Source organism: Dactylosporangium vinaceum (genome assembly GCF_019904175.1).
GTDB classification, from domain to species: Bacteria; Actinomycetota; Actinomycetes; order Mycobacteriales; family Micromonosporaceae; genus Dactylosporangium; species Dactylosporangium vinaceum.
In genome coordinates, this window is record NZ_CP061913.1 from 9,757,328 (window position 1) to 10,667,245 (window position 909,918).

The following is a 909,918-nucleotide window of genomic DNA, read 5'->3' on the forward strand; positions in this document are numbered from 1 at the left end:
GCGGTCGGCGACCAGAAGCTGACCTACTTCGGCGAGTCGTACGCGACCTATGTCGGCACGGTGTACGCGAACCTGTTCCCGCAGCGGACCCGCGCGCTGATCCTGGACGCGGGCTACGACCCGCAGAAGTACTCAAACGACCCCTACGCCTACGACTACGGCCAGTACGCGGCGACCGAGTCGGCGATGTACCGGTTCCTGGACTGGTGCGCGGCCAACCCGGCCCAGTGTCCGTTCGCGGCCGGCACGCCGGCACCGACCGCCGCCGTCCTGGCCACGAAGATCCACGCCATCCTCGACTCGCTTGACGCGAACCCGGTGCTCGACGCCGACGGCCGGGTCAGCGTGAACGGCGCCACCATGCTGTCGGAGCTGACGTTCCGGCTCAACAGCGGCACCCGGCGCTGGGTGGCGCTGGGCACCGCGCTGCACGACGCGGAGTCCCGCACCGGCCCGCTGATGTACTCGATCGGCGACGGCGACGCGAGCTTCAACGCGGTGAACGTCTCGGTGGAGTGCGCCGACCGGGGCTACCCCCGGGATCTCGGCCAGTTGCGGACCCGGCTGGCCAAGGCGGCGGCGGACTTCCCGCTCACCGCGCCGGGCATGGCCTACGGCCCGCCGGCCTACGACCAGACCCACGCCCCGGCCTGCGTGCAGTGGCCGGCCGCGCGGCTCAGCCGCTACACCGGCCCGTACACCGCGCACGGCTCGGCCCCGATCCTGGTCTTCGGCAACACCGGCGACCCGGACACGCCCTACGCCGACTCGGTCGTGCTGGCCGACACCCTGGAGCAGGGCCACCTGGTCACGTGGCAGGGTGAGGGACACACGGCGCGCCGCAAGAGCGCCTGCACCGAGACCTACATGTACGACTACCTGCTGAACCTGGCGGTGCCGGCCGACGGCACGGTCTGCACCGACGCGCCGATCCCGGCCTGACCCAGGGGGTCCTGCCCGCCCACGCATCGGCGGGCAGGACCCGGCTCAAGACCGCGTATGGTGTCGCGGCGTCAGGCGGTGGTCTGCTGGAACACCCGGATGTAGTCGACCTCCAGTTGGCGGGTCAGGGTGGGGTCGGTCAGGCCCACGTTCCACCGGCGCTGCCAGTTGTTGTCGACCATCATGTGCAGGATCAGCTGCATCGGGCCCTTTTCGATGACCGAGGCGTTGGTGAAGCGGGCGCACTCGACGCCGTCGATGTACCAGGCGATGTGGTCGGGCTCCCAGTCGACGCCCATGCGGACGAAGTCCTTCGAGTAGTCCTTCGACGCGCACTTGCCGTTGTTGTGTTTGCCGCTGTTCGCCGCGAAATTGTCCTCGCGGTTGTTGTAGTGGTACGTCATGTACATCGTGGACGGGTCGTCACCCAATTCTTCCAGGATGTCCAACTCTGTCTTGTAGTTGTACGACGTATCCGTCGGCAGCATCCAGAAGGCGGTGAAGAAGCCCTGGGTCGCCGGGAACTTGAAGCGGGACTCGACGTATCCGTAGGTGAATGCGTACAGATACTTGGTGCCCGCGTTCGCGTTGGGGCGGGCGGTCGAGAGCAGGCCGGCCTTGTAGGTGCAGGCGCCGTTCTGGCAGGCGCTCGTCTTGTACGCCGGGCTCAGCGGGGCGGCGATCAGCTTCGCGGTGCCGCCGGAGACGACGACCTGGCTGGGCTGGTAGTGCTCGCGGCCGTCGTTGAACGTCGAGGTGCAGTCGCCGGTGTTCCAGTCGAAGCACGGGCTGAGCTTCGAGGTGTTCAGGGACGTGCCGTCGAACTCCTCGCTGAAGCTCGTCGTCCACTTCTTGCCCGCGGCCGCGGTGATGGGCGGGGCGCCGGGGCCGGTGTTGGTGTTGCTGCCGCCCTTGGTCGCGGTGGCGCCGGGCTTGCCCGAGGCGGAGGTGGAAGCGGAGGTGGAGGGGCCGGCGCCGAGGCCGGAGAGCCCCTCGGGGTCGGCCGCGGCGGCCCCGGAAGGCGCGCTCGAGGCCCCCAGAGCCGTGTCGATGGAGACCGGCTTGTCCGGCCCGCCACCCATGAAGGCGACAGCGCCGGCGGCGCCGGCCACCACCAGGACGGCGGCGGCCGCGGCGACGATGACCGCCAGCCGGCGGCCGCCACGGCGTGGGGCCGCGGTCGGCATATGATCGCTTTCGCCGTGTTCCGGTTTGTCGAATTCCGCCGGATCAAAACGCATTGCCCGCCCAATCGGTGTCGCGTTGCACGTTCGGATAACGTGCCGGACCAATTGCCGCGGCAACACTAGCACCGCCGGGTGGACACAATCGGACGGTGATCATTAATTCACGATTAGCTTCGCAGCGTACGGGCCGCCCAAAAAGATGGGCGACCCGCGGCTGCTGCACAAGCAATCAAGCGTGGCGGCCGGTCTGGTTGAACGGCATGCCGTGATGGTTCGTCTGGGCCAGACGGCTGTTGAGATTGCCGGCACTGGCGATCTTGTCGTGATACGCCTCGCGGCGGCGGGCCACACAGCCCGTGGGCTTGTCGCTGGCCGACACCAGGTCGGGGTCGAGGTGGGTGTTGAGGCCGTCGCGCAGGAGCATGAGCGCCTCGGCGCGCAGCTGGGAGACCCGCGACTCGGTCACGCCGAGCTCGTGGGCGATCTCCATCATCGGGCGCTCCTGGAAGAAGTACCCCTTCACGACCTTCCCGAGGCGCTCCGGCAGCGCCTCCACGGCGTTGTGCAGGTAGCCGATGCGCTCCCGGTGCAGGATCAGGTCCTCGGGCCCGGCCGCCCGCTCCGGGACCATGTCCTCCGCACTGCCGGCGGCGAAGCCCTGCAGCGACAGCACGGCCGCCCGCTGGACGTCGTCGTCGATGGCCTGCAGCTCGTCGACGCTTACCCCGAGCGCCTCCGCGAGCTCGGCGTTCGTCGGGGTGCGGCCGAGGGCCGCGGTGAGCTCCTGTTGCATCCCGTCGACCTGCCGGGCCCTGGCCCGCACCGACCGGCTCGCCCAGTCCAGCCCGCGCAGCTCGTCCAGGATCGCGCCCCGGATGCGGGTGGTGGCGAAGCTGCCGAACGGAATGCCCCGGCTCGGGTCGAACGCCTTCGCGGCGCCGGCCAGAGCCGCCATCCCGGCCGAGACCAGGTCTTCGCGGCTGACGTGGGCCGGCAGGCGGCCGAGCGTCTGGCGCACCAGATGCCCGACGAGCGGCAGATGCTCGCGGATCAGATCCTCGAGCTCCCGGCCTTCCAACTGGACCTTGAGCGTGGCACCCTCAAGGGTCGTTGTCATCGGTTCCCCCTCGTGTCCGGGTGGACCCCGTGCAGGCGGTCCACCTGCTGACACGAAGAACTTTCGACTACGAAGGGTGCTTACGCCGTCACTTTCGGGTGCATCTCGGTTGCTGAACGGTGAGAGTCCTCAAGGCTCGGCGTGTCGCGTAGCGCGCCGAAGCATTCGAACACCGGTACAGTCCCGACTCGATGAATCTTGTGCCCGCGCCGACCCGCCTGCGCCGCGCCGCCCGCCGTGACTTCGGCTGGGAAACGCTCCGCCCGGGACAGCTCCCGCCGATGCGCGCCCTGCTCAAGCAGCGTGACGTCCTGGTGGTGTTACCCACCGGCGGCGGCAAATCCGCGATCTACCAGGTGCCGGCGACCCTGATCAACGGGCCGGCCATAGTCATCTCACCACTCCTGGCGCTCCAGCAGGACCAGATCGCCGGGCTCAACCGCCGCCGGGCCGGCCAGGCCGTGCGGATCAGCTCCGCCGAGACGCCCGCGCAGCAGCGCAAGGCCCTCGAGGCGCTGCAGGCGGGGACCGCGCGGTTCCTGTTCATCACGCCGGAGCAGCTGGGCAACCCGGAGCGCCTCGCCGAGGTCCGCGCGCTGCGGCCCGGCCTGGTCGCCGTCGACGAGGCGCACTGCGTGTCCGCCTGGGGGTACGACTTCCGGCCGGATTATCTGCAGTTGGGCCATCTGATCCGGGAGCTCGGCCGGCCGCCGATCGTCGCGCTGACGGCCACGGCGTCGCCGCCCGTGCGGGCCGACATCAGCGCCGCGCTCGGCCTGCGCGACCCGTTCGTCCTGGTCGCCGGGCTGGACCGGGCCAATCTGGAGCTCGGTGCCGTGCACTGCACGAGCGAGGAGCAGCGCTGGCAGCGCCTCTTCGCGCAGATACAGCAGGAGCAGAACCCCGGCATCGTGTACTCGCCCACCCGCGCGATCGCCGAGCAGTACGCGCAGCGCCTGGTCGAGAAGGGCATCCCCGCCGTCGCCTTCCACGCGGGACTGGCCGCGGGCGAGCGCAGCCGGCGCTACGAGGACTTCATGGCCGATCGGACCCCGGTCATGGTGGCCACGAGCGCGTTCGGCATGGGCGTCGACAAGCCCAACATCCGCTGGGTCCACCACGTCGCGCTGCCCGACTCCCCCGACAGCTACCTGCAGGAGATCGGGCGCGCCGGGCGCGACGGGTCCCCGGCCCGCACCATCCTGTTCTTCCGGCCCGAGGACGTGGCCCTGCAGCGGTTCTTCGCCACCGGCGCGCCCGACGCCAAGGAGCTCACCCAGCTCGCCGCGGCGCTGCGCGAGGGGCCGACGACCCGCACCGGACTGGCCACCCGCAGCGGGCTGGCGGCCCGGCGGATCACCTCGCTGCTGAGCCTCCTGGAGCAGGTCGGCGCGGTCGAGGTCGGGGCCGGCAACAAGCTGACCGCGCCCCGCTACGCCCCGGCCCCCGCCGAGGCCGCCCGGCTCGCGCTGGCCCAGTTCGAGCGCCACCAGACGCTGCGCCGATCGCGGATCGACATGATGCGGCAGTACGCCGAGAGCGCGAACTGTCGCGGCCGGTCCCTCCTGGCCTACTTCGGTGAGCAGGCCGAGCAGCCGTGCGGACACTGTGACAACTGCGCCAACGGCAGTGTCGTGGTCGATCCGGTGGTGCCGCGCCTCAAGTGGTACCACCGGATCTTGCGCAGGAAGAACACACCGCTCGTGCCCGCACCGGAGATCCGCAAGACGGAGGACCACGACCGGCCCTTCCCGGTGTCGAGCGAGGTGCGGCACACCGCCTGGGGCACCGGCACGGTGATGGCCTACGAGCAGGACCGCGTCGTCGTACTGTTCGAGCAGGTCGGGTACAAGACGCTGAGCGTGCCGATCGTCAAGAAGTCGAAACTCCTCGAACCGGTGTAGGGGGCGTCATGGCGCAGATTCCCGCGGACCTCAATGCCGCGAACGCGAAGACGATCGCGGAGTTCCGCGCGAACGGCCGCAGGCTCGAGGGACGGCCGCTGCTGCTCCTCACGACGAAGGGGCGCCACAGCGGCCGGCATTACACGAACCCGATGATGTACGTCCGCCTCGACGACCGGCTGCTCGTGGTCGCCTCCGCGGCCGGGGCCGAGCGCGACCCCGACTGGCTGCGCAACCTGAGCGCCGACCCGGCCGTCACCGTCGAGATCGACGGGGAGGAGTATCCGGCCACCGCCCGCCCGACGACCGGCTCCGACCGCGACGGGCTGTTCGAGCGCATCGCCGCGCAGTACCCGTTCTTCGCCGACCACCAGGCCGGCATCGAGCGGCGCATCCCCGTCGTCGAGCTGGTCAGGCGGGACTGATCACGCGCTCGGGCTCGACGAACTCGCGCGCCGCGCCGTCCGCCTCGCCCTTGTGCCACCAGGCGTCGGTCTGGAACTCCTCGGGCAGTTCGTCCTCCCAGGGGTCCAGGCCGAGCCGGTCCATCTCGTCGAACCACGCGTCCCGCCGCGACTCGGGCAGGCGGGCCCCGCACCAGGGGCAATACCCGATCACGACCATCGACGTGCCGCCGTCGCGGATCGGCAGGCCGTATTCGTCGAACCGCGGCATGTAGACGACCACCACGTCCGGGTCGTCCCACGGGTCCAGGTCGTCGTCCGGCTCTCGTTCCAGTTGCGCGCGCATTCCGTCGCAGCAGTGTCGTAGCACCGCAGGAGTATGCACCGGCCCCGGGCCCGCGACGAAAACTGGCTGATCAGCTGTCATGTGGGGGATAGTTCGGGCCGCCACCGCCGGGCTACGCTCCCCGCCAGCAGCGCAGACAACGCGTCAGGCCCCTGGCACGTTTCCGGGATTCCGAGCACTCGGCCCCCGCCTAACGTGAATCTCGTAAGGCCGGGCACCACATAGACCTCGCACACCACCCCTGAAAGGGCACACCATGAGCGACTACGAGACCGGCGACACCGGCGACACTGGCCACGACGTGGACTACGGCCAGTACGAGGCCGGCCAGGAGAGCACCCAGCTCGACCAGCTCCACCAGGCCGGCGGCTCCGAGGCCGACGCGCAGTCGCAGTTCGGGGTCTACGAGAACGACCACCACGCGCAGGAGTCGACCGACTTCTCGCAGGGTCACCACGTCGAGTACGACCAGCCGGCCGCCGTGCACTATGAGTCGGACGACTACACCAACTACAGCCACGACGCGTCCGTCGACGACCACGTCTTCGCCGCCGAGGGCAGCGAGTCCTCGCACCAGGCCGAGTTCAACGAGCTCGACGCGCTGGAGCAGAAGTTCGACGCCGCGTTCGCGCAGGGCACCGAGCTGCACACCGAGGGCGGCGGCCAGGCCGAGCTCGGTCAGGCCAGCAACTAGTCACGACCACGCCAGGTCGACACCTGGTTGACACCGGCCGGCGCCTACCTTGGTGGGCGTCGGCCGTTGGCGTTGAGCAGGACCTCGGCGGCCGCCGTCCGGACGTTCAGGACGCTGCGACCCGCGCGGTGCGCGCGGACCAGCCCGGCCGCACGGAGGACCGCGAGATGCTGCGAGACACCACCCGGCGTGAGCCCGGTCCGATCGGCCAGGTCCGTGGTCGAGGCCGGTGCGGCCAGCTCGGTCAGGAGCCGGGCGCGGGCCCGCCCGACGAGTGCGCCGAGCGCGTCGACATCGGGGGCCGGCGTCGACTCCCAGAGCGTCCCGATCCCCCGCGCCGGGTAGGCCAGCTGAGCCTCCACGTCGAAGACCGTCAGCACCGTCGGCCAGACGAACACCGAGGGGATCAGCACCAGGTCGCCGCCGTCGGCCACGTCGGGCGCCGTGCACCAGCGGTGCAGGACCGACAGCGTGCCGTCGGCGAAGGACACGTTGGCGTGCAGGTCGTTGAGCAGGCCGCCCACCCCGTCGGCGGCAAGCGTCCGCGACCGCGCGTGCACGTCGGCCTCCAGCAGCGCCCGGATCCGCGGCCAGTGCGGGGCGAGGGCGACCGCGAAGTACTCCCGCAGCCCCGCGGCCACCGGCGCCGGCAGCAGCGCCAGCTCCTCGTCGAGCTCCGGAAACGGCCCCGGCGGCTTCGGCGTCAGGAAGTCGGGGATGGCGGCCGGAAACGGCGGCACGTCGATCGGCGGTGTCACGTGCCGCAGCCCGGCCGCCCACGGCAGATGGATGGCGTGCGCACCGGGGTCGCGGAGCACGCGCAGGCTCGCGATCGTCTCCCACAGCGGCGACACCGCGAACCGGATGCGCGCGACCGCGGACGCGGACAGACCGATCGACACCACGCTACAAATTTAGCCCTCGCTGAAACGTTGGGACGGTCCCCCGGATGGCGGAAGGATGACCGGCATGACTGACCGCGCCGCCCGTTTCCATGCCCTGCACACCGCCGGCCAACCCCTGGTGCTCGCCAATGCCTGGGACCCCGCCTCCGCCCGCATTATCGCGGCCACCGGCGCACCGGCGCTCGCGACCACCTCCGCCGGCGTGGCCTGGGCCCTCGGCGCACCCGACGGCGACGTCCTCGACCGCGACCGCGCGCTCGAGCACCTGGCCCGCATCGTCCGCGCCGTCCCGGACGAGCTGCCCGTGACCGCCGACATCGAGTCGGGCTTCGGCGCCACCCCGGCCGACGTGGCCGAGACGATCCGCGGCGTGGTCGCGGCCGGCGCCGTCGGCGTCAACATCGAGGACAGCGCCCAGGTCGGGGACGGCGTCGGCCTGCGCGACGTCGCCGACCAGCAGGAGCGGATCGCCGCGGCCCGGGCCGCCGCCCCCGACCTGTACATCAACCTGCGGATCGACACCTACTTCCGCGGGAAGCCGGAGGAGACGGTGGCGCGGGCCGAGGCGTACCTGGCCGCGGGCGCCTCCGGAATCTTCGTGCCCGGGGTCGCCGACGCCGACACGATCGCGTCACTGGCCAAGGCGATCGCCGCGCCGCTCAACGTGCTGGTGCAGCCGGGCACGCCGTCAGTGGCCGAGCTCGCCGCGCTCGGCGTGGCCCGGGTGAGCCTCGGGTCCTGGATCGCCCAGGCCGCCTACGCGGTGGCCCGCCGGGCCGCGACCGAGGCATACACCACGGGCACCTACACGGCCCTCGCCGAGGGCGACGCCTACGACTTCGGGGAGCTCAACTCGCTGCTGTCGTAGTCCGTCCAGCGGCTGAGCGACTCCCACTTCGCCAGTTCGTCCTGCAGCCAGGTGTGGTGGGCGCGGATCGCGTCCACCGCATCGGAGCCCAGGGCCAGGCGCAGCGGCGCGTCGGGCGCGTCGAGCAGCGTCAGAATCGCCTGGGCCGCCTTCGCCGGGTCGCCGGGCTGGCTGCCGTCCATCGACTCGACGGCGGCCCGGGTCGCGGCGGTCGTCTCCGCGTAGGCGGGCAGGCGCGGCGACCGGTGCAGGCCCGCGCCGCCGAACCCGGTGCGGAAGGCACCCGGCTCGATGATGTGCACGCGGATGCCGAGCGCGGCGACCTCGGCGTAGAGGGCCTCGGAGATGGCCTCGAGCGCGAACTTCGCCGCGCAGTACGCCCCGAAGGCCGGCATCGTCAGCTGCCCGCCCATCGACGAGATCTGCACGATCGTGCCCCGGCGCGCCCGGCCGGCCGCGTCCGTGCCGACGGAGCCCGGGTCGCCCGGCTGTCGGGCCCGCATGTGCGGCAGGACGGCGCGGGTCAGCGACACCGCGCCGAAGAACATGACGTCCATGAGGGCCCGCAGGTGCTCGGGCTCGATCTCCTCGACGGCGCCCACCGACCCGTGGCCGGCGTTGTTCACGAGCACGTCGATCGCGCCGAACCGGTCGAGCGTCTGCGCGACCGCGGCGGTGATCGAGGACTCGTCGGTGACGTCGAGGCGGGTCCGGTCGGGGAACTCGGTAAGCCGCTCGGGGTCGCGCGCGGTCGCCATGACCCGGTCGCCCGCGGCCAGGGCGGCCCGGGCCAGCTCCGCCCCGAACCCGGAGGAGCAGCCGGTGATCAGCCAGTTTCGCATGATCCCGAGTCTTGCCCGGGCCGACCGGGCGCGGCCAACACACGCTCCCGGATGCGGTTACAGTCGGAGCCTGTGAGCTCCTCGGCGGGACGACCGGAACTGCGGCAGCTCGTGTACTTCGTGACGGTCGCCGACCACCTGAGCTTCACGACCGCGGCGCGGGAACTGCACCTCGCGCAGCAGTCGCTCTCCCAGCAGATCGCCGCCCTGGAGCGGACCGTCGGCGCCCGGCTGCTCGACCGGGACACCCGCGGCACCCGGCTCACCGAGCCCGGCCGGCTCTTCCTGGCCGAGGCCCGCGCGGTCCTCGACGCCGCCGACCGCGCGGTCGCCGTGGCCCGCCGGGCCGCCGCCGGCGAGGTGGGCCGGCTGCGGCTGGGGTTCCTGGCCTCGGTCGCCAACTACATGCTGCCGATCGTCGTGCGGACCTGCCGCGAGCGCCTGCCCGGCGTCGAGGTCACCACCGCCGACGTGGCCATCGAGCCGCTCGTCGCCGGCCTGCGTGACGGCTCGTTCGACCTGGCGTTCACCCGGCCGCCGCTCGTGCCGGACCTGGCCGTGCGGGCGCTGGCCCGGGAGCCGGTGTGCGCCGTGCTGCCGGCCGGGCACCGCCTGGCCGGGCGGGCCGAGGTTGCGCTGGCCGACCTGGCCGCGGACCCGTGGGTGCTGACCCCGCGCGCATCCTGGCCGCCGTGGCACGAGCAGTATGACCGGGACTTCGCCGCCGCCGGGTTCGCGCCCTCGGTGGTGCAGCGGGCGGGGACGGTACCCAACCTGCTCGGCCTGGTCGCCGCGGGCGTCGGCGTGACCAGGCTGGCCGCCTCGGCCCGCACCCTGCGCGACACGGGCGTCGTGTTCGTCCCGATCGCAGGCGCCGAGGCGCTGACCGTGGCCGCCTGGCACCGCCTCTCCCCCGCCGCGGAACGCCTGGTCGGACTGCTCGCCGACCTGGCCGGAACGACGGATTTCACTACGGCCGGTTAGCTTTTCGGTGCGTTCGGGGGTGGTCCGCCCGCGCGACCGCGGGCGACAATCCACGGGTGACACTGCCCGTGCCGTACAGCGGAAGCCCGATCTACAACGGCCCCGAGGTACAGATCGGCGACGTCCGTGTCGACGGCGTCGCGATCTACACCCCGGTCGGCGTCTGGCCGATCCGCGGCAGCCGCTGGATGATCATCTCCCAGCCGATCCCCATCACGACCACCGCCGGCTGGGGCATCGGCCTGGCCGTCACATGCGCCGTGATCGCTGTCGTGTTCTCGATCTTCACCTGCGGCCTGAGCCTCTTCCTGCTCCTGGGCCTGCTCTTCCTGACCGCCCGCACCACGGCGATGTCCGGCCCGCTCGTCGTCTCGATCCAGTCGGGGCCGTACCACTACATGGCCCAGGAGCTTGTCTACTCGCCCCTCCACGCCGCCCAGGCCATCCAGCGCGTGAACTTCGCCCAGGCCCTCGCCGCCCGGTAGCACCGGCCGCGGACTCAGCGGCCGAAGTCGTGGATTCTCGTGTTGTTCGTGGCGCGGACCGTGCGCAGGTCCCGGGTGATCGCCATGGCCACCATGACCAGGAGGACGGCGGCCAGCTGGGCCACGGCCAGCCAGCGGCCCAAGGGGATCACGGCCAGGACCGCCACGGCGGCGACCAGGCGATACCGCGCACCCGGGACGCCCATGAGGCGCAGGAACCAGGCGTGGCCCAGCAGGAAGACGGCCACGCCGGCGCTCAGGCAGACGGCGCTCGACAGGTGCATCGGCTCCAGGGCGTGCGCGACCGAGAGCTCGACGCCGACAGCCGTGCCCACGATGCCGGCCAGCAGGACGACGTGGGCGTAACCGTAGGCGAAGACGGCCAGGCGGGCCTTGCGGGCGGGGTCCTGGACGGCGTGCAGGGCGTGCTCGGCGCGGGACTCGTCGCCGGAGAAGTAGGTCCAGTACAGGTAGTAGGCGATGGCGAGGCCCAGGATGGCCACGGCCAGGGTGCCGGCGTCCAGTTCGGTGTCGCGGAAGGCCAGGCCGATGGCGACCACCGACTCGCCGATGGCGACGATGACGACAAGGCCGTGGCGCTCGGCGAAGTGCCCGGCGTTGATGGTCCAGACGCCCATCCGCTGCAGGTACGGGGCGATGATGATCACGAGCAGGGCGGCCGACCACAGCCCGACGCGCCAGAAACCGTCGACGAAGCCGCCGATCAGGACGGCGACCGCCGTCACGCCGTTGAGCGGGGCCAGGTTCGTGATGGCCCGGACGATCGAGACGTTGTCGTCGGCGTGCAGGAACAGCACGCTGTGCACGACCGTGACGATCAGGTAGCCGACGCCGAAGGCCCAGCCGTTGCCGTCGAACGCCTCCGGGATGGCCAGCGAGATGACCAAGAAGCCGATCATGCCGGTCAGTAGCAGCGTGCGGCGCAGCGTGCTGCTGGGCGCGACGGCGTTCGTCAGCCAGTTGTAGCCCGCGTACATCCACCAGATCAGCCCGAGCATGAGCGCGACCTGGCCGGTGTGGGCCCAGTCGACGTGATGGACCAGGACCGAGGCGAGCTGGGTCACGGTGAACACGAAGACCAGATCGAAGAAGAGCTCGATCGTCGACACCCTGGGGCCGCGTACCTCGGCAGTCACAAGCGAACACAGTAGCGGTACCCACCGACAAGATTTTTTGTCTTGACAAATCAAATCGTCGGCGAATATGGTTGCCCCATGTTCGAAGTGGGAGTCATCGAGGAGCCGGCGGCGGCCGAGGTCGCGCTCGACCCGGTGCGGGCGCGGCTGTTGGCCCTGCTGGCGCAGCCGCACTCGGCGACGAGCCTGGCGAGCCTGCTGGACCTGCCCCGGCAGAAGGTGAACTACCACCTCAAGACGCTGGAGGCGCACGGCCTGGTCGAGCTCGTCGAGGAGCGGCGCAAGGGCAACATGACCGAGCGGGTGCTGCGGGCGACCGCGGCCTCCTTCGTCATCTCGCCCGTCGCGCTGGCCGCGGTGCAGCCCGACCCGGCCCGCTCCCCCGACCGGCTCTCCGCCCGCTGGCTGCTGGCCCTGGCCGCCCGGCTGGTCAAGGAGACCGGGCAGCTCATCACCGGCGCGGCCAAGGCCGGCAAGCCGGTGGCCACGTTCGCCCTCGACGGCACGGTGCGGTTCGCGTCAGCGGCCGACCGGGCCGCGTTCGCCCAGGAGCTCACCGCGGCCGTCGCCGGGCTGGTGAGTCGTTACCACGACGAGAGCGCCGCCGGCGGCCGCGAGCACCGGGTCATCGTCGCCATTCATCCGAGCATCACGAAGCACCAGAACCCCGACCAGAATCAGGAGTCCTGACATGTCCGAGACCCACGAGTTCGAGCTGACCCACGACATCGACCTGGCCGCGACCCCGGAGCAGGTGTGGGCGGCCATCGCCACCGGACCCGGCATCGACTCCTGGTTTATGGGCCGCAACGAGATCGAGCCACGCGTCGTCGGCGAGACCCGGATGTCGATGCCCGGCTTCGACGCCACCGGCACCGTCACCGCCTACGAGCCCGGCCGGCGCTTCGCCTACCGCAGCCCGGCGGCCGAGGACGGGACGTTCATGGCGTTCGAATACCTCATCGAGGCCCGTGACGGCGGCTCCACCGCGCTGCGGCTGGTACACAGCGGCATCCTCGGTGCGGACTGGGAGTCGGAGTACGACGCGCTCAAGAAGGGCAACCCGCTGTACCTGCGCACGCTCGCGCAGTACCTGGAGCACTTCGACGGCCGCCACGCGGTGCCGGTGGCCGCGTTCGGGCCGCAGCAGGCCGACCAGGACGTAGTCTGGGCCGGCATCGGCCGCGCGCTGCACCTGCGCAAGGACGTTCAGGAGGGCGACGAGGTCCGGCTGACGTTCGACGGGCGCGAGATCCGCGGGGTGGTCGACACCGCGCTGGAGCCCAGCTTCCTCGGGGTACGCACCGACGACGCCCTGCTCCGCTTCGTCGGCCGCAACGGGTTCATCCTCACCGGCCACCACGTCTTCGCCGACATCGACCAGGCCGAGGCCGAGGCCGCGTGGGGCGCCTGGCTCGCCGAGGTGTTCCAGTAATGCGCAGGAGCCCCTGGGTCGGCCTGGCCGTGCTCGCCCTGCCGACCCTGCTGCTCTCGCTCGACGTGAGCGTGCTGTACCTGGCCCTGCCGAAGGTGAGCGCCGACCTGCACGCCGACGCCACCGAGCAGCTGTGGATCCTCGACATCTACTCGTTCATGCTCGCCGGGTTCCTGGTCACCATGGGCGCGCTCGGCGACCGGATCGGCCGGCGCCGGCTGCTGCTCATCGGCGCTGTCGCGTTCGGGGCGGCGTCGGTCGCCGCCGCGTACGCCACCAGCCCGGCGATGCTCATCGCGGCACGCGCGGCTCTGGGTGTCGCCGGGGCGACCCTGATGCCCTCGACGATGGCCCTGATCCGCAACATGTTCCCCGACCCGAAGCAGATGGGCGCCGCGATCGGCGCCTGGTTCGCCTGCTTCATGGGCGGCATGACACTCGGGCCGCTCGTCGGCGGCCTGCTCCTGGAGCACTTCTGGTGGGGCTCGGCGTTCCTGCTCGGCGTACCGTTCATGGTGCTGCTGCTCATCGCCGGCCCGGCCCTGCTCCCCGAGTATCGTCCGGAGCGCCCCGAGCACCCGATCGACCTGCTCAGCGTGGGCCTCTCCCTGGCCGCGATCCTGCCGGTCATCTGGGGCCTGAAGGCCCTGGCCCGCGACGGCGTGCACCCGGCGGCGCTCGCCGCGGTCGCGGCCGGGCTCGTTTTCGGCGCGCTGTTCGTGCGCCGCCAGCGGTCACTGCCCGAGCCGCTGCTGGACCTGCGCCTCTTCGCCAGCCGGGTGTTCAGCACGGCGCTGGGGATCATGCTGCTGGGCGGGGTCGTCATGGCCGGCCTCTCGCTCGTCGCCAGCCTCTACCTCCAGAACGTGGCAGGCCTTTCACCCCTTGCCGCGGGGGTACTGCTCATCCCGCAGAACATCGCGATGATCCTGGGTTCGCTGGCCGCACCGGCGCTGGCCCGGCGCCTCCCGGCGGCCACGGTCACGGCGATGGGCCTCACCGCCTCCGGCGTCGGCCTGGCGGTCGTGGCCCTGGTCGGCCCGCACTCGACGGCGCTGCTGGTGGTCGGCCTGGTCCTGGCCTCGGTCGGCATCTCGTTCCCGATGGCGCTCACGATGAACCTCATGATGGCCGCGGCGCCCCCGGAGAAGGCCGGCTCGGCCGCGTCCATCTCCGAGACCAGCGGCGAGTTCGGGATCGCGGTGGGGATTGCGACACTCGGCAGTCTGGCTTCCCTGGTGTACCGCTCCACGCTCGACCTCCCCGCCGGCGCCCCCGCAAGCGCCCGCAACAGCCTGATCGAGGCCCTCGCGACCGGCCGGCCGGACGTCACCGCCGCCGCCCGCGCCGCCTTCACCACGGGCCTGAACGCAGTCGGCATCGTGGGCGCCGCCATCTTCCTGGGCCTCGCCGTCACCGCCGCCCTGACCCTGCGAACCCGCCCCACACCCACCACCCCGGCCGCAGCCACCCGCCCGGACTCCACGGCCACCAACGCCCTGGAGCCTGCGGCAACCACAACGCCGGACCCCGCCCGACAGACATCCACCACCTGACGCACAGCCAGAGCCACCGCGGGGAGCCGCACCACAGCGGGTCATCGTCAACGCAAAGCGCTCCACAGCCACAACCGCCGGCGCCGCACCGAACGCCACCGCCGCTCAGCAGCCCGGAGCCACCACCACGCCGGGCCACACAGCCACGGCACCGCACAGCCAGACCCGCCCGCCGCACCGGAGCAACCACCGGCCAGCGCGTCAACCGGTAGCCACAGCCGCGCTGCAACTGGCACTACAAGCGGCCACCGCCTGGCGCCCGGCGCCGCCAGAGGCACCACGTGGGAGCGCACTACACGAGCGGCCGTCGTCTTGATGCACGGCGCTCCACAGCACGGCCGCCGCTGCGCTGACCTCGCACCTCGCTTGCGAATTGACCACCGTCTCCTGCACAGACCAACCTTCCCCGACATATTCCCGGTCAGGGTATAAATCCGAAAAGTCCGACAGTCCGGTCACGGAGTGTCGGACTTTTCGGCGAGCAGGGCGGGGCCGGATGGGGCCGGCGGTCGCGGAGAGCGAGCGGGCGAGGCGGCGGCGGTGTTGATCGGCGCCGTTATCGTGCGCCCGTGAAGCGGCGGGGGATGCGGGATGTCGCGGGGGTGTCGGTCAGCACGGTTGCCAATGTGCTCAACAATCCTGGCGTCGTGGCGGTGGCGACGCGAGAGCGGGTCGAGGCGGCCATGGACCGGGTCGGGTTCGTGCGGGGCGCCGCGGCTCGGCAGTTGCGGGGGCTGCCCAGCCGGCTCGTCGGATCGATCACCCTAGATCAGGGCAATCCGTTCCACGCCGAGCTCAACCGGGGCAACGAGGACCATCTCGACGAGGCGGGGTGCATGCTGCTCGCCTGCAGCACCGACCAGCGGGCCGACCGGGAGCTGCGGGCGCTGCAGCTGCTGGAGGAGCACTCACCGCGGGGTCATCATCACGCCGACCGGTGCGAACGGGCAGCGGCTGGCCGCGGTCAGCGCGCGTGGGACGCCGGTGGTGCTGCTCGACGCGCGGCAGGACGGGGCCGACCTGTGCGCGGCGGCGGTCGATAACGGCTGGCCGAGGGCGGCGGCGGGCACCGGCACCGGGAGGCGATGTTCGCGCCGCGGCTCGTGGTCCGGGCCACCACCGCGCCGATAGGGTGAGCCCATGCCGGTTGCCGAGTCGCTGCAGGACCTGCCGTACGCCGCCTACCTGCAGCCGCATCCGGACGGCGAGCCGCTCTCGCACGACGGCAACTACACCGAGGTGCACTTCGACGGGGTCGTGTTCGAGGGTGGCGAGGCGACGAGCGCCAAGTTCATCGAGTCGGCGCTCACCGGGGTCGGCCTGGCCGAGGTCGGCCTGGAGCGGGTCCGGTTCAGCGAGGTGTGGCTGAGCCGCAACCGGTGGGTCGGTGTGCGGCTGGCCGACGCCGAGTGGCTCGACGTGACGGTGCTGGACAGCGCGCTCGCGGGGGTGCAGGCGTACAGCTCGCGGCTGCGCCGGGTCAGGTTCCGCGGCTGCAAGATCGACACGCTGAACCTGCGCGGCGCGACACTGGCCGAGGTGGTGTTCGAGGACTGCGAGCTCAACGAGCTCGACTGCGCCGGGGCCGCGCTGACGAGCGTGACGTTCCCCGGCAGCGCCATCCGCAACGCACGGTTCTCCCAGGTCAAGTGCAAGAAGGTGGACTTCCGGGGGGCCCGCGAGCTGGACGTGGCCGACGGCGCCGACTCGCTGCGGGGCGCGATCATCGACGAGCGGCAGCTCATGGAGCTCGGGCCCGCGCTGGCCGTCGCCCTGGGCATCCAGGTCAGGTGACGAGGCGCGTCAGCTGAGCGTCTCGATCACCTTCGCGATGCGCCGCGTGCGGGTCGCCTCGGTCTTCGCGCCCTCCACCGACAGCACGTGCGCGCGCTGGTTGCTGTACGACAGCGCGTCGAACGCCTTGCGCACCACCGGCTCGGCGTCGAGGGCGGCGGCCAGGTCGGCCGGCACCTCCACGGTCCGCGGCGCCGCGTCGAGCTCCACGTCGACGTCGACCGTGTCGCCGGCCGCGATCCCGGCGCCGGCCCGCACCTCGGCCGAGATCGGGAGCATCGACCGGCCGCCCATGGCGCCGACCGAGCTTCTGTAGCTGTACCCGTTGATGCTCACCGTCACCTTGGGCTTCTTCCCGGCCCCGAGTGCGGTGAGCACCTCGTCCGGCACCGGCAGGCCGGTCGCCGTCTTGCCGTTGAGCTCCAGGACCGCACGGAATCGCATGGTCATCAGCCAAGCAGGCGGAGGGCCTGCCGTACAGGAAAACGTTCGACAGTGCCCTCGAACGACGTCTCGCCCCGGCAGAACCGCTCGAACATCCGCCAGCCCGGGGGCGTGCGCAGGATCGTGTGGAACAGCGCCGGGCGGCGGCTGAACGCAGCCAGCAGCCGCGCGCCCGCGCGCATGGTGGGCACGAGTGTCGCGTTGACGTCGCGCTCGTAGCGCAGCAGGTCGCCGTCGGCCGCCGCCGCACCCGCGAGCGCGCCCGAGCGGGTGGCGAAGCTGATCCCCTCGCGGGTCCACGGCTCCAGCAGACCCGCGGCATCCCCGGCGACGAGGAGGTTGCCTTTGCGCAGCGGGCTTCCGGGGGTACGGCAGCGGGTCAGGTGGCCGGAGTCGTGCACGGGCTCGATGCCCTGCAGCCCGAGCCGCTCGACGAACGCGCGGAGGTACGCCTTGGTCCGCTCCCCCTCGCCGCGGGCCGCGATCACCCCGACCGTCAGCAGGTCGCCCTTCGGGAACACCCACGCGTAGGAGCCGGGCAGCGGACCCCAGTCGATGAGCAGCCGCCCGCGCCACTGCTCCTGGCGGGCCGCGTCGATCGGGAGCTCCACCTCGAGCCCGAGGTCCACCTGGCCGTATTCGACGCCGACCTGCCGCGCCGTGATGCCCGACGAGCCGTCCGCCCCGATCGCGGCCGCGGCCGTGATCTCCTCGCCGTCCGCGAGCCGGATCCGGACTTCGCCGCCGCCCTGCTCCACGGCCTTGGCGGCGGTCGCCTGGCGTACCACCGCGCCCGCTTCTTCGGCCGCCTGCCGCAGCGCGTCGTCGAACTCGGGGCGGCGCACCATCGTCAGCAGCGGCCGGTGCCGGCTCACCCGGGTGAACGGCGAGCGCCCGTCGTGGGTGAACTCGGCCCGCTCGATCCGGTCGTCGGAGGGGATGGCGATCCGGTCCTGGACGGCCGCGATCGAGTGCCCGATCAGCCCGCCGCCGCACGTCTTGTACCGCGGGTGCGTCGCCTTCTCCAGCACCAGGGTCCGCGCACCCCGGCTCGCGGACTCGTACGCCGCCGAGAGCCCGGCCGGCCCGCCGCCGATGATCGCCACGTCCCACTCAGTCACGGCAACAACTTACTGGCTGGGTGAGATTGGCCTCGTGTGACCAAGACATCAGCCGTCAGGGTGACGGATCTGCTTCACTCGGTTTATGTCCGCGATCGACCACCTCATTCATGCGAACGCCCGATACGCCGAGACGTTCCCCGGCCCCCGGCCGCTGCGCCCCAAGCTGCGCCTGACGGTGATCTCGTGCATGGACTCGCGACTTGACCTCTTCGGCGCGCTGGGTCTGGAGATCGGCGACGCTCACCTGATCCGTAACGCGGGTGGCCTGCCGACCGAGGAGGTGCTGCGCTCCCTGGCGATCAGTCAGCGCAAGCTCGGCACCCGTGAGGTCGTGCTGATCCACCACACGGAGTGTGGCATGGAGGGCTTCGACGACCCCGAGTTCCGGGCCGAGCTGGCCGAGACCGGCGTCGCGCCGACCTGGAACGTCCCCGGCTTCACCGACCTGCACGACACGATGCGCCAGTCGCTGCGCACCGTTCGCGAGTGTCAGTGGATTCCGCATCGCGAGGACGTGCGCGGCTTCATCTTCGACGTCGCCACAGCCAAGATCGACGAGGTCGTCTAGCCACGCACCGTGGTTGACCCCTTACCCGATTTTGCGTAGGACGGGGGTTGCGCCGAGGGATCCGGGTTGTCCGGATCGGGTGGGTCATGCGGCACGATCGGACCCATGCGATACGGGGGCAGACTCAACCGCCTCGAATTCACGGCCCTCATCGACCAGCAGGCCGGCCGGGTCCGGGCGAGCGCCACCACGCTGCCGCTCTACGGCCCGGTCGGCTGGTCCGGCCCGTGCCGCCTGGGCCCGTGGGGCTGGGAGAACGACCGGCTGGCGCAGGCGGGCCTGCACTTCGGCGGGCCCGAGGCGTGGATCGAGATCATCACCACCGCCGGTCCGCCGCTGCCCGAGCTGCTCAACCTGCGCCTGTCCGGCTCCGGCGAGCTGCCCGACGACGGGTCCCTCGACGCGACCGAGCGGATCACGATCATCGTGGACGGCACGCCCCGCGAGTGCTCGCTGTGGCCGGACGAGCCCCTCGGCGAGTCGCTCGGCCGCGGCTGGCTGGCCATCCTCGACGAGGTGCCCGGCCTGCTCCTGCGCGGCTCGGGCATCGGCCCGGCCGGCATCGCGCTGGCCCGGACCGGCGACATCGAGCCGCTGCTGACCGGCACCCGGGACCACCTGCTCGCCGGCTACGACGCGTTCGGCGCCGGCTGACGCCCGCGGCCGCGTGTCAGTCGTCCGGTTGACCCCCGGGCCGCGCATTCTCGCGAGCATCGATGCATGCGACCGATCGAAGTACGCGGGCTGCGCAAGCGGTACGGGGCCCACACCGCCGTCGACGGCATCGACCTGGCCGTCGAGCCGGGTGAGGTGTTCGCCCTCCTCGGCCCGAACGGGGCCGGCAAGACCACCACCGTGGAGATCCTGGAGGGGCACCGCCGCCGCGACGGCGGGGAGGTCCGCGTGCTCGGCGAGGACCCGGGCGGGGCCGGGCGGCGCTGGCGGGCCCGCATCGGCGTGGTGCTGCAGACGGCGAACGACGCCGCCGAGCTCACCGTCAGCGAATCGGTGCGGCACTACGCGGGGTACTACCCCGACCGCCGCGACCCCGAGGAGCTCATCGCCGCCGTCGGCCTCGCCGGGAAGGCCGGGGCGCGGGTGCGCACCCTGTCCGGCGGGCAGCGCCGCCGCCTCGACGTGGCGCTGGGCATCGTCGGCCGGCCCGAGCTGGTCTTCCTCGACGAGCCGACCACCGGCTTCGACCCGGAGGCCCGGCGGCAGTTCTGGGACCTGATCCGGGCCCTGGCCGCCGACGGCACCACGATCCTGCTCACCACGCACTACCTCGACGAGGCCGAGGCGCTGGCGGGCCGCCTGGCCGTGCTCGCCGACGGCCGGATCGTCGCCGAGGGCACGCCGCTCACCGTGGGCGGCCGCGACCGCGCGCCGGCCGCCGTGAGCTGGCGGGATGCGGAGGGGTTCCACGAGGTGCACACGGATGAGCCCGACGCCGTCGTCGCCCGGCTGTCCGGCTTCTCCGACCTGCGGGTGATCCGCCCGTCCCTGGAGGACGTCTACCTCGCCCTGATCGGAGAAGGCCGATGACCATGCCGTCGACGCTGCGGGTGGGCACCTCCCGCGGCCTCATCGAGATCCTGCAGACCTTGCGGACCCGCGAGTCCCTGATCTTCACGTTCGCGTTCCCGGCCGTACTGTGCATCCTGCTGGGGTACATCTTCGACACCCCGGTCATGGAGGGCGCCGATACCACCCACTCGCAGGTGTTCGCGGCCGGGATGATCGCCTACGGGGTCCTCTCCACCGCGTTCATCAGCGTCGGCGTGGGCATCGCGGTCGACCGGTCCGACGGCACCCTCCTGCGGCTCCGGGGGACGCCGGCGACGGCTGGGGCGTACTTCCTCGGCAAGATCGTCCTTGTCCTCTTCGCCGCGCTGTTCGAGACCGCCCTGCTCCTGGCCGTCGCCGTGGGGCTGTTTCACCTGCGGTTGCCGAGCGACCCCGGCCGGTGGCTCACGTTCGCCTGGCTCCTGGTGCTGTCGGTGGTCGCCTGTACCCTCCTGGGCATCGCCGCGAGCTCGCTGGCCCGCTCGGCCCGCAGCGCACCGGCCGTGCTCAACCTGCCAGTGCTGATCCTGCAGTTCACGTCCGGCATCTTCGTCCACATCGCCGCGCTGCCGAGCGCGATGGTCAACGTCTCGGCGCTGTTCCCCGTCAAGTGGATGGGCCAGGGATTCCGCTCCGTCTTCCTGCCCGACGCCCTCGCCGCACAGGAGGTGGCCGGAGCATGGGAGCCCGGGAGGACCGCTCTGGTGCTCGGAGCCTGGTGCCTGATCGGCCTGGCCCTGAGCCTGGCGACGTTCCGCTGGACGGATCGCCGCTGAGCCGCCGGCTGTGGGACGTGTTCTACGTCCTGGCCGTCGCCGCCGTGGTCGCGTTCCTGCTGCTCGACCACGGCCCCGGCGGCTGGCATCCCTGGGTCTCGGCGGTACTGCTCGTGCTGTGCCTCGGGTGGGGCCTGTCCAGGAGCGGGCCGTCCTGGCTCTTCGTCCTCGTGGTGGGCGGGCTCCAGCTGGCCGCCGTCTGGATCGACCACACCGCCGCGTTCGCCCTGTTCGCCTGGGGGCCGATGATCTTCCAGGCCCTCCCGCTGCGCCCCGCCCTCGCCGTCGTCGCCGCCCTCGACCTGCTCCCGGTGCCGATGGCGCTGATCCGGGACGGCACCACCCAGAAGGTCCACGGCCTGCTGCCGCTGACCGTGCTCGGCCTGGCGTTCGCCGCGCTCATCGGCACGTACGTCTCCCGCCTGCACAACAGCCGCCTCGAGATCGCCCGCCTCTCCCGGGAGGCCGGCGTGGCCACGGAGCGGGCCCGGCTGGCGGCGGAGATCCACGACACGCTGGCCCAGGGCTTCACCAGCATCATCACGCTCGCCCAGGCCGACTCCCTGCCCGCCGGCCACCGCCTCGACCTGGTGGCCCGCACGGCCCGGGACAACCTCGCGGAGGCCCGCGCCCTGGTCGCCGCCCTCGCCCCGGCCGACCTGCACGACGCCGGCCTGGGGCCGGCCCTGCGCCGCCAGATGGACCGCTTCGCCGCCGACACGGGCGTGCGAACCGCACTGCACCTGTCCGACGGCACCGAGCGCGTCCCGACCGCGCTGCAGGTGGTGCTCCTGCGGGCCGCGCAGGAGGCGCTCGCCAACGCCCGCCGGCACGCCGCGGCAGCGTCCGTGGAGCTGCGGCTGCGGACCACCGGCACCGAGGTCGTCCTCACCGTCACCGACGACGGCACCGGCATCGGCCCGGCCCCGTTCGGCTTCGGCCTGGCCGGCATGCGCTCCCGGGCCGAGCAGGTCGGCGGCTCCTGTACGGTCACCGGCTCGCCCGGCCGCGGCACGACGGTGACAGTGACGCTGCCCCTCCCCGGAGGAGTCTCATGATCAGTGTGCTGCTCGCCGACGACCACCCCGTGGTCCGCGACGGCCTGCGGGGCATGCTGCTGGCCGAGCCGGACCTGACGGTGGTCGGCGAGGCGGGCTCGGGCGACGAGGCGGTGGTGGCCGCGGCCGCACTGCGCCCCGACGTGATCCTGATGGACCTCCGGATGCCGGGCCTGGACGGCGCCGGCGCCACCGCCCGGATCCTGGCCACGCAGCCGTCGACCCGGATCGTGGTGCTGACCACGTACGAGACGGACGCCGACATCCTGCGCGCGGTCGAGGCCGGGGCGAGCGGCTACCTGCTCAAGGACGCCACCCGGGCCGAGCTGGCGTCGGCGGTCCGCGCGGCCGCCGGCGGCGAGACGGTCCTGGCCCCGAGCGTCGCCGACCGCCTGGCCCGCGAAGCGCGCCGCCGCGCCACTCCCCCGATCCTGTCGGCCCGGGAGGTGGAGGTGCTGGCCCTGGTGGCGCGGGGCCTGACGAACGCCGACATCGGCCGGGCCCTGCACATCTCCGAGGCCACCGTGAAGACCCACCTGTTGCGCACGTTCACCAAGCTCGACGTCGGCGACCGCACCGCCGCCGTCACCACCGCGATGTCGCTCGGCCTGCTGTAGCGCCGCGGTGGCCGGGGCCCGGCCGGTGGGCTCTGGTCAGCGGGGGCTGGGGGCCAGGGCGGAGGCGGGCAGGGACAGCCGGAACGAGGTGGCGTCGAGGCGGAGGTCGCCGCCGCACAGGTTGGCCACGGCCTCGGCCACCTGCAGGTCCGGGGTCGGGCGCGGGGTGTTGTCGCTCGGGCGGCGCTGCGCGGCGGTGGTCAGCTCGCCGGCCGGGACGAAGCGGGCCTCCAGGCAGAGCGCGGGGTCGCGGCGCAGGGCGATCTCCACGTGGGCGTGGGGTGGGGCGGCGATCGTGAGCCACAGGACGAGCTGGCCGACCAGGTGGCGGCAGATCATCTCGTCGACGGCCACGCGGGCCGTGTCGGGGACGTCGGCGTGGACGCTCACGGCGCCGGCCACGGCCACGCGGCGGGCCAGGTCCACGGCGTCGCGGACCACGGCGACCAGGTCGGTCGCGCCCTCGCGGGGCGGGGGTGCGCCGGTGGCGGCCAGGGGGAGCACGACACTGTCGACGTACCGCTCCAGGCGCACCGCGTTGCGGTCGATGGCGTCGAGGCAGGCGGCGCCGTCGGCGAGACCGTTCGCGGGCAGGTCGTCGCGGAGCAGCCGGGTGTACGCCTTGATCGACGTCAACGGCGTGTGCAGTTCGTGGCGCATGCGGGCCGCCGGGTCCTCACCTGTCGCGAACACGTCCAGCCCCCTTCGCACACACCAGATCCAGACTCTTCGTCAAACCGGGAACGGCGCCGCCAAGGTGCGAACCGTCACCCGTTCGCGTTGACAGGCAACCAAATGGCTGCCTAATATAGGCAACCGAAAGGCTGCATATCTGGAGGGCGTGTTGCGCGACGACGACGTGTTCCGGGCCCTGGCCGACGGCAGCCGGCGCACCCTGCTCGACCGGCTCGACGCGGCCGGCGGGCAGACGCTGCGCGAACTGTGCGCGGGACTGGGGATGACCCGGCAGTCGGTCAGCAAGCACCTCGCGGTGCTCGAGGAGGCCGGGCTGGTGACCTCCGTCCGGCGCGGCCGGGAGAAGCTGCACTACCTCAACGCCGCCCCGGTCAGCGACATCGCCGAGCGGTGGATCAACCGCTACCACCGGCGGCGGGTCGACGCGCTCGCCGACCTGAAGAAGGCCCTGGAGGGGACACCGATGAGCAGGCCCGAGTTCGTCTACACCACCTACATCCGCACCACGCCCGAGCAGCTGTGGAAGGCGCTGACCGAGCCCGCGTTCACCCGGCAGTACTGGGGCGTCACCTTCGACACCGACTGGCGGCCCGGCTCGACCATGACGTGGCGGGTGGACAAGAACGGCACCGAGCTCGCCGATCCGGAGCAGGTGGTCCTGGCGGCCGAGCCCTACACGCGGCTCTCGTTCACTTGGCACACCATGTCCGAGGAGTGGGCGAAGGCGTTCGACATCGACCTCGACTACGTCGCGAAGGTCGCGCACGAGCCGCGTTCCAAGGCGACGTTCGAGATCGAGCAGCAGGGCGAGCACTGCAAGCTGACGGTGGTGCACGACGGCTTCGACGCGGACAGCCTGGTGCTGCCGAGCCTCGGCGACGGCTGGCCCCAGGTCATCGCCAGCCTGAAGTCGCTGCTGGAGACCGGCCGGCCGCTCTAGGGCAGCACGACCACGCTGGTGCCGGAGCCGATCGCGGAGAGCAGGACCTTCTGGGCGGCCGGCGGCATCCGGACGCAGCCGTTGGACTTGCGGTAGCCGAACTCGTTGCGGTACCAGGCGTGGATGCCGGTGTGCGCGTCGGCCAGCCCGCTCGCGACGGCGTTCTTGTCGTCCGGCACGGCGCCGAGGGCGAGCACGTCCAGGCCCGCGTACACCTTGCTCGGCAGCGACGAGCGCCCGAGCACGAACGTGCGGCCCAGCGGCGTCTCGGTCGCCGGCGCGCCGACGGTGACGGTCCACGTCTGCTGGGCCTGCCCCTCGTGGACCCAGGTCAGCGTGAACGCGGCCCGGCGCACGATGATCTGGTCGTGCAACGGGGTGACGGTGTAGTTGCCCGGCGGCAGCCAGCCGATGCTGCGGTTCATCGACGGCAGCAGTACCGCGACCCACCCGCTCTGCCGCGCGACCACCGGCATGACCAGGTCGACGCCGCTGATCTGCGGGGTCAGGTACGCCCGGGCCGCCCCGCCCACCGCGTCGTACACGGGGCTCTTCGCCTGCAGCTGCAGCCCCTCGGTCAGCGGTGTCGTCGACGCCTGGTCGGGGTCGGCCGGGAACCCGGTCGCCGCCTGCGTGTAGGTGATCGTGGTGAGCCCCGCGGCGGCCGGGGCCGCGGGCGGGGTGGTCGCCGGCTCCGCGGCCGGGGACGGCCCGCCGACGAGTGTGGTCGGGTCGGGCGCGGCCGGGGTGGTCGCGGTGACGCTCGGCGCGTGCTTCGACGAGCACCCGGCGAGCGGGGCGGCGAGGGTGACCGCGAGCGCGGCGAGGACGGCGGCGCGGCGGGCGAGCATGAGGACCAACTTAGCCGGTCCCGGTGGCGGCCGTGTCGGCCAACCGGTCCATGCCGGTGCGGGCGGCGGCCCCGCGGACGCGGCCGCCGCCCGGTGCCGTTACAGGTCGCGGTCGTTCACGATGTGCATGGCGGCCTCCTCGGCCGACGCCGCGCCGCCGTCGATGCCGACGTCCGAGCCGACCTCGTCCTTCTCGTCGTCCTCGCCGTAGCCCTCGTCGGGCGCGACGAGTCGGCCGGCCCGGCGGTCGCCGACCTCGCCCTCGTCGAAGAACTCGCCGGACTCGGTGGTGCGGCCGTAGTCGTCATCGTCGAGCTGATCGAGCGTGTCGGGCTCCTCCTGGCGCAGCCGCAGGTCGAGCGACTCGCCCTGCTCGGCCTCGGCCTGCGTCACCCCGAACGCGGTGACCCCACGCGGCTTCTCCGGCGGCGAGTACCCCTCGTCGAGGGAGTCGTCGAGCCCGCGGTCGGACAGCGTGTCCTCCGCGGACAGCTGGCCCTCGTCGTCCGGGTCCGGGTCCCAGCTGTCGGTCTGCTGCGTCATGTCGGTTTTCCCCTCGAAGCTCAGGAGGCTCGCTTACCCAGGAACTGAGCCTAGATCACCGCCTGCCGCAGCCTTCTAGATCTTGCCTTCGGCCGCCGTGAGCTTGGCCTTGATCGACTCGGGCGTGACCGGTTTGCCGGCCGCCGCGTCGGCGAACAGCTCCGCCATCGCCGTGCCGACGAGCGTCTCGAACCGGCTTTCCTCCGGCACCTGCGGCAGCGGGGCCGCGGTGGAGTTGAGCACCTGGTACAGCACCTCCTGCTCCGGTGTGCGGAAGGCCGCGTCGGAGTACGCCGAGCGCACCGACGGCAGCGAACCGTACGCCTTGTTCAGGACGATCTGCTCCTTGTCGCTGGTCATGAACTCGACGAAGTCAAGCGCCCCGTCCAGGTTGCGGGTGTGCTTGTAGACGGCCATGTTGATGCCGGCGACCATGCTGTTGATCCGCACGCCGCCGCCGGTGATCGGGTCGGCCAGGAACGGCATTGGGGCGACGCCGTACTCGTCGGGGCTCATCCCGGCCTGCTGCAGCGAGGGCCCGGCCGCCTGCCACAGCAGCATCGCCGCCTTGCGCCCGGCGAAGTCGGCCCGCGACTCGTTCTTGGCGTAGCCCGCACTGGCGGGGTTGGCGATGTGGTCGTCGGCCATCAGCCCGACGTAGCGCTTGATGGCGGCGATGTTCGCGGTGGTGTCGAAGCTGGCGGTACCGTCGGCGGCGAACCACTGCCCGCGGTACTGCCGGCCGAAGGTGAAGGCGTGGTGCGCGTTCTCCGCCGGGTTGCCGCCCTCCAGCGCCAGGCCCCACTGCCCCTTGGCCGGTTTGGTGAGGCGCTTGCCGTCGGCGACGAGCTCGTCCCACGTCCTCGGTGGCGTCGCGATGCCCGCCTCCGCGAACATGCGCTTGTTGTAGTACAGGGCGTACGACAGCGAGTACAGCGGCACGGCCGACGGCGGCGTGCCGGGCGCTCCGGCGGCGGCGAGGGCGTTGGGCACGAACCGGTCGCGCCCGCCGACCCGGTCGAGCGTCCGGCCGTCGAACGGGACGAACGCGCCTGTCGCCTGGAGCGAGGCCGACCACGTGTTGCCGATGTTGACCACGTCCGGCCCGCTGTCGTCGCGGGTCGCGGCCATGAGCCGGTCGAGCAGGTCGGACCAGGGCACGACCTCGAGCTTCACGTGGATGCCGTGGGTCTGCTCGAACTCGTCGAGCTGCGGCTGGAGCGTGGCCCGGTCGAAGTCCGCGCTCGGCCCCTGGTTGCTGGCCCAGTACACGAGCGTCTTCGGGCCCTCGGGCGCGTTGTCGCAGCCGGCGATCGACCCGGCCAGGAGCGTCGATGCGGCAAGCATGGCGATGACTCGGCGCATCGGCACGTCTTTTCTATCGGGACTTAATTAATGTCGCCATTAAAGGGGCGCTCAGAATGCCGAGTCAAGGGCCGCCCCCTAAAGTTGCCAGCACGCACACGGCGACAATCAGGCGACACAGGCCTCATCGGTGCAAATGCAGTCGGCCGGTGCGGCTTCGGGGAGAAGCGGTGCAGGTCGAGCGCGCAAGTCATCGAGGGGTGCGACTGCGTAACCGCTCCGCACTGCTCACCCGGCTGTTCCTGGAAGGCCCTCTCACGCGTCAGGAACTATCGCGGCGGACGGGCCTGAGCCAGCCTGCGGTGAGCAACGTCGTGAACGACCTCATCGATGACGGGATCGTCGCCGAGGCCGGGGCGCTGGAGTCCGAGGGCGGGCGCCCGAGCACCATCCTGCGCGTGGCCCCGTCCTACGGTGCGGTCGCGGGCGTCGACGTGGGCGAGACCGGGGTGCGGGTCGAGCTGTTCGACCTGGGCCTGGAGCGCCTGGCCCAGTCCTGCGCGCCGCTCACTGCGGGCGCCTCACCCGCGGACGTCGCCGACTCCGTGCTGGCCGGGCTGCGCACGGTCGCCACCGGCCACCGGGTCCTGGGCGCGGGCGTCGGCGTGGCCGGCATCGTGCAGCAGCGCCCGGAGGGTGCCCTCGTCCACGCGCAGACGCTGGGCTGGGAGAGCGTGCCGCTGGAGTCGCTGCTGCGCCGCGGTACCGACATCCCGCTGCATCTGGACAACGGCGCGAAGACCCTGGGCCAGGCCGAGATGTGGTTCGGCGCCGGCCGGGGCCGCCGGCACGCGGTATTCGCCCTGATCGGCTCCGGGGTGGGCGCCGCGGTGGTGACGAACGGCGCGACGTACCGCGGCACCTCCTCCAGCGCCGGCGAGTGGGGCCACACCACGCTGATGTACGGCGGCCGCCGCTGCCGCTGCGGTGCGTCGGGCTGCCTGGAGGCGTACGTGGGCGCCGCCGCGATCCTGGACCGGGCCGGCTCCTCCGGCGCCGGCGACGAGGAGACCCGGCTGGCCGCGCTGGTGGCCGCGGCCTCGGCGGGCGACCCGGCCGCCCGCTCGATCCTTGACGAGACGGCGGACTACCTGGGCGCGGGCGTGGCCGACCTGATCAACCTGTTCAACCCCGAGCTGGTCGTCCTGGGCGGCTGGGCCGGCGTCGCCCTGGCCGGGCTACTGCCCCGGGTCCGCGCGTCGGCCGCCCGGCACGCCCTGCGCCAGCCGTTCGCCCAGGCCCGGATCGAGCTCGGGCGGCTGGGCCTGGACGCGGTCGCACTGGGCGCCGCCACGCTCCCGATGGCCCACCTCCTGACCACCGGCGGCCGCCGCCAGTAGCCGGCGTCCGCGGACTCAGCGGCTGTGGGAGCGGAAGGCCACCGGGTCGAAGCGGCCGTGCAGGCGCGGGTCCAGCCAGTGGAGGGACTCGCGGCGGAAGACGTCCGGGTCCAGGGCGCCCGCGCCGTCGGGGATGGCGCCGGCCAGGTCGGCCTCCAGATCGTGGAGGTTCGTGCGGTGGACCAGCTCGGGGTCGGCGGGCCAGGAGCCAAAAACGACGAGGGCGGGCACCTCGCGGCGCTCCAGGGCCTGCAGCGTCAGCGCGGTGTGGTTCAGCGTGCCCAGGCCGGGGCGGGCCACGACGATGACCGTCGCACGCAGCGCGGCCGCCAGGTCCAGGATCGTCCAGCCGCCCTCACCCAGCGGGACCAGCAGGCCGCCCGCGCCTTCGATGAGGGTGATGTCGTACTCCTCACCGATCGACCGGATCGCCAGCTGGGCCATCACCGCGGTCAACGGGTCCTCCCCCGCGACCCGGGCGGCGGCGACCGGGCCCAGGGCGTCAGGAAACTCCGACAGGGTGCGGGTGAGTGCCGGTTCGGCCAGGCGGGCGACGGTCACCGCGTCCGGCTCGTCGCCCTCGGCGGTGCCGGTCTGGGCCGGCTTCACGACCGCGACGCTCTGGCCGGCGGCGGTGGCCGCGGCGGCGATGGCGGCGGTGGTGATGGTCTTGCCCACGCCGGTGTCGGTGCCGGTGATGACGATCGGGCCGGCCAGCGGGCCCGCGAGCTCCTCGCTGAAGCCGAAGCCGAGTTCGTGGCCGAGCCCGGGGCCACGACCGGGATCGAGGCCGGGGTCACGGTCGGCGTCGAGGCCGAACAGGGAGTCCTGCGACTCACTCACGGGCGTTCCTTCAGGATGACGTCGAGGGCCTCGTCGAACGCGTCGGCGGGGATGCCGACGTTGACGGTCAGGCGCAGGCGGGAGCGTCCGTCCGGTGTGGACGGTGGGCGGAAGCAGCCTACCGCCACGCCCCGGTCGCGGCACGCCGTCGCCCACGCCAGGGCCTCGTCGGGGCCGGGGGCGGCGACCGAGATGACGCCACCGGCCGGCGTGGAGACCTCCAGGCCCTCGCCGCGCAGGCGGTCGACGGCCCGGGCGGCGCGCGCGTGCAGGCCGGCCCGCAGGTCGTCGCCCTCGGCCAGCAGGCGCAGGGCGGCCAGGGCGCCGGCGGCCACGGCGGGCGGGAGGGCGGTGTCGAAGATGAAGGTGCGGCCGGTGTCGACGAGCTGGCGGTGCAGCTGCTCCGGGCCGGCGATCACGCCGCCGGCGGCGCCCAGGGACTTCGACAGCGTCGCGGTCACCACCAGGCCCGGCGCCCCGGCCAGGCCCGCCGCGGCCGCTCCGCCGGCGCCGCGCGGGCCCAGGACGCCGAGGGCGTGGGCGTCGTCGACGAGCATCAGGGCGCCGTGGGACCGGGCGATCTCGTAGAGCTCGGGCAGCGGGGCCAGGTCGCCGTCCACGGAGAAGATGCTCTCGGTGACGACGAGCGCCGGGCGGCCGGGGTGGGCGGCGAGGATCGCCGCGACCGCAGCCGGGTCGGCGTGCGGGGCCACGACCGTTTCGACGCCCTCGCGGCCGGCGCCCCGCGCGAGGCGGCAGGCGTCGACGATCGAGGCGTGGTTGTGGGCGTCCGAGACGATCAGCGCGCCCGGGCGGGCCAGGGCGCGGACGGCGCCGAGGTTGGCGAGGTAGCCGGAGGAGTACACGAGCGACGCGGCGCAGCCGAGCAGTCCGGCCAGGCTCTCCTCGAGCTCGCGGTGCACGTCGGTGGAGCCGCGGACCAGGCGGGAGCCGGTCGCGCCGAGGCCGTAGGTGTGCAGGGCCGCGGCGGCGGCGGCCAGGACGGCGGGGTGGCGGGACAGGCCCAGGTAGTCGTTGCCCGCCAGGTCCGCCGACACGCTGTCGCGCGGATGTGTCTCGCGGCGCAGACCCGCGGCCAGCCGGGCGGCGGCCTCGTCGTCGAGGGCCTCCAACCACTCCACGATCGGCTCTCCCTCGGCGAACTTGTAGGACATCTACCACGCTGATTGTGCGACATATACAACTTAACCGAGCCGTCCCGGGAGCGGACAGGCGACCCGAACGCTTTGTAAGGTACGAGCATGCTTGATGCTGCCAAGGCCGTCCTGGACACCGGCAAGGGGCTCGACCTCGACGGCGTCCTCGCGGTGCTGACGTGTACCGATGAGGAGCTGCCCGAGTACCTGGCCATCGCGCACGACGTGCGGATGCGCTGGTGCGGCCCGGAGGTCGAGGTCGAGGGCATCGTGTCGCTCAAGACCGGCGGCTGCCCCGAGGACTGCCACTTCTGCTCGCAGTCCGGGCTGTTCGCCTCGCCCGTGCGGGCCGTGTGGCTCGACATCCCCTCGCTCGTCGAGGCGGCGCGGCAGACGGCGGCGACCGGGGCGACCGAGTTCTGCATCGTGGCCGCGGTGCGCGGGCCCGACGAGCGGCTGATGACGCAGCTCGCCGACGGGGTCGCGGCGATCCGGGCGGCCGTCGACATCAACATCGCCGCCTCGCTCGGCATGCTGTCCCAGGCCCAGGTGGACCGGCTGGCCGAGCTGGGCATCCACCGGTACAACCACAATCTGGAAACGGCGCGGTCGTACTTCCCGCAGGTCGTCAGCACCCACACGTGGGAGGAGCGCTGGGACACCCTGCGGATGGTCCACGCCGCCGGCATGGAGGTGTGCTGCGGGGGCATCCTCGGGCTCGGGGAGAGCGTGGAGCAGCGGGCCGAGTTCGCCATCCAGCTCCAGGAGCTCGACCCGCACGAGGTGCCGCTCAACTTCCTGAACCCGCGGCCGGGCACGCCCCTGGCCGAGCAGCCGGTCCTGGACCCCAAGGACGCGCTGCGCGCGGTCGCGGCGTTCCGGCTGGCGCTGCCGCGCACGCTGCTGCGCTACGCGGGCGGCCGGGAGATCACCCTCGGCGACCTCGGCACCCGCGACGGCCTGCTGGGCGGGGTGAACGCGGTGATCGTCGGCAACTACCTGACGACGCTCGGCCGCTCCCCGGCGCAGGACCTGGCGCTGCTCGACGAGCTGTCGATGCCGGTCAAGGCGCTGTCGGCGACGCTGTGACGGCGCCGATGTTCTGCGATCGCTGCGGGGAGCCGTTCACCGGCGGCTCCCACGCGGCGTGCTCGGCGGCCCGGGAGCTGGAGCCGCCGCGGTACTGCACGCACTGCCGCCGCCGGATGAAGGTGCAGGTGCTGCCGGGGGGCTGGTCGGCCCAGTGCGTCGAGCACGGGGTGCTCACCCGGTAGGGCCGCCCCACTCCGTCGCCGCGGCGGCCGCCCGTTCGAGGGTCCGGGGGTGCACGCGGGCGAGGGAGGCGGCGAGCCGTCCACGCACTTGCAGTACAGCCGCCGCCTTTCTGGATTGCTGCAGCACCCGCAGGATCCTCGGCTTCCTGATCCGGCTGTACTCGCCGAGCGCCGCCGGCACCGCCAGCTCCGCGAGCACCGTCTGCAGGGTGGCCACGTCCTCGAGCGCGAGGGAGGCGCCCTGGGCGAGGTGGTGGGGCATGGCGTGGGCCGCGTCGCCGACGAGCGCGAACCCGCCCGCCCCGGCCACCACCCCGAACGTCTCCGGCAGCGGCGTGACCTCCCCGACCGGCTCCTGCACCAGGTCGTCGGCCTCGGTCGCGGCCAGCAGCTGGGCGATCGGGGCGGGCCAGCCGGCGAACCAGCGGCGCAGCAGGGCCAGCTGGCCGGCGGGCGGCTCGGGGCGCAGGGCGCCGGGCACTGTCGCCACCCAGTACATGCCGCCGCGGGTGGAGCCGCCGGCCGAGCCCCGCTCGCCGAGGGACGCGTAGGCGAAGCGCTGGCCGTTGCCGAGGACCTCGCCGTGGAGTTCGGTGCCGGCCGGGATCTCGGGCGCGCGGTACCACGGGATGACCGCCCGCCAGGCCGCGAACCCGCCGCTGGCGAAGGTGCTGGCGGCGGCGAGCCGGCGGCGCACCGCGCTGTCCGGGCCGTCCGCGGCGACGACGAGGTCGGCCTCGAACGTCACCCGGCCGTCGCCGACCGCGGGCCGGTCCCGGCGCACCCGGGCGCTCTGCACGGCGATCCCGCCGCGCACGTCGACCTGCTCGCCGAGGGCGGCGATGAACGCGTCGTGCAGGTCCTCGCGGTGCACGACCACCGGCGGCGACCCGATCTCGCCGGTGAGGTCGACGGCTCCCGGCTGGACCAGCCAGGTCCCGTCCGGGCGGCGGATGCCCGCCGCCGGCACCGGCGTGGAGATCCCTTCGAGCCCGCCGGCCAGGCCCAGGGCCCGCAGCGCGCGGACCCCGTTGGGCCAGAGCACCAGCGCGGCCCGGCCCGGCCGGAGCCGGTCGTCGCGTTCAAGGAGGGTGACCTTCCAGCCCGAGCGGGCCAGGGCGCCGGCGGCGGCGAGCCCGCCGATCCCGGCGCCGACCACGACGGCGGACCGCATCAGCCCTGCTTTTCCTTCGCTTCCTCGGCCGCCGCGTCCTCTTCTGCTCCGGGCTCCTCCGGCTCGGCCGCTTCCGCGGCCGGCTCCGGCACCTCCGCCACGTCCGGCACCTCCGCCGCGTCCGGCGTCGCGTCGGCCGCCGGGAGCGCCTTGGGCTCCTCGGCCGCCTCCAGCGCCGGGACCGCGTCGGGGCTCACCCGGGTGATCTTGCCGTCCTCGTCGTAGGTCACCCGCTCCTGCGGGCCGCGCACGCGCAGGAAGTAGATGAGTGCGCCCGCGAAGACGATTATCGACGTCCAGTTGTTCAGGCGCAGGCCCAGGAAGTGCTGGGCGTCGTCGATGCGCAGCGCCTCGATCCAGAAGCGGCCGATCGTGTAGAGCATCACGTAGACCGCGAAGGCCCGGCCGCGGCCGAAGCGGTACTTGCGGTCGAGCAGCCAGACGGCGACGGCCACACCGAGGCACCACAGCGACTCGTACAGGAACGTGGGGTGGAAGATGCCGAGCACGATCGGCTGGCCACCGGCCTCGAGGGCGCGGCCGCTCGCGGTGTCCCAGTTGTAGACCTTCAGGCCCCACGGCAGGGTCGTCTCCTTGCCGTACAGCTCATTGTTGAACCAGTTGCCCCAGCGCCCGATGGCCTGGGCGACCGGCAGCGCCACGGCGAGCGTGTCGGCGGCCATCGCGAACGGCAGGTTCATCCGGCGGCAGGCGATGTACGCCCCGAGCGCACCGGCCGCGACCCCGCCCCAGATACCGAGGCCGCCCTCCCAGATCTTGAACGCCTTGAGGATCGAGCCGTTCTCTCCGAAGTACGCGTCCGGCGACGTGATCACGTGATACAGCCGGGCGCCGACGATACCGAACGGGACCGCCCAGATCGCCACGTCGAGAATCACCCACGGCGGGGCGCCCCGGGCCCGCAGGCGGCGGTCGGCGATGTAGCAGGCGGCGACGATGCCCAGGACGATGCACAGGGCGTAGGCGCGCAGCGGGATCGGTCCGAGGTCCCAGACGCCCTGGGTCGGGCTCGGGATCTCGGCCAGCAGAGCCGGGACAGCATTCACGGGTGCACACGCTACCGCACCCCTGTTTGATGTTTGGAGATCACCATTCGTAAGGGTCTCGCAACGGTACGGGGCGGCGCATACAGTCGGGTCATGAGCTCCTCAGCGTTGAGTAACGGCAGCCAGGTGACCTCCGCGGTCGCCGCGATCATCGAGGACGCGGCCGGCCGCGTCCTGCTGTGCCGCCAGGCCGGCGGTCACCGATTGTGGGGTCTCCCGGGCGGGCGGGTCCGGGCGGCGGAAAGCCCCGTGCACGCGGTCATCCGCGACATCCGCGAAGAGACAGGTCTCGAGACCGAGATTCTCGAACTCATCGGTTTGTATCAGCTGACCGGCGACGGCTGCGGCGCGTCCACGCCCGACCTGTTCGTGCACGTCTTCCGCGGCCGCATCGACGGCGACGGCGGCCCGGCCCTCAACGCACCGGGCCGGATCAGCGGCCTGGGCTGGCACGACACCGACTGCCTGCCGGAGCCCATGACCGCCACCACCCGCACCGCGATCGCCGACGCGACGGCCGGGCGCACCGGCGTGATCCGCGAGGTCCAGCGCGACGCGGAGCCCGAGATCATCGACGCCTGAAAGTTTCTTTTCCCCTGGTGAATCCCGCTTGGATCCGCTCGGGTACATCCGCAAAGATCTTTGCATGGCCCCGCGGTACTACGCGCTCGGCGACTCCATGTCGATCGACGACTACGCGGGCGGCCCCGGGCTGGGCGCCGCCTCTCTGCTCGCCGACGACCTCGGCATCGACCTGCTGCTCCTGGCGCGCGACGGCGCGACGAGCGACGACGTCCTGCGCCGCCAGCTCGGTCAGGTGGCCGGCCGCCCGGCCCTGATCACGGTGACCATGGGCGGCAACGACCTGCTGACCGCGATCGTCGAGTCACCGGACAAGGTCCCGGCCGCTGTCGAGGCGACGGCCGCGAACTACGACGCGCTGCTGACCTCGCTCGCCGCGACCGGCGCGCGGATCGTGGTCAGCACCGTGTACGACCCCACCGACGGCACCGGCGACCTCTCCTGGGCCGGCCTGCCCGACATCGACGAGGGCCTGGCGCTGCTGGAGTCGATGAACGCGGCGATCCGCTCCGTGGCCGCCCGGCACGGTGCGGCGGTGGCCGACCTCCACGTGGCGTTCCTCGGCCACGGTGCACAGGCCGGGGACATCACGCGGCCCGACTCGCATCCGGACAACCGGGAGCTGTGGCTGTGCGGGCACATCGAGCCGAACGCCTGGGGTGCGCAGGCGATCCGCGACACGTGGCGGGCCGCCCTACGGCGCTGAGCCGGTGGCGGGCAGCCCGGGCGCGCCGATCGTGCTCACGCCCGGCTCATGCGGCGGGGTTCACGGCTTGGGGCCTATCGCGTAGAGGCGCTGGACGGCCGCGAAGTACAGGTGATCACCGGAGAGCAGCAGTGACTCTCCCCCGTGCAGGGCGTCGACGTCGAGCTCCAGGCGCCGTAGGAGTCCGCCGGTCGTCGCGTCGGCGGCGACCAGCTCGACCCGGTGCGTGCTGACCCCGCCGCGGACCGCGAAGTGGTACACCACCGCATACACGACACCGCCGCCGTTGACCGGCGCCCAGTAGGAGGCGTTGACCTCGGCGTCCAGCCCGTACGAGGTGCGCCAGCGCCGGGCCCCGCTGCCGGCGTCGAAGGCCGCGAGCCCGCCGTGGCCGTCGACGACGAACAGCACTCCGTCGCCGACGCTCGCGTGGACCGGCGACTCGAGGGTCTCGGCGTCGCACCAGCGCTGGGTGCCGTCGGCCGCGGCGTACGCGCAGACGCCGGGCTCGCCGACGGAGTACACGGTGCCGGCCGCGGCCACGAGCTCGGCGCCGCTGGAGTCGTGCTGCCAGGCCGGGGTGCCGGTGGCCGCGTCGAAGGCCAGGATGCGGCTGGACTTCGCGGCGGTCGGGGCGCCCGGTCCCGCCGGGCCGGGCTCGGCCGACAGCGGGGGCGGCTCGGTGGCCTGCAGGACCAGGTCGCCCGCGCGGACCGGAGGGTGGAAGCCGGGCTCGCCGCCCAGGGGCGCGGTCCAGGCCGGGGTGCCGTCGGCGGTGCGGTAGGCGGTAAGCGTGGTGCCGGCACTGCGCAGGATCAGGTCGCCGGCCGTGGTGAAGCCGCCCGAGACGGCGTCCTCCAGCGGGGTCTTCCACTTCGGGGTGCCGGTGAGGGTGTACGCGAAGAGGGTGCGCTGCAGCGACGGGCGCGCGATCGACTCGACCAGGAGGGTGTCGCCCGCCGCCGCCAGCTGGCCGAACGCCTCGCCCGGGGCGCTGACGACGATCGGGCCCAGGTCATGGCCGGTGACGGCGTCGTAGCGGCGGATCGTGCCCCGGTCCGTGGCCGCGCCGCCGGTCGAGCGGAACACGGTGCCGTCGATCGCGATGGCGTCGCCGACCTGCTCGGACGGGCCGCCGGCGGGGGCCGTCCACGCGCGGGTCAGGTGCTTGGCCACGGCGCGGTTCAGACGGCCGGTCAGCGCCTGATGGCCGGAGCGGCCCGCATCGGCCCCGTCCTGGCGCCAGTCGGCGTCGGCGGCGGCGTGGGTGCCGTAGACCGCGGCCGCCGGGAGCGTGCCCGCGGAGGCTGGAGCCGCGCTGACCATGGCCGCGCTGACCGGGGACGCCCACAGGAGTGCCGGGACGAGTACAAAACGGAAATAATGCCGCACGGGGGCTCAACGAGCCCGCTCCCCGTTAGTGGCGCCTGCCGCTCGGACCGGGCGCACGGCCCGGGCCGGCGGGCTACTGGCGGCGGACGCCCTCGGCCAGCTCGGCGCTCAGCTTGGCCACCGCGGCCACGCCGGCCGCCGGGCTGTCGGCCTCCTGCAGGCAGCGGACCAGGGCGCTGCCCACGATGACGCCGTCCGCGAAGCCGCCGACCTCGGCCGCCTGGGCGCCGTTCGACACGCCGAGACCAACGGCGACCGGCACCGCGGACGGGCCGGCCAGCGCGCGGACGCGCGACACGATGACGGGTGCGGCCGTGCTGGTCTCGGTGCGGGCGCCGGTGACGCCCATGACGCTCGTGGCGTACACGAAGCCGCGGCACGCCGCCACGGTGCTCGCGATGCGGGCGTCGGTGGACGACGGGGAGACCAGGAAGACGCGGTCGAGGTCATGCTGGTCGCTCGCGGCCAGCCACGTGTCGGCCTCGTCCGGGATGAGGTCGGGGGTGATGAGCCCGGCCCCGCCCGCCGCGGCCAGGTCGGCGGCGAAGCGCTCGACGCCGTAGCGCTCGACGAGGTTCCAGTAGGTCATCGTCAGGATCGGCGCGCCGGTCGCGGCGGCGGCCTCCACGGTGGCCAGGCCGTCACGGACACGGAAGCCCGCGGCCAGGGCGGCCTCGGTGGCGCGCTGGATGACCGGGCCGTCCATGACCGGGTCGGAGTACGGGAGGCCGACCTCGACGATGTCCACGCCATTGTCGATCATGGCCTTGACGGCGTCGATGCCGATCCGGGTGGAGGGGAAGCCGGCCGGGAGGTACCCGATCAGCGCGCTGCGCCCCTCCGCGCGAGCCTTCTCGAAAGCGATCCGAACGCTCATGCCGAGGCCCCACTCATACGGAGAACCAATCCCGGGCGGTGTCCATGTCCTTGTCACCGCGGCCCGAGAGGCAGATGACCACTGTGGGTTCGCGGCCGAGCTCGGCGGCCAGCTGCGGAATCACGCGCAGGGCGCCGGCGACGGCGTGCGCGCTCTCGATCGCCGGGATGATGCCCTCGGTGCGGCACAGCAGCTTGAACGCGGCCATCGCCTCGGCGTCGGTCACCGGCTCGTAGCGCGCGCGGCCCGTGTGGTGCAGGTAGGCGTGCTCGGGGCCGACCGCGGGGTAGTCCAGGCCCGCCGAGATCGAGTGCGACTCGACGGTCTGCCCGTCCTCGTCCTGCAGGAGGTAGGTGCGGGCTCCGTGCAGCACACCCGTCGCGCCTCCGGTGATGCTCGCCGCGTGCCGGCCGGTGTCGACGCCGTCACCGCCGGCCTCGAAGCCGTAGAGGCGCACGTCGGAGTCGGGCACGAAGGCGTGGAAGGCGCCGATCGCGTTGGAGCCGCCGCCGACGCAGGCCGCCACGGCGTCGGGAAGCTGCCCGGTCTGCTCGAGGATCTGGCGGCGGGCCTCGACGCTGATGCCGCCGACGAAGTCGCGGACCATGGCCGGGAACGGGTGCGGGCCGGCCGCGGTGCCGAGCAGGTAGTGGGTGTTGTCGACGTTCGTCACCCAGTCGCGCAGGGCCTCGTTGATCGCGTCCTTGAGCGTCTTGGAGCCGGTCGTGACGGGGATGACGGTGGCGCCGAGCATGCGCATGCGGGCGACGTTGAGCGCCTGGCGGCGGGTGTCCTCCTCGCCCATGTACACGATGCACTCGAGGTCGAGCAGGGCGCACGCGGTCGCGCTGGCGACGCCGTGCTGGCCCGCGCCGGTCTCGGCGATGACCCGGGTCTTCCCCATGCGCCGGGTCAGCAGGGCCTGGCCCAGCACGTTGCGGATCTTGTGCGCGCCCGTGTGGTTGAGATCCTCTCGCTTCAAGAAGATCGTCGCTCCGGTACCGCGGGCCAGCCGCTCGGCCCGGTAGAGCGGGCTCGGCGTGTTGGCGTAGTCGCGCAGCAGCTTGCCGAACTCGGCCTGGAACGACTCGTCGGCCTGCGCGTGGCGGTAGGCGGCGTCGAGCTCGTCGAGGGCGGCGATGAGCGCCTCGGGGACGAACCGCCCGCCGAAGGTGCCGAAGTGCCCGGCCGGGTCCGGGAGCAGGCCGGCGGCCGACAGGAACGCGTTCATCGGGCGGCCCGCGGGGTGGCCGGGTGGCTGCCGGCGGTGACGAGCTCGGCGACGGCCTCGCGCGGGCTCTTCTGGGTCACCAGTCCCTCACCGACCAGGACGGCGTCGGCTCCGGCGGACGCGTAGCGGATCAGGTCGTGCGGCCCCCTGACCCCCGACTCGGCGATCTTGACGACCTCCGCGGGCAGGCCGGGCGCGATACGCTCGAACACCGTCCGGTCGACCTCCAGCGTGCGCAGGTTGCGGGCGTTGACGCCGATGACCCGGGCGCCGGCCTCCAGCGCGCGGTCGGTCTCCTCCTCGTCGTGGACCTCGACGAGCGCGGTCATGCCGAGGCTCTCGATGCGGTCGAGGAGTCCGGAGAGCGTGTTCTGGTCGAGCGCCGCCACGATCAGCAGCACCAGGTCGGCGCCGTAGGCCCGGGCCTCGTGCACCTGGTAGGAGGACACGACGAAGTCCTTGCGCAGCATCGGGATGTCGATCGCGGCCCGCACCGCGGCGAAGTCGTCGAGGCTGCCGCCGAACCAGCGGCCCTCGGTGAGCACGCTGACGCAGCGGGCACCGCCGGCCGCGTACTCCTTCGCGAGCTCCGCCGGGTCCGGGATCTCCGCGATGGCACCCTTCGACGGTGAGGAGCGCTTCACCTCGGCGATCACGCCGACGCCGGGCGCGCGCAGCTTGGCGTACGCGTCGAGGGGCGGCGGGGCCTCCGCGGCGCGCTGCTTGATGTCCGACAGGGGCACCTGGGCCTCGCGGACCGCCAGGTCCTCGCGCACTCCGGCGAGGATCTCGTCGAGCACCCGTCCGCTTTCCGCGTTGATCAAGGAGCTCCCCTCTCCGGTGGTCATGCGACCGATGCTAGGTCGCCCCCGGTGCGGGGACGGTCGCGGGGGTATGGCCGACATCACCTGATGGACTAGGGCATAATGCCTCGCCGCCGGGTTTTGTCGTACCCCCGTTCTATCGTGACCCTCATGAGCGCGGCTAAAGCCAACGCATTGACGGCGACCTGGGCCTCCCGGTCTCCGGGCGCCGTGTTCTCCGCCGCCGCCGTCTATCCCCTGCTGGCGCTGCTGGCCTCGGTGGCCGCCGGACGCGCCCGGCTGGAACTCTCCGCGGTGGCCCCGCAGACCATGCGGCTGCCGGTGCGCAGCGCGCTGGGCCTGTGGACCCGGGAGGGCGTCCCGCTCACCCTCGACTGGGCCGCCCGGGCCGACCCCCGCCTGACCGGCGATCCGCTGATCGACCGCCCGCTGCTCGACGCGTGGGCGGCCGCCCAGACCGGCGCTCCCGTGCCCCCGTTGCCGTTCACGGCCGCCGACCCGGACACCGTCGTGCTGGCCGCCGCCCTGGCCGTCACCGCCGACTGGGTGATCCCCTTCACCGACGGCGTCCTGCGCCCGGCCGCCGGCCCCTGGGCCGGGCGCCGGCTCGCCTCCCTGCACCGCCGCGACCCCGACCTGACCGCCCTGCGGGCCGCCAAAAGCCCGTCCGCCGTGGTCACTCTCCTGACCGTCCGCGGCACGGCCGACATCGATGTCGTCCTGTGTACTGCCGCAGGCGCCGCGCCACCGCCCGACGTCCTGGCCGCAGCCGTGGAAACTTTCGCCACCGCCCCGGTCGCGCGGAAGGGCCCCGGCGTCACCTCGGCCCTGGTCGACGCGGCCGACCCGGCCCCCGAGCTCGTGGTGAAGATCCCCCGCTTCGCCGCCGCGGCCACCCACGACCTGCTGCGCTCAGCCGACGTCTTCGGCCTGCGCGCGGCGGCCGAGACCGCCCTCTTCCCCGGCATCAGCGACGAGCCGCTCCGCGTCGCCACGGCCGCGGTGAGCGCGGCCGCCGCCTTCACCGCCCCCGGCTTCCGCGCCACCCCGGTCACCCGCGCGCCGATGGTCCCGGTGACCCTGGCCCCGCCTCCGGCGACCGCCCGCGCCCTGCGGGTGACGGTCCGCTTCGACGAGCCCTTCGGCTACCTGGCCGTCCACCGCCCGACCGGCCTGGTCCTCCTGGCCGGCTGGATCGACGACCCCGAGCCCGCACGGTGACCGCCGTGACGACCGGCCCGCCGGCCCGCCGCACACGCACCGGCCGGCCCGACGGGCCCGCAGGCGGCACCATGACGCTCGGCTCGAGGCCGTCGCCGGCACCGGCCGCGGCGTGCGACTTAGCGCGACCGGCTTCTGTCGCCTCCGTCGGCGGCCCGCAGGATGGCACCATGACGCTCGGCTCGAGGCCGTCGCCGTCGCCGGCACCGGCATCCGACTTTGGCGCATCCGGCCTTTTGTCGCGTCCGGCGGCGGCCCGCAGGGAGGCCGGGCGGAGGAGTTCGGCGGCTGTTGACGGCCGTACACAGGTGATCGGGGGAGCGCGATGAGTGTTGCGGCAGCCAACCGGCTGACCGCCCGGTGGGCGGCCCGGCTGACCAGCGACGAGGGGACGGTGCTCTCGGGCGCCGGCGCGTATCCGCTCCTGGCCCGGCTGGCCGGGTTCGCGGACGGGGCGGCGGCCGCGGAGCTGGGTGCGGTGGCGCCGACGCCGCTGGAGCTGCCCGCGGTGGTGCAGGCGGCGCTCGGGCTGTGGGCCCGTGCCGACCTGACGCTGCAGCCGGGCGGGCAGGAGCTGGTCGCCGGAGTGCTCACCGATGACCGGGCGCCGCTTGACGCGTGGGCGTGCGAGCACACCGGCGGGCTGATCCCCACGATGCCGATCGAGCTCGACAAGAGGACCCGGCTCGTGCTCGCCGCCGCGCTGGCTGTGGAGACGCTGTGGGTCGAGCCGTTCGAGGAGGACGAGGCGTACTTCACGGGCCCTTGGGAGGGACGGCTGGCCAACCTGCTGTTCCGGGAAGCCAGGACACCCGAGGGCCTGGCGGTCCTCGACACCGCGGTCGGAGCGGTCACCACCGCCACCGTGCGCGGCCGTGACGATGTCGACGTGGTTCTGCTGCTGGGCGAGGAGGATCGGGGCCCGGGCGCGCTGCTGCCCGCCGTGATCGCGGCCCTGCCCGCGCTCGACAGCACCCCGTTCCGCCTGCACGGCCCCGGCATCACCGTCCGGCGGCACTTCGAGCCCGGCTACCGGCTGAAGGTCCCCCAGTTCGCGGTCCAGGCCGAGCACGACCTCCTGGCCGCGGCCGACGTGTTCGGGCTGCGCGCAGCCGCCGACCCGTCCCGCGGCCACTTCCCCGGGCTGGCCGTCGAGCCGCTGGCCGTCACCGCCGCGGTCCAGGCGGCGACCGCGGCGTTCTCGGCGACCGGGTTCAAGGCGGCCGCGGTGATCGTGGACGGCATCGGCTACGGCATGGACCCGCCGCACGAGACGGTCCACGTCTGCTTCGACCGGCCGTTCGGTTTCCTGGCCGTGCACCGTCCGACCGGGCTGGTGCTCTTCGCGGGCTGGGTGGCCGAGCCGGCCGAGGGCGACTACCGCTCCGTCTGATCCGCCGGCGGCTGCTCCGTGTGGTCCGGGCGGCGCCAGCGGGCCGGGATCTCGCCGCGGGCCTGCATCTCCTTCCACTTCGCGAAAGGGTCGAACTCGTGCTCGAGCGGCTCCTGGTCGGGGCGGTCGGGTTCGGGGACGTGGACGAGGTTGATGCGGATGCGGTACCAGACCGAGTTGATGCCGCGCATCGAGTCGACCAGGACGTCGGCCGGTTCGAGGAGGGGCCAGACGGTCGGGTGGCGCTCCTTCCAGCGGTCCAGGTCGGCCAGGGCCTCCTCGCGGGTCGCCGTGCGGGTGATCTCGATGAGCGGCATCGTCGGCTGGCGGCGGCCGGCGCCCTTCTTGGCCGGGGCGCGCTTCTTGAACGTCGACGCCAGCTCCAGGAGCTGCTCCAGGGAGCCGCGGGCGTCCTCGATGCCGGTCCAGGGGTCGGTGCGGGCCGGGACGGTGTCGATCGTGTACTCCCCCGGGTCGCAGCCCGGCACCTCGTCCCAGCTGAGGGGGGTCGAGACCTTCGCCTCCTCGGAGGGGCGGACGGAGTACCCGGAAGCGGTCGTGTGGTCTTTGGCGTTCTGGTTGTAATCGAGGAACACGCCGTGGCGCTCCTCTTTCCACCAGGCGCCGGTGGCGAGGTCGGGGGCGCGGCGGGCGACCTCGCGGGCGAAGCCCTCGGCGGCCCGGCGGACCTCGGCGAAGGTCCAGCGCGGCTCGATGCGCGCGTAGATGTGGAAGCCGCGGGAGCCGGAGGTCTTGGGCCAGCCGGCCAGGCCGTACTCCTCCAGGACCTCGCGGGCGATCAGGGCGACGTCGACCACCTGCGCCCACGGCACGCCCGGCACCGGGTCGAGGTCGATGCGCAGCTCGTCGGGGTGGTCGACGTCCTCGGCGAGGACGGAGTGGGTGTGCAGCTCCAGGCAGCCGAGGTTGACGACCCAGGCGAGCTGGGCGGCGTCGCGCAGCACGATCTCCTCGGCGGTGCGCCCGGAGGGGTAGCGCAGCTCGACCGTCTCGATCCACTCGGGCCGCTTGGCGGGAGCCCGCTTCTGGAAGAACGCCTCGCCCTCGATGCCGTTGACGTAGCGCTTGAGCGCCATCGGCCGCCCGCCGGCGCCTCGCAGCGCGCCGTCGGCCACGGCCAGGTAATAGCGGACGACTTCCAATTTGGTGCGGCCGGACTTGGGGAAGTACACCTTGTCGGGGTTTGTGATCGTCACCTCGCGCCCGGCGACCTCGATCACTTCCTCAGCGCTGCTCGCCATGCGCCGACCCTACTCGTGCCGATCCCCCTCGGTCGGGTCTTCACCACGGTCGAGCGCGTCCCACAGGTCGTGCTGGGAGACAGTGGCCTTGCGCTGGGTGGGGCGCTCGTAGCGGGCGCTCATCCCCGGCCAGGAGCGCCCAGCCCGGATCGTGACCACGCCGGCGGCCAGGACGATCAGCCCGCCGAGCGTGGCCAGCAGCGGCCAGGCCACCTTGACGTGGTCGTCGAGGGTCACCAGGGACGCGACGGCCGTGCCGAGGCCGGCCAGGACCAGCAGCACACCGACGACAAGGCGGGCGGCGGCGCGGGTCGCGAACAGCGCGCCCGCGCCGGCCAGGGCGACAACGGCCAGGGCCGGCAGCCAGGGGGCGATGTCGGTGCCGGTGCGGTGCTCGGTCATCGGCGGCAGCGGGGCCGGCTGGGCGGTGACGAGATCCTGCCAGCTGCGCGTGGCGGCCAGCAGCACCAGCGCCGCGGCAACGGCACTGGCGGCCGCTGTGGTCGTCAGGCCCCGCCGACCGTTCATCGCGCGGGCCGCAGCGTCTCGGCCGTGGCGATCGCGGCCAGGACGGCGGCCGCCTTGTTGCGGGTCTCCGTCTCCTCCGCGACGGGGTCGGAATCGGCGACGATACCGGCCCCCGCCTGCACATACGCCATGCGCTCGCGCATGAGGGCGGTGCGGATCGCGATGGCGGTGTCCATGTCGCCGCCGAAGCCGAAGTAGCCGACGACACCGCCGTAGAGGCCGCGGCGGGTGGGCTCGAGCTCCTCGATGATCTCCATCGCGCGGACCTTCGGCGCGCCCGACAGCGTGCCGGCCGGGAACGTGGCGGCCAGGGTGTCGAAGGCGGTCCGGTCGTCATTGAGCTCACCGACGACCGTGGAGACGATGTGCATGACGTGGGAGTACCGCTCGACGGTCATGAACTCGGGCACCTCGACGGTGCCCGGCTTGCACACCCGGCCCAGGTCGTTGCGGGCCAGGTCGACGAGCATGACGTGCTCGGCCCGCTCCTTGGGGTCGGCGAGCAGGTCGGCCGCGAGGGCGGCGTCCTCCTCCGGGGTGGCGCCGCGCCAGCGGGTGCCCGCGATGGGGTGCAGCAACGCCCGCCTTCCATCGACCTTCACGTGTACCTCGGGCGAGGACCCGACCACGTCGAAGCCCTCGAAGCGCAGGAGGTACATGTACGGGCTGGGGTTGGTGGTGCGAAGCACTCGGTACACGTCGAGGGGGTCGGCCTCGGTCGCGCGCTCGAAGCGCTGGGCGACCACGATCTGGAAGCACTCCCCGGCCCGGATGGCCTCCTTGGCCTGCTCGACGGCTTTCGGGTACTCCCCCGCGGGCGTGCGGCTGACGACCTCGCCGAGCGCAACCCGGTCCACAGTGGACACCAGCGGCGGCGTGGGCCGGGACAGCGCCGTGGTCATGGCGTCGAGCCGGCCGATCGCCTGGTGGTACGCGGCGCTCACGGCGGCCTCGTCGGCCCCCGCCTCCGGCAGCACGACGTTGGCGATGAGCAGCGCGGACCCCTCGAAGTGGTCCAGGGCGACGAGGTCGGTGGCGAGCATCATGCCGAGCTCGGGGTGGCCGAGGTCGTCGAGGGCGATGTCGGGGAGTCGCTCGAAGCGGCGCACGGCGTCGTAGGACAGGAAGCCGACGAGCCCGCCGGACAGCGGCGGCAGCTTCAGGTCGCGCAGGTCGGCGTCGTCGGCGGTGAGTGCCGCGATCGTCGCGCTGAGCACCGCTGTCGGGTCGCCGTCGACAGGGATGTTCGCCGGCGGGGTGCCCAGCCAGTGCGCCTGCCCGTCCCGCTCGATCAGGGTGGCGACGCTGCGGACGCCGATGAAGCTGTACCGCGACCACACGGCGCCGGCCGCACCCGCCCCCTGCTCGGCCGACTCCAGGAGGAACGTGCCGGGGCCGCCGGCCAGCTTGCGGTACACCCCGACGGGCGTCTCACCGTCGGCCAGCAGCCGCCGCGTCACCGGAACGACACGGCGAGTGCGGGCGAGCTCGCGGAACGTTGCCTCGTCTGGAGCCACGGCACCGGTCGTCATCCGGAGACCTCCAATGGGGTGTAGAAGCAGGTGTGGTTGCCGGTGTGGCAGGCGGCGCCCGTCTGCTCCACGGTGAGCAGCAGCGCGTCGCCGTCACAGTCGATCGCGATGGACTTGACGTGCTGGGCGTGACCGGAGGTCTCGCCCTTGACCCAGTACTCCTTCCGGCTGCGCGACCAGTAGGTCGCCCGGCCGGTCGTGAGGGTCCGGTGGAGCGCTTCGTCGTCCATCCAGGCCAGCATGAGCACCTTGCCTGTGCCTAACTCCTGGACGATGACCGGCACCAGCCCGGCCTCGTTGCGGACGAGACGGTCGGCGACTTCGGCATCCAGATTCGACGGCACGAAGACAATTCTCCCGCACCGTGGATACTCGGCGGTTCGGGGTCTATGGCTGGTGGTGTTTCGGGAGTACCTTGCAGGTGCGCCGCACGGAAGATCTGCGCGGTCGCCCACCCTTCCCCGCTCGTCGACGGCCACCCCCTACCCGTCTATCCGGGGGGCGCCCCACCGTCGGCTATGCGGTCGTCGGTCCCCGGGCGCCGTGTTGGCCTCCCGGCGTCCGCGACCCCAGCGCTGAGCCAACCAGCAGTCCGAGCGGGCGGCTGCCCCCGTTCGGACCGAGCGGACGGAGACCCCGCATGCACCCCAACGTCACCCCACCGAACGACCAGCCACCCTCGGACGGCCCGGCCGAGGCGGTAGTCCCGACACCCCGCCAGCCCCTCGACGCCGCGACCGACACCCCCGCGACCGCCGACGCCTCCACCTCTGCCGCCGACACCTCCGCGTCGTCCGGGTCGTCAGCGTCATCCGCGCCGCCTGCGGACTCCGAGTCGGACTCGGCGCTCTCGGAGGGGGAGCACCTGGCCGACGACCCGGCGATCTCGGTGACGGTGCCGGACGACATTTCCGCTCTGGTCGGTCCCGCGACCGACGAGAGCACCCCTGGGGTTGAGGACGCCGAGGCCGTCACTGACGCATCGGCTTCAGACGACATCACCGCCACCTCGGACTCCGTGGCCGCCGCCCCGGACTCCGTGGCTGTTTCGGACGTGGCGGCCAGCGCTTCGGACGACGCCACCGCTCCGGACGCGGTAGCCGGTGCTTCGGACGGCGCCACCGCTTCAGCGGTCGTGGCCGACACTGCGGACGAGGTCACCGCGGAGGACGACACTCTCGAGGTCACCGACGCCGTCACCGCAAAGGACACCGACGTTTCGGACACCGACGCCGCTACCGTTGCCGCCGACACCGATTCCGCCGATTCCGCCGACGCCGACGTTGAGGACACGGACGCGGTTGCCGACACCGAGGACGCTGCCACCGACGCGGATGCGGATGTCGACACCCAGGAAGCCGCCGCCGAGGACACGGATGCGGATGCGGTTGCCGACACCGAAGAAGCCACCGCCGCTGCTGAGGATGCGGATGCGGTTGCCGATGCGGACGATGCGGTGGCGGGCGTTGAGGATGCCGACGCCGTTGCTGCTGAGGATGTGGACGCCGAGCCGGTCGAGGACGCCACCGAGGCCGGGGACGAGACCGCCGAGGCCGTCGTCGAGGATGAGGCCCCCGCGGACGCGGAAGCCGAGGACGGCGACGAGCGGGTAGCGGAAAGCGACCAGGCCGCGGCGGAAAGCGAGACGGTCGACGATGACGATCCGGTCGCGGAGGTCGAAACCCCGGAGAGCGACGAACCGGCTGCGGAAGCGGAGGACGTCGCGGCTGCGGACGACGCGGAAGCGCTGACGGTCGAGGACGCCTCCACGGCATCCGACGAGCCCGCCGCCGAAGTCCAGGCCGCCTCCGACGAGCCCGCCGCCGACACTGAGGACGAAGCCACCGCCGAGCCCGCCGCCGAGGTGGCCGAGGACGTCGACACCGCAGAGGAAGCCGCCACGGAGGAAGCCGCCGGGGACGAGCCCGCCGCCGAGACCGCCGACGACGTTGAGGCCTCCGACGAGACCGGTGACGAGGAAGCCGTCGAAGAGCCCGCCGCCGAAGCCGACGCCGCTTCCGACGACCCGGCCGCCGACGCCGAGGTTGAGGATGTAGCCGCCGAAGAGCCGGCCGCCGAGGACGAGGAGCCGGCCGCCGCGGCCGACGCCGATGACGAGGACGTGGCCGCCGACGAGCCGGCCGCCGAGGTCGAGGACATGGCCGCGGAAGAGCCAACCGCCGCGGATGAGAATGATGCAGACGCGGAGCCGGCCGCCGAAGCCGCCGTCGAGGTTGAGGCCGCCGACGAGCCGATCGCTGCATCCGCCGACGAGGCAGAAGAGCCCGCCGCCGAAGTCGAAGCCGAGGTCGAGGCCGCCGACGAGCCCATTGCTGAATCCGCCGACGAGGCCGAGGAGCCGGCTGCCGAAGTCGAGGCCGAGGACGCTGCGGCTGAGGTTGAGGTCGAGGACGCCGTTGAGGAGCCGGCCGCTGAGGTGGAGAGCGGCGAGGTGGGCGCTGCGGTCGACGCGGAGGACGCTGTGGCTGTCGGCGGCGACGAGGTGGCTGCTGAGGTGACCGATGACGTTGTCGGCGGGGCTGAGGACGTTGCGGCTGAGGCCGAGGGGCGGGAGCTCGTGGAGGCTGTCGCTGCGGCGCAGACCAATGCCGTGATCGCTCAGGAGGAGGCGATCGAGGCGGCGGCTGACGCGGTTGTCGCTGAGGCGGTGGCCGAGGAGTTGGCGGCCGCGGTGGCTGAGGTCGACCCCGCGGACGCGGCGGCGGTTGCCGAGGCTCAGACCAATGCCGAGCTGGCGCTCGAGGCTGCCGTCGAGGCCATCGACGAAGCGGCCGCGGCGGCGGAGGTGGCCGAGGAGGCGGTGGCTGAGCTCGAGGCCGCCGAGGACGCGGCCGAGGAGTTCGCGGCTGAGGAGGCCGAGCTGGCGGAGGAGGCTGACGGGGCTGAGGACGCGGGTGAGGATGAGGCCGGCGAGGACGTCGTACTCCTCGTGACCGCTGACGCCACCCCCGAAGACGCCGCCGACGCCGGTGAGGACGTCGTGCTCGTGGTTGTCGAGGACGCCGCGTCCGAGGACGTGGCCGACGTCGAGGACGTGGCCGACGTCGAGGACGTGGCCGACGTCGAGGACGCGGCCGACGCCGACGCCGGTGAGGACGTCGTGCTCGTCGTCGTGGAGGACGCCGAAGCCGACGCGGACGCCGGTGAGGACGTGGTGCTTCTCGTGGTCGATGACGCGGCCGAGGAGGACGGCGACGCCGGGGAAGACGGTGACGCCGGCGAGGACGTCGTGCTGCTTGTCGTTGCGGAGCCGGTGGCCGAGGACGCCTCCGAAGACGACTCCGAGGACGCCGAGGAGGACGGCGACGAGGCTGCCGCCCTTCTCGAGGACGACGAGGACGAGGACGAAGACGTCGTGGCCGCGGCCGACGACGAGGAGAGCGACGAGGACGACGAGGACGAGCTCGCCGCCGCGGCGCAGTTGGCGCCGGGAGACATCACCGAAGAGCGGATCGTGCTCTGGAAGCGCAAGCGGGCCGACAAGTTCCGGACCCGGCTGGTGAAGGCCGAGTCGAAGTTCGTCGACGACCCGGTCAAGGCGGTCGCGCGGGCCAGTGCCGTGGTCAGCGACGCCATCGAGACCCTCGCCGAGAAGTTGCAGGAGCAGCAGCACGCGCTCAACCCGGGCAAGCACTCGAAGAAGCCGGACACGGAGGCGCTGCGGGTGGCGCTGCGGCAGTACCGGGACTTCCTCGAGCGGGTCCTCTCGCTCTGATCGAACGCGCATCCCAGAGGGCGGCCCGGGCAACCGGTCCGCCCTCTGTCGTATTCGCGGCCTTGCCCGGCCCACTGAATTCATCTACCGTTGAGTTCATCAAGCGTTGAGTTTCCATCCGTACCGCCAGGAAGGAGCGAACCCACGATGAGCACAGCGATCGAGGTCGAGCACCTCGTCATCGCGCGCGGCAAGCGGCGGGTGCTGCACGACTTCACCTGCTCCGTGCCGGCCGGCAGCGTGACCGGGCTGCTGGGCCCCAGCGGCAGCGGGAAGACGACGTTCATGCGGGCCGTGGTCGGCGTACAGAAGATCATCAGCGGCACCGTCACCGTCCTCGGACATCCGGCCGGGTCGCGGCCGCTGCGCGACAAGGTCGGGTACCTCACGCAGGCGCCGAGCGTGTACGCCGACCTGACAGTGCAGGAGAACGCGCGGTACTTCGCCTCGCTCTACGGCCTCGGCGCCCGCGCGGCCGACGAGGCCGTCTCCGACGTCGGGCTGCGCGAGGCCAAGGACCAGCTCGTCGGGCGCCTGTCCGGTGGGCAGCGGGCCCGGGCGTCGCTGGCCTGCGCGATCGTGAGCAAGCCGCAGCTGCTGGTGCTCGACGAGCCGACGGTCGGCCAGGACCCCGTCCTGCGCAACGAGCTCTGGCAGCGCTTCCACGCCCTCGCCCGGGCCGGCTCCACGCTGCTCGTGTCCAGCCACGTCATGGACGAGGCGGGCCGGTGCGACCGGCTGCTGCTGATCCGCGAGGGTCATCTGATCGCCGATCAGACCCCGGCGGCGGTACGTCAGTCGGCCGGCACGGACGACCTGGACGAAGCGTTCCTCAGGCTGGTCCAGGCCCACGACCCCGAGAAGGTGGGCTGAACCATGTCCCTGCGACTGACCTTCGGCACCGCCGGGCGCATCCTGCGCCAGCTGCGCCACGATCGCCGGACGATCGCCCTGATCCTCGTGGTGCCGACCGTGCTGCTGACCCTGCTGCGGTACCTCTACGACGACAACCCGTTCCTGTTCGACCGCGTGGGCCTTATCATGCTCGGCGTCTTCCCGCTCGTCATCATGTTCCTGCTGACGAGCGTGGCGATGCTGCGCGAACGCACCAGCGGCACGCTCGAGCGCCTCCTGACGACCCCGATCGGCAAGGTCGACATTCTCCTCGGGTACGGGCTGGCGTTTGCCGTAGCCGCGGCAGTACAAGCGACGATTGTCTCGGCTCTGGCTTATTGGCTCCTAGGCCTGGACACCCTCGGGCCGGCGTGGCTCGTCGCCGTGATCGCGGTCGGCAATTCAGTGCTCGGCATGGCCCTGGGGCTGCTGGTGAGCGCCTTCGCCGACAGCGAGTTCCAGGCCGTCCAATTCATGCCCGCGGTGGTACTGCCCCAGGTCCTCCTCTGCGGCCTGCTCCAACCGCGCGACCGGATGCCAGGCTGGATGGAGGCGATAAGTGACGTGATGCCCATGTCGTACGCGGTGCAGGCCCTCACCGAACTGGGCGCCCACACCGACCCGACCGGCACGATGTGGCGCGACCTGGCCATCATCGTCGCCTGCGTCATCGTGGCCCTGCTCCTGGGCGCCGCCACCCTCCGCCGCCGCACCGCCTGACCGCCTCACGCGGGGCCCGGACCCGTTCGCGGGTCCGGGCTTCCGCGCCGTCCACCGGCTCGCCTCGCTCGACGTGGATCACACCGAATAGGCTGACGACAAGGCACTCGCGTCGACGACCACGCCTCGCCGACCGGCTGCCGCTCGCGACGCACAGTCACGGTCCGACCCGGGCGCCGGCCGCACCCAGCTGGGCACGCGCGGGCCCGGCACGGCCGGCCGCGAGCGCGCCGCGGTCACCGCCAACCAGGCGAGGCACGGTCGAGCGCGAGCCGGGCACGGCGCGGTCGGGCACGGCGCGGCGCGGCGCGGTCGGGCACGGCGCGGCGCGGTCGGGCACGGCACGGCGCGGCGCGGTCGGGCACGGCGCGGCGCGGTCGGGCACGGCACGGCGCGGCGCGGTCGGGCACGGCGCGGCGCGCACGGCACGGCACGGCGCGGTCGGGCACGGCACGGCGCGGTCGGGCACGGCACGGCGCGGTCGGGCACGGCACGGCACGGCACCGCACGGCACCGCACGGCGCGGCGCGGCACGGGCGGGCACGGCGTGGCAGGGTCGAACGCGGGCGCTGCGCGGTCGGGCACGGCACGGTCGAGCGGGAGCGCGGTGCTTCGAACGTGGGCCGGGCGGGGCGGGCTTGTTTTCGATGGTGGATGGGTAACGGGCGGTCGGGCGGTGCCGGTGGGTAGCGCGCGGTACGACAAATAGGAAGAGGCACATGGCTCGCACCGGACGGCGCCCTGGCAATCAGGACACGCGTGAGGCGATCCTGACCGCTGCCCGCGAGGCTTTTGCCGAGCGCGGCTTCGAGGGGGCGTCAATCCGGCAGATCGCCGCCGGCGCCGGGGTCGACCCGGCCCTGGTTCACCATTACTTCGGGGCGAAGGACAAGCTGTTCCTGGCCACCATGAACGCCCCGATCGACCCCGGCGAGATCCTGCCCCAGGTCTTCGAGCCCGGCCTGGACGGCGTCGGGGAGCGCCTGGTCCGCACCTTCGTGTCGGTCTGGGACTCCCCCGCCGGTACCCCCGTCATAGCCCTGGTCCGCAGCGCCATGCAGCACGACTGGTCGGCCCGGATGCTCCGCGAGTTCCTGGTGAGCCAGATCCTGCGCCGCGCCATCCGAGCCCTGGACCTCGACCCCGCCGAGGCCCCCAAGCGGGCCGCGCTCGTCGCCTCGCAGATGATCGGGCTGGGCATCCTCCGGTACATCCTCAAGCTGGAGCCTCTGGCCTCGATGACTCCCGAGGAAGTGGTCCACAGCATCGCCCCCACCGTCCAGCGCTACCTGGCCGAGCCCCTCCCCTGAGCCAACCGCCGGTCGTCGAACCGCGCCCAAGCTCCAGCCACCGCCCCGCTGATCCGCACGGCACCAGCCCACGCCACGCCACACCGACCCCGCCTGCCCGCCCGCCCGCGACCACCATCGCCAGCGAAGGTGGCCGAATACCCACGGGGACGACGGCCGGGGTCATGCGAACTTGCTGATCGTGGGCGAGGAACACCTCCCCGGGATACAGACCCGGCGCCCGAACCACAAACGCGGACGCAGGGCGCGCGGACGGGCGCGGGCGGACGCGGCGCGGGCGCAGGACGCGGGCGGGAGCGGCGCAGGCGGACGCGGCGCAGGCGCAGGCGCAGGACGCGGGCGGGCGCAGGACGCGGCGGGAGCGGCGCGGGCGGGCGCGGCGCGGGCGCAGGACGTGGGCGCGCGGGGCTTGGGGTGTTGGGGCGGGATGGCTAGTCGTCGTCCTGGTCGGCGCAGTGGGTGCGGGCCTGGGGAGTCAGCAGGAGGGTGAAGATGACGGCGGCGCACAGTACTGGGATGAGGCGGAAGGAGAGGGGTGCCTCCAGGACCCAGGCCAGGAGCGGGGTCATGGTGCCGGTGAAGGCCCAGAAGACCAGGCTCGCCAGCCAGGCCCAGTGTTCGCCGCGTTTGACTCGGATGCCCAGGAAGACCAGGACGGCGGCCAGTGGGGACAGGAACAGGACGGCGTTGAAGAACAGGATGAAGTCCAGGTAGCCCGTGCCGCCCTGGGTCACCGGGTCCACCTGCATGCCGGAGAGCAGTACGCCGAGAGCCGTCAAGGCCAGGGTGAGCATGATGGCGCCCACCGCGTTGAAACCTGTCACCGCGATGCGTACCTGCATCGGCACGGATCGGCGCCCCCCGGCTGCCATGGAGTCAATGTAGGGCATCTACGCCCAGCTCGGACGGTTCGACGCATAGATGATGGCGGCGGGTCTGTGAAGCAGCTCAACGATCATGCAAACGGCGCCCGTGACTCCCCGCTCCGATCACGACCCGACCCGCCCCCGAGCGAGGCGGGCGGCAGAGCAGGGCAGGCGACAGACCGGGGCAGGCAGGGGCAGGCCGCCGCATGGGCACAGCAGAGAGGCAGACGGACGAAGCTAGGCGGTGGCCGGGCCGCGGTCGGCCGGTAGTGGGGAGAGCGCCCCGTCGATGGTCAGCGGGTCTGTTCCAGCCAGGAGGCGTAGAGGCGGGCGTAGATGGAGGTGGGGTCGGTCAGCAGGGTGGCGTGCGGGCCGCGCTGCACGACCCGGCCGCGGTCGACGACGATTACCTCGTCGGCGGACTGGGCGGTGGAGAGGCGGTGGGCGATGGCGATCGTGGTGCGGCCGCGGGTCACGGCGTCCAGGGTGCGCTGCAGGCGGACCTCCGTGGCCGGGTCGACGGCGCTCGTGGCCTCGTCGAGGACCAGCAGGTCGGGGTCGGCGACGTAGGCGCGGGCCAGGGCGACCAGCTGGCGCTCGCCCACGGAGAGGGACTCGCCGCGCTCGCCGACCTCGGTCTGCAGGCCGTCGGGGAGGGAGTCGAGCCAGTCGGACAGGCCGAGCTCGGTGAAGGAGCGCTGCAGGTCGGCGTCGGTCAGACCGGGGCGGGCGAAGCGGACGTTCTCGGCGATGGTGGCGTCGAAGAGGAAGCCGTCCTGGGGGACCATGACGACCCGGCTGCGCAGGGAGTCGAAGCGGATCTCGTCGAGCGGGGTGCCGGAGAGGCGGACCTGGCCCTTCGTCGGGTCCATGAGCCGGGTGAGGAGCTTGGCGAACGTGGTCTTGCCGCTGCCCGTCTCGCCGACCACCGCCACGCGGGTGCGGGCGGTCACGGTCAGGTCGACGTCGGTGAGGACCTCGGGGCCGTCGGGGTAGGCGAAGTGGACGTGGTCGAACGTCACGTCGATCGGGCCGTCGGGCAGGCGGCGGCCGGCCGGGCCGGGGTCGGCGACGTCGGGCTCGGTCTCGATGATGTCGAGGACCCGCCGCCAGCCGGCTATCGCGTTCTGGGCCTCGTTGAGGACCTCGGTGGCGACCTGGACCGGCTGGACGAACATGGTGGCCAGGAACAGGAACGCGGTGAGCTGCCCGACGGTCAGGTTGCCGCCGACGCCGAGCAGGGTGCCGACGACGATGACGCCGCCCAGGGCCAGGCCCGCGGCCAGCTCGCCGAAGCTCATGCTGATCACGTTGTTGGTCTGGGCCCGGAACTGGTTGCGGCGGGCCCTCTCGATCGCGCTGTCGAGGCGTTCGCCGGTGCGGGCCTGGATGCCGTAGGCCCGCACGACCGGGGCGCCGACGACGCTCTCCGCGATGACGCCGAGCATCGCGCCGACGCTCTCGCGGACCTCCATGTAGAGGACGCTGAGGCGGCGCTGGAAGAAGCGCACCACGAAGACCAGCGGGGCGAAGGCGGCGAAGACCACCAGGGTCAGCTGCCAGGAGTAGAAGAGCATGACGATCGTGGTGACCGTGAGCTGGCCCAGGTTGACCACGAAGAGCAGGCCGCCGAACTGCAGGAACTGGCTGATCTGGTCGACGTCGCCGGTGACCCGGGAGACGAGCGCGCCGCGTCGCTCGGACTGCTGGTGCAGCATCGACAGGTCGTGGATGTGCCGGAAGGTGCGGGCCCGGATGGCGGCCAGGGCCGTCTCGCTGACCGTGAACAGGCGCACGTTCATCAGGTACGCGCTGATCATCGTCACCAGCAGCACCCCGGCCGTCACGGCGACGATCCGGGTGATGACGCCGATGTCGGGGCCGCCGGAGGCGCGGATGCCGCGGTCGATGCCCTGCTGGATGGCGACCGGCACGGCGACCCGGCCGGCGGTGGCGACCAGGGCCAGGCCGAGGGTGCCGGCCAGCCCGGTGAACAGGTCGGGCGACAGGGCGAGGCCGCGGCGCAGGACCGAGGCCCGGGAGGCGCTCTCAACTGTCGTCATGCGCTCAGGGTCTCCTCGTCGAGCCGGCTCTCGCGGCCGTCGTCCAGGCGGTCGCCGTCGAACTCGTGCTCCCGCTCCCGCTCCTCCTCGGCCTTCTCGTAGGCGGTGACCAGGTCGGCGTAGCCGGGGGCGGTCTCCAGCAGCTCGCTGTGGGTGCCGTGGGCGACGACCCGGCCCCGCTCCAGGTAGACCACCTCGTCGGCGAGCGCGATCGTGGCCCGGCGGTAGGCGACGACCAGGATCGAGGCGGCCCCCCGGCCGTCGGCGGAGGCCGGGTCCCGGCGCAGGGCGGCCAGGATCGCCGCCTCCACGCGCGGGTCGACGGCGCTCGTCGCGTCGTCGAGGACCAGCAGGCGCGGGGAGCCGGCCAGGGCGCGGGCGATGGTCAGGCGCTGGCGCTGGCCACCGGAGAGCGACGTGCCGCGCTCGCCGACGGTGGTGTCGAGCCCGTCGGCCAGGTGGCCCACGAACCCGTCGGCCTGGGCCAGGCGCAGCGCCCGCCAGGCCTCCTCGTCGTCGACGCCGCGGCGGTCGAGCGTGATGTTGCCGCGGATCGTGTCGTCGAACACGAACGGGATCTGGGCGACCAGGGAGGTGCTGGCCGTCAGCGCGTCCTGGGTCAGGTCGCGCAGGTCGACGCCGTCGAGCGTGACGGTGCCGGTGGCCGGGTCGACCAGGCGGGCGGCGAGTGCGGCGATCGTCGACTTGCCCGAGCCGGTCGGCCCGACGAGCGCCACGGTACGCCCGGCGGGGACCTCGAAGGTGACGTCGGTGAGGACGTTCGGGCCGCTGCCCTCCTCGTTGGCGTACGCGAAGCCGACACCGCTGAAGCGCAGCGCCGCGGGGCCGTTGCCCGGCAACTCGGCCGTGCCGTAGACGGTGTCGCCCTCGGCGTCGAGGACCCGGCGGATCCGCTCCCAGCCCACGACGCTGCGCGGGAGTTCGCCGAGCACCCAGCCGATCGCCCGGACCGGAAAGGCCAGGACCGTGAACAGGAACGTGACGCTCACGACCTCCTCGACGCCGACGGCGCCGGAGCGGTATCGGAAGGCGCCGACGATCAGCACGGTCAGGGTGCCGATGCTCGGCAGGGCGTCGAGGACGGGGTCGAACATGGCCCGGACCCGGCCGACCCGGATGGTGGCGTCGCGCAGCTCGACCGCCTTGGCCGCGAACCGCTCGGTCTCCGACGCCTCCCGGCCCATCGTCTTGACGACCAGGGCGCCGTCGAAGCTCTCGTGCGCGACCGCGCTGACCTCGGCCCGCAACTGCTGCGCCCGGGCCACGCGCGGAGACATGCGCCGCGAATAGGCCACGTTGACCAGCAGCAGCGCCGGGAACACGGCCACGCCGACGAGCGCCATCGCCCAGTCGGTGACGAACAGCGAGATGACCGCGGCCACCAGCATCACGATGGTGCCGACGGCGAACGGGAAGGGCGCGATCGGATACCACGCCGACTCGACATCGGCGTTGGCGTTCGACAGCAGCGTCCCGGTCGCGTGGCGCTGGTGCCAGGCGAGGGGCAGGCGCAGGTAGCGGCGGGTGACCGCGCGCCGATACTTGGCCTGCAGGTTGAACTGCATCGCGCCCGCGCCGAGGCGGCGGCCGAAGATCCCGACGATCTTGCCCAGGCTGATCGCCAGGATCGCGAACCCGCCGAGCAGGATGGTGCCGGTGGCGACGCTGCCCCGGTCGAACGCGGGCACGACGATCTCGCCGACGACCCGGCCGGAGACGAACGCGGTGCCGATCGTCAGGAGCGCGAACAGCACGCTGCCGACCACGGACCAGGCGAACATGTGAGGCTCGTCACGGACCGCGTGCCCGAGGACCCGAAAGCCCTTCGCGAGCACTTTTCCACTGGTCACCGCATGCCCCCCGTGTCTGCGCCGGTAAGCGACCCGAGCGCACGATTACCTTACCGACGAGGTACGACAAAAAACGGACTAGCGTTATGCCCATGACTGCGTTCGCCCGTGATGAGCGCAACGCGCTCGCCGATGCGCTCCTGGCCGCCGGGCCGGACGCGCCAACGCTCTGCGAGGGCTGGGCCACCCGCGACCTCGCCGCCCACCTCGTGCTGCGCGAGCACCGCCCCGACGCCGCCGCCGGCATCATGCTCAAGGCCGTGGCGGGCCACACCCGGAAGGTCCAGGACAGCCTGGCCGCCGGTGACTACGCCGCCCTCGTCCAGCGGGTCCGCAAGGGACCGGCGCTGCTCAGGCCGTTCGACGAGGCCATGAACGTCGTCGAGTTCTTCGTCCACCACGAGGACATCCGCCGGGCCGCGCCGGAGTGGTCGCAACGCCCGATCCCGCAGCCGTACTCCCAGAGCCTCGCCAAGAACGCGAAGCGCACGGCCCGCCTGTCGGCCCGCAGGTTTCCGGCCCGCATCGAGGTCAGCGGCCCGGACGTCGAGCCGTTCACCGTCAACCCGAAGCAGGAGCGCGCGGTGAGCATCTCCGGGGCGCCTGGGGAGCTGGTGCTGTTCTTCAGCGGCCGCCAGTCGAGCGCGGAGGTGTCGATCACGGGTCCGGACGATCTGACCGAAAAGCTCCGTGGTGCACGCCTGGGCATTTGACGTACAACCGCTGAGTCTTCTTTCTGGTTCTAGACGGAGTATTCGACAGTTCTCTCACGTTTCGGTTTCGGGTCTAGCCGGTAACGCGATCGACGGTTTACCGTCACGTAACCGACGGACGTGATGCCAGTCACGAACCGGCGGCGTACTCTCCCGGACGCCCCGGAGGCAGCCCGACCATGACCCAGACCCAGCGGCTCGAACTGCCGTACCGCTCGATCCCGGACATGTTCCTCCACCGGGTCGCCACCAGCCCCGACCAGCGCGCTCTCGGGCGCCCGGCCCCGGATGACGCCGGCGAACCGATCTGGATGACCTGGCGCGAGGTCGACGCCCGCGCCCGCGCGATCGCGGCCGGCCTGACCACGCTCGGCGTGCGGCCCGAGGACCGGGTCGGGGTGCTGTCGGGCACCCGGCTCGACTGGATCCTCGCCGACCTGGGCATCATGCTGGCCGGCGCGGCCACGACCACCGTCTACCCGACGACGGAGCCGGAGGAGGCCGTGTACATCGTCACGGACTCCGGTTCCAAGGTGCTCTTCGCCGAGAACCCCGAGCAGGCCGCGAAGCTCGACGGCGCCGACCTGCCCCACCTCACGCACATCGTGCTGATCGACGGGGCGCCCCGCGGCACCGAGGCGAAGCCCACGATGACGCTCGCGGACCTCGAGGCGCGGGGGCAGGCGGCCATCGCCGCCGAGCCGGGCCTGATCGACGGCATCGTGGCCGGCATCGAGGGCGACCGGCTGGCCACCCTGATCTACACGTCCGGCACCACCGGGCGCCCGAAGGGCGTCGAGCTGCTGCACGCCGGCTGGATCTGGCAGGGCAGGACGCAGCAGGACACGGGCGTGCTGCGCGCCGACGACCTGCAGTACCTGTGGCTGCCGCTGTCGCACTCGTTCGGCAAGACGCTGCTGTGCGGGGTCATCTACTGCGGGATCCCGACGTACGTGGACGGGCGGGTCGACAAGCTCATCGACAACCTCGGCAAGATCCGGCCCACGCTGATGTGCGCCGCGCCGCGGGTCTTCGAAAAGGTGTACAACCGGGTCGTCACCGGCGCCCAGGCCGACGGCGGGGCCAAGCTCAAGATCTTCACGTGGGCCCTGGGGGTCGGCCGCAAGGTCGTCGCCGAGCGGCAGGCCGGGCGGGAGCCGGGCGGTGCGCTGAAGGTGCAGTACGGGATCGCCGACAAGCTCGTGTTCAGCAAGCTCCGGGCCCGCCTGGGCGGCCGGATGCGGGCGATGGTCTCGGGATCCGCGCCGCTCGCGCCGGAGATCGCCACGTTCTTCTTCGCCGCGGGCCTGCCGATCCTGGAGGGCTACGGCCTCACGGAGACGTCCGCGGGCTCCTTCGTCAACCGGGAGAACCACGCGAAGATCGGCACCGTCGGCCAGGCCCTGGGCGACCTCGAGGTCAAGCTCGACACCGACGGCGAGGTGCTGCTGCGCGGCACGCCTGTCATGCGGGGGTACCACAACCTGCCCGACGAGACAGCCGCCGCGTTCACCGAGGACCACTGGTTCCGCACCGGCGACATCGGCGAGCTGGACGCGAACGGCTTCCTGCGCATCACCGACCGCAAGAAGGACCTGATCAAGACGTCGGGCGGCAAGTACGTGGCCCCCAGCCACATCGAGGGCCTGTTCAAGTCGGTCTGCCCGTACACCTCCCAGGCCATCGTCGTGGGCCAGGCCCGCAACTACGTGACGATGCTGGTGACGCTCGATCCGGACGCGATCAAGGGCTGGGCCGACGGCACCCCGCTGGCCGGTCGCTCCTACGCCGAGATCGCCGGATCGCAGGAGGCCCAAGAGCTCGTCGGAGGGTACGTCCAGGAGCTCAACGGCAAGCTCAACCGCTGGGAGCAGATCAAGAAGTTCACGATCCTCCCGCGCGACCTGTCGATCGAGGACGGCGAGCTGACCCCGTCGCTCAAGGTCAAGCGGCGCGCGGTGGAGAAGTCCTTCTCGGCCGACATCGACTCCATGTACGCGGGCGCGCTCGCGGAGATCTAACTACAAGCCTCTATTCACACCCCACAGTGTCGTGGCCCCCGGGAACCGCCATCCCCGGGGGCCACGACGCGTCTTGCGGCAGTTCAGGCCAGGATGGTCTGGGCCGACCAGGCGTGGCGGCGCGGGCGGTCCAGGTCGGTGCGGGCCTCGGCGAGACGGCGGACCGCCTCGATCAGGTCGGTCTCCGGGAGCGTGAACGGCAGCCGCATGAACCGCTCCATGGTGCCGTCGGCGCCGAAGCGCGGGCCGGGGGCGACCCGCACGCCCAGCTCCTCGGCCGAGCGGGCCAGGGCGCTGGAGACGGGCGCGTCGAGCTCGGCCCAGATGACCATGCCGCCGCGGGGCAGGACGAAGCGCCACTCCGGCAGCTCGGCCCGCAGCGCCGCGGCCAGGGTGTCCCGCTGGACGAGCAGCTGCTTGCGGCGGGCAGAGACGATCGTGTCGCGGCGCTGCAGGAGGCGGGTGGCCACGAGCTGGTCGAGGACCGGCGACGCCATGTCGACGCCGACCCGGGCCGCGGCCAGGCGGGCGATGAGCGGGCCCGGGCCGCGCACCCAGCCGATGCGCAGGCCGCCCCAGAACGCCTTGCTCATCCCGCCGATCGTGAGCACCCGGCCCGTGCGGTCGAACCCGGCGACCGCCGGCGGCATGGCCCCGTCCGCGGTCAGGTCCTCGTCGAGGGCCAGGTCCACGAACGACTCGTCGATGATCAGGTCAGTGCCCGCGGCGTGGGCGGCCGGCGGCAGCTTCTCGCGCAGCGCGGCCGGCATCAGGTGGCCTGTCGGGTTGTGGAACTCCGGGATCAGGTACGCGACCCGGGCCTGCGCCGCCCGGACCGTGGACAGCAGCAGGTCGGCGTCCCACCCGTCGGGGCCGATCGCGTAGGAGCTGAGCCGGGCCCGGCCGGAGATGAAGGCCGACAGTGCGTTCGGGTATGTCGGGGTCTCGACCAGGGCCCGCTGGCCCGGCGCGACGAGGAGGCGCAGCAGCAGGTCCAGGGCCTGCTGGACGCCGCCGGTGATCATGACCTGGTCCGGGGACGTGGGCAGGCCGCGCTCGGTGTAGCGCCCGGCGATGGCCTCGCGCAGGACCAGCAGGCCCATCGGCTGGTAGCCGGGGCCCGCGGTGTACGGCTCCAGGTCGGTCACCGCCTCGGCGGCCGCGGCCGTCAGCTCCGGCGGGGCCGGCATCGCGGCGCACCCGAGGTCGATCAGGCCGGCCTCGTCGCTCGGCGTCCACAGGCCCGTCGTGCCGACGCGGTGCCCGGCCGGGAGCTCGGTCCAGCTGCCGGCGCCGCGGCGGCTGGAAACGTGGCCGCTCTCGCGCAGCTCGCGGTAGGCCGCGGTCACGGTGGTGCGGCTGATCCCCAGCGCCGCGGCCAGCTCACGCTCGGCCGGGAGCCGGACGCCGAGGGCCAGCCGGCCGTCGATCAGCAGGCCGCGGACGGCGTTGGCGAGGATGACGTACTCGGGGCGCTTGCCGGCGGGGCCACGGACGCCGACGGCGACCTGCCAGGCGTTGAGCATGCGGGCCAGCTGGGCGCCGCGGACGATCGCAGACAAGGCCACTCCCCCTAGATTGGCTTAATTGGCCTCACCTTTGCACCTCTGCGCAGGCCAGGCAAGTCCAATTTCACCGCCGGGAGTAGGACGCCGGCCACGATCGCCGCGCCGCCGACCAGGTCGTACCAGTGGATCTCCTCGTGCAGGAACAGCGCGGCCGACAGGATGGCGAAGACCGGGGCCAGTGCGGCGAAGGGGGCCACGGTGCCGGCGCCGTACTTCGCGATCAGGCGGCCCCAGATGCCGAAGCCGAGCAGCGTGCTGAGGTAGGCGATGTACGCGATGGCGCCGATGCCGGACAGGTCCAGGCCCCGCAGGGTGCCCCACACGTAGGACGGGCCGTCGACAGTCAGCGTGAGCAGGATCAGGGGCGGAGTGGCGACCGCGCTCACCCAGACCATGAAGTTGAGCATGTTCTCGGCCGACGCCCTGCGCATCGCGATGTTGGCCAGCCCCCAGGCCGCGCCGGCCGCCACGACCAGCAGGAACGCGCTCAGCGGCCGGTCCAGGCCCAGCTGCGTGGCGATCAGCGCGATGCCGGCTGCGGCCAGGACGACACCGGCGATCCGGCGCGGGCCCGGCCGGTCCTTCAGCAGGACCGTGGCGAACATCAGGGTGAAGACGACCTGGCTCTGCAGTACCAATGCGGAGAGTCCGGACGGCAGACCGGCGGCCATCCCGGCGAACAGCAGCGAGAACTTCACCACGCCCAGGGCTATGCCGGTGGCGACGATCCAGCGCCAGGGCGCCTGCGGCCGGCCGACCAGGAACACCGCGGGCAGCGCGGCCACCCCGAACCGCAGCGCGCAGAACAGCAGCGGCGACATGCTGTCGAGGCCCACGTGGATGACCACGAAGTTGACGCCCCAGACGACGGTGACGAGCAGGGCCAGCGCGAGGTCGCGAGGTTTCATGCTGTTGATGATTGGCCCGCATACCGTGAAGCACCATCGAAAAGTACTGCATCGTGGTTTTAGTATTGCTTCATGCTTGATCTGGCCCGCCTCCAGGCGCTCCGCGCCGTCCAGACGTTCGGCACCGTGACGGCCGCGGCCGGCGCGCTGCACATCACGCCGTCCGCGGTGTCCCAGCACATCGCCAAGCTGGAGCGGGAGACCCGGGCGACGCTCGTCGAGAAGGACGGCCGGCGGCTGCGGCTGACCGAGGCCGGGCGGGTCCTCGCCGAGCACGCCGGGCTGGTCCTGGCCGCCGTCGAGGAGGCCGAGGCCGCCCTGGCCGCGCACCAGGAGACCGTGTCCGGGCGGCTCAACATCTCGTCGTTCCCGACCGCCTGCCGCGGCCTGCTCCCCCACGCGCTGCGGCGGCTCGCGGCCGACCACCCGGCGCTGGAGCCGAGGCTTCTGGAGACCGACCGGGAGTCGAGCTTCGCCGGCATCCTGCGCGGGATCGTCGACGTCGCGCTCATCGACGAGTGGCTGGAGATCCCGGTGACGTACCCGCCCGGGATCGCCAGCGTCGAGCTCGGCCTCGACGTCGGCGACCTGATCGTGCCGGTCGGGCACCCCCTCGCGCACGGGCCCGGCCCGGTCACGCTCGACGAGGTCCGCGACGAGCGCTGGATCGGCTCCACCCCCGGCACCGTCTGCCACGAGTGGCTGCTGCGGATGCTGCCCGGGCTGCGCCCGGCGATCCTGGTCAACGAGTTCGAGACGCAGCTGACGTTCGTGGCCGAGGGGCTCGGGGTGGCGTTCATCCCGCGGCTGGCCCGCACCGCGCTGCCGGTCGGCGTGGTGGCCCGGCCCGTCGCGCCCGAGGCGGCCCGGCGGGTAAGCGTCGCGTGGCGCGCGGCCGCGTCGACCCGGCCCGCGATCGGGGCCACGGTGGAGGCGCTGCGGGAGTCGTGGCAGATGCGGCACACTCCGGCCGCCCTCCCCGAATGGGGCTCCGACCTGGACGTTGTTCACGTTGTGTAGCCGTGTGATCGTTCATTCACGACATTCACTTCTGCGGGCCTTCCGGGCGCCCCTTACATTCATCCCATGGCGCTCTTCCGATCCCGTACCGCGACCGGCGCCGGCATTTTGGCGACGGTGCTCCTGGTTGTCATCTTCGGCAACCAGATCTTCACTGAGTGGGTCGACCGGCACAGTGACGGCTCGACCGTTTGGGGCTTCTTCCTGCGCATGCTCGCCTGGCCGCGCTGGTGGATCAGCCCGCGGGACGGCACCGGCGACGCCGCCCGCGACCTGCTCGCGAGCGACCTGCGGGCGCTGCTCGTCATCCTGTTCGTGGCCCTCGTGCTGTCCGTGGCGGCCCGCACCGTGGCGGGCGGCGGCGGCGCGTTCGTCGTCGGCTGGGCCGCCCTGATCTTCGGCGCCGCGCTGGCCGCCTTCACCACCGCCTTCATCGTCTCGGACCCCACGATGCTCGGCGCCCTCAACGCCGCCGCCGGCGCCTCCGGCTACGGCCTATTCGTCGGCTGGATCGTCGGCATCGCCGTCGCCGCCGGCCGGAAAGCGGACTGACCCACCCCACCCGCCGCAGCGTTGCACTTCCCGGCAGCGCTGCGGCTCTCCCCCGCCGCTCTCCGCGATGACGGAGATCGGCGCCCCGTCGAACGCTGACCGGCGTGTCACCCGGGCCGGCCGACGTTCGTGGCCAGAGCACTAACGGACCGGGTGTCCCGCCGAGCGTAGGGCGCCCTTCACGTCGCCGATGCTGAGCTCGCCGAAGTGGAACACGCTCGCGGCCAGCACGGCGTCGGCGCCGGACTCGACGGCCGGCGCGAAGTCGGCGATCTTGCCGGCCCCGCCGCTGGCGATCACCGGGATGTCGGCGACCGCCCGGACCGCGCGGATCAGCTCCAGGTCGAAGCCGTCCTTGGTGCCGTCGGCGTCCATGGAGTTGAGCAGGATCTCGCCCGCGCCCAGCTCGGCCACCCGGGCCGCCCAGTCCACCGCGTCCAGCCCGGCGCCGCGGCGGCCGCCGTGAGTGGTGACCTCGAAGCCGCTCGGCTGCTGCGGCGATCGGCGCACGTCGAGGGACAGGGTCAGCACCTGGTTGCCGAAGCGCTGCGCGATCTCGGCGATCAGCTCCGGGCGGGCGATCGCGGCGGTGTTGACGCCGACCTTGTCCGCGCCCGCGCGCAGCAGTGTGTCGACGTCGCCGACGCTGCGGACGCCGCCGCCGACGGTCAAAGGAATGAATACCGTTTCGGCTGTACGGCGGACAACGTCCAGCATCGTCGCCCGCCCCTCGGACGACGCCGTCACGTCCAGGAAGACGAGCTCGTCGGCGCCCGCGGCGTCGTAGGCCGCACCGAGCGCAACGGGATCCCCGGCGTCGCGCAGGTTCAGGAAGTTGACGCCCTTGACGACCCGCCCGGCGTCGACATCAAGGCACGGGATGACCCTGACAGCGACAGTCATACGGTTTCCTGGAGCGCGGCCAGGGCCTCGGTGACGGTGAACGCGCCCGCGTACAGCGCCTTGCCCACGATCACGCCCTCCACACCGGCCGGGGCGAGGGCCGCGAGCTGGCGCAGGTCGTCGAGCTTGGAGACGCCGCCGCTGGCGATCACCGGCTTCTTGGTGCGGCCGGTCACCTCCAGCAGCAGAGTCAGGTTGGGGCCGGTCAGGGTACCGTCGCGCATCACATCGGTGACCACGTAGCGCGCGCAGCCGGCCTTCTCCAGCCGGTCCAGCACCTCGAACAGGTCGCCGCCCTCCTTGGTCCAGCCCCGCGCCGCGAGCTGGTGCCCGCGCACGTCGAGACCGACCGCGACCTGCTCGCCGTAGGTGGCGCAGACGTGGTCGCACCAGTCGGGGTTCTCGAGGGCCGCGGTGCCGAGGTTGACCCGGGTCGCGCCGGTGGACAGGGCCGCCTTGAGCGAGGCCTCGTCGCGGATGCCGCCGGAGAGTTCGACCTGCACGTCGAGGCGGCGCACCACGTCGGCGAGCAGCTCGGCGTTGGAGCCGCGGCCGAAGGCGGCGTCCAGGTCGACCAGGTGGATCCACTCGGCGCCCTGCCGCTGCCAGGCGAGGGCCGCCTCGAGCGGGTCGCCGTACGCGGTTTCGCTGCCGGCGGCGCCCTGCACCAGACGGACGGCCTGGCCGTCGGCGACGTCGACGGCGGGCAGGAGCTGCAGAGCCATGGGTTCAGGTCCTCCGGTCAATGACAAGCACGGTGAGCGCCGGTGTGGCGACGATGACGAGCACGCTGATGCCGATCCGGGCCGGCAGGGAGTCGATGGACGTCCACACCAGCGTCAGGACCGCCAGCACCAGGATGGCGATGATGACCCGCTGCTTTGCGGTCCGCCGGGGGAAAATCTTACCGGTCCGCCCGACGCGGACCCTGGGCACCAGCCGCCGCACCGCCGCGCGCCGCGCCCGCTTGCGCTCATGCCGGCGCATGCGCTCGGCCCGCTCCGCCTCCAGCAGAGCCCGCCGCTTCGCCCGCTCCTTGCTCACCCGGAGCTCAAAGTGTCCCGAGCCAGCTGCGCAGCAGGGTCGCGCCCGCGTCGCCGGACTTCTCCGGGTGGAACTGGGTCGCGCGCAGCACGTCGGTCTCGAACGCGGCGACGAACTGCTCTCCGTGCACCGTCGTCGCGACCCGGCCCGACGTGGTGGTCGCGGCGTAGGAGTGCACGAAGTAGAACCGGGTGTCCTGCGGCAGGCCGGCCCCGAGGACCGACCCCTCCGGCCAGGCCACCGTGTTCCAGCCCATGTGCGGCACGACAGGCGCGTGCAGCCGGGTCACCGCGCCGGGCGCGAGACCCAGCCCCTTGGTGACCACACCGTGCTCCTCGCCCTCGTCGAACATGATCTGCATGCCGACGCAGATCCCGAGCACCGGCGCCCCCACCCGGACCCGCTCGGCGATCACCGGCCCGGCGCCGAGCTCGTCGACGCCGGCCATGCAGGCCGCGTAGGCCCCGACGCCCGGCACCACGAGCCCGTCCGCCCGCGCCGCCTTCTCCAGGTCAGCGGTGACCTCGACGTCGGCGCCGACCCGGGCCACGGCCCGCTCGGCCGAGCGCAGGTTGCCGGAGCCGTAGTCGAGAATGACCACCTTCTTCGCCATGTCAGCTCCTCAGTTCTGCAGCCACAGCACGCCGCCGACCGCGGCGAGCGCCGCCAGCACGAACGTGACGATCGCCGGTACCTTGGACTTCGTCTGCTGCCGCAGCGTGAGCGCACCGCCGAGCAGCAGCCCGGCCAGCCCGAAAAGCACAATGCTCACAGCGCGCCTTTGGTACTGGGAACGACCCCGGCATTGCGCGGATCGAGCGCGCACGCCTGGCGAAGTGCCCGCGCGACGGCCTTGAACTGCGCCTCGACGATGTGGTGGGCATCGGGCTGGGCGCCGTGGCGACCGGCGCGCAGGATGCTCACGTGCAGCGTCACCTTCGCCGAGTGCCCGAACGACTCCCAGATGTGGCGGGTCAGGCTCGTCGGGTAGTTGCCGCCGATGTGCGGGGCGATGTTCGCCGGCTCCTCGTGCACCACATACGGCCGCCCTGACAGGTCGACGACAGCCGAGGCGAGCACCTCGTCCAGCGGCACCTGCGCGTGCCCGTACCGCGTCACCCCGGCCTTGTCCCCCAGCGCCTCGGCGAACGCGGCGCCGAGCGCCAGGGCGGTGTCCTCGACGGTGTGGTGCGCGTCGATCTCCAGGTCGCCCACCGTCTGCACCCGCAGGTCGAACCCGCCGTGCTTCGCGATCTGGTTGAGCATGTGGTCGTAGAAGCCCACGCCTGTCGAGATCTCGCCGACGCCGGTCCCGTCCAGGTCCAGCTCGACCAGGACCTTCGTCTCCTTCGTGACCCGCTCGATCCGGGCAGTACGGCTCACAGTGCCATCTCCACTTCGTTCCGATGGCCCTGTGGCCAAAGCTGTACCTCCCGGTGAGCGGCCTCAACGCTCCGCGCCGAACCGCTCACAGCGCCATCTCCACTTCGTTCCGATGGCCCTGTGGCCAAAGCTGTACCTCCCGGCGAGCGGCCTCGACGCTCCGCGCCGAACCGCTCACAGCAACTCCTCCAGAGCGTTCAGAAAGGCGCTGGTCTCCTCCGGCGTGCCGGCGGTGACGCGCAGCCAGCCCGGCAGGCCGACGTCGCGGATGAGCACGCCCCGGTCCAGCAGTGCGTGCCAGACGCCCTTGCTGTCGCCGCGCGGGGCGCCGAACAGCACGAAGTTGGCGTCGCTGTCGGCGACCGGGAGGCCCCAACCGCGCAGCGTGTCGACGATCCGGTCGCGCTGGCCCTTGATCGCGTCGACGGTCGAGAGCAGCGCGTCGGTGTGCGCGAGCGCGGCCCGGGCGACGGCCTGCGTCATGGCGCTGAGGTGGTACGGCAGCCGCACGAGCTGCACCGCGTCGACCACGGCGGCGTCGGCGGCCAGGTAGCCGACCCGGCCCCCGGCCAACGCGAACGCCTTGCTCATCGTGCGGGTCACCACGAGCCGCGGGTAACGCTCAATGAGCGTCGGGGCGAAGACGGTACCCGAGCGGGCGAACTCCGCATATGCCTCGTCCACGATGACCATGCCGCGGGCCGTCTCCACCGCCGCCGCCACGACCTCGAGCGGCAGCGCGGTGCCCGTCGGGTTGTTGGGCGAGCAGAGGAACACCAGGTCCGGGTCGTACTCGCGGATCTTCGCCACCACGTGCTCGGCGCTCAGCGTGTAGTCACCGGCGCGCAGCCCGTCGACCCAGGCCGTGCCGGTGCCGGCGGCCAGGAGCGGGTGCATGGAGTACGACGGCGTGAACCCCAGCGCGGTGCGCCCGGGCCCGGCGAACGTCTGCAGCAGCTGCTGCTGGATCTCGTTCGACCCGTTGGCCGCCCAGACGTTGCGGTAGGTCAGGCCGTGCCCGACGTACGCGGCCAGGTCGGTGCGCAGCGCGACGGCATCGCGGTCCGGATACCGGTTCAGGTCCCGCAGCACCGAGCCGAGCGCCTTCTCCATCTCGGCGACGGCGGCTTCGGGCACCGGATACGAGTTTTCGTTGGTGTTGAGGCGCACTGCCACGTCGAGCTGGGGCGCACCGTACGGCGTCATCCCCCGCAGCTCGTCCCGCAGCGGCAGGTCGTCGAGCGAGGTCATGCGTCGAACCGGACCTTCACCGCGGCACCGTGCGCCGGGAGGTCCTCGGCCGTGGAGAGTGCCACCACGTGCGCCGCCACCTCCTGCAGCGCGTCGTGCGAGTACTCGATCAGCTGGACGCCCCGCAGGAACGTCTGCGTCGACAGGCCGGACTGGTGCCGGGCACAGCCGCCGGTCGGCAGGACGTGGTTCGAGCCGGCGCAGTAGTCCCCGAGCGACACCGGCGACCAGGCCCCCACGAATATCGCCCCGGCGTTGCGGACCCGCTCGGCCACGGCCCGCGGATCGCGGGTCTGGATCTCGAGGTGCTCGGCGCCGTAGGCGTCGACGACCCGCAGCCCCTGCTCGACGTCGTCGACGAGGACTGTCGCCGACTGCGGCCCCGACAGCGCCTCGGTCACCCGCTCGACGTGCTTGGTCGCGGCGACCTGCCTCGCGACCTCGGCATCGACCGCGGCGGCCAGCTCGGTCGAGGTCGTGACCAGGACGCTCGCCGCGAGCGGGTCGTGCTCGGCCTGGCTGATCAGGTCGGCCGCGACGTGGCGCGGGTCGGCGCTCTCGTCGGCCAGGATCGCGATCTCGGTCGGGCCGGCCTCGGCGTCGATGCCGACCGTGCCGCGCAGCATGCGCTTGGCCGCGGTGACCCAGATGTTGCCGGGCCCGGTGATCATGTCGACCGGCTCGCAGCCGGGCTCCTCGTCGGTGAACCCGTAGCCGAGCATCGCGATCGCCTGCGAGCCGCCGACCGCGTACACCTCGTCGACGCCCAGCAGCGCACAGGCGGCCAGGATGTTGGCGTTCGGCAGGCCGGTGTCCTTCTGCGGCGGGCTCGTCACGGCGATCGAGGCGACGCCGGCGGCCTGGGCCGGGACGACGTTCATGACCACGCTCGACGGGTACACGGCCAGGCCGCCCGGCACGTAGAGCCCGACCCGGCCGACCGGCAGCCAGCGCTGCGTGACGGTGCCCCCCTCGGCGAGGACCGTCGTCGTATCGGTGCGGCGCTGGTCCTCGTGCACCTTGCGGGCCCGGGCGATCGACTCCAGCAGGGCGGCGCGCACGGCGGGCTCGAGCTCGGCCTCGGCCCGCTCGATCTCCTCCTTCGGCACCCGCAGCTGCTTCACGTCGACCTTGTCGAAGCGCAGCGACGCCTCCCGGATCGCCGCGGCGCCATGCTCTCGGACCGCTTCGACGGTCGGGCGCACCTGCTCGGTGGCGACGGATACGTCAATGGCGGCCCGGGGCAGCAGACGGCGCGGGTCCTCGGTGGAGCCGCGCAGGTCGATCCGATTCAACACCCTTGGGAGTCTATTCGGCGCCGCCAGCGGTTATGCGTCACCGTCCCGCCCAGCGGGCTGTCGGGATCCGGCCCAACGCCAGTTCAGTTCGCCGGGCGCGGCCGGCGGTCCGGGCAGCGTTCTCGTGGCCGCTCCGGCCGTGTCCGTGGCGCGGAGGCCGTCGAGGTTGAGTGCGAGGTACCGCCGCCGCAGTTGTCGGGTGCGCTCCGGGTCCGGCAGCCTGATGGCCGAGCACCCCTCCAGGACGAGGGCGATGTCGGTGGTTCCGGCGTCCGGCCTCATCTGCTTCGTATCGTGGGCGCGGGTGACCAGTTCGTGCACCAGTGTGCCCGACCTCACGGCATCGGCGATCATCTCCGGCGTCGAGGTGAACGTCCCGGCGAGGTGCACGGTGAGCGAGTGCACGTCGGCGTCGACGACGTTGTGCAGGAAGCTCTCCAGCGCGGCCCAGCCGTCCTCGATCGCACCGGCCCGCTCCGCCTCGGCGATGAACGTCCGCAGGCCGTCGTGGCAGAGCGTGCGCAGCAGCCCTTCCTTGTTCCGGTACCGCCGGTACAGCGCACTGATCCCGACCCCGGCCCGCTCGGCCACGGCGGCGATGGGCGCCTTGGGGTCCTCAATGAACACGTCCCGCGCCGCTGCGAGAATGACCCCGTCGTTCCGCTCGGCCTCGCGCTCGCGTCCCATGCGGCCCAGCTTAACACCCAATGGGAACGGACTATTCCGGTCCGCAATACACGTGACGGACGTGTCGTAGGCCGCGACCAGCGCCTCGGCTACGCTTCGGCTCGTGGAGCTGCTGCCACTCTTCCCGCTGGGCACCGTGCTGTTTCCGGGCTTGGTCCTGCCGCTGCACGTCTTCGAGCCGCGGTACCGGACGCTTATCCAGCACCTCACCGAGCTCCCGGCCAACCTCCCCCGCGAGTTCGGCGTCATCGCCATCCGCCGCGGCTGGGAGGTGGGCCGCCAGTCCGAGGCCGCCGACGCCACCATCACAGCCGGCGAGTCCCTCTCGCTGTACGAGATCGGCTGCGCCGCCGAGATCCGCCAGATCACCGAGCTCCCCGACGGCCGCTTCGACCTGATGACCCTGGGCCGCCGCCGCTTCCGCCTGGTGGGCGTCGCCCGCAACGACGCCCCATACTTGACAGGCGAGGTCGAGTGGCTCCCCGAGCCGAAGGGCGACCCCGACCGCGAGGGCGAGCTGGCCGCCGGCGTCCTGTCGGCCTACCAGGACTACCTCCGCGCCGTCCGCGCGGACGAGGACGGCGAACAGCTCCCGGACGATCCCACGGTCCTGTCCCACCTCGTCGCCGCCACGGCATCACTGACGCTCGAGGATCGGCAGTCGCTGCTGGCCGAGCCCGATACGCAGAGCCGCCTCAAGTCTGAACGCGCGCTGCTGCGGCGGGAGACCGCTCTGCTTGGTCAGATTCGGGCCGTTCCTGTGTCCTTGGGGGATCTGGCCGTTCCGTCGAGTCCTAATTAGCCTTTTTTCGGCGTCTACTGGCGCCGCGATGTCATGTTCGTTTGTGGTTTTTTATTGTGTAGCGTGGGCGCGACCGTTGTTTGGTTGCCGTTCATCGGCCGAGGTCCGAGGATTTGGCGGCGGGTCCGTTGTGGTCATCATTCGGTGGTAGCGATTCGTGGCCTTCGGTGATAAAAAGAATGATTTTGGTTTGGGTTTGGCTGCGGTCTGCCTAAGGGCTGGGCATCGGAATGCTGCGGGAGAAGGCTTTGGAGTGGCAGCGTCGCCGGGGGCATCCGAAGCGGCGGCGGGCTCCGGGGCGCAGGTGACGGTGGCGGAAGTAGTGGCGGTGGCAGCGTCGGATTGGCACTCTGGCTGATCCTGCTGCTCAACGGGCACCGAGACCGGCGTCGGGTCACTCGGCTGGGCCTCCGCAGTTACTACCGCCGCCTGAGCACGCTCAGCTTGAATCCGGCGCATTTTCTCGGCATGCCGCTGCACAAGCCCCCAGTCCCGATGACGCTTGTGCTCCCGCCGAAACTCCTCATTGATCGCACTATAACGCCGAGACTTCGTCCGATCCCGCATAGGGGCCAATTCCGCCCTGCTGAACAAGCCGATCTGCCCCATAATCAAATTATCCCAACCCCACCCCCCAATACACAGCCCCACCAATCCCCATATTTTCAAACAACGTACCCCGGAACCACCGAATGACGACCACGACGAACCCGCCGCCAAATCCTCGAACCCCAGCCAATGAACGGCAACCAAACAACGGTCGCGCCCACGCTTACTCAGTAGTTCCCATCGGCCGAGCCCACAACTGCGGTGCCCCTCCAACCGGGCGACAGCCCAGCAGACCCACGACGTCAGGAACGCGGCAGGTCAGACGGCGGCGAAGGCGGCGCGGTGGGATCGGTGGAAGCCGCGTGAGTGTTCGAGCCCGGCGGCGTGTGAGGTGTATCGGTCGGATGAGCGGGTGCAGGTGCTCCCGAGGGTGGCGGGTACGCCGCCGCCTGATCAGCGCCCGAGGGGAAGCCGGCCGGCGGGTATTCGGCCGGGTGCTGAGCCCCCGGCGGCGGGTACGAGTAGCCGGGCTGAGGCGCGTACGTGGCAACGCCTGGCGCAGGCGGCGCCGGGGTCAGGTACTCCGGCGGGATGTTGTCGTAGCGGAGCGTCGGCGAGACGTGGAAGCCGGCCAGCCCCGTGTAGACGGCCGCCGCCGCGATTCCCTGGATCAGCATCGTGCCGCGGACCCACGGGATGAAGCCGAGCCACAGGCTGGCCTCGCCGGTGCGGAGCTTGACCGGCCGGAACATGTGCGTGTTCTCGGGGGCGTGCTCGGCCAGGTCCATGTAGTGCGACCAGCCGATCTTGTTGCCCAGCCAGGCCGCGAGGACTGACGCGCCGGTGGAGCCCAGGACCAGGGCCAGCAGCATCACGGGGCCCCGGTAGCGGCGCAGCAGGAACCAGGCGGCCACGGCCACGATGGCGCCCATCGCGATCGCCATGAGGATGAACCAGCCGTCGTCGGCCCAGTAGCCCTCGGGCTCGGGGTCGATCGGGTAGGGGCCGTACTGCGTCTGGACCAGCTCGACGTGCGGAGCCAGCTTCGACCACAGCCAGCCGAACGGCGCGCCCAGGCCGGCGACGACCACGGCGGCCAGGAGGGCGAAGAGCACCTCGCGAAGGATCGAGTCGCGGGCCGGCGGGGCGGGGGCCTCGGGCGGCTCGACTGGCGAAATCGGGGCGATGCTCACGATCCCATCCTGCCAGGCGCGCGCCCCGTTGCGGCAAGCGCGTCGTCGTCGGCCGCGGCCGCCGGTGTGACCTGCGGGGACGGTGGGGCGGGAGCTGTCAGATCGGGCAGGGAGAGATCCATGACCATGATGCGGGGAGCCTCCTCGCGGCGGTCCACCCGGCCCTTGAGGGCGACCACCGCGTCCTCGGCCACCCACTGGTCGACCTGCTCGTAGGTGTCCGGGAAGAACATGACCTCGATGGTGCCGTCGAGGTCCTCGAGCACCGCCTGGGCCCACGGGCGCCCTTGACGGGTGACCTTGCGCTGGACGCCGGAGAGGATGCCGGCCAGGCGGACCACGGCGCCGTCAGGGACCGTGCCCTCCTCGGCCAGCGCCGCGATGGGGCGGTCGGCGGCGGCCCGCAGGACGTGCTCGAGGCCGCGCAGCGGGTGGTCGGAGACGTAGAGGCCGAGCATCTCGCGCTCGAAGGCGAGGCGTTCGGGCTTGTCCCACTCCATGGTGGGGACGGGCGGGGCGGTCATGAGCGGGGCGCCGAACAGGTCGAACTGGCCGACAGCCTCGTTGCGCTTGACGATCGAGACCGCGTCGAGCGCGTCGGCGTGGACGCTGAGCAGGCCCCGGCGGGAGTGGCCGAGGGAGTCGAACGCGCCCGCCTTGATCAGGGACTCGATGGTCTTGCGGTTGCACACGACCTGGTCGACCTTGGCCAGGAAGTCGTAGAAGTCGGCGAAGCGGCCCTTCTCGCGGCGGGCCCGGACGATGGCCTCCACCGCGGCGGCGCCGACGTTGCGCACGGCGCCGAGGCCGAAGCGGATGTCGGTGCCGTCGGCGGCGAAGCGGCCCTTGGAGGCGTTGACGTCGGGCGGCAGCACGTGGATGCCCATGTGCCGGCACTCGGCGAGGTAGACGGCGGAGCGGTCCTTGTCGCCGCCGATGGAGGTGAGCAGGGCGGCCATGTATTCGGCCGGGAAGTTGGCCTTGAGGTAGGCCGTCCAGTAGGCGACGAGCCCGTAGGCGACGCTGTGGGCCTTGTTGAACGCGTAGTCGGAGAACGGCACGAGGATGTCCCACAGGGTGCGGATCGCGCCCTCCGAGTAGCCGCGCTCGCGCATGGCCGGGGCGAAGTCGGTGAACTCCTGGTCGAGGATCTCCTTCTTCTTCTTGCCCATGGCCCGCCGCAGCCGGTCGGCGGCGCCGAGCGTGTAGCCGGCGACCCGCTGGGCGATCGCCATGACCTGCTCCTGGTAGACGATCAGGCCGTAGGTGTCGCCGAGGATGTCGGCCAGGGGCTCGGCCAGCTCGGGGTGGATCGGGGTGACCGGGCGGCGGCCGTTCTTGCGGTCGGCGTATTCGTTGTGGGCGTTCGCCGCGATGGGCCCGGGCCGGTAGAGCGCACCGACCGCCGACACGTCGGCGAAGCTGTCCGGGGCCATCGAGCGCAGCAGGTGCCGGACCGGCGTGGCCTCGAACTGGAAGACGCCGAGCGTGTCGCCCCGGGACAGCAGCGCATAGGTCGGGGCGTCGTCGAGCGGCGCGTCCTCGATGACGACCTCGCGGCGGCGGTTGTCGCGGATCGCGTCGAGGGCGTCGTCGATGATCGTGAGGTTGCGCAGGCCGAGGAAGTCCATCTTGAGCAGGCCCATGTCCTCGCACGCGCCCATGTCCCACTGGGTGATGATCGCGCCGTCCTGCTCCCGCTTCTGGATCGGCAGGACGTCGATCAGCGGCTCCCGCGACAGGATCACCCCGGCCGCGTGGACGCCCCACTGCCGCTTGAGCCCCTCCAGGCCGCGGGCGGTGTCGACGACGGTGCGCACCTCGGGCTCGGACTCGTAGAGCCGGCGCAGCTCACCGCCCTCCTTGAACCGGGGGTGCGCCGGGTCGAACACGCCGGACAGGGGCATGTCACGGCCGAGCACCGGCGGCGGCACCGCCTTGCTGATCCGCTCACCGAGGGAGAACGGGAAGCCCAGCACGCGGGCGGCGTCCTTGATCGCCGCCTTGGCCTTGATGGTGCCGTAGGTGATGATCTGGGAGACGCGGTCCTCGCCGTATTGCTCGGTGGCGTAGCGGATCATCTCGCCCCGCCGGCGCTCGTCGAAGTCCATGTCGATGTCGGGCATGCTCGGCCGCTCGGGGTTGAGGAACCGCTCGAAGAGCAGCCCGTGCGCGAGCGGGTCGAGCTCGGTGATGCCCAGCGCGTAGGCGACAAGGGAGCCGGCCGCCGACCCGCGGCCCGGGCCGACCCGGATGCCCTGCGCGTGGGCGTGGGCGACGAGGTCGGCGACGACCAGGAAGTAGCCGGCGAGGTCGGCCCCGAGGATCACCGACAGCTCGTAGGCGGCCTGGTTGGCGTGGGCCTCGGAGACGCCGTGCGGGAAGCGCCGGGCCAGGCCGCGCTCGACCTCGGCCCGCAGGACGGCGTCCTCGGTGGTGCCGGGCGGCACCGGGAAGGTGGGCATCAGGCTGCGGTGGGCGAAGACGTCCGCGTAGTCGCCGATCCGCTCGGCCACGGCCAGGGTGTTGTCGCAGGCGCCGGGGACCTCGGCGTCCCAGATCCGCCGCATCTCCGCGGCCGACTTGAGGTAGAAGTCGCGGGCGTCGAACTTGAACCGCTTCGGGTCGGCCAGGGTGGTCGCGGACTGCACGGCGAGCAGCGCCTCGTGGGCGTCGGCGTCACCGGCGAAGGTGTAGTGCAGGTCGTTGGTCGCGATCGGGGCGAGCCCGAGCCGGCGCCCGAGGCGCAGCAGGTCGGCCCGGACCCGGGTCTCGATCTGCAGGCCGTGGTCCATCAGCTCCAGGTAGAGGTTGCCGGGGCCGAAGATGTCGAGCAGCTCGCCCGCGGCCCGGCAGGCCCGCTCGAAGTCGCCGATGCGCAGCCAGGTCTGGACCTCGCCGGACGGGCAGCCGGTGGTGGCGATGAGCCCGGGCGCGTATTCGGCGAGCAGTTCGCGGTCGGCGCGCGGCTTGTAGAAGTATCCCTCCGTGCTGGCCCGTGAGGTGAGGCGGAACAGGTTGCGCAGGCCGGTGGCGTCGGCCGCCAGCAGCGTGAGGTGGGTGTAGGCGCCGCCGCCGGAGACGTCGTTCTCGCCGCCGTCGGCCCAGCGGACCCGGGTGCGGTCGCCGCGGTGCGTGCCCGGCGTCAGGTATGCCTCGACGCCGATGATCGGCTTGATTCCGGCCCTGATCGCCTGGTGGTAGAAGTCGTGGGCGCCGAACATGTTGCCGTGGTCGGTCATGGCCAGCGCGGGCTGGCCGAGCCGGGCAGCCTCCGCAAACAGCGGGCCGAGGCGCGCGGCCCCGTCGAGCATCGAATACTCGGTATGAACGTGCAGATGAACGAAGCCCACGGCAGCGACGCTACTCGGGGGGTACGACAGAAAATCAAGTTTGCCGGGGCCGCTTCCCTCCCGCCCGGGCAGTCCCCCGCACGGCGTCATACGTCCACCTATCGTGAAGCCGACTGCACCACGGAACGGGATTATCAGCGACACTGCTCGGCATGATCGACCGTCGTCGGCTGACCGCGCTCCTCGACCGCGAACGTGCCTTCTTCACCGAACGCCACCCGCAGTCGGCGGCCGAGTATGCGCGGGCCGGAAACCTGTTCGGCCGGGTGCCGATGACCTGGATGAACAAGTCGGCCGCCGGCTTCCCGCTGTACCTCGCGCAGGCCCGCGGCGCCCGGGTGACCGACGTGGACGGGCACGAGTACGTCGACTTCTGCCTCGGCGACAGCGCGGCGATGGCCGGGCACTCCCCCGCCCCCGTGGTCGCGGCCGTGCGGGAGCGGTTCGGCGAGCTCGGCGGGGCCGGCGCGATGCTGCCGACGTCGGACGCGGCCTGGGTCGGGGCCGAGCTTACCCGGCGCTTCGGGGTGTCGCGGTGGAGCTTCGCGCTGAGCGCCACCGACGCCAACCGCTGGGCGATCCGGCTGCTGCGGGCGGTGACGGGGCGGCCGCGGATCCTGTTCAACGCGTACTGCTACCACGGGTCGGTCGACGAGTCGCTCATCGTGACGTCGCCGCACGGGCCGCGCAGCCGCGAGGGGAACGTTGGCGCGCCTGTCGACGTGACCGCGACCAGCCGGGTCGCCGAGTTCAACGACGTCTACGGGCTGGAGCGGGAGCTCGCCCACGGTGACGTGGCCGCGGTGGTCATGGAGCCGGCGATGACAAACGTCGGCATCGTGCTGCCGCGGCCCGGATATCTGGAGGCGGTGCGGGAGCTGACCCGGCGGTACGGCACGTATCTGGTCAACGACGAGACGCACACGTTCTCGGCCGGGCCGGGCGGCGCGACAGGTCTGTGGGGACTGGAGCCGGACGTGGTGACCATCGGCAAGGCGATAGGCGGTGGGATCCCGGCGGCCGCGTACGGTCTGTCCGAGGAGATCGCACAGCGAGTACAGACGATGCAGCATTTGGATCTGGTGGATATGGGCGGGGTCGGGGGGACGCTCGCCGGCAACGCGCTGTCCATCGCCGCGACCCGGGCCACGCTCGAGCACGTGCTGACGACCGCGGCATATACGCACATGTCGGAGCTGGCGAAGGCGTTCAAGGTCGGCGTCGAGGCGGTCATCGAGGAGTTCGACCTGCCGTGGTCGGTGAACCGGCTGGGGGCCCGGGTCGAGTACCGGTTCGCGGCGCCCGCACCGACGAGCGGTACCGAGTCGGCGCAGGCCGCGGACCCGGACCTCGAGGACTACCTGCACGTCTATCTGGCGAACCGGGGCATTCTGCTCACGCCGTTCCACAACATGGCCCTGATGTGCCCGGACACGACCGAGGAGCAGGTCGCCGAGCACTCCAGGGTCTTCCGTTACGCGATCGAGGAGCTCAGCGGGCGAACGGGTCCATCATGACGGCGGCCGCCTTGAGCCAGGCCCGCTTCGTCGCGGCGGCCAGCATCGGGTATTCGATGTTGGAGCCGCTCTCCAGCGCCGGGTCGTAGGGCACCACGACGACGGCCCGGGTCCGGGTGCGGAAGTGCCCGGCCAGGTCGTCGATGAGCGGGGTCGGGTTGGGCGTCGGGCAGGACAGCAGCGTGACCGCGTTGGCGACCAGCTCCTCCATCCCGGCCTCGTCGAGCAGGTCGAGCATCCAGTCGGCGGTGAACGCGGCGTCCTCGCGGGGCACGCTCGTGACCACGAGCTGGTCGGCGGCCTGCAGGACGGTCTGCCAGTTGGGGCTCTCGACGTTGTTGCCGGTGTCGACGCAGATCACGTCGTGGGTGCGGCGCAGCAGCTCCAGCACGCGGCGCACCGTGTGCGGGTCGAGGCGCTGGGCGAAGCGGGGGTTCTCCTCACCGGCGAGCACGTCGTAGGAGCCGTCGGAGGCGTGGCGCAGGTAGTCGTCGAGCATGTCGTACAGGTCGTAGCCGGTCGCGTGCTCGACGCGCACGAGGTCGGCGATCAGGTGCCGGATCGTGCGGGCGTGCCGGGCGCTGCCGGCCCGCAGGCCGAGCGTGCCGCGCAGCTCGTTGTCGTCCCAGGCGATGACGCCCTTGCCGCGGACGCTGCCGATGGTGGCGGCGGTCAGCACGGTCGCGGTCGTCTTGTGGACGCCGCCCTTGGGGTTGGCGAAGGCCAGCACCTTCGGGCTGGGGATCTCCTGGCGCAGGATCTGCGCGAGCTGCTCGGTCGGGTCGGGCTGGGCGGCCTGATATTCGACGCTCGGCGCGCGCCGCGCGGACCGGGGGGTGCGGGGCGGGGCGTCGTCGTATGGGCGAGTGCCGTTGCTGGGAGGCATTGGTTCGTCATCGTAGGGCCGATCGGGCGCGTATGGGGCCGTGGGGCGCCCGAAGCGGCCGTCGTAATCCAGATCACCCGGGCTCGACCGGCCGAGCAGCGCCCGGTCCAGCAGCGAGCGCCAGCGAGGAGCCGGGTCCGCTGACCTGTCCTCCCACCTGGCATCCGCTTCAGCCACTCCCGGCCCTCCCTCTGTGCGCACCTGCCGACCACCCGTACCCCAGGCTACGGACCGAACGGTATTCGGACCACACCTGCGTGCCCATCCCCTGCATCAACTGCACGACAGGCCGTACGGATATCGCCTCAGGAGGGTTCGGGGGACGCGACGACGGTTCCGGCGCCCTCGCTCACCGGCTCGGCGACGGTGGTCTGCTCCGGCAACGGCGGCATGAACACCGTGCGATCGAGGCGTTGCAGCTCGGTGATGGGGTCGACGACCCGGGTCTCCGGCCGGGCCGCGACCGCGCGCAGGGCCACGGGCGACGCGTAGACGACGGCGGCGTAGACGCACGAGCAGTGCTCGCGGTATGCGGTGGCCTCCTGGTCGGCGACGATGGAGCCGGAGAGGTACAGCTGGCGGTTGTCGTCGGGGATGCCGTCGTTGCGTCCCAGCAGGTCGCGGTAGTGCTGGGCCTCCTCGGTCTTGCGCTGCGCCGTCTCGTCCATGGCCAGGATCACGTCGTCGGGCAGCCGGTAGGCCCCGAGCCGCACCAGCTCGGTCTGCGTGCCCGGCAGCGGCACCCGCGCGAACACGCTCGACACCGAGACGTCCGCGAGCACCGGCGTGAGCCGCTCGGGGCCCAGGTAGGCCGTGAACGACACCAGCGCGTAGACCGGGGCGTCCCCGGGCAGCGCGCCCAGCTCGTCCTTCCCGGCCTGGATGTAGCCGGGAATGGAGGCGCCCTCGGCCACGCCAACCCGCAGGACGTCACCGAGCGAAGGGTCGCTGCGCGGCCTTTCGTTGCGGTGTACCGCGAGCAGTGTCGCCGTCACCGCGACGACGCCGACGACGACGGTGAAGACGCGCAGTCGCTGGGCACCCCGGAAGATCCGGGCGAGGACGTTGCCGACCGGCGGCAGGAGCCGCTGGTCGAGCTGCTGGAGCTGCTTCATCGCTCCACGAGGGTCGCACAGGCGGTACCGGCGACCGGCATTGGGTCTTGACATGAACCCAGCGAAGGATTTCTATCAGTCAAGTTAACTAATAGAAACAGGAGGGTCCATGCGCATCCGCACCATCGGAGCCGCCGCAGTCGCGCTCGCCGCCGCCGGGGTCGGCCTCGCGGTCACCGCTCCGGCCCAGGCCGCGACCGCGATCCCGGCCCACGTCTTCGCTCCGTACTTCGAGGCGTACAACGGCGACAGCCTCAGCGGGCTCTCCCAGCAGTCCGGCGCGAAGTACCTGACCATGGCCTTCATCCAGACCGCGAGCCCCGGTTCGTGCACCGTGTACTGGAACGGCGACACCGGCCTGCCGATCGCCGGCTCCTCGTTCGGCAGCGACATCGCCGCGATCCGGGCCCGCGGCGGCGACGTGATCCCCTCGTTCGGGGGCTACGCGGCCGACAACGGCGGGACCGAGATCGCCGACGGCTGCACCGACGTCAACCAGATCGCGGGCCAGTTCGAGAAGGTCATCACCACCTACGACGTGACCCGCATCGACCTGGACGTCGAGGACAACTCGCTCACCAACACGGCCGGCATCGACCGGCGCAACAAGGCGATAAAGCTCGTCGAGGACTGGGCCGCGGCCAACGGCCGGACCATCCAGTTCGTCTACACGCTGCCCACGACGACGGCCGGCCTGGCCGACAGCGGGCTGGCGGTGCTGCGCAGCGCCGTGGCCAACAACGCGCGGGTCGACATCGTCAACCAGATGACCTTCGACTACTACGACAACCAGCCCCACCAGATGGCCAACGACACCAAGAGCGCGTCGAACGGCCTGCATTCACAACTGCAGCAGTTGTACCCGTCCAAGACCAGCCAGCAGCTGTGGAGCATGATCGGCGTCACCGAGATGGTCGGCATCGACGACTTCGGCGCGGCGGAGACGTTCACCGTGGCCGACGCGAAGGCCGTCTACTCCTGGGCGAGTCAGCAGGGCATCGCCGAGCTGTCCTTCTGGGCCCTCCAGCGCGACAACGGCGGCTGCCCCGGCACGGGCGGCTCCGACACCTGCTCCGGCATCTCCCAGGGCACGTGGGACTTCTCGCACATCTTCGCGCCGTTCACCAGCGGCGGCGGCAACCCCGGCTCGCCCACGCCGACGAAGAGCACATCACCGAGCTCGTCCCGGAGCCCAAGCGCGTCGCCGAGCCCTTCGCGGAGCACGGGCCAGGGCCTCGCCAACGGCAACTTCGAGGCCGGCCTGGCCCCGTGGACCGGCGGCCTGTGCAGCGTCGTGAGCACGCCCGTCCACGGCGGGACCAAGGCCCTGAAGGCGGCCGCGTCCAGCTCCGACAACGCGCAGTGCAGCCAGACGGTGGCGGTCCAGGCCAACCGGACGTACACCCTTGCCGCCTGGGTCCAGGGCGGCTACGCCTTCCTGGGCGCCACCACCGGGGCCGGCGACACCAGCACCTGGACGGCCGGCGGCTCCTCCTGGACCAAGCTGACGGTCACGGTGAGCACCGGCAGCTCCACCTCGATCAAGGTCTGGATCCACGGTTGGTACGGCACCGGCACCGTCTACGCCGACGACGTGACACTGGTCTGAGGCCGATCCCGGCTTACGCGGCGGCGCTCAGGACCTCGAGCGCCGCCGCCAGGTCGGGCGGGTAGTCGCTGACGAACGAGACGTACTCGTCGGTGCGCGGGTGCATGAAGCCGAGCTCGCGGGCGTGCAGCCACTGGCGGGACAGCCCCAGCCGCGCCGCGAGGGTGGGGTCGGCGCCGTAGGTCAGGTCCCCGACGCACGGGTGGCGCAGGGCCGAGAAGTGGACCCGGATCTGGTGGGTCCGGCCGGTCTCCAGCTTGACGTCCAGGAGGCTCGCGGCCGGGAACGCCTCGATGGTGTCGTAGTGGGTGATGCTCGGCCGCCCGCCGGAGACCACGGCGAACTTGTAGTCGTGGCTCGGGTGGCGGTCGATCGGGGCGTCGATGGTGCCGCGCAGCGGGTCCGGGTGGCCCTGGACCACCGCGTGGTAGCGCTTCTCGACCTCGCGGGCCTTGAAGGCGCGCTTCAGGGCGGAGTAGGCCAGCTCGCTCTTCGCCACGACCATCAGGCCGGTCGTGCCCACGTCCAGGCGGTGCACCACGCCCTGGCGCTCGGCGGCGCCGCTCGTGGCCACCGTCTGGCCCATGGCCGCCAAGCCGCCGATGACCGTCGGACCGGTCCAGCCGGGGCTCGGGTGGGCGGCCACACCGACGGGCTTGTTGACCACGACGATGTCCTCGTCGCTGTAGACGATCACCATCCCGTCGACCGGGACCGCCTCGATCGCCACCGCGGCCGGCTGGGCCGGCAGCGTCACCTCGAGCCAGGCCCCGGCCTTGACCTTGTCCGACTTCGCCCGCACCGCGCCGTCGACGCAGACGTCCCCGGCCTCGACCAGGTCGGCCGCGGCGGTCCGGCTGAAGCCGAAGAGCCGGGTCAGCGCCTGGTCGAGGCGGGTGCCGTCAAGCCCGTCGGGCACGGGCAGCGAGCGGACCTCACGCATCGCGCTTGACCCGGGTGCCGTCGCGCCGGCGGCCCGTGAACTCCAGCAGGATCGCCAGGGTCACGCCGACCGTCAGGGCCGAGTCGGCGATGTTGAACACCGGGAAGTGCCCGCCGTGGTCGTCGAGGAAGCTGAACATGTCGACCACGTGCCCCTGGAACGGGCCCGGCGCCCGGAAGAGCCGGTCGCCGAGGTTGCCGGCCGCCCCGCCCAGGACCAGGCCCAGCGCGACCGCCCAGGCGGCCGAGAAGGTGCCCTTGATCATCCAGAACAGCCAGCCGATCACGCCGATCGCGATCAGCGGGAAGATCCACGTCTGGTCGCGCAGCATGCTGAACGCGGCCCCGCTGTTGCGCGTGTAGATCACGTAGATGAGGCCGCCGAGCAGCTTCACCGGCTCGCCGTGGGCGACGGTCGAGGTCGTCCACTGCTTCACGGCCACGTCGATCGCGATGATCGCGAGGCCGACGAGGCCGAAGACCGACCACGCCCGCGTCCGCGCGCCGGGGGGAGGCGGCGGCGGGGGCGCGGTCGTGTCATCCACCGGGTCGCTCCGGTCCTGGATGGGCTCGTGAGTGGTCAGCGCCGCTCCTCCAACTGCTTGCAGGTGACGCAGAGCGTAGCGGACGGGAATGCGGCCAGCCGCTCGACCGGGATGGCGTTGCCGCACTTCTCACACCAGCCGTAGCCGCCCTCGTCGAGCCGTTCGAGGGCCCGCTCGACCTGCACGATGCGGTCGGCCAGGTTGTTGGCGATCGTGATCTCCTGCTCCCGCTCACCCGTCTTGGTGCCGGTGTCGGCCTGGTCGTCGCCGGCGGAGTCGGTGAGCCGGTGCTGCTGCAGCTCGTGGATCTCCAGCAGCGTCTGGTCGTGTTCGGTCTTGAGCTCGTCGCGCCGCTCGATCAGCGCCAGCCGGATCTTCTCCGTCTCGGCTGCCGTGCGCGTGCCACGGGCGGGCTTCGCCGTAGCGGTCTTGGCCGCGGTGGTCTTCGGTTCTGCGGTCTTGGCCATCGTGGCTCCCTCGGCCGCACGGGCGGCGGTTGACGTCGTCGGCGCTTTCGTGGTGCTGGTCGCGGCATTTGCCGCCTTTGTCGCCCGGGACGATGTCCCGGCTTGCCGAGAGGCCGGTTTCTGTGCTGTTGTCACAGTGGTATCTCCCGTCACATCGGCGGTCGTACCCTGCCTGGCACCGCTCGCTGACCGGCCCTTCGGCCCGGCATCAGCCCGCTCGGCCATGGCTCCCCCAGATGCAAAATGGGCGCGCGACGCGCGGTCGCGCACTCCAGTGGCTGGCAAGAATACGGAATGTACACGCGTCCGACAAACACGCCACACGTATTCGGACCAATTTGACCAGTTATTGGCGCCGATCATCGCCATGTTCGGCAAACCAGCGGGCCAGTCTTCCGCGCCTGCTCACCGCCCGCAGCCGTTGCTCCGCGGCGTCGCGCACCTGCTCAGTGGTGACGATCAGGAGGCTGTCGCGGGTCTTCAGGCGGGTCTCCGGCACCGGCACGAACGCACCGCCATCGCGCAACACCAGCGTCACGACCGCACCGAGAGGCAATCGTAACTCGTCCACGTGCACGCCGTTGAGCTTCGAGCCGTCCGGCACCTCGACCTGCAACAGGTCGGCCCCCATCCGCTCCAGCGGGGCCGCCTCCACCTGCAGGTCGGTGGGCTCCGCGGGCGCGGTGACCCCCAGCCGCCGGGCCACCGGGGGCAGCGACATGCCCTGGACCGCCGTGTAGATGACCACCAGCACGAAGACGACGTTGAACAGGTCCTGCGCGCCGGGGAGCCCGGCCGAGAGCGGGATCGTGGCCAACACGACCGGCACCGCCCCGCGCAGCCCGGCCCAGGACAGGAACGCCTGGTCGCGCCAGCCCGGGCCGCTCTCGGTGAGCAGGAACGGGGCGCTGCTGACCAGCACCGACAGCGGCCGGGCGACGAGCACCAGGACCAGGCCGACGACCAGCGCGGTGATCACGGCCCCGCCGAGCGCCTTGGGCGAGGCGAGCAGGCCCAGGAGCACGAACAGGCCGATCTGGGCGAGCCAGGCCAGCCCATCGGCGAAGCCGAGCATGGCCCGCCGGTGCGGCAGGCGGGCGTTGCCGAGGATCACCCCTGTGACGTACACGGCGAGGAACCCCGAGGCGTGGGCCACCGACCCGGCCGCGTAGGCCAGGACGGTCAGGCCGATCGCGGCGAGCGGGTAGAGCCCGGCCGAGGGCAGCGCGGCCCGGCGCAGGGCCCAGGCGCCGCCGAACCCGATCACCAGCCCGACCGCGGCCCCGGTGACGAGTTCGTAGGCGACCAGGCCCAGCTGCTGATACCACGGGTGCTGGCCGGTGAGCGGCGCGGAGAGCAGCACGACCAGGATGACGACCGGGGCGTCGTTGATGCCCGACTCGGCCTCCAGCAGCGCGGCCAGGCGGGGCCGGACCGGCACCCGGCGCAGCGTGGAGAAGACCGCGGCCGCGTCGGTCGAGGAGAGCACGGCCCCGGTCAGCAGGGCCTGCTGCCAGCCGACGCCCAGCACGTAGTGCAGGACCGCCCCGACCACGCCGACGCTTACCACCACGCCGAGGGTGGAGAGCACGACGGCCGGGCCGAGCACGGGCCGCAGGGTCGACCAGCGGGCGGTGAGCCCGCCCTCGGCGATGATCACGACGAGCGCGCAGATGCCGAGCGTCCGGGTCAGCTCGGCGTCGGTGAACTGGATGCCGAGGCCGGCCTCGCCGATCACGAGGCCGAGCAGCAGGTAGACCAGGAGGCTGGGCAGGCCGAGGCGGACCGACAGCCGGACCGCACCTACACACACCAGCAAGACCGCCGCGCCCACCAGCAGCGCGACGTTGAGTTCGTGACTCAACGGCGACCCGCCAGCAGGTCGGCGACGCGCTCGGCGGTGTCCGCGGGCGGGTCGGCCAACTCGACCAGCTTGTCCCGGCTCGCCGCGCCGGCCTTCAGCCGCAGCGCGGAGGGGCGGACCCCGATCGCGGCGGCCAGGGCCTTGAGGGCGGCCACTGTCGCCTGCCCGTCGACGGGGCGGGCACCCACCGCGACGACCACGGCGGGCCCGTAGGGCCCGGGGTGGCTACCGCCGACCGCGGTGCGCGAGGCACCGGGCCTGACGCGGATCGCGATGGTGACCATGCCTCATTGTGAAGGTTCACCCGATCGTGGGCGATCCTCCTCCCGGCGGGAAATCCCGCCGGGTCCCACTGCCGGGTCTACCGGCGGCCGGCGAGGAGCACGTCGTTCGGCGCGCAGATGGCGCAGGGGGTGAAGCCGAGCTCGACCGCCTCGTGGGCGGGCAGCGGCTCGCTCTCGCGGCCGAGCAGGTGCGGGCAGCTCGACACGTGGTACCGCGGCCGCCCGTCGATCACCAGGACGTCGTCGTTCAGCGCGGCCACGCGGGCGAGGTCGGCCGCCGAGGACTGCTGGATCGCCGGCTCGTCGGCCGGGTCCTCGTCGTCGTACTCGTCGTCATCGTCATCGTCGTCGTCCAGCTCGGCGTGGTGGCCGGCCGCCGCGTGCTGGTCGTAGCCGCGGTTGTCGTACCCCTGCTGCCCGTACCCCTGGTCGTAGCCGCCCTGCTCGTAGGGGTCCTGGTCGGCCTGGGGCGGGTATTCGTCGTAGCGGTCACCCTGCTGCGGTATCGCGGAATCGGGCTCGTCGCGGACGGGCGCCATCATGGCCGTCTCGTCCGGCGGCACCGCGCGCCCGCCACCGCCGGTGGAGGTTCCGTAGGTGGTGCCGGTGCGCGCCCCGGCGCCGACGGCCTGGCGCTCGGAGCGGCGGTACTCCCCCGACTCCTCCAGGTCCTCGCCGCCGAGCTCGTCCGCGCCGAGGTGCGAGGCGAACGGGTCGTAGCGCTCCGAGGGCATCTGGCGCCCGGTACGTGTGGTGCGGGCGGACCGCGCGGCCGCAGCCTGGCGACCGCCGACGATCAGCGCGACAGCGGCCAGCAGGCTCGCCCCGATCGACGCCACGAGCAGGGCGTCCGATCCCTGGAGCAGGCCCAGCACAAGCAGGCCGACGGCCACCACGATCAGCAGCAGGCTTCCGACGATCACGGCCCTGTCCCTCCGAACAGCATGGTCCCGGAGGGAGCTTTCTCCGGGCGAGTGTCTCTCAGCGGGTACAACGAACGAACCCGGCGGAAGTCTCCCAGAATGACCGGAGCCCCAGCCGAATTTCGGCTGGGGCTCCGCGTGTCGCGTTGACCGGCCGCATGTTGCATGCTGGCCGGCCCGTCGCTCTGTGCTGCTGCAGTCTTACACGTCACTCATGTGGGTGCCGCGGTGCTGACCTCCGCCGGGAAGAGGGAGGGTCAGCGGCCGGCGCCCTCGTAGCCGCCCGCGAGACCGGCCGTGGCCAGGCCGCCGCCGACCGCCGGACGCGCCGCGCCCTCGCCGCGCTGCGCCATCTCGGCCTCGAGGCTCTGCTCGCGGCCCGTGAGGTCGCGCAGCTGGCTCTCCAGGTAGGCCTTGAGGCGCGTGCGGTACTCGCGCTCGAACTGCTTGAGCTCCTCGATGTGCTTCTGCAGCGCCGTGCGCTTCGCGTCCAGGCCGCCCATGGCCTCCTGGTGGCGCTGGCGGGCATCGCGCTCGAGCGCGTCGGCCTTCGCCCGCGCGTCGCGGGTGACCTCCTCGGCCTTGGTGCGGGCCTCGGAGAGCAGCTTGTCGGCCTCGCGGCGGGCGTCGGACACGTGGTCGTCGGCGGTGCGCTGGGCCATCATGAGCACGCGCAGCGCCTGCTGCTCGCCGTCACCGGCGCCACCGCCGGCCCCGCCGCCGGTCGTGCGGATCTGGTCGAGCTCCTGCTGCATGCTGCGGGCCGCCTGCTCGGCGGACGTCTTCTCGCGCTGGACGCGCTCGAACTGCGACTTGAGGTCGGCGAGCTCCGCGGCCAGACGCGGGTCGCCGCCGGCGCCGGGCGCCACACGGGCCGGGCCACCGCCGCGCTCGAGCTGCGCGCGCAGCTCGTTGTTCTCCTCGATCAGCCGGGCGAGCTCACGCTCGACCTCGTCGAGGAAGGCGTCGACCTCCTCCTCGTCGTAGCCCCGTTTACCGATGGGGGGCTTCTTGAAGGCGACGTTGTGAACGTCGGCCGGGGTCAGCGGCATCGAAACTCCTCGGGTCAGTTGCGGCCGCGTGGCCGCCGAGCGGTGCGTGTCACGAGAACGCCGCGATCAGCCGCCCTAACACGACGTACATCAGCACGAACAGGATAACCAGCAGCACAAGCGAAGACAGGTCCACGGCCACGGTACCAATACGCAGCGGACGAATCACCCGCCTCAACGCTTTGAGCGGCGGATCGGTGACGCTCCACACCACTTCCAGTGCCGCCGCGGCCCCCCGGCCGGGTTGCCAGCGACGTCCGAACTGCATGACGTAGCCCATCACAAAGCGTCCGAGGAGCGCCACCAGGAAGAGGTAGAGCAGCAGATGCACGATCTGCAAGGTGATGGACACCACGGCCGTCGAAGTCCTCGCTTCAGCTCTGGTTGAAGAACCCGCCCTCGGCGATCTTAGCTTTGTCCTCGGCGGTGACCTGGACATTTGCCGGTGAGAGCAGGAAGACGCGGTTGGTCACCCGCTCGAAGTTACCACGCAGGCCGAATACGAGTCCGGCGGCGAAGTCGACCAAACGTTTGGCGTCCGCCTCGTCCATTTCGGTGAGGTTCATGATCACGGGGACACCGTCACGGAAGTGCTCACCGATTGTGCGCGCTTCGTTATACGTCGTCGGATGGAGCGTCGTGATCGCGTAACGGCGGTCGTCGCTGTCCTCGTCGACCTGCACCCGCTCACGGACCGAGCTGGTCGGGGCGAGGGCCAGGTTGTCGCGGGTCGGGTAGCTCACTGACGTGGTCGGCCGGGTGATCGAGCGCACGGTGCTGGTGCGGCTGCTCGCGGCGCTGGACTCCAGGCGGTCGGCGGCCGAGAGCCGCTCCGAGGCGGAGAGCCGCTCGGACGTGGACAGCCGGTCGGAGCTGGACAGCCGGTCGGAGGCCGAGAGGCGCTCCGAGGCCGACAGGCGCTCCGAGGCCGTGCGGGAACGCGGCGCCGGCACCTCGTCGACCTCGTCCTCGTCGTCGAGTAGGTCGTCGCCGTACCGGTACCGATCGTCGTACCCGCGATCGTCCTCGTCCTCGACGAGACCGAGCCAGACGCCCGCCCTGCGCAGAGCACCCATACGCGCTCCTCCGTCCACCGCCATGCGGCACTTCCCCCCATTGTCCGTGCCACCGATCACGTGGTGCGACACCGCCCCGCCGGCGCAGAACCACACCCGTGTAGTTTTCTGTTCCCGCGGGTCAGGCTACCCCAGTGGGGTGCGTTTTCCGAGCAATGCGCTCCCGACACGGACGTGTGTCGAGCCGTGCTGAATCGCGGATTCGAGATCGTCGCTCATCCCCGCGGATATCCAGTCCGCGGCTGCGTCCGGGGCGGAGAATCGCTGTTGAATCCGGGCGGCGATCGCGGCCAGCCGGGCGAATGCCTCGTCCGGCTCCCAGCCCAGCGGCGCCACCGCCATGACACCGCGCAGCGCGAGCACCGGGCTGGCCGCGATGGCCTCGGCCACCTTCTCGACCTGCCCGGTCAACGCGCCGCCGCGGTGCTCGTCGTCGTCCAGGCTGACCTGCACCAGGGCGCCCAGCGCCGCGCCGCGCTCGGCCTTGACCACGGCGTCGGCCAGGGCGTCCACCAGGCGCAGGCTGTCCACGGAGTGCACGGTGTCGGCGTAACCGGCCACCGAGCGCGCCTTGTTGCGCTGGAGCCGGCCGACGAAGTGCCACCGCACCCCCGGCACGGCGGCGGCCTTGGCGGCCGCCTCCTGGTCCCGATTCTCCCCGACGTCGGTGACGCCCAGTTCGGCCAGGCGGGCCACATCATCGGCCGGGTAGGTCTTCGTGACGGCCACCAGGGTGACCGATTCCGGATCACGTCCGGCGGCGTGGCAGGCCGCGGTGATCCGCTCTCGCACGGATGCGAGATTGGCCGCGATCTGCGACGTGCGCGCGTCCACGAAAACTCCTTGAGAAATGGTCATTGGGTAGGCCGCAGCTGCGACCTACCCAATTCAACCAGAGCCTATGCAGTGATCCATCCGGCAAACCCGCTATGCCGGTTGCCGGCCATCACGCACCGTTTTTGAGGAAGTCCGGCACGTCGACATCGTCGAACAGGACCCGGCGCGGGGGCGGCGGGGCCTGGCGCTCCTGCGGGGCGGGCTCCTTGGGCTGGCTGTGCTGCGGGCCGTGCGACGTGCGCGGGGCCCGGGCCTCGACCGGCCGGTACGCCGGGGCGCCCCCGTCGAAGCCGGCCGCGATGACCGTGACCCGCACCTCGTCGCCCAGTGCGTCGTCGATGACCGCACCGAAGATGATGTTCGCGTCCGGGTGCGCGGCGTCGGTGACCAGCTGGGCGGCGTCGTTGATCTCGAACAGGCCGAGGTCGGAGCCGCCGGCGATGGAGAGCAGCACACCGCGCGCGCCGTCCATGCTCTGCTCCAGCAGCGGGCTCGAGATGGCCGACTCGGCCGCCTCGACCGCGCGGTTGTCACCGCGGGCGCTGCCGATGCCCATGAGTGCGCTGCCGGCCCCGCTCATGACGCTCTTGACGTCGGCGAAGTCGAGGTTGATCAGGCCTGGCGTGGTGATCAGGTCGGTGATGCCCTGGACACCGGAGAGCAGCACCTGGTCGGCCTGGCGGAACGCGTCCATCATGCTGATGCCGCGGTCACCGAGGGCCAGGAGCCGGTCGTTGGGGATCACGATGAGCGTGTCGCACTGGTTGCGCAGCTCCTCGATCCCGGACTCGGCCTGGACCTGCCGGCGCTTGCCCTCGAACGAGAACGGCCGGGTGACCACGCCGATGGTCAGCGCGCCGAGCTTGCGTGCGATGTTGGCCACGACCGGCGCGCCGCCGGTGCCGGTGCCGCCGCCCTCGCCACAGGTGACGAAGACCATGTCGGCGCCCTTGAGCACCTCTTCGATCTCGTCGCGGTGGTCCTCGGCCGCGTTCTTGCCGACGTCCGGGTTGGCGCCCGCGCCGAGTCCGCGCGTCAGCTCCCGGCCGACGTCGAGCTTGACGTCGGCGTCGCTCATCAGCAGTGCCTGGGCGTCGGTGTTGATCGCGATGAACTCGACGCCCTTGAGGCCAACCTCGATCATGCGATTGACGGCATTCACCCCGCCGCCGCCGATGCCGACGACCTTGATGACCGCGAGATAGTTGTGCGGATGAGTCATCGGACCACCTTTCCTTCCGAGGTTGACCAGCGCCGGTCCGGATGTTGACGTCAGCGTCGGCCAAAGCGAAACGCGTGAGGTCGAGGCCCGCAAACCCTCAACCTCTACTAGAGGCTTATAGTTATGTCAACTAATGCCTTATCGCAAGGTAAGGGCCCGACTGTCGTGATCCAAGGACCGGCTCCGGCGTGTCGGGCCTAATCGCCCACGACACCGTCGACGAATTCCCTAACGGCGTCGAGGTGTCCGTTGTGACGGGCAGTTTCCTCGATCATGTGTATGAATACCCAACGCATCGACACCGGTTCCCCGTGCCGAGTCCCCGCGCAGACCGCGTCGGGCGCGCGCCCGGCCGCGATGCTGCGGGACACCGCGCACTGGGCCCGGTAGCGCTCAAGCGCCTCGGCCAGCCCGAGCCGCGGGCGCCAGTCCAGGTCGGGGTCCTCGGCGGTCCAGTGCTTCGGCACGTCACGGCCGGCGACGACGATCTCGAACCAGTACGACTCGACAGCTGTCAGGTGCTGGACCAGGCCCACCGGCGTGGTGAGCGGGGAGGCCGGCAGCGGTGCGAGCCGGCCCAGCGCGTCGGGGATGCCCGCGCACTTGCGGTGCACCGTCTCCCGGGCGGCGTCGAGCGCGGCCGTGAGCAGCTCGGTCTCGGTGCCTATCACTTTTCGAGGACCGCGCCGGGGGCGCTGATGTCGAGGGTGCGGCCGGGGTCGATGGCGGTGCGCTCCAGGATGCGGACCTTCGCCGCGTTCTGGGTGTCGTCGCCCCACACCACGAGGCGGTCCTCGGTCAGCTCCAGTTTGATCCGGGTCGGCGACTCCGCGACGAGCGCGACCATCTGCCTGCGGATCGGGGGTGACAGCGCCGCCAGTACCGTCAAAGCGCTCTGGGTCGTGTCGTCGCCCGGCTCGGGCTGGGCGATCCGGATCGCCGGCAGGCCCGGTGGCGGCGCGTCGAGCGGCAGGTAGGCCACGCCGTCGGCGTCGAGCAGGGTGAAGCCGCCGACCTTGGGCACCACCGCGACGGCGGTGCGCTCCCGCACCGAGATGATCAGGGCGTGCGGGTAGCGGGTCTGCACGGTGACCGTCTTCACCGGCTTCAGCTGCGTGCGTATCCGCCGCTCGACCGCCGGCAGGTCCAGGCGCGGCAGCGGGGTGCCGTCGCGCACCGCGGCCGCCGCGCGCACCGCGGCCGGGTCGAGCACGGCGGTGCCGACGACCTCGATCCGCTCGACGCCGAGGGCGGGGGTGAGGTACACGACCGCCGCCGCCCCGCCCAGCACGACCACCAGCCCCAGCGCGACGAGCCAGGGCACGAGCACGCGCAGGCGGTGGCGCCGGGCCGCCTGCGCGAAGAGCCGCACGGAACGTGGCGCGTCGCGTGGGGCGAGGACGAGGCGCCACCCCCGTGTCTGCATCAGTCCTCGGCTTTGGAGTGCCGGCCCACGTAGCCGTCCGTCCCCTCGCGGCCCTTGAGCGCGGCCAGCAGCTCGTCGCCCATCAGCGAGATCGGCGGCGCGCCCATGGTGACGACGACGTCGCCCTCGCGGACCCGGGCCACCACCTCACCGGGGACGTCCTCCCACGACGGCACGAACACCTTGTGCTCGGCGGGCAGGGCGATCTCGGCGGTGAGCGCCACGCCGCCCTCCCCCGGCTCGCGGACCTCGCCGGGGCCGAAGACCTCCATGACCACCGCCTCGTCGGCGAGCGCGAGGCCCTCGGCGATCTCGGTCTGGAAGTCGCGTGTGCGGTACACCCGGTAAGGCTGGAACACCACGAGGAGCCGGCCGTCCCCGGCGACCTCCCGCAGCGTGTGCAGCGCCTTGGCGATCGGGACCGGGTGGTAGGCGTACTCGTCGTAGACCCGCACGCCGGACTCGGTGCCCTTGAACTCGAACCGGCGCCGCACGCCGGGGAACGTCGCCAGGGTCTCGACAGCGGTCTCGGCCGCCACGCCGAGGCGCAGCGCGGTCAGGATCGCCCCGGCCGAGTTGAGGCCCAGGTGCGTACCGGGAATCGGCAGGAACACCTCGCCCAGCGGGACGCCCTCGTAGTGGGCCATGTACCGCACCCCGTGGGCCGAGGAGCGGACCTCGGTGATGCGCAGGTCGGCGTCGGGCGCGGTGCCGTAGGTGACGACGTCGGCCCCGGCCGCGCGGGCGCGCACCACCATCTGCATCGCCCGGGCGTCGTCCGCGCACGTCACCACGAAGCCGCCCGGCTGGACCCTGGAGCAGAACTCGACGAACGCGTCCTCGAGGCCCTGCAGGTCGCCGTAGGTGTTGAGGTGGTCCGCGTCGATGTTCGTGACGACGGCGACGTGCGGGGAGTACAGCAGGAAGGAGCGGTCGCTCTCGTCGGCCTCGGCCACGAAGATGTCGCCGCTGCCGTGGTGGGCGTTGGAGCCGATCTCGGAGATCTCGCCGCCGATCACGAACGACGGGTCGAGCCCGGCGTGCTGCAGGATCAGCGTGATCATCGACGTGGTGGTGGTCTTGCCGTGCGTGCCGGCGACGGCGATGGCCCGGCGGCCGTTCATCGTCGCGGCCAGGGCCTCGGAGCGGTGCATGAGGCGCAGGCCCCGCTCGCGGGCGGTGACGAGCTCGATGTGGTCCTGCGGGATGGCGGTGGAGTACACCACGGTGTCGACGCCGTCGAGGTTCGACGCCGCGTGGGTGCGGAAGATCGTGCCGCCGAGGGCCTTGAGGGCGGTGAGGTGGGGCCACTCCTTGAGCTCGCTGCCCGAGGTCGGGATGCCCCGGGTCAGCAGCAGCCGGGCAAGCCCGCTCATGCCGACCCCGCCGACCCCGACCAGGTGGACCCGCCCGAGCTCTTCCGCGGTGAGCTCCGTACTCATGCCCCGATCACTCCCAACAGGTAACGACGCAGCTGCTCATCGCCGTCCCGCCGCCCGTATCCGGCCGCGGCGCGGCTCATGGCCGCGAGGCGCGCACCGTCGCGCACCAGGGGGACGATCTGCTGGACAACCAGCTCGGGCGACAGGTCGCCGTCCTCGACGATCATCCCACCGCCGGCCTCGACAACCGGCAGCGCGTTGCGCCGCTGCTCGCCGTTGCCCCAGGGCAGCGGCACATAGACGGCCGGGATGCCGATCGCCGCGGTCTCGGCGCAGGTGATCGCGCCGCCGCGGCAGATCGCCAGGTCACCGGCGGCGTAGCCGAGCTCCATCTCGGAGAGGAACTTGACCCGCACATACGGCGCGGGCAGGCCGGCCGGGATGTCGAAGTCGTCGTTGCGGGCGCCGACGATGTGCAGCACCTGCACGCCGGCCGAGGTGATCGCCTTGGCCGCGCCGGCGAGCGCGTTGTTGATCGAGCGGGCGCCCGACGATGCACCGAAGACGAACAGCGTCGGAAGATTGGGGTCGAGGCCGAAGTACCGGCGGGCCTCGGCGCGGCGGGCGGCCCGGTCCAGGGTGGTGATGCTCTGCCGCAGCGGCACCCCGACCACCGGCGCGTTCGCCAGGTTCGGCATCTGGACGGCCTGGTGCGGGAAGCCGAGCACGACGTTCTTGGTGAATCGCATGGCCATCTTGTTGGCCACGCCCATCGGCACGTTGACCTCGTGGATCACGCTCGGCGTCTTGCGGCGCCAGGCGGCCAGATAGGCCGGGACGGAGACGTACCCCCCGAAGCCCACCACCGCATCGGCGTTGACCTCGTCGAGGATCGCGCGGGTGGCCTTGGCCGCCTTCCACATCCGGTCCGGGGTGCGCACCAGGTTCATGTTCACCGAGCGGGGCAGTTGGTAGGCCGGGACGTGCCGCAGGTCGTAGCCGGCGCGCGGGATGAGATCGTTCTCCATACCGCTCGGCGAGCCGAGACACGTGATGCGGACGTCGGGGTCGTGCCTGCGCAGGCAGTCGGCGAAGGCCAGCAGCGGGTAGATGTGCCCGCCGGTGCCTCCGCCGGCCAGCACCACCGAGCGCAGCGCTGCCATCAGGTGCTCCTTCCGCGGGGCGGCACCGTGAGGGTGGGCCGGCCCGTCGTGCGTGTCGAGGGGTCCGTGCCGTCGTCCTCCTCGCGAGCGCGCGGAAGCGGCGGCAACGGCGCCCAGAGTAGTCGCACCCATTTCCGCGGCGGACGCGCGTGCATGGCTCGCGCGGAGTCCGGCTCGGCCCGGGCGGCCGAGGTGAGGATGCCGGCCGCACCGAGCGCCACGACGAGCGCGCTGCCGCCGTCGGAGATGAACGGCAGGGGCAGGCCGGTGATCGGCAGCAGGCCCACGACGCCGCCGATGTTGATGATCGCCTGGCCGACGAACCACACGGTGATCGCGGCGGCGGCCAGCCGGCGGAACGGGTCCTCGACGCGCCGGGCGATGCGCAGGCCGGTGTACGTGAGCATGCCGAACAGCAGCAGCACGACCATGCAGCCGACCACGCCGAGCTCCTCGGCGACGATGGCGAAGATGAAGTCGTTGTGCGCGTTGGGCAGCCGGCCCCACTTGAGCTGTCCCTGGCCCAGGCCGACGCCGAACCAGCCGCCGTCGGAGACCGCCCACAGGCCGCGCAGGTACTGGTAGCGCCCGGCCTTGGCGTCGGGGTCGATGCTCGGGTCGAAGAACACCTTGAGCCGGTCGAGGCGGTAGTCCTTGTTGGCCGGCAGCAGGATCAGGGCGACCACGCCGGCCAGGAAGAACGCGCTGAGCCAGCCGAAGACCGGCAGCCGGGCCCCGGCCGCCCACAGCAGGCCGGTGAAGAGCACGATCATGCAGATGGCCGAGCCGAGGTCGTTGTACCCGACCAGGACCAGCAGCGTGATCGTGACCGGGAACAGCGGCATGAACAGCTCACGCCAGGTCATGATCGTGCGGCCCTTGCGGACCAGCAGGTCGGCGCCCCAGACCACCAGCGCGATCTTGGCGAACTCGGCCGGCTGCAGCTGCAGGGGCCCGACGTGCAGCCACAGGTCCTGGACCCAGATCGGGCCGAGGTGGATCGCCGGGGGGTCCGTCGCGCCCGGGGCCCGGCGGGCGGCCAGCCAGCCCATCAGGTCCACGAAGCACATGAGCACGGTGGTGGTGATGAGCATGGGGATCGCCACGGCCCGGAACGTGCGCACCGGCAGCCGCTGGCAGATCCAGAACGCGGCCAGCCCGACCATCGCGAACGCCGCCTGCTTGGCGATGGAGTTGAACGCGCTGCCCTTTTTCGCGAAGTCGTCGACGCTCGTCACCGAGAAGACCATGACCAGCCCGATGAACACGAGCAGGCCGACGCTGGACAGCAGCAGGTAGTAGGAGGCGAGGGGGCGGTCCAGCAGACCCCGCAGCGAGCCGACCAGATTGCCCAGCCAGCCGCCGTCGTTGCGGTCCAGCCAGCTGACCTCGTCCGGAACTTCCTCCCCGTCGCTCCTCATGCCGCCACCTCCGCAAGCTCCGGCGCCGCCCTGAGCTCCGAGCTGCGACACTGATGAGCGGCCACTCCGCTTCGCTCCGTACCACTCATGCCGCCACCTCCGCAAGCTCCGGCGACGGCCTGAGCTCCGAGCTGTGACACTGATGAGCGGCCACTCCGCTTCGCTCCGTACCACTCATGCCGCCACCTCCGCAAGCTCCGGCGACGGCCTGAGCTCCAAGCTGTGACACTGATGAGCGGCCACTCCGCTTCGCTCCGTACCACTCATGCCGCCATCATTCCCGGCGCGCCGGGGCACGGTGGCCGCGACGCGCCGGGATCGACGGTGTTAAGAGGCGCCGCTCATCACACGCAGGAAGTCGGCGGCGAAGAGGCCGAGCGAGGCCGCCACGCCGAGACCGGCGATGATCCAGAACCGCACGACGATGTTGACCTCGCTCCATCCGGCCAGCTCGAAGTGGTGCTGGAGCGGGACCATCCGGAAGATGCGTTTGCCGGTGGTGCGGTACGAGCCGATCTGCATGACCCAGGTGACCACGATGATCACGAAGAGCAGGCCGAGCAGCGGCAGCAGCAGGACGGTCTTGGTGGCCATCGCGAGACCCGCAATGAGCGAGCCGAGCGCCATCGAGCCGGTGTCGCCCATGAAGATGCGGGCCGGTGAGGTGTTCCACCACAGGAAGCCCACGAGCGCGCCGACGGCCGCCCCGGCGATCAGGGCCATCTCCAGCGGGTCGCGCACGTCGTAGCAGTAGCCGGCGTTGTAGGAGGGGTCGGCGCACCAGTGGCGGTACTGCCAGAACGCGATGGCCATGTAGCTGATGAGCACCAGGATCGAGGTGCCGGTCGCGAGCCCGTCGAGGCCGTCGGTCAGGTTTACCGCGTTGGACATCGACATGACCACGAACACGAAGAAGATCACGGCGCCGATCTTCGTGATGTTCAGCCAGTCGATGTCGTGCACCCAGGACAGCTTCGGGCTGGCGACGGTGGTGACGACGGCGTGGCCGGTCTTCTCGGCCGGCACGTAGAGCGCGATCGCGCCGAAGATGGCGCCGATGAGCGCCTGGCCGATCAGCTTGCCGCGCTTGTTGAGCCCGTCGCTGTTGCGCTTGGCGACCTTGAGGTAGTCGTCGAGGAAGCCGAGCAGGCCGGTGAAGACGAACAGGCCGAGCAGCACGATCGCGGTGGCGGTCGGGCCGGTCGGGCGCAGCTGGGCCTTTGGCAGCGTGGTGAGGGCGATGTGCCCGCCGGTGTAGGCGACGAGCGTGGCGAAGATGAACACCACGCCACCCATGGTGGGTGTGCCCTTCTTGCCGAGGTGGGTCTGCGGGCCCTCGGAGCGGATGGGCTGGTCGGCCTTCAGCCGGGTGAAGTACCTGATCGCGATCGGCGTGCCGAACAGCGAGATGAGAAACGCGACGAAGGCCGCGACGAACACGGCCCTCACTTGCGGAAATCTTCCGAGCGCAGGGCGTCGGCGACGGCCCAGGTCCGGTAGCGCGATCCCTTGACCAGGACCACGTCACGCGGAAGCAGCTCGCTGCGCAGCAGCGCCACGGCGGCCTCCTGATCGGTCACGAGCACCGAGTCTCCTCCCCAACTCGCCACGGCGGCCGCCCCGGTCAGGATCGGCGCGGCCTGCTCGCTGACGGCCACGAGACGGTCGACGCCGAGTTCCGCGGCGAGACGACCAACTTCCTCGTGTCCGGCTCGCTCGTACCCGCCCAGCTCCGCCATGAAGCCGAGCACGGCGATCTTCCGCCGCTCGCCGGCCACCGCGACGAGCGCGCGCAGCGCCGCCGCCATGGACGCCGGGTTGGCGTTGTACGAGTCGTCGATGACCGTGACATCGTCGGCACGGTCGAAGACATCCATCCTTCGGTCCGACAAACCCTCTAGATCGCCGAGTCCGTTCGCGATCGCCGTGGGTTCGAGCCCCGCGAGCGACGCGACAGCAGCAGCGAGTAGCGCGTTGCCGACGGAGTGCCGTCCCGCGACGTCGAGGCGGACGGCAACGGCGTCCGCGCCGGGGACGTGCAGGGCGAAGCCGAAGCGGCCACGGTCGAGCGCCTCGACGTCTGTCGCGCGGATCTCGGCGTCGGCGGCCTCACCGACCGCCACCACGCGGGCGGCGGTGCGGGTGGCCATGGCCCGGACCCGCTCGTCGTCGGCGTTGAGCACCGCGAAGCCCCCGGAGCCCAGCGCCTCGACGAGCTCGCCCTTGGCCTGGGCGATGCCCTCGACCGAGCCGAACTCCCCCATGTGCGCGACACCGACGTTGGTGACGACGGAGATGTCCGGAGGAGCGATTTCGCAGAGGTACCGCAGGTGCCCGATCCCGCGCGCCCCCATCTCGAGCACCAGGAAGCGGGTGGCGGCGTCCGCCTTGAGCGCGGTGTAGGGCGTGCCCAGCTCGTTGTTCTCCGACCCGATCGTCGCCACCGTCGGCCCGCGCCGGGCCAGCAGCCGGGCGATCAGGTCCTTGGTGCTGGTCTTGCCCGAGGAGCCGGTGATCGCCACGACGGTGAGCCCGCCGGCCGCGTGCAGCCGGTCGACGACGGCCCGGGCCAGCAGCCCGAGGGCGCGGCGGGGGTCGGCCACGACGATGGTGGGCACACCCTCGACGGCGCGGCTGCCGAGGACCCCGGTGGCGCCGTCGGCGATGGCCTTGGGCCCGAAGTCGTGCGCGTCGACCTTCGCGCCCGCGAAGGCCACGAAGAGCCCGCGCTCGCCGACCTTGCGGCTGTCGTACTCGACAGGCCCGTCGACCACCGCGTCCACGGCCCCGCCGACCAGCTCGCCATCGACGATCGCCGCGATCTCTCCGAGCGTCAGCGCGATCATGAGTTCGCCTCCCGCAGGGCCGCGGCCAGCTCCACCCGGTCGTCGAACGGCAGCACCTCGCCGTTCACCTCCTGGCCCGTCTCGTGCCCCTTGCCCAGCAGTGCGATCACGTCTCCCGGTTTGGCCTGGGCCACCGCGAAGGCGATGGCCTCCCGGCGCCCGCCGATCTCGACCACCTCGGCCGGTCCGCCGCCGGTGCCGGTGAGCACCCCGGCCCGGATCTCGGCCGGGTCCTCGGTGCGCGGGTTGTCGTCGGTGACGATCACCAGGTCGGCACCCTCGGCCGCGGCCCGGCCCATGAGCGGGCGCTTGCCGCGGTCGCGGTCGCCGCCGGCTCCGACGAGGCAGATCACCCGGCCGCCGCGCGACGCCGCGAGGGTGCGCAGCGCCTTGAGGACCTCGACCATCGCGTCGGGCTTGTGCGCGTAGTCCACGACGCCGACCACGTCACCGGGGGCGTCGACGCGCTCCATCCGGCCCGGCGAGCCCGGCGCCGCCGCCACCGCCCGCGCGGCGACGTCCAGGTCGACCCCGACGGCCACCAGGGACGCGATCGCCAGCAGCGCGTTCGCCACATTGTGACGGCCCGGCAGCTGTACTCCGGACCGCGCGGTGCGGCCCCGCCAGTGCACGTCGAACGCCTGCCCGTAGCCGTCGACAGTCACGCCCGAGACCCCGAAGTCCGATTCGCCGTCAGACACCGGGTCCATGCGAACGGAATAGGTCCATGACCCGGGCTTGCGCAGTCGCATTACCGACACATCGTCGGCGTTGAGGATCTCGACGGCGGCGCGGCCGTCGAACAGGCGCGCCTTGGCCGCGAAGTACGCCTCCACCGTCGGGTGAAAGTCCAGGTGGTCGAGGCCGAAGTTGGTGTAGCCGGCGGCGGCGAAGCGGACCCCGCCGACCCGCCCGACCTCCAGCGCGTGGCTGGAGACCTCCATGGCCACCGACTGCACGCCGCGCTCGAGCGCCGCGGCGAAGAGGGCGTGCAGGTCGGTCGCCTCGGGCGTGGTGCGGATGCTCTTGACGGTGAGGTCGCCCAGCCGCGTCTCGACGGTGCCGATGAGGCCGGTGACCTGGCCGGCCGCCCGCAGCCCGGCCTCGATGAGGTAGGTCGTGGAGGTCTTGCCCGCGGTGCCGGTGATGCCGATGGTCGTCAGGCGGCGGGTCGGCTCGCCGTACACCTTCGAGGCGACCTCGCCCAGGACGTCCCGCGGCCTGTCGACCACGAGGAACGGCACCCCGGCGTCAGCGCGCACCCCGGCCGGGTCCGTGAGCACCGCGACCGCGCCCCGCTGCAGCGCCTCCGGGATGAACTGCGCCCCGTGCACACGCGCGCCGGGCAGCGCCACGTACAGATCACCCGGCTGTACGGCGGAGCTACTGTGCGTCACCCCCGTCACCGCAACATTGCCGGTTCCGCCGCCGAGCTCGCCGATGAGCTCACCGACCAGAACAGGGAGGACATTCCGCGGACGGGGATAGCCGGACACGGGGTCAGACCCTACCCGCCCGGCGCCGGGCACACAGAGCCGGTGTCACGGGTAGATCGTGAGCTTCGGCGGCTCGGTGCCGGTCGGTGTGACACCGAAGGTCGACAGGGTGAGCGCCATCATCTCCTTGAACGCGGGCGCCGCCACGGAGCCGCCCGCGCCGCCGGGCACGTGCGCGTTGACCGCGATCACGTAGCGGGGCGCCTCGGCCGGGGCCATGCCGATGAACGACACGACGTCACCGGACGCGTACCCACCGTTCTGCGGCAGCTTCGACGTGCCCGTCTTGCCGGCGATCCGGTAGCCGGGAATCGCCGCCTGCTTGCCCGTCGCGTCGTCGAGCGTCGTCACGCCCTCCAGCATCACCCGCAGCTCCTGCGCGACCTGCGGGTCGAGCACGCGCCGGGTCTGCTGCGGAGCCGGCTTCGTCACCGTCCCGTCGGGCGCGATGACCTTCTTCACCACCGTCGGCTGGACGTAGAGGCCGTCGTTGGCGATCGCGCCGTAGACGGCCGCCATCTGCATCGCCGTGGTCGCCACGCCGTTGCCGATCGGGATCGAGCCCGGGCTCGACCCCGACCACTGGTTCGGCGGCAGCAGCTGGCCGGGCGACTCGTTGGGCAGCCCGACGCCGGTGCGCTGACCGAGACCGAACTTCTGCTGGTACTCGTACAGCTTGTCCTTGCCCAGACGATCCGCGACGGCGATGGTGCCTACGTTCGACGACAGCGCCAGGATGCCCGGTATCGTCATCTGCGTGCCGTTCTTCTGCGGCGGGTGGTCCGTATAGGTCGTGTCGCCCTTCTTCACCGTCGAGTTCACCGTGATCGTCGAGCTGGGGGTGATGACCCCCTCCTGCAGCGCCGCGCCCATGACGATCGCCTTGTGGATCGAGCCCGGGTCGAAGACCGTCGCCGTGCACTGGTCCTTGACCAGGCTGAGGTCGGTGCTGCCGGGGCCGGTGGCGGCGAAGGACGGGTAGCTCGCCATCGCCATCACCTCCATCGTCTTCGCGTCGAGCACGATCGCCGAGGCGAAGTCGGCCTTGAGCGGCTCCATCCGGTCGGCCAGGGCCTTCTGCACCGAGTACTGCAGGTCCTGGTCGATCGTGAGCTCCACCGAGCTGCCCGGGCGGGCCGGCTTGAGCTCCTCGTAGCCGTAGGGCTGCGGCACGTCGAGCTGGCCCTCGCCGTGCTCGTAGGTGTGCAGCCCGTCGACGCCTTTGAGCACCGAGTCGTACTGCTTCTCGATGCCCATCTGCCCGACCAGGTCGGGCCGGGAGGTGTAGCCGATGATGTTCGAGGCCAGGTCGTAGCCGGGGATCTCGCGGCGCTCGTCCCGGTCGACCTTGAGCGCGCCGACGTGCATTGCCCGGATCCGGTCGCCGTCGGCCACGTCGATCTGGTGGACCAGGTATTCGAACTGCACGTTCGTCTTGCCGTCGGCCGCCTTGTGCGGGGTCATCTTGCGTACCAGGTCGGAGCGCAGCACGCCGTACTTGTCGAGGATCGCGAAGAGCTTGTCGGCGAGCGCCTCGGGGTCCTTGACGACCGTGGGGTCGACGGCGACGTAGCGGGTCTCGACCGAGTGCACCAGGATCTTGCCGTTGCGGTCGAGGATCGCGCCGCGGGAGGCCGGGAGCACGGCGTGCACCAGGCGGTCCTTGAGGCCCTCGGCGGCGTACGCGCTCGCGTCGGTGAGCTGGAGCTGGACCAGCCGCACCCCGATCGCGGCGAACATCGCCAGGCACAGGACGGTGGCCAGGCGCAGACGGCGGCGCGGCTCGGCGAGCTTGGGCAGCCGGGTGCGCCGGCCCAGGCGCGGCACCGCGACCCGGCTCTGCTTCTTGCGGACCGGCGCGCGTTTCGCCTGCGCCTTGCGGACCGGCTGGCCCCTGCGGTCGGCCGGCACCCGGCGGACCGGGGGCTTCTCGCGCTTCTGGGTGTTCTGCGCGCGCTTCGGCGGGGCCGTGCGCCGCGGCGGCGCCGGCGGCTCGTCCGGCTCATCCAGGTCGATGACCGGCTCGTCGGCGACCGCGGGCCGGCTGGAGCGGCGCCCGCCCGCGCGGAGCGGCTGCTCACTGCGGCCTCCCTGGAGGACCTCCAGGGCCGGGCGGAACGGATCTCCGCGCCGGGGCTCGGCCGAGGCGTCGCGGACCGACCGGCCGCGCGGGGTGTACCGCTTCGCCTCGGACATCGTCCCGCGCAGTGGTGGCTCCTCCGGCGCGCCACCACCGCCGGAACGGGAACGGGCGGAGGCACCGGCACCCCCCGCGCCGGCGCGACCGCCCGTTCGCTGGCGGCCGGCGCCACTCCCGCGAGCCGCGGCGTCGCGCTCGGCGCCCCCGCGCCGCTCGCTTCCGCCGCCCCGTCGATCAGGAGTGTCGCCAGCCATGTCCCGACTTCCTTCGTTTGTCCACTATGGACTTAGCGCCGCTCAGGAACTACGTGTCCGTGTCATTTGCTCGGTCCGGGCATCTCCAGCCTGGTGCCGTCGGGCAGCACCAGGAACGCCGGCGAGCGCGAGGGCACGAGCCCGTAGAACTTCGCCCGCGACGCGAGCGTCACCGGCGACTCCTTGTTGGCCAGATCGCTGCGCAGCCGCTCCTCGTCACGGTCGAGGCCCGCCTGCTTGGTCTTCAGCGCATCGAGCTTGAAGGCGTTCTCGGCGATCCGGGTGTTGAGCACCAGGATGCCGACGACACCGGTGAGCACCAGCGCCAGCACCAGCGCCACGAACGGCGCCCGTGGCGCACTGACCGGCGCCGGCGGAGCCGCCCGGAGGCGGCCGCGCGCCGGGTCCGAGCCGGTGCTCGTGCTCGTGCTCGCCGGCTGGTTCGCCGGCTCGTGCTTGGTTACGTGGTCCGGCTCGTACTCTGGCTGCAGCGCCGTCGCACCGTCCGTCGGGTGGTTCCGCCGCGGCTCGAACTCCTCAGCGTTGCGCCCCGTGGTCCGGCCCCCCGACCGCGGCACACTCTGCTGACTCCTGCGCTGCCGATCGCTCGGCAGTGTCGTCACGTTCACTCACACCTCCCCCAGTGTGTCGGCCCGTATCCCAGACGGATTCGGGCCTTGCTTGCGTTCCACCGCGCGGAGCCTGACTGACGCCGCGCGTGGGTTGGCCGCTGTTTCGGCCGGGCTGGAGAGCTCGGCTCCCCGGTTGAGCGCCCGCAGCTCCGGTTCGCTGCCGGGCGGCTCGAACGGCAGCTCGACCGGGACGGTCGAGCGGGTCCGCTCCGTGATCGCCTGTTTGACCAGCCGATCTTCAAGTGAGTGGTACGAGAGCACGACCAGTCGCCCCCCGGGCCGCAGCGCGTCGAGCGCCGCGGGAATCGCCCGCTCGAGGACCGCGAGCTCGCGGTTGACCTCGATGCGCAGCGCCTGGAAGGTGCGTTTGGCCGGGTGTCCGCCGGTGCGCCGGGCGGGCGCGGGAATGGCGTCGACGACGAGCTCGGCAAGGCGGGCCGAGCTGGTCAGCGGCGTCTTCTCCCGTTCCCGGACGATGAACGCGGCGATGCGGGAGGCGAACTTCTCCTCCCCGTAGACGCGCAGGACCCGGGTCAGGTCGCCGTGGCTGTAGGTGTTGAGCACCTCGGCCGCGGTGACACCGGTCGTCTGGTCCATGCGCATGTCCAGTGGCGCGTCCCGGGCGTAGGCGAACCCACGCTCGGCGACGTCGAGCTGCATCGACGACACGCCCAGGTCGAACAGTCCGGCGTCGATCAGTTCGCCGCCGAGGACCTCGGGCAGCTCGTCGTAGACGGCGTGCACGAGGCGGATCCGGTCGGCGAACGGCGCCAGCCGCTCCCCCGCGCAGCGCAGCGCCTGCGGGTCACGGTCCAGGCCCAGCAGCCGGGCCTGTGGGTGAGCCAGGAGCACCGCCTCGGCGTGGCCGCCGAGACCGAGCGTGGCATCCAGATACAGCGCACCCGGCCGGGAGAGCGCGGGGGCGAGCAGCTCGAGGCAGCGCTCGAGCAGCACGGGCACGTGAACGTCCCGCTCCCCCATCGTCGACCCCCTGCCGGCGGCGGGTTCGCGGCCCGCCGTGTGCTACGACTTGCTTCAAGTGCGCGAGCGCCGTACCGCCAGCTCCCCATCCGCCCCTCCGCCCTGGCACCGGGGAAGTGGTGTCAGGACTTCGAGAAAATCGAGCGGCTGGAGAGCTGCCGGTACGGCGGCTCAAGTCGGTAACTGCAGTTGGACCTCACAGCCCTCCCGGCAGCACCCCCTCCTCGATGCCCGCGAAGTCCTCTTCGCTTTCGGCGAGGTACGTGTCCCACGCCTGCCGGTCCCAGATCTCCACCCGAGTGCTCGCCCCGATCACCACGAGGTCGCGGTCCAGCCCGGCATATTCGCGAAGATGCTGCGGGATGGTGACCCGGCCCTGGCGGTCGGGAACCTCGTCGTGCGCGCTGGCGAAGAACACCCGGCCGTAGGCCCGGGCCGCCTTGTTCGTCATCGGTGCGGCGCGAAGCTGCTCGGCGATCCGGGCGAACTCGGCGCCGGGGAACACGTAGAGGCAGCGCTCCTGTCCCTTGGTGATCACGACACCTCCCGCCAGTTCGTCCCGAAACTTGGCCGGCAGGATCAACCGGCCCTTTTCGTCCAGGCGAGGAGTGTGGGTGCCCAAAAACACGGACAGCCACCCCTTCCCACCGCGAACGGTCCCCCCGGGGCCGGCCGAGCCCCCCGGCTCCGCCATCGCGCTCCACTGTACTCCACTTCCCTCCACCGTCAACGGAAAACACCCTGATCCGGCGCCCGGCTCCGTGAAGAATTCCCACGTCAAACGGGGTTGCCGCCGGGTGGAGGACGCTGGGCGTGCCCGATCGGTGGAGGGCGTTTTCCCTGCTCAAGAATCCGGACAAACCGCCCGGCAAGGTCGACATCTCCACGCTCCCGGCGCATTCGGGGACTCCGGTGGAGGGAAGTGGGGGGCCGTGGGCCGACCGCGTGGAGAGGAGTGGTGGATTGGGGGGCTCGCCCGCTCCGGGTAGGGTCAGCGGCACGCCATCAAGACCGTGGAAGCGAGAGATGACGGACAACAAGCTCCCGATGCGGGCGAAGCTCGCCTCCTCACTGTCGCGCGGTGCCGCCGCGCTGTCACGCGCCACCGGACGCGGCGACGGATCGGTCATCGGCGGCCGCATCGGCCTCATGATCGACCCCAACCTGCTCGCCGAGCTGGCCACCGGCCGGCAGATCGCGCTGATCTCCGGCACCAACGGCAAGACGACCACTACCCGCCTGACCGCGGCGGCGATGGGCGTGCTCGGCCCGGTCGCCACCAACAGCCTGGGCGCCAACATGCCGACCGGACACACCTCGGCCCTGGCCAAGGCCGGCGCCACGCCCTATGCGGTGCTGGAGGTCGACGAGCACTACCTCAAGCAGGTGCTCGACCAGACCAGCCCGCGGGTCGTCGCCCTGCTCAACCTGAGCCGCGACCAGCTGGACCGGGCCAAGGAGGTCGCCATGATGGCGGCGCTGTGGCGTGACGCCCTGGTGGGCCGGGACCTGCACATCGTGGCCAACGCCGACGACCCGATGGTGGTCTGGGCCGCGGGCAAGGCCGTCGCCCAGGGCACCGCGGTGACGTGGGTCGCGGCCGGCCAGCGCTTCCACGACGACTCCTGGGTGTGCCCGGAGTGCGGCGCCTCGATCGAGCGCAACGGGGAGCAGTGGGCCTGCGTCGCGGGCAACCTGAGCCGGCCGATCCCGCACTGGACGGTGTCCGGGGACGGGGTGGTCGACAACACGGGGACGTACCACCAGATCACGCTGCAGCTGCCGGGCCGGGTGAACCGCGCGAACGCCGCGACCGCGCTTGCCGTCGCCGCGCACTTCGGGGCGCCCACGGCGAAGGCGGTGCCGGAGCTGGCCAAGGTCGCCTCGGTCGCCGGCCGCTACGCCACCGTGCAGCGCGACGGGCGGACCATCCGGCTGCTGCTGGCCAAGAACCCGGCCGGCTGGCTGGAGTCGTTCGACATGGCCGAGGACGTCCCCACGCTGCTCGGCATCAACGCCCGCGACCCCGACGGCCTCGACACGTCGTGGCTCTACGACGTGGACTTCTCCCCGCTGCGCGGCCGCCGGGTCCTCATCACCGGCGACCGGGCCATGGACCTCGCGGTGCGCCTGGAGGTCAACGAGGTGCCGTTCGAGCACGTGCGCTCGTTCGGCCAGGCGCTCTCGCTCGTCCCGCCGGGCCGGCTGGAGGTCATCGCCAACTACACCGCCTTCCAGGACATCCGAGCGGAGCTGGACCGTGTCAACTGAGTCGCACCTGCGCCTGATCTGGCTGTACCCCGACCTGCTCTCCACCTACGGCGACCGGGGCAACCTGCTGATCCTGGCCCGCCGGGCCGACCTGCGCGGCCTGCCGGTCGAGTGCGCCGAGGTGCGCGCCGACCACCCGGTCCCCGCGGACGGCGACATCTACCTCATCGGCGGCGGCGAGGACGGCCCCCAGGCCCTGGCCGCCCAGCGCCTGATCGAGGACCGCGGCCTGCACCGGGCCGTGGAGCGGGGCGCGACGATCTTCGCCGTCTGCGCCGGCTACCAGCTCATGGGCCACTCGTTCTACGCCAAGGGCGCCAAGTATCCGGGCCTGGACCTGCTCGACATCGACTCCAACCGCGGCGAGACCCGCGCGGTCGGCGAGCTGGCCGGCGAGACCCACCCGGCCCTGGGCCTGCCGGCCCTGACCGGCTTCGAGAACCACGGCGGCCGCACGACCCTCGGCCCCGGCGTGAAGCCCCTCGCGAAGGTCACCACCGGCATCGGCAACGACGGCCAGTCCGAGGGCGCCTGGAACGGCCGCATCCTGGGCACCTACTCCCACGGCCCGGCCCTGGCCCGCAACCCCGCGATCGCCGACCTGCTCCTGCGCTGGGCCACCGGCCAGAACATGGAGCCCATCGACGACCGCTGGCCCACGGCCCTGCGCAACGAGCGGCTGTCAGCGATCGCCAAGTAGCGAACGGGAAGACCGGGCGCCCCTTGGCGCCCGGTCTTTTCGCGTCAGTCGAGGTGGTCGGCCGGCGAGGTCTGCAGCAGCCAGGCCAGCGGCATCTTGGCGTACTCCTCGTATGCGCCGTCCGGCCCGAGGCGATTGAGCGAGGCCGTCAGGGCGGCGTCTCGATTGACGACCCAGTAGTGGGCGATGCCGGCGGCGGCGTATTCGCCGCGCTTCGTCATCATGTCCATCGCCTCCGAGCCCGGCGACACGATCTCGACCACGAGCACGAGATCGGCGACGTCCAGCCATACGCCGTCGGGCGCCGGACTGCGCCACACGCTGAGATCCGGGATACGGCCACCGACGAGACCCGACCCCGGAATGCGGATGCCGGCGGCCTGCAGGATCTGGTCGGCCGACCATCCCGCAGCGGCGAGCCACAGCATCAGGCGGGTGGCGATTTTCGCATGCTCCGAGTCGGGCGGCGGCATGACTGAAAGCACTCCCTCAGGACTGGTTTCGTACCGGTGGCCGTTCGTGTCCGCAGCATTCATCGCCGCCAGGTCGTCGAGCGAGACGATGGCGGGCATGTGCATGCCGATGGCCTCAGCGCTCATGGCGAACATGGTACGTGACCGGGTAAGCGAAAGGGCCGGCTCCAGAGTGGAGCCGGCCCCTCGGTGATACAGGTTAGACGACGACGGAGACCATGCGGCCCTTGACGAAGATGACCTTCTTCGGGGTCTTGCCGGCCACGTGCTCGGCCACCGCCGCCAGGGCCGCGGTGCGCACGGTGTCCTCGTCGGCGTCGGCCAGGACCTCGACGGTGCCGCGGACCTTGCCGTTGACCTGGACCGGGTAGGTCACCGAGTCGGCGACCAGGTAGGCCGGGTCGGCCTTCGGGAAGTCGGCGTAGGCGACAGACGTCTCGTGGCCCATCCGCTGCCACAGCTCCTCGGCCAGGTGCGGGGCGAACGGGGCGATCAGGCGGGCCAGCGGGTCGGCGACCTCGCGCGGGGTGCCCGCGGCCGAGATCTGGGTGACCCGGTTGGTCAGCTCGATCATCTTGGCGATGGCCGTGTTGAAGCGCATCTCCTCGATGTCGACGCGGACGCCGTCGATGACGCGGTGCAGCAGGCGGCGGGTGTCCTCGTCCAGGGTGTCGTCGGTGACCCGCAGGCCGTCGGTCTGCTCGTCGACGACCAGGCGCCAGACGCGCTGCAGGAACCGCTGGGCGCCGACGACCGCGCGGGTGTCCCACGGGCGGGAGACGTCCAGCGGGCCCATCGACATCTCGTAGACCCGGAAGGTGTCGGCGCCGTAGCGCTCGCACATCTCGTCGGGCGTGACGACGTTCTTCAGGGACTTGCCCATCTTGCCGTACTCGCGGCTGACCTCCTGGTCGCCGTAGAAGAACTTGCCGCTCTGGCGCTCCTCGACCTTCTCGGCGTCCACATAGACACCCCGGGCGTCCTTGTACGCGTACGCCTGGATGTAGCCCTGGTTGAACAGCTTCCGGAACGGCTCCTCGGACGACACGAAGCCGCGGTCGAACAGGACCTTGTGCCAGAAGCGGGCGTACAGCAGGTGCAGCACCGCGTGCTCGACACCGCCGACGTACAGGTCGACGCCGCCGACGTCGCCGGGGGTCTGCGGGCCCATCCAGTAGCGCTCGTTCTGCGGGTCGACCAGCTTCGAGGCGTTGGCCGGGTCCAGGTAGCGCAGCTCGTACCAGCTCGAGCCGGCCCACTGCGGCATGACGTTGGTTTCCCGGGTGTACGTCTTCGGCCCGTCGCCCAGATCCAGCGTGACCTCGACCCACTCCTTGGCCCGCGACAGGGGCGTCTCCGGCATGCTGGAGGCGTCGTCGATGTCGAAGGTGCGCGGCGAGAAGTCCTCGACCTCGGGCAGCACGACCGGCAGCATCGACTCGGGCAGCCCGATCGGCATCCCGGTCTCGTCGTAGACGATCGGGAACGGCTCGCCCCAGTACCGCTGGCGGCTGAACAGCCAGTCGCGCAGCCGGTAGGTGATCGCGCCGACGCCGTGACCCTTCTCCTCCAGCCAGTCGATGATCGCCGCCTTGGCCTCGGCCACGCCCAGCCCGTTCAGGAACGAGCTGTTGATCGCGGGGCCGTCGCCGGTGTACGCCTTGCCGTCCTCCGGGAAGTCGGCGCTTGGCTGGACCGTGCGGATGATCGGCAGCTCGAAGACCTCGGCGAACTCCCAGTCCCGCTCGTCCTGGCCGGGCACCGCCATGATCGCGCCGGTACCGTAGCCGGCCAGCACGTAGTCCGCGATGAACACCGGGATCGAGCGGCCGTCGACCGGGTTCGTCGCGTAGGCGCCGGTGAAGACGCCTGTCTTCTCCTTCGCGTCGGCCTGCCGCTCGACGTCGGTCTTGCTCGCGGCGAAGGCGCGGTAGGCGGCGACGGCCTCGGCCGGGGTCTTCGCGCCGCCCGTCCACTTCTCGTTGGTGCCGTCGGGCCAGGCCGCGGGCACCAGCGAGTCGACCAGGGCGTGCTCGGGAGCCAGCACCATGTACGTGGCGCCGAACAGCGTGTCGGGGCGGGTGGTGAAGACTCGTATCGCGTTGCTGCCCGGGGTGCCTCCCTCGACTCCGAAGTCGACGTGAGCACCGCGCGAGCGGCCGATCCAGTTGCGCTGCATCGACTTGACCTTCTCCGGCCAGTCCAGCCGGTCCAGGTCGTCCAGCAGGCGGTCGCCGTACGCGGTGATCCGCATCATCCACTGGCGCAGGCTGCGCTTGAAGACCGGGAAGTTGCCGCGCTCGCTGCGCCCGTCGGGCGTGACCTCCTCGTTGGCCAGGACCGTCCCCAGGCCGGGGCACCAGTTGACCGGGGCCTCGGAGATGTAGGCCAGGCGGTGCTCGTCGATGATCTTCCGCTGTTCGGTCGCCGACAGCTCGGCCCAGTCGCGGCCGTCCGGAGTCGGACGGGTACCCGCGGAAAAGGCTTCTATCAGCTCTTCGATGGGCCGGGCCTTCTGCTGCTCGGCGTCGAACCACGAGTTGAAGATCTGCAAGAAGATCCACTGGGTCCAGTGGTAGAAGTCGGTGTCGGTGGTGGCCACGCTGCGGCGGTCGTCGTAGGCCAGGCCCAGGCGCCGCAGCTGGCTGCGGTAGCGCTCGATGTTGGCCTCGGTCGTGGTCCGCGGATGGGTGCCGGTCTGGACGGCGTACTGCTCGGCGGGCAGGCCGAACGAGTCGAAGCCCATCGGGTGCAGCACGTTGTACCCGGCCATGCGGAAGTACCGCGTGTAGCAGTCGGTGCCGATGTACCCCAGCGGGTGCCCGACGTGCAGCCCGGCGCCGGACGGATAGGGGAACATGTCCATCACGTACAGCTTCGGCGCCCCGGCGCGCGGGTGGTTGGGGTCGCTGAGCGGGCCGGTCGGGTTCGGCGCGTGGAACGTGCCCTGCTCGGACCAGTAGTCCTGCCAGCACGCCTCGATGTCCGCCGCCATCGCCGCGGTGTACCGGTACGGCGGGATGTCGACCGCTCCGTCGGTCACTGCCTCGCTCATGACTGTCCACCCCTATGGGTCTCGGAAATTACGGATATTGCGCCCAGTCCGAATCTGCATCGCTTCGCGAGGGCATATTCGGACCGGGACCCCAAATTCTCCGGGCATGAAAAAACCCCTCACGCAGGAGGGGTCGCCGTGCGGTCGCGAAGAGTCTTCGCGTCAGCACGGCCCGTGAAGGAGCCGGAAAGTCCGGGTCATATCCGCAGTGTACCGCAGCCGGTGAAGCGAGTTTTCAGTGCGCGTTGGCGACCGGGGCCCCGCCCGCGCACTCGACGTCGTAGCGCAGCCGCTCCCCCCGCTTGCGGAACTCCACCTGCGCCTTGGTGTGTATGCCGAGGTCGGCCCGGGTGACCTGCACGCCGGGCTGCGGTAGCACGCTTATCACGCTCACCTTCCCACCGATGCACAGCGCGACAACGGTGCCGCCTTCCGTCGGCACGTCGATCCGGGCCGGGTGCACTGCCGTCCGGTCCCCGGCCGCCGGGGTGGCCGGCGGCGCGCTGGTCGCCGGTGCCGCCGGTGGCTCGCTCGTCGCTGGGGCGGCCACCGGCGACTCGGACGGCGCAGGAGTAAGAGGAGTGGCAGGGGCGGACGGCGCCGGGCGGGCCGGGTCGGCCGTTGACACCGCGTCGGCGCCGGAGTCATGCAGGATCACCCCGGTGACCAGGGCGGCGATCGCGACCAGGGCGGCCAGGCCGAGCAGGATCCGCCGCCGGTCGTTCGGCCCCCGCCCGCGGATCAGCGTGGTTTCGTCGGTGAACAGGGCAAAGCCGATCGGCTCCGCCGGCACCATCGAGTGGCGGGGAACGATGCCCGCGGCCGCGGCCAGCCGGGCGGCGACCGCGGCGGCGTCCGGGCGGTCCTTCGGGTCCTTCGCGAGGCACTCCATGCAGAGCGCGCGCATGTCGGCCGGCAGGTCCGGTATGTCCGGCAGCGGCGCCGGGGCGACCAGGACGTGCGCGGTGACCATCTGCGTCGTCGTCTCGCTGTCCCACGGGAGGCGGCCGGTCAGGCACCGGTAGAGCAGCAGCCCGAACGCGTAGACGTCGCTGGCCGTGGTGATCTCGTTGCCGGTCAGCCGCTCGGGAGCGAGGTACGCCGGGGTGCCGAGGACCAGCTCGGAGCCGTCGTCGACGTCCGGGGTGCCGACGAAGCCGACGATGCCGAAGTCGAGGACCTTCGCGGCATCGGGCGTGAGGACGACGTTTGCCGGCTTGACGTCGCGATGCACGAGGTCCCGGGCGTGCGCGGCGGCCAGCCCGGCGGCCACCTCGGCACAGATCCGCAGGGCCGCCGGCACCGGCAGCGGGCCGGCCTGGAGGCGGGCGCTGAGCGTCGGGCCGTGCAGGAGCTCCATCACGACGAACGGCGTGTGATCCGAAGTCTCGCCGTAGTCGTACACGTTGGTGATGTTCGGATGCGAAAGCCGCGCGGCCGCCTGCGCCTCCAGCCGGATGCGCCGGCGCCAGTCCGCGTCCGCGGCCAGGCGCGAGTTGAGGACCTTGACCGCGACGTCGCGGTCGAGCACCTCGTCGCGGGCGCGCCAGACCACTGACATGCCGCCCTCGCCCAGCCGTTCGGCGAGGAGGTATCGCCCGTTCAGCAGCTGCCCGGCGTCCACCGGCCCCAGTCTGCCCCAATCGACACCTTTAATCGATCCGAGCGGCATCCCGGCGGGCCGTTTACGGGCATTTGGCCGGGGTACGAGCGGGCGTCGCGTCCGGGTGAACCCCCGGCGTGGATCTCGGGTACATCAGACAGTCCAAAAAAGTCGGACGACCGGTCAGCCGGGATGTCCGTTATCACCGGATTCCCGTCCGGCGGCTTGTCAATTCCCCGGCTAGCCTGAGGGGATAACGACGGCTTGGTTGCAATCTGATGACAACGTTTTCGTGCAACCGGGCGGTTCACCTACGGGTCTTACCCCTAACGGTGGCCACGGCACGACATGAGGAGGCCAGTTGACCAGGCACCGCACGTTCGAGGAACTCGGCGCCCCCCTACCGGTGCCGGAGTTTCGCGCGGCGACCGACGCGATCGTCGCGAACATCGAACAGGTCATCGAGGGCAAGACCGCCACGGTGCGGCTCGCGCTCGCTGTGATGCTCGCTGAGGGTCACCTCCTCATCGAAGATGTCCCCGGCGTCGGCAAGACCAAACTTGCCAAGGCGCTGGCCCGCTCGATCGACTGCTCCGTCCGGCGCATCCAGTTCACGCCCGACCTGCTGCCGAGCGACGTCACCGGTGTGAGCGTCTACAACCAGGAGACGCGCGACTTCGAGTTCAAGCCCGGCGCCGTGTTCGCCAACATCGTCGTCGGCGACGAGATCAACCGGGCCTCGCCGAAGACGCAGTCGGCGCTGCTGGAGAGCATGGAGGAGCGGCAGGTCACCGTCGACGGTGCGACCTACCCGCTCCAGGTGCCCTTCATGGTCATCGCGACGCAGAACCCGATCGAGATGGAGGGCACCTACCCGCTGCCCGAGGCCCAGCGCGACCGGTTCACCGCCCGGATCGCGATGGGATACCCGGACATGGGGGCCGAGCTCGCCATGCTCGACGTCCACGGCCGCCACGACGCGCTCGACGACCTCTCTCCCGTCTCCGACGCGAGCATGATGCGCCGGATGATCGCCACCGTCCGTGACGTGCACGTCGCCGACGCGGTCAAGCAGTATGCGGTAAACATCGTCACCGCCACCCGCGAGTCCGGTGAGCTGCGCCTCGGCGCCTCGCCGCGCGCCACGCTGCAGCTGCTGCGCACCGCCCGGGCCGTCGCCGCCATCGAGGGCCGCGAGTTCGTGCTCCCCGACGACCTGCAGGCCCTGGCCGTGCCGGTCCTCGCGCACCGCGTCATTCCCACCGCCGAGGCCCAGCTGTCCCGGCGCACCACCGACGCGATCATCGCCGAGCTCGTGCACCGCCTGCCCCTCCCGACCGACCGGCCGCCGCAGCGCTCGCCGTACGACACGCGGCCACCGCAGCGGCCCCAGCAGTACGGGGGCCGCTGACCATGCGAGAGGCGCTGCGGGGGCTCACCACCCGGGGTCGTAGTTTCCTGGCCGCCGCCGCAGCGGCCCTCATCGCCGCACTGATCCTCGGCGAACGCGATCTGCTGCGCGTGGCCCTGCTGCTGGCCGCGCTGCCGCTGCTGTCCGCGGCCTATGTGGGGCGGACGCGGTACCGCCTGTCGTGCAGCCGCACCCTCGACCCGCACCGCGTCCAGGTGGGCGCGAGCGCGCGGGTCATCCTGCGCCTGCAGAACCTGTCGCGGCTGCCCACCGGCACGATGCTGCTGGAGGACCGGCTGCCCTACGCGCTCGGCAGCCGCCCGCGCCTGGTGCTGGAGAAGCTCGGCGCCCACCAGGCCAGCTCCGTCGCCTACACGGTGCGGGCCGACGTCCGCGGCCGCTACGAGGTCGGCCCGCTCGTCGTGCGGCTGACCGACCCGTTCGGGCTGTGCGAGCTGACCCGGGCCTTCCCGTCGGTCGACCGGCTGACGGTCATCCCGCAGGTCGTGCCGCTGCCGTCGGTGCGCCTGGCCGGTGAGTTCGCCGGCTCCGGCGAGAGCCGGGCCCGCTCGGTCGCCGTGCACGGCGAGGACGACGCGGCGACGCGCGAGTATCGCCACGGCGACGACCTGCGCCGCGTCCACTGGCGCTCCACCGCGCGCACCGGCGAGCTCATGGTGCGCCGCGAGGAGCAGCCCTGGGAGAGCCGGGCGACGGTCGTGCTCGACACGCGCTCGACCGCGCACCGGGGCGAGGGGCCGACGGCCAGCTTCGAGTGGGCCGTGTCCGCGGCCGCGAGCATCGCGGTGCACCTGCGGCACGCGGGGTACAAGATGCGGCTCGTCACCGATGCCGGCGTCGACGTCGACGCCACCGAGATCGACGGCGACGGCCCGCTGCTCGACCAGCTCGCCGACGTGCGGCTGGCCCAGCGGGGCGACATCGCCGCCCTCATCGAGCGGGTCCGGCGGCGCAGCGACGGCGGCCTGATCATCGGCATCTTCGGCCTGCTGTCCTCGGCCGAGGCGGAGCTGCTGGCCTCGTTCCGCTCCAACAACGCGACGTGCGTCGCGCTGTTCATCGACTCCTCGACCTGGCTCAACCTGCCAACCGCGGCGCGCGAGGAGGCCGACAAGGCCCACGGCGTGGCGTCGCTCGCGCTGCTGCGCAGCGGGTGGCGGGTGGTGGAGGTGCCACACGGGGCCAAGCTGTCCGGGCTGTGGCCGCAGACCGGACGGGGCTCGCAGGGCTTTGCCTGGCGGGCCGCGTCAGCCGAAAGCGTCGCCGGCGGCGTCCGGTGACTTCTGGGGGTTTCCGGTGAATCAACGCAAGCATCTGACGCTCATCGCGGCGGGCTCGGCGTTCCTCGCGTCCCTGCCGCTGGTCAACGTCTTCGATCACTACACGTGGGCCGTCCGGTCCTTCCTCGTCGTCGCCGTCATGTGCGGGGTGGGGCTGGTGGTGCGCAGCATGCGGGCCCCGGCCTGGGCGCCGACGGGTGCGATGGCGCTCGCCGCGCTGCTGTCGCTGACCTGGCTCTACCGCAGCCACGACGAGTTCCTGGGCGTCCTGCCCTCGCCGGGCACGATCGAGCACTTCGGCCAGCTGCTGCGCACGGCGTCGGAGGAGATGAGCGAATACGCGACGCCCGTCGGCGACCGCGACGGCTTCCTGTTCCTCGCCACGCTCGGCGTCGCCGTGGTCGCGCTGCTCGTCGACTTCTTCGCGGTCGTCCTGCGCCGGCCCGCGCTGGCCGGCCTGCCGATGCTCGCGATCTACTCGGTGCCGGTCACTGTCGACACCGACACGACGAGCCCGCTCCCGTTCGCCCTCGGCGCCATCGGCTTCCTGTGGCTGCTCGTCACCGACAACGTCGACCGGGTCCGCCGCTTCGGCCGCCGCTTCACCGGTGACGGCCGCGACGTCGACCTGTGGGAGCCGTCCCCGCTCGCCTCGGCCGGCCAGCGCCTCGGTCTGATCGGCATCATCGTCGCGGTGTTCGTCCCGTTCGTCCCGTTCGCGATGCCGGCCGGCATCCTCGACTCCATCGGCGCCGGGGGCGGCGGCGGGGGCGCCGGGATCGGCAACGGCAAGAACGGCAAGTCGGTGAGCATGTTCGCGCTGCTCTCCGGCCAGCTCACCCGGGACAAGGCGTTCGACATGGTAAAGGTGACGAACGTCGACGACGACCACCCGTTCTACCTGCGCTTCAACGTGCTCGAGGATCTCAACTCGCGCGGCTTCGCGGCCCGCCCGATCACCGGCGGCGCCGCGGTCAGCAACGGCTTCGGCAAGCCCGAGTGGGGCCCGTCGGTCAAGGCGACGACCCATCAGGCCAAGATCGAGGTCACAAACGAGCTGGCCATCAGCTTCATGCCGATCTACACGTGGCCGTCGAAGATCGACAAGCTGAGCAACCAGTGGTCGTTCGACCCGAAGACCGCCGTGGTGTACTCGAACAAGGACACGACGGCCAAGAAGACCTTCAACATCACCTATCAGCGGGCCGACATCACGCCCGACCAGCTCCGCGGGGCCGCGCCGCTCAACCCGGGCGACCCGGCGCTGAAGGACCTGGCCACGGCGCCCGGCAACCCGTTCGTGAAGAGCAAGGTCGACGAGCGGATCAAGGGCCTGACGACCGAGTACGACAAGGTCAAGGCGCTCTACGACTTCTTCTCGCCGGACAACGGGTTCGTCTACGACACGTCGACCGGCCCCGACACCAGCGGCACCAAGATCGCGGACTTCCTGCAGAACAAGCGCGGCTACTGCGCGCAGTACGCGGCGGCCTTCGGCTGGATGCTCCGCGAGGCGAAGATTCCGGCCCGCGTCGCCTTCGGCTTCGCCCGGGGCGGCAACCGCAGCGGCAACACGATGACCCTCACCAACTTCAACCTGCACGCCTGGACCGAGGTCTACTTCCCCGGCTACGGCTGGCTCCCCTTCGACGCCACCCCGTCCACCGCGATCGGCGGCTCGGTCGCCACGTCCTACCTGCCGGCCGCGGGCACGGCCGCGAACGACGACGACCAGCTCAACCGCCCCGGCGCCAACGGCAACCCGTCCACGGACCCGTCCGCTCCGGCCGCGCAGGCCGACACCCACGACAACCCGGGCAACACCGGCTCATCGTCGAACAGCGCGGACGCCTCGACCGGCACGAAGGTGGCGGACTTCCTCACCAGCGCGGCCGGCGTCACCCTCCTCTCGGTGATCGTCCTGGCGCTGCTGCTGGCGATGCCCGCCGTGGCTCGCAACCGCACCCGACGCCGCCGCCTCACCTTCGCCGCCCCGGCCCCGGTCGGCACCCCGGTCCCGACGGGCGAAGGCCCGACAATGGCCGTCATACCCGACAGCGGCGTCCTGCTGGCGGCCAAACAGGACGCCCACCGCGCCTGGGACGAACTCGTCGACACCATGGTCGACTACCGGGTCCCGGTCGACGAGGCCGAAACTCCCCGCGCCACGGTGGAGCGCCTGGTCAAGAAGGAGCGCCTGCGCGACAAGGCCGAGTCGGGCGCCCGCCTGATCTCGACAGCGGAGGAGCACGCCCGCTACGCCCGGCAGCCGCTGACGGGGCGCGAGCTGAAGTCGGCGATCTCGGCGGTGGAGTCGGCGTTCGCGGTCAACGCGACGCGGAAGGTCCGGCTCATGGCCCGATTCCTGCCGCCGTCGGTCCTGCGGCGCTGGCGGACCTCGGTCTCGACCGGCTCCAGCGGCGTGGCCGTGTCGATGGGCCGCGGCTGGGACGCCGTGATGCGGACGCTGAGCGTGCGGCGGATGGTGACGCGGCGCGCTGATCGCTGACGTCCGCCTTCGTTCTCGAGGCCGCTCCCTTCGGGGGGCGGCCTCGCTCATTCGTGGTGAGGGGTTGCTCTAAGGTTTTCTGGGTGGAGTCTTCTGCGCCCCGTACCGCCGTCGTCTGGCGGGTGCTGCGCCACGAGTTGGAGCGGGCCGGCCGGCCGCTGAACGCGCTTGACGTCGGCGGCGGCACCGGCGGGTTCGCGGTGCCGCTGGCCCGGGCCGGGCACACCGTGACAGTCGTCGACCCCAGTCCGGACGCGCTGGCCGCGCTCACGCGGCGGGCGGCCGAGGCCGGGGTCGGGGAGCGGGTGCGCGCGGTGCAGGGAGACGGCGACGGGCTGGCCGACCTGGTGGCGCCGGAGAGCGTCGACCTCGTGCTCTGCCACAGCCTCCTCGAAGTCGTCGACGATCCACACAAGGTGGTGGCCGCCCTCGCCGGCACGCTGCGGCCGGGCGGCGCGGCCAGCGTGGTTGTCGCCAATCGCGTCGCGGCCGTCCTGGCCCGGGCGATCCAGGGGCATCTCGCCGCGTCGGCCGCGCTTGTCGCCGGCCCCGACGGGCGGGCCGACGCCCGCGACCGCCTCCGGCGCCGGTACACCGCCGAGACCGCCACCGAGCTGCTCGACGAGAGCGGGCTGACGGTGGAACAGGTCCACGGCGTGCGGGTCGTCGCCGATCTGGTGCCCGGCACCGTGGCCGAGAGCGAGGCCGAGGCGCTCGCCGCGTTCGAGCTGGCCGTGGCCGGCACTCCCCCGTACCGCGACATCGCCACCCAGCTCCACCTCCTCGCCCGCCGCGCATGACGGCCCGCCGCCGGCCCGGCTCGGCCGAACACCGCAGTGCGGCCCGCCGGACGAGGCATGCGAGGCCCGCCGCGACGCCGGCGCCCGGCGGATCGCGCCCGGTCGGTGCACCGGGCGCGCGCCCGCGGCCGGGAGCGGAGGGCGCGTGACTTCACTGCTGGAGCCGGTCGAGCCGCGGTACGGCCGGGAGAGCCTGGCCGACGTCATGCCCTCGGTGCTGCACGTGCTCGGCGTCGACGGCGAAGCGGACGCGCTCGGGCTCGCGGCGGAGCTGGCCGGCGTGCGCCGCATCGCCGTGGTGCTCCTCGACGGGCTGGGCTGGCATCAGCTGCCCCTGGCGGCCGCATCGGCGCCGACGCTCGGCGACATGGCGGCCGGGCGGCTCGGGCGCGGCCGGGCGATCACGTCCGGGTTTCCGTCAACCACGCCGGTCAGCCTGGTCACGCTCGGCACCGGTACCGCCCCCGGCCGCCACGGCGTCGTCGGCTTCAACCTGCACCGGCCCGGGACCGACCGGGTGCTCAACCACCTGCGCTGGACCGACGAGCCCGACCCGGCCGCCTGGCAGCCGGTGCCGACCGCGTTCACCCGGGCCGAGGCGGCCGGGCTGGCCCCCGTGGTCGTGACCAACCCGACGTTCGGCGGCAGCGGGCTGTCGGCGTCCGCGTATCGCGGTGCCCGGCTCGGGGCCGGGGTCGAGGCGGACGCGGTGGCCGCGGCGATGCTTGCCGCGCTGCACGACTCCCGCCTGGTGTACGGGTATCTCCCCGACGTCGACCGGGCCGGTCACGACTTCGGCCTGGCCACCCCGCAGTGGCAGCGAGCCGCGGCGGACGCGGATCGGCTTGTCGCCCGCCTGTTCGACGGTCTGCCGCCCGACTCGGCGCTCATCGTGACGGCCGACCACGGCCAGCTCGACGTCCCGGCCGATCGGCGCATCGACCTGGACCTCGACCCGCGCCTGACCGAGGGGGTGGCGTTCGTGGCCGGCGAGGCCCGGGTCCGCTACCTGCACACCCGGCCGGGCGCCGAGGCCGACGTCCGGCAGACCTGGCAGACCGTCCTGGCCGACCGCGCCCTGGTCGTCTCCCGCGAGGAGGCGGTCGCGTCCGGCTGGTTCGGCCCGGTCCCCGAGTCGCACCTCCAGCGCATCGGCGACGTCGTGGCCGTGTGCCGCGACCGCTGGGTGCTCCTGGCCAGCGCCCACGAACCCCCGCGCCTCGGGAACATGATCGCCTTCCACGGCTCCGACACCGCTGCCGAAATGGAGATCCCGCTGCTCGTCGCCCGCCGTTGACGGCGACTGCCTCAGCTGTACGCGGGCAGGCGGCGCGGGTCCGCAACGCTCGACCCGCCCAGGAGCGCCATCAGGTGGCGCACGTGGCGTGAGAGCTCGAGGGCGTCCGGGCCGGCCTGCGCGGCGACCAGGGCGAGGAGCTGCTGGCGGGACTCGACGACCACCACACCGGGGACGGCGGCCGCCGGGTCGTCGGGCAGGACGGCGACGGTGGCGCGGTGGATGCCCAGCTGGCCGGCTCGGTTGACGAATGTCTCGCCCGGGGTCAGCAGCGGGATCCGGCGCGCTCTGGTCCAGGCGACGACGAGCAGTACAGCCGCCGCTTGAGGGTTTGTCGCCCGTTGCCACCGGGAGCCCGGAGTCATCATCAGGCCCGGGACGATGCTGCAGGTCAGGGCCGGATTGCGGCGGCGGAGGCCCTCGACGGCGGCGACAACCGGCGCCAGGGGCGAGGTCATCGCGAGCGGAGTCATGCCAGGAAGGTAAGGCAGACCTAAGTTTTCGTCAATTTTGTCGTAGGGTGCCGCTAGGGTTTGCGGTGTGGGGCGGAGTCAGGCGGTACCGCGCGGCGGCGGCGGCGAGTTCGGGCCGGACGCCGACGACACGGGCTGCACCGTGTTGCACGTCGACATGGATGCGTTCTATGCGTCGGTGGAGGTGCGGCGGCGGCCCGAGCTGCGCGGCAAACCCGTCATCGTGGGCGGGGAGGGGCCGCGCGGGGTCGTGTCGGCGGCCAGCTACGAGGCCCGAAAGTTCGGCGTGCACAGCGCGATGCCGGGTGCGCGGGCCCGGCGGCTGTGCCCGCACGCGGTGTTCCTGGCGCCCGACTTCACCGCCTACACGGAGGCGTCCCGGGCCGTGATGGGGATCTTTCGGGACGTCACGCCGCTCGTCGAGCCGCTCTCGCTCGACGAGGCGTTCCTGGACGTGGCGGGCGCGCGCAAGCTGCTCGGGCGCCCGGGCGAGATCGCGGGGCTGATCCGGCGGCGGGTGGCGGCGGAGCAGCGGCTGACCTGCTCGGTCGGGGTGGCGGGGACGAAGTTCCTGGCCAAGCTCGGGTCGACGCGGGCCAAGCCGGACGGGATGGTCGTGGTGCCGCGGGCGCGGGAGCTGGAGTATCTGCATCCGCTGCCGGTCGCCGCGCTCTGGGGCGTCGGCGAGCGGACCGCGGAGACCCTCGCCCGGCTCGGGCTCAAGACCATCGGCGACCTCGCCGCCGCGCCGCGGGGGCTGCTGCGCTCGGCCGTCGGCGAGGCGTCGGCCCATCACCTGCACGAGTTGTCCTGGGCGCGCGACCCCCGACGGGTGATACCCGAACAGGTGGAGAAGTCGATCGGCGCCGAGACCACCTTCGACGTCGATGTGAGCGATCCGACGGTCATCCGGCGCACGATGCTCGTCCTGTCCGGCAAGGTCGCCGAGCGGCTCCGCCACGCCGGGCAGGCCGGCCGGACGGTCTCGGTCAAGATCAGACTGGCCGACTTCCAGACCCTGTCCCGGTCACGCACAGTAGACGTCCCCACCGACGTGGCCCGCGAGATCTTCGAGCTCGGCTGGGCGTTGTTCCAGGCCGCACGCCCGGGCGAGCGCATCCGGCTGATCGGGGTGCGGGTCGAGGGCCTCGTGCACGCCGACGGCCAGCCGCGCCAGATGACACTGGGTGAGCGCGACCACGGCTGGCGCGACGCCGAACGGGCGGCCGACGCGGTCGCCGCACGGTTCGGCCGCGGGCTCGTCAAGCCGGCCAGCCTGCTCCGCGGTGACGGATTACGCACTGACGGAAACGGGTCCGCACCGCGCGGGGAGGAGACGATCGAACCCCCGGCAAGACACAATGGAGGGGCGTGAGGGCTACTTCGCGAGGAACCCCGTTGGAAAATTCGTCGGAAAATCGGCACGGCCGGACCATCGTCCCGCTTTCCGACGCGTTGACCCCCTCGTAAACTTGCCAGTACGCAGCCGTCCGGCTGTGCCGGACTGCCGGTCCTCTTTCGAGGCCGGCCTTCGCGACCGGGGAGGAGTGCCGTGCCGCTCTCGGAGCACGAGCAGCGGCTGTTCGATCAAATCGAGCGGTCGCTAGCCGAGGATCCCAAGTTCGCTTCGGCGGTGCGCGCCACCGACCCGCGGTTCCATGCCAAGCGCCGGATGATCGCCGCAGGAATCCTGCTGCTGGCCGGCATGGCGCTGCTTGTCTACGGCGTAGCCATTTCGATTCCCCTCCTGGGCGTCGGCGGCTTCCTGGTGATGCTGGGCGCCTTGGCGTTCGGCGTGCAGGCGTACCGTCGCGGCCAGTCCACCGATCTGCACGCCGTCGGCGGCACGGCCACCCGCCGGACCCGCCAGCGCCGCGGAGGCTTGGTGGACCGCCTGGAGGACCGCTGGCGCCGGCGGCCAGAGGGCGACCTCTGACGGCTGTCGAACGCGCTTTGGGCCGCGTGGCGGGGTAACTTTCGCCGGACGGCCCAACTGCGGTAGAAAGCTGCCCACCTTCCGCCGAGCTCTCCCCCGAGTGCCGCTCCTGCCGCCCGCCATCTCGCCTCGGCAACCCGCCCTGCGCGCCGGCCGCCGGCCGCCGGTGAGTGGGGCGCTTTGTTTCATTTGTGCCTTTTGTCAGCTGTCGGGTCCGGCTGCGCACCTCGGGTGGCCCTGGTTGAGCGGACGCTCCCGCGCCGCCCCAGCCGCGCCGCGCCCGCTGCTCCGCTGCGGCCGGTGTTGGCGAGCGCCGGGGCAGGCCATTGGCGCCTTGGGGCGATTCGCGTCCTTCGTCTTCGTGACGGACTTTCGTGTGATTACCGTTTGATGCCGATATATGGGAAATGTGGGAGCGAATCGGTAGAGCGGGGATTGACTATCGCGTGAAGGCAACAGAGACCCCTGGCGTCGATCTCCCACCGCGACCCACCTACCCGGCGCCGGCCGACACCGGCGTGACGCGGCAGCGGGTCCGGGCGCCTGGGAAACTGGCTCACTGATGGCCGGGTGGGGTCGCCGCTAGCCGATATGTCGGGCGCTGGCGCGCCTCGACATATCGGACTTATCGCCTGACGGGGTATTTGGCCGTTTTAGGTGAGTGCGGTGATCGCGGGCACAGAATTTGGGCCCGCGGCGTTGCGGGCGTGCATTGGTATGACATGGGTGGCGAGCCGGTTGCGGGTCGCGCGGTTGCTGGATTCTGGGCTTGCGGGCTCGCCGGGGTGATGGGCGCGGTTGTGGGCCTGCGGGCCGCGGTTGCGGGGCCGTGGGCTTGCAGGGTTGCGGGCTCGCGTGGGTGGTAGGCGCGGGTTTGTGGGCTTGCAGAGTTGTGGGCTTGCGGGCTCGCGGGGTGGTAGCCGCGCGGTTGCGTGCTCGCATGGGTTGCGGGCGCAGGGCTGCGGCTCTTGGGCGGCGGGCGCGCGGTTATGGGCTCTTGGGCCGCGGGCTCGCGGGAGTTGCAGGGTTCGCGAGGGCTGCAGGGGTTGCGGGGTTGCAGGTTCGCGAGGGTTGCGGGGTTGCAGGTTCGCGCGGGTTGCAGGGGTTGCAGGTTCGCGCGGGCTGCAGGGGGTTGCGGGGGTGCGAGCTCGCGGGGTTACAGGGTTCGCGGTTGCAGGGGTTGTGGGTGTCGATGCCGGAGTGCGAGAGGAGAGCCGCGCGGCTGTCTCGTTGAGTTGCGGGCCCGCGGGGGTTGCGGGCGCGATCTCGGGGAGTTGTCGCCGTAGGGTCGCGGCGGTTGTGGGTGGGGGTCGCGAGGGTTGTGGACGTCGGGTCGCGGGAGTTGTGGGCGCGGGTGCGGCGCTTCAGTCGAGTAGGGGTAGGTAGACCTGGTTGCCGGAGCGGGCGAACTCCTCGGACTTCTTGCGCATGCCCAGCTCGGCGTACTCATGCAGGTCCTGGCTGATGCGCATCGAGCAGAACTTGGGGCCGCACATGGAGCAGAAGTGGGCCGTCTTCGCCGGTTCGGCCGGGAGCGTCTCGTCGTGGTAGGAGCGGGCCGTGTCCGGGTCCAGGGCCAGGTTGAACTGGTCTTCCCAGCGGAACTCGAAGCGGGCCTTCGACAGGGCGTCGTCCCATGCCTGGGCGCCGGGATGGCCCTTCGCCAGGTCGGCGGCGTGCGCGGCGATCTTGTAGGCGATGACGCCGGCCTTCACGTCGTCGCGGTTGGGTAGGCCCAGGTGCTCTTTCGGGGTGACGTAGCAGAGCATCGCGGTGCCGTGCATGGCGATCATGGCGGCGCCGATGGCCGAGGTGATGTGGTCGTACGCGGGAGCGATGTCGGTGGTCAGGGGGCCGAGCGTGTAGAAGGGGGCCTCGTGGCACCACTTCTGCTGCAGGTCGACGTTCTCTTTGATCTTGTGCATGGGGACGTGGCCGGGGCCCTCGATCATGACCTGGACGTCGTGCTCCCAGGCGAGCTTCGTCAGCTCGCCGAGGGTGCGCAGCTCGGAGAGCTGGGCCTCGTCGTTGGCGTCGGCTATGGAGCCGGGGCGCAGGCCGTCGCCGAGCGAGAAGGCGACGTCGTAGCGGGCGAAGATCTCGCACAGCTCCGCGAAGTGGGTGTACAGGAAGTTCTCCTCGTGGTGCGCGAGGCACCACGCGGCCATGAGGGAGCCGCCGCGGGAGACGATGCCGGTGACCCGGCCGACGGTGAGCGGGACGTATCGGAGCAGCACCCCGGCGTGCACCGTCATGTAGTCGACGCCCTGCTCGGCCTGCTCGATGACGGTGTCGCGGTAGGCCTCCCAGGTGAGCTTCACCGGGTCGCCGCCGACCTTTTCGAGGGCCTGGTAGATGGGGACGGTGCCGATCGGGACCGGCGAGTCGCGCAGGATGGCCTCCCGCACGGCGCTGATCCCGCGGCCGGTGGACAGGTCCATGACGGTGTCGGCGCCCCAGCGGGTGGCCCAGTGCAGCTTGGCCACCTCCTCCTCGATGCCGGAGGAGACGGCGCTGGTGCCGATGTTGGCGTTGACCTTCACGAGGAAGCGCGAGCCGATGATCATCGGTTCGCTCTCCGGGTGGTTGACGTTGTTGGGCAGGATGGCGCGGCCGGCGGCGATCTCGGAGCGGACCAGCTCGGCGTCGACGCCCTCGCGGATGGCGACGAACTCCATCTCCGGGGTGACGATGCCCTGGCGCGCGTAGTACAGCTGCGTGCGCTCCACCGGGCCGCGGGCGGCGATCCACGGGCGGCGATCGGTGATCGGGCCGGAGGTGTCGTAGAGGCGCACCGGCGGGTTGTCGCCGCTGAGCTCGATCTCCGCGAACGGGACGCGCAGATCGCCTGCATAAACCTTGCGTTTCACCACAAACCTCCCAGAAAACGGCGCACTCCACCCCGGAAGGGGGGAGCGGATTACCTAAAAGGGGCCCCAGCCGAGGGGGCCGTGCCCGGCTCCGAGCGACCAGGAGGCCGAGCGGCTCAGGGCGGCGTGGACGTACGTCTTGGCCTCGGCCAGCGCGACCGGCAGCTCGGCCCCGGCGGCGAGGTTGGCGGCCGTGGCGGCGGCGAACGTACACCCGGTGCCGTGGTTGTTGGCCGTGTCGATCCACGGGGCGGTCATGAGCGAGGTGCGGCCGTCGAACCAGACCGCGTCCACGGCCTCGGCACTCCCCCGCAGGTGGCCGCCCTTCACCACGACGCAGCGGGGTCCGTAGGCGGCCAGGTCGGCCGCGGCCTTGACGGCGTCGTCGGCGTCGAGGACGTCCCGGCCGAGCAGCACCGACGCCTCGCGCAGGTTGGGTGTGACGACGGCGGCGTGCGGGAAGAGCAGCTCCAGGTAGGCCCGCTCGGCATCGGCCGTGAAGAGCCGGTCGCCGGAGGAGGCCACGAGCACCGGGTCGACCACCAGGTTGGGCAGCCGCGGCGCGAACCGGGCCACGAGCGCCACCGTCTCCGGGGTGGCCAGCATGCCGGTCTTCACGGCGGCCACCGGCAGGTCGTCGAGGACGGCCTCGAGCTGGGCGGCGACGAACTCGGGGGCGACGGCCGAGATGGCCCGCACGCCTACCGTGTTCTGGGCGGTGAGCGCGGTGATCACGCTGGTGCCGAAGGCGCGGTGGGCGGCGAAGGTTTTCAGGTCGGCCTGGACCCCGGCGCCGCCGCCGGAGTCCGAACCGGCGATGGTGAGGGCCACCGGCGGGTTTCCCGCAAGCACGCTCACGCCGTCAGCATCTCCTTGACCAGGCGGGCCGGGTCCTCGGCGCGCATGACGGCACCCATCACGGCCGCGCCGGCCGCGCCCTCGTCGAGGCAGAGGCGGACGCGGGCCGGGGTGTCGACGCCGCCGAGCGCGTACACCGGCAGCGGTGCGGCCATCGCCATCCGGCCGAGCGCGGCCAGGCCGAGCGGCGGGCCGTAGCCGGGCTTGCTGCGGGAGGCGAAGATCGGCGACAGCGTGGCGTATTCGGCGTCGGCCGCGACCAGCTCCTCCAGCGAGTGGCACTTGGCCAGCCCGTTGTCCTCCTCCAGGAGCAGGCGCCCGCCGACCTGGTCGAGGCGTGTGCGCAGGGCGGCGGCCAGGCGCAGCCGGCGGCGCGGGGGCAGATCGTGCTCTCGCAGCACCACCAGCCGGACCCCGCCGTCCACAGCGCCGGCGATCACCTCGTCCAGCGGGCGTTCGGCCTGCCGGCGGTCGGTGAAGACGATGAGGGCGGGCTCTACCACGGCATGCCTCCGGTCGGGCTCGATGCGGTCGCGTGCAGGCGGCGGGGGATGCGCCCGGCCAGGTACGCCAGCCGGCCGGCCCGCACCGCGAGGCGCATCGCCTCGGCCATCCGCGCCGGGTGCTCGGCCCGGGTGACCGCGGAGGCCAGCAGCACGCCGTCGCAGCCGAGCTCCATGGCCAGCGCGGCGTCGGATGCGGTACCGATGCCGGCGTCGAGGATGACCGGGACGGTGACAAGCTTCCGGATCAGGGCGATGTTGTGCGGGTTGCGGATGCCCAGCCCGGAGCCGATGGGCGCACCGAGCGGCATGACCGCCGCGCAGCCCGCGTCGGCCAGGCGCTGCGCGAGGATCGGATCATCGCTGGTGTACGGCAGGACGGTGAACCCGTCCTCGACGAGCCGGGCGGCCGCGGCGACAAGTTCGACGCCGTCGGGCAGCAGCGTCTCCTCGTCGCCGATCACCTCGAGCTTCACCCAGTCGGTGTCGAACGCCTCGCGGGCCAGGTGGGCCAGCTTCACCGCCTCGGTCGCCGTGTAGCAGCCGGCGGTGTTGGGCAGGACGCGTACCCCGCAGCGCTCGACCACCGCCAGCAGCGACGGCGCGGCCGGGTCGAGCCGCCGCAGCGCGACGGTGACAAGGGCCGTCTCGCTGGCCCGGATCGCCGCCTCGAGGGCCGCGTGGCTGGTGGCGCCGCCCGTGCCCAGGATCAGCCGGGACGGCAGGTCGACGCCGCCGACCACGAAGTGATCGTCAGCCACCCTGCACCGCCGTCAGCACCTCGACGCGGTCGCCGTCGGCCGGGCGGGTGTCGGACCAGCGGGAGCGGGGTACCACGGCGCCGTTCACCGCGACGGCGACACCGCGCGGATCCTCACCGGCGAGCGTGCGTACGACGTCGGCGACTGTCGTGTCGTCGGCGACCGTCGACGCGACGGCGTTGACTACGAGCTGCATAGGGCTCACTCCTGCCTCCCTGCGCCGGCATGACCCGGATCAGGTTCGACGGTCGGGGGCTCACAGCCCCCCTCTCAGCCCGGTCACACCGGACTCCCGCGGGAACGTCTCGACCATAAACCCGACGGCACGGTCAGGTAAAGCGGCCCGCCCGGAACGCCGTGATATCGATATTCGTCGCTCCATCGATCACCGTCTCCGCCACCGCGGCCGCCGTGGCCGGGGCCAGCAGCACGCCGTTGCGGTGGTGGCCGGCCGCGACGATGACCGGAGGGCTTTCAAGGCGGTCGATGACAGGAGCGTTGTCGGGGGTACTGGGGCGAAGCCCGGCAAGCGTCTCGGAAAGCACCAGTTCGGCCACGCCGGGCAGCAGGTCAGCGGCCGGCCGGAGCAGGTCGAGCAGCCCACCGGCGGTGACGGTCCGGTCCGCGCCGCGCTCCTCCTCCGTGGCCCCGACGATCAGCTCGCCGTCGGCCCGCGGCACGAGGTACACGTCCCGCCCGGCGGCGATGCCCCGCACCACGTGCCGCAGCAGCGGCTCGGCGCCGCGCAGCCGCAGCAGCTGCCCCTTCACCGGGCGCACCGGCAGCCCGGTGAGCGCGGCCGCCCCGATCCCGTTGGCGACGATGATCACATCGTCCTGCAGTGTGGACAGGTCGACCACATCGCGGGCCTCGAACCGCACCGGGAGCATGCGCAGGGCCCGCAGCAGGCGGCGGGGGTCGACCTGGTGGTCGCCGGGGGCCCGGGCACCGCCGCGGACCCGGGGGGCGAGCAGCGGTTCGAGCTCGCGCAGTGCGCGGCCGGAGAGCGGCTCGATCGGGCGCCCGGCGCGGTGGTAGAAGCCGATCAGGCGGTCGACCTCGGCCTGGTCGTCGGCGGTGAGGGCGACGAGGAGGGTGCCGTCGGTGCGGTACGCGATAGGGGTGCCGGTCCGGGCCTCGACCCGCTCGGCGAACGACGGCCAGCGGCGCATCGACTCCGACATCAGGTCCTGCAGCACCTCCTCGCCGAAGCCCGCCTCGGCGGTCGGGGCCAGCATCCCGGCCGCGACGAGCCCGGCGCCCTGCGTGGGGTCGCGGTCGTAGACGGTGATGTCGGTGCGGCCCCGCTCCACGAGCTCGAACGCGATGCTCAGGCCGATGATCCCGCCGCCGACGATGCCGATGCTCATGCCAGGAACTCCTTCGCCGCCGTGTACGGGTCGGCCGCGCCGCTTACCGCACCCACTACCGCTACCGCGTGGGCGCCCGCGGAGTACAGCTGCCGCGCGTTCTGCGCAGTGACACCGCCGATGGCGACGATCGGCACCGGCACCGCCGCGGCGACCGCCCCGACGCCGGCCGGCCCGATCGCGTCCGGCAGCCCCGCCTTGGTGGTGGTCGCGAAGGCCGGGCCGACCCCCAGGTACGAGGCGCCGTCCGCGACCGCCTGCCGGGCCGTCTCGGGATTGCGCGCGGTCGCGCCGAGAATCGCGTGCGGGCCGAGGATCCGCCGGGCCGCGGCCACCGGCAGGTCGTCGGCGCCGACGTGGCCGCCGTCGGCCCCCGCGGCCAGCGCGATGTGCAGCCGGTCGTTGACCAGGCAGATCCGGTCGAGCTCGCGGCACATGGCCAGGATGCGCACGGTCAGGTCGTACGCCTCACGGTCGGTGACGTGGTCCTCGGGCCGCACCTGGACCACGTCGAAGCCCGCCCGCAGCGCCGCGGCGACCACGGCCAGGGTGTCGCGGCCGGGCCGGGTGTCGGTGATGAGATGCAGTCGTCCGAGGGTGCGCACCGCGATAGCTTTTCAGATATGAAACAGGTACGACTCGGCCGGACCGGCCTGCAGGTCTCGGAAATCTGTCTCGGCATGATGAGCTACGGCGACCCCGCGCAACGCCCGTGGGTCCTGAGCGAGGAGGACGCCGACCCGTTCGTGCGCCGCGCCGCCGAGGCCGGGATCACCTTCTTCGACACCGCCGACGTCTACACCCAGGGCGCGAGCGAGGTCGTCACCGGCCGCCTGCTCGCCAAGTACTTCACCCGCCGCGACGACTACGTCCTGGCCACCAAGGTCCACGGCCGGATGGGCGACGCCCCGAACGACGGCGGCCTGTCCCGCAAGCACATCCTGGCCGGCATCGACGACTCCCTGCGCCGCCTCGGCACCGACCACGTGGACCTGTACCAGATCCACCGCTGGGACTCGAACACCCCGATCGAGGAGACCCTGGAGGCCCTCCACGACGTCGTCCGCGCGGGCAAGGCCCGGTACATCGGCGCGTCGAGCATGTACGCCTGGCAGTTCTCCAAGGCCCAGTACCTGGCCCGCGCCAACGGCTGGACCCCGTTCGTCGCGATGCAGAACCACTACAACCTGGTGTACCGCGAGGAAGAGCGCGAGATGCTCCCGCTCTGCGCGGACCAGGGCGTGGGCGTCATCCCCTGGAGCCCCCTGGCCCGCGGCGTCCTGGCCGGCAACCGCAACCGCGCCGGCGACCGCCTGACCACCAGGGCCAACAACGACCCGTTCGGCGACTCCCTGTACAACGACGACGACTTCAACGTCGTCGACGCCAACGCCGCCGTAGCCGCTGACCGCGGCGTCTCCCCCGCCCAGACCGCCCTGGCCTGGCTCCTCGCCAACCCGACAGTCACCGCCCCGATCGTCGGCGCGACGAAGCTGCACCACCTGGACGACGCGATCGCCGCGACCGACCTCACGCTCGACGAGAAGGAGATCGAGCGCCTGGAGGCGCCGTACGTCCCCCACCGCATCGCCGGGCACTAGAACCGCTCGGGGACCTGACGCAGAAAGCGTCCGACCGGGAGCAACCGGTCGGACGCTTTCTGAAGGTCCGGGTGTGACTAGTTGGACGCGACGCCCAGCTGGCCCTCGCCGCCGTGGAGCTCGGTGCCCGACGCGAAGGAGGCGTCGAAGCGCTGCTGCAGGGCGTCGAGCTCACCGAACTCGGCCTGGTGGGAGTTCTCCGAGCCCTCGGCCGCGAAGACGTGGTCGTCCACCGACGCGTTGTGGTCGTAGTTGGTGTAGTCGTCCGACTCGTAGTGCACGGCGGCCGGCTGGTCGTACTCGACGTGGTGACCCTGCGAGAAGTCGGTCGACTCCTGCGCGTGGTGGTCGTTCTCGTACTGGCCGAACTGGCTGTTGTGGTCGGCCTCGGCGCCGTGCGCCTGGTGCAGCTGGTCGAGACCGTCGTGCTGCTCACCCGCCTCGTAGTGGCCGTAGTCCACGTCGTGACCGGTGTCGCCCGCGTCGAAGTCGCTCATCGCGTTACCCCTTGGTGTCGTGTGTGTTGCCCTGAACGTTAGAGCCACGGTCGCTCGGAAAAATCCCGGAATCGTGCCAGTGGCAGGTAGCCGACAGAAGTGAACCACGCTCACCTGAGCGACAGCGTTCCAACCTCCGTGGCGCCCGAGATCACGCCGGGCCGGGCCGGAGGTGGGGCACCGATCCGGCCGGATACGCTGGCGGCCGTGATCGGGCCGCTGGCTGTCGCCACGCATGTGCTGGCTCTCGCGCTCGCCGTCTGGGCGTTCGTCGAGTGCTTCCGGCAGCGCGAACCCGGCAAGCCGCTGTTCATCGGGCTCTGGGTGGTCGAGGCGCTGGTGCTGGCCCAGGTCGTCGCGCTCGTCGTGCTGCTGATCGACGGGCGGCGGCCCGGGGGCGACATGGTCACGCTCATCGGATACCTGCTCACCGCGGTCCTGCTTCCGCCGGCCGGCATCGTGCTGGCCCGCATGGAGCCGACCCGCTGGGGCTCGTTCCTCATCGGCGCCGCCGCGGTGCTCGTGCCGGTGCTCATCCTGCGACTCGGACAGATCTGGAATGCCTGAGACAACCAGCGGCAAGACCCCGCTCAACCGCGGCTTCGGCCGGGTCCTCGTCTTCGTCTACGGCGTCTTCGCGCTCTCCGCGAGCGCACGGGCCGGCGTCCAGATCGCCACGAAGTTCGACCTGGCGCCGCTCGCGTTCAGCCTGTCCGCGCTGGCCGCGCTCGTGTACATCGTCGCGACCGTCGCCCTGGCCCGCTCCAGCGCCACCTCGCGCCGGGTCGCCTGGTTCGCTGTCGGGTTCGAGCTGCTCGGAGTGCTCGCGGTGGGCACGGCGAGCCTCGTCGACGGCAAGGCGTTCCCGGAGCCGACGGTCTGGTCGGACTACGGGCAGGGGTACGGGTACGTCCCCCTCGTGCTGCCGTTCGTCGGGCTTTTCTGGCTATGGCGTACCTCCAGACAGGAAGTCGTCACGGAGACGACAGCGGCGAAGGGCTGACTGCCGCACGATTCGCGGCATGACCACTTCCCGCGGGCCGGCCGTCATCATGTACCTGGTGGGCGCCTTCGAGTTTCTGCTCGGCGCCACGTTCATCGGCGTCGGCACCGTCGTGCCCGCGGTGCAGACCACGTTCATCCTCGTCGGCGGCGGGCTCGCGGCGACCGCGGTGATCCTGGTCCTGGTCGGGCGGCGCTTCCACCGGCGGTTCCGGGAGGCCCAGGCCCTGCGCGAGCACGGCGTGCGCGGCTCCGCCCAGGTCCTCGGCGCGAACCAGACAGGTGTCTACCTGAACGAGCAGCCGCAGATGGCCCTGCAGCTGCGGATCACGGCGCCGGGGCACGGGACCTACGACACGACGATCAAGGAGTACGTGCCGTTCATCGCGATCGGCATGCTCGGCACCGGCCGCCCGCTCACGGTCCTCGTCGACCCGCTCGACCCGGCCAAGGTCATCGTCGAGTGGTCGTTCGCGGCCGGTCCGGTCGCGGCACCGACGCCGCCGCCCTCGTCGACCGAGAGCGCCTTCACCAAGGCACAGATCCTGGCGTCGGGGGTACCGGGAACCATTCGCGTCCTGTCCGCGGAGTTCGCGGGCAGCCTGGACGACCAGGGCCGTCCCCTGTACTCGGCGCAGCTGCACATCGCCGTGGACGGGCGTTCTCCGGTGGCCGGCCCGGCCGTGTTCGCGGTACCACTGGAGCGGGTCTCGGTCATGCAGCCCGGCGGCGTCATCCCCATCAAGGCCGACCCGTTCGACCCGATGAAGTTCGCGGCCGACTGGGACCGGCTCGCCACCGGCTGAGCCGGCCGGGCACCGGCATCGCCGGTCGAGACGGGGTCGTGCGGCGGCGGACTCAGCGGAAGTCGCGGCTGGCCGAGCGGATCGGCAGGCTCAGCGTGGCCAGGTGGTCGGCCCGCAGGTTGAGCACTCCCTCGGCCTTCTCGAGCACACCACGGATGACCATGGCGTTCGCCGTCCGCGCGATCCGGCGGTACCGCTGCCAGAGTCCCGGCGTGCAGGTGACGTTGAGCATGCCGGTCTCGTCCTCCAGGTTGATGAACGTCACACCGCCCGCGGTGGCCGGCCGCTGGCGGTGGGTGACGATCCCGCCGACCGACACCCGGCGCCCGGCGCTCACCGCCCGCAGCCCCTCGATCGACACCGCGCCGATCGTGTCCAGGTACGGCCGGGCGAACTGCGCCGGATGCGCGTCCGGCGCCAGGCCGGTGGCCCAGACGTCGGCGACCATCCGCTCGACGGCGTCCATGCCGGGCAGCATCGGGGCGTGCTGGCCGCCGACGGTGCCGGGCAGCCGGTTTGCCGTCTCGCGGGCCGCCGCGCCGGCCGCCCACAGCGCCTCGCGCCGGGAGAGCCCCAGGGAGCTGAACGCCCCCGCGGTCGCCAGCGCCTCCAGGTGTACCGCACTGAGCCCGGCCCGCCGCGCGACGTCCACGAGCGACGTGTAGGCCCCGCCCGCCGCGCGCTCGGCCGCCAGTCGCTGCGCCACCGCGTCGCCGAGCGTGCGCACGGACTTGAAGCCGAGCCGGACCGCGGGGCCGCCGCGCCCCCAGTCCTTCGGATCGTCGGGCGGCTCGTCCAGGGGCTGCCCCTCGAGCGTCGCCGCCGCGGCGCTCGCGTTGATGTCGGGCCGGCGCACCTCCACACCGTGCCGGCGGGCGTCGTCGACAAGGCTCTGCGGCGAGTAGAAGCCCATCGGCTGGGCGTTGAGCAGCGCGGCGCAGAAGGCGGCCGGGTGGTAGCGCTTGAGCCAGGCGCTGGCGTACACCAGGTAGGCGAAGCTCATCGCGTGGCTCTCCGGGAAGCCGTAGTTGGCGAACGCGGCAAGCTTGTCGAACAGGTCCTGGGCCAGCTGCCCGGTGATGCCGTTGCGGGCCATGCCGGCGAAGAGTCGCTCGCGGATCGCGCTCATCCGCTCCACCGAGCGCTTCGAGCCCATGGCCCGGCGCAGCTCGTCGGACTCGGCCGGGGTGAACCCGGCGACGTCGATGGCCATCTGCATGAGCTGCTCCTGGAACAGCGGCACGCCCAGGGTCTTCTTCAGCGACGGCTCCAGCAGCGGGTGCGGGTAGGTGACGGGCTCCTTCTTGTTCTTGCGGCGGATGAACGGATGCACCGAGCCGCCCTGGATCGGGCCCGGGCGGATCAGCGCGACCTCGACGACCAGGTCGTAGAACGTGTCGGGCTTGAGCCGGGGCAGGGTCGCCATCTGGGCCCGGCTCTCCACCTGGAAGACGCCGACGGAGTCCGCGCGGCAGAGCATCGCGTAGACCTCGGGGTCGTCAAGTGGCATGTGCGCGATGTCCAGCTCGGAGTCGATCATCTCGAACGCGTACCGCAGCGCCGAGAGCATCCCCAGGCCCAGCAGGTCGAACTTGACGAGCCCGACGGCCGCGCAGTCGTCCTTGTCCCACTGCAGGACCGTCCGGTTCTCCATGCGGGCGTGCTCGACCGGGCACACCTCGATCACCGGCCGGTCGCAGATCACCATGCCGCCGGAGTGGATGCCGAGGTGCCGCGGGAACGTGAGCAGCTCGTTGGCGAAGTCGATGACCGGCTTCGGGATGTCCTCGATGCCGCTTGCCTCCGGGCTGCCGATGTGGCCCCACCGCTCGATCTGCTTGCTCCATGCGTCCTGCTGGCCCGGCGAGTGGCCGAACGCCTTGGCCATGTCGCGGACGGCGGACTTGGGGCGATACGAGATGACGTTCGCGACCTGGGCGGTGAAGGTCCGGCCGTACTTGCCGTAGACGTGCTGGATGACCTCCTCGCGCCGGTCGGACTCGATGTCGATGTCGATGTCCGGCGGCCCGTCGCGCTCCGGGGACAGGAAGCGCTCGAACAGCAGCCCCCATCGCACCGCGTCGACATTCGTGATCTTCAGCGCGTAGCAGACGGCCGAGTTCGCCGCGGATCCGCGACCCTGGCAGTAGATGCCGTTGTCCCGGCAGAACGTCACGATGTCGTGGACCACGAGGAAGTACCCGGGAAAGTCCAGTTCTTCGATCAGCGCCAGCTCGTGCTCCAGCTGTTCGTGCGCCTTCTGATTGTTCGGGTACCGCTCCTTCGCCCCTTCCGCGGTGAGGTGCCGCAGCCACTGCATTTCCGTGAGCCCTTCCCGGGGCACCGGATAGGCCGGCAGTTTCGGGGCGACCAGCTGCAGGTCGAAGGCGAGCTCGCGGCCCAGTCGCGCCGCGTTCGGTACCGCATCCGGAAACGCCTGGAACCGCCGCTGCATCTCGGCGCCGGAGCGGAGGTAGGCCGAGCCGGCGGCCGGGAGCCAGCCGTCGATCTCGTCGAGGCTGCGCCTTGCTCGGACCGCGGCCAATGCGGTGGCCAGCTTCCGGTTCCTGGGCTGGGCGTAGTGGACGTTGTTGGTGGCCACGACCCGGTGCCCCGCTCCGAGGTGCGCCAGTGCCTCGTTGCGCTCGTCGTCCAGGGGATCGCCGTGGGCGGTCAGCTCGATCACTACCGATTCGCGGCCGAAGAGGGCCGTGAGCCTGTCGAGCTCTTGACGCGCAGCCTCCGGCCCGTCGTGCAGCAGCGCGCTGGTGATGTGGCCCTTGCGGCAGCCGCTGAGCAGGACGACGTGGTCACGCAGGGCGGCGGCCGTCTCCTCCAGGTCGTACACCGGGCGGCCCTTCTCGCCGCCGCGCAGGTGGGCCTCGCTGATGACGCGGGAGAGGCGGGCGTACCCCTCGGGGCCGCGGGCCAGCAGGAGCAGGTGCCGGCCGAGCGGGTCCGGCTCGCCGTTCTGCGGGCCGGGCAGCCCCAGGGACAGCTCGGCCCCGAACACCGTCTTCAGGTCGAGGGCCCGGGCCGCCTCGGCGAAGCGCACCACGCCGTAGAAGCCGTCGTGGTCGGTGATGGCGATCGCCTCCAGCCCCAGCCGGGCGGCGGTCTCGGCCAGCTCCTCGGGGTGGCTGGCCCCGTCCAGGAAGCTGAAGTTGCTGTGGCAGTGCAGCTCGGCGTACGGGGTGGCGGCCTCGGGCCGGTCGAGCTGCGGCGGCTCGTACTCCGGCCGCTTGCGCGACCAGGCGGGGCTGTCACCGCCGTCGGCCGACAGCACGTCCGGGCGGAAGTCCGGACCCGGGGGCGCCCAGCTCATCTGGTCGTGCAGTTTCGACCACGGGATGTCGGGGTTCGTGAAGCCCATCAGTCGTACAGCGCTTCCATGTGCCAAGATCCGTTCTGCAGTACCGCCAAAAAGGCTCTTTCGTCCGCGAGCAGCAGCTGGAACCGGGCGGCTCTCGTGTGCTGCTCCTCGTCCCACCAGCGCTCGTCGACCGGCCAGGGCCCGGCCCAGGCGGTTATCTCGACGGCCTCGGGCTCGCCGGCGATGTGTGCGCGGCTGGGGGGCTTGCCGAGCTCGAGCCGGCCGCTGACCCGGACCGGGCTCCCGTCCTCGTCGAGCACCTCGGCCGGGAGCGGCTCCGGGTACACCGTCGCCGGGCTCGGGCCGGGGATCCGCCCCGGCCAGGGGGCCTCGGTGCCCCTGGCGCTCCGCTCGTCGCCCCAGGCCACGAGCCGGATCCGGCTCTGGTCGGCCCGGCCGCCGTCGAGGACCGCGGTCAGCACCGCGTCCGGCCCGAGCAGGCCCTGGACGCGGGACATCGCGCGGTGGGCCCGGTCGCGCTCCTCGCCGGCCTCGCCCCACAGGCCCGGCTGCAGGCCCAGGTGCTCCACCACACCTTCGGGGACGAGCCGCAGCCTGACGATGGCCCGGTCCTCCTCGGCGCGGACCCAGCCCTCGAGCTGCCAGCGGAGGCGGTCGGCGACGGCGTTCACGCTCAGCAGCCCGTCGTGGCGCCAGGTCCGCACCAGCTCCTCGCCGCGGTCGGTGACGGCCTCGATCGCCAGCCGGGTGCAGGCCAGACCGTGCCGCCCGAGCCGCTCGTGCAGCCGCTCGGCCAGCGCCCGGGCCGCGAACGCGGCCGCGTCGACCCGCTCGATCGGCTCGTCGAACGCCTCCTCCACCGCCAGCTCGGGCGGCAGCTGCCGCGGCGCGAGCGGCCGCTCGTCCCGCCCGCCGGCCAGCCGGTGCGCGAGCGCGGCGTCGAACCCGAACCGGTCAAGCACGCCGGCCGCGGGCAGCGCCGCGAACTCCCCGAGCGTGTGGATCCCCAGGCGCCGCAGGAGGTCCACGAGGTTGGGCCGCCCGATCGCACCGATGCTCAGGTGCTGGAGGAACTCGCCGGTCTGCCCGTCGGGCACGAGCACCCCCGCCCGCGCCGCCAGCCCCGCCGCGAACGTCCCCTCGGCCACACCGATCTGCGCCTCGACCGCACACTGCTGGGCGATCTGCTCGACGATCCGCTCCGCGGCGGCGGCCTCACTCCCGTAGTACCGGGCGGGCCCGCGGGCGGCCAGCGCACACGCCCCCGGCCGGAGCGCCTCGACACCGGCGGCGATCGCCTCGACCGCGGCCAGGACCGGCTCGAACGCCAGCATGTCCCGGCCGGGATCGTGCTCGAGCACGATGAGGTGGGGGCAGCGCCCTTGGGCCTCCCGCTTGCGCAGCCCGCGCCGCACACCTTCCTCGCGCGCCGCGGGAGACGCGACGAGCACCCGATTCGCGTGCAGCACGGCGACGGGCTCCTGGGCGGGGTACCCATCGACGATCTCGGCCGCCACGATCGGCCAGTCCGGACACCAGACCACCATCGTCCGCATGCGTCACCCCACCTTCCGCAGCGGCTTCGGGGTCTCTTCCGACCGGTTCTCGTGTGTCGCCTGCTCTTGTGCTCCCGACCTGTGCCCTGCCCCGGCCGGCCCGTGCGCTGCCGGTGTCGGTGTCGGTGTTGCCGGCCCTTGTATCGACAGCCCGTGCAGCGGCGGCGCTTGTGTCGACGGCCCGCATATCGGCGGCGCCTGTGTCGACGGCACTTGTATCGGCGGCAGGACGCCGGTGATCGCGGGCAGCTCCAGTGTCACTTCGCGGGCGGCGGAGGCGGCGCCGCGGCCCCGGGCCTGGACGGTGAGCTCGCGGTGCCGCAGCCGCCCGCGCCCGGCCCCGAGGCCGCCCCAGGCCCCCCGCACCGGCGCCAGGGTCAGGTCCGCACCCGCCCAGGCCCCCGCCGGCACGAGCACACTCCCCCGCTGCCGCGCCCGCGCCGCCAGCCGCCCGGCCACAGCGGGAGCAATGTTCTTCGGCGCCGCCGCAACCACGATGTCGAACCCGTCGAGCAGCGCAGCCACGATTGTCGTCCACTCGGCCCCCGGATGCGGCACCAACGCCAGCCGCTCCAGCGCAATGCCCATCTCGGCCGCGGCAATGGGGCTCAACCCCGGCAGCCCGACCACAGCACACCAGGACCCCGCCCGCGACGCCGCCGCGAGCAACGCCAACATCACCGACGACGTGTACACAGCCACGGTCGCCCCCCGCCGCAGCCCACCCCCCGGCAACAGATCCCGCAGCCCACTCACCACCGGCAACGTCCGCGTACCGGCGACAACCTCGACATCCCGCTCCGAGGCCGTCCGCACGACCCCACCGAGGTTCGCCGTCCGTATTACCTGAAGCCCTCGACCGCGGGCGCTCTCGTCGCCTTCCCCACCGCCGCGGCCCGCGCTTTCCCCGGCCTCGCGGTGAGGGGCAGCGCTCGGGCCCCCTTCGCCGCTGCGACCGGCTTTCCAGCGCTCTCCACCTTCGCGACCGACCCGCTGACCCGCTCCTCCTTCGCGACCGGCTTCCTGCCCTTCTTCGTCGCTGCGACCGACTCCCTGCCCCTCTTCGCCGCCGCGACCGGTTCTCTGGCGCTCTTCGCCTCTCCTCTGGCGCTCTTCGCCGCTGCGGCCGGCTCTCCGGCTGCCTTTGTCCCTGAGGAAGGCAAGGGCCGATTCAATCGCCGCGACCGGCGCCGGCCGGGAGTTTTCGGCCACGCCGGACCGATCGAGCCGCCGCGACGCCCGTCCGCCGACAACGCTGATCGTGGACCAGTCATCATCCTCGGGCCGCACGTCGTCGTACGCCACGTCATCAAGCTCGGCCGTCCCCGAAGCCGATGTCCCAGCCACGGCCCTCGCTCCCCACTCCCGATTCGTTCATCTACACAAATATGGGCAAATCGCCCATAGAGAACTCGCTTACATCAGCGCGGCCACACCATCCGGGCCGGGAGCGGCAAGAAACCCCGCCCAAACCGGCCCACCCGCCACCCGACCAATCGGCAAGGAAGCCCCCGCACCCGACGCAAACCCACCGGCGATCGAACCCGACCCGCCGCCGCTCACACCGGGCCCACGCGGAGATCCGCCCACCAACCGACCAGATCCCGGCCCACAGCCGCCGACCCCGAGCCCGCGTGGGGATACGGGCACAGGCACAGCGGCAGCCGAGAACGTAGTGCGAACCGCCACGGGGAAGGCGGCGGTCGAACATGACGCAATACCGCCCGCGCCAAACCCGCGTGGGGATACGGGCACAAGCACAGCGGCAGCCGAGAACGTGGTGCGAGCCGAAAAAACGAACGCGGCAAGCGAACACCGACCGCGAGTGCAAGTCACGGCCGGTCGCTCGCCACTGCCTGTGCCAAGTCCGCGGAGGGATGCGGACGCCGGCTTGCCCGAGCGCGGTCCGTCGCCGGTGCTGAGCCCGCGGGGGGATGCGGGCCTCACCTCGCCTGGGCGCGATTCGTTGCCACTGGCATCGAGCCCGCGGGGGGATGCGGACTCGAGAGGTTCGGGTGGCAGTGGCAGTGGCGTTGAGATCGGCGTGGGCGTTGAGGTTGGGACGGTGGTGTGGTGAAGCGGCACGGGTTGGGACGCGGCGCTTGGGTTGGGGGGTGGCGTGGTCGGCACTGGGGTGGCTCGGTCGGGCGGCGGGCGGGCGTTAGCTGGCCAGGCCTTCGAGCCTCGGCTGGTACGAGTAGCCGAGGGCCACCTCGACCACCGCGATGAACTGCTCCGCGGAGCGCATCAGGTCGTCGGCCTCGCGGGCGGTGACCACGCGAGGGATGCCGGCTTCGGCGGCGGAGCGTTTGCTGGCGGTGGCGGCGAAGAAGGAGGACCACTCGCTCAGCTCCGGAGCGACCAGGACGAGCAGGGACCAGACGCTCGTCACGCGGCTCCGGCGGCCGGGCGCGGCGGGCACGGCCCGGGCGGCCAGCACGGCCGCGGCGGCGCGCAGGGCCGCCAGGTGGGCGGTCGCGTAGCGCATGCCGTCGGCGCGGATCTCGGCGGCCTCCTCGAGGCCGTGGCGGGCCATGGTGAGCAGCTCGCGCGGAGTGCGGTGGGGAAGCGCGTGCGCGGGGATCGGGAGCTGCCGGCGGGACGCACCACTGCTCGGCCCGGTGGCCGACGGTGGGGCCGGGAAACGACTGATGTTGGACGAGCTGGTCGAACGGTTCGTCGGCATCGGTGCTCTCCCTCGGTGGTGCGTCGGCAGGTTGGGCCTGCGCCTGTCGGTGCTGTGCTCTGGCCGGTCGCCGCGGGGGGAGTCGCAGCCATCGGTACAAAACTGGAAATCGCTGGAACGAAGAAGCCAGAGGATCAACGAGCTGGCAGTGCTGAAGCTGGAATTGAAGTGAAGCTGGAGCTATGGGGTGGAGCTAGCAGCGAGTCGATTGAACGGAGCACCTGAGCCGGTCGAACGGGTGCCGGTCCGCGACTGCGACGGCGCGCCGGTCGGGCGTGGAGCTTCCCCACACCACACCCGACCGGCTGGGTCGCCGTCCGCCGCCCGGGGGTCGTGGGCGGCGAACGGCGGCCCCGCCTGAGGCCAGACCCGCGAAAATCTGGCCTCCGCGGTGTCGCGGACCGCGCTCGGGATCAGCGCCGCGAATCGCTTTCCCGAAGCAGTTCGAACACTCGTTCGATGGCTCAAGAGTACACCGCCCGCACCGTCCACGGCAGTGGTTGCGCCAGGTTTTTCGTACACCCGTTCGTACGATCACCATCACGCCTCTCCCCACGCCGGGACCAGCCGCTCGCCGAGAAACCGGGACAGGTCAGTGACCTCGGCTTCGAGCTCTTCACGGGCCCGTGCGGACAGCGAGCCACGGCCCCCGAACGGCTGGAGCACCACCTTCCGCCCCGACCGCTGCCACACCCCGGCCACCCGCCCATCGGCAAGCATCGTCGCCGCGATCATGCCGCCGCCCCGGTTGACCAGCCCCGCGTGCTCAGGCGCCAACACAAAGGACCGATCGCGATACCCCAGCAGCAGCGTGTCGAACGCGCCCAGCAGCCGCGAGGACCCGCCCCCCGAAGAAGCCGAATCCGAAGAAGCCGCAATCGAGGAAGACGCAGCCGGAGAACCAGCAGTCGGCACGAGGGCCAGAGCCCGCCGAGCCGAGGCCACCGGAAGCCCCGACCAGACCGCCAGATCAGCGGCGTCCGCCGGCCCGTATCCGATCAGATATCTCCGCGCCAGCTCAGCCAACGCCGCATCACCGGCAAAATCCCGCGCCGACCAGCCGGCCGAAGACCGAGACGCAGACGCCGACGCCGACGCAAGAATCCCCGAAGACCGCGACGCCGAAGCCGGCACTCCTGAGGACTGAGCCGCCGCAGCAAGAGCAGCCGAGGCAAGCACCTCCGCAGTCAGCACAACAGTCGGCTTCCCCCGAACATCGGGCCCGCGGCAGACCACGCCCGCCGCGGCCGCAAACGCCACCAGGTGCGCCGGCGCCTGCCCGGTAGGGTCGATCCGCACACCCCGCCGCGCCAGCCGGGCGATCAGCTCCGCCCGGTCCAGCGGGCCGGCGCCGTTCAGGATGGCGGGCATCTCGGCGAGCGCCCGGGCGGCCACCGCGTCGTCCACGCCGAGATCGAGCCGTCGCCGCTCCCCCGCGGCCCGGTTGATCGGCCCGAACAGCGCGGTCAACCAGCCGAGATCGGCCGCCGCCACCAGGTGCAGGGTCCCCCGCATCAGCCAGGTGCGGGCCAGGAGGCCCGAGGCCAGCGCCGCGTCCACATCGGCGGCGGTCAGCGAGGACGACCGGGCCCGCACGGCCAGCCGCGCCGCCGGCCAGGACTGGGCCTGCACGCCCACCACCCGCTCCACGACGCTCCCCACGTCGGAAGCCGGCGCCCCGGCCAGCAGCTGCGAGCGCAGCCGCCGCCCCTTCTCCGTCATAGCCCGCACCATAGCGACGGGGTACGACACTTTCTGAATTCCGGCGAATACCCCGTCAGGCGATAAGTCCGATATGTTGCGGCGCGAAGCGCCCGACATATCGAGCAAGCCGAAGGGCAGACCGAAGACGAGACCGAAGAGCAAGCCTAAGCAGGAGAACAGCGGGCCCAAGAGCAGACAGGCACGAGATAGGCGTGCAAACGGGCGAGGCAAGATAGAGACATGCAGCCTCACCCCAACGTCCAGGCCGTCCAGGATGCGCTGGACGCGGCCCGGGCCCACGACGCGGCCGGCCGGGCCTGCCAGGTCAAGGTGCTCACCGAGCCGGTGCACACCGCGGCCGCCGCCGCGGCGGCGCTCGGGATCGAGGTGGGGCAGATCGCCAACTCGCTCATCTTCAACGCGGACGGTGAGGCGCTGCTCGTGCTCACCTCCGGCGCCCATCGGGTGGACACCGGCAAGGTGGCGGCGCTGCTGGGCAAGGACAAGGTCAAGCGGGCCGAGGCGGAGTTCGTGCGGCTCAACACCGGGCAGGTCATCGGTGGGGTGTCGCCGCTCGGGCACCCGCGGCCGCTGCGGACACTCGTCGACGTGGCGCTGGGGCAGTACGGCGAGGTGTGGGCGGCCGGCGGGATTCCCCAGGCGGTATTTCCGATCACGTTCGCCGAGCTGGTGCGGGTGACCGGCGGCACCGCGGCCGACGTGGCGTGACAGTCCGGGTGTACGTGTGGCGGGTGCCGCGCACGAAGATTCCAGCGATGTTCTGGTCCATGGCCGTCGACAGGCGACAAATCCGCAAAAAAGCGGACTTCGCGAAGATGCTCGGGACCGGCGACGGCCGGGACTTCCGGATGCAGTCGGCCGACCTCACGCGATGGGCCGCGATCATCGACAGCCCGGAGCCCGTGGTGCCGCCGATGCGCGGCGCGGTCACGAGCTGCACGCTGACGCTCGAGCCCATCGCCAGCCGCGGCACCTGGGCGGGGCAGGAGCCGTTCAAGGTCGCCGCCCCGGCGGGCGGTGACGGGCCCGTCGCGGTGCTCACCAGGGCGCGGCTCAAGGCCGGCAAGGCGCTGGCGTTCTGGCGGGCGATCGGGCCCGTCAGCCCGGCCGTGGCGGAGGCCGAGGGGCTGCACTGCGCCTTCGGGCTCGGCGAGGCCCCCGTAGGATTCCAGGGCACGATGAGCGTCTGGCGCTCCGCGGCGGACGTCGTGCGATTCGCGTACCGTCGGCCGGAACACGCCGCGGTCGTGGCGCGCACGGCCGAGGTGGGATGGTATGCGGAGGAGTTGTTCGCCCGGTTCCGCGTGCTCGGCATCGACGGCGACCGAGAGGTGATCGGGTGGAGGGACGGCCAGTGAGGCTCGTGCGGTGGCGCGGGGAGGACCTCGTCGATCGCCTCGACGAGGTCATCGCGGTGTACGGCGAGGCCATGGGCTACTCCGTGCAGCTGCTGCAGACCCGCCGCGGCTACGTCGCCGGGCACACCCGCCGCGAGGCGTTCCAGGCGGTCGCGACGCTCGACGACGACAACAACCTGCTCGGGTTCGGCTACGGCTACCGCGGTACCGCCGGCCAGTGGTGGCACGACCAGGTCCGCAACGCCCTGCGCCGCGACACCCGCAAGTATTGGCTCACCAACTGCTTCGAGCTGGTCGAGCTGCACGTCCGGCCGCACGCCCAGGGGCACGGGATAGGCGCCCGGCAGCTGCACGAGCTGCTCACCCAGGCCGAGCACCAGACAGTCCTGCTGTCCACGCCCGAGGCCCCCGAGGCCACCTCGCGGGCGTGGCGGCTGTACCGGCGATTCGGCTTCGTCGACGTCCTGCGCCACTTCAACTTCCCGGGCGACGACCGCCCGTTCGCCGTGCTGGGTCGCCAGCTGCCCCTATGAAGAACCCGCCGGCCGCACCCGCGAACCACCCGTGAACAAGCTCTGGATCCTTTTCGGCGCCCTGGTCCTCGCCGAGATCGGCTACCCGCTGACCGAGGGCCGGGCCCGGACCGGGCTCGTCATCGCGACTGTCGTCATCGGATACGTCGTCTCGGTCGCCCACGCCTGGCTCACCCGCGGCCCCCGCACGGCCGGCCTGCTCGTCCTCGTCACCACCGGTGGCGGCCTGCTGGTCGAGGCGGTCGGGCGCACGACGGGCTACCCGTTCGGCGACTACGACTACACCGCGGCGCTCGGCCCGCGGCTGCTCGGCGTCCCGCTCGTCATCCCCCTGGCCTGGACGTGGATGGCCTGGCCGGCCTGGATCGCCGCCGGCCGGATCACCGCCGGTCGCGCGGCCCGCACAGCCGTCGCCGGGCTCGGACTGGCGGCCTGGGACCTGTTCCTGGACCCCCAGATGGTTTCCCAGGGGTACTGGCAGTGGCACACGAGCACCCCCGCCCTCCCCGGCGTGCCGGGCATCCCGCTCACGAACTACCTCGGCTGGCTCCTCGTCGCCGTCGCCCTCATGGCGCTGCTCGGCACCGCCCCTCAGCGCGGCCCGCATCAGGACGCGCCCATGTACGCCATGTACCTCTGGACGTACGCCTCCAGCATCCTGGCCCACGCGGTCTTCCTCGGCCTGCCCGCGTCGGCCGCGTGGGGCGCCCTCGGCATGGGGCTCGTCGCGATCCCGCTGGCGGTGCGACTGTGGCGCTCCTGACCGCCGGCGCGGTGGTCCTGGCGGTGCTCCTGGCCCTGCTCGCCCACACCGCGATCAATGCGAGGCTCCTGCGCAAACCGCCCGGAACCGCAGAAGCCACGGACTCCGCGGCTGTACTGCTCCCGCTGCGCGACGAGGCCGACCGGGTCGGACCGTGCCTGCAGTCGCTGCTGCGGCTCCCACCGGCGACCCGGGTCATCGTCCTCGACGACGGCTCGACCGACGGCACCGCCGAGCTGGTCGAGCGCACCGCCGGCGACCGGGTGGAGCTGCGCAGCGGCCGGGACCTCCCCCCGGGCTGGCTGGGCAAGCCGCACGCCTGCCACCAACTGGCCGAGGCCGAAGCCGGATCGGGGGCCCGGACCGGCACAGGCGCGCAGTTCCTGGTCTTCATCGACGCCGACGTCGTGCTCGCGCCCGACGCGGTCGAGCGCGCGATAGCCGTCATGCGGGCGCACGACATCGACCTGCTCACCCCATACCCGCGGATCGAGACCGGGAGCATCGGCGAGCGCCTGGTCCAGCCCCTGCTGCAGTGGTCGTGGCTGACGTTCCTGCCGCTGCGGGCCATGGAGCGCTCGCCCCGCCCGAGCCTCGCCGCGGCCGGCGGCCAGTTCCTGGTGGTGCGCCGGGCCGCCTATGACCGGGCGGGCGGCCACGCGGCGGTCCGGGACAGGGTGCTCGAGGACATCGAGCTCGCCCGGGCGGTCAAGCGGGCCGGTGGCCGCATCGCGCTCGCGGACGGTTCGGAGCTGGCGCGCTGCCGGATGTACACCTCGTGGCGGGAACTGTCGGAGGGCTACAGCAAGTCGCTGTGGGCGTCGTTCGGCTCGCCGGCCGGAGCCGCGGCCGTCCTCGCGCTGCTGCTCGCCCTCTACGTCGTGGCACCCGCGGCGGCGCTGCTCGGGCCCTGGTCCGGGCCGGCGGCGCTGCTGGGGCCGGCCGCATACGGGCTCGGCGTCGCCGGGCGCGTGGTGAGCGCCCGGGCCACCGGCGGCCGCGCACTGCCCGACGCGCTGGCCCACCCGGTGTCGGTGCTGCTGTTCGCGTGGCTGGTGGTGCGCTCCTTCGCGCGCCGCGGCCGCACCACCTGGAAGGGGCGGCCCACATGGCGGCCGTAATCGTCATCGGGGCCGGTGTCGGCGGGCTCTCCGTCGCCGCCCGGCTGGCCGCCGCGGGGCACCGGGTGACCGTGTTCGAGCAGGCCGAGACCGTCGGCGGCAAGCTCGGCCGGCGCACCGTGGAGACCGCGGCGGGGGCGTTCACCTTCGACACCGGGCCGAGCCTGTTCACCCTGCCGCAGGTGGCGGCGGAGCTGTTCGCCTCGACCGCCGGGAGCCTCGATCCGACCGGCGGGCTCGACCTGGTGCCGCTCGACCCCATTGTCCGTCACCACTTCCCCGACGGGTCCACATTGGACTCCGCGGCGGGCGATGCGTTCGCCGAGCGGATCGGGCAGGCGTTCGGGGCCGAGGCGGCCGCGGACTGGCGGCGGCTGTGGCGACGGGCCGGGCGGGTCTGGGCGACCTCGTGGCGGCACGTGCTGACGTCTCCTGTGGACAGTCCGATGCAGATGGCCGGGCTGGCCTGGCGGCTGGGCGACCTCGCGGCCATCGCCCCGGGCCGCACGCTGCGCGGGCTGGGCCGCTCGCACCTGCGCGACCCGCGGCTGCGGATGCTGCTGGAGCGGTACGCGACCTACACCGGCGCCGATCCGCGCCGCGCCCCGGCCGCACTGCTGGCGATTCCCTACGCGGAGCTGGAGTTCGGCGGGTGGTACCTCCGCGGCGGCCTCGGCACCCTGGCCGACGCGCTGCTGGCCCGCTGTGAGGCCCTCGGCGTGCGGGTGGTCACCGGCGCCGCGGTCCGCTCGATAGCCGTCGAAGGCGCGCGCGCCGCCGGTGTGATCCTCGAGGACGGCAACGCGGTCAAGGCCGACGTGGTCGTCGCCAATGCCGATGCGCTCCAGGTGTACCGCAGCCTGCTCCCCCGCCCCCGCGAGGCCCGCCGGCTCGAGGCCCGCAGCCTGGGCGGGTTCGTGCTGCTGCTCGGGCTGCGCGGGCGCACGCCGGGCCTCGCGCACCACACGGTGTTCTTCCCGCGCGACTACGACGCCGAGTTCGACGCGATCTTCGGCACCCCGCCCGCGCCGGTGGCGGACCCGACCGTGTTCGTCACCGCAGCCGACGACCCGCTGGTCCGCCCGGACGGGCACGAGGGCTGGTTCGTGCTTGTCAACGCCGCGCCGCAGGGCCCGGTCGACTGGCCCGCGGCCGCCGACGCCTACGCCGACCGGGTCCTCGCGGTGCTTGCCGAGCGCGGGCACGACGTCCGTGACCGGCTGCTCTTCCGCGAGGTTCTCACGCCGGCCGATCTGGAGGCGGCGACCCGCTCGCCGGGCGGAGCCATCTACGGCACGGCCAGCCACGGCCTGGGCGGCCTCCTCCGGCCGCCGAACCGCTCGCCGCTGCCCGGGCTGTTCCTGGTCGGCGGCTCCGTCCACCCGGGCGGCGGGCTGCCGCTGGTGATGCTGTCGGCGAAGATCGTGGCCGACCTCATCGGAGCCGGCTGAGCAGCGGCACCAGCTCCCGCTCCTCGGTCGCGAAGTGCGCCTCGAGCTCACCCGCCAGCCGCTCCAGGAGTGCGGCGTCGGGCGTCTCGGCCAGCTGCTCGATCTGCCGGGCGATCGCCCCGTGCTCCTCGCGCAGCCGCTGGATCAGCGGTGCGGCCTGCGGAAACTCGCGCTCGATGCGGGGGAAGGCGCCGTCCTCGTTGCAGTGGTGGGCCTTGAGCGCGCCGCAGAACGCGAGGCAGTGCGCGGCCGGGTCGCGCCGGGCGGCGGCCAAGTCGGCCCGCAGCGCGGCGTGGATCTGGGCCAGGGTCGGTGCGTCGGCCATGATGGGGACACCTTTGGTCGGCAATTAGCTTTGTAGTCAAAGTTACTTTGAGGAGCAAGACAGTGTCAACCTCGGTCGACGCGGCGATCCGCACCCTGCTGCTGCTCATGCCGCGGATGGTCGGGCGGGCCAAGCGGACGCCGCCGCCTCCGGAGCTGGCCGGGCTCAACCTCGCGCCCCGGCACCTGTCGCTGCTGTCATACCTGCTGCTGGACGGCGCGCTCGGCGTCAACGAGCTCGCGGCCCGGCTGGAGGTGGCGCCGACGACCGTGAGCCTGATGGTGGGCGACCTGAGCCGTAAGGGCGTGCTGCTGCGGCGCGAGGACGACGCGGACCGGCGGCGGACGATCGTGAGCATCGCGCCGGAGCACCACGCGGCCATCGACGGCTGGCTCGGGCGCAGCGCGGCGGCCTGGCGCGTGGCACTCGACCCGCTGACCGACGAGCAGCGGGAGCTGCTGGTGTCGACGCTGCTGACGTTCGAGGAGGCCCTCGGCTAGCGCAGGGCCTTGACCACCGCCCGCAGGAGCTGGCCGAGGCCGACCAGGGCGACCAGGACCGCGATCGCCATGGTGAGGGTGGCCGCGCGGTCGTCGAACAGCGTGGCCAGCAGGCCGAAGATGGCGACCAGGATGCGGGTCGGGCGCTCGGCGACGGTGACCGCGCCGATGTCCGGCAGGCCCGCCACCGTCGCGCGGGCGCGGACATACTCGTGCAGCCACATCACGGCGCCGGCCGCCACGGCCAGCCAGACGGGCGCGCCGAGGAGGGCGAACGCGAGCACCCAGGCGGCCTCGGACAGCCGGTCGGCGGCCGAGTCGTAGACCTGGCCCAGGCGGGTGGCGCGATCGGCGATGACGGCCAGCACGCCGTCGATCGTGTCGGCGAACGCGGCGAGCAGGATCAGGATCGCGGCCCACAGCCCGCCCAGCGGGGCCAGCGCGGCCACGGGCGGTACACCCAGCGAAATCAGCAGCCCGAAGAGCGTCACGGTGTTGGGGCTGCCGACGCCCGCCCGCAGCAGCGCCGAGCCGAGCGTGTGGCCCAGCCGGAGCCAGCCCCGGACCAGGGACGGGGCCCGGCGCGGGTCGTAGCCTCCGTGGGCGGCCGACCAGCGTGCGCAGTACCCGTCCCAGTCGAGTGCGTCAGGCGCGCGCACCGACGCCGAGCTGCTGCCAGACCTCGCGGGTCGCGGTGGATCGGTTGAACGTGATGTAGTGGATGCCCGGCACGCCCTCGTCGAGGAGGCGCTGGCTCATCGCTGTCGCGTGGTCGATGCCGAGGCGGCGCACGGCCTTCGGATCGTCGGCCACCTTCTCGAAGCGGGCCGCGAGCTCGGCCGGGAACGGGGCGCCGGAGAGCTGCTCCGAGCGGGCGATCGTGCCGACGTTGGTGACCGGCATGAGCCCGGCCACGATCGGCGTGTCGCAGCCGGCCGCGCTGACCCGGTCACGCAGTCGCAGGTAGTCGTCGACGTCGAAGAACATCTGCGTGATCGCGAAGTCGGCGCCGGCCCGGCACTTGCGCACGAAGTTGGCGGTGTCGGCCTCAATGTCGACGGAGCGCGGGTGCTTGTAGGGGAACGCGGCCACGCCGATGCTGAAGTCGCCGGCCTCGTGCACGAGCTGCACCAGCTCCTCGGCGTAGAGCACACCCTCGGGGTGCTGGACCCACTCCCCCGTCGGGTCGCCCGGCGGGTCGCCGCGCACGATCAGGAAGTTGCGGATGCCGGCCCCGGCCAACTGCCCGATCACGTTGCGCAGCTCGGCGATCGAGTGGTTCACCGCCGTCAGGTGGGCCATCGGCAGCAGCGTCGTCTCCGTCGCCACCCGCTCGGTGACCGCGACGGTGGTGTCGCGGGTGGTGCCGCCGGCACCGTAGGTGATCGAGACGAACGACGGCTGCAGTGACTCCAGCTCCCGGATCGCCTGCCAGAGCTGTTTCTCCGCTTCCGGGTTCTTCGGCGGGGAGAACTCGAAGGAGAACGTGGGCGCGTGCTGCGCGATCAGGTCACCGATCGCGGCAGGTCCGCCGCCCATGACAGAGGGAAGTCCGAGAGCCACCTTCTGACTGTAATGCCCGAAGCGGCGGGAAGGCACTTCCAAGTTTGCGGAGCGGAATTGTCGTACCTGGGGGGTATAAGAGGGGGCGGATGTTGCCGGTGGGTGGCGTCCCTGGTGCCGCGACCTGGTCCCAGGAGGTGGCTGTATGTCCTTTGTCCGGGAAGACGACGAGACGTTCGGTGCGCTGCTGACCCGATTGCGCCTGGATCGCGGGCACTCGCAGCTGCGGCTGGCGGAGGCGCTGTGCGCCGCCGCGGGCCAGCCGACGATCACCAGGCACGAGGTGTCCCGGTGGGAGCGCGGCGAGCGCGTGCCGGGCCCGCCGTGGCTGGCGTGGATCGCGCTTGTACTGCAAGTCCCCCTCGACGATCTGGAGCGCGCGGCCGCCGTGTCGCGCCGCGGGGTCGCCCGCGCGGCGCCCGGACCCGCGGCGGCCGGCGGCGGCGCCGGGGCCGGGCGGGGCGCCGGGCCGCCGGACGGGGGCCCGGTGGACGCGCACCGGGTGCTGGAGCTGCGGCAGATGGACGATCTCGTGTCCGGGCCCGAGGTGGTCCGGGTCGTGCGCGACGCCTATACGGCCGCGGTGCGCCAGGCGCCCGGTCAGGGCCGGGCCGCGCTCGGGCTGGTGGCCGAGCTGGCCCAGCTGGCCGTCTGGGCCGGGGTCGACGCCGGGGCGGCGGCCGGTGGGCGGTCCGTGTCCGGGCTCGTGCGCGACGGCCTGCGGGCCGCGCTGCACGGCGGGCAGCGGGCGCCGGCCGGGCTGCTGCTCGGATGCGTCGCCCAGCTCCACGCGGAGCACGGGGCCGGGGCGTCGGCGCTGCGGCTGGCCCGGGCGGCCCGGCGGCTGGCCGGCCCGGCCGACGCCGGCACGCTCGCCGTCCTGTGGCTGCGGGAGGCGGCGGCCGCGGCGGCCACGGGCGACCGGGGCCGGTGCGACGCGGCGATCGCGGCGGCGGCGCGAGCACACCGGGGGCGACGCCCGCAGCACGAGCCGCCGGGGCTCTACTGGCTCGACGACACCCACTTCGCGGCCATGGCCGGGCGGTGCCAGGCCGCGCTCGGGTGGCCCCGCCAGGCGCTGCCCATGCTCGACGCCGCGCTGCGCTCGGCCGCGCGGGCCCGGGCGGCCGGAGGGGCCGGGCTGCGGCCGCGGGCGCTCGGGCTCGTGCACGTTGCCCGGGCCCGGGCACTGCTCGCGGGCGGTGCGGTGGATGCGGCCTGCGCGGCCGCCGGTGACGCCGTGATCGCCGGGGTGAGCTGCGGCTCCGTGCGGCTGGCCCGGGAGATCGAGCGGGTCCGGCCCGGCCTGCGCCGCGGGCGCAACTACCGCGAATTCGCCGAAATGTACGCGTCGGTGGCCAGGGCCGGCCGAGATGGGGACAACATCGGTTCGTCGAGGAGGGCGGTTTCGGACTAGCGTCTCTGCCGTGACGCACCCCTTCCTCGACCGCGCCGACCTCCGCGACCGGGTCCGCGCCGCCCTGGGCCAGTTTCTGCAGCGGCGGCGCGACCGGCTCGCCGAGATCGAGCGCGAGGCGCTGGCCCCGGTCGCCGACGCGATCGACGCGCTGGTGCTCGGCGGCGGGAAGCGGCTCCGGCCGGCGTTCGCATACTGGGGCTACCGGGGCGCGGGCGGCGCGGACCGGGACGAGATCGTCGCCGCGGTCGCCGCGCTGGAGCTGGTCCAGGCGAGCGCGCTGATCCACGACGACGTGATGGACGGCTCGGAGACGCGCCGCGGCGAGCCGGCCGCGCACCGGCGCTTCGCCAACCTGCACGCGGCCAGTGGATGGCGCGGCGACCGCAACGCGTTCGGCACCGCGGCCGCCATCCTGCTCGGCGACCTCTGCCTGGTCTGGTCCGACGAGATGCTGCACGCCAGCGGCGTCGACCCGCAGACCCTGGCCCGGGCCCGGCCGGTCTTCGACGACATGCGGACCGAGGTGACCATCGGGCAGTACCTCGACGTGCAGACGCAGGCCACCGGTGACACCTCCACCGCGCGGGCGAGCCTGGTGGCCCGGTTCAAGTCGGCGAAGTACACCATCGAGCAGCCGCTGGTGTTCGGCGCGGCGCTTGCCGACGGCGGGCGGCTGGCCAAGGCCTACTCCGCGTTCGGGCTGCCGCTCGGCGAGGCGTTCCAGCTGCGCGACGACATCCTCGGCGTGTTCGGCGACCCGGCGGTGACCGGCAAGCCCGCGGGCGACGACCTACGCGAGGGCAAGCGGACCTACCTCATCGCGGCCGCGATCGAGCGGGCCGGCACCGCGGTGTTCGACGCCCACCTCGGCGACCCGCAGCTCGACGAGCGCGGCGTCGCGCTGCTGCGCTCGACGATCGTGGACAGCGGGGCGCTCCAGCGCACCGAGGAGCGCATCGCCGACCTGACCGAGTCCGCGCTCGACGCGCTGGCCGAGGCCGAGATCACCGACGAGGCCCGCGACGTGCTCACCGGTCTGGCTCAGGCGGCGACCCAGCGGGCGGTCTGAGCCGGACCCAGAGCGCCAGGGTGGCCACGATCAGCGCGAAGCCGAAGGCCAGGTCCTCGATCGGGGCGTAGACGAGCCGGATGCCCAGTATCGCGTCCGGGTTGTAGAGCACCACGCCGCGGCCCGTGAGGATGCCGTTGGACAGCAGCTGGAAGGCCAGGACGATCGGGTAGGAGCACCAGAACACCCGGCCCAGGAGCACTCGCGTGCGCAGGACGGCCACGTCGAGTACCACCGCCGAAATCACCCCGAGAACAGCCGCCGCGGTGTAGGTCACCGCCGCGACCACCGCAGCAGCGTCAACCGGGTCGCCTCGAAGCCCAGGATCGCGCACACCGGCACGACCAGGAAGAACAGCAGCTCCTCCAGCGGCAGGCCACCCGGAAGGATGACCCCGACGATCTGGCGGGGGTCGAAGGTCCAGTGGTCGGCGTGGATGGCCAGCAGGTCCCAGACCACGAACACGGCGGCGACCGGTGCGATGGTCAGCACCAGTCGCCGCACCTGCCGCAGGACGCCGACCTTCAGCAGCGGCTCCAGCCACAGCGCCCCGAAGAGGCAGCCGGCCAGGACCAGCAGATAGGTCCAGCGCACCGTCAGAAGCCCAGGGCCTGCGCGCGCCGCTTGACCTCGGTGGCGCGGTTGCCGCGCAGCGCGGCGGCGGGCGTGCCCGGCAGTGACTCGTCAGGTGTGTACAGCCACCGGAGGGCCTCCGCCTCGTTGTACCGGGCGTCGTACAACAAGCGCAGCACGCCGGGGAGGTGCTTGACAACGCCCTCGTCCGTGATGAAGTCCGCGGGGACCCGCAGCACCCCGTTTTCCCGGACGGCGATCAGGGACTGGTCGCGGACCAGCTGGTGCACCCGGTTCACCGGGATGCCGAGGCGCTCCGCAACGTCGGGCATGGTCAGCCACTCGGCCGGACCGGCAGATTGTTCGCTCACACAAGCAGGTTAAACCTCGCAACGCGATGGGGAAGGAACGGGCAGTGGGGCTCTTGCTCAAGGTTCACCGAGAGGTCGCCGGTGCCTGGCGCTCCGCGTGCTACGACATGTACCGGCACGCGAGCCGCCGGCGCAGCGTGCGGCTGCGGATGCAGGAGACGGCCGAGTACGGCCCGCGCAACCACCGGGGACAGCACGTCATGCGGGCCTCGTCGCGCAGCCGGGCCGCGGCCACCACGGGCGTCGCGCTGCTGGTGGCGGGCGGTGCCGCCGGGACCTACCTGGCCGTGGCCGGGAGCCTGGCCGCGCTGCAGCCCGAGCCCTACGAGGCGCCCGTCGCCGCGCCGGCCGCACCCGCGACCGCCCCGAACCCGGCCCCGAGCCTGATCCGGCCGCCCGCGCCGCAGCCCACCCAGGTGCGCCCGCAGGTCCGCCGCACGACCGAGCCGGCGCCGGTGCTGGCCGCGCCCGAGGTGCCGGTGCCGATCGAGGTGCCGACGCAGCAGCCGACGGAGCCGGAGAGCACCCCGACGCCCACGCCGAGCGCGACGCCGAGCGAAACCGCCAGCGAGACGGCCAGCCCGTCACCCTCCGTCACGTCCTCATCGCCCTCGCCGTCACCCACAAAGCGCTCCAAATGGGGACGATCCGCCGACGATCGCGCCGGGCGCTGAGGTTTAGCCCACCTCAGCCGTACACTCGCAGCCAATGGATACCACGGTCGCCGATCCTCTGCTCGGTGCGCTCGTAGACGGGCGCTACCGCGTTCGCTCGCGTGTCGCCAAAGGCGGCATGGCCACGGTCTACACGGCAATGGACGAGCGCCTCGAGCGCATCGTCGCGCTGAAGATCATCCACCCGGCGCAGTCCCGCGACCCGCTGTTCGTGGACCGGTTCACCGACGAGGCCAAGACCATCGCGCGGCTGACCCACCCGAACGTGGTGGCCGTCTACGACCAGGGCACCCATCACGGGCTGCCGTATCTGGTCATGGAGTATGTCCGCGGCCAGACGCTGCGCGAGCTGCTCGCCGAGCGCCGGCGCCTGCAGCCGCAGGAGGCCCTGGCGATCATGGAGCAGATGCTCGCCGCGATCGCCGCCGCGCACCGGGCCGGGCTCGTGCACCGCGACGTCAAGCCGGAGAACGTGCTCGTCGCGGAGTCGCCCGGCGACACGCACAACATCATCGACGGCGTGGTCAAGGTGGCCGACTTCGGCCTCGCCCGCGCGGTCGAGGCGAGCGCCGACGAGACCGGCTCGCACCTGATGGCCACCGTCGCCTACGTGGCACCGGAGCTGGTCACCGACGGGCACGCGGACCCGCGCACCGACGTCTACTCGGCCGGGATCGTGCTCTTCGAGATGCTCACCGGGCGGGTGCCCTATGAGGCCGACCGGCCCGTCGAGGTGGCCTGGCAGCACGTGGACCGCGACGTGCCGTTCCCGTCGAAGTACGTCCCCGGCCTGCCCGCCGCCGTCGACGACCTGGTGGCCCGGGCGACCCGGCGCGATCCGGGCGCCCGCCCGACCGACGCGGGCGCGATGCTGGCCGAGGTCCAGGTGGTCCGCGAGGACGTCGGCACCGTGACCGACGGCCGGACCCGTCAGGTGGCTCCGCCGACGGTGATGGTGCCGCGGGTCGACTCCGTGCCGCAGCACCACGCGCACGGCAATCCGCAGACGCAGACGTATCAGGCCAGCCGCCGCCCGTCGTGGGCCCGGCTGCCCGCTCCCGCGCCGTCGCAGGGCGTGGGCCGCCGGCACCGGGGTGAGGTCACGCGCACCTCCGAGGGCGGCGGACTGCAGGGGCTGCTGGCCCAGATCAACGCCAACCCGCGCACCCGGCTGGCCGTGATCGCCGCGATGCTGACGTTCGGCCTGCTCGTCGCGGTCGGCGGCTACTGGTTCGGCGTCGGCCGCTACACCGACACGCCCGACCTGCGGGCCAAGACGGGTCAGCAGGCCGCGAAGGAGGCGGCGGCGGGCGGGTTCAAGGTCAAGTTCGGGACGCCGCAGTTCGATGCGGCGGTACCGAAGGATGCGGTCCTGTCCCAGGACCCGGCGGCCGGCGGGCGGATCCTCAGCGGGGGCACCATCACGCTCGTCCTGTCCCTCGGGCCCGAGGTCTACCAGGTGCCGGACATCGCCGGCAAGGAGTGGGACCTCGCGCTCGTCGACCTGCAGGCGTTGAAGCTGACCGCCAACCGGGCCGAGAAGTTCGACGACGCCGTCCCGGCCAATTACGTCATCGACACCGACCCCAAGATCGGCACCCCGGCCAAGCCCGGCCAGGCGATCACCGTCTTCGTCAGCAAGGGCCCCAACCCGGTCAAGGTGCCGCTCGTCGTCGGCAAGACCCAGGACCAGGCCAAGCAGGCCCTGGACAAGGTCGGCATCAAGATCGGCAAGGTCGAGGAGGTCGAGAGCGACAAGCCCAAGGGGCAGGTCGTCTCGCAGAGCATCGGCGACGGCAACAGCGTGGCCGACGGCATGGTCATCGACCTGCAGATCTCCAAGGGCCCGGCCCAGATCCCGATGCCCGAGGTCCGCGGCATGCCGCTCGACCAGGCCAAGGCGCAGCTCGAAGGGCTCGGCCTGGTCGTCGACGCGCAGGGCTTCGGCACGGTCCGCCAGCAGAACCCACCGCCCAACACGCCTGTCGTCCCCGGCCAGCACGTGTCGCTGTTCGCGTTCTTCTGATGGGTCGGTGTTGATGGTCTCCGGCGTCCCCACCCCCGTCGGCGGGCACGCGCTCGTCGGCGGCGGGCTCGGCAAGGGGCTGCTGCGCTACGTCGAGCAGACGACCGCGACGGCCGTGCAGGTGTACGTGTCCAACCCGCGCGGCTGGGCGCTCGCCACCGGCGACCCGAAGCAGGACGACGCGTTCGGCAAGGGCTGCGCCGAGCACGGGGTGACCGCCTACGTGCACGCCGCCCTGCTCGTCAACCTGGGCTCCCCCACCGAGGCCACCGTCGAGCGCTCGGTGGCCACCCTGGAGCACGCCCTGCGCCGCGCCCACGCCATCGGGGCCCAGGGCGTCGTCTTCCACGCCGGATCGGCCGTCGATCCGACGCATGCCGAACGGGCCTTCGCGACGGTACGTCGAGTCCTCCTCCCCCTCCTGGACGAGGCCGATCACCAGGGCTGGCCGCAGCTGCTCGTGGAGCCGAGCGCCGGCGGCGGCCGGTCCCTCGCCTCGCGGGTCGAGCACCTGGAGCAGTACCTGGACGCGGTCGAGCGCCACCCGCACCTCGGCGTCTGCTTCGACACGTGCCACGCCTGGGCGGCCGGGCACGACCTGGCCACGCCGGGCGGGATGACGGCGACGCTCGACGCCCTGGTGGCCGCGGCCGGCGCCGACCGGCTCCGGCTCATCCACGCCAACGACTCGAAGGACGCCTGCGGGTCGACGCGGGACCGCCACGAGTCGCTGGGCAAGGGCACCATCGGCGCGGCCGCCTTCGCCGAGCTGGTCAAGCACCCGGCGGCCGGCGGAGTCCCGCTCATCGTGGAGACGCCGAGCGGGTCGGATGCAGGGGAGCACGCGGCCGACATCAGGCTTCTACGCGGTTCAATGGCTGTGTGAAGCGCGATCTCAACCTGATCGCGGCGGGGCTGGCGATCTCGACGGCCGGGGACGCGGCCGCGCTCGTGGCGCTGCTGCTGCGGCTCCAGCCGCACGGGAGCGGGTGGGTGGCCGGGCTACTGGCGGCCGAGCTCATTCCCTATGTCGTGCTGGCCCCGCTCACCGGGCGGGTGGTCGACCGCTTCGAGACGCGCTCGGTGCTGCTCGTCGCGCTGGCCGGGCAGGCGGTCCTCTGCGTGCCGCTCGCGCTGGTGTCCGCGCTGTGGGCCACCGTCCTGCTCTTCGCCGGCATCACGGCGCTGTCCGCGTTCGTGCGCCCGGCGACCTCGGCCCTGGTCCCGGCGATCACCGGGGCTGACGCGGCCCAGAAGGGCTACGCCCGCCTGGCCACCGGCACCGGCCTCGGCTGGATCGCCGGCCCGGCCGCGGGCGGCCTGCTCACCGGCGCGTTCGGCGCGACCGCCGCGATCCTGGCCGACGCGGTCACCTTCACACTGCTGACCGCGGCCTGCGCGGCCGTCCGGACCCGCCGCCACCCCGCCCCGCACGACCCCGAGGGCGCGACCGCCCGCGGTGGCCTGCGCCTCATCCTCGCCGACCGGGTCCTGCGCACCGCCCTGCTCGGCAGCGCGATAGCGGTGAGCGCCGGTGTCGTCGACAACGTGGCCGCGCCGTTCCGCTTCGTCGGCCAGCTGGGCGCCGGCGACTCCGGCTACGGCCTCTACCTGACGCTGTGGGGCATCGGCGCGCTGCTCGCGGCCCAGGTCGTCAGCCGCGTGCCGCTCTCCGATGCGGCGCTCATCGCGCTCGGCAACCTGCTGATCGGGGCCGGCATCGCGGGCATCGGCCTGGCCCCGACACTGGTCCTGGCGTTCGTGGCGTCCCTGGTCGGCGGCTTCGGCAACGGCGTGACGAACGTCGCCCAGAACGCGCTGATCAGCACCCGCACTCCCCCGGACCGGCACGGCCGCGCCTTCGCCGCCGCCGGCGCGCTGATCCAGACCGCGATCGGCGTCGGGACGGCGGCCGCATCACCCCTGGTCACTGCCCTGAAGGCCGACGGCGCGATGCTCACCGCGGGCCTGATCACCGGCGCCGTGGCGCTCGTCGCCCTGATCTTGAGCCGGTCGGCTGCCTGACTCCCGTCGTTCATCTTCCGTTGGCCGTGTCGTTGGCCCGGCGCTGCTACCAACGGGTCGTGCGGTTCAAGGAGTTCACGGCAGTCGCCCTCGTGGCGGTCGTACTGATGTCGGCGTGCAGCAGCGCCAAGCCGTCGCCGGAGAAGACCGGCGGCTACGACGCCAGCCCCAAGGCGCTCAACATCATCGCGGGCACCGAGCAGGAGACGGTCGCGAACACGATCGTCAAGCCCTGGTGCCAGAGCAAGGGATATCAGTGCAACATCACGCTGAAGGGCTCGGTCGACCAGGCGCGCCTGCTCGCCGCCGGCAATAACGACTACGACGCCTACTGGTTCGCCTCCAGCGTCTTCGCCCAGATCGGCGACACCGGTGGGAAGCTGCAGGACACCAAGACGATGTTCCTGACCCCGGTGGTGTTCGCCGGCTGGCAGAGCGAGATGCAGAAGCTCGGGTTCGCCGGGCGGACCGACGTCTCCATCGGCGACATCCTGACCGCCGTCGAGTCCGGGAAGACAAAGGTGTGGGTGACCAACCCGACCCAGTCGAACTCGGGCGCGACAGCGCTGTTCGGGTTCATGAACTACTTCGCCGGCAACGGCCCGGGCAAGGCGCTCACGCAGGAGCAGCTGGACTCGGCCCCGGTCGAGGACGGGATCACACGGTTCATCAAGGCGATGAGCCAGACCCCGCCGTCGACGGGCACGCTCATGAGCCAGTGCGTCGAGCAGCCCAGCGAGTGCCGCACCATGTTCACCTACGAGGACCTGGTCATCGAGAAGAACCAGGAGCTCGTGAAGGCCGGCAAGGAGCCGCTCGTCGTGGCCTACCCGCGCGGGTCGCTGGCGATCAGTGACTCCCCGCTGGGCTTCTACCCGCACAACAACGGCGGCGACGCGGCCAAGAAGCAGATCCTCAGCGAGCTGCAGGACTACCTGCTCAAGGACAAGGCCGCCCAGACCGAGCTGCTGAAGCTGGGCCGCCGCCCGGCCACGAGCGTCGGGCTGACGCTCGACAACCCGGACACCGCGGTCTTCAACCCCGCCTGGGGCATCCAGGCCACGATCAACGAGCAGGGCATCCAGTATCCGTCCGCGCCCGTCATCCAGGCCGCGCTGGACCGCTACCAGACCCGCTACCGGCGCCCGGTGAACACCTACTACTGCCTCGACGGCAGCGGCTCGATGAACGGCAACGGCGGCTGGAACGGCGTGAAGGCGGCCGCGCACCAGGTCTTCGACCAGGACCAGGCGGCGGTGAACTTCCTGCAGAGCCACCCGAAGGACATCACGACGGTGACGATCTTCAACAGCGGCGTCACCGCGGGACCGTGGACGGTCAACGGCAACGACGCGAACGCGCTGCGCGGGATCACCAACAACATCAACGGCTACAACCCCGGTGGCGGCACCGACATGTACACCTGCCTCAAGGAGGCCGGCGACCTGCTGAGCAAGCCGCAGACCGACGACCGCAAGGGCCTTGTCGTGCTGATGACCGACGGCAAGTCGGAGACCGGCCACCGCAGCGAGGCGCTGTCGGCGCTGAAGGCGGCGAAGGTACCGGTCGTCGCGATCGCGTTCGGCAGCGAGCCCGACGCCAGCCAGCTCAAGGAGCTCGCGTCCGCGACCGGCGGCACGTACGTCCAGCAGAACGACCTCGTCGCCGCGCTGCGCCAGGCCGCGGGGTACAAGTGAGGCGCCGCCTCGCCGCCCCGGTCGCGCTCGTCGCGGCCGTGGTGGTGTTCGTGGTCATCTACCTGCTCATCGGCAGCCTGTTGTGGGCGCCGATCCTCGCGGTCGTCGCGGCGATCGGCGTCTACCTGATGCTCGACGACCGCAGCTCGGCCCAGGTCAGCAGCGACGACTACGCCGACGAGGCGCAGGAGAAGGTGGACGAGGCGCTGAAGCTCATCAAGGGCATCCAGCGCCTGGCCAAGGACGTGCGCTCCCCCGTCGCCCGCAAGGCGCTGGAGACCGCCTGCGAGATCGTGCCCGAGCTGTTCCGGCGGGTGCAGGCCAAGTCGCCCAACAGCCTGTTCTCGACGGCCAGCCAGATCGGCGGGCACCTGCGCAGCCTCGACGGCGCCGTCCACCAGTACATCGACATCCAGAGCAAGCCGATGCTGTACCGCGACCCGGAGTCGCTGCGGCTCAGCGGTGAGCACGCGTTCCAGCGCTTCGCCGACTTCGCCCTGGAGAGCGTCCGGCTGGTCAACCAGGGCGACCTGGCGCAGTACAAGGCCAACCTCGACACCGTCGCACCGCCGAAGCTTCCTGAGTTGGGATGAAGGAGTCACGTTGAGATTGCCGAGCATCCGGTTCCTGATCGGGCTGGGAACGGTGATCGTCGTCCTGGTCGCCGGCGTCGTGCTCTACACGACGCTGGGCAAGAAGAAGGACGACAACACGCCGGCCGCCACGCCGGACACGACCCTGACCTGCCTGGGCGGCTCCGAGAAGTCCGAGCTGATGGCCGACGCGAAGGTCAGGCAGCTCCTCAAGGACAAGTACCACCTGACGGTGAACTTCCAGGCGCTGGGCTCCTACGACCAGGTCCAGCTGTCGACCGACGAGCTGAACAAGCGCAAGGTCGACTGCCTGTGGCCGTCGAGCGCCAGCGCGCAGGCCGTGTTCGAGGCGCAGCACCAGGGTCTCGTACGCGCGGAGAACGTCCTGCAGTCGCCCGAGGTGATCTACGCCGGGCCCAAGGGCACCGCGGCGCTCATGGGCAAGCAGCTCGTCCAGCAGCGCGGGAACCAGTACTACATCGTCAACATGAAGGCGCTGCTGGTGGAGTACATCGCCAAGCGGCAGACCTGGGAGTCCATCAACGCCAACGGCCTCAACGGGCCGATCACGGTGTCGAGCACGGACCCGGCCCGCTCCAACAGCGGCTTCACGCTGGCCCAGCTGGAGCTGAACATCCTCGCCACCGACGACGTCTTCTCCGCGCCGAACCTCGACCAGGCCAGGAAGGCGCTGCCGAAGATGCGGGAGCTCTACGACGCGCAGGGTCTGCAGGCGCGCAGCTCCGACTCCGGGTTCCAGCAGTGGCTCACCCAGGGCGCCGAGCTCAAGGCGCCGCTCTACGCCGGCTACGAGAACCAGCTGATCCAGCAGATCGTCGCGGCCGGGGCCAACAGCGCCTCGATCCTGAAGAACGTCAGGGTGCTGTACCCCGAGCCGACGATCTACAGCGACCACCCGATCCTCGCGCTGAACGCCGACGCGAGCCGGTTCATCGACGCGATGAAGGACGACGAGATCCAGACGATCGCGTGGCGGCAGTACGGCTTCCGCTCGGCGGTCAAGGTCGGGATCAACGACGTGAGCGTCTTCAAGGACATCAACCTGTCCGACCAGATCCGCACGACGGCGCCGCCGGCCGCCGACGTGACATTGGCGTTGCTCGACTGCATGAAGGACGCCAAGAAGTGCCAATGAGGGGGACCAGATGAGCGACGGACTGCAGATCGACTTCGGCACCATCGTCGGTGGGCCGCCCGAACCGGCGGCGGGCTCGGCCGACAGTGCCATCTCCAACGCGCTGGTGCTGAGCGCCGAGCCGCGCGCGCTGGTGTGCAAGGACCTGCTCAGCCCGGGGCAGCTCGCGCAGGCGCAGGCGGCGGCCAAGCAGCTGTACCCGGTGATGCTCGCCAACACCGACCAGCTCGCCGCGTTCGGCACCAGCGCCATCGACGGCGTCAACGCCCAGGTCACCCGGATCTTCCGCGAGGTCGGCCGGGTCAACATCCCCGAGCTCACGGGGATCATGCACGAGCTCAACGACCGGATGCGCAACTTCCGCCGCAAGTACGACCCGAGCGACCCGAAGGTCCGCGAGACATTCAACAAGTTCTCGGACTCGATCAAGGGTCTGTTCCGCAAGGGCCGCGACCTGCTGGAGATGCTGTTCGAGGAGGCCAAGACCGTCGAGCAGCAGCTGGACAAGGTCGCCGGCCAGCTCAGCGACAAGCAGCTGCAGCTCAAGCGCAACGTCGTGCTGTGCGACGAGCTCTACAAGGCCAACGAGGCGGCGATCGGCCAGCTCGTCGGCGCGATCGCGGTGATGGAGCTGGTCCGCGACGTGGCGCTCGACGACGCCAACTCCATCAAGATCACGCCGGGCGCGCCCGACGAGCGCGACCTGCAGGAGCGCCTCTCCCTGATCACCGAGTTCATCCAGGCCCTCGAGGTCCGGATCAACGAGTTCCAGCAGCGCCTCTTCGTCGCCTGGTCCACGTCGCCGCAGGTACGCAACATCCGCACCCTGAACTACGGCCTGGGCCAGCGCCTGGCGCTGCTGATGAACCTGACGATCCCCACGATGAAGCTCACGATCGCCCAATGGGCCCTGATGATGCAGGCCAACCAGGCGGCCGACATGCAGCAGGCGGTGGCCGACGGCGCGAACGACGTCCTGTCCGCCTACGCCCAGGCGTCGAAGACGGCGGTGCCGCAGATCGCCCGCGTCATCCAGACCCCGACGATCCGCCCGGAGACCATCCTGGAGGTTGCCGACTCGATCGACGCCCAGGCCCGCGGCATCGAGGAGGCAGTGAAGTACGGCCAGCAGAAGCGCGCCGAGGTGGTGACCGCGATCGTCACGGCGAACGAGTCGATGTCGCAGACCTCGCAGCGCCTGAGCCGGACCGTCATCGAGCTCGTCACCAGGGCCAAGGAGCCGGTGGCCCTGCCGGCCGGCCCGCAGATCCCGGCCTCGGTGCTCGAGCAGGCCCCGGCGCTGGCGCAGCGGCAGGACGCGTAGCCGGCTACAGCAGCGCCGGGAGGACCTTCACGGCGTGGTCGATGCCGTCGTCCGTCTGGTCCATGTGGGTGACCAGGCGGACGAGGCGGCGGCCCAGGACTGAGACCAGGATGCCCTGGTCGCGGGCGGCGGCGGCGAAGGCCGGGCCGTCGATCGCGGTGCCGGTCAGGTCGAGCGGGACGATGTTGGTGCGGATGCGGGCCGGGTCCACCACGCCGGACGGGGAGAGGGCCTCGGCCAGGCGGTGGGCGCGGGCGTGGTCGTCGGCCAGGCGGGGGATGTTGTTGCGCAGCGCGTAGAGGCCCGCGGCGGCCAGGATGCCGGCCTGGCGCATGCCGCCGCCCAGGCGCTTGCGGAGCTTGCGGGCGGCGGCTATGCGCTCGGCCGAGCCGATGATCAGGGAGCCGACCGGCGCGCCCAGGCCCTTGGAGAGGCACACCGAGAGGGAGTCGAAGAGGCGGCCGTAGGCGTCAAGGGGCACGCCGTCGGCTACGTGGGCGTGCCAGATCCGGGCGCCGTCGCAGTGCAGGTGGACGGCGGCCTCGGTGGTGACGGCGCGCAGAGCCTCCAGGGTCGCCAGCGGGATGACGGCACCGCCCAGGCGGTTGTGGGTCTGCTCGACCGCGACCGCCCGCGTCGGCACCGCCACGAAGCCGTCGGGACGGATCATGTCGGCGACGGTGGCCGGGTCGAGGTCGGCGGCGGCCGAGGGCCACGTGCGGGTGGAGACGCCGCCCAGGGCCGCGGCGGCGCCGATCTCGTCGGTGACCACGTGCGCGGCGGCGTCGCAGAGCAGCTCCTCGCCGCGCGGGACGGCGAGCTGCAGGGCGATCTGGTTGGCCATGGTGCCGCTCGGGGCGAACAGGGCCGCCTCGTGGCCGAAGAGGGCCGCCACCTCGGCCTGGAGCTCGTGCAGGGTGGGGTCCTCGTCGAACACGTCGTCGCCGACCACGGCCGTCGCCATCGCCTCGCGCATGGCGGGCGACGGCCGGGTCAGGGTGTCCGAGCGGAAGTCGACGACGACCTCAGCCACGCAGCATCTCCGCGACCAGGAACGCGAGCTCCAGCGACTGCTGGGTGTTGAGGCGCGGGTCGCACGCCGTCTCGTAGCGGTCGGGCAGGTCCTCGTCCACGATGGCCTGGGCGCCGCCGAGGCACTCGGTGACGTCCTCGCCGGTCAGCTCGACGTGCAGGCCACCGGGGTGGGTGCCCAGCTCGCGGTGGACCTCGAAGTAGCCGAGCACCTCGTCGACGATCCGGTCGAAGTGCCGGGTCTTGTACCCGTTCGACGATTCGTGGGTGTTGCCGTGCATGGGGTCGCACTGCCAGACGACCCGGCAGCCGGCCGCGGTGACCTTCTCCACGATCGACGGGAGGGCGTCGCGGACCTTGGTGCTGCCCATGCGGGCCACGAACGTGAGGCGGCCGGGGATGTTCTCCGGGTTGAGCTTCTCGAACAGCTCGATCGCCTGCTCCGGCGAGGTGGTCGGGCCGAGCTTGACGCCGATCGGGTTGGCCAGGCGGGCCATGAAGTCCACGTGCGCGCCGTCGATCTGGCGGGTCCGCTCACCGATCCACAGGAAGTGTCCGGAGAGCCCGTACGGCCGGTTGCCCGCGATCCGGACCAGGGGCCGCTCGTACTCCAGGGCCAGCGCCTCGTGCGAGCAGTACAGCGTCACCGTGCGCAGCGCCTCGTCGTCGTTGACGCCGCAGGCCTGCATGAAGCGCATCGCCCGGTCGATCTCGCGGGCGATGGCCTCGTAGCGCTGGCCGGCCGGCGAGGTGACCACGAAGCCCTTGTTCCAGTCGTGGACCGCGTGCAGGTCGGCCATGCCGCCGCCGAGGTACGCCCGGAGCATGTTCATGGCACTGGAGGAGTTGGCGTAGGCCCGGACCATCCGCTGCGGGTCGGCCACGCGGGCCTCGGGGTCCTGGTCCAGCGAGTTGATCATGTCGCCCCGGTAGGCCGGCAGGCCCAGCGAGTCGAGCGCGGACGAGCGCGGCTTGGTGAACTGCCCGGCCACCCGGCCGATCTTGATGACCGGCAGCGACGCGCCGTAGGTCAGCACGATCGCCATCTGCAGCAGCGTGCGGGCGTTGCCCAGGACGTGGGCCTCGGTGTTGTCGGCGAAGGTCTCGGCGCAGTCGCCGCCCTGGAGCATGAACGCCTTGCCGTCGGCGACGAGGGCGAGGCGCTCGCGGAGCTGGTCGACCTCATACGGCGCGACGATCGGCGGGACGGACGTCAGCAGCTGCCCGACCTCGTCGACAGCGGTCTGGTCCGGCCACGGCGGCGTCTGCGCCCGGGGCAGCGTCCGCCACCGGTCGAGGCCGAACACGTCGTCTTCCTGGTTGCCCGGCACGGCGACGCGGGAGATCTCCGGACCGGGGTACGTGAAGTGATGCCACTCCTGGCGCATGGGGAAAGCGTACCGAGGCGGGCTGACGGGTGAGTGACACCACCCGCCAGTCCCGCGAGCTGGAAAGCCCCTACATGTTGATCATGTGCCCGGCCAGGCCGTGAATGGCCTCCTTGACCGCTTCGCCCAGGGTTGGGTGGGCGTGGACGTTTCGGGCGATCTCGTGCACGGTCAGGTCCCACTGCTGGGCCAGGGTCAGCTCGGGCAGCAGCTCGGTGACCTCGGGGCCGATCAGGTGGGCGCCGAGCAGCTCGCCGTACTTCCCGTCGCTGATGATCTTCACGAAGCCGGTCGGGTCGCCCAGGCCGTGCGCCTTGCCGTTCGCGGTGAACGGAAACTTCGACACCTTGACGTCGAAGCCCTGCTCGCGCGCCTGCGCCTCGGTCCAGCCGAAGCTGGCCACCTGAGGCTGGCAGTACGTCGCCCGGGGGATCATGACGTAGTCGAGCTCCATGGTCTCGGCCCCGGCGATGGTCTCGGCGGCCACGATGCCCATCGACTCGGCCGCGTGGGCCAGCATGAGCTTGGCCGTTACGTCGCCGATCGCGAAGATGTGCGGGACGTTGGTGCGCAGCCGCCCGTCGACCGCGATCGCGCCCCGCTCCGTCAGCTGGACACCGGTCTTCTCCAGGCCGTAGCCGTCGACCCGCGGTACGAAACCGATCGCCTGCATCAGCTTGCCGGCCTCGAGCGTCTGGCTCTTCCCGTTCGACGAGACGGTCACCTTCACGCCGTCGCCGGTCTCCTCGACCGTCTCGACGCGGGTCGAGGTCAGGACCGAGATGCCGAGTCGCTTGTACCGCTTGAGCAGTTCGGCCGACACCTCGGCGTCCTCGAGGGGCACCATCCGGTCCAGGAACTCGACGATCGTGACCTTCACGCCGTAGTTGTGCAGCACGTAGGCGAACTCGACGCCGATGGCGCCCGCGCCCGCGATGATGATCGACTCCGGCAGGTCCTCGCTGAGGATCTGCTCCTCGTACGTGACCACGCGCTCGGACAGCGACGTGCCGGGCAGCAGCCGGGTGCTCGCGCCGGTGGCGATGATGCAGTTGGCGAACGTGATCGTCTCGTCGCCCACCTGCAGCGTGTGGTCGTCGAGGAACGAGCCCTTGGTCTCGTACTGCCGGATCTCGTTCTTCTTCATCAGGTAGTGCACGCCCTTGACGCGGCCGTCGGCCACCTTGCGGCTGCGCTGGAAGGCCGCGCCGTAGTCGAAGGTGACCTCGCCGGAGATGCCGAACGTCTTCGCCTCGTGGTTGAAGATGTGGGCGAGCTCGGCGTTGCGCAGCAGCGCCTTGGAGGGGATGCAGCCGACGTTGAGGCAGACGCCGCCCCAGTACTTGTCCTCGACGATGGCGGTGCGCAGGCCGAGCTGCGCGGACCGGACGGCGGCGGTGTATCCGCCCGGGCCGGCGCCCAGGACGACGACGTCGAAGTGCTCAGTCATAGCCAGTCCTTGCGTTTGAAGGTGACGTACAGCACCACGGACAGCACCACGATGAGGATGGCCGAGGTGATGAACCCTGACAGCTTGTCAGATCCCGGGTACGGCACATTCTGCCCGTAGTAGCCCGTAACAGCGGTGGGGACCGCGATGATGGCGGCCCAGCTGGTGACCTTCTTCATGATGCTGTTCTGCCGGTTGCCCTGCACGGCCAGGTTCGACTCCAGGATGGTCGCGGTGAAGTCGCGCAGGCTCTCCGTGAACTCCGTCACGCGCAGGACGTGGTCGTAGAGATCCTGGAAGTACGGGATCATCTCCTCGTCGACCAGGTGCTCGCGGGAGTGCATGAGGCCGCCCACCACCTCGCGCATGGGCATGATGACCTTGCGCATCCGGTTGAGGCTCTTGCGGAGCCGGAAGCTGCGCTGCTGCACCTCGCGGACCGCCACCATCGTCTCCTCGAACAGGCGGTCCTCCAGGCCCTCGAGCTCCTCGTCGAGCGCCTGCACCGCGTCGAACTGCCCGTCGACGATCACGTCGAGCAGGCCGTGGGCGAGCCACGCCACGCCGTGTCCGGCCAGGTCCTCGGCGGTGGCGTCCCAGCGCTCGATCACGCCGTCCATGTCGAACCCGGCGCCGTGCACGGTGATCAACGCCTGGTCGGTGAGGAAGGCCGAGACCTCCTCGACGACGACCGCGCCCTTCTTCTTCTGGAACTTCACGGCGTAGGCGTTGAAGAACATGTGCTTCGGATAGTGCAGCAGCTTGGGCCGCTCGTGGGGCGAGGACGCGTCCTCGATGGCCAGCCGATGCAGCCCGAACTCCTCCTGGACCCGGTCGTAGTCGCCCTGCTCCGGGTCGGCGAGATCGAGCCACACGACCGCGGCGGAGTCCTTGAGGTGCTCGGAGATATCGTCGAGCGGGAAGTCCTCGGCCTCCAGCCGCCCATCCCGGTAGAGCCGCGTGCGCGCCATACGAGTCATCAAAGCAGAAGGAGGCCCGGGTGGCCGGGTTCACGGAAGCGACAGCCGTCTCGGACGGCACCGCCCGGCTCGATCCACAGTGGACCGTGGGCGGCCGCCCGAACGGCGGCTACCTGCTGGCCGTCCTGGCCCGGGCCGCGGTGAGCGCCGCGCACCCGCATCCGCTCAGCGCGAGCGCCGTGTACCTTTCCCCGCCCTCCCCCGGCCCGGCCGCGGTGGCCGTCGAGACGCTGCGCGACGGCCGCTCGTTCGCCCAGGCCCGGGTCCGCCTGACGCAGGAGGGCCGCACGTGCGTCGAGGCCCTGTTCACGCTGGGCGACCTGGCCGCGGCGGGCGAGCCGCAGTTCGTCGCGGCCGCACCGGCGCCCGTCGCGCCCCGGGACACGCTCACCCGCACCCCGGTCGAGCCGCCGGGCGCCGGAATCTGGATCACGATGCTGGAGATGGTGGACCAGCGCATCGACCTGGCCGCTCCCGGCGACCTGCGGGGCTGGCTGAGCTTCGCCGACGACACGCCGTTCGACCCGTTCTCGCTGCTGTACGCGGTCGACGCCTTCCCGCCGGCGACGTTCACGCTCGGCAGCAGCGGGTGGACGCCGACGCTCGAGCTGACCGCTTACGTGCGGGCGCTGCCGGCGCCGGGGCCGCTGCGGGTGCGCCAGTATGCCCGGATGGTCACCGACAGCCAGCTCGACCAGGTCTGCGAGGTGTGGGACGCCGACGACCGGGTCGTCGCGCAGGCCACCCAGCTGGCGATCCACCGCAAGCGCTGATCATTGCCGGGGCAGCACCCCGACGGCCTGGCGCTTGGCGTCGTGCATGGCGGCGCCGGCGCGGTGCAGGACCACGCGGCTCTCCTCGCCCCGCGCGAAGCGGGTGCCGCCCACACTTGCCCGGACCTCGACAGGCGTGCCGCCCAGGACGGTGACCGGGTCGGCGAAGCACGCCTCGACGCGGCCGGCCAGGTCGCCGTCGCCCGCCTGGCCGCCGGGGCCGTGGGCCAGCACGGCGAACTCGTCGCCGCCCAGGCGGGCCACGACGTCGCCCGGGCGGAGGCCGGCGCCCAGGCGGGCGGCCACCGCGGCCAGCAGCTCGTCGCCGGCGGCATGGCCGAGGGAGTCGTTCACCGACCGGAAGCCGTCCAGGTCGATGAGCAGCACCGCGCCGTCGCCCGAGCCGAGCGCCAGGTCCAGCGCGGCCAGGAAGGCCCGGCGGCCGGGCAGGCCCGTCAGGGCGTCGACGTGGGCCGCGCGCCGGTTGGCCTCCAGCAGCTCGCAGGTGCGCAGCGCGTTCGCGGCCTGGTCGGCGACGCCCGCCATGCGGCCGGCGATCTCCCGCATCCTGGCCTTGTCCTGCGGGGTGTCGTACGCGGCGACGAGCAGGCCGTACGGGTGGCCGGGCCGCGCGATGTCGACCATGACCATCGCCTCGTGGCCGAACGTGTCGAGCAGGCCGAGGATGAACAGGTCGGTCGAGTCGCGGTCGTACACCCGGGCCGCCCCGCTGCCGGCCTGGAAGCGCTCGAACAGCGCCGTGTCGGCGCGGGAGATCGCCAGCCGGCGGGCCTGCCGCTCGCGCTCGTCGCCGCCCCCGGCGTTGGCCGCCACCCGCAGCCGGTCGCGCTCGAGCAGGACCACCGTGGCCGAGTCGGCCGCCATCACGGCGCGGACGGCCTCGGCGGTGACGTCGGCGACCTCGTCGGCGGTGCGGGCCACGGTAAGCGTGCGGGCCAGCGACAGCAGGCTCTCGGCGGTGCGCTGCCGATCGGCCGCGGCCTCCAGCGCGCCGAGCCCGTCGAGCGCGACCGCGGCCAGCCCGGCGTAGGCCTCGAGCAGCCGGCGCTCGGCGTCGCGGAAGTCGCGGCAGAAGGCGATGAGGTACCCGTAATAGCGGTTCGGCGACGCGATGTCGACCACGAGCGTGCCGGCGAAGCTTGTCGGCGGGGACGCGGCGAGGACCTCGATCTCGGAGTCGCTGAGCCCGAAGCCGTGCACCTGCCGCGGCGCACCCGGGGCCGGGGCGGCCACCAGGAGGAACGCCTCGGCGTCGACGGCCGGCCCGGCCCGCTCGGCGACCACGGCCAGCGCGCGCTCGGGCCGCTCGGCCGCGACCAGGTCGGCCACCGTGCGCTGGAGCTGCTCGATCTGCCCGGCCAGCACGTCGCCGGCGGCGTCCTCGACGGGCTCGGCCGCGCGCCGCAGCCAGCGCCGCCGCCGCCAGCGCACCGTGTAGATGCACGCCTCGGCCCCGTTGACCTGGCACTCGTCGTGGGCCACGGTGGCGGCTGCGCGGCCGTAGAGGACCGGCAGCTGGGTGAGCAGGCCGCGAGTGTAGTCGCAGTCGAAGCGCGAGGGGCGGTAGCCGTCGCGGAGCTGGAAGCGCACGGTTGCGGTACCCCGGCCGGACGACAGGGTGCGCATCTCGCCGGTGGCGTTGAGCCGGGCGCTCATCGACGTGCTGAGCCGGAGCAGCTGGGCCGGGCCGCCGAGCAGGAGCAGCCCGAGGCGCAGGGGGTGGCCGCGGTTGTACGACAGGATGGACTGCCCGACGTGCAGGCCCACGGCCGGATCACCCAGGACCTTGGCCGCCGCCTCCAGGACGTTCACCTTCGTGGCGTACGGCCACCAGCGGCGCGGGTCGTCGTAGGCCTCGGGCGGCTCCGTCTCCCCCGCCAGCCCCAGCATCAGCCGCACCGCGCCGTCGCCGCCCCGGGCGCGCACGTACCGCACGATCGCGCGCAGGGTGACGCCCGCCGTCTCGCGCATGGTTTCCATCGCGCCCTCCGACGCCGAAATCGGCCCGGGAGTGCATCGGCTGAGGGGAACCGAGCGCGGCAATGGGTAAGACTCGACACATGGAGCCGCTGATCGTCGTAGACGGGGCCAATGTGGTCGGTTCAGTGCCGGACGGCTGGTGGCGGGACCGGGCCGGGGCGGCGACCCGGCTGCGCGACGCCCTCGCCGTGCGCGCGGGTGCCCCGGCCGCGGGTGCGGTGCCGGCCGGCGAGATCGTGCTCGTCGTCGAGGGTGCGGCCCGGGGTGTGCCGCCGATCGAAGGCGTGCCCGTGCAGGCCGCCCCGCATTCGGGCGACGATCACATTGTGGCGCTCGTCGCTGACAATGTGGACCGCCGGCCGGTCGTCGTCGTGACCTCCGACCGCGGGCTGCGCCAGCGCGTGACGGACCTGGGAGCGAGTATTGTCAGCCCCGGTCAACTGCTGGCCACGATCCCATATGGCGGACGGCGCGACTCTACTTAGCAGGTAGGATTTGCGGGTGGTCCTGCCATGCATTTCGCCAACCAGATCCACGATCTTCCAATATATGAGAAGCGGTTGACCGCGACCGGCGGCTCACGCAAAGTAAGCAGAGTACCGGCGTCATGAATTGCCGGTGAATACCGCGCCAAAACGTCTGACGAATTAGTGACGATCTATTCTGTGCGGCATGTAACACGGCTGTCGCTTCATGTGACGTACCTGGTAAGGTCGGTGCCATGTGCCCTGAGGTGCAGCTGGATTCGATGTGGATATCCCGCCGCGAACACCATTTCGACGGCCTTTGTCGAGTGACCTCCGGTTGATATCGGCGTTCATTCAGAAGGTTTTCGAGAGGATTGAAAATGGCCGTTTCGGTCGTGGGTGCGCTTGACGTCGCACCCTCCGTGGTCACCATCACCGTCCACATCACCCTCAACGGCGACGAGCTCCCACCGGAGGCCTCCCGCCTGCTGAGCGACCTCGAAGCGCTCGCCGCCAGCCGGGCCGGCCAGCAGATCCAGCGCACGGCACCGCTGCCGCGCACGCCGTCGGCCGGCTCGACCGGCCGCAACCTGCGCCTGGTCGAACAGCCTGCCGCCGCACCGGCCCCGCACGCGGAGGAGCCGGCCGCCGACGCCGAGGCCGACCCCAAGGTGCGCCGCATCGGCCGGGCCACGCCCGACGCCCCCTCGCTGTACCTCTGCACCGGCTCCCGCCTCGTCCTGCAGGACGGCGCCCCGGTCGCGCTGACCCGCCGGGAGTACGACCTCTTCCTCTTCCTGTGCGAGCACCCGCGCCGCGTCTTCAGCCGCGCGCAGCTGCTGCGCCAGGTGTGGGGCTACGACATGGTCGGCACCGAACGCACCGTCGACGTCCACGTCCGCCGGCTGCGGGTGAAGCTGGGCGACGCCGCTCGGATCATCGCCACCGTCCGCGGCGTCGGCTATCGTCTCGACGATGACGCCGCCGTCCAGGTCGTGGTCCGGGAGGACTGATCTCGGCTTAGCCGCGGGCATCCTGCTCATGGTCGATGTCCTGCGGGTGTGGCTGCCGTCGATCATCACGATCTTCGGTCAGGCGGCCTCGACCCCGGCCGAGCTCATGGGTGCCTTCGCACTCGCATGGTTCATCGCCGGCGTCGCGGCCGTCCCCGCGATCCGGCTGCTCAAGCCACTCCTCCCACTTGTACTCCTCGTGCTCGGACGGCTCGCGCTCGTCTTCGTGCACGGCGGCCAGGCCCAGCTCTACGTCGCCTCGGCCACACTCCTGGCCGGCCTGATCTGGCTGTCCTCCGTGCGCGCCCCGATGACACCGGGCGTGCCGCTGGGCCTCGCCGCCGCCGCGCTCGAGCACGCCGCGCTGGGCACCGTCGACCTGAGCTGGCGCCCGTGGTGGCTGGCGGTTCCCGTGATCGCCGTCCTGGCCGCTCCCCTGGTGGCGCTCCGCGCAGATCCCCCGGTGGCGCTCCGCGCAGATCCCCCGGTGGCACTCCGCTCGGATCCTCCGGACCCGCCGGCCCGCGGGGGCGGGTGGTCACTGGTCGGGCCCGCGCTGCTGCTGACCGGCGTCTACGCCCTCTCCCCCGCCGTGGTCGCGGTCGCCGCGTCGTACGGGTCCTCCGGCTACGCCTCCACCCCGCCGTTCCCGGTGCCGCCCCTCGCGCTCGGCATCGCCGTCTTCACCTTCCTGGCCGTGACCTTCGCACCGCGCGTGCCGTCCGGCGTCGTCGCCCGCACCGTGGCCGCGGTGCTGCTCGTGGGGTCCGCGGCCTGCTTCTCGTACGACTTCGCCGCCCCCGGCCCCCTCTGGCTGGCGGTGCTGCTCGGCGCGCCCTCGCTGGCGCTGGCCCTGCGGCTCGGCTCGACCGGGGCCGAGAGCCGGTTCGCGGCCGCGCTGGGCATGGTCGTGTTCGCGGTGGCGGCGATCGCGTACTACGCCGCGTACGACATCGGCTTTCCGAACCAGTGGGTGCCGGTCGCGGTCGCCCTCATCCCGGCCGGCGCCCTGCTGCGGTCGCGCGGGGACGCGACAGTGCGGCTGCCGCGGCTCGGGTGGGCCGCGGCCGGCGCCGCCTGCCTGCTGCCGCTCGCGTCCGTCTGGGTGCCACCATCGCCCGGCCCCGGTGGCTCCGCGGGGTCGATCAGGCTCGTGGCGTACAACATCCGGATGGGCTTCGGGCTTGACGGCACCTATCGCCCGGCGGACGCGGCGGCGGCCATCGCGGCGACCCGTCCGGACATCGTCGTGCTCTCCGAGGTCGACCGCGCCTGGCTCCTCAACGGCGGCCACGACGACCTGGCGGTCCTGGCCCGCCTCCTGCACATGCGCTACTACTTCGGCCCCGCCGCCGACGCGGTCTGGGGCGACGCGATCCTGACGAACCTCCCGGTCGGCGCGGTCACCTCGGTCCCCCTGACCGCCGCGGGCGCACCGACCGGAGCGCAGGCCCTGGGCGCCGTCGTCACGGTCGCCGGCCACGAGATCGCCGTGGTCTCCACCCACATCCAGCCACCGCCGTCGGCGGAGCCGCTGGTCCAGGTCCGGGAGATCGCCGCCTTCGCCACCCGCTTCGCCGGCTCCAGGCCGACCTTCATCGCCGGCGACCTCAACGTGAGACCGGGCAGCCCGTCCTTGCAGGCGTTCGCGGCGGCCGGCTACACGGACGGCCTGGCCCCGTTCCGCCCGCTCCCCACCTTCCCCGCCGACCACCCGGTGGAGGAGATCGATCACGTCCTGGTCAACGGCCTGACCTGCGCAGACGTCCACGTGGGCACCGCCGTGACCTCCGACCACGCCCTGCTCGCCGCAACACTGGCCATCCCCTGACAACAGCCCGGCCAGACCGGCCCCGGCCCTGGCGCCGCAACGGCCGCCGCTGCTCAAGTCGCCCAGCGCCGCCATGGCATGCGGCCGGCGACCGAGCGACCCGGGCCGCCCGCACCGGTGGCGCCGCTGAATCCGGTCGTGGATGAGCGGTGGCCGATCGCTGCGGTGCGCCGGCGTTTCGAGGCGTCGTGGCGGACCGCGCAGCGAGGTCACGTCCGCGCTGGGGGTGTAGGAGGCGGTCAGCGCTGATCCGTTGTGGTTGATGTTAGGCGGCGGTCAGTTGTGTGGTGGCCGGGTCGGTGTCGGTTCCCTCGGTGGTGATGACGGTCATGCGGGCTTTGACGAGGGTTTCGAGGCTCATGTAGCGGCGGCCTTCGCTCCACTCATCGGTCTGTTCGGCCAGGACGGCGCCGATGAGGCGGATGATCGCGGCGCGGTTGGGGAAGATCCCGACGACGTCGGTGCGGCGGCGGATCTCCTTGTTGAGCCGTTCCTGCGGGTTGTTGGACCAGATCTGGCGCCAGATGTCGCGGGGGAACGCGGTGAAGGCGAGGAGTTCTTCGCGGGCGTCGTCGAGGTGGTCCGCGGCGTCGGGGAACCGTTCGGCGAGGGTCGTCACGGTGCGGGCGTACTGCGCGCGGACCGCGTCGATGTCGGGCTGGTCGAAGATCGTGCGGACGAGGGTCGCGACCCATGGCTGCGCCGACTTGGGCACCTTCGTGAGCAGGTTGCGCAGATAGTGGGTCCGGCAGCGTTGCCAGCCGGCGCCGGGCAGGGCAGCGCCGATCGCGGAGACCAGGCCGCGGTGAGCATCGGAGACGACGAGGCGGACGCCGGACAGGCCGCGGGCGGTCAGGGAGCGCAGGAACTGAAGCCAGCCGGCGCCGTCCTCGTCCGAGGTCACGTCCAGGCCCAGGACCTCGCGCTGGCCGTCGGCGTTGACGCCGGTGGCGATGAGCGTGTGCACGCCGACGATCCTGCCCCGTTCCCGCACTTTCACGACGAGGGCGTCCAGGGCGAGGAACGTGTAGGGGCCGGTGTCGAGAGGCCGGTTGCGGAACGCTTCGACCTGCGCGTCCAGGTGTGCGGCCATCTCGGAGACCTGGGACTTGGACAGGCCGGTGATGCCCAGCTGCTCGACGAGCTTCTCCACCCGCCTCGTGGACACCCCCAGCAGATACGCCGTGGCCACCACCGACACCAGGGCCTGCTCGGCGCGGCGGCGGTGCTGCAACAACCAGTCCGGGAAGTAGGAGCCGTGCCGCAACTTCGGAATCGCCAGTTCCACGCTACCGGCGCGGGTGTCCCACTCCCGAGCTCGGTAGCCGTTGCGCTGGTTCGTCCGCCCGTCACTGCCCTCGCCGTACTCGGCGCCGCACACGGCGTCGGCCTCCGCGGACATCAGCGCCTCGGCGAACGTCTTCACCATCGAACGCAGCAGATCGGGTGACGCCGAGCCAAGTTCCTCACGCAGGAACCTGCCGACGTCCACACTCTTGGGTGCGGTCATCGCTTGATCTCTCCTTCGTTTACTTCGCCGTTTCGAAGGATCAAGCGGTGACCGTCTCCATCTCCTCAACCACTACAAAGGTGGGCGATTCGTACACCACTCCCGTGGACGTGACCCGCAGCGATGCCGTCGCGGTCTGCGCCGCAAGGTCCGGACGGCGTGCCGGATCGTTCGCCGCCACAGCACAGCCCGGCCCGGGCGATGCTGCACGGCGCGGCCTGCCCGCCGATCTCGTCCGGACGCTTACCTCGAATCAAGGAGCCGAAACGGACCGGCACAAACGAGCGCAGCGCCGCCACCGGCGCGCTCCGGTCCACTTCTGCCCGCCCGGCCGCCCATGACAGCGCGGCAGCAACGAAGCCCTCGACGGACTGCTGCGCGAATCCATGTCGTGGTCGCGGAGCGCCCGACATGTCGGGAAAGTCAGCACTCCCGAGGGACGCTTTACCGAATCGTGATTGATCTTTCGCTCTTCTGGGAAACCCGAGAGCAAGAGAGAAAGGGGCAGCGATGAGCGTGACACATGCGAACGGAAGTGTGACCGAGACCCGCAAGGACTTTGGAAGCACGGTTGGTGACCTGTCCACCAAGGCCAAGGACGGTGCGGTCGATCTGGCCGGGCAGACCAAGGACGTGGTTCGGCGCCGGCCCGTTCCGCTGGTGACCGCCGCCGCGGCCGGAGTTGCCACCGTTGTTGTGGCGGTGGTGGCGGTCGTCCGTCGCCGGAAGGCGAACCGGACGCCGGCGCAGCGGGCGATGAATGCCTGGCGGCGCACCAGCAAGAGCGTGCGGAAACGGGTCAAGCGATAACCTGCTCTCCCCTCGCAACATGCCACGGCCCCGCACCGATCCGACAGGTGCGGGGCCGTGGCGCGTCGGCGGCCGGTCAGCCGGTGGCGTCCACTGTGGACAGATGGGCCAGCATCGCCTGGTTGGCCTCCCAGCCGTCGGGGAAGCGGACCGGGACATTGAGGTGGACCGGCTCGGCTGACGGGTGAGTGTCCAGGAGTTCGGCGATGCCGGCCCGCGCCACTACCACGCAGGCGTGGCGGTGGCGGGAGGCCAGCACGCACAGGCGGCCGGCCTCCAGGTGGAACGCGCTCGCGTCGCGGCGGCCGGAGAGGGGGTGCAGGATGACTGTGACGTCGTACTCCCGGCCCTGCAACCGGTTCGCGGTGTCGACCGTCACGTCGGCGGCGACCGTGTCGGCCAGGGCCTGGCGGATCGCGGCCACCTGGTCGCGGTGAGCGGCGCCCACGGCCACCCGGTCGGCGGTGACGGGGCGGCCCTCGGGGGCGTGCTCGGAGTATGCGACGGGGCCTCGGCGCAGCAGGTTCACCACGATGTCGGCGATCGCGGTGACAGCCTCGCGGTCGGTGCGCACCGTGTGCCGGGCGGGGAGCTCGTGCAGCGCCCAGCCGGTGCGGCGGGCGGTCTCCAGCGTCGCCTCGATCTGCTGGTCGCCGCCGATGGCGCGGACCGAGAACTCGAGGCTGCGGTCGCTCGGCTTCGTCCCGGCCGCGAACGGCGTGAACGGGTAGAAGGCGGCGGAGACGACGTCGGCGGCCGAAGGGGGCAGGCGCCACGAGACCGGGAGGCGGTGCAGGGGCAGGTCCGGATTGTGCCGGAGCAGTACCGCCACAGCGCTTTGCATCGGGTCCCAGGACAGGCCCGCCCAGCGCTCGACGGCGACGACCGAGAACGGGTCGAGCTGGCCCGGGTCGCCGACGAACAGGCCGCGGGAGAAGCGGCCGGCCACACGCAACAGCATGTCGGAGCGCATCTGGTACGCCTCGTCGACGATCGCCCGCTCCCAGACGCCCTCGGTGACGGTGGCCCACTTCGCGGCGGTGCCGATGACGACGGCGCACGTCTGCACGTCGGAGACCGCGCCGCTGACGGTGACCGAGCCGTGCTTGATGACCCGCTGGGCCGGGTTGTAGGTGGACGCGGAGAGGCGGCCGATCTCCACCGACGGGGCGGTGCTCGCGAGGCGGTCGATGAGGTCGTCGACCTGCTCGTTGGTCTGGGCCACGACCATGAGCCGCTCCCCCGCCTCGGCCATGGTGCGGGCGGCGCGAACGACCAATGTGGACTTTCCCGCGCCCGGCGGGGAGTCGACGACGACACCGCGGCCGACGGCGGACCCGAAGTCGGCCAGGATGTCGTCGATGACTGTCACGCGGCCTCCGCTTCGCTCACGACCAGTCCTCCTGGGCGTCGGTGTCGTTGGGCTGGTAGTCGGGCGGCGGGCCGCCGTGGGTCCAGGGGGTCTCCTCGCGCGACGGGAACCGGCCGGGGGGCTGGTAGGCGTCGCTTACCGGACCGTACGTCACCGTCTCGCCCACCTCCGGCACCGAGCCCGGGGCCGGCTGCTTGGTCGAGCGGCCCATGCCCTTGGAGAGCTCCAGCACGACGTCCACAGAGGACACCGACACCACCATGGCCTGCTGGGACAGGCGCGCGGGCGAGACGAGCAGGGCGCCGGGCTCGATCCGCACCGGGTCGTCGGTCTGCACGGTGATGTGCGGGCGCAGGGCCGCCTTCTTGCCTGAGGTGTCGACGCGGTTGGGCGAGGCGGACACGACGACGCCGGTGAACGCCTCGCCGGAGAGGCGGAACTCGGCCATGACGAGCGGGTCGTCGAGGGCGCGCTGGGCCTCGTAGCGGGCCTGCTCGCGCTCCAGGCGGTCGAGCCGGCCGGCCGCGGCGACGGCGCTGTCGCGGCGGGGCTGGGGCAGCGCCGTGCCTTCGGCAAGCGACATGTGGTACGCCGTGAACGCATCGCGGTCGATCGCCCAGCGGGTCTCGACCGAGGCGCCGGCGGGGCGGGCCCGCAGCAGCTCCACCGCCCGCCACACCAGGCCCCAGGTCGGCTCGAGCTGCTCCTGCAGGGCGCTCGCGAGCGCGGCCTCGGCCCGGCTCTGCGCGTTGGGGTCGGCGGCGCGGGCGTAGGCGTTCAGGGCCGGGGCCAGGATCTCGTTGTCGAACGTCGGGTCGGTGCTCGGACCGGCCGGCGGCCAGCGCAGGGGGTCCTCGGCCAGCTGCGCGGCGGTGGCGCCGTCGAGGCCGGGGGGCGGGTCGATCCAGCCCATCAGCGCGGCCAGGTTGGCGTCCTCGAGACCGCTCTGACCGGTCGCCCAGTGCTCGCCGAGGACCTCGGTCATGGCCAGCAGCATCGCCGAGCCGGGGTGGTCGGCCCGCTCGCGCAGGAACGTGAGCCACTGGCCGAGCAGCGGCACGGTGCGGTGCACCGGGTGCGGGCCGAACGTGCGCCGGAAGCGCGTCGAGCGGCCGAGCAGCCGGATGAACTCGACCCCGCCCCGGTTCGGCACGAGCACCTGCGGCGCCTCGGCATAGCGCAGCCGCGTCGTGCCCGTCGGATCTACGGTTTTGGAGCAGCTTTCGGTGTACTGCAAGAGCGTGCGCGCCAGCCGCGCGACGAACTGGAACCGCTGCGTGCGGTCGCGCGGATTGGCCACGACCAGGAGCGCGGGCGCGGAGGGCTCGGTGCCGACCATCGCCGCAAGGGGCGCGGCCGCCTCACCGGCCAGGGCGAGCGGCACCAGGACCAGCGGCCGGGCGGCGATGTGCGTGTGCCGGACCGTGGTCAGCAGCTGGGCGCGGCCCGACTCCACCGCCTCGGCCCGGGCCAGCGCGGTCAACACGCTCACGTCGTCGCCCCCGCCCGCCGCGGCGCCGGCACGGCTACCCGGCGCCCCTGGTCGCCGGCCACGTCCCCGCACTCCGTACCGCTCATGAAAGACATTCGGTGCGCAGCCGGTGGGCCATCCGCAGCAGCGCGGCGATCTCCTCCTGGCCGGCGCCGGGCGTCAGGGTGCCGCGCGCCAGGCCCAGTACCGTCGAGACGCTCTCCACACCGCCCAGATCGTCGCGGATGGAGCGGCCGAGCGCGGAGGTGGAGCCGGCCGCCTCCGAGCGGCAGAAGAACGCCATCTCGCAGGAGCCCAGGCAGTCGGGGCTGAAGCGGGCGTCGATCGCGCTGACCGCCTTGGTGAGCTCGTCCGGCGGCCGGGTGGGGTTGTTGTCGGAGTCGTAGGCGAGGTCGAACGACAGCCCGGCCGGCAGCGCATCGAGGATCTTGTCGAGCCGGGTGATCCGGGAGAGCTGGCGCTGCAGGACGGTGAGCTGCTTGCGCACGTCCACCAGGGTGGCGGTCGGCCGGTTGGCGAAGTTCTCCGGGCAGACGAGCACCACGTCGTGCGACACGGTCTCCGGCGGGTAGCCGAGCTCGCCGAGCAGTTCGCGCATGGCCAGCACGTAGACCGCCGACTGCTTGGCCGCCGCGGCCGCCTTGCCGGGGTCGGCCTGCCCGTCGATGACCGCGAACGACTTGATCTCGACCACGTGGAACCGGCCGCCGACCCGGAAGGCGATGAGGTCGGGCTCGAGGTAGGCGAAGTACCCGGCGATGTCCAGGCGCAGCATCGGGTGGTCGAAGAGCGTGCCGGCGTCGTCGCGCTCGGCCGCGGCCCGGGCCAGGAGGCTGCGGGTGCGGGCGTAGCGGACCTCGCGGCTGGCGTTGCCGCCCACGTTCGACAGGTCGTCGTACGCCACCTCGGGGATCGCCAGCCCGAGCCGCTCGCGCAGCAGCTGCAGCAGCTCGGCCGCGCCGTCGGCCTTGACCTGGGCCTCGAACGCGTTGCCGCGGGCGATCGCGAACCGCGACTGGCCGAAGGCGGCCGGGAAGCCGAGCTGCCCGGCGACGGCGCCCTTGTTGACCCCGGCCGCGTCCATCAGCCCCCGCCGGCCGCAGCCGGGGTTGTTGGTGAGCGCGGCGATGGTGCGGGCGTTGTGGTTGCGCGGCGCCACGGTGCCGCGGATGCGGTCCAGCCGGTCTACCAGTGCGTCCATGGGGATCTCATCTCAATTCGCGGTTTTGCGCAGTCGTTGCAGCCGGGCGCCGAAGAGCGCTTCGGACCCGTCGAGCCGCTCCTGCGCGCGGGAAGCTGCCGCGGCGCGGTCCGCGGTGTCGGCCTCGAGGTGGACGTCGAGCTCGGCCTGGGCCTGTTTGGCCACGGTGTCGGGGTCGGCCCCGCCGCTGAGGCCGACGGCCCCCGGGATGCCGGAGGCGAAGCGCCACAGCAGCCGGCGCGCGTCGTGGGCGTCGTCGGGCAGCTGGGCGACCCGCTGGGCCACCTTGATGGCGGCGACGAGGAAGTCGACGCGGGCGCTGAGCGGGCCCACGACGCGGGTGGCCAGCGGCCAGGTGGAGATGGCCAGCAGACCCCGCGCCGGGGAGAGCAGGTCGGCCGTGAGCGCCGGGCAGAGGTAGTACGGCCGGTTGTAGGGCGCGACCTTGAACGAGCGCTCCTCGTCACGGCGCAGGCTGGTCAGGCGGGCCGCCACGAGCTCGCCCGGGAAGAAGGCGTCGTGGACGGCGATGATCAGCTTAGGCGCGGCCGGCACGGCGAGCAGCGTCAACGCGTGGTGGACCTGCTCGCGGATGGACAATATCGGTGGCGCGGCGGGCGAGCGGGGTACAACCGCGGCATTGTGCTCCAGATCCGCCAGCGCGGCGTCCCACGCCTGCTCCACCCGGCGCAGCTCCGCCCGCAGGGTCCGGGCCTGGCTCTTGTCCCCGGTGGTGGCTGCGCGGCGCAACTCCCCGCGCAGCCTGTCGATCCGGCGTTCGAGCAGCTCGATCTGCTCGTTCGGGGCCGGGATCGGTTCGGACACAAACGGAAGATAACTGGTACATGCTGGAGATTGCTGGAACCAATCCCGGCGTGTCGCGCTTGCTTTTTTCCCGACAGCCCTAAGCCAATACGGGCTGTGGCTCCTCGACAACCCTGGGTATGACGACCCGCTTCGGCGTCGGAATGATCTGCGGCTTGCGCTTCGCGGCGAGATCCTCGACCCAGCCGAACGCGAGCACCAGTATCGCGGTGAGCGCCACGACCATCGTGAACTGCAGGGTGCTGTTCCAGCCGCCGACCAGGTTGATACCGAGCCACACGCCGACCAGCCGGACGAACGTGATGGCCGCCTCGTGCCAGAGGTAGATCGTCAGCGCGCGCCGGTTGACCGCCTCGACGAGCGGCTCGGCGACACCGAGGGACATCGCGGCGGGCGCGGCGTTGAGCATGATCAGCAGGAACGCGGTGGAGTAGAGGGTGTCCGCGATGGGAGCGTCATTGAGGTCGTACCCGCGCGGGCCCGGCGTGTGGAAGAGGATCGCCAGGCCGATGCCGCCCATGACCAGGCAGACGGGCCAGAGGATCTTCTTGGAGATGCGCTGCAGCGTGCCGTCGTGGTGCGCGAAGCCGAGCATCCAGGCCGGGGCGTACATGAAGAAGTCGCGCACCATGCCGCCGGTGCCGTAGCCGGTCTCCCACAGGATGACGAGCACCGAGAACGGCACCAGCACGCTCGGGATCGGCCACTTGCGGAACACCCACAGCAGGACGGGTGAGGCGATGATGAACCAGAGGTACGAGCGGACGTACCAGATCTGGCTGAACCAGAGGCCGCCCTTCTCGGTGGTGGGCGGGTCGTCGAGGGGCACGAACCACAGCAGCGTCCGCCAGGTGTGCTCCATGCCGCCCCACAGCGACATGAGCGCGATGGCGAACACGCCGAGGACCCAGAACGGGATGATGATGCGGCGCATACGACGACCGATCGCCTTCACGCCGGACCTGTCGAGCGAGGCGGCCATGAGTGAGCCACCAAGCGCGAACATCAGTCCCATGGCCGGAAAGGCGACGGTCAGCCACGCGAATCCGAGCGTGTGGTAGGTGACCACGCGGATGATCGCGACGGCTCGCAGGAGGTCTACGTACCGGTTCCGCATCCCCTACAGGTTGCCCTGAGACCCTCAGGGGCAACCGCCACTCAGCTCAAAATTGCCTGTGTTTCTTCTCAAAGATCCTAGGTGCGGCTACCCCGTAACCAGCTGGGCAATCGACCTGGTTCACCCGTTTCTCACCTGCATCATGCGTATCGAGGACGGCGAAAATCGTTTGGGCCCGTACGTATCAGCGGCCCGGCGCCGCCCCGGACCCCCGTTCGTGGCGCACGCGGACCCCTCAGGGTTTCCCCCGAGAGGTCCTCGTGTCTTCCTCAGTCCAGCAGCTCCGTGACCGTGCCGGCGCCGACCGTGCGGCCGCCCTCGCGGATGGCGAAGCCGAGGCCGGCGTCCATCGCGACCGGCTTGCCGAGCTCCACGGTCAGGTCGACCGTGTCGCCGGGCATCACCATCGTCACGTCACCCAGGTCCACCGAGCCCATCACGTCAGTGGTGCGGAAGTAGAACTGGGGCCGGTAGTTGGCGAAGAACGGCGTGTGCCGGCCGCCCTCCTTGGTCGTGAGCACGTAGACGTGCGCCTTGAACCGCCGGTGCGGCGCCACCGAGCCCGGCAGCGCGACCACCTGCCCGCGCTGCACGTCACCCCGGCGCACACCGCGCAGCAGCAGCGCCGCGTTGTCGCCGGCCTGGGCGGAGTCCAGCTGCTTGCCGAACATCTCCATCCCGGTGACCACGCTTGACTGCGTGTCGCCCAGCCCGACCACCTCGACGGGCGTGTTGAGCACGAGCGTGCCGCGCTCGACCGACCCGGTGACGACCGTGCCGCGGCCGGTGATGGTGAGCACGTTCTCGATCGGCATCAGGAACGGCTCGCCGGTCACCCGCTCGGGCAGCGGCACGTAGCCGTCGACGGCGTCGAGCAGGTCCACGACCGACTGCACCCACGCTGGCTCGCCGGCCAGGGCCTTGAGCGCGCTCGTGCGGACGACCGGGACCTCCTCTCCGGGGAAGCCGTAATCGCCCAGCAGCTCCCGCACCTCGAGCTCGACCAGGTCGAGCAGCTCGGGGTCGTCGACCGCGTCGGCCTTGTTCATGGCCACGACGAGGTACGGGACGCCGATCCGCCGGGCCAGCAGCACGTGCTCGCGGGTCTGCGGCATGACCCCGTCGACGGCGCTGACGACGAGGATCGCCCCGTCCACCTGCGCCGCCCCCGTGATCATGTTTTTCACGTAGTCGGCGTGCCCGGGCATGTCGACGTGCGCATAGTGCCGGTGGGCGGTCTCGTACTCGACGTGCGAGATGTTGATGGTGATACCGCGGGTGATCTCCTCGGGCGCCCGGTCGATGCCCTCGAAGCTCGTGTAGCGGTTGACGCCCGGGTGCCGCTCGGCGAGCACCTTCGTGATGGCGGCGGTCAGGGTCGTCTTCCCGTGGTCGACGTGGCCCATGGTGCCGATGTTGAGATGGGGCTTGTTCCTCGTGAAAGCCTGCTTGGCCATCTGACGCTCCACAGTGGATTTGTGGTTTCGGATGCGCAGAACCGCTGGGCCTTGTGGCCGGGACCGCCTCGGGTGCACCGGCTCGGCCGGCTCACCCTCCTCCGTAGGCTCCGCATGACTGCGGGAGGAGGGTCAGCGTCGCAGGCCGGCCTCTAGCGCCGCGTCTAGCGCTGCCGAGGGCGCCCAGGCGACCGCCGAGCCGGCCGGGTGGCCGTGCTCCATCGGGGCGGTCGTCGCGATCACGATTGGAAAGGTAGCTCGCGTCTCCGCGGGCCGCCACGCATTTACGGATGGCGTTGGCGCACGCGGTGTGCCGGGCGCGCGGCCGGCGGCTGCCGGCGCGCGGCCGTTCGGCGCGCGTGGGTGGAGGTCAGCGCGGGGGTGGTGGCAGGCGCAGCGCCATCGTGGGGGCGTCGGCCATTACCGAGTTCGGGGCGCTGCCGGTCGGGGCGTCGGCGGCCGGGCGGTCGGCGCGGCCGATGGTGATCTCCGGGTAGATTTCGACCTCGTCCCACTCCCCCATCGCCTTGGGCTCGCCCCGGCCGAGCTCGACCTCGCGCGGCGCGGCCGTCGGGCCGGTGCGGGCCAGGACGGCGGCGCCGTTGGTGCTCACGTCGGTGACCAGGAGCATGCCGTCGCGCAGCTCGAAGCGCAGGTGGTTGCGGCTCACCCGGCGGCTCGACTCGTCGTCCAGCCAGCTGCCGATGGTGATGCCGCCCGGGTCGTCCGGCGCCCGGCCCACCACGACCGGGCGGGCCGCGGTGACCGTGAAGCGGGTGCGGACGGTGCCGTTGATGCGCACGGCCAGGGCCATCGCCGGCGGGCGGGGGCCGGAGTCGATGAGCCGCTCGCCGTGGCGGGGGCAGATGGGCGCGCCGCTGGGGAGGGCCGGCGGGGCCTGGCCGGCGCCGGGGGCCGGCTGGCGGCCGAAGATCGGGCAGTCGGAGGCGGGGCAGCGCCAGTACCGCTGCAGCACCGGGTGCGGCCGCGGAGTCGAGCCGGTCGCCGGGGCGAGGGTCAGCTCGAACCCGCCCGGTGCGCTCGTCGTCAGGTAGACCGGCCCCGGGTGGCCCGGGAGCGGATTGCGGGTGATCACCGGCACCCCGGTCAGGTGAGCCACCTCCCGCACGCGCGCGTTCACCCGGGCGCCCGGCGGCAGCATCTCGATGAGCCCGTCGTCGGACCACCGGCGCAGCACCATGCGCTCGTTCGACGTGAAGTCGGTGTCCGACATCGCGCCGCGCTCGGCGATGGCGTAGAGACCGGTGTTCCCGTCGCCGAGCCGGCGGCTGAGCGCGTCGACGAACAGGCCGAGGCGCAGCAGCGCGGCCGGACGACCACCGTCGAGGTCGATGCTGCGCGCCGCCTCCACCAGGTCGATGACGCCACCGACGGCCAGAGGGTCGACCGTCAGCCGTCGCTCGATCGCATCAAGAGCTCGGCTCGTTTCGAATCGCACCGGAACATTCTGCCTCAGCCACGCACTACGACCGAACTTTGCTTGCACCTTCTTGCCGCGGGCCGCAAAGCCGCCGCCGACCACCTCTGCGGTCGACGGCGGGCCTTACGCCGCGCACTCGGCAAACCTCGGGGGGAGGCTGGGGAAGGAGCCGGGCGCGGTACCGCGGCGAGGGCATCGGGGGGTATGCCAACTTCCGCCGCGGGTAGGCACTCTGTGACTGTTGGTATACAAAAGGTAGATCACCGGCGCAGACGTCAACAGCGGTGAATGCCTGAATGAACGAGATCTCAGCCGCCGCACACCTTCGCGATCTCGCCGAGCCGATGGGCGTCGATCCCCTCACGCTGCTCGACGGCGAGCGGATGGTCGGTCGGCTCGAGCTCCACGAACGGCCGGCGCCCCGGCTCCCGAGTATGCACACGGGTCTTGAGCTGAATCGTGTCGGGGTACCCGGGGATGTTGTTCGACAGCCACCCGAAGTACGGCTTCTCGTCGGCCCGCGCGGGATCGTCCCACCGCTCGACCGCCCGCTGGAAGTTGGCCGCGCTGAGGCTCACCCACACGCTGTAGGTCAACGGCTCGCCGAGCCCCCGCACCGGGATCTCGACCAGGCCGCGGATGAAGAAGTGCAGCTCGTCGAGGTCGGGCGCGTCGATGCAGCAGAGCTCCTCTTCGAGGAACGACTCACCGCCCGCCTCGGGCGCTCCCCAGTAGTCCGGCGCGGAGAATGCCCATACCGCCGGCGCGTCGCCAAGATCTGTGCCGCAGCACTCACAGACAACAGTCACCGCGGCATGGTAGACCCACCGGGACGCGCGCTGTAATTTCCGACTTTTCGGGCGATCGAGCGGGCGGCGAAAGCTCGGCCGGCCCGGGCTCGCCGCGGTTCAGCTCTGCGCGGCGATCTCGCGGGCCCGGTCCCGGGCCGCTTCCAGGGCGGACAGCAGCGCCGCGCGGACGCCGTGGTTCTCCAGTTCGCGGATGGCGTTGATGGTGGTGCCCGCGGGAGACGTCACCGCCTCGCGGAGCTTGACCGGGTGCTCGCCCGACTCGCGGAGCATGACGGCCGAGCCGATCGCCGTCTGGACGATCAGGTCGTGGGCCACCTGGCGGGGCAGGCCCAGCAGGATGCCGGCGTCGGTCATGGCCTCGACCAGGAAGTAGAAGTAGGCCGGGCCCGAGCCCGAGAGCGCGGTGACCGCGTCCTGCTGGGTTTCCGGCAGGCGGATGGTGCGGCCCAGCGGGCGGAACATCTCCTCGGCGACCTGGAGGTGCTCGGCGGTGGCGAACGAGCCGGCCGAGATGGCGGTCATGGCCTCGTCGACCAGGGCGGGCGTGTTGGTCATGACGCGGACGACAGGGGTGCCCTCGGGCAGGTACTTGGCGAAGAAGGACGTCGGCAGGCCGGCGCACATCGACACGACGAGCTTGTTCGCGGGCATCTTCGGGCCCAGGTCCTCCAGCAGGACGCCGGCGTCCTGGGGCTTCACGGCGATCGTGATGACGTCGGCCTCGCGCAGGGCGGTCTCATTCGTGACGACGCGGATGCCGTAGCGCTCGGTCAGTTCGCGGGCGCGCTCCGGGCGCCGGGCGGTGGCGACCAGGCGGTCCGGGGACCAGCCGGCTCGCAGCAGGCCCGAGAGCAGGACCTCGCCGAGCTTTCCAGCGCCGAAGACGGCCACGATGCGCACAGCCACAACCCCCAGATAGAAAACGTCCGGGGCCGCCGCAGCGGCCCCGGACGACGTGACTCAGGAACCGAAGAAGACTTCGGCCTCGGTGTAACGCTCGACCGGGACGGTCTTGAGCTCACGGGTGGCGTCCTGCAGCGGCACCCGGACGATGTCGGTGCCCTGGAGCGCGACCATCTTGCCGAAGTCGCCGTCGTTCACCGCGTCGATCGCCTGGAGGCCGAAGCGGGTGGCCAGCACGCGGTCGAACGCGGTCGGGGTGCCGCCGCGCTGGATGTGCCCGAGGACGACCGTGCGGGCCTCCTTGCCGGTCTTGGCCTCGAGCTGCTCGGCGAGCCACTGGCCGATGCCGCCGAGGCGGACGTGGCCGAAGGAGTCGAGCTCCTGGTTGTGCGTGACCATCTGGCCGTCGAGCGGCTGGGCGCCCTCGGCGACGACGACGATCGGGCTGTACTGCGTCTGGAAGCGCTTCTCGACGTAGCCGGCGACCTGGTCGACGTCGAAGTTGCGCTCCGGCAGGAGGATGACGTTCGCGCCACCGGCGAGGCCGGCGTGCAGGGCGATCCAGCCGGCGTGGCGGCCCATGACCTCGACCACCAGGGTGCGGTGGTGCGACTCGGCCGTGGTGTGCAGCCGGTCGATCGCCTCCATGGCGATGTTCACGGCGGTGTCGAAGCCGAAGGTGTAGTCGGTCGCGCCGAGGTCGTTGTCGATCGTCTTCGGCACGCCGACGACGTTGACGCCGAGGTCGGTGAGCTTGCTGGCGACACCGAGGGTGTCCTCGCCGCCGATCGCGACGAGCGCGTCGACCCCGAGGTCGGCCAGGTTCGACTTGATCTTCTCCACGCCACCGTCGATCTTGAACGGGTTGGTGCGGGAGGAGCCGAGGATGGTGCCGCCGCGCGGCAGGATGCCGCGAACCTGGGCGATGCCGAGCTCGCGGGTGGTGCCCTCGAGGGGGCCACGCCAACCGTCACGGAAGCCCACGAACTCGTGGCCGTAGGTGGAGATCCCCTTACGGACAACGGCACGGATGACCGCGTTGAGGCCGGGGCAGTCGCCGCCCCCGGTCAGTACGCCGATACGCATGCTTGATCTTGCCTTCCTGGTTGCGTGCCCGACCTGCATGACGGGCGCGGTCGAGCCGGAGGTACCCGCTCATGGCGACGCTGCCGATTCACAGCGCACTGTAGTCGCTCCGGCTGAACCTTCAGCAGTCGTCCCCGCGGATTCCGAACTTCCGGGCCGACTCGTGCTCCTGGGTCATGCGGCGCAGCGCGGCCAGCAACGAGTCGCCGAGGATCGAGCCGACGACCGCCGCGTACAGCATCCCCTCCGGCCCCTCGGCCCGTCCCACGAACTCCAGATCGTGCTTGGCGATGACCTCGGCGACGTCGGCGTACTGCTCCAGCAGCAGCCCGACATCGGCCCCCACCTGCTCGAACGCGGCGAGCACCCCGGCCGCCGCCTGCCGGGCCCCGGCCTGCTCGCCGACCAGCCAGCCGCGCTCCTCGGCCAGCCGGTCCACGCGCTTGCGGGCGGCGGCGACCGAGTCCGGGTCGACGGAGTCCTTGCCGGCGATCGACGTGGGCAGGGCGTGCCCGAGCACCTGGTGCACGTCCGGGTCGGGCTCGTCGAGCGCATCCAGGAGTTGACGGATCGTGGCGATCGGCAGGCGGCCGATGTCCAGCAGCACTCGCACGAGGCGGAGCCGGCGGACGTGGCCCTCGTCATAGCGGGCCTGGTTCGGGCTCGTCAGCTCGCCGGCCGGGAGCAGCCCCTCGCGCAGGTAGTACTTGATCGTCGGCACGGGCACCCCGGTCTGCCGGCTCAGTTCAGCGATACGCATGGGCGTGGAACCACCTTCCGATCTACAACATGGATAGTGTACCTTCCCAATAGCGGACAGCACCGCTATCCATCTTTGCGGGAGGCGCACGATGCAAGTCCTGAAACTCCACCGCCCCCTGATCGTCGTGGCCGGACTCATGATCGTGATCGCGCTGGCCGCCCTGATCGGCATCGTGGCCGACGACCGCACGCTCGTCGGCGTGCCGATCTGGATCAAGCCATTCAAGTTCGCCGTCTCCATCGCGATCTACGCGACCACTATCGCCTGGCTGCTGCCGCTCCTGGAGAAGCGCCGGCGGGCCGGCTGGTGGCTCGGCGCGATCATCGCCGCGACAATGCTCGTCGAAATGGTGATCATCGTCGGGCAGGCCGCGCGCGGTCACCAGAGCCACTTCAACAACCAGACCCCGCTCGACGCCGCGCTGTTCGGCATCATGGGCGCGACGATCGCTGTCGCATGGGTGTGCACGCTGATCATCGCGATCCTCCTGCTCATCCAGCGCCTGCCGGACCGGGCCAGCGCTCTGGCCGTCCGGATGGGGATCATCGTCGCCCTGGGCGGCATGTTTGTCGGCTTCCTCATGACGCTGCCGACCTCGGCCCAGCTCGCCACCGGCAACCCCACGATCATCGGCGCCCACTCGGTCGGCGTGGCCGACGGCGGGCCCGGGCTGCCGCTCGTCAACTGGAGCACCACCGGCGGCGACCTGCGGGCCGGGCACTTCATCGGCATGCACGCGCTCCAGGCGCTCCCCCTGTTCGCGTTCGCGCTGGTCCTGGCCGGGCGGCGGATCGAGCGGCTGCGCAGCGACCGCGTCCGCACCCGGCTCATCGGGGTGTTCGGGCTCCTCTACGCGGGCCTCACGGTGCTGATCACCTGGCAGGCGCTGCGCGGGCAGTCGCTGATCCACCCCGACGGGCTGACGCTCGGAGCCCTGGCCGTGCTGCTGGTCCTCACCGCCGTCGGCGCCGTGTGGGCCACGGTTCCCGTCGCGCCGGCGCCGCCGGAGCTTGCGGAGGTGACGGCATGAGCGGTACGGAGCGAAGCGGAGTGGCCGCTCATCAGTGTTGCAGGGTGGGGCTCATGTCGGCGCCGGAGCCTGCGGAGGTGACGGCATGAGCGGTACGGAGCGAAGCGGAGTGGCCGCTCATCAGTGTTGCAGGGTGGGGCTCATGTCGGCGCCGGAGCCTGCGGAGGCGACGGCATGAACCAGATGCTGTTCTCACTGGCATTCCTGGCGGCCGTACCGTTCTGGGCCCTCATGATCGTGGCGCCCACCTGGCGCCTGACCCACCGCATCATCTCGTCACCGCTGATCGTGCTCCCGACCCTGGTGGTGTGGGCGGTCGCGATCGCGCCGAGCTTCGCCGACTTCGCGCGGGAGATGCTCGGCCCGGACCTGGCCGGCGTCAGGGACCTGCTGGCCCGCGACGGCGTCGTGGCTGCGGTGTGGGCCCAGGTGCTGGCCTGGGACCTGTTCGTCGGGCGCTGGATCTACCTCGACAGCCGGGAGCGCCGCCTGCACCCGCTGCTGATGGCTCCGCTGCTGGTCCTGACCATCCTGCTGTCACCGATCGGGCTACCCGTGTACTTCCTGGTGCGCCTGAGCGCGAAGAGCCCCTCAGCGGTGCATGACGTTCCAGCGGGCGAGGTTGTGGCGCGCGTCGACTAGGGCGTCGTGGCGGCCCTCCGCGACCGGCAGCGGAGGGCGCCCGGCATCGTCCCAGAGCTGCCGCAGGTCCTTCGTGAAGCGCGGGATCTCCCGGGGCAGCGCCGGCATCGCGCCCCAGAGCTGGGCCAGGGCGACGTGGTCGTAGGCCGCGTACCAGGCCCAGAGCTCGATCTCGGTGGCCTCGCCGGACTTGATCGGCTCGATCAGGAACTCGAGCAGCTCCTCGCGGATGCGCTCGCGCGAGCGCCACGCCTTGTCGCCGGGCGAGGGCAGCTTGTCCAGGACGTTGCGCCGCACCCAGGAGACGGCCCGCGAGTCGTCGAACTCGGTGGAGATCGCGTAGTACTCCCGGCCGCGCTCGTCCACCACGCCGATCGAGACGAGGTCGATCAGGCGGCCGTCCTCGATGAACTCACAGTCGTAGAAGTACCGGTATGCCACCGGACCCATCCAACACCATCGACCGGAGCCGATCACAGCGCGGCGGCGAGTTGCCCGTAGAGCGCCGCCAGCCGGGTGAGTGCGGCCTGGTCCTCGAGCCGCCCGCCGTCGGCGTGGATGCGCTCGACGGCGTCCGCCGCGGCCAGGGCGGCGTGCAGGCACAGCAGCGCGGGCAGGGCGGCCTCGCACTCGTCGCGGGGCACCCGGGAGGCCCGCAGGTAGGCGTCGACGAGCCCGTCGGCGGCGTCCGGGCCGCCCGCCGCGAGCACCGCGGCGGCCAGGTCGGCCAGCAGCGGGCCGGTGCCGGCACCGGCCCACCCGACCAGGCCGACCGCGCCGGTGGCGGGGTCGAGGCGGAAGTGGGCGGCCTGCGGATCGTTGTGCAGGACGCCGTAGGTCAGCTGGTCGGTGACCATGACCCGGCGGACCGCCGCCACCGTTTCCCGCAGCGCCGGACCGAGCCAGGGCTCGATCGCGATGTGCGGTCCCGACGGGAGCAGACTTGCGGGATCGAACTTCGCCAGGTGAGGGTGCGTGAACCGGCGCAGGGTCCGGTGTGCGGTCCCGAGCGTGTCGCCCCACCACTGCCGGTCCAGCGGGTCGGCCGCCTGCAGGGCACGCCCCGGCACCAGGTGCATCAGGGCCACCACCCCGTCGCTCTCGGCCACCGTCAATGCTCCGTCGGCGGCCCGCACCGGCGCGCCGGCCCCGACCCCGAACGCGTCGACGTGCTCGGCCGCGCTGAGCCCGGCCTCGAATCCGGACCGGCGGTGCATCGGCACCCATTTGCCGACGAATTGGCCGCCATTGATTTCGACCTGCCAGGTATCGCGACCCTGGGGCATGCAGGGTCCGGGGTTGCATTGCCAGCTGCGGCGCAGGGCGGTGCGCATCACTTCGGCGGCGGGGGCGGCCACTGACGCATTATCCGCCGTCACACTCCGCCGTGTGCGAAAACGGAAAAACCGCCCGGAAAGAGTGACCGGGCCCGGGGCGCTCGCACCACCTCCGGACCCGGCCTCCGCCCCCGCCGTGCCCCCCGCCCCGCGGCGGTTTGCACGGTGGCACTAGCCTGCCTGCGGACACATGCACGGTGCTGTCGGTGAAGCGATGCGGGGGATGTACAGACTCCGACAGGCACGTCATGATCTGGTAGAAGTTCCGTACTGTCTTCGTGATCACCTAACGTGATCTCGGAGTTCGAATTCCGATCAACGCCGAACCGGGAGGGGTTTGACCGTGGAGGGTCGGCTGCCAGATCCCGGCGACGCACTGACCGGTGTGGAAATGTTCAGTGGTCTGGAGCCCGATGTTCGTCAACGGGTCATCCAGGCGGCGGTGCCACGGACATACCGCAAAGGCCAGCTGCTGTTCGTCGAAAACGATCCGGGCGAGTCACTCATCGTGCTCAAGCGCGGTGCCGTGATGGTGTTCCGGACCGCTCCGACCGGCGAACGCGCGGTCCTCTCCGTGGTCCGGCCCCCCGACACGCTCGGCGAGGTCTCCCTGCTCGACGGCGCGGCCCGCTCGGCCTCGGCCGAGGCGATCGAGGACTGCCAGGCCCTGGCCCTGTCCCGGCACGCCTTCATCGAGCTGGTCCACGCCAACCCGCGGATCCTCGACGCCGTCATGCGCTCGCTCGGCCTGCTGATCCGGCGGCTCACCGAGCAGAACGCCGACCACGTCTTCCTCGACCTGCCGGGCCGGGTCGCCAAGACGCTCGTCCGCCTGGCCGGCGAGACCACCGCGCCGATGGTCACCATCGAGCTCAACCAGAGCCAGCTCGCCGAGATGGCCGGCGGCTCGCGGCAGAGCGTCAACCAGGCGATCGGGTCGTTCGCCAGCCGCGGCTGGCTGCGCACCGAGGGTCGCCGGATCGTGGTCACCGACCTCACCGCCCTGCGCCGGCGCGCCGGAATGACCGACCGGTAACTGCCTTTTCAGGTACGAACGTAGGGCCGGACGGCCGGGGTAGCGGGTGCCATTTCGGACACCTGGCCGCCCCGGCCGCCGCCATGTGAGGATGGGTTCTCACAGGGCAAGGGAGTGTCGGCGATTTCCAGTCAGTGCGCACGCTGCGGCCGCCAGGCGGGCGAGGGCGACCGGTTCTGCGGTGGATGCGGCGCCGAGCTGAGCCCACCGTGCCCGACGTGTGGACGCACGCTCGGCCCCGACGCCGTGTTCTGCACCGGCTGCGGCACCCCGCGGGCCGACACGACGGCCGCCCGCGGCCTGATCATGCGGGCTGAGCGCGCGACCGGCCGGGCCTCCGTGCCCGCCATCCCGGCCGCCCGCAGCGAGGACCGGCGCCGGATCAGCGTGCTGTTCGTGGATCTGATCGACTTCACGCCGTATGTCGAGCGGGCCGACCCTGAGCTGGTCCGCGAGCTGCAGAAGAGCTTCTTCTCCACGGCCCGGGAGGTCATCGGGCAATACGGCGGGGTCGTCGAGAAGTACATCGGCGACGCCGTCATGGCGCTCTTCGGCGCGCCGGTGGCCACCGAGACCGACGCCGTGCGCTGTGTCCGGGCCGGTCTGGAGCTCCAGCGCGTCCTGGCCCGCTACGCGAGCACCGGTGAGGGCGAGCGCGAGCTGCGCTTCCGCGTCGGCGTCGCGACCGGGGAGGCGCTCGTCGACGTGGCCGCGGCCCGCGACGGCGGCCAGGCGATCGTCGCCGGCGACGTGGTCAACACCGCCTCGCGGCTGCAGTCGCTGGCCCCGCCCGGCGGTGTCCTGGTCTGCGGCACGACCTACGCGCTGACCAAGGCGTCGATCCGGTTCGAGCAGCAGCCGCCGGCCACGCTGCGCGGGCGCTCCACGCCGACCGAGGTCTGGCTGGCCCTGGCCCCGCTGCGGCGCAACCACCCCGACCGCGAGGCCGGCTCGACGCCGCTGGTCAACCGCACCCACGAGCTGAGCCTGCTGGTCAACGCCCTGCACCGGGGCCTGCGTGAGCGCACACCGCAGCTGGTGACGGTGCTCGGGCACGCCGGGATCGGCAAGAGCCGGCTGGTGCACGAGCTGTTCCTGCACGCCGAGCGGCTCTTCGACGCGCCTGTCGCGTGGCGGACCGGGCGCTGCCCGCCGTTCGGGGAGAACGTCACCTACGCCGCGCTGGCCGACATCGTGAAGGCCCAGGCCGGCATCCTCGACACCGACTCGGCCGAGACGACCCGGGAGCGGCTCGACACCGCCCTGGCCGCGATCGTCGGGCCGCCGCATTCGAACGCCTCGGAGGCGGAGCGGCTGGCCGAGGCGCTCAGCCCGCTCGTCGGCCTGCCCGGCCCGAAGCTGGCCCCGGACGAGACGGAGTCGGCGTGGCGGCGCTTCGTCGTCGCGCTGGCCGCGCACCGGCCGACGGTCCTGGTCTTCGAGGACCTGCACTGGGCCGACGAGTCGATGGTCCGGTTCGTGGAGCGGCTCGGCGCGTCGGTGCGCGACGTGCCGCTGCTCCTGCTGTGCACGGCCCGCCCGGAGCTGCTGGAGCGCAACCCGAGCTGGGCCGGCGCGGTCGCGGGCGCGGTGTCGATCACGCTGCCGCCGCTGCGCGACACCGAGATCGCCACGATGTACGCCCACCTGCTGGGCGCGGCTACGTTCCCGTCGCAGTCGCTCAGCTCGCTCGTCGAGCTGGCCGACGGCAATCCGCTGTACGCGCTCGAGTACACCCGGATGCTCGCCGAGCAGGGCAACCTGCCGGCGAACGACGCGCTCGGGCGCAAGCTGCCCATGCCCGACAGCGTCCACGCGGTGATCGCCAACCGGGTCGACCTCCTCGACGCCGCCGACCGCGCGGTGCTCCAGGCGGCCGCGGTGGTCGGGATGAACTTCTGGCCGGGCGCGGTCGGGGCCGCGATGAGCCGGCCCGCCGACGGCATCGAGCGCTCACTGCGCCGGCTGGAGCAGCGCGACCTGATTCACGAGCAGGCCGCCTCGACCATGGCCGGCCAGACCGAGTACCGCTTCGGCCACGTCCTGGTCCGCGACGTCTGCTACCAGCGGCTCCCCCGCACCGAGCGGGTCGCCCGCCACGAGCTGACCGCGGAGTGGCTCGACGGCCTGGCCGCCGACCGGGACACCGACCTGGCCGAGGTCGTGGCCAACCACCGGTTCATCGCCTACGAGATCGCCCGCTCGCTCGGCCTGGACGCGTCCCGCTACGGCGGACCGGCCCGCGACGCGATGCACCGGGCCGCCCGGCGCGCCTACGCCCTGCACGCCCTGGACGCCGCGGCCGCGCACGCGAACAAGGCCCTGGCGCTGTGCGATCCCGGCACCGAGACCCTCGAGCGCCTGCGCATCGAGCAGCTCAGCACCGAGATCGCGTTCTACGCCAACCCGGAGGCGTTCCTGGGCAGCGGCGGCGCGGACCGGCTGGTCGGGCTGGCCGAGCGGCTCTACGCGGCCGGCGACCAGGCCGGCGCGGCCCGGGCGTGGACGGTCCGGGGCCAGGCCGCGTGGCTGCGGGCCGACCGCCTCGACGCACTGTCGTGCCTGGACCGGGCGGTGGAGCTCTTCGACGAGCTGCCGGACGGGCCGCCGAAGGCCGACGCCTACGCCGAGCTGGGCCGCCTGCACATGCTCAACTTCGAGGTCGACCCGGCGGTCGCGGCGGCCAGCGCGGCCGCGGAGATCGCCGACCGGCTGGGCCTGGTCGAGGTGGCCACCGGCGCCCGGATCACGATCGGCACCGCACTGTTCCAGGCCGGCGACCGCCTCGGCCTGGTCGAGCTGCAGTCGGCCCTGGAGGTCAGCCGGGAGAAGCGCCTGCTCGCCGAGCACCGGGCGCTGCGCAATGTCTCCTGGGCGCTCCTGGAGGACGGCGACTGGACGGCGGCCGCGGCCCTGCTCGACGACAGCCGCCACGCCGTGCCCGGCAGCCACACGCTCGCCACCGGCTACTCCGACGTCGCCCAGTCGGCGTACTTCAACGGCGACTGGCCGGCGTACGTGGCCGCGGCCGAGGCGGCCATGGCCGAGCCCGGCGCCGAGTGGGACCTGCAGGTCCGCGGGGTGCGGGCCTGGATCCGGACGCTGCGCGGCGACGACCGGCTCGACGGCGCGGACGACGTCGAGGACGTGGTGGCGGCCGGGCGCCGCTCCGGCTTCTACCGCCTTCAGTGGGTCGCGCTCGGGCACGGCGCGCTGTGCCGGGCGCTGCAGGGCCGCGACCGCGACGCCGAGGCCCTGATCGTGGAGCTGGCGAAGACCTGGCGCGAGGTCCGGGCGATCGCGAGCGGTGAGTGGATCGACGCGACCGCCCACGCCGCTGTCCGCTCGGGCCGGGTGGCGATGATGGCGGTCCGCGACATGCTTGCCGACGTGCCGCACCGCACGCCGTGGGTCGAGGCGGCCCAGCGCACGATCACGGGGGCCATCGCGTTCGTCGACGGCGACTACGCCCGGGCGGCCGACATGCACCTGGCCTCGGCCGCGCTCTACGGCGAGATCCCCAACGAGTCGGCCCGCATCCTGTCGATCGCGTGGGCGGTGCAGGCCCTGGACCGCGCCGGCGACGAGCGGATCGAGCCGTGGCGGGCCGAGCTGGTGGCCTTCGCCGAGCAGGCGGGCACGCCGCGGCTGCTCGAGCTGGCCGGGCTCACGCCGCCGCCGGACGAGCCGGTGACGCCGCCGACGGGGTTGCCGGCCCCTTCCTGAGCGCACGTTCCGGGAACCGGGCACCGGCCCGGTGGCGCAGGGGGCAGAGAGCTGTCACGCGGCCATCGGTGCGGCCGGCTCCTCCTGGGGCACCGGTGCGTTCTTGACCTTCTGGGCGTACATGTCGATGTACTCGCGGCCGGAGAGGGTCATGAGCTCGTACATGATCTCGTCGGTGACGGCGCGCTCGATGAAGCGGTCTCCGGCCATTCCGGCATATCGGGAGAAGTCGAGCGCGGGGCCGAACTTGATGTGTACGCGCCGGAGGTTCGGCAGCTTTTGCCCGATCGGCTGAACTTTGTCCATGTTCATCATGGCCACGGGCACCACCGGGGCGCCCGACTCGAGGGCCAGGCGGGCCACGCCCGTCTTGCCGCGGTAGAGGCGGCCGTCCGGCGAGCGGGTGCCCTCCGGGTAGATCCCGAAGATGCCGCCCGCACGCAGGATGCTCAGGCCCACCTCCAGGGCGGCGCGGGCCGCCTTGCCGCCGGAGCGGTCGATGGGGATCTGACCGGTACCCGCCATGAAAAGCTTGGTGAGCCGGCCCTTGATCCCTTTTCCGGTGAAATATTCGGCTTTCGCCGGAAACGTGACGCGGCGGCGGACGCTGAGCGGCATGAAGATCGAGTCGGCGAACGAGAGGTGGTTGCTGGCGATGATCACGGGGCCCTGGTCGGGGACGTGCTCAAGGCCCTCCACCTTCGGCCGGAAGACCAGCTTCAGCCAAGGTCCGAGGACGATGTACTTGAGGAGCCAGTAGAGCACGGCCGACCTTTCAGGAGCGCGCGACAATCGGACATGACCGTCGTAAAGAAGCCTACGAACCAGTACGGCACACCACAACGCACTCCCGGAACGACGGCCGGGCATGTCAGGATTTCGGTCAGCGGTTTTTTCGCGGCGCACCCGGTCGTCGCGATGGCCACCGCGGGGAGGGGCGAGCTGTGCCAGGGGGTGGGGCGCGGCGCGGCCGGCGGGACAACGGGCTGGTGGCGCAGGAGTACGCGGTGGTGGGCGACGTCGACCCGCGGGTCGGCGAGCATCTCCTGGAGATGCTGGCCGAGGGCGGGATCGCCGCCTACCTGCAGCCGGCGTCGGATCTGCATCCGCTGACCCGCACCACGACGCTGCCCGCGCGGCCGACGGACCGGCTGTACGTCGATCGGGAGCACCTCGCCACCGCCCAGGACTACCTGGCCCGGCTGACGACCGCCGTGCCGGAGCAGCCCGCCCCGGTGGAGAGCACCGCTCCGGTCTCGGACGAGGACGCGTTCGCCGCGATCGTCGCCGGGTTCCACACGACTGTCGACCCGACGCGGGCCGTGCCGTGGCCGGCCGCCGAGGACATCGTGTCCTCCAGCACCGCCGCGCCGGACATGGACACCGAGCCGGCTCCGCGCACGTCGCTGCGGCGGCCGTCGGACGCCGTGGACCGGTCGCTGCTGGACAGCCTCGACACCTTCGGCACCGACCTGCCGGACGAGCCGGAGGAGGACGAGGGGTACACCCCGCCGCCCCCGCCGCCGCTCCCCCGGGTCGCGCCGGTCACCATCCTGGCCGTGCTCGCGCTGGCCGCCGGGCTCATCCTGCTCTTCTGGCCCGACCTGCTGCCGCTGGGCTCGCAGACGACGCTCTTCCTGGGCTTCGCCGGGGTGCTGACCGGGTTCGTCACGCTTGTGCTGCGGCTGCGCCCAGGTGACGAGGAGGACGACGACCCCGACAACGGGGCCCGCGTGTAAGCGCCTACCCGACCTTTTCAAGCCAGTCCGCGATCGCGTCGATGGGCTCCTGCCAGCGCGCGTCGAGCATCAGGTCGTGGCCCATGCCGGGGAACAGCAGCGGCGAGCCGCCGTAGCGCCGGGCCACCCAGGTCAGCGTGTCGGCCGCGACGATCCGGTCGTCCGGGCTGCCCACCACCAGCACCGGCGGGTTGCCGACCGGAGCCTCGGGCTCGTGGCGGGTCAGGAGCTGGCGCTGCGCGGCGCCCGGGACCCGCTGCAGGCGCTGGGCGTAGGCCTGGCCCGCACCGGCCGCGAGGGCCTTGCTGAACAGCTGGTCGCGGCTGAGCGTCACCCGGCCGCCGAAAAGCCCGGGCAGCGTGCCGCCGGGGTTGCTGCCGAGCAGGCCGAACGCGGTGCCGAGGCCGCCGAAGACCGGGGCGACGAGCACGCCCGCCTTCACCGGGTAGCGCGCCATCGCCATCGCCACCACCAGGGCCCCGGCGCCGTGCCCGACCAGGACCGCCTGGCGGGGCAGCCCGGCCGCGACCTGGGTCACGTCGTGCACGTAGTCGCGGAGGCGGGCGTCCGGTGCCGGTCCAGACCCTCCGTGTCCGCGCAGGCTCATCGAGTACCCCCGAAAGCCTCTTTGCGAAATGTGCTCCAGCCAGTGCTCGGCGAACGCCCAGGCCCCGTGCCCCAGCCCCGGCACGAAGAGGACCGGCGGGCGGTCGTTCGCGCCGCCGGCGGGGGGCTCGGCCTCGATCACCTCGCGGTGCACCGGCCTGGGCGGCTTCGACCACTCGTCGCTGCGCATGACCCTGGTTGTCAACTGACGGCCTCCAGCTCGTGCAGGGTCTTCTCGAGCTCTTTGAGGTACACGAAGTGGCTGACCTCGAACCAGTGGCGCGTCGAGTCGGTCACCTTACTCTGGGTGTACCGCCGATCGCCCTCGGTCCGCAGCCGCGCGTAGATGGCCTGGGCCCGGTCGGGCGCGGCGTCGAGCACGCGCAGCCACTGCGCGATGAAGACGGCCTGCCAGTGCGACAGCGTGAAGAGCGCCGAGTCCGGCTGCAGCAGCCCGGCGACGGCGAGCGTCGGGTGGGTCCGCGACAGCATCTGCAGGGCCAGGCGCGGCCGGCCGGCGGCGTCGGTCGACAGCAGCTCCGGCTCCAGGAACTCGAACCGCGGCAGGTAGCCGGTGGCCATCACGACCAGGTCGGGGTCGATGGTGCGCCCGTCGGCCAGCACCACGGCGTGCGACTCGAAGTGCCTGACGTCCGGTACCGCCACCACGTCCCCGTGCCCGAGGTAGTACGGCAGCTGGCTGTTGACGAGCGGGTGCATCTCCAGGATGCCGTGCTCCGGCCTCGGCAGGCCGAAGCGGGTCAGGTCACCGACCGTCATGTTGATCGTGCGGTGCAGCAGCCACTGGCGCACCTTCACCGGCAGGCGCATGGCCAGGATCTGGTCGTTCACCTGGTCGGCCGGGCGGCCGAGGGCGAACTTGGGCGCGTACCAGTAGCCGCGCCGGGTCGAGTGCCAGCACTTCGCCGCCTGCTGGGCCGCCTCGACCGCGATGTCGCAGCCGGAGTTGCCGGCCCCGATGACCAGGACCTTGCGGCCGCGCAGCTGGGCGGCGTCCTTGTACTGCCCGGCGTGGATGACCTTGCCGCGGTACTCGCTCAGCCCCTCGTATTCGGGCATCTTCGGCGACCAGTTGTGCCCGTTGGCGGCCACGACGGCCGCGTAGCGCATGGTGCGCGGCGCCCCGCCCCGCGAGCCTTTCACGGTGACGTCCCAGCGCGGCGGGCCGCCCGCGGTGCCCTCGGCCGGCTCGACCCGGGCGACCTCGGTGCCGAACCAGATGTGCTCGCGCAGCCCGAAGTGGTCGGCGTAGCGCTCGAAGTACTGCAGCACCTGCGAGTGGTGCGGGTAGTCCGGCCAGTCGTCGGGCATCGGGAAGTCCGGGAACTGGGTGAACGGCTTCGACGAGATCAGGTGGGTGCTGGCGTAGACCGGGCTGCGGTCGTGCCGCCAGTTCCAGCCGCCGCCGACGCCCGTCTCGCGCTCGTAGCAGTCGACCCCGAAGCCGGCCTCGCGCAGGTTCTTGATCGTAGTGAGGCCGGTGCCGCCGGCGCCGATGACGCAGACGGTGTCGCCGCGGTCGTACACGGGCTCGCCGTCGCGCCAGTAAGTCGCGTTCCCGGCGGCATCGTCGAACTGACGGTCAGCGCTCACCGCGGCATCCTCTCGGATTTATGCCGCAATTTCCAGATCGACGAGTACTGGAAAGTGATCGCTGGCCGCCCGGGTCTCGGGCGTGTCGATCACGTCGTACTGCAGCACCGTCATCCGCGGGTCGACGAATATCGCGTCGAGGCGGTGGCGCAGGTTCGCGACCGAGAAGGTCAGGCGCTCGTCGCCCCCGGCGGCGTCGGTGAGCCCGTCGGCGAGCATCCGCCAGGCCGCGCCGCCCGAGTTCTCGTTGAAGTCGCCGCCGAGCAGCAGCGGCTCGCTCACCTCGCGCATCGCCTGCTTGAGCAGCTCGGCCTGGCTCGGGCGCTCGGACGGGTCGGTGGACAGGTGGCAGCCGGCGGCGACGAACGTGGCCCGGCCGACGCGGCAGCGCACGAACGCGGCGCCGCGCATCTCCCGGCCGGGCGTCAGCGGATAGCGGATGTTCCAGTCCGCCACCACCCGCACCCGCAGATTGGTGAGGATCAGATTGCCCAGGGCCGGCAGGCCGCCCCCGCCGACGACCATCTCCAGGTCGCGGGACAGGGCGGCCGACTTCTGCCGCCATCGGAAGCGCCGCGGCGCCTCCTGCAGGATGGCGATGTCCGGCGCGGCCTGCCGGACGGCCGCCGCGAGCGCGCGCCGGTCGTCCTTCAGGCCGTGCAGGTTGTACGAGAGCACCCTGATCTTCGTCATGTACGCCTCACAAACGGGCCAGATCCGCCGCGCCGACCACTCCGGCCAGGTTTCCCATGAGCGCCGCCCGGATCTCCGCCACGGGCAGCTGGCCGCGCTGGGCGAGCTGCTCCCGGTAGCTGGCCCGGGCGGGCGCGAGCAGCAGGTCGCCGGCGTCGATCACGCCGCCGCCGACGACTATCACCTGCGGGTCGAGGGTCTGCACCATGTCCGCGAACCCGACCCCGAGCCAGTGCCCGACCTGGGCGAACGCGCCCACCGCGACCTCGTCGCCGAGCCGGGCGGCCTCGGTCACGGCCGGGCCGACGATCGCGTCCGGGTCTCCCCCGGCCAGGCCCAGCAGCAGGGCCGCCGCCCCCGGACGGGCCTTCGCGTCGGCCTTCGCGAACCGCACAAGAGCATTGCCGCTGGTGTACTGCTCCAGGCACCCCTTGCGCCCGCAGCCGCACGGGTGCCCGTCCGGCACCATCATCGTGTGCCCGACCTCGCCCGCGACACCGTTGGCGCCGCGGATGAGCCGGCCGCCGATGATGATCCCGCCGCCGATGCCGGTGCCGACCGTGTAGAGCACCATCGACTCGTCGGCGTCGTGCGCGGCCCCGAAGCGGAACTCGGCCCAGGCCGCCGCGTTGCCGTCGTTCTCCACCACTGTCGGGAGTCCGGACGCCTGCTGGATCTTGTCCCGCAGCGGCTCGTTGCGCCAGGCCAGGTTGGGGGCGAACTGCACCACCGAGCGGGTCGCGTCCACCCAGCCGGCCGCGCCGATGCCGACCGCCTGGACCTCGTGCCCGGCCGCGAGCTCCTTGATCACCTCGATGATCCGGTCCGCGGTCTCGCCGGGGTCCTGGGCGGGCGTGTCACGCCGGGTTTGGACGAGTACATCGCCGGCGGTGTCGACGACCCCGCCGAGCACCTTGGTTCCGCCGATGTCGACGCCGATGGTCAGCCCCACTGCGGCCGACTCCTCTCGTTGCGGTGTTTGGGGTTAATCCTCAGCGACGTTGCTGTCGGGTGTTGCGGCTTTGTCACCGTCAGCCGGGTTTTTGTGCGCACCGGGTGGCGATTTGCGGGTGGCCGCCTGCCAGGGGTCACCGTCGTCCTCGGCGCCGGCGCTCTCCCGCGGCGCCTTCGGAGGCTCGGGCGGCGGGGGCGGGGGCATCAGGCGCTCGCCGAAGCCGCGCAGGACGGACGCCGCACCCGCGACCAGGTCACCCAGGTTGGGCTCGGTCCGGGGCTCCCCGGGCTCGGCGGCGGCCGGCCCGGGCTCACCGCCGGGCTCGGCGGAGGGCCGCTCCGCGCCGGGCTCGGCGGGGGGCCGCTCCGCGCCGGGGCGCCGGCCCGGGGTGGGGCGCTCGCCGAAGTTGCGCAGGAAGCTCGCCACGCCCGCGGCCAGGTCGCCGGCGCCGGTGGCCAGGCGCTCGGCGAACTCGGGGTCGAGGTCGCGGGCCGCGGCGATCGCCTTGCACAGGGGGCACACGCAGCACTCGGCCGAGCCGGTCGCGAAGCCGGTGGTGCTGTTCGCGGCCATGGACATGGCGGCCAGGGCGGCGGCGACCAGGCGTTCGGCCTCCTCGCGCGGGTCGCGGCGGGCGTCGGTCATGCGCCCTCGACCCGGCGCTTGAGCTCCTTGAGGGCGGTGTCCATGATCATTTTCTCGGCCTTCCGCTTGAACATGCCGAGCATCCCGATCGCCAGCTCCACCGCCAGCGAGTAGGTCACCGTGGAGGTGCCGTCCGGATTGGCGCTAATGTCGTAGGAGCCGTCCTGCTGCTTCTGCATCTTCGACGGCGCGGTCAGGCTCCACTCGATGCGGCTCAGATCCTCGGCGTACGCGTACTGCAGCGTGTACTCGTCGGTCACCGGCCCCGAGTCGAGCACGAAGTGGACCTGGCTGGCGTACCCGTCCTCGTACTCCTCGACCACTTCGGCCGACTTCACGGCGGCCACCCACTCCGGATAGCGCGCGAAGTCGGCGATGACCGCGGCGACCCGCTCGGGGGGCGCGTCAATGACGATCGACTGCGTCGAAGTGTCGGCCATGCGTGGCAGGCTACCTCTGCCGTCCGCACCCCCGGGCGTCGGCTCGCCGCGCTCCGGCTCGCCTCCCCGCTCACCCAGCGGGACAGGGTGCAGGCGCCCAGGCCCGATCGGGGTGCAGGCGCCCTGTGCGTGGTGTTACGCGGACAGGTAGGTTCCCGATACAGCTACCGAGTCGAAATGGAGCCGGACGTGCGCGAGTTCTCGGTCCCTGCCGCGGTCGCCGTTGCCGATACGGCGACGCTTACCGACCCGGTCTGGGACAACGCGGCCGTTGCCCCGGGCACGGTGCAGTTCCAGCGCCTGGTCGAGGGCGCGTGGCAGGACGTGACCTGCGCACAGTTCCTCGACGAGGTCGTCGCGCTGGCCCGCGGCCTGCTGGCCGCCGGCATCGAGCCGGGCGAGCGGGTGGCGCTCATGAGCAAGACCCGATACGAGTGGACGCTCATCGACTACGCGATCTGGACCTGCGGCGCGGTCACCGTCCCCATCTACGACTCGTCGAGCCCCGAGCAGGTGGCCTGGATCCTCGAGGACTCCGGCGCTGTCGCCTGCTTCGCCGAGACCGACGCCCACCGCGACGCCGTGGCGCAGGTGCGCGACCGGACGCCGGGCCTGGCCCACGTCTGGCACATCGACGGCGGCGCGATCGAGCAGCTCGTCGGCGAGGGCGCGGCCGTGCCCCGCGAGGACGTCGACAGGCGCCGCACCGCGACCAGGGCCGACGACCTGGCCACGATCATCTACACGAGCGGCACCACCGGCCGGCCCAAGGGCTGCATCATCACGCACCGCAACATGCTCTCGGACATCGTCAACGCCATCCCGGAGCTGCGCTCGCTGTTCAACGAGGGCGCGCGGACGCTGCTGTTCCTGCCGCTCGCGCACTCGTTCGCCCGGCTCATCCAGATCGGCGTGGTGCAGGCCCGGGCCACGATGGGGCACACGGCCGACACGAAGAACCTGGCCGAGATGCTCAAGAGCTTCAAGCCGACGTTTGTACTGTCAGTGCCCCGCGTGTTCGAGAAGGTCTACAACACCGCCAAACAGCGGGCGCAGGCCGACGGCAAGGGTGCGATATTCGAGCGCGCCGAGAAGACCGCCATCGACTTCAGCTCGACACCGTCGCCGGGGCTGCTGCTGCGGGCCCGGCACGCGCTGTTCGACCGGCTGGTCTACGGCAAGCTGCGGGCCGCGCTCGGCGGGCAGTGCACGCGGGCCATCTCCGGCGGCGCCCCGCTCGGCGAGCGCCTCGCCCACTTCTACCGCGGGATCGGCGTGACGATCTACGAGGGATACGGACTGACCGAGACCTCGCCGGCGACAAACGCCAACCGTGACAACGGCGTGCGGATCGGCACCGTGGGGCGGCCGCTGCCCGGGGTCACGATCAGGATCGACGACGACGGCGAGATCCTGGTGCAGGGCGACATCGTCTTCAAGGGTTATTGGAACAACCCCGACGCGACGGCCGAGGCGATCGACGCGGACGGGTGGTTCCACACCGGCGACCTCGGTGAGCTCGACGACGACGGCTTCCTGCGGATCACCGGCCGCAAGAAGGAGATCATCGTCACCGCCGGCGGCAAGAACGTGGCCCCGGCCGTGCTCGAGGACCGGGTGCGGGCCCACGCGCTCGTCAGCCAGTGCATGGTCGTCGGCGACCGGCAGCCGTTCATCGCCGCGCTGATCACCATCGACCCGGACGCCCTGCCGGCCTGGAAGCGCGACAACGGCAAGCCCGAGGACGCCTCCATGGAGAGCCTGGCCGGCGACGAGCAGCTGCGCGCGGAGATCCAGAAGGCGATCGACGAGGCCAACCAGGCCGTGTCGAAGGCCGAGGCCATCAAGGTCTTCCGGATTCTGCCCCGCGACTTCACGGAGGCGACCGGAGAGCTCACTCCGTCGTTGAAGGTGAAGCGGAACGTCGTCATGAAGGAGTACGCCGACGACATCGCCGCCATTTACGAACGCTGACCCGCGCCGGTCCGTCAGGGCCTTAGGAAGCCGCTCGAAGGGATCGCAGTTGACGGACCTGCCCGCCACCCGCACCGCCACCGCCGGCCGGGCCGCCGCCGATCGGGCCGCTGACCGGGCCGCCGCCGGCCCCGCCGAGCGCACCGCCTCCGCGGCCCAGGCGCAGCGGGCGATCGTGATCGTGCGGGCGCTGCTGCTGGTGCTCGTCGCCGTCCGGCTCCTGGCCGACGGCGTGCGCCCGGCCGAGCTGCTCTGGCTGGCACTCCTGCTGGCCGCGGCCGTGATCGCCACCGTGGCACCGGAGTCGCACGAAGTGGCCCGGCTCGGGCGCACGGCCGAGGTGCTCATCACCGCGTTCGCCGCGTCGACGCTCAACCTCGACGCCGCGGCGCTGCTGGTGTATCTGCCGGTGCCGATCGTCGCCGCCGCGCTCTCCGAGGGCCGGCGGATGGCCGGGGCCTACCTGGTCGCGGCGGCCACGCTGCTGACGGTCGGCGGGGCGGTCGAGGGGCGGCTCGACGAGCGGGAATACCTGGTCGCGGCCGGACAGGGGCTGCTCATCTCCGGCGCCTCGGCCTACCTGGTCACGATCTTGCAGCGGGTGCTGCTGGCCCGGCGCCCGGCCGAGGAGACGCCCCAGCCCTACGCTGAGGCGACCCGCCTGCTGACCCAGCTGCGCAGCGTCGCCCGGCAGCTGCCCGGGGCCACGCTCGACCCCGGCGGCCTGGCCGAGCACCTGCTCGAAGAGGTCCGCGCGATGGTCCCGTCGGTGCGGGGCGCCGTGCTCTCCGGCAGCGGCGGCGGCCGGCTGGTCGTGCTGGCCCAGGCCGGCGTCGAGCGGCTCGACTGGGAGACGGCGCTCGACACCGAGAGCGCCGTCGCCGACGCCTGGGCCACGCAGCAGCCGGTCGTCTCGGGCCGCTCGCAGGCCCGCTCGGTGGCCCGCGGGCAGAGCATCTCGTCGATGGCGGTCCCGCTCATCGCCGGGGTGCGCACCGTCGGGCTGATCGTGCTGGAGAGCGACACTCCGGGCGCGTTCCCGCCCGCGCTCGTCGCCCGGGTCCAGTCGGTGACCGGGGCCGCCGCCCTGCGGCTGGAGGCGGCGCTGCTCTTCGACGAGGTCCGCTCGCTGGCCACCACCGAGGAGCGGCAGCGGCTGGCCCGCGAGATCCACGACGGGGTCGCGCAGGAGCTGGTCATGGTCGGCTATGGCATCGACAACGCGGTCGCCGCGCTGCCGAACGCCGAGGCCGCCGAGGAGGAGCTGCGGGTGCTGCGGGCCGAGGTCACGCGGGTGATCACGGAGCTGCGGCTGTCGCTGTTCGAGCTGCGCAGCGAGGTCGACCGCTACGGCGGCCTCACCGCGGCGATCTCCGACTACGCACGGACCGTCGGCGCATCGGCCGGCCTGCGGGTGCACCTCTCACTCGACGAGAGCACCGCCCGCCTGCCCGCCGCGGTCGAGGCAGAACTGCTGCGCATTGCCCAGGAAGCCATCACGAACGCGCGGAAACACGCCGGCGCGGAAAATCTCTGGGTAACGTGCGCGGTCGATCCACCGTTCGCACAGGTAGAAATCTCCGACGATGGCAGCGGCATCGGTGAGAACCGCCCGGACGGGCACTATGGTCTTGCGATCATGGCCGAGAGGGCGGAACGTATCCGGGGCCGGTTGGAGATCACGCCACGCGTGCCGAATGGAACCACAGTGGCGGTTGTGCTCGGAACCGCACCGCGTGCGCGGTAGCGTGAAGCACCCAGAGGGAGAGAGCACCGGGAATGTCTACTACCGCGAACCCGACGACGCGCACCAAAGTGCTGCTCGTCGACGACCACGATCTGATTCGCCGCGGGCTGCGGCACGCATTCGAGCGTGACCGCCAGTTCGAGGTGGTCGGCGAGGCCGCGACGGCCGCTGAGGCGATCCGCCAGGCCGGCGCCCTGCAGCCCGACGTTGTGATCATGGACCTCCGCCTGCCCGACGGCAGCGGCCTGGAGGCCACCCGCGCCCTGCGCAAGACGAGCAACAGCATGGGCATCGTCGTGCTGACCATGTACGCCGGCGACGACCAGCTCTTCGGCGCCCTCGAGGCCGGGGCCTCGGCGTTCGTGCCCAAGACCGCTCCGGCCGACGAGGTAGTGGCCGCGGCCCGGCACGCCGCCTCCGCCCCCAGCGCCTTCACCGCGGCCGACCTGGCCGAGGCCATGAAGCGCCGGCTGGCCCCGAGCGGCCCGCAGCTCTCGCCACGCGAGGGCCAGGTCCTGCGCCTGCTCGCCGACGGCATGAGCGTGGCCGGCATCGCCAAGCAGCTGTTCGTCTCGGAGTCCACCGCGAAGACGCACATCTCGAAGCTCTACGAGAAGCTCGGCGCCGCCAACCGCGCCCAGGCCCTCATGACCGCACTGCGCCTCGGCCTGCTCGAAGCCCCCGACGCCCCCAGCTTCTAGGCCCGACCGGCCGAAGGCCACGGCCCTCACTGCGCTCCGCCCACGCCACGCCACTGCGGCGTATCCCCGGCGAGCGGAAGACGGTGGGTCCGGGCTCGGTGCCTGTCGCCGCTGCGGCAACGCTCCCACCCCACCCCCGGAATAGCGTGTACGGCCGGCTCCCCGTTACCCCCGGGCAGCCGGCCGCGCCATTTCCGACCGCCCGCGCCATCTCCAGCCACCCGCGCCATCCCCAGCCGCCAGCGCCGTTGCCGGCCGCCTGCGCCATCGCCAGCCGCCCGCGCGGCTTCCGGCCGCCCGCGCCGTTGCCGGCTGCCCGCGCCATCTCCGGCCGCCTGCGTCGACTGCGGCCGACTCCCTGGACACCGCGCAGCATCGCCAGGGTTCCGCCGCTGATGCGCTGTCGGGCCCCTGCCGACGCACCGGGGGCTTGGTGGGCGGACGCCGACGGCGCCTCCGGCCGCGGGAGTCCGCCAGCGCCGACGAGCACCGCGCACGAGCTTGACGGACGCCGACCGGCGAGTCCGGCTGCAGCCGACTCCCTGGACACCGCGCAGCATCGCCAGGGTTCCGCCGCTGATGCGCTGCTGAGCCCCTGCCGCCGGATCGGGGACTTGGTGGGCGGACGCCGACGGCGACTCCGGCCACGCGAGTCCGCCAGCGCCGACGAGCACCGCGCACGAGCTTGACGGACGCCGACAGTGACCCCGCCCTCGCGGGTCCGCCAGCACCGACGAGCACCGCGCACGAGCTTGACGGACGCCGACAGTGACCCCGCCCTCGCGGGTCCGCCAGCACAGACGAGTACCGCGGGCGGGGTGGACGAGCAGGAGTTTTGCTGGCCGTTTCGACGGTATGTGCCGCGCCGGGGTGGTGCTCGACGAAGACGGGCCGGTAGCTGGCGCTGTCGAGGCGGATTTCGCGGCGGCGGCGGAAACGCGCGTTCGCCCCGGCTCGACGTTGATCGGGCCATTGGGCACGTCAATTCTGGAGTGGATTCGCCGCGTTGGCGGCTTCGGGCCTATGGCGGCGGCGCGGGCGGGGGCGGAAATCGCGGCGATGGGTGCCGGCGCGTTAGGGCGTGGAGTGGGCTGTGATATTCGCGGAATGGGTGGGATTTGCTCGTCATTGCCGTCCACCGATCGGCTAATTCTTCTCCAGCAGCGCGTGAAGGCGGTCGGCCTGGTTTTCCCAGCGCCACTCGGATTCGACCCAGGCCCGGCCGGCGGCGCCCATTCGGGTGGCGAGTTCGCGGTCCTGCAGCAGGGTGATGAGGCGGTCGGCCACGGCTTGTACGTCGCGGCCCGGGACCACGAAGCCCGTTTCGCCCTCGCGGACGGCGTTGGGGGCCCCGCCGGAGTCGCCGGCCAGGACGGGGAGGCCCGTGGCTGACGCCTCCAGGTACACGATGCCCAGGCCCTCGACGTCCAGGCCGCCGCGGCGGGTGCGGCAGGGCATGGCGAAGACGTCTCCGGCCGCGTAGTGCGCGGGCAGCTCGGACCAGTCGACCGGCCCGGTGAAGATCACGTGGTCGGTCACGCCGTGGTCGCGGGCCAGGCGCTCCAGGGCCGGGCGGTACGGGCCGCCGCTGACCACCAGGAGTGCGGCGTCCGGCACCGCCTTGCGCACGGCCGGCAAGGACCGGATCAGCACGTCCTGGCCCTTGCGGGGCACGAGCCGGGAGACGCAGACGATGACCGGACGGGCTTCCAGGCGGTACCGCTGCCGGATCTGTGCCCCTGAGACCTTCGGCGAGTAGGCATCCACGTCGACCCCCGGCGCGAGCTGCTCGAGCCGGGTCAGCTCACCGATGGCGCGGGCGAGCCGGACCCGGAAGTACTCCCCCAGGTAGGTCACGACGTCGGTCCCGCGCGCGATCCGCCGCAGCAGCGTGCGCGCCCCGGGCAGCGCGGCCCAGCCGGCCTCGTGGCCGTGGGTGATCGCCACCGCGCGCTCGATGCCGGCCCGCCGGCGCAGCCCGTCCGCGAGCAGGCCGAGGGGTGCGGCCGCCCCGAACCAGACCCGGTCGCAGCCGCGCGCCCGCGCGATCTCGGCCGCCCGGCGGGCCACCTTCGGGGTGGGCAGCAGCATGCCGGTGTCCTCGCGCACGACCTCGAACGGCTGCTCGGCGTCGAACTTCGCGGCGCCGGCGAAGGTGGAGCAGTACACGACGACATCGCTCTGCCGTAGGGCGAGATTGTGGACGAACTGCTGGATCCCTCCGGGGCGGGGCGGGAAGTCGTTGGTGATCAGCAGGGAGGTCGCCACTCGCCGACTGTAGCCAGGGGATGAGTGGGGGTACCTAGCGGGAATGGGTACGGGGGCTCAGGCCCCGGGCGGTCGCGGGCGGCAGATTCATCACCATGCCGCGGCGACGTGACGTTGTCTATCGATGGGTGACCCGGGGGCTGGCGGTCGCGCTGGTGCCCGTCGCCTGGTTCCGGGTGTCGCGCGGGGCCCGCCACGCGGCCTGTCAGTGGGCGTTGGCGCTGCGGTTCCCGGCCGAGGACCTGGCCGGGCTGACGGGGGCGACGCGGGCCGCGTTCGAGGCGGCCCGCGCCGAGGCGCTGTGGCGGCACGGGGAGCTGATCGGGCTCACGTCCGGCTACCGCCACCCGCTGGAGCAGGCCCGCCTGTTCGCCGCCGCGGTCGCCGACGACGGCTCGGTGGCGGCCGCCTGCCGCCGGGTCCTGCCCCCGCACGCCTCCCGGCACGTGGCCGGCACCGCGCTGGACGTGCGGCCGCGTGAGGGCGCCGCGTGGCTGGAGCGCCACGGTGGCCGGCACGGGCTGTACCGAACGTATGACAACGAGTGGTGGCATTTCGAGTACCGGCCGGACGGCTGCCCCGTCCGACTGCCCCACCCCGGGCTGGCGGCGCCGGCGGCACACGCATACGTGATCGATCGGTGATGATGTCCGCAATGGAATCTCCGAAGACCCCACCGGGCAGCCGGACCGCGGTGCTGCTCGGCGGCCTGAGCGCCCCACTGTTGATCATGGCGACGGCCGGCCGGTTCTACCCGCCGGAGATCAACCCCGCCCCGACGCTGAACCTGTACGTGGCCGTCTCGCCGGCCGACGCCGGGCAGGCCGTGTACTTCCTGGCGCCGATCGTCGCCATCGTGGCCGGCCTGCTCCTGCTGCGCCGATGGCCGCTGCTGCTCGTCGTGGCCGGGCTGCTCGCGCTGCCCAACCTGCTCCAGACCGTATGGTCGCCGCCCGCGCTGATCCAGGCGCTGACCTGGGCCGCCCAGCCGCTGGCCTTCATCGCGCTCCTGGCCGCCGCCCAGTCGATGCTGCGCCGCGGCGCCGCCGGCTGGGGCACCCTGCTCGCCGCCCTCGGCGTCGGCGCCGCACCGCTGGGGATGGCGCTGCCCGGCTTCTGGTGGCCGTCGACCGAGGGAATCGCGACGGCACAGCGGGCGCTGGTGCTGGTGCCGCTCGCGTTCGCCGCCGCGGCCGCCGTCCTGCTGCGCGGGCGCGACCCGGAGGCGGCCGGCGAGACCGGCTGGGCCCGAACCCGCCTGATCCTGGCCGGCGGTCTGGCGCTCACGCTGAGCTTCCCGCTGGGCTCGATAAGCCCGGAGCGCCTGGGCGCCATGCTCGACGTCTCGTCGGCGACGATCGTCCGCAACGCCTACCTGGTCTACGTGATCGCCGGGGCGATCACGCTCGTCGTCGTGACCGCGCTTGCCGCGATGGCCGGCCCGTGGTCGCTGGGCGGCGCCCTGACCGTCGCGACCGCCATGGTCGCCATGGTCGCGCCGGTGCTCCTGGCACTGCACGCGCTGGAGCCCAGCGGCGCCGCGCTGCCGGCGATCGCCGCCGGTGTGGCGATCGGGGCGGCACTGGCCCGGAGCCGCCGCCGCTTCCCGCTGACGGTGGGCATGGCGGTGGCCGCGGCCATCGTCCTGTTCATCACCTACGCCGGCACGTCGGGCAACCCGGACCGCCTGATCCAGCTGCGCAGTGTCGTCCCGGCCGTCCTGATCGCCGTGGCGGTCATCGGGGCCGTCACGGCGACGGCGGGTACCGTCGCCTCGGCTCTTGCGCCGACCGGCGCCGTGCCGGCCACCCTCGGCCCGCTGGCGGTCGTGCTGGCTCTCGGCGGCCGCTGGGTGGTGGTGGCCACCACGTATCGGAAGTCGGAGGTGCAGGACCTGCGGCCGGCGCTGAGCTCGGGCTACTACGAGTCGATCGACCACCTGCCGACCTCCGGCATCCTGCTGCTCATCGCGGCGGCGGCCGTCGGCGGCCTGGGCTTCGCCCACCAGTGGGCCACCCGCCGGGCCGACCGCCGGCGCGCCGAGCAGATCCGCGAGGAGGCGGCCGAGGCCGAGCGCAACCGCCTGGCCCGCCCCATCCACGACGGCGTCCTGCAGGTCCTGTCCCTGATGCAGCGGCACGGCCAGGAGATGGGCGGCGCCGGGGCCCGGCTGGCCACGCTGGCCGGCGAGCAGGAGCGGGCCCTGCGCAACCTGCTGTCCGGCGGCCCCCCGACAGCCGTCTCGGCCGACGCGGACCTCCGCGCGGCGCTGATGGCGTTCACCTCGCCGAAGGTGGAGGTGGCCGCGCCGGCCGGCCGGGTGCTCCTGCCCGCGGCCGCCACCGCCGAGCTCACCGCCGCCGTGCAGGCCGCGCTGGACAACGTCGGGCGCCATGCCGGCCCCGACGCCCACACCTGGGTGCTCCTCGAGGACGAGGGCGACGGTGTGCGGGTCACGGTGCGCGACAACGGGCGCGGCTTCGAGCCGGACCGGCTGCCGGAGGCCGCCGCAGCGGGCCGCCTGGGTGTGGCCCAGTCGATGCGGGGCCGGATCGACGACCTGGGCGGCCAGACCTCGATCCACAGCCGCCCGGGGCGGGGCACCGAGGTGGAGTTCTACGTGCCGAGGACCGGCGGCCGGCCGTAGACGGCCTGGTAGCTGACCGAAGCGACAGCGGTCGGGAAAACCCCAACGACGGGCGACTTCGGCGACGGTACTGGTCGTGGCCCCAAGGCCGCGATGAGCGTGCTCGAGACGCACCCGGTGCAGGTACGCGGTCGGCGTGGTGCCGAGGTGCCGGCGGAAGGCATGCTGCACGGTGCGGATGGTGACGGACGTGGCGCCGCGATGTCGGCGACGGCGATGTCACGGTGGGCGTTGTCGTCGCTGTACGCGACCGCGCGGCGCAGCGTGGCCGGGTGCGCGTCGCGGCGATCCTCGATGATCGGCTCGCGTAGGGCGTCGTTGGGGAAGACGCTGAGCGCGGCGGCCACCAGCCGAGCCGTGGTGCCGGCGAGCGGCGGCGGTCATCCGCAGCACGACGTTGTCACACGGCATCTCGAACGGCCGCCCGGCCGGAATCAGCACCACGTCCCTCGGCTGGAACGAAGGCTTCCGAGCTCCCATCCGCACCCTGTAGTGCCCCAGCAGGATCACCGCCGCCATGACCGCCCGGACGGGGTCGGCCCGGACGGGGTCGGCCCGGACGGGGTCGGCCCGGACGGGGTCGGCCGGGACGGGGTCGGCCGGTCCGGGCCGGCCCGGACCGCGAGCGCGGCCCGGTGCGTGAGGACGTCAACCGCAAGCTCCCCAGCGGCCGCGAGCCCCGACCTGGTCCGATACGGCCCAACCGGCCGCCGCCCCGCAACCGATGCTGGCTGGAGCTGCGCCGAAGAAACTCGTGCGCCACCTCGAAGTCAGCGGTGTCGAGCCTGGTCCGCACGCGGACAGAGCACGGGGCTCGGGACGCAGGAGCGCGTGCGGAAGGGCGCAGGCGAAAGCAGGCGCGGGGATGTGACGCGGCAGAAGTGGGCGTGGACGGAACGCAGGAGCCCACGCGCGCGGGCGCGGACCGGGCGGAGCGTGGGCGCGGCAGCGGGCGTGGAGCATGGGCGCGGAGCGTGGGCGCGGGCGCGGGCGCGGGCGCGGGCGTGGGCGCGGGCGCGGGCGCGGAGCGTGGGCGCGGGCGCGGGCGCGGGCGCGGAGCGTGGGCGCGGGCGCGGACATGACCGCGGACGGAGCGCGGTGCTCGGGACGGAGAACGCGCACGAGCGTGGCGCGGGACCGCGGGCGCAGGACGCGGACGGGGCTCACGGCACGGGAGCGCGGCGCGGAGTACGAGGGAGGCCGCGGACGCACTGTGCCGGATGGGTGCAGCGGAAGCGGGGCGGACGAGGCAAGGAAACGGGCGCAGGCACATGACCCGGCGAAGTACGGGAGCAGACGGGGTTGCGGGGGATGCCGGAGCGCGCGGGCGAGGCGCGGGGTGGGCGCAGACGGAAGCGGGGCGGACGGAAGCACGGACACGCGCGCGGGCACCGGCACGGGCGAAGAGCGAGAGCCGAAGTGCCGGGACGCGGAAGCGCGCGGGCGGAGCGCAGGAGCACGCGGACGGAGCCCGCGCCGAGAGAGCGCCGGGTGCGGAGATCCCCAGGGCAGAGGCGCACGAGCGCGGGACTACGGAGGGCCTGAGTGCCTGCGTGTTGCGCGTTGGGTGAGAGGCCGGTGATGGGCTGGGGCTTTAGGGGTGGGATCGGGACCAGGCTCTTGAGGCGGCCATGCGTTCGACGGCTGTGGGGTGGGTGCCGAAGAGGAATTGTTCCAGGGGGTTGGGGTCGGGGTCGCCCAGGTTGACCAGGGCTAGGCGGCCCTGCATGGCTTCGAAGTCGGCTGGGTCGGCGGTCAGGGTCAGGGCGTGGGTGTCGGCTCTTGCCTCGATGCGGCGGGAGATGAAGGCCTGGGCGGGGCCGGCTACGAGGCTGGCGGCGGTGGCTATGGCCAGGAGCAGGGCCAGGGCCCTTGGTTCGGCTATCGAGTCGACGCGGGCCAGGCGGAGCAGGGCGGTCCAGGAGCCCAGCAGGTACAGGGCGCACACCGCGGCCGCGGCGCCCAGGGCGCCCAGCAAGGTGCCCGTGAGGACGTCACCGGCCTTGGCGTGGCCGAGTTCGTGGGCCACGACCGACTCGACCTCGGCGGGTGGGGCCTTGTCGAGCAGGGTGTCGTAGACGACGATGCGGCGGGTCGGGCCGAGGCCGGAGACGTACGCGTTCACCGCCCGCGTGCGCCGGGAGGCGTCGGCGACCAGGACGTCGCGGACGGGTACGCCGTCGCGGGCGGCGAGGGCCATCAGGTTGGCGCGCAGTTCGCCTTCCGGCATTGGGGTGAACTTGTTGAAGACCGGCTCCACCAGCAGCGGGAAGACGAACGTGAGCAGCACGGTCAGCGCGGCGGCGCCGGCGGCTCCCCACGCCCACCACCACGCCGGGGCGAAGTGGGTGATCGTGTAGAACGCGACAAGGACTATCGCGCCGATGACCGCGCCCACCGCGTAGCCCTTGAGCAGGTCGATCGTCCAGTCGCCCCAGCCCTGGGTGGAGAGGCCGTAGCGGCGCAGGATCGACTGGCGCCACGCCGACAGCGGCAGGGCCACCACCTCGCCGATCAGCGTGACAAGCAGGCCCCCCAGCAGCGCCCGGGCCAGCCAGTGGCCGCCGAACGGGCGGCCGGCCTGCTCCACCAGCCAGGAGCCGGCCGGGGTCAGGCCCAGCAGGAGGGCGACGACGAGGCCCAGGACGATGGAGAGGTACATGCCGGGGCGCAGCGCCCCGTGGAACGCCCGGCCCTGCGCGACCGCGTCCTTGGGCAGCGTCTCGAGCGCGGCCAGCTGGTCGGCGCGGGGCGCGGGGGCCGCCGCCCACGGCACCCGCAGCAGGGCGACGACCGCAGCCGCGATGATCAGCACGACGAGCGTGATCGTGGCCCAGAGACGAGGCGTCATCGCGTCAGCCTATGCGGCGCGGCCGTTGCGGCGGCGGGGCGTGGGGATGGGGGTCACGGGAATGGTCTCGAAGTGGGTCGGCTCCAGCACGGTGACCTCGAACCCGGCGAGCTCGAACACCTCGATGGCGTTGACCTCCTCGGGGCCGAGCTGGTGAAACGCCTGCGGGGTGTCGAGCAGCAGGGTCACCACGCAACTGCTGCAGGACTTGCCCCGCACCGTGCAGCTTTCGCAGTCGACGAGCATCGCTCCTCCAATTACCGACGTTCCGCCGCGGCCGGCTTGCGCCGACTTTGGCGTATCGGTGAACCCGATAGCACGAACGGTAGCGGTGGGGTACGACAAAAAATGCAAATGCCCTGGTCAGGACCTTGATAGTCGGCGCAGGAGCGTGTCGGAGGCGAGCGGGTAGGCACCGTGGCGGCGCACGCCGTCGATCACCTCTTTGTCGGACGAGATCACGATGATCGGGCGGCCGGCGGGCTCGGCCCTCACCAGGCGGCGGATCAGCTCGTCGGCGGTCTCCCCCTTGCGGGAGAAGAGCACGCGGACGCCCCGCGGCGCCGGCGGCAGGCCGTGGACCCGCTCGGCACCGTCGAACACCACCGTGACCTCCGCGCGGGTCTGCGCGGCGAGGCCGCCGGCACCGGCTATCAACCGGTTGCGCTGCTGCTCCAGAGAGATCTCCGCATAGCCCTTTTTGGTGACGTTGTACCCGTCCACGATCATGTGCGCCTTGGGCAGACTGAGGAGCTGGTCAAGGCGGGCCGGGTCATCGGCGTCGAGGGCGCGGGCGGCCGCGGTGAGGCCCTCGGGGCGGTCGGCGGACGTCTCGGCGACGAAGTCGGCCGGCAGCTTGTCGGTCGGGTCCAGGGCCAGCTCGCGGCGCAGCCCGACCGCGGCCTGGCCGATCGTCTCCAGCAGCAGCCACAGCCGGGCGTCGTCGACCGCGCGCGCGTCCTTGGCGCTCTGCCGCTGGGCGCCCGCCGCGGTCTCGGCCTCGGCCAGGCGAGCCCGGAGGCGGCGCAGCTCGGCGTCGTGGTCGGCGTTGACCTTGGCCGCCCGGCCCTTCTCGGCCGCGAGCATGTCGGTGGCCTTGCGCTCCTTGGCCTGCGACTCGCGCAACGCCTTGCCCAGCGTGCGGACCTCGTCGCGCAGGCCGCCGGTCTCCTCGCGGAGGCGGGCGAGCTCGTCGCGCAGCTTGTCGGCCTCGACCTTGGCCACGGCGCGGTCGTGCTCGGCGCGGGCCAGGCGCTGCTCGACGTCGCGGATGCGCTCGGACGCGACGGCGCCCTCGGCCTCGGCGCGGACGGTCTCGGTGGCGTCGGCGACGAGGGTGCGCCAGCCGTCCGGCCGGGCCAGGTACGCGAGTGCCGCCACCTCCACCGGGTCCGCCGCCGCCGGGGCCACGCCCTCCAGGACGGCGGCGCCCAGGTCACCGGCGTCGTTGACGACCCGCGTGGCCAGCCGCTGCCGGAGCAGCGGGTCGCCGGAGAGCTGCATCGCGATCACCGAACCGCCCAGGCGGGCCCGGCGGTTCGGCGCGAACTTGGCCACCCGCCGCAGCGGCATCGGCAGCTCGTCGAGCGGCAGGCCGCTTATCGCACCGGCGGCGAGGGCGATCACGCGCTGGCGGACGACCTCGGGCAGCGTGGGCTCCGGCTCCTCGACGCCCTCCGCACCGTCACCATCGCCCTCCGAAGCAAGATCGGCCTCCGAACCGCCGTCGGACGCCGAGTCGTGGCCGGTGTCGCCGCCCGAGAGGCCGGAGAGACCAGACGGGTCGGCGAGGTCAGAAGGGTCGGAGAGGTCAGAAGGCAGGTCACCGTCGGGCGAAACGACGTCAGAGAGCCGGTCGTCCCCGGTGTCCGACGAGCCCGGCGCGGAGGCGGGGCGATCCTGCGCAGGCGTCACCGCGACCTCGGCACCGAGGTCGTCGGGAGCGTCGTACGCAGCCATCACTCCAGTGTCGCATTGTCGACCACATTCGCCCGGGATGGAGTCCAGGACCGCAGCCGCACCCCCAACGGCTAAAAGCTGACATATCATTATTTCACCCGATTGTGTCGACGCACGGGGAGGCGGGGATGGTGGTACCGGTACCCAGCAACGAGGCGGAGCGAGTGGCCTCGCTACACGCAATGGCTGTCCTGGACACGCCGCCGGAGACCGATTTCGACGACATCGTCCGGATCGCGTCCGAGGTCTGCGGCGCTCCTATCTCGCTGGTCTCGCTGATCGACACCGAGCGGCAGTGGTTCAAGGCCAAGATCGGCGACCTGGATGTGGCGGAGACGCCGCGCGAGGTGGCGTTCTGCGCCCACGCGATCATGGGCCGCGACCTGATGGTGGTGCCCGACGCGACGGCGGACGCGCGGTTCGCCGACAACCCGTACGTCACCCAGGACGACGGCATCCGCTTCTACGCGGGCGCGCCGCTGCTTACCGCGGAGGGCGCGGCCCTGGGCACGCTGTGCGTGGTCGACCACAGCCCGCACAAGCTGAACCTCGACCAGATGAAGGGCCTGCGGGCGCTGGCCAAGCAGGTCACGGAGCTGCTCGAACTGCGCCGGCTGGTCGTGAGCGCGGAGCTGGAGACCAAGCCGGAGCCGCGCGCCGTCGACCTGGCCTATCTGACCGAGGCCCGCATCCGGGAGCTGCGCGGCATCGCCGACGCCCGCAATATCGCGATCACGCTCGGGTTCACCGACGCCGCGACGGTACACGCAGATCCCGCCAAGCTGTCCAGAGCCCTCGACTACGTCATTTTCGGGGCGCTCAAGCTGGCACCGGCCGGCGGACGGGTGGCGGTGCGGGTGCTCGGGTCCCCGGTGCCGACGATCGAGATCGGGCACGCGGGCGGCAGCATCAAGCCCGAGTGGCAGGTCGATCTGGAGGGTCGGCGGGCGGCCGACGAGCCGGTGCCGCGGGCCGTCGCCGACATCCTGCGCGCCCACGGCGCCACGGTCACGGACACCTCGGCGATCGTCGGCTCGCCCGACGTGCGCCTTGAGCTGCGGTTTCCGCCTCACTAGAATTTTTTGTCACACCCTGGTCGTAGTGTGCGGCCGTGCCCCACTACCACCAGGAAACGCTCGACGCCCTGTTCGACGACCCGAGGGCCGCCACGCTGTTCTCCACCACGTTCGTCGTGGTCGACCTGGAGACGACCGGCGGGGCCCCGGACGGCGGCGGGATCACGGAGATCGGCGCGGTGAAGGTCCGCGGCGGGGAGATCCTGGGCGAGTTCGGGACGCTCGTCAATCCGGAGGAGCGCGTCCCGGCCTTCATCACGGTGCTCACGGGCATCACCGAGATGATGCTCATGGAGGCACCGACGCTGGAGACGGTCCTGCCGAGCTTCCTGGAGTTCGCGCAGGGTGCGGTGTGGGTCGCGCACAATGCGCCGTACGACACCGGGTTCCTCAAGGCCGCGTGCGCGAAACACGGGTACACCTGGCCGAAGCCGATTGTGTTCGACACCGCGGCGATCGCCCGGCGCGCGATGATCGCCGACGAGGTGCCCAACCACAAGCTGTCGACCCTCGCGCGGCACTTCCGCTCCCCCACGCAGCCGGTGCACCGGGCGCTGGAGGACGCCAAGGCCACAGTGGACGTGCTGCACGGGCTGTTCGCCCGGCTCGGCAGCCTCAAGGTGCAGACCGTCGGCGAGGTGCTCGAGTTCGTCAAGGCCGTCAGCCCGGCTCAGCGGCGCAAGAAGCACCTGGCGGAGGGGCTGCCCGACGGTCCGGGCGTCTACATGTTCCGCGGTCACAAGGACAGGCCCCTCTACATCGGGACAAGCTCCTCCATCGCGACCCGGGTGCGCAGCTACTTCACGGCGGCGGAGAAGCGGGCGCGGATCGACGAGATGCTCAACGCGGCCGAGCGCGTCGAGGCGATCCTGTGCGCACACTCGCTGGAGGCCGAGGTGCGGGAGTTACGGCTGATCGCGGCGCACAAGCCGCCGTACAACCGCCGCTCGAAATATCCGGAGCGCGTCGTGTGGCTCAAGCTCACGTCCGAGGCGTATCCGCGGCTGTCCGTCGTGCGGGAGGTGCAGGCCGACGGCGCGGCATACCTGGGGCCGTTCGGCTCGCGGCGGTTCGCCGAGCTGGCGGCGGCCGGGCTGTATGACGCGCTGCCGCTGCGCCAGTGCACCCACAAGCTGTCCCTGCGCACGCAGACGCCGGCGTGCGCGCTGGCCGAGCTCGGGCGGTGCCCGGCGCCGTGCGAGCACCGCATCTCGCCCGACGATTACGAGGTGCAGGCGGCGGCGCCCTTCCGGACCGCGACGACCGGCGACCCCGGGCCGGTGGTGCAGGGGCTCATGGCGCGGATCGAGGCGCTGGCGGAGGTGGAGCGCTACGAGGACGCGGCAACGATCCGGGGGCGGATGGTCGCGTTCCTGCGCACGGCGATCCGTCAGCAGCGGCTGGCCGGCCTCAGCGCGCTGCCCGAGGTGGTCGCGGCGCGCCCTTCGGCGAGCGGCGGCTGGGAGATCGCGGTGGTGCGGCACGGACGACTCGCCGGGGCCGGCGCTTCACCCCCGAGAGTGCACCCGCAGCCAACGCTGGATGTGGTCTTGGCCACAGCGGAAACGGTCCAGCCGGGGCCCGGGCCGACGCCGCGCGCCACGCCGGAGGAGACCGAGCGCATCCTGGCGTGGCTCGAACGACCCGAAACGAGGCTGGTCAAGGCCGATATAGGCTGGTCATCACCGGTGCACGGCGCGGCGCGCTGGCGGCCGTTCCTCGCCCGCGCGGAGGCCGCGGCGTCGGTTCGAACCGACTTGGACGGGTAGGTACATCGGACGAACGCACATAACCAAATGACCGATCGGATGCCGGGAGGGAAACTAGGCTGGAACCTACCCAAACCCCGGCCCGTTAGAGCCCACGGTGAGGAGGTGCCGCTATGGAGCCCGGTTTGCAGTCCGGCGCGTCTATTGGTGCGGGCTCCTCCCCCGCTCCGGTCCCGAGTGGAGAGTCCCACGAGTCGGGGCCTTCAAACGTCTCGGGTGTACCGCAGTCGAGTGACGCGCCGAACACGCCGCACAGCGAGTACATGGTGGACCCAGCGGCGTCGGACGGCAACCCCACGGAGTTTCCGAATTTCCGGGCCGGGCCGCCAGGGTCGCTCGCAGGGCCTCCGACCAGCGCGGATGCGCGGCAACTGGTAGGCGAGGCGGTCGCGGCGCTCGACGGGCCCGGCGTGTCGCCCGGGCCGCTCACGATCCGGGTCGACAGCCTGGGCATTGGTGGCGGGTTCCGCACCGCCCCGCCCGGCTCCGGCACGAGCGGCAACTCCCCCGGCGGCGCCGCGGACAGCGCAGCGCCCGGGAACGGCAGCGGTGGGGAGCGGGTCCGGGCCGGCGAGATGTTCCTCGGGCCGAAGGGCCTGCCGACCGCGGCGATCGCGGTACCGGAGGCGCCGGTGCGGCGCAGGTACGCGCCACCGGGTCAGGACCACGGGTCCGCCGAGACAGTCACCGGAGACCGCGCGCCCGGCGAGCGCGCGCCGACCGAGCGATCGCCGAACGACCGGGGCGGTGAGAGCACCGACCGGGGGCGGCAACACGAACGTCAGCAGCATGCGGAGTCGCAGCCAGTGCCCGCGGATCGAATGGCAACGGATAGGGCCCGCCGGCCCGACGACGCGCCGGACGACCGCGGGCATCAGCATGACCGGGCACTGAACGACCGCGCCGCCCAGAGCGAGCGCAGCCCCGGCGACCGCGCCCCGAACGAGCACGTCTCGCGCTCCGACCGCGGCACCAATGAGCACGACTCCCGCGCCGCCCGCCCGGACAGCCGCCCCGACCAGGCGGACCTCCACACCGGGCACCCCGGCCAACGCCCCGGCCCCACCGCCGAGCGAGCGAGCACCCAGAGCGAACCCCCCGCCGACGACCGGGTCACCGGGCACAGCTCGAGCCGCGACCACACCGGCTCGAATCGCGACCACACCGGCGAGCGCAGCGACCACACCGGCGGACGCGGTGAACAGGTCGGCGGACGCGGTGAACAGGCGGACGGGCGCAATGAGCAGGGCGGCGGGCACGGTGAACAGACCAGCAAGCGGGCTGAGCAGGCTGGCGGACGCGGTGAGCAGGGCGGCGGACACGGTGAGCAGGTCGGCAGACGTGGTGAGCAGGTCGGTGGGCGTGATGAGCAGGCCGGGGACGACCGACCGGGGCGCGACAGCACCGGCCCGAGCGGCGGTCATGTGAGCAGTGTCCGGGCCGAGCGGGCCGAGAGTCACGGCGCGCCGGCCGTGGCCGTGGACTCGGACCAGCCGCGCAGCGACCGGGACCGCGATCACGCCGGGCGGTCCGCGGACCGGCGCGGTGACGGGCGGGGCAGGCCGGAGTGGCCGGCCAACGACCGGACGATCGAGAGCCGGACCCGGGCCGGTGAGGTGGCCGAGAGCGCCGCGGCCGAGCAGGCCGAGATCGAGAGCGACCTGCCGCCCATCAGTGAGGTGCCGCCCGCCGGTGAGGTGCCGCCGGTCAGCGGTGAGCCGGGCGGGGACGGTGGGAAGCCGCGCAACACGCACTCGGCCGGTGAAGGGCGCAAGCCGTTGCCGCGGGCGGCGCAGCGGTTGCCGCTTGACGATCGATACCTGGCGCCGCGGAAGAAGTTGACGGCGCCGGCGGCTGACGACTCGCCGGAGGTGCCGCCACCGCCGTCGTACTCGGCGCTGGCGGGTGGGGCCGTGCCGGGGGACCCGACGGCGACCTACTCGTCGATCATCGGGTCGCGGCTGCGGGCCATGCTGCCGTGGTCGTCGAGCGGCGACGATCCGATGGCGGTCATCCTGCGGGCCCACCGGCAGATTCATCCGGCGGCCGACACCGTGCTGCTGCGGCGGGCGTACAGCATGGCCGAGCAGATGCACCGCGGCCAGATGCGCAAGAGCGGCGAGGCGTTCATCTCGCACCCGCTGGAGGTCACCGAGATCCTCGCGGACCTCGGGATGGACACGACCACGCTGGTGGCGGCGCTGCTCCACGACACCGTCGAGGACACCGACTACACGCTCGGCGCGCTGGAGCGGGACTTCGGTGCCGAGGTCGCGCTGCTCGTCGACGGCGTGACGAAGTTCGACAAGATGTTCTACGGCGCCGACGCCGAGGCCGAGACGATCCGCAAGATGATCGTCGCCGCCGGGCGGGACGTGCGGGTGCTCGTCATCAAGCTCGCCGACCGGCTGCACAACATGCGGACCATCGACGCGCGATCGGTGAAGAGCCGGGTGCGGATCGCCACGGCCACGCGGGAGGTGCTTATCCCGCTGTGTGAGCGGCTCGGGATCCAGGCGCTGAAGCGGGAGCTCGAGGACTGGGTCCTGCGGGCGGTGTCGCCGAGCGGTTATGCGGTGGTCGACGAATACGTGCGGCAGCGGGTCGGCTGGGACGGGTACCTCGAGAAGGTCATTTCCGCACTGAGCAGCGACCTCAAGAAGTTCAACCTCGACGCGACGGTCTCGCCGCGACCCCGGCACCTGTACTCCATCTGGAAAGACACTGTCGACGGCAACTACGGCGAGCCGCACGACCTGCCGCGCGTCGTGATCGTGGTCGACGGACCCGAGACTGACTGCTACGCGGCGCTCGGCGCGGTCCACGGGAAGTGGCGGCCGGTCCCCGGGCGGTTCAAGGACTTCATCGCGACGCCGAAGAACAACAACTACCGGTCGCTGCACACCACCGTCCAGGGCCCCGACGACCAGTCGCTGGAGGTGCTGATCCGCACCGTCGAGATGCACCAGTCGGCCGAGTACGGCATCGTGGCGAACTTCCGCTATCCGTCCACGGCGGCCCGGTTCGGACCGGCGAGCAAGGCCGAGCAGCTCGACTGGCTGCGGCGCCTGCTCGACTGGGAGGCGGCCGCGTCGGACCCGGCCCAGTTCATCGCCTCGCTGCGCTGCGACCTCGCCGAGGACCAGATCCTGGTGCTGACGGCCGGCGGCGGGCGGCCGGTGCTGCTGCCGTCGGACGCGACCCCGGTCGACCTCGCGTACATCCTCGGCGCCGACGTCGGCAACCGATGTATCGGCGCCCGCGTCAACGGCCGCCTCACCGCCGTCTCGTCCCCCCTTGCCGACGGCGACACTGTCGAGATCATCACCCGGGCCGGCCAGCGCGACGAGTTCGACTTCGACGCCGACGCCCCCGCGCGCGGCCCGTCGCCGGAGTGGCTCGACTTCGTCCGTACGCCGCACGCCCGCCTGCACATCAGCCGCTGGTTCGAGGCGCACGAGGCCCCGGCGATCACCGTCGCCAACAAGGTCCGCCTGGGCCGCCTCGCCATCGGCCTGGCGCTGCGCCAACAGGGCCGCGGCCTGGCCAGCGACCTGCCGCTGGTCCGCCTCGCCCCCCGCCTGGGCTTCCCCGACATCGAGACCCTCCTCGTCGCCGTCGCCGACCACGCCCGCACCGCCGACGAGGTCGTCGCGGAGTTGATAGCCCTGGTCGACCAGCAGCCCCACTGACCGCACACCGCGCCGACCGACCCAGCCCAGCCCCGCGCCAGTTGCAGCATCCACGTGGCCATAATCCAGCGCGGCACTCGCACCCGCAGCCACGCGGAGCCGCGCCGCAGTCACGCGGGCCACTGTCCGGTCACGCGGGCCACGGCCGCGGTCGCGCGCATCACGGCCACCCTCGCGCACAACGCAGCCGTGGCCATACACAACGCGCCCTGTAGTCGGGTGCGGCGCGGCGGAGGTCGTGCGGGGCGGAGCCGGGGTCGTGTGCGGCGGGAAGGGGTTCGGGTCGCGGGCGGCCGGCCGGTGTGGACCATGGCGCGGGGCGGCCGGGGCGTACGCCGTAGCCTTACCGGATGACCGACATGCGTGGGCGCGTGCGTGCGCTGGCGTACCGCACGTTCTACCGGCTTCCCGGGCGGTGGAAGCGGCGGATCGTGCGCACGTTCCAGCCGACGTACACCATCGGAGCCGTCGCGATCGTGCGCGACCCCGGGCTCACGCAGCTGCTGCTGCTGCGGCAGCCGCCCGGCGCCGGGTGGTCGCTGCCCGCCGGGCTCATGGACCGCGGGGAGACGCCGGTGCAGACGGCCTGCCGGGAGCTGCGGGAGGAGACCGGGCTCGAAGTGCCGGTGGAGCGGATGCGGGCCGCCACCCCCAACGCGATCGTGCACACCAGCGGGCAGTGGGTCGACATGGTGTTCGAGACCGAGGTGGAGCCCGGGGAGGAGCTGGTCGTCGACGCGGCCGAGATCCTCGAGGCGGCCTGGCACCGGCTCGACAACCTGCCGCCGATGACGGTTTCGACGTCGCGGCTGCTGGCGCACTACGGGATCGGGCCTTACAAGGAGTACCCGGAGGTCCTCGAAGCATGAGCCCCGACATCTGCGCGGTCGTGCTCGCGGCCGGGGAAGGGCGGCGGCTGCGGCCCCTGACCGAGCACCTGCCGAAGGCGCTGTGCCCCGTCGGCAACGTCGCGCTGCTGGACCGGGCGCTGGAGCGGGTCGAGGCGCTGAAGCTGCCGGTCGCCGTCAACGCCTGCTACCTCGGCAGCCAGATCGTCGAGCACGTCGGTGATCGGGCTCATCTCTCCTTGGAGCCAGGGCCTCCCCTGGGTACCGCGGGCGGCCTCGGACTCCTCCGCAGCTGGATCGACGGCCGGGGCGTGCTGGTGGGCAACGCCGACGCTTTCCTGCAGTCGGACCTGGCGCCGGGGCCGGACATCGCGGGCCTGCTCGACGGGTGGGACGGGCGCGAGGCCCGGCTGCTCGGGGTCCCGGGGCCGCCGAACGAGTTCGGGGAGCACCGGTTCGCCGGGTTCTCGCTGCTGCCGTGGGACATCGTGGCCCGGCTCGAAGCGGAGCCGTCCGATCTGGTGCGGCTCGCGTGGCGGCCGGCCGAGCGGGAGGGGCGGCTGGCGGTCGTCGAGTATCCGGGCACGTATCTCGACACGGGGACGCCGGCCGACTATCTGCGGGCGAACCTCCAGGCGGTACACCAGCGAAATCTCATCGCCGAGGACGCCGTCGTGACCGGGACCGTCGACGGTGGCGTGGTGGGCGCCGCAGCGGTGGTGGCCGGGAGCGTGGTGCGGGGTGTCGTGTGGCCGGGCGGCGTGGTCGCGGCCGGGGAAACGCTCACCGACGCGATCCGGGTCGGCCGGGAGCTGACCGTCGCCGCCCACTAGCATGGCGGGTGTCCACATGCTGGAAGGAGCACCGCAGGTGATCACCGCGATCGTCCTCATCGACTGCGCGACCGACTCGATCCCGGAGGTCGCTGAGAACATCTCCAACCTCGACGGTGTGAGCGAGGTGTACTCCGTCGCCGGCAATGTGGATCTCATCGCCGTGGTGCGGGTGGCGCAATTCGAGGACATCGCCGAAGTGATCGCCAACCGGATCTCGAAGGTGCCCGGGGTCGTGGAGACCGACACGCACATTGCGTTCCGTGCGTACTCCCGCCATGACCTGGAGGAAGCTTTCGCGATCGGACTCCCGGACGCCGATTGATTTCTTTTGTGCGCGCCATTTGCCCGGACCCTTTCGAGGTGCCGCAAATCGCATCGAATGCCCGCGGATAACGGGGTACCCTCGCCGCCATGAGGATCGGCATCGTAGGGGCCACCGGGCAGGTCGGCAGCGTCATGCGCCAAATCCTGGCCGAGCGGTCGTTCCCGGTAGACGAGTTGCGTCTGTTCGCCTCCGCCCGCTCGGCGGGGCGGCCCATCGACTGGCAGGGCAAGCCGGTGACGGTGGAGGACGCGGAGACCGCGGACTACGCCGGCCTGGACATCGTGCTGTTCTCGGCGGGCAAGGCAACGTCGAAGGCGCTGGCCCCGAAGGTCGCCGCGGCCGGTGCCGTCGTGATCGACAACTCGTCCGCCTGGCGGATGGACCCGGACGTGCCGCTCGTCGTCGCCGAGGTCAACCCGCACGCCGCCGCGCAGCGGCCGAAGGGCATCATCGCCAACCCCAACTGCACCACCATGGCCGCGATGCCGGTGCTACGCCCGCTGCACGCCGAGGCCGGGCTGGTCGCCCTGGTCACGGCCACCTACCAGGCGGTGTCGGGCGCGGGCCTGGCCGGCGTGGCCGAGCTCGACGAGCAGGTCCGCAAGGTCGCCGACGGCGCGGCTGCCCTCGCCTTCGACGGCTCGGCGGTGCAGTTCCCGGAGCCGAAGAAGTTCGCCGCCCCGATCGCGTTCAACGTGCTGCCGCTGGCCGGTGGCCTTGTCGACGACGGCTCGTTCGAGACCGACGAGGAGCAGAAGCTCCGCAACGAGAGCCGCAAGATCCTGGAGATCCCGGACCTGAAGGTCTCCGGCACCTGCGTCCGCGTCCCCGTGTACACCGGCCACTCGCTCCAGGTGAACGCCCGCTTCGCCCGCCCGATAAGCGTCGCCCGCGCCACCGAGCTGCTGAACGAGGCCCCCGGCGTGGTCCTCAGCGACATCCCGACCCCGCTGCAGGCGGCCGGCCAGGACCCGTCCTACGTGGGCCGGATCCGCGCCGACGAGACGGTCGAGCACGGCCTGGCGCTGTTCATCGCCAACGACAACCTGCGCAAGGGCGCCGCCCTCAACGCGGTCCAGGTGGCCGAGCTCCTGATCAAGTAGCGGCTCAGCCGAACGGCAGTGCCACATCACACACGAGGTCGCCGGGTGCGGCTGCGTCGATGACGGAGCCGTACCCGTACACCTCCCGCGGCGGCGCGACGGGGGTGTAGCCGTGCTCGCGCACCCAGCGGCGCACGGCGTCGTAGACCGAGAGGATCTGCGGGGGCTCGAAGTGGCCCTTCGTGACCGGGACGTACGCCTCCCGGTGGGCGGGCTCGGGGCGTCCGCCGGCGCCGGGCCCCACCGGCACGCAGACCTCGACCGGGCCGGTGGCGTCCTCGTCGACGTTGCCGTGGAACACCACGAAGTGCGGCCCGCACACTCCGCCCGACTGCTCGGCCAGCGCGGTCAGGCGGGCCGTGGCGTCGCGGACCCAGCCGAGCTCGGCCGCGTCGACGTGCCGGATCTCGCTCAGGACCCACCGCGCGGCCACCGCGCGGACCGCCACCGGCCAGGCCCCGTGCGGCGCGGGCATCTCCGCGGCGAGGTTGCGCACCAGCCGGTCGGCCAGGTCCCGCTGGGCGGCGAGCCGCTGCTCCACCGCGGTCCAGTAGGCGGCGAGGCGCCCGGCCGCGTCGGGACCGGGGGCCGCGACGATCGCCGCGATCTCGCTGAGCGGCATGTCGAGCCGGCGCAGCAGCGCGATCAGCCGGCCGGCGTAGAGCTGGCGCTCCGTGTAGCGGCGGTATCCGGTGGCCGCGGTCTCCGCCGGCCGGAGCAGGCCCATCCGGTCGTAGAGCCGCAGGGCCCGCATCGACAGCCCGGACCGGCGGGCGAACTCGCCGATGGTCAGCAGCGCCGGATCGCCCGCCGTCATGTCGCCGCGGAGCCCGGCCGACCGCGCGTCGCGGTCACGACCGGCCGCTCCGGTCCGTCCCACAAGCGGATCTCCACCGCGCGTCGCCTCCGATCCGGCGGGCCCGCGCCCGCCGGTCCTACAGTGGGGTCTCCACCAGGGTCAGAGTCAAGGCACCGGACTCACAGGTGGCGGCCGAACCAGTCAAGGATGGCGTCGAAGCGCTGCACGCGGTGGGACGGCCGGCCGGTGCGGGACAGCTCGTGGCCCTCCCCCGGGAAGAGCAGGAGCTCGACCGGTGCCGCGTTGCGGCGCTTGAGGGCCACGAACAGGCGGTACGCCTGCTCGACCGGGCAGCGCCAGTCCTGCTCCGAGTGGATGATCAGCATCGGGATGTCGATGCGGTCGGCGTACGTGAGCGGGCTCTGGGCCGCGAAGTCGCCGGTGTAGAGGGAGTCGGCGAAGTACCAGCCGATGTCCGAGGAGCCCGAGAAGCTGTCGATGGCGTTCACGGCCCGCTCGGAGACGGCGGCGCGGAAGCGGTGGCCGTGGTGGGCGGCCAGCCAGGTGGTCATGAAGCCGCCGTGGGAGCCGCCGAGCACGCCGACCCGCGACGCGTCGAGGCCGGGCTCCTTCAGGGCCGCGTCCAGCAGGGCCAGCAGGTCGGTGGCGCTTACCTCGCCCACGTTGCCGCGGATGGGCTCGCCGTGGGCCTCCCCGTAACCGGAGGATCCGCGGGGGTTGCCGTAGACGACCGCGTAGCCGCCGCCCGCGTAGACCTGGGCCTCGTCGAACAGGCGCCAGCCGTACTGCGCGTAGGGCCCGCCGTGGATCATGAGCAGGACCGGGTGCGGGCCTTCGGTGGCGGGGCGCACGATCCAGCCGTGGACCGGGTAGCCGTCGGGCGCCGCGGCGGTGAGCTCAACCTGCTCCAGGGCCGGGAAGTCGCGGCTGAACGCGGTGAGGCGCCGCTCTCCTGCGTAGACCTCGCCCCAGTCGGCGGGGGTGGCCACGGTCGTGACGAGGACGCCGGCGGCCTGGGCGAAGCCGACCACCTGGCGCGGCCCGTCGACCAGGACGGTGGGCGCCGAGCCGTCGAAGGGCACCTGCAGGAGCTGGACGGCGCCGCGCTGTTCGTTCATGAACAGCACGCCATCCGGGTGTACGTCCAGATCGCCGGTCAGCATCGCGAGGTGGAAGTCGGCGGGCGGCAGCAGCGGACGGGCGGGGCCGCCGGCCAGCGGGACCGACCAGAGCGTCTCGTTGCGCAGCACGACGCCGGCCGGAGCGGCCGCGAAGACCACCGCGTCGCCGTCCGGCGTGAACCGCGGCAGCACGGCGGCCAAGGTCCCGTCGGTCAGGGTGCGCCGCTCGCTGCCGTCGGGGCGGATCACGCACACGTCCACGGCGGTGCCGTCGGCGCTGGGCGGCGCGGTGAACGTCAGCCAGGTGCCGTCCGGCGAGTAGCGCGGGTCGCCGTGGTCGTCCGGGCCGTCCGTGACCCGGGCGACGTCGCCGTCGAGCGTCACGGTGAACAGCTGGGCCGGGCGGTCGCGCCGGAAGCCGAGGCCGTCCACGCGGTTGAACAGCTCGGTGAGGCGGCGGGCGGGCTCGGCGTCCGGATCGGTGCCGTAGCGGGACTCGTGCGGCACCCGCGCGGAGAATGCCAGCGCGGAGGAGTCGGGCGCCCAGTCGGGCGCGCCCACGCCGAGTGGCTCGTCGGTCAGCTTCCGCGCTTCTCCTCCGGCCATTGGCAGTACGAACAACTGGGCTTTGGCTTTGGGATCGTCACGGCGCAGGAAGGCCAGCCAGCGGCCGTCGGGCGAGAAGCGCGGCGCACTGTCGTGCCAACCCCTCGTCAGCTGCGTCGGAGGGCGCGAGCCGTCGGTCGGCACCAGCCACAACTGGGCGGTGTAGGCGTCGGTGTCCAGGTCGGGACGGGTGACCGCGACGACTGCGGTGGCGCCGTCAGGGCTCAGGGCCGGCGCGCCGGGTGTGCGCATTTGCGGCAGATCGACAGGTTTCACGCCCTGCACCCTAACGCCCTACGCTGATGACCATGGTGGAGACCGTGGACCGCGGCACCGACACGATAGCGCTGCACAGCTTCCCGGGGCCGGCGGACGCGGGCACGCGGGCGGTGCTGTGGCCGGCCATGGGGGTGCCGGCCCGCTACTACCGGCGCTTCGCGGAGGACCTGAACGCGGCTGGGCTCGACGTGGTCGTGGCCGATCTGCGCGGGACGGGTTCGAGCACGCCCCGGCCGTCGGCGCGGTCGCGGTACGGGCTCGGTGACCTCACCGACGACGTCGGGGCGGTGCTGGCCGCGCTGCCGTCGAAGCGGACAGTCCTGGTCGGCCACTCGCTCGGCGGTCAGGCGTGTGCGCTGCACCTGGGGCGGCAGCCGGACGCGGACGTGCACGGGCTGGTGCTGCTGGCCGTCGGGCTCCCGTACTGGCGCAGCTACCCGGCCGGGCAGCGCTCGAAGGTGCTGCTGCAGACGCAGGCGCTGCACGCGGTGGGGTCGGCGCTGCGGGTGTGGCCGGGGTGGGGGTTCGGCGGGCGGCAGGCGCGGGGGGTCATCCGGGACTGGGCGTACACGGCGCGGACCGGGCGCTACCCGGACCCGCTGGAGCGGGGGCTGGCGCGGGTGACGACGCCGATTCTGGCCGTCGACATGGCCGGGGACCGGTACACCCCGCCGGGGACGGTGTCGACGCTGCTGGCGAAGATGCCGCGGGCGCCCCTGACGCGCGAGGACTACTCGCCCGGCGACCCGATCGACCACTTCCGGTGGGCCAAGCACGGCGCTTCGCTGGCCGAGCGGATCGGCCGGTGGGTGTCCAGCGCATGACGAGGGCCCCGGCGCTGCTCGCACCGGGGCCCTCGCTGTTGCCTTCTGCTCTCGCTGTGGTCTGGCCGGGTGGCCTACCGACCCGTGGTGATTTCCTCGCGGTCTCGATCGTCTCGATCCGACTCGACCTGGCGCGGAGCCGGCTTCGCCGCCGGGGCGGGCTTCTCGATCGGGAAGAAGAAGCCCCGCACCGTGGGAGCCAGGGCGCCCAGGCGGTTCATCTTCTTCGGGACGACCCAGCCGCCGTACTCCAGGCCGTGGTGGCCGTTGCCTTCCGCGTGCCCGTTGCCGTTGCCGTTCGACGCGGCCGGCAGCGGCTGGTGGATCTCGACGAACCGGCCGTCCGGGAGGCGGCGGATGATGCCGGTCTCCACACCGTGGACCAGGACCTCGCGGTCGTGCTGCTGCAGGCCCAGCGCGATGCGGTAGGCCGCGTAGTAGGCCAGCGGCGGGATGACCAGGATGCCGATGCGCCCGGCCCAGGTCATCGCGTTGAGGCTGATGTGGAACTTGTCGGCCAGCACGTCGTTGCCGCCGGAGATCAGCAGCACGATGTAGAACGAGATCGCCATCGCGCCCAGCGCCGTGCGCAGCGGGTTGTCCCGCGGGCGCTCGAGCAGGTTGTGGACGGCCTTGTCCTTGCTGAACCGGGCCTCGATGAACGGATAGAAGATCGGCAGCATCGTCAGGATGCCGGGCAGCACCACTGTCGGCCAGAAGATCGGCGGGAGGGTGTAGCCGTCACCCCAGCCGAACAGGTCGAAGCGGATCTCCCAGGCCGGGAACAGCCGGGTGGAGCCGTCCAGGAACATGACGTACCAGTCGGGCTGGCTCGCCGCCGAGACGACGGCGGCCTTGTAGGGGCCGAACAGCCAGATCGGGTTGATCTGGAAGAGGCCCGCAAGCGCGGCGATCATGGCGAACACGATCATGAAGAAGCCGCCGGCCTTGGCCGCGAAGCCCGGGAACATCCGCACGCCGACCACGTTCTCGTTGGTCCGGCCCGGACCCGGCCACTGCGTGTGCTTCTGCTTCACCAGCAGGCCCATGTGGACGCTGATGAGCGCGAGCAGCGCACCCGGGACGAGCAGCACGTGGACGATGTACAGGCGGTCGAGGATGACCTCACCCGGGAACTCGCCACCGAAGAGCGAGGTCGTCACCCACGTGCCGACGATCGGGATGGAGAGCATGATCGCCGAGGCGATGCGCAGGCCGGTGCCGGACAGCGCGTCGTCGGGCAGCGAGTAGCCGCCGAAGCCCTCGAGGAAGCCCATCCAGAACAGCAGCACGCCGACGATCCAGTTGGCCTCGCGCGGCTTGCGGAACGCGCCGGTGAAGAAGACGCGGAACATGTGCACGACGATCGCGGCCATGAACAGCAGCGCCGCCCAGTGGTGCATCTGCCGCATGAACAGGCCGCCGCGCACGTCGAAGGACAGGTGCAGGGCCGTGTTGTACGCCTGCGACATCTCCACACCGCGCAGCGGCGTGTAGCTGCCGTCGTACACCGTCTCCGCGAGGGACGGGTCGAAGAACAGCGCGAGGAAGATGCCGCTGAGCAGCAGCACGATGAACGAGTAGAGCGCGATCTCACCCAGCAGGAACGACCAGTGGTCGGGGAAGACCTTGTTCAGCAGGCGGCGCAGCGGGGTCGCCGCCTGGAACCGCTCGTCGAGCGCGCTTGCCGAGTTGGCCGGCAGGGCGCGCAGATCGATCTTGCGCCGTTTCATGGCCGCTCCCAGAAGGCCGGTCCGATAGCAACCTTGTAATCGGACTTCGCTACGAAGTATCCCTCATCATCCACCGTAATCGGCAGTTGCGGCAGCGCCCGGCTGGCGGGACCGAAGATCGGCCGCGCGTTGTCGGTGATCTGGAACTGCGACTGGTGGCAGGGGCACAGCAGGCGGTTCGTCTGCTGCTCGTACAGGCTGGCCGGGCAGCCGGCGTGGGTGCAGATCTTCGAGTACGCCACGAAGTTCTGCCACTGCGAGCCCTCGTTCACCGCCTTGGCGTGCTTCAACGTGTCCTGGGCGTCTTGCTCGCGCAGGTGGATGAGCAGCGTCGGCGAGTCGGCGTACTTGTTTGTCGCGCCGTGCGGGATGCCCGGGAAGACGGTGATCTGGCCGCCGACGCTGACGTCGGCCGGGCGGATCGGGGTGCCGTCCTCGTGGGTGAGGCGCACCGGCTTGCCGTCGTTGTGCTTCGGGTCCCAGCCCGTGGTGAAGAAGATGTTCTCGTCACCCTGCTTCGGCGCCTTGATCAGCGAGCCGACCAGGACGGCACCGGCGACCGCGCCCAGCGGGGCGGCGCCGGCCAGGAAGGCCAGGCCGACGAACTTGCGGCGCTTGAGGCCGAGCTCGTCGCCCATGTTCAGGATCGTCGCCGCGGTGAGCTTCTGCTCGGTGCTGTCCGAGTGCCCGTCGTGGCGCTCCTGGATCGAGACCTCCTCGGGGAGGAGCTTCTTCGACCAGGTGATGATGCCCAGGCCCAGGGTCAGCAGGCACAGGCCGAGCGTCGCGCCCAGGACCGGCGTGTAGAACGGGTACCAGTCCTGGTAGGTGGCGTCGCCGTGGCCGTAGTGCCAGGGCCACCAGATGTACGCGACCACGAACGCGGTCCCGAAGAGCCCCGTGAGCAGGAACAGGAAGGACAGCACGCGCTCGACGCGCCGCTCGGCCTTCGTGCCCGGCACCGGGAACCGGGGCGCGTAGTGCACGATCTCGACACCGTCCCGGCGCGCGCCCTCGCGGACGAGGTCGAACCGGGTGAGAGCCGGGTCACTCGCGTCGAACTGCTCCTCCGTCGGAGCGTGGTGCGTCGTGGTCATGACTTCCCTGCAATCCACAGCGTGGCGAACACGAGCGCCGCGATACCGACGAGGAAGATCACGAGCCCCTCCGGCACCGGGCCGTAGCGGCCGATGTTCCAGCCACCGGGGTCGCTCGCTGGGTTCTGGTTCAGGTTCTGGATGTAGGCGATGATCGCGGCCTTGTCGTCCGGGCTCAGCTGGTTGTTGCCGAACACGGGCATGTTCTGCGGGCCGGTCAGCATGGCGCCGTAGATGTCGCGGTTGCTGGAGTGCTGCAGCGTCGGCGCGTACTTGCCCGAGGACAGCGCGCCACCGCCGGTGGAGAACGCGTGGCAGGACGAGCAGTTGACCCGGTACAGCTCACCGCCGTGGGCGAGGACCTTGGGGTCGGCCTGCGCCTTCTTGACGTCCGCGTTGAGGCTGTCGGCGCTCGGCAGGACGGGGCCGCCACCCAGCTCCTGGATGTAGGCGCCGAGGTCCGCCGCCTGCTGCTCGGTGAACTGCGGGTCCTTGCGCTGCGCCTGCGCCTCCTGGCGGGCCAGCGGCATACGGCCGGTGTTGACCTGGAACTCCACCGCCGCCGACCCCACGCCGATCAGGCTCGGGCCGCGGCCCTGCACGCCCTGGGCGTTGGTGCCGTGACAGGTGATGCAGCTGGTCTCGTAGATCTCCTTGCCGCGCTTGGCGGCATCGGAGAGGGCCGGCACGTCTTCGGCCCGGCCGACGCCCGGGGCGTATGCGCTGTAAAGGCCGCCGACAATCGTGAGCGCGGCGATCAGGCGTACGGCCGCCTCGATGCGCCGGCGCAGCTTGCCGCGCGCCGCACGCGCACCGCCCGGCACCAGCCGGGCAAGCGGCCGCTTGCTCTGCTCAGAAGTCATGGCCTCACCTTTGTCGTCATCACCTATGTCGTCTCGGTGGTTGATCGGGGTGGCAGTCGGGGAGCCGTGACGCGGCCCGACTCGACGTGCTTCCTACTCCTGTATTCGCTCCTACCCGGGGAGGTAGATGCTCACTGCAAGAAGTAGATCATTGCGAACAGTGCGATCCAGACCACGTCGACGAAGTGCCAGTAGTACGACACGACGATCGCGGCCGTCGCCTGGGCCGGTGTGAAGCGCCCCATGGTCGTGCGGATCAGGTAGATGATGAATGCGATGAGGCCGCCCGTGACGTGGAGGCCGTGGAAGCCGGTCGTCAGGTAGAACATCGAGCCGTAGCCGTCGCCGTTGATCTTCACGCCCTCGCCGACCAGGTTGCGGTACTCGTTCACCTGGCCGAGCACGAAGACCAGACCCATGATGAAGGTCAGCGCGAACCACCGGCGCAGGCCGTGCACGTCACCGCGCTCGGCGCGGAAGACGCCGATCTGGCAGGTGATGGACGACAGCACGAGGATGATCGTGAATGTCAGGGCGTAGGGGACGTTCAGCACCTCGGTGTGCTTCTCCCAGAGCTCCGGCGCTGCCGCGCGGATGGAGAAGTACATCGCGAAGAGCGCCGCGAAGAACATCAACTCACTGGAGAGCCACACGATCGTCCCGACACTGACCATGTTGGGCCTGGTCAGTGAGTGGATCTGGCTCTTGGCAATCGCTGGGGCCGCAGTCACAGCGTCATTATTGCCCCCGATCATCACCGCGTTTGCGCGGGGTCCTCAAGACACGGACGATTCGTGCGCGGGCATAGTGTGGAGACGTGTTCCAAGCTGCCGAATCAGGCCCTCCGAGCGCCGCGACGATCCTCGGGTCGTTCCACGTCTCGTGGCTGACGCTGGTGCTGCTGGCCGCGGCCGGGCTCTACCTCGCCGGCGTCGCCAAGCTGCACCGCCGCGGCGACCGCTGGCCGATCGCGCGGACCCTGTTGTTCCTGTTCCCGGGACTGGGAGCCATCGCCTCTGTCACGATGAGCGGGGTCGAGGAGTACGACACCACGCTGTTGAGCGTCCACATGGTGCAGCACATGGTGCTCTCCATGATCGCGCCGATCTTCCTGGCGCTCGGCGCTCCGGTGACGCTCGCCCTGCGCACGCTGCCGCCCCGCGGCCGGGCCGCGCTATTGGCGATCGTGCACTCCCGCCCGGCCCGCGTCCTGGCGTTCCCGCTGGTGGCGTACGGCTTCTTCGTAGTGACGCCGTTCGTGCTCTATTTCACGAATCTTTACGAGCTGACGATGCGCCACGAGTGGGTCCACGAGCTCACGCACGCGCACTTCATCGCCGTCGGCTGTCTCTTCTTCTGGCCCCTGGTCGGGCTCGACCCGCTGCCGGGGCGGTGGCCCTACCCGGCCCGCGCGCTGCTGATGTTCCTGTCCACGCCGTTCCACACGGTGCTCGGCCTCACGATCATGCAGAGCAAGACCCTCCTGGGCGGCGACTGGTACCCGTCCCTGCACCTCAGCTGGGCCGACCCCGTCCACGACCAGGTCGTCGCGGGCGGCGTCCTGTGGGCCGGCGGCGAGTTCGTCTCGGTGACGATGCTCGCCGTCCTCGTCGTGCAGTGGATGCGCCAGTCCGACCGCGAGGCCACCCGGATCGATCGCAGGCTCGACCGCGAGGAGCGGCTGCGGCGCGAGGAAGAGGAGTGGTCGGCCCGCACAGGAATCGCTTTAGCCCCGGACGATACGATGCCGGAGGCAGACGCCACACGAGGAGCAGCGCGCACATGAGCGAGCACATTGTCCTGCTGTACAGCGACGACGCCGAGGTCCGCGACCGGATGCGGCTGGCGATCGGCACCCGCCCGGCGGTCGACCTGACCGTCAAGTTCGTCGACGCGTCGACGTATGCGGAGGTCGTCAAGCTCGTCGACGACACCGACATCGACCTGCTGGTCCTCGACGGCGAGGCCACTCCCGGCGGCGGGCTGGGCATCGCCCGGCAGCTCAAGGACGAGATCACCGACGCGCCGCCGGTGGTGCTGGCCATCGCCCGCGCCGCCGACCGCTGGCTGGCCAGCTACGCCAAGGTCGAAGGCACGATCATGTACCCGCTCGACCCCGTCACCACCGGGGAGACCGTCTCCGCCCTGCTCCGCGCATACCCCGCCATCCGCCGGTAGGACCACTCCCCCTGGAGGCCGCCATGGGCGACCGCACCTGGCCGACGCTGCTTTCCGCCCTGCTGCGCAGGGAGGACCTCTCCACCGAGGACATCCGGTGGGCGATGGGTGAAATCTTCTCCGGCACCGCCACGCAGGCCCAGACCGCGGCGTTCCTGGTCGCGCTGCGGGCCAAGGGCGAGACAGCGGCCGAGGTCGCCGGCTGCGCCGAGGTCATGCTGCAGTTCGGCGCGAAGGTGCCGGCCTCCGACGAGCTGCGCAACGCGGCCGTGGACATCGTGGGCACCGGCGGCGACCGGGCCAACACGGTGAACATCTCGACAATGGCCGCGGTCGTCACCGCCGCCGCCGGCGTGCCGGTGGTCAAGCACGGCAACCGGGCCGCGTCGTCCTCGACCGGCGCCGCCGACCTGCTGGAACGCCTCGGCGTGACGATCGACATGGGCCCGGAGGACGTGGCCCGGTGCGCGGCCGAGATCGGCATCGGCTTCTGCTTCGCCGCCCGTTTCCACCCGGCCATGCGCCACGTCGGCGTGCCCCGGCGCGAGATGGGCATCCCGACGGTCTTCAACTTCCTCGGCCCGCTGACCAACCCGGCCCAGCCGACGGCGGCCACGATCGGCTGCTTCGACCCGCGGATGGCGCCGGTGATGGCCGGCGTGATGGCCGAGCGGGGCTACTCGGTCCTGCTGGTGCGCGGCGAGGACGGCCTCGACGAGTTCACCACCGCGGCGCCGACCCGGGTCTGGTTGGTCTCCGGGGGCACCGTCAGCGAGACCCTCTTCGACAGCGTCGACCTGGGCCTGCCCCGCTCCGCCCCCGGCGACCTGCGCGGCGGCGACTCCGAGTACAACGCCGACGTGGCCCGGCGCATGTTCGCCGGCGAGCCGGGCCCGGTGCGCGACGCGGTGCTGCTCAACGCGGCCGCCGCGATCGCCGCGCGGGCCGGCGCTCTGACCGTCGACGGCCTCTCCGGGCAGCTCAAGGCCGGTCTGGACCGCGCCGCCGCGGCGGTGGACGCAGGCGCGGCGACCGACCTCGTCGCGCGCTGGACGGCCTTCAAGCCCGCCGAAATCGCCCCATAACCGGCGGCGCAGCTACCCCGTTGATTGGGGCATGGCCGAACTGCCGCGCAACAACCCCAAGAAGGCAATGCTCTCCGCGGTCATCGCCGGTGCGCTGACGCTCGGCTTCGCCGGCATGATGGCGAAGTCGTGCGCCGCGCCGGTCAAGCAGCAGCAGGAGCCCGCCAACCCGGCCCTGGAGATGGTCGACACGCTGGCCTCGCGGCTGGTGCTGGGCCTGGACACGGACGCAACGCTGCAATACGCGACCCCCTCCGGCACCATCGTGACGGTCTCCCAGTCCGCACCCCGGCGCGCCTACCGCAGCGGCGGCGTGACGTACATCTCGACCCCCGACGGCACGTTCCTGTGCTCGACGGCGGCCGCCCCCTCCCCCGCGCCGGCCAAGGGCCGCAAGCCCGTCACACCGGCCGTGAAGTGCCAGGAAGGACCCGGGGCAGACACGATGTCCCCCACGGAGGCCAAGGCCATCAGCGCGGCGTTCGGGGGCGAGTTCCTGGCCCCCGAGGCGGCGCTGGGCCGGCTGGCCACCATCGCCCAGGGCGACGGGGTCCGGGCCGGCGCCTCCAAGCGCGGCGACGCGCAGTGCGTGTCGGTCACCGCGACAGGCATCCGCACCGAGATGGCCTGCGTGAACCCGGCCGGCCTGCTGGCGTACTTCCAGGGCACCACTGACGCCGGGAAGGCCACTGAGCTGGTGCTGCAGTACACGACGCCGAGCGTCAGCGAAGAAGCATTCCTTCCGCCGTCATCCCCCGCCCCGGCCGCCTCCAAAAAGTGACAGGACACGCTGAGCCAGATCCCCGGTTGTCCTTCACGATGGTGCGACGGTGGCGGTATGGAGTTACGGGAACTGCACTGCGAAGCCTGCGGCCAGGTGCGGGCCTTCGAGAAGCCGGCCTGCGCCGACCACCCGCGCGCGTCCTGCCCCGACTGGGCGTGCACATCCTGCGACGCCGCCATCGTCGTGGCCCCGGTGATCATGCTGATGGACCGCCGCCCCCGCGTCCTGCTGCGCCGCCGGGCCGCCTGAGCCACCGACAGGACTCCCGCCGCGCGCTGAACGGCCGTTCAGCTCCCGGCAATGACCGCTTGGCGCAGGAACCCGCCGCTCGCCACATAGACGCGCAACAATCCCGCCCATGAAGGTTGCCCGCCTCGCCGCTCCCCTGGCCGCGCTGCTCCTCGCACTGGGCATCGCCACCGACGCCCACGCCGCCACGCCCTCGGACAAGCCGGCCGTCATGGCCGCATGGTCCCAGCCCAACTCGACAAGCTTCAACGCCTGGAACGCCGCCCGCCTCAACCAGGGCGCCTGGGCCGCGTACGGCTTCGACTGGACCACCGACTACTGCTCGGACAGCCCGGATCAGCCTCTGGGCTTCGACTTCCGCATCCCGTGCCAGCGCCACGACTTCGGGTATCGCAACTTCAAGGTGATCGGCACGTTCCCGGCCAACAAGAGCCGCATCGACGACTCGTTCTACTTCGACCTGAAGACGAAGTGCGCGACGTACAACGCCTTCGTGCGCCCGGCCTGCACGAGCCTGGCCTGGACGTACTACCAGGCGGTCTCGGCCTTCGGCAGCGTCTCCCTGTCGGACTCGGCCCTGGACAAGGCGGCCGACCTGCTGGCGAAGGGCCAGCGCGCCCAGGCCATGGCGGAGTCGAGCGCCGGCAACTGACCCGCCCCGGCCGGCACCGCTCGACCGCCGGCATGGAGGTGCCCCGGCAATGGCGAGGCCCCCGGGACCAACGGTCCCGGGGGCCTCGTAGCCTGCGTCGAGCTAGTGCTCCGCGCCGCGGCGGGTGCCTGTGTAGTACTCGAACATCAGGCCGCACGTGGCGAAGATGACCGAGAGCAGGCCGACCGCGACAAGCCACCACTGGTCGAACGCCAAGCCGAGGCTGGCGATCATCGCGGACAGCGCCAGCCCGAACGGCCAGTAGCTGCCGGGGCTGAAGAAGCCCAGGTCACCGGCCCCGTCGGCGATTTCCGCGTCGGGGCGGTCCTCCGGGCGCGGCTCCATGCGGCGGGCGATCATCGCCAGGGCGCCGCCGATCATGGTGAGGAGCAGGCCGGACAGGATCAGTGCGACCACGCCGATCCACTCCGTGCCGTGATGGCCGGACTGCTCACGCGGCGCCGCGGTCGTCCACCAGCCGTAGAGGCCGGCCATGGCGAACACGAACAGGGCCAGCACGAAGAAGAGACGGTTCTCAGCCTTCATCGCCGTTCGCCTCTCAGCTCGCCGACCGCTTGGTGCGGTCGGTGTCGAACGGGTGGGTCGTGGTCGCGTAGCCGTTGTTCGGGAAGCCGAGCGACGCCAGCGCCTCCGGGGTGCTCTGACCCGCGGTGCGCTTGTCCAGGTAGGACTGGTACTGCTCCGGCGAGACGACCCGCAGCTCGAAGTTCATCATCGAGTGGTAGGTGCCGCAGAGCTCGGCGCAGCGCCCGACGTAGGCGCCCGCGGCGTTGCTCTTGAGCTTGATCTCGAACCGGTTCTCCACGCCCGGGATGACGTCGCGCTTGAACAGCACGTCCGGCACCCAGAACGAGTGGATGACGTCCCGCGACGTCTCCTTGAACTGGACGCTCTTGCCCGCCGGCAGCACCAGGACCGGGATGTAGTCGTCCGAGCCCACCGTGGTGATGGGCTTGCCGTCCGGGCCCTTGGTGTCGCTGTAGACGAACTGCCAGTTCCACTTCGAGGCGACGACCTCGACGTTGACGTCGGGGTTCTTCGAGAGCCGGTCGACGTCGGTCTGGATGACCGCGGTGTAGAAGAACAACACGGCGATGACCACGAACGGCGCCACCGTGTACAGAATTTCGAACGGCATGTTGTACCGCGTCTGCGGCGGCAGCTCGTCGCCCCGCTTCCGGTAGCGCACGACGCACCAGAAGATCAGGCCCCAGACGAAGACACCGACGGCGAGCGCCGCGACGACCGACCCGATCCACAGGTCGTACATGCGGTCGCTCTGCTCGGTGATGCCCTTGGGCCAGCCGAAGCCGTTGAACGAATCCCCGACGGAGCATCCGGCGAGCAGAGTCGTCGACCCGACGGCCGAGACGGCGAGCCCGACGGCGCGCGCGGGGCTCAAACCTCTTGAGACCACCTGCTCCTGCCTCCTTAGCAGTGCCGTGAAAGCCCTCTGCAGCAGCTTCTCACGACAAGCCTCACCAACGCTGGCGAGCGTACTCGACCATGTGCGGTCCGCCCGGCTTGGGGTGGTCGTGTCCGGGTCGGGATACCGTTGCCCGGGTGGGCGTCTACCTTGACGCGGCGACCGCCGCTCCCCCGCATTCCGTTGTGGGACAAGCAATTCAGGCCGCATTGGCCGACGGCTGGGCCGATCCGGGCCGGCTCTACACCCCGGCCCGCCGGTCCCGGCAGCTGCTGGACGCGGCCCGGGAGACCACGGCCGGGGTACTGGGGGTCCGCCCCGACGAGCTGCACTTCACGGCCGGTGGCGCCGACGCCGTTCGCCGGGCGGTGGAGGGTGTGCGGCTCTCCCGGGGCCGCCGGACGGTCGTGCACAGCGCGGTCGAGCATTCCGCCGTCATCAAAGCGGCCGGCGATGCGGGGGTACCCGTCCCCGTCGACCGCACCGGCCGGGTCGACCTGGATGCGTTGCACAACGCGCTGACCTCGGGCAATTCCGCCGAAGTGGCAGTGGTAGCGGTCCAGAGCGCGAATCATGAGGTGGGGACGGTGCAGCCGGTCGCCGCGGCGGCCCGGCTGTGCGCGGCGGCCGGCGTGCCGCTGCTCGTCGACGCGGCCCAGTCGATCGGCCGGACCGGGCTGCCCGAGGGCTGGTCGCTGCTGACCGGCAGCGCTCGCAAGTGGGGCGGCCCCGCCGGCGTGGGCCTGCTCGCGGTCCGCAAGGGCACGCGCTGGGAGGCGCCCTGGGACGATCCGGCGGCGGACGTGCCGGCGGTGTTCGCGGCCGCGGCGGCGCTGCGGGCGGTGGCCGAAACCGCCCGGGCCGAGGATGAACGTCAACGCGCGCTTGTCGACGAGATCCGCCGCACGGTCGCGGCGACGGTGCCCGACGTCGAGATCGTCGGGGACCCGGACGAGCGGCTCCCCCACATCGTCACCTTCTCCTGCCTGTACGTGGACGGCGAGGTCCTGCTCCAGGCGCTGGACCGGGCCGGCTTCGCGGTCTCGTCGGGCTCGGCGTGCACGTCGGACACCCTGCGCCCCTCGCACGTCCTGGCCGCGATGGGCGTCCTCACCCACGGCAACGTGCGGGTCTCGCTCCATAGTGGAGTCTCGGCGGAGGACGTACGCGCGTTCCTGGCCGTCCTGCCGGGCCTTGTCGCGGACGCGCGGGCGGAGGCCGGGCTGTGACCCTTCTCATCGACGCCCTGGGCAAGCGGTGCCCGCTCCCCGTCATCATGCTGGCCCGGCTCGCCGCCCAGCAGGGCGCCGGGACGGTGATCACCGTGCTGGCGGACGACCCCGCGGCGGCCGTCGACATTCCCGCGTGGTGCCGGATGAAGGGCCATACGTTCGTGGCGACCGAGGGCGATCGCCACACCGTCGAGCTCTAGGCGGCGCGCAGGCGGCGGACCAGCAGGTAGGCCTCGCAGCCCAGGCACAGCCCGAAGAAGCCGTTGAGGAACGCCGCCACCAGGGCGAACGCGGCGAACACGGTGCCGAGGACCGTCGCGCCACCCAGGTAGGCGGCGGCCGCGACAACGGTGAAGACCAGGCCGACAGCCTGGGCGAAGCGGACCGGGGCCGGGTCTTCACGCTCGGCCGGCGGGGCCAGGCGCGGGGCGACCAGATAGCGGTAGACGAGCGCGAACGCGTTCCAGCGCGGGTTGCCGGCCCCGAAGGCGAAGATCACCGCCTGGGCCAGGGCGAGCCAGCCGCTGCCCGTGAGCAGGACGATCACGAAGACGATAGTGGTGAGCACGGCCGCGAACCGGGGGCCGCGGGGATCCAGTCCGGCGGGAGTCGTCATGCGGCCAGGACCTCCGTGACGGTCCGGCGCAGGTCGGCGCGGTCGGGGACGCCGACGGTGCGGCGGGCGATGCGGCCGCCGCGGTCCACGACGAGCAGGGTGGGCAGGCGCCAGATGTCCAGGCCCTTGACCGCGTCCAGGTGCTCATCGGCGTCGACCTCGACGTGCAGTACACCCGAAACGTCTTTGGCGAGGTCGGCGCAGACGGCCCGCACCTGACGGCACGGCGCGCACGTCGCGGAGGTGAAGTGCAGCAGGGTCACCCCGGCGGGCGGCCCGTCGGGCAGCAGGCCGGGCGGCAGATCGCCCCCGGACACGCGGAGGCGACCGTACCGGGCCCGGTGGACCAGGCCGGCGACGGTCGCCGCGGCGAGGACCGCCAGGACCACGTACGTCACGGCGGCAACGATACTCCCAACCCTAGCTAGCCGGTAGGGATAGCCGGGTCACCTTCAAGGCTTCGACAGGCCCACTGCCAGCCCGGAGGCACGAGGTCCGGCTTTCCGGAGCCCGCCGAACGGCCCGCGCGGGGCGGACCCGACCGGCCCGGGTGGCAGTGGCGGGCCGGTCGCGGTCGGCCAGAGCGGCGTCAGGCCGGCAGGTGGTCGCGGATCTCGTCGGCCGCGGCGTCGCCGTAGGTCTCGGCGAGGCGCTTGGTGACCTCGTCGCGCTGGATCGTGTACTCCTGCGGGCCGACGGTCTCCAGGACCAGGGCGGCGATCATCGAGCCGACCTGGGCGGCGCGCTCGAGGCTCAGGCCCCAGGACAGGGCCGCGAAGAAGCCGGAGCGCCAGCCGTCGCCGACGCCTGTGGGATCGACGGTCTGCACGCCGCGGATGGCGGGCACCCGGATCTCGGCGTCGAGGGTGCGGCTGCGGATGACGCAGCCGTCCTTGCCCAGGGTGGTGATCACGAAGCCGACCTTGTCGAGCAGCATCTCGGTGGTCAGGCCGGTCTTGCTCTCGAGGAGCTCCTTCTCGTACTCGTTCGTGAGCAGGTAGGCCGCCCCGTCGACGAGCTTGGCGATCTCCTCGCCCGGCATGATCGCCAGCTGCTGGGAGATGTCCGCGGCGAACGCGATGCCCTCCTGGCGGCACTCCTCCGTGTGGCGGATCATGCCCATCGGGTCGTTCGCACCGATGATGACCAGGTCAAGGCCGCCGACGCGCTCGGCGACCGGGGCGATCTCGATGTTGCGGGCCTCGGACATGGCGCCCGCGTAGAACGAGGCGATCTGGTTCATGTCGTCGTCGGTGGTGCAGACGAACCGGGCGGTGTGCGCGACCTCGCTGACCAGGATCGAGTCGCAGTCGACGCCGTGCCGGGTCAGCCAGCTGCGGTAGTCGGCGAAGTCGGCGCCGACCGCACCCACGAGGATCGGGCGCAGCCCCAGCTGGCCCATGCCGAACGCGATGTTCGCGGCGATCCCGCCCCGGCGGACCGTGAGGTCGTCCACGAGGAACGACAGCGACACCTTGTGCAACTGGTCGGCCAGGAGCTGCTCCGCGAAGCGGCCCGGGAAGTGCATCAGATGGTCGGTCGCGATCGAGCCGGTGACGGCGATCTTCATGGGGGGTCCTCGAAGGTCGGGCGGGCGGTTGAAGAGCCTGGACAGCCTACCTTGGCGCAATTTCTTTGAAAGACGCTGAACGGCCGCCCGGCTGGTGCCCGGCGGCCGTTCAGCGGTGCTCTTTGGCCGGCGCTCATAGTGAAACGCGCGGTGTCATAGTGAAACGCCTGGTGTTCCCGAGACGGCGCGTATTGCGGTGACGCCCGCTGCTGCGGTGAAGCCCGGTGTCCTAGTGGAAGGAGTCGCCGCAGGCGCAGGAGCCCTGGGCGTTGGGGTTGTCGATGGTGAAGCCCTGGGCGTCGATGCGATCGGCGAAGTCGATCGTCGCGCCGGTCAGGTAGGGCACGCTCATGCGGTCGACGACGACCTCGAAGCCGTCGTAGGTGCTGACCTTGTCCCCGTCGAGCGAGCGCTCGTCGAAGAACAGCTGGTAGCGCAGGCCGGAGCAGCCACCCGGCTGCACCGCGACGCGCAGCCGCAGATCGTCCCGGCCTTCCTGCTCGAGCAGGCCCTTCACCTTGATAGCGGCATCCGCGGTGAGGCCGATGCCGGCCGGGTTGTCCGTCTGAACGGGCTCGGCAAGCTGCGAAGCAGTCACGATCAAAGCTCCCTGCGGTGATGTCTACAGTTCCTCAGAGGTCAAACGCCGCGGCCTCCGAGACCATTCCCCACCCATAGTGCCACTACATCTGCTAGCGACTCCACTGCTGCGCCATACGTCGTCCGAGTTCACGCAGTCCGTCGGCCGGCTGCGCCATGGCCTTCGCCACGCTGCCGAAGTGCTCCACCAGCGAATGCGCCTCCGTGACCCCGATGGCCGCCGCCTCGCGGCGCCCGGCGTCGACCCGCCCGGCGACCACCACACATGGCACTCCGAGATCACGTGCGGCGTTTGCCACACCGGCGACGACCTTCCCGCGCAGCGACTGCTCGTCGAACGACCCCTCGCCGGTCACCACCAGGTATGACCGCTCGAGCTCACCGTCGAGCCGGGTCAGCCGCCGCACCAGCCCGATCCCCGACTCGACACGTCCGCCGAGCGCCAGGATCGCCGCCCCGAGCCCTCCGGCCGCCCCGGCCCCGGGCCGTGCGGCGAGCCCGGACGGGCAGCCCGGAATCGTCTCCAGAACCTCCGCGAACCGGGTCAAAGCGGAGTCGAGCAGGAAGACATCCTCCCGGCTGGCGCCCTTCTGCGGCCCGAACACGGCACTGGCCCCGTGCAGCCCCAGCAGCGGGCTGTCGACGTCGGTGGCCGCCACGAGGCGCGCTCCCCGCAGCCGAGGCACGTCCCCCAGCGAGGCGCACGCGGCAAGGGCCGCACCGCCGTAGGGCAGCGCATATCCGGCCGCGTCGAGCGGGGCCGCCCCGAGCGCGGCCAGCAGCCCGGCCCCGCCGTCGTTCGTCGCGCTCCCGCCGAGCCCGATCACGACCTCCCGCGCCCCCGCCTCCACCGCGGCGAGGACGAGCGGCCCGAGCCCGAAGCTCGTGGTGTGTTTCGGATCACGCTCGGACTCGGCGAGCAGATGCAGGCCGCAGGCTTCGGCGCTCTCGACGTACGCGGTCTCGCCGTCGAGCAGCACGTGCCCCTCGACCGGCCGCCCGAGCGGGTCGGAGGTGGCCACCGCGAGCGTCAGGGCCCCGGGCAGCGCGGCCGCGAGCACGGCGGCGAACCCGGGCCCGCCATCGGAGAGCGGCCGCAGCACCAGCTCGTCCGCGGGCCTGCGCTCCCGCCAGCCCTCGGCGAACGCGGAAGCGACGTCCGGGGCGGAGATCGTGCCGGCGAACTTGTCGGGGCACACGAGGACGCGCATCCGGCCATTCTGCCTGCCCGGCTGCGGGAGTGGCCTTCGGGCGGCACACCGATATGTCGGGCGCCTCGCAGCCCGACATATCGGATTTATCGCCTGACCGGGTATCGGCGGGAAATGCCAGGATTCGGAGCGCCCGACATCTCCTGACCGCGGGACGCGGGCCGATCGGCGGTCATCGTGCACGTCACAGTCGTTCGCGTGACGGCGCGTGGGACGATCGTTGTGTGACCTGGGCTGAACCTTCGTCGACCGCTACCGCGCTGCTGCTGTTGGGCCGTGGCACTGACCCCGATACCGAGAAGGGTGTCGAGTGCCCCGGCGACCTGCCCGCCCCGAGCGATCCGGACCTCGTTGAGCGCGCCCGCGCGGCCAAGGCCGCGCTCGGCGACCGCGTCTTCGTGCTGGGGCACCACTACCAGCGGGACGAGGTCATCCAGTTCGCCGACGTGACAGGTGACTCGTTCAAGCTGGCCCGGGAGGCGGCGGCGCGGCCGGACGCCGAGTTCATCGTCTTCTGCGGCGTGCACTTCATGGCCGAGAGCGCCGACATCCTCACCACCGACGCGCAGCGGGTCGTGCTGCCCGACCTGGCCGCCGGGTGCTCGATGGCCGACATGGCGGTGCTGGCGCAGGTCGAGAAGGCGTGGGAGCGATTCGCGTCACTGGGCATCGCCTCCGAGGTGGTGCCGGTCACGTACATGAACTCGTCGGCCGACATCAAGGGGTTCGTCGGGCGCAACGACGGGGTCGTCTGCACCTCGTCCAACGCGGAGACGGCGCTGCGGTGGTCGTTCGAGCAGGGCACCAAGGTGTTCTTCCTGCCGGACCAGCACCTCGGGCGCAACACGGCCGTGCTGAAGATGGGCTTCGAGCTGGCCGACTGCGTGCTCTACGACCCGCACCGGCCGGGCGGCGGGCTGACCGACGAGCAGCTCCGCGGGGCCAAGGTGATCCTGTGGAAGGGCCACTGCTCGGTGCACGGGCGGTTTTCGCTCGACGCGGTCGAGGACGTGCGGGCCCGGGTGCCCGGGGTCAACGTGCTCGTCCACCCGGAGTGCCGCCACGAGGTCGTGACCGCGGCGGACTTCGTGGGGTCGACCGAGTACATCATCCGGGTCATCGATGAGGCCCCGGCCGGCTCGGCGTGGGCCGTCGGCACCGAGCTCAACCTGGTCCGCCGGCTCGCGCTGGCGCACCCGGACAAGCAGATCACGTTCCTGGAGCGCAACGTCTGCTACTGCTCGACGATGAACCGCATCGACCTCCCGCACCTGGTGTGGGCGCTCGAGGAGCTCGTCGCCGGCCGGGTGCCGAACCAGATCACCGTCGACGCCTCGACCGCCCACTACGCGCGGGTGGCGCTCGACCGGATGCTGGCGCTGCCGTAACGCATACCCTGCCATCACCCTCTGTGGTGATCTCTGTCGGAGTCCCGTCTTCGTGCCAGGGCTGACGTGCGGCCGACTTATGCATGCAGTAGATGTGGATATGCTGCGCGGGCGACGCGGTGCGCTTTCCGCGCTCCCGTCACGCTGCGTGCGTCTTTGTTCCGCTGCGTGTCTCTCAGTTCCTGCCTGCAGGAGGGTTTCAGTGACCAACTACGACGCCGGTGACGTCCTCACCGTTCACGGCGGCACGCCGCTCAACGGCGAGCTGCGCGTGCGCGGTGCCAAGAACCTCGTCTCCAAGGCGATGGTCGCCGCGCTGCTCGGTGAGACCCCGAGCCGGCTCTACGACGTCCCGGCGATCCGCGACGTCGAGGTGGTCACCGGCCTGCTCGAGCTGCACGGCGTCAAGGTCACCAACCCGTCGGACGGCGAGTTCGTCTTCGACACCTCCGACGTCGAGTCGGCGAACGTCGACGAGATCAACGTGCACGCCGGCTCCAGCCGCATCCCGATCCTGTTCTGCGGCCCGCTGCTGCACCGCCTCGGCCACGCCTTCATCCCCGACCTCGGCGGCTGCAACATCGGCGGGCGCCCCATCGACTTCCACATCCAGGCCCTGCGGGAGTTCGGCGCCGTCGTCGACAAGTCCGAGAAGGGCATGGACATCACCGCGCCCGACGGGCTCAAGGGGGCCAAGCTCGAGCTGCCGTACCCGTCGGTCGGGGCCACCGAGCAGATCCTGCTCACCGCCGTGCGCGCCGAGGGCGTCACCGAGCTGCGCAACGCGGCCGTCGAGCCGGAGATCATCGACCTCATCTGCGTGCTGCAGAAGATGGGCGCGATCATCAAGGTCCACACGGACCGGGTCATCGAGATCGTGGGTGTGCCCCGCCTCGTCGGCTACAGCCACCGCCCCGTCCCGGACCGGATCGAGGCCGCCAGCTGGGCCGCGGCCGCCCTGGCCACCCGCGGCGACGTGTTCGTCAAGGGCGCGCGCCAGGTCGACATGATGACCTTCCTGAACCTGTACACGACCGTCGGCGGCGCGTTCGAGATCGACGACACCCCCGGCGAGGGCGGCATCCGCTTCTGGCACCCGGGCGGCGAGCTCAAGGCCGTGGCCATGGAGACCGACGTCCACCCCGGGTTCATGACCGACTGGCAGCAGCCGATGGTCGTGGCCCTGACCCAGGCCCGCGGGCTGTCGATCGTCCACGAGACCGTGTACGAGCGGCGCCTCGGCTACACCGCCGCGCTCAACCAGATGGGCGCGACCATCCAGACCTACCGCGAATGCCTGGGCGGCACCCCCTGCCGCTTCGGCCGGCGCAACTTCATGCACTCCGCGGTCATCGCCGGCCCGTCCAAGCTGCACGCGGCCGACCTGGTCATCCCCGACCTGCGGGCCGGCTTCAGCCACCTGATCGCCGCGCTGGCGGCCGAGGGCACCTCCCGCGTCTACGGCGTAAAGCTCATCCAGCGCGGCTACGAGGACTTCGAGGGCAAGCTCAACGCCCTCGGCGCCCACGTCGAACTGGGCTGATCCGAGGGTTTTCGACTGAGAGGTAGCCGACGCTGCTGATCTTCGGCGGTGTCGGCTACCCTTCGTGTCGTGCCCTCGCTGTTTCGCCGCAAGCCAGAAGAGCCCGCCGCCTCGGCCGTCGCTACCGAGCCGGAGCCGGACACGTCAGTCAGGGGCTACACGCCCAGTAAGCGTGAGCTCGGCAAGGCCACCCCGAAGCGCGTGATCTCCGGGCGCCGGCTGCCGGAGCCGCCGGCGGCCAACCGCAAGGAAGCCGCCAAGCGGCTGCGGGAGAAGCAGCGGCAGGAGCGCATCGAGGCGCGCGAGGGCATGGCCAACGGCGAGGAGCGCTACCTGCTCGCCCGCGACAAGGGCCCGGTCCGCAAGCTCGTGCGGGATATCGTCGACTCGCGGCGCACGATCGGGACCTTCTTCTTCGGGACCACGTTCCTGGTCATGCTCGTCGGGTTCAACCGGACGCTGAACCCCAACATCTACTTCGCGGCCAACGCGCTGTTCTTCGTGATGCTGCTGGCCACGCTCGTCGACGGGTTCATGATCTCGCGGACCGTGAAGAAGCTCGTCACGGCCCGGTTCCCGGACGAGACCCACAAGCTGCGCTCGCTCTACCTCTACGCGGTCATGCGCTCGATCTCGTTCCGGTTCATCCGCAACCCCAAGCCCCAGGTCAAGATCGGCCAGGCCATCTGACCCGTCTCGTCCCCGGCAACGTTTCGGCGGCGGCGGTGGCGTCGGGAGGGCTCCAAGCCTTACCCTCCCTTCGCGACCGGACCACGATTTGCGCCTAGTCCGGCAATATCCACGGGCAGGCGCGGGACGGCCGCCGGCGCATGATGTGCGGCGGAGTGGGGCGAGGAGAGCGAAGCTGTGAGCGACGAGTACCCGGGGGAAGAGCCGGGAACCGCCGCGCCCACCTGGGCGGCCGTGCCGACCGTGCCGTGGGGCCGGGTGCCGGAGCAGCGCCGCGACGAGCCCGACCCGCGCCGGGGCCGCCACGCCCCCCGCAAAGGCTCTGAGCAGGGCGGACACGACGCTCGCGAGCGCGGCTACGACCCTCGCGACCGCGACCAGGACCACCGGGAGCATGAACGCGACCCCCGCGGCCGAGGTCCGGAGCCGCACGGCCGTGACGAGCGCCCCCGCGACGACCGGGCGCTCGCCGACCGCGGGCGAAGTGACAGGCATCACGACGAGCGGGGCCGCGAGTACGGCGACCGCGCCTACGACGACCGTCGCCCCCGCGATGATCGACGTGAATACGACGACCGCGGCTTCCGGGATCGCGAATACGATGACCATCGATACGCGGACCGTCGGTACGAGGACCGGCCCGGACGGGACGACTACCGCCACCGCGAGGACCCCCGGGCCCACGCCGACGGCCGCGGCTACGACGATCGGCGGGACCCGCGCGGCTACGAGCGCGACCCTCGCGGGCGCGAGCGCGATCCCCGCGACTTCGACGACCGCCTGCGTGACGACCGCCGGGTGTACGACGACCGGCGCGGCTACGACGACCGCGGGCGCTTCGACGGCCACACCGGCTACGAGGAAGGCTACGAGGACCGCCGCAGCTTCGACGAGTACAGCTACGGGCCGCCGGACGACGGGCCGGACTGGCCGGATCGCTCCGAGCGTTCGGAGCGCACCGAGCGCCGGGAACGGGCCGACCGGCCGGAGCGATCGGATCGGTCCGCCCGGCCGGAGCGTCAGGAGCGGCCGGAGCCGGGCACCGCGTACGGCCGGCCGCGCAGCCGTGCCCTCGACGAGCCCACCGACGAGGTGCCGCGGGTGCGGCGGGACGCGCCCTGGCATCCGCGCAACCCGCAGGGGTACCAGCAGCCGCCCGCCCGCACGTCCGGCCGGGCCAGCGTCGGCGAGCGCGGCGGCGGGGTGTACGGATCGCCCCGGAATGCCCCGGTCTCCGCAGCGCCGGTCAGCAGTGTGCCGGTGAGCAGCGGCCCGCTGTCCGACGCGCCGGTGAGCAGTGCCCCGTTCAGCGACGCTCCGGTCAGCTCCGGACCGGTCGGCTCCGGACCCGTCGGCGAGCGCCCGGAGAACTCGTTCTTCGGGCCGGGGCAAGGGGCGGGGCGAGGACCGGGGCCCGAGCACGGGCCCGCGCACGTGCGGCCCGAGTACGAGGACACCGACCCCTCGCCCGCGCGGCTGGACTACGAGGACGCGCGGCCGGCTCACGCGCGCCCCGACTACGACGACCCGCTGTCCGCGCCGCTCAGCAACGTGCCGGTGAGCAGTGCTCCGCTCAGCGCGCCCCCGCCGCGCAACGCGCCGGTCAGCAGCGCTCCCATGAGCGGGCCGCCGCTGCGCAACGCGCCGGTGAGCAGTGTCCCCATGAGCGGGCCACCCGTGAGCCCGGCCCCCGTGAGCGGTGCGCCGATCAGTGGCGGGCCGGCCGGTGGGGGTATGGACCGGGAGCCGGATACGGGCGAGATCGGTCCGGGCGCTGGCGGTACCCCCAGCAGGGGCATCAAAGTCGAGTTCGTCGAGGTGGCCGACGCTCCCGCGCCCCCGGCTGTCGCCTCCGGCACGGCCATGGGGGCGTACCAGTCGGGGCGGGTCACGGGCGCCGGGGTCGACGGGCTGCAGGCGACCGGATACCTTCCGATCGTGCGGCCGGGGGCCGAGGGGTTCCCGCCCGAGCTCGCGGCCATCGCACCGACCTCGCCGCCCGGACCGCGGGCCGAGCCGGCCGCCGACGAGCGGGGACCCGACCCGGAGCAGGTGCTTGCCACGTTCGTGTGGCGGTTCGACCCCGACACGCTGCGGGAGCAGATCGAGGGCGACGAGGTGACCCAGCTCAACGACATCCGGGACCAGCTCACCGCGAAGCTCAACGGCGTCGCCGACAACCCGACCCGGGCCCGGCTGCTGTCGCTGCGCGCGGTCGTGTCGCGGATTCTCGGCGACCTTCCGAAGGCGTTCGCCGACGGCAAGCTCGCGCTCGCGCACGCCGAGGCGACGGGTGAGCTGCGGCGGATCGCGATCGCCCAGGCCCGGCTGGCCAACGTGCTGCAGTGGCGGGAGGAGTTCGAGGAGGCCGACCGGCTCTACACGCTGGCCAACTCCTCCGAGCTGCCGGACCGGCTGCGGGCCACGATGCACCAGCACTCCGGCAAGTGCTCGTACGACCAGGGCCGGTACATGGAGGCCTGCAACCACTTCGAGCGCGCCCTCGACCTGCGCAAGGAGGAGGACCCGGAGCTCATCGCCCAGACCGAGCTGGCGCTTGACGCGGTGTTCCGGCGGGTCGCCGAGAAGGGCTGGGGGCCGTATCCGCGCAGCCGCGAGGAGATCCTCAAGATCCGCCGGGCCCCCTCCCCCGCGTTCGACGAGCAGACCCAGCGGTGGGGCTACATCGAGACCGACGGCAGCTTCGTGATCGGGCCCGGCTACCTCGACGTGCAGCCGTTCCGCGACGGCGTCGCCTGGGTGCAGCGGCAGGGCGCGCAGACCTGGGAGCTCATCGACGACACCGGCAACGTGCTGATCGAGCCGGCCGCCGGCTACATCGGCGTGGGCAGCTTCTCCGACGGCATCGCCTGGGTGTCGCGCGACGGCACGACCGGCTGGATCGCGATCGACAAGACCAACACGGTGCTGATCGCCGCCGGCTTCGACGACGTGCGACCGTTCCGGCGGGGGGTGGCCGCGGTGCGCCGCGGGCACTACTGGGGTGCCGTCGACGGGGCCGGGCGGGTCGTCGTGCAGTTCCAGTACGACGGGTTCGCCACCGCGCTGCTGGACGGGCGGTACATCGACGGGTTCAGCGACGAGGGGCTCGCCGTGGTGTCGCTGGACGGGCGCAAGGGCGTTGTCGACCGGTCCGGGCGGGTGCTGGTGCCGCCGGTGCACCACACGATCATGATCCACCCGGTGGCGTTCCTGTTCGTCGACGACGCGCAGCGCTGGGGTGCGCTGGACCGGCGCGGGCGCACGATCATCCAGGCGACGTTCGCCAGCCGGACCGGGGTCACCGACGAGATCGACAGGCTGCTGGCCGACACCCGCCCGGTCATGTAGGCGGTTCCCGGCATAGGGTCGAGGCCATGGAGTTTCGACACCTCGGCCGTTCCGGACTGCTCGTCAGCGAGATCTCGTACGGCAACTGGATCACCCACGGCTCGCAGGTCGAGGCGGAGCAGGCCACCGCATGTGTGCACGCCGCCCTCGACCTCGGCATCACGACATTCGACACGGCCGACGTCTACGCGGGCACGCGCGCCGAGGTGGTGCTCGGTGACGCGCTGAAGGGCCAGAACCGCGACGGCCTGGAGATCTTCACCAAGGTCTTCTGGCGCACCGGGCCCGGCCGCAACGACAGCGGCCTGTCGCGCAAGCACATCATGAAGTCGATCGACGGCTCGCTGCGCCGGCTGCAGACCGATCACGTGGACCTGTACCAGGCCCACCGGTACGACGTGCACACGCCGCTCGAGGAGACCATGGAGGCGTTCGCCGACGTGGTGCGCTCCGGCAAGGCGCTGTACATCGGCGTCTCGGAGTGGCGGGCCGACCAGATCCGGGCCGCCGCCGCGCTGGCCAAGGAGCTGCACATCCAGCTGGTGTCCAACCAGCCGCAGTACTCCGCGCTGTACCGGGTCATCGAGGCCGAGGTCATCCCGGCCTCGGAGGAGCTCGGCATCGGCCAGGTCGTGTTCTCGCCGCTCGCGCAGGGGGTGCTGACCGGCAAGTACAAGCCGGGTCAGGCGCCGCCGGCCGGCTCGCGGGCAACCGACGAGAAGTCCGGCAAGGGCTTCATCTCCCGGTTCATGCGCGACGACGTGCTGGAGACGGTGCAGCAGCTGCGCCCGCTGGCCGACCAGGCCGGGCTCTCGATGGCCCAGCTCGGGCTGGCCTGGGTGCTGGCGAACCCGAACGTCTCGTCGGCGATCGTCGGCGCCACCCGGCCCGAGCAGCTCGAGGACAACGCGAAGGCGTCGGGCGTGAAGCTGGACGCGGAGCTGATCAAGCGCATCGACGAGATCGTGGAGCCGATCGCCCAGCGGGACCCCGAGCTGACCCAGAGCCCCGCCGAGCGGCCGTAGGTTTTCTCAGCGGTCCCAGAAGCGGAAGAGCTCGTAGCCGACGGCGGCCTGGTAGGAGGGCAGTCCTATCAGGTCGCCGATCCAGTACACGACGCTGAAGAACCAGCCGTTGATCCGCGGCGACCACAGCAGCGCGATGAGGATCAGCATGCCCCAGGGCGCCACGTGGTTGAAGCCGCGCTGCCACTGCGGCGACAGCCACGGGTAGAGCAGGTTGCCGCCGTCGACGCCGGGCATCGGCACGAAGTTGAGCACACTGGCCGTGAGCTGCAGGAACGCGAGGAACGCCAGCGCCGCGAAGAACGTCTGGTGCTCACCGGAGTCCAGGCCGAACGTGAACGGCAGCACCAGCAGGATCGCCAGCACCAGGTTCATCGCCGGGCCGGCGAAGCTGATCAGGCTGTCGACGAACCGGCTGCGGATCGCGCCGTGGTTGACCCACACCGCCCCGCCCGGCAGGCCGATGCCGCCGATGAGCACGAACACCAGCGGCAGCACGATCGACAGCAGCGGGTGGCTGTACTTCAGCGGGTTGAGCGTCAGGTAGCCGCGGTGGGCGATGTCATCGTCGCCGCCCTTGAAGGCGACCAACGCGTGCGAGTACTCGTGCAGGCAGAGCGAGATCGTCCAGCCCGCGGCGACGAAGAGGAACACGTTGAACCGCGCGTCGCCGTAGTCGGCCCAGGCCATCCACCCGCTCACCGCCAGCAGTGCCAGCAGCCCGAGGAAGATCGCACTGGGCCGGAACGCCTCGCGGGGAAGCCGGCCGACCGAGCTGCCGTAGCGCCCGTAGGACACCGTCAGCCCCCAGCCGGCAGCAGGCTCATCTTGTATTCCGTGCGGTCGTCCTCGGCGAGGATCGCCGTCGCCGCGCCCTTGGTGACCAGGTCACGCCAGGTCTGCCCGAGCCACGACTCCGCGTCGGACTGGCTGGAAAACGCCTCGTTCGGGCCATCGACGGGCCTGCCCTCCGCGTCTTCGAACTGCCATGTCCACGCCATGGTCACACTCCTGTCCCAGGTAGAAGACTTCGAGCGTATCGGCCCCGTGGCCCTGAGCCGAGTCGGGCCACCGGTGTCCCTCTAAAGTACGGGGCATGCGGTTGCTGGTGCTCGGAGGAATCCGGTCCGGGAAGTCGGAAGTGGCGGAGGCGCTCGTGGCCGGCTCGGGCCGGGTGCGGTATGTCGCGACCGCGCGGGAAAGCGCGTCGGACGACGCCTGGAACGCGCGCATCGCCGCGCACAGGTCCCGCCGGCCGGAGACATGGACCACCGAGGAGGCCGGCTCCTCCCCCGAGCGCCTGGCCGAGCTGCTGACCGGGGCTAAGGCCGACGACACGATCCTCGTCGACGACCTCGGCAACTGGCTGAGCTCGGCCTACGACGCCGGCGGCGACTGGTCCGAGGGCGCGATCGGGGCGCTGGCCGACGCGGTGCGCTCCTGCGACGCCGGGCTGCTGGTCCTGGTCGGCCCCGAGGTCGGTCTCGGCGTGCTGCCGGCGACCGCGGCCGGCCGGGCGTTCGCCGACGCCAGCGGGCTGCTCAACCAGCGCGTGGCCGCGGCCTGCGACGGCGTGGCACTGGTCGTGGCCGGTGAGGTGTCGTGGCTGCGCGGCGGGCCCGGCCCGGCTGTGCAGCAGCCCGCCGCGGCCGTCGAGCCCACTCCGGCGGTCGCCGCCGAGCCGTTCGTGTTCGAGGCGGCCGGCGCCGGTTCGGTGCTGTCGACCGCCGACGGTGGCGACACGCTCTCGTTCTCGCCCGGCATGGAACTGCCGCTGCCCGACGAGTCGGCGGCCCACGAGGCGGCCGAGCGGCTGCTCACGCTCCGGCTCAACGGTGCCGGGCTGGGCGCGCTGGTGCCGATCGTGCGCTTCGCCGGCGGTGTGCAGGGCCGGCCCGATCCCCGGCCGTTTCAGCAGCCTCGGGTGCTGGTGCTGCGCGGCGACCGGACCGGTGGGTTCGCGGCCGGCGACTCGGCCGAGGCCGCCGACCGCCGCCTCGACGAGGTCGTGGAGGGCACCGGCACCCTGGCCATGCTGGCCGCGACGGCCGGCGCCAGCGTCCAGGCCATCGACTGCCCGTCGGCCGGTCCGGCCGAGGAGCACGACGCGATCGACGACGCCACCGTCGACTCGGCGCTGACCCTGGGCTGGCGGCTCGCCGACGCCGCCGCCAACGAGGGCGTCGACGTGCTGGTGCTGGGCTCCTGTGGCGCCGGCTCGGACGCCGCCGCGACCGCCATCGTCGCCGTGCTCACCGGGGCCGAGCCGGCCGCGCTGCTCGGCCGGGTGGTCGACTCGACCGGCTTCGTCGACGACGCCGCCTGGATCCGCAAGATCGGCGCCATCCGCGACGCGCGCCACCGCATCCGCACCCGCAGCCGCGACCCGCACGTCATGCTCTCGATGCTCGGCGGCGGCGACATCGCCGTGGCGACGGGCATCGTCCTGGGCGCCTCGTCCCGCCGCCTGCCCCTCATGATCGACGGCCCGGTCGCGATCGCCGCCGCCCTTGTCGCCCGCGACTACGGCGCCCAGACCCGACACTGGCTGCTGATGCCCGACCACGGCGACAACCCGACGGTGAAGCTGGCCGCCGACGTCCTCGGCACCGCACCGTTCCTGTCGCTGAAGCTGGCCCTGGGCGAGGGCGCGACCGCCCTGGCCGCCCTGCCCCTGGTGAACACCGCCCTGACGATCGCCGCCGCCACGCCGCTGCGCGCCGCTGTGCCGAGCACCCCCGAGGGCCTCGGTGAGCAGGAACACATCGAGGCGGAGATCCAGCGGGTGGTGGCGGACTCGCCGACGGCCGAGATGCCGTACGTGAAGCCGTCGTGGGAGGACTGAGGCTCGCGCTTTCGCTGTTCACGGTCCTGCCGGTGCGCGCCGACCGGTTCGACCGGCCGACGGCCCGGGTGGCGATGCTCCTGGCCCCGCTGGCCGGAGGGCTGCTGGGCCTGATCCTGGCGCTGGCCGCCGGGGGTCTCGTCCGGCTGGGCGCGGCGCCGCTGCTGGGCGCGGCGGTGCTCGTCGCGCTCGCGCTGCTGCTGACCCGCGGGCTGCACATCGACGGGCTGGCCGATACGGCGGACGGGCTGGGCTCGTACGCCGATGCCGGCAAGGCCCTCGAGATCATGAAAAAGTCCGACATCGGGCCGTTCGGGGTGGCCGCGATCGCCGCGGTCCTGCTCGTCGACGCCGCGGCCGCCACCTCGCTCGTCGGCGCCGTGTCGGGGGCTCTGGTCCTCGCCTTCGCGGCGGGCCGGCTGGGCGCCACGGTGGCCTGCCGGCGGGGCCTGGCGGCGGCCCGCCCCGAGGGCCTGGGGGCGCTGGTGGCCGATCTGGTGCCCGGATGGGCGCTGGCGGTGGTCGCGGCGCTCCTGGCGGCGCTGGGGGCGCTCGTCGACCTCTGGCGGGGGCCGTTGGCCGTCGTGGCCGCGGTCGCCGTCGCGTGGGCGCTCACCGCCCATGCCCGGCGCCGCCTGGGCGGCCTGACCGGCGACGTGATCGGGGCGTCGATCGAGCTCGCGACGGCGGCCGCGCTGATCGTGCTGGCCACCTGAGCAACGCCGGCGGCCGGACCGGAGGCTGCGGCGAGCCCCGGCACGGCGCCGCCGGTCGCGGGCCAGGGGGCACAGAGCCCCCTCGCCCGGGGCGAAGCGGCCTCGGAGACCTCCGGGGTTCGCCGTCGGTCGGCCGAGAGCCGCTTCCTGCGCCTACTTGACGCTTGACTTCACGAACGGCGGCTTGACCACCCGGGCGGTCGAGCGGCGGCCGCGGATGTCCAGGGCCACCTCGGCACCCTCGGTGACGGCGGCCGCCGTGTCGATCAGGGCCAGGGCGATGCCGACCTTGCGGGTGGGTGAGAAGGTGCCGCTCGTCACCTCGCCGATCTGGTGACCCTCGGCGTCGAGGACCTGCATGTGGGCCCTCGGGATCCCGCGGTCCAGGGACTCCAGGCCCCACAGGACCCGGCGGGGGCCGTCGGCCTTCTCGGCGGTCACGGCCGCGCGGCCCCAGAACTTCGGCTTCTTCCAGCCCACGGCCCAGCCCGAACGGGCCTGGACGGGCGTGATCTCCAGGGACAGGTCCTGGCCGTGCAGGGGGTAGCCCATCTCGGTGCGCAGGGTGTCGCGGGCGGCCAGGCCACAGGGGCGGGCGCCGGCCTCGACGATCGCGTCCCACAGGGTGTGAGCGTCGTGGGAAGGCACGACGAGCTCGTAGCCGTGCTCGCCGGTGTAGCCGGTGCGGCAGACCACGACGTCGGTGCCCCCGTGGGAGGTGACCGTGAAGCTCATGTACTCGTGGTCCGTCGGCAGGCCCAGCGCGGTCAGCAGCTCGGCCGAGCGGGGGCCCTGGACGGCCAGCACGGCGAAGAGCTCGTGCTGGTCGACGACGCTGACGCCGGTCGGCGCCTCGGCGCTCAGGCGGCGGACCACCTCGGCCGTGTTGGCGGCGTTGGGGATGAGGAAGACGTCGTCGTCGCCGAACCGGTACGCGATGAGGTCGTCCACCACGCCCCCGGACTCATCCAGGCAGAGGGTGTACTGCGCCTGGCCGGCGCTGATGCGGTCGAGGTCGTTGCTCAGGCAGGAGTTGACGAACGCGGCCGCGCCCCGTCCCCGGACCCGGGCCTTGCCCAGGTGGGACACGTCGAACACGCCGACGTCCTCCCGCACTGCCGCGTGCTCCTTCAGGACGCCGCCGCCGGCGTACTCCAGGGGCATCTCCCAGCCGCCGAACGCCGCGAACTTGGCCCCGAGCGCCGCATGGCGGTGATACAACGCGGGGTGCCGCAAGGGTTGGGTCATGCCCGCAACCTATCGCGTTGGTTATCGTGTCCTGCACCCGATTCGGCGGCATGCTGAAAGTGCGGCGCCGAAGCGTAGCGAACCAATCAGTGATGTGGAGCACCAGTGACCGCCCTGAACCTCGTCGACACCGACCCAGCCAGCCTGAACGTCGACGCCGTCGTCATCGGCGTCTACGCGGACGAGAGCGGCGAGGCCAAGCTGCGCCTGGCCCCCGGCGCCGAGAGCGTCGCGGCGGCGTTCGGCGACCGGCCGGGCGGCGGCCTCGCCGAGACCCTGCGGCTGCTGGGCGCGAGCGGCGCGGCCGGGGAGGTGACGAAGCTCGCAACGTTCGGTGCGGTGAAGGCTCCGCTCCTGGTGGCGGCCGGCCTGGGCGCACCCAACGGCGGCGACGCGGGCCGGGCCCCGAGCCCCGAGACCCTGCGGCGAGCGGCCGGTGCGGCGGCCCGGGCACTTGCCGGATCGGCCTCCGCGGCCTTTGTCCTGCCCCTGGCCGACGACGGTGAGACAGGCGTCGCCGCGCTGACCCCGGGGCTGCGGGCCGTGGGTGAGGGGGCGGTGCTGGGGGCGTACCGGTTCGCCGGCTACAAGTCGAAGCCGGTCGCCGGCCGGCGTGAACCCCTGCGCAAGGCGCTCGTGCACGTGCCGGACGCGGGGGCGCGGGGCGTGAAGGCCGCGCTCAAGCGCTCCGGGGTGCTCGGGGCGGCGGTCAGCCGTACCCGGGACTGGATCAACACGGCGCCCAACGAGCTGCGCCCGCCCGCGTTCGCCGAGCAGGTCGCGGCCGCCGCGCGGGAGGCGTCGCTGGACGTCTCGGTGCTCGACGAGAAGGCGCTGGCCCGCGGTGGCTACGGCGGCATCCTCGCCGTCGGCCTGGGCTCGGCGGCGGCACCCCGGCTGGTCCGGATCGCCTACGAGCCGGCCGGGGCCACCCGGCGGGTCGCGCTCGTGGGCAAGGGCATCACGTTCGACACCGGCGGCGTGTCGATCAAGCCCAGCGCGGGCATGTGGGAGATGAAGTCCGACATGTCCGGCGCGGCCGCGGTCGTCGCCACCATGCTCGCGATCGCCCAGCTCAAGCCGAAGGTGGCGGTGGTGGCGTACGCGCCGATGGCCGAGAACATGGTCTCCGGCAGCGCGTACCGCCCCGGCGACGTCGTGCGGATGTACAGCGGCGCCCAGGTCGAGGTCCTCAACACCGACGCCGAGGGCCGCATGATCCTCGGTGACGCGATCGCCCGGGCCTGCGAGGACGAGCCGGACTACCTGTTCGAGGTCTCCACCCTCACCGGCGGCCAGGTGATCGCCCTCGGCAAGCGCATCGCGGGCGTCATGGGCACCCCGGAGCTCTGCGAGCGCGTCCGCGACGCCGGCGAGCGGGCCGGGGAGCCGGCCTGGCCGATGCCCCTGCCGGAGGACGTGCGCAAGGGCATGGACTCGGACGTCGCCGACATCTCCCAGGTCAACGCCGGCATGGACCGGGCGGGCCACATGCTGCAGGGCGGCGTGTTCCTGTCGGAGTTCGTGACGGAGGGCGTGCAGTGGGCCCACATCGACATCGCGGGCCCGAGCTACCACTCCGGCGAGCCGTTCGGGTACTGGACCAAGGGCGGCACCGGCGTCCCCGTGCGCACGCTCGTCGAGCTGGTCGAGGAGATCGCGGCCGAGTAACAGGGCCGAGTGACAGGCGGAGGAGCCGAGAGCCGAAGCGGTCACCGCGACGGCTCTTCCTGCTTTCAGCTCTTCTTGTTCCTCGCGTTGTAGTCGCGCCAGCGTTGGGGGTATCCGACCAGGGCGATGTCATAGATGGGCAGGCTCAGGCGGTGGGCGAACTGGCGGGCCGCCTGCGGGCTTTCCATGCGCCGGCGGGTCCACTCTCCGTCGTGGGCGATCAGCAGGAGTGTCGTTTCCGTCACTGTCGTGCGGGGCTCGATGAAACCCTCCACGCCGCGGCGGCTGCGGACGAACTCTTCCAGGTAAGCCAGGTCCTCGCGAGTGGCGGACCGGCCGCCCGCTGCCGGCTTCCGTCGGCGGAACCAAGCCACGATCGCTCCTCGTCGTCGGGGTTCGGGCACAAGCTGGTGCACAGGGTACGGCGTCGGGGCCGCCGCCGGTGTCCTGTGACTGGGCACCTACCGTCGCAGGCCAGCAGCGCAAGTGACAAGATGGCCTCGGATCGTCTAGCGAAGGGCGAACCCCCATTCGCACACCACCTGGGAGAATTCGTGAGTGACCCACACGCCAACTCCTTCGACGTCCTGGTCCTCGGCGGGGGCAGCGGCGGTTACGCGACAGCGTTCCGCGCCACGCAGCTCGGCCTGTCCGTCGCGCTTGTCGAGAAGGACAAGCTCGGCGGCACGTGCCTGCACCGCGGGTGCATCCCCACGAAGGCGCTGCTGCACGCCGGTGAGGTCGCGGACGCCGCCCGCGAGGCGGACCAGTTCGGCATCCAGGCCGTCTTCAACGGCGTGGACATGAAGGCCGTGAACGCCTACAAGGATGGCGTGGTCACCAAGCTGTACAAGGGGCTGCAGGGCCTGGCCAAGGCGCGCAAGGTGACGCTCATCGAGGGCGAGGGGCGCCTGGTCGCGCCGGACGCCGTCGAGGTCGCCGGCACGCGGTACACGGCGAAGAACGTCGTGCTGGCCACCGGCTCGTACTCCAAGACGCTGCCCGGCCTCGTCGTGGACGGCGAGCGGGTCATCACCAGCGAGCACGCGCTCGCGCTCGACCACGTGCCGGACTCGGCGATCATCCTCGGCGGCGGCGTCATCGGCTGCGAGTTCGCGAGTGCCTGGAAGTCCTTCGGCGTCGACGTGACGATCGTGGAGGCGCTCCCCCGGCTGCTCGCGGTCGAGGACGAGGCCAGCTCGAAGGCCCTGGAGCGGGCGTTTCGCAAGCGGGGCATCAAGTTCAAGGTGGGCAAGCCCTTCGAGGGCGTCGAGCGCACCGACGCCGGCGTCAAGGTGTCGATCCAGGGCGGCGAGACGATCGAGGCGGAGCTGCTGCTCGTGGCCGTCGGGCGGGGGCCGACCACGGCGAACCTCGGATACGAGGAGCACGGCGTGAAGATGGAGCGCGGGTTCGTCATCACCGACGAGCGGCTGCGCACCTCCGTGCCGGGCGTCTACGCCGTCGGTGACATCGTGCCAGGCGTGCAGCTGGCGCACCGCGGATTCCAGCAGGGCATCTTCGTCGCCGAGGAGATCGCCGGGCTGCACCCGCAGGTCATCGAGGAGTCGGGCATCCCCCGGGTCACGTACTCCGAGCCCGAGGTCGCGTCCGTGGGCCTGAACGAGTCGAAGGCCCGCGAGCTCCACGGCGAGGACAAGATCGAGACTGTGCAGTACGACCTCACGGGCAACGGCAAGAGTCAGATCCTCAAGACCGCCGGGTTCGTGAAGCTGATCCGGGTCAAGGACGGGCCGGTCGTCGGCGTCCACATGGTGGGCGCACGGGTGAGCGAGCTCATCGGCGAGGCCCAGCTGATCTACAACTGGGAGGCGTTCCCCGGAGACGTCGCCCCGCTCGTGCACATGCACCCCACGCAGAACGAGGCTCTCGGCGAGGCGCACCTGGCGCTGGCCGGCAAGCCGCTGCACGTCCACTGATCAAGCTGGCACTGACCGCCACCAAGCAGTACGAGGAGTCGTTTTACATGCCGGTATCGGTCACCATGCCCCGGTTGGGCGAGAGCGTCACCGAGGGCACCGTCACCCGCTGGTTGAAGCAGGAGGGCGACCACGTCGAGGCCGACGAGCCGCTGCTCGAGGTCTCCACGGACAAGGTCGACACCGAGATCCCGTCGCCGGCGGCCGGGGTGCTGACCCGGATCGTCGTGCAGGAGGACGAGACCGCCGAGGTCGGCGCCGAGCTCGCCGTCATCGGGGGCGACTCGGGCGACGCCGCGCCCGCCGCTGAGGAGCCGGCCGCCGAAGAGTCGGCCGCCGAGGAACCGGCCGCGGAGGAAGAGCCCGCCGCTGTCGAGCCCGAGCAGGAGCCTTCCGAGGAGGTCGAGGAGCCCGCTGCCGCCGCGGAGTCGTCGGACTCGTCCGGCTCCTCCGGGGAGAGCACGTCGGTGAAGATGCCCGCCCTTGGCGAGAGCGTCACCGAGGGTACCGTCACGCGCTGGCTCAAGCAGGTCGGCGACAGCGTCGAGGCCGACGAGCCGCTGCTCGAGGTCTCCACGGACAAGGTCGACACCGAGATCCCGTCGCCGGTCGCCGGCACGCTGCTGGAGATCAAGGTGCCGGAGGACGAGACGGTCGAGGTCGGCGCCGAGTTGGCGGTGATCGGTGCGGCCGGTGCCGGCTCCGCGCCCAAGGCCGAGGCGCCCAAGGCGGAGGCGCCCAAGGCGGCCGCGCCGGCGCCCAAGGCTGAGGAGAAGAAGCCGGAGCCGAAGGCCGCCGCGCCTGAGCCGAAGGCGGCTGCGCCCGAGCCGAAGGCGGCTGCGCCCGAGCCGAAGGCCGCTGCGCCCGAGCCGAAGGCCGCTGCGCCCGAGCCGCAGCCCGCGACGGCCGCTCCGGTGCAGGCCGGACCGGCGACGAACGTGACGGCCCCGGCCGGCGGAAACGGGAAGGTCGAGGGCGATGACGTCGCGTACGTCACGCCGCTGGTCCGCAAGCTGGCCACCGAGCACGGGGTCAACCTGTCTTCGCTGACGGGTACCGGTGTCGGTGGGCGCATCCGCAAGCAGGACGTGCTCGACGCCGCGGCCAAGGCCAAGGAGGCCGCCGCCGCGCCCGCCGCGGCTCCGGCTGCTGCGGCTCCGGCCGCCGCCGGCGGTTCGAGCGCCCCGGCGCCGAAGGCGGCCCCGAGCCCGCTGCGCGGCCAGACGGTGAAGCTGACCCGGATGCGGGCGCTCATCGCCCGGCGGATGGTCGAGTCGCTGCAGATCTCGGCCCAGCTGACCACTGTCGTCGAGGTCGACGTCACCAAGGTGGCCAAGCTGCGGGAGCAGGCCAAGGCGCAGTTCCTGGCCACGCACGGCGTGAAGCTGTCGTTCCTGCCGTTCTTCGCCCTGGCGGCGGTCGAGGCGCTGCGGGTGCACCCGTCGGTGAACTCGTCGATCGACCTCGAGGCGGGCACCGTCAAGTACCACGACGCCGAGCACCTCGGTATGGCCGTGGACAGCGACAAGGGCCTGATCGTCCCGGTCATCAAGAACGCCGGCGACCTGAACCTGGCCGGGCTGGCCAAGCGGATCGCCGACGTGGCCGACCGGACCCGCAACAACAAGCTGAGCCCGGACGACATCGCCGGCGGCACGTTCACGCTCACCAACACCGGCAGCCGGGGCGCGCTGTTCGACACGCCGATCATCAACCAGCCGCAGGTGGCCATCCTGGGCACCGGCGCTGTCGTGAAGCGGGCCGTCGTGGTCAGTGACCCGGAGCTCGGCGAGGTCATCGCGCCGCGGTCGATGGTGTACCTGGCCCTGTCGTACGACCACCGCATCGTGGACGGCGCCGACGCGGCCCGGTTCCTGAGCACGGTCAAGGAGCGCCTGGAGGCCGGGCACTTCGAGGCCGATCTCGGGCTGTAGATCGATTGCGAATGGGCGCCCCGGCTTCGGCGGGGCGCCCATTCGGCGTCTCCGGGCGGGGGCGGTCGGGTTCGGGGAGCCGCGGGCGGGCAAAATAAGGGCATGCAGATCCTCATCGCGGGCGCGTCCGGGTTCCTCGGGCAGCGACTCATCCCCCACTTGCGGGCGGCCGGGCACCAGGTCACACCGCTCGTGCGGCGGCCACCGCGCCCGGGCGAGGTGCGGTGGGACCCGACCTCCGGGGTGCTGGACGGGACAGTCGTGGCGGCCGCGGACGCGGTGATCAACCTGGCCGGGGCCGGGGTCGGTGAGAAGCGGTGGACGGCGCAGTACAAGAAGGTGCTCGTCGACAGCCGGGTCGACACCACCCGGACGCTGGCCCGGGCCATCGCGGCGGCGCCGGTCAAGCCCAAGGTGCTGCTGAACTCCTCGGCCGTCGGATACTACGGCGACACCGGTGACCGGGCGGTCGACGAGACCTCGCCGGCGGGCGAAGGGTTCCTGGCCGACCTGTGCAAGGTGTGGGAGGCGGCGACCCACCCGGCCGAGGACGCCGGGACGCGTGTGGCGCTGCTGCGCACCGGGCTGCCGCTCGATCCGGACGGCGGGCTGCTCAAGCCGCTGTATCTGCAGTTCAAGCTGTTCGCGGGCGGCCGGATGGGCAGTGGCCGGCAGTACCTGCCCTGGATCTCGGTCCCGGACTGGCTCGCCGCGATCACGTTCGTGCTCGACCGGGAGCTCTCCGGGCCGGTAAACCTCACCGGGCCCGAGCCGGTGACCAACGCCGAGTTCTCGGCCGCGCTGGGCGAGGTCATGCACCGGCCCAACCTGCTCCCGGTGCCGGGGTTCGCGCTGCGGGCCGCGGTGGGCGAGTTCGGCGGCGAGGCCCTGGCCAGCCAACGGGTGCTGCCGGCGGTGCTGGTGCGCGAGGGGTTCCCGTTCGCGCACCGCACCGTCCGCGAGGCCCTTCAGCAGGCCGTGTCGTCGATCACGTAGGAGTTCGGCCCGGTCTGGCGCAGGCCGTGGGTGGTGAAGACGTTGTAGAGGCCCATGTTCTGGTTGGAGCCGTTGGCGTACGTGTAGCCGCCGCTCTGGTGGGCCCGGCCGGCCGTGACGTGGGCGTAGTTGGAGGCGCGGACGCACGGGCCGGTCGTGGGGCTCGTGCTCGGCGTCGGGCTGGTGCTCGGCGTCGGGCTCACGGTCGGGCTCGTGCTTGCCGTCGGGCTCGTGGTGGGGCCGGCGGTGCCCAGTTGCCAGTCGAGGGCCTGGTAGTACGACGAGCAGATCGTGTCCTTGTAGTACGTGCCGGCGGTGCCGCACTGCTCGGTGGCCGCACCGGGGTCGACGGGCGTGGCGTGGGTCATGCCGGAGACGAGGTACACCTTCACCTTGTCTGCGTAGTTCGACAGGGACGTGCCGCCGGGTAGCGAGGCCGTCGACGTGGGGGTCTGGCCGACGCCGAGGACGTTCGTCCACTGATCGCGCAGCTCCGTGGCGTTGGCGGGGGCGACAGTGGTGTCGGCTGTACCGTGCCAGATCGCCACCCGCGGCCGGGTGCCCGAGTAGCCGGAGTAGGCGGAGCGCACCAGGTCGCCCCAGGCCGCGGGAGTCTTGTCGACGCCGGGATTCATGCAGGTGTACGCGGCCGTCATCGACGTCGCGCAGCGGTACGGCAGGCCCGCCATGATCGCGCCGCCGGCGAATACGTCAGGGTAGGTGGCCAGCATGACCGCCGTCATCGCCCCGCCGGCCGAGAGGCCGGTGACGTACACCCGCGAAGGGTTCGTTCCGTAGTTGGCGACGGCGTAGTCGACCATCTGCTTGATCGAGAGCGGCTCGCCCGAGCCGCGGGCCGTGTCGCCCGTCTCGAACCAGTTGAAGCAGCTCGTGCTGTTGTTCGCGGACTTCTGCTCGGGCAGGACGAGCGCGAACTTCCAGAGGTCGGCGTACTTGCGCCAGCCGGAGTTGGTGAAGTAGTCGGTGGCGTTCTGGGTGCAGCCGTGCATGGCGACGACCAGTGGCGCGTTGCCGGGCAGGCCGTCGGGGCGGTAGCTGTACATCGTGAGGTTGCCTGGGTTCGAGCCGAAGCCGCTCACGGTTGTGAGGGTGGCCGCGTAGGCCGGGCTGCCGGTGGTCGCGGCCAGGGCGGCGGCGGTGACGAGGGCGGCGAGAATGGGCAGGGCGAGGCGGAGTAGGCGGGGCATGGCGGTGCCCTTTCTGCTTGTGGGACCACCACGCTAGGTGTGAGCTTCGACGCACCACTATGTCCGGACCCCACACAAATCGGCGGACACCTGGTTGACACCCGGCTCGGCGTAGCCTTTGGGCCATGCAGATCGTTCGGGCTGGTCTCGTCGAATACTCCTCGGCACTCGCCGAACAGCGGCGGATTCATGCGCTCGTCGCGGCGGGGTCCGCGCCGGACACGGTGCTGCTGCTGGAGCATCCGAGCGTCTACACCGCCGGCAAGCGGACGGAGCCCGAGGACCGGCCGTTCGACGGGACGCCGGTGATCGACGTGGACCGGGGCGGGAAGATCACCTGGCACGGGCCGGGGCAGCTGGTGGGGTATCCGATCATCAAGCTGGACGATCCGGTGGACGTGGTGGCGTACGTGCGGCGGATGGAGCAGGTGCTCATCGACGTGTGCGCCTCGCTCGGGGTGGCGACGCAGCGGGTCGAGGGGCGCAGCGGGGTCTGGGTCGCGGCCGATGCGCGGGGGCCGGAGCGGAAGGTCGCGGCGATCGGGATCCGCGTGGCCCAGGGGACGACGCTGCACGGCTTCTCGCTGAACGCGAACTGCGATCTGTCGCGGTACAGCATCTTCGTGCCCTGCGGGATTCGGGACGCCGGGGTCACGTCGCTGTCGTGGGAGCTGGAGCGGGATGTGACGGTGGAGGAGGTGCTGCCGATCGTGGAGCGCAACCTGAAGACGCTGTACTGACGCGGTGTCGAGCGGGGCGAGGGCCGGGGCCGGGGGGCCGGGGAATGGGTGACAGGACTCCACGGCAGGTGGCCTGGTTATTGGTTGCGCGGTGGAGAGACTTTTTGGTGCTCGTTCGAGATCTGGCTTATGGGTGCTCGGGGGAGAGACTTTTGGGTGCTGCTTTGAGATCTGGGTCGGCGTTGCGCTGGTAAAGAGACTTTTTGGTGCTGGTTGGAGACGTGGCTCGGCGTTGCGCTGGTAAGAGACCTTTTTGGTGCTCATTGGAGATCTGGGTCGGCCGTGCGCTGGTAGCGAGCTTCTGGTGCTGGTTGGAGGTCTTGGGGCGTGGTTGTGCGGTGGAGAGGATTTGGTGTCGACTAGCGGGTTGGTTCTTCGTTTTGGCTGGTGGAAGTGGTTGGTGTTGAGTCAGTGGTGGTGATTCGGTAGGCGACTACCGGGATCAGCTCTGGGTCTACGTCGTCCATGCGTTCATGGTCGTCGCAGGCGAAGCCGAAGAGGGCCTGCATCGAGGCGCAGCTCTGTTCGCCGGGGTCGTTCTCCTCGCCGGGGCGTTCGAAGGGGAGGTGGGTGCCCTCATCCTCGGAGATTGTGGGGTCGGCGGAGATGCTGCGGGCGCGGACCCGGGAGCCGTCGCGCCAGACGCCGTAGCTGCACCAGCCGGCGTCGCTGTGGGCGGCGTGGAGGTACACGTTGCGGCGGTCCGTGGCGGTGAAGACGACGGGGTCCAGTTCGGAGGGGCGCTTCGGGGTCAGGCCCCAGCTGCAGACCAGCTCCAGGCCCGGGAAGCAGCCGATGCAGACCACGTCGGCCGGCGGGTTCAGGGCGTCCACCAGGAGTTCGTCGCCGATCTCCTCGATCTCGGCGCCCGGGAAGAGGCGTTCCACCAGCGCACGGGTGGCCGGTTTGTCGAGAACGGGGTAGGACCGCAGGACGTCGATCGGGTTGCCGTCGGAAAACGCGACGAGGGTGTCGTTGAGCGCCACTCATGGCCTATTGCCAGGCTGGGGCGGACGGAAACCTACCGGGTGACAGGTACGGGCCCGCAGACGTGACGTCAATCGCGTTCCCAGCACCTGAGCAGTCGCCCGGCGTAGTCTTCGGACTGTGACCGCCGTTGTTCCCGAAGGCCGTCGTCTGCTGCGCATCGAAGCGCGAAACGCGGAGACGCCGATCGAGCGTAAACCGTCGTGGATCAAGGTCTCGGCCAAGATGGGGCCCGAGTACACCCATCTGCGGGGGCTCGTGCAGCGCGAGGGCCTCCACACGGTGTGCCAGGAAGCCGGCTGTCCCAACATCTACGAGTGCTGGGAAGACCGCGAGGCCACGTTCCTCATCGGTGGGGATCAGTGCACGCGCCGGTGTGACTTCTGCCAGATCGACACCGGGAAGCCGGCCGAGTTCGACGCGGACGAGCCGCGGCGGGTGGCCGAGTCGACCGCGACGATGGGGCTGAAGTACGCCACCGTGACCGGTGTGGCCCGCGACGACCTGCCCGACGGCGGGGCGTGGCTCTACGCCGAGACCGTCCGGCAGATCCACGCGCTCGTCGAGGGGTGCGGGGTCGAGCTGCTCATCCCCGACTTCAACGGGGAGCCGGAGCTGCTGCGCGAGGTGTTCGCGGCGAAGCCCGAGGTGCTCGCCCACAACGTCGAGACCGTGCCGCGGATCTTCAAGCGGATCCGGCCGGCGTTCCGCTACGAGCGGTCCCTTGACGTGATCACGCAGGCCCGGGCGGCCGGGCTGGTCACCAAGTCGAACCTGATCCTCGGCATGGGCGAGGAGCGGGCCGAGGTGACGCAGGCGCTCAAGGACCTGCACGAGGCCGGGTGCGAGCTGGTGACGATCACGCAGTACCTGCGCCCGACGCCGCGGCACCACCCCGTTGAGCGGTGGGTGAAGCCGGAGGAGTTCGTCGAGCTGCGCGAGGAGGCCGAGCAGATCGGCTTCTCGGGGGTGCTCTCCGGGCCGCTGGTGCGCTCGTCGTACCGCGCCGGTCGGCTCTACCGGCAGGCTCTGGAGAGCCGGGCTCTCGACGCCTGACCCAGTCCATCTAGACTCGGGGTATGGCAAAGGCCCAGGAGCCGGAGAAGGTCTCCTTCTTCACTCGGCTCAAGCAGATCGGCATGGTGTTCTCGTTCACCGCGAAGCGCGACAAGGCGTTCGTGCCTCTCGTGGTGACGGTCGTCCTCGTGCCGCTGATCGCGGTCGGCGTCGCCATCGCGCTGGGCGTCTCGTGGGTCTGGGCGCCGCTCGGTGTGCTGCTGGCGCTGCTCGGGACCGTGATCGTGCTCAATCTCCGGTCGCAGAAGGCCATGATGCGAGAGGCCGAGGGGCAGCCCGGAGCGGCCGCCTCGATCATCGAGAACATGCGCGGCGACTGGCGGGTCTCCCCCGCCATTGCGTCCACGACGCAGTTCGACATGGTGCACCTGGTCATCGGGCGGCCCGGCGTGATCCTGATCGGCGAGGGCAACCCCGGCCGGGTCAGGGGGCTCATCGGGCAGGAGCGGCGGCGGCTGGTCAAGGTGATCGGCAACGCCGAGCTGCGCGACTACATGGTCGGCAACGAGGAGGGCCAGGTCCCGCTGGCCAAGCTGCGCAACCTGCTGATCCGGCTGCCGCGCACGATCACGGCCAAGGACGTCAACTCGCTCGACAAGCGGCTCACCGCGCTCTCGGCGCGGCCGCAGATGCCGCGGGGGGCGCTGCCCAAGAACATGAAGCCGCCGAAGGGTCAGTTCAAGGCGATGCGCGGGCGCTGAGCGCCTCCGCGAACCTCACGCGGTCTGCACGATCGAGCCGGAAATCCGGTCGTGCAGGCCGCGTTGATTTTTGTCCATGATCAGGGCGGTGATCAGCGGGAGCATGACGATTGCGCGCAGGAGTGCTCGCGGTACCCCCAATGCGGCTCCTGTGTTGATCGACACACAGCGAATGCGAAACAGGCGCATCCCGAGGGTCTGGGCGAAGAAGCCGAGGAATAGCGCATAGACGACGACGAACAGGCCCGGTGCGAGCCACGGCTCTTCGGTGGGCGTCGCGAACGCGCCCGCGATGAGCAGGCACGATATCCAGTCGACGAAGAGCGCGCCGAAGCGGCGGGCGAGCGGGGCCGGTGCAATGTCCACGGCGGGTCAGCCTATCGAACGGTGCATCCCCGCCGATCGGCTGAGCCGATCAAGCGTCGCCGGCCCTGGCGGCGGGGCCGTAGCCGGCCAGGCTCCGGCTTTGGCACCGCGAAACACAGCGGAAACAATCGAGACACGCCGGGGCAATCGCGCGGTTCTACGGTCGCGACCAACCAGCCACCTTCACACTGAAGTGATCACCAAGACTGGTCTGCCTGCGACCTGGAGGACGAGTGTTCGCCAATTCTGAAGAGCTGTTGCGATACGTGAAGGATGAGGGCGTCCGCTTCGTCGACGTTCGCTTCTGCGACCTGCCGGGCGTGATGCAGCACTTCAACATCCCGGTCGAGTCGTTCGACGAGGCGGTCTTCAGCGACGGTCTGGCCTTCGACGGCTCGTCGATCCGTGGATTCCAGGCGATCCACGAGTCCGACATGATGCTGCTGCCCGACCCCACCTCCGCGTTCATCGACCCGTTCCGGGTCGAGAAGACCCTCGCGCTCAACTTCTTCATCCACGACCCGTTCACCCGCGAGGCCTACTCGCGTGACCCGCGGAACGTGGCGAAGAAGGCCGAGGCGTACCTCGCGTCGAGCGGCATCGCCGACACGGCCTACTTCGGCCCCGAGGCGGAGTTCTACATCTTCGACTCGATCCGGCACGAGACCTCGGCGAACCAGGCGTACTACTACATCGACTCGGTCGAGGGCTGGTGGAACTCCGGTAAGGACGAGCCGGGCGGCAACCGTGGGTACAAGACCGCGTACAAGGGCGGCTACTTCCCCGTCCCGCCGGTCGACCACTACTCCGACCTGCGCGACCAGATGGTGCAGCGGCTGATCGCCGCCGGCTTCGTCGTCGAGCGCTCGCACCACGAGGTCGGCACCGCCGGCCAGGCCGAGATCAACTACCGGTTCGGCACCCTGCTGCAGGCGGGCGACCAGCTCCAGCTGTTCAAGTACATCATCAAGAACACCGCGTGGGCGGCCGGCAAGACCGCGACGTTCATGCCGAAGCCGCTCTTCGGTGACAACGGCTCGGGCATGCACACCCACCAGTCCCTGTGGCTGGGTGGCGAGCCGCTGTTCTACGACGAGGCCGGATACGGCGGCCTGTCGGACACGGCCCGCTGGTACATCGGCGGCCTCCTGCACCACGCGCCGTCGCTGCTGGCGTTCACCAACCCGACGGTCAACTCGTACCGCCGCCTGGTCCCCGGCTACGAGGCCCCGGTCAACCTGGTGTACTCGCAGCGCAACCGCTCGGCCTGCACCCGTATCCCGGTGACGGGCACGAACGCCAAGGCCAAGCGCGTCGAGTTCCGCGTGCCGGACCCGTCGGCGAACGTGTACCTGGCGTTCTCGGCGATGCTCATGGCCGGCCTGGACGGCATCAAGAACAAGATCGAGCCGCCGGCGCCGATCGACAAGGACCTGTACGACCTCCCGCCGGAGGAGGTCGCCAACGTCAAGCAGGTCCCCGGCTCGCTCGACGAGGTCCTCAGCACCCTGGAGGGCGACCACGGCTTCCTCCTCGAGGGCGGCGTGTTCACCCAGGACCTGGTGGACACCTGGATCTCGTACAAGCGCGCCAACGAGGTGGACCCCGTCCGCCTCCGCCCGACGCCGCACGAGTTCGCCATGTACTACGACGTGTGATCTGACACGGCAAACGGCCCGTCCCCGTTCGCGGGGGCGGGCCGTTGCGATGTCCGGGCTCAGTCGAAGGTGTGCTCCTGGGCCGGGAAGACGCCCGAGCGGACCTCGTCGGCGTAGGCGCGGGTGGCCTCCGCGAGCACGCCGGCCATGTCGGCGTAGCGCTTGACGAAGCGGGGGGCGCGGCCCGTGCGGAAGCCGGCCATGTCCTGCCAGACCATGACCTGGGCGTCCGTGTCGGCGCCGGCCCCGATCCCGATGGTCGGGATGTGCAGTTCGTGGGTGATGCGCTTGGCCACCTCGCCGGGGACCATTTCCAGGACCACGGCGAAGGCACCCGCCGCGGCCACCGCGTGGGCGTCCTCGACCACGTCCTCGGCGGCGTCGCCGCGGCCCTGGACCCGGAAGCCGCCCAGGGCGTGCTCGCTCTGCGGCGTGAAGCCGATGTGGGCCATGACGGGGATGCCGGCGCTGGTCAGAGCGGCGATCTGGGGGGCTACGCGGCGGCCGCCCTCGAGCTTGACGGCGTGGCAGCCGCCCTCCTTCATGAAGCGGACCGCCGTGCGCAGGGCCTGGGCGGGGCCTTCCTCGTAGGAGCCGAAGGGCAGATCGCCGACGACCAGGGCGCGCCTGGTGGAGCGGACCACGGCGCGGACCAGGGGCAGGAGCTCGTCCTGGGAGACGGAGACAGTCGACTCGTAGCCGTAGACGTTGTTGGCCGCCGAGTCGCCGACCAGCAGGACCGGGATGCCGGCCTCGTCGAAGATGCCGGCGGTGTACTGGTCGTAGCTGGTCAGCATCGGCCAGCGCTCGCCGCGCTCCTTGGCGGCGATCAGGTCGCGGGTGCGTACGCGGCGGTTGACGGCGCCGCCGTACAAGGACGGGACTTCGGACATCAGCGTCCTCCTCTAATCCTCGAGGCCCCATGATGAGGTCCCCGGGTGAACACCCCAAGGGTCGCATCGCCGGCGACGATTGCTACCGGCCCGATGTCGTTTTTCACATTTCCGAAATCGGTGCGGGCTTCCCCTGGGCGACCGCCTGCTGGTTGCGCCACCGGGCGAGCGCCGAGACCTCACCGTCCGGGATCTCCTGGTCGAGCACCAGCCGGCCCTCCTGCTCCGCCAGGGCCAGGAGCACCACCCGGCGCACCCGCGCGGTCAGGTCGGCGGCGACCTGCGGGTCGAGCGTCAGCCGCGCCAGGAACACGTCCACCAGGGGCTGCACGGACTCCTGACGGAAGTCCAGACCGGTGTGCAGGGCCAGGTCACGCACCTGCGGGTCGACGTCGTCGCCGAAGAACAGCCCGGTGACGTTGGCCGGGCCGAGGGCGTCGCAGGCGACGACCGCGGCCACCGAGGAGGCGACGTCGCCCGAAAGTTCCAGGGCCACGGCGCCCGACCGCGCGCGGTCGCGGAGGCGGGTCACGAGCGAGGACCAGAGGTCGGGCGGCGACAACGTCATGGCGACGACATACCCAGCGGGCCCGGGTCGTTCACGCCGGAGCCTGGTCACATACCGTGGTCCGGTAACTTTGGTGTAATACCGCCGGGCGAGACTGGCCCGAGTCGGCCGGAGCATTTGTGGGGGCGTTACGTGGACCGTCAGCAGGAGTTCGTGCTCCGCACGCTCGAAGAGCGGGACATCCGCTTCGTCCGGCTGTGGTTCACCGATGTGCTCGGCACACTCAAGAGCGTCTCAGTCGCGCCGGCCGAGCTCGAGTCGGCGTTCGAGGAGGGCATCGGGTTCGACGGGTCGGCGATCGAGGGGTTCGCCCGGGTCTACGAGTCGGACATGGTGGCCATCCCGGACCCGACGACGTTCCAGGTCTTCCCGTTCGAGGGCGGCATGTCGGGCGAGAGCGCCCGCATGTTCTGCGACATCACGCTGCCCGACGGCTCGCCGTCCTGGGCCGACCCGCGCCACGTGCTGCGCCGGGCCCTGTCGCGGGCGGCCGAGAAGGGCTTCACGTTCTACACCCACCCCGAGATCGAGTTCTTCCTGCTGGAGGACCTCGGCGAGCACGGGGCGGCGCCGCGGCCGGTCGACGCCGGCGGCTACTTCGACCACACGACCCACTCCGTCGCCCGTGACTTCCGCCGCCAGGCGGTGCTCGCGCTGGAGCGGATCGGCATCTCGGTCGAGTTCAGCCACCACGAGGTCGCGCCCGGCCAGCAGGAGATCGACCTGCGCTACGCCGACGCGCTGACCACGGCCGACAACATCATGACGTTCCGGCACGTCATCAAGGAGGTCGCGCTCTCCCACGGGGTGCACGCGACGTTCATGCCGAAGCCGTTCACCGAGCAGCCGGGCAGCGGGATGCACACGCACCTGTCGCTGTTCGAGGGCGAGCGCAACGCGTTCCACGACGCCAGCGACCCGATGAAGCTGTCGAAGGTCGGCCAGGCGTTCATCGCGGGCCTGCTGGTGCACGCGCGGGAGTACACCGCGATCACGAACCAGTGGGTCAACTCCTACAAGCGCCTCTTCCCGCAGACGCTGCCGAACCGGATCACCGAGTCCCCCGCGTACGTCTGCTGGGGCCACAAGAACCGCTCGGCGCTCGTGCGGGTGCCGGCGTACGGGAAGCCGAACTCGGCCCGGGTCGAGGTCCGCTCGCTCGACGCGGCCTGCAACCCGTACCTCGCGTACGCGGTGATGCTCGGCGCCGGCCTGCGCGGCATCGAGCAGGGCTACGAGCTGCCGCCGGGCGCCGAGGACGACGTGTGGGCCCTGACCGACGGCGAGCGCCGCGCGGCCGGCTACGAGGCGCTGCCGGAGAACCTCTCCGAGGCGATCGACGTGATGGCCGGCTCCGAGCTCGTGGCCGAGGTGCTCGGCGAGCACGTGTTCGACTTCTTCCTCAAGAACAAGCGGACCGAGTGGGAGGAGTACCGCCGCGTCGTCACCCCGTTCGAGCGCGAGCGGTACCTCGGCATGATGTAGCGCCGGCTATCCGTAGCGCTCGGTCTTGATCTTTCGCGCGTCATGGCCGAGCGCTACGAGGATGTCGGCGACCGTCTCCACGAACCCGGTTGGGCCGCACACGTAGATGCTCGGCTCGAACTCCTTCGGCCAGGCGTGGGTGTGCACGTCGGCGACGCCGACTCGCCGGCCCCGCACCCTGGTGTGGATGTACTGGACGTCAAGTCCGCCGTCGTCGCGCGCCCGCCGCCGCAGCTCGTCCGCGTAGATCACGTCCTCGGGCGTCCGGGCGGAGTAGAGCAGCTTGAACGGGGTCTTTGCCCCATTCGCCGCCCGGGCGCGGATCATCGCCATCAGCGGCACGACGCCCGAGCCGCCCGCGATGAGCTGGACCGGGGCCGGGTCGCTCGGACGCCACACGAACCAGCCGCCGATCGGGCCGCGGAGCTCGATGAGCTGGGCGATGTCGTAGACATCGGTCAAATAGGGCGATACTTCGCCATCGTCGAGCCGCTGCACAGTGATCTCGACGCCGGTTGCGGACGCGATCGAATAGCTGCGCTGCGCCGTGTACCCGTCCGGCGCCGTCAGCCGCACGTCGACGTGCTGCCCGGCCAGATGCCCCGGCCAGTCGGGCACGTCGAAGACGAGCGTGCGCGCGGTAGCGGTCTCCTGCCGGGCCTCGACAAGGGTGGCCTTCCGCCAGGTGAGCCGTCCTGCACCGCGCTGCTGCCGACCGGCCTCAGGGCTGCGTTCCACGCTGCGTGGCCCCTCTCCTGCGCTGCGCCCCGTCCCGGACCACTCAGTCCCCCTGATAGCGCTGCTCGCGCCACGGGTCTCCGTAGTTGTGGTAGCCGGCCGCCTCCCAGAACCCCGGCTCGTCCTGCAGCATCATCCGCAGCTCGTGGATCCACTTCGCGGACTTCCAGAGGTACAGGTGCGGCACCAGGAGCCGGGCCGGCCCGCCGTGCTCCGGACTCAGCTCCTCGCCGTCGTAGCGGTAGGCCACCCACGCCTGCCCGTCGAGCAGGTCTTCCAGCGGCACGTTCGTGGTGTACCCGTCGTAGGAGCGGGCCATGACGTAGTCCGCGGCCGTGTCGACGTCCTCGAGCAGCGTGTCAACCGCGACGCCCCGCCAGCCGGTCTGCAGCTTCGACCACTTCGTGACGCAGTGGATGTCGACAGTCACGTCCTCGTAGGGCAGGGCGGTGAACTCGGCCCAGTTCCAGCTCTTCGCCTCCCCCGTCTCGGTGGTGACGACGAACTCCCAGCGCTCGGTCCTGATCCGCGGTGTCGGACCGGCCGACAGGACCGGGAAGTCGTGGGCCAGGTACTGCCCCGGCGGCAGGTCCGGCTTCCCACCGCGCCGCCCCTGAAAACCCGGCGTCACAATGCTCATGACGACACCTCCGCAAGCTCCGGCGACGCCACGAGCCAAAACTGTGCCTTCCGAATCGCGGCCACTCCGCTCCGCTGCGTACCGCTCCGCTGCGTACCGCTCATGCGCCTATCCTGCCCTGCTTCTGCGCCGCTGGATATTGTCAACGGTGTGACGAACGGCAACCTCGCCCTCGTGGTCGAGAACGACCCCTCCGACGGACCCGCCCGGCTCGGCGACTGGCTGGAGTCGGGCGGCTTGCGGCTGCAGATCGTGCGGCCGCACGCCGGCGACCCGCTGCCGGCGAACCTCGACGGATTCGCCGCGCTCGTCGTGCTCGGCGGCGAGCAGGACGCCTTCCCGGACGCCGCGGGCGAGCGGGCCGCGCCCTGGTTCGACGAGCTCGACGGGCTGTTGCGCAAGGCGGTGCGGTACAGGATCCCGACCCTGGCGGTCTGTCTTGGCGCGCAGCTGCTCGCGAACGCCCACGGTGGCACCGTCGAGCGCAGCGCCGCCGGGCCCGAGATCGGCGTCAAGCTCGTCGCCCGCCGCGACGTCGCCGACCAGGACCCCATCTTCGCGGCGGTGCCCTTCGCGCCGGACGTCTTCCAGTGGCACGTCGACGAGATCGTCGAGCTGCCGCTGAACGCCACGCTGCTGGCGGCGTCGACGAACTACCCGGTCCAGGCGTACCGCCTCGGGCCCAACGCGTGGGGCCTGCAGTTCCACATCGAGTGTGACCTGCCCATGTTCGCGCAGTGGGCGATGGATGGCGTGCACACGCTCGGCGAGCTCGGGCTCGACCCGATCGAGCTGCTGGAGCGGGCCGAGGCCGCCCTCGACGACATCGAGGAGGTCTGGAAGCCGTTCGCGGAGCGGTTCGCCGCCGTCGCGCTCGGCCGCACGCCCCCCGCCGGCGAGGGCGGCCTGCGCTCCCTGCCGCTGCTCGGGCCGCGTTGATGGACCCGATCAAGGTCAGCCCCGCCCACCTGGCCCGCTACGGGTTCGCCGACAACGAGCGCTCCGCCGCCGCCCTCGGCCCCGAGGGGCTGCGCCTGTGGGACCCGGCCACCCGCCGCCCGGCCGACGACGACGCCGCCGCGGTCCTCGACACCCTGTACTTCGCGGCCGACCCCGACCTCGCCCTCTTCCAGCTGCACCGGCTCGTCGAGGCGGCCGGCGAGGAGGTGCGCGCGGCGGTCCTGACCGACAGGGCACTGCGGCGGCGGCTGATCGGCGTGCTCGGCGTCTCCGCGACCCTGGGCGACCTGCTGGTGGCCAACCCCGCGGAGTGGCGCGAGCTGGCCGGCGAGCAGAACACGCGGGCCGCGGGCTTCTCCACGCGCGACGTGTCGACAGTGCCGCTCCTGCGCAGTGGGTACCGCCGGGAGCTCCTGCGGATCGTCGCCGCCGACCTGACCGCGGCGGCCGATGTCGAGGTCACCATGCGGCGGCTGACCGAGCTGGCCGACGCGACGTTGCAAGCGGCGCTGGCCATCGCCACGGCGGAGCGGGGCGCGGACGAGTGCCGGCTCGCCGTCATCGCGATGGGCAAGTGCGGCGGCCGCGAGCTCAACTACGTCAGCGACGTCGACGTCGTCTTCGTGGCCGAGCCGGTCGAGGAGGGCGCCGACGTCGAGAAGGCGATGCGCGCGGGCAGCGCCCTGGCCGCCCGGATGATGGAGATCTGCGGCTTCGTGGCCTGGCCGGTCGACGCCGCGCTGCGCCCCGAGGGCAGCCGGGGCGCGCTGGTGCGCACCGTCGCCTCGCACCTGGCGTACTACAAGAAGTGGGCCAAGACCTGGGAGTTCCAGGCGCTGCTGAAGGCCCGCCCGGCGGCCGGGGACATCGCGCTGGGCGAGCAGTGGCTGGCCGAGCTGCAGCCGCTCATCTGGTCGGCGGCCGAGCGGCCCGAGGCGGTGGACGAGGTCCGGGCCATGCGCCGCCGGATCATCGAGGCGATCCCGCGGGCCGAGATGGACCGGGAGATCAAGCGGGGGCCGGGCGGGCTGCGGGACATCGAGTTCGCGGTGCAGCTGCTCCAGCTGGTGCACGGGCGGGCCGACGAGTCGCTGCGCACGCCGACCACGCTCGCCGGGCTGCGCACGCTCATCGAGGGCGGCTACGTGGGGCTGGCCGACGGTGAGGCGCTGCTGCGCGCGTACCGGTTCCTGCGCGTCGTCGAGCACCGCCTCCAGCTCCAGCGGCTCCGGCGCACCCACACCGTCCCCGACGACCCGGCCGGGCTGCGGTGGCTGGCGCACGCGCTCGGCTATCGGCCGAACGCCGCCCGCGACGCCGTGGAGTCCTTCCGCACCGAGTGGGTCCGCCACGCGGGCGAGGTCCGCCGCCTGCACGCCAAGCTCTTCTACCGCCCGCTGCTGGAGGCGGTCGCCCGCGTCCCCACCGAGCAGCTCCGGCTGCGCCCGGACGCCGCCCGCGCCCGCCTCGACCTGCTGGGCTTCGCCGACCCGGCGGGCGCGCTGCGGCACATCGAGGCCCTGACCGGCGGCGTGTCCCGCACGGCGGCCATCCAGCGCCAGCTGCTCCCGGCCATGCTCAGCGAGTTCGCCGACGCGCCCGAGCCGGACCGCGGCCTCCTGGCCTACCGCCAGGTCTCGGAGAAGCTCGGGAACACGCCGTGGTACCTGCGGCTGCTGCGCGACGAGGGCCCGGTCGCGCTGCGCCTGGCCCGGCTGCTCGCCCTGTCCCGATACGTCACCGACCTGCTCATCCACGACCCGGAGGCGCTGCGGCTGCTGGCCGACGACACCGAGCTGCAGCCCCGCAGCGCCGAGGTCCTCACGGAGGGCTTCGCCGCCGCGGCCGCCCGCCACCCCGACCCGGAGACCGCCATCAACGCGGTCCGTGCCCTGCGCCGCCGCGAGCTGTTCCGCATCGCCTGCGCCGACCTGCTCGGCATCCTGGACGTCACAGTGGTCGGCGACGCGCTGTCGGCGGTGACCGACGCGACGCTGCGGGCCACGCTCGGGGTCACGTCGGCCGGCGCTCCCGACCTGGCGTTCGCCATCATCGGGATGGGCCGCCTGGGCGGCTCCGAGACCAGCTACCCCTCCGACGCCGACGTGCTGTTCGTCTGCGACGGCGACGCCAAGACCGCGCTCACCATCGCGGAGGAGCTCCGGCGCCTGCTGGCCCGCCCGGCCCACGACCCGCCGCTGGGCGTGGACGCCGACCTGCGTCCGGAGGGCCGGCAGGGGCCGCTGGTGCGCAGCCTGGGGGCGTTCGAGCAGTACTACGCACGCTGGTCGAAGGTCTGGGAGGCGCAGGCCCTGCTGCGGGCCCGGCACGTCGCGGGGTCACCCGACCTCGGGGCCCGGTTCCTGGCGCTCGCCGACTCGAAGCGGTACCCCCAGGGTGGGCTCACGCGCGACCAGGTCCTCGAGATCCGGCGGTTGAAGGCGCGGGTGGACAGCGAGCGGCTGCCGCGCGGCGCCGACCCGGCCACGCACACGAAGCTCGGCCGCGGTGGGCTGGCCGATGTGGAGTGGACGGTGCAGCTCCTGCAGTTGCAGCACGGGCATGCGGTGGCCGGGCTGCGGACGCCGCGGACGCTCGACGCGCTGCACGCGGCCGTCGCGGCCGGGCTGCTCGACCGGATGGACGCCGCGGAGCTGGAGTCGGCGTGGCGGCAGGCGTCGCGGGTGCGAAACCTGCTGACGCTGGTCCGGGGGCGGGCCACCGACCAGATCCCTCGGCAGGGGCCGGACCTGGCGGCCGCGGCGGCAGCCCTGAACCCGGGGACCGAGCCGCAGGAGTTCCTGGACGAGTACCTGCGGGTGGCCCGGCGCGCCCGCGCGGTGGTGGAGCGCGTCTTCGACGGCGCCTGACCGGCGCTAGACCCTGAAGTGGGAGACCAGCTGGCGGAGATCCTGGGACATCTGGGCCAGCTCGGCGGCGGCGCCCTTGGCCGAGCCCACGCCCTGGGTGGTGGCGGCGGTGGCGTCGGCTACGCCGGCGATGTTGGCGGCGATCCTCTCGGCGCCGGTCGCAGCTTCGGCCACCGAGCGGCTCATCTCGGCGGTGGTGGCCGACTGCTCTTCCACGGCTGAGGCGATCGTGGCCTGGTACTGGTTGATCTCCTCCACCACGCCGCTCATGCGGCGGATGGCGTCGGCGGCGGCGGTGGTGTCGGCCTGGATGGCGGTCACCCGCTTGTGGATGTCCTCGGTGGCCTTCGCCGTCTCCTGGGCCAGGTCCTTGACCTCGTTCGCGACGACGGCGAAGCCCTTGCCCGACTCGCCGGCCCGGGCCGCCTCGATGGTGGCGTTGAGGGCCAGCAGGTTCGTCTGCTCGGCGATGGAGGTGATGAGTTTCAGGACGTTGCCGATCTCCGTCGACGAGACGGCCAGGCGCTCGACCTTCTCGTTGGCGTCGTTCGCGTCGCGCACGGCGGCGGAGGCCACGGCGGCCGCGTCGGCGGCGTTGCGGGCGATCTCGTGGATGGAGACGCCCATCTCCTCCGCGCCGGTGGCGACCGTGCTGACGTGCCGGGAGACCTCGTGGGAGGAGGCGGAGGCGTCGCTCATCTGGTTGTTGGTGGAGTGGGCCGCCCCGGAGATCTCCTCGCTGACCCGCGAGAGCTGGCGGGAGGCGTTCGCGAGGCTGTCCGAGGAGGTACCGACGGCGGAGATCGAGCGGCGGATGCTCGCCGTGGCCTCGTCAAGGCTCGCCGCCATCCGGCCGATCTCGTCGCGGCCGGTGACGCCGGCCTGCTGGGTCAGGTCACCCTTGGCCAGGGCCTCCAGGACCGACTGGACGCGGCGGACCGGGCGGATGATGGCCCGGCCGATCGGGATGGCGATGGCCAGGAACACGACAAGGCCGAGGAGCAGGGCGATCGAGGTCGTCCAGCGGGCCTGCGTGCTGGTGCTCGCCATGTCGGCGCGCTCCTGGGCGGCCTGCTCGGCCAGCTTGTCCTCCAGCGCGCCGATCTTGTCGTCGACGGCGTGGTTGTTGGTGGCGATGTCGGCCTCGCGCTGCTGGACCACTGCCTGGTTGGTCTGGGCGTCCTTGACGAAGGTGTCGATGAAGGTGTTGAACTGCAGGGCGGAGGACTTGATGTCCTCGACGTCGGCCCGGACGCCGGCCGGCAGGTCGAGCGCGTCGAGCTCGGCGATCGTGTCGGTGACCGAGGCCAGGTCGTCCGGCAGGTCCTTGAGGATGCCCGCGATGTCCTTCTCGGCCAGCGCGCGGTAGGCGTCGACCTTCAGCTCCGACTCGCGGGTGTCCAGGTGGTGCAGCAGGCTGCTGGCGCTGTCCAGCACGTGCACGGTCTCGGCCTGGTCGCTCAGGCGGGACTGGGAGAGCAGCCCGGCGGAGCCTGTGGCCGCCGCGACCACGATCCCGGCGGCGCACAGAATGCCGATCTTCGGGGCGATGCCCAGGTTGGCGAACACGGCCATGAAGACCCCCATCACGAAAACCGGCGAGGTAGGTGCAAACCGCCCTTGCGGCGCGGAGCAGCACTCGTGATATCGGCGTCTAGACGGACACTTCCAGGCTTTTCAGGCCGCGGATGACGTACCCGGGCTTGTAGACCGGATCGCTCAGCAGACGCAGACCGGGTGCTTTGGTCAGCAACGCCCCGAACGACGCGGTGAGCTCGATGCGGGCCAGCGGGGCGCCGAGGCAGTAGTGGATGCCGGCGCCGAACGAGATGTGCGGGTTGTCCCGGCGGGTGAGGTCGAGCGCCTCCGGATCCTCGAACGCGGCCGGGTCGTGGTTGGCCGAGCCGAACAGCAGCGCGACCTCCGAGCCGCGCGGGATCGCGACCCCGCGGACCTCGATGTCCTCGAGCACCCAGCGCTCGAACATCTGCAGCGGGGTGTCGAAGCGCATGAGCTCTTCTATCGCGGTACCCACCAGATCGGGTTTGGCTTTGAGCAGTTTGAGCTGCTCAGGGTGGTGCAGCAGGGCGCGCCAGCCGTTGCCCGTCACGTTGACAGTGGCCTCGTGGCCGGCGTTGAGCAGCAGGACGCACGTGCCGATCAGCTCGTCCTCGCTCAGCCCCTCGACCGCCGCGAGCGCGCTGACCAGGTCGTCGCGCGGGTCGTCCTTGCGGCGGCGGGCCAGGGCGCGCAGGTAGTCCGAGAACTCCTCCGACGCCCGCACCGCCGCCTCGGCCGTCTCGCGCGCGGGGTTCAGCTCGTACATCCCGCAGATCGCCGCCGACCAGGGCCGCAGCGCGTGCCGGTCGGCCTCGGGCACGCCGAGGAGCTCGGCGATGACCGTCACGGGCAGCGGCTCGGCGACCTCCGCGATGAGGTCACCGCCGCCCTTGGCGACGAACGCGTCGACCAGCTCGCCGGCCAGCCGCTCCACGACCGGCCGCAGCGCCTCGACCCGCCGCGGCGTGAACGCCTGCGAGACCAGCCGCCGCAGCCGGGTGTGGTCGGGTGGCTCCCGGTCGAGCATGCCGTTGTTGTTCAAGGTCCAGAACGGTTGCTGGTACTCCGGCCACGCGCTGCGCCCCATCTCCTCGTGTGAGGCGACGTGCAGGTAACTGCGGCCCAGCCGACGGTCGCGCAGGAGGGCGTTGACGTCCTCGTGGCGGCTGATCAGGTACTGCCGGCTCGGCTCGAACCACAGCACCGGCGTCTCTTCGCGCATCCGCGCGTAGGCCGGATAGGGCTGCGCGACGAAGTCGGCGGACCAGGGATCGAATTCGTCACCGCGTCTCACAGGTCGGTCACCCGGATGCCCGCGTGCGCCTTGTACCGCTTGTTGATCGCGATCAGGTTCGCCGTGAACGCCTCGATCTGCCCGGCATTGCGCAGCCGGCCGGCGAACACGCCCCGCATCCCCGCGATCCGGGTGGCCAGGGCCTGCACGTGCAGGGCGGCGTCGCGGTCGTCGCCGAGCACCAGCACGTCGAGATCGACCTCGGCCACCGCCGGGTCCGCCAGCAGCACCGCGCTGACGTGGTGAAACGCCGCACAGACGCGGGACTCGGGCAGGAGCGCCGCGGCCTGTTCGGCGGCGCTGCCCTCCTCGACGCGCAGCGGATACGGCCCCTTGTCGTCGAACCCGAGCGGGTTCACGCAGTCGACCACAATCCGGCCGCTGAGGTGCGGCGCGAGCGCGGCAAGCGTGGCCCCGTGCCCGTCCCACGGCACCGCGACGATGACGATGTCGGCCTGGCTCGCGTGCACGTTGTCGCCGCCGGTGACGCTGTCCTCGTCCTGGTTGCCACTCGGGCCGGATTCGAGCAGCTCGCGCAGCTCCTGGGCCGCCTGCTCGCCGCGCTCGGCCGAGCGCGAGCCCACGAGGACCCGCTGGCCGGCGCGGGCGAAGCGGTAGGCGAGGCCGCGGCCCTGGGGCCCGGTGCCGCCGAGGATGCCGACGGACAGGCCCGAGACGTCGGGCAGCGCGATCTGGTCGTAGCTCATGCCCTCTGTTGTACCTCTTCCTGGAAGACGATCTTGCGCTTGGCCGGGTCTGCCTCAGTGAGCCGTACGGCAATCCGCTCCCCCAGCGGTAGCAACTCACCCTCGCACCGGGCGCGGACCGGCGGCTGGTCGATCGCGATGTCGGCGCGGTGCTTGGCCCGGTCGACGTCGAGCACCGCCGCCTCGAACACCTCGCCGACCCGCCCCTCCAGCAGCGTCGCCTCGACCAGGTCCACGGCGGCCCGCTCGGCCGAGCCGGCGACCCGGTCCGTGCGGGTCATGACCTCGGGCAGCTTCGGCAGGGCGGCCCGGGCCCAGGACGGCACCTCGGCGCCCGCGTGCAGGGCGAGGCAGACCTCGGTGACGTAGCGGTCGGCCAGGCGCCGCAGCGGGGCCGTCACGTGGGCGTAGGGGGCGGCGACGGCGGCGTGGAGAGGCTGGTCGGGCGGCGCTCCGTCGAACGGCGTGTACCCGGCCCCGCGCATCATTTCGGCCGCCTGGTCGAGCAGCGCCGCCGCCCGGGGCCGGCCGGGGTCGAGCCCGGCGATGACCTGCCCGGGCGTCGCGCCGTCCGGCCACTCGATGTGGAGAGCCCGCGCGGCCAGCTTGAGCGCCTCGACGGTCTCCGGCGGCGCGGGCGGCATGGTCCGGAGCAGCCCCAGGTTGCCGCCGAGCATGATCTGCGCCGCGGCCCGCCCGGTCAGGAGCGAGACCTGCGCGTTGTACTCCTCCACGGCAACCGGCGCCCGCAACGTCAGCTTCCACCCGTCGCCGTCCGGCTCGACCTCCTGCTCGGGCAGCGGCAGGTTGACGGCGCCCCGCTCGAGGCTCTGCTGGATCAGGAGCCGCCCGAGCTCGGGCAGCAGCGCGATGGAGGGGTGCAGCCGGTTGGCGTCGGCGTCCTGCTGTACACCCTCGTAGTCGAGCTTGGCCCGGCTCTTGACCAGGGCCCGCCCGACCTCGGCGGCGGTGGTGGCGCCCTGCGCGTCGACGTCGATCGTCCACAGCACGGCGGGCCTGGTCTGATCGGGCAGGAGGCTTGCCGCACCCTCACTGAGGACGGGCGGGTGCAGCGGCACCTTCCCGTCGGGGAGGTACACGGTCTGCCCCCGCTGCCACGTCTCCCGCTCCAGCTCCCCACCGGGCTGGACGAACGCGGCGACGTCGGCGATCGCGTAGTACACCCGGTAGCCGTCGCCGCGCTTCTCGATGAGCAGCGCCTGGTCGAGGTCCTTGGACGTGGGCGGGTCGATGGTGACGAAGGCGAGCTCGGTCCGATCGTCCCGATCCTCGAACCGCTTCTGGGCGGCGGCCTCAGCCTCGTCCTGCGCCCCCTGGGAGAACCCATCGGGCAACTCAAGCTCATGGCGCAGCGCACTGAAGTCGATACGGGGGGCAAACACACGGCGGGCGGTCACTGGTCAGTCATACCAGGAACCCACCTCCGCAGAATCACGCAAACGGCCGGACCTCCTCACCCTGCCCTGACCCCCCGGCGGCATCACGCTCCACCTCGGGCGGGCGGAGCGTCGCCCGCGGCGTCGGCGCGCTGGTTCACGGGGTCTCGGCAGCACGCGGCGGCTCAGCGCTGGCGGCCATCACGCATCACCGCCGGCGGCCGAGCGACCCTGCGGCGGCGTCGCGCTGGCCGACGGGCGGCTCGGCGGCATGCGGTGGCTCAGCACCGAGGGGCATCTCGCATCACCGCCGGCGGCCGTGCGGCCCTGCGGCGGCGCGCCCGCTCACGGGGGCCGCCAGCACACGGCGGCTCAGCGCTGACGGCCATCACGCATCACCGCCGGCGGCCGAGCGACCCTGCGGCGGCGTCGCGCCGGCTCGCGGGGCCCGGCAGCACACGGCGGCTCAGCGCGGGCGGACATGACGTCTGGCGGCCGTGCGGCCCTGCTCCATGGCGCTGGCTCGCGGGGGTCTCAGCAGCATGCGGCGACTCAGTCGGGCGGGCTCATCAGTGGCGGCACCGGCCGGCGGGCGCGGACGCGCTGGGATGAACGGAGGCCGCGTGGGTAATGACACAGGCGGGGCAGCTCGCCTCGGACGCCGCTGGCACAGCTGCAGCTAACGGACGCCGGATCGGGCGGCGGCACGACCACGCGCGGTCGTCAGCCAGTGCGCTCGGCTGCGGCAGCCACGGCAGCCACCTGGGCACGCACGGACGCGCAGGACGACAGATACGCGCGGACGCGCCAGACAACTGCCACGCGCGGACGCGGCCGGACAACTGCCACGCGAGGGCCCGGCCGACACAACAGCCACGTCAACGCGGCGGCCAGGCGCGGCAGCCGCGAGCCTCAACCCAGCCGGCGCAGGCCGCTCGGACGCGATGGACAGGGCAGCCACCAGCCACGCGCGGACGCGACGGAAAGCGGACGCAAGCACGTCGGCCGCGGACAGCTCGGATCCTGGCATGCGAAGCACCACGAAGGCGGGCCGAGCACTCAACCACGCATGGGCGCGACCGACAGCAGGCACCCGGGCACGCGCGGGCACCCTGCCACGCGCGGACGCGACCGCCAACAGGCACTCGGCCACGCGCGGGCATCGTCACGGCGCGCGGACGCGGGGGTCGCAAACGGCGCGGACGCGACGGAGACGGCAGCCACCCCACTACGCGCGGACGCGACCCCCAGCGGGCACATAAGCAGGCGCGGACAGCATCACGGCGCGCGGATGCGGCAGGCCCGAGCCGCGCGGACGCGACGGACACAGCAGCCACCCGGCCACGCGCGGACGCGACGGACAGGCAACCAACTGCTGCGCGCGGACGCGGCGGAGAGCGTGGCGCGCTCGGGCACCGGCACGGTGAGCGCGGGCATCGTGGGCGCGGCGGCACTCGCAGGCACTACGCAACGGGCGCGGCGCGATGAGCGCGGCGCGGTGGGGGAACGGTGGGCGCGGACGCGACGGTTGGGAGGGCCGTCCTCAGCACGGTTGGCGCGGGTTACGGGCAAGCGCGACTGACACGCGTGGACTCGGCAATCAAGCGCGCGGACGCGGAAGCAGCGAGCGCGGCAGGCATAGTGGCGGTGCTCGGGGTGGCGGGCGCAGCTGTTGCGGCTGGGGCTCGCGCGGGGCAGTGGCTGCAGCTGGCGCGGAGAGGCTGCTGCTCGGGCGGAGCGGTGGCTAGGGATGGGGCTGGCACGGGGGCGGTGGCCTGCAGCTGGTGGGAAGGGATGCGGCTGGTCTGGGCAGCCCTCAGAGGTGGGGTGGTCTGTGGGCGCGGGGCCCCCTGGATATGGAGCGGCCGGTCTTCCTGGGGTGGAAGACCGGCCTTGGTGGTTCTTTGGGTTACGGGCGGGCGAGGGTTGCCCAGTCTTCGGCCGTCATGTTCGCGGCCTCTTCGGAGTTGTTGCCGTTCTCGCGGCCGGGGATGGCCTCGGAGGCGGCGCCTGCGGTTGGTTCGCCGGCGGTGGTGGGCTGGCCGCCTTCCGCTGCGGCGGCCGGGGTGGTCGCCGTGGTGGTCGAGTCCGGGGTGGTGGTCGCCGTGGTTTCGGCGGCTGCGGCCGGAGTTGACGTAGCGGCCTTCTTGGCCGGGGCCTTGCGCGGGGTTGCGGTCTTGGCCGGCGTCGCCGTCTTCTTGGCGGCGGTCGACTTGGTCGCCGCGGCCGCCGACTTGGCCGGCGTCGTGGCCGACTTGGCCGGCGTCGTGGCCGTCTTGGCCGGGGTGGCCGTCGACTTGGCCGGGGTGGCCGCCGTCTTGGCCGACGTCGCGGTCTTCTTCGCCGCCGTGGTCTTCGCCGGGGTGGCCTTGGCCGTGGTGGCCTTGGCCGTGGTGGTCTTCTTCGCCGCCGTGGTCTTGGCCGCCGTCGCCGTCTTCTTGGCGGCGGTGGTCTTCGCCGGGGTGGCGGTCTTCGCCGGGGTCGCGGCCGACTTGGTGGCGGTCTTGGCCGGGGTGGCCTTGGCCGTCGCCGTCTTCTTCGCGGCCGGAGCCGACTTGGCGGTCGCCTTGGTGGCCGACTTGGCCGGGGTGGCCTTCGCGGTCGTCGTCTTCTTGGCCGCTGTCGACTTGGCCGCCGTCGACTTCGCCGCGGTCGCCTTGGTCGCCGACTTGGCCGGAGTGGCCTTCGCCGTCGACTTCGTGGCGGCCTTGGCCGGGGTGGCCTTCGCGGTGGCGGTCTTCTTGGCGGCCGTCTTCTTCGCCGGGGTCGCCTTGGCCGTCGCGGTCTTCTTGGCCGCCGTCTTGGCCGGGGTCGCCTTGGCCGTCGCGGTCTTCTTCGCCGCTGTCGACTTGGCCGCCGTCGACTTCGCCGCGGTCGCCTTGGTCGCCGACTTGGCCGGAGTGGCCTTCGCCGTCGACTTCGTGGCGGCCTTGGCCGGGGTGGCCTTCGCGGTGGCGGTCTTCTTGGCGGCCGTGGTCTTGGCCGGGGTGGCCTTCGCCGTGGCCGTCTTCTTCGCCGCCGTGGACTTGGCCGCCGTCGACTTCGCCGCGGTCGCCTTCGTCGCCGACTTGGCCGGAGTGGCCTTCGCCGTCGACTTCGTGGCGGTCTTCGCCGGGGTCGCCTTGGCCGCGGTGGTCTTCTTCGCGGCCGTGGACTTCGTGGCCGCCGACTTGGCCGGGGTGGCCTTCGCCGTGGCCGTCTTCTTCGCCGGGCTCGCCTTGGTCGCGGCCGTCGTCTTCTTGGCCGCCGCCGTCGACTTGGCCGCCGGGGAAGCCGCCTTCGTCGCCGCCGTCTTCTTCGCCGCGGCCGGAGTGGCCGCCGCCTTCTTCGCCGCCGTCGACTTGGCCGTCGTCGTCGACTTGGCCGCCGGGGTGGCCGCCTTCGTCGCCGTTGCCTTCCGGGCGGCGGGGGTGGCGGTCTTCGCCGTGGCGGTCTTGCGGGCCGTCGCCGACGCCGCCGGAGTCGCCGTTGACTTCCGGGTGGTCGTCGACTTCGCCGCCGGCTTGGCCGCGGTGGCCGGCTTGGCCGTCGTGGCCTTGGTCGCCGCGGGGCGGGCGGCGCGCGTCTTCGGCGCCGTCGTGGTCGTCGCGGCGGCCGGGGTCACGGCCGCGGTCGCGGTGCGGCGGGGGGAGCCGGCCGCGACCGTCTTGCGGGCCCTGGCGGGGGCCTGCTCGGTCTGCGCGGGGGCCGAAGCCGCCGCGGTGGTCGCGGCCGCGCGCGCTGCGGCCGATCTCGTGGTGGCCTTCTTAGCTGCGGCCATCGTGGTCCTCCTGGAGGAGTTCTCCCGCGTCCTGCGGGATATTCGCGGTTGGGTTGTGCGGGTCGACGGGTCTTGCGGGAGCCGGTGGTCCGGGGCGGTTCGCGGTCGCCCTGGGCTCCGGCGCGTTGCTAGTGCTTGCCATCCCACCGTTCGTCTTCGGCGTCCCACGCCTCGTTGCGTTCATGGACTGTAGCGAGGGCCTGCTCGGCCGCCGCCGCCGAATCATAGGGGCCGAGACGATCCCTTCCCGGGCACATGTTGTCCTCGGACTCGACCCGTTGGTGAGAAAGGCACCAGTAGTACCGCTCAGCACCGCTGCTGCTCATGACATCACTGTGCACCGCAAATGAAACATGCGCCACCGAAACCGGCAAATAGCTTGTTGGGATTCCACAGTAGACGCAACCGCCTGACAAGGGTTACGGACACGCTCGCTGTCGGGTTCAACCCGCCGCCCTTCAACTCAACGCCTCCGGAAACCATTGCGTGACAAGGCTTCGACCGATCTTCCGGGGGTTTTGAATCCCACTGAAAGCCCCGGGTTGCAGCGGCCCTCTGTGGCAACTCTCACCCAGGGGTGAGCCGAACGGAGGAAACACATTCGAGTCGTCCGGCCGAGGTCCCCGAGCCTCGTTTGGAGACGAACGAGGGCACCGGGGAGCTCCGGACGACGTCGCCTGAGCGTCCACCATGGACAGGATGACACCTCCGGCGGGTCGTGAAAAGCTCCCCGGCATGACGCCGGACCCCCAAGCCGCCATCCTGTGCATCGCCGGTTCCGCCGATCCCGGCGATGTCGCCGCGCACCTCCGGAATGGCCGGTTGGTGCGGACGCCGGACGGGACTTCGCTGATGCAGTACGACTCCGTGAAAGCGGCAATCGCCGACGTCTGCGCCTATCTGCGCCCGCGGGCCATGTCGTTTGTGAAGTTCGGGCTGGACGTCGGGGACGGATCGGCGCCCGACGCGGCCCGGCGGCTGGCCGACAATGCCGGGCCGCGGTCGTTGTGGGCGTCGGCGGAGGCGGCCGCGTTCGTGGACCCGGAGGTGCTTGAAGCGCGGCCGTCGGGGTACCGGATAAAGCTATGAAGGTCTGCGGGAGAATTGATGCGTGAGCCTCCACGCCGATGACCTGCCCGACGTCCTCGCCGTCGCGCCGCTGACCGCGCCGCCGGACGTATCCCTGCGCCCGCCCGGCTCGAAGAGCATCACCAACCGCGCCCTGATCTGCGCCGCCCTCGCGCCCGGGCGCAGCACGCTGACCGGCATGCTCTTCGCCAACGACACCCACGCGATGCTCGGCGCCGTGCGCGCGCTGGGCGCCGGCCTCACGGTCGACGAGAGCGCCAAGACGGTGCTCGTCGACGGGATCGACCCCCGCGAGGCGTCGGGCGAGGTGCACATCGACGCGCGGCAGTCCGGTACCACCGGACGCTTCATCCTGCCGGCAGCGGCACTGCGCCCGGCCCGCGGCGTCGTCGACGGCGACCCACAGCTGCGGGCCCGGCCGTTCGGTCCGCTCGTCGACGCGCTGCGTGAGCTCGGCGCGACGATCGAGGACCTCGACCGGCCCGGTTACCTGCCCGTCGCCGCGACCGGTCCCGTCGCCGGTGGCAAGGTGGCGCTGCCGGGGCACATCTCCAGCCAGTACCTCTCCGGCCTGCTGATGGCCGGGCCGCTCATGGCCGACGGACTCACCGTGGAGCTCACGTCACCGCTGGTCTCGGTGCCGTACGTGGAGTCGACCACCGCCGTCATGGCCGCGTTCGGGGTCGCCGTGGACGGCCTGACGGTGGCGCCGCAGACCTACCGCCCGACCGAGTACGCCATCGAGCCCGACGCCAGCGCCGCCTCCTACCTCCTGGCGGCCGCCGCCATCACCGGTGGGCGGGTGACGGTCGAGGGGCTGGGGACGCGGAGCCTGCAGGGCGATGTGCGCTTCGCGGACCTGCTCGAGCAGATGGGGGCCCGGGTCGAGCGCGGGGCGGACCGGATCACTGTGACCGGTACCGGTGAGCTGCACGGCATCACCGTCGACATGGCCGACATCTCCGACACCGCGCAGACGCTTGCCGCGGTCGCCGCGTTCGCGGACTCGCCGACGGTCGTCACCGGCATCGACTTCATCCGGCGCAAGGAGACGGACCGGATCGCGGCCATCGTGACCGAGCTGCGCCGGACCGGCCTGGACGCGACGGAGGACGTCGACGGGTTCACGGTGCGGCCGGGCCGGATCGCGCCGACGGACTTCGAGACGTACGACGACCATCGGATGGCGATGAGCCTGGCGCTGCTCGGCCTGCGGGTGCCCGGCATCCGGATCAGGCACCCGCGGTGTGTCTCGAAGACGTACCCGACGTACTTCGAGGATCTGGCCCGCCTTTAACGCCGCTCGCAGGCGACCCCGTCGCCGTCGCCGTCGAGACGCTTGTTGAGGTTGTACGCGGCCGGGTTCACGGTGAACGACGTGACGGGCTTGGACCTGCCCTTCACCCGGTCCGTGGCCCCGGACCGCGCAACCCCGTGCGGGTAGTCGTGCTGCAGGGCGGTGCAGTTGACGTACCGCTTCGCCGGTGTCGCCGCGAGCGCCTGAGTGGCCGGCAGCGCCGCCGTCAAACCGGCCAGAAGAGCCATCGCGATTCTTGTACCCGTCCCCATCCGACCCCACCTCTCGTCTTTCCTGCGTCGTCGGCGGGCGGGGCCGGAACCTGAGGATTCAGATGGCGTCGAACCAGAGCGCTTCCCAGGCTCCCGGGGCGGTACCGGTGGCCTTCATCTCCTGGTACGACTGCCCGGTGTAGTCCAGCCGGCAGGTGAAGTAGGTGCCGCGCGAGATGTTGCGCAGGTAGTACTTGCCGGCGTCGGTCCACACGTCGAAGGTCTCCCAGATGTCGGGCCACTCGCCGCGGCCGCGCAGCATGCCGAGGTTCTTGCCGGTGTACCCGTACTCCGCGGTCACGAGGTAGCTCGACGCCGCCCGCAGGTACACGGTGTGCCCGCTGTCGCCCGAGCAGATCTCGAACACCTCCCAGGCGCCCGTCTGCCCCGGCACGGTCCGCGCCCGCAGCATGTTGTGCGACGAGCCCGTGTAGCCCTGCTCCTCCGCAATGTAGCGGTTGGCGGCCAGGCTCAGGATTTTGTACTGCCGGCACTTCGCGAGCCCCGGGACGCCCGTCCCCTCGAACGCGGCGACGCCGTCCTGTTTCGCCTCCGGTGCTCCTCCGGTCAGGTCGATGTACCCCTTCGCGAGGCCGGCATCGGCAGGCGCGGCGGCGCTGCCCTGCCCGCTCGGGCGCACCGGGTCGCCGTCACCCTCGCCGGCCCGCGCCAGTGCGAGCGGCGTCACGACCGCCGCCACGACTGCGGCGACCACCAACACGAACAGGCTCCTGCGCCGCATGGCGGCACCTCATTTCGCGCGTGACGGCCGCGTTCGGTCCGGCCGTGCCGCCGAGAATGCTCAGCCAGCTCATCGAAGCCGGTCAAGGAGCCAAAGCCGATCTTAAACTTCCTTTCAGCGCCCCTTCGCCACCGTCACGCAGCGCAGCGGAAGACCACGTTCCGCGCTGTGAAACCTCATGAAAACGGGCTGAAATGTTCACTGCCCCTGTACCCACCGCAACCGTCTCCGGGAGGCGGTAAGGAGGCCCAGCCGGTTGCCGCAGCAGGCGGACAGGTGACGGACGAGTCGACCTGTACGCCGGGCAACGTGCCACTGCAGCGCCGTGACCAGGGAAAGTATTGCTACTCGATCTCCTAGTACTCCAACGTCACTTCGCGGCTGGGTGCGGCGTGGCGTGGGCATGAAGACGGCCACCGCGGTGATCATCGATGGTTTGTGAAGACAAAAGAAGATCAAGCGGTGGCCGCGTGCCACAGCGTAGACCCTGAGCGGTGGGGTGCGCTGCTCGACACTGGCATGGCCCGCATCGCCGGCCGGTTCGCCCGAGCCGAGGTCCGCCGGACCGCGGCGGCGTTCGTCGCGGGTCTGCTCTCCACGGTAGAACGCAAGACCTGCTGGTCCTTGGCCGAGCACGCCGGGCATCCGGATCCGCAGCCGATGCAACGGTTGCTGCGTAAGGCGGTGTGGGACGCCGACGCCGTCCGAGACGACACCCGCGACCTGCTGCTCGAACAGGTCAGTCACGCCGACGGCGTGCTGATCGTCGATGAGACCGGCTTCGTCAAGAAAGGCCGATCCTCGGTCGGGGTCCAGCGGCAGTACACCGGTACCGCGGGCCGGATCGAGAACAGCCAGGTCGCGGTGTTCCTGGCCTACGCCTCCCCGCGCGGTCGTGGTCTGATCGACCGGCGGCTCTACCTGCCCGAAGCCAACTGGTGTAACCAGCCAGACCGGCGCGCCCGAGCCGGCGTGCCCGACGACACCGTGTTCGCCACCAAACCGGCCCTGGCCCGGCAGATGCTCACTGCCGCGTCCGTCGCCGGCGTTGCAGCCAGCTGGGTCACCGCTGATGAGGTCTACGGCGCCGACCCCGACCTGCGCGCCGACCTCGAAGCCCGTGGTGTCGGCTACGTCCTGGCGATCGGCTGCGACCGGCGAGTCCGCATCAACCACGGCCGCACCATCATCCGCGCCGACACCCTGACCGCCCGTGTCCCCGCCGGCAGCTGGCAGACACACAGCTGCGGCCCGGGCGCGAAAGGACCACGCACCTACCAGTGGGCCTGGATCACCACCGCCACCCATCCCGGCGAGCATCGCTGGCTGCTCGTGCGCCGCAACCCGCACACCGGCGAAGTCGCGTTCTACCTGTGCTGGTCACCCCGGCCGGTGCCGCTGCGCGTGCTGGTCCGGGTCGCGGGCAGCCGATGGAGCGTCGAAGAACTTTTCCAGACCGGCAAGAACGAGATCGGCCTGGACCACTACCAGGTCCAGACCTGGACCAGCTGGCACCGGTTCATCACCCTGGCCATGCTCGCCCTCGCCCTGCTCACCACGCTCGTCCCAGCACCCGAGCCGGTCACCGAACCCGACCTGCAAAGCCCCACGATCGCGCTCACCGTGCCCGAGACCCGCCGCCTCCTCAACGCCCTGACCCTCCACCGACCCATCGATCCCAGCCACGCCCTGCGCTGGTCACTTTGGCGACGAACCGTCCAAGCCCGCGCCCGCCGATCCCACTACCAGCGCAGACTCACACGCAACGGCTGAAGTGACGTTGGAGTACTAGGGCCGTCACGGGGCCGTTTCCTCAAAATCGAGGCTGGCGTCGATCGCGCTGCGCGAGCGTTCCTGGCTGTTGGGCATGAGGTGGGTGTATTGCCGCAGCGTGAAGCCGGGGTCCCAGTGGCCGAGGTACTCCGAGACCGCCTTGATGCTCTCCCCCGCGTCGAGCAGCACCGACGCGTAGTGATGCCGCAGGGCGTGCGTGCCGTTGGCACGAATGCGCGGGATGCCAGCCTCGTCGAGGGCCCGGTTCCAGGTCAGCTCGTCGAAGGTGTTTCGTCGGATGGCGTTGCCCCGAGGCGTGGAGAGCAGCAGACTCTCCGTGATCTTTGTCACACTGAAGGGGTCCTCCCACGGCAGGGTGACGTAGACCGGCTTGCACACCTCGCGGTGGGCGTTGATACGCCGGATCACCGACCCGGGCAGTGGCACCTTCCGTTCCCGGTCGCTTTTCGGCAGTCCGAAGACCAGGCGGGACCGGACCACCTTGACCTGGCGCCGCACGTGCAGCCAGCCGCCCTCGATGTCCAGGTCCTCATCGCTCAGGCCGAAGATCTCCCCTTGCCGCAGGCCGCACCCGGCACCGAGGTCCAGGACGAGCCGGTAGCGGGCCGGGACCAGGTCCCGCATGAGGCGCACCCGTTCGGCCGGCCACGGCACGATCTTCTTCTCTACCGGCTCGGGCGCCACGACCGACCGGGCTGAGCAGGGGTTCTTGGTGATCCTTCGATCGTCGACAGCGGCGTTGAGGATGGTCCGCAGGTGTGTGAACAGCACGGCCTGTGTGCTGACCGCCAGTCCCCCTGCCTCGTCCAGGGCCCGGATCCACTCCCGGACGGTGCTGGGCTGAATGGCGGCGAGCTGGCGGCTGCCGAAGAACGGCAGCAGATGCTTCCGGACCCGTAGCTCGACCGTCTCCCTGGTGGCGGTATCGAGCGTGGCGGTGCGGAGCCAGCTCTCGGCGAAGACACCGAACAGCATCCGGCCCGCGGCGGGGTCCACGAAGGTGCCGCGGACCTTGTCCGATTCAACCGTGGCCAGGAAGGCGTCGGCGGTGCGTTTCTGCCGGTCAGGGAACGATTCGCTGCGTTCCTTGCCGTCCGGGGCGATGTACCGGACGCGGTAGCGCATGCCGGTGCCGTGCCGTGCCGTCTTGACCTGGGTTGTCCGCCCGTCCGCGTCTTTGACGGTCCGGTACCAGCGATCCTCGACGTAGCCCACGTCAGGCCGCCTTCTGCCGCTGGAACCAGACCCGGACGTCGGCTGGGTCGTACCGCAGATGCTTGCCGACCTTCCCGGCCGGTGGGCCGGTGCGCTTCTTGCGCCAGGCGTACAGCGTCTCGACGGGGACGTCCAGGTAGCGGGCGACGTCCTCGACGGTCCACAGCCGCTCGACCTCGGCTGTCGTGCTCATCAGCTGTGCACTCCTTATTTACTCGTGCTGTCACGCGGCTACCGGCGTTTGACCGGACAGGGTGCTTCCGAGTTCGTGGGCGAGCTCCTCGCGGGCGGCATCTGCTCGGGCGCGGGCCATGGCGGCGGCGGTGTTGGCCAGGGCGGCGTCGCCGATGGTGCGCCAGCCGACTCCGGCGAAGGTGAGCAGACCGATGACCAGGGTGGTTTCCTCGTCGAGGTGGTCGGCGAGCCGGATAGGCTGCTCGGGACCGGTGGCGTCGACGGTGCGGCGGAAGACGACCCGGTTGGCGCGCAGGACGCCGAACGTCACGGGGTGGCGTCGGGCCTTGGTGAGGAAGTGGCCGTTGAAACCCAGCTTGTGGGCAGCGCGGCGCAGCCCCTCATACGGGTTCGGCTTGTCGCCGTCGGTCGATCGGATGTCAACCCGAGGTTGACATCTGCGGTCGCAGTGCGGGCAGGCGGCGAGCCGGGTCCAGGTGCGGCAGTCGGGGCACTTCCAGGCCTCGTCAGGGCCCGGGATACGGCGGCCGAGGTGCCAGCAGGCGTGGATGAGCCGGGCGTTGTGGTCGCCGGTGGCGTCGGCGTACTGCTCGACCGTGTCGGGGGTGAGCCGGGTCGAGAAGTGGCCAGTGGATTCGGTGGACTTGGTGGCGTACTTGGCCATGTATCCGGCGACCTGACTGTCGGTGATGGCGTCGGTGCCGGTCAGCGCGATCTGCCGGATGTCGGTGCCCTTGGCGAGGTCGCCCCAGGTCATCGGCCAACCGTCGAGCCGATCCGGGTGGGCCGGGGTCCGGAATGACGTCGACGCCACGGCGGTGCTGATGGCGTCGTGGAGGTCCTGGTAGGCCAGCGGTGCCGGGGGCGGCACGGCGGTGTCCGGGTCGGCGGGGTTGTAGCCGTCGAGGCGGATGAGCAGGTGGTAGTGGACCAGGCCCCGGCGCTGGTACTCGGCGACCTTGCCGTAGGTGAACCTCACCGGAGAGAGCCGCTTCGGCCGGCCATCGGCGCCATGGACGAGATGGAACGGTATGCCCAGGGCCTGGCAGCGGCGGCCCAGGGCCCGGCCGAGGGCGATCGAGGTGCGCCGCCACAGCTCGGTGGAGAAGAGGTTCCACACAACGTGCTCGGCGTGGCGGTAGCAGTCCAGGCACAGCGGCTGCCCGAGGACCTGGTCGCCGTCATCGTGGCGGGCCCAGCACACGGCGGGTTGGCCGTGCTCGCAGCGGTTCGGGCCGGTGGAGCGGGCGTGGCAGGGTTCGGCCCGGCAGTCGCAGCGGCGCCGGTTGGTGCAAGTGTGACGGCGCACAGCGCGGGTGTGGACGGTGCCGAAGCTCGGGGCGGTGAGGGTGACGAACGCGGCCGGATGGCTGGCGACGGTGCCCGGGACGCCTTTGCCTCCGACGAGCATGGTACGCAGGACCTGGTAGGCGTCGCGCTGATAGGTGCGGGCGCAGGCCGGGCAGAGGCTGGCCCGGCGGTTGCCGCAGGCCTTGTAGATGACGCCGTCGGGCAGGTGCCCGGTCGGGGTGTGGCCGATGATCTGGGCGCCGCCGTCGGCGGCGCCGCGGACGGTGAACAGGTCACCGGCGAGGCGGACCGGGCGGGTGCAAGCGGCGGCCGGGGTGATGTGGTCGAGCCAGTCGGGGTAATCGGGCTGGACGACGCGGGCGGCGACGTGATCGCGCAGGCTGATCGGGGTGAACGCGGACGCCTGGGCGACCAGCTCGGCGGAGGTATCGCTCATCCGGTCACCGCCCCGGGCCGTGGGTTGACACGGACGTGTCAGGGGTGAGGTGGGGGTGCCGGGTCGGCTCGGCGTTCGCGCCCACACCCGCAGCTGTAATAGCTGCGGGTGTGAGAGTCAGCGTCGAGACGGTCACGCGGTCCGGTCCATGGACGTGCCGTTCGCGGTCATGGCCGGGTGCCGCAGCCGGTTCGGGTCGAGGTCGAGCAGCGCGATGACCTGCTTCGCGGTGCCGGTGTCGACTCGCAGCCGCGCGGCGAGCTGTCCGGGCGTGATCGGTACGTTGGTGGCCTCTAGGTGCGCGGCGGTGATGTGCCGGGCGCGGGTGAGTAGTGCGGCCGGAACCGGGAGTTTCAGCGACTGGGCGGCGTCGGCAGCGGTGACAGAGAAGTCGTGTGCGGACGCGGCCTGTGCTGACTCCGGCGCGGTCGGCACGGTCTCGTGCCGGTGCTGGGTGGAGTCGGCCTGCTCGGTGGATGCGGTGTCGGGGGCCTGTACGGACTCGGCCGGGGACGGCTCGGCGGGGCTGTGGTCGGCGCCGGCCGCGGAACCGGGGTCGGGCGTGGCAGCGACCGGGACTCGATCGGCGGCAACGACCGGCTGGGCCGGGGCGGCCGTCGGGGACGGGACGGAAGCCGCCGTGGCGAGTGGTGCGCTCGCCGTGGTCGTTGTCGTGGTGGTCGTGGTGTCGGCCGGTGTGATGCGGTCGGCCGGTGGGTTTGGGTGCCGGGTGGCGATGATGGCGCCGGTGGCCATGAGCATGAGTCCGTCGATGGCGATCGGACCGAGGCGCTGGACGAGGGTTTCCTCCCCGTAGTGGCCGAGCAGCCCGGAGAGGTGCCGGTAGGACACCAGGGCGGCGACGAACGCCACCGGCGGCAGTCCGATCCAGCGCAACAGGTGGTAGCCGAGCTTGTCGGGCCATGGGGTGCGGGCGAGGATCTCGACCGCGACGAACAGCACAACGGGCCAGGCCATCGCGGAGATGACGGCGCCGGGTTCGGGCCTCCAGGTGTCCGGGGCGCTGGTGGGTTGGATGAAGGAGTGGGCGATGTTCGCGGCGATGGAGATGGCGCCGCCGAGGATGGCGCCGGTGTAGGCCCAGCCGCGGCCCGTGCCGCTGGTAGAGGTGGCCATGGTTACCTACTTCTTGTTGCGCAGTTGCTGCGCGAGCAGGCCGTAGCGGATGCGCTCCTCGTCGTCGAGGATTGTGACGGAGTAGCCAGAGGCCTTCAGGTCACGCTGCTGCTTGTCGAGGTGCGCCGGGTCGCCCTTGAGCGTCTTGACGTTGCCGTCCTTGTCGGTGGCGAAGATGGTGTACCGGGTCATGGTCGTGTCTCCTTCAGAGAGCGGCGATGAGCAGGGCGGACAGCCAGAGGCAGGCGTAGTGCAGGGACTGGTCGGCGAGGTACATGCCGTTGAGGCCGTGGTCGGCCAGACGTGAGAACGGGATCGAGCCGGTGTGTTCGAGTAGCCAGCGGACCGGCCAGCGGCGGTCGAGGAAGGCGTGGCTGACGGCGGAGAACGCCAGTCCGGTAATGAGTCCGGTGCCGGTCGCCGGAAGGTGCAGGACGGCGACCACGGTCAGGGTCATGACGGCCATGACGAGGTGGTACAGGGCGACGTGGCCGAGGAGGTGCCGCCAGCCGGTCCAGCCGGGTGCGGCTTTGTGCGCGGCCTGCCGGTCGGTCTGGCCGAGGACGTGGTCGGCGAGCTGGTGCGCGGCGTACAGCGTGGCCGCGATGGCCGCGAACGTGGCAGCGGCATTCATAGCGAGGCTCCCGAGGTGAGGACGATGGCCGTGTCGGCCTGGTCGTGGGCGCCGAGGGCATGCAGTCGGGCGGCGATGGTGGCGGCTTCGGCCTGGATCGCGTGGACGCGGGTGTGGACTTCCGGGCTGCCGGAGGTCAGGCCGTACTCGACGAGGGTCCGGTTGGCGTCGAGGATGGTCTGCTGTTCGGTGCGAAGCCGGTCGAGGGCAACGGCGAGCCGGTGCAAGACCGGGTCGGTGACGCACAGGTAGTCAGCGTCAGTGGTCATGGTCGGATCTCCGTTCGGCCGGTGAAACCGGAGCAGGGGCAGAAGGGCCAGAGGCAGGCACCGGCGAGGTTGCGGCCGGTGCAGACGCCCAGCGGCGTGGTGATGGCGGCGTGGATGGCCGCGGTGTGCCGACCACGGACGTGGCGGCAGTGGCAGCGGTCGGACCAGATCTGACCGGTGACCGGTTGGATGCACACCCGGTTGTGGATGGCGGCGGCGGTGCGGGCCGAGGTCGTGGCGGTCACGGTTGACCGACCGGCCAGTCGTCGTCGTAGGGGTCGCACGTGGAGCAGCAGCACTCGGGGTGGTGGCCGCCGGGATGCTTGGTGGTGACGTCCGGGCAGAGCCGCCCGCCGTCGTAGGTATCGGCGATGTGGATGCTCGGACCGAGCCCGTACGGAAGGAAATCGTCGAGATCGGCCATCACACACCGCCGCTGGAGTTGGGCGTGCGCTGCTGCGCGATGCGGTGCAGGCCAATGTCGATGAGCTGCTGCATCAAGGAGTTGACCGCGTCTCGGCCGATCTCGTCCTGCAGCAAGCTGAGGATCAGAACAACGGCGTCACCGTTGCGGAGCTCGACAGCCTTGGCCAGCAGACCGAACAGGGTCCTGGCGCGGGTCAGGTCCGGCGTCGGGGTGGGAGTGGTCATGCGGCACCTCCGGGGATGCAGTCGAGGCATTCGCCGTAGCGGCGAGGGATGTAGTAGGGCTTGAGCTGCTGACAGCTGGTGCAGAACCGGCGTGCGAGCAGGGCCTTGCCGACCGCAGCGAGTTGGGCCGGGGTGGCGGTGCGCTTGGCTTTGGCGTGCTGAATGTCGTAGAGGTAGGCGACGCGCCGCTTGCCTCTGTGCCGCCACAGGATCTGCGCGGCGATGTCCTGGCCCCCGGGCCGTAGATTGCGGCTGCGCAGCTGGCGGCGCGTGGCCAGGTGCGTCGGGGCCCACTTGAAGGGGTATGTCGGCAACCCGAACGTGGCGCCGAGCGGGTCGTAGAACTCGACCTTCATGCCGAGCGCGACCTGGGTGTCCAGGACGGCGACCCGCATCGGGTCAGCGGTCGGCGCCGTCACGACGCTCACCGCCCCACCGCTTGTGCGCGGCCTGCCGGCTGATGCCAAGGCGGGAGGCGATCTCCTCCCAGGAGTAGCGCTGCCGGTGGGTACGCAGGCCGGTCACGGCCTCACCGATCGCCGTGTCGAGGTCTTCGGACAGGGCGACCATGTCGGCCAGGGCTTCGATGTCCCCGGCTGCGACACGGCGGGCATAGGCACGGATGATGCGACGGGCGAAGGCACCGAACTCGTCGTTCTCCACGACGTTGCGGCGGGAGTTCATCGCTGACCGCCGTGGGACATGTCGTAGACCTCGGCTGCGGCCCGCAGGCTTTGGATCACGTCGTCGGCGGTCCGGTCCGGGTGGTCGTTCCAGCCCGACACTGAGTTGCCGTACTGCGCACAGACAAAGTCCTCGAACCACAGCACGGTGATGCTGAACGGGTTAGTCGGCGTGCGATACAGCTCGGTGTAGCTGCCCCATGGGTCGCGACGGACCCGGCCGTAGGCGGCGTAGGAGATGGCGCCGATGGCGCAGGCAGCGGGCAAGGTGCCGGAGGTCCGGTCCGTGCGGCGCGTGCCGGATGCGAAGTAGTCGAACTTCTCGTGGCCGTGCTGGTCGATGTAGTCGGCAGCGCGGCGCAGGGTGTCAGCGATGCTGGGTGTCAACTCCGGGTTGACAGTGTTCTTGGGCATCAGGACTCCTTGGTGTTGCCGGTGTCCTCGGCGGTGTCGTAGCCGCGGTAGGTGGCGTCGTAGGCGTCCGCGGCGGCCCGCAGGGCGGCGACGGCCTGGCCGGCAGTGCGGCCGGTTTCGTCGTTCCAGCAGGTGATGGCATGGCTGCTGTAGGCGAGCCAGCCGAGCAGGTGCATGTCAGGGGTGGTGAGGCCGAGGTGGTCGGCCAGGGTGGCGATGGCCATGTCGACGTGCCAGCCCAGGACGCCGGTCAGGATGTCGCTGAGCATCGGCGTGCCGTAGACGACGGTGCGGATGGCGCCGGTGATGTCGGCGGCCGGGAACAGGTCGCCGAGGTTGCGGTAGCGGTCGTGCTGGGTCCAGCCGTAGGAGTCGAGATACTGGGCGGCGCAGCGCAGCGTGTCGGCTGGCGTGCCGTGCATGTCAATCGCCATCGGGTCGGCGTCGCCCTGGTCGTCACGGGCGAGGGTCAGGTAGTGCTCGATCTGTTCGCGCTCGTAGAGGTCAACCTCCTCAGCCCAGGCGGAAAAGTAGTCGCCGGGCACGTCGACCGGGGTCGTCTGCGTCTTGGTGCCTTGGACCTCGTGGTCCCTGCGGGCGACGGTCGTGTACAGCCAGGCCTCGTCGACGGCCAAGACGTGAACCTTGTCGGGCCCGCTGCTGACCGGTTTTTGGGTAGGGTGCATCGCAGCCACGTCCTTTCGTGAAGGGCTGTTGGTCGGTTGGGCGGCGGCGCCAGCCCTGCCGGAAAGCTCGCTGGTGTCGCCGTTCGATACGCCGTTACTGCTGCGTGGTGGCGTGGGAGATGAAGCGCTCGAGCAGTCGCAGCAGGTGCGCCAGGTGGGCGCGGGCCCCTCGTCCGGGGGCGAGTCGGATGCTGAGCCGGATCTCGGCGAACTCGCCGCGGTCGGCGTGCTGGATGCGGGTCAGGGTGAAGGTGCCGACGTGCGGCGTGGTCCCAGTGACCGGACGAGCTCGGTGTTCGCCCAGACCACAGCTGTGGTCCCTGGCGCACCATTCGGTGTGCCCGCCGTGGCGGGCGAGACTGCGGTTCATGCGGCCCTCCCGAGGTCGGGCTGGAGACGGAGTTTGGCCGGCATCACGCCGTGTTCGTGCCGGAGCCGTTCCGCGTGGTTGCGGAGGCGCCGGATGTCTGCGTCGGAGAGGTAGGCAGACTTGGCGAGCATCGGACTGCCGCCTTCAGCGATGAGGTACCCGGCCCCCTGGTTGGTCGGGTCAATGGTGTTCGCGGTGTATCCCTGCGCGGCCCAGCCGTGCCCGAGCACGATGTCCGACGACGAATCGGTGGTGCACCGCCCGGCGAACCGCCACGCGAACAGGTCACGCAGCGAGGTCGGGATGATGTCGGACGAGGGTCGCTGTGTCGCGGCGACGACCATGATGCCGACCGCACGGCCACGGGCAACGACGTCCCGTAGCAGGGTCGAGAAGCGCTCTTGCGTGTTCTTGTCCCCGGCCGTGGCCGAGAAGTAGGCCAGCTCGTCGACTGCGAGCAGGTACGCGTTGAACGCGTCACCAGGATCGATCTTCCGCCGTTCGCACCAGTCGAGGTACTCGTAGCGGTTGTCCATCATCCGCTGCACCCGTTGCAGCACACGGATCGCCAGCTCAGGGCTCGGGCCGACGAAGACGTCAGCGACGCGCTTCCACAAGCCCAGCTCGACGCGCTTGCCGTCGAGAAGGATCAGCCGACAGTCCAGGCTGAGTGCCGCATGCGCAACGAAGTTGTTCAACAGTGACGACTTACCCGCGCCGGGCTCACCGCCGATGAGGAAGTTCCGGAAGATGATCGGGACGTGGATCGGGTGGCCGTACTCGTCGATGCCGAGATAGACCGGGTCGAAGATGGACAGGGAGCCGACCGGTCGCGCGTCATCGGAGCGCAGGCCGAGCGGCGAAGCAGGCGCGGCCATCGAAGGGCTCCAGCAGGGTCGGGGTGTGGGCGCGGGACGTGGCGTCACAGAAGACTGGCCCCGCGCCGACACGGCAAAGGTTGTTCACCCGGGCTGACACGGACGTGTCAAAAGGGCGGGTGACGGGGTCAGATAAACGCGTCGTACTCGTCGACGACCGGGACCGACACAGTCGGCGCCTCAGTCCGGGACTCGCGCGGCGTGCGGCCACGCGGCTTCGGCGTCTCGGCCGGAGCATCCGTGAGGTCGTGCAGGTCCAAGTCGAGGTTGCCCTCAGGAGCCGGACCAGGTGAGACGGGAGTCGGGTCGTCCAGGTCCACCATGCCGACCAGCGGCGAGGCAACCGTGGCCCGCAGCGGGTCACGACGGGTGATGTCGACCTGTACCAGGGCCGCATACGACGACCGGGAACGGGTCACCCGCACGCTCGTCGCCCAGCAGGCCACGGCCATCTTGTCGGTGCGTCCCTCCAGGTCGCTCATCGCGAGCCCAGACCGGAGCCAGATCCACACCCGTTCCCCTACCGGGGTCGCCCGGGCCCACAGGATCAGCGGCGGATTCCCCACGTTAACCGAGCCTGCGGCGTGGATGAAGTCCCGGAAGCACACCCGCAGCCGGTGCCGCACGATGACACACCAGGCCACCGCGACCACGCGACGACGAACGGGCGGCACGACGGCCGGCACACCAGCCAGCACGACCGTGACCGGCAACGCCAGCCACAGCGGAGCGCCCATCAGCGCAGTCCAGCCGTACAGCAGCAGCAGCGCAGTGAGGATCTCGACCGCCCAGTGCCAGAACACGCGCAGCACCGGCCAGACCAGCACCAGCAGCCCGACGACCAGACCAGCGAGCAGACCCACCCCAGCACCGGCAAACAGCCCGACGATCGGGTGATGGTCCCTCGACACCACGACAGCCGCCAGTAGACCGACGACACCAGACGTCACCAGAAACGAAATCAGCGCACGGCGCGACCACGACCGCTGCACATTTGCATCGATCACCGTGACCTGCGGGCCACGGAACACCTTCGAGAGCAGACCGGTCCTCCCCCGGCCGCTAGACTTGGACATGACACGTCCTCCCAAGACGGGAATCAAGGACTGTTGATGCAGGACCGGACCCGGGGTCGCAGCGACGCCAATCACTGAGCGACCCCGTGTCCGAACACCCCGATCGCGGGGTGAGAAGCGCTAGCAGCTCAGGCGACAGCCTGAAGACGCGCAGCGTCGACCGGGCGGATCTCCCGCGCGCGGAAGCTCACACCCTGACGGATCGGGTCGCGGTCACTGCGGCCCTTCGACGCCCACGGGATGATCTCCAGCCCGTCCATCTCGACCGGCTGACGCCACCGCAGCTCCGGCTTCGACGCCGACGCGATCGACACGTCGATCTGGCTCGCGCCCTCGTCCTCACCGAAGTAGACGCTCATCTCCACGACCCACACCGGGTTGCCCGACACCGGGTCCATCTTCTGCTGACGCTTCTCGTCCACCTTCGGGACAGCCGTCTTCGCGACCTCGAACTCGTAGCCCGACGTGTCCAACATGTACTTCATCCGCTGAGCCACCTTGTGGCCCTCCTTCGTAACGGAGCGCATCTGCGCTCTACCAACAGGACTCTTACGTCCTGTGACGGGACTAACTAGACCTACACTGACGGACGTATCAGTCCCTGTCAAGGACTCAAGAGTCCCCAGTCGGACCTGAGAGTCCGATCGACCAGGACTAAAGAGTCCGACACAATGGAGGGGTGGAAATGGCAGAAGTGCTGCGGCAACGCCGGACCGAGCTGGGCATGTCCCAAGCCGACCTGGCCGCCGCAGCGGGGGTCGATACCCGGCAAATCAGACGTTACGAAGCGGGCGAGCAGCAGCCCGTTCTATCGGTCGCCGTCGCGATCGCGAATGCCCTACAGATCAGCGTCGGCGAGCTGGCCGGCATCCCGAGCTACCGCCTGAACCTCTCGGGCGACTGGTGGGCGACCTGGCAGACCTTCAAGGACGGTGAACAGGTCATCACGCTTCAGGAAGTCAGGTTTCGCCAAGAGGGTCAGCGCATCGATGTAGCCACCACAACCCGAGGCATCGCCGTTGAGGACGGCGGTTACCACTGGCAGGGCGAGCTTCGGATCTGGGACAACGAGATCCTGATGGGTTGGTACGCCGCCACCGATGGGTCGGTGCGATCCAAGGGGACGATGTACTTCGTCCTGCATCCCCACGGGCAGCGCATGTCCGGTCGATGGGTCGGTATCAGCTACGACGGAAAGATTATTACCGGCTGGGGTTCGATGGCCCGCACAGCCGATGAAGCCACTGAGACCGTCAACGCCCTGATCGATGAAGAGACGAGAAATGCATCCCGAGGTTAGCGAAGTCGTCATTACGGCACCAGATGCCGAATGGCTGGCCGACTTCACCAGACAACTCGTCGAGGACCGGCTATGTTCGTCCGGACACTGCGTCGAATCAATTCGCTCAATCTACAAGTGGCGTGGCGATATCTATGACAAAACGGAAGCCCGCGTGATGCTCCACACCCGAACCTCTTTGGTGCCGCACATCATTGACCGCACCAATCGCGAGCATCCTTACGAGGTTCCGTGCGTGGTTGCAACACCAATAGTTAGCGGCAACCCAGCGTATCTACAGTGGATTTTGGACGAAACGAAAGAGGTTGGCAGCTGATGGGTCACAGAAGTCGAGTCTGTTACTTCACCATCGACTGCGACAACCTAGATCTAGGTACTCAATTTTGGTCCGACGCGCTTGGTGCACAAGAAGAGGAGCTATTCGAGCCGAGCCGCCAGGTCTACCGACAACTACGGTTGCCGGACTCCGAAATTCGCGTGCTCTTGCAACGGACAGACGACGTCAAGAGATCCAAGGAGCGCATGCACATCGACCTTGAGTCCGACGACGTCGAAGCCGAGGTAGCACGGCTTGAAGCGCTCGGCGCAACCCGATGGGACCATCAGCAACTGCGCGGTTATGACTTCTGGGTAATGCGCGATCCGTGGGGTAACGAGTTCTGCGTGCTGCAAGCGACCTTCCCGGAACTGCTAGCGCTCAGACCTGAGTGGCGGTAGCAGTTTCAACGATTACGCGGTGCAAATTCATCATGACGGCTGGTATGGCGAGTCGCCCTTGTTAAATTTGGCGAGCAGTATAACGAGGCCGATCACACCAACCATACCGATTGCTCTCCAAGGCGTGTCCGAATTATCATCGCCTGAGGTGACGCTTCTGGGCTGGGAACCAGTAGACGATGGCGTGATCGCGTCAACAGCGGGACACGTCACCTCATGCTTGCCAGCTTTGTTATTTCTTTTGAATTGCTCAAAGCAAGCCGTCGGACGATTCTGAAAGAACTGAACCGCCTCGATCCAATCGGCGACACAGATCGCGTACTGGTCTTCGACCTCACACGGCCTACCTGGCCGGGGGAAATATGTTTCGCCGAAATGACGCAGCGACGGCGTGGCGTCATTCGGGTGCGTATCACACAAGGTTTGGGCGATCCTTATAACGTCCGCATTAACCGTCAACTTGTGGCGGGAGGCTACAAACGTCGCGCGTTCACATTGCGAAACCGGGTCCGGCACATCCTCGGCGTTGACGGGCACGGCGGCCATTCCGACCACAAAGATCAGGCCAAGGGCAGTCGCGGCCAGCAAACGTAAGATCATCGACTACTCCTCGACTATGCGGTTAGGTCGTCGATATGGTTCAACCAAGTATCCTGGAGCGTTCGATAAATTAAAAGCGCTCCACCCCCGCCTGTCGCTGAAATTCACTCTGATTCGCGCTGAGCCGCGCCTGTGAGAACTTTCTGTACGTCTTCAAGGCGGCCCGAAACGGGCCGCTCGCCCGCGCCGCGGCGGGGCCGGCGCAAGCGCCGCGCCGCTCGCCCTTAGCCTTCGGCACGGGCGGCGTCGTTCCAGCCCCGGGCGCGGGCGAACCTGCTTCGATGCGGTCCGCCTAAACGCAAAAAGCCCCGGCCCATCGAATCGGGACCAGGGCGTGACAGTCGCTGCAACGTGCTCGGCTAGCTCTTTATGCCTCCGGCGGGGATCCCCCGGCTCCAGGATGACCGGGGACCGCGGTTCAGTTGCGGTGATGGGGTGGCTGAGGAAGGCCTGTGTCATCCCGCCCGCCATCAACCCGGGCAGAGCCAAGCACACCTTCGCCCGCGGCGCCTCCCGTCCGCGGGAAGAGTGTCAACTCCGCGTTGACAGGGCACCGCGGGCGAAGGCGCGCTTCCCGTAGGGCGGGTCGACGGCAGACGGGATGACACAGGCGGATGGGTGCGGCACTGCGTGCCGCACCCAGCGATCGTCCGAAGCGGTCTTGATACGCGTACTTGTCAGCCCTACGTAAGGTTGTTGATATCGTCAACCAACGCGACAGCCTCGCGGCCGGCCGAGGTCAGCGCCCGCGCCTCGTCTGAGTGAGAGACCAGGAACGCCCACATGGCGTTAAACTTGCGCATTAGCCAACCGCGCGACGGTTCATCAGAAACTGCGGCCACCCCGGCTGCAACCGCCGTCACAGTACTCCGTACCTCGTTGAAGCCACCGAGCCAGTACGACCGCAACGCCCGCTCAACGTCGTCCAGGAGCTGGATCAGGTAAAGCTTTTCTTCCGCAGAGAGAGATTCGCTAGTGGTAATCGCATCCTTCAGGGATCGAACCTGTTGAAGCAGCTCAAAGCGTGACTCTTCCGTAAACGAGCTCCGCTTGTATGAGCGGCGCAGCTCACGCGACAGCAGCTCAAGGATGTAGATCCTCTCGTTCGAGATGTATCCGCTGAACGGGCTCATGTCGGTGTGCTGCAGATGAGTCGTAAGGCGAGCGACGATCGCATCGAGCGACTGGAATGCCTCAAGATAGAATGCTCGGTCTTCTTGGTCGTCGCCAGCTACGTTGACGAGTGCCGCTTTCGCCTCGTCTACGAGGAGCATGAACTTTCCCAGATTGACAAAGACGTCGGCATAGCGACCGCCGCCCAATGCTGTGCTCCACACTTGGAGCGCAGGCCCGTCACCGGCGCGCTGGACCGCGCGGAGGGTCGCTGCAATGCGAGCCGCCGGATCATCGAGATACTCAGCCACGATCATGCAGTCAAGCACAGCCCGCCAAATGGAGGAATGGACTACGCGCACAAGGCAGTCTAGCCGAGTGCTTAACCCAGAAAATACGAACAGCCGAGTCGGGCGCATGCATCCCGACTGGCGCGGCGCTCGCGGGACCCAAATTCGAACGCTTCTGGGCCGTTCCTGGGCCGTCCGGGCCGCCACCGGGCCGCCCAGCGGTAGCCAGCATTGACCACCATCGACCAGAACTGACGTACGAAACAGCAGTTCAGGCTTGATTGCCAGTGCCGTGATCCGGGTCGGACGGACGAGTCGACCTGTACGCCGGGTTCTGTCCTCGCCCTGCGGCGAGGGGCGGCCATCCATCTCGGCCTGCCGTTGCCGGCAGGCTCCAGCGGTCCACCCGCAGGCTCGGGCGGGCTGCCCTCGAACGCCTGCGCAGGCCGGGCCCGTGGGCGCCGGCCCTTTTGACCTTGCTCCGGGTGGGGTTTACCTAGCCGCCCCGGTCACCCGGGACGCTGGTGGGCTCTTACCCCACCGTTTCACCCTTACCAGGCCGAAGCCTGGCGGTCTGTTCTCTGTGGCACTGTCCCGCGGGTCACCCCGGGTTGCCGTTAACAACCACCCTGCCCTGTGGAGCCCGGACGTTCCTCGGCGGTGCCTTGCAGCACCGACGCGGCCGCCCGGTCGACTCGTCCGTCGCGCTGACTATGGTAGTCAGACCATGGAAGCCGCCGACATCGCACTGCTCGCCGTCGCCGGACTCGCGGCCGGGACGGTCAACGCCATCGCCGGCGGCGGGTCGCTCATCACGTTTCCGGCCCTGATCGCCACGGGGCTCCCGCCGGTGGCGGCCAACGTGACGAATACCACTGCGGTTTTTCCGGGGTACCTCTCCAGCGTTTACGGCAGCCGCGCCGACCTCGACCGCAGGCACCTGGCGCAGCTCATCCCGACGGCGGTCGTCGCGGCCGGGCTCGGGTGCGCGCTGCTGCTGCTGACCCCGGCAAAGGCGTTCGAATACGTGGTGCCGTTCCTGGTGCTTGCCGCGGCCGCGGTCCTCGCCTTCCAGGACCGCCTGCGCCGGGTCGTCGGCCACCCGCGCTCGATGTCGCCGCGGCGGCGCCTCGTGAGCCTGCACGCCGTGGTGTTCGTGGGGTCGATGTACGGCGGCTACTTCGGCGCCGCCCTCGGTGTCATGCTCGTCGCCGCCCTCGGGCTGGTCCTGGACGAGACCATGGCCCGCGTCAGTGCCTTGAAGAACGTCATCTCGGCCGTCGGCGGGCTGGTCGGGGTCCTGGTGTTCGCGCTGTTCGGGCCGGTCGACTGGGCCGATGTCGCGGTGACGGCCCCGGCCGCGCTGATCGGCGGGTACGTGGGGGCCCGAGTCGCCCGGCGGCTGCCCAGCGTGGTGCTGAAGGCGGTGATCGTCGTGTTCGGCACGGTGGTCGGGCTGGTGCTGCTGTACCGCGCGTTCTCCTGACCCGCGCCACCCCATCGCGCAGCGCCGCCCACCGTACAGTTCAGCGGCGCCGCAGAGCGCTACCCAGTATGCAGCGGCACTCCCCTAAGCAGTGACTCCCGCCCGATCTCAACCAGCGCGCATATGCACAATTCGGGCCGCTGATTGACAGGCGCCGGGCCATGATCGCCGCGCGACCACTTCGCAACAAATGCCGCGAATACGACTTATCCGGCGTCGGCGGTTTCTAGGGGTTGTTGCAACACAGTGTTTTCAGTTGGTGATGGTGAGGACTTGTGCGAGGCGTTCGGCTGGGGTGTCCCAGTTGAGGGTTTGGCGGAGGCGGCCGTTGAGCTGGGCGGCGACTGCGTCGAGGTGTTCGGGACTGTGCTCGGTGAGGTCGGTGCCTTTCGGGAAGTATTGGCGGAGCAGGCCGTTGGTGTTCTCGTTCGATCCGCGTTGCCAGGGGCTGTGCGGGTCGCAGAAGTACACGGGCATGTCGGTGGCCAGGGTGAACTCGTGGTGCAGCGCCATTTCCGAGCCTTGGTCCCAGGTCAGGGACCGTTTCAGGTGCTGCGGGAGGGTGGCGACGGTGTCGAGGAGGGCGTCGCGGACGACTTCGGCGCTGCGGCCACGGTTGCCGAGGTGCACGAGCAGCACATATCTTGCGGCGCGTTCGACGAGGGTGCCGATCGCGGACTGGCCGTCCTTGCCGATGATCAGGTCGCCTTCCCAGTGGCCGGGGACCGCGCGGTCGTCGGCCTCGGCGGGCCGGTCGCTGATCATCAGCATCGGCGCGGTGAACCGCGACCCGCGGGCCGTGCTGCTGCGGGGCCGGCGCACGGCCCGGCCGGTCCGCAACGCCGCGGCCAGTTCCCGGCGCAGTGCCCCCCGGCCCTGGACGTAGAACGCCTGGTAGATGGTCTCGTGGGACACGCGCAGCTCGCGTCGGTCGGGGTGATCGCGGCGCAGCCGGGCGCTGATCTGGGCCGGGCTGCGCCAGCCCGCGAGGAGGTCCTGGACCGCATCGCGCAGGGCAGGGTTCCCAGCACGTTTCCGCAGTGTCGGCCGGGGCCGGCGCCGCTCGGCCCGCTGCTGCGCCGCGAACGGCTGATACCCGCCGTCCGGGTCGCCGTTGCGGGCGATCTCCCGGCTGATCGTGCACCGCGGCCGGCCGAGCTCAGCGGCGATCGCCGCCTGCGACACCCCGGCCCGGACCCGGTCAGCGATCACCACCCGCTCATCCACAGACAGCTACCGGCCCGAGACCACCACCGGTGGCCGCGCCGCCACCACAGCCGCCACCACAGCGGCCGCCCCGGCGGCTTCCCGCCGCCACCGCCACCCCGTCCGCTCCGCCACCCCGACCAGCCGGCACACCACACCCGTCCGCACCCCCTGCCCAACGAACTCGAAATAGGCAGCGCGCTCAGCCAGCAACGGCATACATCCCTGCGGGCGACGACTCTCCCGGATCTTGAACATGACAACCCCTGATCAGGTCAGGTGTTGCAACGATCCCTTGAAACCGGGGACAGGCGATAAATCCGATAAGTCGAGGCGCGCCAGCGCCCGACTTATCGGCCCAAAAGCCGCCGCCGGTGCCAGAGCACCGGCGGCCAAGAATGTGCGCGAATCAGGACAAGTGTGCCGTCTCGTTCACCGAGCGTACCGCCACTCCCCCATCCGGCCACGAGTCGACCAGGGACAGGCCGCACGGGTCCAGATAGAGGCGGAACAGGAACGAGTCGCTCGCGGCAAGCGCGTCGCGCAGCAGGAGCTTGATCGGGGTCACGTGGCTGACGACGGCGATCTCCTGGCCGGCGAAGCGGTCCTGCAGGCTGCGTACCACCCGGCGGACGCGCATGGCGACCTGCTGGAACGACTCGCCGCCCGGAGGCGGGACCGAGGTCGAGGCCAGCCACTTGTCCTGCTCGGTGGCGTAGCGGTCGCGGACCTCGGCGTACGTGAGGCCTTCCCACTCGCCGAAGTCGCACTCGATCAGGTCGTCCTCGATGATCAGGGGGAGGTCGCCGAGCGCCGAGGCGGTCTCCAGGCAGCGCTTCAGCGGGGAGCTGATGACGGCGGCCAGGTTCGGGGCCAGTTGGTGGGCGCGCGCGGCGGCCTTGGCGGCCTGGTCGTGGCCGGTTGCCGCAAGTGGGATGTCGCCGCGGCCCGAGTAGCGCTTCTCGGCCGTGTACGGGGTCTCGCCGTGGCGGATGACGACCATGCGCAGCGGCGCGCTTGTCGACGGGGGTGACCAGGAGCGCTTCTCCGCGGGCGGGGAGTCGCCGTCCATGGCCTTGTTCGCCAGACGGTCGGCGTCCTTGTTCTGCTCGCGCGGAATCCAGGCGTACCGGACGAGCGCGAAGCCCAGCGCCAGGGCCTTGGCCTCCTCCGCCAGGGGGCGCAGGCCCGGGTGCTTGATCTGCCAGCGGCCGGCCATCTGCTCGATGACCAGCTTGGAGTCCATGCGCACGTCGACCTCGTCGGCGCCCAGTTCGCGGGCGGCTTTCAGGCCGGCGATCAGGCCCGAGTATTCGGCGACGTTGTTCGTCGTCACGCCGAGCGCGGCGAAGCGCTCGGCCAGCAGGGCGCCCGTCTCGTCGCGGACGACGGCGCCGTAGCCGGCCGGGCCCGGGTTGCCGCGCGAACCCCCGTCGGCCTCCACGGTCACCCGCATGGACGCGGCCTCCATAGCACCGGAGCGGTCATGCGGCTACAGGCCCGACTCGGCGGTGCGGACCAGGATGCGGCGGCACTCCTCGCAGCGGACGACCTCGTCCTTCGGGGCGGCCTTCACGCGGGCCTTGTCGCCGCCGGAGAGTTCGATGCGGCAGCCCTCGCAGCGGCCCTGGCGGAGCATTGCCGCGCCGATGCCACCGCTCGACTCGCGGATCTTGTCGTACAGCGAGATGAGGTCGGCCGGGAGGTCGGCGGCGAGGGGGCGGCGGCCGGCCTGGCGAAACTCCTCGTCCTTGGCGATCGCGGCCAGGGCCTCGTCGCGGCGCTTCTCGGCGGCGGCGCGGGTGGCGCGGGCCGTCTCCAGCTTGGCGACGATCTCGTCGAGGGCGCTCTGGGCGGCCTCGCGCTGCTCCATGAGCTCCAGCTCGGCGTCCTCCAGCTCGGACTGGCGGCGGTTGAGCGTGGCGATCTCGTGCTGCAGGGCCTCCAGCTCGCGGGACGGGCCGGTGCCGGCGTCGAGGCGCGACTGGTCCTTGTCCTTGCGCGCGCGGACCTGCTCGGCGTCCTTCTCCAGTCGGTTGATGTCGCGGTCGAGATCGTCGACGGCGACCTGGGCCCGGACCCGCTGATCCTCCGTCATCGACAGCTCGCGGGCCAGCGCGTTGAGCTCGGCGTGCTCGGGCAGGGCCTTGCGCTTGTGGGCGAGCTGGGTCAGCGCGATGTCGATCGCCTGCAGGTCGAGCAGGCGGCGCTGGGCTTCCGGATCGGCGTTCACGAGTCGTTGTCCTCCCAAAGGACCCAGGGTGAGGTGTCCACATCGGACACGATGGTCTGCACGCCGGCCTCCGTGCGCAGGAACGCCGCGACGTCGTCCAGCCAGGGCCGCTCGGACGCCCAGTGGGTGACGTCGACGAGGGCCGGCCCGCCGCTCGCGAGGTGCTCCTGCGCCGGATGGTGGCGCAGATCCGCGGTCAAGTATGCGTCAACCCCGGCCCGGGCGGCGTCGGCCAGGAACGCGTCGCCCGCCCCGCCGGACACCGCGACCCGCTCCACCCGGGCGGTGGGGTCGCCGGCCAGACGTACGGAAGCCGCGGATTTCGGCAGTTGATGCGCGACGTGCCGCGCAAAGTGGGTGAGGGTCATCGGCTCGGGGAGCCGGCCGATGCGTCCGTGCCCGCGCTCGGGAGCCTTCGGATCGGGACGCAGCGGGTGTACCTCCTCGAGCCCGATCCGCGCCGCCAGCGCATCGGACACACCCGGCCGTGCGACGTCGCCGTTGGTGTGCGCGGTGTACAGCGCCATCCCGGAGCGGATCATGCGGTGCACGATCCGGCCCTTGTATGTCGTGGGTGCCACGCTGGAGACGCCGCGCAGCAGTAGGGGGTGGTGGGTGAAGACGAACTCGGCCCCGACCTGCGCCGCCTCGTCGACGACCGCGGGGGCGCAGTCGACGGCGAGCAGCACGCGGCTGACCGTCGCGTCCGGCTCGCCGAGGACGAACCCGACGCGGTCCCAGTCCTCGGCCCACTCGGGCGGGTACCGCTGCTCCAGCAGTTTGACGAGATCGGCGACAAGCACGGCGTAACGTTAGTCCACCGCCTCGCTCCCCGTGATGCGCTGGGCCTGCACCGAGGGGTGGGCCTCCAGCGCGTCGAGCGGCAGGTGCCACGGGAAGTCGCTGCGGTTCTCGCCGACGCCGGGCTGGTGCAGCTCGAGGACGTCGTCGCCGTAGATCATGGTGATGCCCCACGAGCGCAGTCGCGCGATCGACTCGCCGAAGGCGGGGTGGGCGGCCATGGCGCGGTTGGTGTAGGGCACGGCGACGATCGGCAGCCCGAGCCCCAGGCCCTCGACGATCAGGCCGAGGGCGAGCGTGTCGGCGATGCCGGCGGCCCACTTGTTGACGGTGTTGACGGTGGCCGGGGCGACGATGATCGCCTCGGCGGCCGGGAGGACGTCGGGGTCGCCGGGGTACTTGTAGCGGTGGCGCACCGGGTGACCCGTCTGCTTGACGAGCCCGGGGACATCGAGCCACTTGAGGGCGTCCGGCGTGGCGACCACGCAGACGTCCCAGCCTCGCTCCTGCGCGAGCGAGACCAGATTGCCAACGCCGGCGGTGGCCGGTGAGCCACACACGACGGCGTACAGAACAGAGCCGGACATGCCGGCAATTCTGCCCGCTAGATCTTCGTTTTTTGTTACACGCCGACGCTCATGTGCTCCGCGAGCTCCGCGACGGGCGCCGAGGGGGTCCCGCGGGTCCGCCGCAGCACGTCGCTGAGGACCTCGCGGGCCAGCGGGCGGCAGCGGATCTCCGACGGGGCCAGCCGGTCGCCTTCGAGCAGCATCTCGCTTGCCATGTCGATGTCGCCGATGAGCGCCTGGGCCCGGGCCTGGTCCAGGTAGTGGTGGGCCCGCCGCTCCGGCAGCAGCGCGTTGAACCCCTCCGGATCGAGGCTCTGGTGTACCTCCACCGCCACCCGGCCCTCGCCGAGCTCGACGGCGGCCGCGGCCCGGTGCAGCTTGACGTTCGTCGGGCCGAAGCACGTCCAGTAGTAGTTGGCGTCGCCGTCCATGCACCGCGCCGCCTCGTCGGCCCCGGCGAGCAGGTCGCGCACTGTCGCGCTGTCACCGATCCGGGCGGCCGCCATCGCACCCTGGAGCAGCAGCTGGCCGTAGACCGACAGGCGCTCCGGGCTGTTGTCGTTGCCCGAGGTACCCGGGGCCAGGCGGTTGGCGATGTTGACGTTGATCTCGAGGGCCGGGCGGGCCCGTCCGAGAGAGAGCAGCGCGCAGGCGACCCGCGCCGTGGCGGTGCCGGCCAGGAGCTGGTCGCCCGCGCGCTGGGATACGGCGATCGAACGGTCGGCCGCGAGCCAGGACAGCTCGTGCTCGCCCAGCTTGCGCAGGGCGGAGGAGGCGATCTGGTACACCTGGCCGAGCAGGTGTGCCGACTCCTGCCCCTGTCCGCTGTCGCTGTAGGCGGTGTCGGCGGCCTGGGCCTCGCGCAGGAGGCGGGGCAGCGTGCGCGCGAGCATGCCGTACTTCGCGTGCTGGTACGACAGCCAGGCGTGGGTCACCGCCTTGCGCATCTCCGGCAGGGGCGGCGGCTCGGGCGGCGCGTAGAAGAAGGCGCTGATCTGGTCGTAGCGCTCCAGCGCGGCCCGGATCTCCTCGACCTCGATCTGGTCGACGCAGTTGACGCTGTCGGGCCGCCGCTCGGGGTCGCGGCCCAGCAGGATCTGCACATCGAGTTGCAGGACATCGGCGATCTCGTAGACGACGGAGAACTTGTCCAGCCGCCGCACACCCCGCTCGACCTTGTCCACCCAGCTCTTGGACTTGCCGAGTCGATCGGCGAAGACCTGCTGGGACATCTTTCGCCGGTTCCGCCAGTAGGCCACACGGCGGCCGATGGGCAACTCATCCACGTCGCTCACCTCCGGAGGTCACCCGACCGGTCGAAATCGCACGATTTGTGCGGTCCGTCCGAGTCGTTCGCTCATATGTTCCGATGTGCAACTTGCAGCCCCCGTTGCCATTCCCAACGACGCACAATCCGTCCGGTAACGCGACGTGGTCCTGTGCGCACTTTCGAGTGATCTCGCCTGGCAGGAGACCGTCATGCTTCCGTGGACCTTGTTCGAGCGGTCGCGGCTGCGGAAGGCCGCGGCCCGCTACGCCGCGCAGGGCTGGCCCGTGCGGCCGGGCGCCTTCCTGGCGACCCGGCAGACCGGGCGCCACGCGACGGAGCGGCGCTTCGACTGCGGTACCCCAGGCTGCCCGACAGTCGCGTGCCACCCGGCTCCGCTGCCCGTCTGCTTCGACGCCGAGACGGCCGCGGCGCTGTGGCAGGAGCACCCGTACTCGGTGCTGCTGCCCACCGGCTACGCATTCGACGTGCTGGAGGTGCCGGGGGCGCTCGGCCGGGCCGCCCTGCTGGGCGACGGCTTCGTGGCCGCCCGCGGCCCGGTGGCCGTGGCCCCCGGCGACCGCTGGATGTTCCTGGTGCTGCCCGGGCACGGCGTGCTGCCCGAACTGGCCGCTCACGCCGGTGTCGTGCTGCACGGGCAGAACTCCTGGGTGCCGGCGCCGCCGAGCCGGCAGTTCGGGGGGCGGGTGCATTGGGAGCTGCCGCCGGAGGTCCACAACTGGCGGCCGGCCGAGCCCTACGCGATCCAGGCCCTCATGCTCGACGCCATCGGCGCGGGCCCGCTCGCCACAGCGGGCCGGCGCACCACGTGGCGCGCCGCTGCGTAAATGCGTCGAGATCACCAAGACCGGCTTTCCTCACGGAAAAGTTCACGTGCAGAATTCATGCCGGTGCCCAACGTAGCGTCGGGGGGGCCACACGGTCGACCCTCGTAATCCGTACGAAGTACTCAAGGATTGCGAGGGTACCTACTCAAAGCTGAGTATTGATCTACTCCATTGATCATCATCTTTCGGTGAATCGGGGCCGCTTCACCCGATCCGGTCCTTGACACTGATGAACGTCCACAGTAACGCGGCCGGGCCGCCGCGATCCGCGACGGCCCGGCTGACGCGTTCCGCTTACGAGTCGCCGCCGGTCTCGCCGACCGGGGCGGCGTTGACGTCGTCGATCGCGTACTTCTTCGCCGCCTCGGCCGCCGCGGAGGCCGGGACCTCGCCGCGCTGGGCGAGCCGGCTCAGCGTCGCCACCACGATGGACTCGGCGTCCACGTGGAAGTGGCGGCGCAGGGCGTGGCGGGTGTCGGACAGGCCGAAGCCGTCGGTGCCCAGCGAGGTGTAGTCGTTGGGTACCCAGCGGGCGATCAGGTCCGGTACCGCGCGCATGAAGTCGCTCACCGCGATCACCGGGCCGGCCGTGTCCTGCAGCGCGCGGGTCACGTACGGCACCTGCGGCTCGTCGCCCGGGTGGAGCAGGTTGTGCTCCTCGGCCCGCACGGCGTCGCGGCGCAGCTCGACCCACGACGTCGCCGACCACACGTCGGCCGACACGCCCCAGTCCTCGGCGAGCAGCTTCTGCGCCTTCAGCGCCCACTGCATGCCCGTCCCGGACGCCAGCAGCTGCGCCTTGGGGCCTTCGCTGGACTCGGCGGGCAGGTAGCGGTACAGGCCGCGCAGCAGCCCGTCCACGTCGAGGTCGGCCGGCTCCGCGGGCTGGAAGATCGGCTCGTTGTAGACGGTCAGGTAGTAGATGAGGTCCTCGGGGTTCTCCCCGTACATCCGGTTGACCGCGTTCTCGGTGATGTGCGCGATCTCGAACGCGAACGCCGGGTCGTACGCCACCACCGCCGGGTTGGTCGCCGCGATGAGCAGCGAGTGACCGTCCTCGTGCTGGAGGCCCTCACCGTTCAGGGTGGTGCGGCCGGCGGTGGCGCCGAGCAGGAACCCGCGGGACATCTGGTCGGCGGCCGCCCAGATGCCGTCGGCCGTGCGCTGGAAGCCGAACATCGAGTAGAAGATGTAGACCGGGATGATCGGCTCGCCGTGGGTGGCGTAGCTGGTCGCGGCGGCCGTGAACGAGGCGACGGAGCCGGCCTCGTTGATGCCCTCGTGCAGGATCTGCCCGGACGTCGCCTCGCGGTAGGACAGGAACAGCTCGCGGTCGACGGGCGTGTAGTTCTGGCCGTGCGGCGAGTAGATCTTCGCCGTCGGGAACAGCGAGTCCATGCCGAAGGTGCGGGCCTCGTCGGGGATGACCGGCACCCAGCGCTTGCCCATGCCCTTGTGGCGCATCAGGTCCTTGAGCATGCGCACGAAGGCCATCGTGGTGGCGACCTTCTGCTTGCCGGAGCCCCGCTTGATGTCGCCGTAGACGGAGCTGTCCGGCAGGTCGAGCGCGATGTGCTTGGTCCGCCGGTCGGGCACCGAGCCGCCGAGCGCGCGCCGGCGCTCGAACATGTACTCCATCTCCTCGGACTTCTCGTCCGGGCGGTAGTACGGCACGGCGTAGGGGTTCTCGCCGATGGCGCTGTCGGGAATGTCGAGGTACAGCCGGTCCCGGAAGTCCTTGACGTCCTGCAGCGTCAGCTTCTTCATCTGGTGCGTCGCGTTGCGGCCCTCGAAGTGCGAGCCCAGGGTCCAGCCCTTGATGGTCTTGGCCAGGATGACCGTCGGCTGCCCCGTGTGCTCCGTGGCCGCCTTGTACGCGGCATAGAGCTTGCGGTAGTCGTGCCCGCCGCGCTTGAGGTTCCAGATCTCGTCGTCGGAGAGGTGCTCGACCATCTTGCGGGTGCGCGGGTCGCGGCCGAAGAAGTGCTCACGGACGTAGGCGCCGGACTCGGCCTTGTACGTCTGGTAGTCACCGTCGGGCGTGACGTTCATGAGGTTCACCAGCGCGCCGTCGGTGTCGGCGGCCAGCAGCGGGTCCCACTCGCGGCCCCATACGACCTTGATCACGTTCCAGCCGGCGCCGCGGAAGAACGCCTCCAGCTCCTGCATGACCTTGCCGTTGCCGCGGACCGGGCCGTCGAGGCGCTGCAGGTTGCAGTTGATGACGAAGGTGAGGTTGTCCAGCTCCTCGCGCGCCGCCACGCCGATGGCGCCGATCGACTCGGGCTCGTCCATCTCGCCGTCGCCGAGGAACGCCCAGACGTGCTGCTGGGAGGTGTCCTTGAAGCCCCGGTTGTGGAGGTACCGATTGAAGCGCGCCTGGTAGATCGCGTTGATGCCGCCGAGGCCCATCGAGACCGTCGGGAACTCCCAGAAGTTGGGCATCAGCCGCGGGTGCGGGTAGCTGGGCAGCCCGCCGCCGAAGCCGCGGTGCGAGAGCTCCTGGCGGAACCCGTCGAGCTGCTGCTCGCTGAGGCGGCCCTCCATGAACGCGCGGGCGTACATGCCGGGGGACGCGTGGCCCTGGAAGAACACCTGGTCGCCGCCGCCCGGGTGGTCCTTGCCCCGGAAGAAGTGGTTGAAGCCGACCTCGTAGAGGCTGGCGGCGCTCGCGAAGGTGGAGATGTGCCCGCCGACACCGACGTCCGGGCGCTGCGCGCGCTGCACGAGCATCGCGGCGTTCCAGCGGATGTACGCCCGGATGCGCCGCTCGATGTGCTCGTTGCCGGGGAACCACGGCTCCCGCTCCGGCGTGATGGTGTTGATGTAGTCAGTGGTCGTGAGCGGGGGTACGCCGACCTGCCGTTCGCGTGCGCGCTCCAGCAGCCGCAGCATCACGTACCGGGCGCGCTTCGTCCCGCGCTCGTCGATCACGCCGTCGAGCGAATCGACCCACTCGGTGGTCTCCTCGGGATCGATGTCGGGCAGCTGGCTCGGTAGGCCGTCGCTGATCACCGGGCGCTTGCGTTCGGTGGACACAGGCGTTTCCTTCTAGGTAGCTCGCGACCGGGGTGGCTCGGCGAACTCGTCGGGCGCTGCGACCGGTCTGGGTGGCCTCGGGGTGTGGCTCACTGCTTATAGGCCCTTGCTGTTTGTGTACTCAGATGAGCCTCTGTCCATCCTGCCTGGCTCTGGTGCGGTCCGTCACGCCTACTGGACGCCAACTGCGACGCGCAACACGATACCGGCGGGTAACTTATGGAGCATCGCTCTCTTGACGTGAGCGCGACATTGTGAGTATCCCAGGCGCCCGGATCGGCTACGGTGCGGCCCGTGTCCGAGAATTCGTCCTGGTGGCTGCTGCTGCCGTGCGGGATCGTCACCATCGCGTTCACGGTGGCCGTCCTCACGATCGTTCTGGTGGTACGCCGCGTGCGTCGCACAGTCCCGAAGACCTTCGGGAGCAGCGGTGGCCACACCGCCTCCTCCAGCCCGCTCGACTCGAACTGGGTCCCCGGGCCGGCGGCGACGGATTCGTACTCCGGTGACCACTCGTCCTCGTCGGGCTCGTCGCACGAGCACTGGCAGAGCCATGGTCACACGGTGCACCACCACGACCCCGGCTCCTCCTGGAGCGACTCGGGCTCATCCTGGAGCGACTCCGGCTCGTCGTCATCGAGCGACTCCGGGTCGTCCTCCAGCAGCGACTCGGGCTCCTCGTCGAGCTCGGACTCCGGGTCGTCCTCCTCCAGCAGCTCCGACTGACGGCTGCGAGACTGGCCCGATGCACACCGAGGTGATCACCGTCCGGACCGGCTCCCGCCCCGTCGTGCGGGACATCACGCAGGAGGCGGCCCGGTTCGTCGCCGACCAGGGTGACGGCCTGCTGCACGTCTTCGTCCCGCACGCGACGGCCGGGGTGGCCATCATCGAGACCGGCGCGGGCAGCGACGACGACCTGCTCACGGCGCTCGACGACCTGCTGCCGACGGACGAGCGCTGGACGCACCGCCACGGCTCCCCCGGACACGGCCGCGACCATGTGATGCCGGCGTTCGTCGCGCCGTACGCCACACTGCCGGTGATCGGTGGCCGGATCGCGCTCGGCACCTGGCAGTCGGTCTGCCTGGTCGATCCGAACGGCGACAACGCCACACGGCAGGTCCGCTTCAGTTTTGTCCGGGGATGACAGGATGAGTCCGTGATCGAGCGCCGAGTCGCCGTCGTCTTCCTCGTCGACCCGCAGGGCCGGGTGCTCATGCAGCACCGGGACCTCCACGCCAAGGTCTCCCCCAACCAGTGGGCCATGCCCGGCGGCAAGATCGAGGACGGGGAGACGCCGGAGGAGGCGGCCCGCCGCGAGGTGCGCGAGGAGACGGGGCTGGACGCCGGGGACATCAGGCAGTACCTCGTGCGCACCCGCCCTTCGGTGACGACCGCCGACGGCGAGGTCGAGATGCACGTCTTCTACGGGCCGACCGACGCCACGCAGGCCGACATCGTGCTGGGCGAGGGCCAGGCGATGGTGTTCCTCACACCCGAGGAGGCGCTGGCGCGCGACCTGGGGGTCACCGCGGCCCTGTTGCTGCCCGTGTTCCTGGGCTCACCCGAGTACCGGGCGCTGGCCGACCGGTAAGCGGTGGGTCGGCTAATTGGCCGGTTTCCGGCAGTGCCGCGGTTACAAGTGGCATCCGATGACCGTTTTCGGCCATGCTGTCGAGCGTGACCACCCCTCAGGATCTCGACGAGCGGTTCCGTGCCGAGCTCGCCGGGCTCGTCGCCGCGGCGTCCGCGCGGGACCTCGACGAACCCGTCCGCGAGGACACCGCACTCACCGGCGAGCAGGCCCGCGCACTCTACGACGCCCAGTCGACGAGCCGCCACCTGGACCTGGCCGCCCGCTGGCTGCGGAGCTTCGACGCCGGGTACTACACCATCGGCTCGTCGGGGCACGAGGGGAACGCCGCCGTCGCCGCCGCGCTGCGCCCGACCGACCCGGCCCTGCTGCACTACCGCTCGGGCGGGTTCTACTGCATGCGGGCCTCTCAGGTGGCCGGCAGCGACCCGATCCGCGACGTGCTGCGGGGCATCGTCGCCTCGGCCAAGGAGCCCATCGCCGGCGGCCGGCACAAGGTGTTCGGCCACGCCGACCTGCACGTGGTCCCGACCACCTCGACGATCGCCTCGCACCTGCCGCGGGCCGTCGGCGTCGCCTACGCGCTCGGCCGCGGCAAGCGCCTCGACCCGCCCGGCGGCGGCCACGGCTGGCCCGCCGACGCCATAGTCGTCTCCTCCTTCGGCGACGCCTCCATCAACCACGCGGCCGCCACCGCCGCGTTCAACACCGCCGGCTGGTGCGACCACATCGGCCTGAAGCTGCCGCTGCTGTTCGTCTGCGAGGACAACGGGCTGGGCATCAGCGTGCGCACGCCCGACGGCTGGGTGGCCGCGGCGCTCGGCAGCCGCCCCGGGCTGCGCTACTACACGGCCGACGGGTGCGACACGGCCGCGACCTACGACCGGGCGGCCGAGGCGGCGGCGTGGGTGCGCCGCTACCGGCGCCCGGCCGTGCTGCACCTGACCACCATCCGGCTCATGGGGCACGCGGGCGCGGACGCCGAGATGGCCTACCGCTCCCCCGTGGAGATCGCCGCCGACCTGGCCCGCGACCCGCTCGTGCGCACCGCCCGGATGCTCGTCGAGGCCGGGGTGGCCACCCCGGCCGAGCTCATGACCCGCTACGACGAGATCGGCTGGGAGGTCCGCCGGATCGCCGAGGAGGTGCTCGGCGAGCCGAAGCTCGCCAGTGCGGCCGAGGTCACCGCCCCGCTGGCCCCGCGCCGGCCGGTGCGCGTGTCCCGGGCCGTCGCCGACGCGGCCGCCCACCTCGCCGCGGCCGACCAGTCGGAGACGGCCGAGGAGCACAGCGGCGAGCTCGACGACAACCTCGAGTTCACGCCGCTGTCCGCGGCGGCCGACACGGAGGAGTGGCCCGAGCCCGAGCCGTCGCCCGCGCCGGCGGCCTCGATCCGGCCCGTGTCCGGTACCCCGCGCAACAACAACAACGGCCACGGCACCCCGGGGACCCGCCTCGCCGCGTTCGCCGGGAAGCTGCCGGAGAAGGCCGGCCCGCTCACCCTGGCCCAGACCATCAACGCCGCGCTCACCGATGCGATGCTCGCGTACCCCCAAATGGTCGTCTATGGCGAGGACGTCGCCGCGAAGGGCGGCGTCTACGGGGTCACCAAGGGGCTGCGCGACCGCTTCGGCGCGACGAGGGTCTTCGACACCCTCCTGGACGAGACGAGCATCCTCGGCCTCGGGCTCGGCGCCGGCCTGGCCGGGATGCTGCCGGTCCCCGAGATCCAGTACCTCGCCTACCTGCACAACGCCGAGGACCAGCTCCGCGGCGAGGCGGCCACCATGCAGTTCTTCTCGCAGGGCGCCTTCCACAACCCCATGGTGGTGCGGGTCGCCGGGCTGGCGTATCAGCTGGGCTTCGGCGGGCACTTCCACAACGACAACGCCCTGGCCGTCCTGCGCGACATCCCCGGCCTGGTGGTGGCCGCGCCATCCCGGCCCGAGGACGCCGCCCCGATGCTGCGCACCTGCCTGGCCAGCGCGGTCGTCGACGGCAGCGTGTGCGTGTTCCTGGAGCCGATCGCGATGTACCACACCCGCGACCTGCACCGCGACAACGACAACTGGTGGCTGGCGGACTACGCCCCGCCGAGCGAGTGGCCGGCCATCCACGCGCCGATCGGGCGGGCCCGCGCCTACGAGGGCGGCCCCAACGACGACCTGACAATCATCACCTTCGGCAACGGGGTGCGGCTCTCCCTGCGCGCGGCCAACCGGCTCGCCGCCGAGGGGATCACCGCCCGGGTGGTCGACCTGCGCTGGCTGTCACCCCTGCCCGTCGGGGACATCATCAAGCACGCCTCCGACACCGGCCGAGTGCTCATCGTCGACGAGACCCGCCGCTCGGGCGGGGTCGGCGAGGGCGTCATCGCGGCGCTCGTCGACGGCGGGTACGTCGGCGTCGCCCGCCGGGTCGCCGCGGTCGACTCGTTCGTGCCGCTGGGACCGGCCGCGAACCACGTACTGGTGTCCGAAGACCAGATCATTCAGGGCGCCCGGTCACTGCTGGCCCGGTAATCTGGACTATCAACTTTTCGATCGCATCGGTGCGCCACTTGCGTTGACGGCCCGTACTGTGTGGACTACGCGCTAACAAGTGGTTGTTGCGACAGGAGGCAGTGGACAGTGAACGCGACCGCGGGTCAGGCCGAGGTGAAGAGCCTGGCGGACCGGTTCGGAGTCGAACCGGGCATGGTCGTTATGGAGATGGGGTACGACGACGACGTCGACCAGGATCTCCGCGACGTCCTGATCGACCGGTGCGGGGACCTGGTTGACGAGGAAACCGACGAGGTAGTCGACGTGGTGCTGCTGTGGTGGCGCGACGACGACGGCGACCTGGTTGAAACCCTCATCGACGCCCTCGGCCCGCTGGCTGACAACGGCGTGGTGTGGCTGCTCACGCCGAAGGCCGGCCGCCCCGGCCACGTCGAGCCGAGCGATATCAACGAGTCGGCGCCCACCGCGGGGTTGCAGCAGACCTCGACGATCAACGCGGGCAAGGACTGGACCGCGGCCCGGCTGGTTGCGCCCCGCGCCGCCCGCTCGCGCCGCTGACCTCGGGCTCCGGCCTCAGGGTTTCGGTCTTTCGGGCCTTCGGGCCCCTAGGCTTTCCGGCCGCGCCGGTCGTCAGGCGCGGCCATTCTTTCGTGCGCTGCTCGTCCTTCGGGCACCCGTAGCCCCGGCCCTCAAGCGGTCGGCTGGGGCGTGGGCTTCTTCGAGGTCGGTGCGGTCGACGGCGGCTTCGAGCTCCAGCCCGAGCTCGACGTGCTCGGCTGCGGGGCCTTCGTCGTCTTCGTGTTTGTCGGCCCGCTGCCCGGCTGCCAGCCCTCCGGCATGAACAGGCGCACCTGGGTGAACGAGGCGTCCGCCGTCTTCCCCGTCAGCGTGAACGCGCCCAGGTCCACCTTGCCCTGGGTCAGCTGGTCGTCCGACACCGGCCCGAGCGTCACCCCGTTGACGTAGGCGCTCAGCTGGTTGCCCTCCACCTTGAACGCGACGAACGGCTCGGTCACGCCGTCGGCCGGCTTGATCGGCCAGTCCTTGAGCAGGTCCTTGTCCCCCGGCAGATCCTTGTACAGCCGATAGAGCCGGACATGGTTGTCATCGCAGAGCCCGAGGGTGTACCCGTGGTCGCCGGTCCGCAGCCACATGCCCGCACACCCGGCGTTGACCTTCACCTTGGCCTCGATGCTGCCGTCGGTCATGGGCACGTCCAGCGGCGGCTTGAGCGTGCAGCCGGTGAGCCCCGGCGCGGCCTCCGTGGTGACGCGCAGCCGTCCGTTGCCGGTGTCGCAGCGGCCGCCCTCGGACTCCTGCTGCGACTTCCACAGCTGGTCGACCGAGCCGAGCCCCTGGTCGCGCCAGCCGTTGGGGACCCACGCGGGCTCGTCCTCCCGGGTGTACGCCGGGATGGTCTTCACGCCGTCGGCCGCCTGGCTCTGCTGCGGGGTGCTGCTCGGACCGTCGCCGGCCTGGTTGTCGGTGCGGTCGCGGTTCTGGAAGACCACGTAGCCGGTCAGGGCCAGCGCGATGACCAGGATGCCGATGAGCACGGGGACGGCCCAGTTGCGGCTCGCGCTCGGTGGGGGCGGGGCCTCCTCGCGCGGGGCCGGGGCGTAGACGGCCGGCTGGGCGCTCGGGGAGACGTACGCCTGCGGCGGCGGGGACTGGGGGACGTACGCGGGCGGCACCATGCGCGGCGGCGCCGGGGTGGGCACCGCCTGCGGCGCCGGGTTCATCGGGCGGAGGCGCTGGGTGGCCTGCTGGTCGGCCGGGCCGCTGACCGGGCGGTTGCCGGGGTGCTGGTATGCGGCTGGGCTGACGGGGACGCCGCTGACCGGGGCCTGGTTGTGGCCGGCCGGGCTCTGCGGCACCGTCGGGTAGGCGCCGGCGTGCTGCTGGAAGGCCGCGGGGCTGACCGGGACGCCGCTGACCGGGCCGCCGATCGGGGTGCCGCTGACCGGGGCCGGGTTCTGGGGCACCGTGGGGTAGGCGCCGGGCTGCTGCTGGAAGGCGGCCGGGCTCATCGGGGCGCCGCTGACCGGGGCCTGCTGGGCGGCCTGCTGCGCTTGGGCGGCCTGCTGGGCTTGGGCTTGTTGGGCTTGGGCTTGTTGGGCGTTGGCGTGGGCTTGCTGGGCCTGCGCCTGAGCTTGCTGGGCCTGTGCGGCTTGAGGTGATCCTTGCGGCCACATGGGCCCCGGTTGACCGACGGCGGCGCCGTTGGCGGGGGCCGGCTGCTGGTTCTGGGCCGGGCGGGACACGTTCACCCAGGCGCGCAGGCTGCCCTCGGCGACGACGAGCTCCGGCTGCTCGATGACTGTCGGGGCGAGGCCGAGCTCCTTCTGCAGGAGGGTGGCGACGAGGGGCACCCGGCTGGAGCCGCCGACCAGGAACAGCCCGGCCAGCTTCTCCTTCTCCATCTTGCCCCAGCGCATGACCGCTGCGGTGGTGCGGACGGTCTGCTCGAGCAGCGGCCGCGCCTTCTCCTCGAACTGCTCCCGGGTGATCGTGACGTCGGCCGCGGCGATCGGGACGTGCAGGGCCGCGCTGGCGCTGCGGGACAGCATCTCCTTGGCGATCCGGGCGTCGTCCCAGAGCATGCGCCGGTGCCGCCGGTCCTCGGTGGTCTGCGGGTTGTCGAGCCGCGCCCACACCTCGGGGTTCTCGAGCTGCGTCCGCGCGTGCTCGACCACCAGCGCGTCGAGGTCGAGCCCGCCCAGGTCGTCGATCCCGTCGACGGCCCGCACGTCGAACCCCTCCCCCGACCGGCTCACGAGGCTGGCGTCGAACGTGCCACCGCCGAAGTCGTAGACGAGGAGCCCCTGGTCACCGGTCAGCGGCTTCTGCAGTACCCCCGCAAAATAATGGGCGGCGGCAACCGGCTCGGGCATGAGGGCCGGCTGGGGCAGCCCGGCGAGCTTCGCACCCTCCACGAGCGCCAGCCGCCGCGACACCCCCCAGGCCGCCGGGTGCGTCAGCGTGAGCTCCGCCACGGGCCCGCCGGCCACCCGGACCGCCTCGGTCCGGACGTGCCCGAGCACCGCCCCGATGAGCGTGGGCACCGTCAGCTCCCGCTCCCCGAGCAGCACGGTCCCGTCATCGATGCGCCGCTTGGGGCTCCCCTCGAACCGCGCCGGGTCCACCCGCGCCGCGTGCAGGGCATCCCGCCCGACCAGCAGCACCCCGTCGGTCTGCGCAAAGACAGCGGACGGCAACAGCGGCGACCCGTCGAACAACAACGGCCGCACCCTCCCATCCGGCCACGCCAATAGCGCAACCGTGTGGGAGGTTCCAAAATCGATGCCGAGCCGCGGCCCTGCTGCCATGCGGGCGAGTGTAGGCCCCCGGTACGACAGCTGGCATATTCGAGGGTATGACAGTGGATGTCGGAGATCCGGCACCGGACTTCCAGCTGCGCGACCAGAACAACCAGGAGGTGACCCTGGCCTCGTTCCGCACCCGGAAGGCCGTCCTCCTGGTCTTCTACCCCCTGGCGTTCACGGGCACCTGCCAAGGTGAGCTGACCGCAGTACAGTCCGACCTGGATGCCTTCCAGAACGACAAGGTCCAGATCCTCACGGTGAGCGTCGACTCCCCGTACGCCCACAAGGTCTGGGCCACCCGAGAGGGCTACACCTTCCCGATGCTCTCCGACTTCTGGCCCCACGGCGCCGTCGCCTCGGCCTACGGCGTCCTGAACGAGGCCAGGGGCTACGCCAACCGCGGCACATTCCTGATCGACCCGGAGGGTGTGATCGCCTTCAGCGAGCACCACCCGCCCTCCCACTCGAGGGACCTCTCCGTCTGGCAGGCCGCGATCACCGCCCTCTAGTGCCCTCCACCAACGTCGACGCCGGTCAGGTGGTGTGGACATCGCACCGGCCGGCGCCACGTATAGGAGGCGACGCCCGGCCCCGGTGGCTGTACCGTCATCAGCGCCGGGTTGGGTAACATCTCCGGTACCTATCTCTCGCCCGACGGTCGAGAGCGAGGGCGCGTAGCTCAGTGGGAGAGCACCCGCCTTACAAGCGGGGGGTCGTTGGTTCGAAACCAACCGTGCCCACCAGCAAGTTCTGCCCGTCCGGTTTTGTTTTTGCTGCCAGTTACGGCATCACTTACGGCAGTTGGCTCTTACGACAGCCAGCCGTCGAGCTTGTCGAGCGCCTTGCGCATCTCCTGAAGGTTGGAGTGCGCGTAGATCTTCAGGGTGAGCTTCACGTCCGAGTGGCGGGCGATGGCCTGGACGATGTGCGGCGGCACTCCCAGCTCCATGAGCACCGTCACGACGGTGTGGCGGAGGTCGTGGAGCCGGACGTCGGTGAGGCCGGCCCGCTCCCGTACGCCCGTGAAGTGTCGCGCCAGGTTGCGCGGCTCCATCGGGGTGCCGATCTCAGATGGGAAGACCAGCCCGTGCTCCTTCCAGCCCTCGGCCAGGTCCTTGCGCTCGTGGTCCTGAGCGGTCCGATGCCGGCGGAGGGTGTTACGGGTGATCTCGGGCAGCGGCAGGACGCTATCGGAACTTTCAGTCTTTGTGTCCTGAATGTGTAGCTTGCCACCGGCCCGCTGGACGGTCTTCTCGATCGTTATCGTCCCGTTGTCGAGGTCGATGTCCTGCCAGCGCAGTCCGAGCAGTTCTCCACGTCGAAGTCCCATCGTGGCGGCGACGACGTAGAGGGCGTACAGCCGGTGCCCCTGTGCCGCCTTCAGGAGCAACTTCATCTCGCCGACTGAGAGACCCTTGCCGATCTTGTAGCGAGGCGTGGTCACCTTGACCAGCGTGGCGACGTTCCGGGCCAGCAGCTCCTCGCGCATCGCGTGCTGGAGTGCGTTGCGGAGCACCGCGTGAACGTACTGGACCTGCCGGACGCTTGGAACGCGTCCGCAGCATGCGCCGACCGAACAGCAGCGGCCCTGCCGGTCCCACTCGTTCGCGCAGCACAGGCACTTCTGCTTCAGTCCGTCTAGGAAGGTGCGGACATGTTGCACCTGGAGCCCGGTCAGCCGCCGCCGGCCGAGCCCCGGGATGAGGTGCAGCCGGACAGCTCCCTCGTACCCCTCGGCCGTCTTGGGCCGGAGGCCGGACACGTAAACCTGCAGCCAGTAGCGCAGGTACTCCTCGACTTTCCAGGACCGGTCGGGCGCCGGAATGCCTCGGTGCGACTTCGCCTTGAGTTCGACGAGCCGCTCATGTGCCTCGTCCCAGGTCTTGCCGTACACCGTCTTGCGCTTCATGGAACCGTCGGTCGTCATGACGAATGCCGTACCGGCCCACGAGCCGTTCGGGCGTTGATAGATCGAGCCCTCGCCGTTCGGGTTCCGACCTTTCTGTTTGCTCATCGCTCCTCCTCCAGGAGCCGGGCGATCGCCTCATCGATCGCCGAGCGAGGAACCAGCCGGCGGCTGCCGATCTTGATCGACCGCAGCCGGCCGGTTCGGATGAGTTGGTAGGCCAGCGAACGGCCGATGCCGAGTTCGCGGGCCGCTTCTTCTACACGCAGCAACCTCTTCTCTCGTCGCGGCTCGGTGGTGCTCGTGCTCGCCTCCTCTCAGGTCGTGGGTTGTCCGCGTCAACGTCCGTCCGCCGTCCGTCCGTGCGCTGACATGCGCAGACGCGTGCAAGAGACGGACGGACGTTCAGTCGTCCGCGGACGACTTCCAGCGCCCGCGGGCCACCTGAGCGGCCCGGCCGTCCTGGACGTACTGCTGCAACCGGTCGTAGATCCATGTGCGCCTCATTCCGGTGAAGTGCATGAGTTCGGGGACGCTCAACCCGTCGCTCGGCGCGTCTCTGAGCGCCATCTGGAGCGTGATTTCGGGTTCGGTGACGACCTCGCCTTCGACGACGTCGTCCGCCTCGACCAGGGCGCCCTCAGACAGCCCGTCCAGCGGCGGCCGGCTCTCGGCGTAGCGGGCGGCCGTCGTCTGGACGTCTTCGTCGGTGACCAGGTAGCCGCGAGCACGTCTCGGCTGGGTGTGACCGTCGCCGAGGATGTAGAACTTGCCGGGCGCATCGAGGGTGTGCGCGTGCCAGCCGGCCGAGAGCATGCCTCGGTCGAGGATCAGGTCGACGTCTCGCCGCTCGCGGACGCGGAGGCAGATGCGGACGCTCATCTGTGAGCGCAGAGCTCCCCCACCCATGGACTTCTGGGTCGGCCGCTGGTTCGCGGTAAGAAGGGTCGTTGCCACCGCTCGGCCCCGCCGGGCGATGGACTCTGCAGCCTCGACCGCGCCGGGTGCCTGCTCGACCAACTCGGCGTACTCATCCACGACGATGACGAGAGCGGGTGCCTTCGGCGTGGGCTCCCAAACGCGAGCACCGGCGCGGCTCATTGCCTCGGCACGGGCGTCGAGGACGCGAACGCCATCGCGGAGCAGGACGGCCGCTTCCGCGGGCGTAGTGGCGAGCCTGGCGAGGCAGGATGCCCACGGACGCAGTTCCATGCCGCCCTTGAGGTCGATTCCCCAGAGCACGACATCGGGGCAGGCGGCGAGGTTGCCGAGGATGACGTTCAGCACGCCGCTCTTGCCCGCGTCAGTCGTGCCGCCGATAAGGATGTGCTTACGCAGCAACGAGATACGGACCGTTGCCGCATCCTCGAACACACCGAGTTCGATCGGATGGTTGATGGATTGGACGCTCGGTCCGCGCCACGGGATTGCGCCCGCGTGGGGGTCGGCTGCCAGCACCCGCATCATGAACCGGCCGGCGTGCGCTGGGTCGGGTTCGACGCGGACGGCGCCCGGTCGGGTGCCGAGCCCGGACTCGATGGCAGGGACGCGGCTCAGGACATCGGCGACGCTCTGGCCGTTGGCAAGGTGGAGCCGAGCGCGCCAACCCCAGATGTCGACCACGGCCGACATGACCCGCGAGCCGGCCAGCCCGATGTTCTCGGCGATGTCCGGCCACGCCTGGATCGCCCGGTCGACGCGGACCCGGGCACGCCTCCGTCGGTGAGTCCACCACGGCACGGCCAGTGCGACCGTGGCGGTGAGCAGGAGCAGCGGCAAAGGCTCGTGTGACGGTCCAAGGGCAGTGGCCGCGGTGAGCCAGCCGCCGGCTATGAGGGTGCCTACCGCGGCGTAGATGCGCTCTTCGGTTCGATCGATGTTCCACGGAAAGCTGCGTGTCAGCGTGAGCGCGGCGACGCCGACAGTCGCCGCGAAGAGCCACGGCACGGCATCGGGTTCCTGGGAGTGGAACACTGCTCCGCCCATGAACAGCGCCGTTGCTGTCGCGAATGGTGCGAGTTCGGAGCGGTACCGGAATAGGAAGCGGCCCAGCGCCAAGAGCAGGCTCGGCCGTTCGTCGAGCAGCAACAGTTGCCGACGATGCCTCCGGCTGAACGCCCTCATCGCTGAACCTCGTCACGGAGGTAGGTCAGCGCGTCGGGATCGCCGTCGAGAGCGGCGCTCAGCGTCGCTTGAGCGGCGGCGAGGAGGTTGGCGTGTTCGGTGCGGGCGAGCGTGAGGAGTTCGGCCTGGCGCTCGATCTCGGCGAGCAGCACGGGCACGTCGGCAACGGCGGTCCAGAGCGCCACGCGGGTGCCGCGCGTGACCGCCGCGTTGATGTGGGCGCGGACGGCGTCGCGGTCGACCGTTGGTGTGGGAGCTTCAGTCATCAGCGGGTCTGTGCCTCCTCTCGTTCGGCCGCCAACGTTCGACGGAGAGTGGTTGCCTTGGGGCCAGAGATGCGCAGCGCTGCGCGAAGAGCGTCACGGGTAATGGGCCGGCCGTTGTGCGTCGCGCGGTGTTCAGAGTCGGCTACGCGGGCGGCAGAGAGCAGGTCATCGTCGGTCCGGTCTTGGGCCGGGACCGGGGCCGGCGGTTGAGGCTTGGGCTCGTCTCCGGTCCGGACCGCATGCAGGTGTGCTGTCAGGCCCAGTACGGCTGCTGGAACGGCGCCCACGACTACGACGACGGGCCAGGTGACAGCGATGAGGCCGGCCGCTGCGGCGTGGTAAATGGCGTTGCCGAGGATGCTGGCGGTGATGGCGCCGATGGCGTTGGCGCGGGCGAAGCGGATGGCTCGTTGGGGACTGAGGCCGGCCAGCCAGACGCGGGCTGAGGTCATGGCGTAGGCGTCGATCGTGACCGGGAGCAGGATCGCGAGGCGCTCCGGCCATCCCGAGAGCAGGGCCAATCCGCGGAGGCCGGTGAAGCTGGCGACGGCTGCGGAGGTGGCGGCGATGAGCATGCCGGCCATGACCCAGCCGTCGCGGCGGGCGGTCACAGGTCCAGCCCCGAGAGGTAGTGGGCTGCGGTGGTGAGGAGTCGGGCGATGTTGGGGGCGATGGAGGATTCGGCGAGGAAGTAGCCGAAGAGGACGCACACGGCGATGTGCCAAATGGGCGTGTGGGTGTAGCGCCAGAGCAGGTACACGAGCAGTCCGAGGAGGAGGACGGCTGAGACCGAGATAGTCAGCGTGGGCTCCTTTCGCTAGTTGTTCGGGGTCGAAGAGTTGGGGCCGGGGCGGCGGTGGATCTGCCGTCCGGTGTGGCGGCGCTGGTAGCGGGTTCGGGCGCGGCACTTGCGGCAGTACGTCGGGTTGTCCCGGTCGAGCTGGGCGCCGCAGGGGCAGCGGTCTTCACCTTCGAGCGGGGTGGGTAGCGGCAACGTGGACAGCTCCTTTCGCTTGTAAACATGTACACCATGTTCAAGTTTAGACGTGTGCGGGGTACCGGTGAAGGTTCGTTGGATTTCGATGCCATAAGGATGGCGCACATCGACGGGACGTGTTCAGGGCATGGCTGGACGTATCGAAGATGTCTCCCATAGGGTGGGCAACTGCCGAGACGTCCTGTGACGGGGAGCCATGAAGAACGAACGCCTCCGCTCAGTCATGCTGGAACGCGGTGTGACGCCGGTGAATCTGGCCGACCATCTGGAAGTTGATCCGAAGAGCGTCGAGCGGTGGATCGCCGGCCGGACGCCGTACCGCCGGCATCGCTATGAGGTTGCGGCGCATCTCGGGGTGGACGAGGCGTATCTGTGGCCGGACGCGCGGACCCGTGACCAGGTCGCGAACGCGTCCGAGAGCGAGATCGTCACCATCTATCCGGCGCGGTGGGCAGTGCCGTCGGAGTTGTGGCGGAACTTCTTCGACAACGCTGAGCGTGAGATCGGCATCCTGGTGTACAGCGGGCTGTTCATCCCGGAGGACCAGGGCATTTTGCGGGCGATCCGGCGTAAGGCTGAGAACGACGTCAAGGTTCGCGTCCTGCTCGGCGACCCCGAGAGCGAGGAAGTCCGACAGCGCGGGGTGGACGAGGGCATCGACATGGACATGTCCGCGCGGTGCCGGATGGCGCAGGTCTTGTACTCGCCACTGCGCGAGATCGATGGCGTGGAGTTCCGCCTGCACCGCACGATCCTCTACAACTCGATCTACCGCGTTGACGACCAGGCGCTCGTTAACACCCACATCTACGGCACGCCAGCCTCCAACGCTCCGGTGATGCATCTTCGGCACGTCGAGGGCGGGGACATGGTTGGCACCTACGTCGAGAGCTTCGACCGCGTCTGGGAGACCGGCACACCACTGGAATGAGGTTCCGCTCTTGGCCCGCCGTATCGACTTCTTCGACGACCCTGCCGCTCCCCCGGCCAACAGCTTGGTCCCGTCCGCGAACGCGGTCGTGGTCAACGACGCCGGGGAGCTGCTGCTGATCCATCGCACGGACAACGACAACTGGTCGTTGCCGGGTGGGGCGATGGAGGCCGGCGAGTCGATGACGGACTGCGCGGTGCGGGAGACGTTCGAGGAGACCGGCATCCACGTCGAGGTCGTCGGCCTGGTCGGCATCTACACCGACCCACGACACGTCATCCTCTACACCTCGAATAACGAGGTACGGCAGGAGTTCTCCATCGTCTACATCGCTCGCCCGCTGGGCGGGGAGCCGACGCCGAGTGACGAGTCGCGGGAGGTCGTGTGGGTGGCGCCTTCCGCACTTAACGGCCTGACGATGCACCCGTCGATGCGGCTTCGGATCGAGCACTTCCTGACCCGCGCCGGGAAGCTGCACCTTGGATAGCGATTGGGTCAACGCTGCGGGCAGCGTCTTCTCCGCTCTCGGCACGGTCGGAGCCTTCGTTGTCGGCTTCGTACTGCTGAGGCGGGAGCAGAACCGCGAAGCGGAGCGGGCCGAGGATGAGCGGCGCGGCCAGGCAGCACGGATCAGCGCGTGGATCGAGGAGTACCGGAAACCGAACGACGCCCGTGAGCTGGCATTTCACATCCACAACGCCAGCGAGATGCCGATCTACGAGGTTGAGCTCCCGATGCCGGAGGGCGGCGACACGGAGTTCGTCGGGCTGGTCCCACCTGGGCAAACCGTCCGTCGACCAGCGCCGGAGTCGTGGCGCCGCTCATACGTCGAGCCGGAACCCGTGGAGATCGAGTTCCTGGACAGTGCCGGGCGCCGCTGGACGCGCAACGAGCAGGGCCGGCTGACATCAGCGGCCGAGAGCGGCCAGAACCCGGTCCGTTGACGCTTGGAGTTGCGGTCTCGCCTCCGTGAGCGAGCGAGTGACGAGGTGCCCGTCGCCGTAGCGTTCGAACGCCTCTGCCAGCCGCTGGTCCAGGTTGACCGGAGTACCCGTGGGGCTCGTCGTCATGTCGCAGAACGTCAGTGCGTCGAGCAGGAAGTCGGCCGGGCTCGGGAACTCCCTGTTGAGATCGTCGGCCAAGTCGCGGTTGCGGGCCTCGATCAGCGCGCAGGAGTGATTCGCGACCAGGCGGATCAGGCGCTCGTCGGCATGTTCGACGTCACGGAGATAGCGGGCACCGTCGAGCGGGTGGAAGCCGGCTTTGACCAGGTCTGGGGCATAGCCGATGTCGTGCAGCCAAGCCGCGCAGATCAGCAGTTCGGCGTCGTCGCCGGCGATGTGGGCGATGTCCTCGGCGGTGTGCCCGACGCCTTGGACATGCGCCCACCTTGTTGGCAGCGGCTCGGCCAGGAGACGGCGTGCCAGGTCGACGGCCCACGGAACATGTTCCACATGTCCGAGACTAAAGCCTGTCGATCACTGGGGCTTCACGTACCGACCCTTGCCCTGCACCGACACGGTGACGTCCTGCAGCGCCGCGAGGGCCTGCCGTGCCGTGCCGCGGGCGACCCCGTATCGCGCGACCAGGGCAGACTCACTCGGCAGGATCGCGCCGGCCGCTAGTTCTCCGGACTCGATCTGCTCCCTGAGTGCGGCTGCGATCTTCTGGTACTGGGGTTGGATCGGCTGAGCAGGCTTATCCGGATCTGCGACCAGCCGACCTCGTCCCGGGCGGGTGACGATCAGCCCTTCCTCGGCGAGCTGGTCCAGGGCGCGCCGGACGGTATTGCGAGCGACGCCGTACTCGGCGACTAGAGCAGCTTCCGACGGCAGGGCGGCGCCAGGCTTGAACTCATCGGAGGCCAGCCTCATGCGCAGCGCTTCCGTGATGCCTCTGTAGGCACCCCAAGCCGTTGACCGCATGCCGTCCTTCCTCATGTGCCTCGCTGGTCGTCAGTCTGGCAGCCCCTCGACGGCGATGCCGCTACCGGCCGCCCTCGCGACCAGATCAGCCAGCCGTCCGGCAACAGCCGGGGTCAGGTGTCCGACCTCCACAACGGGCGTCCCGTCATGACCAATCGCAGCCTGGAGCAGGGGAAACTCCAGACCGACGTCGAACCCGGCATCCTCCAGCGCCAACGCCAACGCGTCCGCACTCTGTTGTGCCTCGGACATGTCTGCCTCGCTCTCGCAAGCCGACATCGCACGTGGGCGGACCGACTGGTCAAGGCGTGTCGTCATCGCCAGCCTGTCCCGAGACGTCCCCGGCTCGGCACCACGTTTGAGGGACGTCTAGGGACTTCTTGACTAGAATCGGCTGCATTCGATGCTCTGCGGGAGGTTGACGTGCGGCATCCACTCACCCGGGCACTGGCCGGCGCTGGGCTCGACGGCCTCGACGTCGCTTCCCGTCTCGGCGTCGACCCCAAGACCGTCGACCGCTGGTTCGCCGGCCGCGTGCCGTACCCGCGCCATCGCAATGCGCTCTCCCGCCTGACCGGCTGGCCCGTTGCCGACCTATGGCCTGATACTGCTCCACGGGAGACACAGCAGGCCACGGACGAGGTCGTCACCACGTACGCCAACCGCAGCCTGGTACCAACGGATACTTGGCGCCGCCTCTTCCGCAGCGCCGAGCAGGTGATCGACATCGTGGTGTACAGCGCGCTGTTCATCCTGGAAGACCCCGTCGTACTCCGCGCCATCGCAACCAAGGCCAGAGCCGGTGTACCGGTCCGGATCGCCTTGGGCGACCCACACGGCATACACGTTGCCAGGCGTGGCACCGATGAAGGACTCGATGATGCGCTCGCCGCCCGCATCCGCAACGCGTTCGTTCCGATCAAGCTCCTGACCCGCGCTCCAAACGTCCAGGTACGCCTGCACGACACGGTTCTCTACAACTCCATCTACCGGGCCGACGACGATGTGTTCGCCAACATCCACGTCCAGGGCACTCCCGCCGCGTATGCGCCGGTGCTGCATCTACACCGCGAGCAGCCAGATGGCATGACCAAGGTCTACCTCGACGCCATTGAGCGCGTTTGGACCTCAGCTCGCCCGCTTGGCTGACCGCGATCGGTAGTGCCGGCTGAATTTCGGCTGGACTAGCTGGGTCTGCCCGCACAGCCTGGCCCCATGGTTGGTCCACACCCGGCAGTACTCGATCTCGTGTTGATGAGCCCGCAGCATCGCTGGGTCAATTTCTTCTTCGACCTGAGCACGGTACGCCTCGAAGAAGCCGTGAAAGTCCAACTCGTCATCTTCCAGCTTAACGGAGACCTTCGCGAACTTCTCGGCGATATCCTCGACGACTCTCTCACGGAATCGGACGCTCCTGATGTGCAGCGTCAGGTAGTAGCACACACGAAGCGATACCAGGTAGCGCAACTCAATGGATGCGCAATTTCCGCAAGCGTGCGACGCGTCTTCAACACCGCGATCCATGACTCAAATCATCTCCCTAAGCAGACGAGCAGCTTGCAACTGCGCCCTCTGCTGAGGATTCCGATTTGCGTCACGGTGCGGAACCTCCGCGTGCGAGACGTCTGCGGACGGCAAGGACGTCCAAGCATGTCGCCTTCGCATTCGATCCCAAACTACTTGCCACAACTCCCTTGTAGCCACACGGATCCGCTTTTAGAGTCGAGACCATGATGAACAGCTACGAACCCCTCTATCTCCAGCTTGCCGATCTCCTGCGCGAACGGATTGTCAACGGCGTTTACCCTGTCGGCAGTCCACTTCCATCCGAGCAAGCACTCTGTAATGAGCACCAACAAAGCCGAATGACCGTTCGTCGCGCTTTGGCCGTCCTACGCGATGAAGGCCTCATTACGAAAAGGCGAGGAGCCCCGTCGACCATCCGGCCACGAGCGGCGCGAAAAGTGCTTTCACTCCACGGAGACCAGCGCCTGATAAGCCGTATGCCAAGCCGACAGGAGCGAGTCCTACTAAGCATCGATCCCGGCGTTCCGGTCCTCGAAGTACGCGAAATAGACGGCACCAAGAAACTTTTTGCGGCCGATGAGGTCGAGGTCGTAACCACCGCACAAACCCGCTGATGCACAACCAGAACTCCAAACATGCAACAACAAGGCGCGCCTAGAGCGCGCACAAACTGAGCGTTCGAGGTGGCGAGCGTAATCGCGATGATCTACCAGCGTCAGGTTAGCGAGCGCCACACTGCATAGGCTTGCAAATTCGGCCCCACCCGCGAACACGCCCCTCAGACTCCGTCTGACTGCCGACGCGCTCTGCCGAAGCACATGCCGCTGCTGCGGCGCACGTCTAGATCCTGCGTTCCTCATGTCTGTCAAGTGACCACCCCCGTCACGTGCAGCTAGTGGGCACCCACCAGTGTTACGCACAGCTACGGTCGTACACGCCATGCAGCTGCGACGCGCGCCGGGCGTAAACTCCACAAAAGGGCTTGCCGGCCAGCCCGTGGCCGGTCCAGACCCGGGACGGCCCGATCGCGTCGCGAGCACATGGAGGTCTTGTGCCAGAGTTCGAAGTTAAGGTCGACCCGAATCACACGGACCTTGCCGAACTCTGCTCAATGTACTGGGCAACCAACGCTGACGGTTCCTTCACGCACACCGTCAAGGCTGTTGCAGATCGATATGAACACCCGCCTCAGAGAGTCAGCAAGATCGTTAGCGAGGCATGCTTTGCAATCTCAACTAGCCGGCGATGCGGTGGGTGCGACAAGGGGTTCGTATACCGCTCCCGGTCGGATTGGAACGCGGGTGCACGCTACGCACTCCAGAGCTGTCGAACATGCATCGAGGCCGAGAAGCGGCAGGAGAACGAGAAGCGCGAAAGGGCCAACGCAGCTAAACGCGCAGCAGTGAATGAAACTTTCGGGACGATTGATGGCGGAAACGTTCCCGTCGCCAAGGATCTCGACCTGCCAATAGCACTTACTCTAGCGGCAGCCTTCGAAGACGCGGAGGAGATCTTCAACGGAGTCACCGCCGCCATCGTTGATCGAAATGATCGATTGACACCGACACACGACCTTGATTTCAAGCTTATCGAAATGATAATCAATAAAGGCCTGCTTCAAGTTCACCCATCTTCAACCCTAGATGCTTTTGGCTGGCAAGAGGATGGAACTCCGAACGGCAATTTCTTTCCCATGCTGGCATCGTACTACCTACCTGGCGAAGGCGACGTTGCTGCACGAACTCAAGCCTATCTTGCAAGCTTTGCCGAGGTTTGCTCCAGAGAGAATTGGCCAGACCACTGGGTTGACCAGTTCTCTGAGTTCTGGTTCGACATTGCAACCGCCGAATGCGAGGCCTACCTCGTCGAGGCCCTCCGAGGGTACGGCCTTGAATTCACGCCCGGCCAAAAGACGCAAGATGTTCTTCGGCGCGGCCTCAAATGGTATTCAATAGGCCAAATGTACTACTTCATATGGCGAGCAGCCCGCGACAGTGCAGCCTACCACGCAAAAGGAACGGTCCGCGCCAAGCAGGCAGCCAACAGTGCGGTAACCCGAATCGCATCAGACATAGATCGCGCATATGCCCAGGGTTGGCAAGTGAGCACATATCAGCGAATCTCCCAACTGCCACTATCAACACTGTCCCACATATTATTCTCACGCGCATTAAATCTCGATAACCCGATGTCATATTCGCCCGTGGACCTGCCCGTCAGGCGTGCGGGAATGGAACTCGCGTGGCACAAGATCAATTCCGAGGCCTTCGAACGCCTCATTTTTCAGCTAGTCGTTGAGACAGATGGATATGAAAACGTCGAATGGCTAATGCATACCAATGCCCCTGACCACGGTCGCGACGTAAGTGCAATCCGCCTACGCCGCGACCCTTTAAGCGGCCACAGTTCACAACGCGTCGCCATCCAATGCAAGCACTGGCTCACTCGACCCGTTCGAGACACCGATGCGAACCAGGCGATCGTCAGTATTGGGCACTGGCAGGACCCGCCATTTGACGTCCTAGTAATCGCGACCAGTGGTCGATTCACAGCCGACGCAGTCTCATGGATCGAACGGCACAACGCTCGCGGCGGGCGTCCGAGTATCGAGGTGTGGAACGATGCGCGCCTAGAATTCCTACTAAACGAGCGAGCCCACCTTATTAGAGCTTATGAACTCCGCTAGTCGAATCGATACACCTTATACGCGGCATTTAGGGGATGCGATGAGCATTGTTTCGGAGACCAAACGAAGTGTAATTCACGTTCTTCCAAATTTGCTGCATTCCCTTCCACCTGGAGCGTCAATTAGGCTTCACGCAATTAGTCTCACCCAAGACACTGAAGCACGGATTGTTGACAAGCCAAGCCTGAAGCCAGTGGTCGATGAAGCCCTGAAGCTGCGAAGAGAATATCGTGTTCCTTTCTGGGAAGCCGTTCTTCTCATCGCTAGGCGTGATTCAATTGAGGTAGACGCAGTCCTGGAGGCTGCTAATCACCATCAGCCAATGGAAGCTTTTAAAAACATCGACTTGGTCGCAAATTCAGTAACGCCAGAAACGCTCGACGGCCTAATTACATCTCTGGAAAGCAATCAGGTGCTTACATTCTCGTCGCAGATCACCTTGATTGACGGATCGACGATCCACATCCCGATGCTGGACTTCCGCATTCGCCCGAATCCGGAAAACCTGAATCTTGCTACGATGATTGTAGATCACGCGGGACTGTCAGGACATATCTTCGATTCTGGAAACTCGTACCACTTCTATGGTACGAGCACCGTGGATGGAGCCGCAGGGCTTGCCAACTTTCTCGGCAAATTCTCGCTCTTCGCACCCTTCGTTGATCAGCGGTGGATCGCGCACCAGCTTATCGAAGGAGCATGCGCCCTAAGAATTTCACGAGGTAAAAACTTCGCGGAGCCGCCACGGCAAGTGCGTTATGTAGCAACTCCTGGTTCTAATAGAACAGCCCTTGGAAGCTAAACTTGCGAACGACTTGCTCCGTCCACAACTTGGATGCGCGATCATTGAATTCCGGATTGATCCGGCGGCCCACAACTACAACCGCAAGGACGTCGGCGCCGGCATTCTGCAGCGCAGAGGCGGCGCTCTGACTCCGAGAGCCAGTTGTGTAAACGTCATCGAATAGGAGTACCTTGGCGCCAGCTACGTCGATGTTTGGGACGTACGCTTCATCGCTCATGACCCTGTGGTTAAGCGGCACAGCGGTCCGCTGCAAGGGACGCATGAGATTTTTTTCTAGACCAGCACCCGCTAAAACCGACTCGAACGGATGGGGGACGCGGCCATTCGACGACGGAACGACCACGACAGCGTCCCATTCACCCACCACGTATTCAAGTGGGTTGCTTGATTCGGTTAATGCCGTTCGAATAATTGCCGCGAGTCCTTCAGAGAACCTTGGAACGTACTCCTCAGCGTTCGGCTTGTAGTATTTCAGCCAATCCCGCAGCGTCGAGGGCTTACTGTAAAGAGAAATTGGAACCACCGATGTGCACGGCTGAGATAGATGCTGGAAAACCTGACTGCAATTGTCGCAAAACTTTTCATCTATCGGACGCCAGCTTCTACACATCGGGCAGCAGTCCGCCGTCAGCGACGGACAGTGAACCAGAAGGCCCTCCAGGTAAGTCCTGCTGTACTGTTGATCATTTGTCACCATTACCCCTCCCCCAGCACCTCCAAGACTCCCTCAGTGGAATCTACCATTGAGACGAGCGAATTTTGGGCAAACGTCTTGATCCATCTCTGGTGCCGGAAAGACGGCTCCCAGAGCAGAACCTTTCTGCCCTGTTGGATCGCAAAATCGGCCTCTGTCCTTGTGCCACTGCGCTCTCCCGCTTCCACGATGACGGACGCGAGCGAAAGTCCGCTGATGACCGAGTTGCGCAGTACAAATGAACTTTTGCTCGGCGGAGAGCCTGGCCTAAATCGCGAAATTACTGCTCCGTTTCCAGGAATCAACTTGGCCACGCTGGCATCAGTCTCCTTACTCGGCGGATGATCGATGCCGGTGGCGACGACGGCTAAAGTCCGTCCGCCGGCCATTATCGCACCTTGATGCGCTGCGGCATCAATTCCCCGAGCAAGCCCGGACACGACGGTAACGTTCGACGACGCGAGATCAGCGGCGAGCTTATTGGCAATGCCGAGTCCCAACTCGCTGGCATCCCGGCTTCCGACTATAGCGATCGATCTAGAATCTGACGGTTGAAGGCTCCCTGCAACGAAAATGAAGGGCGGGCGACCGAAGGCCTGCCTCAGATTTTGTGGATATTCCCTATCTGTAACCGCAATGAACTTCGCTGGGTTGTCGCGCTTGGCCAAGGCTGCTAGTTTGCGCTCCCAATACTTAAGCCTAGCCGGATCGATAGCGGAACGCAGATATGGCATCAGACCCGAACGGCAATCATCGTCCATGTAGCTGTCTGTGATCAAAGCTTCTGGACCGCCACAGCTCTCCAGCGCCGTCGAGAGATCGCGCCAGTCCGCTGGAACCACCTCGGTGGCGGCAAGAATTGCTGCCTGGGCGGCGTTGGAGTAGGTCATGTCGTTAGGATATCGGAAGGGTACGACATTTTATCGCCCTGCTAGGTACATCGCTCTGCGTACAAGCCGAACTGCCGCATGCGCGGATACCCCAAATTCAGGGTTTGCTAGGAACTTCCAATCTCGCCGGTCGGCGTCAGAAACACCGCCTCCGAGAAGATCTTCAATGGTGCTGGTCTCGTAGATGCGCCTGGCAGTTCCTTCCGAACCAGGTAGCGGAATAATCGGCAACTGGAGTTTCTGCGCCGTCTCGACTTCTGTTTTCGTTGTCGTACCGCCACCCAATACGAGCATGGCTCTACAGTTCGGGAATAGCTCAGCACGAAGCTCGTCAACTTCCTTCGACGCGTATACAGCGGTGCCGGCACGCTCCGGCAATGGCGGCGGAGGACTATGACTCTCCCTGAAATGGAATCCGATCCTAGAGGGGTTGTATTTGCCGATCGCGCGCAATGTATATGCGAACGGAAACGATACGGCAATCCCCGCGGCGCCGCCGAATGAAGCAAGTTCAATTGGATCGTCGAGGTCGGCGAGCATGTGCCCGATCGTCTTACCGAGGGCCTTCACGGAGTCGAGATGACCCGCTCCACTTCCTGCAATGAATAACAGTGGAGGTCGCGTCCTCCGAACGAGTTGTTCCATTAGGGGCGTCAACTCGCTGTAATTCGAGATTTCACATACAGCAACACCGGATGCTTCCAGATCTCGGACCTTCAGGGCATGAAGACGTTCGTCTGTAGTCGCGCTCGGCTTGCGCAAGACCGTGAAATGCTCAGACGCGGTGGTTGCCATTGACCGCGCCAAACGAAGAAGGATGTCAACATTGGGGTCTGTAAAGCTAAATCCCAGGAACAGAAAGGTCCGGGTCAGGTACGTCGCCCGCAACGACGACCACATACGCGGATGCTTCTGTTCATAGGATTCATAGTCACTGCGAGTGATTACAGGCCTGGCGAGCCACGTCTTAGGATTACTGACGGAAAAACTGCCGTGCATTTTTGTGATACGACGCCGTGCTGGAATTCGACGTAGTTGAAGGTCGGATTCGGTCGCTATAACCCTGGCTTCCGGCATCACCTCTTCAAGAAGTGTATCGTAGTTTGTAGTCCAGATATCGTCGATCGGAAGTGCGGCTAAGGACTTATGGCCAAGCGTCGGCAAGTATGGTCGCGTGGTCATTTGCGACCGAATCTCGTCGTCCAGCGTGTCCCGCCCGCCAGGTACCCCGCTCACGTAGTATTGGGCAACAAGGGGCAAATCGGTCACATCGTCCGGAATGTCACCCTTGAGTCGGGCCTCTGCGAGCAAACTCCCCCAGCCCGGATAGCCAGCATCCTGTGATAGTCCCGCGCCGACGAACAACGAAGCGTTGCCACTCAGGGCGGCCTCGCCGTACTGATCAAGTAGGTCACGGACGGAAATTGGCATGGTGGAAGGCTAAACGTTGAGGCCCTCCAGCTGGCGGGCGGCACACGACGTCGTTCGCTATGTAGTTGCGTTCTCACCTCTCCGTGAGGCGGGTTTGGTTGCTGCCGTGCATCCGCGCAGGGTGCGGCAACGCTGCCGGCCCCCGTGGCAGGGGAGTCGTACGACCTCAGACTGCGGGGTCCACGCAACCTAGTTCGATTCAGCGGCCGAACGTCGGCATACAGCGAGGCCTGCATGCGAGCCGGCACACGGCCGGACATCGACCGCCAACCGTGTTGTGCGAGAGCCGACCACTTACGACAACGCTTACGGCAACCGCCGCGCACAGCGCTGCACAGCGCGGACCAACGGCGGCCAGCCCATCCACGTCACGAACGTAGACGGACGCTGGTGGACGGAGCGGGCAGAACTTACAAGCGGGGGGTCGTTGGTTCGAAACCAACCGTGCCCACAGGTTCACTGCGCCTTCGGCGCGGCGGGGGTTCCCACCCGCAGCCCCCATGGCCGCGTCGCGGCCACTGACCAGCGCGGAGCGCGGTCAGCTCACCGGCTCCCTCGGCACCGTCGAGTGTTCGGCTTCGAGGCTGGACGAGTCACTGCCCTGCAGCCGATCCGGCGGCCGATAGGATGACTGCTATGAGCGCAGGTAGCGTTGGCCGGCACATGCCGCCCGTCATCACGCTCGATGACCTTGCTGCGATGATCGCCGAGGACCCGCACGGGCATCGGTATGAGATCAGCCCTGAGGGAGCACTGTCGGTTGTGCCACCGCCCGACTCCGAACATGCCGCAATCGCCAGCCGGCTTCTGGTCTGGCTCGCGATGGCCGGGTGGCCCGCAGAGCAGATCCTGCAGGTGGCCGGCATCCGGATCGCCGGTCCGAACGGCGAGGGTGCCCGGATACCCGACCTGACGCTCTGGTCGAAGCCGCAACCGCGTGGCGTCTGGCTTGCCCTTACCGACTTGCTGCTGGTCATCGAGATCGTGTCGCCGGGTTCCGAAGCCATTGACGAGATGGTGAAGCGCCACGAATACGCGGCTGCTGGGATCCCCCGCTACTGGCTGGTCGATCGGGACCCCGCGTTGACTGTCACGCAGCACCAGCTCGGTCGGTCCGGCGAATACGGGGTAGCCACCAAGATGCCGCTGGCCTGGCTCTTGAACACCGCACCGGCCGACCATCTGGACTGAACTCCCGCCTTACGACAACACTTACGACAACCGCCACGGACCAGCGCGGTCGGGCACGGCCTGCGCTGGACTGTTGTTGCACGCCCGAGACATCCGCGGACGGCGCTGGACGGGGTGAGCAGAACTTACAAGCGGGGGTTCCTTGGTTCGAAACCAACCGTGCCCACTGGTTCACTGCGCCTTCGGCGCGGCGGGGGTTCCCACCCGCGGCCCCCATGGCCGCCGCCGCGGCCACCGACGAGCGCAGAGCGCGGTCAGTGCACCAACCCTCAGCCCTTTCGACGGTGCACTGCGCCGATGCCGGACGCGGCCACTCCTCACGACCTGCCCGCGCAGGCCCCCGCGTCGACCGTCTCACCGCAAGCACAGCGCCTACGCCAGCCGTCATGGCCTGAGTGCTGCCGACATCTGCATTGCCTCCCGGGAAGGTCCCTCACACAAGCGGCGAACACGCCGGCGACGTGGTCTCACCGGCATGCACGTCCGAGGCGCCCTCGGCGTCCGAGGCATCCTGCAAATTCGATGCGACTGACCGACGGCGGAATGAAAATCCACACTTTGATTGCCAAGCGGGTCAACTGACATGACTACCGCCAGTCAGCTCGCCCGAAATTAGTGCCGTCACCGACGCAGATTCGCCCCGCTGCCTCGTCTTGCACCACCATCACCACGGGCGATCGCAAGGTTGGTCCGAGAGGCGACAGTGTCGGGATGACTCGGACCTAGCACACGCGTCCTGTCAGCAAGGTTCCGCTCATGCAACTCAATTGCTTCGGCCCTCTGCCCGATCGCCTGATAGTCGATCGCTAGATTATTTCGCGAGCGCAAAGTATCCGGATGATCGTTGCCAAGGATCACTATGCGCTGTTCGAGCGTTCGCTCGTCAAGCTCAAAAGCTTCTTCATACTGCCCGGCAGCCCAGTAGCTTGTTGCTAAATTCTCGCGAGATTGCAACGTATGGGGATGATCGCCACCAAGCAGTTCAAGTCGGGCGGTCAAAATTTCCAGGTGCATCGAGATCGCGAGATCCACTTGGCCATTAACTTGATACGCTACCGCCAAATTGTTTCCCGTCTGTAGAGTATCAGGGTGATGCTCGCCGAGAACTACCGTACGTGCCGTTAGAATGCTTTCTTCGAGACGAATCGCCTCGAGTAGTCGCCCCGACATCTGATAGCTGGCAGCGAGATTGTGAATTGCCTGCAATGTATCAATATGCATAGCACCAAGTACTTGCAGGCGCTCGGCTCGCACTCGCTCATGCAAATTGGTCGCATCCTTGACACGTCCTATTGCCCGGAACGCCAGAGCTACGCCATCCATGGAGCGCAAAGTTGCGGGCGCCTCTTCACCGAGCAATCGCACCCGGTCAGCCAGTGTCCGCTCATGCAGAGAGACCGCCTCGTTGAGCCGCCCCGCAGCCGCATAAGCAACCGCCAAGTTAAATCGCGACTCCAACGTCTCCTCATGCTCCTCACCAAGCAGACGCACCCGATCTGCCAGCGCCTGCTCACCCAGCGCAACGGCTTCACCGAGCCGTCCTACCGCTCGATACGCCGTGGCTACGCTATCCAAGGAGCGCAAAGTCGCCGGCGCCTCCTCGCCGAGCAATCGCACCCGGTCAGCCAGTGTCCGCTCATGCAGAGAGACCGCCTCGTTGAGCCGCCCCGCAGCCGCATAAGCAACCGCCAAGCTAAATCGCGACTCCAACGTCTCCTCATGCTCCTCACCAAGCAGACGCACCCGATCTGCCAGCGCCTGCTCACCCAGCGCAACGGCTTCACCGGGAGAAAGCTCACCTAACACTTCATCACTGCTTAAGCCGCGCGGAGGATGTTCAGGAGCCGATTCAGATGGCGCAGCGCCAGTCGCAGGAAGCTGCCCCCGGCCGTTAGGCTGACTAGATGCCTCTGGATCTGAGGCCAAAATTCCTGAACTCGGATGAGTGCCCCGATCGGCATCCATGCCGTGGCCCCAAAGCCACCAAACCCTCTTGAAAATATTCCCCGGTCTCCCCGTGTTCACCTCTTGTGGAGCGAACGGTGGCCGATTCCGGGCCAAGGCCCGGATAAGCTCTCCACCAAATCCTTCAGCTCGCATCATGAACCCCGGTTTCGCTCGCTTCGGTCGATTTCGGCGAACTATTTTCGCCTTGCCGAAGTCTACGTACGGGAGGTGGGCTTATTTCCGGAGCATCATTTCTATCACTCAACGGAACCTGTTGCGCAATCTTCTCAATAATCAAAGGGGCCGCCACTCCAATACTAATGGCAGCGAGGGCGGTGAGCGGTTGCGAAATGCTCGCAGCTGCAGCCAGACCAGTGCTTATACCGAGCCGAATGAATATCGCGAAAATCACTGGAGTGACATGGGGCCCCCTTCGCCGATTCCATGGCCATCGGCCGCCACTGCGTTTGATCGCAGCAACGATTTCGAGGCCCTCTACAGCGGCGCCTCCGAATAGGCCCCACACCGCACACTGCCACAGCGACACATCACGCAGGGTAGCCGTCGACCGGGCGAGATGCATCAGTCGTTGGTCCGCGGAAGCCTGGACGCATGGACCGCGGATCATCCAGTCGCCGCGGACCGGTTGGCTGTCGCCCGGGCGATGCTCCAACACACGAACAGATCGATTACAACACGTAAGTGATCATCAAGCCCGCGTGAAGGCTATTTGATCACTCGATCCTACGACAATACCTACGGCAACCGCCGCGAACTCTCGTGGTCGCGGACGGATTGGGGTTGGATGACCTATCCACGCCAAGGACGCCTGCGTACCTAGACGAACGGTACGAGCAGAACTTACAAGCGGGGGGTCGTTGGTTCGGAACCAACCGTGCCCACTGGTTCACTGCGCCTTCGGCGCGGCGGGGGTTCCCACCCGCGGCCCCCATGGCCGCTGTGCGGCCACTGACCGGCGCGAAGCGCGGTCAGCTCACCGGCCCCCTCGACACCGCCAACTGTTCGGCTTCAAGTCCGAGCGCCCCCATGTCAAGGGTATCGCGCCCCCCTAGGGCAACCGGATCGTGCTCGGCGAGCATCCGCTTAGCGTCTACCGGTCGCTGCCGTGCCGTCTTGACTCGACTTCTGAAGTAATGTTGATATGTGAGCGCCTCGCCATTGGAGTCAGTCCCCTTCTCCGAGCTGCTGCGTCAACCGGCGGAGACCGCCGAGCGTCTGACGCGGGCTCGTGCTGTACGCCTGCGGCGACGTGACGCCGCGGACCTCGTGCTGATGTCCGCTGAACGTGCCGACGCGGAGGCCGAGGTCATCGATTTGTCGTCCCGGTTGCTCGCCGGGGTCGCGAGCCGCGATCCCGGGCTGCTTCGCGAGCTGCTTCCGAGCGCCCTGCCCTGGGTGCGTTTCCTGCCTCCGGCCGACGTCGATGCGATGGCGGCGGAGTTCGTGTCCACCACCGAGGCAGCGGCCGCGATCGGCAACACCGCGGCGGTGTCGCAGTTGCTCGTGGAGTGGCGGCACACCGCGGAGATTCACGCCGATCCCGATCTGTATCGAGCGTTGACCGCCCAGCCGCTCGAAGACTTCGGCCCGGTGCCAAGACCGGCGGATCAGTGAGCGCCAAACGCGGTGATCGGGCCGCACCGCCGCCCCGGGCCGATGGGTACAGCCTGCGCTTCGCCTCCAACGACGCCGCTAAGGGCTGGGAAGAACTATGCCGGCAAGCCGCCGCGAACACCCGCGCAGCGTTCGATGCGATCGAAACCGACCCCAGTCCCGCAGTGCCCACTCCTCGCCAACACCCCCTCAAGGGCAGCTTGGCAACCGACACGCATGGCGGGAGACGGCTGGACCAATGGCAGTACGAGGTCACGGCCGGCGGCCGGATCTGGTACCTCGTCGACCACGAGAACCGAACGTGCTGGATCAAGCATGCGGGTACAGGCCACCCCAAAGCGACGGACTGAAGCGCCTCACGACAACGCTTACAGCAACCGCGGCGAACAACGACGACCGCAGCCGATCGGAGCTATACACCACTTGCGCGCCAGGGACCGCCGCGGACGACGGGTGGACGGAGCGGGCAGAACTATAAGCGGGGGTCGTTGGTTCGAAACCAACCGTGCCCACTGGTTCACTGTGCCTTCGGCGCGGCGGGGGTTCCCACCCGCGGCCCCCATGGCCGCTGCGCGGCCACTGACCAGCGCACGGCGCGGTCAGCTCACCAGTGCACTCGGACCTCGTCGAGCACCCGATGCCGACACCGGGCACGGCCACTCCTCGGAGCTGCCGACGCGGGCCCGGGGCGGCATCCACCCGGCTCCGCCTTCGTCGCGCGCTGCGGCCTGCTCGACGGGTCAGCGCCCCGCTTGTCTTGCTCCCGCCGATAGGCTCGCCTTCACGAGTGCAGGAAGCGGCGGCCGTCACATACCGCCCGTCATCACGCTCGATGATCTTGCCGCCATGTCCGCTGCGGACCCGCATGGGCATCGGTATGAGGTCAGTACCGAGGGAGCGCTGTCGGTTGCGTCGCTGCCCGACTCCGAACGTGCCGCAATCGCCAGCCGCCTGCTGGTCTGGCTCGCGATGGCCGGGTGGCCCGCCGAGCAGATTCTGCAGGTGGCCGGTATCCGGATCGCCGGCTCGAACGGTGAAGGGGCCCGTATACCCGACCTGACGCTCTGGTCGAAGCCGCAACCGCGTGGCGTCTGGCTCGCGCTCACCGATCTTCTGTTGGTCATCGAGATCGTGTCGCCGGGTTCCGAGGCCATCGATGAGATGGTCAAGCGTCATGAATACGCGGCCGCCGGTATTCCGCGCTACTGGCTTGTCGATCGGGACCCCGCGCTGACCGTCACGCAGCATCGGCTCGGGCGGTCCGGCGGGTACGACGTGGTCACCAAGATGCCGCTGGCGTGGCTGCTGAACACCGCACCCGCCGATCATCTGGGCTAAGGGCCGCTCAGCCCCCTCGCGGCGCGTGGCGGGTGTGAGCGTCGTGGCCGCGCGGCCTTTTCCGGGCCGCGCGGCTCGTCTCTGTTCTTGGCGTCAGGCCAGGGGGAGCTTGCCGAGGATGGCCTTGACCTGGTCGATGGCCTTCGGCTTTAGCTGGTCCTTGGGTACGAAGGCGTTGCCGAACGTCACCAGGCTGATGGAGAGGTACAGGTTGGCGTCGAGCACGCGGATTGTGTAGTCGCTGGTCTTCGAGCCGATGTCCCAGTCGCGGTTGGTCCCGTAGGACTTCTCGCCGATGCCGGTGAGGTCGGCGTCGAAGTAGCGGCTCTTGTCGAGGTCGTAGCCGGAGTCGAAGTACTGCTTGGCCTCCTTCGACGTGGTGTACACCTGCGTCTTGATGCCGAAGGTCACCTTCATGCCGGACGCGGTACGCAGGTCGAAGTCGCAGTCGGAGCGGGCGACGCCGCCGGTGTTGCGGACGTTCGGCGTCGTCTTCTCCTTCTTGGCCGAGTAGATGCCGAGCGCGCTCAGGTCCGTCGAGCACAGGTCGCCGGGCGCACCGTACTTCGCCGGGGTCGCCGCGGCGGAGGTCGAGGTCTTCGTCGGGCGCCCGGTCGGTGCGCCGCCGGTGGTGGTCGCCGCCCCGGCTGTCGCACCGGGCTGGGCGCCGGCCTCCGGCGTCGACGGCTCGTCCTTGCTCATCAGCTTGGGAATGACGAGGATCCCTCCGACGACGGCGAGCAGCACGATGCCCGCGATGATGCCGATCGGCAGCCATGGCATGGCGCCGCGCTGTCCTCCGGGGCCGCCTGGTATTCCTGGTCCGCCGGGCATGCCTGGTCCGCCGGGCGGCGGGGCCTGCCAGCCCTGGGTCGCGGGCTGCTGCCACTGCTGCGTTGCCGGTGGAGGCTGCTGCCAACCCTGCGTGGGCGGCGGCGGGGCCGACCAGCCCTGAGTGGGCGGGGCCTGGGGCGGGTATCCGGCCGGCTGCTGGGCGTAGTCGGGCGCGGGCGGGTACTGCGGCTGCTGGGGGTACGCCTGCTCCTGGGAGTACGGCGGCTGTTGCGGGATCGGCGGCTGTTGCGGGTATTGCGGCGCCCCGTACTGCGGTGGGTACGCCGGCTGCCCCTGGTCGGGGTGAGGCGGGAACCCGCCGGTCGGTGGATACGTCACCGGGCCGACCATAGCCGATGATTGCCGCGCATATTGCCCGTAAAGGGCACACCAAGGTAACGGGGCGGCCCGGCGACCAGCGCATATGGACCGGTTTGCCCGCCGTACGAGCCGCGGGCCGACAATGCGATCCGCGGCCCGGGACAGCCGATGCGGCGGCCCGGTGGAGCCCTGCAGCAGAGGACGGCGGCGGTTTGTGCGGTCGGGTCAGCCGCTGTCGCTTGGTGCTTCGTCGCCGCCGAAGCCATACAGCGCGCCGTCGGGGGCGGGGGCGGGGGCGGTGTGGACGACCACGCGGTCGGCGGGGTGATGGGTCTCCATGTCGGTGGTGCGGACGGTGATCAAGGGGACGCCTTCGAGGATGTTCCAGTGGCGGCGCTCGTCGACGGTCGGCATGCGGGCGGTGATCTCGGCGGCCGGCGGGGCCTGGACGGAGACCTTTACGGCCGGCTCGCGGACCATGGCGCGGCGGCCGCGGACGGTGGCGATGAGGCCCTCGGCGCGCAGGACGGCCATGGCGTCGCGGACAACGTCGCGGCTGACCCCGTGCCGCTTGGACAGGTCGCTCTCGCTGGGGAGTTCGGCGCCCGGCGGCAGCTCGCCGTGCCGGATCTGGTCGCGCAGGGCGCTGGCGAGTTGGCGGTACAGCGACACGTCGGCACGGCGATCGAGCATGCGCTGCAAGCTATCATCAAATAGGGCCATGGGGCCATACAAAGTTGTCGTACTACCAATAATGACGGCCCGGTGGCGGAGTGTCGATCGGTCGACATGGTGTGGGTCGGCGGGTGCGATGGCCGGCGTGAGTGGGTCATCGAGATCTTGCTCAGCGTGACCGGCACCGGATGGCGGCCGGAGGAGCCGTGCGCATGGGCCTGGGCGAAGTCCGACCGGGCCGCGGATGACGGTGCCGGGGCCGACGGCGGGATGGCCGATGGCGGTGCCGGGGGCGGCAGCGGGATGGCCGATGGCGGTGCCGGGGGGCAGCGGCGGGGTGCGGCGGTAAATGACGGTGCCGGGCGCGGCGGGTGGCCGATGGCGGTGCTGGGGGCGGCGGGGTGGCGGATGGCGGTGCCGGGGGCGGCGGGGTGGCGGTGCGGGTTCGGCTCCGCGGGGTTGGGGGGCACTGGAAGTACTGAAGGATGGTCTGCCGTGGTTTGGGGTTTGGCGGTAGCGTCGCGGCTATGTCGGATCTTCCGCAGTTTCCGCCCGGGTTTCGGTTTGGGGTTTCCACCGCTTCGTACCAGATTGAGGGAGCGGTCGGGGAAGGTGGGCGCGGGGCGTCCATCTGGGACACGTTCGCGCACACCGCGGGGAAGGTTCGCGATGGGCAGAACGGGGACGTGGCCTGCGATCATTACCATCGGTGGGAGGGCGACCTCGATCTGATCGCCGGGCTCGGGGCGGGGGCCTACCGGTTTTCGGTGGCCTGGTCGCGGGTGCAGCCCACCGGGAGCGGGCCGGCCAATCCGGAGGGGTTGGATTTTTACGAGCGGCTGGTCGACGGGCTGCTCGCCCGGAACATCGATCCGTTGTTGACGCTGTTCCACTGGGATCTGCCGCAGGCCCTGCAGGATCTGGGCGGGTGGGCGAACCGGGACACGCCCATGCGGTTCGGGGAATACGCGGAGCTGCTCGGTGAGCGGCTCGGCGATCGCGTGAAGCTGTGGATCACGTTGAACGAGCCGTACATTCATTTCGCCCTCGGGCATGTGCAGGGAATTCACGCTCCGGGGCTGCAGATGCTGTCGGATCAGCTGCCGGTCGTGCACCATCTGCTGCTCGGGCACGGGCTGGCGGTTTCGGCGCTGCACCGGACGTCGAGCTCGCCGGTGACGCTCGCGAACAATTACTCGCCGGTCTGGCCCAAGAGTGACTCCGAGGCCGATCAGATGGCGGCCGCGGTTTACGACATGGTGCAGAACCATCTCTTCACGGCGCCGATTCTGCTGGGCGAGTACCCACCGGGATATGAATTCCTGACGACCGCCGACGTCGACTCCATCGTGCTCGAGGGCGATCTCGAGGTGATTTCCCAGCCCATCCAGGCGATGGGGGTCAACTATTACAACCCGAGCCTGATCGCGGCGCCGCCGGAAGGGGACCCGCTGCCGTTCGCGCGGCTGGAGCTCGAGGGGTACCCGAAGACGGCGTTCGACTGGCCGGTTGTCCCCGATGGGCTGCGTGAGCTGCTGGTGTCGCTGAAGGAGCGGTACGGGGACCGGTTGCCGCCGGTGTGGATCACGGAGAGTGGCTGCTCGTGGCCCGATCTCGACGATCAGTTCCGGATCGACTACATCGCCGGCGACCTGGCGGCGGTGCGGGCGGCCATCGACGCCGGGGTTGACGTGCGCGGTTACTGCACGTGGTCGCTCATGGACAACTTCGAGTGGGCGGAGGGGTACCACCAGCGGTTCGGACTCGTCCACGTCGATTTCGACACGCAGGTGCGGACGCCGCGGCGCTCGTACGAGTGGTACCGGCAGGTTTGCACCGCAGCTGCACCCCGGCCGGACTTGCAGCAAGACCCGACCGGATGACACGGTGAGTACGGCGGAATCCGTAGCGTTGCGCAGGTCAGTCGTGCGCAGCCGTTGGGAGTACCCGCCGTGGCCGAGCAGTATGCCGGAGCTCTTCTCTACCTTGTCCCCGTCCTGGTGGCGGCGGTCGTCGCGTTCATCGTGACGCGGCCGGAGAAGGACGACTCGGAGCCGTCGCCGCAGGAGACCGCGGTGCTGCCGCCGGCCCGCCCGGCTGCGGTGTCGCGGCCGTACATCCCGGCGCAGCGCACCTACCAGCCGCTCAACCGCCGGGCCAACCCGTCGACCGTCGCGCCGCAGCCGTCGCCGACGCTGCTGCACGCCGCGCTCTCCTCGCACTTCGCGGCGGTCGCCGGGGCGGCCACGTCGGCCTCGGCGCCCGCTTCGGCCAAGCAGCCGGCGGTGCGGCCGTCGCGGCTGGTGTCGATCCGGCGACCGGCGCGCATTCCCCGCCGCCCGCTGCACCGGTGCCCGCACAAGCCGTAATACGCACGGCCGTCAATAGACTGCGATCGCGCTCGACTGCGCAGCGTCACGTCGTTGCCGCCAAACGTGACGCACCCCGCGGCGGCGCGGCCATATTTTCGGGGCAATCGAAACGCATCGTCCAATGTGCAAGTTGCGGGATGCCCGGTGGCGGCGGGCATTTGCGTATTCGTGTGGGCACTGGGAGTACCAAAGCGGAAGTTAAGGGAGAAGGACGCCCGCGGGGTCCACATTGGACGGCGGTCTTCTCATGTATCGGGCAGTATTGAGGTATGGCACACGAAATTCCAGCCGTCGAGCTGGCGCCGGGCGTGAACCTCCCGACCATCGGTTTCGGGACTTGGCAGATTACGGGCGGCTCGGCTTACGAGTCGGCCCGGGCCGCGCTTGACGCCGGGTACCGGCACATCGATACGGCAACCATGTACGGCAACGAGGAGGAGATCGGGCGGGCGCTGCGCGACAGCGGGCTCGATCGGGACGATCTGTTCATCACCACCAAGCTGCCACCGTCGCATGCGGGGCGGGAGCGGCAGACGCTCGAGGCCAGCCTGAAGGCGCTCGGCGTCGACTTTGTCGACCTGTGGCTCATCCATTGGCCGCCGGCCCGCGGAAAATCGCTGCCGACGTGGATTTCGGTCCTGGAGCAGCGCGACGCCGGGCGCATTCGGGCCGCCGGGGTCAGCAATTACGACACCGGGCTGGTCGACGAGCTGATCAAGGAGACCGGCGAGACGCCCGTCGTCAACCAGGTCGCGTGGAGCCCGGCGCAGCACGATCCGCGATTCCTCGATGACATGCGGTCCCGCCGCGTGATCGTGGAGGGGTACAGCTCGCTCAAGAACACGCCGCTCGGCGATCCGCGTCTCGTGGCGATCGCGGAGGGTCACGGGGTGACGGTTCCGCAGGTCATCCTGCGGTGGCAGCTCCACCACGACATCGTGATCATCCCGAAGTCCACGCACGTTTCGCGGATGCGGGAGAACCTGGCCGTACTGTCGTTCGAGCTCACATCCGAGGAGATCGCCACGATCGATGGCGGGTTCACCGGCAATTCGTGACGGACGGGGCGACCGGCAACAGGTCAGGACCACCGGCGCCGGACGGGCCGGGCGAGGTCCGGGCCGCGTGGCCTCTTGCCGGGCGCTCCTACTGGCGCTTGACGTTCCGGTCGATGCGCACGCGCCAGCCCCGCTCCTGGGGTTTGCGGCGCAGCTTGGCCAGGGCCGCGATGGCGCCCATCGTGAGCTCCTCGAAGTCGAAGGCCGTCCGGTGCGTACCCTTCTGGATCACGAACGCCAGGCCGGCCGAGTTGCTGACCGCCCACCCCGGCCGGGTCCCGAGGCGGTGGGCGGCGCCGGCGCCGTACGCGGTGACGAGCTGGATGTCGAACGGGTAGCGCACCTCGCCGCCGGCCCGGGTCACCACGATCCGCGCCTGCGCGAGCGTGTCGTCGCGGTCGAACAGCGCCCGCCACCACTTGGTCCGGGGCGCCTCGAGCACCACCTCGACGCCGTCGCCGTGCTCGCCCGGGTCCCGCGCCTCGGCCACGCGCCGGACCAGGTCAAGGACCCGGTCCGGGCGTGAACGCCGGAACGGCAGCCACCTCTCCACGGCGCCATTATGGGGCCGCGATCACGCGGCCAGCACCGCGAATCCCGACTTGTTGCCGGTCGGGTCGAAGGCCCGCACGCGGACGTCCTTGAGCGGCAGCGGCTCGGTGAAACTGGTGCCGGTGACGTTGCCGACCCAGTCGTTGCCGTGGAAGACCTGATAACCGGCGACCTTCACGTTGTCGCTCGACGCGCTCCACGTCCAGGTCGCCGTCGACCCGGTGACGCTCACCCGCAGGTTCGCCGGGGCCGTGGGGCTGGACCAGTCCGAGGTCGGGCCCGGGTCGACGGCCACGCGGACGGTGCGCGGCGCCGACCGGTTCCCGGCGCCGTCGAACGCGATGACGGTGAACGAGAAGGAGCCGAAGCCGATCGGTGGCACGTTGAGGCTCAGTGCGCTCGTCGCGCCGTAGTGGTCGCTGTTGATGTACACGTCGTAGCCCGCGACGGCCACGTTGTCGGTCGCCGCCGTCCACATGATTTTCGTCGACCCCGGGTAGACGCTGTCCGGGGCGGTCGGCGCTGTCGTGTCGGGCTGGCCACCGGGCGTGATGACGGCGTACGGCGAGGCGTTCCCGGCCGCGTCGAGCGCCCGCACCCGGTAGGTGTAGATCATCGGCGGCGGCATGCCCATGGTGTACTCGGTGCCGCTCACGGTGGCGAGGAGATTGACCCCGCTGTATACCTCGTACGATTTGACGGCCGTGTCGTCGCTTGCCGCATCCCAGCGCAGCGTGAATGTGGTGGTGCCGACGACCGAGCGCAGATTCTGCGGCGTGGACGGCGGCCGGATGTCGGGGCCGTTACTGGTGCCGCCACCGTTTACCGAGACGTTCTGCGGGCTGCCCGTCCCCAGCGAGACCCAGCCGAAGTTGGTGGCGCCGCCCGGCGCGACTGTCGCATTCCAGGCCGCGCCCGTCGCCACGTAGTGATCGCCGCTGCGGGTTACCGTGGCGCCCCAGAAATTGCCCACGGAGGTGCCCACGGGAAGGTCGAACTCCACCTTCCAGGTCCACGGGCTCGCGGTACCGTTGCTGAGGTCGAACTGTCCGGTATACCCGGTACTCCATTCGCTCTGCTTCACGAACGTCGCCGTCGCTGCCCCGTCGGCGGCCGGCACGCCGAGCGCGGCAACGACGAGCGCCACCAGAAGTTGATTCATGGCCGTGGATTCTAGGAGCCGATTTCGCAATCGCGCGCGCTCTCGATGAGCGGGCCGATTCGATCTTTGTGCCGGGGGTACCCCGGGCCGGTCCACTTCCGCGCGAAGCGCCCGGCAATATCCCAGGCCGCGCCCCGGCGAGCGTTTCGATGACGCACCCGCGAATCGGCTCGGCACCGATCGGGTCGCCGTGATCGACAATTGAAACTGCCATCGCACGCCCGCGCCCCGGACAGGATTCAGTCCGGCCATTTCGCTTTCTGGAGTCGCGCGAGGATGGCCAGCCGGCGGCGGAGGGCCCGGGCGTCTCGAGTCGGGAGGGCTCGGACGACGGCCTGCAGCAGTTGGTCGGCGTCCGCGGGCTCCGGGCAGCAGCTCGGCACGCCGCACCCGGTGTACGTGTCGTCGTACGGCGGGTGGCCCGGCTGGTAGACGAGCTTCGGCCAGCGGTGTAATGCTGCCGCTGTCGCGCCGGGTGTGAAGGTGCGCCGTTCGAGGCGGGCGATGACGCCCTGGGCGCTTCCGGAGAGCCCGGAGATTCTCGAATACGGCCTGCGCCACGGGTCCGGGACAGGGACCGGCGGGCGGAGGTCGCCTGGCCGCCTACGCGGCATGAGCCTTTCGGTTATGCATGCTCGTCAGTATCGCACCGGTTCAGATACCCGGCGACGGGGCCGAACGTGAGCACCCCGCTACCGGCGGCGTGCTCGTGCGCGGCCGGGCGCAGTTCGGCGGCCAGCGAACACAGAGCGTTGCCGTCGTGCAGCTCGATCGCGGCCCGCGCGGCCAGGCTCAGTCTGGCCTCCCACAGCAGGTCGTGCGGCGACGGCGGCAGCGCCCGCAACGCGGCTCCGGCCTCGGTCCGGCGGCCGGCTCGGGCCAGGAGGAGCGGCCTGGCCCACGGCTCGTGCGGGCCCAGGTCGTCGGCGGCGGTCCACCGGTCTATGGACAGCAGCGCCAGCCCGAGCAGGCCCTCGTGCATCCCCGGCATGCCGGCGGTGGCCAGGTGGGCGTCGGCGGTCCGGTACGCGGACTCCGCCTGGTCGTAAGCGCCGGACGCCGCCAGGCGTAGCGCGGCGTACCACTGCGTGAAGACGGGGACGACCGGCAGCGTGTACCGCACCGCCAGCCGGTCCGCGGCCGCCGCGTGCGTGTCGGCCAGGGCGAAGTCGTTCAGCGCGCACGCCGACTGCAGGGCGATCAGGTGGGCCAGGACCTCGAACGTGGCCATGTCGTGGCTCGCCGACAGGGCCAGGAGTTCGCCGGCCAGGGCCAGGCGGGTCGCGGCCCGGCCCGGCGTCGTGAAGCTGTGCAGGAACCGGGCGTTCAGGGCCAGTGCACGCAGCGTCAGGTCGTCGCCGGCCAGCGCGTAAGCCTCCGCGGCGGCGTCGGCGCCCCGGGAGTCGGAGGCGCCTCGGAGCTCCATGGCCAGCGCCAGCAGGAGCCGCGCCCGGACCGGTCCGCCGGTGCCGGGCAGGGCCGCCGTCGCCGCGGACACGATCCGGGCCGACAGCTGCTCGTCGTCGTTTCGAGGCCATATCGCGGGTACGTCGAACGCGCCGAGCATCACCACAGGGTCCGCCGCGTCGAGCGCCGCGGCCCGGAGGCTGCGCGACTCCGCGAGGTGGCCGATGAGGGCCAGGGCGCGGCTCAGGCCGAGCATCGCGTCGGTGCCGGCCGGGTCGTGCGCGAGCGCCTGCCGCCACAGACGGGCCGCCTCGTGGGGGTTGCTGCGCCGTTCAGCCTCGGCGGCGGCGAGGGCCGAGTAGCGAGCGGCCCTCGGGCGGGTGCCTCGCGTGGCGGCGTGCGTGAAGTGGTACGCCAGCGAGAAGACGTCGTCCGGAGACAGCCGCTCCAGGGCCTCCCCCGCCGCGCGGTGCCAGGTGGAGCGGCGCGGGGCGGAGACATCGCCGTACACGGTGTCACGCACCAGAATGTGCGCGAATCTGCTCGCGTCCTGCAGGAAGCCGGCCCGGGTCGCTTCCTCGAGCGCGTCGACCACGTCCGCTTCGACGACGGTCGTCATCGACTTCCGATCGACGTCGTCCGTATTCACGACGGTCGTCATCGACTCTCGATCGACGTCGTCCGTATTCCCGACGGCCGTCAGCCGGTCTCGGTCGACGGCGTTTGTTTTCACGGCGGCCGTCAGCTGGCCCGGGTCGACGGCGTTCGTTTTCACGACGGTTGTCAGCCGGTCCGGGTCGACGGCGTTCGTTGCTACGACGGCCGTCAGCAGCTCTTGGTCGACGTCGCGCCCGAGGATGGAGGCTTGACGCAGTACCAGACGGGCGAATGGCGACAGCTGCGCCAACCGGTGCCGGATGACGTCGCGGACACCCGGTGGGACCGACGCCAGCGCGGCCGGCCCCTCGGCGGCCAGCAGGCGGGCGAGTTCCCGGGCGAAGAAGGGGTTCCCACCGGATCGCTCCCATATCCGGTGTACTGCCGCACCCTCGACCGCCCGCCCCACGACCTCATGCACCAGGGCGGCGACGGCCGGCTCGGGCAGCGGCCCGAGCCGGATGCGAAGCGGCTCCGCGCGAGCCAGACGGGCGAGGGCGGCGGTCAGCTGCGGCGACGGGTCGGTGTCACGCGCGGTGGCGAGCAGCCGAACCGCGGGTGGCAGGGAGGTCAGCAGCTCAAGGGTGTCCTGGTCGGCCCGGTGGAGATCCTCGGCGACGAGCAGCACCGGCCCTGGGCGGGCAGCCAACTCGGCGCCGGCGGTGCGCAGATCGCTCCAGGGCCACGTACCGGCCGCGCCCTCGTACTCACCGGCCCTCCCCCACAGCACCGTCCACCCGGTGAGCTCGGCCGCGAACGCCTCAACCAGCGCACTCTTCCCCGCACCGGCCTCACCTTCAACGAGCACAACCCTCCCGCCCGACCGCAGCCGCGCCAACTCCGCGTCCCGCCCAACCAGAGCGACCGCCCTACCGCCAGCAACCGCAACCGGCCCAACCGACCGCAGGCCCGCCAACGCCTCTTCGCGACCGACAGCCCCACCCATAGGCGCACGCCCAAACCCAGCCACAGCCGCTGCCGTGCGCACAGACGCGGACGCCGCCGCTGTCTCGGGCGCGGACGCCGCCGCCGTCTCGGGCGCGGACGCCGCCGCCGTCTCGAGCGCGGACGCCGCCGCTGTCTCGGGCGCGAGCACCGCCGCCGCTGTCTCGGGCGCGAGCACCGCCGCCGCTGTCTCGGGCGCGGACGCCGCCGCCGTCTCGGGCGCGGACGCCGCCGCGGCCTCTGGCGCGGATGCGGGTTCAAGCGCAGAAGGCCCAGGCGACGGCGCGGAGACGTGCGCGGACGCGGAAGCCGTTGACACGGGCACGGACGCCGCGGGCCCAGGCGACGCCACAGCGGTGCGCGCAGACGCGGGCGGTGCAGACTTGGACTCAAGCGCGGAAGTCGGCGCGGGCGGGGCGTCGAGTGGGGGCGCCGCCGTGGAGACGGGTGCGGGGGTGGGCGGCGGTTCGGGTAGGAGCGTCGGGGACTGGGCGAGGATGTCGGCCTCTACGCTGCGTAACGATGGACCGGGATCTATGCCCAGCTCCGCGGCCAGGACCTGGCGGGCCTCACGGAGTGCGGCGAGGGCGTCACCCTGGCGGCCGCTGCGGTACAGGGCCAGCGCCAGCAGGCGCCATGACTCCTCGCGCAGGGGATGCGTCGTCACGAATCGACGTAGGTCGGACGCGGCCTCGGCGTGGCGGCCGAGCGTCAGCAGGGCGGCCGCGCGACGCTCGGTGGCGAGCTGGTGCAGTTCGTCCAGGCGCTCGATCTCGGCGCGGGCCCAGCCTTCGGTTGACCACTCTGCGTACGCCTCCCCGCGCCACAGCGCCAGTGCCTCGTTCAGCGCCTCGAGCGGTGCCGACGGGTCGACGGCGACGGCCTCGAAGCGGTCGGCGTCGACTGTGCCGGGTGCGGTATGCAGGGCGTACCCGGGTGGGATGGTGACGAGGAGGCGCGGTGGCGTTCGTGGCGGGCGGTTCGGCTCCAGGGCGCGGCGCAGGTCGGCGATGAAGGTGCGTAATGCGGCAAGCGCTCCCGGTGGCGGAGCGCCGGACCAGACGTCATCGGTGAGGACGTCGACGGGGACGACGCGCCCGCGGGCGATGAGTAATCGCGCGAGTACGGTGCGGTGTCGCGGGCCTTTCAGCAGTACGACATCCGGGTCTTCGGCTTGTAATGGGCCCAGCACCCGGAAGGACGGCACGGTGCGATTATCCGCCGCTGATCGGTTGCTCATCCGTGCGGCACAGGCTCAGGGCATGGATTTTTCGTACCGCCGCGTCGAGGTCGCACCGTCCGTCACGCTCAACGTCGCTACACTGGGTAGTGGCCAGCCCATCGTGCTGCTGCACGGCTTTCCGCAGACGCACCTGATGTGGCGGCACGTGGCACCGCGGCTGGCGGACGCCGGCTACCAGGTCATCTGCCCGGATCTGCGCGGGTACGGTGACAGCGACAAGCCGGACGGTACCGCCGCCTACGCCAAGCGAGTGATGGCCGCCGATGTAATCGCGCTGGCCCAGGCGCTCGGACACGAGCGGTTCGCGCTCGCCGGGCACGACCGCGGGGCGCTCGTCGCGATCCGGGCCGGCCTCGACCACCCGGAGCACGTGACGCACCTGGCGTCGCTCGACGTCCTCCCGACGCTTGATTCTTGGGAGGTACTGCAGGGTACCGGCGGTGTCGTCGGCTTCCACCTGTACCTGATGGCCGCCCCGGCGCCGGTGCCCGAGCGGCTGATCGCGGGCGCGCCGGACGTCTTCTTCGGCCACTTCCTCGACACGTGGGGCAACGGATCGATCCCGGCGGACTTTCGCGAGGTCTATCTCCGCGCGTCTCGCAACGCGATCCCGTCGATAATCAGTGATTATCGTGCGACCGCCACAATCGATGTCGACGACGATCGAGCCGACCGGGCCGCGGGCCGCCGCCTGCAGATGCCGGTGACGGTGCTGCAACAGGACTGGGGCGCGGCGCTGGGCTTCGACGCCAAGGCCCGCTGGAGCGCCTGGGCCACCGACCTGACCCACCAGACCGTCACGGCCGGTCACTTCATGGCTGAAGAGGATCCGGAATTGGTGGTACGTCACCTGCTCGCACTGCTGGACCGGTAGCCCGGTAGACCGGCGGCAGGACCGCGCACGCTCCTCCAGCACTTCAACCTGGCGTCCGCAGACCGTCCGACACGATCCCGCTCTGCCGCCCCGAGCGTCCCCAGCAGCGCCACCGCCGGCAGCGGACCCAGCCACGCCGCCCGGGCATTGAGACCTCCCGGCCCCGCTCACCGTGCTGGCCCACCTCGCGCGGACCGTGCCGAGCGGGGCGGTGCAAGGCGGCCAGCGCAATTCGGGGTGGCGCAAGGCAGGCCGGCACAGGGCGGGCCGACGCGAGGCGGGCCGACGCGAGGCGGGGCAGGGCGGGCGGGAGTGGGTGCGCGGGCGGATCGGCCCCAGCGCGCATCGAGCTTGATGGACGTTCCGGTGCGCCAAGGCGGCTGCGGTGCGTGCCCCCGGCGTCTGGTTGACACCGGGGGCACGCGTCGGGCGCCCGCCTCCCCCCGTCAGTTGAAGCGGGCGCCCTCGTCGCGGCGGAAGGCCCAGGCGGCCAGGGCGGCCATGACGATCGTCCAGACGGCCAGCGAAATCATCGATTTGGGATCGACGTCGAATTTGCCGACCGCGGCCCAGACGAGCTCGACCGCGCCGCGGGTCGGGAGGTACGGGGCGATCGTCTCGACGAAGCCGGGGGCCTGGCCGGGAGCCGAGAGCAGGCCGCCACCGAACGCCATGGGGAAGAAGATGATCTGGGCGACGGCTAGGGCGGCCTTCATCGGCAGTGCGTATCCGATGGCCAGGCCCATGAACGTGAACGGCAGCGCGCCGAGGACCACCGCGCCGACGGCGAGGAGCAGGCCGGTCCAGCTCACGGTGGCCGCGGTGAACAGCCAACCGATGATGACCACGGGGAGTAGCGAGATCGTCATGAACGTCATCCCGGACAGGATGCGGCCGGCGAACGCGGCGGCCGGGCCGGCCGGGAGGGTGCGGGTGTAGGGGTCCCAGGGCTGGGCCCGGTCCTCGGCGACACCGACGCCGTAGTTGAACAGGCAGCTCGTCATTACCGCGAACATCACCATCGAGGCGGTCGCGAACGTGGCGCCGACGGGGTCGTCGCCGGCGAAGGGTACGACGAAGAACAGCATCGATGCGGCCGGGAAGAACGCACCGCCAATCACCGCGATCGGGATGCGGATCGTCTCGAGGATGCGGAACCGGGCGTGGGTGAGGGGCAGCGTGGTCATGGCTCTTCTCCGGTCCGTCAGGCTTTCGTCAGCGTCAGGAACGCCTCTTCGAGCGTGGTCGGCTGGACCTGCAGGCCGTGGAACGGCACGCCGGTTTGCACGAGGTCGCGGACCAGCTGGTCGGCGTCGGGGGTGAGCAGCGAGGTGCGCCCGTCGGCCTGTTCGACGCCTACGACGCCGGGAAGTTCGGGCAGGTCGGCCACGTCGAGGCTGACGCGGTGGATGCCGACCATCGAGCGGATCGCGGCCACGGTGTCGTCGGCCAGGATGCGGCCCTGGCCGACGACCACTACGCGGTCGGCGAGAGCCTCGATCTCCTCGAGGTAGTGGCTGGTGAGGACGACTGTCCCGCCGTCCTGCGAAAATCCTTGAATTGCGTCCCACAGCGCCCTTCGGGCCTGCACGTCGAGCCCGGTCGTCGGCTCGTCGAGAAAGACCAGGCGCGGCTTGCCGACAAAGGCCAGGGCCACGGCGAGGCGGCGCTTCTGGCCCCCGGAGAGCCCGCCGGTCTGCCGCCTGGCGACGTCGGTCAGGCCGAAGCGGTCGAGGAGGGCTGCGGGCGGTACTGAATCCGGAAAATGCTGCGCGACGAACTCGACGCATTCGCGCACCCGCAATGTCGCCGGCAGCCCGGTCTCCTGGGGTGTCATGCCGATTCGGCGGCGGTTCTCGGGCTTTCTCGGGTCGCCGCCGAACAGCTCGACGGTGCCGCTCGTCGGCCGCCGCAGACCGACCAGCAAATTGATGAGCGTGGACTTGCCGGCGCCGTTCGGCCCCAAAAGACCGAGGACGCCGCCCTGCGGAATGTCGAGCGAAACGCTGTCCAGGGCGAGGGTTTCGCCGTAGCGGCGGCTGACCTCGACGGTGCGCGCGAGCAGCATGGCTTTACCCCTAGGTCTTCGGAGGGTCGATGAGTGCGCGTAATGCGGCGGTGTAGTCGTCGAAGGCGACGCGCCCGCGCCGGGTGAGACAGGCCGAGGTCGTGGGCGTCCGTCCGCGGAACGACTTGACGACCTCGACATATCCCGCTTGTTCAAGCTTTGTCAGGTGTACCGAGAGATTGCCGGCCGTCATATCGAGAAGTTCCTGAAGCTTGGGGAACGTCATGCGGTCCCCTTCGCCGAGACTCGAGAGCGCAGCCATGATCCGTAGCCGGGCCTGCACGTGAATCACGGGATCCAGTTCGCTCAACGGCCTTTTCTTTCCTTCAGCGTCAGCAGCACCCCGAGCACGATCAGCCCGCCACCGCCGCCGAGCGAGATGACAAGCGAATGCCAGCCGGGCCCCGCGATCACGCCCGCAATGTTGATGACGGTGAGCCACGCCCCGAAAATGAACATGTCGCGCGACAGCCAGATGGCCGCGCCGCACATGTACATCGCGCTGACGAGCCCTACTGACGAGCAGGCCCACAGCAGCCCGCGCTCGGGTTCGGGCAGCAGGTCGGCGATCCGCCCGAGCGTCGTACCCATGCCGGCGAACGACAGGAACCAGGCAAACCCGTAGGCCGTTCCCCTCCAGGCCGACTGCCCTTCGAAGCCACGCTGCCGGACGACGCTGGTGACGGTCGTGGCAACCATGGCGAGCGCCATGAGCACGAACAGCGCGACGAGCGGCAGCCAGTCCGGCAGGTTGACGAACACTCGCTGATCCGGCCCGTACCGCAGGAACAGCAGCCCGAACCCAACGAACCAGGCCAACCCCCACGGCGCGTAGTACATCAGCGGGTTGAGCGAGATCGCCTTGCCAACAGCCAGCTGCTCCTTGCGGATCAACTCCAGAGAGTCAGCGGCCGAAGCCGGGGGCGCATCGTCATCGACGGGGGTCATGCAAAGAACTTTACGCTATAAACTCGTTTACCTCAACAGGCCAAGTCGGAGGCACTCTCACCTGCACCAGCGGCCTTGTCAGGATCTCCACCACGATCTACGACACGTCTGGAGGCCGAAGGACGCCCGCCAGCGCACCGCACATTCCGGCCGCGAACGTCTCGGCCTGGACAATCGTCGACATCGACGACTATCCAGGCGCACGCAAGACCCGCACGCTTGTCCACCCGCGCAGTCGACATGCCCTGACAATCGTCAACGTCGACGACTATCAACCCGCACAAGCGGCCAGCACGATCGTCCACGTCCGCGGTCGACATGCCTCGACAGTCGTCAACGCCGACGATCGTCACCCACAAAACCGGGACCGGCACGGTGAACCAGCCCGCGCAGGATCGAACCGCTCACGTGGCTCGCACGACCGTCCACTCCCACAGCCGACATGCCCCGACAGTCATCAACGTCGACGATCGTCACCCGCGAAACCGAGACGGGCACGGTGAACCAGCCCACGCAGGATCGAACCGCTCACGCGGCTCGCACGACCGTCCACTCCCACAGCCGACATGCCCCGATAGTCATCAACGTCGACGATCGTCACCCGCGAAACCGAGACGGGCACGGTGAACCAGCCCACGCAGGATCGAACCGCTCACGTGGCTCGCACGACCGTCCACTCCCACAGCCGACATGCCCCGACAGTCGTCAACGCCGACGATCGTCACCCACAAAACCGGGACCGGCACGGTGAACCAGCCCACGCAGGACCGAACCGCTCACGCGGCTCGCACGACCGTCCACGTCCGCAGTCGACACGCCCCGACAGTCGTCAACGTCGACGATCGTCACCCGCGGCGGTGCGCCCGACGAACGCCTCCTCCTGCGAGAGGAAACCGGGACAGGCACGCTCAACCAGCGCGCGCAGGATGGACACGCCACCCGAAGGGCCCTGGCGGACTCGGAGCACGAAGGCGTGCGTGAAAGGTCATGGCGTGTGCGAGTCAGGGCCCGCGTGAAGCGAGAGGCCGGGCCGGCGTTGGCGGCCGGGAAGTGCAGCATGTCGTTGGGTAGCCGGCGACGATCACGGCGATCTCGTCGCGGTGGTCCTCCACCGGCTTGACCAGAGCGTCGACCGCCTCCGGGCCGGCGGGCGCGCCCGCCGGTCGATCGGGTGAGGACAGTGCCGGTCGGGAAAGCTTCTGTTGCCGACCCGTGTACCGGCATGCCGTCCGTTGCTCGTGGGAGTACTTGCGCGGCCGAATCTCGTGCGGGTTCTAACCAGCAGGTGGACGGCAGGGCCGACGCTGCGCCTAGCCCGTGAGTGGACGACAGCGAAGGTGCGCCTAGCAAGCGGAAGGCCGGCCGCTCGCGACGAGGGCCGGCCTTCCGTGGTGCGGTTGCGGGTCAGAGCTGGCTGCTCAGGCCCGCCCCAAGGTGGTGCTGGTCAGAGCGGCGACGGGGCCGGCTCCAGCGGGTCGACGCGGTGGCGGCCGTCCGGTTCGGGGCCGTCGGTGTCGGGGTCGGGGGCGGTCAGCGGAGAGGCGTGCTTGCCCTCTCGGCGCTGGCGCCGCTTTTCCTTCGTGGACTCGACCATGGTGTACAGCGTCGGCACCAGGACCAGGGTGAGCAGCGTCGAGCTCACCAGGCCGCCGATCACCACGATGGCCAGCGGCTGGGAGATGAAGCCGCCCTCGCCGGTCAGGCCGACCGCCATCGGGAGCAGGGCGCAGATCGTTGCCACCGCGGTCATGAGGATCGGGCGCAGGCGGCGTCGGCCGCCTTCCACCACGGCCTCGCGGACGTGCATGCCGCCTTCCTGATACTGGTTGATCAGGTCCATGAGGACGATGGCGTTGGTGACCACGATGCCGATGAGCATCAGGACGCCGATCATGGCGGGCAGGCCGAGCGGGGTGCCCGTCGCCAGGAGCAGGATGATCGCACCGGTGGCGGCGAACGGGATGGAGACCAGCAGGATCAGCGGCTGGGCGACGCTCTTGAAGGTGGCCACCATGATGATGAACACGATCGCGATCGCGGCCAGCATCGCCAGGCCCAGCTGCCCGAAGGCCTCGTTCTGGTCCTGCGTGGCACCGCCCAGGGTGACCGTCGCGCCGGCCGGGAAGGTCAGCGAGTCCAGCTTCTTCTGCAGGGCGGTGGAGACGGCGCCGAGGTTGTCGCTGTCGGCGCGGCCGGTCACCGACGCGCTGCGGTTGCCGTCGATGCGGGTGATGGCGACCGGGCCGGTGTCCTGGGTGACGTCGGCGATCTGGTCGAGCCGGACGAAGGGCGGGTTGCCCTGCACCGGGATCGTCAGCGTCTTGAGCTGGTCCAGGGACGTCGGGGCCGGTCCGGAGCGGAGCACCAGGTCGCGCTGGGAGCCGTCGATCGTCATCTGGGTCAGGGTCTGGCCGCGGTACGCCGCGGACACGATGCCGCCCACGGCCGCGTCGCTCAGGCCGTACTTCGCGGCCTGGTCGCGCTTCACCTTGACGTCGATGCGCGGGTTGCTGGCGGCGAGGTTGCTCTCGACGTCGGCGACGCCGGAGACCTCCTTCATGGCCGCGGTGACCTGGTCGGCGGCCTTGGCGAGGTCGTCGGGGTTGTTGGCCTTGATGACGACCTCGAGCTGGTCGCCCGAGCCGCCGCCACCACCGCCCGCGGTGATCTTCACGGTGCCGACGCTGTCGCCGGCCGCGGTGACCTCGGAGCGCAGCTCGTCGATGACCTTCTCGACGTCGGTGCCGTCCACCGCGGTGACCGAGAAGTTGGCCGTGTTGCCGGACTGGGCACCGCCGAAGCCGAAGCCCGCGGAGGCGCCGATCGTGGCCTGGTACGCCTTGATGTCGCTCCGCTTCGCCAGCAGGTCCTCGATCTTCTTGGCCGCGGCGTCGGTGGTGGCCAGGCTGGAGCCGACCGGCAGCTCCTGGGAGATGGCGAACTCCGTCTGACCCGACTGGTCGATGAAGTTCGTCTTCAGCTGAGTGGCCAGGCCCATCGTGAAGATGAACACGACGATGCTGGCGGCCACGGTGATCCAGCGGGTGGCGCGGCTGCGGGTGACCCAGCTGATGATCGGCACGTAGGTGCGCTGGAGCAGGTTGCGCCGCTCCTTCTCGTGGGCCTTGGCCTCGATCTCCTCGCGCTCCGCCTCACTCAGGGCGGTCCGGCGACGGCCCAGGAACCAGTACGCGAGCACCGGCACCACGGTCAGCGCCACGAGCAGCGAGGCGAGCAGGGCCACGGCGATGGTCACCGCGAAGGGCCGGAACAGCTCGCCGGCGAGGCCGCCGACCAGGCCGATCGGGAGGAACACGGCGACGGTGGTGAGGGTCGAGGCGACGACCGCGCCGGTGACCTCCTTGACGCCGGTGAGGATCGCGTGGATCTTCTCCTCGCCGTACTCCAGATGTCGTTTGATGTTTTCGAGCACCACGATCGAGTCGTCGACCACGCGGCCGATGGCGATGGTGAGCGCGCCGAGGGTGAGCAGGTTGAGCGAGTAGTCGCCGACCCAGAGGCCGATGAGCGCCACGACCACCGAGAGCGGGATGGACACCGCGGTGACGATCGTCGAGCGCAGCGAGAACAGGAAGACCAGGATCACGAGGACCGCGAAGAGCAGGCCCAGTGCGCCCTCGGTGGAGAGGCTCTTGATCGACGACTCGACGAACGGCGCCTGGTCGAAGACCGACGTGAGCTTCGTGTCGCCGCCGAGCGACTTCTCCAGGTCGGCCAGCTTGTCGCGGACCGCGTGGGAGATCTTCACGGCGTTGCCGTCCGGCGCGGCCGTGACCGCGATGCCGAGGCTGGCCTTGCCGTTGGTACGGGTGATCGAGGTGGCCTCGACCGTCTTGAGCTCGACCGTGGCCACGTCGCCGAGCTTCGCGGTCGGCGTGACGTTGAGGTTCTTGAGCTGGTCGAGCGTGTTGAGGGTGCCGCCGACCTGCACCGCGAGGGACTTGTCGCCCTCGGTCAGGGTACCCGCCGGGAAGGAGATGCCGTTCGACTTCAGCGCGGCGGTCAGCGACTGTCCGTTGACCCCGGCCGGGAACGCCTTTGCCGGATCGAGCGTGATGAGCACGTTCTGCTTCGCGGCGCCGGTCACCTCGACCTGGCGCACGCCCTCGATGCCCTGCAGCGCCGGTACGACGACCTGGTCGAGCTGCTGCGCGAAGGCGATCTGGTCACCGCTGCGGGAGGCCGCCAGCACCACGGCCGGCAGGTCGTCGGTCGAGCCGGCGATGACCTGCGGGTCGACGTCGGCCGGCAGCTGGGCCCGGACCCGGGCGATGGCCGTGTTCATCTTGTTGGTGATGTCGTCGACCGAGGTGCCGAACTCGAACGACACCTGCACCGTGGCCACGCCTTCGCGGCTGGTGGAGGTGATGTCCGAGAGGCCGGGCACGCCCTGCAGCGCGCTCTCGATCGGCTTGGTCACCTGCTCCTCGACGATGTCCGGCGACACGCCCGGGTAGGACGCGACGACGAAGGCCGCCGGGAACTCGATGGAGGGGATGAGCTGCTGTTTCAGCGATGGAATGGCAATGGCGCCGAAGCCCAGGACGACGATCGCGATGATCGCGACCAGCCCCCGGTTCGCCAAACTGAGCCGGGCGAGGAACGACATGTCTGGAGTCTTCTTCCAATCGGCTACGACATACGTTAGTTCGTGTGATGCTAACGGTTCGCCTGGCGCAAAGTTTATCCAGGGGGTAAAACTTTCCTGTGAACAGTCACAGGGAAGCGCTCCTCAAACGCGTCGCCGCCGCCGACGAACGCATGCGCGCCCTGCTCGCATACGACCGCACCAATCCCCTGTTCTCAGTTAACCTCACGATGCAGCAGCTCAAGGTGCTTATGCTGCTGTCCCGGCACGACGGCATCGCCTCGGCCGAGCTCACCCGCCGCCTCGGTGTGAGCCTGGCCACGCTCTCGGGGATCGTCGATCGATTAGTGACCCAGGGCTACGTCACGCGCACGGAGGATCAGCAGGATCGCCGCATCCGCCGCATCCACCTCTCCCCGGCGGGCCGCAAGCTGCTCACCGAGATCGCGGACGGTGGCACCCAGTCACAGCAGCGGCTCCTGCGCCGGCTGGACGACGAGACCCTCGGCATGCTCGCATCGGTACTGGAGCGGGTCATCGAGGCGGCCGCGGCCGACATCGCCGAGCAGGCGGCCGCCGAGCACCAGGCCGAGGATGGGCCGGCTCAGCCGAGCGACCGGTCAGCCCCGACGTTTCCGGTCACGGCCACTGAGGCGGCCCATCCGCACTAGGACACGCGCCCGGCCGGACCCCGGTTCACCCCGCCCCGGGCAAATACCCGCGGCGGGCCCGGGTAGCCGCGAAGCCCATGCGGAGCGTGCTCGTCCTCGTCCTCGTCACAAGCGCAATCCTGCTGCCGACGCCGGCCACCGCGGCGCCCGAGCCGAGGCCGGCGGGCCTGCACGTCCGCAACGGGCGGCTCGTCGAGGCCAACGGCAGCGACCTGGTGCTGCGCGGGGTGAACCACGACTTCATCTGGTACCCGGACAAGAACGGCTCGTTCGCCGCCATCAAAGCCACAGGCGCCAACGCGGTCCGGGTGCCGCTCGGGATGGGCCACCAGTTCCGCCGGACCAAGCCGGAGGAAGTCCACACGATCGTCACGCTCTGTCGCCAGGAGCGCCTGATCTGCATCCTCGACGCGCACGACACGACCGGCTTCGGCCAGGACAAGAAGGCGGCCACGATCGCCGACGCGGTGGCGTTCTGGACATCGCTGCGGGACGAGCTCGCCGGCCACGAGGACCACGTCATCATCAACGTCGCCAACGAGCCGTTCGGCATCGGCGGTGACTGGCCGTGGTCACAGCAGACGGCGGCCGCGGTCCGGGCCCTGCGCGCGGCCGGCTTCAAGCACACGCTCATGGTCGACGCGCCCGGCTGGGGTCAGGACGAGGCGTTCGTGATGCGCGACAACGCCGAGCAGATCCGCGCCGCCGACCCGGCCGGCAACACGGTGTTCGACATCCACATGTACGGAGAGTTCGACAACGCCGCGAAGGTGAACTCGTACCTCGGTGCGTACACCCGGCGAAAGCTGCCGATCATCATCGGCGAGTTCTCCGGCGAGCACGAGTGGGGCGACCCCGACGAGGACGCCATCATGGCCTACGCGGAGGGGCATTCCGTGGGCTACTTCGGCTGGTCGTGGAGCGGCAACGACAAGCCCTACAGCTACCTCGACCTGGTGCACGACTTCAATCCGGCCAGCCGCACCGCCTGGGGCGAGCGGTTCCTTTCGGGACCGAACGGCATTTCCACCGACACGCGAGAAGCAACGATGTTCCGCAATGGTACTGCCAGTGCCTCACTCAACGTCACGAACGTCACGTCGAGCTCCGTCACGCTCACCTGGCCCCGCCACGCCACCGGCACGACCTATCTCGTGGTCGCCGTGAACGGCGCAGGCGAGTCCCGCCTGACCGCGACCGCCCGCACCGCGGTGACGCTGCGCGGCTTGAAGGGCTCCAGGGAGTACACCTTCGCCATTTATGCTCGAAGTCTGCTGGGCATCCGAGGCCCGCGCTCGGCCGCCGTCTACGCCGTGACACCACCGGCCTGACAGGGCACCGCACCGCCGGCCGCGCGCCCGGGACCGCGGCCCGGCTCAGCCGGCCGGTTTGGTGACGGTCTTCATCGGCAGCAGCGTCCGGCTCTTCCCGGGCCGCGGACTCTCCGCCGCCGCGGCCGCCAGCTGCTGCGCATGCTGCCGCTGCTTCTCCCAGTGCCCGTAGAGCGCCCCCTGCTGAGCCAGCCGCGAGACCGCCTTGATGGTCTCGGGGTCCACGTCCCCGGGCGCCGCATCCCGCCAGGGCGTGCCCGGCAGCGGCATGAAGACGTGCGAGTGGATCCGCGCCCCGAGCCCGGCCAGCTCGGTCGCGAGGCGCAGCGAGGCCTCCGCGTCGGCCGGGTCCTCCCCCGGCATCCCGAAAATCATGTCGACGTTGATCCGGAACCCGGCCGCGATCCCCAGCCGCACCGCCCGCCGCACCGACTCGACGTCATGCCCCCGCTTGGCCGCCTCGAGCACCCGCTCCGACCCCGACTGCGCCCCGACGATGAGGTTGTCGTTCGCGCAGTACTTCTTGACGAGCGCGAGCGCGCCGACGCTCATGTGCTCGGGCCGGATCTCACTGGGAAACGACCCGAAGAACACCCTCCCACCGGGCCCGATCCCCTCCTTGCAGCTGGCCAGGAGCTCCTCGACCGCCTCCAGGTTGGGCTCCTCGTCATCCGCCCCGTACGACAACGACGTGGGCGTGATGAACCGGACGTCCCGCTTCCCGAGCTCCCGCATCCGATCGACATGCCACCGCACGTTCTCGACCGACCGGTGCCGGAACCGGGCCGAAAACATGAACGGCGTCTGGCAGAACCGGCAGGCGTAGACGCAGCCCCGCGTGATCTCGATGGGGTTCATGCGCTTGTAGGTAAGCGGGAACGCCCTGTAGGTGCCCAGCGGTTCGCGGTGGGCCTTGCCGGTCCTGATGAGGTTGCCGGCGGCGTCGCGGTAGACGAGGCCCTGGATGCCCGTCGGGTCGCCGCCCTGGTCCACGAGGGTCAGCAGGGTGCTCTCGCCCTCGCCCACGGCGGCGATGTCCCAGCCCGCGTCCAGGGTGCGGACGGGCTCGGCGGTGGCGTGGACGCCGCCGGCGACGTGGACGGCTCCCGGCGCCTGCTCCCTGATGGTCGTGAGCTCGTCGGCCAGGGCGGCGGCGTCCGGGGAGTAGAAGCTCCACAGGACCAGGGTCCGGGCTGCGCCTCGGGACGCCCTGATGGCCTCGACGGTGGCGGTGGCCGACTCGGCGAAGACCACCTCGTAGCTCGTCGTGGTCCTGTGCTCCTCAAGGGCGGCCAGCAGCACGTGGTGGCCGTAGGTGACCGCCTTGCGGTACCGCAGGATCAGAACGAGGTCGACGCCGCTCACGTGTCCCATCCTGGCAGGGGCCGGGATGCCTGGTGCCGGCCGGTCCGCAGATATCGGGCTAGGGGGCGCTCAGGGCGAGGCTGTCGGCGCGGCGGCCGGTGGTGGTGTCGACGATGGTGGTGGTCAGGGTGGTCTTCGTGGACTTGGCGGGGGCGGGGATGCCCAGGACCTTTGCCAGTTCTTTGAGTTGCGGGACCGTCAGTTTCAGGTCGTTGAGGTATTGGGTGGCGGCCTGGCGGGTTTCCAGCTGGGAGAGCATGTCCTGGATCTCGGTGACCGGGCGGGACAGGGCTGCTCCCGCGGCGGCGGGCCGGCGGGGTGGGCGCGGGGAGCGGCCGGCTTTCGGGACCAACTCCAGTTTGGCCTCGCCGGAGGCCAGGTCGGCCAGTTGGTCGGCGGGCAGCGACTTCACGAAGGCGGCCACGCGGAGGAGCACCTCGTGGGCCAGGTCGGCTGGGGTGGTCATGGCAACCAATCTTTTCACGGTCTGGTGCGGGCCAGGAACTCGCTCGTCAGCTGCTGCAGTTCGTAGCGTAGATTCTCGACCGCCGCGGTGCCCTGCGGGGACAGGACGGCCGGGACGGCGCGCAGGCCCGCCTCGGTCACCGCTGACTTGTTGTCGCGGATCGTCTGCCGGAAGACCGGCATCTCGATCTCGGTCGTCGCCTGGACCGAGGTCTGCTGCGTGAGCAGGGGGCCGTTCGCGGTGTACTGCACCATCGTGTACACCACCCCGATGATCTCCGGGTTGATCGGCGTGGGAGCTACGGAGTTGTAGTCCTCGACAAGCGCCGACAGCCGGGTCCGGAGCAGGTCGATGCCCAGCGTGGAGAGGTAGTCGGGGCGGGCGGGGACGATCACGTGGTCGCTGGCCACCAGCGCCGTGCGGGTCACCAGGTTGAAGTTCGGCGGGCAGTCGATCAGCACGGTGTCGTACTTGTTGAACGAGGGGTCCGCGAGCGCGTCGGCCAGCAGGCGGTACACCTGCAGGTATCTGGGGCTGCTCTTCTGGAAGCGGGAGCCGCCGAGGCCGGCCGCCAGGTCCAGGTCGGCATCGACCAGGCCCAGCTGGGAGGCGATGAGGTGCAGGTTGCCGCCCATGGGCTGGACGATCGCGTTCACCGCGTGGGGGGCCAGGACGTACTTGAACAGGGGCTCCGGTGCCCTTGTGGTGACGAAGGCGTCGAACCAGGAGCGGATCGTGGGCTGCTCGGTGAAGTCGGACGGGCGGTAGAAGGAGTACGTCAGGCTGGCCTGCGGGTCCAGGTCGATCAGGAGCACCTTGCGGCCGCGGGCGGCCAGTTCGGCGCCCAGGTTGGCGGTGACGGTGGTCTTGCCGACGCCGCCCTTGTAGTTGATGACGGATACGACGCTCATCGCGAGTGGCGGCCCTTCGGGCGGTCGCGGCCCGCGCGCTCGTCGAGCAGGGCGGCGGCCCGGTGCAGGACCTCGTCCCACAGCGGCTGCGGGGCGCCGCCCGCGACCATCGCGGCCAGGTCCTCGGCCACGCGGTCCAGGAGGGAGAGCTCGATCGTCGGGTCCGGGTCGGGTTCGATGACGCGGCGCTGGCGCGGGATCGACGGCGCCGCCAGAGACGTGGCCGGCTCCAGGGGCAGGGTGTCGCCGCTGGCCACGATGTCGAGGTAGCGGATGGTGCGGGTCAGCGCGACGAACAGGAGGCGGTGGCCGCGGACGTCCTCGGCGACGATCTCCTCCGGCTCGACGACGATCACCGCGTCGAACTCCAGGCCCTTGGCCTCCTGCGGGGAGACCAGGTTGAGGGTGCGGTCCAGCTCGCCCTGGTCGGCGCGGCCCCACGGGAGGTCGTTGGCGTGGAGGGCGAACTCGAGCTCGGGGCGCAGCACCGCCGGGCAGATGATGCCCACGAAGCGCTGGGCTTCCAGGTGGTCGCGGGCGATCTGGGCCACGCGGCCGGCCCGCTCCCCCGGCTCGACGACGTGGGTGCCGGGGTCGGCGGGGCCCTCGCGGACGACCTTCGTGGGCTCGACGCCGGGCGCCGCGGTCGGCAGCAGCATGGCCGCGAGCTCGTACACCTGGCGCGGGACGCGGTAGCCGTACTTCAGGTTGGCGATGGCCCGCTGCTGCTGCGGCGGCAGGTGCTCGGTGACCTCGTCCCAGGAGTCGCGGGCCCAGGCGCCGGTGGACTGGGCCAGGTCGCCGACCAGGGTGAAGGAGCCGTTGGCCGAGCGGCGTCCGAGCGAGCGCAGCTGCATCGGGGACAGGTCCTGGGCCTCGTCCACGACGATGTGGCGGTAGCGGCCGGTGGCGCCGTTGATCAGCTCGTCGACCTCGTCCAGCAGCGGTACGTCGTCCGCGCTCCAGATCTGCGCGCTGAGCCGGTCGGCGCCCCGGCGGTACAGCAGCGAGATCTCCTGCTCCGAAAATGCACTGCCGGCCGCGGCGACCATGCGGCTGCGCGACCCGAACAGGCCGCGCAGGAACGCGGCCGGGCTCTGGAGCGGCCAGAGCCGCTCGAGGAGGTTCTCGACCGGGGCCAGGCGCTCGGCTTCGAGGGGGCCGCCGCGGTCGCGGACCAGCTCGGCCAGGCGGGCGCGGAGGCGCTGGCGGCGGTGGGCGTAGGCGCCGGGAGCGCGGCGGGCCGCTGTCACCTCGGCCGCGACCTCGGCGCCGGTCAGGGTCAGGAAGCGGCCGTCGAACAGCATCCGCTCGGCCGCCTCGGGAGCGCCGATGCGCGCCTCCAGGGCCCGGGCCAGGAAGCCGGCCATCCGGGACTCGCCCTTGAGGCGGTGGGTCGCGGGGTCCTCCTGGCGGCCGCGCTGGACCGGCGGGCCGAGTTGGTCGATGTCGATCTGCTCGACGTCGGTGTCGCCGAGGCTCGGCAGGACGCGGCGGATGTACCGCGTGAACGCCGGGTGTGGCCCGACGACCAGGACGTCGCGCGGGCGGAGGCGGTCCTGCTCGTTGTAGAGCAGCCAGGAGACGCGGTGCAGGGCGACGGCGGTCTTGCCGGTGCCGGGGCCGCCCTCGATCACCAGGACGTGCTCGAGCGGGAAGCGGATCAGGCGGTACTGCGCGGCCTGGATGGTGGCCACGATGTCGTGCATCTCGCCGGTGCGGGCCCGGTCCAGCTCCCCGAGCAGGGCGGCGTCGGGCCCCTCCAGGGCCTCGACGTCGGCGGCCAGCTGCTCGAAGATCAGGTCCTGGAAGTCCAGGATCCGGTTCGCCTCGGTGGTGAAGGTGCGCTTGCGCGTCAGACCGTGCGGATCTTCGACCGACGCCTCGTAGTACCGCTTCGCGAACTCGGACTTCCAGCTGATGACGAGCAGCTGCCGCTGGTCGTCGAAGATCGGCTCGTGGCCGATGTAGAGGCGCTCGTCGTCGAGATCGGCTCGCCCGAGGGCCACGGCGTGGTCCGCAGCGGCCATGCTGTCCCGGCGGTTGCGGCGGAAGCCGAACAGGGAGCGGCCCGCGCCGGCGTTGGCGGCGGCGTCCGGGGACTCCCCCAGCTCCGCCCGAGCCCGCTCGCGATGCTTGTGGGCGAGATCGAAGTGTTGCTGCTCAGCAGCGATCTCGGCTGCCTTGGAATCCACAGAACTCCCTCGGACGAGTGCGCCTCACGCTACCCCGAGCGACGGAGCAGGGTCGATCCCCGCGCGGCCGAATCACCCTCGGTGCAATGGGTGAGTGGCGGTTGCCCGGGTAGCGCTCGGCCGTGGTCAGACTGCTCGTGGTCAGGTCGGCGTTCCCGGCATTACTGCTGGCCCTGCTGGGTGCGGCATATCTCACCCCGGCGATGTTTCCGGCGTCGGGGCGCTCACCCGAGGGCATCCACGTGGCCGGCGGCCGCCTTGTCGAATCGGGCGGCGAACCGCTGGTGCTGCGCGGGGTGAACCACGGGTACGCGTTCGGGCCCGGACCCGCGTCGGTCTTCGACGACATCCGGGCGACCGGGGCGAACGCCGTGCGGGTGGCGCTGTCCAGCGGGCACGAGTGGCCGGCGACGCGGCCGGCCGCCGTGGCCGGGATCGTACAGCGCTGCAAGGACGCCCGGCTGATCTGCGTGCTCGACGTGCACGACACGATGGGGTACGGGGCCCAGCCCGGTGCGGCGAGCATCGCCGAGGCCGCCGACTACTGGCTGACGCTGCGGGACGTGCTGCGGCGACAGGAGCCGTACGTGGTGCTGAACCTGGCCAACGAGCCGTCCGGGCACGCGGTGAGCATCGACTGGGTCGGCGAGACCGCGGCGGCGATCGCGAGGCTGCGCGCGGCCGGGTTCGGCCACGCGATAATGGTCGACGCGCCCAACTGGGGCAACGACGCGTTCCGGGTGATGTACGACCACGCGGCCACCGTGTTCGCGAGTGATCCGATCCGCAACGTCGTCTTCGACGTGCACATGTACGGGCCGTTCGACACCGCGGACAAGGTCTCCGGGTATCTCGGGCACTTCGTGGCGCAGCGGCTGCCGATCGTCGTCGGGGAGTTCTCGTCCCTGCACGAGTACGGCGATCCGGACGAGGACGCGATCATGGCCTACTGCCAGGAGTACGGCTTGGGCTATCTGGGCTGGGCGTGGAGCGGCAACAGCCCGCAGTACCACTATCTCGACGTCGTCTCGGACTTTCACCCGCAGCGCCTCACGGCCTGGGGGCACCGGTTGGTGGACGGCCCCGACGGGCTGCGCGCGACCGCGCGGCCGGCGGCGGTCTACGGACGGCTGTGGCTGGCCGCCGCCCGGTGAGTGCCGCCGTGCAAAGCTATGCGGGTGAACGACCTGCAGCCCAACCTCCCGGAGCTGCCCGAGGTGCTCGGCGGCGTGGAGAAGCGGGCGGCACCGGGCTCCCTGGAGGAGAGCGTCCGCTCGATCGAGCGGGCGGCCGGCACCCTGGCCACGGCGAGCGTGGCCCGGATGGACGAGACGCTGCCCTGGTTCCGCGACCTGCCGGCGGAGCAGCGGGCGTGGGTCATGCTCGTCGCCCAGGCCGGCGTGCGCTCGCTCGTCGACTGGCTGCGCAGCCGCGACAAGGGCGGCCCGGCCCCGGCCGACAACTCCGACGAGTTCTTCGACGCGGCGCCGCGCGCGCTCGCCCGCTCGATCAACCTGGGCCAGACGGTGCAGCTCATCCGGGTCACGATCGAGGTCGTCGAGGAGCAGCTGCCGCTGCTGGCCGCGCCCGGGCAGGAGACGGGCATCCGCGAGGCCGTGCTGTATTACAGCCGCGAGGTCGCGTTCGGCGCGGCCCGCGTCTACGCCCGGGCGGCCGAGACCCGGGGGGCCTGGGACGCCCGCCTGCAGGCCCTGCTCGTCGACGCCCTGCTGCGGGGCGACTCCTCCGACGTGCTGGCCAGCCGCGCGGCGGCGCTGGGATGGGCCGATGCGCCACCGGTTGCGGTGGCGGTGGGCCGGTCTCCGGGCGGAGAGGCGGCGGCTGTACTGCACACCGTCTACCGAGCCGCCCGCCGGATCGGCGTCGAGATTCTGGGCGGCGTCCACGGCGACCGCCTGGTCGTCGTGCTCGGCGGGGCCGCGGACCCGATGGCCGCGACGGAGCGCCTCCTGGTCGGCTTCGGCGACGGGCCGGTCGTGGTCGGGCCCGCGGTGCCGTCGCTCGACGAGGCGACCGAGTCGGCCCGGGCCGCGCTGGCCGGCTACCGCGCCGCGCCCGCCTGGCCCTCCGCGCCCCGCCCGGTCTCCTCCTCCGACCTGCTGCCCGAGCGCGCGCTGGCCGCGGACGCGGAGGCCCGGCGGATCCTGCGGCAGGAGGTGTACGGCGCGCTGGTGCGGGCCGGCGGGGAGCTGCTGGAGACGCTCGACGCCTTCTTCGCCGGGGGCGGCGTGCTGGAAAGCGCGGCCCGCGGGCTCTTCGTGCACCCGAACACGGTGCGGTACCGGCTGCGGCGCATCGGTGAGGTGACCGGTTTCACGCCCCTGGTACCGCGGGACGCATTTACGCTGCGAATCGCGCTTACGATCGGCCGTCTGGACCCACTCGCCTCGACGACCCCGCCCACAACGGGCTGATTTGTCCGTTTATCCTTTCCGTTACAGGGCGGAACCGCTGCGGGTTCTTTGTATGGTTCCTACAAACCACGTCGTCCAGTTTGGTGTCTCGCGGTACCGGCGAGACTGCAGAGAATCCGGAACAGTGCTTACTGTGCTTGCCGTACTCGCTCCTGGCCAAGGCTCGCAGAAGCCCGGCTTCCTGAATCCCTGGCTCGCGCTGCCCGGCGCCGAGGCCCGGCTGCGCTGGTGGTCCGCCCTGTCCGGCGTCGACCTGCTGCACCTGGGCACCGACGCCGACGAGGAGGAGATCAAGGACACCGCCAAGACGCAGCCGCTGCTCGTCGCGGCCGCGCTCCTGGCCGCCGAGCACCTGCCCATGCACGACGCCGCCGTCGTGGCCGGGCACAGCGTCGGCGAGCTCGCCGCCTCGGCCCTCGCCGGCGTGCTGAGCCCCGAGGCCGCGGTCACCCTGGCCGGGGTCCGCGGCCGCGAGATGGCCGCCGCCTGCGCCCTGGAGCCGACCGGGATGGCCGCCGTCCTCGGCGGCGACCCGGGCGAGGTCGTCGCGGCCATCGACGCCGCCGGGCTGCACCCGGCCAACCGCAACGGGGCCGGCCAGATCGTCGCGGCCGGCTCGATGGAGGGGCTCGACAAGTTCGCCGCCGAGCCGCCGGCCAAGGCCAAGGTGATCCGGCTCAAGGTGGCCGGGGCGTTCCACACACCGTTCATGGCTCCGGCCGAGGCGGCGCTGGGCCGGATCGCGGCCGGCATCCCCACCGGCACTCCGGACAGGATCCTGCTGTCCAACCTGGACGGCACGGCCGTCGACCACGGCCCCACGATGGTGCGCCGCCTGGTCCGCCAGATCACCGCGCCGGTGCGCTGGGACCTGTGCATGGAGACGTTCGCCGCGCTCGGGGTCACCGCGGTCGTCGAGCTCACACCGGCCGGGACCCTCGCGGGCCTGGCCAAGCGGGCACTGAAGGGCATTGAGATCGTTCAGGTGAACACGCCGGCGGATCTGGACAAGGCGCGTGCCGCCATCGGGCGGCACGGCTTCGCGGCGAAGGTGCCCCGCTCCGAGGCGTCCGTCGCCGTGGCCGCTACCGCGGGCCCGTTCACCCCGGCCGACCTGATCGAAGGCAGCCACATCGAGGCCGGGCAGGTCATCGGCGCCGTGCGGGGTGCGACGGGCTCCGTCGACGTCACCGCACCGGCGGCCGGCACGCTCGTCGAGTGGCTCGCCCGCACCGACGAACCGGTCGCTTCCGGCCGGCCGCTCGCCCGCATTGGAGGCCAAGCATGACGCCGGCAGCCGGATCGAAGATCCTCGCCTTCGGCCACTACCAGCCGTCGCAGGTGATCACCAACGACGACCTGTCCAAGGTGATCGACACCAACGACGCCTGGATCCGCGACCGGGTCGGCATCGCCGAGCGGCGCGTGGCGGGCGCCGAGTCGGTCGCCGACATGGCCACCGCCGCGGCCGGCAAGGCGCTTGCCGCCTCCGGGCTCACCGCGGCCGACATCGACACCGTCATCGTGGCCACCTGCAGCTCCATCGACAGGTGCCCCAACGTCGCCACCCGGGTCGCCCACAAGCTCGGCATCAACGCGCCGGCCGCCTACGACCTCAACACCGCGTGCTCCGGCTTCTGCTACGGCCTGGCCAGCGCCGACCACGCGATCCGGGCCGGGGCCGTGCGCAACGCCCTGGTGATCGGCGCGGAGAAGCTCTCCGACGTCACCGACTGGACGGACCGGACCACCGCCGTGCTCTTCGGCGACGGTGCCGGCGCGGCAGTGGTGAGCGCCGTTGCCGAGGGCGAGGAGCCCGGGGTCGGGCCGGTGGTCTGGGGCTCGGCGCCCGAGAAGGGCGACGTGCTCAAGATCGAGGGCTGGCGCCCGTACATCAAGCAGGAGGGCCAGGCGGTCTTCCGCTGGGCCACCACCGCCCTCGCCCCCTACGCCCAGGAGGTCCTGGACCGCTCGGGCGTGCAGGGCAAGGACATCGCCGCGTTCGTGGCCCACCAGGCCAACTCGCGGATCATCGACGGGATCGTCAAGCGCCTCGACCTGCCGAACGCGATAATCCTCAAGGACCTCGTCGAGTCGGGCAACACGTCGGCCGCGAGCATCCCGCTGGCCCTCTCCAAGGCCATCGAGCAGCACCAGGTCCCCTCCGGCGCGCCCGTCCTGCTCTTCGGGTTCGGCGGCGGTCTCACGTACGCGGGCCAGGTCATCCGCTGCCCGTAGCTCTCTGTTCATCTCGGCTCGACTTTGTTCTGACGCGCCCGTCAACCCTAGGAAGGAACGCTCTATGTCAACCCGCGAAGAGATCGCCGAAGGCCTCGCCGAGATCCTCGAGGAGGTCGCCGGGGTCAACCCCGACGACGTCGCCGAGGAGAAGTCGTTCACCGACGACCTGGACGTCGACTCGCTGTCCATGGTCGAGGTCGTCGTGGCGGCCGAGGAGAAGTTCGGCGTGAAGATTCCGGATGACGAGGTGCCGAACCTCAAGACCGTCGGCGACGCCGTTTCCTACATCGAGAAGTCACAGGCCTGATCGCCCGCCGGGGTCCGCGACCCGGACCCCGGCGGACCCGGTCTGCCCGAAAGGTGTGTTGAGCAGTGAGTGTTGAGGTCGTCGTCACCGGCATGGGGGCCACCACCCCGCTCGGCGGAGATGTGCCGTCCACCTGGGACGCCATGCTCGCCGGCAAGTCGGGGGTGTCGCCACTGCCCGAGTGGGCCGCGCCGCTGACCGTCCGGATCGCCGCGCAGCTCGCGGTCGAACCGACCGAGAAGATCGACCGTATCCAGGCCCGCCGCCTGGACCGCAGCGAGATGACCGCCATCCTCGCCGCCCGCGAGGCGTGGGCCGACGCCGGCTCGCCCGAGGTCGACAAGGATCGGCTCGCCGTCGTTGTCGGCACCGGCATCGGCGGTGCTCAGACCCTGCTCAACCAGGACGACATCCTGGAGGCCAGCGGCCCGCGCAAGGTGTCGCCGCACACCGTGCCCATGCTCATGCCCAACGGCCCGGCCGCGTGGGTCGGCCTGGAGCTGGGTGCCCGGGCCGGCGTGCACTGCGTGGCCAGCGCCTGCGCCACCGGCGCCGAGGCCATCGCGCACGCCCTCGACCTGCTGCGGCTCGGCCGGGCCGACGTCGTCGTGGCCGGTGGCACCGAGGCCGTGATCCACCCGCTGCCGATCGCCGGCTTCGCCTCGATGCGCGCCATGTCGGTGCGCAACGACGACCCGGAGGCCGCCTCCCGCCCGTGGGACAAGGCCCGCGACGGCTTCGTCCTGGGCGAGGGCGCCGGCGTCATCGTCCTGGAGCGAGCCGACCACGCCCGCGCCCGCGGCGCCCGCATCTACGCCCGGCTGGCTGGGGCGGGTCTGAGCTCGGACGGCTACGACATCGTCCAGCCCCACCCCGAGGGCGACGGCGCCGTGCGGGCCATCGAGTTCGCCCTCCGCGACGCGGGCATCGCCAAGTCCGACGTCGTGCACGTCAACGCCCACGCGACCTCGACCCCGGTCGGCGACCTGGCCGAGATCAAGGCCCTGCACCGCGCCCTGGGCGACCACCCGGTCATCACCTCGACCAAGTCGATGACCGGCCACCTGCTGGGCGCGGCCGGCGCGGTGGAGTCGATCGCCACGATCCTGGCCGTGTACCACGGGATCGTCCCGCCCACCATCAACCTCGACGACCCGGACGACGCCCTGGACATGGACGTGGCCGCCCACAAGGCCCGCCACCTCGACATCCCGGCGGCGCTGAACAACTCGTTCGGCTTCGGGGGCCACAACGCGGCCCTGGTCTTCGCCCGCGTGTAGCCGCTGCGTTCGCCCCGCCCCGCCCCGCCACCGCTCTGCCGGTCGGCGGGGCGGCGTGCTTCTGTGCCGCGTGTACGCCGCCGCGGCCGGCCGGATCGACGGGCGCGCGGGGCGGCGGGGTCAGGCGCAGGCGGTCGGGGGCAGGCCCTGGACGGGTACCGGAGAGCGGCCTGTCGCTTTTGCCTTGCCCAGCAGCACGTCGGCCAGCGCGGACATCGAAGCGCGCGATGACGAATAGGTCGCGACCAGGGCACCCTTGGCGGAGCTCAGGACGTATGGGGTGTCCAGGGCCACCGTCACCGCGGCCGACTGCGACAGGTCCGCCGAGCCGCGGCCGTAGCCGATCAGGCGGATCTCCGAGCCGCCCTGGCTGACCACCTCCGCGCCGGCCTGGCGCAGCGCGTCCTCCAGGACCCCGCGGGAGGTGTCGGCACCGGCGGCGGTGACGCGGACCGGGCCCTTCACCAGGGCGGCAGTGCACGAACCGCGGAAGATCGTGATGGCCGCGGCGGCGCCGGCGCGGGCCGCCGACTTGCCCTCGGCGCTGTCAACCGCGGCAAGATCCGGCTTCGGTACCGCCGCAAGCCGCAACTTCAGCGCCAGAACCCTGGTTGCCGACTCCACCAGCCGCTGCTTCGACAGCCGGCCCGACTTCGTCGCATCCAGCAGGCCCTTGTACGCCGCGCTCAGATTCGTCGGCATGAGCAGGATGTCGTTGCCGGCGAGGATGGCCCGGACGGCGGCCTCACCCGGACCCCACTGCTCGGCCGGCGCCATGTTCAGCGCGTCGGTGACCACGACGCCCGTGTAGCCCAGCTTCGTGCGCAGCAGGTCGACCAGGACCTTGCTGGAGAACGAGGCAGGCGTCCCGGGGTCGATCGCCTTCACGTCGAGGTGGCCGGACATGATCAGGCCGACCCCGGCGTCGCGGGCGGCCAGGAACGGCGGGAGGTCACCCGCCTCCAGCGTCGCCGTGTTCTGGGACAGGACCGGCAGGCTGCTGTGGCTGTCGGTAGTCGTGTGGCCGTGGCCCGGGAAGTGCTTGACCGTCGCGGCGACCCCGGCCCCCTGCAGACCCTTCACCGAGGCCGCCACCTGCACCGACACCTTTGCCGGGTCGCTGCCGAACGAGCGGGAGCCGATCACCCCACCGGGCTGGGCGCCCAGGACGTCGGCGTCCGGGGCGAAGTCGACGTTCAGACCGATCGCGGCGAGCTCGGTGCCGGCCGCCTTCCAGGCCGCCTCCGTGATCGCCGGGTCGCCGGCCGCGCCGAACGCGAGGGCCGCCGGAAGCTGGACGATCCCGTCGCGGATGCGGGTGACCTGGCCGTATTCCTGGTCGGTCCCGATCAGCAGCGGCAGCCGCGCGGGGAGGCTGAGCGCCGCCGACTGCAGGCCCGCCGTGAGCTTGGCGACCTGGGCCGGGGACTCGACGTTCGTGGTCTTGTTGGTGCCGGCGGTCGGGTCGTCGGCGCTGGAGGAGACCAGGATGACGCCGCCGAGGTGGTACTTCTTCACGATCTCGGCCGGCGTCGAGGCCCCCGCGTAGTTGCGGTTCGCCGCCGCCGAGCCCGAGGACACCTTGTCGGCCGCGTTGCCGTACGCATACGGCATCAGTAGCTGGCCGATGAGCTCCTCGTCGGAGAGGCGGCCCGCGATCTCGGCGGCCTGCTTCGCCGGGTCCGCCCCCGGCACGAGCGCCGAGGTGGGGGCGCTCTGCGCCGCGTCGGCGGCCTTCTGGTCACCGTCCGTGCAGGCGCTGCTCACCAGCGCGAGGGCCGTCAGGGTCAGGAGGAGGCGACGCTTGCGACTCGGCACCCCGCCACTCAATCATGGCCCGGCAACCCGGATGGCTACCCCACTCGGGTGAGCAGGGTCGTCGGAGCACCGTCGCCGGCGTGGCGGTACGGCTCGAGCTCCACGTCCCAGGCCGCCCCCATCGCCTTCTCCAGGGCATGCGCCATCGCCTCGTAGCCCCGAGCGCCCGCGATGAGCGACCGCAGCCGGTCCTCGGACAGCACGATGTCGCCGTTGGCGCTCGTCGCGGCCCGGAACAGACCCCGCCCGGGCACGTGCATGAACCGCTCCCCGTCCACGCCGGGGCTCGGGTCCTCGGTGACCTCAAAGCGGATCATGGGCCATTGCCGGAGCGCGGCCGCAAGCTCGCCGCCGGTGCCAGTAGCACCGGACCACGAGCACTGCGCCCGCCGAGCCGACGGCTCGACAGGCTGCACCGTCCACTCGAGGCGGACCGGCGCGCCGAGGACGCGCGCGATCGCCCACTCGACGTGCGAAGACACGGCGAGCGGGGTCGAGTGCACGTATATGACGCCACGCGTGGGCACGTAAGACCTCCTGGAGACCGAGGTGCGTCTTCCCCTACGACCTCGTGTCCAGCGGGTCAATGCCTGCGTACGGCGGTGACTGTTGTGACCAATGATGACGATGTTGACCGCGGTGCGCCAGAGAATCGGTCACACCGGTCTTGCCAAACTGTCCAACGGACAGATCCTCCCCCGGTTACTCACCTTTTTTGGGCGGTCGGCCCGGCTGTTACACTTTCTTGTCTTCCTTACAAGCCTCGACAAGGAGTTCCCGCCGTGGCGAACAGCACCTCAAAGACCGCGCGGGCCTCAGTCCGCGCCGGTCAGGCCGGCGCAAACGGTGCCCTGTCCGTGCTGGGTGAGTTCAAGTACCTCATCCCGCTGAACAAGGGCAAGCACGTGTACGTGCGCAACCTCACCAACGGCAAGACCGTGCACCTGAGCACCACCTCCGACGCCTTCGCCGAGGAGATCCGCGTGCTCGCGGGCGCCGGCCACGCCGCCAAGATCCGGGCTGAGATCCAGGCCCTGGCCGCTTCCGAGCCGAACCACGGCTGGGACGCCACCGAGAAGCGCCTCGTGGACGCGGGCGTCTTCGAAGCGGCCTGACCTCTCTATACGACCGAAGCGCCGCCGGGGCTGGGCTCCGGCGGCGTTTTGCTGTCCTTGGGCGTCTGCTGCGGATCTGCGGGCTTGGTGGCGAAATGTCGGGCGCTTCGCTTGCCCGACATTTCGGACTTATACCCTGACGCCGCATAAATCACTTTAGGTCGGGTGAAGCAGGGACGCACTACCCGGACGCAGCGGGAAGGCCGGCGCGGCGCACTGTGGCGGCGCGAGAGCACGCGAGGACGCAGGGGTGGTTTGGAGGGGCAGGGGCGCGTTACGGGGTGCGCGGTGCCGCCGCGGTTGCGGGTGCGCAGCTCGGGTGCGCAGCTCGGGCGCGGTGCGAGGGCGCAACAGGCACGGCTCGGGAAGGCGCGGCGCAGACGCACGGCGCGCATACCTCGGATCCGCCGCGAAGGCTGGCGCGGCTCGGAGCGGACGCACAGGTCAGGCGTGGCGCGGGCGCACCGCGGGCACCTCGGACTCGCCGCGGAGGCGGACGCTGCGCGAGGCGGACCACGGGGCGGGCGCACAACTCGCGGGGGCGGACACGCAGCTCAGACGCGGCGCGAGGGCGCAAAGGCCGAGCGGGGCGCAGAGCGTGACGTGAAGGTGCGAGGCGAGGCGCGGTGCGGGCGATCAGTTCGGGTGCGGGCGCGGTGCGCAGGAGCGGGGCGGGGCGGGGCGCGAGGGTGCGGGCGGGGCGAAGACGGGGGTGAGGGGCGGAGCGGTCGGCTTTGGTGGTGGTTGGGAGCAGGTTGGTGGCGTAAGGGGCGGGTGCGTGACCAGAGCGTTATGGAGTAGTTCGGGTGACAGGGGTAATCCGAGAAACATCCGGGTAACAATTGCCTATGGGTACGGTCGTCGCGCAGCCGGTGAGGCTCGTGGACGGTGCCTGTCTCTACAGCGTGATGTACCCCGCTACCGGGGTGAACTCGAAGCGGCCCGTGACGGTGGTGTTCCTGCACGGGTGGACGCTCGACAATCGGCTCTGGCGGCAGCAGATCGCGGACCTGCCCGATCGGCTCGGGGTGCCGGTCCAGCTTCTCGCCTTCGACCTGCGAGGGCACGGGCGGTCGGCGGCCACGCGTGACAATGCGACGCTCGAGCAGCTCGGGGACGATCTCGCCGAGGTCATCAAGCAGCTCGTGCCACGCGGGCCCATTGTGCTTGCCGGGCACTCGCTCGGGGGCATGGCGATCATGGAGTACGCCCACCGGCACGCGGCGGCGTTTGCGCGGCGGGTAGTCGGGGTTGTGCTCGTCTCCACGTCGGCTGAGGGGTCCTCGCGGACCAGCTACGGCCTCAGTCCCCGGCTGGCGCGGGTGATGCGGATTCTGGAGACGCAGGGGGCCGGACTGCTCGCCCGGTCGGGTGCCTGGCGGCCGCATCGGCGGCTCATGCCGCTGCTTGCGCCCGGTGTGCGGTGGCTCGTGTTCGGGCATCGGGTCGATACCAGCTGGATTGCGCTCACCGCGTCCATGGTCGGCAACGCTCCCCTGTGCGCCATCGGCGGGTTTCGGCCGTCAGTCGACCTGCACCATCGGGTCGAGACGCTCGCGGCCATGCGCGGGCTGCCCGTGGCCGTGCTCGTCGGGTCGGCGGATCGGCTCACGCCGCTCGCCTGTGCCGAGACGATCGTCCGGGAGCTGCCCGAGGCCACGCTCGAGGTCCTGGACGAGGCCGGGCACATGCTGCCGATCGAGCGGCCGGACGCGGTGACCGACGCGATCGTGGCGGTGCTGCAGCGAGCGGCTCGGGCTCGCCGGCGTACGCCCCGGCAGCGCAGCGTCAAGACAGCCGCCTGACCCCCACAGACAGCGCAGCGTCAAACCAGCCGCCTGAGCTCCACAGACAGCGCAGCGTCGAACCCCAGCCGCCTGAGCCCCACAGGCAGCGTCAAATCAGCCGCCTGAGCTCCACAGGTAGCGCAGCGTCAAGACAGTCGCTTGAGCTCTACACCCTCCAGGGACAGCACGAACTCGGCGCCCAGCGCCGATGACGGCGTGTGCACGCCCGGTGACACGTCCCCGGCCAGGATGCGCTGCGCGGCGGTGACGGCGGCGTCGGCGGTGAGCGCGTACGCGTTCGGGCCCGTCAGCGTCGCCGATGCCGATCCGCCGGCGGCGTCGCGGACCTCGCCCCACACCTCGCAGCCGCTCGACGTACGCACGTCAGCGCTCGGGCCGCCCGGGCGGATCAGGGAACGGGCCAGGCGGCGCAGCGGGCCGAAGCGGAAGATCGGGGCCAGGAACGCGCCCGGAGGCAGCGGCATGTAGACGGTGATGTTCTCGATGCCCGTGGAGTGGTACGCGGTGACGAGGTCTCCCCAACGCGTCGCGCCGACCGGCAGTACACCCGATGGGAAAGGAACCTCGCGGGACGGCGAACCGAAACGGGTCGGCACCAGCCGGCCCTCGACGCGGCGCAGAGCACCCCCGCCCATCTCGGCGACGGCGGTCCGGGCGGTGCCCCGGGAGAGCCCGCCGGGTGCCGAGAACGCCAGCTCCAGGCCGACCGCGCCGGGCAGCGAGGACGCGAGGAGGGCGGCCAGGCAGTCGGTCGGGACGACGTCGAAGCCGGCGCCGGTGATCATGGTGACCCCGGCCGACCGGGCGGCCGCGTCCTGGGTGAACATCCAGTCGAAGACGTCCAGCTCGCCGGTGATGTCCAGGTAGTGCGCCCCGGCGGCCAGGCACGCGGCCACCGCCGGGCGGGCGGTCTCGGCGAAGGGGCCGGCACAGTTCACGAGGACGTCGACGTCTTCGAGCATTGCCACGTTGCAAGGGCCGACGCGGTACGGGAGCCCGAGCTCTTCCGCCAGCGCGCGGACGGGAGCTGCCGAGCGACCGGCCAGGATCGGACGCTCACCGCGCGTGACAGCCAGGCGGGCGATCAGTGACCCGCTGTAGCCGTTCGCGCCGTACACCAGACAGCTCACGCTCAGGAAACTATGAGACGCTTACCCGGAACGGAAGTCTCAGTGGGGAGGGGATCCGGTGCATCACATCTCGGAATGGATGGGCACGCTCTCCCCGATCTGGATATATCTGCTGGTCGGCGGCGTGATCGGCATCGAGAGCATGGGCGTGCCGCTACCCGGCGAGATTACGCTCGTCACCGCCTCATTGCTGTCCGTGACCACCTCCGTGAGCCCCTGGCTGGTCGCCGCGAGCGCCGCCGCGGGCGCCATCATCGGCGACAGCATCGGGTACGTGATCGGACGGCGCGGCGGGCGGCCGCTGCTGGAGCGGGTCGGGCGGCGCTTCCCGAAGCACTTCGGGCCGGAGCACCTGGCCAAGGCCGAGCGCTCGTTCCGCAAGTGGGGCGTGTGGGCGGTGTTCTTCGGCCGGTTCATCGCGCTGCTGCGGATTCTGGCCGGGCCGCTGGCCGGGGCGCTGCACGTGCCGTATCCGAAGTTCCTCGTGGCCAACGCCACCGGCGGCATCGTCTGGTCGTTCGGCACCGTGTTCGCGATCTACTCGCTGGGCCAGGTCGCCGAGAAGTGGCTCAAGGACTTCTCCTGGATCGCGCTCGCCGTGGCCGTCGTGGCCGGCGCCGCCACCACCCTCTACCTGCGCCGCAAGGCCGCCGCCGAGGCGAAGGCCCTGCGCGCGGAGGCCGAGAAGGAACCCGCTGGCACGCCCTGATCCGCCCGGCCCCGGGCCGGTTTCGCCTGGCGACGCTCTGGTGAAACCGGGCTGGGTAGAACGTTCGCCCGGCGAAGCGAGTAAGCTTTTGGGGTTGTTTTTCGCCGGGTGGCAGGAGTAAAGCGTTGAGCGACGCGGTTCGCGACTCGGAGATCGCCGCTGAACAGGCTTACCTCGATCGGGTCTACGTGCGGCTGGACCAACTGCGGGTCACCGCGGCCGAGGTCGAGAAGGCCGGCTACAACATGGCCCGGGTCGGCAACTACGGAGCGTTGGTCGAGCGGGACGCGATGGTGTACCACGCGGCCCGTCGGCGCCGCGCGCTCGAAAGCGAGCACGACGGGCTGGTCTTCGGCCGGCTCGACCTAGGGCCCGACGGGGTGTCCGGCGCGGACGCGGCCGCCGTCGCGCCGGTGGTGCCGGGGGGCGAGGTGCGCTACGTGGGGCGGCTCGGCCTGCGCGACGAGGAGTACGAGTCCCTGGTCGTGGACTGGCGAGCGCCCGCGGCGGCACCGTTCTACCGCGCGACTCCGGCGGACCGGATGGGTGTGGTGCGGCGTCGGAGCATTCGCAGTACCAACGAAAAGGTCGTCAGTATTGAAGACGATCTCCTCGATCCGGCGGCGGCACCGGCCGACCTGGCCGTGATCGGCGACGGTGCGCTGCTGGCGAACCTCTCGCGCGCGACCGGGCGCGGCATGAAGGACATCGTCGCCACCATCCAGCGTGAGCAGGACGACGCGATCCGCTCCCCCGCGTCGGGCATCACGATCGTGCGCGGCGGCCCCGGCACCGGCAAGACCGCCGTCGCGCTGCACCGGGCCGCTTACCTGCTGTATGCGGACCGTAACCGGTACGAGAGCGGCGGAGTGCTCGTGGTCGGGCCGTCGGACGTGTTCGTCGGGTACGTGTCCCGGGTGCTCCCGTCACTCGGTGAGGACACGGCCACGCTGCGCTCATTGGGCCAGCTCGTCGAGGGCATCCAGGCCACCCGCCACGAGCCCCCGGACGTCGCCGCGATCAAGGGTTCCCTGCGCATGCAGCGCGTCCTCAGCCGCGCCGCGCGTGGACCGGTGCCCAATGCTCCAGACAAGCTCCGCATCCTGTACCGCGGGGAGCTCCTCAGCCTCGACAAGCCGGCCTTGGACGAGCTGCGCCGGACCGTGTTCAACCTGGGCGTGAAGCGCAACGCGGCCCGGGCGAAGGCGGCCGGGCACGTCCTTGACGCACTGTGGCGCCAGTCCGTGCAGCTGCTGCCGTCGGGCCGGCAGCAGAAGCGCGAGGAGTTTGCGCCGGACATCGCCGAGCGGCCGGAGTTCGTGCAGTTCATGCGCGGCTGGTGGCCGGTGCTGCGCCCGACCGAGGTGCTGGGCTGGCTCGGCGATCGGCAGCGGCTGCAGCGCTGGGCCAACGGCATCCTGAGCAACCGCGAGATCGCGCTGCTGGCGTCGTCGATCGACGCGGAGTCACTGTCTGGCTCGGCCTCGGCCTCGGGTTCGCGTTCGGGTTCGCGTTCGGCATCAGCCTCGGTCTCGGTTTCGGTTGAGGACGTGGCGCTGCTGGATGAGCTGCACGAGTACCTGGGCGATCCCCCGGCCCGCAAGCGTGCTCCGCGCGATCCGTTCATGGTGGCCGAGGGTGTGCACGAGGTCTCGACGATCTCCGAGCGGATGGCCGCGGCGCGGGCTCAGGCGATCGAGCGGCCGGACGACTACCGCGACTACGCCCACATCATCGTCGACGAGTCCCAGGACGTGTCGCCGATGCAGTGGCGCATGGTCGGCCGCCGCGGCCCCCACGCCACGTGGACGATCGTCGGCGACCCGGCCCAGGCCGCATGGAACGACGCCGCCGAGTCCGACCGCGCCATGGAGGCCGCCGTCGGCACCCGCCGCCGCTCCGACTTCACGCTGACCACCAACTACCGCAACTCGGCCGAGATCTTCGCCGTCGCCGCCCGGGTCATCCGGGCCGCGCAGCCGGACATCGACCTGCCCACGGCGGTCCGCTCCTCGGGCGTCGACCCGGTCGAGCTGACCACCTCGGCCGACGAGCTCCCGGGCGCCGTCATCGACGCCGCCAAGACCCTGCTGGACCAGGTCGAGGGCACCGTCGGCGTGATCACCCCAACCCAGCGCCGGGCCGAGGTGTCGGCGTGGCTGGAGGGCCTGGACGCCGCCCGGCTGCAGACGGTGGGCGCCCTGGACTCGAAGGGCATGGAGTACGACGGCGTCCTGGTCGTGGAGCCGGCCGCCATCCGCGACGAGGCGCCGACGGGCTTCCGGACCCTGTACGTGGCCCTATCCCGGGCGACCCAGCGGCTGACTACAGTGGGCACACAGCCGTTCTGACGCGGCGCTCGCAGCCGCCGACCGGGCCACTGCGACCTGGCCCGTCGGCTCCGCGGGCCTGCTTGCCGTAGCAGCCGTGGTGCTTGTTAAGGGCCGGCCGGGGCATGCTGCTTCTCGGCCGGCGGTTGACTTGGACTGCACGGTGGAGGAGCAGCACCACGGACGGCACGGCAGCACCACGGACGGCACGGCGATAAGTCGGGCGCTTCGCGCCCGACTTATCGGATTTATATCCCGACGCACGACAAGTCCGAAATTGGCGCTTCTCAGCTCAATCCAAGTGATGCGGCTCTTGACCTCAAGCGCTTGAGGTTTGTTTTGCTGGTGTCATGAGCACGTTGACCTTGCACAACGGGTTCGCGGCGGCGCTGGAGGTGTCGGTGTGAGCACGTTGACGATTCAGGACGTTGCGCGGCGCAGCGGGTTGAGCGAACCCACGCTGCGCTACTACGAGGAGGTCGGGCTGATCGGCCCGATTGAGCGCGACCCCAGCAGCCGGCACCGCCGCTACCGCGAGGAGGACCTGGACACCCTCCAGGCACTCGCGTGCCTGCGAGCGATGGGCGTCGGCATCGAGGACATGCGGACGTACCAGGCCAACCGCAAGCGAGGCCGAGCCGCCGCCGGCGAGCAGCGCGATCTGCTGCACCGCCACGCCGAACGCATCGAGGCCGAGATTGCCACGTTGCAAGTTCACCTCGAGTACCTGCGGCGCAAGGCGATGCTGTGGGACGCCCGGGAGCGCGGCGACGCTACGGCCGAGGCGATGGCCTTCCAGCGGGTCCAGGATGTGCTGCCCCAGCTCGAGGGAGTCATGCGATGAGTGCTGTCCTGGTCACCGGGGCCAACGGGTATCTGGGCACGCGGCTGGTCGCGGATCTGCTGCAGCAAGGCGTTGCGGTGCGCGCGATGGTCCGCTCATCCGAAGCGGCGGCCGCCCTGCGCACGGCCGTCCCTGACGAGGCCGGCCTGGAGATCGCCGATCGGGAAAACGCGTTCACGGGCGTGACGGATGTGTATCACCTGGCGTCCCCGATGCAGGTCGGCGGGGCCGAGGAGATCGTTGCGGCGGCCCGGGACAGCGCGGTCGACGTTCTGCGGGCGGCTCGCGACGCCGGGGTGCGGCGGGTGGTGTTGACGTCGTCGTTCGCGGCGATCGGGTACTCACCGAAGCCGGTCCGTGACTACACCGAGGATGACTGGACCGATCCGGATACGCCCGGGCTCGCGCCCTATCCGCGGTCGAAAGCGGTTGCCGAGCGCGCGGCCTGGGACTTCATCGAGCGGGAGGGCGGCGGCATGGAGCTGGTCGTCATCAACCCGACCTGGATCGCCGGCCCGACGCTGATCGGCGAGGTGCGCTCGTCGCTGCAGGTCATCAAGGCGCTCGTGGAGGGCACCATGCCGGTCGTACCGCGCCAGCGCTTCGGCATCGCCGACGTACGCGACGTGGCCGAGCTGCACATCACCGCGATGCGGACACCGGAAGCGGCCGGAAAGCGCTATCTCGCGCTCGCCGACGGCCCGACCGTCACGTGGCGGGAGGTGGCCGAACTGCTGGGCGGCAAAGTCGAGGAGGCGCCGGGCGAGGAGCCGCCGCCGCTCGTCATCCGCAATGAGCGGGCCAAGCGCGAACTGGGCTTCCGTCCCCGCCCGGCCCGGACGACCCTCACCGAGACCGTCGAGAGCATGCGCGCGCTCGGACTGCTGTAAACGCCGACGACCGTCACCGACAACCGCCAACGTGGATCGCTGCCAGGCACAACAGCCCACGTCGACAGTCTTCAGCGAACCCCGTGGACGTCGACCGTTGTCGGGGCTAACCGTCGACGTCGACCGTTGTCGAGGAGTGCAGTCGGCGCTGGCTGCCGTCGGGGTGATTGTCGAGGTTGACGGTTGTCGAGGACAGCAGTCAGCGCTCGCTGCCGTCGTGGGCGACCGTCGAGGTTGACGATTGTTGTGGACAGCCGTCGACGTTGATGGTTGTCGAGGAGAGTGGTGGCGTTGACGGTTGTCGGCCCGCGCGCGAGTTGGCTGACGTTGAGGGGTGGCGGTCAACCCTGGCTGCGGTTGCGGCCGAGGTCGATGTTGACGGTTGTTGAGGACGGCGGACAACGTTGACGGTTGCCCATGACGGCGGTCCACGTTGATGGTTGTCGGGGACGGCGGCCCACGTTGATGGTTGTCGGGGATGGTGGTTGAGGTGGCTGCGCAGGGTTTGGCGGGGCCCGCTCGCTGGGGCGTGGTGATGGGAGGGCTGGTCAGCCCTTTGCGGCGCCCAAGGTCAGGCCGGCTACGAACTGGCGTTGTAGGGCGAAGAAGACGACGAGTGTCGGTAGGGCTACGAGCAGGGAGCCGGCGGCCAGGAGGTTGTAGTCGGTGAAGAACTGGCCTCGTAGGTTGTTCAGGGCGCTCGTCACCGGGAGCTTGTCGCCGGTTGAGATCAGGACCAGGGCGTAGAGGAAGTCGTTGTAGATCCAGGTGAACAGGAGCGTCGCCAGGGCGGCCAGGGCTGGGCGGCAGAGGGGGAGGGTGACCTTCCAGTACTGCAGCCATACGCCGGCGCCGTCCATCACGGCGGCCTCCGTGATCTCGACCGGCAGGGTGCGCATGAAGTTTGACAGGACGAAGACGCAGAAGCCGACCTGGAACGCCACGTGGATGGCGATCAGGCCCGCGTAGGAGTCGTACAGGGTGCCCGAGTCGGAGACGAAGCCCGGAACGGGAATCTGCTTGTACATCTCGTAGAGCGGCGTCACCAGAACCTGTGGCGGCAGCAGGTTGCCCGCGGTGAAGACGACGAGCAGTGGCAGGGCGAAGCGGATGCGGAGCCGGGCGATGCAGAAGGCGACGAACGAGGCCAGGAACAGGGTCAGGATCACGCCTGGTATTGCCACGATGACGGAGTTCGTGAAGTACTTCGGCAGCTCGGCCGAGTCCCACACCTGTGCGTAGTAGTGCAGGGTGAGCCGGTCGGGCCAGGAGAAGTACCCCTTCCGGGATGTCTCTTCGTAAGGACGGATCGACGCGTAGACCGCCAGGGCGAGTGGGGCCAGCCAGCCCAGCGCGACAACCGTCAGGAAGACGTTGAGGACGAGGCGGGCGGGGCGGAGTCTCATCGTTCCTCCCGCAGGATGCGCACCAGGTAGGTGACGATGAAGCCGAGCGAGATCAGCAGCAGGATGACGGCGATCGCGGAGCCGAAGCCGATGCGGCTCGCCTCGCCGATGATGTTGTCGGTCACGAGCACGGACAGCAGCTCCAGGCCGTTGCGGCCGCGGTTGATGGCGTAGACGATGTCGAACGCGCGCAGGCCCTCGATGACGGTGATGACCAGGACGATGATGTTGACCGGGCGCAGGGTGGGGAACGTGACGCGGAAGAAGGTCTGGGCCTCGTTGGCGCCGTCGAGGGCGGCCGACTCCTTCAGGGCCGGGTCGACGGCTTTCAGGCCGGCCAGGTAGAGGATCATGACGTAGCCGACGTGCCGCCAGCCGACCGCGACGAGCACGGCCCAGATGTTGATGGACGGGTCGCCCAGGAAGTCGATGGGGTTGCCGGTGCGGCCCAGGATGCTGTTGAGCGCACCGTAGTCGCGCGAGTACACCAGCTGCGAGATGAAGCCGACGATGGCCAGCGAGAGCACGACCGGCAGGTACAGCGCGCTCTGGTAGAAGCGGCCGAAGCGCAGCTGCTTGTCCAGGAGCACGGCGAAGAACAGGCCGAGCGGGGTGGCGACGAAGCCGAGGAACGCCAGCCAGAGCAGGTTGTGCCGCATCGCCGGCCAGAACGGCGGGTAGACGTTGACGATCGTGTCGTAGTTCTTCCCGCCGACCCAGACCGGGTCGGTGACACCGTTCCAGGACGTGAAGGACAGCCCGACGGAGGCGATCGTGGGACCCCAGATGAGGGCGAGGTCCAGCACGACCGCCACGCCGAGGACGACCGCGATGACGGTGCGGTCGCTCCAGCCGAACCGCTTGATCTTCACGGCGTGAAGATGGTCTTCTTCTGGGCCTCGATGCTCTTCAGGAGGCCGTCGACGTCGTCGGGCTTGTTGATGAAGGTCTGGAGGGCGGGGATCATGACCTGGGACGCGAAGTCGGGCCGGGTGTCGCGGTCCAGGAACTGGGAGATGTGCTTGGCGCCGCTGATGAGCTCGGCGGACTTCTTCTGCAGCGCGCTATAGCCGGAGGTGTCGGCGGTCTTGTTGGCGGCGACGTTCGTCGGGTTGTTCTTCAGGTAGGCCAGTTCGGCGGGGCCGGTGGCCAGGTACTTCATCAGCTCCTTGGCGCCGGCCGCGTTCTTGGGCTTGGCCGCGACCATGAAGCCGTCGATCGGCGCCTCGACGGAGTCCTGGCCGAACTCCGAGTTGATCTCGGGGAAGGCGAAGAAGTCGAGGTCGGCCAGGTCGGCACCGGAGAACTGTTCGCCGACGAAGGTGCCGGAGACGTACATCCCGGACTGCTTGTTGAGCAGTGACTGGGCCGCTTCCTGCCAGGTGCGGCCGTTGGCGCCCGGCTGGTGGTACGGCAACAGCCCGCGCCAGGTGTCGAAGACGGTCTTGAGCTTGGCGTCGGTCCACGCCTGCTTGCCGGCCATCAGGTCGACGTGGAACTGGTACCCGTTGATGCGCATGTTCAGGTAGTCGAACGTGCCCATCGCGGGCCAGCCGTCCTTGTCGGCGAACGCGACAGGGATGAGGCCGTCGGTCTTCATCTTCTCGCAGAGCGTCTTGAACTCGTCGAGGGTCTTCGGGGGTGTGTAGCCCTTCTGCTGCCAGACGCTCTTGCGGTAGAAGACGCCCCACGGATAGTTGTAGAACGGCAAGAAGTACTGCTTGCCGTCCTCCCCCGTCGAGGCGGCCTTGAGCGCTTCGGAGAAGTTGCCGCCGACCTCGGCCCACACGTCGGAGATGTCGCGGGCCAGGCCCTGCTTGGCGAAGAACTGCATGCGGTAGCCGGCGAACCAGCAGAACACGTCGTCCGGGTTGCCCTGCAGGTAGCGGTTGATGTTCTCCTGGAACGAGTTGTGGTCGACGGTGTTGACCTTGACGTTCTTGCCGTTGGCGTAGCCCGAGATGACGTTGGCCATCGCGGTCTTCGGTACGTTGTCGGAGTAGTTGGAGCCGAACGTGACGTCTCCGGTGGCGTTGCCGGTGTCTTTGGCGTCGTCGCTGCTACCGCACGCAGCGAGCAGTGACGTCGCCGCCACGCCTCCGATGCCGGCCATGGCGCCGCCCAGGACGGTACGACGGGAGAAGTTCATCGATTCCTCCTCAGCAAGGCACAGAACCAAACGAGAACCTCCAGTACGGCGACGGTGCCCTCAGAAGCGCACATTGTCAATGGATCTCAGCCCATGATCAGCTGCAATTTGCGGGGATCGATACAACTTTGCCCGCAAAATTCATCGACACATGTCGGTAACATCAAGGGGTCGGCACCCCGTCCACGGCCCACGCCACGGAGAGTTGCCTGTTCGAGTTTGTTGACTTCTGGTCGGCTAGGTTCGAAGCTGTACGCCATGCGAGCGGCCGAGGACTTCGACCGGGCCAGCGGGGCGCGCGGACGTTCGGGAGACGTAACGTCTGCGTTGGAACCCGTTGTGGGTCCGGCCACTCGCGCAGCCGTCGACACCCCCGCTGCGCCTGCGAAGGGAACGCAGTGATGCTCGCACAGCAACGGCAGGCGGCCATCCTGGATCTGGTCCGCCGCCACGGTGGCGTGCGCGTGAGCCAGCTGGTCCGCCAGTTCGGCGTCTCCGACATGACGATCCGGCGGGATCTGGAGGCGCTCGCCGACCGCGGGCTTGTCGACAAGGTGCACGGCGGTGCGACGATCGCCGGGCCCGGCTCCACGGAAGAGCCCGGCTTCGACGCCAAGTCGGTGCGCCAGCGCAACGAGAAGGGCGCGATCGCCGAGCGGGCGGCCAAGCTCATCGAGCCGCACACTGCCGTGGCACTTTCAGCCGGTACCACCACAGCCGCCCTTGCCGCACACCTCGTCGACGTCCCGGGGCTGACGATCGTCACCAACTCGATCCCGGTGGCCGACACGCTGTACCACGCGGGGCGCCCTGACCAGACAGTCGTGCTCACCGGGGGCATCCGCACCCCGTCCGACGCGCTCGCCGGCCCCGTGGCCGAGGCCGCGATCGGCTCGCTCAACGTCGACGTGCTCTTCCTCGGCGTGCACGGCATGAGCCCGCGCACCGGCTTCACCACGCCGAACCTCATGGAGGCGGGGACCAACCGGCTGCTCGTCGCGGCCGCCCGGCGGCTCGTCGTGCTTGCCGATCACACAAAGTGGGAAATGGTGGGCATCGCCACCATCACGCCCCTGGACGAGGCCGACATCCTCATCACCGACGTCGGGCTGGCCGCCGAGGCGCGCGTCCAGCTCGCCGAGCGCGTCGGTGAGCTCATCGTCGTGGACCCAAACGGTTAACTGGAGAACGAGTGAAGCGCACGGTCACCCACCTCGCCGACGGCCGGGAGCTCATCTACTTCGATGAGCGCGACGACGCGTCCCGGGACACCGCCGACACCCGGGATCTGCCGCCGCCCCCGCCCGCGTCGGAGATGCGGCACGATCCGATCCTCGACGAGTGGGTCGCGATCGCGGCGCACCGGCAGTCGCGGACGTTCCTGCCGCCGACCGACGAGTGCCCGCTGTGCCCGTCGACGCCGCAGTGGCAGAGCGAGATCCCGGCCTCCGAGTACGACGTCGTGGTCTTCGAGAACCGCTTCCCGTCCTTCAGCCACCGCGTCGGACCGGCCCAGGGCGACATCCTGCCCGGCCTGGTCCCGACCCGCCCGGCCGCCGGGCGCTGCGAGGTCGTGTGCTTCACCTCGGACCACAACGCGTCGTTCGCCTCGCTCACCCCCGCCCGGGTGCGCACGGTGATGGAGGCGTGGGCCGACCGCACCGCCGAACTGTCCACCCGCGACGACATCGAGCAGGTCTTCTGCTTCGAGAACCGCGGCGAGGAGATCGGTGTCACGCTCTCGCATCCGCACGGGCAGATCTACGCGTACCCCTTCGTGACGCCCCGCACCCGCCGCATGCTGCGCTCGGCGAGGGAGCACCGCGACCGCAGCGCCGGGTCGAACAACCTCTTCGCCGACGTCCTGGCCGCCGAGCGCGCCGCGGGCACCCGCATCGTGGCCGGCAACGAGCTGTGGACCGCCTTCGTGCCGGCCACCGCGCGCTGGCCGTTCGAGATCCACCTGTACCCCAACCGGCAGGTCGCCGACATCCCGGCCCTGACCGGTGCGGAGCGCGACGCGTTCGGCCCGCTCTACCTGGAGGTCCTGCGCCGACTGGACGGGATGTTCGGGCTGGCCATGCCCTACATCGCGGCCTGGCACCAGGCGCCGGTCCGGGTCGCCCGGGACCTGGCCTACCTGCACCTGCAGCTGTTCAGCACGCGGCGGGCGCCGGGCAAACTGAAGTATCTGGCCGGCTCGGAGTCGGCGATGGGCGTGTTCGTCAACGACGTGCGGCCGGAGCAGGCCGCCCAGATGCTGCGGGAGGTCTCACTGTGAGCGTCGAGCGGCTTCCGGACGGCCCCTTCGACTCGGTCTGGGCCAGCCCGGGCCGGGTCAACCTGATCGGTGAACACACCGATTACAACGATGGGTTCGTACTGCCCTTCGCCCTCCCGCACTGCACGGTGGTCGGCGGCCGGCGCCGGGACACTCCCAGCTGGACGGTGACGTCAGAGGGCTACGAAGGCGCTGTCACCTTCGGGCCGGACGAGAAGGTCGAGGGCTGGGCCGCCTACGTCGCCGGAGTCGTCTGGGCCCTGCGCGAGGCCGGCCACGACATCCCCGGGGCCGAGCTGTCGATCGTCTCCGACGTGCCGACCGGGGCCGGGCTCTCCTCGTCGGCGGCGATCGAGTGCGCGGTGATGGCGGTGCTCCTCGACCTGGCCGGGCTGGACGTGCCCATGGCGGTGCGGCCGCGGCTGGCCCAGCGGGCCGAGAACGAGTACGTCGGGGCGCCGACCGGCATCATGGACCAGTCCGCGTCCACGCTCGGCCGCACGGGTCACGCGCTGTTCCTGGACTGCCGCTCCCTGGCCACCGAGCAGGTCCCGTTCGACCTGGCCGCGCAGGGGCTGGCCATCCTCGTCGTGGACAGCAAGGCCCCGCACGCGCACGTCACCGGCGAGTACGCCGCCCGGCGGCGCAGCTGCGAGGAGGCCGCGAAGATCCTCGACGTCGCCGCCCTGCGCGACGTCACCGACCTGGACGGGGCCCTGGCCCGGCTGGACGACGAGGTGATGCGCCGGCGGGTCCGCCACGTCGTCACCGAGAACCAGCGGGTCCTCGACACCGTGGACGCCCTGCGCGCCGGTGACGCCCGGGAGATCGGGCCGCTGATGACCGCCTCGCACACGTCGATGCGCGACGACTACGAGATCACCGTGCCGCAGGTGGACACGGTGGTGGACGCGGCCCTGGCCGCGGGCGCGTACGGAGCGCGGATGACCGGCGGCGGGTTCGGCGGCTGCGTGCTGGCCCTGGTGGATGCCGACCGGTGCGACGCGGTGGAGGCGGCGGTGCGGGAGGCGTTCGCCGATGCCGGCTTCACGCCCCCCGACGCCTTCGTGGTCACCCCGGCCGAGGGGACCCACAAGATTCGTTAGCAGAGCAGGCGGGCGTCGGCCCAGTCGGCGTGGTCGTAGTCGATGCTGCCGGCGCTGCCGACCACCAGGTGGATGTTCGCGCGTCCGGTGATGTCGACGTCGAGCAGGATCGAGCCGCCCGGCGCGACCGTCGGGCTCGTGTACAGCGTCGTGGCGTCGCCGAGCACGGAGAACGTCACGCCCGTGCCGTTGGCGGCCACCTCGGCGTCGAGGCCGGCTACCGCGGTGAAGCGGGTGCAGCCCGTCGACGGGATCGTGATGTCGGCGGCCGCGTGGGCGCCGATGCCCTTCGGGTAGGAGATGCCGGCGACCGTGATGACGCTGCCGTCCGCGGCTGCCTGCTCGCCGTTGGACATGTCGCGCTCGGCCGGGCCCCAGGCGTTGGTTGCGGTGCCCCAGCTACGGTCGCTGGCGGCCGAGCCGGTGCCGGGGGTGCCGCAGACAAGCGTCGGGCTCCCCCAGTCGGCGTGGTCGTAGTTGATGCCGTTGTTGCGGGCATCGGTGACGCGTAGCTCCAGGTTCTGGTAGCCGCCGACGGACGCGCTGATCCTCGTCGGGGGCTGGCCGCCCGTCTTCACGCCGGTGTAGGCGAGCAGCTTGCCGTCGCCGTAGAGCTGGAAGCGGACCGAGCCGTTCGCGCCGACCTCGTTGTCCACGCCCACCTGTGCCGTGAACGTGCGGCAGGCGCGGCCCAGATAGACGTGGACGGCCGAGTCGGCGTGGGTGCCCAGGCCCTTCGTGAAGGTCGTGCCGCCGATGTTCAGGGTGGCGCCGTCGCCGGCGGCCTGTTCGCCGTTGGCGCGGTCGCGCTCCACCGGGCCCCAGCCGTTGCTGGACGCGGCCCAGCTCAGGTCGCTCACCTGGTATGTGCCGGCGGCCGGAGCCGCTGACAGCGTGCCGGCCCTTGTCACGCGGTACATTGCCACGCCGTGCGACGGGACGGATGCGCTCAGGGCGCCGGTGGTGGTGGCGGTGGCGCCGGTCCACAGGTTCTTCGTCGAGTACGAGCTCGAGCCGCCCAGCCCGAGGGCGGCCGCGGTCGTGGCGACGGTTGCGGTACCCCCGCCGCGGTTGAACAGCGCGACGGCGACCGACCCGTCGCTCATCGGCTTGGCCCAGACCTCCTGGTCGCCCGTGTCGGCCACCCGGCGGCCCTGGGAGCCGGCCCAGTCGCGGTTGACGGCGATGACGTCGGGGTTGCGCAGGATGTTGAGGGTTGCCGAGGAGACCGAGCGCAGGTCGTTGCCGAGCAGCAGCGGTGCGCAGAGCAGCGCCCAGAGTGAGAAGTGGGCGATGTTCTCGTCCTGGGTGAGCGAGCCGTTGCCGACTTCGAGCATGTCGGGGTCGTTGTAGAACCCCTTGCGGGCGAACGGCTCCAGCCCGGCCTGCTGGTCCAGGATCGAGGTGATGCTGCCCCAGCTGGCGTTGATGTCGTCGGTCGTGCGCCAGGAGCTGCCGCCGACGTTCGGGCCGAAGATCCAGGGCTCGTCGTTGCCCCAGTTGCACAGGGAGTACACGATCTGGCGCCCGGTGGCTTTGAGGGCGTCGCCCATCGCCTTGTAGCGGTCGAGAGCGGGGCGGCCCTGGTTGTTGCAGTTGTCGTACTTCAGCAGGTCGACGCCCCACGAGGCCCACGTCTGCGCGTCGGTGACCTCGTGGTCGAGGCTCGCCGGCAGACCCTGGCAGGTGGCGGTGCCGGCCGAGGAGTAGATGCCGAGCTTGAGGCCGCGGGCGTGCACGTAGGTGGCGATGGCCGCGATGCCGCCGGGGAAGCGCACCGGGTCGGGCTGCAGGCGGCCCTGGCTGTCGCGGGTGGCGGCCATCCAGCAGTCGTCGATGTCGACGTAGGTGTAGCCGGAGTCGCGCAGGCCGGTGCTGACCATGGCGTCGGCGGTCGCCTTGATCAGGTTTTCGTCGATGTTGCAGCCGAATCGGTTCCAGCTGTTCCAGCCCATGACCGGTGCGGTGAGCGGTCCTGGTTGGGGTGTGGCGGCGGCGTCGGCGGGCGACGTGACTGTCACAGCGAGCGAGATGGATACGGCGGCGGTCATTCCGAGGGTCGTGGCGGCGGCTGTCAGGGCGCGTTGCAGCGCCCCGAGAGGTCGGATCATCGCAGCTCCCAGGCGGTACGAGATCGAAAGTGTTGGATATTGTTGTACGCCGTCGCACACGGGTGCACAAGGTCCCTCATCGATGTCGGTCCGGCGACGCCCAGGTCTCGGTCATGTGACAGTTGGTGTTTGGTTTTGGTCGGCTGGGTGGAAAGTCTTGACAGAAAAAGTTGGAGGATGAGTGAATGCGATACACCTCGATGAGGTTCCGCAACGACACCCCAAGTCGACCCCTCGCTCAAGGGAGTGACACACCATGATCGTTATGCGTGGCCGCTGGCGGCCCGCCCTGGCCGTGCTCAGTGCCGCGGCCTTGCTGATGACCGGCTGCGCGAAGTCCGAGGACGACAACACCACGTCGACCTCGAGCGCCAACGCCTCCGCCGCCGCCCAGGCCACGAAGTCGGCCGACGCGGCCGGCGCGACCTGCACCCTGCAGCAGTTCGGCGGCACCAAGATCGACCTGAAGACGGCCGTCGTGGGCTTCTCTCAGTCGGAGAAGGAGGCCAACCCGTTCCGCATCGCCGAGACCCAGTCCATCAAGGACGAGGCGAAGAAGCTGGGCATCCCCGAGGCCAACCTCAAGACGACGAACGCCGACTCGAAGTTCGACAAGCAGATCACCGACGTGAGCACCCTGATCGACCAGGGCGTCCAGCTGCTGATCATCGCGCCGCTCAACTCGGACGGCTGGGACTCGGTGTTCGCCAAGGCGTCGGCGAAGAAGATCCCGATCATCACGATCGACCGCAAGATCAACGCGAAGAGCTGCACCAACTACCTGACGTTCATCGGGTCGGACTTCGCGGAGCAGGGCAAGCGGGCGGCCGACAAGATGGCCAAGGCCCTCAACAACACCGGCACCGTGTCGATCCTGCTCGGGGCCCCCGGCAACAACGTCACCACGCTGCGCACCAGCGGCTTCAAGGACGAGCTGGCCAAGGTCGCTCCGAACATCAAGATCGTGTTCGAGCAGACCGGCAACTTCTCCCGTGAAGAGGGCCAGAAGACGGCCGAGCAGCTGCTGCAGGCCAACCCGAACGTCAACGGCATCTACGCCGAGAACGACGAGATGGCCCTCGGCGCGGTGACCGCCCTCAAGGGCGCGAGCAAGAAGGCCGGCGACGTCAAGATCGTGACGATCGACGGCACCAAGGGCGCGGTCCAGGGCATCGTCGACGGCTGGATCTACTCGGTCATCGAGTCCAACCCGCGCTTCGGCCCGCTGTCCTTCTCCACCGCCGAGAAGTTCTTCAACGGCGAGGCGATCCCGGAGAACATCATCATCTCCGACCGCGAGTACGACTCGACCAACGCGGCGTCCGACCTCGGTCTGTCCTACTAAGCCTTGGGACCCCTTGCGAGAGAGCGTTCTCTCCCGCAAGGGGTCTCATCGCCACAGAAAGAGGCAACATGTCCCTGTTGGAAGTCGTCGGGGTCAGCAAGCAGTTCCCCGGGGTGCGCGCCCTCGACGACGTCTCGTTCACGCTCAACGCGGGCGAGGTCCACGCGCTCGTCGGCGAGAACGGTGCCGGCAAGTCGACCCTGATCAAGGTGCTCACCGGCGTCTACCGGCCCGACGGTGGCGAGGTGCGGTACCAGGGCGAGGCGGTCTCCTTCAACGGGCCGCTCGACGCGCAGGCGGCCGGCATCTCGACCATCTATCAGGAGGTCAACCTCGTCCCGCTGATGAGCGTGGCGCGCAACCTCTTCCTCGGCCGCGAACCGCGCAACGCCATCGGCCTCGTCGACGTGGCCCGGATGAACCGCGAGGCGACCGACGTCCTGTCCGGCTACGGCATCACCTCCGACGTGCGCCGCCCGCTGGGCCTGATGCCCCTCGGCGCGCAGCAGATGGTGGCCCTCGCCCGGGCCGTCATGGTCGACGCGAAGGTCGTCGTCATGGACGAGCCGACCTCCTCACTGGAGCCGCGCGAGGTCGAGACCCTCTTCGGCGTCATCCGCCGGCTGCACGAGCGCGGCGTCGGCATCATCTACGTCAGCCACCGCCTCGACGAGCTGTACCGCATCTGCGACAGCGTCACGATCCTGCGCGACGGCAAGCTCGTGCACGCCGGGAAGCTCGAGGGTCTCCAGCGGGTCGAGCTCGTCTCGCACATGCTCGGGCGCCCGGTCGACGCCGGCCGCTCCTTCACCAGCTTCGCCGGCGAGCACGAGGCCGCCGCGGCCGCGCCGGTGCTCAGGGCGACCGACCTCAGCAGCCGCCACCGGCTCAACGGCGTCAGCTTCGAGGTCCGCCCGGGCGAGGTCGTCGGGCTCGGCGGCCTGCTCGGCGCCGGGCGCAGCGAGACCATCAAGGCCGTGGCCGGCGCGCTGCCGCTGGACAGCGGGGCGATCGAGGTCGGCGGCCGGCCGCTGCGCCGCCCGAGCCCCGTGAGCGCGCTGCGGGCCGGCATCGCCGTGCAGCCCGAGGACCGCAAGGCCGAGGGCATCGCGCTGGGGCTGTCGGTGCGGGAGAACATCGCGCTGGCGATCCTGCCCCGGCTCGCCACCGCCGGCGTGGTCTCCGAGCGGAAGATCGACGAGATCGTGGACACCTTCATGCAGCGGCTGCGGATCAAGGCGTCGAGCCCGCACCAGCGGGTCGGTGACCTCTCCGGCGGCAACCAGCAGAAGGTGCTGCTGGCCCGGCTGCTGGCCACCGGCCCCAAGGTGCTGCTGCTCGACGAGCCCACGCGCGGTATCGACGTCGGCGCGAAGGCCGAGGTGCAGGCGCTCATCGACGAGCTCGCCTCCGAGGGCCTGGGTGTGGTGCTGGTGTCCTCGGACGCCGAGGAGCTCATCGAGGGCTCGGACCGGGTCGTGGTGCTGCGCGACGGCGCCGTCGTGGGCATGCTGCGCGGCGAAGAAGTGACGACGGAGCAGTTGATGAACGTGATCGCGGTGGCGGCGTCATGACCTCGACGACCGCTGTGACAACCCTCGACAAGGCCCGCTGGCGGCAGCTGCTGCCGGTGTACGGCGTGTATGTGGCCCTGCTCGTGCTCGTCCTGTTCAACGTGGTGTACACCGACAACTTCCTCGAGTGGTCGAACCTGCGCATCCAGCTGGTCCAGGTCACCCCCGTGGTGATCGTGGCGCTCGGCATGGCGCTCGTCATCGGCACCGAGGGCATCGACCTGTCGGTCGGGTCCGTGATGGCGCTCGGGGCGGCGATCATCCCGCTGTACCTCGGGTATGGCCCCGCCGCCGCGATCGTCCTCGCGCTCGTCGGCGGCCTGGTCATCGGGTTCGTCAACGGCGGGCTCGTCGCGTTCGTGGGGCTCCAGCCGATCGTGGCCACGCTGGCGATGCTGGTGGCCGGGCGCGGCATCGCGCTGGTGCTGTCCAGCGGGCGCTACCGGGACATCCGCAACGCCGACTTCATCGAGATCGGCACGGGGCAGTTCCTCGGGGTGCCGTACACCGTCTGGATCGCCGCCGTGCTGGCCGGCGTCGTCGGCTTCCTCGTGCGCCGGACCGTCTTCGGGCGGCGCCTGCTGGCCATCGGCGACAACCGCCCGGCCGCGGTCCTGGCCGGCGTCCCGGTCCGCCGGGTGCTGATCACGGTGTACATCATCAGCGCCGTGCTGGCATCGATCGCGGGCGTCATCCAGGTCGCCCGGATCGGCTCGGCCGACGCCTCCCGGATCGGCCTGCTCATCGAGCTCTCGGCGATCACCGCTGTCGTCGTCGGCGGCACCCCGCTCACCGGCGGCAAGGTCCGCGTGCTCGGCACCGTGGCCGGCGCCCTGCTCATGCAGCTGCTGACCGCGACGATGATCGCCAACAACCTGCGCGACTCGACGGCGCAGATGGTCCAGGCCGCGATCATCCTGGTCGCCGTCTACGCGGCCCGCGAACGGAGGACCCGGTGACTGACACGGTTGTGACGCCGCCGGCGAAGGTGGCCCGGGCCGAGGCGGCCGCCGCACGGACCGAGAAGCTCGTCGAGCGCTTCCAACGGCAGGGCGCCCTGGCGGTGCTCGCACTCGTCATCATCGTCGGCGCGATCACGTGGGACAGCTTCCGCACCTACGACAACATCGGCACGGTGCTCATCTCCACCGCGCCACCCGCGCTCATCGCCCTCGGCATGACGTTCGTCATCATCAGCGGCGGCATCGACCTGTCGGTCGGCTCGCTGTACGTGCTCGGCGGCGTGCTGGCGGCGTGGGCGTCGCAGTACGGCACCTGGGCCGCGTTCGCCCTGCCCCTGGCCGTGTGCGGAGTGTTCGGGCTGGTGCAGGGCAGCATCATCGCGTACGCCCGGCTGGCGCCCTTCATCGTCACGCTCGCCGGGCTCCTGGGCACCCGCGGCCTGATGCTGGCCCTGTCCGACGAGGGCGCCGACACCTACCTGGTCAAGACCGACTCGTTCAAGCACTTCGGGACGGGTGCGCTCGGCGGCATCGGCTACCCCGTCTACCTCGTCGTGCTGCTCTTCGCGGCCGGGATGCTGCTGCTGTACCGCACCCGCTTCGGCCAGTCCGTCTACGCCATCGGCGGCAACGAGGACGCGGCCCGCCTGATGGGCGTGAAGATCCGCAGCACCCAGATCCGGGTGTACGTCCTCTCCGGCGTCCTGGCCGGACTGGCCGGCGCGATCAACGCGGCCCGCCTCGGCTCCGGCGTCACGGTCCTGGGCACCGGCATGGAGCTCGACGCGATCGCCGCGGTCGTCATCGGCGGCACGCTGCTGACCGGCGGTGCGGGCACACTCGGCGGCACCATCGCCGGGGTACTGCTGCTCCAGGTGATCCAGAACCTGATCAACCAGAGCGGCCGGATCACCTCGGCGTGGCAGACGGTCATCAGTGGGGCGTTCATCGCCCTGGTGGTCGTGGTCCAGACCTACCTGGCCAGGTTGCGCCGGGTTTCGTCGGGTTAGGCGGCAGATCGTGGGAGGCGCCTGCGGTACCAATGGAGGCGCCTCCTTCCTTTTTGCAATTTGCAATAGCTGACCGTGCGATGTCGAACGCACACGGTGTGCGACTTCCGCTTTCCGCGCCTCGTCACGATGTTGGGCACCCCCCTGAAACATCGCTGTTGGAGGTGACGCCTCGTGAGCGTGCCCGGATATCGCGATACGCCGGCTCGTCCGTGGGACGCCCACTCCCCCGTGGATCCGGACGAGGCCGCCGAGTTCCTGGAGCTCTTCCACAGCGAGCAGGAGACCGGCGGCGGCGCGCGGGAGCGCATCGCCCAGGTGCGCGACGAGATCGCCGCGACCGGCACCTACGCGCACACGTACGCCGAGCTGGTCTTCGGGGCCCGCGTCGCCTGGCGCAACGCGAGCCGCTGCATCGGCCGCCTCTACTGGCGCAGCCTCGTCGTGCGCGACCTGCGCAAGGTGACCGCCCCGGACGAGGTCTTCGACGAGCTCGTGCGCCACCTGCGCCTGGCCGGCCAGCGCGAGCGGCACGTGATCCGCCCGGTCATCTCGATCTTCGCCCCGAACGCTCCCGGCCGTCCGACCGTGCGGCTGTGGAACGACCAGCTCGTGCGCTACGCCGGGCACCGCCACGCGGACGGCACCGTCGTCGGCGACCCGCGGTACGTGCAGTTCACGGAGACGCTGCAGCAGCACGGCTGGCGCGGCAAGCCCGACGACCCCTTCGACGTCCTCCCGCTGGCCATCGAGGCCCCGGACGGCACCGTCTCACTGCACGAGCTGCCCGAGGACGCCGTCTGGGAGGTGTCGATCGAGCACCCGGAGCAGCGCTGGTTCGCCGAACTGGGCCTGCGCTGGTACGCCCTGCCCGCCATCGCGAACATGCGCCTGACGATCGGTGGTGTCGACTACCCGCTCGCACCGTTCAACGGCTGGTACATGGGCACCGAGATCGGCGCTCGCAATCTGGCCGACCACGACCGGTACAACCTCCTGCCGTTGATCGCGCATCGATTAGGGCTCGACACGTCGACCGAGCGCACCCTCTGGAAGGACCGGGCCCTGGTCGAGCTGAACCGCGCCGTGCTGTGGTCCTTCGACCAGGCCGGCGCCCGGATCAGCGACCACCACACCGAATCGGAGCGCTTCCTGGCCCACGTGGCGAGCGAGGAGCGCTCCGGCCGCCCCGTGCCGGCCGACTGGTCGTGGATCGTCCCGCCGATGAGCGCGTCGACGACAGGCGTCTTCCACCGGTACTACCCCGAGGCCGACCAGCGCCCGGGCTTCTACCTGGACCCGGACGCCCGCGAGCTGGGCCGGCGCGGCCGCTCCCCGATCCCCGCCCCGGCCGCCCGCTGCCCGGTGGCCCACGGCGAACGCCCCAGCCCGCTGCCCCGGCCCCGCCCGGTCCCGACGCTCATCCCGCCGGTCCGCCCGGCCACTCCGGACGTGGCCGTCGCCCCGGTGGCCACCGCCGACGTTGCGCAGGTCCCGGGCCAGCGCCGCGGCTGGCTGACGCGGCTGCGGCGGCGCTCGAGCAGTATGGGTGTGTGACAGGTAAGGACTGGGCCGCCTGGCATGCGGCCTACGAGAACCCCGCCTCCGACCTCTCGTTCCGGCTGCGCTCGGTGCAGGCGGCCATCGGTGCGTGGCTCGACTCGCGCACCGACCCGGCGCTGCGGGTGGTGAGCATCTGCGCCGGTGAGGGGCGCGACCTGCTCGGGGTGCTGGCGGGGCGGCCCGACGCCGGGCGGGTCTCGGCGCGGCTGGTCGAGCTGGACCCGCGCAACGCCGCGGCGGCCCGCGCCCGCGCCGCTGCCGCGGGGTTGCCGTCGGTCGAGGTGGTCGAGGCGGACGCGGGGTTGTTCGCGGCGTACGCGGGCGCGGTGCCGGCCGACCTGGTCATCGTCGTGGGCGTGCTGGGCAACATGAGCCAGGCCGACGCGCTGGCCACCATCGCCGCGCTGCCGGCGCTGTGCGCGGCCGGAGCCACGGTGCTGTGGACGCGGGGGCGGCAGCATCACGATCGGACACCCCAGCTGCGGGCGGCGTTCGCCGGGGCCGGCTTCGCCGAGCAGTCGTTCCTGGCCCCGGAGCACTCCATCTTCAGCTTCGGCGTGCACCGCTTCGATGGCCGGCCCCGCCCCCTGCCCGGCGACGGCCGCATGTTCACGTTCACCACGTGAGCCACGCCGGCCGCCGCCCGGCACCGCTCAGGTCCGCAGGACCGCCTCCAGCGCGTCGACCGCCATGTCGATCTCCTCCTCGGTGACGACAAGCGGCGGGGCCAGACGGAGGGTGGAGCCGTGGGTGTCCTTGGCCAGGACGCCGCGGGCCATCAGGCGCTCGCTCGCCTCGCGGCCGGTCATCAGCGCCGGGTCGATGTCGATGCCCGCCCACAGGCCGCGCCCGCGCACGGCGGTCAGGCCGTGGCCGATGAGCGCGTTGAGCCGCCGGTGCAGGTGCGCGCCGACCTCCAGCGCCCGGGCCTGGGGTTCGCCGGTCTCCAGCAGCGCGATCACGGCCCGCGCCACCGCGCAGGCGAGCGGGTTGCCGCCGAAGGTCGAGCCGTGCTCGCCCGGGCGCAGGACGCCCAGGATCGCGGAGTCGGCGGCGACCGCGGAGACGGGGACGATGCCGCCGCCGAGGGCCTTGCCCAGGATGTACATGTCCGGGACGACGTGCTCGTCGTCGCAGGCGAACGTGGCGCCCGTGCGGCCGAGACCGGACTGGATCTCGTCGGCCACGAAGAGCACGTTGCGCTCGGTGCACAGGCGGCGGACGGCGGCCAGGTAGCCGGACGGCGGGACCAGCACGCCGGCCTCGCCCTGGATCGGCTCCAGGAGCACCGCGACAGTGGTGTCGTCGATGGCCGCGGCCAGGGCGTCCGCGTCGCCGTAGGGGACGACGACGAAGCCGGGCGTGTAGGGGCCGTAGTCGGCGCGGGCGTCGGGGTCGGTCGAGAAGCTCACGATGGTCGTGGTGCGGCCGTGGAAGTTGCCGTCGGCCACGATGATGGTGGCCTTCCCGGACTCGACGCCCTTCACCCGGTACCCCCACTTGCGGGACACCTTGATGGCGGTCTCCACGGCCTCGGCGCCGCTGTTCATCGGCAGCACCATGTCCTTGCCCGTCAGGCGGGCCAAATCGGCGCAGAACGGGCCGAACTGATCGTGCAGGAAGGCGCGGCTGGTCAGCGTGACCCGGTCCAGCTGCTCCCGGGCCGCGGTGATCAGGGCGGGGTGGCGGTGGCCGAAGTTCAGCGCGGAGTAGCCGGCGAGGCAGTCGAGATACCGCCGGCCGTCGACGTCGGTGACCCAGGCGCCCTCGGCCTCGGCGATGACGACCGGCAGCGGGTGGTAGTTGTGCGCCGTGTGCCGCTCGGCCTCTTCGACGGCCGGAGCGGTCCGGTTCGCGATACTTGTCATACAGTTTCCTCGCTTCGCTCCGAGAGGCTTCCGCGAATCTCCAGCGTGCAGCACTTCGGGCCGCCGCCGGCCAGGTGCAGTTCCGACACGTCGACCGGGATCGGCGCGAACCCCTTCGACGCTAGCTGCTCGGCCAGCCGGGTGGCAGCGGACGGCAGGACGACCCGGTGGCCGTCGCTCACCGCGTTCAGGCCCAGAACCGCCGCGTCCTGCGCGGTGGCGAGGACGGCATCGGGGTACAGCCGCCGCAGCACTTCCTGACTGCCCGGGGAGAACGCACCGGGGAAGTAGGCGACGTTGTCGGGCGACAGCACTGTCAGTGCGGTGTCGAGGTGGTAGTAGCGCGGGTCGACGAGCTGCAGCGTCAGCACCGGCCGGCCGAAGAGCTCCTGCGCCTCGGCGTGGGCGGCGAGCTCGGTGCGCAGCCCGGTGCCGGCCAGGATCCACTCGCCGGCCAGCAGCAGGTCGCCCTCGCCCTCGTTGACGCTCTTCGCCGCGTGCACCTCGAAGCCGTTGCGGGCGAACCACTCCAGGTAGGCCGGGCCCTCGTCGGCGCGCTCCGGGTGGCGGAACTGCGCGCCGTACACCCGGCCGTCCACGACCGTCGCGCCGTTGGCGGCGAAGACCATGTCGGGCAGGCCGGGGACCGGGTCGATGAGCTCGACGGTGTGGCCCAGCGAGCGGTACAGCTCGTAGAGGGTCGTCCACTGCGCCACGGCCCGGTCGACGTCGACCGGCGCGGCCGGGTCCATCCACGGGTTGATCGCGTAGTCCACCGCGAAGTAGGTCGGGCGGCACATGAGGTAACGACGACTCATGGTCATGGTCACCAACGTACGACCCGGCCCGGCGACGAACCATTGCGATCCCGTGCTTCTTGGCGCATTTTCATTGTGTGGTACCGCCACAAGCCGACGATTCGTTGCGTCAGCGAAGCTCGCGCCAGTTGCCCGGCTGGGCCAGCAGCCCGGAGACGCAGTTCATCGCGCTGTCCTCGTCGGCGAACTCGTAGCGACGGGCCCGCCCGTCGGCCCCTCCCTCCCGGGACTCCACCCACCACACGTCGGCGTCGGTGAACACGTAGACGTCGCGCCGCGCCAACCGGCCCCAGGTGCCGTTCCACCAGTGCTTTCTCCGCTCCATGGCGAGTATTCGAACACATGTACCAACGTCACGGAAGACCGGGCGGTTAGGTCGATGGCCGCTCTGGGTACCCCCGGTCCATGTCGGCGGATCTTCTCGAGCTCCTCACGGCCGAGCACCGCCGGCTGGAGTCGCTGTTCGCCGACGTCGAGACGGCGCCGACGGCCGAGCTGCGCCGGGCCGCGCTCATCGCCGCCGCCGACGCCCTCGAGCAGCACACCGACGCCGAGACGCAGTTCCTGCACCCGGCCCTGGCCGCGCACCTGCCGGCCGGGCCGGACATCGCGGCGTACGAGGAGGCCGAGCACGCCTCGTTCGGCCCACTGACCCCGGCCTGCTTCGACATCGTGCGCCAGCACATGCTGGAGGAGGAGACCGAGCTCTTCCCGCGCCTGGCCCAGAGCTGCCCGCCGGAGGAGTTGCTCCGCCTGGGTGAGCTGCTGCAATCAACGCGTGTGGCGGAATGATCAGACGGGTAAGCCGTCAAACATGGCAACTTCCGAGGACAGTCAGCCGCTGATCGCCACGCTCAAGAAGGCCGCGTTCCACCTCAAGGACGCGGGCATTCCCTTCTGCCTGGCGGGAAGCTTCGCGGTGTACGCCCGCGGCGGGGAGTCCGTCGACCACGACATCGACTTCCTCATCAAGGAAGAGGACGCCGAGCGGGTGCTCGCGTCGCTGGCCGAGGTCGGGTTCCGCGGCGAGGTGCCGCCGGAGGGCTGGCTGGTGAAGGCGTGGGACGCCACGGAGGACGGCGACCTTCTCATCGACTTCATCTTCTGCCCGGTGCAGCGCCCGGTGACCGACGCGACCATGCAGGACACCGACATCATCGCGGTCAACGCCTGCCACATGCCGGTCCTCTCGGCCACCGAGCTGATGATCCACAAGGTCCTCACGTGGTCGGCGCACTACTGCGACTACGCGCGCGGCCTGCCGGTGGCGCGGTCGCTGCGCGAGCAGATCGACTGGCCGCGGGTGTACCGGGAAACGGCCCACTCGCCGTACGCCCATGCTTTCCTGTTCTTGATCGACCGTCTCGGCGTGGTGTCTCTGGCCGAGACCACCGCTCTCGCCGCGGCCGTCTGAGGGGGAACGAGCACCATGGCGACAGACCAGTACGTCGAGGGCGAGCTGCAGCACCTGCTCGCCGAGGACGAGCGCATCACCGAGCAGGGCATCCGTTTCGTGCGTACCGACGCCGGCATCGCGCTCGTCGGTGAGGTGGAGAGCGCCGATCGGCGCGACGCCATCTGCCGGGTGGTCGCCGAGGCGTTCCCGGACCTGCCGGTGCAGTGCAACATCGGTCTGACCCGGGTCCACGAGCCGGATGAGGTGGAGGAGCTGTGAGCGGTTCGGAGCGCAGCGACGAGGCCGCTCACCAGGAGACACAGTTCAGGCCCGCTGACCCCGGAGCCCGCGGAGGGGTCAGCGTGAGCGGTACTGCTGAAGGGTGTGCTCGTGTCGCCGCGGTCGGCGACGTCCATCTCGACGCCGACGTTGTCGGCCGCTATCGGCCCGCGCTTGAGCATCTCGGCGAGAAGGCCGACCTGCTGCTGCTGGCCGGCGATCTGACCCGGCACGGCACACCCGAGGAGGCGGCCTGCGTGGCCCGCGAGTTCGGCGGCCTGCCCGTCCCGGTCGTGGCGATCCTGGGCAATCACGACTATCACTCGGACCAGCAAGAGGCGGTCTCGGCGGTACTGCAAGACGCCGGCCTGACCGTCCTGGAGTGCTCCGGCACCGTCCTGACGTGCAACGGCGTGCGCGTCGGCATCGCCGGCACGAAGGGCTTCGGCGGCGGCTTCGCGGGCGCCTGCTCCAGCGAGTTCGGCGAGCCGGAGATGAAGGCGTTCAGCCGGCACGGCCGCGAACTGGCCGCCCGCTTCGGTTCCGCGCTGGCCGCCCTGGACTGCGACGTGCGGATCGCCCTGACCCACTACGCCCCGGTCCCCGAGACGCTCCTGGGTGAGCCGCTGGAGATCTACCCGTTCCTGGGCTCCTACCACCTGGCCCAGGCCATCGACGCCGCCCCCGGCACCGCCCTGGCCGTCCACGGGCACGCCCACGCCGGCTCGGAACGCGGCACGACCCCGGGCGGCGTCCCGGTGCGCAACGTGGCCCACCCGGTCATCAAGCAGGCGTACAACGTCTACCAGCTCTCGGTCTCCGAACTGCTCACCCCGGCCTGACCGGCCCGGACTCACGCCCGGCCGAGCGCCGGTGACGCCGCCCGGCCGCGGCCGGGCGGCGTGCGGGTCAGAACGGCTCGGCGAGCTCACCGCGCAGGAAGGTGAGTGCGTGGGCCAGGAGGCGGGAGACGTGCATCTGGGAGATGCCGAGGCGCTCGGCGATCTGGGTCTGCGTGAGGTTGCCGAAGAAGCGCATCGCGATGATGCGCTGCTCGCGCTCCGGCAGGCGGGCGATGAGCGGGCGCAGCGACTCCCGGTCGTCGACCGCCTCCAGCTCGCGGTCCGCGCCGCCGAGGAGGTCGGCGAGCTCGGCGCCGGTGTCCTCGGCGATGCCGCCGAGGGGGGCGTTGATGGACAGCGCGCGATACGCGTGGCCCGACTCGAGGCCCTCGATGACCTCCTCCTCGCTGACCCCGACGCGGGTCGCGAGGTCGGCGACGGTCGGCGAGCGGCCCAGCTCCTGAGCCAGGTCGCCGGAGACCTTGCCGAGCTCGAGGCGCAGCTCCTGCAGCCGGCGGGGCACGCGGACGTCCCAGCCCTTGTCGCGGAAGTGCCGCTTGAGCTCCCCGACGATCATCGGGATCGCGTAGCTGGTGAAGGCGGCCCCGCGGGACGGGTCGTAGCCGTCCACGGACTTGATGAGGCCGACGCCGGCGACCTGGGTCAGGTCGTCGAGGGGCTCGCCGCGGTTGCGGAAGCGGCGGGCCAGGTACTCGGCCAGCGGGAAGTACAGCTCGATGAGCCGGGCCCGGATGCGGGGCCGGTCGGGGCTTTCCGCCGGAAGGTCGGCCAGGAGCGTGAGCAGCGATGCGGCGGCCGTTTCGGCTTCCTTGCCCGGGGCGCGGCCGATGGGAGCGGTGCGGCGAATGGTGGGAGCAGTCATGAGGGGGTCCCCCTGCCAGACGGCCGTGCAGGCGCGGGCGCGCGGCGACACGGCTGAGAATTCGGCCGGTGGCGCCCTGGTCTCGAGCGCCCGGCACGGGCCTTCGGTGCCTGGATCGCGGCTGATTTGACGATCCGCCGAGGCCATCCGCCGGTGGAGGAGATCCAGCGACGGATGCAGATGTGGTTTGTCCAACCTACCCCGCGCCCGGACCGGAAAACAAGATGCGCACCACCGAACGTGGTCAGGACACCTCGGAGAGTTCATCCTCGTCGGAGTCCTCGACCTCGTTGGCGCCGGTGACGCTGCGGTACACCCGCTCCAGCTCGGTCGCGGTGCGCTCCCAGGTGTAGCGGGAGCGGACGCGGTCGATGGCCGCGCTGGCGAAGCTCATCCGGCGGACCTCGTCGCCGAGCAGCGAGCGCAGCGCACCGGCGAGGCCGTTGACGTCGCGGGGCGGGACCAGGACCCCGGTGACGTTGTCGATGACGCTCTCGCCGATGCCGCCGACCTCGTAGGCGACCACCGGCACACCGCAGGCCATGGCCTCCAGCGGGGTCAGGCCGAACGGCTCGTACCACGGGGCGCAGGCCAGGACGTCGGCGGAGCGGTACCAGCTCGGCAGGTCGTCGTGCGGGACGGCGCCGACGATGCGGACGCGGTCGGCGACGCCGTTGGCATCGGCCAGCTCCACCAGCCGGCGGGCCTCCGGGTCGGCGTCGATGTCGCGCGGCGGGCGGGCCGGGTCGGAGCCGCCGACAATGATCAGCTCGGCGCCCGGCACCCGGCGCAGCGCCTCGACCAGATCGCCGAAGCCCTTGCGCTCGACAAGCGGGCCGACGGCCAGGATGCGGCGCAGGCCCGGACGGCGGTGGTCGGCGGCCGGACCCGTCGGTGTGAACCTTTCAGTGTCGACCCCGGACGGGACGATCACCGTCGAGCCGCGGCGCACGCCCATCCGGCCCAGCTCGGCGACCTCGTCCTCGCTCTGCGCAATGACGCGGTCGGCCAGTGATCCGAGCGTGCGCTCCAGCCCGGCCCGGGGGCCCTGGCTGGTGTTGCGGTCCATCGGCAGGTGGCGGCGCTCGGCCGCGGACAGGCCGTGGTACGTCACGATGACCGGGCGGCGCACGTCGGCGGTCGCGGTGAGCGCGGCCAGGCCGGACAGCCAGTAGTGGGCGTGCACGACGTCCGGGCCGGAGCCGGGGTCCTTGCCCCAGCGCCCCGCGAGGGCCCGGCCGAACTCGCCCATCAGGGGCAGCTGATCATCGGGCGGCAGCGGCTCCACGGGCCCGGCGGCGACCTGCTCGACGCTCACGCCGGGTGCCAGCGGCACCGTCTCGGGCGCGCTCTTGTCCTCGCGCCGCACATATACGGTGACCTCGTGCGAAAGCGCTCCCAGGGCCTCGGCCAGCGCCGCCACGTGCGTGTGACGGCCGCCCGCCGTCGGTCCCCCCAGCCCGAGCGGGCTGGCCTGAGCGGAGACCAGGGCGATCCTCAACTCTTCCGACCTCCACAAACCCGACTGCGCTGACCTGCCATCGCCCCTACCCGGGCCGGATGGTGGTAAACATCAACGGGCGAGCCGGAAGCAGGCGCGCATCGGGCACGGACGGGAGAGGCAGAACATGGCCGACAAGGCCCCCGCGGAGAGCGGCAGCAGCAGCGCGGAGCCGGCCGAGGCGCTGGCCGCGCTGGTCGCGAAGCTGCGGGCCGAGCTGACCGGGGTGCGGACCGCCATGCGCAACCGCGCCGTGATCGAGCAGGCCAAGGGCGTGCTCGTGGAGCGGCTCGGGGTCACCCCCGACCAGGGCTTCGACCAGCTCGTGCGGCTGAGCCAGCGCACGAACATCAAGCTCATCGAGGTGGCCGCGGCGATCGTCGGCACCACGTCCCCGGACCCGAACGCGCCCGATGTGGTGAATATCATCGACGACGAGCTGCGCCAGCACGTCGACCGGAGTCGGGCGAAAAAGCCGGAAAAGCCGGATTTGTTAGTACTTCCTCAGGCTCGCAAACGGGCCAGCCGTACCCCCGAAGTGGAGGCTTTGCAGTCTCAACATCAGCTGCTGAGCGCCCGGATCGCGGCCGCCCGCAGCTATGACGAGATCTGTGACGTGCTCGGCACCGCGCCGACCGCGTGGGCCGCCCCGACCGCGGTGCTGCTGACCCTCCTCGACCCGGACGGCGCCCAGCGCGGCGCCGGCACGTTCGGGATCCCAGGCGAGGTGCGCACCCAGTGGTCGCGCATCCCCCCGGACCGGGGCCTGCCGCTCGTCGTCGCGGCCCAGGACCTCGAAACGCTCTGGCTGGCCCCCGAGCCCGAGGCGCGCCGCCGCTTCCCAGTGCTCGGCCAGCCGCCGTTCGGCGGGGAGACGCTGCTCGCCTCGCCGCTGATCTCCGGCGAGCGGGTGCTCGGCGGCATCCTCATGACGTGGACCGAAGGGCTGCCGGACACCGACGAGCTGCGGCGGTACGTCGCCGCTCTCCTGGAGCCCGTGGCCCGCCAGGTCGACACCCTCATCCGCGACGAGATCGCCAGCGCCTGGTTCCACGTCGAGGGCGAGGAGAGCGGCCAGGCCGCCCCGGCCCAGGTGTGGCTGCCGACGGTCGTCGACGCGCTGCACGACCCGGCCGCCCTGCTCTCCGCCGTGCACGAGGACGGGCAGGTGGTCGACTTCCGCGTGGAGTACGCCAACGGTCTGGCCCGCCAGATCTTCTCCGGCGCCCGCGTGGACCCCGACGAGGCGACGCTGCTGGCCGCGTACCCGGCGCTGGGCAGCGCGACACTGCTGCCGGAGTTCGCCCGGGTGCTGCAGGACGGGCAGCCGCGGCGCCTGGACGGGCTGCGGGCCGACCCGCGCACCGACGGCGTCCCGGGCCCGCAGACGCTCTCCGTGCACGCCGTGCGCCTCTGGGACCGGGTGTTCGCCGTGTGGCGGGTCGCGACCGAGGCCGACCTGCTCTACGACCAGCTGCTCCAGGCCGAGCGGATCGCCGGCATCGGCTCGTTCTGCTGGGAGCTGCGCGACCCGGAGCCGCGCTGCTCCCCCGAGCTCGTCGCGCTGTTCCACCGCGGCGGCCAGAGCGGCGGCCGCGAGCCCGCCCGCGGCGCCGGCCGCATCCCGGTCGCCGAACTCACCGCAAGCGTGCACCCCGACGACCTCCTGGCCGTCCAGGACGCCGTACGCCGCACGATCGTCGAGGGCAAGCAGCTCCTCGCCGAGATCCGCGGCGCCGGCCGGGTCAACGGCCGCCGCCTGCGCCTCACCGCCGAGCCGATCCACGACGACACCGGCAACGTCACGGCCGTGCGCGGCACCGTCCAGGACGTCACCGAAGAGCGCGCCATCGAGGCCCGCCTGCGCCGCGCCGAGGAGGCCCTGGCGGCCCAGCGTCACCGCCTGGCCGACGAGCGCCGCGCCGCCGAGGCCCTGCAGAAGGCCCTCCTGCCCACCGACCCCGAGCTGGGCCACCTGGAAGGCGTGGAGATCTGCGGCCGCTGCCGCTCCCCCGAGCGCGTCGGCACCATCGACGGCGACTGGTTCGACGCCACACCGGTCGGCAACGGCGGCGGCTCGATCCTGGTCCTGGGCGACGTGGACGAGCGCGGCCTGTCCTCGATGACGACGGCGGCCCGGCTGCGCTATGCCGTCCGGGCGTACGCGATGCTGGACATGGCCCCCGGCGACATCCTCACCGCCGTCAACACGATGCTCTGCCAGATGGAGACCGAGCACACGGCGTGCCTCATCGTGGCCCGCTACACCCCCACGACCCGCACCCTCCAGTGGGCCGCCGCGGGCCAGGTAGCCCCGATCCGCTACGCCGCGGACGGCCGCGGCGAGGTCCTCTCGGGCCCCCTCGGCCTCCCCCTGGGCGAGGTGGACCAGATGCGCTACACCGACACGGCCGTGACACTGGCCCCGGGCGACCGCGTCCTGTTCTACACGGGCGGCAACGCGAGCATCCCCCGCTCCCGCGCCGACCGCCGCCGGGGAGGCGGCCTGGAACTGGTCCGCCGAGCCGGCGAAACCATCGACATGGCCGACTTCGACGCCGTGGTGAACCACTTGATGACAGTCCTGAACGTCCCGGAGGACGAGGACGTCTGCGCCATGCTGGTCCACGTCCCGTAGCAACCGCCCGCGACCCACATGCCCGCCGGCGGCAGCCCGCCGCCGGCCGCCGCCCGCCACCGCCACCGCCACCGCCACCGCCACAGTGATCGTGGCGGAGTGGCGCTGTGGACCTGCGGTGACCGTGAGGCTGCGGTGACCGTGGAACCGCGGTGACCGTGCGGCGGCGGTGACCATGGAGCCGTCCGGACCATACAGCCGCGGGGATCGTGGGGCCGCGGTCACCGTGAGGCTGCGATGACCGTGGAACTGCGACGGCCGTGAGGCTGCGGCAACCGTGAGCCCGCGGCGAGTTTGGGCCCGCGGCAACCGTGAGGCTGCGATGACCGTGGAACCGTCGCGACCGTGGAACCGCGATGCCCAGAGCCGTGGCGGCCATAAGGCTGCGGTGACGATCGAGCCATCGCGACCGTCGAGCCGCGACGACCGTGCAGCGGCGGGGTGCGGTGGCTGTGGAGCGGTGGCTGTGGAGCGGTTTTGGGGTTTGGTGTTCGGCCATGGTTTGTCGACCTGCGTTGATTTTCGTCGACATGGACGGCTGTCGTCGACGGGAGTTGATTTCGTCGGCGGACGTTGACGGTTTTATACGGTTCGGGAGTCCCAGTCCCAGTGCTGGCCGAGACCGTCGAAGCGGCCGAGGGCGTCGCGGTGGCGGGCGGCTATGACGATGCGGTCCGGGCCCAGGTGGGCCAGGAGGTCGTCGTCGCCGTAGTAGCTGAAGGCGGGGTCGGGCCACTGCCACAGGCTGTCGTCGAGCTCGCGGAGGCGGACCTTGACTGCGCGCAACGTTTCTGGATTTGGGTCCATGTGGACCAGGCCGTGCAGCGGGGCGTACGTCGCTTCGTAGACCGCCGCGTAGACCAGGAACCGCGACAGCGGCAGGCCGGTGCGAAGGTTGTCCCGCTCGATGACCTCGGGGTCGAGGGCGCCGGCGGTGAAGGCTTCGGCGTCGTACGAGTACCAATCGAAGGGGCCTTGCCAGAAGCGTGACGATCCCGGCTCCAGCATCTCGTGGTCACGGCTCAGCGGGAACGTGTAGCGCGCGGCCAGGCGGTGCCACTCGGCCAGCGGCGCCGGGACGCCGGGCAGGTCCAGGTCGGCGGGTGGGCGGTCGGGTGGGCCGTACCAGCGGTACACGAAACGGCCGAGGCTGTCGGGTGCGACGACGTCCAACTCGTACACGTCGACCATGATGCCGCGTTGTTGCATATTCGCTACCAAATCTCAGAAGTAGAGCATTACGAATATTGATGAAAACGCGTATCGTCCGGACGCATGCCGGACGACGCCACCGCACGCGAGCGGGCCGCCGACGAGGTGGTCGACGCCCCGGCGCACACCGACACATCCATGCACGCCGACACTTCGGCGGACACCGACACCTCCGTGCACACCGACACTCCGATGCACATCGACACTCCGGCGCATGCCGGCGCCTCCGTGCACGTCGACACTTCGGTGCACGCCGACGCCACGTTGCGTGAGCGGGTGGACGGCGACCCGAAGTTCGCTGGTATCCCGCTGCCGGAGCCGGCCGCCGATGGCCTGGATCAGGCTGCCGACGAGAGCGCCGATGCATCGGGTGCCGCAGTGGCGCCGGGTGCGGCAGTGGCGCCGGGTGCCGCAGTGGCGTCGGGTGGTGACAAGGGCGACGGCGGGGTGGCGTTCGACGGCGTTGAGGAGCAGGTGGGCGCGGACGGGGCGGCGCGGGAGCAGCGGGGTGGCGGCGACGGCGCTGGGGGGTCGGTCGTTGGAGCTGGTGTGAGGCGGGGTGTGCCCGAGCGTGAGGATGACGCGGTCGTTGATGCTTCCGTACTCGAGGACGCCGGGGTTCGGGAGCTGGCGGCGCAGTTCGAGGAGGAGAAGCCCGGGCGGCGGGTGCGCGGGGCCGTTGACGTCGGGGTGACGGCGGTCGCCGGGTTTGCGGCGCTCCTGGTGTTGTGGCAGGTGTTCCGGCCGCTGCCGCAAGGGAGCCAGTACTACCTGGTGATCTTTCTCGGCCTGGTGCTGCCGCTGGTGTTCATTCTGTATCCGTCAGGTATCAGGCTTCGGCGTCGTCACACGGAAGTGGTTCAGGACGGCCCGGTCCTCGGCGGGGGCCCGACCGCCGGGGACTGGGTCCTGGCCGCGGTTGCGCTCGTCACCTGCCTCTATCCGGTCCTGCCGGTCACGCTCGGTGCGGCCGGCGGCGGGTACGACGCGTTCCTCGATCGGCAGGGGCTGCTCGAGCCGCTCGACGTCGTCATGGGCGCGGCGCTGCTGTTGCTGGTGGTCGAGGCGACGCGGCGGACCACGGGCTGGGTACTGCCGGTCGTCTGTGCGCTGTTCCTCGCGTACGACTACTACGGCGGGCTCCTGCCGCAAGGGTGGGAGATCGCGCACGCGGGACTCGATTTCGACCAGATCGTCGACGCGCTGTACAACTCGCCGAGCGGGTTCTACGGGACGCCGCTCGACGTCGCCGCCTCCTACATCGTGCTGTTCACGATCTACGGGGCCGTGCTCGACCTGTCGGGGGCCGGGGCGTTCTTCGTGGAGCTCTCCGTGGCCGCGTTCCGGCGCTCGCGGAGTGCGGCCGGGCGGACGGCGGTGGCGTCGGGCTTCCTGCTCGGCACCGTCTCCGGGTCCGGGGCCGCGACCACCGTCAGTATCGGCGCCGTCACCTGGCCCATCCTGCGCCGGGCCGGCTACCCCGCGGAGCGGGCCGGTGGCATGCTCGCCGCGGCCGGGGTGGGAGCGATCCTGTCACCGCCGACGCTGGGCGCCGCGGCGTTCATCATCGCCGAGTACCTCAACGTGTCGTACCTCAAGGTCCTCGGCTGGGCGACGGTGCCGACGGTGCTGTACTACCTGGGAATCCTGCTGTCCGTCGAGATCGATGCGCGGCGGTTCGGGGCCCGGGCGGTGCACCTCAAGGTGCCACCGGCGTGGTCGCTGCTCACTCGATTCGGCTACCACTTCTTGTCGTTGTTCGTGATTATCGTCCTGCTCGCGCTCGGTCGATCCGCGACGCAGGCGGTGGTGTGGGCGACGCTGCTGGCGGCCGTGCTGTCGTTCCTGGACAAGCGGCACCGGCTCACGCCACGGCGGCTCGTCGAAGCACTCGCGGCCGGCGTCCGGGGCGTCCTGCCCGTCGTGGCGGTGTGCACCGCGGCCGGAGTCATCACAGCGAGTACCACCAAAACTGGTCTTGGTCCTCAATTGTCGAGCCTGATGGTCGATTGGGCCCAGGAACTGGCCACCAACCAGACCGCCGTCATCGCATTGACAGCCGTCTTCGCGGCAATCGCCATGACGCTGCTGGGGCTGGCGGTGCCGGTGACGGCGTCGTTCATCATCGGCTGGGTCATCCTCGGGCAGGCGCTGCTCAACCTGGGCATCTCCGAGCCGGCCACCGCCATGTTCATCTTCTACTTCGCGGTGCTGTCCGAGGCGACGCCGCCCACGGCACTCGCATCGGTCGCGGCCGCCGCGGTGACCGGCGGTCGCGTGTTCCCGACGATGTGGCAGACGTTGCGGTACGCACTGCCGGCGTATCTGGTGCCTATCGCATTCGTCGTCACGCCGGCTGGCCAGGGCCTGCTCGGGCTCGGCGGCTGGGACCAGGTCACGTTCGCACTCGCGGCGTCGGCTGTAGGCGTGCTCGCACTTTCCGTAGCGGCCGGTGGGTGGTTTGTCGGCATTGGCGAGGCTTCAGTGGTACCGCGAACGCTCGCCGGACTGGCTGCCTTCGCACTCCTGTGGCTCGACCTCTGGACCGTTGCCGCCGGCCTGGTGCTGCTCGGGCTGGCCGGACTGTTGGTGTTTCTAGCGAAGAGGAGCTCTCGTGCGAAATCTGAAGATGCTGTGCGCGACGGCGATGTTGCTGTCGGCGGTGGCCGGCTGCGGGGGCCGGCAGACTCCGGCGGGAACGGCTGAGAGCGCGGCCGCGGGCGGCGCCGTCGACTGCAGCGTCAAGGCCGACACCCGCATCTCGATCGCGACCGGCAACACCACCGGCGTCTACTACGTCGTCGGCAACGCCCTGGCCGAGCAGGTCACCAAGGCTACGAACAGCAAGGTGAAGGCCACGGCGGCCGAGACCCAGGCGTCGGTCGGCAACATCCAGAGCCTCGACAAGGGCGACTACCAGGTCGCGTTCTCCCTGTTCGACACCGCGACCGACGCCGTGAAGGGCACCGGCTCCTTCGACGGCAAGCCGGTGAAGATCGCCGCCCTCGGCCGCATCTACGACAACTCCACCCACGTCGTCGTGCGCACCGACTCCGGCATCAACTCGGTGGCCGACATGAAGGGCAAGCGGGTGTCGACCGGCTCGCCGAAGTCCGGCACCGAGGTCATCGCCCAGCGCCTGCTCAAAGCGGCCGGCCTCGACCCCGACAAGGACATCCAGCCGCAGCGCCTGGACCTGGCCAAGACCACCGACGGCATGAAGGCGGGCACCGTCGACGCCTTCTTCTGGTCGGGCGGCCTGCCGACCTCGGGCGTCACCGACCTCTTCACGACCGCCGGCGACAAGGTGAAGTTCATCGACATCGACGGTCTTCTGCCGAAGATGCAGGCCTTGAGCCCCGCGTACCAGTCCGGCACGATCCCGGCCGCGACGTACAAGACGACAGCCGACGTGAAGACGATCGTCGTGCCGAACGTCCTGCTGGTCCGCTCCGACATGGACCCGGGCCTGGCCTGTGTCCTGACGAAGACGCTCGTCGAGAAGCGCGACGACCTGGCGAAGGCCAACCCGGCCGCGAAGGGCATCACCCTGGAGACGGTCCGCAAGACCGACCCGGTCCCCATCCACCCGGGCGCCGCTGCCGCCCTCGACACACTTGGCGCCGCGAAGTAGGTAGGTGCTGAGCCGCGGCCCGGGCTGTCATCCCGGCCGCGGCTCGCCCGTCCTGGGCCCCTGAGGACACCGGCCAAAGCAAAGCGCCGCTCACGCCACCGCTCCATCAGAGCCCCCGCTTCGTGGGGCCGCGAACGGCGGTGAGTTTCACGCTTTCGCGACTGGGCTACGCGCGTGGCTGCCGGGCCGCTCGTCTCAGGGTCCGAAGATGGCTGTCGGGTCGCCGGTGTACCAGATGTTCTCGATGCGCATCCGCCTGACGACCCAGCGGGTGCCGTCCCGGATCAGATCTACGTCGTACACATTCTTCAGCAGCGCGTGGGTGCCGTGGTCGGCGGTGAGCAGATGCTGGGCCTCGACAAGTGCGGTCAGCCGGGCCGAGTCGCCGTCGACGTGGATGCGCGGGTTGGTGACCACGTGGGTGGTGTCGACCCGGCCGGCGAAGAGGCCGGTGATGGTGTCGGCGATGAGGTCCCGGCCGGTCATGAGCGGCGCCTCCCCGCCCCAGCGCGCCGCCGCCGGGCCGAAGTCCAGCTCGGCGGTCTCAGCGAACGCCGAGGCGAGCAGCTCCCGGTCGCGGAGATCCTGCCCGAGCCCGAACCGGTAGAGCGCATCAACAATCTCGACCCGGTCGCGCAGCTCGTCCACCGCCGCGACGCCGTCAGCCTTCACGAGGCCGACGACCCCCGCAACGCCGTGAGCCCCCGCGAGGCTGTTGACTCGCGCCACGCCGTCAGCCCCCACGAGGCTGCTGACTTTCGCGACGCCGTGAGCCCCCGCGAGGCGGTCGGTCGGTGAGGACAGGGCCTGCTTGTCTGTGACGTACATACCGAACACGCTCGTCGATCACCCCGAGCCGAACAACGCCCAACCGTGCAACGATCGTGAAGTCAGGCTTGACGATCGCGGAGGCCCTGGTTGGAGCGGCACGAGCTCGAGACGTTTCTGGCTCTGGCCGAGGAGCTGCACTTCGGCCGGGCCGCCGTCCGCCTGGGTCGCACCACCGCCCGGGTCAGCCAGATCATCCGGGTCCTGGAGCGGCGGATCGGCGCCCCGCTGTTCGACCGCACCAGCCGTCGCGTCGCGCTCACGCCGGCGGGCCGGCGGTTGTACGAGGATCTGCGCCCCGCGTACGCCCAGATCACCGCCGCGATCGCGCGCGCCGTCGCCGCCGCCCGAGGCGTGACCGGCGTGCTCCGCGTGGGCTTCGTCGGCGCCCTCTCCGGGCGGTTGGCGATCGAGGCCGCCGAGCGCTTCCGGCATCGGCACGCCGGCTCGGACGTACAGCTGCGGGAATTGCAGTCAGGTGCAGCCACCGAGCGCCTTCAGGCGGACGAGGTCGACGTGCTGATCGCCTGTTTCCCGATCGATGCGCCCGACCTCACGACCGGGGCACCCCTGTTCTCCGAACCCCGAATGCTCGCCGTAGCCACCCACCATCCCTTCGCAGCTCGCCCGTCCGTCTCGGTAACGGACCTCGCTCACAGCCGCATGGTCGCCGCCCCCTGCTCCCTCCCCGACACGGTCCCAGCCGGCGCAGCCGCAGCCGCCGCAAACCCGAACGGCGCAACCACGAACGGCGCAGCACTGAACGGCGCTGGCAGCATGGCCCGGAGCAGCCCAGAAGGGCCGGTAGCGGAGACGTTCCAGGAGGCCCTGACCCTGGTCGGCGCCGGCCAGGGCGCCTTCGTCGTAGGCGAGCACGCCACCCGCTTCTACCCGCGCCCGGACATCACCTACGTCCCGCTGCGAGACGCGCCGCCGCTGCACTGGGGCCCCGTCTGGCCCACGACCCGCGCAACCGCGAGAGTCCGCGCCTTCCTAGCCGCCGCGGCCGCCCCCTGAACACGTCACGGCATCACCCCCGCCAGATGCGCATGCACCATCCGCGCCGCGGCGCAGGCTTCCCGGATCGCGGCCACGTCGGACGAGTCGTGCGGAAAGAACGTCAGCCGCCCGTCGTCCTCAAGCACCACCGCCACCTCAACCCGCTCCAAGATCGCGGCCAGTGTCCACTGCGCATCAAGCGCCGCCCGCCCGACTATCGGAGCGGGCACCCGCCAGAGGTCGTCGACCGTCAACGCCACCGGCGCCGCCCCCACATCGACTGTCATGCCTCAAGGCTAGAAGCCCCCACCACCCCCAACCAGCAAGATTTTCTTCCTGTGGATAACCGCACCGGCCAACCGACACACCAGCCTGCGGAGCGGTCCTCAACAGGCGAAACGCTCGATACCGCGACCGCCAACCGGCACCACCGTGGCACCGGCTCGGCCGGGCGCGATCACGGCCTGTTGACGGTCGCTCCGAACGCTCGAACTGCCGCTCAGATCCCCAGCAGGATCTCCGTACGCCGAGCCGGCGCCCCATCGACCGGAGCCGGATCGTCCGGGGTGGGAGCCACGCCGCCCGCCGCGATCCGGTCGAGCGTGTTCAGCCCGAGCGGGCGAACCGCCCCGAACACGGTGTAGTTCGGCCGCAGCACCGAGTCGGCGAACACCAGGAAGAACTGACTGCCGTTCGTGTCCGGCCCGGCGTTGGCCATGGCGAGCAGCCCACGGCCGTAGATCCGCCGCACACCCGTGGGGTCGGTCGGGGCCGGAGGGAGGTTCGTGGGGAGCTCGTCCTTGTAGCTGTACCCGGGGCCGCCCTCGCCGGTGCCGGTCGGATCGCCGCACTGCAGGACCTTCAGCGTGGGGTACGTGGTGAGGCGGTGGCAAATGGTCCGGTTGTAGAAGCCGTGCCGGGTGAGGTGCAGGAAGCTCTGCACGGTGCAGGGTGCCTGGGCCCGGTCGAGCGCGAGCGGGATCAGCCCGAGGTTGGTGAACAGCGTGACCGTGACGATCCCGCGGTCGGGCGTGTGCCGCGGGTCGGGCGGCAGCGAGACCGGCCGCGCGGGCGGGTCGTCGGGGGTCGGCGTGTACTGGCACGGGCCCGCTGTCGGCCCGGCCTGACCCGGCGCAGCGGCCTGGGCCACCGGGGCGGCGACGACCACCCCGAGCGTCACCATGAGAGCGGTCACCAAGGACATCGACGTCCGAAGATATGTCACCCTGCCGGTCTAACGGATGTCGATGGGGGCCGTCAAGAGCGGAAACCGGACCCATTGAGCCGATCGAAAGCCCCCGACCAGCCCGTATATTGGCGACGTGGATGCGCGAGGATACCGGCTCGGGGTCGACTTCGGTACCTCGAACACCGTGGCGATGCTTGTCTGGCCGGACGGGCACGTTCGCCCGCTGCTGTTCGACGGCTCGCCGACGCTGCCCTCGGCCGTCTACGCCGACGCGCAGCAGGGCCTGCTCACCGGCCGCGACGCGATGCACGCGGCCCGGATCAGCCCGGAGCGGTACGAGCCGAATCCCAAGCGCCGCATCGACGAATCGGCCGTCCTGCTGGGCGAGCACGAAATCCCTACAGCGGACCTCATCGCCGCCGTCCTGGCCCGCGTGGCCGCCGAGGCGCGGCGGGTCTCCGGTGGCGCGCTCGGCCCCGCGACCATCACGTGCCCGGCGGCCTGGGCGCAGACCCGGCGGAGCGTCCTGCTGGCCGCGGCCCAGCGAGCCGGCCTGGGAGCCGTGACGCTGGTGCCCGAACCGGTCGCCGCCGCGGAGGTCTTCCGCACGATGGGCGGCCAGAACGCGCCCCAGGCCCGGCCCGGCTCGGCCTTCGTCGTGTACGACCTCGGCGCCGGCACCTTCGACGCCTCCGTCGTCCGCCACGGCAACGGCAGCTTCCAGGTCCTGTCGGCCGAGGGCCTGAGCACGTCGGGTGGCCTGGACATCGACGCGTCGATCGTCGGGTACCTCGGCGCCGTCCACGGCGGCCACAACCCCGAGGCGTGGCGGAGCCTGACCCACCCCGCGACGAGCGCCGAGCGCCGAGCGCACCGCCTCCTCTGGGACGACGTCCGCAACGCGAAGGAGATGCTCTCCCGCACCTCCTCCACCATGATCCACGTTCCCGCCCTGGAGACCGACGTCCCGCTGGGCCGCGACCAGCTGGAGCAGCTGGCCCGCCCGATCCTGACCGCCACTGTCACCTCGACCCGCGCGGCCATCGGCGCCGCCGGCCTGGCCCCGTCCGACATCGAGGGCGTCTTCCTGGTGGGCGGCGGCAGCCGGATCCCGCTCGTCGCCACCCTCCTCCACCAGGCCCTCGGCATCGCCCCGACGGTCGTGGAGCAGCCGGAGCTGGTGGTCGCCCAGGGCGCGGTGGGCGCTTCGGCGCAGTTCACAACCCCAAATGCTTCAGCGGTTGTACCTCCAGTGCCCTCCTCTCCCCCGACGACGCGAGCCTCGGCCGCAGTCCCGATCTCCGCTCCCCCGACCCCCGCCCCGACCTCAGCGGTCCCGGTGAGCGGCGGCGACCTCCCGGCAGCCCCCGTCTCCCCCGGCTTCGCCGCCACCCCGGTGAGCGCGGGCCCGATGAGCACAACCCCGCTGGACGCCGCCCCGGTCAGTAGCAACCCGGTCAGCGGCAACCCGTACGGCGCCAGCCCCACCAGCGCCGGCCCGGTGAGCGGCAACTACGCCGGCAACCACCCGGTGAGCGCGCCACCCCCCGCATCCCCGCGCCCGCCGGTCACGACGCATCCGCTGACCACACCGGCCAGGCCGTTACCGCAACAACCGGAGCAGCCCCGGGCGAAGAAGCGCACCGGCGTCCTGATCGCCGCCGCCCTGGCCGTTCTCCTGGTGCTGGCCGGCGGCGCGTACGGCATCAACCAGTACCTGAACAGGAACACCGAGACCGGCAACTCGGCCGGCAACGGCGGCGACTCCACCAGCTCCGGCAGCGACGAGACCCAGGCCGACGAGGACCGCCCGAGCCCCGACTGGGCCACGACGGCCGAGGAGTTCGACGAGAAGGCCGGCACCACCATCGCCTACCACTGCCCCAACAAGGGCTGGATCGGCACCGTCTACGGCACCGGCGTCTACACCACCTCGTCCTCCGTCTGCACAGCCGCCGTCCACGACGGCCGCATCACGCTGGAAGACGGCGGCCGCGTGGTCATCAAAATCATCCAGGGCCAGGACTCCTACGAGGCCTCCCTCCAGCACGGCATCAACACCACCGCCTACGGCCCGTGCCCCTGGGCGTTCCAGATCATCAGCTGACACCGGCCGCGGCGACCGGGCCGGCAGCACCCGCCGCGACGTCGGCGCGATCGCCGAGCACCCGCGATCCAGCCCGAGCCGCCCGCCGCACCGCCCTGCACGACACCCACGGCGCAGCCGCGCCCGCGGACGACGACCGAGGCCGCGCCGTAAAGCAGTGCTTCTCCTACCCCGGCGGCCGGACGGGCTACAGGGTCTGGGTGGTGGCGACGGCGAGCAGCTCGCTGGAGTGGCTGCCGAACACGCCCACGGTGGCCGGCCGCGGCGTGAACCCCGGCAGCGCCGTCAGGCCGTCACTGCCGTCCACCAACCGCAGCGCGAACGCCCCCGCCCCGGTCAGCACCAGCGTCACGTCCAGCCCCGCCGCGGATGGCCCGTTGAAGACCACGCCGAACCGATCCTGCGCGCTTATGTACGTGACCGCCTCCCGCCCCTCCACGGTGGCCGACACCACGCGGTGGTCGCCGACCGGGCCGTAGAACGACAGGAACCGGACGTCGCGCTGCGAGGCGATGCGCAGGTGCAGGGTGCGCCGGTCACCCGCCGTCTCGTCGGACAGGACCGTGGCCTTCGGCGCGGCGAGGTCGGCCGACTGAGCCGGCCCGACGGACAGCTCGCCTTCGGGCAGCACCGGGAACTGCCGGTTGAGCCGCTGGTGGCCGTGGACGTAACGGCTGGTCCACTCCCCCGGCGACCGCTCCAGCGACACCCACTCCGCGGTGCCGGTGTCCTTGTCCAGCGCGTACATGAGGTGGGTCGGCTCCGGATGCCCCACATCCCAGCTGTCCACGACCATGCCGGTCATCGTGCAGATGACCGCGAGCACCAGCGCACCGAGCGCCGGGGCCGCGCCCAGACGGCGGTGCCGGGGTGCGGTCGGCGCGCGGAACAGCGGCTCCAGCACCGGCAGCCCGGCCAGCCCCAGCAGCATCGCGAGCATGGCCGCCGCCGCGCCCGTGGCCAGGCCCAGCGCCGGGAAGAACAGCGCGACGGTGGGCGCCAGGATGAGCGTGGACACCGCGGCCCCGGCGGTGAGGACGCCCACCTTGACGAGCGCGGGACGGGCGTACAGGGCGCCGATCCCGGCCAGCGCCCCGAACAGCGCGGGCAGTCCGACCAGATACGAGCCACCGGGAATGGCCGCCGCGAACAGGATGCCGAGGAGGGCGAGCAGGGTCAGAGCGCCCGTCGCGAGCGGGACGGGCCCGACCCTGCGCCTGCTGGACGAGTACCAACACAGCAAAACGGCGGCCGACAACGCCACGACGCCGAAGCGGAGCCAGGTCGGCCGGGCCGGGTCGAGCAGTTCGCCGTAGCCGGGCCTGATCGCGACGAGCAGGGCCCAGAGCAGCTGGGCGGCCACCGCGGCACCGACAAGCGGTACCAACGCCAGACCGAGACCCGAAAGCGTCCGGGGCACCGAGGTCAGGCCCCGGCGCCGGGCCAGGAAGACCAGGACGGCCACCGCCAGCAGGGCCAGGATCGCCAGGGGCCAGGTGAGCGCGGCCGGGTATCGCACCAGCAGACCCGCGAACGGGAAGTACACCGCGTCGCCCGCGGCCGGCTTCATCAGCGGCGGAAGGTCGGCCCGGCCGAACTCCCGGGTCAGCGCGAGGGCCTCGTCGCCGTGGTGCTGGAGGCTGGCCCGGTCCATCGTCGACGGGCGGTCCATGGGGCTGTGATACACCGACGATCCGTCGATGTACGCGGTGTTGAGCCCGGTGAACCGGGTCTGGGCCAGGACGGGGGTGAAGTCGGTGTCGTTCGAGAGCAGCCGGTACACCTCGACGGCCAGGCTGGTGCCGACCGGGCGCGGGGTGCGGGCGTAGACGTCGATCAGGTCGGCGTTGCCGGCCGAGGTCTGGAACATCACGGCGGGGCCGCTGCTGCCGCGGGCCTCGAAGTTGAGCACGACCGACGGTTTCTGGCCGAGCGGGTGGCGGCTCACGAACGCCTCGGCGCCGCACAGGCACGCCTCTTCGGCGTCGGTGAAGACGAAGACGACGTCGTTGCGCGGCTTGGCGGCGCCGCCCTGAGTGAGGGCCCGCGCGACCTCCAGGAGGGTGCTGGAGCCGGCGCCGTCGTCGTTGGCGCCGTAGCTGACCTGCACCGAGTCGTAGTGGGCCATGAGCGCGACCTGGCCGGTGGAGGCGGTGCCGGGCAGGACCGCGACGACATTGCGCACGTGGGCCATGCTGCCGCTGCCGAACTTGCCGGCGTTGACGCCGACGGTGTCCTGCACCTCGGGCCGTAGTCCGTAGCCGGTCAGGGTGGCGACAATGTACTCCCGCACCCGGTCGGCGGCGGGGCTGCCCGTAACGTGGACCTCCTGGCCGATGCGCTGCACGTGCTCGAACGCGCGGGCGGCGGAGAACTCGCCGGCGGCGATCGTGGCCGGGCGCGGCGACGGGGGCTGCACGTCGGCGATCCCGAGGAACGCCATCAACGCGAGCACCACCAGCACCACTGCCGCCACCAGCGGCCGCCGCGGCGGACTGGTGAACGTGCGATCGACTTCGGCCACGGCCACATTCTGCACCGGGGGTACGACACTTTTTGAGCGGCTGGTCAGGCGCCCGTCTGTCCCCCGTTCGGAGTGCAGTGGTTCATGAACGGGTGCCGGTCGGTTGTTGGCGGCCGGATCGGCCCGCGGACTGCCTAACGTCATCGTCCATGAACAACGAACTCACCCCTGCCGCCGCCGTCGAGTTCGACGCCGGCTACCTGGCCACCGCCGAGCTCGACGCCCGCTTCTACCTCGACCACGTCATGGCCATGGTCGGCGTCGACGGGCTCGTCGAGGCCCTCGCCCAGCCGTTCCTGCTGGCCAAGATCGACCAGCATGCCGCCGCCGTGCGGGAGAGCCTGGTCGCCGCGGGCAAGCCGCTCGGCCCGTTGTCGCTGGCCGGCTACGCGCGCTCGGTGATTGCGGTCCACCAGCGCCACGGCCGCCCGCTCCCCACCCCGGACAGCGTCAACTGGGCGGAGGCCGACTGGACGGTCCTGCGCCTGGTCGCCGTGTGCCATCTGGCCGACGACGCCGACGCTTTTTAAGCCCATTCCGCATTGGTACCGCCACGAGCCCGCGAGCGCCGTCAGCGTCGACGGCCCTGAGACTCGTTCCACCGGAAGTGCACGAACAGCCGTCCGAAGTTGTCCGAATCCTTCTCCACCCGGTGATAGAGCGCCTTGATCTCCCGCTGGTCGAGGAATCGCAGCACCCGCTTCTTCAACGCCCCCGACCCCTTCCCCGGGATGATCTCGACGAGGGTGGCCCGCTTGGCCACCGCCTCGTCGATGATCCCGCGCAGTGCGCGCTCGATGTCGCCGCTGCGGTTGAAGATGTCGTGGAGGTCGAGTTTGAGCTTCACGCCCCCACAGTAGCCGCGACCGGGCCCAGGGTCGGATGTCCCGCCGCCTTCCAGGCGCGGAAGCCGCCGTCGAGATCCGTGGCCCGATGCAGCCCCAGGTCCTGCAGGGCGGCGGCGGCCAGCGACGACGTGTACCCCTCGGAGCAGAACACCACCACCGGCAGGTCGTAGCGGCCGGCGATATCCAGTCGGGCGTCGCTGCGCGGGTCGAACCGCCACTCCAGCACGTTGCGCTCCACGATCAGCGCGCCCGGGATCTCGCCCTCCAGCGCACGCTGCGCGGCCGGGCGGATGTCCACCAGGATCGCACCCTCGGCGAAGGCGAGCCGGGCCTGATCCGCGTCGAGCCGCTCGAGCCGGGCCCGCGCCTCGGCCAGGATCTCGTCGATGCCCCGTCCGGGCGCGACAGCCGCGGTCACCAGTCCGCCCCCGCCTTCGTGATCGACTCGACCGACAGCCGGCCGTCGTGCAGCCGATACCGCGTCATCGCCGTCAGCGCCGGCCCGTACACGTGCACGGTGACGGCCGGGCGGGTGCCCGCGTTCACGATCCGGTGCACGAAGTGCGCGCCGAAGCGGTGGCCCTGCCCCTCGCGGTACACCCTGCTCACCAGCTCACCCCCGCTCACCGTCTGCTCGACGAGCTCGCCGGAGACGACGGTGAACGCACCGGCCGAGCCGCCGTGGTCGTGCAGGTCGGTGCCCTGCCCCGGCAGCCAGGTCAGCAGCCATACCTCGTGGTCGGGGGCGGCGGCCAGCCGGCCGTACCAGCGCCGGGCCGGATCGAAGCGCGGGGCGAATGGCCACTCGTCGGGCTCCGCGGCGTAGTCGCGGGCGAGCGCGAGCAGGTCGGTCGGGCGGGCGACCGTGTTCACGAGAGACATGAAGTTCTCCAGTATTCAGGCGTATTAGATAGGAATTAAAGCAGACGGCGCCGCCGTGCGGCCGTAGCCACGGCCACTCGATCACACGTGTCTTCCGCGAGCCTGAAGCTCGAGCGGGAGCGCGGCCCTAGCGGGGACAGCGCGCGGCGGCGTGCCGAACGAGGTCAACGACCAGTCGTCGGGTCAACAGCGCCATGCATCCGACTGTGCCCGCCGTCCCCGGCAGCGTCAACTTTCGCCCATCATCCGGGAATCGCTAACGCCCCGTTAACACGCCGCCCGGAAGACTCGGCCTGACAGCACGTGACAGGCCGATGTGCGCGGTTTGACAGCGACCCGGTGCAGGATGCAGGCGATAGAAGAGGCGAGTCCGCATGGATCATTCACGAGGGGTAAAGCCATGAGCTTCGCTTTCCAGGCCACCGGCCTGGTCAAGCGCTTCGGCAAGACCACCGCACTGGCCGGGGTGGACCTGGCCGCGGAGTCCGGGACGGTGCTGGGCGTCCTGGGCCCGAACGGCGCCGGCAAGACCACCGCGGTGCGCATTCTGGCCACGCTGCTGCGCCCGGACGAGGGCCGGGCCGTCGTCGGCGGCTACGACGTGCTGCGCAACCCGGCCCAGGTGCGCCGGATCAGCGGCCTGACCGGCCAGTTCGCCTCGGTCGACGAGGACCTGACCGGCACCGAGAACATCGTCATGATCGGCCAGCTGCTCGACCTGCGGGCGAAGGAGGCCAAGGCGCGGGCCAAGGCGCTGCTGGCCGAGTTCGACCTCACCGAGGCGGCCGACCGCCCGGCCAAGACCTACTCCGGCGGCATGCGGCGCCGCCTCGACCTGGCCGCGAGCCTGGTCGGCCGCCCGGCGATCGTCTACCTGGACGAGCCCACGACGGGCCTCGACCCGGCCAAGCGCGAGGACGTCTGGAACATGGTCCGGGCCCAGGTCCGCGAGGGGACGACAGTCCTGCTGACCACGCAGTACCTCGAAGAGGCCGACGCCCTCGCCGACGAGATCTCCGTCATCAACCACGGCAAGGTCATCGCCCACGGCACCCCGGCCGACCTCAAGCACATCGTCGGCGGCCAGACGATCAGCGTGCGCCCGACCGACCCGGCGCACCTGGACACGGTCGCGACCATCCTGGCCACCGTCTCCGGCAACCAGCCCGAGTCCCACGGCCGCGGGGTGCTGTCCGTGCCGGTCACCGACGACAGCGCCATGACCGCCGTGGTGCGCCGCCTGGACGAGGCGGGCATCGGCGTCATCGAGCTCTCGCTGCACCTGCCCAGCCTGGACGAGGTCTTCTTCACACTCACCCGCGAGCGCCAGGACCAGGAGGTGGCGGCATGACGACCACGACGACCCAACCGAGCACCGGCGAGGACGCCCAGTTCATCGCGGCCGTCCCGCCCCGCCCCTTCGGCCTGGTCCGGCACAGCCTGGTCATGGCCCGCCGGAGCCTGATCAAGACCATGCGCACACCCGAGCAGCTCCTGGACGTCACGCTCCAGCCGATCATCTTCATCGTGCTGTTCGTGTACCTCCTGGGCGGCGCGATCGCCGGTGACCGCCACGCGTACATGCAGTTCCTGCTGCCCGCCCTCATGGTGCAGAACGTCCTCTTCGCCTCCGCACCGACCGGCGTCAGCCTCAACACCGACATCAAGAACGGCGTCTTCGACCGGTTCCGCAGCCTCCCGATCAGCCGCTCGGCCCCCCTCATCGGCGGCGTCCTGGGCGACATGATCCGCTTCGTGGTCTCGATCGCCGTGATGATCGGCGTCGGCTACGCCCTGGGCTTCCGCGTGGAGACCTCGTTCCTGGAGGTCGTGGCCGCCTGCCTCTTGGTCATGTTCATGGCCTTCTGCTTCAGCTGGATGTTCGTCCTGCTGGGCATGATCGTCCGCGAGCCGGGCGCGGTCCAGGGCCTGGGCTTCGTCATCATGTTCCCCCTGACCTTCGGCACCAACGTCCTGGTGCCGACCAACACCTTGCCCGGCTGGCTCCAGGCATGGGTCAAGGTCAACCCCGTAGCCGACGCGATGGAGGCCGCCAGAGCCCTGATGGTCGGCCAGGGCGAGGTAGGCACCCCGGTCCTCAAAACGTTCCTCTGGTCCCTAGCCATCCTGGCCGTCTTCGCCCCCTTGGCCGTCCGCGCCTACCGCCGCAAAGCCTGACCCAACCCCCACCCAAGCACCCACCGCATCACCAACCCGATCACCACGTACACACCACCCAAGCAATCCCACCAACACCATCACCAAGGGCAGCCCGATTTCAAGCCGCGCTGCCCTGAACCAGCCGGCCGCAGCGTCGCCGCTACAACAACCCAAGCGGCAACGCTGCGGCCCGGCACACCCGGGGCGCAGCGTCGCCGCTACAACAACCCAAGCGGCAACGCTGCGGCCCGGCACACCCGGGGCCCATCACACCCCAGCAACCAAAGCTCCACCAGCACACTGCGACCCGATACACCTGCGGCCGGCCCACCCCAATACCCAGCGGTAAACGCTTCAACGCGAGCTTGCCCAGCCCCGGGCGGCACAACACCATGGCCAGGCGCGGGCCCAGCAGGATCAGCGTCACCGCCTCGCCCTCGCGGCCTTCAGATGGCGGAGTGACATGGGGGGCCGTCACGAGCGGCCGGCTACCGCTCGCCCCAAGGCGTGCGGCTCGCTGTCGCGTCGGCGAGCGCGGAGATCCCGACGGTGGAGGCCCTGAGCGTCCGCTGGCCCTGGTCGCACGGTCGCCGTGGACGTCCATCTACCCAACGCCAACCATGACCACGTCGAGATGCTGGCCCACAGCTCGGACTACGACCCAGCAAACCGGCGCCGAGCGCGACCGCCAATTGCATCGCCGCGCCGGGACGAAGGCCACGCATGAACCCGCCGAAGGCACTCCGGCCAGCCACACGAGAGCCGGACCCACAGACCCAGCCACGTAAAGCGCGTCTCCAACCTCGGCCTTAGAAATCGGCGGCGGACTACGCGCGCCGGCCGCCCACGACGAGGGACCGTTCTCGTCGGCTGCGGCATGGTCGGACCACGATCCCGGTCGCGCGAAGCGCGTTTACGACCACGGTCGCGCGAAGCGCGTTTACGACCGCGGTCGCGCGAAGCGCGTTTACGACCACGGTCCCGCGCACGCGCATCGACGACGGGCGCCGATCGCTCCGTCGGGGACGCCGCGGTCGGAGCGACGGCTACGCCGCGGTCGGAGCCACGGCCTTGGTCAGAGCCTGGGCCTTGGTCGGAGCCGACGCCTCACCCGGACCCGCCGCCTCGGTCGCGTTGAGCGTGCTTCCGACCTCGGCCTTCCGCATCCGCGCCGATCAGTGCTGCCGCTCGTCCACGCTGAGAGACGCCGTGTTCGCCTGCGGCTAGCCGGGGACTCGCGGCGGGATGGGCGGCGCGTTGCGGGATGGGCGGACTCCAGGGTTGGGCTCACGGGTGGGGTTGACTAGGGCTAGGGCTTCCTCGCGGGAGAGGGCCAGGCCGCGGGCTGTTGCGGCTTTGAAAGGGCTGGGGCCCAGGGCGGTGCGCAAGGCTTCGCGGCGGGTGGTCCAGTCGGTGTTGGAGGCGTCGCGGGTGCCGGCCAGCAGTTGGGCGGCGGCCAGGATCTCGGCGGCTTGGGTCAGGTTGCCCGTGGCTGCGGCCAGGCCGGATACGGCTACCGCTACCTTGCCTACGACAGGCATGTCGCGGGCGCTCAAGGCCAGGGCCATGGCCTCTTGAAGGCGGGTTCGGGCCTGGGCGAGGTCGTTGCGGGCCAGGTCTATCTCGGCTCGGGCGGTGACGACTATCGCTCTGTACTGCGGGGCTACCAGCGGGGCCTCCTGCAGCAGCCGCCACGACTCCTGGTAGAGGCGCTCGGCCTCGGGCAGGTCGCCGTCGGCTCGGGCCAGGTGGCCCAGCTCGAGCATGGCGTGGGAGACGTCTCGGCCGGTCTGGGTGACGTCCTCGACGAATGCGCGGAGCATCGCGCGGGCGGCGTGTGGGCCCTCGGTGTGGCGGCGTAGGGCGGCTCGGCTGACCAGGAGGTAGGCCTCGCTGGAGCGGATGCCGAGGTCGTGGTGGAGCGCGATCGACTCTTCGAAGGAGGCTACGGCGGCGGGGAAGTCGCCGCGGCGGGCCTGGGCGTCGGCCAGGGAGGCCAGGGTCATGGCCAGGCCCCAGCGTTCGCCGATGGCGCGGAACGCTTCGACGGCGGCGGTGAGCTCGCGGTGCATGCCGTCGATGTCGCCGTCGTTCTCGCGCAGGTGGCCCAGGACCGAGTGCAGCATCCCGCGCGTCCACGGGTCGACGCGGCCGGCCAGGCGGGCTCGGACCAGCTCGGTGCCGCGCTCGGTGTCGTCGCGGAACAGGGAGACGACCGGCTCGACGAGCTCGACGAACGGGTGGCCGCCCGGTGGTGCGGCGGCGGCCTGGGCGATCAGGTCGTCGAGCCGGGCGGGGTCGAACTGGAAGTCGCCCGCGAACCCGCTGTTGACCAGGTGCATGGAGCTCACCACGACCCGCAGGTCGGGCGGGACCGCGGCCGGGTGGCGCTCGCCGGCGGCCAGGATCCGGCCCAGCCACAGGGCCGACTCGGCGTGGTTGTCGGCGAATGTCCAGAACCAGCCGCTGGCCGCCCCGAGCCGGAACGCGCGCTCGACGTCGCCGCTGTCGCAGAGGTAGCCGACCGCGGCGTGCACGTTGTCCTGGTCGGGGCGCACCCGGGCCAGCCACTCCAGCTGGGTTTCGGTGCGCAGATGGGGTTCGGCCTCCTCCATGAGGGCCAGGAAGTAGGCCGCGTGGGCCGACCGCACGTCTCCGGCCGCGCCCCGCCGCCCGAGCTCCGCCAGCGCGAACTCCCGGATCGTCTCCAGCATCCGGAACCGCACCGGGCCGACGGGGCCGGGCCCGACCGGGAGCAGCGGCCGGCCGGCAGACGTGCGAAGCGCCCCGGCATCGACGGCACCGGGCGCGGCCGGCTGCGGCGAACGGCCGGCCGGTGAGTGGTGCGCCTCGACGGCGCCGGGGGCGGCCGGCTGCGGCGAACGGCCGGTCGGCCGGTGGTGCGTCTCGTCGGCGCCGGGCGCGCCGGGTGCTATCTGGAGCAGCGAGCGGTCGACAAGGGTGTGGAGGAGCTCCTCCACGGCTGACTCGGGTGCGTGGGCGATGGCCGCGGCGGCGGCTGCGTCGAAGGTGCCCGGGAACACCGCGAGGGACTCGGCCAGGGCGCGCTCGTCGTCGCTGAGGAGGTCCCAGCTCCAGGCGACCACCGCGTGCAGGGTCTGGTGCCGGGGCAGCGCGGTGCGGTTGCCGCCGGTGAGGAGGCGGAAGCGGTCGCCGAGGCGGGCCGCGAGCTGCTCCGGGGTGAAGGAGCGCAGCCGGGCCGCGGCCAGCTCGATGGCCAGCGGCAGGCCGTCGAGCCGGCGGCAGATCTCGGCCACCGCGGCCACGTTGGCGGCCGTCACCGTCCATCCGGGCCGCACCGCCGCGGCCCGGTCGCGCAGCAGCCGCACCGACGGTGCCCGCAGTGCGGTGTCGAGCGCGGGCTGCGGCGGCGGCAACGGCAGCGGGCCGACCGGGAACAGGGTCTCGCCGAGGATGCCGAGCGGCTCGCGGCTGGTGGCGAGGATGCGCAGTTTCGGGCAGCGGCCGAGCAGCTCCTCGCTCAGGCCGGCGGCGGCGCCTATCACGTGCTCGCAGTTGTCCAGGACCAGGAGTACTTCGAGCGGCGCCAGCGACTCCGCGAGCTGCTCGGTCGGCTCGGCCCGGCGCGGGCGGCGGCCGGAATCGGAGGGGATCAGGCCGCCGGCGCTCAGCGCCCGCAGTATCACCGCCGGCACTTCTTCGGCCTCCGTGACCGGCGCCAGCTCCACCAGCCAGGCGCCGTCCGGCAGCGGCCGGGCCAGGCCCGCGGCGACCGTCGCGGCCAGCCGGGTCTTGCCCGCGCCGCCCGGCCCGACAAGCGTGACCAGGCGGCGGTCGGCGACCTGGGCGGCCAGCCGCTCCACGTCGTCCTCGCGCCCGACGAAGCTGGTCAGCGCGGCCCGCAGGTTGCCGCCGCGCGCCGGGTGCGCCTCGGCCCGGAGCACGGCCACGTGGGCGTCGCGCAGCTCGGGTGACGGGTCGGCGCCGAGCTGGTCGGCCAGGCGGGCCCGGGCGGACTCGAACGCGGCGAGGGCCTCGGCCCGGCGGCCGTCGGCGTGCAGGGCGCGGATCAGCAGGGCGGCGAGGCGCTCGCGCAGCGGGTGGGCGGCGATCAGCTCCTGGAGCTCGGCGATGGCGCCCGCGCGGGTGTCGGGGTCGTCGACCGTCGCCTCGATGAGGTCCTCGGCCGCGGTGAGGCGCAGCTCCGCCCAGCGGGCCCCGAGCGCGTCGGCCTCGTCGCCGCCGAGGTCGGGCAGGGCCGGGCCGCGCCACAGATCCAGCGCTGCGCGCAGGAGGCGGGCGGCCGACCCGCGGTCGTCGGCCCGCAGTGCGCGGCGCCCGTCCGCGGCCAGGCGCTCGAACCGGATGGCGTCGACGGCTGCCGGATCGACCTTCAGCGAGTACCCCCCGAATCCGGATTCTAGAAAACCGGCAACGCCGAGGGCTTTGCGCAGCCGGGAGACGACCGACTGCACCGCGTTGGCTGGATCGGCCGGGACCGGGCCGTCCGGCCACAGCGCCGCGACGAGCTGATCGACGCTCACGAACCGCCCCGGCTCCACCGCCAGCCGGGCCAGCAGTGTGCGCAGCCGGGCGCCGCCGACCTCGACCGGTCGGCCGCCGATCTCCACCGCGAGCGGTCCGAGCACCCCGACCTGCATGTCCCCACTCTGCCATCGGGGTGCGACAAAAAACCGCCCCGCCGACCGGTGACCGGTGGCGGGGCGGCTCGGATCGGGTCATCAGTAGATGCTGACCCCGTACGCGCTGAGGGGCTCGGTGACCGGCTGGAAGTAGGTCACGCCGCCGCTGCTGCAGTTGCCGCTGCCGCCCGACGTGAGGCCGATCGCCTTGGTGCCGTCGAACAGGGAGCCGCCGCTGTCGCCCGGCTCGGCGCAGACCGTGGTGCGGATGAGGCCGGAGACCGAGCCCTGCGAGTACGTGACAGTCGCGTTGAGCTGCGTCACGGAGCCGCTGCGCACGCCCGTGGTGCTGCCGCTGCGGCGGACCGCCTCGCCGACGAACGCGTTCGCGGCGGTGGTGATCTCCTGGTAGGAGCTGCCGCCGAGGGAGACGTTGCCGGCGTGGGTGACGCCCGCTGCGTACTTGACGATGCCGTAGTCGTTGCCCGGGAAGCTGGTGCCGGCGCGGGTGCCGAGGACGGAGCCGCTGCTGGTGGTCCAGGTCGCGCCGATGTTGGTGCAGTGCCCGGCGGTCAGGAAGTAGTAGGTGCTGCCGCTCACCACGTTGAAGCCGAGCGAGCAGCGCGAACCGCCGGCGTAGATGGCCTGGCCGCCCGAGATCGTCAGGGTCAGCGGGGCGCCGAGGCGCTCGATGCGCGCGCCGCTGCCGAGGCTCGCCACCAGCGACTCGATGGTCTTGACCTGGTCGGCCGAGACGGTCGGGTCGATCGAGTACACGACCTGGTTGGAGACCGGGTCGACGGCGTATGCGGTGCCGGGGATCGACGCCTTGGCCGCCAGCGTCGAGGTGATCCGCGCCAGCTCGGCCCCGCTGTGCTCGACCTTGCGCGCCACCAGGCCACTGGCCTCGACGGTCGCCGCGGTGGACGCGTCGGTGACGTTGACGACCATCTTGCCGGTGGCCGTGTCGTAGTATGCGCCGGCCGCCCGGGTGCCGAGCTGCGCGACGAGTGCGTCGGACGTCTTCGCGGCGAGCGCCGTCGCGTCCGGGGCCGCGAGAGCCGAGGACGGCGTTACCACGGCACCGGCGGCCAGACCGGCGACGATCGCCGCGATCAGCCGGGATGAGGACTTGGTGGGTCCCACGTGAGCCTCCCAATATCGGAGCCGATAAATATCGGCCGCGACCGATGCTTCCATCGGAAAGGAATCTCACACAAGATTCACCGGCAATTTGCCTCATAGCACTCGAGTCATACCGTTGCGCCGACGACCCCCTCGAGCAGAAACGCACTGACCGGCCAGTAGTCCTGCGGCTGCACGTTGTCATCGATCGGCACCGCCACCGAGACGCGCCCCTCGGCCTCACCGATGAACAGCGCCGGGTCGTTGCTGTCGGCGAACGAGACCACGTCGAGCCCGGCCGCCGCGGCCGCACCGGCGAAGCCGTGGTCGGCGACGACGAGGTCCGGCATCGCCTCGCCGTCCTGCTCGAGCTCAGCCAGCATCGCCCGCATGCCGTCCGGCGAGTGGGTGTGCCAGAGCGCGATGACGCCCTGCGCGCCCACCGCAACGCCGCCGATGTACCGCACCGCCAGCGGGAACTCGCGCCCGTCATACTTGCCCGGCCGCGCGAACGGCGTGCCCGCGGCCGGCTGGAGCAGCGTGCAGCCGGCCGCCTTCAGCGCCGCCGCCACCGCCATGTGCACCTCGATGATCCCGGCCGGGTGCCCGCTCGCCACGATCACCCGCTCCTTGCGCTGCGCGGCCAGGCGCAGGCGGTCCCGCATGCGCTCCAGCGCCCGGATCGTCTTGTGCGGGTCGATGACGTCGGTCCCGGTGGCCCGCCCGGGATCGGGGTCGATGCCGACGCGCTCCGCCATGACGGCCAGCACCTCGGCGTGCGTCCACGTCTTGAGCGGGGGCAGGCCGAAGAGGTACCCGTCGCGGCCCTCGGCGAAGGAGGCCGCGTTGCTGTAGTTGGAGTCGCGGGTGGTCTCGACATCGCCGGCGAGCAGGGATTCACGAAGGTGATTCACAAGCGGGTGCATGGCCCCAATGGTAGGGACCGGTCGTTACACCGCCGAGCGATCCGGCTTAAGGTCACATCATGGCCGAGATCTACCTCGAGGTGGGCAAGAAGAAGGTCTTTGCCGGGAGCGTCGAGTGGCCCGGCTGGGGACGGTTCGGCAAGAGCGAGGAGGCCGCGATCGAGGCGCTCACCGCCTACGGCCCGCGGTACGCCCCGATCGCCACCGCCGCCGGCTTCAAGTTTCCGGCCACGCCGCGCCTGAGCGTGGCCGAGCGCGTGCCCGGCAGCGCGACCACCGAGTTCGGCGCGCCCGACGGCCGGCCCCAGTCGGACGCGCAGCCGGTCACCGCGGCCGTGGCGGCTCGTCACACCAAGTTACTGCAGGCGGCGTGGGCGGCGTTCGACGCGTACGCCGGGACCGCCCCCGAGGAGCTGCGCAAGGGCCCGCGCGGGGGCGGCCGGGACCGGGACAAGATGATCGGTCACGTTCTGGAGTCGGAGGCCGCCTACCTGCGCAAGATCGGCGTCAAGCGGCGGCCGCCGGCCCTCGGCGACGGGGCGGCGATCGACGAGCTGCGGGCCGCGGCGATCGAGACGCTGGGCCGGCCGAGCGACGGCGGTCCGCTTACCGAGAACGGCTGGACGGCCCGCTACGCCGCCCGCCGCTTCGTCTGGCACGTCCTCGATCACCTCTGGGAGATGCAGGACCGCTCAGACGTGGAAGCTGCGCAGTAACTCGGCCTCCGCGTCGACAGCGCGGCGGACCCGAGCCGGCAGCGTCTCGAAGGACTCCCATTGAAGACCTTCGCGTTTGTACTGCCACGTGCCGGCGACCTGGCCGTCGACGAGGAACGTCCCGATCGACTGGGGCATTCGCACGTGAAAGACGCGGCTACGGTACTGCTCCGGCAGGATCAAGGTCCGGCGGGCGTGCACGAGCAGTGTGGCGTCGTAGGTCGGCAGGAACCGCACCGGCGCCGGCGTCTCGGGGTCGGGGCGCGGCGCATCCGGAAGATCGACGAGCTCCCGGCCCCGGGTGTCACGGAACGTCACGAGCTCCAGGCCGGCTAGCGCCTGCTGCACCACGGCGACAGGCAGGCCGGCCCAGTCCGCGATGGCTGAGCGGTGCGCGGGGCCGAACGCGGCGAGGTACCGGCGGATCAGGTGCTCACGCGCCTGCCGGACCGCCGTTTGCGGCTCGCCCGGCCCCGCCGTCGCCGGCTCGCGCGGGTCCGGTGCCGGGGGCTCGCCGAGCCAGTCCTCGGCGAGCCCGTACACGTCGGCCCGGCGCCGCTCCCACGTGCCCGCCGGCGGGACGCGGACCAGGTCCAGGTGGAGGTGCAGGCGTCCGCGGATCTCCGGGCCGAGCTCAGTCCGGCGCACCGGGCCGGCGCGCAGCTGCTCGATCGCCTGCTCGAGGTGTTTCGTCAATGCGGGGTCCAGGACCGGACGAAAATCCCGGATCGCGATCGACATGGGCCAGTAGTCGGCGCGGGACACCAGGTGGATGGTGGAGCGCAGCAGTGTCGCCTGGACGACCTCGCGCCGCTCCAGCAGCCTGGTGAGCGTGTCCCGTTCGAAGCCGGCGACGCGGGTCCAGAGGCCGATGTACATCGACGGTGCGTACTGCGCCTGGAGGCCGCCCATGGCTTCCAGTACCTCCGGCACGGGCCGGTCCACTCGCTCGAGCAGCATCTGACGGGCGAGGAGCGCCCGGTTGAGGGCGCGGGCGGAGAGTGCGGGCCTGCCGCTTGCGTCAGTCATGGCGCTTGCATCATGCCGCTTACGCCGGCCGCGCGGCTTGCTCGTGGTGGTTGGGTGAGTTGTGCGCTCGGGTCAGGTGCGCGCTTGGGTCAGCTGCACGCTTGGGTCGGTCGGGCGCTTCGGGTCATGCGGCCTTCTTGAGTTCGGCCAGCACCGAGTCGTAGGTCACGCCGCGCTCCCGGAGCAGCCGCGGACCGGTGCTGCGCTCCTCCTTCAGCACTCCCAGCAGCAGGTGCTGGGTGCCGATATACTTGTCGTGGAGCATGATCGCTACCCGCAGCGACAGCTCGAGCGCCTTCTTGCCGCCGTTGTTCAGCCGGGTCGGCAGCTTGGAGCGGCGGAACAGGAACCCGCCGCGCTCGGCCGGCTCGGCTCGCTCCAGCGCGCCGGGCCCGAAGGTCTGCTCGACGCTCGCCCGCACGGCGTCGATGTCGATGCCGATCGAGCGCAGGGCGGCCGCGTCGTCACCGGCGGCCACGGCCGCGCGGTACTCGTCGTACCGGACGCCCGCACGCTCCAGCAGCGCGCCGTCGGTGCGCAGGATCGCCAGGATCAGGTGCTCGGTGCCGAACTGGGTGTGGCCGAGCTCCTCGGCCTCGGTCTTGGCCACCTGCACCACGGTGCGGGCCGCCTTCGTGAATCGCTCGAACATCCGCCTACTCCTCCCCCGCCGCCGGCACTGCCCGCCCGGCGTGCTTCTTGTGGACCGCCTGCCGCGACACGTCGAGCGCGTCCGCGATCTCCTGCCACGACCAGCCATGCCGGCGGGCGTTGTCAACCTGCAGCGTCTCCAGTGCATCAGCCAGACGCCGCAGCGCCACCGCCGCCCGCAGCCCGATCCGAGGGTCAGCGCTGGCCGCCGCGGTAGCGAGGTCGTTTGCCTCCGTCATACGTCAACCTTAGTTGACACTCCCCGTTCCGTCAACCCAAGTTGACACCTTCCGGAGAATGGGCCGCGGGCTCTACGCTGCGGGTTGTGGAACTTCCCGTGATTGATATCGCCGGGCTGGTGCGGCACGGCGAGGACAGCCGGGCCGCGGCCGAGATTGCCGGCGCCTGCCGGGCCAGCGGATTTTTCTACGTTGCCGGGCATGGTGTCGATGCCGGGTTGATCGCGCGGCTCGACTCGGCCGCCCGGGAGTTCTTCGCGCTGCCGGAAGACGTCAAGGCCGAGATTGCGATGCACCGGGGCGGGCGGGCCTGGCGGGGATTCTTTCCGGTCGGCGGGGAACTGACCTCCGGAGTGCCGGACCGCAAGGAAGGGCTCTATTTCGGCACGGAGCTCGGGCCCGACAGCCCGCAGGTGCGGGCGCGGCTGCCGTTGCACGGGGCCAATCTCTTCCCGCGGCAGGTGCCCGGGCTCCGGGAGGCGGTGCTCGAGTACATCGAGGTGCTCACCCGGACCGCACAGGCGGTGCTGCGGGGAGTTGCCGGGAGTCTCGGGCTCGACGCGAACTACTTTGCGGACGGGTACACCCGAAATCCGACTGTGCTCTTCCGGATTTTTCACTATCCACCGAGTCCGCCCCAGGCCACCGACTGGGGCGTGGGTGAGCACACCGACTACGGGCTGCTGACGCTGCTGCTGCAGGACGACAACGGCGGACTGCAGGTCAAGCAGGACGGCGGGTGGGTCGACGCGCCGCCCATCGACGGAACGTTCGTGTGCAACATCGGGGACATGCTCGATCGGCTCACCGGCGGGTGGTATCGCTCCACACCCCACCGGGTGCGCAACACGAGCGGCAACGAGCGGCTCTCGTTTCCGTTCTTCTTCGACCCGGACTTCGCGGCCGAGGTGCCGCCACTGCCCGGACGGGCGGAGCGGGCGCAGAGCGGGCCGGCGCAGCGGTGGGACGGGCAGGATCTGCGGGCATTCACCGGCACGTACGGGGATTATCTCGTGGCAAAGGTGGGCAAGGTGTTCCCTGAGCTGATCGCGGACGTCAACGAGGACGCCTGAGCACCGTTACCCCCGCAGGGTGTGGCCGGTTAAGCCCGGTGAGCGGGCCATGCGCGCATGGCACGTTCACGGGATCAAACCTGTTCGCGGTGTTCGTAGCGTATGAGTCACAGGGCACCGCGCAACGGAGGCGATGACGATGACCACCCCCACCCCGACTACGACCCGCAAACTGACCCGTCTCGACAGCGAGCAGGGCATGCTGGTTTTCCTGGCGGCCTTCGTGAGCCTGATCGTGATCGCGGTGATCGCCGTCGGCGGCTGAACCAGGCCGCCGGCGGTGATCGCCGGTCAGCCTCGTAAGGAGTCGACGAGCGCGTGCTGCAACTCGAAGAAGCTCCGACCGAGGAGACCAGCTCCTTCCAGCGAATGAAGCGGCGGCGCAGCGATCCGCGCTGGGCGCGGTCGCTGATGGTGATCGGCGCGATCATGATGATGCTGGCCGGGAGCACGTACGTCGCCAAGGATCTGTTCGTCGGTTACCTCACCGGCAACGTTCAGCAGGACGATCTCATCGTCCCCGCGGCCGAGCAGCAGGGCCGCCACGTCACCATCAGCGGTGCCAAGACCCTCTTGCTGGTCGGCACCGACACCCGGCCCGACCAGAGCCCCACCGAGGCGGTCCGGTCCGACTCGATCATCATCGTGCACATCCCGGCCGACCATCACTCGGCGTATCTGATCTCGATCCCCCGCGACACGTGGGTGCGGATCCCGCCGTTCAGTAACGGAGAGTCGCGGTACTTCGGCGGTCACGACAAGATCAATGCGGCGTTCGCGGTCGGCGGGCTGAAGCTCACCGGGCGTGAGCAGCGGCGGTACGGGATGACGCTGCTCGCCGACACGCTCAAGGAGAACTGGGGCCTGAGCTTCGACGCGGCGGCGATCGTCGACTTCGCCGGGTTCACGAAGGTCGTCGAGGTGCTGGGCGGGGTCGACATGTACGTCGATCAGGAGACGCGGTCGGTGCACATCGGGCACAACGCCAAGGGCGAGACAAAGGTCCCCTACATCCAGCGGTTCAACGCCTCCGGCGGCACCGATCTGATCCCGATCGCCGGCGTCACCCCGCAGACGTACCACGTCGGCTTCCAGCATCTCGAGCCCTGGCAGGCCCTCGACTACGTGCGCCAGCGCGACACGCTGCCCAACAGCGACTACGACAGGCAGCGCCACCAGCAGCAGTTCATCAAGGCGCTGTTCCGCGGGATCGCGAGCCGGGACGTGCTCACCGATCCGTCGAAGTTGAAGAAAATCCTCGACGTCGTCGGACAGTCGATGACAATCGACTCCGGCGGCATCGCGCTGCAAGACTGGATCTTCGCGATGAAGGGCATCGGCGGCGACAACCTGCTGACCGTCAAGACCAACCACGGCACGTTCCACGAGTCGGCGGAGCAGCCGGGGGCCGAGGCGCTCGACGAGAGCAGCCTGGAGCTGCTGGAGGCGGTGAAGAGCGACACGGTGGAGTCGTTCGTGACCGCCCACACGGATCTGGTCAGCGGATCCTAGGAAGAGCCGGCAGCACACCCGGGCCGCGGTGACGAGCCGGCCCCGGCGGGCCGGCCCTGGTCCTGCGCCCGCAGATGCTCGAGCACCGTCTCGGTCACGTCGCCCAGCACCCGGATCTGCTCCTCGGTCAGCAGGTCGATGAAGTGCGCGCGCACCGCGGCCACGTGCCCGGGCGCCGCCGCCTCCAGCGTCGCCATCCCCTCGTCGGTCAGCACGATGAACGCGCCCCGCCCGTCGGAGTCGCACTCCTTGCGGGAAACCAGGCCCCGCTGCTGCATGCGGGTCACGTGGTGCGAGAGCCGGCTCTTCGACCACAGCATCCGATCGGCCATCTCACTGAGCCGGATCTGCCGCTCGGGAGCGTCGGACAGGCTGGTCAGGACGTCGTAGTCGGGCTCCGACAGCCCCTGGTTGCCGGCCAGCTCGCGAGAGATCTGCAGATCGAGAAGGGCCTTCATCCGCCGGTACCCGATCCACGCACGAAATTCCCGCTCGGAGAGCCATCGAGGTCGTGCCGCAGTGTCAGCCACGTCTCAAGGGTAGTCGTTGACGTGTCACCAATCCAGTGTCACGATGATGACATGTCAACCACTGAGCAGTCCCACGAGGCGCAGCGCCCGCGCCTCGAGGTCATCGTGGCCAGCACCCGGCCGGGTCGGGTCGGCGGGCTCATCGCCGACTGGTTCGTCGCCGAGGCCCGGGCGCACACCGGCTTCGACGTGCACGTCAGCGACCTGGCGGAGATCAACCTGCCGTTGCTCGACGAGCCGCACCACCCCGCGCTGCGCAACTACACCAAGCCGCACACCCGGGAGTGGAGCGCCACGATCGACGCCGCCGACGCCGTGGTGTTCGTGACGCCGGAGTACAACCACAGCTTCACCGCACCGCTCAAGAACGCCATCGACTTCCTGGTGCACGAGTGGCGCGACAAGCCGGCCGCGTTCGTCAGCTACGGCGGCCAGTCGTCGGGTCTGCGCGCCGTCACCGCGCTGCGGCCGGTGGTGAGCATGCTCGGCATGATGGCGATCAACGCCCAGGTCGCGATCCCCACCCGCCAGCACGTCACCGCGGAGCGCACGTTCCACAGCGACCCGGCCCTCGACGCGGCGGCCAAGGCCGTCCTGGACGAGCTGGCCCGCCTGTCGCCCGCCTTCAAGGCCCTCCGCGCCGCCAAGTAGCTGCACAATCCCCCGAAACCGCATCAACGCTCATTCAAAGCGCGCGAATACTCCGTCGGGCGAAAAATTCGATATGTCGAGGCGCGCCAGCGCCCGACATATCGGGGCCCGGGGCGCACACCGAGCGCGGGCCGAAGTGTCGTAAGCGGCTGAGGGGCACGACGCCCGGCGAGCGGTTGCTACGCGGCGCGAGTACAAAAGGATCCATGTCGAAGATCGTCGTCACCGGGGCCAACGGCAAAACTGGTCGAGTCGTAGTAGAGGACCTGCTGGCGCACGGGCACTCCGTGGTGGCCACCGACGCCGTCGGAGCGGCCGGGCATCTCAGCGTTCCCGGGCTCGGCACGCCGCTGCTCATCGCGGACCTCACCGACTACGGGCAGGCGTTCGAGGTGCTGCAGGGGGCCGAGGCCGTCGTGCACCTGGCGAATATTCCGGCGCCCGGGATGTACACGCCGGCGGTGACGTTCAACCGCAACTCGGCCATGAACGCCAACGTGTTCCTGGCCGCGCAGGCGGCCGGGCTGCGGCGGGTCGTCTGGTCGTCGAGCGAGACGACGCTCGGGCTGCCGTTCGACACGCCGCCGCGCTATGCGCCCGTCGACGAAGAGCACTTCCCGTTCCCGACAACCACCTATGCGCTGTCGAAGGTCGTCGGGGAGACGCTGGCGCGGGAGATCTCCGGGTGGAGCGGGGTCCCGTTCGTCGGGCTGCGGCTGTCCAACGTCCACGTGCCCGAGGACTACGCGGCCGTGCCCGGCTACTGGGCGGATGCGCACGCCCGCAAGTGGAACCTGTGGGGATACGTGGACGCCCGGGACGTCGCCGCGGCCTGCCGGCTCGCCCTCGATGCGCCTGTGGAGGGTGCGAGCTCGTACGTCATCGCGGCGGCCGACACCATCATGAACCGCAGCTCGGCCGAGCTCATGCGGGAGGTGTTCCCGGACGTGCCGCTCACGCGAGAGCTCGACGGGTTCGAGACCCTGCTGGCGATCGGCCGGGCACGGGAGGTCCTCGGATACGCGCCCGCGCACTCCTGGCGTGATCACGTGGACAGCTGATCGCGGGACAGGAGCTCCAGCAGTACCGCCAAAGCAGCCGGAGAGTCAAGCGCCGCACGGGCCAGCAGCGTGAGGTTGTGCTGTTCGCCCTCGGGGCCCTGCAGCACACCCGCGGCGGCCGGGTGGACGCGGCGCCAGCCACGGGCGGTGAGGGCCGCCTCGGCCACCACGACCACCGAGGGCGTCCCGTCGAGCTCCTCCGGCTCGGCGGGCGGCTCGGGCTGGGCCGGCCAGTTCGCCGCCACCAGCTCGTCGAGGCGGGTCAGCAGGACCTCGACGACCTCAGCCGGCCCGTCCGGCGGGCGGCGCAGGAGGGTGGCCACCTGGTCGGTGACGGCCCGGGCCTGCCGCTCCAGCCAGTCCGGGCCGGCGGGCAGGGCGGCGAACGTGACCCACTGGTCGCCCTCGCGGCGCAGGACGTGCCGGGCGAGCTCCCTTTCAAGATCTGGCGGCAGGGGTACCAGTGGCACGGCGTCGGCCACGCGCAGCGCGACGTGCGCGGGTGACAGCGACGCGATCGCCCCGGCCAGGCTGGGGTGGCGGGCCATCAGGGCGGTGCGCGTGTCGTCGTCGAGCGCGGCGACGACGGCCCCGGCCCGCACCGCCTCCCGCCAGCCGGCGTGGAGGTCCTGGACGGCCGCGTTGGTGCGCTGCCAGACCTGCTCCTCCACGTCGAAGGCGAGGTCGGCGAACTCGAACGCGGCCAGGTCGGCCTTGACCACCGCGCGGGCCGCCGTGTGCAGGCCGGAGGCGGAGCTGGCCGCCTGGTCGGCCTTGCGTTCGAGGGCCACGGCGAAGTCATGGGTGGCCCGGGCGATCGTCTCGGCCCGCGCGGACGGGGCGAGCGACAGCGGGTCGACGGCCTCCTCGTAGAGCGCGCGCAGCCGCACCACCAGGTGGGCCCGGCGGTGGTCGACGACGGCGAGCTCGTGCGCGACGAGCGCCCGCACCTCGTCCACCGTCAGGCACTGCAGCAGCGGCAGCCCCACCAGCAGCAGGCGGCGCCGGCGGCTGGCCCACGAGCGGATCGTGCCGAACCCGGTGAGCAGCACCGCGTCCGGGCCGGCCACGCCGACGCGGGCGGCCACCTCGGCGACGAGCGCCAGCAGCTCGGCCTGGGCGGCCGCGGGCACGCCCGGATACGACACATCTCCCGGTTGGCGGCCGCCGTAGCGCATCAGGAGCCACCGGGCCCGCCAAATACTGATATTGCCGGGCAATCCGCTTCTGGGTTCTTCCACGACGGCAACCGACACAGCGAAGCATCCTCACGACACGGCCCGGATGCGTCAACGCGGGCGGCCGACGCGCCCGGGGTGAAACCCGAAACTCACCCGGATTGCCGCCGATAAGGCGTGCAGTGACCCGGGGGTGAGATGTACCAGACGTTCAGGCCGCTTCTGGACGCGCTGAAGCAACGCGGAGCCGACGCGCAGGCCGTCGATCGTGCGGCCGAGGAGGCCGAGCGCACCGGCCGCTCGATCCGCGCCGTGCTCATCAACGACCAGGTCGTCACCGAGGAGCAGCTTACCGAGGCGTCGGCTGACGCGTACGGCATCGCCACGCTCGACCTGGTCGGATACGCGGTCGACCCGGCCGCGGTGAAGAAGATCCCGATGGCGCTGGTGCTGCGCCACCGGGTGCTCGGCATCGCCCTCAACGAGCACGAGATCACCGTCGGCATCACCGACCCGGGTGACGTGCTGGCCCTGGATGACGTGCGGGCCGCGACCGGGCTCACCGTGCGGCCGGTGGTCGTCGCCCGCTCCGAGCTGCGCAAGATCATCGACCGGATCAAGCGCGAGGAGAACGACCTCGGCGACATCGCCGACAACGACGACACGCCGACGACCGTCTCGAACATCAGCGCCAACGAGGACGCGCCGATCGTGCGCTACGTCAACTCGCTGATCGAGCAGGCCATCGTCAACCGCGCCTCGGACCTGCATCTGGAGCCGGGCGAGCACAGCATGCGGGTCCGGTACCGCATCGACGGCGTCCTCCACGAGGTCGACACCGTGCCCAAGCACGTGCAGTCGGCCCTCATCTCCCGGCTGAAGATCATGTCGAACGTCGACATCACCGAGCGCCGGGTCCCGCAGAACGGCCGGATCACCGTCGACCTGAACCAGCGCGTGGTCGACCTGCGCACCGCGACCCTGCCGACGGTGTGGGGCGAGAAGATCGTGCTGCGGGTGCTCGACACCAGCGGGATGGACCTGAAGCTGACCAAGCTCGGCTTCAGCAAGAACAACTACGAGCGCTTCGCCGCGTCGTTCAACAAGCCCCACGGGATGCTGCTGGTGACCGGGCCGACCGGCTCGGGCAAGTCGACGACGCTCTACGCGACCCTGGCCGAGATCAGCAAGCCCACCGTCAACATCATCACCGTCGAGGACCCGGTCGAGTACCGGCTCCCGGGCGTCAACCAGGTGCAGGTCGACCACAAGGCCGGGCTGACGTTCGCCGCCGTGCTGCCGGCCATCCTGCGCTCCGACCCCGACGTCGTGCTCATCGGCGAGATCCGCGACCGTACCACCGCCCAGCTCGCCGTCGAGGCCGCGCTCACCGGCCACCTGGTGCTGTCCACGCTGCACACCAACGACGCGCCGAGCGCGGTGACCCGGCTCGTCGAGATGGGCATCGAGCCGTTCCTGGTCGGCTCGTCGGTCGACTGCGTCCTGGCTCAGCGGCTCGCGCGGCGGCTGTGCGACTGGTGCAAGACCGAGTATCCGCCGACCGAGGCCGAGCTCATCGGCGCCCGCTGGCCCTACGACGTGCTGGGCACGCCGGAGACTCTGTGGCGGCCGGTCGGGTGCCGCTCGTGCGCCAACACCGGCTACCGCGGCCGCATCGCCCTGCACGAGGTCATGCCGGTCTCCCCGGACATCGAGAAGCTCGCGATCGACAGGGCCTCGGCCCACGAGATCCAGGCGGTCGCGTATCGCGAGGGCCTGCTCGACCTGCGCGTCGACGGCCTGTCCAAGGCGGCCGAGGGCCAGACCTCCATCCCCGAAGTGGTCCGGGTGGCCGTCTAAACCTCACATGGCGCGGGCAGCGGCCGATCTTGCGATTGAGATCCATGACCCGCGAGGAGCGCCCGTGACACAGACCATCCCCGGTGCCCTGCTGAACCGCACGGCCACGAGCGACGAGCGGGCGTCCCTGGACGCGATGCTGGTGTCGCTGGTCCGGGTCGGCGGCTCCGATCTGCACCTGACCGTCGGGGCACCGCCCACGGTGCGGATCAACGGCGGGCTGCGGTACCTGCCCGGCTACGACGACCTGACGCCCGAGGACTGCGAGATGCTGGCCCGGGCCGCGGTCACCCTGGAAAGCCAGTGGAAGCAGTTCCTGGAGGTGCAGGAGCTCGACTTCGCCTACGCCATCGAGGGTGTCTCGCGGTTCCGGGTGAACCTGTACAACCAGCGCGGCTCGTTCGGCGCGGCGTTCCGGGCCATCCCCCACAACATCAAGCCCCTGGACCAGCTCGGCGTGCCCGAGCAGGTGGCCCGCTTCGCGCACCTGCACCGCGGCCTGGTGCTGGTGACGGGCCCGACCGGCTCCGGCAAGACGACCACCCTCGCGGCGATCCTGGACCTGGCCAACCGGACCCGCTCCTCGCACATCGTGACAATCGAGGACCCGATCGAGTTCCTCCACGAGCACAAGCGCTGCCTGGTCAACCAGCGCGAGGTGGGCGCCGACACGCAGTCGTTCGCCCTGGCGCTCAAGCACGCGCTGCGCCAGGACCCCGACATCATCCTGGTCGGCGAGCTGCGCGACCTGGAGACGACCTCGACCGCGCTGACCGCGGCCGAGACCGGCCACCTGGTGCTGGCGACCCTGCACACCCAGAGCGCGGCGCAGACCGTCGACCGGGTCATCGACATCTTCCCGCCGCACCAGCAGCAGCAGATCCGCGCGCAGCTGTCCAACGCCCTGCAGGGAGTGGTGACCCAGGCGCTGGCGCCGCGGGCCGACGGGCAGGGCCGCACGATCGTCACCGAGATCCTGTTCGCCACGCCGGCCATCCGGAACCTGATCCGCGAGGGCAAGAACCACCAGATCCCGTCGTTCATGCAGTCGAGCGGCAACGAGGGAATGCTCTCGTTCGACCAGCACCTGGCCGAGCGGGTCCGCCAGCAGCTCATCACCTACGAGGCGGCGCTGGAGCTGTGCCACTCGGCCGAGGAGTTCCGCCGGCTCGCGGGCCGCCAGTAGCGCGGAGGGGGTAAGACGCATGGTTGCCACCAAGACGTACGAGTACCAGACGATCGGCCAGGACGGGAAGCGGGCCAAGGGCAAGATCGAGGCGTCGAACGAGCTGGCCGCCGCCCAGGCGCTGCGCCAGCAGGGCCTGACCCCGCTCGCGATCACCAGCGCCGACACGCTCATGAAGCGCGACATCCGGGTCCCCGGGCTCGGCGACCGCACGACGCTGAAGGACCTGTCCATCTTCGCCCGGCAGTTCGCGACGATGACGCAGTCGGGCATGACGCTGCTGCGGGCGCTCGCGGTGCTGGAGGACCAGGCGCCCAAGCCGTCGCTGAAGAAGGCGCTGGGCGAGGTCCGCACCGACATCGAGGGCGGCATGTCGCTCTCCGCGGCGCTGGGCAAGCACCCGAAGGTGTTCCCGACGCTCATGGTCGCCATGATCCGGGCCGGCGAGACGGGCGGCTTCCTCGACAACGCCCTCGACCGGATCGCGACCAACTTCGAGAAGGACGCGTCGCTGCGCGGCAAAATCAAGAGCGCGCTGACGTACCCCGTGATCGTCCTCGTCTTCACCGCGGTCATGATCAGCGCGGTACTGATCTTTATCGTGCCCATCTTCGAGAAGATGTTCAAGCAGCTGGGCGGCGAGCTGCCGCTGCCCACGCAGATCATCGTCTCGGCCAGCCACGCGCTGTTCTGGCTGGGTCCGCTGCTCATCATCGTCGGGGTCGTCGTCACCGTCGCGTTCCGGCAGCTGATGGGCAAGAATCCGGCCGTCCGGCTGTGGTTCGACAAGGTGAAGCTGAAGCTGCCGGTCTTCGGGGCGCTGTTCACGAAGATCGCGCTGAGCCGGTTCTCCCGCAACCTCGGCACCCTGCTCGGCGTCGGCGTGCCCGTGCTGCAGGCGCTTGACGTCGTCGGCGCCACCACCGGCAACACGGTCATCACCGCGGCCATGACCGACCTGCAGCAGGCCGTTCGGGAGGGTCGCCCCATGTCGTCACAGCTGGGGCAACACAAGGTCTTCCCGCCCATGGTGGTCCAAATGGTGGAGGTCGGCGAAGAGAGCGGCCAAATCAGTCAGATGCTCGAAAAGATTGCCGATTTCTACGACCGGGAGGTCGACAGCGCGGCCGAGGCGCTCACCGCGTCGATCGAGCCGATCATGGTGCTCGTCATGGGCGGCGTGGTCGGCGGCATGATCATCTGCCTGTACCTGCCCATGTTCTCGATCTACCAGAACATTCAGAGCAATTGAACCAGACGACATGACATCGCGATCCACCGCAACCCCACGGCAACGGAACACGTAACGCCGCGGCACCACACGGTTCCGTTACTGGTCACACCGCATGCACCACCACCCGCCCCGCACCACCACCCACACCGCCCCGGAGCAGGAGGCTCACCCATGACCCAGACGCTGCGCAGGATGCAGAAGAAGCGTGCCGCCGGCGACGGCGGGTTCACGCTCGTCGAACTCCTCGTCGTCGTTGTCATCATCGGCGTGCTCGTCGCGATCGCCGTGCCGATGTACCTGAACTACCGCAAGGGCGCGGCCAACAAGTCGGCCGAGTCCGACGTGCGCGCCGCCGTCAGCGCCGTCGAGCAGTTCTACACGGAGAACGGCAACGCGTATCCGGCCGATGGCAGCAGCACCGCCGACAAGCTCATCTTCGGCACCACGGCCAGCGGCGCCACGGCCACGGGTGGCACGCCCCAGACGGCCACACTCTCGCCGCAGAACAGCATGCAGTACAAGAACAACGGTGCCTCGTACCGGATCTGCGGCATGAACTCCGACGGCAAGACGATCTACGTCTACGACTCGGCGGTCGGCGGCTCGGTCAAGAAGGCGACCGTCCAGACCGACCTCGGCGCCTGCATCGCCAGCGCCACCCCGTAACCCGCACCGTCGGACGGCGGCCCGCACCCGGTTCGACCCGGTGCGGGCCACCAACGACCCCGCCGCTCGCGAAAGGAGACACTGGCATGGCGTTCGTCCTCGTCGTCGCCGGCGTCCTCGGCCTCGCGGTCGGCTCCTTCCTCAACGTCGTCATCCACCGCGTCCCCCGCGGCGAGTCGCTGCTGCGCCCGGCCTCCCACTGTCCGCAGTGCACGGCTGCGGTGCGCCCCTGGCACAACGTCCCCGTCCTCGGCTGGCTGGTCCTGCGGGGCCGGTGCGCCGACTGCGCGGCGCCCATCAGCGTGCGGTACCCCCTCGTCGAGCTCGGCACCGCCGCGCTGTTCGTGGCCGTCGCCGCCCGGTTCGGCGCCACCAGCCCGCTGATGCTCCCGGCCTGGCTCTACCTCGCGGCGATCGCCGTGGCACTGGCGCTCATCGACCTCGACGTGCTGCGCCTGCCCAACGCGATAGTGCTGCCCTCCTACATCGTCGCCCCGCTGCTGCTCCTGCCCGCGGTCGTCGTCGAGCGGGACTGGTCGGCCGGCCTGCGCGGGCTGCTGGCGATGGCCGCGCTGTGGACGTTCTACTTCCTGCTGTCCGTGGTGTACCCGGGCGGCATGGGCTTCGGCGACGTGAAGCTGGCCGGCGTGCTCGGGCTGTACCTCGGCTTCCTCGGCTGGTCCACGGTCGCCGTCGGCACGCTTGCCGCGTTCGTCCTCGGCGGCGCCGCGGGCCTGACCCTGATGGCGTTCGGCCGCGCCGGGCGCAAGACCGCCCTCCCCTTCGGCCCGGCGATGCTGGCCGGTGCGCTGCTGGCGCTGTTCGCCGCCGCGCCGATCACCGCCTGGTACACCAACCTGCTCGTCCCAGACCTGTGATGCACAAGCCCACGTGGGCTTACGCATCACACGTCTCCCGCGTAGAGCCCGTCCTTGTAGAGGGAGCACGATGGCTGCAGTCAACCTGATCGGGCTGGACATCGGCACGGTGTCCATCCGCGCGGCCGAGACCAGCAACAGCAAGGACGGCCCGATCATCAGCAACTTCGGCCACATCCTGCTGCCGCCCGGGGCCGTGCAGCACGGTGCCGTCCAGGACGAGCCGGCCGTCACCGCGGCGCTGAAGCAGCTGTGGTCGACGTTCAAGTTTCGCAGCCGCAAGGTCGCGCTCGGCGTCACCCACCAGCAGATCGTGGTCCGCGAGACGACCGTGGCCAACCTGCCGGCCAAGGAGATGCGCAAGGCCCTGCCGTTCCAGGTCCGCGACGCGCTGCCGCTGCCGCCGGAGCGCTCCCTCATCGACTTCTACCCGCTGGAGGAGCCCACCGGCGAGACGGTCCGCGGCCTGCTCATCGCCGCGCCGAAGGACCCGGTGATGGCCGCGATCCGGGCGGTCGAGGCGGCCAAGCTGCACGTCGTGCACGTCGACCTGGCCTCGTTCGCGCTGCTGCGGGCCGCGTCCCGGCTCGACGAGCAGGTCGAGGCCCTCGTGGACATCGGCGCCCACGCGACGAGCGTGGTCGTGCACCACGACGGCGAGCCGCTCATCGTGCGCACCATCCCCCGCGGCGGCAACGAGATCACCAAGACCATCGCCGACCGGCTGAGCCTGCCGCTGCAGGAGGCCGAGGAGCTCAAGTGCCGGGTCGGCCTGCGCCCGGACGCCGACCCCACCACCGCGTCGGCCCTGCGGGAAGCGGTGCGGCCGCTCATCAACGAGATCGGCTCCTCCTTCGCCTACCTCACCGCCGGCGGCCGCCAGGCCCGGGTGAGCCGGCTGGCCGTCTCCGGGGGCGGCGCCATGCTGCCCGGCCTGCTCGACGCGCTGCACGAGCAGCTCGGCGTCGAGGTGATAGCCGTCGACCCGGTGATGCGCGTCCGCGGCCTGCGCCGCGTCCGCCACGGCAGCCTGGAGCAGGTCCGCGCCTCCGCCGCCGTCTCGGTCGGCCTGACCCTGGGGGCGGCATGATCGCTACGGAGCGCAGCCCGGAGCTTGCGGAGGCGACGGCATGAGCGGTACGGAGCGCAGCGGAGTGGCCGCTCATCAGAAGCACAGCTCGGAGCTCAGGGCGGCGCCGGAGCTTGCGGAGGCGACGGCATGAGCGGTACGGAGCGCAGCGGAGTGGCCGCTCATCAGAAGCACAGCTCGGAGCTCAGGGCGGCGCCGGAGCTTGCGGAGGCGACGGCATGACGAACGGCGATTGGAAGGAGCCGGAGGGGCGCCTCACGGGCATCGTGCTGCCCTCGTTCGACGAGCCGGACCGGGCCGACGACCTGGACGAGTTCGAGCGGGACCGCCGCGCCCGCGCGGCCCGGGCCGCGGTCGAGGCGTCGGACATCACCGCCACCGTGGCGCCCCCCGTGTCGATGGCGCCCCCCGTGCCAATGGTGCCCGCGGGCCCGCCCCCGGCCTGGCCGCCGCCCACGCCCGTCGTGGCCGAGGAGTCGCCGGAGCCGATGCTCGCGACGCCCCCGCGCCGGGAGTTCCCGCGGTTCATCCGCGGTGAGTTCGTGCTGCCCACCGATGAGGCGGCCGCGCCCGTCAGTGGCTTCGATCCGCTGACCGCACCGGTCGACGTGCTCGAAACCCACCTGCACCCGGCCCCGGCGGCGCCGCCCGAGGGCCTGCGCAACGCCCTGCCGTCGTGGGCCCTGCCGGCCGAGCGCACCCCGACCGTCGACCTGCCGCCGGAGCCGCTGCCCGAGCCCGCGCCGGTGGCCGTCGAGCCGGTCACCGCGCCGCCGGCCGCCGAGCCCACCTGGGAGCCGGTCGAGGTCGAGGAGGCCCCGCCGCCGCCCGTCGACGAGCCGACCGAATCCGTGCCGGTGGTGCCCGAGCCGGTCGCCGCGGAGCCGGTCGCCGCGCCGCCGCGGAAAGGGCCCTGGGAGGGTGTACCGCACCCCGCGTTCCCGGACGCCACCGCGCGCACATTCCGGATCCTGCCCATCGCGGCCGACCTGCTGCCGCTGGAGATCTCCGAGAACCGGCACGTGCGCCGCGTGCGCCGGCTCGTCATCTCGGGCGTGGTGATCGTCGCCGCCCTGGTCGTCGGCTGGTACGGCACGGCCGTGCGCGACCACACCCAGGCCGGGGACGACCGCCAGGCGATCCTCGACACCAGCCAGGACCTGACCCGGCAGCGGCACAAGCAGTACGACGAGCTGACGAAGATCCAGTCCGACTCCGGCCAGATCGACCAGCGGCTGCGTAAGGTCCTCGCCTACGACCTGTCGTGGTCGAAGCTGCTGGCCTCGCTGCGCAGCACGGCCGCGGCCAAGAACGTGACACTCGGCGGCGTCACCGCGGCGCTGAGCCAGGAGGCGATGAACGGCAAGCCCGACGGCGACATCGTCGGCAACGTCACCCTGACCGGCAAGGCCCCGACCAAGACCGCCGTGGCCGCATACGTCGACGCGCTGAGCACCGTGCCCGGCGTGACGAACGCGTTCCCGTCCGACGCGACGCAGGAGACCGACGGGGTGTCGTTCACGATCCGGGTCGACATCAAGGCCGCCGCGCTCGGCGGCCGGTTCACCAGCGCCGCGCCGTCGGCCAGCCCCAGCGGGAGCAAGTGATGCGACACGACCGGCTGTGGCTGATCGGCGGGACGGTCTTCGCGCTCGTCGTGGTGGCCTTCGGCTTCCTGTTCCTCATCCGCCCCAAGCAGCAGGACACCGACACCATCCGCAGCGAGGAGGCCGTCGCCGAGCAGCAGGTGGCCAAGCAGCGGCGGGAGCTGGCGATGCTGGCGCAGCAGAAGGAGCACATCGACGAGTTCAAGGCCGCGCTGGCCAAGGACCGGGCCGCGCTGCCCGACGCGGACAAGGCGTCGGACTTCCTGCGCGAGCTGCAGAGCGCCGGCGAGCTGACCGGCGTGACAGTCAGCGGCGTCGCCGTCGGCTCCGCCGTGGACCTCAAGGAGCTCGTCGGCTTCGAGGTGTACGCCCTGCCGGTGAGCCTCACCGTCGCCGGGCCCACGGCCAAGATGAACCCCTTCCTCGACCAGCTCCAGGTCGCGCAGCCCCGGGCGGTGCTCATCAGCAGCCTCAACTTCGCCACCGTGCCCGGCGGCAGCGCCGACAAGTCCAACGTGACAATCAACCTCCAGGCGTTCTACGCCCCGCTCGGCTAGCAGGCGACCATGAAGCTCTACCGCTCCCCTCGCGGTGATGAAGGATTCAGCCTGGTCGAGACGCTCACGTCGCTGGCCATCATGGGCGTGGTCATGACCGCGCTGACGACGTTCTTCGTCTCGACCACCAACACCATCAACAAGCAGCGCGGCCTGCAGATGGCCATCCGGCTGGCCAGCGACGCCGTCGAGCAGGTCAAGTCGCTGCCCGGCTCGACACTGCCGATCGGGCGCAGCCTGTCCGACGTCACCGCCCAGCTGACCGCGGACCCGATCCCGGGCCTGGACGTCAACCAGCTCAAGGCCTCCATGAACCTGGTGTCCGACGCCACGCTGCCGCTCGGCTCGGCCAGCCTCGACCCGGTGCTGCCGGTGCAGCCCGAGGTCATGCCGGTCAACGACGCCACCTTCACCCGGCACTGGTTCCTGGGCAGCTGCGTCGTCGACGCGACGAAGCTGCTGAACAACCCGGCCTGCGTCCTGCCGACGCCGGCGATCCCCAACCCGCTGGCGTACTACCGGGTCGTCATCGCGGTCACCTGGCAGAACACCCGGGCCTGCGCCGGCGGCGTGTGCTCGTTCATCACCGACACGCTCGTCGCCGCGTCCACCACGGACCCGGTCTTCAACCCGAGCGTCACCGTCGCCCCGCCGCTGCCCGACAACCCCGGCAACCAGGCGAGCGACATCGGCGTGCCGATCGTGCCGCTGACCCTCACCGCGACCAGCTCCTACCCGCCGCTTACCTGGTCCGCGCCCGAGGGTCTCCCGCCCGGCATCACCATCAACGACGCCGGCCTGGTCAGCGGCACCCCGACGACGGCCGGCACCTACGTGGTCCGGGTGGTCGTGAAGGACAACGCGAGCACCAACGACGCCTCGTTCAACTGGGTCGTCAACCCGCTGCCGAAGCTCACCGTGCCCGACCAGACCTTCGACGCCGGATCGGCCGTCGCCTACCAGGTGCCGCTCACCGGCGGGACGGCCCCGGTGGCCTGGACCGCGACCGGGCTCCCGGCCGGCCTGACGATCGACCCGGCCACCGGGGTCATCAAGGGCACAAGCACCGCCACCGGCGCGGCCGCGATCGCGAACGTGACGGTCACCGCCAAGGACTCGCTCAAGCAGACAGCGACGGCGGCGTTCAAGTGGAACACGAAGGTCGCGGTCCAGTACCCCAACGCCACAACGCCCATCGCACTGACCAAGGGCACCGCCTACAGCGGCTCGGTGACGGCGTTCGGCGGCACGGGCAGCTACACGTACTCCTCGCCCTACCTGCCGCCCGGCCTGTCGATGAGCACCGCGGGCCTCGTCACGGGCACCGTGACGAACGGCACCCGCTACCTGATCACCGTCAACGTCAAGGACAGCAACGGCGTCACGAACTCGACGGTGGTGCCGGTGAACGTCACGGTGCCGACCGGCCTGCGGATCACCACGCCCGCGCTCACCGCACCGGACAAGACGAGCCCGAAGGGCACCGCTCTGACCTACACGGTGGTGGCGACTGGGGGCACGGCGCCGTACACCTGGGCCGTCGCGAACCTTCCGGCCGGTCTGGCGCTGAACACGAGTACCGGAGCCATCACCGGAACACCCACCACGGCCGGCACCTCTGTGGTGAATCTGACCGTCACCGACAAGACCGGCGCCACTTCGGCCTTTGCGTTCGTCTGGACCATCACATGAAACAGCGGATTCGGCGGGTACTGCACCAGGGCGGCGACCGCGGCGTGACGCTCGCGGAGATGGCCGTCACGATGGGCATCATGTCGGCCGTCATGGCCATCTTCACCACCGGCGTGATCCAGCTGTTCCAGGCCGGCAACAAAAACGAGCTCGTGGCGACGACCCAGGCGCAGCTCAACAACGCGTTCCTGCGGCTGGACCGGGAGCTGCGTTACGCGGCCGGCTTCGGCCCGGTGCGCATCGACGCCGTGACCGGCACGACAACTGTCGAGTACATCAACACCGGCACGGCCAGCGGCACCCCCGAATGTGCGCAGCTGCAGCTGTACTCGACGACGAACACGCTGCGCCGGCAGGTCTGGCCGACCGGGACCAAGCCGGTGAACAAGTGGGCGGTCCTGGCCAACAGCGTCGTCGTCAAACCGCCGGCGGACCCCGGTGCGAAGAGCACGTTCGCGATCATCGCGCCGACCGAGAACACCGCCTTCCAGCGGCTGCAGGTCGTGCTCATCGTCCAGTCGAACCCGGGCCGGAGCCAGACCCTGGCCACCACCGACCTCAAGTTCACCGCGCTGAACAGCAAGGCCGGCACGGACCCGAACACCATCTGCCCGGAAGCGAGGCTCTGAAGTGCTTGCCGATCTGGTACTGCGCGTGCGGGCCCGCTTCACCCGGCGGCCTTCCGGCGACGGGGGCTCGCTGCCGCTGGCCATGATGCTGACGCTCGTCGGGACGTCGCTGTCGACGCTCATCGTGCCCGTCGTCATCACGCAGCTGCGCGCCACCGTCGAGACGGCCGACCGGGCCAAGGCGGTGCACGCCGCGCAGGCCGGCATCGACCTGGTGCTGGGCACCATCCGCGCGTCCGGCGGCGTCATCTCCGGCCTCACCTGCATCCCGGCCGGGTCCGAGCTCAAGGGCGGGGTCGGTGGCGGGCTGCCCGGCCGGTTCAAGGTCTCCGTGCAGTTCCAGGACTCGACGAAGACCCCGCTGGCCTGCCCGGCCGGCGGTCACCTGACCTCGGTCCCGTACTTCGCGTTGATCACTGCGCAGGGCACGTCCCAGGGCGACGCGAGCAACCTCAACGCGGCCTTCCAGCCGAACGCGACGCGCACGCTCATCGCGACCTACGTGTTCCGGTTCACCAACGAGAACATCGAGGGCGGCCTGGTCAAGTTCCTCGGCGGCGCCTACTGCCTCGACGCCGGCTCCGGCTCCCCCGCCGTCGGCACGAACGTGACAACGCAGCCGTGCAGCTCGGGCAGTGCGCGGCAGACGTTCGCGTACACCAAGAACCTGACCCTGCAGCTGGTGTCGTCGAAGACCGCGCTCAACCCGCTCGGCATGTGCCTCGACTCCCTGCCGAGCCCGGTCTCCGGCACGCTCGTCGCGTTCCAGGTGTGCGGGTCGCCGACAGTGCCGTACAACCAGCGCTGGAGCATCAACGACAGCTCCAGCTTCCAGTCCACCGCGTCCAACGGCACCTCGCTGGGCAGCTTCTGCTTCCACGCCAAGTCGGCCAGCACACCTGGCGCGTTCGTCGAGCTCACCTCGTGCGGCGGCTCCGACAACACCCGCACGTTCGCGCCGGAGGCGGCCGTCGGCGCCGGTGCGGCCGGCCCGCCCGCGCAGATCGTCAACTTCAAGCAGTTCGGCCGCTGCATCGACGTGACGAACTTCGACATCACCGTCGGGTTCATCATCGTGTGGCCGTGCAAGCAGGCGCCGAACCCGGCGAACGTGGGCTGGAACCAGCGGTTCACGGTCCCCACCACCGGCACCGGGCTCGGCAGCATCACCGGGCAGATCTTCACGTACGACAGCTCGAAGACGAAGGGCAACGTCTGCATGACGACCTTCGAGACGGGCGCGGCGTCGCACTTCGTGACGTTCAAGCCGTGCCCGGCCACCACCGACGTCTCGACGTTGTGGACGGTGTCGTATCAGGAGAAGACGTACGGGGCGAGCTACGTCATCAAGGACTACAAGGGGATGTGCCTGAGCCCGACGAACCTCGACGACCCGAAGCTGCCGGCCGCTGACATCTTCAAGGGCAGCACCACTGTCAGCAAGCTCACGGTGGCCACCTGCGACGGTTCGAAGCTGCAGAAGTGGAACGCGCCGGCGAACATCGAGGACCCGACGCCCCTGAAGAACATCGGGGAAAAGTAGGGGCCCGGTTCAGGGCATCGGCCGGATGGCATCTACTCGCATAAGTACAAAGCTCTCGGTATGAGCATCACGGCGGGGGCAGCGCGCGGTGAGGTGCCGCTCGGGCGCCAGGCGGCGCTCGGGCTCGGGGCGGCGGTCGCGTACCTGTCGGTCCGCGGGGCCGTGAGCGCGGCCGACGGGCGGGCGCAGAACAACGCGGACGCGGTCGCGCGGCTGGAACGCTCGCTGGGGCTGCGGGAGTTCGCGGCGCCGCTCTGGGCGGGCGCGGGCGAGTGGCTCTACACCTGGGGACACTGGCTCCTGGCCGTAGCACTGTTGGTCGGACTGGCCCGGCGCGCGCCGGCGCTGTACTACCGGGCCCGGGACACGATGCTGCTCACGGCCGGGGTGGCGCTGTTCGCGTTCGTCGTCTACCCGGTCGCCCCGCCGGACGTGAGCGGGGGGCTGGCCTCGCTGCCGTCGCTCGACGCCGCCTGGGACGTGGTGCTCGGGCTCTCCGTGGCGGCCTTCGCGTCGCGGGCCTGGGTACGCGTGGCCGGGGTGGGGCTGGCCGGGCTGCTGCTGTGGTCGGTGGTGCTCACCGGGCACCACTACCTGATCGACGTGCTCGCCGGGGCCGCGCTGGCGCTCGTCGCCTGGCTGTTCGTCGGCTCGCGGCGGCGGCCCCAGCGGCTGCGCGGATACGCGGGCTGGGACGGGCTGGACCTCCACAAAACCGACAACACAGCGTAGTTTGCCCGACTACCCTGTGCGCATGGGTCACCTCAGCACTGAGTACACGGGGTTCCCGGCCGATGTGATCCCGCTGCAGTACCAGGCGCTGCTGCTCACCGACGAGCGGCGCATGCAGGCATTCGCCGACGCCATCGCCCAAGCCGTGCAGCCCGGCATGCGGGTCCTCGACCTCGGCGCCGGCACCGGCGTGCTCAGCTACTTCGCCGCCCGCGCGGGCGGCGTGGTCACCGCCATCGAGTGCGAGCCGCGAGTGTTCGCCACCGCCCGCTCGGCCCTGAGGGCGGCCACTGGCGACACGGTCCGCATCCTGCACGCCGACGCCCGCGACTACCTGCCGGACGAGCCGATCGACCTGGTCCTGTGCGAGATGCTGCACGTCGGCCTGCTGCGCGAGCGCCAGGTCGAGGTGATCGGGGCGTTCAAGCGCCGCTACCTGCACCACATGGGCGGCCCGCTCCCCCGCTTCCTGCCGGAGGCGACGGTCCAGGCGGTACAGCCGGTCGAGCAGGACTTCACGTACATGGGGTACACGGTGCCGGCCCCGGTGTTCCAGCTGCCGGAGAGCCGGCAGCCCCGCACGGTCGAGGCGGCGCCGCCGCAGGTGTTCCAGCAGTTCTTCTACAGCTCGCCGCTCCCGTCCCGCTGCGGGGCCGACCTGCTATTCGTGGCGGAGCGGCCGGCCGTGGTGAACGCGGTCCGCCTGATCACCAAGAACCTGCTGACGCTGACGTACGACCCGGCGGGCAGCGTCGACTGGACGATGAACTACCTGGTGGTACCGGTGAACGAGCCGGTCGAGGTACTACCGGGCGACGAGGTGCGGGTGCGCTTCGACTACGCGCCCGGCGACGAGATCCCCGTCCTGACCGACAGCTTGCGCATCTCGGTCCCAGCCCACGCCCACTGACCTTCTTGACGCGCCGCTTTCCTGCCCACCACCTTTCGGCGCGCCACCTCTTGACGCACCGCCTTGTGTACGCACCCACCTCCTGGCGCACCAACCCTTGACGCGCCGCCTTGTGTACGCACCCACCTCCTGACGCACCACCCCTCGACGCGCCGCCTTGTGGCGCACCACCTATTGGGGCGCGCTGTCTTGTGGAGCTGCCTGCTGACGTGCCGCTCCTTGGCGCTGTGCCACCTGTTAGTGCGCCGCCGTTGCGGTGCCGCTTCTTGCAGTGCCGTCCGGTGCGATGCCACCCGCCTCGCCGCTGCCCGTCGCGGCGCTGCCCGTCGCGGCGCTGCCCGTCGCGGCGCTGCCCGTCGCGGCACTGCCCGTCGCGGCACTGCCCGTCGCGGCACTGCCCGTCGCGGCACTGCCCGTCGCGGCACTGCCCGTCGCGGCACTGCCTGGGGCGGTGGCGCCGGTTGCGATCAGGTAGAGCGCGGCGGCGTACGTCGACATCACCACCAGGTCGCGGCCCGGGAAGTCCGTGCCGGCCGCGCCGACCCCGATCAGCAGGTCGGACAGGAGGAACAGCGCACCGCCGACCCCCGTGCGGGCCGAGATCACGGTCGCGGCGCACGCCATCGCTGTCAGCGCGATGCTGTAGACGAAAATCGGGACTCGAAGCCCACCGAGTTGATTCCAGAGGCCAGCGTTGACTACGGCCCACAACACGCCATAGCCGACGACTGTCCATGATTTTGGTCGACGTCGACTGACGAACGCGATCGTCAACGCGACCTGGGTACCGAGGAATGCCGCCATGCCGAGGACAAACGGGAGCGTACCCGGGACGAGCAGCACGATGTCACCCACCGTGGCGAAGGCCAGGGCGGCGATCAACAGGTTTGGCCGCCGCTCACCCCGCCGCCCGCTCGCTACGCACCAGATCAGCACCGGCGCGATAAGCGGCTTGGCGATCCACTGCAGGACGCGGACGTCGGTAGCGACGCCGATCAGCTCGACGGCGACCACGAGCACGAACAGGGTCCGGACGGTCCTGCTCATGCCGCGGGCTGCCAGCCGGGCCGGCCGAATACGTAACGCAGGCGGTCCCGCCAACTCGTGGCGGCGCGGAAGTCCCGCCAGATCGCGGTGTACTCGTGGGTGGCGACCCGCAGCGGGTTGTACGTGCCGATGTTCTTCGTCAGCCCGTAGCGGACGGGGGCGCGCTCGGGCTCGAAGGTGCGGAAGAGCCGGTCCCAGACGATCAGGATGCCGCCGTAGTTACGGTCCAGATACTCCTGGTTCGCGCCGTGGTGGACCCGGTGGTGCGACGGCGTGTTGAAGACCCACTCGATCGGCGCCCAGAGCCGGTCCACGCGCTCGCTGTGCAGGAAGAACTGGTACGCCAGGCTGATCGACTGCTGTAGGAACACCATCCACGGCGGGATGCCGAGCAGCGGCAGGAACAGCCAGAACGGCGTGGAGGTCATCGGCGTCCAGCTCTGCCGCAGGGCCGTGCTCAGGTTGAAGAAGACGCTGGAGTGGTGCACGACGTGGCCGGCCCAGAACATTCGGACCTCGTGGTGTAGGCGGTGGAACCAGTAGTACGCGAAGTCATCGGCGAAGAACACGATCACCCACGTCCACGGGCTGGACGCCTCGAGCTTGAGCGGCGTGAGGACGTACAGCCCGGCGAACGCCACGGCGACGACCAGCTTCCACGGCACGCCGATGATCTGACTACCGAGCCCCATCGACAGGCTGGTGGCGGTGTCCCGGACCTCATAGCCGCGTTCTTCGTCGTCGGGGAGGAAGCGGTAGGAGACCGCCTCGATGATGATGAGCAGCAGGAACGCCGGCACGGCATACAACACGGCGGGGATCATGCGGGAGCTCCTCCTTCCTGACCAAGGGGGACCGATGGCGTATTCGCGCCGCTGCATAACCGGGGCGTTCAGGAGCGCTTTCGCCTCGGCTGCGCGGCCGGGGCGTCGTAGGCGGCGGTGCAGTATTCGCGCTTCTGCGTGGTGGAGGCGGGGATCATGCGGGAGCTCTCCCCTCCTGACCGATGGGGTGCTCGCGCCGCTGCGTGACCGGGGGGTTCCGAAGCGCCTTGGCCTGCGACTCGGCGGCCGGGGCGGCGCTGGTAGCGATGCAGTGTTCGCGCTTCGGCGCGATGGAAGCGGGGATCATGCGGGAGCTCTCCCCTCCTGACCGATGGGGTGCTCGCCCCGCTGCGTGACCGGGGCGTTCAACAGCGCTTTTGCCTGGGCTTCCGCGGCCGAGGCGTCGCCGGCGGTGATGTGGGCGCCGAGGCGGCGGTGGCCGGCGATGTCGAGCAGTTCGGCGGTGCGGTGCTCGGCCGGGACGCGGCCCACGGCGAGCGCGCCGCCGACGAGGCTGTTGAAGGCGAGCAGGTACGCGGTGTTGCCGCTGCCCAAGAGAATCGTGCGCCAGAGCGCGATGTTGGCGGCACCCATGCGTTCGAGGTCGGGGGCCTGCTCGGCGTACAACTCGATGGCCTCCTGGATTTTCGTCCGGTCATGTCGACTGGCCCGCTCCGCACACAACCGCGCAGCGTCGGCGCCGAGGCAGGCCCGCATCTCCAGAACGTCGCGAACCAGGTTGTCGACGGGCAGCCGATCCTGCGCACCGGCCGCCATCGCCAGGTCGAGTCCGGCATGCTCGCGCCAGTCGAGGACTTTCGTCGCACCGCCTTGATTGACCCGGACCAGCCCGAGCTGCTGCAGCCGGCGCAACGCCTCCCGCACCGCGTGCCGATTGACCTCGAACGCGGCGGCCAGGTCGCGCTCGCTGGGCAGGCCGGCGCCAGGCACGTAGTCGCCACCGAGGATCGCGTCGCGGATCTGGGCGAACACGTGATCGGACACCGAGCTACGGCTGGCGGGCACGAACTCCATGCCGCGCAGTCTGCCACTTATCAACTGGTTGGACCAGTGCCAACTATTGCTATCCGCCGCGTCAGGACTGGCCGACCCGAGGAGATGCGCGAGCGCCTACCTGCGGCAACTCCACCTCAAGACTCCCGTTCACCTGCAGCGTGCTGGAGCCGGACAGGTCGAGGATTTCCGCAACGTCACTGATTTTCGCCCACAGACCTGGCTGGCTTGAGCAGCGTCGATGTGGACGAAAATCATGGAGTTTCGTCCAGCAGGGCGAGCGACCGTCGACGTCGACCAGTTGTCAGTCCACCGGCCGCCGACTGTCCAGCACAGAAGACAACCGAGCGCTAACGACAGTTCAAGGCGGGCGACGACGAGAGTGGGCGACCGACGAAGGGGGCCGGCGACCGACGAGGGGGCCCACACTTCGTGCGACACCGGGCGACCGACGAGGGGGCGGGCGACCGCGAAGGCTGGCGACGACTCGGGGCGGGCGACGATGAGGGCGGGCGGCCGAGAGCGGGCTGACAACGGGCAAAAGCTGACGGCGGTTGGGCGCTGGCGGCCGATCGAGCACTGGCGGACGGGCGAAGGCTGGCGGCGGTCGAGCGCTGACGACGGTCGAGCACTGACGACAGTCGAGCACTGACGACAGTCGAGCACTGACGACAGTCGAGCACTGACGACAGTCGAGCACTGACGACAGTCGAGCACTGGCGACAGTCGAGCACTGGCGGACGGGATGAGCACTGCCGACCGGGCGAAGGCTGGCGACGGTCGAGCGCTGACGGCCGGATGAGTATGCCGAACCGGGCGAAGGCTGATGATGGACGAGCACTGACGATGGGTGAAATGCCGGCGGCCGATGAGATCTGGCGATGGGCGAAGGCTGACAGCGATCGCCTGCTGACGGCGGTCGGGGGGTGACGGGTCAGTCGTCGATGTTGAGGGCGTCCACGATTTTCTGGGCGTTCGTCGCGTGCTTCGCGTAGGCGCTGGCGAAGGCGCTGCGCTGGACGGCCTGGGCGGCGTTGGTGATGCTCATTTTCTCCCAGCCACTCACGGCCTGGAGTTTGGTGTAGAACTTGGCCGAGGCGTACGCGGGGTCCATGAGCTGCTCCGGCGTGCCCCAGATGCTGGCCCGCTGTTGGAAGATGCCAAGCGAGTCGTAGTTGGTGCCAGTGCCCTCGTGCGGGAGCTTCATCGACGCGGGGATCTTGGGGTTGGCCAGGTTCTTGAGGTACGTCTCCTGCAGCGCAGTCGCGATCGCGACCACCATGGCGCGCTCGGGCAGGTTCATCTGCCGGCCCACCTGCACCACGATGTACGCGTTGTTTGTCTGCTCCTGCGTCAAGCCCGCCACCGGCTTCGGCACCAGCGGCTGGCCCGGCACGACGGCCTGCGCGGCGCCGCGGGCCGCGTTCGCCCGGGCGTGCGTCTCGTAGAACTTGGCCGCGTCGAAGTTGGTGTCGTCCGCGACGGGAGTCGGCGCGGACTGGGGGAAGATCGCCCAGGACACACCGACACTGATCAACGAGGCGACGAGGCTGACCACGGTCAGCAACATCAATCTGCTGAAGTGCAGACGACGTGCGGCCGCGCGCCTGCGCCGGGGGGTGGCGCCACGCACCGCGACAGCTTAGGGAACGTGGCGCCCGTACCGAAAGATGGGATCCGGCGCTTTAAACCAAACCTAAGGAAAGCTAAGGAACTTTACGCAGCGTCACTCAGCAGACCCCGGCGCTTGAGCAGCGGTTCGATCAGCGGGTCACGGCCACGGAACGCGCGGTACACGTCCATCGAGTCGGCGCTGCCGCCCTTGGCGAGCAGGCCGTCGCGGAACGCGTCGCCGCTGTCACGCCGCAGGCCGCCACGCTCGGTGAGCCAGTCGACGGTGTCGGCGTCGAGCACCTCGCTCCACAGATACGAGTAGTAACCGGCGCTGTACGCGGCCCCGCTGAAGATGTGCGCGAAGTAGGGGGTGCGGTACCGCGGCGGCACGAGGGGCGTCGCCACACCGGCCCGCTCCAGCGCGTCGGCCTCGAACGCCATGACGTCGGTGACCGCCTCGGCCTCCTCGACACTCAGCGTGTGCCAGGCCAGGTCGAGCAGGGTGGCGGCGAGGTACTCGACAGTCGAGAACCCCTTGTTGAACTGCTCCGCCGCGTGCAGGCGATCGATTACCTCCTGTGGCAGACGGTCACCGGTGATGTGGTGGTGCGCGTAGTGCTCCAGCACCTCGGGCCACAGCATCCACACCTCGTTGACCTGCGAGGGGTACTCAACGAAGTCGCGCGGCACACGAGTACCCGCAAACTTTGGATATTGCACTGCCGAGAACAGCGTGTGCAGAGCGTGACCGAACTCGTGGAACATGGTCCGGACCTCATCGAGGGTGAGCAATGTCGGCTCGCCCTCCGGGGCCCGGTTGATGTTCAGGTTGTTGCACACGATCGGTGACGTGCCGAACAGCCCGGACTGCGCCACGAGTGCGTTGGCCCACGCCCCGCCCCGCTTCGAGGGGCGCGTGAAGAAGTCGCCGATGAAGAGCCCGAGTGGACTGCCGTCATGGTCGAAAACCTCGAAGACCCGGGCATCTTGGTGGTACGCGCTGAGGTCGGACCGCTCACTGAAGCGCAGCCCGTAGAGCTGCCCCGCGGCGTAGAAGACACCGTCGTGCAGGACGCGCTCCAGCTCGAAGTACGGCCGCAGCTCGCTCTCGTCGATCGCGTAACGGTCCCGGCGGAGGCGCTCGGTGCAGTACGCCCAGTCCCACGGTTGCAGTGTGTAGTCGTCGCCGATCACGGCCTGCAGATCGTCGGCCTCCGCGGCCGCGTTGGCCATCGCCGGAGGTACCACCTTCGCCAGCATTTCCTCGACGGCGGCGACGGAGCGCGCCGTGTTGTCGGAGATGTTGTACGCAGCGTGATGCTCGTAGCCCAGCAGGCGGGCCCGCTCGGCCCGCAGCCGTACGATCCGCAGCACCAGTCCGGTGGTGTCGTTGTCGCCGCCGACGCCACGGCCGACGGACGCGTTGTGCAGCCGTTCGCGCAGGTCCCGGTCGTGCAGCGCGGCCAGCTGCGGCTGCCCGGTCGGGAGGATCAGGTTGAGCGCGTACTTGCCGTCGAGCCCGCGGTCCCGGCCCGCCACGGCGGCGGCCGCGATCGCGTCGGACGACAGGCCGTCGAGCGCGGCCTCGTCATCGACGATGACGGCGCGGGCCTTCATCTCGTCGCGGACGAGGTTGCCGAACTCGGTGGCCAGGCCGGCCAGCTCGGCGTTGACCGCGCGCAGCCGCTCGTGCTGCTCGGCCGTGAGCTCGGCGCCGGCCCGGACGAACTCGGTGCGGTAGCGCTCCAGCAGCCACGCCTGCTCGCCGTCGAGCCCCAGCTCATCGCGGCGTGCGTACAGATCGTTGATCCGTGAATACAGGCCGGCGTCGAGCATGATCGCGTCGCTGTGCGCCGACAGCCGCGGCACCACCTCGGCCTCGATCTCCTGGAGCCGGTCCGATGTGTGCGAGCTGGTAAGCGTGAAGAACGCGGCCGATGTGCGCTGCAGGATGCGCCCCGAGCGCTCCAGGGCCACCAGCGTGTTGTCGAACGTCGGCGCGGCGGGTTCGGCGACGATGGCCGCGACCTCGGCCCGCTGCTCCTCCATGCCGCGCTCGAAGGCCGGCAGATAATGCTCGACCTCGATGCGGTCAAAGGGCGGCAGCTGATATGGCAGGTCACTCGGCTCGAAGAACGGGTTGTCCGTGGTCACCTACCGACTGTATCGACCCCGGCTGCGTTATTCGCACCCCTTACTCAGCCTGCTCACCGCGAGAAGGGTTCCGGGATCGAAGCTGGTTTGCCAGGTGGCGCCGTCCTTGGTGGTCACCTCGACAGCGGTCTCGCCGGTGAATCGGACACCCGACAAGACCTTGTCGGGTGCCGGCCAGCCATCGTCGATGCTCATGAAACAGGCGAGGTTCTCACCGGCCTCGCGGCTGCCGAGCCCGGCCCGGGAACGGACCCGGATCACCTGCTGGTGACCGCCGAACAGCGCGCTGCCGCGGAACGCGACAAGCTCGTAGCGCCCGCTCGGCGAGACGGCCGCGACCTGGGCCGGGCCGCGGTCCGTATCGACGAAGTCGAGTGAGCCGTACAGCACGCCCCCGCCCATCACCGCGAGTGCGAGGACGATTGCGCCGCCGGTGAGCCCGATCCGCCCGCGCACGCCCCGCACGACGAGGACCGCGGCGAGGACGAGGCCGGAGATTGCGACGAGCAGGATACTCACCGCAACCCCGGTGCGTCCCCACGGCATCAGCGCGGTGTAGTGCCACGGGTTACTGGCGGCAACGATCACGAACGCGACGGCGAGCGCCGCCACCAGGGTCAGCAGTGATGCGGTGATCCAGCGCCCCCGTGCTCTCATGGATGCCGATCGTAACCGCGCCGATCTATCCCGTCGGCCCCGTGTAGGCGGCGCGCAGTCGCAATTGCGTGGGTTTCTTGTACTCCTCCATCGCATGCGCCAGCCAGCCGACGGTTCGGGAGATGCCGAAGATCGCCTCGCCGGCACCCCGGGGCATGCCGGCGAGATGGGTGAACAGTCCGAGCGGAAAGTCGACGTTCATCGGCGGCAGCCCGCGAAGGTGCGCCTCCTCGATCATCGCTTCGGCCACGGCGAGTCGACGATGACCGGGTACTGCCATCCTGAGCTTCTGCATCAGGGCATCGGCCCGTGCGTCGCCGTTGCGGTAGACGGCGTGCCCGAAGCCGCTGATCCGCTCGCCGCGCCGCAGCCGCTCCCCCATGACGTATGCGGTTTCGTCAGGTTTCTTGATTTCCGTCAACATCGATTCGACACCGAGCGACGCCCCGCCGTGCAGCGCGCCGCTGGTGACCCCGAGGCCGGCCGCGACCACGGCGTAGGGGTCGGCCCGCACTGAGGCGGCGACCCGCGCGGCAAGCGTGGAGGCGGCCAGTTCGTGGTCGGCCAGCAGCACCATGATGAAGCGCAGCACGTCGGTGAGCCGCTCGTCCGCTTTGGCGCTGGCCAGCTTCCAGAACAGCTGGGCGTGCATCGCAAGGCTGTCGATCGTCTTGACCCGGCCGTGGTGGGGCAGCGCCGCGATCATGCCGCTCATCAGCCCGCGGCCGGTCTCGACGACGACGGCGGGGTCGAGGTTGAGCCGCACCGGGTCGGCCACGGCGAGGGCGGTGACGATCAGCTGGAGCCGCTCGAGGAGCAGCACTGCCGGCGGCAGGCCGCTCTGGGCCTCCCGGGCGACCTTGACGGCGTCCGAAACGGGGGCGAAGGCGCGCACGCTCTGCCGGTCATCGGGCTCGACGCCGGTCCACAGCAGGATCGCGACCTCTTCCGGGTGCTTGTATTCGGCGAGGTAGATGGCGTCCTGACCGCGGTAGTTGTGCCGGTCCTCGCCGAGCATGGTGACGGCCGACTCGATGACGAGCTCGGTGCGGCCGGCCTGCCGGCGGGGGCGCCCGCGGCGGGCCAGCTCCTCGATCTCGGCGCTGCTGAAGATGCTGCGCCCGTCCGGAGCCTTGCGGCGGGTGAGGATGCCCCGGCTGACGTACGTATAGAGCGTCGCCGCCTTGACCCCCAAACGCTGGGCCGCCTGCTCGGCCTCGATCCAGTTGCTCACTGCCCCTGACCCCCATGTCGATTTTCGTCGACATTGACACAAATCCTGGATTATCGTCAACCTGGATCCATGTCAACGTCAACTGGTGATGACCAGCCGCGTATCCACTTCCTCGACGTCACCAACCGCGACGGAGTGCAGACGGCCCGGACCGGGTTGTCGAAGTTCGGCAAGACGATGGTGAACTTCTACCTCGGCCGGCTCGGCGTGGCTCAGTCCGAGATCGGGTTCCCGTTCCTGTTCCACGAGGTGCCGTACGTACGCGCGCAGACCGCCCTGGAGCGGGCCGGCGCGTTCGGGTCGCTGCGATTGTCGGGTTGGTGCCGAGCCGTCGTGGCCGACGTGGAGCGATCGGCCGGGCTCGGACTGAGGCACTACAACCTTTCTATCTCGACGTCGGACCAGATGCTCCAAAACAAGTTCCGCGGCAAGCTGAACCGGGACGCACTGATCCGCGAGATGGTCGCGGCGGTGCGGACCGCCGTCGAAGCCGGCGCCGAGACTGTCGGCGTCAACGCGGAGGACGGCTCGCGCACCGACGAGGGGTTCCTGACCGAGTTCGCGCTGGCCGCGCGGGAGGCCGGAGCGGCTCGGCTGCGGTACTGCGACACGATCGGCGGCGACACCCCGGGCCGGATCGGCGAGCGGTTCGCGAAGCTGGCCGGGGCCACCGGGATGCCGATCGAGACCCACTGCCACAACGATCTCGGCATGGCCGTGGCCAACTCGCTCGCGGGCACATTCGGCGACCTCGCCGCGGGCCAGGACGCCTGGATCAACACGTGCGTCAACGGGATCGGCGAGCGCTCCGGCAACGCCGACCTGATCTCGTGCATCCTGGCGCTGCGGCACGGATTCGGCGTACCGGACGGGGCCCAGATCGGTGATCAGCTCGACCTGACCTGGGCCCGCCGGTTCGCGGGCTGGGCCTCGTACGCATTCGGCCAGCCACTGCCGAACAACCAGCCCGGCGTGGGCCCGAACGCCTTCGCGCACGAGTCGGGCATCCACGCGGACGGCGCGCTCAAGGATCATCGCAACTACGAGCTGTACGACGAGGAGCTGCTCGGGCCGCACCCCTCGGACCGGCACGCGCGGGCGGGGCGGATCGTGCTCACCGGGGAGTACGGCGGGCTGGCCGGCTTCCGCCACGTCATGGACGACCTCGACATCGAGGTGACGGACGAGGCGAAGACCTTCCAGCTGGTGCAGTTGTGCAATGCGGCGACGGGGCGGCCGCTCACCGACGACGAGCTGCGGTTGATCGCCGCGTATCCGGACGAGCTTTCGCTGCTGTACCCCGGCCTGCTTTAGGGTCTGTCGCTCTTCGGCATTCGCCTGTCACTCTTCGCGCTTGCCAGTCGCTATTGGCGCTTGCCAGTCGCTATTGGCGCTTGCCAGTCGCTATTGGCGTTCGCCGGTAGCCCTTCAGCGTTCGCCGGTCGCGCTTCGGCGCTCGCGTGTAGCACTCGGCTGTCGACTGTCGGCCCCGGGGTTCGTCTGCCACCTTCAGGCGCTCGCCCATTGCATCCGGCGCTCACCTGTCGCACTCGGCGTTCGACTGCCGGCCTTGGCGCTCGCCTGTGGCAGTTGGCGCTCACCTGTCGACCTTGGCGTTCGTCTGTCGCTCTTGGCGTCCGGCGTCCGGCGTCCGGCGTCTGCGTCTGCGTTGGCGTCGGCGTCGGCGTTGGCGTGTCGCTCTTGGCAATGGCGTTCGCCTGTCGCAGTTGGCGTTCGTGCCGTCTGTCACTCTTGGTGCTCGACGTTCGCTGTCCGGCGACCCGTCAGAGCATCGCGTGCTCGACGATCCAGTCGAGTCGCAGCGTTTCGTTGTCGCTGAACTCGCGGTGCGCCATCTCCGTGAACCGCCGGGTTACCTGCAGCGGCGTGAACCGGTGCACGGCACACTCCATCCAGACCGGGATGCGGGACGCGGGGTTCGCGAGCACGACGTGTCGGCCGCAGCGATGCGCTGTCATGTCGACCAAGCTAGGCGCGGCTACGCCGGGCACCCACCCGGATACCGGGAGCCGGGGCCTGCACCAAATGGTGTACGCCTCGGTGTCTCCCCGTGGACGACGCCTCGCTCGCCGCCGATGCCTAGCGTCAGGTTCATGAATACTCCACCTGCCAGTAGCACCATGCACGGCCTGGTGATCGGTCTGGCCACCGCGCTGATCGGCGTCCTGCTCGTCCCTTCGTTCGCCGGGCGAGACCATGCGCGCCAGTCACTCGGCAACGGCCTGGTCGTCATCGGCCGTGCGACGGTGGTCCAATGCGCCCGCTGATCCGCCGCAGGACGGTCAGGTCCGACGACAATCAAGGACAACCGTCGAGCCGCCGCACGAGGGGCGGCCTTGACGAAAATCAGGGACAGTCGTCGAGCCGACGCGCAACAGTCACGTCTGATGAAGATCCAGGACGCGCGTCGAGCCGACGTACAACAGTCACGCCCGATGAAAGTCGAGGACGATCGTCGAGCCGCCGCATGGCGGATAGCCTTGACGAAAATCTGCGACGATCGTCGATGCGCCGCACAACTGTCGAGCTTGACGAAAGTCCAGGACAGTCGTCGAGCCGGCGCGTTACCGCACTGTTCATCACCGTCACCGTGCTGGGTGTGCTGAGTGCGTCCGCGGCAGCCGGGACGGCGCTCACCGCGCCGGGGCCGATCAGCCTGGCGTCGACGCTCGCACTGCTGCTGTGGCTGCAGCGTCGCTATCCGCTCACGGCCCTGGTCATCGGCGTCGCCACCGTGGCCGCGCTGCGCGTGTCGCACCTGACCGAGGCGGGCTGGCTGTGGCCGGCCACGCTGCTGTACGCGCAGGCCGCACTGGCCCGCGGAACGGCGACGGTCGTCACGATCGCGATCGTCAACGTGCTTACCGCGTTCAACCTGGACTGGACAGTGCTCCAGCACACCGCCCGCGAGTCGACCGCCACCGTCGGCACCGACGCACTGTGGCTGTGCGCCACGTTGGCGATCACCGTCGCCTACCGCACCTGGCGCCGCCTCCAGGCCGAATCGCTGCAGCGCCTCCGCACCGAACTCGACGAACAGCGCACGGCCGAGCGGCTGCGGCTCGCACAGGAGGTGCACGATGCGGTCGCGCACACACTCGCCGTGGTCGGTGTCCACGTCAACGTCGCGGCCGACGCGCTGGACTCAGACCCGGTCGAGGCCCGCGCGGCGCTCCGGCTGGCCCAGGACGTCCGCCGGCGTGCGATGGCCGACCTGTCCGCGCTCGTCGGCGTCCTGCGCGCACCCGACGCCACAGTCGGCAACACGGCTGGTGACGCGGTTGGCGACGCAGCTGGTGACGCAGTCCGCGGCGCGACTGGCGAGGCGGCTGGTGAGGCGGTCGACGGCACGGCTAGCGACCCGGCTGGTGAAGCGGTCCGCAGCGCGGCTGGTGACGCAGCTGGCGGCGCGGTCCGCGGCGCATCTGGCGAGGCGGTTCGCGGCGCAGCTGGCGAGGCGGCTGGTGAGGCGGTCCGCGGCACGGCTGGTGACCCGGCTGGCGGCGCGGTCCGCGGCACGGTCGGTATTGCGCCGCCAGTGATGCCGCCGGACCTCGATGGCCTGGTTGAAGGCATCCGGTCGACGGGGCTGGACGCGGTGCTGGAGGCCGACGGCTCCCCTGACGATGTGCCTTTGCCTGTACTTCTGGTGATCGCCGCAATCATCCGAGAGTCCTTGACGAACGTGGTGAAGCACGCCGCGGCCCGGCACGTCACCGTACGGGTCCACTATGGACCGCCCACGTCGATTACTGTCCTCGACGACGGATCGGGCTCGACTTCGATCGGCGTCGGCAATGGTCTGCGGGGGCTCGAGGAGCGGGTGACTGCTCTTGGCGGCACTTTCAGCGCAGGGCCGGCCGAGGGCGGGTTCGCGGTGCGCGCGAAAATTCCGGCATGACCGTGCGCGTGCTGCTCGCCGACGATCAGGCCCTGGTGCGGGCCGGGTTCGGGAGTCTGCTCCGGCGCAGCCGGGACATCGAGGTGGTGGCCGAGGCCGGTACTGGGGATGAGGCCGTGCGGGCGGCCCGGGCCCACCGACCCGACGTCGTGTTGATGGACATCCGGATGCCCGGGCTCGACGGGATCGCCGCGACCGAACGGATCTGCGGCGATCCCGAGCTGCGCGGGACGCGCGTGATCGTGCTGACGACATTCGAGACAGACGAGTATGTCTTCGCCGCGCTGCGGGCCGGGGCCAGCGGCTTCTTGACCAAGGAGGTCGAGCCGGACGAACTGCGCCGGGCGGTCAGGGTGGTCGCGGCGGGCGATGCGCTGCTCTCACCCAGCGTGACGGCCCGGGTGGTGACCGAGTTCGCGCGACGCCCTCTCGCCGGGGCCGGGCGGCAACTCGACGTCCTGACCGCGCGCGAGAGCGAGGTGGTCCGGCTGGTCGCGAGTGGACTGTCCAATGAGGAGATCGCGCGCGAGCTGTACATCAGCCCGCTGACCGCCAAGACCCACGTCACCCGCGCGATTGCCAAGGCCGGCGTGCGTGACCGGGTGCAGTTGGTGATCCTCGCGTACGAGAGCGGCCTCGTCACCGCTCAGCGCGGCGACTGAGCCGGGCTCAACGCGGAGCGGGCGATTGAGCGCAGTGTGTCACTGGGATAGGCGCGAGCCGCGCTGAGCCGTGGTTGCCGCGTACTCAGTCGGCATCCCTTAGTCGTGCGGCGTGACGACTCCCTTGCGGTTAGAGCCGGCCAATCGTTGCGTAAGGTGACGGCTGAATCAGCTTCACCGCGTTGCGCGGTGGCTGGATCTGGTCTGCCATTGCACTCCGCGACGGCTGGAGCGGACCGTCACTGTGCGGTGGGACGGGTGGTGGTGGTTCGCACACGTGGCGGCGGGAGTCGCACATTGGAGTGCGATTTGGGCGGTTTATCCGCGCATCGTAGTCGACGTTCGGATGAGGTCGGGGCGCCGAACGGAGGACTCACCGGATCGCGATCACGACTCACCGTATTGAGGGACGCCGTCCGCTAATCCGTGACTTTCCGGAAACGCACAGTTCACTGGTTCAACCTGACAGGACGGCCACGACGGGTGATGATTTGCCCGTGACTAGCCAACTGCGCGTGATGTCGATCTATGAGGGGTTTTTCTCCGGCGGTGCCCGGGCCCTGCACACCACGGTCGTGGCCGGGCTGCACACCGGGGGGAGCCATCATCATTCAGTGCTGAGCATCTACGGGGCCATGCGGCGGGAGACGATCCTGCAGCGGATGGAGGACGACGCCAGCTACCGCTCACTGAGCGCTATCGGCGTCGAGGTGCGCCCACTGGGCCGCCGGATCGGGGGCGGCTCGGCGGCCCGCAAGACGTTCAGTCAGTCCGAGGTGGCGACGGCGTTCGCGCACGCCGAGCGGGCCGACATCATCCTGTCGCTCAAGGAGCAGCCGCTGCGGCTGGTCAACCTGCCCGACTTCCCGCGCAAGCCGGTCATCGTGTGTCTGCACCGCTCCGATCCGGAGAACCAGGGCAGTGCACTCGCCGAGTTCAAGACCGCGGTGGCGGACGGTCGGGTGGCCGCGGCGATCTGCTGTGCGGAGTCGACGCGCGCGGCGTACCAACGGGCAGGCATTCCGCAAAGCCTCCTCAAAGTCGTGCCGAACGGTGTCGACCTGACCCGTTTCCAGCCGGTGACGGGGCGTAAGCGGGGCGCGCTGCGCCGGTCGCTGGGAGTGCCGGCCAAGGGCGAGGTGGTCACGCTGGCGGCGCGGTACGACGCGATGAAGAACATTCCGCTGTTCCTGGCTTCCGCCCGGCGGTACCTCGAGCACGAGCCCAACGGCCACGTCGTCATGTGCGGCGCGGGCATGACCACGGCGAACGTCGAACTGTGCGGGCTGCTCAACGATCTGTTCGACGACGAGCCGCGATTCCTGAACCGGCTGCACCTGCTGGGCATCCGCCGCGACATGGAGGCCGTCTACGCCGCGAGCGACGTCGTGGCCCTCACCTCCACCAGCGGTGAGGCCGCCCCGCTGTGCCTGATCGAGGGCGCGATGTGCGGTGCGGTACCGGTCTCCACCGACATCGGCGACACCGCACAGATCGTCAACGGTATCGGCCTGATTACTCCCCCCGAGCCGGACGCGATCGCGACCACCTGGTCTGAAGCCGTCGACCGCCGCGCCGAGCTGACGCCGCGCCTCCTGGCCAGCCGCGAGCGGTTCAGCCACACCCGGATGATCGCCTCCTATGCCGCCGTCATCAACCGCGCCCACCGCGAGCTGGGGCTGCGCGTTCCGCAGCGCCTTTGAGCAGTGCTGCGGCCCGCGATCCCTTCAGGCGAGGCCCCGAGGGCCGCAGCACCTGTGCGCAGACCGGTGGTTCGCGGCGCTGTTGAGCAGGTGCGCGGGTCGCAGCGCTCGCGGGTTGGAAGCTTGATTGGCTTGATTTTCGTCGACGTTGACGAAAATCAGTGAGGTTAGATCAGGCGTGAGACAGGCCTCGCCAGCGGGCGCCCAGGCGGCGTTCGCGGCGGCGTCTGAGGAAGCGGGCCGCCAGGTAGAGCCGCGCGTACCAGGTGGGAGCCAGGCGGATCAGCAGGACGCTCAGGGCTACCAGCCAGAGCCGGTGACGTACACACGCGAAAATGTCCTTGAAATGCAGGTCGCGGCGAACGATTTCGACGACCGAGGTGCCCGCATCGCCGCCTCGGGCCCGAGCGGCCGCCTCGACGACGGACATGACGCCGGCGCGTAACCGGAAGTGCAGGAGTCCGGCGGCCGAGGCGCGGTTCGGCTCGGTGGACAGGATCGTGCAGGCATCGAGTACGCCGGTGTAGAGGTCGAGGACACGGGGCGTGAAGGTGCCGGTGATCGACGCGCGGCGCTGCAGGTGGAAGTACGCCGGGCCGGCGACGAACGCCACGGTGCGGGCGCGGCGCAGGAGCCGGGCGCACACGCCGACGTCCTCGTACAGGCGGCCGGGCGGGAATTCGAGGTCGTCGAACAGATCTCGCCGGATGAGCTTGTTCATCATAAACGCGCGGATGCGCTGGAACAGGAACTCCTCGACTGCGGCCGGGCCGGTCCACACGGTGTCCTCGGTGCGACGCATCATCGGGCGGCCGGTGCCGCCGTCCTCGTGCACGGGCACCATGTCCGTGATGACGATGTCGACGTCGGGGGCGGCCGCGCGGGCGAAGGCTTCGAACAGATCGGGCGTTACCCAGTCGTCACTGTCGACGAACCACACGAAGTCACCACCGGCCGCGGCCAGTCCGGTGTTGCGGGCGACCGAAAGCCCGAGGCTGACCGGGTGTCGCAGCACGCTTACGGGAAACGGCGACTCCCGCAGCAGCGCGCCCGCCACTTCCATCGAGGCGTCGGTCGAGGCGTCGTCCACGATGATCAGCGAGATTCGAACGTTATTCGGCACGCGCAGCGCCAGGAGCGCCGCGATGGTTCGCCCGATGTGCCGCTCCACGTTGTACACCGGCATGACGATCGAAACCGCCAACGTCACTGCCGCGCCGCCTCTCCATATGTTTCGTCGGGGGTCTTGATTAGCGTCTGGTGACGGTCGTCGTCCGCAAAGTCGTCGACATCGACGACTCGCACGCTCGCACCGGCGCCTTCGCTCGGAACGCTTACGCCGCTGCCTCTGCTGGGGACGCTCGCACTGCCACCTCTGCTGGGGACGCGCACACTGCCGCCTCTGCTTGGAGCGCTCACACCGCCGCCCGCGTTTGGGATGCTCCGGTCGTCGCCTACGCCTGGGGCGCTCGCCTTGGCGGCTGGTCTTGGGACGCTCGCGTCGGCGCCTACGCATCGAGCACCCACATCACCGCCTGCGTCTGGGGCGCTCGCCTGGTCGCCTGTGCTTGGGACGCTCACACTGGCAGGTGCGCTTGGAGGACCCACACCAGCGTTTGCGCTTGGACGGCTCGCAATGCCGGCTGCGCATGGACGCGTTCCGTGACGCCCATCGCCTTGTACAGGTCGGGCGATCACGGCGGCGGCTGGGCTAGGGGCGCTCACACTGGCACGTGCGCTTGGAGCACCCCCACCAGCGTTTGCGCTTGGACGGCTCACAATGGCGGCTGCGCCTGGGGCGATCACGGCGGTGGCTGGGCTTGGGGTGCTCACACCGGCACCTGGGTACGGGATGTGTGGCGGATGGAGGAGCCGATCAGCCACTCGTATGCCTGAGTGAGGGCGGCGGCCTGGGCTTGTGGCGTGTGCTGGGCGGCGAACGCCTCCTGCAGGCGGGGCCGGCTGGGCTGGCCGGTGTGCAGGACCAGCTCGAGCTCGGCCGCGACCTGTTCGGGGGTGTGCAGGTCCGGGTCCAGGCCGAGCGAGTCGAGGGCGGGGATGCTGCGGGCCACGAGCGGTAGGCCGGCGGCGACGGCTTCCAGCAGGGCCAGGGGGCAGCTCTCCCAGGCGGCGGTGTGGAGGTACACATCGGCGGCGGCCAGGTGCTCTGCCACTTGCTCCGGTGGGAGCCATCCGGTGACCGTCACGCCGGCCGCGCGCAGTTCGGCTTCCAGGGCTGGATCGCCGCCGCCGATCCAGGTCCACTCGGCGTCGATGTCGACGAAAGTCTTTGTCCGTAGCAAGAAGTGTGGGTCCTTCTGGCCGCCGATCCGTCCGACGGTCACTACGGTGGGTATCGCCTCGGACGTACGCATGCGCGGGGCGCGGACGCGGGTGGTGTTCGGCACGTGTACGGCGGGCAGGCCCATGGCGGCGGCCAGGTCGGCCTCGCGCGGGCTCACGCACACCGCCAGGCCGGTGCGGTCGGCCAAGATCTGCTCTGCTCGCCGCGTGACGTGGACGAGGCCCGGAGGTGCGGTGGCCGGGTCACGCTCGAAGGCGAAGCAGTGGGGGGTGTACGCGATTGGCGGACCTGATCTGGGCAGCAGCAGGCGGCCGATGAAACCGGCCCACGACGAGTGCAGGTGGACGATGGCGGGCTGGGCCGCGGCGACCGCGCGGCGCAGGGCCCAGGCCACGCCCAAGCGGCCACGACCGGATGAGTGACACACGGTGAAGTCGGCGGCCGTCGATGCATCGCAACCAAGACGCTCCGTGCGCCCAAGATGTCCCGCGCACTCAAAAGGCTCCGTGCACTCAAGAGGCTCCGTGCGCCCTAGACGCTCAGTGCACTCAAGATGCCCCGAGCGACCGAAACGCTCCGTGCACTCAAGATGCCCCGAGCGACCGAAACGCTCCGTGCACTCAAGATGCCCCGAGCGACCGAAACGCTCCGTGCACTCAAGAAGCTCCGAGCGACCGAAACGCTCCGTGCACTCAAGAAGCTCCGAGCGACCGAAACGCTCCGTGCACTCAAGAAGCTCCGTGCGCCCTGGACGCCCCGTGCGCACGAGACGCTCCATGCGACCGAGAAGCCCCGTGCGCCCAAGAAGCCCCGCGGGCCCCAGACGCTCCGTGCGCCCAAGAAGCCCCGCGGGCCCGAGACGCTCCGTGCGCCCGAGGCGCTCAGGGGCGAGCAGATGGTGCTCGTACTGCGGCGTGGACCGCGCGAACTCGGTGATCGCGGCTGCCGTTCCGCTGGTCATGTCGCCGGTGACGTGCAGGATGCGTGCGGTCACTCGCGCTCCCCGATCGAATGGACGTCGAAGGTGCCTGCGGACTCGGCTTTGCCGGCCAGCCCGGCGATTTCAGCCAGCCCCGCGACTCCAGCCGGCTCGGCGGCTTCGGACCGCTCGGCGGCTTCGGGCCGATTGGCGGCTTCGGACCGCTTGGCGAGCGCCAAAGGGCTGGGCCTTCCGAGCGGATCGGCCTTCTCGAGTGGCTCGGATCGCGGCGGGACGGTCGATTCGGGGGCGATCGGTGCGACAGAGGGGTGGCGGCCGGCGATGAATCGGGACTCGGCCGCGATCACGACAGCGCCCTCCGACAGTTCATCGCCCAAGCGCGTCGGCCCGGACTTCGTGGCCTTGCTCGCCCTTGCGGTCCGGCGCAGTCCGTTGGGTTCAGAGGCGCCCTGCGAGATTTCAGCGGGACGGCCGGCACGGAACCGGGACTCGGCTGCAATCACGACGGCGCCCGGCGAGCGAGCGTCGACTGCGTTGACTGGGATAGTCGAGCCGACGATGCCGACCGGGCCGGTCGAGCCGGCCATGCCGGACACGCGGGTGTCGGCCGCATTGACTGGGGCGGTCGAGCCGACGATGCCGACCGAGCGGGCGTCGCCCACAGTGACCGGGCTGGCCGAACCGACCGTGCCGGCCGGATGGACGGAAGGGTGTGGGTCGCGGGTCGGTGGGCGGGTCATCGCGACGCGTGGGCGGCGACGTGGGCGGTGCGGCGCAGGTGGGCGATGGTGATCAGGCTGGCCCCGCCGACCAGGAGGATCAGGCCGGCGGCGGTGTACCCGAGGGCGCCCGGGCCCGTGACCGGCAGGTTCGCGGCGGTGGCGGCTTCGCGCCGGGGGACGGTGACGTCGACTGTCACGGTCTTCGTGACGCCGGACGTCTGGCCGGTGAGCTTGATGGGGAGCCGGCCGGAGAAGCCGGTGGGGACCTTGACGATGGCCGAGCCGTCGCCGTTGGTGGCGGCCCGGGCGGTCGTGAGATGAGTGCCCGCCTGGGATTCCGGGGACATGTCGATGATGGCGTCGAAGCTGACCGGCTCGGACGGCTCGAAGCCGTGGCCGGTGACGACGACGGTGGTGCCGGCGGTCGGGTGCTGGTTGTCGACCTCGGCGCTGTGCTCGTCGACACCGCCGTTGCGGCCGGCCGCGTGCTCGTCGGCCGCATCGGTGTCCAAGTAGCCGGCCCTCTGGCCTTCCACGACGGGGTTGCGGCCATCCCCCTGGCCGGCCACGGCAGCGTTCTGGTCACCGGCGCCGGTAAGCGTCGGCTGCGGCTCGATCTGCGCCGGGGTCGGTGCGGGGTCCGGCTCGGCCAGCGCGGCGGTGCTGAGTGCTGCCGCGGCCGCCAGTCCCACGCCTATCGCTCCGACCACTTTCAAGCAACGCATCAACATTGTCCTTCCTGGACTGCCCGAGACCAGAATCGAAGATCGCGACGAGATAGATACTCAAAGTATTAGTGCGCATACTTTAAGTGAGGTGCACGCACTCCCCAAACGGGGCGTACCTCTTCCGGGCTACGGCCTCCACCGGCTCTTACGCCTCAGGGTAGTGAGTCAGTAACGTTTCGTGTGTGAAGGTGGACCTGCGCGTGTTTCTGCTGCGGTACCGGCTTGTCGAGCTCGCCGCCGGGTTGTGCGCGCTCGGCCTGTTGCTGCGCGCCCGCGCGCTGCTGCCCGCCAGGTACTTCTCCGACGGTGACTACATCGCCGCCCTCAACAACGGCACGACCGCGATCCGCCCCGACCCGCACTACCGCTCGGTCGCCGTGTTCTACGCGCTGCTCGGTCTCGACGACCATCCGCACGTGACGGCGGTGCTCCAGCTGGCGCTGTTCGTCACGGCGATCGCGCTGGCCCTGGGCCCGGCGGCGCGCTGGAGCACGATGGCCCTCGCCGCGGCGGCCATCGGGCTCGGCGGCGTGTACCTGACGCAGTACTCGAAAGACGCAGTCGTCCTGATTTTCGTCCTGCCGATCCTGCTCGTGCTGCGCGTCGATGCCTGGGCGTCCGCCGCACCGTTCGTGGCCGCCGGGTCGCTGCTGGTGTACGGCACGCTCTTCCGCTCGAACTGGCTGGTGATCGCGGCCCTGTTCGTCACCGCGTACGTCGCGCTGCACCGCGGCGGGCGGCCGGTCCTGCTGCTGCCGAGCGCGGCCGCGATGTTCCTGATCGCCGCGGCGGGCACGCTCGTCCTGCGCCACGACTCGCTCGACACGTTCCGCGCCGCCGCCACCACCGGGCGGGCCGGATCGCCCGACGGGGCCATGCTCATCGCACCGTTCGTCGACGCGCCGCACTCGATCCCGATCGGCCTGATCAACGCCGTGCTCACGTTCGCCGCGCTGCTGGCGCCGATCCCGCTCGCCCTGGCCGGCGGCTGGGTCAACGGGCTCGCCGCGCTCGTGCTGGCCGCGTTCACCGTGCGTATGGTCGGCGCCGCTCGGCACAGTGCGGGCCGCCCGATGCTCGGCGTCGCCGTCTCGCTGCTGCTCGCGTTCGTGGTCACGCAGGCGCTGTTTGCTCCCGACTACGGCTCGCACCTCAAGCACCTGACCCCGATGCTGCCGCTGGCGATCTTCGCGCTGGCCGCCGCGGACCGGGCGGCCCGCGAACGAACCGCGGTATGGCACGCGTTGTGAGGCGCTCGGTTGCGGTGATCGGGGCCGGGGCCGGTGGGGCGGCGGCCGCCTACTGCCTGGCCAAGGCCGGGCTCGAGGTCGACGTCTATGAGGCCTCCGGCGGGGTCGGGGGGCTCGCCCGGTCGGTCGGGCTGTGGGGGCAGAGCGTCGGGGTCGGGCCGCAGCACTTCTTCAGCGCCGATCCGCGGGTGAATGAGCTCTGGCTCGAGGTGGTCGGCGGGGACTTCGAGATGGTCGAGCCGGTCGTCGGGAGCCACCCGGCGCGGGCCGCCGCGGCCGGCTCCGGGCTTGGCGGGCTGCTGCGGGGCGTGTGGCCGCGGCACGGGCGGCGGGCGGCGGTGCCGGAGTTCGCGCATCCGCGCCATGGGTTCGGCGAGGTGTACTCGCGGATGTGCGAGTTCGTCGAGAAGCGCGGCGGGCGCGTGCACCTGGATACGCCCGTCGCACAGCTCGTCGTCGACGACGACCGGGTTGTCGGGGTGCGGCTCAACAACGCCGACGTCTACGAGCACGACCACGTCGTGTCGTCGATGCCGCCGGCCGTGCTGGCCGGGCGGCTTCCCGCGGTGCCGGCGGCGGTGGCGGCGGCCGGAGCCGGCCTGACGCTGGGCAACACCGTCGTCGTCTACCTGCTGACCAGCGGGCAGTCGGTCTTCCGGGACACCTGGATCAACGTGCGCGATCCTTCGCTGCGGACCGGGCGGATCACCAACTTCGACAACTGGGTGCCCGCGGCCAAGCGCGGGGAGCCGGAGACGGTTGTCGCGCTCGAATACTGGTGCTCCGGTGAGCACGAGTTCTGGCGCTGGGAGGACGAGCAGTACGTTGCGCTCGCCCGCAACGAGCTTGCGGCCACCGGGCTCGTCGACATCGACGAAATTCTCGACGGCGTGGCGTTGCGGGTGCCGAAGAGCCTTCCCGTGTACCGCGAGAGCCTCCGCCGGCACCTCGACGTGCTCGAGGACCATCTGCAGGGCCTGTCCGGGCTGGAGGTCATCGGGCAGCACGGGCCGATCGTGCGTAACCGGCAGGGCCACGGCATCCTCATGGGAATGCTGGCCGCGCAGAACATCGTCGAGGACGCCGGGCACGATCTGTGGGCCGACCCCGCCGTCCACGCCCATCCGGCAACGTCTCGGATCACCGCCACCGGGCTCGTCTACTGACCTTCGGTTCTTCTCCAGCGGCGCAGCCAGTGCTCCAGTGCGCCCACGCCGGCCAGCAGGAGCAGGGCGCAGCCCGCCGCCACCACCAGCATCAGGGCGAGCAGCACCCACAGCGGCGACAGGACCCACCACCAGGACCAGTCGATGACGTCTGTCAGTTTGAGGGCTGCCAGGACCGCGGGGATCACGACGTACACGAAGAGACCGCATCCGGCGGCGCGATCGTCGCGGGCCACCGGGGCAGTCTGCCACAGGACAAAGCGTTGACCGCGGTTGGCAGACTGAGGCCGCACCGTCCACTGCGGACTTTCATGGGAGCGGCGCATGTCGAACACCAATACGTACCTCGACCAGGTCGTCAGGCAGCAGGAGCGGCTCGAGGCCGATCTTCGCTCCAAGAGCAGCGTCGCCCGGGCGCAGGTGCAGGCCCCGGCGGCCGGTGGGGCGCCCCCGCCGGAGCGGCTGCGGCGCGGGGAGAGCAGTAACGCTCCGCAGCCGACGCCGAACGCGGTCGAGGTGCGGGTGACCGGGTTCGGACGGTGGAAGACGGTGCTCGTGCCGCCCAACGCGTTCGTCGTGCACACGCGGCGGGGGAAGGCCGAGCCGCTGCACCTCGGGCTCGGGGTGTCGTTCCGCTACAACCCGGCCACCGATTCGTATCTGGTGGTGCCGGGGGCCATGCAGACGATCCTGATCAATGCGTACTGCGTGTGCCGGGAGCTCCAGGGAGTACTGGTGCAGGCGTATGTGCAATGGATCATCGAGGACTTCTCGACAGCGTATCGGCGGCTGGATTTCGGGGATGCCGAGGACCCCATGCGGCTGGTCAACCTGCAGCTGAAGGAGCAGGCCGAGGCGGCGATCAAGGACAAGGTGTCGACGCTCGGCGTGGCCGAGGTGCTCAGCGACAAGCAGCCGATCATCGAGGAGCTGACGGCGCGGCTGCGGGGCGTGGCCGAGGGGTCGGGTGGGGCCGACGCCGGGCTCGGGCTGCGGATCGTGACGGTGCAGATCAAGGAGGCGGTGGTCAGCTCGTCGCGGCTGTGGGAAAACCTGCAGAAGCCGTACCGCAGCGAGCAGGGCCGGATCGCGCGCCTCGCCGAGCTCGCGGCCGAGGACGCGGTGGCCGAGCGCGAGTTGACGGGGCAGCAGCAGCGGGAGTCGTCGCGGATCGCCAGCGACCGGGAGCTCGCCGACCAGCGGGCCCGGCGCGCGGCGCACGAGTTCGATCGGGACGCGGCCGAGGCGCTGCGCCGGTCGCAGCGGGAGCAGGAGGACGCCCGGGCGCTCGCCGAGCTGCAGGACGCGACGAGCCGGCACGCGCTGGCGCTGGAGCGGCAGCTCGCGGCCGAGGAGGCGGAGATCGGGCGGCTGCGCATCGAGCGGGAGGCGGAGCTGACCCGGCTGAAGGCCGAGGCGGAGCTGCTGCTGGCGGCGGCCCGCGGGCGGGCCGGACACGAGCAGGCGCTGCTGGACGTGGAGCGGGAGCGGCTGCGGGCCGACATCGCCAACGCGCAGTCGGCGGAGAACCTGCAGGCGCAGCTCATCGAGCGGCTGCCGGAGATCGTGGCCAAGCTGCCGAAGCCGGCCGAGCTGCGCTCCGTGACCATCGGCGGGAATGACGGTACGACTGTGGCGGGTCTGATCGCTGAGCTCACGACAGTGGTGCAGGCGTTGTCGGGGCGCCGCGCCGAGCACTGAACCGGCGCGCCGCGCCAGGAGGCCGCGGTCGGTGCGGCCGAGGTTGCAGGGCCGGGGTTTTGCAACCGACCGAGCCGTTTTGCGGCAAGACTCGAGGCAATCAGATGATCAAGATCCCTTTGCGTGGGAGGTTGTCATGCGATTGCCGATGCTTGCCGCAGCCGTGGCCGGTGCCGTCATGCTCGGGACGGTGCCGGCCTCGGCGGCGCCCGGCGAGGACCCGACCGACCCCGTGGTGCCCATCGACCCACCCATTTCGGCGCCCATAGACCCGTCGGACCTGCCGATGCCGACCGACATGCCCATGCCCACCGACATGCCGATGCCTACTGACATGCCGATGCCCACCGATACCGCGACGCCGGCGCCGACCGACTCGCCGTCGGACACGCCGGCGCCGACCGATACCGCTACGTCGGGGCCGCTGTCGGCGCAGGACTCGGCGTTCGTCCTGGCGGCCGGGTACGGGGGCAACTTCGAGGTGGCCGCGGGGTCGCTGGCCAAGGCGCGGGGGTACTCCGCCGGCGTGCGCGACTTCGGTGCGAAGATGATCAGCGATCACAACCGGGCCGGCACGAAGCTGTCGATCCTGGCGAAGTCGCTCGGGACGTCGACGCCGGACCTGCCCGACTCGGCGCAGCAGAACATCATCAACGCGTGGTCGCGGCTGGAGGGGCTGCTGTTCGACTGTGCGTATGTGCCGGCCGAGTATCTGGACCATGTGGGTGCGGTGGCGCTGTTCGAGAACGAGGCGGCGCACGGCGACAACCCCGACCTGGTGCGGTTCGCGCGGGAGACGCTGCCGACGCTCCAGGAGCACAAGCGCATGATCACGTCGGCGCTGAGCGCGCTGGACTGCAACGGCTAGCGCTGGAAACGGCCCGCCCGACCGGAGCCGGGCGGGCCGTGGTCTGTTTCGGACGGTTACGGCAGGACGTAGTTCTCGTTCAGGGCGGCGCCGCGGTCCGGCTTGTACTGGTCGAAGCCGCGCGGGTCACACTGGAGACCACCATTGATGCAGTGGTCGGACAGGGCCTTCAGGGTCGGGGCGTCCCAGGCGTTGTACACGTCGTAGTGGAACGAGTAGCCGCGGCCGCTGGCGAAGTGGACGTTCGCCATGTTGCCGCTGACCGGCCAGGCCATCTTGAACTCGATCATCGGCACGGCGACCGGGTGGTCCTGCGGGCAGACGCCCACGACCGGGTACGCCATGTGCGACTTGTGGTCCGGGGTGTCCAGATGGATGCCGTCCCAGCAGCTCGGGGCCTGGAGCCGGACGTTGAGCTGGCTGCCGGCGACGCAGTTGGCCGGGATGTCCCACTGGTTGGTGAGGTCACCGCACTCGAAGCCCTCGACGTGGCCGGGGTGGTTCTGGAACTCGGCCTGCGTCGATGACGGGCTGCCGACGACGTAGCGCAGGCCGGCCGGGAACGGGCGGACGCTGCGGTAGTCCAGGACGCCGCTCTTGTAGTAGATGACCTGGCGGCCGACCGGCTGCACGGCCTGGTCGCCGTTGAACAGGGTGGGCATCCAGTACGCGGTCTTGTCGCCGGGCGTGATGCAGGCGGTGCCGCCGGCCTGCAGCGAGGCGAGCGTCGTGTTCGCGTTGGTGGTGGTGTTGCCCATGAACGTGTGCGAGTGCGACGCGCCGGGCAGGCCGAAGAACACGATCGGGTCGTCCGGCAGGTTGCTGCGGCTGACCGAGCAGTTCGCCTGGAACTCGTGGTGGGTCGTCGGCGGGTTGGTGGGCGGCGGGGTGGCCGTGGACGGGACGACGCCGGTGACCGGCGGGTTCGCCATGACGTACCCGGGGCCGTCCGACGCCGGCGGCGTGGTGCTCGAGGTGCCGTAGACCTTGAACTCGTACAGCGAGTAGCCGTAGCCGTTGGCGCGCTGGGTGCCGTACATGCGCACATAGCGGCCGGAGCCGGTGACGTTGAGGGTCTGCGTGCCCCCGGTGCCGGTGGTGGTGCTGTAGATGCTGGTCCAGGCGTTGCCGTCGGGCGAGGTCTGGATCTGGAAGGCCTTGGCGTACGCGGCCTCCCACTGCAGCACGACCTGGGAGATGGTGGCGGTCGAGCCGAGGTCGACCCGCAGCCACTGCGGGTCACTCCACTGGCTGCTCCAGCGGGTGGCGTTGTTGCCGTCGAACGCGGCGGCGGCCGGGGACTCGCCGAGCTCCGTCGACGACGCGAGGGCGGGCCGGCCCTGCGACAGCAGCGTGCCGGTGGCGGCGCTGGCGGACGTCAGCTGGAACGCGCCGACGACCATCGATGCCACGACCGCGGTGGTGACTCCGATCGGAATCCCGATTCTTCTGAGGCGTCTGTTGCTCAATGCAGCTCCCAGGGGTGTGGGCGGGTGCCGTTCGCCGGTGGCGGACCGGCCGGGTGCATCGCGCTCGGAGAGCGCTCTCCAAATGTACGCGCCGAGGTGACCGGTCCGTCAATACGTCAAGCGTGCCGGTTGCGCTTTATGCCCACAAAACGGGCGAACAACAGCGGGATTTAAGCTGCGGATGGAGAGCGCTCTCCAGATGCGGCCGTACGGGCGGCCTTCGGCGGCGGATCACTTCGGGAAGCGGGCTCAGGTGGACGTCGGGCGCGGGCCGCCGGTGGTGGCGGGCGGCGCGCTGGAGGGGTCCTTCGGCTGGGAGCCGATCGTCAGCGTGACGGTGCTGCCCCGGTTGACCTGGCGGTTGGCCTTCGGGTCCTGGGCGATCACCTTGCCGACCTGCTCCTCGTCCCACGTCTCCTTGTACTTGATCTGGTACTTCAGGCCCTTGTCCTGCAGCTGCTGCTTGGCGTAGTCGACGTAGGCGCCGCTCAGGTCCGGGACCGTGACCAGGTCCTTCGTGGCCGTCGTCGCCGGGGCGCGGCTCTGGGTCGCCGTGGTCGCGGTGTCGCCGGCGCCGCCGATCGAGCCCGCCTGCTCGGCGCTGCGGCCGGGGTCGGCGGAGGCGGCGGTCCCCGCGCCGGCCTCGGTCCCGGGCGACTGGCTGGTGGCCGAGGGCTTGTCCTTGCCGAGCTGCACGAAGTAGACGGTGGTGCCCGCGCCGGCCACGGCCAGGAGGGCGATCACGACGAGCAGGGCGTTGAGCCAGTTCTTGCCGCCCTTGCGCGGGGCGGCGCCGGCAATGGCGCGCTCGTCGTAGACGGGCACGACCCGGCTGGACGGGCCGGGCGAGACAGGCATCGCGGCGGCCGCCGGGGGTGGCGGCACATACCGGGGCACCGCGGGGCGCGGCGGTTGCTGCTGGAACGGCGGTGCCTGCGCGAACGGTGGCGGCGAAGGCGGCTGGACCGTCGGATATGCCCCGGTCTGGTAGACCCGGCCCCGCGGCGCACCGGACGTGGGCACGCCGGAAACCGGCGCTCCAGATAGCGGTGCTCCGGACGACGGCACGCCGGACGAGGGCACGCCGGAGACGGGGGGCGCGGAGACCGGCATCCCGTAACCCGCGGGCGGGCCGGAGGCCGGAGGGGCGGACATGGGCGGGCCGGACATGGGTGCGGCTGGGGGCGGGGTGGTGAAGCCCACCGGTGTCGCCCCCTGATCCGGCCACATGATGCCCGGGTCGGTCCCCGGGGCCGCGTCGCCCGGCGGCGGTGTGGCCGTCTCCGTCCCACCGGCCGCCGCGACCGGCTCGGCAGACGGCGACGGCGACGGCGACGGCGAGGAGACAGGCGGAGCGATCGGGGGCGAAGCGGCGGACGGCGTCGGGCCCGCGGCCATCGAGGCGTACGGTGCGGCGGCCGCGGCGGCGGCCGGCCACAGGGGCGCGCCCTCCCCCGACTGGTCGGACGGCGGCGCCGACAGCGACAACAGGCAGCCCTCGGCGACGACGATCTCGGGCTGCTCCGTGATGGTCGGCGCGACGTTGAGCGCCCGGTGCAGCATCGTCGCCACGAGGGGGATGCGGCTGCCGCCGCCGACGAGCAGTACCCCCGCGATGTCCTCGGGTTTGATGCCGGCCTGCCGGATGAGCGCGGCAGTGGTGAAGACGGTGCGCTCGAGCAGGGGCTTGGCCGCCGCCTCGAACTCGTCCCGGGTGAGCTGGGCGTCGACGTTGAGCGGCTCGGGCATCTGCAGGACGACGGCCGGGGCCCGCGAGAGCATTTCCTTGGCGACCCGGGCGTCGTGCCAGAGCATGCGGCGGTGGCGCAGCGAGTCGGGGTCCTGGGCGTCGGCGAGGCGGGTCCACAGCTCGGGGTCGTTCGGCGAATACCGCTCCCCCAGCCAGCGCACGATCGTCGCGTCGATGTCGAGCCCGCCGACGTCGGTGAGCCCGTCCACGGCCACCGCCTCGAACCCGGCCGGCCGGCGCACGACCACGCTGGCGTCGAAGGTGCCGGCGCCGAGGTCGTAGACGACGAGGGCCTTGCCGGTCTCGACCTGCTGGCCGAGCACGGCGGTGAACGCGTGCGCCGCGGCGACGGGCTCCGGCACGAGCAGCGCCGCGCCCAGGCCGGCCCGGCGCGCCGCCTCGGCCAGCACCGCGCGCCGCTGGGTGCCCCAGCCGGCCGGGTGCGCGATGGCGACGGAGAAGTCCTCGGCCCCGGCGACCCGCTTGGCCTCAGTGAACACGAAGCGCAGGACCGCCGCGATCAGGTCGGCGACCGGCACCTCGCGCGCCCCGAGGAGCATCGACGGCTCGTCGATGTGCTGCTTGGGGTTGGGCTCCAGGCCGGCCGGGTCGAACCGCGCGTGGTGCAGCGCGTCACCGCCGACGACCAGGTCGTCCGCGGGCGTGGTCGAGCCCGGCCCCGGCTTGGTCGGGGCGAACACGGCGGACGGGAGCAACGGGTTGGCGTCGAACAGCAGTGGCCGGACGCGCCCGTCGGGCCAGCGCATCAGAGCCACCGTGTTCGAGGTACCGAAGTCGATCCCGAGCCCGAAGGCCGGTGACATGCCCCAATCCTAGTTCGCGGAACGGTCCGTCTACGATCGCGTTTCGGACGGTGAAGGTCGCAGTTCGGACAACTCTCGATACGCCGCGAGGGTGGCTGCGGTCCGCTCCCCGACCTCTTCCAGGGGGTCGGCCAGCAGCGTGTCGCCGGGCAGCTCCCCGGCGAGCAGCACCCGCGCCCGCGCCGTGGCCAGCTCGCGCCGCTCGTGGTCGTCGAGCGACACCGCCAGCCGCCCGAGCGCCGCCGTCCGGGCCGCGAGCTGGGCGTCGAGGTCGCGGAGCCGGTCGAGGGCCGCCTCCAGCCGCTCGCCCAGCTCCTCGCGCAGGTCGCCGGGGCGCAGCTGGTCGCGGGTGGCCCGCAGCTCGTCCGCCCGGTCGCGCAGGCTCGTCCGAGCCACGATCAAACGCCCGATGTTGTACCGCGTGAGCTCCAACGTCGGCCGGATGTCCGCGGGCTCGGCCATGGCCCCGAGCGCCGACCACCGCAGCCGCACCTCCCGCAGGGCCGCCTCGGCCGCCTGCCACTCGGCGATCGCCGAGCCGGAGATCCGCACGCCGCCGGGCCAGTACCGCACCGCGCCGGCCACCGCCAGCAGCACCACGGCCACGCCGAACAGTGCCGCGGCGGCGCCGGCCGGTAACAGCGCCAGCCCGCCGATGGGCAGCAGCCAGGGCCACCACGGCACCGGGCGCCGCGGGTCGCGCACGACGCAGCCCGCCGTGCGCTGCCGGTGCCCGTGCCGTCCCATCGGCACATCATGCCCCAAGAACGCGGCCGGCACATCGAAGCCTCACACTGTGTCATTCCACGCGTCGCCCGGCGAATCACTCACTGCAATCAGCAAACAAAGTTAAACAATTCCGTGTTTGACATTGTTCGATGGGTTTGCGGCGGCCCACACTGGGCGTTCCTGACCCGTCCGCCAGCGGGAGATGCGATGGTTCGTCTTCGGTTCAAGCCCCGGCGGCGCGTTCTGGCAATTGTGGCCGGGGCGCTGCTCGTCGTCGGTATCGGTACGGCGCCCGCTTGGGCGCAGCAACAGCAGCAGGGGCCGCCGGACCCGTTGATTCCGGCCAATGACGGTGCGCGTGGGCTTGTCTATGACGGGTTCAAGGTTGGTACCGGGCGTTGTAAGGGTCTGTTTGAGGTGAAGGCGGTGCCGGGGGCGTGTACGCATGGTCCGGATGCGTCGTTTGCCGGGACTGATGTGGCCCGGTCGGTGGCGCCGCTGGGTGGGGTGGCGGTGGCGCCGTTGCGTGTGGTGTGTGATGGTGACGGGCAGTCCGGGAACCGGGTGCAGGTGTTGTATGTGCACGGGTCGGGTAACGCGGACCGGTACGGCCAGTATGTGGCGTCGATCCGGACGTGGACGTCGGGTGTGGATGACATCTACAGTGCCAGCGCGGCGCAGACGGGCGGGGTCCGGCACATCCGGTTCGTCACCGACAGCGGCTGCAACATCGCGGTCACGGATGTGGCGATCGACAACGGTTCGCTGGGTGACTTCGGTAACTCGGTCAATGCGGTCAAGGCGCAGGGGTTCAACCGGGCTGACCGGAAGTATTTGCTGTATGTGGACGCGACAGCGTTGTGTGGGGTGGCCTATGTGACGTTGGATGATCGGCCGGGGCAGGACAATGCGAACAATTCGGGGGCGAGTTTCAGCCGGGTCGATTCGGGTTGTTGGGGGTCGGGGCCGGCGGCGCATGAGTTGACGCATGCGATGGGTGCGGTGATGTCGAGTTCGCCGAACCACACCGCGTACGGGCACTGCACGGATGACTACGACATCATGTGCTACAACGACGGGCCGGGCACGGTGCTGCGGGTGGTGTGTGGTGACCAGGCTCAGGACAACCGCCTGGACTGCAACAAAGACGACTACTTCAACACCAACCCCCCGGCCGGCTCCTACCTCGCCACCCACTGGAACACCGCCAACAACCGCTTCCTCATCACCAGCGGCGGCGGCAACGCTCCGGCCTCCGGCGGGACGATCACCGGCCCGGGCGGCAAGTGCGTCGACGTGAGCGGTGACGACACGGGCGGCAACGGTACGGCGGTGCAGCTGTGGGACTGCCAGGGCAACGCGGTCGACCAGAAATGGACCCACAACGCCGACAACTCCCTGAGCACCCTGGGTCGGTGCCTGGACATCAACGGCAACGCCACCGCCAACGGCACCCCCGTCCAACTCTGGGACTGCAACGGCGTCGGCGGCCAGAAATGGCTCCAACAGGCCGACGGCTCCCTGCGCAACCCCCAGTCCGGCCGCTGCCTCGACGCCCCCAACGCCACCACCACCAACGGCACCCGCCTACAGATCTGGGACTGCAACGGCACCACCGCCCAGAAGTTCGCGGTCAACGGCGGCGGCCCCATCAACGGCCCCGGCGGCAAATGCGTCGACGTCGCCGCCGACGACACCGGCACCAACGGCGCCGCCGTCCAACTGTGGGACTGCCAGTCCTACGCCGTGGACCAACACTGGTTCCACACCACCACCGGCGCACTGCGCACCCTGAACCGCTGCCTGGACATCAACGGCAACGCCACCGCCAACGGCACCCCCGTCCAACTCTGGGACTGCAACGGCGTCGGCGGCCAGAACTGGCAACAACAGGCCGACGGCTCCCTGCGCAACCCCCAGTCCGGCCGCTGCCTCGACGCCCCCAACGCCACCACCACCAACGGCACCCGCCTACAGATCTGGGACTGCAACGGCACCACCGCCCAGAAGTTCACACTGACCTGAGCGACACACCGCACGGCCGCCCCACACCGGGGCGGCCGTGCGCGGGTCAGGCCGCCGGGAAGTCGCGCCGCGTGCGAGCCTCGGTGGCGAGCAGGGGCAGGGGCGCGAGGACGTACAGGGCGGCGAGGGTCCACAGGGCCGCCCGCACCCCGAGCGCCGAGGCCAGCAGCCCGGCGCTCGCCGCGCCGAACGGGACCGTCCCGAACACGAAGATCCGCGAGGCCGCGGTGACCCGCCCGAGCAGGTGGGCCGGCACGAAGTGGCCACGGAACGTCATCGTCATGATGCTCGCCATCGCCGCCCCGGCCAGCGCGATGAACGACCCGGCCGCGAACAGCACCAGGCGCCCGCCGGCCCCGCCGAGCGGAAGCAGCAGCACGAACGGGGCGGCGGCGACGCTCGCCACCAGGTAGGTCCGGGCGCTGCCGAAGCGCCGGGCGGCCGGGGCGGCGAGCGCGGCGCCGAGGATCGCGCCGAGGCTGCCGACGCCGATGACCAGGCCGGCCGTACCGGGCGCCACGCCCTCGGTGCGCACCAGGAAAACGACCCGCAGCGCGGTGATGCCGAGCATCGCGAAGTTCGTCGCCGCCGCCACCACGAGCATGGCCTGCAGGAGCCGGCCGCGCAGGATGAACCGGATGCCCTCGGCGATCTGGCCGAGCATGCCCGCCCGCCCGTCGCCGGGCGGGCGCGGCTCCGGCCCGGTCCGCAGTGCGAGCAGGCAGGACGCCGACACCAGAAACGTGCCGGCGTCGACGAGGATGCCGGTGACCGGCCCGGCCGCCTGGGCCAGCAGCCCGCCGAGGCCGGGCCCGGCGACCGCGGCCACCGACGCGCTGGTCTGCAGGCGGGCCGTGCCCTGCATGAGGTCTCCCAGGCCGACGAGCCGGGGCAGGAACGCGTTGAACGCCACGTTGGCGAACACCCCGGCCGCCCCCGCGAGCAGCGCGGCCGTCAGCAGCCCGGCCATGGTGAGCACGCCGGTCCAGGCCGCGATCGGGACGGCGGCGAGCACTGCCGCGGAGGCGAGATCGGCGACGAGCAGCGTCCGCCGGCGCGGCCACCTGTCGACCCAGACGCCGGCCGGCAGCCCGATCAGCAGCCAGGGCAGCCAGGTGGCCGCGGTGAGCAGCGCGACCGCGGCCGGGCCGGCGTGGAGGGTCGCGATGGCCACGAGCGGCAACGCGACGGTCGTGACAGCGGACCCGACAGCGCTCGTGGACTGCCCGACCCACAGCAGCGAGAAGTTCCGCGTCCGCAGCACTCAGGCACCCTCACACGCCCGACCTGCGACGTCGACCGATTTCGAGGCCTCCATTGACTTTTAGTTAACTTTCTTTATCGTTGTTGCTCTATAGATACCTGTCTTGTCTTGGAGGCAGTGCACATGACATCCCGACTTCGGATCGGCCTGGCCGCGGCGGCCGCGGTTGCTGCTGTCGGCGGCATCGCCGTGGCCACCACGCCCGCGGAGGCGGCCGGCGCGCTCACCGCGACCCTCAGTTACGACTCCGACTGGGGCAGTGGCTACCAGGCGAAGTACACGATCACCAACGGGACGGCCGCCACCGTCTCGAGCTGGAAGGTCGAGTTCGACCTGCCGTCCGGCTCCACGCTCGGCAGCTACTGGGACGCGCTCATGGCCCAGACCGGCACGCACGTGACCGCGAACAACCGGACGTACAACGGGACGCTCGCGCCCGGCGGCACGGCGAGCTTCGGGTTCCTGGTGTCGGGCTCCGGCAAGCCCGGCAACTGCAAGCTCAACGGTGCGTCATGTGCCGGCGTCACGGACACGACGGCGCCGTCCGCGCCGGCAAGCCTGCGCGTCACCGCGACGACCTCGTCGAGCGTGAGCCTGGCCTGGAACGCCTCGACCGACAACGTGGGCGTGACCGGCTACGACATCTACCGGGGCGGAGCGCTGGCGGGCTCGGTCGCGGGGACCAGCGGCACCGTCTCCGGCCTTGCCGCCTCCACTGCCTACACCTTCACCGTGAAGGCCCGCGACGCCGCCGGCAACGCGTCGGGCGCCTCCAACCAGGTGAGCGCGACGACGGCGGCCGGCGGGGGCGGCGACGGCGGGGGCGGGGGCGGCACGACATTGGCGACCGCACCGTACGTCGACATGGGGGCCTGGCCGACGCCCACCCTCACCGACATGGCGACGAGCGGCAACCTGAAGAACTTCACGCTCGCGTTCGTCAACAGCGCGGGCTGCAAGGCGTCGTGGTTCAACGCCTACGACCCGCGGGCCGCGTGGAGCAAGGACCAGATCGACGCCGTCCGGGCCCGGGGCGGCGACGTGAAGATCTCGTTCGGTGGCGCCAGCGGCATCGAGCTCGCCCAGGCGTGCTCGACGCCGGCCCAGGTCGCCGCCGAGTATCAGGCGGTCGTGGACGCGTACAATCTCAAGTATATCGATCTTGACATCGAGGGCGCCGCGGTCGCCGACCCGACCACCATCGCCCGCCGGTCGCAGGCGCTGGCCCTGCTGCAGGCCGCGCGGCCGAACGTCAAGATCTCGCTGACCCTGCCGGTGCTCCCGGAGGGCCTCACCAGCGACGGCGTCAACGTGGTCCGCTCGGCCCGCGACGCCGGCGTCAACCTCGACCTCGTCAACGTGATGGCGATGGACTACCAGCGCAGCACCGGCGACTACGGCAACTTCGCCGTCCAGGCCGCGCAGTCGACATTCACACAACTGAAGGGGTTGTACCCCACCAAGACCGACGCGCAGGTCTGGCGCATGCTTGGCGTCACGCCGATGCTCGGCAAGAACGACGACGGCGGCACGTACGACCAGAACGACGCCCGCCAGCTCGTCGCCTTCGCCCAGCAGAACCACCTGGGCATGCTGTCGTTCTGGGAGGAGACCCGCGACCGCAACGCCTGCACCGGGGCGCTGTACATGTGCACGAACATCGCCCAGTCGCCGTACGAGTTCTCGAAGATCTTCGCCGCCTACACGGGCTGACCCGGCCGTACGTCAGCCGAGCGCCGCGCTCGCCGCCCTGAGTTCTCGCAGGGCGGCGAGCGCGTACGGCGCCAACGCGTCGGTGGCCGCCGCCTGCGACCACTCGGCGTAGCCCCGCTTGAACGCGAGCACGCCCAGCTCCCCCGCGAGGGCCGCCGTCGCGTCGGGCACGCCCCGGGCCACCAGGGCCTCGGTCATCGCGGCGGCCAGGCTGACGCTCTTCAGCGCGTCGCGCTCCTGCAGCTCGGTGCTGGCCGCGATGGCCGCCTTGAGCCGCGGCCCGAGGTCGTGGTTCATCGGCCCCATCGCGCTCGACGCCCGCTCCAGCCCGGCCGCGACCGCCTCCAGCGGCGACGCCTCCGCTGGCGCCTCGGCGATCCCCTCGGCCAGCAGCCGGCGCAGCGCCTCCTGCCCCGCCACGAGCAGCTCCCGCTTGTCCGGGAAGTGCCGGAAGAAGGTGCTCTTCGTGACCCCGGCCCGCTCGGCGATCTGCGCGACGGTGGTGGCGTCGTACCCCTGCTCGGTGAACAGGTCGACGGCGGCCATGACCAGCCGCTCCCGCGCTCCGGGCTCCCATCTCGCCATACGCCTATCATAGGCGATGGGACCTTTGTCCCATCACCGTGCTAGCGTTGACGGGACAAAGGTCCCATCACTTGGGGGTTACCCATGCACGTCTTCATCACCGGCGGCACCGGCCTCATCGGATCGGCGGTCGTGGCCGAACTGCTGGCGCACGGCCACACCGTCCTGGCCCTGGCCCGCTCCGACGCCTCCGCGGCGGCCGCCGAGGCCGCCGGCGCCGAGGTCCTCCGCGGCGGCCTGGCCGACCTCGACACCGTGCGCGCCGGCGCCGCGCGGGCCGACGGCGTGATCCATTTGGCCTTCAGCAACGACTTCAGCAGCGCCGAGGCGGTCGCCCGCTCGGTCGCGGAGGAGACCGCCGCCCTGACCACGATGGGCGAGGCCCTGCTCGGCACCGGCCGCCCGCTCGTCACGTGCTCCGGCACCCCCTGGATCCCGGGCCGCCCGTCGGTCGAGTCGGACCCGCTGCCCACCGACGGTCCGGTCGGCGGCCGCGGCCGCACGGTCACCGCGATCCTCGCCCTGGCGGCCCAGGGCGTGCGCAGCTCCGCCGTGCGCCTCCCCCGCACCGTCCACAACAACGGCACCGGCGGCTTCGCGGGCCTGCTGACCCAGATCGCCCGCCAGAGCGGCACCTCCGGCTACCCGGGCGACGGCACCCAGCGCTGGCCCGCCGTCCACGCCCTCGACGCCGCCGTCCTGTTCCGCCTGGCCCTGGAGCAGGCCCCGGCCGGCTCGTCCTGGCACGCCGTGGCCGACGAGGGTGACGAGGTGCGCGCCATCGCCGAGGTCATCGGCCGCCGCCTGTCCCTGCCGGTCAAGCCCCTCCCCACCGAGGCCTTCGGGCCGCTGGGCGAGATCTTCGCGACCGACCAGCCCGCGTCGAGCGAGCACACCCGGGAGGCCCTGGGCTGGAAGCCGGTGCACCCGAGCCTGCTGGAGGACCTGGAGAACATCGGGGCCTGACAGGGACGGCGCCCGGCCTGAGAAGTTCAGGCCGGGCGCCGCTTTTCACCCCACACAAGGAAGTGCGTGTCAGCTCGCCGGGTAGCTGGTGACGTAGCTGGGGACGCCGACGCCGGTTTCCGTGGCGACCGGGGCGCCGGTGTCGTTGACCACGTGGTCGATGGTGCCGGCGGAGAGGTTGACCGTCAGGATGTCGTGGAGCTTGACGCCCGGACGGTTGGGGACCTCGAAGCCGCGGGCCGCGTGGATGGTCGGGTCGACGTTGGTGAAGATGTAGCTGCCGCCACCCCACAGCTCGTGGGTCTTCACCTTGTCGGCGACCTTGTACGCCGCCCAGCCCTTGACGCCGTCGTGGCTCCAGGCGGCCTGGTTCGGCGGGTCGTACGGCAGCTCGTTCTGGAAGAAGATCGTCTTGCCCCGCTCACCGTTCCAGACGACGTTGTACTGCTGGTAGTGCTCGACGAACAGGCCCGTCGCGAGGACGTCGTCGCCGTTGACGATGACGCCGTTGCGGCCCGTGTTGATGTCCCAGCCGACCGAGCCCGCGACGCCGTGGTCGGCCCGCCAGGCCCAGATGTCGTCGAGGATGACGTGGTCGGAGTTGACCTCCAGGCTCACGTCCGCCTTGCCGACGTGCGGGCCACCGACGCGGAAGAACACGTCGTGCAGCACGGTCGGGTCGTTGGCGTCACCCAGGTTGAGCGCGCCGCCGAGCTTGGTGCCGACCTGCATCAGCGCGGGCGAGTTCACGGTGCCGGCGTCGATCATGAGGCCGGAGACCGAGATGCCCTTGCTGTCGGCGATCCACAGCGGCACCGAGCCGCCGACGGCGGTGAGCGTCGCGATGCCCATGCCCAGCACCACGGTGTCGGGGCGCCAGACGAGGATCGAGCTGTTGACGTTGTAGACGCCGGGGGTGAAGAGCAGGTGCTTGCCCAGCGCCAGCTGGATGTTGATGGCGAGCACCGAGTCCGACGGCTTGGCCAGGTAGAAGTCCGACAGCGGGATCGAGCGGCCCGGGGTGGGGCCGTTCGCCCAGCTCGCACCCGACGCGTCGCGGCGCAGTGCGGGCTCGAAGACGTTCCACTTGCCCTTGGCGTCGACGTAGAGGAACGGCTTCTCCTTGCTCGCCGGGGTCTTGTCCAGCGTGGTGTACTGCGGGTTCGGGAACGACTGCGCGGGCGCGCCGACGGTCCCGGAGAAGACCTGGTTCCAGACCGCGTTCGACCAGGTCCCGATGTTGCTGTCGCGGACCAGGAACTGCTGCTGCGAGCCGTTGGTGAGCGTGCTCGTCACCGAGTCGGCCATGAAGCCGCCGGAGGCGTACTGCGGGCCCGCGGTGCAGTAGTCCATGAACGTGGCGTTGCCGTTGAACTTGACCCGCCGCAGCGGAGCCGCCTGGGACACGGCCCAGAACTCACCCGAGGCGCGGCAGCCGTCGAGGCCGGCCACGTTGATGGTGAGGTTGGACAGCGAACGCCAGAAGTTGACGAGCGCGATGCAGTTGTCGGCCGCGAGGCAGCGGTTGTAGACGTCGACGTGGCCGTTGATGACCGTGTCGGTGGGGTTGAGCCCGAGGCCGGCGACCTCGGTGTAGTACCCGACCTGGATCTGCAGCGGGTGGTCGGGGGTGCCGTACGTGCCCGGCTTGAACAGCAGCGTGTAGCGCTGCGTCCCCATCTCGTTGTCGATCTGCTGCGCGAGCACCGAGTCGGCGACCGACTTGATCTGCTCCACCGTCATCGACGGGTCGAAGATCTTGACGTTGGGGCCGAAGTCGGGGTTCTTCGACCCGGCGGGAGCGGCCGCGGCGGCGCCGGGAGCGGAGACGGCGGCGACCGCGGTCAGCAGAACGGCGGCCCCGAGGGCAAACCACCGGCCGCGGCGGCTTGGCCGAGCTGAACCAAATGACATGAAACGCGACCTACTTTCCTCTGGCGGCGCGCACCCACGTACCGAAACTGGGGCGTGGCTTCGCGGGGCGGGGGTGTGCGCCACGAATGCGAGAGAGCGCTTTCACGAAGGGACGTTACAGGGAACATCTCGACTGGTCCACGGGTACAAATCGTGCAGATCTCGCTCTCTGCCCAGCTGGCGGGCCGACCCCGGGGAATCCCCGGTCGCGGGCGATCGGAAGAATGGCGGGAAATGACCCCGCTGCTGACCGCCGACGTCTTCGGCTGGACCGTGCGCCCCGTGCGCTGGCGCCGCGCCCGTGCGCTGCTCGTGGTCGTGGCGGCGATCGCGGTGCTGTCGCTGCACGTCGCCTTCGACCCGCCCGTCGAGTGCTCCGACGCCGTCCCGTGCGGCCCCGACTGGCTCAACGCGGTGCTCTTCGGCCTGGTCGCCGCGCTGCCGGTGGTCGCGTTCGTGTCGCTGCCGGTCACCGCCTGGCTCGCCGCCGGCTTCTTCACCGCCGACGCGATCTGGCAGGTCGCGCACCCCGGCCTCGCCTCGCCGGCCTGGCTGACCGGTGTCGACGCGGGCCTCACGGTCCTGGCCTTCGTGACCGCCCGGCTCGCCCCGCCCGGCCTCGGCACCGCCGCGGAGATGTGGGCGGCGACGACATCGCATCGCCGGCCGCCGAAGCCCGGACATTTTCCGCGGTACGGGCTGGGGTGGCGCCTGCTCGCAGTACCACTGCTGCTCGGGGCCTGTGTCGTTGCCGTTCTGGCGCTCGTCGAGCAGTCCGGCGCCGACGACCGCCTCGCCGCCGCCGAGCGCGTGACGGCGGAGGTGACCGGGCACCCCGACGAGTACACGCTGGAGGTCCGGCTCCCGGGCCGCGCGTCGCCCGTGCGGATCACTGTCGGTGCCGCCGGCGAGCACCCGGTCGGTGCGCACGTGGCCGTCCTGGTCGCCGATGACGGGCTGTATCAGCTGGTGAGCGAGCCCTACGACACCAGCGGCTGGCTGTCGCTGGCCGTCCTCGGCGCCGGACTGGCGGCGGCCTGCCTGGCCCGGGCCCGCGAGCGCTCGGTCGCGGCCCGGGCACTGTTCGCGACCGAACAGCCGGCGACCGAGGTGTACGTCTGGGCGCTCGGCGGTCGCGTGGCCGTCTACGCGACCGATGCCCGGCCGGGCGAGCCGGCGCTCGTCGAGTTCTTCGCGCTGTCCCGGCACGGCTCCGACGACATCCGCCCCGGCATCCTGTTCGGCGTCCCGGCCCAGCGCCACTGGTGCGCGGTCGCGGTCGACGGCGAGCTCCTCGTGCCGCGCGGCCCGGCCCGCAGCGGCCGCTTCGCCCCGGCGTACGGCGGGCCCGCCCCCGACCCGGACCTCGACGACCCCGGCACCGTCCCCGACGCCGCCCGGCTGCCCCTGCGGCCGGAGGAGATCCTGGCGCTGCGCCCGGAGGACGTGGCGGCCGACCCCGAGACCGTGCACACGCACCGGCACAACCGGTTCTCCGGCTACGCGGTGGTGCTGGCCTCCTCGTGGCCGTTCCTCATCGTGCTGTGGCGACTGCTGCCGGTGCTGCCCTACTGGGGCGCGGTCGCGGTCACCGCACCCGTCACCGCGATCGCCTGCCTGTCCGGGTGGCGGCTGCTCCTGCGCCCCCGGGTCGCCTGGAACGGCGCCGGCCTCAGCGTCGTCGGCAGCATCGGCGCCCGCCTGCTGGTCTGGTCCGACGTCCACGCCGTCCGCGCCGATCGCCACGGTGCCGTCACCATCGAGACCGACCACCACGGCGCCGGCCTGGTCGTGACCGCACGGGGCGAGCACGCGCTGCTACCCCGGTTCCTGTCCGGCGACGAGCGCACCGGCCTGCAGCTGTCCGGCGCGCTGCGCCTGGCGGCCGAGCGCGCCGCCGCCCGGGCCCGCGAGCGGGTCCGCGACGTGGTGTCGCTGCCGCCGGCCCCGGTCGCCCCGCCCGCCCCAGCCCTGCTGTACCTCACGTGGGCGGCCGAGACGCTGCTGTATGCACTGCTGCTGGCCGGCCTGTTCGACAAGTAGCGGGCCCTTGAGCGTCGAAAGCCCGGCGAGCGGGTCGCCGGGCTTTTCGAGGGCATCGGGCGGGTGGGCCCGACGCGGGGGGTTCGACCGGCTAGAGGATGAATCGTCCGTCAGCCAGCGGGCCGGCGACCGAGGTGCCGGACTCGGCCGGCATCCAGAACAGGTCGTCCGAAGCGTCCTCTGGCTCGGTGTTGTTCGTTGACTGGTCCCGAACGTCCTTGCTGAGCACCGCGCTTTCCATGCCTGTGCATATGCCCCGGAAGAGTGACGGCAAACGCTGCGTCATGTAGGAATTACAGCGCTGTGGCGAAGATCATGACCTCTGTGCCGGGGCCGTAGTTCGTGGTGCGCTTCTCCAGGGTGAGGCCGGCGTTCAGGGCCACGCGCTGTGAGGCCAGGTTGTCCGGGTGGATGATGGCGATCACACGGGTGGCGCCGAGCGAGGTGCGGGCCCAGTCGCGGCAGGCGCGGGCGGCCTCCGTGGCCAGGCCGGTGCGCTGGAACGCGGGCGCCACGTGGTAACCCAGCTCCAGCTCGTCGACCCCGTCGACGCGCTGGATGGTCAGGCCGCAGTCGCCCGCGAACGCGCCGTCCGCGAGCCGGGTGAGCTTCCAGAGGCCGTGGCCGTGCTCGCGGTACCGCCGCCGATTGAGCATGATCCACTCGAGCGTCTCCGCGCGCGTCTTCGGGCGCGGGTAGAACCGCATGAACGCCGGGTCGCCCAGGATCGCGGCGAAGTCGTCCAGGTCGGCCTCGGCCATCTCCTGCAGGCGGAGACGCTCGGTGGTCAGGACCGTCATCTACTCGACGTACAGGTTGATGGCGGCGCTGATCGGCAGCGCGACCATCACCAGCAGGAAGGCCAGGAGCGCGGCGGCGCCCTTCTGCTGCTGGGCGTGGATCGTCTTGAGCGTGCACTCGCCGGTCAGCACGAACCAGTCGATGAGGTACCGGGCGATGTACAGGCCCACGTAGGCGATCCCGAGGGCCGCGCCGAAGCCGGCCAGGCTCTCGGGCCACGTCGTGAAGTCGCCCGCGATCGCGCCGTACAGGATCAGGCCGACGGCGGTGAGGACGGCGGCGGACTCGAGGGCCTCGGTGACCCCGCCCTGGACCATTGACAGCCGGAGGTTGCCGTGCGCGACAAGGCCGTGCAGGTGGAACGCGATCACCAGGCCAGCGATCCCGGCGACGGTGAAGACGAGCGTGGACAGCAGCGACGTGCGCAGGTCGGGCGCGTGGCCGACGAACGTGGCCCGCACGACGAGCGCCAGGCCCAGGTAGAAGCCGAGGCGGACCAGGCCGATGGAGAGCGGGATGGTGTTGAGCGAGTCCAGCCGGGTGGCCCGGGTGCGCTGGATCATCCAGTCGGTGATCAGGAAGCCGACGCTGGCCAGCAGTGTCGCCCAGACGATCCCGCCGCCGACCCAGGCCAGGGAGGTCCAGCTGGTCAGGTCCTGGCCGATGAGGCTCGACACGCCGATGACCTGGACGGCGACGAAGCCGACGCGCTGGACGAGGTACCCCCAGTTGGCCCGCTCCCACAGCTCGTCATGGTCGTCGAAGGAGGTGACCGCGTTGAGCAGCCACCATCCGCCGCCCACGCCGAAAATCACGATGAGCACCTGGAGCACCGCGATCGTGGCGGCGGTTGCGTTCATGCCGTCTCTCCTACTACCTGCTAATGCCGCTGTGGTCGATGGTGTGCGGTACGAAGTTGCTCATGTTGTCGGTGATGAGCCCGGCGCTCTCGCGGATGCCCAGGCCGGCCGGCTCGCCGTCGATCATCCAGACGCCGAGGACCGGGTGCCACTCGACGCCCCGGCGGTCGGGGAACGCCGGGAGCGGCGCGAACGCCTGGCACACGAACGGGCCGCCGTACTCGCCGGGAGTGCTGGTCTTCGTGACGCCATCCACGATGATCGAGACGTTGGCGCCCTCGCGGCCGAGCAGGGGCTTGCGGACGTACGAGGTCATCCAGGCCGGGCGCTCGGACTCGAAGTACGCGGGCAGGAGCAGGTCGCGCTTCTCGGGGTCGTCGCCGTAGATGTGCCAGAGGATGGGCAGCAGGCCCTTGTTGCTCCAGAGCATCTTGTAGGGCGGCTCGATCCAGACCGTGCTGTCCCGGCGCGGGTCGCTCATGTCCCGGAAGCACTGCTTGGCGAACTGCTCGCCGAGCATCCACTCCCACGGGTACAGCTTGAATATGGCGTCGATGTGCTGGCCCTCGGAGTCGTAGAAGCGGTCGCCCGCCTGCACGTCACCGGCCCGGATCTCGTCCATGTAGAGGAACTTGGTGCGGTACCCGAGCGGCTCGAGCGCCTGCCGCGCCGTCTCCATCATGTATTCGGTGTTGAAGAGGTCCTCGCCGCTCTCCTCTTCCCGGTCGCACGCGAAGTGGATGGTCATCGGGCTGAGCAGATGCGTGCGGGCCTGCCGGAGGCGCTGCAGGTTGCGGGCCCAGGCCGCAACGAGCATTTCGTGGAGCTGGTTCCACTGGTCCTTGCCCTGGCCGGTCTGCTGCATCCAGTACCACTGCGCCACCGCCGCCTCGGGCAGGGACGTCGGCGTATCGGCGTTGAACTCCAGCAACTGCGGCTTGCCGGCGTACTCCCCGGCGTAGCGGATGTCGAAGCGCCCGAAGATGCTCGGTGAGAAGTCGCCCTTACTGCGCCCGCCGGGCTCGGTCTCGTCGTCCCACCAGGTGCGCTTGATCTGGTCCCAGGCGAACTCCGGGATGCCCAGGAGCTGGAACATGTTGTGGTCGATGATGAAGTCGCCGGCCGCGACGCACATCTCGAACAGCGTCGCGGCGCTCGTGGACAGCGCGTCGATCTCGGCCGAGGTGAAGTCGTAGAACGAGTCCTCCCGCCAGTACGACATGGTGCCGCCGTCCGGCGCGGGCATCTCGTTGTTGTACACGATGCCCTGCGTGGCGAGCTGCTGCCGCCAGTCCGGCCGGACCACTCCGTTGTCGAGTCGGCGCATGTCAGCTACCCGAGCTTCCCTTGCTGCCACTGCCGAAGCCGCCGGAGTGGGTGGTGCCGTTGGCCACGTGACCGGTCGACGGCAGACCGGCGTTGGACCGCCCGATCGAGTCGGTCGAGGACACGCGGCTGCCGCCGCTGAGCCGGTAGCCGGGCGAGCGGCCGCGGCCGTAACTGCCGGTGTAGTAGTAGTGACCGGGCGAGCCGTCGTCACAGCGCGCGTCGGGCACAACCACCCCGTTCTGGTCGGCACAGTAGGTCTGCTGCTGCCGGCTGCACGCCGCGAGACCGCCGGTTGTGGCCAGCGCCGCCAGCGCGAGGTAGCTTCGGCCCAGCGGGACCGAAGTGGATCGCCTCATGGTCTGCTCCCTCAGGTGTGCCTTAGCACGGTAAATGACCTAGGCAAGTCGCGCGACTGTACGGTCGGATCCTTTCCGCTGGTCTCCAGCTGGACAAAATGCCCGTAGCGACCCCAGACATCGGATCAGCTCGATAGATTGATCGAGGAGATCCGATGTGATGACAGCCGTACGCCGCCGTGGCCCGGCCGCACCGGGTCGGCCGCGCGGGATCTCGCCGTCGGCGGGTAATTTTGGGGCATGGTTCGGGCCGGGCTGTCGCGGGCGCACGTGTGCACCGCCGCGCTCGAGCTGGCCGACGAGGTGGGCATCGACCACGTGACGATGACCGCCCTCGCGCGGCGGCTCGGCGTGGCGGTGCCGAGCCTCTACGAGCACGTGCGGGGCATGCCCGATCTGCTCGACGCGGTCGGCGCGCTGGCCACCGACGAGCTGGCCACGCTGCTGGGCGAGGCGCTGCAGGGGCGGGCCGGGCGGCCCGCGCTCATGGCCTACGGCACCGCGTACCGGGGCTGGGTGGTGGCGCATCCGGGGCGTTACGCGGCGACCGTGCGGCCGCTGAACGACGCGGACGGCGCGGCGGCGCAGGCGCGGATCGTCAGCGGGTGCGCGGCGCTGCTGCGCGGCTACGGCCTGGAGGAGGACCGGGCCGTGGACGCCGTGCGGTTCGTGTACAGCACCATGCACGGCTTCACCCACCTGGAGACGGACGGCGGTTTTCATCACGCCCGCCGCCTCGACGCGAGCTGGACCCTCGTGCTGGAAGCGATCGATCGCGCTCTGTCGACGTGGCCCGTACCGTAATGGCGTGGACGTAGTCATTACCGGAATGGGTGCGCTGTCGCCGCTCGGTGGCGATGTGGACACGCTGTGGCAGGGTCTGCTGGAGGGGCGCTCCGGCGTCGGGCGCATCGACGACCTCCTACCCGGCGACCTGGCCGAGACGATGCCTGTCACGATCGGCGCGCGGATGGCCGTCTCGCCGGACACGCTCCTGACCCGGGTCCAGGCCCGGCGGATGGACCGCTGCGAGCAGGCCGCCCTTGTCGCCGCCCAGCAGGCGTGGCAGCACGCGGGCGCGCCCGAGGTGGACGGCGACCGCCTGGCCGTGGCGATCGGCACCGGCATCGGCGGCGTCAACACTCTCCTGGCCCAGGACGACCTGCTGGAGGAGAAGGGCCCCGGCAAGGTGTCGCCGCTCGTCGTGCCGATGCTCATGCCCAACGGCCCGGCCGCCTGGGTGAGCATCGAGTTCGGCGCCCACGCCGGCGTCTACTGCCCGGTCTCGGCCTGCGCGTCGGGCGCCGAGGCCATCGCGCTGGGCGCCCGCCTGATCCGGGCCGGCGAAGCCGACATGGTGATCGCCGGCGGCTCGGAGGCGGCCATCACGCCGCTCACGCTGGCCGGCTTCGCCCAGGCCCGCACGCTGTCGAAGCGCAACGACGACCCGCTGCGCGCCTCCCGCCCGTTCGACGCCGACCGCGACGGGTTCGTGATGGGCGAGGGCGCCGGCATCCTCATCCTGGAGCGGGCCGAGCACGCCGCCGCCCGTGGGGCCACTGTCCACGGCCGCCTGGCCGGTGTGGGCGTCACCTCCGACGCCTACCACATCACGGGCCCCGACCCGAGCGGCGCCGGCCAGGTCCGGGCCATCCGCCGCGCGGTCGCCGACGCCGGACTGCAGCCCTCCGACGTGGCCCACGTCAACTGCCACGCCACGTCGACGGTCGTGGGCGACGTGGGCGAGGCGGTGGCGATCCGGCAGGCCCTCGGCGACGACGTGGTGCTGACCGCGCCCAAGTCCGCGCTCGGGCACCTGGTCGGGGCGGCGGGTGCGGTGGAGAGCATCGTGACGCTGCTGTCCGTGGCCCACGGCGTGATCCCGCCGACCCTCAACCTGGAGAACAAGGCCCCCGAAGTGGCGCTCGACGTCGTCGCGGGCCGGCCGCGCGAGCTGGCGATGCGGGCGGCGGTCTGCAACTCCTTCGGCTTCGGGGGCCTCAACGTGTCGCTGCTGTTCACGAGCTGAGCTACACGACCTGGCTCTGCTCCTCGAGCTCGGTCAGCTTCACCGTGCACAGGCCGCCGCGCTCCGCCTTCACGTCCGTCACCGTCAGCTGGGTGCCGGGGGTCAGGATGAACTCCTCCTCGCCCGTGAAGGCGGAGTAGCTGCGGATGCCCACCGCGCGCAGGGGCTCGACCTCGAAGAGGGTGCGCTTGCCGCTGCCGCCCATGAACGCCTTCGCCACACCGACGTCGGACGTGCACGACGACACGCCCCACCAGGTGACGGTCTGGCCGAGCGGGTACTGCCGGCGCAGGTCCATCCGCACGCCGCGCCACAGCGGCTGGCGCCGGGCGGGGAGCTTCGAAACGGCGGAGAAGAGCAGGCGGAGGTACGGCAGGTAGGGCGACAGGCGGCTGCGGTCAGGACTGCGCAGGGTGGCGTTGATCTGGCGGTAGAACGCCGACTCGCAGGTGTACAGGTACAGCGCGGCGACCTCGTCGGCCGAGAGCTCGGGCGAGCCCTGCTTCTCACCGAAGCGCTGGGACGCCTCCACGTGCCAGTCGAGGCCCCGCAGCACCGAGGCGGCCGGGGCGATCGCCGTGCGGAAGTCCATGAGCGGGGTGTCGAAGACGCCGGTGATGACGGGAAGCGCGAGGCCCTCGTCCTTGACGCTCTCCAGCCGCTCCAGATAGAGCTTGTGCAGCTCCATCGTCGAGGTGATGAACGCGCCCATCCGGTCGGCCGTCTCGTCCTGCGCCGCGTTCCAGCCCGCGCTGGGCAGCCAGTCGATCTCGTCGACGCCGAGCGAGCGCAGGGCCTCGTTGACCGTCGCGAAGTGCTCGTTGTCGCAGAAGATGTCGCCCTGCGCGGCCGGGTTCGGGTGGTCGATGTGGCGCACCGCGACCCCGGGGTACCGCTTCTGCAGGCGCACCACCAGGCTCTTCAGGCCCCGCGCGTGCGCGCCCCACCAGGCGAAGACGACGCCGCGGTCCTCCTCGGAGGCGGCGTTCTGCTTGGCCTTCAGGATCTCCTCGACCAGCCGCTCCACGACCGGGCGCCAGAAGCCGGTGTGCTGATCGATGCCCAGGGCACCGTCGGCGCTGGCCGTCAGCGACGCGTTGAGCAGCAGCACACCCTGGGTCAGCATCGACGAGAACCACTCGGGCGGCGGCACCGTCTCGCGGTCCTTGAGCAGCTTGCGGATGTCGGCGATAGGCGTCTTCTTCGGGATGCCGTACTTCCACATCGCCGCGGCCTTGATGATGCACCGGATGCTCACGACCCGCCCGAACTGGCTGTCGGCCCAGTCGTGGAAGGTGTTGTCGAACATCGCGATGCCGGTCGCGCTCTCCGGCCGCGGATACGGGTTCTGCCCGAAGACCACGACCTTCCACTTGTCCGGCGGGTTGGGCTTGAGCGCCTGGAACGTCAGCTCCCGCACCGGCACGATCTGCGGGTCGCGGCCCGGGCCGATGAACTGCGCCGCGTTGCCCTGCGCCTCTATGATCGGCTTGAGCAGCGGCAGCCACGGCTCGCCTCCGCCGGCGAAGAGCGCGGCCAGGCCCAGCGGGTCGTCGGTGTCGCTCAATGTACCCTCCCCCAAGTTCCACTGTGGACATCGCGCACCGTACCGGGTGCGCTCAACCCGAACGAAAGTGGAGGGACGCCATGACCGTACGTGTCGTGCTGTGTGACGTGAACGCCAAAGTGGTCCAGGCCCTGATGTCGGCGTTCGCGGACGAGCCCGCCGTCGAGATCACCAAGGGCTCCATCCTCAACCAGCAGGTCGACGCGTGGGTGACGCCGACCAACTCGCACGGCATCATGAGCGGCGGGGTCGACGCGGCGATCCTGCGGCAGCTCGGGCCGGGCATCCAGCTGCGGGTCCAGCGCGCGATCGCCGACGGCTTCGGCGCCGCACTGCCGATCGGGGCCGCGGTCTGCGTGCCGTCGGGCGCGGCCAACCCGAAGTTCCTCATCTCCACGCCGACCATGCACGCCCAGGCGGAGAACGTGCGGCACACGCTCAACGTCGCGCTGGCGTGTGCGGCGGCCTTCCAGGCGGTACACATGCAGAACGAGCGGGCGCCGGGGAGCATCTCGTCAGTAGCGCTCGTGGGCATGGGCGCGGCGACCGGCAAGGTGCCGCCGCAGGTGTGCGCCAACCTGATGTGGGCCGGTTACACGCTGTTCGGCGAGAGCACGTTCGACGACTACGCGGAGCTGCAGCAGACAGTGACCGAGCAGCTCGGTGACATCGAGACGCGACCGGCGAGCGAGCGGGTCCGCATCACGCCGCCGGCCGCCCGGCGCCGCCGCTGAAGCACCTTGCCGGAAGTCCTGTCCGCTGGGCCGACCCAGACGGCCGGGCCGTCGATGCGACAGTCGCTGGGGTGACGGACAGGACTTCTGAGCAGGCGCTCAGGAGTGACTGCCGGCGCGGGCACCGGGGCGGGCCCGCGCCACAAGGGTGTCGTCTGTTGCAATAGTGTGTGACACACACTATCGTGTGATGCATGCTCGACGATGAACTGGTCTCGGGCCACCTTCAGGAACTGCGGCGCGGCACGGTCGTGCTCGCGTGCCTGCTGATCCTCGGGCGGCCGAACTACGGATACGCGCTGCTCGACACGCTGGAGCGCAGCGGGTTTGCCGTTGACGCCAACACGCTGTATCCGCTCCTGCGCCGGCTCGAGAAGCAGGGGCTGCTCACCAGCGACTGGAACACCGAGGAGTCGCGGCCCCGGAAGTTCTACCGCACCAGCGACCGCGGCGCGGCCCTCGCGGAAGCCCTGCGGGCGGACTGGGGCCAGCTCACGAGCGCATTCAACGCCCTCACCGACAACGCGACCGTCCCGAAAGGCGGCGAGTCATGACCGTTGCGACAACCACCCTCACCGATCGCTACGTCGAGGCCACACTGCGGCGGCTGCCCGCCCGCCAGCGGCCCGACATCGAGCAGGAGCTGCGCGCCTCGATCGCCGACGCCATCGAGGACCGGGTCGAGACCGGGGCCGAGCTCCCGGACGCCGAGCGCGCGGTGCTCACCGACCTCGGCGACCCGGCCCGCCTGGCCGCGGGCTACGCCGATCGCCCGCTGCAGCTCGTCGGCCCCGACCTGTTCCTGGACTACACGCGCCTGCTCACGACCCTGCTCGCCGTCGTCGTGCCGGCGGTGGCCGGCTTCACCGGGCTCATGCGCACGCTGGCCAGCGACAGCACGGCGACTGACGTCATCGTGGCGACCGCCGGGGCCGCGATCAACACGGCGGTTCACGTCGCCTTTTGGACGACGCTCGTCTTCGTCCTGCTGGAGCGGACCGGTTCCCGGGCCGCGCTGAGCCGGGCCTGGACCCCGGCGGCGCTGCCGGAGCAGCCGAGCCGGCGCGCCCGCAACGCCGAGCTGACCGCCGAGACCCTCCTGCTCGTGCTGATCTCGACGTTCATCCTGCTGTCCCCCGGCCTCAGCCCGCTGCGCGACGCCGACGGGGAGCCGATCGCGATGTTCGCGCCCTGGCTCTGGAAGACCGGGGTGGTGTACCTCTTCATCGCCCTCGGCGTCGCGAACCTCGCCGCCTCCTTCGCGAAGTACCACGTTCGCTGGAGCGTCCCGCGGGCCCTGGCCGGCGCCCTGGTCAACGTCGGCGGCGCGCTCGTGCTGGTCTGGCTGGCGGCCGGCGACCACATCGTCAACCCGGCGTTCGCCGAGGCCGCCGGCTGGGGCCCGGGCGTGGTCCGCTGGATCAACTACGGGCTCGTGATCGCCGGCGCGCTGTCGGTCGGCAGCGCCGTGCTGGAGAGCCTCAAGCTGGCCCGGCGGCGGTCGTGAAGGCGATAGTCCAGGACCGGTACGGCGACGCCGGTGTGCTGCACCTCGCCGAGGTCGAGCGGCCGGTGCCCGGGGCCGGCGAGGTGCTGGTGCGGGTGCACGCGGCCGCGCTCAACCACGGCGACCGGGTCGACCTGCACGGTGAGCCGCGGATCGCCCGCCTGCAGCTCGGTGTGCGCCGCCCGAAGGTGGCGATCCCGGGCCGTGCGGTCGCCGGGACCGTCGAGCTGGCGGGCCCCGGTGTGCCGGACTGGGCGCCGGGCGACGCGGTGTTGTGCGAGACGAGCAAGCGGGGCTTCGCCGAGTTCGTCGCCGTGCCCGCGGCCAGGCTCGCCGCGAAGCCGGCCGCGGTGACGTTCGAGCAGGCGGCGACCCTTCCGGTGTCCGGCACCACGGCATTGCGGGCACTGAGCACAGTCGACGTCGACGAAAATCGGCGATGCAAGGTGCTCGTCAACGGGGCGTCCGGGGGCGTCGGCACGTTCGCGGTGCAGCTCGCCCGGTTGGCCGGCGCGACTGTCACCGCCGTGTGCAGCCCGCGCAACGCGGACCGGGCCCGTGCCCTCGGCGCCACCGAGGTCATCGACTACACGCGGGACGACTTCACCAGGGGCGCCGAGCGCTACGACGCCGTCATCGACCTCGCCGGCGGCTACACCGTCGCGGGCATGCTCGGCGTCCTGACCGAGCGCGGCGTCTTCATCGGGTCCAACGGCACCGGCGGCCCCGTGCTCGGCCCGCTCCCCCGCCTGGCCACCATCCTGACCTGGTCCATCTGGCGCCGCGGGAAGGTGAAGGTGCTGCTCAACCGGCCCGACCCGGCCGACCTGACCACCCTGGCCGCGATGGTGGCCGACGGCCGGCTGCGGCCCGAGATCGAGCGGGTCCTGCCGCTCGCCGAGACGGCCGCCGCGCTGCGCGCGATGGAGACCGAGCACGCCCGCGGCAAGATCGTGCTCACCGTCTGACCGCTGCAACTTCCACGACCCGGACCGGGCGCGGCCTGCGCTGACCGACAGTCACCTTGACAGCCTTCGAAATATTGCCTGACCCTCGGCGCAATATTTACATCCGGCCCGCCCCAACCGGACCCATCCGGAAGGAGAGCCCTGGTGAAGATCAGCTCGGGCCGCCCCGCGGCCCGCCTGACGCTCGTCGGCCTCGCGGTCGCGGCCCTTGTCGCAGGCGCGGGTGCACTCGTCGTGCACACCACCGTCGCCAGCGCCGCCAGTGCCGGTGTCGAGGACGAGGGCGCGAACTGCGCGGTGCCCGCCCTGCCCGACGCCGGCTCGCTGCCCACCAGCGCGAAGCTGCCCGACCCCTTCAAGAAGCTCGACGGCTCCCGCATCACCACCAAGTCCGACTGGACCTGTCAGCGCGAGCTCATCAAGAAGCTTTCGGAAAAGTTCGGCTACGGCGAGAAGCCGGCAAAACCGCAGAGCGTCACCGGTACCGTCAGCCGCACCTCGATCACCGTGAACGTCTCGAACGCCGGCAAGAGTTCCAGCTTCTCGGCGAGCGTGGACGCGCCGAGCGGCAACGGGCCGTTCCCCGCGGTCGTCGTGCTCGGCGGCTTCGGCGCCGACACCGCCGCCATCAAGGCCGCGGGCGCCGCGGTCATCAACTACGACCCCTACGCGGTGGGCAAGGAAGGCACGCCGCGCACCAACAAGCAGGGCGCGTTCTACAGCATCTACGGCGCCAACAGCCCGACCGGGCTGCTCATGGCCTGGGCGTGGGGCGTCAGCCGGATCATCGACGTGCTCGAGCAGTCCGGCGGCACGGTCCTGCGCGGCGACGCGACGGGCGTGACCGGCTGCTCCCGCTTCGGCAAGGGCGCGTTCGTGATCGGCGCGTTCGACCAGCGCATCCAGCTGACCATGCCGATCGAGTCCGGCAGCGGCGGCGTGCCCATCTTCCGCGGCATCCCGGGCGAGGGCGCGCAGAGCCTCAGCAGCGCATACGGCGAGCAGCCGTGGCTCGGCGACGCGTTCGGCTCGTTCACGGGCAGCCCGGCCCGGCTCCCGGTGGACACCCACGAGATGGTGGCCATGGTCGCCCCGCGCGGCCTGTTCATCATGGACAACCCGCACATCGTCAACCTCGGGCCGAAGTCGGCGAGCGTGGCCGCGCTCGGCGGGGCGGAGGTGTACAGGGCGCTCGGCGCCGGCGACAACATCACCTACTGGTCGGACATCCAGAACGGCACGCACTGCGCCAACCGGCCCGAGTGGAGCGCGCCGCTGCAGCAGAACATCCAGAAGTACCTGACCAAGACCGGGAACTCGCCCGGCTCCTTCCACATCTCCAGCAAGGCGGCGGGCAACCTGGCCGAGTGGCGCGACTGGACGACGCCGACCCTGAGCGGCAGCACGTCGAGCCCGTCGACATCGATCTCCCCGTCGACATCTCCGTCGACATCGACCAGCGCGTCGACATCTCCGTCGACATCGACAAGCCCGTCGACATCCCCGTCGACATCGACGAGTCCTTCGCGATCGCCGTCGACATCGACGAGCGGCGGCTGCACCGCAACCGCCTCCGTCAACCAGTGGACGGGCGGGTTCGTGGCCACGATCCGGGTCACGGCGGGCGCGTCGGGCATCAGTGGCTGGACCGTCGTGGGCGCGCTGCCGTCCGGCGCGACGATCACGAGTGCGTGGAACGCCAACCGCAGTGGCGACAGCGGGGCGGTGCAGTTCACGAACGTGCAGTACAACGGCGCGGTCCCGGCCGGGCAATACACCGAGTTCGGGTTCCAGGGCACCGGGACGGGCACCGGCCTGACCACGGGCTGCACCGCGCGCTGACGCGGCACGGGCGGGCCGGGACGCACCCGGCCCGCCCGTCGCGCTCAGTTCACCGTGACCGAGAAGCTGTGGTACGTGGAGATGGTGCCGTCGGCGTAGCGGACTGCGACGTAGAAGTACGTCGAGCCCGACTCCGCCGGCGTCCAGTGGATGCGGGCCCGGCCGTCGGCGTCGACCGGGACGAGCACGTGGGTGCTGTCCTGGCTGGTGGAGTACTCCACGCTCTGGGCACCGTGGACGTTGAACGGCGAGACCGTGAAGACGCCCTCCTGGCCCACGCCGCCGCCGCTGCCCTCGATCGGGTAGACGCCGTCGGACTCGACGCTCGGCTCGTCGACGACGAAGAAGTACGACGTCACCGTGTAGTACTCGGTGCCGCTGTCGTCGAGGCCGGTCCAGGTGAGCTCGTGCTCGCCCATCCGCAGCGCCGGCAGCGGGGCGTCGACGATGCCGTCGGCGCCGAAGGTGGCGGTGCGGACCTCACCGCCGTCGGCCGAGTAGCGCACCCGGGTCAGCCCGCTGCCCACCTGGCTGGTGAAGTGCATCGTGACGATGACGCCGGACGAGGCCGGGTCGGGCACCTGGGCGATCGACCACGCCGAGACCGAGACGTCCCGGACGTTCATCTGGTACTGCTTCTGGGCCGAGTTGCCGGCGCGGTCGTAGGCGGTCACGGTGAGCGTCTGGGGGCCGACGCCGAACGGGCGGTACTTGAACGTGGCCGTGCCGTCGGGGTTCGCGGCGACGTAGGTCCCCCCGAACCGGCCGCCGTAGCGGTAGCCGACGACGTCGGTCGAGCCGTTCGGACCGACCACGAACGTGCCCTCGACCGCCGGGCCGCCGGTCGGGGCCGGCGGGTTCTCCGGGAACTCCACCGAGGACACCGTAGGAACGTTCGGCGCCGTGCGGTCGATGACGAACGCGCAGTCGGCGCTCCACGGCGAGTAGGCCCGCCCGTCGTACGTGCGGGCGTGCCACGCGTAGGCGCCCTCGGCCAGCGTGCGACCGGGGATGCTGCCGAAGCCGAAGACGCCGTCACCACCGCTGCCCTGGAACGTCGTCACCGCCGTCCGGTGCGCGGGGTCCGCCGCCGGCCAGTACTCGATCTCGGATTTGAGCCCGTCGCTCGGGTTGGTGTCCGGGTCGCTCTGGTCGGCGTACACGGTGAAGTCGGAGGCCGAGTAGTGCGTCCCGGCGCTGCAGAGCGCGCTGTCGTAGCGCGTCTTCACCGGCTTGTCCGGCGGCTTGTTGGTGAGCTCGATCTGCAGGTGGAAGTCGTTCTGCCCGAGCCACTGCCCGGACGTCGGCCGGCTCTCGTCGACGTCCGGCACCGCCACCTCGACCCAGAGCCGGCTCGACTTGACCGCGAGGGCCTTGTCCAGCCCGGCGGTCAGGTCGAAGGTGACCCGCTGGAGGCAGCCGGAGCCCTCGAACACCGGCCTCACCGCCGAGCCGGCCGCCTTCGGGGGCTTCTGCCAGGTGTTGTTCGCGGCGAACTCGTTCGTCGGCTGCGCGTAGAGCGACTTCGGCTTGGTGCAGTCGCTCGATCGGTCGCTCAGCACCAGGTGGGACGAGCTGAGCCGGGCGCGCTGGACGCCGTTGACGTCGAAGCCGAAGTACACCCGCGTCTTGTGCACCTTCTGGTCGATGAGCGTGTTCGTGCCGACCGGCAGGTCACCCGTCGGATAGAACGTGGTCGTCTTCGGCTGGGTCGCGTCGGTGTACGCGATGAACGCCGGCGTGAGGTTGTAATGCGGCTCGGCGGCGTCGGCCGGGCTGCTCACCACGACCGATGCGGCGGCCGTGAGCGTCGTGGTGAGCAACGCCGCCCGCAGGATTCTGCGCACGGGACATCCCTTCCATAGTGGAGGGTGAGGATGAAACGGCTGCGAGCGTAAGCGATGGCCGCCAGGCGGCGCTGACCCGTTTTTCGATCAGTTTTCAAGAAGCAGAGCCGGCGGGGGTACTTCTAGCATGGGAAACGTCCCGATCCTGCTCGGTTTCGCCAGTTAGGGGATTTTCCGTCATGCCAGCGAAAAAGCGCACCGCCACCACCTCCGCGGGCTCGTCCTCGGCCTTCAACGCCGAAGAGCGCGCGGCGATGAAAGAGCACGCCGCCGAGGTCCGCGCCTCCGCCCGGCGCGGCTCGAAGGCCGACAAGGCGGCCGAGGACCTGCAGGCGATGATGGACAAAATCGCCGAGATGGAGCCCGCCGACCGCGACATGGCCGGACGCATCCACACCCTCATCATGGAGACCGCCCCGGATTTGATCCCGAAGCTGTGGTACGGCATGCCCGCCTACTACAAGGGCCCGAAGTCCATCTGCTTCTTCCAGCCGGCCACCAAGTTCAAGACGCGCTATGCGACGCTCGGCTTCAACCACGACGCCGCCCTTGACGACGGCGACCTCTGGCCCGTCGCGTACGCCGTGAACGCCCTCACGCCGGCCGTCGAGTCGCGCATCGCCACGCTCATCAAGCAGGCGGTGAGCTGAGCGACCCGGGGTCGCTCGACGCCCGGACTCGTACGATGGACGGGTGCGATCCGGGGAGCTCGTGCGCGTTGCCGGGGCCGTGGTGGACGTGGCCGTCCCGGCTGGACAGGTCGCGCCGGGCCGGCGTGGCGCCGTGGGGGCCGGTGTGGTCGGGGCCCGCGTGACTGGGCCCTTGGCCGGTGTCGCCGGGGCCCGGGCGGCTGGGGTCGGGAGCGCTGGAGTCGGGAGCGCTGGAGTCGGTATGCCCGGGGTCAGCATGGCCGGGTTTCGCAGCCGAGGGGTCGCGGCGATCGACATGCAGGTGATTCCGTATCCGGCGGTCACGCTGTTCATCGACTTCGGTGCCGCGCTGCTCGTCGATGACGGGCGGGGTGAGCGGCGGCACGGGGGCGGGGTTGTGCTCGGGATGGAGCCCGGGCGGATTCGTGGCTGCGGGCGGGATATCGAGGTGCTGCAGGTGCGGCTCTCGCCGGCCACCGCGCGCGCGGTGCTCGGCGGCCTGGGTGGCGGTGGGGCGGAGGCCCGGCGCGCGGACTGGGCAGGAGGCGTTGCCAGGGCCGGGCGCTTGGACTGGGCAGGAGGTGTTGCCGGGGCCGGGCGTGCGGACTGGGCAGGTGTTGCCGGGGCCGGGCGTGCGGACCGGGCGGAAGGCGGTGCCAGGGCCGGGGCGGCGGCTGGTGTGGAAGGCAGCGTGGGGGTCGTCGCGTTGGAGGAGTTCTGGGGGCGGGACGCGGGGCGGGTGCGGGAGCGGTTGCGGGCGGCCGGGTCGTGGGAGGAGCGGTTCGCGGTCATGGAGGCGGTGCTGGCCGGGCGGTACGAGGCGGCGCGCTCGCTGGACCCTGAGGTCTCCTACGTCTGGGAGCGGATGGTGGCGAGCGGTGGGCAGGTGCGGGTCGACGGGCTGGCCGACGCGGTGGGGTGGAGCCGGAAGCGGTTGTGGTCGCGGTTCCGGGCTCAGGTCGGCCTGACCCCGAAGCGGGCGGCCACACTCATCCGGTTCGACAACGTGGCGCACCGCCTGGCCGCCGGGGAGGCTCCGGCCCGGGTCGCGGCCGACCACGGGTTCACCGACCAGTCCCACCTCTGCCGGGACGTCATGGCGTTCACCGGCCTGACACCCACAGCCCTGGCGACCGCACCCTGGCTCGCCGTCGACGACGTCGCCTGGCCCGCCGCCGGCTGAGGCTCGGCGCCTGCATCGGGGCGGAACTTTTTTGCAAGACGGTGGGTGGCGGACGGTCGATGCTGGCGGCATGAAGCTTGGCCGCGCTCCGCTGGGTACCCGCATCCTCCGGGACGGTCACGACTGGGAGGTCATGAGCAATGAGCAGGTGATCGCGGCCCGGGATAGGGCCAACCGGGTGGCGGCGTCACGGGCCGGGCGGGTCGTCACCGGGTTTCCGGATCGGCGGGCCCGCGTGGAGACTGTCGCGATCGAGCTCCCCGGGCGGCGGCTGTCGCTGCGGGTGCACCGGCCGAAGCGGGCCGCGCCGAAGGGGACGGGGCTGCCGCTTGTCGTCTCGTTCCACGGGGGCGGCTTCATCGGCGGGACGGCCGCGCAGAACGACTGGCTCAACAGTCACCTGGCCGCGCGCCTGCCCGCGGTGGTCGTTTCGGTGGAGTACCGGCTCGCACCGGTACACCCGCTGCCTCTGCCTGTGGATGACGGCTTCGACACGCTCACCCGGATCGTCGGCTCGGCGGCCGAATGGGGCGTCGACACGGGGGCCGTCGCGGTCGTGGGCGAGAGCGCCGGCGGCATGATCGCGGCGCTCGTCGCGCTGCGGGCCCGGGCGGACGGTCCGTCGCTGCGCGCGCAGGTGTTGAACTATCCGGCCACGGACTGGAGCGAGACGTGGGGCGACTACGCGTCGGTCGCGGAGCACGCCGACAGCCCGACGCTTTCGCTGTCCCGGCTGCGCGTGTCGCGGAGGCTGAGCCTGCCGCCGGCGCTGGACCCGCGTACGGTGTCGCCGCTGCTGTTCGCCGACCTCGGGGGGCTGCCGCCGACGCTCATCGTCACGGCCGAGCTGGACCCGGTGGCCGACCACGGCGCGCGGTACGCCGAGCGGCTGCGGCAGGCCGGCACCGCGGCCCGGCTCTCCTGCTATCCGAGGGCCACGCACGCGTTCCTGAGCACACCCGGCCTGGTCCCGGCCGCCCGACCCGCGCGCCGTGAAATCTTGACCTTCCTGCGCGACCAGCTCTGCGGTTGATGTATTGACATGGAACGAAGTTTCACGTGGGGTGGAGGCATCGCGTTTCCCCTTGAGTGTTTGGAGAACCCGAGTGCTCCCACGTGTGAAACGTTCCATCGCGCTGGGTGTTGCCGGACTGGCCGCGCTCGCGCTCGTGCCGCTCGGCAGCTCGCCGGCGGCCGGTGGGCCACTGCCCGATCCGGCCGTGGCCGTCGACGGCAATCTGCTGGCCAACCCCTCGTTCGACGTCGGCGATCAGGCGCTGCACCCGGTCGGCTGGACGATGACGAAGAGCGGGGCCAACGACGCGATACTCATCAGCACCGAGGCCAACCGCCACGGGGGCTGGGAGGCGCTGCGGGTCACCGACGCCACGCAGGCCGACAACATCTACGTCAGGCACTACGTCAGCGCGTACGGCGGGGTGAGCTACACCGCGAAAGCCTGGTTCAAGGGGGCCTCCGGCACCGAGGCGTCCCTCTATCTGGAGTTCTACGACGCCGCCAATGCGCGGATCGGGGTCAGCCAGACCACCCCGGCCTTCAGTACCTCCTGGCAGCAGGCCACGGTGACGCTCACCGCCCCGGTCGGGACCGTGCACGCGGCGGTGCTCATCTACAGCGGTACCAGCGTGCAGGGCGTCACCTATGTCGACGACGCCTCCCTGGTCGCCGCCGCGCCGGCCTACTCGGCGGCGCTCGGGACGACGCGCGAACTGTTCACCGACGACTACCGCATCGAGTCGGCGGTCAACGTCGGGCGCAAGGTGCACCCGGCCGTGAAGCGGGCCACGCCTGTCATCGTCCCGGACCAGCCGTGGGAGAGCAGCGACTACATCTACGGCTCGGTCGTCACCGGCAGCCCGGGCGCGGCGTACAAGATGTGGTACACGTGCTACAACGCGACACTGGCCTACCTGCTGTGCTACGCCACGAGCACCGACGGCATCACGTGGACCAAGCCCAACCTCGGGAAGTACACCTTCGAGGGCTCGACGGCCAACAACATCGTGGGCGACAAGGGCGGCACCGTCATCTACGACGCCGCCGCGACCGACCCGGCGCGGCGGTACAAGATGCTCACCTACATCGCCGCCGACGCCACGCACGCGACCATGGGCTACTACGCGTTCTTCTCGCCGGACGGCATCACCTGGACGCAGTTCGGCACCGCCCCGGTCCTGCCCTACGGCGACGTGTCGAACGTGAGCCTGGACGCGGCCGGCAACCGGTTCATCGCCACCACCAAGCAGCGCACCGTCGACATCTCCGCGTCGCCGGGCACCAACGACCGGATGGCCTGGGTCTCCACCAGCTCCGACTTCGTCACCTGGAGCGCGCCGCGGATGGCCGTCGAGGGCGACTACCGCGACGACGAGGCGGCCCGCGGTGCCGGTGGCCTGGAGTCTCAGGTGTACGGCATGCCGGTCTACCCCTACGAGGGCGTCTACCTGGCCATGCCGTGGATGTTCACAATCGTCGACAGCGGCGCGAACAACGCGGGCAGCGGCCCGATCGTGCCCCAGCTCGCCACGTCGCGCGACCAGGACCTGCTGCGCTGGTCGCGCCCGGCCCGCGACCCGGTCCTCCCCCTCGGCGACCAGGGCGCGTGGGACGACTCGATGATCTTCACGTCGAGCACGCTGCAGACCACCGCGTCCACGGTCTCGGTGTACTACGGCGGCTTCAACGTCGACCACGGCGGCGGCCCCGGCCAGACGGCGAAGATCGGCCTGGCCACCTGGCGCCGCGACGGGTTCGTCTCCCTGCGCAACGCGGGCGACGAGCCGGGCACGGTGACCACGAAGCCGGTCTCCTTCACGGGTAGCGCCCTGCACCTCAACACCGCAGTCATGTCCGGTGGCCTGGTGAAGGTCGAGGTCCTCAACTCCTCCGGCACCGTCGTGGCCACCGCCAACCCCGTCACCGGCGACCAGCTCGACGCCACGGTGACGTGGGCGAGCGGGGTTTCGCTGTCCAGCCTGGCCGGGCAGCAGGTGCGGTTCCGGTTCACCGTCGACGGCGCCGACCTGTACTCCTACTGGGTCGCCTGACCGGCCAGGACCTGCCGCTCGCCGGTTTCGGAGCGTTCGGACCTGCCTCTCGTCGTCGTTCGCGAGGCAGGTCCGCCGCTCTGGCTGCCGGTCCGGTCGCCGCTCTGGCTGCCGCTTTTCCGGCGCCACCAGTGTCGTGAGGCAAGCGCCGCGAGCCCGGCCCCGGCCGCGTTGAGCAGGACGTCGTCGACGGAGGACACGCGGTCGAGGCGGCACACGTACTGCGTCACCTCGACAAGCGCCGAGCAGGCCCCCGCCAGCAGCAGCACCCGCGACACCGACGCCAGCCCCGGGAACCGCAGCGGCCCGAAAAAGCCGAGCGCCGCGAAGACCAGCAGGTTGCCGACGATCCCGGGCCAGCCCATGGTGACGAGGTCGCGGAGTGGCACGAGGCTCACCCGCCCGGGCACGACGCCGGCGCCCGGCCCCGGCATGAGGGTCATCCAGAGGAACGGCACGGTCCCGTGCACCATGCCCACCTCGGCCAGCGACAGCCGCCAGGCGCCGGGCACCCCGAGCGCCCGCCGCAGCCCGGCCAGCGCGCACACGATGAGCCCGCTCACCGGCGCCAGGACAAGCGTCATGAGCACCAGGCCGTTCTCGGTGTCGAAGCATCCGTGCCACCGCCCGGCCAGGCAGACCGGGGCGGCCATCAGCGCCATGCGCCGGAAGGCGTACAGGACACCGGCCAGGCCGAGGACCGCGAGGACGACGAGGCCGATCCGGCGGATCGATGTCGACGAGGATGCGCTGTGGTTCACGCTCCCGATTCAACCGGAGGCGATGTTTCGGCAGCGTAAGGATTTTTGCTAACGCCCGGTTCACATCGGGATCAGTACGTTGCGGAGGGTCTGCGGTGGAGGGAGGCGGTGTCTACGATCGGCGGATGGTGATCGAGCGGGATGTTCAGGTAGCGGACGGCCGGACGTTGCGGGCCTTCGACAGCGAAGGCGACGGGCCGGTGGTGTTCTGGCACCACGGCACGCCGCACACCGGGGCGATTCTGGCGCCGCTGCTCGACGGTGCCGTGCAGCGGGGGCTGCGTCTGGTGACATATGCGCGGCCGGGGTACCGCGGGTCGACGCTGGTCCCGGGACGCGACGTCGCTTCGGCCGCGGGTGATGCCGCGGCGGTGGCGAGCGCGTTCGGTGTCGAGCGGTTCGCGGTCATGGGCGCGTCCGGGGGCGGGCCGCACGCGCTCGCCTGCGCGGCCCTGCTGCCGGACCGGGTGAGCGCCGCGGCGACCTTTGCCGGGCTCTCGCAGTACACCGGAGATGCTTCGTGGTTTGCCGACATGGCCGATGACCGGGCCCTCCGGGCGGCGCTCGAGGGGCGCGACGCCCGCCTGCGCCATGCGGAACGGGCGGAGTTCGATCCGGCGGTGTTCACTGACGCCGACTGGGCGACGCTCAACGGCGCGTGGGGCGCCCTCGGCGAGGACGCCGGCCGGGCCGCCGCGGTCGGGCCCGACGGGCAGGTCGACGACGACATGGCGTTCGTGTCACCGTGGGGGTTCGATCCGGCCGACATCGCGGTGCCGGTGCTGATCATCCACGGCGACGGGGATCGGATGGTGCCTCCGGCCAACGCCGATCGGCTCATGGCCGCGCTGCCGAAGGCCACCCGGTGGGAGCGGCCCGGCGACGGGCACGTGTCGGTCATGGCGGCGTACGGCGACGCGCTGGACTGGCTCGTCGCGCACTGAACCACGCGCCGGCGGCCGGCCTCCGAGACGCGAGCTGGGCACCGTCCGGTTCGGCGGACGATGCCCAGCTGCATGGTGGGACAGTTGAGCTCAGTGGCCCGCTCGGCGGCGGCCGACCAGGCGGCGCAGGCCGAGGCCCGCCACGAGCAGGAGCACGCCGATGCCTACCGTCGTGCTCGTCGCGTCGCCGGTCACGGCCAGCCCGCCGCCGGGCGCCGCCGCCACGGGTGCGGTCGGCACGGCCGAACCGGCTCCGGCGTCGGACGCGCCTGACCCGTTCACCGCACGGACCTGAACCTGATACGCAGTGCCGGCCGTGACGCCGGAGACGTTGCCCGTACGCCGGCCGCCCGCGGCGGTCGTGGCGAGTGTCGTCCAGGTGGCGCCGGCGTCGAGGCTCACCTCGTAGCCCGTGATCGGTGTGGTGCCGGCGTCCACCGGCGGCTCGAACGACACGGTAAGCGTGGTCCCGGACACCGCCGCCTGCACGTCCCGCGGCGCGCTCGGCGTCGCCGGCCCGATCCGGTCGATCGTGTTGTTGTCGCTGTGCGCGGCGAACACCACGCCCGCGTCGTTGACGGCGAGCCCCTCGGACTGGCGCATCGACGAGGCCAGGGCCGGGCCGTTGTACGTGGGCAGGCCGTAGGTGCCGGTGCCGGCGATGACTGTCAGCTGGCCGGCCGGGGTGATCTTCGAGATCTGGCCGGTGTCCCAGTTGGAGACGTACACGTTGCCGACGGAGTCGGCGGCCAGCCCGTTGGCGTGGCGCAGGGTGGTCGCGGTCGCGGCGCCGTCGGTGATGGTGCCGCTGCACGAGTTGTTCCCGGCGAAAATGCTCAGCGTCCCGCCCGGGGTCACCTTGAGCACGTCGCACGAGGTGGTGTCGGCGATGTAAAGATTCCCGGCGCCGTCCGTGGCCACGTTGTTCGGGCTCATCGGCGAGGACGTCGCGGGGCCGGGGACGTTGGGTCCGGTACCGCCGGTGCCCGCCACGATGCTCAGCACGCCGCCCGGCGTCACCTTGTACACGTTCTTCGGCGTCGAGTTGACGATGTAGACGTTGCCGGCCGTGTCGGTGGTCAGGGCGTACGGGATCGGGACCGGCGTGCTCGTCGCCGGGCCGGGCACCACGGCGCCGTTCGAGCCGTTGCCCGCGAAGTAGGACAGCTGCCCGGCCTGGTCGATCTTCACGACGCGCCGGCTGGCCGGGTCGGCCAGGTACACGTTGCCCGTGCTGTCGACGGCGAGACCCTGCAGCGCTTGGAACGGCGAGCCGGTGGCGACACCCGGGACGATGGCCCCGGTGGTGCCGTCGCCGGCGACGATCGTCATGGTGCCCGCCGCGTCGATCTTGTAGGCCCGCTTGGAGCCGTAGTCGACGAAGTACAGGTTGCCCGCGCCGTCGCGGCCGATCTCGTACGGGTAGTTCAGCGGCGAGCTCAACGCCGGCCCCGCCACCGCCGAGCCTGTCGTCCCGCTGGCGTTGCCGGCGATCCGCGTGATGACGGCGACCGGCGGAGGCGCCGCGGTCGCCGACGTACTCGGGGCCATGGCGACAATCGCGCCGACGGCTGCTGCCGCCGCGCTCCACCGTCGCCTGCTCTGCGCCTTCAATGTGCCTCCAGCTGTGGCCATGTTCTTCGGTCCTCAGCACACCAACGGCGGTTATGGGCGTTAAGTGACTTTTAACCGCATTTATCTTTTTGGGTACCGCGATACGGTGCTTCGATGACCGCGACGCAGGACGAGGTCCTGGGCTACTTCGACACGCTGTCGAACTGGGGCCGCTGGGGCGACGACGACCAACTCGGGACGCTCAACCACATCACCGACGAGGTTCGCTTGGCCGCGGCCCGCTCCGTCCGTCACGGCCGGAGCGTGTCGTGTGCGTGGGAGGTGGCCGGGCCGCAGGAGCTGGAGCGCTCGACGACGACCTGCCCGTGCGCCGCCGACATGCCGGGCGCCGAGCACATGCCGTCCCCGACGTTCCGCAACGACCGCCGCTGGGGCTTCTCGACCGAGCGGCTGGCCCTCACCTTCCACGGCAACACCATCACGCACCTCGACTCGCCCTGCCACATCTTCTGGGACGGCCTGACGTACAACGGCCGCCCGCACACCCTCGTCTCCCCCGAAACCGGCTCCTCCTGGGCCGCCGTGACAGCCGCCGCGAACGGCATCGTCACCCGCGGCGTCCTACTGGACATCGCCGCCGTCCACGACGTACCACGGCTCGCCCCGGCCCAGCCCGTCGTCCCCGCCGACCTGGAAGCCGCCGAGCAGCGCCAGGGCGTCCGGGTGAGGCCAGGCGACGCAGTACTCCTCCGAACCGGCCACGGCCGCACCCGCCACGAGTCCGGCCCCTCGACCGGCTTCACGCAGTCCGGCTGGCACGCCTCCTGCCTACCCTGGCTGCACGAGCGCAGCGCCGCCCTGATCGGCGCCGACACACCCCAGGACGTCCAGCCGTCCGGCTACCCCGACATCCTGATGCCGGTCCACTCCGTGGCCCTTGTCGCCATGGGCCTGTGGCTGCTCGACAACTGCGACCTCGAAGCCTGCGCCGAGACGGCAGCCGAACTGGGCCAGTGGGACTTCCAGCTCGCCGTGGCCCCGATCCGCTTCGCCGGCACCTCAGGCAGCCCGGTCAACCCGATCGCCACCTTCTGACCGGCCGTCCGCCCAGTGCCTGGACCTGAGGCACGGTTCGGGCAGCTCGACCGGCATTTCGGCATCCGCATACCGAGTCAGTGCGGGGGCCCGGGTGAGGGTTCGGTGCCCGCTGTCGTCTGCCGGAGCTGCGTGGTGCTCCGGCGCCGCGCCCGGGATGCGCGGAGATTCATCGTGTTGCCGCAGGTTTTCATGTCGTGCCAGACCCGGGTGCTGTTGCGTGACAGATCGTAGAACGCCGCGCCACAGGACGGATTCGTGCAGACTTTCAGCCGGCCCAGTATGCCCACATGGGACGCCAATAACGCCTCGAGGCACACCAGTGAGGCGACAGCGGCGGCGCCGCCGCCACCGGGCCGGTAGGACGGTGCGCCGGCGCGGAACGAGACATCGGCTTGCAGTGGGTACGGCGTAGGGTCCCCGGCTTCGCTCGTCAGCCAGCCCCGGACGCGGCTGCGTAGCTGCCGAAGCGGGGCGAGATCGCCGCCGGTGATCGTGATCTGGGGCGGGGTCTGGTGGGTCTGCTCGGCCCACCGGAGGAACCCATGAGCACCCCACTGACCGGCACTACCGCTCTTGTCACCGGAGCAAGCGGCGGTATCGGTGCCGCCACCGCGCTGTCGCTGGCCGCTCAAGGCGCCAACGTGGCCCTGGTGGCCCGGCGCAAGGACCGCCTCGACGAACTCGTCGGGCGCATCCACAGCAGCGGTGGCGTCGCGCTGGCGATCGAAGCCGACATCACCGACCGGCTGCAGGCCACTGCCGCGGTCGACCAGACCGTCGCCGCCTTCAACAGCCTGGGGATCCTGGTCAACAACGCCGGCATCATGCTGCTCGGCCCGGCCGACAGTGCCCCGGTGGAGGAATGGGACCGCATGATCGCGGTCAATGTGCAGGGCCTGCTCTACACCACGCACGCCGCACTGCCGCACCTGCTGTCCGCCGCCGAGGGCCCCCGGGGCACCGCCGACATCGTCAACATCAGCTCCCTGGCCGGCCGCGTCCCGATCGCCGGATCCGCGGTCTACAGCCTGACCAAGCACGGCGTCGGAGCGTTCAGCGAAGCTCTACGGCAGGAAGTCACGGGCCGCCACGTCCGCGTCGCGCTCATCGAGCCCGGCCCGGTCGCCACCGAACTGTTCACACATATCCGCCCCGAAATCCTGGAGGCCGGCAAGGAAGCGTTCGCGAACGCCACCCTGCTGCAGGCCGAAGACATCGCCGACACCATCACCCACGTCGTCACCCGACCGGCACGCGTCGTCATGAGCGAGGTACTGATCCGCCCCGACGGCAGCCAGTGGTAGACGTCGGGTAGGACTACTCAGCCCCGGGCGCCCCACCCCCGGCGATTATGCGCGGCCGGCATTCCGCAGGACTGGACCGTCGACCAGGACGCGCCGCAGACGGTCACCATGCATCGCCCCGACGCCGGCGAGTACCAACTCCCCGCAACGATGCCGCCACCTGGACGACCAGCCTGGAGCTCTCGCCCAGGCCAAACGCACCGTTACGGGCGTCGACCGTGAACCCTGACGGCGCGTTCGTGCGACGGCCGAGCCGCAACCAAACCGAAGCGGTGGAATACGCCGCCGCGCGACCCCTGCGTGATCGCCGGTACCCGCCCCGCGGGGACCGGCGAAGCTTCGGTCATGGGATGTTGATGACGTCTTCACAGCCGGTGCCGGTGAGCACGGGGTCAATGCCGAACGGTCCTTCATAGCCGCCGTCCGCGTAGTCGCCAGCGTTGCCGGTCACCGTGTGGATGTTGACGTGATTGTCGGCGCCGTCGCCGCACCAAATCGTGTCGGCACCGCCGTTGCCGCTGAGGATGTCCGCGCCGAGTTGGCCGTGGATGTCGTCGTCGCCGTCAAAGCCAAGGATGAGGTCGTCGCCTTTGCCGCCGTAGATGACGTCGCCGTTCGGGCTGCCGCTGATGCTGTCGTTACCATCGCCGCCGTCGATGGAGACATAGTCCTGGAAGTCGACGGTGCCGTTGGCGGAGATTTCGTCGTCGCCGGCTTCACCGCAGATGACGTCCTTCCCGCCGTTGCCGCGGATGGTGTCGGGGCCGGGCGAGCCGATGATGACGTCATCGCCGCTGGTGCCGTTGACCTCGTAGCCGTCGGCGGGGTCGGAGCCGTTGGGGACGCCGGCGGCGCTGGCGTAGATGACCGTGAGCGGATTGATGGGGTGCCCGAAGCAGTCGACAATGGCTTGCGGAGTCGGGGTCGACCACGCCGCGGGCGGGCCGGAAACGACGACCATGGTCACCGCGAGAAGAGGCGGCGCTAGGCGTAGGACAATTCGTCGAAGACCGGGGAACATGTCGAGCTCCTCTCAGCTGCGTCACCCTATGAGAGCGCGACCCTGAGCAACGCTCCAGGTACTTCGACGCTTACAGACCTGTGGCACTCCTACTCGGATGGACTTGCGCTGCCGCGGTAGGCGAGCCAGCCCGACATGGCCCGCACGCCGTGGGCGATGGCGCGCTCGTCCGGGTCGAAGCCGCCGAAGTGCGGGTAGCTCGTCTCGATCGACGCGCCTGGGCGGCGTACCCCCAGGAAGCTGTATGTCCCGGGGATCTGCCGGAGGAACACGGCGAAGTCGTCGCCGTTGAACGGGACCGAGGCGTGCAGCCGCATGACGGTCCGGGGCAGCTGCCGGCCCTCGGCGCGGGCGAGGCGCTCGTTGTTGACGACCGCGGGGAACGGCTCGCCGGCGTAGGTGACCGGGGCCGGGCCGGCGAGCCGCTGGAGCTCCTGCCGGACGGCGGTGTAGCGGCTCTCGGGCCAGCAGCGGTACGAGACCCGCACCTCGCTGCCGGCGGTCGATGCGTTCATGTACACGAACTCGGCGAGCGGGCCGTCCTGCGTCTGCAGGTCGGTGACGAGCTGTTCGATCTGCGCCGGGCTGCGCAGCGGGGCGACGGTGCCGAGCGCGTTGACGGCGGCGGCCAGCGACTGGGCGGCGTCGGGGTCGGCCGCCGTGATCGTGGCGTGGTCCTGGCCGGGCAGTCCGTAGCCGGGCATGACGGCACAGGTACCGACCGGCAGCGCCATGCAGTGCAGCGCGTGGATCTCGGCCGGGCGGGTGCGGTCCAGGACGTGGTCGGCAAGCATTGACGTGGCCCCGGTCAACGCCTCCTCACCCGGCTGGAACACGAACACGAACGTGCCCTCGAGGGCCCGGCGGCGCCGCGACAGCGCCTCGGCCACGCCGATGCCCACGGTGGTGTGGATGTCGTGTCCGCAGACGTGAGCCGGGTCGGGTCCGCCATTGATCTGACCCTGCGGCGGTACCGCATCCATGTCCGCCCGATAGGCGACGGTCCGGCCCCGGCGAGCCCCGTGCAGCACGCCGACGACACCGTGCCCACCGACGCCGGTCGTCACGTCAAGCCCCGCGGCCCGCAGGCGCTGCGCAACGACGCCCGAGGTGTACACCTCCTGCCCAGCCAGTTCCGGATGGGCGTGCAAGTCCCGGCGCAGCGCGATGAGATCCCCGGTATCGCGGCTGTTACCGATGCCCACGAACGGGATGAGCGAGGCGCCGAGCACGGCGCGACGGGTGATCGACATGCGCCTCAGCGTGCCCCACGGCTGCCGGAAGCACAGACCGGCCAACCCCCGAACCCTCGGCAGGGTTGTCCCCACCACCGACTGGCATGATCCGATGATGACCCGCGGAGCTCGGCTGCCGCGACCGACCTGTGCGGCCAGCCGGTCATCGCCGTGCACGTCAAGGGCCATCACGAGCTCGCCGTGAAGGTCGGCCAGGTTGCGCGCAGCGGCGATGCCGGAACGTCTCAGCCATCCGGATCTGCCGCCGATCGCTCACCAAACTCGGCGTGGCCTTGCGAGCTGAGTCCCGCACGAAGGCCTACGAGGAGCGCTCCGCGCTGCAGACATGCCAGCCGCTGGCCTGGACGAGGTCGAACCTCCAATGTTCGATCGCCGTCTGAAGTTGGCCTCTGGTCGTGGTGCTGAGCGTCAGATCGCTCGTGACCTCGGCATTGGTACCGTCGACTGTCGCGTTCAGGTTGGCGGTGTCGACAGTGATGGTGACACCGAACTGAGCCTCCCGTTGTTCGAGGGTGTTGACAAGGTCGTCGACGGCGGACAACTGCGGGGCGGTGCACTGCAGGCGTTGGGCCAACTGCGCGTTGTGCGTCTTGAACCGCGCGTCTATGTACTGCGTCAAGATTGCGGCCGGGCTGCCGGATGTGGAGTTGTCGCTACCGCCCGTCTTCGACTGCCACGGCCGCCAGATCGCACCGACAACGATGACCACCAAGAGTAGGGCCGCCACACCGGCGAGCAGCGCAACAGATTTGTTGCGGCTCTTACCTGATGGTGCCACCGGCAGGTTGCTGGCAGCTGTGCGCCCATCCATCGGTGGTACTGGTGCCGGTCCTTGCCCCGACACCGGTCCCTGTGCAGGAGCCGAGCCTGGAGCTGGTACCGCTGGGGCGGTGGTGGGTCCGCGGTGAGGAGGTGGCGCACCGGCCGGCGGGGCCGAGGGCCGGTGCGGCATTCGGGTGACGGCAGGGCGGTGCAGAGCGCCCTCGGCCACCACAAGTTCAGGCTGGTCGATGACCGTCGGCGCGATCCTCAGCGTGCGATGCAGCAAAGTGGACGCCAACGGCACCCGCGACGAGCCGCCGACGAGCAGCACCGCACCGATGCTCTCCGGCGAAACGGCTGCGGTGCGCAACACCTGCAGGGTGAGCGCCGCCGTCCGTTCGAGGTACGGCCGGGCCGCCTCCTCAAACTCGTGCCTCGTCAGGTGCAGCCGCTTGTCGACCAGCGGCAGCTGCAGATCGCCGGTAGCGTGCCGCGACAGCTGCTCCTTGACCGCACGGGCGCCCAGCCACAGCGTCTGCCGGGCCTGCTGGTCGGCCGGCGTCTGCGGCCAGTTGAGACGCTGCCACGCATCCGCCGCGCCGGACGTCAACTGCTGGGCGTGAGCGACAACCGCCGCGTCCAGATCCAAGCCACCGACATCGGGCAGCCCATCGCTGGCCGCCACCTCGAAGCCACCGGCACCCTGCCGCATGACGGTGACGTCGAACGTGCCCGCGCCCAAGTCATAGACCACCAGCGACCGACCCGGCGCGGTGCCACCTTGCAAGACACTCGCAAAGTACTGTGCCGCCGCGACCGGTTCGGCCACGAACGACACCGGCCCGAGCCTGGCCCGCGCGGCCGCATCGGCGAGCACCGCGAGCCTGGTTTGCGCCCATGCCGCCGGATGCGTAAGCACCACCGCAGCCGCGGGCCGCCCTGCCACCCGCACACACTCGACCGCGACCCGCTCGAAAACGGCCGCAATCACCTCCGGCACTGCGTACTCGCGCTCCCCGAGCCAGATCACCCCGTCGTCGATGCGCCGCTTTGGATTCGCCTCGAACGCCCCCGGCGCACCAACCGCCGCCCGCTGCGCGTCCCCGCCGACCAGCAGCCCTTCATCCTGCGCCAGAACCGCCGACGGCAGCAGCGGCGACGCATCGAACAACAGCGGCCGGATCCGCCCGTCGGGCGTACCGAGCATGGCGACGGTTGTGGAGGTGCCGAAGTCGATACTCAGCCGGTACACCCGTTCACCTTAAAGGGGCGTCTGGTACGTCGAAATCAGCCGAACCTGTGACCCCCGCGTCCGATATCCACCGACGGCTGGCCTGCTCAATGCGCAATTGCGCCCGCAACTGGCGAGGTCCCGGCTGACCGCCCGCCCAGACGGCTCGCAGTACGAAATCAATCGCGGGCCGCCCCCGGAGGCAGCGAGCGATCTGCTCAGCCACGCCCGCGCGCTCGGGCGGCACCGCATACCAAAGGTCCATTTCGGCCCTGTGCTTTCGCTGAACACGCTGGTGAACAGCAAGGAAGAACGCGCAAGACTGCAAGCTCTCAACGAAGAAGCGGTCGCCGGCGAAATGGAAGCAGACCCGGGCGCCGCCGCGAGCCCACACTGAGCGGCCCGGGACCACCAGCGGCGGATGCGGCCGGCAACGGAACAGCGCACACAGCGCGGCTCGGGTGATCATCCGAATCAACAGCTCGCGCACCCCAGGCCCGGATGCCGGCTCCGTCGAGTTTCCCGACACTCCGCCGCCCTCTACGTGGCCGCTCGTCTCGCTGCTCAACCCGGACGGGGTCGCGGTTCTCGCAATGAATCACACCCCCGACTTCAACCGGGCGCAGCCGGAGTACGACCCTCACCTGAACCAGCTCGCGGACGCGGCCGGCATCAAACCGCCGGTACACAACGACAACGGCACCGTCTCCTGGCCGAGCGGCGAGCCGCAGCTCTGACTGCGGTGACCCCGGGCGCCGCGCCACGCGGCGGCGGCGAGGTGCACAACCTGATCGACCCCTCCCCCACCGCCGCCGCGTGAAAGTGCAGTTCCCCTGCCGCGGCTGGGAGGACTAGGCGAGCCGGTAGCAGGCGACGTCTGTCGTCGGCGGAGACTCTGACCTCGGAGGTAGGGGAGCCATCCAAACGGGCCGAAAAGTGTCATACCCCGTAGGCAGGGTGACGACAAGCGGCTCAAGGACGCTGGCACACCGGCGTCGACGGGCCGGCTGAGCCTGCGCAGCGCAGGCAAGGCGGACGATCGGCAGGACCCGCGGGTGACATCAACTCAGCAGACCCCAGCGCGGCCGTACGGGCCGTGGGCTCCGCCGTCCTCGAGCGCGCTGGTGATGCCGTGGTGGAGACGGCGGTGAAGCGAAGCTCCCCGGCCGCGCCGAAGGCGCAGCCAGCCCACCTCTCACGGCCCGGCAGGGCGGGGCGCGGCCTATGAGGGGGTTCGGCTGGAGACGAAGTCTCCCCGGCGCGAGCGACGCGAGCAGGAATGACAGTCGAGCGGACGTTGCCCGATGCGAACCGGTCGATCACAGTTGCCGGCGCGAGCTTGGAAGCATGTTTGAGCTGTTCGCGGCGGCGCACCGCAGGCATCCCCCTCAGGTCGGCAGGGCGGTAACATGCCAAACATGAGCGCTGAGGCCGTCGGGAGGCATATGCCTTCAGTCGTGACGCTCGATGATCTTAGCGCGATGATGACCGCGGACGGTCACCATCGGTACGAGATCAGTCCCGAAGGGGTCTTGTCGATCATGCCGCCGCCCGGGTATGCCCACGCAATCATTGCGACTCGGCTGATGGGCTGGCTTCTGGCGGCAGGCATACCAGCGGGGCGGATTGCTCAAGCGGTCGGTCTGCGCATCGTCGGCCGGGCCGGTGGCGAAGGTGGGCGTATCCCCGACCTCGTCGTGTGGAGCAAGGCGCAGGCCGACGGTATCTGGCTCCCTGTTGCCGACGTCCTGCTGGTGGTCGAGATCGTCTCGCCGGGCTCCGAGGGTGTCGACCTTGTGACCAAGCGACGCGAATATGCGGCGGCCGGCATTCCGCGGTACTGGACCGTCGACCAGGACGCGCCGCAGACGGTGACGATGCACCGACTTGACACCGGCGAGTACCACCCGCACGCAACGATGCCGCTGGCCTGGGTGCTCAACACAGCACCCGCCGAGCACCTGGACGACTAGCCTGCTCCTCTGGGCGACAGACCTGCGAGCCATCCGCAGACGACGAGCGTAGTTCGGACGCCGACCGATGCTGCGGCGCCTCGGTGATCGGCTCAAGCCGCCCGAGGCTACCTGAACCACGCCGTCGCCGGAGGGGCCACCACCGAGCGGCAGGCGGCGGGGCTGAGCTCAGCCCCTTGTGGCCCCACGCCGGTGGCGCGGATCATGCGGGGGTGCGGGTGGAGGCGAAGCCTTCCCCGCCGCGCCAACGGCGCAATGTTGCAGTGGGGCGGGCGGGACTCGAACCCGCGACCAAGGGATTATGAGTCCCCAGCTCTAACCTGCTGAGCTACCGCCCCGAGCGTCGCAAGCTTACCGAGCCGCGCAAGTCCAATGCCGCCCCGCGACCGGCCCGCATGGTCGGGGACGAGAAAAAAGGCCTCCGAAGAGGCCCTGAATGCTCCCGCGATAGGACTCGAACCTATAACCTGCCGGTTAACAGCCGGCTGCTCTGCCAATTGAGCTACGCGGGATCGTTCTTCGCCCCCCGTGTCGTGCGAGGGCGACCGGGAAAGAGTACAGCACGAACCCGGGGGTCTCCGCCACCGGGTATCCCCATTCGGGTACCGCGGCGGAGCAACGGGGGCAAGATCCATGTGTCGGGACGACGATGGACGGGTATTACGAGACAGGCGGCGCACCTCTGTACCGATGACCGAGCGCCGCTGAGAGGGAGGTCGTCGCTATGCGCGGCAAGCTACTGTTCCTCGGCGGTCTGGCCGCGGGCTTTGTGCTCGGGTCCCGGGCTGGTCGGGAGAAGTATGAAGAGCTCAAGGCTACTGCTCTGAAGATCAAGGAGAGCCCGACGGTCCAGGAAGCGGCCGGGGTTGTCCAGGAGCAGGCGACGCGGCTCTACAGCGAGGGCAAGACGAAGGTCACCGACAAGCTGGCGAACAGCAAGCTCGCGGAGACCGAGGTCGGCCAGCGGTTCCTGAACAAGACGTCGGGCACGCCCGAGATCGAGCGGGACTACGCGACTACGAGCACCCCCTCATCGGGGACAAGCTTCTAAAATCGCCCGAAAGCGTAAAGGCCGGCCCCGACTGGGACCGGCCTTTACAGCGTTCAGGACGACGACGAGAACGCCGCGTCGAAGGCGGCCGACGGGGCGTCGAACGCCAGGCGGCGGACGAACTGCAGGGCCTCGGGCGCCCCGACCAGGCGGTCCATGCCGGCGTCCTCCCACTCGATCGAGATGGGGCCGCCGTACCCGATCGCGTTCAACGCCCGGAAGCAGTCCTCCCAGGGCACGTCGCCGTGGCCGGTGGAGACGAAGTCCCAGCCGCGGCGCATGTCGGCCCAGGGCAGGTGCGAGGCCAGCCGGCCGCGGCGGCCGTCGCCGGTGCGGACCTTCGCGTCCTTGCAGTCGACGTGGTAGATGCGGTCGGCGAAGTCGAAGATGAAGTTCACCGGGTCGAGCTCCTGCCACACGAAGTGTGACGGGTCCCAGTTGAGGCCGAACGCCTCGCGGTGGCCGATCGCCTCGAGGGTGCGCTTGGTGGTCCAGTAGTCGTACGCGATCTCGCTCGGGTGGACCTCGTGGGCGAACCGGACGCCTACCTCGTCGAACACGTCGAGGATGGGGTTCCACCGGTCCGCGAAGTCCTGATATCCCGCTTCGATCATTTCCGGGGGTACCGGCGGAAACATCGCAAGCGTGTGCCAGATGGACGAGCCCGTGAACCCGATCACGACGTCGACACCGAGCTTGCGCGCGGCCCGCGCGGTGTCCTTGATGTCCTCGGCGGCCCGCTGCCGGACGCCCTCGGGCGAGCCGTCGCCCCAGATGCGCGCGGGCAGGATGCCCTGGTGGCGTTGGTCGATCGGGTGGTCGCAGACGGCCTGGCCCACCAGGTGGTTGGAGATGGCCCAGACGTTCAGGTTGTACTTTGCGAGCGTCTCGCGCTTCCGGTCCACATAGGACTCGTCGGCGAGGGCCTTGTCGACCTCGAAGTGGTCGCCCCAGCAGGCGATCTCGAGGCCGTCGTACCCCCACTCGGATGCGAGCCGGCAGACTTCCTCGAACGGGAGGTCGGCCCACTGGCCGGTGAAGAGCGTGATTGGACGCGCCATGCTGCAGTCCTCCGGATGAAGGGTCCAGGCGCGAGGGAAACCTGTGAACAGTACGAGAAGCAGGTGGGTTGCGCCCCCACACGAGCAATCCTAGTGGTTTCCCGCCCGCCCGGACAACGCCCGCACCTGGCCCGACAGGCGTCGGCGTCGCCGGCCGGGCAGTGCGTACGCAGGGAACATCCGGGCGGGCGGGCCCCGAAGGAGGAGCCGGTCGGCGTCTCGGCCCCTCCCCCGCCCAGGCCGACGAGCGCAGCCGATCAGGTCGCCGCATGAAGCAACCCCTCCTGCCCCGGTATCCCCGTCCGCGGGGCGCAACCGCGGACGGGCCCTCGCAACCGGGGCGAGAGAAGCGAGTTCAGCCGCGGATACCCAGAAGGTGCTCCATGGCCAGCTGGTCGAGGCGCTCGAACGCCATGCCGCGCGCGGCGACCGCCTCGATGTCGATCTGTTCGGCCCGCAGCTGCTCCAGGGTCTCCCCCGGCAACAGCGTCGGCACCGAAAGCTCATCGACCCGCGCGGCCGCCAGTGCGGCTGACACCTCGGGGTCGTCGCGGAAGGTGCGGACCTTCTCGCGCAGGATCAGGTAGTTGCGCATGCAGGCCGCCGCGGTGCCCCAGACACCGGCGGCGTCCTCGGTGCGCGGCGGTTTGTAGTCGAAGTGGCGCGGTCCGGCGTAGGCGGTCGGGTAGCCGGAGCTGTTCTCCAGCGTGTCGACGGTCCAGAAGGCGCCGCGCAGGTTGCCCGCGCCGAAGCGCAGGTCCTGGTCGAACCGCGGCCCGTGCTGCCCGTTGAGGTCGATGTGGAACAGCTTCCCGTGCCACAGCGCCTGGGCGATGCCGTGCGCGAAGTTCAGGCCGGCCATCTCCTCGTGCCCGACCTCCGGGTTGAGCCCGACCCGGGACGGCTCGTCGAGGGTCGAGATGAGCGCGAGCGCGTGGCCGATGGTGGGCAGCAGGATGTCGCCGCGCGGCTCGTTGGGCTTCGGCTCGATGGCGAGGCGGATGTCGTACCCCTGCTGCCGGATATAGGCACAGATGGCGTTGATGGCCTCGCGGTACCGGTCCAGGGCGGCCCGCATCTGCTTGCCCGCCCCGGACTCGGCTCCCTCGCGGCCACCCCACAGCACATAGGTCGGCGCACCCAGCTCGGCCGCGAGGTCGATGTTGCGCAGCACCTTCTGCAACGCGTAGCGCCGTACGGCCCGATCGTTGGCGGTGAACGCCCCGTCCTTGAAGACCGGGTGCCCGAACAGGTTTGTGGTCGCCATCGACACGACGAGCCCGGTGGTGTCCAGGGCCTCGCGGAACCGGGCCACGACCTTGTCCCGCACGGTTTCGTCGCTGCCGAACGGGATCAGGTCGTCGTCGTGGAAGCTGACGCCGTACGCCCCCAGCTCGGCCAGCCGGTGCACGGTCTCGACGGGGTCGAGGGCCGGGCGCGACGCCGAGCCGAAGACGTCCTGGGCCTGCCAGCCCACCGTCCACAGCCCGAACGAGAACCGGTCGGCCGGAGTGGGCACGAACGGGTCATCGCTCATGTCGCCACACTCACCCAGGACGCGTCGGAGCGGGCCACCGCGTCGAGCACCAGCTGCACCTGCAGCGCGTCCTCGAACGACGGCGTGGGATCGGCCCCCGTCGCGACCGCCTCGATGAAGTCGCGCATCTCGTGGGTGAAGCTGTGCTCGTAGCCGATGATGTGCCCCGGGGGCCACCAGGCACCCAGGTACGGGTGCTCGCCCTCGGTCACCAGGATGCGCGACCAGCCCTGCTCGGCCGTGGGCCGCGTGGCGTCGTAGAACTCGAGCTCGTTGAGCCGCTCGAGATCGAACGCCAGCGATCCGTTCTCCCCGTTGACCTCGACCCGCAGCGCGTTCTTGCGGCCGGTGGCGAACCGCGACGCCTCGTAGGTGGCCACCGCTCCGCCGTCGAGCCGCGCGATGAACAGCGCGGCATCGTCGACGGTGACCTCGCCCGTGGCCTGACCGGCCGAGGCGGAGAGCCCGCTCGAGTCGGACACCAGGGGGCGTTCCTTGATGAACGTTTCGGTAAGCCCCGTCACGCCGGTGATGCGCTGGCCGGTGACGAACTGGGTCAGGTCGATGATGTGCGCGCCGATGTCGCCGAGCGCGCCGGAGCCGGCCTTCTCCTTCTGCAGCCGCCACACCAGCGGAAACTGCGGATCGGTGATCCAGTCCTGGAGGTAGACGGCGCGGACGTGGCGGACCGCGCCGATCCGCCCGGCCGCGATCAGGTTGTGCATGAGGCTGACGGCCGGCACGCGGCGGTAGTTGAAGCCGCACGCCGAGCGCACGCCCGCGGCCCGGGCCTTGGCCGCCGCGGCGACCATCGCGCGGGCCTCGTCGACGGTGTTGGCGAGCGGCTTCTCGCAGAGCACGTGCTTGCCCGCCTCCAGCGCGGCGATCGCGATCTCGGCGTGGCTGTCGCCCGGAGTGCACACGTCGATGACGTCGATGTCGTCCCGGGCGATCAGCTCGCGCCAGTCGGTGACCGCCTCGGCCCAGCCGAGCCGGGCCGCGGCCGCGGCCACCTTGGCCTCGTCACGACCGCAGACGGCGACCATGCTGGCCCGCGCGGGCAGGTCGAAGACCCGGTTCACGGTGCGCCACGCCTGGGAATGCGCGGCGCCCATGAACGCGTATCCGACCATGCCGACGCGCAGCTCCTGACTGGACACTGGCGGTTCCTCTCCTCAAAGCCGACGTTGCCGAAGTACCGATGAATCAGGACTTGAAGCCGAGCGGCAGGTACTTGTCGACGTTGTCCTTCGTGATCGTCTCCGACTGCAGCACGATCAGCTTCGGCACCTGCAGCTCGACCAGGTCGCCCATGCCCTTGCCCTGCGCGGCCAGCCGGGCCAGGATGATCGCCGACGAGGCCATCGACGGCGGGTAGGTGACGGTCGCCGTGAGCACCGTGTCGCCGTTCTTGATGTGGTCCATGGCGTCGCGCGAGCCGGCCCCGCCGACCATGAAGAACTCCTTGCGCCCGGCCTGCTGGATCGCGGCGAGGACGCCGACGCCCTGGTCGTCGTCGTGGTTCCACACGGCGTCGAGCTTCGGTGCGGCTTGCAGCAGGTTGGCCGCGGCGGACTGGCCGGTCTGGACCGTGAAGCCGGCCGCGACGCGGTGCTTGACGCTCAGCCCGTAGGTCTTGAGCGTGTCGGCGAAGCCCTTCGAGCGGTCCTTGGTCAGCTGGAGCTCGTCGATGCCGGGGATCTCGCCGATGACGGCGTCGGTCTTGCCCTTGAGCTTCTCGCCGACGTAGTGCCCGGCGGCCACGCCCATGCCGTAGTTGTCGCCCTTGATGAGGCTGAACGACGCAGCCGAGTCGGAGAACTCGCGGTCGAGGTTGATGACGATGATGCCGGCGTCCATGGCCTTCTTGCCGACCGCGGTGAGCTGGGCGCCGTCCTGCGGGAGCAGCACGATCGCGTCGGGCTTGCCGGCGATCAGGGTCTCCAGCGCGGCGATCTGGGCCGGGGCGTCCTTACCGGCGTCGACGACCTTGAGGGTCACGTCGGAGAACTTCGCGGCCTGGGCCTTGGCGTTGGCGGTGATGGCGCCGATCCAGCCGTGGTCGGCGGCCGGGGCGGAGAAGCCGATCGTGACCGCCTTGCCGGGAGCCTCGCTGGCGGCGTTCTCCTTGGTGTTGGTCTGCGGTGCGCTGTCCTTGGTGTCATTCGATGTGCAGGCGGCAAGCAGCGCGCCGGCGCCGAGGGCGGCCCCGCCGAATAGCATCCGGCGGCGGGAAACGTCGGTCATCACGACCTCCATCTGGGGGTGTTTTTGGGTGTGCTGATCAGCACGGCCGTCCCGGGGTGGACGGTCGCTCATCGAGAATTGGCTAGGAGGTTTTTCGGCGGCGCCAGATCGAGATGACCGGGAACGCCTGGATCAGCACGGCGACGACGATGATGCCGCCCTTGATGATCCGCTGCAGGTCGAGCTGCAGGTTGTTGATGACGAACAGGTTCGTGATCTGCGTGAAGATGAGCACGCCGAGCAGGGAGCCGACGATGGTGCCGCGGCCGCCGGTCAGTGCCGTGCCGCCGATGATGGCGGCGGCGATCGCGTCGAGCTCGTAGAGATCGCCGTGGGTGTTGCTGCCGGAGGTCGTCTGCGAGACCACGATCAGGGCGGCGATGCCGCAGCAGAGCCCGGACAGCACGTAGAGCAGCACGGTGTGGAGCCGGACGTTGATGCCGGCCAGGCGGGCGGCCTCGGCGTTGCCGCCGATGGCGACCGTGCGCCGGCCGAACGTCGTGCGGTTGAGCAGGATCCAGCCGAGCACGACCACCATCAGGAAAATGATGGCGACCACGGGTACCCCCGCGAATTTTGTCGTGGCAAACCCGTTGATGAACGCGTCGTGGTTGATCTGGGTCTGCGAGCCCGAGATGCTCTGGGCGAGGCCGCGGGCCGACAGCATCATGGCGAGGGTGGCGATGAAGGGGACCAGCCGGCCGTAGGCGATCAGGCCCCCGTTGATGAGGCCCGCGCACGCACCGACGGCCAGCGCGGCGAAGATCATGCTGAACGCGCCGTAGCTCTGGGTCGCGACGGTCGTGCACCAGACGCTGGCCAGGGCCAGCAGCGCGCCGACCGACAGGTCGATGCCGCCGCTGATCATCACGAACGTCATGCCGATCGTGAGGACGCCGATGCTCGAGGCCTGGGTCAACACCGTGAGCTCGTTGCTCCACAGCCGCTCGGCGTCGAGGAAGATGTCGGGCTTCGTGATCGCGCCGATGACCAGCAGCAGGAGCAGTACGCCGATCAGGGCCAGGTTGCGCTTGGTGTTGTCGGCGCCCTCCCGGTGCCAGAAGCCCGGGGCGGCCGCGCGGGGCGGGTCGTGAACGTCCACCGGTTCCGTGGCGGTGCTCATACGGCTGTCCCTTCGGGGGTGATGCTCTCCAGCAGCGACCCGGCCATGACCAGGTCGAGGACGGTGTCTTCGTCGAGCTCGCCGGCGGGCGCCTCCCGCACGACCCGGCCCTCGCGCATGACAAGCACGCGGTCGGCCAGGCCGAGGACCTCGGGCACCTCGCTCGACACGAGCAGCACGCCGACACCCTCGTCGGCGAGCCTGCGGATGACCTGGTACAGCTCGGCCCGCGCGCCCACGTCGACGCCGCGGGTCGGCTCGTCGAGCAGCAGCAGCTTCGTCCCGCCGAGCAGCCAGCGCCCGACGACGACCTTCTGCTGGTTGCCGCCGGAGAGCGTGCGCACCGGGCGGCGGACGTCGGCCGGGCGCAGGTCCAGGCCGCGGGTGACCTCTTCGGCGGCGGCGCGCTCGCGGCCGGCGTCGGTGAACCCGCCGCGGGCGAAGCGCGTGAAGCCGGCAAGTGTCACGTTGCGGTAGATCGGCTCGCCGAGCAGCAGCGCCTGGCTCTTGCGCTCCTCCGGCGCCATGCCGATGCCGGCCCGCACCGCCGCGTTGACGCTGCCCTTGCGAAGCTTCTTGCCAAGCATTTCGACGGTACCGGCAGAGGCCCGCCGAGCACCGTAGATGGACTCGAGCACCTCGGAGCGGCCTGAGCCGACGAGCCCGGTGATGCCCACGATCTCTCCACTGTGGACCTTCAGGGACACGTCCGCGAAGCGGCCCGGCAGCGTCAGCCCGTCCACGTGCAGGAGCACCGGGCTGCCGGTCCTGGCCGGCGGGCGCTCCGGGAAGACGTACTCGATGGTGCGCCCGGTCATCCGGCTCACCAGCTCGCGGTTCGGCGTGGTCTTGGCGTCGAGGTTCGCGGCCGTCGTGCGCCCGTCCTTGAGCACCGTCACCCGGTCGCCGATCTCGCGGATCTCGTCGAGGCGGTGGGAGATGTAGATGACCGCGATGCCCTGCTCGGTCAGCCCGCGCACGATGCGGAACAGGTTCTGCACCTCGTCGTGGGCCAGCACCGCGCTGGGCTCGTCCATGATGAGCAGCCGCGCCTCCCGCGACAGCGCCCGGCCCATGCTCACGATCTGCTTCGCCGCGGCGGGCAGCTTGCCGACCTCGCGGGCGACCGGGATCTCGGGGTGGCCCAGGCGGGCCAGGATCGCGGCGGCGCCCTTGCGCATGGCCCGGCGGGCGACGAACCCTCCGCTGCTGGGCTCGTGGCCGAGGTACATGTTCTCGGCGACGCTGAGCCCGTCGACCAGGTCGAGCTCCTGGTAGATGGTGGCGATCCCGGCCTTCATGGCCGTCTGCGGGCTCGCGAAGCGCACCGGCTCGCCCAGCCACAGGATCTCGCCCGAGTCCGGGGTGTGCGCGCCGGACAGGATCTTGATGAGCGTCGACTTGCCGGCGCCGTTCTGCCCGAGCAGGCAGTGCACCTCGCCCCGGCGGACTTCCAGCTGCACGCCGTCAAGTGCGCGTACACCCGGGAAGGTCTTCACCACGTCGGTCAGTCGCAGGACGATGTCGTCAGTCATGATGGCCGCCCATATGCGAGTTCGCTGGCCAGCACCGCGGCGCCGACGACGCCGGCGCGGGGGCCGAGCTCGGACAGGACGACCGGCAGGTTGCCGGTCGCCAGGGGCAGCGAGCGCCGGTACACCACGCTGCGGATCTCGGCGAGCAGGATGTGCCCGAGCCCGGCCAGCCCGCCGCCGATCACGATCATCGACGGGTTGATGAAGCTGACAAGCCCGGCGAGCACCCCGCCGACCCGCCGCCCGCCGTCGCGGATGAGCCGGATGCAGGTGACGTCACCCTCGGCCGCGCCGTCGGCGACGTCCTTGGCGTTCACCGACCCGTTGGCCGAGAGCCGGTCAGCCAGCGCCGGCGACGCACCGCTGCGCGCGGCCGCCGTCGCGTCCCGGGCCAGCGCGCCGCCACCGAACAGCGCCTCCAGGCAGCCGACGTTGCCGCACGAGCACACCGGCCCGTGCGAGTCGACCTGGATGTGCCCGATGTCTCCGGCGCAGCCGTCAGTGCCCCGGTACACCTCGCCGTTGAGGTAGATGCCGCAGCCGATGCCGGTACCCACCTTGAGGAAGAGCAGGTTGTCCACCGAGTGCGCGACGCCGCCGTAGCGCTCGCCGATGCTCATGATGTTCACGTCGTTGTCCACGACGACCGGGCAGTTGTGCTCGCGCCCGAGCACCTCCCGCACCGGGAACCGGTCCCACCCCGGCATGATCGGCGGCGACACCGGCACCCCGTCGCGGAAGCTGACCGGCCCGGGCACCCCGATACCTATCGCGTTGAGCCGCTCGTAGGCGCCGTCGACCCGGAACTTGTGCAGGATCTCGTTGACCCGCTGCAGGATCACCTTGGGCCCGGACCGGATGTCGGCCGGCTCCCCGTACGCCGCGATCGGCTCCAGCCGCCCATCGGTGATCTCGACGTCGATCGAGCTCGCCCCCAGGTCCACAGCGGCGAACCGCAGCCCCGGGTTGAGCTCGACGAGCGTGGAGCGCCGCCCGCCCCGGCTGGCCGCGGGCCCGGCCTCCCGGATGAGCCCCGTGGCGACGAGCGAGTCGAGATCGGCCAACAGCCGCGGCCGCGGCACCTCGAGCCGGTCGGCGAGCTCGGCCCGCGACAACGCCCCGGTGTCCCGCAACAACCGCAGCAGGCGCGACTGCACCGGATTGTCGATGGCGCTGACCGTGTTCATCGAAGGCACCCCCTCATCGGGCCGCAGTTGCCTGGGCGCACCGCGACATGCGGCAACACCACCACACCGCCAGAAGTCCCCGGGTTGCCGACCTGTGTGGCCCGCGTTACACCCGTGTTGCGAAGGGACTCTAGGCCCCACCAACCCAGCCCGTCTAGACCTTCTGCCCTCCGTTACCAAACTTTTGCTGATCTCAGCGGAAGTTAGTGAGGATTGAAAAATAAGGCTGTATTAGCAGCTCAGGCCGCCTTTCCCAACAACGGGACCCGACCAACAAACGCGGACAAACCGCCCGGCAAATTCCCCGACGCACGCTGGGTGAGCGCGCCATACCCAGCCGTGCCGCCCAGACCGCGCGCTATGTCAAACCACTCGACGACCATAGGCATTGCTTGGGACGGCCATATGGCCCTATATTTATCCAACGGCCGGAGAAGCTCCGGCGAGTGCGATGAGGCGACTGAAAATGGATGGGCGCATGACGGTCGCATCGAACCTGCCCAACCGGCCACTCACACTCGCCGACGTCACCCGCCTCGCCGAAGCCGACAGCAGCCACCGGTTCGAGTTGAGCGAGGGGAATCTCGTCGTCATGCCACCCGGCCCGTGGCGTCACCAGCGAAGCAGCATGCTGATGGGCGCGTGGCTACTCAACGCCTATGGCGACCGTGTGAATGCGGCACCCGGGGTCCAGACGGCCGACGACAATCTCAATGGCCGAATCCCCGACCTCGTTGTCACAAAAGCGCCTGTCGATGACGACACGGTCTGGCTGGACCGAGCCGTCGTCACGCTCGCAGTAGAGATCGTTTCCAAGGGCTCGGAGCGCATGGATCGCTGGCTCAAGCCGATCGAATACGCTGAGGCCGGAATACCCTTCTTCTGGCGAGTCGAGCCCGACGAAGGTGTGGTCCAGTTCCGCCTCGAGGACGGCCGTTACGTCGAGTACGGCAAGGTGCCCCTGGAAGCCCTGCTCGCCGGCGAAGTCCCCGTCCTGTCGTAGGCGCGGAAACAAACTCCGGCTCGACCGACACCGCTTGCCGTGGCCGCAGCCGAGCCCACCTCAAGTCAGCTCAACAGCAGCTTCCCCAACCGCCGGCTCGCCAGCCAAAGCCCCCCGACCGTCAGCGCCGCCAGATAGCCCGCGTGCCACACCAGCGGCCATCCGAGAGCGCCGAGGCACAACCCGCGCACCAGCTCGACCCCGTGATACAGCGGCGTCAGTTCGATGAGGACGCGGGCCGCGAGCGGGTAGGAGCCGGGCGGGGCGAAGGTGCCGCTGAACAGGAACAGGGCGAACTGCCCCACGTTCACGTAGTCGAAGTCCTGCCACGAGCGCAGCAGGGTCGACAGGGCCATCCCCAGGCCGCCGAAGGCGAAGCCCACGAGCACCGCGGCCGGGAAGGCGGCCAGGGCCCAGGCCGCGGACGTGAGGTGGAGGGCGACCATGACGGCCAGGAAGGCGGCCGAGTAGAAGCTGCCGCGCAGCATGGCCCAGAGCAGTTCGCCGCCGGCCAGCTGCAGCGGCGTGACCGGGGTGGCCAGGGTGGCATCGTAGAGCTTCATGAACTTCAACTTGCCGTAGAAGTTCATGATGGTCTCGGCCAGGGCGCCGGTCATGGCGGAGGCGGCGAGGGTCGCCGGGGCCACGAACTGGGCGTAGGAGACCAGGCGGCCGTCGGTGAGCGGTACGTCGCCGATGAGCCGGCCCACGCCGACGCCGATGGAGAGCAGGTAGAGCAGCGGCTCGAAGAAGCCCGACAGCAGCACGATCCAGTAGGCCACGTGCCGGGCGGCGGCGAGATTGCGGCCCGTGACGGAGAGCGCGCCTTGCGCCGGGCGCTCCATGCGCCGGTACATCGCAGTCGTGACCAACGTTCAGTCCTCCAGCCGCCGGGTGAAACTGCGGACCGCCAGCGCGTAACCGACCGCGATGTACGCCACCAGAACCGCCACGTGGGTCCAGGCGCCCCAGGCCGTCGCGGTGCCGAGCGTCGCCGCGCGGCAGAGCTCCACGCCGTGCCACAGCGGCGAGGCGTAGGCCAGCGCGCGGGCCGCCGCCGGCAGCCCCTCGACCGGGAAGAAGACGCCCGCGAACAGGGACATCGGCACGACCAGCAGCCGGAAGAGCACCGCGAAGTAGCCGTCGCTGGGCACCACCGACGCGAACGCGAACGTCGGTGCGGCGAAGGCCAGGCCGGTCAGCACCGCCGGCCCGAACGTCGCCGGCGCCCACCACGAGTGCAGCGCCCCGAACGGCAGCAGCACCAGCAGGAACGCCAGCGTGCTCAGCGCGATCCGCAGGCTCAGGAACACCAGGTGCCCGCGCAGGATCGCGGCCGAGCTCAGCGGGGTCGAGCGCATGGCGTGGTAGGTGCGGACCCAGTTGAACATCGAGAACACCGGCCAGGTCGAGTCGCCCACGGCGACCTGCAGGGCCGTGGAGGCGAGCAGGCCCGGCCCGATCCAGTCGAGGTACGGCGCGCCGAGGCCGGACGGGCGCGCGTCGACATAGCCGCCGACGGTCACCCCCATCGCGACGAGGAACAGCCCCGGCAGCGCGAACGAGCTGAACACCGAGGAGCGCCACGTGCGCCGGTAGGACACGAGGTGATACTCCAGCGCGGCGAGCGTGCCCATCACTCCACCAACGTCCGGCCGGTGAGCTGGAGGAACACGTCTTCCAGCGAGCCGCGGCGCACCAGCGTGCTCGACGGGGCGAGGCCCCGCGCGGCGATCTCGGCCAGGGCACCGTCGCCGTCGTGGGTGTAGACGAGCACGCGGTCGGGCAGCGCCTCGACCCGCTCGCCGACCCCGTCGAGCTTGCCGGCCAGGTCGGCGTCGTCGGCGGCGAAGCGGACCTCGACGACCTCGCGGGTCGAGTGCCGCTCGATGAGCTCGCGCGGCGCACCCTCGGCCACGATCCGGCCGCCGTCCATCACCACGAGCCGGTCGCACAGCTGCTCGGCCTCGTCCATGTAGTGCGTGGTGAGCACCAGCGTCACGCCTCGCTGCTTGAGCCGGAACAGCCGCTCCCAGACCAGGTGCCGGGCCTGCGGGTCGAGGCCTGTCGTCGGCTCGTCGAGCAGCACGAGGTCGGGCTCGTTGACCAGGGCGCGGGCGATCGTCAGGCGGCGCTTCATGCCGCCGGACAGCGGCTCGACCTTGGCGTCGGCGCGGTCGGTGAGCTGCACGAAGTCGAGCAGCTCCCGGGCCCGTTCGCGGGCGACCCGGCGCGGGATGCCGAAGTAGCGCGCGTAGACGACCAGGTTTTCCAGCACCGTGAGCTCGGGGTCGAGCGTGTCCAGCTGCGGGCACACGCCGAGCCGGGCCCGGATCGCCGGGCCGTCGCGGGCCGCGTCGAGGCCCAGAATGCGCAGGCTGCCGCCGGTCGGGCGGGACACGCACCCGATCATCCGCATCGTCGAGGACTTGCCGGCTCCGTTGGGCCCCAGGAATCCGAACGCCTCGCCGGGCGCCACCCGCACATCTATGCCATCGACAGCCGTAAATTCGCCGAATCGTTTGACCAGGCCAGTTGCCGCGATCAATGCCCCGTCGTCCACCACGCCCCGACCATAACCGAGGGGTACGACAGTTTTACGATGCCCCGATGCGCCTCAACCCGCGCTGGCTCGGGCTGGCCGCCTCGCTCGTGCTCGCCGTCAGCGGCTTCCTGGCCGGCAAGCCGTATCACCACGACGCCGCGTGGGTGACCGGCGTCTGCCTGTGGTTCCCGGCGCTCATCGGCCTCGGCTACGCCTGGTGGCAGCTACGCGATGAGCGCAGCGGGCTGCTGGTCACGGCGACGCTGTGGGCCCTCCCCCTGCTCATCGCGCCACCGATGGGTGCGCTCGACGTGTACGCGTACAGCTGCCAGGGTCAGCTTTTCGACGCCGGCCTGAACCTCTACGAGCACGGCCCGGCCGACCTGCCCTGCACCTGGCTGTCCGCGGTCCCGCCGCTGTGGCGCGACACCCCGACGCCGTACGGTCCGCTCTGGTTCGCCATCTCCGGCGCCGTCGCCTGGCTCGCCCACGGTCACCTCGTCGTCGCCGTCGGTCTCTTCCGGGCGGTCGCGGTGGGCGGCCTCATCCTGTGCGTGGCTGCCGCCCGTCGGCTCACCGCAGACAACGCGGCCCTGGCCATGAGCCCGCTGGTGCTGATCCACGTCGTCTCCGGCGTCCACAACGACATCCTCGTCGCGGGCTTCGTCGTCGCCGGGTTCGCTTACGCGGTACACAAAAGACCGGTGCCGGCCGGCGCGGCGATCGGACTGGCCGCCGCAGTCAAGGTCACAGCGTTGGTTGCGGCGCCTTTCCTGGTACTCCTCCTGCTCCGACGCCGCCGCGACCCGCTCGCGTTCGCCGCCGCAGCCGCCGCCGTCTACACGGCGCTCGCCCTGGTCACCGGCCACGGCCTCGGGTTCCTCAAGGCGCTCGGCGCGACGGCCCAGTTGGTCCAGTGGCTGTCCATCCCGAGCGGCGTCGGCATGGCCGTCGGCTACGTGCTGCGATGGGCAGGCCACCCCGAAGCGTTCGACCCGGCGGTCGCCGCGGCCCGCGCGGTGGGCTTCGTGGTGCTGGCCGGGCTGCTGCTCTGGCTGTGGATCAGGGCGGTGAAGGCCCGCGCGGAGCCGACCGCCGTCATGACCTTCGCCGGCCTGGCCATGCTGGCGACGGCGGTGCTCGGCCCGGTGTTCTACGCGTGGTACGCCCTCGCCGGCATCGCCGTCCTGGCCTGCACCCCGCTCGCCGGCCGGCTGCGCACGGGCGTCCACGTGGCGGTGGTGGCGCTGCCGTTCCTGACCCTCCCGGACAGCCTGGGCCTGGCCACGAAGACGAAGGTCCCCGGCGCGTTCCTGGACGTCGTGCTGGTGGCCTGGGCGGCCGGCCGGCTACGACGCCGTTCCCACTCCTGACCTGGCCCAGTCGACCAGCTCGCGGGTGTGCTCGGCGACGCCCGGCAAAGTCGGATCGACGCCCTCGTCGTAGCGGGCCGTCCAGCGCAGACCGTTGACCCCGGGCACCCGCCGGCCGACGATCCGCACGCCGCCGCGCCCACCCGTGATCTCCTCGAGCGGATGGTGCGAGGTGTGCGCGATGGACTTGTTCACCCGCACTCGCACCTGCTCTGGCACCCGGTCCGGGTCCAGGAGGGTGACGACGAGCGGCGGGAGGTCCTCCATCACCGCGTATGCGTCGTCGCCCACCGGCACCTCCCGCGCCGCGATGATCGCCAGCTGCCGGCCCGACCAGGTCGCCTTGTGGATCTCGTGCCAGCCGAGCCGCTCACCGGCCCCGGGCAGCCACAGCCCGTGATTGGTCGCGACCACGACGTTGTCGCCGGTCGCCCCGGCCCAGGCCACGACCCGCTCGTCGGGGCCCAGGTCCGGGCGCCGCTCGGCCGGCAGCCGCCGGCGCTTGAAGAGTCCCATCGTCACCACCGGCTCGCGCCGCGATCGCGCAGGGCCCGGGCCTGGCCCTCCAGCGACACCAGCTCACTGAACAGTTTCAGGTGCTCGTCGGCGCTGCTCACCGGGTTGATCCGCTGGAGCTTCGACTTGAGCTCGGCGATGGTCCGGTTGAGCGCCATGAGCTGCAGACGGTTGATCGTCACCTCGACATAGCGCGGGTCCGGGTCGCCGTCCAGGCGCAGCGGCTCGACGGCCAGCTCGGCCACCATCGCGCCCGCGGTCAGGTCCAGGCACGCCTCGCGGACCTGCTCGATCCAGACCGCGCCGCCGGCCGCACTGCCCGCGCCACCGGCCTCCAGCACCGCGGTGCGCAGGACGGCGTAGGTCGGGTGCGTGTACATCTCCGGCCCGATCGCGTCGAACATCGGCCCGGCCAGGGCCGGCTGCTGCAGCGCCAGCTTGAGGGCCTCCCGCTCGACAAGGGCCTCCGCGCTGTCCGGGGACAGGACGCGGCGCTGGGCCGGCACCGGCATGGGGTCGACGACGCCCTTGGCCGCCGAGGCCACCGTGCGCTGCACCGTCTCCAGCTCCATGCCCAGGTCACCGGAGAGCTTGCGCGCGTACTCGGGCCGCAGTGTCCGGTCCTTGATCTTGGCGACCAGGGGCGCAGTGGCCTTCAGTGCGCCGACCCGGCCCTCGGCGGTGTCGAGGTTGAAGCGCTGGATCACCGAGCGCAGCGCGAAGTCGAGCAGCGGCTGCCGGTCGGCCACCAGGTCGCGCACGGCGGCGTCGCCCTTGGCCAGCCGCAGTTCGCACGGGTCCATGCCGTCGGGCCCGACCGCGATGAACGTCTGGGCGACGAAGCGCTGATCGTCCTCGAACGCCCGCAGTGCCGCCTTCTGCCCGGCCGCATCGCCGTCGAACGTGAAGATGATCTCGCCGCCGTAGCCGTCGGCGTCCATCAGCAGCCGGCGCAGCACCGAGATGTGGTCGCCGCCGAACGCGGTGCCGCAGGTCGCCACGGCCACCGGCACGCCGGCCAGGTGACAGGCCATGACGTCGGTGTACCCCTCGACGATCACGACCCGGCTCTGCTTGGCGATCTCCCGTTTGGCCTGGTCGATCCCGTACAGCACGTGCGACTTCTTGTACAGGGGCGTCTCGGGCGTGTTGAGGTACTTCGGCCCGTCATCGTCGTCGAACAGCTTGCGCGCGCCGAACCCGATGACCTCGCCGGAAATGTCCCTGATCGGCCACAGCAGCCGCCGCCGGAACCTGTCGATCAGGCCGCCGTTGCGCCCCTCCCGGCACAGGCCGGCGGTGGTGAGCTCGGCCGCCGAGAAGCCCTTCAGCCGCAGGTACTTCGCCAGGTTGTCCCAGCCCTCCGGGGCGAACCCGCACCCGTAGCGCTCGGCCGCCTCCTTGCTGAAGCCACGCTGGGCCAGGAACTCCCGCGCCTTGCGCGCGCCCGGCGACCCCAGCTGCTCCTGGTAGAACCGGGCCGCCTCGGCGTGGGCGGCGACCAGCCGGTGCTTCTGCCCGCTGGGCCGCACCGGCGCGCTGCCGGCCTCCACGTATCGCAGCTGCAGCCCGGCCTTCGACGCCAGCCGCTCGACCGACTCCACGAACGTGAGGTGATCGTGGTCCATCAGGAACTTGATCGCGTCTCCGCCGGCACCGCAGCCGTGGCAGAAGTACACATTCCGGGTCGGTGAGACGTTGAACGAAGCGGTCTTCTCGTCGTGGAACGGGCACAGCCCCTTCAGGTTGCCCCCACCCGCCGAGCGCAGCGTGACGTGCTCGGATATGACGTCCTCGATCGACGTGCGCTCCCGGACGAGGGCGATGTCCTCGTCCTTGATCTTGCCGGCCACCGACACCTCCCCACACATCTTGCCTCGGCGCTACGACAATCTACGACTCGACGGGGCATCGACCGTGGCCGGGCCATGCCATGCTTCCGGCATGTCGACGCCGCCCGCGGTCAAGCAGGAGCAGAAGCCTCTTCGCTGGTACCGCCGCAGGCGCGTCCTGCTCCGCCTGTCACTCAGTGTGATCGTCGTGGCGGCCATCGCCCTGACGCCCACGGTGTGGGTCCGCATCATGTCGTCCGGCCGCCTGGTCGCGGTCGCGGACGCCCCCACCGCCGACGTGGCGATCGTCTTCGGCGCCGAGGTGGCCCCCGGCGGCCAGGAGCCCAAGCCGTTCCTGCGCAACCGCCTGGACACGGCGGCCGCCCTGGTCACCACGGGCAAGGTGAGGGCCCTGCTCATCTCCGGCGACGCCCAGGGCAGCTCCGGCAACGAGGTCCGCGTGATGGGCGACTACCTGTCCCGCAAGGGCGTGGAGCCGTCCCGGGTCGTGGTGGACCCATATGGCCTGGACACGTACGACACGTGCCGACGCGCCCACGACGTCTACGGCGTGCGCCGCGCGCTGCTGGTGAGCCAGGACCTCCACCTGTACCGCGCCGTCACCCTCTGCCGCGATCTGGGCGTGGACGCGTGGGGCGTCCCGTCCGGCTGCGAGGGTTGTCGCACCCTGACAATCTGGAAAAACCAGCTCAGAGACGTAGCCGCCGCCTGGAAAGCCGCATGGGACGCCACCACCGACCGGCCACCGGCAGTCGTCTCACCCGCGGACCCCACCCTGCAACAGGCGATCGACGCCCACACGCCGTGAGCCGCCCGCGCAGTCCACAGTAGACACTGAAACCGCAACTATCCGCCCCGGTGCCGCCGACCATGGCGACGCGCGACACGGCCGGCGCGGGGCGGTGAGCAGAAACCGCTGACGACACGCCGATTTTGGGGGGACTCGCCGCCTCCGGGCGACTGACGTTTTCGCCACACGGCCCGGCCATTGCGGTTTCCGGCATGCGCGAGCGGCCGCCCCGGCATACTTGACCAGGCTCACCGGCCCCGGTGATCGGCCGGGTCCGATTGCGGGCTCGATTTTTGAGTTGTGTCCGTTGACAGTTTTCACGATGGGTGGTGGCGACCGCGGTGGTCATCGTGCTGCGGACCACGGACGACATCCTGCGCTGGGCCGGCCGGCTCGTCGACCCGCCCCTGCGCACCGCGATCGGGCGGCTGCCGGAGCCGTCCCGCGCGGTCGCTGAGCTGCAACTCGGCTGGCACCTGGGCGACGCCGTGTCGGCCGCCTCGCTGCGCAGCGCCCTGACCCTGGTCTGCGCCGACGCGGTGGGCGGTGATCCGCACGCCGCCGTGCCGGGGGCCGTGGCCGTCGAGCTCATGCACCACTGGTCAGCCATCCGCCGTGACCTGGTCGAAGAGCGGCCCGACGGCACCGCCTGGAGCATCGTGGGACCCGAGCCGGCGTCGCTGGGCGGCGAGGCTCTGCTGGCCCTCGCGTACGACGTCATAGCCACCGGCGACCCCACCCACGCCCGCCGCTCGGGGCCACCGGCCGCCACCGCGTGGAACGACGCCGCGCTCGACGCGGGCCCGCCACCACACCGCCCGGGGCACGGCACCGACACTGCACAGCGCAGCGGACGAGCCGGCGAGCCCAGCGGCCGTCCGCGCCTCGCGGGCCCCGGCGCGCCACTGCCCGGCGGCGCGCGCCGCGGAGGGTCACTGCCCGGCGACGCGGGCCGCGGAGCCGCGGGATCCGGCGGGTCACTGCCCGGCGATGCCCGCGGTGGGGCGGCGGGGCCACGGCAGCGGTCCGGGCAGGCGGGGCCGGACCGGGCGATGCTGCGCATCCTGGGCGACACGGTGCAGGAGCTCCTGCACGGCCAGCACGCCTCCCTGGCCTTGCGCGACAACCGCTCCGACTCCGCCGGCGAGGAGCGCACCGACCTGCTCCGCGACTGTCTGGCCATGGTCGAGCAGCGCACCGGCGCCCTGTTCGGCTGCGCCTGCGCCCTGGGCGCGGTCGCGGGCGGCGGCGACCCGGCTCAGGTCGAGCGCCTCCGCGTGTTCGGGGTACGTCTGGGCCTGGCCGTCCAGTTCACCGAGGACCTCCTGGAGATCTGGGGCGGGGGCGGCGTCGGGGCCGACCTGCGCCGCCGCCGTCGCTCGCTCCCCGTGGCCGCCGCGGTCGCCGCCGGGGCCGACGAGCTGACGGCGCTGTTCGACAGCCGTGCCCAGCTCAGCGAGGCCGACGTCGAGCGCGCCGCCAAGACCATCGAGCAGTCCGGCGCCCTCGACTGGTGCCGCCGCCAGGCCGACGAGCTGCTCTCCCAGGCCCTCCTGACCCTCGACCTGGCCTCCCCTTCCCCGGCCGCGATCGCCGAGCTCGTCGCTCTGGCCCGCCGCGCCACCGCCACGCCCCGCTGACCCGGACAGCCACGCCCCGACGCCACACCACACCGGCGCCACCGCACCGGGTCCGCACCAACCCGGGTCTGCCCCCAACACCAGGTCCGCCACCAACACCGGGTAGGCACCACACCAGGTCCGCCACCACACCGCGTCCGCACCACACCGCGCGTCCGCCACCACACCGGGCCCGCACCACACCAGGTCCACCACCACACCGCGTCCGCACCACACCGCGCGTCCGCCACCACACCGCGTCCGCACCACACCAGGTTCACCACCACACCGCGTCCCCATCGCACCGGTTCCGCAAAACCGGCAATTTCTGCAGATACCCCGGCGGGCGATAAATCCGATATGTCGAGGCGCGCCAGCGCCCGACATATCGGGGCCCGCCACCGTGCCGAGGTATGCCAGCGCCTGTCATATCGGGCCGGACAGCAAGCCGACGCGGGCCGGCGCCCGGCGTGTCGGGCCTGACAGCGTGCCGTGGCGGCTCACGCGGCCCGGGACGGAAACTCGCGGCTACGGCGAACCGGACGGCCGGGCGGTTACGCCTAAGGGGCATGGCGCAGGCCGAGGAAGACTTCCACCAGTTCGTCCGGTCGCGGCTGCCGCAGCTGCGGCGGGCGGCGTTCCTCATGTGCGGGGACTGGGCCCGCGGCGACGACATCGTGCAGCGCGCGCTCACCGACGTGTACGTGCACTGGAAGCGGGTGCGGCGCGCCGAGAACGTGGATGCCTACGTGCGGGCCGTGCTCGTGCATCGGTTCATCGACGAGCGGCGGCAGGGGTGGGCGGCGCGGGTGCGGCTGGTGGATCGGCTGCCGGAGCGGGCGGCCGAGGACCGGGCTTTGCAGGGTGTCGTGGACGGGCTGGATCTGCAGCGGGCGCTCGGGCGGCTGCCGCAGCGGCAGCGGGCGGTACTGGTGCTGCGGTTCTTCTACGACATGTCCGTCGAGCAGACCGCGGCGGCGATGCGGTGTGCGCCGGGAACCGTGAAGAGCCAGACCGCCGCGGCGCTCGGCACCATGCGGCGGCTGCTCGAGGACGAGTACTCAGGGAGGATGCGATGAACGAGGAGAGCCTGCGGACGCTCCTGCGAGCCGACGGCACCGACTACGCCGGCGACGGCCCCCCTGACTCGCGGGTCGACCTCGGCGAGGTGGTGCGGGTGGGGCGGCGGCGGCGAAGGATGCGGGCCGTGGCCGGCGGTGCGGCGGCGGCCGCGGTGGTGGTGCTGGGGCTCCTCGCGAGCCTGGCCCTCGCGCTGCCGAACGCGGCCGGGGACCGGCCGGCCGCCGAGTCTACGGGCGCGCCGTCGGTCGTCCCCCGGCGCGTGGGCGTCGGCGGCTTCGACCCGGTGCTCGTGCTGCGAATGCGGCCGGGCTGGCTGCCGGCCGGAGTGACTGCGGCCGCGCATCCGGTGCTGTGGGCGGCCGTGCAGTCCGAGCGCTACGCGGCGGCCGACGGGACGACCGACTTCACAATCTCGCTGTACGCGCCCGGCTTCGCCCCGAGGATGCAGCAGCCGGGGCAGTATGAGTGGCAGTGGGCCCCGCACGCCCACGCCACGATCGTCGGCCGAGCACCCGGCGACGCCGCGGCGAACCGGGCGCTCTGGCAGCGCATCGCCGAGCAGCTCGCGACGGACGCGCGCCGGCCCGTGCCGGTGCCCGGGTACGTCACCGGCGCCGGACCGAGGCAGGCGCTCGTCGGCCTCGTGTACGGCTTCGACCCCGCCCAGCACCTGCCGGTCTGGGTGCTCGTGCTCGCCGACCACGCGTACGTGCCCGAGCACGGGTCGACGGACGGCCCCGGGTCGACGGCCGAGCCCGCGTCCGCGGACCCGCCCGGGCTCCGGGTCGCGCTGGTCCCGGGCGGGCGGTCACCGGAGCCGGCGCAGGGCCGCGTCCACGTGTTCGACGACCCGGACGACTGGACCATCGACCCGGTCAGGTGAGCGCGGCGACGACCTCGGCGGCCCGGTCGGCGTGCTTCTGGTACGCCCCCGGATACGCGGAGCGCTGCACGGCCTGGGCCGCGCCGGTCACGCTCATGCTCTGCCAGCCCGACACCTCGTCGAGGGCGTTGTAGAACAGCATCGCCGAGCGCGCCGGGTCCATGAGCTCGGGCACGCTGCCCCAGCCCTGGCTGGCCCGCTGCTGGAACAGCCCGACCGAGTCGTGGTCGACCGAGACGTTGTCGTGCGGGAGCTTGAGCGACGACGGCACGGCCGGGCTGGCCGCGATGTACAGGTCGCTCTCCTGCATCGCGGTGGCGACCGCGACGATCAGGCCCTTCTCCGGGATGCCCTGGGCGCGGCCCTGCTTGACGATCGCGGCCGCGTTGTTCATCTGGGTCTGGTCCAGGCCGGCCACCGGGCGTGGCGGGAGCGGGGCGGCGGCCACCTCGACCGGCGCGACCGACAGCACGGCCAGGCCGAAGACGTCGTCCGCGACGGCGTCGTAGGCCGCGTGCTTCGGCTCGTACACGGGCGCCGACACCGGGACCGTCCCGGGAGGCGCCGCCGGGGCCGCGGACGCGGAGACGGAGCCGGCCGGGCCGGCGGCCGAGCCGGACGCGAGCAGGGTGGCGGACAGGACGACGGCGGACACGGCCGCGGGTTTCACCGTCTGTACGGGACGGCGGTGCCGGGGCTGGAACTGCCGCGGCAACGGAGTCAAGAAAGGCAAGAAAGGTCTCCGGGACGAGTGCGGGCGCACGCCATCGGCACGACCCCGTGGTGCGTGAGGGGTCGCGCGAAGCGAGCGGCGGTCGGCGGTGAGCGGACGGCCAGGAATCAGGTCCTGGCGCTCACCCGTCCGGGGGAGCGACGGCAGAGAGCGTCGTAGAACACGAGGCAGTTCTCCTTCCGGTGCCGCCTACCGGGTTAGCTGACGGGTTCGGGCGGGAGGATTCGCCCTACCGTGACTCGGTCACGGATACACCCCAAGGACTGCGATGGGTCCCCGGCTCGCGACGCTGAAGTGTGCGGCGCGACTCGACGGCGTCCGTCCGGTGTCCCCGTGGATCGGGGCGCGTCGCCCGGAGCAGACCACCCGACATTACTGGGCGGTTTCCGCCTCGGCCAACCGCAGCAACGGGATACCACCCTGCGCACCGTGAAGCTCACCGTGAGCTGTCACCCGATCGGTCACCCGATGCCCGGGTCGTTGGCCTTTCACCTGGTACATCGCCCGGTCGGCCACCCGCAGCGCGGCCCCGGCGTCGTTCACCGTGGCATCGATCACGGCCGCCCCGACGCTCACCCGGACCCGCAGGACCTGCCCGTCGTGCATGATCGGCGCGGCCACGGCCCGCTCGACCCGGTCGACGAGCGCGGCGACCGGCGATGCGCCCGAAAGGATGACGAACTCGTCGCCGCCCAGCCGGGCCACCGTGTCGCCCGGACGGACCAGGCCGCACAGCCGTTTGGCCACCTCGATGAGGACGGCGTCGCCGGCGTCGTGGCCGAGCGTGTCGTTGACCACCTTGAAGTCGTCGAGGTCACAGAAGAGCAGCGCACTGTCGCCCTGGGCGGCGTGGGCCCGGCGGATCGCGGCGGCCAGGGGCGCGGCCAGGGCGTCGCGGTTGGCCAGGCCGGTGAGCGGGTCGCGGGAGGCCCGGCGGACCAGGTCGGCCTCGGTCTCCTTGCGCCCGGTGACGTCCTGGACCTGCAGGATGCCGAACGGCGGCGGGCCGGCCACCAGCGACAGTGTGGCCGCGATCCAGATCACCGCGCCGTCGCCGCGCACGCAGCGGATCTCGTAGTCGCGCACCGGGGTGCCCTTGCCGGTCGTCGCGGCGGCGAACGCGACCCGGGCGAGGTCGAGGTCGTCGGGGTGCAGCAGGTCGGCGATCGGCCGCCGGAGGAGCTCGGCCTCGCCCCGGCCGAGCAGCTCGCACAGGGCGGGGTTGACCCGGGTCATCCGGGCGAACCCGGGCCCGTCGACGCCGAGCAGGCACATGCCGGTGCCGGCGCCGGTGAACGCGAGCCGGAACGCCTCTTCGCTGGCCGCGAGGTGCCGGCGCTCCCGCTGGAGCTGCTCGACCAGGTTGGCGTTGTCGATCGCGATGCCGGCCTGGGCGGCGAGCATCTCCAGCAGCTCGCGCTGCAGCGGGCCGGGGCGGCGCCCGTCGTCGGGCAGGTCGACGGCGAGGATGCCGACGAGCTCACCGCTCGGCGCGCGCAGCGGGGCGAAGAGGGAATCCAGCGGGTTCCACCGCTCCTGCGGGTCCACACCCTCGGCGGCCGGCACCTCGTCCGGCACCCAGGTCGGCAGGTGGAAGCTGTGCCGTTCGGCCGGGAGGTACCAGAGCTGCCCCCACTCCTCCGACCGCCCGACGTAGGCGTCGAACTCGGCCGCGGGGTAGCGGGTGCCGAGCAGCGCCGCCGCGACCTCCTCGGGGCCCGCGGCGGTGACCACCTCGTAGTACCCCTCGTCGCGGTGCAGGTAGTTGACCACCGCGGCGCCGAACCCGGTCCCGTCCACGACGGCGTCCACGATCAGCTGGAGCGTCTCGGCCAGGGTGCTGCCGGTGTTGATGCGGCCGGTGATGCGGTACACGGAACGGATGGCGGCCATCGCCGCGTCCCGCTCGTGCTGTCGCCCCATCTGACCTTGCACCCATACATCGACGCATCAAATCGGTTGAGAAGTAAACCCTATACCGGTTGCCCCATCGCCGTTGGCAAGATCAAAGCACTCGCGGCCCGACGAGCCGGCCTGGTCATCGTCGCGAACATCAGGTTGCGGCCCGGCAGGTACGGCAGCATCCGGATGCTCAGGCTCATCATCCGGGCGGCCAGTTCACTTTTCGGTGCAAATCCCCGCGCTGCCCCGAGCGCGGCCCGCTGGTTGACCTTCACGAAATCGTGCATTTCGCGGTCGTACTCCCCCAGCTCGCCCCCGCTCGCGATGTGCCGGGCCAGCAGGTAGGCCCCCACCAGGGCCATTCCCGTCCCCTGCCCGGTCAGCGCGGACGGGGCATACCCCGCGTCGCCGACAAGCGCGACCCGCCCCGCCGTCCAGCCCGGCATCCGGACCTGCGCGTTCGGCGCGACGTAGAGGTCCGGGGCGCCGCGCATCAGCTCCAGCAGGCGCGGCCCGACCCACCCGGCCCCGGCGAAGGCGGCCTCGATCGAGCGCACCCGCTCCGCCCGGTCGCGCGGCGGCATGCCCCCGCCGTACAGGAGCGTGACCTTGACCTCGCGGGAGCCGCGGTCGGTCTTCACGCTCATCACCCGGCCCGGCATCGTGTGGATCAGCTGCCACCGCCGCACCCCGAGCTCGTTCGGCGCGGTGAACACGGCGCTGTTGCTGCCCAGGTGGTGGAGGTGGTCCCCGGGGAACGCGAGGGTGCGGACCCGCGAGTGGATGCCGTCGCAGCCGACGACGTAGTCGAACTCGCGCCGGCCCCCGCGCTCCAGCCGCACCGCGACCCGCCCCCCGCGCTGGTCCAGCTCGGCCACGCTGTCGCCGAAGATCCACTCCACGCCCGCCGGCACGGCTTGGTGCAGTACCCGCGAAAGATCGCCCTTCATGATCTCGATGTCCGCCGGGTCGAGGACGCCGAAGCCCAGTGGCAGCGTGGCGATGCGCCGACCGGCGGCGTCGACGAAGCTGGTGCCCTCGGTGTCGGTGCTCCACTGCCGCGCCCCGTCGCTCACGCCCATCCGGTCGGCCACCTCCAGCGCGACCCCGCGGATGTCGATCGCGTAGCCGCCCGGGCGCAGCGCCGGTGCGCGCTCGACCACCGTGACCGCGCACCCGGCCCGGGCCAGCCCGGCGGCGAGCGCGTTGCCGGCGATACTCGCGCCGGAGATCAGAACCTCTATCATGCGTACACCGTACGAACACCGCGTCCGAGCGTTCAATGACGCGCGACCGGGGATAGGGTGTGCACTAGTGCAGCAGGACGGTACGGAGCCCCCGTTCCAGCGCATCGTCGCCCGGGTCCGGGCCGCCATCACCGCGGGCGACCTGCGGCCCGGTGATCGCGTCCCGTCCACCCGTGAGCTGATGCGCTCCTACGGCGTGGCCATGGCCACCGCGACGAAGGCACTCAACACGCTGCGCCAGGAGGGCTTGGTCGAGCCGCAGCCGGGGATCGGCACAGTCGTCGCCCGCCGCCCGCGTCCGCGCGCCGCCGCCGGGGCGGAGGGCCCGGAGCCGCTGGACCGGGTGGTGTCCACGGCGATCCGGCTGGCCGACACCGAGGGGCTGGCCGCGCTGTCGATGCGCCGGCTGGCCGCCGCGCTCGGGATGCCGACGATGACGCTCTACCGGCACATCGCGGGCAAGGACGAGCTGCTCGTCCGCATGACCGACGCCGTCTTCGGCGAGTCGCCGCTGCCCGGCGCCGACACCTGGCCCGGCTGGCGGGCCGCCGTGGCCACCTCGGCCCGGCTGCAGTGGGGCGTGTACCGGCGCCATCCGTGGGCGGCGGAGGTCATGTCGTTCACCCGGCCCCCGATGGCCGAGCGGGCGATGGCCCACACCGAGTGGAACCTGGCCGCGCTGGAGCGGGCCGGCCTGTCGCTGCCGGTCGCCATGCACGCCACGATCATGCTGGCCAACCACGTCCGCGGCACCGCCGTCAACCTGGAGTGGGAGGCCACCGCCGAGCAGGACACCGGGGTCGACAACGTCGAGTGGTTCACCGCGCAGCAGGCCCGCTTCACCCGGATCACCGCGGGCGGCCGGTTCCCGACCATGCGGCGGCTGGCCGCGCTGGGCGGCGCGGCGGTGGACTACGAGCTCGACACGATCTTCGAGTTCGGTCTCACCCGCATCCTCGACGGGCTGGCCGCGCTGATTGGCTAGGTTGGGGGTATGCCGAGCCCTGTGATGAAGCTGAACTCCGGATACGACATGCCGGCCGTCGGGTACGGCACCTGGCCGCTGCGGGGCCGCCCGGCGACGGACGCGGTGCTGGCCGCGATCGAGACCGGATACCGCCTGCTCGACACCGCCTCCGCCTACGGCAACGAGGACGCCGTCGGCGCCGCGGTCCGCGAGTCCGGGGTGCCGCGCGAGGAGCTCTTCGTGACCACCAAGCTGCGCGGGAGCGACCAGGGCCGGGGCTCGACCCGCGCGGGCCTGGAGGGCTCCCTCGAACGCCTCGGCCTGGACTACGTCGACCTGTACCTCATCCACTGGCCGCTGCCCGCCGTCGGCAAGTACGTCGAGTCCTACACCGAGATGGCCGAGCTGCAGCAGGCCGGCCTGATCCGCACGCTCGGCGTGTCCAACTTCCTGCCCGAGCACCTCGCCGCGGTCACCGCCGCGACGGGCATCGCCCCCGCCGTCAACCAGCTCCAGGCGTCGCCGTCGCACGCCCGTCCGGCGCTGATCTCGGCAGTACAGGCGCAGGGCACGGTCGTCCAGGCGTGGAGCCCGCTCGAGCGCAACTCCGGCGTCCTCGAGCACCCCGCCGTCACCGCGCCCGCCGAGCGCCTCGGCGTGACCCCGGCCCAGATCGTCCTGCGCTGGCTGCTGCAGAAGGACATCGCGGTGGTACCGCACTCCGCCAGCCCGCAGCGCCAGCGCACGAACGCGGACCTGTTCGGCTTCACCCTCACCGCCGAGGACATGGCGGCCATCGACGGCGTCAAGCAGCTGCCCGTCAAGCAGGACCCGGCGAACTGGGAAGAATTCTGAGCCTGGCTTCCGTACCATGAGTCGATCGTGGCCAATGTTTCGTTCGCCGTCTTCGGCACGATCCTCACCGTCCTGCTGCTGTTGCTGATCGTCGTCGGCGCCCGCCGGCTGCTGGGGCTGCGCATCGGCCTGCTGCGCACCGCCGCGGGCTGCTTCGTCGCCCTGAGCACGGCCGGCATCGTGACCCGCGGGGTCGGCGGCGTCGAGCAGAACCCGTCGCTGCTGACCCTCGTCATCGGCTCGGCCCTGCTCGTCACGATGGCCTTCCTGATGCTGGCCGAGCTGGTGGTGCCCCACGGCAGCTCCCCCATCACCTGGTATCGCGCGCTGCGCCGCTGGGTCGCGCGCACCCGCCGCTACAGCCGCATCGCGGCCATCGGGGTCCGCCACGGCCTCGGCCCCTACCTGCGCGGGCGCGGGCGGCGGCGACCCGGTCTGGCCCGGCATCTGCGGCTGGCGCTGGAGGAGTCCGGCACCACGTTCGTCAAGCTCGGCCAGGTCCTGTCGACCCGCCGCGACCTGCTGCCGCCGGAGTTCATCGCCGAGCTGAGCCAGCTGCAGCACGAGGTGCCGCCCGCGCCCTGGGCCGAGGTCCGCACCGTGCTCGTCGAGGAGCTGGGCACCGAGCCCGACACGATCTTCGCGAGCTTCGACGAGGAGCCGATCGCGGCCGCCTCGGTCGCCCAGGTCCACCGGGCCACGCTGCGCTCGGGCGCGGAGGTCGTCGTCAAGGTCCAGCGCCCCGGCATCCGCCCCCTGGTCGAGCAGGACCTGGACATCGTCGCCACGCTCGCCCGCGCGCTGCACGAGCGGATGGGCTGGGCCCGCACGATCGGCATCAACGACCTCGCGCAGGGCTTCGCCGACTCGTTGACCGAGGAGCTGGACTTCCGCGTCGAGGCGGCGAACACGACAGCCGTGCGCACGCTGGCCCTGGCCCGCAAGAGCCCCGTCGTCATCCCGCAGATCCACACCGACCTGTCGACCGCGCGGCTGCTGGTGATGGACCGCCTGCCCGGAGTACCCCTCGGATCGAAGCCTTTGGAAGGGGCCGAGCCCCGCGCCGGCCAGCTGCTGGCGCTCATGATGGAGCAGATCATGATCGACGGCATCTTCCACTGCGACCCCCACCCCGGCAACGTGTTCGTCCTGGACGACGGCCGGATCGCCCTGCTCGACTTCGGCGTCGTGGGCCGCATCGACGCCAACATCCAGGCCGCGCTGCAGGACATCCTGGTCGCCATCGACCGCCGCGACCGCGCGGGCCTCAGCGACGCCCTCCTGGAGGCCGTGAGCCGCCCGGAAGGCCTGGACGACCAGGCGCTGGAGCGGGCCCTGGGCCAGTTCATGGCCAGCCACCTGTCCGCCGGTGTGCCGCCCCGCCTCGACATGTTCGTCGACCTGTTCCGCATCCTGGGCGCCCACGGCCTGCGCGTCCCGCCGGGCGTGGCCGCGGTGTTCCGGGCGGTCGGCACACTGGAAGGCACCCTGAAGACCCTCGACCCCGGCTTCGAGATCATCGAGGCCGCCCGCACCTTCGCGACGAGCCGGATCGCCGACCGCTTCAGCCCGCCCTCGCTGCGCCAGGCCGCCGAGGACGAGACGCTGAAGCTGCTCCCCCTGCTGCGCCGCCTCCCCCGCCGCATCGACCGCATCACCAACGCCGTGGAGCAGGGCCGCCTCTCCGTAGGCGTCCGGCTCTTCGCCGACGAGCGCGAGCGCCGGTTCGTGTCCGGGCTCGTCCGCCAGGCGACGCTGGCATTCCTCGGCGCGGTCACCGGCGTCATGGCCGTCATCCTGCTCGGCACCACCGGCGGCCCGGCGCTCTCGGCCGGCTTCACCCTGTATCAGCTGTTCGGCTACAACCTGCTCCTGATCAGCGCCGTCCTCATGCTCCGCACGCTCATCACCAGCCTCCGCCGCGATCCCTAGACCGGCCGGTACATCCTTCGGCCGATACGAGTAGAGGGGGCCCGCCGACCAGTAACGCTTTGGCCGAACAGACACCGCTCGAAATCCCGACCGCAAAGCTCAGTGAGCTGGGGGACAGCGCACGGCCGGCATCCAGGTATGAGGACGCCGTCATCGCCGAAGCAACCGCCGTCGCCGAGGCCAGGCGGCTTGGACTGGCCCGGCCACCGCGATGGGCATGGGCGACGGCCACAGCGTTGACAGCCGTGATCGTTTCCGACGCCGGCCATGGTTCCGGCCCGGATCAGGACGGCGGCTGTTGTGCAGCAACGGCCGCGCGGCGACACTCCGCCGGCCGGGCCGAGCCTCGCCCCAACGTCCCAATCTTCATCGCTTGCTGCAGCGGCGGCCGGTTCCTGTTCACACCCAACTTCATGTGGCTCGACAAGAGCGACGTCGAACTGCTGCAAGGTCCCCAAAATTGGCTGTCTCACGAGAGGAATTTCCAGAAGCGGACCGACAAGTTGCGCGCGGTGGCCCGACGGTCCCTCTGGGCGTCGGGCCGGAGCCGCGGTGCGCGTCAGGCGAGGAGCCGGTCCAGGGGGACGTCCGGGTCGGCGAGTTTGGCCGGGTCGACGGTGGTGCCGTTGTAGCCGGCGCGGATCAGGGCCTGGATCGGGTCGGTCACGTCCCAGATGTTGGCGTTCAGGCCGGCCAGGACGCGGCCGTCCTGCAGCCAGAAGGCGATGAACTCCGGGGCCTTGCCGTCCTTCACGGACGGGTCGCCGCGGAAGACCACGCGGTCGTAGGTGTCCTTGGGGGCGTGGCCGCTGTACTCCATGCCCAGGTCGTACTGGTCGGAGTAGAAGTACGGGACGCGGTCGTAGACGACCTCCTGGCCCAGGAGGGCGCGGCCGGCCGCCTTGCCGCCGTTGAGGGCGTTCGCCCAGTGTTCGACGCGGATGCGGGAGCCCAGCAGCGGGTGGTCCAGGTTGACCACGTCGCCGGCGGCGTAGATGTCGGGCACCGAGGTGCGCAGGCCCGCGTCGACCAGGATGCCGTTGTCGACGGCCAGGCCGCCGTCCACGGCCAGCTCCGTGTTGGGCTGGATGCCCACCCCGATCACGGCCAGGTCGGCCGGGAGCTCGGTGCCGTCGGCCAGGACCACCGACTCCAGGCGGGTGTCGCCGCAGAAGGAGGCGACCGACGCGCCGAAGTGGAAGGTCACCCCGTGGGCGCGGTGCAGGTCGGCGTACACCGCGGCCACCTCGTCGCCGAGCACCCGCTGCAGCGGCAGGGAGCCCAGCTCCACCACCGTGACGGCGGCGCCGTGGTGACGGGCGGCGGCCGCGGTCTCCAGGCCGATCCAGCCGGCGCCGACGACCACCACGTTGGCCGCGCGCTTCAACTGGTCCAGGAGCGCCTCGGCCTCGTCGAGCGTGCGCAGGTAGCGGACGCCGGGCAGGGAGGCGCCGGGGACGTCCAGGGTGCGCACACGGGAGCCCGTCGCCAGCAGGAGCCTGTCGTAGTGCAGCTCGTCGACGCCGTCGAGCGTCACCCGCTTCAGGGCGGCGTCCAGGTGCGTGACCCGTGTGGCCAGGCGGAGGTCGATGTCGTTGTCCGCATACCAGGACAGGTCGTGGACGAACGCCTTCTCACGGGCGCCCTCCAGCTCGCGCAGGTAATCCTTGGAGAGCGGCGGGCGCTCGTAGGGGCGCTCGCCCTCCTCGCCGATCAGGACGATTGTGCCGGTGAAGCCCTCGGCCCGCAGCGTCTCCGCCGCCTTCGCGCCGGTGAGGCCGGCCCCGACGATCACGAACGTGCGCTCATCAGCCATGGTGTCAAGCCTGTCACGTGTCGGCGAGGCGGGCATGCCAGGCCACGGCCGACTGGTCGGTCAGGCTGGCGACCTGGTCGATCACCACGCGGAGGCGGGCCGCGTCGTCGGCGGCCGCCCGCCACATCGGGGCGAAGACGGGGTCCAGCGCCGAGGGGTTCTCCAGCAGCAGCGCGACGAGCGACTGCAGCAGGTGTACCTCATCCGCGTAGCGCTGCGAAGAGCCCGGCCGCCGCATCACATAGCGCAGTGCGATGCCCTTGAGCAGCGCGCAGTGGGCCCGGACCAGGGGCGGCACCAGCAGATCGGCGGCGTAGCGGCGCAGCGGGGCCGGACCGTAGCGCTCCCGGGTCGCGGCCACCGCGGCGGCGGCGAACCGGCCGGTCAGGATGCTCGTCAGGCGCTTGAGGGCGATCTGGGCGCCGTGGCTGCCGTCGTAGTCGTCGAGCGGCTCGAACACCGGGTCGCCCAGCAGGTCGAGGAGGATCGCCTCCAGGTCGGCCGCGGACTCGTGGGAGTAGGCGGCGGCCACGTCCGCGCACAGAGCGCCGCGCTCGCCGGCGTCGATGCGCAGCGGGGCGAGGTGGACGTACCCCCCGTGGATCCCGTCCTCGAGGTCGTGCACCGAGTAGGCGACGTCGTCGGCCCAGTCCATCACCTGCGCTTCGAGGCAGCGGGCGCCGGGCTCGGCCCCTTGCCGCAGCCAGGCGAAGACGTCGGCGTCATCGGAGTACACACCGAATTTGCGGTTGTTCTCGATTTTGAACCATGGGTATTTGGCGACCGCGTCGAGTGCGGCCCGGGTGAGGTTGAGGCCGGCTCCCGGGACCTTGGCCTCCAGACGGGTCAGCACCCGCAGTGTCTGCGCGTTGCCCTCGAAGCCGCCGCACGGCTGGGAGACGGCGTCGAGGGCGTCCTCGCCGTTGTGGCCGAACGGCGGGTGGCCGAGGTCGTGGGCGAGGCCGGCCGTGTCGACCACGTCCGGATCGCAGCCGAGCCGGGCGCCCATTTCCCGGCCGATCTGGGCGACCTCCAGGGAGTGGGTCAGGCGGGTGCGCAGGAACGCGTCGGTGCCGGCCGTGTGGACCTGGGTCTTGGCGGCCAGCCGCCGGAAGCCCGCGGAGTGCAGGACCCGGGCCCGGTCGCGCTGGAAGGGCGTGCGGCCGTTGTCGGCGGACGTGGTGGCGGTGTCCTTGATCGGCTCGGGCACGAAACGGGCCACGTCTTCCGGCGACGGCGTCACGATTCGAGCTTAGAAGAGTCCTCGTCCCTGGGCGCCGGGATCGGTACCGGTGGCTCGGCCGGAGGCTCCCGCGGCGGCGGCTCGTTGAGCGTCTCGACCACCGGGGTCATCAGCACCTTGATCGCGGCGGCGATCGGGATCGACATCAGCGCGCCGACCAGGCCGAGGATGGCCGCGCCGGTCAGCGCGGCCAGCAGGATCGCGACCGATGACAGGTCGACGGTGTTGCGCAGCACCCGCGGGGCCACGATGTAGTTCTCGATCTGCTGGTAGATCAGGAAGAACACGATGAGCACGACAGTCGACGTGACGTCGCCGGTGACCAGGGCGACGATGCAGCACCCGACCGCGCCGACGCCGGCGCCGATCATCGGGATCAGGTCGGTGAGCGCGACCCAGACGGCCAGCGGCAGCGCGTAGGGCACGCCGAGCGCGATCAGGCAGATGAACACCGAGACGCCGGCGACCAGGGAGATGATCAGGTTGCCGATCATGTATCCGCCGACCTTGTCCACCACCACGTTTATCGCCTGCGCGGCGCGGGGCCGGTTCGCCCGCGGCACCAGGCGCACCAGGCCGCGGCGCAGGCGGGGCAGGTCGGCCATGAAGTACAGCGTCAGCACCGTCACCAGCAGGACGTTGACGAGCGCGCTGAAGATCCCGGTGACCACGCCGAGCGCGCCTCCGCCGATCTTCTCGGGCAGCGAGGTGGCGAACTCGGTGAGCTTCTGGGTCAGGCCGTAGCGGTCGGCGACCTCGCGGTAGGTCCGCGACTTGTCCTGCAGCACCTCCTGGTAGTGCGGGACGTTGTCGAGCAGCTGCCCGGCCTGCCCGACGAGCTGCGGCACCAGCGACCAGACGAACCCGACGAGGATCGCCAGCACCAGCACGGCGATGATGGCCACGGCGATCGAGCGGCGCACCCCGTGGCGGATGAGCAGCCGGACCGCGGGGTCGAGGCTCACCGCCACGAACAGCGCGATGAGCACCTGCACGAGCACCTGGCGCACCGAGTAGACCGCGAACGCGCCCGCCGCCACCGTGAGCAGGCCCAGCCCGGCCGCGATGGCCAGCCGGTAGGTTTTTGCGAAGCTCATCGCTTTGGCCGGATGATGCAAAATTCGTTGCCTTCGGGGTCGGCGAGCATGACCCACGCGGCATTCTCGGGTTCGGCGACGTCGACGTGGCGGGCACCCATGTTCACCAGGCGCTCCAGCTCGGCGTCGAGGTCGTCGGGGCGCAGATCGAGGTGGAGCCGGTTGCGTGGCAGCTCCTCGCCGTCGTGCAGGTTGAACACGATACGGGGATGGCCGTCGATGTCCGGTCCGATCACGACCTCGCGCGGGGAGGCGCTCTCCACGCGGTGGTCGAGCACCTCGGCCCACCACCGGCCCAGGCGCTCCGGGTCGACCGCGTCGACGATCAGGGCGTACCAGCGACTCCCCATGAACACACCTCCGCCGTGAACGATGGGGACCCACCATACGCCGCGCCGACCACCATCGCAGCCGCCCGGCGGGCGGGGCGGGTTGGGCAGCTTAGTACCTTTCCGGCGGCCTCGTGAGCCAAACATGCAAATTGCAAAACACACAAACTCTTCGGTCAGACCTTCCTGACCGAATGCACGGAGTAACTGATCAATGAGCACGGGGTAACTTGCCGTGAACGCGTGGTGATGACGCGTGCCCGAAATGTCCGCGCCACCGGGGAGTACCTGTTGCCTGCTATCGATGACTGCCTGCACCGCGCGATGTCCATCAAGGGCGCTCTCGGAGCCAGCCTCATCGACTACACCACCGGTCAGACACTCGGGCTGGAGGGCGGCCAGGAGCACATCGCCCCGCACGCCGACCCCACCGCCGCGGCCCTGGGCACGGCGAGCGTCATCCATGCGGCAATGCAGACCGCGGCCTACGCCCCGGCGATCCCCGGCGACACGGTGGAGGACGTCATCATCAGCACCTCGGCCGCGTACCACCTGATCCGGCCGGTACGCACCAGCTTCGACTCGCGCCTGGTCCTCTACGTCTGGCTCGACCGGAACGAGGGCAACCTGGCCATCGCCCGCCGCCGGGTCCGCTCGCTGGCCGACGATCTCGCGTGATGGGCGGTCCGGAGCGCAGCGGAGAGACAGTGAGCCGGCAGCACAGCGGTGCGCCCGCGCCGACGCCGGAGCTTGCGAAGGCGGCGGTGTGAGCGTGGTGACCGCCAAAACCGGCGTGCCCGCCGCCGACAAGCCCAGGTTCGCGCGGGGCACCACACCGGCCAAGGCCCTCGTCCAGCTGGCCAAGGAGGGTGCCACCGGCGCCCTGACCGTGCACGGCGAGCCCGGCGGCGTGCTGTTCCTGCGCGACGGCCGGGTCAACGGCTGCGAGTCGCCGGCCGCCCCCAGCGTCGACCGGCTGCTCACCGCCTGCGAGAAGGTCGACGAGCGGGTCTGGGAGACCATCCCGTCCCGCCCGGCCCGCGCGCTCGTCGAGGGCGGCCACGTCACCGCGGCCGAGATCGAGCTGTGCGCGCTGCAGGCGCTCTACGACGCCGCGTTCTTCGTGCTCAGCACCGCCCGGGCAGAGCTGCGCTTCGATGAAGGCATCGAGCACTGGCTCGGTGCGGACGGCACTGTGACAGCGGACCAGGTGTGCGACAGCGTCGCCCGGCAGCGGCGCATGCTCGACGAGGTGCACCCCTCCGAAGCAACCGACCTGGCACCGGTCGTACCGGTTCTGCGGCCGGGCCTCGACCGGGTGCTCCTGTCCGGCCTGCAGTGGGAGATCGTCCTGCACGCCGACGGCCGGCGCACGCCGCAGGAGCTGGCCGGACTGCTGGGCCGGTCGGCCTATGCGGTGACGCTCGACGTGCGGCGGCTGGCCGCGGCCGGTCTGGTCACGCCGCCGTCCCTGGAGGAGCCGTCAACCGCAGAGGAGCCGCTTTCGGTGGTACCGCCCGAGCCCGCACCGACCCCGCAGGAGGAGCCCCCGGCCGAGCCACTGCCCCACCGGGTCCCCGGCACCTTCACGTTCGAGGAGCCCGCGGCCCCACGCGGGCGCCGCGAGCTGCCGGCCGGGGTCAGCGCACTGGCGGTGCTGCCCGGGGCGATCGACAAGTCACCGGACGACTCGCTACTGAAACGGATCCGCGCGGCGCTGCAAGCGCTGCGATGAGCCGGGCGACGGCCACCTCGGCACAGATGCCGGGCCGCCGCAGAGAGGAGGAGACGACTCGATGAGGACCGACGCGGAGCTTCGCGGCGAGCTGCTCTCAGAGCTCAGCCGGCTGCGGCGGGCGGTACCGGAGATCACCGGATGCCTCGTCGCCAGCACCGACGGACTGCTCATTGCCGACGACGCCCAGGCGCTCGTCGTCGAGGGTGTCGCCGCGCTGGCCGCGGCCTGCCTCGGCGTGAGCCAGCGGATCGCCGACAGCGCCGGTCACGAGGACTTTCAGGAGGTGCTCATCAGCAGTACCGGAGGGCACGTCGCGATGTACATGGCCGGCCACGGCGCGGTCCTGGTCCTCCTGGCCCGGGCCGACGCGAACGTGGCCCGGCTGCACCACGAGGCCCGGCGCGCCACCGCGGTGGTGTCCCGGGTGATGGCCGACGCCGCGCTGAGCTTTGCGCAGGCCGTGCCGGAGCCGGCGGCATGGTGAGCCGCAGCGGTGGCGCCCACCGCCGACCCCGACGAACTACCGAACCTTCCCTTCCTTCCCCCAGCAACACACTCTCGGAGGTAGCCATGGCGGACATGGAAACTGCACTCAAGGAACTCATGCAGATCGACGGCGCGGTGGGCGTGGCCCTCGTCGACTACAACAGCGGCATGGCCCTGGGCGTCCTCGGCGGCTCGAAGGACCTCGACCTCACGGTCGCCGCGGCCGGCAACACGGACGTGGTCCGGGCCAAGATGCGCACGATCGAGATGCTGAACCTGAAGGACGGCATCGAGGACATCCTGATCACGCTGGCCGGCCAGTATCACCTGATCCGCCCCGTCACGGGCCGCTCAGGCAAGGGCCTGTTCCTGTACCTGGCCCTCAACCGCCAGCGCGCCAACCTCGCCCTGGCCCGCCACACCCTCTCCCGCGTCGAGGACGACATGGAGGTCTGAGGACCTTCCGCAGCCACCCGCCCCGCCACCGCGAAGCCGGTCGGCGGGGCGGCTCGGCACCCCCACCGCTCCCACATCTCCGCGAGTCCGCCCCAGCCGAGTTCCCCGGCCGGGCGGCGGAACAGGACCCGTTGGTGGGCGAGGCGGCGGGGTCCGGGAACGTGGACCAGGACGCGTACGCCTCCGGTGCCGAGCGTCCTTACCAGCTCGCGGACCAGGTGTACCAGGGCCCGTCGAGCATCCGGAACCGCGGCCCCTCCCAGGAGCCGTTGCCGAGCCCGGTGCCGAAGCCGCCGGGGAAGTACCCCCAGCCGACATCGTCGAAGCCCAGCAGCGTCTCGTATTCGCCGGCGTAGAAGATGTAGCCGCCGTCGACGGCGTACGCACTGCCGATCTTGCACGCCCCGATCAGATCGGGCACCGTGACCGGATCGAACAGGTCATCCCCGCCGCGCGGCGCCGGCAGCCCTTGGACGAACGCATCGAACGCCTCCCGCTGGAAACAGCCGGGGAACGCCTGCGCCTCCCGCGCCCGCTCCTGCGCCAGGAACAGCACGCCGACCCCGATCATCGCGCCGACGAGGACCCCGAGCACCATTCCGACCATGATCAGCCAACGGGTGACGCTCATAGCCGCGCAGTCTGCCAAATTCCGGCCCGCTCCGGTGTCCCGCGACGCTCCGGCCAGGGCAGAGAAGGCCGGGGCGCCGTTGCCCCGGCCTTCTCCGATGCTCACCGAGGACTCGAAACCCGGTGAACTACTACCGTTCCGCTCACATCATCGGGAGTCGGAGCCGGTGGACTCGATCGCGGCGCGGCCTGCCTCCAGGCGGGCGACCGGGACGCGGAACGGTGAGCAGGACACGTAGTCCAGGCCCACCTCGTGGAAGAAGTGCACGGAGTCCGGGTCGCCGCCGTGTTCGCCGCAGACGCCGAAGTGCAGGTCCGGGCGGGCGGCCCGGCCCTCGTCGACGGCGATGCGGACCAGCCGGCCCACCCCGTCGCGGTCGATGGACTCGAAGGGCGAGACGCCGAAGATGCCGAGCTCGAGGTACCGCCAGAAGAAGGCTCCTTCGACATCGTCCCGGGAGAAGCCCCAGCCCATCTGGGTGAGGTCGTTCGTCCCGAACGAGAAGAAGTCGGCGGCCTGCGCGATGTCGCCCGCCGTGAGGGCGGCCCGGGGCACCTCGATCATGGTGCCGATCTTCACGTCGACGGCGAACTCGCCGATGATCTTCTCGGCCTCGGCCCGGATGGTCTCCAGCTCCTGGACCGCGCCGACAAGCGGGACCATGATCTCCGGGTGGGAGTCCGGGACCGCGGCCGCGGCCTGCACGATGGCCCGCACCTGCATGGCGAACAGGCCCGGGATGACCAGGCCGAGGCGGACGCCGCGCAGGCCGAGCATGGGGTTGGCCTCGTGCATGCGGCGTACGGCGTCGAGGAGGTCGCGGTCGTGCCCCGGGTCCTCGCCCCGCTCCTCGGCCACGGCGACCTTCACCGCGAGCTGCTCCAGGGGCGGCAGGAACTCGTGCAGCGGCGGGTCGATGAGCCGGACCGTCACCGGCAGGCCGGCCATCTCCCGGAACAGCTCGATGAAGTCGTCGCGCTGCAGCGGCAGCAGTTCGGCCAGGGCGGCCTCGCGCTTCACGGGGTCGCTCTGGGCCAGGATCAGCCGCTCGACAAGCTCGCGGCGCGGCCCGAGGAACATGTGCTCGGTGCGGCACAGGCCCACGCCCTGCGCGCCGAAGCGCCGGGCCCGGGCCGCGTCCGCGCCGGTGTCGGCGTTGGTGCGCACCCGCAGCCGGCGCCGCTCGTCGGCGTGGGTGAGGATGCGGTGGACCGCGGCCACGAGCGCGTCGGCCTGCGGGTCGAGCGTGCCCTCGAAGTACTGCACGACGGGCGAGGGCTGCACGGGGACCTCCCCGAGGTACACCCGGCCGGTCGTGCCGTCGACGGAGATGACGTCGCCCTCGGAGACCACGTGGCCGTCCACAGTGAACTGTCCCTTGTGGAGGTTAACGTCGAGCTCGTCGGCGCCGCACACGCACGTCTTGCCCATGCCGCGGGCGACGACAGCGGCGTGCGAGGTCTTCCCGCCGCGGCTGGTCAGGATGCCCTGGGCGGCGATCATGCCGGGCAGGTCGTCGGGGTTGGTCTCCCGGCGCACCAGGATGACCGCCTCGCCCTCCTTGGCCATCGCCACCGCGTGCTGCGCGTCGAAGACGGCCTTGCCGACGGCTGCGCCGGGTGACGCGCCGACGCCCCGGGTGAGCTGCTCGGGCGCGCCGCCGAGGTCGAACGTCGGGAACATCAGCTGGGCCAGCTGCGCCCCGGTGACCCGCTGCACCGCCTCGTCGAGGTCGATGACGCCCTCGTCGACGAGGTGGGTGGCGATCACGAACGCGGCGGCCGCGGTGCGCTTGCCGACCCGGGTCTGCAGCATCCAGAGCTTGCCGCGCTCGATGGTGAACTCGATGTCGCAGAGGTCCTTGTAGTGCTCCTCGAGGGTGGCCATGATCGACATGAGCTCGTCGTAGGAGGCCTTGTCGCGCTGCTCGAGGTCCTGCAGCGGCACGGTGTTGCGGATGCCGGCCACGACGTCCTCGCCCTGGGCGTTGGCGAGGTAGTCGCCGTAGACCCCGCGCTCACCGGTGGCCGGGTCGCGGGTGAACGCCACACCGGTCCCGGAGTCGGCGCCCAGGTTGCCGAACACCATCGCCACCACGTTCACCGCGGTGCCGAGGTTCGACGGGATGCGCTCCTGGCGGCGGTACAGCACCGCGCGATCGGCGTTCCAGGACCGGAACACCGCCCCGATGGCCAGGTCGAGCTGTTCGCGGGGGTCCTGGGGGAAGTCGCGCCCGGTGTGCTCACGGAAGATCCGCTTGTAGTCGCCGACCAGTTCCCGGAGGTGTTCCGCCTGCAGCCCCACGTCCTCGCGGGTACCGGCCCGGCGCTTCACATCGTCGAGGGCGTGCTCGAACTCGGCGCCCGGCACGTCGCAGACGGTCTTGCCGAACATCTGGATGAGCCGGCGGTAGGAGTCCCAGGCGAACCGCTCGTCCCCGCCGGCCTGCGCCGCGAGCCCCGCGACGCTGGCGTCGGTGAGCCCGACGTTGAGGACCGTCTCCATCATGCCGGGCATCGAGAACTTCGCGCCCGAGCGCACCGAGACCAGCAGCGGGTCCTCGGAGTCGCCGAGGCGGCGCCCCATCTTCTGCTCGAGGGCGGCGAGGTGCTCGGAGATCTCACGCTGGCCCGGCACGTCGCCGGTGTCGAGGAATGCGCGGCAGGCATCGGTCGTGATCGTGAACCCGGGTGGGACCGGCAGCCCGAGGTTTGTCATCTCCGCCAGGTTGGCGCCCTTGCCACCGAGCAGGTCCTTCAGGTCGCGGTTGCCCTCTTCGAAGTCGTACACGAACTTGCGCACAACGCCTCCATACCCACTGAGCCATCGTTTAGGTCCTGGGTGTGCCGGACACCGTAAGTCGCTTTCCAGCCGCCGTGCCATGCCCGGTGACAAGTCGCACAGGAAACGGCACAAGCAGCGATTTTCACTGCAATTGGGAGCGGTACCACGAGCACGAATGCGCATTCATGCAAAGAGAGCGCTCTCACTGGCCGCACGTTCGGTCATGAGACGATGAGGGGGTGACATTGCAGCTCGGACCCCACGTCGTCGACCCGCCCGTCGTGCTCGCCCCCATGGCCGGCATCACCAACGTGGCGTTCCGGCGACTGTGCCGCGAACAGGGCGCCGGCCTCTACGTCTGCGAAATGATCACGACGCGAGCCCTCGTCGAGCGCAATCCGAAGACCATGTCGATGATCCAGTTCGGCGCCGACGAGCGCCCGCGCAGCCTCCAGCTCTACGGCGTCGACCCGGCCACCATCCGCAAGGCCGTGGAGATGATCGTCGACCAGGACCTGGCCGACCACATCGACATGAACTTCGGCTGCTCGGTCCCGAAGGTCACCCGCCGCGGCGGCGGCTCGGCCCTGCCGTGGAAGCGCGGCCTGTTCGCCTCGATCGTCTCGGCCGCCGTCTCCGCTGCCGCTCCGGCCGGCATTCCGGTCACCGTCAAAATGCGCATCGGCATCGACGACGATCACCGCACAATGCTCGACGCCGGCCACATCGCCCAGGAGGCGGGCGCCGCCTGGGTCGCCCTGCACGCCCGCACCGCCGCCCAGCGCTACTCCGGCGAGGCCGACTGGTCGGCGATCGCCGAGCTGAAGCAGTCGCTCGACATCCCGGTGCTGGGCAACGGCGACATCTGGGAGGCCGAAGACGCCCTGCGCATGATGGCCGAGACCGGCTGCGACGGCGTCGTCATCGGGCGCGGCTGCCTGGGCCGCCCCTGGCTCTTCGCCGACCTGGCCGCCGCCTTCGCCGGCTCCCCCACCCGGGCCCTGCCCACCCAGGGCGAGGTGGCCGCCCTGATGCACCGCCACGCCACGCTCCTGGTCGAGTGGTGGGGCCGGGAGAAGGAGGGCGTCACCGACTTCCGCAAGCACGTGGCGTGGTACCTGAAGGGCTTCCCCGCCGGCGGCGAGCTCCGCGCCGCCATGGCCACCTCCTCGACCCTTGACGAACTGGCCGGCCTCCTGGCCCAGCTCGACCCGGACGTCCCCTTCCCCCGTGAGATCCTGGGCCAGCCGAGGGGCCGAACCGGCACCCCCGCCCGAGTCGTCCTCCCCGACGGCTGGCTCAACGACCGCGACTCCGACCTCGTCCCCGAGGGCGCCGAGCTCGACGACTCCGGCGGCTGATTTCGACAGGCTGCCGTCTATGGGGCTTCGCGGTGTGATGTTCGATGCCGGCGGGGTGTTGTTCGGGCCCGTCGGCGGGCGCTGGAATCCGCGGTACGACTTCGAATGCATTGTGCTGCGCCACCGTCCGGGCATCGCGTCGTTCGCGGACGCCATCGCCGCCGGGCAGCGGTTCCTGGACGAGTCGACCACCACGCCGGCCGCAGCGACTATCACCGGGTGATGCCGGCCGCGCTCGGCGTCAAGCCGTCGGCCGCGCTGCTCGACGAGTTGGACGCGCCGGCACGAGGGCCGCTCGTCGAGGGTTCGCCATCTCCGAAGTGCTCGGCTGCAACAAGCCTGACCCGCGCATGTACGCCGAGGGCCGGCGGCTGCTCGACCTGCCCGCCGGCGATTGCCTGTTCATCGACGACGACCCGGCGCTCGTTGCGGCGGCGCGGGAGCTCGGCTACCAGGGGCTGACGCTCGACCGCACCGCCGCGGCCGCCGGGGAAGGGGTCATCACGAGCCTCGAAGCGATCGCGCCCTAGGCGGCCCGGCGTGACGGGGAGTCGGCCCGGGCCTGGCCCTGGATCAGGCGCAGGCGGGACGGGGCCGGCGCCGCGGGCTCCTCGACCGCGTCCAGGGCGGCCGGGCGGCGCCACTGCCACGGCGGGCCCTGGCGGTTCGCCGGTGGGCGGCCGGGGTCGAGGGCCGGGCGGGACAGGGCCAGCACGATGCCGTAGCCGGCCAGCACGAAGCCGTGGCTGATCAGGCGGGTCGTCTCGACCGTGCCGTTCATGAGGTCGCTAGCGCTGAGCAGTACCAGCAGGGCCACGAACGCGGTGAGCATCGGCAGGGCGCCGGAGGGGGTGGCGCGGCGGGTGGCGATCCAGGCGAAGCCGGCGCCGATGGCCACGTTCCACGCGGCCGACTCGTGGAAGACGTGGCCGGAGCCGTGCAGGTGGTTGGTGCTCGCGGCGGTCGCGGCCTGGGCGATGCCGAGCATGAACTGGGCCAGGCCGAACACGCCGAGCAGCACCCGCAGCGCCAGCACCAGCCGGCGGTGGCCGCGCTTGAAGCCGGCGAGCAGGGTCGGCACGGGTGGCGGGGTGCCGGGCAGCGGTTGCAGGCGCACGAGCCGGGTCACGGCCATCGCGTCGTGCTCCCATGTGCGGCAGGCCGGGCACGCCGCCAGGTGGGCGTCGGTCAGCGCCGGCTCGATCGGTTCGTCCTCGCCGTCGAGCCGGGCCGACAGCGCCTCGCGGTACCGCTCACACTCCACGTCTGGATTGTCGCCGGGCCGACCGCGTTAGTTCCACTCAGGTTTCCGCAAGCGCCCGCGTCCACAGGTGCAGCAGCGTGTCGACAAGGACTTTCCGGTCGTCGAACGGCGCCACCCCGCTCGCCGCCAGGTAGTAGAGCCGCTCCCCCAGCCAGGTCAGCGACGCGGCCAGCGCGGGCAGGTCGACGCCGGGCAGCCGCTGCTCGAACAGCCTGATCCGGGCCAGCGTGGCCTGCGTGAACGTCTCCATCTGGGCCAGCCACAGGGCGCGCAGCTGCGGGTCGGAGCCCCAGCTCTCCACGATCGCCCGCAGCACCCCGGCGTTGGCCAGCCACAGTCCGGCCCCGGCGTCGATGCCCTGCCGCAGCGCCTCCCGCGGATCGGCGGAGCCGGACACCCACGGCTCGGCGGCGGCGTGGCCCTGCCCGACGGCCTGCCGGACCAGCTCGGCCAGGGCGGCCTGCTTGCTCGCGAAGTAGAAGTAGAAGCTCGCCCGGGCGACCCCGGCGGCGGCGATGATCTCGGCGACGCTTATCGAGTCGAAGGTGCGGGCGTCGAGCAGTTCGCGCAGCGCGTCAAGGATGCGGTCGCGCAGCTCCCCATCCACGGGCACATCACGGCGGGCGGTCACTTGAACACACTACCTGGACACAGCGGCTGGACACTATGACCAGACAGATTGTATGGTCCTACGCATGACACAGATCGCCGTCCATCTCGTGGTGGACGATCCGGCCCGGGCCGCCACCTGGCTCATCGACACCCTCGGCGCCCGGGAGACCGGCCGTTACGAGCAGCCCGACGGCACCCTCCTCGCGGTCCAGATGCTGCTCGGTGACACCCCGCTCGCCGTCGCCGGCGAGATGCCCGACGCCGGGCTGCGCACCCCGGCGTCAATGGGGGGCTCCCCCGCCGCGTTCCACGTGACAGTCGACGACGTCGACGCGGCCTGGAGCCGGGCGCTGGAGCGGGGGGCGACGGCGTTCAAGGAGCCGTACGACGCACCCTGGGGCGAGCGCACCGCCCAGTTCCTCGACCCCTCCGGCCACCGCTGGGCGATCAACCGGGCGATCGCATGAGGTACCGCACCTTCGGCCGCACCGGCCTGCGCGTCTCCGAGCTCGTGCTGGGCGCCATGACCTTCGGCGAGCAGGGCGGCGTCGGCGCGCCGATCGACGACTGCCGCAAGATCCTCGACACGTACACCGAGGCCGGCGGCAACATGATCGACACCGCGATCAACTATCGGGGCGGCGCCAGCGAGGAGATCGTCGGCGAACTGCTGCAGGACCGGCGGTCCGAGTTCGTGGTCTCGACCAAGTACACCGTCACCCGCAACGCGGACGACCCGAACGGCGGCGGCAACCATCGCCGCAACCTGCGCCTGTCCCTGGAGACCAGCCTGCGCCGCCTCCGGACCGACTGGATCGACGTCTACTGGGTGCACATCTGGGACCGGCACACGCCGATCGAGGAGACGATGCGGGCCCTCGACGACGCGATCACCAAGGGCCAGATTTTGTACTGCGGCATCTCCGACACCCCCGCCTGGCTCGTCTCGCGCGCCAACACCCTGGCCGAGTGGCGCGGCTGGACCCAGTTCGCCGGCTTGCAGGTGCCGTACAGCCTGGTCAACCGCGATGCCGAGCGCGAACTGCTCCCCATGGCCGCGGACTACGGCATGGCCGTCACCGCCTGGAGCCCGCTCGGCGGCGGCATCCTGACCGGCAAATACGAGCTGTCGGAGCAGGGCCGGCTCAACGCCGCGGACATCAGCCCCGACGACCGCGCGGTGGCGCAGGCGGTCACCGCCGCGGCCGGCGAGCTCGGCGTGACCCCGGCCCAGGTCGCCCTCGCCTGGGCCCGGCAGAAGGGAGTGCTCCCGATGCTCGGCGCCCGCACCGAGGCCCAGATCCGCGACAACCTGGGCAGCCTCGACGTCACCCTGCCGCCCGAGGTGTCGCAGCAACTGGAGCAGGCGACGAACTTCAAGGTCGGCTTCCCCACCGACTTCATCGATCAGACGAGCCGGTGGGTGCTCGGCAGGGCCGCTCTCTAGCGGGCCGCGATCACCACGATCTCGATCAGGAACTCGGGCCGGACCAGGGCGGGGACCGTCAACAGGGTGCTGGCCACCAGCCGGCCCGCCATGTAGACGTCCCGCTCGGCCATGGCCTCCGCGAGACCCTCGCCGGCCGCGGACGCCACCACGTATGTCGTCAGGCTCACGATGTCATCGGCCGACATCGACGCGGCCGCGAGGAGCGTGTCGATGTTGCGCCAGATGATGCGGGCCTGCGCGCGCACGCCGGGCGGCACCGTGCCGTCGGTGTCGACGCCGACCTGGCCGGCCATGTGCAGCCAGCGGGTCGCGTTCGTCACCAGTGTGGCCTGGGCGTAGTTGGCGTTCGGCGGCGCCATTCCCGCGGGCGTGATCGCCTCGTGCATGCCTAGCTCTCCAGTCGCCGCAGCAGGTACGTATCCATGATCCACCCCTTGCGCTCACGGGCCGCCGCCCGGACCGACTCGATCTCGTCGATCACGTCGTCCAGTCGGCCGCTGATGAGGATCTCGTCGGGGGTCCCGAGGTACGCGCCCCAGTAGATGTCGATGGGCTCGGAGCGGTACCGGCGGCAGGAGAGCGACGCATCGAGCATCACGACGACGTCGTCGGCCCCGTCGGGCCACCCCGCGGCCAGCCGCCGCCCGGTCGTGATGAGCACGGCCCCGGCGACCCGGTTGAGGGTGACCCGGTGCCGCGCGGTCAGGATCTGCACGGAGCTGATGCCCGGAATGACCTCGAAGGGCACGAGGTCCTGAAGGATCCGGATCGTTCCGTCGTACAGCGCCGGGTCGCCCCAGGCCAGAATCCCGCCGACCCCGTCCGGACCCAGCTCCCGCTCGATCGCCGCCGCCAGCAGCCGCGTCCGCTCGTCGCGCCAGTCCTTCACGGCCCCGGCGTAGTCGGCCGCGGCCCGGTCGCGCGGCGGGTCGGCGATCACCACGGTCCGCGAGCCGGCCCGGGTCACATACCGCGACACCAGCGCCTGCCGCGCCGCCGTGAGCTCCGTGGCCGCCGAGTCCTTGTCCAGCACGAAGAACACGTCGACAGCGTTCATAGCGTTGATCGCCTGCACGGTCACGTGCTCCGGATCCCCGGCCCCCACTCCGATGATCAACACTTTGCGCATGCGGCCCATCGTAGAGGTCACGCCGGATAGGCCCGGGTCTCGGCCGCCTTCACCGCCGCCCACACCTCCCGCCCCGGCGTCAGCTCCAGGTGCGCGGCCGCCGCGGGCGTGACGTCGGCCGCCGCCGGCAGCACCCCGGCGAGCTGGATCCGCAGGTTGTCCCCGTGCCGCTGCAGGCCCGCGATAGTCGCCGGCCAGGTGTTGCGCGGGCTCCCGTCGGGCCGGGTGGCGTGCAGCGCGACGGCCGACGGCGCGAACGCCACGAACGCGTCGCCGTCCAGCGCATCGGCCGCGGTCAGCACCATCCCGCCGACGTCGACCGAATACCCGCACGCCCGCCCGCGGTACAGGTTCAGCCCCACCAGCCGCGCCACATACTCGGTCCGCGGCCGCGCCGTGATCTCCGCCGCGTCACCGTCCTGCACAACGGCCCCGCCCTCTAGGATCACGAGCCGGTCGGCCAGCACCAGCGCGTCGAGCGGATCGTGGGTCACGAGCAGCGTCGCCCCGGGATGATCCGCCAGATGCCGCTGCAGCTCGGCGCGCGTGTCGGCCCGGGTGCCGGCGTCGAGCGCCGCGAGCGGTTCATCGAGCAGGAGCAGCATCGGTTGTACTGCCAGAGCCCGCGCCAACGCCACACGCTGCGCCTGCCCGCCCGAGAGCTGCCGCGGCCTGCGCTTGGCGAAGTCCGCCAGCCCCACCCGCTCCAGCCAGGCCGTCGCCTCGGCCCGCGCGGTCCGGCGGTCCCGCCCGTGCCGCCGCGGCCCGAACGCCACATTGTCGAGCGCGCTCAGGTGCGGAAACAGCAGGTACTCCTGAAACACCACGCCGATGGGCCGCTTCTCCGGCGCCACCCACACCCGCCGCGAGGGCCGGTCGAGGTCCCGGCCGTCCACCGCGATGTGCCCGTCCGTCAGCGAGGTGAGCCCGGCCAGCGCCCGCAGCGCCGTGGTCTTCCCCGCCCCGTTGGGCCCGAGCAGCGCCACGACCTCCCCGGCCGCAATCCGCAGCTCGGCGTCCAGCCGGAAGGAGCCGCGGTCGACGACGACCCGCGCGTCGAGGAAGCGGTCGGAGCTCATGCGGTGATCCAGCGGTCGCGGAGGGAGGCCAGGATCGCCACGGAGACCACGAGCAGGATCAGGCTGAGCACGATGGCCGCCTGCAGGTCGGTCTCCAGCGCGAGGTACACCTCGAGCGGCATCGTGCGCGTCCGGCCCGGAAAGCTCCCGGCGAACGTGATCGTCGCCCCGAACTCGCCGAGCGCCCGCGCCCAGCACAGCACGCCCCCGGCCGCGATGCCGGGCGCCACCAGCGGGAGCGTCACGTGCGTGAACGTGGTCCAGCGCCCCGCACCCAGTGTCGCCGCGGCCTCCTCGTAGCGGGCGTCGGCTCCCCGCAGCGCCCCCTCGACGGCGATGATCAGGAACGGCATGGCGACGAACGCCTCGGCCAGCACCACGGCGCTCGTCGTGAACGGCAGCGTGATCCCGAACGCGCTGTCGAGCCACGCCCCGACGATCCCCCGCCGCCCGAACACCAGCAGCAGCGCCACGCCGCCCACGACCGGCGGCAGCACCAGCGGCACCGTCACCAGCGCCCGCACCACCCGCCGGCCCGGGAACTCCACCCGGGCCAGCAGCCAGGCCAGCGGTACCCCCAGCAGCAGGCAGATAAGCGTCGCCGCCGTCGCGCTCTGCAGCGACAGTCGCAGCGCCGTCAGCACCCCCGGCTGCATGATCCGCTCCGGCAGGGTGCTCCAGGGCGCCCGGATCAAAAGCCCGGCCAGGGGCAGCACCAGGAAGATCAGACCGAGCCCGGCGGGGACCAGCAAAGCCACCGGAACCCGCCGAGCCTGATCACGTCGCTTTCGCACGCCCGTCGCCGGCTACGGCGCCTGGAAGCCGATGTCGGTGAGGACCGACCTGCCCTTGTCCGACAGCACGTACGCGACGAACGCCTTCGCACCCGCGGCGTTCGGCGCGTGCTTCAGCACGACGATCGGGTAGGTGTTGATCGCGCCGGCCGACTCCGGAAACTCCACGTCGTCGACGTCACGGGCGGCGGAGCGGGCGTCGGTGCGATACACCAGCGCCGCGTCGACCTCGCCGAGCGTCAGCTTCGACAGGGCCGCCTTCACGTCCTGCTCCAGGGTCACCGGGGTCAGCTTCACGTTGGCCGTGCTCAGCGCCGTCTTCGCGGCCGCGCCGCACGGCACCTGCTCCGCGCACAGCGCCACCTTGATGCCGGGCCGGGCGAGGTCGGCCAGGCTCTTGATGCCCTTCGGGTTGCCCGGCGACACGGCGATCACCAGCTGATTCTTCCCGAACGTGGCCGGCTCACCGGACGCGCCCCCGGCGTCGGTGACGGTCTTCATGTTGGCCGGGGCGGCCGACGCGAACACGTCAGCTGGCGCACCCTGGTTGATCTGGGTGGCCAGCGCCGAGCTGCCGGCGTAGTTGAACGTGACCTTGCTGCCCGGGTTGGCCGCCTCGAACGCCGAGCCGATCTTGTTGAACGCCTCGGTAAGCGACGCGGCGGCGAACACGTTGATCGTGCCGGTGACGCCGGCGCCCGCCCCGGACGACGCGACGCCCGGCGGGTTGGCGCCGTTCGAGCTGGTGTCGTCGCTGCAGCCGCCCAGCCCGGCCAGCCCGAGCGCGGCAACCACGAGTCCGGTCAGGACGGTGCGCCTCATGTGTGACTCCTCCCCTTGTCAACCCGCTCGACCACGACAGTTGTCGACTTGATCACGGCGACGGCCAGCGACCCGACCTGCAGGTCGAGCTCGTCGGCCGCCTCCCGGCTCATGAGGGACACGATCCGGAACGGCCCGGCCTGGATGTCGACCTTCGCCATGACGGTGTCCTTGACCACGGCGGTGACGATCCCCCGCATCCGGTTGCGCGCCGACGACCCGTCCGCCCCGGCGTCCGCCTCGGCCGCCTGCGACCGCGCGAACACGGCCAGGTCGACGCCGTCGATCACGCGATGCCCGTGCTCGTCCCGCCCCGCCCCGAGCCGGCCCCCGTCGACCCACCGCCGGAGCGTGTCGCTGCTGACGCCGAGCAGCTCGGCCGCCTCGCCGATCCGAAACGTGGTCATGGCGGAGAGCCTACTCTTGCATTTGCGGCGCGTATCGGGCTAATGCGCTGGCATCTGCGACATTCAGAAGCCGTCAGGCCGGACGCGGCCGACGGCGGTGAAAACACCACAACGGACCGGCAGAAGACCTAAACCGGCGACAACAGCCCGCGCTCCGACAGGAAGTCGCGAACCTTCCGCTCCTCCGGCTCCGGCAGCAGCGTGAACGGCAGCACCAGCACGCCGTTGCCGCCGACGACGATGACCCAGAACTCGCCGTTGTCCTCGACCCGCTCGACAGTCGACCACTCGTAACCGTTGCGCAGGCTTCGGGTGAAGACCCGGACGGCGGAGTCCGTGATCTCGTAGGTGGCCGTTTCCGCGAACACGCCGGTCCGGGCCTTGGCCGCGGCGCGGGTCAGCACCCAGGGGCCGACCAGGATGATCACGCCGGGGGTCAGCAGGACGCCGGCGCCAATGGGGAGGCCCAGGATGAGGGCGCTGAGGCCGGCCACCGACAGGCCACCGCCGATCAGGTTCCACGAACGCAGGCTGCCGCGCATGCGAGCCCGGAGCGACCGGCGGGTCCGGTCGCGGTCGGGCTGGACCGTCAGCGTGATGAGCATCAGTCCCCGTTCATCGATTGCTGCCGTAGGGTACGCCATACACACGGCGGCCCGGGACGGGCCCCTGCGACAAATCGGACAAGCGGACGCGACAAATCCGTGATCTGAAAAAACCATGCTGAAGCCATGAACCTCCGCAGTGACCAGCGCGCCGATGCTTGGGAGCGGCGCACCGCGGGGCCGTTGACGGCGCTCGCGGTGGTGTTTCTCGTGGCCTACGCGGTGCCGATCCTGCGGCCCGGGCTCGACCGGCGCTGGCACGACGCCTGCGAGATGGCGACGATCGCCATCTGGGCACTGTTCGTCGGCGACTACGCGGTGCGGTTCCTGCTGCACGTGCGGCGCTGGCCGTTCGTCCGCGGGCACCTGTTCGACCTCGCGGTGCTCCTGCTGCCGGCCATGCGGCCGCTGCGCGTGCTGCGGCTGTTCACCGCGGTCCTGGTGCTGACCCGGCGCACGGAGGTGTGGGCCCGCGGGCGGCTGGCGCTGTACGTCGGGGCCACGAGCATCCTGCTGATCTTCGTGGCCGCGCTGGCCGTGCTCGACGCCGAGCGGGGCAGCCCGGACGCGAACATCACCAGCTACAGCGAGGCGCTGTGGTGGGCCTGCGTGACGATCACCACGGTCGGGTACGGCGACCACTTCCCCGTCACCACCGACGGCCGGCTCGTCGCGATCGGCCTCATGATGGGCGGGATCGGGCTCATCGGCTTCGTGACCGGCTCCCTGGCCACGTGGATCGTGGACCGGATCTCCGTCAAGGACGACAACCAGCAGGACGCCACAAAGAGCGACATCGCATTGGTACTCGCCGAAGTCCAAGCCCTGCGCGCGGAGGTGGCCGAGCTGAAGGCTCAGATCCCGTCCGCCGCGGAGCCGACGGTCCAGTAGACCCGGTTGTAGTCCACCAGCTCCAGGCGCGACCCGTTGTCCGAATACGTGGTGATGCCGCAGTTGGCCGGAGTCTGCCCGGGCGGCCACTTCTGGGCCTGCGCGTAGGTCCAGCCCTCCAGCAGGAACCGGAAGCAGCGCAGCGTCCCGCCGTGCGTCACGATCAAGATCTTCTGGCCGGCGTGGTCGCGGGCGAGCGTGTTGAGGAACGTGTGCACGCGGCCGGTGACGTCGGCCAGGCTCTCGCCGCCGGGCGGGCGGGCCATGAAGCCGCCGAACGTCTGCCAGTATTCGTTCAGCCACGGAAACGCGGCCTCGGCCTCGGCCGTCGTCATGTCGTAGGCGAAGCCGGGGTCCCGCTCGCGGATGAACAGGTCGGCCTTGACGTGCATCCCGGCCCGCTCCGCGGTGGTGTAGGCGGCCAGGATGCCCTCGGCGGTCTGCTCGGTGCGGGCGTATCCGCTGGTGAACACGTGATCGAAGGCGCCGAACCGCTCGCGGATCGCGTGCCCGGTCTGCTCGGCCTGCTTGTGCCCGTCGGCGGTCAGGTCGATGAGGTGGTCGGGGACGCCGCGGACGACCTGGCGGGCGGCGGCGTCGGCGAAGTACACGCTGCCCTTCTTGGCCTGGTTGCGGGCCGACTCGGCGTGCCGGACGAGGACGAGCAGGGCGGGGCGGGAGGTGTCCACCTACGACTCGTACTGTTCCTGCGGCACCGGGATCAACGTGACCTCGGACACCTCGATGAACGGGATCGCCTCGCCGTTCACGTCGTCCTGGATCTCCCGGCCGCTGTACTTGCCGATGACCCGCACCCATTGCTGGTCGGCCAGCCCGTCGGGCAGTTCGCCGTCGAGCGCGACCTTCACCGGCCGGGCGTCGGCCGCGCAGCAGCTGACCATCATGCGGGCCAGCAGCCACTGGTCCTGCGGACCCTTCATCGCGAAGCCGGTGAGCTGCAGGCGCCGCTCCCCCAGCGACACGCCCTTGTCGAACACGGCCCGGGACGCGTAGTCGAGCATCGTGATGGCGAGCGGGTCGCCGGCGGGCAGCGGCGCGTACTCCGACTGGGCGGTGACCGCCGACCCGGAGCGCCCGGCCGCGTAGGAGCCGAGTGCGGGCGGCGCGAAGAGCAGCAGCCCCAGCACTGGCGCGAGCAGCAGCCAGGCGACCTTGGGCCCGCTGTGCGCGTGCCCGTGCCCGTCGTCGGCCTCGCGGACCCCGCGCAGCTCGTACCAGAGCGTGAACGCCCCGGCCAGCACCAGCAGCGCACCCGCGGTGACCAGGTACGGCTGCAGCGACGCCTTCACGTAGTTGAGGTACTGCCCGGTCAGCGAGACCCGCAGCACCGCCCCGCCGATCAGCAGGAGCACGACGGCCTGAGCCTGCTTGTTCACGGTGCAACCCCCACAGCGGAAACCCTCACAGCAGCACCGGCCCCAGCAGCGCGGAGACGAGGACCGCCATCACGAACGTGGCCGGGGCGAAGCGCAGCGCGAACCGGCGGCCGAAGATGCCGGCCTGCATCGCGAACAGCTTCAGGTCGATCATCGGCCCGACCACCAGGAACGCCAGCCGGGCGGTGAGCGAGAACTGGGTGAGCGACGCGGCCACGAACGCATCGGCCTCGGAGCAGATCGACAGCAGTACCGCCAGCAGCCCAAGCGTCACGATGGCGAGCACGGGGTTGGAGGCGACGTGCTCCAGCCAGGACTTGGGGACGACGACGCCGATGACCGCGGCCGAGGCCGCGCCGATGACCAGGAACCCGCCGGCGTGCAGGACGTCGTGGCGGACCGACGCCCAGAACGCCTGCCACTTCGCCATGCCGTCCAGGTGGGCCCGCGACGGCATCCGCAGCCAGCTGCCCTTCCCGAACGCCTGCCACAGCCACCCCATCAGGCTGGCCACGACGAGGCTCGTCACGGCCCGGCCCACGACCATCTGCGGCTGGCCCGGGAAGGCCACGGCGGTGGAGACGAGCACGACCGGGTTGACGGCCGGCGAGGAGAGCAGGAACGCGAAGGCGGCGGCCGGCGTCACCCCGCGCCGCACGAGCGCTCCGGCGACAGGCACCGACGCGCACTCGCAGCCGGGCAGCACGACCCCGGCGATCGATGCTGTGGGTACCGCGAGCGCCGGATGCTTGGGCAGCGCCTTCGCGAAGAACGACGGCGGGACGAACACGGCGATGATCGCCGAGAGCACGACCCCGAAGACCAGGAACGGGATCGCCTGGGTGAGCACCGAGACGAACACCGTCAGCCAGGTCTGCAGCGCCGGGGTGGCCAGCGAGCGGGTGATCGGCCCGCGCAGCAGCACGACGAGCACCAGCAGCACCGCGAGCACCTCGACGGACCCGGGCCGCCAGCGGCGGGCGGGTGCGTCCGGCGCCGGACCCGGCGCGCTGTGCTCCTCCTCGGTCACCGTCACGCGATGGAGGCTACCCCTTCAGTTGGTACCGTCGGCATGAAGCGTGAGCGAACACTTCGGAGAGTGAGCGATGTCTGACGCCCGTTCCCTGGTAGCCGTCTTCGACTCGCCGGTCGCCGGCCACCTGCTGGAGTTCGCCGCCACGCTGGGTTATCGGACGGCCCTGGCCGACCCGGGCCTGGACGGCGTCGACATCGACGCGGGCACCGACATCGTCGTGTGCGACCACGACCGCCCCGAGCTGGGCCCGGTCCTGCGCGACGCGCTCGCCTCCCCGGCCCGCTGGATCGGCGTGATGGGCACTCCCCGGCACGAGGGCCCGCACGTGGAGGCGCTGCAGCGCCTGGGCGTGAGCGCGGCGGACATCGCCCGGGTGCACCGCCCGGTCGGGCTCAACATCGGCTCGCGGACGCCGCCCGAGATCGCCCTGGCCACACTGGCCGGGCTGGTCGCCGACCGCAACGGCCGGCCGGGCGGGTTCGCCTTCCAGCCACCCGGCCCTGACCCAGCCACCCGGCCCTAGCTCAGCGGGTCGGCCCTAGCCCAGCCGGTCGGCCTCAGCCCAGCCGGTCGGCCTCAGCCCAGCCGGTCGGCCTCAGCTCGGCGGGTCGGCCCTAGCCCAGCGGGTCGCGGCCCAGCCGGTCGGCCTCAGCTCGGCGGGTCGGCCCTAGCCCAGCGGGTCGCGGCCCAGCCGGTCGGCCTCAGCTCGGCGGGTCGGCCCTAGCCCAGCGGGTCGCGGCCCAGCCGGTCGGCCTCAGCTCGGCGGGTCGGCCCTGGCCCAGCGGGTCGCGGCCCAGCCGGTCGCGGCGGAGGGTGAGGTAGGCCCGCTCCCCGGGATTGCCGGCGAGCGCGATGGCCCGGTCGTACGCGGTGCGCGCCGCATCGTCGCGGCCGAGCCGGTGCAGCAGCTGCGCCCGGACGGCGTGCAGTGCGTGGTAGCCGTCGAGGACCTCGGCGACCCGGTCGGCCTCGGCCAGGCCCGGCCCGGGGCCGTCGGCCTCGGCGATCGCGACGGCCCGGTTGAGCCGGACGATCGGTGAGGGGTCGAGCAGCACCAGGCGGTCGTAGAGGGCGGCGATCGCCGGCCAGGCGGTGTCGCGGGCCGACGCGGCCTCCGTGTGGACCGCGTTGATCGCGGCCTGCAGCTGGTAGCGCCCCGCCGGACCGGCGCCGGCCGCGACCGCCGCGATCCGCTCCCGGACCAGGGCGTGCCCCTCGGCGATGAGCGTGCGGTCCCACGCGCCGCGGTCCTGCTCGTCAAGTGTCACGAGCGCGCCCGTGCGGGACACGCGGGCCGGCCGCCGGGCGTCGGTCAGCAGCATCAGGGCCAGCAGGCCGGCCACCTCGCCGTCGTCCGGCAGGAGGGTCCGCAGCAGCCGGCCCAGGTGGATGGCCCGGTCGGTGAGGTCGGCGCGGACCGGGTCGTCCCCGGCGCCGGCGAGGTAGCCCTCGTTGAAGACGAGGTAGACGACCGCCAGCACGCCGCCGAGCCGCTGCTGGATGTCGCCGGCCGACGGCACGCGGAACGGGATGCGGGCCGCCTTGATCTTCGCCTTGGCCCGGGTGATCCGCCGCGCCATCGTGGTCTCCGGCACCAGGAACGCGCGGGCGATCTCGGCGACGGTGAGGCCGCCGAGCAGGCGCAGCGTCAGCGCCACCCGGGCCTCCATCGCCAGGGCGGGGTGGCAGCAGGTGAAGATCAGCCGGAGCCGGTCGTCGTCGATCGGGCCGGTCGGCTCGTGGGCGTCGTCGTGGAGCATGATCCGGGCCGCCTGGTGCTTGGCGTCGCGCTGTGACTCGCGACGGAGCCAATCGATCGCCTTGCGGGTCGCGGTGGTGGTGAGCCAGCCGCCGGGGTTGGGCGGCACGCCCTCGCGGGGCCACCGCGCGGCCGCCGCCGCGAACGCCTCGGCCGCCGCGTCCTCGGCGACGTCGAGGTCGCCGAAGCGGCGGGCGAGGTCGGCGACGACCCGCGCCCACTCCTCGCGGTGGGCGCGGACGATCGCGCGCTCGGGCGTCGGCTCCAGGCTCATCCCCGCCCGGGTACGTCCGTCCGGGCCCGCCCGGGCCCGCGGAAGCGGTGCACCTCCTGCGGCCAGTCGAGCGCTTCCACGAGCCGGCCGGCCCAGTAGCGGGCGGTCTCGTCGTCGGGCACGTCCACGACCGCGAAGCCGCCGAGATGCTCCTTGGTCTCGGCGTACGGCCCGTCGGTGAACACGGCCTCGCCGTCGACCAGCTCGGCGCTGAACAGGGCCGTGGACCGGTCGAGCGCGCCGTTGGAGAAGATCAGCACGCCCTGGGCCAGCATCTCGTCGACCACGGGCCGGACGGCCGCGGCCTTGGCCTGCAGCTGCTCCGCCGTGTGCTCGGGCACCCACTCATCGTTGAAGGTGATCAGATACTCGGTCATCGTCGTCCTCCTGCCCCGGGCAGCCCGTGCGGCCGCATCACTTCTTCCACGAACGAGCCCGGCCGGATACGACAGCGCGCTCAGATCTTCGTCGCGTTCTCGCGGGCGTGGGTGCGGTACAACTCGGCGATCCGGCGGGTCACGGGCCCGACCTTGCCGTCGCCGATCGGCCGGCCGTCGATCGTCACCACACCGGCGATCTCGCCCATGGTGCCGGTGCAGAAGACCTCATCGGCCGTGTACATCTCCACCTGCGCAATGTCGCGGACGTGGACCGGCACCGGCGAGATGCGCAGCACGGTGTCGCGGGTGATGCCCTCCGGGCAGGCGACCGCGCGCGGGGTCAGCAGCTCACCGCCGGTGACCGCGAACAGGTGGGTGGCGTTGGTCTCGGCCACGAAGCCGCGCGCGTCGAGCATCATGGCGTCGTCGGCGCCGGCCACGTTCGCCTCGATCTTGGCCAGGATCGAGTTGAGCAGATTGTTGTGGTGGATCCGGGGGTCCAGGACGTCCGGAGACGGGCGGCGGACGCTGCTGGTGACCAGGGTGAGGCCGCTGGTGTCGTAGACCGGTGCCTTGAACTCGGCCAGGACGATCAACGTACAACCGCTGCGGTTCAGTCTTGGGTCCATGCCGCTGGTGACCTTGACGCCGCGGGTCAGTGTCAGGCGGACGTGTGCGCCGTCGCGCATGCCGTTGGCCGCGAGGGTGGCCCGGAGCGCGGCGATGATGTCGGCGTCGGCCGGAATGCCCTCGAAGGCCAGGGACAGGGCGGAGCGGCGCAGGCGGTCAAGGTGCTCCTGCAGGCCGTAGATGCCGCCGTCGTACAGTCGCAGGCCCTCCCATACCGCGTCACCGCCCTGGACGACCGAGTCGAACGGGGACAGGCCCGGCTCGTCGCGGTGGCGCAGGGCGCCGTTGACCCAGTACCGCAGGTCGGCGTTGCGCTCGTCGTACTGCTGCAGCATGTCAGTCCTCTTTCGCCGTGTCGCCGAGGGCGATGAGCAGCTCGCGCAGCCGGTCCGCGGCCGCGGTCACGAGCGCGGGGTCGGCGGCGGAGAACAGCCGGGCCTGGGCGCCGGTGACGGCCCGCACGACCTTCTCGGCGGTGGCCAGCCCGGGGGCCGAGAGCCGGACCCAGGCGACCCGCGCGTCGGCGGGGTCGGCCGCGCGCTCGATGAGCCCGTCCTGCTGGAGGCGGCGCAGCACGTTGCTGATCCCGCCCGAGGTCAGCAGCAGGCCGGCGGCCAGCTCCGAGGGCTTCAGCGCGTAGGGCGGCCCGGCCCGGCGCAGCGCCGAGAGCACGTCGAACTCGGCCGGCGACAGGCCCAGGGCGGCTGTCTCGTTGCGCACCGCCTCCTGGAGCCGCCCGGCCAGCCGGTGCACGCGCTTGCCCAGCTCCATGGACGGACCCACGATGTCGGGGAGCTGCACCCGCCACTCCCCGACGATCGCGTCGATCTGATCCCGGGCCATACCGCAAAGACTAGTGGTCGCTGCAGCAGGGCCGGTTGTTCGGTGGCTCGAACGGCACCAGCACCCCGCCCCGGCCGAACTGGGTGACGAGGGTCAGGACGCCGTCGCGCCAGATCGGGCGCACGTGGTCGCGGGTGTCGACGAGCATCTCCGGGACGGCCGTCAGGCCGCCCAGGATGACGACCCGCTCGATCGCCGAGGAGTCCAGGATGGCCGCGACCGCGATCGTGCCCTTCAGCGCCTCCGAGCCCGCGAACAGCACCTGGCGGGCGCCCTCCGGGGGCGGCTGCGCGTCGGTGCCGACGCTCACCTGGCCGCCGGCGAAGTACGTGAATGCGGGGCGGCCTTCCATCAGGATGTGATGGTCGGCCGCCTGCACGTCGGGGAACGCCATTACCGGGGCAGGACCCAGATCGGGTTCGCGTAGAACCAGAGGTCCTTCCACGGGTCGGCGTCGCCGAGCACGTCGATCGCCGGGCCCACCGGGTCGATCGCCGCGCCGAGGTAGCCGGGAGCGCTGCGGTTGCCGTCGGTGCCGCGCAGGCGGACGTAGAACGGCTCGTCGGCGACGCCGAGGTCGTAGGTGAACGCCACGGTGCCAGTCGACTTGTTGACCTCGAACGACTTGACGACCCTGGTGTCCGGGGCCTTGAACGTGTCCCGGTCGGACACGGCGCCCTTGACGGCACCGCGGATGACGTCGATGCGGGCCAGGGTCGGCACGAAGTTCGCCCAGTTCGCCTTGCCGGCCAGGTTGACCTTGATGACCAGCTCGGCCCGCTGGCCGCGGCGCAGCGGCAGCGAGCCGCCGAGCGTGACGCCGACCGGCGAGCCCTTGACGCGCACCTGCACGTCGAGGCCGCTGATCAGCCCGCCGTGGTCGACCCAGACGCGCCCGGCGCGCAGCCCGGCCATGACCGCGGCGTAGCTGAAGTTGCTCGCGCCGACGTGGGTGCGGCTGTAGTAGCCGGGCCAGAAGTCACCGGTGGTGAGGTTCGTCGGCTGGCCGTACACCGGGTCGAAGTGGTAGCCGTTGGTGGCGAAGTCCGTGTTGTCCGGGCGCTTCGCCGTCTCCTCGTAGACGACGTGCGAGTCGGAGTTCGCGGAGATCCACCACGGCCGGCCCTCGGCCAGCAGGCTGTCCCAGAGGCCGCCGACGGTGGCGGTCATCCAGTCGAAGCCGCCCCAGGTGCGGTAGCTCTCCAGCGGGTAGCCGGGGAACGAGTTCGCGTTGGGGGCGTTCTCGTAGAAGCCGCGGCCGGCGCCGGCGCCGTTCGGCTTGGCGATGCCGGCGGCCTGGTGGCCCGGCGCGCCCTCGAACCCGATCGCGATCTGCGGGTCGGCGTCGCGCCAGCCGCGGATCTCGTGCGGGGAGTCGATGCCGTTGCGGGCCGGGTGGTTGGCCAGGAACAGCGCGTCCTGGACCCGCCGCTTGGCGACCTGGTCGCCGAGGAACTTGATGCCGGCGATGGCCAGCGCCTCGGTCACGTTGGCCGGGTTCACCGCGCCCTGGACCGAGCCGTCGAACGTACCCTCGAACTCCTTGAGCACGGCGAGCTCGTTGGCGCCGGGGTGCACGAACACCGTGCCGTGCTCGGCCGCCGGGATGTTCCACTCCAGGCCCTGGAAGACGAGCATGTCCTTGTAGTCGTCGCGGGCCTCCCGGATCAGCGGGTTGACCTTGTCGACGCCGATCTTCGAGTGCTGGACGGTGCCGTGGTCGGTGATGACCATCCAGTCCAGGCCATACGCGGAGGCGTGCCTCACGTGGTCGTCGACCCGGTACATGCCGTCGCTGGAGAACTGCGTGTGGATGTGGTGGTCGCCCGCCAGCCACTTGTAGTTGTTGAACGCCGGGCGGTTGTGCCCGTGCCGGTCCCAGCCGTCGAAGTCGTGGCTGTGGTCGTCGTCGTGCGCGTGCGCGACACCCGCGTTGGCGAGCGCACCGCCGGCGGCGGCCGCCGCACCCAGCAGGCCCGCGCGGCGCAGGAACCCGCGGCGCGAGACGTCACCCGGGGAGAGCTCGCTGTCCGGAATGGACGCGTCGAGCACCGCGGGGACGTCGCCGGCGGCCTGGGGCATGTCGTCGTGGTGATGGTGGTGGTGGCCAGGCAGGGAGCTGCCCATGATGGCTCCTCAGCGAAGTCAGTTGGTCCTCACCGCCGACCCTCGTAGCCACGGACGAACAACAGGTAGCGATATGCCTATGTCTGCGCGAACTTCAGCAAGATCACGGTCGCGGCGAGGGTGAAGCCAAGGGCCACGACCAGCGCATCCGCCCACCCGAACCGCGTCACCCGGGCAACGGTCCGGGCCCCGCCCCGGTCGAACCCGCGCGCCTCCATGGCCGTGGCGAGCCGAATCCCCCGCCGGATGGCGGCAACCAGCAGTCCGAAGAGCGACGATCCGATGCCGGCCCGGGTACCGCGCGCCCGCCGAGCCAGCCGGATCAACCGGTACTCGTCGGCCAGGAGCGGAGCCAGCCGAAACGCCGCCAGCGCCCCGATGGCGAACCGCGGCGAGACCCGCAGGTGCACGACGAGCGAATCGGCCAGGTCGGTCGGGTCGATGCTGGCGAACATCAGAAAACCGGGCAGCCCGACGGCAAGCAGCCGCAGCGCGTAACCGACGGCATTTTCCCGCACCTCGAGCCCGGCGAGGTGAGCCACGACAGGCGAGTCCCGAGCCCCGAGCAGCACCGTGAAGAGAAAGATCCCGGCCGCCGAGAGCAGGATCGGCCACCCCCGCCGCCACAGCACCCCGAGCGGCACCCCGGCGAACGGCATCACGAGGACCAGCACCCCGATCACCGTCAACGACGCCGCCGGCTCCAGCGTGGTCACGACGGCCGCAGTGACAAGCAGCGCCGCCAGCAACTTGGCCGTAGCATCCCGCCGCCCCAGCCAGCTGTTCATCGCCCGACCGCCCTTCCATTCGACGCCTGAACCGGCGGTTTTCCCTTGGATACCGATATGTCGGGCGCTTCGCGCTGCGCTCCGCTCGACATATCAGATTTATCGCCCGACGGGGCATAAGTCCGATGTGTCGCGGCACGCAGTGCCCGACATATCGTGTTTGCGCAGTTCACGCTCACCGTTGCGGTGCGAAGTGCGCTGCATTTCGTGCTTGCGCAGCCCATGCCGCCCGTTGCGGTGCGAAGCATGCGGCCTGTCGTGCTTGGGCGGTTCACGCCGCCAGTTCCGGCGCGAAGTACGCGGCCTGTCGTCCTTGCGCAGGTCACGCTGTGGTCCAGGTTCTAGACGCCTCGATCGCCGTGTCGAGCAGCTTCTCGATCGTCGTGGTGATCTCGCAATTGACGGGGCGGTGAGTCATCGACTCGCCTCCGGGCGGCAGTCGGCTTCGGGCTGGACCGGCAAGGAGTCCGCGGCTTGAGCCTCGAGCAGACCAGGAGCAGAACGCGCGGCTTGAGCCCGCAAGCAGATCCGCAGCCCGAACCTTGAACCGGAGCGCGCGGGCGGGAAGCGGCTGGCGCGGGCCGGGAAGTGGTTGGCTGCTCGGTCGGTTGGGCGGCCGGCACGGGTGGGGTAGGGGTCAGTCCGGCCGGTGGGGTGGGTGGTCATCGGGTCAGTTTCAGGCGGCGGTCGGCTATCGCCTCGACGAGTTGGGCGTCGTGGGTGACCAGGACCAGGGCGCGGCCCTCGTCGCGCAGGTCGGCCAGGAGGGTCACCAGCTCGCGCCAGGTGCGCAGGTCCTGGCCGAAGGTCGGCTCGTCCAGGATCAGGACCTGCGGGGCGGCGGCCAGGGCGGTGGCTACGCTCAGCCGGCGCTGCTCGCCGCCGGACAGGGTGAAGGGGTTGGCCCTGGCCAGGTGGTGCAGGCGCAGGCGCTCCAGGAGGGTGGCAACGGTGGCCGGCTCGGCGCCGCTCAGGGCCAGCTCGGCTTGCACGGTGTCGGTGACGAACTGGTGCTCGGGGTTCTGGAAGACCGAGCCGATGCGGGCGGCCAGGCGGGAGGCGCGCCAGCGGTGGGGTGGGCGGGCCGCGTCCCGGCCGGCCAGGGTGGGGGTGGCGGCCACGCGGCCCCGGGCCGGTTTCGTCAGGCCGCCCAGCAGGAGGGCCAGGGTGGTCTTGCCGGCGCCGTTCGGGCCCTCGACGGCCAGCGCCTGCCCTTGCAGTACCACCTCATGCACTGTCTTGTCGTTGTGGGGCAGCCAGAGCGACTCCGCGCTCAGGAGCGCCTCGCCCGGGGCCGTGACGGCGCGGCGGGAGGGCAGGGCCGCACCGGGGGTCCAGACGGCGTCGGCGTCGGCGCCCAGGGTGATCGTGCGGTCGACCAGGGGCAGGGCCTCGTCGACGCGGTGCTCGACGAGCAGCAGAGTGGCGTCGAGGTCCTGGATCACCTTGGCGATCGCGGTGCGGACGAGCTGGGCGCCGTCGGGGTCGAGGTTGGCCGTCGGCTCGTCCAGCAGGAGCAGGCCGGGGCGCAGGGCTATGACGCCGGCGATGGCCAGGCGCTGGGCCTCGCCGCCGGAGAGGGCCGCGGTGTTGCGGTCGCGGTCGTAGGGGAAGCCGACGGCGTTCAGGGCGGCGTCGACCCGGGGCCAGATCTCGTCGCGCGGGACGGCGCGGTTCTCCAGGCCGAACGCGACGTCGTCGCCGGCCCGGCTCATCACCAGCTGGGTCTGCGGGTCCTGGAAGACGATGCCCGTCTCGGCCCGGGCCTGGCGGGCGGGGCGGCCGTCGATGAGGACCTCGCCCTCCTGCTCGCCGGAGTCCTCGGCGAGCAGGCCGGCGAGCGCGGCGAGCAGTGTGGACTTGCCGGCCCCGGAGGCGCCGGCCAGCAGTACCCGCTCGCCGTGCTCGATGCGCAGGTCGAGGTGGCGGACCGCCCAGGCCTTGCGCCCGGCGTGCCGCCACCCGAACCCGCGGAATTCGACGGTGCTCAGACCGTCACCTGCGCTCGCTGTTGCTGGGGCACGGCCCCTCCGCTCCGCTTCGCTGCACCCGGACCGCGCTGGACGTCAGACGGCGACCCGTTCGCGACCGGAGGGGAAGCGGTCCAGGACGCCGGTCTTCGACAGTGCGCGCTGCAGGGCCCAGCTGCCGGCCCCGGCGACGATCGCGCCGCTGGCCACGACGAGCGCCGCGTAGGTCCACTTCTGGCCGGCGCTGAAGGTGTCGCCGTAGTACACGCTCAGGTCGAACACGGCGGCGCCCGCTCCGGACAGCGCGCCCGCGATGAGGGCGTTGCCGAGGCGGTAGTTGCGGTAGCCGGTGGCCGCGAAGCCGAACTCGCCGCCGATGCCCTGGACCAGGCCGGACACCACGACCGTGAGGCCCCAGGCCGAGCCGAACAGCGCGGAGACGATCGCGGCGACGAGCTCGGTGTACAGGCCGGCGCCGGGCTTGCGGATGACGAGCGGGCCGAGGACGGCCGGGATCAGCCACACGCCGTAGATGACCGCGCGCCACGGCAGCGCGAAGCTCTCCAGCGCGTTCCACAGGTTGTTCCAGGCGTAGAACACCGCGGCGAAGGCCACGGCGATGATGGACGCGACCACGATGTCGACGGTCCGCCAGCGGGTTTCCATTGAGCGGGTTTCCATTGGTGCATACCTCCCAGTTCGACACGAACCAGAAGGAGACGCGACACCGCACTCGATAACGTGCGATGGCTTGCGTGAGGTGACCGAGCTCCCTGCGCTGGCATTACCCAGATCAGGTTCGAGGGTCTGCGGTGCCGGACCGGCCGGCCGCCGCACTCTCAGCGCTGTGCGCTCCCCTGTCGGATGTGCAGTTGTTTCCCGACGGTAACAGTGAACGTCGCTTGCTCGTAGTCTCTGGTCATGAAAATCACGGCCCGCTCGCTCACCTTCGATGTCGTCGCCGGTGGACCCGCGGACGGCCCGCCGGTCCTGCTCCTGCACGGGTTTCCGCAGCACAGCGGCGAGTGGGCGGCCGTGACACCGCTGCTGCACGCGGCCGGGCTGCGCACCTACGCCCTCGACCAGCGGGGCACCTCCCCCGGCGCCCGGCCGCCGGAGGTCGCCGACTACCGCATCGCCGAGTGCGCGCTCGACGCCGTGGCCGTCCTCGATGCCCTGAATATCCCGTCGGTACACCTCGTCGGCCACGACTGGGGCGCGGTGTGCGCCTGGCACGTGGCGCTGCGCCACGTCGAGCGGGTCCGGACGCTGACAGCGGTTTCGGTACCCCATCCGCACGCCTCTGCCTTCGCCTTTGCCAACGACCCCGATCAGCGGGAGCGTTCGGCCTACATCAAGCTGTTCCGCCAGGCCGGGAAGGCCGAGCAGGTGCTCCTGGAGGACGGCGGGCGACGGCTGCGGGCACTGTTCGAGCCGCTCGTGGACCCCGACCCCTACGTCCGGCCGCTGCTCGAGCCCGGGGCGCTGACGCCGGCGCTCAACTGGTATCGGGCGATCAGCTCCCTCGATCTCGTGGGCCTCGGCCCGGCGACGGTGCCGACCACCTATGTCTGGAGCGACGGCGACCCGGCCATCGGCCCGACGGCGGCCCGGGCCTGCGCCGAGCACGTGGCGGCCGACTACCGGTTCGTCCCGCTGGCCGGGGTCGGGCACTGGATTGCCGACGAGGCGCCGGCCGCGCTGGCGGATGCCATCCTGGCCCGGGTCGCATCGCAGGCATAGCCTTCGCTACCCGCGGGTAATAACCTGGCTTCAGAGCGTCTCTACAAAGTTCACTTTGGGGGCAGCCATGGTTTCGACGTCGGTGCGCGCGGAGCGGGAGGCGCGCAAGGTCATCGAGGAGAACCGCGAGACCGAGTGGAAAAAGCCGAGCTTCGGCAAGGAGCTCTTCCTCGGCCGGTTCCGCCTCGATCTGATCGACCCGTTGCCCGAGCTCGACGCGGCCGCCGAGGCCCGCGGCGCCGAGTTCCGCGACAAGCTCGCCGGCTATCTGGCGGCCGAGGTCGACGGGCAGCAGATCGAGCGGGACGCCCGCATTCCCGACGAGGTTTTGCGCTCGCTGGGTGAGCTGGGCGCGTTCGGGATGAAGATCGATCAGAAGTACGGCGGCCTCGGCCTGACCAACCTCGACTACTGCCGCGCGCTCATGCTCGTGGGCTCGGTCAACCCGTCGATCGGGGCGCTCCTGTCGGCGCACCAGTCGATCGGGGTACCGCAGCCGCTCAAACTGATCGGCAGCGACGAGCAGAAGCAGCGGTTCCTGCCCCGGCTGGCCGCCGGTGAGGTCTCGGCGTTCCTGCTCACCGAGCCCGAGGTCGGCTCCTACCCGGCCGGCCTGCGTACCTCCGCCGTGCCGACCGAGGACGGCGACTACCTGCTCAACGGGGTCAAGCTGTGGGCCACCAACGGCACCCTGGCCACGCTGTTCGTGGTCATGGCGCTGGTGCCCAAGAGCGAGGGCCACCGGGGCGGCATCACCGCGTTCGTCGTCGAGGGCGACGCGGAGGGCGTGACCATCGAGCGGCGCAACTCGTTCATGGGCCTGCGCGGCCTGGAGAACAGCGTCACCCGCTTCCACAATGTCCGGGTGCCCAAGGCCAACGTGATCGGCGGCGAGGGCCAGGGGCTGCGCATCGCGCTGAGCACCCTGAACACCGGCCGGCTGTCGCTGCCCGCGATGTGCGTCGGGGCCGGCAAGTGGTGCCTCGGCGTGGCCCGCGAGTGGGCCGGCGAGCGGGTCCAGATGGGCCGGCCGATCGGCAAGTACGAGGCGGTCGCCAAGAAGATCGCGTTCATCGCCGGCTCCACCTACGGCATGGAGGCGATGCTGGAGGTCTCCTGCCGCCTCGCCGACGACAACCGCAACGACATCCGCATCGAGGCCGCGCTAGTCAAGCTGTACGCCTCCGAGCTGGCCTGGAAGGTCGCCGACGAACTCGTCCAGATCCGCGGCGGGCGCGGCTACGAGACCGCCGAGAGCCTGGCCGCCCGCGGCGAACGGGCCATCCCGGTCGAGCAGATCCTGCGGGACCTGCGCATCAACCGGATCTTCGAGGGCTCGACCGAGATCATGCACCTGGCCATCGCCCGCGAGGCCGTCGACGCCCACCTCTCCGTCGCCGGCGACATCATCGACCCCGACGCCGGCCTGAGCCGCAAGGCGAAGGCGGCGGGCAAGGCCGGCGGCTTCTACGCCAAGTGGCTGCCCACGCTGGTGGCCGGCAAGGGGCAGCTCCCGGGCAGCTTCACGCAGTTCGGTCCGCTCGCCGTCCACCTGCGCTATGTCGAGCGGGCCTCGCGCCGGCTGGCCCGTGAGACCTTCTACGCCATGGCCCGCTGGCAGGGCAAGCTGGAGCAGAAGCAGGGCTTCCTGGGCCGGATCGTGGACATCGGCGCGGAGCTGTTCGCCATGTCGGCGGCCTGCGTCAAGGCCCGCACCGAGCTGGCCGAGCGCCCCGAGGGCGTGGAGCTGGCCGACCTCTTCTGCCGCCAGGCCACGCTGCGCGCGGAGCAGCTCTTCCACGACCTGTGGACGAACGCCGACTCGGTGGAGGTAGCTGCGGCCAAGCGGGTGCTGGCCGGGCGCTACCTGTCGCTGGAGGAGGGCGTCATCCCTGCGCCGGCCGACGGGCCGTCCACCGCGACCTGGGAGCCCGGCCCGTCTACGGAGCAGGACGTGCGCCGCCGCTTCTGAGCATCTGCCCGGCCATCGCGAGCGAGCGCTCCACGGTGGCGAATCCGCGCGGCAGCATCACGCGCTCGTACGCCGCGACCGCCTCCAGCGGCGGTCGCGGCGTCAGCACCGCCCGGGCCAGCGTCGCCGCGTCCTGCAGCGCCGTGTTGGCCCCGACCCCGCCGGTGGGCGGCATGGTGTGGATGGCGTCGCCGAGCAGTGTCACCGGCCCGGACGGCCACGGCTCGACCCGCTCGCCGGCGCGCAGCACGATCGGGAAGAAGTCGCGGCCGCTCAGCGCCCGGATCGCCGGGTGCCAGCCGGTCGTGACCGCCGCGACGAGCGCCCGCAGCTCCTCCGGCGCCATCGCGAAGAGCCGCGCGTCCGGCACGCCGAGGCGCTCGGGCGTCGCGACGAGCGTGACCATCAGGTAGTCCGCCCGCCCCGCGGCCCGGGTGCGGAAGCGGACCGTCGCGAAGCCCATGCCGACGCCCGTCTCGTCGGCGACCCAGCAGAAGCCGCGGTCGAAGTCGGCCGGGATCTCGACGGACCCGTCGATCGGCATCCGCCCGTAGAGGCAGCGCAGCCCGATGTCGCGCACGACGGCGTGGGGCAGCAGCCGCCCGCGCACGGCCGAGGCCACCCCGTCCGCGCCGACGAGGAGGTCGCCCTCGTCGAAGCCGATGCTGACCCGGCCCGCCGCGGTGACGGTGTAGCCGGTCACCGGGCGGCCGAAGCGCACCACGTCCTCCAGGCCGCTCAGCAGGCTCTGGCGCAGTGTCTCCCGGTCCACGTGTGTGATCTCGTCGGCGGGGATGCCGGGAAACTCCTGGACCATCACGCGTTCGAGCCGGTGGGTGTACCCGGCCACCAGGTCGCCGTTGACGCTGCTCGTGGCGCGGACGAGCGCGAGGACCTCCGGCGGCAGGCAGTCGGCCAGCGCCGCGTTGCCGTCGCGGTCGATGTGGATGCGGTAGCCCTGGCTGCGCGTCCGCGCCGAGGCGTCCCGCTCGTAGACGGCGACGTCGACGCCACCCTGCCGTAGTGCCTGGGCCAGCGCCAGGCCGCCGATGCCCGCTCCTGCGATCAGTACCCGTGTCATGCCGACCAGCGTCAACCATTCGGATACTCTTGTCAATCAAACGCATAATTAGCAGACTCAAGCGTCCGTATACTCGGTCCGTGCCAACCAAGCCGCGCCGGTCGCCGGCGCCGGAAGAGCGCCGCCGGGACGCCGAGCGCACCCGGCAGAAGATCCTCGAGGCGGCGGCCGTCGAGTTCGGCGCGCACGGCTACGCCGGGGCCCGGGTGCGGGCCATCGCCGAGCGGGCCGGCGTCAACCAGCAGCTGCTGTCGTACTACTTCGACGGCAAGGAGGGCCTGTACCAGGCCATGGCCCAGCGCTGGCAGGAGCGGCAGCAAGAGATCGCGCCGCCCGGGACCTCACTGCCGGAGCAGCTGCGGCGGTACGCGCTGGAGGTGCTGCGCGACCCGGACGGCGTGCGGGTGTTCGCGTGGAGCGGGCTGCAGTACACCGGCCCCGACGACGACCCGGACCGCGAGTCGCGGGCCCGGCTGCTCGGCGACAGCGTCGAGCAGCTGCGCGCCGGGCTGATCGCCGGGGCGGACCCGGCCTGCGTGCTTGTCATGCTGATGGCGGCGGCCATGGCGCCCACGACGCTGCCGCACGTGATCGAGAGCGTGTGCGGGGTCGATCCCCGCTCCCCCGAGTTCGTCACGCACTATGCCGACCAGGTCGCGGGCGTGGCCGCGATGCTGCTAGCGAAGTCCTAGCGAGCGCAGCTCCAGCCGGGCCAGCGCCTCCACCGCCTCGGGGTCGCCGCGCCGCCACAGTGAGGCGATCTCCGGGTCGACCTTGACCAGGCGCTTGAGCGGCTGCGTGGCCAGGGCGCGCAGGGCCAGCAGGTCACGGCCCGCGCTGACGTTGCGCAGGCGGGCGGCGTTGCCGGCCCGGCGGACCCAGCGGACCCGCAGCGCCAGCCAGATCCCCACCAGGAACAGGATCGGCAGGACGGCGACCACCAGGGACAGGACCCAGGCCAGGTCGTTGACGATGTCCTGCTGCTCGCGGCCGGCGTTGGCCAGGGACGACGCGGCGTTGGCGGCGTTCTTGAACGGGGCCGCCACCGAGTCCGGCACCCCCGGGATGCCGTTGATCTTGTCGCCGGCGGCGTTGAGGTTCGAGGCGAGCCCGTCGCCGGCGCCCTCGAGTTTCTGACCGGGGACGGCCAGCTTCTGGATGAGGTCGAACAGGGCCATCCCGATGCGGACCCAGGCGTACACCCACACGACCACGAACACGTCGGTGAGCAGTTGCCGGATGGCGGCGGGGGCGCGGTCGGCATAGAGCTTCATGGCTCCAAGCGTGAGCCATGGACCCGTCTACTGCAGCGCTGAATAGATGGTGTCGCTCGCCTGCTCCACGGTGGCGGAGTCGGGGCGCTCGATCACCGGCGCCTTGCCGAAGTCGGCGAACTTCGCCGTCGACGTGGTGGCGGGCGCGGTGCCGACGGGCGGCGTGCGGACGATCAGCTCGGTCACGTACCCCTGCGGATCCACCTTGGCTTCGAACGGCACGCTCTTGAGCGCCTCGCTCGCGGTGGCGTCGGGGATCAGCGGGTCCTTGGTGCGGTCGAGCGTGCCGGTGTACGACCCCGCGCCGGACCGGGTCACGGTGACGATCTCGTCGGGCAGGCTGGCCAGGCCGGTCGGGTTGCCGGTCCGGTCCAGGCCCAGGGTGGTCAGGGACTTCACCCTCGCCATGTCGACGTGGGCCCAGCGGTCGCCGGTCAGGCCGGTCACCTTGAGGTACAGGTCCGGGCTGATCAGGATCGCCGTGATGTCGATCTTCCGCTCGGTGGTGAGCAGCTCGGAGTCGTAGCCGGTCGCCTTGCGGGCCGGGTCGATCGCGCCCTGGCCCGTCTGCGTGCCGACCTCGCCGGCGTCCGCGACGAGCGTGAACGTCATCGAGACGGCAATGGTCTTGGCGACCGCCGCCTTGAACGCCCCAGGTGCATCGGTGGGTACCGCAGCCGCGCTCGTGGGCGCGGCCTGCGGGGCATCGCCGGAACTGCCGGAGCAGGCGCCGAGGGCCAGCGCCGCGGCGATCAGGATGGCCAGCCGCTCAACCCTCGCGAACGTGGCTGACCGCGTCCGCGACGATGTGCGCGATGTGTTCATCAATCAGAGCGTAGGCGATCTCGCGGCCGCGCCGGGAGCCGCGGACCACGCCGGCCCCGCGCAGCACGCGCAGGTGCTGCGAGACGAGCGGCTGCGGGGCGCCAAGCGTCTCGACGAGCTCGTGCACGCAGCGCGGACCGCCGGCCAGCTCGGTGACGATCCGGATGCGCAGCGGCGCGGAGAGCGCCTTGAGCAGCTCGCCGGCGGCCTCGTAGCCGTCGCCGGCCTCAGGCCCCGACACCGGCCTCGACCTCCGGCTGGGCTTCGGCGGTGCGGTGCCGGGCCCGGGCGGCGGCCCGCCACGCGGCGACGCCGACGGTGACGGCGAAGAAGCCGGCGATGGCCAGGAGCACCACGGTGGCGCCCGGGCCGGTGTCGATCGCGGTGGAGAGCCACACGCCGAGCCCGGAGACGGCCAGCCCGATGCCGATCGCGGCAAGCATCGTGGCCCGGAAGCCGCGGGTGATCTGCTGCGCGGTCGCCACCGGGACGACCATGAGCGCGCTGACCAGCAGCAGGCCGACGGCCCGCATGGCGACGGTGACGGTGACGGCGGTCGTGATGGCCAGGATCAGGTTCAGGGTGCGCACGGGCAGGCCGGAGACCCGGGCGTACTCCTCGTCGTGGCACACCGCGAACAGCCACGGCCGCAGCAGGATGGCGACGGCCAGGACGGCCACCCCCAGGACGAGCATCACGGTGAGGTCCTGCCGGCTCGTGGTCAGGGGCGAGCCGAAGAGGTACGTCACCAGGCTCCGGCTGCTCTGCTGGTCCGACAGGTTCACCAGCACCACACCGCCGGAGATGCCACCGTAGAAGAGCATCGAGAGCGCGATGTCGCCGGACGTCCGGCCCCGCTCCCGGACCAGCTCGATGACCACCGCCCCGGCCGCGGCGGCCAGCACCGCCATGATCACCGGGGACCTGTGCAGCAGCAGGCCGAGCCCGACACCGGTGAGCGCCACGTGGCCCAGGCCGTCGCCGATCAGCGACAGCCGCCGCTGCACGAGATAGGTGCCGATGGCGGGCGCGGACGCGCCGGTGATGAGCGCCCCGAGCAGGGCGCGGATCATGAAGTCGTACGCGAAGATGCCCATGCCGGTCCGCCCGCGCCTCAGACGGCCGTGGCGTGCGGCCACACGCCCGCCGTGACGGTCCGGGCGTCGCCGGTGGCCGCGTGCGCGCGGCCGTCGGCGGGCGGCCACACCCCGGCACCGGCCGGCCGGGCGACCTCGAGGGCCGCGTGGGCCGCGGCGGCGTGCGGGTGGACGTGGTCGTCGTCGGCCGGCGGGGCGCCGTCGTGGACGATCTCACCGCGGCTCACCACGACCGCGCGGGTAATCAGCGGGCGCAGCGGGCCGAGCTCGTGGGCGACGAACACGACAGTGCCGCCCTGGGTCACGAACCGGCGCAGGCACCCGGCGAACAGGTCCTGGCTCACCGCGTCGACGCCGGCCGTGGGCTCGTCGAGCACCAGCAGCTCGGGGCCGCCGGCGACGGCCCGGGCGATGAGGACCCGCTGCTGCTGGCCGCCGGAGAGCACGGAGACGGGCTCACGGGCCCGGTCGGCCAGCCCGACGGCCTCCAGGGCGTCGGCGACGGCGCGGCGGTCGGCGGCGGACGCGGGCCGCAGGAAACCGCGGCGGGCCAGGCGGCCCTCGGCCACGACCTCACCGACGGTGGCGGGCACCCCGGCGCCGGCCCCGACCCGCTGCGGCACGTAACCGATCCGGTGCCAGCCGCGGAACTTCTTCAAGGGGGTACCGAAGAGGCGCACCTCGCCCCCGACGAGCGGGGCCAGCCCCATGGCCGCCTTCACGAGCGTGGACTTGCCCGACCCGTTCGCGCCGAGGACGGCCACGACCTCGCCCGCGCGCACCGAGAGCGAGACCCCGTCGAGGATCGGCCGCCCGTCGTAGGCGACGACAGCCCGTTCGACCTGGAGAACCACGCTTCGAGCGTGCCTGATAATGGGAATCGTTGTCAACTTGCCTTGTAGGCCGCCACGACGACGAGCAGGGTGAGAATGAGCACGCGCGGCACCCGGGCCGGCGCCGGGGTGACCGGCCAGGTCTTCGTCAGGACCCACACGAGGCCCACCGCTATCAGGATCAACACGGTGGCGCCGACAATGCCGGGCAGGAGCAGCCCCAGGAAGACGAGCACCGCGGCGCCCAGGAACGCGGCGGTCTTGTTCATCCGGGCGAGGCGCTGGAGCACGCGATCGCTCATGCAACTTCCTTCCGTATGCTCGGCAGCATGCTCGTGATGACCAGGTTCGTGGTGCCCGAGGGTGATGACGGCTTCGCCGAACGGGCGCACGCCGCGCTGGCGGCCCTGGCGGCCTGCAAAGGGTACCTGCGGGGGCGGCTCGGACGGGCGTACGACGATCCGAAGCACTGGAGCATCGTGACCGAGTGGGAGTCCGTCGGGGCCTACCGGCGGGCCCTCGGCAACTTCGACGTCAAGATGTACGCCACCCCGCTGCTGGCTCAGGCCCTTGACGAGCCGTCGGCGTTCGAGGTGCTGGCCGAGGCGGCGCCGGGCGGCGAACTCAAGGTGACGAGCAGTGACCGAGCCTGACGTGAGTGATCGCGCTTTCCTTTGGATAGGCTGAGTGGCATGATGCCGCCGCAGGTCGGGCCGCCGCCCCTCTGGGAGCAGCCGGACGAGGTCCCGCCGCCGCCGCGCGGGCCGGGCGTGGTCGCGCCCTTCGCGTCGCCGCCCCGCGACCGCGACCTGCGCGGGCTCTGGTGGAGCCTGGGCATCGGCGGCCTGGTCGCGGTGCTGTGCTGCGTCGGCGGGATCGTCGGCATCGTGATGGTGCTGCCTTACCTCGACTCGGTCGGCAAGGACCAGGTCGCCGCCGTCGTCGAGAACTACCTCACGGCCGTGCGCGACGAGGACTACGCGGCCGCCCGCCGCCAGCTGTGCGACGACCAGCAGCGCACCCACACCGCCGCCTGGTTCGCCGACCACTTCGGCGAGACGCCGGTCACCGACTTCACCGTCAACGCCGACGACGTGATCATCGCCAACGCGATAACGGTCCCGGCCCGGGTCCGGGAGAAGACCACCTGGGTCGACCGGCGCTTCGCCATGGAGCAGGCCGGCACCCGCTATGTCATCTGCGGGGGCATCGACTGACGGATCCGGGCGGCCGGTTAATCTAGTTCGGCTCGGCCCCTGCTCTGTGGCAGCGTAACCGTACCGTCGTACGTGGCGTTTGACGGTTTGCCCTGTTCAACGAATGTCCGTGCAAACACACGACCAGCCTTGCCGACAGCCAGTCGCCGTGAGGCCTAGGAGGAACCATGGCCGCAGATCGCATCGATTCCGTCGTCAGCCTCGCGAAGCGCCGCGGCTTTGTCTTCCCGTCGAGCGAGATCTACGGAGGCACGCGCTCGGCCTGGGACTACGGCCCGCTCGGCGTGGAGCTCAAGGACAACGTCCGCCGCCAGTGGTGGAGGACGATGGTCCAGCAGCGCGACGACATCGTCGGCCTCGACTCGGCAGTCATCCTGGCCCGCGAGGTCTGGACCGCCTCCGGCCACGTCGACGCGTTCGTCGACCCGCTGACCGAGTGCGCGTCCTGCCACAAGCGCTACCGGGCCGACCACCTCGAAGAGGCGTTCGTCGAGAAGAACCCCGGCAAGACCTTCGCGCTGGGCGAGATCAACTGCCCGAACTGCGGCAACAAGGGCACGTTCAGCGAGCCGCGGATGTTCAACGGCCTCATGAAGACCTACCTCGGCGCCGTGGAGAACGAGGAGGGCCTGCACTACCTGCGGCCCGAGACCGCGCAGGGCATCTTCGTCAACTTCAACAACGTCGCGGGCGCCGCGCGCAAGAAGCCGCCGTTCGGCATCGCGCAGATCGGCAAGAGCTTCCGCAACGAGATCACGCCGGGCAACTTCATCTTCCGCACCCGCGAGTTCGAGCAGATGGAGATGGAGTTCTTCGTCGAGCCGGGCAGCGACGAGCAGTGGCACGAGTACTGGCTGCAGGAGCGCTGGAACTGGTACATCGGCCTGGGCATCTCCGAGGGCAACCTGCGCTTCTACGAGCACCCGAAGGAGAAGCTCTCCCACTACTCGAAGCGCACCGTCGACATCGAATACCGGTTCCGCTTCGGCGGCCAGGAGTTCTCCGAGCTCGAGGGCATCGCCAACCGCACCGACTTCGACCTCGCCACGCACTCCAAGCACTCCGGCGTCGACCTGTCCTACTTCGACCAGGAGAAGAAGGAGCGGTGGGTGCCGTACGTCATCGAGCCCGCCGCCGGCCTGACCCGCGCGGTGCTGGCGTTCCTGCTCGAGGCCTACGACGAGGACGAGGCGCCCAACACCAACGGCTCGGTCGACAAGCGCACGGTCATGCGCTTCGACAAGCGGCTCGCCCCGGTCAAGGCGGCAGTGCTCCCGCTGTCGCGCAACGCCGACCTGTCGCCCAAGGCCCGCGACCTCGCCGCCCAGCTGCGCAAGCGCTGGACCGTCGACTTCGACGACGCCCAGGGCATCGGCCGCCGCTACCGCCGCCAGGACGAGATCGGCACCCCGTACTGCCTGACCGTCGACTTCGACACGCTCACCGACAACGCGGTCACCGTTCGCGACCGCGACACCATGAGCCAGGAGCGCGTCTCCATCGACCAGGTCGAGACCTACCTGATCGAGCGCCTGCCCGGCTGCTAGCGCCTCGGCACCGCGGCCGCTCTCACCTGAGGGCGGCCGCGGCCATCTCCTCGTACAGCGGCCGAGCCCGGTCCACGAGGGGCCGCAGGTGCTCGGGGACGTCCGCCGGCCGCTCGTCGTAGGGGGCGAATCCGGTGGAGCGCTCGACAGCGGAGTACCAGTGCGGCGCCCACACCCCGTCCGTGTCCCGCCTTCCCGCGGGCCAGGACAGCATCGCCGGGTCCCACGCGATCCCCAGCGCCGCGCACAGGGCGGCGAGCGTGCGGGCCGGGTCACGCAGGACGTCGGCGGCGTCGACCACCGGGCCGCCGTGCGCGCGGAAGATCTCCACCTGCTGGGGGTAGCCCAGGTCCTCCAACGTGGGCTCGCCGCGGACCTTCGCGTAGGAGGCGACCACGTGGGCCGGGTCACGGATCAGGTACGCGTTGCTGACCGCGGCCAGCCAGTCCCGGCCGATCACCGGCAAGAGGTGGTGAGTCATGTGCTTCTGGTAGAACACCGCCGCACCGACCGGGGCGAGCAGCCCGGCGACCGCGTCCGGCCACCGCTGCGGCTGCGACGCCAGTATCGCTTCGCGGCCGGGGTGCTCGAGGCCGGTCTCGGCCAGATAGTGGGCGTACAGGGGCTCGTCGACGACCACCGCGTCGGGGCGCGCGCCGAAGCTGCGCATCATCGCCGTCGAGATGTTGCGGGGCCCGGACCACATCGCAACTCGCACCGTCATGGTCCACGAGGGTAACCCACGTGCCGTTCCGCCCGTTTTACTCGCGTATAGCACGAAATCCTGGCGCGCGTCGATGCGATCCACTCGGCGTTGCGGCGCTTACTGTCAGAGGCGGAGCTCTGCAGTGCGTCCGCCCCGCCACCAGGCTTTCTTGGAGACCGACGACGTCCGACGCTGCGCGGGGTAGAAAGGGGCCGGTCGATGGATCTGCTGATCGACGTGCGAGTGACGAGGCGCGATACGGGCGCGACGCTGGACCGTACGGTGCGGCTGCGGGCCGATCCGGGCGGCGCCGTGAGTGATCTGATCGCCGCGCTCCTGGGCCTGCTCGACCCGGCCGAGCGCCCGCAGCAGACGACCTGGGCCTGGCTGGCCCGCACCGGCAAGCGGCTGGACCCCAACCGGCCGCTCGGTGACCAGGGGCTGCGCTGTGGCGACGCGATCCTGCTGGCCCCGCCCGAGCAGCGCCCGGAGCGGCCGCAGCGGGAGACGGGGCACCGCTTCGAGCTGCTTGTCGTGGCCGGGCCGGACGCCGGGATCTGGCTGCCGCTGCCGCCCGGCGAGTTCGTGATCGGCACCGATCCGGGCGGCGACCTCGTGCTCACCGACGCCGCGGCCGGGCGCCGCCACCTGCACCTGGGCATCGGCAGCCACGAGGTGGCCGCGACCGACCTGCGCTCCCCCGCCGGCACGCAGCTGGACGGCGAGCCGCTGACCGGGACCGTCACGCTTGCCGGTGGCCAGCTGCTCCGGCTCGGATCCACGCTCATCACGGTCGAGGAGGTGCCCGCGGAGGCGCCCGCGCCCAAGGGTCCTCCGCCGGCCGTGTGGCTTCCGGTGGTACCGCAGCCGCCGAAACGGCGCCGGTTGAGCCTTCGGCGCCGCAGTGCCGACCCCACCGCCGAGTTCGAGGCCGCCATGGAGCGGGCCGAGGCCGACGCGGCGATCAAGCACCGGGCCGTCGTGGCCGCCCGCCGGGCCGAGATGCCGAGCGTGGCCCACCTGGCCCGGGCGGCCGACCGGCAGGAGAAGCCGGCCCGCCGCCCCGACGACCGTGACTTCCTGACGCTGCGGATCGCCACCGGCGACCAGCCGAGCCGCCTGCGCTTCGAGCAGGCGGCGACCACCGGCGACTTCGACCCCGCGCACACCGACCGGATAAGCGCACTGCGGCAGCGGTACTCCACCGACCCAGACGTCCCCGTCGAGGCCGACCTGCGCGCCCTCGGTGCCCTGGGCGCGCACGGCGACGAGGAGACCCGCCGGGCCGTGCTGCGCTCCTGGGTCGTCCAGCTGGCCACCCTGGCCGGCCCGAACGACCTCGCCCTCGTCGTGCTGGCCACCCCGGAGGAGGCCGAGCACTGGCGCTGGACCGGCTGGCTCCCGCACACCCGCACCCTGACCGCGGCGTTCGCGCCCGGGGCCCGCACGGTCGCGGCCCAGGAGGACGACCGCCGCCGGGTCCTCGCTCTGGTCGAGGCGCTCCTGCGCCAGCGCCGGCTGGGCCGCCACGCGATCGCCGAGCAGTTCTCGCCGCACGTCGTCATCGTGCTTCCAGACCCTGATTCGGTACCGCCACAGTCCCTCGCCAGGCTCGTGGAAGACGGGCCCCGGAGCGGGATCAGCCTGCTCACGGCGGCCGAAACGGCGCAGCTGCTGCCGGCCGGGGTGGTCGCGCTGACCGGTGACGGCATCGCCGCCGAGGTCGCCGACCGGGTCGCGCACGCCCTGGCCGCCAACCGCGACGCCGCGGGCGGGGCGGCACCCCGGATCGCGCCGCTCGGCGAGGTGCTCGGCCTCGGCGGCGAGCCCGCCCCGAGCGCGATCGTCAAGCGCTGGGTGCCCTCCACCCGCGACCGCGGCCTGGCCGCCCCGGTCGGCTTCGGCGGCACCGGCCCCCTCGTGGTGGACCTGCGCCGCGACGGGCCCAACGGCATCATCGCGGGCGCGCCCGGCTCGGGCCGCTCCTGGCTGCTGCGCTCCTACCTGGCCGCACTGGCCGCCACCTACCCGGCCAACCGGCTCACGTTCGTGCTCGTCGACGCGGGCGGGACGACGTTCGCCGAGTGCACCCAGCTGCCGCACACGGTCGGCGTCTTCACCTGCGCCGACTCGTCCCACGACACCTATCAGGCGGCCCGGCGGATCCTGCTGTCGCTCGGCGCCGAGGTCCGGCGCCGGGAGGCGGTGCTGCGCCGGCACGGTGTCAAGGACATCGTCGAGATGGAGCGCAAGCACCCGGCGGCCGCGCCGGCCAACCTGCTCATCGTGGTCGACGAGTTCACCCGCGCACCCGACGACTTCGTGGCCGGGCTGCGGGAACTGGCGAAGCGGGGGCGCTCGGCCGGAGTACACCTGCTGCTTGCCACCGCTGCTCCGCACGGCGCCGTCGATGACGACCTGCGCGCGGAGGCGCCACTGCGCATCGCGCTGCGGGTGGAGTCCGAGGAGGACAGCCTCGAGGTCCTCGAGCGGCCCGACGCGGCCCACCTCTCGCCGCTGCTGCCCGGGCGCGCCTTCGTGCGCACCCTGACCTCCGACCCCGATGCGGTGCAGATCGCCTACGGCGGGGCCCGCTCCCCGGCCGACCGCTCGCACGGCCCGACACTTGTCACGGAGTGGCGCTTCGAGTCCGGCCTCTGCGTGGAGGAGCCGGCGGAGTCGATGTCCTCCGTGTCGGAGCTGCCGGTCGGCGAGGTGACCGACCTGCAGCGGCTGGTCACCGCCATCTCCGCCGCCCACCGGGAGGCCCGGGTGCCCGACCAGCCGAAGGCGTGGCACCCGCCGCTGGCCGAGCGCTACGAGCTGGCGGAGCTGCCCGAGGTCACCGGTGAGACGTTCGCCGCCGCGATCGGCATGGTCGACCTGCCCAACTCCCAGGCCGTCCAGGTCTGGCCGCTGGACCTCGACGAGCTCGGCCACCTGCTGGTCTTCGGCCCCAACGGCGCGGGCAAGAGCACGCTGCTGGACACGGTCGCGGCCGCGTTCGGGCAGCGCTTCGACGGGGCCGCGCTGCGGGTGTATCGCGTCGACGCCACCGACGTGAAGGCGGCCGCCGCGCTCCTGGCCACGATCGGCGAGCTCGTGGCCGAGCGGGCCGCGCTGGCCGAGGACGCCGGAGCCCGGGTCCTGGTGCTCGTCGACGGGCACGACCCGCTGCTCAACGAGGCCCTGACCACCATCGCGGCGGGCGGCAAGGCGGTGGGCGTGCACCTGGTGCTGGCCACCGAGCACCGCAGCGCCGTGCCCACCTCCCTGTCCCGGCTCATGCCGGGCCGGGTCGTGCTGCGCGCGGCCGGGCGCGGACTGGTGGAGAGCACCGTCGAGCTCCAGGTCGCCTTCGCCGCGCCGAAGAAGAAAAAGGCGGTCCGCACAACTCCTGCACAGCGCCCCCGCCAACTCCAGCTGGAGGTCTGAGTACCCTGAGACATCGTGCAGACTTCTGGTGACTATCGCGCGGGCTTCGCCTGCTTCGTCGGCCGACCCAACGCCGGCAAGTCGACGCTGACCAACGCGATAATCGGCCAGAAGATCGCGATCACGTCGCCGAAGCCGCAGACCACCCGCCACACGATCCGCGGCGTCCTGCACCGCGAGGACTCCCAGCTCGTCCTGGTCGACACGCCCGGGCTGCACCGCCCCCGGACGCTGCTCGGCGAGCGGCTCAACGACCTGGTCCGGGCGACCTGGAGCGAGGTCGACGTGATCGGCCTGTGCCTGCCGGCCGACGAGGAGATCGGCCGCGGTGACCGGTTCATCAGCGGGGAGATCTCCGAGCTCAAGGCCACGCTCGTCGCCGTGGTCACGAAGATCGACCTGGTCTCGAAGGCAACGCTTGCCGAGCGCCTGCTCGCGGTGCACCGGCTGGGCGCTTTCGCCGACATCGTCCCGGTCAGCGCGGTCTCCGGCGAGCAGGTCGGGACGCTCGTCGACGTGATGGTCGGGCACCTGCCGAAGTCGCCGCAGCTGTACCCGGACGGGATGCTCACCGACGAGCCCGAGCAGGTCCTGATGGCCGAGCTCATCCGCGAGGCGGCCCTGGACGGTGTCCGCGACGAGCTGCCGCACTCGATCGCCGTCCTCGTGGAGGAGGTACTCACCGAGGAGGGCCTCACCAAGATCTACGCCGACATCTACGTCGAGCGCTCCAGCCAGAAGGCGATAGTCATCGGCCACCAGGCGAGCCGCCTCAAGGAGGTCGGCACCCGGGCCCGCCGCGAGATCGAGGACCTGATCGGCGGCCGCGTCTACCTGGACCTGCACGTCCGCGTGGCCAAGGACTGGCAGCGGGACCCGAAGCAGCTGCGCCGACTGGGCTTCTGATGGCCGGCAACTCAGGCTTCCGGGGCAAACTCTATCGGGACGACGGTCTGGTCCTGCGCGTGCAGAAGCTCGGCGAGTCCGACCGGATCATCACGCTGCTCACCCGCCACCACGGCCGCATCCGCGCCGTCGCCAAGGGCGTGCGCCGCACCACCTCGAAGTTCGGCGGCCGGCTGGAGCCGTTCGGCCACGTCGACGTCCAGCTCCTCGAGGGCCGCTCGCTGGACGTGATAAGCCAGGTGGAGGGCGTGGACCTGTTCGGGCGGCGGTTCCTGGAGGACTACTCGCGCTACACGGTGGCCAGCGCCATCGTCGAGACCGCGGAGCGACTCACGCCCGTCGAGCAGGAGCCGTCGCTGCGGCTCTTCCAGCTCACCGTCGGCGCCATGCGGGCGCTGGCCGTGGCCGAGCACGCGTGCAGCCTGGTGCTCGACGCGTACCTGCTGCGGGCCATGAGCTCGGCCGGGTGGGCGCCCGCGCTGCGGGAGTGCGCGGTCTGCGGTACCGCCGGGCCCCACCGCGGCTTCTCCATCGCCGCCGGCGGTGCCGTCTGCCCCGACTGCCGCCCGCCGGGCGCCGCCCACCCCGCGCCCGCGACGATCGACCTGATGACCGCGCTGATGGACGGCGACTGGGCGGTGGCGGATGCGGCGCCGGGGGTGCACCAGCGCGAGGCCAGTGGCCTGGTGGCGGCCCACCTGCAGTGGCACCTGGAGCGCTCCCTGCGGTCACTACCCTTGGTGGACCGTGAAGAGCGCGGTCAGCTTCGTGGTCTCGGAAAGGAACGTTCGTGAGCAACAACTTCCGCCCGCCGTCCGTGCACCCCACCGGTGCCCGCCCGCCGGCGCTGCCGAAGGAGACCGTGCCCCAGCACGTGGCGATCATCATGGACGGCAACGGCCGCTGGGCCAAGCAGCGCGGCCTCCCCCGCACCGCCGGCCACACCGCCGGCGAGGCCGCCCTCTTCGACGTCATCGAGGGCGCCCTGGAGCTGGGCGTGAAGTACGTCAGCGCCTACGCCTTCTCGACGGAGAACTGGAAGCGCTCCCCGGACGAGGTCCGCTTCCTGATGAACTTCAACCGCGACACCATCCACCGCCGCCGCGACGAGTTCCACGAGATGGGCATCCGCGTCCGCTGGGCCGGCCGCCGCCCCCGCCTGTGGCGCTCGGTCATCTCGGAGCTGGAGTACGCGGAACAACTGACCCGCAACAACTCGAAGCTCACCTTCACGATGTGCGTCAACTACGGCGGCCGCGCCGAGGTCGCCGACGCCGCCGCCCGCATAGCCGCCGACGTGAAGGCCGGCCGCCTGAAGGCCGACCGCATCACGGAGAAGACCTTCGCCCGCTACCTGGACGAGCCCGACCTCCCGGACGTCGACCTGATGATCCGCAGCTCCGGCGAGATGCGCACCTCCAACTTCATGATCTGGCAGGCGGCCTACGCCGAGTTCGTCTCCATCGACACCCTCTGGCCCGACTTCGACCGCCGCCACCTCTGGTACGCCTGCGAGGTCTACGCCAAGCGCGACCGCCGCTTCGGCGGCGCCATCCCCAACCCCGTCATCCCCACGCTGACTGACTGACTCCGCAGGCCCGACCATCTCCATGGTCGGGTGAATCGCAAGAGGAAATCGCCGCATCACGACACCGTGCGCCGCGAGAATCGTCAGCCGTTGCCTTCTGTCGGCCCGGCCATCACGAGTGGTGCTTCGCGGCTCGATCGACCGGTCCGTCGGCGTGGTCGATGAGGCGGAGGATCTCGTCGACGACGTGGGCGATGGGCGGGCGGGCGTCGATGATGACGGCGGGGTGGGGGAGGTCGGCCTTCGTGCGGTGCCGGTGCACGATCAGGGCGCGCTCCGCCGGGTGTCTGCCCCAGGGGTCGTCGCGCTCGTCCAGGCGCCGGTGCAGCGTGGCCAGGTCGACGTCCAGGACGAACACGCCGTCGAAGAGGTGCACGAACTTAGCGAAGTTGCGGGAGCCGCCGCAGAAGAAGGTCGCGGGGGTGTCCCGGGCGGCGACCAGGGCTTGGACCCGGTCGACCCGCCAGATGTGGTGCTCGTGGGTGGAGCCGTCCGTCGGCTCGCCGGTTTCCGGGTCGCCCTGGTAGGACAGTTCGCGGTCGCCGTGCACGACGTGGTGGCCGCGCCGCTGGAGCTCCTCGGCGACGGAGGTCTTGCCGGTGCCGGAAACGCCGTCGATCAGGTAGTTTCGCAGGCCCATCGGCCGATGGTACGAAGCCGGCGGGCGGCGGTCACTCGGTGATCGTGGCGAAGACCGTGGCGTCCGGGGCGGCTACGTGGATCGGCGCGGCCGGGGAGACGTCGCGGACGGCGGCGTGGCCCAGGCCGTCGAGGGTGGATGCCTCGGTGACCACCGCGGCCGCCTCCAGCTTCGTGGCGCCCGAGGAGATCGCCGACGCGACGGCCATCTGCAGGGCGGTCAGTGAGAGCGACGGCAGCGTGACCGAGGCCGCGTTGTACGTCCGCCCGTCCCCGTCGCGCACCGCGGCGCCCTCCACGGCGCCAGTGCGGGCGCGGGCGGCTCGGGCCAGGGTGACGAGCTTGGTGTCCTCGGCGGTCAGGTCGTCAGGCATCGGCGTGCTGCCTCTCGGTTTCGTGGCTGGCCTGGTCCTCGTCGTCCGGGTCGGCCCGGCGGACCAGGACGGTGTCGATGCGGTTGCGGCGGCCCGCGGTGCCCTCGGCCACCAGGACCAGGCCGCCGACGACGGCGGTGGCGCCGGGGATCGGGACGCGGCCCAGGGACTGCGCGAGCAGGCCGGCGACCGTCTCGACCTCGTCGGCCGGGAGTTCGACGCCGAAGAGCTCGCCCAGGTCCTCGATCGGCAGGCGGCTCGTCACGCGGATCGCGCCGTCGGAGAGCTCCTCGATCGGGGGGCGCTCGGCCACGTCGTACTCGTCGGTGATCTCGCCGACGATCTCCTCCAGGATGTCCTCGATCGTGACGAGGCCGGCGGTGCCGCCGTACTCGTCGATGATCACGGCCATGTGGGTGCGCTTGGCCTGCATCTCACGGAGGAGGTCGTCGACCGGCTTGGACTCCGGCACGAACGTGGCGTCGCGCATGACCTGGGCGACAGGCATCTCCCCGGCGCCCGTCTCGTTGCCGGAGGTACGCCGGACGAGGTCCTTCAGATACACGATGCCCAGGATGTCGTCGACGTTCTCGCCGACGACCGGGATGCGGGAGAACCCGCTGCGCATCGCCAGCATCAGGCCCTGGCGGACGGTCTTGTGCGACTCGATCCAGACCATCTCGGTGCGGGGCACCATGACCTCGCGGGCGATTGTCGTGCCGAGCGCGAAGACCGAGTGGATCATGTCGCGCTCGCCGTGCTCCACGACGCCGCGCTGCTCGGCGATGTCGACGAGTTCGCGCAGTTCGATGGTGGTGGCGAAGGGGCCTTCGCGGTACCCCTTGCCGGGTGTCACCGCATTGCCGATGAGGATCAGCAGGCGGGCCAGGGGGCCCAGGGCGGTCCCGAGCCAGCGAACCGGCGGGGCGGCGAGGCGGGCCACCTGGTAGGCGTGCTGGCGGCCCATCGTGCGTGGCGCGACGCCGACGACCACGAAGCTGATAACGGTCATGATGCCGGCCGTGATGAGGGCGGCCAGCCAGTCACGCCGACCGCCGACCGCGTCCGCCGTCTCCAGGGCCACCAGGGTGGTCGCCGTGAGCTCGCACAACAGACGCAGGAGCAGCAGGAGGTTGATGTACCGGGCCGGGTCCGCGGCGATGACCTCGAGTGCTCCGGCGCCGGGCTTGCCCTCGCGGGCGAGCTCGTGCGCGCGGGCCGGCGACACTACGTTGAGGGCGGCGTCAGTCATCGCGAACAGCCCGGCGAGGACAACCAGCCCGGCCGCCGTCGTCAGAAGTGTGACGTCACTCACGTCACGACCTCCGCTCCGGACCGCTCACGTGGATTCAAGACTTTCGCCAGCTCTCCAGCAGTCGGGCCTGCAGACCGAACATCTCGGCCTCTTCCTCGGGCTCGGCGTGGTCGTAGCCGAGCAGGTGCAGGATGCCGTGCACCGTGAGCAGGGCCAGCTCGTCGATCGTGGCGTGCCCGGCGGTGGCGGCCTGCTTGGCGGCCACCTCCGGGCAGAGCACGATGTCGCCGAGGAGCGCCGGCTCGCCGCCGCCCTCGCCGGGGCCGTGGTCGACGCTGCCCTCGTCCATCGGGAAGGCCAGCACGTCCGTCGGGCCCTCGCCGTCCATCCAGCGGTGGTTCAGCTCGGTCATGTACTCGACGTCGACGCACAGGATCGACAGCTCGGCGAGGGGGTTGACCCCCATCTCGTCGAGCGCGTGCCGAGCCACCGCGAGCACGGTGTCGGAGTTGACGTCGACGCCGGACTCGTTGGCGATCTCGATGGACAACAGGGCTCCCGGGGCTATCTGCGGCGCCCGGGCCGGCCGCCCTGTGCGGCGCGGTCCGGGACGGCGCGCACCGGCTGCTGCTGAGCCTCCTGCGCTTCGTCCCAGCGGGCGTAGGCGTCGACGATCTCACTGACCAGGCGGTGGCGCACGACATCGGCGCTGCCGAGCTGGGCGAAGTGGACATCCTCGACGCCGTCGAGGATCTCACGGACCACTCGGAGGCCTGAGCGGGTCCCCCCGGGTAGATCGATCTGGGTCACGTCACCAGTGACGACGATCCGCGACCCGAAGCCGAGCCGGGTGAGGAACATCTTCATCTGCTCGGGCGTGGTGTTCTGGGCCTCGTCCAGGATGATGAAGGCGTCGTTGAGGGTCCGGCCGCGCATGTACGCAAGCGGCGCCACCTCGATCGTCCCGGCCGCCATCAGCTTCGGGATGGACTCCGGGTCGAGCATGTCGTGCAGTGCGTCGTAGAGCGGCCGCAGGTACGGGTCGATCTTGTCGTAGAGCGTGCCGGGCAGGAAGCCCAGCCGCTCGCCGGCCTCGACCGCCGGGCGGGTCAGGATGATCCGGTTGACCTGTTTGGCCTGCAGCGCCTGGACGGCCTTGGCCATGGCCAGGTACGTCTTGCCGGTGCCGGCCGGGCCGATCCCGAACACGATCGTGTGCTGGTCGATCGAGTCGACGTACCGCTTCTGGCCCAGGGTCTTCGGCCGGATCGTACGGCCGCGCCGGGACAGGATGTTGAGGGTCAGCACCTCGGCCGGGCGCTCGGTCGTGTTCTGCTCAAGCATCCCGACGGTGCGCCGGACATTGTCCGGCGTGAGCGTCTCGCCCTTGCGCACGAGCTCGATGAGCTCGCCGAAGATGCGCTCGGCCAGCGCGTTGTCCGCGGCCGCGCCGGTGATGGTGATCTCGTTGCCCCGCACGTGAACATCGCTGTGCACCGACCGCTCGACGAGCTTGAGGATCTCGTCGCCGGCCCCGAGCAGCCTGACCATGACGTGCGGGTCGGGAACGGTGATCTTGCTGATGGCCCGCACGGGCTGCTCCGACGCAGCTGCCGGCGCGGGGTTTGGGGTCTCGGTCATACCTTGGCCGCGATGGGCCTCAAGCACCTGCTTCCGGGCTCGCTCCAGCCTGGGCTCATGTCCAGGCTCTTCATGGTATCGGCTGACCGCCGCAACGGCCGTTCCCATTTTCTGCCGGACGCGCCGCCCGATCGTGTTCGGCCGAACATGCCGTCTGCGCCGAATCCGCCACGGGCCACCCACCTGGGCTGATAGGGAGGCAGATGACCGGTTTACCCAGGGAGGCCCAGCATGGTCGAGCGCAGCGGATACATCGACGGCGAACCGTGCTGGGCGGATGTGGTGGCGGCCGACGTCCCGGCCGCGCAGCACTTCTACGGGTCGGTGTTCGGCTGGGAGTACGCGGACACCGGCGCCGAGTTCGGCAACTACGTGATGTGCCTGAAGAACGGCCGGATCGTGGCCGGGATGAGCCCGCCGATGCCCGGGTCCGAGCAGCTCCCGGCCGCCTGGAGCCTGTACCTCATGTCGCACGACCTGACCGAGACGTCCCGGCGCATCGAGGAGCACGGCGGGAAGATGCTCGTCGCCCCGATGGACATTCCGGACAACGGCCGGATGCTCTTCGCCATGGACCCGTCAGGTGCGGCGTTCGGCGCCTGGGAGCCCGGCCGGCACACGGGCTCGCAGCTGTTCGACGAGGCCGGCGCGATGTGCTGGGCCGAGGTCAACACCCGCGAGCCCACCGTGACCGACTTCTTCTACCACGGCCTCTTCGGATACCGGCAGACCAAGATCCCCGGGACCGTCGACACCGGCGATGAGCTGTTCGACTACTCCGCGTGGAGCCTCGGCGACGCCGACCCGGTCGCCGGCCGCCTCGCGATGACCTCGGAGTGGGACGGCGTGCCCGCCCACTGGGCGGTGTACTTCGCGACCGACGACACCGACGCCGCCGCCGAGCGCGTGGAGGCGGCGGGCGGGCGCCTCCAGCACGGCCCGTTCGACTCCCCGCACGGCCGCCTGGCCGTCGTCGAGGACCCCAACGGCGCCGTCTTCACGATGATCGCTCGGTAGGAGCCGGGCGAGCCGCGTCAGAACCGGTACCCGTCGAATGTCTCCTGCCCGCGCGTGAAGCGGTACGTGGCCCAGTGCAGGCGCACCACCACCCCGTCCGCGTCGCGGGTCAGCCGCAGCAGCTCCCCGGCCTCGCGCCCCGAGACCGTCCGGAACACGTCGGACGCCCCGTCCACCGGCGCGAACACCGCCGGTGGCCGCTTGGCCGCCGCCTCGGCCGCCCGGGCGTGCAGGGCACCGTCGCGCCAGCTGAACACGTACTCGAACCCCTCCCCCCACCACCGCCCGAGCACCGAGCGGAACTGCGCGGGCGCGGGCGGCCCGGGCACCCAGGGCGCGATGTCCGCGGGGTCGTGCTCGACGGCGGCCGCGAGCAGATCGTGGGGCAGCTCACAGATTTCCCCGGCGGTACCCGACGAGCCGACCGACGCCACCCCGAGCGCTCTGGGCGTGCCGGCACCCCCGACCCGTCCGTAGGCCGCGGCCAGGAACCCGGGCATGGCGCCGTCGTGCCCCACGTGCACGACCCGCTCCGCGCCGGCCTGCGGATGCAGGATCAGCCCGAGCCCGACCCCGCGCGCCCAGAGCACGTCCTCGGTCACGACCTGGGGCACCCGCATCTCGTCGACGGTCGAGGCCGACAGCACCGTCCCGTTCGGGTCCATCTCGCGCGGATCGGCGAGGAACGCTCCCCACCGGGCCAGATCCGCGGCGGTACTCCACAGCTGCGCCGCCGGCCCGACCGCCCCGAAGTCCGCGGGCGGCTCCGGGTGCGCGTAGTCCGAATAGGCGTCGACCTGGTAGCCGGTCACGGGCCGCTCCGGCGTCACCGCGGTGTCGGACAGCCCGAACGGGTCGAGGATCCGGTCCTGGAGCACCTCGGCCCAGGTCCCGCCGCGCAGCCGCCCGACCAGGTGCCCGAGCAGCGCGATGGCCAGGTTCGAGTAGTGGAACCGCAGCCCGGGCCGCAGCACCTGCTCGGCCCGGTCGAGCTGGGTCAGCAGCCCCTCCAGGTCGGGCGCCTGCATGGTGTCCCACACGTCACCGAACGGCTCGCGCTGCAGCCCCGACAGGTGCGAGAGCATGCGCCCGATCGTGAGCTCGCCGTGCGCCTTCACGGGCAGGTGGCGGGCGATCTGGTCGTCGAGGTCGAGCAGCCCCTCGTCGCGGCACTGCAGGACGAGTACACACGTGAAGGTCTTCGTGATGGACCCCATGCGAAACTGGCTGGAGGCGTCGACCCCCTCGCCCACCTGGAACGTCCACAGCGGCCGGTCGGCGCGGTGCACGGCCACACTCAACGCCGGGATCCGTGCTTCCGCCTGGGTCTGCCGGACCATCCGCTCGTACCGCTGCGACACCTTCATCCCGGAATACTATTTCGCGCATGGCAGCTCGCAGGGTCCTCATCACCGGCGCGGCCCGCGGAATCGGCGCCGCCGTGGCCCGGGCCTTCGCCGCCGCCGGCGACACGGTCGCCGTCCACCGCCGCACGCCCGCCGAGCCCGACCGGCCCGACGATCTCCTCGGGGGTGGCCACACGGTGGTGGCCGGCGACCTGGCCGACCCGGAGGCGGTCCGCACCCTCGTCGACCGGGCCGCGGAGGCGCTGGGCGGGCTGGACGTGGTCGTCAACAACGCCGCCGTCTACATCGAGCACAGGATCCTCGACGTCAGCTACGAGCAGTGGCAGCGGGCCTGGCACGACACCCTGGCCGTCGACCTGCTGGCCCCCGCGAACGTCAGCTGGTGCGCCGTCCGCCACCTGGGCCGGGGCGGCCGGATCATCAACGTGAGCTCCCGCGGCGCCTACCGCGGCGAGCCCGACCACCCCGCCTACGGCGCCGCGAAGGCCGCCCTCAACTCGATGACCCAGAGCCTGGCCCGGGCGCTGGCCCCGAAGGGCATCGCGGTGTCCGCCGTCGCCCCCGGCTTCGTGGCCACGGACCTGGTCGCCGACCTGCTCGCCTCCCCGGAGGGCGACGCGATCCGGGCCCAGAGCCCCTTCAACCGCGTCGCCACCCCGGAGGAGGTCGCCGCCGCGGTGCTGCACCTCGCATCCCCGCAGGCGGAATGGTCCTCGGGCGCCGTCCTCGACCTCAACGGCGCCAGCTACTTCCGCTAGGGCTAGGCCTTGATCTGCACCCACCAATTCGTGGTGTCGGCGTTGCAGGGGTACTGCACCACACCGGTGCCCTGGGTGAAGACGCCGTTCTGCGTGGCGATGCACTGCTGGCTGCCGCTCTTGTTCTGGATTTCGAACACCTGATATTCACAGTACGAGGCGCCGGTATCGGGGTGTCGCGGGCAGGCCCCGATGAATCCGGGGTCCACCTTCTTGTAGACCCATCGGGCGCTGGCGGCGGAATTGCATGTGTACTGCACGATCCACGCGCCGCTGGACGACGATCCCCCGTACGGGACCAGGCACTTGCCGCTGGCCAGGTTGTAGGTCCAGTAGTCGGAGTTGGTCACGGCCGTCTCGTTGAAGAACAGCTGGTCGACATTGCCGCATGCGTACAGGATCTGATGGACGTTGTTGGCGGTGCTCGAGCCCGGGTCGGCGAGGCACTGCGGGTGGGCGGTGAAGGCGGTGTTGAAGTTCATGAGGTAGTAGGGGCCGTAGATCTCACCGACGGCGTGCGCCGGCGTCGGCGCGGACACCATTGTCGCGGCGAACGCGACAAACGCGACAACGGCCTGCATGAGGCGTTTTCGAAGCACGAGATCCCCAATCCGAATGCTTACTCGCTTCGATGGCCTCGGCGAGCAGGGGGAGCGTGCCACGACGCTGTTGGAAGTTCGTTAACCCGCGGGTCACCGGGCCGGCGTCACCAGCGGCCGAGCCGGATCGAGAGGGCAGCGACCGCGGCGGCGCCGGCGGTGGAGGTGCGCAGGACCTCGCGGCCCAGGCGGACCGGGGTGCCGCCGATCATGTCCAGCTCCTCGGGCGCCACCCCGCCCTCCGGCCCCACGACGAGCGTGATCTCGCCGGCGGTGGGCAGCGGGACGGCGGAGAGGGGGACCGACGCCTCCTCGTGCAGCACCAGAATCACTCCGGCGAGGGACAGCTGCTTCGTCGTGGCCGCCGGCGACACCGTGGGAACCCACGGGCGGCGCGACTGTTTGGCGGCCTCGCGGACTGTCGAGCGCCAGCGCTCCAGGGGACGGTCGTCCTTCCACCGTGCGACGCAGCGCGCGGCCTGCCACGGCACGATCCGATCGACACCGACTTCGGTCAGCAGCTGTACCGCCAGTTCCGCCCGCTCCCCCTTGGCGATCCCCTGCACCACCGTCAGGGAGGGGTCGCGCTCGGGCTCGAAGGCGGGCGGGTCCAGCTCCAGGGACAGCGAACCCTTGCGCGCCGAGACCACGACACCGCGCACGACGCCGCCGCGCCCGTCCGCGAGCAGCAGCACCTCGCCCGGGGTCAGGCGCTGGACATCGGCCGCGTGGTGTCCCTCCGGCCCGTCGAGGACGAACGACGGACCGGGCGGCAGCGACGGTACGAGAAACAGCGGCAGGCTCACGCCGCCTCCGCCTCGATCCAGCGGCGCGAGCCGGGTCCTGACCTATGGTGAGCGGCGCCGGCGCTGCGCAGCGGACCGCTCACTGGTGGCCGTTGAACGCATCGCGCATGCGCGAGAAGAAGCCGCCCTGCTTGGACAGCTCGGCCACCTCCTCGCCGCGCGTGCGGGCGAACTCGCGCAGTAGCCGCTCCTGCTCCGGCTCGAGCCGGGTCGGGGTGCGGACGTCCAGGTGGACGTAGAGGTCGCCGCGCCCGGCGCCGCGCAGGTGCGGGACGCCCTTGCCGCGGATGCGCAGCGTGGAGGTCGGCTGGGTGCCGGCCTTGACGTCGACCGTCTCCTCGCCGTCGAGCGTCTTGATGGTCAGGCGGGTGCCGAGCGCGGCCGCGGTCATCGGGACCGTCACGCGGCAGTGCAGGTCGTCGTCCTTGCGGGAGTAGACGTCGTGCGGGCGCTCGTGGATCTCGACGTAGAGGTCGCCGGGCTGGCCGCCGCCGGGGCCGATCTCGCCCTGCTGGGCCAGGCGGATGCGCATGCCGTCCTCGACGCCCGAGGGGATCTTGACGGTCAGCGAGCGGCGGGTGCGGACCCGGCCGTCGCCGCCGCAGGTCGCGCACGGGTGCGGGATCACGGTGCCGAAGCCCTGGCAGGCCGAGCAGGGGCGGGCCGAGACGACCTGGCCGAGGAACGTGCGCTGGACCGACTGGACCTCGCCGCGGCCCTGGCAGATCTCGCAGGTCTGCGGGTGCGTGCCGGGCGCGGTGCCGGCGCCCTGACAGGTGGTGCAGAGCACGGCGGTGTCGACCTGGATCGGGGCCTCCACGCCGAAGGCCGTCTCGTGCAGGTCGAGGTCCAGGCGCAGGATCGCGTCGGCGCCCGGGCGCACGCGCGGGCGCGGCCCGCGGGCGGACTGGGTGCCGAAGAAGGCGTCCATGATGTCCTGGAAGCCGACGAACGTGCCGGCCTGGGGGCCGCCTCCGCCGCCGCTGGGTGCGAGCGGGTCGCCGCCGAGGTCGACCATCTCCCGCTTGCGCGGGTCGGACAGGACCTCGTACGCGGCGTTGATCTCTTTGAACTTCTCCTGCGCCGCCGGGTCGGGATTGACGTCCGGGTGGAACTCGCGGGCCAACCGCCGGTAGGCCCGCTTGATCTCATCGGCTGTGGAGTCCCGCTTGACGCCGAGAATCCCGTAATAGTCCTTCGCCACTGAGTCCTATGCCCCTGAGTCGATGCTGAGTGCAACGCTGATCAATACAGTTGTCAACTCTGTGCCAGCAGGTCGCCGACGTAGCGTGCCACGGCACGCACAGTCGCGATGTTTCCGGGGTAGTCCATGCGGGTCGGGCCGAGCACGCCCATCCCACCGACGATCGTCGCGCCCGGGCCGTAGCCGGTCGCCACGATCGACGCGGTCCGCAGGTCCTCGATCTCGTTCTCGTCGCCGATGCGCACCCGGGTCATGCTCGGCTCGACCTCGCCGAAGAGCTTGAGCAGGATGACCTCCTCCTCGAGCGCCTCGAGGATCGGGCGCAGCGAGCCCTGGAAGTCCAGCAGGCCGCCGCGGGCGAGGTTGGCCGTCCCGGCGAGCGCGATGCGCTCCTCGGACCGCTCGACGAGCGTCTCCAGCAGCACCGTCGACAGGGCCGTCATCGGCGGCCGCAGCCCCGGCGCCGCCTCCTCGACGAGGGCCACCACCAGGGGCGGCGTCTCGGCCAGGCGCTTGCCGACAAGCTTCTCGTTGATCAGGCGGCGCAGCTCGGTGACGTCGTCGGCCAGGATCGGCCCCGGCAGCTCGACCAGGCGCTGCTCCACCCGGCCGGTCTCGGCGATCATCACCACCATGAGCCGCGTGGTGGAGATCGGGACCAGCTCGAAGTGGCGCACGCTCGCCCGGGACAGGCTCGGGTACTGCACCACCGCCACCTGCCGGGTCAGCTGCGCGAGCAGCCGCACCGTGCGGTGGACGACGTCGTCGAGGTCGACCGCCCCGATCAGGAACCGCTCGATGGCCCGGCGCTCGGCCTGGCTGAGCGGCTTGACCCGGGAGAGCTTGTCGACGAACAGCCGGTAGCCGGCGTCGGTGGGCACCCGGCCCGCGCTGGTGTGCGGCTGCCGGATGTACCCCTCCTCCTCCAGGACGGCCATGTCGTTGCGGACAGTCGCCGGGGAAACCCGCAGGTTGTGCCGCTCGACAAGCGCTTTGCTGCCGACCGGCTCCTGGGTGGCGACGTAGTCCTCGACGATGGCGCGAAGCACTTCAAGCTTGCGCTCGTCAAGGCCCATGGCACCTCCTCAAGGACTGGCACTCCCAACTGGTGAGTGCCAGTCTACGTCAGGCGGCCCAGAGCACGCGATGATCGTTTGCCGCACCATAGGCGCTACCGGCGCTGTACTGGGTAAAAGTTGTCTAAAAGAAGTCATGCCGTGTCGCTGGCGCCACTTGATCGATGCCCCTACGGTGGCGGCATGAGTGAACCACCTCGCCCCCCGGGGGACTACGGCCAGCCGCAGGACCCTAACTACGGGTATCCGCCCCAGCCGCCCGTGTCGGGTGGCGGGTACCCGCCGCCGTCGAGCGGCGGGGCGTACGGCACGCCCCCCACGTCCGGCGGGGCCTACGGCACGCCTCCGACCTCCGGCGCCGGCTACGGCCAGCAGCCCGGTTACCAGCAGCCGCAGCCCGGGCAGTACGGCCAGCAGCCCGGCGGCTACCAGCAGCCGGGGTACCAGCAGCCCGGCGGCTACCAGCAGCCCGGCGCCTACGGCGCGCCCGGCGGCGCTCCGGTCGGCTACGCCAACAGCGATGAGAAGACCTGGGCCCTCATCGCCCACTTCGGCGGCATCTTCCTGGGCTTCATCGCCCCGCTCATCGCGCTCCTGGCGAAGGGCAACGAGTCGCCGACGGTCAAGGCGCACGCCACCGAGGCCCTGAACTTCCACATCACCTGGGGCATCGCGATCCTCGTCTCGGTGGTCATCGCGGTCTGCACCTTCGGCATCCTGTTCTTCCTGCCGATGCTCGTGGCGATCGTCCCGCTGGTCTTCTCGATCATCGGCGGCATGAAGGCCAACAACGGCGAGCTGTACCGCTACCCGATGTCCATCCGGATGATCAAGTAAGAGCCCTGTGACGAGGGGCGGCCGCCGGGCCGCCCTTTTTCATGTCAGAGTTCATGTCAGAGCCCGGGCCACCCCGTCGGCCAGGAGCCGTCCCCGCAGCGTGAGGACCGCCCGCCCGGCCGCGAACGCCGCCGCGTCGAGCTGCCCGTCGGCCAGGCACTCCCGGGCCCCGGCCAGGCCGGCCGCGTCGAGCACGCGGAGGGGCAGGCCGTCGGCGAGCCGGATACGCAGCAGCACGTCCTCCATGTGCCGTTCGTCAGGCGTCAGTACCTCCCGGGCCTGCGCCGGCGACGCGAGGTCCGCGAGCCGGGCGGCGTAGGCGTGCGGGTGCTTGACGTTCCACCAGCGCACCCCGCCGACGTGGCTGTGCGCGCCCGGGCCGAGGCCCCACCAGTCCCCGCCCCGCCAGTACAGCTCGTTGTGCCGGCACGGCGAGTCCGTCGACCAGTTCGACACCTCGTACCAGGTGAACCCGGCCGCGTGCAGCGCCGCGTCGGCGGCCAGGTAGCGGTCGGCGGCGACGTCGTCGTCGGGGTACGGCAGCTCGCCCCGGCGCATCCGGGCCGCCATCCGCGTGCCGTCCTCGACGATGAGGGCGTAGGCGCTGACGTGGTCCACACCGGCGTCGATGACGGTGGCCAGGGACGCGGCGAAGTCCTCGGGCCGCTCCCCCGGCGTGCCGTAGATCAGGTCCAGGTTGACCCGGTCGAACCCGGCCGCCCGGGCCTCGGCGGCGGCCGCTGGAGGGCGGCCCGGTGTGTGCCGGCGGTCGAGGACGGCCAGCACGTGCGGCGCCGCCGACTGCATGCCGAGGGAGATCCGGTTGAAGCCGGCCGCCCGCAGCTCCCGCAGCGCGGCGAGGTCGACGGACTCGGGGTTGGCCTCGGTCGTCACCTCGGCGTCGGCGGACAGGCCCCACGTGCGGTCGATCCCGTCCAGGATTCTGGCGAGTTCGGCCGGAGGCAACAGGGTGGGAGTACCCCCGCCGAAAAAGATCGTGTCGACTCGGGACGGCTGGACGACCTTGGCCGCCAGGGCGAGCTCGGCCAGGACCTGGTCGGCGTAGCCGGCGCTCAGCACACCCTCACTCGCGGTGTAGGTGTTGAAGTCGCAGTAGCCGCACCGGGTGGCGCAGAACGGCACGTGGACGTAGACCCCGAAGCCGTCTCGCCCGGCGCCGGCGGCGGCCCCGTCGGGCAGGGCTCCGTCGCGAGGCATCGGCTCGCCTTCTGGTAGTGCTCCGGGCATTTCACTAGTGTGCCCGCATGCCTCTCGTGCGATCGGAAACGGGGCGTGGCGTGGCGACGCTCACCCTGGACAGCCCGCCCAACCGCAACGCGCTGTCCACGGCCCTGATCGAAGAGCTCCTGGCCGCCCTGGCCGCGGCTGACGCCGACGACTCGGTCCGCGCGATAGTGCTCACGCACACCGGCCCGGTGTTCAGCTCCGGCGCCGACCTGAAGGAGACCGCCGCCGCCATCGGCTCCGGCCGGCCGCCGATCACCCGGCTCGGCGACGTGCTGGCCGCGATCTGGGAGGGCCGCAAGCCGGTCGTCGCCCGGGTCGCCGGACCGGCCCGGGCCGGCGGTCTGGGGCTTATCGCCGCCGCCGACATCGCGGTGTGCAGCACCGACGCCACGTTCGCGTTCACCGAGGTCCGCATCGGCGTGGTGCCGGCGGTGATCTCGGCCACAGTGCTTCCCCGGCTCTCCTCCCGAGACGCCGCGGAGCTGTACCTGACCGGCGCCACCTTCGACGGCGCGCGCGCCGAGCGCGTGGGCCTGGTGACCGCCGCGGTGGCGCCGGAGGAGCTGGACGCGGCCGTCGCGGCGTACGTGGCCGCGCTGGTCCGCGGCGCCCCCGAAGCCCTGGCCGGCACCAAGGAGCTGCTGCGCCAGCCGCGGACCGACCGGTTCCGCCATCAGATCCGGGCGCTGACGGAGATTTCCGTGTCGTATTTCGGATCCGACGAGGGCCGGGAGGGCATGCTGGCATTCCGGGAGAAAAGGGACCCGAACTGGGTACCTGACGGCGCCGCCTGACCGCGGCCGGTGGCGACCGGAACGTACGCTGTTCGACCTGACGTTGCGGTGATCAGGAGGTGATGGATGCGCGCCCGCCGGTTGTTGACGATCGCGGCCCTGGCCGCCGTCGCCGTGGCGCTGTGCGCGTACGTCATCGCCAACCGGGTCAGCCAGGACATCCCGCTGCGGATCGCGACCAGCCGGGCCTGCGTGGTCAGCTCCGGCACCGCGGCCGCCGGGGCGAGCACCGGCGCGGCCGAGGTCGAGCTCGACTCCGACCAGCTGGCCAACGCGGCCACCGTCACCGCCGTCGGGCTGACCCGCAAGATCCCGCAGCGCGGGCTGGTCATCGCGCTGGCCACCGCCTGGCAGGAGTCGAAGCTGGAGAACCTGACCGGCGGCGACCGGGACTCGATAGGGCTGTTCCAGCAGCGCCCGAGCCAGGGCTGGGGCGAGCCGGAGCAGATCGCCGACCCGCGGTACGCCGCGAACGCCTTCTTCACCGCCCTGCTCAAGATCAAGGGCTGGGACCGGATGAGCGTGACCGACGCCGCCCAGGCCGTGCAGCGCAGCGCCCACCCCGGCGCCTACGAGAAGTGGACCGACGAGTCCGAGATCATGGTCAAGGCCCTCAGCGGTGAGGTCACCGGCGCGGTCGCCTGCACCGTGACCGAGGAGGCCAGCCACGGCCCCGAGGCCGCCCGCTCGCTCGGTGCGAGCCTCAAGCTGGACTGGGGCAGCGTCAAGACGACGAACGTGTCGAACCTGGTCGGGGTGGCGCTCAAGGTCAGCGAGCCGAAGTCGGGGTGGCAGTACGCGCACTGGCTGGTGGCCCACGCCCAGGAGAGCGGCATCAAGCGCGTCGTCTACGCCGACATGCAGTGGACCGCGGCGAGCGGAGCGTGGGCCCACGTGACGGAGCGTGGCGGCATCGACGCCGGTCCCGGCGGGGAACGGGTCGTCGCCGAGGTCTACTAGGGACCTAGACGTTCAGCGCGACCAGCAGGTTGTCGCCCGATCGGACATTGTCGCCTGCCCAACTCCCGAGTCGGCCGCGCATGCACCTCGCGTTACCATCGGTCGTTCGAGACAACACGAGCACGGGTACCACAAAAAACGTTAGGGGAGGACATGACGTCCGCTGCACCCGACTACGGCGGCCTCACCGGCTACGAGCCGATCAGTGACGCCGACCGTAAGGAGTTCCTGGAGAACGGTTTCCTGCTGGTCCGCAACGTCCTCACGGAGGAGCACCGGGCGGCGCTCGAGGCCGCTATGGACCGGGTCTACGACGAGGAGGTGGCAGCCGGGACGGCGGAGCACCTGAAGAAGGACGGCACGCTGCACCTGCTGGGCTTCCTCAACCGCGACGAGCTCTTCGGGCACCTGCTGACCCAGCCGACCATCTTCCCGTACATGTGGGGCCTGGCCGGGTGGAACATCTACACGCACCACAACCACCTCGACGTGACGCCGCCCACCTCCGTGGAGGAGCCGCCGTCGTGGGGCTGGCACCAGGACGGGTACCGCCAGAACTCCGACCCGGAGACGATGGACCCCAACCTCCCGCGGCCGATGTTCTCGCTGAAGGTGGCCTACGTCATCTCCGACCTGTCGGAGACCGGCCGCGGCGCCACCAAGGTCATCCCGGGCAGCCACCTCTGGAACTCGCTGCCCCGGCCGGCCGACACCACGGTGCACAACCCCGACCCCGAGGGCACCGTCGAGATCACCGCGAACCCCGGTGACTGCTTCATCTTCGATCGCCGCCTCTGGCACTCGCGGTCGCCCAACTACTCCAACATCACCCGCAAGATGCTGTTCATCGGCTACACCTACCGGTGGATCCGCATCCTCGACGACATGGCGATCGACCGCGAGGGCGAGTGGTGGAAGAACCGCACGCCGGTGCAGCGTCAACTGCTCGGCGAGGCGACCCACACGGCGAACTACTGGGGCATCAACTGGAACGGCTACATCGACGAGGAGATTCCGCTCCGCAAGGAGCTGAAGACCCGCGGGCTGCTGGACCGTTCCATTCCCTGGCTCCGCTGAGTTTTATTGCCTGACCCGCTTGGCGATCGTGCAAAAATGCGCAAGGCCCCCGGTTCGCCGACCGGGGGCCTTGCGCATTGTTCAGACTGTGAAACTTACAGGGCGCGTCGGCCCCGGCCCGCGAAGCCGGCGACGAGGGCAACGCCCACGGCGGCCACGAGCACCTGGACCAGCAGCTCGCCCCAGTCCACGCCGGGCGTGTCGGTGGAGATGCCGACCGCGTTCGCGATCAGGGTGCCGAGGAACGCGGCGATGATGCCGACGACAATCGTCAGCCAGATCGGAATGTTCTGACGGCCGGGGACGACCAGCCGCCCGAGCGCGCCGACAATGAGACCGACGATCAGCGCGGTGATGATTCCGGTGACAGTCACTGGTCTTCCTCCTCTTACTAAGCTCAACCAGGGGGGTCGTGCTTTGCGGTTGAACCTCTATTGCCCGGAGGAGTTCGACACCAAACGTCATGAAGATCGGCGGACGACCGGATTTCTCAGAACGACGTCCATCGAGGGAAACGCCATCTCCGGCGGGTCGTCCAGGGGCAGCCAGGCGTACTCGCTGCCCTCGGCCGGGTCCAGGGCGATCTGCCCGGCCTTGATGGTGGCCACCCAGAAGTGTTCCAGGACGGGCAGCTGCTCGTCCTGGAACTCGTAGACGCCGATGTGCATGCCGGCGAACTCGCCCAGCTCGACCTCGACGCCGAGCTCCTCCCGGGCCTCGCGCACGGCCGCCTCGGCCGGGTGCTCGAAGCCCTCGCAGAACCCGCCGGGCAGGTCCCACCAGCCCTCCCGGGGCGGATGGGCCCGCCGGATGGCCAGGAACGTGCCGTCGCCGCGCAGGAGCACGACGGTGCCGGTCGGGCGCGGGTTGAGGTAGGTCTCGTACCCGCACGCGCCGCACTTGGCCGGCAGCTCACCCGTGGGGCCGCCGCAGCGGGGGCAGTATCGGCCGGCGGCCACCGCTCCCGCTCCCGTCACTTCTTGGGCTTGTCGGCGACCGGGGCGTCCGAGGTCGACAGCGCGGCGATGAACGCCTCCTGCGGCACCTCCACGCGCCCGACCATCTTCATCCGCTTCTTGCCTTCCTTCTGCTTCTCCAGCAGCTTGCGCTTACGGCTGATGTCACCGCCGTAGCACTTCGCGAGCACGTCCTTGCGGATGGCCCGGATCGTCTCGCGGGCGATGATCCGGCTGCCGATCGCGGCCTGGATCGGCACCTCGAACTGCTGGCGCGGGATCAGCTTCTGCAGCTTCCCGGCGATCGTGACGCCGTAGTTGTACGCCTTGTCCTTGTGCACGATGGAGCTGAAGGCGTCCACCGGCTCGCCGTGCAGCAGGATGTCGACCTTCACCAGGTCGGACGCCTGCTCGCCGGACGGCTCGTAGTCGAGGCTGGCGTAGCCCTTGGTGCGGCTCTTGAGCTGGTCGAAGAAGTCGTAGATGATCTCGCCGAGCGGCAGCGTGTAGCGCAGCTCGACCCGGTCGGCGGACAGGTAGTCCATGCCGAGCAGCGTGCCGCGCCGGCCCTGGCACAGCTCCATGACCGCGCCGACGTAGTCGTTCGGGGTCAGCACCGTGGCCCGGACGGTCGGCTCGAAGATCTCGCCGGTCTTGCCGTCGGGAAACTCGCTGGGGTTGGTCACCGCGACCTGGGTGCCGTCGGTGGTGATCACCCGGTAGACCACGTTGGGCGCGGTGGAGATCAGGTCGAGGTTGAACTCGCGCTCCAGCCGCTCCTGGATGATCTCCAGGTGCAGCAGGCCCAGGAAGCCGCAGCGGAAGCCGAAGCCCAGGGCCGCGCTCGACTCCGGCTCGTAGACGAGCGCGGCGTCGTTGAGCTTGAGCTTGTCCAGCGCGTCGCGCAGCAGCGGGTAGTCCGAGCCGTCGATCGGGTAGAGGCCCGAGTAGACCATCGGCTTCGGGTCCTTGTAGCCGCCCAGCGGCTCGGTGGCCGGCTTGGCGTTGATGGTGACGGTGTCGCCGACCCGGGACTGGCGGACGTCCTTCACGCCGGTGATGAGGTAGCCCACCTCGCCGGCGCCCAGCCCGTCGCTCTTGATCGGCTCGGGTGAGATGACGCCGATCTCGAGGAGCTCGTGGACGGCGCCGGTGGACATCATCTTGATCCGGTCGCGGGCGCCGAGCCGGCCGTCGACGACCCGGATGTAGGTGACGACGCCGCGGTACACGTCGTAGACCGAGTCGAAGATCATCGCGCGGGCGGCGCCGTCGTTGCCGAAGGTCGGCGCGGGCATCTGCCTGACGATCTCGTCGAGCAGGTGGGCGACGCCCACGCCGGTCTTGCCCGAGACCCGCAGGCAGTCGTCGGGCTCGCAGCCGATGAGGTGGGCCAGCTCCTCGGCGTACTTCTCCGGCTGCGCGGCCGGCAGGTCGATCTTGTTGAGCACCGGGATGATCTGCATGTCGTTCTCGAGCGCGAGGTACAGGTTGGCCAGGGTCTGCGCCTCGATGCCCTGCGCGGCGTCGACGAGCAGGACGGCCCCCTCGCAGGCGGCCAGGCTGCGCGAGACCTCATAGGTGAAGTCCACGTGCCCCGGTGTGTCGATCATGTTCAGCACGAAGCTCTCGCCGGCCCGGCCGCCCTCGCGGACGGTCCAGGGCATGCGCACGGCCTGGCTCTTGATCGTGATGCCGCGCTCGCGCTCGATGTCCATGCGGTCGAGATACTGCGCCCGCATCTGCCGCGCCTCGACCACCTCGGTCAGCTGCAGCATCCGGTCGGCCAGCGTCGACTTGCCGTGGTCGATGTGGGCGATGATGCAGAAGTTGCGGATCCGGTCCGGCACGGTGGCGCCGGGGCGGTTTGCGCCGGGGTCGATCGTCGGTGGCACAGGCGTCCGTTCTCCATCGGGCTGGGGATCTCTTACATCGTCCCACGCCCGCGGCCGTTACCCCCACCGGCCTTATTTTGAGGTGTAAGTCCGGTGTCCTGCGGGTACTGCTCCCTCACTTGCCGATATCAAGAGGCTTGTGAGAGGCGGCCGAGAGTACATCGAGAGCGCTGCATTCAATACTGGACCGCGGTCCCCCGGCCTCGCCCGGAACGGGGGCCGGTGAGACGGTCGCGCGCCCGGCCTCGCCGGCCGGGCGTCACGTGGGACCGGAACACAGGCACGCTCCGGAGCGGGTCCTGTCGCTTGTAAGCGTGTAGGCGTGGCCGGCGGCAGGGCTTAGAGCAGCGCACCCTCGTCGTGGAGCCAGTCCACGAAGCCCAGCGCCACTACGGCCGCACAGTCGACGAGCTCGGCGATAAGCGCGTCGTGCACGCCGGAGAGCAGGGGCACCTGCATCTCGGCGTAGATCGGCAGCTGGCCGCGATCGGTCGGGTCGCCGATGTACGCCTTGTAGAACCGCCGCGTGTGGTTCCACTCGTTGACCACCCGGTAGGAGCGGTCCGCCCAGTCCGGCGGCACCGTCGCGTGCGGCCGGGCCCGGATGACCAGGATCTCGTCCGACGGGCCCTCCAGGGCGAACAGCACCGCGTGGCGCTCCCAGAGCGCGAGCAGGCTGCCGTCTCCGTCGGTCAGGTAGCGGATGTCGAGCTTCTCGAGGGCATCCGCGACCCGTAGCAGTGTCACCGGCGCGATCACACCGGCGCCGTCCTCCTGCGGATTGTCGCCCGCTCCGTCGATCGTCGAGGTTGCGTCGTCCCGCGGCAGCTGAGCCACGATCGAGTCGCTCTTCGACTCGCCCGTCTGCTCCGTCCGCCATGGCCACCTTGGCATCGTTCCGGCTCCCTGCTCCCCCGTGCGCCTCCACCCGCATGTGCGGTCCGTCGCCAACCGAATTCGCTCGGCGGTGGACCCGAAAGAGGACGGTACCCGTTCGGTCGAGTTTCAGCAGCCCCCAATTTCACCCTTGCACCACCCGTTCGGGTGAGGGTCTTATAGCCGTCTATCCGATGAGCAGAGATCCGCCGCCGCGATGCCAGGCAGAGCCATATGTGCAGGCCAGAGCCGTCCATGGACCCGAAATCCGGACATCGACGAACTCGTCGGGGCCGCCGGCGACGAACCCCATCCGGATGACGGCCTGGACGAGACGCTGCGTAACCGGTATACGCCGCCCCGCGTCGGTGGTGACCACGATGGGCTCATGATCCAGCAGCGCGTCGCGCAGCATCCGGGAGCCGATCGGCCGCCCGCCGACCCCGTGCGCGGACGCGGTCCGGACCGTCTCCGCGGCGGCCGCGCCGACCCGGCGGACGTCGGCCGCAGGGACCCGCTCGACTGTCGTCCCGGGCCCCGGCGGCAGCGACCATCGCCAATCCGTGTCCCGCGATACGGGAAGCAGATCATCGACCGGCGTCAGCAGATCCCGGGCCGCGACGGTCCGGTCCCGGGCCACCGTCGCGGCGATGCCGCGGGTGACGAGCACGCCCCACGGCAGCCGCGACCAGAGCGCCACCGCGTCCTCCCCGGCCGGGCGCAGCCGCACGACCGCGGCCGGGTCGAGGTGGACCACCCGGGCGGCGAACGCGCGCGCGTCGGAGCGGCCGGAGCCCGCCAGCCAGCCCATTATCCGAGGTAAGGCGAGAGGAACTCGCGCTCGACGTCGCGCACCCGGCGGGGCCGGCCGGCCTCCAGGTCGTAGGGGACGCAGACGGTCCGGCCCCGCGACGCGAGCTCCTCGCCGTCGAAGAGCTCGTACGCCACGATCAATCGGGATGCCTTGATCTCCTCGATCCACAGCTCGATCCGGACGGGGTCGCCGTAGTCGATCGGCCGCAGATAGTCGATCTCATGACGTGAGATGACGATGCCGTTCTCGAACGACTCCAGCCCGGCCGCCCGGGCCGCGGTGAACATCAGGGCAACGCGCGCCTCCTCGTAGAGGGTGAGGAAGCGCGCGTTGTTGACGTGGCCGTACGCGTCCAGATCGGACCAGCGCAAGGCGCAGTGATAGATGAAACGAGCCACTGCGGTTCGTTACCGTCAGTCACGGGTCAGTTTGCGGTAGGTAACGCTGTGCGGTCGGGCCGCCTCGGGGCCGAGCCGGTCGACCTTGTTCTTCTCGTACGACTCGAAGTTGCCCTCGAACCAGAACCACTTGGCCGGGTTCTCGTCGTCGCCCTCCCAGGCCAGGATGTGCGTCGCCACCCGGTCCAGGAACATCCGGTCGTGGGAGATGACCACGGCGCAGCCGGGGAACTCAAGCAGCGCGTTCTCCAGCGACGACAGCGTCTCGACGTCGAGGTCGTTCGTCGGCTCGTCCAGCAGGATCACGTTGCCGCCGATCTTCAGCGTCAGCGCGAGGTTGAGCCGGTTGCGCTCGCCGCCGGAGAGGACCTTCGTCGGCTTCTGCTGGTCGGGGCCCTTGAAGCCGAACGCGGCGACGTAGGCCCGCGACGGCATCTCGACCTTGCCGACCATGAGGTGGTCCAGGCCGTCGGAGACGACCTCCCAGACCGTCTTGTCGCCGTCGAGGCCGGAGCGGTTCTGGTCGACGTAGGACAGCTTGACCGTGTCACCGACCCGGACCGACCCGGCGTCCGGCTTCTCCAGCCCGACGATGGTCTTGAACAGCGTGGTCTTGCCCACACCGTTGGGGCCGATGATGCCGACGATGCCGTTGCGGGGCATCGTGAACGACAGCCCGTCGATGAGCACGCCGCGCTCGTCGAAGCCCTTGACCAGGTCCTTGGCCTCGATGACCAGGTTGCCCAGGCGCGGGCCCGGCGGGATCTGGATCTCCTCGAAGTCCAGCTTGCGGGTCTTCTCGGCCTCGTTGGCCATCTCCTCGTAGCGCTCGAGGCGGGCCTTCGACTTGGTCTGGCGGGCCTTGGCGTTGGAGCGGACCCACTCGAGCTCCTCGGAGAGGCGCTTCTGCAGCTTCTGGTCCTTTCGCCCGGCCACGGCCAGCCGCTGGGCCTTCTTCTCCAGGTAGGTGGAGTAGTTGCCCTGGTAGCCGTGGACCTGGCCGCGGTCGACCTCGGCGATCCACTCGGCCACGTGGTCCAGGAAGTACCTGTCGTGGGTGACGGCCAGGACGGCGCCGGCGTACTTCTGCAGGTGCTGCTCCAGCCAGTTGACGCTCTCCGCGTCCAGGTGGTTGGTGGGCTCGTCGAGCAGCAGCAGGTCGGGCGCCTCGAGCAGCAGCTTGCACAGCGCGACGCGGCGGCGCTCACCACCCGAGAGCTGGGTGACGTCGGCCTCGGGGGCCGGGCAGCGCAGCGCGTCCATGGCCAGCTGCAGCTTGGAGTCGATGTCCCACGCGTCGGCGTGGTCGAGCTCCTCCTGCAGGCGGCCCATCTCGTCCATGAGCTCTTCGGTGTAGTCGGTCGCCATCAGCTCGGCCACCTCGTTGAACCGGGCGAGCTTGGCCTTGGTCTCGGCGACGGCCTCCTCGATGTTGCCCAGGACCGTCTTGCTCTCGTTGAGCGGCGGCTCCTGCAGCAGCATGCCGACGGTGTAGCCGGGCATGAGCCGGGCCTCGCCGTTGCTGGGCTTGTCGAGCCCCGCCATGATCTTGAGCAGGCTCGACTTGCCGGCGCCGTTCGGGCCGACCACACCGATCTTCGCGCCGGGCAGGAACGACAGCGTGACGTTGTCGAGCACGACCTTGTCGCCGTGCGCCTTGCGCGCCTTCTCGAGCACGTAGATGTACTGCGCCACGGTGCGCTCCTACCTCCGCTTGAAACAAAAACGTGTATGGGTTCGCCGCAATCTTCCCAGGCCCCGCCCCGAGCGCCCAATCGGGCCCAGCAGCCGCGCCCTCCGGACCGCTCAGGCGGGCGGGTTGAGCTGCGCCACGCCGTACGTCGAGTTGCCGATCTTGAGGCCCTTGAGGCTCACCACGTAGGTGGTCCCGTTGTTCGTCACCGAGTAGGTCCGGTTCTTGGCGTCCTCGACGACACCGGGTCGCAGCAGGCCGTTCTGCCCCTCGACCGGGATCTCGCCCTCGGAGTACCAGTCGGGCTTGCGGTCGTGGCCCTGGTACCAGAGCCCCGTCCCGTCGCTCTCCCGGCAGATCCAGGCTTCCTTGTCGGCGTCGGTCCGCAGGTACTGCACCAGCTTCAGCGGCACCGCGACGCCGGCGTCCTGTAGCTTCGCGGCGGCGCTGATGAACTGCGGGCAGTCGCCGGTCGCGCGGCGGACGGCCGGGCTGCCGGCCGATGCCTCAGCCGAGGATACCGCCGACGGATCGTCACCGGCCAGTGACTTATTCTCATCGATGTCGCGTAAGCCGAGCACATATCCGGAGAGCGCTCCGACAACCGCGAGGATGAGTACTGAGAGCAATACGACGGTCCGCGACATGCACGCAGGATCGCACCTGTGAGCCAGCACTCCGCATGCTGCCAGGTCGCTCCGGGGATCAGTAGGCTGAAAGTACGAGGGTGGATCACCCAGGGGGAGGACTCGACACGTGGCTGGAGACAGTGCATTCGTAGTGGTCGCCAACCGGTTGCCCGTCGACAAAGTGGTCGGCCCGGACGGGGAGATCACGTACCGCAGGAGCCCGGGCGGGCTGGTGACGGCGCTCGAGCCGGTGCTCCAGCAGCGCAACGGCACCTGGACCGGCTGGCCCGGCGGGGCCGGGGACACCGACGCCAAGGAGGAGACCTTCGAGGCCGGCGGCATCTCCCTGCACACCGTGCCACTGAGCGCGGGCGAGATCGAGCGGTACTACGAGGGCTTCTCCAATTCCAGTCTGTGGCCGCTGTACCACGACGCGGTCGAGACACCGATCTTCAAGCGTCGATGGTGGGACGCATACCGACTGGTCAATGAGCGGTTCGCCAAGGCGGTCGCCGAGGACGCCGCGCCCGGCGCGACCGTGTGGGTGCAGGACTACCAGCTGCAGCTCGTACCGGCCCTGCTGCGCGAGTCCCGGCCCGACCTCAAGATCGGGTTCTTTCTGCACATCCCATTCCCGCCCGTCGAACTCTTCATGCAGCTACCGCGCCGCGCCGACATTCTCAAGGGCTTGCTCGGTGCCGATCTGGTTGGTTTCCAGCGACCACTCGGCGCACAGAACTTCGTCCAACTGGCCCGACATCTGCTCGGCACCCGAGTGCGCCGCGGAATCGTTGAGTGGGAGGGGCGCACCGTGCGTGCGGAGGCGTTCCCGATCTCGATCGACGTCGAGGAGATGCGCCGGCTGGCCGCATCGCCCGAAGTGCAGGCCAGGGCGGCCGCCATCCGCACCGAGCTGGGCGAGCCGCGCACGATCATCCTCGGCGTGGACCGGCTCGACTACACCAAGGGCATCGAAAGAAGGCTCAAGGCATTCCGCGAACTGCTGTCAGATGGACGACTCACGGCACCCGAGACGGTGATGGTACAAGTGGCTACGCCGAGCCGGGAGCGGGTGGAGCACTACCAGACGCTCCGGGTGAACGTCGAGCGTGAGGTCGGGCGGATCAATGGGGAGTACGGACGAGTTGGCCAACCCGCCGTGCACTATCTCCATCAGTCGTACAGTCGGGCTGAGTTGGCCGCGTTGTATGTTGCGGCCGACGTGATGATGGTGACTCCGCTGAGGGACGGCATGAATCTGGTGGCGAAGGAGTATGTCGGTGCCCACGCCGACGGCCGGGGCGCCATCGTGCTGTCCGAGTTCGCCGGCGCGGCGGCCGAGCTGCGCCAGGCGTTTCTGTGCAACCCGCACGACCTCGACGGGGTGAAAGACGCACTCATGCGTGCGATTGAGGTCGACCCGGTCGAGGGTCGCAAGCGTATGCATGCTATGCATTCCCACCTGCGCGCCCACGATGTCCGAACTTGGGCGGACTCGTTCCTCGACGCGCTCGGCGCCGCATCATGACCCGCCCGTCTGCTCGGCGCCCGCTTCACCGCAACGCCGGCACTACCAGACACCCTGCACACCCTGATCGCACAACCCACTTCCATGAACAGGCCGGACATGAACCAGATCTCGGCGACAGGCAACGGCCTCTCGCTCGACCCGGACCTCCGCGCGGCGGTGCTACGCGTCGCCCGCGTGCCCAACCTCTTGGTGGCATGTGACTACGACGGCACCCTCGCGCCGATCGTTGCCGACCCCACCAAGGCGACTCCCTCGCCGGAGTCCGTAGCCGCCGTACGCGCGCTCTCGTCGCTGCCGCAGACGACGGTGGGCGTGATCAGCGGACGCGCGCTGCGTGACCTCGCGGCCCTGTCCCGCCTTCCCGCCGAGGTCCGCCTCGTCGGCAGCCACGGCTCCGAGTTCGACGTCGGCTACGTCGACGAGCTGCCGCCAGAGCGCAGTCAGCGCCGCTCCGAACTGCAGGCTGCGCTCAACGCCATCTGCCGCGACCAGCCCGGCGTGCGCCTGGAGGGCAAGCCGGCAAGCGTCGCCGTCCACACCCGGGCGGCGCCGCGGGACGTCGCCCAGCGGGTCTTCGACGCGGTCCGCAGCGGGGCGGCCCTGTGGCCCGACATCGAGGTGACCACCGGCAAGGAGGTCATCGAGCTCTCGGTGGTGCCGACCGACAAGGGCGTGGCCGTCGACGCGCTGCGCATGCAGGCCTCGGCCAGCGCGGTCGTGTACCTCGGCGACGACGCCACCGACGAGAAGGCGTTCGCCCACCTCCACGGCCCCGACCTCGGCGTCAAGGTCGGCACGGTCGAGGAGGAGACGCAGGCCCGGTTCCGCATCGACGACGCCGACGCCGCGGTCGCCGTCCTGGAGCTGCTGCTGTTCACCCGCCGCCGCTGGCTCTTCGGCGAGCAGGCGGTGCCGATCGAGCGGCACTCGATGCTCTCCAACACCCACACCGTCGCGCTGCTCACCCCGGCCGCCCGGGTCACCTGGCTGTGCCACCCGAAGCCGGACTCGGGCGCGGTCTTCGCCGACCTGCTCGGCGACACGGCGGCCGGGCACTTCACGGTGCAGCCGGAGCGGGGCGGCATCCCGCTCGGGCAGCGGTACCGGCCGGGCACCATGACGGTGGAGACCCGCTGGTCGGGGCTCACCGTCACCGACTGGCTGGACCACCACCGCACCGGCAACTCGCTGATCCGCGTGCTCTCGGGCAGCTCCCGCGCCCGCATCGACTTCGTCCCCCGCCCCGACTTCGGCCAGGTGCACATCCGCCTCCAGCCGATCGGCGGCGACGGGCTGCTGGTGCTGGGCTCCAACGAGCCGATCGCGCTGTACTCCCCCGGCATCGAGTGGGAGATCACGTCGGACGGGCACAGCGACACCGCGCGCGCGACAGTCGACCTGAACGAGCTCGGCGGGTCGGCCATGCTCGAGCTGCGGCTCGGCACCGACTCGGTCGAGGCGCCGCGGGTCCCCATCGCGGAGCGGCAGATCGCGGCGGAGACCCTGTGGCGGGACTGGGCCGAGTCGCTGAAGCTGCCCTCGGTGGCCAAGGACCTCGTGCGTCGCAGCGCGCTGACCCTGCGCGGCCTGTGGCACAAGCCCAGCGGCGCGATCCTGGCCGCGGCGACCTCGTCGCTGCCCGAGGAGATCGGCGGCTCCCGCAACTGGGACTACCGGTACTGCTGGCTGCGCGACGCGTCCCTGACCGCCAAGGCCCTTGTCGACCTCGGCTCCCTCGAGGAGGCCGAGTCCCTGGTCCGCTGGACCCTGCGGGTCTCCGACAACACCGACGGCCACCCGGAGCGCCTCCACCCGCTCTACACCCTGGACGGCAACGAGCTCGGCCCCGAGGCCGTGATCGAGGCACTCCCCGGGTACGCAGGCTCCCGTCCGGTGCGCATCGGCAACGCGGCCAACGGCCAGGTCCAGCTGGACGTCTTCGGCCCGGTCGCCGACCTGCTCTGCGCCCTGGCCGACGTCCGCCCGCCGGAGGAGGGCGACTTCGCCCTCATGAACGCCATGGTCGAGGCCGTCGAGCGCCGCTGGCACGAGCCGGACCACGGCATCTGGGAGGCTCGTCGCCGCCCTCGCCACTACGTGTACTCCAAGGTCATGTGCTGGATGACCGTCGACCGGGGCATCCGGCTCTTCGAGCGCCAGGGCCGTCCGGTCCCCGAGGTCTGGCACACCCTGCGCCGGACGATCGCCGACAACGTGCTCGACAAGGGCTGGAACGAGAAGGTCGGCGCCTACACGGTCGCCTACGGCTACGAGGAGATGGACGCGTCGGTCCTGTGGATCGGCCTGTCCGGCCTGCTCGAGGACGACGACCCCCGCTTCCTCGCCACCGTCCTGGCCGTCGAGGCCGACCTCCGCGAGGGCCCCACGGTGTACCGCTACCGCTGGGACGACGGCCTGCCCGGCGCCGAGGGCGGCTTCCACCTCTGCACGACCTGGATGATCGAGGCGTACCTGCGCACCGGCCGCCGGGCCGACGCGGAGGAGCTGTTCGCCCAGTTCATCGAGTGCGCCGGCCCCACCGGCCTGATTCCGGAGGAGTACGACCCGCTGACCGAGCGGGCCCTGGGCAACCACCCCCAGGCGTACTCCCACCTGGGCCTCATCCGCTGCGCCCTGGAGCTGGACCGCAGCTGAGCACCGATCGCTCCTGCGCGGATCCGGCCAGAACGTGGCCGGATCCGCGGGGAGACTGCCTGTATGACGAGTGAGATGCTGCTGCCCCCGCAGTCGGTGCCGAACGCCGGCGCGGTGCTCAACCCGTTCGTGATCGTGGACGGCGCCGCCGGGTTCGTCGACTTCGTGGCCGCCGTCTTCGGGGCCGAGGAGGACGCCGGCGCGCGCACGGCGATGCCGGACGGCACGCTGATCCACGCCCAGCTCCGGCTCGGCACCGTCGACCTGATGGTCGCCGATCGGCAGGACGGCTGGCCGGCGCGGCCGGGGCTGCTCCAGGTATGGGTGCGCGACGTCACCGCGGTCCTGGAGCGGGCCACCGGCCGCGGCGCCACAGTCGTCACCGAGCCGACCCCGTTCTACGGCGAGACGACGCTCGGCCGGATGCTCGACGGCTGGCAGAACCTCTGGTGGCTGTGGGCGCCGGCACCGGGCCGGCCCGACCCGGTGCCGCACTGGGAGGGTGGCTCGGACACCGTCTTCGCCACCCTCGACCGGGCGCTCCGGCAGCTACAGCGCTGAACCGTTGGCCAGGGCGTCGACCACGGGCCCGATCACGATCACCGCGGGCGGGCGCAGGCCGGCGTCCTGCACCGCGTCGGCCACCGTGGCGAGCGTCGCCCGGACCGAGCGCTGCGAGGGGGTCGTCCCCTCCTGCACCACGGCGACGGGCGTGTCGGGCGCCCGGCCGTGCTCCAGCAGGACCGAGGCGATCGCGGGCAGGTTCTTGTGGCCCATCAGGATGCAGAGCGTGCCCTTGAGCCGGGCCAGGGCGGGCCAGTCGACGAGAGACCCGGCGTGGCCCGGGGCCAGGTGGCCGGAGACGACTGTGAACTCCTGGGCCAGACCGCGGTGGGTCACCGGGATGCCGGCCAGCGCCGGCACCGCGATCGAGCTGGAGATCCCCGGCACGACCGTGACCGGGATGCCGGCCTCGGCGCAGGCCAGCAGCTCCTCGCCGCCGCGGCCGAAGACGTACGGGTCGCCGCCCTTGAGCCGCACGACGAACTTGCCGGCCTTGGCCCGCTCGACCAGGACCCGGTTGATCTCCTCCTGGGCGACCGAGGGGCCGTAGGGGATCTTCGAGGCGTCGACCAGCTCGACATCCGGCCGCATCTCGTCCAGGAGGAGGCCGGCGGCCAGCCGGTCGATCACGACCACGTCGGCGGCGGCCAGGAGGCGGCGGCCGCGGACGGTGAGGAGCTCGGGGTCGCCGGGCCCGGAGCCGACGAGCGCGACGGTGCCGCCGAGGTCCGGCGCGGTGGCGGGCAGCGTGGTCAGCTGCTCTGCGATGGCGTCGCGGACCGCGACCGCGCGGGCCGGGTCGCCGCCGGCCAGGACGGCCACGGTCAGCGGCCCCTGGCGGGTCACGGCCGGGGTCCAGGCGGTGGCGGCGTGGCGGTCGTCGGCGCGGACGGTGAAGATCCGCTTGGCCGCTGTCACCTCGCTAATCGCGTGGGCCGCCTCCGGATCGCTGACGGCCACGTGGACCAGCCAGACGTCCTCGACGTCGGCGGGCTCGAAGCGGCGCTCCCGCCAGGTGATCCGGCCGGCGTCGAGGTGGGCGCGCAGGGCGGGGGTGATGTGGGGCGACACGAGCACGACGTCCGCGCCCGCATCGAGCAGGCCGGGCACGCGTCTGGTGGCGACCGCACCGCCGCCGACCACCAGCACGCGCAACCCGTCCAGCCGCAAACCGAGGGGGTAGGGGTTCACTTGTGGGCAACTCCAGCGGAATCGAAAGTGGCAACCTCGTGCAACACGCGGACAGCACTGGCCACGATCGGCAGCGCCAGGGCGGCGCCGGTGCCCTCGCCCAGGCGCAGGCCCAGGTCGACGAGCGGTTCGAGCTCAAGATAACCCAGGGCCACGGAGGCGCCCGGCTCGGCCGAGCGGTGCCCGGCGACCATGGCGGCGCTCGCGGCCGGGGCGAGCGCGTGGGCGGCCAGGGCGGCCGAGGCGGCGATGACACCGTCGAGGATGACCGGCACCCGCAGCTCGGCGCCCTTGAGGATGTACCCGGCCAGCGCCGCATGCTCCAGCCCGCCGACCGCGGCCAGGACGTCGATCGGGTCCTCGGCCTGCAGCCCGACGACGGCGGCCGTGACCACCGCCACCTTCCGGGCATGCGTCTCGCTGTCGATGCCGGTGCCGAGCCCGGTCACGGCGGCCGGGTCGGCGTGCGTGAATGCGGCGATGAGCGCGGCCGAGGGCGTGGTGTTGGCGATGCCCATGTCACCCGTGAGCAGTGCCCGCGCGCCGCCGTTCACCAGATCCTCGGCGACCTGCATCCCGACCTCGATGGCCTGGATCGCCTCCTCGCGGGTCATCGCCGGCTCGACGCTCAGGTCGCGCGTCCCGGCCCGGACCTTGCGCGACAGCAGCCCCTCGGCCGGGTCCAGCTCGGCCTTCACGCCCACGTCCACGACCGTGACGTCGATGCCGGCCTGGCGCGCGAACGCGTTCACGACAGCGCCGCCAGCCAGGAAGTTGGCCACCATCTGCGCGGTGACCTCCTGCGGCCAGGGCGTCACACCCTGCTCGTGCACCCCGTGGTCACCGGCGAAGATCGCCAGAGCGGCCGGCTCGGGGATCGGCGGCGGGCACGTGCCGGCCAGCCCGGCCAGCCGCACGGCAAGCGTCTCCAGGGACCCCAGCGACCCCATCGGCTTGGTCAGCCGGGCCTGCAGCGCCCGCGCGGCCGCGATGGCCTCGTCGTCGAGCGGCCGGATCGCGGCGATCGTCTCGTTCAGCATGGTTCACCCTCCCAGTACGTTCGACAACACCGCGACGAAGGCGTCACTCGTGGCAGTGTCCCGCACGGCAATACGTAACCAGTCCGCACCCAGCCCCGGGAAGGTTTCGCCGCGTCGCACCGCGAAACCCCGCGCGCGCAGCGCGACGCGCACCCGCTCACCGTCCACCACCCTGATCAGCACGAACGAGCTCGCGGGCACGCCGGCCACGGTCACCCCGGCCGCCCGCAGCGCCGCCACGAGGTGGTCCCGGTCGGCGGCGAGGGCCGTGGCGATCTCACGCTCCGTGGCCACGGCCCGCGGCGAGGCGCAGGCGATGGCGGCCGCGAGCGCGGGCGTTGAGACACTCCACAGTGGAGCGTGCTCGCGCAGCCGGTCAATGAGGTCCTTCGCGCCGAGCACGTATCCGATCCGCAGGCCGGCCAGGCCCCAGGTCTTCGTCAGGCTGCGGATGACCAGCAGGCCGGGCAGGTCGCGGCGGCTCGCCAGGGACTCCGGCTCGCCCGGGATCGTGTCGGCGAACGCCTCGTCGACGACAGTCACCCGGCCGGGCCTGGTGAGCGCCGCGACATCAGCCGCGGTGTGGAGCACCGATGTCGGGTTTGTCGGATTTCCCAGTACCACCAAATCGGCTTGTTCTGGCACTTCCGCCGTTTTCAACATAAAGCCGTCGGCCTCGCTGAGCTCGACCCGGGCCACGGGGTGCCCCGCGGTCAGCAGGGCCGCCTCCGGCTCGGTGAACTGCGGGTGGATCACCACGGGCCGGGCGGGCCTCAGGGCCTGGGCCAGCAGGACGAACGCCTGGGCGGCGCCGGACGTGAGCAGGACCTCCTCCGGCGGGCGGGCGTGCCGGGCGGCGATCGCGGCGGTCGCCTCGGCCGGGTCCGGGTAGCGCGCGAGGTCGGCCAGCGACGCGGCGATCGGCCCGGCCAGCCAGGACGGCGGCGCCTCCTGGCGCACGTTGACGGCGAGGTCGACGAGGCCGGGCGCGATCTCAGCATCGCCGTGGAACCGCAGCATCCCGCGATCGTCGCGTACGGCGAGCCGAATTGTCCTAGCGTGAGAATGTGATCACGCGCACGCTGCGAGTGGCCGGCGGCCTCCTCGCGCTCCTGCGGACCGGGCTCATCGTGGGGCTGGCCGTAGCGGCGCTGATCTATCCCCTGGCCGCGGTGAGCGGCATGGGGGCCAAGAAGGGCGCCGACGCGCTGGCCATGCCGCCGGACGCGCTGCGCCAGTCGATGCCGGCCCAGACGACGCACGTGTACGCCGCGGACGGCAGCATGCTCGCGCAGTTCTACGAGGAGTACCGCACCTACACCCCGCTCGCCTCCATGTCGCCGAACATCCAGCACGCGATCGTCGCGGCCGAGGACGCCCGCTTCTGGGAGCACCACGGCGTCGACTTCAAGGGCGTCGCCCGCGCGTTCGTCGCCAACCACAAGGCCGGCGGCGTGTCGCAGGGCGCCTCGACGATCACGATGCAGTACGTCCGCAACGTCCTGCGCGACACCGCCCGCACCCCGGCCGAGGTCAACGCGGCCACCGAGCAGACCGGCGCGCGCAAACTGCGGGAGATGAAGCTCGCGATCGAGCTCGAAAAACACATGGGCAAGCGCGAGATCCTGGAGAGGTACCTCAACGTCGCCTACTTCGGCCACCGCGCCTACGGCATCCAGGCCGCGGCCGAGGTCTACTTCTCGAAGAAGCCCGCCGACCTCACCGTGTCGGAGGCCGCGCTCCTGGCCGGCCTGGTGCAGGCCCCGTCGTCGTACGACCCGGCCGCCTCCGACGCCAAAGCCGCGACCACGCGCCGCAACTACGTCATCGATCGCATGGTCGATCTGCAGTACGTGAACCGCACCGACGCCACCACCGCCCACGCGGCACCGATCGCCCTCAAGCTCACCGACCCGCCGAACGACTGCCTGGCCACCCAGTCCGGGTACGGCTTCTTCTGCGCCATGTTCCGCTCCTGGTGGGCCGACCAGCCCGTGTTCGGCGCGAACTCGACCGAGCGGCTGGAGAAGTTGCGGCGCGGGGGGTACAAAATCGTCACGTCCCTCGATCCCCGGGTCCAGGCCATCGCGGAGCAGCAGATCCTGAAGCGGGTCGGGACCCGCAGCCCCTACGCCCTGGGCCAGGTCGCCATCGAGCCCGGCACCGGCTACATCAGGGCAATGGCTGTCAACCGGGTGTACTCCCTCGACCGCGCCAGCAACGGCCCGCACTCCGACCCGAGGCAGCGCAAACGCCTGCGCGGCAACTATCCGAACACGGTCAACCCACTCCTCGGCGGCGGCGACGAGATGGCCGGCTACCAGGCGGGCTCGACGTTCAAGATGTTCACCATGCTGGCCGCGCTGGAGCAGGGCCTGCCGCTGTCCACGGCCATCTACTCACCCAAGACGGTGCAGACGAAGTACAAGACGGGCCGCGACAGCCCCGCCCACTGCGGCAACGACAACTGGTGCCCGTCCAACGCCTCCGACGCGATGACCGGCCGGCAGACGATGTGGTCCGGCTTCGGCAAGTCCGTCAACACGTTCTTCGTCCAGCTGGAGCAGCGCGTCGGGGCGGACTCCGCGGTCCGCATGGCCGAGCGGCTGGGCCTACGCTGGCGCACGGGCATCGACCAGCTCCAGGCCTCCCCCGCGAAGGCCAAGGGCTGGGGCGCCTTCACTCTGGGCGTAGCCGACACCACCCCGTTGGAGATGGCCGGCGCCTTCGCCACGGTGGTGGCCGACGGCGTGCACTGCGACCCGATACCCGTCACGTCCATCACGGACGTCAACGGCAAGCCGGTGGTCGACGACAAGGGCGTCGAGGTCGCGAAGCCCCGCTGCGCCCAGGTGGTCGGGGTCGACGTGGCCCGCGGCGCTGTCGACGCGGCCCGGTGCGTGACGGGCTACAAGGCCGCGATGGGCGACTGCGGCGGCTGGTCGACCGCACCCCGCGTCTTCCCGACCGTCCACCGCCCGGTCGCGGGCAAGTCCGGCACCACCGACGACGACCGGGCCGCCTGGTTCGTGGGCATGACCCCGGGCCTGACGATCGCCGGCTTCATCGCCGACCCGGACAACCCCCTGCACCGCGTGGGCACCGGCAACGCCGGCAAGCCCCGCGAGACGGTCGCCGAGACACTGCGCGACGCCCTGGCCGGCACTCCCGTCCGCGGCTTCACCCCGCCAAGCCCTCAGATCGCCGGCAAGAGCGCAGCCCCGAAGCCCAAACCGCGAACCCGCACCTAGCCCTCCCCCGCCTCGGCTCCAGACACCGCTTCGCAGGCGCACCCTCCCATCACACGTGCGGCCCTCCTCATGTGATTCGGCTCGCACGACGACGGCGGACTTTCGTCCCGCGACCAGGGCTCGCCCGAGTGGTGGTCTCTCGCGTAGTGCGGAGGGGCTCGGCCTACCGGATGTCGGAGGGCAGCAGCGACCAGCTCTCGAGGTCCACCCGGCCGCTGGCGAGGGAGCCGGCGTTGCGCAGGAGCCCCTCGTACGTGAAGCCGGCCTTCTCGGCAACCCGGCGCGAGGCGATGTTGCCGGGGGCGACGCGAAGTTCGATGCGCTGGAAGCGGTGCTCCAGCAGCAGCGACAGCGCAAGCACGTCGACGGCCTCCGGAGCGACGCCGTAGCCGCGCGCGTCGGCGGCCACGGCGCAGGCGATTTCGGTGGAGCGGGTCAGCCAGTCGGTATTCTTGGTCCACAGGCAGCCGACCAGGCGCCCATCCTCCCGGCGAACGATGCCGTAATGATCGCCGGCCCCGCTGTCCCGGCGTTCGACGGCCAGTTCGGTGCACCAGGCGTAGCCGTCGAACTCCTCCATCTCGTCGGCCGCCACCGGGAGCCAGCGGCGGACCAGGCGATCGGCGAAGATCTCGGCAACCCGCTTGTCGTCGTCGGCGCACAGGGGCCGCACGGTCAGGCGCGGCGTCTCGACCAGCAACGATGGAAAGCGCCGCAGCGCCACCGACCACGTCGACACTAGGCTCCGGCCTTCCCGTCATCACGGCCGTCGCCGGCCACCGGACGATCGCGCCCGTCGCCATCCACCGGAAGCACAGTCGCCTGACGATCGCTCCTGTCGCCCTCCGTCGAAATCACGGTCGCCGGACGCACGTTCGCCGAAAGGTCGCCGCTGTCGCTATCCGCGGCGAGCACGGCCGCCGGACGCACGTTCGCCGGAAGGTCGCCGCTGGCGCCCTCCGCCGGGAGCACGGTCGCCGGGAGCACTGTCGTCGCGTCGTCCGCAGGCGGCGCCGAGACGCCGGCACTCGAACCGGACGAACCGCCCGAAACAGGAGAGGAAGCCACGGAGCCGGACACTACCGAACCCGACGGCGTGGCAACCGGACCCGACACGGGGACCGCGGGAATCGACGCCGTTCCGACAGAACGCCCGGCCCCGGCCATCCCCGTGCTAGGCGGTGCCGAAACCGGCGGCGCCGACACGGGCGCCTGCTCGGCGATCTCGGTCCCGGCGTGCGACGGTGACGCATACGGCCCCGCCACCTCCTCGGCCGCGGGCACGAGCTCCGACTCCGCCGCCGGCATGGCCGTCACACCACCCGGCGCCGCCGACACGGGCGCGGTCACAGGCGGCACGGCGGCACCGAACTCCGGCATCGGCGCCGACGAGATAGGCATCGCGGCCGACGTCGCCGACACGGGCGCCGTAACAGGCGGCACGGCGGCACCGAACTCCGGCATCGGCGCCGACGAGATAGGCATCGCGGCCGACGTCGCCGTCCCGCCACCCCCCGCTCCCCCGCCGACCTGCCCCGCCACCTCACCACTGACATGCCCCGCAACCCCGGCCGCCCCGGACACCGGCGCCGACGCGGACGGCACCGGCACGGAGGCCGACGACACTGGCACGGAGGCCGACGACACCGGCGCCGACGACAGCGGCACCGAGGCTGACGACACCGGGGCGGAGGCCGGCGACACCTGCGCCGAGGCCGACGACACCGGCGCGGAGGCCGACGACGCGGACCCCGGCCCGAACGCGGTTATCGGCCCGGTCACGGACGCCGGCGCCCGCCCGGCCGACGACGAGGAGTCCACAGGCGAAGCAGCGTCCTGAGCGGAGAACTGGACCGGCACAATCCCCGACGATGGCAGCCCGGGCGCCGCCGCGGGTGCGTTCGGCCCGGAAGGCACCCCAACGCTCGCCTCGCCCGCCTCACCCGACCCACCGGCCGCAGCACCGGCGCCCGGCACCGCGAGCACCGAGGTCGCTTCATCAACTGACACGCCAGGGCTACTCGGCCGATCCGAACTGTCCGAAACATCCCCGGCGCCATCAGCACCCGAACGAGTCGCGGAGGCGCCTTCCGGCTGGTCAACGGCTCCGGAGACCACGCCCGGCGAAGCAGCTCCAGCAGCCGCGCCGTCCGAGACCGGCGAGCCGGAAACCGAGGCCGCCGCCCGGGCAGTGAACGGCGAGCCGGAAACCGAGACCGCCGCCGGAGCCGAGACCGACGCTGGGGCCGAGACCGGCGAGCCGGAAACGGAGACCGCCGCCGGAGGCAGGGCCGGGGCCGGAGACGAAACCGGAGCCGGAGCCGAGACGGAGGTGGACGCGGCCGAAGCCGGGTTGTGCAACGAGGTCCACGGCGTCGGCAGTGCCGGACCCAGCGCCGGACCGAACGGCGACGAGGCCCCCGGCGACGTCGGCGCGGAGGCGGGCACCTCGGACCTGGGCTGCGGCGGGCCGGGCTGCGGCGGGCTGGCCAGCGACGAGCTCACCACCGGATACGACCCGGTTGCCGGAGCGGGCGGGCCGGCCGAGAGCGCCCCGGCCGCGATCGAGCCGGGCCCCGCGGGGCTGGCCAGGATCGAGCCGGGGATGGCCACCGGCAGCTTCGGCGCCGGCGGCTCCGGAGTCGTGTAGTCGGCCGCGTAGCTCAACGCCCTGTCGGGCCCGGTCCCCGCCGAGACAGGAGCCGACCCCGAAGCGGGAGCCGACGCCGGAGGAGGAGCGGCCGCTGAGACGGGAGCCGAAGCGGGAGCCGAGGCCGGGACAGCGGTGACCGGAGAAGCGGCCGGCACCGCGGTGACCGGGGACGCGGCGATCGGCGTGGATGGCACCGGTGCGGTGGGGAAGTTCATGACGGGGACCGATGGCCGGCCGTACGGGCTCGTCGACGGCGTGCTCCACGGCCCCGGCGTCGGCGCGGCGATCGCGCCCGCGGCGGCCACGAAGCGGGTGGCGATCGACGGGGTGCCGGCCCAGTGCAGGCCGAGGTAGGAGGCGTGGACGCCGCGCTGCACGAAGCCCTCGGCCGGGCCGCCGGCCCAGGTCCAGGCGGCCTGCAGGCCGGCCCGTGGCGTGATGCTCGATCGGTGCATCTTGTGCCCGATGAGCTGGGCGCCGGCCGGGAGCAGGACGGAGGAGGAGCGGGCGGTGGCCTCCCGGTATCCGAGGACGACCAGATCGGTGTCGCGGGCCGAGGCGTCGACCACGCCGCACATCGGGCGGCCGTTGAAGTCGCGGCAGAGCCAGACGAGGCCGGTACCTTCGGCGGCGATCGGCTTCCCGGCCGCGGCATGGGCGGCCACGGCGGTGCGGAGCCGGCCGTTGAACGTGAGCTCCTCCGCGTAGGACTCCGGCAGCGCGGACCCGATGACCAGGCCGTCGACGCCGGCTGGGAGTACCTCGTCGCGCAACGGGTCGAACGGGACGACCTCGGCGCCGGCCGCGGTCAGCAGCTCGGCGGTCTCCGGATAGGCGAAGGCGACGCCGATGATCGGGCGGCGGCCGATGCGGGGCACGGCCGGGCCGGACTCGGCGGCCGCGGTGACCTCGGTCTCGGCGTTCCACGGGTCGGAGGTCAGGCGGGGCGCGGAGCGGGCCAGCGCCATGGTGCGGTCGATGTCGACGGCGCCGGCGATCACCTCGCCGAGGCGGCGCACGGCCCGCACGGCGTCGATGTTGTGGTGCACCACCGGAGCGACCCCGTGGTGCCGGGAGGGCAGCGGCGCCCCGGCCTCGCCGGCGTCGGTGAGGGCGTGGCGGCGCAGAGCACCCAGCACCGGTACCCCGATGTCGTCCAACGCCTCGCGGAGCAGCTGCTCGTGCCGGGTGGAGGCGACCCGGTTGAGGATGACGCCGCCGAGCCAGAGCAGTTCGTCGTAGGCCCGGAACCCGTGCACCAGCGCCGCGACCGACTGGCCCATGGCTCCGACGTCGACCACGAGGATCACCGGCGCGCGCAGCAGCCCGGAGATCTGCGCCGTCGACTCGCTGTCGGTGCGCCCGGCCAGCCCGTCGAAGAGGCCCATCGTGCCCTCGACCACGGCGATGTCCAGCGACGCGGCGCCGTGGGCGAACAGCGGCCCCATCCGCTTCGCGCCGACCATGCGCGGGTCGAGGTTGCGCCCGGGGCGCCCGGCCGCGAGCCCGAGATAGGCGGCGTCGACGTGATCCGGCCCGATCTTGAACCCGGCCGCCCGATAGCCGCGGGCGGACAGCGCGGCGAGCAGCCCCACCGAAATCGCCGTCTTCCCATGGCCGGACGAGGGGGCGCTGATCACCAGCCGCGGGATCGTGCTCATACCAACCCCTCCACAAGCTCCGGCGCCGGCCTGAGCTCCACCCTGCAACGCTCATGAGCGGCCACTCCGCTGCGCTCCGTACCGCTCATGCCGACACCTCCGCAAGCTCCGGCGCCGGCCCGAGCTCCACCCTGTGCTTCCCGATGAGCGGCCACTCCGCTGCGCTCCGTACCGCTCATGCCGTCACCTCCGCAAGCTCCGGCGCCGGCCCGAGCTCCACCCTGTGCTTCCCGATGAGCGGCCACTCCGCTTCGCTCCGTACCGCTCATGCCAGCTCCTCCGGCGCTCGGGCATACGTGTGTCCCGGACGATACCGAACGGGCGCCACCGTGACCGTCCGGAAAAGGACGGGCTACCGTGCTTGATTGTGTACCGGTTTCTCGCGACTCCCAGGTGGCTCGGCTACGCCGCGCTGACCCTGGCCGCGGCGACGGTCATGGTGCTGCTCGGCCTGTGGCAGCTCGACCGCTATCACCAGCGGGCGGAGATCAACGCCCGGATCAGCGCGGGCACGGCGGCCACTCCGGTGCCGCTGACGTCGGTGGTCGGCGCGCCGAGCGGGGCCGCGGGCACCGTCGGCCCGGCGCCCGCGGAGCACTCGGAGTGGACCCGGGTGACGGTGACCGGCCGCTTCGACCCGGCGCACGAGATCCTGGTCCGCGGCCGCACCGTCGAGGGCGCCGTCGGCTTCGAGGTGCTGACCCCGCTGGTGCTGCCCGACGGCACCGCGGTGCTCGTCGACCGCGGCTGGGTCCGGCCCGCCGCCGCGGGTGCCCTGACCACGCCCGACGTCCCCGCGGCTCCGGACGGCAGCGTGACCGTCTCCGGCCGCCTGGTGCCGGCGGAGAGCCGGGGCGGCCGCCCGCAGCAGGTCGCCGGCCACGCCGAGATCCGCCGCATCACCCCGACCGAGATCGCGCCCGGCCTGCCCTACGCGATATTCGACGCATACGTGAGTGCGGACCAGCCGGCGCCAGGCCTCGTCGCGGTCCCGGCCGAGAAGCAGAACGCCCTGCAGAACGCCGGGTACGTCCTGCAGTGGTGGCTCTTCGCCGCCATGACGATCTACGGATTCGGCTACCTGGCCCGCCGCGAGGCCCGCGGCCCACGCCCGGACAATCTGCTGGACGACGAGGACGACGACGCTCACGCCGAGGACGACGACACCCGCGCCGAGGCGGCCGAGCAGCTCCACGACACGCCCCGCTGAGCCGGCGTTCACGGTGATCCCCGGTGGATCGCCCGCACGGCGTCGATCGTGTCGGCCTCGTCGGGCCGCTTGTCCTCGCGGTAGCGCAGGACGCGGGCGAAGCGCAGCGCCACGCCGCCCGGATAGCGCGGTGAGGTCTGCACCCCGTCGAACGCGATCTCCACGACCAGCTCCGGCCGCACCTTGACGACCCAGTCCGACTCCTCCACGGCCAGCGCCCGCAGCCTCTCGGTCTGCCAGCGCAGCATCTCGTCGGTCATGCCCTTGAACGTCTTGCCGAGCATCACGAACCCGCCGCGCTCCGGGTCGCGGGCGCCCAGGTGGAGGTTGGACAGCCAGCCCTTGCGCCGGCCGTGGCCCCACTCCACGGCCAGGACGACCAGGTCGAGCGTGTGCCTCGGCTTGACCTTGACCCAGGCCGCGCCGCGGCGACCCACGTCGTAGGGCGCGGCGGCGGACTTGATGACCAGCCCCTCGTGCCCGGCCGCGACGGCGCCGGCGAACGCGGCCTCGGCCTGCTCGGGCGTCTCGATCATGGTGCGGCCGACCCGCTGCTCCTGCGGCACAACGCGCTCCAGGGCCGCCCACCGCTCCCCGGCCGGCCGGTCGAGCAGGTCCTCGCCGTCGAGGTGCAGGACGTCGAAGAAGTACGGCTGGAGCACCGACACCCCGTCCCGCCGGGCCGCCCGGCTGGACGTCTCCTGGAACGGCAGGGCCCGGCCGGTCTCCGGGTCCACGCCGACGGCCTCGCCGTCAAGCACGATCGTCGACGCCTCGAGCCCGGCGACGGCCGCGACGACCCCGGGCAGGCGGGCGGTGATGTCGTCCAGGCTCCGGGAGTACACCCAAATGGCTTCTGGGCTTTTGTGCACTTGAATGCGGACGCCATCGATCTTGATGTCGGCGGCGGCCGGCGTCCCGGTGGCCGCGAGGGCCTCGGTGGCGTCGGGCGCGCTGGAGGCGAGCATGGGGGCCAGCGGGCGCCCCACGGTCAGCTGATAGGCCGTGAGGGCCTCGGCTCCGTGTAACAGCGCGTCGGCGGCGACCGCCTTGAGATCGCCGGCGAGCAGCAGTGCGCGGCGCACGGCGGTGGCGGGCAGCTCGGCGGCGCGGGCCACGGCGTCGGCGAGCAGGCCGGCCTGGGCGCCCTGGCGCAGCTCGCCGCTGAGCAGGCCGACAAGCAAGCGCCGCTCGGGCTCGGTGGCCGCGCCGAAGAGGGCGTCGACCTCGGCGCGGCGGGCGGCCTGGGAGCCTTTGCCGGAAAGCCCGGCCATCCGCTCGAAGGCGAGGTCGACGGCGGCCACGGTGAGGGTTGCCGCAGGGGCGGGCGGCGGGAGGTCGCGCAGGCTGGCGTAGCCGACTCCGGTCTGGCGCTGGCGCAGCTCACCGGCCAGATAGCCGGCTCCGGCGGCCACCGTGCGCTCGTCCCCGGACGCGGCCAGGTCGCGCAGGGCCGCGGCCAGGAGGTCGATCTTGGCGTTGCGCGCGGAGGTGGCCGCGACCGCCTGGGAAACACTCGCCAGCTGCTCGAACTGCATGCCCTGGATTCTCGTCCAGGGGTACGACATTTTTCAGACCAGAGCCCGGTCGTAGGCGCGGCGGATGCAGTCGAGCACCCAGCCCATCCGGCCGACGGCGGTGTCGGGGTGTTCACCGAACTCCTGCGCGACGAGCGCGGCGCATCCGCGCGGCCCGTGCCGGCGGACGCTGAGCATGACCGCCTCGCGGATGCTGTGCGGGTCCAGGTGGTCCGAGGACTGCAGGTAGGACACGAACAGTGCCTCGGCGCGAACATGTTCGAGCAGTTGCGGCGTCATGACTTGCTCCCTTCGCCTGCAACCAGTCCACGCCTCCACCGGAGCACGGCGTTATCTCCTGGGGTGCAGGAAGGGTGGCATCACCTTGACCTCATGACGGAGAATAGTGATGTGCATACGTTCCGTGAGCGGCGTCACTTCCCCGCGCTGCTCGACGCCACGATCATGGCGGCCGCGGCCGCCGTGATCGCGTGGGCGGGCTTCGTCGCGCCCGCCGTCCTGGCGTTGGTGCTGGCCGGAGCGGCATTGCAGCTGTCCGTCCGAAAGATCAAAGTGCCGGCCCTGACCCGCCCGGTCGCCCTGGCGGTGGTGTCGCTGTCGGCTCCGGTGGTACTGCTTGTCCAGTACCACCGCGGCCAGCTGCGCGACATTCCCCTCCTCGCGGCCGCGAGCGCACTGATCTTCCTGCTGATCCTGGGCCGGATGACCCTCCTCGTCGCCGAGCAGCACCGCATCGCGACCGCCGACACCCTCACCGGCCTGTGCACGCGACGCGCGTTCCAGGAGCGCCTCCAGGCCCTGCGCCCGGGCCGCCCGGTCGCGGTGATCCTGCTGGACATCGACCGGTTCAAGCGCGTCAACGACGCCTTCGGCCACCCGGCGGGCGACCGCGTCCTGCGCGTCGTCGCCGACCGCCTGCGCGACACCGCCGGCCCGGGCGTGACCGTCTGCCGCTACGGCGGCGAGGAGTTCGCCCTGCTCGTCCCGGGCGCTGACGCCACCCGCGCGGCCGACCTGGCCGAGCACCTGCGCCAGGCCGTCGGCGCCGCGGCCCTCGACCTGGGCGACGGCATCCTGCGTTTCGTGACAATCTCCGCCGGTACCGCCCTGCTCCCCGCCGACACCACCGACCCCTCCGAGCTGATCCCGCTGGCCGATCGCGCCCTCTACACCGCCAAGCACGCCGGCCGCGACCGCGTCGTCGCCGCGGGCGCCGCACCGCCCCTGAGCATCGCCGAGGGTGCAAGGCCGGGCCCTACTGAGGAGTGGCCGGCCCCACTCCCGCGCCCGCGCCGCTCCGAGCTCGAGGCGGCCTGACCGCACCCGCCACCCACCGCCCCCGACCGCGCGGCCCAGGCTCAGTGGATCCGCGCCGCCCCGAGCTCCAGGCGGCCCGAGCGGAGCAGCGCGTCGAGGTCGGCCGGGGGCACGGGGCGGGAGAACAGGAAGCCCTGCGCGTGCTCGCACCCGAGCGCCCGCAGCGTCGTCGCCTGCTCCTCGGTCTCGACGCCCTCCGCGACCGTCTGCAGTGACAACCCCCCGGCCAGCTGCAGGATCGCCCGCATGAGTGTGGTGTCGACGGCGGTCGCCAGGAACGTGCGGTCGATCTTCAGCACGTCGACGGGGAGGTGGACGAGGTAGGCCAGGGAGGAGTACCCGGTGCCGAAGTCGTCGATCGCCACCCGCACCCCGTCCGCGCGGAGCGTGTCGAGCCGCGCGGTGGACTCGGCGTCGGCGACGAGCGTGCTCTCGGTGACCTCTAGCACGAGCGCGGTCGCCGGCAGCCCGGCCGCGGCCAGCGCCGCGCGGACCCGCTCCACGAAGTCGGCCTCGCGCAGCTGATGGGCGGCGACGTTGACGGTCAGGCTTATCCCGTCCCGCTCGTACCACGGCCGCGCCTGCGCGCACGCCCGCTCCAGCACCCACCAGCCGAGCGGCACGATGAAGCCGGTCGCCTCGGCGACGGGGATGAACACGCCCGGCGCAATCGCGTCGGCCCCGGGCGGGAACCAGCGCAGCAGCGCCTCGACGGCGGTGATCCGGCCGTCGGCCAGGCGTACGACCGGTTGGTAGTGCACGTCCAGCTCGCCCTCGTGCAGCGCCCGCCGCAGCCCGGTGGCCAGCTCCCGCTGCCGGTCCGCGGCCGTGCGCAGACCCGCCTCGAAGCGGACGATCCGGTCCTTGCCGCCGCCCTTGGCCGCCTGGAGTGCCAGCCCGGCATCCCGCAGCACCTCGGCCGAGCTGCGCTGCCCGTCGGCGACCACGACGCCGGCGCTGCCGGTGAGGTGGACGGTGCGCTCGCCGACGCTATACGCCGGGCGCAGCCGGTCCAGCACCCGCTCGGCCGCCCCGGCCGGAGCCGCGCCGCGCCACACGGCCGCGAACTCGTCGTCGCCGTGCCGCGCCAGCAGGTCGGCCGTGGGCAGGGCGCCGCGCAGCCGCCGGGCTACTTCGGCCAGCAGCTCGTCGCCGGCGACGTGCCCGAGCTCGGCGTTGACCTCGGCGAACCCGTCGAGGTCCAGCAGGATCACGGTCAGCTCGCCCCGCCCGGGCCCGTCGAGCACGGCGGTCAGCATCGCCCGGTTGGCCAGCTTCGTGACCGGGTCGCGGGTGGCCCGCTCGCGCAGCGCCCGCTCGAGCCCGCGCCGCTGCGCCGAGGACTGCGCGAGCGAGGAGGCCAGCCGCCGCGACCGCGCAAGGACCAGCGCGACGGCCACCAGCGCGGCGGTGAGCCCGACGAGTCCCGCGAGGAGTGACGAGAACTGTTGGAGCAGGGCGGGTACAGCCGCCAGAAATGCCGCTGCGGCGACCAGGACGGCCGCGAGCAGCCCCGTCTCGCGGCCCGCCGACCCGGACCGCCGAGGAAGCGGACTCGGCTTGCGCTGCACACCGGCATGGTATCGAGCAAATGTCCGATATTTCCGACTTAACCGACAACACGCTCAAGTGCGCACTCCAGGCTCACGAGCCGCGCCATTGACGAGACGTACACCGTACGCCTAACGTAGATGACGTACACCGTACGTCGAGCTGAGAGGAGCCGCAACATGTCCGACGACAGCCTGCTGCACCGCCTGACCCACCAGGTTCCCGGCGTCCCCGAACACCGCGAGAACCGCCCGCACACGAACCCCCACACGAAGAGCCCCGGCACCAACGACCACCACACGGACGACAGGCGCGCGCACAGCCGGCACGCACACAACCAGCGCGTGCACAACCAACCGGCGCGGAGCCACCATCACGGCCACGACCGTCCGCCGCGCATCCTGGTCGCCTGGCAGCGCCGCATCGCTGCGCTGTTCGGCCAGAGCCGCCGTAAGCCGCAAAACCGACACACTGAGCTCCCACAAATCGGCATGTCAAACATATGACCGGACAGGCGATAAATCCGATATGTCGCGGCGCGCAGCGCCCGACATATCGGCACGCAACGAGCGGTTGAACACAGCAAGCAGCACGGGCGGACAGCACAAGACGGCGGGGGCGCCGAAGCACCCCCGCCGTCAGGCTGAGCAGATCAGACCAGGCTCAACGCCAGTCGAAGCCCTGCTCCACGATCACCTTGTCGGCCGTGGCCGAGATCCGGTCGGCGAACTTCTTCGCGTGGTGCCCGCAGAACGCCAGGTCGCCGGCGTCGCCGAAGGTCACGACGGCCTTCGCGGCGGCGCCGCAGCTGTCGCAGCGCTCCCCCACGAGCTCGGGGACGGACTCAACGGCCGGGCGCGAGATCAGCATCGGGGTCATCTCAGTCTCCTCGAGTCGCAACGGGCGGGCAAAAATCCGTTTTGCGAAGTTTTCGTTACTTGCGGCTTACCCGACCAACATTACGTTCGCCGCATTTGCGCGCCTAGTTCAGAAGCGTTGCGTTGAGTCGCGGGTCGGTTGCCACCTTCTGTCCGTTCGTCTGATGCATCACCTGGGTGGCTCACATACCCGGCCGGCAACGTTTCGACACCTGGCCTCCGGACGGGAGGAGGAAAAGCAGTGCGCCCGACGGGCCGAGAGGCGGACACCCGAACGGCAACTTCCGGCGAACCGGGGGTGTAACCCCGACTGCCGAATCTTGTGGAGGTCCGGATGACAACGCCGGATGCAACACCGCTCCACAGGATTTCGCCAGCCACGGAAGGACTTTGAATAGATGATCCGCCGTCACGCCCGTAAATTCTTGCCGATCGCCGCGCTCGCCATCGGTGCCGGAGCCGGCACCACGATCCACAGCGGTGTTGCCGCCGCTGCGGAGACGACCGACGTCGTGCGCTCGGGCGCCGCGGAGGACAGCTACAGCTCCAGTGCCCGCCCGACGTACAACTTCGGCCTCGCCCCCACCATCACCGCCGGTCGTCAGGCCGGGGACACGATGGTCGGGTTCCTGAAGTTCACGGTCGGCCCGCTCGGCACCGGCACCACGGTGAAGAGCGCCAAGGTGACGCTCACCCGCGACACCAAGAACCTGCCGGCCTCGGTCACGCTGAGCCGGGTCGCCGACAACGCGTGGACCGAGAAGGCCCTCACCGGCAAGAACGCGCCGAAGCTCGGCGCGTCGGTGGCCGTCGCGAAGCCGGCCGCCACCGCGAACGCGGTGACGTTCGACGTCAGCTCGGTCGTCAAGGGCGCCGGCACCTACACGTTCGCCGTCACCTCGTCGGTCTCGAACACCCCGGCCCGCTTCAAGTCGGCCGAGGCCGCCGCGGGCCAGCCGGCCCTGGACGTCACCGTCGGCCGCCCAGTCGTGGTCAAGCCGATCGAGGACGTCAAGCCCACCAAGCCGGTGACCACCCCGACGACGCCGGCCACCAAGCCCACCACGCCTGCCGCCACCACGCCGGCGGCGCCGGTCACCCCGGCCGAGTGCAAGGTGGACGCCAAGCTCGTCCCGTCCTGCGGCGTGCTGTGGGGCGCGGCGGCCGGCGGCTTCTCCGACGTCCCGCGCGACGAGGCCCTGAAGACGTTCGAGGCCAAGAGCGGCCGCACGTCGTCGATCTACCACACGTACCACAAGGGCGACGAGGTCTGGCCGACCAAGGACGAGATCGCCATGACCAACGACCCGGCGCACCCGCGCACCCTGATGCTGAACTGGAAGGTCGGCTACGGCACCACGTGGGCCAAGGTCGCCGCCGGCGCGCAGGACGCCCGCATCGACAAGGCCGCCGCGTACCTCAAGGCGAACTTCGCCACCAAGCCGTTCTTCCTGGTGCTGCACCACGAGCCGGAGAACGACGTCAACCCGGCCGCCGGCTCGGGCCAGACGGCCAAGGACTTCGCCGCCATGTTCCGCCACACCGCGCTGCGCCTGAAGGCCGACGGCGTCACCAACGCCGTGTTCACCGTCGCGTACATGAACTACGAGAAGTGGAACAACACGGCCTGGTGGGGCGACCTCTACCCGGGTGACGACGTCGTGGACTGGGTCGGCGTGGACACCTACAACAACGCCGAGCCCGGCGCGTTCCACTACGGCGACTTCAACTACCTGATGAACCGCACCAACGACCCGAAGTTCCCGGGCTTCTACACCTGGGCCTCCACCAAGCACCCGAGCAAGCCGATCATGGTCGCCGAGTGGGGCGTCTACGACTCGTCGAAGGTCGTGCAGGGCAAGAACAAGGCCGCCGTGTACGCCACCGTGCTCCCGCAGCTGGCGAAGATGCCGCAGATCAAGGGCTTCGTGTACTTCGAGACCGCCAAGGACCAGAGCGGCCACGACATCCGCATGGACGACACCCCGGAGGCCCTCGCCGGCTTCCAGAAGATCGCCGCGGACCCGCGGTTCGACGTGAAGCTGTAACACCCGGCTCCCCCCGGTGAGCGAAGGCCGTCAGGACCCAGTCCTGGCGGCCTTCGCCATGTCCGCGACCGTGTAAAGACGCCGAACCACTTGGCAACCGATCGCAACTCACGGCCGTGAGCGCGAAAAAGCAGCGGGACAACCGGCCTGCAACGTTGCGGGCCCCGGAGCAACCACCGGGGCCCGGCAATCTTATTTCAGCAAGGAAAACGCAAGGAAATGAAGCAGAGAGAAATCACGGCACGTCTCATGACGCGACATATGCCGGCTACCTGACAGGAAGCAGACATAATGACGAAGAACATCGCCCGCCGCGCCATTACCGGAATCGTCCTCGGCACCGCCGCCACGGCCGCAACCGCGTTCTCGTTCGGCGCTGCCGCATTCGCCGCCCCGGCCCAGGGCACCATCCAGAACGTCGACGCCCCGGGTGCGCTCAAGGACCAGTACATCGTGGTCATGAAGGACGGCAGCACGACGACCTCGGACGCCCTCGCCGGCAAGGTCGGCGGGAAGATCGAGGACCGGTTCGACAGTGCGGTGCGCGGTTTCTCCGGGCACATGAGCGCCGACGCCGCTCGCCGCCTGGCCGCCGACCCGGCCGTCTCGTACGTCGAGCAGGACCGCCGCGTGCAGATCGAGTCGACCGAGACCTCTCCGACCTGGGGCCTGGACCGCATCGACCAGGCGGCGCTGCCGCTGGACAAGAGCTACACGTACGGCCCCGCGAGCAACGTCACCGCCTACATCATCGACACCGGGGTGCGCATGACGCACTCGGAGTACGCGGGCCGGGTCAAGTCCGGCTACGACTTCGTCGACAACGACGCGGACGCCACCGACTGCCAGGGTCACGGCACCCACGTCGCCGGCACCGTCGGCGGCAAGACCTACGGCGTCGCCAAGGACGTCAAGATGGTCGCGGTGCGCGTGCTGGACTGCTCCGGCGGCGGCTCGTACTCGCAGATCATCGCCGGCGTCGACTGGGTGACCAAGAACGCCGTCAAGCCGGCCGTCGCCAACATGAGCCTCGGCGGGGCCGCGGGCGCGACGATGGACAACGCGGTCAAGAAGTCGATCGCGTCCGGCGTGACCTACGCGGTCGCCGGCGGCAACGACTCCGCCGCGGCCTGCACCAAGTCCCCGGCCCGCCTGCCGGAGGCGATCACCGTCGGCGCCACCGACGCCACCGACACCCGCGCGAGCTTCTCCAACTACGGCAGCTGCCTGGACATCTTCGCCCCGGGCGTGAACATCACGTCCAGCTCCAACGCCAGCAACACCGGCACCCAGAAGATGAGCGGCACCTCGATGGCGACGCCGGAGGTCACCGGTGCGGCCGCGCTGTACCTGGCCGGTCACCCGACCGCCACGCCGGCGCAGGTCCGTGACGCGCTCGTCGCCGCGGCCACCAACGGTGTCGTGAAGAGCGCGGGCAACGGCTCGCCGAACAAGCTGCTGAACACCACGTCGTTCAACAACGCCGCTCCGGCCACGCCTGTCACCGACCCGGCCCCGCCGACGACGCCTGTCACCACCCCGGCCAACCCGGGCACCCCGGCCGCCTGCACCGCGGCCGTCAGCACCACCGCCGTCGCCATCCCGGACCCGGGTACCGCGGCCGGCAAGGTCACCGTGGCCAACTGCGCCGGCACCGGCTCGAAGACCGCCACCGTCAAGGTTTCGATCAAGCACGCCGACCGCGGCGACCTGCGCCTCGACCTGGTGGCCCCGGACGGCACCTCGTACCACCTCAAGAGCGCCATCTCCGGCGACGACGTGGCGTTCGGCACCGCGACCTACACGGTCGACCTGTCCACCGAGGTCCGCAACGGCACCTGGACGCTGCTGGCCAAGGACGTCTTCGCGGGCGACGCCGGCACGCTCACCGGCTGGACCCTGAACGTCTGACCCACGAAGAAACAGCGATAACGAGGGCCCTCGCCGACGCCGGCGGGGGCCTTCGGCATTCCCGCAAATCACCCGCAAACCGGGTGAATCGGCCGTACGGTGTGGGCAATCAAGGAAGCTCCAAGGGCGAGGGGGACCACCATGAGCACCGCCAGAGATTCGATCGAGGTGGCCGTACCGGTGGCAGTGGCCTACGAGCAGCTCACCCACTTCGAGAACTATCCGCAGTTCATGTCGGGCGTGATGAGCATGGCGCCGATCGACGCGTCCACCGCCCACATGGTGCTCGACATCGGCGGCACGCGGGCCGAGTTCGACGCCCGGATCACCGAGAGCCGCACTGACGAGTTCCTGTGCTGGGAGGCGATGGACGGCCCGCAGGTCATCGAGGCGCTGCGACTGGAGCCCATGGCCGGGGACATGACCCGGGTCATCGCCGAACTGCAGATCGACGCGCGCGAGCTGATGCCGGCCGAGGAGCACGCGGTCGAGGTCCTCAACCGCCGGCTCAAGGCCGACCTCAAGGGCTTCAAGCGCTTCTGCGAGGAGTCGGCCACGGCGGGCATCGGCTCGACGCCGACCAAGGAGATCAAGCCCTCGCCGGCCAACATGCCGGGCGCCAAGCCGGCCCGGGGCATCGCGCACGCGAGCAACGAGCGGCCCGCGCAGCCGACACCCACCGGCGGCAACCTGGGCGGCCATCACGCGACCGAACGGGCGTCGCGCTCGCGTCCGGTACCGCCGCATCAACCGCTGTGAACAATGAGGGCGCCGGCCGAAGGGTCGGCGCCCTTTCCCTATATTTGGGGTATCCCTCCCGAATGCCGCATAAAATCTGAGGTATGACCGCGATCTTGGTCGCCGACGACGACATGGACATCCGCGACCTCGTCGCCTTCAAGCTGGAGCAGGCCGGATACGACGTCGTGGCGGTGGACAACGGCCTGGCCGCGCTCACCGCGGCCACCGAGAACCCGCCGGACCTGGTCGTGCTCGACGTCATGATGCCGGGCATGTCAGGCATCGACGTCTGCCGGCAGCTGCGCCAGGAGCAGAGCACCAAGGCGCTGCCGATCATCCTGCTCACCGCGCGCGCTCAGGAGGGCGACGTCGAGGTCGGCTTCGGCGCCGGCGCGGACGACTACATCGTCAAACCCTTCAGCCCGCGGGAGTTGGTGAGCCGGGTCGAGGCAGTCCTGGCCCGCATGCGCACGTGACGCTGGCCGGCGCCGCCCTGGTGGCGCTGATCGTCCTCATGTCCGCCGTGCTCGTCTTCGGCGGCCTCATCGTCGGCGGCCGCACGGTCCGCCGGGCCCGCGAGGCCAGGCGCACCCAGCTCGCCAAGCCCGCCCGGCGGCTGCTGCTGGCCATCGCCGCCGGGGACGACGACCCCGAGCAGATCGAGGAACTGGTGCGCCTGCCCGACGAGGTGTGGCTCGCGGTCGAGCCGAGCGCTGTCGCCCTCCTGGGCAAGGTCCGCGGCGAGGCGCACACGGCGCTCGTCGACGTCTTCGAGCGCCGCGGCGCCGCCTGGCGGGCGCGCAGCCAGCTGAAGCGGCGCGATCCGGTGGCCCGGGCGACGGCCGCCGAGGTGCTTGGCAACCTGGGCCGCAAGGACGCCCTGCTCCCCCTGTGCGACCTGCTCGGCGACCCCGACCCCGACGTGCGCGTCGTCGCGGCCCGCTCGCTCGGCCGCATCGGCGACGCCGGCGCCACCCAGCCGCTGCTTGCCACACTGCCCAGTCGCCGAACGGTCCCCAGTCACGTCGTTGCCACTGCCCTGACCCGTCTCGGTACCGCCGCGACGAATGCGCTCCTCGCGGCGCTCGACGACCCCAGGTCCCCCGTGCGGGCCTGCGCCGCCGAGGTCCTCGGGCTGATCGGTGCGGCCGGCGCGACCGTGCGCGTGGAGAGCGCGCTGCGGGCCGATCCGGTCGTCGAGGTACGCGTGGCCGCCGCCCGCACACTCGGTCGCCTCGGCACGCGGACCGCACTGGCTCCACTAATCGATGCATTGGAGCCACAGCATCCGGGGGTACTGCGCGCAGAGGCCGCCAAGGCCCTGGGAGAGCTCGGTGCGGTGAGCGCCGCCGCGCCGCTCACGGGCCTGCTGGCCGACCCTGACTACGAGGTCGCCCACAACGCCGCGCGCTCGCTGCTGCGCCTGGGCAGTCCGGGCCGGGCCGCGCTCGTCGCCGCCGAGCACCGGGCCCACGTGCGCCCCCGCCACAGCGCCGACCCGGACGCGGAGCCGGACCCGGACATCCTGCTCGGCGCCGCCCACGCCCGCGAAGCCCTGGCCGCGGCCGACATCGACGCCACCCGCAAGCACCTGGTGCCGTGATGCTGCGGGAGTGGGTCGTCGAGCTCCTCGCGGTGACCGACGTCTTCATCCTCACGTACTTCCTGCTCATCAACAGCAGCTACCTGGTGCTGATCGTGCTGGCCACCGCCGAGTTCGTGCGCCACCTGCGCCGCGTGCCGTTCGCCGGGCACGAGGAGACCTACCGCAGCCCGCTCACCGAGCCCGTGTCGGTGCTCGTGCCCGCGCACAACGAGGCGGCCGGCATCGTGCAGTCGGTCCAGGCGATGCTTGCCCTGCGCTACCCGGTCTTCGAGGTCATCGTCATCGACGACGGCTCGACCGACGACACCTTCGAGCGGCTGCGGGCGGAGTACGGCCTCGTCGAGGTGCCGCGCGTGGTGCCGGATGCGACACCGACCCGCGGCGGCATCATCTCCATCCACGTCCCGAAGGAGCGGCCCGACCCGCTCGTGGTGGTGCGCAAGGAGAACGGCGGCAAGACCGACGCTCTCAACACCGGCATCAACGTCGCCCGGCACCCCCTCGTGTGCATGGTCGACGCGGACTCCATCCTCGACCCGCAGGCACTGCTGTCGGTGGCCAAGCCGTTTTCCGACGACCCCGTGCGCACCGCCGCCTCGGGTGGCGTCATCCGCGTCGCCAACGGCTGCACCGTCGTGGCCGGTCGTATCGTCGACGTCCGGATGCCGAGGCGCTGGCTGCCGCGGGTGCAGGTGGTGGAGTACCTGCGCGCCTTCCTCCTCGGCCGCACCGGCTGGTCGCGCATCGGCGGCCTGCTCATCATCTCCGGCGCCTTCGGCATCTTCCGCCGCTCCCTGCTCGTCGAGATCGGCGGCCTGGCCCACGACTGCATCGGCGAGGACGCGGAACTGGTCGTGCGTCTGCACCGCCACCTGCGCCGCCAGAAGCGCGACTACCGCATCGTCTTCGTCGCCGAGCCGGTCTCCTGGAGCGAGGCGCCGAGCACCCTGAAAGTCCTGGGCAAACAGCGCCGTCGCTGGCACCGCGGGATCACCGAGATCCTCAGGAAGCACAAGGGCATGATCCTGAACCCGCGCTACGGCCGCATCGGCCTCGTCGCCATGCCGTACTACGTGCTGTTCGAGCTCCTGGCCCCGCTCATCGAGCTGGCCGGCGTCATCCTGATCCCGCTGGGCCTCTACGTGGGCGCCGTCAACACCCGCTTCGCCCTCGTCTTCATCGCCGTGGCCTACGGCTACGCCCTGCTGCTGAACCTGGTCGCCCTGACCGTGGAGGAGTACTCCTTCCACCGCTACCACCGCTGGACCGACCTGGTCGCCTCGGTGCTCGCCTCGATCCTGGAGAACGTCGGCTACCGCCAACTGACGGCCCTGTGGCGCGTCATGGGTATGTGGTCGGCGATCAGGGGCGGCAAGCACGTGTGGGGCGAGATGACGCGGACGGGCTTCCAGACGGTACAGACGCAGCCGTTCGAGGCTTCTGAGACGGCCCGCCCGGAGGCCTCGGCGGTCAAGGAAGGCGCCGAGACCCGATAAGCCGGTTTCCGCCGGCCGGGGCGGCTACAGCCAGAGGGGCCGTTCGCGCGGGATGCGGATCGTGAAGGTCGTGCCGTGCCCGACCAGGCTCTCGACCGCGATCTCGCCGCCGTGCCCCTCGATGATCGTCTTCGTGATGGCCAGGCCCAGGCCCGCGCCCTGCACCGCCTCGCGGACGGCGAACGTGCCGCGGAAGAAGCGGGTGAACAGCTGCGGCTGCTCCTCGGCGTCGATGCCCACGCCGTTGTCGATGACCCTGATCTCGACGTGGTCCCCGTCGACGCGGGCGGTCAGCTCGACCAGGCCGCCGTCCGGGGTGAAGCTGACGCCGTTGATGAGCAGGTTGGCCAGGGCCCGCTGCAGCTGCTCCGGGTCGGCCTCGACGGTGCCGAGCCGGCCCTCGACGGTCAGGACCAGGCGGTGGCCGCGGCGCTTGGCTCGGGGCTCGACCGCCGCGCAGGCGGCCGTGAGCACCTCCTGCAGGTCGGTCGGGCGCAGCTCCAGGTCGAAGACGCCGGCCTCCACCTTGGAGATGGTCAGCAGGTCCTCGATGAGCGCGCGCAGCCGGTCGGAGTTGCGGCCGATGACGCCGAGCATGCGGGTCTGGGCCGGGGTGAGCGGGCCGGCGTCGCCGGATGTAAGGACCTCGAGGTGGCCTATCACGTTTGTCAGCGGCGTGCGGAACTCGTGCGACACGGTGGCCACGAAGTCGCTCTTGGCCACGTCGAGCTCGCGCAGCCGGGTGACGGCCTCGCGCTCGTGCTCGTATGCGTGGCGCAGCGCGTCCTCGGTCCGCTTCCGGTCGGTGATGTCGTGCACGAACGCGTTGAACGTCCAGCCCATCATCGGGTCCTGCACGGCCCAGGTGGCCAGCTCGACCGGGAACTCGTAGCCGTTGGCGTGCCAGCCGGTGATCTCGATCCGGTTGTCGAGGACCCGCTTCTCCCCCGTCGTCAGGAACCGCCCGACGCCGAGGTGGTGGGCCTCGCGGTACTGCGGCGGCACGATCGTGTCCGCCAGCCGGCGACCGATCGCCTCCTCCTTGGACAGCCCGAACACCTTCTCCGCGGCCGCGTTCCAGGCGGTGATCATCCCGCCCTCGTCCATGGAGACGAACGCCTCGACGCAGCTGTCGAGGATGCGCTCCAGCCGCTGCGAGCCGAACAGCAGCGCCTGCCGCGCGGCCATGCGGTCGGCGACCCGGCCGAGCTGGATGCCCACGTCGGCCATGATCTCCAGCAGCTCGGGGTCCGGCTCGACCGGCTCGCGGGTGAAGAACTCGAGCACCGCGGCCACGATCCCGCGCCCGGTGATGGGAAAGGCGATGGCGGAGCCGACGCACCCCGCGATCGGGCGCACCATGCCGGGCTCGGCCGCCAGGTCGGCGATCCACTGGGGCCGCCCGGTCTTGGCCGCGCGCCCGATGATCCCGGCGCCCAGCGGAAACCGCACGTCATCACTGGCCTTGCGCAGCTGTGTGAACTCCCCCGCGATCTCCTCGTGCCACACGTCGGTGGAGACGAAGACCCGGCGGTCGCGCTCCTCCGGCAGGCACAGATGGCCCACGGGCCAGCCCGTGGCCGCGCAGACTGCGGTGATCACGGGAAGCCCGGCGTCCCGGATGTCGTCGGCTTCGTTCGCGATCCTCGTGGCCTCCTGCAGGAGGGAGACGAGGACGAGTTCGCGATCCTTCGGCACACCTTGATCCTAAATGCCGGACCCGCCACCCTTGACCCGTTTCAGGCAATGCTGGCGGACCCGCCGGCTCACGGGCGGCGCGCACGACGAACCCGCCGCCGTAAGCCTGCGCGGCGAACGACGGCGGGTGCGGGGAGGTGCAGGGGTGGTTCAGGCGGAGGCGGTCGCGGGGAGGAGGCCCTCGGCGATCTCGCGGACGTAGCGATAGGCGCCGACCTCGCCGGCCCGGACCGCGTCGCTGGAGGCGACGAGCCGGACGCCCGCCTCGGCGCACGCCTGCACGAACCGGAGCCCGGGCAGCCGGTGCCGCTCGCTGACCTCGACGACGGTGGCGTTGGCCCGGCACGCCTCGACGAGCTCGGTCAGGGCGGAGTCAGGGATCGCGGTCTCGTCGATGCCGGAGCGGACCAGGAAGTCCAGGGGCCGGGCGAGGCGGGTCGGGGCGTATCGCGAGACCCGCTCGACGGCCAGCCCGGTGACGGTGACGACCTGGTCGATGACGTCCAGCGCCCGCATCGCGCCGGCGTCGATCTGGGCCCGCACGGCGTCGGGGCTGAGCAGCCCGGCGGGCAGCGGGAGGCGGTTGAACGCCACCGAGATGACCTCGAGCCCGTTGAGGTCCGACGGGAAGGCCAGCCAGCCGTCGATACCGATCGCCTCGACCTCGACCCCGCGGCGCAGTGTGACGTCGGTGCGCTGCTGGGCCCGCTGGATCGACGACAGGTACGGCGGCAGCCAGCTCGTGTCCGGCCCCACCCGATCGGCGAACGTGAGCTCCGTCAGCCCGGCCTGCTCGGCCGCGGCGACGAGCACCGAGACGCTGTCGCGCCCGGACGAGAACGCGGTGTGGACGTGACCGTCGGCAGAGAGGTCGATCATCGAGGCACTCATTTCGTGGGTCTGCGTGGCGGGACCATTTCAGGTTCGCCACTGTCGGTCGCGACGACCGTTCCCACCCAGTTGCGGCTTCGGTTCACCGGCCGGGTGCCGCCGTCAGCCGCACCAACCCCCGCCGCCGGAATGCCGGGCTCCCGAAAACCCGACACCCCACGTGAGTACCTGGAGCTACTCCGCGCGGTCCATCACCGGCCGGCGGTACCGGTAGCCGAAGCCCCTGACCGATTCGATAGGCGACGCATCCGGGTCAGTCCACCCGAGTTTGCGCCGCAGCCGCAGCACCGCGAACTTCACGCGCTCCGGCCCGATCCCCGTCGGATCGTCCCAGGCCTGCGCGAGCAGCTGGTTCGGCGACAGCACCGCCCCCGCGTGCCGGACCAGCACGTTGAGGAGCCGGAACTCGGTAGGCGTCAAGCGGACCTCGTCGCCGGCCACGAACGTGCGGCGGGCGGCCGGGTCGATGCGCAGGACGCCGTCGTCGTACACCTCGTCGGCCCACGAGGCCGGCCCGGCGCTGCGGCGCAGGAGGGCCTCCACCCGGGCGACGAGCTCCGCGTTGGTGAACGGCTTGGTGAGGTAGTCGTCGGCGCCGCCGCGCAGGCCGCGGACCTTGTCCGACTCCTGGCCGTGCGCGGTGAGCAGTAGCACCGGCACGTCACTGACGTCGCGCAGCCGCTCCAGCACCTGCCAGCCATCCATGCCGGGCAGGCCGATGTCGAGAATCACCAGCTCCGGGCGCTCGGTGTACGCGTCCCGCAGGCCGGTCCGGCCGTCCTTTGCGTGCGCGACCTGATGCCCCGCCCGCGTGAGGAGCAGGCGAAGCGCCATGGCGATATCCGGATCGTCCTCGACGACGAGAAGTCGGCTCACGATCATCCCCCATTTCGTGCCGGTCGCGTGGGCAACGACAGCGTGACCGTCGTGCCGACCCCTTCAGTGCTGGCGACGCTGATGCTGCCGCCGTGTAACTCGACGATGGCCCGGCTGACGACAAGCCCGAGTCCCGTGCCGGGCATGACCTGCCGCCCGACCGCCGCGGTCACGTTCGATCCGCGGAAAAATGCGCTGAACAGCCGCGGCAGGTCCGCGGCCGGGATGCCCACCCCGGAGTCGGCGACGGAGACGCTCCAGCCCTCGCCGTCCGGCCCGGGCCACGCCTTGACGCTGACCCGGCCGCCGCTCGGCGTGAACTTGACGGCGTTGCTGACGAGGTTGTCCACGACCTGGTGCACGCGGGTGTCGTCGCAGACGACCTCCGGGCCGTCGGTGCATTCCAGCCGCAGGTCGATGCCGGCCGCCTGGGCCGCGGGCGTGCGCTCGGCCACGGCCACGGCGAGCAGCTCCGGCAGGCGGGTGGGTGTGGGTTTGAGTTGCAGCGTGCGGGCCTCCAGCCGGGACAGCAGGAGCAGGTCCTCGATGAGGCGCAGGAGGCGGTTCGCGTTGCGGTCGATGACGGCGAGGTACGTCTGCTGGTCCTCCGACAGCTCCCCGCTGGCGCTGTCGCCGAGCAGGTGTGAGAACGCCACCACCGACGACAGCGGACCGCGCAGCTCGTGGGACACGCTGGCGACGAACTCGTTGTTGAGGGCCGTCGCCTCGATGAGCGCCTGATTGCGCTCCTCCAGTCCCCGGCTGCGCTCCTCGAGCCCGCGCCGCACGGCGACCCGCGAGGTGACGTCCCGAAGGTGGATGAGCGTTCCTCCATCGGTACCCCCAGGGCCCGCCGGTCCCGTGACGGGAACGAGGTCCAGTTCGAGCACCCGCCCGTCCTCGAAGGCCATCTCCTCCCCGACCACGGCCCGGCGGGTGCGAAACCCGGTGCGCAGCCGGTCGATCGGGGCCGTCTCGCGCCCGAGCCGATGGACGGTGCGGGCGATGACCTGGGCCCAGTCGAGCGGTTCGGCGTCGTCGGGGTCGTGCTCGGGGCTGACGTCGAGGACGCCGGTGTCGAGCAGCCGGTGCGCGGCCCGGTTGGCCAGGCAGACCTGGCCGTCCTCGTCGAGCATCAGCAGCCCGTCGTCCATCGTCTCGACCAGCCGGGCCAGGCGCTGCTGCTCGATGCGGGCATTGCGCTCGGCGTCGCGCTGGCCGGTGACGTCGAGGCCGAAGAACACGACGGCGCCCACGGCGGGGTCGTCGACGAAGCTGCGCGCGGCGATCTCGATCGTCCGCCAGCGGCCGTTGACCGTGCACACGCGCAGGTCGACCGCGTGCTCCGGGGGGCGCCCGGCGCAGCTGGCCAGGAACAGGCCCACGGCCGCGGGGCGGTCGTCGGGGTGGACGATGTCGAGCAGCCGGAAGTCGGGCGGGTGGTGCCGGTCGTAGCCGAGGGCCGCGGTGAACGAGTCGGACAGGGCGCTCCAGCCCCGGCCCGGCTCGACGCACAGGATCATCGCGCGGGCGCCGGCGGTGATTGCCCAGGCCAGCGGCGAGCCGAGCGTCGGCGGGGGCGGCACGGCCCGGCACGGCACCGTCAGCGCCCGGTCGGCCGCGGCCGCGATCTCGGAGGCGGCGGTGAGCAGCTCGGCCCGGGCGGGCTCGGCGCTGAACTCGACCCGCAGCTCCTGGCCCCACTGTGCGGGCCCGACGGGCAGCCGCTCCAGCAGGTCGAGGTCGCCGAGGACCGGCATGACCGCGGGGACGATGTCGGCCGAGCGCACGCCGGAGAACGTCCGCAACTCGGACACGAGGCGCTGCGCGTCCACCGCAGTGGCCGCGTTCGCCGCACGGACCACCAGGTCGACCACGGCCCCTTCGATCAGGCTCGTGTCGACCAGACGGTCGGTCTCTCCTCGCAAAGCACTCCTCGCCGGCAGCGAACGCGGCATTCGTCGCTTACTGTCGGTACACACATATCCTACGCAATGTAATGACATGTCCTGTAACGTTTCCGGAGGACCGAGCGGGTGCTGATGGATGACGAAACGCCCGACACGGGCGAGCGGACGACGGCGGCCGACCTGGCCCAGCTGCGCACCGAGTTCATCCGGGTCGCGTCCCACGAGCTGCGCACGCCGCTGACCTCGATCATCACATTCGCCACCATGCTGGAGACGGCCGACGAGTCGCTGCCGCTCACACCCGCGGACCGTCAGCAGGCCATCGGCGTGATCCGCCGCAACGCGGAGCACATGCAGGTCATCGTGGCCGACCTGCTCCTGTTGAGCAGTCTGGAGACGGCCGAGGAGCCCCTCGACCAGGTGCGGCTGCCGGTGACCGATCTTCTGGACTTTCCGGGGGTACCGCTGCGCTGTGAACCGGGGCCGCAGCTCCTCGGCGACCGGGCGCTGCTGCGCGAGCTCTTCCACACCGCGGTGCAGATCGTTTCGCTGACGGGCCCGGCCGAGATCGAGGCGTACTGCTCCAACCACCGCTGGCACATCGTCATCTCCGCCGCCACCGACGCCGCCCTGACCCCCGAGCGGCTGCTGTCCATGCGCATCCCGCACCCCGAGCAGCCCGGCGAGTATCGCACCGGCGCCCTGGCCCTCATGCTGAGCCGCGAGATCGCCGCCCGTCACGGCGGCAGCATGGTCACGTCGGTCGACCGGCCGGGCGTGACCGTCCGGATAGCCCTTCCCGCCGGTTTCGGCTGAGCTGCAACTCGGCGAGCTTATCGTCGCGGGCATGAGCCGGACGTCTTCGTTCATCAAACCGCGCACGTTTCCGATCCCGGACGACGAGCAGGAGCGGCTCAAGTCGCTTGCCAGCTACGGCATCGTAGGCGGCCCACCGCTGCCGGACCTCCCGTCGGTGGTCGAGCTCGCCGCGTATGTGTGCGGGGTCCCCAACGCCGTCGTGAACATCATCTCGGCCTCGCAGCAGCTGCAGATGGCCGCGTTCGGGTTCGAGGCGAGCGCGTGCGCCCGCGAGGACTCGATGTGCGCGATAAGCATGGTGGAGCCGGAGACGGTGGTCGTGCGCGACGCCACCCAGGACCCCCGCTTCGCCGACAACCCGTTCGTCACCGGCGAGATCAACGAGGTGCGCTTCTACGCCTCGTCGCAGCTGCGCGACAGCGACGGGCACGTGCTGGGCACACTGTGCGTGTTCGACCAGGAGCCGCACGAGCTGACCGAGGGCCAGCGCCAATGCCTCGACAAGCTGGCCAAGATGGTGCTCGACGTGCTGGAGCTGCACCGGCACAGCCAGATGCTGGAGCAGGCGCTGGACACGGTGCACCGCACCTCCCGCGAGCTGCAGCGCTCCAACTCCTCGCTGCAGCACTTCGCCGGGCAGGTGAGTCACGACCTCAAGAACCCGCTCACCGGCGTGCTCGGCTTCGTCGCGCTGCTCGCCGACATCCCGGCGGTCGCCGCCGACCCCGACGGCAAGCGCTGCGTCGACCGCGCGCTCTCGTCGGCCACCCGCATGTGGCGCATGATCGAGGACGTCCTCGCGCACGCGTCTCTCGGCGGACGCCCCTCGTTCGCCGAGGTCAACCTGGAGTCCGTCGCCCGCAACGTCGTCGAGGACGTCGGCACCGCGATCGCCGCCACCCAGGCGCACGTCGAGGTGGGCCCGCTGCCCCGGGTCGTCGGCGACGCCACTCAGCTGCGCGTGCTGATCCAGAACATGGTGAGCAACTCGCTGAAGTTCCGCGACCGCGGCCGCGAGTGCCGCATCTCGCTGACCGCCGAGGAGTCACCGACCGGCTGGACGCTGAACATCGCCGACAACGGCATCGGCATCCCGGTCCAGGACCGCCCGAAGGTCCTGGAGATGTTCACCCGCCTGCGCACCGACATCGAGGGCTCCGGCATCGGCCTGGCCACGTGTCAGCGGATCGTGGAGGCCCACGGCGCCTCCCTCGTCATAGACGAAACCCCGGGCGGCGGCACCACCATGCGTATCACGCTGCCCAAGCCGGCCGATCAGGTCGCGTTGGCCCTGGTCTCGTAGGCACTTCCGCTCGAGCACTCCACCCGGGAACAGGACGCGTGTCATCCGGTGTCCGATTGTCCCCCGGTGCAGCACGGGTGCCGACGAGCGCAAGGCAATTGCAGCACCTAGCAGGGGTACTCCTCCCGCTGCGAGGCTTGTGGAGCAGGCAAATCCGCCCAGGCCACACCCTCGCACTAGGAGCCCTTGATGACGATCCGACTGGTCGCCGTCGACGAACACGTCCTTCTCCGTCTCGGTCTCAACCGGGTCGTGGCCACAGTTCCCGACATCACGCTCGTCGGCGAGGCCGGCAGCGCGGCCGAGGCCGAGCACGTCGTCGCCGACACCGCGGCCGAGGTCGTCACCATCGACGCCTCGCTCGCCGACGCCGACGGCATCTCGCTCGCCCGCCGGCTGCGCATCGCCCACCCCGACCTGGGCGTGGTCCTGCTCAGCGCGGTGAGCGACGACAACCTGCTCTACCGGGCGCTCGACGCAGGCCTCTCCGCGTACGTGACGAAGGCCGCCCCGATCTCGTCGGTCCTGGCCGCGATCCGCCACGCCGCCGTCGCGCCGCACTCGTTCACCGCGCCCGGCCTGTCCGCCGCGCTGTCGCGCCGCCGGGGCCAGACCGGCCTGCTGAGCCAGCGCGAGCAGGAGGTGCTGTCGTTGATGCGCGACGGCCTCTCGCTGCCGACGATCGCCCAGCGCCTGTCCGTGTCCGAGGCGACGGTGAAGACGTACGTGTCGCGGCTGTACAGCAAGCTGCGCGTCAACAACCGCTCTCAGGCCCTCATGGCCGCCGTCAACCAGGGCCTGCTCGTGTCGGCGGACGCCGCTTGAAGGAACCCGGCCGGGTAAGGGCTCGGCAGCACGCTTGACGGCCCGGCTCCTCCCCCTTGGAGCCGGGCCGTCATCACGTCCTGCTTCGCTACGCGGGGACCGTCACCCGCTGCGCGTTGCTGGCGTTGCAGTCCCAGATCTGCAGCTGGGTCCCGTCGGTCGTGCTGCCGGACGGGTCATCCAGGCAGCGCCCGGACGCCGGGTTGCGCAGGGCCTGCGACCCGGACACGTAGGTCCACTGCTGCGCACCCGTGCCGTTGCAGTCGTAGAGCTGCAGCTTGGTCCCGTTCGCGGTGCCGGCCGCCGTGACGTCGAGGCACTTCCCGAGCGCCCGGACGGACCCATCCGAGTTGAGCGTCCACTGCTGCGCACCGGTACCGTTGCAGCCCCAGATCTGGATCTTCGTGCCGTTGGCCGTGTTGGAATTGTTGACGTCCACGCACTTGCCGAGCTGCACGAGCGTCACCGGTCCGGTCTTCGCGCCCCCGCCCGTGCCGCCGCTGGTGATGAGGAAGCGGTTGTTGGCGGTGTTCCAGTGGGTGGCGAGGTAGGAGCCGGCCGGGGGGTTGGTGTTGAAGTAGTCGTCTTTGTTGCAGTCCAGGCGGTTGTCCTGAGCCTGGTCACCACACACCACCCGCAGCACCGTGCCCGGCCCGTCGTTGTAGCACATGATGTCGTAGTCATCCGTGCAGTGCCCGTACGCGGTGTGGTTCGGCGAACTCGACATCACCGCACCCATCGCATGCGTCAACTCATGCGCCGCCGGCCCCGACCCCCAACAACCCGAATCGACCCGGCTGAAACTCGCCCCCGAATTGTTCGCATTGTCCTGCCCCGGCCGATCATCCAACGTCACATAGGCCACCCCACACAACGCTGTCGCGTCCACATACAGCAAATACTTCCGGTCAGCCCGGTTGAACCCCTGCGCCTTGACCGCATTGACCGAGTTACCGAAGTCACCCAGCGAACCGTTGTCGATCGCCACATCCGTGACCGCGATGTTGCAGCCGCTGTCGGTGACGAACCGGATGTGCCGAACCCCGCCCGTCTGCGCCGCGCTGGCACTGTAGATGTCATCCACACCCGACGACCACGTCCGGATCGACGCCACATACTGGCCGTACCGGTCCGCGTTACCCGACCCGTGCACATACAACACCTGCACCCGGTTCCCGGACTGCCCGTCACCATCACACACCACACGCAACGGCGCCACCGCCACCCCACCCAGCGGCGCCACCGACCGGGCCACATCAGTCCCGGCAAACGACGCATCCGGACCATGCGTACACGCCCCCGGCACGCTCTTGACCTCAAGCAGACCCTTACAACGCCCGGTACCGACCTTGAACCCGTCATAGACAAGCCCACGCGCACCGTCATTGGCCGGAATCGAAGGGTCCGGCGGCCCCTGCTGCTGTTGCTGCGCCCAAGCGGGCGCCGTACCGATACCGATGACCAACAGCGCTCCCGCCACGATGGCGAAGACTCTGGGCCGCGGCGTGAACCGCAATCGAAACATGGGCATCTCCCGCTGGCGGACGGGTCAGGAGCGCCCAGTGTGTCCCAGTTTCAAGCCGCCGAACAATGCACAGCCGCGAATTGTTCAGGTTTGTTTACTACTTGCCTTAAGTGTCCTTCAACCCGCCCGCCTCCGGCCGCGCCGGCTACTTCGCGAACAGGGTGACCGCGGCGACCAGGGTGATGCCCAGCAGGATGGCGCCCAGCCCGACGTCGAGGGTGGCGGCGCCGCGGTCGTTGCGGAGCAGGGTGGCGAGCAGCTTCATATGGGGCCTCCTTCAACGCTGTGTGATCAAACTATGACCGAAGGTGGCGGGCGGCGGCATCGGTCAACCACCCGACGCGGCGGTGCGGGGTGGGTGTGGCGGGGGCGCGGTTGGGCAGCTACGGGTTCGTGCATTTGCCGAAAGTGGCCCCTGCGCCCAGTTCTGCGGATCAGAATGAGCTTGTGCCGAAGATCGACAGTGGTCTGGGGGCGGTGCTGCGGGGCCTTCTGCCGCTGGTTCTCTGTGCGGCCGGGCTTGCCGGCGAGCCGACCGGCCTCCTGCATACCGCCCGGTTCGCCGTGGTGATCCCGGGGCCGCCGACCGGCCAGCCGGCCGAGGCCGCGATGGACGGTGGGCGCTGCGCGGACCCGGCGGGGACCTGGCTCGGCATGCGCTGGCGCAGCGAGCTCAAGTGGCGGGTCAACGAGAAGACGGTGCCGGCGTACCTCGGCGACCGCACGGCCGTCGTCAACTCCCTGCGCAGCGCGGCCTACACCGTCGACACCGGCCGCAACGACTGCGGGCTGCCGGCCGACCTCGGGATCTCCGAGTCGTACGCGGGCAAGACCGACCACATCGCCGGTGTCATGCCCACGGGCGGGTGCGGCGAGCGCGACGGCACCAACGCGGTGTCGTTCGGGCCGCTCAACCAGGGGCTGCTCGCCGTCACCTGCATCTGGTGGTACGGCGGGCAGGACAACGGGCGCAGCGTCGAGACGGACATCCTCATCGACGACACCGAGGGCCTCTTCTTCCTGAGCACCCCGCCCGCGTGCACGAACCGCTGGGACCTCGAGGGCACCATCACCCACGAGTTCGGGCACGCGTTCGGGCTCGGGCACGTGGCGTACGCCCAGCACTCCGCGCTCACCATGACCGACGGGCTCCCGGACTGCTCGACCGCGTACCGCGGGCTCGGCCTCGGCGACTACCTGGCGCTCAAGCAGCAGTACGGGACCAACTGAGCGATCCGCCGCGGCCTACGGACCGGCGTCCTCGAACGCCTCGGTCAGCCATCCCCGCAGCCGCTCGTCCACCTGCCCGGCGCCGGTCAGCCGAACGACGTTGACGAACCGCCCGCGCCCGACCTCGTAGTGCCTGGCCACCCGCTCGTCGTCGACGGGCCGGGGGAGGTAGAGCTCGACGGACAGCGCGCGGGCCATGGGCCGGATCTCGGCCAGCTTGCGCTCCCGCTTGAGAAAGACTCCGACCTTCACGGCGTCCTCGTGCACGGGCCCGAGCGCCTCGAGCAGCCCGATGATGGCGTCGTAGGCCGCGCGCTGATACCCGGGGCGGCCGGCGAAGGTCTCGTCGACGGTCCCGCCGGGCACGCAGACATGCCCCTGCCGAGCCCTATCGAACTCCCGCTCACACTCGGGACAGATCCACCGCGCCATCAGCAGCGATGATAATCCTCACCGCAGCCGCCCGCCGCCGCACAGGGCGGCCAGCGCCGCCGCGGCGCCCAGGACCGCGAAGATCGTGACGAACGCGCTGCTCACGCGGAAGGTCTGCGCCACATCGCCGGACGACGCGATCTCCGGCACCGACTCGATGGTCTCGTCCAGCTCGGTGCGCCGCCGCCGCGCGGAGCCGTTGAGGTCGAGAGGGATCCGCTCACCATCGACGAGCCGCAGGTGTACTCCGAGCACGCCGAGCACCACCGCCCCGTCGACGAGGTGCCGCGGCACGTCGATGAGCTCGAACCGGTTGCGCACAGCGATCAGGTCCGGGTGCACGACCGCCCGGGTCGCCGGCCCGCCGCGTAGATACAGCAGCCCACTCAGCGCGGCCAGGCCGCCCCCGGCGGCGACGAGCACGTCTCCCGGGACCGGCCACCCGGCGAGCAGCGCCACCCCGGCCCCGGCCCAGGCCAGCCCGAGCACCACGTAAGCCCCGGCCGACGGCCCGCGAACCACCCGCGACGACTCCACGCCGACCATTCAACGGCACGCCGACGGGAAGTCAACCGAGACGGGGACGCAAACGAGGTGGCCACCCCGGGTGCGGGGCGGCCACCTCGGCCTGCGACGGATCAGACCGCGAGGTCGTACCGGTACAGGTTGTACTTCGTCATGAGCGCCACGACCTTCGTCGTGTACTGCGGGTCGGTCGCGTACCCGCCCTTGTGGATCTCGGCGATGAACTGGTTCGGGTTGCCGGTGTAGTTGAAGGCCGCCGCGTAGCGCGACAGGGACTTCAGGTTGGCCCCGTGGTCACGGAAGGAGTCGACCGACGCGCGGTACGTGCGGAACGTCGCCACCGTCGTGACACAGGTGCCGGCGGCGTTGCACTCCTGGGTCGAGTACGACTTGCAGCCTGCCGCGTAAGGGCCCGGCGCGTTGTTGAAGCACTTCATGCCGAAGAAGTTGCTGTCGTTCGCCGACAGGGAGCTGCGGCCCCAGCCCGACTCGAGGATCGCCTGCGCCAGCGTCACCGACGTCGGCACCTTGGTGTCGCGCTGGCTCTGCTGGGCGGCCGGGATCGAGGCGGCCAGGAACTGATCGTTGGTCATGGTGCCGGTCGGGCCCATCGGCACCGCGGCCACCGGGGCCGTGGTGGCCGGAGCCGGAGCGGGCGCGGCGACCGGGGCGCAGACGGGGAGCTTGGGGCTGCCCGAGACGTAGGCGTGGGAGATGTAGTCGCCGGCCGCGGTGCGGTCCCACTGGGCCGTCCGGCGGACGTTGCCGCGCAGGTACTGGCCGCTCACCTTGCAGGTGACCGTCAGCTTCTGCCGGTTCTTGATCGTGCGGGTCTGGCCGAACCAGTTGGCGGCGCCGGTACGAGCGGCGAGGGAGCCCTTGACGCGAACACTGACAACGGCGGCGTCGGCCGGTGCAGCGGCCACGACGAGCGTCGTGGCGGTCGCGGCAAGGGCCAGCGCCGGAGCGAAAACGTACTTCTTCAGGGAGCGCAGCATCTGATCTCCGATAAGGGGTGGATTGACCCCTCAAAGATCGTCAGCGGGCGTTGCGCGCCCCGTTCCCCGCCGGGTGCCATGCTGTTGCGAGCCCGACCCGGACACCCGCGGCGCGTAGGCGCTCGAGCGCGGCGGTGCCCTGCGGGACGAGCGTGAGCGCGCGCGGCGGCAGGTCGTGGCGGGCCAGTGTGGCCAGGACGGTGCCGGACAGTTGCGGGTCTCTGAGCGCGGTCACCGACAGCGGCACGGCCACGCTGAAGCCGCCGGCCGCCGCGTCCGCGCACGCCCGGTCGAGCAGCCACGCGCCTATCGCCCTCACCAGCCCGGCGCTCTCGGCCGCGGCCAGCAGCGCCGCACCGTCGTGCGGGGGCCAGTCGATCCGGGCCGCGAAGAGCCCCGGCTCGAAGTCGATCCGGGTGTACTCCACGCGCAGTTCCCCGGCCGCGAACGCCCTCCGGAGCGCGTCCGAGCGGCGGGTCGCGTCGCGCAGCCCCGGCTCGAACGCGACGATCTGATTGCGCCCGGCCGCCTTGGCCGCATAGAGCGCCAGGTCGGCGTCGCGCAGCGGATCGGGTGAGCCCCGCAGCGGCAGCAGTCCGATGCTCGGCGTGACCACGAGCTCGCGACCGTCCTGTACATAGGGTTCACGCAGCACGTGCAGGATTTTCGACGGTACCGTCGCGGCGAATGTCGTCATGACGGCGAACTCGTCACCGCCGAGGCGCACGAGGACGTCCTCCGGCTCCACGGCGGACCGGAGCCGTTCGGCCACCGCGATCAGCAGCCGATCGCCAACGGGGTGGCCGTATGTGTCGTTGACGAGCTTGAACCCGTCGAGGTCGAGCAGGAGCAGCGTGCCGTCCGGCCGGGCCCGGAGTCGGTCCGCGAGCAGCGCCCGGTTGCCGAGGCCGGTGAGGGGGTCGTGGGTGGCTCGATACGCGAGCTCGTCGGCCCGGTGCCGGGCCAGCCGGTTGATGAGCTGCATCCGCACCACCAGCAGCACCGCGAGGGTGCCGGCGAACACCGGCACGACCAGGCGCCGCCCGATCGTGGTGGCCCCGCTCTCCAGCGCGGTCACGATCGGCGCGACGAGCGAGAGCATCAACAGGAGCAGCAGTCTTGCGCGGGTACCGCTACGGCTGCGCGCGGCCTCGATGTTCGCCCCGAGATCGCGCATGCTCGGGTGCAGGGTCGCCGCCGCGCACAGCGTGAACCAGGCCAGCCAGGCGGCGTCGGCCGGCCGGTCGAAGTCCGCGCCCGACAGGCCGTCCGCGTGCGACCAGAACAGGATGTCGGCGGCGAGCAGGAAGAACTGGGCGACCGTCAGCAGGGCCGCGGCCGGCGGGCGGGCCCCGGTGAACCACAGCCGGGTCGTCATGGCCACGATGACCAGGTCGCAGACCGGGAAGATCAGCCGGGTGGCGAGCTCGCCGGAGCCGAGGCCGAGCGCGGTGACCTGCGGCTCGACGAGGAAGCTCCACACCGGGATGGCGATCCCGACGGTCACGATCCCGGCGTCGATGAGCGACTCCCACGGCGGCCGCCCTCCACCTCGTCCGGCGAGGAGGAAGAGACCGGCGGTACCGAGGCCGAATGCGGTGTAGGAAAGCCAGTTGACGAAGAGCTCGTTCGACGGGGGCGGCAGCCGCAGCAGGTCCTGCCCGGCCCAGATCGCGTTCTGCGCGAACACGAGCGTGAGCGCGCCCCACAGCAGCAGCCAGGCTCGGCGCGCCGGAGGTCGGTTGCGGTGGACCCCGACGCCCGTCGCCACGGCCGCCGCCCCCTGCAGCGCCAGGCCGGTCAGGCGCGGGACCGGCCGGTCGTCCCACAGCGCCACCGGTGACAGCACGGCCGCGACGACCAGGTATGCGCGCCACACGGTCCGGCTCAGCGACGGCGGCGCGGGCACCGGCCACACCTAGTTGACGGCGGAGCGGCACGGCAGCAGGCACGTGACGACAGTGCCCTGGCCGGTGGCGGGCGTGGCCCAGATCCGGCCGCCGTGCCGCTCCACAATGGTCTTGGTGATCGCCAGGCCGAGGCCGGTGCCCTGGCTCTGGTGCTCCTGGGAGCGGCTCGACCGGAAGAACTGCTCGAAGATCTGGTCGATCTCGTTCTCCGGGATGCCCATACCGGTGTCCGAGACGGTCAGGCGCACCTGCTCGCCGTCACCGTCGGCGCTCAGCCGCGCGCTGCCCCCGGCCGGGGTGAACTTCAGGGCGTTGTCGAGCAGGTTGATGACCACGCGCTCGAGCTGGTCGCGGTCGCCGAAGACGACGAGCGGGTCGCTCGGCAGGTCGACCTCCAGCTCCACGTCGCGGCGGCCGCGCACCGTCTCGAGCGCCTCGAGCGCCCCGGAGACCACCGTGGCGATCTGGACCGGCCGCGCGTTGATCTTCACCGCGCCGGCCTCGATGCGCGAGAGCATCAGCAGGTCCTCGATGAGCGCGAGGAGGCGGCGGGCATTGCGCTCGACCGCGGCCAGCAGCCGGGCCTGGGCCGCGGCGACCGGGCCGGCGTCGCCGTCGACGATGACCTCGACGTTGCCCAGGATGCTTGTCAGCGGGGTGCGCAGCTCGTGGGAGACGGTGGCGACCAGGTCGGCCCGGACCTTGTCGAGCTCGCGGAGGCGGGCGGTGGCCTCGCGCTCCCGGTCGAGGGCGTGGCGCATGGCCTCGACGGTGCGCCGCTCGCGGGTGATGTCCCGGGCGACGTTGAGGTAGCCGCCGACCTCCCCGGACTCGTCCCGGATCACGCTGACGGTGCGGGCCACCGGCACCCACGAACCGTCTTTGCGTCGATACACGCCCTCGCGGGCCTCCGTGTCACCGGCCCGGGCGGGCGCGAAGACGTCCTCGAGAGAGCCCGGCTCGGCGTGGAAGTGCTGGAGGCCGGTGACGCCGACGACCTCGGCGGCGCTGTAGCCCAGCAGCCGCTCGGCCCCGGCGTTGAACACCGTCACCGTCCCGGCCCGGTCCACGCCGATGATGGCCTGCTCGGTCGCGGCCCTGAGCACGTCGGCGAAGAGCCGCTCGGTGCGCCGCTGCTCGGTGACGTCGATGCCGGTGCAGATCACGTGCGTGAACCGGCCGTCGTCGCCGGTCATGGCGGCGTTGCTCCAGACGATCCGGCGCCGCCCGTCCGGCACGATCCAGTCGCGCTCGGCGGTGCGCGGGAAGTGCACGGCGAGCGAGCCCCCCAGCGCGTGGGTGAGCGCGGCCTCCAGCTGGGCGCCGTCGTCCGCGGAGAGGCCGAGGTCGCGGTACGGCCGCCCGATGACGTCCGCGGCGACCCGCCCGGTCAGCTCCTCGCACCGGCGGTTGAACGCGGTGACCGTGCCGTCGCCGTCGACGACGAGCACCAGGAACCCGGTGGAGTCGAGGATGGCCTGGTTGAAGTCGCGGTCGCGGCGGGCCTCGCGGGTGGCCCGCATCAGCTCGCCGGTGGCGGTGCGGGCCCGGCGCGTCCAGCTCTGGGCGGCGGTGGCCACGATGACACCCATGGCGATGAGCAGCAGCCCGCGCCGCCACTCCGCCCGGATCATCTGGCTGCCGAGCGCGGCCGGCGCCACGACCACGACGGCCATCACCACGACGCCGATCGCGGTGGCGAGCCGGCCGTGGTACAGGCCCAGCCACAGGACGGGCAGCAGGGCGAGCGGGCCGTTGCCGGCCGGGCCGCCGTCGGAGCCGAGATTGAGCAGCAGGACGACGCCGAAGTAGCCGAGCGGCGGCCCGGCCTCCAGCAGGACCGGCAGCCGTGACCACGGCACGACGACGACCAGGGCCAGCAGCACCGCGGTCAGGCCGACGGCCGCGATGAGCGCCGCCGGGTGCACGGCCGGCGGCAGCAGTGCGACGGCGAAGGCCAGCACCGTCACGGCCAGGAACGGCAGGATCCGCTGCCAGCGGTCGGGCCTGCTCAACGTGTGCAGGTCACCTTGGGGCATCGGTCGGCCTCAGAACCGGAACCGGGCGACGAGGCCGCTCATCTGCTCGGCCATCCCGGCCAGCTGGCGGGCCGCGGTGAGCGATGTGCCGGCCTCGTCGGTGTTGCGGGCGGCGACGCCGGCGATGTCGCCGATGGTCGCGGCTATCTCGTTGGTCCGGGTGGCGACGTCGCTCACGGTGCGGCTGGTCTCCTGCGTGGTCGCCGTCTGCTCCTCGACCGCGCTGGCGATGGTGACCTGGAAGTCGTTGATGCGCGCGATGATCGAGCCGATCTCCTCGATGGCGGCGATCGCCTGCTGGGCGTCGGCCTGGATGGTGTCGACCCGCGCGCCGATGTCCTCGGTGGCCCGGGCGGTCTCCTGGGCCAGCTCCTTCACCTCGCCGGCCACCACCGCGAAGCCCTTGCCGAGCTCGCCGGCCCGGGCCGCCTCGATCGTCGCGTTGAGCGCGAGGAGGTTGGTCTGCTCGGCGATCGAGGTGATCACCTTGATGACGTTGCCGATCTCGGCCGAGGAGGCGCCGAGCCGGGCCATCGTCGCGTTGGTCTGCCCGGCCATCGCGACCGCGTCGCCGGCGACCCGCAGCGCCTCGTTGGCGTTGCGGGAGATCTCGGCGATGGAGCCGCTCATCTGCTCGCTGGCCGCGGCGAGCGTGTCGACGTTGAGGGAGACCTGGTTCGCGGCCTCGTTCGCGGCGCCGACGCGCCCGCTCGACTCACCGGCGGACGCGGCGATCCGCTGCGCGGAGCCGGACAGCTCCTCGGCTGAGCTTGCGACGGTGCCGGCGGATGCCGAGAGCGATTTGACGGTACCGCGGACACTCTCGATTGCCTGATTGAGGTCTCGGGCCATCCGTCCGACCTCGTCGGTGGAGTCGACACCGCAGCTGCGCGAGAGATCGCCGCCGGCCATGTCGCGCAGCACACCGGAGACGGCCCGCAGCGGCACGATGATGCCGCGGGCGACGAGGATGCTTACCGCGACGATGAGCAGGATGCCGACGCCGCCGGCCAGCGACAGCCCGGTGATGGCCCGCACCCGCTCCCGTTCGACGGCGACCGCCGCGGCCTTCGCGTGCCCGCTGAGCACGTCCCCGACCGCGGGGAGCTTCTCCTCGACTTCGGAGAAGGACGTCTGGAACTGGGTGTACCCCAGCCCGGTGCGCTGCCCGGCCGCGACCGCCTGCACCACCTGGGTGGCCAGGTCGAGGTAGCGCACGACCGCCGGCTGCACCCCCTGCGCGGCGGCGCGCACGTCGGCGTCCATGCCCGGCCCGGTGAACAGCGTCATCGCGCCGGTCAGGATCTTGGCGTGCTCGGTGAGGTCGCGCTGCGCCTCGGACACGTCGGTGCCGCCGGTCGTCGCGAGCAGCGCGCGCAGGACGTCGCCGCGGACCGCGTCGTGGGCCATGTCGGCCTCGAGCGTGGTGCGGGTCAGGCCGTTGAGCACCTGCAGCTGCCGGGCGCGGTCCCCGTCGGCGCCGAGCGCGCGGACGCCGATGGCGAGCAGGACGCTCACAGTGATGACGGCGAGCACGATGACGGTGCCGAGTTTGGCGGCGATCGGAAGGTTGCGCACCGCGGCCATCTGACGCCCTTCTCAAAGAATTTCTCCGCCCGGCCTATCGGCGCGGACGGAGAAATCTTGAGCAATCGGGTTTAGATCGGTGGTTACTTGGGTTCGGTGCGCAGCATTCGGCTCAGGGCGCGCACGGCGACGTCGCTGGGCGAGGCCGCTTCACGGTTGGCCTTCTGCAGCTCGCGGTACACCTCTTCACGGTGCACCTGGATGCTGCGGGGCGCCTTGATGCCCAGCCGCACCACGTCGCCACGCACATCGAGCACGGTGACGACGACGTCGTCACCGACCATCACGCTTTCACCGGGACGTCGGGTCAAGACGAGCACGGGCCGCTCCTTCCGTGGGCGATACGCGAACAGTATCCGAATTGTCGGGGCGGCCGGGCCGGAAAGCCCCGCGGGACCTCGTTCAGGCGACCATCAGCTTTTGACGGACCGGAAGGCCGCTGTGGCTCAGGATCAGCTGCACCGCGCGGCGGGTCCGCTGGTCGAGCACGATGGGAGCCATCAGGTTGGCTGTCGCGTCCTCGGCACCGGCCTCGCCGGCGGTCACGACCAGGAGCACGAGCAGGTCGGCCTGGTCGGACACGCCGAGGGCGGCGAGGGTCTCGTCGTCGATCTCGGCCTCGTAGTCGGGGAAGAACTGCGTCGGCGGGACCACGAGAAAGCGCAGGCCGTCGGAGTCGACGGACTTGAGGGCGTACAGCACGCCGGCGTCGTCGAGGCGGACGAGCACGAAGCGCCGATCCTCGGGGAAGCCCGGAATCGGCGCAACAAAGTCGATCACCGGCAGCGTGGTCGTCTCCCCCGGACTGTCAACGGTCGCGACGCTCATAGATTCCTCACTGACTGGAGCCGCCGTGCGGTCTACCGCAGAAAGTCCACAAGCGACGGCTGGACGACCTTCGCGGTGGCGGCCAGCGCCGCCTGATAGGCGGTCTGCTGCAGGGACAGCTCGGTGATGGTCTTCGGCAGGTCGATGTCCTCGACATTGGACAGCTGGGTCCTCAGGTCGAGCACCCGGTTCTCCGCGGCCTGCTGCATTTGTGAAACCTGATTGTATCGGGATCCAACGCCCGAAAGCCCCGTCTGCACGCGTTTCTGCGCCGTGTCGACCTTGGCCAGGTCGCCCTGCAGCGCGGCCGGGTTGTTGCGCAGGTCGTCGGCGATCTGTCCGAGCGTCGTGAAGACATTGTTGGGGTCGGCGCCGAACACGGAGGCGGCGTCGGTGTCCACGCGCACTGTCGCGTTCGCGCCGATCGTACGGTTCACCTGACCCGTGTCGCCCTTGTACACGCCGTTCTGGTCGTAGGCGATGTTGCCGGCTGTGGTACCGCCGAAGATCGGCCGGTCCAGGTAGGTGGTGTTGGCCAGGTCGAGCAGCGAGCCACGCAGGTTGTCCATCTCCTGCGCGATCGCCTCGCGGGCCTGGGGGTCGCCGCCGGTGCCGCTGGACATGCCGGTCAGCACCAGCTCGCGGGCCCGGTTGAGTTGCGTCGAGGCGCTGGTGAGCGCCGTGTCGGCCTGGTTCAACCAGCCCATCCCGTCGTCGCCGTTGCGCGAGTACTGGTTCAGCGTCGCCATGTCGCTGCGGGTCTGCATGGCGATGACCGCGCCGCCGGGCGAGTCCGACGCCTTGGTGATCTGCTTGCCGCTGGACAGCTGGTTCTGCAGGTCCTGGTTCTTCTGCAGGTTGACCTGCAGGTTGGCCAGGGTGTTCGTGGCCACCGAGCGCTCGGTGACGCGGAAGCCGGGCATCCGTTCCCTCCCCCTATCAGCGCTTCATGTTGATGAGCGTGTCGAGCGTGGTGTCGACGGTGCTGACCACCTTCGCGGCGGCCTCGTAGGCGCGCTGGTACATCAGCATGTTCGTCATCTCCTCGTCGAGGCTGACGCCCGACTCCGCCTGCTCGGCCGAGGTGACGTCATCGGAGATGACCTGCTGCGACTGGGCCCGCCGGTTGACGGTCTGGGCTTGGATGCCGATGTCGACGACGAAGTTGCGGTACTGCGTGTCGGCGCCCTGCGGACTCTGCGCGATCGCGGCCATGGCGTTGGCGTTGTCGCCCTGATACGGCGTGGTGGGCGTGCTCGACGCGGCGATCTTCGTCGGGTCGGTGATCGCGACCCGGATGTCCTTGGCGCTGGTCCCGGTGAAGAACGCACCGCCCGGCTGCGGGCTCGGGGTCGTCGACGGTGGCGTCGTCGAGACGTCGTAGCCCTTGGCGTGCTGGTCGTTCACGTTCTGGATCAGGGTCGCGGCCACGCTGTCCAGGCCGGCGACCGTGTCCGGGATGGTCTTCGTGAGCGCCTCCAGGCCGGAGGCGACCTTGCCGGTGGTGACGCCGGCCGAGCTGCCGTTGTCGGCGAACTGCACCTGCACCGGGGCGACCCCGATCCCGTCGACGGTCGTGCTGCCGACCGCCCGCAGATTGCGCACGCTGTCGCCCTGCACCAGCAGGTTGCCGCCGAGCGCGACGTCCATGCTGCCGTCCTCGTTGAGCCGGCCGGCCGCGCCGGTGAGCTCGGACAGCTTCATCACCAGCTGGTCGCGCTGGTCGGAAAGCTCGTTCGTCGGCATGTTCGCGTTGCGGGCCAGCTTGATGCGCGCGTTGAGGTCGGCGACGCCGACCGAGGTCTGGTTGACCACCGACACGTCGGCGTCGAGCGCCTCGCGGGTCGCCCCGAAGAGGTTGTCGAGGTTCTGCCGGGTGGTGCCCATGGTCTGCGTGACGGTGTTGGCCCGGGAGAGCAGCTGGGTGCGGGCCGACATGTCGCCGGGCCGGTTGGCCACGTCCGACCAGGCCGACCAGTAGTCGGACAGCTGCGCCTGCAGCCCGTTGTCGCTGGGCTCCCCGATGGCCTGCTCGACGTTGTTGTAGACGCCGTTCTGCGCCTGGAGGTATGCGTTGAGCCCGCGCTCGGTCCGGGTCCGGTTGGAGATGAACTCGTCGTGCAGCCGCGTGACGTCGGTGATCTTCACGCCGTCGCCGATGGCCTCGCTTTTCGACCAGTACGCCGGCTGGGTCAGCGACTGCACCGGCGAGAGCTCCACCCGCTGGCGCGAGTAGCCCTCGGTATTGGCGTTGGCGATGTTCTGCCCGGTGAGGTCGAGAGCGCGGCGCTGCGCGTAGAGGGCCGACAGGGCCGTGTTCAGACCTTGGAAAGTGCTCATCACATCGCCTTGTCAATCAGCCGGGTCCGGGCGGCGGCCGACACGGTCTCGCCCTTCTTCCCGTAGGTCTCGACGGAGCCGACGACGGCGAGCATGGTCTCGCGTGCCGCCCGGGCCCCGGTGGTGAGCAGGTCCCGGTTGGCTTCGGCCAGTGCGCTCACCTCGGCGGTCACCGTCAGGAACGCCCGGCGGTGCTCGGTGAGCAGGTCCGACCACGGCGCCGGGGCGACCTCGGCCAGCTGGCTGAGGCTCGGGTTCGGCCCCACACCCAGCTCCCCCGCGATCGCCTCGACCTCGGCTGCCCGCACGACCTCGGTGCGCCGGATCTCCTCCAGCACCACCTCGACCTCGCGGGTGGCGTGGGCCAGCCACCGCGTGCGCCCGGAGGCCAGCACGAGCTGCTCCTCTTCCAGCTTGAACAGCAGCAGCTCCAGCATCTCGCGCTCCCGCCACAGGATGCTCGCGAGATCTGCCAGCCCCATCCGCTCCGCCTCTCCTCAAGCACATCTTCTCGTCGGACGCCCGCCACTTCGGCATTTCGATGCCCGGCTTGAGCACAACCGGTCTGCAACTTTGCGTCACCCGAGCGCGCAACCGGGGCTGGCGAATCTGGTTCTCGACCAACCAACTCCTGCCACGAAGAGGTTGCCGTGACCACCACCGCCGAAGCCCCCGCCACCACCCTGACCCCGTCGGAGCTGGACGCCCACGTGCGCGCCCACCTGCCGCTGGTGGGTCACCTGGTGCGCGAGATGCTCGGCCGCCTGCCGGCCCACGTCTCGCGCGAGGACCTGATCTCCGCGGGCATGGCCGCCCTGGCCGGGGCCGGGCGCTCCTTCGACCCCAGCCGTGGCATCCCCTTCGGCAGCTTCGCCACCAGCCGCATCCGCGGTGCACTGCTCGACGAGCTGCGCGGCCTGGACTGGGCCAGCCGCTCCGTGCGGGCCCGCGCCCGCAAGGTCGAGACCGTCCAGCAGGAGCTCACCGGGCGGCTGGGCCGCACGCCGACGCAGGTGGAGCTGGCCTCGGCGATGGGCATCGCGGTCGAGGAGCTCAAGACGATCGACGACGACGTCCAGCGGGCCGTCGTGCTGTCGCTGCAGGGCTTCACCGCCGGCAGCGCCGAGGAGCTCGTCCCCGAGCGCGCCGCGGGCCCCGAGGACCTGATCCTGCACCGCGAGCGCATCGGCTACCTCCACCAGGCCATCAACGCCCTCCCGGAGCGCCTGCGCAGGGTCGTCACCGCGTACTTCTTCGACGAGCGCCCGATGAACGACATCGCCGAGGAGCTGGGCGTCACGGAGTCCCGCATCAGCCAGCTGCGGGCCGAGGCCCTGGTCCTGCTCCGCGACGGCCTCAACAACCACCTCGACCCGGAGCTCCTGCACGGCCCGGCCGCCGCCGGCTGCGTAGCCCGCCGCCGCGAGACCTACTACGCGAACATCGCCGCCCAGGGCGACCTGAACGCCCGCCTGGCCGTCACCACCCCGCTCGGCCTGCCCCGCGCGGCCTGACCGGCCGGAGCACCGGGCACACAGACCCGCAGCGGGTCGCACCGGAAGGTCCGGGAGCGACGGACGAACGCGCTGCAAACCCGCACGCCGAACGGACTCGGGCGCGGGAGGAGCACGGACCAGGCACGGACGCCCAGGCACGGACGCGCACAGCACCACCTTGTGAGGCACGGACGCCGCAGCAGTCGGGCACGGACGCCCTGGGAACACCCGCGTGGCACGGAGGCCGGAACGACGCGAGGACACGGAGGTCCCGGGACGCGTACTTCGGGGACGGCCGCAAGGGCCTGGCAACGGGCTCAGGCCGTCCCCGAGTACAACCTGTTCGCAACCGAGTGGAACCGGTTGTGAACCCAAAGTGACAGAGGCTTGTCGTACCGGGTTGATCAACTCGGCTACGAGTATCGAGTCCTGCCACGAAGAGGTCGCCGTGACCACGATCGCCATCAAGACATCCAGCGCCGAGCGAGAGGAGCTCGTGCGCACTCACCTTCCGCTCGTCGGGCACCTCGTCCGCGAAATGCTCGGCCGCCTCCCGGCGCACGTCCTGCGCGAGGACCTCATCTCGGCCGGCATGGCCGCGCTCGCCGGGGCCGCGCGCTCCTTCGACCCCGCCCGGGGCATCCCGTTCGGCAGCTTCGCGACCACCCGGATCCGCGGCGCGCTGCTGGACGAGCTGCGCGGCCTGGACTGGGCCAGCCGCTCCGTGCGGACCCGGGCCCGCCGGGTCGAGACCACCCAGCAGGAGCTGACCGCCGCGCTCGGGCGCAGTCCGTCCCAGCAGGAGCTGGCCGAGGCGCTCGGTGTCGCCGTCGAAGAGTTGAAGAGTCTCAATGAGGACGTGCAACGTTCGGTCGTACTGTCACTGCAGGGCTTCACCGCCGGCACAGCCGAGGATCTGGTGCCCGAGCGGGCGGCCGGCCCCGAGGAGCTGATCCTGCACCGGGAGCGCATCGGCTACCTGCACCAGGCCGTGGCCGCGCTGCCGGAGCGGCTGCGCAAGGTCGTCACCGCATACTTCTTCGACGAGCGGCCGATGAGCGACATCGCCGAGCAGCTCGGGGTCACCGAGTCGCGGGTCAGCCAGCTGCGCGCCGAGGCCCTCGTGCTGATGCGCGACGGGCTCAACAACCACCTCGACCCGGACCTCGTGGCCGCCGCGCGCGACAAGGGCTGCGTGGCCCGCCGGCGCGAGGCGTACTACGCGAACATCGCCGCCCAGGGCGACCTCAGCACCCGCCTGGCCGTCACGAACCCGCTCGGCATGCCCAGAAGCTTCTGAGCGCGGTACCGAAAAATCCAAAAACCACACCGCAAACCCTTATGTGCCGGCCGAAGGAGCCGATGTTTCACGGTGAGCGAGCCAAGGACGGCTCGCGGAGTCCGGCCCAATTCACGGAGGAGTCATCATGGGTCTTCGCATCAACAACAACATCGCCGCGCAGAACGCCTACCGGAACCTGTCGGTCACCGACGGGCAGATGAGCAAGTCGCTCGAGAAACTGTCCTCCGGCTACCGGATCAACCGGGCGGCCGACGACGCGGCCGGTCTGTCCATCTCCGAGGGTCTGCGCTCGCAGATCGGCGGCCTGAAGGTCGCCGTGCGCAACGCGCAGGACGGCATCTCGGTCGTGCAGACCGCTGAAGGTGCCCTCACCGAGACGCACTCGATCCTGCAGCGCATGCGTGACCTGTCAGTGCAGGCCGCGTCGACCGGTTCGCAGGACTCCGACGCGCGCTCCGCCGCGCAGACCGAGTTCTCGCAGCTCAACTCCGAGCTCGACCGGATCGCCTCGACCACCGCGTTCGGCGGCCAGAAGCTGCTGCAGAGCGGCGCCTCGGCCTACACGGGCACGTTCCAGGTCGGCGCCAACGGCTCGACCTCCGACCAGATCGCGGTCAACCTCGCCTCGGCGTTCGGCAGCGGCTCGGCGCTGTCGGGCTTCGACTCGACGGGCCTCGGCGTCGGCTCGCTCGACCTCACCACGTCGGGCACCGCCGCGATCGCCGCGATCGACACCGCCATCAAGGGTGTCTCCACCGCGCGGGCCACCCTGGGTGCCTACCAGAACCGCTTCGAGCACACCATCAACAACCTCAACGTCGCGGTCGAGAACCTGTCCGCGTCGGAGTCGCGCATCCGGGACACCGACATGGCCCAGGAGATGGTGTCGTTCACCCGCTCGCAGATCCTGACCCAGGCCGGCACCAGCATGCTGGCCCAGGCCAACCAGGCGCCGCAGAACGTCCTGTCCCTGCTGCGCTAACGGCGTCACCGCAGGAGCCCGGTTCCCCGTGCGTGGGGGCCGGGCTCTTCGCGGTGCGGGCCGGCCCCAGGGCGGTACCCCCGCCGCCGGATCTTGAAAATATCTCGCGGAAACCCTTTGGTGGCAGGCATTCCCGCCGAAGTTATGAGCGACCGGCCCACGGATGGACCGGCGTGACCCGGCTCAAGGAGGAAGATCATGGGTCTTCGCATTAACAACAACATCGCTGCTCAGAACGCCTACCGTAACCTGTCGGTGACGGACGGCCAGATGAGCAAGTCGCTGGAGAAGCTGTCGTCGGGTTACCGGATCAACCGGGCGGCCGATGACGCCGCAGGCCTCTCCATCAGCGAGGGTCTCCGGTCCCAGATCGGCGGCCTGAAGGTCGCGGTTCGCAACGCCCAGGACGGTATTTCGGTCGTCCAGACCGCTGAAGGTGCGCTCACCGAGACGCACTCCATCCTGCAGCGTATGCGTGACCTGTCCGTTCAGGCGGCCTCCACGGGTTCCCAGGACTCCGATGCGCGGTCGGCCGCTCAGACCGAGTTCACCCAGCTCGGCCAGGAGCTCGACCGCATCGCCTCAACCACGTCGTTCGGGAGCCAGAAGCTGCTGGACGTCGGTGGTAGTGCCTACACGGGCACGTTCCAGGTCGGCGCGAACGGTTCTTCGTCCGACCAGATCGCGGTCAACCTGAGCACCGCCGCCTTCGGCAGCGGTTCTACCCTGACCGGGTTCGACTCGGCCGGCCTCGGTGTCGGCTCGCTCGACCTGACGAGCGCCGGGACCGCGGCGATCGACGCGATCGACAAGGCAATCAAGGGTGTTTCGACGGCTCGGGCCACCCTGGGTGCGTACCAGAACCGGTTCGAGCACACCATCAACAACCTCAACGTCGCGGTCGAGAACCTCTCGGCTTCGGAGTCGCGGATCCGCGACACCGACATGGCGCAGGAGATGGTGTCGTTCACCCGCTCGCAGATCCTGACTCAGGCCGGCACCAGCATGCTGGCCCAGGCCAACCAGGCGCCGCAGAACGTCCTCTCGCTGCTGCGCTAGGACCTACGGGCTTGACCTGACCCAGAGGGCACAGGCAGGGCACGGCATCCAGCCAGGGCGCCGTGCCCTGCTACATGATCTCCTTTAGCTTTTCCCCTCAAGCGATGCCCGTGTAGTCCGATTGGACCGGAAGAAGACGCGTCTCAGGCCGCGCGAGGCCGGTTCGATGACTCAGGGAGGAGCGCCATGGGTCTCAGGATCAACAACAACATCGCTGCGCAGAATGCCTATCGGAACCTGTCGGTGACCGACAGCCAGATGGGCAAGTCGCTGGAGAAACTCTCTTCGGGATACCGGATCAACCGGGCCGCGGACGACGCGGCCGGCCTGTCCATCTCCGAGGGGCTCCGATCACAGATCGGCGGCCTGAAGGTCGCCGTGCGCAACGCGCAGGACGGCATCTCCGTCGTCCAGACTGCTGAAGGTGCACTGACCGAGACCCACTCGATCCTCCAGCGCATGCGCGACCTGTCGGTGCAGGCGGCGTCCACGGGTTCGCAGGACTCCGACGCCCGCTACGCGGCCGAGACCGAGTTCTCCCAGCTCAACCAGGAGCTCGACCGCATCGCCAACACCACCGCCTTCGGCGGCCAGAAACTGCTCGACACGTCGACCACCCCGTTCATCGGGACCTTCCAGGTCGGCGCGAACGGCTCGGCCTCCGACCAGATCACGGTGAGCCTGGGCACCGCCGCCTTCGGCAGCGTCTCCGGCGTGACCGGCTTCGACTCGGCCGGCCTCGGTGTCGGCTCGCTCGACCTGTCCACCGCCGGCACCGCGGCGATCGACGCCATCGACACCGCCATCAAGGGCGTCTCCACCGCCCGCGCCCAGCTCGGTGCGTATCAGAACCGCTTCGAGCACACGATCAACAACTTGAACGTCGCCGTCGAGAACCTGTCCGCGTCCGAGTCCCGCATCCGGGACACGGACATGGCCCAGGAGATGGTGTCGTTCACCCGCTCGCAGATCCTGACCCAGGCCGGCACCAGCATGCTGGCCCAGGCCAACCAGGCACCACAGAACGTGCTGTCACTGCTGCGGTAACCCGTCACAACCGTCCGGGGAGGAGCACGGTCTCCTCCCCGCTCGCCTCTCCTCAGGAGGTACCGCATGGTCACTGGCGCCAGCGTCGACGGCCTCGTCTCCGGCATGCAGACCTCGTCGGTCATCGCCGGTCTGATGCAGGTCGAAGCCGCACCGCAGACGGCCCTCAAGGCCAAGGTCGGCACACAGCAGAAGATCGTCAGCTCGTACCAGTCCATCAACTCGAAGATGAGCGGTCTGCTGACGGCGGCGAAGGCCCTCAACGACCCGACCGCCTGGAAGGGTGCGACGGCCACGTCGAGCTCCGACTCCGTGCTGGCCACCACGAGCGCGACCGGCAGCAACCAGACCGGCTCGGTGACCTTCAAGGTCAAGAGCCTCGCGGCCGCCGAGTCCCGGATCTTCTCCGCCGGCTCCGTCGCCGCGACCAGTGACAGCATCACCTCGTCCGCGGGCATCTCGTTCACGAACACGGCCACCGGTGAGGTCAAGAACCTGCCGATCACCGACACGTCGCTCAAGGGCGTCGTCGACGCCATCAACGCCTCCAGTGACGTGCCCGTCAAGGCCACCGCGATCCAGCTCGCCCCCGGGAAGTACACCCTCCAGCTGACCTCCAAGGACACCGGCGCCGCCTCCGCGTTCTCCATCGGCGGCGTCGACGGCCTGGGCACCGACGTGGCCGCGACCCAGGGCTCCGACGCCGTGCTGACCGTCGGCACCACGAACGCGTTCGAGATCTCCTCCTCCTCGAACACCTTCAAGGGCCTCATGGACGGCCTGACCGTCACCGCGAAGGCCGTGACCAAGGACACCGACCCGCCGATCACCGTCGGCGTGTCCAGCGACACCGACGGCATCGCGGCAAAGGTCCAGGCGATGGTCGACGCGGCAAACGGCGCGCTGTCCGAGATCGGCGCGCAGACCCAGAACTCCAGCGGCTCCGTGCCCGCCGGCACCCTGGCCGGCAACTCGTCGATGCAGCAGCTGTCGAGCAACATCCTGCAGACCGTCTCCGGCGGCGCCGGCGGCCTGGGCAGCCTCAAGGACGTCGGCATCGAGCTGACCCGCGACGGGAAGCTCACGTTCGACAAGACCAAGTTCGTGTCGGCCCTCAACGCCGACCCGATCAAGACGCAGTCGTACTTCAACGGCACGACCGACACCGACGGCGACGGCATCAAGGACGGCCTCGCCGACAAGATGGTCGGCATGGCGAACAAGGCCACGCAGTCGAACACCGGCACCCTGGCCCAGCTGATCACCAGCGGCAACAGCGCGATCACCGACCTCAACGACCGGATCAGCGACTGGGACGTCCGCCTCCAGCAGCGGCAGGCGACGCTGCAGAAGCAGTTCACCGCGATGGAGACGGCGCTGGGCTCGCTGAAGAACCAGTCATCCTGGCTGTCCGGCCAGCTGGCGTCGCTGGGCTGAGCGCGGCCCTGTTCGTCGTCTGTTCGTCGTCGGGAGAGGCTGCATGACCACACAAGCCCTGCGCAACCGCTACGTCACCGACAGCGTCTCCACCGCGCCCCCGGCGCAGCTGCTGGTGATGCTCTATGACCGGCTCGTGCTCGACCTGATGATCGCCGGCCAGGCCCTGGAGGCCGGCGAGACCGCCACGAGCTCGAGCCGGGTGTACCACGCCCAAGAAATCCTGATGGAGCTGCGCGCGACGCTCGACACCTCGGTGTGGAGCGGCGGCCCGGGCCTCGCCTCGCTCTACAGCTTCATGATCAATGAGCTGGTGCAGGCCAACGTCGCCGGCGACCGCGCACGGATCGAGACCGTGCAGGGCTTCGCCGAGCAGCTGCGCGACGCGTGGCGGGAGGCGGCCACGCAGGTGACGGCGCAGGGGCGATGAGCGCCGACCGCTCGGCGGCCTGGAGCGCCGCGCTGGAGGCCATGGAGCTCGAGGCGGACGCGGTGGAGCAGATGCTGCGCCACCGCGAACTGCTGGAGCAGGCGGCGCAGAAGATGGTGTTCGTGCCGCCGGCCGGGATCGGCCCCCTGCCCCTGGAGCTGACCGACCGCGCCCACCTGCTCGTGCAGCGGCAGCTCGACCTGGCCCGCGAGCTGTCCATCGCCATCGCCGGCAACCGTCAGCAGGCGCGGCTGGTCAACCGGACCCGTCGCGAGGGCAGCGGCGGCGGCCCTCCCCCGGTCTACCACGACATCAGAACCTGAAGGCTCGAGCGGTTCGCGCGTTCGCGGACTCCGGAGCCACCGCGCTTCCTCGAAGCCGCCGGGGCTCTCGCCGCCCTTCTGCTGGGGAGCGCCCCGCCCTCTGCGCACCTTTGCGCCGGTTGACGGCAACCGAAAAACTCTTGATTTGCGCCCGTTTGCGACGATCTGGACGGCATGAGCCACATCCCGGTCTCCGTCATCATCGCCGCCGGTGGGAGCCCCGACGACTTCCACGCCTGCCTCGAGTCGCTGCGATCCACCCTCGGCCTGCGCGACGAGGTCGTCTGCGTGATGCCGGCCGACCGCCCCGAGCTGCGAGCCGAGCTGCGCGGGCAGACCTGGCTGCGGGTCGTCGACGCGACCGGCCCCCTCCCCTGGGCCGACGGGCTCAACGCCACCCGCCACCCGATCGTCGTCTTCCTCGACGGCGACGTCGTGCTCTCCGCCCACTGGCTCGACCCGGTGCTGGAGGCGTTCGGCGACCCGTCGGTCGTCGCCGCCGGCCCCCGCGTCCAGCACAGCTACGGCCCCCAGCAGGCCGACCCGCCCGAGGCGGCGATGGAGAGCGCCGCGGCGTTCAAGGCCTACGCCCGGGAGTGGCGCCAGGAGCACCGCGGCGAGTTCCTGGACGTCGACCGCCTCGGCCCGGTCTGCGTGGCCATCCGCCGCGACGCGCTGATGATCGCCGGCGGCCCGAGCCTCGACCTGCCGTACGACGAGCTGTCCGCCCAGGGCCGCATCGTCGTCGCCCACGCCGCGCTCGTCGCCCACGTCGGCTCCCCCGCCTGCGGCCTGCGCCAGCCCGACCCGCCGGCCGACGCCCCACTGCTCACCGCCAGCCTCATCGTCAAGGACGAGGAGGACGTGCTGGCCCGCTGCCTGGTCGCCCTCCGCGAGCTCGCCGACGAGATCGTCGTCTACGACACCGGCTCCACCGACCGCAGCGTGGAGATCGCCCGCGAGCACGGCGCGAAGGTGGTCGAGGGCTACTGGAGCGACCACTTCGGCGACGCCCGCAGCCGGTGCCTGCAGCACTGCTCCGGCCGCTGGGCCCTGTGGGTCGACGCCGACGAGGTCTTCACCGGTGATGCGCGCATCGTGCGGGATGCGCTGCGGTACAGCGAGAACAGCGCCTTCTTCGCCACGATCGACAACCGCGAGGGCCACGAGGGCGGCGCCGGCTCCAGCACCATCTACTTCCCGCGCATGTTCCGCCGCGTCCGCGGCCGCATCTACGGCCGCCTCCACGAACAGGTGGTCGACCGCATCACCGGCCGCTCACTCAACGGCTCCCTGCTGCCCGACCTGGTGCTCGACCACTCCGGCTACACCCGCCTGCGCGGCACCCTGAAGAACAAGGCCGAACGCAACCTGCGCCTGGCCACCCTGGCCGCCGAGGACGTCAGCGGCCTGACCGCCGTCGGCAACCTGGCCCGCTCCCAACTGGGCTCGGGCCACTACGACGAGTGCATCGAAACCGCCCGCCGCGGCCTGGAAGAGGCCCAGGAGCACACGCACAAGGTCCTGTTCCTGAAGATCCTCGCCGACGCCTACATCACCGTGGGCCGCCTCGCCGAGGCCAACGAGATCGTCGAGGACCTCCGCAAGGTCGCCAACACCGCCTTCACCGTGGGCGAGCACGAGGTCAAACTCCGCTTCGCCGAGGGCGACTACGAGCGCACCTTGGAAATCATCGCCGACCTCCCCGAGTCAGGCGCCAACGACCTCCTCTACGGCGTCGGCAAGGGCCGCTTCGCCGGCCTGCACGTGGACGCCCTGAGCCGCCTGGACCGCCCCCAGGAGGCCGCGTACCACCTGCGCCGCTGGCTCAAGGAGGGCCAGGTCCCGATCCCGGTGGCCCGCATGGCCCAGGTCCTGGGCGCCGCCGACGGCAGCCTGGCCGAGGTCGCCGAACTCCTCCCCCCGCAGAACGTCCGCGGCCTGCTCTTCAGCATCGCCGAGGCCCCACCCGAGGCCGCCGACGAGCTCCTGGAAGCCCTGTGGCGCCGCTACCCGGGCGAGGCCACAGTCCTCACCCTGGCCGCCCGAGTGGGTCGCCGGGTCCCCCTGATCCGCGCCATGGAGTGGTCGGCCCGCCTACGCCAACACGGCTTCCCGGACCAGTGCACCCTCCTGGCCCTCTCCGCCGACCACCGCCGCACTCCCCGGGAACGCACCCTGGCCGCCGCCATAGCCTTGGAGATGTTCCACGACGAGACCGCGCTGCCGCTGCTGAACGACGCGCTGACCGACGTGCCGGACGACCTCTCGGCCGGCATCCTGGAAGAGATCCGAATCCTGGCCCCGAGAGTCTCAGCGAGCATCGAACTGGCCGACGCCTGACCCACCCTGTATGGGCCTCTCCACGCCTCCGGCCACCACCCGCACACACTCCACCGCCGGCCGGAAACCGCGCGACGTTCTCATGAGCCGCATCCCCGCACGCGCGAGCCGCATCCCCGGCACTCGCGCGGGGCGCAGATCAACACAGACGCCGGCCAGCCGAACTCAAGCACCGCAGACACGCGGACGGAAGCCACTCCCGCGACGCTGATGCAGCGACACGGCCCTCTAAGCGCGGGACCCAGCCAACGCCGCGCGGACGCGCACTGAACCACCAAGCGCTCCGGCAGCCAACACCGCTCGGAGACGCACGCTCGGAAGCGCGGACAGACACGCTCGGACGCGAACACGCACGCACGCTCGGATGCGCAGACACACACACTCGGCTACCCACCCGCGGATACGCACGCGCGGACGCGCATGCACGCTCGGCCGCGCGGACAGACACGTTCGGCCATCCGCCCGCGACCCGGAAGCTCGGAAGCGCGGACGCACACGCGCGCTCAGCCACCAATCGCCGGCGTACATACACGCGCGGAAGCGCACGCGCGGAAGCGCACGCGCGGAGGTGAACACCGGCAACATGCTGCGAACGACAACACCCGATCGCGCGCACGCGGGTGGCACGGGCTCGGGCGACGCGGACCGCGAGTGCGCACCCAGGCACAAGACCAAGCGGCACGGTCACGCAACCAGGCAACGTTGACCCTCCCGAGATCATCGGAGCAGAAGCGCGGACGCGGACGGGCCCGGCACGAACGGACGCGCGGACGCGACGGTCAGGAACGAGCGCGCGGGCGAGAGGGTCAGGAATGAGTGGGCGGACGCGGAGGCCACAGAATGAGCGCGAGGAAACGAGGCTGCGAACGAACGCGCGGACGCGAAAGCCACGAAGGAGTGCGGACGCGGGCTGGCGCACAGGCGGTCACGTCCGCGCTGGTGGTGTAGGAGGCGGTCAGCGCTGATCCGTTGTGGTTGATGTTAGGCGGCGGTCAGTTGTGTGGTGGCCGGGTCGGTGTCGGTTCCCTCGGTGGTGATGACGGTCATGCGGGCTTTGACGAGGGTTTCGAGGCTCATGTAGCGGCGGCCTTCGCTCCACTCATCGGTCTGTTCGGCCAGGACGGCGCCGATGAGGCGGATGATCGCGGCGCGGTTGGGGAAGATCCCGACGACGTCGGTGCGGCGGCGGATCTCCTTGTTGAGCCGTTCCTGCGGGTTGTTGGACCAGATCTGGCGCCAGATGTCGCGGGGGAACGCGGTGAAGGCGAGGAGTTCTTCGCGGGCGTCGTCGAGGTGGTCCGCGGCGTCGGGGAACCGTTCGGCGAGGGTCGTCACGGTGCGGGCGTACTGCGCGCGGACCGCGTCGATGTCGGGCTGGTCGAAGATCGTGCGGACGAGGGTCGCGACCCATGGCTGCGCCGACTTGGGCACCTTCGTGAGCAGGTTGCGCAGATAGTGGGTCCGGCAGCGTTGCCAGCCGGCGCCGGGCAGGGCAGCGCCGATCGCGGAGACCAGGCCGCGGTGAGCATCGGAGACGACGAGGCGGACGCCGGACAGGCCGCGGGCGGTCAGGGAGCGCAGGAACTGAAGCCAGCCGGCGCCGTCCTCGTCCGAGGTCACGTCCAGGCCCAGGACCTCGCGCTGGCCGTCGGCGTTGACGCCGGTGGCGATGAGCGTGTGCACGCCGACGATCCTGCCCCGTTCCCGCACTTTCACGACGAGGGCGTCCAGGGCGAGGAACGTGTAGGGGCCGGTGTCGAGAGGCCGGTTGCGGAACGCTTCGACCTGCGCGTCCAGGTGTGCGGCCATCTCGGAGACCTGGGACTTGGACAGGCCGGTGATGCCTAGCTGCTCGACGAGCTTCTCCACCCGCCTCGTGGACACCCCCAGCAGATACGCCGTGGCCACCACCGACACCAGGGCCTGCTCGGCGCGGCGGCGGTGCTGCAACAACCAGTCCGGGAAGTAGGAGCCGTGCCGCAACTTCGGAATCGCCAGTTCCACGCTACCGGCGCGGGTGTCCCACTCCCGAGCTCGGTAGCCGTTGCGCTGGTTCGTCCGCCCGTCACTGCGCTCGCCGTACTCGGCGCCGCACACGGCGTCGGCCTCCGCGGACATCAGCGCCTCGGCGAACGTCTTCACCATCGAACGCAGCAGATCGGGTGACGCCGAGCCAAGTTCCTCACGCAGGAACCTGCCGACGTCCACACTCTTGGGTGCGGTCATCGCTTGATCTCTCCTTCGTTTACTTCGCCGTTTCGAAGGATCAAGCGGTGACCGTCTCCATCTCCTCAACCACTACAAAGGTGGGCGATTCGTACACCACTCCCGTGGACGTGACCGCACAGGCACCGCGCACAAACGAGCGCTGTGTGACGGCGCGTGGGCGTGAGCATCGCGGGCGGGAGCGCGCGGGCCGGGCACTGCGCGCGGAGTGGCGGGCCGGGTCCGGGAGCGGGCGGCTGAACGGCCGTCGGATGACGGCGCGTGGGCGTGAGCATCGCGGGTGGCTCGGGCGGGAGCGCATAAGAGTTCCTAACAGAGATGGTCAATGAACCTCTGGCGTCCCTTGTGGACGATTGTCTATCATGCTGAGCTGTGCGGCGTGGTGAGCAGCCGCCGTGGATCGTGCCCGATGGATTGTGGCAGCGGATCGAGCCGTTGCTGCCCAGACATGTCCCACGCGATCCGCGGCGTCCCGGTCGGAACCGGGTCCCGGATCGGCAGGTGCTCTGCGGGATCTTGTTCGTGCTGCACACCGGGATCCAGTGGGAGTTCCTGCCCCAGGAGCTCGGGTTCGGCTCCGGGATGACGTGCTGGCGGCGTCTGGAGGAGTGGAACCGCGCCGGAGTGTGGCAGCAGTTGCACGAACTCCTCCTCGCCGAGTTGCAGGGCGCAGGAAAGCTGGACTGGTCCCGGGCAGTCATCGACTCCTCCCACGTCCGCGCCGCCAGACGTGGCCCAAAAGCGGTCCGAGCCCGGTCGACCGCGCCCGAGCGGGCTCGAAGCACCACGTCCTGACCGAGGGCGCCGGCATCCCCCTGGCCGTGACCTTGACCGGCGGCAACCGCAACGACGTCACCGAACTCCTGCCCCTGATCGACAAGATCCCGCCCGTGCGGGGCCGTCGGGGCCGGCCCCGGCAACGCCTCGAGATGGTGTTCGCCGACCGCGCCTACGACCACGACAAGTACCGCCGAGCCGTACGCGCCAAAGGCATCCGCCCCCGCATCGCCCGGCGCGGCACACCACACGGCTCCGGACTCGGCGTCTACCGGTGGGTCATCGAGCGGACGATCGCCTGGTACCACGGCATGAAACGACTCCGCATCCGCTTGGGAACGCCGCGACGACATCCACGAAGCGTTCCTCAGCCTCGCCACCTGCATCATCACGTACCGACACGTCGTACGACTTTGTTAGGAACTCTAAGCTGAGCGCTGCGGGCGGCGCGGGTTGGGGACTGACAGAGCCTCAGCCGAGCAGGGTGGGCGGCGTGGCTTGGGTGGAGTGAGGCTGGGTTGCGGCTCCGGGGGTGAGGGGTCAGAAGGTTCGGCGGATCAACGTGGCTGGGTTGTCGAACCATTCTTCGTGGTGGGTGGCTGGGCCCAGGAGGTCGATTGCTGCCACATACGCCGCCCCGTCCACCCGGCGGGTGGCCAGGCGGGCTACCGTCGCCTGCAGGTACTGGTAGTCGCTGTGGTCGGGGTACTCGCGCACCGCCCCCGACACCAGCTCCGCCGCCTCCACGTCGCGGCCCAGTTCCAGGAGCGACAGGATTACCCAGCGGCCGGCGGCGGCGCGGGTCGGGCCTGAGTGTTGGAAGGCGGACATGAAGCCGTCCAGCGCCGGCTCGAAACGGCCCTGTCTGAAGTGTTCCAGCGCGGCCGCGTAGGGCAGGTCGGGTGGTGGGGTGTCGGCGGTGGCCGGGAGGTAGGCGTGCACCGTGTCGGAGCCGGCGTTGCGGCGCCGGGCCACTACTCGCCAGCGGACTGCGCGGTGGGCCTCGAACGCGGGGAACGACACCGGTACCGCGATCGCCCCCGCCGTCGTCGCGGCCGCGTAGGCGTGCAGCCGGGGTTCGAAGTCGGCCGGGTACTGCAGGCCCGCCAGGTCGAAGGTCCAGTCCGGCGGGAGCGGTGGTGGGGTCCAGGCGGCGGCGGCTGCGCGGTAGGACTGCTCCAAGCGGTCGGTGATGACGTCCCAGGAGTAGCCGGCGGCGGTGGTCAGGCCGCCCTCCCGCAGACGCTCGGCCAGGGCCGGGTCGTCCAGGAGCCGGCGGACCTGGGTGGTCAGGGCGGCGACGTCGCCCACGTCGGCCAGGAGGGCGTTCGTGCCGTCGCGGGCGTATTCGAGAACACCCGTGTTGCGCGTGGCCACCACTGGCGTACCCGAGGCCATCGCCTCCAGGCAGGGTAGCGAGAAGGACTCGTAGCGGGAGCAGCAGACGTACGCCGCGGCGCCGCGGAACAGGGCGCCGAGGGTCGGCTGGTCGGGCGAGACGACCACTCGGCCCAGCGGCTCCACCGGAGGGCGCGGGGTCACCCACACCAGGTCCAGCGGGCGGGGCTCGGCGCAGAGGGCGCGGTACACCCGGCGCATTTCGTCCATGCCCTTGAAGGCGTTGCCGTCCCAGCCCACGAAGAGCAGGTACGGGTGGTCGGCGGTGGCGGGTGGGCCCGTGGGGGTGAAGATGGTGCGGTCGACGGCGTTGTGGACCACCGTCGCGGGGACGTCGTAGCGGTCGCGCAGGACCTCGGCCACGGTGCCGCTGACCGTGATGGTGGCGTCGGCGGCGGCCAGGTTGCGGGCGGCGAGCCGGAAGATCTCGGGGTCGACCTGCTCGAAGAGGTGGAAGTCGCCCTGCTCGAAGTGGATGACCGGGGCGGTGCCGACGGTGCGGGCGGCCAGGATCTGGTCCCAGTAGCCGCAGATGATCACGTCGGCGGGGCCGATGTATGCCGACAGCTCGATGCCGAACGGCACCTGCCGGAAGTCGCAGCGCAGGTCGAACCAGTCGGGGCGGGGGAAGTGGCTGAGGACCGTGACCTGGTGGCCGCGGGCCGTGAGGCGGTTGGCGTGCTCGAAGAGCACCCGGGCACCGCCGCCCACGTCGGTGCGTGGAGCCAGGTACACCAGACGCAAGCAGGCTGGACTTCCCGCGATGCCGGCAACGAGAGACGCAGGCACCGCCGCCGGCAAAGCGGTGCGGGATGCGAACTCCCGCCGCCGGGCCGCCGCCACCGCTGCCGGCAGATCCGGGCACAGCGCGCCGGCCACCGACGGCGAGAAGGACTTGAGCCGTAAACCCATGACCGCGAACCCAACCGAGCTAGAAATCGATGATGGCGAACGGGTAGAAGTCGACGCGCTCCAGATCGGAGACGTCGATGGGCGTCGGGCGGATGTCGGCGCTCAGCGCGTGCAGGCGGCCCCCGCACTCCTTGCCGATCGTGCGCAGCAGGTCGGCGAAGCGGCCGCGGTCGGCGCCCAGCATCAGCGAGTTCCACTCGAAGACGATGCGGCGGATGCGGCGCTGACGGATCAGGTCCATCATGCCCATGAAGGCGTGGTACTCCCCGCCCTCGATATCGATCTTCAGAACGTCGATGACCCCGGCGTCGCGCAGCGCGTCGTCCAGCCGCACCGCGGGCACCTCCATGGACGTGACCTCGTCGACCCGGTTGACGTGGTCCGGCCGGTGCTGAATGGAGGAGTCCCCCACCCACTTCGCCGAGGCGTGGAACTTGATGGTGGTGTTGGCCGAGTACGCCGCCTGGTTGTGCACCACCACGTTGTGCTCGGTGAGCCAGTTGACGGCCAGGTTGTCCCGCAGGATGCCGGCGGTCGTCGGGTTCGCCTCGAAGGCGATCACCTTGCCGCCGAGGCCGGTGCGCTGGGTGGCGAGCACTGTGAAGTATCCGATGTTCGCCCCGATGTCCACGAACGTCTGCCCGGGCTGGATCGTCATGGCCAGGAATTTGGTGAGCGGCCCCTCGATCGCACCCCAGGTCACGAGCGACGGCATCAGGCTGTAGTCGTCCGCGGGTGCGAGCAGCATCGAGCCGTAGGCGGTCTCGATGAGCATCCGGTTGTTGCCGATGTACGTCCCCCGCAGGCCCGCCCGGACCGGTGCCTCCGCGACCGGCGTCGGCGCCGGGGCGGACTGCAGCCCGAGCAGTGTCCGCGCATTCTCGGCCGGATCGTCGCTCATCGCCACGCGCATGGTGGCGTGCAGGGTCGCGCCCTCGGGCTCGCCGTACACGACGATCTCCGGCAGGTCCCGCCCACCGGCGAGCTGCTGCAGCAGCCCCGACATCGCGTCCCCGACGGCCTCGGTGACCTGCGGAACGCCCTTGACGACGAGCGCGAGCTCCATCCCCGGGCGCCCGATGGCGATCTCGACGGCCCCCGCCAGCACCACGGCCGCGGTCTCGACCAGATCCGGATCGACCGTCACCACGATGCGATCGACCGCGGGCGCGGGCGCGGGTGCGGGCGGGGGCGGGGGCGGCGCGGCGGCCGGGGGCTCGGCAGCGGCGGGAGCGGCCGGAAACGCCGAAAGCCAGTGACACACGGCGTACGCGTCCGGGAAGGCGGTGCCCTCGCGCGGCGTCTCGGTCCAGTGGTACGGGAAGAACAGCTCGGACCCGAAGACGGCCGGCGTCACCGTGCCGAGGGCGTCCTGCTCGGCCACGACCCGGGTCAGCAGCTCCGCACCGGTCTGCTCGTCCCGCGGCTTGCCCGCCCGCCAGGCGATGGAGTTCGGCAGCGCGTCCACCACGGCCGCGATGAGCGGGCTCCCGGGCGCGGCCCCGAGCACCCCGTCGCCGAGCCGGAACCCGTCCTCGCGCACGCAGAACACCTCGACGCCACCCAGCAGCGGCTCGATGCTGCGCAGGCACTCCATGTCGGTGCCAATGAACACGCCGCCGTGCGCGAGCAGCAGCTCGTAGCGCAGGATGTCGGCCTTCTGCCCGGCCGGGGCCGCGTCGAACAGCTGCTGGTTGCGCAGCGGCGGCACGTCCGCGTCGGTCCACAGCCGCAGCTGCCAGCCCGGGTGGTGGCGCAGCCACGACTCACCGAAGGCCGTCTCCTGGGCCGAGAGCGCCCGGCCGAGGGCGATCCGGTGGAACACGCGGGGCATGCGGAGCCGTTCGAGTACCGCCGTCATCGGAAGCTCCCCACGAGGTCGCGGATGTTCAGCAGGCGCCCCAGCGTCTCGGCGATCTCGCCGCGCGGCAGCGGCAGTGCGTGCCGGGCCGGGTCGTGCCCGTCGACCGGCGCGAACGACGCCACCAGGTCGCACGCCCGCCAGAGGTCGTCGGCGCCCTGGCCGGCCTGGAGCTCGAACTCGCACGGCACGTCGATGTCGGCGGCCGTGATGTCGATTCCCGGGGGTACTCCGACCACGAGCACGGCCGCCCCGGAGGCCGCCTGCGCCAGGTGCCCCGCGACCTCATCGAGCAGCGGTGAGAGCGCGCTGATGCCGATGCGCAGCGCCCGGCCCTCGGCCCGGGCGGCGCTGCGGCGGGCGACGAGCAGCCAGCCCAGGCTCGCCTCGATGGAGCTGACCGTCACCAGGTCCTGGTGCATGCGGTCCAGCAGCGTGCCCTTGCCGTGCGGGTCGTGGGTGCGCCGCAGCCCCTCCACGGTGGTGGGCAGGTTCGTCGTCATCAGGCGCAGCCGCGCGTCGGTCCGGCGGCCGACCTTGCGGGTCGTGGCCTCATAGGTGGTGCTCCGATACGCCGGGTGCGTCCGCAGATCCGGATGGCGCTCGGCCAGATGGGCCCGGGCCTGCCCGACGCGGCCCGCGCGGCGCATCAGCGACACGGGGTCGAGGCCGATGCGCACCCGCTGCACGGCATGGCGGTTGTGCACCACCCGCAGCCCGCGCGGCCGGTGCGAGAGCCGGTAGGCGAGGTCCGCGTCCTCGGCGAACGGCACCTCGAAGCGGGCGTCGCCGAGCACCGAGCGGCGGATGCTGGAGCGGCCGCCCCAGAACTGGTGCCAGTCGCCGATGCCGTAGTGGCGCAGGCCGTCGTGGCTGCGGTACACGGTGCCGCGGAAGGCCAGCCACGCCTCGACGCTGCAGGCCCGGTCGGCGGTGGGGCCGGTCCAGCCGAGGACGGCGTCGACGTCGTTGCCGTGCTCGACGTACGTGCGCAGGTGCTCGGCCAGGCAGCGCGGCGCCGGCTCGTCATCGTCGTCGAGGAAGAAGACGATGTCCCCGCGGCTCGCGTCCAGACCGGCGTTGCGAGCCTCGCCGGGGCCGCCGTTCTGTTCGAGCCGGATGAACGTCAGGTCGAGGCGGTCAAGGAACGGCAGCACGACGAGCTCGGCGGACTCGGGCGAGCCGTCGTCGACGACCACGACCTGGAACCGGTCGCGGGGCAGGGTCTGCTCGCACAGGGCGGCCAGGCAGTCGTGGAGGGCGGCCGGGCGCTGGTAGGTGCTGACGATGACGCTGAGGGTCAGGTCCGTGTCCGGCGGTTCGAGGTCGCCGGCCAGCTCGCGGTACACATCCGACCATCCCTTGCCGGCACCCGGGCTGGAGTGGTCGAGGACGGGGCTGCCCGGGTCCAGCCAGTCGGCCAGCAGGCCTCGGTGGTCGGCGACGCAGACCAGGTCGGCCCGGGTGAACTGGTCGGTGAGGAAGACCTGCGCGGCCTCGCTCGGCGGCGGTGACCAGCCGGCGTGGACGCTGACGACCAGGGGTAGGCCGAGGAGCCAGGAGCGCTCCAGCACGGCCGCGTCGGCCAGCTCGCCGGCCAGGTGGACGTGCACCACGTCGACGTCGCCGGCGGCCAGCAGCTCGGCGAGGAGCTGTTCGGAGGGCGTGTCGCCGAAGAACGGTTCGGGCCCCGGGACCTCCAGCGTGTACTGCCGGACGCCCTGATCGAGACCGGTCTCGCGCAGTGCCGCGGCCGAGGCGGCGCGCGACGGCTCGATCGCCAGCACGTCCCAGCCGCGGGCCGCGACCTGGCGGGCCAGCGTGGCGCAGCGCCGATACGCGATCGAGTCGCGCGAGGGCAGGATGACGGCCGCACGGGGCCGGCGTGTGTTCTTCCGCACACCGGCCCCATCGGCACCCGATTCACACCTTTAGGAAAACCTTCTCCGGGGTGTTCGCCACCGCCGGAGGCTTCTTGCGCATGAACCGCGGCGCCCACCAGTTGGCGTCGCCCAGCAGCGTCATCAGCGACGGCAGCACCACCGCGCGGATGATCGTCGCGTCGAGCAGGATGGCCGCGGCCAGGCCGACGCCGAGCTGCTTCATGTCGATCGTGCTGAGCGTGGCGAAGATGGCGAACACGGCGACCATGACCACGGCGGCGCTGGTGACCACGCCGGCCGAGCCGGAGATGCCCTTCGCGACGGCCTCACGGGTGGTGAGGCCGGAGCGGACCGCCTCGCGAATCCGGCTGACGACGAACACGTGGTAGTCCATCGACAGGCCGAAGAGCACCACGAAGAGGAACAGCGGCAGCCAGGACACCACCGCGTCCATCGACCGGAAGCCCAGGACGCCCTCGGCCCAGGTGCCCTGGAAGATCAGCACGACCAGGCCGTAGGAGGCGGCCGCGGAGAGCATGTTGAGGGCGATGGAGGTCAGCGCGACGACCACCGAGCGGAACGTGAACGCCATGACGATGAAGGTCAGGATGAGCACGAACCCGACGACGAGCGGCAGCTTCTCCTTGACGTGCCGGGCGTAGTCGACGTCGGCCGCGACGAACCCGCCGACGGCGCTCTGCGCACCGGGGACGCCGCCGAGGGTCTGCGGCACCAGCTCGCCGCGCAGCTTGTCGAGGGAGGCGCGGGCCTGCGCCGAGCGGCCCTCGAACGGGGTGGCCACGTCGAGCAGGGCGACGGTGCCGTCCTGTGACACCTGGATCTGCGGCTCCTGGTCGAGCGGGGCGAACAGCGGGTCGGCCGCCGCCTTCTGGGCCAGCCGGGTGAGCGCCGCCCGGGTGTTGTCGAGCTGCCCGGCGGGGACCCGCACCGCGACGGTGTGCACCGTGCCATTGCTCGGGAACGCCTGCACGAGGCGGTCGTACGCCTGCATGGCCGGCGTGGTCCGCGGAAGGTCCTCCATGCCGGGGAAGGTCAGGCGCATGCTGAGCGCCGGCGCGGCCAGGGCCAGCAGCGCGATGACCGAGACGATGAGCGTGGCGGCCGGGCGGCGCAGCGCGGGGCGAAGGATGAAAGCCCAGACCTTCGAGCCCTTGTCGTCCGTACGCGGCCGCGTGAGCCGCCACAGCAGAGGCACCCGCGGCCGGTCGATCCAGCGGCCCAGCTTGGACAGCAGCGCCGGCAGGACGGTCAGCGAGCCGAGGACGGCGACGAGCACGACCAGGATGGAGCCGACGGCCAGTGACGAGAACACCACGTCGCCGGCGAGGAACAGCCCGGCCATCGCGATGGTCACGGCGATGCCGGAGACGACGACGGCGTGCCCGGAGGTCTCCGCGGCCAGCTCGACGGCGTCGAGGTGCCCGCGGCCCCGGGCCCGCTCCTCGCGCTCGCGGCGCAGGTAGAACAGCGAGTAGTCGACGCCGACGGCCATGCCGATGAGCAGGATGACGCTCGAGGTGGTGTCGGTCGACGGGACGAGGTGCGAGGCCAGGGTGGAGAGGCCGAGCGCGGCCGCCACCGATGACAGCGCGAGCAGCACCGGGATGCCGGCGGCGATGAGCGCGCCGAAGGCCACGACGAGGATCGCGAAGGTGACCGGGAGGCTGAGGTACTCCGCCCGCTTGAAGTCCTTGCCGAGGGTGTCGTCCATCGCCTTGGAGATGGACGGGCCACCGGTCTCCTCCACGCGCAGCGCGGGGTGGCGGGTCTGCACGTCCGCGGTGGCCGCGGCGAGCGGGCCGAGCCGGTCGGAAGCCGTGTCCGGGTCGCCCTTGAGGGTCACCCGCACCAGCAGTGCGCTCTTGTCGTGCGAGGGCAGCGGGTCGCTGACCGCGGCGACGTCCGGCAGCGCCTTCATGGCCGCGCTCACGTCGGCGGCGGCCTGCATGGCGGCGTCGGTGTCGAGGGCGCCGGAGCGGGCGGTGATGAGCACGCTCTCGGTGGCCGGGTTGTCGAAGTGGCCGTCGCCGGCGATGACGTCGGCCCGGCCGGACTCGCCGATGGCCTGGTCGCGGCTCGTCGCCTCGACGGAGCCGGCCATGCTGCCGCCGACGAAGCACACGGCGACGAACACGACCCACAGGGCAATGGCGCGCCACGGGTGCTCGGCACTCCAGCGCGCGATCCTCACGGTAACTGGTCTCTTCTCCACGCCGATGACGCTATGGATCGGCGCGGCGGCGGGCATCCGGGCTGCACCCGGCCCGCACCCGGATCCACGAACCGGGGGTTTCCCTGAGTATCAGGGCTCACACGGGGCGGCTGACGCGACCGGCCTGCAACCGAGCGGCAACCGAAGAAAGCCCGGATCTGCCTTAACCTGCCCGCCCCTGGGCCGATAGCCCCAGTGAGCAAGGATGGCTCACCCGTAAGCGCAGGACGCGGCGACACACCGTGGGGAGTCGGATTCGTGCTCGAGGACACCACTCAGGTCGCCCTGCACGGCGCCCTGGCCGGGCTGGCCAAGCGGCAGCGGGTGATCGCTGACAACATCGCCAACATCAACACGCCGGGCTTCCTCGCCGGCCGCGTCGACTTCGAGGACGCCCTGCGCCTGGCGGTGCAGGCCGGCGAGCCGGCCGACGCGGACATCACCACGGCGCGGTCGCTGGAGCCCACCCGCGAGGACGGCAACAACGTGAACCTCGACCACGAGGTCCTCTCGAACATCGACACGGGGCTGCGGTACCAGACGATGCTGCGCGCCACCGACGACAAGTTCGGCCTTCTCCGCGCCGTCATCCGGGGCTGATCGCGATGACGATCTTCGGGGCGATCGGCATCGCCGGGACGGGCGTCACGGTGTACCGCAAGTGGCTCGACGCGGTCGCCGACAACATCGCCAACATCAACGATGCGGTGCCGACGAGCGCGCAGGTGTTCCGGGCCCGGTACGTGCAGGCGCAGGCGGTGCACTACGGCGACGGCGAGGGCGGTGTCGTGGTGGCCGGGACCGCGCTCGGGGATCCGAAGGGGCGGCTGGTGTACGAGCCCGAGAACCCCCTCGCGGATCGGGAGGGCTACGTGAAGTACCCCGACATCGATCTCGGCTCCCAGATGACCCAGCTGATCATGGCTCAGCGCGCCTACCAGGCGAACCTGACGGTCGTCGACCGGGCGAAGGACCAGTACCAGGCCGCGATCCAGGTCGGGAAGGGCTAGTAGTTCCCCATGAGCATCGATGCGATCCAGCCCCTCGGCGCCATCTCGCCGGTCTCCTCGTTCATGAACGCCACCGACACCACGGGGGCGCCGGCCGACCCCGCGGCCGGGGTCAACTTCGGCAACATGGTCGCGCAGGGGCTGCAGAAGCTCCAGGACGCCCAGAACACCGCGGACGACCTCGCCGTCGAGGCGGCCACCGGCCGGCTCACCGACGTGCACGACTACATCATCGCCGCGACCGAGGCGAACCTGGCCACCAGCCTCACCGTCGCCGTGCGCAACAAGGCCCTTGACGCCTTCAACGAGATCATGAGGATGCAGGCCTGATGCGTGACCGGCTCACCGCGATCGGGCGGCGGGGCGCCGACGGCTGGAAGTCGTTCTCCCCCGGTCAGAAAGCCGTCACGATCTTCGCCATCCTGGCCCTCGCGATCGGCGGCTGGTTCTTCGCGAGCTGGTCGGGCCAGCCGACGATGGCCCCGCTGTTCTCGAACCTGGCCGCCGCCGACGCGAGCGCCATCGTGGACAAGCTCAACGCGGACGGGGTCACGTACTCGCTCTCCGACGGCGGCGGCACCGTCAACGTGCCCGCCGACCAGGTCTATGCGCTGCGCATCGAGATGAGCGGGGCCGGGCTGCCGGCCCAGGGCGACGCCGGCTACGCACTGCTCGACAAGCAGGGCATCATGACGAGCGAGTTCATGCAGCAGGTGACGTATCGGCGGGCGCTCGAGGGCGAGCTCGCCAAGACCATCGGCTCCATCAAGAACGTGAACTCCGCGACGGTGCACCTGGCCATCCCGGAGAAGGACGTGTTCACCGACGACCAGCAGGCCCCGACCGCGTCGGTGCTGGTGAACACCGGCACCCAGTCGCTCACCGGCGACCAGGTCACCTCGATCGTCCACCTGGTCTCCTCGAGCGTCGAGGGGCTCGAACCGGGCAACGTGACAGTCGTCAGCGCCGGCGGGAAGGTGCTGTCCACATCGGACTCCGGCAGCGGCTCCGGCGGCGACGGCGGGAGTGCGGCCACCTCCGCCTACGAGCAGCGGCTGCGCTCGGCCGTGCAGAACATGCTCGACACGGTGGTCGGGCCCGGGCACGCGGCGGTCAACGTCACAGCCGCGCTGAACTACGCCAACACCGAGACGAAGACGCAGAAGTACGTCGCCGACCCGGCCGTGCCGCCGCTGTCGGAGCAGAAGAAGTCCGAGCAGTACACCGGCGGCAACGGCGTCCCCGTCGGCGGCGTGCTGGGCCCGGACAACATCCAGGTGCCGAACGGGACCGGGGCCGGTGGCGACGGGCAGTATCAGCAGACGACGGAGACCCGCAACAACGCCGTCGGCATGGTCACCGAGACCACGAAGAGCGCGCCCGGCCAGGTCAGCAAGCTCGGCATCGCGGTCATCGTCGACAGCTCGGTCGCGAAGGTCGACCTGGCCCAGCTGCAGCAGCTGGTCTCGTCCGCGGTCGGCCTGGACCCGGCCCGCGGCGACCAGATCGCGGTCTCCTCCATGGCGTTCGACACGTCGGCGGCCACGGCCGAGAAGAACGCGGCGGCGGAGGCGGCCAAGGGCCAGCAGGCCCAGGTGCAGATGCAGTACATCCAGATGGGCGCGATCGTGCTTGCCCTGCTGATCCTGCTCATCGTCGCCGCGCTGGCCAACCGCAAGCGCAGGAAAGCGGAGAAGCAGAAGCTCACCGAGGAGCAGAACGCCGCGCTCGCCGACATGCAGGCTGCGATCGAGGCGGCCCGGGCCAAGCTCCAGCTGGAGGGCGGCGGCGGCCCTGGCGGCGCGGCGGCCCTGGAGGGCGGGGGCGCACCGGGCGAGGAGTTCGACCGCGACGGCCGCTTCCGCGACATCACGACGATGGTGGAGAAGCAGCCCGACGAGGTCGCCCAGCTGCTGCGCGGCTGGCTGGCCGACCGCAGAAGCTGACGTGGCACAGATGTCCGGACGGGCGGTCAACGGGTGGTTGAGAGGGACGCATGACCACGGGTGAGATGACGGGGCTGCGCAAGGCTGCCGTCCTGCTCGTGCAGATGGGCAAGGAGGAGGCCGCCAAGATCATGGCGCACCTCCGCGAGTCGGAGGTCGAGGAGCTCACCGCCGAGATCGTGCGGCTGGGCCAGGTCGAGGCGGACGTCGCCAACGTGGTGCTCGAGGAGTTCCACGACATGGCGACCGGGCACAAGTACGTCGGTCAGGGCGGCATGGACTTCGCCCGCGACCTGCTCGAGGCGTCGCTCGGGCGGGAGCGGGCCGGCGAGATCGTCGGGCGGCTCAACACCGTCTTCCTCGACGTGCCGTTCGGCTTCCTGGGCCAGGCCGACCCGCGCCAGCTGCTGTCGTTCCTGCAGGACGAGCACCCGCAGACGATCGCGCTGGTGCTGGCCCACATGACGGCCACGCAGGCGTCGCAGATCCTCTCCGGGCTCGCCCCGGAGCTGCAGGCCGACGTCGCCCACCGCATCGCCGTCATGGACCGCACCTCACCCGACATCATCCGTCAGGTCGAGGCCACCCTCGAGCGCAAGATGTCGTCGGTCCTGCAGCCCAACGACCTGTCCAACGTGGGCGGCCTCGAGCCGCTCGTCGAGATCATCAACCGGACCGACCGCGCCACCGAGCGGCTGATCCTGGAGGGCCTGGCCGGGCGCAACCCGGAGCTGGCCGAGGAGATCCGCTCGAAGATGTTCATGTTCGAGGACATCGTGTCCCTCGACGACCGCTCCATCCAGCTGGTGCTGCGGCAGGTGGAGACCAACGACCTCGCGACGGCGCTCAAGGGCGTGCGCGAGGAGGTGCGCCAGAAGGTCATGAAGAACCTCTCCGAGCGCGCGGCGGAAAACCTGGCCGACGAGATCGAGATGCTCGGCCCGGTGCGGCTGCGCCAGGTCGAGGAGTCGCAGGCCAAGATCGTCCAGGCCATCCGCACGCTCGAGGAGTCCGGCCAGATCGTGATCAGCAGGGGTGACGACGATGAAATGGTCGGATGAGTTCGCCCCGGCCGCGTTTCCGGCCGCGGCGGGCGATGCGGAGGCCGACGAGTATCCCCTCGCCTTCCCGCCACCGGAGAAGAAGCGCGCGTCGCCGCCCCGCCCCGCGTTCCCGCCGCCCCCTCCCCCGCCGACGACCCCGGCGACCCGGGCCTTCCCGCCGCCGGAGCAGCCGCCGACGGTTCGCTTCGGCGAAAGCGTGCTGCGCGACGGCCGCGCGGATGCGGCACCGTCCGCGCGCTTCGACGTCGACCTGCGCGAGCGCGAGCCGGTCCCGCCGGAGCTGCTCGAGCGGTGGCGCAGCGAGGCCGCGGCGACCGGATACTCGGCCGGCTGGGCCCAGGGCGTGCGCGAGGCCCGCGAGGCCACGGCCGCGGAAGCCGCCCGGGCCGCGCAGGAGGTCGCCGACATGACAGCGGCGCACCGGCAGGTGATCGAGCGGAGCCTGCACGCGATAGGCGCGGCCGCCGACTCCTTGGAGGGGCGCGCGGTCGCGGCCGCGCACGAGATCGAGGACCAGATCGTGGCCACCGCGTTCGCGATCGCCGAGGCGGTGCTCGGCCGCGAGCTGCGCACCGCCACTGAGCCGGGGCGGGAGGCCCTCGCCCGCGCCCTCGCGCTGGCGCCTTCGGCAAGTCCGGTGACCGTACGGCTCAACCCGGCCGACCGGCTGACGATTGGCCAGACGGAACTGGTCATCGACGGACGCACGGTGACGCTCGTGGACGATCCGGGCCTGCAGCCCGGCGACGCGGTGGCGCTGTGCGACGCGACGACCGTCGACGCCCGGCTGGGCCCCGCGCTCGACCGGGTCCGGGAGGTTTTGCAGCAGTGACATCGGCATTGCACCAGCGACTGCGGGCCGCCGCGCACGCCGCGCATCCGCGCGTGACCGGGCGGGTGGTGTCGATCGTGGGGCTGTCGGTCACCGTGGCCGGCGTCGCGGGCGCGGTCGGCGACCTGGTCGAGATCGGCGACCCGGCGGCCGGCGCCGTCGTGCCGGCCGAGGTCGTGTCCCTCAACGGCGACCGCCTCGCCTGCCTGCCCCTCGGCCCGCTGACCGGCATCGGCACCGGCAGCCCGGTCGCGAGCACCGGGGCGCCGCTGCAGATCCCCATCGGCCCCCAGCTGCGCGGGCGGATCCTGGACGGGCTCGGGCGGCCCATGGACGGCGGCCCGGCCCTCATCGGCCTGGAGCACTTCCCGGTCGAGAACGAGGCCCCGATCGCCCTGGAGCGCGGCCGCGTCCAGCAGCCGCTGTCGCTGGGCGTCCGCGCTCTCGACACCCTCGTGCCGTGCGGGCGCGGGCAGCGGATGGGCATCTTCGCCGGCTCCGGGGTCGGCAAGAGCTCGCTCATGTCGATGATCACCCGGGGTACCGACGCCGAGATCTCGGTCATCGGCCTCGTCGGCGAGCGCGGGCGCGAGGTCCGCGAGTTCATCGAGAACGACCTCGGCCCCGAGGGCCTGGCCCGCTCGGTCGTGGTCATCGCCACCTCGGACCAGCCCCCGCTGGTGCGCCTGCGCGCCGGGTTCGTGGCCACGCGCATCGCCGAGTACTTCCGCGACGGCGGCCAGGACGTCCTGCTCCTCATGGACAGCCTCACCCGCACCGCGATGGCGCAGCGCGAGGTCGGATTGTCCGCCGGCGAACCTCCGGCCACCCGGGGGTACCCACCAAGTGTGTTTGCGCTGTTGCCACGCCTCCTGGAGCGGGCCGGGCCGGCGCCCGTCGGCAGCATCACCGGCCTCTACACCGTCCTGGTCGAGGGTGACGACCACAACGAGCCGATCGCCGACTCCGCGCGCTCCATTCTGGACGGTCACATCACGCTCGACCGCCGGCTGGCGACCTCCGGGCACTTCCCGAGCATCGACGTGCTCGAGTCGGTGTCGCGGGTCTTCGGCGCCGTCACCACGCGCGAGCAGAAGGCGAACGCGCTCGCGCTGCGGCGGATGCTCGCCGCCCACCGCGACGTGCGGGAGCTCGTCGAGATCGGCGCGTACCAGGCCGGGACCAACCCGGACGCCGACCGCGCCCGCGAGCTGTGGCCGCGGATCGACGAGTTCCTGCGGCAGGACATGGACGACACCACACCCGCGCCGCGGGCGTGGCAGATGCTTGAAACGTTGCTGGCGGGTGGGGCCTGATGGCAAAGAACGGATTCCGCCTGGGCGCGGTGCTCAGGGCGCGCAAGGCGCAGGAAGACATGGCCAAAGCAGCTGTCGTACGGGCCCGCGAGGAAGCCGGTGCGGCCGTCCAGCGGATCCGGGCGCGGGAGCGCGACCTCGACGGCCGCCCGGTGCCCCGGGCCGCGACCGCCGCCGCGTACGCGGCCACGCTTACCGCCCGCCAGGCCCTGGCCGGCGAGCTGGCCGCCGCGATCGGCCTGGCCAAGCTGGCCGACGAGACGGTCGAGGCGCGCATGAACGAGCTGATCGACGCGGCCGTGCAGCGCCGCACGATGGAGAAGCTCCAGGAGCGCCACGACCTGACCCGCAAGCGCACCGAGGCCGCGGCCGCGGAGAAGGCGGTCGACGACCTGACGACGTCGGCCTCGTTCCGGGAGGACCGGCAGTGACCGGTTCGGAGCGCAGCGCAGAGGCCGGTCACCAGCAGGTGCAGCTGTGTCGCGCTGCCGACGAGCGTAGCGAGGAGTCAGCGTGACAGTGCTCGAGGCCCAGTCCCGCATCGCCGAGATCCGCTCGATGCTTGGCCTGCACCGCCCGGCCGCCGGCGACGCCGCCGCGTTCGCCGACCGGCTGCAGTCCAATGTGGACTCCTCCGCGACCTCCGGCTTCGTCGCCGGCCGCAAGACGCCGATCACCGGCGCCGCGGTCGTGACGGCCGCGCAGAAGTACGCCGGGACGCCGTACCGGTTCGGCAGCAACGTCCCCGAGAGCGGCCTGGACTGCTCCGGCCTGGTCCAGCGCGCCTACGCCGACGTCGGCATCAAGCTGCCCCGTACCGCCCACGACCAGGCGAGCTTCGGCACCGCCGTGAACTCCCTGGCCCAGGCCCGGCCCGGCGACCTGCTGGCGTTCGGCCGCCCGGTGAACCACATCGCCATCTACGCCGGCAACAACACCATGGTCGTCGCGCCCCACACCGGCGAGGTCGTGAAGACCGAGCGCGTGACCGGCACGCCGACCGCCATCCGCCGCATCATCCCGGCGACGGCGACGGCGACGGCAACCCCGGCCCTGCGCCCGGCCGCGCTCGCGACGACCCGATTGCCGGAGTCGGTACCGTACGCCGACCTCTTCCAGACCGCCGGCACCCGCTACGGCATCTCCCCCGCGCTGCTGGCCGCGGTCGCGAAGGTCGAGTCCGGCTACAACCCGAACGCGGTGAGCCGCGCGGGCGCGCAGGGCCTGATGCAGATCATGCCGGCCACCGCGCGCGGCCTGGGCGTGAACGCGCTGGACCCGGCCCAGGCCGTGGACGGCGCCGCCCGCCTGCTGTCGTCGCACCTGAAGCAGTTCGGCCACCTGGACCTGGCCCTGGCCGCCTACAACGCGGGCGGGAGCGCCGTGAGCCGGTACGGCGGCATCCCCCCGTTCCCGCAGACCCAGGCGTACGTCCCGAAGGTGAAGGCCGCCCTGGCCCAGCTGACCCGCGCCGTCACGCCGCTCACCGAGTCGGCCACCCTGACCCCCTCGACCCTGGCCGCCCTGTCCATGGGCTCAATGCTTGACGGAGGCCTGTCCGCATGATCAGGACAGCATCGGCGACACCGACCACCGCGATCCCCGCCGGGGCCCCGGCGCAGTCACCGGACTCGTCGTCCGACTTCGCGGAGACCCTGGCCGCCGCGATGCAGGGCCTTCCCGCACGCCGCGACCCGTCGGTGGTCCGCCCGAGGACCGACCGTCCGGCCGCCACCACCGACCAGCCCCCGGACGCCGCCGTCCAGGACCCCACCGCTCAGAACCCCACCGCACAGAACCCCACCGCCCACGCCCCAACCGCTCACCGCCCCACCGCCCACGGCGCTACCGTTCATGGCTCCACCGTTCATGGCTCCACCGCGCAGGACGCTACTACCCAGGACCCCGCTGTCCAGGACGGAACGGCTCACGACGCCGCCGGCAAGCCCCGCAGCTCCCGGTCCCGGCCGAGCCGGGCGACCGAGCCGCCGCAAGCGGCCGGGAGCTCGCAGCCCACCGCGGAGGCGGCCGCGATCACGGCCCCGGCGACCGGCGCTCCCGCCCCCGTCGTGACGACCGTGGACGCGCTCCAGGCGATACTGAGCGCCGCCTCGGCGAACGCCGGGCAGAACCTGCCGGTCCCACCGCCCCCGCCGCCCGCACAGCCCCAGCCGGTAGCCACCGAGCCGACAGTGCAGCCGGTCGCCGCCCGCAGCACCGCGGTCCAGGCGGCGCCGGTAGCGGTGTCGCAAAGCGCACCCGAATCGCTCGCGGTCACCCCGGTCCAAGCCACCCCATTCCAAGTCACCCTGCCCGGAGCCCCGACCCCCGCGGCGTTCCCCCGACCGGCTGCCGTAGGCCGACCGCCGCTGCCCACAACCGCACCCACGCCGGCATCGGCACCGGCGTCGGCCCAGGCACTCGCAGCGACGAGCGCCGTGGAATCCGCCCCGGCGACGGCTTCCGCGAAAGTCGAGTCCGCGAGCACCACGACCCCGGACCCGACGGCCCCGAAGCCGCCGGCGGTACCGGTCACGGCGCCGAGTGCCGGGCCGGCTATGGCGCCCACCTCGAAGCCGACGCCGACCACCCCGATGGAAGAGGCGCTGACCGCCGCGAAGCAGGCCCTGGCCGAGGCCCTCCGCACCTCCGCAGCACCACCGACCACCGTGAACACGACGCCGCCGCGGGTGCTCGCCCAACCCACCGCCGTCTCATTCGCGAATGTCCCGGCCACGGCAGTTGCGGCAAAGGACGTTGCGGCAAATGACGCCCCGGCCGAGGACGTTGCCGTGGTAGCCGAAGCCGGCGCAGTGCCGCGTGCCCCGGCGACGACCGTACCGATACCCGCTGGGCCCACGGCCCGGCCGGCGACCGCCGGCGGCCCGGACCCGAGCGCGTCCACCGCGCCCGCGCGCTCCGCTGACACGCCGGTCGTCGACGAGCCGGCCGGGCCGCCGAGCCCCCGCGGCCCGGAAGTGGCGGTCAAAGCCACCGGCGAGGCACAGCCGCTCCCGGCGGCCGACGTGGCTCCCGCCACCCCGGTCCCCACCACCCCGGTCACCGCCGACGCGGCCGCCCCGGTCACCGCCGGCGCGGCCGTGCACCACCCGCACGTGGACCCGCCGCCGGACCCGGTCGTCGCCGTTGCCGGGGTCGAGGTCGTCCGCGCCGAGGGCGACGGGCTCAAGGCCGACCGGCTCGCGGCTCAGCCGACGAGCGCCGACCGGCTCGATGTCCGCGGCGGCGATGTGGTCGATCACCGGGTCGACGCCGCGCCGGGCGGCGGCTGGCTCGCGAACAGTGGCTCGGGCTCCGGTGGCCTCGACGGTGGACGCGACTCCCGCAGCGCCGATCCTGGCTCCCAAGGCTCGCAGTCGTCCGGGGAGACCGGCGGCGACGGGGCCGGGGCGCTCGGGAGCGCCGGGTTCAGCGCGCCGGCCGGGCTGGGGTTCGCCGCGCTCCTCGGCGGTGACAAGGGCGGTGCGCTCGGCAGCGTCGGGGTCCGCGACAGCGGTGCCGGACGGGCCGGTTACACCGGTGGCGGCGGCGGTAGCGGGGTCGTGAGCGCCGTCGGCGTCGGCGGGCCGGCCGGGCTCGCCGGGAGTGCCGGCGCCGGGATCGACGGGTCCGGGCTGCCCGGCGCGGGCCAGGGCGCCTGGGCCAGCGTGGCGCCGCAGCTGCTGAGCGTGCTCTCTCCGCTGCGCAAGGGCACGGACGGAGTACACCGGATGACGCTCCGGCTCGAACCGGATGAGCTCGGGCCGGTGAGCATCGTGGCCGAGGTGCGCGACGGCAGCATCTCCGTCCAGCTGCGCGCCGACCATGAGGCCGGCCAGGCGGCGCTGCAGGCCGCCCTGCCGGAGCTGCAGCAGGACCTGAGCTCCGCCGGGTTCGCCGAGTGCGCTCTCGAACTGCACCAGGATGCTGCCCTCGCGGGCAACGGATCGCAACAGTTCTCAGGTCGGCAGGCCGAGGGACGATCTCAACGACGAGCGCCCGAACGCGTCGAATCGGGCGCGGCGGTTGCCGCGTCCGGTTCGGACCAGCCCGCCGGAGACGGACTCCTCGACGTCCGGCTCTAAGCAACCGAACAAGGGAGTGTGCCATCACCGCCCCGACGCCGGTCAGTGGAAACGTCGCCGACTACGTGCCGAAGACGAACGCACCGACCAAGAAGAGTGACTCGGACGGGCCCGCGAAGCCCGGAGGCGACCTGGGGAAGGACGCCTTCCTCAAGCTGCTCGTCACGCAGCTGAAGTACCAGGACCCCAGCAATCCCATGGACAACCGGGAGTTCCTGGCGCAGACGGCGCAGTTCACCACGGTCGAGAAGCTCAACGATCTCGCGGAGACCCAGCAGAGCCTGCTCAGCGCGCAGCTCCAGCTCGGTGCGAGCGCGCTGATCGGCAAGACGGTCAGCTACACCGACACGGAGAACAAGGTCCACAGCGGCATCGTGTCGGCGGCCAAGTTCTTCACCGGCGCCCCGCCGACCCTGCGCGTCGGGGACGCGGACGTCGCCCTGGCGTCGGTCACCGAGATCGGCACCCCGGCCCCGGCGGCGACGAGCCCGGCGGCACAGAGTCCAACCGCGCAGAGTCCGACGGCGCAGAGTCCGACGGCGCAAACCCCTCCGGTGCCGGCCCCGCAGGCCCCGGCGCCGACCCAGAACGGTCAGCGACCGGGCCAGCCGGCGTCGTCCTGAAAGGAAACCACCCCACATGCTCCGCTCACTCTTCTCCGGCATCAGCGGCCTCCGGGCGCACCAGCAGATGCTCGACGTCACCAGCAACAACATCGCCAACGTCAACACGGTGGGGTACAAGGCCGCGCAGACGGTCTTCGCCGACACGCTCAGCCAGATGATGCGCTCCGCGGGTGCGCCGCAGCCCGAGATCGGCGGCACCAACCCGGCCCAGGTCGGCCTCGGTGTGCGGCTGGCCGCCATCAACACCGTGTTCACGCAGGGCTCCGCCCAGACGACGGGCCGCCCGACCGACGTGATGATCTCCGGTGACGGCTTCTTCATCGTCAACTCCACGAACGAGCAGCTGTATTCGCGGGCCGGGGCGTTCAACTTCGACGCCGAGGGCAAGCTGGTGACCCCGACCGGCGCGGCGGTGCAGGGCTGGCCCGCGGTCAACGGTGTGGTCAACGCCAACGCCCCGCTCGGCGACATCCGGCTGCCGATGGGCACGCTCATCGCGCCGACGGCCACCGACACCGTCGTCGTCTCCGGCAACCTGCCGGCCAACGCGCCCGACCCGTCGACGATCACCCGGGTCATCAAGACGTACGACGTCACCGGTGCGGCGGTCAACCTGACGCAGTCGTACCAGTACACGGGCGGCACCTGGTCGGTGACGTTCTCGGACGGCACCAACAGCGTCGGCCCCACCGCGCTGACGTTCGGGCCCAACGGGCAGATCACCGGGCCGACGTTCACGGACAAGAACGGCGCGACGAAGGTGGGTGTCCTCTACGACCCGCTCAGCACGGGCAGTGGCATCGGCATCGATCTGGCCGGCCTCACGATGTACACGGGCAACGCGACGGTACAGCCGCTGAGTCAGAACGGCGCACCGGCGGCGACCCTGCAGTCGTTCAGCATCAACCCCGACGGTCAGCTGGTGGGCGTGTTCTCCAACGGCAACAAGCAGACGGTCGCCCAGCTCGCGCTGGCGAACTTCAACAACCCGCCCGGCCTGGAGAAGGTCGGCGACTCGCTGTACCGCTTCACCGTCAACTCCGGCCTGGCCCAGGTCGGTGCGCCGGGCACCGGCGGGCTCGGCACGCTGCAGAGCGGTGCGGTCGAGATGTCGAACGTCGACCTGGCCCAGGAGTTCACCAACCTGATCGTCGCCCAGCGCGGCTTCCAGGCCAACTCCAAGGTCATCAGCACCTCCGACGACGTGCTGCAGGAACTGGTGAACCTGAAGCGGTAACGCTTCCTAGAAGCGGGAGGCCGCCGTGATTCTGCTGACCCGGCTCAACGGCCCGGTGTTCGCGCTCAACCCCGACCTGGTCGAGCGGGCCGAGTGCACGCCCGACACCGTGATCACGCTCGTCGACGGCACGAAGTATCTGGTCACCGAGTCGCTGCCGGAGGTGGTGACGCTCGTGCGCCACTACCGCGCCTCCGTCATCGTCGAGGCCCAGCACCTGGCCGGGCAGAGCCCTGACGAGCGGGCCGAGGCCGCCGCCGAGCAGGTCGCGAAGACAAACGTCGTCCGTCTGAAGCGTCGGGAGCGCTAAGCACAATGGATCCGGCAACTATCGCTGGCATCGTCCTCGCCTTCGTCGCGATCTTCGCCGCGATGATCCTGGAGGGCGGCAGCCCCGGGTCGATCTTCCTGGTCGCGCCGCTGGTGCTGGTGTTCGTCGGCACCCTCGGCGCGGCCATGGCCGGCGGCATGCTCAAGGACACGATCGCGCTCGTCGACTCGCTCAAGCGGGTGACGCTGAGCAAGTCGGCGACCTACGACACGCTCGTGGAAGACATCGTGAAGCTCGCCGAGAAGGCGCGGCGCGAGGGTCTGCTGGCGCTGGAGGACGCGATGAAGGAGGTGCAGGACCCGTTTCTCAAGAAGGGCCTGCAGCTCGCGATCGACGGCACCGACTCCGAGGAGCTCGCCGGGATCCTCGAGGCCGAGGTCGACGCGAAGAAGAAGGCCGACAAGCAGGCCGCGGCGATCTTCACGGCCATGGGTGGTTACGCGCCCACCATCGGCATCATCGGCACCGTCATCGGCCTGATCCACGTGCTGGAGAACCTGAGCGAGCCGGCCAAGCTGGGTGAGCTGATCGCGAGCGCGTTCGTGGCCACGCTGTGGGGCGTGCTGTCGGCAAACGTCATCTGGCTGCCGATGGGCGCCAAGATGAAGCGCCTGTCCGAGATCGAGTGCGGGCAGATGGAGCTGGTCATCGCGGGCATCATCAACATCCAGGCCGGCGCCAACCCGCGCCTGGTCGCGCAGAAGCTGCGCAGCCTCCTGCCTCCGGGCGCGGTCAAGGAGGAGAAGAAGGCGGCCTGATGACCGGCTGGATCGCGAGTCGGGGATGTCGGGCGCACCCGCGCCCGACATTTCGCGTCCGCGGGGCCGAGACCGGAGCAGGCCGGTAACCGCAGCACACCGGCCCGGCAACCGGGCGGCACTCGGGTGTCCCCCGGTCGGACCGATGTGAACCCCGACGGCGTTACAACGACCTGGAGGGGGGCTGCCACGATGTCCGGTGGTGGACACGCGGCGAAGGCCGGCGCGCACACGAAGCACAAGAAGGGCGGCCACGAGGAGGAGGAGCACGAGAACCACGAGCGGTGGCTGGTCTCTTACGCGGACATGATGACCCTGCTCATGGTGCTGTTCATCGTGCTGTTCGCCATCTCCCAGGTCGACCAGAAGAAGTTCGCCGAACTCAAGAACGGCCTCGCCGTCGGCTTCGGCAACCCCTCCGTCGCGTTCGAGGGCGGCGAGGCCAGCCTCATCGAGTCCTCCGACTCCAACAGCCCCATGGACCTCTCCTCCGGCATCGGCGGCACCACCTCCGACGCCACCGCCGTCCAGGACGCCGTCCAGGCCAAAGAACGCTCCGCCGCCTCCAAACGCCAGGCCGCCGCCGCCGCCGAGGTCAAGGACTACGAAAAGATCAAAGCCGAGATCACCGCCGAACTCACCAAACACGGCCTGCAAGACCAGGTCAAATACTCCATCGACGAACGCGGCCTCGTCGTCACCATCGTCACCACCGGCATCGTGTTCAACGGCAACGAGGCCACCCTCCTGCCCGCCGGCCAGCACATCATCGACAGCGTCGGACCCGCCATCGCCAAACTCCCCAACAAACTCGAGGTCGACGGCCACACCAACCAACTCTCCGCCGGCACCGGCACCTACCCCTCCGGCTGGGAACTGTCCTCCGCCCGCGCCAGCGCCGTCGTGCGCATGCTCCACACCGACGCCAACATCCCCGACAACCGCCTCCAAGCCGTCGGCTTCGCCGACACCAAACCCCTCTACCCCACCACCGATGCCCGCGCCGCCGACCTGAACCGCCGCGTCGAGGTCATCGTCCTGTCCAACCTGCCGGCCGACACCCGGGCCCTGCTGCCCTCGGCCGCCGGCACCACCACCAGCTGACACCACGCCCGACGAGGAGGCACCGGCCATGGCCAAGGACGACGAGAAGACCACCGAGGAAGCCCCCGCCAAGGGCGGCAAGAAAAAGTTGATCATCATCGCGGCGGTCGCCCTGGTCGCCCTGCTCGGCGGCGGCTTCGCCGGGTACAAGATCTTCTCGCCCAAGAAGGTCGAGGCCGAGCCGGCCCCGACGCCGGGCGTCGTGTCGGTGCTGGACGCGATCACGATCAACCTGGCCGACGGGCACTACCTGAAGCTCAAGATGACGCTGCAGGCCACCACCGAGGCCGCCGAGGCCCCGGACGGCTCCAAGGCGCTGGACATCGCGATCGAGCTGTTCAGCAACCAGAGCCAGGACAAGCTCCTGACCGCCGAGGGCCGTGAGGCCGCGAAGAAGGAGCTCGTGGCGCGGGTCGTGAAGGCGTACACGGAGGACAAGAAGAAAGAGGTAATGGACGTCTACTTCACCACGTTTGTGATTCAGTAGCGGGAAGCACCGCAACCGGACCTGGGGGTTTCCGAAGAAACCTTCAGGTCCGTTTCGGCCGTTTTACGTCAACTTGCTCCCGAAAAGGCCGATGGTAAGAGAGTGACGCAGTCAACGTCCGCGACCGGGGGTGGCCGCACGCCGGGCAGGATGTCCCGGCGTGGGGGCAAGAGCTCCGGCCCGGAGCCGTATGACTTCCGTCGCCCGACCAAGCTCTCCCGGGAGCACATCCGAACCCTGCAGATCGCCTACGAGACCTTCGCCCGCCAGTACGCCACGCTGCTGACGACGAGCCTGCGCGCCGTGTCGTCGATCAGCCTGATCTCGATCGAACAGCTCACCTACGACGAGTACATCTCCGGCCTGTCGAGCCCGACGGTTGTCGCGATGTTCTCGATCGAGCCTCTGCCCGGCACCGCGATTCTGGAGTTCTCCCTGAGCACGGCCATGGCCTGCATCGACCACATGCTGGGCGGCCCCGGCGGCCCGCAGCCGCAGCGCCCGCTGAGCGACATCGAAATGCCGTTGCTGCACGGCCTCATCGATCGCACGCTCGGCGAGCTGCGGTACGCCTTCGAGGGCATCGTGGCGCTGCGGCCGCAGATGACGACCATCGAGTACAACCCCCAGTTCGCCCAGGCCGGCGCCGCCTCCGACGCGGTAATCGTGTCGTCGTTCGAGATGCGGGTGGGCACCGAGGAGTGCGTGGCCTCGATCTGCCTGCCGTTCGGATCGATCTTCCCGAAGCTGCAGGGCGAGCGCGGCGAGGGCGTGCTGACGGATGCGCAGCGGGCGGCCCGCGAGGCCGCGTACCGTAATGTCGTCGCCGGCCTGGAAGGTGCCCCGATCGAGGTCTCCGTCCGGTTCCAGCCGGTGCGGATGCACCCCGCCGACCTCATCGGGCTGCAGCCCGGCGACGTGGTCCCGCTGGCCCACACGACGTCCACGCCGCTGGCCGTCGTGACCGCGGACATCACGTTCGCCCACGCCGTGCCGGGCGCGCAGGGCAACCGCATGGCCTGCCTGGTGGTGCCGAGCCCCCAGCCCGGCCAACGCCCCACCGCCGTGGGGCAACTCGGCATGATGAACCGCGCTGAGGAGACCAACCGATGACGATCGGTACCAACGAGGCCACGCTGGCCCGCGCCGAGTCGGCGGCCCAGGCCGCCGTCGCGCTGCTGCCCGCCAGCTCTCCGCTCTCCGTCGGTGCACCCACGCAGAACGCCGCCGAGCTGGCCATCACCGGCCAGTCCGTGCGGGCCCGCTTCGCCGGCGCGGCGCAGGGCGAGGTCGCGATCGTCGTCACCCAGGACCTCGTCGAGGCGCTGGCCAACTCCCCCATGGGCAGCCTGGATCTCAGCCAGGCCGTGCGCCCGGCCCTGGAGGCGGCCGCGGCCGTCGTCGGGCCCGTCGTGGTCGACCCGGGCGAGCTGCTGGAGCCGGCGCAGGCCCTCGCCGCACTCATCGCCGCCGGCGGCGTCCTGGTCCCGCTGGAGGCCGGTGAGCTCGGGGTCCAGGCCGTCGTCGGGCTCGCGGTCGCGGTGGAGGTGCCGGGCGCCGACGGCGGCGACGCCGGGGACCCGGGCGACCGCTCCGAGCGGGCCCGCGGCGGCCCGCCCGCGTTCGACCTGCTGCACGACGTCGAGATGGAGGTCACCGCCGAGCTCGGACGGACCCGGATGAGCGTGCGGGAGCTGCTCTCGCTGGCGCCGGGCGCGGTGATCGAGCTCGACCGGGCCGCCGGCGGCCCGGCCGACCTGCTTGTCAACGGGCGGCTCATCGCCCGCGGCGAGGTGGTCGTGATCGACGAGAACTTCGGCATCCGGATCACCGAGATCGTCGGCGCGAGCGACCGGGCCTGACCGGTAAGCGATCACCATGGAACTCGTACTCCGCGTATTGTGCTCACTCACAGTAGTGTTCGCGATACTCTGGGCTCTCATGCGGCTGGCCCGGCGCCCGCTGAGCGGCCGCAGCGGAGGAGCCCTCACCGTGGTCGCACGCCAGCAGCTCAGCCGCGGTTCGTCGGTCGCGGTCGTCAAGGTCGCCGACCGGGCGCTCGTGCTCGGGGTCAGCGACGCCGGGGTGTCGCTGCTGGCCGACGCCGACGCCGCGCTGTTCCCGGAGCCCGAGCCGGCCGAGAATCCGGTCGGCCAGGCACTCAGGCTGCTGCGGAAGAGCACGCCGTGAAGCGTCTGGCGGCACTGGTACTGCTCCTGCTCACCCTGACGCTCCTGGCGTCACCGGGCATCGCCGGAGCCGTGCCGACGCCGAAGCCACCGGCGACACCGACCGCGCCAGTGGTCGACGGCAACCCCGACGGCACCGTCAACATCGACGTCAACGGCGTGAAGCCGAGCCAGTCCATCACGATCCTGGTCGCCCTGACGCTGCTGTCGGTCGCCCCGGCGCTGCTGCTCACGATGACCAGCTTCACGAAGGTCTTCGTCGTGCTCAGCATCACCCGCAACGCGCTGGGCCTGAGCAACGTCCCGCCCAACCAGGTGATCGCCGGCCTGGCCCTGTTCATCAGCCTGTTCATCATGTCGCCGGTGCTGTCCGGCGTGAACAAGGACGGCGTGCAGCCCTACCTCAAGGGCGAGAAGACCCAGTCGGTGGCGTTCAAGGACGGCTCGGCGCCCCTGCGCGACTTCATGCTCAAGCAGACGCGCAAGGACGAGATCGCGCTGTTCACCAAGATCGCCGACCGGCCCGCGCCGAAGAACAAGAACGACGTGCCGATGACGACGCTCATCCCCGCCTTCGTGCTCTCGGAGCTGCGGGCCGCGTTCATCATCGGCTTCGTCATCTACATCCCGTTCCTGGTGATCGACATGGTGGTCTCGGCCGCCCTGATGTCCCTGGGCATGATGATGCTGCCGCCGGTCACGATCGCCCTGCCCTTCAAGCTCCTGCTGTTCGTGCTGGTCAACGGGTGGGGCCTGATCATCACCGCGCTCGTCGCCAGCTATCACGGCTGATCGGAGTACACCCGACATGACCGACACGAAAATCATCGAACTCGCCGTCCAGGCCATGACCATCGCGGCCAAGCTCGGCGCGCCGATCCTGCTCACCGCACTCGTCGTCGGCTTCGCGGTGTCGCTGTTCCAGTCAGTCACCCAGATCCAGGAGAGCACGCTGAGCTTCGTGCCGAAGGCCGCCGCCATCGGGGCCGCCCTGATCATGTCCGGCAACTGGATGCTGCACGAGATGATCGTGTACACCGAGCAGCTCTACGCCCAGATCCCCGACCTGATCAATGGCGCTTGACCTCTCGCTCAGCACCGTCATCGCGATCCTGCTGGCCTCCATCCGGGCCGGCGTGTGGCTGGCCCTGTGCCCGCCGTTCAGCAACAAGGGCACGCCGACGACGGTGAAGGGCCTGCTCTCCATCGCGATCGCGCTGCCGCTCGCGCCGAAGCTGGCGACCCAGGTGCCGCCGGAGATCTCGACGGGCTTCCTCGTCACCAACGCGATCGAGCAGGCCGCGGTCGGCGCGGCGCTGGCCTTCCTGACCATGCTGATCTTCGCCGCCACCCAGATCGCGGGCAACCTCATCGACCTCGTCGGCGGCTTCACGCTCGCCTTCGCGCTCGACCCGTTCTCGCTGCAGGGCAACGCGGTCTTCGGCCGGTTCTACGGCCTGATCACCATGGCCATCATGTACGCCACCGACGCCCACCAGCTGATCCTGCGCGGCTTCACGTCGTCGTACACCGCGATCCCGCTCAACGGCACGATGGACATGACCCACTTCACGCGGCTTGTCACCACCGGCACGGCCCAGATGTTTCTGGCCGGGCTGCAGATCTCGGCCCCGCTGATCGGGATCATGCTGGCCGTCGACGTCGCCCTGGGCCTGCTCACCCGGGCCGCCCCCGCGCTGAACCCGTTCTCCTTCGGCTATCCGGCGAAGATCTTCCTGACCCTCTCCATCGCCGGTACCGCGATGATGCTGCTGCCCAACGCGATGGCGAACCTGACCACCCGCGCCATCAACCTGGTCCTGGAGCTGTTCAATCGGTAGCCGCGCCGAGCACGTTGGTGTGCACGCCGGCCGCGGAGCCCTTCGACTTGAGCAGCATGATGAAGGCGAGCACCCGGGCGACCGCGCCGAAGAGCTCGGCCGGGATCTCGTCGCCCACCTCGCACGCCGACCACAGCGCCCGGGCCAGCGGCACGTCCTGCACCACCGGCACCCGGTGCTCGGTGGCGAGCTCACGGATTTTCGCCGCGACGAGCTCGGCGCCCTTCGCCACGACCCGCGGCGCGCCCTTGTCCGGCTCATACTTCAGGGCGACGGCCACGTGCGTCGGGTTCACCACCACCACGTCGGCCCGGGGCACGTCCGACATCATCCGCTGGCGGGCCATCGCGTGCTGCCGGGCCCGGATCTGGCCCTTGACGTGCGGGTCGCCCTCGGACTTCTTGTGCTCCTCCTTGACCTCTTCCTTCGACATCTTCAGCTGCTTGTTGACGCGGCGCTTGGCCACGAAGTAGTCGGCGAAGGCGAGGACGAGGCCTGTCGCGGCGGCGATCTGCACGACGTGCATCACGGTGCCCGCGACCATGGCGATGACCGTCTGGAGGGGCACCGCCGTCGCCGCCAGCAGCGCGGGGACGAGCGTCTTCATCGAGTTGTAGACGACCAGGCCGAGCACCAGGACCTTGGCCAGCGACTTCACCGTCTCCCACAGGGCCTGGCCGCCGAACGTCTTCTTCAGGCCCTTGAACGGGTTGAGCCGCTTGAAGTCGGGCTTGAACAGCTTCGTCGCCGGGCGCAGGCCGCCCTGGGCCGCCGCGGCCAGGATGACGAACGCGAACAGCCCCACGGTGATCGGCGCGGCGATCACGACCAGGTCCCAGGCCGCGGCCTTGACGAGCCCGAACGCCTTGGCCGGCTCCGGGTCGACGAACGACTGGGTGCTCTCGTTGAACAGCCGCTGCGTGCGGGTCGCCAGCTCCGTGGCCGTGTGCGGGATCAGGAAGCTGGCCAGCAGCACGCCGCCCCACGCGCCCAGATCCGGGGTGCGGGCCCGGGTGCCCTCGCGCCGCGCCTGCCGTTTCTTCTGCTCGGTAGGCTGCTCGGTCTTCTCACCGGCCACTGACGAGCGACCTCCCGGTTACGCCGGGCCGGTGCCCAGCGCGCCCTCGATGGTCTTCATCGACCAGCCGACGGCCGCCAGGTAGGCCTTGGCCAGCTCGCTCGACGAGACCGGCGAGGCGGCCAGGGCCTGCTCGTCGGCGAGCTCGTAGGCGCGGACCGTGGCCAGCACCTGCCCCAGCCGGCCGTGGCCGTCGACGAGCGCCTCCACGATCTCCACCGTCAGCGGCAGCCGGTTGGCGATCTCGGCGATCGGCTCGGCGATCAGCTCGGCCACCCCGGCCAGCAGCCCCACGGTGAACGCGGCCTCGCCGGAGAGCCCGAGCCGCTCGGCGACGGTCTGGCAGAGCCGGGCCCGGGCCATCGTGCTCGACAGCTGCTCCTCGCTCGCCGACTCGGCGACGTCACTGACGAGCATGAGCGCGGCCCACTGCCGGATCTTCGCCGAGCCCAGCAGGACTACCGCGTCCCGGACCGACGCGACCTTGCGTGGCAGCCCGCTCGCGGCCGAGTTCGTCGCGCGCAGCACGCGGTACGACAGCGCCGGGTCGCTCTGGACGATCGACGCGACCTTCGTGAGATCCGCGTCCTCGGCCGTGACCGCACCGAGCAGCTCCAGCCTCCGCAGTCGCGACGGGGACAGCGCGACCGCGCTGAGCACCTGGGGCCGGCCGACCGCGTAGCCCTGCAGCAGGTCGAAGCCGAACCGCTTGGCCAGCATGATGTGCTCTTCGCTCTCGAGGCGCTCCGCGACGAGCTTCACCCCCGGGTAGCGCCGGCACTGCTCGACCACCGCGGCCAGCTCGTCGGGCTCCCGGATCAGCAGGTCGAGCTTGACGTACGCGGCCAGCCCCAGCAGCCGCTCGTGACCCAGCCCGAACACGAAGTCGTCGAGCGCGATCTCGTAGCCCTGCTCGACCAGGCGGGCCGTGCCCGAGAGCACCGCGCCGTCGATCTCGACGGTCTCGAGGATCTCCAGGATCGCGTGGTCGGGGTCGAACGGCAGCGGCAGATCTCCGACCAGGAACTCGCGGGTCAGGTTGATGAAGCACTTGCGCCCGCCGACGAGCTGCTCCAGGCCGAACTCCGTGAACGCGTTGACGATGACCTGGCTCGTCGCGTACGAGCTGCGGCGGGTGGCCTCCAGGTCCTCGGAGGCGCCGCGGAAGAGCAGCTCGTAACCCACGACGTGGCCGCCCCAGTCATAGATGGGCTGGCGGCCGATGTGCACCAGCTGAGTGGAGTCGCGGGAGGAGGTTGCTGCGGGCTGCACGCAGGACCGATCGGCACCGGCTCCGGCAACCAAAGAAAAACCTCAGAACTACCCGTTCACGACCGATCAGGTGGACAACGACCAGAGGTCCGGGAAGGAACAGCGGGCGGTGCCGAAGCGGCTTTCGCAGTACGTCGTGCCGATCGGCATCGTGCTCATCATCCTCATGATGGTCGTGCCGCTGCCCGCGTTCGTGCTCGACGCGCTGATCGCCGCCAACATCACACTGGCGCTCACGATCGTGCTCGTCAGCATGTACGTCAAGCGCGCCCTGGACTTCTCGTCGTTCCCGTCGCTGCTGCTGATCGCGACGCTGTTCCGGCTGGCCCTCAACATCAGCGCGACCCGGCTGGTGCTCACCAACGGCTTCGCCGGCCACGTCATCGACGCGTTCGGCCACTTCGTCGTCGGCGGCTCGCTCATCGTCGGCCTGGTCATCTTCCTGATCCTGTTCATCATCCAGTTCATCGTCATCACCAAGGGCGCCGAGCGGGTCGCCGAGGTCGGCGCCCGGTTCACCCTCGACGCCATGCCCGGCAAGCAGATGGCGATCGACGCCGACCTCAACGCCGGCCTGATCGACGAGGCGACCGCGCGCAAGCGGCGCACCGAGGTCACCTCCGAGGCGAGCTTCTACGGCGCGATGGACGGTGCGTCGAAGTTCGTCAAGGGCGACGCGATCGCGGCCATCATCATCACGATGGTCAACCTGGTCGGCGGCTTCGCGATCGGCATGCTGCAGCGCGGCCTGTCGCCGCAGGACTCGATCACGACGTACTCCCTGCTGTCCGTCGGCGACGGCCTGGTCTCGCAGATCCCGGCGCTGCTGCTGTCGGTCGCCACCGGCCTCATCGTGACCCGCTCGGCCAACGACGGCGACATGGGCTCGACGGTGAGCAAGCAGCTCAGCCAGCACCGCAACGCCCTGCTCATCGCCGGCGGCGCGGCCCTGGCGCTGTGCCTGGTGCCGGGCCTGCCGAAGCTGCCGTTCCTCATCGCCGGCGGCGGCGTGCTGGCCATCGCGCTGCGGCTGCCGAAGCAGACCGGCGAGCCGAGCGCGGAGGAGCAGGCCGCGATCGCCGCCGCCGAGGCCGAGGCGCCGCCGCCCGACCCGACCGAGGTGCTGCTGGGCGAGATGCGCGTCGACCCGCTCGAGCTCGCCCTCGCCCCCGACCTCGTCGACCTCGTCGAGGCCAGCGGCGGCGACCTCCTCGAGCGGGTCCGCGCGCTGCGCCGCAAGGTCGCCCTCGAGCTCGGCATCGTGATGCCGCCCGTGCGCACCCGCGACGACCTGGACCTGCCGCTGTCGCACTACGTGGTGCGCATCAGCGGCGTCGAGGTCGGCCGCGGCCAGGCCCCGCCGGGCACCGTCCTGGCCATCGGTGAGGGCCTCGACTTCCTGCCCGGCCGGGCCGGCGTCGAGCCCGTCTTCGGCCTGGCCGGCAAGTGGGTGCCGGCCGAGCTGCGCCACCAGGCCGACCTCACCGGGGCCACCGTCGTCGACCGCGCGTCGGTCATCATCACGCACCTGGCCGAGATCGTCCGGGTCCACGCCAGCCGCCTGCTCGGCCGCGAGGACGTGCGCGCCCTCACCGAGATCGTCAAGCGCTCGCACCCGGTCGTCGTCGAGGAGCTCACCCCGGCCGCGCTCAGCCTGGGCCAGGTCCAGCAGGTCCTGCAGGCGATGCTCGACGAGGGCGTGCCGATCCGCGACCTGGTCCGCATCTACGAGGCGCTGTCGCTGCAGGCGAAGCACTCCACCGACCCCGACGGCCTGCTCGAGGCGGCCCGTGCGTCTCTGGGCCCGGCCATTGCCAACCGCTACTCGCAGGACGGCACGCTCACCGCCATCACCCTGGAGCCGCGGCTGGAGCAGCAGCTGCTGGAGTCGATGCGCCCCACCGACAACGGCCTGCAGCTGCTCATCGACACCGGCCGCGCCGAGTCGATGCTGGCCGACCTCACGCGCCTGACCGAACAGGGCGAGGAGCGCGGCGTCAGCCCCGTTCTGGTCTGCTCACCACAACTGCGCAATGCATTGCGCCGCCTGGTGCAGATGGCGCTACCGCGTTTGCCGGTTTTGTCGTACTCAGAGATCACCGGGAGTACGCTGCGAATTGAGACTATTGGGGTGGTGAACGGTGCCTACCCGGTTGCTGCTTGAAGGTCGTGACCTCGAGGAACTGCTCGCGCAAGTGCGCGACGAACACGGGCCCGACGCTGTCATCATCTCGGCCGAAAAGGTCCGTTCCGGTGGCGTCGGCGGTCTTTTCGGCACGCAGAAATACGAGCTGACCGTCGAGATCCCCGACCCCGGCGAGGCCGTTTCCGCCCCCGCTGAGTCCACTCCATCATCCGCACCGGCCACCGGCCAAGACGACACGCCGAAACGCCAGATCAGCATCGAAGATTTGGCGGCAATGGCGGACGCGGCCGAACGCCGGGGCGAAAACCCCACCGCCGCCTCGGCCTTCGCCGAGCTGCTGGCCGAAGAGCAGAAAACCGCGGCGACTGTACTGCCGCAGCGCCCGGCGACAGCCGCCGACGCCCTCAACAGACTGCTGTCGGGCGCCGCGGACCAGACAGCACCGAACGACCGGACCGAGTCCGCGGCCCCGTCGGTGCGCCCCATCCGCGCAGGGGCCGACCAGCCGGTGGCCAAACTGGGCCGGCCCACACCCCCACCTCCGGCGGCCGCCCAGGCCACCGCCCAGATGTCCGCCGCACCGGCCCGCTCGACCACGCCGCCGGCCGCACCGGCCGCGCAAGCCGCCGCGCAGAAGCCGGCGACCGTCCGCTCCGCCGCACCGGCCGCGGCCGCGCCGACGCCTCCGGCCGCCCCGGCGCCTCCGGCGAGCCCGGCCGCCCGCGCGAGCGCTCCACCGGCCAAGCAGGCCACGAAGCCGGCACCGCCCAAGGCGGGCGCCGGCGGCCCGGCCGCGGTCGCCGCCGAAAAGCCTCCTGCGAAGACGCCGCCAGTCGCGCCCGGTGCCGACCCGAGGGCGTCCACCCCGGCCAAGGCCCCCGAGCCGAAGCCGGCGCCGCCGCCGATCGTCAAGCCGGTGACCGCTCCCCCGGCCGGCTGGACTCCCGCGAACCCGCCGACGATCCGCCCGGCCTCCCCGCCGCCGGCACCCACCGCGCCGGCGCCTGTCCCCACCGCGCCTGTCTCTACCGCGCCGGCCGCCTTCCCGCCGCCCGCCCCCGCTGCGCCGGCCGCCTTCCCGCCGCCGGCCGTCGACCATCCGCCGTCGGTCGCCGGCTTCTCGCCGTCGGCGGTGGGTGCGTTCCCGCCGCCGGTCGTCGATCCGGTGACGGCCTCGGCGATGGAGGCCGGGTGGCCGCCGGGCCGGGTGCCCGGGATCGATGTCGACTGGAGCCGGCTGGAGCAGGACTGGCTGCGCGACGAGCCGGACGTCCGGAGTGCACAACGGCGTGCGCTGCGGGACTTCACCGCAAGCCCGGCCGCCCCGGCCTGGGCGCGCCCGTCGACCGGATCGGGCCCGCCACCGCCGCTCGGCGTGCCCATGGCCACCGGCGATGCCCTGCGCAGTGCGTCGGGGCGGCGGGCGGGCGGCCGGTTCGCGCCGCCGCCGGAGTTCGCGCGGCAGCAGGGGTACCCGGCGTCGCAGCGGTACCCGGCCCGCGGCTACGCCGGGCCGGCTGACCTCGGCACGCCCGGGTTCGCCGCGCCGCCCGGGCCCGGCGGCTCACGGTTCCCCGCACCACCGGAGTTCGGCGCGCCCGGGTACTCCCCGTTGGGGCTCGGCGCGCCGGAGGGCACCGGACCGTACGGGTTCACCGCACCATCGGGGCCGGCCGCACCGTCGCGGCCGGGCCGGGCTCCGAGGGCCGCCGCATCGTCGCGGCCGGCGCTGCGGGACCCGGGCCCTCTACCGCCGCCACCGACCCGGGCAGCGTCGCTCGGGCTGCTCGGCGGCGCGTTCCCGCGGGGCCCGGTGCCCCCGCCGCCGGCGTGGACCGGCAGCACCACGGCACACCTCGAGCGGCCGACGGGGCCGCCCGGACCGGACGGGTCGCCGTACGACTACGGCGACGCCGAAGCTGATGGACCAAACCGAAGTGAGCCGGCCCAGATCCGGCCGACCGATTCCCGCCAGGAGTCCCTAATGCCTGTTGAAGCGACCGCCACGGTGGAGAAGCCGCGTACGCCGCCCGCAAGTGAGCGGCTCGGCGGCGCCTACGCCCAGCAAACCTCCGCGGCCGCCGAGGCCGCCGCGGCCATGGCCGAGAAGGGCGAGCGCGCGGACCGGAGCGCGAACGGCAGCAGCGGCGGTGCCACGGTGCTGGCGCGGAAGTTGCAGTCACTGGGAGTACCCACGGATATTGCTGTGGGGGCTTCCACGGGCGACACCTATGGGGCCATCGTCGAGGCGTTCACGGCGCTTCCGGTCGCCGACCCGGCGCCCGACGCACCCGGCGAGACCCTCATCGTGGTGGGCGAGTCCACGCACGCCATGGAGGTCGCCCGGTTCGTCGCCGAGGCGCAGCGGCTCGACGCCGAGCACATCCTCTTCGCCGGGCGCAACGCGGCGGCCGCGGGCATCGACGGCAAGCGGCGCATCACCGGTGCGCACGACGCCCGGCTGTGGGCCAAGAAGCTGCGCAAGTCCGACGCGCCGAGCGTTGTCGCGGTCGAGGCCGCCCTGGACGAGGCGACGTGGGCGGCGGCGATCGTTGAGGCGGTCCGGCCGGTCGCGGTCTGGGTCGTCGTCGACGCGAGCCGCAAGACCTCCGACGTCGCCCACCACCTGCAGGGCCTGCGCCGCGTCGACGCGATCTGCCTGCGCGGCACCGGCTCGAGCGGCGACCCGGCGAGCCCGCTGTCGCTGCGGGTGCCGGTGGCGCTGCTCGACGGCCGCCCCTCGACCCCGTTCCAGTGGGCGGCGATGCTGTGCGAGCGGTTGAGCCTGGTGGGCGAGTAATGCTGGGGATGGCGCGCTACTCGACGCTGTTCCTGGCGTTGGTGATCGCGTCCCCGGCGCTCTACGCCGGCTTCGTCACCCACCAGCTCGACGTGCAGACGGCCCTTCTGCGCCTGCTCATCGCGGTGCCCGTGGCGGCCATCATGCTCGGCGTCTTCCGGATGATCACGCGGGGGTACGGCCGCCAGCCCGACGAGCCCCGCAAGCCCGCGGAGCCGGGCGAGGGCCAGCCGGAGCCGGGCGCCGACGACCCGCTGCGCGCCGAGGCGGTCGCGGGCGAGCCGTTCCCGCAGCGGCGGTCGGAAGACGGCTGAGCTGGACACGGCTGAGCTGGATACGGCTGCACTAGATGTTGTCGGAGGAGCGGGGCTGGAGCTGGTAGCGGCTCGCGACCGGGTTCCACACGCCCAGGAACCGGTTCTTGGCGTTCGTGGCGTTCGTCGACTGCCGCTGGGCCTCGTCGTAGTACGACTGCCCGCCGCCGCTGCAGCCGGAGCTCTGCTGCGCCTGCGCCCACTGCACGAAGTTGCGGTCCGCGGCCAGCGAGAACCCGAGCGCCTCCTTCAGCGCCGCGCGCACCTGCTCACCCTCGGGGATCGCCGACAGGTCGAACTTGCCGATGTTGTCGATCTGCGCCTCGCGTTCGGCGCCGGCCGCCTGCATGTCGGCGATGGCCTTCTCCACCAGCGTGCAGTCGCCCACGAGCTGGATCGCGTCGTTGAGCTTCTTGCGGCTTGACACGCTCGCGTTGAGCAGCGCGTCGACCGCCGCCGCCTGCGCGACCGGGTCGGGCGTCTTGGTCGGCGCCGCAGTCGTGGGCGTCGGGGGCCTCGGTGTCGCCGAGGTCGGCCCGTCGCTCGGCGTCCCTGTCGTTGTCGGGGCGGGCCCGGCGGTGTTGTCGCTGCTCCCCTTCAGCTTGACGACCGCGATGACGGTGCTGGCGATGACCAGCACGACGACGATGACGGTGAGCGGCAGCAGGACGCGCGAGCGGGAGGGCTTGAGCGGCTGGTAGTACCCCGGGCCGGGCGCACCTGACGACGGCGCACCGGACGACGGGGTGATGGAGATCGGCGTGGGCGACATGGGCATGCCCGGGTACGGCACCCCCGACACCGGCGGCACCTGCGCATATCCACCCGTCGGGTACTGCGCGTACGGGCCGGCCCCCGGTGCGGGCGGCGGCGGGAGCGGCGGCCCGGCGAGCGGCTGGTACGGCGGCGGCGCGGCCGGCATCGCCCCCTGCCCCGACACCGGGTGCACGTCGTAGGCGACGGGCGCGGCCGGATATCCCCCACCCGGGGGCGTCAACGGCGACCCGCACTGCGCACACTGGGTGGCGCCGGGCGCGTTTCCCGGGAAATAGCACGTGGGGCAGGGCATGCAACCGAGCCTATCGATCCGCCACAACCGCCAGGAACCACCGTGCGTGCCCCGGTCTATGACGAATCGACGGACCCCTCCCCCGACCACCCGCCACCACTCGCGCCCGACCGGCCAGGCTGGCACGCTCGACCCATGAGCCCTTCCGGTGCAACGCCATGACCGACCGGTACGACGTCGTGGTGGTGGGCGCCGGTCCGGCCGGGTCCGCCGCCGCGCTGGCCGCCCGCAACGCCGGGGCCACGGTGCTGCTGCTGGACAAGGCCGGTTTCCCCCGGGACAAGCCCTGCGGCGACGGCATCGCCCCGCACGCCGTGGACGTGGCCCGGGCGCTCGGCGTGCCCGACCTGACCGCGGGCTATGCCCCGGTGCCGGCGCTGCGGCTGGCCGGCCCGGGCGGCGCCGAGGTCGCGCGCCCGCACGCGCGGCCGGCCCACACGATTCCCCGGGTGGTCTTCGACAACCGCCTGGTGGAGGCGGCGGTGCTCGCGGGCGCCGACCTGCGCCGCCACACCGTCCGGCGGATCGCCGATCGCGGCGACCACGTGGTGATCGACGGCGCGATCCGGGCCGGGGCGGTGGTGGGGGCCGACGGGGCCTACTCGCTTGTCCGCAAGGTGCTGGGCCACGCGCCGAACGGCCCCGGCCACCTGGCCCTGGCCATCCGCGGCTATGCCGACGTGCCCGGCCTCGCCCCGGAGCAGCGGATCATCACGACCGAGTCGGGCTGGCCGGCGTACGCCTGGGCCTTCCCCATCGGCGACGGCCGCGCGAACATCGGCTACGGCGAGGTCCTGCGCGGCCGCCCCCTCACCCGCGCCCGCCTCCTGGACCGCCTGGCCGCGCTCCTTCCCGACATCGACACCGCCGCCGCCACCGGCCTGCGCGCCCACCATCTCCCCCTCTCGACCCACCGCCCGCCGCCGGGCGCGGGCCGCCTCCTCCTGGCCGGCGACGCGCTCTCCCTGATCAACCCCTTCACGGGCGAGGGCATCTTCTACGCCGTCCTCTCCGGCGCCCTGGCCGGTGCCGCGGCCACCCACACCGACGACCCGGCCGGCCGCTACCGCCGCGCGCTGACCTCCCGCCTGGGCCGCCACCTGCGCCACTCCCGAGCCGCCGCCGCCCTGAGCCAGCAGCGCTGGATAGTCGACGCCGCCGTCCGCGCCGCGGCCCGCGACCAGCGCGTCTTCGACGCCCTGATCGACCTCGGCCTGGGCGACGGCCTCCTGGCCCCGCGCACCCTGGCCGCCATCGCGCGCGCCGCCACCACCGGCCACCGCTGATCGCCGTCCGCGGCGCGCCGCGGGCCGGGCGGCCGCCGGGCTACGCGTGGGCCGCGAGGTTGGTGACCATTGTGGACAGTGTCCGGACGGTGGTCAGGTAGGACTCGTCGGAGACGCCGGCCGCGGCCGTGCGCCGGATGCCGTCCACGGCGGCCGCGATCTCGGCGCGGGCCGTCGCGCCCGCCGGGGTCACGGTGCCGTCGGCGCTCGTCCAGCCGCGGGCGGTGAGGGCGGCGACCACCTCGGTGTACGTGCGCTCGCCGGGGCCCCAGAACGGGTCGTCGGGGCCGAGGCCGTTCAGCACCTGCCAGTCGCGCCGCTCGACGCCGTGGCCGGCCAGGGTGGCGGCGAATGCGGCCTCGAGGCGCTTGTCCAGTTCGCGTAGCCAGTAGCCGATGGGACGATCCATGGCAGACTCCAAGTACATGCCGAGGGAATGTAGATAACAAATATTATGCACCTACCGACTGACGACGCCGCGGCCCTGGCCGCGATCGAGGGTGCGATGGTGGCCATCCGGCGCCGCCAGACGCGGCGGGCGCTGGCCAGGACCGTCCCCGACGCCGACCCGGCCCTGTTCGACGTGGTGGACGCGGTCGAGGCCGGCGAGCGGGTCACGGTGACCGACGTCGCGGCCGCGCTCGACGTCGCTCAGCCCCGGGCCTCCAAGCTCGTCGCGGCCGCCGTCGCCGCCGGGCTCGTCCGGCGCGAGGCGGACCAGCGCGACGGCCGCCGGGCCTTCCTGGCACTCACCGCGACCGGCCGCGAACTGTGCGACCGCGTCCACGCCACGCGGCGGACCCGGTTCGCCGCCGCCACCCGGGACTGGAGCGCCGACGAACGGGTCGAGTTCGCGAGACTCCTGACGCGATTTGTCGACGGGTTGACCGACCCCTCGTAGAAAGCCCAGGTCCGGGTGTTGTCCTCACCGAAACGGCCGCAGAGCGGCACTGAGCGTCGATTCAACCGGAGCCCGCGGTGCAGTAATCTTCGCCGGGGGTGATGGAGTGGCCGGCGCCGACAGCGGAAGCGATGCCGCCATCGACCCTGCCCTCGCACAGCTCGCCCGTCAGTGGCTGGCGGCCGTGCGGCAGACCAGCTACCTGGACCTGACCGCCGACGCGCTCCAGCGGTTCTTCGAGGAGCAGACGGTCCGGCTCACCGGCGCCCTCCAGCAGGGCGACGCCGCCGCCGCGGCCGAGGTCGGGGCCGCGCTGGTGTCGGTCGGGCTCAACAGCCCCGAGGCCCTCCAGCGCTCCATCGGCGTGCTGATGCCCAGCGCGACCGGCGAGGTGCTCGGCGGGTTCGCGGCGGGCTTCGCCCGGGCCGAGCGGCAGAAGATCCTCGACGACCAGGAGCGCATCCGCCGGGCCTGGACCCGGGCCCTGACCGACGCCGAGCACAGCCTGCAGCGTGAGCTGCACCACCAGGCCCACCACGACCCGCTGACCGGGCTGCCCAACCGGGTCCTGCTCTACGGCCACCTCGGCGAGGCGCTGCGCGACGCCGGGGACGGCGCCCGGATCGGGGTGTGCTTCCTCGACCTCGACGAGTTCAAGACCATCAACGACACGCTCGGGCACGGGTACGGTGACCAGCTGCTCGTCGCCCTGGCCGACCGGCTCCGGGGCTGCGTCAACGCGGCCGGGCACTTCGTGGCCCGGGTCGGCGGCGACGAGTTCGTGGTCGTCGTGCGCGAGACGAAGGGCCCGGACGAGCTCACCGAGCTGGCCGAGGCGATGTTGGAGGCGCTGCGCCGGCCGGTCCGGCTCGACGGGCACGAGCTCGCGGTGTCGGCGAGCATCGGCATCGTCGAGCAGCCCGCCGCCGGGGCGGACCCGGAGGAGCTGCTCCGGGCGGCCGACGCCACGCTGTACCTGGCCAAAGCCGACGGCCGCGCCCGCTACGCCGTGTTCGACGCCCAGCGCAACGCCCAGCAGCTGCTGCAGTACGGGCTGACCGGGCGTCTCGCCGGCGCTCTCGACCGCGGCGAGTTCGAGCTGGTCTACCAGCCGCTCGTGGGCCTGGCCGACAATCGCCTGCACGGTGCCGAGGCGCTGCTGCGCTGGCGGCACCCGGAGCTCGGCACGGTCTCGCCCAACACGTTCATCCCGGTCGCCGAGCAGTCCGGCATGATCCTGCCCCTGGGCCGATGGGTGCTGCGCGAGTCGTGCCTGGCCGCGGCCGCGTGGCAGCGCAGCCACCCCGGGCACCCGCTGCTGATCAGCGTGAACGTCTCCCCGCGGCAGTGCAGCGACCCGCGGCTGCTCGACGACGTGCGGGCGGCGCTTGCCGAGTCCGGGCTGGAGCCGGCCAACCTGCAGCTGGAGCTGACCGAGACGGTGCTCATGCAGGAGACCGGCCGCCCGGTGCAGACCCTGCGCCAGCTGGCCGACCTGGGCGTGCGGATCGTCATCGACGACTTCGGGATCGGCTACTCCAACCTGGCCTACCTGCGCCATCTGCCCGTCCACGGGCTGAAGCTGGCCGGCGCCTTCATGGCCGGCATCCGCAAGCTGGAGAGCGACCACGTCGACGAGCAGATCGTCGAGACGGTCATCCGCCTCGCGCACACGCTGCAGATGACCGTCACCGCCGAGGGCATCGAGACCGCCGATCAGGCCGCCCGCCTCGCCGCCCTGGGCTGTGACCTGGGCCAGGGCTGGCACTTCGGGCGGCCCATGGAGCCGGCGAGGATTCCGCTTACACGCTCACCCGCTTCAACCTGATCCACCGGTACCCGTACGGCCCGAGCGCCAGCTCCGAGAGGTCCCCGACCTCGGGGTAGTCCTGGTCGCCGAACACCTCGTTCGGGTGGTTGGTCTCGGCGTGCAGCGAGCCGAGGTCCACCACGACGTCGTCGGTGCCGAGGTTGTGCAGGAACAGCATGGAGCCGGTCGGCCCGTCGGCCCGGTGCGCGAGCACGCCCGGCGGCAGCGCCTGGTCGATGACGGAGCACGTGCCGTTGCTCACCTCGGGGCTCTCCCGCAGCGTCCGGATCATCCGCTCGAACCAGGCCAGCAGGGACCGGTCGTCGTGGCGCTGGGCTGTCACGTTGACGGTCTCGTACCCGTAGTCGCCCTTCTCGATCACCGGCCGGATCGGGTCGGCCGAGGAGAACCCGCCGTGCGTGTCGAACGACCACTGCATCGGCGTGCGGATGGCGTAGCGGCCCTCCAGGGAGAGGTCCTCCCCCATGCCGATCTCCTCGCCGTAGCGCAGGACGGGCGTGCCGCGCATGGTGAACTGCAGCGAATACGCCAGCTCGATCCGGTCCCGGTCGCCGCCGAGCATCGGCGCCAGCCGGCGGCGGATGCCGCGGCCGTAGAGCTGCATGTTCTCGTCCGGGCCGAACTCGGCGAAGACGTCGGAGCGCTGCTCGGCGGTGAGCCGGGACAGGTCGATCTCGTCGTGGTTGCGCAGGAACGTGGCCCAGTGGCCGCCCGGCGGCAGCTTCGGGGTGGTGCGCAGCCACTCGATGACCGGCTCCGGGTTCTGCCGGGCCAGGGCGAGCACCAGGCGCCCGTTGAGCATGAAGTCGAAGAGCATGTGGATGCGGTTGCCGGTGCCGCCCGCGTCGCCGAAGTACTCCGGGAGCTTCTCCGGCTCCACGTTCGCCTCGGCCAGCAGCACCGCGTCACCCCGCCGCCACTGCACGTGGGAGCGCAGCTCGGACAGGTAGTCGAAGTCCATCGGGCTGTTCGGGTTGCCGGGCTCGGTGAGCTCGATGATGAACGGCACCGCGTCCATGCGGAAGCCGGCCACGCCGAGCTGGATCCAGAATGCGAGCACCTTCTTGATCTCGGCCCGGACCGCCGGATTGGCGAAGTTGAGATCCGGCTGGAAGTTGTAGAAGCGGTGGTAGTACCAGGCCCGGGCCCGGCGGTGGTACGTCCACGTCTCGGACTGCTCACCGGGGAACACCATGCCCTGGTGGCGGTCGGCGGGCTCCTTGTCCGCCCAGACGAACCAGTCGCGGTACGGCGAGTCCGGCGACGACACCGCGGACTGGAACCACGGGTGCTCGTCCGATGTGTGGTTCACCACCAGGTCGATCATCACCTTGATGCCCCGGTTCGCGGCCTGGTGCAGCAGCTCGGCGAAGTCGCCGAGCGTGCCCAGCCGCGGATCGACGTTGTAGAAGTCGGTGACGTCGTAGCCGTCGTCCTTGCCCGGTGTCGGATGGATCGGGCTGAGCCACAGGCAGTTCACTCCGAGCCTGGTCAGATAGTCCAGGCGGCTGATCAGACCCTGAAAGTCGCCGATGCCGTCGTCGTTGGAGTCCTGGAACGTCTCGACGTCCAGGCAATAGATGACACTCTCGGTGTACCACCGCTCGCCCATGCGGTTCGGGTCTCCGATTCGGGCTGAGCTCAAACGCGCGCTTGCGTGTGTGCGGCCCGGACCGCGAGGATGGCTCCCGGGGGGCTGATGGTCGACTTCGCTGGCGCGCTACGAGATGCAATCCAGGCACGTGGCCTGGGGCTGGAACGCATCCAGGAGCGATTGCGCGCTGAGGGCTACTCGGTCAGCCTGGCCACGCTCAGTTACTGGCAGACCGGGCGCAGCCGGCCGGAGCGGCGCGAGTCGCTCGCCGCCCTGACCGAGCTGGAGAAGATCCTCGAGGTCGAGCCCGGGTCGCTGGCCGCCCTCGTCGGGCCGCCCCGGCCCCGCGGGCGGCACCTGCACAAAAGCACCGAGGCGCCGCTCGGCGCGTTCTGGTCGGAGCGCGAGCTGATCGTCGACCTGGCCCAGGGCATCGACACCCGCTGGGACGAGCGGCTGACCCGCCTCAGCCAGCACGACCGGATCAACGTCGGCCCCGACCGGGGCGAGGCGTCGATCGTGGTGCGGCAGGTGCTGCGGGCCGAGGCCGACGGGCCCGACCGCTGGGTGGCAATCATCCGCCTCGACGAGGCCGGGCCGCCGCTACCGTTGCTGACCCCCGTGCGCAACTGCCGCCTCGGCCGGGTAGTGGAGGCCCGCGACAGCGGGCTGCTGCTGGCCGAGCTGATGTTCGACCGCCCGCTCGCCAAGGGTGAGACGGTGATCACCGAGCATGCGCTGCACAATTATCCGCCGTTTCCGCTGGCGCAGCAGTACGAGCGCAAGTTCCGGCTGCCGGTGCGCGAATACGTGGTCGAGATTTGTTTCGATCCGACCGCGTTACCTCGCGCTATTTACCAGTATCAACAGATGGACGGTCAGGACGAACAGGTGGTGTCAATCGAGACCGATGCCGGGCACTCGGTGCACGCCATCGCTCTCGACTATGGTCCGGGCCGCTATGGAGTGCGCTGGGACTGGGACTAGCGCTGACGCGCCGTCCGACTGAAGTCGCTGGTCAGAGAATCTTGGATGGCATTTTTCACAACACCTTCGACGGTAGGGAAGAACAACGGGGCGCCGGTGTGGCCAGCGCCCCGCCTCTGTTCCCGGAGTTTCCCGGCGTCACCATCGGAACGGCTGGGATGTCGCCGCGACGGTCAGGGTGGAACGCATGTGCCGCCTCCACGAGGAAGTCTTTTCCTTGCTGGAGAACCTATTGGGCGGCAGCATGCGCCATCAAGATTGTGGATCGCCTTAACAGTTAACGCTCTGGGTTGGCGCGACTCTTAACAGTTAAGAGACGACGGTGATTCGAAAAGGGCCGGACGGTCGCACCCGCCAACTTGTGCGACCGCCCGGCGTCCGGGGCCCCCGCGTGTCCTGCCCTTTACGCCAGCCGGATCCAGGCCGAGGCGTCGGCGGGCAGGGTGCCGTCGTCGTTGAGCGGGACGCTGCTCAGCAGCACCTCGCGGTGGGCGGGGAGCGCGACCGGCTCGGCGCCCAGGTTCGTCACGTTGGCGAACGCGCCCGTCTCGGGCTCGTCGGAGGAGGCGAGCCGGGCGAAGGCCAGGACGTGCGGGGCGGACTCCAGCCAGCGCAGCGGACCGTCGCCGAGCTCGGGCTCCGCGCGGCGGATGCGCAGCGCGTCGCAGTACAGCTGCAGAAATGAGCCGGGCGCGCTCTGCTGGGCGGCGACCGTCAGCTCCGACCAGTGCGCCGGCTGCGGGAGCCACGGCTCGCCCGTCGCGTCGGACGGGCTGAAGCCGAACGGTGCCGAGGTCCCCGACCAGGGCAGCGGCACGCGGCAGCCGTCCCGGCCGGGGTTCACACCCCCGGAGCGGTGGAACATGGGGTCCTCGCGCAGCGCGTCGTCGAGGTCCTCGACCTCCTCCAGGCCGAGCTCCTCGCCCTGGTAGAGGTAGTAGGCGCCGGGCAGGGACATGGTCAGCAGGGCCGCCGCCCGGGCCCGGCGGGTGCCCAGGGCGAGGTCGGAGGGGACGTCGCGGCGCTTGTCGGCGAACGCGAAGTTCGTCACCTCACGGCCGAACCGGGTCACCTCGCGGGTGACGTCGTGGTTGCTCAGCACCCAGGTGGCCGGGGCGGCGACGGGGGCGTGCACGTCGATCGTCATGTCGATCTCGCGGCGCAGCTGGGCCGCCTCCCACGGCGCGCCCAGGAACGCGAAGTTGAACGCGGTGTGCAGCTCGTCCGGGCGCAGGTAGCGGGCGAACGCCTCGTGGTCGGGCAGCCACACCTCGCCGATGAGCGCGCGCGGCGGGCTGTAGGTGTCGGCGATGCGCCGCCACGCCTGGTAGACCTCGTGGATGCCGTCGTTGTCCTCGTAGACGTCGCTAACGAGCGGGTCCTTGATGAGCACGGCGGCCGAGTCGATGCGGATGCCGTCGATGCCGCGGTCGAACCAGAACCGCAGGATGTCCTCGAACTCCTCGCGCACCGCCGGGTGGTCCCAGTTGAAGTCCGGCTGCTCGGAGGCGAATAGGTGCAGGTACCACTCGCCGTCGGCGACCCGGGTCCAGGCCGGCCCGCCGAAGATGGACTGCAGGTCCGTCGGCGGGAGCTCGCCGTGCTCGCCGCGCCCCTTGCGGAACCAGAACAGGTCCCGCTCGGGCGAGCCGGGCGCGGCGGCGAGCGCCCGCTGGAACCAGGCGTGCTGGTCGGAGCAGTGGTTCGGCACGATGTCGCAGATCACCCGGATGCCCGAGGCGTGGGCCTCCTCGATGAGCTTCTCGGCCTCGGCCAGGGTACCGAAGATCGGGTCGATGGCCCGGAAGTCGGCGACGTCGTAGCCGCCGTCGGCGAGCGGCGAGGGGTACCACGGCACGATCCAGATCGCGTCGATGCCGAGGCCGGCCAGGTACGGCAGGTGCGAGCGCAAGCCGGCCAGATCCCCGACGCCGTCGCCGTTGCCGTCGGCGAAGCTGCGCAAGTACACCTGGTAGATAGCGGCGCTACGCCACCACGCTTGGTCGGCCACGTGGAACCTGCTTTCTCGCGAAGATCGAAGGTGTTGAACGCGTTGAGCACCGTCAGCGGGGCCGGGTCAGCCCTTGACGGCCCCGCCCAGCCCGGCGCCGGAGAGGAACAGGCGCTGGAAGACGAGGAAGAACACGACCGGGATGAGCGTCGAGATGGCCAGCGACGCGAGGAACACGCCCAGGTCGGTCTGCGACGCGATCGCGGGCAGGCGCACCGACAGCGGCTGCTTGGCCGGGTCCTTGAGCACGAGCATCGGCCACAGGAAGTCCTTCCAGCTGGCAATGGTCGCAAACACCGACACGACGCCGAGGATCGGCTTGGACATCGGCAGGACGACCGACCAGAACAGCCGGAAGGCGCTGGCCCCGTCCACTCGGGCCGCCTCGAAGACCTCGCGCGGGAGGCTGTCGAAGAACCGGGTCACCAGGACGACGTTGAAGGCGCTGGCGCCCGCCGGCAGCCAGACGGCGAAAAAGTTGTTGATGAGCGACGTGCCGACGAGCGGCGGGTTGAGGATCGTCAGGTACAGCGGCACCAGCAGTACGACGCTCGGCACGAACAGGGTGGCGATGACCAGGCCGTTGACCGCCTTGCTCCAGGCCGGGCGCAGGACCGACAGGACATAGCCGCCCGTGGTCGCGACGAGCAGCTGCACGAACCATGAGCCGGCCGCGAGCCAGATCGTGTTGAGGAAGTACCGGCTGATCTGGACATCATTCCAGGCTTCGGAGATGTTCTCCCACCGCACTCCGTTCGGGAAGACGGCCAGCGGCGTGCGGATGATGTCCTGGGTCGGCGTGATCGCATACTTCGCGAGCAGCAGGATCGGGCCGATGCCGACGACCAGGAGCAGTACCAGCAAGATCATGTGCAGGGTCTTCATGACCCCGGCGATGCGGGGATTGCGCCAGTCCTGGCTGGAGACGAAGCCGCGGCCGCCCTCGAACTGCGACGCCTTGCGCCGGCGGGGCGGGCGGGCGGCGCGGGGCGGCTCGAGACGGGCCGGGCCGCCGGGCGCCCGCGCGGTCAGCGCCTGCTGACGGGTCTGCTGGGTGGTCACGACTTGCTCCAACCGGACGTGAGCTTGAAGTACACCAGGGAAAGGATCGCCAGGAACGCCGCGAGCAGGACGGAGAGCGCCGTCGCCGCGCCGTAGTTGCCGCCGAGCGATCGGCCGAACCCGTAGTCGTAGATCATCAGCAGGATCGTCAGCGTGGCGTTCGCCGGGCCGCCACCGGTGAAGAGGTACGGCTCCAGGAAGACCTGGACGGTGCCGATGATCTGCAGGATGAACGTGATGAGCAGCACGCCGCGCAGCTGCGGCATCGTCACGTGCCACACCTTGCGCCAGATGCCCGCCCCGTCGACCTCGGCGGCGTCGTAGAGCTCGTCCGGCACGCCGATGAGCGCGGCCAGGTAGATGATGACGGTCCCGCCGGCCGCGGCCCAGGTGGCCTCGACGACGAGCGACGGCATCGCCAGGCCGGGGCTCGACAGCCAGGTGTAGGGGCCCAGACCGGCCCAGCCCAGGATCGTGTTGAACACGCCGTCCGGGGCGCCGTCGTAGAAGAACTTCCACAGCAGGACGGCGACGACCGGGGGTACCACCACCGGCAGGTAGGACAGCACGGAGAAGACGCCCTTGCGCCGGCGCACCGAGCTGATGAGCACCGCCGTCACGAGCGGGATCGGAAAGCCGATCACCAGCGCCAGCAGCGCGAAGTAGAGCGTGTTGAGGATCGCCGTGGGCAGGTCGGGATCGGTGAGCACGTAGTGGAAGTTGTCCCAGCCGACCCACTTCGGCGTGCCGACGAGGTTTGTCTTCTGGAAGCTCATGACGACCGAGCGCACGATCGGCCACCACGAGAAGACCCCGAAGACGATCAGCAGCGGCAGCGCGAAGAGGACGGAGCTCAGCCCGCCGCGCTGGACCCAGGTCACCGGGTTGCGCTTGCGGACCCGGCCGACCACCTCGCCGCCCGGCGGGCGACGGTCAGAGACGACACTCACGACACAACTCCAGTCCTGGTCGCGTGGGCCGCCGGGAAGACCGGCGGCCCACACCTGCAAGGGTTTGTCAGCTGGCGTCGATGGCGCGCTGCGCCTTCGCGTTCGCGTCGGTGAGGAGCTGGTCGATGTTGGCGTCCTTGTTGGTCAGGACGGCCTGGACGACCGTGTCGAGCGACTTGTAGACGTCCTGGGTGGCCACGGCCGGCTCGTTGACGAGCTTGGCGTCGAAGACCTTGCCGGTGAAGGAGGTCATCTGGTCCAGCGGGACGTTGACGTAGGACTTGATCCAGCCCTGGTACTGCTCGTACTGCTGCTGCGAGAAGATCGGCAGCTCGGGGGTGCCGACCGGCTGCTTGCTGGCCACCTGCACCTGCGCCTGCTTGGCCGCGGCGTCAGCGTTGGTGTACTTGCGCAGGTAGTGCGCGTCGATCCACTTGATGGCGGCGGCCTTCTCGTTGTTGCTCGCCTTGCTGGACACGGCGGCCATGGTGCCACCGCCGAGCACGCCCGAGTTGCTGCCGGACAGCGGGATCATCGTCAGGCCGTACGACTTCGGGTTGATGTTGTTCGTCTGCACGAGGCTGGTGTAGACGTCCTGGCCCGAGGTGTACATGCCGACCTTGCCGGCGGCGAATGCCTGGTTGATGCTCGACCAGTCGTAGTCGAAGTTCGCGCCCATGGCGTTGTCGGTCCAGCGCAGGTCCTTCAGGAACTGCAGCGCGGCCTTGGTCTGCTCGTTGGTGACCGTCGCCTTCTTGCCGTCCTCCATGCGCCCGCCGCGGGCGTAGGTGTCGACGGTCAGCTGCCAGCCGCCGGTGCCGTCCTTGGACATCTGGGCGAAGCCGGCCTGGCCGGTCTTGGTCGCGATGGCCTTGGCGTCTTCGCGGACCTCGTCCCAGGTCGTCGGCGGCTTGTTCGGGTCGAGGCCGGCCTGGGTGAACAGGTCACGGTTGTAGTGCAGGCCGACCGCGTAGATGCTCTTCGCCGGAATGGCGTAGACCTTGCCGTCCTCGCCCTGGCCGTACTGGAGCAGGTTCTTGTTGAAGTTCGCCGCGTAGGACAGCGAGTCCAGGTACGCCTGCATGTTGGCGATCTGCTGGTTCGCGATCAGGGTCTTCGCGTCGGTGAAGGGGATCTCGAACACGGTCGGCAGCGTGCCACCGGCGAGGTCGGCCGCGAACGTGGTGGCCTTCCACTCGTAGTCGTGGGTCTTGACCGTGATGTTCGGGTTTTCCTTCTGGAAGTCGGTGACCTCCTGCGCGAGCGCGGTCTGCGCCTCGGGCTTGGCGCCCGGCAGCAGGCCCACGACGTTGAGCGTGACCTTGGTGTTGGGGTCGAGCGTCGTGGAACCGGCGTCGGCGCTCTTGTCGTCGCTCGAGCCGCACGCGACGAGCGTGCCGCTGAGCGCGAGCGCACCCACGAAGGCCAGCGCGGCCCTCGAAGTACGAGAGAACTTCATCGTCGCTCCTAGGTTTGGGGTGTAGGCGATTCACGGACCGCGCGGGAGTCGCAGCACGACGTGCGGCTGCCGGGGGCCTGTCCCCGTGCGGTCAGGCGCGTTACTGCTCGATTTCCGTCGCATCGCGTCAGGGTTTCGGCCCGACGTAGGCAAGAGATTAGGCTCACGTCGCACAAGAAGTCCATGGTCCGTTGCAAAATTTTAATGATCTTCCGCCAGCCGCTTGCATGGATGCACGCTCAACCGGTCGCGACTTGCAGGAAATCCGCCGAAAACCCGCACGGGTCAGGCCGCCCGGGCCGCGCCGGCAGCAGCGGGGCCCGGTCGGCCGCGGCTCCCCGCTGGGAGCGCGCCCAGCAAGAGAGTTACCGGACAACGCAAAGAGCGCCCCGACTCCCGCAGGGAGTCGAGGCGCTCTCGGTAAGGCTAGGCGGCGGTGGTGGCCCGGGCCTGTTGCAGCGCGCCGGTGGAGCCGCGCACGACGAGCTCGGGCTCGAACAGCATCTCCTCGGTCGGCACGAGCGTGCCGGCCACCTGGCTGACGAGCAGCGTCACCGCGGCCTGGCCCATCGCCTGGATGGGCTGGCGGACGGTGGTCAGCGGCGGGTCGGTGCAGTTCATGAACAGCGAGTCGTCGAAGCCGACCACCGACACGTCGTCGGGCACCTCGCGGCCGAGGCGGCGGGCGGCCCGGATCGCGCCGAGAGCCTGCACGTCGGAGGCGCAGATGATGCCGGTGACGCCGTGCTTGATGAGCCGCGTGGCGCCGGCCCGGCCGCCCTCCATGGAGAAGATGACCCGCTCGACGTCGTCCTCGCTGACAGTGCTCGAGTCGGCCGCGGCCGCCTGGAACGCGGCCAGCTTGCGGTTGGACGGCGCGTGGTCGGCCGGGCCGAGGATCAGCCCGATCCGCTTGTGCCCCAGCGAGACCAGGTGGTTGAACGCCTGGTCCACCGCGTGACCGTCGTCGACCGAGACCCGCGGGAAGCCAAGGTCGTCGATCGCGGCGTTGACGAGCACCGCGGGCAGGCCGCGGTCGTGCAGGCGGTGGTAGTGCTCGTGCTCGGCCGCCGCCTGGTGGTAGAGGCCGCCGCAGAAGATGATGCCGGAGACGTGCTGGTCCAGCAGCATCTCGACGTAGTCGGCCTCGGAGACGCCGTCGGCGGTCCGGGTGCACAGCACCGGGGTGAACCCGCGCTTGGACAGCGCACCGGCGACCACTTCGGCGAAGGCCGGGAAGATCGGGTTCTGCAGTTCCGGCAGCACGAGGCCGACCAGGCGGGCCCGCTCCCCGCGCAGTTTCGTCGGCCGCTCATAGCCGAGCACGTCGAGCGCGGTGAGCACCGCCGTGCGAGTTGCGTCGGAGATGCCGGGCTTGCCGTTGAGCACCCGACTCACGGTCGCCTCGCTCACGCCGGCGTACTTCGCCACCTCAGCGAGTCGTCGAGTCATGCCCGCAAGCGTAGTGCATGACTACGCAAATTTTTGCACGATGTCGCCCATGCAACCGCGCACCCATGGACTGCTTCGGTTTGGTGCCCGAAAAATCCGGAATTTTCCGGGCACCAGGTCAACCGGCCAGGGCGATGGAGATTTTGCCGCCGCCATACCCTGAAACATCCACCTTGAGGTCGAGCCGCCGCCCGATGGCGAGCGCGTGGTTCACCGCGTCCGCCGGCGCGCTCTCGCCGGGCAGGAAGGTCTGGTGGAGCTTGACCCGCGGCGCGTCTTCCTTGTTGATCAGACCCGCCAGGATGTTGCAGATCTCGCCGGCGTTCTCGCCGATCATCTTCGAGATCTCCTTGTCCTCGATGCACGCCTGCGCGCCGCCGGGCGGGATGAGGCCGATCGCCGCGCCGGCGTAGGCGGTGAGCTCGAAGTCCATCGCGATCACGGCCATGAGCTGCATGCGTTCGTCGGTGTAGAGGGCGAAGGTGGTGCGGGGGACGTCCGCGGCTTTCATGGGGTCGGCCGGGTTCACGGTGACCGGCCGACCCAGCAGGTCGTCAAACAGGTCCTTGACGGCCTTCGGAACGGGCAGAACATGCGACATAGGTCATATCATCCCAAAATAGGATCGAGCGCGTCCTTGAAAGTGTCGGCTGTGAACGGCTTGGTGACCAGGAACAGCGCGCCGGCGTCCTCGGCCGCCTGCCGCATCTCCGGCGTGCCCTCGGACGTGACGAACCCGAACGGGACCTGGTTGCCGTTGGCGCGCAGCATCCGCAGCACCTCGACCCCGGTCATGTGCGGCATGTTCCAGTCGGACAGGACCAGATCCGGCTTCTCGGCCACCGTCATGTCGAATGCTTCCTGCCCGTCACTGGCCTCGACCAGGTCGTGCCCTTCGAAGCCGGCCTGGCGCAGTGTGCGGGTCACGATCTGCCGCATGACCCGGCTGTCGTCGGCGATCAGAATTTTCATGCGGGTGCTCCAGCGAGATCAGCGGTGCTTTCAAGAACGGTGACAGTGACGGACTCGGCCATCCAGGTGCCTTCGAGGTGGCAGACCTCGGTGACCGAGGGGTAGCGGCCGTTGGCTCCATCGACGTGCACATGCGGCAGCGACAGGGCGCACGGCTCCGGCAGCAGGCTCTTCACGTTGCCGCCGATGATGTTGGCGAGTTCGCCGAGGGCGTCGGCCACGTCCTCCTCGGCCACCTCCTCGAACTCGATGCCCAGCAGCGCCGCCGCGACGTGCTTGGCGGCCGCCTCCGAGCAGCTCACCAGGACGTGGCCGCGCCACGCACCGGTGACCGAGACCGACGCGGTGACGTCCGCGACCGGTTTCTCGGGCGGAAAGGGCATGAGCGGGCTCGCACCGTCCAGATCGAGGTACGAGGACCAGACCTGCTCGGCGATGACCTTCAGGTCGTCTTCAGTCGGGTTCGTCATGCTGCGACTCCGTTCGGGACGAGGCCGAGCAGGGCCAGCTTGTCGATGATCGCGTCCGGCGTGAAGGGCTTGATCACATATTCGTGCGCCCCGGAGGCCAACGCCCGGACGATCTGGCTCTGTTCACTCTCGGTAGTGACCATCATGAGCGTCATCCCGCGCAGCCGCGGCTCCGCGCGGACCGCCGTGACGAACTCCAGCCCGTTCATCTCGGGCATGTTCCAGTCGACGAGCGCCAGGCCCGGAATCTCGCCGTCACCCTCGAGAACGTTGGTCGTGAGGTAGTCCATCGCCTCTTGACCGTTGCCCGCCTCGACCACGTCGAAGCCGAGCTGGGCCACGATCCGCTTGAGAATCAAGCGCATCGCGCGCGAATCGTCGATCACCATGGTGAGCATCTGGATTCACCCCTTTCCTACAGCGCTCACGGGGGTGGCGGCCTTGCCGGCCGCCCGGAGCTTGTATGCGGACGTGCGGCCGGCGACCACCCGTTCAAACCTGTCATCGATACCGATCGTTGTCTCGGCCGAGCCGAGGAACAGCCAACCATCCGGGCGCAGGGTCCCGGCGACCCGCTGCAGCACGGTCCGCTTCGTCTGGACATCGAAGTAGATCAGCACGTTGCGGATGAACACGATGTCGAACGGGCCCATCGGCGGGAACGGCGCCGCGAGATTGAGCCGGCGGAACGCCACGTTCTTGCGCAGTGTCGCCGCGACCTTCCAGTGCGCGCCCTGCCGCTCGAAGTGCTTGACCAGCAGCGGCGCCGGAAGGCCGCGGTTGACCTCCAGCTGCGTGTACTGCCCGGCCTCGGCCCGGGTGAGCATCTCGGTGGAGATGTCGGTGCCCAGGATGTCGAAGCTCCAGCCCGGCGGCAGGTTGTCCTGCAGCACCATGGCCAGCGTGTAGGGCTCCTGACCGCTCGAGCTCGCCGCCGACCACACCTTGAGCGTGCGCGTGCTCGCCCGCCGCTGCAGGAGATCCGGCAGGACCGTGTCGACGAGTTGTTTGAACGGCTCGCCGTCGCGGAAGAACGAGGTCTCGTTCGTGGTGAGCGCGTCGACGATCTTGGCGTGGACCTCCGAGTCCGGCTTCGTCTGGGCCCGGTTGACGAACTCCGACACCGTCGGCAGGCCGGACTGCCGGGCGAGGGGCAGCAGGCGCGCCTCGACCAGATACTCCTTGCCGGCCTCCAGCACGATCGCCGCGTCACGTCGAACGAGGCCGCTGATGAAGGCGAACTCCTGAGCAGTCAAGGTCATCGGGTCACCTCCATGGACTTCGCGCCGCGGCCGCCTGCGGTACGGCTGATGAGATGGTTCGCGATCTCGCCGAGCGGCAGGACGGCGTGCGCGAGTCCGGCCTGGGTCACCGCACCCGGCATGCCCCACACCACCGACGTCGCCTCGTCCTGCGCCACGATCTCGGCCCCGGCGGAGCGCAGCTGCTCAGCGCCGCGCTTGCCGTCCTGACCCATGCCGGTCAGGACGATCGCCAGTGTCGCGCCGCCGTAGGTGCGCGCCACCGACCGGAACAGCACGTCCACCGCCGGACGGCAGAAGTTCTCCGGCGGCCCGGTGTTGAGCTTGGTCACCACCTCGGTTCCCCTCCGGTGTACCTCCAGATGGAAGTCCCCCGGCGCGATGTACACGGTTCCCGGGCGCACCACCATGTCCCCCGTCGCCTCGACGACCGTCAGCGCGGCGGTCCGGTCGAGCCGATCGGCGAACATCTTGGTGAACACGGGCGGCATGTGCTGCACCACCACGACCGGCACCGGCAGGCTCGCCGGCAGCGCCCGCACCACGGCGGTCAGCGCGTCCGGCCCGCCGGTCGAGCAGCCGACCGCCACGACCTCGACGGCACCGGTGCGCGGCGTGGCCCGGACCGGCGCGGCGGCCGGCCCGCCCGGGGGCACGTTCGGCGGCCGGACGACACCGGGCAGCGGCGAGCCGCCGGGGCGCGTCAGCGACGGCGGGGGCAGGTTGCCGGCTCCTGCGAGCGGCCGCCCCGGCGCGAGACCCGGGCGGGTCGGCGGGGCGAGCGCGCCGCGCCGGCCGCCGCAGAGCGCGTGGATGCGCGGGATGATCTGCTCGCGGACGCTGCGGATGCTCTCGGCGACGGAGCCGACGTTGGCCGGCTTCGTCACGTAGTCGCTGGCGCCCGCGGACAGCGCGTCGAGCGTCGCCGTCGCACCGGCCGCGGTAAGCGTGCTGAACATGATGACCGGCAGCCGGGCATACTGCTGGCGGATCGCCCGCATCGTCTGCAGACCGTCCATGATCGGCATCTCGATGTCGAGAGTGACGAGGTCGGGGTGCAGCTGCTCGATCTTGGCCAGGGCGACCTTGCCGTTGGGTGCAGTGCCAACGACGCGGATCTCCGGGTCGTCGCCGAGCGCATCGGTGATGAGACGCCGCACGACGACCGAGTCGTCCACGACCAGAACCGAGATCACGCGCCTTGCCTCCAGCACCGGGGGGCCCACGGCAGAGGTGTCGGGCCCGTCACGTTCCAGCGGGCTAATCGGCGTCGGATCGGGCAGGGATAAGGAAATTCCCAAAAGAACCGCCGCTGTCCGGAGCATTCCGGACAGCGGCGGCCAACGAGCGTGTTTCTAGGCCGCGAGGGGCCCCAGGGCGGTGAAGTACGGGTCCAGCAGGCGCCGCGCGGTGGCCGAGTCGAGCAGGTCGCGCACCATCAGCGCCTGGACGGCTCCGCTGAGCAGGTTCCACACCCCGCCGGCCCGGTCGGCCACCGGCACGCCCGAGCGGTCGAGCGCCTGCACCAGCAGGAGCTGGGCGGCGGCGCCGGCGCGGACCCGGCCGGACAGGAACACGGCCCAGGACGCGGAGTGCACGGCCGGCGCCCAGTCGGACAGGCCCGGGCGGGCGGTGTCGGTGACCTTGTTGAGGCTCTGCATCTCGGCCGCGTTCAAGGAGCCGACCCGGGTCAGCAGCTTCTGCACGTCCTCGCCCTGCGGGCCCAGGTCGTGCTCGCGCTCGGGCAGGGCCCGCGCGGCCGAGGTCCACGGCGCCGAGAGCCGGCGGCGGGAGTCGTCGGAGAGCAGCTCGCGCAGGTAGGCGGCCGCGGCGGCGTCGGAGAGCACGCCGGTGGCCTTGCTGGCGACCGGGCTCTGCCGCTGGCGCGGGGTGCGGGCCTGCGGGGCCGGCATGGTGGCCGACGGCGCCGGGCGCTTGCCCCAGGTCCAGTCGAGCACGTCGTAGCGCAGGCAGTGCAGCAGCCCGTCGAGGGTCCCGAGCGGCGCGCGCTCGATGACGGTGAGCGTCCCGGCGTCGGCGACGGACGCCCGGCGCTCCTGGGCGGCGGCGTCGACGTCGCGCCAGAGGTCCACGCGGTCCCAGTCGTCGGCGGGGCGGGCCGCGGCGATGGCCGGAAGGTCACTCTGCGTAAGAGTGAGGCTGCGGAGCAGTACATCGGCTGCGGCCGATCCACCCTGCAGACGAGAGAGGTCGAAGCCGAGAACGGGGGCGCTAACCAGGCTGTACATGCAACTAGTCTGCAACGCAGCTGCACCCCGGTCTGTCCGCCAAACGGACCGGGGACGACGCCAGCCTAGTGACTGAGCGTCATCCCCGGAGTGTCCACCGACCCGGCCGTCAGATCTTGAACCGGGCCACGAGCGTGCGCATCTCGCTCGACATGCGGGACAGATCGGATGCGGCCCGCTGCGCTTCGGCTACGTTGCGTGACGTGTTCTGGGTCGCCGCGGCCACCGTCGACACGTTCGTCGCGATCTCGGCCGAGCCGGTCGCCGCCTCGCTCACGCTGCGGTTCATCTCGTTGGTGGTCGCCGTCTGCTCCTCCACCGCCGAGGCGATGGTGAGCTGGTAGTCGTTGATCCGCGAGATGATCTGGCCGATCTCGCCGATCGCCGCGACCGCGCCGGTGGTATCGGCCTGGATCGCCTCGACCCGCCGGGAGATGTCCTCGGTGGCCCGCGCGGTCTCCTGCGCGAGCTCCTTGACCTCGTTGGCGACGACCGCGAAGCCCTTGCCGGCCTCGCCCGCCCGGGCCGCCTCGATGGTGGCGTTGAGCGCGAGGAGGTTCGTCTGCTCGGCGATCGAGGTGATCACCTTGACCACGTTGCCGATCTCGGTCGACGACTCCCCCAGCCGGCTGACCGCCTGGTTCGTCGACTCGGCCGCCATGACCGCCTGCGACGCGACCTTCGCCGCCTCGCTGGCGTTCTGCGCGATCTCGCGGATCGACAGGCCCATCTCGTCGGTGCCGGCGGCGACGGTCTGCACGTTGCGCGAGACCTCCTCCGCCGCGAGCGCGACGACGCCGGCCTGGTCGGTCACCTCGCCGGTGCCGGAGGCGATCTGCGCACTGACCCCGGAGAGCTGGCTGGCCGAGGCGGCCAGCGACGTAGCCGTCTGGTCCATCGTCTGCACCGTGCCGCGCATGCTGTCGGTGGCCCGGTTCAGCGCCGCGGCCATCACCCCGACCTCGTCGCTGGAGCGCACCTCGACCTTGCCCGACAGGTCGCCGTCGGCCACCGCACCGAGCACGTGGGAGACCCGCCGCAGCGGCCCGACCACGAGCGCGGTGACCCAGAGCCCGATGCCGAACGCGGCCACCAGCCCGATCACGGCCGCTGCGATCATCAGCATGCGGCTGCTGTTGTAGTCGCTCTCCGCGCTGGCCCGCCACGCCTCGGCGTCGGCGATGTCACCGTCCTGCAGCCGGCTGATGGCGTCGGTGGCCTTGTTCAGCTGCGGCTGGCCTTCGGCCTGCATGATTTGGATGTACTGGTCCAGGCGCCCGGCCACGATGACCGGCCCGCCCTTGTTGTCCCGCACGTCGCGGTAGGCCGCTATCGCGCTCTCGATCGTGGCGAGGTCGGCGACGTCGCTGGAGGACGCGCCCGGCCGGTAGCGGGCGATGGCGTCGGCCAGCTCGGCGTCGGCCGCCTTCTGCTGGTCGGGGTTGAGCGCACCGACGATGTTGCCGATCGACTGGCGCATGTCGGCCAGGGCCACGAACTGCTTGTTCTTGGCCGTGAACTGCCGCATCGTGCTGTTGGCGTTGCTCAGCGATCTGAGGCCCAGGAAGGTGACCACCACGGTGATCACACCGCCGATCGCGATGGCCGTCAAAACCTTCGCCCGCACGCTGCGGTTGGTGAACCAGCTCATGCCGACACCTCCGCAGGCTCCGGCGCCGGCCTGAGCTCCGCCCTGGACTCATGATGACCAGCCACTACGCTTCGCTCCGTACTGCTCATGCCGACACCTCCGCAGGCTCCGGCGCCGCCCTGAACTCCGCCCTGAGCCCACGATGACCAGCCACTACGCTTCGCTCCGTACTGCTCATGCCGACACCTCCGCAAGCTCCGGCGCCGCCCTGAACTCCGCCCTGAGCCCACGATGACCAGCCACTACGCTTCGCTCCGTACTGCTCATGAAGGGCCTATTCCTCGCGGTTGGTGCCGGGCGGGTTGGTGTTGACGGCCTTCTGGGTGTCGAGGGCGAGCAGCAGCCGCCCGTCGAGCTTGAACGCGCCGGTGATGAGCTGGCGGGCTCGGCCCTGCAGCGTGTCCGGCGGCGGCTCGAACGTGTCCTCCTGCAGCGTCACGACCTCGCCGATGCGGTCGACGAGCAGCGACACCGACTCCTCGTCGGTCTTGACGATGACGTTCATCGCCGGCTCGGCCGACTTCGTGCGCGGCGGCAGGCCGAGCTGGACCCGCAGGTCCACGGCGGCGATGACCTGACCGCGCAGGTTGAACAGGCCGCCGACGGACTCGGGGGCGAGCGGGACGGGCGTGTACTGGTCGAAGGAGAGGACCTCCTGGACCTTGGCGACGTCGAGGCCGAAGAGCTGGTCGGCGACCTCGAAGGTGGCGTACTGACGGCTGGCCATGGTCAGGCTCCGGCGGTCTGGTAGGAGGTGTAGTCGGCCTCGGTCCCGGCCTGGTACTGCTCATACGGGTCCATCGAGGTGTGGAACAGCGGGTCGGCGGCGAGGATGGCCCGCCGCACGTCCAGCAGCTCGGTGACACGCTGCTGGATGACGGCCGAGCCGAGCAGGCCGTCGTCGCCGAAGTCGCGCTTGGAGTCGTCCAGGCCCTCCTCGACGATGTCGATGATCTTCTCGACGGCCAGGGCGACCGAGCGGCCGTTCTCGGTGTAGACGACCACCGGCACCGTCGGCCCGGGCTCCGTCTCGTAGGCGCCGAGCAGGTGCGACAGCCGCAGCACGGGCAGGATCTGGTCGCGGTACTGCACCACCTCGCGGCTGCCGGTGCGCTCGATGCGCTCGACCGGGAACTCCTCGAGCCGGGTGACCATGTCCAGCGGGATGGCCACGCGCCGGTCGCCGACGCCGGCGATGAGCAGCCGGTCGGAGTTGCCGCCGCCGCGGCGCGTGGTCGCGTCGGCGTTCTCGCGCTCGCCGCTGGCGACCAGGTGGGCCCGGCGGGCCAGCGAGGCGACGTCGAGGATCAGCGCGACCCGGCCGTCACCGAGCAGGGTGGCCCCGGCGTAGGCTCCGATGTCCTTGAACCGCGAGGTCAGCGGCTTCACCACGACCTCCTCGGTGTTGAGCACGCGGTCGACGACGAGACCGAAGCGCTTGCCCTCGGCCTGCAGCACGGCGACGTAGACGTCGGTGTCGTGCTCGCCGTCGCGCGGGATGCCGAGCGTGTCGTCGAGGTACACCAGCGGCAGCAGCTTGCCGCGCAGGCGGTACACGGGCGCGCCCATCGCGTGCTCGACGACGCGGCCGGACTGCCCGTCGAGGTAGACCAGCTCGTGGACGGCGACCTGCGGGATGACGTACCGCTCCTGCCCGCACTCGATCGTCAGCGCCTGGATGATGGCGAGTGTCAGCGGGATCGTGAGCCGCCAGGTGGTGCCCTGGCCGACCACCGAGTCGACGTCGACGGTCCCGCCGATGCGCTCGATGTTCGTCTTCACCACGTCCATGCCGACGCCGCGGCCGGAGACGTTCGTGACCGCCTTGGCGGTGGAGAAGCCCGGCTTGAAGACAAGCGCCAGGATCTCGCGCTTGTCCATCGCGGCCAGCTGGTCGCGGGACACGATGCCCTTCTCCACGCCGATCCGGGCGATCTTGTCGGGGTCGATGCCGGAGCCGTCGTCGCGGACCTCGACGATGACGTGGCCGCCCTCGTGGTAGGCGCGCAGCGTCAGGGTCCCCTCGGCCGCCTTGCCGGCCGCGACGCGGTCCTCCGGCGTCTCGATGCCGTGGTCGACGGCGTTGCGCACGAGGTGGGTCAGCGGGTCCTTGACCGCCTCCAGCAGCGAGCGGTCGAGCTCGGTCTCCTTGCCCTCCTGGGCCAGCTTGATCTGCTTGCCGAAGGTCGAGGAGAGGTCGCGCACGACTCGCGGCAGCTTCGACCAGATGTGGTCGATCGCCTGCATGCGCGTCTTCATCACCGATTCCTGCAGCTCGGAGGTGATGAGGTTGAGCCGCTGGCCGGTGCGGGTCATGCCCGGGTCGGAGACGGTGCCGATCGCCCGGATCAGCTGGTTGCGGGTCAGCACCAGCTCGCCGACGAGGTTCATGAGCTTGTCGAGCAGGTCGACGTCGACGCGGATGGACTGGTCGGCAACGCTGCGGCGCGACGCGCCCTCCTCGCCCGGCTCGGGCGCCACCGGCTTCCCACCGGCCGGCGGGGCCGGTGGCGGGGTCGGCGGGGCGGCGGCCGCGGCGGGCGGTGCGGCCGGTGGCGGCGCCGCGACCGGGGCCGGTGGCGCCGCGGCGACGGGCGCCGGCGACTCCACGACCACGACGACCTCGGCCGGCGGCTCGACCACGACGACCGTCGGCTCCGCAACGGGTGCGGGTGCGGCCGCCGGCTCGGGAGCCGGAGCCGGGGCCGGAGCCGCGGCCGGGGCGGCCGCGGGAGCGGCGGGTGCGGCGGCGGCCGGAGCGGACTTGGCGGCGTCGTCGGTGATGCAGGCGTTGACCGCCGCGACCACCTCGGAGTCGTCGCCGGCCAGCTCCTGGCCGTTCTCCTCGATCTCCGAGAGCAGGCCGCGGACCGTGTCGACCATCCGCAGCAGCGCGTCGGTCGTGGACGGGGTCATGTCCTGGGCACCGTCGCGCAGCCGGGACAGCAGCGACTCGCCGACGTGCGTCACCTTCTCCAGGCGGTTGAACGCCAGGAAGCCCGACGTGCCCTTGATGGTGTGGATCGTGCGGAAGATCGACGAGAGCAGGTCGCGTGAGCCCGGCTGGGCTTCCAGCGCGACCAGGTCTCGGTCCAGCTGATCGAGGTTCTCGTGGGACTCCACGAGGAACTCCTGGACAATGTCACCCAACTCGCTCACGGCCAGGCGCTCCTTTCGACCCCACACGGGGGACACGACACGCATTGGGACGAACCCCGCGGTCAAGGTCCACGGCAGCCCACTGGGACCATCGGCACGCTGACTAGCCGGTAAAGGAAATGTGCTACCGCTCAACCACGGACGGTATAAACCACGGTTACGCGAGCTCGATCGGGCGCGGGCCCTGGCGCGGGTCACGGCGCACCAGGGTGGCCTGGCGGACCAGTCGGCGGGCGGTGCTGAGCCGGGGCTCCCCCGTCACGAGCGTCAGCAGCGGACCGGCGCCCGGCGGTGGCGGGTCGAGCACCGCGCCGTCGTCGGGCCGCACGACAGTCGCCTCGATCACCCGGTACACGAACCAGGTGTCGCGGGTCTCCAGGACCACCGGGTCGCCGATGCCGAGCCGGTCGAGCCGCCAGAACAGCCCCGGCCGGCGCTCCCCGGCGATCCCGGTGTTGCCGGCCGTCCCGATCGCCGCGGTGCCCGGGATGCGCACCGGGCCGGCCCGCTGATCCCCGTGGTCGAGCACGACGAGGTCCTCGCCGAGCGTCGGCAGGTGCAGGCGGGCGACCGGCCCCGCGGCCGGCTGTGCACCGGTCGCCCACCGGGCGTCCAGCTCCTGCGAGAGGCGGTGCTGCGCGGACTGGATCTCGCGGGTGCGCCCCATCCAGTGCCACGCGGCCGTGCCGCCCACCGCCACGAGTGTGAGCATCAGCAGTACCGCCGAAATCAGCAGTCGGCGGAACCTCATAAATCGACTATATGCCTATCATTCGGCCAGCACCGGCACCTCCGCCGAGCGACGCAGGAGCAGGACCGCCCCGGCCGAGCAGGCCAGCACGCCGATCGCCCCGGCGACCACGAGCGTCTCGCGCGGCCCGATCGCCTCGCACAGCGCGCCGAGCACCGGCGCCCCGACCATCCCACCGAGCGCGCTGACCACGGCGGCCGCCGCGAGCACCCGGCCCCGCATGTCCTCGCGGGTGTCCAGCTGCACGCGGGTGGAGACGGTGGTGTCCACGATCACCGCGGCCGCCGCGATCGGCACCAGCACGGCCGCGAACGACCACAGCCCGGGGGCCGCGCCGGCCACCATCTGCAGCACGCTCGCGACCACGCCGGCCCCGACGAGCAGCTGGAGGCGCAGCTCACGGAAGCGGCCCACGACGATCGCACCGAGGACGGTCCCGGCCGCGAAGACCGTCGACAGGACGCCATATCCCGCCGGACCGCCCGACAGCGGACCGAAGCTCATGGCGGCCATAGTGACCTGGTAGTTGCGGCCGATGCTGCCGAGCACGAAGGCCACGCCCAGCACCACCAGCACTGTCGGCTGCGTCGCGAGGTAGCGGAACCCGGCCCGCACGGCACCCCGCTCCGCGGGGGCGGCCGCGGCCAGCTGGTGCAGGGAGGAGGTGCGCATGGCGAGCAGGGCCGCGATGACGGCCGCGAAGCTCACCGCGTTGGCCAGGAACAGCACCGCCGGGCCGGCCGTGGCGGCCACCACGCCGCCGAGGCTCATCCCGATGATCCGGCCGGTCGAGCTGATCAGCGAGCCGTTCGCGAGAGCCTGGCTGAGCAGCGCCGGGCCGGACACCATGCCGCCGAAGCGGCCGAGCGCGGGCCCGTCGGCCGCCGACACCAGGCCGGTGAGGAACGCCAGCAGGTACAGCCAGGACAGGTGCCCGCCGAACAGCACCACGGCCGCGAACCCGGCGGACAGCACCGCGTGCGCGGCCTGGGTCACCAGCAGGACCCGGCGCACCGGCAGCCGGTCGGCGAGCGCGCCGCCGAGCGGGCCGAAGAGCAGGATCGGCAGCGTCTGCAGCATGAGCGCGAGGCCCATGCTCGTCGTCGAGCCGGTCGCCTGCAGGACGAACCAGTTGACACCGAGGACCTTCATCCACGTGCCGGTCACGGAGACCAGGTCGGCGGCGGCCCAGAGTCGATAATTTCGCGAGTTGAAAAGGCGCACGGACTGCCGGATCGGCAGGCGCAGGCCGCTGCGGCAGCGCTGATCCGCCTTGCACCCCGTCGCGCAACCGGGCTGCACCGCCCGTCCCGGTCAATAAGAGTGTGCGAATCTGGCTGTGGTTCCTCGGCGCCGCTGCGGCGCTGTCCGTCCTTGCGGCGCTCACCGCGCCCGCCAGCACGGGTGCGCTGAACCTGGTACTGCTGGCCCTCTTCGTCGGCGCGGCCGGCGCCGCCCTCATCCGGCGCCGGCCCGAGCCGCGGGCGGGGTGGTGGCTGATGTTCAGCGGCGTGGCCGCGTCGGCGGCGAGCACCTACCTGCTCGCGCTGGTGCCCCACGCGCCGGAGGAGCTCGGGGCCGGGTACTTCCTCTGCTACCCCCTCACCGCGGCCGGCCTCTGGCTCGTCGCCAAGCGGCTGCGGCCCTGGTCCTCCACGCGGATCCTCGACACCGGCATCGTCCTGATCGGCATCGCCCAGCTGAACTGGATATTCGTGCTGTACCCGCTGCTGCACCGCAGCGGCCTCGAGCCGGTCCACGCGTGGAGCGTGAGCCTGATCGCCGTGTGCGACCTGGTGACGATCGCGCTGCTGCTGCGCTTCGCGATGGCCGTGCGCCGCAGCCCGGTCGCGCTGCTGCTGCTCGCCTCGATCGGCGTGATGGTGAGCTCGGACGCGTTCTACATCGTCAAGTACGTGGCCGGCCGGGGCACCGCGGTCATCAGCTCCTTCTCGGCCGTGGGCTGGCTGGTCTGGACCCTGCTGTTCGCGGCGGCGGCGCTGCACCCCGACGCCGAGGGCGCTCTGCGGCGCGCCCGCAGGAGCGGAGCCGATTACGGTACCCCGATCGGCGCCTTCATCGCCCTGGCGCTGCTCGGCCCCGGCCTGCTGGTGGCCGACCTGGTCCTGCGCCGCGGCGTCGACCCGTGGCGGCACGCGCTGGTGCCCGCGGTGCTCACCGGCGCCCTGATGGTCTCCATGGTGCTGCGCCTCGGCCGGGCCCTGCAGGACCGCACCAACCTGCAGCAGGAGCTCGCCTTCCGGGCCCAGCACGACGTCCTCACCGGCCTGGCCAACCGCGAGCTGTTCCGCACCAGCCTGCAGGGCGAGCTCGACGCGCACCGCGAGATCGGGCTGCTCATCATCGACCTCGACGGGTTCAAGGACGTCAACGACACGCTCGGCCACCCGGCCGGCGACGAACTGCTGCTGACCGCGGCCGAGCGGCTGCGGGCCACCGCCGACGCCGCCTCGCTGCTGGCCCGGCTCGGCGGTGACGAGTTCGCCGTCATCTGCCCGCCGGACCAGCTCGACGACATCGCCGCCGCGCTCGTGCGGGAACTGGCACTGCCCTACCGCGTGGCCGGCCGGGAGCAGCGGATCAGCGCCAGCATCGGCGTGTACTCCGGGCACCCCGTCACCACCGGCGACGCCCTCCAGAGCGCGGACATCGCCCTCTACGCCGCCAAGGAGGCCGGGCGCAACCGGGCCGTGCGCTACCACCCCGCACTGCGCGAGGCCCACGTCGCCCACACCGTCCTGGCCGATCAGCTGCGGGCCGCGGTCGAGGCCGGCGTGGGGTTCGCCATGCACTACCAGCCGGTGGTCGACGTGCCGACCGGCCGGGTCACGGCGGTCGAGGCGCTGCTGCGGTTCACCACGCCCGACGGCATCGCGGTGTCCCCGGCCGTCTTCGTCCCCGTCGCCGAGGAGACCGGGCTGATCGGCAAGCTCGGCTCGTGGGTGCTGGAGCAGTCCTGCGCCGACGCCAAGGCGTGGCACGACGAGCACGGCATCTCGGTGACCGTGAACGTCTCCGGCCGCCAGCTGCGCAACCCGCACTTCGCCGACGAGGTGCTCGCGGTGCTCAAGCGCACCGGCCTGCCCGGCGCCGCGCTGGTCCTCGAGATCACCGAGACGGTCCTGGTCACCGCGTCGCTGGAGGAGACGGCCGAGGTGAGCCGGCGGCTGGCCCGCCTGCGCGCGTTCGGCATCCGCATCGCCATCGACGACTTCGGCACCGGGTACTCCTCGCTGGCCTACCTGCGCACCCTGCCGCTGGACGTGCTCAAGATCGACCGAGCCTTCGTGCACCGCATCGAGGAGCGCCAGGACCAGGCCCTGTTCCGGGCCGTCGTGGAGCTGGCCCGCAGCATGTACCTCACCCCGGTCGCCGAGGGCGTCGAGACCCCCGGGCAGGCCGCGGTGCTGCGCTCGCTCGACTGCGCGCTGGCCCAGGGCTTCCTGTTCGCCCGCCCGATGCCCGCACCCGCCCTCGCCGAGTTCCTGCAGCAGGAGCAGGTCGCCGTCGCCGCCTAGGTGCGGCCGTCCTGCTCCTGGGCCTGCTGCAGGGTCTTGGAGTGCGGCACCCAGTCGGCCAGCCGGACCGGGTAGCGCAGCTCGCGCAGCCGCTGCACCACCTCGGGGTCGTCGTCGACGACGACCTCGATCGCCGACTCGCGGGCCATCCGGCGCAGCTGCTGGGCCTTGAAGTCGCGGGCCGGCCGCCGCTCGTGCGCCGGCCGCATGAACAGCAGCTCGGCCGGCAGGTCGGCCGCGCGCAGCCAGGCCGCTGTCACGTCGCGCAGATACTCGGGCCGCCCGGTGAGCCAGACCAGCACGTGCGACTCGGCGTAGGAGCGGGCCAGCTCGACGCCCTCGGCCAGCACCGGGTCGCGGTCGGCGGCGGCGAAGAAGCGCCCCCAGTCCTTCGGCCGCCGGTCCAGGTACTTCAGCCGGTGCCGCACGTCCGCGACCACGCCGTCGATGTCGAATACCGCGAGCGAGTCCTCCACGGCCCCAAGTCTGCCCGCACCCGGCCGGCACCATGCACCGACCCGGCCCCGCACCCCCCGCCGCCGAAGCTGGAGCGGCACCACACTGGCGCCTCTGATAGGAGATCCGGCATCATGCGAGCGTTCCTCCGTACGACCCTGATCGCGGCCGCGGCCACCGCCGGCCTGGTCGGCGCCGGCACGCCCGCGCTCGCCGCGCCCGAGGGCACCATCCTCGGCGCCAACGGGGCCGGCACCATCCGCGACAGGTACATCGTCGTGTTCAAGGACTCCGTCGCCGCCTCCAGCACCGCGGCCGACGCGAGCCGGCTGGTCGAGCAGTTCGGCGGCAAGGTCGGCCGCTCCTTCAGCCGGACGCTGAAGGGCTTCTCGGCCGAGCTGTCCGAGCGGGCCGCGAAGCGCCTGGCCGCCAACCCGCTCGTCGACTACGTCCAGCAGGACCGGACCGTGCGGCTGGCGGCCACCGAGACCGACGCGCCGTGGGGCCTGGACCGCATCGACCAGCCGAACCTGCCGCTGAACGGCGCCTACGACTACTCGACGACGGCGACGAACGTGACCGCCTACATCCTCGACACGGGCGTCCGCCTCACCCACTCGCAGTTCGGCGGCCGGGCCCGCTCGGGCTACGACTTCATCGACAACGACACCGACGCCAGCGACTGCCAGGGCCACGGCACCCACGTGGCCGGCACGGTCGGCGGCAGCACCTACGGCGTCGCCAAGGGCGTCCAGCTGGTCTCCGTGCGGGTGCTCGACTGCGACGGCTCGGGCAGCTACTCCGGCATCATCGCGGGCATCGACTGGATCACCGCCAACGCCCAGAAGCCGGCGGTCGTCAACATGAGCCTGGGCGGTGCCGCCGACGGCTCGGTCGACCAGGCCGTCCGCAACTCGATCGCCGCCGGCATCACCTACGGCGTCGCCGCCGGCAACTCCAACGTCGACGCCTGCGCCACATCCCCGGCCCGCACCGCCGAGGCCATCACGGTCGGCGCCACCGACCAGTCCGACGCCCGCGCCTCGTTCTCCAACTGGGGCTCGTGCCTCGACATCTTCGCCCCCGGCGTGTCGATCCTCAGCAGCAGCAACGCCTCCGACACGGGTACCGCGAGCATGAGCGGCACCTCGATGGCCACCCCGCACGTCGTCGGCGCGGCCGCCCTCTACCTCGCGGCCAACCCGTCCGCGAGCCCGTCGCAGGTCCGCGACGCGCTCGTCGCCGGCTCGGACCAGGGCCTCGTGGCCAACGCCGGCTCCGGCTCGCCGAACCGCCTGCTGAACGTCGCCGGCAACCCGGTCAACCAGGCCCCGGAGAGCAGCCCGGTGACGACGGTCCCGGCCGTCACCCCGGCCCCGGTCACCGCCCCGGCCCAGCCGTGCAACGTGGCAACGAACCCCACCGACGTCGCCCTGCGCGACCGCGGCACCGCGGTGTCCGCCGTGGCCGTCGCGAACTGCGCCGGTAAGGCGTCGAAGGCGGCGAAGGTCGAGCTGCACGTGGCGTACCCCAAGCGCGGCGACCTGACAGTGGAGCTGATCGCCCCGAACGGTCAGGTGAAGAAGCTGAAGTCGGCCAACAAGCGCGACCGGGCCGCGAACCTGGACGTCCTGTACACGGTCAACCTCAGCAAGTACAACCGCAGCGGTCTCTGGAAGATCCGGGTCCGTGACACCGCCAAGGGTGGCGCGGGTGTGCTCGACAGCTGGACGCTCACCGTCTGATATTCGGTTCCACCGCCGTGCCCCGGGGCCTTAGCCTCGGGGCACGATGCATAAGCGGATCGACCCTCGTCTCGTCCGGCTCGACGAGTCCTGGACCTCGCTGCCCAATCCCTACGACATCCCGGTCGAGATCTGCGCCTCCCCCGACGTCCCGATCGAACCGGCCGCCCTCGACGAGCTCCTGACGGTCCTGGAGACTCAGCGCACGCTGGAGACCCTGTCCCCGGAGGCGCGCATCGAGCGGGTGGTCTGCACCCCCGACTTCCACAAGGGCGCGGGCATTCCGATCGGCACCGTCCTGCAGACCCGGGCGGCACTGGTACCGCAGGCCGTGGGCAACGACATCAATTGCGGCATGCGCGTCGAGGCGACGAGCCTCACGGTGGACGAGGTCCGCCCGCACCTGGACGACCTCGAGCGCCGCCTGCGTCACCTCTTCTTCGAGGGCGGGCGCCGCATCGGCCTCACCCCGGCCCAGCGCGAGGGCCTGCTGCGCTTCGGACTGCCCGGCCTGCTCGGCGAAGGCTTCGCGGGCCACGCCGTGGACGCGGCCGACCGCCTGCACGCCGCCGGCTTCCCGGCCGACAGCGCCGACGGTTTCCGCGACTGGGTCACCAGCGGCGGCGGCACCAGCTACGACTCCCTGATCGGCAGCGTGGGCGGCGGCAACCACTTCGCGGAGCTGCAGTACGTCGCGGCTGTCCACGACGGCCCGACGGCCTACGGGTGGGGCCTCGCCCCGGGCCGCATCGTCACCATGGTGCACACCGGCTCGCTCGCCCTGGGCCACCAGGCCGGCGCCACGGGCCGCGACGTGGCCCGCAGACTCTGGCCGTCCGGCGTGCCCCTGCCCACGAACGGCATTCTGCCGATCCTGCTGGACAAGCCTTGGCAGCGGTACCTCACCGGCTTCCACAACGCCGCGAACTTCGCGATCGGCAACCGGTACTTCCTGAGCCAGATGATGCGCACGGCTCTCGCCGGCGCCGTGGGTGACCTGGATGCCCGCCTGGTGTACGACGCCCCGCACAACCTGCTGTGGCCCTCGGGCGACACGGTCCTGCACCGCAAGGGCGCCACGCCGGCCGGGCTGTCCGACGACGGCTGGGGCGAGCCGGTCATCGTCCCCGGCTCCATGGGCGCACCGAGCTACCTGCTCCGCGGCCTGGGCGAAGCCCGTGCCCTGACCAGCGCCTGCCACGGCGCGGGCCGCAGCATCCCGCGCGGCGCCGCCGCGAAGGGCAGCGACGACGAGCTCGACGCGTTCCTCCGCGATTTCCGCGTGGTCACCCCGCTGAACCACCGCGACCCGGCCGTCTCCACCCGCCGCGACATCATCACCGCCTGGCGCCGCGACCTGAAACAGGAAGCTCCGTGGGCGTACAAGGAGGTCCGCCCGGTCGTCGACAGCCTCCGCACAGCGGGCGTCGCCGAGCCGGTGGCCGAGCTCCGCCCGCTGCTCACCGTCAAGGGCTGACGGGCGCCGCGCTGTGCCGCGAAATGTCGGGCGCTTCGCCAGCCCGACATTTCGGATTTATACCCCGACGGGCGGCATACAGGTATCTGTTGATCTTTTGTGAACGAGTGGATCGAGCTCGGGTCTCCAGCCAGCCGCACGGTCGGGCCCGGTGCACGTGGGCGCCAGTCCGCGCGTGGCCGCCGCCGGCGCACGTGGCCGCACGCACGTGGCCCGCCTGCGCACATACGCAAGGTGGTGAAGGGCCTGTTTGACGAGGGCTCCTTCTCCGAGATCCGTGGCGCCCTGCGCATGGCCGCCGGCGGACATGGCCACCAGCGGGTGGCGCCTGCAGTGGCCGCCCGCGCGAGGCCGCTGACCACACGCACGTGGCTGCCCGAAGACATCGTTGCTGGTGCGCACGGACGGGCGACGGGTTATGAGGCGACTCGCTGCTCGATCGTTTCGACGAGGCGTTCGGCGACGGCGGTCAGCGGCAGGCCCAGGCGGGCGGCGGTGCCGCGGAGGACCTCCAGTGCGGCATCGGCGGAGCAGGCGCGCTGGACCATCATGATGCCGACCGCGCGGTTCACTGTCTCGCCGTCGGTCAGGGCTTCGGTCAGGGCCGTCGTGAGCTCCGCGTGCACGTTGGCGCGGCGGCCGCGGTCCAGGACCGCGGACAGCAGGAGGCCCGCGTGCTCGGCCACCAGCATGGCGGTCAGCCCGACGTCGGTGGTGAAACGTCCGGGCTCGGCGGCGTACACCGTCAAGGCCCCTATTGCGTGTGAATCGATGTCCACCGGCACCGCGAGGACACCCTTCACGCCCGCTGCCAGGGCGCCGGGCCGCCAGGAAGGCCAGCGGTCGTCGACCGACAGGTCGTCGGCGAGGATGAGGTCGCGGGTGCGGATGGCCTCCATGCAGGGGCCGGCACCCGTGTCGACAAGGGAGTCGGGGAGGCCCGCCGAGGCCGCGGCCGTGGACGGGTCGCCCGCGCGGACGAGCGTCACCGTGCACCAGGAGGCGCCCTCGACGAGGTCGGCGGCGGTCTCCACGAGGTCCTCCAGTGCCTCGTCGAGGTTGTCGCTGGCGATCAGCCGGGCGGTCAGCTGGCGCAGCACGGCGGCGAACTCCACGGTGTGGAGGTCTGTCACGGCTCCCCCTCCACACGTCGTGCGAGACCCTGTGTCCAACCGGGGGCCCTACTACCCGCGCAGCGGTGATCTCAACCGTCGAGCAGTGCCCGGCGCAGGCCCTCCAGGGTGCGACTGAGCAGGCGCGACACGTGCATCTGGGAAATGCCCAGGTCGGCCGCGATCTGGGCCTGGGTGCGGTTGCCGTAGAAGCGCAGTGACAGGATGCGCCGTTCGCGCTCCGGAAGGCGGGCGATGAGGGGCCGGACGGCCTGGCGGAACTCGACGCTGTCGATGTCGCGGTCGTCGTCGCCGAGCACGTCCGCGAGCGTTCCGGCGTCGTCGTCGCCGCCCAGCGGGGCGAAGAGCGAGACCGGCCGATAGGCCGAGGAGGCCACCAGCGCCTCGAGTACCTGCTCCTCGTGGATCCCCAGGTGCTCGGCGACGTCCCGGGGGGTCGGCGAGCGGCCGAGGCGCTGGCCCAGCGCGTCGCGGACCCGGTTGATCTCGATGCGCAGCTCCTGGAGGCGCCGCGGGACGTGGACGCCCCAGCCCTTGTCGCGGAAGTACCGCTTCAGCTCCCCCACGATCGTCGGCGTCGCGTAACCGCCGAAGTCGGTGCCGTAGTCGGGGTCGAAGCCCTCAATCGCCTTCATCAGGCCGAGTGCCGCCACCTGGCTCAGGTCGGCCGGTGACTCGCCCATGCCGTGGAAGCGGCGGGCCAGGCGGTCGGCCAGCGGAAGGCTGTGGGCCACCGCGCGGTCGCGCAGCGCGGCGCGGCGCGGGTCGGAGCGCTCCAGCGCGGCGGCCTGGCGCAGCAGCTCGTTGACTGTCGTCCACTGGCTCGGGGGCTCGGCGTCCGGCGGCTCCTCGGTGGATGGCGGGGCACCGGCGGGCGGGGCGTCGTACGCCCGCAGCTGCTTGGCCGCCCCGATGATCTCGAGCACGTCCAGCACCAGGTCCGACGCGCCCGGCGCGCGCAGGGCCCCGCCGCGCTCGGCCGCCTCGGCCTGGGCGTGCAGCAGCGTGTCCGCCGCCGCGCAGTCGAGCAGGCGCAGCCGGGACAGGTCCACGGTCAGGCTCAGGCGGCCCTCGTCGAGGTGTCGCGAGAGCGCGACCCGCAGGCCGACGCTCGCCGGATAGTCGAGAACGCCGGACGGGCGCAGGATCTCATCGTCTCCATTCCGCCAGGTGTCCAGTGCTGGTACCGAATCCGTAGGCATTGTCTCCATGGCGGAGACTCCCCCTAATCTGCTCAGGCGGATTTGCTTTCCGGATCACTGTACGCACCAATTCCGGCCAATTTTCAAAGCGAAAGGATGAGGTAAAGGGTGACCTCTTCATTGACCTACAGTCGCCCACACCACCTTGCCGTCCGGCACCGGAATGCAGCCCCAGGCCCGGGTCAGCGCGCTCACGACGAGCAGTCCGCGCCCATCCTCAGAGAGGATCTCGTCGGCGGGGTGGCCGCCCAGGTGAGGCATTCCGGCGCCGCGGTCGCGCACCGAAATATGCAGACAACGGTGATCCCGGGTGGCCTTCACATCCATTTTGGTCCCGGCGTGCCGCAGCACATTGCTGACCAGTTCGGTGACGACCAGCTCGGCGACGTCGCGGACGTTTTCGAAGCCCCACCGGCCGCAGGCCCGAGCCACCAGGTGCCGCGCGGCCGCGGTGGCGTCGAGCAGCGGCGGGAGGGAGACGGTGGCCTGGCGATCGGCGGGCCCCCGCCCGTCGTGGGGCATCGCCAGGGCCGCGTCGATCGTCGGGAACGCGCGCATGGAGTGGGTCACGGCCATCCGGTCGAGCGCCGCGGCGAGCGGGGCCGGCACGGCGGCCAGGACCATGGCGATGCCCGGCCAGGCGGCGGCGTGCCGCGCCAGCGCCGGGAGCACGGTCAGGGCCACGTCGTCGTGGAGGCGCAGGCCGGCGACCTCGAGCACGATCACCGACGGCTCGGCGGCGAGGCAGGCCAGCACGGCCGAGCGCAGGACCGGGGAGGTGTCCACCCCCAGGACGCCGCTGAGGCACACGACCGCGGCATCACCCCGGCGTTCGACGTGGGCCCGCAGGCCTTCCGCCCTCATGGGGTGATGACCTACCCCGTGCTCGCGATATAAACACCGCGATCCCGGCACCGGGAAAAACCGGTGCCGGGATCGCGAATCACTTCAGGCCGTCTACACCGTCGCGGGGATCCGCGTGTCGCTCCACATCTGCGTGCACATCTGCAGGACGTGCGCGTCGGTCAGCGGGGCGAAATCGTGGTAGTACAGCCCGAGCGCGTGGAACTCCCGTGGACTGTGGATGTCGATGACCATGTCGACGTCGGCGGCCAGCAGGTCGACCGACTCGGCCGCGCAGACGGGCGCGGCGAAGATCAGGTGCTCGGGCCGTCCGGCCTGGAGCGCGCGGACCGCGGCCCGGGCCGTCACCCCGGTCGCGAGCCCGTCGTCGACGACCACGACCACGCGGCCGGCCACGTCCGGCGCCGGGCGCGATCCGCGGTAGCGCTCCTGGCGGCGCCGCAGCTCGACCCGCTCGCGCTGTACGGCGGGCGCGAGATCGTGGACGTTGAGACCGACGGCAGCGACGGCGCTCAGGTCGAAGACGGCCGGCCCGTTCTCCGCGATCGCGCCCACGCCCTGGTCCGACTGCCACGGCAGCCCGATCTTGCGTGAGATGACGAGGTCGAACTCCGCCCCGATCGTGTCGGCCACGGCCATCGCCACCGGTACGCCACCCTTCGGCAGGGCGAGTACCAGCGGCTGCTTGGTGGTCTTGGCGGTTGAATGCTGGCGTAGGTATTCGGCGATCTCCCGGCCGAGCATGCGTCCGGCGGCCGTACGGTCCGCAAATCGCTCTTCCTCAGGCGGCCACATAGTCGGCTCCTCGCTGGGTATCGCACACGATCCGCATCAAGCGGACACCCCCTTCGGTCGGCGCACCTTCCCTGTCGCCGCTATGCCGCGGCGCCGCGCCCGAGCGAAAACGCTACCCGTCTTTGACCTGGTAAAACTCAGATCACCCGAGGCTGCAACGCGTTTGCACCTCAGGCCGACAGGCAGCTGATGGTGGCGAGGAGGCTGTTGAGCGAGCGGCCCTTCGTGAGCCTGGTGTCGGCGAGGGAGAGCCCGTGCACCGATGTCGCGTGGGGGGAGCTGGCGCTGTAGAAGACCACCGGCAGGTCGGCCGTCGCGGAGTTGCGGCGCAGGAGGTCCAGCAGCTCGTCGCCGTCCACCCGGGGCAGGTGCAGGTCGAGCACCGCCACGTCGAAGCGTGGCTCCCCGGCGGCCACCGAGAGCGCCTCCTGCGGGCTCGCCGCGGAGATGACGTGGTGGCCGCCGATCTGCAGCCGGATGGCGGTGGTCTCGCGGATTTCCGCGTCGTCGTCGATGAGCAGGACTCGCGCCATTGCCGGATGGTTCCCTTCGCCGACGGTTTACAACCCACCCATCGGCCGGGGACTGTCGAAACTAAGCGCGCGGGCGCCGGCGCCGCATGATGATCACTGCGGCCACGACCGCGATGATGACGACCACCAGGCAGCAGCAGCCACCGAAGAGGCCGCCGCGGCCGTAGCTGCGGCGGCTCCTCTCGATCTCCAGCCCGGTGTCCAGGGCGTTGAGGAAGGCCGGGCTGAGATGGCTGTAGACGATTGCGATCAAAGCGGTCATGACTCGACGGTAGCCGCCGCTGTCACGCCCGCAGCCAGGCCGTCGTGTCGGGCGGCAGGCTGCCGTCGGCGGCCAGGTCGCCGCTGGCCAGCAGCACCTCACCCGGCGGGAGCGGGGCCGGGGCGGGCCCGAAGTTGGTGATCACCCGGACCGTGCCGTTGACGAAGTCGACGCCCTCGTTCCACGTCAGGGTGCCGCGGCCGAGACCGTAGGCCCGGCGCAGGCGCAGCGCCTCCGTGTACATCGAGAGGGTCGACCCGGGCACCCCGCGCTCGCGGTCGGCGGCGAACCGGTCCCAGTCGTCGGGCTGCGGCAGCCACGTCTTGCCGCTCGGGCCGAAGCCGTAGGCGGGGGCGTCGGCCTGCCACGGGATCGGCACCCGGCAGCCGTCGCGGCCGCGGACCTGGTGCTGCGAGCGGAACCAGGTCGGGTCCTGGCGCGCCTCGTCAGGCAGTGTGGTGTGCTCGGGCAGGCCGAGCTCCTCGCCCTGGTACACGTACGCCGAGCCCGGCAGTGCGAGCATCAGCAGCGTGGCCGCCCGGGCCCGGCGCAGGCCGAGCGCCTCGTCCGGCTGCGGGTCGTCGGCGCCGATCCCGCCCTGGGTGGAGTAGCCGGGTTCGTAGCCGAGGCGGCTTGCGTGGCGTACGACATCGTGGTTCGACAGCACCCAGGTGCAGATCGCACCGACTGGTGCGACGCCCGCGAGGCTGGACTCGATGGCCTCGCGCTGGTCGGCCGCCGTCCACGGCGCCATCAGGTAGTTGAAGTTGAACGCCTGATGCATCTCGTCCGGGCGCACGTACCGCGCGAGCCGCTCGGCCGGCGCGACCCACGCCTCGCCGACCATGATCCGGTCGCCGGGGTAGCTGTCGAGGATGTGGCGCCACTGGCGGTACACCTCGTGCACGCCGTCCTGATCCCACATGGGTGGCGTGCGGTGCTCGGCGCCGGGTGCGGTGATCGGGACCTGGGCCTCGGTCCAGTCCGGCAGGCCGCTCTCCTTGATCAGGCCGTGGGCGACGTCGACCCGGAAGCCGTCGACGCCGCGGTCGAGCCAGAACCGCAGGACATCCTCGAACATGGCCCGGACCTCGGGCAGGTCCCAGTTGAGGTCCGGCTGGCTCGTGTCGAACAGGTGTAGGTACCACTCACCGTCCGGCACCCGGGTCCAGGCCGGGCCGCCGAAGACGCTCTGCCATCCGTTCGGCGGCTGCTCACCGTCGATGCCAAGGCCTTTGCGGAAGTGGTACCGGTCCCGCGCCGCACTGCCCGGACCGCCCGCGAGCGCGGCCTGGAACCAGGCGTGGTCGCTCGACGTGTGGTTGGGCACCAGATCGACGATCACCCGCAGTCCGCGCTCCTTGGCCGCGGCGGCGAGCGCGTCGAAGTCGGCGAGCGAGCCGAAGCGGGGGTCGACGTCGCGGTAGTCCGCCACGTCGTAGCCCGCGTCATGCTGCGGCGAAGGGTAGAACGGGGACATCCAGAGTGCGTCGACGCCCAGCTCGACCAGGTGGTCGAGGCGCGACGTGATGCCGCGCAGGTCGCCCATTCCATCACCGTCCGCGTCGGCGAACGAGCGCGGGTAGACCTGATAGATCACGGCATCACGCCACCAGAGCAGCGAACTCACCCCTTGACTCCACCGGCCAGCAGGCCGCGTACGAAATAGCGTTGCAGCGACAGGAACACGACCAGCGGGATGATCATCGACACGAACGCGCCGGAGGTCAGCCGCTGCCAGTCGTTGCCCCGGGTGCCCGCGAGCTCGGCGAGCCGCGCCGTCAGCGGACGGTTGCCCTGCCCCGAAGTGAACACCAGCGCCACCAGCAGATCATTCCAGATCCACAGGAACTGGAAGATGGTAAGTGAGGCCAGTGCGGGGGTGACAAGCGGCAGGACGATCCGCCGGAACGTCATGGCCGGGCCCGCGCCGTCCACCCGGGCGGCCTCGAACAGGTCCTTGGGCAGCTCGGACATGAAGTTGTGCAGGAGGAACACGCCGAGCGGGAGGCCGAAGCAGGTGTGGGCGAACCACACCGCGAAGAAGCCGCCGCCCCATCCGGTGTAGTCCTTGACGAGCTGGAGCATCGGGATGAGGGCCATCTGCAGGGGAACGATCTGCAGCGCGAACACACCGATGAAGATCCAGTCGCGGCCCCGGAAGTTCAGCCACGACAGCGCATAGGCCGCCATCGCCGCCAGCGTCACCGAGAACAGCACCGCCGGGACGGTGATGACCAGCGAGTTGACGAAGTAGCTGGCCAGGCGGCCGGAGCTGGCCGAGGTGCCGAAGACGACCTCGTTGTAGTTGTCCAGGGTCAGGCTCGGGTGCTTGAAGAACGTCCACCAGCCGGTGGACTTGATGTCGCCCTCGGGCCGTACCGACGAGACGAGCAGGCCGAAGGTCGGGATCGTCCAGACCAGGGCGATGATGATCGAGACGACGCTGGCGGCCCGGGACGTGAGCTTGCGGCGCACCCGGCCGGCCATCGTCTCGCCGCCGGTGTCGGGTCGGTAGAGCGGGCTCGCCTCGGGCGCGTCGGCCGCGTCCGTGCTGACGGCGGCGGCGTCCTTGCTGCTGGCGTCGGTGCTCATCGCGTCTCCGTTCGTTGCCGCAGTTGCCGGGCCTGGTAGACGACGATCGGCAGGACCAGCACGAAGAGCAGGACGGCCAGCGCCGAGCCCTTGCCGGCGTCGTAGGAGCGGAAGGCCTGGTTGTACATCTCCACGGCGAGCACGCTGCTGCGGAACTGGCCACCGGTCATGGTCCGGACGATGTCGAAGACCTTCAGGGTGGCGATCGTGATGGTCACCGTGACGACGATGACGGCCGGGCGGATGCTCGGCATCGTCACCCGCCAGAACATCTGCCACGGGTTGGCACCGTCGAGGCGCGCGGCCTCGACGATCTCGGACGGGATGGCCTTGATCGCGGCGGAGAGGATGACCATCGCGAAGCCGGCCTGAATCCAGATCAGGATCGCGATCATGTAGAAGGTGTTGCCCGGGGCGGTGCTCAGGAACTGCTTGGGCTCGCCGCCGAACCACACCAGGATCTGGTTGAGCAGACCGATCTGCTCCACGCCCGGGTCGCGGTAGGCGTAGATGAACTTCCAGATGATCGATGCGCCGACGAGGGAGATGGCCATCGGCATGAAGATCAGGGACTTGGCGATGCCCTCGCCGCGGGCCTTGTCGACGAGCACCGCGTAGAGCAGGCCGAAGCCGGTCGCGAGGCTCGGCACGAAGACGACCCACAGCAGCGTGTTGCGCAGCATGATGAGGGTGTCGTCGTTGGTGAAGATCCAGCTGTAGTTCTCGAAGCCGATGAACGAGTCGCTGCTGGCGTCGAGGAACGACTGGTACACCGTGCGGAACAGCGGGTACACCAGGCCGACGCCGAGCAGGATCAGCGCCGGGCCGAGAAAGCCGGCCATCTGCAGCCGTTCCTTGCCCCGGCCCCAGCGGGGCAGGATGTCGAGCACGAACAGCAGCGCGCCGACGATGACAACGAAGCCGGCCATGAACGTGAGCGCCGGCCAGATTTTGGCGACGTCCTCGGAGAAGTCGTAATCCATGGGGGGTGTCCTCCGACCAGCCGGGTCCGGCGCCGTGGTGCTTGACGCCGGACCCGGACCTCAGTTCAGGTTATTTCGGCCAGGTGCTTTCGATGTAGTCCAGCGTCGCCTTGGTGTCCTTGGTGCCGTTGATCCAGTCGGTCATACCGGTCCAGAAGGACTTCGAGCCGACCTGCGCGGGCATCAGGTCCGAGCCGTCGAACCGGGCCACGGTGGCCGGGTCCTGCAGGATCTGCACCGAGAGCTTGTCGATCGTGCCGGTCACGGCACTCACGTCGAGGCTCTTGTTGGCCGAGATCCAGTCGCCGAGCTTCGCCTTGCTGTTGGCCCACTCGCCGGAGGCGAGGTAGGTCTGCACCTTGACGACCTCTTCGCGGTCCGAGAACGCCGAGACGAACTCGCCACCGACAAGCACCGGCTTGCCCTTGGCCGGGTCGACCGGCGGGAAGTAGAAGGCGTAGACGTCACCGTCCGGGCCGACGTTCGTGCCCTTCGGCCACTGGTTGGAGTAGAAGTTCGCCTGGCGGTGCAGGCCGCACTTCTTGTCCTTGACCGGCAGGCCGGCCTCCTGGAAGGAGGTGGTCACGATGGTCTTCGGGTTGCCCACGTACTTCGGGTTCTTGAGGATCGACGCGGCGCGCTCGGCGGCCGAGAAGATCTTCGGGTCGTTGAACGGGATCGTGTGGTTGACCCACTGGTCGTACACGTCCGGGCCCTGGTCGCGCAGGACGATGTCCTCGATCCAGTCCGTGGCCGGCCAGCCGGTCGCGTCACCGGACTCGATGCCGGCGCACCACGCCTGGATGCCGCTGCCCGCGATCGTGTCGGACAGCTTGATCATCTCGTCCCACGTGGTGGGGACCTTGTAGCCCTTCTCCTTGAAGAGGCTGGGCGAGTACCACACCAGCGACTTCACGTTGGCGCCCATCGGCACGCCGTAGACCTTGCCGTCGACTGTCGCGTACTTGGCCCAGTCCTTCGACCAGTTCTTGTCGAGGTTCGCCTGCACCGCCGCGGGCAGCTGCTTGAGCTGGCCGGACTTGGCGAACGTCGAGAGCAGACCCGGCTGCGGGAAGACCGCGATGTCCGGCGGCTGGCCGCCGTCGGCGCGCACCTTGATCTGGGTCTCGAACTCGCCCGAGCCCTCGTAATCGATCTTGATATTGGTGCAGTCCTCGAACTGCTTCCACGACTGCTCGAGCTTGTCGGCCTCGACGTCGCGAATCGTGGCGTAGATCGAGACGTGCTTCGTCTTGTCGACCTTGTACTGCGCGTACGGCGCGCACTCGGGCTTGTCGGCGTTGCTGGAGCCGGTGTCGCCAGATCCGCCACAGGCGGACGCGGCGAGGGCCATCGTGGCCGCACCGGCGAGCATGAACGCCCGACGCCGCCTCGAGAGGACGGCCATAAGTAGCCTCCTTTGGCTATTTCCGGTCCGCGGCGGAGCGTGCCCGCGTACCCGGTGTGCTGGGGTGTGTGCCTTGCGTTCCTCGGATGTAAGCGTTTGCAAGGTCGGTTTGTCGAGCCCCAAAACCGCTTATGTCGATAACGAGTTAGCAACGTGCCCGACATATTGCCGTGAGCCCGTCACGTTGCCTAGCCTTCCGCGTGTGGCTGACGTTCCACCGCCCGTCAGCATGGAGGACGTGGCCCGGCTCGCGGGAGTGTCGACCGCGACCGTGTCGCGAACGCTCCGCGGGCTGCCCAACGTCTCCGACGAGACGCGCGACCGCGTGCTGCACGCCGCGGCGTCACTGTCGTATGTCGTCTCGCCGATCGCCTCCCGTCTGGCCAGCGGCCGCACGCACACGGTCGGCGTGATCGTCCCCTACGCCTCCCGCTGGTTCTTCGGCCAGATCGTCGCCGGCGCCGAGTCCGTCCTGCGGGCGCACTCGCTCGACCTGCTGCTGTACAACATCGGCGACATCCCGTCCCGGCAACGCTTCTTCGACGCCCTCCCCCTGCGCCGCCGCGTGGACGCCGTCCTCACCGTCGCCATGCAGTTCACCGACGCCGAGACCACCGCCCTGCTCTCCCTCGGCGTGCCCATCGTGGCCGTCGGCCACGACGTCCCCGGCGCCGGCTGCGTCCGCATCGACGACGTGGCCGCCGCCGGCTCCGCGGTCCAGCACCTCCTGGCCCTGGGCCACCGCCGGATCGGCATGATCTCGACGTACAACGACCAGAGCATGTTCCTGCCGGTCGCCCACGCCCGCCACCGCGCCTACGTCGAGATCCTGTCGTCCGCCGGCGTCGCCGTCGACGACGACCTGATCATGTCGGTCCCCCACGGCATGGACGGCGGCGAGCAGGCCATGCGCCGCCTCCTCACCCTCCCGGACCCACCCACCGCAGTGTTCGCCGAGTCCGACGAACTGGCGTTCGGCGCCCTGAGCGCCCTGCGGCGCACCGGGCGTCATGTATCGGTAATCGGCTTCGACGACCACGAGCTGAGCGCCCTGCTCGACTTGACCACCGTCCGCCAGCGAGTCTTCGAACAGGGCGTCCTGGCCGCCGGCATGCTCCGGCGCGCCATGAGCTCGGGCGCGTGGACCCCGGAAGAGCTGCTTATGCCCACCACGCTCGTCCTGCGCGCTTCCACCTGGCCCGCCGCGGTTAGGACGCCCGGCCCCGGGTAGCTCGCCGGCTCTTGGAAGTTCACCGACACGGGGGTGCCCGCATGACAGCCGAGATGCCGAACCCACCCACCACCTGGGACCAGCCCGACGAGGAGCTCGACGACGCCGAACTCCTCACCGAGGACCCCGCGCCGACCGCGGAGACGGACTTCTTCTGGGAGGACGACGAGGAGTAGTCGCGGAGGTCACGCCTGGACGGGGGTATCTCGTTTTTGCACGCCCGGGGGTGCGTGCTAGGGTTACCTCCGTTCAGCCGGGCGCCGCTAGCTCAACTGGCAGAGCAGCAGACTCTTAATCTGCGGGTTGTAGGTTCAAGTCCTACGCGGCGTACAACGCGAGATAGGCCATGACCTGGGCAAGAGCCCGGCGGTCATGGCCTGTTTCATGTCCAAGATAGACATTTGTGTGATCGGCGTGTGATCTGCAGAGTGCGTCCCGTGCCAGCATTAATCGCGATTGGACAACACCAACAAACGGTGGAGTTCGCCAAATCGCCGCCGACACAGGTTCGAAGCCTGCCGCGGGCTCTTTGCACATCTCACCCGGATGTCTTTCGCCGCCCAACGATCGAGAACATCTAGCGTGAGCCTGGGCGCCTTCTGGATCAGCAATGGGTCCGAGATTCATGAGCCGATAAAGATCCGTTGCATCGAGCGTTGCCCTGCTCAGGCAGGCTTGAGCGGTGAAGCACTCGAACCGTCGGGGTCCAGTCCTACCACCGCGGTCGGCGTTCGCCGGGTTCCGGTTCCCACCCAACGTGATTGTGGTCGCGGTTCGGCTGTACCTGCGGTACGACCTCTCTTACCGCGATGTCGAGGAGTTGCTGCTTGAGCGGGGTGTCGAGGTCGATCACGTCACCATCTTCCGCTGGGTGCAACGCTTCACGCCGCTGCTGGCTGACGCGGCCCGGTGGTGCCGGCACGCACCCGGTGACAGGTGGTTCACGGACGAGACCTATGTGAAGGTCAACGGCGTCTGGCGGTACGTGTACCGGGCTGTCGACCAGCGCGGCCAGGTCATCGACGTACTCGTCTCCGCCCGCCGCGACGCCGAGGCGGCACGCCGGTTCTTCCGCAAGGCGATGGTCACGTTGAAGGTGCGGCCCGTCGAGGTGATCACCGACGCGGCGCCGACGTACCCGGCGGTGCTCGATGAGCTGGGCCCATCGGCGTGGCACCACGTCGAACGGCACGCCAACAACCGGGTGGAAGCCGACCATAGCCAGCTTAAGCACCGGCTCAGACCGATGCGGGGACTACAGACCGACCGCACCGCGCGGACGATCATCGCCGGGCACGCGTTCATGCAGAACCTGCGCCGCGGGCACTACGAACTCGGCGTCAACGCCCCACGCGGGCTGCGCGTCGCCGCGGCGTTCACCGAACTCGCCACCGCCATCTGAAGACCGGCGGCACTCGCTTCAACGCACCGTCCGATCCCGAGATGCAACGGCGCCCCCATGACCGATGGCGGTCGGCTCCCCAGGCCCCATCGGGCCGAGATCCGCAACCGTTGGCCACATGACGGGCGGCCTGCATCGGACGCGGCCGAATCCGGATCGGAGGCCCGGGCATGCGTAGCGGGATCCGCGGGCAGGCTCGCGGGTAGACTGGCTGGCATGAGCGCTGAGGTGATGGGCCGGCACATGCCGGCAGTCGCGACGCTCGACGACCTGACCGCGGCCATGGCCGAAGACCCGCACGGCCACCGGTACGAGATCAGCCCCGAGGGAGTGCTGTCGGTCATGCCACCGCCCGGGTATACGCATGCGATCATCGCTACCCGGATCATGCTGTGGCTCGGCGCGGCCATCGCGGCAGACCGGATCGCTCAGGCGATCGGCCTGCGCATTCCGGGTCGCGATGGCCGCGAGGGGGGCCGGATCCCCGATCTGGTCGTCTGGTCACGGGCCCAGCAGGAGGCGGTCTGGCTGTCGGCGGCCGATGTCCTGCTCGTTATCGAGATCGTCTCGCCCGGGTCGAAAGGAGCGGACACGGTCGACAAGGTCGGCGAGTACGCCAGCGCGGGCATCCCGCAGTACTGGACCGTCTCCCAGGACGGGCCGCAGACGGTCACGATGTATCGGCTGGTCGGCGACCGCTACGAGACGGCCGCATCCATGCCGCTCACCTGGGTGCTCAGCACCGCCGTCGGCGAACACCTCGACCTCGCCTGACCCCGCACGAGGCCAGCAGTATCGTAAACGAACGTCAGGCTGTTTATCGTGCTCACAGCGCTGCCCTCGGTCGGCCGATCGCACCTTCGCTCCTCAGCCTCGCCCTGCCAACCTACGCCGGCGACGCACTGATTGCGCCATTGGGCGCGGTGACGCAGCAACTGTCCGGGCCGCCGTGGCCCCTATGCAGTAGTCAGCGACCCCACCGACCCGATAAGCGTGATCCGCATGCGATCGATGGTTTCGGAACGCGCCGACACGGAATGCGACACACCAGCACGCGCGGCGGCACGAAACGTGCGAAATACGCACAAGATGACAGTATCCGACATCGATCGCACCTGCGCGGCGCAGCCCAAACCATGCTCTCAATATGCGGGTCGTAGGTTCAAGTCCTACGCGGCGTACCATCAAGTAAGGCCCCGACCTGCGAATTCCGCCAGTCGGGGCCTTCTTTTTGTGGTTAGCCCGCGCGTGTGCTGTCGCGTACCGTCCCGTTGCCGACATGTGGCGGTATCACCTCGGACGAACGTCAACTCGTCGATCGGTATCGACGGTCAGTCCTAAATACTTTCCGAGGAATCATTGCCGACTGTGATTGGCGCTGCGGCGTGCGAGCTCTGCTCAGTAGTGATCGCCGCGTTTTCGACATCCGTTCAGTGCAGGAACCATCGAGATCGGCGGATGCCATGTACCGCGACCGCAGCGACCCGTCGGCGTCCAGGAGCCTGCCGATGAATGCAAGCCGACTTCTGCGAGCGCGCGATAAGTTTCCGCTTTGCGGGGTGGTACTAGAGCGGGACGACACCGGCACGCGGCGGCAGTCGTTGCTGACACAGGCGCGGGGCCTGCTGCAGGACGCCGTGCTGCCGGGCCACGACGGTGACGAGGTGGGCGCGCTCGCCTGATTCCACGCCGATCACACCCACCAATGCGACGCGTCCGGTCACCCGGACCCCGGGCTGCGACGCTCGCTGCAGGCCGCGATCGACCGGCTGGCATCGGGTGCCGGCTCGTCCCAACGCATTGAGCGCCTCCTGCTGCTCACCGAGGTGCCGGTACCGGCCGCCGGAGAGATCACCGAAAAGGGCTACGTCAACCAGCGCGCCGTCCGAGAGCGGCGCTCCGACCTGGTCACCGCCCTGCAAGCCGAGCCGCCTCAGGAGAGCATGTCGTGCTCCGGGGACGCCGCTCGGCCGAGCGGCGCTGGGTCAGCGCACTGACCGAAGCCGGGGTTCGGATATCCGCACCCCGGCGTCAGGTCACAGGGCGCCGCCGACGAGCGGAGCGATGCCACGCACGGCGAGGCCCAGGCCGACGATCAGCACCAGGGCGGCGGTGAGCACGGGCATAGCCGCGGTGACCAGTCGGGACCACCGGGAGAACCGGCGGCCCAGGGCCGGCGCGAGCCGGTCGCGCAGCTTGAGCAGGAGCAGGCCGGCGGCGGTGAGGACGGCCGCCATGCCGAGGCCGTACGCGACGACGAGCAGGATGCCAAACCAGGTCCGGCCGAGCGCGATCGCGCCGAGCAACACCACGAGCGCGGACGGACTCGGCACCAGGCCGCCGGCGATCCCCATCCCGAGGAGGCCCTTCCGGCTCAACGGCCGGTCGTGGTGGTGATGGTGGTGGTGGCTATGGCCGCCGTGATGGTCATGGCCGTCATGATGGTCGTGGCCGTCGTGGGTGTGGGCTTGGTGGGTGTGGGCGTGCGCGGCCTTGTGCCCGGCCCGGGCGGCCACCGCCGAATACAGCAGGCCGGCGCCGATGCCGGCGATGAGCAGGCCGCTGCCGACGCCGAGCCAGCCGAGAATGGCCTCCCCGGCGAGGCCGGCCACCAGCGTGAGGACGGCGCCCAGGACGAGCACACCGGCGGTGTGGGTGGCGGTGACGGTCGCGCCGACGGTCACGGCGTCGCGCACGGTACCGCGCTTACCGGCGATGTAGGCCGCCATCACGGTCTTGCCGTGGCCGGGCAGCAGCGCGTGGCCGGCCCCGAGCAGCAGCGCGAGCACAACGGCGAGCAGCCCGACCGGCAAGGTCAGCGCGCGGCGGCCGGCCAGGTCGTTGAACAGCGCCGTGAACCGGCCGAGCAGGGTACCGACGAAGCCGCCGGGGAGTCCGGCGGCGACGGTGTCGGCCGCGCCGCTGCCCGGTGTCGTCCGGAGGCTGATCGACCGCTCGTCCAGCGGCGACGCGAGCAGGTCCGCCGGGTAGGTCCGAAGCTCGTCGCTGACGCTCTGTTGCCGGGCCGGCGACTCGATACGCACGCCGGCGCCGGTCGCGGTGATCTCGTGCCAGCCGACCCGGTCGGCGCGGTAGCCGTCGTGGAGTTCGACAGTGGCCGGGCCGGCGAGGTCGGCGCGGGCCGACAGGTCGCATTCGAGGCGGGACGTGGCCAGGCCCGCGGCGCCCGGCCGGTAGCGCAGGTCGCTCCGGTCGACCGTCCAGCGCACGGCGTCGCCCCCGACCCGCAGCTGCGCGGCGGCGGCCAGGTCGCGGCAGCCCTGTACGGCGGCGTCGGCCCGCTCCGGATCGCTGAGCGTGCCGTCGCCGTCGCGATCCAGCGCCGGCTGGGCCTGCAGGGTCGGGATCTCGGCCTGGTCGACGACGGCGTGGTCCTCGATCCGGTCTGGCCGCAGCCGCAGGCCGTGGAAGTGGTTGACGGAGAAGTTGCCGAGCGGGTGCGCGGCGGCCGGTGCGGCGACGGCCAGGGAGCCGCCGGTCAGGGCCGTCGCGATGAGGACGACGGCGAGGGTGCGTTTCATGGGCGACCGCCGATCGAGGTGAGGAGCTGCTGGGCGGCGGGAGCCTGCAGCGCGTCGAAGTGTGGGTTGACGGCGAGCGCGTCGGCGAGGTCGCGGCGGGCGTCGGCGTCGTTGCCGAGCGCGTGCTCGATCGCGCCGCGGTGGTAGAGGAACGTCGCGTTGCGCCAGCCGAGCGCGGTCGCCTTGGTGGCGTAGGTCAGCGCCTCGGTGTCCTGACCGTTGCGGTGCAGCGCCCAGGCGAGGGCGTCGGCGACGAGTGCCGGCTGCCGGTCGGCCCACTCGGCGCGGGCCGCGGTGAGCGCGCCGGCCGGGTCGCCGTGGTCGGCCAGGAAGACCGCGTCGCCGAGCCGGTCACCGACCCCGCCGGCGGCAAAGAGCTTCTGCTGCACGGCGTGCAGCGCGTACTGCTGCCGGGCCGCGTCCAGCCGGCCGGCGACGGTGAGCGCGTCACCGTACTCGGCGACGAGATTCGGCAGCGGCAGGGCCTGGGTTGCCAGCTCGTACTCGTGCAGGGCGTCGGCGGTCCGGCCGAGCGCCAGGTATGCCTTGCCCCGCCCGGCGTGCAGCGGGTGATAGCCGGGATCGGCGGTGAGACCGGCGTCGTACTGGACGAGTGCACCCTGCGCATCGCCGGTGTTGAAGGCCAGCTCGCCCAGGTAGTAGCGGCAGAACGCCCGGTCTGCGGGCGCGGCCGCCTCGGCCAGAGCCCGCTCCAGTGCAGCCCGGGCCGGCTCGGTCTGGCCGTGCTGCTCGAAGTCGTACGAGGCGCGGGTGAACGAGGAGACGCCGGGCTCGACGTCGAGCATCCGCTGAACGGCGGTCCGGGCGCCGGGCGCATCGCCGAGCTGGGTCAGCGCGTCCGCGATGACGCCGTGCACGCTCCCGGCGGCCGGGTTGATCCGCTCGGCCCGGCGGCCCCAGTCCAGCGCGGCGTGGAAGTCGTGGCGGGCGTTGGCCAGCGAGCCCATCCCGGCCATGGCCGCCCAGTTGGTGGCCGGGGCGAGGTCGAGCGAGCGGTGCAGCGCTTCCTCGGCCTTGCCGTAGTACGTGGGATCGCCGGTGACCCGGGCCCGCTCGACGTAGGCGGAGCCCAGCTGCGCCCAGGTGTTCCAGTCGCCGGGCAGGCGCCGCAGCCGGGCCTGGGCCGCGGCGATGCCGGCGTCGAGCGGGTCGGCCGGCGCGGCACCCGCGCCCGGCACGGTGGTGCCGCCGCCATTGCCGTGCAGTGCGATCGGGGCGAGACCGCCGAGCAGCAGCACACCGGCGGCGGCGAACAGCACGGCGGGCAGGCGGGTCCGCAGCCGCACGCGGTCACGCACCGATCAGCGCCGCGTAGACGACGAGGTTGCCCTCGTAGTGCCCGGTCGCCGAGTTGAACGTGCCGGTACAGGTGATCAGCCGGACCTCGGCCTGCCGGCTCTTGGCGTAGACCTGCTTCGCGGGGAAGGCGTCCTTCCGGTACGTGATCGTCTTGTACACGCGGAAGGTCCGCTCGGCCCCGTCGGTGCCGCCGATCGTGAACTCGTCGCCGACCTTCAGCTCGTGCAGCCGGAAGAAGACGCCGGGTCCGGCCTTGGAGTCCACGTGGCCGGCGAAGACCGCGGGCGGCCCGTCGGCGTCGCCCGGGAGCGGTCCGGCGGCGTACCAGCCGACCACGTCGTAGCGGTTCGGGGCCTCGAGCGTGCCGTCGCGGTTGAGCCCGAGGTGCACGAACGAGGACCGGACGCCGATCTCCGGGATGCTGATCTCGCCCGGCTGCACGTGTCCGTTGCGCAGCTGGGCGGTGGGATTGATGCCGCCCGGGCCGGGCGGTGCGGAGACCGGGGCCGCGGCGGCGGCGGAGCCGTCCGGTGGTGCCATGGCGTTGCCGACCGCGCTCGGGTCGACCGGCAGGCCGGCCCGCGGCGCGGGGCCGTGCACCAACGTTGCGATGATCAGCCCGGCCAGGAGGCCGGCGCAGAGCCCGGCCAGGGTCTTGCGGTGCGGCCAGAGCGCCGTCTGCAGGCGCCGGGCGAGAAGGGCGGGGGACGCCATGCTCGTCACCTCTCGGAGGTCGGGGAGGTGCGGCGCGGCCCCTGGGGGACCGCGCCGCACCCGGTTGGTCAGCGAAGCGCGGAGCGTCGCCGCACGCGCACCAGCAGACCGCCCGCGAGCAGCACGAGCGCCCCGACACCGGCGGTGATCGGCAGCCAGCCCCAGCCGGCCACCAGCGCGCCACCGGCACCGGTGTTGACGCCGCCGACCGGCATGCCGCCACCCCGGCCGCCCGCGTCCACGGCCCGGTTCACGGCCGTGGTGTTGGGCAGCGCGACGTACGGGAACGACGCCCCGAACGCCGTGTTGTTGGCGTTGACTCCGTCGCCGGCCGCGAGCGCCGGAACCAGGTGGCCGGTCTGCGCCGCCCCTTCCAGCGCCTGCAGTTCGATGTCGACGACGTCGTCGGTGAGCCGCCGGCCGTTCGGGAAGCCCTGCAAGTCGCCGGCGAGCACGCCGAGCCGGTTCGGGCTCGCCGTGACCGGGACCGACATGTTGAGCCGCAGCTCCTCCGACGGCACGAAGCTGGCCGGGACGACGTCCTGGTTCAGCACGTGCGCGTTCAGGTCGGCCTGGATCGGCGCCGGCTGGGCGTCGAGCGTCGGCGCGTTCGTCGCGATCCCGGTCAGGAAGATCTCGACCAGGTCCCGGCGCGGTGCGGCCGGCGGGGCCAGACCGTAGATCGCCTGGATCAGGTGCGGGATCTCCGGATCGTTGACCCGGTTCACCAGCGCGGCGTTGAGATGGTCGGCGGCCGGGACGCTGCCGTTGAAGGCGTCCTTCAGGCCGGCCGGGGCCACCGCCTCGTTGACGAGCGGGTTGCCGAGGCGGGAGACCTGCACGAAGGCCCCGCCCGGCGTCGCGGTGCCGGCCGCGAGCGTCAGCGTCTGCTTCGACGTGGCGCTCCAGATGCCGATGACCGGGTTGCGGGTCGCGTTGCCGCCCAGCGCGAGCTCCGACTTCGGGATCTTCAGCGCGACCGTCTGCACGTTGTATCCGGCCAGCGTGTCCTGCCCGACGGACTTCAGGTCACCGCCGTAGAGCAGGTCGAAGACCCGCAGGTCGGCGAAGAACGGGTCGTCGGCCTGACCGGCGAAGGACTGCCGCCCGGCGCCCGCACTCGTGATCGCTTCCTGGCGCAGCGTCGCGTAGTTGGGCATCGATGCCTTGCCCGCGTACGACGGCGCCACTGGCGCGCCGGTGGCGAGCGTGGTGGTGCCACCGGCGATCCTGGTCAGGTTGTAGGTCTGCTTGACCAGCAGCGTAGGGTCGGTCAGGTGGTTGACCGGCCCGTTGTTGGCCAGGAACGTCGTGCCGCCCCGGCTGTCGGTGGTGTTGAACTGGTACCGGTAGGTGATGTCGGCGACCGCGTCGCCGTCGTTGTCGATGTTGATGTCGTAGCGGGCGTTGTCGTCGAACCCGTAGAAGTTCGGACCCCCGACCGGCTCCTCGAACGGCAGCCAGTTCGCGACGATCGTCACCGACGTCGGGTCGTCCGGGCTCGTGAACGCGTAGACGTCGGTGTTGTCGACCTTCGGGTCCGACGAGATGAGCGGCGCTTCCCGGTGGCTGGAAGCCTGTGCCCCGATCGGGGCGAACCCGCTGCTCGATACCGCCAAAGTGCCCAGTGCCGCTGACGCGGCGAGACATGCCCGCCCGGCGCGTGACCACCGGTCGGCGAGCGTGCTCCTTGCCATGAACCCTCTCTCTCGGGGCCATTGCGACCCCTGCCTGGTCAATCGGTGCCGGTTCTGGACAGAGCCGGCCCCGGGGCCGGCAAGCGCTGAGCGCCCAACAACGCATGCCACTGCGGCATCCGGCTGTATGCCGGATACCGTCCCGTAATGCGCATAACGGACAGCGACTGGGAATGACACGGCAAGTGCCGGGGCAGCCCGGATGTGTGACCGGGTGGCGCCCGCCCCGGCACCGCATGTGCGATTCGGCCCGGGTCGGTGGCCGGATTGGCGGGCGGGGCACCACGATCGGGTGATAGGCCGGGGGCTCCGCCCGCAACCTCACCACGAGCCACACCTACGATGCCGCCGGCCGTCCCGCGACAACGACCAGGCCAGGCCGATCCACGGTCACCCAGACCCGGGACGCAGCCGAGCTGCTCACCGCCGTCGACTACAGCGATCCCGCGCAACGGGCATGGGTCGTATTGATCATGCCGTCGGGGCGCCGCCTCGGCGCGGGATCGTGCGCACGAGAGCGGTGAACGCGCGGTCGGGACTGATGTGGGTGCGGTACAGCGGGCTGCAGGGTGCGGTCGCGAGCCGTGCGGCCAGCTCGTCGAGGTTCGGTTGCCCGCTCCGGCCACGGTAGACGTCGGCGAGGTAACCGAACTCGTTCATGATCCCCACGACACTGCGGTTGGCGGTAGTACCGATCCGGTGCGGACGCATCTGTTCGAGCTCAGCATCGATGATCGCGTCCGAGGCGCCGTAGGTGGCCATTGCCGCGGCGATCTGGTCGGCCGCCCGGGACAGTGCGGTGGCGGCTGGGGCGAGCGGGAGTAGCACCGGTAGCAGCGTCGCCTCGTTGACCAGGAGCAGGACGTCCGCCCGCCAGCCGAACCTGGTCGCGTACCACTCGCCGAGCACCGTCGTGGACCGCTCGTCGCCGCGCAGGTCCAGCGGACCGATCCGGTCACGAAGCTTCTTCGTCGCACGCACGATCAACACCACACCATCGTCCCGGATGAGACGCAGCCTCACGAGCGAGACGGACCCGAAGCATCGGCGCCGGCCACCGACTATCTGCCCGGAGAAGGAGCGTCCGGACGCTCACCAATACGGCGACCAGATGTCCACGGATGATGCGACCGATCGTCCATCATCACGGGGTAGCGTACGGCCGCGAACTACTCCCCCAGCACGTCGATCCCTGGTCGCCGAAGCACTGACCGACATCGCCGTAGAGGGGTGGATGGACTGCCGTGAGGTGAGTCGCGACGGGCGGCCCTGTGCCGAGTTCACCTGGGAGGGCAGCGACGAGGGCGATCCGGTCAGCGGCCGCGGCTGGGCCGTGCCGGCCGATGACGGCAGCCTCGACGGGCGCATCTTCTTCCACCTCGGCGACGACTCGGGCTTCCAGGCGGTTCGAGCCGAGCCCGAGCCGCCTGTCACCAGGCGCGCCTCGCGGCGGCGCCCGTGAGCGGAATAGGCCAGGAGGCCGACCGGCTGGAGCGTGAGAGCGAGGCCGGAGCCTCTCAGCGGCACACGATCATCATCGCCGGTCACGCCCCCTCCGCACCGCAACCAACGACCCAAGCATCCCGATGAGCGTGATCCGGATGTGATCGACGGCGCCTGAACGCGGCAACACGGAACACGTCACAACAGCACGCTTCGTACGTCGAGCGGGCTTACGCCCACCGGATAGTGCGCGAGCACCGTAATCCCGGCGAGCGCCTTCAGGGTCACGAAGCCGGGCGGGACAGTCGAAGCCAGGTGATGACGGCGAGGACTCTCGGGTTGCCGTCGCCGGTGCGGATGCCGAGCTTGTCGAAGACGCGGGAGACGTGGTCCTCGATGGCTCGCGCCGAAAGATTGAGCCGGCGGGCGATGCCGCCGTTGGTGAGACCCTCGGCCATGAGGCGCAGCACGTTGCGTTCCTGCTCGGACAGGCGGGTCAGTGCGTTGGTCTGGGCGGTGGAGCGCAGCAGGAGGTCCACGACGGAGCGGCCGACGACCTGCTCGCCCGCCAGCAGCCGGTCAAAGGCGGGCAGGAGATCCTCGACCGAGGCGACCTCGTCCTTCTGCAGGTAGCCGATGCCGGTGGGGAAGTCCCGCAGGAGGCTGATGGCCTGCGCGGTGGCGACCTGCATCGTCAGCACCAGCACGGCGACGCCCGGGAACTGCTCCTTGACCTTGCGGGCGGTGGCGAGGCCGGCGGTGCGGCGGGCCTCGTCGTCACCGAAGCGGACGTCGACGATCGCGACGTCGACTGGCTCGGACTGCATCCAGGCCAGCAGCTCGTCGCCGGAGCCGACGCAGATCGGCACGGTCACGTCGATGTCGCGCAGGGCCCGGGCGACCGAGTCCCGGAAGATCCCGTGGTCGTCCGCGATGGCGACCTTCATGTCGTCTCCTCCGTCCTCGGCAGCACGACGGTCAGCCGCGTGCCGCCGCCCGCTCGGCTGTCGATCTCCAGGTGCCCGCGCAAGGCCCGGACGCGCTCCGAGATGCCGCGCAAGCCGTGACCGTCGCGGACAACTGCCCCGCCGATCCCGTCGTCGACGACCTCCGCGACCACCGTGTCGCCTTCCGATCGCAGGCCGACGCGGACCGAGCTCGCCTGCGCGTGCATGACGACGTTGGTCAGCGCCTCGCTCAGCACGTAAAAGAGCTCCCGCTCGAGGTCACCCGGCAGCTCCGTCACCCCCAGGCTCAGTGCGAGCGGAAGGTGGTGCCGCTCGGCGAGGACCTCCAGCGCCCCGGCCAGCCCCTGGTCGAGTAGCGAGGGCGCCTGGGCGCCGTGCGCGATGTTCCGGACATCAGCAATGATCGACTGTACGCGTTCGCCGGACTCGGCGATCTGCTCGCGCACAGCGTCAGGGTCGCTGAGCCGGGCGATCCGGGCGAGGTCGAACTTGAGCGCGACAAGCAACTGCTGCACGCCGTCGTGCAGGTTGCGGGCGAGCTTGCGGCGGCCGTCGCGCTCGGCCTCGACCAGCCGGTACTGGTCAGCCCGCAGCCGCTCGATCGCCACGAGCTGGAGCTGATTGGCCTGTAGCGCGGAAACGCACGCCGCCAGCGCCGCCCGCACCAGGTTGGCGTGGGTGAGGACGGCGGGGTCCAGCTCGCACTGCACGAGCGGCTCGGCGCTGCCCGTGACCCGGAACTCGACAAGCCCGCGGTCGTCCGACGGCGGCGCGAAGCGGATGTCGCCCTCGCCGGCGACGTAGAGGCGGATCTCCGGCAGCCAATACCAGATCCGCAGCGTCGGATCTTGCAGCACCGTGCGCAGGCCGGCCTCGACCGACTGTGGTGTGGGCGGTCCAATGAGCCGATTCAACTGTACCGCGAGCATCTCTTCGGACCACCGAGCCCGCACGGCCGACGCGAACAGCGCGAGTGGCACGATGACGGCCATCGCGCCCTGCGCGCCGCGGGCCAGCATCGTGCCCTCGAAGGACGTGCCGACCTCCGTGACGGGGTACTGCACGACCGCCGACGCGACCGCGAATACGCCGCTGACGACGACCAGCGGCAGGCTTCGGTGCCGATCCAGCCTGGGCAGATCACGTCGGCGCACCACGAGTACCGCCACGAAGCAAATGGCAAGCACCGCGTAGCTCACCGCCGCGACGAGCAGCCAGCCGTCCGCCACCGACCGGGACACCCTGAGGTCGGGCCACACCACGTCCGCCGCGTAACCGATCTGCTCCGGCCGCACGACGAGCACCGAGGAGGTCTGGGCACCGATGAGCACGACGACCGCGAGCCAGGTCCAGGCCCACTCCAGCCGCCCGGCGAAGCGGGGCCGGCCGTGCAGCAGGATCCCGACGCCGAGGACGATGAAGAACACGGACTGGGTGTACTCGCCGATAAGCGGCCACCAGCCCCGGTTCCACGCGCCGGCCCAGGCGGCGCTGTAGAGCAGGGCGGCGATGATCAGCGCCACGCCGGTCTTGCGGCTGCCACCGCCGAGCATCAGGACCGCCCCGGCCGCGGCGAGCAGGGCGGCCATCAGCACCGTCAGCACCGCGAGGACCGCATGGTCGGCCCAGAACGGCCGCCCGGCGATCAGCGGCAGCTGGCCGACCAGCAGCGCGACGACGATCGGCGTCGCCGCCGTGCGCCACTGCGGTGCCGCCGCGTCGCGCCGGCCGTCGTGGTACTCGATCCGCAGCACGGTCCCAGGCTAGCCAGTTCGCCCCCGGGGCAGTACGTGGAAAACCCCGGCCGCTTGCCGAGCGTTTCCACATCGAAGTGCGGTGATTCCGCCGTAGTCCGGAAGCGCTCTCAGAGGTCCCCTGGACGTGTGCCGCAGATCCGTCGCGAGAATGGGGAACGCCCATGGGTACGAAGCTGATGATGAGTGGTCTGGCGGTCGTCACCGCCCTCGGCCTGGGCCTGGCCGCCACCCTGACGCCGGACCGTAGCGCCGGCCCCGAGCCCTCGATGGTGGTCGAGGCGAACGACTCACCCGAGCTGGTCAACGTCGCGGTCAACACGCCGAGCCTGAGCACCTGCTTCTCCCGGATCCTCGCAGTGGGCGCGTCGGGCCCGTGCGTGAAGTCCCTGCAGGAGTCACTGCTCGCACTGCCCGGCTGGAAGGACGCCTTCCGCGCCGACGGCCTCTACGGCGCCCGCACCCGCTTGGCCGTCGTCTACTACCAGGGCTGGGCCGGACTCGCCCAGGACGGTCAGGCGGGCCCGATCACGCTGAAGAACCTCGACCGCGACGCCAATCGCCCCGTCCCGGCGGGCCGACCGGCCACACTGCCCCGAATGCCCGACAAGGACGCCGTCTTCTCCCGCAACGCCAACAACCTGAGCAAGCGGGTCAGTTTGACGACGCTGGACGTGTACTACACCCAGGGCACCACCCGTTGGTTCAACGACAAGCTCGGCGACGTGTCGACCGATGCGGCCATCGGAGCCGCCAGCATCGCGGCCTGCACGTCCGCCGGCCTGGTCACCGGCTTCGCCGGCGGCCTGACGTGCGACCTGCTGTTCTACGCCGAGGGACTGAACATCAAGCGCGCCAGCCAGGAGGCCGCCCGCTCAGGCGGCTGCTTCAAGTTGACGGTGCGCAACATCGGCATGGGTGCGGTGCAGACCACCTACTCCGCCGATCACAGCCACAACTGCATCCCCTGACCTGCTCGCACGGTTTCATCACATCACCGCATCTGGAGGACGGTATGGACCCCATCTCAGGCATCACAGTGGCCATCGTGGCCGGCGGCGCGGCATACCTCGGCCGGAAGCTGTTCCGCCGCGGCCGTTCGACTGGTTCCTCGACATCGTCGTACGGATACAGCGCCTACGAGTACCCGACGAGCCCCGGCGCTGGCTGCAAGTACTGCGGCGGCTCGGGGCGCGCATGGGACAACGCCGGCGGCTACATGGAGTGCCGGCACTGAATCTCAGCGACCGAGCGGGAAGCGGCCCCACTCGGGCCGGGCACCTGCGCAGCAGTTCTGCCCGTCGGGCTCGGCCTGACGGGCAGAACTTCCGACAACTCCTCAGCAGGCGCAGCCGGCAACATCACCACGCGCTCGGTTCGCCGGTCTTCGGCTTATCAATGGCGCGATCGGCCAAAAGGTTGCGCAATGACCGCTTTGCGATTTCTGGCGGAGAATGACTCGCCGCCTGCCGGATCCGTCACACCGATCGCCGGGCGGTGACCACGCGTGCAGGCAACTGCCGTTCAGAAGCACGGCGGACGCAGCGACTGCGACGACGTCACCGGGCGCGTTGTGCTGGCAATCGCGGACATCTAGGCGACTTTGTCCACTTTGGACGGCCGGGAAAAAACTGTCGCACCCCGGGCCTACGATCCTCTTGTACCGCGGCCATTCCGCCGCGGACACGGGGAGGGACCACGCATGAGACCCACCGTCCGATCAAGCCTGGCGGCGCTGCTCGCCACGGCCGTCGCGGCGACCGTGGCCGTGTTCGCCACCGGGCAGCCCGCCACCGCAGGCTGGCAGTCCGTCAACCTGCCCAGGCTGAGCTGGGCATACCTCGACTCGACGAGCCCCAAAGCAAAGTTCGTCGACGCCACCGTCCCGCCGCCGGTGGGCACCATCGCCGATCAGGCCGGAAAGCCCCACACCTACCGCTCCTACTTCACGTTCGATCTCAGCAGCCTCAAGGGGCAGGTCGTCCACAGCTCGTACCTGTACACCTACGAGGACCACGTCACCGACTGCACGAAGGCGGCCACGGTCGAGCTGTGGCGCACCGCACCGGTGCGGGACAACACCTCCTGGAAGAACCCGCCGAACGAACTCGAGCGGCTCTTCGCCGTCCAGGTCGGCAGCGGCAGCTGGTCGTGCCCGAGCTACCTGGGCCGTGAGATGGTCGACCAGCTCAACGCCGCGATCGTCCGGCGGGACAAGACCATCACCTTCGAATATCGCGTCGCCGCCGCCCAGGAGGCCGACGTCCACCTCGGCCGCACGATCCAGGCACCGACGCTGAGCTCGACAAGCAACCACCCGCCCACCGTGAGCAACCCGCGGCTGCGCTATCCGGACCGGCCGTGCGGCACACCGCAGAAGCCGAGCCCGGCCCGGGCCTCGGACGCGCTCACCGTCGACACGGCCGACGCCGACGGCGACTATGTCTCGCTCACCTTCGCCACCTGGCCGATCGACCATCCGGAGCAGCGCAAGGAACGCGGCATCGCCTATGACAACGTCGACCTGAGCGAGTACGCCGACGGCACGGTCGTGGCCTGGCAGGCCCACGGCTACGACTACACCGACTACGGCGCCTGGTCCAAGACCTGCTACGTCCGCATCGACAAGCAGGGCCCGGCCACGCCCCCGGTCGTCGCCTCGAAGCTCTACCCGACCGGCGCGGTGGCGACCGGCGGCCAGGGCATCAAGGGCCGTTTCCGGCTCGACGCGGCCGGCGAGGCCAACGTCGCGGCGTTCGTCTGGCGCGACTGGCAAGGGCTGAGCGGCCTCGTCGACGCCCATCAGGGCCGCGCCGTCATGGAGTACACGCCGACCCGAAGCGGGCCGCAGTCCCTCTCCATCCAATCGATCGATACCGCCGGCAACTACGGCGCCACGACGGAGTACCGGTTCTGGGTGGCGGCGACCGCGCCCGAGGCCACGATCGACGTGGCCGGCGTCGGGCTGCCGAGCAAGATCACGCTGTACGGCAGCGCCGCCACCTTCGGCTACCAGGTCCAGGGCGGCTCGGAAACCCGAATCCCCAACCCGTCCGGCACCGGCGCGACCGGGCAGATCGTCTTCCCGGCCACCGGCTACGTCAAGACCTTCCTGCGCAGCTACAACGCCGCCGGCAAGCTGCTCGGGGAGAAGTCGGTGGACGTCGAGGTCTCCGACGCGCCGGACGTCTCCTCCGCGGAGTTCAACCTGGAGCGCGACGCGCTCGCCGGCGAGACCGGCACGTTCACCTTCAAGCCGCGCAGCACCGGCGTCGTCGGCTACGCCTACGACTTCGGCAACGGGGAGCAGCGCATCGCGGCGGGCGCGGACGGCGTGGCGACGCTCCACTGGACGGCCGACCCGCCGGGCTGGACCTACCTGACGGTCCGCTCGATCGGGCCCGGCGGAGCGTTGTCGCAGGAGAACTACTACCAGTTCAACGTCATCGATCCGAAGCCGCAGATCTGGGCGCAGGAGCTACAGACCACGACCCGCACCGACGCCCCGGGCAAGCCGCTCGAGCTGCGGCTGTCCAGTCAGATGACCGACGTCACGGGCTTCGTCTACACCTTCAACGGCGGGGCCGAGCAGACCGTGACCGGCCCGTGGTACGGCACCGTCGTCTCGGTGACCCCCCGGCTCGGGGACAACACGGTCGTCGCACAGGCGCTGCTGCCCGGCGGTGGCCGTTCGCCGGCGGCCACGTTCACGTGGCAGCCGTACGAGGCGCCGCTCATCGCCACCGACCCGTCGCCCGGCGCGATGGGCCACCCGGTGACCGTGAAGCTGACCTCGATCCGGCCGGACGCGAAGGAGTTCCACTACTCGGTCAACTGGGCTCCGTCGCAGACGATGGCCGCGGCCGCCGACGGCACGGCGAGCTTCACCTACATCCCCTCGGACAGCACGACGCTGTCGATCCGTGCCACGAGCGTGGCCGCTGACGGCACCGAGTCGCCCGAGCGCAGCTTCTACACCAACCTGCGCCTCACCAACGTCGAGGTGTACTCGTCCTACAGCGAGTACTGGACGAGCGGCGGCCTGGGTGTCCCCGGCACCGTCACCTTCCGCACCGAGTACGTGCCGGAGACGGTGGAGTACGTCTACACGCTCAACGCCGGGCCGGAGATCGTCGCCCCGGCGGTGTCCGACGGCTTCGGCACCACCGTGACGATCGTCCCGGACCGCACCGGCCTCAACGTCCTGGTGGTCCGCGGCCGTACCGCCGCCGGCGAGCTGTCCTATCCGCAGGAGTTCCGTTTCCAGGTCGGCACGCTGCCGTTCGTCGCCTCGACGGAGTTCCCCAACGGCGTCTGGTCCGGCGCAGTGGGCGTCGAGGGCCACTTCACCGCCAGCGGCGGCATGGAAGGCGTGACATCGTTCGACTTCGCCTTCGACGACGCCCAGCCCGTCACCGTCCCGGTCGACGCCCAGGGCCGGGCCACCACCACGTACACCCCGGCGACCGGCGGCGTCCACCGCCTGACGGTCATCGGCCACACGGCCGCCGGGACGGCCACGGAGATCCGCTACTACGACATCCTGGTCAACTCCTGACCCGAATCGCCGCACCAGGCCGGACCGGCATCACATCGGACCGGCACCACGCCGGAATCGCTCGACCCGTGAACGGCGCTGACGCGCTCGACACCTGAACCGCTCCATCCCGCGGCGGGAGAGGCCCGCGCCTCTCCCGCCGCGGCCGTCGGGCGCAGGGCCGAGCGCGGAATGAAGCACGGAGAGGGGGTCGGCTGCCATCTAGCCGCTGGACGAACAGCCACGGCCGGGGAAAGCCGCGACCCGGGCATCGTTCGGTTCATGGGTCATGGCGCCTCGAGTACCTGTCCACCCGCGAAGAAGGCGGCAAACGGCTCGACGAACCGCTTCGGGGCGATGTTGGCCGTGTTGTGCGACGCCCCAGGGATGACGATCGCCCGCCCGCAGGGGATCGCGGCCGCGACCGCCTCGCAGTTCTCGGTGAAGTACCGCGGGCTGCGCGCACCGGCGGCCAGCAGCACGTCCGCGGTGATGCCGGCGTAGTCCGTGGCCGGTCCGTCGTGCTCGGCGATCCGGCGGACCTCGGGCGGAATCGTGGGCATCAGCGCCTCGAACCGGCGCCCGATCGGCGTGCGGAGGAACAGCCGGCTGATGAGCGCCGCCACGGCTGAGGGTAGCTTCGCGGCCGGGCTGTCGGGGGTCACGGCGCGGCCGGCGATGGTGATCGCGCGGACGTGGTCACCGGCCCGCACGGCCTCCTCCAGCTCGTCGAGGAAGGCGAACCGCGGCCGCCCCATGATCGACAGGCCCGGGTCGTAGACCGCGATGCGCTCCAGCGGAAGGCTCAGGCCGGCGCGCAGTGCGACGAAGCCGCCGCCGCTGTGGCCGAACACACTGCGGGCGCCTGTGTGGTCGAGGACCGCGGCGAGGTCGCCGATATCGGTGCCGATCGTCTCGGTCCCGGTCAGCGCAGCCGAGTCCGGCCGCCCGCGGCGGTTGTAGAGATGCACCGTGAACCGGTCGGCCAGCGCCTTGGCCAGACGGTGGTAGTCGCGTTCCTGCACCCCACCGCCGTGCAGGATGACGATGCCCGGCCCTGCGCCGAACGAGTACACCACGATGTTCGCGCCGTCCCCACCGGTGATCCGTTCGGTCCGCATCGACCCGCCCTTTCGAAGTGAACTGCGAACCATGTTTGCAGTTTAGGCGCGCGAGAGCGTCGAGACAACCAGTGATCCCCGCAAACGACACCCGACCGCGGCGGCGATCACCTGATCGGCCCGGGCGGACAGGTGTCGACCACGATGCGAGGCGGTCCGGCGACCGTCCCACACCGTGGCGCAGGGCATCTACGTATCGCGATCTTTCGATAGCGTGTGACGAATGCGCAGACGAACGTTGTTCGCGGGGGCCGCCGGCATCGGCGCCGCCCTGGCGATTCCCGGGGGAACCGGACACGCAGCCACCACGCACGGGACGCCGGTCTTCCCGGACGTCATCGACCTGCCCGACGGCTTCCAGCCCGAGGGCATCGCCATCTCCGGCACCACCTTCTACGTCGGCTCGCTCGTCGACGGCGCCGTGTACCGGGGAAGCCTGATCACCGGCAAGGGATCGATCCTCGTGCCGGGCCGCAGCGGGGGCCAGGCCACCGGCATCAAGGTAGACACTCGCGGCCGGCTGTGGGTCTGCGGCGCCGGCACCGGTGGCGCGAGCGTGTACGACGCTCGCACCGGCCGCACCCTCGCCCAGTACGACCTCGGCGGGAGCTTCGTCAACGACGTCGTCCTCACCCCGAACGGCGCCTACCTCACCGACTCCGACCGCCCGGTGCTCTACCGGCTACCGCTCAACCTGGGCGCCGCGCACACCATCGACCTCACCGGCGGCCTCGGCGAGACCGGCGCGTTCAACAACGGCATCGAGGTCACCGCCGACGGCCGGCTGGTCATCGTCCAGATGCTCGCCGACCGGCTCTTCTCCTACGACCCGCGCTCGGGCGCGACCTTCCAGTACGACCTCGGCGGCGCCACCGTCCTGCAGGGCGACGGGCTGCTGCGGCGCGGCCCGTACCTGTACGTCGTCCGCAACTCCTTCAACGTGATCGCCAAGTTCCGCCTGCACCGCACGTCGGCGGAGCTGGTCGCGGAGATCACCGACCCGCGGCTGCAGGTCCCCGCCACCATCGCGGACTTCGGCGGCTGGATCTACGCCGTCAACGCCCGCTTCGACCTGCCGGCACCGGCCCCGACCGACACCTACACGATCGTCAAGCTCCCCACCTGAGCCTCAGAGCCGGAGGTGGGTACCGCAGGCGCGCCCGACGGTACCCACCCAGGCCCCCACGGAAGCTGTCCAGCCGGCGCCGCGACCTGCTCCATCCACTCCCGGGTCGCTGTGAAGTACGCGGCGGCCGTCAGCCTGCGCCGATTGCCGTGAACGCGCAGGCCGTGGCCGTGGCCAGTGGGTCTTCCGCCGCTTCCGCGCGCATCGCCGACAGGGCGGCGGCGGTGGTCAGGCCGTGGCGGAGCCCGCGGTGCAGGGTCTGCATGAGGTCGGCGGTCGCCTCGTCGTCGACGGGTACCACGCTGGCGATGATCGCGGCGGTACCGAGCGGCAGCAGCGCGGCTGCCAGCCCGAGCAGCTCGTCGGCGCCGGACGGGGCGAGGCGGGCCGAGTCGCAGCTGGACAGCACCAGCCGGTAGGGCGCCGTGCGCAGCCGCTCGAAGTCGTGCACGGTCATCGGCCCGTCGTGCATGTGCAGCGCCGAGAACAGCGGGCTGTCGGCGCGGAACTTTCCGTGCGCCGCGACGTGGGCGAGCCAGCTCCCGTCAAGCGCTTCGAGGGTGCCGGCGGCCGTCGCCCGCGGGCCGTCCAGCACCGTCGGCTGCTCGTACAGCTTCGCGATCGCCGCCACTTCCAGCGGGCCGCCGGCGAGGCCCGGGCCGGCCACCAGTACCACATCACGGGTTGTCGGCTCTTGCAGCGAGCGCGACCGCAGCCACGCCCGGGCCGACGGGGCCACGCAGAACGCGAGCGGGCGCAGGGCCGGCAGCAGTGCCCACGGAAGGCCGTGCATCCACGCCGGCGGCACGAGCACGACCGGTCCCCCGGTCAGGCCGGTTGCCGCGCCGCCGAGCAGGAGCTCCTGCAGCCGTGCACCGCTCGCGTCGAGCGCGGCCATTGTCGCTCGGGCGCGCGGCCGGTCGGCGCCGAACGCGAGCCGCTGCAGGGCGGCGCGGGCGAACTCCAGCTCGGCGGCGACCTCGGCTCTCGCACCGGCCGGATGCCGGCGGACCCGGCCGTCCGCGCACTCCAGGACGTGCACCTGGCCCTCGATGTCGGCGAGCTCCAGCAGCCGCGCCGGGCCCAGGGCGGCCAGCAGCGCCGGCACGACGGGGCGCAGCTGCACGAGGTCGCCCCAGTCGCCGGGCCGCTGCAACGACCTGGCGCGGATACGGCGCTCGAGCGCGAGTTGGGCGCGTCGCAGGTGCGGTGCCGCCCGGCCGGCCGTCTGCGCCTCGGTCAGTCTCGCCGTGACGCCCCGATACCGCACCAGCTCCGCCCGCATGCCCCGGTCGGCGCCGGCCCGCGCGGGCGGGACCGCGAGGGCTATCGACCGCCATCGCTCGCACCACTCCAGCAGCCGCCGGGCGCCGCCGGCCCGCAGACCGGTCCGCAAGGCGGTTGCGGCCAGCTCGGCCCCGCGGGTGGTGGACTGGGCCCGCAGCTCCGAGCCGCCGAGGCTGCTCTGGTGCCGCCGCAGCACGTCGAGCCCGCGCCGGCACGCCGCAAGCGTCCGCCGCGGATCGCCCGCCGCCTCCCACCGCAGCGCCTCGGCCAGCCACCCGGTCACCCGGCTCAGGGCCGCGCCCCGTCCCCGTTCCCGGGCCGCCGCGGCCAGGTGCCGGTCGGCCACGGCGGCGCGGCCGAGCGCGAGGGCGGCCCGGCCGGCGAGGAGGTGGGCCGGGCCGGCCTCGGGCGAGTCGAGCGCCTCCAGCCGCGTCGCCACCGCGGCGGCCTGGCGCATGAGGGCGGGCGTGAACGATCGGCTCTGGAGCAGTACCAATCGGGAGTGAAAAAGCCACCAGTCGCGCCGCTGAGCCTGGAAGAGGCGGCTCGCCGCGGTGGCCAGGGACCCTGCGGTGACCGGATCGGCCGCGGCCAGGGCGGCGCGCCCGGCCATGAGCAGCAGCTCGGCCTTGCGGGTGGCCTGGCCGCGGAGGGTCTCCAGCTCGCGCACCCCGGCGGCGGCGACCTCCAGGGCTTCGCGGGCCAGCCCGGCGGTCAGCAGCACCGCGCACCTGTCGATCGTGAGGTCGGGCGCCGGTGTGCCCAGGCGGCGGTAGGCCCGCGCGGCCGCGTCGAGGTGGGCGAGCGCGGCCGGGAGGTCACCGGCGCGGAAGGCCACCAGGCCGCGGTTGTGCACGGCCACCGCCACGTCGTGGGCCTGGTCGGTGGTGGCGAACAGCCGCTCGGCCAGGCCGAGGTCGTCCGCGGCGCCGGCGGCCGCGCCCTGGGCGAGGCGGAGCAGGGCGCGCAGGGTCAGGGCGCGGGCGGTCCAGATCGGGTCGCCGGCCCGGCGCAGCACCGGCAGGGCGCGGCGCAGGTCGTCGAGCGCGGCGGCCGGGCGGCCGAGCACCCAGAGGACGCGGGCGCGCCGGAACCGGACCCGGGCCGCCTCCGCGCCCCGGGCCAGGTGGACGGCCCGGTCGAGGCGGGCCAGGCCGGCCCGGGTCCGGCCGGCGTGGATCAGCGCGACGCCGTACGCCGCGAGCGCATCGGCCTCCCGCTCGGCGGACCCGGCCGCGCGGGCCAGGCGTACGGCCAGCAGCAGCCGGCCGACAGCGGCCGAGGCGTCGCCGAAGTCGCGCTCGACCAGGCCGATCACCTGGTGGGCGATCGAGGCGTCGAGCGGCGCCGGGTCGCCCGCCAGCACCCGCCGGGCGCCGGCCACCGCCTCGCGCGGGCGCGCGAAAACCATCGGCAGCAGCGCGGCCGTTCCAGCGGCATCGGACGAGCGCGGGCGCGGGCGCGTGAAGACCGTCGGCGGTGAAGCGGCCGGAATGGCGGCGCGGTCCGCGACATCGGACGAGCGCCTGATGCGATCCGGCATTCGCCGATGCTAAAGCTAGGAGCGCACGGCGTGTATCAGGCGGACACCCGAACCATCACCTCTGCACTCTCGAGAAGGGCTGATGATGGTACGTCCCTTGCACGATCCGCAACAGAGGTTCTGGGAACAGGTCGAGGGCATCCGCTCGCACTTCGGACCGGCCGCCGTCGGGCCGCCGGAAGCCGAGGACGACCGCACGGCGACGCCGCGGTACCTCGTCGAGCCCGGCTTCGTCCTCGTCCGCGGGACCGACGACGCCGCCGCGCGGTCGCGGCTGAACGCGCGCACCGACGTGGCGACCCAGACCGCGCACGGCATCATGCGCGTCCCGATCAACGGCGAGGTCCTGGCCGCCCGCGCGGCCGACGTCTCGCCCAACCACCTGGTGACGATCACCCCGGTGAACAGCTGCCCGGCCGACGAGCCCAGTCTCCCGGCGCGCGGACGCGGTGGACCGGCCCCGGCGCTGACGCCGCCCGTGCACCCGGACCCCGAGGCCGGCCGCGGCGTCGACGTGCTCGTCATCGACACCGGCCTGGTGCCGCAGTTCGAGGAGTTCACACAGGTCGCCGACGTCGAGGGCGGTCCGCGGGTCGCCCTGACGGAGCCCGGCGTGATCTCGCAGTACTACGGCCACGGCACCTTCATCGCGGGCGTCCTGCGCAACGTCGCGCCGGGCGTGAACCTGACGGTGTCGAACGCGCTGCGCAACGCGGGCACGATAAGCGAGTACTGCCTCGGCCAGGTGCTCCTCGACGAGCTGCCCGCCGACGGGCCGTGGCCGGCGATCATCAGCCTCTCCGCGGGCGCGCCCACCGTCGACGAGCGGCCGCTCTTCGGGCTGGAGGAGTTCGTGCGGCGGCTCGTGGACGAGCATCCGGAGACGGTGCTCGTCGCCGCGGCCGGGAACGACGGTGAGCCGCATCAGCCGTTCTGGCCGGCCGCACTGGCACCGCAGTACGCCGAGTCGCGGGCCATCGTGGCCGTCGGCGCGCTCCGCGAGGACGAGGCGGGCCGGGCCTGCTTCAGCAACTGCGGCGAGTGGGTCACCGTGTATGCGCCGGGCGAGCGGCTCACCAACATCTTCGCCACCGGGCGCTACAAGAACGTGCACGAGCGCACCCGCGACTGCCGCTATCACATCGGCTACGACCCGCTGTACCCGCACTGCACCTGTGTCACCGCGGGCGAGCAGGGCGACGAGCTGCACTTCCACGGGTACGCGCGCTGGAGCGGGACCTCGTTCGCCACCCCGATCGTGGCCGGGCGCATCGCCCGCTGCATGAACCTCGACGGGCAGAAGCGCACGTCGCGGGAGGCCGCGCAGTATCTGCTCAGCCGGCGGACCCACACGATCCGCGACCGCGCCGACGGTCTGCCGCTGCCGGTGCTGTTCGACGAGGACCGCCCGCAACCCTGAACCGACAGACGATTGGACGGGCGACGATGGAGGACACCGGCGCGTTGGTGACCGCCGCCGCGGGCGGGGACCGCACGGCCTGGGCCGCGCTCGTCGAGCGGTTCGGCCGGCTGGTCTGGGCGGTCGCCCGGTCCCATCAACTGGGGCAGGCCGATGCCGAGGAGGTGTACCAGATGACGTGGCTGCGTCTCACGGAGCACATCGACCGGCTCAAGCAGCCCGAGCGGGTCGCGGCCTGGCTGGCCACGACCGCCCGCAACGAGTCGCTGATGGTGATCCGGGCCGGCGGCCGCGTGACGGTGACCAGCGACCCGTGGCTCCTCGACCGCGGCAGCGAGGACGGCTCCCCCGAGCGGGCTGTCCTCGCGGCCGAGCAGGCGGCCGACGACGAGCTGCTCCTGGAGCGCATGTGGGCCGCGTTCCGCCGCCTGCCCGACCGCTGCCAGCAGCTGCTGCGCCTGCTCGTCACCGCGCCCCGCCCCAGCTACGCCGAGATCGCCGAGCTGCTGGGGATCCCGATCGGCAGCATCGGCCCCAACCGGGCCCGCTGCCTGGACCGTCTGCGCACGCAGGTGGCCGGCTGATGGGCGACCTGGAGGACGACCTGGAGCGGGCTCTGGACCGATTTGATCCAGTACCGCCACACCTCGCACCCGCAGCCATAGCCGCCTTCGACCGCCGCGTCGACGCCGAGCTGGCCCGCCTGGTCTTCGACTCCCTGACGGCGACGGGTGCGCGCGCGTCCGGCGGCCCGCGGCTGCTCACGTTCGAGGCCGGCCCGCTGACGATCGACGTCGAGGTGTCCCCAGGCCGCCGCCTGGTGGTGCGGGTGGAGCCGGGCGGGCCGGTGGAGTACACGCTGGAGGTCGGCACCGTCCGCGTCACCGGAACCTCGGACGCGCTCGGCCGGTTTGCGGTGACAGTGCCCGCACCCGGCCCGTTCCGGCTCAACTGTCGGCTGTCCGACGCCGATCCCGTTGTCACGCAATGGATTTCCGCCTGACCGCCCGTATCAACGGACCGCCCCGCGCATCTGCAAGGCATGACCGAACCCACCGAGTTTGCGGCCGATGAGACCGCACCGCGCGACAGCCAGCCCGTGATCGCCGACTTCCACGGCGAGCCGGACCCCAACTCCGAGCAGCTGCTCCAGGCCCTCGTGGCCACCGCCGGCTTCCGCCCCGCGGCGCCGGGGGTGTGAGCCATGAGCAGCAACGCCCCGGGCCTCACCCAGCTCAAGCAGTTCGCCGACGGCCAGATCGGCAAGGAGCACTTCCTCGGCATCGTCGGGGACGTCAACCACCGGTCGGGGTACCACCTCGGCCCGGACCGCATCGTCGACGGCGACGACTACTCGATGCGCTCCGCCCGCGACAAGCAGGGCGCGCGCCGATTCCCGACCGCGGCCTGCGCCTATGACATGGGCATGGGCTGGTCCGCCTCCCGGGCCTGGCTGGCCTGGCTCGTCAACGAGTGCCGCAACGGCGCGTTCCCCCAGGTCCGCGAGATCATCGGGTCCCTGGACGGCGTGCACAAGCAGTACTTCTCCGGCCTGCGCGGCTTCCAGACCGAGCACTACAGCGGCGACAACCACGTCGACCACACCCACATCAGCGTGTTCCGCGACACCGCGGACACCGACCACAGCCCGCTTCTGCGCGGCTTCTTCAGCCGGCCGTTCACGGTGGACGCGCCGGCCTTCCCGGGCCGCCGCCTGCGGTTCAAGGAGGGCGAGCCGCGCATGCGCGGCGAGGACGTCCGCCTGTGGCAGACCCGCATGATCGCCCTGGGATTCACCCTGGAGGCGGACGGCATCTACGGCCCGATCTCCCGCTCCGTGGCCGTCACGTTCCAGCAGCAGCACGGCCTGGACGCCGACGGCATCGTCGGACCCATCACCTGGCATGCCTCATTTGCCAAAACCATCAATTGAGTTGTACGGCTCCGGCGGCGACAAGGATCGAAGCGATCACATTGATTTTTGTCACCGCCGGAGCGGGTCACGATCCGTGACGTTCTATGGGTGAATGGTGCCGGCACGGGGGCAGCCACCACCAGGGGGGATCATCCGTGATGCGCACTTCGATCAGACAATGGGTAGGCCGCCACCGAGTGGCCACCGCCGTCCTGGCCGCCGCCGCCTTGGCCGCCGTGGGCACCGGCACCGCCTCCGCGGCCACCGCAACCGACGCGGCGACAACCATTGACGCCACGTCCGGCAGCCACTTCCGCCTGCCCGCCGGCGCCCCGACCCCGGGCGAGGGCTACCGCATCGGCGCCGCCTACCGCGTGACGACGGGCACCCAGACGTACGCCTGCACCACCAACACCGACGGCACGACCACGTGGGCCACCAAGTCGACGCCGGAGGCGACCCTCCAGCGCTACGGCCGCCCGCCGACGACGATCCACCACTACGCCGGCCCTCGCTGGGAGTCCAACCGCGACCACTCCATCGTCGTGGGCGCCGTGGACCAGACAGTCCCGAAGACGGGCACCATCGCCTGGCTCCTGCTCCACGTCGCCGCCCACGAGAACACCACCCCGGGCGAGCTGAACCGGGTCCAGTTCATCAGCCGCGTCAACACAACAGGCGGCGTAGGCCCGACCGGCCCCTGCACCCCCGGCACCGACACCCCGGTCTCGGTCCCGTACACCGCGGACTACGTCTTCTGGATCTCCTGCAAGCCCGTCGCCCGCGCCCTCGACTGACCACTCACGCGAGCGGGCGGTGCCCACCACGGAGGGGCACCGCCCGCCGCGCGGCCCAGCTTGGAACTAACGTGCAGCGCTGTACCGCGCTCGGACGGCGGCAAGAGATTCTCCGGTGCGTTCGATCGTCCAGAATCGCCATCCGTCCTCGGACGGGACGTCGCGCGCGTCCATGGCCGCGCGCGTCGGAGCGCTGAAGGACCCGCCGGAGGCGGTCCGGATCCGCCCATCTGCGAGTAGCGTGGCCCGGTGCTCGCGGCCCTTCCGCCGCCCGATCAGGGCCTCCTCCGGCCGGATAAGACCGGCCCGCAGAAGATCGGCGAGGCTGACCCGCCGCTTCGGACCGGTCCGGGCCGACGGAGCAGGCGATGGTGCGGCCGGCATCGTCAAGCCAAGAGCCTCCGGCGCCCAGACCCGTCGGGCAAGCTCCTGATAGAGAGCATTGCGGTGGCCGATGAACTGATCGATCGACTCGGCCGGGTCGTAGGCCCGGAACCTGTCGGCAAGGCCGTGCTCCGTCAGGAAGTTCTTGAACCGGACCACGCCGCGGCCGCGGTAACTGTCGGGGTGAAGCGAGGCGGCGAGCCAGTTGTACCGCGGATACACCTCGACCTTGTCGACGAGCAGCAGGCCACCAAGACTGGCGTTCTCCGGGCCGTCAAGCAGGATGAGACCGCCGAGCCGGCCTCGCAGTTTCTTGAACTCCGCACTGGCCTCGGGCTCCCCGGCGTAGGCACCGGTCCGCTTGGTGAAGAGGTGCTCGATCTCGTACGGCCGCTGCCCGTCGGCCCGGTCGAGCAGTTGTTGCACCGGCTCTCCTCGACCCGTGCGCCGCTCCACCCAAGCCGTGAGCCGGGCGAGGAAGTACAGAACAAACGGCCGGTTGACACCCTCGCGATATCGCAGGGAGTCGACGTTGGCGAAGGCCTTGTACCAGCCAACGGCCGCCTCGCCCAGAAGCCGGCTCAGTGCCTCCTCGGTCCGGGACTCACGCGCCGCCGGCAGTAGCGGCGCGAGTTCCTCGTCGAGATCGGACTGTGCGTGCGGTTGCTCGCTGAGGCCTCGGGTGACGACGAACAGGTCGATGAAATTGGCCACCAGCTTCGCCTTGCGGAGGACAGCGGCTTCCGTGTCCTTGAATTGGACGGCGGCGAAGGTGAGGTCGAACTGCTGGGGCAGGCGATTGAAGGCGTTGTACCACAATGGTTCCAGGCCCTCGTGGAGCTCGGTCGTCGCCCGCTGCAACTCCGCGTATGCCCCGTATCGGGGCTCCAGCCACTCAGTGAACAGCCGAGCCTGGACGCCCTTCTTCGTGGACTGCCAGATGTCCTCCGTGTGGTCGTGGAGCCACTCGTGCGGAGCGGCGTCGCGAGCGCGCTCCGCCTCCCCGGTGGTCTCATCCAGCCCCGCATCGAAGTAACGAGCGCGCAGGATCGTGCGCACGAAGTCCATCGGAGCATTCCTGTCGATGGCCTGAAGGGTGTTGACCATCCCTTGCCATCGCCTGTCGAGCTCGATGGGGTCACTGGGCGCGTCGGTCAGCAGATAGTTCTTCAAGTGATCCAGAGGAGCGAGGCGAACACCTCGGTCGTTCATCAGGACGAACAGCTCTTTGCCTCGGTCCGCGTCCCCCGCCTCGATCTCCACCACCGATACGCGTTCGAGGAGCCATCGGGTGAAATGCGGAAGTGCATCCTCCTGGAGGTCCGGTGGACAGCAGGCCGCGATGTGTTGTGAGGCGTTCCATACCCGGAGCACGTCGGCGTTGCGGCCGTCCTGACTAAACGGTTGGTCGTTGAGCAAGTGGTCGAAGCAGGTGTGGAAATCCCCGGCACGAACGGCGAAGCGCCGGGCCATCCCGTTCTCGCCGCGAATCAGTCTGCGGAGAACCGCGCTGAGATCCTGCACGTCTTCACGCTGATCAGTCAGCCGGTACAGGTGTATCAGAAGCAGCAGGAGGGTGATGACGCGCTGCTGCCCGTCGGCGAGGTAGGTCTGCCCGTTCTCGCTGTAGGTGATCACCGAGCCCAGAAAGTAGGGCTCGTACTCCTCCGCCTCGTCCTCGCGCTGGGCCTCGTCCCACTGCGGCCGGAACTTCTCGGCCAGGTCCCGCACGAGTCTTTCCACCTGCGGCTGTTCCCATACATAACTGCGCTGAAAATGTCCGAGGTCGAACGATCTACCGTCGAAGAATTCGCGGATCTTGATTCCTTTGGCCGAGACAAGCGGTCTCGCACCGTACGACCTTCGCAATTTTGCGGCCATTGCGGACGCCACTACTCGACAAGCGCCTTGACCACGACGATTGGATGACCGGACCCAGACCATTCGAAACCGGACCGCACGACGCGAACTTCACCGCCGGCTCGGGGCTGTCCGCGGCCGGCCGGCTCATGCCGGCTCTTGTCGAACTCGATCCGCTCCCCGATACGGCCGATCGGGGTCAACCGGTGGCGGGCCGCCTCCTCCAGGAGCCGATCGACGATCTGGACGCCGGTCTGCCCCTCCGCCGCGAACGCCTCCGCCGAGCTGACGATACCGGCCAGTACCGTGGCCTTCTCCTGTTCACGCTGTTCGGTCCAGCCAATCTGGGCACGTGGCCCGGCCGTCTCGGCCCGGGCGAGAGAGTCGGCGATGTTGTCGATCCAGGACTGGATCAGCCATCTGTGCCCACGCACACCGGCCCGCTCGGCCAGCTTCTGCAGAGAAGTACTTGACGGCTGCGCGGCCGGCGACCATTCGTACAGCGCAGGCTTCGGCTTCGCGATGTGGGGGTGGAACTTCAGAAGATTGCGAACGCGCCTCCAGTCGCGGTCGACGTCGACCGCATCGACGCCCGCATCGACGAGTGCGCTTCTGATCTCCTGCAGCCTTACGGGACCGCCGGATTTCTTGATCACCTCGATGAAGGCCGCACCCGCATCATCGTTGAATTGCTTCACAAGCACCCGGTCGCCCATTGGACCTCCGCCGTGATCAGCCAAAAATATCCAGTCTTTGAACGATAACCTTGGATCTTTTGATATCGGCTGATCGGAAGTACGACAACAATCCGGGGTTCCGATCAAGACACCGGGTGTTGTAACGATCGCCTTGAGTAGCAGGGCTCAGTGGTGCGACTGTTGCACACTTAGCGGCCGAGCGACGGGTGCATGCTCGGGTCAGCGCTGCTCGCGGGGGCACCACCAGGTGGAGCGGCCGCCGACGGTGGCTCGCTGCATCGACGTGCCGCAGCGCGGGCAGGTGCCGCCCTCGTGGCGGGAGGGGATCACTGACAGGGTGTGCACGCCGCCGCCCTCGATTGCGGCGGTGACCGCGGCCCGGACGGCGCGGTGGAGGCGGGAGACGTCGGCCGGGGAGAGTTCGTCGACGGGGCGGGACGGGTTGAGCTTGGCCAGCCAGAGTGCCTGGTCGGCCAGGAGGTTGCCCACGCCGGCGATGGCTTCCTGGTCCAGCAGGCGGGCCTTCACCGGGGCCGTGCCGCGGGCCAGGGCGGCCCGGAACTGGGCCGGGGTGATCGTCAGCGCGTCCGGGCCCAGGCCGGCGACCGGCGGGTCGAGGCGGACGCGGCCCAGGCGGCGGGGGTCGACGAGCATCAGCTCGGTGCCGTCGGCGAAGGTCAGGGCGAACCGCGTGAAGCGGTGGTCGCCCGGTGCGCGGCCGCGCTGCCAGTAGTCGCCGCCGTCGTGTTCGGCGCCGGACTCGTCGATGAACACCAGCTTGCCGGACATGCCGAGGTGGATGCCCAGCGCGGGGCCGGTGGTCTCGCACCACATGCTCTTGCCACGGCGGTTGGCGGTGACCAGGCGGGTGCCGACGAGCGCGGCGCGGATGGAGCCGGGGGCGTGGGGCCGGCAGACCCACGAATCGGTGTCGTCGACGTCGGTGATCAGGCGGTCCAGGGCGAACTGCGCAAGCACCAGCCGCGCCGACTCGACCTCGGGTAACTCGGGCACTCCGCCGACGGTACAAGATGGCAGGTGTGGAAAATCTGCCGGTGGCCCGTGCGCTCGACCGGATCGTCGACGCGGTCGCGCAGGGCCCGACAGTGCTCGTCGCGCCGCCCGGGACCGGGAAGACCACGCTGGTGCCGCTCGCGCTGGCCGACGGCGGCCGGGGCCGCATCATCGTCGCCGAGCCCAGGAGGATCGCGGCGCGGGCGGCGGCTCAGCGGATGGCGCAGCTGTCCGGGACCGAGCTCGGGCGGCGCGTCGGCTACTCCGTGCGGGGTGAGCGGCGGGTCGGCAAGGACACCGTCGTCGAGGTGGTCACGACGGGGCTGCTGGTCCAGCGCCTGCTGGCCGACCCCGAGCTGCCCGGGGTCGCCGCGGTCATGCTCGACGAGTGCCACGAGCGGCACCTGGACACGGACCTGGCCACCGCGTTCCTCCTCGAGGTCCGCGAGGCCATCCGGCCCGACCTGGGGCTGCTGACCGCGACCGCAACGCCCGGCCACAGTCTGCCCGGTGCGCAGGTCATCGCGGTCGAGAGCCCGCTGTTCCCGATCGACATCCGGTGGGTACCCCCCAAACGAGCGCCCCTCACCATGGACCACGTCGCCCAGGTCGTCCGCCAGGCGTGGCGGGAGACGGAGCACGACGTCCTCGTGTTCGTCCCGGGCGTGGCGGAGATCGAGCAGGTGCGCCGCGGCCTCGGAGGCATTGCGACGCTCCCGCTGCACGGGCGGCTCCCCACCGCCGAGCAGGACCGGGCGCTGCAGCCGGGCCCGCGGCGGGTGATCGTGGCGACCGACGTGGCCGAGAGCAGCCTGACCGTGCCCGGTGTGCGGGTCGTCGTCGACTCCGGCCTGGCCCGGGTGCCGCGCATCGACCTGGCCCGCGGGCTCGGCTCCCTGCAGACCGTCCGGGCCGCGAAGGCCGCCACGGTGCAGCGCGCCGGTCGAGCGGCCCGGGAAGGCGCCGGCCGGGTGTACAAGTGCTGGTCCGAAAGCGACGACGATCGGCTCCCGGCCCATCCAGAGCCCGCGGTCCGCACGGCCGAGCTGACCGGGTTCGCCCTCGCGCTCGCCTGCTGGGGCGGCGGCACCGGCCGGCTGCCCGACGCGCCGCCCGAGGCCGCAATGGCGGTGGCCGTCCAGACGCTGCGGGACCTCCGGGCGATCGACGGCGACGGGAAGGTCACCGAGCGCGGGCGGCGCATCGCCCGGGTCGGCGCGCACCCGCGGCTGGCCCGGGCCCTGCTCGACGGCGCGCCGCTGGTGGGGGCCCGCAATGCGGCCGAGATGGTCGCCGTGCTCGCGCAGGACACGTACCCGTCCGACGACATGACGGTCGTGAAGCGCACGACCGACGGCTGGCGCCGCGAGGCATCCCTGCTGTACCGGGCGATCGAGCACCCCCGCGAGCGCACCACGAGCGCGGACCGGGCCGCAGGTGTCATCGCCGGCCTGGCCTACCCGGAGCGCGTGGCCCGGCGGCGCCCCAACGGCGACGGGTACCTCATGGCCAACGGCACCGAGGCCGAGCTGGCCGCCGGCTCGTCGCTGCGGGGGCACCCGTGGCTGGCGATCGCCGTCGCGGACCGGCCGGCCGGGCGGGTCAACGCGCGCATCCGGCTGGCCGCGGCGATCGACGAGGACATCGCGCGCGAGGTCACCGACACGCTCCCGCCGAGCCAGACCGAGCGGCGGGAGAAGGTGCGGGCGCGGGAGATCCCGTGGACGCCGCTGCGGCACCGGCTCGCCTTCCTGCACCGCACGCTCGGCCCGCCGTGGCCGGACGTGAGCGACGCGGCGCTCGCCGGCGGCCCCGCCGACCTGCGGGCGCTCCTGCCCTGGCCGGCCGCGAAGGACTTCGACAGCCTCGCGCCCGAGCGGCTGACGGTGCCGAGCGGATCGGTGCTCCGGCTCGACTACAGCGATCCGGAGGGGCCCGTGCTGGCTGTGAAGGTACAAGAAATGTTCGGGCTTGCCGCAACGCCGCAGATCGGGGGCCGGGCGGTGCTGCTGCACCTGCTCTCCCCGGCCGGGCGGCCGGTGGCGGTGACCCGGGACCTGGCGTCGTTCTGGCGCAACGGCTATCGGCAGGTCCGGGCCGAGCTGCGGGGCCGCTACCCGCGCCACCCGTGGCCCGACGACCCGGCCGCCGCACCTCCGACCCGGCGGGCCAACCCGAAGAAGTAACTCACCCGGCGCCTCACCCGATGTGGGAGCAAAAGTCCGGACCCTTGAAGGTCCAGGACGAGGGAGGCTGCCGATGAGAGACGACCTGCCCACGCTGGCCGCCGAGGCGTACGGCTACGGCTATCCCCTGCTGCAGAACCTCCACGCCGTCGCGCGGGCGGGCGCGTTCAACACGTTCGTGGACGCGCCCGGCGCCGACCCCGACCTGCTCACGTCCACCGCCCAGCTCGACCTGTCCGGCGGCCCGATATGGCTGCGCGTCCCCGCCACCGGCGGCCGGTACCACGTGATCCAGTTCATCGACGCGTGGACGAACAACTTCGCGTACGTCGGCAGCCGCACCACCCCCGACGAGCCCCGCGAGTACCTGCTCGTGCCGCCCGGGTGGGCCGGCCGGGAGGCGCCCGCGGCCGAGGTCATCCGCGTGCCCACGATGATCGCCACGCTGATCGCCCGCTTCCCCGCAAAGACCGACCTCACACTGCAGCGGATGTACCCCCAGGTAGCGCTCGACGGTCTGCCCGCGCCCCAGGCCGGCGTGCCTGACGACGTGCGCTTCCTCGAGGAGCTGCGCCGCAGCCTGGCCGCGTTCCCGCCATCCCCGGCCGAACGGCGCTACCAGCGGCGGTTCGCCCCGCTCGGGGTGCTCGCGGACGGCAACTCGCCGTTCGCCACCATGCCGCGTGAGCAGCGGCAGGCCCTGCGTGAGGGCCTGGACCGCGGCCGCGAGGCCCTGGAGGAGGCGGCGACGACCGCCCACGCCGCCCCGGTCAACGGCTGGACCAACAACGTCCACGCGTTCGACTACAACCTCGACTACTTCGAGGTCGGCACCGTCGACGCTCCCCAGTGGACACTGCGCGACCGCGAGCACGCCCGCCACGCCCGCGCGGTCGCGGCCCGCACCCGCCTGTGGGGCAGCCACGGCTACGAGTCGGTGACCGCCGCCCTGCACAAGGACGGCGACGGCAACCGCCTGACCGGCGCGCACACCTACACCCTGGCCCTACCCCCACTCCCGAACGCCACCCTGGCCGCCTACACCGCCCTGGACCCCCGCCCGATCGCCACGATCCCCATCGAGCCCGCGGCCCCGACCCGCATCGAGACCCCCGGCGGCGAGTTCCACCTGATCCTGCGCATCTACGCGCCGGACGACCCGACACTGCCGCTGCCGGCCCTCGCGCGCACCTGAGCCGCAGCGCGTGGACCGGGCGGACGGCCGTCCGCCGAGGAATTGGATCAGTCGTCGCAATGAACAGATGGCGTACAACGCACGCGCGTGCTCGTGTGAGCCGGTGACCGTATCGCACCATGTGCGGGGTGAGAATCGCGCACTTCTGCGACAGCCACCCCGGGCGCTCCGACGGGGTCGCGACCTCGGTGGCCGCCACGGTGGCCCTCCTGCGCTCGGCCGGGCACGAGGTGCAGCTGTACCAGCCGGCGCCGCTGCTGCGCGGGCGGGGTGAGCCCTGCGGGGTCCGCTCGGTGCCGGTGCCGCTGCGCAACATCCGGGTCGGCTTACCCCACTTCTCCGGCATGCGCCCCGTGCCGCACGTCGTGCACGTCCACACGCCCGGGCCGGTGGGCATCGGCGGGCTGCGCTACGCGCGGGCGCACGGGCTGCCCGTGGTCATGACCTGGCACACGGACCTGCTGGCGTACTCCGCACACTTCATGGAGATCCAGTTCGGGGCGGCCCACGCGGCGCAGCGCCTCGCGCTCGGCTGGACCGTGCGCGACTACCTGCGCCTGGCCCGCGCCGGCACCGAGCGGCGCCACCAGCTGCTCCGGTTGGGCCAGGAGTTCATGGACCGCACGTCGGTGCTCATCGCGCCGTCGGCCAAGACGGCGGCCGGTCTGGCCGAGTTCGAGCGGCTGCCCCCGGTCTGGACGGTGCCGACGGCGATCCGGCTCGACGACTGCCCCCTCGGCCGCGCCGAGCTGCGCCGAGCGCTCCGCATTGCCGAAACCGCGCCTGTCGTACTCGCAGTCGGCCGCGCCACCAGGGAGAAGGACCCGGCCCTGCTGCTTGCCGCGTTCTCGCGGCTGCTGCACCGGCTGCCGGACGCGCGCCTGGTGATGGTCGGCGTGCAGCAGCACCGGATGAGCGTCAGGCGCCAGGCCCGCCGGGCCGGCGTCGCCCACGCCCTGCGCCTGGTCCGGCCCGTGCCGCACAGCCGCATGGCCGCGTACTACCGGATGGCCGACGTCCTGGCCTTCGCCTCGACCACCGACACGCAGGGCCTGGTCATGATCGAGGCGGAGGCCGCCGGGCTCCCGGTCGTGCTGGCCGACGCCGCCCTGGCCGACCGCCCGGGCGGGACCGGGGGCCGCCTGAGCACCGCCCCGGACGCCGGCTCGATGGCCGCCGCCCTGACCCGCGTCCTCACGGACCCGCAGCTGCACCGCGAGGTGGCCGAGGCCGGGCGCGCGGCCGCGGACGCCTACTCCGCGGAGCACTACCTCGGCCACCTCATGGCCGTCTACGCCTACGCCCGGGGCACGGCCGGCGATCAGGGCACGGCCGGCGATCAGGGTGCGGCCAGCGCCTCCGTGGGTGCCAGCCGGGCCGCCCGGACCGCGGGGTAGAGCCCGGCGACCGCGCCGATGACGAGCGTGGCCGCGACCCCGCCGGCCGTGGCCCAGGCCGGCACCACCGTCGGCCAGTCGCGGCTGGTCGCGTAGAGCGCCGTCACCGCAATCCCGATCGTCACGCCCCCGACGCCGCCGAGGGCGGACAGCAGCAGCGACTCGGCCAGGAACTGCACCAGGATCTGCCCGCGGGTGGCGCCGAGCGCGCGGCGCAGCCCGATCTCGGCCCGCCGCTCCAGCACCGAGATGACCATGGTGTTGGCCACCCCGACGCCGCCGACGAGCAGCGCGACCCCGCCCAGGCCGAGCAGCAGCCCGTTGAATGTCGTGTCGGTGGCCTGCCGGGCGACGAGCGCGTCGGAGGGCCGCGACACCTTGACCTGGCTGGGGTGCTGCGGGTCGGCGGTGCGGGCGAGCACCGCCTGGACCGCCTCGACCTGGTCGTCCTTGGTGCGGGTGTAGACGGTCGTCGGGTGGCCGTCGAAGTCCAGGTACGCCTTCGCCGCCTCCCACCCGATGAGCGCCGACGAGTCCAGCTCGGCGGCCAGCGGGACCGGGTCCAGGATGCCGATCACCGTGTACCAGCGGTTGCCGATGTACACCTGCACCCCGTCGCCCGCCGCGGAGACCCCCAGGCGCTTGGCCGTCGCCGCGCCGAGCACCACCGACGGAAACCGCCCGGTGGCCGCGTTGAGCCAGACGCCCGAGGCCATCGTGCCGCCGACCGTGCGCAGCAGCTCCAGCTCGGCCGCCCGCAGCGCGATGGCGTTGGTCTGGGCGGCCGGGATGCGGTCGGTGCGATACACGTGGACGCCCGAGATCTTGCCTGTCGCCGACACCTCCGTGACCGGCCCGATCCGCCCGATCATCGCCACCGACTCGTCGGGCAGCGAGACGCCGTCGCCGAAGATGTCGTTGCCGGGCGCGACGGTGAGCAGGTTGGTGCCGAGCGCGGCCAGCTGCCGGTCGAGCTCGGCCCGGCTCGACGACGAGATGCCCACGACCGAGACCATGGCGGCGATGCCGATCGCGATCCCCAGCGCGGACAGGAACGCTCGCATCGGCCGGGTCCGCAGGCCGGCCCCGCCGACCCGGACCACGTCAGCGGGGGCCAGCCGCGACGGCGCCAACGACGTCGTCATCCGAGACCACCTCTCCGTCGCGCATGGCCACCTGGCGCGGCAGGCTCGCCGCGATCTGGTGGTCGTGGGTGATGACCAGGACCGTGGTGCCGGCGTGATGCAGCTCCCCGAGCAGCTGCATCACGCCCGCCCCGGATGCCGAGTCGAGGTTGCCGGTCGGCTCGTCGGCGAGCAGGATGGCCGGCTCGCCGACGACCGCCCGGGCGATCGCGACCCGCTGCTTCTCACCGCCGGAGAGCTCGTGCGGCAGGTGGTCCAGCCGGTCGGCCAGGCCGACGCGCACGAGGGCGTCCTCGGCCCGGCGGCGGCGTTCGGCCCGCGGCGCACCGGTGTAGAGCAGCCCGTCGGCCACGTTGTCCAGCGCGGGCTGCCCGACGGCCAGGTGGAACTGCTGGAACACGAAGCCGATCCGCCGGGCCCGCAGCGCGGCCAGCTGGCGGTCGCGCATCCGCGCTATCGCGTGGCCGTCGATGCGCACCGCGCCGGCCGTCGGGCGATCGAGAGTACCGATGAGATGCAGCATTGTGCTTTTGCCGGAGCCCGAAGGACCGACGATCGCGACGAACTCCCCCGCCGCCACGGTGAGGGAGACGTCCCGGACGGCGACCACCCCGCCGGCGTACTCCTTGCGGACCGACTCCAGCTCCACGACCGCCGTCATGCCGGCATCCCGACGACGGTGCCGGCGCTGATCCCGGCGCCGGTGATCTCGACCTTGCCCGCGGCGAAGAGGCCGAGCTCGACCGCCACGACCTTCGTCGTGCCGCCCTCGACGACCTGCACGCCGTAGCCGCCCTCGGCCAGGGCCAGCAGCGCCTGCACCGGTACCGCGAGCACGTTTTCCCGCTTGCCGGCGGTGAACGTGACGGTGACGGTCATCTGGTCGAGCCCGTCGAACGCCTTGACGTCGTCCGGGACGATCGTGACCCGGTACTTCGTCTTGGCCGGCTCGTTGTTCTGCGCCGGCTGGATGATCGTCTGCACCGCCGAGATCTTGGCGGTCGCGCTCCGGCCGTCGGGCAGCTTCACGGTGACCGCCGTCCCGGACTTGGCCAGCCGCTGGTCCGACGTGTCCAGGTCGACTGTCACGACCGGGGTCGTGCTCGTGTACGCCAGGATCGCACCGCTGCTCGGATCGCCCGGCTCGGCCTTGCGCTCGTCGACGCGGACGGCACCGACGGCATACACGATCCGGGCGGCCTCCACCGTGCCCGTCTTCGTGAGGCCGAGATCGCCCTGCCACTTCCTCACCGCGCTCGCCGTCGACGACGAGTACGTGTCGTCGACGGTGAACCCGGTGTACCCGAGCGCGGCCAGGTTCTCCTCCAGCTGCCTGACGTCGGGCCCCTCGTGGCCGACGGCCAGGTTGCGGTACGCGGGCAGCGTGCCGTAGAGCAGCACCACCGGCGCGTTGTCGCTGCGGTAGAGCGCCTGCCCGCGCTGGATCGTCGTGCCGGCGGCGGGCACCTCGGTGAGCGTGCCGGCGCCGCGGCCGGTGAGCGTCCGGCTGTCGCCGTGGCCGAGCTTGCCGTCCTCGTTCTGGGTGTCGACGAGCGTCTGCCGGCTCACCGTGGCCGTCTTGGGCGGCCCCGAGCTCTTCGGCGCCTCGGCCTGGCTGCCCGTCTGCGGCAGCCCGAGCCCGGCCGCGGCGGCCGCCCCGACGGCGGCGACCGCGGCCACCCCGAGGATCACCTTCCCGGCGCGCCCGCGCCGCCGGCGGTCGCTCACGCCCCACCCCGGTCGTTGTGGCTCTCGGTCTGCTGGCCGGCGCCGCCCTCGCCCGGCTTGTCGCCGCGGTACTGCTCACACGCCTGCTCGGCCTTCTTCATCTGCTCGCCGCGCGGGTCCATGCCGAGCTGATCAGAGTTGATCATGAAGCCGCCCTCCTCCTGCGGGTCCGGGAAGTTGGGAACCCCGTTCTCCCGCATGCACTGGGCGTACTTGCGCATCTCCTCCAGGTGCGCAGCGTCGATCTTGGGCGGCTCGCCGTTGTTGGGCATGTACTGCTTGCACTCGGCCTGGGCCGCGTCGACCTTGCCCTTGTCGATGTCGCCGCCGATGCTCAGCGAGACCCCGCCGCCGTCGAAGTTCGGGTCCTCCATCGGCACGCCGTGATCGCGCATGCACTGGGCGAACCTGAGGAACGCCTCCTGGTCGTCCTTCGGGTTCCGGTTGCCGGTACCGCTGCTCGCGGTCACCGTCGGTGACGCCTTGCCGTCGCCGGCCGTGGCCACGCCGTCGTCTGCGCCGGTGTCCTTGGCGCAGCCGCCGGCGGCGAGCACGAGCAGCAGACCGGCCACCAGGCTCGTCCTGAAACGCATAAGTGCCTCCTTCGGGTGTACTGCCTGTGCAGTCAACGCAGGCGCCCGTCAACGGGCCGTAACCGCGAACGTTGACGCCGCATTGACACCGGCGCGCGGGACGATGGAGGCATGCGGATTCTGGTCGTCGAGGACGAGCGGCTGCTGGCCGAGACGGTGGCGCAGGGCCTGCGCCGGGACGCCCACGCCGTCGACGTGGTCCACGACGGCGGCGCCGCCCTCGATCGGCTCGACGTCAACGACTACGACGTCGTGGTCCTCGACCGCGACCTGCCGGTGCTGCACGGCGACGACGTCTGCCGCGAGCTCACCCGGCGCGAGTCGGCCGCCCGGGTGCTCATGCTCACCGCGGCCGCCGACGTCGACGACCGGGTCGAGGGGCTCGCTCTCGGCGCCGACGACTACCTGCCCAAGCCGTTCGCCTTCCGCGAGCTGTCGGCCCGGGTCGCGGCACTCGGCCGCCGGGCCCGGCCGGCCGCACCGCCGGTGCTGGAGCGGGCCGGGATCCGCCTCGACCCGCACCGCCGCGAGGTGTACCGCGAGGGCCGGTACGTGCCACTGTCACGCAAGGAGTTCGCCGTCCTGGCCGAGCTGCTGCGGGCGGAGGGCGCCGCCGTCTCCGCCGAGCAGCTGCTGGAGAAGGCGTGGGACGAGCACGCCGACCCGTTCACGCACACCGTGCGCATGACGATCCTGAAGCTGCGGCGGAAGCTTGGCGAGCCCGCCGTCGTGCTGACCGAGCCCGGGGTGGGGTACCGCATTCCATGAAGAAGATGACCATCCGCACCCGCCTGACGCTTGTCTACGGCGGCCTGCTCCTGGCCGGCGGGCTGCTGCTGATCGGCATCACCTACGCGCTTGTCTTCCAGCGCCTCGGTGACAAGGTGTACCTCCGGTCCGGGAGCGCGCCGCCGCCGGACCTGCCGGGCGTCGCCGGCGAGGCGCAGGCCGGCACCACCCTCAGCCGCATCTCCGGCGAGATCCGCTCCGACGCGCTGAACGTCCTGCTCACCCAGGGCGGCATCGCGCTGGCCCTCGTCGTCGTGCTCGGCCTGGCCTTCAGCTGGCTCATCGCCGGGCGCCTGCTCCAGCCCCTGCACCAGGTCACCGAGACCGCCCGGCGGATCGCCGGCGCCCCCGACCGCGGCCTGCACGAGCGGATCGCGCTGAAGGGCCCGTACGACGAGGTGAAGGAGCTGGCCGACACGTTCGACCAGATGATCGCCCGGCTCGACAAGTCGTTCGACGTCCAGCGCCGCTTCATCGCCAACGCCTCCCACGAGCTGCGCACGCCGCTGACGCTGAACCGCACGCTGCTCGAGGTCACCACCGACCACGCCGAGGTCTCCCCCGAGATGCGCCAGCTCGGCCGCACGCTGCTGGCCGTCAACGACCGCCACGAGCGCCTCATCGACGGCCTGCTCCTGCTGGCCCGCTCCGAGCGCGCGATCGGCGACGTCTCCTACGTGGACCTGGCCGACATCGTCGCGCACGTGTCCGCGCAGCTGCCCGCCGGCGACGTGAAGCTGACAGTGGCGGCGGACGAGGCCCCGACGATGGGCAACGCGGTGCTCCTGGAGCGTCTCGTGCACAACCTCGTGGAGAACGCGGTGCGGTACAACCGGCCGGACGGCGGCTGGGTCCGGGCCGAGTCGGGCACCCGCCCCGACGGCGTGTTCGTCACCGTCAGCAACACCGGTCCGGTGGTTCCGCGGTACGAGATCCAGGGCCTCTTCGAGCCGTTCCGCCGCCTGGGCCCCGAGCGCGCCACCGGCGCCGGCGCGGGGTTGGGCCTGTCGATCGTCCGCGCGGTCGCCGCGGGCCACGGCGGCCAGGTCTTCGCCGACCCCCGTGACGGCGGCGGCCTGACCGTCACCGTGATCCTGCCCACCGCCGCGAGCAGCGAATATCCGACATGACAACGCGCTGAGATCGGGCACACTCGGGGTCATGTCCGCACCGCCCACCACCATCGACGAACTGCGCCACCTGGTGAACACGGGTACGCGCGTCAAATATCTGTACTTCTGGGGCAACCAGCCCCGCCTGGACGGCACCCTCGGCCCGAGCTGCCTGAGCCAGTGGTGGCCGTCCCCGTTCGACGTCGACGGCGTCCACTTCCGCTCGGCCGAGCACTACATGATGTGGCGCAAGGCCCAGCTCTTCGGCGACACCGCCACCGCGGCCCGCATCGTCGAGGTCGGCCACCCGAAGCAGGCGAAGGACCTCGGCCGTCGAGTGAAGGGCTTCGACGACGCCACCTGGGAGCGCGAGCGCTTCGCCATCGTCACGGACGTCAGCCGGGCCAAGTTCGCCTCCACCGACGCCCTGCGCACATACCTCGTGGGCACCGGCACCCGCGTCCTGGTCGAGGCCAGCCCCCTGGACCGCGTCTGGGGCATCGGCCTGGCCGCCGACGACGAAGCCGCCGCCAACCCTTTGCGCTGGCGCGGCCTCAACCTGCTCGGCTTCGCTCTCATGCAGGCCCGCCACGACCTGGCCACCGGCGCATGACCACCCGCGACGAGGTCCAGCCGCTCCCCGCCTGGCTGGCCTGGCCGATCCGCGTCCTGGCCGTCATCTTCGTCCTGCCGTTCCGCCTGGCCTGGGACGCCCTCGTCTGGCTGGCCCGGGTCTCGTGGAAGTACGTGGGTGCCCCCTTCACCAAATACGTCCTGGCCCCGTTCTGCTACTACGTGCTCTGGACCCCGCTGCGCTGGATCGCCGTCCACCTGCTCTGGCGCCCGCTGTCCTGGATCGCCGTCCACATTCTGTGGCGCCCGCTCGTCTGGTTCGCGAAGTACGTCCTGGCGCCCCTGTGGGACGGTTTCGTCTGGCTGCTGAAGGCCACCGCCCCGTTCTGGCACCTGCTGGCCCGCATCCTCCTGACGGCGGCGAAGGCGGTCGCCCTGGCCCTGGCCCTGGTCCACCGCTGGATCCTGACCCCGATCGGCCGGGCCGTCGCCTTCGTATGGCGCTGGGTGGTCGTCCCGATCGGCCAGGCCTTGCGCTGGGCCTGGAACCACTCGGTCGTCCTGCTGTGGCGCTACCTGGTCGTGGTGCCCCTCCGGTTCGTCTGGACCTACGTGGTGGTCCCTCCGGCCCGCTGGCTGCACACGTGGGTCCTACGCCCGATCGCCGACACGACCCGCAGCATCCTGACCACCCTCGGCCTCCGCGAACCGCCACGCCCCCGCCACCCCCTCCAGCCGGGCCGCCGCCCCCAACCCCGCCGCCGCTAGGTCGATGCAGGGGATGCCGTGGGCGGCGGCGCGGTGCAGGAAGCCGGCGGGGTGGATTTCGGCGTAGGCCAGGCGGGTGTGGTCGGCGATGGCGGCATGGATGTAGTCGTAGCCGACGCGGGGCCGGCCGATTTTTTTGACGTCGACGTGGATGAGTTCGCCGGGCCGGTTGCGTTCGTAGTGGCGGCGGGCTGACCGGTGGGCGGTCGAGCTTGGCCAGACAGTGCACAGCTGGGCGCCGTCTCGCGGATCATGGGTTCGGTTTGCGGACGGTAGCCGCCGCGCTCGACCGCATGCATTCCGGGACTGACCCGCCGGTTCGCGTTCGCGGCCACCGCGGCCCATGCGCTGCTCGGCCGCACGCCGCCGATGGTCGATCGGTTGGGCTCGGACCTGACCGCGATCGAGCAGTTGCTGCGCAACGCCTCCGCGACGGCGGCCTCAAGAACGGCGGCGGGGATATGGTGCGGTTTCGTCCGGTTTGACGGCATGGCCGCTTACAGCAGACCTAAGGTTCACGACTCTTACATTTAATATTGTTAACTGATAGCCTTCCTGACCATCGCTACATCGATGGTGAGGAGTTCAATGAGATCTCGACGCCGTACGATCGCCCTGGTGGCGGGCGCGGCCCTGGCCGTCGTGACGACCATGGCTCTGGTCCCCATGCTCAGCGCGCAGGCCGCCAGCACCGCCGTTGCGGCCGCCTGTACCGCACCGAACTGGGCCGAGGGCAACACCTACACGGCCGGGACGCAGGTGACGTACCAGGGGCACACCTACCAGGCGCTGCAGACGCACACCGCCTACCCGGGCGCCGGCTGGAACCCCGCGGCCACGCCGTCGCTGTGGAAGGACCTCGGCACCTGCGGGGGCACCGGGCCGACCACGCCGCCGCCGACCACCTCGTCGGGTGTGCCGTCCGCGCCGGGCAACCTGCGGATCACCGCCACCACCAACACCAGCCTCGCGCTGGCGTGGAACGCGTCCACCGGCACCGTCACCGGTTACCGCGTCTACGAGGGCTCGACGGTCAAGGCCACCGTCACCGGCACCAGCACCACCGTCTCCGGCCTGTCCGCCGGCACCACCCACACCTACACGGTGAAGGCGTACAACGGCCAGGGCGAGTCGGGCGCGTCGAACAGCGTCACCGGCACCACGACCGGCGGCACCACCAACCCCGGCACGGGCACCGCCGCCCCGTACCTGTACATGGGCTGGGGTGACCCGCCGAACCCGCAGACCGTGCAGCAGGCCACCGGCATCAAGTGGTTCACCATGGCCTTCGTCCTCTCCTCCGGCGGCTGCACCCCGGCCTGGGACGGCAGCCGGCCGCTCACCGGCGGCGTCGACCAGACCGCGATCAACCAGATCCGCGCCGGTGGCGGCGATGTCGTGCCGTCGTTCGGCGGCTGGAGCGGCAACAAGCTCGGCCCGAACTGCTCCACCCCGCAGGCCCTGGCCGGCGCGTACCAGACGGTGATCAACACGTACGGGCTCAAGGCGATCGACATCGACATCGAGAACACCGACGAGTTCGAGAACGACACCGTGCGCAACCGGATCGTCGACGCCCTGAAGATCGTCAAGCAGAACAACCCGAGCCTCAGGACGATCGTCACCTTCGGCACCGCCACCACCGGCCCGGGCTACTACGCGCAGCAGCTGATCTCCCGCGCGCAGTCGACCGGCGCCAACATCGACGTGTTCACGATCATGCCGTTCGACTTCGGCGGCGGCGCGAACATGTACCAGTCGACGGTGAGCGCCTCCGAGGGCCTCAAGACCATGCTCAAGTCGACGTTCGGCTGGGACGACGCCACCGCCTACCGGCACATGGGCATCTCCGGCATGAACGGCCTCTCCGACCAGCAGGAGAACACCTCACCGGCGCAGTGGCAGCAGATCCGCGACTACGCCCAGAACAACCACCTCGCCCGCCTCGCCTTCTGGTCGGTCAACCGCGACCGGCCGTGCCCCGGCGGCGGCGTGGTGTCCAACTGCTCCGGCGTCGCGCAGAACAACTGGCAGTACACCCAGATCACTGCCACGTTCACCGGCTAGGCGGCACGCACCAGGAAGGGGCCGGCGCTCGAGGGCGCCGGCCCCTTCTGCGTCACACGGTCACACCAGCGAGGGAGCGCGCGACGGGGCCGGCCGCTCCACCTCGACGTGCGGCAGCAGGCGGTCCAGCCAGCGCGGCAGCCACCAGTTCACCCGGCCCAGCATCGCCATCGTGGCCGGCACCAGGACCAGCCGGACAAGTGTGGCGTCGACGAATACCGCGACGGCCATCCCGACGCCGATCATCTTCACAGTCACGTCCGGGTCGAGGGCGAAGCCGATGAACACCGCGACCATGATGGCGGCCGCGCTGCTGATGACCCGGCCGGTGGCGGCGAGGCCGCGGACCACGGAGCCGCGGGCGTCACCGGTGGCCAGCCAGTCCTCGCGGACCCGGGACAGCAGGAACACCTCGTAGTCCATCGACAGTCCGAACAGGACGGTGAAGAGCAGGATCGGCACCCAGCTCGACACCGGCACCGCGTGCGGCAGCCCCACCAGCCGCGCGCCGAGGTCGGTCTGGAAGATGGCGGTCATCACGCCGTAGGCCGCGGCGACCGACAGCAGGTTCATGATCGCCGCTTTCACCGCGACGACGGGGGCCCGGAACAGTACCGTCAACAGGATCAGTGACAGCGCCACGACGAAGGCCACGACGATCCACAGGCGGTCGGCCAGGCGGTCGGAGATGTCGGCGAACACGGCGACGAGGCCGGTCACCAGCACCCCGTCCGGCAGGACGCCGGCCCGCAGCCGGGTCAGCAGCTGCGATGTCGCCTCATCCTGCGGCCCCGTCCGCGGCTCGACCGCGATGACGGCCGCCGTGCCGTTGACGACCGGCGGCGCCACCGCGGCCACCCCGGGCTCGGAGCGCAGACGGGTCACCAGACCGTCCACATCGGACACCTTCGTGGTGTCGACGGCGAGCAGCAGCGGGCCGTTGGCGCCGGGGCCGAACTCGGCCGACACGAGGTCGTACGCGAGGCGGGTCGTGTTGGAGGTCGGCTGGCTGCCGGCGTCCTGGGGCCAGGTCCGCATGCCGAGCATCGGCGCGGCCAGGGCGGCCAGGACGATGAGCGCGGCGAGCGCGGCCACGACCGGGCGCCGGCCGACCCGGGTGGCCCAGCGGGCGGTGAAGCCCGACGACGTGGCGACCGGCCGGCCCTTGCGCACCCGGCGCGGCAGCACCCGGGGCCCGGCCAGGCCGCACAGCGCCGGGACCAGGGTCAGGGCGGCGGCCATCACGGCGACGACGGCGGCGAAGGTGGCGTAGCCGAAGGAGGAGTACACCGGCAGCGAGGCCAGGCGCAGCCCGAAGAGCGACACGAGCACCGTCAGCCCGGCCACGACGACCGAGGCGCCCGCCGTGGCGTTCGCCTCCGCGGCCGCCTCCCGCGGCGACAGGCCCCGGCGCAGCCCCTCGACGTGCCGGGCCACGAGCAGCAGCGCGTAGTCGATGCCGACGCCCAGGCCGACCATCGTGGCGACCGTCGGCGCGGTGTTGCTGATGTCGGTGGCCTTCTCCAGCAGCGCGATGACCGCCGTCGCGACGCCCAGGCCGGCGATCGCCACGACAAGCGGCAGGCCGGCGGCGACGATCGAGGCGAGCCCCAGGACGAGGATCAGCAGGGCGGCGACGATGCCGACCGCCTCCGCGGTGCCGCTGGGAGCGGAGATGTTCTCGGCGACCTGGCCGCCGAACTCGACCTGCAGCCCCTCACGCCGCAGCGGCTCGGCCGCGGCGCGCAGGGCGTCCATCGCCGAGGTGCCGGCGAAGTCGGTGACCGGGATGTCGTACTGCACCCCGATGAGGGCCGTGTCGCCGTCCGCCGACAGCCGCGCGGGCGCGACGATCCCGGCCGACGGCATCGTGGCCAGCCGGCCGCGCAGGGACTCGAGCACGGCCGGGTCCAGCCTGGCCGCCGAGTGCACCACGACGCGCGCATCGGCGCCGGACATCTGCGGGAAGTTGGCCCGCAGGAACTCGGTGCCGGCCTGTGACTGGGTGCCGGGCACGTTGTAGTCGTCGTGCGGGGTGCCGCCGAAGCCGGCGGACAGCGCCGTGAGTCCGACGAGGACCATGGCCCAGGCGCCTATCACGCGCCACGGGTGAGCGGCGGCCGCACCGCCGATTCGGCCAAGCAAGCGAGACATGCCTGCACACTCCCCCGTACTGCTTTCAGACCACTTGGAGTCCACTAACTGCAGCGGCGGCCGTCCACTTTCGCCGCTAGAGCGGGCGGGCGGCGAGGCGCTGCACTAAAGGCATGCGTCGATTCTGTGCCGTCGCCGGCCTGCTGGTGCTCGCCCCGCTCGTCGGCGAGTATCTGCTGGGCAACCTGAGCGTCCGGATCCTCCCGGGCCTGCCGTTCCTGGTCCCGATGTACGGCGGGGGCGCCCTGCTGATCCGCGAGATCGCCCGCCGCAACGGGCGCGGGTGGGCGGCGATCCTGCTGCTGGGCGCGGCCTACGGCGTGATCGAGGCCGGCCTGGTCGACCAGTCGCTGTTCAACCCCGGCTTCGAGGGCCACGACTTCCTCGCGATCACCCCGGTGCCGGCCCTCGGCGGCCTCAGCGCGGCGAGCACCCTGTCCTTCGTGGCCGGTCACGCGATCTGGAGCATCACGATCCCGATCGTCCTGGTCGAGCACCTCGCCGCCGACCGCGAACCGTGGCTCGGCCGCACAGCGTTCACCGCTTTTTCCGGTGTGTACTGTCTGGGCTGCTGGATCATCTACGCGGAGATCCGAGACAGCGAGCAGTTCGTCGCCGCGCCCTCGCAGCGCGCGGGCGCGGCGGCCGCGGCGCTCCTGCTGCTCGGGCTGGCGTTTGCGACGAAGCGCACGTTCGCCGCGATGACTCCCCCACCGATCTGGCTCACCGCGGTCCTGGGGTTCGTGGTCAGCGGCGTCTTCTTCGCCCGCCCGGAGTCGTGGCCCGGGTTCTGGTTCGGGATCGCCTGGCTGGCCGCCGCCGCGCTGTGGCTGAGCGCGACGAGGTGGACCCCGCGGCACGTCACGGCGCTCGCGGCCGGGGCGCTGCTCACGTACGGCTGGGGCGGCTTCGTCCTGACCTCGCTCATGGAGCCGCACGACCCGGTCCGCTGGTGGGGCAACGCGGGGTTCGCGGCCGGGGCGGTGCTGCTGGTCGCGGCCTGCGCCGTTACAGGAGGGACTTCGCCCGGGCCAGCCAGTGCGGCGCGCTCCACCGACCGGCCACCTCCGCCGCCAACTGGAAGCACGCCATCGCCTCCGCCGGGCGATCCTGCAGCCGATACAGCTCGCCGAGGGTGAGCGCGACCGGCTGCATGGCGATCGAGGTGCTCGACACCCCGGCCAGCTGCTCGCGCACGGGCAGCAGCGCGTCGATGACCGGCTGGGCCAGGTCGGCCCGGCCGAGCGCGACGATCGCCAGCGCGCGCACCGTGTAGAAGGCCGACGCGAAGTAGTCGAGGCGGATCGGGTGCTCGGCGATCCGCACCGCCCGCGCCTCGGCGACCCGCCCGGCCGCGACGAGCGCGAGCGCATACGCGTCGGACCCGATCGGCCCGAGCTGCTCGAACACCATCCGGGTCGGCCCGATGAACCCGGCGATGGCCTGGTCTCCCTCGCTGAGCAGCACGCTGAAGGTGGCGAAGAAGTGGAAGGCGTCGCCGTGCAGCGAGCCCTGGCGGCGCATGTGCTCGTGGCACTCGTCGTAGACGGCCCGCGCACCGGCCAGGTCGCCCGCGATGTGCGCGGCCGCGGCCCGGGCGGCCAGGGTTATCGCCTGCGGCTCGGCGAGGTGGTACGCCGCGGCGATCGACCCCTGCCGGGCGACGGCGGCCCACACCTGCGCCGGCTCGTTCATGGCCGCCGCGCAGTTGCCGAGCATCTGCTCGGCGAGCCAGTGGTAGGCCACCAGCCCGTGCTCGACCGCCAGCGCACGCAGCTCCAGGGCGATCGCGCGCCGGGCGGGCGCGTCCCTGTCGTAGGACATCGTGCGCCCGCGCGCGGCCAGCCCGAGCGCCAGCAGCCGCGGGTCGCCGAGCCCACGGGCGATGTCGAGGGCCTCCCGCCCGGCCGCCACCCCGCGCTCGTCGCCCCCGTCGTCGAGCTCGTTGGTGAGCGCGTCGAGCAGCCGGCACCTGTCGGCCGGGGCCAGGTCGGTGCGGCGCAGCAGCCGGATCAGCAGGTCGACCAGCCGGTCGTCGACGGCGCCGTACTCGTGGATCTGCCACGGCGTCGGCACCGTCCACGCGGTGAAGGCGCGCACCAGCAGCTCCACCCGCCCGGACGCGACGGCCACGTCGACCGCCCGCTGCCGGGTCTGCCGCGCCGCCGCCACCGCGCCCGCGCCGGCCTGCGCCCGCAGCAGCCGCCCGAGGAGGTCCACCAGGCACGCGTCCCGGTCGCCGGGCGCGGTCACCGCCGGGTCGAGGGCACCGCTGAGCACCTCGGCCGCCGCGTCGTAGGCGTAGCGCCGCTCGGCCAGCTCCGCGGCCCGGATCGCGTAGTCGACGGCGAGCGCCGCGGTGTCGGAGGACGCGGCCCGGGCGTAGTGGTGGGCGAGCGCCGGATAGTCGTCGCGCCGCGTGGCCGCCGCCACCCGCGCGTGCATCCGGGCCCGGCGCAGCTGGGAGAGGTCGGTGTACATGGTGTCGCGGACCAGCCCGTGCACGAACCGCACCCGCCCGGGCGCGGGCTCGGTCAGCAGCCCCGCGATGAGCCCGGCCTCCAGCGCGTCGAGCACTGCCCCTTCGTCGGCGTCGGCCGCCTCGACGAGCGTCTCGACGTCGGCCTCCCGCCCGACCACCGCGGCCAGCCGCAGCACCGCGACCGCCGCCTGGGGCAGCCGCGACAGTCGTCGCCGCAGCACGTCGCGGACGCCTTCGGGCACCTCGGACGTGGCCACGAGCGCCCCCTCGGACGCGAGCAGCTGCGCCGACTCCCGCACGTAGAAGGGGTTGCCGCCGGTCCGTTCGGCGAGGGCGGCAAGCGTCCCCGCATCCACGGGGGTCCGGGCGAACGCCGCGACGAGCCGCGCCACGTCCTCGGCGTCAAGCCCTTCGAGCGCCACCCGCACCGGCGACCGGCGAGCCAGGGCAGCCATCGTCGCGGCCAACCGCTCCCGGTTGTCGGCCGGCCGCAGCGCCGCAACCAGCAGCAGCGGCGGCCCGCCGGGCGCGACGAGCTCGGCCACGCTCGCCAGCAGCATGAGCGTCTCGGCGTCGGCCGCGTGGAGATCGTCGAGCACCACCGCGACCGGCCGCTCGCCGGCCGCCGCACCCAGCCACCGCGAGACGGCCCGGTGCAGCCGGAACCGCCCGCCGGCCCGATCCTCGCCGGCCCCGGCCCCGGCCCCGAGCCCTCCGGCGTCCTCGTCGAGCAGCGGCCGCAGCTCGGCGGCCAGTTCCCCGGGCGGCGCCACGTCGGCCAGCTGCCGCAGCGCCTCGACCCAGGCCCAAGCCGGCGGCGCCCCTTCGACTTCGGGGCATCTCCCGACCACCACGAGCCAGCCGAGCCGGGCGAGCTCGTCGCGGTATCGGCCGAGCAGGCCGCTCTTGCCGACCCCGGCCTCGCCGCTGAGCAGGACCACCTGCGGGGCGGTGTCCGCCGCCTGCATGAGCGTGCCCAACTCACCCTCGCGCCCCACGAACAGCTCGTCGAGCGCCCCGGCCCGGGTACCGAAATCGACAGGAGCCGGGAGAGCCGGACGCTCCGGCCGGTCCAAGGCGATGTCGCCCCCGAGAATCGCCGCTTCCAGCTCGAGCAGCGCGCGGCCGGGGTCCAGGCCGAGCTCCTCGGCCAGCAGCGCCCGCGCCCGGCGCAGGGCGGCCAGCGCGTCGGCCTGGCGGCCGCTGCGCCACAGGGCCAGGGCCAGCAGCCGCCAGCCCTCCTCCCGCAGCGGGGCCTGGCGCGTGAACAGGTCGGCCTCCGCCACGGCCGCGGCGGCCGCGCCCGAGCGCACCATCGCGTCCAGCAGCGCCTCCCGGGCGGCCAGGCGCAGCTCCGCGAGCCGGGCCGCCTCGGGCTGGGCCCAGGGCTCGCCGGCGAACTCTGCGTAGGCCTCGCCCTGCCACAGGTCGAGGCCCTCACGCAGCAGCCGCAGCGCCCGGTGCGGGTCGTCCGTCAGGGCCCGGGCCTCGGCGAAGAGGCGTTCGAAGCGCCAGGCGTCGACGGCGTCGGGCGGGAGGCGGATGGCATACCCGGGCGGGGCGCTCACCAGGAGGCGGGCCGGGGTGCGGCGCGCGCGGGCCGGTTCGAGGAGGCGGCGCAGGTTGGAGACGTAGGCCTGGAGGGAGGCGATCGCCCGGGGCGGGGCCTCGCCGCGCCACAGGTCCTCGATCATCCGGTCGACCGAGACGACGTCACCGCGGGCCGAGAGCAGCAGCGCGAGGACGGCACGCTGACGGGGGCCGCCGAGGTCGACGGCCGCTCCTGTTTCGACCGCGAAGGGGCCGAGCACCCGCAGCAGCATGACGGCGCCATGGTAATCGCCGCCAAGCGCTCTCCAAGACCGCTACAAGACAGTCCGGCGACGGTATCGGCACCGAAATTGGAACCGTCCGAGGAGCACCGATATGACAGGCACCGTCACCACCGAGCGCCCGTGGGTCCAGGAGATGGTGGTCGTGCACCGCATCTTCCGCCGGGAGTCACGGCATCTGCACGATCTCGTCGGCGCCGTGCGGCCCGGCGACACCGCGCGGGCCGCCCTGCTGGCCGGGATGGCCCGCGAGTACATCGAGGGCCTGCACTCCCACCACACGAGCGAGGACGAGCTGCTCTGGCCGAAGCTGCTGGCCCGGGTCGACCTCGACGCCGAGCTGGTGCTGCGCATGGAGCAGCAGCATCAGGTGGTCGATGCCGGGCTCCAGGAGCTCGAGCGCCTCCTGGCCGCGTGGGCGGCCTCGCCGGCCGAGCCGGAGCGCGACGCGCTCGTCGCCGGGCTGGACCGCCACCGCCGCGACCTGCTGCCGCACCTCGACGAGGAGGAGCGCCGCGTGCTGCCGCTGATCGAGGAGCACATCACTGTCGCGGAGTGGAACGCCCTCGGCGAGCACGCCCGCGCGAAGACCCCGAAGGACAAGCAGCTGCTCATGCTCGGCGCGCTGCTGGAGGACGCCACCCCGCAGGAGTCGGCCCGGTTCATGGCGCTGCTGCCGCTGCCCGTGCGGCTGCTGTGGAAGACGGTCGGCAGGCGCTCCTACGCCAAGCAGATGGCGGCCGTGCGCAACGGCTAGTTCGACGCGTAGCCGGGCAGGTCGTCGTGGCCGTCGGTCGTCTCCACCCGGTCGACGTGTCCGTCGTAGTCGTCGTCGTGGTAGATCAGGTCGATCTTGCCGTCGTGGTCCTGGTCGTACGCGACCTGGTCGACCAGACCGTCGTGGTTGGTGTCCCACATCGCCACGTCGGTCTGGCCGTCCTGGTCGGTGTCGGCGAGGAGCATGTCGACCCGGCCGTCACCGTCGGAGTCGTAGCCGACGGTCTCGGCGTCCCCGGCCATGTCACCGCCGGAGAGCCCGGGGTCGCCCGCCGGGTCGGCCGCGCCCAGACCGGCCGTCCCGTAGGAGGCGGCCGTGAGCGGACCGTGGCCGAACATCGCCTCGGGGTCGGCCACGTCGTCCGGGCTCAGGTCCAGGTGGTAGTCATCGGACGTAAGGCCCCAGTCGGTCATACCCCCACCTTATGTCGATGGGGCGTCGACCTCCGAAGTCGTTTCGGGGGCCAGCCGGGCCCGGCGCATCCCGTAGGCGAAGTACAGCACCAGCCCCACGGCCATCCAGATCAGGAACCGCACCCAGGTGACCACCGGCAGGTTGAGCATCAGCCACAGCGAGGCCAGCACGCTCACGATCGGCAGGAACGGCACGAGCGGGGCCTTGAAGCCGCGCGGCAGATCGGGCCGGGTCCGGCGCAGGATGACCACGCCGATCGAGACGACGATGAACGCGAACAGCGTGCCGATGCTCGTCAGCTCGGACAGCTCGGACAGCGGCACGAACGCGGCCAGGACCAGCACGATCGACCCGGTGATCGTCGACATGACCCACGGGGTGCCGAAGCGCGGGTGGACCTTGGCCAGCACCGGCGGCAGCAGGCCGTCGCGGGCCATGGCGAACGAGACCCGGGCCTGGCCGAGCAGCAGCACCAGGATGACCGAGGTGATGCCGCAGACCGCGCCGAGCGAGATGAGGTTGGCCGCCCAGCCCTGCCCGGCCAGGTCGAACGCCTTGGCCAGCGGGGCGGCGGTGTTCAGGTCGCCGTAGTGCACCATGCCGGTGACCACGAACGAGACGGCCATGTAGAGCACCGCGCAGATGACGAGCGAGCCGATGATCCCGCGGGGCACGTCCCGCTGCGGGTTGTGCGTCTCCTCGGCGGTGGTCGCGACGACGTCGAAGCCGATGTACGCGAAGAAGACGATCGAGGCCGCGGCGACGATCCCGAACCAGCCGAAGTGCTGGGGCGTGATCCCGGCCAGCACCTGCAGGAGCGGCGCGTCACCGCCTGACTCCTTCTCGGCGGCCTGGGCCGCAGGGATGAACGGGGTGTAGTTCGCGGCCTTGATGAAGAACAGGCCGAGGACGATGACGAACAGGACCACGGCCACCTTGACGATCACCAGTGCGCCGGTGACCCGGCCGGAGAGCTTGGCGCCCACGATCGCGACGACCGACAGCACAGCCACGATGAAGGCCGCCCCGAAGTCCGGTCGCGCCTGGTCCCCGGCGAGCCAGTTCGGCAGGTCGAAGAGCTCCTGGAGGTACGCCGACCACCCCCGCGACACCACCGCCGCGCCCAGGGCCAGCTCCAGGCAGAGGTCCCACCCGATGATCCAGGCGACGAACTGGCCCAGGGTGGCGTAGGAGAACGTGTACGCCGATCCGGCGACCGGCACCGTGGAGGCGAACTCCGCGTAGCAGAGGGCGGCCAGCGCGCACACGACGCCGGCCAGCGCGAAGGACAGCACGATGGCGGGTCCGGCGTTCTTGGCCGCCTGCTGCCCGGTCAGCACGAAGATGCCCGTGCCGATGATGACCCCGACGCCGAAGACCGTCAGGTCGAAGGCGGAGAGGTTCTTGCGCAGCTTCTGGCCGGGCTCGTCGGTGTCGCGCATCGACTGCTCGATCGACTTCGTGCGAAAGAGTGACGACATGCGACACCACGTGCCCGAACGGTCACGTTCCTACACCTCGGAGGCGCTTGCAGTACCATTAAGCCTATCGTTTTAATAGGAATTGGCGAGCGAGGGCGGTGAGCCATGGGGCGCACGTGTACCACGGTGGTCGTCGGCGGCGGCTGCAGCGGCGCGCTGGCGGCGATCCACCTGAGCCGGGACCCCCGTCACGCTGTGATGATCGTCGATCCCGCGCCCTACGGGGAGCTGGGGCGCGGCGTCGCCTACAGCACCCGCCACCCGGCCCACCTGCTCAACTCGCGCGCGGCCACCATGAGCGCCCGGGCCGACAGGCCCGACGACTTCGTCCGCTGGTGCCGTGACCAGGACCTCGGCATCGGCCCGGCCGACTTCGCGCCCCGCGGGGTCTACGGCGGCTACCTGCACGACCGCCTCACCCGGGCCCGGTTCACCCACGTCCGCGCGGCCGCCACGCGGGTGCACGCCGACGGCGCGGTGACGCTGAGCGACGGCGCGACGATCCGGGGCGACCGGGTGCTCCTCGCGCTCGGCCACGGCGCCCCGACCGCGCTCACCCGGTTTCAGGACCACCCGCGATACGTGGCCAACCCGTGGGATCCCAAGGCCCTCGACGGCCTCGAAGGTGATCTTCCGGTGCTGCTCGTCGGCACCGGGCTGACCGCCGTCGACGTGGCGATCGCCCTGGAGGGCCGGGTGCCGGTCGTGGCCTACTCGCGCCGCGGCCTGCTGCCCCGGCCCCATGCGGACGTCGTGCCGGCCGATCGCGCGTTCGAGTACCAGGGCCGCGATCTGGCCGGCCTGATGCGGGCCGTGCGCGAGTTCGCGGCCACCCAGCCGGACTGGCGCTCGGCGGTCGACGCCCTCCGGCCCGAGGTCGACCGGCTCTGGCGGGGGCTGACCCCCGAGGCCCGGCGGCGGTTCCTGCGGCACGTCTCGACCTACTGGGAGGTGCACCGCCACCGCATGCCGCCGGCGAGCGCCGCCCGGCTCCGGACGCTGCGGACCACCACCAGCAGCCGCGGCGAGTGGGCCGCCGTCATCAACTGCACAGGCCCGCAGGGTGCGGCCGTCACCGAGGTGGGCCGGCACCTGCTCGACGACGGCCTGGCCCGCCTCGACCCCACCGGCAAGGGGCTCGACGTCGACGAGGCCGGCCGGCTGCACGACCGGATCTACACGATCGGCCCGGTCCGCCGCGGCGCCTGGTGGGAGACGACGGCGGTGCCCGAGATCCGGCGCCAGGCCGACCGGCTAAGCCGCGACCTGCTTGAGGGTCATGACGTGCTCGACGAGGGCGATCAGGACGTCCTTGACCGAGCGCCTGTCGCGCGCGTCGCACAGGACGACAGGCACGTCCGGGTCGAGGTCCAGGGCCTTGGCGATCTGCGTCGCGCTGTGCTTCTGCACCCCGTCGAAGCAGTTCACCGCGACCAGGAACGGCGTGGAGCGGCGCTCGAAGTAGTCCACCGACGGGAAGCAGTCGTTCAGGCGGCGGGTGTCGGCCAGCACCACCGCGCCGAGCGCGCCCAGCGCCAGCTCGTCCCACAGGAACCAGAAGCGGTCCTGGCCGGGCGTGCCGAACAGATACAGCACGATGTCCTGGTTGATGCTGATCCGGCCGAAGTCCATGGCCACGGTCGTCGTCTTCTTGCCCTCGACCCCGTTGACGTCGTCGATGCCGACGCCGGCGTTGGTGAGCACCTCCTCCGTCTGCAGAGGTCGGATCTCGCTCACCGCGCTGACGAGCGTGGTCTTGCCGACGCCGAACCCACCCGCGATGAGGATCTTCACCGCGAGGGGAACGTGACCGTCAGAGCGCTCGGAGGCCATTGACAACCGCCTTGAGGATGCGATCGTCGGGCCGCAGCGGCCCGACGGACTGGTCGTACTCCGGTTCGTGCATCTCGATGAGCCCCTGCTGGAGCAGATCGCCCAACAACACGCGCACAACGCCGAGCGCGAGGTCGAGGTGGGACGCGAGCTCGGCGACGGACACCGGCTCACTGGTGCGCGCCAGGATCGCGCGCTGCTCGGGCAGGAGGTGCTGTTCTCCGGGGCCGACCCGGCGCACCACGAAGGCGACAAGGTCGAAGGCGCCGGCCGCCGGCTTGGCCCGTCCGCCGGTGACGGCGTAAGGCCTGACTACGGGGCCGGCGTCCACGTCCATCCAGTCGTGGCCACGATCCGACATCGGGGTTTCATCAGGGGCCATCGTGTGAGACGCCCGGTCGCGTTGGCGCGGTGAGGTACTGCCCGACCCGGGTCACCAGCATCGCCATCTCGTAGGCGATCACACCGATGTCCGAGTCGGCGGCGCTGAGCACGGCCAGGCAGGCGCCCTGCCCGGCCGCGGTGACGAACAGGAACGAGTTGTCCATCTCCACGATTGTCTGACGGACACCGCCGCCGTTGAACTGCCGGCCGGCGCTGCGGGCCAGGCTCTGAAAGCCGGACGCGACGGCCGAGAGGTGCTCGGCGTCGTCGCGCCCGAGCCCGCTCGACGCGCCCATCAGGAGCCCGTCGGCGGAAAGCACCACGGCGTGCTGCGCCGATTCGACCCGCTCGACGAGATCGTCGAGGAGCCAGTCGAGCTTGCCGGTGCGGCTCGTCGAGTGCGTCACCTATGCGTCCCTTTCCGGAGAGTTCGGGTCCTGGATCTGCTCAGCGTCACGGCGCCCCTTGGTGAAGCCGGCCTGCAGCGACGTCATCATCTCCCGGGTCTGCTCGGGCGAGCGGCCGCCGACAGCGGTAGTGGCGAACTGATCCGCCGGAATGCCGTCGACCGTCCGCTCCTCCTCCGGCCGCTCCTTCAACTGCGGCGCCAGGCTGGCCTGCCGGCGCCGCCGCGGCAGCCCGTCGGCGGTGAGCTCGACCGCCTCGACCGATTCCCGCTGCGTGGGCAGCGTGGGAGTCGGGATCGGCGGGGGCGGCGGCGCCGGTGCGACGACGTACTCCACCGGAGTCGGGGCGACCTGGGCGATCGTGGGCCGGATGGCGTCGGCGGGCTCCAGCTCCAGCACGGCCTCCCGGGCCGCCTGCTGCTCCTCGGCCGGGGTCGGCGCGGTCAGCTCGTGGGTCGCGCCGGAGATCAGGTGCGGCGGGATGAGCACGACAGCCGTCACGCCGCCGTAGGCGGAGGCGCGCAGCGTGACCCGCACCCCGTGCCGGGCGGCCAGCAGCGCGACGACGAACAGGCCCAGCCGGGCCGAGTTGGCCGGGTCGAACTCCGGCGGCTGAGCCAGCCGCAGGTTCGCCTCCTCGATCGCGTCCGGCGACATGCCCAGGCCGCGGTCCTCGATCTCGATCGCGTAGCCGTTCGGGACCAGCTGCCCGCTGATCTGCACCCGGGTGTGCGGGGGCGAGTAGGCGGTGGCGTTCTCGATGACCTCGGCCAGCAGGTGGATGCAGTCGGCGACGGCCCGCCCGACGAGCGACGCCTCCGGCAGGGCCAGGAACCCGACCCGGGCGTAGTCCTCGACCTCGGACACCGCGCCGCGGATCACGTCGACCATCGGCACCGGGTTGCGCCAGCCGCGGCCGGGCGCGGCGCCGGCCAGGATGACCAGGTCCTCGGCGTGGCGGCGCATGCGGGTGGCGAGGTGGTCGACCCGGAAGAGGTCCTCGAGCTCCTCCGGGTCGGTGGAGCGCCGCTCCATCCGGTCGAGCAGGGCGAGCTGGCGGTGCAGCAGGGTCTGGCTGCGCCGGGCGATGTTGAGGAATACCTCGTTGAGGCCCTGGCGCAGCTGCGCCTCGTGGACCGCTGACTGCACGGCGGTGCGCTGGACGGCGCTGAACGCGTTGCCCACCTTGCCGATCTCGTCGGCGCCGTACTCCAGCGGCGGCGCCGAGGCCACCACGTCGATCTTCTCGCCGTGCCGCAGCCGCGCGACCATCGCCGGCAGCCGGTTGTCGGCCAGGTCCTGAGCGTCCTGGCGCAGGCCGACCAGGCGGCGGATGAGCGAGCGGCCGATCCGGATCGACAGCAGGATGGACACGACGACGGCAATGAGGCCGAGCACGCCGGCGCCGATGACGCGGATCAGGATGCCGGCCGCGACGGGACCCGCGCTGGCCACGATGACCTCGCCGAAGCCCAGGTCGAAGCTGCGCAGCTGAGCGAAGAGCTTGTCGTAGGCGTCGCGCCAGGCGTTCACGTCGACGGGCAGCGTCCCGCCCGGCCGGCCGTCCGCCATGATCTTGTTCTCGAGGTCCAGGACGCGCTTGTAGGAGTCGCTGGCCACGATCGGGTCCCACAGCGCCTTGCCGCCCTCCGGCAGCGCATAGGTGGCGTCGGCGTAGAGCTGTCGGCGGGCCCCGATGACGGCGACCAGGTCGGCGTTCTCCGTCTTCTGGAACTTTCCGGCCGCGGCCACCCCGTTGACGATCGCGTCCTCGCGGGCGAGCTGCTCACGGCCGCGGCTGGTGCCGATGACGATGAGCGCGTTGCGGGTGAGCTCGGCGTTGCTGATGCCGGGCAGGGAGTCGTACCAGTGGTAGATCGCGTCGATCGGCCGGTTGTAGACGTTCATCGCCTCGGCCCGGTCGATCTGCCCCAGCGAGATCCCGGTCCGGCCGGTGGTGAGCTGGTCGAACTGGTTGATGACCTCGCGCAGGCGGGCCCGGGACCCCTCGGGGATCGCGTTCTGCAGCTTGCTGTCGGCGGCGCGGCGGCGGAAGTCGCCGAGTGCCTCGTCGACCTTCGAGCGCTGCGCGTTGAGCGCGGCGGTCTCCGGCCGGCCCTCCTGGCGCCCGGTCGCGAGGTACACCTGGGTCAGCGTGCGTTCCCGCTGCAGCTCGACGATCACGTTCTCCGACGGCTTGCTCGACAGCGCGCTGTACTCCTGGCTGTCCAGGAGCTCAGCGGTGGCGCCGGCGGTGAGGCTCGTGGCGAACACCCACATGACCACCAGCGTGGCCAGCGGCGGCAGCACCAGGGCGATGATCTTCGCGCGGATCGACCAGGTGCGGATTCTCCACGAAGGACTCTTCATGCGGTCGGTTCCTCGCTGGGGTCGCGGGGCAGAGGGGTGGTAGCGCCTCGGGCATGATACGGACAGGTGGGGCCGGAAGTCACCAGCAAGGTCGTCCGGGGCACACTCCGGTCTCGCCCCTTTTCCCGCCCTTCGCCCGGTGTAGCCGGGCCTCGCCCGGGCAGCCCGGCGCCATGCGACGTGGACGGTGGGTAGTGGCCGTGGGGGCCTGGATGCTGTGCGCCGCGGGGCTCTCGGCGCTGGCCCTGCACGAGACCACCGCAGGCCGGGAAGCCCTGCTCAAGGCGGCTCGACCGGCACCCGGCGCCCCCGGCGCGCCGACCCCTTCGCCCTCGCCCGACTCGCCGCGGATCCTGCGCACGCCGGGCGGGAACGTCGTCGCGGGCTGTGACGGAACTTCGGTGCGCGTCCGGTACCTGAGCCCGGCCACCGGGTTCCACATCGTGAGCGCGGACCGCGTCCCCGGCCCGCAGTCCCGGGCGGTGTTCCGGTCCGACACGCAGGAGGTCCGGGTGCTCGTGCGCTGCACCGGCGACGGTCCACACGCGGACGTCGAGGTCAGTTGACGGCAGCATCGACCGTAATTTATATGACCTTCGCGGACAGGGCGAATTGGTCGGGGACGACGGCGGTACCGACGCCACGGATGGCCATCGAGGCACAACGCTGTGCGACATCGGCCGCCCCGGCCACCCCCTCCCCCGCCAGCCGGGCCAGCACGAATCCGGCCAGGTAGGCCCCGCCGGCCCCGGCCGCGTGGGTGCCCGGCCCGGGCGGTGCCGCGGTCTCGACCGTCTCCCCGTCGAGGCTCATGACCTGCGAGCCTTCCGCGTCGAGGGTGACCGCCACGATCGCCGCCCCGGTCCGGCGCAGCAGCTGCCCCCGGTCCGGCCGGGACCGGCCGCCCGGCTGCCCCATCTCCCGCCCCATCGCCTGTCCGATCACCCTGGCCGCCTCTTCGCGGTTCGGCGTGACGAGGTCCGGCCCGATCGAGGCCCAGCCGGCCAGGTCGTGGGCGTCGACGGCGAGCAGCGGCAGGTCGAGCCGGCGGGCGGCCAGCAGGGCCTGGACCGCCGGGCCGAGCGTCCCGGCGCCGTGGTCGCAGATGACCACCGCGTCCGGGCGCGGCTCGGCGCTCAGCGTCTCGTCCAGCCGCCGGACCACCGTCTCGGCCGCGACCGGGGCGAGCGGGCCGGTGTCGCCGTCGTCGAAGCGGACCAGGACATATCCGTCGGCCACGACCCGGCGCTTGGTGACCGTCCGCCGCCCGACCGCCGTCACCAGCCGGTCGGCCACCCTGGCGTCCCACACGCAGGTCCGCAGCCGGGCCCCGGCGTCGTCGTCGCCGACGGCACCGACGAGCGTGGTGCGGGCCCCGAGAGCGGCGAAGTTGGCCGCGGTGTTGGCCGCCCCGCCGCACACCTCCCGGGTGGTGTCGAGGGCGACGACGGGGACGGGCGCCTCCCGGCTCAGCCGCGTCGGGGTGCCGCAGAGCCAGCCGTCGAGCAGCGCGTCGCCGGCCACGAGCACAGCGGCATCGCGCCACCCCTCGGCCAGCGCGGCGAAATTGCCGGAATTGTGCACCGGCGGCCGGTACCCCCACCGGGGCCGTTCATTCCCTGCGACAATCGGAGCATCGAACGAGCAGACGTGGCGATCATCGGCGGGGGCGTGGCCGGCCTGTCCCTGGCCGCGGAGCTCGCCGAGCTGGACGGCCGGCTGGTGGAGCGCAGCGGTGGCCTGCGCCCGGAGCTGCGCATCGTGCTCCTCGAACGGGAGAACCAGTTCGGGTACCACTCCACGGGCCGTTCGATCTCGGCCCTGTCGGAGAGCCTCGGCTCGCCCGAGCAGCGGGCCCTGACCCGGGCCTCGCGGACGATCCTCGACGCTCTGGGCGCCGAGTCCGGCACGCCGCTGCTGCGGGCCCGGCCGGTCGTCTGGGTCGCCGACGCCGATCACCTGGGGGCGCTCAACGCCCTGCTGACCGCCAACCCCGCGCTGCGCGGGGTCGACCCGGCCGCCGCCCAGACGCTCTGCCCGGTCCTGCGCCCCGAGGCGACGGCCCGGGCCGCGGTCGAGCGTACGGCCCAGGACGTGGACGTCGACGCGCTGCAGCAGCAGTACCGGGACCGGGCGACGGCGGCCGGGGCGGTGCTGCGCACGGCGATCGGCCTGGAGTCCGGCACCTGGGACCCGGGCCGCTCCGCCTGGACCCTGACCACCGACCGCGGCGAGCTGGAGGCGGGCCGGATCGTCGACGCGGCCGGCCCCTGGGCCGACGCGGTCGCCGCCCGCCTGGGCGTACCGGTCGCGGGCCTGACCAGCTACCGGCGCACCGTCGCGATCGCCACCGCCGAGCGAGTGGGCCCGGCCTGGCCGCTCGTCGTGGACGTGGCCGACCGCTTCTACTTCCGCCCGGAGCGCGGCGGCCTGCTGGTCTCGCCGGCCGACGAGACCCCGTCGCCGCCGACCGACGCCGAGGCCCGGCCCCAGGACGTGAGCGTCGCGATGGAGCGGGTGGCCGCGGCGACCACGCTGCAGCTGAGCCGGGCCCGCACGAGCTGGGCCGGGCTGCGCACGTTCGCCCCGGACCGCAACCCGATCGTCGGGCCGGACCCGCAGCAGGACGGCTTCTTCTGGTTCGCCGGGCTGGGCGGCACCGGGATCCAGACCGCCCCGGCCCTGGCCCGGCTGGCCGCCGCGCAGCTGCTCGGCGAGCCGTACGAGGTCGCGGACCTCCGCCCGGAGGCGCTGCTGCCCCGGGCTCAGGCGCAGTAGGCCGGCAGCCGCACCTCGAACGTGGTGCCCGGCTTGTCGCCGTGGTCGGTCACCGTGATCGTGCCGCCGTGCCGCTCCACCACCGTCCGGCTGATCGCCAGGCCGAGACCGGTGCCGGGGACGCCCAGGTTGCGGATGTTCGAGCCGCGGAAGAAGCGCTCGAACAGCCGCGAGCGCTCCTCCTGCGGGATGCCGACGCCGGTGTCGACGACGCTGAGCTTCACCCCGGCCACGTCGCTGTCCAGCCGGATCTCCACCCGGCCCCCGGCCGGCGTGAACTTCACGGCGTTGGTGATCAGATGGTCCACGACCTTGCGCAGCCGCGCCTGGTCACCGGAGACCGGCGCCGGACCGTCGGGCAGCACCACCGAGACGTCGAGGTCCTTCTCGCTCGCGGCCTGCGCGTTGGCGTCGGCGACATCGCGCACGACGGCGGCGAAGTCCAGCGGCCGCTCGACCATCGTCACGTAGCCGCTCTCCAGCCCGGCCAGGTCGAGCAGGTCGTCGATGATGGCCCGCAGGTTCTCGGCGTTGCGGGCGATCACGGCGAGGAACTCCTCGCGCGTCGCCGGGTCGTCGTCGCCGTCGTGGAGCAGCAGCTCGGTGTACGACGAGATCGAGGTCAGCGGCGTGCGCAGCTCGTGGCCGACCAGGGCGATGAACTCGTCCTTGGTCCGGGCCAGCTGCTTGGCCAGGTCCTCGGCCCCCCGCCGGACCATGAACTGCCCGACGTGCGCGGCGATGCCCGACAGCAGCGCGATGAGCGACTGCTCGGGCTCCTCGGCGGCGTCGCCGAAGAACGAGAGCGTGCCGGTGACGCCGTTGCCGTCGCGGATCGGGATGGCCAGGCCGACCCGCAGGCCGTGCTTGGCCAGCGACGGCACGTTGAGGCGGCTGGTGCTCGCGGAGATGTCCGGGATCCAGGTCGGCTGCCCGGTCTCCCAGGCCACGCCGGACACCCCCTTGCCGAGGGCCAGCGGGTCCGGGGCCGGGATCTCGTAGCCCGGCTCGGTCCACATCGCCGCGTTGCGCAGCACGTTGCCGACCCGGTCGACGAGCCACATCTCGGCGTGCGGCCAGTGCAGCGTGCGGGCGACGGTCTCCAGCAGCTCCGGGCCGGCCGCCTCGATGGTCGGCGCCTGCTCGAGGATCTTGGAGACGGCCAGCTCGCACTCGATGAGGCGCTGGGCCCGGCGGCGCTCGGTGACCTCGTGCAGGGCGGCGACCGCGCCGAGGCGGGTGCCGTCGGAGTCGCGGATCGGCTGGGCGTTGACCGTGAACGAGCGGCGCGGGCGGTCCGGGAGGTGGATGACGAACTCGGCGTCGCGGATGTGCTCACCCTTGAACGCCCGGGTGAGCGGCATCTCCGCGCTGCTGATCGTCCCCCCGCCGGGCGCGCTGCGCACCCCCGTCCACGCCTCGGACGTGGAGCCGTCGGCGTCGTGCCCGGTGATGTCGCGCATGGCCCGGTTGAACAGGATCAGGCGGCCGCGCTCGTCGGTGGCGACCACGCCGACGTCGAGGTTGTCCAGCAGCGCGGCGAGGAAGTGCCGTTCGCGGGCCAGCTGGCGCTCGGCGGTGACGCGCTCGCTGATGTCGTAGATGAACGCGTGGGCGTGCCGGCCCAAGGGTCCCTCGACCACGTTCAACGTGATCTCGATGGGAAACTCGGTGCCGGCGCGATTCACGGCGTACAGCTGCAGCCTTTGGCCTATCAGACGGGGCACGCCGCCCCGCAGCAGCCGCATGAGCCCGGCGCGGTGCGCGGCCCGGAACCGCTCCGGGATGATCAGCTCGTGCACCTGCTTGCCGACGGCCTCCGCGGCCGTCCAGCCGAACGCGCGCTCGGCCGCCCGGTTCCACCGGGTGATCTCGCCGGAGAGCTCGATCGCGACGAAGGCTTCGAGGGCGGTCTCGAGCACCGCATCCGTCTCGGCCGCGGCCAGCGCGATGTCCTCTCGCGAGGTCTCGGCGGCCAGCATCACCTCGATCAGCCCGGCACACTCGGCGATCGCCGCGATGTCGTCGTCGGTCCAGTGCCGCGGCACCGAGTCGGTGACGCAGACCGCGCCGAGCGTGTGGCCGGCGGCGTCGTGCACCGGCTGCCCGAGGTACGCCGTGACGTGCCGCCCCACCACGACCCCGAAGTCGCGCAGCGCCGGGTCCTCGCGGGCGTCCGAGACGACCAGCGGCGCGTCGTTGCTGACCACGAACTGGCAGAACGAGCTCGTCGCCGGCTCCGCGTTGACCCGCTCCAGGTCCGGCGGCAGGCCGTGCCGCCCGATCACGTGCATGCGCTCGTCGTCGACGAGCGTGAGCAGGCCGACGGGGGCCACGACCGAGCGGGCGGCGAGCCGGGCCAGGCCGTCGACCGGGGCCGACGAGGAGCTCAGCAGCAGGTGCGCGCGTCGCAGTGCGCGAAGCCGTCCGGGCTGCGTGAGCACGCCGATATCAAGCTGCGGCATACCACCCCCCGCGACCGTCAGCACCTATGAGTGATGGTACCCGCGAACCCGTGCAAAACCGGGCTAAAGCCTCAGCTGGGTGGCGCGGGCCAGTGTCGACTCGGGCGATTCGCCGGTCGTGAGGTCGACGTCCTCCTCGATCCGGCCGTCGGTGAGCCGGATCATCCGGTCGCACCGGGCCGCGATCGCCTGCTCGTGCGTGGCCAGCAGCACTGTCATCCCGCGCTCGTCGCGCAGGTCGAGCAGCAGGTCGAGGATCTGCCCTCCGCTGGCCGAGTCGAGGTTGCCGGTGGGCTCGTCGGCCAGCAGCAGCCGCGGCCCGCCGATCAGGGCCCGGGCGATCGCCACCCGCTGCTGCTGGCCGCCGGAGAGCTGGGCCGGCAGCGACCGCTCGCGCCCGGCCAGCCCCACCGCGTCGAGCAGTTCCCGCGCCCGCGCCCGCTTGTCGAACCCGACCCGGAACGGCAGCACCGGCGCGATCACGTTGTCCAGGGCGCTCAGGGCGGGCAGCAGGTGATAGCGCTGAAAGACGAAGCCCACACTTCGCCTGTACTCGCTGAGCTGCTTGCGCCGCAGTCCCGTCACCTCCACCCCGTCGACCACGATCGTGCCCGCGTCGGCCGTCTCGATCGCCCCGACCAGGTGCAGCAGCGTGGACTTCCCCGACCCGCTGGGCCCGGTGACCGCGGTGAAGCTGCCCGCGGCCACCTCCAGGCTGAGGTCGTCGGCGGCCACGATCTGCGCCCCGCCGGTCCGGAACCGCTTGGTCAGCCCCTCAATCGACAGCACCAACTCACTCCTCTGCCAGCAGTCGGGCGGTGGGCAGGCGTTGCAGCAGCAGCGCGGGGACGATCGCGGCCACGGTGGCGATCAGCGCGCCCGCGACCACGGCCACCGCCGCGGTCCACAGCAGCCCCGGCGTGACCGAGCCGACAAGCCAGGCCGCGCCGCCCAGCCCGAGCCCGGCCCCGGCGAGCCCGCCGAGCACCCCGATCCCAAACCCCTCCGCGGCGACCAGGCGGGCCAGCGCACCCGCCGTCCACCCGGTCGCCCGCAGCGTCGCCAGCTCGGCCGAGCGATCGCGGATGTTCAGGTAGAGCACGTCGGCCACGGCCAGCGCGCCGAGCAGGACGGTGGCCGCGACGGCGACCGTGTCCACCGCCCGCACCTGCAGCGACACCGCATCGCCGAGCAGCGTCCCGACGATCGCGCCGTGGAAGGCGAACGTGATCGCCCCCAGCACCGTGGCCGCGGTGATCCCGATCGCCAGGGCGGCCGCGCCGAGCAGCGTCCGCCCCGGCACCCGCAGCAGGTTGCGCAGGCCGAGCCCGATCGGCCCCCGTGGCCGCCCGGCTCGCCGCGGCAGCCGGGCCACGGTACGCAACCCTTCCGCCGGCCGCGCCCGCGCCGCCGACAACGCCGGCAGCAGCCCGGCCAGCAGGGCGAGCAGCAGCGCTATCGGTACCGCCAGCAGCGCCCGCGACCACGCAACCCCCACGCCGAGCAGGTGCCCCAGCGGGCCGGCCAGCAGCACCGTCCCGGCCCCCGCGACGAGCCCGATCACCGCCACCTCGCCGAGCACCGCGCCGAACACGCGATGGGCCGGCCAGCCCAGTGCCGTGAGCGTCGCGAGCTCGGTGCGGCGGTCGCGTACCCCCGCAAAGACGGCGTTGGCCAGGAAGAGCGCACAGACGACGAGGACGAGCGCGAACAGCACCACGCTCTTGCGGTCCACCGCGCTCACGATCGCCGCGGCCACCCCCTTGCGCGTCCACAGCTCGGAGAGTCGCAGCTGCGGCCGCCCGAACTTGCCGGCGGCGATGTCCACGGCCTGCGGCTGCGGCGAGGAGCCGTAGGTGATGTCCACGTCGAGCCCGGTTGCGGCCGCGATCCGCTCGGCCACGACCCGCACCCGCTCCCGCGCGGCGGCGTCGAAGCCGCGCACGTCGGCCACCCGGACGCGGACCGCCGAGATCGGCGCCTTGCGCGCGCTCTCGGGCCCGAGCTTCGAATACAGCTGGTCCAGCAGGTCCAGGCTGGTCAGCAGCGTGGGTGGGGTGGCCAGGTAGCCGGCCGGGTTGCCGTCGGGCCGCAGGGGCGCATTGCCGAGCAGGTCCCGGCTGCGCTTGTCGCCGCCGGTGGCCTCGGGCGCCTGATAGGTCTCCAGCGGCACCTTGCTCAGCGGGTCGAACACCTGCACCTTGCCGGGGTCGTAGAGCCCGACGACGCGGGTGAAGCCGAGCTTCCCGGTCTGGGAGATCGAGCGGAACGAGGAGTCGTAGATCTGCCAGGGCAGGTGGATGCCGGAGGTGTCCGGGCTGCGCCAGGCCTCGGGGCTGGTCTCGACCGGGATCGCGGTGAGCGAGCCGTCCGGGTTCTCCAGGTAGTCGACCCCGCCGACCCGCATGAACGGGTGCAGCTGGGTGCCGCCGCCGACGACCTCCGGGTCTCCGCCGACCGTGCGGGTCTCCAGCTGCGGCCCGGTCGTCGCGTCGAGGGCGGCCAGCGCCCTGGCCGGCGTGTCGCCGGGCGGCGGGGCCGTCATGGCGATCCGGCTGAGGCCGAACTGCAGGCTGTTGTCCGGATACGGCCGCTCGACCGACAGCACCGGCAGGATCGGCTCGTAGATCGGCGAGGACGGCTGCTTGGTGAGCCGGTCGTCCGGGCCGATGTAGTGCCCGGCGGTGATCGCCCGGTCCAGCCCGACCAGCCGCGCCTCGGCCTGCAGGTCGACGGCGGCCAGCAGCATCGGCACCTGCCAGGACAGGTCCACCTCCGCCCGGTCGGCCGTCTCGAGCACGTACCCGCCCGGCGTGAAGGCGTTGTGCAGAAACCGGCCGTCCGCGGTGAGCTGGAAGATCTGGATGCTGGCGCCCTGCGTGTCGCTCATCAGGCTCGACATTTCCTCCCGGTCGATCCACTGGCAGATCGGGGCGCCGTCCTCGAGCGCGGCCAGGCCGTCGTCGCAGAGGTCCCGCCCGGCGTGGATCGAGCCGTCGGTGTACTCCATACGGTCCGACGTCCCACCGTTGAGCTTCGGCCAGGCCACCGTGTGCTTGGTGAAGTACACGAAGTTGGCCCGGGCCTTGGCGCTGCTCAGCCCGCGGTCGGCCAGGAAGGTCCGGTCGATGCGGATCAGCTGGCGCTCGAGCGAGCGGTCCACGAGGTTCGTGAGGTCCAGCTTGTAATCGCGGCCCTGGTTGGCGTAGCCGACCATGGCGATCGGCGCGGCGACCTCCACGCCGTCAAGGGCCGCGATCTGCCGCACCTGCTCCGGGGCGATCCCGCCGTAGATGCCGCTGAGCGAGTTGGGCCGCACCTTCTGCCTGTCGTCCTCGAGCGCCGTGCGGGTCCCCCTGGGCCGCACCAGCACCTGGTACGCCGCGCCGGCCGACCGGTTCACCTCGCCCGTGACCTCCAGCTGAGCGGTCTGCGTCGCACCGGTGAGCACGGTGAACCCGGTGGTCGCCACGAGGACGCCGAGCAGCAGCGCTGTCGCGCGGGCTTTCCGGTTGCGCAGATGGGCCCAGATGAATGGGATCACGCGCTTACTCTGGCCCGTACATTGCGACAATGCAAGGGGTACGATCTCGGGTCATGCCGATCCATCACGCGGTGCTGTCACTGCTCTCGCACGGCCCCAGCTACGGCTACGAGCTCAAGGGCGCCTTCGAGACAGCAGTCGGCCCGCAGTGGGGTCCGCTGAACATCGGCCACCTGTACCAGATCCTCGACCGCCTCTCCCGCGACGGCATGGTCGTCTCCCAGCGCCACGCCCAGGCGGTCAAGCCGGACCGGGTCGTCTACGAGATCACCGAGGCCGGCCACGCCGAGCTGACCCGCTGGCTGGGCGAGGCGTCCCCGCGCAGCGGCGGCTTCCGCGACGACTTCTTCCTGAAGGTCACCGCGGCCGCCCGCTCCGGCGACGCCGACACGGTGAAGACCGTCCTCTCCCAGCAGCGCACCTACCTGATGCGCGAGCTGCGCAACCTCGACGGCCTGCGCCGCAAGGCCACCGACCCGGTGGTCGCCCTGCTGCTCTCGGCGGCCACCCGGCACGTCGAGGCCGACCTGTCGTTCGTCGACGACGCCGACCGCGCCCTGCTGCGCACCCCCGGCGGCCTCCCCGCCGCGCCGGCCGCCCCGGCCCCCCGCGGTGACCTCTCCGCAAGCGCCTGACCTCGGCTTTGCGCAGTTGCCGCGGTCGGGCAAGCTGGGTCCATGCGGCCTCGATGGACGACATTGCTGGTGGTGAGCGCCCTCGCACTCACCGCATGCTCCAACTCGGACACCTCGTGGAAGAGCCCTGGCGGCGGTACCGGTGGATCGGCCGGCCCCGCCGCTGACGCCAAGAAGATCCGGATCTCCGCGCCGGCCGACGGGGCCAAGGACGTCACCACGGGCCTCGACCTGGTCTTCGACGCCCCCGCCACGGCCGAGGTGACACTGCAGGACGCCACTGGCGCCGCCGTCACCGGCACCGTCGTGCAGCAGCAGGCCACCCGCCCGCCGTCGGCCGGCCCGTCCGCTTCCGCCGCGCCCGCCGACGGGGTGCACTGGGTGCCGGACAAGCAGCTCAAGTGGGCGACCGAGTACACCGCAACGGTGAAGTCCGACGGTGCCACCGGCGAGGTGAAGTTCACCACCATGGCCAAGCCGTCCAACTTCGTCCGCGTCACCAGCCAGATCGGCGACAACCAGGTCGTCGGCGTCGGCATGCCGATGATCCTGTCCTTCGCCAACGACATCCCGAAGGACGCCCGGGCCGGCGTCCAGCGCCGTCTCTTCATGTCCTCCGACCCGCCGCAGGAGGGCGTCTGGAACTGGTTCAGCGCCAAGGAGGTGCACTTCCGCCCGAAGGAGTACTGGCAGGCCGGCACCAAACTCAAGCTCCGCGCCGCGCTGGGTGGCGTCTCCATGGGCGGCAAGACCTACGCCGAGAAGGACCTCACCGTCGATGCGACGGTGGGCAAGCGCCTCATCATGGACGTCGACAACACCACGAAGAAGATGACGATCACCGAGGACGGCGTCGTCATCAAGACCATGCCGGTGAGCCTGGGCAAGCCCAGCAACCCGTCGGACAGCGGCAACTTCATCGTCATGGTGAAGAACGAGTGGGAGTGGTTCGACTCCTCCACCTACGGCGTCCCGGTCGACTCCCCGGACGGCTACCGCACGAAGGTCCAGTACCCGCAGCGCATCACGTGGAGCGGCCAGTACATCCACGCCGCCCCCTGGTCGGTGGACGACCAGGGCCGCCGCAACGTCTCCCACGGCTGCGTGAACATCTCGCTCGAGCTCGCGCAGTGGCTGTACACCGTCACCCATCTGGGCGACCCGGTCATCGTGAAGAACACCGAGGAGCGGGTGAAGTACGGCGACGGCTGGACCGACTGGGAACTCCCCTGGGACCAGTACGTCAAGGGCAGCGCCCTGTAGCCGGCTCGTTTTGGCTGGCCGGGGGGTGACCTGGTAGCCTGATTCATCGCGCTAGGTGACGCGCCGTCGTGCCATGCGCTCAAGGAACCCAACCCGAGCTATAAGACGAGGCTGTCGCGTGGCGAACATCAAGTCCCAGATCAAGCGCAACCGGCAGAACGAGAAGCGCCGCCTGCGCAACAAGTCGGTCAAGTCGTCGCTGAAGACGGCCATCCGCAAGTTCCACGAGGCGACCGCCGCCGGCGACAACGAGACCGCCAAGGCGCTGCTGGAAAACGCTTCCCGCAAGCTGGACAAGGCCGCCAGCAAGGGCGTGATCCACAAGAACCAGGCCGCCAACCGCAAGTCGGCCATCACCAAGAAGCTGCACAGCCTCACCTCCGCCTGACCGGAGCCAAGGCACCGACGCAGCACCGCGAAAAGCGCCGCCCACACCCTGTGGAGCGGCGCTTTTGCCATGCCCACTCCCCGCCTCCACCACCACGCCGCACCCGACCCCAGCAGCGGCCCGACCCCTCCAGCCGACGCCCCGCACGATGGCCCACCGCCCCGGTCAACCGCCCAGAACCCCGCACCGGCCCGCCATAGGTCCAGAGCCACCCACAGCTAGTGCCGTGTCCACCGATGTTGGCCGGATCGGCACTGACGTCGGCCCCGGTCAGGCAGCCGCGCAAAGCCGGCCCAGTTTGGTGGACACCGCACAGACGCGTCCGGCGACCCCCATGAGCCAAACCGGGGCGACCGCTTTCCGCCGCACTGCACGAGGCCCCGGACTGGCCTGGCGCAGTCGAGAGACACCATCGCCAGCCGCATTCGGCGGCCGGGCAGCCGATTCCCGCGAACCCGGCACCCCGCGCAGCCCACATGGCCCGCGGCCGACCCGCTTTACGGGGTCCACCGGCACGCTTCACCAATACGACATATCGCCTGACAGGGCATAAGTCCGATATGTCGAGCAAGCGAAGCGCCCGACATATCGCGCGCAACAAAGTGGCCTTGGAGGGCCCGAAAGCCTTCCAAGGCCACACCACCGACCCTCAGGGCCGGATAAATCGGAACTATCGGTTGCCGACCGGCCCACAATCAAGCCGGCAGAGCAAAGTCGATCAGGCGAACCGCCCCTGGTTCACGCCCCCTGCCCGCTGCCGGGCCAGTTCGTCGTCGGAGCGCCAGCCGCGATCGGCGTGCCGGCCGGTCGGGAAGTGGCCCGACGTGAAGTTGTCGGCGTCCTCGGAGCGGCGCCGACCCGGGGGCGGCGGCTGCTGCCGGGCGTGACGGCCGCCGGACTCCCGGTTCAGCGCACGCCCATCGCGCCCGTCGCTGCCGTCGTCGTGGCGGGCGGCGTCGCCGTGCGGGTGGTCTTCGTCACCGCGCCGGTGTTCGCCAGTGGTCCGGGAGTCGCCCCGCCAGCCGTACGGGTCATCGTTGCGAACATCGCCCGTCCGGTACGCCTCTCCCCGCGCCGCCAGATCGCGAGCCGCCTCTTCCCGGCTCACCTCACCATAGGCCGAACCATAGGCCGAGCCGGCGCCCGACCCGTAGGCCGAGCCGGTGCCTGAGCCGTATGTCGAGCCGGCAGCCGAACCCGTGGCCGAGTTGTAAGCCGACCCGCTTCCCGAACCAGTGACTGAACCGGCGGCTGAACCGGTGGTTGAGCCCGCGGCCGAGTCCGGCCCGGTGTAGTCGGAGACGTAGTCGGGAGCGCCGGGCTCCCACTCGCCGTAGGTGCCCCAGGTGCTGCGCGAACCGTACGGCGACCGAGCCCGCCAGGCCGCCTGGTCGGCGAATCCGGTTTCGTCGTCCCAGTCCTGCGCGTTCTGCTGCGCCGGCGCGTACTGCCCATACCCATACGAATCCGCCGAGCCCCCCGCCCCGGAAGCGTGCTGCCCCCCGCGCCCCCCGCGACCGTGCTGCACGACTGGCTCCTGCTCGACCCAGGCCGCCCGGTCACCCCAGACGGTCTCGTCACCCCAGTTCGCCTGCCCGTTGCCGCTGACCGAGGAGCTCCAAGCGGCCCGGTCGCCCCAGCCGGCCCCGGTGTCGGTCGACCAGTCCTCCTGCGCGTCGTTGCCCACCGCGTGCGCAGGCTCCACCGCGGCGGTCGTCGTGGCCCACGGGTCCTGCACCGCCCGCTCGCTCCACCCCGACGGGTGCAGGGGCCGCGACCGCTGGAACCCGTGCGAGTCGGTATCGGTCCACTCGTCACCGGTCACCGCGTGCGCCTCGGCGTACGCGCCGCTCACGTACGTCGAACCGGCACCATGCGCACCGGCACCGTGCGAACCGGCGGTGTCGTCCACAGCCGCATGGGCACCGGACGCCGCATACGCACCCGAGTCCGCATCCGCGGCAGCGGGCAACGGAGCCGGATCGCCGGTGGCCCCGTCCGAACCGGTGCCGGGTGAGATCCCGTACCCGGCGTCGACCACCTCTCGCGGCCCCTCGTCAGCCGAGTGCCGCGACCCGCCCCCGACCCCGCCGTCCTTGGGCGGCAGGGAGATCTTGATGACGCCGACCTTCTTGCGCTGCGCGGGCGGCTCAATGGTCCGGGTCCGAGTAGCCCCGGTCCCAGTCCCGGTTCCGGTCCCAGAACCGGCCCCAGTCGCAGGTGCAGAGCCGGACCCGGAGCCCGTCCCCGCGCCCACGGCCGGCCCGGCGTCAGCCCCGGAGCCGGTCACCGCTCCGGTACGCGCACCGCCCGCAGCCGCCGATCGAGCGGCCCGCCCCGCGCGGGCGATCTCGGCCCGATCGAGCGAAGTCGTGGTACGCCGGGCAACCGAGGGCGTGTCGTCGGTCCGGTCATCCAAGTCCACCCGGCCGGATGACGCTCGTTCGGATGAACCCCGCTCCGCCGCCCGCGCCATGGCCCGGGCCCGGCGGGACCCGCCGATGACCATGTCGTTGACCTTTACCATGATCGCCACGACGGTCGGCAGGACGGGGACCGCCCACCAGCTGACGAGTTCGGCCAAGGCCAGGAGCACCCCGACGGCGATCATGCACTCGAACAGCAGGAAACTCACGAACCCGCCCACGTGCAGGTGCCGTAGGCGCAGCGCCCGCACGTAAAGCGGCGCCTGTTGCGCAAACCCGTTGCTCGTCGTCATCGTCCTATTCCTCCACCGCGCGCAGCGACCACTGCGAACACCGCCCGCTCGAGGGCATAGCCGCGGTCATCAGATCCACCCTTCACGGCCGCGTTGCACTCTGCGGCCGCTCGCATGGCATCAACGAGCGCCTCGGCCGTCCAGCCACGGGCTTGGCGCTGCGCGCGTTCGACCTTCCACGGAGGCATTCCCAAACTGGAGGCGAGTTGATATGCGTTGCCCTTGCCGGCGGCGGCCACTCTGGCGACGGTCCGGACCCCGTCGGCGATGGCGTCGGCGATCGGGACGGGATCGACGCCGATGTGGATCGCCCACCGCAGCGCCTCCAGCGCGGCCGCCGTGTCGCCCACCATGACGGCGTCGGCGACAGTGAAGCCGGACACCTCGGCCTTGCCGGTGTAGTACTGCGCGACGGTCTTCGTGTCGATCCGCCCGCCGGTGTCGGCGACGAGCTGCGAGCAGGCGGCGACGATCTCGCGCAGCTCGTTGCCGACCGCCGCCAGCAGCGCCTCGGCCGCGTCCTCGGCGATCTTGCCGCCCTGGCGCCGGATCTCGTTGCGCACGAAGTCGACCCGCTCACGGTGCTTGGTGATCTTCACCGCCGGCACGACGTCGGCCCCGCCCGCCTTGAGCCCGTCGGCGAGCGCCTTGCCCTTGGCCCCGCCGGCGTGGGTGACGACGAGCACGACGTCGTCCTCGGGCTGCTTGGCGTAGCCGAGGAGGGCCGCCGAGACGTCCTTCTTCACGTCCTGCCCGTCGAGCACGACGATGACCCGCCGCCCCCCGAACAGGGAAGGGCTCAGCATCTCGGCCAGCTCCCCCGCGACCAGCTCCCCGCCGGCCCGCTGCCGCACCTCCGTGTCGGGCTCCTCGGCCCGGGCGGCGGCGATGGTCTCGGCAACGGCACGGGAGACGAGAAGCTCTTCGTCCCCGATCACCAGGCGAAGGTGCGGCAGATTCGACACGCAGGCCATCGTGTCACGCTCCCCGGGCCGCGACCGCGAGCCGACCGTCCCCGTCGCGCACGACGGCCAGGTCCCCCGACCGGTCGGTCCGCATCACCCGGGCCCCGCCCCGCGCGAGCCGGTCCAGCACTGCCGGGTTCGGATGCCCATAGGTGTTCCCCGCCCCCACGCTGACAAGCGCAATCCTCGGCCGTACCGCATCCAGGAACGCCCCCTCCTGATACGCCGAACCGTGATGGGCGACCTTCAGCACGTCCGCGCGCAGCAGCCCGGGCGCGCCCATCAGGCTGAGCTGCTCCTCGTTCTCGGCGTCGCCGGTGAGCAGCACCCGGAGCCCGCCGGTGGTGACGGCCAGCACCAGCGAGTTGTTGTTGGGGTCGGAGTTGGTGCCGGTAACCGTCCGCACCGGCCCCAGCACGTCGATCCGCACGCCGCCGACGGTCAGCGACGGCCCCGCGACCAGCGCCAGCCCCCGCCGCAGCACGGCCGCCCGGGCCCCCGCCGGCTCGGCGAAGGCCGGTGCGAGCAGCCCGCCGACGGCCCGCCCGCGCAGCACCCCCTCCAGCCCGCCGACGTGGTCCACGTGAAAGTGGCTGATGACCAGCAGCGGGACCCGCTCCACGCCCAGCCGCCGCAGGCACCCGTCGACGGCGTCCGGCTCCGGCCCGGCGTCGACGACCACCGCCGCGCCCGGCCCGGCCGCCACCGCGAGAGCGTCGCCCTGCCCGACGTCACAGGCGACGAGCAGCCAGCCCGGCGGCGGCCAGCCGGGGGCCAGCAGCCGGACCGGCACCGCCCCGAGCACGGCCGCGACCGCCACCACCAGCACCCAGCGCCGCACGACCGGCCACCGGAACCCGATCAGCAGCCCGGCCACCAGCCCACCGAGCAGCAGCCCGCCCACCACGCCGCCGGGCCACGGCAGCAGTCCGGCCGGCACCTCGGCCCCGCGATGGGCGACGAGCACGAGCCAGCGCGCCGGCCACGACGCCATCCACGCCGCGAACGCCGCCGCGGACGGCAGGAGCGGCGACAGCACCGCCGAGACGAGCCCGGCGACGGTGGCCGGCGCGACGGCCGGCGCGGCCAGCAGGTTGGCCGGCACCGTGGTGAGGCTGACGCTCGCCGAGATGGCGGCGATGACCGGCGCGCAGGCGGCCTGCGCGGCCGCCGGCACGGCCAGGGCCTCGGCCGCGAACCGGGGCCACCCCCGCTCCTGCAGCGCCGCCGTCCACCGGGGCGCGATAAGCACCAGCCCGGCGGTGGCCAGCACCGACAGCGCGAACCCGGCGTCGACGGCGAGCGCGGGGTCGGCGACGACGAGCCCCAGCACCCCCGCGGCCAGCGAGGGCACCACCGCCCGCGGCCGTCCGAGGGCCAGCGCCACCAGCGCCAGCCCGCCCATGGCCGCGGCCCGCAGCACGCTCGGCGAGGGCCGCACCAGCACGACGAACCCGACGAGCGCCACCACGCAGACGATCGCCGCCACCCGCGGCCCGGCCCGGCACCACCGCACGGCCGCCAGCACCAGCCCGACCAGGATCGCCAGGTTGGCACCGGATACCGCCGTCAAGTGCGTGAGCCCGGTGGTCCGGAAGTCGTCGGCGAGCGCCGGATCGAGCCGGCTGGTGTCGCCGACCACCAGCCCCGGCAGCAGTCCGCCCGGCTCGGCCGGCAGCCCCTGGCAGGCCCGCTGGAGCCCGGCCCGCAGTACTCCGGCCGCCCGCTGGACCCACGGCGCCGCCCCGATCAGCCGCGGCCCGGAGCCGACCGACAGCAGCGCCGCCTGCAGGTCGCCGCCCCCGGCGGGCGACAGCCGGGCCGTGGCCTCGGCCACCTGCCCCGGCAGCAGGCCGAGCCACCCCCGGTCGCCGGCCAGCACCAGCACCCGCGCCGAGAGCGTCACCCGCCGCCCGTCCTCGAGCCCGATCCAGTCCAGCCGGGCCGGCACCACCACAGTCGCGTCCCGCCCGGCGTGGGGCCGCCCGAGCCGCGGGTCATCGGCGATCCGCAGGCCGGCCTCGACGGTGGCGTGCCGGGCGGCCAGGGAGCGCAGCGGCTCGGCGTCGCGCTCGCCGATCCGGGCGGCGGTGGCGGCCGACCCGCACGCCACCCCGGCGGCCACCGCGACGACGACCCACCGGGCCGGGCCGCCGAGCCGGGCCACCGTCACCAGCAGCGCGCCGCCGGCCAGGGCCCAGCCGCCCCAGGCGGGCAGGAACAGCGACCCGATCGCCGCGAGCCAGCACCCCAGCGCCGCCCCGGCCAGCCGAAGGTCCGCGCTCATACCGTCACGCGGTCCTTGAGCTGCTTGAACTTGGCCTCGCCGATGCCCTCGACCTGCCGCAGGTCGGTGACCGCCCGGAAGCCGCCGTGCGCGTCGCGGTAGTCCAGGATCCGCTGCGCCAGCACCTCACCGATCCCCGGCAGCGTCTGCAGCTCCGCGGGCGAGGCGGTATTGATATTGACGAGTCCACCGGCGGTCGGCCCGGCCCCGCCCGGCGCGAGCGGTGCGACAGGCGGCGGCGTGACCCCGACGGCGATCATCTCCCCGTCGACGACCTTGCGCGCCAGGTTGAGCCCGCCCAGATCCACCCCGGCGGCGACTCCACCGGCCGCCTCGATCGCATCCGCCACCCGCGACCCCGCGGGCAGCCGCACCAGCCCCGGCCGGTTGACCTTGCCGATCACCGACACGATCAGCACGGCCGGCGAGGGCGACACACCCGGGTCGGCGGGCGCGGACGCCGCGCCGAGCGCGGGCGCCGAGGTCACGTGGGGCCGCGAGAACCAGTACACCGCGGCCGCGGCGACGACCACGACCACCGCCACGACCAGCAGCACCCGCGCGCCGGGCCGCTGCGGGTCGAAGGCGGTCCAGGGTCTTCGCCGCTCCTCGGGCGCCTTGTCCCATGGATAGTTGTCATCGCCGCCGGGCAGCTCGGTCCCCCGCGGCCCCGCGTCTTCGTCGTCCTCGGATCGCCACATGGCAGCAGGCTAGGCCGGACCCCGCCCGCCCCGCTCGACCCCTGTGGATAACTCCGGGCCCCTGTGGAAAACCCTGTGGACGACTACACGCGGTGGACGACGACCGCGACCATCCCCGGGCCCACGTGCGCTCCGACGACCGCGCCGACCTCGGTCAGGTAGGCGCCCCGAAGCCGCTCCCCGAGCCGCTCCTTGAGCGTCGTGAGCAGGGCGTCCGCCCGATCCGGGGCGACCAGGTGGTGGACCGCGACGTCGACGTCGGAGTCGCCGGCCGACTCGACGGCGATGTCCACCAGCCGCGCGAGGGCCCGGCTCGCGGTGCGCACCTTCTCCCGCACCACCACCCCCTGCTCGGAGGCGTTGAGGATCGGCTTGACCGAGAGCGCCGTGCCCACCAGCGCGGCCGCCGCCCCGATCCGCCCGCCGCGGCGCAGGAACTCCAGGGTGTCGACGTAGAACAGCGTGGTGGTCCGGGCGGCCGCGTCCTCGGCCGCCGCCTTCACCGCCGGCAGGTCGGCTCCGGCCGCTGCCGCATCCGCCGCCGCGAGCGCCGGGAAGCCCAGCCCCATCCCGGTCGACTGGGTGTCGATGACCTCGACCTTCCCGTCGAACTCGGCCGCGGCCAGGCACGCCGCCTCATAGGTGCCGGAGAGCTTGGCCGAGAGGTGCACGGAGAGGATCCCGGACGCCCCGGCGTCGAGCAGCTCACGGTAGACGGCCGAAAACGCGGAAGGTGCGGGCCGCGACGTCGTCACGGCCACCCGGCGGGCGTTGAGGGCCTCGGCCACTGTCGCCGAGTCCACGTCGACGGTCTCCAGGCCGGGCACGCCGTTGACGACCACGGCCAGCGGTACGACGGTCAGGCGCCCACCGGCGGCGGTGGCGGGCAGCGGCGGCAGGCACGCGGTCGAGTCGGTGACCACGGCAACAGAAGAGCGGGCCATGACGGGCACGGTAGCCGGTCAGTTCTCCACTTTGGTAACCCTGAACGGCGTCCCCTGCTGACAGGTGGTCATCAGGTCGGGCTCGGGCCGCCCGTGGACGGTCACCGTCGCTCCGGTCTTCAGGGCCGTCTTGTCCCCGCCGACCAGCAGATACGTCTGCGAGTCGGTGGCCAGCAGCACGCAGCCGGGCTCGACGCCCTCCTTCACGGTGCCGCGCACGGCCAGCTCGGGCTGCACCGATCCGGCTCCGAGCGAGGGCCGCACCGTGGGCACAACGACCGACGGCGACGGCGCCCCGGACGAGGCCACGACGGGCGGCGGCCCGGTGACCGGCTCCGCGGTCGAGCCGCACCCGGCGAGCCCGCCAACGACGAGCCCGCCTCCGACGATCAGCGCTACAAGCCTCATGACACCTTCGACGCTAGACCGCTCCGATCGGTTCCGACCGGAGATCAGGGGAGGTTGTGCCCTTCCAGCATCCAGCCGCGCACCGGATGGCTGTGCAGCACGGTGCGGTGGCAGTTGTGCAGCGCCTCGAACGAGGAGGCATACGTCAGCGGCAGCCCGAGCAGCGCCACGGCGGCCATGCGGGCCGCCGCCCCGTGCGTCGCCGCCACGACGACGGCGTCGGGCCCGGCCGCGTCCACGGCTTCCAGGAGGCCGGCCACCATCCGCTTGGCCACGGCGTCGACCTCCTCGACCCCGGCCGCCTGGACCTCCTCGCCCGACCGCCACCGGGCGAACGCCTCCGGCCAGCGGGAGCCGGCGGCCGGATGGTCGAGCCCCTCCCACTCTCCGAAGCCGCGCTCGCGCAGCCGCGTGTCGTAGGTGGGGGTCAGCCCGGTCAGGGCAGTCAGCGCGGCCGCCGTCGCGGAGGCCCGCCGCAGGTCACTGGAGACGAGCACGGTCGGCTGCATGGCGGCCAGCCGCGGCGCACTCTCCTCCGCCTGCGCGAGGCCGACAGCGGACAGGGGTACGTCGGTCTGCCCCTGAATCCGCCGGGTCGCGTTCCACTCCGTCTGGCCGTGCCGCCACAGAACCAGCAGGGTCATGCCGTCGCGGGAAGGTCGCGATCCACGAACTCGATCTGCGGGCAGTCCTTCCACAGCCGGTCAAGCGCGTAGAACTCGCGCTCCTCGGTGTGCTGCACGTGCACCACGATGTCGACGTAGTCCAGCAGCACCCACCGCCCTCCGCGCTCACCCTCGCGGCGGACCGGCTTCGCCTTCTCCGGCAGCTGCGTGAGCCGCTCCTCGATCGAGTCCACGATCGAGAGGACCTGGCGCTCGTTCGGCGCCGAGGCGAGCAGGAACGCATCGGTGATGACCAGCTGGTCGGCCACGTCGAGGATCACGATGTCCTCGGCCTTCTTGTCGGCGGCCGCCTGCGCGGCGGCGAGCGCCAGCTCCAGGGCACGCTCAGTGGCGGGCACCGCTCTCCCTTCGTCGAACGATCCCGGGCAACTCCCGGGCTACTCCCCAAGCCTAGAGCGCAGGTACGACATTTTGCTTCTCAGATGTTGTCGACTTTTCGGTACAAACTGCGCTTTGCGATGTACTGGACCACCCCGTCCGGCACCAGATACCAGACCGGCTTGCCCTCCTCGACCCGCCGGCGGCAGTCGGTGGAGGAGATCGCCATGGCCGGGACCTGCACCAGGCTGACCCGGTCGGCCGGCAGGTGCTCGGCGCTCAGGTCGAAGCCGGGCCGCGTCACGCCCACGAAGTGCGCGAGCTCGAACAGGTCCGCCGCGTCCTTCCACGAGAGGATCTTGCCCAGCGCGTCGGCGCCGGTGATGAAGAACAGTTCGGCCTCCGGACCGTACGCGGCCCGCAGGTCCCGCAGCGTGTCCACGGTGTACGTCGTGCCGCCGCGGTCGATGTCCACCCGGCTGACCTGGAAGCGCGGGTTGGAGGCGGTGGCGATGACCGTCATGAGGTACCGGTCCTCGGCCGGGCTCACCGCACTCCCGCTCTTCTGCCACGGCTCCCCGGTCGGGACGAACACCACCTGGTCGAGCCCGAACCGGTCGGCCACCTCGCTCGCCGCCACGAGGTGCCCGTGGTGGATCGGGTCGAAGGTGCCGCCCATGATGCCAACACGCATCACCGCATCGTAATGATCAGCAAGCGGAACCGGCGAAGTGCGAAGCATCACCCGGAAGGGGTGGCCGGGGCTCGCCCGGCCCCACGGACACGGTCCGTAAGCGGTACGGTGACGCCCATGACGATGTCCCACCCCAAAGGTGACTTCGACAGCGCCCGCGCCGTGTGGCGCTCGGCCCCCGGTGAGAGCCACGGCAGCCGGGTCGAGGTGGCGTTCGTCGACGACCTCATCGGGCTGCGCAACGGCGCCGACCCGGAGAGCCCCGTCCTGGTCTTCACCCAGGACGAGTGGGACGCGTTCGTGGCGGGCGCCAAGGACGGCGAGTTCGACGTCTGAGGGGCGCCCACCACAACGGCTCCCGGGCGACGGCTCTACAACAGCGACCGCAGCGGCGTCATCCGCTCCAGCCGCGGGGCCAGCGCGCGCACCCGCAGCGTGAGCGCGACCGCCTCGAGCGTCGCCTCCTCGTCGACGCCGGGCGCGACGCCCGCGCCCGCCGGCAGCCGGTCCACGACCTCGGACCAGTCGTAGACGGGCCGGCGCGGATGCGGCCCGACAGGCGCCGGCAGGTCCCAGCCCCGCACCGCCGCCACCGAGCGGTCGCACCGCTCGGCGATGGTCTCGACGGTGACCAGGGAGTCGTCGGCCAGCACGGCCGCGATCCCGAGCCCGGCCGCGTCCAGGTCACGCACCCCGGACACCACCGCGTCGATGAGCGTCGGCGCCGGCCGGTCGAACGCCACCCAGGCCACCCACCCGGTCGGCCCGGACGGCAGCGAGGGCACGACCGGCAGGTCCCCGCCGGCCGGCATCACCTCCACGCACAGGTCGTCGGCCCACCCGAACAGCTCGTCCGCGGCCGGGTCCGGCAACGCCCCGGCGACGAGCATCCGAAACTGCCGCAGGCGCATCACGGCCGCCGCCCGCACGCCCGGTGCCGATGGGTGAACGCGTCGATCCGCCGCGCCACCCGCTGCGCCGCCGGGCCCCGCGGCACCGCCGCGGGCACGCCCAGCCACGCCCGGCAGCCCGGGCATTCCAGCCGCAACCAGGCTCTGTCCTCAGTGAACTCCATGATTCCTCCCCCGTCCTCACCATCCCCGCACCCCCACCAGCGAACACCACAAAACGCCCCTTGGGAGGGGCCAGCGGCGCCCTTGACAAACTCCCCCCGCTGCTATCATCGATCCCATGCCGTCGCGCACCGCCCGATCGAACAGCTGGCGCGCCCCATAGGGGCGGCCTGACTTCGCGCGCATCGCGACAACCCCAGACAGACACCAGGGCCGCCCGGAATCCGGGCGGCTTCGGCATTGCATCCTCGGCGTCTCGTCCCAGGAATCCCGCCCGGACCGGCGGCCCTCCACCAGGAGGGAACGAACCCATGCCCACCCGTCGCATCTCCGGCTTCAAGCCGACCGGCCCGCTGCAGCTCGGCAACTACCTGGGCGCGATCCGCCCGACGGTCCAGGGCCAGGGCGAGGAGACGGTCGTCTTCGTCGCCGACCTGCACGCCCTGACCGTCCCGCACGACCCCGAGCGCCTGCGCGACCTCACCCGCCAGGTCGCCGGCCTCCTGCTCGCGGCGGGCGTCGACCCGGACCGCACAGTCCTCTACCGCCAGTCGGACCTGCCCGCCCACGCCGAACTGCACTACCTCCTCGAATGCTCGGCGAGCTACGGAGAGGTACACCGGATGATTCAGTTCAAAGAAAAAGGCGGCGGCAGCGGTACCCGTCTGAGCCTGCTGACCTACCCCGTCCTGATGGCCGCGGACATCCTGCTGCACGACATCACCGATGTGCCGGTCGGCCGCGACCAGCGGCAGCACGTCGAGCTCACCCGCGACCTGGCGCTGCGCTTCAACGAGCGGCACGGCCCCGTCTTCACCGTCCCGCGGGCCGTGCACCCGCAGGTCGCGGCCCGGGTCGCCGACCTGGCCGACCCGGCGGCGAAGATGGGCAAGACCAACGCGGCGACGAACGGCGTGCTGTTCCTGCTCGACCCGCCCGACGTCCTGCGCCGCAAGATCATGCGTGCGGTCACCGACGCCGGCACCGATGTCGTCTACGACCCGGCGGGCAAGCCGGGTGTGTCGAACCTGCTCGACCTCCTGGCCACCTGCACCGCGCGGGACCCCGCCCGGATCGCCGCCGACTACACCGGCTACGGCCGGCTGAAATCCGACGTGGCCGACGCCGTGATCGCCCTGCTCGAGCCCATCCAGCAGCGCTATGACGACCTCGGCGACGCCGACATCGAACACGTGCTCGCCCGCGGCGCCGAGCGGGCCGCCGACCGCGCCGATGCCACGGTGCGGCGGGTCCGCGCGGCGATGGGCCTGGCCGGTCGGGCCGCTACCAGCGCACGGCCCGCTCCCGCAGGTAGCCCAGGGAAGCCGCCGACGGCGCCGGCTCCACGCTGAAGCGCGAGGGCCGGTAGTCGACCTCCTCGATCAGCAGGTCGGCCTCGACGAGCAGCGCCCAGGGCACGTGGAACACCTTCTCGCCCGGCACGGACACGCCCACCAGATCCACGGCGGGCAGCAGCGCCGGCGTCCCGACCGTCCACTGGGCGGACGTGAACGCCGACCCGTCCGGCCGGGCGGCGAGGGTGGCCTCGACCAGCCGCGGCTGCCCCGGCGCCTGCTGATGGCCCAGGGTGCGCCGCTGGTGCTCGGCCACGTCCACGGCGAGCCGCCGGGCCGCCCGGGACGCCGCCGGGTAGGCCGGATGGCCGCGATCGGGCAGGAACGGCACCACCCGCCCGTCGTCGTCGGTCGTATAGGCCATCGGCGACAGCGGCCGCGGCGTGCGGGCGTATTCGTCGGCCGCGAGCTCGTAGAGCTGCTCGACCAGGCGCGGCTCGTCGGTGCACACGAGCAGCATCAGCGTGCTCGGCAGGAACGCGACGGCCCGCCCGCCGACCTGCTCGTCGAGCTCGGCCAGCCAGCCCTCCAGCAGCACCCAGGAGACCAACTGCTCGCCGCCGTAGTCGGGCACGTGCAGGACGGACGGACCGAAGAAGCCGGCCGAGGCGGGCAGCTCGGCCCGCGCGAGCGTGCGATGGTGGGCGGCCGCGAAGATCTCCTCCGGGCTCACGCGCCACCGGGCCGGGCTGTCGATGTCCAGCGGGACGTCGCCGACGAGCACCACCTCGTCGAGGTGCGGCAGCGCGGGCCGGCGCAGCGTCCGGGTCCCCCGGGCCGCGTGCCGCAGGGCGAGGCGCAACTCGGGTAGCGCCTCGGCGAACGTCGCCGGCTGGACGGGCGGGGCGAGGCTGTGCGCCACGAACTCCCGCACGAACTGTTTCCGGTCTCCGTGGCTGCGCTGATACTGCGAGAAGGCCTTCGACAGGAAGAGTGTGCTGTACGCGTCCTGGCCGCATTCGCACACGATGGCGAACTGCGTCGGGCGGAATTCGGCGTCGGTGAACCCGATTCTGCGCAGCTCGGCCAGCACTTGGTCGGCGAAGCGCTCCCGCGGAGAACGGGCCGGTCGGGTCAACCGCTCGAGGATCCCCACCGATCGAACAGTAGCCTCAGGCGAGCTCGGACGCGATGGCCTCGGGAGCAATCACGAGTTTTTCGTAGCACAGGCTGAGCGGGCTGTGTACGTACGGCCCATACGGCGGAATCGGTCGGTAACCGGCCGATTCGTACAATCGGATCGACTCCGGCTGCCGGGCGCCGGTCTCGAGTCGGATGAACAGGTAGTGCGAGCCCGCGGCCAGGTCCTCCAGCGCGGCCAGCATCCGCCGGGCCAGGCCGTTGCCCCGGTACGCCGGCCGCACGTACATCCGCTTGATCTCGACCGTCTGGTCGTCGAGGGGCTGGATGGCGGCGCAGCCCGCCCCGACCCCGTCGACCGTCGCCAGCACGAACTTGGCGTTCGGGTCGAGCGGGAACGTCCGGGCCTCGGCGTCGCCGTAGCGGTACGCGGCCTCGTCGGCCGAGAGGGACACGAGCTCGGCGACGGCCGTGTCGGGTGCGGCCCGGCGCACCACGCGCACGTCCCGCCCGGGGTCGTCGAAGCGCTTCTCGAAGCAGCGGCTGGCCTCGTACTTCACGTAGCGCCCGAATCGCGGGATGGGCCGGTATCCGGCGCCCAGGAACAGCGAGATGGCCTCGGGCGCGGTGATCCCGGCCTCCAGGCGCAGCACCCGGTGGCCCCGGGACGCGGCGAGGTCCTCGAGCGCGGCCAGCATGCGCCGGCCGACGCCGCGGCCGCGGTACCGCGGGCGGACGTACAGGCGGGTCACCTCGGCCGAGTCGATGTCGAGCGCGAGGATGGCGCCGCAGGCCACGGCGTCGCCGCCGTCGACCGCGACCAGGTAGCGGGCGGCCGGGTCGACCGCGTACACGTGGCCCTCCCGGCCACCGTCCCGCGCCCGCAGCTCGACCTGCTGGTCGACGACGAGCGCGATCACCTCCGAGTCGCCCGACGGGCGTTGCTCGATCAACATGGAACGACGGTACGCACCCTCGATTTCCCCGATGTTTCTTTTACCAGGCAAATCGCGTTGCGGAGTGGATCAGAAATCGTCGTCCTGGACCGGGCCCGCGGAGGAAAGTTCCTCGTACGGCCGGCGGCGCGCGGCCCGCATGGCCTTGCGGTCGACCGCCCGGATGCGCTGGTTGGGGTCCTCGACGCGGTAGTCGGTGCCCCGGTTGCCGGGCACGTAGTCCTCCTCGCCGAACTGATTCGGCTGCCAGTCGAATTCGCGGACGCCAATGCGAACCGGGTCGCCCGGCTCCGCACCGGCCTTTTTGAGCGCGGATTCGACGCCGAGGCGGGCCAGGCGGTCGGCAAGATACCCGACGGCCTCGTCGTTGTCGAAGTTCGTCTGGCGGACCCAGCGCTCGGGCGAGCCGCCGCGGACCACGAACACGCCCTCGTCGTCGCGCTCGATGGTGAAGCCGGCGTCGTCCACGGCCACCGGCCGGATGACGATCCGGGTGCGCTCCGGCGTGGGCGCGGCCAGCCGGTGCTCCTTGACCAGCGCGGCCAGCGCGAACGTGAGCTCGCGCAGACCCTCGTGGGAGACGGCGCTGACGAGGTGCACGGTGAACCCGCGGGCCTCCAGCTCGGGCCGCATGATCTCGGCGAGGTCGCGCCCGTCGGGCACGTCGATCTTGTTCAGCACGACGATCCGCGGCCGGTCCTCCAGCCCGCCGTACGCGCTGAGCTCCGCCTCGATCGCGTCGATGTCCGACACCGGGTCGCGCTCGGTCTCCAGGGCCGCCGTGTCGACCACGTGCGCCAGGACCGCGGTGCGCTCGATGTGCCGGAGGAACTCCAGCCCGAGCCCCTTGCCGGTCGCCGCGCCCGGGATGAGCCCCGGCACGTCGGCCACCGTGAACGTCTCGTCACCGGCCTGCACGACCCCGAGGTTGGGCACGAGCGTGGTGAACGGGTAGTCGGCGATCTTGGGCCGGGCCGCCGAGATCGCCGCGATGAGCGACGACTTCCCGGCCGAGGGGAACCCGACGAGCCCGACGTCGGCGACGCTCTTGAGCTCGAGCACGACGTCGATCTCCTCGCCGGGCTCGCCGAGCTCGGCGAAGCCGGGAGCCTTGCGCTTGGTGTTGGCCAGCGACGCGTTCCCGCGCCCGCCGCGCCCGCCCCGGGCGAGCTCGAACCTGGTGCCGGCCCCGACGAGGTCGGCCAGGACCTCACCGTCGAGCGTCTGCACGACCGTCCCGTCCGGCACCCGCAGCTCCAGCGTCGCGCCGTTGGCCCCGTCGCGGTCGTTCCCCGCTCCCCCGGCGCCCTTGGGGGCCTTCTGGTGCGGGTGGAAGTGGAAGTCGAGCAGCGTGTGCACCCCGGGGTCGACGACGAGTGTCACACTGCCCCCGTGCCCGCCGTCGCCGCCGTCGGGCCCGCCGAACGGCTTGAACTTCTCCCGGTGGATGGACACACAACCGTGACCGCCGTCGCCGGCCTTCACGTGCAGCACGGCCCGGTCAACGAACGAGGTCACGGTCAACACCCTTCAAATACACGAAGCTATGACTCGGGCGCGCCGTGGGCGCGACCGTCGCTCCCGCAGACACCGGTCGGCGCCGGGGCGCCTCCCTGCCGGGTCCGCGGTGCATGCGGTCAGAACCAACGGGCCCTGACGGCCCTGAAACCAACGGGCCCCGGTGGGCCCGAAAAGCAGCAACGGCGGGTCGAGGGCCTTTATGCCCCCGCCCGCCGCGGGACTACCCAGTCCGGTTTCGATGACGCTTCGCGTGGTGCAAAACCGGACCGGGGCCCGAGTCACCCGGTCCCGTTTCGACGACGCTTCGCGAGGATCAAAACCGGACCGGGGACCGCAAAGCCGTGAATCAGCTCGCAGCCGCAACAGTGGCGGGCGTGATGCTGACCGTCTTGCGACCGCGCTTGGTGCCGAAGGTCACGTGACCCGGCGCCAGCGCGAACAGCGTGTCGTCGCCACCGCGGCCGACCAGGTCGCCCGGGTGGAACTTGGTGCCGCGCTGCCGGATGATGATCTCGCCGGCGTTCACGAGCTGACCGCCGAAACGCTTCACGCCGAGCCGCTGGGCGGCGGAGTCGCGCCCGTTCCGCGAGCTGGACGCACCCTTTTTGTGTGCCATCGCGCTTGCCCTACTTCCCGGTGGAGATGCCGGTGACCTTCACCTGGGTCAGCGGCTGGCGGTGACCCTGGCGCTTGTGGTAGCCGGTCTTGTTCTTGAACTTGTGGATCCGGATCTTCGGACCCTTGGTGTGTGCGACGACCTCAGCGGTCACCGCGGCGCCGGCAAGCTTGGCCGCGTCGGTGATGAGATCCTCGCCGTCGACAAGCAGCACAGCGGAGAGCGTCAGCGCATCGCCCGGCTCGCCCGCGAGCTTCTCGACCTCGATCACATCGCCCTCGGCGACCTTGTACTGCTTGCCGCCGGTCTTGACGATCGCGTACATGGGACGCGGACTCCTGTCGTAGCTCTGGCGGGCTGGTCGGTCGACACCGCGCACCCCAAAGCTAAACAGGCACGCGAAAGACCCCGCGCACGAAAGTGCGCTTTGAAGAGAGTACGCCACGCATGGCGTACTCCCCAAATCAGGGCCGGGTCCGGCGGCGAACGCCACCCCGGCGAGTGCGGCGGCGGGCTCCGTTGCCCGCGCCCTCCTCATCGTCGTCCTCGGCATTGTCAGGGTCGTCCTCGGAGGCGATGGGCGCGAAGCCCTCCTCCTCCGCGGCGTCCTGGGTGTCGTGGACAGCGGTCACGGCCTCGGCGGTCTCCTCCTCGGCGACCGCGGTGGCACCGCGGCGGCCCCGGCGGCGGCTGCGCGGCGCGGGTGCGTCGGCCTCCTCCACACCGCTGCTGACCCCCGGCGCGGACGTGGCCGAGGCGACCTTGGCCACGGCGTTGCTGTGGCCGCCACCGCCGTTGTGGCCGCCGTTGTGGCCGCCACCACCGTTGCCGCCGCCACCGCGCTTCTCCGGGATCGGCTCGGTGTGGATGATCAGGCCGCGGCCCTTGCAGACCTCACAGGTCTCGCTGAACGCCTCCAGCAGGCCCTGCCCGACCCGCTTGCGGGTCATCTGGACCAGGCCCAGGGAGGTGATCTCGGTGACCTGGTGCTTGGTCCGGTCCCGGCCCAGGCACTCGGTCAGCCGGCGCAGCACCAGCTCGCGGTTGGACTCCAGGACCATGTCGATGAAGTCGATGACGATGATGCCGCCGAGGTCACGCAGCCGCAGCTGGTGGACGATCTCCTCGGCCGCCTCGAGGTTGTTGCGGGTGACCGTCTCCTCGAGGTTGCCGCCGGCGCCGGTGTACTTGCCGGTGTTGACGTCCACGACGGTCATCGCCTCGGTGCGGTCGATGACCAGGCTGCCGCCGGAGGGCAGGAAGACCCGCCGGTCCAGGGCCTTGATCAGCTGCTCGTCGATGCGCAGGTCGGCGAAGACGTCGCCGGTGCCGGTGTAGCGGCGCACCCGGTCGACCAGGTCGGGCGAGACGTGCGACAGGTAGGGCTCGACCGACTCGTAGGCCTCGTTGCCCTGGATGACCAGCTCGCGGAAGTCCTCGTTGAACAGGTCGCGCACGACCCGCACGACGAGCTCGGGCTCCTCGTAGAGCGGGGCCGGCGCGCTGCTGCCGCGCGACTTCTCCTGGATGGCCTCCCACTGCGCCTGCAGCCGCGTGACGTCGCGCTCGAGGTCGTCCTCGGAGGCGCCCTCGGCCGCGGTGCGCACGATCACGCCGGCGCCGTCGGGCACGAGGTTCTTGAGCACGTCGCGCAGGCGCTTGCGCTCCACGTCGGAGAGCTTGCGGCTGATGCCCGAGGCGTTGCCGTGCGGCACGTAGACCAGGTGCCGGCCGGACAGCGCGATGTGGCTGGTGAGGCGGGCGCCCTTGGTGCCGATCGGGTCCTTGGTGACCTGCACGAGCACCGAGTCGCCGGACTTCAGCGCCTGCTCGATGGTGCGGGTGCGGCCCTCGAGCCCGGTGGCATCCCAGTTGACCTCACCGGCGTAGAGCACGGCGTTGCGGCCCCGGCCGATGTCGACGAACGCGGCCTCCATGCTGGGCAGCACGTTCTGGACACGGCCGAGGTACACGTTGCCGACCATCGAGCTCGACGACGCCCGGGTGACGTAGTGCTCGACGAGCACCTTGTCCTCGAGCACGGCGATCTGCGTGCGGTCGTTCTTCTGCCGGATGACCATCGTGCGGTCGACGGCCTCGCGGCGGGCCAGGAACTCGCTCTCGCTGAGGATCGGCGGGCGGGTGCGGCGCTGCTCGCGGCCGTCCCGGCGGCGCTGGCGCTTGGCCTCCAGCCGGGTCGAGCCGGAGACGCCCTGGACCTCGTCGCGGTCGCGGGTCACGGTCCGCGGCTCACGGATCTTGACGACCACGTGCGGATCGTCGCCGGCCTCGGTGTCGGTGGAGCCCTTGCGGCGGCGGCGGCGACGGCGGCGGGTCAGGCCCTCGCCGTCCTCCTCACCGTCCTCGTCGGCGGACGCCTCGGGCTCCTCGCCGTCGGCGGCTTCCTCGCCGTCGGCCTCGGCCGTCTCGTCGCCCTCGTCGAGCTCGTCCCCGGCGGTACCGCGGCCACGGCCACGGCCGCGGCGACCGCGGCGGCGCCGGCGGCGGGCATTGGCGTCGAGGCCGTCCTCGTCGTCATCGTCGTCATCGTCGGTCTCGGCCTCGTCGGTCTCGACGGGCGCCTCGACCACCTCGACCGGCGCCTCGGCCAGGACATCCTCGCTCGCGCCCCGGCCCCGGCGCCGCCGGCGTCCCCGGCTGACCGGCTCCTCCTCGGCGAAGTCCTCGTCCTCGGCGCGCTCGACGACCCGCTCGACGGCCCGTTCGACCCGGGCGACGGGCGCGGCCTGCTCGCTCGGCGGCATGAACAGCAGCTGGACGGGCGCGGCGCGGCGGCCCCGGCGGGCCGGCGGCTCCTCTTCCTCCACGACCAGGGGCTCGAGCTCCTCGGGCGTGTCCGAGTCCTCCTCGGCCTCCTCGGAGGCGAGCTCCTCGGCCAGGGGCTCCTCGTCGGGCTCCTCCGCGGCCGCGATGGGCAGCGGCTCGGGCTCCGGCTCCGGCTCGACGACCTTCGCCCGGCTGCGCCGGGCCCTGGTGGCCTTGACCGGCACGGGCGTCTCCTCGAGCGGAAGCGCCTGCTGCCCGGAATCGCCGGTTTCGGCGGCCTCGGCGGCCGGTGTCACCTTCCGCCGGCGGCGGGTGGTGGTAGGAGCCGGCTCCTCGGCCGGTGCTTCCACCGGGTCGACGGGCTCGGCGGCCGGCGCGTCGGCGGCGGCCTTGGTGGTCCGGCGGCGGGTGCGCCGCACAGGGGCAGTGGTCTCTTCAGCGTTGGCTGCAGCAGCCACCGGCTCTTCGCCGGTGGTCTCGCCGCTCGCCGACTCGTTGTCGAACATGCGGACGTTCTCCAGTTCTGGCGCTCCCGGGCGCGTAGCAACGCAGCCACACGGGGGCACCGCAATATATGTTGTGCCGTCGGAGGTATCCGCTCACACGGACGATCCGTCGAAAGTCTGCCAACCTCGCGCCGTGGCGACCGGCGGCCCGCCACCTGGCGGATCACCCATCGTCTACAGCGACGAAGTCCCGACGACCGCCGCCGGCCGATTCGCGTCGCCGAACTGGGCGAGCGGATCGACGAGCTCGCCCTGCTCGGTCAGCACTCCCTGAGCCAGTCGGGTCGCACGGGGCGGAACCGGCGGCTCCAGGTCGGCCACAACGCGCAGACCGGACAGCACATCGTCGGGTCGCACGGTCGGGGTCACCTGCCGCACGACAAGGTCGAGTATCGCACACGGTGTGTCGGTGACCTCGGAAGGTAGGTCACCGGACGCAGAATCCGACAGAATTTCAAGATCAGACGCCTCGAGCCGGACCACCGCGGCGCGCGTGTCGAAGGTCCGGCGGCCCTGTTTTGTGAGGCGTTCCACGAGCACCTCGGGCGCGTCGAGGAAGGTCCGGACGGCGACGGCGATGTCGTGCCCGGCGATGCCCGGCAGCTCGATGCGCCAGCTCGACGCGTCGATCCGGTCGGCGAGGCTGCCCCCGCCGTTGAGTGGCGACTCGACCGCTTCCAGCACGTCGAGGCCGGGCGAGAGGGCCGCGTCGAGGGCCCGGCACAGCTCGGCCGGGTCGACGACGGCGCGCAGGCCGATCTCGAGGTACTCGGCCTCGCTCGCCACACCCGTGGGCGCGGCGGACGCGTAGGAGACCTTCGGATGCGGGGTGAAGCCCTGCGAGTACGCGATGGGCACGTTGGCCCGCAGGATCGCCCGCTCGAACGCGCGGGCGAAGTCACGGTGTGATGTGAAGCGCAGCGGGCCGCGCTTGGCGTAGCGCAGCCGGATCCGCTGCACCACCGGGTCCTGGTTGCCCTCCGGCTGCCGTTTAGGCATGCGGCGCTCCGGCCCCGCTGCCGCCGGGCACCCGCAGCCCGCCGACCGGGGTCAGGGGCAGGAGCTTGCGACCCGTGGGGCCGATCTGGATCTCGGTGTCCTGGCTGGGGCAGACGCCGCAGTCGAAGCACGGCGTCCAGCGGCAGTCGTCCTGCTCGTAGCCGGTCAGGGCGTCCTGCCAGTCCTGCCAGAGCCAGTCCTTGTCCAGGCCGGAGTCCAGGTGGTCCCAGGGCAGGACCTCGACCTGCTCGCGCACCCGGGTGGTGTACCAGGCCAGGTCCACGCCGAAGGCCGGCAGCACCGCGGCCGCGGCCTCCACCCAGCGCCGGTAGGAGAAGTGCTCGGACCAGCCGTCGAAGCGCCCGCCGTCCTCCCAGACCCGCCGGATGACCGCGCCGACCCGCCGGTCGCCCCGGCTGAGCAGGCCCTCGACCTGCGACGGCTCCCCGTCGTGATACCGGTAGCCGATCGCCTTGCCCACGGAGCGGTCGGAATTGATGGCGTCCCTGAGCGCCTTGAGCCGCCTGTCGATGACCTCCGGCTCCTCCATCGGCGCCCACTGGAACGGCGTGTGCGGCTTCGGCACGAACCCGCCGATCGACACCGTGCAGCGAATGTCCCGCGAGCCCGTGGCCGCCCGCCCGGCCTTGATGACCTCGTGGGCGAGCTTGGCGATCTGCAGGACGTCGTCGTCGGTCTCGGTGGGCAGACCGCACATGAAGTACAGCTTCACCTGCCGCCACCCGTTGGAGTAGGCGGTGACGACGGTCCGGATCAGGTCCTCTTCGGAGACCATCTTGTTGATGACCTGGCGGATGCGCTCCGAGCCGCCCTCCGGGGCGAACGTGAGGCCCGTGCGGCGGCCGTTGCGGGAGAGCTCCTGGGCGAGCGTCACGTTGAACGCGTCCACCCGCGTCGAGGGCAGCGACAGCGACACGTTCGTGCCCTCGTACTGCTGTGCGAGCCCCGAGCACATGTCGCCGATCTCGGAGTGGTCGGCGGAGGACAGCGAGAGCAGCCCGACCTCGTGGAAGCCGGAGAACTCCAGCCCCTCCTTGACCATCTGCCCCACGGTGGTGATGCTGCGCTCCCGCACCGGCCGCGTGATCATGCCGGCCTGGCAGAACCGGCACCCGCGCGTGCAGCCGCGGAAGATCTCCACCGCGTAGCGCTCGTGCACCGTCTCGGCCAGCGGCACGAGCGGACGTTTCGGATACGGCCACGCGTCGAGGTCCATCGTGGTGCGCTTGTGCACGCGGAAGGGCACGTCGGCGCGGTTGGGCACGACCCGCTGGATGCGCCCGTCGGGCAGGTAGTCGACGTCGTAGAAGCGGGGGACGTAGACGGACTCGGTGCGGGCCAGCCGCAGCAGCAGCTCGTCACGCCCGCCCGGCTCACCCTCGGCCTTCCACGCCCGCACGATGGCGGTGATCTCCAGGACCGCCTCCTCGCCGTCGCCGAGCACGGCGGCGTCGATGAAGTCGGCGATCGGCTCCGGGTTGAAGGCCGCGTGGCCGCCGGCGATCACGATCGGGTGCCGGTCATCCCGCGCGGACGCGTCGAGCGGGATGCCGGCCAGGTCGAGCATGGTGAGCAGGTTGGTGTAGCCCAGCTCGGTGGAGAAGGAGACGCCGAACAGGTCGAACGCGGTCACCGGGCGGTGCGCGTCCACCGTGAACTGCGGTACACCCTCCTCGCGCATGAGTTTCTCGAGGTCCGGCCAGACCGCATAGGTGCGTTCGGCCAGCACGTCGGGCTGCTCGTTGAGCACCTCGTAGAGGATCTGCACGCCCTGGTTGGGCAGGCCGACCTCGTAGGCATCGGGATAGGACAGCGCCCAGCGCACGGTGACGGCGTCCCAGTCCTTGACGACTGCGCCCAGCTCACCGCCGACGTATTGGATCGGCTTGCTGATCCGGGGCAGCAGTCGCTCGAGTTGGGGGAAGATGCTCGTCACACTGGCCACGGAGTACCAGAGTACCCACCGACCTGCGTCATCCAGGAACCTGCACCTCACGCTCGCGCCGATGGGGTGCCCGGCCGCGCGGCTGGAGCGGCGCCGGGGTGCTCGGGTGCGGCTCGGGAATCGGCCGGGTGACCGGCGCGCCGGCCCTCACCGTGACCTCTTCGCCGTGGTGGCGCAGCCGGACCTCGCCCTGGTCGACCGCGTAGGTGGCGTGGCCGTGCTCCACCGTGACGCGCAGGACGTCGCCGTGGATGGTCAGGGCGAACCTGAGCCGGTTCATCCGCGCGGGCAGCCGGGGCAGGAACGACAGCTCGCCGCCGTAGTCGCGCATGCCGCCGAACCCGGCCACGATCGCCAGCCAGGTGCCGGCCAGCGAGGCCATGTGCAGGCCGTCCCCGGCGTTGTGCTGCAGGTCGTACAGGTCGACGAAGGCCGCCTCGCCGAGGTAGTCGTACGCGAGCTCGGTGTGGCCCACCTCGGCCGCCATGACCGCCTGGGTGCACGCCGACAGCGAGGAGTCACGGACCGTGCGCTCGTCGTAGTAGTGGAAGTTGCGGGCCTTCTCCTCCGGCGTGAACGCGTCGCCGCGCCAGTGCATCGCCAGCACGAGGTCGGCCTGCTTGACCACCTGGCGGCGGTACAGGTCGAAGTAGGGGTAGTGCAGCAGCAGCGGGTAGTTCTCCTTCGGCGTGTTCGCGAAGTCCCACTCCTGGTGCAGGGTGAAGTTGGCCGACTGCTGGTGGACGCCCAGCTCATGGTCGTAGGGCAGGTGCACCCGCGCGGCCGCGTCGCGCCAGGACGAGATCTCCTCGTCGTCGACCCCGAGCTCGCGGGCCCGGTCCGGGTGCCGCTCCGCGACGTCGGCCGCCGAGCGCAGGTTCAGCTGCGCCATCAGGTTGGTGTAGACGTTGTCGTCGGCGATCGCCGAGTACTCGTCCGGGCCTGTCACGCCGTCGATGTGGAACACGCCGTGCCGGTCGTGATGCCCGAGCGAGCGCCACAGCCGCGCGGTCTCGACGAGCAGCTCCAGGCCGTGGTCGATCTCGAACTGCACGTCACCGGTGGCCTGGACGTAACGGACCACGGCCGCGGCGATGTCGGCGTTCACGTGGAACCCGGCCGTCCCGGCCGGCCAGTACGCCGAGCACTCCTGCCCGCGGATCGTCCGCCACGGGAACGTCGCGCCCTTGAGGCCGAGCTGCCGCGCCCGGTCGCGGGCCAGGTCCAGCGTGTCGTGCCGCCAGCGCAGCCCGTCCCGGGCCACCTGCGGGTGCGTGTACGTCAGCACCGGCAGCACGAAGCTCTCGGTGTCCCAGAAGACGTGCCCGTCGTACCCGCGGCCGGTGAGCCCCTTGGCGGCGATCGGCCGGGCCTCGGCCCGCGCGCCCGCCTGCATCAGGTGGAACAGTGCGAACCGGACCGCCTGCTGGATCTCGGCGTCGCCCTCGACCTCCACGTCGGCCTGGGCCCAGAACTGGTCCAGGTAGGTCCGCTGGGCCTTGACGAGCCCGTCCCAGCCGCCGAGCTTGGCCCCGGCGACAGCGCCGTGGACCTGGTCGCGGATGGCCTGCCGGGACCGCTGGCTGGACCAGCCGTAGGCGAGGTACTTCACGATCCGCAGCCGCTGCCCGGGCTGCAGCTCACAGGCGAACGTGGTGCGGGCCCAGTCCTCGGTCGACTCGGTGTGCGAGCGGACCGGCACCGGGGCCTCGACCTCGTGGTCCATCTCGGCCCCGAGCCGCAGCGCGCTGGCGTTGGTGCGGTGCAGCAGCTGGGCGTTGAGGTCGTGGGCGTAGTGCCCCTCGGCCGTGAGCGCGTGCCCGAGCGCGGCCGCGACCCGCGGGTCCTTGCTCGGCGTCGGCACGTCCTCGTTGGCGACGAGCTCCGACTGCACGATGACCCGGGCCGGCTGGTCGACCGGCTCCACCTCGTAGAGGAACGCCGCCACGGACCGCTGCTCCAGCGACACCAGCCGGACGGTGCGCACCTTGATCCGCTGCCCGGCCGGCGAGGACCACTCCACGTCCCGCAGCAGCGTCCCGGCCCGCAGGTCGAGCACCCGCTCGTGGGCGTGCAGCCTGCCGTATCGCACGTCGAACGGCTCGTCGTCGACGAGCAGCCGGAACACCTTGCCGTTCGTCACGTTGAGGATCGTCTGGCCCTCCTCCGGGAAGCCGTAGCCGGCCTCCGCGTAGGGCAGCGGGCGCTCCTCGAAGAAGGAGTTCAGGTAGGTGCCGGGCAGCCCGAACGGCTCCCCTTCGTCGAGGTTGCCCCGCAGGCCGATGTGCCCGTTGGACAGCGAGAACAGCGACTCGGTCTGGCCGAGCGTGTCGATGTCGAGGCTCGTCTCGCGCACCGCCCACGGCTCGACGGGAAAGACGCTCACAGCAGCTCCCCCAGGTCGGCCACGACAGTGTCGGCGCCGTCGCGGGCGAGATCCGCGGCGTGCTTGCCGCCGACCCGGTCGACGCCGACGACGTAGAACCCGCCGGCCCGCCCCGCGGCGACCCCGGCCAGCGCATCCTCGAACACGGCCGCGTTCGCCGGCTCGACGCCGAGCTCGCGGGCGGCCTCCAGGAACGTGTCCGGGGCCGGCTTGCCCTTGAGCCCGCGCTCACGGATGGTCACCCCGTCGACCCGGGTCTCCAGATACCTGTCGATCCCGGTCGACGTGACCACCTGCAGCGTGTTGGCGCTCGAGCTGACCACCGCCGTGCGCAGCCCCGCCTCCCGCGCCCGCTGCAGATAGGTGACCGACGTCGGATACGGCTCCAGCCCGCCCTCGGCGAGCAGCTCCAGCACCCTGGCGTTCTTCCGGTTGCCGAGCCCCCAGATCGTCTCGGCCTCGGGCGGGTCGTCGGGAGTACCCTCCGGCAGCGAAATGCCCCGGGACGCGAGGAAGTCGCGGACCCCCGCCTCGCGCGGCTTGCCGTCGACGTAGTCGTTGTAGTCGTGGACCGGGTCGAACTCCGGCTGGCCCTTGGCCTTGAGGAACTCGTCGAACATCGCGGTCCAGGCCTTGTTGTGGATGACCGCTGTGGGCGTCAACACTCCGTCGAGGTCGAACAGGCACGCGGTCACGTGATCAGGTAGACCCAGCACCCCTGCGACGTTACGGCGGATGTGCGAACTCTGCGCGGCGTGCACGGGGTCATTAGCCTTCAAGTTGTGACACAACCGCCGGACGAGTCGCCGACCCAGCGGCAGCCGGCCTCCCCCACGTGGGTCGGCTCCGCCAAGGTGCCGCCGGGCGGGTCCCGCCGGCGCCGTAACTGGGAGGACACGCTCGACGTCCCTGCCGAACAACCGCAGCCCGAGACCCGGGAGATGCCGCGCACCCGCGAACTGCCGGCCGTCCCCGAGGCGCCACCGCCTCCGCGACGGGAGAAGCGGGAGAAGCCGCCCAAGATCCAGTACGTCCCTGTGGTCCCACCGGGATATGGCCCCCTGCCACCCGGGTACCGCCCGGGTCCCTTCCCGCCGCCGCAGTACCGCCGCCGGCGCCGCAAGTGGCCGTGGGTGTTCCTGGTCCTGCTGGTGCTCTGCGCGGGCTGCTGCGGCGGCTCCTACGCGTGGGCCAGGCCGTGGTGGGTGCAGTACCCGGCGTCGGTGAACACCGACGCCGGCGTCACCGGCCTGACCAAGCTCAACGACACGGCCACCACGAAGACCGCCGAGCAGCTGCAGACCGCGCTCACGTCGGACCACCTGGACGAGGCCGGCTTCACCGCGGCCTACCAGGACCCGGCCGACGGGCGCGCGAAGATCGTCGTGTTCGGCGCCACCAGGTTCATCACCGACCCGGCCCGCGACCTGGACGCCAGCCTTCGCAAGCTCGGCGCCAAGATCCCGATCAGCAACGTCCGCGAGGTGGACCCGGGCGTCTTCGGCGGCGAGAAGCGCTGCGCCGCGTCGCGCTTCGACGGCCGCTCGGCAACCGTCTGCGGCTGGGCCGACCACGGCGTGATCGCCATCGCCGTCTTCGTCGGCAAGTCCACCGACGCCGCCTCCGACGCGATGCAGAACATCCGGGCCGCGATCGTCAACCGCGACTGACGGACAGCAGGACGGGGAGACCGGATGCTGGGAACACCCGATCTCCCCGTCCCTGTTGGTGGAGGAAAGTCTCGCTACGGCAGTGTGGCCAGGTGCGGCTTGACCGTCTTGGCGAAGCCGTTGCCGTTCTTCACGTCCCAGTTGATCGACCAGGTCATCGCGCCGCGGATGCCCGGGTAGGTGTGCGGAGGCTTGAAAGTTCCGCAGTTCGCCGCCGCCGCCAGGCAGTCGAGCGCCTGGTTGACCACCGACGGTGACACCACGCCGCCGCCCGCCGCGCCGGTGCCGGCCGGGAGGCCGAGGGCCACCTGGTCGGGGCGCAGGCCGTTCTCCAGCTGGATGCAGGCCAGCGCGGTGATGAAGTTGACGGTGCCCTGCGAATACGCCTGCATCTGGTCGCAGCCGAGCATGCTGCCCGAGTTGTAGTACTGCGTGTGCACGACGGTCAGGATGTCCTTGATGGACAGGGCCAGGGCGAAGTAGCCGCTGCCCGTCGACTGCATGTCGATCGTCTGCGGCGCCATCGTGATGATGAGGTTCGCGCCGGCCTTGGCCCGCAGTGCGCGCAGGGCCTGCGCCATGTACGTCGGGTTGAGGCCGTTCTCGAGATCGATGTCGATGCCGTCGAAGCCGTAGGACTGCATCAGCGAGTAGGCCGTGTTGGCGAAGTTCGTGGCCGACGTCGAGTCACCGACGCTCACCCGGCCGGTCTCGCCGCCGACCGAGAGGATGACCTTCTTGCCCCGCGAGTGCATCGTGGCGATGTCGGCCTTGAGATCGGCGTCGGAGTATCCGCCGAGCGCGCCGGACAGGCCGGAGTCGGCGGCGAACGTCAGCGAGCCGGGCTGGGCCCCGGCCTCCGCGAACGCCACCGCGATCAGGTCGTACTCGCTCGGCGTGTCGCGCAGCCGCAGCGGCGTGGCCGGATTGACGAAGTTCTGCCAGTAGCCGGTCAGGAAGTGCTTCGGCAGCGGGCCCGTGTTCGGCGTCGAGGGAGAGCTCGACGGCGAGCCCGAGGGGGACGACGACGGCGACGGGGAGGACGACGGCGATTTGGAGACCGAGGGCGAGGCCGAAGGGGTCGTCGGGCCGACGGTGGTCGGCAGGCCGCCCGGGCCGTTGAGCGAGAAGTCGTCGGCGGTGTACGCGGGCTGCCCGTACCAGCCGTGCACGAACACGGTCGCCGTGCTCTGCCCGGCGGCGGTGGTGAACGGCACCGAGAGCTGCGAGTACCCGCCGTTGGTGCCGGGCGTCCACGTGCTGGCGTCGACGCCGCCGGTCACGCCGATGAAGACGTAGGAGCCATTGACCCAGCCCGAGAGGGTGTACTTCGTGTTGGGCTGGACCGACACCACCTGGCTGCACTGGGCCGTGGTCCCGCCGGGCGTGCCGGCGAGCTTGTAGCTGCCGGAGTGGGCGGCTCCGGAGGTGACCGACGCGGACTCGCATGTCCAGTTGGACGCGGCGCCCGTCTCGAATCCGGGGTTGGCGATCAGCTCGGCGGCCGAGGCGGGCAGCGCGATCAGGACCCCGGCCAGGGTCATGACCGCCGCGCCGGCCCCGGCGAGCAGGGTGACGTGACGTCTACGCATGGACGCTCCAAAGGGGGGTGACGTCGATGGGCGTCGACGTGTCTCCTCACGGTCCACGCACCGGAAATTAATGTCAAGGTTTCTTTACTATTTACTAAGGCTCCGCGGGCGGCCGCCTTTTCACAAGCGCTATCCTCTGTGGTACAGGCGTCGACCCGGCCATCACCGGCGAGCCTCCGGAAGAACGGCCACCCCGGTGGCTCACTAGACCCGGACGGGCACCGGCCCGTTACAGCCGGCCAACGAGCGGCCGCCGAGCGCACGATCACGGCGGCAAGCGGGGTGGTACCGCGGACCGAAGGTTCGTCCCCGCGTGGAAGTGCAGACAACCACGCGAGAGAGAGCGACCACCGATGGCCTACCCGATGCACCGCACGGGCACCGGCGTACCCGCGAGCCCGAACCTCCCCGAAGTCGAGCGCGAAGTCCTGGACTACTGGTCCGGCGACGCGACCTTCCAGGCGTCGGTGGACAACCGCCCGGCCGGCGCGAACGGCGAGAACGAGTTCGTGTTCTACGACGGCCCGCCGTTCGCCAACGGCCTGCCCCACTACGGCCACCTGCTGACCGGCTACGCGAAGGACGTCGTCCCGCGGTACAAGACCATGCAGGGCTTCCGGGTCGAGCGCCGCTTCGGCTGGGACTGCCACGGCATGCCGGCCGAGGTCGAGGCCGAGAAGCAGCTCGGCATCACCACGAAGGCCGAGATCCTCCAGCTCGGCGTCGACAAGTTCAACGCGGCCACCAAGGAGTCGGTGCTGCGGTACACGGCCGAGTGGGAGCGGTACGTCACCCGCCAGGCCCGCTGGGTCGACTTCACCAACGACTACAAGACGCTCGACCTGGACTACATGGAAAGCGTCATGTGGGCCTTCAAGACCCTGCACGACAAGGGTCTGGTCTACGAGGGCTTCCGGGTGCTGGCCTACTGCTGGCGCTGCGAGACGCCGCTGTCCAACACCGAGCTGCGCATGGACGACGACGTGTACCGCGACCGGCAGGACCCGGCGCTGACCGTCGCGTTCCGGCTGGAGACCGGGGAGAAGATCCTGGTCTGGACGACGACCCCGTGGACCCTGCCGTCCAACCTGGCCATCGCGGTCGGGCCGGACATCGAATACGCCCTCTTCGAGGAGGACGGCCAGCGCTTCATCCTCGCCGAGTCCCGCGTCGCCGCCTACGAGAAGGAGCTGGCCGGGGCCACCAGAGTCGGCTCGATCCAGGGTTCGGAGCTTGTCGGCCGGCGGTACTCCCCCCTCTTCGACTACCTCGCGGACACCCCGAACGCCTTCCAGGTGATCGGGGCCGACTTCGTGACCACCGAGGACGGCACCGGCGTCGTGCACATGGCGCCCGCGTTCGGCGAGGACGACCAGAACGCGTGCGCGTCGGTCGGCATCCCCACCGTCGTCACCGTCGACGAGCACACCCGGTTCACCTCACTGGTCCCCGACTACCAGGGCCTGCAGGTGTTCGAGGCCAACAAGCCGGTGATCCGCGACCTCAAGGCGGCCGGCGTCGTCGTGCGCCACGACAGCTACACGCACTCGTATCCGCACTGCTGGCGCTGCGACACGCCGCTGGTGTACAAGGCCGTGTCCTCCTGGTTCGTCCAGGTGACCGCCTTCCGCGACCGGATGGTCGAGCTCAACCAGCAGATCACGTGGACGCCCGAGCACATCAAGGACGGCTCGTTCGGCAAGTGGCTCGGCAACGCCCGTGACTGGTCGATCAGCCGGAACCGGTTCTGGGGCTCGCCGATCCCGGTGTGGAAGTCCGACGATCCGCAGTACCCCCGGATCGATGTCTATGGCTCGCTGGACGAGCTGGAGCGCGACTTCGGCGTGCGCCCGGGCGATCTGCACCGGCCGGAGATCGACAATCTGACCCGGCCCAACCCGGACGACCCGACCGGGCAGTCGGTCATGCGGCGCGTGCCCGAGGTGCTCGACTGCTGGTTCGAGTCCGGATCGATGCCGTTCGCGCAGGTGCACTACCCGTTCGAGAACGCCGACTGGTTCGACAACCACTACCCCGGCGACTTCATCGTGGAGTACATCGGCCAGACCCGCGGCTGGTTCTACACCATGCACGTGCTGGCCACGGCGCTGTTCGACAGGCCGGCGTTCAACAACTGCGTGTCCCACGGCATCCTGCTCGGCGAGGACGGGCGCAAGATGTCGAAGAGCCTGCGCAACTACCCGGACGTCTACCGGATCTTCGACGAGTACGGCTCGGACGCCATGCGCTGGTTCCTGGTCGCCTCGCCGGTGCTGCGCGGCGGTGACATGCCGGTCACGGAGCCGGCCATCCGCGACGCGGTCCGCCAGGTGCTGCTGCCGCTGTGGAACGTGTACTACTTCTTCACGCTCTATGCGAACGCGGAGGGGTACACGGCCCGCCGCCGGACCGACAGCACCGACCTGCTGGACCGATACGTGCTGGCCAAGACCGGTGAGCTGGTCTCGACGGTCCAGCGGCAGCTCGACGCCTACGACATTTCGGGCGCCTGCGGTACCGTCCGCGCCTACCTCGACGCCCTGACGAACTGGTATGTCCGGCGCTCCCGCGACCGCTTCTGGTCCGGCGACCACGACGCGTTCGACACCCTGTTCACCGTGCTCACGACGCTCGCGCAGGTCGTCGCGCCGCTGGCCCCGCTCACCGCCGAGGAGATCTTCCGCGGCCTGACCGGCGAGCGGTCGGTGCACCTGACCGACTGGCCCGCCGCCGCGGAGTTTCCGGCCGACCACCGGCTCGTGGCCGACATGGACGCCGTGCGCGACGTGTGCTCGGCCGCGCTGTCCCTGCGCAAGGCCCGCGGGCTGCGCGTGCGGCTGCCGCTGTCGGCGCTCACCGTCGCCACGCCGGCCGCGGAGGCGCTGCGCCCGTTCGCCGCGCTCGTCGCCGACGAGGTGAACGTCAAGACGGTCGAGTTCACCGGCGACGTGGCCGCGCACTGCACCCCGGTGCTGACACTTGTCCCGCGGGTCCTCGGCCCGCGCCTCGGCGGCCAGGTCCAGCAGGTCATCAAGGCGGTGAAGGCCGGCGACTGGAGCCAGGCCGACGGTGTCGTCACGGCCGGTGGGGTGCCGCTGCAGGAGGGCGAGTTCGACCTCAAGCTCGTCGCGGCCGACCCGACCCAGTCGGCACCGCTGCCGGGCGGCGAGGGCGTGGTCGTCCTCGACAGCACGGTGACCCCGGAGCTGGCCGCCGAGGGCGTGGCCCGCGACCTGGTCCGGGTCGTCCAGCAGGCCCGCCGCGACGCCGACCTGAACGTCTCGGACCGCATCGTGGTCGTCGTCGACGGCCCGCCGTCGGTGGCCTCGGCGCTCGCCGTGCACGGTGACTTCGTCGCCGGTGAGACCCTGGCCAACTCGGTCGAGCTCGGCACCCTCATCGACGGCTTCTCGGGCGAGGTCGGCGACGGCGAGCCGGTGAAGGTCACCGTCACGCCCGTCTAGACCCTGCGGTCCCGCTCTCCAGTGGGCAGGACCACGACCATCGTGAGGACCGCCTCCACCGGCCCGGGATTGCCGTATCGGTGGGGGCGGTCGGCGAAGAAGTCGATCGTCTCGCCGGTGCGGACCCGGTAGTCGGCCCCGTCGATCACCATGGTCAGGGAGCCCTCCCGGACGTGGATGATCTCCCGGGTGCGGGGCGCGTGGTCGCCGGAGTCGTGCTCCTCCCCCGGGGCCATCCGCCACTCCCAGACCTCGACGAACGCGGGGTCGTTCACGCCGCGCAGCAGCCGCCCGGCCCCGCCGCCCGGCCCGCGCCACAGCACCGCCGGCTCGTCCGCCCCGACGATCTTCACCACCGGCTCGGGCTCGCCCTCGATGAGCCGCCCCACGCTCACGCCGAACGACTCGGCCACCCGGCACAGCGTCCCGATGCTCGGGTTGGTGCGGGCGCCCTCGATCTGCACGAGCATGCCCTTGCTCACACCGGAGCGGCTGGCCAGCTCGTCCAGGGACCACTTCCGCCCCTGGCGCAGGCTTTTCACCTGACGCGCGATGGCGGCCTGGGCGTCGCGCTCGGTCAACATATTTTCCCCTGCGGTCACTATTGTGGTACGACTATCGCATGTTCGCCGTCGCCGAAGAAGTGCTCGACCTGTGCCGCTCCGTGGGCCACGAGGCTACCGTGTTCGCGGTGCTCGCCGACGGGCTGCGCAACGGCCCCGGCGACCCGGCGCTGCTCCACGAGGCCGTCGCCGCCGCGGGTGACCTGAGCGCCCCGCACGCCCACCTGGAGGCGTGGCGCGACGTCTACCGCGCGTTCGGCGCCAAGCCCCAGCGCACCCCGAGCTCGGCCGAGGCCCTGCGCAAACGGGCGGCGAAGGGCGACATCCCGTCGGTGAACCGAATCGTCGACGCCTACAACGCGGTGAGCATCCGCTTCGCCGTCCCCATCGGCGGCGAGGACCGCGCGGCACTCGTCGGCACCGAGCGCCTGGTCCGGGCGGCGGGCGACGAGCCGTTCGACACCGTCAAGGACGGCGCCCCGGTCACGGAGACCCCCGAGCCGGGCGAGGTCGTCTGGCGCGACGACGTGGCCGTAACCTGCCGCCGCTGGAACTGGCGCCAGGGCCGCCGGACCGCCCTGACCGAGGCGACGACGTCGGCCGTGTTCCTGCTGGAGGGCCTCGACATCGACCTCCAGCCGGCGACCGACCTCCTGGTCACGCTGCTCGACGCCGACGCCGTGACGATCGAGCGGCTCGCATGATCGGCATCGTCCTCGCCGCGCTCTCCGGCCTGATCTGGGGCATCGGCGACTTCTCCGGCGGCAAGGCCAGCCAGCAGGCCGACTCCCTGCTGGTCGTGGTCCTCTCCAAGGCGGCCAGCCTCCCACTGCTGGCGATCTACCTGCTGTTCATCCCCGGCGCCCCCTCCACCCACACGCTGGTCTGGGGCGCCGTGGCCGGCTTCCTCGGCATGATCGGCATGATCGTCTTCTACCGCGCCCTGGCCGGCGGCGCGATGGCGATCGTCGCCCCCATCAGCGCCGTCACCACCGCCCTGATCCCGGTCGGCTTCGGCCTGGCCGACGGCGAGCGCCCCGGCGCCCTGGCCCTGACCGGCGCCGCCTTCGCGATAGCGGCGATCGGCCTGGTCAGCGCGGCCGGCGGCACCGGCCGCCGGGTGACCGGCCGGCTGATCGCCCTGGCCCTGCTCTCCGGCGTCGGGTTCGGGCTCTTCTTCACCGCCCTGGGCCGCGCGGGCTCAGGCCCCGACGCGGGCCTCTGGCCGATCGCCGCCGCCCAGCTCACCGCCGTCGTGTTCGGCGCACCACTGCTGCTGCGACGCCTGCGCAAGGGCGCCCCCCGGCCCACCGCCAGCCAGGCCACACAGACCCAGCCGATGGACACGCTGCCGGCCGGCCGCGGCAGTCAGGCGACACAGGCCCCGTCGGTGGAGACGCGATCGGCCGCTCGCGGGTCGGGCCACGCCTGGCTCCTGGCCGCGGGCGTGCTCGACATGTCCGCGAACGCTCTCTACATCCTGGCCGTGGCCCGCGGGGACCTCAGCATCATCGCGCCCATCGCCTCCCTGTATCCGGTCTCCACCGTCCTGCTGGCCATGCTCGTCGACCGCGAACGCCTCCGCCCGATCCAGCTCGCCGGTCTCGGCCTGGCCGCCACAGCGCTCGTCCTCGTCGCCTCCTGACCCCGCGGCGGGTGGTGTTGCCCACCTTGTGGGCTGCCCCGCTGTCCCGGCCGTGAGGTGCCGTTAGAGTGTGCGGCAGCGTTGAGTCGAGCCTGGTGGAGGGCATTTGTCCGCGCTCTATGCGGTCGGCAAGATGACGATCGCACCAACGGTCCGACTCCTCTGGCACCCGAGGATCATCGGTCTGGACAACGTCCCGAAGACCGGACCCGCGATCCTGGCCAGCAACCACCAGTCGGTGCTCGACTCGGTGATGATGGGCGCGATCTCGCCCCGCAACGTGTACTTCCTCGCCAAGGACCAGTACTTCCGCGGACCGGGACTGCGCGGCCTGGCGCTGCGCAACATCATGTACGGGCTGAACCAGATCCCCGTCGACCGCTCCGGCGGCCGGGCCAGCCTCCTCGCCCTCGACGCCGCCCTGCCGATCCTGCGGGCCGGGCACGTGCTCGGGATCTTCCCCGAGGGGACCCGCTCGACCGACGGCCGGCTCTACCGCGGCCGGCCCGGCGTCGCCAAGCTCGCCCTCGACGCGCCGGCCCCGATCATCCCGGTCGGCCTGATGGGGTTCGACCAGGTCATGCCGGTCGGCCGGTCGCTGCCGAAGCTGGGGCCCAAGGTCGAGGTGCGCATCGGCGAGCCGCTCGACCTGAGCCAGTGGCAGGGCGGCGGGGAAGTCGACAGCCGCGCACTGCGCGAGGTCACGCTGAAGTTGATGAACGCGATTCAGCAGCTCACCGGCCAGGAATACGTCGGTCGATACGCACCGAAGCGCCCCGATCAGATCGCCGAGCCCGAGGCGTAATCTCAACCTCTCAAGAAAAGACGCTCACCAGGTCGGCCTGAAACTCACCGAGTGTCACCGCGCGCGCCTCGCCCGGGTGCCGGACACTTCCGTTTCAGGAATGATCAGGCATAGCCTGGTGTCAGTCGTCTGGGGAGGTCGACTTGCCGTCCAGCAAAGGCGCGTCATCGAACGACGGCCGGAAACTGGTCATAGCCTCGCTGATGCTCTTCGGCGGGTTCTTGGCCATGTGCGGCCTGGGCCAGTCCAAATCGCTCGTGGTCGCGCTCGGCGTGCTCGTGATCGCGGCCGGCCCGGTGGCCCTCATGGTGATCAACAACCGCAACCGGGTCCGGCTGTTCGTCCAGGGCACCGCGGTCGTCGAGGACATCACCACGCCGTCGACCCAGGGGGCCCGGTCCGCCCGCGCCAAGCTCCGGCTGACCATCACGGCCACCGGCATCCGCGGCGTCTCGGTGACCGGCGTCGACCCGGCCGTGCCCCTGGACCGGTGGCCCGAGCGCGGCGCCGTCCTCCCCGTGCAGGTGCTGAAGGGCAACCCGCGCAAGTTCACCGTCCTGTGGGACCGCGTCCAGACCCACCAGGAGGTGGGCCGCTCCGGCGGCGACAACAGCCTGGGTGAGCTGGAAGAGGACTTCGCCGCCCTCAACGCCGCCCACCTCAGCGGCGGCAACGGCGCGGCCGGCGACAACTACACCTACGACTCCGACGAGCCCTACCGCCGCCCCGACGCCTACGCGCAGCTCCCGGCCGACAACACCCCGACCCTGACCAACCTCCCCCCGGTCGAGGCCGAGATCGACGAGCCCGCCGGCGCGGTGGCCACGGTGGCGCCCCCGGCCGACGCCCCGCGCCAGAGCCTCCGCGAGCGTCTGGGCTTCCCGCCCCGCCAGGCGACCCGCCCCCGCCACGCCGCCGGCGACCCCGTCCACCACCCGCCCGCCCCGCTGGGCGGCGACGGCGAGGGCCCGGGCCACACTCCCCTGGAGCCGCTCGACGCCACCCCGCCCGCGGCCGGGCCGGTGGTGACCGAGGACGAGGCGGCCACGCCGGCCCCAGGTCCCCGCGAAGCCGCCGAGCCGGTGGTGGATGAGCCGGCAGCCGCCGAGCCAATGGTGGACGAGGACGCCGCAGCAACGGCCACCGAGACGATCACCGACGAGCCGGAGGCACAGCGGCCGACAGTGATCGGCGAGGAGGACGAGCCGATCATCATGCGGCTCCGGTCGGCCCCGCGCCCCGGCGGTCACCGCCGCCCCAGCCCGCACCCGCGCTCGGGCGCGCACGACCGCGTTCGCCGCACCCGCCCCGGCCGCTCCCACCCGGTCTCGGCCGACCCGCCGCCGCTACCTCCGACGCTCACCCCACCACCGCCCGAGCCTCAGCCCGAGCCGACGGCCGCCCAACCGCTGACCGCCCAACCACCGGCCGCCGAACCCTTGACCGCCGACCCACTGGCCACCGAATCGCTGACCGCCGAACCCCTGACCGCCGACCCGCTGACCACTGAATCGCCTACCACCGGATCGCCGGGCGCCGAATCGCTGAGCGCCGACCCCCGGGCCGCCGACCCCCGGGCGGCCGAGCGCCGGACCGCCGAGCCGCTCGGCACCGAACCGCTTGGCACCGAACCGCCGGGCGCCGGGCCGGTGGAGATGCCCCGGGCGGCGGAGGCGACTGTCATCGAGCGCCCGGAGACGCGGGCGGAGCCCGACGTCGAGGCTTCGGACACCTTCACCATCCCGGAGTCCGACTCCCAGGTCCCGCCCCCCGAGCCGGACCCGAACGCCGGGGCCGAGGTCGAGTGGTGGATGGGCGCCGACGATCCGCGCCCGCAGGTCGCGTACTACCCGGACCGCGAGAGCGAGGCGCCCCCGACCCGGGCCCTCTACACCCCGCCCCCGGTCATCGAGGGCGAGCTGGCCGACCCCGCCGCCGCCGCGGCCGAGCCCATGGCCGGCACCCAGCCGGTGATCGATGCCGAGCCGGAGCCCAAGAGCGGGTCGGCCTGGTCGGCGAACGGCCGCGGCCCGGTGCCGGTCGGCGCCGGGCTGTACAGCGCGCCGCCCGTGTTCCGCGCCCCCGTCGAGGACGAAGACGACGAGGACGGGGAGCCGGTGGCGCCGGACCCGTACGCGACTGAGCACTACCTCCCCTCGGACGGCCACGTCGACCTCGCCGAGTTCGAGAACGCCGCCGACGAGGACGAGGAGGACGCCGACCGGCTCGAGGAGCAGGCGCTGCCCAACGGGGCGGTCGCCGAGTTCCTGGCCGCCGGCCCGCGCAAGCCGACCACCATGCCGCTCGACGGCGTCAACGGGGTAAGCATCACGCTCATCGTGTCCGACCTGCAGCGCTCCCGCCGCTTCTACCGCGACACGCTCGGCCTCACCGAGCTCGACAGCGGCGACACCAGCGCGGTGCTGGAGACCGGCAGCGCCCGGGTCGTCCTGCGCCGGGTCGCCGACATGCCGCCGGTCGACCGCCGGGTGGTGCACCTCAACCTGGACGTCCCCGACGTCTACGAGGCATACGAGCGGCTGCGCGAACAGGGCGTCGACTTCGTCCACCGCCCCCGGGTGGTGCCGCAGGGCGAGCAGCTGGAGCTGTGCTCGGCGACCTTCCGCGACCCCGACGGCCACGCCATCGCCCTGACCCGCTGGGAGCTACGGCGCTGAGTAGAGGCGGGTCATCGCCTCGGCGGTGGCCCGCATCGCCGCGCGGAGCTCGGCCGGCTCGAGCACCTCGATATCGGCTCCGAACCGGCCGAAGTCGACCCGGGCATGCTCGATCGACTGGATCGGCAGCACCACCCGCACCCACCCACCGGCCTCCGGCTCAGCGCTGTCCCGCAATGCCCGCCCGGCCACCGGCCCGAGCAGGAACCACAGGCGGACGGCGCGCGGTGACAGCCGTACCGTCGCCGACCCGCCCGAATACAGCGTCTCTTCCAGCCGTTCGGCGAACGCCCCCCAGTATTGACGCAGGTCGAAGTCGGCGGGCCGCTCGAAATGCTCGTCCAGGACCGTGACGGCGGCGATTCGGGCGACCCGGAAAGCGTTCGTGCGGGTGCGGCCGGTCGCGACGAGATACCAGGCGGTGCCCTTCAGCACGAGGCCCAGCGGGGCCAGCGGGCGCTCGACGGACTCGCCATCCCACTTGCAGTACGAAATCCGGATTCGCTGTTGCTCCCAGACAGCGGTGGCGACCGCCTCCAGGTGCGGCGGCGCCTCGGGGTCGCGGAACCATCCGGGTGCATCCACGTGGACGCGTTCCTGAATGCGCCCGGCCATCGTGCGCTGCTCGGTGGGCAGCGCGGCGAGCAGCTTGAGCCGGGCCGCCTCGAGCGTCCGGCCCAGTCCGAGGTCTCCGGCGCCGCTGCCGTTGAGGAAGAGCGCCGCCGCCTCGTCCGTGCTGAGGCCGGTGAGGTTCGTCCGATACCCGTCCAGCAGCGCGAACCCGCCCGCCGGCCCGCGATCGGCGTACACCGGGACACCCGACGCTGACAGCGCCTCGATGTCGCGGTAGACCGTCCGGACCGACACCTCGAGCTCGTCGGCGATCTGCTGCGCGGTCAGCCGGCCCCGGGTCTGCAACAGCAGCAGCGTCGAGAGGAGCCGGCCGGCGCGCATCAGCCCGGTTTGTTGGCGTAGACCGACCGGCGCACGTAGAGCGCGTAGAGCCAGGCCGGCCCGAACACGATCCCGAGCGCGAGCAGCGACCAGTGCAGGAACCCGCCGGCCAGCAGCGCCACCTGCACGACGAGCCCGGCCGTCCACGCCCAGCCGTGCCGCAGCAGCCCGCAGAGCAGGAAGCACACGACGGCCAGGCCGGCGCAGACCCAGATCGCCGCGGTGTTGTCGCCGTGGCCGAGCTTGGCCAGCGGCAGCAGCGCGAGCAGCAGGACGACGCCCTCGACGACCAGGCCGGCCGCCCCCACGCCGCGCACGGCCGCGCCCGGGTTCTTCAACCCGGCCGGGCCGCTCACGGGCGCGCTCATCGCTTCAGCAGCCCGCGGGCGTCGGCGACGGTCACGACCGAGCCGGTGATGAGGATGCCGATGGTGCCGGGGACGGCGTTGTCGCTCTCCGCGAGCTCCACCGCCGCGTCGATCGCGTCGGGCAGGCTCGGTACCACCCGCACGCGATCGCCCCCGTAGAGCTCCTCGGCGATCACGCCGAGCTGCGCCGCCGACATGGCCCGCGGCGAGCTGTTGCGGGTCACCACGATGCTCTCGGTGATGGGTTCGAGCAGCTCCAGCATGCCCTCGACGTCCTTGTCGGCCAGGGCCGCGACGACCGCGACGAGCCCGGCGAACGCGAACTCCTCGGTAAGCGCCCGGACCGTGGCCTGCATCCCGTGCGCGTTGTGGGCGGCGTCGAGCAGGATCGGCGGCGAGTTGCGCACCCGCTCCAGCCGGCCGGGCGACGTCGTCCCGGCGAAGCCGTCGCGGACCGACTCGGCGTTGAGCGCGCGCTCGGAGCCCGCGCCCAGGAACGCCTCGACCGCCGCCAGCGCGATCGCCGCGTTCTGGGCCTGGTGCTCGCCGTGCAGGGGCAGGAAGATGCCCTCGTACACCCCGGAGAGCCCCTGCAGCGTGAGGACCTGACCGCCGACGGCCAGCTCGCGGTGCACGACACCGAAGTCGCGGCCCTCCCGGGCCAGCGTCGCACCCACTTCCGCGCAGCGCTCCAGGATCGGGCGCATCGCCTCCTCGGGCTGCAGCGCGCAGATCAGCGTCGAGCCCTTGTGCACGATCCCGGCCTTGGCCCAGGCGATCTCCTCGATCGTGTCACCGAGCCACTCCGTGTGGTCCAGGCCGATCGGCGTGATGACCGTCGTCAGCGCCTGCAGCACGTTCGTGGAGTCGTCGGCGCCGCCCAGCCCGACCTCGACCACCGCCACGTCGACGGGCGCGTCGGCGAACGCCGCGAACGCCATCGCCGTCGTCATGTCGAAGTAGGTGAGCGGCGCGTCGTTGCGGGCGTCGAGGAACTCCGCAAGCGGCTGGACCTCCTCGTACACCTCCACGAACTTGGCCTCGCTTATCGGCTCGCCCTCGATGCTGATCCGCTCGGTGATGCTCTGCAGGTGAGGGCTCGTGTACCGCCCGGTCCGCAGCCCGTGCGCCCGCAGCAGCGAGTCGATCATCCGGGCGGTCGAGGTCTTGCCATTGGTACCCGTGAGATGGATCGCCGGATACGCCCGCTGCGGGCTGCCGAGCGAGTCGAGCAGCCCCTCGATGCGCGACAGGTCGAACACCATCCGGGTGAACCCGCGCGCGTTGAGCTCGCCGTCGACCTCACTGAAAGACCTGGTCATTGGAGCGCTTCCAGCTGCCGGTCGATCCGGACGAGGTCGGCCTCGGCCTTCTCCAGCCGATCCTTGATCTTGGCCACGACGGCCTCCGGTGCCTTGTCGGTGAAGGCCGCGTTGCCGAGCTTGGCCCGGCACTGCGTGGCCTCCTTCTCGGCCGCCGCCTTGTCCTTGGTCAGCCGGGCCCGCTCGGCGGCCACGTCGATCGTGCCGCGCGTGTCGAGCTCGACGGTGACCCCCACCCCGACGGCCAGTTTGGCGGTGGCGGTGAAGTCCTCGTCGTTGGGGTCGAGGCGGGCCAGCGACCGGATCAGGCCCTCGTGGGCGGTCAGCCCGGCCGCGTCCAGGCCCTCCAGCCGGGCCACTACCCGCTGAGCCGGCTTCACACCCTGATCGGCCCGGAACCGGCGCACCTCGGTGACGACCTGCTGGAGGCTGGCGACCTCGCGCTCGGCCGCGTCGTCGACGAGCTCCTTGTCCGCGGCCGGCCACTCGGAGCGCAGCAGGGTCGGGCGGCCGGTGAGCGTCGTCCACAGCTCCTCGGTCACGAACGGCATGATCGGGTGCAGCAGCCGGTGCAGGTTGTCCAGCACGTGCCCGAGCACCCGCCGCGTGCGCGCCTTGGCCGCCTCGTCGTCGCCGGCGAGCACCGGCTTGGTCAGCTCCAGGTACCAGTCGCAGACGTCGTCCCACGCGAAGTGGTACAGCGTGTCGCAGACCTTGGCCAGCTCGAACGCCTCGAACTGCTGGTCGACCTCGCCGATGACGTGCTGCAGCCGGGACAGGATCCACCTGTCGACGGTGCTCAGGCCATCGCGACCGTCCCCTGAGGGCAGGTCGCCCTCGACGGTGGCCCCGCCCGACAGGCCGTAGCGGGTCGCGTTCCACAGCTTGTTGGCGAAGTTGCGGGCGCCCTGCACCCACTCCTCGCTGACCGGCACGTCGGCGCCGGGGTTGGCCCCGCGCAGCAGCGTGAACCGGGTGGCGTCGGCGCCGAAGCGCTCGATCCAGTCGAGCGGGTCGACGACGTTGCCGAACGACTTCGACATCTTCTTGCCGTACTGGTCGCGCACCATGCCGTGCAGCATCACCACGTCGAAGGGCTGGCGGCCCTCCATCGCGTAGAGGCCGAACATCATCATGCGGGCGACCCAGAAGAACAGGATGTCGTACCCCGTGACGAGCACACTCGTCGGATAGAACTTGGCGAGGTCCGGCGTCCGGTCGGGCCAGCCGAGCGTCGAGAACGGCCACAGCGCCGAGCTGAACCACGTGTCGAGCACGTCGGCGTCCTGCACCCAGCCGTCGCCGGTCGGGGCCGCCTCGTCGGGGCCGACGCACACGACCTCGCCGTTCGGGCCGTACCACACCGGAATCCGGTGACCCCACCACAGCTGCCGGGAAATGCACCAGTCGTGCATGTTGTCGACCCAGCCGAAGTACCGCTTCGTCAGCTCCGGCGGCTCGACCCGGACCCGCCCGTCGCGCACCGCGTCACCGGCCGCCTTCGCGAGCGGCTCCGTCCGCACGAACCACTGCAGCGACAGCCGCGGCTCGACGGTGGTGCCGCAGCGCGAGCAGTGCCCGACGGCGTGCACGTAGGGCCGCTTCTCGGCGACGATCCGGCCCTCTTCGCGCAGCGCCGCCACGACCGCCGGGCGCGCCTCGAACCGGTCCAGGCCCAGGAACGGCCCGTGCGCGGTGATCACGCCATGCTCGTCCATCACGGTCAGGCTCGGCAGGTCGTGGCGCTGGCCGATCTCGAAGTCGTTGGGGTCGTGGGCCGGCGTGACCTTCACCGCGCCGGTGCCGAACGCCGGGTCCACGTGCGTGTCGGCGACGATCGGGATGCGCCGCCCGGTCAGCGGGAGCTCGACCTCGGTGCCGATCAGGTGCTGGTAGCGCTCGTCGTCCGGGTGTACCGCGACAGCGGTGTCGCCGAGCATGGTCTCGGCCCGCGTGGTGGCGACCACGATCGCGTTGTCGCCGTCGCCGTAGCGGATCGACACGAGCTCGCCGTCGTCGTCCGAGTGCTCGACCTCGATGTCCGACAGCGCCGTCAGGCACCGCGGGCACCAGTTGATGATCCGCTCCGCCCGGTAGATGAGCCCGTCGTCGTACAGCCGCTTGAAGATCGTGATGACGGCCCGGGACAGCCCCTCGTCCATGGTGAACCGCTCACGGCTCCAGTCCACGGAGTCGCCGAGCCGGGTCATCTGGCCCAGGATCTTGCCGCCGGACTCGGCCTTCCACTGCCACACGCGCTCGACGAACGGCTCGCGGCCCAGGTCGTGCCGGGACTGCCCGGCCCCGGCCAGCTGGCGCTCGACCACGTTCTGGGTGGCGATGCCGGCGTGGTCCATGCCCGGCAGCCACAGCGCCTCGTAGCCCTGCATCCGCTTACGGCGCGTGAGGGCGTCCTGGATCGAGTGGTCGAGGGCGTGGCCGATGTGGAGCGAGCCGGTGACGTTCGGCGGCGGCAATACGATCGAGAACGGCGGCTTGTCGCTTTCCGCGTCCGCCTTGAACAGACCGTCGGCTACCCATTGCTCATACCGCCGCTGCTCGACCTCGCCGGGAGCGTACTGAGCCGAGAGCGCCGAGGTTGCCTGCCCCGCGCGTGGAGTATCCGTCACACGCAAAGTCTAGAACTGTCGCACAGGGGGTCTACGCTCGCCATTGCCCCTACACTCAGGAGACTGATCGACGGTGACCTACGCGCCGCAGAACCCGGATGACGAGCCGCGCTCCGAGCCGTTCCGGCCGATGTCGTACGACCTCGCTCCGGAGTATGGGACACCGCCCCCGCCGTCCTACGGCCAGCAGCCACCGCCGCCGCCTCAGCCGTCGTACGGGCAGCAGCCACCGCCGCCACCTCAGCCGTCCTACGGGCCGCCGCCGGTCGCCCCACCGCCTTATGGACAGCCCGCGTACGCGCCGCCGGCCTACCCGCAGCCCCCCGTGCCGCCTCCGGTCGGGCCGCCGCTCGGCTACACGCCCGCCCCGCCGCCGAAGAAGGGCAAGGGCCTCAAAATCACGCTGAGCGTGATCGGCGGCGTGTTCCTGGTCTGCGCGATAGTCGCGTGCGTGGCGTTCTACCCGATCTTCCGCGACGCCGGCGCCCACGTGAGCGCCCCGCCGACGCTGCCCGGCGGCCTGACCAAGCAGGACAGTCCCCAGTCCGACGCGCTCAAGTCGAGCATGGAGTCGGACCTGCGCGGCAGCGTCGACAGCGTCGACGAGATCGAGACCGGGGTGTACGGCAACAAGGACGACTCCGACCCGACCCACATGGTGATCCTGGTCGCCGCGACGGGCACCTTCTTCTCGCCGGGCACGCAGGTCGACGCCGCGTTCAAGGGCTTCGGCAGCGGCCAGGGCCTGACGAGCGTCAGCTCCCCGCAGGAGTACGACGCCGGCAAGTTGGGCGGGACGCTGAAGTGCGGAAGTTCCGAATACAGCCTCGGCACCGGTACCGCCCTGCAGATGTCCATGTGCGCCTGGTCAGACCACGGCAGCGTCGGCATCGTGCTCTTCATGGGCCGCTCGGTCTCCGAGGCGTCGACTCAGATCGTCGCCATCCGCGAGGCCGTGCAGACGCGCAGTTGAGTTGAGTTTCGGTTGCTGTTGGACGGGGGTGCTCCGGCGCCCCCGTCCGGCTTTGCGGATCAGCTAGAGTGCGCCGATGGTCGACCCCAACGGCGGTCCCGCCGGCCTGTACTTCGAAGACGACGACGATGACGCCCAGGACGACGCTCCGGCGACCCGCCTGCCGATCAAGAAGATCGCGATCGTCGCCGGCTCGGTCGCGGGCGCGGCCCTGCTCATCTCCGGCATCTTCTACGGACCCACGGTCTTCCGGGTCCTGGGCCAGAGCGACACCGAGATCAAGTCCCCCGACAAGGTCGGTTCGTTCGTCCTGGACAAGAGCGACGGCGCCAAGAACACCAGCGAGTACATCCGCGACGCCATCGCCTCCGAGGTGAGCCTGGACAACAGCGTGGGCCTCATCTACCGCGACGGCGGCACCGACGCCATCCTCGTGGCCGGCACCGCCCGCATCTGGCAGCCGGACGACGTCCTGAGCGACGCCTTCAGCACGGTCACCGACGACTCCGGCGGTGTGAAGGATGCCAGGGACGTCGACGCGGGCCCGCTGGGCGGCACGATGCGCTGCGGCACCACCAAGGTCGACGAGTCGACGCTGACGGTGTGCGGCTGGGTGGACAACGGCTCACTGGGTGTCGCCCTGTTCTCCAACCGCGGCGTCCCCGAGTCCGCCCAGTCGATGCTGGCGCTGCGCAGTGCGGTGGAGCACCGAAACTAGACATCGCTGGCTCAGAGGGCCGCGCGGACTGCTTGGACCGCGCGGCCTTTCCATGCGCCAGCTCGCCGGCGACAGAGCCACTCCACGCGTTTTCCATGCCGTGGCGGCGTCTACGTTTGCTGCTCCTGAACGCAGAAACGCCTCAGGGGCCCACCGCAATCGGTGAGCCCCTGAGGGGAAAAATTGTCCGGCGGCGTCCTACTCTCCCACACTCTCGCGGGTGCAGTACCATCGGCGCTGGAGGGCTTAGCTTCCGGGTTCGGAATGGGACCGGGCGTTTCCCCTCCGCTATGGCCGCCGTAACACTATGAACCTGTCAACCCCCGCACACCACCACAACCAGGGTTTCCCCGGCTCAGTGGGTGCGATCTGGTATTGGTTCAGAATCACACAGTGGATGCAAAGCAGTCTCTACAACTCGAAGTGTAGGTCAAGTCCTCGGCCTATTAGTACCGGTCAGCTCAAACCTGTTACCAGGCTTCCACTTCCGGCCTATCAACCCAGTGGTCTCGCTGGGGGCCTTAACCCTCAAGGGGTGGGATACCTCATCTCGAAGCGAGCTTCCCGCTTAGATGCTTTCAGCGGTTATCCCTTCCGAACGTAGCCAACCAGCCGTGCCCTTGGCAGGACAACTGGCACACCAGAGGTTCGTCCGTCCCGGTCCTCTCGTACTAGGGACAGCCCTTCTCAAGTATCCTACGCGCACGGCGGATAGGGACCGAACTGTCTCACGACGTTCTAAACCCAGCTCGCGTACCGCTTTAATGGGCGAACAGCCCAACCCTTGGGACCTACTCCAGCCCCAGGATGCGACGAGCCGACATCGAGGTGCCAAACCATCCCGTCGATATGGACTCTTGGGGAAGATCAGCCTGTTATCCCCGGGGTACCTTTTATCCGTTGAGCGACACCGCTTCCACTTGCCAGTGCCGGATCACTAGTCCCGACTTTCGTCCCTGCTCGACCTGTCAGTCTCGCAGTCAAGCTCCCTTGTGTACTTGCACTCAACACCTGATTGCCAACCAGGCTGAGGGAACCTTTGGGCGCCTCCGTTACCTTTTAGGAGGCAACCGCCCCAGTTAAACTACCCACCAGACACTGTCCCTGAACCGGCTCACGGCCCAAGGTTAGATACCCAAATCCAACAGAGTGGTATTTCAAGCTTGCCTCCACCCCCACTGGCGTGAGGACTTCACCGGCTCCCACCTATCCTACACAATCGAATTCGAGTACCAATGTCAAGCTATAGTGAAGGTCCCGGGGTCTTTCCGTCCTGCCGCGCGTAACGAGCATCTTTACTCGTAGTGCAATTTCGCCGGGCCTGTGGTTGAGACAGTGGGGAAGTCGTTACGCCATTCGTGCAGGTCGGAACTTACCCGACAAGGAATTTCGCTACCTTAGGATGGTTATAGTTACCACCGCCGTTTACTGGCGCTTAAGTTCTCCGCTTCGCCCTCACGGACTAACAGGTCCCCTTAACGTTCCAGCACCGGGCAGGCGTCAGTCCATATACGTCGTCTTACGACTTAGCATGGACCTGTGTTTTTAGTAAACAGTCGCTTCCCCCTGGTCTCTGCGGCCACCAACCGCTCCACCAGCACGTGGTCTCACCATCGGTGGCCCCCCTTCTCCCGAAGTTACGGGGGCAATTTGCCGAGTTCCTTAACCACAGTTCGCCCGATCGCCTCGGTATTCTCTACCTGACCACCTGTGTCGGTTTGGGGTACGGGCCGCTCGAAACTCGCTAGAGGCTTTTCTCGGCAGCATGGGATCACTGGCTTCACCTGAACGGCTCCGCATCACGCCTCACCCTCATGTGCTGCGGATTTGCCTACAGCACGGGCTACACGCTTGCCCCGGCACAACCACCGGCCGGGTCCAGCTACCCTCCTGCGTCACCCCATCGCTTGCCTACTACCACCCGAGTTCCGAAACGCCGGCCATCCCCCCGAAAGGTTCAAGCCATTGTGACGTTAGTACAAGCAGGTTCAGCATGGACGCTTCTACGCGGGTACGGGAATATCAACCCGTTGTCCATCGACTACGCCTCTCGGCCTCGCCTTAGGCCCCGACTCACCCAGGGCGGATTAGCCTGGCCCTGGAACCCTTGGTCATCCGGCGGCAGGGTTTCTCACCCTGCTTTCGCTACTCATGCCTGCATTCTCACTCGCGTCACCTCCACGGCTGGATCACTCCGCCGCTTCACCGGTGACACGACGCTCCCCTACCCATCCACACACCTGGACCACGAAGGCCTAGTACACGTGTGAATGCCACAGCTTCGGCGGTGTGCTTGAGCCCCGCTACATTGTCGGCGCGGAACCACTTGACCAGTGAGCTATTACGCACTCTTTCAAGGGTGGCTGCTTCTAAGCCAACCTCCTGGTTGTCTATGCGACCCCACATCCTTTACCACTTAGCACACGCTTAGGGGCCTTAGCTGGTGATCTGGGCTGTTTCCCTCTCGACTACGAAGCTTATCCCCCGCAGTCTCACTGCCACGCTCTCACTTACCGGCATTCGGAGTTTAGTTGACTTCAGTAAGCTTGTAGGCCCCCTAGGCCATCCAGTGCTCTACCTCCGGCAAGAAACACGTGACGCTGCACCTAAATGCATTTCGGGGAGAACCAGCTATCACGGAGTTTGATTGGCCTTTCACCCCTAACCACAGGTCATCCCCCAACTTTTCAACGTTGGTGGGTTCGGCCCTCCACGCGGTCTTACCCGCGCTTCAGCCTGCCCATGGCTAGATCACTCCGCTTCGGGTCTAGGACACGCGACTGAACGCCCTATTCAGACTCGCTTTCGCTACGGCTCCCCCACACGGGTTAACCTCGCCACGTATCGCTAACTCGCAGGCTCATTCTTCAAAAGGCACGCCGTCACCCCTCACCCCAAAAGGCAAGGACGCTCCGACGGATTGTAGGCGCACGGTTTCAGGTACTATTTCACTCCCCTCCCGGGGTACTTTTCACCTTTCCCTCACGGTACTCGTCCGCTATCGGTCACCAGGGAGTATTTAGGCTTACCAGGTGGTCCTGGCAGATTCACGGCAGATTTCAGGAGTCCGCCGCTACTCGGGAACACACCAACACAGATCAAGAATTTTCGTCTACCGGACTCTCACCGTCTACGGTACAGCTTTCCAGCTGACTTCAACTAACCCTTGATTTTCTGACTGTGCGCAAGGCCGGCAGACCAAGCAAGGCACGTCCCACAACCCCAAACATGCAACCCCTGCCGGGTATCACACATGCCTGGTTTAGCCTCTTCCGCTTTCGCTCGCCACTACTCACGGAATCACATGTTGTTTTCTCTTCCTGCGGGTACTGAGATGTTTCACTTCCCCGCGTTCCCCCTCACTGCCCTATGTGTTCAGGCAGGAGTGACACCACATGACTGGTGCCGGGTTCCCCCATTCGGACACCCTGGGATCACAGCTCGGTTGACAGCTCCCCCAGGCCTATCGCGGCCTCCCACGTCCTTCATCGGCTCCTGGTGCCAAGGCATCCACCGTACGCCCTCAGCAACTTGACCACAAAGCAATAAAGATGCTCGCATCCACTGTGCAATTCTCAACCAACACCAGAACCCACACCGTCGTATCAGCCCAAGCCTTCGACATTCACATATCGTGGTCCTTGAACCGGTGCAGATCTCGTCTGAAACCAACCAACCACGTCACCGCGCTGATTGTTTCAGGACCCAACAGGGTGCCTATACGATCGCCACGAACCGCATACCAGAACCATTTCCACTCCAACCTCTCACGAGGCCGGCTGTACTCGATTCCGGGACCGTTGTCCGCAGGACCTTCGCCAGTGTCTCCGCCATTGAGCACCCCACCACCACATTCGGGCGGTGCGGGCTCCTTGCAGGCTTTCGCCTGAAGGTGCTCCTTAGAAAGGAGGTGATCCAGCCGCACCTTCCGGTACGGCTACCTTGTTACGACTTCGTCCCAATCGCCAGCCCCACCTTCGACGGCTCCCTCCACAAGGGTTGGGCCACCGGCTTCGGGTGTTGCCGACTTTCGTGACGTGACGGGCGGTGTGTACAAGGCCCGGGAACGTATTCACCGCAGCGTTGCTGATCTGCGATTACTAGCGACTCCGACTTCACGGGGTCGAGTTGCAGACCCCGATCCGAACTGAGACCGGCTTTTTGGGATTCGCTCCACCTCACGGTATCGCAGCCCTTTGTACCGGCCATTGTAGCATGCGTGAAGCCCTGGACATAAGGGGCATGATGACTTGACGTCATCCCCACCTTCCTCCGAGTTGACCCCGGCAGTCTTCGATGAGTCCCCGGCCGAACCGCTGGCAACATCGAACAAGGGTTGCGCTCGTTGCGGGACTTAACCCAACATCTCACGACACGAGCTGACGACAGCCATGCACCACCTGTGAACGCCCCCGAAGGACACCGTGTCTCCACGGCTTTAGCGCACATGTCAAACCCAGGTAAGGTTCTTCGCGTTGCATCGAATTAATCCGCATGCTCCGCCGCTTGTGCGGGCCCCCGTCAATTCCTTTGAGTTTTAGCCTTGCGGCCGTACTCCCCAGGCGGGGCGCTTAATGCGTTAGCTGCGGCACAGAGAACCGGAGAGGCCCCCCACACCTAGCGCCCAACGTTTACAGCGTGGACTACCAGGGTATCTAATCCTGTTCGCTCCCCACGCTTTCGCTCCTCAGCGTCAGTATCGGCCCAGAGACCCGCCTTCGCCACCGGTGTTCCTCCTGATATCTGCGCATTTCACCGCTACACCAGGAATTCCAGTCTCCCCTACCGAACTCAAGCCTGCCCGTATCAGCTGCAAGCCCACAGTTGAGCTGCGGGTTTTCACAGCTGACGCAACAAGCCGCCTACGAGCTCTTTACGCCCAATAAATCCGGACAACGCTCGCGCCCTACGTCTTACCGCGGCTGCTGGCACGTAGTTGGCCGGCGCTTCTTCTCCAGGTACCGTCACTTGCGCTTCGTCCCTGTCGAAAGAGGTTTACAACCCGAAGGCCTTCATCCCTCACGCGGCGTCGCTGCATCAGGCTTCCGCCCATTGTGCAATATTCCCCACTGCTGCCTCCCGTAGGAGTCTGGGCCGTGTCTCAGTCCCAGTGTGGCCGGTCGCCCTCTCAGGCCGGCTACCCGTCGTCGCCTTGGTAGGCCATCACCCCACCAACAAGCTGATAGGCCGCGAGCCCATCCCAGGCCGAAAAACTTTCCACAAACCACGATGCCGCAGTCCATGAATATTCGGTATTAGCCCCCGTTTCCGAGGGTTATCCCAAAGCCTAGGGCAGGTTACTCACGTGTTACTCACCCGTTCGCCGCTCGAGTACCCCGAAGGGCCTTTCCGCTCGACTTGCATGTGTTAAGCACGCCGCCAGCGTTCGTCCTGAGCCAGGATCAAACTCTCCAACAAAATCTGCGTTGGTGAATCAATCACCCGGCAACAAACTAGTTGTCACCAAAGGAATCCCAGACACACACTCCACATGTGGAGCCCATGCCACGGGGTAAATTTCAATTGGCACTGGCTTAACAAGCACCCTGTTGAGTTCTCAAACAACCAACACACACCGCTGAGTCTCGCGATCGCTCGCTTGCCTCATCCGGGGCAACTTCTCTACTTTACCAGGTCGCTTCCAGTTGTCAAGACCGTTTCCGATCTCTTTACTTTCAGCGGCTTTTCCCGAGCATACCAAGTACACCGTTTCCGGTGATCTTGTTTCGGGAGATCCGTTCGCACCGACCGGCAGTGGAGCTTGTCGCTCGTCTTGCCCGCCCGGCTCGCGTCCGGCTTGTCTACTTTACCAGCTCGGTTCGTTCTGTCAAGTCCGCGTTTTCCGCTTTCTGACTTCCCTTACCGCTCTCCCCGCACAGCTCATCCGCGCCGTTTCCGGCGCCAGATCTGCTCGGGGATTCGGTAGGCCGGCCAGCTCTTGCGAGCTCGCCCGGTTCCCTACCGGCTGGAGTACCTTACCTGGTCGGCTTCGCGTTCGCAAATCGCTTCCCGCACCACCCTGGAGGTACCAATCCGACGAACCGGGCGTTTCCGCCCACCCCCTCGGACTTGGAGAACCTTACGGAGGCCCGCAGCGAGAGTCAAATCGCCTGTACAGACGGGTTATCCCGCCGTTTGGCGAACCAGCCGATGGGTGCCGCGCGCCTCCGGAGACCCCGAGCTCCCCACGGCCGCCGCCCCCGCACGACAAAACCCACGCCGGTCATAGAGCTCCCCCTCGCAACGGAGCCGCTCCCCGACGGAGCGCCGACTTGCCGGCGCGAGCGCGGCTGCCCGACGTGCGCCCGGTCGAGCGACGCGGCTGCGGTTGCGCGGCTGGAGCGCTCCCCTTGGGAACGCCCTCTCGGTGACTGGGATTCGCCGGCTCTGGCGGTGCGCCTCTAGAGGCGGCGGTTGGCGAGGCTCGGGAGCGTCTCGCGGATCTCGGCCAGGCGCTCGAGATCGAGTTCGGCGAAGGTCACGCCGGGGATGTCGGGGGCCTGGGCGATGACGGTTCCCCACGGGTCGACCACCATGCTGCGGCCGAAGCAGGTGCGGTCGGGATCGTGGTTGCCGATCTGTCCGGCCGCGAGCACGTAACACTGGTTTTCGATGGCTCGCGCGCGGAGCAGGACCTCCCAGTGGTCCCGGCCCGTGTGGAGCATGAACGCCGCCGGCACGACGAGGACCGTGGCGCCGTCGATGGCCAGCTGGCGGTACAACTCAGGAAATCGCAGGTCGTAACAGATCGACAGGCCCAGCCGGATCCGCTCGACATCGACACTGCTCGTCGCGGCGCCGGGCGCGACGGTCGCTGATTCGCGGTACGAGACGCGGCCGGGGATCTCCACGTCATAGAGGTGGATCTTTCGATAGGTCGCGGCGAGCGCGCCCGATCGATCGAAGACGAGCGTTGTGTTGTAGGTGTGCTCGGGGTCGGGTCCGGTCTCGTGGAAGGAGCCGGCGTGGACCCACATCCCGAGTTCGCGCGCGGCGTCGGCGAAGAACGTGCCGAACTCGCCGTCGACGGACTCGGGTGCGGGAGCCGTGTGGGCCCGCCCGAGGTAGTCCACGTACTCAGGGAGCACCGCAATGTCCGCTCCCCCGTCGGCAGCCCGCTGGAGGAGGTTTCGGGCCGCCTTGAGGTTCTCAGCCCGGTCGTCGCGCGCATTGAGCTGACATACGGCAACCCGCATCCCGGCACTCCATCAGGTCAGGCGGACTTCTCCTCGCGGTCGGCCCGGCGACGGCCCACCCGGTGCGCGCCCAGGTCTCGCGGCACGATCGTCGGGATGACCTTCTCGAGCACGACCTCGCGGGTGATCTGCACCCGGGCGATGTTGGGGTTGCTCGGCACCTCGTACATCACGGAGAGCAGCACCTCCTCCATGATGGCCCGCAGCCCACGGGCGCCGGTGCCGCGGAGGATGGCCTGGTCGGCGATCGACTCGAGGGCCTCCGGCGCGAACTCCAGCTCGACCCCGTCGAGCTCGAACAGCCGCTGGTATTGCCGGACCAGCGCGTTGCGCGGCTCGGTCAGGATCTTCACCAGCGCGTCACGGTCGAGGCTCTTCACGCTCGTGATGACCGGGAGCCGCCCGATGAACTCGGGGATCAGGCCGAACTTGAGCATGTCTTCGGGCATGACGTCGCTGAAGGAGTCGTCGGCCGTCCGGTCGGTGATCGAGCGGAGGTTGGCGCCGAATCCGGTGCCGCCCTTGCCGACTCGCTGCTGGACGATCCGGTCGAGGCCGGCGAAGGCACCACCGCAGATGAACAGCACGTTGGACGTGTCGATCTGGATGAACTCCTGGTGCGGGTGCTTCCGTCCACCCTGGGGCGGGACGTTCGCGACGGTACCCTCGATGATTTTGAGCAGTGCCTGCTGAACGCCCTCGCCGGACACATCGCGAGTGATCGACGGGTTTTCCGACTTGCGGGCGATCTTGTCGACCTCGTCGATGTACACGATGCCGGTCTCGGCCCGGCGGATGTCGTAGTCGGCCGCCTGGATCAGCTTCAGCAGGATGTTCTCGACGTCCTCGCCGACGTATCCGGCCTCGGTGAGCGCGGTGGCGTCGGCGATGGCGAACGGGACGTTGAGCATCCGCGCGAGCGTCTGGGCCAGGTGGGTCTTGCCGCACCCGGTGGGGCCGATGAGCAGGATGTTGGACTTGGCGAGCTCGACGCCGTCGCCGCCCCCGCTGCCGCCGGACTCCGCCTGCACCCGCTTGTAGTGGTTGTAGACCGCCACCGCGAGGGCCTTCTTGGCCTGGTCCTGCCCGACAACGTACTGGTCGAGGAAGGAGCAGATCTCCATCGGCTTGGGGAGCTCGTCGAACTTGACGTCGCCCGACTCCGCCAGCTCTTCTTCGATGATCTCGTTGCAGAGATCAATGCATTCATCGCAGATGTAGACGCCGGGACCGGCGATCAGCTTCTTCACCTGCTTCTGCGACTTGCCACAGAAGGAGCACTTCAGTAGGTCGCCGCCGTCGCCGATCCGTGCCACCTACGATCTCCCTGCCTTCGGCCGGACCCTGCGTCCGGATCGAAAATCGTGCCTCGCCGCGCGAGCGGCTCTGCGGCCGCGCTGCCTGCTTGCCTTGACGTTACCTGGTAGTGGCTCGTATTCCGACCCCCTGCGCGGGGGTGTCTTTTTGGCCGGGCCCCCGACACCACCCGCCCGACAACCCCATCGGCTCGCCCAACCTCCAGGTTAGGGCGAGCCGAGGGAGTGTTGCACGGCCGGGCGTCAGCTGCCCGACGACACCAGGCTGGACTTCTTCCGGCTGACCAGAACGTTGTCGACCAGGCCGTACTCCTTGGCCTCGTCGGCCGTCAGGATCTTGTCCCGGTCGATGTCCTTGCGAACCTTCTCGACCGGCTGGCCGGAGTGCCGCGACACCATGTCCTCGAGCTGGGTCCGCATCCGCATGATCTCCCGGGCCTGGATCTCGATGTCCGAGCCCTGCCCGTAGCCGCCCTCGGTGGCCGGCTGGTGGATGATGATCCGCGAGTGGGGCAGCGCGAGCCGCTTGCCGGGCGTGCCGGCCGCGAGCAGTACCGCCGCCGCGCTGGCCGCCTGACCGAGGCACACCGTGAGGATGTCCGGCCGGACGTACAGCATCGTGTCGTAGATCGCCGTCATGGCCGTGAACGAGCCACCGGGCGAGTTGATGTAGAGCGTGATGTCGCGGTCCGGCTCCGTGCTCTCCAGCGTCAGCAGCTGCGCCATCACGTCGTTGGCCGACGCGTCGTCGATCTGCACGCCGAGGAAGATGATCCGGTCCTCGAACAGCTTGTTGTACGGGTTCGTCTCCTTGATGCCGTAGGACGTCCGCTCGACGTACGACGGCAGGATGTAGCGGTTGTGCACCTCGCGCAGCGCCGGGGGCAGGCTCAGATCGGTCATGGCTTCGCTCCTCAGGCCAGGGTTCCGGCGCCTTCCGGAGCCTGCTGGGCCCCGGTGATCACCTTGTCGATGAAGCCGTAGTCCCGCGCCTCTTCGGCGGTGAACCAGCGGTCGCGGTCGGAGTCGGCCTCGATCTGCTCGAGCGACTGACCGGTGTGGTGCGCCACGCGCTCCTGGAACATGCGCTTCGTGTAGAGCATCTGCTCGGCCTGGATGGCGATGTCGGAGGCCGTGCCCCCGATGCCGCCGGACGGCTGGTGCATCATGATCCGCGCGTGCGGCAGCGCCATGCGCTTGCCCGGCGCTCCCGCGCACAGCAGGAGCTGGCCCATCGAGGCGGCCATACCCATCGCGACAGTCGCCACGTCATTCGTGACGAACTGCATGATGTCGTAGATCGCCATGCCCGAGTAGACGGAGCCACCGGGCGAGTTGATGTACAGCCAGATGTCCCGCTCGTCGTCCTCGGCGGCGAGCAGCAGCATCTGGGCGCAGATCCGGTTGGCAACCTGATCGTTGACCTCGCTGCCCAGGAAGACGATTCGCTCCTTGAGCAGCCGGTTGAACACCGAGTCGTCGAGCGTCAGGCTCGAGTCCGCGCCCCGACCGCGCCCGTGGGGCGCGGGACTGACTGGCGACGCTGGAATATGCAGGTCGGTCATGGCAGCCCTTCGCAAGAGTCTTGTACTTGCCGACCCTAACCGGTGCGGGGGGCCGCAGCTTCCCATGCTCACCGCATTTCGCTATGAGCGCACCGTGGTGAAGGCCGGGGCTTTTGCCCCGGCCTACAACGTTAGTGGTTGTGACCCTCGTGGTCGCCGTGATCGTGACCCTCGTGGTCGTCGACCGCGCCGCGCAGGTCGTCCAGGCTGAGCGCGGTGCCCTCGCTGTCGACGATCTTCACCCGCTCGAGCACGACCCCCAGCGCCTTGCCGCGGCGCACGTCACCGAAGACGGCGCCGGCGACGCCGGCCTGGACCAGCTGGTCGTAGTACTGCTGCGGCCCGACCCCGGCCCGCTGCGCCCGGTGCACGATCTCGTGCCCGAACTCGTCGTCGCTGACCTGGATGTCCTCGGCGTCGGCCAGGGTGTCGAGCACCAGCTGCACCTTCACGCCCTCGACGGCCGCCTCGTTGAGCTCGGCGTCCATCTCCTCCTCGGTCTTGCCCTCGGTCTGCAGGTAGTCGTCGAACGAGGCCCCGATCCGCTGGAGCTGGTCGTTCATCGACTCCTTCCGGGACTCGACCTCGTCCTTCACCACACCCTCGGGCGCCGGGACGTCGGTGGCCTCGATGACCGCCTTGAGCGCGAGGTCACGCGCGGAGTACAGCTGCTCCATGCGCTTCACCCGGGTGAGCCGCGCGCGCAGGTCGTCCTTGAGCTCGTCAAGCGTGTCGAACTCGCTGGCGAGCTGGGCGAACTCGTCGTCCACCGCGGGCAGCTGCTTGTCCTTGACCGACTTCACGGTCACCGAGACCTCGGCGTCGCGCCCCTCGAACTCCCCGCCCACCAGCTGCGTGGTGAACGTCGTCGAGTCGCCGGCGCCCATGCCCACCAGCACGTCGTCCAGGCCCGGGACCAGCTGGCCGCTGCCGACCTCGTGCGAAACGTTCGTCGCCGAGCCGCCCGCCACCTCTTCGCCGTCGACCGTCGCCACGAGGTCGATCTGGACGTAGTCGCCGACGAGCGCGGTGCGCTCCACGGTCTTCAGCGTCGCGAACCGGTCCCGCAGCCCCTTGAGCTGCTCATCGACGTCCTCTTCGGAGATCGTGAGCGCGTCGACGGTCACGGTGATGTCGTTCATGTCCGGCAGCGTGATCTCCGGCCGCACGTCCACCTCGGCCGTGAACTTCAACGGCTGCCCGTCGGCGAACTCCGTGATCTCGACCTCGGGCCGCCCGAGCGTCTTCACCTCGTGCTCGCGCACCGCGGCCAGGATCTGCGTCGGGATGACCTCCTGAACGGCCTCGTTCAGGACCGCTCCCCGCCCGACCCGCTGGTCGATGACGGCCGAGGGCACCTTCCCCCGCCGGAACCCCGGGATGTTGACCTGGGACCCGATCTCGCGGTACGCCTTCTTGAGGCTCGGCTCGAGCTCAGCGAACGGCACCTCGATTTCGAGCCGCACGCGAGTCGGGCTCAGTGTCTCGACGGTGCTCTTCACAGAACCTTCTCCCTCGTACTACGACGTGTGTGTTCGGACTGACGGCACGCTGGTGTCGTTCCCGGTCGGGGTGGCGGGATTTGAACCCACGGCCCCTCGCTCCCAAAGCGAGTGCGCTACCAAACTGCGCTACACCCCGGTGGTGTGCGTCGGCAAGTGTATGCGCTCCGCCGTGGAGAGTGCCGCTCGGTATGCCGGTGTCGCACTGGGTGGACCCCACCACTGACCGAGAGCCCGGCGATTGGGTACGCTAGGGCGCGCGACGCGGGCGTAGCTCAATGGCAGAGCTTCAGTCTTCCAAACTGACGGTGGGAGTTCGATTCTCCTCGCCCGCTCTTCTACTCAACCCCAGGTCAACGGCCTGGGGTTGCGTTTTTCTCGATCGCTTCCGGGCCGGCGTGCCAGTGGGCGGGCCGGACTCCAGCCGGTTCCGCAGCGCCGCCAGCTTCCGGTGCACTCGAGGTACACATGCGGCACCGACCTGGTCACGAGCACCGGACAAGCGGTAGGCCGTCACGTCTCGCCGCCCATGAGCGCACGGCTGCCGTTACACCGATAGAGCCAGACCGTGAAATGCTCATGCAGCGTGTGCGCTGGGCGGTAACGGGGGCCGTGAGTGAACGCCGATCAAGCTCGGCCTGGCGGCGGCGCGAGCACCGGTATCGGCCGGCGCGGCGGTGTGGCGAGGGGTGGGGCTGTCAGATGTCGTCGGGGACCAGGCGGCGGCAGCCGGTTGGTTGTTCGTTGGTCAGCGGGCGGCCGCGCCAGGTGCCGCGCAGCGTGCGGAGCAGGGCTCGTAGCAGTCCGAACATGTTCCCCTCCCCAAGGACGTTTCGGGCCTCCTGCCCCAGACTGGACAGGGTGCGCCGACGCGGCAACTTGGGCAGGGAACATTGACCGATTTGGGTCGGCCGGTCGGGCATTGGCGGGCAACGATCAGTCTGCGGTTCTAGATTTCGTACGTCTCGATCAGTTCCGGGGTCTCGCGGGACAGGATGGCGTCAAGGGCCAGGTACGGCCGGTCGCGCGCGTCGTGCACGGTCAGCAGGGTCACGGCGACGCTGCGGGGGTGGGGCAGGGACAGGGCGGTCGTCTCGGCCGGGGTGGAGAGGCGGGCGCCCCAGCGTTCGATGACGCGGTGGGGGCGGCGGCCCGTGGCCGACTCGAAGTGGGCCAGGATGCCGCGCTGCTCGGGTGGGCGGGTGCGGGTGAAGGTGGTGGTCAGCGCCAGCGGGACGGCGTTGAGGACGGCCAGGCGGTAGCGGGTGGCGTAGACGTCGTGGCCCATCGGGACGCCCAGGGTCGCGGCGATGCGCGGGTTGGCCGGGACGCGGTGGACGCCGAGGAGTTCGGCGTGGCGGTCGGCCTGCAGGAGGTACTGGATCCGGCGCGGCAGGGTGCTGAGCGCGGTCAGCGGGCGGCCCAGGACGACCCGGCCCTTGCCCTGGCGACCCATGATCCAGCCGTGCTGGCGCAGGTGGCGCAGGGCGCGGACGACGGTGGCGCGGGACGTTTCGAATTCGAGGGTGAGCTCGGCCTCGCTCGGCAGGGTGGCGCCGACGGGCAGGCGGCCGTCGGCGATGCGCTCCTGCAGGCTCGTCACGACTGCGGCGAATTTCGGCTCCACGGCAGCAGCTGTCCCTTCAGATGCAAAATGCACGGGAAGGCTGCGAGCCGCACGGATAGTACCGGTTATCGCCAGCGAATCGGAAACGCGCCGAGCTTCGCCTCATGGGCCGTGTCGTGGCCGGCGGGTTTGGTGCAGCGGACCTCCACGTCGCCGGTCGCGGTGGTGGTGGTTCGGGTGGCCGGGCAGGTCTCGATCTTCATGTCCGCCGAGGCTAGTCGAACATGCGTGCTAAAGCAGCCAAGACCTGGGAAAACGCCCGGATCATGCCCGATGATCCGGTATCGCGGCGGCTCGCGCGTTCAGGTAGCGGCGCTGCGGCAGGGTGCCGGCCAGGCCGGCCGCGCGCAGGAAGGCCGCCCGGGCTCCCGGGAGGTCGCCGGACATCTCCAGCAGGTGGGCCCGGACGGTGTGCAGGCGGTGGTCGCCGTCGAGCGTCGAGAGCGCGTCGAGCAGCGGCAAGCCGGCCGCCGGGCCCCGGGCCATGGCCACCGCCACGGCGTGGTTCAGCGCGACCACGGGGCCCGGCGAGCAGCGCAGCAGCAGCTCGTACAGCGCCTCGATCTGCGGCCAGTCGGTCGCCGCGGCCGACGGCGCCTCGTCGTGCACGGCCGCGATCGCCGCCTGCAGCTGATAGGGGCCAGGCACGCCGCGCGGGAGGGTCGCGGTGATCAGCGCGACCCCCTCGGCGATCTGCGCGGCGTTCCAGAGCGAGCGGTCCTGCGACTCCATCGGCACCAGCGAGCCGTCGGCCGCGGTGCGGGCCGCGCGCCGGGCGTCGGTCAGCAGCATCAGCGCGAGCAGACCGGCCGCCTCCAGGTCGTCCGGCCGCAGGCGACCGGCCAGCCGGGTCAGGCGGATGGCCTCGGCGGCCAGGTCGGGGCGGTGCAGCGCGTCCCCGCGCGTGGCCGTGTAGCCCTCGTTGAACATCAGGTACAGCACGTGGAGTACCAATGCGAAGTCCGCTTGTGGGGGCAGCGCGAACGGCAGCCCACTGGCCTTGATCCGCTGCTTGGCCCGGCCGATGCGCCGGGCCATCACCTCCGGCGGCACCAGGAAGGCCCGGGCGACCTCGGCCGTGCTCAGGCCGCCGACCGCCCGCAGCGTGAGCGCGAGCTGCGCGTCGGGCTTGAGGGCTGGGTGGCAGCACATGAACAGCAGCACGAGCGAGTCGTCGACGTCATTGATCTGCGGGGGTACCGCATGGTCGAGCCGGACCACCGACTCCTCCCGCCGCCGCCGGGCCTGCTCGGCGCGCAGCAGGTCGGTGAGCCGGCGCGCGGCGACCGCGATGAGCCAGGCCCGGGGGTCGGCGGGCGGGTCGGCCGGCCACTGCCGCACGGCCGCGACAAGCGCCTCCTGGACCGCGTCCTCGGCGAGGTCGAAGTGCCCGTACCGGCGCACCAGCGCACCCAGGACCTGCGGCGCCAGCTCGCGCAGCAGGTCCCCGGCGGCGAAGGTGCCCACTAGAAGCCGAGCTCGCCCGAGGACTCGACGATCGGGCGGACGTCGGCGTACGCGGTCGCGGCCACCGCCGGCGGGGCCGGGCACTCGGCGAGGCGCCGCGCGATCTCGGTGGCCCGGTCGAAGCTCGCGCACTCGACGATCCAGTAGCCGGCCAGGACCTCCTGCGTCTCCGCGTACGGGCCGTCGGTGATCACGACGGGCGCGCCGCCGACCCGGCGGGTGTGCGCGGGCGCGTCCAGGGCGCGGGTCTCGACCAGCTCGCCGCTCGCCTCCAGCTCGGCATTGAACTCGGCCATGAACTTGCCCATCGCGGCGAAGTCCTCGGGCTTCCACGGCGTCTGCGCGGGCTGCCCGGCCATGGCGTCGTAGTCGCGCTGGGAGGCGTAGCTGAGGATCATGTACTTCACGGTGGCTCCTTCGTTCGTGGCGTCTTCACGGGCTACGTCGGAGCCGGGCGCCTCAGCCGGACAGGAACCGCAGGACGGCGGCGGAGAATTCGGCCGGGGCGGTGCTGTGGATGCGGTGGCCGACCGGGATCGTGACCAGCTCGGCGCCCGGAATCGCCGCGGCCACCAGCTCGAGGCGCGCGGGCGGTATGTGGCTTTTTGGGCCTCCGGACAGTACCAACGACGGGGCCTGAAGCTTCGGCAACCCGTCCCACCAGGCCGGATTCGGCTCCCGAAGCTGATGGATGGCCGACATGAGCGCGTTGCGGTCGAAGCGCCGCCGGGAGAGGCCGCCGGCCAGGCTGGTGAGGGCGAGCCGGGCGCGCGAGAAGCCGCCGCTGCGGTCGCCGGCGCGCGGCGGGGCGGGCGGGTCCTCGAGCACCAGCCGCCCGACCCGGTCCGGCCGCCGCTGCGCGACGAGCGTCGCCGTGAAGGCCCCCAGGCTGTGGCCCACGAGCACCGGAGCGGGATCGTCGAGCTCGTCGAGGAGCTCCTCGACATCACGGGCAAAGCCATCCAGGGGGTACTCCGCGCAGCGCGCACTCTCCCCGTGCCCGCGCAGATCCGGGGCGATCACCCGCCATCCGGTGAGGTCGCGGGTGAACGTGTCCCAGGTCCCGCGCCCGCTCCCGCCCCCGTGGAGCAGGACGATCGCCGGGCCGGTGCCGGTGTCGCTGCGGGCGAGCCTCATATGCCCAGCCGGTCGGCCATGTCGTGCTTGACGCTGAGCAGCTGCGTCATCGCGACCGGGCGGCGGCTGCGGCCGTCCAGATCGCGGCACTCCTTGGAGAACAGCGGCGGCACGGTGTGGATGCCGGTGTCCAACGGGCAGGCCGCGACCTCGTCCCGCCAGCCCGGCCAGCGCCAGCTGTGGTAGAACCGGTCGGCCGCGCCGGTGAGCATGGCGTACAGCCAGTCGGTGTACCCGAGCGTGAGGTCCTCCCAGCCCAGGGTGTCGGGCGCGAAGTAGTGGATCGTCGGCCTGGCCCCTGCCTCCCCCTGCGCCTCACCCTGCCGCCACACGAACTCGCCGCCCAGCACGTCCTGGGCCACGACCATCCCGGCCGCGTCGAACAGCTCGTTCACCTCGTGGATGTCGGCCAGGCGGCGGCTCGGCCGGCCGGAGCCGAGCACGCGCAGCCAGCCGCCGTCGACGATGAGGCCGCCGCTGCGGTACACGAGCGCGCCCAGCCAGGACGTGGTGGCCACCTGGAGGCGGTGCAGGCACGCGGCCGCGCGGTCGGGGTCGGCGGGCAGCAGCTCGATCGCGTACGGCGAACGGGAGACCGCCGCCTCGATCTCCGCCCACGCGGACCGGTCATCGGAGATCAGCTCCGCCAGCGAGCGCACGAGCCAAGGGTACTTGTCGCGAGAGGCTCGCCGGCCCTTCTGGAGGACCCACCCGAACGACGGAAACTGCCCTGAATGATTGTCATTCACGTTTCTCGGACTGTTGGTCGGCGGATACTGAGAGTCACTATGTCGAACATGACTCGTCGCTGGTTGATCACTGGTTGCTCCACCGGCCTGGGGCGTGCGCTCGCCGAGGCGGTCGCCGCCTCCGGGCAGCAGGTGCTGGCCACGGCCCGGCGTCCGGAGACGCTCGCGGACCTCCGCGACCGCTACCCGGCAACGCTCGCCACCTGTGTCCTCGACGTTCGCGACCCCGACGACTGCCACAACGCCGTACATGCCGCAGTGGCCCGGTACGGGGGAGTTGACGTGCTCGTGAACAACGCCGGCGCCGGGCACTTCGGCGCCGTCGAGGAGGTCACGGACGCCGAGCTGGAGGCCCAGCTGGCGGTGAACCTCGTCGCACCGTGGCGCCTGACCCGGACGGTCCTGCCCCTGATGCGGGCCCAGGGCCACGGCGACATCGTGATGGTCTCGTCCACGGCGGGTCGGATCGCGATGCCGGGCCTGGGGGCGTACGCGGTGTCGAAGTTCGCCCTGGAGGGCATGGTCGAGACCCTGGCCCTGGAGCTGGCCGGCAGCGGCGTCCACGTCACAGCGGTCGAGCCGGGCGCGTACGCCACCGAGTGGGGCAACTCGCTCACCGAGTCCCCGGAGCAGGTGACCGCGTACTCCGCGGTGACCGACCCGGTCCGCGCCGGCGTCCGGG

At 71.1% G+C, this 909,918-nt stretch carries 822 protein-coding genes, 6 tRNA genes, 3 rRNA genes, 1 other RNA gene, 12 pseudogenes and 3 riboswitches (2 of these 847 only partly in view); of the genes and pseudogenes, 369 read left to right on the top strand and 475 right to left on the bottom strand.

Features of this window, described 5'->3' with window-relative positions; translation table 11 throughout:
• Window positions 1–942, top strand: partial view of an alpha/beta fold hydrolase gene (locus Dvina_RS43710; RefSeq protein WP_223096717.1) — the 3' portion only. Its footprint begins 585 nt before the window's first position; 942 of the gene's 1,527 nt are visible here — the last part of the coding sequence; its start codon lies off the left edge, out of view; it ends in the stop codon at window positions 940–942.
• 71 nt (window positions 943–1,013) lie between these two features.
• Here the strand turns inward: Dvina_RS43710 and Dvina_RS43715 are convergent, their stop codons facing one another.
• A complete protein-coding gene (locus Dvina_RS43715) occupies window positions 1,014–2,129 on the bottom strand; it encodes a glycoside hydrolase family 16 protein (protein WP_223096719.1) in 1,116 nt (371 codons plus the stop codon).
• 229 nt (window positions 2,130–2,358) lie between these two features.
• On the bottom strand, window positions 2,359–3,246 hold the full coding sequence (locus tag Dvina_RS43720) for a sigma-70 family RNA polymerase sigma factor (RefSeq protein WP_223096721.1): 888 nt from the start codon (window positions 3,244–3,246) through the stop codon (window positions 2,359–2,361).
• Between the two features lie 191 nt (window positions 3,247–3,437).
• Between Dvina_RS43720 and Dvina_RS43725 the strand changes: the two genes are divergently transcribed.
• Both Dvina_RS43725 and Dvina_RS43730 read left to right on the top strand, forming a co-directional pair.
• Entirely contained in the window at window positions 3,438–5,150 is a 1,713-nt protein-coding gene (locus tag Dvina_RS43725) for a RecQ family ATP-dependent DNA helicase (protein WP_223096723.1), read from the top strand.
• An 8-nt stretch (window positions 5,151–5,158) separates the two neighbouring features.
• The gene (locus Dvina_RS43730; RefSeq protein WP_223096725.1) at window positions 5,159–5,575 is read left to right on the top strand and encodes a nitroreductase/quinone reductase family protein; all 417 of its coding nucleotides are present in this window, start codon (window positions 5,159–5,161) and stop codon (window positions 5,573–5,575) included.
• Here the strand turns inward: Dvina_RS43730 and Dvina_RS43735 are convergent.
• Window positions 5,562–5,900 carry a DUF6980 family protein gene (locus Dvina_RS43735; RefSeq protein WP_223096727.1) on the bottom strand — a complete coding sequence of 113 codons (339 nt, stop codon included), beginning with the start codon at window positions 5,898–5,900 and terminating at the stop codon, window positions 5,562–5,564. The genes Dvina_RS43730 and Dvina_RS43735 overlap by 14 nt on opposite strands.
• Before the next feature lie 256 nt (window positions 5,901–6,156).
• Between Dvina_RS43735 and Dvina_RS43740 the strand changes: the two genes are divergently transcribed.
• The gene (locus Dvina_RS43740) at window positions 6,157–6,594 is read left to right on the top strand and encodes a hypothetical protein (protein WP_223096738.1); all 438 of its coding nucleotides are present in this window, start codon (window positions 6,157–6,159) and stop codon (window positions 6,592–6,594) included.
• Window positions 6,595–6,638: 44 nt separating this feature from the next.
• Here Dvina_RS43740 and Dvina_RS43745 read toward each other — a convergent pair whose 3' ends face one another.
• A complete protein-coding gene (locus Dvina_RS43745; RefSeq protein WP_223096740.1) occupies window positions 6,639–7,499 on the bottom strand; it encodes an ArsR/SmtB family transcription factor in 861 nt (286 codons plus the stop codon).
• Window positions 7,500–7,563: 64 nt separating this feature from the next.
• Between Dvina_RS43745 and Dvina_RS43750 the strand changes: the two genes are divergently transcribed.
• A complete protein-coding gene (locus tag Dvina_RS43750) occupies window positions 7,564–8,367 on the top strand; it encodes an isocitrate lyase/PEP mutase family protein (protein WP_223096742.1) in 804 nt (267 codons plus the stop codon).
• Here the strand turns inward: Dvina_RS43750 and Dvina_RS43755 are convergent.
• A complete protein-coding gene (locus Dvina_RS43755; RefSeq protein ID WP_223096744.1) occupies window positions 8,331–9,209 on the bottom strand; it encodes an SDR family NAD(P)-dependent oxidoreductase in 879 nt (292 codons plus the stop codon). The genes Dvina_RS43750 and Dvina_RS43755 overlap by 37 nt on opposite strands.
• A gap of 72 nt (window positions 9,210–9,281) precedes the next feature.
• Between Dvina_RS43755 and Dvina_RS43760 the strand changes: the two genes are divergently transcribed.
• The gene (locus tag Dvina_RS43760; RefSeq protein WP_246655715.1) at window positions 9,282–10,193 is read left to right on the top strand and encodes a LysR family transcriptional regulator; all 912 of its coding nucleotides are present in this window, start codon (window positions 9,282–9,284) and stop codon (window positions 10,191–10,193) included.
• Between the two features lie 56 nt (window positions 10,194–10,249).
• Window positions 10,250–10,678, top strand: coding sequence for a hypothetical protein (locus Dvina_RS43765; protein ID WP_223096748.1), 429 nt, complete (start codon window positions 10,250–10,252; stop codon window positions 10,676–10,678).
• Between the two features lie 14 nt (window positions 10,679–10,692).
• On the opposite strand, the gene Dvina_RS43770 is transcribed toward Dvina_RS43765, so the two are convergent.
• On the bottom strand, window positions 10,693–11,835 hold the full coding sequence (locus Dvina_RS43770; RefSeq protein ID WP_223096760.1) for a low temperature requirement protein A: 1,143 nt from the start codon (window positions 11,833–11,835) through the stop codon (window positions 10,693–10,695).
• Between the two features lie 78 nt (window positions 11,836–11,913).
• On the opposite strand from Dvina_RS43770, the gene Dvina_RS43775 reads away from it, so the two are divergent.
• From Dvina_RS43775 to Dvina_RS43795, 5 genes are all read left to right on the top strand, one after another.
• A complete protein-coding gene (locus tag Dvina_RS43775) occupies window positions 11,914–12,525 on the top strand; it encodes an ArsR/SmtB family transcription factor (RefSeq protein ID WP_223096762.1) in 612 nt (203 codons plus the stop codon).
• A 1-nt stretch (window position 12,526) separates the two neighbouring features.
• On the top strand, window positions 12,527–13,270 hold the full coding sequence (locus Dvina_RS43780) for an SRPBCC family protein (protein ID WP_223096764.1): 744 nt from the start codon (window positions 12,527–12,529) through the stop codon (window positions 13,268–13,270).
• Window positions 13,270–14,826, top strand: coding sequence for an MFS transporter (locus Dvina_RS43785; protein WP_223096766.1), 1,557 nt, complete (start codon window positions 13,270–13,272; stop codon window positions 14,824–14,826). Before Dvina_RS43780 ends, Dvina_RS43785 begins: the two co-directional genes overlap by 1 nt.
• Window positions 14,827–15,395: 569 nt before the next feature.
• Entirely contained in the window at window positions 15,396–15,869 is a 474-nt protein-coding gene (locus Dvina_RS43790) for a LacI family DNA-binding transcriptional regulator (RefSeq protein WP_223096768.1), read from the top strand.
• 97 nt (window positions 15,870–15,966) lie between these two features.
• Complete coding sequence (locus Dvina_RS43795) at window positions 15,967–16,620, top strand: pentapeptide repeat-containing protein (RefSeq protein ID WP_223096770.1); 654 nt, start codon at window positions 15,967–15,969, stop codon at window positions 16,618–16,620.
• A gap of 9 nt (window positions 16,621–16,629) precedes the next feature.
• On the opposite strand, the gene Dvina_RS43800 is transcribed toward Dvina_RS43795, so the two are convergent.
• Complete coding sequence (locus Dvina_RS43800; protein ID WP_223096772.1) at window positions 16,630–17,064, bottom strand: YdeI/OmpD-associated family protein; 435 nt, start codon at window positions 17,062–17,064, stop codon at window positions 16,630–16,632.
• A gap of 5 nt (window positions 17,065–17,069) precedes the next feature.
• Window positions 17,070–18,185, bottom strand: a complete 1,116-nt coding sequence (locus Dvina_RS43805) for a geranylgeranyl reductase family protein (RefSeq protein ID WP_223096774.1) — start codon at window positions 18,183–18,185, stop codon at window positions 17,070–17,072.
• A gap of 85 nt (window positions 18,186–18,270) precedes the next feature.
• Between Dvina_RS43805 and Dvina_RS43810 the strand changes: the two genes are divergently transcribed.
• The 6 genes from Dvina_RS43810 to Dvina_RS43835 all read left to right on the top strand — a co-directional run bounded on the left by Dvina_RS43810 (window position 18,271) and on the right by Dvina_RS43835 (window position 22,773).
• On the top strand, window positions 18,271–18,756 hold the full coding sequence (locus tag Dvina_RS43810) for a beta-class carbonic anhydrase (RefSeq protein WP_223096776.1): 486 nt from the start codon (window positions 18,271–18,273) through the stop codon (window positions 18,754–18,756).
• Window positions 18,757–18,861: 105 nt separating this feature from the next.
• Window positions 18,862–19,410: a hypothetical protein gene (locus Dvina_RS43815; RefSeq protein WP_223096778.1), complete on the top strand. Its 549-nt coding sequence runs from the start codon at window positions 18,862–18,864 to the stop codon at window positions 19,408–19,410.
• A 66-nt stretch (window positions 19,411–19,476) separates the two neighbouring features.
• A complete protein-coding gene (locus Dvina_RS43820) occupies window positions 19,477–20,301 on the top strand; it encodes an ABC transporter ATP-binding protein (protein ID WP_223096780.1) in 825 nt (274 codons plus the stop codon).
• Window positions 20,298–21,098, top strand: coding sequence for an ABC transporter permease (locus tag Dvina_RS43825; protein WP_343217070.1), 801 nt, complete (start codon window positions 20,298–20,300; stop codon window positions 21,096–21,098). The genes Dvina_RS43820 and Dvina_RS43825 overlap by 4 nt, the downstream gene beginning before the upstream one ends.
• Window positions 21,041–22,156: a sensor histidine kinase gene (locus tag Dvina_RS55430; RefSeq protein WP_223096792.1), complete on the top strand. Its 1,116-nt coding sequence runs from the start codon at window positions 21,041–21,043 to the stop codon at window positions 22,154–22,156. The genes Dvina_RS43825 and Dvina_RS55430 overlap by 58 nt, the downstream gene beginning before the upstream one ends.
• Window positions 22,153–22,773, top strand: a complete 621-nt coding sequence (locus tag Dvina_RS43835; RefSeq protein WP_223096800.1) for a response regulator transcription factor — start codon at window positions 22,153–22,155, stop codon at window positions 22,771–22,773. The genes Dvina_RS55430 and Dvina_RS43835 overlap by 4 nt, the downstream gene beginning before the upstream one ends.
• Before the next feature lie 36 nt (window positions 22,774–22,809).
• On the opposite strand, the gene Dvina_RS43840 is transcribed toward Dvina_RS43835, so the two are convergent.
• Complete coding sequence (locus Dvina_RS43840; RefSeq protein ID WP_223096801.1) at window positions 22,810–23,484, bottom strand: histidine kinase dimerization/phospho-acceptor domain-containing protein; 675 nt, start codon at window positions 23,482–23,484, stop codon at window positions 22,810–22,812.
• 130 nt (window positions 23,485–23,614) lie between these two features.
• Between Dvina_RS43840 and Dvina_RS43845 the strand changes: the two genes are divergently transcribed.
• Window positions 23,615–24,409, top strand: a complete 795-nt coding sequence (locus tag Dvina_RS43845; RefSeq protein WP_223096803.1) for an ArsR/SmtB family transcription factor — start codon at window positions 23,615–23,617, stop codon at window positions 24,407–24,409.
• Here Dvina_RS43845 and Dvina_RS43850 read toward each other — a convergent pair.
• The 3 genes from Dvina_RS43850 to Dvina_RS43860 all read right to left on the bottom strand — a co-directional run bounded on the left by Dvina_RS43850 (window position 24,406) and on the right by Dvina_RS43860 (window position 27,168).
• Window positions 24,406–25,260 (bottom strand): L,D-transpeptidase, encoded by an 855-nt coding sequence (locus Dvina_RS43850; protein WP_223096805.1) that lies wholly within the window; start codon window positions 25,258–25,260, stop codon window positions 24,406–24,408. The two genes, Dvina_RS43845 and Dvina_RS43850, sit on opposite strands and share 4 nt — an antisense overlap.
• 99 nt (window positions 25,261–25,359) lie before the next feature.
• Window positions 25,360–25,803, bottom strand: a complete 444-nt coding sequence (locus tag Dvina_RS43855; protein ID WP_223096807.1) for a DUF5709 domain-containing protein — start codon at window positions 25,801–25,803, stop codon at window positions 25,360–25,362.
• 75 nt (window positions 25,804–25,878) lie between these two features.
• Window positions 25,879–27,168 carry an ABC transporter substrate-binding protein gene (locus Dvina_RS43860; RefSeq protein ID WP_223096809.1) on the bottom strand — a complete coding sequence of 430 codons (1,290 nt, stop codon included), beginning with the start codon at window positions 27,166–27,168 and terminating at the stop codon, window positions 25,879–25,881.
• Window positions 27,169–27,368: 200 nt separating this feature from the next.
• Between Dvina_RS43860 and Dvina_RS43865 the strand changes: the two genes are divergently transcribed.
• Window positions 27,369–28,508, top strand: a complete 1,140-nt coding sequence (locus tag Dvina_RS43865) for an ROK family transcriptional regulator (protein WP_246655716.1) — start codon at window positions 27,369–27,371, stop codon at window positions 28,506–28,508.
• Between the two features lie 15 nt (window positions 28,509–28,523).
• Here the strand turns inward: Dvina_RS43865 and bioD are convergent, their stop codons facing one another.
• Together bioD and Dvina_RS43875 are read right to left on the bottom strand one after the other, a co-directional pair.
• On the bottom strand, window positions 28,524–29,225 hold the full coding sequence (bioD, locus tag Dvina_RS43870; RefSeq protein ID WP_223106048.1) for a dethiobiotin synthase: 702 nt from the start codon (window positions 29,223–29,225) through the stop codon (window positions 28,524–28,526).
• A 122-nt stretch (window positions 29,226–29,347) separates the two neighbouring features.
• The gene (locus Dvina_RS43875) at window positions 29,348–30,496 is read right to left on the bottom strand and encodes an aminotransferase class I/II-fold pyridoxal phosphate-dependent enzyme (RefSeq protein WP_380030339.1); all 1,149 of its coding nucleotides are present in this window, start codon (window positions 30,494–30,496) and stop codon (window positions 29,348–29,350) included.
• 117 nt (window positions 30,497–30,613) lie between these two features.
• Here Dvina_RS43875 and bioB point away from each other — a divergent pair, with 117 nt between their 5' ends.
• Both bioB and bsaP read left to right on the top strand, forming a co-directional pair.
• Window positions 30,614–31,597: a biotin synthase BioB gene (gene bioB / locus Dvina_RS43880; RefSeq protein ID WP_223096815.1), complete on the top strand. Its 984-nt coding sequence runs from the start codon at window positions 30,614–30,616 to the stop codon at window positions 31,595–31,597.
• A gap of 8 nt (window positions 31,598–31,605) precedes the next feature.
• Window positions 31,606–31,782, top strand: a complete 177-nt coding sequence (bsaP, locus tag Dvina_RS43885) for a biotin synthase auxiliary protein BsaP (RefSeq protein WP_223096817.1) — start codon at window positions 31,606–31,608, stop codon at window positions 31,780–31,782.
• Here bsaP and Dvina_RS43890 read toward each other — a convergent pair.
• Both Dvina_RS43890 and lgt read right to left on the bottom strand, forming a co-directional pair.
• On the bottom strand, window positions 31,772–32,956 hold the full coding sequence (locus Dvina_RS43890) for an FAD-dependent oxidoreductase (protein WP_223096819.1): 1,185 nt from the start codon (window positions 32,954–32,956) through the stop codon (window positions 31,772–31,774). The genes bsaP and Dvina_RS43890 overlap by 11 nt on opposite strands.
• Complete coding sequence (gene lgt / locus Dvina_RS43895; protein ID WP_223096821.1) at window positions 32,956–34,023, bottom strand: prolipoprotein diacylglyceryl transferase; 1,068 nt, start codon at window positions 34,021–34,023, stop codon at window positions 32,956–32,958. The genes Dvina_RS43890 and lgt overlap by 1 nt, the downstream gene beginning before the upstream one ends.
• A 93-nt stretch (window positions 34,024–34,116) precedes the next feature.
• Here lgt and Dvina_RS43900 point away from each other — a divergent pair, with 93 nt between their 5' ends.
• The gene (locus Dvina_RS43900) at window positions 34,117–34,605 is read left to right on the top strand and encodes an NUDIX hydrolase (protein WP_223096823.1); all 489 of its coding nucleotides are present in this window, start codon (window positions 34,117–34,119) and stop codon (window positions 34,603–34,605) included.
• Window positions 34,606–34,669: 64 nt separating this feature from the next.
• Entirely contained in the window at window positions 34,670–35,311 is a 642-nt protein-coding gene (locus Dvina_RS43905; protein WP_223096825.1) for an SGNH/GDSL hydrolase family protein, read from the top strand.
• Between the two features lie 60 nt (window positions 35,312–35,371).
• On the opposite strand, the gene Dvina_RS43910 is transcribed toward Dvina_RS43905, so the two are convergent.
• The 4 genes from Dvina_RS43910 to trpC form a co-directional block, all read right to left on the bottom strand.
• Window positions 35,372–36,703: an outer membrane protein assembly factor BamB family protein gene (locus Dvina_RS43910; protein ID WP_223096827.1), complete on the bottom strand. Its 1,332-nt coding sequence runs from the start codon at window positions 36,701–36,703 to the stop codon at window positions 35,372–35,374.
• Window positions 36,704–36,776: 73 nt separating this feature from the next.
• Window positions 36,777–37,580, bottom strand: coding sequence for a tryptophan synthase subunit alpha (trpA, locus tag Dvina_RS43915; RefSeq protein ID WP_223096829.1), 804 nt, complete (start codon window positions 37,578–37,580; stop codon window positions 36,777–36,779).
• A gap of 13 nt (window positions 37,581–37,593) precedes the next feature.
• Window positions 37,594–38,811 (bottom strand): tryptophan synthase subunit beta, encoded by a 1,218-nt coding sequence (gene trpB, locus Dvina_RS43920; protein WP_223096840.1) that lies wholly within the window; start codon window positions 38,809–38,811, stop codon window positions 37,594–37,596.
• The gene (trpC, locus tag Dvina_RS43925) at window positions 38,808–39,611 is read right to left on the bottom strand and encodes an indole-3-glycerol phosphate synthase TrpC (protein ID WP_223106049.1); all 804 of its coding nucleotides are present in this window, start codon (window positions 39,609–39,611) and stop codon (window positions 38,808–38,810) included. The genes trpB and trpC overlap by 4 nt, the downstream gene beginning before the upstream one ends.
• Window positions 39,612–39,785: 174 nt before the next feature.
• On the opposite strand from trpC, the gene Dvina_RS43930 reads away from it, so the two are divergent.
• Complete coding sequence (locus Dvina_RS43930; RefSeq protein ID WP_223096842.1) at window positions 39,786–40,856, top strand: serpin family protein; 1,071 nt, start codon at window positions 39,786–39,788, stop codon at window positions 40,854–40,856.
• Window positions 40,857–41,181: 325 nt separating this feature from the next.
• The gene (locus Dvina_RS43935; protein ID WP_223096844.1) at window positions 41,182–42,249 is read left to right on the top strand and encodes a serpin family protein; all 1,068 of its coding nucleotides are present in this window, start codon (window positions 41,182–41,184) and stop codon (window positions 42,247–42,249) included.
• On the opposite strand, the gene ligD is transcribed toward Dvina_RS43935, so the two are convergent.
• From ligD to hisI, 4 genes are read right to left on the bottom strand one after another with little or no spacing between them, the layout of a single operon-like run.
• Window positions 42,234–43,511, bottom strand: a complete 1,278-nt coding sequence (gene ligD / locus Dvina_RS43940) for a non-homologous end-joining DNA ligase (protein ID WP_223096846.1) — start codon at window positions 43,509–43,511, stop codon at window positions 42,234–42,236. The two genes, Dvina_RS43935 and ligD, sit on opposite strands and share 16 nt — an antisense overlap.
• A 9-nt stretch (window positions 43,512–43,520) precedes the next feature.
• Window positions 43,521–44,039, bottom strand: a complete 519-nt coding sequence (locus tag Dvina_RS43945) for a Trp biosynthesis-associated membrane protein (RefSeq protein ID WP_223096848.1) — start codon at window positions 44,037–44,039, stop codon at window positions 43,521–43,523.
• Window positions 44,036–45,571, bottom strand: a complete 1,536-nt coding sequence (locus tag Dvina_RS43950) for an anthranilate synthase component I (RefSeq protein ID WP_223096850.1) — start codon at window positions 45,569–45,571, stop codon at window positions 44,036–44,038. The genes Dvina_RS43945 and Dvina_RS43950 overlap by 4 nt, the downstream gene beginning before the upstream one ends.
• A complete protein-coding gene (gene hisI, locus Dvina_RS43955) occupies window positions 45,568–45,924 on the bottom strand; it encodes a phosphoribosyl-AMP cyclohydrolase (protein WP_223106050.1) in 357 nt (118 codons plus the stop codon). The genes Dvina_RS43950 and hisI overlap by 4 nt, the downstream gene beginning before the upstream one ends.
• Before the next feature lie 287 nt (window positions 45,925–46,211).
• On the opposite strand from hisI, the gene Dvina_RS43960 reads away from it, so the two are divergent.
• The 4 genes from Dvina_RS43960 to Dvina_RS43975 all read left to right on the top strand — a co-directional run bounded on the left by Dvina_RS43960 (window position 46,212) and on the right by Dvina_RS43975 (window position 52,231).
• Entirely contained in the window at window positions 46,212–49,307 is a 3,096-nt protein-coding gene (locus tag Dvina_RS43960) for a midas domain-containing protein (protein ID WP_223096862.1), read from the top strand.
• Window positions 49,308–49,454: 147 nt separating this feature from the next.
• Window positions 49,455–50,180: an ABC transporter ATP-binding protein gene (locus Dvina_RS43965; RefSeq protein WP_223096864.1), complete on the top strand. Its 726-nt coding sequence runs from the start codon at window positions 49,455–49,457 to the stop codon at window positions 50,178–50,180.
• Window positions 50,181–50,183: 3 nt separating this feature from the next.
• Window positions 50,184–50,921, top strand: coding sequence for an ABC transporter permease (locus tag Dvina_RS43970; protein ID WP_223096875.1), 738 nt, complete (start codon window positions 50,184–50,186; stop codon window positions 50,919–50,921).
• 719 nt (window positions 50,922–51,640) lie between these two features.
• A complete protein-coding gene (locus Dvina_RS43975) occupies window positions 51,641–52,231 on the top strand; it encodes a TetR/AcrR family transcriptional regulator (protein ID WP_223096876.1) in 591 nt (196 codons plus the stop codon).
• A 431-nt stretch (window positions 52,232–52,662) separates the two neighbouring features.
• On the opposite strand, the gene Dvina_RS43980 is transcribed toward Dvina_RS43975, so the two are convergent.
• From Dvina_RS43980 to Dvina_RS43990, 3 genes are all read right to left on the bottom strand, one after another.
• Complete coding sequence (locus tag Dvina_RS43980; protein ID WP_223096878.1) at window positions 52,663–53,103, bottom strand: hypothetical protein; 441 nt, start codon at window positions 53,101–53,103, stop codon at window positions 52,663–52,665.
• A gap of 287 nt (window positions 53,104–53,390) precedes the next feature.
• Entirely contained in the window at window positions 53,391–55,160 is a 1,770-nt protein-coding gene (locus tag Dvina_RS43985) for an ABC transporter ATP-binding protein (RefSeq protein ID WP_223096880.1), read from the bottom strand.
• The gene (locus Dvina_RS43990; protein ID WP_246656663.1) at window positions 55,157–57,016 is read right to left on the bottom strand and encodes an ABC transporter ATP-binding protein; all 1,860 of its coding nucleotides are present in this window, start codon (window positions 57,014–57,016) and stop codon (window positions 55,157–55,159) included. Before Dvina_RS43990 ends, Dvina_RS43985 begins: the two co-directional genes overlap by 4 nt.
• Window positions 57,017–57,123: 107 nt before the next feature.
• Between Dvina_RS43990 and Dvina_RS43995 the strand changes: the two genes are divergently transcribed.
• Window positions 57,124–57,744, top strand: a complete 621-nt coding sequence (locus Dvina_RS43995; RefSeq protein WP_223096884.1) for a TIGR03085 family metal-binding protein — start codon at window positions 57,124–57,126, stop codon at window positions 57,742–57,744.
• A 179-nt stretch (window positions 57,745–57,923) separates the two neighbouring features.
• On the top strand, window positions 57,924–59,765 hold the full coding sequence (locus Dvina_RS44000) for an AMP-dependent synthetase/ligase (RefSeq protein ID WP_246655718.1): 1,842 nt from the start codon (window positions 57,924–57,926) through the stop codon (window positions 59,763–59,765).
• An 83-nt stretch (window positions 59,766–59,848) separates the two neighbouring features.
• On the opposite strand, the gene yczR is transcribed toward Dvina_RS44000, so the two are convergent.
• Together yczR and Dvina_RS44010 are read right to left on the bottom strand one after the other, a co-directional pair.
• Window positions 59,849–61,327, bottom strand: coding sequence for a MocR-like transcription factor YczR (yczR, locus tag Dvina_RS44005; RefSeq protein ID WP_223096885.1), 1,479 nt, complete (start codon window positions 61,325–61,327; stop codon window positions 59,849–59,851).
• Between the two features lie 11 nt (window positions 61,328–61,338).
• A complete protein-coding gene (locus Dvina_RS44010) occupies window positions 61,339–62,241 on the bottom strand; it encodes an EamA family transporter (RefSeq protein WP_223096894.1) in 903 nt (300 codons plus the stop codon).
• Window positions 62,242–62,313: 72 nt separating this feature from the next.
• On the opposite strand from Dvina_RS44010, the gene Dvina_RS44015 reads away from it, so the two are divergent.
• Both Dvina_RS44015 and Dvina_RS44020 read left to right on the top strand, forming a co-directional pair.
• Entirely contained in the window at window positions 62,314–63,261 is a 948-nt protein-coding gene (locus Dvina_RS44015) for a LysR family transcriptional regulator (RefSeq protein WP_223096896.1), read from the top strand.
• Between the two features lie 66 nt (window positions 63,262–63,327).
• The gene (locus tag Dvina_RS44020) at window positions 63,328–63,813 is read left to right on the top strand and encodes a hypothetical protein (RefSeq protein ID WP_223096898.1); all 486 of its coding nucleotides are present in this window, start codon (window positions 63,328–63,330) and stop codon (window positions 63,811–63,813) included.
• Between the two features lie 141 nt (window positions 63,814–63,954).
• Here the strand turns inward: Dvina_RS44020 and hisF are convergent, their stop codons facing one another.
• The 9 genes from hisF to Dvina_RS44065 form a co-directional block, all read right to left on the bottom strand.
• The gene (gene hisF, locus Dvina_RS44025; RefSeq protein ID WP_223096910.1) at window positions 63,955–64,716 is read right to left on the bottom strand and encodes an imidazole glycerol phosphate synthase subunit HisF; all 762 of its coding nucleotides are present in this window, start codon (window positions 64,714–64,716) and stop codon (window positions 63,955–63,957) included.
• On the bottom strand, window positions 64,713–65,441 hold the full coding sequence (gene priA, locus Dvina_RS44030) for a bifunctional 1-(5-phosphoribosyl)-5-((5-phosphoribosylamino)methylideneamino)imidazole-4-carboxamide isomerase/phosphoribosylanthranilate isomerase PriA (RefSeq protein ID WP_223096912.1): 729 nt from the start codon (window positions 65,439–65,441) through the stop codon (window positions 64,713–64,715). Before priA ends, hisF begins: the two co-directional genes overlap by 4 nt.
• Before the next feature lie 4 nt (window positions 65,442–65,445).
• Entirely contained in the window at window positions 65,446–65,760 is a 315-nt protein-coding gene (locus Dvina_RS44035) for a hypothetical protein (protein WP_223096913.1), read from the bottom strand.
• 7 nt (window positions 65,761–65,767) lie between these two features.
• On the bottom strand, window positions 65,768–66,373 hold the full coding sequence (gene hisH, locus Dvina_RS44040) for an imidazole glycerol phosphate synthase subunit HisH (RefSeq protein WP_223096915.1): 606 nt from the start codon (window positions 66,371–66,373) through the stop codon (window positions 65,768–65,770).
• A 9-nt stretch (window positions 66,374–66,382) separates the two neighbouring features.
• The gene (locus Dvina_RS44045) at window positions 66,383–66,532 is read right to left on the bottom strand and encodes a hypothetical protein (RefSeq protein ID WP_223096917.1); all 150 of its coding nucleotides are present in this window, start codon (window positions 66,530–66,532) and stop codon (window positions 66,383–66,385) included.
• Complete coding sequence (hisB, locus tag Dvina_RS44050; RefSeq protein ID WP_223096919.1) at window positions 66,529–67,143, bottom strand: imidazoleglycerol-phosphate dehydratase HisB; 615 nt, start codon at window positions 67,141–67,143, stop codon at window positions 66,529–66,531. Before hisB ends, Dvina_RS44045 begins: the two co-directional genes overlap by 4 nt.
• A gap of 174 nt (window positions 67,144–67,317) precedes the next feature.
• Entirely contained in the window at window positions 67,318–68,394 is a 1,077-nt protein-coding gene (locus Dvina_RS44055; RefSeq protein WP_223096921.1) for a histidinol-phosphate transaminase, read from the bottom strand.
• Window positions 68,391–69,692, bottom strand: a complete 1,302-nt coding sequence (gene hisD, locus Dvina_RS44060; protein WP_223096923.1) for a histidinol dehydrogenase — start codon at window positions 69,690–69,692, stop codon at window positions 68,391–68,393. The genes Dvina_RS44055 and hisD overlap by 4 nt, the downstream gene beginning before the upstream one ends.
• Window positions 69,693–69,722: 30 nt before the next feature.
• Window positions 69,723–70,379, bottom strand: coding sequence for a TetR/AcrR family transcriptional regulator (locus tag Dvina_RS44065; RefSeq protein ID WP_223096925.1), 657 nt, complete (start codon window positions 70,377–70,379; stop codon window positions 69,723–69,725).
• 103 nt (window positions 70,380–70,482) lie between these two features.
• Between Dvina_RS44065 and Dvina_RS44070 the strand changes: the two genes are divergently transcribed.
• Window positions 70,483–71,181, top strand: coding sequence for an LON peptidase substrate-binding domain-containing protein (locus tag Dvina_RS44070; RefSeq protein ID WP_246655719.1), 699 nt, complete (start codon window positions 70,483–70,485; stop codon window positions 71,179–71,181).
• Between the two features lie 851 nt (window positions 71,182–72,032).
• Here Dvina_RS44070 and Dvina_RS44075 read toward each other — a convergent pair.
• Together Dvina_RS44075 and dnaE are read right to left on the bottom strand one after the other, a co-directional pair.
• Entirely contained in the window at window positions 72,033–72,923 is an 891-nt protein-coding gene (locus Dvina_RS44075) for a DUF2567 domain-containing protein (protein ID WP_223096927.1), read from the bottom strand.
• 74 nt (window positions 72,924–72,997) lie between these two features.
• Window positions 72,998–76,237, bottom strand: a pseudogene (gene dnaE, locus Dvina_RS44080) (DNA polymerase III subunit alpha); the annotation flags it as partial.
• Between the two features lie 191 nt (window positions 76,238–76,428).
• On the opposite strand from dnaE, the gene Dvina_RS44085 reads away from it, so the two are divergent.
• Window positions 76,429–77,793 (top strand): transaminase, encoded by a 1,365-nt coding sequence (locus Dvina_RS44085; protein ID WP_223096931.1) that lies wholly within the window; start codon window positions 76,429–76,431, stop codon window positions 77,791–77,793.
• Here the strand turns inward: Dvina_RS44085 and Dvina_RS44090 are convergent.
• Together Dvina_RS44090 and Dvina_RS44095 are read right to left on the bottom strand one after the other, a co-directional pair.
• Window positions 77,768–78,559 (bottom strand): annotated as a pseudogene (locus Dvina_RS44090) (MinD/ParA family ATP-binding protein); the annotation flags it as partial. The gene Dvina_RS44085 and the pseudogene Dvina_RS44090 overlap by 26 nt on opposite strands.
• A 425-nt stretch (window positions 78,560–78,984) precedes the next feature.
• Window positions 78,985–79,794: a hypothetical protein gene (locus Dvina_RS44095; RefSeq protein ID WP_223096942.1), complete on the bottom strand. Its 810-nt coding sequence runs from the start codon at window positions 79,792–79,794 to the stop codon at window positions 78,985–78,987.
• 109 nt (window positions 79,795–79,903) lie between these two features.
• Between Dvina_RS44095 and Dvina_RS44100 the strand changes: the two genes are divergently transcribed.
• Window positions 79,904–81,403: a carbohydrate binding domain-containing protein gene (locus Dvina_RS44100; protein ID WP_223096944.1), complete on the top strand. Its 1,500-nt coding sequence runs from the start codon at window positions 79,904–79,906 to the stop codon at window positions 81,401–81,403.
• Between the two features lie 13 nt (window positions 81,404–81,416).
• Here Dvina_RS44100 and Dvina_RS44105 read toward each other — a convergent pair whose 3' ends face one another.
• The 23 genes and pseudogenes from Dvina_RS44105 to mraZ all read right to left on the bottom strand — a co-directional run bounded on the left by Dvina_RS44105 (window position 81,417) and on the right by mraZ (window position 104,984).
• Window positions 81,417–82,346 (bottom strand): RluA family pseudouridine synthase, encoded by a 930-nt coding sequence (locus tag Dvina_RS44105; RefSeq protein WP_223096946.1) that lies wholly within the window; start codon window positions 82,344–82,346, stop codon window positions 81,417–81,419.
• The gene (lspA, locus tag Dvina_RS44110; protein WP_223096947.1) at window positions 82,339–82,890 is read right to left on the bottom strand and encodes a signal peptidase II; all 552 of its coding nucleotides are present in this window, start codon (window positions 82,888–82,890) and stop codon (window positions 82,339–82,341) included. Before lspA ends, Dvina_RS44105 begins: the two co-directional genes overlap by 8 nt.
• 35 nt (window positions 82,891–82,925) lie before the next feature.
• Window positions 82,926–83,357, bottom strand: a complete 432-nt coding sequence (locus Dvina_RS44115; RefSeq protein ID WP_223096949.1) for a TraR/DksA family transcriptional regulator — start codon at window positions 83,355–83,357, stop codon at window positions 82,926–82,928.
• Window positions 83,358–83,703: 346 nt separating this feature from the next.
• Window positions 83,704–85,221 (bottom strand): potassium/proton antiporter, encoded by a 1,518-nt coding sequence (locus Dvina_RS44120; RefSeq protein WP_223096951.1) that lies wholly within the window; start codon window positions 85,219–85,221, stop codon window positions 83,704–83,706.
• Window positions 85,218–85,505 carry a DUF167 domain-containing protein gene (locus Dvina_RS44125; RefSeq protein WP_223096953.1) on the bottom strand — a complete coding sequence of 96 codons (288 nt, stop codon included), beginning with the start codon at window positions 85,503–85,505 and terminating at the stop codon, window positions 85,218–85,220. Before Dvina_RS44125 ends, Dvina_RS44120 begins: the two co-directional genes overlap by 4 nt.
• 77 nt (window positions 85,506–85,582) lie before the next feature.
• Window positions 85,583–86,239, bottom strand: a complete 657-nt coding sequence (locus tag Dvina_RS44130) for a hypothetical protein (protein WP_246656664.1) — start codon at window positions 86,237–86,239, stop codon at window positions 85,583–85,585.
• 446 nt (window positions 86,240–86,685) lie between these two features.
• The gene (locus tag Dvina_RS44135; protein WP_223096955.1) at window positions 86,686–87,480 is read right to left on the bottom strand and encodes a DivIVA domain-containing protein; all 795 of its coding nucleotides are present in this window, start codon (window positions 87,478–87,480) and stop codon (window positions 86,686–86,688) included.
• Between the two features lie 49 nt (window positions 87,481–87,529).
• Complete coding sequence (locus tag Dvina_RS44140; RefSeq protein WP_223096957.1) at window positions 87,530–87,835, bottom strand: YggT family protein; 306 nt, start codon at window positions 87,833–87,835, stop codon at window positions 87,530–87,532.
• Window positions 87,836–87,854: 19 nt separating this feature from the next.
• Complete coding sequence (locus tag Dvina_RS44145; RefSeq protein ID WP_223096959.1) at window positions 87,855–88,556, bottom strand: cell division protein SepF; 702 nt, start codon at window positions 88,554–88,556, stop codon at window positions 87,855–87,857.
• Between the two features lie 126 nt (window positions 88,557–88,682).
• Window positions 88,683–89,414, bottom strand: coding sequence for a YggS family pyridoxal phosphate-dependent enzyme (locus Dvina_RS44150; protein WP_223096961.1), 732 nt, complete (start codon window positions 89,412–89,414; stop codon window positions 88,683–88,685).
• Between the two features lie 88 nt (window positions 89,415–89,502).
• Window positions 89,503–90,615: a cell division protein FtsZ gene (ftsZ, locus tag Dvina_RS44155; protein WP_223096973.1), complete on the bottom strand. Its 1,113-nt coding sequence runs from the start codon at window positions 90,613–90,615 to the stop codon at window positions 89,503–89,505.
• A 197-nt stretch (window positions 90,616–90,812) separates the two neighbouring features.
• Window positions 90,813–91,286, bottom strand: coding sequence for a DinB family protein (locus tag Dvina_RS44160; RefSeq protein ID WP_223096975.1), 474 nt, complete (start codon window positions 91,284–91,286; stop codon window positions 90,813–90,815).
• Window positions 91,283–92,041 carry a cell division protein FtsQ/DivIB gene (locus tag Dvina_RS44165; protein WP_223096977.1) on the bottom strand — a complete coding sequence of 253 codons (759 nt, stop codon included), beginning with the start codon at window positions 92,039–92,041 and terminating at the stop codon, window positions 91,283–91,285. Before Dvina_RS44165 ends, Dvina_RS44160 begins: the two co-directional genes overlap by 4 nt.
• Window positions 92,041–93,483, bottom strand: a complete 1,443-nt coding sequence (murC, locus tag Dvina_RS44170) for a UDP-N-acetylmuramate--L-alanine ligase (RefSeq protein WP_223096979.1) — start codon at window positions 93,481–93,483, stop codon at window positions 92,041–92,043. The genes Dvina_RS44165 and murC overlap by 1 nt, the downstream gene beginning before the upstream one ends.
• Entirely contained in the window at window positions 93,480–94,586 is a 1,107-nt protein-coding gene (gene murG / locus Dvina_RS44175) for an undecaprenyldiphospho-muramoylpentapeptide beta-N-acetylglucosaminyltransferase (protein WP_223096981.1), read from the bottom strand. The genes murC and murG overlap by 4 nt, the downstream gene beginning before the upstream one ends.
• Window positions 94,586–96,007 carry an FtsW/RodA/SpoVE family cell cycle protein gene (locus Dvina_RS44180; protein WP_223096983.1) on the bottom strand — a complete coding sequence of 474 codons (1,422 nt, stop codon included), beginning with the start codon at window positions 96,005–96,007 and terminating at the stop codon, window positions 94,586–94,588. The genes murG and Dvina_RS44180 overlap by 1 nt, the downstream gene beginning before the upstream one ends.
• 327 nt (window positions 96,008–96,334) lie before the next feature.
• Window positions 96,335–97,456 (bottom strand): phospho-N-acetylmuramoyl-pentapeptide-transferase, encoded by a 1,122-nt coding sequence (gene mraY / locus Dvina_RS44185; RefSeq protein WP_223096985.1) that lies wholly within the window; start codon window positions 97,454–97,456, stop codon window positions 96,335–96,337.
• On the bottom strand, window positions 97,453–98,853 hold the full coding sequence (locus tag Dvina_RS44190) for a UDP-N-acetylmuramoyl-tripeptide--D-alanyl-D-alanine ligase (protein ID WP_223096987.1): 1,401 nt from the start codon (window positions 98,851–98,853) through the stop codon (window positions 97,453–97,455). The genes mraY and Dvina_RS44190 overlap by 4 nt, the downstream gene beginning before the upstream one ends.
• Window positions 98,850–100,349 carry a UDP-N-acetylmuramoyl-L-alanyl-D-glutamate--2,6-diaminopimelate ligase gene (locus Dvina_RS44195; protein ID WP_223096989.1) on the bottom strand — a complete coding sequence of 500 codons (1,500 nt, stop codon included), beginning with the start codon at window positions 100,347–100,349 and terminating at the stop codon, window positions 98,850–98,852. The genes Dvina_RS44190 and Dvina_RS44195 overlap by 4 nt, the downstream gene beginning before the upstream one ends.
• 45 nt (window positions 100,350–100,394) lie before the next feature.
• Window positions 100,395–102,545: a peptidoglycan D,D-transpeptidase FtsI family protein gene (locus Dvina_RS44200; protein ID WP_223096991.1), complete on the bottom strand. Its 2,151-nt coding sequence runs from the start codon at window positions 102,543–102,545 to the stop codon at window positions 100,395–100,397.
• A gap of 260 nt (window positions 102,546–102,805) precedes the next feature.
• A complete protein-coding gene (ftsL, locus tag Dvina_RS44205) occupies window positions 102,806–103,084 on the bottom strand; it encodes a cell division protein FtsL (RefSeq protein ID WP_223096993.1) in 279 nt (92 codons plus the stop codon).
• A 342-nt stretch (window positions 103,085–103,426) separates the two neighbouring features.
• Window positions 103,427–104,356 (bottom strand): annotated as a pseudogene (gene rsmH / locus Dvina_RS44210) (16S rRNA (cytosine(1402)-N(4))-methyltransferase RsmH); the annotation flags it as partial.
• Between the two features lie 196 nt (window positions 104,357–104,552).
• The gene (mraZ, locus tag Dvina_RS44215) at window positions 104,553–104,984 is read right to left on the bottom strand and encodes a division/cell wall cluster transcriptional repressor MraZ (protein ID WP_223106053.1); all 432 of its coding nucleotides are present in this window, start codon (window positions 104,982–104,984) and stop codon (window positions 104,553–104,555) included.
• Window positions 104,985–105,382: 398 nt separating this feature from the next.
• Between mraZ and Dvina_RS44220 the strand changes: the two genes are divergently transcribed.
• Together Dvina_RS44220 and Dvina_RS44225 are read left to right on the top strand one after the other, a co-directional pair.
• A complete protein-coding gene (locus tag Dvina_RS44220; RefSeq protein ID WP_223097004.1) occupies window positions 105,383–106,627 on the top strand; it encodes a Mur ligase family protein in 1,245 nt (414 codons plus the stop codon).
• Window positions 106,617–107,327: a type 1 glutamine amidotransferase gene (locus Dvina_RS44225; protein ID WP_223097006.1), complete on the top strand. Its 711-nt coding sequence runs from the start codon at window positions 106,617–106,619 to the stop codon at window positions 107,325–107,327. Before Dvina_RS44220 ends, Dvina_RS44225 begins: the two co-directional genes overlap by 11 nt.
• A 44-nt stretch (window positions 107,328–107,371) precedes the next feature.
• On the opposite strand, the gene Dvina_RS44230 is transcribed toward Dvina_RS44225, so the two are convergent.
• The 3 genes from Dvina_RS44230 to Dvina_RS44240 all read right to left on the bottom strand — a co-directional run bounded on the left by Dvina_RS44230 (window position 107,372) and on the right by Dvina_RS44240 (window position 112,479).
• Entirely contained in the window at window positions 107,372–107,926 is a 555-nt protein-coding gene (locus Dvina_RS44230) for a Uma2 family endonuclease (RefSeq protein WP_223097008.1), read from the bottom strand.
• A gap of 73 nt (window positions 107,927–107,999) precedes the next feature.
• Window positions 108,000–110,855: a leucine--tRNA ligase gene (gene leuS, locus Dvina_RS44235; RefSeq protein ID WP_223097010.1), complete on the bottom strand. Its 2,856-nt coding sequence runs from the start codon at window positions 110,853–110,855 to the stop codon at window positions 108,000–108,002.
• A gap of 235 nt (window positions 110,856–111,090) precedes the next feature.
• Window positions 111,091–112,479, bottom strand: coding sequence for a serine/threonine-protein kinase (locus Dvina_RS44240; RefSeq protein WP_246655720.1), 1,389 nt, complete (start codon window positions 112,477–112,479; stop codon window positions 111,091–111,093).
• 340 nt (window positions 112,480–112,819) lie between these two features.
• Between Dvina_RS44240 and Dvina_RS44245 the strand changes: the two genes are divergently transcribed.
• The 5 genes and pseudogenes from Dvina_RS44245 to Dvina_RS44265 all read left to right on the top strand — a co-directional run bounded on the left by Dvina_RS44245 (window position 112,820) and on the right by Dvina_RS44265 (window position 119,776).
• A complete protein-coding gene (locus Dvina_RS44245) occupies window positions 112,820–113,869 on the top strand; it encodes an AAA family ATPase (RefSeq protein ID WP_223097014.1) in 1,050 nt (349 codons plus the stop codon).
• Between the two features lie 2 nt (window positions 113,870–113,871).
• Window positions 113,872–115,170, top strand: a complete 1,299-nt coding sequence (locus Dvina_RS44250; protein WP_223097016.1) for a DUF58 domain-containing protein — start codon at window positions 113,872–113,874, stop codon at window positions 115,168–115,170.
• 16 nt (window positions 115,171–115,186) lie between these two features.
• Window positions 115,187–117,679: a transglutaminase TgpA family protein gene (locus Dvina_RS44255; protein ID WP_223097018.1), complete on the top strand. Its 2,493-nt coding sequence runs from the start codon at window positions 115,187–115,189 to the stop codon at window positions 117,677–117,679.
• A gap of 83 nt (window positions 117,680–117,762) precedes the next feature.
• Window positions 117,763–118,479 carry a class I SAM-dependent methyltransferase gene (locus Dvina_RS44260; protein WP_246655721.1) on the top strand — a complete coding sequence of 239 codons (717 nt, stop codon included), beginning with the start codon at window positions 117,763–117,765 and terminating at the stop codon, window positions 118,477–118,479.
• 57 nt (window positions 118,480–118,536) lie between these two features.
• Window positions 118,537–119,776, top strand: a pseudogene (locus tag Dvina_RS44265) (alkaline phosphatase family protein).
• Between the two features lie 11 nt (window positions 119,777–119,787).
• Here Dvina_RS44265 and Dvina_RS44270 read toward each other — a convergent pair.
• Window positions 119,788–120,249 carry a hypothetical protein gene (locus Dvina_RS44270; protein WP_223097029.1) on the bottom strand — a complete coding sequence of 154 codons (462 nt, stop codon included), beginning with the start codon at window positions 120,247–120,249 and terminating at the stop codon, window positions 119,788–119,790.
• A gap of 67 nt (window positions 120,250–120,316) precedes the next feature.
• Between Dvina_RS44270 and Dvina_RS44275 the strand changes: the two genes are divergently transcribed.
• Window positions 120,317–121,624, top strand: a complete 1,308-nt coding sequence (locus Dvina_RS44275) for a DNA polymerase IV (protein WP_223097031.1) — start codon at window positions 120,317–120,319, stop codon at window positions 121,622–121,624.
• 177 nt (window positions 121,625–121,801) lie between these two features.
• A complete protein-coding gene (locus tag Dvina_RS44280) occupies window positions 121,802–122,185 on the top strand; it encodes a DUF3040 domain-containing protein (RefSeq protein WP_223097033.1) in 384 nt (127 codons plus the stop codon).
• A gap of 1,364 nt (window positions 122,186–123,549) precedes the next feature.
• Here the strand turns inward: Dvina_RS44280 and thiC are convergent.
• From thiC to thiE, 7 genes are all read right to left on the bottom strand, one after another.
• Entirely contained in the window at window positions 123,550–125,055 is a 1,506-nt protein-coding gene (gene thiC / locus Dvina_RS44285) for a phosphomethylpyrimidine synthase ThiC (protein WP_223097035.1), read from the bottom strand.
• Between the two features lie 54 nt (window positions 125,056–125,109).
• The gene (gene thiD, locus Dvina_RS44290) at window positions 125,110–125,913 is read right to left on the bottom strand and encodes a bifunctional hydroxymethylpyrimidine kinase/phosphomethylpyrimidine kinase (protein ID WP_246655722.1); all 804 of its coding nucleotides are present in this window, start codon (window positions 125,911–125,913) and stop codon (window positions 125,110–125,112) included.
• The gene (locus Dvina_RS44295) at window positions 125,910–126,416 is read right to left on the bottom strand and encodes a thiamine phosphate synthase (protein WP_223097037.1); all 507 of its coding nucleotides are present in this window, start codon (window positions 126,414–126,416) and stop codon (window positions 125,910–125,912) included. The genes thiD and Dvina_RS44295 overlap by 4 nt, the downstream gene beginning before the upstream one ends.
• Entirely contained in the window at window positions 126,410–127,177 is a 768-nt protein-coding gene (locus Dvina_RS44300) for a thiazole synthase (protein ID WP_223097039.1), read from the bottom strand. The genes Dvina_RS44295 and Dvina_RS44300 overlap by 7 nt, the downstream gene beginning before the upstream one ends.
• A complete protein-coding gene (gene thiS / locus Dvina_RS44305) occupies window positions 127,170–127,373 on the bottom strand; it encodes a sulfur carrier protein ThiS (protein WP_223097041.1) in 204 nt (67 codons plus the stop codon). Before thiS ends, Dvina_RS44300 begins: the two co-directional genes overlap by 8 nt.
• Window positions 127,373–127,483: riboswitch (TPP riboswitch) on the bottom strand. Its footprint overlaps the gene before it by 1 nt.
• 23 nt (window positions 127,484–127,506) lie before the next feature.
• Window positions 127,507–128,547 (bottom strand): glycine oxidase ThiO, encoded by a 1,041-nt coding sequence (thiO, locus tag Dvina_RS44310; RefSeq protein ID WP_223097043.1) that lies wholly within the window; start codon window positions 128,545–128,547, stop codon window positions 127,507–127,509.
• Window positions 128,544–129,152, bottom strand: coding sequence for a thiamine phosphate synthase (thiE, locus tag Dvina_RS44315; protein WP_223097045.1), 609 nt, complete (start codon window positions 129,150–129,152; stop codon window positions 128,544–128,546). The genes thiO and thiE overlap by 4 nt, the downstream gene beginning before the upstream one ends.
• Window positions 129,153–129,170: 18 nt before the next feature.
• Here thiE and Dvina_RS44320 point away from each other — a divergent pair, with 18 nt between their 5' ends.
• Window positions 129,171–130,148, top strand: a complete 978-nt coding sequence (locus Dvina_RS44320; RefSeq protein ID WP_223097047.1) for an aldo/keto reductase — start codon at window positions 129,171–129,173, stop codon at window positions 130,146–130,148.
• A 77-nt stretch (window positions 130,149–130,225) separates the two neighbouring features.
• Here the strand turns inward: Dvina_RS44320 and Dvina_RS44325 are convergent, their stop codons facing one another.
• A complete protein-coding gene (locus Dvina_RS44325; RefSeq protein WP_223097049.1) occupies window positions 130,226–130,645 on the bottom strand; it encodes a hypothetical protein in 420 nt (139 codons plus the stop codon).
• 207 nt (window positions 130,646–130,852) lie between these two features.
• On the opposite strand from Dvina_RS44325, the gene Dvina_RS44330 reads away from it, so the two are divergent.
• From Dvina_RS44330 to Dvina_RS44340, 3 genes are read left to right on the top strand one after another with little or no spacing between them, the layout of a single operon-like run.
• Window positions 130,853–131,212 (top strand): hypothetical protein, encoded by a 360-nt coding sequence (locus Dvina_RS44330; protein WP_223097051.1) that lies wholly within the window; start codon window positions 130,853–130,855, stop codon window positions 131,210–131,212.
• Entirely contained in the window at window positions 131,205–131,648 is a 444-nt protein-coding gene (locus Dvina_RS44335; protein ID WP_223097053.1) for a hypothetical protein, read from the top strand. The genes Dvina_RS44330 and Dvina_RS44335 overlap by 8 nt, the downstream gene beginning before the upstream one ends.
• Before the next feature lie 19 nt (window positions 131,649–131,667).
• Window positions 131,668–132,453: a hypothetical protein gene (locus Dvina_RS44340; RefSeq protein ID WP_223097055.1), complete on the top strand. Its 786-nt coding sequence runs from the start codon at window positions 131,668–131,670 to the stop codon at window positions 132,451–132,453.
• A 52-nt stretch (window positions 132,454–132,505) separates the two neighbouring features.
• Here the strand turns inward: Dvina_RS44340 and Dvina_RS44345 are convergent, their stop codons facing one another.
• The 5 genes from Dvina_RS44345 to Dvina_RS44365 all read right to left on the bottom strand — a co-directional run bounded on the left by Dvina_RS44345 (window position 132,506) and on the right by Dvina_RS44365 (window position 141,751).
• Window positions 132,506–135,826 (bottom strand): error-prone DNA polymerase, encoded by a 3,321-nt coding sequence (locus Dvina_RS44345; RefSeq protein WP_223097057.1) that lies wholly within the window; start codon window positions 135,824–135,826, stop codon window positions 132,506–132,508.
• A complete protein-coding gene (locus Dvina_RS44350; protein ID WP_246655723.1) occupies window positions 135,826–137,343 on the bottom strand; it encodes a DNA polymerase Y family protein in 1,518 nt (505 codons plus the stop codon). Before Dvina_RS44350 ends, Dvina_RS44345 begins: the two co-directional genes overlap by 1 nt.
• 3 nt (window positions 137,344–137,346) lie before the next feature.
• A complete protein-coding gene (locus Dvina_RS54890; protein WP_425516576.1) occupies window positions 137,347–138,186 on the bottom strand; it encodes a hypothetical protein in 840 nt (279 codons plus the stop codon).
• 1,318 nt (window positions 138,187–139,504) lie between these two features.
• A complete protein-coding gene (locus tag Dvina_RS44360; protein ID WP_223097059.1) occupies window positions 139,505–140,029 on the bottom strand; it encodes an SAV_6107 family HEPN domain-containing protein in 525 nt (174 codons plus the stop codon).
• Between the two features lie 540 nt (window positions 140,030–140,569).
• Window positions 140,570–141,751 carry a winged helix DNA-binding domain-containing protein gene (locus Dvina_RS44365; protein WP_223097060.1) on the bottom strand — a complete coding sequence of 394 codons (1,182 nt, stop codon included), beginning with the start codon at window positions 141,749–141,751 and terminating at the stop codon, window positions 140,570–140,572.
• 222 nt (window positions 141,752–141,973) lie between these two features.
• Here Dvina_RS44365 and Dvina_RS44370 point away from each other — a divergent pair, with 222 nt between their 5' ends.
• From Dvina_RS44370 to Dvina_RS44395, 6 genes are read left to right on the top strand one after another with little or no spacing between them, the layout of a single operon-like run.
• Window positions 141,974–142,462 carry a YbaK/EbsC family protein gene (locus Dvina_RS44370; RefSeq protein WP_223097061.1) on the top strand — a complete coding sequence of 163 codons (489 nt, stop codon included), beginning with the start codon at window positions 141,974–141,976 and terminating at the stop codon, window positions 142,460–142,462.
• Window positions 142,459–143,112, top strand: coding sequence for a monooxygenase (locus Dvina_RS44375; RefSeq protein WP_246655724.1), 654 nt, complete (start codon window positions 142,459–142,461; stop codon window positions 143,110–143,112). The genes Dvina_RS44370 and Dvina_RS44375 overlap by 4 nt, the downstream gene beginning before the upstream one ends.
• Window positions 143,109–143,645, top strand: a complete 537-nt coding sequence (locus tag Dvina_RS44380; RefSeq protein WP_223097062.1) for a GNAT family N-acetyltransferase — start codon at window positions 143,109–143,111, stop codon at window positions 143,643–143,645. The genes Dvina_RS44375 and Dvina_RS44380 overlap by 4 nt, the downstream gene beginning before the upstream one ends.
• Window positions 143,646–143,676: 31 nt before the next feature.
• The gene (locus Dvina_RS44385) at window positions 143,677–144,408 is read left to right on the top strand and encodes a carotenoid biosynthesis protein (RefSeq protein WP_223097063.1); all 732 of its coding nucleotides are present in this window, start codon (window positions 143,677–143,679) and stop codon (window positions 144,406–144,408) included.
• On the top strand, window positions 144,396–145,529 hold the full coding sequence (locus Dvina_RS44390; RefSeq protein WP_380030243.1) for a glycosyltransferase family 2 protein: 1,134 nt from the start codon (window positions 144,396–144,398) through the stop codon (window positions 145,527–145,529). Before Dvina_RS44385 ends, Dvina_RS44390 begins: the two co-directional genes overlap by 13 nt.
• Window positions 145,517–146,980, top strand: coding sequence for a phytoene desaturase family protein (locus tag Dvina_RS44395; RefSeq protein ID WP_223097064.1), 1,464 nt, complete (start codon window positions 145,517–145,519; stop codon window positions 146,978–146,980). The genes Dvina_RS44390 and Dvina_RS44395 overlap by 13 nt, the downstream gene beginning before the upstream one ends.
• On the opposite strand, the gene Dvina_RS44400 is transcribed toward Dvina_RS44395, so the two are convergent.
• A complete protein-coding gene (locus tag Dvina_RS44400) occupies window positions 146,964–147,305 on the bottom strand; it encodes a hemerythrin domain-containing protein (RefSeq protein ID WP_223097065.1) in 342 nt (113 codons plus the stop codon). The two genes, Dvina_RS44395 and Dvina_RS44400, sit on opposite strands and share 17 nt — an antisense overlap.
• 62 nt (window positions 147,306–147,367) lie before the next feature.
• Here Dvina_RS44400 and Dvina_RS44405 point away from each other — a divergent pair, with 62 nt between their 5' ends.
• Complete coding sequence (locus Dvina_RS44405) at window positions 147,368–147,805, top strand: MarR family transcriptional regulator (RefSeq protein WP_246655725.1); 438 nt, start codon at window positions 147,368–147,370, stop codon at window positions 147,803–147,805.
• On the opposite strand, the gene Dvina_RS44410 is transcribed toward Dvina_RS44405, so the two are convergent.
• Entirely contained in the window at window positions 147,802–148,464 is a 663-nt protein-coding gene (locus Dvina_RS44410) for a CDP-alcohol phosphatidyltransferase family protein (protein ID WP_223097066.1), read from the bottom strand. The two genes, Dvina_RS44405 and Dvina_RS44410, sit on opposite strands and share 4 nt — an antisense overlap.
• Entirely contained in the window at window positions 148,451–149,368 is a 918-nt protein-coding gene (gene metF / locus Dvina_RS44415) for a methylenetetrahydrofolate reductase [NAD(P)H] (RefSeq protein WP_223097067.1), read from the bottom strand. Before metF ends, Dvina_RS44410 begins: the two co-directional genes overlap by 14 nt.
• Before the next feature lie 145 nt (window positions 149,369–149,513).
• Here metF and Dvina_RS44420 point away from each other — a divergent pair, with 145 nt between their 5' ends.
• Complete coding sequence (locus Dvina_RS44420) at window positions 149,514–150,785, top strand: helix-turn-helix domain-containing protein (RefSeq protein WP_223097068.1); 1,272 nt, start codon at window positions 149,514–149,516, stop codon at window positions 150,783–150,785.
• Between the two features lie 10 nt (window positions 150,786–150,795).
• On the top strand, window positions 150,796–151,857 hold the full coding sequence (locus Dvina_RS44425) for a polyprenyl synthetase family protein (protein WP_246655726.1): 1,062 nt from the start codon (window positions 150,796–150,798) through the stop codon (window positions 151,855–151,857).
• Here the strand turns inward: Dvina_RS44425 and Dvina_RS44430 are convergent.
• From Dvina_RS44430 to Dvina_RS44440, 3 genes are read right to left on the bottom strand one after another with little or no spacing between them, the layout of a single operon-like run.
• Window positions 151,817–152,146 carry a lycopene cyclase domain-containing protein gene (locus Dvina_RS44430; RefSeq protein ID WP_246655727.1) on the bottom strand — a complete coding sequence of 110 codons (330 nt, stop codon included), beginning with the start codon at window positions 152,144–152,146 and terminating at the stop codon, window positions 151,817–151,819. The two genes, Dvina_RS44425 and Dvina_RS44430, sit on opposite strands and share 41 nt — an antisense overlap.
• On the bottom strand, window positions 152,131–152,451 hold the full coding sequence (locus tag Dvina_RS44435) for a lycopene cyclase domain-containing protein (protein ID WP_223097070.1): 321 nt from the start codon (window positions 152,449–152,451) through the stop codon (window positions 152,131–152,133). Before Dvina_RS44435 ends, Dvina_RS44430 begins: the two co-directional genes overlap by 16 nt.
• Before the next feature lie 2 nt (window positions 152,452–152,453).
• Window positions 152,454–152,762: an Rv2175c family DNA-binding protein gene (locus Dvina_RS44440; RefSeq protein ID WP_223106061.1), complete on the bottom strand. Its 309-nt coding sequence runs from the start codon at window positions 152,760–152,762 to the stop codon at window positions 152,454–152,456.
• Between the two features lie 83 nt (window positions 152,763–152,845).
• Between Dvina_RS44440 and Dvina_RS44445 the strand changes: the two genes are divergently transcribed.
• Genes Dvina_RS44445 through Dvina_RS44480 form a run of 8 tightly spaced genes read left to right on the top strand, consistent with a single transcriptional unit; the run spans window position 152,846 to window position 162,296 of the window.
• Entirely contained in the window at window positions 152,846–153,475 is a 630-nt protein-coding gene (locus tag Dvina_RS44445; protein ID WP_223097071.1) for a hypothetical protein, read from the top strand.
• 34 nt (window positions 153,476–153,509) lie between these two features.
• Window positions 153,510–155,501, top strand: a complete 1,992-nt coding sequence (gene pknB / locus Dvina_RS44450) for a Stk1 family PASTA domain-containing Ser/Thr kinase (RefSeq protein WP_223097072.1) — start codon at window positions 153,510–153,512, stop codon at window positions 155,499–155,501.
• A 13-nt stretch (window positions 155,502–155,514) separates the two neighbouring features.
• Window positions 155,515–156,387 carry a deoxyribonuclease IV gene (locus Dvina_RS44455; protein WP_223106062.1) on the top strand — a complete coding sequence of 291 codons (873 nt, stop codon included), beginning with the start codon at window positions 155,515–155,517 and terminating at the stop codon, window positions 156,385–156,387.
• Window positions 156,384–157,526, top strand: coding sequence for an MFS transporter (locus Dvina_RS44460; RefSeq protein ID WP_223097073.1), 1,143 nt, complete (start codon window positions 156,384–156,386; stop codon window positions 157,524–157,526). Before Dvina_RS44455 ends, Dvina_RS44460 begins: the two co-directional genes overlap by 4 nt.
• Window positions 157,527–157,585: 59 nt before the next feature.
• Window positions 157,586–159,223 (top strand): vWA domain-containing protein, encoded by a 1,638-nt coding sequence (locus Dvina_RS44465; protein ID WP_246655728.1) that lies wholly within the window; start codon window positions 157,586–157,588, stop codon window positions 159,221–159,223.
• Window positions 159,220–159,816 carry a 5-bromo-4-chloroindolyl phosphate hydrolysis family protein gene (locus tag Dvina_RS44470; RefSeq protein WP_223097074.1) on the top strand — a complete coding sequence of 199 codons (597 nt, stop codon included), beginning with the start codon at window positions 159,220–159,222 and terminating at the stop codon, window positions 159,814–159,816. The genes Dvina_RS44465 and Dvina_RS44470 overlap by 4 nt, the downstream gene beginning before the upstream one ends.
• Before the next feature lie 10 nt (window positions 159,817–159,826).
• Window positions 159,827–160,972 carry a hypothetical protein gene (locus Dvina_RS44475; protein ID WP_223097075.1) on the top strand — a complete coding sequence of 382 codons (1,146 nt, stop codon included), beginning with the start codon at window positions 159,827–159,829 and terminating at the stop codon, window positions 160,970–160,972.
• A 10-nt stretch (window positions 160,973–160,982) separates the two neighbouring features.
• Window positions 160,983–162,296 (top strand): toxic anion resistance protein, encoded by a 1,314-nt coding sequence (locus tag Dvina_RS44480; protein WP_223097076.1) that lies wholly within the window; start codon window positions 160,983–160,985, stop codon window positions 162,294–162,296.
• A gap of 4 nt (window positions 162,297–162,300) precedes the next feature.
• Here the strand turns inward: Dvina_RS44480 and Dvina_RS44485 are convergent, their stop codons facing one another.
• The 4 genes from Dvina_RS44485 to Dvina_RS44500 all read right to left on the bottom strand — a co-directional run bounded on the left by Dvina_RS44485 (window position 162,301) and on the right by Dvina_RS44500 (window position 167,137).
• Complete coding sequence (locus Dvina_RS44485; RefSeq protein WP_223097077.1) at window positions 162,301–163,329, bottom strand: threonine aldolase family protein; 1,029 nt, start codon at window positions 163,327–163,329, stop codon at window positions 162,301–162,303.
• Complete coding sequence (locus Dvina_RS44490; RefSeq protein ID WP_223097078.1) at window positions 163,322–164,716, bottom strand: class II 3-deoxy-7-phosphoheptulonate synthase; 1,395 nt, start codon at window positions 164,714–164,716, stop codon at window positions 163,322–163,324. Before Dvina_RS44490 ends, Dvina_RS44485 begins: the two co-directional genes overlap by 8 nt.
• 70 nt (window positions 164,717–164,786) lie before the next feature.
• Window positions 164,787–166,166 carry a dihydrolipoyl dehydrogenase gene (lpdA, locus tag Dvina_RS44495; protein ID WP_223097079.1) on the bottom strand — a complete coding sequence of 460 codons (1,380 nt, stop codon included), beginning with the start codon at window positions 166,164–166,166 and terminating at the stop codon, window positions 164,787–164,789.
• Complete coding sequence (locus Dvina_RS44500; protein WP_223097080.1) at window positions 166,163–167,137, bottom strand: magnesium transporter CorA family protein; 975 nt, start codon at window positions 167,135–167,137, stop codon at window positions 166,163–166,165. The genes lpdA (Dvina_RS44495) and Dvina_RS44500 overlap by 4 nt, the downstream gene beginning before the upstream one ends.
• 29 nt (window positions 167,138–167,166) lie before the next feature.
• On the opposite strand from Dvina_RS44500, the gene Dvina_RS44505 reads away from it, so the two are divergent.
• Window positions 167,167–167,919 carry a thioesterase family protein gene (locus tag Dvina_RS44505; protein ID WP_223097081.1) on the top strand — a complete coding sequence of 251 codons (753 nt, stop codon included), beginning with the start codon at window positions 167,167–167,169 and terminating at the stop codon, window positions 167,917–167,919.
• On the opposite strand, the gene Dvina_RS55435 is transcribed toward Dvina_RS44505, so the two are convergent.
• Window positions 167,920–169,920, bottom strand: coding sequence for a diguanylate cyclase domain-containing protein (locus tag Dvina_RS55435; RefSeq protein WP_281428242.1), 2,001 nt, complete (start codon window positions 169,918–169,920; stop codon window positions 167,920–167,922).
• A gap of 80 nt (window positions 169,921–170,000) precedes the next feature.
• Between Dvina_RS55435 and Dvina_RS44515 the strand changes: the two genes are divergently transcribed.
• The 3 genes from Dvina_RS44515 to Dvina_RS44525 all read left to right on the top strand — a co-directional run bounded on the left by Dvina_RS44515 (window position 170,001) and on the right by Dvina_RS44525 (window position 173,231).
• Window positions 170,001–170,405, top strand: coding sequence for an NYN domain-containing protein (locus Dvina_RS44515; protein ID WP_223097082.1), 405 nt, complete (start codon window positions 170,001–170,003; stop codon window positions 170,403–170,405).
• 362 nt (window positions 170,406–170,767) lie between these two features.
• The gene (locus Dvina_RS44520; protein WP_223097083.1) at window positions 170,768–171,400 is read left to right on the top strand and encodes a winged helix-turn-helix domain-containing protein; all 633 of its coding nucleotides are present in this window, start codon (window positions 170,768–170,770) and stop codon (window positions 171,398–171,400) included.
• 28 nt (window positions 171,401–171,428) lie between these two features.
• Complete coding sequence (locus Dvina_RS44525) at window positions 171,429–173,231, top strand: endonuclease/exonuclease/phosphatase family protein (RefSeq protein ID WP_223097084.1); 1,803 nt, start codon at window positions 171,429–171,431, stop codon at window positions 173,229–173,231.
• A 265-nt stretch (window positions 173,232–173,496) separates the two neighbouring features.
• Here the strand turns inward: Dvina_RS44525 and Dvina_RS44530 are convergent, their stop codons facing one another.
• Window positions 173,497–174,741, bottom strand: a complete 1,245-nt coding sequence (locus tag Dvina_RS44530; protein ID WP_223097085.1) for an IS256 family transposase — start codon at window positions 174,739–174,741, stop codon at window positions 173,497–173,499.
• 510 nt (window positions 174,742–175,251) lie between these two features.
• Here Dvina_RS44530 and Dvina_RS44535 point away from each other — a divergent pair.
• A complete protein-coding gene (locus Dvina_RS44535; RefSeq protein ID WP_223097086.1) occupies window positions 175,252–175,551 on the top strand; it encodes a hypothetical protein in 300 nt (99 codons plus the stop codon).
• 76 nt (window positions 175,552–175,627) lie between these two features.
• Here Dvina_RS44535 and Dvina_RS44540 read toward each other — a convergent pair whose 3' ends face one another.
• From Dvina_RS44540 to Dvina_RS44590, 11 genes are all read right to left on the bottom strand, one after another.
• Complete coding sequence (locus tag Dvina_RS44540; protein WP_223097087.1) at window positions 175,628–176,923, bottom strand: AAA domain-containing protein; 1,296 nt, start codon at window positions 176,921–176,923, stop codon at window positions 175,628–175,630.
• Window positions 176,924–176,939: 16 nt separating this feature from the next.
• Window positions 176,940–178,415, bottom strand: coding sequence for a hypothetical protein (locus Dvina_RS44545; RefSeq protein WP_223097088.1), 1,476 nt, complete (start codon window positions 178,413–178,415; stop codon window positions 176,940–176,942).
• Between the two features lie 82 nt (window positions 178,416–178,497).
• Window positions 178,498–179,616: a hypothetical protein gene (locus Dvina_RS44550; protein WP_223097089.1), complete on the bottom strand. Its 1,119-nt coding sequence runs from the start codon at window positions 179,614–179,616 to the stop codon at window positions 178,498–178,500.
• 12 nt (window positions 179,617–179,628) lie between these two features.
• On the bottom strand, window positions 179,629–180,441 hold the full coding sequence (locus tag Dvina_RS44555; RefSeq protein ID WP_223097090.1) for an SNF7 family protein: 813 nt from the start codon (window positions 180,439–180,441) through the stop codon (window positions 179,629–179,631).
• A 79-nt stretch (window positions 180,442–180,520) separates the two neighbouring features.
• Entirely contained in the window at window positions 180,521–181,558 is a 1,038-nt protein-coding gene (locus Dvina_RS44560) for an acyltransferase family protein (protein ID WP_223097091.1), read from the bottom strand.
• Between the two features lie 269 nt (window positions 181,559–181,827).
• A complete protein-coding gene (gene tuf, locus Dvina_RS44565) occupies window positions 181,828–183,015 on the bottom strand; it encodes an elongation factor Tu (protein ID WP_223097092.1) in 1,188 nt (395 codons plus the stop codon).
• A 370-nt stretch (window positions 183,016–183,385) separates the two neighbouring features.
• Window positions 183,386–184,474 carry an FHA domain-containing protein gene (locus Dvina_RS44570; RefSeq protein ID WP_223097093.1) on the bottom strand — a complete coding sequence of 363 codons (1,089 nt, stop codon included), beginning with the start codon at window positions 184,472–184,474 and terminating at the stop codon, window positions 183,386–183,388.
• 290 nt (window positions 184,475–184,764) lie between these two features.
• The gene (locus Dvina_RS44575; protein ID WP_223097094.1) at window positions 184,765–185,265 is read right to left on the bottom strand and encodes a DUF2199 domain-containing protein; all 501 of its coding nucleotides are present in this window, start codon (window positions 185,263–185,265) and stop codon (window positions 184,765–184,767) included.
• 99 nt (window positions 185,266–185,364) lie between these two features.
• Window positions 185,365–186,168, bottom strand: coding sequence for a pyrroline-5-carboxylate reductase (gene proC, locus Dvina_RS44580; RefSeq protein WP_223106065.1), 804 nt, complete (start codon window positions 186,166–186,168; stop codon window positions 185,365–185,367).
• Between the two features lie 60 nt (window positions 186,169–186,228).
• On the bottom strand, window positions 186,229–187,257 hold the full coding sequence (locus Dvina_RS44585; protein ID WP_223097095.1) for a 6-phosphofructokinase: 1,029 nt from the start codon (window positions 187,255–187,257) through the stop codon (window positions 186,229–186,231).
• A gap of 121 nt (window positions 187,258–187,378) precedes the next feature.
• Window positions 187,379–188,017 (bottom strand): MerR family transcriptional regulator, encoded by a 639-nt coding sequence (locus tag Dvina_RS44590; RefSeq protein ID WP_223097096.1) that lies wholly within the window; start codon window positions 188,015–188,017, stop codon window positions 187,379–187,381.
• A gap of 91 nt (window positions 188,018–188,108) precedes the next feature.
• Here Dvina_RS44590 and Dvina_RS44595 point away from each other — a divergent pair, with 91 nt between their 5' ends.
• Together Dvina_RS44595 and Dvina_RS44600 are read left to right on the top strand one after the other, a co-directional pair.
• Entirely contained in the window at window positions 188,109–189,050 is a 942-nt protein-coding gene (locus Dvina_RS44595; protein ID WP_223097098.1) for a hypothetical protein, read from the top strand.
• Window positions 189,051–189,224: 174 nt separating this feature from the next.
• Window positions 189,225–189,692: an ABA4-like family protein gene (locus Dvina_RS44600; RefSeq protein WP_223097110.1), complete on the top strand. Its 468-nt coding sequence runs from the start codon at window positions 189,225–189,227 to the stop codon at window positions 189,690–189,692.
• On the opposite strand, the gene Dvina_RS44605 is transcribed toward Dvina_RS44600, so the two are convergent.
• Window positions 189,642–190,133: a polyadenylate-specific 3'-exoribonuclease AS gene (locus Dvina_RS44605; protein ID WP_223106066.1), complete on the bottom strand. Its 492-nt coding sequence runs from the start codon at window positions 190,131–190,133 to the stop codon at window positions 189,642–189,644. The two genes, Dvina_RS44600 and Dvina_RS44605, sit on opposite strands and share 51 nt — an antisense overlap.
• Before the next feature lie 32 nt (window positions 190,134–190,165).
• The gene (locus Dvina_RS44610) at window positions 190,166–190,909 is read right to left on the bottom strand and encodes a phosphotransferase (protein ID WP_223097112.1); all 744 of its coding nucleotides are present in this window, start codon (window positions 190,907–190,909) and stop codon (window positions 190,166–190,168) included.
• Window positions 190,910–191,372: 463 nt separating this feature from the next.
• Between Dvina_RS44610 and Dvina_RS44615 the strand changes: the two genes are divergently transcribed.
• Together Dvina_RS44615 and Dvina_RS44620 are read left to right on the top strand one after the other, a co-directional pair.
• Window positions 191,373–192,065 (top strand): Crp/Fnr family transcriptional regulator, encoded by a 693-nt coding sequence (locus Dvina_RS44615; protein ID WP_223097114.1) that lies wholly within the window; start codon window positions 191,373–191,375, stop codon window positions 192,063–192,065.
• A 114-nt stretch (window positions 192,066–192,179) separates the two neighbouring features.
• Window positions 192,180–195,791, top strand: a complete 3,612-nt coding sequence (locus Dvina_RS44620) for an adenylate/guanylate cyclase domain-containing protein (RefSeq protein WP_246655729.1) — start codon at window positions 192,180–192,182, stop codon at window positions 195,789–195,791.
• Between the two features lie 54 nt (window positions 195,792–195,845).
• Here Dvina_RS44620 and Dvina_RS44625 read toward each other — a convergent pair whose 3' ends face one another.
• Window positions 195,846–196,556 carry a lysophospholipid acyltransferase family protein gene (locus Dvina_RS44625; RefSeq protein ID WP_223106068.1) on the bottom strand — a complete coding sequence of 237 codons (711 nt, stop codon included), beginning with the start codon at window positions 196,554–196,556 and terminating at the stop codon, window positions 195,846–195,848.
• 179 nt (window positions 196,557–196,735) lie between these two features.
• On the opposite strand from Dvina_RS44625, the gene Dvina_RS44630 reads away from it, so the two are divergent.
• Complete coding sequence (locus Dvina_RS44630) at window positions 196,736–197,530, top strand: DUF308 domain-containing protein (RefSeq protein WP_223097127.1); 795 nt, start codon at window positions 196,736–196,738, stop codon at window positions 197,528–197,530.
• A 4-nt stretch (window positions 197,531–197,534) separates the two neighbouring features.
• Here the strand turns inward: Dvina_RS44630 and Dvina_RS44635 are convergent, their stop codons facing one another.
• Genes Dvina_RS44635 through Dvina_RS44660 form a run of 6 tightly spaced genes read right to left on the bottom strand, consistent with a single transcriptional unit; the run spans window position 197,535 to window position 202,483 of the window.
• Window positions 197,535–198,326, bottom strand: a complete 792-nt coding sequence (locus Dvina_RS44635; protein WP_223097129.1) for an alpha/beta hydrolase — start codon at window positions 198,324–198,326, stop codon at window positions 197,535–197,537.
• Between the two features lie 11 nt (window positions 198,327–198,337).
• Window positions 198,338–199,750 (bottom strand): flavin-containing monooxygenase, encoded by a 1,413-nt coding sequence (locus Dvina_RS44640; protein WP_223097131.1) that lies wholly within the window; start codon window positions 199,748–199,750, stop codon window positions 198,338–198,340.
• Between the two features lie 18 nt (window positions 199,751–199,768).
• Window positions 199,769–200,443, bottom strand: a complete 675-nt coding sequence (locus tag Dvina_RS44645; protein ID WP_223097143.1) for an endonuclease/exonuclease/phosphatase family protein — start codon at window positions 200,441–200,443, stop codon at window positions 199,769–199,771.
• Between the two features lie 7 nt (window positions 200,444–200,450).
• Complete coding sequence (locus Dvina_RS44650) at window positions 200,451–201,395, bottom strand: ROK family glucokinase (RefSeq protein WP_223097145.1); 945 nt, start codon at window positions 201,393–201,395, stop codon at window positions 200,451–200,453.
• Between the two features lie 33 nt (window positions 201,396–201,428).
• A complete protein-coding gene (locus tag Dvina_RS54900; RefSeq protein ID WP_246655730.1) occupies window positions 201,429–202,043 on the bottom strand; it encodes a hypothetical protein in 615 nt (204 codons plus the stop codon).
• Entirely contained in the window at window positions 202,040–202,483 is a 444-nt protein-coding gene (locus tag Dvina_RS44660) for an SRPBCC family protein (RefSeq protein ID WP_223097147.1), read from the bottom strand. Before Dvina_RS44660 ends, Dvina_RS54900 begins: the two co-directional genes overlap by 4 nt.
• 189 nt (window positions 202,484–202,672) lie before the next feature.
• Between Dvina_RS44660 and Dvina_RS44665 the strand changes: the two genes are divergently transcribed.
• The 3 genes from Dvina_RS44665 (at window position 202,673) to Dvina_RS44675 (ending at window position 206,905) form a co-directional block, all read left to right on the top strand.
• Window positions 202,673–204,457, top strand: coding sequence for an AMP-dependent synthetase/ligase (locus Dvina_RS44665; protein ID WP_223097160.1), 1,785 nt, complete (start codon window positions 202,673–202,675; stop codon window positions 204,455–204,457).
• A gap of 175 nt (window positions 204,458–204,632) precedes the next feature.
• A complete protein-coding gene (locus Dvina_RS44670) occupies window positions 204,633–206,204 on the top strand; it encodes a sensor histidine kinase (protein ID WP_380031129.1) in 1,572 nt (523 codons plus the stop codon).
• Window positions 206,205–206,236: 32 nt separating this feature from the next.
• Window positions 206,237–206,905 carry a response regulator transcription factor gene (locus Dvina_RS44675; RefSeq protein ID WP_223097162.1) on the top strand — a complete coding sequence of 223 codons (669 nt, stop codon included), beginning with the start codon at window positions 206,237–206,239 and terminating at the stop codon, window positions 206,903–206,905.
• Window positions 206,906–208,051: 1,146 nt separating this feature from the next.
• On the opposite strand, the gene Dvina_RS44680 is transcribed toward Dvina_RS44675, so the two are convergent.
• Entirely contained in the window at window positions 208,052–209,173 is a 1,122-nt protein-coding gene (locus tag Dvina_RS44680) for a glycosyltransferase family 4 protein (RefSeq protein WP_223097173.1), read from the bottom strand.
• Window positions 209,174–209,301: 128 nt separating this feature from the next.
• Here Dvina_RS44680 and Dvina_RS44685 point away from each other — a divergent pair, with 128 nt between their 5' ends.
• The gene (locus tag Dvina_RS44685) at window positions 209,302–209,817 is read left to right on the top strand and encodes a D-alanyl-D-alanine carboxypeptidase family protein (protein WP_223097176.1); all 516 of its coding nucleotides are present in this window, start codon (window positions 209,302–209,304) and stop codon (window positions 209,815–209,817) included.
• A gap of 11 nt (window positions 209,818–209,828) precedes the next feature.
• Window positions 209,829–211,820, top strand: a complete 1,992-nt coding sequence (locus tag Dvina_RS44690) for a sensor histidine kinase (protein WP_223097178.1) — start codon at window positions 209,829–209,831, stop codon at window positions 211,818–211,820.
• Between the two features lie 75 nt (window positions 211,821–211,895).
• Here the strand turns inward: Dvina_RS44690 and Dvina_RS55870 are convergent.
• The 4 genes and pseudogenes from Dvina_RS55870 to Dvina_RS44710 form a co-directional block, all read right to left on the bottom strand.
• Window positions 211,896–211,991 (bottom strand): annotated as a pseudogene (locus tag Dvina_RS55870) (hypothetical protein); the annotation flags it as partial.
• A 1,423-nt stretch (window positions 211,992–213,414) separates the two neighbouring features.
• A complete protein-coding gene (locus Dvina_RS44700) occupies window positions 213,415–214,671 on the bottom strand; it encodes a M48 family metallopeptidase (RefSeq protein WP_223097180.1) in 1,257 nt (418 codons plus the stop codon).
• 9 nt (window positions 214,672–214,680) lie between these two features.
• Window positions 214,681–214,917 (bottom strand): hypothetical protein, encoded by a 237-nt coding sequence (locus tag Dvina_RS44705; protein ID WP_223097181.1) that lies wholly within the window; start codon window positions 214,915–214,917, stop codon window positions 214,681–214,683.
• A gap of 117 nt (window positions 214,918–215,034) precedes the next feature.
• Window positions 215,035–216,630 (bottom strand): NYN domain-containing protein, encoded by a 1,596-nt coding sequence (locus Dvina_RS44710; protein WP_223097182.1) that lies wholly within the window; start codon window positions 216,628–216,630, stop codon window positions 215,035–215,037.
• A 182-nt stretch (window positions 216,631–216,812) separates the two neighbouring features.
• Between Dvina_RS44710 and Dvina_RS44715 the strand changes: the two genes are divergently transcribed.
• The 7 genes from Dvina_RS44715 to Dvina_RS44745 all read left to right on the top strand — a co-directional run bounded on the left by Dvina_RS44715 (window position 216,813) and on the right by Dvina_RS44745 (window position 226,279).
• Entirely contained in the window at window positions 216,813–217,706 is an 894-nt protein-coding gene (locus Dvina_RS44715; RefSeq protein ID WP_223097184.1) for a sensor histidine kinase, read from the top strand.
• 35 nt (window positions 217,707–217,741) lie between these two features.
• Window positions 217,742–219,475: a DEDD exonuclease domain-containing protein gene (locus Dvina_RS44720; protein WP_223097186.1), complete on the top strand. Its 1,734-nt coding sequence runs from the start codon at window positions 217,742–217,744 to the stop codon at window positions 219,473–219,475.
• Between the two features lie 1,871 nt (window positions 219,476–221,346).
• Window positions 221,347–223,167 (top strand): RelA/SpoT family protein, encoded by a 1,821-nt coding sequence (locus tag Dvina_RS44725; protein ID WP_379993055.1) that lies wholly within the window; start codon window positions 221,347–221,349, stop codon window positions 223,165–223,167.
• A gap of 350 nt (window positions 223,168–223,517) precedes the next feature.
• Window positions 223,518–224,036, top strand: coding sequence for an NUDIX hydrolase (locus tag Dvina_RS44730; RefSeq protein WP_223097188.1), 519 nt, complete (start codon window positions 223,518–223,520; stop codon window positions 224,034–224,036).
• Window positions 224,033–224,848, top strand: coding sequence for a sugar phosphate nucleotidyltransferase (locus tag Dvina_RS44735; RefSeq protein ID WP_223097190.1), 816 nt, complete (start codon window positions 224,033–224,035; stop codon window positions 224,846–224,848). The genes Dvina_RS44730 and Dvina_RS44735 overlap by 4 nt, the downstream gene beginning before the upstream one ends.
• 37 nt (window positions 224,849–224,885) lie before the next feature.
• Window positions 224,886–225,173 (top strand): Lrp/AsnC family transcriptional regulator, encoded by a 288-nt coding sequence (locus Dvina_RS44740; protein ID WP_223097192.1) that lies wholly within the window; start codon window positions 224,886–224,888, stop codon window positions 225,171–225,173.
• Window positions 225,174–225,262: 89 nt separating this feature from the next.
• Window positions 225,263–226,279, top strand: coding sequence for an aspartate-semialdehyde dehydrogenase (locus Dvina_RS44745; protein WP_223097194.1), 1,017 nt, complete (start codon window positions 225,263–225,265; stop codon window positions 226,277–226,279).
• A gap of 4 nt (window positions 226,280–226,283) precedes the next feature.
• Here Dvina_RS44745 and Dvina_RS44750 read toward each other — a convergent pair whose 3' ends face one another.
• Entirely contained in the window at window positions 226,284–227,159 is an 876-nt protein-coding gene (locus Dvina_RS44750) for a MerR family transcriptional regulator (protein WP_246655731.1), read from the bottom strand.
• A 98-nt stretch (window positions 227,160–227,257) separates the two neighbouring features.
• Entirely contained in the window at window positions 227,258–229,102 is a 1,845-nt protein-coding gene (locus tag Dvina_RS44755; RefSeq protein WP_223097196.1) for a S9 family peptidase, read from the bottom strand.
• 32 nt (window positions 229,103–229,134) lie between these two features.
• Here Dvina_RS44755 and Dvina_RS44760 point away from each other — a divergent pair, with 32 nt between their 5' ends.
• Entirely contained in the window at window positions 229,135–229,929 is a 795-nt protein-coding gene (locus Dvina_RS44760; protein WP_223097198.1) for an alpha/beta hydrolase family protein, read from the top strand.
• Between the two features lie 74 nt (window positions 229,930–230,003).
• On the opposite strand, the gene qcrB is transcribed toward Dvina_RS44760, so the two are convergent.
• From qcrB to ctaE, 4 genes are all read right to left on the bottom strand, one after another.
• Window positions 230,004–231,662, bottom strand: coding sequence for a cytochrome bc1 complex cytochrome b subunit (gene qcrB / locus Dvina_RS44765; RefSeq protein ID WP_223097200.1), 1,659 nt, complete (start codon window positions 231,660–231,662; stop codon window positions 230,004–230,006).
• Complete coding sequence (gene qcrA / locus Dvina_RS44770; RefSeq protein ID WP_223097202.1) at window positions 231,659–232,759, bottom strand: cytochrome bc1 complex Rieske iron-sulfur subunit; 1,101 nt, start codon at window positions 232,757–232,759, stop codon at window positions 231,659–231,661. Before qcrA ends, qcrB begins: the two co-directional genes overlap by 4 nt.
• Complete coding sequence (gene qcrC / locus Dvina_RS44775) at window positions 232,756–233,622, bottom strand: cytochrome bc1 complex diheme cytochrome c subunit (RefSeq protein ID WP_223097204.1); 867 nt, start codon at window positions 233,620–233,622, stop codon at window positions 232,756–232,758. The genes qcrA and qcrC overlap by 4 nt, the downstream gene beginning before the upstream one ends.
• Window positions 233,623–233,753: 131 nt before the next feature.
• Window positions 233,754–234,353, bottom strand: coding sequence for an aa3-type cytochrome oxidase subunit III (gene ctaE / locus Dvina_RS44780; RefSeq protein WP_223097206.1), 600 nt, complete (start codon window positions 234,351–234,353; stop codon window positions 233,754–233,756).
• A 128-nt stretch (window positions 234,354–234,481) separates the two neighbouring features.
• Between ctaE and Dvina_RS44785 the strand changes: the two genes are divergently transcribed.
• The 6 genes from Dvina_RS44785 (at window position 234,482) to Dvina_RS44810 (ending at window position 238,570) form a co-directional block, all read left to right on the top strand.
• On the top strand, window positions 234,482–235,408 hold the full coding sequence (locus Dvina_RS44785) for a cytochrome c oxidase assembly protein (RefSeq protein WP_380031132.1): 927 nt from the start codon (window positions 234,482–234,484) through the stop codon (window positions 235,406–235,408).
• A complete protein-coding gene (locus Dvina_RS44790) occupies window positions 235,405–235,800 on the top strand; it encodes a hypothetical protein (RefSeq protein WP_223097210.1) in 396 nt (131 codons plus the stop codon). The genes Dvina_RS44785 and Dvina_RS44790 overlap by 4 nt, the downstream gene beginning before the upstream one ends.
• Before the next feature lie 23 nt (window positions 235,801–235,823).
• Window positions 235,824–236,885 carry an anthranilate phosphoribosyltransferase gene (gene trpD, locus Dvina_RS44795; RefSeq protein ID WP_223097212.1) on the top strand — a complete coding sequence of 354 codons (1,062 nt, stop codon included), beginning with the start codon at window positions 235,824–235,826 and terminating at the stop codon, window positions 236,883–236,885.
• Between the two features lie 31 nt (window positions 236,886–236,916).
• Window positions 236,917–237,666 carry a hypothetical protein gene (locus Dvina_RS44800; protein ID WP_223097214.1) on the top strand — a complete coding sequence of 250 codons (750 nt, stop codon included), beginning with the start codon at window positions 236,917–236,919 and terminating at the stop codon, window positions 237,664–237,666.
• Between the two features lie 57 nt (window positions 237,667–237,723).
• Complete coding sequence (locus Dvina_RS44805) at window positions 237,724–237,918, top strand: hypothetical protein (RefSeq protein ID WP_223097216.1); 195 nt, start codon at window positions 237,724–237,726, stop codon at window positions 237,916–237,918.
• A 109-nt stretch (window positions 237,919–238,027) separates the two neighbouring features.
• Window positions 238,028–238,570 carry a phospholipase gene (locus tag Dvina_RS44810; protein WP_223097218.1) on the top strand — a complete coding sequence of 181 codons (543 nt, stop codon included), beginning with the start codon at window positions 238,028–238,030 and terminating at the stop codon, window positions 238,568–238,570.
• 102 nt (window positions 238,571–238,672) lie between these two features.
• Here Dvina_RS44810 and Dvina_RS44815 read toward each other — a convergent pair whose 3' ends face one another.
• Both Dvina_RS44815 and ctaC read right to left on the bottom strand, forming a co-directional pair.
• Complete coding sequence (locus Dvina_RS44815) at window positions 238,673–239,116, bottom strand: cytochrome c oxidase subunit 4 (RefSeq protein WP_223097220.1); 444 nt, start codon at window positions 239,114–239,116, stop codon at window positions 238,673–238,675.
• Between the two features lie 13 nt (window positions 239,117–239,129).
• Complete coding sequence (gene ctaC / locus Dvina_RS44820; RefSeq protein ID WP_380031104.1) at window positions 239,130–240,008, bottom strand: aa3-type cytochrome oxidase subunit II; 879 nt, start codon at window positions 240,006–240,008, stop codon at window positions 239,130–239,132.
• An 89-nt stretch (window positions 240,009–240,097) separates the two neighbouring features.
• Between ctaC and Dvina_RS44825 the strand changes: the two genes are divergently transcribed.
• Both Dvina_RS44825 and Dvina_RS44830 read left to right on the top strand, forming a co-directional pair.
• The gene (locus Dvina_RS44825) at window positions 240,098–241,246 is read left to right on the top strand and encodes a cysteine desulfurase family protein (RefSeq protein WP_223097222.1); all 1,149 of its coding nucleotides are present in this window, start codon (window positions 240,098–240,100) and stop codon (window positions 241,244–241,246) included.
• Window positions 241,247–241,293: 47 nt separating this feature from the next.
• Window positions 241,294–241,449 (top strand): sulfurtransferase TusA family protein, encoded by a 156-nt coding sequence (locus Dvina_RS44830; RefSeq protein ID WP_223106073.1) that lies wholly within the window; start codon window positions 241,294–241,296, stop codon window positions 241,447–241,449.
• Here the strand turns inward: Dvina_RS44830 and Dvina_RS44835 are convergent.
• The 5 genes from Dvina_RS44835 to Dvina_RS44855 all read right to left on the bottom strand — a co-directional run bounded on the left by Dvina_RS44835 (window position 241,446) and on the right by Dvina_RS44855 (window position 245,246).
• Complete coding sequence (locus Dvina_RS44835) at window positions 241,446–241,865, bottom strand: DUF4395 domain-containing protein (RefSeq protein WP_223097224.1); 420 nt, start codon at window positions 241,863–241,865, stop codon at window positions 241,446–241,448. The two genes, Dvina_RS44830 and Dvina_RS44835, sit on opposite strands and share 4 nt — an antisense overlap.
• Complete coding sequence (locus Dvina_RS44840) at window positions 241,862–242,263, bottom strand: TlpA family protein disulfide reductase (RefSeq protein ID WP_246655733.1); 402 nt, start codon at window positions 242,261–242,263, stop codon at window positions 241,862–241,864. Before Dvina_RS44840 ends, Dvina_RS44835 begins: the two co-directional genes overlap by 4 nt.
• A gap of 191 nt (window positions 242,264–242,454) precedes the next feature.
• The gene (locus Dvina_RS44845; RefSeq protein ID WP_223097226.1) at window positions 242,455–243,435 is read right to left on the bottom strand and encodes a carbohydrate kinase family protein; all 981 of its coding nucleotides are present in this window, start codon (window positions 243,433–243,435) and stop codon (window positions 242,455–242,457) included.
• A 229-nt stretch (window positions 243,436–243,664) separates the two neighbouring features.
• Window positions 243,665–244,033, bottom strand: coding sequence for a HesB/IscA family protein (locus Dvina_RS44850; protein WP_223097228.1), 369 nt, complete (start codon window positions 244,031–244,033; stop codon window positions 243,665–243,667).
• 94 nt (window positions 244,034–244,127) lie between these two features.
• Window positions 244,128–245,246 (bottom strand): glycerate kinase family protein, encoded by a 1,119-nt coding sequence (locus Dvina_RS44855; protein WP_223097230.1) that lies wholly within the window; start codon window positions 245,244–245,246, stop codon window positions 244,128–244,130.
• 224 nt (window positions 245,247–245,470) lie between these two features.
• Between Dvina_RS44855 and nadA the strand changes: the two genes are divergently transcribed.
• The 5 genes from nadA (at window position 245,471) to Dvina_RS44880 (ending at window position 253,243) form a co-directional block, all read left to right on the top strand.
• The gene (nadA, locus tag Dvina_RS44860) at window positions 245,471–246,634 is read left to right on the top strand and encodes a quinolinate synthase NadA (RefSeq protein ID WP_246655734.1); all 1,164 of its coding nucleotides are present in this window, start codon (window positions 245,471–245,473) and stop codon (window positions 246,632–246,634) included.
• A 202-nt stretch (window positions 246,635–246,836) separates the two neighbouring features.
• The gene (murA, locus tag Dvina_RS44865) at window positions 246,837–248,177 is read left to right on the top strand and encodes a UDP-N-acetylglucosamine 1-carboxyvinyltransferase (RefSeq protein WP_246655735.1); all 1,341 of its coding nucleotides are present in this window, start codon (window positions 246,837–246,839) and stop codon (window positions 248,175–248,177) included.
• A gap of 69 nt (window positions 248,178–248,246) precedes the next feature.
• Window positions 248,247–248,867: a DUF3043 domain-containing protein gene (locus tag Dvina_RS44870; protein WP_223097234.1), complete on the top strand. Its 621-nt coding sequence runs from the start codon at window positions 248,247–248,249 to the stop codon at window positions 248,865–248,867.
• A gap of 177 nt (window positions 248,868–249,044) precedes the next feature.
• A complete protein-coding gene (locus Dvina_RS54905) occupies window positions 249,045–252,218 on the top strand; it encodes a WG repeat-containing protein (protein WP_246655736.1) in 3,174 nt (1,057 codons plus the stop codon).
• A gap of 26 nt (window positions 252,219–252,244) precedes the next feature.
• Window positions 252,245–253,243, top strand: a complete 999-nt coding sequence (locus tag Dvina_RS44880) for an aldo/keto reductase family protein (RefSeq protein WP_223097236.1) — start codon at window positions 252,245–252,247, stop codon at window positions 253,241–253,243.
• Between the two features lie 6 nt (window positions 253,244–253,249).
• On the opposite strand, the gene Dvina_RS44885 is transcribed toward Dvina_RS44880, so the two are convergent.
• Together Dvina_RS44885 and Dvina_RS44890 are read right to left on the bottom strand one after the other, a co-directional pair.
• Entirely contained in the window at window positions 253,250–254,041 is a 792-nt protein-coding gene (locus Dvina_RS44885) for a site-2 protease family protein (protein ID WP_223097238.1), read from the bottom strand.
• 2 nt (window positions 254,042–254,043) lie between these two features.
• Window positions 254,044–254,244 (bottom strand): hypothetical protein, encoded by a 201-nt coding sequence (locus tag Dvina_RS44890; protein ID WP_223097240.1) that lies wholly within the window; start codon window positions 254,242–254,244, stop codon window positions 254,044–254,046.
• A 95-nt stretch (window positions 254,245–254,339) separates the two neighbouring features.
• On the opposite strand from Dvina_RS44890, the gene Dvina_RS44895 reads away from it, so the two are divergent.
• Together Dvina_RS44895 and cobS are read left to right on the top strand one after the other, a co-directional pair.
• Window positions 254,340–256,088, top strand: coding sequence for a bifunctional adenosylcobinamide kinase/adenosylcobinamide-phosphate guanylyltransferase (locus Dvina_RS44895; protein ID WP_223097242.1), 1,749 nt, complete (start codon window positions 254,340–254,342; stop codon window positions 256,086–256,088).
• A complete protein-coding gene (cobS, locus tag Dvina_RS44900; RefSeq protein ID WP_223097244.1) occupies window positions 256,076–256,804 on the top strand; it encodes an adenosylcobinamide-GDP ribazoletransferase in 729 nt (242 codons plus the stop codon). Before Dvina_RS44895 ends, cobS begins: the two co-directional genes overlap by 13 nt.
• A gap of 153 nt (window positions 256,805–256,957) precedes the next feature.
• Here cobS and gcvT read toward each other — a convergent pair whose 3' ends face one another.
• A complete protein-coding gene (gcvT, locus tag Dvina_RS44905; RefSeq protein WP_223097246.1) occupies window positions 256,958–258,052 on the bottom strand; it encodes a glycine cleavage system aminomethyltransferase GcvT in 1,095 nt (364 codons plus the stop codon).
• Window positions 258,053–258,157: 105 nt separating this feature from the next.
• On the opposite strand from gcvT, the gene Dvina_RS44910 reads away from it, so the two are divergent.
• Complete coding sequence (locus Dvina_RS44910) at window positions 258,158–259,723, top strand: leucyl aminopeptidase (protein WP_223097248.1); 1,566 nt, start codon at window positions 258,158–258,160, stop codon at window positions 259,721–259,723.
• Window positions 259,724–259,788: 65 nt separating this feature from the next.
• Here the strand turns inward: Dvina_RS44910 and Dvina_RS44915 are convergent, their stop codons facing one another.
• Window positions 259,789–260,097: a hypothetical protein gene (locus Dvina_RS44915; RefSeq protein ID WP_223097250.1), complete on the bottom strand. Its 309-nt coding sequence runs from the start codon at window positions 260,095–260,097 to the stop codon at window positions 259,789–259,791.
• Between the two features lie 180 nt (window positions 260,098–260,277).
• Between Dvina_RS44915 and lpdA (Dvina_RS44920) the strand changes: the two genes are divergently transcribed.
• The 3 genes from lpdA (Dvina_RS44920) (at window position 260,278) to Dvina_RS44930 (ending at window position 264,593) form a co-directional block, all read left to right on the top strand.
• Window positions 260,278–261,663 (top strand): dihydrolipoyl dehydrogenase, encoded by a 1,386-nt coding sequence (gene lpdA, locus Dvina_RS44920; protein ID WP_379993126.1) that lies wholly within the window; start codon window positions 260,278–260,280, stop codon window positions 261,661–261,663.
• A 47-nt stretch (window positions 261,664–261,710) separates the two neighbouring features.
• Window positions 261,711–263,597: a 2-oxoglutarate dehydrogenase, E2 component, dihydrolipoamide succinyltransferase gene (gene sucB / locus Dvina_RS44925; protein WP_223097254.1), complete on the top strand. Its 1,887-nt coding sequence runs from the start codon at window positions 261,711–261,713 to the stop codon at window positions 263,595–263,597.
• Window positions 263,598–263,699: 102 nt separating this feature from the next.
• Window positions 263,700–264,593: a TIGR01777 family oxidoreductase gene (locus tag Dvina_RS44930; RefSeq protein ID WP_223097256.1), complete on the top strand. Its 894-nt coding sequence runs from the start codon at window positions 263,700–263,702 to the stop codon at window positions 264,591–264,593.
• Here the strand turns inward: Dvina_RS44930 and Dvina_RS44935 are convergent.
• Entirely contained in the window at window positions 264,566–265,801 is a 1,236-nt protein-coding gene (locus tag Dvina_RS44935; RefSeq protein ID WP_223097258.1) for an extracellular catalytic domain type 1 short-chain-length polyhydroxyalkanoate depolymerase, read from the bottom strand. The two genes, Dvina_RS44930 and Dvina_RS44935, sit on opposite strands and share 28 nt — an antisense overlap.
• A gap of 125 nt (window positions 265,802–265,926) precedes the next feature.
• Between Dvina_RS44935 and lipB the strand changes: the two genes are divergently transcribed.
• On the top strand, window positions 265,927–266,541 hold the full coding sequence (gene lipB / locus Dvina_RS44940; RefSeq protein WP_223097260.1) for a lipoyl(octanoyl) transferase LipB: 615 nt from the start codon (window positions 265,927–265,929) through the stop codon (window positions 266,539–266,541).
• 359 nt (window positions 266,542–266,900) lie between these two features.
• Here the strand turns inward: lipB and Dvina_RS44945 are convergent, their stop codons facing one another.
• Complete coding sequence (locus Dvina_RS44945; protein ID WP_223097262.1) at window positions 266,901–267,527, bottom strand: DUF6928 family protein; 627 nt, start codon at window positions 267,525–267,527, stop codon at window positions 266,901–266,903.
• A gap of 121 nt (window positions 267,528–267,648) precedes the next feature.
• On the opposite strand from Dvina_RS44945, the gene lipA reads away from it, so the two are divergent.
• Window positions 267,649–268,584 (top strand): lipoyl synthase, encoded by a 936-nt coding sequence (lipA, locus tag Dvina_RS44950; protein ID WP_223097263.1) that lies wholly within the window; start codon window positions 267,649–267,651, stop codon window positions 268,582–268,584.
• 23 nt (window positions 268,585–268,607) lie between these two features.
• Complete coding sequence (locus tag Dvina_RS44955; RefSeq protein ID WP_223097265.1) at window positions 268,608–269,306, top strand: DUF4191 domain-containing protein; 699 nt, start codon at window positions 268,608–268,610, stop codon at window positions 269,304–269,306.
• A gap of 15 nt (window positions 269,307–269,321) precedes the next feature.
• On the opposite strand, the gene Dvina_RS44960 is transcribed toward Dvina_RS44955, so the two are convergent.
• Window positions 269,322–269,672 (bottom strand): RDD family protein, encoded by a 351-nt coding sequence (locus Dvina_RS44960; protein ID WP_223097267.1) that lies wholly within the window; start codon window positions 269,670–269,672, stop codon window positions 269,322–269,324.
• Window positions 269,673–269,905: 233 nt separating this feature from the next.
• Here Dvina_RS44960 and glnA (Dvina_RS44965) point away from each other — a divergent pair, with 233 nt between their 5' ends.
• Window positions 269,906–271,330 carry a type I glutamate--ammonia ligase gene (gene glnA, locus Dvina_RS44965; RefSeq protein WP_223097269.1) on the top strand — a complete coding sequence of 475 codons (1,425 nt, stop codon included), beginning with the start codon at window positions 269,906–269,908 and terminating at the stop codon, window positions 271,328–271,330.
• Window positions 271,331–271,389: 59 nt separating this feature from the next.
• Here glnA (Dvina_RS44965) and panB read toward each other — a convergent pair whose 3' ends face one another.
• Window positions 271,390–272,223, bottom strand: a complete 834-nt coding sequence (panB, locus tag Dvina_RS44970; RefSeq protein WP_223097271.1) for a 3-methyl-2-oxobutanoate hydroxymethyltransferase — start codon at window positions 272,221–272,223, stop codon at window positions 271,390–271,392.
• A gap of 103 nt (window positions 272,224–272,326) precedes the next feature.
• Entirely contained in the window at window positions 272,327–272,791 is a 465-nt protein-coding gene (locus tag Dvina_RS44975) for an adenine nucleotide alpha hydrolase family protein (protein WP_223097273.1), read from the bottom strand.
• Between the two features lie 132 nt (window positions 272,792–272,923).
• Here Dvina_RS44975 and glnA (Dvina_RS44980) point away from each other — a divergent pair, with 132 nt between their 5' ends.
• Window positions 272,924–274,276, top strand: coding sequence for a type I glutamate--ammonia ligase (gene glnA / locus Dvina_RS44980; protein ID WP_223097301.1), 1,353 nt, complete (start codon window positions 272,924–272,926; stop codon window positions 274,274–274,276).
• Window positions 274,277–274,282: 6 nt separating this feature from the next.
• Here the strand turns inward: glnA (Dvina_RS44980) and Dvina_RS44985 are convergent, their stop codons facing one another.
• Both Dvina_RS44985 and Dvina_RS44990 read right to left on the bottom strand, forming a co-directional pair.
• Complete coding sequence (locus tag Dvina_RS44985; protein ID WP_223097303.1) at window positions 274,283–275,014, bottom strand: ferredoxin reductase; 732 nt, start codon at window positions 275,012–275,014, stop codon at window positions 274,283–274,285.
• A 43-nt stretch (window positions 275,015–275,057) separates the two neighbouring features.
• Window positions 275,058–275,654, bottom strand: coding sequence for a sulfite oxidase-like oxidoreductase (locus tag Dvina_RS44990; RefSeq protein WP_223097305.1), 597 nt, complete (start codon window positions 275,652–275,654; stop codon window positions 275,058–275,060).
• A 102-nt stretch (window positions 275,655–275,756) separates the two neighbouring features.
• Here Dvina_RS44990 and Dvina_RS44995 point away from each other — a divergent pair, with 102 nt between their 5' ends.
• Both Dvina_RS44995 and Dvina_RS45000 read left to right on the top strand, forming a co-directional pair.
• The gene (locus Dvina_RS44995) at window positions 275,757–276,593 is read left to right on the top strand and encodes a type 1 glutamine amidotransferase (protein WP_223097307.1); all 837 of its coding nucleotides are present in this window, start codon (window positions 275,757–275,759) and stop codon (window positions 276,591–276,593) included.
• Complete coding sequence (locus tag Dvina_RS45000; RefSeq protein ID WP_223097309.1) at window positions 276,593–279,484, top strand: bifunctional [glutamine synthetase] adenylyltransferase/[glutamine synthetase]-adenylyl-L-tyrosine phosphorylase; 2,892 nt, start codon at window positions 276,593–276,595, stop codon at window positions 279,482–279,484. The genes Dvina_RS44995 and Dvina_RS45000 overlap by 1 nt, the downstream gene beginning before the upstream one ends.
• 6 nt (window positions 279,485–279,490) lie before the next feature.
• On the opposite strand, the gene Dvina_RS45005 is transcribed toward Dvina_RS45000, so the two are convergent.
• The 6 genes from Dvina_RS45005 to Dvina_RS45030 form a co-directional block, all read right to left on the bottom strand.
• On the bottom strand, window positions 279,491–281,059 hold the full coding sequence (locus Dvina_RS45005) for a methyl-accepting chemotaxis protein (RefSeq protein WP_223097311.1): 1,569 nt from the start codon (window positions 281,057–281,059) through the stop codon (window positions 279,491–279,493).
• 79 nt (window positions 281,060–281,138) lie between these two features.
• Entirely contained in the window at window positions 281,139–282,338 is a 1,200-nt protein-coding gene (locus Dvina_RS45010; RefSeq protein ID WP_246655738.1) for a cytochrome P450, read from the bottom strand.
• Window positions 282,335–283,045 carry an NADPH-dependent F420 reductase gene (gene npdG / locus Dvina_RS45015; protein WP_223097313.1) on the bottom strand — a complete coding sequence of 237 codons (711 nt, stop codon included), beginning with the start codon at window positions 283,043–283,045 and terminating at the stop codon, window positions 282,335–282,337. Before npdG ends, Dvina_RS45010 begins: the two co-directional genes overlap by 4 nt.
• Window positions 283,042–284,463 carry an RNB domain-containing ribonuclease gene (locus tag Dvina_RS45020; protein ID WP_223097315.1) on the bottom strand — a complete coding sequence of 474 codons (1,422 nt, stop codon included), beginning with the start codon at window positions 284,461–284,463 and terminating at the stop codon, window positions 283,042–283,044. The genes npdG and Dvina_RS45020 overlap by 4 nt, the downstream gene beginning before the upstream one ends.
• Window positions 284,464–286,351: 1,888 nt before the next feature.
• On the bottom strand, window positions 286,352–288,202 hold the full coding sequence (locus Dvina_RS45025; protein ID WP_223097317.1) for a hypothetical protein: 1,851 nt from the start codon (window positions 288,200–288,202) through the stop codon (window positions 286,352–286,354).
• Window positions 288,203–288,330: 128 nt separating this feature from the next.
• The gene (locus tag Dvina_RS45030) at window positions 288,331–288,528 is read right to left on the bottom strand and encodes a hypothetical protein (RefSeq protein WP_223097319.1); all 198 of its coding nucleotides are present in this window, start codon (window positions 288,526–288,528) and stop codon (window positions 288,331–288,333) included.
• Between the two features lie 373 nt (window positions 288,529–288,901).
• Between Dvina_RS45030 and Dvina_RS45035 the strand changes: the two genes are divergently transcribed.
• Window positions 288,902–289,291, top strand: coding sequence for a hypothetical protein (locus Dvina_RS45035; RefSeq protein ID WP_223097321.1), 390 nt, complete (start codon window positions 288,902–288,904; stop codon window positions 289,289–289,291).
• 22 nt (window positions 289,292–289,313) lie between these two features.
• Complete coding sequence (gene aroA, locus Dvina_RS45040) at window positions 289,314–290,588, top strand: 3-phosphoshikimate 1-carboxyvinyltransferase (protein ID WP_246655739.1); 1,275 nt, start codon at window positions 289,314–289,316, stop codon at window positions 290,586–290,588.
• Here the strand turns inward: aroA and Dvina_RS45045 are convergent.
• Window positions 290,585–290,836: an excalibur calcium-binding domain-containing protein gene (locus Dvina_RS45045; RefSeq protein WP_246655740.1), complete on the bottom strand. Its 252-nt coding sequence runs from the start codon at window positions 290,834–290,836 to the stop codon at window positions 290,585–290,587. The genes aroA and Dvina_RS45045 overlap by 4 nt on opposite strands.
• 82 nt (window positions 290,837–290,918) lie before the next feature.
• Window positions 290,919–291,602, bottom strand: coding sequence for a fascin domain-containing protein (locus Dvina_RS45050; protein ID WP_223097325.1), 684 nt, complete (start codon window positions 291,600–291,602; stop codon window positions 290,919–290,921).
• 519 nt (window positions 291,603–292,121) lie between these two features.
• Between Dvina_RS45050 and Dvina_RS45055 the strand changes: the two genes are divergently transcribed.
• Window positions 292,122–293,375 carry an IS701 family transposase gene (locus Dvina_RS45055; RefSeq protein ID WP_223094306.1) on the top strand — a complete coding sequence of 418 codons (1,254 nt, stop codon included), beginning with the start codon at window positions 292,122–292,124 and terminating at the stop codon, window positions 293,373–293,375.
• 24 nt (window positions 293,376–293,399) lie between these two features.
• Here the strand turns inward: Dvina_RS45055 and Dvina_RS45060 are convergent, their stop codons facing one another.
• The 17 genes from Dvina_RS45060 to Dvina_RS45140 all read right to left on the bottom strand — a co-directional run bounded on the left by Dvina_RS45060 (window position 293,400) and on the right by Dvina_RS45140 (window position 303,836).
• Window positions 293,400–294,611, bottom strand: a complete 1,212-nt coding sequence (locus tag Dvina_RS45060) for a tyrosine-type recombinase/integrase (RefSeq protein WP_223097327.1) — start codon at window positions 294,609–294,611, stop codon at window positions 293,400–293,402.
• A 1-nt stretch (window position 294,612) separates the two neighbouring features.
• A complete protein-coding gene (locus Dvina_RS45065; protein ID WP_223097329.1) occupies window positions 294,613–294,804 on the bottom strand; it encodes a helix-turn-helix domain-containing protein in 192 nt (63 codons plus the stop codon).
• Between the two features lie 30 nt (window positions 294,805–294,834).
• The gene (locus tag Dvina_RS45070) at window positions 294,835–296,553 is read right to left on the bottom strand and encodes a replication initiator (RefSeq protein ID WP_223097331.1); all 1,719 of its coding nucleotides are present in this window, start codon (window positions 296,551–296,553) and stop codon (window positions 294,835–294,837) included.
• A gap of 132 nt (window positions 296,554–296,685) precedes the next feature.
• Window positions 296,686–297,690 carry a hypothetical protein gene (locus Dvina_RS45075; protein ID WP_223097333.1) on the bottom strand — a complete coding sequence of 335 codons (1,005 nt, stop codon included), beginning with the start codon at window positions 297,688–297,690 and terminating at the stop codon, window positions 296,686–296,688.
• A 6-nt stretch (window positions 297,691–297,696) separates the two neighbouring features.
• Window positions 297,697–297,882, bottom strand: coding sequence for a hypothetical protein (locus Dvina_RS45080; protein WP_223097335.1), 186 nt, complete (start codon window positions 297,880–297,882; stop codon window positions 297,697–297,699).
• Between the two features lie 13 nt (window positions 297,883–297,895).
• Entirely contained in the window at window positions 297,896–298,324 is a 429-nt protein-coding gene (locus Dvina_RS45085) for a DUF3307 domain-containing protein (protein WP_223097337.1), read from the bottom strand.
• Complete coding sequence (locus Dvina_RS45090; RefSeq protein ID WP_223097339.1) at window positions 298,321–298,593, bottom strand: hypothetical protein; 273 nt, start codon at window positions 298,591–298,593, stop codon at window positions 298,321–298,323. The genes Dvina_RS45085 and Dvina_RS45090 overlap by 4 nt, the downstream gene beginning before the upstream one ends.
• Before the next feature lie 241 nt (window positions 298,594–298,834).
• The gene (locus Dvina_RS45095; RefSeq protein ID WP_223097341.1) at window positions 298,835–299,017 is read right to left on the bottom strand and encodes a hypothetical protein; all 183 of its coding nucleotides are present in this window, start codon (window positions 299,015–299,017) and stop codon (window positions 298,835–298,837) included.
• A complete protein-coding gene (locus tag Dvina_RS45100; protein ID WP_223097343.1) occupies window positions 299,017–299,244 on the bottom strand; it encodes a hypothetical protein in 228 nt (75 codons plus the stop codon). Before Dvina_RS45100 ends, Dvina_RS45095 begins: the two co-directional genes overlap by 1 nt.
• Window positions 299,241–299,639, bottom strand: coding sequence for an RRQRL motif-containing zinc-binding protein (locus Dvina_RS45105; RefSeq protein ID WP_223106079.1), 399 nt, complete (start codon window positions 299,637–299,639; stop codon window positions 299,241–299,243). Before Dvina_RS45105 ends, Dvina_RS45100 begins: the two co-directional genes overlap by 4 nt.
• A 4-nt stretch (window positions 299,640–299,643) precedes the next feature.
• The gene (locus tag Dvina_RS45110) at window positions 299,644–299,928 is read right to left on the bottom strand and encodes a hypothetical protein (RefSeq protein WP_223097345.1); all 285 of its coding nucleotides are present in this window, start codon (window positions 299,926–299,928) and stop codon (window positions 299,644–299,646) included.
• Window positions 299,925–300,341 (bottom strand): DUF6197 family protein, encoded by a 417-nt coding sequence (locus Dvina_RS45115; RefSeq protein ID WP_223097347.1) that lies wholly within the window; start codon window positions 300,339–300,341, stop codon window positions 299,925–299,927. The genes Dvina_RS45110 and Dvina_RS45115 overlap by 4 nt, the downstream gene beginning before the upstream one ends.
• On the bottom strand, window positions 300,341–300,976 hold the full coding sequence (locus Dvina_RS45120; protein ID WP_223097349.1) for a DUF6197 family protein: 636 nt from the start codon (window positions 300,974–300,976) through the stop codon (window positions 300,341–300,343). Before Dvina_RS45120 ends, Dvina_RS45115 begins: the two co-directional genes overlap by 1 nt.
• Before the next feature lie 145 nt (window positions 300,977–301,121).
• Window positions 301,122–301,397 carry a hypothetical protein gene (locus Dvina_RS45125; RefSeq protein ID WP_223097351.1) on the bottom strand — a complete coding sequence of 92 codons (276 nt, stop codon included), beginning with the start codon at window positions 301,395–301,397 and terminating at the stop codon, window positions 301,122–301,124.
• Window positions 301,394–302,275 (bottom strand): FtsK/SpoIIIE domain-containing protein, encoded by an 882-nt coding sequence (locus Dvina_RS45130; protein ID WP_223097352.1) that lies wholly within the window; start codon window positions 302,273–302,275, stop codon window positions 301,394–301,396. Before Dvina_RS45130 ends, Dvina_RS45125 begins: the two co-directional genes overlap by 4 nt.
• Window positions 302,276–302,403: 128 nt before the next feature.
• Window positions 302,404–303,351 (bottom strand): hypothetical protein, encoded by a 948-nt coding sequence (locus Dvina_RS45135; protein WP_223097353.1) that lies wholly within the window; start codon window positions 303,349–303,351, stop codon window positions 302,404–302,406.
• 128 nt (window positions 303,352–303,479) lie between these two features.
• Window positions 303,480–303,836: a hypothetical protein gene (locus Dvina_RS45140; protein ID WP_223097354.1), complete on the bottom strand. Its 357-nt coding sequence runs from the start codon at window positions 303,834–303,836 to the stop codon at window positions 303,480–303,482.
• 200 nt (window positions 303,837–304,036) lie between these two features.
• Here Dvina_RS45140 and Dvina_RS45145 point away from each other — a divergent pair, with 200 nt between their 5' ends.
• The 3 genes from Dvina_RS45145 to Dvina_RS45155 are packed head-to-tail and all read left to right on the top strand — an operon-like array spanning window position 304,037 to window position 305,368.
• The gene (locus tag Dvina_RS45145) at window positions 304,037–304,651 is read left to right on the top strand and encodes a helix-turn-helix transcriptional regulator (RefSeq protein ID WP_223097356.1); all 615 of its coding nucleotides are present in this window, start codon (window positions 304,037–304,039) and stop codon (window positions 304,649–304,651) included.
• Window positions 304,635–304,967 carry a divalent-cation tolerance protein CutA gene (cutA, locus tag Dvina_RS45150; protein WP_223097357.1) on the top strand — a complete coding sequence of 111 codons (333 nt, stop codon included), beginning with the start codon at window positions 304,635–304,637 and terminating at the stop codon, window positions 304,965–304,967. Before Dvina_RS45145 ends, cutA begins: the two co-directional genes overlap by 17 nt.
• A complete protein-coding gene (locus tag Dvina_RS45155; protein WP_223097358.1) occupies window positions 304,967–305,368 on the top strand; it encodes a VOC family protein in 402 nt (133 codons plus the stop codon). The genes cutA and Dvina_RS45155 overlap by 1 nt, the downstream gene beginning before the upstream one ends.
• 30 nt (window positions 305,369–305,398) lie before the next feature.
• On the opposite strand, the gene Dvina_RS45160 is transcribed toward Dvina_RS45155, so the two are convergent.
• From Dvina_RS45160 to rnpB, 3 genes are all read right to left on the bottom strand, one after another.
• On the bottom strand, window positions 305,399–305,968 hold the full coding sequence (locus Dvina_RS45160) for a hypothetical protein (protein WP_223097360.1): 570 nt from the start codon (window positions 305,966–305,968) through the stop codon (window positions 305,399–305,401).
• A gap of 683 nt (window positions 305,969–306,651) precedes the next feature.
• Window positions 306,652–307,398, bottom strand: a complete 747-nt coding sequence (locus Dvina_RS45165) for a hypothetical protein (RefSeq protein ID WP_223097362.1) — start codon at window positions 307,396–307,398, stop codon at window positions 306,652–306,654.
• Between the two features lie 280 nt (window positions 307,399–307,678).
• An RNA gene (gene rnpB, locus Dvina_RS45170) (RNase P RNA component class A) lies at window positions 307,679–308,069 on the bottom strand.
• Between the two features lie 29 nt (window positions 308,070–308,098).
• On the opposite strand from rnpB, the gene Dvina_RS45175 reads away from it, so the two are divergent.
• Window positions 308,099–308,857, top strand: a complete 759-nt coding sequence (locus Dvina_RS45175; RefSeq protein WP_223097364.1) for a sulfite exporter TauE/SafE family protein — start codon at window positions 308,099–308,101, stop codon at window positions 308,855–308,857.
• A 252-nt stretch (window positions 308,858–309,109) separates the two neighbouring features.
• On the opposite strand, the gene Dvina_RS45180 is transcribed toward Dvina_RS45175, so the two are convergent.
• The 6 genes from Dvina_RS45180 to Dvina_RS45205 form a co-directional block, all read right to left on the bottom strand.
• On the bottom strand, window positions 309,110–310,090 hold the full coding sequence (locus Dvina_RS45180) for an IS30 family transposase (RefSeq protein ID WP_246656670.1): 981 nt from the start codon (window positions 310,088–310,090) through the stop codon (window positions 309,110–309,112).
• Window positions 310,091–310,472: 382 nt separating this feature from the next.
• Window positions 310,473–311,519, bottom strand: coding sequence for a histidine phosphatase family protein (locus tag Dvina_RS45185; protein ID WP_223097376.1), 1,047 nt, complete (start codon window positions 311,517–311,519; stop codon window positions 310,473–310,475).
• A 36-nt stretch (window positions 311,520–311,555) separates the two neighbouring features.
• On the bottom strand, window positions 311,556–312,296 hold the full coding sequence (locus tag Dvina_RS45190) for a zinc ribbon domain-containing protein (RefSeq protein WP_223097378.1): 741 nt from the start codon (window positions 312,294–312,296) through the stop codon (window positions 311,556–311,558).
• A complete protein-coding gene (locus Dvina_RS45195; RefSeq protein ID WP_223097390.1) occupies window positions 312,293–313,099 on the bottom strand; it encodes a Nif3-like dinuclear metal center hexameric protein in 807 nt (268 codons plus the stop codon). Before Dvina_RS45195 ends, Dvina_RS45190 begins: the two co-directional genes overlap by 4 nt.
• 9 nt (window positions 313,100–313,108) lie before the next feature.
• Complete coding sequence (locus Dvina_RS45200; protein WP_223097392.1) at window positions 313,109–313,684, bottom strand: flavoprotein; 576 nt, start codon at window positions 313,682–313,684, stop codon at window positions 313,109–313,111.
• A gap of 35 nt (window positions 313,685–313,719) precedes the next feature.
• Complete coding sequence (locus Dvina_RS45205) at window positions 313,720–314,952, bottom strand: helix-turn-helix domain-containing protein (RefSeq protein WP_223097394.1); 1,233 nt, start codon at window positions 314,950–314,952, stop codon at window positions 313,720–313,722.
• A 193-nt stretch (window positions 314,953–315,145) separates the two neighbouring features.
• Here Dvina_RS45205 and Dvina_RS45210 point away from each other — a divergent pair, with 193 nt between their 5' ends.
• Window positions 315,146–315,781 (top strand): bifunctional DNA primase/polymerase, encoded by a 636-nt coding sequence (locus Dvina_RS45210; RefSeq protein WP_223097406.1) that lies wholly within the window; start codon window positions 315,146–315,148, stop codon window positions 315,779–315,781.
• 294 nt (window positions 315,782–316,075) lie between these two features.
• Here Dvina_RS45210 and aceE read toward each other — a convergent pair whose 3' ends face one another.
• Entirely contained in the window at window positions 316,076–318,820 is a 2,745-nt protein-coding gene (gene aceE, locus Dvina_RS45215; RefSeq protein WP_223097408.1) for a pyruvate dehydrogenase (acetyl-transferring), homodimeric type, read from the bottom strand.
• Between the two features lie 294 nt (window positions 318,821–319,114).
• Here aceE and Dvina_RS45220 point away from each other — a divergent pair, with 294 nt between their 5' ends.
• The 5 genes from Dvina_RS45220 (at window position 319,115) to Dvina_RS45240 (ending at window position 323,479) form a co-directional block, all read left to right on the top strand.
• Complete coding sequence (locus tag Dvina_RS45220) at window positions 319,115–319,546, top strand: hypothetical protein (RefSeq protein ID WP_223097410.1); 432 nt, start codon at window positions 319,115–319,117, stop codon at window positions 319,544–319,546.
• 19 nt (window positions 319,547–319,565) lie between these two features.
• The gene (locus Dvina_RS45225; RefSeq protein ID WP_223097412.1) at window positions 319,566–319,970 is read left to right on the top strand and encodes a YjbQ family protein; all 405 of its coding nucleotides are present in this window, start codon (window positions 319,566–319,568) and stop codon (window positions 319,968–319,970) included.
• A gap of 12 nt (window positions 319,971–319,982) precedes the next feature.
• A complete protein-coding gene (locus Dvina_RS45230) occupies window positions 319,983–320,417 on the top strand; it encodes an NUDIX hydrolase (protein ID WP_223097414.1) in 435 nt (144 codons plus the stop codon).
• A gap of 74 nt (window positions 320,418–320,491) precedes the next feature.
• Entirely contained in the window at window positions 320,492–322,939 is a 2,448-nt protein-coding gene (locus tag Dvina_RS45235) for a transketolase C-terminal domain-containing protein (RefSeq protein WP_223097416.1), read from the top strand.
• A 108-nt stretch (window positions 322,940–323,047) separates the two neighbouring features.
• Window positions 323,048–323,479: a DUF3052 domain-containing protein gene (locus Dvina_RS45240; RefSeq protein WP_223097428.1), complete on the top strand. Its 432-nt coding sequence runs from the start codon at window positions 323,048–323,050 to the stop codon at window positions 323,477–323,479.
• A gap of 131 nt (window positions 323,480–323,610) precedes the next feature.
• Here Dvina_RS45240 and Dvina_RS45245 read toward each other — a convergent pair whose 3' ends face one another.
• Entirely contained in the window at window positions 323,611–326,163 is a 2,553-nt protein-coding gene (locus tag Dvina_RS45245; RefSeq protein ID WP_246655741.1) for an Hsp70 family protein, read from the bottom strand.
• A 134-nt stretch (window positions 326,164–326,297) separates the two neighbouring features.
• Between Dvina_RS45245 and Dvina_RS45250 the strand changes: the two genes are divergently transcribed.
• Together Dvina_RS45250 and Dvina_RS45255 are read left to right on the top strand one after the other, a co-directional pair.
• Window positions 326,298–326,756 carry a peroxiredoxin gene (locus tag Dvina_RS45250; protein WP_223097432.1) on the top strand — a complete coding sequence of 153 codons (459 nt, stop codon included), beginning with the start codon at window positions 326,298–326,300 and terminating at the stop codon, window positions 326,754–326,756.
• 159 nt (window positions 326,757–326,915) lie between these two features.
• Window positions 326,916–326,990, top strand: a tRNA-Val gene (locus Dvina_RS45255).
• Window positions 326,991–327,055: 65 nt separating this feature from the next.
• Here the strand turns inward: Dvina_RS45255 and Dvina_RS45260 are convergent.
• The 6 genes from Dvina_RS45260 to Dvina_RS45285 form a co-directional block, all read right to left on the bottom strand.
• Window positions 327,056–328,261, bottom strand: coding sequence for a tyrosine-type recombinase/integrase (locus tag Dvina_RS45260; protein ID WP_223097434.1), 1,206 nt, complete (start codon window positions 328,259–328,261; stop codon window positions 327,056–327,058).
• The gene (locus tag Dvina_RS45265) at window positions 328,258–328,425 is read right to left on the bottom strand and encodes a helix-turn-helix domain-containing protein (RefSeq protein WP_223097436.1); all 168 of its coding nucleotides are present in this window, start codon (window positions 328,423–328,425) and stop codon (window positions 328,258–328,260) included. The genes Dvina_RS45260 and Dvina_RS45265 overlap by 4 nt, the downstream gene beginning before the upstream one ends.
• Window positions 328,426–328,558: 133 nt before the next feature.
• The gene (locus Dvina_RS45270) at window positions 328,559–330,277 is read right to left on the bottom strand and encodes an FtsK/SpoIIIE domain-containing protein (protein ID WP_223097438.1); all 1,719 of its coding nucleotides are present in this window, start codon (window positions 330,275–330,277) and stop codon (window positions 328,559–328,561) included.
• Complete coding sequence (locus Dvina_RS45275; protein WP_223097440.1) at window positions 330,274–330,543, bottom strand: hypothetical protein; 270 nt, start codon at window positions 330,541–330,543, stop codon at window positions 330,274–330,276. The genes Dvina_RS45270 and Dvina_RS45275 overlap by 4 nt, the downstream gene beginning before the upstream one ends.
• Window positions 330,543–331,154 (bottom strand): DUF2637 domain-containing protein, encoded by a 612-nt coding sequence (locus Dvina_RS45280; RefSeq protein ID WP_223097442.1) that lies wholly within the window; start codon window positions 331,152–331,154, stop codon window positions 330,543–330,545. Before Dvina_RS45280 ends, Dvina_RS45275 begins: the two co-directional genes overlap by 1 nt.
• Window positions 331,151–331,303 (bottom strand): hypothetical protein, encoded by a 153-nt coding sequence (locus tag Dvina_RS45285; RefSeq protein WP_246655742.1) that lies wholly within the window; start codon window positions 331,301–331,303, stop codon window positions 331,151–331,153. Before Dvina_RS45285 ends, Dvina_RS45280 begins: the two co-directional genes overlap by 4 nt.
• Before the next feature lie 433 nt (window positions 331,304–331,736).
• On the opposite strand from Dvina_RS45285, the gene Dvina_RS45290 reads away from it, so the two are divergent.
• The 3 genes from Dvina_RS45290 to Dvina_RS45300 are packed head-to-tail and all read left to right on the top strand — an operon-like array spanning window position 331,737 to window position 333,415.
• Window positions 331,737–332,471 carry an XRE family transcriptional regulator gene (locus tag Dvina_RS45290; protein ID WP_223097444.1) on the top strand — a complete coding sequence of 245 codons (735 nt, stop codon included), beginning with the start codon at window positions 331,737–331,739 and terminating at the stop codon, window positions 332,469–332,471.
• Between the two features lie 10 nt (window positions 332,472–332,481).
• Window positions 332,482–332,958, top strand: a complete 477-nt coding sequence (locus Dvina_RS45295) for an NUDIX hydrolase (protein ID WP_223097446.1) — start codon at window positions 332,482–332,484, stop codon at window positions 332,956–332,958.
• Window positions 332,951–333,415: a hypothetical protein gene (locus tag Dvina_RS45300; RefSeq protein ID WP_223097448.1), complete on the top strand. Its 465-nt coding sequence runs from the start codon at window positions 332,951–332,953 to the stop codon at window positions 333,413–333,415. The genes Dvina_RS45295 and Dvina_RS45300 overlap by 8 nt, the downstream gene beginning before the upstream one ends.
• Here the strand turns inward: Dvina_RS45300 and Dvina_RS45305 are convergent.
• From Dvina_RS45305 to Dvina_RS45315, 3 genes are read right to left on the bottom strand one after another with little or no spacing between them, the layout of a single operon-like run.
• Window positions 333,380–333,925 (bottom strand): HD domain-containing protein, encoded by a 546-nt coding sequence (locus Dvina_RS45305; RefSeq protein ID WP_223097450.1) that lies wholly within the window; start codon window positions 333,923–333,925, stop codon window positions 333,380–333,382. The two genes, Dvina_RS45300 and Dvina_RS45305, sit on opposite strands and share 36 nt — an antisense overlap.
• A gap of 24 nt (window positions 333,926–333,949) precedes the next feature.
• The gene (locus Dvina_RS45310; RefSeq protein WP_223097452.1) at window positions 333,950–334,411 is read right to left on the bottom strand and encodes a GntR family transcriptional regulator; all 462 of its coding nucleotides are present in this window, start codon (window positions 334,409–334,411) and stop codon (window positions 333,950–333,952) included.
• Window positions 334,412–334,426: 15 nt separating this feature from the next.
• Window positions 334,427–334,648, bottom strand: coding sequence for a hypothetical protein (locus tag Dvina_RS45315; protein ID WP_223097454.1), 222 nt, complete (start codon window positions 334,646–334,648; stop codon window positions 334,427–334,429).
• 171 nt (window positions 334,649–334,819) lie between these two features.
• Here Dvina_RS45315 and Dvina_RS45320 point away from each other — a divergent pair, with 171 nt between their 5' ends.
• Window positions 334,820–335,545, top strand: a complete 726-nt coding sequence (locus Dvina_RS45320) for a phospholipase D-like domain-containing protein (protein ID WP_223097466.1) — start codon at window positions 334,820–334,822, stop codon at window positions 335,543–335,545.
• Here the strand turns inward: Dvina_RS45320 and Dvina_RS45325 are convergent.
• Complete coding sequence (locus Dvina_RS45325) at window positions 335,525–335,920, bottom strand: hypothetical protein (protein WP_223097468.1); 396 nt, start codon at window positions 335,918–335,920, stop codon at window positions 335,525–335,527. The two genes, Dvina_RS45320 and Dvina_RS45325, sit on opposite strands and share 21 nt — an antisense overlap.
• A 206-nt stretch (window positions 335,921–336,126) precedes the next feature.
• On the opposite strand from Dvina_RS45325, the gene Dvina_RS45330 reads away from it, so the two are divergent.
• The 3 genes from Dvina_RS45330 (at window position 336,127) to Dvina_RS45340 (ending at window position 339,411) form a co-directional block, all read left to right on the top strand.
• Window positions 336,127–336,537 (top strand): GntR family transcriptional regulator, encoded by a 411-nt coding sequence (locus tag Dvina_RS45330; RefSeq protein WP_223097470.1) that lies wholly within the window; start codon window positions 336,127–336,129, stop codon window positions 336,535–336,537.
• Between the two features lie 437 nt (window positions 336,538–336,974).
• Window positions 336,975–338,609 carry a restriction endonuclease gene (locus tag Dvina_RS45335; protein WP_223097472.1) on the top strand — a complete coding sequence of 545 codons (1,635 nt, stop codon included), beginning with the start codon at window positions 336,975–336,977 and terminating at the stop codon, window positions 338,607–338,609.
• A gap of 193 nt (window positions 338,610–338,802) precedes the next feature.
• Window positions 338,803–339,411, top strand: coding sequence for a primase 1D-like protein (locus Dvina_RS45340; RefSeq protein ID WP_223097474.1), 609 nt, complete (start codon window positions 338,803–338,805; stop codon window positions 339,409–339,411).
• Here Dvina_RS45340 and Dvina_RS45345 read toward each other — a convergent pair.
• The 3 genes from Dvina_RS45345 to Dvina_RS45355 are packed head-to-tail and all read right to left on the bottom strand — an operon-like array spanning window position 339,386 to window position 342,429.
• Window positions 339,386–340,111 carry a ComF family protein gene (locus tag Dvina_RS45345; RefSeq protein ID WP_223097476.1) on the bottom strand — a complete coding sequence of 242 codons (726 nt, stop codon included), beginning with the start codon at window positions 340,109–340,111 and terminating at the stop codon, window positions 339,386–339,388. The two genes, Dvina_RS45340 and Dvina_RS45345, sit on opposite strands and share 26 nt — an antisense overlap.
• The gene (locus Dvina_RS45350; RefSeq protein ID WP_223097478.1) at window positions 340,111–340,998 is read right to left on the bottom strand and encodes a DNA-processing protein DprA; all 888 of its coding nucleotides are present in this window, start codon (window positions 340,996–340,998) and stop codon (window positions 340,111–340,113) included. Before Dvina_RS45350 ends, Dvina_RS45345 begins: the two co-directional genes overlap by 1 nt.
• A 30-nt stretch (window positions 340,999–341,028) precedes the next feature.
• Complete coding sequence (locus Dvina_RS45355; protein WP_223097480.1) at window positions 341,029–342,429, bottom strand: SIR2 family protein; 1,401 nt, start codon at window positions 342,427–342,429, stop codon at window positions 341,029–341,031.
• Between the two features lie 636 nt (window positions 342,430–343,065).
• Here Dvina_RS45355 and Dvina_RS45360 point away from each other — a divergent pair.
• Window positions 343,066–343,620: a Uma2 family endonuclease gene (locus Dvina_RS45360; RefSeq protein WP_223097482.1), complete on the top strand. Its 555-nt coding sequence runs from the start codon at window positions 343,066–343,068 to the stop codon at window positions 343,618–343,620.
• 621 nt (window positions 343,621–344,241) lie between these two features.
• On the opposite strand, the gene Dvina_RS45365 is transcribed toward Dvina_RS45360, so the two are convergent.
• Entirely contained in the window at window positions 344,242–345,426 is a 1,185-nt protein-coding gene (locus Dvina_RS45365; protein WP_223097484.1) for a tetratricopeptide repeat protein, read from the bottom strand.
• Between the two features lie 1,305 nt (window positions 345,427–346,731).
• Between Dvina_RS45365 and Dvina_RS45370 the strand changes: the two genes are divergently transcribed.
• Both Dvina_RS45370 and Dvina_RS45375 read left to right on the top strand, forming a co-directional pair.
• Complete coding sequence (locus Dvina_RS45370; protein WP_223097486.1) at window positions 346,732–347,202, top strand: hypothetical protein; 471 nt, start codon at window positions 346,732–346,734, stop codon at window positions 347,200–347,202.
• 846 nt (window positions 347,203–348,048) lie between these two features.
• Window positions 348,049–348,540, top strand: coding sequence for a Uma2 family endonuclease (locus Dvina_RS45375; protein ID WP_223097488.1), 492 nt, complete (start codon window positions 348,049–348,051; stop codon window positions 348,538–348,540).
• Between the two features lie 93 nt (window positions 348,541–348,633).
• Here the strand turns inward: Dvina_RS45375 and Dvina_RS45380 are convergent, their stop codons facing one another.
• Together Dvina_RS45380 and Dvina_RS45385 are read right to left on the bottom strand one after the other, a co-directional pair.
• Window positions 348,634–349,713, bottom strand: coding sequence for a hypothetical protein (locus tag Dvina_RS45380; protein ID WP_223097490.1), 1,080 nt, complete (start codon window positions 349,711–349,713; stop codon window positions 348,634–348,636).
• A 207-nt stretch (window positions 349,714–349,920) separates the two neighbouring features.
• Entirely contained in the window at window positions 349,921–350,388 is a 468-nt protein-coding gene (locus tag Dvina_RS45385; protein ID WP_223097491.1) for a winged helix-turn-helix domain-containing protein, read from the bottom strand.
• 509 nt (window positions 350,389–350,897) lie between these two features.
• On the opposite strand from Dvina_RS45385, the gene Dvina_RS45390 reads away from it, so the two are divergent.
• The 3 genes from Dvina_RS45390 (at window position 350,898) to Dvina_RS45400 (ending at window position 353,800) form a co-directional block, all read left to right on the top strand.
• Window positions 350,898–352,253 carry a GH1 family beta-glucosidase gene (locus Dvina_RS45390; RefSeq protein ID WP_223097492.1) on the top strand — a complete coding sequence of 452 codons (1,356 nt, stop codon included), beginning with the start codon at window positions 350,898–350,900 and terminating at the stop codon, window positions 352,251–352,253.
• Between the two features lie 69 nt (window positions 352,254–352,322).
• Complete coding sequence (locus Dvina_RS45395; protein ID WP_223097493.1) at window positions 352,323–352,739, top strand: hypothetical protein; 417 nt, start codon at window positions 352,323–352,325, stop codon at window positions 352,737–352,739.
• A 272-nt stretch (window positions 352,740–353,011) separates the two neighbouring features.
• Window positions 353,012–353,800 carry an aldo/keto reductase gene (locus Dvina_RS45400; protein WP_223097494.1) on the top strand — a complete coding sequence of 263 codons (789 nt, stop codon included), beginning with the start codon at window positions 353,012–353,014 and terminating at the stop codon, window positions 353,798–353,800.
• 88 nt (window positions 353,801–353,888) lie between these two features.
• Here Dvina_RS45400 and Dvina_RS45405 read toward each other — a convergent pair whose 3' ends face one another.
• From Dvina_RS45405 to Dvina_RS54910, 3 genes are all read right to left on the bottom strand, one after another.
• On the bottom strand, window positions 353,889–354,353 hold the full coding sequence (locus Dvina_RS45405; RefSeq protein ID WP_223097495.1) for a hypothetical protein: 465 nt from the start codon (window positions 354,351–354,353) through the stop codon (window positions 353,889–353,891).
• 21 nt (window positions 354,354–354,374) lie between these two features.
• Window positions 354,375–355,514 carry a cellulose binding domain-containing protein gene (locus Dvina_RS45410; RefSeq protein ID WP_223097496.1) on the bottom strand — a complete coding sequence of 380 codons (1,140 nt, stop codon included), beginning with the start codon at window positions 355,512–355,514 and terminating at the stop codon, window positions 354,375–354,377.
• A gap of 625 nt (window positions 355,515–356,139) precedes the next feature.
• Window positions 356,140–359,730, bottom strand: a complete 3,591-nt coding sequence (locus Dvina_RS54910) for an ATP-binding protein (RefSeq protein WP_246655743.1) — start codon at window positions 359,728–359,730, stop codon at window positions 356,140–356,142.
• A gap of 55 nt (window positions 359,731–359,785) precedes the next feature.
• On the opposite strand from Dvina_RS54910, the gene Dvina_RS45420 reads away from it, so the two are divergent.
• Complete coding sequence (locus Dvina_RS45420; RefSeq protein ID WP_223097497.1) at window positions 359,786–360,640, top strand: alpha/beta fold hydrolase; 855 nt, start codon at window positions 359,786–359,788, stop codon at window positions 360,638–360,640.
• 446 nt (window positions 360,641–361,086) lie between these two features.
• Here the strand turns inward: Dvina_RS45420 and Dvina_RS45425 are convergent, their stop codons facing one another.
• The 5 genes from Dvina_RS45425 to Dvina_RS45445 form a co-directional block, all read right to left on the bottom strand.
• Entirely contained in the window at window positions 361,087–361,827 is a 741-nt protein-coding gene (locus tag Dvina_RS45425; protein ID WP_223097498.1) for an ABC transporter permease, read from the bottom strand.
• Between the two features lie 17 nt (window positions 361,828–361,844).
• Complete coding sequence (locus Dvina_RS45430) at window positions 361,845–362,708, bottom strand: ABC transporter ATP-binding protein (RefSeq protein WP_223097499.1); 864 nt, start codon at window positions 362,706–362,708, stop codon at window positions 361,845–361,847.
• Window positions 362,709–362,718: 10 nt separating this feature from the next.
• A complete protein-coding gene (locus Dvina_RS45435; RefSeq protein WP_223097501.1) occupies window positions 362,719–363,018 on the bottom strand; it encodes a winged helix-turn-helix domain-containing protein in 300 nt (99 codons plus the stop codon).
• Window positions 363,015–363,656, bottom strand: a complete 642-nt coding sequence (locus Dvina_RS45440; RefSeq protein ID WP_223097503.1) for a transporter — start codon at window positions 363,654–363,656, stop codon at window positions 363,015–363,017. Before Dvina_RS45440 ends, Dvina_RS45435 begins: the two co-directional genes overlap by 4 nt.
• A 1,444-nt stretch (window positions 363,657–365,100) precedes the next feature.
• Window positions 365,101–368,286 carry an efflux RND transporter permease subunit gene (locus Dvina_RS45445; RefSeq protein WP_223097505.1) on the bottom strand — a complete coding sequence of 1,062 codons (3,186 nt, stop codon included), beginning with the start codon at window positions 368,284–368,286 and terminating at the stop codon, window positions 365,101–365,103.
• Between the two features lie 98 nt (window positions 368,287–368,384).
• Between Dvina_RS45445 and Dvina_RS45450 the strand changes: the two genes are divergently transcribed.
• Entirely contained in the window at window positions 368,385–368,936 is a 552-nt protein-coding gene (locus Dvina_RS45450) for a MarR family winged helix-turn-helix transcriptional regulator (protein ID WP_223097506.1), read from the top strand.
• Window positions 368,937–369,013: 77 nt separating this feature from the next.
• A complete protein-coding gene (locus tag Dvina_RS45455) occupies window positions 369,014–370,267 on the top strand; it encodes a cellulase family glycosylhydrolase (protein WP_223097509.1) in 1,254 nt (417 codons plus the stop codon).
• Between the two features lie 45 nt (window positions 370,268–370,312).
• Here the strand turns inward: Dvina_RS45455 and Dvina_RS45460 are convergent, their stop codons facing one another.
• Genes Dvina_RS45460 through Dvina_RS45475 form a run of 4 tightly spaced genes read right to left on the bottom strand, consistent with a single transcriptional unit; the run spans window position 370,313 to window position 375,204 of the window.
• Window positions 370,313–371,641, bottom strand: coding sequence for a TIGR04013 family B12-binding domain/radical SAM domain-containing protein (locus tag Dvina_RS45460; RefSeq protein ID WP_223097519.1), 1,329 nt, complete (start codon window positions 371,639–371,641; stop codon window positions 370,313–370,315).
• Window positions 371,642–371,690: 49 nt separating this feature from the next.
• Window positions 371,691–372,098 carry a hypothetical protein gene (locus Dvina_RS45465; RefSeq protein ID WP_223097521.1) on the bottom strand — a complete coding sequence of 136 codons (408 nt, stop codon included), beginning with the start codon at window positions 372,096–372,098 and terminating at the stop codon, window positions 371,691–371,693.
• 14 nt (window positions 372,099–372,112) lie between these two features.
• Entirely contained in the window at window positions 372,113–373,009 is an 897-nt protein-coding gene (locus Dvina_RS45470; RefSeq protein WP_223097523.1) for a ParA family protein, read from the bottom strand.
• Window positions 373,006–375,204: a HelD family protein gene (locus tag Dvina_RS45475; RefSeq protein ID WP_223097525.1), complete on the bottom strand. Its 2,199-nt coding sequence runs from the start codon at window positions 375,202–375,204 to the stop codon at window positions 373,006–373,008. The genes Dvina_RS45470 and Dvina_RS45475 overlap by 4 nt, the downstream gene beginning before the upstream one ends.
• Window positions 375,205–375,326: 122 nt before the next feature.
• On the opposite strand from Dvina_RS45475, the gene Dvina_RS45480 reads away from it, so the two are divergent.
• The 6 genes from Dvina_RS45480 (at window position 375,327) to Dvina_RS45505 (ending at window position 381,467) form a co-directional block, all read left to right on the top strand.
• Window positions 375,327–376,358 (top strand): cellulase family glycosylhydrolase, encoded by a 1,032-nt coding sequence (locus Dvina_RS45480; protein ID WP_223097528.1) that lies wholly within the window; start codon window positions 375,327–375,329, stop codon window positions 376,356–376,358.
• Between the two features lie 75 nt (window positions 376,359–376,433).
• Window positions 376,434–377,639, top strand: coding sequence for a PucR family transcriptional regulator (locus tag Dvina_RS45485; RefSeq protein WP_246656673.1), 1,206 nt, complete (start codon window positions 376,434–376,436; stop codon window positions 377,637–377,639).
• Window positions 377,640–377,772: 133 nt separating this feature from the next.
• A complete protein-coding gene (locus Dvina_RS45490; protein WP_223097532.1) occupies window positions 377,773–378,927 on the top strand; it encodes an acyltransferase domain-containing protein in 1,155 nt (384 codons plus the stop codon).
• Window positions 378,924–379,877, top strand: a complete 954-nt coding sequence (locus Dvina_RS45495; protein ID WP_223097534.1) for a beta-ketoacyl-ACP synthase III — start codon at window positions 378,924–378,926, stop codon at window positions 379,875–379,877. Before Dvina_RS45490 ends, Dvina_RS45495 begins: the two co-directional genes overlap by 4 nt.
• 64 nt (window positions 379,878–379,941) lie before the next feature.
• Window positions 379,942–380,187, top strand: coding sequence for an acyl carrier protein (locus Dvina_RS45500; protein ID WP_223097536.1), 246 nt, complete (start codon window positions 379,942–379,944; stop codon window positions 380,185–380,187).
• Between the two features lie 92 nt (window positions 380,188–380,279).
• Window positions 380,280–381,467: a beta-ketoacyl-[acyl-carrier-protein] synthase family protein gene (locus tag Dvina_RS45505; RefSeq protein WP_223106081.1), complete on the top strand. Its 1,188-nt coding sequence runs from the start codon at window positions 380,280–380,282 to the stop codon at window positions 381,465–381,467.
• Between the two features lie 120 nt (window positions 381,468–381,587).
• Here Dvina_RS45505 and Dvina_RS45510 read toward each other — a convergent pair whose 3' ends face one another.
• Window positions 381,588–383,285, bottom strand: a complete 1,698-nt coding sequence (locus tag Dvina_RS45510) for a glycoside hydrolase family 3 N-terminal domain-containing protein (RefSeq protein WP_223097537.1) — start codon at window positions 383,283–383,285, stop codon at window positions 381,588–381,590.
• A 35-nt stretch (window positions 383,286–383,320) separates the two neighbouring features.
• A complete protein-coding gene (locus Dvina_RS45515; protein WP_223097539.1) occupies window positions 383,321–383,812 on the bottom strand; it encodes a DUF3145 domain-containing protein in 492 nt (163 codons plus the stop codon).
• 255 nt (window positions 383,813–384,067) lie between these two features.
• Between Dvina_RS45515 and Dvina_RS45520 the strand changes: the two genes are divergently transcribed.
• Together Dvina_RS45520 and Dvina_RS45525 are read left to right on the top strand one after the other, a co-directional pair.
• Complete coding sequence (locus Dvina_RS45520) at window positions 384,068–384,400, top strand: hypothetical protein (protein ID WP_223097541.1); 333 nt, start codon at window positions 384,068–384,070, stop codon at window positions 384,398–384,400.
• 848 nt (window positions 384,401–385,248) lie between these two features.
• Entirely contained in the window at window positions 385,249–386,205 is a 957-nt protein-coding gene (locus tag Dvina_RS45525; RefSeq protein WP_223097542.1) for an alpha/beta fold hydrolase, read from the top strand.
• 128 nt (window positions 386,206–386,333) lie between these two features.
• On the opposite strand, the gene Dvina_RS45530 is transcribed toward Dvina_RS45525, so the two are convergent.
• Window positions 386,334–387,338, bottom strand: coding sequence for a saccharopine dehydrogenase family protein (locus tag Dvina_RS45530; RefSeq protein ID WP_223097544.1), 1,005 nt, complete (start codon window positions 387,336–387,338; stop codon window positions 386,334–386,336).
• Between the two features lie 58 nt (window positions 387,339–387,396).
• Here Dvina_RS45530 and Dvina_RS45535 point away from each other — a divergent pair, with 58 nt between their 5' ends.
• The 4 genes from Dvina_RS45535 to Dvina_RS45550 all read left to right on the top strand — a co-directional run bounded on the left by Dvina_RS45535 (window position 387,397) and on the right by Dvina_RS45550 (window position 392,111).
• Entirely contained in the window at window positions 387,397–388,047 is a 651-nt protein-coding gene (locus Dvina_RS45535) for a DedA family protein (protein ID WP_246655745.1), read from the top strand.
• Window positions 388,048–388,172: 125 nt separating this feature from the next.
• Window positions 388,173–390,398 (top strand): HelD family protein, encoded by a 2,226-nt coding sequence (locus Dvina_RS45540; RefSeq protein ID WP_223097546.1) that lies wholly within the window; start codon window positions 388,173–388,175, stop codon window positions 390,396–390,398.
• 382 nt (window positions 390,399–390,780) lie between these two features.
• Window positions 390,781–391,221 (top strand): MerR family transcriptional regulator, encoded by a 441-nt coding sequence (locus tag Dvina_RS45545; RefSeq protein WP_223097548.1) that lies wholly within the window; start codon window positions 390,781–390,783, stop codon window positions 391,219–391,221.
• Window positions 391,218–392,111 carry an NAD-dependent epimerase/dehydratase family protein gene (locus Dvina_RS45550; protein ID WP_223097550.1) on the top strand — a complete coding sequence of 298 codons (894 nt, stop codon included), beginning with the start codon at window positions 391,218–391,220 and terminating at the stop codon, window positions 392,109–392,111. Before Dvina_RS45545 ends, Dvina_RS45550 begins: the two co-directional genes overlap by 4 nt.
• 548 nt (window positions 392,112–392,659) lie before the next feature.
• On the opposite strand, the gene Dvina_RS45555 is transcribed toward Dvina_RS45550, so the two are convergent.
• From Dvina_RS45555 to Dvina_RS45565, 3 genes are read right to left on the bottom strand one after another with little or no spacing between them, the layout of a single operon-like run.
• Window positions 392,660–393,517, bottom strand: coding sequence for a carbohydrate ABC transporter permease (locus tag Dvina_RS45555; protein ID WP_223097552.1), 858 nt, complete (start codon window positions 393,515–393,517; stop codon window positions 392,660–392,662).
• Window positions 393,514–394,389: a carbohydrate ABC transporter permease gene (locus Dvina_RS45560; RefSeq protein ID WP_223097553.1), complete on the bottom strand. Its 876-nt coding sequence runs from the start codon at window positions 394,387–394,389 to the stop codon at window positions 393,514–393,516. Before Dvina_RS45560 ends, Dvina_RS45555 begins: the two co-directional genes overlap by 4 nt.
• On the bottom strand, window positions 394,386–395,666 hold the full coding sequence (locus Dvina_RS45565) for an ABC transporter substrate-binding protein (RefSeq protein ID WP_223097554.1): 1,281 nt from the start codon (window positions 395,664–395,666) through the stop codon (window positions 394,386–394,388). The genes Dvina_RS45560 and Dvina_RS45565 overlap by 4 nt, the downstream gene beginning before the upstream one ends.
• A gap of 401 nt (window positions 395,667–396,067) precedes the next feature.
• On the opposite strand from Dvina_RS45565, the gene Dvina_RS45570 reads away from it, so the two are divergent.
• The 3 genes from Dvina_RS45570 to galK are packed head-to-tail and all read left to right on the top strand — an operon-like array spanning window position 396,068 to window position 399,053.
• Window positions 396,068–396,847 (top strand): DeoR/GlpR family DNA-binding transcription regulator, encoded by a 780-nt coding sequence (locus Dvina_RS45570; protein WP_223097555.1) that lies wholly within the window; start codon window positions 396,068–396,070, stop codon window positions 396,845–396,847.
• Between the two features lie 11 nt (window positions 396,848–396,858).
• Window positions 396,859–397,947, top strand: a complete 1,089-nt coding sequence (gene galT / locus Dvina_RS45575; RefSeq protein ID WP_223097556.1) for a galactose-1-phosphate uridylyltransferase — start codon at window positions 396,859–396,861, stop codon at window positions 397,945–397,947.
• Window positions 397,944–399,053 carry a galactokinase gene (gene galK, locus Dvina_RS45580; RefSeq protein ID WP_223097557.1) on the top strand — a complete coding sequence of 370 codons (1,110 nt, stop codon included), beginning with the start codon at window positions 397,944–397,946 and terminating at the stop codon, window positions 399,051–399,053. The genes galT and galK overlap by 4 nt, the downstream gene beginning before the upstream one ends.
• On the opposite strand, the gene Dvina_RS45585 is transcribed toward galK, so the two are convergent.
• Entirely contained in the window at window positions 399,050–401,164 is a 2,115-nt protein-coding gene (locus Dvina_RS45585; protein WP_223097558.1) for an NPCBM/NEW2 domain-containing protein, read from the bottom strand. The two genes, galK and Dvina_RS45585, sit on opposite strands and share 4 nt — an antisense overlap.
• A gap of 256 nt (window positions 401,165–401,420) precedes the next feature.
• On the opposite strand from Dvina_RS45585, the gene Dvina_RS45590 reads away from it, so the two are divergent.
• The 6 genes from Dvina_RS45590 (at window position 401,421) to Dvina_RS45615 (ending at window position 408,244) form a co-directional block, all read left to right on the top strand.
• On the top strand, window positions 401,421–402,509 hold the full coding sequence (locus Dvina_RS45590; RefSeq protein WP_246655746.1) for an ABC transporter substrate-binding protein: 1,089 nt from the start codon (window positions 401,421–401,423) through the stop codon (window positions 402,507–402,509).
• 68 nt (window positions 402,510–402,577) lie between these two features.
• Window positions 402,578–404,083, top strand: a complete 1,506-nt coding sequence (locus Dvina_RS45595; protein WP_223097559.1) for a sugar ABC transporter ATP-binding protein — start codon at window positions 402,578–402,580, stop codon at window positions 404,081–404,083.
• A complete protein-coding gene (locus Dvina_RS45600; protein WP_223097560.1) occupies window positions 404,080–405,042 on the top strand; it encodes an ABC transporter permease in 963 nt (320 codons plus the stop codon). The genes Dvina_RS45595 and Dvina_RS45600 overlap by 4 nt, the downstream gene beginning before the upstream one ends.
• A complete protein-coding gene (locus tag Dvina_RS45605) occupies window positions 405,039–406,055 on the top strand; it encodes an ABC transporter permease (RefSeq protein ID WP_246655747.1) in 1,017 nt (338 codons plus the stop codon). Before Dvina_RS45600 ends, Dvina_RS45605 begins: the two co-directional genes overlap by 4 nt.
• Window positions 406,056–406,229: 174 nt before the next feature.
• Complete coding sequence (locus tag Dvina_RS45610; RefSeq protein WP_223097563.1) at window positions 406,230–407,612, top strand: nitric oxide synthase oxygenase; 1,383 nt, start codon at window positions 406,230–406,232, stop codon at window positions 407,610–407,612.
• Window positions 407,609–408,244, top strand: coding sequence for an SAM-dependent methyltransferase (locus tag Dvina_RS45615; protein WP_223097565.1), 636 nt, complete (start codon window positions 407,609–407,611; stop codon window positions 408,242–408,244). The genes Dvina_RS45610 and Dvina_RS45615 overlap by 4 nt, the downstream gene beginning before the upstream one ends.
• 27 nt (window positions 408,245–408,271) lie before the next feature.
• On the opposite strand, the gene rocD is transcribed toward Dvina_RS45615, so the two are convergent.
• From rocD to Dvina_RS45630, 3 genes are all read right to left on the bottom strand, one after another.
• Window positions 408,272–409,486, bottom strand: a complete 1,215-nt coding sequence (rocD, locus tag Dvina_RS45620; RefSeq protein WP_223097567.1) for an ornithine--oxo-acid transaminase — start codon at window positions 409,484–409,486, stop codon at window positions 408,272–408,274.
• Window positions 409,483–410,310, bottom strand: a complete 828-nt coding sequence (gene ddaH / locus Dvina_RS45625) for a dimethylargininase (protein ID WP_223097568.1) — start codon at window positions 410,308–410,310, stop codon at window positions 409,483–409,485. Before ddaH ends, rocD begins: the two co-directional genes overlap by 4 nt.
• Before the next feature lie 103 nt (window positions 410,311–410,413).
• Complete coding sequence (locus tag Dvina_RS45630; RefSeq protein ID WP_223097570.1) at window positions 410,414–410,629, bottom strand: hypothetical protein; 216 nt, start codon at window positions 410,627–410,629, stop codon at window positions 410,414–410,416.
• 80 nt (window positions 410,630–410,709) lie between these two features.
• On the opposite strand from Dvina_RS45630, the gene Dvina_RS45635 reads away from it, so the two are divergent.
• The 4 genes from Dvina_RS45635 (at window position 410,710) to Dvina_RS45650 (ending at window position 412,821) form a co-directional block, all read left to right on the top strand.
• Entirely contained in the window at window positions 410,710–411,096 is a 387-nt protein-coding gene (locus tag Dvina_RS45635) for a hemerythrin domain-containing protein (RefSeq protein ID WP_223097577.1), read from the top strand.
• Between the two features lie 22 nt (window positions 411,097–411,118).
• Window positions 411,119–411,718: a nucleotidyltransferase family protein gene (locus tag Dvina_RS45640; RefSeq protein ID WP_223097578.1), complete on the top strand. Its 600-nt coding sequence runs from the start codon at window positions 411,119–411,121 to the stop codon at window positions 411,716–411,718.
• Window positions 411,719–411,733: 15 nt separating this feature from the next.
• The gene (locus Dvina_RS45645; RefSeq protein ID WP_223097579.1) at window positions 411,734–411,979 is read left to right on the top strand and encodes a hypothetical protein; all 246 of its coding nucleotides are present in this window, start codon (window positions 411,734–411,736) and stop codon (window positions 411,977–411,979) included.
• Between the two features lie 83 nt (window positions 411,980–412,062).
• Window positions 412,063–412,821, top strand: coding sequence for a metallophosphoesterase family protein (locus tag Dvina_RS45650; RefSeq protein WP_223097580.1), 759 nt, complete (start codon window positions 412,063–412,065; stop codon window positions 412,819–412,821).
• A gap of 67 nt (window positions 412,822–412,888) precedes the next feature.
• On the opposite strand, the gene Dvina_RS45655 is transcribed toward Dvina_RS45650, so the two are convergent.
• Both Dvina_RS45655 and Dvina_RS45660 read right to left on the bottom strand, forming a co-directional pair.
• On the bottom strand, window positions 412,889–413,704 hold the full coding sequence (locus tag Dvina_RS45655) for an RNA polymerase sigma factor SigF (protein WP_223097581.1): 816 nt from the start codon (window positions 413,702–413,704) through the stop codon (window positions 412,889–412,891).
• A gap of 244 nt (window positions 413,705–413,948) precedes the next feature.
• A complete protein-coding gene (locus Dvina_RS45660; protein ID WP_223097582.1) occupies window positions 413,949–415,205 on the bottom strand; it encodes a glycosyltransferase in 1,257 nt (418 codons plus the stop codon).
• A gap of 238 nt (window positions 415,206–415,443) precedes the next feature.
• On the opposite strand from Dvina_RS45660, the pseudogene Dvina_RS55875 reads away from it, so the two are divergent.
• Window positions 415,444–415,527 (top strand): annotated as a pseudogene (locus Dvina_RS55875) (ANTAR domain-containing protein); the annotation flags it as partial.
• A 225-nt stretch (window positions 415,528–415,752) separates the two neighbouring features.
• Window positions 415,753–417,843: a PP2C family protein-serine/threonine phosphatase gene (locus Dvina_RS45665; protein ID WP_246655749.1), complete on the top strand. Its 2,091-nt coding sequence runs from the start codon at window positions 415,753–415,755 to the stop codon at window positions 417,841–417,843.
• A gap of 582 nt (window positions 417,844–418,425) precedes the next feature.
• Here Dvina_RS45665 and Dvina_RS45670 read toward each other — a convergent pair.
• Window positions 418,426–419,025: a hypothetical protein gene (locus Dvina_RS45670; RefSeq protein WP_223097586.1), complete on the bottom strand. Its 600-nt coding sequence runs from the start codon at window positions 419,023–419,025 to the stop codon at window positions 418,426–418,428.
• Between the two features lie 93 nt (window positions 419,026–419,118).
• On the opposite strand from Dvina_RS45670, the gene Dvina_RS45675 reads away from it, so the two are divergent.
• Together Dvina_RS45675 and Dvina_RS45680 are read left to right on the top strand one after the other, a co-directional pair.
• Window positions 419,119–421,761 carry a TRAP transporter permease gene (locus Dvina_RS45675; RefSeq protein ID WP_246655750.1) on the top strand — a complete coding sequence of 881 codons (2,643 nt, stop codon included), beginning with the start codon at window positions 419,119–419,121 and terminating at the stop codon, window positions 421,759–421,761.
• On the top strand, window positions 421,670–422,689 hold the full coding sequence (locus Dvina_RS45680; RefSeq protein WP_246655751.1) for a TAXI family TRAP transporter solute-binding subunit: 1,020 nt from the start codon (window positions 421,670–421,672) through the stop codon (window positions 422,687–422,689). The genes Dvina_RS45675 and Dvina_RS45680 overlap by 92 nt, the downstream gene beginning before the upstream one ends.
• A gap of 195 nt (window positions 422,690–422,884) precedes the next feature.
• Here Dvina_RS45680 and Dvina_RS45685 read toward each other — a convergent pair whose 3' ends face one another.
• On the bottom strand, window positions 422,885–423,517 hold the full coding sequence (locus Dvina_RS45685) for a nuclear transport factor 2 family protein (RefSeq protein WP_223097588.1): 633 nt from the start codon (window positions 423,515–423,517) through the stop codon (window positions 422,885–422,887).
• A gap of 90 nt (window positions 423,518–423,607) precedes the next feature.
• On the opposite strand from Dvina_RS45685, the gene Dvina_RS45690 reads away from it, so the two are divergent.
• Complete coding sequence (locus tag Dvina_RS45690; protein WP_223097590.1) at window positions 423,608–424,534, top strand: LysR family transcriptional regulator; 927 nt, start codon at window positions 423,608–423,610, stop codon at window positions 424,532–424,534.
• 5 nt (window positions 424,535–424,539) lie between these two features.
• On the opposite strand, the gene Dvina_RS45695 is transcribed toward Dvina_RS45690, so the two are convergent.
• A complete protein-coding gene (locus Dvina_RS45695) occupies window positions 424,540–424,803 on the bottom strand; it encodes a hypothetical protein (RefSeq protein ID WP_223097592.1) in 264 nt (87 codons plus the stop codon).
• 212 nt (window positions 424,804–425,015) lie between these two features.
• Entirely contained in the window at window positions 425,016–425,720 is a 705-nt protein-coding gene (locus tag Dvina_RS45700; RefSeq protein WP_223097594.1) for a peptidylprolyl isomerase, read from the bottom strand.
• A gap of 118 nt (window positions 425,721–425,838) precedes the next feature.
• Between Dvina_RS45700 and Dvina_RS45705 the strand changes: the two genes are divergently transcribed.
• Complete coding sequence (locus Dvina_RS45705) at window positions 425,839–427,812, top strand: Hsp70 family protein (protein WP_223097596.1); 1,974 nt, start codon at window positions 425,839–425,841, stop codon at window positions 427,810–427,812.
• 187 nt (window positions 427,813–427,999) lie between these two features.
• Here the strand turns inward: Dvina_RS45705 and Dvina_RS45710 are convergent, their stop codons facing one another.
• On the bottom strand, window positions 428,000–430,336 hold the full coding sequence (locus Dvina_RS45710; protein WP_246655752.1) for a M28 family peptidase: 2,337 nt from the start codon (window positions 430,334–430,336) through the stop codon (window positions 428,000–428,002).
• A gap of 149 nt (window positions 430,337–430,485) precedes the next feature.
• Here Dvina_RS45710 and Dvina_RS45715 point away from each other — a divergent pair, with 149 nt between their 5' ends.
• On the top strand, window positions 430,486–430,866 hold the full coding sequence (locus Dvina_RS45715; RefSeq protein WP_246655753.1) for a DUF6401 family natural product biosynthesis protein: 381 nt from the start codon (window positions 430,486–430,488) through the stop codon (window positions 430,864–430,866).
• Window positions 430,867–430,907: 41 nt separating this feature from the next.
• Here Dvina_RS45715 and Dvina_RS45720 read toward each other — a convergent pair whose 3' ends face one another.
• The 3 genes from Dvina_RS45720 to Dvina_RS45730 are packed head-to-tail and all read right to left on the bottom strand — an operon-like array spanning window position 430,908 to window position 432,066.
• Window positions 430,908–431,183 (bottom strand): Smr/MutS family protein, encoded by a 276-nt coding sequence (locus Dvina_RS45720; protein ID WP_223097600.1) that lies wholly within the window; start codon window positions 431,181–431,183, stop codon window positions 430,908–430,910.
• Window positions 431,180–431,602 carry a rhodanese-like domain-containing protein gene (locus tag Dvina_RS45725; protein ID WP_223097602.1) on the bottom strand — a complete coding sequence of 141 codons (423 nt, stop codon included), beginning with the start codon at window positions 431,600–431,602 and terminating at the stop codon, window positions 431,180–431,182. Before Dvina_RS45725 ends, Dvina_RS45720 begins: the two co-directional genes overlap by 4 nt.
• The gene (locus Dvina_RS45730) at window positions 431,599–432,066 is read right to left on the bottom strand and encodes a cysteine dioxygenase (protein WP_223097604.1); all 468 of its coding nucleotides are present in this window, start codon (window positions 432,064–432,066) and stop codon (window positions 431,599–431,601) included. The genes Dvina_RS45725 and Dvina_RS45730 overlap by 4 nt, the downstream gene beginning before the upstream one ends.
• 400 nt (window positions 432,067–432,466) lie before the next feature.
• On the opposite strand from Dvina_RS45730, the gene Dvina_RS45735 reads away from it, so the two are divergent.
• Window positions 432,467–433,417 (top strand): ATP-binding cassette domain-containing protein, encoded by a 951-nt coding sequence (locus tag Dvina_RS45735; protein ID WP_223097606.1) that lies wholly within the window; start codon window positions 432,467–432,469, stop codon window positions 433,415–433,417.
• Window positions 433,414–434,244 (top strand): ABC transporter permease, encoded by an 831-nt coding sequence (locus Dvina_RS45740; RefSeq protein ID WP_223097608.1) that lies wholly within the window; start codon window positions 433,414–433,416, stop codon window positions 434,242–434,244. The genes Dvina_RS45735 and Dvina_RS45740 overlap by 4 nt, the downstream gene beginning before the upstream one ends.
• A gap of 1,205 nt (window positions 434,245–435,449) precedes the next feature.
• Here Dvina_RS45740 and Dvina_RS45745 read toward each other — a convergent pair.
• From Dvina_RS45745 to Dvina_RS45755, 4 genes and pseudogenes are all read right to left on the bottom strand, one after another.
• Window positions 435,450–438,158 carry an ATP-binding protein gene (locus Dvina_RS45745; protein WP_246655754.1) on the bottom strand — a complete coding sequence of 903 codons (2,709 nt, stop codon included), beginning with the start codon at window positions 438,156–438,158 and terminating at the stop codon, window positions 435,450–435,452.
• 48 nt (window positions 438,159–438,206) lie between these two features.
• Window positions 438,207–438,869, bottom strand: a pseudogene (locus Dvina_RS55880) (AfsR/SARP family transcriptional regulator); the annotation flags it as partial.
• 81 nt (window positions 438,870–438,950) lie between these two features.
• The gene (locus Dvina_RS45750; protein ID WP_246655756.1) at window positions 438,951–439,997 is read right to left on the bottom strand and encodes a S1 family peptidase; all 1,047 of its coding nucleotides are present in this window, start codon (window positions 439,995–439,997) and stop codon (window positions 438,951–438,953) included.
• Window positions 439,998–440,104: 107 nt separating this feature from the next.
• Window positions 440,105–440,902: a phosphatase gene (locus tag Dvina_RS45755; protein ID WP_223097617.1), complete on the bottom strand. Its 798-nt coding sequence runs from the start codon at window positions 440,900–440,902 to the stop codon at window positions 440,105–440,107.
• A 59-nt stretch (window positions 440,903–440,961) separates the two neighbouring features.
• On the opposite strand from Dvina_RS45755, the gene Dvina_RS45760 reads away from it, so the two are divergent.
• Window positions 440,962–441,618 (top strand): hypothetical protein, encoded by a 657-nt coding sequence (locus Dvina_RS45760; protein WP_223097619.1) that lies wholly within the window; start codon window positions 440,962–440,964, stop codon window positions 441,616–441,618.
• On the opposite strand, the gene Dvina_RS45765 is transcribed toward Dvina_RS45760, so the two are convergent.
• The 3 genes from Dvina_RS45765 to Dvina_RS45775 all read right to left on the bottom strand — a co-directional run bounded on the left by Dvina_RS45765 (window position 441,595) and on the right by Dvina_RS45775 (window position 443,537).
• Complete coding sequence (locus Dvina_RS45765) at window positions 441,595–442,647, bottom strand: winged helix DNA-binding domain-containing protein (protein ID WP_223097621.1); 1,053 nt, start codon at window positions 442,645–442,647, stop codon at window positions 441,595–441,597. The two genes, Dvina_RS45760 and Dvina_RS45765, sit on opposite strands and share 24 nt — an antisense overlap.
• A 124-nt stretch (window positions 442,648–442,771) precedes the next feature.
• The gene (locus tag Dvina_RS45770) at window positions 442,772–443,299 is read right to left on the bottom strand and encodes a Clp protease N-terminal domain-containing protein (RefSeq protein ID WP_223097623.1); all 528 of its coding nucleotides are present in this window, start codon (window positions 443,297–443,299) and stop codon (window positions 442,772–442,774) included.
• 4 nt (window positions 443,300–443,303) lie between these two features.
• On the bottom strand, window positions 443,304–443,537 hold the full coding sequence (locus tag Dvina_RS45775) for an HTH domain-containing protein (protein WP_223097625.1): 234 nt from the start codon (window positions 443,535–443,537) through the stop codon (window positions 443,304–443,306).
• Between the two features lie 86 nt (window positions 443,538–443,623).
• Between Dvina_RS45775 and Dvina_RS45780 the strand changes: the two genes are divergently transcribed.
• The 3 genes from Dvina_RS45780 (at window position 443,624) to Dvina_RS45785 (ending at window position 446,122) form a co-directional block, all read left to right on the top strand.
• Window positions 443,624–444,610 carry an isopenicillin N synthase family dioxygenase gene (locus Dvina_RS45780; protein WP_246655757.1) on the top strand — a complete coding sequence of 329 codons (987 nt, stop codon included), beginning with the start codon at window positions 443,624–443,626 and terminating at the stop codon, window positions 444,608–444,610.
• A 139-nt stretch (window positions 444,611–444,749) separates the two neighbouring features.
• A complete protein-coding gene (locus tag Dvina_RS55440) occupies window positions 444,750–444,875 on the top strand; it encodes a hypothetical protein (protein WP_261960974.1) in 126 nt (41 codons plus the stop codon).
• Between the two features lie 53 nt (window positions 444,876–444,928).
• Complete coding sequence (locus Dvina_RS45785) at window positions 444,929–446,122, top strand: LCP family protein (RefSeq protein ID WP_246655758.1); 1,194 nt, start codon at window positions 444,929–444,931, stop codon at window positions 446,120–446,122.
• Here the strand turns inward: Dvina_RS45785 and Dvina_RS45790 are convergent.
• Window positions 446,119–446,580: a MarR family winged helix-turn-helix transcriptional regulator gene (locus Dvina_RS45790; protein WP_223097637.1), complete on the bottom strand. Its 462-nt coding sequence runs from the start codon at window positions 446,578–446,580 to the stop codon at window positions 446,119–446,121. The two genes, Dvina_RS45785 and Dvina_RS45790, sit on opposite strands and share 4 nt — an antisense overlap.
• Window positions 446,581–446,703: 123 nt before the next feature.
• Between Dvina_RS45790 and Dvina_RS45795 the strand changes: the two genes are divergently transcribed.
• Both Dvina_RS45795 and Dvina_RS45800 read left to right on the top strand, forming a co-directional pair.
• Window positions 446,704–447,303 carry an NADPH-dependent FMN reductase gene (locus Dvina_RS45795; protein ID WP_223097638.1) on the top strand — a complete coding sequence of 200 codons (600 nt, stop codon included), beginning with the start codon at window positions 446,704–446,706 and terminating at the stop codon, window positions 447,301–447,303.
• Between the two features lie 206 nt (window positions 447,304–447,509).
• Window positions 447,510–448,364: an NAD-dependent epimerase/dehydratase family protein gene (locus tag Dvina_RS45800; RefSeq protein WP_223097639.1), complete on the top strand. Its 855-nt coding sequence runs from the start codon at window positions 447,510–447,512 to the stop codon at window positions 448,362–448,364.
• Here the strand turns inward: Dvina_RS45800 and Dvina_RS45805 are convergent.
• Window positions 448,349–449,497, bottom strand: a complete 1,149-nt coding sequence (locus tag Dvina_RS45805) for a hypothetical protein (RefSeq protein WP_223097640.1) — start codon at window positions 449,495–449,497, stop codon at window positions 448,349–448,351. The two genes, Dvina_RS45800 and Dvina_RS45805, sit on opposite strands and share 16 nt — an antisense overlap.
• A gap of 243 nt (window positions 449,498–449,740) precedes the next feature.
• Here Dvina_RS45805 and Dvina_RS45810 point away from each other — a divergent pair, with 243 nt between their 5' ends.
• The 13 genes from Dvina_RS45810 to Dvina_RS45870 all read left to right on the top strand — a co-directional run bounded on the left by Dvina_RS45810 (window position 449,741) and on the right by Dvina_RS45870 (window position 464,126).
• Window positions 449,741–451,402: a GspE/PulE family protein gene (locus tag Dvina_RS45810; RefSeq protein ID WP_223097641.1), complete on the top strand. Its 1,662-nt coding sequence runs from the start codon at window positions 449,741–449,743 to the stop codon at window positions 451,400–451,402.
• A 64-nt stretch (window positions 451,403–451,466) separates the two neighbouring features.
• Window positions 451,467–452,588, top strand: coding sequence for a type IV pilus twitching motility protein PilT (locus Dvina_RS45815; protein ID WP_246655759.1), 1,122 nt, complete (start codon window positions 451,467–451,469; stop codon window positions 452,586–452,588).
• 19 nt (window positions 452,589–452,607) lie between these two features.
• Complete coding sequence (locus Dvina_RS45820) at window positions 452,608–453,840, top strand: type II secretion system F family protein (RefSeq protein ID WP_223097643.1); 1,233 nt, start codon at window positions 452,608–452,610, stop codon at window positions 453,838–453,840.
• A 174-nt stretch (window positions 453,841–454,014) separates the two neighbouring features.
• Window positions 454,015–454,488, top strand: coding sequence for a prepilin-type N-terminal cleavage/methylation domain-containing protein (locus Dvina_RS45825; RefSeq protein ID WP_246655760.1), 474 nt, complete (start codon window positions 454,015–454,017; stop codon window positions 454,486–454,488).
• A gap of 86 nt (window positions 454,489–454,574) precedes the next feature.
• On the top strand, window positions 454,575–455,366 hold the full coding sequence (locus Dvina_RS45830) for a prepilin peptidase (protein WP_223097645.1): 792 nt from the start codon (window positions 454,575–454,577) through the stop codon (window positions 455,364–455,366).
• Window positions 455,367–455,436: 70 nt separating this feature from the next.
• On the top strand, window positions 455,437–456,456 hold the full coding sequence (gene pilM, locus Dvina_RS45835; RefSeq protein ID WP_223097646.1) for a type IV pilus assembly protein PilM: 1,020 nt from the start codon (window positions 455,437–455,439) through the stop codon (window positions 456,454–456,456).
• A gap of 218 nt (window positions 456,457–456,674) precedes the next feature.
• A complete protein-coding gene (locus tag Dvina_RS45840) occupies window positions 456,675–458,063 on the top strand; it encodes a hypothetical protein (protein WP_223097647.1) in 1,389 nt (462 codons plus the stop codon).
• Window positions 458,063–458,620 carry a type 4a pilus biogenesis protein PilO gene (pilO, locus tag Dvina_RS45845; protein ID WP_223097648.1) on the top strand — a complete coding sequence of 186 codons (558 nt, stop codon included), beginning with the start codon at window positions 458,063–458,065 and terminating at the stop codon, window positions 458,618–458,620. The genes Dvina_RS45840 and pilO overlap by 1 nt, the downstream gene beginning before the upstream one ends.
• Before the next feature lie 9 nt (window positions 458,621–458,629).
• Window positions 458,630–460,312 carry a putative Ig domain-containing protein gene (locus tag Dvina_RS45850; protein WP_223097652.1) on the top strand — a complete coding sequence of 561 codons (1,683 nt, stop codon included), beginning with the start codon at window positions 458,630–458,632 and terminating at the stop codon, window positions 460,310–460,312.
• Window positions 460,309–460,941: a hypothetical protein gene (locus Dvina_RS45855; RefSeq protein ID WP_223097654.1), complete on the top strand. Its 633-nt coding sequence runs from the start codon at window positions 460,309–460,311 to the stop codon at window positions 460,939–460,941. Before Dvina_RS45850 ends, Dvina_RS45855 begins: the two co-directional genes overlap by 4 nt.
• 1 nt (window position 460,942) lies before the next feature.
• Complete coding sequence (locus Dvina_RS45860; protein ID WP_223097656.1) at window positions 460,943–462,484, top strand: RICIN domain-containing protein; 1,542 nt, start codon at window positions 460,943–460,945, stop codon at window positions 462,482–462,484.
• 60 nt (window positions 462,485–462,544) lie between these two features.
• Window positions 462,545–463,216 carry a phosphatase PAP2 family protein gene (locus Dvina_RS45865; RefSeq protein ID WP_223097658.1) on the top strand — a complete coding sequence of 224 codons (672 nt, stop codon included), beginning with the start codon at window positions 462,545–462,547 and terminating at the stop codon, window positions 463,214–463,216.
• Window positions 463,217–463,238: 22 nt separating this feature from the next.
• A complete protein-coding gene (locus Dvina_RS45870; RefSeq protein ID WP_223097659.1) occupies window positions 463,239–464,126 on the top strand; it encodes a methyltransferase domain-containing protein in 888 nt (295 codons plus the stop codon).
• A 237-nt stretch (window positions 464,127–464,363) separates the two neighbouring features.
• Here the strand turns inward: Dvina_RS45870 and Dvina_RS45875 are convergent, their stop codons facing one another.
• The 7 genes from Dvina_RS45875 to Dvina_RS45905 all read right to left on the bottom strand — a co-directional run bounded on the left by Dvina_RS45875 (window position 464,364) and on the right by Dvina_RS45905 (window position 472,730).
• Window positions 464,364–465,173 (bottom strand): lysoplasmalogenase, encoded by an 810-nt coding sequence (locus Dvina_RS45875; protein ID WP_223097661.1) that lies wholly within the window; start codon window positions 465,171–465,173, stop codon window positions 464,364–464,366.
• The gene (locus Dvina_RS45880; RefSeq protein WP_223097663.1) at window positions 465,170–465,997 is read right to left on the bottom strand and encodes a sterol desaturase family protein; all 828 of its coding nucleotides are present in this window, start codon (window positions 465,995–465,997) and stop codon (window positions 465,170–465,172) included. Before Dvina_RS45880 ends, Dvina_RS45875 begins: the two co-directional genes overlap by 4 nt.
• Window positions 465,998–466,300: 303 nt before the next feature.
• The gene (locus Dvina_RS45885) at window positions 466,301–467,032 is read right to left on the bottom strand and encodes a FadR/GntR family transcriptional regulator (protein ID WP_223097665.1); all 732 of its coding nucleotides are present in this window, start codon (window positions 467,030–467,032) and stop codon (window positions 466,301–466,303) included.
• 913 nt (window positions 467,033–467,945) lie between these two features.
• A complete protein-coding gene (locus Dvina_RS45890; RefSeq protein ID WP_223097671.1) occupies window positions 467,946–468,581 on the bottom strand; it encodes a hypothetical protein in 636 nt (211 codons plus the stop codon).
• 146 nt (window positions 468,582–468,727) lie between these two features.
• Window positions 468,728–470,779: a M3 family metallopeptidase gene (locus Dvina_RS45895; RefSeq protein ID WP_223097673.1), complete on the bottom strand. Its 2,052-nt coding sequence runs from the start codon at window positions 470,777–470,779 to the stop codon at window positions 468,728–468,730.
• 27 nt (window positions 470,780–470,806) lie between these two features.
• A complete protein-coding gene (locus Dvina_RS45900; RefSeq protein WP_223097675.1) occupies window positions 470,807–471,391 on the bottom strand; it encodes a hypothetical protein in 585 nt (194 codons plus the stop codon).
• 70 nt (window positions 471,392–471,461) lie between these two features.
• Window positions 471,462–472,730, bottom strand: coding sequence for a citrate/2-methylcitrate synthase (locus Dvina_RS45905; RefSeq protein WP_223097677.1), 1,269 nt, complete (start codon window positions 472,728–472,730; stop codon window positions 471,462–471,464).
• A 9-nt stretch (window positions 472,731–472,739) separates the two neighbouring features.
• On the opposite strand from Dvina_RS45905, the gene Dvina_RS45910 reads away from it, so the two are divergent.
• Window positions 472,740–473,984 carry a LeuA family protein gene (locus Dvina_RS45910; protein ID WP_223097678.1) on the top strand — a complete coding sequence of 415 codons (1,245 nt, stop codon included), beginning with the start codon at window positions 472,740–472,742 and terminating at the stop codon, window positions 473,982–473,984.
• Window positions 473,985–474,454: 470 nt separating this feature from the next.
• Here the strand turns inward: Dvina_RS45910 and Dvina_RS45915 are convergent, their stop codons facing one another.
• Window positions 474,455–474,649, bottom strand: a complete 195-nt coding sequence (locus Dvina_RS45915) for a hypothetical protein (RefSeq protein ID WP_223097680.1) — start codon at window positions 474,647–474,649, stop codon at window positions 474,455–474,457.
• A gap of 135 nt (window positions 474,650–474,784) precedes the next feature.
• Between Dvina_RS45915 and Dvina_RS45920 the strand changes: the two genes are divergently transcribed.
• The 4 genes from Dvina_RS45920 (at window position 474,785) to Dvina_RS45935 (ending at window position 478,957) form a co-directional block, all read left to right on the top strand.
• Entirely contained in the window at window positions 474,785–474,958 is a 174-nt protein-coding gene (locus Dvina_RS45920; RefSeq protein WP_223097682.1) for a hypothetical protein, read from the top strand.
• A gap of 200 nt (window positions 474,959–475,158) precedes the next feature.
• Complete coding sequence (locus tag Dvina_RS45925) at window positions 475,159–476,592, top strand: sensor histidine kinase (RefSeq protein ID WP_246655761.1); 1,434 nt, start codon at window positions 475,159–475,161, stop codon at window positions 476,590–476,592.
• Window positions 476,589–477,254: a response regulator transcription factor gene (locus Dvina_RS45930; protein WP_223097684.1), complete on the top strand. Its 666-nt coding sequence runs from the start codon at window positions 476,589–476,591 to the stop codon at window positions 477,252–477,254. The genes Dvina_RS45925 and Dvina_RS45930 overlap by 4 nt, the downstream gene beginning before the upstream one ends.
• Before the next feature lie 497 nt (window positions 477,255–477,751).
• The gene (locus Dvina_RS45935) at window positions 477,752–478,957 is read left to right on the top strand and encodes a glycosyltransferase (RefSeq protein WP_223097687.1); all 1,206 of its coding nucleotides are present in this window, start codon (window positions 477,752–477,754) and stop codon (window positions 478,955–478,957) included.
• A gap of 172 nt (window positions 478,958–479,129) precedes the next feature.
• On the opposite strand, the gene Dvina_RS45940 is transcribed toward Dvina_RS45935, so the two are convergent.
• From Dvina_RS45940 to Dvina_RS45955, 4 genes are all read right to left on the bottom strand, one after another.
• Window positions 479,130–480,137 (bottom strand): glycosyltransferase family 2 protein, encoded by a 1,008-nt coding sequence (locus Dvina_RS45940; RefSeq protein ID WP_223097688.1) that lies wholly within the window; start codon window positions 480,135–480,137, stop codon window positions 479,130–479,132.
• A gap of 649 nt (window positions 480,138–480,786) precedes the next feature.
• The gene (locus Dvina_RS45945; RefSeq protein WP_246656674.1) at window positions 480,787–481,656 is read right to left on the bottom strand and encodes a glycosyltransferase family 4 protein; all 870 of its coding nucleotides are present in this window, start codon (window positions 481,654–481,656) and stop codon (window positions 480,787–480,789) included.
• 596 nt (window positions 481,657–482,252) lie between these two features.
• Window positions 482,253–482,864: a hypothetical protein gene (locus Dvina_RS45950; RefSeq protein WP_223097691.1), complete on the bottom strand. Its 612-nt coding sequence runs from the start codon at window positions 482,862–482,864 to the stop codon at window positions 482,253–482,255.
• A 74-nt stretch (window positions 482,865–482,938) separates the two neighbouring features.
• Window positions 482,939–483,640, bottom strand: coding sequence for a hypothetical protein (locus tag Dvina_RS45955; RefSeq protein WP_223097693.1), 702 nt, complete (start codon window positions 483,638–483,640; stop codon window positions 482,939–482,941).
• Window positions 483,641–483,834: 194 nt separating this feature from the next.
• Between Dvina_RS45955 and Dvina_RS45960 the strand changes: the two genes are divergently transcribed.
• Both Dvina_RS45960 and Dvina_RS45965 read left to right on the top strand, forming a co-directional pair.
• A complete protein-coding gene (locus tag Dvina_RS45960) occupies window positions 483,835–484,902 on the top strand; it encodes a hypothetical protein (RefSeq protein WP_223097697.1) in 1,068 nt (355 codons plus the stop codon).
• The gene (locus tag Dvina_RS45965) at window positions 484,899–486,068 is read left to right on the top strand and encodes an FAD-dependent oxidoreductase (RefSeq protein WP_223097699.1); all 1,170 of its coding nucleotides are present in this window, start codon (window positions 484,899–484,901) and stop codon (window positions 486,066–486,068) included. Before Dvina_RS45960 ends, Dvina_RS45965 begins: the two co-directional genes overlap by 4 nt.
• On the opposite strand, the gene Dvina_RS45970 is transcribed toward Dvina_RS45965, so the two are convergent.
• Complete coding sequence (locus tag Dvina_RS45970) at window positions 486,062–486,265, bottom strand: hypothetical protein (RefSeq protein ID WP_223097701.1); 204 nt, start codon at window positions 486,263–486,265, stop codon at window positions 486,062–486,064. The two genes, Dvina_RS45965 and Dvina_RS45970, sit on opposite strands and share 7 nt — an antisense overlap.
• Window positions 486,266–486,392: 127 nt before the next feature.
• Here Dvina_RS45970 and Dvina_RS45975 point away from each other — a divergent pair, with 127 nt between their 5' ends.
• The gene (locus tag Dvina_RS45975; RefSeq protein ID WP_223097703.1) at window positions 486,393–487,769 is read left to right on the top strand and encodes an SPFH domain-containing protein; all 1,377 of its coding nucleotides are present in this window, start codon (window positions 486,393–486,395) and stop codon (window positions 487,767–487,769) included.
• Between the two features lie 136 nt (window positions 487,770–487,905).
• Window positions 487,906–488,637, top strand: coding sequence for a DUF4142 domain-containing protein (locus Dvina_RS45980; protein ID WP_223097705.1), 732 nt, complete (start codon window positions 487,906–487,908; stop codon window positions 488,635–488,637).
• A gap of 56 nt (window positions 488,638–488,693) precedes the next feature.
• Here the strand turns inward: Dvina_RS45980 and Dvina_RS45985 are convergent, their stop codons facing one another.
• The 3 genes from Dvina_RS45985 to Dvina_RS45995 all read right to left on the bottom strand — a co-directional run bounded on the left by Dvina_RS45985 (window position 488,694) and on the right by Dvina_RS45995 (window position 493,427).
• Window positions 488,694–490,040, bottom strand: coding sequence for a DUF1996 domain-containing protein (locus Dvina_RS45985; RefSeq protein ID WP_223106091.1), 1,347 nt, complete (start codon window positions 490,038–490,040; stop codon window positions 488,694–488,696).
• 315 nt (window positions 490,041–490,355) lie between these two features.
• Window positions 490,356–492,680: an Hsp70 family protein gene (locus Dvina_RS45990; RefSeq protein WP_223097707.1), complete on the bottom strand. Its 2,325-nt coding sequence runs from the start codon at window positions 492,678–492,680 to the stop codon at window positions 490,356–490,358.
• A 30-nt stretch (window positions 492,681–492,710) separates the two neighbouring features.
• A complete protein-coding gene (locus Dvina_RS45995; RefSeq protein ID WP_223097709.1) occupies window positions 492,711–493,427 on the bottom strand; it encodes a hypothetical protein in 717 nt (238 codons plus the stop codon).
• Between the two features lie 189 nt (window positions 493,428–493,616).
• On the opposite strand from Dvina_RS45995, the gene Dvina_RS46000 reads away from it, so the two are divergent.
• Window positions 493,617–495,434 (top strand): RICIN domain-containing protein, encoded by a 1,818-nt coding sequence (locus tag Dvina_RS46000; protein ID WP_223097711.1) that lies wholly within the window; start codon window positions 493,617–493,619, stop codon window positions 495,432–495,434.
• Between the two features lie 46 nt (window positions 495,435–495,480).
• Here Dvina_RS46000 and Dvina_RS46005 read toward each other — a convergent pair whose 3' ends face one another.
• Complete coding sequence (locus Dvina_RS46005) at window positions 495,481–496,698, bottom strand: MFS transporter (protein ID WP_223097713.1); 1,218 nt, start codon at window positions 496,696–496,698, stop codon at window positions 495,481–495,483.
• Window positions 496,699–496,821: 123 nt separating this feature from the next.
• On the opposite strand from Dvina_RS46005, the gene Dvina_RS46010 reads away from it, so the two are divergent.
• Window positions 496,822–498,411 carry a cellulose binding domain-containing protein gene (locus Dvina_RS46010; RefSeq protein WP_246655762.1) on the top strand — a complete coding sequence of 530 codons (1,590 nt, stop codon included), beginning with the start codon at window positions 496,822–496,824 and terminating at the stop codon, window positions 498,409–498,411.
• A 12-nt stretch (window positions 498,412–498,423) separates the two neighbouring features.
• Here the strand turns inward: Dvina_RS46010 and Dvina_RS46015 are convergent, their stop codons facing one another.
• Window positions 498,424–498,996, bottom strand: coding sequence for a TetR/AcrR family transcriptional regulator (locus Dvina_RS46015; protein ID WP_223097715.1), 573 nt, complete (start codon window positions 498,994–498,996; stop codon window positions 498,424–498,426).
• An 84-nt stretch (window positions 498,997–499,080) separates the two neighbouring features.
• On the opposite strand from Dvina_RS46015, the gene Dvina_RS46020 reads away from it, so the two are divergent.
• Window positions 499,081–499,962 (top strand): SDR family oxidoreductase, encoded by an 882-nt coding sequence (locus tag Dvina_RS46020; RefSeq protein ID WP_223097717.1) that lies wholly within the window; start codon window positions 499,081–499,083, stop codon window positions 499,960–499,962.
• 69 nt (window positions 499,963–500,031) lie between these two features.
• Here the strand turns inward: Dvina_RS46020 and Dvina_RS46025 are convergent, their stop codons facing one another.
• Window positions 500,032–501,876, bottom strand: a complete 1,845-nt coding sequence (locus Dvina_RS46025) for an adenylyl cyclase (RefSeq protein WP_223097719.1) — start codon at window positions 501,874–501,876, stop codon at window positions 500,032–500,034.
• Window positions 501,877–502,110: 234 nt separating this feature from the next.
• Between Dvina_RS46025 and Dvina_RS46030 the strand changes: the two genes are divergently transcribed.
• On the top strand, window positions 502,111–503,919 hold the full coding sequence (locus Dvina_RS46030; protein ID WP_223097721.1) for a PH domain-containing protein: 1,809 nt from the start codon (window positions 502,111–502,113) through the stop codon (window positions 503,917–503,919).
• A 91-nt stretch (window positions 503,920–504,010) separates the two neighbouring features.
• Here the strand turns inward: Dvina_RS46030 and Dvina_RS46035 are convergent, their stop codons facing one another.
• From Dvina_RS46035 to Dvina_RS46055, 5 genes are read right to left on the bottom strand one after another with little or no spacing between them, the layout of a single operon-like run.
• Window positions 504,011–504,205, bottom strand: coding sequence for a hypothetical protein (locus tag Dvina_RS46035; protein WP_223097723.1), 195 nt, complete (start codon window positions 504,203–504,205; stop codon window positions 504,011–504,013).
• 7 nt (window positions 504,206–504,212) lie between these two features.
• Complete coding sequence (locus Dvina_RS46040) at window positions 504,213–504,719, bottom strand: GNAT family N-acetyltransferase (RefSeq protein WP_223097729.1); 507 nt, start codon at window positions 504,717–504,719, stop codon at window positions 504,213–504,215.
• Window positions 504,720–505,580 carry a DUF350 domain-containing protein gene (locus Dvina_RS46045; RefSeq protein WP_223097730.1) on the bottom strand — a complete coding sequence of 287 codons (861 nt, stop codon included), beginning with the start codon at window positions 505,578–505,580 and terminating at the stop codon, window positions 504,720–504,722. It abuts the gene before it with no gap.
• Between the two features lie 13 nt (window positions 505,581–505,593).
• The gene (locus Dvina_RS46050; protein ID WP_223097731.1) at window positions 505,594–506,907 is read right to left on the bottom strand and encodes a glutathionylspermidine synthase family protein; all 1,314 of its coding nucleotides are present in this window, start codon (window positions 506,905–506,907) and stop codon (window positions 505,594–505,596) included.
• A 1-nt stretch (window position 506,908) separates the two neighbouring features.
• On the bottom strand, window positions 506,909–507,265 hold the full coding sequence (locus Dvina_RS46055; protein ID WP_223097733.1) for a hypothetical protein: 357 nt from the start codon (window positions 507,263–507,265) through the stop codon (window positions 506,909–506,911).
• Window positions 507,266–507,505: 240 nt separating this feature from the next.
• On the opposite strand from Dvina_RS46055, the gene Dvina_RS46060 reads away from it, so the two are divergent.
• Window positions 507,506–508,069 (top strand): TetR/AcrR family transcriptional regulator, encoded by a 564-nt coding sequence (locus Dvina_RS46060; RefSeq protein ID WP_223097735.1) that lies wholly within the window; start codon window positions 507,506–507,508, stop codon window positions 508,067–508,069.
• Window positions 508,070–508,094: 25 nt separating this feature from the next.
• Window positions 508,095–509,294, top strand: coding sequence for a beta-ketoacyl-[acyl-carrier-protein] synthase family protein (locus Dvina_RS46065; RefSeq protein ID WP_223106093.1), 1,200 nt, complete (start codon window positions 508,095–508,097; stop codon window positions 509,292–509,294).
• 1 nt (window position 509,295) lies between these two features.
• Here the strand turns inward: Dvina_RS46065 and Dvina_RS46070 are convergent, their stop codons facing one another.
• On the bottom strand, window positions 509,296–510,861 hold the full coding sequence (locus tag Dvina_RS46070; protein WP_223097738.1) for an ADP-ribosyltransferase domain-containing protein: 1,566 nt from the start codon (window positions 510,859–510,861) through the stop codon (window positions 509,296–509,298).
• An 80-nt stretch (window positions 510,862–510,941) separates the two neighbouring features.
• On the opposite strand from Dvina_RS46070, the gene Dvina_RS46075 reads away from it, so the two are divergent.
• The 5 genes from Dvina_RS46075 to Dvina_RS46095 all read left to right on the top strand — a co-directional run bounded on the left by Dvina_RS46075 (window position 510,942) and on the right by Dvina_RS46095 (window position 515,912).
• Window positions 510,942–511,595 (top strand): macro domain-containing protein, encoded by a 654-nt coding sequence (locus Dvina_RS46075; RefSeq protein WP_223097749.1) that lies wholly within the window; start codon window positions 510,942–510,944, stop codon window positions 511,593–511,595.
• Between the two features lie 194 nt (window positions 511,596–511,789).
• A complete protein-coding gene (locus Dvina_RS46080; RefSeq protein ID WP_223097750.1) occupies window positions 511,790–512,149 on the top strand; it encodes a PadR family transcriptional regulator in 360 nt (119 codons plus the stop codon).
• Window positions 512,146–513,102 (top strand): permease prefix domain 1-containing protein, encoded by a 957-nt coding sequence (locus Dvina_RS46085; RefSeq protein ID WP_223097752.1) that lies wholly within the window; start codon window positions 512,146–512,148, stop codon window positions 513,100–513,102. The genes Dvina_RS46080 and Dvina_RS46085 overlap by 4 nt, the downstream gene beginning before the upstream one ends.
• Window positions 513,099–514,070 carry an NAD(P)-dependent alcohol dehydrogenase gene (locus Dvina_RS46090; RefSeq protein WP_223097754.1) on the top strand — a complete coding sequence of 324 codons (972 nt, stop codon included), beginning with the start codon at window positions 513,099–513,101 and terminating at the stop codon, window positions 514,068–514,070. The genes Dvina_RS46085 and Dvina_RS46090 overlap by 4 nt, the downstream gene beginning before the upstream one ends.
• A 144-nt stretch (window positions 514,071–514,214) precedes the next feature.
• On the top strand, window positions 514,215–515,912 hold the full coding sequence (locus Dvina_RS46095) for a glucuronyl esterase domain-containing protein (protein WP_223097756.1): 1,698 nt from the start codon (window positions 514,215–514,217) through the stop codon (window positions 515,910–515,912).
• A 44-nt stretch (window positions 515,913–515,956) separates the two neighbouring features.
• Here the strand turns inward: Dvina_RS46095 and Dvina_RS46100 are convergent, their stop codons facing one another.
• The gene (locus Dvina_RS46100; protein ID WP_223097758.1) at window positions 515,957–517,759 is read right to left on the bottom strand and encodes a hypothetical protein; all 1,803 of its coding nucleotides are present in this window, start codon (window positions 517,757–517,759) and stop codon (window positions 515,957–515,959) included.
• Between the two features lie 179 nt (window positions 517,760–517,938).
• On the opposite strand from Dvina_RS46100, the gene Dvina_RS46105 reads away from it, so the two are divergent.
• The 4 genes from Dvina_RS46105 (at window position 517,939) to Dvina_RS46120 (ending at window position 522,660) form a co-directional block, all read left to right on the top strand.
• Complete coding sequence (locus Dvina_RS46105; protein ID WP_223097760.1) at window positions 517,939–518,409, top strand: iron chaperone; 471 nt, start codon at window positions 517,939–517,941, stop codon at window positions 518,407–518,409.
• 241 nt (window positions 518,410–518,650) lie between these two features.
• A complete protein-coding gene (locus Dvina_RS46110) occupies window positions 518,651–519,592 on the top strand; it encodes a helix-turn-helix domain-containing protein (RefSeq protein WP_246655763.1) in 942 nt (313 codons plus the stop codon).
• A gap of 70 nt (window positions 519,593–519,662) precedes the next feature.
• Window positions 519,663–520,625 carry an alpha/beta hydrolase gene (locus Dvina_RS46115; RefSeq protein ID WP_246655764.1) on the top strand — a complete coding sequence of 321 codons (963 nt, stop codon included), beginning with the start codon at window positions 519,663–519,665 and terminating at the stop codon, window positions 520,623–520,625.
• Window positions 520,626–520,710: 85 nt separating this feature from the next.
• Entirely contained in the window at window positions 520,711–522,660 is a 1,950-nt protein-coding gene (locus Dvina_RS46120; protein ID WP_223097762.1) for a hypothetical protein, read from the top strand.
• On the opposite strand, the gene Dvina_RS46125 is transcribed toward Dvina_RS46120, so the two are convergent.
• A complete protein-coding gene (locus tag Dvina_RS46125) occupies window positions 522,645–523,421 on the bottom strand; it encodes a VanZ family protein (protein WP_246655765.1) in 777 nt (258 codons plus the stop codon). The genes Dvina_RS46120 and Dvina_RS46125 overlap by 16 nt on opposite strands.
• A 125-nt stretch (window positions 523,422–523,546) precedes the next feature.
• Here Dvina_RS46125 and Dvina_RS46130 point away from each other — a divergent pair, with 125 nt between their 5' ends.
• Complete coding sequence (locus Dvina_RS46130; protein ID WP_246655766.1) at window positions 523,547–524,365, top strand: alpha/beta fold hydrolase; 819 nt, start codon at window positions 523,547–523,549, stop codon at window positions 524,363–524,365.
• 90 nt (window positions 524,366–524,455) lie between these two features.
• Here the strand turns inward: Dvina_RS46130 and Dvina_RS46135 are convergent, their stop codons facing one another.
• Window positions 524,456–525,916, bottom strand: coding sequence for a fibronectin type III domain-containing protein (locus Dvina_RS46135; protein ID WP_223097764.1), 1,461 nt, complete (start codon window positions 525,914–525,916; stop codon window positions 524,456–524,458).
• Window positions 525,917–526,093: 177 nt separating this feature from the next.
• Between Dvina_RS46135 and Dvina_RS46140 the strand changes: the two genes are divergently transcribed.
• A complete protein-coding gene (locus Dvina_RS46140) occupies window positions 526,094–527,035 on the top strand; it encodes a cyclase family protein (RefSeq protein ID WP_223097766.1) in 942 nt (313 codons plus the stop codon).
• A 77-nt stretch (window positions 527,036–527,112) separates the two neighbouring features.
• Here Dvina_RS46140 and Dvina_RS55885 read toward each other — a convergent pair whose 3' ends face one another.
• Window positions 527,113–527,355 carry a CGNR zinc finger domain-containing protein gene (locus Dvina_RS55885; protein WP_380028566.1) on the bottom strand — a complete coding sequence of 81 codons (243 nt, stop codon included), beginning with the start codon at window positions 527,353–527,355 and terminating at the stop codon, window positions 527,113–527,115.
• Between the two features lie 225 nt (window positions 527,356–527,580).
• Here Dvina_RS55885 and Dvina_RS46150 point away from each other — a divergent pair, with 225 nt between their 5' ends.
• Window positions 527,581–528,342, top strand: a complete 762-nt coding sequence (locus Dvina_RS46150; protein ID WP_223097769.1) for an SDR family NAD(P)-dependent oxidoreductase — start codon at window positions 527,581–527,583, stop codon at window positions 528,340–528,342.
• A gap of 343 nt (window positions 528,343–528,685) precedes the next feature.
• Here Dvina_RS46150 and Dvina_RS46155 read toward each other — a convergent pair whose 3' ends face one another.
• From Dvina_RS46155 to Dvina_RS46165, 3 genes are all read right to left on the bottom strand, one after another.
• Complete coding sequence (locus Dvina_RS46155) at window positions 528,686–529,303, bottom strand: calcium-binding protein (protein WP_246656675.1); 618 nt, start codon at window positions 529,301–529,303, stop codon at window positions 528,686–528,688.
• Between the two features lie 149 nt (window positions 529,304–529,452).
• Window positions 529,453–530,616, bottom strand: coding sequence for a M20 metallopeptidase family protein (locus tag Dvina_RS46160; RefSeq protein ID WP_223097772.1), 1,164 nt, complete (start codon window positions 530,614–530,616; stop codon window positions 529,453–529,455).
• Window positions 530,617–530,917: 301 nt separating this feature from the next.
• Window positions 530,918–532,633, bottom strand: coding sequence for an Hsp70 family protein (locus Dvina_RS46165; RefSeq protein ID WP_223097774.1), 1,716 nt, complete (start codon window positions 532,631–532,633; stop codon window positions 530,918–530,920).
• Between the two features lie 97 nt (window positions 532,634–532,730).
• On the opposite strand from Dvina_RS46165, the gene Dvina_RS46170 reads away from it, so the two are divergent.
• From Dvina_RS46170 to Dvina_RS46180, 3 genes are all read left to right on the top strand, one after another.
• Window positions 532,731–533,009 (top strand): hypothetical protein, encoded by a 279-nt coding sequence (locus Dvina_RS46170; RefSeq protein ID WP_223097776.1) that lies wholly within the window; start codon window positions 532,731–532,733, stop codon window positions 533,007–533,009.
• 196 nt (window positions 533,010–533,205) lie between these two features.
• Window positions 533,206–533,349 carry a hypothetical protein gene (locus tag Dvina_RS46175; RefSeq protein WP_223097778.1) on the top strand — a complete coding sequence of 48 codons (144 nt, stop codon included), beginning with the start codon at window positions 533,206–533,208 and terminating at the stop codon, window positions 533,347–533,349.
• 681 nt (window positions 533,350–534,030) lie between these two features.
• A complete protein-coding gene (locus tag Dvina_RS46180; RefSeq protein ID WP_246655767.1) occupies window positions 534,031–534,585 on the top strand; it encodes a Uma2 family endonuclease in 555 nt (184 codons plus the stop codon).
• A 264-nt stretch (window positions 534,586–534,849) separates the two neighbouring features.
• On the opposite strand, the gene Dvina_RS46185 is transcribed toward Dvina_RS46180, so the two are convergent.
• A tRNA-Ile gene (locus Dvina_RS46185) sits at window positions 534,850–534,923 on the bottom strand.
• 101 nt (window positions 534,924–535,024) lie between these two features.
• Window positions 535,025–535,097: transfer RNA gene (locus Dvina_RS46190), tRNA-Asn, on the bottom strand.
• 212 nt (window positions 535,098–535,309) lie between these two features.
• Here Dvina_RS46190 and Dvina_RS46195 point away from each other — a divergent pair.
• Window positions 535,310–535,636 (top strand): hypothetical protein, encoded by a 327-nt coding sequence (locus Dvina_RS46195; protein ID WP_246655768.1) that lies wholly within the window; start codon window positions 535,310–535,312, stop codon window positions 535,634–535,636.
• 53 nt (window positions 535,637–535,689) lie between these two features.
• Here Dvina_RS46195 and Dvina_RS46200 read toward each other — a convergent pair whose 3' ends face one another.
• From Dvina_RS46200 to Dvina_RS46230, 7 genes are all read right to left on the bottom strand, one after another.
• Complete coding sequence (locus tag Dvina_RS46200; protein WP_223097780.1) at window positions 535,690–536,697, bottom strand: sugar phosphate isomerase/epimerase family protein; 1,008 nt, start codon at window positions 536,695–536,697, stop codon at window positions 535,690–535,692.
• A gap of 355 nt (window positions 536,698–537,052) precedes the next feature.
• Window positions 537,053–538,234: a xylose isomerase gene (xylA, locus tag Dvina_RS46205; RefSeq protein ID WP_223097782.1), complete on the bottom strand. Its 1,182-nt coding sequence runs from the start codon at window positions 538,232–538,234 to the stop codon at window positions 537,053–537,055.
• Window positions 538,231–539,367: a Gfo/Idh/MocA family protein gene (locus tag Dvina_RS46210; RefSeq protein WP_223106099.1), complete on the bottom strand. Its 1,137-nt coding sequence runs from the start codon at window positions 539,365–539,367 to the stop codon at window positions 538,231–538,233. Before Dvina_RS46210 ends, xylA begins: the two co-directional genes overlap by 4 nt.
• 73 nt (window positions 539,368–539,440) lie before the next feature.
• Complete coding sequence (locus Dvina_RS46215) at window positions 539,441–540,481, bottom strand: substrate-binding domain-containing protein (RefSeq protein ID WP_223097784.1); 1,041 nt, start codon at window positions 540,479–540,481, stop codon at window positions 539,441–539,443.
• A gap of 82 nt (window positions 540,482–540,563) precedes the next feature.
• On the bottom strand, window positions 540,564–541,604 hold the full coding sequence (locus Dvina_RS46220; protein ID WP_223097786.1) for an ABC transporter permease: 1,041 nt from the start codon (window positions 541,602–541,604) through the stop codon (window positions 540,564–540,566).
• The gene (locus tag Dvina_RS46225; RefSeq protein ID WP_223097788.1) at window positions 541,601–543,139 is read right to left on the bottom strand and encodes a sugar ABC transporter ATP-binding protein; all 1,539 of its coding nucleotides are present in this window, start codon (window positions 543,137–543,139) and stop codon (window positions 541,601–541,603) included. The genes Dvina_RS46220 and Dvina_RS46225 overlap by 4 nt, the downstream gene beginning before the upstream one ends.
• Window positions 543,136–544,326, bottom strand: a complete 1,191-nt coding sequence (locus Dvina_RS46230) for an ROK family transcriptional regulator (protein WP_223097790.1) — start codon at window positions 544,324–544,326, stop codon at window positions 543,136–543,138. The genes Dvina_RS46225 and Dvina_RS46230 overlap by 4 nt, the downstream gene beginning before the upstream one ends.
• 478 nt (window positions 544,327–544,804) lie before the next feature.
• Here Dvina_RS46230 and Dvina_RS46235 point away from each other — a divergent pair, with 478 nt between their 5' ends.
• A complete protein-coding gene (locus tag Dvina_RS46235) occupies window positions 544,805–545,329 on the top strand; it encodes a Uma2 family endonuclease (protein ID WP_223097792.1) in 525 nt (174 codons plus the stop codon).
• Window positions 545,330–545,394: 65 nt separating this feature from the next.
• On the opposite strand, the gene Dvina_RS46240 is transcribed toward Dvina_RS46235, so the two are convergent.
• From Dvina_RS46240 to Dvina_RS46250, 3 genes are read right to left on the bottom strand one after another with little or no spacing between them, the layout of a single operon-like run.
• On the bottom strand, window positions 545,395–546,186 hold the full coding sequence (locus Dvina_RS46240; RefSeq protein ID WP_380028645.1) for an ABC transporter permease: 792 nt from the start codon (window positions 546,184–546,186) through the stop codon (window positions 545,395–545,397).
• Window positions 546,187–546,204: 18 nt separating this feature from the next.
• Complete coding sequence (locus Dvina_RS46245) at window positions 546,205–546,966, bottom strand: ABC transporter permease (RefSeq protein WP_223097795.1); 762 nt, start codon at window positions 546,964–546,966, stop codon at window positions 546,205–546,207.
• Window positions 546,966–547,895 (bottom strand): ABC transporter ATP-binding protein, encoded by a 930-nt coding sequence (locus Dvina_RS46250; RefSeq protein WP_223097797.1) that lies wholly within the window; start codon window positions 547,893–547,895, stop codon window positions 546,966–546,968. The genes Dvina_RS46245 and Dvina_RS46250 overlap by 1 nt, the downstream gene beginning before the upstream one ends.
• Before the next feature lie 44 nt (window positions 547,896–547,939).
• On the opposite strand from Dvina_RS46250, the gene mptB reads away from it, so the two are divergent.
• On the top strand, window positions 547,940–549,247 hold the full coding sequence (mptB, locus tag Dvina_RS46255; RefSeq protein ID WP_223097800.1) for a polyprenol phosphomannose-dependent alpha 1,6 mannosyltransferase MptB: 1,308 nt from the start codon (window positions 547,940–547,942) through the stop codon (window positions 549,245–549,247).
• Here the strand turns inward: mptB and Dvina_RS46260 are convergent.
• Both Dvina_RS46260 and dnaG read right to left on the bottom strand, forming a co-directional pair.
• Complete coding sequence (locus Dvina_RS46260) at window positions 549,224–549,763, bottom strand: hypothetical protein (RefSeq protein ID WP_223097801.1); 540 nt, start codon at window positions 549,761–549,763, stop codon at window positions 549,224–549,226. The genes mptB and Dvina_RS46260 overlap by 24 nt on opposite strands.
• Window positions 549,764–549,765: 2 nt before the next feature.
• Window positions 549,766–551,634 (bottom strand): DNA primase, encoded by a 1,869-nt coding sequence (dnaG, locus tag Dvina_RS46265; RefSeq protein ID WP_223097802.1) that lies wholly within the window; start codon window positions 551,632–551,634, stop codon window positions 549,766–549,768.
• Window positions 551,635–551,707: 73 nt separating this feature from the next.
• Between dnaG and Dvina_RS46270 the strand changes: the two genes are divergently transcribed.
• From Dvina_RS46270 to Dvina_RS46285, 4 genes are all read left to right on the top strand, one after another.
• On the top strand, window positions 551,708–552,424 hold the full coding sequence (locus Dvina_RS46270; protein ID WP_223097803.1) for a SanA/YdcF family protein: 717 nt from the start codon (window positions 551,708–551,710) through the stop codon (window positions 552,422–552,424).
• 311 nt (window positions 552,425–552,735) lie between these two features.
• On the top strand, window positions 552,736–554,046 hold the full coding sequence (locus tag Dvina_RS46275; protein ID WP_223097804.1) for a polyprenyl synthetase family protein: 1,311 nt from the start codon (window positions 552,736–552,738) through the stop codon (window positions 554,044–554,046).
• A gap of 548 nt (window positions 554,047–554,594) precedes the next feature.
• Window positions 554,595–555,104, top strand: coding sequence for a SigE family RNA polymerase sigma factor (locus Dvina_RS46280; protein WP_223097805.1), 510 nt, complete (start codon window positions 554,595–554,597; stop codon window positions 555,102–555,104).
• Window positions 555,101–555,991, top strand: a complete 891-nt coding sequence (locus tag Dvina_RS46285) for a hypothetical protein (RefSeq protein WP_223097806.1) — start codon at window positions 555,101–555,103, stop codon at window positions 555,989–555,991. Before Dvina_RS46280 ends, Dvina_RS46285 begins: the two co-directional genes overlap by 4 nt.
• Here the strand turns inward: Dvina_RS46285 and Dvina_RS46290 are convergent.
• The 3 genes from Dvina_RS46290 to Dvina_RS46300 form a co-directional block, all read right to left on the bottom strand.
• Window positions 555,984–556,661, bottom strand: coding sequence for a peptidase M23 (locus Dvina_RS46290; protein ID WP_223097807.1), 678 nt, complete (start codon window positions 556,659–556,661; stop codon window positions 555,984–555,986). The genes Dvina_RS46285 and Dvina_RS46290 overlap by 8 nt on opposite strands.
• Window positions 556,662–556,895: 234 nt before the next feature.
• Window positions 556,896–557,038, bottom strand: a riboswitch (cyclic di-AMP (ydaO/yuaA leader).
• Between the two features lie 58 nt (window positions 557,039–557,096).
• Entirely contained in the window at window positions 557,097–558,647 is a 1,551-nt protein-coding gene (locus Dvina_RS46295) for a sensor domain-containing diguanylate cyclase (protein WP_223097819.1), read from the bottom strand.
• Window positions 558,648–558,697: 50 nt separating this feature from the next.
• Complete coding sequence (locus Dvina_RS46300) at window positions 558,698–559,873, bottom strand: FAD-dependent monooxygenase (RefSeq protein WP_223097821.1); 1,176 nt, start codon at window positions 559,871–559,873, stop codon at window positions 558,698–558,700.
• Between the two features lie 67 nt (window positions 559,874–559,940).
• Between Dvina_RS46300 and Dvina_RS46305 the strand changes: the two genes are divergently transcribed.
• From Dvina_RS46305 to Dvina_RS46315, 3 genes are read left to right on the top strand one after another with little or no spacing between them, the layout of a single operon-like run.
• The gene (locus Dvina_RS46305; RefSeq protein WP_246655769.1) at window positions 559,941–560,858 is read left to right on the top strand and encodes a TetR/AcrR family transcriptional regulator C-terminal domain-containing protein; all 918 of its coding nucleotides are present in this window, start codon (window positions 559,941–559,943) and stop codon (window positions 560,856–560,858) included.
• A gap of 9 nt (window positions 560,859–560,867) precedes the next feature.
• Window positions 560,868–561,695: an aldo/keto reductase gene (locus tag Dvina_RS46310; RefSeq protein WP_223097825.1), complete on the top strand. Its 828-nt coding sequence runs from the start codon at window positions 560,868–560,870 to the stop codon at window positions 561,693–561,695.
• 27 nt (window positions 561,696–561,722) lie between these two features.
• Complete coding sequence (locus Dvina_RS46315; RefSeq protein ID WP_246655770.1) at window positions 561,723–563,627, top strand: ABC1 kinase family protein; 1,905 nt, start codon at window positions 561,723–561,725, stop codon at window positions 563,625–563,627.
• A 559-nt stretch (window positions 563,628–564,186) separates the two neighbouring features.
• Here the strand turns inward: Dvina_RS46315 and Dvina_RS46320 are convergent.
• The 4 genes from Dvina_RS46320 to Dvina_RS46335 are packed head-to-tail and all read right to left on the bottom strand — an operon-like array spanning window position 564,187 to window position 568,133.
• On the bottom strand, window positions 564,187–565,443 hold the full coding sequence (locus tag Dvina_RS46320) for an NAD(P)/FAD-dependent oxidoreductase (RefSeq protein ID WP_223097827.1): 1,257 nt from the start codon (window positions 565,441–565,443) through the stop codon (window positions 564,187–564,189).
• A 13-nt stretch (window positions 565,444–565,456) separates the two neighbouring features.
• Complete coding sequence (locus tag Dvina_RS46325) at window positions 565,457–566,686, bottom strand: deoxyguanosinetriphosphate triphosphohydrolase (protein WP_380028583.1); 1,230 nt, start codon at window positions 566,684–566,686, stop codon at window positions 565,457–565,459.
• Window positions 566,683–567,783, bottom strand: coding sequence for an AI-2E family transporter (locus Dvina_RS46330; protein ID WP_223097829.1), 1,101 nt, complete (start codon window positions 567,781–567,783; stop codon window positions 566,683–566,685). The genes Dvina_RS46325 and Dvina_RS46330 overlap by 4 nt, the downstream gene beginning before the upstream one ends.
• On the bottom strand, window positions 567,780–568,133 hold the full coding sequence (locus tag Dvina_RS46335; RefSeq protein ID WP_223097831.1) for a VOC family protein: 354 nt from the start codon (window positions 568,131–568,133) through the stop codon (window positions 567,780–567,782). Before Dvina_RS46335 ends, Dvina_RS46330 begins: the two co-directional genes overlap by 4 nt.
• Window positions 568,134–568,403: 270 nt before the next feature.
• Here Dvina_RS46335 and Dvina_RS46340 point away from each other — a divergent pair, with 270 nt between their 5' ends.
• The 4 genes from Dvina_RS46340 (at window position 568,404) to Dvina_RS46355 (ending at window position 570,792) form a co-directional block, all read left to right on the top strand.
• Window positions 568,404–568,790, top strand: a complete 387-nt coding sequence (locus Dvina_RS46340; protein ID WP_223097833.1) for a hypothetical protein — start codon at window positions 568,404–568,406, stop codon at window positions 568,788–568,790.
• A gap of 94 nt (window positions 568,791–568,884) precedes the next feature.
• Window positions 568,885–569,847, top strand: coding sequence for a MarR family transcriptional regulator (locus Dvina_RS46345; protein ID WP_223097834.1), 963 nt, complete (start codon window positions 568,885–568,887; stop codon window positions 569,845–569,847).
• A gap of 61 nt (window positions 569,848–569,908) precedes the next feature.
• Window positions 569,909–570,334: a roadblock/LC7 domain-containing protein gene (locus Dvina_RS46350; protein WP_223097835.1), complete on the top strand. Its 426-nt coding sequence runs from the start codon at window positions 569,909–569,911 to the stop codon at window positions 570,332–570,334.
• A gap of 86 nt (window positions 570,335–570,420) precedes the next feature.
• The gene (locus tag Dvina_RS46355) at window positions 570,421–570,792 is read left to right on the top strand and encodes a hypothetical protein (protein WP_223097836.1); all 372 of its coding nucleotides are present in this window, start codon (window positions 570,421–570,423) and stop codon (window positions 570,790–570,792) included.
• 199 nt (window positions 570,793–570,991) lie between these two features.
• Here the strand turns inward: Dvina_RS46355 and Dvina_RS46360 are convergent, their stop codons facing one another.
• Window positions 570,992–571,423, bottom strand: coding sequence for a hypothetical protein (locus Dvina_RS46360; protein WP_223097837.1), 432 nt, complete (start codon window positions 571,421–571,423; stop codon window positions 570,992–570,994).
• A 147-nt stretch (window positions 571,424–571,570) separates the two neighbouring features.
• Window positions 571,571–574,225 carry a pyruvate, phosphate dikinase gene (gene ppdK, locus Dvina_RS46365; protein ID WP_380028588.1) on the bottom strand — a complete coding sequence of 885 codons (2,655 nt, stop codon included), beginning with the start codon at window positions 574,223–574,225 and terminating at the stop codon, window positions 571,571–571,573.
• A 275-nt stretch (window positions 574,226–574,500) separates the two neighbouring features.
• On the opposite strand from ppdK, the gene dusB reads away from it, so the two are divergent.
• The 3 genes from dusB (at window position 574,501) to Dvina_RS46380 (ending at window position 576,098) form a co-directional block, all read left to right on the top strand.
• Window positions 574,501–575,568 carry a tRNA dihydrouridine synthase DusB gene (dusB, locus tag Dvina_RS46370; RefSeq protein WP_223106102.1) on the top strand — a complete coding sequence of 356 codons (1,068 nt, stop codon included), beginning with the start codon at window positions 574,501–574,503 and terminating at the stop codon, window positions 575,566–575,568.
• Window positions 575,569–575,587: 19 nt separating this feature from the next.
• A complete protein-coding gene (locus tag Dvina_RS46375) occupies window positions 575,588–575,791 on the top strand; it encodes a hypothetical protein (RefSeq protein ID WP_223097839.1) in 204 nt (67 codons plus the stop codon).
• Window positions 575,792–575,918: 127 nt separating this feature from the next.
• Window positions 575,919–576,098 carry an HAD family hydrolase gene (locus Dvina_RS46380; protein WP_246655771.1) on the top strand — a complete coding sequence of 60 codons (180 nt, stop codon included), beginning with the start codon at window positions 575,919–575,921 and terminating at the stop codon, window positions 576,096–576,098.
• Here Dvina_RS46380 and Dvina_RS46385 read toward each other — a convergent pair.
• Window positions 576,095–576,832: a zf-HC2 domain-containing protein gene (locus Dvina_RS46385; protein ID WP_223097841.1), complete on the bottom strand. Its 738-nt coding sequence runs from the start codon at window positions 576,830–576,832 to the stop codon at window positions 576,095–576,097. The two genes, Dvina_RS46380 and Dvina_RS46385, sit on opposite strands and share 4 nt — an antisense overlap.
• Before the next feature lie 37 nt (window positions 576,833–576,869).
• A complete protein-coding gene (locus tag Dvina_RS46390) occupies window positions 576,870–577,463 on the bottom strand; it encodes a TetR/AcrR family transcriptional regulator (RefSeq protein ID WP_223097843.1) in 594 nt (197 codons plus the stop codon).
• Window positions 577,464–577,527: 64 nt separating this feature from the next.
• On the opposite strand from Dvina_RS46390, the gene Dvina_RS46395 reads away from it, so the two are divergent.
• Both Dvina_RS46395 and Dvina_RS46400 read left to right on the top strand, forming a co-directional pair.
• Entirely contained in the window at window positions 577,528–577,911 is a 384-nt protein-coding gene (locus Dvina_RS46395) for a VOC family protein (protein WP_223097845.1), read from the top strand.
• Window positions 577,908–578,891 carry an aldo/keto reductase gene (locus Dvina_RS46400; RefSeq protein WP_223097846.1) on the top strand — a complete coding sequence of 328 codons (984 nt, stop codon included), beginning with the start codon at window positions 577,908–577,910 and terminating at the stop codon, window positions 578,889–578,891. The genes Dvina_RS46395 and Dvina_RS46400 overlap by 4 nt, the downstream gene beginning before the upstream one ends.
• Here the strand turns inward: Dvina_RS46400 and Dvina_RS46405 are convergent.
• The 7 genes from Dvina_RS46405 to Dvina_RS46435 all read right to left on the bottom strand — a co-directional run bounded on the left by Dvina_RS46405 (window position 578,888) and on the right by Dvina_RS46435 (window position 583,730).
• The gene (locus Dvina_RS46405) at window positions 578,888–579,280 is read right to left on the bottom strand and encodes a RidA family protein (protein WP_223097848.1); all 393 of its coding nucleotides are present in this window, start codon (window positions 579,278–579,280) and stop codon (window positions 578,888–578,890) included. The two genes, Dvina_RS46400 and Dvina_RS46405, sit on opposite strands and share 4 nt — an antisense overlap.
• Window positions 579,281–579,282: 2 nt before the next feature.
• Window positions 579,283–580,023, bottom strand: a complete 741-nt coding sequence (gene cobF, locus Dvina_RS46410; RefSeq protein ID WP_223097850.1) for a precorrin-6A synthase (deacetylating) — start codon at window positions 580,021–580,023, stop codon at window positions 579,283–579,285.
• A 17-nt stretch (window positions 580,024–580,040) separates the two neighbouring features.
• Window positions 580,041–581,102: an ABC transporter ATP-binding protein gene (locus Dvina_RS46415; protein WP_223097852.1), complete on the bottom strand. Its 1,062-nt coding sequence runs from the start codon at window positions 581,100–581,102 to the stop codon at window positions 580,041–580,043.
• Entirely contained in the window at window positions 581,099–581,896 is a 798-nt protein-coding gene (locus Dvina_RS46420) for an ABC transporter permease (RefSeq protein ID WP_223097854.1), read from the bottom strand. The genes Dvina_RS46415 and Dvina_RS46420 overlap by 4 nt, the downstream gene beginning before the upstream one ends.
• A 12-nt stretch (window positions 581,897–581,908) precedes the next feature.
• The gene (gene modA / locus Dvina_RS46425) at window positions 581,909–582,718 is read right to left on the bottom strand and encodes a molybdate ABC transporter substrate-binding protein (RefSeq protein WP_223097856.1); all 810 of its coding nucleotides are present in this window, start codon (window positions 582,716–582,718) and stop codon (window positions 581,909–581,911) included.
• Window positions 582,715–583,125, bottom strand: coding sequence for a TOBE domain-containing protein (locus Dvina_RS46430; protein WP_223097858.1), 411 nt, complete (start codon window positions 583,123–583,125; stop codon window positions 582,715–582,717). The genes modA and Dvina_RS46430 overlap by 4 nt, the downstream gene beginning before the upstream one ends.
• Before the next feature lie 128 nt (window positions 583,126–583,253).
• Window positions 583,254–583,730, bottom strand: coding sequence for a YcxB family protein (locus tag Dvina_RS46435; protein ID WP_223097860.1), 477 nt, complete (start codon window positions 583,728–583,730; stop codon window positions 583,254–583,256).
• Between the two features lie 126 nt (window positions 583,731–583,856).
• On the opposite strand from Dvina_RS46435, the gene Dvina_RS46440 reads away from it, so the two are divergent.
• Window positions 583,857–584,621, top strand: a complete 765-nt coding sequence (locus tag Dvina_RS46440) for a potassium channel family protein (RefSeq protein WP_223097862.1) — start codon at window positions 583,857–583,859, stop codon at window positions 584,619–584,621.
• Here Dvina_RS46440 and Dvina_RS46445 read toward each other — a convergent pair.
• Genes Dvina_RS46445 through Dvina_RS46455 form a run of 3 tightly spaced genes read right to left on the bottom strand, consistent with a single transcriptional unit; the run spans window position 584,585 to window position 587,048 of the window.
• A complete protein-coding gene (locus Dvina_RS46445) occupies window positions 584,585–585,310 on the bottom strand; it encodes a histidine phosphatase family protein (protein ID WP_223097864.1) in 726 nt (241 codons plus the stop codon). The two genes, Dvina_RS46440 and Dvina_RS46445, sit on opposite strands and share 37 nt — an antisense overlap.
• Complete coding sequence (locus tag Dvina_RS46450) at window positions 585,311–586,018, bottom strand: TIGR03943 family putative permease subunit (protein ID WP_223097866.1); 708 nt, start codon at window positions 586,016–586,018, stop codon at window positions 585,311–585,313.
• A 25-nt stretch (window positions 586,019–586,043) separates the two neighbouring features.
• Window positions 586,044–587,048, bottom strand: coding sequence for a permease (locus Dvina_RS46455; protein WP_223106103.1), 1,005 nt, complete (start codon window positions 587,046–587,048; stop codon window positions 586,044–586,046).
• 76 nt (window positions 587,049–587,124) lie between these two features.
• Between Dvina_RS46455 and Dvina_RS46460 the strand changes: the two genes are divergently transcribed.
• Window positions 587,125–587,577, top strand: coding sequence for an XdhC family protein (locus Dvina_RS46460; RefSeq protein WP_223097868.1), 453 nt, complete (start codon window positions 587,125–587,127; stop codon window positions 587,575–587,577).
• 178 nt (window positions 587,578–587,755) lie between these two features.
• Here the strand turns inward: Dvina_RS46460 and Dvina_RS46465 are convergent, their stop codons facing one another.
• From Dvina_RS46465 to Dvina_RS46505, 9 genes are all read right to left on the bottom strand, one after another.
• Entirely contained in the window at window positions 587,756–589,087 is a 1,332-nt protein-coding gene (locus Dvina_RS46465) for an RNA polymerase sigma factor (protein ID WP_223097869.1), read from the bottom strand.
• On the bottom strand, window positions 589,084–589,464 hold the full coding sequence (locus Dvina_RS46470) for a YciI family protein (RefSeq protein ID WP_223097871.1): 381 nt from the start codon (window positions 589,462–589,464) through the stop codon (window positions 589,084–589,086). The genes Dvina_RS46465 and Dvina_RS46470 overlap by 4 nt, the downstream gene beginning before the upstream one ends.
• Before the next feature lie 80 nt (window positions 589,465–589,544).
• Window positions 589,545–590,432 (bottom strand): aminotransferase class IV, encoded by an 888-nt coding sequence (locus tag Dvina_RS46475; protein ID WP_223097872.1) that lies wholly within the window; start codon window positions 590,430–590,432, stop codon window positions 589,545–589,547.
• A 1-nt stretch (window position 590,433) separates the two neighbouring features.
• Entirely contained in the window at window positions 590,434–590,940 is a 507-nt protein-coding gene (locus Dvina_RS46480) for a MarR family winged helix-turn-helix transcriptional regulator (protein ID WP_223097873.1), read from the bottom strand.
• Window positions 590,941–590,950: 10 nt separating this feature from the next.
• Entirely contained in the window at window positions 590,951–591,334 is a 384-nt protein-coding gene (locus Dvina_RS46485; RefSeq protein WP_223097879.1) for a hypothetical protein, read from the bottom strand.
• On the bottom strand, window positions 591,334–593,067 hold the full coding sequence (locus Dvina_RS46490) for a PHP domain-containing protein (RefSeq protein ID WP_223097881.1): 1,734 nt from the start codon (window positions 593,065–593,067) through the stop codon (window positions 591,334–591,336). The genes Dvina_RS46485 and Dvina_RS46490 overlap by 1 nt, the downstream gene beginning before the upstream one ends.
• A 77-nt stretch (window positions 593,068–593,144) precedes the next feature.
• Window positions 593,145–593,855 carry an energy-coupling factor transporter transmembrane component T family protein gene (locus tag Dvina_RS46495; protein ID WP_223097882.1) on the bottom strand — a complete coding sequence of 237 codons (711 nt, stop codon included), beginning with the start codon at window positions 593,853–593,855 and terminating at the stop codon, window positions 593,145–593,147.
• Between the two features lie 662 nt (window positions 593,856–594,517).
• Entirely contained in the window at window positions 594,518–595,846 is a 1,329-nt protein-coding gene (locus Dvina_RS46500) for an ABC transporter ATP-binding protein (RefSeq protein ID WP_223106104.1), read from the bottom strand.
• A gap of 75 nt (window positions 595,847–595,921) precedes the next feature.
• The gene (locus Dvina_RS46505; RefSeq protein ID WP_380028604.1) at window positions 595,922–596,491 is read right to left on the bottom strand and encodes an ECF transporter S component; all 570 of its coding nucleotides are present in this window, start codon (window positions 596,489–596,491) and stop codon (window positions 595,922–595,924) included.
• Between the two features lie 86 nt (window positions 596,492–596,577).
• Window positions 596,578–596,694, bottom strand: a riboswitch (TPP riboswitch).
• A 52-nt stretch (window positions 596,695–596,746) separates the two neighbouring features.
• On the opposite strand from Dvina_RS46505, the gene Dvina_RS46510 reads away from it, so the two are divergent.
• The gene (locus Dvina_RS46510; protein WP_223097886.1) at window positions 596,747–597,568 is read left to right on the top strand and encodes an alpha/beta fold hydrolase; all 822 of its coding nucleotides are present in this window, start codon (window positions 596,747–596,749) and stop codon (window positions 597,566–597,568) included.
• Between the two features lie 67 nt (window positions 597,569–597,635).
• Entirely contained in the window at window positions 597,636–599,540 is a 1,905-nt protein-coding gene (locus Dvina_RS46515; protein ID WP_223097888.1) for an acyl-CoA dehydrogenase family protein, read from the top strand.
• A 169-nt stretch (window positions 599,541–599,709) separates the two neighbouring features.
• Here the strand turns inward: Dvina_RS46515 and Dvina_RS46520 are convergent.
• Window positions 599,710–600,621, bottom strand: a pseudogene (locus Dvina_RS46520) (FAD-dependent oxidoreductase); the annotation flags it as partial.
• 80 nt (window positions 600,622–600,701) lie between these two features.
• Between Dvina_RS46520 and Dvina_RS46525 the strand changes: the two are divergent.
• A complete protein-coding gene (locus tag Dvina_RS46525; RefSeq protein ID WP_223097890.1) occupies window positions 600,702–601,313 on the top strand; it encodes a TetR/AcrR family transcriptional regulator in 612 nt (203 codons plus the stop codon).
• Here Dvina_RS46525 and Dvina_RS46530 read toward each other — a convergent pair.
• The 6 genes and pseudogenes from Dvina_RS46530 to Dvina_RS46555 all read right to left on the bottom strand — a co-directional run bounded on the left by Dvina_RS46530 (window position 601,299) and on the right by Dvina_RS46555 (window position 604,952).
• Entirely contained in the window at window positions 601,299–601,895 is a 597-nt protein-coding gene (locus Dvina_RS46530; protein WP_223097891.1) for a hypothetical protein, read from the bottom strand. The genes Dvina_RS46525 and Dvina_RS46530 overlap by 15 nt on opposite strands.
• A 27-nt stretch (window positions 601,896–601,922) precedes the next feature.
• Complete coding sequence (locus Dvina_RS46535) at window positions 601,923–602,720, bottom strand: hypothetical protein (protein ID WP_223097894.1); 798 nt, start codon at window positions 602,718–602,720, stop codon at window positions 601,923–601,925.
• On the bottom strand, window positions 602,665–602,961 hold the full coding sequence (locus tag Dvina_RS46540) for an ArsR/SmtB family transcription factor (protein WP_223097895.1): 297 nt from the start codon (window positions 602,959–602,961) through the stop codon (window positions 602,665–602,667). Before Dvina_RS46540 ends, Dvina_RS46535 begins: the two co-directional genes overlap by 56 nt.
• Window positions 602,948–603,817 (bottom strand): metal ABC transporter permease, encoded by an 870-nt coding sequence (locus tag Dvina_RS46545; protein ID WP_223097896.1) that lies wholly within the window; start codon window positions 603,815–603,817, stop codon window positions 602,948–602,950. The genes Dvina_RS46540 and Dvina_RS46545 overlap by 14 nt, the downstream gene beginning before the upstream one ends.
• 137 nt (window positions 603,818–603,954) lie before the next feature.
• Window positions 603,955–604,671: pseudogene (locus Dvina_RS46550) on the bottom strand (metal ABC transporter ATP-binding protein); the annotation flags it as partial.
• A gap of 32 nt (window positions 604,672–604,703) precedes the next feature.
• Window positions 604,704–604,952, bottom strand: coding sequence for a DUF6703 family protein (locus Dvina_RS46555; protein ID WP_223097897.1), 249 nt, complete (start codon window positions 604,950–604,952; stop codon window positions 604,704–604,706).
• A 27-nt stretch (window positions 604,953–604,979) separates the two neighbouring features.
• On the opposite strand from Dvina_RS46555, the gene Dvina_RS46560 reads away from it, so the two are divergent.
• The 3 genes from Dvina_RS46560 (at window position 604,980) to Dvina_RS46570 (ending at window position 607,414) form a co-directional block, all read left to right on the top strand.
• Window positions 604,980–605,303, top strand: coding sequence for an antibiotic biosynthesis monooxygenase family protein (locus Dvina_RS46560; protein ID WP_223097898.1), 324 nt, complete (start codon window positions 604,980–604,982; stop codon window positions 605,301–605,303).
• A gap of 39 nt (window positions 605,304–605,342) precedes the next feature.
• Window positions 605,343–605,867, top strand: coding sequence for a hypothetical protein (locus Dvina_RS46565; RefSeq protein WP_223097899.1), 525 nt, complete (start codon window positions 605,343–605,345; stop codon window positions 605,865–605,867).
• A gap of 167 nt (window positions 605,868–606,034) precedes the next feature.
• Window positions 606,035–607,414: a glycine--tRNA ligase gene (locus Dvina_RS46570; protein ID WP_223097900.1), complete on the top strand. Its 1,380-nt coding sequence runs from the start codon at window positions 606,035–606,037 to the stop codon at window positions 607,412–607,414.
• A gap of 22 nt (window positions 607,415–607,436) precedes the next feature.
• Here the strand turns inward: Dvina_RS46570 and Dvina_RS46575 are convergent, their stop codons facing one another.
• The gene (locus Dvina_RS46575) at window positions 607,437–608,138 is read right to left on the bottom strand and encodes a sulfotransferase (RefSeq protein WP_223097902.1); all 702 of its coding nucleotides are present in this window, start codon (window positions 608,136–608,138) and stop codon (window positions 607,437–607,439) included.
• 201 nt (window positions 608,139–608,339) lie between these two features.
• Here Dvina_RS46575 and Dvina_RS46580 point away from each other — a divergent pair, with 201 nt between their 5' ends.
• From Dvina_RS46580 to Dvina_RS46595, 4 genes are read left to right on the top strand one after another with little or no spacing between them, the layout of a single operon-like run.
• Window positions 608,340–611,555 carry a type VII secretion EssC family protein gene (locus tag Dvina_RS46580; RefSeq protein ID WP_223097904.1) on the top strand — a complete coding sequence of 1,072 codons (3,216 nt, stop codon included), beginning with the start codon at window positions 608,340–608,342 and terminating at the stop codon, window positions 611,553–611,555.
• Between the two features lie 15 nt (window positions 611,556–611,570).
• A complete protein-coding gene (gene era / locus Dvina_RS46585) occupies window positions 611,571–612,461 on the top strand; it encodes a GTPase Era (protein ID WP_246655773.1) in 891 nt (296 codons plus the stop codon).
• On the top strand, window positions 612,461–613,255 hold the full coding sequence (gene recO, locus Dvina_RS46590) for a DNA repair protein RecO (RefSeq protein ID WP_223097906.1): 795 nt from the start codon (window positions 612,461–612,463) through the stop codon (window positions 613,253–613,255). The genes era and recO overlap by 1 nt, the downstream gene beginning before the upstream one ends.
• The gene (locus Dvina_RS46595; RefSeq protein WP_223097908.1) at window positions 613,252–614,049 is read left to right on the top strand and encodes an isoprenyl transferase; all 798 of its coding nucleotides are present in this window, start codon (window positions 613,252–613,254) and stop codon (window positions 614,047–614,049) included. The genes recO and Dvina_RS46595 overlap by 4 nt, the downstream gene beginning before the upstream one ends.
• A 112-nt stretch (window positions 614,050–614,161) precedes the next feature.
• On the opposite strand, the gene Dvina_RS46600 is transcribed toward Dvina_RS46595, so the two are convergent.
• Genes Dvina_RS46600 through Dvina_RS46620 form a run of 5 tightly spaced genes read right to left on the bottom strand, consistent with a single transcriptional unit; the run spans window position 614,162 to window position 617,958 of the window.
• Window positions 614,162–614,689 (bottom strand): AAA family ATPase, encoded by a 528-nt coding sequence (locus tag Dvina_RS46600; protein WP_223097910.1) that lies wholly within the window; start codon window positions 614,687–614,689, stop codon window positions 614,162–614,164.
• A gap of 31 nt (window positions 614,690–614,720) precedes the next feature.
• Window positions 614,721–615,062, bottom strand: coding sequence for a cytidine/deoxycytidylate deaminase family protein (locus Dvina_RS46605; protein WP_223097912.1), 342 nt, complete (start codon window positions 615,060–615,062; stop codon window positions 614,721–614,723).
• Window positions 615,055–616,377 carry a hemolysin family protein gene (locus tag Dvina_RS46610; RefSeq protein ID WP_246655774.1) on the bottom strand — a complete coding sequence of 441 codons (1,323 nt, stop codon included), beginning with the start codon at window positions 616,375–616,377 and terminating at the stop codon, window positions 615,055–615,057. Before Dvina_RS46610 ends, Dvina_RS46605 begins: the two co-directional genes overlap by 8 nt.
• Before the next feature lie 34 nt (window positions 616,378–616,411).
• Window positions 616,412–616,867, bottom strand: a complete 456-nt coding sequence (ybeY, locus tag Dvina_RS46615; RefSeq protein WP_223097914.1) for an rRNA maturation RNase YbeY — start codon at window positions 616,865–616,867, stop codon at window positions 616,412–616,414.
• Between the two features lie 14 nt (window positions 616,868–616,881).
• Complete coding sequence (locus Dvina_RS46620) at window positions 616,882–617,958, bottom strand: PhoH family protein (protein WP_223097916.1); 1,077 nt, start codon at window positions 617,956–617,958, stop codon at window positions 616,882–616,884.
• A 231-nt stretch (window positions 617,959–618,189) separates the two neighbouring features.
• On the opposite strand from Dvina_RS46620, the gene Dvina_RS46625 reads away from it, so the two are divergent.
• Window positions 618,190–618,975, top strand: a complete 786-nt coding sequence (locus Dvina_RS46625; RefSeq protein ID WP_223097918.1) for a VOC family protein — start codon at window positions 618,190–618,192, stop codon at window positions 618,973–618,975.
• A 17-nt stretch (window positions 618,976–618,992) separates the two neighbouring features.
• Here the strand turns inward: Dvina_RS46625 and Dvina_RS46630 are convergent, their stop codons facing one another.
• Window positions 618,993–620,342, bottom strand: coding sequence for a serine hydrolase domain-containing protein (locus Dvina_RS46630; protein WP_223097920.1), 1,350 nt, complete (start codon window positions 620,340–620,342; stop codon window positions 618,993–618,995).
• A gap of 20 nt (window positions 620,343–620,362) precedes the next feature.
• Here Dvina_RS46630 and Dvina_RS46635 point away from each other — a divergent pair, with 20 nt between their 5' ends.
• Window positions 620,363–621,100, top strand: a complete 738-nt coding sequence (locus Dvina_RS46635; RefSeq protein WP_223097922.1) for an SDR family NAD(P)-dependent oxidoreductase — start codon at window positions 620,363–620,365, stop codon at window positions 621,098–621,100.
• A 2-nt stretch (window positions 621,101–621,102) separates the two neighbouring features.
• On the opposite strand, the gene Dvina_RS46640 is transcribed toward Dvina_RS46635, so the two are convergent.
• The 4 genes from Dvina_RS46640 to hrcA all read right to left on the bottom strand — a co-directional run bounded on the left by Dvina_RS46640 (window position 621,103) and on the right by hrcA (window position 624,785).
• Entirely contained in the window at window positions 621,103–621,681 is a 579-nt protein-coding gene (locus Dvina_RS46640; protein WP_223097924.1) for an RICIN domain-containing protein, read from the bottom strand.
• A 125-nt stretch (window positions 621,682–621,806) separates the two neighbouring features.
• The gene (locus Dvina_RS46645) at window positions 621,807–622,505 is read right to left on the bottom strand and encodes a 16S rRNA (uracil(1498)-N(3))-methyltransferase (RefSeq protein ID WP_223097926.1); all 699 of its coding nucleotides are present in this window, start codon (window positions 622,503–622,505) and stop codon (window positions 621,807–621,809) included.
• Window positions 622,506–622,584: 79 nt separating this feature from the next.
• Entirely contained in the window at window positions 622,585–623,709 is a 1,125-nt protein-coding gene (dnaJ, locus tag Dvina_RS46650; protein ID WP_223097928.1) for a molecular chaperone DnaJ, read from the bottom strand.
• Between the two features lie 53 nt (window positions 623,710–623,762).
• Window positions 623,763–624,785, bottom strand: a complete 1,023-nt coding sequence (gene hrcA / locus Dvina_RS46655; RefSeq protein ID WP_223097930.1) for a heat-inducible transcriptional repressor HrcA — start codon at window positions 624,783–624,785, stop codon at window positions 623,763–623,765.
• A gap of 183 nt (window positions 624,786–624,968) precedes the next feature.
• Between hrcA and Dvina_RS46660 the strand changes: the two genes are divergently transcribed.
• Window positions 624,969–625,622: a DUF4870 domain-containing protein gene (locus Dvina_RS46660; RefSeq protein ID WP_223097935.1), complete on the top strand. Its 654-nt coding sequence runs from the start codon at window positions 624,969–624,971 to the stop codon at window positions 625,620–625,622.
• 51 nt (window positions 625,623–625,673) lie between these two features.
• Here Dvina_RS46660 and hemW read toward each other — a convergent pair whose 3' ends face one another.
• Complete coding sequence (gene hemW, locus Dvina_RS46665) at window positions 625,674–626,870, bottom strand: radical SAM family heme chaperone HemW (RefSeq protein WP_223097937.1); 1,197 nt, start codon at window positions 626,868–626,870, stop codon at window positions 625,674–625,676.
• Window positions 626,871–626,887: 17 nt separating this feature from the next.
• Here hemW and Dvina_RS46670 point away from each other — a divergent pair, with 17 nt between their 5' ends.
• The 3 genes from Dvina_RS46670 (at window position 626,888) to Dvina_RS46680 (ending at window position 629,701) form a co-directional block, all read left to right on the top strand.
• Entirely contained in the window at window positions 626,888–627,664 is a 777-nt protein-coding gene (locus Dvina_RS46670; protein ID WP_223097939.1) for an enoyl-CoA hydratase family protein, read from the top strand.
• Window positions 627,665–627,730: 66 nt separating this feature from the next.
• Window positions 627,731–628,624, top strand: coding sequence for a VldE C-terminal domain-containing protein (locus Dvina_RS46675; RefSeq protein WP_223097941.1), 894 nt, complete (start codon window positions 627,731–627,733; stop codon window positions 628,622–628,624).
• Between the two features lie 153 nt (window positions 628,625–628,777).
• Window positions 628,778–629,701 (top strand): phytanoyl-CoA dioxygenase family protein, encoded by a 924-nt coding sequence (locus Dvina_RS46680; RefSeq protein WP_223097943.1) that lies wholly within the window; start codon window positions 628,778–628,780, stop codon window positions 629,699–629,701.
• 95 nt (window positions 629,702–629,796) lie between these two features.
• Here the strand turns inward: Dvina_RS46680 and Dvina_RS46685 are convergent, their stop codons facing one another.
• The 8 genes from Dvina_RS46685 to Dvina_RS46720 form a co-directional block, all read right to left on the bottom strand.
• Window positions 629,797–630,075, bottom strand: a complete 279-nt coding sequence (locus tag Dvina_RS46685; protein ID WP_223097945.1) for a GlsB/YeaQ/YmgE family stress response membrane protein — start codon at window positions 630,073–630,075, stop codon at window positions 629,797–629,799.
• An 87-nt stretch (window positions 630,076–630,162) separates the two neighbouring features.
• Window positions 630,163–630,660, bottom strand: a complete 498-nt coding sequence (locus Dvina_RS46690; protein ID WP_223097947.1) for an NUDIX domain-containing protein — start codon at window positions 630,658–630,660, stop codon at window positions 630,163–630,165.
• Between the two features lie 14 nt (window positions 630,661–630,674).
• Window positions 630,675–632,552 (bottom strand): translation elongation factor 4, encoded by a 1,878-nt coding sequence (lepA, locus tag Dvina_RS46695; protein WP_223097950.1) that lies wholly within the window; start codon window positions 632,550–632,552, stop codon window positions 630,675–630,677.
• A 339-nt stretch (window positions 632,553–632,891) separates the two neighbouring features.
• Window positions 632,892–633,446 carry a type III secretion system chaperone family protein gene (locus Dvina_RS46700; RefSeq protein WP_223097951.1) on the bottom strand — a complete coding sequence of 185 codons (555 nt, stop codon included), beginning with the start codon at window positions 633,444–633,446 and terminating at the stop codon, window positions 632,892–632,894.
• Window positions 633,447–633,615: 169 nt separating this feature from the next.
• Window positions 633,616–634,239, bottom strand: coding sequence for a DUF8185 domain-containing protein (locus tag Dvina_RS46705; RefSeq protein WP_223097953.1), 624 nt, complete (start codon window positions 634,237–634,239; stop codon window positions 633,616–633,618).
• Window positions 634,239–634,613 (bottom strand): acyl-CoA thioesterase, encoded by a 375-nt coding sequence (locus Dvina_RS46710; protein WP_223097955.1) that lies wholly within the window; start codon window positions 634,611–634,613, stop codon window positions 634,239–634,241. Before Dvina_RS46710 ends, Dvina_RS46705 begins: the two co-directional genes overlap by 1 nt.
• Before the next feature lie 42 nt (window positions 634,614–634,655).
• Window positions 634,656–636,335, bottom strand: coding sequence for an energy-dependent translational throttle protein EttA (gene ettA, locus Dvina_RS46715; protein WP_223097965.1), 1,680 nt, complete (start codon window positions 636,333–636,335; stop codon window positions 634,656–634,658).
• A 111-nt stretch (window positions 636,336–636,446) separates the two neighbouring features.
• Entirely contained in the window at window positions 636,447–636,980 is a 534-nt protein-coding gene (locus Dvina_RS46720) for a hypothetical protein (protein ID WP_223097967.1), read from the bottom strand.
• A gap of 109 nt (window positions 636,981–637,089) precedes the next feature.
• Between Dvina_RS46720 and Dvina_RS46725 the strand changes: the two genes are divergently transcribed.
• From Dvina_RS46725 to Dvina_RS46735, 3 genes are all read left to right on the top strand, one after another.
• Window positions 637,090–638,490, top strand: a complete 1,401-nt coding sequence (locus tag Dvina_RS46725; protein WP_223097969.1) for an alpha,alpha-trehalose-phosphate synthase (UDP-forming) — start codon at window positions 637,090–637,092, stop codon at window positions 638,488–638,490.
• 84 nt (window positions 638,491–638,574) lie between these two features.
• Window positions 638,575–641,148, top strand: coding sequence for a trehalose-phosphatase (gene otsB / locus Dvina_RS46730; RefSeq protein WP_380028625.1), 2,574 nt, complete (start codon window positions 638,575–638,577; stop codon window positions 641,146–641,148).
• A 63-nt stretch (window positions 641,149–641,211) separates the two neighbouring features.
• Window positions 641,212–641,709, top strand: a complete 498-nt coding sequence (locus tag Dvina_RS46735) for a VOC family protein (protein ID WP_223097972.1) — start codon at window positions 641,212–641,214, stop codon at window positions 641,707–641,709.
• Here the strand turns inward: Dvina_RS46735 and cobA are convergent.
• From cobA to cobC, 3 genes are read right to left on the bottom strand one after another with little or no spacing between them, the layout of a single operon-like run.
• On the bottom strand, window positions 641,698–642,903 hold the full coding sequence (gene cobA, locus Dvina_RS46740; protein ID WP_223097975.1) for a uroporphyrinogen-III C-methyltransferase: 1,206 nt from the start codon (window positions 642,901–642,903) through the stop codon (window positions 641,698–641,700). The two genes, Dvina_RS46735 and cobA, sit on opposite strands and share 12 nt — an antisense overlap.
• On the bottom strand, window positions 642,900–643,943 hold the full coding sequence (gene cobT, locus Dvina_RS46745; protein WP_223097978.1) for a nicotinate-nucleotide--dimethylbenzimidazole phosphoribosyltransferase: 1,044 nt from the start codon (window positions 643,941–643,943) through the stop codon (window positions 642,900–642,902). Before cobT ends, cobA begins: the two co-directional genes overlap by 4 nt.
• A gap of 3 nt (window positions 643,944–643,946) precedes the next feature.
• Window positions 643,947–644,963, bottom strand: coding sequence for an Rv2231c family histidinol phosphate aminotransferase CobC (cobC, locus tag Dvina_RS46750; protein WP_223097981.1), 1,017 nt, complete (start codon window positions 644,961–644,963; stop codon window positions 643,947–643,949).
• A gap of 47 nt (window positions 644,964–645,010) precedes the next feature.
• Between cobC and Dvina_RS46755 the strand changes: the two genes are divergently transcribed.
• Window positions 645,011–647,194: a transglycosylase domain-containing protein gene (locus Dvina_RS46755; protein ID WP_246655775.1), complete on the top strand. Its 2,184-nt coding sequence runs from the start codon at window positions 645,011–645,013 to the stop codon at window positions 647,192–647,194.
• Window positions 647,195–647,357: 163 nt separating this feature from the next.
• On the opposite strand, the gene Dvina_RS46760 is transcribed toward Dvina_RS46755, so the two are convergent.
• Complete coding sequence (locus Dvina_RS46760) at window positions 647,358–647,918, bottom strand: GNAT family N-acetyltransferase (protein ID WP_223097983.1); 561 nt, start codon at window positions 647,916–647,918, stop codon at window positions 647,358–647,360.
• 14 nt (window positions 647,919–647,932) lie between these two features.
• Window positions 647,933–651,508, bottom strand: coding sequence for a cobyrinic acid a,c-diamide synthase CobB (locus Dvina_RS55570; protein WP_343217082.1), 3,576 nt, complete (start codon window positions 651,506–651,508; stop codon window positions 647,933–647,935).
• A gap of 367 nt (window positions 651,509–651,875) precedes the next feature.
• Here Dvina_RS55570 and Dvina_RS46770 point away from each other — a divergent pair, with 367 nt between their 5' ends.
• Complete coding sequence (locus tag Dvina_RS46770) at window positions 651,876–652,718, top strand: SURF1 family cytochrome oxidase biogenesis protein (protein ID WP_223097986.1); 843 nt, start codon at window positions 651,876–651,878, stop codon at window positions 652,716–652,718.
• An 8-nt stretch (window positions 652,719–652,726) separates the two neighbouring features.
• On the opposite strand, the gene Dvina_RS46775 is transcribed toward Dvina_RS46770, so the two are convergent.
• Together Dvina_RS46775 and Dvina_RS46780 are read right to left on the bottom strand one after the other, a co-directional pair.
• Window positions 652,727–654,256, bottom strand: a complete 1,530-nt coding sequence (locus Dvina_RS46775) for an ATP-dependent DNA ligase (RefSeq protein WP_223097989.1) — start codon at window positions 654,254–654,256, stop codon at window positions 652,727–652,729.
• A gap of 33 nt (window positions 654,257–654,289) precedes the next feature.
• The gene (locus Dvina_RS46780; protein WP_223097992.1) at window positions 654,290–654,535 is read right to left on the bottom strand and encodes a hypothetical protein; all 246 of its coding nucleotides are present in this window, start codon (window positions 654,533–654,535) and stop codon (window positions 654,290–654,292) included.
• A 93-nt stretch (window positions 654,536–654,628) separates the two neighbouring features.
• Between Dvina_RS46780 and Dvina_RS46785 the strand changes: the two genes are divergently transcribed.
• Window positions 654,629–655,573 carry a GGDEF domain-containing protein gene (locus Dvina_RS46785; protein ID WP_223097995.1) on the top strand — a complete coding sequence of 315 codons (945 nt, stop codon included), beginning with the start codon at window positions 654,629–654,631 and terminating at the stop codon, window positions 655,571–655,573.
• A 41-nt stretch (window positions 655,574–655,614) separates the two neighbouring features.
• Here the strand turns inward: Dvina_RS46785 and Dvina_RS46790 are convergent, their stop codons facing one another.
• On the bottom strand, window positions 655,615–657,144 hold the full coding sequence (locus Dvina_RS46790) for a putative bifunctional diguanylate cyclase/phosphodiesterase (protein WP_223097998.1): 1,530 nt from the start codon (window positions 657,142–657,144) through the stop codon (window positions 655,615–655,617).
• A 159-nt stretch (window positions 657,145–657,303) separates the two neighbouring features.
• Here Dvina_RS46790 and Dvina_RS46795 point away from each other — a divergent pair, with 159 nt between their 5' ends.
• The gene (locus Dvina_RS46795; protein ID WP_223098001.1) at window positions 657,304–657,630 is read left to right on the top strand and encodes a hypothetical protein; all 327 of its coding nucleotides are present in this window, start codon (window positions 657,304–657,306) and stop codon (window positions 657,628–657,630) included.
• 157 nt (window positions 657,631–657,787) lie between these two features.
• On the opposite strand, the gene Dvina_RS46800 is transcribed toward Dvina_RS46795, so the two are convergent.
• Window positions 657,788–658,003 (bottom strand): DUF7455 domain-containing protein, encoded by a 216-nt coding sequence (locus Dvina_RS46800; protein WP_223098004.1) that lies wholly within the window; start codon window positions 658,001–658,003, stop codon window positions 657,788–657,790.
• A 424-nt stretch (window positions 658,004–658,427) separates the two neighbouring features.
• Between Dvina_RS46800 and Dvina_RS46805 the strand changes: the two genes are divergently transcribed.
• The 6 genes from Dvina_RS46805 (at window position 658,428) to Dvina_RS46830 (ending at window position 665,804) form a co-directional block, all read left to right on the top strand.
• A complete protein-coding gene (locus Dvina_RS46805; RefSeq protein WP_246655776.1) occupies window positions 658,428–660,050 on the top strand; it encodes a CBM96 family carbohydrate-binding protein in 1,623 nt (540 codons plus the stop codon).
• Window positions 660,051–660,341: 291 nt separating this feature from the next.
• A complete protein-coding gene (locus Dvina_RS46810; RefSeq protein WP_223098010.1) occupies window positions 660,342–661,961 on the top strand; it encodes a S8 family serine peptidase in 1,620 nt (539 codons plus the stop codon).
• A 141-nt stretch (window positions 661,962–662,102) separates the two neighbouring features.
• Window positions 662,103–662,720 carry an SRPBCC family protein gene (locus tag Dvina_RS46815; RefSeq protein WP_223098013.1) on the top strand — a complete coding sequence of 206 codons (618 nt, stop codon included), beginning with the start codon at window positions 662,103–662,105 and terminating at the stop codon, window positions 662,718–662,720.
• 83 nt (window positions 662,721–662,803) lie between these two features.
• Window positions 662,804–663,178, top strand: coding sequence for a response regulator transcription factor (locus tag Dvina_RS46820; RefSeq protein ID WP_223098016.1), 375 nt, complete (start codon window positions 662,804–662,806; stop codon window positions 663,176–663,178).
• Window positions 663,175–664,305: a HEAT repeat domain-containing protein gene (locus Dvina_RS46825; RefSeq protein ID WP_223098019.1), complete on the top strand. Its 1,131-nt coding sequence runs from the start codon at window positions 663,175–663,177 to the stop codon at window positions 664,303–664,305. Before Dvina_RS46820 ends, Dvina_RS46825 begins: the two co-directional genes overlap by 4 nt.
• Entirely contained in the window at window positions 664,305–665,804 is a 1,500-nt protein-coding gene (locus Dvina_RS46830; protein ID WP_223098022.1) for a glycosyltransferase family 2 protein, read from the top strand. Before Dvina_RS46825 ends, Dvina_RS46830 begins: the two co-directional genes overlap by 1 nt.
• 24 nt (window positions 665,805–665,828) lie before the next feature.
• Here Dvina_RS46830 and Dvina_RS46835 read toward each other — a convergent pair whose 3' ends face one another.
• From Dvina_RS46835 to Dvina_RS46850, 4 genes are all read right to left on the bottom strand, one after another.
• The gene (locus Dvina_RS46835) at window positions 665,829–667,502 is read right to left on the bottom strand and encodes an ATP-binding protein (RefSeq protein WP_223098025.1); all 1,674 of its coding nucleotides are present in this window, start codon (window positions 667,500–667,502) and stop codon (window positions 665,829–665,831) included.
• Window positions 667,503–667,652: 150 nt separating this feature from the next.
• Complete coding sequence (locus tag Dvina_RS46840) at window positions 667,653–668,381, bottom strand: hydrolase (RefSeq protein ID WP_246655777.1); 729 nt, start codon at window positions 668,379–668,381, stop codon at window positions 667,653–667,655.
• A 186-nt stretch (window positions 668,382–668,567) separates the two neighbouring features.
• Complete coding sequence (locus Dvina_RS46845) at window positions 668,568–669,275, bottom strand: response regulator transcription factor (protein ID WP_246655778.1); 708 nt, start codon at window positions 669,273–669,275, stop codon at window positions 668,568–668,570.
• Entirely contained in the window at window positions 669,272–671,197 is a 1,926-nt protein-coding gene (locus Dvina_RS46850) for a sensor histidine kinase (protein WP_223098034.1), read from the bottom strand. Before Dvina_RS46850 ends, Dvina_RS46845 begins: the two co-directional genes overlap by 4 nt.
• A 114-nt stretch (window positions 671,198–671,311) precedes the next feature.
• On the opposite strand from Dvina_RS46850, the gene Dvina_RS46855 reads away from it, so the two are divergent.
• From Dvina_RS46855 to Dvina_RS46865, 3 genes are all read left to right on the top strand, one after another.
• Window positions 671,312–671,995: a sensor histidine kinase gene (locus Dvina_RS46855; RefSeq protein WP_223098037.1), complete on the top strand. Its 684-nt coding sequence runs from the start codon at window positions 671,312–671,314 to the stop codon at window positions 671,993–671,995.
• A 31-nt stretch (window positions 671,996–672,026) separates the two neighbouring features.
• Window positions 672,027–673,301 (top strand): sensor histidine kinase, encoded by a 1,275-nt coding sequence (locus Dvina_RS46860; RefSeq protein ID WP_223098039.1) that lies wholly within the window; start codon window positions 672,027–672,029, stop codon window positions 673,299–673,301.
• Window positions 673,302–673,490: 189 nt separating this feature from the next.
• Window positions 673,491–674,126 carry a response regulator transcription factor gene (locus tag Dvina_RS46865; protein WP_223098042.1) on the top strand — a complete coding sequence of 212 codons (636 nt, stop codon included), beginning with the start codon at window positions 673,491–673,493 and terminating at the stop codon, window positions 674,124–674,126.
• 88 nt (window positions 674,127–674,214) lie between these two features.
• Here Dvina_RS46865 and Dvina_RS54925 read toward each other — a convergent pair whose 3' ends face one another.
• The gene (locus Dvina_RS54925; protein ID WP_246655779.1) at window positions 674,215–675,651 is read right to left on the bottom strand and encodes an RICIN domain-containing protein; all 1,437 of its coding nucleotides are present in this window, start codon (window positions 675,649–675,651) and stop codon (window positions 674,215–674,217) included.
• 447 nt (window positions 675,652–676,098) lie between these two features.
• On the opposite strand from Dvina_RS54925, the gene Dvina_RS46875 reads away from it, so the two are divergent.
• Window positions 676,099–676,881, top strand: coding sequence for a zinc metalloprotease (locus Dvina_RS46875; RefSeq protein ID WP_223098045.1), 783 nt, complete (start codon window positions 676,099–676,101; stop codon window positions 676,879–676,881).
• Window positions 676,882–676,896: 15 nt separating this feature from the next.
• On the opposite strand, the gene Dvina_RS46880 is transcribed toward Dvina_RS46875, so the two are convergent.
• From Dvina_RS46880 to flgN, 11 genes are all read right to left on the bottom strand, one after another.
• Window positions 676,897–677,313: a DUF5655 domain-containing protein gene (locus tag Dvina_RS46880; RefSeq protein WP_223098048.1), complete on the bottom strand. Its 417-nt coding sequence runs from the start codon at window positions 677,311–677,313 to the stop codon at window positions 676,897–676,899.
• An 18-nt stretch (window positions 677,314–677,331) separates the two neighbouring features.
• Window positions 677,332–677,850, bottom strand: coding sequence for a hypothetical protein (locus Dvina_RS46885; RefSeq protein WP_223098051.1), 519 nt, complete (start codon window positions 677,848–677,850; stop codon window positions 677,332–677,334).
• Between the two features lie 101 nt (window positions 677,851–677,951).
• Window positions 677,952–678,836, bottom strand: coding sequence for a sporangiospore maturation cell wall hydrolase GsmA (gene gsmA / locus Dvina_RS46890; protein WP_223098054.1), 885 nt, complete (start codon window positions 678,834–678,836; stop codon window positions 677,952–677,954).
• Between the two features lie 40 nt (window positions 678,837–678,876).
• On the bottom strand, window positions 678,877–680,745 hold the full coding sequence (locus Dvina_RS46895; protein WP_223098062.1) for a diguanylate cyclase domain-containing protein: 1,869 nt from the start codon (window positions 680,743–680,745) through the stop codon (window positions 678,877–678,879).
• A gap of 9 nt (window positions 680,746–680,754) precedes the next feature.
• Window positions 680,755–682,761, bottom strand: a complete 2,007-nt coding sequence (locus tag Dvina_RS46900; RefSeq protein ID WP_223098065.1) for an ATP-binding protein — start codon at window positions 682,759–682,761, stop codon at window positions 680,755–680,757.
• Window positions 682,762–682,794: 33 nt separating this feature from the next.
• Window positions 682,795–684,363 carry a methyl-accepting chemotaxis protein gene (locus Dvina_RS46905; RefSeq protein WP_223098068.1) on the bottom strand — a complete coding sequence of 523 codons (1,569 nt, stop codon included), beginning with the start codon at window positions 684,361–684,363 and terminating at the stop codon, window positions 682,795–682,797.
• A 92-nt stretch (window positions 684,364–684,455) separates the two neighbouring features.
• Window positions 684,456–684,692, bottom strand: a complete 237-nt coding sequence (gene csrA / locus Dvina_RS46910) for a carbon storage regulator CsrA (RefSeq protein WP_223098070.1) — start codon at window positions 684,690–684,692, stop codon at window positions 684,456–684,458.
• Between the two features lie 82 nt (window positions 684,693–684,774).
• Complete coding sequence (gene fliW / locus Dvina_RS46915; protein WP_223098072.1) at window positions 684,775–685,200, bottom strand: flagellar assembly protein FliW; 426 nt, start codon at window positions 685,198–685,200, stop codon at window positions 684,775–684,777.
• A gap of 32 nt (window positions 685,201–685,232) precedes the next feature.
• On the bottom strand, window positions 685,233–686,123 hold the full coding sequence (gene flgL / locus Dvina_RS46920) for a flagellar hook-associated protein FlgL (RefSeq protein ID WP_223098073.1): 891 nt from the start codon (window positions 686,121–686,123) through the stop codon (window positions 685,233–685,235).
• Window positions 686,124–686,139: 16 nt separating this feature from the next.
• Window positions 686,140–687,540, bottom strand: a complete 1,401-nt coding sequence (gene flgK / locus Dvina_RS46925; protein WP_223098075.1) for a flagellar hook-associated protein FlgK — start codon at window positions 687,538–687,540, stop codon at window positions 686,140–686,142.
• Entirely contained in the window at window positions 687,540–688,022 is a 483-nt protein-coding gene (flgN, locus tag Dvina_RS46930; RefSeq protein ID WP_223098077.1) for a flagellar export chaperone FlgN, read from the bottom strand. Before flgN ends, flgK begins: the two co-directional genes overlap by 1 nt.
• 168 nt (window positions 688,023–688,190) lie before the next feature.
• Here flgN and Dvina_RS46935 point away from each other — a divergent pair, with 168 nt between their 5' ends.
• From Dvina_RS46935 to Dvina_RS46975, 9 genes are all read left to right on the top strand, one after another.
• Window positions 688,191–689,054, top strand: a complete 864-nt coding sequence (locus Dvina_RS46935; protein WP_223098079.1) for a sigma-70 family RNA polymerase sigma factor — start codon at window positions 688,191–688,193, stop codon at window positions 689,052–689,054.
• A gap of 430 nt (window positions 689,055–689,484) precedes the next feature.
• Window positions 689,485–690,336: a sigma-70 family RNA polymerase sigma factor gene (locus Dvina_RS46940; protein ID WP_380027306.1), complete on the top strand. Its 852-nt coding sequence runs from the start codon at window positions 689,485–689,487 to the stop codon at window positions 690,334–690,336.
• A 127-nt stretch (window positions 690,337–690,463) separates the two neighbouring features.
• Window positions 690,464–691,321 (top strand): flagellin N-terminal helical domain-containing protein, encoded by an 858-nt coding sequence (locus Dvina_RS46945; protein WP_223098081.1) that lies wholly within the window; start codon window positions 690,464–690,466, stop codon window positions 691,319–691,321.
• A gap of 198 nt (window positions 691,322–691,519) precedes the next feature.
• The gene (locus tag Dvina_RS46950; RefSeq protein WP_223098083.1) at window positions 691,520–692,380 is read left to right on the top strand and encodes a flagellin N-terminal helical domain-containing protein; all 861 of its coding nucleotides are present in this window, start codon (window positions 691,520–691,522) and stop codon (window positions 692,378–692,380) included.
• 186 nt (window positions 692,381–692,566) lie between these two features.
• Complete coding sequence (locus Dvina_RS46955; RefSeq protein ID WP_223098085.1) at window positions 692,567–693,427, top strand: flagellin N-terminal helical domain-containing protein; 861 nt, start codon at window positions 692,567–692,569, stop codon at window positions 693,425–693,427.
• Window positions 693,428–693,493: 66 nt separating this feature from the next.
• On the top strand, window positions 693,494–694,864 hold the full coding sequence (gene fliD, locus Dvina_RS46960) for a flagellar filament capping protein FliD (protein ID WP_223098087.1): 1,371 nt from the start codon (window positions 693,494–693,496) through the stop codon (window positions 694,862–694,864).
• Between the two features lie 43 nt (window positions 694,865–694,907).
• On the top strand, window positions 694,908–695,294 hold the full coding sequence (gene fliS, locus Dvina_RS46965; RefSeq protein ID WP_223098089.1) for a flagellar export chaperone FliS: 387 nt from the start codon (window positions 694,908–694,910) through the stop codon (window positions 695,292–695,294).
• The gene (locus Dvina_RS46970; protein ID WP_223098091.1) at window positions 695,291–695,617 is read left to right on the top strand and encodes a hypothetical protein; all 327 of its coding nucleotides are present in this window, start codon (window positions 695,291–695,293) and stop codon (window positions 695,615–695,617) included. Before fliS ends, Dvina_RS46970 begins: the two co-directional genes overlap by 4 nt.
• Window positions 695,618–695,791: 174 nt before the next feature.
• Window positions 695,792–697,960, top strand: a complete 2,169-nt coding sequence (locus Dvina_RS46975; protein ID WP_223098093.1) for a glycosyltransferase — start codon at window positions 695,792–695,794, stop codon at window positions 697,958–697,960.
• Between the two features lie 981 nt (window positions 697,961–698,941).
• Here the strand turns inward: Dvina_RS46975 and Dvina_RS46980 are convergent.
• Window positions 698,942–700,186: an IS256 family transposase gene (locus Dvina_RS46980; RefSeq protein WP_223098096.1), complete on the bottom strand. Its 1,245-nt coding sequence runs from the start codon at window positions 700,184–700,186 to the stop codon at window positions 698,942–698,944.
• Window positions 700,187–700,585: 399 nt separating this feature from the next.
• Here Dvina_RS46980 and Dvina_RS46985 point away from each other — a divergent pair.
• Window positions 700,586–701,383, top strand: a pseudogene (locus tag Dvina_RS46985) (IS5 family transposase).
• A gap of 120 nt (window positions 701,384–701,503) precedes the next feature.
• On the opposite strand, the gene Dvina_RS46990 reads toward Dvina_RS46985, so the two are convergent.
• The 4 genes from Dvina_RS46990 to Dvina_RS47005 form a co-directional block, all read right to left on the bottom strand.
• On the bottom strand, window positions 701,504–703,096 hold the full coding sequence (locus Dvina_RS46990; RefSeq protein WP_246656677.1) for a glycosyltransferase family 4 protein: 1,593 nt from the start codon (window positions 703,094–703,096) through the stop codon (window positions 701,504–701,506).
• Window positions 703,097–703,292: 196 nt separating this feature from the next.
• On the bottom strand, window positions 703,293–705,134 hold the full coding sequence (locus Dvina_RS46995; protein WP_223098112.1) for an FkbM family methyltransferase: 1,842 nt from the start codon (window positions 705,132–705,134) through the stop codon (window positions 703,293–703,295).
• A complete protein-coding gene (locus Dvina_RS47000) occupies window positions 705,131–707,035 on the bottom strand; it encodes a glycosyltransferase (protein ID WP_223098124.1) in 1,905 nt (634 codons plus the stop codon). The genes Dvina_RS46995 and Dvina_RS47000 overlap by 4 nt, the downstream gene beginning before the upstream one ends.
• A 22-nt stretch (window positions 707,036–707,057) precedes the next feature.
• A complete protein-coding gene (locus tag Dvina_RS47005; protein ID WP_246655780.1) occupies window positions 707,058–709,229 on the bottom strand; it encodes an MMPL family transporter in 2,172 nt (723 codons plus the stop codon).
• 279 nt (window positions 709,230–709,508) lie between these two features.
• Here Dvina_RS47005 and flgB point away from each other — a divergent pair, with 279 nt between their 5' ends.
• The 9 genes from flgB (at window position 709,509) to Dvina_RS47050 (ending at window position 716,984) form a co-directional block, all read left to right on the top strand.
• Window positions 709,509–709,850, top strand: a complete 342-nt coding sequence (flgB, locus tag Dvina_RS47010) for a flagellar basal body rod protein FlgB (protein WP_223098142.1) — start codon at window positions 709,509–709,511, stop codon at window positions 709,848–709,850.
• A gap of 5 nt (window positions 709,851–709,855) precedes the next feature.
• Window positions 709,856–710,260: a flagellar basal body rod protein FlgC gene (locus Dvina_RS47015; protein WP_223098144.1), complete on the top strand. Its 405-nt coding sequence runs from the start codon at window positions 709,856–709,858 to the stop codon at window positions 710,258–710,260.
• A 9-nt stretch (window positions 710,261–710,269) separates the two neighbouring features.
• Window positions 710,270–710,590, top strand: coding sequence for a flagellar hook-basal body complex protein FliE (gene fliE, locus Dvina_RS47020; RefSeq protein WP_223098145.1), 321 nt, complete (start codon window positions 710,270–710,272; stop codon window positions 710,588–710,590).
• Window positions 710,590–712,206 carry a flagellar basal-body MS-ring/collar protein FliF gene (fliF, locus tag Dvina_RS47025; protein ID WP_223098147.1) on the top strand — a complete coding sequence of 539 codons (1,617 nt, stop codon included), beginning with the start codon at window positions 710,590–710,592 and terminating at the stop codon, window positions 712,204–712,206. Before fliE ends, fliF begins: the two co-directional genes overlap by 1 nt.
• 50 nt (window positions 712,207–712,256) lie before the next feature.
• Window positions 712,257–713,267: a flagellar motor switch protein FliG gene (gene fliG, locus Dvina_RS47030; RefSeq protein WP_223098149.1), complete on the top strand. Its 1,011-nt coding sequence runs from the start codon at window positions 712,257–712,259 to the stop codon at window positions 713,265–713,267.
• The gene (locus Dvina_RS47035) at window positions 713,251–714,102 is read left to right on the top strand and encodes a FliH/SctL family protein (RefSeq protein WP_223098150.1); all 852 of its coding nucleotides are present in this window, start codon (window positions 713,251–713,253) and stop codon (window positions 714,100–714,102) included. The genes fliG and Dvina_RS47035 overlap by 17 nt, the downstream gene beginning before the upstream one ends.
• Window positions 714,099–715,418, top strand: coding sequence for a FliI/YscN family ATPase (locus Dvina_RS47040; protein ID WP_223098151.1), 1,320 nt, complete (start codon window positions 714,099–714,101; stop codon window positions 715,416–715,418). The genes Dvina_RS47035 and Dvina_RS47040 overlap by 4 nt, the downstream gene beginning before the upstream one ends.
• Window positions 715,418–715,849 carry a hypothetical protein gene (locus tag Dvina_RS47045; protein WP_223098155.1) on the top strand — a complete coding sequence of 144 codons (432 nt, stop codon included), beginning with the start codon at window positions 715,418–715,420 and terminating at the stop codon, window positions 715,847–715,849. The genes Dvina_RS47040 and Dvina_RS47045 overlap by 1 nt, the downstream gene beginning before the upstream one ends.
• 82 nt (window positions 715,850–715,931) lie before the next feature.
• The gene (locus Dvina_RS47050) at window positions 715,932–716,984 is read left to right on the top strand and encodes a transglycosylase SLT domain-containing protein (RefSeq protein WP_246655781.1); all 1,053 of its coding nucleotides are present in this window, start codon (window positions 715,932–715,934) and stop codon (window positions 716,982–716,984) included.
• Between the two features lie 361 nt (window positions 716,985–717,345).
• Here Dvina_RS47050 and Dvina_RS47055 read toward each other — a convergent pair whose 3' ends face one another.
• Window positions 717,346–717,696 (bottom strand): hypothetical protein, encoded by a 351-nt coding sequence (locus Dvina_RS47055; RefSeq protein ID WP_223098157.1) that lies wholly within the window; start codon window positions 717,694–717,696, stop codon window positions 717,346–717,348.
• A gap of 280 nt (window positions 717,697–717,976) precedes the next feature.
• On the opposite strand from Dvina_RS47055, the gene Dvina_RS47060 reads away from it, so the two are divergent.
• The 13 genes from Dvina_RS47060 to Dvina_RS47120 all read left to right on the top strand — a co-directional run bounded on the left by Dvina_RS47060 (window position 717,977) and on the right by Dvina_RS47120 (window position 728,076).
• A complete protein-coding gene (locus Dvina_RS47060; protein ID WP_223098159.1) occupies window positions 717,977–719,503 on the top strand; it encodes a flagellar hook-length control protein FliK in 1,527 nt (508 codons plus the stop codon).
• 65 nt (window positions 719,504–719,568) lie between these two features.
• Window positions 719,569–720,126: a flagellar hook capping FlgD N-terminal domain-containing protein gene (locus tag Dvina_RS47065; RefSeq protein WP_246655782.1), complete on the top strand. Its 558-nt coding sequence runs from the start codon at window positions 719,569–719,571 to the stop codon at window positions 720,124–720,126.
• Window positions 720,127–720,142: 16 nt separating this feature from the next.
• Window positions 720,143–721,366, top strand: coding sequence for a flagellar hook protein FlgE (locus Dvina_RS47070; RefSeq protein ID WP_223098162.1), 1,224 nt, complete (start codon window positions 720,143–720,145; stop codon window positions 721,364–721,366).
• Window positions 721,367–721,391: 25 nt separating this feature from the next.
• Window positions 721,392–721,676 carry a flagellar FlbD family protein gene (locus Dvina_RS47075; RefSeq protein ID WP_223098165.1) on the top strand — a complete coding sequence of 95 codons (285 nt, stop codon included), beginning with the start codon at window positions 721,392–721,394 and terminating at the stop codon, window positions 721,674–721,676.
• Between the two features lie 5 nt (window positions 721,677–721,681).
• Window positions 721,682–722,455 (top strand): flagellar motor protein, encoded by a 774-nt coding sequence (locus Dvina_RS47080; RefSeq protein ID WP_223098168.1) that lies wholly within the window; start codon window positions 721,682–721,684, stop codon window positions 722,453–722,455.
• A 192-nt stretch (window positions 722,456–722,647) separates the two neighbouring features.
• Window positions 722,648–723,559 (top strand): OmpA/MotB family protein, encoded by a 912-nt coding sequence (locus tag Dvina_RS47085; RefSeq protein ID WP_223098171.1) that lies wholly within the window; start codon window positions 722,648–722,650, stop codon window positions 723,557–723,559.
• A 28-nt stretch (window positions 723,560–723,587) separates the two neighbouring features.
• The gene (locus Dvina_RS47090) at window positions 723,588–724,046 is read left to right on the top strand and encodes a flagellar basal body-associated FliL family protein (protein WP_223098174.1); all 459 of its coding nucleotides are present in this window, start codon (window positions 723,588–723,590) and stop codon (window positions 724,044–724,046) included.
• A 150-nt stretch (window positions 724,047–724,196) separates the two neighbouring features.
• The gene (locus Dvina_RS47095; protein ID WP_223098177.1) at window positions 724,197–725,159 is read left to right on the top strand and encodes a flagellar motor switch protein FliM; all 963 of its coding nucleotides are present in this window, start codon (window positions 724,197–724,199) and stop codon (window positions 725,157–725,159) included.
• The gene (fliN, locus tag Dvina_RS47100) at window positions 725,156–725,908 is read left to right on the top strand and encodes a flagellar motor switch protein FliN (RefSeq protein WP_223098180.1); all 753 of its coding nucleotides are present in this window, start codon (window positions 725,156–725,158) and stop codon (window positions 725,906–725,908) included. The genes Dvina_RS47095 and fliN overlap by 4 nt, the downstream gene beginning before the upstream one ends.
• A gap of 79 nt (window positions 725,909–725,987) precedes the next feature.
• Window positions 725,988–726,236: a flagellar biosynthetic protein FliO gene (locus Dvina_RS47105; RefSeq protein ID WP_223098183.1), complete on the top strand. Its 249-nt coding sequence runs from the start codon at window positions 725,988–725,990 to the stop codon at window positions 726,234–726,236.
• The gene (gene fliP / locus Dvina_RS47110) at window positions 726,233–727,027 is read left to right on the top strand and encodes a flagellar type III secretion system pore protein FliP (protein ID WP_223098188.1); all 795 of its coding nucleotides are present in this window, start codon (window positions 726,233–726,235) and stop codon (window positions 727,025–727,027) included. The genes Dvina_RS47105 and fliP overlap by 4 nt, the downstream gene beginning before the upstream one ends.
• A gap of 16 nt (window positions 727,028–727,043) precedes the next feature.
• Window positions 727,044–727,319, top strand: a complete 276-nt coding sequence (locus Dvina_RS47115; RefSeq protein ID WP_223098190.1) for a flagellar biosynthetic protein FliQ — start codon at window positions 727,044–727,046, stop codon at window positions 727,317–727,319.
• Window positions 727,309–728,076 carry a flagellar biosynthetic protein FliR gene (locus tag Dvina_RS47120; protein WP_223098193.1) on the top strand — a complete coding sequence of 256 codons (768 nt, stop codon included), beginning with the start codon at window positions 727,309–727,311 and terminating at the stop codon, window positions 728,074–728,076. The genes Dvina_RS47115 and Dvina_RS47120 overlap by 11 nt, the downstream gene beginning before the upstream one ends.
• On the opposite strand, the gene Dvina_RS47125 is transcribed toward Dvina_RS47120, so the two are convergent.
• Window positions 728,066–729,154: an EscU/YscU/HrcU family type III secretion system export apparatus switch protein gene (locus Dvina_RS47125; RefSeq protein WP_223098195.1), complete on the bottom strand. Its 1,089-nt coding sequence runs from the start codon at window positions 729,152–729,154 to the stop codon at window positions 728,066–728,068. The two genes, Dvina_RS47120 and Dvina_RS47125, sit on opposite strands and share 11 nt — an antisense overlap.
• Window positions 729,155–729,172: 18 nt before the next feature.
• Complete coding sequence (locus tag Dvina_RS47130) at window positions 729,173–730,426, bottom strand: EAL and HDOD domain-containing protein (RefSeq protein ID WP_246655783.1); 1,254 nt, start codon at window positions 730,424–730,426, stop codon at window positions 729,173–729,175.
• A gap of 109 nt (window positions 730,427–730,535) precedes the next feature.
• Between Dvina_RS47130 and flhA the strand changes: the two genes are divergently transcribed.
• From flhA to Dvina_RS47145, 3 genes are read left to right on the top strand one after another with little or no spacing between them, the layout of a single operon-like run.
• Window positions 730,536–732,590, top strand: a complete 2,055-nt coding sequence (gene flhA, locus Dvina_RS47135; protein ID WP_223098198.1) for a flagellar biosynthesis protein FlhA — start codon at window positions 730,536–730,538, stop codon at window positions 732,588–732,590.
• Window positions 732,568–735,372, top strand: a complete 2,805-nt coding sequence (locus Dvina_RS47140) for a hypothetical protein (protein WP_223098201.1) — start codon at window positions 732,568–732,570, stop codon at window positions 735,370–735,372. The genes flhA and Dvina_RS47140 overlap by 23 nt, the downstream gene beginning before the upstream one ends.
• Window positions 735,372–735,686 (top strand): hypothetical protein, encoded by a 315-nt coding sequence (locus Dvina_RS47145; RefSeq protein WP_223098203.1) that lies wholly within the window; start codon window positions 735,372–735,374, stop codon window positions 735,684–735,686. The genes Dvina_RS47140 and Dvina_RS47145 overlap by 1 nt, the downstream gene beginning before the upstream one ends.
• Before the next feature lie 31 nt (window positions 735,687–735,717).
• Here the strand turns inward: Dvina_RS47145 and Dvina_RS47150 are convergent, their stop codons facing one another.
• Window positions 735,718–736,755, bottom strand: a complete 1,038-nt coding sequence (locus Dvina_RS47150) for a hypothetical protein (RefSeq protein ID WP_223098206.1) — start codon at window positions 736,753–736,755, stop codon at window positions 735,718–735,720.
• Window positions 736,756–736,913: 158 nt separating this feature from the next.
• On the opposite strand from Dvina_RS47150, the gene Dvina_RS47155 reads away from it, so the two are divergent.
• A complete protein-coding gene (locus Dvina_RS47155) occupies window positions 736,914–738,041 on the top strand; it encodes a geranylgeranyl reductase family protein (protein WP_223098209.1) in 1,128 nt (375 codons plus the stop codon).
• 40 nt (window positions 738,042–738,081) lie between these two features.
• On the opposite strand, the gene Dvina_RS47160 is transcribed toward Dvina_RS47155, so the two are convergent.
• Window positions 738,082–738,450: a helix-turn-helix domain-containing protein gene (locus Dvina_RS47160; RefSeq protein ID WP_223098212.1), complete on the bottom strand. Its 369-nt coding sequence runs from the start codon at window positions 738,448–738,450 to the stop codon at window positions 738,082–738,084.
• Between the two features lie 45 nt (window positions 738,451–738,495).
• On the opposite strand from Dvina_RS47160, the gene Dvina_RS47165 reads away from it, so the two are divergent.
• Both Dvina_RS47165 and Dvina_RS47170 read left to right on the top strand, forming a co-directional pair.
• Entirely contained in the window at window positions 738,496–738,942 is a 447-nt protein-coding gene (locus Dvina_RS47165; RefSeq protein WP_223098215.1) for a MarR family winged helix-turn-helix transcriptional regulator, read from the top strand.
• 106 nt (window positions 738,943–739,048) lie between these two features.
• The gene (locus Dvina_RS47170) at window positions 739,049–740,770 is read left to right on the top strand and encodes a putative bifunctional diguanylate cyclase/phosphodiesterase (RefSeq protein WP_246655784.1); all 1,722 of its coding nucleotides are present in this window, start codon (window positions 739,049–739,051) and stop codon (window positions 740,768–740,770) included.
• Here Dvina_RS47170 and Dvina_RS47175 read toward each other — a convergent pair.
• Window positions 740,745–742,385, bottom strand: a complete 1,641-nt coding sequence (locus tag Dvina_RS47175) for an alpha-amylase family protein (RefSeq protein ID WP_223098218.1) — start codon at window positions 742,383–742,385, stop codon at window positions 740,745–740,747. The two genes, Dvina_RS47170 and Dvina_RS47175, sit on opposite strands and share 26 nt — an antisense overlap.
• 87 nt (window positions 742,386–742,472) lie before the next feature.
• Here Dvina_RS47175 and Dvina_RS47180 point away from each other — a divergent pair, with 87 nt between their 5' ends.
• Complete coding sequence (locus Dvina_RS47180; RefSeq protein WP_223098220.1) at window positions 742,473–743,354, top strand: helix-turn-helix domain-containing protein; 882 nt, start codon at window positions 742,473–742,475, stop codon at window positions 743,352–743,354.
• 403 nt (window positions 743,355–743,757) lie between these two features.
• On the opposite strand, the gene Dvina_RS47185 is transcribed toward Dvina_RS47180, so the two are convergent.
• The 17 genes from Dvina_RS47185 to Dvina_RS47265 all read right to left on the bottom strand — a co-directional run bounded on the left by Dvina_RS47185 (window position 743,758) and on the right by Dvina_RS47265 (window position 761,969).
• Entirely contained in the window at window positions 743,758–745,365 is a 1,608-nt protein-coding gene (locus Dvina_RS47185; RefSeq protein WP_223098222.1) for a glycoside hydrolase family 13 protein, read from the bottom strand.
• Window positions 745,366–745,431: 66 nt separating this feature from the next.
• The gene (locus tag Dvina_RS47190) at window positions 745,432–746,427 is read right to left on the bottom strand and encodes a carbohydrate ABC transporter permease (RefSeq protein ID WP_223098225.1); all 996 of its coding nucleotides are present in this window, start codon (window positions 746,425–746,427) and stop codon (window positions 745,432–745,434) included.
• Entirely contained in the window at window positions 746,424–747,377 is a 954-nt protein-coding gene (locus tag Dvina_RS47195; protein ID WP_223098227.1) for a carbohydrate ABC transporter permease, read from the bottom strand. The genes Dvina_RS47190 and Dvina_RS47195 overlap by 4 nt, the downstream gene beginning before the upstream one ends.
• Before the next feature lie 67 nt (window positions 747,378–747,444).
• On the bottom strand, window positions 747,445–748,836 hold the full coding sequence (locus tag Dvina_RS47200; RefSeq protein ID WP_223098229.1) for an ABC transporter substrate-binding protein: 1,392 nt from the start codon (window positions 748,834–748,836) through the stop codon (window positions 747,445–747,447).
• A gap of 426 nt (window positions 748,837–749,262) precedes the next feature.
• On the bottom strand, window positions 749,263–750,288 hold the full coding sequence (locus Dvina_RS47205; RefSeq protein ID WP_223098231.1) for a LacI family DNA-binding transcriptional regulator: 1,026 nt from the start codon (window positions 750,286–750,288) through the stop codon (window positions 749,263–749,265).
• 118 nt (window positions 750,289–750,406) lie between these two features.
• Complete coding sequence (locus Dvina_RS47210) at window positions 750,407–750,889, bottom strand: hypothetical protein (RefSeq protein WP_223098233.1); 483 nt, start codon at window positions 750,887–750,889, stop codon at window positions 750,407–750,409.
• Window positions 750,890–750,897: 8 nt separating this feature from the next.
• On the bottom strand, window positions 750,898–751,260 hold the full coding sequence (locus Dvina_RS47215; RefSeq protein ID WP_223098235.1) for a response regulator: 363 nt from the start codon (window positions 751,258–751,260) through the stop codon (window positions 750,898–750,900).
• Window positions 751,257–751,730, bottom strand: a complete 474-nt coding sequence (locus Dvina_RS47220) for a chemotaxis protein CheX (RefSeq protein WP_223098237.1) — start codon at window positions 751,728–751,730, stop codon at window positions 751,257–751,259. Before Dvina_RS47220 ends, Dvina_RS47215 begins: the two co-directional genes overlap by 4 nt.
• On the bottom strand, window positions 751,727–752,128 hold the full coding sequence (locus tag Dvina_RS47225) for a response regulator (protein WP_223098240.1): 402 nt from the start codon (window positions 752,126–752,128) through the stop codon (window positions 751,727–751,729). Before Dvina_RS47225 ends, Dvina_RS47220 begins: the two co-directional genes overlap by 4 nt.
• A gap of 6 nt (window positions 752,129–752,134) precedes the next feature.
• A complete protein-coding gene (locus Dvina_RS47230) occupies window positions 752,135–752,992 on the bottom strand; it encodes a CheR family methyltransferase (protein ID WP_223098242.1) in 858 nt (285 codons plus the stop codon).
• A complete protein-coding gene (locus Dvina_RS47235; RefSeq protein WP_223098245.1) occupies window positions 752,989–754,188 on the bottom strand; it encodes a protein-glutamate methylesterase/protein-glutamine glutaminase in 1,200 nt (399 codons plus the stop codon). Before Dvina_RS47235 ends, Dvina_RS47230 begins: the two co-directional genes overlap by 4 nt.
• A gap of 159 nt (window positions 754,189–754,347) precedes the next feature.
• Window positions 754,348–755,241: a hypothetical protein gene (locus tag Dvina_RS47240; protein ID WP_223098247.1), complete on the bottom strand. Its 894-nt coding sequence runs from the start codon at window positions 755,239–755,241 to the stop codon at window positions 754,348–754,350.
• Window positions 755,242–755,350: 109 nt separating this feature from the next.
• Window positions 755,351–756,892, bottom strand: coding sequence for a methyl-accepting chemotaxis protein (locus Dvina_RS47245; protein ID WP_223098249.1), 1,542 nt, complete (start codon window positions 756,890–756,892; stop codon window positions 755,351–755,353).
• Between the two features lie 274 nt (window positions 756,893–757,166).
• Entirely contained in the window at window positions 757,167–757,619 is a 453-nt protein-coding gene (locus Dvina_RS47250; RefSeq protein WP_223098251.1) for a chemotaxis protein CheW, read from the bottom strand.
• Window positions 757,620–757,621: 2 nt separating this feature from the next.
• A complete protein-coding gene (locus Dvina_RS47255) occupies window positions 757,622–760,051 on the bottom strand; it encodes a chemotaxis protein CheW (protein WP_223098252.1) in 2,430 nt (809 codons plus the stop codon).
• Between the two features lie 157 nt (window positions 760,052–760,208).
• Window positions 760,209–760,802 carry a sortase domain-containing protein gene (locus Dvina_RS47260; RefSeq protein ID WP_223098253.1) on the bottom strand — a complete coding sequence of 198 codons (594 nt, stop codon included), beginning with the start codon at window positions 760,800–760,802 and terminating at the stop codon, window positions 760,209–760,211.
• A gap of 18 nt (window positions 760,803–760,820) precedes the next feature.
• The gene (locus Dvina_RS47265; protein ID WP_246655785.1) at window positions 760,821–761,969 is read right to left on the bottom strand and encodes an MFS transporter; all 1,149 of its coding nucleotides are present in this window, start codon (window positions 761,967–761,969) and stop codon (window positions 760,821–760,823) included.
• A gap of 158 nt (window positions 761,970–762,127) precedes the next feature.
• On the opposite strand from Dvina_RS47265, the gene Dvina_RS47270 reads away from it, so the two are divergent.
• Window positions 762,128–764,341 (top strand): putative bifunctional diguanylate cyclase/phosphodiesterase, encoded by a 2,214-nt coding sequence (locus Dvina_RS47270; RefSeq protein WP_223098254.1) that lies wholly within the window; start codon window positions 762,128–762,130, stop codon window positions 764,339–764,341.
• On the opposite strand, the gene Dvina_RS47275 is transcribed toward Dvina_RS47270, so the two are convergent.
• Entirely contained in the window at window positions 764,338–764,817 is a 480-nt protein-coding gene (locus Dvina_RS47275; RefSeq protein ID WP_223098255.1) for a phosphatase domain-containing protein, read from the bottom strand. The genes Dvina_RS47270 and Dvina_RS47275 overlap by 4 nt on opposite strands.
• Window positions 764,818–764,931: 114 nt before the next feature.
• Here Dvina_RS47275 and Dvina_RS47280 point away from each other — a divergent pair, with 114 nt between their 5' ends.
• The gene (locus tag Dvina_RS47280; protein ID WP_223098256.1) at window positions 764,932–766,542 is read left to right on the top strand and encodes a S8 family peptidase; all 1,611 of its coding nucleotides are present in this window, start codon (window positions 764,932–764,934) and stop codon (window positions 766,540–766,542) included.
• 46 nt (window positions 766,543–766,588) lie between these two features.
• The gene (locus tag Dvina_RS47285) at window positions 766,589–768,019 is read left to right on the top strand and encodes an RtcB family protein (RefSeq protein ID WP_223098258.1); all 1,431 of its coding nucleotides are present in this window, start codon (window positions 766,589–766,591) and stop codon (window positions 768,017–768,019) included.
• Between the two features lie 416 nt (window positions 768,020–768,435).
• Here the strand turns inward: Dvina_RS47285 and Dvina_RS47290 are convergent, their stop codons facing one another.
• The 10 genes from Dvina_RS47290 to Dvina_RS47335 all read right to left on the bottom strand — a co-directional run bounded on the left by Dvina_RS47290 (window position 768,436) and on the right by Dvina_RS47335 (window position 777,794).
• The gene (locus Dvina_RS47290) at window positions 768,436–769,152 is read right to left on the bottom strand and encodes a GAF and ANTAR domain-containing protein (RefSeq protein ID WP_223098261.1); all 717 of its coding nucleotides are present in this window, start codon (window positions 769,150–769,152) and stop codon (window positions 768,436–768,438) included.
• Window positions 769,153–769,223: 71 nt separating this feature from the next.
• Entirely contained in the window at window positions 769,224–770,363 is a 1,140-nt protein-coding gene (locus Dvina_RS47295) for a SigB/SigF/SigG family RNA polymerase sigma factor (RefSeq protein ID WP_223098264.1), read from the bottom strand.
• Window positions 770,364–770,471: 108 nt separating this feature from the next.
• A complete protein-coding gene (locus Dvina_RS47300) occupies window positions 770,472–771,218 on the bottom strand; it encodes an ATP-binding protein (RefSeq protein ID WP_223098267.1) in 747 nt (248 codons plus the stop codon).
• Window positions 771,219–771,311: 93 nt separating this feature from the next.
• The gene (locus Dvina_RS47305) at window positions 771,312–772,013 is read right to left on the bottom strand and encodes a phosphoribosyltransferase (protein WP_223098269.1); all 702 of its coding nucleotides are present in this window, start codon (window positions 772,011–772,013) and stop codon (window positions 771,312–771,314) included.
• Window positions 772,014–772,183: 170 nt separating this feature from the next.
• Window positions 772,184–772,546 (bottom strand): response regulator, encoded by a 363-nt coding sequence (locus Dvina_RS47310; protein ID WP_223098272.1) that lies wholly within the window; start codon window positions 772,544–772,546, stop codon window positions 772,184–772,186.
• A gap of 61 nt (window positions 772,547–772,607) precedes the next feature.
• Entirely contained in the window at window positions 772,608–772,808 is a 201-nt protein-coding gene (locus Dvina_RS47315) for a hypothetical protein (RefSeq protein ID WP_223098274.1), read from the bottom strand.
• Window positions 772,809–772,830: 22 nt separating this feature from the next.
• A complete protein-coding gene (locus Dvina_RS47320) occupies window positions 772,831–774,438 on the bottom strand; it encodes a glycoside hydrolase family 13 protein (RefSeq protein WP_380028197.1) in 1,608 nt (535 codons plus the stop codon).
• Entirely contained in the window at window positions 774,435–775,298 is an 864-nt protein-coding gene (locus Dvina_RS47325) for a carbohydrate ABC transporter permease (protein WP_246656678.1), read from the bottom strand. The genes Dvina_RS47320 and Dvina_RS47325 overlap by 4 nt, the downstream gene beginning before the upstream one ends.
• A gap of 101 nt (window positions 775,299–775,399) precedes the next feature.
• Complete coding sequence (locus Dvina_RS47330; protein ID WP_223098277.1) at window positions 775,400–776,386, bottom strand: carbohydrate ABC transporter permease; 987 nt, start codon at window positions 776,384–776,386, stop codon at window positions 775,400–775,402.
• Between the two features lie 70 nt (window positions 776,387–776,456).
• Window positions 776,457–777,794 carry an ABC transporter substrate-binding protein gene (locus tag Dvina_RS47335; protein WP_223098279.1) on the bottom strand — a complete coding sequence of 446 codons (1,338 nt, stop codon included), beginning with the start codon at window positions 777,792–777,794 and terminating at the stop codon, window positions 776,457–776,459.
• Between the two features lie 202 nt (window positions 777,795–777,996).
• Here Dvina_RS47335 and Dvina_RS47340 point away from each other — a divergent pair, with 202 nt between their 5' ends.
• From Dvina_RS47340 to Dvina_RS47355, 5 genes are all read left to right on the top strand, one after another.
• A complete protein-coding gene (locus Dvina_RS47340; protein ID WP_246655786.1) occupies window positions 777,997–779,025 on the top strand; it encodes a LacI family DNA-binding transcriptional regulator in 1,029 nt (342 codons plus the stop codon).
• 41 nt (window positions 779,026–779,066) lie between these two features.
• Window positions 779,067–779,201, top strand: coding sequence for a hypothetical protein (locus Dvina_RS55445; RefSeq protein ID WP_261961202.1), 135 nt, complete (start codon window positions 779,067–779,069; stop codon window positions 779,199–779,201).
• 81 nt (window positions 779,202–779,282) lie between these two features.
• Window positions 779,283–779,355, top strand: a tRNA-Lys gene (locus Dvina_RS47345).
• 352 nt (window positions 779,356–779,707) lie between these two features.
• Complete coding sequence (locus tag Dvina_RS47350; RefSeq protein ID WP_223098281.1) at window positions 779,708–780,427, top strand: IS6 family transposase; 720 nt, start codon at window positions 779,708–779,710, stop codon at window positions 780,425–780,427.
• Between the two features lie 216 nt (window positions 780,428–780,643).
• Window positions 780,644–781,201, top strand: coding sequence for a Uma2 family endonuclease (locus Dvina_RS47355; protein WP_246655787.1), 558 nt, complete (start codon window positions 780,644–780,646; stop codon window positions 781,199–781,201).
• Window positions 781,202–781,992: 791 nt separating this feature from the next.
• Here Dvina_RS47355 and Dvina_RS47360 read toward each other — a convergent pair.
• The 6 genes from Dvina_RS47360 to Dvina_RS47390 all read right to left on the bottom strand — a co-directional run bounded on the left by Dvina_RS47360 (window position 781,993) and on the right by Dvina_RS47390 (window position 788,690).
• Entirely contained in the window at window positions 781,993–782,349 is a 357-nt protein-coding gene (locus Dvina_RS47360; protein ID WP_223098283.1) for a hypothetical protein, read from the bottom strand.
• Between the two features lie 114 nt (window positions 782,350–782,463).
• Window positions 782,464–783,969: a nickel/cobalt transporter gene (locus tag Dvina_RS47365; RefSeq protein ID WP_223098284.1), complete on the bottom strand. Its 1,506-nt coding sequence runs from the start codon at window positions 783,967–783,969 to the stop codon at window positions 782,464–782,466.
• A complete protein-coding gene (locus Dvina_RS47370; RefSeq protein ID WP_223098287.1) occupies window positions 783,966–785,276 on the bottom strand; it encodes a tetratricopeptide repeat protein in 1,311 nt (436 codons plus the stop codon). Before Dvina_RS47370 ends, Dvina_RS47365 begins: the two co-directional genes overlap by 4 nt.
• A 4-nt stretch (window positions 785,277–785,280) precedes the next feature.
• Window positions 785,281–786,003 carry a sortase domain-containing protein gene (locus tag Dvina_RS47375; RefSeq protein ID WP_223098289.1) on the bottom strand — a complete coding sequence of 241 codons (723 nt, stop codon included), beginning with the start codon at window positions 786,001–786,003 and terminating at the stop codon, window positions 785,281–785,283.
• Between the two features lie 68 nt (window positions 786,004–786,071).
• Window positions 786,072–787,700: a DUF4331 domain-containing protein gene (locus Dvina_RS47380; protein ID WP_223098292.1), complete on the bottom strand. Its 1,629-nt coding sequence runs from the start codon at window positions 787,698–787,700 to the stop codon at window positions 786,072–786,074.
• A 471-nt stretch (window positions 787,701–788,171) separates the two neighbouring features.
• Window positions 788,172–788,690 carry a DUF6933 domain-containing protein gene (locus Dvina_RS47390; RefSeq protein WP_223098294.1) on the bottom strand — a complete coding sequence of 173 codons (519 nt, stop codon included), beginning with the start codon at window positions 788,688–788,690 and terminating at the stop codon, window positions 788,172–788,174.
• Between the two features lie 259 nt (window positions 788,691–788,949).
• Here Dvina_RS47390 and Dvina_RS47395 point away from each other — a divergent pair, with 259 nt between their 5' ends.
• On the top strand, window positions 788,950–789,162 hold the full coding sequence (locus Dvina_RS47395) for a hypothetical protein (RefSeq protein WP_223098296.1): 213 nt from the start codon (window positions 788,950–788,952) through the stop codon (window positions 789,160–789,162).
• Window positions 789,163–789,427: 265 nt separating this feature from the next.
• Here the strand turns inward: Dvina_RS47395 and Dvina_RS47400 are convergent, their stop codons facing one another.
• Window positions 789,428–790,090, bottom strand: a complete 663-nt coding sequence (locus Dvina_RS47400) for a response regulator transcription factor (RefSeq protein ID WP_223098298.1) — start codon at window positions 790,088–790,090, stop codon at window positions 789,428–789,430.
• Window positions 790,087–791,865: a sensor histidine kinase gene (locus Dvina_RS47405; RefSeq protein WP_223098300.1), complete on the bottom strand. Its 1,779-nt coding sequence runs from the start codon at window positions 791,863–791,865 to the stop codon at window positions 790,087–790,089. Before Dvina_RS47405 ends, Dvina_RS47400 begins: the two co-directional genes overlap by 4 nt.
• A gap of 164 nt (window positions 791,866–792,029) precedes the next feature.
• Here Dvina_RS47405 and Dvina_RS47410 point away from each other — a divergent pair, with 164 nt between their 5' ends.
• The 3 genes from Dvina_RS47410 to Dvina_RS47420 all read left to right on the top strand — a co-directional run bounded on the left by Dvina_RS47410 (window position 792,030) and on the right by Dvina_RS47420 (window position 796,423).
• The gene (locus Dvina_RS47410; RefSeq protein WP_223098303.1) at window positions 792,030–792,836 is read left to right on the top strand and encodes a peptidoglycan-binding domain-containing protein; all 807 of its coding nucleotides are present in this window, start codon (window positions 792,030–792,032) and stop codon (window positions 792,834–792,836) included.
• A 44-nt stretch (window positions 792,837–792,880) separates the two neighbouring features.
• Window positions 792,881–793,102 (top strand): hypothetical protein, encoded by a 222-nt coding sequence (locus Dvina_RS47415; RefSeq protein ID WP_223098306.1) that lies wholly within the window; start codon window positions 792,881–792,883, stop codon window positions 793,100–793,102.
• A gap of 465 nt (window positions 793,103–793,567) precedes the next feature.
• Window positions 793,568–796,423: a hypothetical protein gene (locus Dvina_RS47420; protein ID WP_223098308.1), complete on the top strand. Its 2,856-nt coding sequence runs from the start codon at window positions 793,568–793,570 to the stop codon at window positions 796,421–796,423.
• Between the two features lie 266 nt (window positions 796,424–796,689).
• Here the strand turns inward: Dvina_RS47420 and Dvina_RS47425 are convergent, their stop codons facing one another.
• Entirely contained in the window at window positions 796,690–797,523 is an 834-nt protein-coding gene (locus Dvina_RS47425; RefSeq protein ID WP_223098310.1) for an alpha/beta fold hydrolase, read from the bottom strand.
• 223 nt (window positions 797,524–797,746) lie between these two features.
• Between Dvina_RS47425 and Dvina_RS47430 the strand changes: the two genes are divergently transcribed.
• Complete coding sequence (locus tag Dvina_RS47430) at window positions 797,747–798,649, top strand: SMP-30/gluconolactonase/LRE family protein (protein WP_223098312.1); 903 nt, start codon at window positions 797,747–797,749, stop codon at window positions 798,647–798,649.
• A gap of 130 nt (window positions 798,650–798,779) precedes the next feature.
• Here the strand turns inward: Dvina_RS47430 and Dvina_RS47435 are convergent, their stop codons facing one another.
• Entirely contained in the window at window positions 798,780–801,479 is a 2,700-nt protein-coding gene (locus Dvina_RS47435) for a CHAT domain-containing protein (protein ID WP_223098314.1), read from the bottom strand.
• 97 nt (window positions 801,480–801,576) lie between these two features.
• On the opposite strand from Dvina_RS47435, the gene Dvina_RS47440 reads away from it, so the two are divergent.
• The 6 genes from Dvina_RS47440 (at window position 801,577) to Dvina_RS47465 (ending at window position 805,611) form a co-directional block, all read left to right on the top strand.
• Window positions 801,577–802,899, top strand: a complete 1,323-nt coding sequence (locus Dvina_RS47440) for a S8 family peptidase (RefSeq protein WP_223098317.1) — start codon at window positions 801,577–801,579, stop codon at window positions 802,897–802,899.
• Window positions 802,900–802,925: 26 nt separating this feature from the next.
• Window positions 802,926–803,483: an RNA polymerase sigma factor gene (locus tag Dvina_RS47445; RefSeq protein WP_223098319.1), complete on the top strand. Its 558-nt coding sequence runs from the start codon at window positions 802,926–802,928 to the stop codon at window positions 803,481–803,483.
• Entirely contained in the window at window positions 803,483–803,902 is a 420-nt protein-coding gene (locus Dvina_RS47450; RefSeq protein ID WP_223098322.1) for a hypothetical protein, read from the top strand. Before Dvina_RS47445 ends, Dvina_RS47450 begins: the two co-directional genes overlap by 1 nt.
• A 39-nt stretch (window positions 803,903–803,941) precedes the next feature.
• Window positions 803,942–804,100 (top strand): hypothetical protein, encoded by a 159-nt coding sequence (locus Dvina_RS47455; RefSeq protein ID WP_223098325.1) that lies wholly within the window; start codon window positions 803,942–803,944, stop codon window positions 804,098–804,100.
• 3 nt (window positions 804,101–804,103) lie between these two features.
• Entirely contained in the window at window positions 804,104–804,832 is a 729-nt protein-coding gene (locus Dvina_RS47460; RefSeq protein WP_223098328.1) for a peptidoglycan-binding domain-containing protein, read from the top strand.
• Between the two features lie 179 nt (window positions 804,833–805,011).
• Complete coding sequence (locus tag Dvina_RS47465; protein WP_223098330.1) at window positions 805,012–805,611, top strand: DUF3455 domain-containing protein; 600 nt, start codon at window positions 805,012–805,014, stop codon at window positions 805,609–805,611.
• Between the two features lie 66 nt (window positions 805,612–805,677).
• On the opposite strand, the gene Dvina_RS47470 is transcribed toward Dvina_RS47465, so the two are convergent.
• The 3 genes from Dvina_RS47470 to Dvina_RS47480 form a co-directional block, all read right to left on the bottom strand.
• Window positions 805,678–807,939, bottom strand: coding sequence for a restriction system modified-DNA reader domain-containing protein (locus Dvina_RS47470; protein ID WP_343217085.1), 2,262 nt, complete (start codon window positions 807,937–807,939; stop codon window positions 805,678–805,680).
• The gene (locus tag Dvina_RS47475; protein WP_223098334.1) at window positions 807,888–808,571 is read right to left on the bottom strand and encodes a hypothetical protein; all 684 of its coding nucleotides are present in this window, start codon (window positions 808,569–808,571) and stop codon (window positions 807,888–807,890) included. The genes Dvina_RS47470 and Dvina_RS47475 overlap by 52 nt, the downstream gene beginning before the upstream one ends.
• A gap of 201 nt (window positions 808,572–808,772) precedes the next feature.
• Window positions 808,773–809,567 (bottom strand): Fpg/Nei family DNA glycosylase, encoded by a 795-nt coding sequence (locus Dvina_RS47480; RefSeq protein ID WP_223098335.1) that lies wholly within the window; start codon window positions 809,565–809,567, stop codon window positions 808,773–808,775.
• A gap of 26 nt (window positions 809,568–809,593) precedes the next feature.
• Between Dvina_RS47480 and Dvina_RS47485 the strand changes: the two genes are divergently transcribed.
• The 3 genes from Dvina_RS47485 to Dvina_RS47495 all read left to right on the top strand — a co-directional run bounded on the left by Dvina_RS47485 (window position 809,594) and on the right by Dvina_RS47495 (window position 814,345).
• The gene (locus tag Dvina_RS47485; RefSeq protein WP_380028215.1) at window positions 809,594–811,753 is read left to right on the top strand and encodes an ATP-dependent RNA helicase; all 2,160 of its coding nucleotides are present in this window, start codon (window positions 809,594–809,596) and stop codon (window positions 811,751–811,753) included.
• A gap of 73 nt (window positions 811,754–811,826) precedes the next feature.
• Window positions 811,827–812,948, top strand: a complete 1,122-nt coding sequence (locus Dvina_RS47490; protein ID WP_223098340.1) for a DUF1254 domain-containing protein — start codon at window positions 811,827–811,829, stop codon at window positions 812,946–812,948.
• A 128-nt stretch (window positions 812,949–813,076) separates the two neighbouring features.
• Window positions 813,077–814,345, top strand: a complete 1,269-nt coding sequence (locus tag Dvina_RS47495; RefSeq protein ID WP_223098342.1) for a glycosyltransferase — start codon at window positions 813,077–813,079, stop codon at window positions 814,343–814,345.
• Here Dvina_RS47495 and Dvina_RS47500 read toward each other — a convergent pair.
• The 4 genes from Dvina_RS47500 to Dvina_RS47515 are packed head-to-tail and all read right to left on the bottom strand — an operon-like array spanning window position 814,288 to window position 817,811.
• Window positions 814,288–815,490 carry an ABC transporter permease gene (locus Dvina_RS47500; RefSeq protein ID WP_223098344.1) on the bottom strand — a complete coding sequence of 401 codons (1,203 nt, stop codon included), beginning with the start codon at window positions 815,488–815,490 and terminating at the stop codon, window positions 814,288–814,290. The two genes, Dvina_RS47495 and Dvina_RS47500, sit on opposite strands and share 58 nt — an antisense overlap.
• Window positions 815,450–816,151: an ABC transporter ATP-binding protein gene (locus Dvina_RS47505; RefSeq protein WP_223098346.1), complete on the bottom strand. Its 702-nt coding sequence runs from the start codon at window positions 816,149–816,151 to the stop codon at window positions 815,450–815,452. The genes Dvina_RS47500 and Dvina_RS47505 overlap by 41 nt, the downstream gene beginning before the upstream one ends.
• Window positions 816,148–817,218: a peptidoglycan-binding protein gene (locus Dvina_RS47510; protein ID WP_223098349.1), complete on the bottom strand. Its 1,071-nt coding sequence runs from the start codon at window positions 817,216–817,218 to the stop codon at window positions 816,148–816,150. Before Dvina_RS47510 ends, Dvina_RS47505 begins: the two co-directional genes overlap by 4 nt.
• On the bottom strand, window positions 817,215–817,811 hold the full coding sequence (locus Dvina_RS47515; protein WP_223098352.1) for a hypothetical protein: 597 nt from the start codon (window positions 817,809–817,811) through the stop codon (window positions 817,215–817,217). Before Dvina_RS47515 ends, Dvina_RS47510 begins: the two co-directional genes overlap by 4 nt.
• Window positions 817,812–817,922: 111 nt before the next feature.
• Between Dvina_RS47515 and Dvina_RS47520 the strand changes: the two genes are divergently transcribed.
• From Dvina_RS47520 to Dvina_RS47535, 4 genes are read left to right on the top strand one after another with little or no spacing between them, the layout of a single operon-like run.
• Entirely contained in the window at window positions 817,923–818,579 is a 657-nt protein-coding gene (locus Dvina_RS47520) for a response regulator transcription factor (protein ID WP_223098355.1), read from the top strand.
• On the top strand, window positions 818,576–819,730 hold the full coding sequence (locus tag Dvina_RS47525) for a HAMP domain-containing sensor histidine kinase (protein WP_223098357.1): 1,155 nt from the start codon (window positions 818,576–818,578) through the stop codon (window positions 819,728–819,730). The genes Dvina_RS47520 and Dvina_RS47525 overlap by 4 nt, the downstream gene beginning before the upstream one ends.
• A 31-nt stretch (window positions 819,731–819,761) precedes the next feature.
• Window positions 819,762–820,325 carry a riboflavin biosynthesis intermediates N-glycosidase gene (ybiA, locus tag Dvina_RS47530; protein WP_223098360.1) on the top strand — a complete coding sequence of 188 codons (564 nt, stop codon included), beginning with the start codon at window positions 819,762–819,764 and terminating at the stop codon, window positions 820,323–820,325.
• The gene (locus tag Dvina_RS47535) at window positions 820,322–821,053 is read left to right on the top strand and encodes a hypothetical protein (protein ID WP_223098363.1); all 732 of its coding nucleotides are present in this window, start codon (window positions 820,322–820,324) and stop codon (window positions 821,051–821,053) included. Before ybiA ends, Dvina_RS47535 begins: the two co-directional genes overlap by 4 nt.
• Here Dvina_RS47535 and Dvina_RS47540 read toward each other — a convergent pair.
• A pseudogene (locus Dvina_RS47540) lies at window positions 821,054–821,257 on the bottom strand (IS481 family transposase); the annotation flags it as partial. It lies immediately after the preceding gene.
• Window positions 821,258–821,641: 384 nt separating this feature from the next.
• Between Dvina_RS47540 and Dvina_RS55450 the strand changes: the two are divergent.
• Window positions 821,642–823,120, top strand: coding sequence for a carbohydrate-binding protein (locus Dvina_RS55450; protein ID WP_281428278.1), 1,479 nt, complete (start codon window positions 821,642–821,644; stop codon window positions 823,118–823,120).
• A gap of 60 nt (window positions 823,121–823,180) precedes the next feature.
• On the opposite strand, the gene Dvina_RS47550 is transcribed toward Dvina_RS55450, so the two are convergent.
• A complete protein-coding gene (locus Dvina_RS47550) occupies window positions 823,181–825,274 on the bottom strand; it encodes an MMPL family transporter (RefSeq protein WP_223098366.1) in 2,094 nt (697 codons plus the stop codon).
• 1,008 nt (window positions 825,275–826,282) lie between these two features.
• Window positions 826,283–829,579, bottom strand: coding sequence for an ATP-binding protein (locus tag Dvina_RS47555; protein WP_223098368.1), 3,297 nt, complete (start codon window positions 829,577–829,579; stop codon window positions 826,283–826,285).
• Window positions 829,580–829,682: 103 nt separating this feature from the next.
• On the opposite strand from Dvina_RS47555, the gene Dvina_RS47560 reads away from it, so the two are divergent.
• Window positions 829,683–830,345: a hemerythrin domain-containing protein gene (locus tag Dvina_RS47560; RefSeq protein ID WP_223098371.1), complete on the top strand. Its 663-nt coding sequence runs from the start codon at window positions 829,683–829,685 to the stop codon at window positions 830,343–830,345.
• Here Dvina_RS47560 and Dvina_RS47565 read toward each other — a convergent pair.
• Together Dvina_RS47565 and Dvina_RS47570 are read right to left on the bottom strand one after the other, a co-directional pair.
• Entirely contained in the window at window positions 830,342–830,779 is a 438-nt protein-coding gene (locus Dvina_RS47565) for a hypothetical protein (protein ID WP_223098373.1), read from the bottom strand. The two genes, Dvina_RS47560 and Dvina_RS47565, sit on opposite strands and share 4 nt — an antisense overlap.
• Before the next feature lie 9 nt (window positions 830,780–830,788).
• Window positions 830,789–832,261: an amino acid permease gene (locus tag Dvina_RS47570; RefSeq protein WP_223098375.1), complete on the bottom strand. Its 1,473-nt coding sequence runs from the start codon at window positions 832,259–832,261 to the stop codon at window positions 830,789–830,791.
• Window positions 832,262–832,366: 105 nt separating this feature from the next.
• Between Dvina_RS47570 and Dvina_RS54935 the strand changes: the two are divergent.
• Window positions 832,367–832,894 (top strand): annotated as a pseudogene (locus Dvina_RS54935) (FAD/NAD(P)-binding protein); the annotation flags it as partial.
• Between the two features lie 621 nt (window positions 832,895–833,515).
• On the opposite strand, the gene Dvina_RS47580 reads toward Dvina_RS54935, so the two are convergent.
• Genes Dvina_RS47580 through Dvina_RS47595 form a run of 4 tightly spaced genes read right to left on the bottom strand, consistent with a single transcriptional unit; the run spans window position 833,516 to window position 837,255 of the window.
• Entirely contained in the window at window positions 833,516–834,094 is a 579-nt protein-coding gene (locus Dvina_RS47580) for a GTP-binding protein (RefSeq protein WP_223106121.1), read from the bottom strand.
• On the bottom strand, window positions 834,075–834,455 hold the full coding sequence (locus Dvina_RS47585) for a DUF742 domain-containing protein (RefSeq protein WP_223098376.1): 381 nt from the start codon (window positions 834,453–834,455) through the stop codon (window positions 834,075–834,077). Before Dvina_RS47585 ends, Dvina_RS47580 begins: the two co-directional genes overlap by 20 nt.
• A 10-nt stretch (window positions 834,456–834,465) precedes the next feature.
• A complete protein-coding gene (locus Dvina_RS47590; RefSeq protein WP_223098377.1) occupies window positions 834,466–834,885 on the bottom strand; it encodes a roadblock/LC7 domain-containing protein in 420 nt (139 codons plus the stop codon).
• Entirely contained in the window at window positions 834,886–837,255 is a 2,370-nt protein-coding gene (locus tag Dvina_RS47595; RefSeq protein ID WP_223098378.1) for a sensor histidine kinase, read from the bottom strand. It abuts the gene before it with no gap.
• A gap of 200 nt (window positions 837,256–837,455) precedes the next feature.
• Here Dvina_RS47595 and Dvina_RS47600 point away from each other — a divergent pair, with 200 nt between their 5' ends.
• Window positions 837,456–837,821: a hypothetical protein gene (locus Dvina_RS47600; protein ID WP_223098379.1), complete on the top strand. Its 366-nt coding sequence runs from the start codon at window positions 837,456–837,458 to the stop codon at window positions 837,819–837,821.
• 19 nt (window positions 837,822–837,840) lie between these two features.
• Here the strand turns inward: Dvina_RS47600 and Dvina_RS47605 are convergent, their stop codons facing one another.
• On the bottom strand, window positions 837,841–838,839 hold the full coding sequence (locus tag Dvina_RS47605; protein ID WP_223098380.1) for a bifunctional heptose 7-phosphate kinase/heptose 1-phosphate adenyltransferase: 999 nt from the start codon (window positions 838,837–838,839) through the stop codon (window positions 837,841–837,843).
• Between the two features lie 66 nt (window positions 838,840–838,905).
• Here Dvina_RS47605 and Dvina_RS47610 point away from each other — a divergent pair, with 66 nt between their 5' ends.
• A complete protein-coding gene (locus Dvina_RS47610) occupies window positions 838,906–840,033 on the top strand; it encodes an NAD(P)/FAD-dependent oxidoreductase (protein WP_223098381.1) in 1,128 nt (375 codons plus the stop codon).
• On the opposite strand, the gene Dvina_RS47615 is transcribed toward Dvina_RS47610, so the two are convergent.
• The 3 genes from Dvina_RS47615 to Dvina_RS47625 form a co-directional block, all read right to left on the bottom strand.
• Window positions 840,021–842,498: a PAS domain S-box protein gene (locus tag Dvina_RS47615; RefSeq protein WP_223098382.1), complete on the bottom strand. Its 2,478-nt coding sequence runs from the start codon at window positions 842,496–842,498 to the stop codon at window positions 840,021–840,023. The two genes, Dvina_RS47610 and Dvina_RS47615, sit on opposite strands and share 13 nt — an antisense overlap.
• A 63-nt stretch (window positions 842,499–842,561) precedes the next feature.
• Window positions 842,562–843,233 carry an ABC transporter ATP-binding protein gene (locus Dvina_RS47620; protein ID WP_380028248.1) on the bottom strand — a complete coding sequence of 224 codons (672 nt, stop codon included), beginning with the start codon at window positions 843,231–843,233 and terminating at the stop codon, window positions 842,562–842,564.
• A 58-nt stretch (window positions 843,234–843,291) separates the two neighbouring features.
• Window positions 843,292–846,042, bottom strand: a complete 2,751-nt coding sequence (locus tag Dvina_RS47625) for an FtsX-like permease family protein (RefSeq protein ID WP_223098383.1) — start codon at window positions 846,040–846,042, stop codon at window positions 843,292–843,294.
• A gap of 53 nt (window positions 846,043–846,095) precedes the next feature.
• On the opposite strand from Dvina_RS47625, the gene Dvina_RS47630 reads away from it, so the two are divergent.
• The 3 genes from Dvina_RS47630 (at window position 846,096) to rpsT (ending at window position 848,328) form a co-directional block, all read left to right on the top strand.
• The gene (locus tag Dvina_RS47630) at window positions 846,096–846,677 is read left to right on the top strand and encodes a PadR family transcriptional regulator (protein ID WP_223098384.1); all 582 of its coding nucleotides are present in this window, start codon (window positions 846,096–846,098) and stop codon (window positions 846,675–846,677) included.
• 42 nt (window positions 846,678–846,719) lie between these two features.
• Window positions 846,720–847,940, top strand: coding sequence for a L,D-transpeptidase (locus Dvina_RS47635; RefSeq protein ID WP_223098386.1), 1,221 nt, complete (start codon window positions 846,720–846,722; stop codon window positions 847,938–847,940).
• Between the two features lie 118 nt (window positions 847,941–848,058).
• A complete protein-coding gene (rpsT, locus tag Dvina_RS47640) occupies window positions 848,059–848,328 on the top strand; it encodes a 30S ribosomal protein S20 (RefSeq protein ID WP_223098387.1) in 270 nt (89 codons plus the stop codon).
• Window positions 848,329–849,046: 718 nt separating this feature from the next.
• Here the strand turns inward: rpsT and Dvina_RS47645 are convergent.
• The 9 genes from Dvina_RS47645 to nadD all read right to left on the bottom strand — a co-directional run bounded on the left by Dvina_RS47645 (window position 849,047) and on the right by nadD (window position 858,035).
• The gene (locus Dvina_RS47645) at window positions 849,047–851,047 is read right to left on the bottom strand and encodes a hypothetical protein (RefSeq protein ID WP_223098389.1); all 2,001 of its coding nucleotides are present in this window, start codon (window positions 851,045–851,047) and stop codon (window positions 849,047–849,049) included.
• Window positions 851,044–852,021, bottom strand: coding sequence for a DNA polymerase III subunit delta (holA, locus tag Dvina_RS47650; protein WP_223098391.1), 978 nt, complete (start codon window positions 852,019–852,021; stop codon window positions 851,044–851,046). The genes Dvina_RS47645 and holA overlap by 4 nt, the downstream gene beginning before the upstream one ends.
• Window positions 852,022–852,025: 4 nt before the next feature.
• On the bottom strand, window positions 852,026–854,299 hold the full coding sequence (locus Dvina_RS47655) for a ComEC/Rec2 family competence protein (protein WP_223098392.1): 2,274 nt from the start codon (window positions 854,297–854,299) through the stop codon (window positions 852,026–852,028).
• Window positions 854,296–855,000 (bottom strand): ComEA family DNA-binding protein, encoded by a 705-nt coding sequence (locus tag Dvina_RS47660; RefSeq protein ID WP_223098394.1) that lies wholly within the window; start codon window positions 854,998–855,000, stop codon window positions 854,296–854,298. Before Dvina_RS47660 ends, Dvina_RS47655 begins: the two co-directional genes overlap by 4 nt.
• A gap of 83 nt (window positions 855,001–855,083) precedes the next feature.
• The gene (locus Dvina_RS47665; RefSeq protein ID WP_223098395.1) at window positions 855,084–855,944 is read right to left on the bottom strand and encodes a DegV family protein; all 861 of its coding nucleotides are present in this window, start codon (window positions 855,942–855,944) and stop codon (window positions 855,084–855,086) included.
• A gap of 18 nt (window positions 855,945–855,962) precedes the next feature.
• Complete coding sequence (locus Dvina_RS47670; RefSeq protein WP_223098397.1) at window positions 855,963–856,352, bottom strand: hypothetical protein; 390 nt, start codon at window positions 856,350–856,352, stop codon at window positions 855,963–855,965.
• A gap of 44 nt (window positions 856,353–856,396) precedes the next feature.
• Window positions 856,397–856,996, bottom strand: coding sequence for a histidine phosphatase family protein (locus Dvina_RS47675; protein WP_223098399.1), 600 nt, complete (start codon window positions 856,994–856,996; stop codon window positions 856,397–856,399).
• Window positions 856,993–857,376 (bottom strand): ribosome silencing factor, encoded by a 384-nt coding sequence (rsfS, locus tag Dvina_RS47680; RefSeq protein WP_223098401.1) that lies wholly within the window; start codon window positions 857,374–857,376, stop codon window positions 856,993–856,995. Before rsfS ends, Dvina_RS47675 begins: the two co-directional genes overlap by 4 nt.
• Before the next feature lie 80 nt (window positions 857,377–857,456).
• On the bottom strand, window positions 857,457–858,035 hold the full coding sequence (gene nadD, locus Dvina_RS47685; protein ID WP_246656680.1) for a nicotinate-nucleotide adenylyltransferase: 579 nt from the start codon (window positions 858,033–858,035) through the stop codon (window positions 857,457–857,459).
• A gap of 138 nt (window positions 858,036–858,173) precedes the next feature.
• On the opposite strand from nadD, the gene Dvina_RS47690 reads away from it, so the two are divergent.
• The gene (locus Dvina_RS47690; RefSeq protein ID WP_379993196.1) at window positions 858,174–858,386 is read left to right on the top strand and encodes a DUF397 domain-containing protein; all 213 of its coding nucleotides are present in this window, start codon (window positions 858,174–858,176) and stop codon (window positions 858,384–858,386) included.
• 35 nt (window positions 858,387–858,421) lie between these two features.
• On the opposite strand, the gene Dvina_RS47695 is transcribed toward Dvina_RS47690, so the two are convergent.
• Together Dvina_RS47695 and Dvina_RS47700 are read right to left on the bottom strand one after the other, a co-directional pair.
• On the bottom strand, window positions 858,422–858,964 hold the full coding sequence (locus Dvina_RS47695; protein ID WP_223098407.1) for a hypothetical protein: 543 nt from the start codon (window positions 858,962–858,964) through the stop codon (window positions 858,422–858,424).
• Window positions 858,961–859,125 carry a hypothetical protein gene (locus Dvina_RS47700; protein WP_223098408.1) on the bottom strand — a complete coding sequence of 55 codons (165 nt, stop codon included), beginning with the start codon at window positions 859,123–859,125 and terminating at the stop codon, window positions 858,961–858,963. The genes Dvina_RS47695 and Dvina_RS47700 overlap by 4 nt, the downstream gene beginning before the upstream one ends.
• Window positions 859,126–859,434: 309 nt before the next feature.
• Between Dvina_RS47700 and trpS the strand changes: the two genes are divergently transcribed.
• A complete protein-coding gene (trpS, locus tag Dvina_RS47705) occupies window positions 859,435–860,475 on the top strand; it encodes a tryptophan--tRNA ligase (RefSeq protein WP_223098409.1) in 1,041 nt (346 codons plus the stop codon).
• Here the strand turns inward: trpS and Dvina_RS47710 are convergent.
• The 10 genes from Dvina_RS47710 to Dvina_RS47755 all read right to left on the bottom strand — a co-directional run bounded on the left by Dvina_RS47710 (window position 860,408) and on the right by Dvina_RS47755 (window position 874,011).
• On the bottom strand, window positions 860,408–861,574 hold the full coding sequence (locus Dvina_RS47710) for a hypothetical protein (protein ID WP_223098410.1): 1,167 nt from the start codon (window positions 861,572–861,574) through the stop codon (window positions 860,408–860,410). The two genes, trpS and Dvina_RS47710, sit on opposite strands and share 68 nt — an antisense overlap.
• A gap of 16 nt (window positions 861,575–861,590) precedes the next feature.
• Window positions 861,591–862,514 carry a GNAT family N-acetyltransferase gene (locus Dvina_RS47715; protein ID WP_223098411.1) on the bottom strand — a complete coding sequence of 308 codons (924 nt, stop codon included), beginning with the start codon at window positions 862,512–862,514 and terminating at the stop codon, window positions 861,591–861,593.
• Window positions 862,515–862,583: 69 nt separating this feature from the next.
• Window positions 862,584–864,032, bottom strand: a complete 1,449-nt coding sequence (gene obgE, locus Dvina_RS47720) for a GTPase ObgE (RefSeq protein ID WP_223098412.1) — start codon at window positions 864,030–864,032, stop codon at window positions 862,584–862,586.
• 349 nt (window positions 864,033–864,381) lie between these two features.
• Complete coding sequence (rpmA, locus tag Dvina_RS47725; protein WP_223098413.1) at window positions 864,382–864,651, bottom strand: 50S ribosomal protein L27; 270 nt, start codon at window positions 864,649–864,651, stop codon at window positions 864,382–864,384.
• A 10-nt stretch (window positions 864,652–864,661) separates the two neighbouring features.
• Window positions 864,662–864,976 carry a 50S ribosomal protein L21 gene (gene rplU / locus Dvina_RS47730; protein WP_223098414.1) on the bottom strand — a complete coding sequence of 105 codons (315 nt, stop codon included), beginning with the start codon at window positions 864,974–864,976 and terminating at the stop codon, window positions 864,662–864,664.
• A gap of 139 nt (window positions 864,977–865,115) precedes the next feature.
• Window positions 865,116–867,944, bottom strand: coding sequence for an Rne/Rng family ribonuclease (locus Dvina_RS47735; protein WP_223098415.1), 2,829 nt, complete (start codon window positions 867,942–867,944; stop codon window positions 865,116–865,118).
• 174 nt (window positions 867,945–868,118) lie between these two features.
• Window positions 868,119–868,865 carry a TIGR03936 family radical SAM-associated protein gene (locus Dvina_RS47740; RefSeq protein WP_246656681.1) on the bottom strand — a complete coding sequence of 249 codons (747 nt, stop codon included), beginning with the start codon at window positions 868,863–868,865 and terminating at the stop codon, window positions 868,119–868,121.
• 70 nt (window positions 868,866–868,935) lie between these two features.
• Window positions 868,936–870,909 carry a TIGR03960 family B12-binding radical SAM protein gene (locus Dvina_RS47745; RefSeq protein ID WP_223098417.1) on the bottom strand — a complete coding sequence of 658 codons (1,974 nt, stop codon included), beginning with the start codon at window positions 870,907–870,909 and terminating at the stop codon, window positions 868,936–868,938.
• A 28-nt stretch (window positions 870,910–870,937) separates the two neighbouring features.
• A complete protein-coding gene (locus Dvina_RS47750) occupies window positions 870,938–873,295 on the bottom strand; it encodes a glycoside hydrolase family 65 protein (protein ID WP_223098420.1) in 2,358 nt (785 codons plus the stop codon).
• Window positions 873,292–874,011 carry a beta-phosphoglucomutase family hydrolase gene (locus tag Dvina_RS47755; RefSeq protein ID WP_223098422.1) on the bottom strand — a complete coding sequence of 240 codons (720 nt, stop codon included), beginning with the start codon at window positions 874,009–874,011 and terminating at the stop codon, window positions 873,292–873,294. The genes Dvina_RS47750 and Dvina_RS47755 overlap by 4 nt, the downstream gene beginning before the upstream one ends.
• Before the next feature lie 66 nt (window positions 874,012–874,077).
• Between Dvina_RS47755 and Dvina_RS47760 the strand changes: the two genes are divergently transcribed.
• Window positions 874,078–874,965 carry a hypothetical protein gene (locus tag Dvina_RS47760; protein WP_223098424.1) on the top strand — a complete coding sequence of 296 codons (888 nt, stop codon included), beginning with the start codon at window positions 874,078–874,080 and terminating at the stop codon, window positions 874,963–874,965.
• A gap of 74 nt (window positions 874,966–875,039) precedes the next feature.
• Here Dvina_RS47760 and Dvina_RS47765 read toward each other — a convergent pair whose 3' ends face one another.
• Window positions 875,040–876,557, bottom strand: coding sequence for a chitinase (locus Dvina_RS47765; RefSeq protein WP_246655788.1), 1,518 nt, complete (start codon window positions 876,555–876,557; stop codon window positions 875,040–875,042).
• A 353-nt stretch (window positions 876,558–876,910) separates the two neighbouring features.
• Between Dvina_RS47765 and ileS the strand changes: the two genes are divergently transcribed.
• Window positions 876,911–880,021 (top strand): isoleucine--tRNA ligase, encoded by a 3,111-nt coding sequence (gene ileS, locus Dvina_RS47770; protein WP_223098426.1) that lies wholly within the window; start codon window positions 876,911–876,913, stop codon window positions 880,019–880,021.
• On the opposite strand, the gene Dvina_RS47775 is transcribed toward ileS, so the two are convergent.
• A complete protein-coding gene (locus tag Dvina_RS47775) occupies window positions 880,018–880,605 on the bottom strand; it encodes a helix-turn-helix domain-containing protein (protein WP_223098428.1) in 588 nt (195 codons plus the stop codon). The genes ileS and Dvina_RS47775 overlap by 4 nt on opposite strands.
• A 38-nt stretch (window positions 880,606–880,643) precedes the next feature.
• Between Dvina_RS47775 and Dvina_RS47780 the strand changes: the two genes are divergently transcribed.
• The 4 genes from Dvina_RS47780 to Dvina_RS47795 all read left to right on the top strand — a co-directional run bounded on the left by Dvina_RS47780 (window position 880,644) and on the right by Dvina_RS47795 (window position 885,712).
• On the top strand, window positions 880,644–881,288 hold the full coding sequence (locus tag Dvina_RS47780; RefSeq protein WP_223098430.1) for a B3/B4 domain-containing protein: 645 nt from the start codon (window positions 880,644–880,646) through the stop codon (window positions 881,286–881,288).
• Window positions 881,285–882,229, top strand: a complete 945-nt coding sequence (locus Dvina_RS47785) for an EamA family transporter (RefSeq protein ID WP_223098431.1) — start codon at window positions 881,285–881,287, stop codon at window positions 882,227–882,229. Before Dvina_RS47780 ends, Dvina_RS47785 begins: the two co-directional genes overlap by 4 nt.
• A 133-nt stretch (window positions 882,230–882,362) precedes the next feature.
• Complete coding sequence (locus Dvina_RS47790) at window positions 882,363–883,034, top strand: lysophospholipid acyltransferase family protein (protein WP_379993193.1); 672 nt, start codon at window positions 882,363–882,365, stop codon at window positions 883,032–883,034.
• 143 nt (window positions 883,035–883,177) lie between these two features.
• Window positions 883,178–885,712 carry a VOC family protein gene (locus Dvina_RS47795; RefSeq protein WP_223098433.1) on the top strand — a complete coding sequence of 845 codons (2,535 nt, stop codon included), beginning with the start codon at window positions 883,178–883,180 and terminating at the stop codon, window positions 885,710–885,712.
• On the opposite strand, the gene Dvina_RS47800 is transcribed toward Dvina_RS47795, so the two are convergent.
• The 4 genes from Dvina_RS47800 to Dvina_RS47815 are packed head-to-tail and all read right to left on the bottom strand — an operon-like array spanning window position 885,701 to window position 890,986.
• Window positions 885,701–886,666, bottom strand: coding sequence for a helix-turn-helix transcriptional regulator (locus Dvina_RS47800; protein WP_223098434.1), 966 nt, complete (start codon window positions 886,664–886,666; stop codon window positions 885,701–885,703). The genes Dvina_RS47795 and Dvina_RS47800 overlap by 12 nt on opposite strands.
• Window positions 886,666–887,034, bottom strand: a complete 369-nt coding sequence (locus tag Dvina_RS47805) for a DUF4233 domain-containing protein (protein ID WP_223098435.1) — start codon at window positions 887,032–887,034, stop codon at window positions 886,666–886,668. The genes Dvina_RS47800 and Dvina_RS47805 overlap by 1 nt, the downstream gene beginning before the upstream one ends.
• On the bottom strand, window positions 887,031–888,356 hold the full coding sequence (locus Dvina_RS47810) for a bifunctional folylpolyglutamate synthase/dihydrofolate synthase (RefSeq protein WP_223098437.1): 1,326 nt from the start codon (window positions 888,354–888,356) through the stop codon (window positions 887,031–887,033). The genes Dvina_RS47805 and Dvina_RS47810 overlap by 4 nt, the downstream gene beginning before the upstream one ends.
• Window positions 888,353–890,986: a valine--tRNA ligase gene (locus Dvina_RS47815; protein ID WP_223098439.1), complete on the bottom strand. Its 2,634-nt coding sequence runs from the start codon at window positions 890,984–890,986 to the stop codon at window positions 888,353–888,355. The genes Dvina_RS47810 and Dvina_RS47815 overlap by 4 nt, the downstream gene beginning before the upstream one ends.
• Before the next feature lie 73 nt (window positions 890,987–891,059).
• Here Dvina_RS47815 and Dvina_RS47820 point away from each other — a divergent pair, with 73 nt between their 5' ends.
• Both Dvina_RS47820 and Dvina_RS47825 read left to right on the top strand, forming a co-directional pair.
• Entirely contained in the window at window positions 891,060–891,959 is a 900-nt protein-coding gene (locus Dvina_RS47820) for a hypothetical protein (RefSeq protein ID WP_223098441.1), read from the top strand.
• Between the two features lie 76 nt (window positions 891,960–892,035).
• Window positions 892,036–892,677 carry a hypothetical protein gene (locus tag Dvina_RS47825; RefSeq protein ID WP_223098443.1) on the top strand — a complete coding sequence of 214 codons (642 nt, stop codon included), beginning with the start codon at window positions 892,036–892,038 and terminating at the stop codon, window positions 892,675–892,677.
• A 185-nt stretch (window positions 892,678–892,862) separates the two neighbouring features.
• Here Dvina_RS47825 and rrf read toward each other — a convergent pair.
• From rrf to Dvina_RS47870, 9 genes are all read right to left on the bottom strand, one after another.
• Window positions 892,863–892,979: ribosomal RNA gene (gene rrf, locus Dvina_RS47830) — 5S ribosomal RNA — on the bottom strand.
• Window positions 892,980–893,103: 124 nt separating this feature from the next.
• A 23S ribosomal RNA gene (locus Dvina_RS47835) occupies window positions 893,104–896,214 on the bottom strand.
• Window positions 896,215–896,580: 366 nt separating this feature from the next.
• Window positions 896,581–898,095, bottom strand: a 16S ribosomal RNA gene (locus tag Dvina_RS47840).
• The 16S, 23S and 5S rRNA genes sit together here, the layout of an rRNA operon.
• 983 nt (window positions 898,096–899,078) lie before the next feature.
• Window positions 899,079–899,873, bottom strand: coding sequence for a carbon-nitrogen hydrolase family protein (locus Dvina_RS47845; protein WP_223098445.1), 795 nt, complete (start codon window positions 899,871–899,873; stop codon window positions 899,079–899,081).
• Window positions 899,874–899,890: 17 nt separating this feature from the next.
• The gene (clpX, locus tag Dvina_RS47850; RefSeq protein ID WP_223098447.1) at window positions 899,891–901,189 is read right to left on the bottom strand and encodes an ATP-dependent Clp protease ATP-binding subunit ClpX; all 1,299 of its coding nucleotides are present in this window, start codon (window positions 901,187–901,189) and stop codon (window positions 899,891–899,893) included.
• 243 nt (window positions 901,190–901,432) lie between these two features.
• Complete coding sequence (locus tag Dvina_RS47855) at window positions 901,433–902,092, bottom strand: ATP-dependent Clp protease proteolytic subunit (protein ID WP_223098449.1); 660 nt, start codon at window positions 902,090–902,092, stop codon at window positions 901,433–901,435.
• Window positions 902,093–902,103: 11 nt separating this feature from the next.
• On the bottom strand, window positions 902,104–902,754 hold the full coding sequence (locus tag Dvina_RS47860; RefSeq protein WP_223098450.1) for an ATP-dependent Clp protease proteolytic subunit: 651 nt from the start codon (window positions 902,752–902,754) through the stop codon (window positions 902,104–902,106).
• A gap of 131 nt (window positions 902,755–902,885) precedes the next feature.
• The gene (tig, locus tag Dvina_RS47865) at window positions 902,886–904,256 is read right to left on the bottom strand and encodes a trigger factor (protein WP_223098451.1); all 1,371 of its coding nucleotides are present in this window, start codon (window positions 904,254–904,256) and stop codon (window positions 902,886–902,888) included.
• 65 nt (window positions 904,257–904,321) lie between these two features.
• A tRNA-Pro gene (locus tag Dvina_RS47870) sits at window positions 904,322–904,395 on the bottom strand.
• A 125-nt stretch (window positions 904,396–904,520) separates the two neighbouring features.
• Between Dvina_RS47870 and Dvina_RS47875 the strand changes: the two genes are divergently transcribed.
• Window positions 904,521–904,591, top strand: a tRNA-Gly gene (locus tag Dvina_RS47875).
• A gap of 614 nt (window positions 904,592–905,205) precedes the next feature.
• Here Dvina_RS47875 and Dvina_RS47880 read toward each other — a convergent pair.
• From Dvina_RS47880 to Dvina_RS47905, 6 genes are all read right to left on the bottom strand, one after another.
• The gene (locus Dvina_RS47880) at window positions 905,206–905,883 is read right to left on the bottom strand and encodes a GntR family transcriptional regulator (protein ID WP_223098452.1); all 678 of its coding nucleotides are present in this window, start codon (window positions 905,881–905,883) and stop codon (window positions 905,206–905,208) included.
• A gap of 65 nt (window positions 905,884–905,948) precedes the next feature.
• Complete coding sequence (locus Dvina_RS47885; protein WP_223098453.1) at window positions 905,949–906,086, bottom strand: hypothetical protein; 138 nt, start codon at window positions 906,084–906,086, stop codon at window positions 905,949–905,951.
• Between the two features lie 61 nt (window positions 906,087–906,147).
• Window positions 906,148–907,350 (bottom strand): RNA polymerase sigma factor, encoded by a 1,203-nt coding sequence (locus tag Dvina_RS47890; RefSeq protein ID WP_223098454.1) that lies wholly within the window; start codon window positions 907,348–907,350, stop codon window positions 906,148–906,150.
• Window positions 907,350–907,748: a YciI family protein gene (locus Dvina_RS47895; protein ID WP_223106124.1), complete on the bottom strand. Its 399-nt coding sequence runs from the start codon at window positions 907,746–907,748 to the stop codon at window positions 907,350–907,352. The genes Dvina_RS47890 and Dvina_RS47895 overlap by 1 nt, the downstream gene beginning before the upstream one ends.
• Window positions 907,749–907,809: 61 nt before the next feature.
• On the bottom strand, window positions 907,810–908,487 hold the full coding sequence (locus Dvina_RS47900) for an alpha/beta fold hydrolase (RefSeq protein ID WP_223098455.1): 678 nt from the start codon (window positions 908,485–908,487) through the stop codon (window positions 907,810–907,812).
• Window positions 908,484–909,146 (bottom strand): DUF2625 family protein, encoded by a 663-nt coding sequence (locus Dvina_RS47905; protein WP_246655789.1) that lies wholly within the window; start codon window positions 909,144–909,146, stop codon window positions 908,484–908,486. The genes Dvina_RS47900 and Dvina_RS47905 overlap by 4 nt, the downstream gene beginning before the upstream one ends.
• Window positions 909,147–909,284: 138 nt before the next feature.
• On the opposite strand from Dvina_RS47905, the gene Dvina_RS47910 reads away from it, so the two are divergent.
• Window positions 909,285–909,918: the 5' portion of an SDR family oxidoreductase gene (locus tag Dvina_RS47910; protein ID WP_223098456.1), read on the top strand. The gene runs 209 nt beyond the window's last position; 634 of the gene's 843 nt are visible here — the first part of the coding sequence; its start codon is at window positions 909,285–909,287; its stop codon lies off the right edge, out of view.

What these genes read in the sequence shown, in the direction of transcription:
- Dvina_RS43715 (WP_223096719.1), bottom strand. Translation starts at nt 2,129, where the DNA reads ATGCCGACCGCGGCCCCACGCCGTGGCGGCCGCCGGCTGGCGGTCATC.
- Dvina_RS43720 (WP_223096721.1), bottom strand. Translation starts at nt 3,246, where the DNA reads ATGACAACGACCCTTGAGGGTGCCACGCTCAAGGTCCAGTTGGAAGGC.
- Dvina_RS43725 (WP_223096723.1), top strand. Translation starts at nt 3,438, where the DNA reads ATGAATCTTGTGCCCGCGCCGACCCGCCTGCGCCGCGCCGCCCGCCGT.
- Dvina_RS43730 (WP_223096725.1), top strand. Translation starts at nt 5,159, where the DNA reads ATGGCGCAGATTCCCGCGGACCTCAATGCCGCGAACGCGAAGACGATC.
- Dvina_RS43735 (WP_223096727.1), bottom strand. Translation starts at nt 5,900, where the DNA reads ATGCGCGCGCAACTGGAACGAGAGCCGGACGACGACCTGGACCCGTGG.
- Dvina_RS43740 (WP_223096738.1), top strand. Translation starts at nt 6,157, where the DNA reads ATGAGCGACTACGAGACCGGCGACACCGGCGACACTGGCCACGACGTG.
- Dvina_RS43750 (WP_223096742.1), top strand. Translation starts at nt 7,564, where the DNA reads ATGACTGACCGCGCCGCCCGTTTCCATGCCCTGCACACCGCCGGCCAA.
- Dvina_RS43755 (WP_223096744.1), bottom strand. Translation starts at nt 9,209, where the DNA reads ATGCGAAACTGGCTGATCACCGGCTGCTCCTCCGGGTTCGGGGCGGAG.
- Dvina_RS43775 (WP_223096762.1), top strand. Translation starts at nt 11,914, where the DNA reads ATGTTCGAAGTGGGAGTCATCGAGGAGCCGGCGGCGGCCGAGGTCGCG.
- Dvina_RS43780 (WP_223096764.1), top strand. Translation starts at nt 12,527, where the DNA reads ATGTCCGAGACCCACGAGTTCGAGCTGACCCACGACATCGACCTGGCC.
- Dvina_RS43785 (WP_223096766.1), top strand. Translation starts at nt 13,270, where the DNA reads ATGCGCAGGAGCCCCTGGGTCGGCCTGGCCGTGCTCGCCCTGCCGACC.
- Dvina_RS43795 (WP_223096770.1), top strand. Translation starts at nt 15,967, where the DNA reads ATGCCGGTTGCCGAGTCGCTGCAGGACCTGCCGTACGCCGCCTACCTG.
- Dvina_RS43800 (WP_223096772.1), bottom strand. Translation starts at nt 17,064, where the DNA reads ATGCGATTCCGTGCGGTCCTGGAGCTCAACGGCAAGACGGCGACCGGC.
- Dvina_RS43810 (WP_223096776.1), top strand. Translation starts at nt 18,271, where the DNA reads ATGTCCGCGATCGACCACCTCATTCATGCGAACGCCCGATACGCCGAG.
- Dvina_RS43815 (WP_223096778.1), top strand. Translation starts at nt 18,862, where the DNA reads ATGCGATACGGGGGCAGACTCAACCGCCTCGAATTCACGGCCCTCATC.
- Dvina_RS43820 (WP_223096780.1), top strand. Translation starts at nt 19,477, where the DNA reads ATGCGACCGATCGAAGTACGCGGGCTGCGCAAGCGGTACGGGGCCCAC.
- Dvina_RS43825 (WP_343217070.1), top strand. Translation starts at nt 20,298, where the DNA reads ATGACCATGCCGTCGACGCTGCGGGTGGGCACCTCCCGCGGCCTCATC.
- Dvina_RS43835 (WP_223096800.1), top strand. Translation starts at nt 22,153, where the DNA reads ATGATCAGTGTGCTGCTCGCCGACGACCACCCCGTGGTCCGCGACGGC.
- Dvina_RS43850 (WP_223096805.1), bottom strand. Translation starts at nt 25,260, where the DNA reads ATGCTCGCCCGCCGCGCCGCCGTCCTCGCCGCGCTCGCGGTCACCCTC.
- Dvina_RS43855 (WP_223096807.1), bottom strand. Translation starts at nt 25,803, where the DNA reads ATGACGCAGCAGACCGACAGCTGGGACCCGGACCCGGACGACGAGGGC.
- Dvina_RS43860 (WP_223096809.1), bottom strand. Translation starts at nt 27,168, where the DNA reads ATGCGCCGAGTCATCGCCATGCTTGCCGCATCGACGCTCCTGGCCGGG.
- bioB (WP_223096815.1), top strand. Translation starts at nt 30,614, where the DNA reads ATGCTTGATGCTGCCAAGGCCGTCCTGGACACCGGCAAGGGGCTCGAC.
- bsaP (WP_223096817.1), top strand. Translation starts at nt 31,606, where the DNA reads ATGTTCTGCGATCGCTGCGGGGAGCCGTTCACCGGCGGCTCCCACGCG.
- Dvina_RS43890 (WP_223096819.1), bottom strand. Translation starts at nt 32,956, where the DNA reads ATGCGGTCCGCCGTCGTGGTCGGCGCCGGGATCGGCGGGCTCGCCGCC.
- Dvina_RS43900 (WP_223096823.1), top strand. Translation starts at nt 34,117, where the DNA reads ATGAGCTCCTCAGCGTTGAGTAACGGCAGCCAGGTGACCTCCGCGGTC.
- Dvina_RS43905 (WP_223096825.1), top strand. Translation starts at nt 34,670, where the DNA reads ATGGCCCCGCGGTACTACGCGCTCGGCGACTCCATGTCGATCGACGAC.
- trpA (WP_223096829.1), bottom strand. Translation starts at nt 37,580, where the DNA reads ATGAGCGTTCGGATCGCTTTCGAGAAGGCTCGCGCGGAGGGGCGCAGC.
- trpB (WP_223096840.1), bottom strand. Translation starts at nt 38,811, where the DNA reads ATGAACGCGTTCCTGTCGGCCGCCGGCCTGCTCCCGGACCCGGCCGGG.
- Dvina_RS43930 (WP_223096842.1), top strand. Translation starts at nt 39,786, where the DNA reads ATGAGCGCGGCTAAAGCCAACGCATTGACGGCGACCTGGGCCTCCCGG.
- Dvina_RS43935 (WP_223096844.1), top strand. Translation starts at nt 41,182, where the DNA reads ATGAGTGTTGCGGCAGCCAACCGGCTGACCGCCCGGTGGGCGGCCCGG.
- ligD (WP_223096846.1), bottom strand. Translation starts at nt 43,511, where the DNA reads ATGGCGAGCAGCGCTGAGGAAGTGATCGAGGTCGCCGGGCGCGAGGTG.
- Dvina_RS43945 (WP_223096848.1), bottom strand. Translation starts at nt 44,039, where the DNA reads ATGAACGGTCGGCGGGGCCTGACGACCACAGCGGCCGCCAGTGCCGTT.
- Dvina_RS43950 (WP_223096850.1), bottom strand. Translation starts at nt 45,571, where the DNA reads ATGACGACCGGTGCCGTGGCTCCAGACGAGGCAACGTTCCGCGAGCTC.
- Dvina_RS43960 (WP_223096862.1), top strand. Translation starts at nt 46,212, where the DNA reads ATGCACCCCAACGTCACCCCACCGAACGACCAGCCACCCTCGGACGGC.
- Dvina_RS43965 (WP_223096864.1), top strand. Translation starts at nt 49,455, where the DNA reads ATGAGCACAGCGATCGAGGTCGAGCACCTCGTCATCGCGCGCGGCAAG.
- Dvina_RS43970 (WP_223096875.1), top strand. Translation starts at nt 50,184, where the DNA reads ATGTCCCTGCGACTGACCTTCGGCACCGCCGGGCGCATCCTGCGCCAG.
- Dvina_RS43975 (WP_223096876.1), top strand. Translation starts at nt 51,641, where the DNA reads ATGGCTCGCACCGGACGGCGCCCTGGCAATCAGGACACGCGTGAGGCG.
- Dvina_RS43980 (WP_223096878.1), bottom strand. Translation starts at nt 53,103, where the DNA reads ATGGCAGCCGGGGGGCGCCGATCCGTGCCGATGCAGGTACGCATCGCG.
- Dvina_RS43985 (WP_223096880.1), bottom strand. Translation starts at nt 55,160, where the DNA reads ATGACGACAGTTGAGAGCGCCTCCCGGGCCTCGGTCCTGCGCCGCGGC.
- Dvina_RS43995 (WP_223096884.1), top strand. Translation starts at nt 57,124, where the DNA reads ATGACTGCGTTCGCCCGTGATGAGCGCAACGCGCTCGCCGATGCGCTC.
- Dvina_RS44000 (WP_246655718.1), top strand. Translation starts at nt 57,924, where the DNA reads ATGACCCAGACCCAGCGGCTCGAACTGCCGTACCGCTCGATCCCGGAC.
- Dvina_RS44010 (WP_223096894.1), bottom strand. Translation starts at nt 62,241, where the DNA reads ATGAAACCTCGCGACCTCGCGCTGGCCCTGCTCGTCACCGTCGTCTGG.
- Dvina_RS44015 (WP_223096896.1), top strand. Translation starts at nt 62,314, where the DNA reads ATGCTTGATCTGGCCCGCCTCCAGGCGCTCCGCGCCGTCCAGACGTTC.
- Dvina_RS44020 (WP_223096898.1), top strand. Translation starts at nt 63,328, where the DNA reads ATGGCGCTCTTCCGATCCCGTACCGCGACCGGCGCCGGCATTTTGGCG.
- hisF (WP_223096910.1), bottom strand. Translation starts at nt 64,716, where the DNA reads ATGACTGTCGCTGTCAGGGTCATCCCGTGCCTTGATGTCGACGCCGGG.
- priA (WP_223096912.1), bottom strand. Translation starts at nt 65,441, where the DNA reads ATGGCTCTGCAGCTCCTGCCCGCCGTCGACGTCGCCGACGGCCAGGCC.
- hisH (WP_223096915.1), bottom strand. Translation starts at nt 66,373, where the DNA reads ATGGCGAAGAAGGTGGTCATTCTCGACTACGGCTCCGGCAACCTGCGC.
- Dvina_RS44055 (WP_223096921.1), bottom strand. Translation starts at nt 68,394, where the DNA reads ATGACCTCGCTCGACGACCTGCCGCTGCGGGACGAGCTGCGGGGGATG.
- Dvina_RS44065 (WP_223096925.1), bottom strand. Translation starts at nt 70,379, where the DNA reads ATGGGACGCGAGCGCGAGGCCGAGCGGAACGACGGGGTCATTCTCGCA.
- Dvina_RS44085 (WP_223096931.1), top strand. Translation starts at nt 76,429, where the DNA reads ATGATCGACCGTCGTCGGCTGACCGCGCTCCTCGACCGCGAACGTGCC.
- Dvina_RS44095 (WP_223096942.1), bottom strand. Translation starts at nt 79,794, where the DNA reads ATGAAGCAGCTCCAGCAGCTCGACCAGCGGCTCCTGCCGCCGGTCGGC.
- Dvina_RS44100 (WP_223096944.1), top strand. Translation starts at nt 79,904, where the DNA reads ATGCGCATCCGCACCATCGGAGCCGCCGCAGTCGCGCTCGCCGCCGCC.
- Dvina_RS44105 (WP_223096946.1), bottom strand. Translation starts at nt 82,346, where the DNA reads ATGCGTGAGGTCCGCTCGCTGCCCGTGCCCGACGGGCTTGACGGCACC.
- Dvina_RS44115 (WP_223096949.1), bottom strand. Translation starts at nt 83,357, where the DNA reads ATGGCCAAGACCGCAGAACCGAAGACCACCGCGGCCAAGACCGCTACG.
- Dvina_RS44125 (WP_223096953.1), bottom strand. Translation starts at nt 85,505, where the DNA reads ATGGTCACCATCGCGATCCGCGTCAGGCCCGGTGCCTCGCGCACCGCG.
- Dvina_RS44130 (WP_246656664.1), bottom strand. Translation starts at nt 86,239, where the DNA reads ATGCCCTCGGAGCGCTACGACCCGTTCGCCTCGCACCTCGGCGCGGAC.
- Dvina_RS44135 (WP_223096955.1), bottom strand. Translation starts at nt 87,480, where the DNA reads ATGCCGCTGACCCCGGCCGACGTTCACAACGTCGCCTTCAAGAAGCCC.
- Dvina_RS44145 (WP_223096959.1), bottom strand. Translation starts at nt 88,556, where the DNA reads ATGGGTGCTCTGCGCAGGGCGGGCGTCTGGCTCGGTCTCGTCGAGGAC.
- Dvina_RS44150 (WP_223096961.1), bottom strand. Translation starts at nt 89,414, where the DNA reads ATGACCATTTCTCAAGGAGTTTTCGTGGACGCGCGCACGTCGCAGATC.
- ftsZ (WP_223096973.1), bottom strand. Translation starts at nt 90,615, where the DNA reads ATGACTCATCCGCACAACTATCTCGCGGTCATCAAGGTCGTCGGCATC.
- Dvina_RS44165 (WP_223096977.1), bottom strand. Translation starts at nt 92,041, where the DNA reads ATGCAGACACGGGGGTGGCGCCTCGTCCTCGCCCCACGCGACGCGCCA.
- murC (WP_223096979.1), bottom strand. Translation starts at nt 93,483, where the DNA reads ATGAGTACGGAGCTCACCGCGGAAGAGCTCGGGCGGGTCCACCTGGTC.
- murG (WP_223096981.1), bottom strand. Translation starts at nt 94,586, where the DNA reads ATGGCAGCGCTGCGCTCGGTGGTGCTGGCCGGCGGAGGCACCGGCGGG.
- Dvina_RS44180 (WP_223096983.1), bottom strand. Translation starts at nt 96,007, where the DNA reads ATGAGGAGCGACGGGGAGGAAGTTCCGGACGAGGTCAGCTGGCTGGAC.
- Dvina_RS44190 (WP_223096987.1), bottom strand. Translation starts at nt 98,853, where the DNA reads ATGATCGCGCTGACGCTCGGAGAGATCGCGGCGATCGTCGATGGCGAG.
- Dvina_RS44200 (WP_223096991.1), bottom strand. Translation starts at nt 102,545, where the DNA reads ATGTCCGAGGCGAAGCGGTACACCCCGCGCGGCCGGTCGGTCCGCGAC.
- Dvina_RS44220 (WP_223097004.1), top strand. Translation starts at nt 105,383, where the DNA reads ATGACGGACAACAAGCTCCCGATGCGGGCGAAGCTCGCCTCCTCACTG.
- Dvina_RS44230 (WP_223097008.1), bottom strand. Translation starts at nt 107,926, where the DNA reads ATGAGCGCTGAGGCCATCGGCATGCACATGCCCGCCATCGTCTCGCTC.
- leuS (WP_223097010.1), bottom strand. Translation starts at nt 110,855, where the DNA reads ATGAGCGAGGCAGTGACCGACGGAGCGGTCGACATCCCGCCGTACCGG.
- Dvina_RS44250 (WP_223097016.1), top strand. Translation starts at nt 113,872, where the DNA reads ATGCGAGAGGCGCTGCGGGGGCTCACCACCCGGGGTCGTAGTTTCCTG.
- Dvina_RS44270 (WP_223097029.1), bottom strand. Translation starts at nt 120,249, where the DNA reads ATGACTCCGCTCGCGATGACCTCGCCCCTGGCGCCGGTTGTCGCCGCC.
- thiS (WP_223097041.1), bottom strand. Translation starts at nt 127,373, where the DNA reads ATGCAGCTCGTAGTCAACGCCGTCGCGTCGACGGTCGCCGACGACACG.
- thiO (WP_223097043.1), bottom strand. Translation starts at nt 128,547, where the DNA reads ATGAGCATCGGCATCGTCGGCGGCGGGATCATCGGCCTGAGCATCGCG.
- Dvina_RS44320 (WP_223097047.1), top strand. Translation starts at nt 129,171, where the DNA reads ATGAAACAGGTACGACTCGGCCGGACCGGCCTGCAGGTCTCGGAAATC.
- Dvina_RS44325 (WP_223097049.1), bottom strand. Translation starts at nt 130,645, where the DNA reads ATGAGCGACTTCGACGCGGGCGACACCGGTCACGACGTGGACTACGGC.
- Dvina_RS44335 (WP_223097053.1), top strand. Translation starts at nt 131,205, where the DNA reads ATGCCTGAGACAACCAGCGGCAAGACCCCGCTCAACCGCGGCTTCGGC.
- Dvina_RS44340 (WP_223097055.1), top strand. Translation starts at nt 131,668, where the DNA reads ATGACCACTTCCCGCGGGCCGGCCGTCATCATGTACCTGGTGGGCGCC.
- Dvina_RS44345 (WP_223097057.1), bottom strand. Translation starts at nt 135,826, where the DNA reads ATGGGCTTCACGAACCCCGACATCCCGTGGTCGAAACTGCACGACCAG.
- Dvina_RS44350 (WP_246655723.1), bottom strand. Translation starts at nt 137,343, where the DNA reads ATGCGGACGATGGTGGTCTGGTGTCCGGACTGGCCGATCGTGGCGGCC.
- Dvina_RS44360 (WP_223097059.1), bottom strand. Translation starts at nt 140,029, where the DNA reads ATGCCGACGAACCGTTCGACCAGCTCGTCCAACATCAGTCGTTTCCCG.
- Dvina_RS44365 (WP_223097060.1), bottom strand. Translation starts at nt 141,751, where the DNA reads ATGACGGAGAAGGGGCGGCGGCTGCGCTCGCAGCTGCTGGCCGGGGCG.
- Dvina_RS44370 (WP_223097061.1), top strand. Translation starts at nt 141,974, where the DNA reads ATGCAGCCTCACCCCAACGTCCAGGCCGTCCAGGATGCGCTGGACGCG.
- Dvina_RS44395 (WP_223097064.1), top strand. Translation starts at nt 145,517, where the DNA reads ATGGCGGCCGTAATCGTCATCGGGGCCGGTGTCGGCGGGCTCTCCGTC.
- Dvina_RS44400 (WP_223097065.1), bottom strand. Translation starts at nt 147,305, where the DNA reads ATGGCCGACGCACCGACCCTGGCCCAGATCCACGCCGCGCTGCGGGCC.
- Dvina_RS44420 (WP_223097068.1), top strand. Translation starts at nt 149,514, where the DNA reads ATGTCCTTTGTCCGGGAAGACGACGAGACGTTCGGTGCGCTGCTGACC.
- Dvina_RS44440 (WP_223106061.1), bottom strand. Translation starts at nt 152,762, where the DNA reads ATGCCCGACGTTGCGGAGCGCCTCGGCATCCCGGTGAACCGGGTGCAC.
- pknB (WP_223097072.1), top strand. Translation starts at nt 153,510, where the DNA reads ATGGATACCACGGTCGCCGATCCTCTGCTCGGTGCGCTCGTAGACGGG.
- Dvina_RS44455 (WP_223106062.1), top strand. Translation starts at nt 155,515, where the DNA reads ATGGTCTCCGGCGTCCCCACCCCCGTCGGCGGGCACGCGCTCGTCGGC.
- Dvina_RS44480 (WP_223097076.1), top strand. Translation starts at nt 160,983, where the DNA reads ATGAGCGACGGACTGCAGATCGACTTCGGCACCATCGTCGGTGGGCCG.
- Dvina_RS44490 (WP_223097078.1), bottom strand. Translation starts at nt 164,716, where the DNA reads ATGCGCCAGGAGTGGCATCACTTCACGTACCCCGGTCCGGAGATCTCC.
- lpdA (WP_223097079.1), bottom strand. Translation starts at nt 166,166, where the DNA reads ATGACTGAGCACTTCGACGTCGTCGTCCTGGGCGCCGGCCCGGGCGGA.
- Dvina_RS44500 (WP_223097080.1), bottom strand. Translation starts at nt 167,137, where the DNA reads ATGGCGCGCACGCGGCTCTACCGGGATGGGCGGCTGGAGGCCGAGGAC.
- Dvina_RS55435 (WP_281428242.1), bottom strand. Translation starts at nt 169,920, where the DNA reads ATGGAAACCATGCGCGAGACGGCGGGCGTCACCCTGCGCGCGATCGTG.
- Dvina_RS44515 (WP_223097082.1), top strand. Translation starts at nt 170,001, where the DNA reads ATGGAGCCGCTGATCGTCGTAGACGGGGCCAATGTGGTCGGTTCAGTG.
- Dvina_RS44520 (WP_223097083.1), top strand. Translation starts at nt 170,768, where the DNA reads ATGGCCGTTTCGGTCGTGGGTGCGCTTGACGTCGCACCCTCCGTGGTC.
- Dvina_RS44525 (WP_223097084.1), top strand. Translation starts at nt 171,429, where the DNA reads ATGGTCGATGTCCTGCGGGTGTGGCTGCCGTCGATCATCACGATCTTC.
- Dvina_RS44530 (WP_223097085.1), bottom strand. Translation starts at nt 174,741, where the DNA reads ATGACCGCACCCAAGAGTGTGGACGTCGGCAGGTTCCTGCGTGAGGAA.
- Dvina_RS44535 (WP_223097086.1), top strand. Translation starts at nt 175,252, where the DNA reads ATGAGCGTGACACATGCGAACGGAAGTGTGACCGAGACCCGCAAGGAC.
- Dvina_RS44550 (WP_223097089.1), bottom strand. Translation starts at nt 179,616, where the DNA reads ATGGACGCACTGGTAGACCGGCTGGACCGCATCCGCGGCACCGTGGCG.
- Dvina_RS44560 (WP_223097091.1), bottom strand. Translation starts at nt 181,558, where the DNA reads ATGCGGAACCGGTACGTAGACCTCCTGCGAGCCGTCGCGATCATCCGC.
- tuf (WP_223097092.1), bottom strand. Translation starts at nt 183,015, where the DNA reads ATGGCCAAGCAGGCTTTCACGAGGAACAAGCCCCATCTCAACATCGGC.
- Dvina_RS44585 (WP_223097095.1), bottom strand. Translation starts at nt 187,257, where the DNA reads ATGCGTATCGGCGTACTGACCGGGGGCGGCGACTGCCCCGGCCTCAAC.
- Dvina_RS44590 (WP_223097096.1), bottom strand. Translation starts at nt 188,017, where the DNA reads ATGCGTATCGCTGAACTGAGCCGGCAGACCGGGGTGCCCGTGCCGACG.
- Dvina_RS44595 (WP_223097098.1), top strand. Translation starts at nt 188,109, where the DNA reads ATGCAAGTCCTGAAACTCCACCGCCCCCTGATCGTCGTGGCCGGACTC.
- Dvina_RS44600 (WP_223097110.1), top strand. Translation starts at nt 189,225, where the DNA reads ATGAACCAGATGCTGTTCTCACTGGCATTCCTGGCGGCCGTACCGTTC.
- Dvina_RS44610 (WP_223097112.1), bottom strand. Translation starts at nt 190,909, where the DNA reads ATGCACCGCCGGTCCGGATTCGAGGCCGGGCTCAGCGCGGCCGAGCAC.
- Dvina_RS44635 (WP_223097129.1), bottom strand. Translation starts at nt 198,326, where the DNA reads ATGCGCAGCGACGAGTGGTCGAAGCCGCCCAGGCCGGTGCACCGCGAG.
- Dvina_RS44645 (WP_223097143.1), bottom strand. Translation starts at nt 200,443, where the DNA reads ATGACGAAGATCAGGGTGCTCTCGTACAACCTGCACGGCCTGAAGGAC.
- Dvina_RS54900 (WP_246655730.1), bottom strand. Translation starts at nt 202,043, where the DNA reads ATGACCGACGCCCGCCGCGACCCGCGCGAGGAGGCCGAACGCCTGGTC.
- Dvina_RS44660 (WP_223097147.1), bottom strand. Translation starts at nt 202,483, where the DNA reads ATGGCCGACACTTCGACGCAGTCGATCGTCATTGACGCGCCCCCCGAG.
- Dvina_RS44675 (WP_223097162.1), top strand. Translation starts at nt 206,237, where the DNA reads ATGTCTACTACCGCGAACCCGACGACGCGCACCAAAGTGCTGCTCGTC.
- Dvina_RS44690 (WP_223097178.1), top strand. Translation starts at nt 209,829, where the DNA reads ATGGAATCTCCGAAGACCCCACCGGGCAGCCGGACCGCGGTGCTGCTC.
- Dvina_RS44700 (WP_223097180.1), bottom strand. Translation starts at nt 214,671, where the DNA reads ATGACGCCTCGTCTCTGGGCCACGATCACGCTCGTCGTGCTGATCATC.
- Dvina_RS44705 (WP_223097181.1), bottom strand. Translation starts at nt 214,917, where the DNA reads ATGCTCGTCGACTGCGAAAGCTGCACGGTGCGGGGCAAGTCCTGCAGC.
- Dvina_RS44710 (WP_223097182.1), bottom strand. Translation starts at nt 216,630, where the DNA reads ATGGCTGCGTACGACGCTCCCGACGACCTCGGTGCCGAGGTCGCGGTG.
- Dvina_RS44715 (WP_223097184.1), top strand. Translation starts at nt 216,813, where the DNA reads ATGGCTGTCCTGGACACGCCGCCGGAGACCGATTTCGACGACATCGTC.
- Dvina_RS44730 (WP_223097188.1), top strand. Translation starts at nt 223,518, where the DNA reads ATGACCGACATGCGTGGGCGCGTGCGTGCGCTGGCGTACCGCACGTTC.
- Dvina_RS44735 (WP_223097190.1), top strand. Translation starts at nt 224,033, where the DNA reads ATGAGCCCCGACATCTGCGCGGTCGTGCTCGCGGCCGGGGAAGGGCGG.
- Dvina_RS44745 (WP_223097194.1), top strand. Translation starts at nt 225,263, where the DNA reads ATGAGGATCGGCATCGTAGGGGCCACCGGGCAGGTCGGCAGCGTCATG.
- Dvina_RS44760 (WP_223097198.1), top strand. Translation starts at nt 229,135, where the DNA reads ATGGTGGAGACCGTGGACCGCGGCACCGACACGATAGCGCTGCACAGC.
- qcrB (WP_223097200.1), bottom strand. Translation starts at nt 231,662, where the DNA reads ATGAAACGGCGCAAGATCGATCTGCGCGCCCTGCCGGCCAACTCGGCA.
- qcrA (WP_223097202.1), bottom strand. Translation starts at nt 232,759, where the DNA reads ATGACCACGACGCACCACGCTCCGACGGAGGAGCAGTTCGACGCGAGT.
- qcrC (WP_223097204.1), bottom strand. Translation starts at nt 233,622, where the DNA reads ATGACTTCTGAGCAGAGCAAGCGGCCGCTTGCCCGGCTGGTGCCGGGC.
- Dvina_RS44790 (WP_223097210.1), top strand. Translation starts at nt 235,405, where the DNA reads ATGAGCGAGCACATTGTCCTGCTGTACAGCGACGACGCCGAGGTCCGC.
- trpD (WP_223097212.1), top strand. Translation starts at nt 235,824, where the DNA reads ATGGGCGACCGCACCTGGCCGACGCTGCTTTCCGCCCTGCTGCGCAGG.
- Dvina_RS44800 (WP_223097214.1), top strand. Translation starts at nt 236,917, where the DNA reads ATGGCCGAACTGCCGCGCAACAACCCCAAGAAGGCAATGCTCTCCGCG.
- Dvina_RS44805 (WP_223097216.1), top strand. Translation starts at nt 237,724, where the DNA reads ATGGAGTTACGGGAACTGCACTGCGAAGCCTGCGGCCAGGTGCGGGCC.
- Dvina_RS44810 (WP_223097218.1), top strand. Translation starts at nt 238,028, where the DNA reads ATGAAGGTTGCCCGCCTCGCCGCTCCCCTGGCCGCGCTGCTCCTCGCA.
- Dvina_RS44815 (WP_223097220.1), bottom strand. Translation starts at nt 239,116, where the DNA reads ATGAAGGCTGAGAACCGTCTCTTCTTCGTGCTGGCCCTGTTCGTGTTC.
- Dvina_RS44825 (WP_223097222.1), top strand. Translation starts at nt 240,098, where the DNA reads ATGTGCGGTCCGCCCGGCTTGGGGTGGTCGTGTCCGGGTCGGGATACC.
- Dvina_RS44830 (WP_223106073.1), top strand. Translation starts at nt 241,294, where the DNA reads ATGCTGGCCCGGCTCGCCGCCCAGCAGGGCGCCGGGACGGTGATCACC.
- Dvina_RS44835 (WP_223097224.1), bottom strand. Translation starts at nt 241,865, where the DNA reads ATGACGACTCCCGCCGGACTGGATCCCCGCGGCCCCCGGTTCGCGGCC.
- Dvina_RS44845 (WP_223097226.1), bottom strand. Translation starts at nt 243,435, where the DNA reads ATGAAGATCGCCGTCACCGGCTCGATCGCGACCGACCATCTGATGCAC.
- Dvina_RS44855 (WP_223097230.1), bottom strand. Translation starts at nt 245,246, where the DNA reads ATGCGCGTCCTCGTGTGCCCCGACAAGTTCGCCGGCACGATCTCCGCC.
- Dvina_RS44880 (WP_223097236.1), top strand. Translation starts at nt 252,245, where the DNA reads ATGGAGTTTCGACACCTCGGCCGTTCCGGACTGCTCGTCAGCGAGATC.
- Dvina_RS44890 (WP_223097240.1), bottom strand. Translation starts at nt 254,244, where the DNA reads ATGGCGTGGACATGGCAGTTCGAAGACGCGGAGGGCAGGCCCGTCGAT.
- Dvina_RS44895 (WP_223097242.1), top strand. Translation starts at nt 254,340, where the DNA reads ATGCGGTTGCTGGTGCTCGGAGGAATCCGGTCCGGGAAGTCGGAAGTG.
- gcvT (WP_223097246.1), bottom strand. Translation starts at nt 258,052, where the DNA reads ATGACCCAACCCTTGCGGCACCCCGCGTTGTATCACCGCCATGCGGCG.
- sucB (WP_223097254.1), top strand. Translation starts at nt 261,711, where the DNA reads ATGCCGGTATCGGTCACCATGCCCCGGTTGGGCGAGAGCGTCACCGAG.
- Dvina_RS44930 (WP_223097256.1), top strand. Translation starts at nt 263,700, where the DNA reads ATGCAGATCCTCATCGCGGGCGCGTCCGGGTTCCTCGGGCAGCGACTC.
- Dvina_RS44935 (WP_223097258.1), bottom strand. Translation starts at nt 265,801, where the DNA reads ATGCCCCGCCTACTCCGCCTCGCCCTGCCCATTCTCGCCGCCCTCGTC.
- lipB (WP_223097260.1), top strand. Translation starts at nt 265,927, where the DNA reads ATGCAGATCGTTCGGGCTGGTCTCGTCGAATACTCCTCGGCACTCGCC.
- Dvina_RS44955 (WP_223097265.1), top strand. Translation starts at nt 268,608, where the DNA reads ATGGCAAAGGCCCAGGAGCCGGAGAAGGTCTCCTTCTTCACTCGGCTC.
- panB (WP_223097271.1), bottom strand. Translation starts at nt 272,223, where the DNA reads ATGTCCGAAGTCCCGTCCTTGTACGGCGGCGCCGTCAACCGCCGCGTA.
- Dvina_RS44975 (WP_223097273.1), bottom strand. Translation starts at nt 272,791, where the DNA reads ATGACGTTGTCGCCGCCCGACCTCTGGTCCTCGCTCGTGACCCGCCTC.
- Dvina_RS44990 (WP_223097305.1), bottom strand. Translation starts at nt 275,654, where the DNA reads ATGAGCATTGTGACGCCGGGTTTTCAGGGGCGGCGCGGTGGGAAGCCG.
- Dvina_RS44995 (WP_223097307.1), top strand. Translation starts at nt 275,757, where the DNA reads ATGCGCCTATCCTGCCCTGCTTCTGCGCCGCTGGATATTGTCAACGGT.
- Dvina_RS45000 (WP_223097309.1), top strand. Translation starts at nt 276,593, where the DNA reads ATGGACCCGATCAAGGTCAGCCCCGCCCACCTGGCCCGCTACGGGTTC.
- Dvina_RS45005 (WP_223097311.1), bottom strand. Translation starts at nt 281,059, where the DNA reads ATGGCCGTGTTCGCCAACCTGGGCATCGCCCCGAAGATCGGCATTCTG.
- npdG (WP_223097313.1), bottom strand. Translation starts at nt 283,045, where the DNA reads ATGAGCTACGACCAGATCGCGCTGCCCGACGTCTCGGGCCTGTCCGTC.
- Dvina_RS45025 (WP_223097317.1), bottom strand. Translation starts at nt 288,202, where the DNA reads ATGGCCGCAGCTAAGAAGGCCACCACGAGATCGGCCGCAGCGCGCGCG.
- Dvina_RS45030 (WP_223097319.1), bottom strand. Translation starts at nt 288,528, where the DNA reads ATGAGCAGCAGCGGTGCTGAGCGGTACTACTGGTGCCTTTCTCACCAA.
- Dvina_RS45035 (WP_223097321.1), top strand. Translation starts at nt 288,902, where the DNA reads ATGACACCTCCGGCGGGTCGTGAAAAGCTCCCCGGCATGACGCCGGAC.
- Dvina_RS45045 (WP_246655740.1), bottom strand. Translation starts at nt 290,836, where the DNA reads ATGGCTCTTCTGGCCGGTTTGACGGCGGCGCTGCCGGCCACTCAGGCG.
- Dvina_RS45050 (WP_223097325.1), bottom strand. Translation starts at nt 291,602, where the DNA reads ATGCGGCGCAGGAGCCTGTTCGTGTTGGTGGTCGCCGCAGTCGTGGCG.
- Dvina_RS45055 (WP_223094306.1), top strand. Translation starts at nt 292,122, where the DNA reads ATGGCCCGCATCGCCGGCCGGTTCGCCCGAGCCGAGGTCCGCCGGACC.
- Dvina_RS45065 (WP_223097329.1), bottom strand. Translation starts at nt 294,804, where the DNA reads ATGAGCACGACAGCCGAGGTCGAGCGGCTGTGGACCGTCGAGGACGTC.
- Dvina_RS45070 (WP_223097331.1), bottom strand. Translation starts at nt 296,553, where the DNA reads ATGAGCGATACCTCCGCCGAGCTGGTCGCCCAGGCGTCCGCGTTCACC.
- Dvina_RS45075 (WP_223097333.1), bottom strand. Translation starts at nt 297,690, where the DNA reads ATGGCCACCTCTACCAGCGGCACGGGCCGCGGCTGGGCCTACACCGGC.
- Dvina_RS45080 (WP_223097335.1), bottom strand. Translation starts at nt 297,882, where the DNA reads ATGACCCGGTACACCATCTTCGCCACCGACAAGGACGGCAACGTCAAG.
- Dvina_RS45085 (WP_223097337.1), bottom strand. Translation starts at nt 298,324, where the DNA reads ATGAATGCCGCTGCCACGTTCGCGGCCATCGCGGCCACGCTGTACGCC.
- Dvina_RS45090 (WP_223097339.1), bottom strand. Translation starts at nt 298,593, where the DNA reads ATGACCACTGACGCTGACTACCTGTGCGTCACCGACCCGGTCTTGCAC.
- Dvina_RS45095 (WP_223097341.1), bottom strand. Translation starts at nt 299,017, where the DNA reads ATGGCCGATCTCGACGATTTCCTTCCGTACGGGCTCGGTCCGAGCATC.
- Dvina_RS45100 (WP_223097343.1), bottom strand. Translation starts at nt 299,244, where the DNA reads ATGACCACTCCCACCCCGACGCCGGACCTGACCCGCGCCAGGACCCTG.
- Dvina_RS45105 (WP_223106079.1), bottom strand. Translation starts at nt 299,639, where the DNA reads ATGCGGGTCGCCGTCCTGGACACCCAGGTCGCGCTCGGCATGAAGGTC.
- Dvina_RS45110 (WP_223097345.1), bottom strand. Translation starts at nt 299,928, where the DNA reads ATGAACTCCCGCCGCAACGTCGTGGAGAACGACGAGTTCGGTGCCTTC.
- Dvina_RS45115 (WP_223097347.1), bottom strand. Translation starts at nt 300,341, where the DNA reads ATGCCCAAGAACACTGTCAACCCGGAGTTGACACCCAGCATCGCTGAC.
- Dvina_RS45125 (WP_223097351.1), bottom strand. Translation starts at nt 301,397, where the DNA reads ATGAACCGCAGTCTCGCCCGCCACGGCGGGCACACCGAATGGTGCGCC.
- Dvina_RS45130 (WP_223097352.1), bottom strand. Translation starts at nt 302,275, where the DNA reads ATGGCCGCGCCTGCTTCGCCGCTCGGCCTGCGCTCCGATGACGCGCGA.
- Dvina_RS45135 (WP_223097353.1), bottom strand. Translation starts at nt 303,351, where the DNA reads ATGTCCAAGTCTAGCGGCCGGGGGAGGACCGGTCTGCTCTCGAAGGTG.
- Dvina_RS45140 (WP_223097354.1), bottom strand. Translation starts at nt 303,836, where the DNA reads ATGAAGTACATGTTGGACACGTCGGGCTACGAGTTCGAGGTCGCGAAG.
- Dvina_RS45145 (WP_223097356.1), top strand. Translation starts at nt 304,037, where the DNA reads ATGGCAGAAGTGCTGCGGCAACGCCGGACCGAGCTGGGCATGTCCCAA.
- cutA (WP_223097357.1), top strand. Translation starts at nt 304,635, where the DNA reads ATGCATCCCGAGGTTAGCGAAGTCGTCATTACGGCACCAGATGCCGAA.
- Dvina_RS45155 (WP_223097358.1), top strand. Translation starts at nt 304,967, where the DNA reads ATGGGTCACAGAAGTCGAGTCTGTTACTTCACCATCGACTGCGACAAC.
- Dvina_RS45160 (WP_223097360.1), bottom strand. Translation starts at nt 305,968, where the DNA reads ATGATCTTACGTTTGCTGGCCGCGACTGCCCTTGGCCTGATCTTTGTG.
- Dvina_RS45165 (WP_223097362.1), bottom strand. Translation starts at nt 307,398, where the DNA reads ATGATCGTGGCTGAGTATCTCGATGATCCGGCGGCTCGCATTGCAGCG.
- Dvina_RS45175 (WP_223097364.1), top strand. Translation starts at nt 308,099, where the DNA reads ATGGAAGCCGCCGACATCGCACTGCTCGCCGTCGCCGGACTCGCGGCC.
- Dvina_RS45185 (WP_223097376.1), bottom strand. Translation starts at nt 311,519, where the DNA reads ATGCGGGTGACCGTGGAGGCCGACGGGGGTTCGCGCGGCAACCCGGGC.
- Dvina_RS45200 (WP_223097392.1), bottom strand. Translation starts at nt 313,684, where the DNA reads ATGTCCGGCTCTGTTCTGTACGCCGTCGTGTGTGGCTCACCGGCCACC.
- Dvina_RS45210 (WP_223097406.1), top strand. Translation starts at nt 315,146, where the DNA reads ATGCTTCCGTGGACCTTGTTCGAGCGGTCGCGGCTGCGGAAGGCCGCG.
- Dvina_RS45225 (WP_223097412.1), top strand. Translation starts at nt 319,566, where the DNA reads ATGCACACCGAGGTGATCACCGTCCGGACCGGCTCCCGCCCCGTCGTG.
- Dvina_RS45235 (WP_223097416.1), top strand. Translation starts at nt 320,492, where the DNA reads ATGCTGTCGAGCGTGACCACCCCTCAGGATCTCGACGAGCGGTTCCGT.
- Dvina_RS45250 (WP_223097432.1), top strand. Translation starts at nt 326,298, where the DNA reads ATGACAGTGGATGTCGGAGATCCGGCACCGGACTTCCAGCTGCGCGAC.
- Dvina_RS45260 (WP_223097434.1), bottom strand. Translation starts at nt 328,261, where the DNA reads ATGAGCAAACAGAAAGGTCGGAACCCGAACGGCGAGGGCTCGATCTAT.
- Dvina_RS45270 (WP_223097438.1), bottom strand. Translation starts at nt 330,277, where the DNA reads ATGAGGGCGTTCAGCCGGAGGCATCGTCGGCAACTGTTGCTGCTCGAC.
- Dvina_RS45275 (WP_223097440.1), bottom strand. Translation starts at nt 330,543, where the DNA reads ATGACTGAAGCTCCCACACCAACGGTCGACCGCGACGCCGTCCGCGCC.
- Dvina_RS45290 (WP_223097444.1), top strand. Translation starts at nt 331,737, where the DNA reads ATGAAGAACGAACGCCTCCGCTCAGTCATGCTGGAACGCGGTGTGACG.
- Dvina_RS45310 (WP_223097452.1), bottom strand. Translation starts at nt 334,411, where the DNA reads ATGAGGAAGGACGGCATGCGGTCAACGGCTTGGGGTGCCTACAGAGGC.
- Dvina_RS45315 (WP_223097454.1), bottom strand. Translation starts at nt 334,648, where the DNA reads ATGTCCGAGGCACAACAGAGTGCGGACGCGTTGGCGTTGGCGCTGGAG.
- Dvina_RS45325 (WP_223097468.1), bottom strand. Translation starts at nt 335,920, where the DNA reads ATGGATCGCGGTGTTGAAGACGCGTCGCACGCTTGCGGAAATTGCGCA.
- Dvina_RS45330 (WP_223097470.1), top strand. Translation starts at nt 336,127, where the DNA reads ATGATGAACAGCTACGAACCCCTCTATCTCCAGCTTGCCGATCTCCTG.
- Dvina_RS45345 (WP_223097476.1), bottom strand. Translation starts at nt 340,111, where the DNA reads ATGGTGACAAATGATCAACAGTACAGCAGGACTTACCTGGAGGGCCTT.
- Dvina_RS45350 (WP_223097478.1), bottom strand. Translation starts at nt 340,998, where the DNA reads ATGACCTACTCCAACGCCGCCCAGGCAGCAATTCTTGCCGCCACCGAG.
- Dvina_RS45355 (WP_223097480.1), bottom strand. Translation starts at nt 342,429, where the DNA reads ATGCCAATTTCCGTCCGTGACCTACTTGATCAGTACGGCGAGGCCGCC.
- Dvina_RS45360 (WP_223097482.1), top strand. Translation starts at nt 343,066, where the DNA reads ATGAGCGCAGGTAGCGTTGGCCGGCACATGCCGCCCGTCATCACGCTC.
- Dvina_RS45375 (WP_223097488.1), top strand. Translation starts at nt 348,049, where the DNA reads ATGTCCGCTGCGGACCCGCATGGGCATCGGTATGAGGTCAGTACCGAG.
- Dvina_RS45385 (WP_223097491.1), bottom strand. Translation starts at nt 350,388, where the DNA reads ATGCTCGATCGCCGTGCCGACGTGTCGCTGTACCGCCAACTCGCCAGC.
- Dvina_RS45390 (WP_223097492.1), top strand. Translation starts at nt 350,898, where the DNA reads ATGTCGGATCTTCCGCAGTTTCCGCCCGGGTTTCGGTTTGGGGTTTCC.
- Dvina_RS45400 (WP_223097494.1), top strand. Translation starts at nt 353,012, where the DNA reads ATGGCACACGAAATTCCAGCCGTCGAGCTGGCGCCGGGCGTGAACCTC.
- Dvina_RS45410 (WP_223097496.1), bottom strand. Translation starts at nt 355,514, where the DNA reads ATGAATCAACTTCTGGTGGCGCTCGTCGTTGCCGCGCTCGGCGTGCCG.
- Dvina_RS45420 (WP_223097497.1), top strand. Translation starts at nt 359,786, where the DNA reads ATGGATTTTTCGTACCGCCGCGTCGAGGTCGCACCGTCCGTCACGCTC.
- Dvina_RS45425 (WP_223097498.1), bottom strand. Translation starts at nt 361,827, where the DNA reads ATGACCACGCTGCCCCTCACCCACGCCCGGTTCCGCATCCTCGAGACG.
- Dvina_RS45430 (WP_223097499.1), bottom strand. Translation starts at nt 362,708, where the DNA reads ATGCTGCTCGCGCGCACCGTCGAGGTCAGCCGCCGCTACGGCGAAACC.
- Dvina_RS45440 (WP_223097503.1), bottom strand. Translation starts at nt 363,656, where the DNA reads ATGACCCCCGTCGATGACGATGCGCCCCCGGCTTCGGCCGCTGACTCT.
- Dvina_RS45445 (WP_223097505.1), bottom strand. Translation starts at nt 368,286, where the DNA reads ATGTCGTTCCTCGCCCGGCTCAGTTTGGCGAACCGGGGGCTGGTCGCG.
- Dvina_RS45455 (WP_223097509.1), top strand. Translation starts at nt 369,014, where the DNA reads ATGCGGAGCGTGCTCGTCCTCGTCCTCGTCACAAGCGCAATCCTGCTG.
- Dvina_RS45460 (WP_223097519.1), bottom strand. Translation starts at nt 371,641, where the DNA reads ATGGGACACGTGAGCGGCGTCGACCTCGTTCTGATCCTGCGGTACCGC.
- Dvina_RS45465 (WP_223097521.1), bottom strand. Translation starts at nt 372,098, where the DNA reads ATGACCACCCCAGCCGACCTGGCCCACGAGGTGCTCCTCCGCGTGGCC.
- Dvina_RS45470 (WP_223097523.1), bottom strand. Translation starts at nt 373,009, where the DNA reads ATGAGCGTCGTATCCGTCATCAACTACAAGGGCGGCGTCGGCAAGACC.
- Dvina_RS45495 (WP_223097534.1), top strand. Translation starts at nt 378,924, where the DNA reads ATGACGCCGGCAGCCGGATCGAAGATCCTCGCCTTCGGCCACTACCAG.
- Dvina_RS45500 (WP_223097536.1), top strand. Translation starts at nt 379,942, where the DNA reads ATGTCAACCCGCGAAGAGATCGCCGAAGGCCTCGCCGAGATCCTCGAG.
- Dvina_RS45505 (WP_223106081.1), top strand. Translation starts at nt 380,280, where the DNA reads ATGGGGGCCACCACCCCGCTCGGCGGAGATGTGCCGTCCACCTGGGAC.
- Dvina_RS45525 (WP_223097542.1), top strand. Translation starts at nt 385,249, where the DNA reads ATGGGTACGGTCGTCGCGCAGCCGGTGAGGCTCGTGGACGGTGCCTGT.
- Dvina_RS45550 (WP_223097550.1), top strand. Translation starts at nt 391,218, where the DNA reads ATGAGTGCTGTCCTGGTCACCGGGGCCAACGGGTATCTGGGCACGCGG.
- Dvina_RS45555 (WP_223097552.1), bottom strand. Translation starts at nt 393,517, where the DNA reads ATGAGACTCCGCCCCGCCCGCCTCGTCCTCAACGTCTTCCTGACGGTT.
- Dvina_RS45565 (WP_223097554.1), bottom strand. Translation starts at nt 395,666, where the DNA reads ATGAACTTCTCCCGTCGTACCGTCCTGGGCGGCGCCATGGCCGGCATC.
- Dvina_RS45570 (WP_223097555.1), top strand. Translation starts at nt 396,068, where the DNA reads ATGCTCGCACAGCAACGGCAGGCGGCCATCCTGGATCTGGTCCGCCGC.
- Dvina_RS45585 (WP_223097558.1), bottom strand. Translation starts at nt 401,164, where the DNA reads ATGATCCGACCTCTCGGGGCGCTGCAACGCGCCCTGACAGCCGCCGCC.
- Dvina_RS45590 (WP_246655746.1), top strand. Translation starts at nt 401,421, where the DNA reads ATGATCGTTATGCGTGGCCGCTGGCGGCCCGCCCTGGCCGTGCTCAGT.
- Dvina_RS45595 (WP_223097559.1), top strand. Translation starts at nt 402,578, where the DNA reads ATGTCCCTGTTGGAAGTCGTCGGGGTCAGCAAGCAGTTCCCCGGGGTG.
- Dvina_RS45600 (WP_223097560.1), top strand. Translation starts at nt 404,080, where the DNA reads ATGACCTCGACGACCGCTGTGACAACCCTCGACAAGGCCCGCTGGCGG.
- rocD (WP_223097567.1), bottom strand. Translation starts at nt 409,486, where the DNA reads ATGACAAGTATCGCGAACCGGACCGCTCCGGCCGTCGAAGAGGCCGAG.
- ddaH (WP_223097568.1), bottom strand. Translation starts at nt 410,310, where the DNA reads ATGACCATGAGTCGTCGTTACCTCATGTGCCGCCCGACCTACTTCGCG.
- Dvina_RS45630 (WP_223097570.1), bottom strand. Translation starts at nt 410,629, where the DNA reads ATGGAGCGGAGAAAGCACTGGTGGAACGGCACCTGGGGCCGGTTGGCG.
- Dvina_RS45635 (WP_223097577.1), top strand. Translation starts at nt 410,710, where the DNA reads ATGTCGGCGGATCTTCTCGAGCTCCTCACGGCCGAGCACCGCCGGCTG.
- Dvina_RS45640 (WP_223097578.1), top strand. Translation starts at nt 411,119, where the DNA reads ATGGCAACTTCCGAGGACAGTCAGCCGCTGATCGCCACGCTCAAGAAG.
- Dvina_RS45645 (WP_223097579.1), top strand. Translation starts at nt 411,734, where the DNA reads ATGGCGACAGACCAGTACGTCGAGGGCGAGCTGCAGCACCTGCTCGCC.
- Dvina_RS45655 (WP_223097581.1), bottom strand. Translation starts at nt 413,704, where the DNA reads ATGACTGCTCCCACCATTCGCCGCACCGCTCCCATCGGCCGCGCCCCG.
- Dvina_RS45675 (WP_246655750.1), top strand. Translation starts at nt 419,119, where the DNA reads ATGCCGGACGACGCCACCGCACGCGAGCGGGCCGCCGACGAGGTGGTC.
- Dvina_RS45685 (WP_223097588.1), bottom strand. Translation starts at nt 423,517, where the DNA reads ATGTACGTCACAGACAAGCAGGCCCTGTCCTCACCGACCGACCGCCTC.
- Dvina_RS45695 (WP_223097592.1), bottom strand. Translation starts at nt 424,803, where the DNA reads ATGACAGTCGATGTGGGGGCGGCGCCGGTGGCGTTGACGGTCGACGAC.
- Dvina_RS45700 (WP_223097594.1), bottom strand. Translation starts at nt 425,720, where the DNA reads ATGTCCTTGGTGACCGCTCTCATGGTGACGCTCGGGGTGGTCGTCGCC.
- Dvina_RS45715 (WP_246655753.1), top strand. Translation starts at nt 430,486, where the DNA reads ATGAACAACGAACTCACCCCTGCCGCCGCCGTCGAGTTCGACGCCGGC.
- Dvina_RS45730 (WP_223097604.1), bottom strand. Translation starts at nt 432,066, where the DNA reads ATGTCTCTCGTGAACACGGTCGCCCGCCCGACCGACCTGCTCGCGCTC.
- Dvina_RS45735 (WP_223097606.1), top strand. Translation starts at nt 432,467, where the DNA reads ATGAGCTTCGCTTTCCAGGCCACCGGCCTGGTCAAGCGCTTCGGCAAG.
- Dvina_RS45740 (WP_223097608.1), top strand. Translation starts at nt 433,414, where the DNA reads ATGACGACCACGACGACCCAACCGAGCACCGGCGAGGACGCCCAGTTC.
- Dvina_RS45755 (WP_223097617.1), bottom strand. Translation starts at nt 440,902, where the DNA reads ATGCACCCGCTTGTGAATCACCTTCGTGAATCCCTGCTCGCCGGCGAT.
- Dvina_RS45760 (WP_223097619.1), top strand. Translation starts at nt 440,962, where the DNA reads ATGGCCGAGATCTACCTCGAGGTGGGCAAGAAGAAGGTCTTTGCCGGG.
- Dvina_RS45765 (WP_223097621.1), bottom strand. Translation starts at nt 442,647, where the DNA reads ATGACTGACGCAAGCGGCAGGCCCGCACTCTCCGCCCGCGCCCTCAAC.
- Dvina_RS45770 (WP_223097623.1), bottom strand. Translation starts at nt 443,299, where the DNA reads ATGTTCGAGCGATTCACGAAGGCGGCCCGCACCGTGGTGCAGGTGGCC.
- Dvina_RS45775 (WP_223097625.1), bottom strand. Translation starts at nt 443,537, where the DNA reads ATGACGGAGGCAAACGACCTCGCTACCGCGGCGGCCAGCGCTGACCCT.
- Dvina_RS55440 (WP_261960974.1), top strand. Translation starts at nt 444,750, where the DNA reads ATGACCACCCCCACCCCGACTACGACCCGCAAACTGACCCGTCTCGAC.
- Dvina_RS45790 (WP_223097637.1), bottom strand. Translation starts at nt 446,580, where the DNA reads ATGAAGGCCCTTCTCGATCTGCAGATCTCTCGCGAGCTGGCCGGCAAC.
- Dvina_RS45795 (WP_223097638.1), top strand. Translation starts at nt 446,704, where the DNA reads ATGTCAACCACTGAGCAGTCCCACGAGGCGCAGCGCCCGCGCCTCGAG.
- Dvina_RS45800 (WP_223097639.1), top strand. Translation starts at nt 447,510, where the DNA reads ATGTCGAAGATCGTCGTCACCGGGGCCAACGGCAAAACTGGTCGAGTC.
- Dvina_RS45810 (WP_223097641.1), top strand. Translation starts at nt 449,741, where the DNA reads ATGTACCAGACGTTCAGGCCGCTTCTGGACGCGCTGAAGCAACGCGGA.
- Dvina_RS45820 (WP_223097643.1), top strand. Translation starts at nt 452,608, where the DNA reads ATGGTTGCCACCAAGACGTACGAGTACCAGACGATCGGCCAGGACGGG.
- Dvina_RS45825 (WP_246655760.1), top strand. Translation starts at nt 454,015, where the DNA reads ATGCAGAAGAAGCGTGCCGCCGGCGACGGCGGGTTCACGCTCGTCGAA.
- Dvina_RS45830 (WP_223097645.1), top strand. Translation starts at nt 454,575, where the DNA reads ATGGCGTTCGTCCTCGTCGTCGCCGGCGTCCTCGGCCTCGCGGTCGGC.
- pilM (WP_223097646.1), top strand. Translation starts at nt 455,437, where the DNA reads ATGGCTGCAGTCAACCTGATCGGGCTGGACATCGGCACGGTGTCCATC.
- Dvina_RS45840 (WP_223097647.1), top strand. Translation starts at nt 456,675, where the DNA reads ATGACGAACGGCGATTGGAAGGAGCCGGAGGGGCGCCTCACGGGCATC.
- pilO (WP_223097648.1), top strand. Translation starts at nt 458,063, where the DNA reads ATGCGACACGACCGGCTGTGGCTGATCGGCGGGACGGTCTTCGCGCTC.
- Dvina_RS45850 (WP_223097652.1), top strand. Translation starts at nt 458,630, where the DNA reads ATGAAGCTCTACCGCTCCCCTCGCGGTGATGAAGGATTCAGCCTGGTC.
- Dvina_RS45855 (WP_223097654.1), top strand. Translation starts at nt 460,309, where the DNA reads ATGAAACAGCGGATTCGGCGGGTACTGCACCAGGGCGGCGACCGCGGC.
- Dvina_RS45865 (WP_223097658.1), top strand. Translation starts at nt 462,545, where the DNA reads ATGAGCATCACGGCGGGGGCAGCGCGCGGTGAGGTGCCGCTCGGGCGC.
- Dvina_RS45870 (WP_223097659.1), top strand. Translation starts at nt 463,239, where the DNA reads ATGGGTCACCTCAGCACTGAGTACACGGGGTTCCCGGCCGATGTGATC.
- Dvina_RS45875 (WP_223097661.1), bottom strand. Translation starts at nt 465,173, where the DNA reads ATGAGCAGGACCGTCCGGACCCTGTTCGTGCTCGTGGTCGCCGTCGAG.
- Dvina_RS45880 (WP_223097663.1), bottom strand. Translation starts at nt 465,997, where the DNA reads ATGATCCCCGCCGTGTTGTATGCCGTGCCGGCGTTCCTGCTGCTCATC.
- Dvina_RS45885 (WP_223097665.1), bottom strand. Translation starts at nt 467,032, where the DNA reads ATGGAGTTCGTGCCCGCCAGCCGTAGCTCGGTGTCCGATCACGTGTTC.
- Dvina_RS45890 (WP_223097671.1), bottom strand. Translation starts at nt 468,581, where the DNA reads ATGTTGCTGACCGTGGTCAGCCTCGTCGCCTCGTTGATCAGTGTCGGT.
- Dvina_RS45910 (WP_223097678.1), top strand. Translation starts at nt 472,740, where the DNA reads ATGTCAACGTCAACTGGTGATGACCAGCCGCGTATCCACTTCCTCGAC.
- Dvina_RS45915 (WP_223097680.1), bottom strand. Translation starts at nt 474,649, where the DNA reads ATGACAGCGCATCGCTGCGGCCGACACGTCGTGCTCGCGAACCCCGCG.
- Dvina_RS45920 (WP_223097682.1), top strand. Translation starts at nt 474,785, where the DNA reads ATGAATACTCCACCTGCCAGTAGCACCATGCACGGCCTGGTGATCGGT.
- Dvina_RS45925 (WP_246655761.1), top strand. Translation starts at nt 475,159, where the DNA reads ATGGCGGATAGCCTTGACGAAAATCTGCGACGATCGTCGATGCGCCGC.
- Dvina_RS45930 (WP_223097684.1), top strand. Translation starts at nt 476,589, where the DNA reads ATGACCGTGCGCGTGCTGCTCGCCGACGATCAGGCCCTGGTGCGGGCC.
- Dvina_RS45975 (WP_223097703.1), top strand. Translation starts at nt 486,393, where the DNA reads ATGTCGAACACCAATACGTACCTCGACCAGGTCGTCAGGCAGCAGGAG.
- Dvina_RS45980 (WP_223097705.1), top strand. Translation starts at nt 487,906, where the DNA reads ATGCGATTGCCGATGCTTGCCGCAGCCGTGGCCGGTGCCGTCATGCTC.
- Dvina_RS45985 (WP_223106091.1), bottom strand. Translation starts at nt 490,040, where the DNA reads ATGGTCGTCGGCGCGTTCCAGCTGACGTCCGCCAGCGCCGCCACCGGC.
- Dvina_RS45990 (WP_223097707.1), bottom strand. Translation starts at nt 492,680, where the DNA reads ATGTCACCGGCCTTCGGGCTCGGGATCGACTTCGGTACCTCGAACACG.
- Dvina_RS45995 (WP_223097709.1), bottom strand. Translation starts at nt 493,427, where the DNA reads ATGGGACGGCACGGGCACCGGCAGCGCACGGCGGGCTGCGTCGTGCGC.
- Dvina_RS46000 (WP_223097711.1), top strand. Translation starts at nt 493,617, where the DNA reads ATGGTTCGTCTTCGGTTCAAGCCCCGGCGGCGCGTTCTGGCAATTGTG.
- Dvina_RS46010 (WP_246655762.1), top strand. Translation starts at nt 496,822, where the DNA reads ATGACATCCCGACTTCGGATCGGCCTGGCCGCGGCGGCCGCGGTTGCT.
- Dvina_RS46015 (WP_223097715.1), bottom strand. Translation starts at nt 498,996, where the DNA reads ATGGCGAGATGGGAGCCCGGAGCGCGGGAGCGGCTGGTCATGGCCGCC.
- Dvina_RS46020 (WP_223097717.1), top strand. Translation starts at nt 499,081, where the DNA reads ATGCACGTCTTCATCACCGGCGGCACCGGCCTCATCGGATCGGCGGTC.
- Dvina_RS46025 (WP_223097719.1), bottom strand. Translation starts at nt 501,876, where the DNA reads ATGTCATTTGGTTCAGCTCGGCCAAGCCGCCGCGGCCGGTGGTTTGCC.
- Dvina_RS46030 (WP_223097721.1), top strand. Translation starts at nt 502,111, where the DNA reads ATGACCCCGCTGCTGACCGCCGACGTCTTCGGCTGGACCGTGCGCCCC.
- Dvina_RS46035 (WP_223097723.1), bottom strand. Translation starts at nt 504,205, where the DNA reads ATGACGCAGCGTTTGCCGTCACTCTTCCGGGGCATATGCACAGGCATG.
- Dvina_RS46040 (WP_223097729.1), bottom strand. Translation starts at nt 504,719, where the DNA reads ATGACGGTCCTGACCACCGAGCGTCTCCGCCTGCAGGAGATGGCCGAG.
- Dvina_RS46045 (WP_223097730.1), bottom strand. Translation starts at nt 505,580, where the DNA reads ATGAACGCAACCGCCGCCACGATCGCGGTGCTCCAGGTGCTCATCGTG.
- Dvina_RS46050 (WP_223097731.1), bottom strand. Translation starts at nt 506,907, where the DNA reads ATGCGCCGACTCGACAACGGAGTGGTCCGGCCGGACTGGCGGCAGCAG.
- Dvina_RS46055 (WP_223097733.1), bottom strand. Translation starts at nt 507,265, where the DNA reads ATGAGGCGATCCACTTCGGTCCCGCTGGGCCGAAGCTACCTCGCGCTG.
- Dvina_RS46060 (WP_223097735.1), top strand. Translation starts at nt 507,506, where the DNA reads ATGGTTCGGGCCGGGCTGTCGCGGGCGCACGTGTGCACCGCCGCGCTC.
- Dvina_RS46065 (WP_223106093.1), top strand. Translation starts at nt 508,095, where the DNA reads ATGGGTGCGCTGTCGCCGCTCGGTGGCGATGTGGACACGCTGTGGCAG.
- Dvina_RS46075 (WP_223097749.1), top strand. Translation starts at nt 510,942, where the DNA reads ATGACCGTACGTGTCGTGCTGTGTGACGTGAACGCCAAAGTGGTCCAG.
- Dvina_RS46080 (WP_223097750.1), top strand. Translation starts at nt 511,790, where the DNA reads ATGCTCGACGATGAACTGGTCTCGGGCCACCTTCAGGAACTGCGGCGC.
- Dvina_RS46085 (WP_223097752.1), top strand. Translation starts at nt 512,146, where the DNA reads ATGACCGTTGCGACAACCACCCTCACCGATCGCTACGTCGAGGCCACA.
- Dvina_RS46105 (WP_223097760.1), top strand. Translation starts at nt 517,939, where the DNA reads ATGCCAGCGAAAAAGCGCACCGCCACCACCTCCGCGGGCTCGTCCTCG.
- Dvina_RS46110 (WP_246655763.1), top strand. Translation starts at nt 518,651, where the DNA reads ATGCCCGGGGTCAGCATGGCCGGGTTTCGCAGCCGAGGGGTCGCGGCG.
- Dvina_RS46115 (WP_246655764.1), top strand. Translation starts at nt 519,663, where the DNA reads ATGAAGCTTGGCCGCGCTCCGCTGGGTACCCGCATCCTCCGGGACGGT.
- Dvina_RS46130 (WP_246655766.1), top strand. Translation starts at nt 523,547, where the DNA reads ATGGTGATCGAGCGGGATGTTCAGGTAGCGGACGGCCGGACGTTGCGG.
- Dvina_RS46135 (WP_223097764.1), bottom strand. Translation starts at nt 525,916, where the DNA reads ATGGCCCCGAGTACGTCGGCGACCGCGGCGCCTCCGCCGGTCGCCGTC.
- Dvina_RS46140 (WP_223097766.1), top strand. Translation starts at nt 526,094, where the DNA reads ATGACCGCGACGCAGGACGAGGTCCTGGGCTACTTCGACACGCTGTCG.
- Dvina_RS46150 (WP_223097769.1), top strand. Translation starts at nt 527,581, where the DNA reads ATGAGCACCCCACTGACCGGCACTACCGCTCTTGTCACCGGAGCAAGC.
- Dvina_RS46155 (WP_246656675.1), bottom strand. Translation starts at nt 529,303, where the DNA reads ATGGTCGTCGTTTCCGGCCCGCCCGCGGCGTGGTCGACCCCGACTCCG.
- Dvina_RS46160 (WP_223097772.1), bottom strand. Translation starts at nt 530,616, where the DNA reads ATGTCGATCACCCGTCGCGCCGTGCTCGGCGCCTCGCTCATCCCGTTC.
- Dvina_RS46175 (WP_223097778.1), top strand. Translation starts at nt 533,206, where the DNA reads ATGAATCACACCCCCGACTTCAACCGGGCGCAGCCGGAGTACGACCCT.
- Dvina_RS46180 (WP_246655767.1), top strand. Translation starts at nt 534,031, where the DNA reads ATGAGCGCTGAGGCCGTCGGGAGGCATATGCCTTCAGTCGTGACGCTC.
- Dvina_RS46195 (WP_246655768.1), top strand. Translation starts at nt 535,310, where the DNA reads ATGCGCGGCAAGCTACTGTTCCTCGGCGGTCTGGCCGCGGGCTTTGTG.
- Dvina_RS46200 (WP_223097780.1), bottom strand. Translation starts at nt 536,697, where the DNA reads ATGGCGCGTCCAATCACGCTCTTCACCGGCCAGTGGGCCGACCTCCCG.
- xylA (WP_223097782.1), bottom strand. Translation starts at nt 538,234, where the DNA reads ATGAGCGATGACCCGTTCGTGCCCACTCCGGCCGACCGGTTCTCGTTC.
- Dvina_RS46210 (WP_223106099.1), bottom strand. Translation starts at nt 539,367, where the DNA reads ATGGTCGGATACGCGTTCATGGGCGCCGCGCATTCCCAGGCGTGGCGC.
- Dvina_RS46215 (WP_223097784.1), bottom strand. Translation starts at nt 540,481, where the DNA reads ATGACCGACGTTTCCCGCCGCCGGATGCTATTCGGCGGGGCCGCCCTC.
- Dvina_RS46220 (WP_223097786.1), bottom strand. Translation starts at nt 541,604, where the DNA reads ATGAGCACCGCCACGGAACCGGTGGACGTTCACGACCCGCCCCGCGCG.
- Dvina_RS46225 (WP_223097788.1), bottom strand. Translation starts at nt 543,139, where the DNA reads ATGACTGACGACATCGTCCTGCGACTGACCGACGTGGTGAAGACCTTC.
- Dvina_RS46230 (WP_223097790.1), bottom strand. Translation starts at nt 544,326, where the DNA reads ATGAACACGGTCAGCGCCATCGACAATCCGGTGCAGTCGCGCCTGCTG.
- Dvina_RS46235 (WP_223097792.1), top strand. Translation starts at nt 544,805, where the DNA reads ATGACGGTCGCATCGAACCTGCCCAACCGGCCACTCACACTCGCCGAC.
- Dvina_RS46240 (WP_380028645.1), bottom strand. Translation starts at nt 546,186, where the DNA reads ATGTACCGGCGCATGGAGCGCCCGGCGCAAGGCGCGCTCTCCGTCACG.
- Dvina_RS46245 (WP_223097795.1), bottom strand. Translation starts at nt 546,966, where the DNA reads ATGGGCACGCTCGCCGCGCTGGAGTATCACCTCGTGTCCTACCGGCGC.
- mptB (WP_223097800.1), top strand. Translation starts at nt 547,940, where the DNA reads ATGCGCCTCAACCCGCGCTGGCTCGGGCTGGCCGCCTCGCTCGTGCTC.
- Dvina_RS46260 (WP_223097801.1), bottom strand. Translation starts at nt 549,763, where the DNA reads ATGGGACTCTTCAAGCGCCGGCGGCTGCCGGCCGAGCGGCGCCCGGAC.
- dnaG (WP_223097802.1), bottom strand. Translation starts at nt 551,634, where the DNA reads ATGTGTGGGGAGGTGTCGGTGGCCGGCAAGATCAAGGACGAGGACATC.
- Dvina_RS46270 (WP_223097803.1), top strand. Translation starts at nt 551,708, where the DNA reads ATGTCGACGCCGCCCGCGGTCAAGCAGGAGCAGAAGCCTCTTCGCTGG.
- Dvina_RS46280 (WP_223097805.1), top strand. Translation starts at nt 554,595, where the DNA reads ATGGCGCAGGCCGAGGAAGACTTCCACCAGTTCGTCCGGTCGCGGCTG.
- Dvina_RS46285 (WP_223097806.1), top strand. Translation starts at nt 555,101, where the DNA reads ATGAACGAGGAGAGCCTGCGGACGCTCCTGCGAGCCGACGGCACCGAC.
- Dvina_RS46295 (WP_223097819.1), bottom strand. Translation starts at nt 558,647, where the DNA reads ATGGGGCGACAGCACGAGCGGGACGCGGCGATGGCCGCCATCCGTTCC.
- Dvina_RS46300 (WP_223097821.1), bottom strand. Translation starts at nt 559,873, where the DNA reads ATGATAGAGGTTCTGATCTCCGGCGCGAGTATCGCCGGCAACGCGCTC.
- Dvina_RS46310 (WP_223097825.1), top strand. Translation starts at nt 560,868, where the DNA reads ATGCCGAGCCCTGTGATGAAGCTGAACTCCGGATACGACATGCCGGCC.
- Dvina_RS46320 (WP_223097827.1), bottom strand. Translation starts at nt 565,443, where the DNA reads ATGGCTGATGAGCGCACGTTCGTGATCGTCGGGGCCGGCCTCACCGGC.
- Dvina_RS46330 (WP_223097829.1), bottom strand. Translation starts at nt 567,783, where the DNA reads ATGAGCTTCGCAAAAACCTACCGGCTGGCCATCGCGGCCGGGCTGGGC.
- Dvina_RS46335 (WP_223097831.1), bottom strand. Translation starts at nt 568,133, where the DNA reads ATGGGGAGTCGCTGGTACGCCCTGATCGTCGACGCGGTCGACCCGGAG.
- Dvina_RS46350 (WP_223097835.1), top strand. Translation starts at nt 569,909, where the DNA reads ATGAGGACCGACGCGGAGCTTCGCGGCGAGCTGCTCTCAGAGCTCAGC.
- Dvina_RS46355 (WP_223097836.1), top strand. Translation starts at nt 570,421, where the DNA reads ATGGCGGACATGGAAACTGCACTCAAGGAACTCATGCAGATCGACGGC.
- Dvina_RS46360 (WP_223097837.1), bottom strand. Translation starts at nt 571,423, where the DNA reads ATGAGCGTCACCCGTTGGCTGATCATGGTCGGAATGGTGCTCGGGGTC.
- dusB (WP_223106102.1), top strand. Translation starts at nt 574,501, where the DNA reads ATGGCCGGCATCACCAACGTGGCGTTCCGGCGACTGTGCCGCGAACAG.
- Dvina_RS46375 (WP_223097839.1), top strand. Translation starts at nt 575,588, where the DNA reads ATGGGGCTTCGCGGTGTGATGTTCGATGCCGGCGGGGTGTTGTTCGGG.
- Dvina_RS46380 (WP_246655771.1), top strand. Translation starts at nt 575,919, where the DNA reads ATGTACGCCGAGGGCCGGCGGCTGCTCGACCTGCCCGCCGGCGATTGC.
- Dvina_RS46395 (WP_223097845.1), top strand. Translation starts at nt 577,528, where the DNA reads ATGACACAGATCGCCGTCCATCTCGTGGTGGACGATCCGGCCCGGGCC.
- Dvina_RS46400 (WP_223097846.1), top strand. Translation starts at nt 577,908, where the DNA reads ATGAGGTACCGCACCTTCGGCCGCACCGGCCTGCGCGTCTCCGAGCTC.
- Dvina_RS46405 (WP_223097848.1), bottom strand. Translation starts at nt 579,280, where the DNA reads ATGCACGAGGCGATCACGCCCGCGGGAATGGCGCCGCCGAACGCCAAC.
- cobF (WP_223097850.1), bottom strand. Translation starts at nt 580,023, where the DNA reads ATGCGCAAAGTGTTGATCATCGGAGTGGGGGCCGGGGATCCGGAGCAC.
- Dvina_RS46415 (WP_223097852.1), bottom strand. Translation starts at nt 581,102, where the DNA reads ATGAGCTCCGACCGCTTCCTCGACGCGCGGGTCGTCGTCGACCGCGGC.
- modA (WP_223097856.1), bottom strand. Translation starts at nt 582,718, where the DNA reads ATGAGGCGCACCGTCCTGACCGGACTCGTGGTTGCCGCGCTCGGGCTG.
- Dvina_RS46430 (WP_223097858.1), bottom strand. Translation starts at nt 583,125, where the DNA reads ATGACCACGTTTCGGATCGGCGAGGCGGCCGAGCTGCTCGGCGTCAGC.
- Dvina_RS46435 (WP_223097860.1), bottom strand. Translation starts at nt 583,730, where the DNA reads ATGCTCATCACGCTGACGGTCCAGCCCGACCGCGACCGGACCCGCCGG.
- Dvina_RS46440 (WP_223097862.1), top strand. Translation starts at nt 583,857, where the DNA reads ATGAACCTCCGCAGTGACCAGCGCGCCGATGCTTGGGAGCGGCGCACC.
- Dvina_RS46460 (WP_223097868.1), top strand. Translation starts at nt 587,125, where the DNA reads ATGTCTGACGCCCGTTCCCTGGTAGCCGTCTTCGACTCGCCGGTCGCC.
- Dvina_RS46465 (WP_223097869.1), bottom strand. Translation starts at nt 589,087, where the DNA reads ATGAGCCTGGAGCCGACGCCCGAGCGCGCGATCGTCCGCGCCCACCGC.
- Dvina_RS46470 (WP_223097871.1), bottom strand. Translation starts at nt 589,464, where the DNA reads ATGACCGAGTATCTGATCACCTTCAACGATGAGTGGGTGCCCGAGCAC.
- Dvina_RS46475 (WP_223097872.1), bottom strand. Translation starts at nt 590,432, where the DNA reads ATGCTGCAGCAGTACGACGAGCGCAACGCCGACCTGCGGTACTGGGTC.
- Dvina_RS46480 (WP_223097873.1), bottom strand. Translation starts at nt 590,940, where the DNA reads ATGGCCCGGGATCAGATCGACGCGATCGTCGGGGAGTGGCGGGTGCAG.
- Dvina_RS46485 (WP_223097879.1), bottom strand. Translation starts at nt 591,334, where the DNA reads ATGGCGTTCCCCGACGTGCAGGCGGCCGACCATCACATCCTGATGGAA.
- Dvina_RS46490 (WP_223097881.1), bottom strand. Translation starts at nt 593,067, where the DNA reads ATGGGCAGCTCCCTGCCTGGCCACCACCACCATCACCACGACGACATG.
- Dvina_RS46495 (WP_223097882.1), bottom strand. Translation starts at nt 593,855, where the DNA reads ATGAACAGCTGGCTGGGGCGGCGGGATGCTACGGCCAAGTTGCTGGCG.
- Dvina_RS46505 (WP_380028604.1), bottom strand. Translation starts at nt 596,491, where the DNA reads ATGGAAACCCGCTGGCGGACCGTCGACATCGTGGTCGCGTCCATCATC.
- Dvina_RS46510 (WP_223097886.1), top strand. Translation starts at nt 596,747, where the DNA reads ATGAAAATCACGGCCCGCTCGCTCACCTTCGATGTCGTCGCCGGTGGA.
- Dvina_RS46515 (WP_223097888.1), top strand. Translation starts at nt 597,636, where the DNA reads ATGGTTTCGACGTCGGTGCGCGCGGAGCGGGAGGCGCGCAAGGTCATC.
- Dvina_RS46530 (WP_223097891.1), bottom strand. Translation starts at nt 601,895, where the DNA reads ATGAAGCTCTATGCCGACCGCGCCCCCGCCGCCATCCGGCAACTGCTC.
- Dvina_RS46535 (WP_223097894.1), bottom strand. Translation starts at nt 602,720, where the DNA reads ATGAACACATCGCGCACATCGTCGCGGACGCGGTCAGCCACGTTCGCG.
- Dvina_RS46545 (WP_223097896.1), bottom strand. Translation starts at nt 603,817, where the DNA reads ATGGGCATCTTCGCGTACGACTTCATGATCCGCGCCCTGCTCGGGGCG.
- Dvina_RS46555 (WP_223097897.1), bottom strand. Translation starts at nt 604,952, where the DNA reads ATGAGCGATCGCGTGCTCCAGCGCCTCGCCCGGATGAACAAGACCGCC.
- Dvina_RS46560 (WP_223097898.1), top strand. Translation starts at nt 604,980, where the DNA reads ATGCTCGTGATGACCAGGTTCGTGGTGCCCGAGGGTGATGACGGCTTC.
- Dvina_RS46565 (WP_223097899.1), top strand. Translation starts at nt 605,343, where the DNA reads ATGATGCCGCCGCAGGTCGGGCCGCCGCCCCTCTGGGAGCAGCCGGAC.
- Dvina_RS46570 (WP_223097900.1), top strand. Translation starts at nt 606,035, where the DNA reads ATGGCCGCAGATCGCATCGATTCCGTCGTCAGCCTCGCGAAGCGCCGC.
- Dvina_RS46575 (WP_223097902.1), bottom strand. Translation starts at nt 608,138, where the DNA reads ATGACGGTGCGAGTTGCGATGTGGTCCGGGCCCCGCAACATCTCGACG.
- Dvina_RS46580 (WP_223097904.1), top strand. Translation starts at nt 608,340, where the DNA reads ATGGATCTGCTGATCGACGTGCGAGTGACGAGGCGCGATACGGGCGCG.
- recO (WP_223097906.1), top strand. Translation starts at nt 612,461, where the DNA reads ATGGCCGGCAACTCAGGCTTCCGGGGCAAACTCTATCGGGACGACGGT.
- Dvina_RS46600 (WP_223097910.1), bottom strand. Translation starts at nt 614,689, where the DNA reads ATGGGCCTGCGAAACTACCTGATCGACGGCGTTTCCGGCACCGGCAAG.
- Dvina_RS46605 (WP_223097912.1), bottom strand. Translation starts at nt 615,062, where the DNA reads ATGCCTGACGACCTGACCGCCGAGGACACCAAGCTCGTCACCCTGGCC.
- Dvina_RS46620 (WP_223097916.1), bottom strand. Translation starts at nt 617,958, where the DNA reads ATGACCGAGACCCCAAACCCCGCGCCGGCAGCTGCGTCGGAGCAGCCC.
- Dvina_RS46625 (WP_223097918.1), top strand. Translation starts at nt 618,190, where the DNA reads ATGGTCGAGCGCAGCGGATACATCGACGGCGAACCGTGCTGGGCGGAT.
- Dvina_RS46630 (WP_223097920.1), bottom strand. Translation starts at nt 620,342, where the DNA reads ATGAAGGTGTCGCAGCGGTACGAGCGGATGGTCCGGCAGACCCAGGCG.
- Dvina_RS46635 (WP_223097922.1), top strand. Translation starts at nt 620,363, where the DNA reads ATGGCAGCTCGCAGGGTCCTCATCACCGGCGCGGCCCGCGGAATCGGC.
- Dvina_RS46640 (WP_223097924.1), bottom strand. Translation starts at nt 621,681, where the DNA reads ATGCAGGCCGTTGTCGCGTTTGTCGCGTTCGCCGCGACAATGGTGTCC.
- hrcA (WP_223097930.1), bottom strand. Translation starts at nt 624,785, where the DNA reads ATGGGCCTTGACGAGCGCAAGCTTGAAGTGCTTCGCGCCATCGTCGAG.
- Dvina_RS46660 (WP_223097935.1), top strand. Translation starts at nt 624,969, where the DNA reads ATGAGTGAACCACCTCGCCCCCCGGGGGACTACGGCCAGCCGCAGGAC.
- hemW (WP_223097937.1), bottom strand. Translation starts at nt 626,870, where the DNA reads ATGCCCGGAGCACTACCAGAAGGCGAGCCGATGCCTCGCGACGGAGCC.
- Dvina_RS46670 (WP_223097939.1), top strand. Translation starts at nt 626,888, where the DNA reads ATGCCTCTCGTGCGATCGGAAACGGGGCGTGGCGTGGCGACGCTCACC.
- Dvina_RS46675 (WP_223097941.1), top strand. Translation starts at nt 627,731, where the DNA reads ATGCGCGCCCGCCGGTTGTTGACGATCGCGGCCCTGGCCGCCGTCGCC.
- Dvina_RS46680 (WP_223097943.1), top strand. Translation starts at nt 628,778, where the DNA reads ATGACGTCCGCTGCACCCGACTACGGCGGCCTCACCGGCTACGAGCCG.
- Dvina_RS46700 (WP_223097951.1), bottom strand. Translation starts at nt 633,446, where the DNA reads ATGCCAAGGTGGCCATGGCGGACGGAGCAGACGGGCGAGTCGAAGAGC.
- Dvina_RS46705 (WP_223097953.1), bottom strand. Translation starts at nt 634,239, where the DNA reads ATGGGCTGGCTGGCGGGCTCCGGCCGCTCCGACGCGCGCGCGTTCGCC.
- Dvina_RS46720 (WP_223097967.1), bottom strand. Translation starts at nt 636,980, where the DNA reads ATGTCGCGGACCGTCGTATTGCTCTCAGTACTCATCCTCGCGGTTGTC.
- otsB (WP_380028625.1), top strand. Translation starts at nt 638,575, where the DNA reads ATGAACAGGCCGGACATGAACCAGATCTCGGCGACAGGCAACGGCCTC.
- Dvina_RS46735 (WP_223097972.1), top strand. Translation starts at nt 641,212, where the DNA reads ATGACGAGTGAGATGCTGCTGCCCCCGCAGTCGGTGCCGAACGCCGGC.
- cobT (WP_223097978.1), bottom strand. Translation starts at nt 643,943, where the DNA reads ATGCTGAACGAGACGATCGCCGCGATCCGGCCGCTCGACGACGAGGCC.
- cobC (WP_223097981.1), bottom strand. Translation starts at nt 644,963, where the DNA reads ATGCTGCGGTTCCACGGCGATGCTGAGATCGCGCCCGGCCTCGTCGAC.
- Dvina_RS55570 (WP_343217082.1), bottom strand. Translation starts at nt 651,508, where the DNA reads ATGAGCACGATCCCGCGGCTGGTGATCAGCGCCCCCTCGTCCGGCCAT.
- Dvina_RS46775 (WP_223097989.1), bottom strand. Translation starts at nt 654,256, where the DNA reads ATGCAGTTCGAGCAGCTGGCGAGTGTTTCCCAGGCGGTCGCGGCCACC.
- Dvina_RS46780 (WP_223097992.1), bottom strand. Translation starts at nt 654,535, where the DNA reads ATGACGCCGCAACTGCTCGAACATGTTCGCGCCGAGGCACTGTTCGTG.
- Dvina_RS46785 (WP_223097995.1), top strand. Translation starts at nt 654,629, where the DNA reads ATGACGGAGAATAGTGATGTGCATACGTTCCGTGAGCGGCGTCACTTC.
- Dvina_RS46795 (WP_223098001.1), top strand. Translation starts at nt 657,304, where the DNA reads ATGTCCGACGACAGCCTGCTGCACCGCCTGACCCACCAGGTTCCCGGC.
- Dvina_RS46800 (WP_223098004.1), bottom strand. Translation starts at nt 658,003, where the DNA reads ATGACCCCGATGCTGATCTCGCGCCCGGCCGTTGAGTCCGTCCCCGAG.
- Dvina_RS46810 (WP_223098010.1), top strand. Translation starts at nt 660,342, where the DNA reads ATGACGAAGAACATCGCCCGCCGCGCCATTACCGGAATCGTCCTCGGC.
- Dvina_RS46815 (WP_223098013.1), top strand. Translation starts at nt 662,103, where the DNA reads ATGAGCACCGCCAGAGATTCGATCGAGGTGGCCGTACCGGTGGCAGTG.
- Dvina_RS46820 (WP_223098016.1), top strand. Translation starts at nt 662,804, where the DNA reads ATGACCGCGATCTTGGTCGCCGACGACGACATGGACATCCGCGACCTC.
- Dvina_RS46830 (WP_223098022.1), top strand. Translation starts at nt 664,305, where the DNA reads ATGCTGCGGGAGTGGGTCGTCGAGCTCCTCGCGGTGACCGACGTCTTC.
- Dvina_RS46840 (WP_246655777.1), bottom strand. Translation starts at nt 668,381, where the DNA reads ATGATCGACCTCTCTGCCGACGGTCACGTCCACACCGCGTTCTCGTCC.
- Dvina_RS46845 (WP_246655778.1), bottom strand. Translation starts at nt 669,275, where the DNA reads ATGATCGTGAGCCGACTTCTCGTCGTCGAGGACGATCCGGATATCGCC.
- Dvina_RS46855 (WP_223098037.1), top strand. Translation starts at nt 671,312, where the DNA reads ATGGATGACGAAACGCCCGACACGGGCGAGCGGACGACGGCGGCCGAC.
- Dvina_RS46860 (WP_223098039.1), top strand. Translation starts at nt 672,027, where the DNA reads ATGAGCCGGACGTCTTCGTTCATCAAACCGCGCACGTTTCCGATCCCG.
- Dvina_RS46865 (WP_223098042.1), top strand. Translation starts at nt 673,491, where the DNA reads ATGACGATCCGACTGGTCGCCGTCGACGAACACGTCCTTCTCCGTCTC.
- Dvina_RS54925 (WP_246655779.1), bottom strand. Translation starts at nt 675,651, where the DNA reads ATGTTTCGATTGCGGTTCACGCCGCGGCCCAGAGTCTTCGCCATCGTG.
- Dvina_RS46880 (WP_223098048.1), bottom strand. Translation starts at nt 677,313, where the DNA reads ATGGCGCGGTGGATCTGTCCCGAGTGTGAGCGGGAGTTCGATAGGGCT.
- gsmA (WP_223098054.1), bottom strand. Translation starts at nt 678,836, where the DNA reads ATGCTGCGCTCCCTGAAGAAGTACGTTTTCGCTCCGGCGCTGGCCCTT.
- fliW (WP_223098072.1), bottom strand. Translation starts at nt 685,200, where the DNA reads ATGAGCGTCGCGACCGTTGACAGTCCGGGGGAGACGACCACGCTGCCG.
- flgL (WP_223098073.1), bottom strand. Translation starts at nt 686,123, where the DNA reads ATGCCCGGCTTCCGCGTCACCGAGCGCTCGGTGGCCACGAACACCCTG.
- flgK (WP_223098075.1), bottom strand. Translation starts at nt 687,540, where the DNA reads ATGAGCACTTTCCAAGGTCTGAACACGGCCCTGTCGGCCCTCTACGCG.
- flgN (WP_223098077.1), bottom strand. Translation starts at nt 688,022, where the DNA reads ATGGGGCTGGCAGATCTCGCGAGCATCCTGTGGCGGGAGCGCGAGATG.
- Dvina_RS46945 (WP_223098081.1), top strand. Translation starts at nt 690,464, where the DNA reads ATGGGTCTTCGCATCAACAACAACATCGCCGCGCAGAACGCCTACCGG.
- Dvina_RS46950 (WP_223098083.1), top strand. Translation starts at nt 691,520, where the DNA reads ATGGGTCTTCGCATTAACAACAACATCGCTGCTCAGAACGCCTACCGT.
- Dvina_RS46955 (WP_223098085.1), top strand. Translation starts at nt 692,567, where the DNA reads ATGGGTCTCAGGATCAACAACAACATCGCTGCGCAGAATGCCTATCGG.
- fliD (WP_223098087.1), top strand. Translation starts at nt 693,494, where the DNA reads ATGGTCACTGGCGCCAGCGTCGACGGCCTCGTCTCCGGCATGCAGACC.
- fliS (WP_223098089.1), top strand. Translation starts at nt 694,908, where the DNA reads ATGACCACACAAGCCCTGCGCAACCGCTACGTCACCGACAGCGTCTCC.
- Dvina_RS46970 (WP_223098091.1), top strand. Translation starts at nt 695,291, where the DNA reads ATGAGCGCCGACCGCTCGGCGGCCTGGAGCGCCGCGCTGGAGGCCATG.
- Dvina_RS46975 (WP_223098093.1), top strand. Translation starts at nt 695,792, where the DNA reads ATGAGCCACATCCCGGTCTCCGTCATCATCGCCGCCGGTGGGAGCCCC.
- Dvina_RS46980 (WP_223098096.1), bottom strand. Translation starts at nt 700,186, where the DNA reads ATGACCGCACCCAAGAGTGTGGACGTCGGCAGGTTCCTGCGTGAGGAA.
- Dvina_RS46995 (WP_223098112.1), bottom strand. Translation starts at nt 705,134, where the DNA reads ATGACGGCGGTACTCGAACGGCTCCGCATGCCCCGCGTGTTCCACCGG.
- Dvina_RS47015 (WP_223098144.1), top strand. Translation starts at nt 709,856, where the DNA reads ATGACGATCTTCGGGGCGATCGGCATCGCCGGGACGGGCGTCACGGTG.
- fliE (WP_223098145.1), top strand. Translation starts at nt 710,270, where the DNA reads ATGAGCATCGATGCGATCCAGCCCCTCGGCGCCATCTCGCCGGTCTCC.
- fliF (WP_223098147.1), top strand. Translation starts at nt 710,590, where the DNA reads ATGCGTGACCGGCTCACCGCGATCGGGCGGCGGGGCGCCGACGGCTGG.
- fliG (WP_223098149.1), top strand. Translation starts at nt 712,257, where the DNA reads ATGACCACGGGTGAGATGACGGGGCTGCGCAAGGCTGCCGTCCTGCTC.
- Dvina_RS47035 (WP_223098150.1), top strand. Translation starts at nt 713,251, where the DNA reads ATGAAATGGTCGGATGAGTTCGCCCCGGCCGCGTTTCCGGCCGCGGCG.
- Dvina_RS47045 (WP_223098155.1), top strand. Translation starts at nt 715,418, where the DNA reads ATGGCAAAGAACGGATTCCGCCTGGGCGCGGTGCTCAGGGCGCGCAAG.
- Dvina_RS47060 (WP_223098159.1), top strand. Translation starts at nt 717,977, where the DNA reads ATGGCGCCCACCTCGAAGCCGACGCCGACCACCCCGATGGAAGAGGCG.
- Dvina_RS47070 (WP_223098162.1), top strand. Translation starts at nt 720,143, where the DNA reads ATGCTCCGCTCACTCTTCTCCGGCATCAGCGGCCTCCGGGCGCACCAG.
- Dvina_RS47080 (WP_223098168.1), top strand. Translation starts at nt 721,682, where the DNA reads ATGGATCCGGCAACTATCGCTGGCATCGTCCTCGCCTTCGTCGCGATC.
- Dvina_RS47085 (WP_223098171.1), top strand. Translation starts at nt 722,648, where the DNA reads ATGTCCGGTGGTGGACACGCGGCGAAGGCCGGCGCGCACACGAAGCAC.
- Dvina_RS47090 (WP_223098174.1), top strand. Translation starts at nt 723,588, where the DNA reads ATGGCCAAGGACGACGAGAAGACCACCGAGGAAGCCCCCGCCAAGGGC.
- Dvina_RS47095 (WP_223098177.1), top strand. Translation starts at nt 724,197, where the DNA reads ATGTCCCGGCGTGGGGGCAAGAGCTCCGGCCCGGAGCCGTATGACTTC.
- fliN (WP_223098180.1), top strand. Translation starts at nt 725,156, where the DNA reads ATGACGATCGGTACCAACGAGGCCACGCTGGCCCGCGCCGAGTCGGCG.
- Dvina_RS47105 (WP_223098183.1), top strand. Translation starts at nt 725,988, where the DNA reads ATGCGGCTGGCCCGGCGCCCGCTGAGCGGCCGCAGCGGAGGAGCCCTC.
- Dvina_RS47115 (WP_223098190.1), top strand. Translation starts at nt 727,044, where the DNA reads ATGACCGACACGAAAATCATCGAACTCGCCGTCCAGGCCATGACCATC.
- Dvina_RS47120 (WP_223098193.1), top strand. Translation starts at nt 727,309, where the DNA reads ATGGCGCTTGACCTCTCGCTCAGCACCGTCATCGCGATCCTGCTGGCC.
- Dvina_RS47145 (WP_223098203.1), top strand. Translation starts at nt 735,372, where the DNA reads ATGCTGGGGATGGCGCGCTACTCGACGCTGTTCCTGGCGTTGGTGATC.
- Dvina_RS47150 (WP_223098206.1), bottom strand. Translation starts at nt 736,755, where the DNA reads ATGCCCTGCCCCACGTGCTATTTCCCGGGAAACGCGCCCGGCGCCACC.
- Dvina_RS47155 (WP_223098209.1), top strand. Translation starts at nt 736,914, where the DNA reads ATGACCGACCGGTACGACGTCGTGGTGGTGGGCGCCGGTCCGGCCGGG.
- Dvina_RS47160 (WP_223098212.1), bottom strand. Translation starts at nt 738,450, where the DNA reads ATGGATCGTCCCATCGGCTACTGGCTACGCGAACTGGACAAGCGCCTC.
- Dvina_RS47165 (WP_223098215.1), top strand. Translation starts at nt 738,496, where the DNA reads ATGCACCTACCGACTGACGACGCCGCGGCCCTGGCCGCGATCGAGGGT.
- Dvina_RS47175 (WP_223098218.1), bottom strand. Translation starts at nt 742,385, where the DNA reads ATGGGCGAGCGGTGGTACACCGAGAGTGTCATCTATTGCCTGGACGTC.
- Dvina_RS47180 (WP_223098220.1), top strand. Translation starts at nt 742,473, where the DNA reads ATGGTCGACTTCGCTGGCGCGCTACGAGATGCAATCCAGGCACGTGGC.
- Dvina_RS47200 (WP_223098229.1), bottom strand. Translation starts at nt 748,836, where the DNA reads ATGAAGTTCTCTCGTACTTCGAGGGCCGCGCTGGCCTTCGTGGGTGCG.
- Dvina_RS47205 (WP_223098231.1), bottom strand. Translation starts at nt 750,288, where the DNA reads ATGACTCGACGACTCGCTGAGGTGGCGAAGTACGCCGGCGTGAGCGAG.
- Dvina_RS47210 (WP_223098233.1), bottom strand. Translation starts at nt 750,889, where the DNA reads ATGTCGCATGTTCTGCCCGTTCCGAAGGCCGTCAAGGACCTGTTTGAC.
- Dvina_RS47215 (WP_223098235.1), bottom strand. Translation starts at nt 751,260, where the DNA reads ATGAAAATTCTGATCGCCGACGACAGCCGGGTCATGCGGCAGATCGTG.
- Dvina_RS47220 (WP_223098237.1), bottom strand. Translation starts at nt 751,730, where the DNA reads ATGACGAACCCGACTGAAGACGACCTGAAGGTCATCGCCGAGCAGGTC.
- Dvina_RS47225 (WP_223098240.1), bottom strand. Translation starts at nt 752,128, where the DNA reads ATGCTCACCATGGTGATCGACGATTCGCGCGCGATGCGCTTGATTCTC.
- Dvina_RS47230 (WP_223098242.1), bottom strand. Translation starts at nt 752,992, where the DNA reads ATGACCTTGACTGCTCAGGAGTTCGCCTTCATCAGCGGCCTCGTTCGA.
- Dvina_RS47240 (WP_223098247.1), bottom strand. Translation starts at nt 755,241, where the DNA reads ATGTACAGCCTGGTTAGCGCCCCCGTTCTCGGCTTCGACCTCTCTCGT.
- Dvina_RS47245 (WP_223098249.1), bottom strand. Translation starts at nt 756,892, where the DNA reads ATGAGCTGGTTCACCAACCGCAGCGTGCGGGCGAAGGTTTTGACGGCC.
- Dvina_RS47250 (WP_223098251.1), bottom strand. Translation starts at nt 757,619, where the DNA reads ATGGCCAGCCGTCAGTACGCCACCTTCGAGGTCGCCGACCAGCTCTTC.
- Dvina_RS47260 (WP_223098253.1), bottom strand. Translation starts at nt 760,802, where the DNA reads ATGAGGTTCCGCCGACTGCTGATTTCGGCGGTACTGCTGATGCTCACA.
- Dvina_RS47280 (WP_223098256.1), top strand. Translation starts at nt 764,932, where the DNA reads ATGCGAGCGTTCCTCCGTACGACCCTGATCGCGGCCGCGGCCACCGCC.
- Dvina_RS47285 (WP_223098258.1), top strand. Translation starts at nt 766,589, where the DNA reads ATGCATAAGCGGATCGACCCTCGTCTCGTCCGGCTCGACGAGTCCTGG.
- Dvina_RS47295 (WP_223098264.1), bottom strand. Translation starts at nt 770,363, where the DNA reads ATGGAGACAATGCCTACGGATTCGGTACCAGCACTGGACACCTGGCGG.
- Dvina_RS47300 (WP_223098267.1), bottom strand. Translation starts at nt 771,218, where the DNA reads ATGAGGGCGGAAGGCCTGCGGGCCCACGTCGAACGCCGGGGTGATGCC.
- Dvina_RS47305 (WP_223098269.1), bottom strand. Translation starts at nt 772,013, where the DNA reads ATGTGGCCGCCTGAGGAAGAGCGATTTGCGGACCGTACGGCCGCCGGA.
- Dvina_RS47310 (WP_223098272.1), bottom strand. Translation starts at nt 772,546, where the DNA reads ATGGCGCGAGTCCTGCTCATCGACGACGACGCGGAAATCCGCGAGACC.
- Dvina_RS47315 (WP_223098274.1), bottom strand. Translation starts at nt 772,808, where the DNA reads ATGACCGCTTTGATCGCAATCGTCTACAGCCATCTCAGCCCGGCCTTC.
- Dvina_RS47325 (WP_246656678.1), bottom strand. Translation starts at nt 775,298, where the DNA reads ATGGCCGGCCGGGTGCGCCGCAAGCTCACGTCCCGGGCCGCCAGCGTC.
- Dvina_RS47330 (WP_223098277.1), bottom strand. Translation starts at nt 776,386, where the DNA reads ATGGATTACGACTTCTCCGAGGACGTCGCCAAAATCTGGCCGGCGCTC.
- Dvina_RS47335 (WP_223098279.1), bottom strand. Translation starts at nt 777,794, where the DNA reads ATGGCCGTCCTCTCGAGGCGGCGTCGGGCGTTCATGCTCGCCGGTGCG.
- Dvina_RS55445 (WP_261961202.1), top strand. Translation starts at nt 779,067, where the DNA reads ATGACAGCCGAGATGCCGAACCCACCCACCACCTGGGACCAGCCCGAC.
- Dvina_RS47355 (WP_246655787.1), top strand. Translation starts at nt 780,644, where the DNA reads ATGAGCGCTGAGGTGATGGGCCGGCACATGCCGGCAGTCGCGACGCTC.
- Dvina_RS47365 (WP_223098284.1), bottom strand. Translation starts at nt 783,969, where the DNA reads ATGAAACGCACCCTCGCCGTCGTCCTCATCGCGACGGCCCTGACCGGC.
- Dvina_RS47375 (WP_223098289.1), bottom strand. Translation starts at nt 786,003, where the DNA reads ATGGCGTCCCCCGCCCTTCTCGCCCGGCGCCTGCAGACGGCGCTCTGG.
- Dvina_RS47380 (WP_223098292.1), bottom strand. Translation starts at nt 787,700, where the DNA reads ATGGCAAGGAGCACGCTCGCCGACCGGTGGTCACGCGCCGGGCGGGCA.
- Dvina_RS47400 (WP_223098298.1), bottom strand. Translation starts at nt 790,090, where the DNA reads ATGAAGGTCGCCATCGCGGACGACCACGGGATCTTCCGGGACTCGGTC.
- Dvina_RS47410 (WP_223098303.1), top strand. Translation starts at nt 792,030, where the DNA reads ATGGGTACGAAGCTGATGATGAGTGGTCTGGCGGTCGTCACCGCCCTC.
- Dvina_RS47415 (WP_223098306.1), top strand. Translation starts at nt 792,881, where the DNA reads ATGGACCCCATCTCAGGCATCACAGTGGCCATCGTGGCCGGCGGCGCG.
- Dvina_RS47420 (WP_223098308.1), top strand. Translation starts at nt 793,568, where the DNA reads ATGAGACCCACCGTCCGATCAAGCCTGGCGGCGCTGCTCGCCACGGCC.
- Dvina_RS47425 (WP_223098310.1), bottom strand. Translation starts at nt 797,523, where the DNA reads ATGCGGACCGAACGGATCACCGGTGGGGACGGCGCGAACATCGTGGTG.
- Dvina_RS47430 (WP_223098312.1), top strand. Translation starts at nt 797,747, where the DNA reads ATGCGCAGACGAACGTTGTTCGCGGGGGCCGCCGGCATCGGCGCCGCC.
- Dvina_RS47435 (WP_223098314.1), bottom strand. Translation starts at nt 801,479, where the DNA reads ATGCCGGATCGCATCAGGCGCTCGTCCGATGTCGCGGACCGCGCCGCC.
- Dvina_RS47445 (WP_223098319.1), top strand. Translation starts at nt 802,926, where the DNA reads ATGGAGGACACCGGCGCGTTGGTGACCGCCGCCGCGGGCGGGGACCGC.
- Dvina_RS47450 (WP_223098322.1), top strand. Translation starts at nt 803,483, where the DNA reads ATGGGCGACCTGGAGGACGACCTGGAGCGGGCTCTGGACCGATTTGAT.
- Dvina_RS47455 (WP_223098325.1), top strand. Translation starts at nt 803,942, where the DNA reads ATGACCGAACCCACCGAGTTTGCGGCCGATGAGACCGCACCGCGCGAC.
- Dvina_RS47460 (WP_223098328.1), top strand. Translation starts at nt 804,104, where the DNA reads ATGAGCAGCAACGCCCCGGGCCTCACCCAGCTCAAGCAGTTCGCCGAC.
- Dvina_RS47470 (WP_343217085.1), bottom strand. Translation starts at nt 807,939, where the DNA reads ATGGTCTGGGTCCGGTCATCCAATCGTCGTGGTCAAGGCGCTTGTCGA.
- Dvina_RS47475 (WP_223098334.1), bottom strand. Translation starts at nt 808,571, where the DNA reads ATGGGCGACCGGGTGCTTGTGAAGCAATTCAACGATGATGCGGGTGCG.
- Dvina_RS47490 (WP_223098340.1), top strand. Translation starts at nt 811,827, where the DNA reads ATGAGAGACGACCTGCCCACGCTGGCCGCCGAGGCGTACGGCTACGGC.
- Dvina_RS47500 (WP_223098344.1), bottom strand. Translation starts at nt 815,490, where the DNA reads ATGACGACGTCGTTGGCGCCGTCGCGGCTGGCCCCCGCTGACGTGGTC.
- Dvina_RS47505 (WP_223098346.1), bottom strand. Translation starts at nt 816,151, where the DNA reads ATGACGGCGGTCGTGGAGCTGGAGTCGGTCCGCAAGGAGTACGCCGGC.
- Dvina_RS47515 (WP_223098352.1), bottom strand. Translation starts at nt 817,811, where the DNA reads ATGCGTTTCAGGACGAGCCTGGTGGCCGGTCTGCTGCTCGTGCTCGCC.
- Dvina_RS47520 (WP_223098355.1), top strand. Translation starts at nt 817,923, where the DNA reads ATGCGGATTCTGGTCGTCGAGGACGAGCGGCTGCTGGCCGAGACGGTG.
- Dvina_RS47525 (WP_223098357.1), top strand. Translation starts at nt 818,576, where the DNA reads ATGAAGAAGATGACCATCCGCACCCGCCTGACGCTTGTCTACGGCGGC.
- ybiA (WP_223098360.1), top strand. Translation starts at nt 819,762, where the DNA reads ATGTCCGCACCGCCCACCACCATCGACGAACTGCGCCACCTGGTGAAC.
- Dvina_RS47535 (WP_223098363.1), top strand. Translation starts at nt 820,322, where the DNA reads ATGACCACCCGCGACGAGGTCCAGCCGCTCCCCGCCTGGCTGGCCTGG.
- Dvina_RS55450 (WP_281428278.1), top strand. Translation starts at nt 821,642, where the DNA reads ATGAGATCTCGACGCCGTACGATCGCCCTGGTGGCGGGCGCGGCCCTG.
- Dvina_RS47550 (WP_223098366.1), bottom strand. Translation starts at nt 825,274, where the DNA reads ATGTCTCGCTTGCTTGGCCGAATCGGCGGTGCGGCCGCCGCTCACCCG.
- Dvina_RS47555 (WP_223098368.1), bottom strand. Translation starts at nt 829,579, where the DNA reads ATGCTGCTGCGGGTGCTCGGCCCCTTCGCGGTCGAAACAGGAGCGGCC.
- Dvina_RS47560 (WP_223098371.1), top strand. Translation starts at nt 829,683, where the DNA reads ATGACAGGCACCGTCACCACCGAGCGCCCGTGGGTCCAGGAGATGGTG.
- Dvina_RS47565 (WP_223098373.1), bottom strand. Translation starts at nt 830,779, where the DNA reads ATGACCGACTGGGGCCTTACGTCCGATGACTACCACCTGGACCTGAGC.
- Dvina_RS47570 (WP_223098375.1), bottom strand. Translation starts at nt 832,261, where the DNA reads ATGTCGTCACTCTTTCGCACGAAGTCGATCGAGCAGTCGATGCGCGAC.
- Dvina_RS47580 (WP_223106121.1), bottom strand. Translation starts at nt 834,094, where the DNA reads ATGGCCTCCGAGCGCTCTGACGGTCACGTTCCCCTCGCGGTGAAGATC.
- Dvina_RS47585 (WP_223098376.1), bottom strand. Translation starts at nt 834,455, where the DNA reads ATGTCGGATCGTGGCCACGACTGGATGGACGTGGACGCCGGCCCCGTA.
- Dvina_RS47595 (WP_223098378.1), bottom strand. Translation starts at nt 837,255, where the DNA reads ATGAAGAGTCCTTCGTGGAGAATCCGCACCTGGTCGATCCGCGCGAAG.
- Dvina_RS47615 (WP_223098382.1), bottom strand. Translation starts at nt 842,498, where the DNA reads ATGCCGCAGCTTGATATCGGCGTGCTCACGCAGCCCGGACGGCTTCGC.
- Dvina_RS47630 (WP_223098384.1), top strand. Translation starts at nt 846,096, where the DNA reads ATGCCGATCCATCACGCGGTGCTGTCACTGCTCTCGCACGGCCCCAGC.
- Dvina_RS47635 (WP_223098386.1), top strand. Translation starts at nt 846,720, where the DNA reads ATGCGGCCTCGATGGACGACATTGCTGGTGGTGAGCGCCCTCGCACTC.
- Dvina_RS47645 (WP_223098389.1), bottom strand. Translation starts at nt 851,047, where the DNA reads ATGACGACGAGCAACGGGTTTGCGCAACAGGCGCCGCTTTACGTGCGG.
- holA (WP_223098391.1), bottom strand. Translation starts at nt 852,021, where the DNA reads ATGGCCTGCGTGTCGAATCTGCCGCACCTTCGCCTGGTGATCGGGGAC.
- Dvina_RS47655 (WP_223098392.1), bottom strand. Translation starts at nt 854,299, where the DNA reads ATGAGCGCGGACCTTCGGCTGGCCGGGGCGGCGCTGGGGTGCTGGCTC.
- Dvina_RS47660 (WP_223098394.1), bottom strand. Translation starts at nt 855,000, where the DNA reads ATGTGGCGATCCGAGGACGACGAAGACGCGGGGCCGCGGGGGACCGAG.
- Dvina_RS47665 (WP_223098395.1), bottom strand. Translation starts at nt 855,944, where the DNA reads ATGGCCCGCTCTTCTGTTGCCGTGGTCACCGACTCGACCGCGTGCCTG.
- Dvina_RS47670 (WP_223098397.1), bottom strand. Translation starts at nt 856,352, where the DNA reads ATGAGGCTTGTAGCGCTGATCGTCGGAGGCGGGCTCGTCGTTGGCGGG.
- Dvina_RS47675 (WP_223098399.1), bottom strand. Translation starts at nt 856,996, where the DNA reads ATGACCCTGCTGGTTCTGTGGCGGCACGGCCAGACGGAGTGGAACGCG.
- nadD (WP_246656680.1), bottom strand. Translation starts at nt 858,035, where the DNA reads ATGGGCGGCACCTTCGACCCGATCCACCACGGGCACCTCGTGGCGGCG.
- Dvina_RS47690 (WP_379993196.1), top strand. Translation starts at nt 858,174, where the DNA reads ATGTCCCACCCCAAAGGTGACTTCGACAGCGCCCGCGCCGTGTGGCGC.
- Dvina_RS47700 (WP_223098408.1), bottom strand. Translation starts at nt 859,125, where the DNA reads ATGGAGTTCACTGAGGACAGAGCCTGGTTGCGGCTGGAATGCCCGGGC.
- trpS (WP_223098409.1), top strand. Translation starts at nt 859,435, where the DNA reads ATGCCCACCCGTCGCATCTCCGGCTTCAAGCCGACCGGCCCGCTGCAG.
- Dvina_RS47715 (WP_223098411.1), bottom strand. Translation starts at nt 862,514, where the DNA reads ATGTTGATCGAGCAACGCCCGTCGGGCGACTCGGAGGTGATCGCGCTC.
- rpmA (WP_223098413.1), bottom strand. Translation starts at nt 864,651, where the DNA reads ATGGCACACAAAAAGGGTGCGTCCAGCTCGCGGAACGGGCGCGACTCC.
- rplU (WP_223098414.1), bottom strand. Translation starts at nt 864,976, where the DNA reads ATGTACGCGATCGTCAAGACCGGCGGCAAGCAGTACAAGGTCGCCGAG.
- Dvina_RS47735 (WP_223098415.1), bottom strand. Translation starts at nt 867,944, where the DNA reads ATGTTCGACAACGAGTCGGCGAGCGGCGAGACCACCGGCGAAGAGCCG.
- Dvina_RS47765 (WP_246655788.1), bottom strand. Translation starts at nt 876,557, where the DNA reads ATGCGTAGACGTCACGTCACCCTGCTCGCCGGGGCCGGCGCGGCGGTC.
- ileS (WP_223098426.1), top strand. Translation starts at nt 876,911, where the DNA reads ATGGCCTACCCGATGCACCGCACGGGCACCGGCGTACCCGCGAGCCCG.
- Dvina_RS47775 (WP_223098428.1), bottom strand. Translation starts at nt 880,605, where the DNA reads ATGTTGACCGAGCGCGACGCCCAGGCCGCCATCGCGCGTCAGGTGAAA.
- Dvina_RS47780 (WP_223098430.1), top strand. Translation starts at nt 880,644, where the DNA reads ATGTTCGCCGTCGCCGAAGAAGTGCTCGACCTGTGCCGCTCCGTGGGC.
- Dvina_RS47785 (WP_223098431.1), top strand. Translation starts at nt 881,285, where the DNA reads ATGATCGGCATCGTCCTCGCCGCGCTCTCCGGCCTGATCTGGGGCATC.
- Dvina_RS47790 (WP_379993193.1), top strand. Translation starts at nt 882,363, where the DNA reads ATGACGATCGCACCAACGGTCCGACTCCTCTGGCACCCGAGGATCATC.
- Dvina_RS47800 (WP_223098434.1), bottom strand. Translation starts at nt 886,666, where the DNA reads ATGCGCGCCGGCCGGCTCCTCTCGACGCTGCTGCTGTTGCAGACCCGG.
- Dvina_RS47805 (WP_223098435.1), bottom strand. Translation starts at nt 887,034, where the DNA reads ATGAGCGCGCCCGTGAGCGGCCCGGCCGGGTTGAAGAACCCGGGCGCG.
- Dvina_RS47810 (WP_223098437.1), bottom strand. Translation starts at nt 888,356, where the DNA reads ATGACCAGGTCTTTCAGTGAGGTCGACGGCGAGCTCAACGCGCGCGGG.
- Dvina_RS47825 (WP_223098443.1), top strand. Translation starts at nt 892,036, where the DNA reads ATGGTCGACCCCAACGGCGGTCCCGCCGGCCTGTACTTCGAAGACGAC.
- Dvina_RS47845 (WP_223098445.1), bottom strand. Translation starts at nt 899,873, where the DNA reads ATGCGGGTTGCCGTATGTCAGCTCAATGCGCGCGACGACCGGGCTGAG.
- Dvina_RS47855 (WP_223098449.1), bottom strand. Translation starts at nt 902,092, where the DNA reads ATGACCGATCTGAGCCTGCCCCCGGCGCTGCGCGAGGTGCACAACCGC.
- Dvina_RS47860 (WP_223098450.1), bottom strand. Translation starts at nt 902,754, where the DNA reads ATGACCGACCTGCATATTCCAGCGTCGCCAGTCAGTCCCGCGCCCCAC.
- Dvina_RS47885 (WP_223098453.1), bottom strand. Translation starts at nt 906,086, where the DNA reads ATGAAGATCGAGACCTGCCCGGCCACCCGAACCACCACCACCGCGACC.
- Dvina_RS47895 (WP_223106124.1), bottom strand. Translation starts at nt 907,748, where the DNA reads ATGATCCTCAGCTACGCCTCCCAGCGCGACTACGACGCCATGGCCGGG.
- Dvina_RS47900 (WP_223098455.1), bottom strand. Translation starts at nt 908,487, where the DNA reads ATGAGGCTCGCCCGCAGCGACACCGGCACCGGCCCGGCGATCGTCCTG.